This is a genomic window from Pedobacter heparinus DSM 2366, assembly GCF_000023825.1.
GTDB lineage: Bacteria > Bacteroidota > Bacteroidia > Sphingobacteriales > Sphingobacteriaceae > Pedobacter > Pedobacter heparinus.
Genome location: NC_013061.1, coordinates 1,441,789 through 2,364,534 on the forward strand (window position 1 = coordinate 1,441,789; position 922,746 = coordinate 2,364,534).

Here is a 922,746-nt window from a genome sequence, read left to right on the forward strand (position 1 = left end):
TTGAGGATAATCAGCTGGACAAATACCTGAAAATGATCAGTACAGATCAGCCGGATACAATTAAGGCCCTGGAAAATGATGAAAAAGTATTGATGAAGTTTTTAAGGGCCGCCCAAAAGAATAAATTGTAGTTTATTCTTTTGGCGCTTTTTTTATAGGATGTACGGGTTGCTCGCTTTCCTCGCGTTTTTTAGCCAGGTTTTTAAAGTGTGCGTTTTCCCGGTTATAATCTTTGTCTTCCGGTTTTTTTACGGCTTTATTCCCGGCAGGAACTTTACCTTTTGGGATTTCTTCCCGGTAGTTGCTGCCCGGGCTTTCGTTTTTCTTTTTCGCTGTGTTGTTCATCGTGGTATGCTTTAGTTGTTAGCAGATACTACGGATACAACAAATATTTTTTACGCATTGTTTTATACTTGCTTAAGCCGGGTTCCCAGCTGGCCCTGATCTCTTTTTCTGATTTACCTGCAATGATCTGTTGCCTGAATTCTGCCACCCCGATCAATTTTTCAATAGTGCCCATCTGATTGCTCAGTTTGGAGTTAAAAAAATCTGCCTTATTTGGCGAATTCTTATAAAGTTCTATCATCCAGCCCAGATTGATCTGTTTGGTCTTCCTGAAGTTACCGGTGTCATAATTTCTAAGGTCCAGCCCGTAACAAACCTGGTTCATGAACAATGGGCTTTCCGACATACCCTTGATGCTTACAGGTGTAAAAGAAAAACTGTATTTACCTTTTAAGGCGGGGGCACCTACAATGGTAAACGGAAACTGGGTGCCGCGGCCATAATTTAAGTACGTGCCTTCAAACAGGCAGGTAGTTGGGTAAAGTAAAATAGATTGCGGGGTATTTAAGTTTGGTGAAGGGCTTACCGGCAGCTCATAGGGGGTATCATGGGTATAATTGGCTACTTTAATGATCCTGATCTTGCATTTTAGCTTGTTGTCCAGCCAGTTTTCACCATTTAACATCTGGGCATATTCACCAACTGTTAAGCCATGTACTGCCGGAATTGGTTTTAAACCAATGCCCGATTTAAACTTGGGGTCCAGTATAGGGCCATCAATATAAAAGCCGTTGGGGTTGGGCCTGTCCAATATCAGTACCTCTTTGTTATTGGCAGCACAGGCTTCCATTACGTGTTGCAAGGTATTGATATAGGTGTAAAAACGTACACCAACATCCTGTATGTCGAACACCATAATGTCTATGTTTGCCAGCTCTTCTTTAGTCGGGATAGCATGCTTTCCATATAAGGAGATCACCTTGATCCCTGTCTTTTGGTCAACTTCATCGTCTACATGTGTACCGTTACTGGCGTTCCCCCTAAAACCGTGTTCGGGGCCAAATATATTCACAATGTTCACACCAAGCTTCAGCAGGCTGTCCACCGTAGTTTCTTTGCCAATAATTGAAGTAGGGTTTACCACCATCCCTACCCGTTTACCTTTTAAATAAGGTACGTAAAGGTTTGTTTGCTCTGCACCGGTAAGTAGTTTTCTTTTCCCTGGATTGGCTGCAACCGATGTTGAAGGACCACAAGCCTGAAGCAGGATCGATACCAGAACAATGTGCAGGGTGTTTGTGAAGAATTGTGCCATTTAAGAAGCTTTTTTATTTTAAATACTTTAAATCAAAATCAAATAACCATTTTTGCTAAGTTACAATTTATTGCAAAAGATTGAATACAGAATATTTTATTGCAGGACGCATAGCCATTAAATCGGAGCGTACCTTTTCTAAACTGATTGTTCGCATTGCCATAGCGGGGGTAATGCTCAGTCTGGCTGTGATGATGCTTTCTGTAGCCATTATAAAAGGTTTTAAAACCGAGATACAGGAAAAAGTAAGAGGATATATAGGCGATGTAAGGGTTTTTAAATATGATCTGAACAATTCTTTTGAACTCTCCCCTTTTGTACCTGCCAAAGAGACTTTGGCCCAGCTTAAAAATAACCCTGATGTTGAGTTCTTTCAGCCCTACGCTACTAAACCAGCTATAATTTCAGCCAACAATGAAGTTGAAGGGATCAATTTCAAAGGGATCGACAAGACCTTTAACTGGGATTATATCCGCAGACACCTGGTTAATGGTAAGGTCATCGATTTTACCGATAGTGTGAAGGCCAGTAAAGAGATCCTCATCTCGCAGTTTACCGCCAACCGCTTAAAGCTAAAGGTAGGCGATGATTTTATCATGTATTTTGTACAGAACCCACCGCGTAAGCGACCTTTTAAGATCGTGGGGATTTATGATATCGGCGTAGAAGAAATCGATAAGAATTTTGTAATCGGTGATTTAAATATCATCCGCAGGTTAAACAACTGGAAAGCCAATGAAATAGGCGGACTGGAAATCAGGATTAAAGATTTCTCCCGATTAAAGGAAGTCTCAACACACATTTACGAAAATATGGAGCTGAAGCTGAAATCGGAGTCGGTTTCTGATTATTTTCCTGCAATTTTTACCTGGCTGTCCTTACTGGATGTGAACACCAAAGTGTTACTGGTTTTAATGATGGTGGTTGGTGTCATCAATATGGTTACCGCCTTGTTGATCATGATCCTGGAACGCACCAATATGATCGGTATCATGAAGGCATTTGGCATGACGGATTACAGTGTGATGAAAATATTTTTGTACAATGCCGCTTATCTGGTAGGGCTGGGCTTATTGCTGGGCAATATACTGGGGCTGGGGCTGGGCTTCCTGCAAAAATATACACATATTTACAAACTGGACCAGTCTTCTTATTACCTGTCGTATGTGCCCATCGAGCTTCATTTGGCAGATGTACTGCTCCTGAACCTGGCTACTATGGTGATCTGTGTGCTTGTACTGATCCTGCCCTCTATGCTGGTCAGCCGGATCAGCCCTTTAAAAGCCATCAGGTTTAAGTAAGCAGCTTGTTATAAAGTTACATCATCCACGATCTTTACTTCCCCAACTTTCATTACACGGTCTTCAAACAGGTGGGTTTGCGGACCGCAATAATCTCCGGACAGTCTTTACCCAATACCAAACTCTTTAAGCTCATTTAGATATTTGTATTTAGTTGGTGTAAATAACCGATTTTTTTTCGAAGAAACCGGTAAATGGAATTATAGACTAAAAATATGGTGCAGTACTTTCCTGTACAGCTCATCAGGCAAAAAGGGTTTGATCACCATATCGTTAATGCCCGCTTCCTTTACCCGTAATGCTATTTCATCAGGCAAGTTGGCTGTAAGGGCAACAATAGGGATGGTCACTCCATTTTCACGCATGGTTGCAGCAGCTTTATAGCCATCCATTATGGGCATGTGCAGGTCCATCAAAACCAGCTGATGCCTGTTCACATCCAGTTTTTCCAGGGCTTCCTGTCCGTTTAGGGCAACATCTATCGTTGCTCCCCAGCGTTCCAGATATTTTTGCGCTACCAGTACGTTCATCAGGTTGTCCTCTACCAGTAAAATAGGTATGCCTGTAAGCGGTTTATCATTCTCGTTGGGCAGGTGTTCCGGATCCAGACGCTTTAAAATTTTGGTGCTTTTCTCAAAAGTTTGTATAAAATAGAAAGTAGAGCCCCTGCCCTCATCGCTAATCAGGTTTAGGGATGAATTTTGGAGTTCCAGGATCCTTTTACAAATGGAAAGGCCCAGTCCTGTACCGCCAAATCCCCTTGATGTAGAAGAGTCAACCTGCGTAAACCTGTCGAAAATAACTTTTTGCTTATCTTTTGAAATGCCGATACCGGTATCTTTAACCTGGATATTTAAGGTAATATCAGTTTCCGTCTGCGCAGCTACAATCAATCTCACTTCTACAGAACCCTTATTTGTAAATTTTATGGCATTGTGTACCAGGTTGGTAATGACCTGAGAACTGCGGGTCGGGTCGCCCATTAGTTTGTTCTTTAAAGCCGGGTCTACATGCAATGTCAATTCAATCCCTTTATCATGCGCAGAACTTTGAAGTCCCGAAACAATATTTCCGGCAATGGCCGGAATGTCCATTTCTATGTGCTCAAAAGAAACTTTTCCCGCCTCAATTTTATTATAATCCAGAATGTCATTTACAATAGAAAGCAAATTATTGGCAGAAAAGAGCATCACATCAAGCTGTTCTTTCTGGTCTTCCCTTGGCCCGTTTTTCAGTAGCAAATGACTCATTCCGATCACCGCATTTAGTGGTGTCCTGATCTCATGGCTCATGGTACTCAGGAATTCGCTTTTGGCTTTTAAGCCCTGCTCTGCCTCGGCCCTGGCCTTTTTCTGTTCAAAAGAAACCCTGTGCGAGAGTATCAGTGACTGAAGGAAGAAAAAACTGATGTAAAAAATGAAAGAGACCAGCTGAAAGGCGGGGATGACATTCCAGTAATGCAATAATGAAATGGCAAATACAGGCATAAGGGCAACTGCGCTCATTAAGGTATAAATAGCTCCCGGTCTCTTTTTTCTATAGGCCATTGTATATACATAGGGAACGTACACCAGACAAAAGATCATGATAACCAGAAAAGGATTTATCAATTGGGTAAAATACAGGGGTTTCAGACAAAGTACTGCCAGGGAAAAGCCAAAGCAAAGGCTGAAAATGGTGCCTATAACAATTATACTCGTATCCTGAGGGTATAAATACCGGGTATACAAGGCAAACATGCCTATGCCTAAAAACAAGCTCAGGTATTCCATCCTTACCGTAAGGTACCAGTCCATCTGGGGTAGTACGGTATGCAGTACATAATTGTCTATCCCAATAATCCTGTAACTGTAAACAATAGAGTATAAGGCAAACAATAGGATGGCCTTGTCCCTGCTCCCCATCAGGTAAAGTCCCAGAAAGAAAAGTCCCCCCATCATCAGACAGCCGGTCAACAATAGGTCAACTGCTTCAGCTTGTTTTCTTTTTAAAATGACAAAACCTTTTTCCCCAATTAACAAGGGCTTTTTAATTCCGCCTTTGCTATGGCTAAAATTTGCAATTTGCAGCAGGATGTTTAAGGTATCGGTATGCTGCGGGATTTCTATGATCTTATTTTCCCAGTAGGGAATAAAATCGGTTGCGGTCCTGGCCACACGTCCGTTGGAAGCGACCTCCTGCGCATTGATAAACAGGCGATAGGCCGAATAAGCTTCGGGCATGGACAGGCGTAATGATGGCGTGTTTTTTGGCAGCAATACAGTAAGCCGGTAAGTGGCGTAACCATACGAAGGATAGGTTTTTCCGGAAGGTGAGCGGTCGGTCCACCTGTAAGGAAAGTCTACCAGTTCCCCTTTATGTTTAAGGTGGTCATTTGGACCTATAAGCTGGCCCCAATAAAAAAGCCACTGACCATTGAGCGCAATTTTTCCATCCATTGACTGCGCACGAAGATCTATTATGCCACCTTTTGCAAGTTGAACTGTTGTCTCAGCTGCAAAACCATAATTTGTCAAGCAGCAAAGCAAAAGCAATGCGCTATAAAAATATTTCCTTACCCTCATTAAGAATGATTATCTCACTTAATTAAAAATGTAGTGTTTTTAATTTGCGCGCAAAGATATGGTAATTAAAAAGTTAATAACCAATGAAATTTACAATATTCACCTGACATTCGTCAGGAAATATCTTTTTAAGAGAGTAAGGCGTATGGAAATTATCCCTGAAATACTAAAAAATATTGCAGGGGTAAGTAGATTATTGTGCCTGACCTGAATTGTAGCTGATCATCCACTGGGTGCCAAATTTATCGGCAACGATGCCAAAATAATCGCCCCAGAACATGTTTTCCATAGGCATTTCTACCTTACCACCATCCGCAAAGGCCGCAAATATACGGTCTGCATCTGCAGTGCTTTGTACGCCGAGCGACAGGTAAAAATTATTGCCCGGGGTTAACTTCTGGCCCAGAGATTCCAGCGTATCGGTAGCCATCAGCATGGTGCCGTTAGGAAGCTGGAGCGACATATGGCAGATTTTGTGCTTTTCATTTTCTGGTGTCTGATCATCCGGCATATCGCTGAAACGCATGGTCATCACAATTTCGCCGCCAATTACCGATTTATAGAAATTAAAGGCTTCTTCGGTTGTTCCCGGAAAGTTTAAATAAGGGTTAAGCGTGATCATAGTATCTGGTTTTATTTTGTTTATCCAAATGTAGTGTCAATAACCCAATATTCAGGGGTGCTAATACGCCAATATGAGGGGTTGACTGCGACAGATTTTTACCTTAAATTTGATAGAATGAAACACATATCAGTTCTGGTACCAACAGGGGCTGCAGCATTAAGCTGTATTGAAGGCCCGTTTACTTTGTTCAATAAAGTGAATGATTTTTTAGCTGCTATCGGTAAACCCCCAATGTTCATTGTCCAGCTTGTTGGCCTCAGTAAAGAGCCCCGGGTTTACGACAGGTTGTTCAGGGTGTACCCTGATCTGGTGCTTGCTGAGGTTTACAAAACAGACCTGATCATTATACCCGCGGTAAATGGGGATATGGAAACTGTCATTGCCGAAAACAATGATTTTTTTCCCTGGATAACGGCCCAATATAAAGCAGGGGCAGAAGTGGCCAGTTTATGCGTGGGTGCTTTTTTACTGGCGGCAACGGGACTGGTAAAAGGAAAACGCTGTGCCACGCACTGGCTGTCGGCCCATCAGTTCAGTAAGATGTTCCCCGATGTGGAAATGGTATCTGATAAAGTGGTAACCGATGAAAACGGAATTTATTCGAGCGGCGGGGCAAACTCTTTCTGGAACCTGTTGTTGTACCTGATCGAAAAATATACCGGCCGCGAAATGGCCATCCTTTCTGCAAAATACTTTGCCATTGAAATAGACCGCAGTAACCAGTCCTCCTTTATCATGTTTAAAGGGCAGCGCGACCATCAGGACGATTCTGTAAAAAAAGCCCAGGATTTTATAGAACTTAATTTCCAGGAAAAAATAAGTGTAGACCAGTTGTCGGATATGCTGGCCATTGGCCGTAGAAGTTTTGAACGCCGTTTTAAAAAGGCCACCACCAATACGGTGGCCGAATACATACAGCGTGTAAAAATAGAAGCGGCAAAGAAGGATTTTGAGACCAGCCGTAAAAACATTACAGAAGTGATGTGCGATGTGGGCTATTCAGATACCAAGGCCTTTAGAACGATTTTTAAGAAAAACACAGGGCTATCACCTATAGAATACCGCAATAAGTACAATAAAGAGGCCCTGGCGCTGTAAAGGCACCCTGCTTATTGAAGTAATTTCCGTAAATTTGCAGCTTCATCAATTAATTAAAGATACTGTGTCCTTAGATAAATTAAAATTAAGCAAGCCGCTGGTAACAGCAATGAATGATGCCGGGTACATCTCTGCAAAAGAAATTCAGGCAAAAACCATGTCCCGTATTATTGGGGGGCAGGATATCATTGCGGTTGGTCCCGAAGGCTGTGGTAAAACCACAACTTATGTGCTTGGCGTTTTAATGAAGCTAAAATACAGTACAGATGAGGCACCAAAAGTGCTGATCCTGGTGCCTGATGGCGAACGTGTGGAAGCGGTAATTGCAGAATTTATGCTGCTCAGCAAAAACAGGGACCTGCGCATTATAGGTTTGTATGGTACCGGCGGGATGGAAGAAGAGATCAATACGCTTTTAGATGGTATCGACATTGTGGTGGCCACGCCCACGAGGGCAAGGGCAGTTTACCTTAAACTGGGCCTGAACCTGAACAGGCTGCAGACCTTTATTGTTGATGATGCTGAGGTAATTGTAAAACAAGGAATGCAACTGCCTGTGGCCGAGCTGGCCAGAAGTGCGGGTAAAGTGCAGCACCTGATATTTACTACAGTAGTGCACGATAAGCTGAACCTGATGATCGATCAGTTTATGAATTTCCCTGTTACCATTGAAGTAGAAGACCTGGGTGAAAGCAAGGCTGAAACGCATGCGCTTCTGTTGTACCAGGTACCTAATTTTAAGACAAAGATTAACCTGCTGAACCTTTTGTTAAGGGATGATGAGGTATTTGATAAAGTGATCGTATTTGTAAACAGCCGTTTAACGGCACAAAAACTGTCCAATAACCTGCATGCTGCAAAGCCGGGCGCTGTTGCTGTATTGAACCCCCTGTTTTTTGATGAGGAAGGTTTTGACCATATTGACGATTTTAAAGTTACACCTGAAGCAAGGGTGCTGATTGTGGCCAATGAAGGCTTTTCCGGGCTAGACCTTTCGGGCATCCATTTTATGTTCCATTTTGAGCTGCCTGAAGAAAAGGAAACCTTTTTAAGCAGGGCCGTAAAAGAGGGGGAAGAGGAAGTAGTGGCCATTACCTTTGCTACTGATCTGGAGCTTGCAGAAGTAAGAAAGATAGAGCAGTCGCTAGGCAAAAAGATCGAGGTGGCAGCATTGCCGGACGACCTGGTGATTGATAAATCGGTAAAGGTGCAGGCCGTTAAAACCAGGAAAGAAACTGAGGACGCGCCTAAAGGCGGCGGTGCTTATCATGAAAAAAAAGAAAGCAACTCCAAAAGCTACAATTACGGAATAGGGCAGAAGGCCAAAATGACGATGAAGAAAAAGCACGGTTAACTCCTGGTTACTCATACAGCTCCCCAACATATAAGCTATCCCCCTGCAATTTCCATTGGCCGAGGCAAAGCTCTTGTGATAGTATTAAATCAAGAGAAGGCCTAATACAGGGTTACATATAAAGATATAGTAACAATTAAATGATTATAATATGAATACATAATTATGATACTGTTAAAATACCCTTGAGATACCGTTGGAATACCCTATATGGTATTCCAACGGTATCTCAAGGGTAAGGGAAAGGTAAGTTAAAGGTATTTTAATTCTGTATTCATTATGTTTTGATATTGTACTTACTATATCTTTATATGTAACCCTGTAGTAAGAGAGATCCGATCGTTTCCGTTAGCTCAAAAATTGTTTATATCTTCTTCGCCTCGTTCCAGTATACATCCATTTCTGCAAGTGTCATGTCCTGTAAAGCTTTGCCATTTTCTTTGGCCTTGCTTTCCAGGTACTGAAAGCGCCTGATGAATTTTTTATTGGTTTTCTCTAAGGCATTCTCCGGATTGATGTTGATAAAGCGGGCGTAGTTGATCAATGAAAACAGCAGGTCGCCAAATTCTCCTTCTGCCTTTTCAATATCAATGGCGCTATTGTCCACCACATTAAATTCTGCTTTAAACTCCTGCATCTCTTCTTCCACTTTTTCCCAAACCTGGGCTTTGTCTTCCCAGTCGAAGCCAACACCACGTGCCTTTTCCTGGATGCGGCTGGCTTTCACCAGCGAAGGTAGTCCTGCAGGTACACCCGCCAGAACAGATTTATTGCCCTCTTTTAGTTTTATCTTTTCCCAGTTTCGTTTCACATCCTGCTCATCGGCTACTTCAACATCGCCATAAATATGCGGATGGCGATTGATCAGCTTATCGCATACACTGTTCAGCACGTCTACAATGGTAAAATCATCGGTTTCTGAAGCAATACGGGCATAAAATACCAGGTGCATCATCACATCTCCCAGTTCCTTTTTCACTTCTTCCAGATCGCCTTCTAAAATGGCGTCCGACAGTTCATAGGTTTCTTCAATGGTCAGGTGCCTTAAAGTTTCCATCGTCTGTTTTTTGTCCCAGGGGCATTCGGTACGCAGGGTATCCAGAACATTTAACAATCTGAGGAAGGCTGAAGCAGGGTCTGCGGCAGTTAAAGGTGCAATGTGGTTGGGCATGGGGAACAAATTATTTGATGACGTTAAAGGTAACCATCATTGTGGTTAAAAAAAGAACAATGAGGCCGGATAAGAACATAAAATCTGCTATCTTTTCTAAATGGTCTTCCATACCTGCATCTTTTCTCATCGAAAGAAAGGAAAAAATGGAACTTGCCATAAACAAAATGATGGCCAGGGCAGTGGTTTCATCAATCAGGGTGCTGTCCTGCATTTTCGACACTTTAATTGAGGTAAGCACAATAAAACACAGGCCCAGTAAAGTTGCAGAAGTGTTCAGGATATGCGGTGATCTGTTCTCGGCCATAAATTATTCTTTTTCTTCCAGTTTGATCTTTTTGGTAATGCGGTATACCCTTCGTTTCTTTTGCGGCTTCTCTTCCCCACCCAGTAAAATTCCCCAGGGCCTAAGCTGCTCTACCTTATCAAAAATAATTTTAAGCATGGCCAGGTAGGGGATACATAAAAACATACCAGATATACCCCAGATCATTTCGCCCACTACAATGCCGATGAAAGCAAACAGTGCATTGATCTTTACTTTAGAGCCCACTACCAATGGCATCAGCACATTTCCATCAAGTGCATGGATGCTTACAAAAGCAATTAAAACCAGCAATACCTTGGCCGCTCCGGCAGTCGCAAAAGTGATCAGCACACTGATCAGTAATGCGGTAAATATGCCCAGGTAAGGTACAATGTTAAAAATCCCCGAAATCAGGCCCAGCAAAACGGCATATTTTACGTTCAATACCCACAGGGTAAATATCATCAATACGGTAACGATAAACATTTGTAAAAAAAGCCCTGTGATGTATTTTTTTATGATGTACTGGATCTGTCTTACAATTTCGCTTACTTTTTGTTTATGTTTTTCCTCGAACACAGAACTCAGGAAGTTAAACAGAATGCCCCTGTAGTTGAGTATAAAAAAAGTGAACAACAGAAGGAAAGATAAGAACAAAAGGGTAGAGGATACGGTAAGCAACGTAGCGCCCAGCACCGTTGCACTGGTGGCTACAGCGCTGCTGGCACTATTCTTAAGGTAATCTATCTGTTTCTGTGCATTTACGCCAAATGTTCTGGAAATCCAGTGTTGCACATCATGGAACGAGGTTTCGGCCTGGTGCTTAAGCAAGGGCCAGTCTTTCCACAAATCGGTCAGCTGGTTGGCCAGGAAGTACAGGATGGAAGAGATTACCCCAATCATCAGTACCACTGATATGATGGCTGCAATGCTCCTTTTAAAGCGCCATTTTTGTTCCATAAAATTGGCCATCGGTAACAAGAGCAGGGCCAGTAAAAATGAAGTAAGCAGTGGCGCCAGGATGGTTTGTCCTAAAATGGCCAGGTAACCTGCACTTATGATGGAGAACAACACCATAGCCAGTTTGGTGTAAAAGGGTAGGGAAACTTGTGTCATGAGCAGCAGGATTAATAATGATGTAAATTAACCAAAAACAAATGCCCTGCCAAAATATTTTGACAGGGCATTCTATTCATTTTTCGGGATGTGTTTACTGCCAGTCGCTGGCCTCGTCAAGTATCGCTATGTCTTCCACATTTAATTTCAATGTGGCGGCTTTAACCAGGTCTTCCAGCTGCGCCAGGCTGGTTACACTGGCAATAGGTGCAGTAACGGATGGCCTTGCCAGCAGCCAGGCCAGGGCTATACTGGCCGGATTGGCATTGTACTGTTCGGCAACCTGGTCCAATGCCTTTAATATTTTAAAGCCCCGGTCGTTAAGATATTTTTTAATGCCGGCGCCACGCTTGCTTTTGTCCAGATCAGCTTCAGACCGGTATTTTCCGGTTAAAAAGCCACTGGCGAGTGCATAATAATTGATTACGCCCAGCTGATGGTCTACCACTACCTGTTCCAGCTCTTTTTCATAAGCCTCGCGCTGGTAAAGGTTATATTCGGGCTGAAAACTCTGGTACCTGGGCAGGCCCAGCCTGTCGGCAGTTTCCAGTGCAGTGCGCAGGCGTACCGCCGAAAAATTGGAGGCACCTATCCAGCGTACCTTTCCGGCCCTGATCAGGCGGTCATATACTTCAAGTGTATCTTCAATTGGTGTTTCCGGGTCGTCATAATGCGACTGGTACAAATCGATATAATCGGTTTTCAATCTTTTTAAAGACGCATCAACAGATTTAAGGATATAATCTTTGGCCAGGCTTTTTTTATCTGAACCTGGTATAGAACCTACTTTGGTGGCCAGGATTACCTGCTCCCGGTTTTTTCTCTGTGCCATCCAGTTGCCGATGATGGTTTCAGATTCACCACCTTTATTTCCGGGTACCCAATGCGAATAGGAGTCGGCCGTATCAATAAAATTGAACCCGGCTGCGGTAAACCCGTCCAGGATTTCGAAGGATTGCTGCTCATCTATGGTCCAGCCGAATACGTTTCCACCAAAGGTGATGGGATAAACCTGCAGGTCTGACTGGCCTAATTGTCTTTTCTTCATGAATTTAGATTTATGGTCTTTAGCTTAACAACCGAACCCGCCTTTTGTTGCCCTTAACATCTCTCTTTTTCCGGGAGCGCCGGGCAGTTTTTCTATGCTGAACCCAATGGCCTTCAGGGCACGTTTAAGCTTACCGGTAATGGCATAAGTAACAAAAATACCGCCTGGCCTTAAAAAACTGCAGGCATGGGCAATCACCTCATCTGTCCACATTTCAGGCTGGTGCTGTACTGAAAAAGCATCGTAATAGAGCAGGTCAAACCGACGGTCCGTTTCATAGCGGTGAAGGTAGGTATGCACAATCCTGAGCTGCTGATCTGCACCAAGGTTTACAGCTTGCTGAAAGGCTTTTCCGTAGTTGCCGGTCAGGCCATTCCATATATTTTCGGGTACGTACTGATCGTAACCTGTTGATTCCAGTTCTTCTATCGTGAGCGGAAAAGCCTCCAGTGAAATGTATTTAAGCGCGGTTTGATGTTTTTCACACCAGGCGGCACTCAGCAAAAAGTTTAACCCTGTGCCAAAACCAATTTCCAGCACCTTGATTTCCTGGCCGGGAAAACAGCTGAGGGCATGTTGTAGGCCGGCATCAATAAATACGTGTTTGCTTTCCTGCAGGGCACCGTGTTTGGAATGGTAATGTTCGCCAATGGTTTCATTGTACAGCGTATTTGAGCCATCGGCAGTTAAGGTAATTCTGTTCATTGCCTACAAATTTAACCAAAACTGGTTAAATTATTTGAACTTATACAGATCGATCCCTTTCCAGGCAATGTAGCCCAGCTTTGCACACTTGTCTGCCACCACTTCAGCAATATATGCCGGAACATCACTTACAATTGTCCAGCGAATGGCATAGTTGCTATTGTAACTCATATAGATGACCAGATCGTCGCCATCGGGGCTTTCCAGCAGTTGTTTATCCAGATAGGCCTGTAAATCTGCTGCAAAACCCTCCAGCCGCTCATTCATCATTCTTGTCAGGGGCGCTTTAGGCCTGGCCTCAAAATCAATAATAGGTACTACGGTAATGGTGGTCATCAATTGTGGTTATGGTTTCAAATATGCAAGAACTTTGCCAATATAGGAAGGGAGGCCAGCTATAAATTGAAATATTTATCCGGATTGCCCTTATGCACCTTTAATTAAAAGGAATGCTTATATCCAAATAATCCAAAACCTGTATCGCGGGAAGATTTTAAACGGTTATATTTAAAGGCGCTTTAGTCATGGTAGAATTTTTAAAAGCAGCTAATGAAGAAAAAAATAGGCATAAGTTACACGGAAACCAATTTTCAGAACTACTGGAACTGGTTTACACCAGAGGATCTGGGAGGAGAGCTGGAACTGTTAGAACTTTCATTTGAAAAGAACAACAGGGACGACATTGAAAAATGTGATGGCTTTGTGCTTACCGGTGGTATTGATGTACTACCAGCTATATACGGCGGGGCAGAAGCATATCCCTACCGCCCCGACGAGTTTTTACCGGAAAGGGATGAATTTGAACGGTTGATCTACAACTATTCGCAGGAGGCAAAAATTCCGGTATTGGCCATTTGCAGGGGCATGCAGTACATCAATATCATGGAAGGCGGAAAAGTTTTTGAAGACAATGGCGAAAAGCTGAACCGCTTACATAAAAAGGGAACGGAGGATAAGGTGCATGAGGTAATTGTGAATACCCATAGTTTGCTTTATGCGGTAACTGGCGAAAAAAGGGGGCTGGTAAACAGTGCGCACCACCAGGCGGTAAGGCCCGATAAACTGGGCAATAACCTGATGGTTAGTGCTTATGCGGATACCGAGGACCCGATTATTGAAGGCTTGGAATTTAAGGATAAAACGGGCAAGGCCTTCATGATAGGCCTGCAGTGGCATCCGGAAAGGATGAAAGAAAAGGAATCGAATCCCTTCTCCCAGAAAATTAAGGAAGAGTTTGTTAAGGAAGTGAAAAAACATACACGATGAACATTGTAAACCCTGCTACAGAAGAAATTATTGCAAGCGTAAAAGAAGATGACAGTAAATCGCTTGCCCATAAGCGCAACCTGCTTAAAGTAGGGCAAAAAAACTGGGCAGCCAGAAGTTTAGCAGAACGTCTGAGGATAATTACGCAGTTTTATAATTTGCTGGATGCAGAAAAAGAGAGGCTTGCAGCGATGCTTACTTCGGAAGTGGGTAAACCTTTGCAGCAGTCGCGCAATGAAATTAACGGGGCCGGAACAAGGATCAAATGGATGCTGGACCATGGGGCAAAGTACCTGTCGGACGAGCTGGTAACCGATACGCCGGAGCTGAAAGAATACATTTCGTACAATCCGCTGGGCATTGTCTGTAACATTTCGGCCTGGAATTACCCTTACCTGGTGGGGGTAAATGTTTTTATCCCGGCCTTAATGGCGGGCAATGCTGTGCTGTATAAACCATCCGAATATGCCACTTTAACAGGATTGGAAATAGAAAAACTGCTGAGGCAGGCAGGTGTACCCGATGATGTGTTTAAAGTTGCGATTGGGGCCAAAGAAACCGGCGAACATTTGCTGGACATGAACTTTGACGGGTATTTTTTTACCGGATCTTACCGTACCGGAAAGCATATTTATGAGCGTGTGGCACCCAAAATGGTTCCCTGCCAGCTGGAACTTGGAGGTAAAGACCCACTGTATGTGGCAGGGGATGTAAAGGATGTTGCAGCGGTAGCTGTGGCGACGGCCGATGGGGCTTTTTACAATAACGGACAAAGTTGCTGCTCGGTAGAGCGTATTTATGTGCATGAAAAAGTGTATGACGATTACCTGGCTGCTTTTGTAAAAGAAGTAGAATCGTGGAAAACAGGACTGCCTGACGAAGAAGGGGTGTACATTGGGGCGCTGACCAGGAAGGAGCAGCTTAAGGTACTGGAACTGCAGGTTAAAGATGCGCTGCAATATGGTGCGGTATTGCTGAGCGGAGGTAAAAGAAAGGGAGAAAAAGGCAATTATTTTGAGCCTACGGTATTGACCAATGTGACCAACCAGATGAAGGTGATGCAGGAAGAAAGTTTTGGCCCCATCATTGGTATCATGAAAGTAAATGATGATGCAGAAGCACTTTATCTGATGCAGGATACAGCTTACGGACTAACGGCATCAGTTTATTCTGACAGCTGGGAAAGGGCGGAAAATATTCTTTCACAGATAGACTCGGGCACGGGGTACTGGAATTGCTGCGACCGGGTAAGTGCTGCACTGCCATGGAGTGGCAGGCGGCACTCAGGAATTGGCGCAACCCTTTCCCATCAGGGCATAAGGGCTTTTACCAGGCCGAGGGCCTGGCATTTAAAGCGCTGAGGGCTGGTTACCACAACCTGATCCGCTCTTCCGGTTTTTTATAGAGTTTATCCCCTGGCTGCACATCAAATGCGCTGTACCAGGCATCCATATTTACAGGGGCACCAATGGTTCTGTACGGGCCCGGGGAATGCGGATCTGTTTTGATCATCTGTGCAGCTATTTCGGGTAAGATATTGCCTCTCCATACCTGTGCCCAGGAAAGGAAGAAACGCTGGTCTGGTGTAAAACCATCAATTTTTTCGTCAGACTGGCCTTGCCTGGTCATTTTAAACGCTTCATAAGCTGCGTTTAAGCCACCCAGGTCGCCTATGTTTTCGCCCATTGTAAACTTGCCGTTCACAGGGATGGTGTCCAGCACTTTGTAGCCATCAAACTGTTCGCCCAGTTGTTTGGTCTTAGCATTGAATTTTTCACGGTCTTCGGCAGTCCACCAGTTGCGCAGGTTGCCATCTTTATCGTACTGGCTACCACTATCGTCAAAACCATGCGACATTTCGTGACCGATAACGGCACCAATGCCGCCATAATTTACGGCATCATCGGCATTTGGATCAAAGAAAGGGAACTGCAAGATCCCGGCCGGAAATACGATCTCGTTCATGGTAGGGCTGTAATAGGCATTCACTGTGGGTGGGGTCATCCCAAATCGGGTACGGTCTACCGGTTTACCCAATTGGCTAACCATTTCCTTATAAGCCCAGGTGCCGGCATTCCGCAGGTTCTGCAGATAGGCATTAGGGCTGATGACCAGTCCCTGATAAGTTCTCCATTTTGAAGGGTAGCCTATTTTAGGTACAAAAGCATGCAGTTTTTCCAGGGCCTTTTGTTTGGTCACTTCGCTCATCCAGTCCAGGTTTTTGATCCTGATCTCGAAAGCTTTTCTCAGGTTGGCGATCAGCTCGTCCATCCTCACTTTGGCATCGGGCTTAAAGTACCTGGCTACATACAGCTGTCCTACCAGATCTCCGATGGTACCATCTGTGAGCTGCGACATCCTTTGCCAGCGTGGGGTTTGTACTTTTTGTCCGGTTTGCGCCTGGTTAAAGGCAAACGTTGCATTTACAAAGGGGCTGCTCAGGTTGGCTGCGGCACTTTTCAGTACGTTCCATTCCAGATAGGTTTTCCATTCGTTCAGCGGGACACTTTCCAGCATGTCATTCAGGCTGACAAAAAACTTTGGAGAGGAAACAAGTACTGTATCCTGTCCGTTTACCAGAAGTTTGCTGAACAGCTGGGGCCAGCTGATCCTGGGTGTAGTTTTGTTAAAATCAGTCAGCGTAAACTTATTATAGGTTTTATAAGGGTCACGCATTTCCAGTCTGCTCATCTGCGCTTCAGCAAACTGCTTTTCTATCGCCATTACCACTGCTGCTTTTTTGGTAGCCTCGGCCGCAGTGCTTCCCGTTAATTTAAACAGGGTAGTCAGATAGGTGTTATAAGCTTCGCGGATCTTTACACTTCTGCTGTCATCTTTCAGGTAATAATCGCGGTCGGGCAGGGTGGTCCCACCCTGGCCCAGCTGTGGAAGGTATTTGTTTACATTTTTGCGGTCCTGGCCAACACCAAAGCTGAACATAGGAGCGGCAATGCCATTTACACGCAGGTAAGCGGTCTGGTCAAGTACCCCGCTTATATTTTTGAGCTGCCTGATCTTTGCCAGTTCTGCTTTGATGGGGGCATAGCCCAGCTTTTCGATGGTCAGGCTATCCATTGCTGCAGTATAGAAATCGCCCACCCTTTTGACTACCGAGCCTGGCTGGGCCGATTTGCTGGCGGCGGCATCTTCTACCAGGCCTTTTACGGCATTGATGTTGAAATCCCTTAAGGCATTAAAGCTGCCCCATCGGGTTTCTTTAGCAGGGACTGGATTGTTTTTGATCCAGGTGCCATTCGCATACCGGTAAAAATCATCTCCGGGTTTTACGGAGCGATCCATATTTGCAGGGTCGATAAATTTTGTGGCAGATTGTGCATGGGCAGAATAGCTGATAGCAGCAATTCCCAAAACGGTAAAACAAGTTTTGAGTGATAAAAATTTCATAAATGATAATTGAAAGGATAAAAGTAGTAATTGTGCCTAAATAAGCACCTTGTATCCCAAAATTATTACTTGTTAAACCAATAGTAAAGCTTGGTGAGGCCAAGTTTTCTGAGGATGGTATGGGTTATAGAAAATACATTTATAGATTTCATCTCTTCGCATTTTATATCTATTTAACATATTTTAACAAAAAATATTGTGCAGACCTTTAAATTTTTGTTATAGCCGCTACTGGGTTTAGCAGGTAATTTTAAGCTTTCAGCTTTTTGCGCTGACCAATATATAAGCCAACGATAACCAGGCAGGTTCCGAAAACTGTATACAGTGTAATGGGTTCATTGAGCAGCCACCAGGCATAAAAGAAACCGAAAAGCGGACACAGGAACAGCCACAGGGAAGCTTTTACGGTATCTATTTTTAAGAGGTAGAACCAGCAGATGAGGCCGGCTACAGATACGGAAAGGCTAAGCCACAATACAGAAGAGATGAACCTGTGGTCGAAATTTAAAGCAGAGAAATCGCTAAATGCCAGGGTAAAGGGTAAAAGGAATAATCCACCCAGGGTTACCTGCCAGCCATTGATCAGCAGGTTGGGTAAGGTCCATTGTATCCTTGCATAATAAACACTGGCAAAGGAAACGGCAACCATGCTTAACATGAGTATGGCTACACCTGAAATGGTAGTATTGCTGTTTTTAAGCAGGGGATAGGTAGCCAGTGCAATGCCCAGCATGCCAATGATGATGCTGATGATTTCTGCCTTTGCCGGCCTGCGGCCCATCAACCAGGAAGAAAGCAGCACAATGAGCAAGGGATTGGTAGAGGTAGACAAACTGCCGATGCCTGCTGCAGTATATTTCATGGCGTATACATACAAACCAAGGTATACTGTTGTGTTCAGAAAGCCAAATATGGCCAGCTGACGCCATTCGGTATACGTAGGCAGGCGGTATTGCTTGTCCCTGCTGATCAGGTAACAAAAGCCCAGCAGCACAAAACCTGCGATAAAAAAACGCAGGTTGCCCAGGATTAAAGGGGGCGATGACAATATGCCGAATTTAGTTGCTACAGATGCTGATGCCCACAGCATGGCAAAAAGTAAACCGATAAAGATGTTCTTCACACATCAAAGGTAAGGCAAGAAAGGATGATAATTGCTACATTTTATCTAAGTTTGGCGCAACTAATTTTTTTTTATAATGAAAAGACTGATTTTACTGATCTATCTGTTGGCTGTAGCATCTGGTAGTTTTGCACAGCAGCAGCAGCAATTGAGCATGCAGGATGCGATGAGCAATGCCCGGACAACGCTGGCACCCGAAAACTTATCCCAACTTCAATTTATTTATGGAACAGAGGATTATGTATATGCCAAACGTATCGGCAATAGTCCGGTTTGGTTAAGTGGCAATGCCAAATCAAAGGAAGACCAGCCTTTTCTGACCTTAACACAATTAAACCAGAAATTAAGGAACGCGAAGAAGGATACTTTGAAGATGATGCCCGTGATCCAGTTTAACCAGGGGCCGGAATGGATTTTAAACCTTAACGGTAGTAAAGTAGCGATCAACCCGGTTAAAAATACGGTAGATGTATTGGTAGACCAGTCGTTAATGGCAAAAACAAACGCAGAGGAAAGCAAGGCCGGTTATGTGGCTTATCTGGATAATTTCAACTTGTTTGTTGCTAAAGACGGGGATCGGAAACAGGTTACTACTGATGGTAACAGTGATATTGTTTACGCTTCTTCGGTACACAGGGAAGAGTTCGGGATCAGTAAAGGAACTTTCTGGAGTAATAATGGTAAGGTGCTTGCTTTCTACAGAATGGACCAGCGAATGGTTACAGATTATCCGATCATCGACTGGACCAGCCGGCCTGCTCACAATGTAAACATCAAATATCCTATGGCGGGTGACAAGAGCCATCATGTTACTGTGGGGGTGTATCATGCAGAAACTAAAGCTGTAGTGTATTTGAAAACCGGCGAGCCGGCAGAGCAGTATTTAACAAATATTGCCTGGAGTCCGGATGATAAATATGTTTATATAGCGGTATTGAACCGTGGACAAAATCACATGAAGCTAAACCAGTACGACGCGGCTACAGGCGATTTTGTGAAAACCTTATTTGAAGAGAAAGATGATAAATATGTAGAGCCACTGGTGCCGATGTTATTCCTGAAAAATGATCCTTCAAAATTTATATGGCAAAGCAACAGGGATGGCTGGAACCATTTATACCTGTACGATTTAAAAGGCAGGGTGGTAAAACAACTAACCAGGGGGGCATGGGAAGTGCTGGAGGTAAAAGGTTTTGATGCTAAAGGTGAGCGGCTGTTTTACGTTTCAACGGAAGAGTCGCCGGTAACCAGGAATTTATATGTATTAAATGTGAAATCTGGTCAGTCGCGCAGGCTTACATCTGCTTTTGCGGTACACAATACGCAGGTAAGCATTTCCGGAAATACTGTAATTGATGTTTACAGTACACCTGATGTGCCCAGGGTGATCCAGCTTGTAGAAACACCTGGTTCAAAAGCTAAGTTATTGTTGAAGTCTGCAAACCCCTTGTCGGCTTATGCTACAGAAAACTCATCGATATTTACCATTAAAAGTAAATCGGGTGAGGACTTGTATATGAACCTGTACAAGCCGGTAAATTATGATGCCGGTAAAAAATATCCTGTAGTGGTTTACTGGTATGGCGGTCCGCATGCACAGCTGATCACCAACAGCTGGAATGCCGGTGCAGGCGATTACTGGTCGCGGTATATGGCGCAACGGGGTTATGTAGTGCTTACGGTTGATGTAAGGGGTAGCGACAACAGGGGCAGGGCCTTTGAACAATCTATGTTCCGCAGGGCAGGTGAGGTACAGATGGAAGATATGATGAGTGCCGTGGATTATCTGAAAGCTCAGCCTTATGTAGATGCAGCCAACATGGGCTTATTTGGCTGGAGCTTTGGTGGCTTTGCCACTACAGATTTTATGCTGACCCACCCGGGTGTGTTTAAAGCTGCCGTAGCTGGCGGGCCGGTAATAAACTGGGCCTTTTATGAGATCATGTATACCGAACGTTATATGGATACCCCACAGGAAAACCCTGAAGGTTATGCCGCGACTTACCTGAGTAACCGTGTTGATCAGCTGAAAGGAAAGTTATTGCTTATCCATGGATTACAGGATCCGGTTGTAGTACAGCAGCATTCGGTCGATTTTGTGAAACATGCGGTTGATAAAGGTGTACAGGTAGATTACATGATCTATCCTGGTCATGAGCACAATGTATTGGGTAAAGACCGGGTGCAGCTGTATCAGAAAGTAACGGATTATTTTGAACTGTACCTGAAAGGGGGAAAATAACCAGCCATATTTTTTATTTTCTAAAGAATGCAGCTTTTTTTAGGTACGGACTAAGGGATTGTGTATTTTCAGGAGACCTATGGTTAAAGGAACAGAAATATGAACCATTCAGATGAAAATGACCATTATCCTGAACTTGCAGCCAGATGGCTTGATGGAAGTATAAGTGAGCAGCAAAGGCATACGTTTAATGCCTGGTATAACAGGGATCAGGATCAGCCGCTTATTATTCCGGCTTCTTTTGCCGCCGATGCGGAAATCCACAGGGCACGCATCTACCAAAAAGTCCTGATGGGCATGGAAGATAAAAATACACCTGCGCCGGTAAAGTTTTGGATTAAGCTGGGCATTGCGGCATCAATTTGCATTTTGTTTTCGGTTGTCCTGTATTTTTATATGCACCAGTCTCGGGTATTTGACCTGGACCAATTGGCCAGACAATATGGTTATGGCAGCAATGTAGCTGTTTTAACAGATCAGAATGGGAAACAGCACCTGCTGGAAGGTTCTGTTTTCAATATGTCCGAAGGGAAGAGCAGCCTGACCTCCGGAAATGGCTTTGCCAGAATTGCAACACCCCGGGGATCACGTTATCAGATACAGCTGGAGGACGGGACGCAAGTTTGGCTGGGGGCCGCCAGTTCCATTACTTATCCTGTTACATTTAGGGGCCAGACCAGGACCGTCCGGCTTTCGGGAGAAGCTTATTTTGAAGTTGCACATCAGGCAAAAAAGCCTTTTCAGGTTAAAATGATGTCCGATAAACATCAACTTGATCTCACCGTAATCGGAACCAAATTTAATGTAAATGCTTATCCGGAAGATCAGGAAGTACAAACACGTGTTTTTGAAGGTTCGGTAAAACTGAGTTCGGGTAGGTATACCGCTGTTTTAACAAAAGGGGAAAAAGTAGTTTTTAAGAATGGGATGCTGCAGCCTAAGGTACAGCACCTTGAGGAAGACTGGATGCGGTCTGGAACGTTGCATTTTGATAACGATAATATGAAACAGGTGATGCGTATGCTGGCGAGGGAATATAATGTAGAACTGGTGTATAATGGCAGGGGAGGGAAGAGGATGTATCTGACAGGTGAGATTAGCCGGAAAAATCCACTGAAAAAGGTTTTGCATCTTATTGAACTGGCAACTGATTATCAGTTTTTGCTTGAAGACGGGCGTGTAACAGTTTTTGAACCCCATAAAACCCCTTACTGATATGGACCGATACAAGATTTTTACAGATGTTGAATTGGTAGCGTTATTAAAGAAGGGCGATAAAGTAGCGTTTGCAGAAATTTACGACCGTTACTGGGATAAACTTTTTAGTATAGCCGGGCATAAGCTGGAACAGTTGGAAGATGCAGAGGAAGTGGTACAGAACATCTTTATTGCTTTGTGGAACCGGCGTGAAACTTTGAACATCACCTCTACCTTGAACAGCTACCTTGCGGTATCAGTGAAGTATCGCGTAATTAAGATGCTGGAAAAGCAGTATCGTCAAAAAAAATATGCAGACAGTTTGGGAAAGGAATGTGGGCTGGATGATTCTACCCAGGAATGGCTTGAGTTTACGGCACTTAAAGCATCGTTGGAACAATTGGTAAAAAAACTTCCCGATAAATGTCAGCTGGTTTACCGGATGAGCAGGGAAGAGGGCTTTAGCCAGAAAGAAATTGCCGGAAAACTGGATATTTCTGAAAAAACAGTGGAAGCTCATTTAGGTAAAGCTTTAAAAACAATCAGATCAGGTTTGAACATTTTGATATCAATGCTTTTGTAAGCTCAAAGCTTTGTATTTTTTTCACTAATTTTACGCCTTCAAAAATCTGATACTTTTCAAAATAATGAGCATTTCAACAAAATACGATCCGGCGGCAACAGAAGATAAATGGTACAGTTACTGGCTTTCAAAGAAATTTTTTCACTCTGAGCCAGATGAACGCGAACCTTATACCATTGTTATCCCTCCGCCAAATGTGACCGGTGTTTTGCACATGGGGCACATGCTGAACAATACCATTCAGGACGTATTGATCCGCAAGGCACGTATGCAGGGTAAAAATGCATGCTGGGTTCCGGGTACCGACCATGCTTCTATTGCAACGGAGGCAAAGGTGGTTGCCATGCTTAAAGAAAGGGGTATCAACAAGGCTGATATCAGCCGCGAAGAATTTTTAAAATATGCCTGGGAGTGGAAAGAGAAATACGGAGGTATTATTCTTGATCAGCTGAAAAAACTGGGAGCCAGCTGCGACTGGGACCGCACGCGTTTTACCATGGAAGACGATCTTTCGGATGCCGTGATCGATAGTTTTATCCACCTGTATAAAAAGGGCTGGATTTATAGGGGGATCCGTATGGTAAACTGGGATCCGGCAGGCAAAACCGCTGTTTCTGATGAGGAAGTGATCCGTAAGGAAGTAAACCAGAAACTGTATTACATTAAGTATACGGTTTCCGGGTCAGATGATTTCATTACGATAGCCACTACACGCCCTGAAACCATTATGGCAGATGCGGCAGTCTGTATTAACCCAAATGATGAGCGTTATACCCATCTTAAAGGCAAAAAGGTGTTTGTACCTTTAATTAACCGCGAAATTCCGGTAATTGAAGATGAGTATGTGACGATGGATTTTGGTACGGGCTGCTTAAAAGTTACGCCTGCGCATGACCTGAACGACTATGAACTGGGTGTAAAACATAAGCTTCCGGTAATTGATATTTTAAATGATGATGGTACATTAAACGAACTGGCTGTTGTTTTGGTTGGTGAAGACCGTTTTGTGGCCAGAAAAAAGATTGCTAAACTATTGGATGAAGCCGGTCATTTAGACAAGGTGGAAGACTATAAATCGCAGGTAGGTTTTTCGGAACGTACAGATGCGGCTATAGAACCTAAACTGTCTATGCAATGGTTCTGTAAAATGGACCAGATGGCAAAACCAGCTTTGGAAGATGTATTGAATGGTGATGTAAAGCTGATCCCTGAAAAGTTTGTGAACACTTACCGTCACTGGATGGAGAATGTGCGCGACTGGAACATTAGCCGCCAGCTGTGGTGGGGCCAGCAGATTCCTGCCTGGTACGATAACCAGGGCAACTGGGTAGTGGCCAAAACCAAAGAAGAAGCTTTAGATGAGTTTTTAAAACTCAAAGACCCTGAGGGACAATTTACAGCAGAAGAGAAAGCAGGTTGCAAAAATCAGCTTGCAGCCTTTATCAAACAGGATCCGGATGTAATGGATACCTGGTTCTCGTCCTGGTTATGGCCAATCTCGGTATTTGATGGTTTTAAAAATCCTGACAATAAGGATATCAACTATTATTATCCGACCAATGACCTGGTTACTGCACCCGAGATTTTATTTTTCTGGGTAGCCAGGATGATCATGGCGGGGCATGAATTCAGGGGGCAGAAGCCTTTTACCAATGTTTATTTAACAGGAATTGTTAGGGATAAACTGGGGCGTAAGATGTCTAAATCTTTGGGGAACTCTCCTGACCCGATCGGGCTGATAGAAAAATATGGTGCAGATGGTGTCAGGGTAGGGATGTTATTGTGTTCACCTGCCGGTAACGACCTGATGTTTGACGAAAGCTATTGTGAACAGGGCCGTAATTTTGCCAATAAAATCTGGAATGCCTTCCGTCTGGTGAAAGGCTGGGAAGTAGAGCCTGCATTGGAAAACCCTAATCAGCAGGCCATATTGTGGTTTGAAAACCGCTTTAATGAGGCCCTGGCTGAAATAGAAGATAATTTTAAACAATATCGTTTATCGGAAGCCTTAATGGCTACCTATAAACTGGTATGGGATGATTTCTGTGCCTGGTACCTGGAAATGGTTAAACCGGCTTACCAGCATCCTGTAGACGCAGAAACTTTAAAGGCAACCATTGCTTTCTTTGAAAAGATATTGACATTGCTGCATCCATTTATGCCCTTTATTACAGAAGAGCTATGGCATGATGAGCTGTTTGGTGAAAAAGGAGAAATGGACTGCTGCATTGTAGCCAGCTATCCTGCTGTAGGTGCTGTTGATACAGCTTTGCTGAAAGATGTTGAAGTTGTTAAAACACTGGTTGCAGAAATCAGAAATGTGAGAAATACAAAGCAGATCTCGCCTAAAGAAGCTTTGCCATTGGCTATTAAAGTGAACTCTGCACTGGATTATGAGAAATGGCTGAACATTGTTTTCAAACTGGCCAATATCAGTGAGGTAGAACTGGTGAATGATAAGATTCCTGGTGCCGTAAGCTTTATGGTAGGAAACGACGAGTTTTTTATCCACCTGAATGAAGCCATTGATATAGATGTGGAAAGAGAACGTTTAAATGCCGAACTGGTGTATTTACAGGGTTTTTTAAAATCTGTAAATGCCAAGCTTGGAAATGAGCGTTTTGTACAGAATGCCAAGCCGGAAATTATCCAGAATGAGCGAAACAAGCAGGCAGATGCAGAAGGGAAGATTAAGATCATTGAAGAAAGTCTGGCGGCTTTAAAATAGAAGGTATGTACAACTACACAAGATTTTTTATCCTGTTGCTGCTGGGCATAATCTTGAGTGGTTTTGGATTAAAAGATAATGTGCTGAAGGGAAAAGTGATTTGTATAGATGCAGGACATGGAGGTACCGCGCAAACAGATCTTTACAGGCAGGGACCAACTGGTGAACGTGAAGAATGGGTAAATTTAAGGGTAGCCATTTTACTGAAAGCGCTGCTGGAAGCTGAAGGTGCAAAAGTGGTCATGACGCGTACCAGCGATGATTTTGTACCCCTGGCAACCCGTTCCAAAATAGCAAGGGAAAATAAGGCGCAGCTGTTTCTGTCCATTCATCACAATGCTACTGCCGATTCGACGGTAAATTTCCCTATTGTTTATTTTCACGGCAAATCCTCAGAAAACAAAGCCGGGGTTGCTTTTGGAAAGGAAATTGCCAGGGCCATGCAATCGGAATTTTATGAGGTTAAAACTCCGGTAAGTGTGGTCTCAGACCATACCGTTTTTGCTCTTGAGGGTGCAAGTGTGCTGCGCAATACCTACGGTATCCCGGGTGTACTTTCTGAAGCTTCATTTTTTACCAATCCAAAGGAAGAGAGACAGCTGAAAGATCCTGAGCATAACAGGAGGGAGGCTGTAGCTTATTTAAAAGCCATAAGGTTTTTTTTCAGCAATAAGGTCGAAATCATAAAAGACAAGGACCCGAACTTTGTTATTCCGCCCTTTCAGGGCTTACAGGAAGCTGAACGGATGAGTGAAGTGGCTAAAAAATGGCTGGATGATTACCGGAAGGGATCATTGCTGATGAAAAGTAAAGATACTGCTGCCCTACAGGAGGCTTATGAGCTATTTACGCGTTCCGCACGATCTTTTCCTGATTCCTATGTAGCCAGGCAATGCCATGAGCAGCGGGTTTATTTATTGAAAAAGTTGGGGAAAAAGGAAGAAGCCAGACAGGAAAAACTGCGTTCAGCTGAGTTTTATGTAAAATAAGGCTTTAAAGAGAAATCCTGTAGGCGCATCTTCTGTCGCCGGCAATGATGTGGCTTACCCTGCTGATGTTTACATCTTCTCCAAGTACAAATTTAAAAGTGTTGAGTTCTGAAACACAGAAGCCCTGACAGATCTGGGCTGCGGCACAGATAGGGCAGTGGTTTTCTATCAGCAGAAAACCTTTGTCATCTTTGGTGTATTCGGCCATATATCCTTCGCGGCTTCGGATTTCGGCCAGTGTACGGATTCTTTCTTCCAGTGAATTGTTTTGGTTCATTTGCTGCTGATAGCGTTGTTTCGCTTTTTGTTCTCCGGCTGATATGACCGTTTGCAAGGCTTCCTCTCCAAGTGTATCTTTCATCAGCTGGATGAGCTTTACGGTAAGTTCTGCGTGCGTGTCCGGAAATCCCTTATTGCCCAAATCGGTTAGACTGAAATATTGGGTAGGCCTGCCTACGCCTTTCGACTCCTGACTGGATTGGATCAGTCCTTCTTCAGTTAGTTTAAGCAGTTGAAGCCTGGCACCCTCAGTGGTGATATTCAGTTCTTTAGAAATCTCGGTCGCCGTTAAAGCACCTCGTGTCTTCAACAACATCAAAAAACGATTTGTCTTCATAATCTAATAAAACAAGTCTTTACTTGTTTTATTGGCAAAAGTACTAACTTTGCTGAACAATTAAGCACATAAAGGAATTATAGTTTCGCCATGCAAGTCAGTATACTTCTTTATCATACCGGACCACCGCTAATTTAACCCTGGCCGTAGCAGGTATCCAGTACTAATTTTAATGATAGCTGATTCCGGAAACCCTGGTTTTTTGGGTTGAAGGGAAGTATTGGCTTTTTTTTTTAAGACAATGCATAAAACAAACACAATAAATATGAAAGCAACAATACAATTACCACTATTTATAACCCTGCTTTTTTTAATACAGTCATGCGGACCAGAGCAGCAGACTGCGCAGCAGGAAAGCATACAGGAATATCCTGTGACAACGATCGTGAAGGGGGAGACGATCATCAATACAGAATATCCGGCCACAATTGAGGGGCAGCAGAACATAGAGATCCGTTCTAAGGTAGACGGTTTTGTGGCGCAGATTTTTGTAGATGAGGGTGCGGCCGTAAAAAAAGGGCAATTGCTGTTCAGGATCAATGCCCCTCAATATGAGCAGGAGGTAAGGACTGCCAGTGCGGCCATTAAAAATGCGGAGGCTGAAGTAAATACGGCTAAAATGCAGGTAGAAAAAACCTTGCCACTTGTAAGGGAGGGTATTGTAAGTGAGTATGAACTGAAGTTGGCAAACTTTAATTTACATGCCAAAGAAGCCGCACTGCTACAGGCGAGGGCTGGTCTGGCCAACGCCCGTACCAATTTAGGCTATACAGCGATCAGCAGTCCGGCCGATGGTGTTGTAGGCAGTATTCCTTACAAAACCGGCAGCCTGGTAAGCAGTACCTCGGTGCAGCCACTTACTACAGTATCCAATATCGCGCATGTTTTTGCCTATTTCTCTTTCAATGAAAAGCAATTTCTGGACTTTACCGACAGTTTTACAGGAAAAAATATGAGAGAAAAACTGAAGCACTTTCCCGCCGTTACGCTGTTACTGGCCAATGGAGCTGAATATAAAGAAAAAGGCCGTATGGAAAGTATTGGCGGACTGATCAATACAGAGACCGGTGCAGTAAATTTAAGGGCAGGTTTTCCTAACCCCGAAGGCATCATCAGAAGTGGCGCCAGTGCTACCATCCGTATCCCTTTGCAGGTAAAAGATGCCTTGTTGATTCCGGCCAAAGCGACCTATGAAATGCAGGAAAAGCTGATGGCTGTAACCGTAAATAAGGATGGAACAGTAAAGGTTACGGAGATAGAGGTTATGGATAGCCCTGCAGGTGAATTTTATGTGGTAAAAAAGGGCCTGAATGCGGGCGACCATGTGGTAATTGAAGGTAAGGGTGGTTTGAAAGATGGTACAAAGATCAAACCCGTATTTGCCAGTAAGCTCAGCACTGCTAAAAAATAGATCACATTTTAGACAAAATATTTAAACAACCATGTTAAAGAAATTTATAGACAACCCGGTATTATCTACAGTAATATCGGTGATCATTGTCATACTAGGCTTATTGGGCCTGTTTTCCCTGCCCATATCCCAATATCCGGATATTGCACCGCCCGCTGTTGAGGTCAGTACAGCTTATCAGGGCGCAAGTGCGGATGTGGTGATGAAAAGTGTGATTATCCCTCTGGAAGAGCAGATTAACGGGGTGGAAAACATGACTTACATGACCTCTAAGGCCAGCAATGATGGCAGTGCAAGCATTACGATTAATTTTAAGCAGGGTACCGATCCAGATATGGCCGCTATTAACGTACAGAACAGGATTACCAAGGCAACCAGTTTATTACCTGCAGAGGTGGTAAAAATGGGTATTACGACCAGCAAAAGGCTGAACAGCGAGGTGTTTAGTTTTCTGCTGTATAGTGAAGATGGAAAATATGACCAGAAGTTTCTGGACAATTACCTGAAGATTAACATTATCCCTCAGATCAAAAGGATCCAGGGTATTGGAGATGCACAGGTTTATGGGGGTAAAGATTACAGCATGCGAATATGGCTGAAACCGGATGCCATGGCAGCTTATGGTCTTATTCCGGCTGATATTGTGAATGCCCTGGCAGAGCAGAATATTGAAGCCGCACCAGGTAAGGTGGGTGAAAACAGCAACCAGAGCTTTCAGTATACCCTAAAGTACACCGGCCGCTTTGAAAAAGCGGAAGAATTTGAACACATCATCCTGAAATCGGTAGGTAACGGGCAGGTGTTAAAACTGAAAGATGTAGCAGACATCAACCTGGGTTCATTTACCTATTCCAGCACACTGACGGCACAGGGGCAAGAGTCACCTTATGTTGCTGTGAGCCAGACTTCAGGTTCGAATGCGCATGATATTATCAGGCAATGTGAAAAGATATTAAAGGATGCAGAGAAAAGTTTTCCAAAAGGGGTGAAGATAGGGGTATTTGCAAATGCCAATGAATTTCTGGATGCTTCCATTTCCAAACTGATCTTTACCATTATAGAAGCCTTTATCCTGGTATTTATTGTGGTATTTATTTTTCTTCAGGATTTCCGTTCTACGCTGATACCGGCCATTGCAGTTCCGGTAGCTATTATTGGTACTTTCTTTTTCCTGAAGTTATTTGGGTTTACCATAAACCTGCTTACTCTATTTGCGCTGGTACTGGCCATTGGTATTGTGGTAGATGATGCCATTGTAGTGGTAGAAGCGGTGCATGCCAAGCTGGACCATGGGGCTAAGTCGGCCAAAAAAGCGACCCTGCATGCGATGAGCGAGATCAGTTCGGCCATCATTTCCATTACCCTGATCATGGCTGCGGTATTTGTTCCCGTAACCTTTGTGACAGGATCGGTAGGTGTATTTTACAAGCAATTTGGTTTAACACTGGCGGTAGCCATTATCATATCGGCAGTAAATGCGCTTACCCTGAGCCCTGCTCTTTGTGCTTTGTTGCTTAAGCCACATCAGGGACATGACCAGGTTAAAAAAGGCTTTATGCAGCGGTTTTATGACGGCTTTAACGCCTCATTTTCAGCCATGACCAACCGCTATAAAAAATCTGTGGTGTTCCTGGTGAACAGGAAGTGGATTGCTTTTATGGGTATAGCCTTGTTTTCGGTATTGTTCTGGTTTTTGGTGAAGACTACCCCAACTGGTTTTGTACCCAATGAGGACAGTGGTTCTATTTATGGTAACGTGATCCTTCCACCGGCAACATCACTGGAGCGAACAGAGGTAATTGCCAACCAGATTGACAGCATAGCACGTTCCATCCCTGAAGTAGAATTGTCGTCGCGGCTGGCGGGTATGGATTTAATGAGTGGTACGGGAAGTTCTTACGCCGCTATATTTATCCGTCTTAAACCCTGGAAGGAAAGAACAAAGGAGGGGCAGGACATTAAAAGCATAGTGGGACAGCTGTTTGCCAAAACTGCCAATATTAAAGGAGCCAGTATTATATTTTTTGCAGCGCCAACCTTACAGGGCTTTGGAAATAACGATGGGTTTGAATTTCAGCTGCAGGATAAGACCGGCGGTAGTTATAAGGCTTTTGATGCTGTAATTGGCAAGTTTATGGGTACGCTGAACCAGCGGCCAGAAATCATGTATGCTGCTACATCCTACAATACCAGCTTCCCGCAATATGAAGTAAGTGTAAACGTAGCGAAATGTAAGGAAGCCGGTGTTGCGGTGAGTACTGTATTGGGGACCTTACAGGGGTATCTGGGTGGTATTTATGCTTCTGATTTTAACCGTTTTGGTAAGCAATACCGTGTCATGATCCAGGCAGAGGCCGGACAGAGGAGCAATAAAGAAGCGATCAGCAAAATATTTGTCAGAAATGAGCGCGGTGTAATGGCGCCGATATCAGCGTTTATAACTTTAAAGAAAACCTATGGTCCGGAATTCATCAACCGCTTTAACCTGTTTACGGCTGCTGCGGTAAATGGTGCACCTAAGCCAGGATACAGTTCTGGTGATGCAATTAAAGCCATACAGGAAGTGGCGGCGCAGACTTTACCACAGGGCTATACTTTTGAATTCTCGGGACTGACGCTGGAAGAACTATCGAGCGGAAACCAGACCCTGCTGATCTTTATACTGAGTTTGCTGTTCATTTACTTTTTGCTAAGTGCCCAGTATAAGAGTTATATTCTGCCCTTTTCGGTTCTGCTTTCGCTGCCTATTGGTTTGGCCGGTGCGTTTTTGTTCGCCCGTTTATTTGGGCTTGACAATAACATCTTCCTGCAGATCAGCCTGATCATGCTGATCGGATTGCTGGCTAAAAATGCAATCCTGATTGTAGAGTTTGCCCTGATGCACAGGTTAAGTGGAAGAAACCTGGTCCAGTCGGCCATAGCTGGTGCCACGGCCAGGTTAAGGCCTATTCTGATGACCTCATTTGCCTTCGTTTTTGGTTTGCTCCCTTTAATGGTTGCAACAGGTGCGGGGGCCATCAGTAACCGCTCGATAGGTACTGCAGCTGTTGGCGGGATGCTGATCGGAACAGTGTTTGGGGTGTTTGTGATCCCTGTGTTATTTGTGGTTTTCCAGGCCCTGCAGGAAAAGATCAGTGGTAACCCAAAAACTGTTGACATTGAATAATAAGAGAAATAAGAACTAAAATATACACTGATGAAACCATATATAGGACTACTGCTGCTATTGATAACGCTTGCTTCCTGCCGGATATCAAAACCCTATCAGCAACCGGAGTTTGATACGGGTAAACTGTACCGGGATGCTGAAGGTAGAGATACCACAAACATAGTATCGGTACACTGGAACAAGTTTTTTGGTGATACCATTCTGACAGGGCTGATTGCAGAAGGTTTAAGCCGGAATATTGATATGAAAATTGCTTTGCAGCGTATTGATGCGGCAAGGGCTAATTTTCAACAAAGCAAAGCGGCCTTTTTACCGGATTTAAATGGCAATGCCAGTATTAAACAATCTAAACTCGCTTTTCCGCAGGGCTTCGGACTCATCAACTCGTCTACGCAGTACGATATTGGCCTGAGTGCAAGCTGGGAAGCCGATATCTGGGGTAAACTAAAAAGCACCAAACGAAGTGCCCTGGCAGGACTGCTGCAAACAGAGGAGGCACGAAAAGCTGTGCAAACCCAGTTAATTGCGGATATTGCCAATCGTTATTTTACTTTGCTAGCCCTTGATCAGCAATTGCAGGTTTTGGAACAAACTGTAAATAACCGGAAAACTGATGTGCGTACAATGAAGGCCTTAAAAGCCGCCAATATAGTAAACGGTGCAGCAGAAGTGCAAAGTGAAGCCAGTCAGTATGCGGCTGAAGTGGCTGTCCCACGCTTAAAAAAGCAGATCAGGGAAACGGAAAACGCATTAAACATATTGTTGGCGAGACCTCCATCGGCAATTTATAGGTCATCTTTGGATGAACAACAACTTTTGATAGATTTAAAAGCCGGTATTCCGGCACAACTGCTGCAAAACCGCCCGGATATTAAACAGGCTGAGTATGCTTTTATGGCTGCTTTTGAAAATACCAATGCTGCCCGTAAATTGTTCTATCCCTCGTTTAACCTAACAGCAGCGGGTGGTTTTACCAGCTTCAGTTTAAAAGACTGGCTAACGCCAGATGGTTTATTTGGCAATATTGCGGCGGGCTTAGCGCAGCCAATTTTTAACAAAGGCCTAAATAAGGCAAGGTTAATCACTGCCCGGACTGTGCAACAGGAAGCGGCCTTAAATTTCCAGCAATTTTTACTGAAGGCCGGAGAGGAGGTGTCTAATGCATTGTTTGCTTATCAGACGGCTAAAACGCAACAGGAAATCAGGGTTAAACAGTTAGCCGCACTTCAGAAATCAGTTGATTTTACAAAGAAGCTACTGCGTTACAGTTCGGCTACCAATTATACGGATGTGCTGACCTCTGAGCAGAATCTGCTGTCGGCACAAATGGAGGATATTGACGATAAACTGCAGCAGTGGCAGGCGGTAATTGCATTGTACCGTTCTCTTGGCGGAGGTAGTGAAAATTAGGTATTCTCTTCGAAGTCTGCATAATTGCGCTGAAGAAGCGCAAAGACGCCAGGACTTCTCTGAGAAATCAAATTTTCTGTTGAGCAGGGGTACTAGCTTGGTGTCCGGTTATGCGGTGTTGACGTTACATTCAGTTATATGGGTTAGCATTGCGGTCAGTTATAATTGTAATACAGGCCATTAAAACTGGATGGTGTTTTTAAGCTGTCCGTGTTTTGCCTGAATGACCGAACAATAGATGGTGCTATAGTGTTAAGCATCCCGCTAAAAGAAAAATATGCCTTCTGCTCAGGGGCATAGCGTCTTCGCGCTTCTTCAGCGCGATTATGCCCCTGAGCAGAATGGCTTTATTTTTCTCAGAAAAAGCTGGGAAAATCTTCACAGCATTCCGTAATCTGGTAATTCGGAAACAAACGCGAACTGCCCCTCCTGGTGGTTTATGGTAGCGTAGCAATGCTTTAAACCATTGGTTACCACAAGCCACCTGGTTTTATGAACTGAATTGTACCTGGCGGCCTGGTCAAATACCGACTGGGTAATTTTTACAGCGGGAGCCTTACATTCGATGACCATGATCCTTTGGCCCTGGTTGTTAAAAATTACAATATCTGTTCTTTTTTGCAACTGGTTGAGATTAAGCCCGCCTTCTATCTGGATGAGGGATTTGGGGAATCTTTTTTCAAGGATAAGGTACTGGATAAAATGCTGTCTTACCCATTCCTCTGGTGTCAGTACCAGGTGCTTTTTCCGTATTTCATCAAATATAAAATGCCTGGTGTCCTTTAAAGTGATTTTAAAAGGATATTGGGGCAGGTTTAGCGGGGTTGGTATAAATGACATTTGTGCAAAAGTAGATATTTTTTTTATCTAAGTTTTATCTAAGTTTACGCCATCATATGAGTGCGGCCGACATAATAAAAGACATCAAAGCAAGGAAGTTTAAGCCCATTTACCTATTACATGGTGAAGAGCCTTATTATATAGATCAGATTATCCATTATATGGAAGAACATATCTTGAATGATATGGAAAAGGGGTTTAACCAGACGGTATTATATGGGAAGGATACCGATATGGCTACCATTATGAATGCAGCCAAGCGTTATCCGATGATGTCTGATTACCAGTTGATTGTAGTGAAGGAGGCCCAGGACTTAAAATGGGCCAAGGAAACTGAGGGTAGCAGTAAGCAGGCAGAATTTGTACTGAATTATTTTGAAAAACCTTTACCGAGTACCATTCTGGTACTGGGATATAAGTATGCCAATTTCGATAAGCGTAAAAAGATCTATAAGGCAATAGACAAGCATGGGGTGGTTTTTCAGTCAGACCTGGTGCGAGATTATAAACTTGCCCAGTGGATAGAGGAGCTGGTTAAGGAAAAGGGCTATAAAATAGCACCTCAGGCATCGGCATTGATGGCTGAATACCTGGGCGCCGATCTTTCTAAAATAGCCAATGAGGTTGAAAAGCTGCTGTTAAATATTGGTAAGGAAACTATTATTGATACCGATATTGTTCAGAAAAACATTGGGATCAGTAAGGAGTACAATGTTTTTGAACTGCAAAAGGCATTGGCTGTAAAAAATGTATTGAAATGTAACCAGATCATCAATTACTTTGGTGATAATCCTAAAGCCAATCCAATGGTGATGGTAATGGCTAACCTGAGTGCTTATTTTACTAAAATACTGAAATACCACTACTTACCGAATAAAGGCGATGCAGCTAAGGAGCTGGGTGTGAACCCCTATTTCGTAAAAGATTTTGAAACAGCAGCCCGAAGTTACAGTTTGCCCAAAACTTTTGATATCATTAGTCTGTTGAGGGAATATGATTTGAAAAGCAAGGGTGTAGACAGCACAGGAAATACCACTGATGGTGAACTGTTAAAAGAATTGTTGTTTAAAATGTTGCATTAATTTTTCCGACGTTTTCAAAAGTCAGGGTCATTTTGCTGAAACCCAAACCGGTTAAAATAGGTCTGAGTACATTTAAAGCATTTACACGGGTTTGTTGCAGGATATCAGATTTGCGAACTTCATCTGCAATTTTTTGTTCCGCATTTTTATAGGCTTCATCCACCAGATCAGCCTCTCTAAAAAATGCCATTTTTGTATCGTATACACGCGAAGCTTTATGGTCTATTTTAATGTAACAAATTTCAGGTTGTGGCAACTTGATCACTGCTGAATCTCCATAGACCTGGATGTCTTCCGATTTGAGCTTGGTTAGGTCTATACAGCCCACTGCATCGGCCTTAATGATCAGTAACACACTGGCCTCCGGTAAAAAGGGGGTTTTGTTTTTATGTTCCAGGATATCACTGATGCGGTATTTTATCAGTTCCAGCTTACCCATGGATTCTACACGGTCTAATAAAAGCTGATGTTTGCTTTCTACTGTTGTTTTTAAACTGAATTTAGCTGCAATAAACCAGGCGATGGCACTGATAACCGCTACAACAATTGATATTTTTAATAACTTAATCATATTTTAAAGCTACCAATTTACAGACCAGTTTTTGTGTTTTCATATAAAATGTCTTTGTTTCTGTTAATGCCGGTAATATTGCAAGATATAATAGGATAGGGTATTATTTTACCGGAGCAGCAAAAGAGTAGATAGATATTTGCAAATAGTCTAAAATATTCATTATCTTCGGTTACGTAACCGAACTAAACCCAGTCCGTTAATTTGAATAAACTTCAAATTAACTGGATCAACCATAACTATGACCAAACCTGAAATCCAATCGGATGAATGCTTATTCAAATTGCTGAAGCTGGGTGGCAGTATTGCGTTGTGCTTTGTCATTTTTGCTACAGACCTCCCGGCACAGCAGGCCCATAGGCAACAAACTGCATTAAGGATCTCGAGTAGAAAAGTAACCAATGACATGCCGCATATCCATGGAAGTATATATACCGATAGCAAGGCATCCAGTTTGTGTTCGGGAGATTTTATTTCAACGGATAATGGAGAAAGCTGGGAAAATCGTCCAATGACACCTGATTTTGCCCTGAGACTTCCTGTTGGTTTTCGCAGAGACCTTGTTGCCTCTATATTTGATGCACGTCATGGAAGGATCTTGGCAGTGCTTAACGCCTTAGATCTTGAAAATCTGGATCCTGGTATCCGCGAACCCCCTATAGCGCAAAAGTCCTATTATCTGAGATACAGGGTATCGGATGATGGGGGTAAAACCTGGAGGTTTGATGAACCTATTATTCAAAAAGGTGATTTTACGGCAAAAAATCCTTTGCCCGGTGTTTTTATCGGAAAGAATTCTATCTATATTGGGGATAAGGGATCAATGCCCCTCATTACCAACAAGGGAAAAATTCTTGTGCCTGCGCAAACGACTATAATAGGGGAGAAAGGAGAACTGTTTAATCCCGGCAATGGCCATACTTATACCGATGCGGTTGTATTGATCGGAAGCTGGACAAAAGACAATAGGATTGCCTGGAAAATGTCTGAACGTATAGTAGGTGATCCAAAACGGTCAACCAGGGGAATGATTGAGCCCACGCTTATAGAACTTAAAAACGGGCATTTGGTTATGGTAATGCGGGGTAGTAACGAGCAAAAAGGGAGCAAGAGTCATACCTTACCCGGCTACAAATGGTTGTCGGTCTCGAAAGATGGCGGAGAAAGTTGGACCAGGCCTGAGCCACTTACTTTTGAAGGTGGAAAAGAACTATATTCTCCTTCTTCCATGTCTACTTTATTTAAGCACTCCAGTGGTAGATGCTTCTGGATAGGAAATATGACTAAGGATAATAACCAGGGAAACCTGCCCAGATGGCCGCTGGTCTGTGTCGAACTGGACACAAAAAGCTTTAAGTTAAAGGATAAGACTTTATTGATCTTAGACACCCAGCAGGAAGACGATAAGTCCAAAGGAAGGTTAGATATTTCGCATTTCTCGGTGATGGAAGACCGGAATACAAAAGAGATCATCATCACGTATCCACGGTCCTATAATGCTTATAAGTCACAAGAATGGGTCACTATCCGTATGACAAATGAATTTAAGAAATAAACTGTTTTTGACCATAGCATCCGTAGTACTTAACATTGGATTTGCCAAAGCCATGGATAAGGCTGTCCAACCGATTCAAAAGCCTTCAAAAGCAAATATTTCCAAGCCACATTATCAGCCAGTTTCTTTAGGTGATATTAAGCCTAAAGGCTGGCTTTTAGAACAGCTAAGGGTAATGAAGAACGGCTCTACCGGCCAGATGGATAAAATTTATGATAAAATAAAAAATGATAATGGCTGGTTGGGCGGCAAAGGGGACAATTGGGAAGAAACACCCTATTGGCTGGATGGTGCAGTTCCATTGGCCTACCAGTTGAATGATACAGAACTAAAAGCTATCGTACTCAAATATATCAATTGGTCCATACATAATCAGCGTCCATCTGGCTATTTTGGCCCGATCACCAAATGGGAAAGAAAAACAGGAAAGCAGATTGACCTTGCCAATTGCGAACAGGCAGAAGACTGGTGGCCTAAAATGATTATGTTAAAAGTGATACAGCAATATTATTCTGCTACACAGGATGAAAGCGTAATCCCTTTCATGACCAAATATTTCAACTATCAAAAAGAGGCATTAAAAAAATGCCCTATTGGAAAATGGAGTGAATGGTCACAATCTCGCGGAACAGATAACGTAATGATGGTACAATGGCTTTATGGCCATACAAAAGATGAGTCCTTATTGGAGCTGGCCGGCCTTATCAATTCTCAGTCTTTTGCCTGGAGCCAATGGTTTGGTGGCAGAGATTGGGTAATCAACGCTGCCGCCCGCCCTAATGGAAAGAAATGGATGAGCAGGCATGGTGTAAACGTTGCTATGGGTTTAAAAGATCCGGCTATTAATTTTCAGCGAACGGGTGACAGCACTTACCTAAAAAGTTTAAAAACTGTTTTTAATGATTTGATGACTCTGCATGGCCTGCCCAACGGCATTTTTTCGGCCGATGAAGATTTACATGGCAACCAGCCAACACAAGGCACTGAGCTTTGTGCTACGGTAGAGGCGATGTATTCATTAGAAGAAATTATAAACATTACCGGAGATACACATTACATAGATGCATTGGAAAGAATGACTTTTAATGCCATGCCTTCGCAAACAACCGATGATTATCATGAAAAACAATATTTTCAGATGGCCAACCAAATAGAAATCAGTCGTGGTGTTTTTGCATTTACTTTGCCTTTTGACAGGAAAATGAATTGCGTTTTAGGCGCAAAAAGCGGATACACCTGTTGTTATGTAAACATGCATCAGGGCTGGACAAAGTTTAGCCAAAATTTATGGCATAAAACCGAAAATGGTTTAGCTGCTTTAATTTACGGCCCCAATACCTTAAGTACAAAAGTTGGTGCTCAACAAACCGATGTAACAATTGAAGAAGTAACAAACTATCCTTTTGAAGATCAGATCAATTTCAATTTATCATTAAAAAAAGCAGTAGCTTTTCCTTTCCAGCTACGCATTCCGACCTGGTGTAAAGAAGCGGTGATTTTGATCAACGGTAAAATATACAGTAAAGAAAAGGGCGGAAAGATTATTACCGTAAACAGAACCTGGCAAAATAAAGACCGGCTGACTTTGCAATTGCCAATGGAAATCGCTGTTTCTGAATGGGCAGATAATTCAAGAGCGGTAGAACGTGGTCCATTGGTTTACGGTTTAAAAGTTCAGGAAAAGTGGACTGAAGGAACGGATGAAAAAGAGGGAAAATATTTCGAAGTTCATCCGGCATCGGCCTGGAATTACGGCCTTTTAGAGGCAGTAAGTAAAAATCCTGTTAAAGAAACAACAATAACGGTTAAAGCGCTTAAAAAAGATTTTAGGTGGAATTTAGAAAATTCTCCCATAGAAATTATAGTAAAAGCGAAAAAAATACCGGGATGGAAATCACAGAATGGTTTGGCCTATCTTCCGGTTACTGGTCGGGAGGGGTTTTACAAAGGAGCAGTAGACAGCGATATAGAAAATGTTGCTTTAGTTCCTGTCGGCTTTACTAAATTAAGAATTATAGCATTTCCGATAGTAAAATAGGTGATAGGAATAAACGCTGTACTATTATGGGAAAGAGGCTTATAGCTGCCTTTGCTTCATTTTTTCTGCTGCTGCCCGGAGCCTTGCAAGCCTTTCTTTTGCATTTTTTTGTTTAGCCGCAATCTCAATTGCCTTGTGCTGGTTAATCAAGGCCTCATCATAGAGCTGCATGCGGTAAAATATATGGGCCATGGTATCGTAGTACTCTGCTGCCGGTACCAATTCAATAGCGCGTTTACTCCAAAGTAATGCCTTGCTTAAATAATCTGTTTTACCGGTACCTAAAATATAAAAATCCCATGCCGCATTATTCAGGATCATTGCTAAGCTTTTTGCCGGATCAGGACTGCTACCTACTGACGTATAGGTGTAAGTAGTGCTTTCTGTTTGAGGGGCCTGCTTATCGGCAATTATTTTACGTTCTTTAAATGAGGCCATCAGACTATCTCTTTTGCCTTTTAATCTTTTTGTCAGGTTGTTGATGGAATCGGCAGTAATCCTCATATAATACTGATCGTAGTAATACTGGGCCTGGCGATAATAATTGTTGGTGTCTTTTACAGCTTTGTAATAATTGAGCAGAATGTAGGCGGACTGCTTATTTGCTGCTGCATAATTTTTTGAATAGGCGCCACGTACAAAATTGGACAATGAGTTGGCCAGCGTTAAATTTTTGGTAGCAATTGCTTCGTTTTGGGTATTGTTGATGATCCTGGTGTTCAGGTCAACCCGTTCCCTTAAAGGAAGCGTCTTATAAATGCTATCTACGATCTTGCGGTTGGTATACGCCAGCCGGTATGCTTTGCCATAGGCAAATGGTCCTGCTTTTAAAACAAACAGTACCTCATTATAATCGTTAAAAGAACCTACAGTTAAATATTCAACATATTCATCAATTAATTTAGCATTATCGAACAGGCCAAGTTGCTGTTTTGCACTGATGTATTCTTTTAAAAAATCTTTATTCCGGTTTCCATTTTTGTATTTCTCTTCATAATCGGCCAGGGAAGAACCACTTGAAAGTCTGGTTAATGCCTGATTTGCGAGTTCTAAATAATGTTTTGATGCGTTGCTGCTTTTGGCACCTTTGGCAATTAACTGTCCCTTCTGATCAAGGAAAATATAAGCAGGGAACATTTTAAGCTGGTATTTTTTCATGAAAGCTACTGCTTCTGTATTGGGCAGGCTAACCATATAACTCACAAAATTGTTATTGTAAAACTCAATTACATCGGGATTATCAATTGCACTTTTACCCGGTACCTTGGTGGTGGCTCCTATATTTAAGAATAAAGGTTTGTTGGTTTCGGCAGCTTTCTTTTGCGCGCTGTTAAAATCTTTCTGGTATTTGATCTGGGCGAATGAGAAACTGGTTTTAACCAATAGGAGAGATAGCAGCAGGATTTTATGCATAGCGCAGTTCTGTTAAATTTTTGGTTAAGATAAGTATTATGGCGAATATTTCTTGGATAGTAAGTTAAAATTCTGTCGTAAATAGCCCTTAAATTGTCGTATTATCCCCCGCCTGATATCTGTTTTTACCAGCATCTTTGTTAAGTAATGGTGGAGCAGCAACCACTTGTAAAAACGGGCGGGCCGAAAAGCCAAAAGAGTAGGAACACAAAAAAATAATTTTATGTCAGAAAATAAAGTTTCATTGCACAGAGTTATTAAAGCATCTCCTGAAAAGGTATATCGTGCTTTTACGGAAGCCTTAGCTATCGCTTCATGGTTGCCACCTTATGGCTTTCTTTGTACTGTACACAGTATGGATGTTAAGGTAGGTGGTACATTTAGGATGTCGTTCCAAAATTTCACAACCGGCAATGGCCATTCATTTGGCGGGGAATATTTAGAGGTTAAACCAGCTGAGTTTTTGAAATATACAGACAAATTTGATGATCCAAACCTGCCAGGGGTAATGACTACATCGATATGGCTTCAAAAAACATTGGTAGGTACGGAGTTAAAAGTATTGCAGGAAGGGATTCCTGCTGTAATACCAGCCGAAATGTGTTATCTGGGTTGGCAGGAATCACTGGAAAAACTGATTAGATTGGTAGAACCTGAGATACCGGATGCTTGATAAGAGATTTGGTATTGGATGAAAAACAGGCTTTAGGTGTACCCTAAGGCCTGTTTTATATAATCTGGTTTTTGAAAAAGCCATTTATGCGCCGGCCCGCAAACAAATCTGTATATGCGGATAGCCTGAATATCCCTGCCACCAATGCTGTGTATTCAGGCAGATTTTTGTAAGTTTATCCGAAAACAGGAGAACGACAATTATGAAGCCGATATACATCCCTCTATTTTTTTTGGCAATTTGTCTGCAAAGCTGCGGATTAAACGAACGTGAAAAGAAAGCTGCTCAGAAAGAACAGGAACTGCTGGCCTGGGAACAACGTTTAAAGATAAAAGAGCAGGATTTAGACAATATTAAACATGCTTTGGACAGTGCAAAAAAACAAATTGATTCGGTTTCTACGGACAATCCGGCAATTATTGGAAAATGGAGTGTTAAAATGAGCTGCACTGAAACTTCTTGTGAGGGTTCTGCGTTAGGAGATACGAAGACAGAGCAATGGGAAATGAGTTACAAGGAAAATCACATCGTCGTTAAAGCATATTCGGGATTGGTGCTGACCAGGGTATATACGGGCAGTTACAAGGATAACGTATTAAAAATAGTAGAAGAGAAACCAAATTCAGATGCTTTAATTAGCGCTACGCTTAATTTCCTCGCAGAAGGAAGAATGGATGGAAGCAGGGAAATTGTACAAAAGGATTGCAAAATTGTTTATGCATTGAACGCCAAAAAGTTAAAATAACGTTCACAACAGCTGCTTATGATCTTATTATCTTCATTAGACTTTTCCTTACCACTGCAAAATCCAGTGATTATTTTTTCGCTGGTTTTGTTTATCATCCTCTTTGCACCTATATTACTGAACAAAATAAAAGTACCACATATTATCGGACTGATTGTTGCCGGGGTAATTGTTGGGCCTTATGGTTTAAACCTGCTGAAAAGGGACAGCAGTATTGTTTTGTTTGGTACAGTAGGTTTATTGTATATTATGTTTCTGGCCGGACTGGAAATTGACCTGGCCGAGTTTAAAAAGAACAGAAAACGAATCCTGGTATTCGGACTGCTCACCTTTGTATTTCCGTTGGTTTTTGGCTCACTGGCCAGCTATTACTTGCTTGGATATGGATTTTTGTCATCATTGCTGCTGGCCAGCATGTTCTCTACGCATACACTGGTCTCTTATCCCATTGCCAGTAAATATGGTGTGATCAGGAACAGAGCGGTAAGCATGACGGTAGGGGGTACCATGATTACCGATATACTTGCCCTGCTTATTCTGGCCGGGATTGCCGGGATGACCAAAGAAAGCGTAACCACGTCGTTCTGGGTACAACTGGCGGGCTCTACCATTGTTTTTGTAGTTATTGTTTTTGCGGTATTTCCAATCATCATCAGGTGGTTTTTTAAACATTTTGAGGACAGCATTTCTCAATATATTTTTGTGCTGGCAATGGTGTTTCTGGCTTCATTTTTGGCGGAAGCAGCTGGTATTGAAGCTATTATCGGGGCCTTTTTTTCGGGTTTGGTGCTCAATAAGTTTGTTCCACATACTTCGCCCTTAATGAACCGGATAGACTTTGTAGGCAATGCCCTGTTTATTCCATTTTTCCTGATCAGTGTGGGTATGTTAGTTGATGTTACCGTGCTGGTAAAGGGCTGGGGGGCACTTAAAGTTGCCGGTATCATTATTACTGTTGCCCTGGTAACCAAATACCTGGCAGCCTGGCTTACACAGAAAATATTTAAATTAAGTACAGCTGAAGGAACAATGATATTTGGTTTGAGCTCTTCCCATGCTGCGGCTACACTGGCAATTATCCTGGTGGGTTACAACATTATTACCGGTGAAACAGCTGCAGGTGAGCCCATCAGGCTGCTGAATGAGGATGTGCTGAACGGAACAATTCTGCTGATTCTGGTTAGCTGTGGAGTGAGTTCTTTTGTTGTAGAGGGTGCATCAAAAAAACTGGCATTTGAACAGGATGAACTGGACACAAATGTGGTGGATGGACAAGACGATGAAAAGATCCTGGTTTCGCTGGCCTATCCGGACATGGTGACCCGGTTGGTAGATTTTGGGATCGTCCTTAAATCAAAAAAAAGGCACACCTCAGTGTATGGTCTCAATGTAATTGACGATGAGACACCTGGAAATAACCATGCGGGGGCTTCAAAGAAGATATTGGAAAAAGCGATTTCGCATGCTGCTGCTTCGGAGAACAACATTATTCCCGTAACCAGGTACGATTCCAGCATCAGCAATGGGATTGTATATACCATTAAAGAGCACAATATAAGTGACATTGTCATTGGTATGCACAAACAGGCAGACCAGCATACTTTTCTAGGCACCAAGGCAGAGAATATCATCAAAAGGGTATATGAAACCATTTATATCTATAAGCCCACCCAGCCGCTGAATACGTTTAAGCGGATTGTAGTAGCCCTGCCGCCCAGAGCAGAAACCGAACCCGGATTTTTACATTGGCTGAAGAAACTGGTAATGATTGCCAGGGAGGCAGCAATACCGGTGATCTTTTATGGCCATGAGGAAACAAATGATGCGATAGCCAGGATTGCGGAAAGAACACCTGATATGGTGAAAATACAGTTTAATGAATTTAACAACTGGGATGATTTTCTGATATTTACGAGGGAATTGAAGATGAATGACCTTTTTATCATCATATCGTCCCGTAAGGGGCACAATTCTTATGTCCCGCAAATGAGCAAGCTTCCTTATTACCTGTCAAATTATTTTGTGGAACAAAGCCTGATCGTCCTTTATCCTAAACAACTGGAATCTGGTATCAATATGGGAAATATAGAGCAGACCGATAGTTACCTGATAGAAACCATTTCTGAACAGTTTGGTGTCATCGGAAAGGCCGGAAAGTTTGTGAAAGGCCTTTTTAAAAAGTAGAATTTGAACGGCTTCGGCTACCGTTTTGCTTCGTGTTAAAGCGGGTAATCGAAAAAAAAAGAAAAAAAAAGAAGATTTTCGAAGGTTTTAAATTTGGATTATAGAAATATTCTGTATATTCAACTATTGTTTACCGGAGGTATGGATAAAAATGGGGGTGATTGATTGTTAATGTAAAGTAATCGAAGATAATCAAAGGAAATAGAAAATACTTGCTGAGGGTAAACAATAGTTAAAAATATTAAAAGGATACTGCTTTATTCAGGACCCTAAGACCAAGTATAAACATCGCTGCGGCACTATTATGAATGTAGTGTTCATAATACGAAAATGAAATGTTTTTCTTCTGGTTGGTAAGGTATTGGATTTTGCGTTTTATAAACCAAATATTTAACCAATTATTGATGAAAACTATGAAAAAAAAACTACTCAGTAAATGCCATTGGAGAACACAAACAGGTGCCAGGTTACTGGTAGCGATGGCAATTTTACCACTTGCCTCTTTTGCAGCAGAGAAATCTACATCGGCTAAACCTAACGGTGCCGTTTTTTTTGTGCAACAACAGATAACTGTCAAAGGGACGGTTGTTGATAGTAAAGGTCTTCCTCTTGTTGGGGTAAGCATCAAAGCTAAAAATGCAACTGGAGCTGCCTTAACCAATAGTAATGGTGAATTTACCATCAACCTGCAAAATCAAAACAGCATACTCGTATTCAGTATGATTGGTTTTAAACCTGTGGAGGTTGTTGCATCGAACAACATGAAGGTAGTATTGGCAGATGAGGTATCAGAGCTGGACGATGTGGTGGTGATCGGTTATGGTACTGTCAAAAAACGTGACCTTACGGGAGCCGTTGTTTCGGTAAAGCCTGATCAAATTACTGCCCGGCCGGGACCGAATCCTATGGAATCCTTACAGGGAAGGGTGGCCGGTCTGGACATTACACGTACATCCGGGCAAGCCGGTGAAGGTGTGACCTTACAGTTGCGTGGGAACAGATCTATTGGCGCCAACTCTTTACCATTATTTATCATCAATGGTTTGCCAGGTGACTACGCTACTTTAAATCCTTATGATATCGAATCGATCGATGTGTTAAAAGATGCGGCATCAACGGCTACTTACGGTGCCGCAGGAGCGAATGGAGTAATTATCATCACCACAAAAAGTGGTAAAGCAGGAAAGCTAAACATCGATTTCAACTCTTATTATGGTTATAATGGCTGGTCGGTTGTTCCTGATGCTTTGAGTAAGGACCAATATCTGGCTGCGAAAAGAGAGATCTATAAATATAACTTCGATGGTGCAACCAGGAAATGGGTGACTACTGCAGTTGCTGCGGCAAATGGATTTCCTGCAGCTGCCCAACCGCTATGGCAATCGCCGGCAGATGATGAAAAAGTTTTTGGACCGGAAAGATATAAGCTGTTCAATGAAGGCAATTTTGTGAATTGGGCAGATATTTTCATGAGGGACAAGCCGGTTTTGCAAAACTATAGTTTAGCTGCTTCTGGTGGTACCGATGCTACAAAAGCTTATGTTTCATTGAACATGAATAATGAGAAAGGGCAGTATATTGGTGACGATTACAAGTTGTATTCTACCAGCATGCGTCTGGACCACAAGATCAGGAACTGGCTTTCTATAGGAGCTAACCTTCAGGCCTCTTATGTAAATAGAGACAAAGCCCAGGACAAACTGGAAAATGCAATTGTTACCGATCCGTTGGTACAGCCTTACAAAGCGGATGGATCGATAAACCCTGACCTGGGTAGTAACGTATACAATCTTTTGCTTGACTACCAGCCGGGCGTTTATGGAAACGTAGACAACAACACAAAAGTGTTTTTTAATCCTTACATAGAAGTAAGACCAATTAAGGGCTTATCTATATTAAGCCGTGCCGGTGTGCGTATGGATTATTCTAATACTTATCGTTTTGATGGGGTGGGTTCTGTAAATTATACCTATGTAAATGCGAATACGGCCAGGGCAAGGGTCAATCAGAACCGTTATCAGGAATACCAGTGGGAAAACGTGCTGACGTATAACTACCTGCTTGGAACCGATCATGATTTTACCTTTACCGGTGTTACTTCTTACCTCCACAAACAGTGGACAGAGACGGAAATGAACCAGAGCAACATTGCCAATAACAATTTTAAATGGTACAGGTTTAGCGGCGATGTGAATACTACAGCCACATCCGCTTACAGGATGCAAAAGACACTGGGTTTGTTAGGCCGTCTCACTTACGCTTATAAAGGCAAGTACCTTTTGTCGGCTTCAGTACGCAGAGACGGGGCTTCGGTATTGTATAAAACCAACCAATGGGATACTTTCCCGGCAGTGTCTGCAGGCTGGAGGGTTTCTGATGAAAAGTTTATGGAGGGTACGAAGAAATACATCAATAACCTGAAAGTTCGTGCTACCTGGGGTGTTGCAGGAACCGCCTTTATTCCACCTAATTCTTCTGCTAATTTTGTTGAACAAACCAATATGGCACTGGGTGGTGAGCTGGTTCCCATTTACAGGAGTTCGCAATTTATTACCAATCCAGACCTGAGCTGGGAGAAATCGAAAACCTTAAACCTTGGTCTGGATCTGGGTATGTTTAACAACCGTATTGATATGGCCCTGGATTATTACAATACCAATACGGATGGGGTAATTTATAACGTCAGTTCCCCAATCCTTAACGGGGCGTACAGATCTGGCAGTACACCTTACCAAACCTATCTCAATGTAGCGAAAACGAATAACAAGGGTTTCGAAGTGAGCATGAATACACGTAATATCGTGAGCAAGAATTTTGAATGGAGCTCTTCTGTTGCTTTTGCCCGCAATAACGAGAAAATTTTAAAATTAATAGGTGGGACAGCCAATAATATCACCAATAACGTAGCGGCAGGAGAGAATCGTACACCTGGAAATTACGTATTGAGCATCGGAGAACCAATTGCCTCATTTAGAAATTTCAAGATCGATGGCATCTGGCAAATAGGTGAGGAAATAGATGCTGCTGCATTTGGAAGGCGCCCGGGGGACATCAAAGTAAACACTCCAGGTATTGTGAAACTGGCTGATGGTGTATTTAAGAGAGAGGGCACAGACCTTTACTATTATACCAATCTGGCTGATGCGCAAAAATTTAATCCTGCCTTAACTGCTGCAAGTTCTACTTACCTCTATAACAATACCAATGACTATCAGACTATTGGACACAATACGCCAGATTTTACATTGGGTTTTCAAAACAGTTTCAAATACAAGAATTTTGATCTGGGTATTTATTCTTTTGTGCGATGGGGACAGACCATCAATTATGTGATGATGGGCTGGTACAATCCAGGTTCACTGGCAACGGTTGCCAGTCCGCCAAGAACGATGCTTGCTAATTTTAACTATTGGACACCAGAAAACCCGTCTAATGATTTTCCGGTTATGAATATCCAGACTGGTACCAGCATGTTGGGATTTTCGGGATTGAATTATGTAGACGGTTCCTTCTTTAAGATCAAGAACATCACACTGGGTTATACTTTACCACAAAATATAGCAAAAAAGGTGGCCATGCGTAGTGTACGTTTTTACAGCACCATTACCAATCCATTGGTGATTACCAAAAGTCACCTGTTAAAAGATTACGATCCGGAAATGAATGGGGAGATGGATTACCCATTGACCAAGCAACTGGTGTTCGGTTTAAATGTGTCATTTTAATCGTTAAGTGATAGAAAAAAAATATTAGAGAGATGAAAAATCAATTTATAAAGAAAGCATTTAGTGCATGTGGTTTAGGTTTAGCTTTACTATTGACCACACCATCATGTAAGTTAGATGAATACAATCCTAATGCGCTTGCGGAAGAGGATGTGCTCAGGGATTTTAACGGGTTCAGATCGTTTCAATCTAACATTTATACCGGGCTTTGGGGCTCATTGATTGGCATGCCGTATGGATTTTTATCCGAAACCGGAACCGATTTATGGACATCGCCAACCAATGGTGTGAGCAACAGACAAGTGATGCGGTATGAGGAGTTTACCAACAATTTTAACCTGGTTACCAATACCTGGGATTTTGCATGGGGCTCGATCAAAGATTGCAATAAAACCATAGAAATTGCTCCGCTGATCAAAGATGGAAATGCCAATGATATCAAAACTTTAGTTGCAGAAGCAAAGGCGATGCGGGCTTACTATTATTCTGTACTGGTAGTACAGTTTGGTAATATCCCGCTGATCACAACAACTGATGATCCCGTAAAAAATTTAAATCCTACCAGAAGTACTGTTGCCGAAATTTATGCCCAGATTGTGGCAGATTTAACTGCGGCAGCACAAGATCTTCCTGTAGTACCTTATCAGGGCAATCTTCAGCGTGTGACCAAAAAAGGAGCGCTGGGTTTGCTGGCCCGTGTATATGCACAAGGAGGGGGAGAAGGATTAATGGAGGGAACCAAAAGTTACTGGCTTAGGGCAAAAGAAGTTGCTGAGGATCTGATTTTAAATAAAGGGGCCTACGGTGCTACTTTGTATACAGATTTTGCCCAGGTATTTGCTTATGCCAACAATAGAAATAATGCGGAAGCCTTATTTACTGCGTATGGCCTGAATCCTTATAGTCCATCGTATGATGTGGCAACATCAAATTCAAAACCCAACTGGTACCTGCACTTTTATCCATCACTTGATAATGCATTTGGCGCAGGTACAGACCTTTTAAAAAGAGGTGTAGGTTCTAATACGTCAAACGCATATTATGGACGCCTGAACCAATCGTTTATTGCGCCTACAAAATACCTGATCAATTGTTTTAATGCGACCTATGATAAGCGTTGGGAAAATTCATTTCAGACAGCGTTTGCAAACTATTCGGGGGTACAGGCAAAAACAACTAATCCGACCCCACCAAGTCCTGCAAATGTAACCTACGCTGATGCTACAGTTACGCTGACAGCTGCCATATGTACCAAATATGGTATTAATCCTGCATTTGTTGGTCAAAAGATTTATCCTTTTGTAGATGTAGATGCTAAAAATGCTTCTGCGAATGCAACCTGGCAATATCCGCCAAAAGTTTGGCCAAAAGGAGTAACTACCGGTGCTATTACTTCTTTGCAAACCGTTGCAAATGCCAATGTGCACCCCTATCCGCTGGATGTTGATGAAGACAGGTTTTTCGCCTATTTAAGTAAAGATCCGCTAACGCCAGCAGAAAAAGCACTGCGCAAATATGCAGTGGTGAATATCAATGATCTTTTTGATCCGGCAGATCCGACAGGGGCTAAATACAAAGACCCTACAGGTAATGGTTTAACGCCGATAAATATGGCAAATCTTTTCCCGGCTTTAAGTAAGTTTAATCATAATTTTGATGGTGGATGGCTAGGGGGTAACTTTCAGCAAAAACTAGGTAATATTATGGTGATGCGTATGGCAGAAGTTTACTTGCTTGCAGCTGAGGCTACGCTTAAATCTGGTGGAAGCGGGGCAGTTGCTGCCGGATATTTAAATGAGTTGCGCAAACGTGCATGCCGCAATGCTGCCGACTTTAATACAGGTACCGGAATGCAGTTAACCAATGCGACAATGAACGATGTTTTTGATGAATATGCACGTGAATTATGTGGTGAGTTTACCCGTTGGGCACTTTTAAAACGTCATAGAGCATTCGAGGCGCGCCTGGCACAATATAACGGTAGGGCTGCAGCCAGCTTTATTCCAGCAAAGCATTATAACAGGCCTATTCCTTTCTCTTTCCTGAATACCATCAATAATGGAAGCGAATTTGGGACCAATGGTTACTAGTTAAAATAAAACCATTTAAAATGAGCAGAGGTTGTATCACATGATACAACCTCTTTTTATTTGTAACTTAAGGTCTTCAGACTTGCGCCTTTAGCCGACCCTGATTATGGACTGCTCCTGCCTTTCTTCCAAGAAATGGTACTGTTTGAGAGCAATGGCCCTATGATCTCCGAACAAAAGGAGAAGCTGGATGATTTATAGGACAAAATATACAAATGGTTAGTGATAGTTTATTAATTTTGGACATTCAGAAATCTTTTTAAACTATGAGTAAAACACAACATTGGCTGGTAAAAAGTGAACCTTTTAAATATAGCTGGGAAAAATTTAACAAAGATGGCAGGACCTTTTGGGATGGCGTGCGCAATTACCAGGCAAGAAACAACCTGAAAGAAATGAAAGAAGGCGATCTTGTGCTGTTTTACCATAGCAACGAAGGTAAAAATGTTGTTGGTATCGCTAAAGTGGTTAAAGAGTTTTATCAGGACCCTACAACTGACGATGCCAATTGGGTAGTGGTAGACCTGGCACCAGTTGAAGCACTTAAAAATCCGGTAAGCCTGGAACAGATCAAGGCAGAGGAAAGTCTTAAAGATATTTCTCTGGTCAGACAAGGTCGTTTATCTGTAATGCCGCTCAAAGCCGAAGAATTTGATAAGATACTGGAAATGTCGACTGGGGAATAACACAAAAGAATGGTTTATTTTTGCTTTATTCTTCAGGAAAAAACAACGCCTTTAGCTCTTTTGCATCATTAGGTTTCATTTTACCGCCTAATATCAAGCGCAATTGCCTTCTTCTTAAAGCTCCGGCAAACAATTCCTTTTCCGCTTCGGTTTCCGGTTTTAGTTCAGGAACAGGTATGGTCCTGCCGCTCTGGTCTACCGCCACAAAAGTATAATAAGCTTCGTTGGATTTGGCCCTGCTTCCAGAAGGGATATTTTCAGCCCATACATCCAGTCTTACTTCTACTGAAGTATTAAAGGCACGAGTTACTTTAGCCTCAATGGTAATCACATCGCCAAGTTTAATGGGCTGCTGAAAGGATACATTATCTACTGATGCAGTAACTACAATCCGGTTGCAATGTTTCTGAGCAGAAATGGCCGCTGCAATGTCCATCCAATGCAGTAAACGGCCTCCCATTAAATTGTTCAGCGTATTGGTGTCATTGGGTAATACCAATTCATTCATGATGGTGAAAGAGTCTTTCGGGCTTTTTATTTTTATACTCATAACTGCTGCAAAAGTAAGTAAAATTGAACAGACAGCCCAAATTGTAAAAATACCGCATAAAGATTTAATAATTTGCAACTGCCGACAAACAATTCATGTCTGCTGATGTATATTCATTATATGGATAATCAAACGCTGTTGCAGTATTTTCACTGGTATTATAATGAAAATGAAAAATTATGGGTAAAGGCTATGAAAGATGCTGTTACATTAGCTGGTGCTGGTATAACCGGTGTTTGGTTGCCACCGGCTTATAAAGCAAATTCGGGCGGACAATCAGTTGGGTATGATCCTTATGATCTTTTTGATCTGGGGGAGTTTGACCAGAAAAATACGTTGGAAACCCGTTACGGAAGCAAAATGGAATATCAGCAGGCAATAAAGGCATTTCAGGAGCATGGCATTGCGGTAATTGCCGATGTGGTGTTTAATCATAAAGCCGGTGGTGATGAACTTGAAAAAATAATGGTAAGGACAGTAGACCCTGATAACAGACTGGAATTTACTTCTGATATATTTGAAATTGAGGCCTGGACTAAATTTACATTTCCGGGCAGAAATGGGCAGTATTCGGAATTTATATGGGATAAAAACTGTTTTAGTGGAATAGATTGGGCAGAAAACCTGAAAGAAACAGGGATTTACTCTATTCAAAATGAATATGGGGAAGGTTGGGAAGAGGTGCCCTCAACCGAACTGGGTAATTATGATTATCTGATGTATAACGATATTGAATTTAGAAATCCGGCTGTAAGAGCAGAATTGAAGTATTGGGGGGAATGGTATATTAAAAATTGTGGCATGAACGGTTTCCGGCTGGATGCCGTAAAACACATTTCGACGGATTTTTTAACAGAATGGCTGGATCATATAAGAGATACCTTTAGCCGGGATTTCTTTATCGTAGCCGAAAACTGGAACATTGAAGATCCTGCAGCCTTAACGCACTATCTGGAAATTACTGAGGGGAGGATGCAGCTGTTTGATCCTATGTTGCACCACAATTTTTATCTGGCTTCTACAACAGAAAATTACGATCTGACCAGGATATTTGACCATACATTGGTTCAATCCCATCCCGAATTTGCTGTTACATTTGTGGACAATCATGATTCTCAGCCCTTACAGGCCCTTGAATCTTATGTCGATTTCTGGTTCAGGCCCCTGGCTTATGCCTTAATATTGCTAAGGGAACAAGGCATACCCTGTGTATTTTACCCAGATTTGTATGGTGCAAAATATACCGATAAAACAGAAGAAGGTTATGATGCAGGTGTTGAACTGGTTGCGTTGGCTGCATTGCCAGATATGTTACGCATCCGTAAGGACCTGGCTTATGGAGAACAGCATGATTACATGGATTTTCCTAGCTGTATTGGCTGGACTAGGGAAGGAGTACCTGAAAAAGAAAATTCGGGAATAGCTGTATTGATGAGCAACGGAGATACAGGACTGAAACTGATGGAAATTGGCAAAGTACACACAGGAAGAGTAATGGTTGACGCACTGGGTATTAGGGCAGAAGAAGTATTGATTGATGAAAATGGTTGCGGGGAATTTTATTGTGATGCAGGCAGTGTTTCTATATGGGTTTTATCTTCTTAAAGTATTGACACTGCTATAGCCGATTAACTCTTCCCATCTGGCGCCCGGCTTTCTGTAATAGGCAAATACCTGGTAGGTATTGGCAGTTTCAAAATAGGAGCCTTCAAAAACAGTTTGGTCGGTTTGGCCTGTTTCTTTATTTACCCAGACATATTTATAATCGTACAAACCCTGTTTAAGTAAGACCGTTCCATAGAAACGTTTTTTCGAAGTGTCGAAAGTCATTTTACTATTTTCATCAAGGGTGTAGTTGTTAAAACGGCCAACTACATAGGCATCTCCGTTTGCAGTTGGCGGGCTGGCATTCAGCGTAAAAAAAATACGCGCATAATCACCATCGGTATTGTTGTCCCGGCCTTCCTGGTTACGTATGAAAAAGCTGCCATTCTCATCTACCAGGTTGGTGTATTTTGGTTTATTGCCATTTATGTCCTGAAAAAGGACTACTTCATTGATCGCAGCTTTAACGATTTCCTGTACATTTTCGGCTTTATAGCGCAGGCTGCGGATGTCGAATTTTCTGAACTCATTGCCTGCCGGAAAATCGTTGGCCATCAGGTCGTTGTATACCAGCGATTCTGGTCTTATAAAAGTAGGCTTGGTATTTAATATCGCTGTTTGCGGGATGCCATTCTGCATAACTACGGCCTTCAGGTCTACATATGGATTCTGAATAGGGATTTTATGGAAAATACTGAAGTTTACCTTCTGGTTACTAAAACGTAAAGGTACCTGTGAACTTGCAACTACTTCCGTACCTATATCAACCAGGTTTTCTACTACATAAAACCTTTGCGATATGACCGGCTTTTGCTGATTGCCATCTTCATAGATTTTGAGCAGGTAATTACCGGATATTTTTGGCCTAACCTGTGAGTTGGGCAGGCTAAGCTCATAATGTGTAAATTTTTGGAGGGTGCCAAATGAATATTTATAGTCATTGATCCTGTCGTCGGGCAGACCATCAAGGTAATCCAGTACGGACAAACGCGAGGACTTCCAGTCGGATGTACAATGCTCTATCGTATACCAGTAAATTTTGCTGCCTCCGTCTAAATCATCAAATGAAAATAACAAACGTTCATTTGATCTTAATGTGATGACCGGAATAGATTGTTCTTTTTTAGTGTTGTAACATTGTACAGTTTTGATGTTGGGTAGGTATACCTTATTATCGTACACAAAAGCCTGGTTTTGTGCGAACGTACCCTGAATGCTGAACACCAGCAAAAAGAACAATCCTATCCGTTTTGTCATTTACTTTCCAGTTCCATAATCTGCGAAGCCAATTCTTCCCATGTATTTTGTGCGGTGTCCAGCAAAAACTTGGCCGTGGTATATGCTGCATTGGCCTCTGCTAACTTATTCGCATTTGAATAGGTTTCCTCGTCGGCTATTTTAGCTTCTATGGTTTTTACACTTTGCTCAAAAGCAGTAATTTCCTTTTCTGTTTTTTGCAGTTGGTCGTTTAGTTTTTTAAGCTGCTGCTGTGCATTTAAAGAAACTGGTTTCTCCTCCGCTTTAGGTTTTACTTCCTTTTCCTGTTTTACAGGTATTGGGGTAGCAACAGGTTGCGGCCTTTTGGCATTCCACTCTTCATATTCGGCATAGGTTCCAGGATATTCTTTAATGTTCTTCTCTTCTATGAACCAGATCTTATTGGCCACATTATCCAGGAAGTACCTGTCGTGGGAAACGGCAATAAAAGTACCTTCATACTGCTGCAGCGCCTGGATCAGGATATTTACAGACTGGATGTCCAGGTGGTTGGTAGGCTCATCCAGAATCAGGAAGTTAGAATCCGTCGTCAGTGATTTTGCCAATGCTACCCTCGATTTCTCTCCTCCGGAAAGTACCCTGATCTTTTTGAAAACATCATCACCGGTAAATAGAAAACAGCCTAATATGCCACGTAGTTCTGTGTCGGTATGTTTAGGTGCAAAAGCCTGCAGTTCTTCTAAAATGGTATTGTCCAGGTGCAGCGATTCCAGCTGGTGCTGTGCAAAAAAGGTAGTGGTAACGTTATGACCGGTTTCGCATTTCCCATCAAATTTCTCTGTGCCGGCAATGATCCTTAATAAAGTAGATTTTCCCTTACCATTGGCGCCGATCAGGGCAATTTTATCACCTTTTTCGATTACCCCTTCAGCATTTTCCAGAATTTCTACGTTAGGATAGCTTTTGGTGGCATTTTCAATGCGGACAACATGACGACCTGAAGGTTTAGAAAATTTAAACTGGAAGTTAACTGTAGGATTATCATCGTCTACATCCTCTACACGTTCCAGCTTGTCCAGTGCTTTCATACGCGACTGTGCCATTTTAGCTTTGGAAGCTTTAGCCCTGAAGCGCTCGATCAGCCGTTCTTCCTGTTTGATTTTGGCCTGCTGGTTTTTAAATTCACCTTTCTGGATCTCGCCCCTTAAAGCTTTCTCTTCAAGGTAAAATGTATAATTACCTGCATAAGGTGTCAGTTTACCCTTGCGTGACTCTACAATTTTATTGACCACTTTATCCAGGAAATATCTATCGTGCGAAACGATAACTATGGCACCTTCAAAGCTTAATAAATAAGTTTCCAGCCACTTAATGGAAGGTAAATCCATGTGGTTGGTAGGTTCATCCAGTAACAGGATATCTGGTGTTTGCAGCAGGATCTTGGCCAGCATTACGCGCATCCGCCAACCCCCCGAAAAGGTATTCAAGGGTCTGTGCTGATCCTGGGTACTAAAACCAAGACCTGCGAGGATTTCGTTGGCACGGTATTCAATGTTATAGCCATCAAGTGCTTCAAACTCCTGTTGCTTGTCGCTCAGTTTATTTAAAACTTCTTCAGAATAATCAGTCTCAATTTTTTTTAAAAGTGCTTCAATCTCATCATGTAGCTGGTTTTGGCGTTCAAAAGCCTCCATTGCTACATGTAAAATGCTATGATGCGAATCATAAGAAAGCAGATCCTGGTTGAGGTAGCCGATCTTGAGGTCTTTCGACATAGAAATCGTTCCCGAAGAAGGTGCATATTCGCCAACAATTATTTTTAATAGTGTAGATTTTCCTGTTCCATTGGCACCAATCAGTCCAATTCTCTCTCCCGGTTTAATGTGCCAGTCTGCTTCGTCGTATAATGCCCTGGAGCCCAGCAGGAATGTTAAGTCGTTTATTGAAATCATTTGGCTGCAAAAATACAACTTTGCAGGTAAAAATGAGGGAATTAGATTGCCTGAATCGCAAATTTGTGCCATTTTTTTTATCTTTGCAGCATGTATCAGCTCATTAAACCTATATTTTTCCGGTTCGATCCTGAAAAAGTGCATTATTTTGTTGTGAAAAGATTAAAATGGTTTCATGATCATTTTCCGCTGGGGAAGACAATTTTGCGTAGCAGCTTTGATGTTAACATTAAAGGACTGGAACGGGAGGTTTTTGGCATTAAATTCAAAAATCCAGTAGGTCTGGCTGCGGGCTTCGACAAAAACGGGGAATATATTGAAGCTTTGAGTGACCTGGGCTTTGGTTTTATAGAGGTAGGTACGGTAACGCCTTTACCTCAACCGGGGAACGATAAACCAAGAATGTTTCGTCTGGAAGAAGATAGTGCGCTGATCAACAGGATGGGATTTAACAACAAAGGGGTGGATACACTTGCTGAAAGGTTAAGGTTGCTGAGAGGTAAACATAAAGATATTGTTGTTGGTGGTAACATTGGAAAAAATAAGAATACCCCCAACGAGGATGCTGTTAGTGATTATGTCAAATGTTTTGACCGTTTGTTTGATGTAGTTGATTATTTTGTAGTGAATGTAAGTTCGCCCAATACGCCTGGTTTAAGAGCATTGCAGGAGAAGGAACCACTAATGAACCTGTTAAATACCCTGCAGCAGCGAAATCAGAAGGATGGCATTTCCAGGCCGATCTTATTGAAAATTGCACCTGATCTGACCAATGAGCAGCTGGATGATATTGTAGAGATTGTAATGCATACAGGGATTGCAGGAGTTATTGCTACCAACACTACCATAGACAGGAACGGTTTATATACTGCTGAAAAAGTAACAAATGAAGCCGGCGGCTTAAGTGGTAAACCTTTGACAATACGTTCTACCGAGGTGATTAAATATCTGTCGGACAAATCAAATAAAGCTTTTCCGATTATAGGTGTAGGTGGGATTCATTCCCCACAGGATGCCAAAGATAAATTGGAGGCAGGCGCATCTTTGGTACAATTGTATACTGGTTTTATTTACGAAGGTCCTGCAATCGTTAAACGAATCTGTAAAGAGTTGCTGGTAAAGTAATACCGGCAAATAAGTTATATGTAAAAGCCTTTCTGTTTTGCAGAAAGGCTTTTAATTTTGTTTGAAAAAAACTTATGCTTTTGCAGTTAATTGAGCAATAACAGCGTTGTTTTTAGCCAACTGATCTTTTGTAGATTGTTTAGATCTGCTGCCTAATTCGATGTTGGTAGCTAATTTTAAGAATTTCACATCTAATTTTGCGAAAGTTTTATTTCTTCTGTCTTTTCTTTTTAATCTGGTAACTGCCATGTCAATCTTTTTTATTTATTAATAAATCTGGAGGTCGAGAGCGGATTCGAACCGCTGTAGGAGGTTTTGCAGACCTCTGCCTAGCCACTCGGCCACTCGACCTGTTGAAATTCAGGCTGCAAAAATAGTAAATATAAGTTAGGATGCAACTTATTTGTTTAAATTTCTGCTAATATCTGCACATAATATAGCGGCAGATATGGCAACGTTCAAGGACTCAGCACCTCCAATGCGTGGAATGGTTACCGGGTGTGTAATTAATTTCATCACCGGGGGGGTAATTCCTTGCCCTTCGTTGCCCAAAATAACCAGTCCTTCGTTGCCCCAGTCCGTCTTATAAATACTTTTGCCATCTAAAACTGCACCAAACACAGGCAGTTTGACGTTTGTTAAAATTCCGGGCAGGTCTTCATAAAAAATATTAACCCTGCTTAAAGAGCCCATTGTTGCCTGTACTGTTTTTGGATTGTATACTTCCACACAATTGTTGGAGCAGATGATGTTTTTAAAGCCGAACCAATCGGCTGTACGGATAATGGTACCCATATTGCCCGGATCCTGTACTCCATCCAGTACTAAAGAGAAAAGATTTTTAGGTGTAGCAGGTTTAAAAAGAGGTGGTTCGGGAATGTTTACCAATGCTAGAATGCCCTGTGGGGTTTGCAGTGTACTAATCTTATCAAGTTCAGCGTTGTTTACTTCAAATAACTTTATATTTGCTGGCAAAGCTGGAAGTAATGATTGGTATTGTGCAAGGTAATAGATGCTGTGTACCTGGTAATTGGAGTGAATAAATTCTTCAATAGATTTTATACCTTCAATAATAAATATCCCGTTTTCTTTGCGGTACTTTTTTTGATGTAACGATTTTATAAAACTTATCTGAGATTTTGAAAGCATACCACGATTATAAAAATAATGTTCTGTTTCCTGCAATATTACTATTTATTATTGTTTTTGTGACAGCTTGTTCATCAACAAAGTACATTGCCGATTACCAGTCGATCGTTAAAAACGTAGAAATAGACAGTATTCCGAAACAGTTTGAAGAAGAAGCTTTTAATTATATCCAGAAAGATATCAGGCCTGCATCAAGGCTGGGTATCAATGTGTTGATATATAATATGTTCAATACCAAAGACGGTAAGTATAAAACAACCAATATTAAACCTTTGGGCACCCCGCCACCAATTTTAGACAGTGCACTGGTAGAGATTTCACGTAACCAAATAGAAAAATACCTGATGAGTAAAGGTTATTTTAATGCTCGTGTCAAATCTGATATTGAAGTGAAAAATCAACGGGCAGCAGTGTTTTTTAAGGCTAATACAGGTTCGTCATTTGCAGTAAATAAAGTTTCATATGAAATTCCCGATGAAAATATCAAAGCGTTGTACCTGTCAAAGAAAAATTCTTTCAGCCATCTGAAAGAAGGGCTGCGTTATGACGATGATTCGCTGGCTTATGAAAGGGATCAGATCTATCAGGTGATGAAACAGAATGGTTATTTTGATTTTGCGCGCCCTTATGTGAAGTTTTCTGTAGATTCTAACCTGAACAACAGTAAGGCTAATGTAACACTGATCATCGACAATCCTATTGATAAACCTAAACATCTTCCCTATGCAATTGGTGAAACCAATATTATCGTCGCGCCAAATGCCGATGGTTTTCCGGATTCTATTCCGATGAACAAAAGGTTATTTAATGGGGTAAGGTATACCGATCTTTCTAAGAAATTCAGGCGAAATCCAATTAACCGATACAATTTTCTGCATCAAGGTGATATCTACGACATCAGAAATGAAAATTTAACCTATGACCGTTTATATGAACTGAATGTTTTTAAGAATGTTAAAATAGATTACAACAAAGCCAAAGACAGTTCAAATCATGTAGAGCCTGTGATTCAGCTGATCCCTCAAAAGATCATGAGCAACCGTATAGAGGGTGAGATCCCCTTTAATGCGGGTACTGTAGGATTCACCCTGAGTAATACCTATACCAATAACAATTTGTTCAGGGGAGCGGAAAAGTTTGAGTTTCAGATTAAAGGCGGCTTACAGTCCAGGCTAGGGGCAGGTACTTCTATTTTTAAAGACATTTATCAGCGGGACTTTTCTGTAAGTGCCACGTTAACTGTTCCACGCTTAATGATTCCCTTTGCCAGAACTAAGCCAGGAAGGGGTGGTATGCCACATACGATATTTTCTGCCAGTTATCTTTACGGACTGCAAAAAAGTGCTTTTCAACGTAAAGTAATCCTTACATCTTTTGCTTACGAGTTTAGGGAAACAAGGTCTAAATTCCACGTTGTGACACCATTAAATTTTGAATATCGTTTTGGAAACTTGTTGCTGGATTCGACCACGACAAATGTGGGGGATTTGATTAACAATTTATATACACTTGAATTATTCAGTAGGAAAAGTGTGACGTTTGGAATTAAGTATGCTTATTCCCTTAATGCAGAAAAACTATCGACGAATAGCAATTTCCTTTACTTTAGGGGAGATATTGATCTTGCCGGTAACCTATTGGAGGGCATTTCAAAGGTATTAAAAACAAAGGTTGATACTGCGGGCAATGCAACTATTTTTGGTGTTCCGTTTAATCAATATGTACGACCTGACATTGATTTTCGCTTGTATAGAAGGCTGGGTGGAGACAGACAGCTTGTTGTCAGGTTAAATACAGGGATCGGTTATGCCTATGGAAACTCTAAGTACATCCCTTTTGAGAAATTATTTTATGGTGGTGGATCAAGCGGGGTAAGGGCCTGGCAGGCAAGAACTTTGGGGCCGGGAAATTACAATAGGGGAGAATCGTTAAAGACCGAAGAGGAACGTAGGTTGTATTATGGTCTTGATCAGACAGGCGAACTGCATATTGAAACAAACATTGAATACAGATATAAACTACTGAATAAGTTTTTTGGTGCTAAATTAAAGGGTGCTGTATTTTTAGATGCTGGAAACATCTGGAATGTTTCCAATGGAACATCAGAAACGAGATTTGATTTTAAAAGGTTAGGCAGCCAGATTGCGCTGGGTGCCGGTACTGGTTTCAGGTACGATGTGCAATATTTTGTTTTTAGATTTGATGTAGGCTTAAAGCTTAAGGACCCCCAGTTTTCCGGTTCCGAGCAATGGGTTATCAGCAAGTTTTTAAGTGGCGGTAAGGCCTTTAGAAGTGCTTATGATGCAATGAACAGCCCGGATAATTACCGTTTTGTACAGTATAATTTTGGTATAGGAATGCCTTTTTAAAACATTCCTTTTAATCCGTCAAAAATGGTTTCAAAAAAAGTAGAAAGATTTAAACCGTTACTGTGGTTGAAATAAATAAAGATTATAAGTATGATGACTGCAGCTATGATGAATTTTCTGAAGGCAAAAGCCAGAAATATAATAAGTGCGGGGAAAATAATGAGCCACATACTATTGATGGTATATGGGTTAAGTGAGCCATCTTTTTTATAAACGTATAGTAACTTACTGTGCGTGCCGCTTTCGTTCTGATGTTTGATGTAAACAAATGCAGAACGTTCTAGCTGAAGTGGTAAAATAGCCACACCATCATTAAATGTAACAGGCTGTGTAAAACCACTTACAGTAAAGGTATAGAGTCCGTTGATCTTTTCTATAGGATTGTCCAGAGAATCAGCTGCTATAATAGCAAGTTTACTGTTTTTAAGCAGGCTTTCTTTAACTATGAAATTATTGATGGCTGCTTTTTGTGCAAAGGCAAAACTGCTGAACGCCAAAAACAGAAGCAATAAATAGGTTCGTTTCATTCTGTAGATCGTTTATTGTAAATTAAGTACCCCAAATGTAACAAAACACCGTTTCTTTTTATGGGGTCATCGTATAAATTATAACTCAGGCCAATGGGGCCCAGGGGAGTATGGTAAACCAGTCCGGCTGTTCCGGCATAATGCCATTTGGTAAAGGCGGTTTTATGCGTAATACCCTGAAAACCTACTTTTTCAAATTCCCGGTAAGGTAAGAATACATAGCCTTCTATCCGAATATCCAGACTTCTTTTTAAGCTGTATACATTTTTAATGCCTCCTGCGAGATAGGTAGTTGCCCTAAAATTTTCCAGAAATACGGACCTGCTGTCCTGTAAGGGATAAAATGCCGGGGCAGCCAACAGGGTTGAATAATAGTTGGAGAATAACGGTTGATTGGAGTACACTGCTTCTGCCAGGTAACCCATGGTATATTTGTTCAGGTGCAAAAAATAGTTTTCCTCGCTCATTTTAATTTTTATCCATTGCCGGAACTGTTTATTTACACTGACTTTAGTATTAGCCAGCAGGGGTAAACTGGTGCCGTTAATGTTGCCTGGTGTATAACTTTCTCTTCCGGCAAAATAATTAAAGCTGAGCAGGAAATTGCGTCCTTTATTTGCATATTGTTTACGGTTAAAGGTATATTGTTCGAAGGCAAGGGTAGACATAGCGCCGTTTAACACTGTTTTCTCCAGTATATCGCCAATGGAAAAAGTATTGTTAGGGCTATAGCGGTCGTTATTGTTAATGAAGGCCGTGCTAAGTGTGATTTTGGCATTTCTGTTTAGGGGCATGCCCATTTTTAACTCTATTTTTCTATCCGACTGCTCAATATAGGTTGGGCGTGGGTTTTCTATAAAAATGGAGCTTGTTTTGTAATAATCAAAGTGGTTATAAGTTACATCTGCTGCCAGGAATAGGGGAAGGCCGGAAGGGTAATCTATTCGGCCATTCATCTGTAAAGATTCATAGAATCGACCTGAATAGAGGTTTAGGCCAAAAGTATAGGCTTTTCGTGCCAGATAATTGTACTGTAAACCTAAAAATACATTGCTGATAGGTCGGCTGGAAATATTTCCGCCGAAATCAATTTTCAGGCTTTTCCTGGGCTGGGCAATGATTTCGAGGTTGTAGTTATCTGATACCGGATTATAGGATATCCGGGGATAAATGGTTTCAAATGTCTCATCGGCTACCAGCTTATAATACCCTTGTTTGATGTCATTAATATTAAATGTGGGTTTGTTGTCTCTTTTAAAGAGCCGTTCAACGTATTTCTTTTGCTGGTCGTTGACGCCTGATACTGTTACATTGCTGAAAACCAGATCAGGTTTTCTATTGTTGAAATCGTTGCGCCTGGTCATCAGATCATTGATGTTTACCCGTCTTTTTATCTTTTTTTTAATTTCATCCATATTGGCCATCGTTGCATCATAACCTTGTTTGATCAGGGCCTGGACAGGGTTAAAATTAGTCACATTGTAATCTTTAAGGTCGGGTTGTATATAAACGCCGTTATCGCCAATCAGGGTAGAGTCAGATTTGGAAAGGAACATAAATACCATTAGCCTGTTTACCAGTCGCTCATCCCGGTTTTTAGGATATTCGTTATAAGTTTTGGAAGAAACATTGGCACCGATCATGACTTCGGGGTTAAATTCCTTTTTCATTACATCAGCCGGAAAGTTGTTGTATAAACCTCCGTCGAAAACATATTTCCCCTCGAGTTTTATGGGGCGGTAGATTAGTGGAACAGTCATGGTTGCCCTGACTGCCTCGGCCAGGTTCCCTTTTTTTACTGTAATGCTGGTTTGCGATAAAACATCAGAAACCATACAACGATATGGAACAAACAGGTTGTCGAAATTGTCTTTAGATATCGCCGAAGCCTGCGAAAAAAGCTCAAGCAGCGCAAAATTCAGTGGAATATCGTTCACCAGGTTAGACCTGAATGTCATCCTTAAGCTGGTATCCAGGGATAGCTTGGCCGTAACAATAGAGGGGTTTAGTGGTTTCTTTTGAAAGAAAAAAGTATAGTCGCTTTTAAAGCGGCCACTTACCCAGTCTTGAAAGTCCGGACTTAAAGCAATTTTTTCAATCTGGCCAGGGGTATAGCCGGCAGCGTACATAGCCCCCACTATGCCACCCATAGAAGTTCCGGTGATGTAATCTATCGGAATGTTATTTTCTTCCAGTGCTTTTAGGGTGCCAATATGCGCTATTCCTTTTGCGCCGCCGCCACTTAATACCAAACCTACTTTTTGAGCATATACGGGAAATGTCAAAACAGCAAGGGTAAATACAAGTAGTTTCTTTAAAAACATCACACCCTAAAAATAGGGAAATTAGTTCAGAATGAAGATATTATAAGTAAGTACAGTTGCAAAAGCAACCCATAAAATATAAGGGATAAAAAGCAGGCCCGCCAGTTTATCAATTTTATAAAATACAAGGGCATTGATGATTATTACAATAAGCAATGCTATAATTTCGAACAATGCTACGCCAAGCTGATGGGCATAAAAGAAGATGAACGACCACATCAGGTTTAAAACCAGTTGTATGAGGTAAATGGCAATGGTACGTGGGAAGCGGGTTATGGTATGTCTTTTTTGCCATACCAGGTAGGCCGAAATACCTATCAATACATACAGGCTGCTCCACACCGGAGCAAAAATCTCATTTGGAGGGTTAAACGAAGGCTTTGTAAGGGTTACATACCAGGTTTTTACAGAACTTGCCGTAAAAAATGCTCCTATTGCCCCAATAATAAGTGGCACGGCTAGGTTAACAATAAAAGCAATTGGATTAAATTTCATAAGTTAGTTTCGTAAATAACAACAGCGGATATTAAACTGTTTGCTATTTTGTTTTTTGACTGGCCGTAATGGACATGCTGAAGTTATAATAAAGTACATCTCCCTTTTTCATCCGATGCTCACCACTGTAGTTATCAGCCAGAATGGCTTTGCCTTTTTGTTCGATATGGATGCCTCCTTTATCTCCATTTGACCAGGAGATGGGGGCAGTTTTATGTTGATTGTCTTCCAGAGTATACAACAGGCCACCAGTTATATTGCCAACCCATACTTTAGCCTGATCTTTGCCGGCAGCATCCCATTTCCAGTCAATTACCGGATCACGTTCATCACCCTTTTGGTTAAGTCCTCTTATATATTTTGCTGCTTCGGGTGTAAAGGGAATGTGTAGCCTGATGTTTTCCAGGTCTATATTATTTAATGCAGTGATTTTGACTACATAAATCATTTTTCCATGTAAGTTAAGGCTGCCACTTACTTCCATGTCAAGGCTGTCGGATGTGTTTTTTACGATCCAGCTTGCTTTGTCTGGCCTGCCTTTAGAGATCTCGAGCGGTGTGCTTTTAAATTTAATGTCTTTGTGGTTAGTTAAGCGGGGTATATGAAAATGAATAGGCTCTGTGACGAGTTTAAATGAAGTCTGGATCATTGCAGGAAAGCCATCTGTATTCAAATCCAGTTGCTTACCAGGAAGGTAAATACTAGTGCCTTTAACTGTAAGAGGGGGGTAAGCAGCTTGCAAATCCTGTGCGCCAGAGTTTTTAAACAGAAAAAGAATGATAGATAGGGTAATTATTTGTTTCATCATAGTTATGTCGGGTTTATCCGAAAATATTGAAATGGTAAAGATTTCTAAAAGTAAAACATTTTAAGCTTAGTTTATACATCCTATGATTCAATTTTCCTGGTCAGATGAACAATTTCCTTAATAGATTCATCCATTTGTATGGCTGTATGCTTAACCCTGGCCAGGAGCTCCAGGTTATCCGGATCGTCGGGCTCAATATTAAAAAGATCTACCAGCCCCAGTAAATTAGATACCGGGCCACGGATCTGATGTGCCTGTACCCATGCTATTTCTTTAAACTTCTTGTTCTGGACCTCTATTTTATGCTGATAATTCTGCTGGGCTGTATTGTCGGTAAAATAAACTGCTAAGCCTGAATCTGTAGGGTAAGCATTAACCGAGAGCCATATATTTAATGGTGGATAAAATTCTTCAAAGTGAACTGAAACATTTTCTGATAAAGCTTTTTGATACAATTGAAAATAGGCCAGGTCTCTGGCCTCTGGAAAATATTCCCAAAGATTTTTTCCAATTATTCCTATCCTGCTTGTTTGAATGATCTTTTCGAATGCTTTATTAATATAGGTTAATTCCCAGTTTCTGTTTACGGTAAAAAAACCATCTGTTATGCTTTCCAAGATATTTTCTATTTCTTTTGCTTTTTTCTTAAGTGCATTTTCAGCCTTTACTGTGACATCAATATCTATGGCCGTCACCAGTTTACAGATTTTACCGGCAAACCGGATCTGGTGGGTGAATATATGTACATAAAAAATTTCTCCGTTTTTTCGTATATGCTGCCAGATACCCGCATTTGAATAAGCTGCAGGCAGTTCTTCATTGATCTTATAAAAAGCTTCCAGTTCGTCGACTGGCCTGATGTCTTTTGCAGTTAGTTCGAGAAACTCCTCTCTGGTGTATCCATATTGACGCAAGGCTGCAGTATTTGCTTCCAGAAATTGAAAGGTGCCCTTTTCATAAATGTACATCGGACTTGGATTTTCTCTGAAAATACTCAGGTAGTTGCAGGTGTTTTGCTTTCTTTCAATAGCCAGTTGTATGGTTTTTTTTAAGAGTAAAGGTTGCAGCCAGGATTCGAGCAACCAATCGTCTGTACCAACAGGGAATGGCTGTTCTGCAGTAGTTGTACCAATAATTAAAATCAGGGGGACATCAGGGAAATCTGTATTTATTTGTGGGATGAATACGGCCGTTTGCTCCATGGCTTCCGTAAGTAAGAATATCACTTCGCAGTCAACGAAAGGAATTTTTTGTGCCGGAACTGAAACAATCTGGCTTTGCTCATATCCTATATTTAGGAGCAGGTTGATGAGGTTTTTATCATTGTCAGAGACACTTTCTCTAACAATTAATATATTCTGATGGAACATAAACGGTAGGTATTAACATCAGCTGATGGTATAGCTATTGAATTTAAAGAATTATATAATGAGATCAAAATATGTTTCTATAAATTATTGCAGATTTGATTTATAAAGTATTTTTTAGCATTTTAGGAATAAAAAAGAATATATATGAAGAAAATAATCGCATTAACATGGGTAGCCCTGTTGTTTACTACCTTCACTGTTTCGGCGCAACAGGACAAAAGTAAAAGGCCAAGTCCACCAGCTAGTGTAAAGGGCACACTAGGTTCCGGAATAGTTGTGAGCATTGATTACAGCCAACCTTCGGTAAAAGGGCGTACAATAGGTAAAGAAATTGCCCCTTATGGTAAAGTCTGGCGTACCGGTGCCAACGAGGCAACCATATTTGAAGTGAGCAAAGACGTAAAGATTGATGGTAAAGTGCTGGCTGCAGGCAAATATGCGCTGCATTCTATTCCCGGTGAAAAGGAGTGGACATTGATCTTTAACAAAAAATGGCAAAAATCGGGAACAGAATATGCTGAAACTGACGATGCTTTACGTGTAGTTGTTAAACCTCTAAAGGCTACTTCCTTCACAGAAAAGATGACTTTTACCATTGATAAGAATGGTAAAATATCCTTAATCTGGGGTGATGTTGTTGTTCCTTTTACAGTAAAATAATTTGATGTGGATTTTAATTAAATGAATCCCTATATTTGCGCTCCGGTTTCCGTAGTTCAATGGATAGAATTTTAGATTCCGGTTCTAAAGATGGGGGTTCGAATCCCTTCGGGAACACAAAAAAAGCGGCCTAAAGCCGCTTTTTTGCTATAATAGAGATTTTAGTTCCATACGAGGTAAAAAAGAATTACTCAGGTACCATCATTCCAAATTCTTCCCATTCTTCTTTTGAAGGACCATAAAGTCCAGGTACCAATAATCCCAAGACGCGCATGATCACAGTCATTTGCCCCCTGTGGTGTGTTTGATGTGCAATCAGTACACGCAATATTTTTCCTTTTTCCCATTGTTCATTGTACATCTCTACCTGATCCGTTAAGCCAGAGTCGGTCCATTTCAACCGAACAGCATTTGCTAATATTCTACAATATTGATGATACAGGCTTAACAGTTCTGTATAATCAGATGGTGGCAAAATATATTCCAGTTCATCCTCTGTAAATAGTCCTGCTTTATGTCCCATTTCGGTAATGGTTTGTGTTAAATGCCAGCCAAGCCGCGCAAGCGAGCGAACGTCAGGGTGGATCTTTTCTTTACGGGTACGCTCTGTAATCGCGGAAAGTACTTTTAGGGTTCCCTGGGTTTCCAATTCCCAATCTTTTGTGAAATCTTCAATGCTCCTGTACATGTTTTAAAAAATTAAAATCTATCTCACAAATTTATAAGTTAAAATCATAAATGCTAAATTTTTTGGCATAAAATAATTGTTAAAACTAAAATTGTTAGCTTGTAGCTGTGTCTTTTAATGACTGAAAAATGCCAGCATTTGTTCCAATGCGGTTTTTGAGTGCATTATTTCGCTGTTTTCTAATGTATCCTGTGTGGCTTCCGCACCTCTTTTAATCATTTGTTTTTCAAAATGTGAGATTGCAGTTTTCATATTTCTGAATTTGGTGCCGGCTAAACATTCTGCCAATTCAAATGCGTCTTGCATAGCTACGTTTGCACCCTCGCCGGCAAATGGCGGCATACAATGAGCCGCATCGCCAATCATGGTAAGGTTATCCTGCGTTTCCCAGGTTTGGTTGAGTGGAAAATAGTATTGCGGACGCGGAATAAAATGTACATCATCGTTAGTGAAAAATTCATGCCATTCCTCACTCCAACTTGCATATGTTTCCTTAAACCATGCAAAGACTTGCGCTTTATTTTTAAAGTCAATGCCACTTTGTGTAACCGAATTTTCAGGTGCTTTGAAGCTTGCTACAAACATAATCGAGCCGTCGCCTTTTGTGCCATATCCTATAAATTGCTCATTACCAAAAGCCATAACTTTTCCACCTTTTGTAAATTCAAAAAGTTTTGGTGCATTTTTTTCTGCATCATAAATATTTCCTTCAATCAATGTAATACCTGAATAGACCGGCTTTTCAGCGCTTAAAAACGGACGAACTTTTGATTTTGCTCCGTCGGCTGCAATTACCAGATCGGCATATATACCTGTTCCGTTTTTGAAATGCAGCAGCCAGCCCTTGCTTTGTTTTTCCATAGATTGGAAATGACTGTCCCACACGACTGTATCTGGTTTTAATGCATTCAATAAAATATCACGCAAAGGCGCGCGATCAATTTCAGGACGATCCTCTGAAATTGTTTTTCCACTGTTATGATCATCAAATTTTATTTGGAGGGCTTGATCCACAATACGCATCTTGCTTGCAATTGGGCGATGATATGCGTAAAATTCATCAATTAAACCTGCTCGTTTCATCGCTTCCAAGCCCGAACCTTCGTGTAAATCTAAGGTAGAACCCTGAACCCGGACATCACGATTCATATCTCTTTCGTAAACTTTTACGTCAGTGTTTTTCATTTGTAATAGCCGAGCTAAAGTTAATCCAGCCATTCCTCCGCCAACAATTGCAACCTTTTTATTTTCCAGTAACATTATCTTAGAATTTGTTTTATACTGCAAAACTATTTCCTGGGTAGCGTTGATAATAGTATAAATCGGTCGTTTTTATTTTTAAATAATTCTTTCGGTACTACGCCCGAAAATTTCTTTATTTCTTTGATGAAGTGATTTTGGTCAGTAAAATTCTCTTCAGGAAAAAGTTTTCCTTGTGCAATGTGTTCCAGCGACGCCCTAAACCTTAAAATGTTGCAATATGTTTTCAGGGAAATACCGAATTGCTGATTGAAATAACGGTTGATTTGGCGGCTGCTCCAAAATACTTTTTCGGAAAGTTCTTTTACTGTAACAGCACCTTTTCCTACGTAAATGAGTTCAAACAATTTGAGTTTGCGTTTATCAATATCTTTCGGCAAAAGCGATTGGATTTTTTTCGTAGCTTTTTCTACAAAAAGGTCAAAATCCTGTAAGTCATCTTTTGTAAAGCCCCAAAAACCTTCGGGTAATAATTTCCCATTATTTACGATGTCTGAAATGGTGTCATGAAAAATATATTCTATCGCAAGTAATTTAAAACTAATGGAAAACATCAATCCATTGGCAGGTATAACAGCTGATTCGTGTTGTGCTGTCCCCAAGCCAAGAAGTGCGATACGGAAAGGTTCTGTGGGCGATTGAAAAAGGAATAAATCAACGCGTCCATCGGGCAATCCTGTAGTTTCTTTATTGCTGTCAGATTGATTGTGCAAAAACCAAAAACTATCTACAAAATCCGAAAGCGGTTTGTGGGGTTTTATGATTTCATAATGCAAATCATTGTCCATGTTGTCTGTCCATTAGCAAGGTTTCGCCTTTTAATGACGCCCAAGAGTTTAGCTTGGTAGTCCGGTTTATATTTGAAAAAAGTCAGTTCAAATTTAGCACTAAAGTTTAATAATAACACAAAGCTACATCTTTGCACATCAGAGTTATACCATTCCAGGCCATAGGATGGGGCTAATGCAATTTCTGTTCATTATGTTGGCAGGTTACACTAAAACAGGAAGGTTACTTTATCCCCTGGATTATTTAATTTATATTTTCTTTTGTTTCAAAATATTTCATACCTTGGTTGTAATTCGTGTACGTACACTTAAATACTGTTTCATTTATGGTCGATAGCGCAGAAATTATAAAAAATAAGCAGAAAAACCCATAATAAAACTTAATGAATATGCCGGAAAAAACAGAACTGAAAGGTGGACTTGCCAAGACCAAGGCACAGGAAATGCTTTTTAGTGAACTGTTCCGGACTTACGAACACCCACTTTATACGCTGGCATTGCGTTTGTCAAAAGATGATTTCGTGGCAAAGGATATCATTCAGGAAGTTTTCCTGACTTTATGGACAATGCGGGAAAAACTACACGAGATCAACAATATTGAAGCTTATCTTTTCCGGATTACAAGATTTAAGGTAATTAAGTATTTACGTAAAGTTTCGGCCGATGACCGCTTAAAAGAAAAGATCTGGATCGCTTTAAAAGACCTGGAGGAAGATGGTGATGCAAGAATAGAGGCTCGTGAATTTGATTCCATCCTGATTTTGGCCATAGCGCAGCTTCCTGCTAAAAGAAAACAAGTGTACCTGTTAAAAAATACTGAGGGCAAAACGTATAAAGATATTGCCCATGAGATGAAAATATCACAGCACACCGTAAAAAACCATTTGTCTTCCGCCAGTGAAGCCATCCGCAAATTTTTTGACCTTACCTTTAAAGCCATAGTGGTTGTGCTCACGACCTTCTGGAATATGTAAATATTTCCGACTGATTTTCAGTTGTTTACCTTTCTTTTTAAGCAATCAGCTGGCCTACAATAGGAAATTGCCCTGAGCTGAAGCTACTATATATAAAAGCTTGAGATGAAAGACCGCATAACATACCTTTTCATGCAGTATTACACAAATAAATCGACTAGAAAAGAACTGGAAGATTTTTTTATGGTCATCAATGCAGCAAAGAATGATAAAGAGCTTAATGACCTGATTAAGCGTGTATACAATGAAATCAAAAAAAACAACCCATCGCTTACCTATATAAATGAAGCCGGTAAACTTGTACTCAGAGAGCCAGACTGGTTATACGAACCGGAGGTTGAAACGCTGCAAACAAGGGCAAAAAAAAGAAGCTTTCATGTATGGCCTGCTGCAGCCTGCTTATTTGTAATTGTTTTTGGTGCAGTAATGTTACAGAAGTTTAATACTGATGTTGTTGAAATTGCCGTAGTGCAAAAGTTTACGGAAAGGGCCGAACATAAGTTTTTATTGCTGAGTGATAGTACCCAGGTGTGGCTCAATGCCTCCAGTACAATTAATTATCCTGAGCAATTTAACGGAAAAAAACGTGAGGTATACCTCAATGGTGAAGCTTATTTTGATGTGAAACATGCCGATAAGATTCCTTTCGTTATCCATACCGGAGAGGTAACTACAGTAGTGCTTGGTACTGCTTTTAATATTAAGGCATACGACGGTCAGCAGCATATTACTGTATCTGTTAAAAGGGGTAAAGTCCAGGTATTGAAACAGGATAAAGTGGTTTCTACTTTAATTAAAGGGCAGGAAATAAAGATCAATAAAAAAGACCTGCAGCAATCTGCAGACAAGGTAATTGAAAATAACAATGCAGGATCATGGCAGTATGGATATTTAACTTACGAGGATGAAAACTTTGGTGACATCATCAGCGATATGGAACGGGTATACAACACAGAGATCATCCTGATGAAGGGACAACTGGAAAAGCTATCTGTAACTACCTCCTTTAACCGTGACATTGGTGCAAAAAAAGCGCTTGAAATCCTTTGTGAGCTAACAGATTCAAAACTGGAAATTAAAAACAACCAATACCTTATAAAGTAACCAGACAACTAACAGAATGTTAACTAAAAGATGAATTGATGAAAGGAACCAGCTAAAATAAATAAACCGTTCCCGGGTACCAGCCGGAGAACGGTATTACGATTAATTAATAACCCATTCGAGAATTATTAAAAACCATTCAAAACTATGCAATTAATCTTTACATACAAGTTTGCTATTATGAAACTTTTTTATCTGATATGCTTTTTAACGCTTAGCGGAGTACTTCAGGCAAACACTTTAGTAGGGCAGGATCTGAACAAGATTGTCGTCTCTTTAGAACTAAAGAGTGCAAGCCTGAAAGAAACGTTGAAACAAATAGAACAACGCAGCAAAATCCGTTTCACTTATAAAAGTGAAGACCTTTCAGGATCTGATCTTGTTACCTATCAGAAGAACAACCAGAAACTGTCAGATGTACTTCAGGAACTGCTGGCCAACACCGGGCTTACCTATGAAAAAATCGCTACAAACGTGCTGATCATCAAAAAAGAATCTGTCTCTAAAGATGCAGAAACAGCACAGGTATCAGCAGTTGTCATACGTGGTAAAGTCACTGATGATAAAGGAATGCCTATCCCTGGCGTTAACGTGTTGATTAAAGGGACCACTAACGGAACTGTAACTGCCCAGGATGGGACTTATACCCTAAATGCTCAGCAAAATACAGGTACGCTGGTTGTTTCCTTTATTGGATACATTAAACAGGAAATCAATTTTTCAGGAGCAGGAACTTATAATGTGAGCCTCGTAAATGAGGATAAAGGCCTGAATGAAGTAGTAGTGATCGGTTACGGTACAACCACCAAAAAAGACCTTACAGGATCGGTAGGCCAGGTAAAAATGGACGACCTGGTAAAAGCTCCGGTTTTCACTTTTACCGAAGCGCTTGCAGGCCGGGTGGCGGGTGTGCAGGTGTCTACAAGTGATGGACAACCAGGCAGTGCACAAGACATCGTAATACGAGGCTCTGGTTCGCTAACCCAAAGTACTGCCCCATTATATGTAATAGATGGTTTTGCGATGGAGAGTTTTCAAAGTAATTCTTTGAACCCCGACGATATTGAATCGATCACCGTACTAAAGGATGCCTCAGGCACAGCAATTTATGGCGCGCGCGGGGCCAATGGGGTAGTCGTAATACAAACCAAAAAAGGAAAAGCAGGAAAACCTGTAATTACACTAAACAGTTCCCTGGGCGTGCAGGAGTTGAGAAAACAAATGGAAATGATGAGCCCTTATGAATTTGTTAAAACGCAATCAGAGATGATCAACACCAATCTGGTAAACCAGGTTTATTTTCCCAACGGTAAAACTTTAGAATCGTACCGGGATGTGGCGGGTGTGAACTGGCAGGACCTGATATTTCGCCGTGGAACCATGCAGACCCATAATTTTGCCGTCAGAGGAGGCGGTGAACAAAGCAGGTATTCTGTATCAGGTGTGTTAAACGACCAGGAAGGTTTAATGATCAATTCAGGATATACCCGTGCGCTTGCCCGGGTTTCGTTAGACCAGGATGTAAGTAAGAAGTTGAAGGTTGGTTTTAATGCCAACTACAGTAATGCCACCTCTTTCGGTTTGGCTGCAGCTTCCAATACCGGGAGCTCGAATCTCTCCAATTATATATTTGCCAATGTATATGGCTACAGGCCGGTTTCGGCAGATGAAAATGCCAATCTGGAAGAAGAACTGATCGACCCTGATGTGGCGGTTAGCAGCAATAATGTACGTATAAACCCGGTTATCACTGCCCAAAATACACACCGTAAAACCATTAACAGCGAAATTGTTGGCAATGCTTATCTTACTTATAATTTTATCAAAGAATTGGCTTTCAATTCAAGAATAGGTTATAGAAAACGCGTGGTCAGAGGTGAAGCTTTCTATAATTCACTAACTCCGCAAGGCTCCCCCCTAAACCCGGTCAATACCCGTGGGATAAATGGAAATTTCAGTTTTGCTGAGAACAATACCTGGACAGCAGAAAATACGCTGACCTATCAAAAAACTTTTAAGGAAGACCATAAACTTACCGCATTAGGAGGCTTTTCGCTTGAAGGGGTTGGTACAAATACTTATGGGGCTACCTCACAGTTTGTTCCAAACGAACAGCTTGGAATGCTGGGATTGGATGAAGGGACACCTTTAGCAATTGCAGCTAGCGGTGGAGATAATAAACTGATGTCTTTTTTTAGCAGAGTGGACTATAACTACAAGTCAAAATATATGCTCAGTCTTGTTGTCCGTGCTGATGGTTCTTCAAAATTCAGGCCAGGCAAACAATGGGGATATTTTCCATCTGCTGCTTTTGCCTGGAACATGACAAGTGAAAGTTTCATGAAGTCTGTTCCTTTAATATCCAATTCTAAACTTAGGTTAAGCCATGGTTTATCTGGTAACAACAGGATTGGTAACTATGAAACTTACAACCGCATCAGTTTTGACAAGATCGTAAATGGTGTTTCCTTTAATGATACTCCACAGCAAACCTCTGCCTGGCTGTCAGAATTGGGTAATACTGATCTTGAATGGGAAACCAGTATTACCACCAACATAGGATATGACCTGGGCCTTTTCAGAAACAGGATTGAACTGACTGCAGAAATATACCGGAAGACAACCGACAACTTGTTGCTTAATGCCCAGATCCCATTCATTTCGGGATATTCGAACACCACCAAAAATATTGGTAAAATTAAAAATGAGGGTTTGGAACTTTCCCTCAATACGGTAAACATTTCTACACCTTCATTCAGATGGGAAAGTAATTTTAACATCAGCTTCAACAGAAGCAAAATTCTTGAACTGACAGAGTCAAGTACTTTATTCTCTGACGTTTCAGGTGGTTTTTCACCGGCTCCCAGTTTGTGGGTAGCAAAAGTGGGGCAGCCGATATCTGTTTTTCACGGTTATGTTTTTGATGGTGTTTATCAGTATGAAGATTTTAATAATCCTGTACCTGGCCTTTATTCGCTGAAGCTTAATGTACCTACAAATGGAAACGCCCGCGCCTCTATACAGCCTGGTGATATCAAATACAGAGACCTGAATGGTGACGGGATTGTTAACGGTTTTGACCAGACCGTAATTGGCAGGGCCGAACCTGTACATACCGGTGGTTTTTCCAATAATTTTTCTTATAATGGTTTAACGCTGAACCTGTTTTTTCAATGGTCGTCCGGAAATGATATTTTTAATGGCAATAGGCTGGTATTTGAAGGTAACTCAAATTATTATTACCACATGAACCAGTTTGCGTCATGGGTAGACAGGTGGTCGCCTACGAACCCCACCAATAAGAATTTCAGAGTAGGTGGCCAGGGCCCCGCGGCAATGGGCTCTTCAAGGGTAATTGAAGACGGTTCTTATCTACGGTTAAAAACGGTATCACTTGCCTATCAGATCCCTTCAAGGTTCATTAATAAACTTTACCTGAAAAACCTTTCAGTTCATGCATCGGCACAAAACCTGCTTACCTGGACCAGTTATTCCGGCCTGGACCCTGAAGTATCTGTTAAGAGTTCGGCCTTAACACGTGGTTTCGACTATTCAGCGTATCCGCAGGCACAGACTATAGTTTTTGGATTGAACGCAACCTTTTAAACCGTATTTAAAAATATTCTCATGAAACAGATCACTTATTTATTAATGATCATAGCTTGTTTAAGTGCAAGCTCATGCAAAAAATTCCTGGAAACAGACCCTAAGGACTTTATTTCTCCTGAAAACTATTATCAAACAGAAGAACATCTCAATCTGGCTTTAAATGGTGTATACGTTCCACTATATTCAAGGCCCGTATATGGCAGCGTATATATGGGCAGGATGAATATGTGCGCAGATGAAGCGTTTTACGCGCGGCAGGAAATAGGCTTGCGTACCAACTCACATGCCGCCGGTGACACAGAACTGGAAGGCATCTGGAAGAGTATGTATACCGGTATAGATCGTGCCAATGCGCTACTTGCCAACCTGCATAAACCCACAATGGATGAGGGTAAAAGACAGATCATCCGCGGACAGGCCTTATTTTTAAGGGGTTATTATTATTTTATGCTGGTGCAGAATTTTGGTGGTGTACCGCTTGTGATATCGCCTACAACCTCTCCGGAAAGTGCCGGGAAACCGCGTGCATCTGTTGCAGAAGTGTATGCCCAGATTGTTAAAGATATGGAAGAATCTGAAAACCTGGTACAGCCTATACGCACATTGGGCTTTGGCGGCAAGATCAGTAAATCTGCTGTACGTGGTATGCTGGCACGTGTAAACCTTTATATGGCTGGCTATCCGTTAAATGACCAGTCGAGATATGCTGAAGCCAGTAAATGGGCAAAAAAGGTAATAGATGATCCAGAAGCTGCACATGTGCTGAACCCGGATTATAAAAATATTTTTATCCGCTATGCCAATGACACTTATGATGTAAGTGAAAGTATATTGGAAGCCGAATTTTACGGGAACAACTCAAACAGTAACAACACTTTTGGTGCTGTTGGCAGTCTGATCGGAATCGCGACCACAAATACTACAATAGGAGGTGCATATGGTATGCATCAGGTTACGGCAAAAATGTATCGTAAATACGAACCCGGTGATGACCGCAGGGACTGGAACATTTCTGCTTTTAACTATAATGCTACTACCGGTGCCAAGGTGTTTTTTAGCCAGGCGCTTTTAGATAACCCACCAAATACGAATATTTATACCAGATATGCAGCAAAATTCAGAAGGGAATATGAAAAGGTACTGCCAAAAATAAATTACAATACGCCCCAGAATTTCCCTATCCTCCGTTTTTCTGACGTATTATTAATGTATGCAGAGGCAGAAAGCCAATCTAAAGGAGTGGTTACCACTGATGCAATTGAAGCTGTTAATAAAGTAAGGAGAAGGGCTTGGTCGCAGGGGATCAAGAATATTGCGGTCACCAGTGGCGGAACTGGTTATACTACCGCACCTTCGGTTACGATTTCGGGTACGGGTGGTGCTACGGCCACGGCAATAATATCAGGTGGTGTGGTAACTGCTATAGTATTAAACCCCGATGCCACATACGGCATGGGCGCAGGCCGGGGTAAATATGCCTCTGTACCTACTATAACATTTAGCGGAGGGGGCGGAAATGGGGCTGCAGCGGTTGCAACAATATACAAAACAGAGGATGCCAATCTTACGAATACCCAAACCGCGTCTAAAGAAAGTTTTATGGAAGTAATCCGTGATGAACGGATGAGGGAACTTGCCTATGAAGCGCTTAGGAAACCCGATCTGATCCGCTGGGGAATGTACATGGCAGAAATGAAACAGACATTAGCCATGATGCAATCAGACAATGCCGTGCAGCCGCTTACCGCATCATGGTATACCCTAACCTATTCAAATGTAGAAGAGAGGAATCTGTTATATCCTATCCCTACCCGCGAAATTACATTAAATCAAGCCTTAGTCCAAAACCCTGGCTGGTAATCATTGACATAAGATGAAGCATATGAAATTTATATATCAAAAACTATTCTTAGTATTATTTATACTATCAGGTTGTTCAAAATTTGATGAGGTGGGCCTGCCTGATTTTGAGGTCAGCACAACCTCATCTACATTTAAAAAAGGTACTCCTGTTGAGTTTACTTTTAATGGAAATCCTCAGTTGATTTCTGTATATACCGGTGAAACTGGCAGAGATTATGCTTATAAAGATGGGAGGGTAATGGACATAAGCAGTCTTAACCTTTCTTTTAACAGTGCAGTAACAAATAGTGCAACAAGCAATCTTCAAACAGGAATGTTTTCCCTTTTGGTTTCTACCGATTTTAATGGTGATTATTCAAATATTACCAGTGTTGAAAATGCTACCTGGACTGATGTAACCAGCAGGTTGAGCAAGCTGGAAGCGAATACGAATGCTACATCCAGTGCGGCCACACCAGCCGCAGGAATAGCACTTACCGATCTTAGGGTAGCAGGAAAACCATTTTTTATTGCTTTTAAGTACAACATCCGTCAGCAAAGCATTTATGGTGTCTGGAAAATATGGACTTTCCAGGCCTTTAGTCTTACCGCTACGGGATCTGCTGGTACACAAGTACTGGGCAATATGACCACTACTGCTTTTCGTGTTGTACAGAAAAATCCCGAGATCATTTCCAGGACTACTGCTACAACTACTGCGCTAACCTTGCAGCATGCAGATCTGACGCTTAATCCCGCAGCTGCAGAGATACCAACACAAAACTGGCTGATCACACAAGGGTTTACAAATACCAATAAGATAGACTATGGTCCCGATCTTGCTATCCCTATACAGGGGGGTACCAGTGCTGTAGAAAAAAAGAACTATACCTACACTTTTGCCAACGCTGGCAAATACAAGGTTTATTTTGTAGCTGCGAATGAGAATACAAAAGACAGAAAAGAAGTGGTAAGGTCAATCGAGCTGACCATTACTGAATAATAAAATACAATACAGGCCGCCATTATAGGTATGAAGTACCCAATCATTGGTGCTGAGGGATACAAATGCCGCTTCAGCAGTAATGGTGTGCCCTTTTCAGAGTGCGTCTGTTTATGGTTTGACAGACGCCTCTATTTTACAATCCTTTTAGATACAGTGCCGGAGAAATTAGGGAAAATATCATCATCATTAACATAATCTATTTAGAAATGAAAAAAGTATTCCTGTTTTTAACAATTGCATTGTGCTTTTCACAATGTAAAAAGGCTGGCAACACCCAGTCAGCTGAATCCGCCAACAGCCGTAAACAGTCTGTCACACAAACGCCGACATCACTCCAGGCAGCTGCAGCAACTGATTTTACGGTTATTTTTATACCAGATACCCAGTATTATATGGATGAAGATAGTCATGGAGGCACTTACTCCATGTTTGTCAAACAAATCGATTGGATCATTGCCAATAAAACCAGTCAGAACATCGTTTATGTGGGCGGGCTTGGAGATATTGTAGACAATGGGAATAATGTTTCGGAATGGAATGAAGCAAAAAACCAATACGCGAGGTTATCGGCTGCCGGAATCCCATATGGTTTAAGTGTGGGTAATCATGATCAATATCCAAACGGGACTCCCGGAGGCAATTCCACTGCAGAATACAATGCAAGGTTTGGAAGAACAGAGTTCCATAACCGTGCCCATTATGGCGGCAATTATTTAGGCCCAAGCAGCAACAACAACGATAGCCATTATGATTTATTTACAGCTGGAGGTATTGACTTCATCGTAATCCATGTAGAATACGATGCTACAGAAGCACATGGATTATCGCTGAACAACTGGGTCGACGAAATATTGGCTGCCCACTCGTCACGGAAAGCAATTGTTGTAACGCATTATGTCATCAACGGATCAGGTGCATTTAGTTCCCAGGCTTCATTGTTGTATAGTAAAATCAAATACCGCCCAAACCTGTTCATGATGTATGGTGGCCATATCAGCGCAAGGGTATCCAATACGGCAACAACCAATGGCAATGTTACACGCTTATACCTGGCAGATTACCAGGGAGAGCCGAATGGGGGAGAAGGATTTCTCCGTATACTCAAATTCAGGCCAGATCTCAATGTAGTAGAAACCAAGTCCTATTCCCCATATCTAAACCAGTATCTTACAGCGGCAAATGAACAGTTTACCCATACCATGTTTACCTTTCCCTATGCTTATCCCGTTGCACTCAATGCTGTTGCAGATGCACATGTAAGAGACGGCGTTAATGGGAATGTAAACTATGGCACCGCCTCATTGATCGTACAGCGCGCCAGCCCCGCAGTAAACAGCTCTTATAAAACCTATCTTAAATTTGACTTAAACAGCATTACCCAACCCATTAAAAGTGCAAAACTCCGGGTATTTGGCAATTCCAATGTAACAGGTACAGGAACCTGCACCATTAATTGTTACGGCAATGGCGATGCATGGACCGAAACCGGGCTTACCTGGAACAATGCCCCTGCTGTAGTCAACGTCAAGCTCGCATCAACCTGGGTCAACAGCCTGAACAAATACCATGAATTTGATGTAACAGGCTATGTACAGGAGCAGGCAGCCGGAGACAAAATCGTTTCCCTGCAATTGAATATGACCGCAAACCAGGACAAGCAATGTAATTTCTATAGTAAAGAAAATGCTGCAGCTGCCAACAGACCCCAGTTATTTATATATCATTAACAGCAATATAAATTGGGGGACAACAAATGAGGAAGCCGAAAATCAATAACAGAGTAGGCAAAACACTAATCATTATACCATGAATATTTTTAATAAATTTAAATCATCCGGCTACAAAAGAGTATTTTTAGCCATTCCTTTGTTGATGGCATTCGTAATTTTTAACGCCTATAAAGGAAAGGATACATCAGCAGTTGTAAAACCAGCTGCACAATTCACAAAAACTACATTAAAAACAGATACCTGTGACCTTTCCAATGCCCTTACCACATTCCAATATCTGGATGGCATTACTCATATAACAACAGGTATTATAAATGTATCGACGAATGCCGTACCTGATGCGCTATACTATGTATGGTACCAGGATGATGCCTATCTAACAACAACTTATGTGCCTTATTTAGACACAGAGCCCTTATGCGGATGGCATGATCTTGACGTCAGAGCGGTGACACCATGCGGTGAAACCAATCGGATCGGAAGTCCTTACACCGGAGCAGGTCCGCACTGTCCTTAATAAATACCAATAAGGCGCACTGCATTTCCCCCAAGCAGTGTTGCCTTAAGCTGAATACATATTTACGCAAACGTTTGTGTAAATATATGGGTTTCTCCAAAAAAATTAAATGACTAATTTGGATTTGTTAAATACTAAATATCAACCATAACCAATACACAAATGAACAATAGAAGAGATTTTTTAAAACTGACCAGCATTGCAGGGGCAGGGCTTCTTGCAGGATGCGCTACCAGAAATGCAAGTGCTGGTACTGGTATAAAAATGCATAACCGGAATTATACCCAAAAATTCAACATGTCTGGCTATGCTGCCCCAAAATTACAAACCGTTCGCGTTGGTTTTATAGGAGTAGGTAACCGGGGAACTTCAGCAGTAACAAGGATGAGTAAAATAGAAGGTGTAGAAATCAAAGCCATATGCGATTTACGACCTGAAAAAGCTCAGGCTGCCAAAAGAAATATCGCAAATACCCCACATAGGCCAGATCTTTATACCGGAGGGGAAAACGAATGGAAAAAAATGTGCGAACGCAATGATATCGACCTGGTTTACATCGCTACACCATGGAATTTACATACCCCCATGGCAGTATTCTCCATGGAACATGATAAGCATGCTGCTGTGGAAGTGCCTGCAGCCGAAACGCTTGAAGAGTGCTGGCAATTGGTCGAAACTTCTGAAAAGACAAAAAAGCATTGCATGATGCTGGAAAACTGTTGTTATGATTTCTTTGAACTGCTTACTTTAAATATGGCACGTCAGGGTTTCTTTGGCGAGATTGTTCATGCAGAAGGCGCTTATTTACATGATCTGCTGGATGAAAACTTCTCCAAAACACAGTATCAGGGCATGTGGCGTTTAAAAGACAATTACAAAAGCGGTAACTTATATCCTACACATGGGTTAGGGCCTGTTGCACAGGCAATGGACATTAACCGGGGCGATAAGATGGATTATCTGGTATCAGTATCCAGTAATGATTTTATGATGGCCGCAAAGGCTAATGAACTTGCTGCAAAGGATGATTTTTATAAAGAATTTGCTGGCAAAAGTTTCCGGGGAAATATGAATGTAACCACCATCCGGACCAGTAAGGGTAAAACCATTATGATCCAGCACGATGTAACCTCACCACGCCCTTATTCAAGGTTACACACCATCAGCGGTACCAAAGCCATCGCCCAGAAATACCCGCTTCCTGCACGCATTGCCACCAATCATTTAAACTGGGTAACACCGGAAGAAATGAAAGTGCTTGAAGAAAGATATCAGCCGGCCATTGTAAAGAAAATTGGTGAAATGGCAAAAAAAGTTGGTGGACATGGGGGGATGGACTTCATGATGGACTGGCGCCTGATCGATTGTTTGCGCAACGGTTTGCCTTTGGACATGGACGTATATGATGCGGCTACCTGGAGCTCGATAAAGCCATTAAGTGAAATATCAGTAGCCAACCGTTCCAATTCTATTGATGTGCCCGATTTTACAGGTGGTTCATGGAAAACGAACAAACAGGTTGACCTTACCTTAAGTCATCTTAAGTAAAAATTAGCCTTCTGTGAAACAGCACCTATGCCGTTTCGCAGAAGGCTAATTTTCAAATCATTTTCGTTAATCAATTGAATTTACTTCCAAGCTGCAAAACCTTGCAAGGATTATCCTTGTCCTGTTTATGATCTTAGCAGGTATCAACACCTCAGCATTCAGCTGCAGGAATTCCAGACACATGTTCCAGACTGGATTTCCCTGGACAAAGAGATCCTCAATAAGTCAGCTACCAAAATTGTTCCTTATATTTGAATAGCCACTTGGTTACATATAATCATCATTGAAATGGAAAATCCTTATGTTGAAGTGCAGATGCTGATCAGAAAGCCGGCATCTGAAGTCTTTGAAGCATTTATTGATCCTGAGATCACTAAAAATTTCTGGTTTACCAGGGGAAGCGGAAAACTGGAAGAGGGCAGAACAATTACCTGGGAATGGGAAATGTACAATGTTTCGAGCCAGGTATTTGTTAAAGAAATTTTGCCAAACCAAAAAATATCGGTTCAATGGGATCAATACCAGACAACTGTTGATTTCGAGTTTAAGCCTTTAGGGGAGGATTCTACTTATGTTACGATTAAACAATATGGATTTAAAACTACAGGCGCTGAGTTGCTGGCAGAGATCAATGGGGCAAGTGGTGGCTTTACCACTGTAATAGATGGATTAAAAGCTTATATGGAACATGGTATCAATTTGAATTTGATTGCAGATAAATTTGCTAAACTAGCTTAAAGTACGTCAGGGTTTTATCAACCCGGCACTGTCCGCCGATTGGCTTAATACTTACATGGAGTTTAATTGGTTAATTTCATTAGCTCCGTTCCCGCCAGTAAAAATCCACCAATGGCATACACCTCGGTATCATCGGCTTTGATTTCGGCCTTTGCCTTATTGCCAATGGGCTGTACATTGCCCAGCATACCTGTAGCTGTTATGCTGGTGGTAAGTGCATGCCATGCTTTCCTTACTACGGGCAGATAGGTTTTGGCATCCAGTATTTTATGGTTGATGCCCCATGCCAAAGCATAACAGTAAAACGCAGTGCCGCTGGTCTCTTTTGAAGGGTACGATTCCGGATCGAGCAAACTGGTGCGCCAGCTTCCATCGGCTTGCTGCAATGTTTTTATTTTACCGGCCATTTCTTTAAAGAGCTGTATATATTTCGGCCGGTCGGGATAATTTGCCGGCATATTGTCCAGCAGCCTTGCCATACCGCCCATTACCCAGCCATTGCCGCGTGCCCAGAATACCTTTTTACCATTGGCTTCTTTTCTGTCAAAAAACCTGCTGTCGCGATAAAATAAATGTTCTTCCTTATCATAAAGATAAGCTGTCGTTTTCCACCAGAGTTTATTGCTCAGGTCAAGGTATTGGGTATTGCCGGTAGCTTTGGCCAGAAGGGCAAGGGCAGGCGGGCCCATAAACAGGGCATCACACCAGGCCCATTCCCTTCTGTTGATTTTATTGATCCATTCCAGCGATTCTGTATGCGGCCGTGCCAGCAGGGTGTCGGCCAGTTGCCGAAAATCTTTGATCGTCCGGGGCTGTTTTTCCAGAAGGTAAAGCTCAGTGTACAGCTGGCCTACACAATAGAAATCGGCGAAATAACGCAAAGAGTCTTTGGTGATCTGCCAGTTTAGTTTTTCGCCAACCTCCTTACGCAAAAAATCAATATAGGAACGGTTGCCAGATGCCTGGGCGTACGCCATCAGGCCGGTGTAAAGGGTACCATTGGTCCAGTCGTCTTCTGCATGTCGCCAGCCATGCTGTTTAATGCTGTCTACCTGCCATCTGGCTACTTTTTTCATGGTCTCCATTATGGCGGGCCGACTGCTTTGTCCATAGCATTTGTAAAAACCAAAACTCAGCACCAAATTTAAAATCAACAGAAAAATACCCTTTGTTTTCATCATTATACCCCGCTAAATGCAGAAAAACCACCGTCAACTTTAATGATGGTGCCCGACACAAATTTAGATTCTTCACTCAGTAACCATACCAGTGCGCCTTTAAGTTCATCGGGGTTGCCAAACCTGCTAAACGGTGTTTTTTTGATCACCAAATTACCACGTTCTGTATACGATCCATCTGGCTGGGTAAGCAATGTCCGGTTTTGTTCGGTAATGAAAAAGCCGGGGGCTATGGCGTTCATCCGGATGGCATCGCCATAACGGATGGCCAGCTCTGTTGCAAACCATTTGGTATAATTGTCTATCGCTGCTTTGGCCATGCTATAGCCCAGTACCCTGGTAATGGCATGATCGGCCGCCATAGACGAAATATTTACAATACTGCCACTTCCTGTTTGGGCAATGGCTTCGCCAAATACCTGGGTAGGATTAAGGGTGCCCCAGAGGTTCAGATCGGCCACTTCGCGCATGCCGGGAATACTCAGTTTAAAAATGTCTGCCCCCGGCTGTAAAACCCCACCGGGCATATTGCCGCCTGCAGCATTCACCAGGCCATCTATCCGGCCATAAGCCTCCCATATTTTATCCTTGGCAGTTACCAGCTCCTCTTCTTTCAATACATCTGCCTTTAAGGCAAGGGCCTTGCCACCCATACTGTTTACCTGTGCTGCACGTTGTTGGGCTACCTCCATATTGCGGCCCAGTATACCTACAATGCCACCCGCTGCGGCAATGGCTTCAATAAAGGCTTGCCCCAATATTCCGGTACCTCCGGTAACTACAATTACTTTGTCTTTTAAACTGAAAGGGTTCATATCTTAAATTTTCTTTTTTAGATGAGTTTTAGTGTTACAAGTTAAGTTTTTGTATGATCAATTACCAGTTGTCGGTACGAAAAGAAGAAGCCGGTAAACCGTCGTTGTTAAACAACTCTGCTTTTACCCATTCTTTATAGGCATATCGTACGGCTACTGGTCTGGCTACGTCCTGACTGCTTACGTTAACCTGATTGGCTTTGATCATAGCTTTGGCGGGGTAGAATTTTTTGTCCTCTCCTGCAATTTCAAATAAAGTGAGCGGTTTCCGATACGAGGTAAGGTAAGGGGCATAGTTAAAGGTAAGGACTGCCGTGTCACCTTTAATTTCCATGCTTTTCAGTTCGGGCGATTGATAGCCGATGCCTTTAATGCCGTAAGTTTTACCCAGTGCCCAATAGGCCGATCGCTGGGCAAGTGTGGTTTTGTCCATAAAATGGATATCGGTTTCCATACCCACATCCAGGGCAGAGACCATTCCGCTGTTGGGGATTATTTTAGCGGCATTAAGCTGGGCCTCACGCAAACGCGGGCCGCTGCGGGTTTTATCTGTACCCCCGTAAGGGGCAATCTGGATATAATAAAAAGGAATATCACCGAGGCCCCAGTTTTTGCGCCAGTCGGCCACCATTGCTGGAAAAAGTTTTTCATACAGCTCGGGCTCATGCCGGTTAGATTCGCCTTGCAGCCATAAAAAACCTTTTATTCCATAACCAAGCAGAGGTGCAATCATACCATTGTACAATACAGTGGGTTCTTTATGCACAGCCTGGGCCGGATCTAAACTTTCCGGCACTTTAACTTCAGGAAAGGCATTTAAGCTGTTTTTGCTCATCCAGGCCTCAATCATGGTACCCCCTGTTGAAGATAAGATGATGCCCACGGGCACTTTTAATTTCTTTTGCAGGATCTGACCATACTGAAAGGCCAGGGCACTGAAATCGCGGGCTGTTGCTGATGTTGATTCCATCCATTGTCCTTTCAACTCAGCTGTGGGGGCAAGGGTTGCTGCCCTGCTTACCCGGTATAAGCGTAGACTGGGATTATCAGCATTTAGAATAATTTCGCTGGCATTTAATATAGGGGAGGAATTGCCCCTTAAAGCCATTTCCATGTTTGACTGGCCAGAGCATAACCATACTTCGCCAATCAGGATATTGTGCAGGCTAAGCAGGCTGCCATCATTAAAACCAAGCGTATAAGGGCCGCCGGCCTTAGGTGTCAGTATCTTTAAATTCCATTTGCCGCTGGCCGGAACCTGTAGGATATAGGCCTTTTTATCCCAGCTACCCACAATACTGAGCCTGGCATTGGGTTTGGCAAATCCCCATAGCCTTACTGCCGATTGCTGCTGCAATACCATGTTATCGGTAAAGATTGAAGGTAACTGGACTTTGGCAGCAACTTGCAGACTAAAGCATAAAGCCAGCAAGATAAAAGTGGGTATACGCATTGTTATAATTTGATTTTAGGCTAAGATAGGCCGCAAAGGCTTTGAATGTGCAGGTCATTTAAGTCAGATATACAGGAGGCATGCTTCATCAGGAACTGTAAACCTAAAAAAGCGGGCGATTGGGCCTTCATGCTATATAAAAATGCAGATTGATCATTTAGTACGGTACTTATGCTTCATTTAGCCTGTAAAATTGGCCCTGCAACGTTATACCTTGCAACAACCAAATAACCCAATTCTAAATCTATTTTAAGAAGCGCATGATCCGAAGGCTTTTGATGTATCTGTTTTTATTGAGCAATGTATATACTTCTGCATCCGGGCAGCAACAGCCCAGGTTACAATGGTCCATAAATGACAGCTGGAAATATTTATCCCAGGGGGCAGATTTTGCACAGCGACCAAAAGCTGATGATTCCAAATGGCAATCGGTAAACATTCCCCACACCTGGAATGCAAAAGATCCTTTTGACGATGACGAGACTTCCAGGAGGGACATTAGCTGGTACCGGAAAAAGGTAATGCTTGACAAGCGGTTTCAGGGCAAAAAGATCTATCTGAATTTTGAAGGTGCCTACCAGGTGGCCGATGTATATGTAAATGGGGTATTTGCAGGGCAGCATAAAGGTGGTTATACCGCTTTTACTTTCGATATTACCCACTTGGTTAAGCTGGGCGATACCCCAACAGAAAACCTGATTGCTGTTCAGCTGAACAATGCCCAGGACAACTTTATACCGCCGCTATCTATTGGTTATGCTTCTTATGGAGGTATTTACCGTGATGCCTGGCTCATCAGTACCAATAAACTTCATTTTAAAATGTTGGACCATGGTTCTCCAGGCGTATTTATCAGCACCCCGAAGGTAGACAGCAGCCGTGCCTCGGTTAACATCAAAGGTATCGTAAGCAATGACGACAGTATAGAACGAAAGTTTGAAATGCTGCATGTTGTTTATGATGCCCGGCAAAAAGAAGTAGCCAGAGTAAGTAAAAATTACACTGTTGCTCCTGGCAAAGAACTGGTTTTTGCACTAGATGCCAGTGCACTTAAAAATCCTGAGTTATGGTCGCCCGATAAGCCTTATTTATATACTGTAAAAAGCCGGCTGATAGAAAGTGGCCAGGTGATTGATGAACTAAGCAACCCGCTGGGTTTCCGCTGGTTTAGCTTTGATGCCAATAAGGGTTTTAGTTTAAACGGTAAAAAACTGGTCTTAAAAGGCACCAACCGCCATCAGGACATGAAAGATCATGGTGATGCCCTATCGGCCGAAGACCATTACCGTGATTTAAAGCTGATCAAAGATATGGGCTGTAATTTTTTAAGACTGGCCCATTATCCACAGGCACCTGAAGTATTGAAACTGGCCGATAAACTGGGCATACTGATATGGGAAGAGATTCCGCTGGTAAATTACATGAACCCGGTGCCCGAGTTCCTGAAAAACTCAAAAACAATGATCAAAGAAATGATCAGACAGAATTATAACCATCCATCTGTAATTATATGGGGTTCCATGAATGAAGTGTTGTTGTGGAGCGAGAAAGCGGAACGCATACAGGTACAGGAAAATGCAGCTTATGTAAATAAGGTGAAAATGTATGCGGTAAAGCTGGACAGCACAGTACGGGCAGAAGACCCATACCGGTACAGTACTATGGCGATGCATATGGGAGACGATTATGATAAGTATGGGCTGTCGGACATTCCGCAGCTGGCCAGTTATAATATCTATAACGGTTGGTACAGCGGTAAATCGGAAGAATTTAAACCTACGATAGATAACAAGCACCGGCAAAACCCCAGGCAGGTTTTGTTTATCAGTGAATATGGTGCGGAGGCAGATAACCGGGTCAATACCGAAAAACCGCAACGCTTTGATTTCACAGGACAGTACCAGCGCTTGTACCATGAATCTTATTTAAGCCAGATGAAGCAGATGCCTTACCTTGCCGGAACAGCGATATGGAACCAGTTCGATTTTTCACAGCCTAACGTGGGTGGGGTAAGCAACAACATGAACCAGAAAGGAATGGTAACCTGGGACAGAAAACCTAAAGATTCCTATTATCTTTATAAGGCCAACTGGAATGCTGAACCGATGGTCTATATCGCCTCGCGCGACTGGACGCACAGGGCAGGCCTGTCCGGAAGCACAGCTACCATTGAAGTTTATTCCAATCTGGACGAAGTTAGCCTGATGGTGAACGGTGTATCGTACGGAGCAAAGCAACCAGATCACGTAAAAAAAATGATATGGAAAGTGAAGTTAAATGAAGGTGTAAATGATATTGATGCCAGGGGTAAATCGGCTAAAGGCCTGGTGAACGATCACCTTAACTTGAATTATGATGTTTACACGGAAAACCTTAAAAATACTGCACTGCCTTTCTCACAACTGGCAGTAAATGTGGGTTCTAATGCCCAATATCTGGACAATTCAGATCATATCTGGCTGGAAGACCGGCCTTATAAAACGGGTAGTTTTGGTTATATTGGTGGAAGCCCTGCGATGCTTAACATTAAAACGGTAAAGAAGAATACCAACGACAGTCCGCTTTTCTATACTTACCAGGATGACATCAAGGGCTATCGTTTTGATGTGCCTGACGGAAGGTATGAACTGGAGATGTGTTTTATTGAAAGCGACAAGATCCCGGCAAATGAACGGATTTTTGAAGTATCTGTAAATGGGGATAAGCTGATCGAAAACCTGGACCTAACGGCCCAATATGGTTTTGGTGTTGCCGTAAGGAAAAAATACAGGATCAGTGTAAGCAATGGCACAGGCTTACAGGTGATCTTTAAGGCCATAAAAGGCAAAGCTGTTTTAAGCGGGATTAAATTAAAGGCCGCATTGTAATGCGTTAAAAGAAAAAGATGAATATTAAAATATACCTGTTGCTGTTTATTTGTTTTGCTTGCCCCACTGTTAGGGCGCAGCAGCAAAATATTGCCTTACATAAAGAAGTTACCGTATCTTCTGAAGCTGAGGGGCATCCTGCCGGGAATATCGTAGATGGTAAGATATCCCGGTCATCGGTTTGGCGGGCAGCTGTTGCCAAAGCACCGCATATTGTTGAAATCAATTTCAATACCTACTATAATGTGAATGAGCTGCGGATACATAGTGGTATTATGGACCAGGAAAAGAAGCCGGATGAAATGAGCCAGGCCGCTGGTTTCTGGTCGGTAAAGAACTTTAAGCTGCAATACTGGGATGATGCCAACTGGACAGATTTCCCGAAGGCTGAGGTACATGAAAACAGATTGACCACTGTTGTGATGAAGTTTCAGCCAGCAGTAACTACTTTTAAGATCCGTTTGGTATGTGACGATGGAGAGCCCATCAGTATTATGGAAATAGAGGCCTTTGGCTCGGTTGCAGCCAACATGCCGGCACCACCAACCGGCAATGCCAATGTGCTGCAGCAAAAGAAATTAACAGGCCCCCAAAGCGCCAACATTAAAGTTACACCGAAAGTTGTGGGCAAAACCATGAAGTTTGTAGGCTATAACCAGGGCTATTATTTGCCAGGTACAAATGTCTCGGGCTGGATGGAATATGCCAATGTAAACAGTGTTCGCCTTTGGGCAGCTTTGAATGCTTTTGTACCAGAAAGAACCGTGCAGGTTGATCCGGGTATAACCTCGGTTGAAGTGTTTGACAAAAGAAAAAATGAACTGCGTACCAGCCCTGAGCACAATAAATACCTGAAATGGGATGAGCTGACACCACTATATGACCTTCCGGACTCATCCTCTACCAATGCCATGGTATACAATTATGCTTTAAAAGAATTGAAACGTTTGGGCATTGCCGTGGTTTTGCAGGTGGGGAGTACCGATTTTAAAGATACCTGGGAAAATAAATGGAAGCAATGGCAGCGGTATTATGCCCTGGCTTACCATTCGGCAAAAACCGGGGATGTAAGCATGTTTGCGATGCAGAATGAACCAAATCACAGAAACGCCGGTCCTATGAAGCTGGACGACTGGATCATGGGGATGCAGATCACTTCCGATGCCATACACAGCGCCGTAGCCGACGTGAATAAAAAGTATGGCAAAAAGCTGGAGGCAAAATTTGTAGGGCCGGTAACTGCCGGTCAGAATACAGACTGGTGGGCGGCCGTAGCTAAAGCCATCCGTACAGATTACCATGGCAAACAGGTGGATAAGGACCTGATGGAGATTTTTTCTACCCATTCTTATAACTCGCCGGCCATAGGCTATGCGTCCAGGATCAGCAATATCCGTAAAATTATACAGGAACACCATCCAAAGGGAGCTTCACTGCCCATTGTATATACCGAAATCGGCCGCTGGATGAACGCTTACCTGATTGATAAGGAAGAGACCATGGACGATCCCTCATTATTTACAGAATGGGCGGGCATTTATTCCAACAACATGAAAAATGCAGGTTATGGGATGTGGGCATTTAAGTTTGCCAATACAGCAAGCGGCCCTTATGCAAGGGGTATCAAATCGGGACACCATTACATCTGGCAGGGCAGGCGTATTGTGGAAGATGCCTATCAAAACCTGGCGCTGCGGAAGTCGGTTAAAACCAGCAACTCAGCAAGCAACTCAGCAGTAGTTACCGATGGTGACAAATCCGATGCCTCGGCCTGGGTATCAGCTACCGAGGGTGAAAAATGGATAGAGATAGATCTTGGAACTGTACATACCCTAGGCAGTTCGGTAGTCTACACCGGTTCTGCAGGAGGGATATATACTGCGCCAGACCGCATAAAAAACTTTAAACTACAATATTTTAGTCAGGGACAATGGCTGGACATTCCCGGTACAGCAGAAAAAGAAAGCAGGTATGCTCAGATTTTCAGTATTTTTAAACAGCCGGTAAATACCAGCAAAATCCGTTTTATAAGCAAGGATAAAGGCAACCTGAAAGTAAGGGAAATCAAAGTATTTGCCAAAGGTGATGGTCCTTCCGATAAAGCTGATTTTAATGTTTCAGGTATTCAGCGTACCGGAGAGGTGGTACGCCTGTTTGCAAAAGGCTTTAAAGATGAGCGTAACCTGCTGCAAACCAAAGTTTCTGTAAACGATACTGACCTGGATACCTATACGTCTTATGATGCGCAAACCGGCAATTATTATATATGGCTGGTTCAGCGCGGTACCTTTAGTTATAAGCTGTCTGTAGACCTTTCTGCATTAAACCTTGCCGCAGGTACTCCGGTTACTGCAGAGACCGTAAACGCTTTAAATTATGGTGAAGTAACCCATAACATCAGTCTGCCAGCCAGCCAGACATTTAATTTTGAACTGGCACCGCAAAGTGTGGTACTACTGACTATCCCATCGGCTAAATTGGTTAAGACTACCGTATATCCGGTTGCGGATGCCAGTGTAGCGGGTGGTAAAAATGCATTGCTCAGTAATGGTACAGCAAAGCAGCTTGCGGTGCAGCTTGACGCTGCTGTGCCGGAAAATAACCAGGTCGCTTACCTGTACTTTAACCTCTCCAAAAATAACCTGGCCACTGCAAAAAAAATCATTGTGGGACTAAGTGGGGCAACTGATCAGAATAAAAGACCATATCGTTTGCATGTTTACGGAATTCCGGGGCCAAAATGGGAGCAGCAACAATTAAACTGGTCAAATGCGCCATTGCTGGACCAGAAAGAAGCCCTTATTAAGGGTGTGGGGGAAAAAGCCTTTGTTGCTGGCGAGCTGGCTTTTAACGGAAAGGAGCAATACCATCAGCTGGACATTACCGGCATGGTCAAAAAACATGTTAAAGAGGGCCTTACACTCGTACTGATACGGGAAACCAGGCAACTAGGTGATGATGAGGATAAGGGCAGGAAAGTAAGAATCAATTCGATGGAGTCGGTAAACAAGCCCAAACTGGAAATCTGGCATGAAACCTCAAAATAACTTAAAGCATATACCAACAACCGAATATAACCATGATGAAAAGAGCCCTTTTACTTAGTTTTTTATTTCTTATCCAGATCAGTTTTTCAACTGCGCAGTCTGCCTATCAGCTTACACCTTTTACCGGGGTAGATTATGTAAGGGTAGTGGTAAGCAGTGCATTTAAAACTGCTCCGGACAATACTTTTAAACTGCTCATCAGCTCGCCTAAAGATGGTAAGGTACTTTGGCAGGGGCCTGTTAAGGCTACAACAGCTGTAAATGAAGGCAATAACCACCTGGCCTTTACTGTAAGCAATTTAAAGCCGGTTTTATGGACACCCCATAACCCTTTTTTATATAATGTTACTTTGCAGCAATACAGTGGCAAAACCTTAAAAGCTGAGTTGAAAGAACGTGCAGGTTTCAGAAGTTTTGAGCGTCGCAAAGGCAACCTGTATCTGAACGGCAAGCCCATCTTTTTGAGGGGTATAGCCATTAATCCACCGGGCAGGGGAATTCCTGATGAACTGGAAACCAGCAGGGCTTTTGCGCTCGATTACGTGAAGTATATGAAAAGCATCAATGTCAACATCATCCGTATCCCGGATGAAGAAGCCTGGTTTGATGTCTGCGATGAATTGGGTATGATGGTGTTTGGCGGAAACTACAGCGGTAAGGTCGCAGCCGGCGAAAAGGTGAAAGACCAGGAAAAAGTGGGCGATGAAACCGACGGTGGTTTTCCTAAAGACCATGACAAAGGTGTAGCCTGGTACGAAAATGAAAAATTGGGTGCCATTGCGCACCATCCGAGTTTAATGGTGTATGCCATGACCAATGAAACACCTTTTAAGGGCAGCAGGGCTGATGCCTGGGAGAAATTTTTGGATTATGCTTTTGGCAAACTTAAAAAATGGGATGAAACCCGTGTATACATTGCCAATGCCGGCTATGGCTATGGTAAAACAGGTGATATCCTGGACATTCACCGGTACTGGGGCTGGTATTACAGTTCACCCTTTACCTTTTTGCACATCCGCGACCATGCCAAAATTGTCCCTTATCCTAAAAAGGAAGATATGCCCATTACGTTTACAGAATGCGTGGGCAATTATACAGGGCCCGATGGACGGTACAACCTGACCCCTCAGCATAAAAACCCAAGTTCGCAGCTGGCCTGGACAGGGCATGAGCGACAGGATCTGCAGGCGCAGCTAGCCGATGAACACCAGAGCTTTACTTTAAGGCAGGCAACAGAGTCTTTCCGACAGCTCCGGTCTGTAAATCCAGACCTGAGCGGGGTATTCCCTTTCACTATCCTTTTTTACAACTGGAATACCATTGAAAAGTTTGCCGATATGAAACCCAAGCCGGTTACCGATCAGGTAAAGATCAGCTATCAGCCGGTATTGCTGAGCTGGGAATGCTGGACACCTAATGTGTATGCCGGTGCAGAAATTAACCCTGTTGCACACATCAGCAATGACGACAATGATTTTAAAGACCTTAAAAATGCAAAGCTGGTTTACCAGATCAGGGACAAAGCCTATTCCATTGTATTTTCTGATAGTGTGAACATCGGGGATATCCCTTATTACAGTACGGCTAAAAAGAAACTCAGCATCCGGCTTCCTAAAGACCTTAATTCTGGAAAATATGAATTGACCGGTAAAATTATCTCTGCAGGCAAACAGGTATCCTACAATTATTATAAGCTTTTTATAGCCGACGATAATTTTACAAAAGCTGTGGTACCAATTGAGAGCGTTGAGAGCAGTGTATTGCTGTATGATAAAGAAGGAAAGACCAGGAAATCTTTAGCCGCTTTGGGACTGAAATTTAACAGCATCGGTTCCTTTGGCAAACTGCCTGAAAAGGGGGTGCTGATCATCGGCGAAAATGCCGCCGATCAGGAACTGGCAGGTAATGCAACAGCCATCCGGAATTTTATAAATGGCGGGGGCAGGGTAGTTGCTTTGCGGCAGGACAGCCTGCGGATGATCAACTTAAACCAGCTGGCCATCCATAAACTGGTAAACAGGAATGTAGATATTGATGATCCGGTATATCCTGTTTCCTCAAAATCGCCCCGCAATGGGTATTACGTTAATGCAGAAAGACCGAACCATCCTTTATTTGCAGGCATTACCCGTGAAAACATGCGCATCTGGTCTGATTACACCAATTGGGACGAAACAAAGGCCGGGCTGCCTGCCATCAAGCCCGTTACGGATGGTTTTGTTTTGGAGAACAAAGAGGATGTGGCGAATACGGCTATCCTGGCCAATTACAGTTCTGGTTTACAGGGTATTGCCATTGCCGAACAGTTTATGGGCAATGGAAGCCTGCTGCTTTGTGGCCTGGACATTTCAAACCGGACCTCAGTAGATCCGGTAGCGGCAAGGATAATGCTCAATATGGTCAGTTATGCTGCTTCGGCTACTGGTCATGAACAACATCAGCTGATCAGTAGTCCGATTGTATGGGGAGAGTATGAAACGGAAAAAGGGATCGTGGTGGATGCTTACAGTGGGTTTCTGGTAAATGCAACCCCGCGTGTACCACCAAATTACCTGGGTAAAGGTATTGTGGTGACCAAAGAAGGGTACCAGCTGGCAGGCGGCAACCGTTCGGGCTTCAATACCCGTCCGGGTATACAATATGTGGCCAACGGCCGCCGTCCTTTCGGGCCGTATGTACAAAGCTTTGGCGGACAGCCCCTGCCAGATAAAGACAGTACCGAAGGGGTTGGGAGTTTCTGGTGCCGCATTCCGCAAGGGCAGAACCTGGCTACATCTGTAGCATGGAACCCGGCCAAAGAACCAGTACAGCTTAAAATAAAAGTGAACGACCTGGCAGAAGTGAATAAAACCATTCCAGCAGGTGCTAAAATAGCCATTGAAACACCTGTAAATGCTGAGGTGGTAAAGATGACCTATTCGGGTGACCGCCGTGTGGTTATCCTTGAAACTGCATTTAGTAAAAAGAATTAATCCAATATCACAATGTATAAAAAATTATTAATCGTATTAATTTGTGCCAGCCCGCAATGGTTATGGGCACAGAAAAATGCTGCTGTACCTGACGGACTGGCGCAGCGTGCCTACGAGGTTACGATACTTACGCGTATTGCCGATCCTGTACTGATTGCCTTAAGCAAAAACCAGCTTAAAAGTACCATGCCTGTAGAAGCCAAAGTGGCTAAAGACCGGGTGTACAGTACTTACCTGGAAGCTTTTGGCCGCCTGCTTGCAGGCATGTCACCCTGGCTTGAGCTTGGGCCCGATAATACAGAAGAAGGTAAACTGCGCAAAAAATACATTGACCTGGCAGTTGCCTGCATTAAAAATGCAACAGACCCGAAAGCAGCCGATTTTCTGAATTTCAAAGAGGGCCGTCAGCCCCTGGTAGATGCTGCATTTTTTGCGCAAGCCCTTATCCGCGCACCTAAACAGTTATGGGCTAATCTGGACTCGCAAACACGTAAAAACGTATTGGATGCTTTAAGGTCGAGCCGGGTAATCCAACCTTCTTATACCAACTGGCTAATGTTTAGCGCTACTGTAGAAGCTGCCTTGCAGAAATACGACAATTCGGGTGATAAAATGCGCCTGGATTATGCCATTAAAGAACACCTGCTCTGGTATAAAGGAGATGGGGTATATGGCGATGGCCCTAATTTTCACTGGGATTACTACAACAGTTTTGTGATCCAGCCCATGCTGGTGGATGTACTTAAAGTCCTTAAGGAAGCCAAGCAGGATCCCAAAAACTATTATGAGCTGATCCTGGGCCGCGCACAGCGCTGGGCAGCCATACAGGAACGCCTGATCTCGCCTGAAGGTACTTATCCGCCGATAGGCAGGTCATTAACCTACCGTTTTGGCGCCTTTCAGGCACTTGCCCAGATGTCGCTCATGAAAACCTTACCAAAACCGCTAACACCCGGGCAGGTACGCTATGCACTTTATACGGTGATTAAAAAACAGATTGAGGCGCCGGGAACATTCGATAAGGATGGCTGGTTAAGAATAGGACTTTACGGGCACCAGCCTAACCTGGGCGAGAACTACATCTCTACAGGCAGCCTTTATTTATGTTCACAGGGATTGCTTGCCCTGGGTTTGCCACCAGCTGATCCTTACTGGCAGGATGCCAATGCCGACTGGACCGCCCGCAAAGCGTGGAATGGCGAAATGATAGAAATAGACCATGCCTATACTGATCCAAAAGAAAATTAAACCGAATATAACCATGAAGACCACTAACAGCATTTTAATAACCGCACTTATTTTGGGTACAACTGCCGGTACCGGCATTGCCCAGAAATTAAACTATAAACCTAAGGCAGACCTGGTAAAACTAATCGACAGGAACCTGAAAGATGGTGCAGCCCAGTATAAAGTATTGATGAAAAATGTACCTGCCGATAGTTTACCTGAAACCTTTGAAAATAACAGATCAAAAAGTACTACGCCCAAAAGCTGGGTAAGTGGTTTTTACCCGGGTACTTTATTTTACCTGTATGAAGGTACAAAGGACAAGGCATTGTATGAGGCCGGTCTGGCCAAACTACCGATTATGGAACCTATAAAATACATCGATTCGCATGACATAGGATTTATGATGTATTGCAGTTTTGGCAATGCCAATCACATTAAACCCAGCGCTGCATACAAGGACATCCTGCTAACCAGTGCCCAAAGCTTAAGTAAACGCTTTAACCCTATAGTAGGCTGCACCATGTCATGGGGATCAAAGCCGGGAGAATTCAGGGTGATCATCGACAATATGATGAACCTGGAACTGCTCATGTGGGCCACAAAAGTGAGCGGCGATTCTTCTTATGCAAAAATTGCCATCAGTCACGCCAATACCACCATGAAAAATCATTTCAGGCCAGATTATAGTTCTTATCACCTTGTAAACTACAATCCGGCAACAGGAGGTATCAATAAAAAGCAAACTGTTCAGGGCTATGCTGATGAGTCGGCCTGGGCAAGAGGGCAGGGCTGGGGTTTATATGGGTATACCATGATGTATCGTGAAACCAAAGACCCTAAGTATTTGGAACAGGCCAAACACATTGCTGAATTTATTTTGAACAATCCAAACTTACCAAAAGATAAAGTGCCTTATTGGGATTTTAGTGCACCTGATATCCCTAATGCTTATCGCGATGCTTCTGCAGGTGCCATTTATGCTTCAGCCTTAATTGAACTTGCCGGTTATGTGGATGCGGTAGCGGCAAAAAAATACCTTGATGTAGCGGAAACCATTATCCGTACCCTATCCAGCGATAGGTTTAAAGCTGCTTACCGAGAAAACGGGGGCTTTATTTTAAAGCACAGTGTGGGGCACCTGCCTAAGCCCGCCATGATAGATGTGCCGCTCACCTATGCCGATTATTATTTTGTAGAGGCCATGCTGCGCTATAAAGACCTGGGTAAAAAATGAGAGCCCTGGTTTTAAATCTATGCACCGTGTTGCTGGGGTTTTTCCTGTGTCTTTCTGTTCAGCCGGTAAAGGCACAGGTTAAACGTCAGATCCATGCCGACCTGAAATCGGTTGCCGGAAATAAAAGCACAGTATTTAATGAATGTATTGGTGCGGGAAGGGCAAACGAGGGCCTGCGGGCCGACTGGCAGCAGCAGCTAGCCATGATCCAGAAAGACGTACATTTTAAATACATCCGTTTTCACGGCCTTTTGCACGATGACATGCGGATTTATAGCCTGGATAAAACCGGTAAGCCGGTTTATAATTTTCAGTATGTAGACCGGTTATACGATTTTTTACTGAGCATCAACATCCGGCCTTTTGTCGAATTTGGCTTTATGCCGCCCGACATGGCATCGGGTACCAAAACCATTTTCTGGTGGAAAGCGAATGTGAGCAAACCCAAATCCTATACACAATGGGATACGCTGATTACCAAATTGGTGAAACATTGGCAGCAGCGTTATGGAGAAGAGGAAGTGAAAAAATGGTATTTTGAAGTATGGAACGAGCCTGACCTCAAGGGATTTTTTGATGGAACCCAGGCTGATTATTTCGAATTATATGCTCATACCGTTAAAGCAGTTAAAAGTGTTTCCAGGGCTTACCGTGTGGGTGGCCCTGCTACCTCGGCTACCAAGTGGATCGCTGAGTTTTTATCCTATTGTGAAAACAATAGATTACCTGTCGATTTTGTGAGTACACATGATTATGGTACAACTTCGGTACTGGACGAGATGGGAACCAAAAAACAACAACTGAAAAGCATCCGTGACACCATTGCCATTGATGTAAAGCGGGTAAGAGCCACCATTAATACATCGGCCTATAAAAAAGCAGAGCTGCACTTTACAGAATGGAACACTTCTCCATCGTCCAGAGACCCGATCCACGATACTTATCAAAACGCGGCGTATATTTTACACGTATTAAAAAAGGCTGCTGCCAATAGCAATTCCATGTCGTACTGGACCTTTACTGATATTTTTGAGGAAGCAGGCCCGGGCCCTACACCTTTTCATGGGGGGTTTGGACTGATCAATCTCCAGGATATCAAAAAACCGGGATATCATGCTTATCATTTCATGAAGGAGCTGGGTAATACAGAGCTAAAAAATGAGGATGAAAGCTCGTATGTCTGTAAATCTGAGCAAGGGGTACAGGCATTGATCTGGAATTACACCCATCCCTTAAATGGATACAGCTTTAACCAGGATTACTTTAATAAAGTACAGCCACCTGCAACCAACCATGATGTCCGGTTCAGTGTGGCCAATCTGAGGAATAGTACTTACCTGCTGGAAGAGTACAGGGTAGGTTACGGGCAAAATGATCCCTACACTGCTTACCTGAAAATGGGAAAGCCAGAACAATTAAGTAGGGCAGAAGTTAGCCGGTTAAAGCAGGTGTCGTCCGGAGCTGCATTCCGTAAAAGCACCATAACAGTAAGCGGTGGGAAATTTGAACAGCTTATCCGGCTTTCTGACAATGAAATCGTATTCCTGAAGCTGATCAGACACCTTTAACATGTATTTATGAACGATTAGACACGCACAAATCATTGGCTTAAAGACTAATATTGAACAAACAAACCAAATAAACAAACCAAATTAAACCAAAAGTGTATGAGCAAAACTATACTTCAGCAGCATAGCCATTTTTCCGGCATGCACTTATGCAGCTATCTTTTTTAAGAACACTGTCAATTTAAACCTCATTTATTAAAACATATTTATGTGTAATTACTACTTGAAAAGAAAAATAGTACGGTTACTTTTTTTATTGATCCCGGCTTTAACGCCGGCACTGGTTTTCTCTCAGACAGCTGCCGTAGACACAAGCCGCGTTTACCTGCTCAATAAAAGCCAGCAAAAAAGTAACCTGCTCCAATCAACTGCTACCGTATATAACGAACAGTTGATCACCACTCCCGCGCCCTCATTTCTACAGGCTTTGCCAGGCAGGTTGTCTGGGCTGTATACCAGGCAGAGAAGTGGGGTTCAGGCAACGGATGATCCCATATCGGTAGTTGATTTTAAGATCAGGGGCCAGATACCTACGATCTTAATTGATGGTGTACCCAGGGATTTCAGTTCCATAGAACCCGAATCGATAGAGTCGGTCACCATCCTGAAGGATGCTTTGTCTACCGTTATGTTTGGTCAGCGTTCCTCAGGTAACATTATCCAGGTGATCACTAAAAGACCTGTAGCTACACCATTTAAATTGTCCTTTACTGCCCAGCATGGTCTGCAAAGCATGATCAATAAGTCTAAACCTGTTTCTGCTGCAGATTTTGCCATTCTTTACAATGAAGCCCGTAATAACGACGGACTGGCACCGGTTTACTCCGCTGCCGATATTCTGGCTTACCAGACTGGCTCTGATCCTTTATTTCATCCCAATAACGATTATAGTAAACTTTTCCTGAACAAAAATGCAGCATTAGACCGTTTTAACATCAACATCAACAGCGGAAATGAAACTGCCCGTTTTTATGTGGCCATGGATTACCAGCGGGAGGGCGGCTTTTTTAATACTGCAGATATCAATACGTACAATACCAATTCTGGTGTAGACCGCTATATTGTAAGGTCTAACGTGAGTATAGACCTCAATAAAAACCTGAACATTGGCCTGAATATTTTTGGCCGCATCCAGGATGCCAATCAGCCTGGTGGTACTACTTCCAGCATTTTTTCGGCCATAACTTATACCCCAAACAATGCCTACAGTATTTTTAATCCTGATGGTTCTTTGGGGGGCAACAGTACCTTTTCAAATAACATTTACGGCATGCTCAACAATTCGGGATATCGTAAATCAAGCGCAAGGGACCTGGCTGCTGATATGGAGGTTACACAAAAGCTAAGTGATCTGGTACCGGGTCTATGGGTTAAAGGAAATATTTCCTATAACAATACCGTGGTTACCTCGGTAGACAGGAGCAAAGATTTTCTGGTGTACAATTTGGATATTGGCAGTGGAACACCTGTTTACACACAAATAGGGACCAGCAGGGCCCAGTCGACCACCTTATCTATAGGTACGCGCCGTACTTATACATATGGTAAGTTAAGCCTGGGTTACGATAAAAGTTTTAACGGGCACAACCTGAGCCTGCTGGCTTTGGCTGATAACCAGTCGACCACCGTCAACCTGGACCTGCCTGCCAGCTATACCAATATTGCCGGTAATGCCACCTATAACTTTAAAGAAAAATATTTTGCTGAAGCGGCATTGAGCTATGGCGGGCATAACCGCTTTAAACCGGGCAACAGGTTTGGCTTATTTTATGCCGCAGGCTTAGGTTGGAACCTGGCTAAAGAAGATTTTTTAAAGGATGTATCCTGGATCAGTATCCTTAAGCCACGTATCAATTATGGCCGCACGGGCAATGCAAATGTAGGCTACTATGTGTACGATCAATATTATGATTATGGTGCATCAGCTGCGGCCTATTATTTTGGCTCAACACCAGCCGTTGCCAGGTATTACAGGGAACTGCCCCTGGCCAATCCAAATGCAACCTGGGAAAAAGCAAATAAATTAAATATAGGTTTAGACCTGGAACTATTTGCCAGTCGATTTAAAATTACCTCAGAGTATTTTAACGACAGCTATTCCGACCTGATGCAGAACAGGGGCAAAACGATCCAGCTGATCGGGCAAACGTACACTGCAGAAAATGTAGGCAAAAACAGGTATAGCGGCTTTGAGAACAGTGTTTCCTGGAATGATAAATCGGCCTCCTTCGGTTATTTTGTTTCCGGAAACATTTCCATCCTGCAATCTAAGGTGATTTATCAGGACGAGATTTTTCGCCAGTACGACTATCAAAAGCGTACCGGTTTACCTGTAGACCAGGTTTTTGGTTACCTGGCCGATGGCTTTTTCCAGTCGCAGGCCGATATCAATGCCAGCCCTGCGGTAGATGGTTATACCCCTGTACCGGGCGATATTAAATATAAGGACCTGAATGGGGACGGCATCATCAACCAGTTTGATGAAACGGCATTGGGTACCCAAAAGCCAATGATCTATTATGGCCTGACTACCGGTTTTAATGTAAAAGGCTTTGATCTGAGTATTTCCATCCAGGGGGTGGCTAACCGGGACATTGTGTTTGCCAGTGGTTACAATTCGGTAGCTGATGCCAGGGAGTTTGATTTCCAGAACAGCGGCAATGCACAGGCATTTGAGCAGCATTTAAACCGCTGGACCCCTGCCAATGCAGCCAATGCCACTTACCCAAGACTTTCTATCGGTACCAATACCAATAACCAGCGCGCCTCAAGTTTCTGGGTACAGTCTATGGCCTACCTGCGCCTGCAAAATGTAGATCTGGGCTATACCATACCGGCCAGTTTAACCAGCAGGATTAAACTGAGCAGTGTGCGTGTTTTTGCAAATGCATTTAACGTATACTCTTTTGATAAACTAAACTATAGCGACCCGGAAGGTTATAACTCTATTTTTCCGCTCCGCAGAACGTTCAATATAGGCCTCAATGTTAAATTATAAATGCTAAGAACATGATAAATTATAAATATTCATTGTTTAGTCTGGCTTTTACAGCCCTGGTCTTTACCGCGTGTCAGAAACTGGAAGACCGTCCCCTGGAATTAATTACAGAAGAATACCTATGGGATTCCAAAGATTCGCTGGGTACCAATGCCAGTTATTTTTTAAACGATATTTATGCCGGCCTGCCCAATGGATACAACAGGATTGATGGTAATTTACTGGATGCAGCCAGTGATGATGCCGTTCCATCAGCCGACAATACGGCCATTTCCAGGTTCACCAATGGGGGCTATTCAGCACTGGTAAATGGTGATGATGCCTGGGGTAGTAATTACACTAGCATCAGGAAATGTAATCTTTTTGTACAGAACTTTCCCAAAGTGAACCTGAAAAAGTCTGATCCTGCCATATTTATACAGGGCCAGTACTGGAAGGCAGAAAACCGCTTTTTAAGGGCCATGTTTTATTATGAACTGATTAAACGTTATGGTGGGGTACCTTTGCTGGGCGACCGCGTACTGACCATTAACGATGACCTGAGACTGCCACGCAATTCTTTTGACGATTGTGTAAACTATATAGTAAGTGAATGTGATGCCATTAGCGGCGATTTAAGACCTGACCCGATCCCTGCTGGAGATTACGGCAGGATCACAAGATCCATTGCTTTAACCTTAAAGGCTAAGGCATTGGTACTGGCAGCCAGCCCGCTGAATAACCCAGGAAATGACATCGGTAAATGGAGAAAAGCAAAAAATGCACTGGCTGATGTGATCAGGACGGGTGTATATAGCCTGGAAACTTCTTTTGCCAATGTTTTTCTTGTCCGTAAAAATAACGAGGTGATCCTGGCCTACCAAAGGGCGCTGACATTTGATGTGGAAACCAATAATGCACCTGTTGGCTTTATTAATGGTACTACAGCCAGCCGCGGGCGGACCAGTCCTACCCAGGAGCTTGTAGATGCATTTCCGACCAGAAAAGGTTTGCCGATTACAACTGACCTGAAATCGGGCTCCAATCCGACAGGTTATGATGCAAATGATCCTTATGCCAACCGCGACCTGCGCCTGGATTTAACGGTATTTCGGAATGGCTCACGCTGGTTAGGCCGTGAGGTCGAAACATTTAACGGCGGCAGGGACCGTCCGGGAAATTCAACTGTACAGACCAAAACGGGTTATTATATGCGTAAGTTCATGGCCGATTTTTCTAATGGAACAGCCTATTCCAACCAGACCCATAATTTCCCGATATTCCGCTATGCCGATATCCTGCTATTGTTTGCAGAAGCTAAAAACGAAGTGGATGGCCCGGGTACAGGCGCGGATTCGGTATATACCTACCTGCGGGCCATCAGGGCAAGGGCCGGTATCCTGCTGGGTACAGCACCAAATACTTATGGCCTTACTGATGGCCTCAGGGCCGATCAGATGCGCGAACAGATCCGTAATGACCGGAGAGTGGAACTGGCATTTGAAGAACAGCGTTTCTGGGATTTAAGGCGCTGGAAAATTGCCGAACAGGTGTACAACAAACCTTTACATGGCATCCGTATTACCAAAACCGGAACCGCATTGAGCTACCAGGTAGAAACCTTGAGCATACCTTTCCAGTTTTTTGCACCAAGGATGTACAGGTATGCCATTCCGTACAGCGAAATTTCCAAAAATGTAAACCTAACACAAAATGAAGGATATCAATAATAATCCCGGAAGGGCTTATTAAAACTTAAATGATATAAGATTATGAAGAAAATAATACAAATGATCATCCTGCTCAACTGTTGTTTGCTGTCATTTATTGCAACTGCACAAACAACAATTCGTGGTACGGTTAAAGATAATGCAGGTGGTTTACCGGGGGTGAGCATACAGGAAAAAAATGGAAAGGGCAACGGGACCAGCACCAATGAAACAGGCGAGTTCCGGATTACCCTGAAAGGGAATTCCAATATTTTAGAGGTTACAGCCATAGGCTACCTGAAACAGGAAGTGAATGTGGCAGGCAAAACCACCGTAAACATTACACTGAAAGAAGACACCAAGGGCCTGGAAGAGGTGGTGGTAATTGGTTTTGGAACAGCCAAGAAAATAACAAATACAGGTGCCATCAGTACCATTTCGGCTGCTGATGTGCGCACTACACCCACGCCAAATATCCAGAATACGCTGGCAGGCCGTGCGCCGGGTTTTATTTCGCAGCAGCGCTCTGGCCAGCCCGGAAAAACCGGCGCCGATTTTTACATCCGGGGGGTCAACTCACTTTCGGGCGAATCGCAGAAACCTTTGATCATCGTCGATGATGTAGAATATACTTACGATCAGGTGGCACAGTTAGATGTGAACGAAATTGAAACCTTTACCATCCTGAAGGATGCCTCTACTACTTCTGTATATGGAATCAAGGGCGCCAACGGTGTATTGGTGATCACTACAAGACGTGGCAAGATAGGTAAGCCAAAAGTATTTTTCAATACGGAATCTGGTTTGCAGTCTGCCGTACACAAACCAAATTTCCTGGACGCCTATACCGTCGCCAGCTTAAAAAACGAGGCCATCAGGAATGACGACAACGGCACACCGCCGGAGTTTACTGATGCAGACCTGGAGCACTGGCGTTTAAAAGACGACCCTTATGGACATCCGGATGTAGACTGGTACAATGCCGTGTTTAGAAACAATGCTTACCAGGTCCGCAATACCGTAGACATTTCCGGAGGCAGTGAAAAGATCAAATACTTTGTATCCGCCGGACAGGTATTTCAGAACGGGGCCCTCAGAAACTTCAGCAAAGGTACGTATGAAGCCCCCGATAACAATTATGCTTATCAGCGCTATACCTTCCGGTCCAACCTGGATATGCAGGCCACCAAAGACCTGGCCTTACGTTTAGACGTAACCGGACGCACTGGTACCATTACAGAACCACATATTGCCACCTCGCCTTTAAGCACCGTATATAGCTTTCAGCGCCTTCCGCCTTATGCAGAGCCCTTACTTAACCCCGACGGGAGTTACCCCTGGGCATTTCGCTCAAGGAGTTCCTTCTATGAAACCAGTCTGATTGGCCGCTTGGCTTTACAGGGCTACGATAAAACCTACAGAAATGAGTTTAATGTACTCGTGAGTGCCGATCATAAGCTCGATTTTATTACCCAGGGTTTATCTGTACAGGCCAGAATTGCCTATTCAGGTGATGTGAGTTATGACAGAAAACTTTACCGCAACAACATCCCGGCCTTTTATTATAACCCGGTAAACAATACCTACACCATTCACAGCAATAACCTGTATCGTTTGGAGCCCTTAACCCTGGAGAGTTCTGCGGAAAATGCCATTACCAGGAAAACGCTGAATACCCTGGCCAAGATTAATTATAACCGGTCTTTCGGAAACCACAATATTGGGGGGCTGGTGCTTTATAATATAAATGATGTTACAAAAGGCAGTTACAATACAGATACCAATGTTAAACTGCTACAGGAGTATGCACCGGTAAGTTCCAACGGATTTTCATACAGGGCCAGTTATGATTATAAGCAGCGTTACCTGGTCGATTTTAGCGGGGCATATAACGGGACCAGCCAGTTTGTTGGAAAAAAAACCAAAGGTTTTTTCCCGGCAGTATCTGCAGGCTGGAACATTGCTGAAGAACCTTTTATGAAAAATAACTTTAAATTCATCGATCTCTTAAAATTAAGAGGTTCCTGGGGAATGACCGGGTCCGACATTACAAAGGGCAACAACTATAAAACAGAACAGATTTATGGAACGGGTCCAAACTATAATTTTGGTGAAAGTTCTAATACTTTTACCAGTATACAGGAAGGTAGTTTAGGAAATCTGGACATTACCTGGGAGAAATCCAAAAAAACAGATATCGGTTTGGATGCACAATTTTTTGGCGGAAAGCTAAGCTTAACGGCAGATTATTTCTATGATTACCGTTACGACCAGTTGTATATCAAAGAAGACGTGTTGAAGATTATCGGTGTCGACCTGCCCTATACCAATTCGGCCATTACCGAAAACAAAGGTTTTGACGGGCAGCTTGGGTTTCGTCATAAAACCGGTAACCTGAATTATTCGGCCAGCTTTACCTTCTCCAGGGCAAGAAACAAAGTGGTGTACCAGGGAGAGGCTGCACCAAGATATGCATACCTGGCAAAAACTGGCCTTCCAATAGGCCAGGGTTTTGGCTATAATGCCCTGGGCTTTTTCCAGACACAGGAAGAAGTTGATAATTATGCGCATGTTGCAAATGCCAAACCTGGAGATATCAAATATGAAGATGCCAATAATGACGGGTTAATTGATCAGGAAGATTACCGGGCCATTGGTAAACCTAATTTGCCACAAACCGTATTGGGTACAGCCTTAGGTGTAGAATACAAGGGCTTCAGCTTAAATGTATTTTTTCAGGGCAGTTTCGATTACAGTTATCGGATCGCAACGGCAGGGGTTATCCCTTTCCAGGGCAACCTGCAAAAATCTGCCCTGGGCAGGTGGACACCAGAAACCGCGGCAACAGCAACGTTTCCACGCTTAAGCAATGATCTTGCCGGGCCAAGCAGTCCTTCAAATGCCTCTTCTTTCTGGATGGTCGATGCCCATTACATCCGGTTAAAATCGGTCGATATCGGATATATGCTGCCCAAACAATGGACCAGTAAAGTCAAGATCAGTTCGGCCAGGATTTATGTAAGCGGTTATGACCTGTACACCTGGGCCAATTTTGATCTGTATTCACAGGATCCGGAAATCGCCAGCGGTGGCAGTGCCGGAACCTATCCTGTGCAAAAAGTAATTAACCTGGGCCTGCAAGTTGGATTTTAATATTTAAGACGATGAAAAAGAAAATATTTTTAGCTGCAATCTTTATGGTTCTAATGGCTGCAGCCTGTAAAAAAGGAGGGGTGCTGGAGCAGGTTAAAACCACAGATTTAACAGAAGAAAGTACCTTTGCAGACAGTGCCCGCACTATGCAGTTCCTAACCAGGATTTATACTGATATTGGCTTTAGTTCCGATCCTAAAAGGTTTGGCAGCAGTGTAGGGGTATACAGCATTTGTGATGAGGTGGAAGGCTCGTTGCTCAGTGCTACTGCATTTAACGTCATTTTCCAGACTGGAGCAATCAGTGCATTAAATGTGCCTACTGATGCCTGGGTAACTACATACGCCAACATTAGAAGGGTAAACTTATTGCTGAGCCATTTGCAGACCACACCGCTATCTCAGCGTTTAAGGGACAGGATTGCCGGTGAGGCCCGCTTTTTAAGGGCCTGGTATTATTTTATCCTGATTAAACATTACGGGGGCGTGCCGCTGGTAGGCGATGTGGTTTATGGCGCCACTGACCCGGTTTCAGGCAAGCGTGCCACTTATGAAGAATGTGTGAATTATATTGAATCGGAATGCGATGCTGCTGCCCTGGCCCTTCCACTCGTACAAACCGGGCTCGATTTTGGACGCATTACCAAAGGTGCAGCATTGGCACTAAAATCCAGGTTGCTGTTGTATGCTGCAAGCCCGCTGTTTAACGGCCGGGTAGATATGGATGGGGTATTGGGTTATCCGAATGCCGATCCTGCCCGATGGAGCAAGGCTGCAAAAGCAGCGCTGGATGTGATCAGCCTGAACCAGTACAGTCTTTATGAGCTGGCTGGCGGTCTGGGCTTTCAGAAAGTATTTACCCTGCGCAAAAACAGTGAATACATACTGGCTTCCATGGCTGGTAATAACCGTACGCTGGAAGCCATCTGGGATCCGGCGACCAGGACAGGGTCGGGCAGTGCCATGCCCTACCAGGAACTGGTAGATGCTTTTGGTACCATCAATGGCAAAGCGATTACGGAGGACCTTAAATCGCCTGGAAACCCTACAGGTTATGATCCCACAAATCCTTATGTAAACCGCGATCCCCGTTTCAACTGGAGCATCCTGTACAATGAAGCCCCACGGTTGAACACCAGTAAAACCGTTACACCGGTATTTACTTACGCAGGTGCTGCGCAGGACGGTTTTAACTTTACCAAAACCGGCTATTATTTAAGAAAAATGCTGGACGACAATACCATTGCCAGTAGCACCTCATCGGCAACAGAACGCTGCTTTCCTTTAATCCGCTATGCCGAGATCCTGTTAAATTATGCCGAAGCCAGTAATGAGGCAGGTGATACACAAACCGCATACACACAGCTCAAGGCCATTCGCAAGCGCGCAGGCATACTGGCTGGTCCGGAAGACGATTATGGACTGGCGGAGGGGCTTACTAAAGAAGGGATGCGGACGGTGATCCAGAATGAAAGAAGGGTAGAGCTGGCTATTGAAGAGCATCGCTACTGGGATGTACGCAGATGGAAGATTGCAGAAAATGTATCCAATAAAACCCTGCACGGGATGAAAATCACCAGGCTAGGTACCGGTACACCTGCAACCTATACTTACGAACTGATCAATATCCGTACACCGGCCTTTGTTGCACCGAAATATTACCTGTGGCCAATCCCGCAGGGCGAGGTCAATAAATCAGCAGAGCTGATACAAAACCCGGGCTGGTAATCAAAATTCACAAAAAAAGAAGATTATGAATCTAATAGCTGCGCATTCATCAGGCATCAAAACCCGACTCATCATGAGCATTATGATTATGGGTATGCTGCTTAATTCCTGTAAAAAGGATAAATTTAACGTGCCACAAAATGTGGGTACCATCAGGTTTGCGGCCAATGCCTATACCATTGAGAACAATACCGTAGATCCTTTAACCATTGTCTTACCCCTATCCTTACCACTTGAAGCAGATGCTACGGCACTGATTACAGTAGATAACCAGAGTACTATAGCTGCAGACCAGTATACTACCACACCAGCCATACCGGTTGAAGGCTTAACCCTTAACCTGCCTAAAGGTGCTACCCAGATTTCCTTTCAGCTGAGTTCTTTAAACAATTTTGAAGGAGAAAAAACGCTGGTATTAAAGCTGAGCTCTGCTACCGGAGGACTCAGTGTAGCCAATATCAACTCAACGGCCAGTATTACCATTAAAGGAAACCCAATTGTAATTCCGGAGATCAGAACTTCAGAACCCGGACTCGCTTTTGGCAGCGTGGTTACCGGTACAATTTCTGATTCAAAATCGTACGTGCTCAACGCTACGAAATTAACTTCAGACGTGCTGATCAGTGCAAGTGCAAACTTCCAGGTATCATTGGATGACAATACTTTCAGCAGCACTTTAACCATTCCTTTTGCTACAGCCAACGCTACACCTGTAACTATTTATGCCAGATTTTTGGCCACTACAGGTATAAACCAGACAGTAACCGGAACCATTTCACATCGTTCGGGTACTGTTCCTGATGCGGTTGTAAATGTTAGCGGAGTAGAATTTGGAGTGGCCATACCTGGAGTGCTGGTGCATAAAGAAGATTTTAACTATGGTACGGTCGCAAATTCCATTACAGCGGTATCGGGTGGTAAATGGACTGCCTACTCTGCAAGTGCAACAAGGCCGGTTCAATATTTGTCACCTGGCTTAACCTATACCGGATATGCAGGGTCGGGTATCGGAGGAGCGTTGGTAATGCAAAACAATGGCTCGTCTTCTGAAGACGTTTCAATGAATTTTCCTGCGCAATCAAGCGGAGTAGTTTACAGCGCACAATTGATGAATTTCGCCTCAGGGCCAACTACTGCCGATTTCTTCTATTCTTTTGGAGATGGGGCAGCAGGAGCAACGCCAGCTTATTTTAACAGGATCTATGCTAAAGCAAACGGCAGTAAAATGTCATTGGGCTTAGGCCGGAATTCTACAACTGTAACCTATGCTGCGGCAGATCTGGATTATGGGGTTACTTATCTGGTGGTAAGCAAGTACGAATTCGCTACCAATAATTCAACCTTGTACATCCTAAGTGGAGTAATACCAACCATAGAGCCAGCTACACCAAGTGCAGTATCTAATGTATCTGGTGCCGATCCTACTGCTTTAACCAGGATAGTTGTTAGACAAAATACAGGTGTTCCGTTAAAGGTGACCATTGATGGCATCAGGATAGCAACATCATGGAAAGAAGCAGTTGGACTTTAAAAAATTAAATATATGATCACATTAAAAAGAAATATTCCCGGATTGCTGCTGGTTCTTGTACTGGCCATGGGCTGTGTAAAGAACGCCCCTCAGCCTGTTGTACCTGTAATGCCTGAATTGCCCCCTGTTACCGGGGGCAACGGATCTGCAATGGTTACGGTAGACTGTGCGGTAGCACAGGGAGACGTGATGCGTTTTGAACAATCAAACGTCCACTCCACCACTTCGGATTTGCCGGGCGAAAAGGCACGCCTCTGGTTGCAGGGCCTAAACCATAAAACCATACGTACCTGGTTGGCTTTGAGTACCATTAATAGTAAGGGCTATAACTACAAATACAGTAGTGATGTGCCGGCAGAAACTTCTCTGGCCTATTATTCTACCTGTGCCGATTCGCTGCTGATTGCCTTAACGGCTTATAAATCCTCGCCGACAACACCATTGCCAGGCGATGGTAAGGGCGTACTGTTTCAAAACTTTATCAAACAGACCATTATCTATTACAAAACTAAATTCCCGAAAATCAAATATATACAGGCAGGCAATGAACCTGATTATGCTGGCGAATCTGCGGCCAGCTATTACGAAGTGTATAAAGATTATTATAAGGCCATTAATGCGGCGAATGCCGAGCTGGGTTTGGCAGGTAACAACAGGCTGATGCTGAGTAACGGCGCATTTACCAGTACCACTAATTTTTCGGCCCTGGTAGATTATACCAACCAGTTTCTGACTTTATATGCAGCAGATACAGATCCGGGCAGGCGGCTGGATTTTTTCAGTATGAACTGTTATACGGAACAGACTAACCCTAAACTGTTTGAAACGGCTAAACCCCAGATTACAGCGGCACTGGCAGCCAAAGGGATTACACCCAGACCTGTTTTTGTAACGGAGTATGGATTGTCGGGAGGCGATTTTCTTCCTGCAGCATGGGTACGGGCGCAGATCATGACAGCCTGGGCACCAGCTCAACTGGCAAAGGCATTTTATTTGTATGAGGGTGGGGTAGACCGGGTGTTTAACTGGGCCATCAGCCATGGCGAAATTCTGCATAAAAGCGAACTGGCCGATTTAAATAATGCTTATCCCAATCCTTATGGCTATGCCCTGATGTTTGGCAAACAGATTTCAGACCGGGGTACGCGTGTAAAAGCGACTTCCGCAAAATTATCTGCCCAGGGCCTGGGCATCAACGCACTAGCCGCTATGGGTAATGGCAAAGGGATTGCGGTTTTGGTCTGGAATTTTAACTATACCAATTTCACGCCCGATCAGGAGATCAGTGTAAAGATCAATAACATTCCGCAGGCTACATTTACAGGGAAGATCAATGCCAAGGTGTATATGATAGACAGTAAAAACAACAACATCTATAGTAATCCCTCGCAAAACAGCTTAACTGCCAGTGTTGAGCAGGCTTACGATTATGCAGCCTCTTTATCCATACCATTAAAACTGGAGGGCAATTCGGTGGCATTGATTGTATTGAATCCTTAAAAATTACCTTCTCTTCATCGGCTGCATAATTCGCTGAAAAAGCGAAAGACGCTATGCCGTTTCAGAGAAGGTAATTTTTATGTCAAGCAGGATGGCTGTTGTCCTGGCTACGGCATGCTTAAAATTCCCATTAATATGAGGTACAGTTTCTATGGTTTTTGAGAGCGTATTGTGCCGGTGTTGGATAGGGGTGGAACCATAAAAAAACCCTTTCAACACCAAACCAACACGCTTGCAATACCAATATAAATGTAATAAAAGGGGATAATATCTTTATATTGGATCCATTTTTATTAACTTAGGCTGGCTTAAATACCTAAAAAATTGCGGTGAAAATGAAAACGTATACACCTGCTGTAATATTACGGCCATTCATCAAAGCTTACAAAATTATAGAGAGCAGGGATGAACGGATTAACAGGGTTATACCAAATACTTCATTTGCGATTGCGTTTCGTTTTAGGGGCCAAATTTCGTACATCACTGAAACGGGCAAAACAGCATTACCTGCCGCAACATTTTCGGGTTTGCGAAAATCTGTACGGCTGATCAATTATGCGGCCCAAACAGCGGCTTTAATTGTACAGTTTGAAGAAACGGGCGTATCTGCTTTTTTCAGGCAACCGCTTCAGGCGTTATTTGAGGAAAGTATCTCATTAGATAATTTCTTTCCGTCATCTGAAATTTCAATTGTAGAAGAGCGCTTAGCTAAAGCAACAAATGATCTGGCAACAATTGCCATTGTGGAGCAATTTTTATACTCAAAGCTGGACCACAACAAGCCCGACAAGCTTGTATCGGAAGCTATAGCCAGAATTCATTCAAATCATGGAATAATTAAGATTAATGACTTAGCTCAAAGTTTATACATCAGCAATGATGCTTTTGAGAAAAGATTCAGAAAAGTGGTTGGCGCTACTCCCAAACAATTTTCTTCCATAGTAAAAATCAAAACCATTATTGACCAAAATCCTGCACCATCCACCTTTACCGAGATTGCACTTGAACATGGTTACTATGATCAGCCCCACTTTAATAAAGATTTTAAGCTTTTTACAGGACAGACACCAACAGAATTTTTCAAGTCGGGCCAATATTGGTAAATCAATGATTTTTTACAATGTCGGGACAGCCAACAGATTGATATTTGTATCAAAATAAAGACAAATGAAATCAGGTTTATTCGCGGCTTTTATTTGCCTCGCATTCATAGGTGGCAAAACTTATGCACAGAAAAATAGTAATCATCACCAGCAAAAAGATCAAATGAAACAGTACAGTTTATTGGTAAGGGTGCCCGACACTTATAGTACAGAACAGGCAAAATTAGTGGGGCCCTTATGGGAGAAATTGCTGGAACAATGGAAAGCAGAAGGCGTTTATATATTGAGCTTCGCTTTTCCTGGAGAAAGTTACACGGTATCAGGAAAGGAGCATCTGATCAAAAAAGAAACGGTCTTATCCGGTAATCTCAAAGTTGTCAGTAACCTGGTTCTTCGGGCAGAAAGTATAGAACAGGCTTTAGTGCTTGCGAAATCCTGCCCTGTTCTTCTATACGGTGGGAAAGTAGAGGTACGGGAAATTCCGAAGCCAGTTAAGCCTATTGAATGATCCAGCTAGAAATTAAAAGTATTATCCGGGCGATCACATTGTGGTGTAAACTTATGGGGCCTTAATGGGGGTCAATTTTAATATGTTTCAATTGATGTATGTGTCTTTGGGTATGAAATATATTAAACCATATCCATTCTAACCTGGTGAAGTATCCATATTCGGGAATGGCAAAATCCAGACAGGTTGCTGTAAGATCCCTGGTTTTAATAATCTCTTTTAACTCTTCAATCCGGTTTTTTAAATCCTCCAGTAAACCGTCTTTGGAAATGAAATTGTCGGAAGGTAATATTTCTACAGGCGACTGCATTTTGATGCCAAAATCCAGGAACAGGTCTTTTATAGAAGCTACCTTTTCATCAGCAGGGCGTTGGCTAGGTTCGGTTCTCCCCCTTAGAGTTTCAACAGATGCATAGGACTTTAAGATATGTTCACCAATTTGAGCTGCTGACCATCCGCCATTCAAAGGTTTTTTGTTTAATTTTTCACTTTCCTGGCTACTTAGTAAATCTATAAGTTGTTCAGCTGTTTGTTTAAAGGGTGTAAGTGGTTCATCTTGCATATGATCTGGGTTTGGTGACTTCCTTATAATAAAGGTATATATAGTAACCGTTATTTTTATGGGTTGGATGCGACAAAAAGGATGGCTATACACGCCATTTATTGCAGCTTTTTAGGCAGGCTTTCAAAAACCAGTTCATAAGAATGGTCAATCAATTCGCGAATGAGTGCTGGTTTTAAACCACCATCCATATAAATGGTATTCCAGTGTTTTTTATTCATATGAAAACCAGGAATAATTTCAGGATGTCTTTCACGTAATTCTATAGCCCGTTCGGGATCACATTTGGCATTAAACCGGTTGGCTTGTTCTAACCCGATAAGCAGAAATATTTTACCACCTACTTTAAATACTAATGTTTGTTCTCCGAAGGGTAGGCCTTCTGTTGTTCCGGGCTTGCTTAGGCAGTAGTCACGTAAATCTTCAATGTTCATTGGGTATATCACTAAGTGATCTAAATATACACACCTTTTTCTGATAGAACCTTAGGCTCATCGGAAAAAGGTGTGTTTTGAAGCAGGTTATTATTCTGCAGCTGCCTGTTCGTTAATGGAACTTACTGCAATTTCGGTTAAAGCCACATCGGTTGCCTTTTCATTGTCGAGGGTAAATTGCAACAGTTCAGCTACATCGGTATGGCCCATATTCTGTGCAAATACAACTAATGTACCATAAGTAGCAATTTCATAGTGTTCCACTTTTTGTGCAGCCAGTATCAGTCCTGCATCACGAATCATAGTGCCGGAATCGGTATCCTCAATAATACTGTCGGCTTCTTTTAATAAACCTTCCATCGCATCACATTTCTTGCCTTGTACCTTTTCTTCCAATAAAGAGAATACTTGTTCTAAAGTGGCAATGTGGGTGTTGGTTTCTTCCGTGTGTTTTTCAAAAGCTGCTGCCAGTTCTGGACTTGTTGCTGCTTTTTTCATTTTAGGTAAAGCCTTTACCAGATGTTTTTCTGCCCAGTAAATGTCTTTCAGCTCATCTACAAAGAATTCGTGAAATTCAGAATCTTCCATTTTTCCTGTTTTAGACTTGATCGAAATGCTGGAGGTTTTAGCAGCTGTCTTTGCGCCGCCGGTTTTTGTTGTTGCCATAGTATTTGTTTTTAATAGGTGTATAAAAGTATTAGCAGTGGTATAAACTTCTTTCCTGAGTTTTTGTTTAGAAAATTTAAATAAATAATAAACAAAACATTTTGTAATAATGCTTGTTATTGCATTTCAGTTACTTATGGATTATTATTAAACGCTAAAAAGGAAATGGACAGCGCATTTAACATCAGAATTGGTTATGGCAAAAAAGAAGTCACTGTGACCATTTTGCCGGTAAAGGAAAATTATTATAAGGTAATTTATTATGGTGGTGTAATGGGAGCAGTATATTACAACGGGGATGAATGGGAGCTGATAGAAAAGGAAGATGTAGAGCCGGGAGATTTACCACTTTACGAACCTGAACTAATAGGCGAAAGACTCGAAATTATACTTAATGAAACTACTGTCGATGCTATTGGCGATGAGATCGAGCTTTATTTTCGGGAAGAAACAGGTTGAATCCGGATTTGAAAAAAACGATTGTATCAGTAAGTAGCTTTTATCCTTGCCGATTCCTCTATAAAATCACTCCATAACCTGGCACCATCAATGTTATGCCCAAATGTCATTCTGGGTTTTATAGGCGTTTCAGTTCCATTATTGGCCATAAACTCCCGTAGTTGTGTATAAGACCGGTGTATGTTAAATGGGGCTACCGGTGTCCTGATCCAGGTTGGGATATACCATTTGTCGAAAGGTGGCCGCTCTGCCCTGAGAATTTCCACCTCCAGTTTTTCAAGTGGTATCATTGCTGCTGCAATGAGGTTCCAGGCCCTGGCATCATTGGGTTCTGCCAACGCCTGTAGCAAGAGCAGTGCAGCCTGCGTTGGCCGATGGTCTATCCTTAAACCCAGTTCCAGGTGTTCAAAAAAGAATTGCCGTTGTTCCCTGTTCAATTGGGGCAATACCAGGTTAATCTGTTTAAAAGCATCCTCATATTTTTCATTCCTGCCTTTGAGTTCAGCTATTTTAGCCGGTTCTAATTTTGCCGGCTGATTTCTATTGAACCTGCGGTGCAGCTGGTCAAGGATCAGTTCAAACTGTGTGGCGCCAAAATAGGTTTTTTCGGAACTGTCAATCAATTCATAATAATTTTGATAAGCCTTTGTTATGACAGCTGGATTTGCCATGCCAAAATATTCCCGGGCCCACCATTGCAGGTAGTTTTCGGCGGCATTCTTCTGGTCTAATACTGCAGTTGCATTCCAGCAAATGTCTGCAATCATCCTGGCTTCCATAATGTGTTCCCGCATTTCGGATACATTAACGAGCATAAACTCAGTTGCACCGGCAGCTACAATGGCCTTAAACTGTTCAGCAATACGATAAGGTGTAATCACATGCGTGCCTTGTTTGGTTGGCGCCCCGCCAAAATAAGCCAGGTGATAATACACCCCATGCTTCCATTTATCGGGACCATTGGGCAGGTCGCGCATCAGTCCGTCGTTGTTGTCCGGCCATACCAGGATCACATCTTCGGGTACATTAAAGTCTTCCGGGTGTTTCCTGTATTTTTCCAGCATTTCAGTATACAATGTAAAATGAAATGCAGCAGGCTCACTGGCAGGTACCAGTTCTTTTACTGTTTTTACCTGTGCATCAATGGCGTCCCTGAATACTTTTGCCTGTTCTTTTTCGGGTGTATCTTTCGGGAATTCATAAGCATGGTCATCAGTTCCACGCAGGCCTACAGGCCATATTGCATTGATGTCCTTGTTTTCTTCAACCCCGCCACGCCAGTAGCTGATCATGTTTTCCTTGTTTTTAAACCAGTCCCATTCCTTACTTACCCCTCTTTTTTCGGCCAGGTGAAAACGTTCAATGCCAAAAGGATTGGACAGTAAAATGTCATAATGATGGGAGGTGTAATACAGGCCCCAGTCGCTCGCACATTTCTGCACTTCGTAGCGCCTGTGTACACGTACATACGGTGCCGTCATGTTCATTTTCAGGCGCAGCGCGGTCTCAAAATATCGTTGGTACCATTCCAAAGGTACATCTCCTATGCGCAAGGGGAAACCATACTTATCAAAAGGCCTTGGCAACACATCCTCATCATCATGAAAAAAGCCCCGGTATTTTACAGTAGGTGAATCGGCAAAGAAATTTGTCTGCTTCAATATTAAATTGGTATTCCGCAGGGGCTGATAACCTGTCCACAGATAAAGAGGGTCTATGCCCAGCCCTTCGCTCAGGGTATAAGCTGCAAAAGCTGTTCCGCGGAAATCAGCACCCAGCAGCCAAACGGTATTGTTGCTGCTCAGTACAGCAAAAGCTTCCCGTTTGTTTTTCAGGCGGTTCAGCGGGGCCGTTGGTGCATTGCCATTTCCTGCAGTTTGCAAAACAATATTTACAATGCCCTTTACTACAGTTTCCTGTATGGCTGGGCGGTATCCGCTGATCTTTTCTATATCAGCGGCCAGGAACAAAGCTGCCTGATGAACGGCCGAATGTTCATTTTTAGCTACTATAATTGCACTTTGCTGCAGGGTAATGTCTCCCTTTTGGGCTAGGTCTGTCTGCACCCAGGAACCTCTTAAGATGCCCCCTGCTGGTTTTTGTGCCTGACCCTGGTAAAAACTGGTGTCGCCATCTGGTGCTGCCGCTTGTAAACTGCCTAATCCGGTAGCTATTAAGCCAAGTGTGGCCGAACAACCTTTTATAAAATTTTTGCGTGAAATAGTTTGCTTCATATTGTACTGGGTTTAACTGCGGGCAATAATTAACAAGGCTATGCCAGCCACATAGAGGGCCAGCATAATGTACAGCTGGTTATTGGTACGCCTGTCCGCATTTTTAAATTCTTTCCAGATAAAAATACCCCATATTGCTGCAATTACGGTTGCCCCCTGGCCCAGCCCATAAGAAATGGCAGGGCTGGCCTTGGCCGCGGCCAGGATATTCAGCGACATGCCCAGGTTCCAGATTAGGCCACCAATAATGCCCATGGCATGGTCTTTAAAAGAACCCTTAAACCAGGCCGACCATGGAATGGCCCCGCCCACGAAAGGTTTGTACATGATAAAGCTGTTGAAAATGAAATTGCTGACAAAAATACCTGCTGCAAACGAAACCAGGGCAGTATACGGTGTAAGTTTACCCGGTTCAGGATTGAGCTGGTCTGAAACCATAGACACTGCAACGTATTTGTAAAAGAAGCCCAGCATAATGCCCGCTGCAATGGCAATAACCAGTCCTTTCATTGAAAAATTACTTGTTTTCCTGTTTAACCGTCGGTAAGCATTTGCATTTAGCAATATGGCAATTGCAATGAGCAGTACGCCCGAAAAAAGTACACGGGGATCACCTTCCGGCTTAGCCAGATAATTTACCACCACGCCGAGGATCAATGCTATGCCTATGCCTGTAGGAAAGGCGACAGACATGCCGGCAATGGCAATGGCAGCTACCAGCAGGATATTGGCCAGGTTAAAAAGCACACCGCCGGTAAAGGCGGACAATAAATTTGCAGGATCGGCCTGTGCCAGATCGGGAAGAAAAGCACGGCCTCGCATGCCCATGCTGCCTGCTGTAAAGGCAAACAGGATGGAAAACAGCAAAATGCCGATCACATAGTCCCAGTAAAACAATTCGAAACGCCAGGTGCCCGAGTTCAGTTTCTGCATGTTTGCCCAGGATCCCCAGCAGATCATGGTAATGAAACAAAATAAAATGGCTGTGGTATAACTTTCTACAATAAACATATTTGGCTTAGTTAAGTTCCTGAAATGTTGGGGCTGAGGATTGTGCGCCGATCCGTGTAACAGAGATGGCAGCCGCTTTGCAGGCATAACCTACTGCGGTTAGCCATTCCTGGTTTAGGGAAAGCGCATGTGCCAGCGCGCCGTTAAAAACATCTCCGGCGGCAGTAGTATCTACGGCTTTTACAATAGGGGCAGGAACCAGGCAGCGGTGCCGGCCAGCCGATACCCAGGCGCCTTTACTGCCTAAGGTAATGATCACATGCTGCACACCTGTTGCTTTTAAAGCTGCTGCGGCCTGTTCCGCTGAATGCTCATCCTTCACTTTTATTCCGGTCAGGATTTCAGCCTCTGTTTCATTCGGGGTAATCAGGTACAGCATTTGTAAAAGTTCATCTGGTAAAACACCAGCTGGCGCAGGGTTCAGGATTACTTTTTTGCCCTGCCTGTTTGCCGTTTCAGCTGCATAACTTACCGTTTCAATTGGGATTTCAAGTTGCATCAGCAGATATTCATGAGTTCCAAACAAAAACTCCATGCCCTTCAGCTTTTCGGGCAGCAATTGTGCATTAGCTCCTGGCGCCACAACAATGGTATTTTCACCGGCCTCATTTACAGTAATTAAAGCCGTACCGGAAGCCTGCAGTGGGTCGGTAATGATAAATGACGTATCTATACCTTCCTGTATAAAACCCTGGCGGCTTGTAGCGCCAAAGGCATCGTTGCCCATACAGGTGATAAAGGTAAGCGCTGCGCCCAAACGGGCAGCAGCGACTGCCTGGTTTGCACCTTTCCCTCCCGGATTTATTAAGAACTTTCCACCAACAATGGTTTCACCAGGTTCCGGAAAACGTTCGGTAAGGATCACCATATCTGTATTGGTGCTGCCTATAACTAATATTTTATGCATTAAAATAAGAATTTAAAATTCGTAAGCGCCTAAGGCAGGTTTTGTATTTTTCACAGGATAACCGTCCAGATCGTAGGTATAATTGGTTTTTGTCCCTTTACCCAGGGCGGGGCTTTTGGCACTTAGCCTGAAATTTCTGTTTTGCAGATCAATGAACAACGGATCGGCCAGCAAATCCCCTTTTCGGGCAGTGATACCTATTGGATTTTCGTTGCCCGGCGAATAATATAAGTTTTGTTCCCTTGGCTGCTCGCCAATGGCCACCCGCACATGGCCGGTCACTTTTTTTACTGGCCCAAATACCCCCAGATCGGATGCAATGTAAAAAATGTTGTTTTTCACATTAAAAAAAGTAAGCTCCGGGTTAAAGGTCCAGAATACATAACGGTCTACATTGGGTTCACGCGTACGCACTACCGTGTTGTTAAATACATTTACCTTATAGCCCCCTCCGCCAATAAACTGGTTGCGGTCATCACTTAAATTATAGGCCACAGTAACACTGTCTACATTTCGGGCAGCAATTTCCAGAAAGCCATGGTTGTTTATCGAGGTATTGTGGTGGATGTGGATGTTGTTTGCCTTAAAATTATCGTCTACCCCGTCCAGTTCTATTACCCCGCCATCAGAACCATAAGGTCCGCCATAAGCGCCATAGTTTTCAACCCTGTTGTGCGAAATTTCATTGTTGCCGGAAACTACCATAATGGCAATAGGCCCCCAGGAATAGGCCATCATATTTGCTGCATCGTGGAAATGGTTCCGGGTAATGAGGCTGTAAATGCTTTTAACTTTGATGCCTACAGGAGTATGAAAAAACTCGCAGTTCTTTACCACCTGGTGATGTGTACCCAGGGCAAGGTAAACCGCCCCAAGTTTTTGCACATTTTTAGTGGTCTTATCACTGCCAGGAGGATTGGTGTTGTCGTGGAAATAAAGACCGTCTATCACCACGTAGCTACCTTCTATCCTGAATATGTTTCCATTCAGCACATTCCAGTCGGGATTGCTGAAGGCAGGGGCAGGACCTGCCCCGTATTTTTCAAATATAGGTGTGAGTTCTGTTCTGGGTGTGTTTTTAATTACATCGGCACCTACACTATAATGAGAGATTACAATAGGATGTGCGGCATTACCCGAGCTGCTAAAGATTACTCCGCCGGTATAAGCCGAGCCCCTGGCAAACAAAATGCTGTCGCCGGGCATAAATTTGTTTTTACCCAGGTTAACCATCGTTTTCCAGGGCCGATCTTTACTATTGCCCGCATTATTGTCGCTGCCGGTTTTGCTGTTGATGTAATAATTGGTAGCAGCAGCGGGTATCGCCGCAAGCATAAGGAAATAAAAAAGTAAATTTTTAAAATTCATACCTGGTTTATTTGGTTGGTTCAGGAAAGCTAAGTTAAAGTTAGCTACTTTGGATTAAACAGGGACATCGTACAAATTTGCAGGCCTATTGTAACATGGCTATATGAAACATTTATCATGGCTGCAATCCCCCGGAACTGTTTATCTTGCTGTACTGAAATGATAACCAAATAGAACCAATTGATGACTAAACTGATACAAACCTTTAGGTGGTTTGGCCCAAACGATGAAGTTACTTTAGCCGATATCCGGCAAACCGGTGCTACCGGAATTGTTACTGCCCTGCATCATATCCCATGCGGCGAAGAATGGAGCATACAGGAGATCAATGATAGAAAAAAGCTGATTGCCAGCGCAGGACTAAGCTGGGAGGTGGTAGAAAGCGTGAACATCCACGAAAGCATTAAAACCGGGGAACCGGAACGTGACCATTACATAGCGCTTTATAAACGTTCACTGCAAAACCTGGCTGCCTGTGGCTTAAAAACAGTATGCTATAATTTTATGCCTGTGCTGGACTGGACACGTACGCATCTGGATTTCAGGTTGCCAAACCAAGCCAGTGCCCTGCGTTATGATGCACCGGCCCTGGCAGCTTTTGAGCTGTTTATTTTGCAGCGTGAAGCAGCTTTTAGTGAATACAGTACTGTACAACAGGAAGCCGCAAAAAGGTATTTTGACAGTATTACCGAAGCAGAAAAGAGCCTGCTTAGCAATACCATTATGGCCGGACTGCCCGGAACAGATGAGGTATTTACGGTTGAAGAATTCAAACAGCACTTGCGGCGTTACACACAGGTAGGCGCTGCGCAACTTAAAGAAAACCTGGCTTATTTTTTAAGGGCCATTATCCCCCTGGCAGAAGCCCTGGGCATTAAAATGTGTATCCATCCCGACGATCCACCCTTTCCAATCCTGGGGCTGCCACGTGTGGTATCCACAGAAGAAGACCTTTTGGATGTGGTCAATTTTATTCCGTCCCCGAGTAACGGCATTACTTTTTGTACCGGTTCATTAGGGGCCAATCCTAAAAATGACCTGCCGGCAATGGCAGAGCGACTTGGCCCTGACATCCATTTCATTCACCTTAGAAATGTACAAAGAGAAGCCGATGGCAGCTTTTACGAAGCTGAGCACCTGGATGGAAGTACGGATATGTATGCTGTAATGCGGAACATCATTAAAGAACAAAAGCGGCGTGAAAGTGCCGGACGCACAGATGTAGCCATTCCGATGCGGCCAGATCATGGGCATAAAATTCTGGATGACGTACACAGGAATACCTATCCTGGTTATTCTGTAATTGGCCGGATGAAAGGCCTGGCAGAACTGAGAGGCCTGGAACTGGGTATTCGCAGGTCTTTATCCGATCAGATTTAACCGCTAAATTTATACCGAATGAACTTAAAAATCAGTTTGCCTTTCCTGTTTTTGTTATGGCCTTATGCGCTTTTTGCAAAGGTAAAATTACCAGCCTTACTGAGCGATCACGTGGTATTGCAGCAACAGTCGGCGGTATTGTTATGGGGCAATACTATTGCTGGCAGACAGCTGAGTGTAACCACCAGCTGGGACAATAAAAGCTATACAACAACCGCCGGCAGCAAGGGTGCTTTCGAATTAAGGGTACAAACACCTGCTGCGGGTGGGCCGTTCTACATTTCTTTTAATGACGGGGAACTGGTAAAAATAAATGATGTGATGATCGGAGAGGTATGGATCTGCTCCGGGCAGTCAAACATGAGTATGACAATGCGCGGCTTTCCTAAACAGCCTATATTAAATGCAGACGGGATTATTGCTGCAGCCGGAAATGCACAGCTTAGGTTGTTTAAACTACAGCGTGCAGCAAGTCTTGAGCCGCTTAATGACGTGAAGGGCAACTGGAACACCGCATCACCTGAAAGTGCAGCGGCCTTCAGTGCTATGGCCTATCAGTTTGGCGAAATGCTGCAGCGCAGGTTAAAGGTGCCGGTAGGATTGATTTTAACCGCTGTGGGGGGTACCCAGATCCAGGCCTGGATGAGCAGTGCCCAGCTGCAGCAATTTAAAGAAGTGAACATCCCATTAAGCCTGGATACCGCTGCCGCGCCGCATAAAATGCCAACAGCCTTGTACAATGGCATGGTAGCACCATTGTTAAAGTTTAAAATTAAGGGTGCTATATGGTGCCAGGGAGAGGCTAACCGGGATGATCCTGCATTGTACGGGCAACTTTTCCCTGCTATGGTTGCTGGCTGGCGGAAGGATTGGAACATTCCTGATTTCCCTTTTTATTATGTGCAGATAGCCCCTTTAAACAGTCGCGATAAACGCCCAACCATTGTATTGGTCAGGGAAGCCCAACAAAAGGCTTTGGATAAAATCCCAAATTCCGACATGGTGTGTACACTTGATGTGGGTATGGAAAAATTTATCCATTATATGGATAAAACGACGCCGGCTATGCGCCTGGCCAATTGTGCGCTGGCTAAAACTTATGCATTTAAAGATATTCCCTGTGAAGGGCCGGTTTATCAGTCCATGAAAATTAAAGGCGATCAGCTCATGATTTCTTTTGCGCATACAGGCACTGGCCTGAAACTGTTAAATGATACCTTAAAATCATTTGAGGTTGCAGGTGAAGACCAGGTGTTTTATCCGGCCTGTTCCCGCATCACTTCAGCCAATACCATTACAGTAGGCACAACTGAGGTTAAAAAGCCAGTGGTGTTGCGTTATGCTTTTCACAACTGGGCCATTGCCACAGTTTTTAATTCAGATGGCCTGCCGCTGCCTTCATTCCGTACCGATAACTGGTTAAAATAATCTCTTATGATAAAAAGAATTGCCACCTTAATCATCTTTTGCAGTTTGAACATCATTGTTTTAAAAGCGGCAGTTTCCCGATTGGGCGGGCCGGCGGTAATATTAACTGCGGGAACTGTTATTTTAGTAGATGAAAATGAGGACATAGCCATAAAACGTGCAGTTTCAGATCTGCAGCGCGATATGAAAAAAGTATTGGGCAGCGTCCCTAAAATCATTTCATCCCTTTCAGCAGCAGCTAAAAACGAAAACCTGATTGTGGTTAGCTGCAAAGGAACAAGTACAAGAGTCTTCCGTGAAGGGGGCATTACAAATTTTGAAGCACACTTGCTGACTACTGCTGAACATGCGGGCCATAAAGCAGTAGTATTGCAGGGTGCCGATACGCGGGGTACCATTTACGCGATATATACTTTCTCGGAAAAATTTCTTGGCATCCCCGCCTTATGGATCTGGACATCCTTTGAACCTGCTAAAAAGAAACTGGTTCAATTACCTGCAAACACCCGTTTGTACTTTCCACCGGCTATGGTAAAATACAGGGCCTGGTTTCCGAACGATAAAGATCTGTTAAGCCCCTGGCAGGCCAGAAATGCAGAAAACTATGATGCCATTTTTGAAACCATGCTGCGGCTGAAACTAAATACACGCGAAGGTTACCTGATTGATGCCGAGGGCTGGAACAATCCTTATCAGGCCAGTAAAGAGGCAAAATATGCCAGGGACAGGGGGCTTAAACTGAGTTTTACACATACTGCACCCTTTGGTGCTACTTTTACGAACTGGGAAAGGTACTGGAAAAACATCAGGCACCAGAAAATACCCTTGCTGCTCAAAGACACTTCGGCATTAAAAGCATTCTGGACTTACCATATTGAAACGATAAAAAGGGAAAAGCTGGATGTGATCTGGCAGATCGGATTCAGGGGCCTGGGCGATAAACCCTTTTGGCGCAAAACTTTTGCCGATGCAATGGATGAGCCCAAGGATGATAAAGCGCGTGCGGCCATCATCAACTCAATGCTGGCCCTGCAGGTGACCCTGTTAAAAAAAGCAACCAGCGAAAGTCACCCTTTAATGAAAATTACTATTTACAATGAAGCCTCTGATTTTTTAGCCAAAGGTTTGCTGGTATTGCCCGACGAACCCAATCTGATCCTCAATTATTCGAATGTAAGGGGAGACCATTATCCACCACCTGAAATACAACAGTTTGACCGAACATTGGCCTTAAAGCCTATTGGTTATTATTTAAACTTCCAGTTTACGGGTACAGGTGCACATCTGGTTGCTGCAGAGGGTCCCTGGAAAATGGAACAAAGTTTTCGTTACCTGGCACAGAAAATTGGAAAGCTGCCCACATTTTCTGTAGTCAATACCGGAAATGTGAGGGAGCATATTTTAGAGCTGAGTGCAAATGCTGCCATGATGCAGGATTTCAAAACTTACGATACAGACAACTTTCTGAAAACCTATTGTGCGACCTATTACGGTAAAAATTCTTCAGCCCAGTTGCCAAAGCTATATACTGCTTATTATAATGCCTATTGGTTGCCACGGAAGAGTGACATTCCGGGTTTCGACCGTCAGTACATTTTTCAGGACCTGCGTTATGCCAGGGGCTTAACACAAATTTTTACGCTATGGCACAAACCTTATCTGGAAAACCCTTTTAATGATAAAAATAAGGGTATAGGAGGGGCAATGGCTACAGAAGGAAGACAGTTTAGCATAGTCCCTGCTGATAACCATGCCGCCAACCAGGTAGACGCTGCCATAAGCGGCCTGCAAAATGCTGCAAATAATTTTAAAAGTTTAGCGCTTTCCGCGGATTCTGTCTACAGGATTTTACCTGTGGATAAAAAGTCCTTTTTTAAGGATGACCTTTATGTACCCATACGCTTTATGGAAAATGTAAACAAGGCCCTGGGCAACCTGGTTGAAGGCTACAAAGCCAGCCACCTGGGGCATACAGCCATAGCAAAAGGCCATGTTCAAAATACCTTAAAATGCCTGACTTTATTGAAAGAGACTAAAGCTGAAGTTAACCACGGCCCGTTTGAAGGCTGGTCTTTGCCGGAAAAGAATTTTGGCATAGACAGCATCCGGAATGATATTCAGGAACTGTTGAAAAAGATGAACTAGCTATTTGTCTTTTTCACCAGCCTGGCTGGCATATTCTTTAGGGGTATAGCCAAACTGTTCCTTAAAGCAGCGCCTGAAATAATCGATATCCTGAAAGCCTACCATATAAGCCACCTCATTTACATTTAGCTTGTTCTGTTCCAGCAATTGTGCTGCGCGTTTCAGGCGTACACTTCTGATAAACTCAATGGCTGTCTGGTCTGTGAGGCCCTTGATTTTCCGGTATAATGTAACGCGGCTCATACCTACTTCTTTACCCAGCTCTTCTACACTCAGAGAAGCTTCGCTGATGTTCTGTTCAATATAAGCCATTGCTTTTTCCAGAAACTTTTCATCTGGTGAGGTAATGGCAACATTTTTAGGCTGCAAACTGATCTCTTTCCGGTAGCGTTCGCGCAGTTTTAGCCGCGAATCCAACAGGTTCCATACCCTGGCTTCCAGCATGTTCAGGTTAAAGGGTTTGGTAATGTAATCGTCGGCACCTGTTTCATAACCTTCAATCTTATACACCAAAGGGGTACGGGCGGTTAGTAAAATAACCGGAACATGGCTGGTACGTGTATCCGATTTGATTTTGCTACATAAAGTAATGCCATCCATTTCCGGCATCATCACATCGCTGATGATGATATCCGGAATGATTTCAGTAGCCAGTTCCATGCCCTTAAGTCCATTTTCGGCCTGATGAATCTCAAATTCAGCTTCAAAATGTGCAGCAATAAACTGGCGTACATCCTGATTATCTTCTACGATCAGTAAAATCAGCCTTTCTTTATCCGTAGCTGTTAATACATGCTGTTTTCTTTTTTCAATGGTCTGTTTGGCAATGGCCGAAATCTCTGTATCCTTATAACCATCAATATTTTCACTGTCTTTGTAGTTGGCAATCATTTCTTCTTCACTCAGGTGTGCATTGCCCAGCGGCAGCGAAATGGTAAACAAGGTTAAGCCGGTTTGCTGCGGACTGGCCACGGTACTTTGTACGGTTATACTGCCATGATGGAGTTCTATCAGCCCTTTAGAAAAGGCCAGCCCAATACCGGTACCATTAATATTGGAATTGCTGTCGTCAAAATGGTTAAACTGTTCAAATATTTTATCGATGTGCTGCGGCGAAATGCCAATGCCATTGTCTTCCACTTCAATCAGCAGCTTTTCTTCAGCGGTTTTAATACGTACCAGTACCTGTCCGCCTTCGGACGTAAATTTTAAAGAATTGGAAAGCAGGTTATACATTACTTTTTCCAGCTTGTCGCGGTCAAACCAGGCCCTGATACTTTGCTGCTCCGTTACCAGTTTTAAGCGGATGCGACGATGGCTGGCATAAGATTCAAAGGCAATCAGGATCTCTTTCATGAAGCGTACCACATTGCCTTCGGCCGATTGCAGCTGCATGCTGCCCGATTCAAATTTTCTGAAATCCAGCAGCTGGTTAATCAGTCGTAATAAACGCTCGCCATTGCGCTGCATCAGCATCAGCTGGTTCTGGATTTTATTGTTGCCCTCATTCAGACCCAGCAGTTTGTCTATCGGGGCTAGGATCAGTGTAAGCGGGGTTTTGATCTCGTGCGAGATATTGGTAAAAAAGCTCAGTTTGCGCTGTGCCAGTTCCTGATCTTTTTCGTGGCTCTGGTGTTCAAAAGCAAGGTCGTTTTTCAGCTTGCCCGTTTTAACAGAATAATAATAAAAAGCGTACAACAGCAATCCGATGATCGAAGCGTAGATGAGGTATGCCCACCAGGTTTCCCACCATGGCGGCAGCACTGTGATCTGCAAGCTCCGGATCTCATTGTTCCACACTCCATCATTATTGGCTGCTTTGATCATGAAAGTATACTTTCCGGCATCCAGATTGGTATAAGTAGCTGTACGCTGGTTGCCTACAAAGTGCCAGTCATCATCGTAAAAGCCATCCAGTTTATAGGCATATAGGTTCTTTTCCGGATTTACAAAGTTGAGTGCCGCAAACTTAAAGGTGATAAAGGCCTGGTCGTGCGTCAGGGTGATTTTATCTGTTTCCCCTATGGCTTTTTTTAGTGGCGAATGTTCAGCATTTATTGGGACAGCATTGTTTTTGATCAGAAAATCGGTGATCACTACTTTGGGCTTAAAACTGTTCCTCACAATTTTATCCGGAAAAAATGTAGTTACCCCGTTAATCCCACCAAACAAAAGTTCCCCATTGTCGCCTGTTTCGGCTGCGCCTGAAGCAAATTGGTTGCTCTGCAGGCCATCTGCTACTGTGTAATTCATCACCTGTACCATTTCCGGTTTTATGGGCAGGCCCTGTTGTTTAAGCACAATTTTTGATAAACCCTTGTTGGTACTTACCCACAAATTACCCGCCCTGTCTTCCCTTATGCCATGAATTACAGCATTTGCCAATCCGAATTTATTGGTGATGGCATAAAATTTCCCTTTATCGTAAAGGTTCAGTCCACCACCCTCTGTACCAACCCATAGCCGTTGTTTATGGTCTAAAAATAAAGCCAGCACGGTGTTGTGGCTCAAACTGTAGGCATCATCGGCATGGTTCACAAACTGCCGGAAGGTGTTTTTACTTTTGTCAAAAAAGCTTAGGCCTGTCTCCGTTCCGATCCACAAGTTTCCGTTGGGAGCTTTTAGCAAAGCAATAATAATGTTTCCACTTACACTTTGTTTGTTTTTAGGGTTATTGGTATAGGTTGTAAGTTTGCCGCTGTTGTCCCTGAATTTTAAGCCGCGGCCATCAGTACCCAGCCACAGGCCATTGTCGTCAACGGCAAGCGCATACACCTGTTTGTTTTCAGGTTTGGCATCATTTTCAGTAATTTCATAATTGGTAAACTGTCCGGTAGTGGTATTCAGGTAGCTAAGGCCATCATAATTGCCTATCCAAAGGTTACCATTTTTGTCTTTAGCAAGCGATTTAACAATATTCTGTTGTTTGCTGTTGATCACGTAACTCTTGTAGATCCCTTTTTTACGGTCTACATAATTGAGGCCACCGCCTTCTGTACCAATCCATAAAGCACCATTATCAGCTTTAAGGATGGAGCTGACCACACGATGGGTAAGTCCGGGTTTTTTACCCGCCTGTTCACCAATATAGGAGAAATTGTTACTGCCTGAACTTAAAATATTCAGTCCACCTGCGTAAGTACCGATCCATACATTGCCTGCACGGTCCCTCAAAATGTCCCTGATGGAATTGTGGCTGAGTGTTTTGGGATCATAAGGGTTATACCGGTAATTTACAAAGCGGTTGGTTTGCAGGTTCAGTACACTCAAACCATCCCGGGTGCCTATCCAGAGTTCATCTTTTGCATAAGGGAACAGGGAGCGTACCACATTAACCGGCAAACTATTGTCGTCGCTCACATCGTGCCTGTAATTGGTAACGCTGCGGTTCAGGGGGTTAAATTTATACAGACCCGAAGATTCAGTTCCAAACCAGTAATTGCCATAAGCATCCTGTTTAATAACCCTGACATTGCTTTTGCGGAGTGCAATGTTGTTTTTTATGCCATCTGGTAAGGATAAAAACTGTTTGGTTGCCGGGTCAAAGCACTTCAGGTCGTTCCCAATGCTGATCCATAGTAGGTTATGCTGGTCTTCAAAAATAGTCTGCACCTTATTTCCACCGTTAAGGTTGTTGCCGGTAAGTTGATATACAATGATTTTTTTGCTTTGGTAATCATAGCGTTTCAGCCCATCGAAGGTGCCGATCCATAAATTACCGCGAGTATCGTAGAGTAATGAAGTTACAAAATCGTTAGACAGGGTTTTAAAGCTTTCCGTATCCCGGTTTAATAAATTGAGTCCTTTCGAGGTGCCGACCCAAAGGTTTTCTTTGGGATCTTCACACAGGGCATTTACCTGGCTGTTGCTCAGGCTGTTTTTATCGTTGTTCTCGTGTTTATAAATGGTGAAATCATAGCCATCATATTTGTTTAAACCATCTTCAGTACCTATCCATATATAGCCTGTTTTATCCTGTAAAATACAGAAAGCCGTGTTTTGCGATAAACCTTCATTTATGGTAAGCCGTTTAAAACTAAGGTTTTGTGCAAAGGTGGCGTTGGCGAAGAAAGCTATAAAGGTCAGGAAGACCCCGGTAAGGGTAATGCGCATTTTTTCTCTGGTTAAGCGAATAAGGTTTCTATTTGGATACCTTAAAGTTACGGATTTAACTGTTCTTTTCCATGCGCGTAATTTTTTGGTCAGCCAGAACTAAAGATTTATGGCCGCGATGCAAGTTTTTAAAAAATAAAAGGCACTTTTGCAAAACTGAAAATCGATGGTGTCATGATGTAAAAGAAGTATATTTATGGAAGAGGAAGTTGTTGACGAAATCGTTAAACTGATAGAACAGGATGACGATGCACAATTAAAAGTTTACCTGGATGATTTAAACATTTCGGATGTTGAACACCTGATAGATGAGCTTCCCCAGTATGCTGTAAAGATCATCGATACCTTGTCTGTAAAAAGGGCAGTAAATGTGTTCAGGATACTCGACTTTCCAACCCAGGAAAGAATCATTAAAAAACTTCCCGGCAATAAGCTGGCAGAGCTGATTAACCTGTTGCCCCCGGATGACCGTACTGCGTTGTTTAGCGAGCTGAAAGGAGATGCGGTTAAAAAACTTATCATCCTGTTACCAGCAAAAGACAGGTTAGAAGCACTTTCGCTGCTGGGTTATAAAGAGGATAGTGTGGGGCGTTTGATGACGCCCGATTATGTGGCGGTCAAAAAGGACTGGACGGTGAGCCGGGTATTGTCACACATCAGACGTTATGGCAAGAATTCGGAGACAATTGACGTGATCTATGTCATTGATAAAGAGGGTGTATTATTGGATGACATCAGGATCAGGGAGGTTTTGCTGGCAGATCCTGAAGCTAAGATCGGGGAGCTGACCGATCACCGGCTGATCGCTTTAAAAGTAACTGATCCGCAGGAAGAAGCCATCAATGTGTTCAGAATGAACAACAGGGTAGCCTTACCCGTTGTGGATGATCACAATGTATTGCTGGGTATTGTGACGGTGGATGATATTCTTTGGATTGCGAATGAAGAATATACCGAGGATATGCATAAAATTGGGGGTACTGAAGCTTTAGATGAGCCTTACCTGGATATGCCTATTTTAAGGCTGGTAAAAAAACGCGCAAGCTGGCTGATTGTACTCTTTTTAGGAGAAATGCTGACTGCCACAGCCATGCAGCATTTTGAAATTGAACTGCAAAAAGCAATAGTACTGTCGCTGTTTATTCCTTTGATCATGAGTAGCGGAGGCAATAGTGGTTCGCAGGCTTCAACACTGATTATCCAGGCGATGGCACTGGGGGAAATTACCATTGCTGAATGGTGGAAAGTAATGCGCCGCGAAATTATTTCGGGTTTGCTGCTCGGGGCCACATTAGGCAGCATAGGGCTTTTAAGGATAGTGCTTTGGCAAAACCTGGATATTTACAATTATGGTGAGCATTGGTTTTTAATTGCACTGACTATATTTTTTACCCTTATTGGTATTGTGCTTTGGGGTAGTTTGATTGGTGCAATGATGCCGATTATTATGAAAAGATTAAAGCTGGACCCGGCTACATCTTCGGCTCCTTTTGTGGCCACTATGGTGGATGTAACCGGTATTGTAATCTATTTTAGTGTGGCGGTGCTGATTTTAAAAGGAGTATTGCTTTAAGGACGATAATTAATGCGTCCCAAATAAGTACTGTTACTAATCCTTTTTTGGTTTTCTGCTACAAAAGAAATATATACTTCCATATGTGCTGTTAGCAGTTCAGGCTGCAACAGTAATACGTCAGCTCCTTTTATCCTGCTTGCTCCTGCTTATTATCCCAAGATATTTATTTCTTTTTCCTGAATTTGAAACTGCATCCCTTGTTGCGTACTTTTTTCATTATGTCGCCATAGCTCATCTTTTCAGTTCAGTTAAACGAGGCGATTTAAAGGAAAGTAGGTGTTTTTGGTCGTAAACGTCAATTATAGAGAGTTTATATCAGATAATTAAATCTAATAATTCATGTTGCAATTCATTCCGCAGTTAGCAGAAATATTTGTAAGTTGCGGCCGACTAACGAAAAATTATATGAAGAAAACGATAGGCTTAATGGTTGGCCTGCTGCTGCCATTTTTAGGTTTTGCACAGCAGCAAGCGCAAAACTGGCATTTAAGGTCTATAACTGAAGACAAAATTTATGGTACCGGAGTAATAAAGGCTTATGCTGAGTTGCTGAAGGGGAAAACGCCAAAAACTGTAATCGTAGCCGTTCTGGATGGGGGGATAGATACCCTGCACGAAGACCTGAGGGCTAATTTATGGAGAAATGTAAGGGAAAAACCCGGTAACCTGGATGTAGATGGTAATGGATATAAGGGGGATGTGCTGGGCTGGAATTTTTTGGGTGGCCCTGACGGACAGGTGACTACGGAAGTAACGGAACAGCAACGCATTTATTTTAAATACAGACCCCTGTTCGAAAAGCGGCAAAATGAGCAGGGCCTTAAGAAGAAAGACCGGCAGCTTTACCAGCTCTGGTTAAAAAGCAAAAGTTTATTGACCAGTAAAGACAGCGTTGCCCCGGTTGATTATCGTGGTAAGCAGGTGAAAGATGATTATATGAACATCAAAGACCGCTTTTACGGTAATTCCAATTTAATTGGTGATCCTTATTTTCATGGTACGCATGTGGCAGGCATTATTGGTGCTGTTCGCGGAAATGATAAAGGGATGGATGGCATCGCTGATGCTGTACAGCTAATGGGGATCCGGGTAGTGCCCAATGGAGATGAATACGATAAGGATGTGGCTTTAGGAATAAGATACGCTGTAGATAATGGAGCCCAGATCATCAACATGAGCTTTGGTAAAAAACTTTCACCTGAACGGAAAATGGTAGAAGATGCCATTAAATATGCTGAAAAGAAGGGCGTATTGCTAATTAATGCGGCCGGAAATGATGGCGTAAATGTAGACAGCCTGCCACATTATCCCACACCCTTTTATATAAAGGGAAATAAAAAGTTCGCTAATATGATTACGGTTGGTGCCAGTGGTGCTACTGCTGCCGCACTGGTTGCTCCTTTTAGCAATTATGGCGATCAAACAGTTGATGTATTTGCCCCTGGAGTAGGGATTTATTCGACCATACCTGGCAATAAATATAAGCCTTTGTCGGGCACCAGTATGGCTACACCAGTGGTAGCCGGAATAGCAGCACTGATTAAAAGTTATTATCCGCAACTTTCAGCAAAACGTATAAAATTCATCATCGAACAGTCTGTCACGAAAATCGATTTCCCGGTAATCAAACCAAAATCAAAGAGTCAGAAAGTAGCTATGACCGAACTTTGTACTACAGGTGGAATCGTAAATGCCTATAATGCCCTGCAGATGGCAGCAGAAATGACCAAGCCCTAAACGTTAAACCTGAAGTGCATGATGTCCCCGTCCTCCACTACATAAGTCTTCCCTTCAACACCCAGCTTGCCTGCATCCTTACATGCATTTTCAGAACCTAAGGTTACAAAGTCGTTGTATTTAATTACTTCAGCGCGGATAAACCCTTTTTCAAAATCTGTATGGATCACACCGGCAGCCTGAGGGGCAGTAAAGCCTTTGGTGATGGTCCAGGCCCTCACTTCCTGTACACCTGCTGTGAAATAAGTATATAAGTCAAGCAAACGGTAAGCGGCCACGATCAGCTTGTTTACTCCAGACTCAGTCAGGCCAAGATCGGCAAGGAATTCCTGACGTTCTTCATAACTGTCCAGCTCAGCAATTTCTGATTCTATTTTGGCGGATATCACCAATACTTCAGCATTCTCGTCTTTTACGGCTTCTTTAACACGGTCTACATAAGCATTGCCGTTAATTACAGAACCTTCATCTACATTACAAACGTACATTACAGGTTTTTGTGTAAGCAAACCCAGGTCTTGTATATAATCAAAATCTTCAGCAGATACAGCTGCTGAGCGCACAGATTTACCACTTTCAAGATGGGTTTTGATCAGGCTGAGTATATCGAATGTTCTTTTGGCATCCTTGTCGGTCTTTGCCATTTTCTCTACCTTTTGGATGCGTTTGACCACTGTATCCAGATCTTTAAGCTGTAATTCAGTATCAATGATTTCTTTGTCGCGGATGGGATCAACAGAACCATCTACGTGGATTACATTTCCGTCATCAAAACAACGCAGTACGTGAATGATGGCATTGGTAGCCCTGATGTTGCCAAGAAACTGGTTGCCAAGGCCTTCTCCTTTGGATGCACCTTTAACCAGACCGGCGATATCTACGATTTCGATGGTATTTGGAACAACGCGGTTTGGCTTAACCAATTCTGCTAATTTCGTTAACCTTTCGTCCGGTACGGTAATTACCCCTATATTGGGCTCGATAGTGCAAAAAGGGAAATTAGCTGCCTGAGCTTTTGCGTTAGATAAACAGTTAAATAATGTAGATTTTCCAACATTTGGTAAACCAACTATACCACATTGTAATGCCATGAATGATTTTATTTCTTGATTTGGCGCAAAGGTATCAATTTTTTAAAAATATTTTTTATGTTTAGGGTAATAAACCCTATTGAACAATTAAAGCGCAATTATGGATAATTTTGAAGATGCAGAGCCAGTTGAAGAAGCAGGTCAGGAACAGGAAACTTTACTGGTAACCGAAGAGATCAGGAGCTATATTTATGAAACGGCGAAATGGACCAGGTTTCTTTCTATTGTAGGGTTGGTGTTTGCTGCTTTTCTGGCCCTTATGGCCCTGAGTGCAAACGGACTGATGGAAACAATGACCGCAGTGGCCCCTTCAAGTCCGTTGGTAAAGCTGGGTGCAGCGTTTTTAACTGTTTATTTTCTATGCATCTCACTGATGTTGTTTTATCCGAGCTATTTGCTTTTTAAATATTCAAATGCAGCGAATACGGCTGTACTATATGCTGATCAGGAAAATTTTACGGTAGCCATGAAAAAGATGAAATCAGTTTTTAAGTTTTGGGGTATTGTTACAATTGTTATACTGGCGATAAATGTGATCAGCATTTTACTTACACTAATTGCCAAAGTAGGTACGGCTTAATAATTTGCATGCCCGTTTACTGCATAAGGTTCACGTTCAATAACATGTTTGAAACTTTTGATCTCTTTTTTGAGCAGGCTTTCAAAATAAGGGTTCAATAGTTTGGCCAGGCCTAAACCAATGCCGCCTGCAGGTGGATGGTAGGAGAGTACAACTTTTAAGGTCGTGCCCAGCTGGTCTGCTGTTTCCCCGAATTCTACCCTGCCTACATGGTGGATCATCGTACCTGGTGCAGACCGCCATCCGATCAGACGGCCGGGTTCGTCTTTAACGATCTCTGCTTCCCAGTCGATCGCAAATACATTTCCCATCACATTCGATTTCCAGCGGGAAAGGTTTTCATCAACCATTTCAACATTTAGCAGGTGTTTGATACTCTCTGGCAGGTTTTTAAGGTTGCGCCAATAGGTATAAACCTCGTGTGGGGGGCGGTCGATCACAAATTCACCCCTTATGTTTACCGCGTGAGGCTTGCTCGCATCAATGCCCAGCCGCTCATAGATCAGACAGCGCCCCGTAAATGCACGATAGGCCAGGTAAGCGCCATAAAGGAAAGGAGCCCTGAAGGGGCGTGTAATGTTTCGGCTGACAAGTATACCGCCTAAAAACATGGAAACCATGCGCTCGTTTAAACCAATGTTTTCGTAATGATGTTTTTCAATAGAAAATTTTCCCGAACGCAGCTTTAGGTTAGTCTGATGTATGCTCATTATGCTTTTGGTATTTAGATTTAGTTAAAATGCTTAGCCGATCTTGGCCGTTATGGCAGCGCCGATCACATTCACTGTATGTGGGTCAAGTTTTCCCCATATTTGTTCCCAGTCGCCATCTTTTTCTTTTCTGATTTGGGTTATGTTTATATCATTTATGTTACAATTAAAAAACTCAACCCCATCTGTTGTCTCATTTGGGCTTATTTTGATGGTTTTTGACGCGCCGTTTAATTCAATCCGAATTTCAAATTCCTGTTGTTGTAATTTTTGTTTTTTCATTGTGGTAAAAATTCTACATATTGCGGTGAATATATGAGGCGTTAAATATTAACAATTGACTTAGATACTAACAGATTGTAGGATAATTATGTTTTATTTTTTTACTTTACAATCCAGACAACCAAAAATTGATCATTTCTATGGCATATGATAAAAACTATCCGGATGTGTATATGGGTTATTTCAATTACAGAGATCCTTTCACCGAGAAACTGGAAAATATTTACCAGAATCCTGTAGTAATTCCCATCTATCACCTTGATCAGCTGTTTAATGATGAAGCCATTCAGACCATTAACAGACTGAATGAGTTAAGCGGCAAACCAGAGTTTAAAAATGAGTATGATACTTTAAATGCGGCGCTGGTTGAGCGTGACCAGCATATTTTTAAATACTTCCATTTTATTGCTGCCCAGCGTCATGTTTTGGATGAACTGAAGATGAAGTACCGCGATTTTTATGAACTGGAACATACTTTAAAGCAATTTGAAGCCATAGGTTATGACGTAAGTAAAGCCCGCGAAACGGATTTGGTTAAGCGTAAAAAGCAGTTGCTAGAGTTTCAGGCACGTTTATGCGTGCACCAGTACGCTTAATACTTTAGATTTTACTAGCTTTGCAGTGTAATTTACCTGTAATGAAACTTAGCTTTATATCTATTTTGCTGTATGTAGTGCCCGTAGCCTTGAAATTTGTATCGGTTATACTTTTTTTATTTCCTATAGCTTTGAAAGCGCAGCAAGACCAGGACACATTGACAAAAATTGGTGATCGGGTTCCGGAATTCTCTTTTGAGCTGGAGAAAGGTAAAATGGCAAACATCAGTGATTATAAAGGAAGGTTGATCTTGATTAATCTTTTTGCTACCTGGTGTCCACCATGTAATACAGAACTGCCATTGGTGCAAAAACAGATATGGGAGAAATATAAAGACAATCCTAAATTTGTTTTTTTTGTTTTTGGCAGGGAAGAAGGCTGGGACATCCTGGTACCCTATAAACAAAAGAAAGGCTTTACCTTCCCCATACTTCCGGATAAAGACCGCGGGATATTTAAAAAGTTTGCAATACAGTCCATTCCAAGGAACATCATTGTTGATCAGGACGGCAAAATTATTTACCAGTCTGTGGGTTATACTGAAAAGGAATTTGCAGAAATGGTGACACTGATTGAGCGGAACCTGAAACAACAGGACCAGGGAAAATAGGCGCTGGTATGACCTTTTCGGAAGTTATCAGCCAATTAAGGCCAACCCTAAAAACTTATGCCTATCATATTTGTGGCTCTTTAGCCGATGCAGAGGATGTAGTGCAGGATGTATTGCTGAAGTTTTTGGCTCTGGATCAGGAAAATATTGAGCATGTCAGGGCTTACCTCATCAGAATGGTGATCAACCATGCAATCAATCAAAAGAAAAAACTAAAGAAGCAGGCACTGGATTATCCCGGAGAGTGGCTTCCCGAACCGGTGGCTACAGAAAAAGCAGATGCCGGAATTAACCGGAAAGAAATCCTTTCCTATTCGCTGATGGTACTTTTAGAAAAGTTAAACCCCAGACAGCGGGCGGTATTTATTTTAAAGGAGGCTTTTGATTATGAGCATGCTGAAATTGCAAACGTACTGGATATTAAGCCCGATCTTTCCAGACAGCTACTTGCAAGAGCGAAAAAAAGCATTGGGAACCCAAAGCTGCTGCCTGACCGGGTGCCGCAATCTTTTTTAGGCAGGTACCTGAGTGTTCTGCAGTCTGGTGATATGCAGTGCCTGGAGAATTTACTGAACGAGGATATTGTATCGGTATCGGATGGTGGCGGTAAAGCCAGGGCGGCCATTAAGCCGGTGCATGGCAGAAAGTCTGTAGCCGCCCTGTTGATGGGCCTTTATACCAAATTTTATGAGGATTCTATTATCGTTGAAGGCTTTGTTAACCAGGAACCAGCTTTGTTTTATTACCAGGGCGACAAATTGGTTACCTGTATTACTTTTGTCCTTACAGCAGGGCAGATCATCCGTACGTTTATCATCAGGAATCCGGATAAACTGAAAAATTTAAATTAATTCCATCAAACTGTCACATCTGAAGTTGTTTTTTTGTCTGTAAGGGATAAAAAAATATCATTATGGAAAGAATTAAAAACAATGAAGTTCCGCAAGGTTTAATGGCGGCATTAAGAGGCGTTCAGGATTATATTGATCAATGTGGCCTTAACCACAACCTGCTTGAATTGATGAACATCCGTATTTCGCAGATCAATGGCTGTGCGTATTGCCTGGATATGCATTCCAAAAAAGCCATGCATTCAGGGGAAACCGTTCAGCGCCTCATTTCTGTATCGGCATGGAGAGAAGCGCCATATTATACACCTGAAGAACGTGCAGTACTTGAATATGCAGAATTGCTAACACGCATGGAGGAAGGATCGGATATTGACCATGCTCATCATGAATTGCTTAAATACTATACAAAATCAGAAATTGCGAACTTTACAGTGGCCATTGCCCAAATGAATTCCTGGAACAGAATTGTTAAATCGACCGGGATTGTTGCAGGAAGTTATACATTGACAAGATGACCGGTTTTTGCATGCCAGGTTATAATTTAAATTGTAAGGTCATATAATAAGTACGCGGATCGGAAGGTAGTATTCCAGGCCCGGGATACCCATCTGCCCTGCGTGTAAAGTATTTTTCGTTCATCAGGTTATTGATGCTGCCCGACAGGGTAAACCACTTCCAGTTGTAACTGGCCGAAAAATCGACAATTTGGTAGGCAGGCACAATACCGTCTACCGCTGTTGGTGTACTTTCTGCATTGGTAGCATCAGAAAAATGTTGTGCTACGTAAGCATATTGTAAACTGGTATTAAATGTTTTATTCCCGAACGATAGCCCTGTACGAAACAATAGTGGTGGTACAAATTCTACTTCTTTATCTTTTATTGCTGTATTATCTGTATGGATATACCGCGCATTTATTAACGAAAAATTGGTATAAGCCATCAGTTTATACTTACTTGCACCTTGAGTAAAAGCCTTTAATAAATCAGCTTCTATCAAACTTTCGAAACCAATATTTCGGCTATCTGCTACGTTTGTTCTTAACCGGTATATCATATTGTTGGCATCGGTGGTAAAAACTGAGCCAATCCTGTCGTTGTATTTAAGATAAAATACACTTAAATCATAATACAGCCAATCTTTTAAATTCCCTCTTACACCACCATCAGCAGTGTAGCCTCTTTCATCTTTCAATAAAGAATCAACCCTTGCATTTTGATTCTGTACCCTTAAATCGGTAAAATTGATTGACCTGTAGTTTTGGGAAATATTGGCATAAAGTTCAATGGTAGGGTGTGGTTTATAAGAAGTGCCTATGCCAAAGAGAACAAATGAGCGTGGGTTGCTTTTGTTGTCGGTTCTTGTCAAATCGGGAACACCAAATTGAAATTGTGTGTAATTTCCTTTAGCGCCGGTATAAATATACTCGAATCGGGCACCGGGGGTAATACTCAATTTACTGGTTATCTGAAAAATGTTCTCCGCAAACAAGGCTAAATTTGTACCCGGAAACCGGAAATCGGACTTATTGGGTTGACTGTTTAAAAAGTTAAAATCAGGTCCTAATCCCGTATCTGCATCGCCCTGTTTTTTAAATGTTAACCCCTTATATGCTCTTGCACCTATGAGTAAACTGCTGGTCTGGTTGTTAAATAAACTGTATTGGTGCAATACCCTGAGTTCTGAACCGTAATTGTCATATTTATCAGCCATCAAATCCCTTGGTGTGCCTTCACCCGGATCAGGGCGATTGATATAGCTTAAAACCCCTAAAGCTTCCCTGCCAGCAGCTAAATGATAGTTTATCCAATTGAGTTTGGTATGCTCGCCGAGCTGGTAATCAAGGCTTAAGTTAAATAAATTCCATTTTACCTTAAACCAGTTTCTAGCCCTTACAGATACTGAAGGATCTGCTTCAAACTGTTCATCGGTTAAGCCTCCTGGTTGTTGTGCCAGGTAGTCCATATGGGTATATTCGGCAGTTAACTTTAGTTTGTTGGTAAAGGCATAATCTAGGTGGGCATAAGCGGTATTTTGGTCAAAGTGACCGTTTGGTCGCCAGCTATCACCCTTTTTATATTGATAAAAAGCATAATAATTTAGTTTTTTTACTTGTCCGCCAACGCTGTTAAAAGAGTTGAAAAAACCAAACGAGCCGAGGGTTTGCCTGCTTGTAAACTCAAGTTGCTTATCTGTAGGACCCTTTTTCATCTTAAAATTAATCATACCGCCAAATTGTGTGCCGTATTGTAAGCTTGCGGCACCCCGTACAATTTCTATTCTATCTAAAGTTTCGGTTGGTGGGGTATAATAGCTTTCTGGATAGCCCAAAGCATCGGCACTAATATCATATCCGTTTTGCCTCATATTAAAGTTTGATACCCTGCTGGGGTTCAGGCCACGACCACCAATACCCAATTGTAGCCCAGCACCATCATACTCCCAGATATTCAGACCGGCAATCCGGGCGTATACCTGCCTTGCATTATTGGTAGCCAGGTTGGCATTGATGTTTTTTAAATTGATGACCTCAGTCTTTTTTCCGGCATAAATTGCAGTTCCTTCTACCTGCATCAGCTTATCGGCAACCCGATCGTTAACCCTGGTGACATCAACTTCATCCAACTGCACAGCTTGTGCTTCCTCAAGCGTTACAACAATATCAATGCTTTTATCTTTTATTTCAACAGTTTGATCAAAGCGCCTGGCTCCCGTAAAGGATACACGGACATGATATTTTCCGGATGGCAGTCCTTTAAAACTAAAGCCACCATTCGCATCACTTATTCTACGCTGATTTACTGTAGTTAAAGTTATGGTTGCACCTTCTGCTGCTGTTTCACGGAATTTAATTTTTCCGGATATTTCCAGTTGCTGTGCACGGATAAAAAAAGGCAGAAGACAAAAAAACAAGATGCCGGTTATTCTCATAAGTCGTGATTTATATTAAATGGCAAGATCCATTTGTAATGTTTAAAACTAAGTTGTTGATCGGCAAGGTTCACCTTGCTGTCAATAAACGGGGCAGACCTCCTGCCGTTCAGCGTTACATAAACTTCGCCATAAACCTGAGGTTTTTTGATTCCTCGCCGCACATAAACATCCGCAAGATAATGTGCGTACTTCAGGATCAGATCGGGCTGGGTACTCATCATTTTTTCCTGTTGCGTGGTCAGGAATTCTGAGTTATTAACTTCGTAACGATTTCCTGTCTGACTATCACGAATGGAGAATATCGCTGTCCCCACCTTTTCCATCAACATCACCCGCCAGGAAAACCGGTACCCCTCTTCAGTCCAGAACAAGGGGCCTGGATAAGCGAGGTATCGCATAGGCAAAACGATCTGAATAAGAAAAAACAAGCCGAAGATCCATAAGCGTTCATTTTGGTAAACCGGCTTAAAAAAAACAGATCTATTCTCAACACCAGAAAAGAGAGGGTTAAAAAAACGGATCAGCTTTAAATGAAAATCCCCACTAAAAAATACCAGGGTACAAACCATCATGATATAAGGGAACATGCCGATAGCCGGAAAAAATATGGCAGTAGCGATGTGAAATATCAGTACCATCAGGTACCCGATAAAACGGGTACGGCGGATCAATAAGAAGAAAACAATAAAAAGATCGTAAGCCGCTCCAAACCAGCTAAAAAAATAAGCCACCCATTCTTCATACATCAATGAACCAATTAAGGGAAGGTGGCTCTTTGTAGGTAGCCATATTTTCATAGGCTGGGCAGCCAGTAACCAGTCTGAATTTAATTTTGCCAATCCTGCAAAAAAATAGACCAGCCCAAGTTGAAGGCGGATAGACCCGACAGTCCACCTTGGAACCTCAGTAACCTTTAAGGCCGGATTAAATTTTACATCAAGAGAAAAAAAACGGCCTGCCGGAAGCCAGATCATTAAAAAACTGACTACGCTTATAAAGTAATAATGGTTAAGATAATAGGTAACATCAATTAACTCTACATAGGTAAACAGCAGAAAGAATGTAACCATTGCGAACCTGTAACAAAAGCCCAATGCAATGAACAATGATGAAACAGCGATGAAAAAGAATACCAGGTGCATGCCAACATTTCCCAAAGGATGGATCCAGTCAAAGCCTATGAATGTAAAATGAAATGTCGGATCAACATATTGTGTGGTGATCCATCCCCTTATCCAGAAACGAATGGTACTTAACAACATCAAGATACCAAACAGCACCCTGAAAGTAACCAGAGGAGCAATAGATGTGGGTGATTTTATCCATTTTATGGCTTTGTTAATCGCCGTCATTATCTACATAAGAAATCTGTACGCCTAATTTAGATACCGCATCTGTTTTAATAAGCCTCAATAAAAGTTGTATTTCTTTGTTTGCATCTTCAATAGCTGGCTTATTGTTTGCTAATGCTGATGATAAGGGGGCCGGAATGGCTTTTAATTTTGAATCAACCACATTAAACTGGTTTAATATTTCGTCTTTTAGCGATGTGTTGCCAAGCGCTGCCAGCAAATCAGCAATTCCTTTACCACTGTTACCACCAGTAAACATATTTTTAAGGCTGTTCATGTTCTCAATGGCCAAATCAAGAGATAGACCGGAATAATAAGCTTCGCAAAGTTCGGGAAATTGAATACCACCAGATTGGGTGCCAAAGGGCCATCCGATGCGTGGACCTTTAAGCATATCCATTTCGTAAGCAAACTGGTTTAGCAGGTAACTAATCGGACTGCCCGAGTTGCTTTGTGTGTTTGCTATAAACTGGCCACGGTAAGTATTTTTCCAGGTTGACAAAGTTTGATCTAAAAGAGATTTTATTCTGTTTAATACATCTTGTACATATTTTTTACGGTTGGTACTATTGGCATCTGTAAATTTTGCAAGGGCATCATTAGCGAAAAATAAATAGTCTAAAGCCGGGAAACCTTGTTGGTGTACGGCCGAGTTTTGCACCAAATTCCAATTGCCGCTGGCAATATTCTCTTCCATTATAGCCAGATCAGTTTTTTCACCAATTTTTTTCATTGTGTTGGCAGGTAGGGTATTGATAAAACCTACCAAAGAATTATCCCGGGAAGGACCAAATTCCAGTACAGAAATACGCTCGATCTGTAAATAAGTATCCTTAAAAACAATTTTTAACGCAGCCTGATTGGTTAAGTTCGGTGTAGCCAGAAAAGCATTTACGGAAGTTTGTAACCCTGTTAATTTTTGCTGTGCCTGCTCGTATGCCGGTATAATTAATTTATCGGCATAATTGGTTAACATTGCTGTTTTATCAAAACCATTTGTTGTTTTATCATCAGCAGGGTTACTTTTTTTAGAGCACGAAATGTAAAAGAGTATCAATAACATTGATAGAACAGCGATTCCCGGTTTATTTATTTTACCCATCATATTTTTTTTAAACTCAAAAACTCTCCGTACTTTATCGTACAGAGAGTTTTAATATTAATATATTTTAGTTGAATATTAAAGGCCGTATGTTGCTTTTAATATTCCCTGAGCTTCAACCAGTTTTGGATAGCCAGGCTCGTTTAACAATGTATAAAAGCTGGTGTTGATGATATCATTCAGCTTTGTGAAATTCGCTGCCGTAAGTTTACTGCTTGCGGGTCTGTATTTAAAAGCAGCGATGAAGCCCCAACCTTCAGATAAGGCATGTAACTTAACACCTGGCAATGCACCTAAACCAAGATCTCCGGTAGTAGGAGAGGTAACATATTCTAATGCAGCAGCAGCAGCTAATTGCTCCCATTTCTCTAAAATAATCTGGATCTGCTCGTCACGTACTTTAACATCTTTGGCACCAATTGCAGCTCTTCCTTTTAAAAAGGCATTAAAAATTACTTCGCCAGCTTTAATACCTTTACCACGTTCGGCCAAATATCCGCCCCAGGCCAAAGGTCTTTCGGCTACCGGAAGTGTATTGGCATAAGTAATAGTAGGATCGTAATTTGCAGGAACTCCCAAATAACCGAATGCTTCATCAAAATGTTGTTTTTGTAGCGCTATGGTAGCATCTGTTTTTACAGCAGTTAACAAATCAACAGCTTGCTTAAACAATAAACTTCCCATTAACCCTTTTGCAATAGCCTGAGTATATTCTACACCTTTCGCATCAACAGCTATTTTACCAGTTGCTGTACGATTAACGAAACCTGCAGTTCCATTGCTGGCAGCAGTAGCTCCTAAAGATTGACTAACGGTAACCAATCCATCAAAATAGGCTTTATAGGTAGGACCATCGGTAATTTTTCCGGCTATATTTACGCCGGAAGTGTTTAACGTAGCATCTGTAAAAGGATTGTTAGTGTTGTTCCAAAAATCGTTTGCCTTTGCAGCGCTTAGAGCTGCAGCACCAGTATTACCGGTTCCTGCATAAGTATTTTGCTCCAGCCACATTCTAACCCTGCTTGTAGAGCTTGCATAATTGGCATCACTAAAATTATAAGTTGTCGGAACATCATAAGGGGGGATATCATCGTTTTTGTCTTTCTTACAAGACGCAAGACCTACTACCACCAGTGCAATGAACATTGAACTTTTAAAGTATTTATTTTTCATTTCTTATTGGATTATGTTATTTTTATAATATTGTTTGTATTAAGTCTAAATAAGTACTAATCTTGCAGCAAAGATGTAAGGAGATTCTAAAGAAGTTCTAAAGAATGAAAAAAAGTATCAAAGCATAAAAAAGAGGTCGGCAGTATGAAGTTATTATTGGTAGAAGATGAACCTGTGCTGGTTGAAGAAATGGAGCAGTACTTCAGGTCACATGGCTTTTCCTGCGACCAGGCAGTGAGTTTTTCGCAGGCCGAGGACAAAATATTGAACAGCCGTTATGATGTAGTGGTGCTTGACATTACCTTACCAGATGGTACAGGTATGGACCTGATTGCCGACATCAGGCAACGGGACGCCGAAACGGGCATCGTGATCCTGTCGGCCCGGAATTCCCTGTCGGATAAGCTGGAGGGACTTGATCTGGGGGCCGATGATTACCTGACCAAACCTTTTTTCCTGGAAGAACTGAGTGCCAGGATCAATGCCCTTTACCGCCGCAAAACCCTCAGGGGTACAGTCGAGATCCTTTTTGATGATTTTACCATTGAACCCCTGGCTAAACTGTTCTTTTATCTTGGTGAGCCAGTTTCGTTAACTAAAAAAGAATTTGAAATGCTGGTTTACTTTGTGGTAAACAAAAACCGTGTATTGAGCAAAGCGTCCATTTCCGAGCATCTGTGGGGCGATCATTTCGATCAGCACGTAAATTTCGATACGCTTTATATGCACCTCACCAATCTGCGAAAAAAATTAACCCGGCTATCGGGTAAACACTATATCAAAACGGTTTATGGGATTGGCTATAAATTTACCTGCTGATGCGGCTGGTATCTAAAATAAGCCTGTACCATTTTCTGCTCAGCGCTGTCGTGTTGGGGCTTGCCGGGATTCTGCTGTTCATTTTCCTTAGAAATGAAATCTCCCGTGAGATAGAAGAACAACTGGAACTTCAGTTAGATATGGTTGCAGAAGAGCTGGGCCGGGGGAAGCAGATTGATTTTCCTTTGGTTACAATCAGAAAAGATAATGAAAAGCTGATGCAGATGCCCAAAATGTTCAAAGATACACTGATCTATGATCATGTGCAGAAAGTAAATGAGGGGTACTATTATTTTGAGGAAAGCAAAAGGATATGGGGAATACCTTATCGGATCAGGGTGATGACTACTTACATAGGCTGGGAAAATTATTCTAAAACCATTGCTATTATTTTCATTTCCATTGCGGTAACCCTGGTTTTAATCGGAACACTTTTCAACTATTTTATCAGCCGGCAGATCTGGAGACCATTTCTGATCAATTTAAAACGTATGAAAGGTTATTCTGTAAGTTCAAAGGAAGAATTGCAGCTTACCCGTACCAATGTAACCGAATTTAAGGAAATGAATATGGTGCTTACCGACCTTGCGGCAAGGGGGAAAAGAGAGTATACAGCACTAAAAGAATTTACCGAAAATGCTTCGCATGAAATACAAACCCCATTGAGCATTTTAAAGGCCAGTCTGGAAAGTATGAGCCAGATTGCGCTTGATGCGAACTTGATTAAGCCGTTGAATGATGCAAAACTGGCAGTTACTCGTTTGAGTAAAGTGAATAAAGGTTTGCTGCTGCTGGCCAAACTGGAAAATAATAGTTTTGCGGATAAGCAAAGCTTGCAACTGGATGAATTGCTGAAGAACAGTTATGAAATGATGGAAGACCTTTTTCAGCATAAAAATCTTTCTGTTAAATTTCAACTGATGGATAAACAGGTATTTGCCAATCTGTTTTTAATGGAGATACTGATTACTAACCTGCTTTCCAATCTTTTGTCGCACACGGCATCAGGTGCAAAAATAGGCATAGTATTAAATGATAAAGAATTTACTTTTTTGAATGAAGGCGCAGTTCTGGCATTTCCCGAATCGAAATTGTTTTCAAGATTCGGCAAGGGGGCACCTGGTTATAAGGGGAATGGCCTGGGTCTTTCCATCGTAAAGCAAATATGTATATTAAATGACTGGCAGGTTGGGTATACTTATCAGGATGGGATGCATGTTTTCAGGGTGCAGTTTTAGCTGTAACCAATAATTCTGGAATGGATTTGCGCAGCAATTTAATTACATTTTTTAGTGCCGGGTTCCGGTTTGATGCTTTCCAGGCCACGTATAGTTCTGTTCTTTGGGGGATGTTTTTAAGTTCAATGAACCTGACGTTCAGGTTGTACCCGTATTGCAGGGAAGTGGGTACAATGGCAAGTCCCATTCCTTCTTCTATCAGTTTGAATATGGTTAAGGCATTTACAGACCGGTGAAAAACTTTGGGGCGAAAGCCATGGTCTTCACAGATACTCGTAATCAGGTCATGGTAAAAAGGACTGTCCTCACTGGAAAAAAATATAAAAGGCTCATTACTGAACTCAGCTATCCCCTTAAAATTAAACTCATTTATGGGATGTTGCTTTGGAAGTACCAAAGAGAAGGTCTCTTGCTGAACCAGGTGCCGGGAAATCCCCTCAGGAAGACGGTGCAGCCGAACGAAACCCAGGTCTAATTTATCCTTTTCCAACAGCTCGATTTGCATTTTATTCGGCATTTCGTCTAAAATGGTCTGTATGCCGGGATATTCCTTATTTAAACCGAGTACCAGTTCCGGGACAATCTTTTGTACTGCCGAACCCAAAAAGCCTATCCGGAGTTCAGTTTCCCTGCCCTGTCCAATGTTATCCAGCTGACGTTTGACGGTTTCGAGGTGGTTGAAAAGAAAATCTACTTCATCTTTTAAATATAAGCCGGCTGCAGTAAGTTCTACTTTTTTCTTGCTGCGGTCAAACAGGGCAACATTGAATATTTCTTCCATCTGCATGATCTGACGGCTAAGGCCAGGCTGGGATATAAACAGTCGCTCTGCGGCCTTTCTGAACTTCAGTTCTTCGGCCAGTACCTGGAAATATTTCAAGTGTCTGAGTTCTATCTGATAACCCATGGTTATTGTTTAATGATGTAAATGGTATTTATACGAATCAAAGATAGGGTTTATCTTTGTGTAAAAGATGGTAAAAATGAGTGCTAAACAGGTTTTTAATTACGGATCAGACTTCCTGACGGCCAGTAAGGCCCTGGAGATCAGCAGGGGTACGATAAGAGGTGTATTAAATCCGGATACCCGCATGAAGGTACAGGAAAGCAGCAGGATAGTGGGCGCAATTGCTTTGGCCGACAAAGCTGTTTACGGCATCAATACAGGCTTTGGTCCGCTGTGTACCACCATGATCTCTGCCGAAGATACCCGTAAATTGCAGGAAAATATTTTAAAGAGCCATGCTGTAGGCATTGGTGAACCCATAGATGAAGAACTCTCGAGATTGATGCTGGTGCTTAAATTGCATGCCCTGGCTATGGGTTATTCGGGTATACAGGAAAATACGCTGGACCGGATCATCTGGCATCTGGAATCCGGGGCGATACCTGTGGTACCTACACAGGGTTCTGTAGGTGCTTCCGGCGATCTGGCACCTTTATCCCATCTTTTTCTTCCTTTAATTGGCCTCGGAAAAGTACATTATAAAGGGAAGATCATTTCAACAGAAAAGCTGTTGAAAGAACAGGGGCTGAAACCCATTGTACTGGCCGCAAAAGAAGGGCTGGCCTTAATCAATGGTACACAATTTATTGCTGCCCATGCAGTAAAAGTGGTTTCCCGTTTTCATAATGTGCTGGCTACAGCAGATATTGTTGCAGCAATGATGCTGGAAGGGTTAATGGGCTCTGCAAGACCTTTTGATGAACAGCTGCACCTGCTGCGGTCATATAAAGGCAACCAGCATGTTGCAGCCAATATCCGCAATTTGCTTACTGGTTCCGAAATTGTAAATGCGCATAGAGATTGTGCAAAAGTACAGGATCCGTATTCGTTGCGCTGTATCCCTCAGGTGCATGGTGCTTCAAGGAACGCATGGTTACATTTAAAAGAAATACTGGAGACAGAGATCAATTCGGTAACAGATAATCCGGTTATTTTTAGCGAAGAGCTGACCATAAGCGGTGGGAATTTTCATGGGCAGCCTATAGCTATGCCCCTGGATTATGCTTGTTTGGCAGCTTCCGAGATGGGCAACATCTCAGATCGCCGGATTTATCTTTCGCTGGAAGGGAATACAGTGGCTGTGCCCAGGCTTTTGATGCGGGAAACGGGACTGAATTCAGGATTTATGATCTTACAATATACTTCGGCTGCTTTGGCAAGTGAAAATAAAGGCCTTTGTTTTCCGGCAAGTGCCGATAGTATTCCTACCTCATTGGGGCAGGAAGACCATGTAAGTATGGGTTCTATTAGTGGGCGTAAGGCACTGCAGGTAATAGAAAATGTAGAAAAAATATTGGGTATAGAGCTTTTTTGTGCTGCGCAGGCCATGGATTATCATGCGCCACTAAAATCGGGAAAGCTCATCAGCGCCATACATGATTTTGTACGTTCAAAAGTTGTTCACCTGGAGCAGGACCAGATCATGTATGAAATGATGCAGACAACCATTGATCTGGTACAATCAGGAACGATCGTAAAGCTGGCCGAAGCTTCTGCGGTTAAAGAACAGCTGATTTACAGTACTGCATTTCAAACACAATTTGAAACATTTTAGCTATGGACTTTAAAGCACAGATCTTACAGGGGATACCAAGGGCACTGCCTAAAAAAAAGGTTTATGATACGCAGGTAAACCACGCGCCTAAAAAAAAGGCCATTTTAACGAAGGAAGAAAAAAAACTTGCTTTACGCAATGCGCTGCGTTATTTCCCGGAAGGCTGGCATGCTGAACTGGCCACTGAGTTTTTAGCAGAACTGGAAACCTACGGACGCATTTATATGTACCGTTTCAGGCCGGATTATGAGATGTATGCCCGGCCAGTACAGGAGTATCCTTTTCAAAGTTTGCATGCTGCCTGTATACAGCTGATGATCCAGAATAATCTTGACCCGTCAATTGCCCAGCATCCGCATGAACTGATCACTTATGGTGGAAATGGCAGTGTTTTTCAAAACTGGGCGCAATACCTGATCACGATGCAATACCTGGCCGGAATGACAGATGGCCAAACCTTAAATATCTATAGCGGTCATCCACAGGGCTTGTTTCCTTCTTCGCCGGCAGCACCACGTGTAGTGGTCACAAATGGCATGATGATCCCGAATTATTCTTCGGCAGACGACCTGGAAAAATACAATGCTTTAGGGGTAACCCAATATGGGCAGATGACGGCTGGTTCGTATATGTATATTGGTCCTCAGGGGATTGTGCATGGTACTACAATTACACTGATGAATGCTTTCAGGAGAAAACTGGGGATGTCAGAAAGCCCGGCAGGCCGGGTTTTTCTTACCGCAGGTTTAGGGGGCATGAGCGGCGCACAACCTAAGGCAGGAAATATCACAGGTTGTATTACAGTATGTGCTGAAATTAATCCTGAAGCGGCAAGAAAAAGGCATCAGCAAGGCTGGGTAGATGAGCTCATTTTCAATTTAGATGCTTTATTGCAAAGGGTAAAAGCAGCAAAGGAAATAAAAGAAACAGTATCGCTGGCTTATATTGGAAATGTGGTAGATGTTTGGGAAGGTTTTGATGCCGCAGGTGTTCTGGTAGAGATCGGATCGGACCAGACTTCGCTCCATAACCCATGGTCTGGCGGCTACTATCCTGCAGGGCTTACTTATGCGGAAGCGAACCAGATGATGGCCGAAGCGCCTGCTCTTTTTAAAGAAAAGGTAGAGGCTTCATTGATCAGGCATGCTGCAGCCGTGAACCGGCATGTAAATAAGGGTACATATTTCTTTGACTATGGGAATGCCTTCCTGCTGGAATGCAGCAGGGCAGGAGCGGATGTAATGGCTGATGATGGCGTAGATTTTAAATATACTTCATATGTAGAAGATATTTTGGGGCCGATGTGTTTTGATTATGGTTTTGGCCCCTTCAGATGGGTGTGTACTTCGGGTGACCCTGAGGATCTGGTAACAACGGACGTGATTGCCATGGAGGTTTTGCAGGAGATCAGGACAGAAGCCCCTGTTGAAATACAGCAGCAGCTGCAGGACAATATAACCTGGATCAGGGAAGCCGGGGCCAACAAGCTGGTGGTGGGTTCCCAGGCCAGGATTTTGTACGCAGATGCTGAAGGCAGGGCCAAAATAGCAGCGGCGTTTAATACCGCTGTTCAGGAAGGCAGGTTAAAAGCACCCATTGTTCTGGGCCGTGATCATCACGACGTGAGCGGCACAGATTCTCCTTTCAGGGAAACGAGTAACATTTACGATGGCAGTCGTTTTACAGCCGATATGGCTATTCAGAACGTTATTGGTGATAGTTTCAGGGGCGCAACCTGGGTGTCGGTCCATAATGGTGGTGGTGTAGGCTGGGGTGAAGTGATTAACGGAGGCTTTGGAATGGTACTGGATGGTACCGCTACAGCTGCTGAAAAACTGAAAAGTATGCTCTTTTTTGATGTAAACAATGGCATAGCAAGACGAAGCTGGGCACGGAACAAAGAAGCCAGATTTGCGATTGAAAGGGAAATGGGCAGGACGCCGGATTTAAATATTACCCTGCCAAACCTGGTTGACGATAACCTGCTGGATGCACTGGTTTAACTCAAAACAATTTCCCTGCACCTCTGTTGATAGCATTATAATAAGATGGCCAACAACCAAAAATCAATTTATAGTGCACTTGCTGCTAATTTGCTGATTGCAATAACAAAGTTTATTGCGGGGGCATTTACCAACAGTTCATCTATGATTTCTGAAGGTATACATTCGACAGTGGATACCACCAATCAGCTGCTGCTTTTGTATGGGTTAAAAAGGAGCAGAAAACCAGCAGATCAATATCATCCCTTCGGTTATGGAAAGGAACTTTATTTCTGGTCCTTTGTGGTCTCCATCCTGATATTCGGTTTGGGGGGCGCTTTGTCAATTTTTCAGGGAGTTGTACACATCAGGGAACCGGAGCTGATGAAAGATCCAATCTGGAACTATGTGGTATTGGTCCTCTCGCTTATTTTTGAAGGTACATCTTTGTTCATCGCAGTTAAAGCGTTTAACAAGACCCGCAACGGGGCAGGGTGGTGGGACGCCATTATTAAAAGCAAGGACCCTTCCAGTTTTCTGGTTGTTTTTGAAGATGGGGCAGCAGTAGCAGGTTTAATCATTGTGATGATACTGATGGGCCTAAGCCATGCCTTGCATATTCCGGAACTGGATGGACTGGCATCGGTAATTGTGGGCTTATTGCTGGTTTTTGTTTCTTTTATCCTGGCCAGGGAAAGCAGAAGTTTGCTCATGGGAGAAGGGATAGCTCCGGAAACCAGACAGAAGATTGCAGAACTTGCAGAAAAAGATGCAGCAGTGCTGAAAGTTAAAAATATACTTTCCACTTACCAGTCACCCGAGGAAGTTGTATTAATGCTCATCATAGATTTTGAAGATCATCTGGATACAGAGGAGATCACAGGGGCCATAGAACGCATTCGCGAAAACATAAAAAAAGAGTTTCAACTGGTCCGGTTTGTGCTTATTCAGCCGGAATAAGCTGGTACGGATAATCACTGCAAACCCTGGTTACGCCCAATGCCAGTACTTTTTCGATATCTTTTTTATTGTTCGTATTTCCGCACAACAGTTTTATTCCTTGTTGCTTACAGAAATCTACCACTTCTTTATTGATCAGGTTAGGTGACGGTGCATAATAATCCGGAAGGAAGCTCAGTTTTTTCATATTATCTGACAAGTTGCCTTTAACGGTAATGAGCATTACAGCAACTTTCGGGTAATCCCTTCTTACAATTTCAAGTGTTCTTGGATCGAAAGACTGGATAATTACCCTATCCTGCACTTTAGCTTTATAAATGACTTTCATTAACCGTTTTACAAATTCTTCGGGCGCTGGCTGGTAAATGCCATCCCTGGCTTTGGATGTTTTGGTTTCTATATTGTAAACAGGTTTTTGATAACCTTTCAATGTCGCATAGTGTTCAACCGAATCCAATAGTTCTTTCAATAAAGGCATGTGTGCTTTAAAATTCTTTTGCCCGGGAAAATCCTTGTGCTGTTTAGAACCAATGTCGTAAGTTTTAAGTACTTTATATTCCATCTGATAGATGGCCAGATTAGCTGCTTTAGGAATTTCTTTTCCGTCTTTGTCGAGGGTAATGAGATAGTCGAGTTTAGGATCATGAGACACTACTGCCTGTTTATCTTTGGTAAAGGTGATGTCGAATTCCAGTACATCAGCTTTAAGATCCAGGGCATTCTTCATGGCAGGGATTGTGCTTTCTGCCATCAATCCCCTAAAACCCCTGTGGGCATGCCATTCTGGTTTGGATTGTCCGTATGCACAGTATAGGAAAAGACAAAAAGTAAAGGAAATTAAAAGTTTCTTTTTTAACATGGTGATAACATTGTGTGTGTGAAATCTGCTGCAATACTAGCTTTTTTTGTTGTTAAAAAATATTGTATTTTGTTATTTTTTGTTTAAAATTATGTTAAATTCTACTTGCATTATGCTTCGTTTGTGAGGTGACGAGATTTTGGTGCCATGTATTTGTCGCGAATCCCCCTCTTATTTGTCATGTTGAGACCGCATACGAGATGGGCTTTGCCCTTAAATTTGTAATACATATAAAGCGTAACAGATGACACTTCATAATAAAAATGCAGTAATCTATGGTGCAGGCGGATCAATAGGGGGAGCTGTTTCCCTTGCACTGGCTGCCGCAGGAGCGAGGGTGTTTCTTACCGGGCACCGGCTGGCTTCTCTTCAAAAGGTAGCAAAGGAGATTGAGGCTCTTGGCGGGCAGGCTGAAATAGCCGAAGTAAATGCCCTGGACCCAACAGCGATCAATGAGCATATCCATAGCGTAGTCCGTGAAGCGGGGAGTGTTGATCTCTCTTTTAACCTGATCAATACCCAGGATACCCAGGATATTCCCCTGGTAGAAATGTCACTGGATGATTTTACACGTCCCATCAATATCGCTATGGAAACTCACTTTTTAACCACAACAGCTGCGGCCAGGGTGATGATGAAACAGGGATCGGGGGTAATCCTCTCTCTTACAGCAACACCTGGAGGAACAGCTTATCCACTGGTTGGGGGCTTTGGTCCTGCCTGCTGTGCGCTTGAAGGTTTTTCCAGAGACCTGGCTACGGAACTTGGGCCACACGGGGTGCGGGTAGTGAACATCAGGTCGGCCGGATCACCGGATTCAAGACCATTTACGGAAGCACTCGCCAATGGGGGAGCTGAGGTTGCTGCCTTTATCAAAAAGCTGGAAGATGACACCATGCTTAAAAAGCTGCCCATGATGAATGACATCGCTAATGTAGCTGTATTTCTGACTTCAGATTTGTCGGGAAAAATAACAGGGGTTACCATAGATGTAACTGCTGGTACCACAAATGCATTAAATTATAAAGCAGCAAGGGTACCTTTTGTTTTTAAATAGTTACTGACACTACAAATTTTCTTCAAAATTGTATATTAGCTTTGAAGCTGATTTTTTTGAAGATGATTAGATTGAAATGTCTCCTGTTACTGGGCCTGTGTTTTCCTTTATTAACCCTTGCCCGGCAAGCTGCCCCTATTGATACAACAGCTAAAAAAACGAGCTTTAAAATTGCCCCTTTTATCATTCCGGCCATTTTTTTAGGCTATGGGGCAATGGGCGGCGGCCATAATTTTGTTCATGACCTGGATGTAACAACAAGGAACGAACTTCAGGAAGATCATCCGCTGTTCTCTGTTCATGCAGATGATTTTATGCAATATGCACCGGCTGCGGCTGTTTATGCCTTAAATTTATCAGGAGTAAAGGGCAAACATAACCTGGTAGATGCAACAGGCATTTATGCCATTTCTTTTGGATTGATGAAAGCTTCAACGCTTATGGTGAAATCTGCTACAGGACGCCTGCGTCCCGATGGAAGCACTAACGATTCTTTTCCTTCGGGCCATACGGCAACTTCATTTGCTGCAGCCGAATTTCTGAAACAGGAGTATAAAGATGTTTCTCCCTGGATCGGTTATGCCGGCTATGCTGTAGCTGGTACAACCGGCATTTTCCGGTTGTACAACAACAGGCATTGGGTAAGCGATGTAGTGGCGGGTGCGGGCTTTGGTATCGTGTCAACCAAACTGAGCTACCTGGTATACCCTGCACTGAAAAAATTAATCAGTGGCAACAGATCAGCCAATTTTTCACTTGTACCAACTTATCAGGACAAAGCGCCAGGTTTTTCATTTGCCAGCCGGTTTTAGGCTGCTGTGACATCAGTGTTTTAAATGGGCCATTCTTTTGTGATAAGCCCAGTATACAACTATTGGGTATACAAAAAGATTGAAGAATGTATTGGTGATCAGTCCACCAATTACCACAATGGCCAGTGGTTTGGAAGCTTCCGAACCTATGCCTGTTGATAAAGCAGCAGGCATCAGTCCTATTGCAGCCATCATCGCCGTCATGATTACCGGTCTTAACCTTGTGGCCACACCATCCCGTATGGCATCTGCAAAGGTCCAGGTCGGATGGTGCTTCAGCTCGGCCATATTGCTTTTGAACCTTGTAATCAGGATTACCCCATTTTGAACACAGATACCAAACAATGCAATAAACCCTATTCCTGCCGAGATGTTGAAGTTTACTTTGGTAATGAGCAGGGCAAGTATGCCGCCAACCATGGCAAAAGGTACGTTATTTAAAACAAGAAGGGCATCTTTTATATTTCCGAACAGCACAAACAGGATAAAAAAGATCAGCAGTAAACTGATCGGAACTGCGGTCGACAGTCTGGCCGTTGCCCTTTGCTGGTTCTCGAAATCGCCTGCCCATTCCAGCTTATATTCTTTTGGCAGTTTGATCTCTGCTGCTACTTTTCTTTGCGCTTCGGCTATGGTACTGCCCATATCCCGGCCACGTATAGAAAATTTTATAGCACCATACCTTTGGTGTTTATCCCTGTAAATGATGCTTGGACCGGTGATTTTCCGGATAGTGGATATTTCACTGAGTGGTACTTTTGCCCCTGAAAGGGTAGGGATACGCAGGGCAGCTATTGAAGCCTCATCATTCCTGAAATCTTCAGGATAACGGATCCTGAGGTCAAATTTTCTTTCGCCCTCATAGATCTGGGTAGCCGCTTTACCGCCAATGGCCATTTCGATAATGGAGTTGGCATCTTCCGTGGTTACCCCATACAGGGCCATTTTGCTCTGGTCCAGGTTAATCCTGAGTTCCGGCTGGCCCAGGTTTCTTAAAATGCCAAGGTCTTCAATGCCGGGAACAGTTTTTAAAATGTGCGCTATTTTTTCTTCCTGTTGTTCTATAAAACTGAAGTCATTGCCAAACATCTTTACCACAATAGAGCCTTTTACACCCGATACGGCTTCTTCAACGTTATCAGATATCGGCTGGGAAAAATTCAGGCTGATACCAGGGTAACCTTTCAGCTTTTCCTGCATACGTTGTACCAGTTGTTCTTTGCTCTCTTTTCGTTTCCACTCCGATTTGGGATAAATATCTACCAGGAACTCCATATTATAAAAACCTGTTGCATCCGTACCGTCATTGGGCCTGCCTGTTTGCGACATCACCTGCTTTACTTCTTCAAAGCTCAAAAAGATCTTTCGCATCTCATTGCTCAGTTTTTTTGTTTCATTCAGGGAAACGCTAAGCGAGGCACTGGCCCTTACATAAATAGAGCCTTCATCCAATGAAGGCAGGAACTCAGTACCCAGGAACCTGAAACTGAAAAAACCGATGACCAAAACGACCAAAGCACTGATAAAAACAATTTTTCTGGCTTTAAATGCCCTGTTGTAAGTTTTCATTACCCCCCTGGTAAGATATTCCAGAAAGATATTGTGCTTTTCCTTTACATTTTTGTTTAGCAATACGCTGGCCATGGCAGGTACAAGGGTAAATGTCAATAACAAAGCACCCAGTAGGGCAAAACTTAAAGTCCAGGCCAGCGGAGAAAACATCTTGCCCTCTACTTTTTCGAAGGTAAAAATGGGCATCAGGCCGGTAATGATGATCAGTTTGGCAAAAAAGATGCCCTTACCGTTTTCCAGGCAAGCTTTTTTGATGATGCCAAGTTTGCTCATGCGGTTGAATTTCTCTGTCCCATTTTTATGGGCACTATAGTCGAGCGCCACAAAAATCCCTTCTACCATGACTACTGCACCATCAATGATGATCCCGAAATCAATGGCACCCATAGAAAGGAGGTTGGCCGACATCCCCTTTAGCTTTAAGCAAATAAAAGCAAAGAGCAATGCAAGCGGGATAATCACTGAAACAATAAGTGTAGTACGCCAGTCGGCCATAAAAAGGAACACGATCAGTGTTACGAAGATGATACCCTCCAGCATATTGTGCATTACGGTATGGGTTGCAAAATTGACCAGATCTTCGCGGTCATAAAACGGGCTTATTTTTACATCGCCCGGTAAAATGTTGTCATTAACATCTTTTATTTTCTCCTTCAGGGCGCGGATCACTTCGCTGGGGTTTTCGCCCTTACGCATCACCACAATACCCTCTACCACATCCGGATCACGGTCGCGGCCTACCTGTCCCAGGCGGGGAAGGGCAGCTTCTGTTACCTCGGCGATGGTTTTAACATACACAGGTGTCCCATGAAAATTATCTACAATAATGTTTTTAATTTCATCAATGTTATTGAGCACCCCTATACCCCTCACTACATAGGCCTGGCCACTTTGTTCTATTACATCACCTCCAACATTGATATTGCTTTTGGAAACAGCATTGAATAGCTCAGTAGCGGTTACGCCATATTGTAACGACTTTTGAGGGTCTACCGTAATCTGATAGGTTTTAACTTCGCCACCAAAACTAACCACATCGGCAATTCCCGGAACAGAGAGCAGCTCGCGTTGTACCACCCAGTCCTGCAGCGTTTTTAATTCCCTTACCGATTGCTTATCACTTTTTAGTGTATAGCGAAATATTTCGCCTGTAGGACCGTAAGGGGGCTGTACTTCGGGCCTGGCTCCGGATGGAAGGTCTGCCTCATCAAGATGGTTGTTTACCTGTACGCGGGCAAACTGGTAATCAACATTGTCTTCAAATGTGATCTTTACCACCGATAAACCAAAGAGGGAAGAAGAGCGGATACTGGTTCTTTTTTCGGTAGGGTTCATGGCAATTTCCAGCGGACGTGAAACAAATTTTTCAACCTCTTCAGCACTTCTGCCAGGCCATTGGGTAATAATGGTGATATTGGTATTGGTCACATCAGGAAAAGCCTCAATAGTGGTATGCTTGAAGCTTAAATAACCGGCAAGGACCAGGATAAACGTTGCAAAAAAAATGAAATATTTATTTTTAAGGGCAAAATTTATGATAGACTTAATGAATTTATTCATTATAGCTTGTATTTAAAGGTGATGAATTTATGGTTTGAGGCTATCGTAAAGGAAGAGCTGTTTAGAAGCTACCACACGGTCGCCGGCATTCAGCCCTTTGCTCACATAGGTTTTGTCTTCAAATTTCCTGCCCAGCTCTATTTCCTGGATCCTGATTTTCTTTACTTTGTCCAGCACCAGTACAAAATATTTATTGTTGTCGAAAATGAGACAATTGGCATTTACCGAGGGTAAACTGGTCCCGTTTTTTGTATTGATCTGTACACTGGCCATCATGCCTGGTTTTAGTAAATAACCGGGATTGTTGATCAGCACCCGTGCATTCATTACTTTACTGTCGTTGTCGAGCATGTTATAGATCTTACTGATCCTGCCTTTAAAAGGTTTGTCCGGATAGGAAAGAATGGAAATGTTCACTTCGTCACCTTCTTTTACCTTAGAGATATCGCTTTCATAAATGTTGATCAGGGCCCATACATCGGAAAGGTCGGCCACCGTAAACAGATTTTGGTTGTTGTCTGGCCTTACCTGCATGTTACTGGTTACATTTTTTTCGATGATAAAACCAGATAAAGGTGATCTTAAGGTATATATCCCATTTTTATTGCCCCCGTTGAGGTTCAGAATAGAACGGCTCCTTTTATCTTCAGCTTGTTTTACCAGCAGTTCATTTTTGGCCTGTTCCAGTTCCCGGGCTGATGCAAGGCCGCTATTGTACAGGTCTTCAGTAAGTTTCAGGTTGTGCTGTGCATTTCTTAATTCAGCCGAAGAGCTGATGGCCTCTTTGTCAAAGCCGGCCATTTCGGCACTTGTCATGGTAGCCAGTAACTGTCCCTTGTCTACACGGTCGCCCAGCTTTGCCGGTACATTTTGTAGCTGTCCGCTTACCATGGGGTATATTTTAGCCATTTTTTCTTCGTTGGCCGTAATTTTTGCCGAGAAGTTGATGTCGGTCTGGTTATCGGCACCTTTTACCGTATCTATCTGCAGTCTTTCCAGCACTGCGTCAGTCAGTTCAAACTTTTCATCTTTAGGCGTTTCTTTTACCTGTTCTGTGCAGCTGGATAGGAACAGCGCAACAGACAAAGTGATGGACATACCGATGTTTTTTAATGTATTTTGCATGATGTGCGTTTATTTAAAAATGTTAGATCCGGTTACAAAATTGATTTCTTCTTTGGCGTTCATACGTTCGTATCTTAAGTTATTCATCTGCAGGGTGCTGGCCTTGTAGGAGTCGTAGAAGTCCAAAAACTCAATAAGGCTGATGTTTCGGTTTTTGAAATTTTTGATCACTTCGGCAATCAGCTTATCAAAATCAGCATTGAAATTCTTGTCAAAACCCTGATATAAGTTTTCGGTACGCAGGGCCGAGGTATAGCTGTTGTATACTTCATTTTCCAGTTGTGCATCCTGTTGCCGTAATTGGGTTTTCCCGGCTTCCAGGGCAATCCTGGCTTTTTTAAGTTCTCCCTGGTTGCGGTTGAACAGTGGCAAGGGCATTTTAATGCCTATACCCGTATAGTTTTCGGGATAACTTCCTTTCATATCATAACTCAGTGAAAGCTCTACATCGGGTACGGCATTGGCCTTTTGTAATCTGAGGTTGTTTTCTGCATAGGTAATTCCGCTTTTAGCCAGCTGCAGGTCTGCACGGTTGTTTCGTGCCGAATCCAGTAAATTGGTATATGCCTGTTTGTCAGGTTGATAATTTTGCTCTTCCTCCGGAGATACAAGCAGCAACAGATCGGAATTTGCCGGCAGGCTGGTCAGCATTTTAAGTTCCGTTTGTGAATCTTCAATTTCATTCATCAGGGTGCTGTACTCACCTTGCAGGGTATAAAGCAGGGATCTGATCCTGATGATGTCTTTAAGGGCTACATTGCCCAGTTTTAACTGTTGCTCATTGGCGCTTAGCAGCAGCTTTAACGAGTTGATCTGTTGTTCGTAAACTTTGGCCGACTGCTGGTTGTAATAGGTTTTGTAGAAAGTAGAACTGAGGTTAAAGCGCAGGCTACGCATCAGGTCAAAGTACTGATATTCGGCCATTTTAACCCCGGATGCGGCCAGCTGGATGTTTTTATTCCGCTTCCCTGCCAGCCTGATCAGTTGTGATACCGAGGCCTGGTACTGGCCGGTGGCCCAGCTTGTACCCAGAAATCTCCTGGTTTCAGGATTGTACAACAGGTTTTCATAACTGATTTCAGGATTGTCAAACAAGCGGGCAGTAATTACTTCGGCCCGGGCCTGATCGGTTTGGTATTGCTGAACAAGGAGCTGATAGTTATTTTGTACAAAAAGTTTTTCAGCCTCTTTTAAACTGAGCTGAATGGTATTTTGCGACTGGGCTGTTACAGTTACCGCTGTAAGTAACAGCAACAGTATGCTCAACAGGGTTTTGCGTTTTAACGATATGCGGACCATTTGTATAGTGTTTGGTCAAACCTATCGCTATAGCATTAAACAAAAATTAAAGTGAAATTAAAACGGGATTAAAGTTTAGGGAAAACCACCTTAATGGTAGTGCCATGGCCTTTTTCCGACATTACACTGATTTGGCCTTTATAAAGAGTAATGATTTTATGGGCCATATAAAGCCCCATGCCATTTCCCCTGTGCCTGCTTTCTGTGGTAGCACTGTAAAAGGGCTTAAATATTTCTGTAAATGCGTCTTCTGCTATGCCGGGCCCTTGGTCTGTAAAAGAAAGTTCAATTGCTGTGTCCTGCATATCAAGCAGGCAATAGACGGGTTTGTTGTCCGAAAATTTAAAAGCATTGGATATGATGTTATTGAGTGCAATATGAAGCAGAACAGGGTTGGCTTTAATCAGCAGTTCACGCTCATTTTCAGGAAGGTTCTGCATGTCGATCCGGAGGTTAAGTGCGGCCGACTCCTTCCATTCATTTTGCAGTGTCCATAAGGTTTCATCAATGCGGACCGGACTAAGCTGTGATGAGGCAAATTCCAGATCGGTCTGTGCAAGGTTCACCAATCCTGTGATAATACCTTCCATTTTTTCGGCATCTTCCAGTACAGAACTTAAGGCTTTACGGTAATCCTGTTTTTCCCTTTCCTGGGAAAGGGAAAGCTCGGCAGAAATGATCATCCTGGTAATGGGTGTCCTCAGCTCATGCGAAGCATTGGCCACAAAGGTTCTTTGCAATACAAAAGCCTGTTCCAGGTGCTCCATCAGGTTATTGAAATTTTGGGCCAGTAAGTTAATTTCATCTTTGTTTTTCCCTTCATGCACCCTGAAATGAAGATTACTGGATTTAATCTGTTTTACCTCCTCAATAAAATGTGCCAAAGGGCTTAAGATCTTGTTGGCAATCCAGCGGCCCGACAGCAGCAGTCCGATAACTACGATCACAAAGATGATCAGCATGATCCTGCGCAATTTATCAAGGCGGTAATGGGTGCTTTGGTCTACTGCCGAAGCAATGATCACAAAATCGCCCTGGTTATCTTTATAGTAAATGCCCACAACCTGTCTTTCTCCGTCTTTAAACCTCAATTTACCCGCATCTCTTACTTTATTGATGGTGCTGTTGCTCCAGTATTGCTGGTCATCGCCAATAAATGCCGCAGTGTTTTTGGAATTATAGATCCTGATCACCTCTCCGTTTAATTTTTCCAGGTACATGCTTCTTACCTTATTGAGCGAGTCCTGCGAAATTTCATCCGCTTCCAGGTACAGCTTTGCCGTAACCATGGTACGGTCGGTTAGGCGGGCAAAAAAATCAGCCTCCAGAAATTTAAGGAAGGTAAAATAAATGGCCGATAAGATGACCATCATGATCAGCGTACTGCTTAGGGTAAAATATAAGGCAAGACGGTCTTTTATCTTCATGCCTGCTATTTAAGGATATAACCCATATTTATTTTGGTGTGGATCACTTTTCTGTCAAATCCCTTTTCAATTTTATTGCGCAGAAAATTTACATATACGTCAATCACATTGGTGCCGGTATCAAAGTTAATGTCCCATGCGTTTTCAGCAATATACTGTCTGGACAAGAGCCTGTTGGGGTTTCGTAAAAATAATTCAAGAAGTGTAAACTCTTTTGCCGTAAGCTCAATATTGATGCCGGCCCTTTTTACCTCTTTGCTGTAGGTATTTAAAGTAATGTTTTCAAAAGTAAGTTCATGTTGGTGTTGCTTTTGGATAGTACCGGTGCTGTACCTGCGTAAAAGCGCTTCAATTCTGGCAAGCAGCTCTTTAAAATGGAAAGGCTTGGCCAGGTAATCATCGGCACCCGCCTTTAAACCCATTACCTTATCGTCTACCGTACTCAGTGCGGTAAGCATCAGGATGGGCAGGTTTTTATGGCTGCTGCGGAGTTGCCTGCAAAGTTCTATTCCATTAAGTCCCGGCATCATAATATCCAGAATAACAAGGTCAAAATGGTTTATGCCAAAACTTTCCAATGCCTGCTGTCCATCGGCAATACTGGTTATTTCATAGCCTTGTTCTTCCAGCCCGCTTTTAATCAGATCGGCTATTTTAGGGTCATCTTCTGCTAATGCAATCTTAAACATATTTCCAAATATAAAAGGACGGAATGTAAGTGCCTTAAATAGTGATCCCGAGTTTATTGATTAAATAATCGCGGGTAATCTGGCCACTTTCCAGGGGCGTGCGGCCTTTTACCGGAACTGCATCCAGTTCAACAATAGCATATTTACTGTAATTAATTGCTTTTAAGGCCGCAAATACCGCAGGCAGATCAACACGCCCCTGCCCAAGCTCTACAAATATAAAACCTTTGGCGTCGCTGGTATCTTTTACGTCTTTAATGTGCAGGCATTCCAAACGGTCCTTGTATTTTTTTATGGCCGTTACAGGGTCTCCGCCACCTTGCTGATAATGACCGATATCCAGCAAAAGCTTCACTAATTTCGGATCTGTATGCTTTAAGATCACGTCCACTTCTTCAGGGGTTTGTCCCAGTTGCCCCATGTGGTTATGATAAGTTGTTTTTATGCCAATAGCAGCAGTGCGTTTGCCGATCTCATTTAATAGTTTAGCGTATTTTACAAGGTCTTCATTGCTTACCTCACCAGTTTTAGGTCTTGATGAATTGGTCAGCTGAATGCTGCTGCCCCCTAAAATTTTTACAAAACGGGCACTTTCAACATGCTTGGCAATTTCGGCCTCATCGTTTCCGGTATTGATGTTGGCATTGCCACTCGAATACATGGCCAGCTTCAGTTTTGCCGCTTTCAGCAGCTGGATCAATTCTTCAGGTTTCTGTCCAAATTCTGTAAAGGCATTTGCCCTCAGCTGAATTCCCTTAAATCCAAGTGAAGAAATGTCAAGAATGGATTGTTTGATATCATTGCCCCAGGTAATTGCGGCATACCCATATTGAATTGCCGGAGCAGGCAATGTTGAGGCCAGTAAATCAGAGGATGCGAGTAATGGACTGGCTGATAAAAGACCGATTTGGGTCAGAAAACTGCGGCGTGATTGTTTCATGAGGTTCTTTTTTGTAATTAAGTATGCGCTGAAATGAATTTAGCTGCAGGCAAATTATGTTTTTTTAGGGTATAAAAAAAGAGGTGCCGAAAAACACCTCTTTCACATCAAACCATTAAACCACTATTTATTTTTTTTTGCTGCAGCTTTATTTTCTTTGTAGCGCATGTCGGGCGTGCCGTCTTTTTTAACAGGAGCAGCTGGTTTTGTTACTGCTTTGGCTTTATTTGCTTTCAGGCGCATATCAGGGGTGCCATCTTTTTTTAAGGTGCTGGCTGCAGTTGTTGTAGTTGTTTTTACAGTTGTTGTGGCTGCTTTAGCGTCTTTTTTAACTGGGGCCGCAACTGTTTTAACTTCTTTTTTTACCACTTTTTTTGCCGGAGCAATAGCAGTAGCCGGGGTTTGGGCAAATGTTGTTGTTACACCCAGTGCCATAATTGCGATTAATCCTAATAACTTTTTCATGATCTTTTTATTTAAAATTCTATTCGTTAATTGTTGATGTAAAGTTGAGGTAATAGAATGAAGAATTGATGAAGAAATAAAATTCCTTACCTTTGTGTAATTTTATGAAGAAGATCACTGATTACAGAAAACTATTGGGTGTACAAAAGGATGCCGAATTGAAAGAATTAAAGACCATTTACAGGAATTTAATGAAAGACTGGCACCCTGACAAGTTTCAGGATAGTGAAGCCGCTAAGCTGGAAGCCGAAACCAAAAGCAAGGAGATCATTGAAGCTTATCATTTCCTGGTGAGTATTGCTCCTGAAACACTGGCCCTGTCTTTAGATGAATATACACAAACCATTACCAATTGTGGCATAGCCGATTATAACTGGGCTGGCCTGGTACTTACCGTACATTTTCTGGATGGCAGTGCTTATGAGTATTTTGGTGTTCCCAAAGCCATATATGTGAAACTGGTTAATGCCGATTCGCCGGGCAGGTTTGCAAGGCGTCATATTTTCCCTGCATTCCCTTACAGAAATATAGCAAAATTGCAAACTGCTTAAAGGCTGTAAAAAATGTTTTACTTATAGGTTAAGACCAATTATAGTTTGTAGCTTTGTGGTACATACAATAAGCCAATAAACTATTGAAAACTTCTTTTAACCTCCTTAAAAAAGGTCTGCTTGCACTGTGCTGCAGCAGCCTGTTTTTTTATTCCTGCAGTACCAGTAAGAAAGTTAGTACTGTTGCTGAGCCTAAGGTTCAGTCAGATCTGCCCAAGGCAGCCAAAGAGTTCAGGGCGGCATGGGTCGCTTCGGTCGCCAATATCAACTGGCCTTCAAAACCTGGTTTAAGTACTGCTGAACAGCAAAAAGAGGCCATCTTTTTACTCGATTTTCTGAAAAATAACAACTTCAATGCGGTCATATTTCAGGTAAGACCGCAGGCAGATGCACTTTATAAAAGTAACCTGGAACCCTGGTCTGTTTTTCTGACCGGTAAGCAGGGACAGGCTCCCGATCCTTATTATGATCCTTTGCAATTTTGGATCGAGGCGGCACATGATCGCGGACTTGAGCTGCATGTCTGGCTTAATCCATATCGTGCCCATCACAGTTCAGGAAAAACAATCACTGAAGCATCCATTGTTAAAAAGCGTCCCGACCTGGTGGTGAAGCTGAAAGATGGACAGTACTGGATGGATCCAACCAATAAAGGTACACAGGACCATGCTGCTGCAGTGGTTAAAGATATTGTAAAACGCTATGATATCGATGGTGTACATTTTGACGATTATTTTTATCCCTATGACTCTTATAACGGAGGAGCAGATTTTCCTGATGAGGCTGGCTGGGCCGCTTATCAGAAAAGTGGAGGTAAACTTTCCCGTGGCGATTGGCGCAGGCAGGGGGTAAATCAGTTTATAGAAAGGGTTTATAAAGAGATTAAAGCTGAAAAGAAATATGTAAAGTTTGGTTTAAGTCCTTTTGGTATATGGAAACCAGGTTATCCTGCGTCTATTGAGGGTATGGATCAGTACAATAAATTGTACGCTGATGCAAAACTCTGGTTAAACAAAGGCTGGATTGATTATTTTACCCCACAATTGTATTGGGGCGTAAATACGATAAAGCAAAGCTTTCCGGTATTACTAGGCTGGTGGGCAAGTGAAAATACGATGGGCAGGCATTTGTGGCCGGGTATGAACGTAGGTTTAGGTGGTGATGACAAAAATGTAGATGAGGTGATCAACCAGATCATGATTACACGTGGTATGGTCCCTAATAGTATGGGTGCGGTACACTGGAGTATTGCCGGTTTAACCAAACACGAAAAACTGATTAAAGGAATTGTAGAAGGCCCTTATAAAAAACAGGCCCTTGTTCCGGCCAGCCCATGGCTGGATGATAAGGCCCCGGCGGCCCCTGTTGTAAAAACAGATGTGCAGCAGGGACAGTTAAAGATCAGCTGGAACCATGCTGATGCGAAAGATGTATTCAGATGGGTGGTTTATTATCAGTATGGCAATACCTGGAATTATGTGGTGCTGAACCGTCAGGACAGATTTTTGGTAAAGTCCATACTGGAGGCTGGTGTTAAACTGAATAAAATTGCTGTAAGTGCAGTGGACAGAACGGGGAATGAAAGTGAAAAAATGGCCGTTTTGCTCTAAGGGAGAGAATGCTCAATTTTCTTTTTAATACCCAAAGATAATATTCTTTCAAACACAATTATTAACTATAAGCCTGCTGGGCTGCTGTTGTACTGCTGTCATTGGTCTTCAGGTTTATGGCATGCCCGGTTCACGCTCGTTTCATGGCCGGCGCTGGTTCGGTTGTAAATTGAGTGTATACCGGGCATGGACTGGTTGTACTAACTGCTTACGGACAATAGCAAACGGACATCAGCAGGGTAGGGGTAAATTGATGATATATAATACAGAAGGTACTTGCACACCATATTCTTGGATAGTATGTCCACCCAATTGATATTAACTATTTGACCGTTACAATAGAGGCAAGCTCTCTTATCTCGACACTTGTATTTTCTCCCTGAAGTATCGGACACTTCTTTGCGATTATAATTGCGTCATCAAAAGAATCTGCATAGATAAGTATATAACCTGCCACGGATAGGTTTTCTGATGTGTACGGACCTTCAATAGTTGTATCTTTAGGTTTAAGTACAACACCATCCTGTGAAAAATGATTTCCACCATCTGCCAGCTGTTGCGTGGCAGCGATCCCCTTTAGCCAGGCCATCCATTGCTCCATGTAAATTTTCATCTGTTCTTTGGAAGGCTGTGCCTCTGGATTGGTGATATCCATTCTGAATAGTAGTGCAAATTGCTTCATAGTGTTCTATTTTAATGAACACAAACATAAGCCACATTTACATTTTGTGAATTGATATAGGTCAAAATCGGTCTACTTTGATTTTAACCTGCTCAAAGTTTCTTCTCTGATATCCAGATAAGAGGCCAATGATCTGTTTGACAGCTTTTGAATCAAGATGGGTTTTTCTTTTAGCACCAGATCATAACGTTGTTTGGCCGAAAGTGTAACCAGCTGTTCAATTCTTTGGTTTTGGTACGAATAGGCCATTTCCAGTATCTTTTGATAAAAAGATTTCCAGGCATCCATCTCTTTGTTCAGCCGAAAAAAGTTAGAATGGCTGATAGCAAGCAGCGTTGTATCTTCAGTGGCTTCAATGATTTCAGCAGAAGGGGTTTGATTAATAAAACTTGTTAATGCAGTTCCAATATTACAGTCAGTCATTACAAAGCGTGTTTTCTCCATTCCGTTTTTGTCAAGAAAATAAGTGCGCAAACAGCCGTTGTTAACATAATAGAAGGCATTACATACCTCGCCCTGTCGTAACAAGACTGTGTTTCGTTTTACAACCTTTAATTTGAAAAGCTCAGTAATGCGCTCAAGCTCTGTTTGATCAAAACCAGCGAGGTGCAGCAGTAAGTGTTTAAGTCTGTCTTTCATAATAAATGGTAATTCGAATTTAAGTAATTAATCAGGACTGTATCTTTAAACCTCGTCTTCTAAAATGACTGAAGAATTGGCCCTGTTAAATGATTTAAATTGCCTTTCAGGAATCTCCCAATTTTACCGTTCTATGATCCTGCGACCCAAAAAGAAGTTTGGATGGCTGCCCGCCATTTTCTTTCAATGTTATTGCAACACCGCACCAACCGCCACCATGATTTACACGTATCCTGAGCGTTGATCCATTCTCAATCCATACGCCCCAGGATCCTTTATTACAAGTCTCTTCGTCACAATATAAATCATACCCTGCAGGGATGGGGTGAGTTTCGTGGATCCAGTTAAAGCCAGCAGCATTAGCTACATAAAATATACTTTTCGGAAGAACGACAACACTGCGTGTCCTGTCATTGAAGTCATCACCAACGTAGTCCCATTTGCCTGGGTGATAATCAAACAATTTATCTTTTGGGTCGCATGCCCAATGGCCGAAAAGTGTCACGTTCAATCCCAGAGGAACTTCAAGTGCGCTTGTTTTATATTCAAAACTGCCAAGGTTTTCAGCCCGGTAAGAACCAACCCCTAAATCTAAATGTGCCCCTTTGCAATCTTTATGCTCCCAGAGCCGTGCAACTAAATTTAACATAACAATAAGGTTTTAATTAAAATTAATTTTTTTAAGTGTGAAAAAGAAAATAATGACGAAAATGATTTCTTCCGCAGTTTTTCCAACATCGTATTCGTGTCTTTTCCTTGCCAAAACAGCGGTATCAGCTAAGTAGAAGTTTAGCAAATACCGGGTTATATCTATAATATAATGATTTTGGTGTAAATATTTATGTTATTGATTTTGATGGAAGTAGCTTCAAAGGCAAAATCTGATTTTTAATGCTGGAAGATAAAATTAAAGCAAGGCTAGATGAAATAGCGGCTACATTGATTCCTTTTGTTGATGCCAAGGACATAGGATTGAGCTTGTTTAGCGGTAAACTGGGCTTGTCTTTATTCCTTGCTTATTATGCGCGGTTTAAAAAATCGGAAGCTGATATGGATAGCGCAGTGCAAATTGTGGAGCATGTGTTCGATCCAAATGAACTGGATTCTATGTTTGAGGATGCTGCAAGAATAATTGGTATCCACCAACAAGGTTCAACATCGTTAATACAAAGAAAGCTTAAGCTGGGGTACAATAGAGCTGGAAGAATTATTGATCAGCTTAAGGCAATTGGAATAGTTGGGCCTTTTGATGGGAGCAAGGCAAGGGAAGTGCTTATTCCTGATGACTATGCTCTTGAGTTGTTTCTTAATGCTTTAAGATTGGAAGATGGTGGAGAAGTGGCTGGGACTGGAGTTAAAGTGGCTGTTTCGGAAAACGTAGTTGAAAGAGAAGGAAATAATGGTTGGAGCAAAATACGTTCTTGGTTTGGTTATTAAAGAAAGGCAAATCATCTTTGATCTTTAAATTATTAGTTTAATAGAATGTTGGAGAAAAGCAATGCTAAAAATTAGTTATTAATAGCTTTTTTAATGAAATTTTCAATATGATTTAAACCCGGGTCTGATTGGTCTGAATTATAAATAATTGTCCCTTTTTTATTCACTACAAGGCATGTAGGTATAGAATATACACCAAAAGATCTCGGAATTTTGCTTTTTGCGGGCTTCAATCTTTCCGATACATTTATCCAGCTAAGTTTATTATTTGATACATGCTCTTTCCAGCGGATTACATTGTCATCATCGTTGAAATAGATAACTTTTAATCCTTTTTGCTTATAGATTTCATATAATTGTTTCAACATTGGCAACTGTTCCTGACATGGGCCGCACCAGGTAGCAGAAAAGACGATGATATAGGGCTGGCCAGTCAGGGAGCTGTTGCTAAATTCATCATTATTTAAGTCGTTAATTTTAAATATTGGAACTTTATTGCCCGCGCCAGCGGCCTTTTTGTTATTGATAAGATTGGTCTCCTTCTCATAAAGCTGCTTTCCTAAAGTAGAATTCTTCAGCTCTTCACTAAAGGTTTCCAGTATTACCAGAATGTCCATTGCTGTTTTAGGGTTAGCATCGATACGGCTCATACGATAAAGATAGAGTAGGCTGCCAAAGTCATTCGGATAAGACAGAAGTCGTTTTAACTGAGCTTGCCTGATCTGCTCATTAAGTTTGGGCGGTATGTGCAAATTACCGTTAATCCGGGTGGGTTCTTTATATAAAGCGACCTTTTCTAAGAATAAATTGTCTAATTCATCAACAACAAAATGGCCACGTGCGTTGGAAAGTAATGTTAACATTTTAGTTACTAATACAGGTGTGTCCAGGCTTACTTTATTTTCACCGGAATCCAACACAAACCGCGTTCCTATTCCTTTTCCCTGATATGAAACACTGAAATCTGCGAAATTGCTAGGCTGTTTCAGCTCTCCTTTAATAATGTGTTGACCATTTACAACAATAAAGGAATCTCTGCTGATTGGGGTAAAGCTCTGGTTATTGTAAACGTTTAAATAAACTTTTGCATTATTGAATGTTTTGGTTTTGAAATCAAGGGTAAACTTATACTGGCTGGAAGCTGAGACATAACATATGATTACAAGCAATGGCGTTAATAGTTTCTTCATATTGATAATTTGTTAAACAACCCCGCTAGTGTAAGTGGGGTTACTAGGTTTTTCTTCGTAAAAACTAGGCCGGGCAGTAGGAATATAAAACCGTTTTCATTTGGAATATCCACTTTTACCAAGTATTGTATTCATTTGCAAGTCCGCAAAAGCACTCCAATCCTTAACATCGACTTTAGCTAACTGTTTCCAGTTCTTACCTTCCTTTTTGTAAATCAATATCGGTGCAGGAAACTCCATCTCCTTTTCTCCGGGGAAATATGGCTTCTCAGTAGGGTCTACCAAGTATTTGCTTTCCATCAGAAATGCATAAATAGTAAAGTTCTTTTGCACACTCTCATTGATCGCAATCTCTCTAACTTTCTGATACTCTATATCGATATTTTTATACTTCCTAATATAGGTCTTCCATTTGTCAAAACCATAATTAGGTTTACAGATAATCCTTGCAGTTCCTTTCTTTGAATCAAAATAATGCATCAATGGCACGGCGGAAATCTCCTTGTTACTTTTAAATGAAGATGACATAGGGCCACTCCAGCATAATAATTTTTTTTGGTCTTTAAAAAAGTCAACTTTGGGAACAGAATGCTGTTGAGCAAACAAGTTTGCTGATATAATCAGGAAACTTGTTACAACAAAAATATGCCTTATCATATTTATTATATCTTTCGTCAAAGATATTAATTAATTAATCATTAATTTTTGATCTAAAAAATCAGTCCAGTCCACATGATTTTTAAAAGTCTCACTATTAATAGTCGATCAAACTATTAAGGCAATTGAATAATTAACCATTCCCAAAGATTAGGAATTTTTAAAAGGCGCTACAGGAAGTTATATTAATGAAGAAATGCCTGCAAGCAGATTTGTTGCAGTGCAATTAATTGGGCCGATTAAGCCTCTACAAGGTTACCGAGGATTTTTGCGATATTTTTGGCATCATCAACGCCACGGTGGTGTGGGCCTTCTTTTCCAGAGTGTACAGGCTTCACTTAATGATATTCCATGTTCTTCAACCATCTGAGGAGTGATAGAAGTAAGTCTGGTACAAAATTCACTAATTTCGGATCTTACGGGCTTTATCAGAATACCTTCGCTCGAGGTTATTTTGCCTGTTTCTGTATTCAATTTATAAATGCCGATTTCGATGATCTCGCTTTGCTGTTTTTGATAATCGTCATCGAGCTCCCAGCAAGTATCCATATTCTATCCTGCGTATTCGGCCATCGAAAGAAAATGTTTTTTAAACATGGGGTTTATAATTGAGTAGCGTGTTGGTTTGTCCGGTTATCCAAAGTTTACTAGAATACTGGAGAAAAGCAAATGTTAATTCAGCATGGATAATAATTGAGTATATCTTTTCACGGGCTGCATAATTTCCGCTGAAGAAGCGAAAAAGATGCTATACCCGCTCTAAGAATGCAGAATTATTGATCAAATGCGGGGTGGGCTTGTCTTTCCCTGTTTTATTTCAATACTTCTTCAATAGTTTTTCCGATTGATCCGCTTGGTGGCTGTATGTTTAAAAGTGCGGCGATCGTTGGGGCTATATCCGTCATATAGGTTTGCTTATTTGATTTGCCGTGTTTTATTCCCCAGCCCATCCACACTAATGGTATATGTGCATCGTAGGGATTCCATGCACCGTGTGTAGTACCTGTTTTGGAGGTTCCTGTATACCATCCAGTCTGTAAAATAAGCTGGACAATTCCGCTGCGCTGCCTGTTGTATCCATTAATTATCCGCTCTTTAATTGCTGCGGGAATACTGGTGGTTTGGATTTTTTCCATGTCTACAGCCCATGCAATGCCATCCTGTTTTTGAAAAAATTGAATGCATTCGTTTTTAATGGCTTCTGCATCAAGTCTGTTCTGCTCAATAATTGTATTGTTGAGGTGTACCTGATTATTGATGAGGGTTAATATGAGGTTTTCCCGTCCATATTTTTCTTTCAGAATGCTATTGATCTGTTTTAAACAACTTCCAGAATTCCATAGGTCACCGGGCAGTTTATGGTCCTGAAGAAAAAGCGGATTGTGTGCACCTCCGTGATCGGCACTTAAGAAAACAGTGTAGTTGCCTTTTCCGAGTTTAACGTCCAGATAATTAAAAAAATCAGCCAGATCCCGATCAAGACGCAGGTAAGTATCTTCAACCTCGATGGAATTGATGCCAAACTGATGGCCAATGTAATCTGTTGAGGATAAACTTACCGCCAGAAAATCGGTAACCGTATTTTGTCCCATCTGTTCATTATCGACAGCTGCCTTAGCCATATTTAAGGTTAGGGTATTGCCAAAAGGGGTAGACCTGATGAGTGCAGGACCCATAGTTTTTTCTATTTCGGCAAGTTTAACCGGAAATACAGGCTTGTCTGTTCCTTTAAATTTTCCTTCGTACTTACTGTTATCCTGGTCACTTTGCACATAAGTATTGACAGGGTATAAGGTATTCCAGTCCTGGCTCAGGTATTTTTGGATTTGTTTACCCGCATTAAATGCCTTAACCCATGCAGGAAGTTCCTGCATGTAAAATGTACTTGTTATCCAGTTTCCTGTAGCATCATCCAGCCAGTAGGCAGCATCTGCAACATGTCCGGCCGGTAAAATACCACCACGGTCTTTTAATGCAATGCCGATTACTTTGGAGCGAAAGTTTGTAGCTAGTTTTAGCTCGTCGGTAATAGTGGAGGATAGCATATTACACGGAGACATTTTACCGGCAGGACTGATACTGCCGACAGTTTGTACGGTACTGTCGCCTGCGCAATACATTGTTTTTCCTGTTTGCTGGTTGATGAAGTCGTTGCCTGCAATGCCATGAATGGCTGGAACAGAGCCGGTGTATATGGAGGTATGTCCTATTGCCGTGTAGGTTGGCAAATGACTGATCATGGTATTTTCGCAGGTAAAGCCTTCGTTCAGCATCCTTCGGAAGCCAGCCTGTCCGTATCGGTTATAAAACCTGTACAGATAGTCCCAGCGCATTTGGTCTACCACAATGCCAACTATCAGTTTGGGCCTTTTTAATGTGGATTGAGCTGGCGAAGTTTGGCGGGCAAACAGTGTTGTTGCAAGTAATAAGAAGGCTGGCAACACGAAGTGTTTATATTTTGTATGCGGCATATTGTGTTTTGTTGGTGCAATATTTAATTGATTAATTTGACCAGACGGATGCTGTTGTTGGAATGGTCTGCTATATAGATGTTCGACCCCTGGATAACCAGATCGGTAGGCTGATTGAATTTGGCTATTGTGCTTGTTCCATTTTGATAACCAGGTATAGTTCCGGCTAAGGTGCTAACCTGGCCGGATGATATTTTTCTGATCCTTGAACTGATCAGGTCTGCTACATACACATTTCCGGATACATCGACAGTAACACCATAAGGGTCTGAAAATTTGGCTGAACCAGCCGCGCCATCTGTAGTGCCCGAAGTTCCGGTGCCAGCTAAGGAACTGACTACTCCCGATGTGGTGATCTTTCTGATCCGATGGTTTAAACGATCGGCAACATAAATATTTCCGGATGCGTCGACATCTACACCTGATGGGTTTTTAAATTGTGCAGCTGTGCCTGTTCCATTGGTATAACCTGCTGTTCCGTTTCCGGCAATTGTAGTTACCACACCTGCTGCTGTTATTTTGCGGATGCGGTGGCTGGTATTGTCGGCCACAATTACGTTGCCAGAGGGGTCAATGGCCACATCAAGCGGTTGCATAAACTTAGCGGCACTCCCTGTTCCATCTGCATAACCGGCTGTACTTCCGGCAAGTGTGCTTACGATACCTGCCGGAGTGATCTTCCTGATCTTAAAGTTGTCCCTGTCTGCGACGTATACATTGCCTGTTGCATCGACAGCAACTTTCCATGGTCCGTTAAATTTAGCTATACTGCCGGCCCCATCTGCAAAGCCCGCCACTCCGGTACCTGCAAAGGTACTCACTGTTCCGGTAGAAGTGATTTTCCGGATCACATTGTTGTTTTTATCTGCAATGTACATATTACCTGATGCATCAATAGCAAGACCTTCGGGGCTATCGAAACGGGCACTGGCTTTAGCTCCGTTCACTAAGCCGGCAGTTCCTGTACCAGCGTAATTGCTGACCAGCACCTTACTGATATAGACCAGCCAGGCATTGGCAACGGCACGTGCGGTACCGTCTGAAGGCTGATTCCTTACCTGTAATAAATTGGTTACCGGGTTTCTGGTCATAAAAGTAGAGGAGCCGCCGCCGTCCAGGTTTACAGCATTTTTTACATTAAAAGCCATAAAAGCACTGGTAAGCTGTGCATAGTTCATTCCATTGGAATAGGGGGCGTCTCGTCCATCTATTACTACAAAATATACGATGCCGTTGTCATCATATCCAACTGATGTTCTGGGATCGATTGCCGTGTAAGGTTGTGAAACAGGAAGATGATTGTTTACCAGCATTACTCCGCTGCCAGTACTGTTGTAAAGCTGGCTGCTGAGGGCGGCATAACCACTTTTAAAATCGATAATCGGAACATTATTTTCTGTTACGCCAAAGAAACTGACTGCCTGCTGGGGTTTCAGGGTATTGTCATTAAAAGTGCTTTTGACGATGCTACCATTTTTATGTACAATACCCATAGGAATACCGGTGCTGGTATCAAAAAAATCGCCGTTTATGCCTGCTATCACCATATGGGTAGCGGTATCAATTTCGGCCGCCTGTGCAGGTACGGTTTGCCTGGCATATGCCGGAAGATTAAAAGGTGTAGCTACTTCCATGAATACCTGGGGTTCGTTGAGGTTAACTTTCAGAATAAACAGGTGCATGGCTTTGCCGGCGGTATCGGTATAATGTATATCTGTTTCTGTTACACCTGGCGCAACAGTGATTTCATCATCTGAAATCACTGTGCCGATAAGACTCGTTTCATCTATCAGTTTTTGTGTCAGGCTGGAGTAGGACAGTGTAGTTACAGCTGCCGATCCACTGCGAATCGGTTTCTCTTTTAACAGGACCTGATCAATCTGTTTTGTACAACTGAAATGTATGACAGAAACAATAAGAAAAACCAGTGCTGTTCTGCTTATGGTAAGATTAAAATATTTCATGGCTTTTCGCTTTATTTGATTAACCTGATCATGCGGATCCTATGGTTGGTTACTTCGGCTACGTAGATGTTTCCTTTAGCATCTATATCAAGATCGGTTGGCTGATTGAATTTCGCGTTTACACTTAATCCATCTGCAAAACCTGCCGAGCTGCCTGCCAATGTGCTGACCTGCCCTACAGGAGTAATTTTTCGGATTCTGGCATTGGTCAGTTCCGCTACAAGAATGTTTCCGCCTGCATCAACCGCAACGCCATAAGGATCGGCAAATTTTGCAGTAAGTGCATCTCCGTCTAACAACCCGGTTGTACCTGCACCGGCAATAGTACTAACTGTACCTGCAGGAGTTATTTTCCGGATGCGGTGGTTAAGCCGGTCGGCCACAATGATGTTTCCTTGCTGATCGACGGTAAGCCCTGATGGATTTCTGAATTTGGCCTGTACACCTGTAGCATCCAGGTATCCGGCAGTGCCATCACCTGCAAGGGTTGTTACCGTACCGGATGGGCTTACTTTCCGGATGCGGTGTGCGGTATTGTCTGCCACATAAATGTTTCCCTGCGCATCGGCTACTACATCCAATGGCTGCATAAATTTAGCTGCACTGCCGGTCCCGTCTGCAAAGCCTGCCGTGCTTCCTGCCAGTGTAGTTACAGCGCCATCAGGAGCAATCTTTCTGATCTTAAAGTTATCACGGTCGGCGACAATGATATTTCCCAGCGGATCTATAGCTAATTTCCAGGGAGAGCTGAATTTTGCTGCAGTTCCTGTTCCATCGGCATAGCCTGCGGTTCCATCACCAGCAATGGTGGTAACTTGTCCTGCCGGGCTTATTTTTCTGATGGTATGGTTCTGACGGTCGGCTACAATAACGTTACCCTGTGCATCAACGGCTAGGCCTTCCGGATTTCTGAATTGAGCATCGGCAGCAGCGCCGTTGAACAGGCCTGCAGTTCCGTCTCCGGCAAAGGTACTTACGATATATTCTGATGCCGGGGCAGCTTTATAGGTAAATACAGGGCCTTCTGCAGATTGCCCGTTTAGGGTAATGGTTACCTTTCCGTTACCTGCATTTGAAGGGCTTACTACCTGTAACTGTGTGGCAGAGGCTTCAATAACCACCGCATCTACACCATTAAATTTTACAATGTTGGCTGCAGGGTTGCTGCTGAAGTTTTTTCCGTTAATGGTTACGATCATAGCAGCCTGGCCGTTATCGGGCCATAGGGAAGTGATTTTAAGTTTTGCTGAAGTAACCGGGGCTTTACTTTCTTTTTTACAGGATGTAAAAAGGAGTGTGGCCAATATGATAAAGATGGATATTCTGTTCATGAGCTTATGTTTTAATAACCTAAGGTTTTGATTTTGATAGGATTAACCAGGAATTTGCAATTGCGCGCGGAGAACCGTCGGAAGGTTTGTTACGGATTTGCCACACATCTACCCGGGGATGTTTGATCATAAATGTAGAAGAGCCGCCACCATCAAGGTTTACTGCATTCTTTACACCAAATGCATACATGATTTTCCCCATTTCCTGGTAGTTGATGCCATTGGAATTGTAAAAATTGCGACCGTCTACGACGATGAAATAGACCAGGTCATCGTCTGTTATTCCAACTCCGGTGCGGGGATCGACGGTTGGGATGCTCTGTGTTATTTTTTTATAATCCTTAACCAGAAATACCCCTGCGCCGAGGGCTTCTTTGAGCTGACTCTTTATTGTGGGGTAATCGGTTTCTTTATCGCCGATATAAGGTTTGCCATTTGCCAGTATACCGAGGAAACTGAGACCTTGCTGGGGCTTATCTGTATTGTCTGTAAAGGCAGGTTTAATTGCTACCCCTTTTTTATAAATGATACCCAGAGGCACATAACTGCTGGTGTTGAAGAAATCTCCGTTTATGCCTGCGATAACCCTGTTGTTGGCCGCATCTACATATTTGGCCATTTCAGGTACTGTTTGTGAGCCATAGCCTGGTGCATCGTAAGGCGTAGCGGCCTGGAGTTTGACATCCGGGTTTTTAAGGTCAATTTTTAAAATAAAAATCTTTGTGCTAAGACCTCCGCTCTGGCTTTGGTAATGGATATCAGTTTCTTCGACTCCGGGCTGGATCTGGAAAGTTGTATCTGAAAAAACATTGGCCATTACATCAGAATTTTGTTTGATCTTTTCTGTAAGCGCACTGAATATTCGGAGATCGGTTTGCTGGGTTTGCTCTTTTTTGCAAGCTACAGATACCAGAAAAAAGAACATCAGCATTAATGTGGATATATTTTTTGTGAACATTGGTCTCATATTTATGATTTATACCTATTTTGATTAATTACCATAACCTGGATTTGGCACAAGCAGATTGTTTAGCACCAGTTCTTTTTCGGGTATGGGCAGTTTAAACTGTGCATCGGTAATGCCCAGTTCTGTTTTAGCTTTTTGAAGGCGTACAAGATCGTACCACCTGAAGCCTTCGGCCAGAAGTTCCTTTCTGCGCTCCAGCAAAACAGCATTGATATAGGCCGCCTCGCCTACGGGATTTACATCTGGCAGTCCACGGGTGTTTCTCAGTTGATTTAGCCGGCCCAAACCGCTTAAACCCTGCGCTTCTGCGCTGATCAGATACATTTCTGCCAGCCTGGTAACAATAATGGGGTCTGTTCCTGACTGCCCACTTGGATATTTATTGATCACATTATCACTTCCATATACATCGATAGACATGGCTTTTCTTTTATCACCATCTTCAAACAGTTGCATCACGTCACTTGCAGGTGCGTAAGCATAACTTCCTTTAACAGGATGTGCGTAGGTGTAAAAAAGGGTACTGATGGCAATGCTGGATTCGGCAGTGAGGTTTTTAAAGGCAAAGATCTCTTCGGTATTCTGCTGGTTGCGGAAGATCTTTTCAAAGGTATCCAGTTTAAAATTGCCGGCGGTAATGAGCTGTTCTGCAAGAGTTGCTGCCTCTGTCATTTTTCCCTGTGCAAGTTTTACCCGGGCCATTAGTGCCTTTGCCGCATCTTTAGATACATAGTAGTAATTGTTGTAGTTTGGGGCCTGGGCAATTGCCTGGTTAAGCTCTGACTCGATAAAGGCCCAGACTTCTGCTTCAGTATTTCTTGCAACATTTGCAGTTGTATTTTTTTGCAGCACTGGTACGCCACCCCAGCGGGATACCAGATTGTAATAAATGTACCCCCTGAAAAAGTGAGCAGTGCCTAATATTTCCTCTTTTCTGGTGGAAGCATCCATATCACTGGCAGATTCGAGTAATACATTTACCTGGTAAAGTGCATTATAGTAACCGTTCCAGGAGGAACTCATCATGGCTTGTTCCGGGCGAAGTATACTGTTGATTAACTGGATTGGGCCTCCGGTTCCTCTTGCTGTGATCAGATTGCCCCCAATCAGATCTGACATGATATAAGATTCGCGACCCGGTGCATTTTGCACCTTACTGTACACTCCGTTCAGGAAAAGCTCAACATCTTTGGCTGATAGATTGGCTGATGAGGCCGCTGAATGGGGGTAAAGGTTAAGCTGTTTCTGACAGGAGAGGCCTGTGATTGACAGGATGATAAGTAAAATGAATATTTTGATGTTCATGACTTGAAATTTAAATGCTAAAAAGTAAGGTTGAAGCCAAGGTTAAATGACCGGAGCTGTGGCATAACCAGGTTATCATCACCCAAAAATTTTGGGTCGGTATTGTCATTTACTTCAGGGTCAATGCCCGAATACCTGGTAAGCAGGAACAGGTTGTCTGCCTGGGCATAAACCCGTAACCGCTCCAGCTTAAATTTAGAAAGCAGGGTTTTGGGCAGATTATAGCCAATGCTCAGGTTTCTTAACCTTAAATAAGATCCGTTTTCGAGGAAGCGGGTAGAGTTGTAGGTGTTGTAGGTATTGCCGTTAATTGCCCTGGGCACGGTATTGCTGGTTCCTGGTCCTGTCCACCTGCCATTGGCTTCGCTTTCAAGAAAAGGAAAATAGGTTCCTGCAAGCCTGGAAACATTGATGCGCCATGGGGCATATACTTCAGCTCCGTAGGAGTAGGTGACAGAGAAATTAAGGTCGAAATTGCCATAGGTAAAAGAATTGTCCCAGCCGCCAAAAAAATCCGGGTTAGAAGAGCCTACAATTAACCTATCCTTAACGTCTATAGCCCCGTTGTTGTCTACATCTTCATATTTCACATCTCCAGCCCTTATACCCGTATCGTACAAAGATTTTGGCACTTCGGCATCGCTTTGGTAAATACCGGTCTGCTTATAAATATAGAAGCTCCCTACTTCGCTGCCTACCCTTAGTACGCGGTTTGCACCGATAAGCAGGTCTTCATTACCGAGTAATGAGGTTAGTTTGTTTTTGATAAAGGAAATATTGAAGTTCGAATTCCACAATACCTTACCTAAGGCATAATTGGTATTGATCCCTAATTCAAGGCCTTTATTTTTCATGGAACCGATATTGGTGGTGAGGCTGGTAAAACCAGTGGTTCCTGCGGTTGGTTTTTCGTACAGGAGGTTGGTGGTATTTTTGACAAAATAATCGGCAGTGATGTTGATTTTTCCTTTAAACAAGCCGAGCTCTAAACCCGTGTTGAACTGGTTTGCAGACTCCCAGGTAAGTTGATCGTTACCAAAACCGGTAATGGCCAGTCCACTGGCATTGTTGTAGTTGTAACCCCCGCCGGCGAGCGCCTGATAGGCATAATTGCCAATACCTTCCTGGTTACCGGTTTTGCCATAGCTGGCTCTGAGTTTAAGATCTGTACCGGAGAGCATCCAAAAACTTTCTTTAGACAGTTCCCATCCTGCAGAGACAGAGGGAAAATATCCATATCTTTTTTGCCTGGAAAAACGGGATGAACCATCTGCGCGCATAGAAACTGATAGCAGATATTTATCTGCATAGGCTAGGTTGGCACGGCTAAAATAGGACTCCAGTGCATTTTCTGACAGGCCTGTGGAGGCCGCAGTGATGGTTGCCGCTACAGAGTTGACATCAAATGACGCAGAAGGGAAACCACTTCCGTCGACAGAATTGTCTGAAGCCCCGATTTTCTGGAAGGAATGGCCGGTCAGTACTGCAAGGTCCAGTTCGCCGAATTTATGGTTATAGTTTAATGTATTTTCGAATACGATATTGGTATTTAACCGGGTATTGTCTATCAACCTTCCAGAACCGGTTCCGTAAGGGTGATTTTCATTGTAATAGACATAATCATGGGTATAGATAAGATCTGTTCCGACAGAGGATTTGAATTTTAAGTCTTTTGTAAAGCTGAGCTCTCCGAAAAAATTACCTAAAAAGCGATAGTTGTCGAGGTAGGCTTTTTGTTCGTTAAGGATTTGTACGGCGTTGTTTCTTAACAGTTCTGAGGTACCACCTACATAGTAGTTGCCATCTGGTTTATAGGGACGGTCAAATGGTCTTTGTTCTAATCCACGCGCCAGCACTGTTGAGCCTAAGTTTGAACCTGGCACCCTGTTGTTATGAGAATAGCTCATATTGGTATTGGCGCCAACTTTAAGCCATGAAAATACATTCTGGGTGAGATTGATCTTGGCGGTGTATTTTTTGAGACTGTTTGTTTTTATGGCACCCTGCTGGTCCAGGTAACTTCCGGAAATGAAATAAGTGCCCTTGTCTGAACCACCTGAAAAAGACAGGTTAAGGCTGTTGGTATTAGCAGTTTGCAGTACCAGATCGAGCCAGTCTGTATCTGGAAGTCCGGGGTAGGGGTTTTGGATGTATGGAACAAAATTACCGACACCAGGTGCATAACCATATTGAAGGTTGTAATTGTCTATACCTTCATTGATTACGTTTACATAGGTCTTTGAATCGGCCATTTTTAACTTGCTGAGGTGGGGTACCTGCTGTATACCTGAAAAAGCATCTATATTCATTTTTGATTTTCCGCTTTTTCCGGATTTGGTGGTAATGAGTATTACACCATTGGTAGCTCTTGATCCATAAATAGCTGACGAAGCAGCATCTTTTAAAACATCTACCGACTCGATGTCATTTGGGTTCAGTTCGGCAAGTGGGTTCATATCTTCTCCGAAATTGAACAGCGCTGCATTGTGAGACCTGACCGGTACTCCGTCTATCACATATAATGGCTCATTGCTGGCGCTTAGGGAGCCGATTCCCCTGATACTTACCCGGTTCGCACCACCCAGGTTGCCTGAGCCCGATGATACCATTACCCCGGCCATTTTTCCCTGTATCAGCTGATCGGGCCCCAATACTGGTCTTGAGTTTTTTTCTGTTGGCTTGAAGGAACTTATGGCGCTGGTAATGTGTCCGCGTTTTTGGGTTCCATAACCAACCACCACAATTTCATTTAAACCTTTTGTGCTTTCTCTAAGTACGAGGTTTATGGTTGTTTTTCCGGCTACAGGAATTTCCTGGGTAATAAAGCTGAGATAAGATACAACCAGTATGCTATGCTCATTTATGTTTTTGAACGAAAAATTGCCATTGATGTCTGTTGATATTGCCTGATTGGTGTTTTTTACAATAATAGATGCACCCGAAAGAGGAGCCCCGGTTTCATCAACAACCTTACCGTTAACATCAATATTACGGAAAGCTGCAGGTTCAGTGTTTTTAAGTTGCCCCGCCTGCTCCATCTGTTGTATGATTATGGTTTTGTTTTTGAGCGTATAAGAAAGCCGTTTTTGGGGAAAGAAGGTACCCAAAACTTCTTCAATTGTGGCTTGCTTATAATTGATGTCATTTACGCCTGCTGTTTTGATAATGTCCATCTGGCAAAGTATCATGTACCCGGTTTGTTTCGTTATTTCTTCAAATACAGCTTCGATGGTTGCAGCCTTTTTGGACAAGGTAATTTTTTGCCCAAACCCGGCTGCACTTACCTGGAGCAAAACTGTTGTCATTAGCAAAATAGTTAGTTTCATAACTAGTGGAATGGGAATGCGGCGTTTAGGCCAACACAAAATTTTAGTATAAATTTTATACATTTGGATAGTTTGAATTGTGAATGAATAGATTGTCGAAAATTTATTGGGCATAAATTTGAACGTATTAGCCAGAGGTGTTTGCCGCACTTCTGGTTTTTTTTCAAATTATTTCAAACATGAGGGTTATGGTTCTGTATTTTTCTGTGCCATGGCATTTTGGTTTTGGTTAAGTTTTATTTTTATTTATGGTAATACAATGATTTTTTTGCCTTCTATTTTAAAATTTGCAGCTCCGGTAAGGGTGATCATTTCCAGGACTTCTGATACACTGCCATATTTGGTTATGGTGCCCCATACTGCCTTGCCAGAAACATCGGCCTGGTAAATCACTTCTACATTATACCATCTGGAGATGGCTCTCATGATATTTTCCAGTGGTTCGTTTCTGAACATAAATTCACCGTTTTTCCACGCTATTGCAGTTTGCGGATTGATACCTGCAACTTTTATATTGTCTTTTACAAGTGCCTGTTCACCTGGCTTTAAAATAACTTTATGAACTTTTCCAGTGGTAATGACCCTTACACTTCCTTCCAGCAAAGTTGTTTTTACTGTTGGCTCGTCTGCATAACTGTTAATGTTAAAATGGGTTCCTAAAACTTCGATTTCCTGCCTGATACTTTTTACACGAAATGGTATGGATTTGTTATGTGCAACTTCAAAATAAGCTTCTCCGGTAAGCGACACGGTACGGGTATTGCCTTCAAAATTAGTTGGGAAGCTAATGGAAGAGGCTGCATTTAACCAAACACGGGTGCCGTCTGGTAGAACTACCTGGTAGGTGCCACCACGGGGTGTCGCCACGGTGACCATTTCAGCCTCAATAAGTGAAGTTGTTCCTGTTGAGGTAGTATTGTTCGAAGTGACAGCGGTATTATCATTATATCTCAAGTCATCACCAATTATCACTCCTGTTTTTGCGTCACTGAGGACAATACTGTTTCCATTGGCAAGTGTTAAGGTGGCCGAATTCTTGCCTGCAATGATGTTGTTTGCGTAAAGTTTGTCTGATAAACGCTCAGTTTTAACGGGCTTTTTTGAAATTTGTATCCCAACACCTACAACTATAATTATTGCAGCAGCAGCTGCTACTTTAGACCAGGTTATTTTAAAAGGACGTTGTTGTTTTAAAGGTAGGACTTTGCCAATCTGCTGTAAGTTTTTAACTAAATCTTCGTCGGCTATTTCATGCTTGCTATCCTTTACCTGTTGAATGTACCAGCTTTCCAGCAATGATTTTTCATACGGGCTAAGTTCAGCTGTTTTATACTTTTCTAAAAGTGCTATAATTTCTTCGTCTTTCATATGCAGGATTATTATCCTCTTTATATGACTAAGACGGGATGATGGACAAAAGGTATTAGATGAATTGTAAAATACTAGATAATAGGCAGGATGGTAATAATATAATTGATCTTTAACTTTAGAATCTTTACGGCATTGTATACTTGTTGTTTCACAGTTTTGTCTGATATATCCAGCCGTTCTCCAATTTGCTTATAGCTCAGATCTGTAAGTCTGCTCATCTCAAATACCTTTCGCATCCGTTCTGGAAGTGCTGATATTTCTTTTTCAATAATGATATTCAGTTCTTTCATTCTGATCTGATCTTCTGTAATGAGCTGGCCATTTAGGGCAAAGTCACGGATTGAATCCAGATAATTGTTTTCTACTTTCTGATGTGCAATGAAATCAAATATCCTGTTGCGTACAGACTGGTAAAGATAGGATGAAAGCGAGGTAGTAAGTATAATTGTCCCTTTTTTTTGCCATAACGTAAGAAATAACTCCTGTATAATGTCATTTACTTCTTCCTGGTCGTTGATCAGACGAATGGCATGTTTGTATAATATAATCTTATAGCGCTCAAATATTTCTGTATAAGCCAATTGATCGCCTTTGTTTAGCATGGCTACCAGTTCAAGATCAGTAAATTTGCTATACTTTGCCATTTAACTATGTTACTCTAACTGCAATGTCGCAATTATTTTCAAATTAGCGTATAAATTATGACAGGTATATTATGCGGTTGTTAAGTTTAAAAATTCGCAGTAAAAATAGTAAACTTAGGATGTCCACTTACCAAGTTGTCATCTACTAACATAGGTTTGCAGTTTTTGGGATAAATTCCAAGTATTTTAGTAACCGGAGTTTCTTCTTCAAATTAGCAAATATTGCCATCAGCTTCTGTTATGGTACTGGTGAATTTAAAAATATTTTATGGCTATATTGCTGTAAGGCAATTAAATGATACTGGAATTTTAAATGTTCTTCGTCAATCACATAGAGTATGGTTGACTTTGGTCTGGCTAGAAATATTACATATTGTTGGACCGGAAGCTTGTATTTTCGCCGCAGCACTGGGCATTGTATACCTTGTTATTATTGGCCAGGGCAATATGCATGGCCGCAATTTTTAAATTATGAAGACAACAAAAAAGAGATTTTCAGCGGGAGGAGCATCCCTCACAATGAGGCCGCAAGGCTCATCGGTAGCCGGACGAGCGGAGTGGCAAACCTGCCCCCAATTTGCTGAATGCTTATATGGAGGTGTATATCTCTTTTATTGCACTGGACAGGAAACAGATTGCCAATAGCTGTTATCTGGGGAATTTCAATTTGTAATACGAGTATTAAAAGCCTAAAGTATCAAAGATCTCTCCCCTGTTAAGTCGCCCGTTTATTTGGGCGATCACTTCTACTTTTGCATTCAGGCAGAGGGCATGGTCCGGCATGCGGTATATGTCCTGATAAAATAGGAGTTTTAACCCTTTTTTTTCTGTCCGGAGTTTTACCGTGAAAGTATCTCCACTGGTAAGCGATTTTTTAAAATCCATTTCTATTCTGGATACCATTACCAGGATACCTTGTGCTGTTAGGGTCTTAAAGGAAATGGATTTTGAGAGTAGGTACTCATGGCGTGCATGTTCTAAATAAGACTGGTAGACGGCATTGTTTACAATGCCCTGGATATCACATTCGTAATCTCTTACTTTTAATTGAATTTCAAACAGGTAATCTTGCATATTTTGTAAAGATCATAATATATTATTGGATAGTAAATCAAATTACCTAATTTTCTGTTCTCTCAGGTCTTTTGCAATCCCTTTGATAAACAGGTAATTTACCGTTCCGCCAATTACCCCGCCAACAACAGGTACCAAACGCCGACTTGCCTTAGAGCCTATGCTCATCAGGATTTTCTCGGCAACTTCTTCCATTACATTTTTACTGATGGCCAGCTTGGTATCGGCTTTAACAGATGATGCTACGATTTTGAAAAAATCCTCAAAGCGGATTTTATACCTACCCGTGTTATGATAGGAAATGGCCAGTGTTACGCGAAACTGTTGCATAATCAGGTTGATCACATCCAGGGGCGTGCCAATCAGCATGGTACTGATCCCACCTACACCAGTCAGCGCGCCCGAACCTGCCGCCAGTAATGCACATTGATTGATAAACTTATCAATGCCCATCGTATCTACTCCCTTTTTGATGCCCAGCTGGTCTATCTGGTTAAAGATTTGCTTAAAACCACCTTCGGCAAGGCTTGTAAAGCTATTCCTGACATCTTTTTTGATTTTTTTAAAGTTAATCCGCTTCCAGGATGGTAAGTTCATTTCTTTTTATTTGATATCAGGGTATGTACTACTTTCATGCCAGAATAAATACCAGGTCAATCTTTTTCCAATGCTTAGGAAACCCACAGCCTTAAACCCACATTTCAACGATTGAATCTGCCTTTATAACTACCCTTTATTTCCTGTTTCATTTTACCGGCATATATTTAATCATCGGTTCAATAAAATTGATCTGGCATTTGAAAGGAGGAAAACATGAAAAAGTATAATCAATTTGACTGGGAGGTGAGTGTACTCTTTGACAGGTATCCCAACGGTTGTGGAAAAGAATGTTACTGCAGCAGCCCTGCCGATGATTGCGGCTGTGAGGATTGTCAGAAAAGACATGCTTATAAGGTCTATTATAGCCCGGCTTTGAAGTCGTTTAAAGATTACAGGCTGAATTAAACCTGTTGGAACAAAACAGGCAGAGTAAGACGGCATAAATAGATAATTCGGTACAGACCTGCCCTGGTTATTTTTTGTGAAATATTATTTTGAATTGATCTGGTATTTTGATTAAACCTTCGGTATTCCATGTAGTCCAATGTTATTTGAGTATAGCTTCAGATATTTGTGATTCGCTCCAGTTTTTTGTATAGAAACAAATAATTTTCATTGCTTTATGGACACAAGTTTTTTGTTGAATATTAAACGCCTGGATGATTATTATCGGAACTTAAGGTTTCAGACCGGAATCTGGAGCCGCCTATTGTGGCTGGACAATGGGAAGGAAATGATCTTTGTTTCTTCAGGTACTGTTTTCGACCCGGAGCACTTTTCGCAGGACGGATGGATCCTGCTCTTTAATGAACTTTTTTTGCAAGATTTTCTGCAGCGTTATCCCGAAAGTTATAACAATGGCTTATTGCTGGAAAAGGGGCTGGGCCATTCGGTTATCCCCTTAAGCGAATCCCTCAGGAAAGAGCTGAACGACCTGGCAGGTTTGTTAAGCAGAGCTATTGCACAGGGACAGTCTGAACTTTATCTGCAATCCTATGCAGACCTCATCCTGCTGAATGCCAATAATACTTATGCAAAGGTAGTGCGGTAGGAATACATTTATATCAACTAAAAGTAATAGTAATTTTGTTGTTTTGCTAAATATTTTAGTATAGCTTTGCTGTACCTAAGTTTTTATTTTTATGTCTTCAGATAAGCACATCATCCACATGGATCTGGATTCTTTTTTTGTATCAGTAGAGATTAAAAAGAACAGTAAACTGGCAGGTAAACCCGTTATTGTTGGTGGCTTGTCAGATCGCGGAGTGGTTACTTCCTGTAGCTATGAGGCAAGGAAATACGGGGTTCATTCGGCCATGCCCTCAAGGCTGGCCCGGCAACTGTGCCCCCATGCTGAATTTGTGAGAGGAAATATGGACGATTACAGCGAGCATTCGCGGATGGTGACCGAGATTCTGCAGCAAAAGGTACCTGTTTTAGAAAAGGCATCGATTGATGAACACTATATAGACATGACAGGTATGGAACGGTTTTATGGCTGCATGAAATTTGCCCGTGAGCTAAAGGAGCAGGTATTTAAGGAAAGTGGCCTTCCGGTTTCTTTTGGCTTGTCAGTTAACAAAACAGTTTCAAAAATTGCTACCAATGAATGTAAGCCGAACGGGGCATTACAGGTGGAACAACTGGAGATACCCTCATTTTTAAACCCGCTGTCTATCAAAAAAATACCGGGACTGGGTGCAGCCACTTTTTTGAAGTTAAGCGAAATGGGGGTTAGAAAGATCCATACTTTTGCGCAGATTCCCCAGCAGCAGGTATATAAGGTTTTGGGAAATAATGGCTTGTCATTGTGGCAGAAGGCACATGGTATAGATCATACTCCGGTAATTCCTTACAGGGAACAGAAATCGATCAGCAAGCAGCAGACTTTTGAAAGCGACAGTATAGATTTTACACAGATCAGGCAATTGATCACCGGAATGGTTATAGAGCTGGCCTATGAACTACGGAAGCAGCAAAAACTAACAGCTTGTGTTACCATTGTGATCAGGTATTCCAATTTTGAAACCATTACCCAGCAATGCCGCATTCCTTATACTGCGCTGGACGACACGCTGATTGTCAAAGCCAAAGAACTTTTTGAACGTGCCTATACCCGAAGGATGCTGATCAGGCTGGTAGGAATCAAATTGTCTGCATTGGTAAACGGTTATGAACAGATTGATTTGTACAGTGCTTCAGAGGAAAAATATAACCTGTACCAGGCCATGGACAAGATCAGGAACAGGTATGGCGAGAAGGCGATAGCCCTGGCCTCTACACTCAGCATCAAATTGTAGGCTATGTTTTTAAATGTCCACTCTTCCTATAGCCTGCGTTATGGCACCATGTCTGTAGAACAGCTTGTAAAAGAGGCAGTTTCTTTGGGAATTGAGCAAATGGCCATTACAGATATCAATAACTCTACCGGGGTAATGGAATTTATGCGGGAATGCAGGGCGCATGGTGTCAGGCCGATCGGTGGAATAGAATTCAGGAAGCAGAATAAATTGTTATATATCGGTATAGCCAGGAACAAGGAAGGAATGAAGGAACTGAACGACTTTTTGACCTTTCATAACTTCAGCAAAAAGGAATTGCCCGCCAGGGCAGATGCGTTTAAAAATGCCTGTGTGATCTATCCTTATCAAAGTGGCATAGCAGTCGGGACAGATGATTTTATAGGCATCCGGCCAGGGCAGTTGAACCTGCTTTACGGAAGGGACCTGAGCCAGCTGAAGGATAAGCTGGTGGTTTGGCAGCCGGTAACGGTTTACAACCGTTTACACTACCGCCTGCATGAATACCTGCGGGCAATAGACCTGAATACACTGCTTACTAAGGTTGATGAAGGTAATAAATGCAGGCCGGACGAGCATTTTTTGCCCCCCGGTGAGCTGAAGCATTTGTATGCCGCTTATCCTTTTATTCTTGAAAATACAGAAAAATTAATGGCGGGTTGTACCCTTAATTATGTAAACAAAGAAAGAAGGAACAAAAAGACTTACAAAGGGAGCAAGGCAGAAGACAAACTGCTGCTGGAACAGCTGGCTTGGGCCGGACTTGAGCAGCGTTATAAAGGTGAAAATCATGAGGCCGCAGAACGGCTGAAAAAAGAACTGGAAGTTATCGAAGAGCTTGATTTCTTTGCTTATTTTCTGATCACCTGGGACATCATCCGCTATGGCAAAAGTAAGGGCTATTATCATGTAGGCCGGGGATCAGGGGCAAACAGTATTGTGGCTTACTGCCTGTTCATCACCGATGTAGACCCGATAGAGCTGGATCTTTATTTTGAGCGGTTTCTGAATAAGAACCGCAGTTCGCCCCCGGATTTTGATATAGATTATTCATGGGATGAAAGGGAAGATATACAACAGTATATTTTTAATACTTATGGTGAAAAGCATACGGCCATGCTGGGTACGATGAGTTCATTTAAAGACCGCTCGGTCTTCCGGGAGATCGGGAAGGTAATGGGATTGCCCAAAGCAGAGATCGATGATTTCCTAGATCCTGTAAAACAGGAAGAACACAAAAAAAATCCTGTTTATAAAAAGATCATGGCTGCGCATGGCATGATGGAGAAAATGCCTAACCAACGTTCTATACATGCCGGGGGGATATTGATTTCGGAAGATCCAATCACTTATTATACCGCGCTGGACCTGCCCCCAAAAGATTTTGCCACGGTACAATGGGACATGTACGAAGCAGAAGCTATAGGGCTGGATAAATTTGATATTCTGAGTCAGCGGGGCATTGGCCATATTAAAGAGGCCGTGCAGCTCATCAGGCAAAATACGGGTGATGTGGTCGATATCCATGATACCAGGAGCTTGCTGAAAGATCCCAGACTTAATGGTTTGCTGAAAGAGGGTAGCAGCATTGGCTGTTTTTATATCGAATCGCCCGCCATGCGGCAATTGCTGGTCAAACTGGCTTGTGAAGACTACCTTACACTGGTGGCAGCCAGTTCCATTATCAGGCCCGGTGTAGCGCAATCTGGTATGATGGCGACCTATATTTACAACTATCACCATCCTGAAGAAGTGAAATACCTGCACCCGATTATGGAAGAGCACCTGAAAGATACCTATGGGGTAATGGTTTACCAGGAAGATGTGATCAAAATCTGTTACCATTATGGAGGACTTGATCTGGCAGATGCTGATATCCTGAGAAGAGGAATGAGTGGAAAGTACCGTTCAAAAAAGGAATTTGACCGCCTGATAGAGAGTTTTTTTATCCATGCAAAGAAAGAGGGCAGGGATGAGGAGGTAACCAAAGAAATCTGGAGGCAGGTGGCTTCGTTTGCCGGATACAGTTTTTCTAAGGCCCATTCCGCAAGTTATGCGGTAGAGAGCTATCAGAGCTTATTTTTGAAGACTTATTACCCTAAAGAGTTTATGGTTGCTGTACTCAATAACTATGGAGGCTTTTACCAGCGTTGGGTATATGTGCACGAGTTACGTAAAGTAGGGGCCGTAGTACACCTGCCCTGTGTAAACCACAGTGAAGATGTTGTAAGCATCAATGGGTCAGATGCCTACCTGGGTCTGATTGGTATTCAGGGGCTGGAGAGCCGGCATATGACCCTGATCCCCAAAGAACGGAGGGCCAATGGTCTGTATAAAGGATTGGAAGATTTTGTACGGCGTACAGGAATCACACTGGAACAGGCCATCCTGCTCATCAGGATCGGTGCATTGCGCTTTACAGGTTCCAGTAAAAAAGCCTTGCTCTGGGAGGTGTACAGTTACCTGGGCAATAAGCAACCGGAAGTACCCTCACAGGAACTTTTCCGGATGGAAAGCAAAGCCTGTGTGCTTCCGCCCCTGGATTCAGACAAACTGGAGGATGCATATAATGAACTCGAACTGCTGGGCTATCCGGTAAGTATGGGAATGTTTGACATGCTGAAAACAGACTACAGAGGTGATGTGAAAGCTTCAGGTTTAAGAGCATATATTGGTCAAACTATAAAAATGGTAGGTTTGTACGTCTGCGAAAAAACAGTGCACACCAAAAACAACAAAAAAATGTGGTTCGGTACCTTTTTAGACGCCGAGGGGAATTTCTTTGATACCACACATTTCTCTACCCATACACCTGTATACCCTTTCAGGGGAAAGGGCTGTTACCTGATATTGGGCAAAGTGGCGACAGATTTTGGCTTTCCAAGTATTGAAGTGTTCCGCTTTGCCAAATTGCCCCTGGTAGATAACCCGGTAATGGCTTAAAAGGGATAGGCTGTTTCAGTCTTGATCTCGGACATTACAAAAAAACTCTGGACCGTGCCGATATTACTAAGCTGTGCCAGTTTGCTCCTCAGAAAATTGTGATAGGCATCCATATCAGAGATCACGATCCTGAGAATAAAGTCGAAAGCCCCTGTCATGTGGTAGCATTCCATCACTTCCGGAAATTTTACCACCTCTTTTTCAAAGCCGCTCAAAGCACTGTCGGTATGTTCTTTTAGCTGTACCTGCGAATAGGCAATCAGGCTTTTGCCAATCTTTTTGCCATCCAGAATGGCTACCGAGCGTTTGATATAACCTTCCGTTTTTAACCGCCTTACCCTTTCATGAATGGTAGCAGTAGATTTGTTCAGTTCCAGTGCCAATTGCTTATTGCTCAGCAATGCGTCCTGTTGCAAAAGCCTTAAAATACCAATATCTGTTTTGTCGAGGTCTCCCGTATTCATTACCTTTAATTTGATGAAAGTGTACCAGTTACACTGAGATTTCGAAATTAATAAAAAAATAAACGCTGAAACTCAAATTTCCGTAAAAAGTGCAAATTTTATGACGTATTTCCGTAAAATAGTCGGAAATAAACAAAGTCCATTGATCTGAAATTCAATTCTTCTGACCTTGCCTGCGATGAGACAATTAAAGATAGAGCAGTCCATTACCAACCGGGATTCGGACTCGATAGAAAAATACTTGTATGACATTGCAAGAATTGACTTACTAAGCGTTGAAGAAGAGATTGTGCTTGCCCAGAAGATCAGGAAGGGAGACCAGTCGGCATTAGACCGCCTGGTAAAAGCCAACCTGCGCTTTGTAGTATCTGTGGCCAAGAAATATCAGAACCAGGGCATCCGTTTGTCCGACTTGATTGCAGAAGGAAACCTGGGGCTGATTAAAGCTGCCCAAAGGTTTGATGAAACTAAAGGCTTTAAATTCATCTCCTTTGCCGTCTGGTGGATCCGTCAGAGTATTATGATCGCAATTGCCGAACAGAAACGTATCGTCCGTCTGCCTGCAAACCAGATCGGTGGAATCATGAAGATCAACAAGGCTATGGCTGACCTGGAACAACAGCTGGAACGGGTACCCAGTTTGGAAGAAGTTTGTGAATTTATTGAACTGCCGGAAGAAAAGGTGGTCGATTATCTGCACCACGCCCCCATGACAACTTCCCTGGATACAGTAATAGCAGAAGAATCTGGTTTTACCCTTGCCGAAACCATAGAGGATACCAATGTAGAAAAAACAGATACTACGGTATTGCAGCACTCTGTTACTGTAGATGTGAAGCGACTAATGAGAGGACTGCCGGAACGCGAAAAAGAAATCCTGTCCATGTTTTATGGTTTGGGTGGCTATCCGGCCATTGGCCTGGATGAAATTGGCGGTAAGATGAACCTCGGTAAAGAACGGGTAAGGCAGATTAAAGACAAAGCCCTGAAAACATTAAGATCGGAACAACCAAAAGCATACATGATGGAATATATCTGATATATTTACCTCATGGATAAATCACTGTATCTGGATCATTTAAACCTGCTGCCTATTCCTGGAGAAGCATTTTTTTACCCCGGCTTTTTTACTGAAGCAGAGAGTGACCAGTATTTTCAGGAGCTGACGCATCAGGTAACCTGGAAACAGGAACCCATAAAGGTTTTTGGTAAGGACATATTGCAGCCAAGGTTTACCGCATTTTATGGTGATGAAGCAACAAGCTATAGTTATTCCGGTATTACCCTAAATGCCATGCCATGGATAGATACCTTAACGCGTATTAAAGAAAATATAGAGACTAAATTTGATGTGGAATTCAATACCTGCCTGCTTAACCATTACAGAAGTGGTGCCGATAGCATAGGCTGGCATCGCGACAATGAAAAGAACCTTGGCCAATATCCCTTCATTGCATCTGTAAGCTTTGGCGCACCCAGGATATTCCAGTTCAGGCATTATACCGATAAAATTCCCATCATTTCTGTTGAACTGACGCATGGCAGTTTATTGATCATGAAAGCTGATACACAACATTTATGGGAGCACAGACTACCTAAAATCCTGCGCCCTGTAGGGCCCCGTATCAATTTAACCTTTCGCCTGATCCTTAAATAATATTGTTTAATTTAAGTCAGAAAAACCAATATTGTTTTGTAAAAACAATTTATCTGTTACTTTTGTTAACACTGTTAACTAAAATATATACCGTATGGGAATTGCAGAACGAAAACTCCGTCAGAAAGAAGAATTCAGGGCAAGCATCCTCGAGGCTGCATGGCTGCAGGTTTTAACAGATGGCTGGCAATCCCTCTCTATCCGTAAAATAGCCGATGCCATAGAATACAGCATTCCCGTTATTTACAATCATTTCGAGAACAAGGAAGCCATATTACTGGAATTTACCAAAGCAGGCTTTCAAAAACTGGCAGATGCCCTGCAAAAGGTTAAAATACAGCATAAAGATCCGGCATTACAGCTGGAAGCCATAGCTAACGCTTACTGGGATTTTGCTTTCGACCATAAAGAATATTATCAGCTGATGTTTGGTTTGGGTATTCCAGCCTGCGACCGGATAAACCAGGTTGCTGAGCTGAAGAATATGACCACCATCATGATCTCGAGCATTCAGGAAGCCATTGCTGCCAGTACAAACAAAGAAGCAGACTTTTTTCTTAAATACCATACCTACTTTTCAATCCTCCATGGCCTGGTATCTATACAGATGATCGAAAAGGACGGTAAACCTGCTGAAGAAAACCGGAGGATATTACAGGACGCAATTTCTGGATTTATAAAATCTTTATTTTAATCTAAACTAATTTTATGAAACGATTATTTAACACCAATTTTAACAATGAAAGTGTACACTTTATGTTGCTTGTACTGCGGGTGGCAGCTGGCGCTTTTATGCTTGTTCACGGTTACCAAAAACTGGGCTGGATTACTGCCGGCGGAGAAATACAGTTTGGGGATCCTATAGGTGTAGGCCCGGTATTGTCCCTTTATTTAGCCGTATTTGCCGAATTTTTCTGCTCCATTTTACTGATTCTGGGATTGGCCACCAGGTTTGCCCTGATACCACTTATCGTTACTATGGTTGTTGCGGTGGGTATTGTGCATGCAGCGGATGGCTTTGATAAAAAAGAACTTGGATTGCATTATCTGGTTGTATATCTGTTTCTGCTGGTTGCCGGGGCCGGAAAATATAGTATAGATAACCTGATCAGTAGAAACCTGAGTGGTCGCAGAAGGTAAACAGGCATCAATTTTGATGACTGTAATCTAAACACACATACTAATGAAAAGAATCTTCTTATTATGCCTTGCAGCCCTGGCCCTATCCGGTTGTGGTATCAACCAACAGGCAGCGCAAATCAAGGCACTCGAAAAATGTACTTACCGGATTACCTCGGCCGATCAGATTACACTTGGTGGGGCTGATGTGAAAAAAATGGTAGCTAATGGTGACGTTAACCTGGGTAGTTTGCCGGCCCTGGCCCTGGGTTTGCTCAGAAAAGACGTTCCTTTAAGGGCACGCTTAAATCTGGAAGTTAAAAATCCGACAGGCAATGCTGCTGCCATTAATGAATTTGAATATAAGATCCTCATCAACAGACAGGAACTGGCTACCGGTTTTGTAAACCAGGCACTCAATGTTGCAGCAGGTCAATCTTCTACTGTGCCGGTTGATATGGAGGTCAACGTTTATCCTTTTATTTCAAACAGCAAGGTAATGGGAGAGATCAGCGATTTCCTTAAAAGCAGTAAAGGAGGCCCGGAAAAGAAAGGCATACTTACCCTTAAGATCAGGCCCAGTATTAAAGTAGGCAATACATTGGTCAAATATCCGGGTTTTATTACAATTGATAAGGAAGTAAGCAGTAAAATTCTCCTATAAAAAGGGTCGTATTTTTGCAGGATTGTTACGGTTTTAGTTTTTATTTAGAACCGCAGATTGGCGATTTTTAATTAATTTCGGAATCCGATATAATTAAAACCTGTATATGAAATTTCGTTTATACCTGCTTGTTATTGCCGCAGTTGTTCCTTTTTTAAGCAAAGCACAAAACATGCAGCAGCTAAATGCTGCTGAAATTAAACAGGGGCTGGAAGCATTAAACGTTACAGGAAGTGTACTGTACATCGCTGCACATCCGGATGATGAAAATACCCGTCTGCTGGCCTATCTGGCAAAAGACAAAAAAGTAAGGACAGGCTATTTGTCATTAACCCGGGGCGATGGGGGACAAAACCTGATCGGTAATGAACAGGCTGAATTGCTTGGCCTGATCCGTACCCAGGAATTGCTTGCTGCCCGTCGTACTGATGGTGCCGAACAGTTTTTTACCCGGGCAAATGATTTTGGTTTTTCTAAAAATCCTGAAGAAAGCTTTAAAATCTGGGATAAAGCTAAAATATTGGCAGATGTGGTATGGGTGATCAGAAAGTTTCAGCCTGATGTGATCATCACCCGTTTTCCTGAAGACGGACGTGCTGGTCATGGCCACCATTCTGGTTCTGCCATCCTTGCACATGAAGCTTTCTCGGCTGCTGCGGATCCGAAACAATTTCCAGAACAACTGGCTTTTGTTAAGCCATGGCAGGCCAAACGCATTTTATGGAATACTTTTAATTTTGGCGGCAACAATACCACCGCCGACGATCAGTTAAAACTCGATGTAGGCCTGTATAACCCATTACTTGGTAAAAGTTACGGGGAAATAGCAGCAGAAAGCAGGTCTAACCATCGTAGCCAGGGCTTTGGTTCGGCCAGGCAACGTGGTTCTTCTACAGAATTTTTTACGCTGGTAGCCGGCGAAAAAGCTACCAAAGATATATTTGAAGGGATTGATTTTTCTTTAAAAAGGCTGCCGGGCAGTGCTGCCATACAGCAACTGCTAACCGAGATCAACGCAACTTATGATGCTGCTGATCCAGCTGCATCCATCAACAAACTGTTAAAATTAAGAACGCTGGTAAAGGACAAACCATTTAAACATGAGCTACTGGACGACCTGATCCTGGCCAGTGCAGGTATCTGGTTTGAAAGTGCTGCGGCAAATTCAGCGTATGCCTTAAATCAACCTGTAAATGTAAAAGTACAGGGTATTGCCAGGGTAAAGCCAGGCTTTCCTTTGGCTATCAGTCTTGAAGAAAGCAACAGCGGGGCTGCTTTCAGTTTAGTACCCAACAAATTGATGTCGGAAGACAAGACCATTACTACCAATGACATTGGCCTTTCCCAGCCTTACTGGCTGGAAAAACAACATCCGCTGGGCTCCTTTGTGGTAGATGACCAGACTAAAATCGGACTGCCCGAAAACCCGGTCGGATTAAGTGCCCTGTTCAAAATAAAAATTGGTGATGCAGTCATTGAAAAGCAGCGTCCAGTAGTCTACAAGTATACCGATCAGGTACGTGGTGAGGTTTATCAACCCCTGGTTATTGCACCACCGGTTACTGCTACACTTACAGAAAAAGCGTATGTTTTTAATGGCAATGAGGCTAAACAAATTGCGGTTCAGCTCAAGAGCTTTAAAGATAATGCCACAGGCCAGCTGCAGCCACTGGTTCCGGCAGGCTGGAAGGTGAGTCCCGAGAAAGCCAGCTTTACTTTAGCCAAAGGCGAGGAGCAGGTTCTGGAATTTACGGTTAGCCCCGCAGGCCATATTTCAGGAGGCAATTTAACCTTTCAGGTGATTTTAGACGGTGAAACTTATGATAAAGGTTTACGCGTGATCAATTATGAACATATTCCTTTGCAAACACTTTTTCCACCGGCTGTGGCCAGGGTAGATAAAATAGATTTGAAACTGGCTGGAAGGCGAATTGGTTATATTGCCGGGGCGGGCGATCTGATACCCGAATCGCTGAAACAAATCGGATATGAAGTGGTAAATCTTAATGAGAACCAGGTGATCAATACCGATCTTTCGGGTTTTGATGCCATTGTAACTGGTGTCCGTTTGTACAATGTAAATGATCAGATCAGGAGCATGCAGCCTAAGCTGATGAAATATGTAGAAAATGGCGGTACCTTACTTGTACAGTACAATGTAAATAATCCGCTTAAACTGGAAAATATTGGCCCTTATCCCTTCAGGCTATCGCGTGACCGTGTTACAGAAGAAGGCGCAAAGGTGGGTATCCTTAAGCCCGAAATTCCGGTATTAAATTATCCGAATAAAATTACAGCTAAAGATTTTGAAGGCTGGATCCAGGAGCGGGGATTGTATTTTGTAACGGATGCAGACCCTAAATATACCGCTGTACTGAGTATGAACGACCAGGGCGAAAGTGCCAAAACAGGTGCCCTGATTGTAGCTGATTATGGAAAAGGCAGATTTGTATATACCGGTCTTTCTTTCTTCAGACAGTTGCCGGCAGGCGTACCCGGTGCTTATCGTTTATTTGTAAATCTCTTATCGGGGAAAAAATAATTATTTAAGCCATGAAAAGAGCGGAAACACAAACAGAGGAACAGGAACTCCCCCCTTTTGTTAAAACCTGGAAACAGTTTTACCGCCTGCTGATTGCCTGGCTGGTATTTCTGATCTTGATTTTTTACGCCTTTACCAAGTATTTCGAATGAGTGCTGCAGACTGGTCCGTATTGATCTTAACGCTAGTTGTCATAGTAGTTTATGGCATTTACAAGAGCCGAGGAGCGCAAAATATTCAGGGTTACCTGCTGGGCAATCAATCGCTGCCCTGGTACCATGTATGCCTTTCTGTAATGGCTACCCAGGCCAGTGCCATCACTTTTTTATCAGCTCCCGGCCTGGCCTATTCTTCAGGAATGAGCTTTGTACAGTTTTATTTCGGACTGCCATTGGCGATGATCGTCCTGTGCATCACCTTTGTGCCCATATTTCACCGCCTAAAGGTATACACCGCTTATGAATATCTGGAACAAAGGTTTGACCTGAAAACCAGGGCATTAACGGCCTTTCTTTTTTTAATTCAACGGGGTCTTTCAACTGGGATTACCATTTATGCCCCTTCGATTATTTTATCAACTATACTGAATATCAATACCACTTATACTACTTTGTTTATTGGTAGCCTGGTCATATTTTATACCGTCTATGGTGGTACTAAAGCCGTTTCTTATACACAGATGCTACAAATGAGCATCATCTTTTGCGGACTGTTTGCCGCAGGCATTATGGTGGTACACCTGCTTCCCGGCGACATCGGTTTCAGCCGGGCCATTAGCATAGCCGGAAAGATGGGGCGCACAAATGCCATAGATTTTAAATTGGACCTGAACAACCAATATACGGTATGGACCGGCTTGATAGGTGGTTTCTTTTTGCAGCTTTCTTATTTTGGTACCGACCAGAGCCAGGTAGGCAGGTATTTATCGGGCGCCTCTGTTAGCCAGAGCAGGCTGGGCTTGTTGATGAACGGCCTGGTAAAAATACCGATGCAGTTCCTGATCCTGCTGATCGGGGTATTGGTATTCACCTTTTATCAGTATAACCGTCCACCCATCTTCTTCAACAGTTTTGAACTGAATAAGCTGGAAAAGAGCAGCTATGCGCCTGAACTTGATCAAATAAAGGTAAACTATAACCGTGCTTTTGAAGAAAAACAGCAGGAAGTAAATCAAATGAATGCAGCACTTGATGCAAATGATAAAGCACGCATTGATACACAGAGAAAGGCTCTACAGGCAGCCGATGAGAAAGAAAAGGCCATCAGAAAACAGGTTACTGATTTGATGGTAAAGAATGATGAGCATGCCAATATAAAAGACAATAATTATATCTTTTTGAGTTTTGTAACGCAATATTTGCCAAAAGGGTTAATAGGTTTGCTGATTGCCATTATTTTCCTGGCCTCTATGGGCTCCACAGCAAGTGCTTTAAATTCACTGGCTTCTACAACAGTAATAGACATTTATAAGCGGCTGATCAAAAAAGATGGTTCAGATCACCAATATCTGCAGGCATCGCGGCTGGCGACAGTTTTTTGGGGGGTAGTTTGTATCATAATGGCTTTATATGCCAGTAAAATTGGCAATTTACTGGAAGCTGTAAATATATTAGGCTCTTATATTTATGGTACTATACTGGGTGTTTTCCTGGTCGCTTTTTATGTAAAGCAAGTAAACGGGAGGGCTGTGTTCATTGCAGCTTTGCTAACCGAAGCTATTATCGTGCTGCTGGGTAGTCGGGATGTTGTTGCATACCTGTGGTTAAACGTGATTGGCTGTGTGCTGGTGGTGTTGATATCCCTGCTGGTTCAACAAGTCATGCGTAAAGAAAAATAGGCTTCCTGCGGCATGTCCATATCAAAATCTATTTCTTAACAATACGTTGCTATAAAATTAATATCATTAGCTGACTTTTGTATGCTGAGTGGGAGACATTCAAATATTTAATTTTTTTTTATATTGACTTCTTAATGTTTAAATTGCTTTCATTATCCCGAAGCTTTAGCACTATTTAACTTGAAACTACATAAACCTGATTTAACTTTGGTGGATGAAAAAGAACTCGTTGCCCTTTTACAAAAGGGCGATAAAGGTGCCTTTGGGGAATTATACCATCGCTATAAACGGAAATTATATTACAATTTTCGGAAACTGCTGAAATCCGAAAGCCAGGCAGAAGAATTGCTGCAGCAGCTGTTTGTAAAAATATGGGAAAATCGCCTTTCACTAGATCCAGATAAAGTATTTAAGGCTTATTTATTCCGAATTGCCGAGAACCTGGTCTATGATTTTTTCAGAAAGGCAAGCCGTGATAAAAATATGGGGGCAATTTTGATGACCGTTGCGACGGAAAACTACTCGCATATTGAAGAGGCTATTTATAGCAAAGAAAGAGAAGCTCTTATCAACCGGGCCGTAGCATCCCTGCCACCTCAACGCCGTCACGTTTTTACCCTTTGTAAACTGGAAGGCAAAACTTACGAGGAAGTTAGCGTAGAATTGGGGATATCTACCTCAACGATTAATGATCATATTGTTAAGGCAACACGTTCTGTTAGAGAATATCTTTTCGTGTCTAAAGAGTTTGCACTGCTGTTTTTGCTGGCATTTTTCATTAAATAAAATTATTTTTTATATCAGAGCAGATGAAAAGCCTGGCAGCTGCGTATTGGCATAAAAATAATATAATTTGGAAAACCAGGATCGTCTTACACCAATATTTCATAAGTATTTAAATAACCAATGTTCTCCTGCAGAAGTAGCTGAACTGTTTGTTTTCTTCCGTGCCGGAGAAGACCCGGAGTTACTCAGATCTCTGATCCTGGAGCAATTGAATAAACCTACCGGACATATATCGGTTGAAGAGCCAGCCGACGAAATGGTTTTTGAGCGGGTGTTTAATTCCATTTCAACACATATAGAATTACAGGCACCCGATATTCAGGTAATTGGTAAACGGTTGTACTATTGGATTGGTATTGCGGCTAGCTTCTTGATCGTTTCTTCTATAAGCTTATATCTGTATTATAGTGCTCATCAACCCTTAAATAACCTGGGGAGAAACAAAGTTCATCAGGCAGACATTGTACCGGGCAGTAACAGGGCGATGTTAACCCTATCCAATGGGTTGGTAATTGCGTTGAACGAAGCCAGAAATGGTGAGCTTGCAAAGCAAAGGAACGGTATCATCAATAAGACTAAGGATGGCGAAGTGGTGTACCGGTCTAACAGCAATCAGGCTAAAGCCGTTAACGCCGAATTCAACACCATTACTACCCCGCGGGGGGGACAATACACCATCGTATTACCTGATGGAAGTAAGGTATGGCTGAATGCAACCTCTTCATTAAAATTCCCTGTAGCTTTTACAGGTGCCGTACGGAACGTGGAGCTTAGGGGAGAGGCCTATTTCGAGGTGACAAAAGATAAAAATAAGCCATTTAAACTGACTGTAAATGGTGCCACAGTTGAAGTACTGGGCACACATTTTAATGTAATGGCTTACAGCGAGGAGACAAAAACCAGAACTACGCTGCTGGAAGGATCGGTAAAAATTTCAAAAGGTGATAAAAGTGGTCTTTTGAAACCGGGACAACAGGCTGATATTGACGGGCAAAACAACATCAGCATAAATGAAGCTGATACGGAGCAGGCTATGGCCTGGAAAAACGGCTATTTTAAGTTTAACAGGGACAATATACAAACCATTATGCGGCAATTGTCACGATGGTATGATATAGATGTTGCTTATGAGGGTAAAATTCCAGACGATGAATTTGTTGGTAAGATAAGGCGGAGCGTGAACCTGTCGGAAGTTTTGAAGGTGTTAGAAATGAGCAATGTTCATTTTAAAATTGTAGATAAAAAAATAATTGTAACCGATTAATTAAACCTTTCAAAAGATAATTATGGATAGATAAAGACCAGACCTTCACCAATGGCCCCAAAAAAAGGAGAGTGTTTGCGGCACTCTCCAAATAATGGCCAAGTAAAAAAATTTCTAACAGAATTCATTATTCAACCAATACAAAACTATGCAATTAAACTTTAATATTAAGGAACTGCTATGTAGTAAAATATTACCCAATAAACAACCAAATAACTATTTAGGGTTATTTCGAATACCACCGGACACTAAGAACCTAATCATGAGGCTTAATATCATCGTATTATTTTTAACATTATCCTTTTTACAGATAAGTGCTAAAAGCTACTCCCAAAATATTAATCTGACTGGGCAGAACATTCCTCTGGAAAAAGTCTTTGCCAGCATCGAACAGCAAAGTGGCTACTTCTTTTTTTATAACTATAAAGAGCTAAAAGATGCCAGACCTGTAACCGTCGGCCTGAAAAATGTGCCGCTAAATGAGGCTTTAAAAAAAATACTACAGGGGCAGCCATATACTTATGCAATTGCTGTGAGTAACAAATCAATTGTGGTAAAAAAGGTATCCCAGCCTGTAAATGCAACATTGCCGGTTGAATCGGTGATCATACAGGGTAAGGTAATTGACGAAAAGGGCCTGACATTACCTGGCGTTAGTGTTAAGCTTAAGGGTACGGCAATAGTAGCAATAACAGACAAAGACGGGAAATACAGCATCCGCGTACCGGAGGCTAAAGGAATTTTGATCTTTAGCTCAGTCGGATATGCCACATTTGAAGTCGAAATTAAAGATCAGAAGCCCATAATTGTAACCATGACTGAGCAGGCATCAGACTTACGGCAGGTAGTAGTAATTGGCTATGGGGCGGTTAAAAAAAGTGATCTTACCGGAGCAGTATCTGTGGTAAAAATGAAAGATATTGAAAATGTACCTGTAATCCGTGTCGACCAGATGTTACAGGGCAGAATTGCGGGTGCAGAAATTGTGAGCACTACCGGCGAACCTGGTGCTGGTACTTCTATACGTATACGGGGAACCCGCTCTATTTCGGCAACCAACGAGCCCTTATATGTCGTAGATGGTGTGCTCGATGCGATAAATAGCCTGAATGACTTGAACCCAAGTGATATTGCATCTATACAGGTACTTAAAGACGCATCATCTACAGCGATCTATGGCTCCAGAGGAAGTAACGGTGTTATTGTTATCACTACAAAGATGGGGGTGAATGGTAAAACCAGCTTTATTTATCATGCAGATTATGGTAGAGCACAATTGCCCCGTTTCCTGGACCTGATGAATGCTGAGGAATTTGCAAATCTGCAAAACGATCGTTTTTTCTTTTCTCTTGGGGTCAACCAAAGTAAGCCACTTGAAGAATACCCTTATAAGAATCCTATTGGCCTGGGCGAAGGTACCAATTGGACAAAAGTAATTTCACGTTCAGCACCGTACCTCAACCATACTTTTTCTGCATCAGGAGGCGATAAATCAACCAGTTATTATTTCTCTGCCAATTATAACAATACGCAGGGAATTATCATAAATAGCGGATTGAAACGCTATCAGGCCCGGCTGAACCTTGATAAAACGATCAATAAATATGTAAAATCCGGTCTCAGGCTCAACTACGCTTATCTGGACCAGAATGTAAACAAGGCCGATATCGGTACAAGTACCCTGTGGTACAAATCCACTGTATTTTTATCACCTACCATAGCTGCATATAAAGCCGATGGCAGTCTGAACGACTTTAATACACAATGGTATACAGGCACGCTGTTTGACTCGCCTTTGGCCAATTCGCTGCTTCAGGAAAAATTTCAGCTAAGAAAAACCCTTTCTTCGTCGTTGTTTGTAGAAGTGAGTCCTGTTAAATCTTTGAAAATCAGGAGTTCGTTGTCGTTTTATGATTTCAATAGATTTGACAATACCTTTTATCCCTCAACGCTCCCTACCAGGATGAGTAAGAATTCAGGGGCTTATGCCTATAAGTTTTCGACAGAGGACAATAACATTTTGAATGAGAACACCATCAGCTATAACAAGGTATGGAACAAGCATCATCTTGATGCCTTGTATGGCATCACCTTTCAATCGTACTGGACATCGAGTTTCTCAGCCAGCGGTGATGGTTATTTTATAGATGATATCGGTACAAATGATCTGGGGGCTGTTCCATCAAAAGAAACACTAGCGGTAGGGTCGGGCCTGTCCAGACAAAAGAAGGTTTCCAACCTGGCCCGGATCAATTATAACTACGATGGCCGGTATTTTCTAACTGTAACTGCAAGGGCCGACGCATCTTCAAATTTTGCGTCTAATCATAAATGGGGATATTTTCCTTCAGCAGCCTTTAAATGGAACATCCTAAAGGAAGGTTTTATGAAAGGTGTAAAACATATTGATGAGCTGGGACTGCGTATAAGTGCGGGCATCTCCGGTAACGATGCCATTTCGAGGTATCAATCTTTGTCGCAGCTAAACTCCAGTTCTGGCGGATATATATTTGATGGGGTTACTCCGGTTTCCTACTTTCCGATCAGAATTTCTAATGAAGGACTGACCTGGGAGAAAACAGCCTCTTATGATATAGGATTAGACCTTTCTGTTTTAAAGAATCGTCTTTCCTTAACATTTGATGCTTATACCAGTAAAACTACCGACCTGCTGCTTACCGTACAATTGCCTACACAGGTGGGTTACGTGAGTCGGTTGACAAATATTGGACAAACATCAAACAAAGGAGCGGAGCTGACCATTGAGTCAAAAAATATTGTCAAAAAAAACTTTACCTGGTCAACCACGCTCACTTTTGCGCATAATAGTCAAATGGTTGATGATATAGGGGGGCTGGACAGGATCATTGCTTATGCCAATCCTTTTGGAGCACAGTATATGATGTATGGTTATGAAAAGGGAAGACCACTGAATGCGCTGTGGGGCATGCAATATGGTGGAGTCTGGAAGTCTCAGGCAGAGATCGATCAGAATAAAATTGATAAAAAATATGCTTCATCAGCTGTTAATTTCTATTCTCCCGGTCGCCAACGCTATATTGACCAGAATAATGATGGTTTGTTAGACAACAGCGACCTGATTTATTTAGGTGATTCAGACCCGAAACTGTATGGTGGGATCCAGAACACTTTTAACATTCATGGATTTAATTTGGGTATTTATCTTAATTATTCTATTGGCGGAAAAATTTACAATCCGACAGAATTATTTATGGGCACCGGGACTTATCTGACCAATCAGTTTAAGTATATGGTGAATGCATGGCATCCAATACGTAATCCAACTTCCGATTATCCGCGTGCCGATTCAAAGGATGATATTCCGAATGACAGGTTTTTACATGATGCTTCTTTCCTGAGGTTGAAGAATGTTTCTCTCGGTTATACATTTAACCTGCTGAAACTTACCAACAACAATATAAAATCGCTTTCGCTTACAGCCAGCGGAAACAACCTTTACCTGCTGAAATATTATAACGGTTATGACCCGGAAGTATCCACCCAAAGTGGCGGATCAACCATTAGAAGGATGGATAACGGAGCCTATCCAAACAGCAGGACAGTGACTTTCAGTGCTGAAATCAAATTCTAAATATTACATTTTAAGCTATAAAATGATGAAAATAAAACTTACTAACCTGTTGCTGATGTTTTTTGCACTTGCTACAATAGCGCTAAGTTCATGTAAAAAATCGTTGATGGAAAATGCTGAGGATTTTGTTACACCCGATCAGTTTTTCAAGAACGAGAATCAATGTATAGCTGCCTTAAATGGCTGCTATATTCCTTTTAACGCTATTTTTACATCTGGATTGATGTTGGCCAACGAGGGGGGCACCGACCTTGGATTTTTAAATTCCTCTGCTATAGATCAGAGATTTGAAATTTCACCAGCCAATCCTGGTATGGGCAGAAATCTATGGACCAATTGTTATCAGGGGGTGATGTATTGCAATTCTGCGATACAGGGTATCGAAAAATCACCTGTCAGCGATACGCGTAAACAGGCTTTGATTGCAGAAGGAGTAACACTCAGGGCCATGTACTATTATATCCTTACCTCAACCTTTGGCGATGTACCTTATTATACAGATGCAGTATCATCGCTTGAAGTATTGGATAAGGTAGCTAAACTTGGAAGGATGAGTGCTTTTGAAACCCGTAAAACGATAATTTCAGATCTTCAGAAATATGCACCCAGTCTCCCTGCCAAAAGAACTTCTGATGTACCCGGAAACCGGATTTCCGGCCCCATGGCCAATATGCTGATCGCTAAAATGGCCGTTTGGAATAAAGATTACGAAACGGGCCTGGCAGCAGCTAAAGAAATCCAGAAAATTTACGGACAGCTCTTACAATACCCGCTAACAGATACTTATTTCCGGAACAAGAATACGCCGGAATCTATTTTTGAGGTACAGTTTACATGGTCGGTATCGGGGCTTAAAAAGACTACCAATATTGCTTGCTTTTTTACACCAAGTAAAACAGCTTCCCAGGCAGTTTATGATGGTGTTACCATCCCGGAGTTGGGTGCTACAGCAAATCCCTATACACCAGTAACCCCTACAGAATATTTCATGTCCCTTTATGACGTGTATGATCCGCGTCGTGAAATTATCCTGGCTTATACTTATAACGGCGTTTTTTTTAAAAGACCGATGAGTGCTAATGGGACCGGAAAGCCATGGATGGGGCCTAAATTCTGGTGCCCGGGTATGGACAATGCTTCTGATGGAAATAACCAGAAGGTGTTCAGGTATGCGGATGCTTTATTACTGATGGCAGAATGTGCCAACGAAACAGGAGACGCCAACTTGGCTATGTCAAGTATAAACGAGGTGAAAGAACGGGCATCGGCCCTTTATAAGTTAACTGCCTATCCGGGCAAAGAAGCGTTTTTTGAGGAGTTAAAAAAAGAAAGGGCCAGAGAACTCATGGGCGAATATACCCGCAAGTGGGATCTGGTGCGTTGGGGTACTTTTTACGAGGCCGTAAAGGCCACCTCGGCAACAGAATTTTCTGTCATTAACGATAATTTAAGGCCTTATCATGAATATTATCCAATCTCAGATAGTGAGGTGTCAAGATCTGAAGGCAGATTGAGCAACCCGAAGTATACAGGCAATTAGGCTAAAAATTATAATTATGAAGAAATTAAAAACCATCTTTTTGCTGTTGGCACTCATCATGACCTGCAGCGGTCTTCAAGTATTTGCCCAGCATAAATTAAGGGTTATCAGTTATAATATCCTGGAAGGTATGAAAAATGATACCACCAAAGGTAAGCAGGTATTTGTAAACTGGGTAAAATCTTATGCACCTGATATTCTGGCACTGCAGGAATGTAATAAATTTACCCAGCTGTCCCTCGAGGAAATGGCTGCCAGATATGGACATCCGTATGCGATATTGGTCAAGACAACAGGATATCCTGTTGGTATTACTTCAAAATATCCTATTGTGGATGTGCAGAAGATTACAGACAATATGACCCATGGTTTTATTGTCTGTAAAATTAAAGATCTGAACGTGATCGTATTGCATCTTAATCCACATAAATACAGAAAAAGACGGGAAGAGATCGGGGAAATACTTGGTACTATGGCCGTAGCCCCGGTACGGAAAAGATGGATGATTATGGGGGATTTCAATTCTTTTAGTCCTTTGGATAAAGACAATTATCAAGATGGCGATGCATTGAAAAGTTTACAGGAAGCTGCCAAAAAATACAGTTATCATGATAATCTGGTAGATGGGAAATCCCTGGATTTTCAGGTGCAGCAGCAAATTCTGGATTTTGGGCTGAAAGATGCTGGTAAAATCGTAGAACCGGGCGGTATTCCAAAAAGAAGGATTGATTATATATATGTAAGTAAAGATTTGATCAAGAAAGTAACAACTGCCCATTTCATCAGGGATGATTTTACCGCAGGTTATTCCGACCATAAGCCAGTTATTATGGAATTTAAACATACAAATTAAAAGAGATCATGAAAGTAATTTCGTTATATAAAGCAATAAAGGCCACTATATCCTTTGTGCTATTGGCCATATTGTTTAGTGCAGTTTTTTATGGCTGTAAGAAAGATGATACAGAGTTTAAAACCAGTCTTTCCATTGACAGAAGGATCGTCCGAGTTGCAGATACAGCTGCGAGTACGCGGATACTGGTGTATGCCGATGGTAACTGGAATTTACAAATTAAAGGTGATGCATCCTGGGTAAAATTAGACCGTGAATCAGGAAGCGGAAAAGGGGAGTTCCAGGCCACTGTACAAAGCAATACAGGGAACCTGCCACGTTCAGTTACTATTGTTGTTACTGCCGATCATAAAACCGATACCATCAGCTTACAACAAAGAGGCTTGGTGCCTGCAATCAATATCACAGATGCAAACGCTAATGGAATTGCCAACGGGGGTGTCATGAAAACTGCAATAGTAACCAATGTGCCCTTTAACCTGATGCAGCATGCTGAGATTTATGATGTTGCAGGCGGAACAGGTTGGATCTCCAACATGGATATCAAGGGCACCAATCTTGTCTTTACACTGGGTCAAAATACTTCGGATCAGCCTCGCCAGGCGGTATTGCGATTGTCCTATCTGGATGCGTTGGGTACACTTACCAAAGATTCTATCGTTGTTAAACAAAATCCTAAAGGTGGTTATGATAACGCGCTGTTAAAAGACTTTGCCTACGTGAAAACTGCCTTGGCTGCAGGCCCGATTACCGAGGATATTTATATTGAAGGGGTAATTGTTAGTGATAAGGGCAATCCGAATATGGGTCAGAACGCCAATAGTGCCACGAACAAACATGTGGTAGATAAGAATGAAAACAGCATTACTTCCTATATTCAAAGCCTGGATGGAAAATCGGGTTTCCGGATCAGGGCCAAAACAGGTGGTGATAATATTTTTGGCCGTAACGAGATAGTCCGGCTCTGGCTGAAAGGTGTTACGCTCAAAAAGGAAACAAACCCTGCCCGTGTAACGCTGGACCAGGTACAATCTATCAATGTCATGTCTAAAGTTGCTTCGTCAGGACCTGTTTTACCAAGGGAAATGTATATGAAGGATTTAACCGATGAAGATGTGTATACCTACGTAAAATTAAAGCAGGTAGAGGTCAGTATACCCAATGGAAGCTTCTTCAATATCAATGAAGGATATATTTTAAGAACAGACGAATATCCTTTGAATATTAGGGATATTGATGGAAATAGCATGTATATGCTGACCAATATAGATGTCCCGTATCGCAGGGATGGCAACCACGTGCCGGAAGGATCCGGCAATATTGGTGGCATTGTAGTGCATGAGGAACTTCCACGTTATGGCGGCAATATTGGAAAATATTCCATCAGGCATGTTACGCGTGAGGATATCGATTTGAGGCAAGACCGTAATGATGGTTTTTCCAATGTACTGGTAGAGTGGAGCAGGTTTAAAACAGAAAATGCAGTGGGGCCCACAGCTGCAAAGAACCCCTTAACACCAGATATCGGTACGGGTACATTAACCCAAAGTCTAAAATCTCCACTCGATTTTACTGCTCCCAACGGTATCATTACTACTTCTGATTTTAACGGGCTGCTGATCGAGTCAACCACGGTTAAAGGAATTATTGGAAATGGGGCATGGTATTGTAATAAATGGTGGGACGATGCAAAAAATACTGGTGCATGGTGGCTAATTACAACCTCAACTACCGGAATTACCAAACCTATATCTATGCAAATAGAGGGCACCAGCAACATTGGCGGACCAACCAACTTCATTGCCGAGTGGTCCGCCACCGGTACAGATTCAGGCACATGGAACTTATTGTCAGAGTACACGCTGCAGGACCAGGTAGATTACACCAATACCCTGTTAACACAAGTGCCCGGCTGCAAAGGTTTGAATTTTCAGTTCCCGCTGGCCGCTTCAGGTTTAACCAATCTGTACATCAGGCTTAGGGTTAAAAACAAAACGGTCGGTAATTCTACATCACCCTCGGGCGGAACGCTTGCCGCTACTGGTATAACCAGGTTAGGTCACGTTTCTATTAAATACAATAAATAATATCCATTTCAACCGTTGCATTCCTAATGGATGCAACGGTTATAAACTTGTACCACCTTGAAAAAAAAAATGTTAATAGGCCTGATCGTAGCAATCGCCTTCTGCCGCTCTACCCGTTTACTGGCACAGACGGACAGCATTGTTTACACAAATGCCAGCAGCCTGTATATGTCGGGCAAGTTGTTTAATACTGCCAATCCTTATCAGCGAATTGATACAGCAAAATATCCAACTTTACCGGCACCTGTTAAAAGATTGCTTACCCATTCGGCCGGACTGGCCATTTGCTTCAGCAGCAACAGCACATCCATATCGGCAAAATGGTGTATAAATAAGCCGCTTAGCTATAGCAACATGACTACAATAAATAGCCAGGGCTTAAACCTTTATGTGCAAAACAAAGGCAAATGGCAGTTTGCAGGGGTAGCCAAACCCGATAACAAGAAATGTGCACAAGCAGTTATTGTGGAAAATATGGCCAAAGGAGAGAAAAAATTTATGCTATACTTACCTACCTATAATGAACTAAGTAGTCTTGAGATAGGCGTGGCGCCTGGAAGCAGCATCAAGTCTACAGCCAATGTGTTTAAAAAACGTATCGCAGTTTATGGATCGAGTGTTACCCAGGGAGCATCTGCCAGTCGTTCAGGTTTGGCCTACCCGGCCATGCTTTCCCGTCATTTTGGTTACGACTTTATCAATATCGGCATGAGCGGAAGTGCTAAAATGGAACCTGCTGTAGTTGCTATGGTAAATGATGTGGAAGCTGATGCATATTTATTGGATTGTATTCCGAACGCATCTGTACAGCAAATAAAAGACCGTACTTTAAATATGGTGGTGGCGATTCAGAAAGCACACCCGGGCAAACCGATCATATTACTGAATAGTATTAGCCGCGAACAAGGATTTGTTGATGTGAAAATGGGAGCCAAAGTTTTAGCCCAAAACAAGGCTGTCGACAGCATTGCCAACATCCTGCTTACCAGACATACCAGAGATTTTTATTTTATTGATGTCAAAGATTTTTTTGGTGATGATCATGAGGCCTCAACAGATTATGCGCACCCTAATGATCTCGGCAATTACAGGTTTGTACAAAAACTGCAGCCCATAATTGCAGCTATCTTTAAAAAGTACTTCTGATAATTCTACTATTAAATCATTATGACCTTCCCTTCACGTAGTGAAATAAAAAATATAAACAGATGAAAACAAGAGTATACTTAGTTTTATTGCTTTTAGCCTGTCTTTACAGTAAAGCGCAGGACAAGACATCAACTATTATTCCAGCCCCGGTTAAAATTACAGTCAGTAAGGGTATTTATCACTTAACCCAAAGTACGCCGGTAACATTTAGTGGCTTTAAACAAGTGCCGGCGGGATTAAAGGAATTTGCCACTAAAACCCTGTGGTTTAAGGCTGCAGCTACAAACGTTAAACATAGTTCAAATAAAGGACTTATGGTTGTCCTGGATAAAACTATTCAGCTGCCGGATGAAGGCTACCGGTTGTCTGTAAATGCCAGTGGTATCAAAATAGTATCTGATACCGAAAAGGGTTTGTTTTATGGCTTGCAAACCTTATTGCAGCTCATCCCCGATGAGGGAAGCGCCCTATCTTTCACCGAAATAGAAGATTACCCGCGTTACAGTTACCGGGGCCTGCACCTGGATGTAGGCAGGCATTTATTTCCGGTCAGTTTTATCAAACAATATATTGATTTACTGGCCCAGTATAAACTAAACACTTTTCACTGGCATTTAACAGAGGATCAGGGCTGGCGGATAGAAATTAAAAAATATCCAAAACTAACCACTGTTGGGGGATTTCGTGAGCAAACCCTGATTGGTAAATTAAGGACGAAACCCGAAGTATATGACAGCATCCGTTACGGTGGTTTTTATACTCAAAAAGAGGTACGTGAGATAGTTGCTTATGCGGCGTCAAAGTATGTTGTCGTGATTCCTGAAATTGAAATGCCCGGGCATTCCCTGGCAGCATTGTCTGCCTATCCTCAATTTGCTTGTGGTGATGACCCGGGACCTTTCAAGGCTGCTCAGACATGGGGAATATTTCCTGATGTTTACTGCGCAGGCAAGGAAGAAACATTTAAGTTCCTGGAAGATATATTGGACGAGGTGATGTCACTTTTCCCGGCAAAATACATACATATTGGCGGTGATGAATGCCCTAAAGACCGATGGAAAACCTGCAGGTATTGTCAAAAAAGGATTAGGGACTTGGGTTTAAAAGACGAGCATGAGTTGCAATCATACTTTATTCAACGGATGGAAAAATATGTGAACAGCAAAGGTAAGAAGATTATAGGCTGGGATGAGATATTGGAAGGTGGATTGGCAAAAAATGCTGTAGTAATGAGCTGGCGCGGTACCAAAGGTGGTATTGCTGCTGCACAGCAGGACCATGATGTGATCATGACCCCCGGTGCTTTTTTATATTTCAATTATACGGAGAACAAAGCCGATGAGGGTCCGTTAACTCATGGTTCTTTTTTACCCTTAAGTAAAGTTTATTCCTACAATCCAACGCCTGAAAATCTAAGTCCATTGCAGCAAAAACGCATTATAGGTGTGCAGGCTAACCTGTGGTCGGAATATATAGCAACGCCAGACAAGGCACTATACATGCTGCTGCCAAGACTTTTTGCCTTGTCTGAAGTCGCATGGACCATGCCACAGAACAAAAGCTGGATTAATTTCTCCGAGAAGAAATTAACTGTCCATCTGGCAAAGCTGGATAAAACTGGCACTATGTTTCATGTACCCAGCCCCATAGGAGCGAAGGATACAACAATAACGGCTGCTACTTATCTGCTGGATTATAAAGTCCCGGTAAAGGGCGCAAAAATTTACTATACGATTAATGGTTATTTTCCATACCAAACAGATTATTTATATAAGGGGCCTGTAATTATAAATGTACCACCAAGTCAGGAAAGAATTATCAAGTCGGTCGTAATTACACCTTCGGGTAAACGCAGCAGCACGGTTACAGTGCATGTTGTGAATCAGCAAAACGTTAAGCAAAGTTCATCTGCACCAAAACGTTTACGTATAGGATATTCTATCCCCATTGATAAAATTACCCCGGAAAGTATGGCTTATGCCAAGGCTAACGGAATAGCTTGTATTGAAACCTTTTTGGGGCCATATGTCGATACCGCCAGAAATTTTAAGTTTACAGATGAGCAGATAACCGCAAAAATTAAGGCAGCAAAAAAGGCAGCAGATGATGCGGGGATAGAAATATGGTCGGTGCATATGTTATTTGGTAAACGAATAGACATTTCGCTGCCGGATGAGGCTGAACGTCAAAAAGTGATGGAATTGCACAAAAAAATACTTGGTTTTTGCAGTATCCTTAAACCCAAACTCATCCTGTTTCATCCAAGCTGGTATCTTGGCCTTAACGAACGCGAGTTGCGTAAAAGTCAGATGATTAAATCGGCAGTCGAAATGAATAAGGTAGTGAAAGCCATAAATGCCACTTTGGTAATAGAGAATATGCTGGGTCCTGAATTACTGGTAGATGCAAGGCGGGAACGACCGTTATGCCGCACTGTAGAGGAAACTGTAGAGATCATGAACAGATTGCCTGCGGATATCTATTCGGCTATAGACCTTAACCATATTAAAAATCCTGAGCGGTTGATAGATGCCATGGGTGAACGTGTAAAGACGCTACATGTTGCAGATGGAACAGGCAGGGCGGAAAACCATTTTTTCCCATGTAGTGGGCAAGGGCAAAACGATTGGGTAGCCATATTTACAGCACTTGCTAAAGTAAACTATAATGGCCCCTTTATGTATGAGTCTGCTTATAAAGATGCGAAAGATTTTAAGTCCTGCTATGAAACGCTGTATCAATCCTTTGAGCGGTCACTTCAGGTTAAGAAAGAGTGATGGGACGGACTTGACATTTCTTTAAAGTTTAAACTTTATTAGCCCTGTATGGGGATATGAAAAAGCCTGATATTTTAAAAACGAACAATATCAGGCTTTTTTATATGAAGCACTATTTCTTTGCTTCGTTCAACAATTCAGTATGCAGGCGCACATATTCCTGGTTTTTCATTTCTGTAGCCAGCTGCAATCCAGCAGTTGCAGATTTTGTTGCACCAACTTTATCACCCATTTTCAGCTGGATGCGTCCTTTCCATAATTTAATCCATGGTGCTTTGCCATCGGCGGCTTCGGCAGCATTGATCCATTCTAAAGCTTTGTTTAAATCCTTGCCATTCGAATAGTAATATTGGGCAGCCTGGAAATAAGGTTTTTTCTCGCCTTTCATCGCTTCGTCTATACTTGCCATTACCGTGGCATCAATTTCAGTACTTAATTCCACATTTACAGCCGTATTTTCCCACATTAGCTGCAATTGCGCAGTGGCAGGCAATACGTTTGCAAACTGCATGGTAAAGGTTTCTACTTTATCTTTTAATTTAATGGCTTTAACTTTTACCCTCAGTACATCTTCTGCTTCCTTATATTCATAAGCACCCCATTGTTTGGCGCCTTTATTAAAGATCACTGTCCACTCATCTTTACCAGGGATGGTAAACAAGCCATAATCTCCGGCAGGCAATTCTTTACCTTCAATTTTAACAGGTTCTGTAAAACTGATCACAGTAGCAGAATTTGCGCCGGTACGCCATACCGTTCCATAAGGTTCCATAGCGCCAAATATCTTGCGGCCTTTAACATTGGGGCGTGAATAGTTCAGGGTGATCTTACCTAAACCAAAGTTTTGGGTAATGGTCTGAGCCGTACTGGGTTGGGGCATTTTTAAGCCCTGCGCCTGAAGATCATTAGTCAGTGCTGCTGCAATTGCCAGCACCAGCATGGTTTTAAACATTGTTTTCATTAGTTTATAAGTTTGTTTTTAAATTATAAGTTTTGTTTGGCACTAAATTACATTTATGATTGTGCATTCTACATAAAGATCTGGTTTAAAAGTAAACTTGACACATAAATTAGAAATTACTTATATATTGGTGCTATGATCAGTCCTCGTCATATATTATTAGGGATTATTTTTGTTTTCTTCCTGTGTTCTGCCTCAAAAATTGCCACAGGGCAGGAAATAGAAACGGGGGTTTCTAAGGAGCTGGCCCTATATAGGAAAACAGTGCTTGACAAGATCAGTTATATCCTCGAATTCGACATTCCAAAGGAAAGAACCGGGAATATTGCTGCAACTGAGCTGCTGAGCTTTCATCTGAGTGCCAACGACCAGACTTTACAGCTGGATTTCAAAGAAGCATCATCAAAAGTCAGGAAGCTGATTGTAAACGGTCAGAACATTCCAATACAGCATGAAAAAGAACATTTACTGATTGCTGCAAAGTATCTGAAAAAAGGAAGCAATCAGGTTAAAATAGAATTCCAGTCAGGAGAGGCCGCATTAAACCGTAATGCCGATTACTTATATACTTTGTTCGTACCTGATCGGGCCAGAACAGTTTTTCCCTGCTTTGATCAGCCTGATCTTAAAGCAACCTATAACCTGACTTTGAAAGTGCCGGCCGACTGGAAAGCCATTTCCAGCGCACCTTTAAAAGAAGCTATAATTTTAAATGGGCGTAAGACCTGTCAATTTGTAACATCTGATACTTTAAGTACCTATCTCTTTTCTTTTGTAGCCGGTAAGTTTGAACAGCAATCCGGAAACATTGGTAAGGGAAAAACAGAGTTTTTATACCGTGAAACAGATACTGCAAAGATAACGCACAGTATGAAGGAGCTTTTTAAGCTCCATAAGGATGCCATGAGTTATTTGGAAGACTGGACAGCGATTCCTTATCCCTTTCAAAAGCTTGATTTTGCAGCCATACCCGACTTTCAGTTTGGGGGGATGGAGCATGTAGGGGCCATACAATATAAAGCCGCAGCTTTATTCTTAGACAGTACGGCTACAAAAGATCAGCTGAATTCAAGAAACAACCTGATTGCCCATGAAACGGCACATATGTGGTTTGGTGATCTGGTAACCATGACCTGGTTTACAGATGTCTGGATGAAAGAAGTGTTTGCCAATTTTATGGCAGATAAAAGTGCAGAAGGAAATGTAGGTAAGGCCGTTTTTGACCTGAAATTTTTAATAGACCATTTTCCGGCGGCTTATGGTGTAGACCGTACTGCCGGCTCAAATCCAATTCGTCAGCAGTTGGATAACCTGAAGGATGCCGGTACAATGTATGGTAATATCATTTACCATAAGGCGCCGATTATGATGCAACAGCTGGAACTGTTAATGGGAAAAGATAAATTTCGGCAGGGAGTAAGGGCGTATCTTAAAAAGTTTGCCAACAGCAATGCTTCGTGGCCCGACCTGATTGGTATGCTGAATAAATATTCGGATCAGGATTTAGAAGGATGGAATAAGGTATGGGTAAATGAGCCGGGCAGACCTGTTGTAGATTATACCATTGAGAAAAAAGGAGATAAAATCGGCAGGTTTACGATTAAACAGGTAGCTGAATATGGCAGGCAAAGAATCTGGCCCCAGCTTTTTGAACTCACATTTTATTATCAAGGTTATACCAGGAAAATACCGGTTAATTTAAATGCAGCGCAAATTGAATTAAAAGAAGCGGAAGGATTGGATGTGCCGTTATTTGTATTGTTCAACTCATCAGGTCAGGGTTATGGATTATGGCCCCTGGATATGGATATGTTCAATCATCTGTATGACATGGAAAAACCTGTAAACCGCGCCACTGCTTACATTACCCTTTATGAGAATATGCTGGATGACAGGTATATTAAGCCGGCAGCGTTGTTGACCCTTTTTGTGGAAGGCCTGACTAAAGAAAAAGAAGAATTAAACCTGAATCTGATTACTGGTTATATGGGTACGGTTTACTGGGAATTTCTTTCAGAACAGGAAAGGAATAAGCTTACAGAGTTATTGGAAAAGAAAATATGGGAGGCCATGCTTGAACAGCAAGGCCCTAACCTTAAAAAGCTTTTGTTCAAAACTTACCAGAATATATTTTTAAGCAAAGCTGCTGCCAGCCGGCTGTATGAAATATGGAAAGTTCAAAAGGCCCCCGCCGGAGTAAAGCTATCGGAAGATGATTATACTTCATTGGCTTTTTCGCTGGCTTTAAGAGCTGGTGCAGACGCTGCTGTATTAAAAACGCAATTGCTGCGTATAAGTAATGCCGACAGAAAGAAAAGATTTGAGTTTATCATGCCTGCACTTTCTGCTGATGTAACTGAACGTGACCGGTTTTTTAAGAGCTTGGAATTAAAAGCAAACAGAGAAAAAGAAGCTAACGTTACTGCGGCATTATATTACCTGCATCATCCTTTAAGGCAATCCGGGTCTGTAAAATATCTGGATAAAAGTCTGCAAATGCTGGAGGAGATCCAGACAACCGGTGACATCTTTTTTCCTCAAAATTGGCTGACAGCTACTTTTAGCTATTATCAAAGTCCAGAAGCCGCCAGGATAGTCAGCCATTTTTTTAATACACACCCGGATTACCACCCTCAACTGAAAGCCAAACTTCTCCAAGCTACGGATAACCTGTTCAGGGCTCAAAAACTATTAAAATAATTACTGTTGTAATGTTTTATACGTTATTTTAAATACCTGTGTGCTTTTGTTTCCTGTAATGGTCATTTTTGAAGGATAGCCGTCAGTATTGTATTCATAGCTGAAGCCGGTATTTTCGGCCGGTGTTTTCTGGTTTGAATAGCTTAAAATGTTGTTGACGGAAGAAAGCAGAAACCAATATTCCGCTTCAAAAGCAAATAACCAGCTTTCAGCTATATGACTGGCAATGCCTTTTTTGTTGTCGAAGCTGTAATTCAATTGGTTGGTCTGGTTGGGGTAAATGGCTACAGTATTTGCTGATAGGTTTTGTGAAGAGCTGTATGCCAAACTATATGACCGTAGCAGCTGGTCTGTGCTGCTGTTACCGTAATATTTAACCCCGGTTATTTGCTGCTGACCATTATAATCCAGCGTATAGAAACCTATAGGTGTAAAGCTGTTAAATATAGGGTCATGTTCAAACTGGTTGGTCCGCAGAACCAGCTTTTGTGCATTGGTTTCATAATAGGCCGCATAATACAATTGGTTATTCCTGTATTTTTCCAGTACAGAAAGCTGGAGCTTATTGTTGTAAGATATGGCTATTTTATGTCCATCATTGCTTTCTATTGCAATAAGCTGCGCTGTATTTTCCTTATATTTTAATGTGATTACCAGGCTGCTGGCTTCCAGTTTTACAGGTATAAGTACCTGATCAGGCTGTTTTTCTTCCGGAGTGGGGCTTTTTGCCAGAGGCTTATGTTTTTTACAGGAAAGCGTGAACAATAAGGTAAAAAGCATAAAAAGATACAGGTGGTTTTTGAGACTACACATGTTAGGTTGGTTTATAAATAAACAATCAGTTAGTTATCCGTAAATCTATATATAATTATCATAATAATAAAATAAATTATCATATTTAGCAGTTATGCATTTCTTTGTGTGAAATAAAATATTTTTATGATTTTATGCAACATTTTAATATATACTTAAAAATTTAGGCTTAAACATGATATATTTGATTACACACAAACATTTACACAAATGAAAACAACAGTTTTATTAGCAGCGCTGGCTTTTGGCACAGTGCTCTCGGCCTTTGGGCAGAAAGAGAAAAAAGACGATGTTTATCCTGCGCCGGTGCCAGAAAATAAGGAACGTTTTGTACCTGCATCAGGAAAGGCCCTGGATGAGTCAGGCGGATTCAAGATTGTAAACTACGAACTGATCTGGCAAAAGGTATTTGATACTGGGGCCAGCAAGGAAAGTATTGAGCACTATTTTAGGCGTGCCGGCATCTTTAAGCAGGTTGAAACAGCACCGGCTGAATTGCGGGGCTTTCTTTCGGCTTTTGATGCCAAGGGCGCAGAATTTTCAAATATCCTGACGCCTTATACCAGAAGTACGCTTTTCTCTGCCTTTGCACTGGTGGATTTTAAAGAGGGGCATTACAGGGTTACCGTTAAAAAGATCATGATCATGAACTATTACGAAAAAAACAATGCAAAGATCAGCTATGCTGAATTTGCCTTTAAAAACAACCAGTATGAATTGAAACCATCTTTTTTAAGAAACGAAGCTAAAGTAATGGATGAGGTGCTTACCCGGATGTTCAGTTTCAATACTACTGAAAATGACAATTGGTGAGTAGCTGAAAATTATGAATAATAATTTGGGAAAAAGGCCCTTTGATAACAGATAAGCCGTACTTTTGTAAACGATTTCTTTTTAGCACATAAGGTTTACTAAAAGTACATTATGGACGATTTTTTAGCTGCCCGCCTGCAAATGGCCTTCTCCCTTGGTTTTCACATAGTTTTTGCCTGCATTGGCATGGTTATGCCTTTCTTTATGTCGGTAGCGCACTTTTACTGGCTCAAAACCAAAAAGGTGGTTTACCGCGATGTAACAAAAGCCTGGAGTAAGGGGGTTGCAATTTTCTTTGCTACAGGAGCGGTATCGGGCACCGTACTTTCGTTCGAACTCGGTTTGCTCTGGCCCAAATTTATGGAGCATGCCGGACCCATATTTGGAATGCCGTTTTCTTTAGAGGGGACGGCATTTTTTATAGAAGCGATAGCCCTGGGATTTTACTTGTATGGCTGGAACAAGCTCAATCCTTGGTTCCATTGGGCTACGGGTGTAGTGGTAGGGGTAAGCGGCTTGCTCTCGGGGATTCTGGTGGTTGCTGCCAATGCCTGGATGAATAGCCCGGCCGGTTTTGATTACATTAACGGACAGTATTTAAATATTGACCCTATAAAAGCCATGTTCAATGAAGCCTGGTTTTCACAATCGCTGCATATGTGTGTGGCTGCCTTTGTTTCAACTGGTTTTGCCGTTGCCGGTGTGCATGCCCTCATGATCCTTAAAGGAAAAAATGTGGCTTTTCACAGTAAGGCCTTTAAAATTGCTGCTGTGTTTGGAACTGTAGCGGCCTGTTTACAACCTTTAAGCGGCGATATTTCTGCAAAAGATGTTGCCAAAAGACAGCCAGAAAAACTGGCCGCTATGGAAGCCCATTTTCATACCGAAAAGTTTGCCCCGCTCATTATAGGCGGGATTCCCGATACAGCGAATAAAAAAGTAGATTATGCCCTGAAGATCCCTGGCCTGCTTAGCTTTATGGCCACGGGCGATTTTAACGGGGAAGTGAAAGGGCTGGACGCGGTGCCGAAAGAAGATCAGCCACCTGTAGCAGTTACCCATTATGCTTTCCAGGTCATGGTAGGTCTGGGCATGGCCATGGTAGGGATTGCCATTTTGTATTTCATCGCTTTGTGGAAGAAAAAACAATGGCTGGATAGTAAATGGCTGTTAAAACTCTTTGTTGCAGCAACACCTTTGGGTTTTATTGCTTTAGAAGCCGGATGGACGGTAACAGAAGTGGGACGCCAGCCCTGGATCATCAGGGGGGTAATGCGTACTGCTGATGCGGTAACGCCTATGCCGGGCATTGTGTATTCTTTCTACTTATTTACGGCAGTTTATATCTCTCTGGCTATCATTGTAAGTTTATTGCTGTACCGTCAGATTACTATGGTAGACAGCTTATACGATTCCGAATCAGTTCAATCTAAAAATTAGCTTTATGATATATGTAGTTATTGTTTTCCTGTGGACGGCCATTTTGTTATATATCCTGCTTGGTGGGGCTGATTTTGGTGCTGGCATTATAGAGCTGATGACGGCAAAAACCAATAAAGCCAAGACCCGGAAAACCATGTACAAGGCCATAGGCCCAATATGGGAGGCCAACCACATGTGGCTCATCATAGCCATAGTGATCCTGTTTGTCGGTTTTCCTAAAATATACACCACCATTTCTGTTTACCTGCACATTCCGCTGGTTTGCATGCTGTTGGGCATTATTGCCAGGGGCACTGCCTTTGTATTCAGAAACTACGATGCCGTAAAAGATGACATGCAAAAAATATATACGCCTATATTTGTGTATTCCAGCTTAATTACTCCATTTTTTCTGGGTATTATTGCTGCCAGTTCAGTATCCGGACAAATAGACCCTTCGGCAAATAATTTCCTGTCGGCATATATATTCAGCTGGCTCAACTGGTTCTCTGTAGCCGTAGGTATTTTTACAGTAAGCATTTGCGGTTTCCTGGCTACCATTTTTATCATCGGACAAACAGATAATGATGGCGATAGGGAGCATTTTGTGGGGAAAGCCCGCAGAACCATTTTTATCGTTATGTTTTGCGGTGCTTTGGTGTTTATAGCCGCTTATTCGGAAGGAATTCCACTTGCTTCATGGATCTTTGGGGATACACCTGGCTTAATTGCAATCATTGCAGCCAGTATTTCATTGCTGGTCATGTTTTATGCACTTAAAAAAGACAAGCCAATTTTATTGCGGCTGCTGGCCGGTTTTCAGGTTACCATGATTTTATTTGCGGCAACTTATACCCACTTCCCAGATATTGTTTTACTGAAAAACGGTGAAAACCTTTCCTTGCTGACCCACCAGGGTCAGGCCAGAACCATAGCTTCCTTAGGTTATGCCCTGCTCATTGGCAGTATATTTATCCTGCCGGCACTGGTTTACCTCATTTATATCTTCCAGAAAAGGCAGGAAGTGCCTGCCAGTCATTAATCAATTAATTTTTACCTTATATGGAGCAATCCAGATTTTTAAAACTCAACCAGCTTTCAGCAGGTGATTACCAGGCTTTTTTATACGATTGTGATGGTACCCTTGCCGATAACATGCCCGCACATACGGCCACTTACTTAGCCACAGCCCATGAATATGGACTAAGTATTGATCCGGCCATGATCAATGAACTGGCCGGATGGCCGGTAGCTGATGTGGTAGTAGAAATGAATAACCGTTATAAAAGCAATATAGATCCGACTGCTTTTAGGACAAGAAAAGCCGAGCTGTATGCAGCCAAATATATACAAAAGATTGTACCCATAGATTTTGTAGTGCAACACCTTAAGGCCAATGCAGGTAAGGTGCGTATTGGTGTAGTTTCGGGTGGCGACAGGGAGGCTATTGCACAAACCCTGGAGGTGCTGGGTATTGCTGATCTTGTAGAAGTTTTGATCTGTGCAGGGGACACCGTCAAAGGCAAGCCCTTTCCTGATCCCTTTTTAAAAGCAGCTGAATTGTTGGATGTGGAACCATCAAAATGTATGGTCTTTGAAGATGGCGTTCCCGGAGTGGAAGCCGCTAAGGCTGCAGGAATGGACTGGATAAGGATTGATCTGATCTGACCACAAATAAATAACCCGGGTATTTGGGTTCTTATGTAACAAATTAAGTTAAAAAGAGTTAAATGAATTGTTTTTGTGCTTAATTCGCAGTCTTTTTATGTTAAGGAAACAATGATGTGATTTAATATAGGATAAGGATTAAACCAAAAACATTTTATAACGTCTAAATTAAAGTTACAACCTAGTAGAACACCAAATATGAAACAAGGATATATAAAAACACTATTTAATATTTTCCTGCTTACAGGTCTTAGTATAGCAGTAAATGCACAAAAAGTCACTGAACTTCAGGAGGTTAGTGTGAAGGCTCCGCATGCTGTTAAAATTGATGGTAAAAATTTTGAATGGCAGGATGCCAATTTTTCTGTAAACAAGCGTACCAATATTGCTTACATCATGAGCAATGATGACAAGAACCTTTATCTGGTAATTAAATCTGCCGATGTACCTAATAATATGAAAATACTGGCAGGAGGGATTACGCTCTCTATAAACCCTGACGGAAAGAAAAAAGAAAAAGAAAGCATCATGCTTACCTATCCTATTATTCAAAGGGCCAGCAGAGGCGGACAAGGTGGCAACAGGGGACAGTTCAGAGCGATGGGCATGGCCATGGGTGGCGGTGGCGGTCAACCCAATACCAAACAAAGGGATTCTATAATGGCTGCTATGCAGAAAACACAACTGGCACAGGCAAAAGAAATCAAGATCAAAGGTTTTAAAAATACAACTGATACCCTCATTTCCATTTACAATGAATTTGGCATCAAAGCCTTTGCCAGCATAGAAAAAGACAATTCTTTTTTTTATGAAATAGGGATCCCTCTGGAAGCTTTAGGCATTTCTGTCGATTCGCCAAAAGAATTTGCTTACAACATTAAAGTTAACGGCCTGCAGTTACCCGGCCTGGATGGTGGATTTGGTGGTGGTAACCGTGGAAACTTTGGTGGCGGCGGCGGTGGAGGTATGCGGATCAGTAGCGGTGGCGGCGGTGGCATGCGTGGCGGTATCGATTTTCAGGACATGATGAGCCCAACAGATTTCTGGGGTAAATACACTCTGGTCAAAAATTAATATTTCTTTCAATTCCAGTTATTCCTACCCTGCAATAAGGACAGGCATTTTCCGAACACATTTAAACTATATTATACACACCAACACACGAATGAAATATTCTAACCAGGTTAATGCTGCACAGCTGTACACCAGCCCTCCTCACATCCGCTGTTTCAATTTAATGATCCGGATAAGCATCCTATTCTTTTTCCTGCTGTTCAGCACTGTTAAGCTTTTTGCACAAAACCAGCCTACACAAAATACCCCACCACCTTTGCCGGTAAGAGAAATCAGCGGGATTGTAAAAGACAGCACAGATCTGGGGGTAATTGGCGCAACAGTGAGTTTAACCTCAATTAAGGATACTTTAAAAACCAGTACCAATTCGGACGGTATATTTGTATTCAAAAATGTAAAATCGGCCACCTATACCATTTTAGTACAAAGTATTGGTTACAGGCCTTCTGCCCCAATGCGGTACAAGCAAAATGATGCCATACCCCGTATCGTAATGGATCCCATTTTACTTAAAGAGCAAAAAAATACTCTAAATGAAGTGGTAATCAGTGGTACACCATCCATTACCTATAAAACGGATACAGTAGAGTACAAGGCCAGCGATTATATTGTAAGGGCCAACTCGACGGTAGATGAGCTGCTCAAAAAAATGGAGGGCATGGAAGTCGGCAATGATGGCTCATTGGTGCATCAGGGCCAGAATGTAACAAAAGCAAAATTAAACGGTAAAGAATATCAGGGGGGCGACATTGCAACCGCAATTAAAAACCTTCCGGCGGAAATTGTGGACAAGATCCAGATTGTGGACGACTATGGTGATCAGGCCGCCCGTACCGGAATTAAAGATGGTGATCCTGAAAAAGTACTGAACATTACTACCCGAACCGATAAATCTGTGGGTAATATGGCCAATATTTTCGTCGGGGCTGGTAATAACGATCGATATGAAGCCGGAATATTTGGTACACGGATAAACGGAAACCAGACCATAGGGGTAAACGGACGCTTCAGCAATACCGTAAACGGTGTAGCCAGCAGCGGAGACAACAGCAATAATAGCGGTGGTGGCGGTGGAGGTGGCGGCGGCCGTGGTGGTCAGGGTGGCCAGAATACTCAGAATAGTGGTGGCAGTGGTAGTGGTGGTACCACCACCTCAGGCCGGGGCTCATTCAGTATCCGTGATAAAATAGGGAAAAAAATAGAACTCAACCTGAATTATGACTACACGAGTTCAAATGTCAAATCTTTAAACGACAGTTATTCGGTTAGTCCAACGCGGCAGCGGATCCAGGTGATCGAAAATGGTGTTCCCATCATGAAAGATACTACCTATTATACTTTTGCAAATAGCCTAAGCAATGGAGAAAACCTGAACAAGAGCCATAATTTCAGGGCCGAAATAGAAATAAACCTCGATAGTAACAATTTTCTACGTGCGGTCCCTACATTGCGGTATAGTTCGGCAAACAACACGAGATTTTCCGATATCAAACAAACCGGGTTTTATCACCAGAACAGGCAAGGAACCAATATCAGCAAAAATACAAGACCCCAGCTGGGTGCTTCTGTTTTTTATCAGCATATTTTTAAAAAACCCAGAAGGAACCTTTCTTTACAGGTAGATGCAAACAGCAATAATCTGGACCAGGAGCAGGAACAGGATACCAAAATCATTTACTTTTTAAATGAGGCTGAAACAGAAACAAGGGACTCGGCTGTAAACAGGATTGTAGCCAGGAAAAACCTGCAGAGCAATTACCGGGGAAGCTTTACTTTTGCAGAACCCTTAACTGCCAATACCCAGCTGGAATTAAATGCCCAGGTCAATTACAATGGGTACGACAATACCGCAACTACGCAGAACATCATCAATGGAAATCCATCTGGAGTCATAGATTCTCTGAGTAATATTTATGATTATTCCTTTACGCAGGGCCGTATTGCTTTGAACTACCGTTATGGCTTAAGCAATATGTCTAAAGTACGTTTCTCTTTGGGTATAACGGCAATACCATCCCTGCTTTCCGGTACAAAGGTAAGTCTGGGTACCACCACCAACAGAAGCAGTTTTAATATGGTGCCCATTGCCCGTTTTGAATATCTATGGTCCAGACAACATAAAATGTCGATCAATTATTATGGAAATGCAATAGAGCCTACCTTTGACCAGATCCAGCCGGTTAGGGATGTAACCAATCCACAAAATCCTATTGTGGGTAACCCAAATTTAGTGGCCTCTTTCCAGCATACGGTTAGGGCGGGTTATGACAATTACATCGCCAATTCTAAATTGAACTATTCTTTGAATGTCAACGGATCCTTAACAGATAATTCGGTCATCAGAAATAATGTACAGATCATTGATCAGATACTGACAAATCAGGCTACGAGTAAAAAAGATACCATTTACATTACGGAAACCCGTTTTTTAAATACCAGTGGAGCGTATAAGGTAAATGGAAATTATTCCATCAGCAAACAACTGAACGACCGCAGGTACAATCTGTCGCTCAGTGGATCAGCCAGCTACGATCATCGTATTTCTATGAGTGCCTCGCAAAAAAACATAAATACAGTAATGACTTTTATTGAACGTTTCGGACCAAGGATCAATCCGAACGACTGGTTCGAGATCAATCCCAACGTATCATATAACTACACGAAATCGACCAATACCCTACCTGGTTTCAGGGATACCAAAACAAATACACTGGCGCTTAACCTGGACGGAAGGATGTACTTCCTGAACAGCTGGCTTTTTGGCTATAGTGCCAGTAAAAACTATGTCAGCGGAATTGATGCCAATGTGACCAGCAATCCTTTTGTGGTAAACGCCTATATAGAAAAAGAATTTTTTAACCGCAGGGGCCGGGTCACCTTTCAGGCCTTCGATATCCTGAACCAGAACAATTTTGTAAGTCGTGACAACAGCGAGGATGGAGGATATACCGATACCAAATCCAATGCACTGAGCCGGTACTTTATGCTGCGTTTAAGTATGCGTTTACAAAAATGGACGGGTGCACAGGGCCGCGGAGGCAGACAGATTATGCGCAGGGGCGATGGAAGCTTTATGTAGTCGCAGACCGTAAGTAGCAGACATAAAAAAAGCCTCTTGATCAGAGGCTTTTTTTATGCTTATATTTTTTAGAAGGAAAAGTCATCGTCTTTTACTCTTGCTACTCCTTCGTGGTTCTCAGAATATTCGTAGCGTTTTTCTACCACATCCTGATGGTTCTTAATGTAGTCAACCGTTTCGTTTAGCCCTTCTGTAAACTTCTCAAAATCTTCTTTGTATAAAAAGATCTTGTGTTTTACAAAAACACCATCTTCCAGCCTTTTCTTGCTTTCAGTTAAGGTTAGGTAGTAATCTCCTGATCTGGTTGCTTTTACGTCGAAAAAATAAGTTCTTTTACCTGCCCTTACTTTTTTTGAAAAAACCTCTTCTCTCTCTTTGTTGTCAAATTCTCCCATGGTTGGTATTGATCTTGGTTTTGGTTCGGGTAAATATAAAGTAATAATTACTAAAGTTCAAAATAGAAATTACAAGGATTGATTTTCTTCTTCAAGCAATTGGTTCTGATACATTTCGGCATAAGCCCCGTTTTGCTGTAATAATTGCTCATGGTTGCCCTGTTCAATGATTTTTCCCTGATCAAGCACAATGATTTTATCCGCATTTTTTATCGTAGAAATTCGGTGTGCAATCAAAATGCTTGTTTTATCTTTCATTATTTTGCTCAGATTTCTTAGAATTTCTTCTTCTGTGCGGGTATCGACAGCCGAAAGGCAATCGTCAAATACGAGCAGGGCAGGTTCTTTGATCAATGCCCTTGCAATAGAAACGCGTTGCTTTTGTCCGCCCGAAAGCGTTATGCCCCTTTCACCCAGCATGGTTTCAAATTTATGCTCAAAGTCGACAATGTTATGGTACACCGCTGCATTTTTTGCTGCAGTGCTTACCTCCTCATCGGTTACCTGGTCCAAACCAAAAGCGATGTTATTTTTAATGGTATCGGAGAAAAGGAAAACTTCCTGAGGTACAAAACCAATCTGGTTGCGGTAATTGTTTAAATTAAGGCCTTTTAGCGGATTTCCGTCTACTGTAATGTTCCCGCTGTCGATATCGTACATGCGCATGATTAGATTGGCAAGGGTAGACTTCCCGGAACCGGTGCGTCCGATTATGGCAATAAACTGACCCTGTCCGATCTCGAAACTAACATCCCTTAAGGCCTGGATCCCCGTATCCGGATAAGTGAAATTAACATGTTCAAATTTGATATTCCCTTTTAGCCGGGCGCTTTCTGTGTTTTTAGAAGTAATATCCGGTTTTAACTGTAAAAATTCATTGATGCGTTTCTGAGAGGCCGAGGCGCGCTGAATTAATGTAGTAACCCAGCCCAGCATAGTAACAGGGAAGGTAAGCTGGTTTACATAAACTATGAATTCGGCAATGTTGCCCGGTGTAATGGCGCCATCTATAACCTGTATACCCCCAATATAAACGGTAAGGATGGTACTTAAGCCAACCAGCAAAAGCATGGTAGGGTAAAAAAGTGCCTGTACTTTAACCAGGCCCATGGCATTATCTTTATAGCCCTGGCTCTCGGCAGCAAATATTTCTTTTGTATAATCTTCTCTTACATAAGATTTGATGACCCTAATGCCCGAGAACCTTTCCTGTACAAAACTGGACAGTTTAGATAGCTGTTCCTGGATCTGTTCACTCTTTTGATTGATGAGGGTATTTACGAAATAAATGATCAGGACCAGTACCGGTAAGGGCAGCAAGCACCATAAGGCCAGGGTAACGTTTACCGAAAACATGGCGTAAATAACCAGGATGAACAGTACGGCTGTATTAATGGTATACATGATGGCCGGACCTACGTACATGCGTACGCGGTTTACATCTTCTGTGGCGCGGTTCATCAGGTCGCCTGTATTGTTGCGCCGGTAAAAGCCCAGGCTTAATTTCTGGTAATGTGCATAAATCTCATTCTTCATATCAAATTCGATATGCCGCGACATCAGGATGATGGTTTGCCGCATAAAGAACAGGAAAAGTCCCCTGAGCAGGTACAATATCAACACCAGCATGCCAAAATAAAACAGGCTGTAACTAAAGATATCGTAAATAACTGTCGCACGTTCAAAGCCGTTGAATAACCTGTAGATCTGTATGTTCTCGGTGATCAGGTTAAAGGCATGGCCAATTACCTGGGCAGGGATCACACCAAAAAAATTGGAGATGACCACAAAGAAAATCCCGGGGATAATCCACCATTTATATTTGTAGAAGTATTTGTTTAAAAAACGCAGGTGTTTCATCAGGGGGTAAAGTTATCGAAAATGAAGGTGTTTTTTTTAAACTCTTTAGTTAAAACAATGTAAATAATGTTTTTTTATGCTAGTTTTGCGGGATATCTGATAAACAAAATTATATGTCTGGTAATAGTTCTATTGTGAATTCAGTTTTAGATCAATTAAGTGCGTCGGGGCACAAGAAAGTAGTTTATTGTAATGATCCCGACACCGGATTAAAGGCAATTATTGCCATTCACGATACAACTTTAGGCCCTGCATTAGGCGGAACCCGCATGTGGAGCTATACTACCGAATCAGAAGCACTGGAAGATGTACTCAGACTATCGAGTGCCATGACTTATAAAGCAGCCATTACCGGCCTTAATTTAGGTGGTGGCAAGGCCGTTATTATCGGCGATTCCAGGAAAGGAAAATCTGAAGCAATGATGCGTAGTTATGGCAGGTTCATCAAAAACCTGAACGGCGAATTTATTACTGCAGAAGATGTAGGTACCACTACCAAGGATATGGAATACATCCGCATGGAAACCAGTCATGTTACGGGGGTGCCGGAATCGTTGGGTGGTGCAGGCAATCCCGCACCAACAACAGCAAAAGGGGTGTTCCTGGGTATCAAGGCCTGTGTAAAAGAAGTTTTTGGAACCGATATGCTGGCCGGACGTTCTGTAGTGGTACAGGGAATAGGAAATGTGGGCGAGCATCTGGTTGCTTTGTTGAGGGCAGAAAATGTGGAAGTGTATATCAGCGACATCAATGAAGAGCGTTTGCAGCATGTGGCACGTACCTATAAGGCAAAGCCGATTGGTGCAGACAAAATTTTTGGCCTGGACGCAGATATTTATGCACCATGTGCACTGGGAGCTACAGTGAACGATAAGACCATCAATAAAATGAAATTTGCGATTATTGCGGGTTCTGCAAATAACCAGCTGGCAGATGAAAATAAACACGGACAGCTGTTGCTGGAGAAAGGTATTTTGTTTGCTCCGGATTACCTGATCAATGCAGGCGGACTGATCAGTTGTTATTCTGAACTTACCGGCTTTGGTAAAAAGCGGACCATGCAACTTACAGAGAATATTTATAACGCCACAAGAGATGTCATAAAAATGTCCAAAACAGATAATATCCCAACAATATGGGCCGCTAACCGCATTGCTGAAAAAAGAATAATAGATATCAAAAAAATAAAATCATCATTTTAATAAACAGGTAATTTACCACTCGTTCTTACATTCATGTTAAACAGAAGGCACTTAAGAATTAAAGCTCTGCAAAATATTTTTGCTTGGCACATGACAGACAAAAAGGATCTGGCTTCCTCAAAGAAAGCGTTAATGCAAAGTATTGATAATGTATACGAAATGTATATATGGATGCTTTCGCTATTGGTTGAGGTTACAGAATATACAGGGATTGACGCTACAGAGCGCGCCAATAAACATTTGCCTACAGCAGAAGACCTGAACCCTAATTTAAAGCTGCTGAACAATAAGTTTGCAGTTACATTGAAAAAGAATCCGGATTTTAGTGCTGCGGTACATAAATATAAGATCAACTGGATGGCCGATCCGGAATTCGTAAAGGCTATTTTTAATACTTTAAAGGTCACTCCAGAGTATGCCACCTATCTGGCCGATGAGAACAACGATCTGGAAGAATCAAAAACGATCATCAAATTCATCTTCAGAAAGGTCATCCTAAAAAGCCATAATATTATACAGGCTTTCGAGGACAGGTTCATCAACTGGTCGGTAGACAAGGAAGTAATGCAGGGAATGGTGGCCAAAACCATCAAAAATTTTACTTCTGAAGATCCTTTTAAAAATAAACTGACGCCGATAAGCCAGGACTGGGCAGAAGACAGCAAATTTGTAGAAGACCTGTTTGTGCACACCTTAAAAAGTGATAAGGAATACCAGGGCCTGATTGCCGAAAGAACCAAGAACTGGGAGTCGGAGCGTATTGCTTTAATGGATACCATCCTGATGAAAATGGCCATATGTGAATTGATGAATTTCCCTTCCATACCTGTTAAAGTAACTATTAACGAGTACCTTGATCTCTCAAAAGATTACAGTACTCCGAAAAGTAATTCATTTATTAACGGTATCTTGGACAAAATTTTAGGCGATCTGAAAAGAACAAACAGCATACATAAAATTGGTCGCGGACTAATAGAAGAATAAATTATGAAACAGATTTTTGTACTGGCACTGGCTGCTTTATCATTTGCTTCCTGCCAAAACACAGCAAAAAAAACTACCGAAGCTGGTCATGCTACTGAAACTGTAGCAGGCGCTCCTGATGCCGCTGTACCTGCAGCTGCCGACGCAGCAGTAATGAGCTTTGAGAATGGAAATTATGATTTCGGGAAGATCAGTCAGGGTGAAAAGGTGTATTACAGCTACAAATTTAAAAATGTAGGTAAAAGTCCCCTGATCATTTTAAATGCCACGGCTACCTGCGGTTGCACTGTACCCGAGGTGCCAAAGGAACCGATTAAACCTGGTGCAGAAGGCGAGATCAAAGTTGTGTTTGACAGCAATGGAAAATCGGGTATGCAAGATAAAGTAATTACAGTTACTTCAAATGCCCATCCAAATATTGCCAGCTTACACCTGACAGGAGAAATTAAAGAACAATCGAATTAATAAACATTTATACATTAACAATATGATATCAACAATAATTTTGCAGGCTCAGGGAAACGGAATGTTAAGCACCTTAGTGCCTATGGTTTTAATCATGGTTGTATTTTATTTCTTCATGATCAGGCCACAGGTTAAAAAAGCAAAAGACCTGAAAAAAATGGTTGAAGCCTTAAAAAAGGGAGATAAAATTGTGACCACTGCAGGTATTCACGGCCGTATAGCCGATATGAACGAAACTACTTTTCTAATTGAAGTAGAAGGTGGCACCAAAATCCGTTTTGATAAAACAGCAGTATCCTTAGATGCAACTAAAGCCGTTGCACCTAAAACTGAAGAAACAACCAAAGCATAGTTTTTAAGCTATAAATACAAAAGCCGCACCCTTGTTTGGTGTGGCTTTTGTATTTGAGTATATTTACGATATGCCATTTATCAAACTCACAAAAATAGAGCGGAAACGCTTCCTTGTTTTGATCACCTGTTTGCTGATCGCAATTGCAGCATGGTTGTTTATGGCATTGAACAATAAATATGTTTATACTGCCAAAACGGTTTTAAAGTATGCCAGTATTCCCCAGAAAAAAGCTTTTCATCCTTTACAGTCAGATACAGTAGATTTACAGGTAGAGGGTACCGGCTGGCAATTGCTTTTTGCACGCTTAAGGGTTAACCCGCAATCCATATCCATCAGTCTGGAAAAGCTGAACAACAGCAATTTTATCCTGTTTTCAGAGCAATTGTACAATGTGAACAGGCAGCTGGAAACTTCACAGAAGATCATCTCTGTAAAGCCGGATACCCTGTATTTTGATTTCTCTGAAAAAACAGTAAAAAGGGTACCGGTTAAGCTGAATGCTAAATTTAGTTTTGTAAAACAATATGGCATTTCTAGCCCCATTGAGCTTACACCAGATTATGTAACCATATCCGGACCGGAACAAGAGCTGGCCAGGATTAAAGAATGGAAAACGGATTCTCTTAACCTCGATGACGTACAGTATACCACTAAAAAAGTTGTGGGAATGACACAAAGCAAGTTGAAAAATGTAAGTATTTTTCCGGCAAGTGTCGAGGTAAAAGTACCGGTTGATGAGTTTACAGAAAAAATTCTGGAAGTTCCGCTGAAGATCATCAACAACAATGCCTATTACAGCATAAAACTATATCCAAAAAAAGTGAAGGTAACCTTTATGGTCGCTTTATCTAAATATAGCCAGGTAAATGAAGATTTTATAGAGGCTATAGTTGATATGGATGAATGGAAAAATTTAAACCACAGCAGGCTAAGAGTAAAGATTATACGCTTTCCGGATTATTGCCGGCTGATACAGGTGGCACCGGGTAAAGTTGATTTTATTATTGAAAAGTAATGTTAAAGATTGGGATCACAGGGGGAATAGGCAGTGGCAAAACAACCATCTGTAAGGTATTTGAGACTATGGGTATCCCTGTTTTTTATGCTGATACCGTAGCCAAACAGCTGATGGTAACGGATGAGCTGTTGATGAGCGGTGTAAGGCATACTTTTGGTACAGAAAGTTATGCTGCAGACGGCACATTAAACAACAAACACATTGCTGCAATAGTCTTTAACAACGCTGACGAACTGGCCAGATTAAATGCCTTGGTGCACCCCGCTGTGTTCCGGGCTTTTGAGGTATGGGTAAAACAGGTGCCTGCCCATGTTCCTTATGTACTCAAAGAAGCTGCTTTATTGTTTGAAAGCGGATCGTACAAAATGTGTGACCAGAATATTCTGGTGCTGGCACCGGAAGCGGCCAGGCTACAGTGGGTCATGGAACGTGATGGAGTAAGTGCAGCTCAGGTTAAGGCCAGGATGGATAAACAATTGCCCGATGAAGAAAAGATGAAACTTGCTGACCATCTTATTTATAACAACGAAACAGCCTCATTGATTATCCAGGTGCTTCGATTACACCAGCTGTTTCTAAATAAACCTGAATGATATTAGATGATTTTATAGTGGTTACCAAAACAGGTTTGTTTTGTAAGTATGGCGACTTTTACCTGGATCCAAAGGAAATAGTGAAACATGCAGTAATCTCTCATGCACATGGTGATCATGCGATTGGCGGTAACCTCAATGTATATTGTACCGAAGCAACGGCCCTGTTTATGAAGCACCGGTACAAAAAGTTCGCAGGGGCTGAATTTTATATTAAACCCTATGCTACAGCCTTTGACCTGAACGGAGTGCGTATCAGTTTTATTCCGGCAGGGCATATATTGGGCTCAGCACAGGTTTTAATGGAGTATAAGGGGGTAAAATACCTTTATACCGGAGATTATAAGCTACAACCGGATAAAACCTGTGAACCCATTGAATTTGTAACTGCCGACGTGCTGATTACAGAAACTACTTTTGCGGACCCTGGTACACAACATCCGGTGGCAGAAGAGGAGATCCTGAAATTAAATGCTACGCAGAACAACATTATGCTGGGTGCTTATTCATTAGGTAAGTGCCAGCGACTGATTAGTTTAATGAATGACCATTGTATAGAAAAAAGGATATTGGTACACCACAGTATGTTGCCTTTTATTAAAATATACGAACAGATGGGGATAAACCTTGGGCGGTACGAGGCTTACGACCGCAAGGTGATGAAAAACAATGTAGCCAATATGGTTTATATGGTGCCCCCAATGGTGTTTAGAAGCTATTTTAAGGCCATTAATGTGATCAGGGTATTTGCTACCGGCTGGAAACACCTGCAAAACAATCATGAAATCCAGTTGTATATATCTGATCATGCCGATTGGAACGACATTCTTTTTACGGTAGAAAAGGTAAAACCTACGCAGATATGGACCAATCATGGAAGTGGAATTCAACTCAAAAGTCATTTTGAAAGAAGTTTGGTCGTTAAATTGCTTAACTGATGAAAGAAGGGGTAGACTACTATTTTAACGAAAAAGGTTTAATGGTGTTTACCGCCGGATACCACCTTAGACGTGGGTATTGCTGTAAAAATAAATGTAAACACTGCCCCTGGGGTTTTGGCAAAACCAAACTAAAAGAAAAGCCCGGGGAAGATAAATAAAGGAATAAAGATGCAGTTGCAGAAAGAAACGCTGACTACGCGATTTGAAAGTATACATCACCAGGCGATCGTGAATGTTTTTCATACAGGAAACTGGTGCAATGAAAAATTAAAGCAGACCATACTGCCCTTTGAAGTAACTACACAACAGTTTAATATACTCAGGATTTTACGGGGGCAATACCCCAACGCCTGTACAGTGAATTTTCTGAAAACAAGAATGCTGGATAAGATGTGTGATGCATCTCGGATCATAGACCGGCTGGTGCAGAAAGGGTTGGTGCTGAAGGCCTCCAATGCAGAAGATAAAAGGGCAGTAGATATTCTGATCAGTGATAAGGGCCTGGCATTGCTCAAAGAAATGGACAAAGATGTAAGCCTGTCTGTACTGATCTCCTCTAACTTAACAGAAGAGGAAGCCCGGCTGCTGAATGATCTGCTGGATAAAATGAGGGGTTAATGTGCATGACTATGCCCACCTGAGGTATAAAAACCTATAAGGGCAATGGCCACACCACACAACACGGCAATCATTTTACGCCTGCTTACCTTATGGTCAACACTCGACTCAAACAGGATGGTGGTAGAGATGTGTAAGAATATCCCGATCACAATGCCCATGATCTTGTTAAAATAGGCCTCTACGCCACCAATGCTTCCATTGCTGATGCCGTAGCTTACATAAAAGCCGAGGGGTGCCATAATGGCAAATAAGCTGATGTAAAACACGATACTCTTTCTGGTAAACCTGCTCTGCAAAAGAATGCTCGCCAGTGCAAAAGCGGCAGGTATATGGTGCAGGGCAATGCCATAGATCAGGGCATTGTGCTGGTCTTTTGCCAAAGGCATGCCTTCTAAAAATGCATGCAGGCACAAACTGATCATGATGCCATAAGGGAACGCCTGGTTTTCATTGTGCTTATGAATATGTCCGTGTTCCACACCTTCCGAAAACTGTTCCAGGAAAATCTGTAACAGGAACCCGATTAAAATATATATCCCGATCTCGCTATGGTCAGGGCCGCTGTAGGCGTCGGGTATCAGATGTAATACGGTAATGGCAAATAAATAAGCACCACTAAACGATAGAATTAATTTCAGTAACTGGGATTTGTCGCTTTTAACCAAAAAAATGGCTATACCGCCTAAAAACGCGCTGAGAAATAAAATGAGTAATTTCCAGATTTCCATTATAGTTGTGGTTGTAATGTTCTATAAATTTTAGCTGTGCACAAGCCTATTGTAGTGCCCAATAAAGCCCCCACCATGGTATCTATTGGGTAGTGTACCCCAACATAGATCTGTGAGAAAGAAATGATAAAAGCCCAGGCCAGACCTATTGGCAATACCGGTTTCCACTTGTCATAAAATACAAATATCAGGAACACCGCAATGGCAAAGTGATTGGTGGCATGCGCCGAGGGGAAGCTGTAGCCGCTTCCACAGGGTACCCTGTGGATGATCTGGTCTATCAGGCTGGGTTCGTTACAAGGCCTTAGTCTTGCCACAAAGGGCTTAATAAGCCGTGATGCAATCAGATCGCCTATAGCAAAAGTGGCCAGCAGCATACCAATAATGTACCAACCTTTTTTTTTGTATTCTACAAAGGAAAAAACAACAATAAACAAATAAAGGGGAGCCCAGGTATACCTGTTTCGCATGAGGGGCAGCAACCAGTCAAAAAAAGGATTGGCCATACCCCTGTGAATTTTTAAAAACAGGTCTACATCAAATTGTTGCAGGCTTTCTATCATGCTTTTTTGCAGATTAATATCAAACGGTCCGATTTATTTTCATCAAATTCCTCTAAACCATAGCTTCCAAATTTGGCACTGATGCTTAATCCTGCTTTTTGAAACATCCGTTCAAAGTCTGCCAGCTTAAAAGCCTGTACCCTTTCTTCAAAGGCAAAGGGCTTACCGCGGTGTTCAAAATTGATGTGCTTGATGATCTTACCATTGGCCACAAATTTACTCAAATGGAATTCTATCCCCTCAACAGTTTTGATTTCTTTATGGGTAAGGTTCTTGATGATCTTTTCAGTATTAAAATAATCTATTACCAGGGTTCCATCAGCTTTTAAACCCTTTCTGAACGACTTTAAAGCATTTACATGGTCTTTTTCAGTTTCAAAATATCCAAAACTGGTGAACAGGTTTAAAGCGATGTCAAAGTAATTGATGAAACACAGTTTGCGCATGTCGTGCACAAAAAAGTGCAGGTGTTTTTGCTCAAACTGCTGTGCATATCTGATGCTTTGTTCTGAAAGGTCTATTCCGGTTACATCGTAGCCTTTTTTATTGAGGTAAATGGCATGCCGGCCACGTCCGCAGGCTATGTCCAGTATGCGTGATTCGGCTGCTGGTTTTAAATAGGCAGAAAGGTTGTCAATTAAGAATTCTGCCTCAGCATCATTACGTTGACTGTAAAGAATATGATAATAAGGAGAGTTAAACCAGTATTGAAACCATTTGCGCTGCATAGTTAACATTTTAAAAAACACAAATATAGTGTTTTGGTTGCAACAGATAAGTTTATTTGCAGAGGAGATGCAATTTAAAGCATTAATTTATTTATGACCCAACTTAAATAATTGGTTAGCTGATTTTTTCTTATTTTTGGTGAAAATCAGAATAACTTGACACTTATAAAATCAATCTCCGGAATCAGGGGAACGATTGGTGGCATCGCCGGCAATGGTTTAACCCCTATCGACATCGTAAAATTTACAGCAGCTTATGGCTCCTGGGTAATCAACAGAACCAACATTAAAAAAATTGTTCTTGGCCGCGACGCCAGGATCTCTGGTGAAATGGTAAACAACCTGGTCATCGGAACATTGCAGGGACTGGGCATTGAAGTGGTAGACTTGGGTCTGTCCACTACTCCTACAGTTGAAATTGCAGTTCCCATGGAAAAGGCAGGGGGTGGTATTATCCTCACAGCAAGCCACAATCCAAAACAATGGAATGCTTTAAAACTATTAAACGATAAAGGCGAATTTATCAGTGATGCAGATGGGAAAGAAGTGCTTGATATTGCTGAAAAAGCAGAATTTGAGTTTGCTGATGTGGATAGCCTGGGCAAAGTACTGAGTAATGATACCTACCTGCAAAAACACATCGATATTATCCTGGCATTGCCTCTGGTAGATGTTGAAGCAATTAAAAAGGCCAATTTCAAAATAGCCATCGACTGTGTAAACTCTACCGGTGGAATTTTTGTTCCGGCCCTCTTAAAAGCGCTGGGCGTAGAAACTATATACGAACTTTACTGTGAACCTGATGGCCGTTTTCCGCATAATCCGGAACCTTTGCCTGAAAATTTAACTGAAATTGCTAAAGTAGTACAAAGTAAAAAGGCAGATCTTGGTATCGTTGTAGATCCGGATGTAGACCGTTTGTGCTTTGTTTGTGAGGATGGGGAGATGTTTGGTGAAGAATATACATTGGTGGCCGTAGCAGATTATATCCTTAAAAATACCCCTGGTAATACCGTGTCCAATCTGTCTTCAACCAGGGCTTTGCGGGATGTAACCGAAAGTGCAGGCGGAAAATATAATGCCTCTGCTGTGGGCGAAGTGAATGTCGTAAACCAGATGAAAGCTACAAATGCCATCATCGGTGGCGAAGGGAATGGTGGTATCATTTATCCTGAACTGCATTATGGACGCGATGCTTTGGTCGGTATTGCCTTGTTCCTTACCCATCTGGCAAAATCGGGCAAGTCCATTTCTGTATTGCGCAGCAGCTATCCTGAATACCACATCTCCAAAAATAAGATCACACTTACACCAGAGATGGACATTGATGCATTGCTGATTAAGGTGCAGGAAAAATATAAAGACCAGCCAAACAGCACAATAGATGGCTTAAAGATTGAATTTGATAAAGAATGGGTGCACCTGAGGAGGTCAAATACCGAACCGATTATCCGTATTTATAGCGAGGCAGGAACGGAAACTGTAGCAGAGGGGCTTGCAGCAAAGATCATATCGGATATCAAAGAAATATTAAAACTGAGCTAACAAAAAAACTAACTAACTTATTTAACATGGAACGGGTTTATTTAGATAATGCCGCCACCACGCCTTTGGATAAGGAAGTGATGGCGGAGATGGTAAATGTAATGCGCAATTATTACGGAAACCCGTCATCTATTCATGCACAGGGGCGTGAAGTCCGTACCTTAATTGAAAAGGCCCGCAAAACGGTTGCTGGGCTGTTAAACGCAACGCCTGCCGAGATATTTTTTACCTCTGGAGGTACGGAGGCTGACAATACGGCCATCCGTTGCGGTATTGCAGCCTATAACATCAAACATGCCATTACTTCTAAAATAGAACATCATGCGGTAGAGCATACGCTTAACATGATGCTGGAACAGGGAGTGATAGACAAGCTTAGCTTTGTAGATATAGATGAAAAAGGTAATGTTGATTATGTGCACCTTGAAGAACTCCTGAAAAACAATGAGCGCTCTTTTGTATCACTGATGCATGCCAATAATGAACTGGGTACCTTAACAGATATAGAACGGGTTGGCGACCTCTGTGAACAATATGCTGCAATTTACCATTGTGATACTGTGCAAACGATGGGACATTACAAACATGATGTAAGAAAATTAAAAGCCCATTTTATGGTGTGTGCGGCACATAAGCTGCATGGCCCTAAGGGAGTCGGTTTCTTATTTGTAAACCACAATGTCAAAATAAGTCCGATGATATTTGGCGGTGCTCAGGAGCGCAATATGCGTGGGGGCACAGAGAATGTGTACGGAATTGTAGGTTTGGCTAAAGCCCTGGAAATTGCTTATGCCGAAATGGAAAACCATCAGCAGCACATTCAGGAATTAAAGGATTACCTTAAGCTTAAACTGAATGAAATTCCCGACGTATATTTTAACGGGGAAACGGATTCAGAAAAGAGTTTATATACCGTACTGAGTGTTTCTTTCCCAGCAATGGATATGGCCGATATGCTGTTGTTTAACCTGGACATTAATGGCATTTCGGCCTCTGGCGGCAGTGCGTGTTCCTCCGGTTCCAATATTGGCTCGCATGTGCTTACGGGTATTCATGCCGATCCTAACCGCCCTTCGGTTCGCTTTTCTTTCAGCAAATACAATACTAAAGAAGAGCTGGATTATGTAGTTGAAAAAGTTAAAGAGATTGTAGATAAAAATGTAGCGGTTTAATTAAACCGCTACATTTTTTAATTCTTCATCATTTTAAGGAAAGCCGCCAGTTTCGCTTTCATTGCCCTGCGGTCTACTATGAAATCTAAAAAGCCGTGTTCCAAAACAAATTCGGCAGTCTGGAAGCCTTTAGGTAAATCTTTTTTGATAGTTTCTTTAATCACCCTGGGACCCGCAAAACCTATTAATGAACCTGGTTCAGCGATATTGATGTCGCCCAGCATAGCATAGGAAGCAGTTACACCACCAGTGGTAGGGTCGGTCAATAAAGAAATATACGGGATTTTAGCCTGACTTAACAAAGCCAGTTTGGCCGATGTTTTAGCCATTTGCATTAATGAAAATGCAGCTTCCATCATTCTTGCACCACCTGATTTTGAAATCATCAGGAAAGGGATTTTGTGTTTAATGCTATAATCAATAGAACGGGCAATCTTTTCACCAACTACCGAGCCCATCGATCCGCCAATGAAGTTAAAGTCCATACAGGCCACTACCAGGTCTTCACCCTCTATTTTACCATGAGCAGCTCTTATAGCATCCTTTAAGCCGGTTTTAGCCATGCTTTCTATTAGCCTTTCTGTATAGGGTTTGCTGTCTGTAAAGTTCAGGGGGTCGCCCGAGGTCAGGTTCGGAAATAGTTCTGTGAACTGATTGTTGTCGAACAATACCTGGAAATATTCTTTGGAACCCACACGCAAATGATAATTGCAGTATTGGCAAACATATTTATTCTCTAGCAGGTCAGCACTATGTAAAGCCTTTTTACAATTCGGGCACTTATTCCATAAACCGTCTGGTGCCTCTTTCTTTTCTTCTGTTGATGTACTGATACCTTTTTTTTCTCTCTTAAACCAAGCCATGTTATTTGTTGAAAAATGCGAGTACAAAGAAACAAAAAAAAATTAGAACACCCTGCGCTAGTTTAGCCTAAATTAATTTGCCTAAACCTATATTTTTCATAACTTCGGCGTATCTAAAATTAAAAATAATGAGTTTAAAAGGCTATAAAGGCGTAATTTACGGAGATGCCGTTCAGGAATTGTTTGAACAGGCTAAGAAACATCAATTTGCATTACCTGCAGTTAATGTTACCGGAACCAATACCATCAATGCTGTGATGGAAACTGCCAAAGCAGTTAATTCACCGGTTATGATCCAACTTTCTAACGGTGGTGCACAGTTTTATGCAGGGAAAACATTAAATAATGATAACTTAAAAGCCTGTGTACTAGGTGCAGTATCTGCAGCTAAACATGTTCATTTACTGGCAGAGCATTATGGTGTTGCAGTGGTATTGCATACAGACCATGCCGCAAAAAAATTGTTGCCATGGATAGACGGATTGCTTGATCATGGTGAAAAATTCTTTGCTGAACATGGTAAACCATTGTTTTCTTCCCATATGCTCGATCTTTCGGAAGAGTCAATTGAAGAAAATATGGAAATCTCTGCTAAATACTTAGCGCGTATGGCTAAAATGGGCATGACCATCGAAATTGAACTTGGCGTTACCGGCGGAGAGGAAGATGGCGTAGATAACAGCGATGTAGATAGCTCTAAATTATATACGCAACCTTCTGAAGTAGCTTATGCTTATGAAGAACTGAGCAAGGTAAGCGATAAATTTACAGTAGCTGCAGCATTTGGTAACGTTCATGGTGTATACAAACCGGGTAATGTTAAATTACAACCGGTTATCCTTAAAAACTCTCAGGATTACATCAGGGAGAAATTTGGCCTCACTGCCGAAAAACCTATCAATTTTGTTTTCCATGGTGGTTCTGGTTCTTCTCAAGAAGAGATCAGGGAAGCAATTTCCTATGGTGCCATTAAAATGAATATCGATACCGATATGCAATGGGCGTTCTGGGAAGGTATTCTGGATTATTATAAAGCCAATGAAGCTTATCTTCAAGGGCAAATTGGCAACCCGGATGGCGAAGATAAACCAAATAAAAAATACTATGACCCACGTGTTTGGTTACGCAAAGGTGAAGAAGCTTTTGTGGCCCGTTTAACTCAGGCTTTTGAAGACCTGAACTGTAAAGATGCCAGCGACAAGTTGTAACTATTTTATAAAATGACTTAAAGCGTCATGAGGTCAAACCTTATGGCGCTTTTTTTGTAGTTTTAATATTCAGCATCGGTTTTCTGATGCTGAATACTTAAGTAAAAAATTTCCTGATGATTCAAATCCATAAAACAGAATATACTGATGAATAAAAAAGAAGGAAAAAATAACAGTTTATTTGAACGTTTTGCTAATGCTGCAACTACCTTTACGGGCAGTTCAGCCGCTTTTATTACCGCTACCGCTATTGTGGTGATATGGGCTTTAAGCGGGCCCGTATTCAATTATTCAGAAACCTGGCAGCTTGTGATCAATACCGGAACAACCATTATTACCTTTCTGATGGTGTTTTTAATTCAAAAAGCACAGAATAAAGATGGAAAAGCCATCCAGTTAAAACTGAATGAACTGATTGCTGCTCATGAACGTGCAAGCAACAGGATGGTCGATATTGAGGACCTGACTGAAAGGGAGCTTGACCAGTTGCATAAATTTTATGTAACGCTGGCAGACCTTGCTAAAAAGGAAAATGACATTCATTGTTCTCATTCCATAGATGCTGCCGGGGAAATCCACGAAATTAAAAGAAAAGTAAAAACTATATCAAAAAAAATTCATGGAAGCACTGCTCGTAAACAAGATCAAAAATAAGGAAGAGCTGGAAAAAGCATTTGCGATAAGGAAGAAGGTATTTGTAGAAGAACAGAACTGTCCGCCAGAACTGGAATGGGAACACGAAGAGGAATCGATCCATTTTCTTGCCGAAATTAACGGAGAAGCCTGTGGGGCATGCCGCTGGCGTAAAACTGACGAAGGTTATAAACTGGAACGTTTTGCTGTTTTAAAAGAGTTCAGGGGCAAAAGAATAGGGCAGGCCCTGGTAGCTGCGGCACTGGCAGATTTGCCAGAAAATGCCCACTACATTTACGTGCATTCACAATTGGATGCGATGCGGATGTATTCAAGGTTTGGCTTTATGGCCGAAGGTGAACAATTTGAAGAAGCAGGAATCCAGCATTTTAAAATGGTAAAAAAAAGCTAGTGAAATATTTTGGCAGAGAAGCGGAGGGCTTCCTGCCATTTTTCCATATCCAAACCTAAATGCTCGTCTTTAGTCTGTAAATAATAGATAAGCTCTTCTGTAGCCATATTGCCAGTTAAATCATCACTGGCCATCGGACAACCACCAAAGCCTTTTAATGCACTGTCAAAACGCCTGCAACCACTTTCATAAGCTGCCTGCATCTTTTCATAACGTGTATTTGGGGTACTGTGTAAATGCAGGCCGACTTCCACATCAGGATAATGTCTGATCAGACCCGGTACAATTGCCCTGATCTTTTCAGGCGAGGATATACCGGTAGTGTCTGATAAAGCCAGGATTTTAGCTCCCTGACCAACCAGTTCGGCGGCCCATTTTTCAACAATTTCAGGGTTCCATTCATCGCCATAAGGATTGCCAAATCCCATAGATATATAAATTACTGCTGTTTTTTGCCACTTTTCACAACTTTCCAGCAGTCGTTTAACAGTGTCTGTGGATTGTGCAATGCCCGAATTGGTATTGCGTTGCTGGAAGGTTTCTGAGATAGAGAAGGGGAAGCCCAGGTAACTGATCTCCGGATATGAACAGGCAGCTTCAACACCCTTTAAATTAGCTACAATAGCCAATAGCTTTGAACGTGTTGTGCCCAGGTCCAGTTTTGCTAAAACCGCTGCCGTATCACGCAGTTGGGGAATGGCTTTTGGGGATACAAAGCTACCAAAGTCTATGGTGTCAAAGCCTACCTGCAGCAACAGGTTAATATAGGCGGCTTTAAGGTCAGTATCAATAAAGTCATGTATGCCCTGCATGGCATCTCTTGGGCATTCTATTAATTTAACTGGTTTTTGTCTCATTTTGTACGGCTAATTCCTCGTCTGTACTTTTTTCTTTTAAAAATGGGCGGATGATCAACCTGGTACCCCTGTCGTAACTAAAATAGCTCCATACCCAGTTTACAAATACCACCAGTTTATTTCTAAAGCCCACTAAGGTCATCAAATGTACAAACATCCAGGTGAACCAGGCAAATACACCCTGAAATCTGATCTTGTGCAAATCTACCACCGCCCTGTTCCGGCCAACGGTGGCCATTGCGCCCTTATCGAAATATTTAAAGGGTTCTGTTGGCTTTTTTTCAATGATGTTCATCAGGTTTTTTGCCAGCAGCTTTCCCTGCTGTATGGCTGCAGGGGCAACACCGGGATGTCCGTTAGGAAACTCATCAGTGATCATGGCGGCTACATCGCCAAGGGCATAAATATTGGTATAGCCATCTACCAGGTTAATCTCATTTACTTTCAGCCGGTTGCCCCTTACTACCTTTTCGGCATTCAGGCCATCTAAAACCACCCCTTTAACACCGGCCGACCAGATGACCGTTGAGGAAGGGATGTGCTGTCCGTCAACCAGGCTCAGCATAGCACCATCATAAGCAGAAACGCGGGCATTGTTCATGATGGTCACCCCAAGTTCATGAAGAAAATCGGCTGATTTTTGTTGGGCCTGTACAGACATGGCGCCCAGCAATTCCGGCGACCCTTCAATCAGGTAAATATTTACATCATCAATATTAAGTTCAGGATAGTCATTCTTAAGTACATGTTTTTTTAGCTCGGCCAGTGCCCCCGCAGTTTCCACACCTGTGGGGCCGCCACCAACCACCACAAAATTCAGCAGTTGCGCCCGCAACAGCGGGTCTGCGGCTATTTGTGCAGCTTCCAGGTTCTGTAAAATTAAACTCCTGAGGTTTAGCGCTTCAGGAATTGATTTCATGGGCATGGCATTGTACTCAATTTCTGCCTGTCCGAAAAAATTACTGGTTGAGCCTGTAGCAAGTACAAGATGGTCATAGTCAATCATGCCGATCGAAGTTTCAATGGTATTTTCGGCAGCATCTACTTTGTGTACTTCTGTAACCCTGAAAGTCAGGTTCTTTTGCCCCTTGAATATTTTACGCAAGGGGAAAGCGATAGAATCAGCTTCTAAACCTCCTGTAGCCACCTGATAGAGCAGGGGCTGGAAGGTATGGTAATTGTGCTTATCCAGCAGCATCACATCTACGTTTTTATTGCGTAGTTTTTTGGCCAGTTCAATTCCTCCAAATCCACCACCTACAATTACAATTCTTGGTTTGTTGCCTTTTGGGAAATGTTGCTCCATAATCTTGTTTTCAGTAAATGTATAACAACAATTGGTAAATATATATAACAACAAAAGGCATCCCAAAAAGGATGCCTTTTATTATCATTTATAAGTAATTACTTATTTTTTGTCTTTTACTTTGGCTTCACCCAAATCCAATACAATTGGTGTAGAGATACACAGTGAAGAATAAGTACCGATAATACGACCAATTAACAGGGCAAATATAAAGCCGCGGATACTGGCGCCACCAAAGATAAAGATAACCAGCAACACAAAGAACACGGTTAATGAAGTCAGAATAGTACGGCTTAATGTACTGTTCAGCGCAAAGTTAATCAGTGTTTCTCTTTCTTTTCCATGCAGGTCTTCTTTACCAGATTCAGCAAGTTTCTCACGGATCCTGTCAAATACAACTACGGTTTCTGTCATGGTATAACCCATAACTGTCAGAATAGCAGCTATAAAGTCCTGGCCAATCTCTAATGAGAAGGGCAGTACCCCATCTAAAATGGTATAGAAAGAAAGTACCAGCAATACATCATGGAACAAAGCGATAACCGCACCTAAACCATAATTTAGTTTTTTAAACCTTACTACGATATAAATAAACATTACCAGGCAGGAGAACAATATGGCACCATAAGCACTGTATACAATATCGCTTGCAATGATAGGGCCTACCTTTTCGTTACTTTCAATAGTATAATTCACACCTGTTTTGGCCAAACCTGCTTTTAAGGCATTTTCTACAATTTTATCAGCCTGGATATCAGAATCTGTGATGTGGAAAGTAGTAGTAATTTTCAGTTCATTATCAGCACCCGCAGTTTTAACAATGGTCTCCGATTCAGGGAATACAGCAGCCAGCTGTGCTTTCACATCTTCGGTATGCATGCCTTTATCGAAGTGAACGATATAAGTTCTACCCCCTTTAAAATCGATACCCAGGTTTAAGCCGCCATGTTTGAAATAGAAGATGAAACCTAAAACAATAATTATTGAGGATATGGTATAATAAAGCTTTCTGTGTCCAACAAAGTTGAAAGCGATATTTTTAAATGCGTGAATGGTGTATTTGTTGCCAAAAGTAATGTTGGCTTTTTTGTCTAACAAGGTATCGAAGATCAAACGGGAGATCAGTACGGCACAGAATAAAGAAGAGAGGATACCAATACAAAGGGTGGTGGCAAAACCCTGAACCGGGCCGCTACCGAATACATAAAGGATCACACCCAGTACCAATACCGTTACGTTTGAATCGATAATGGACGACATGGCATGTTTGAAACCTTCTTTAATGGCTGCAGGTGTAGATTTACCTAAAGTAAGTTCTTCCCTTACACGCTCAAAGATCAGGATGTTTGCATCTACCGATAAACCGATTACCAGTACGATACCGGCAATACCCGGTAAGGTAAGCACGGCACCCAGCGACACCAGTATACCCATGATGAAGAACAGGTTGATCACAAGGGCAAGGTTGGCTACCCATCCGGCTTTGTTATAATACAAAGCCATAAAGATCAGGATCACTACGAAGGCCAGCACAAATGACAGCAAGCCATTGTGTATGGCCACTTCTCCAAGGGATGGACCTACAACGAATTCTCCAACAATTCTTGCCGGTGCAGGTAATTTACCTGCTTTTAAGATGTTGGCCAAATCCTGTGTGTCGTTTACTGTAAAGTTACCGGTAATAGAAGAAATACCGTTAGGAATCTCATTTTGTACCGTCGGTGCAGAATAAACAGTATTGTCCAGTACAATAGCGATTGCTTTTTTATTGTTGGCATCCGCCGAAGCTTCTGCAGTGATTTTTTTCCATTTGGCAGCACCATCGCCGGTCATGTACATGGTTACTTCAGGTTTGCCTTTCTGGTCATAATCATGACGGGCATCGCTAATGGCTTCGCCACCTAAATCTGGTTTACCATCCAATGAAGTCACTTTAATGGCATACAGTTCAAATATTTTACTTGTATTGGCCACACCCAGGTCGGCAGGTTTGGCACTCCACATAAACTTATAGCTCTGAGGAATGATGGCTGCAATTTCTGGTCTTTTAAAGAAGGCGTTTACTTTAGCTGTATCTTTTTGCGCAGTCCAGCCAACAACTGGTCCCGGGCGTAATGCCGGCTGACCGTTTTCCGATTGGTAGGTTGGAGGTGTCAATACGGCAAACAATGGGTTAGATTTGGCTGCCTCATTGTTTTTTAAGCTTAATGAATCTTTAGCATCAGCTTTTTTAGCCAGTCCTGCCAGTTTACTTCCGCTTTTTGCTGTAGTATCTTTAGCTGCACCTGTAGCAGTTGTTGTATCTTTTAAAGTAAGGGCAAGTGTTTTGTTGATATTTTCCAAAACCGGATATACTTCCTCGTTCTGGTAAACCTGCCAGAACTGTAGTTCGGCAGAACCTTGTAACAATTTATGGACACGCTCTTTGTCCTGCACACCCGGCATTTCGATAAGGATACGGTTGGTACCTTCCTGTTTCTGCATGTTCGGGCTTACTACACCGAAACCATCAATACGGCTTCTGATGATAATGAACGAACGGTCGATAGCACTGGTAGCTTCTTTAGATAAAAAGCTTTTTACTTCGTTATTGCTTGCATTTGGTTTTAATAGTTTTGCATTGTCCTGATTAGAGAAAAAATCTACCAGGTTCTTACCCGGCGCAAGTTTTTCATATTCATTCACAAACAAACTGATGAAATCTTTTCCACCAGCATTTAATTGTTGCTGAGCATTGGAAAGGGCTTTGTTAAAATTAACATCATCTGTATTGCTGGCCAAAGATTTAACCAGTTCACCTAACGATATTTCCATCGTTACGTTCATACCGCCCTTAAGGTCAAGCCCCAGTTTAATTTCTTTTGATTTGCAGAACTGATAATTAAATCCAAAAAGCGGATAAACAGGCACGGTGGCCATCGAATCTAAATAAGCTTTTTCTTTTTCTACGTCCCCTTTAGCGTAAGCTTTTGCGTCTTTTTCAACTTTAGAGGTAACAAAGTTGAACGAGAGATAATACACACAGACAATACCTAAAAGTATTGCCAAAAATTTAATTAAACCTTTACCCTGCATTTGTTTGTAATTATTAGTCTATATATGCTATATATTTTTTTAACAAGTCGGCAAATCTAATTATTTTTTTAATTAATAGGCCACCTTATTGATTTTTTATTATAGGGCTTCAGCTATTTACGCAGCAGTGTCGAAAATGTGTAAGCAAGGTTGTTTTTTTCGTCGGGCTGATGTGGCTCATTATCAACTTCCTCCCATTTTTTTCGATCAATTTCGGGGAAATAAGCATCGCCCTCAAACCCTGCATGTACCGTGGTCAGGTAAATCTTATCCGTTTTGTCCATCGCCTGTCTGTAAATTTCTGCACCGCCCACTATAAAAACCTCTTTTTCGGCTGTGCAGAGCGCCAAGGCCTGATCTATGTTGTTCACTACTTCAGCCCCCGGTATTTCCAGGCTGTTTGAGCGGGTAATTACAATATTGCGTCTGTTGGGTAGTGGTTTGCCAATGGAGTCAAAGGTTTTGCGGCCCATAATAATGGTATGCCCGCTGGTGAGCTGTTTAAAATGTTTCAGGTCTGTAGGCAGGTGCCACAACAGTTCATTGTTTTTGCCGATGGCATTGTTTTCGGCAATCGCCACAACTATGGATACGGTCATACGGCTACTGCTCCTTTAATGTGTGGATGCGGGTCGTAATCTTTCAGGGTAAAATCTTCATAGCTGAAACTGAATATATCTTTTATTTCAGGATTGATTTCCATGACCGGTAATTTTCTGGGTTCACGGCTCAACTGTAACCTGGTTTGTTCAATGTGGTTATTGTACAAATGGGCATCTCCCAGGGTATGGATAAAATCTCCATAAGCAAGGCCACATACCTGGGCCACCATCATGGTCAGTAAGGCATAAGATGCAATGTTAAAAGGAACGCCTAAAAAGATATCCGCACTGCGCTGGTACAATTGACAGCTCAGTTTTCCATCGGCCACATAAAATTGAAAAAAGGCATGACAAGGTGGTAGGGCCATGTTTTCAACTTCAGCAACATTCCATGCCGAAACAATGATCCTTCTCGAATCCGGATTGTTTTTAATGGTGTTTACAATCTGCGCAATCTGATCGATATGACCACCACCGGGTTTTGGCCACGACCGCCATTGCGAACCGTATACCGGTCCAAGGTCGCCATTTTCATCCGCCCATTCGTCCCATATCTTTACCCCGTTATCTTTCAGGTATTTGATATTGGTATCGCCACTTAAAAACCAGATCAGTTCATGAATGATCGATTTCAGGTGTAGTTTTTTAGTGGTCACCATAGGGAAACCTTCCTGCAGGTTAAAACGCATCTGGTAGCCAAATACGCTGATGGTTCCGGTTCCGGTACGGTCGTGTTTTTGTGTGCCATGATCCAGCACATGCTGCATCAGATCTAGATATTGTTTCATTATATTTACTGGATACTTGCCAGGCAAAAGTACGTATTAATGTGTACATATAAAATAAGGGGAACTTTGTTGACTGAGTGTCTGGTTATTGTTTGGTTACGGCTTACTAATACTAGGTCTTTTATAGGTGTTTTCTAGGTGTTTCATACGTGTCTCGTAGCTGTATACACCTAGAAAACCGATTTTAAACGCAATTTTTCCATGATTTTAGCACCCTCTTTTTATTAACCTAACCAAAGGCTTTACACCTCTTCCGGCTCCCTTATGTCTGGCCCAAAGCTTCTTCTGTTATGGTGTAATTGAACTGGTCTTCCCTTATCCCTGATGTATCTACAATTGAAGCAGCCATAAGGAAAGGATAAGGAAACTATATCCGAAGGTTAAAGCAAAAGGTCGGGCATAGCAGATGACCTGAGGGTACCTGAAAATGTGGATAAGTTGATAACCTTTGTTTCTTAGGTTTAAAGTTCTTCGTATTTTTATCAGATGAAGATCGGATTATACGCAATTCTTACGGCATTACTCATTGCCGGATCATACTTTGCCGGTGCTAAAATGGACAATCCGCTGCTGGCCTACGCAGCAGGTGCTACACTTACGCTCATCCTGTTTTTATGGAACATGTCCAGGTATGCTAAAAAAGCTGCACAGCGTAAATACAGAGAACGCATGTTTCAGCAGCACATGCGCATGACTTTGCGCAACCAGTGGCATTAAAAGTAAATATAAGCTGTTTGGTTTTTTGTAAGTTTACGGCCTGAACAAAATAGAGATCGCCGATGCTTGCATTTGCCAATGCCAAAATAAACCTTGGCCTAAACGTTACCCGAAAAAGACCTGATGGTTATCATGATATCGAAACGGTCTTTTATCCTGTAAAGCTGAATGATGTTGTTGAGATTACTGATTCCGAAAACACCATATGTCTTGTAAAAGGGATAGATGTGCCCGGAGATACGCGGGATAACCTATGTTTGAAGGCCTTTAATTTGTTAAAAAAGGATTTTGATTTGCCGGCACAGCAAATTACTTTGCTGAAGAATATTCCGGTGGGCGCTGGTCTTGGTGGGGGTTCTTCAGATGCAGCACAGCTGATCAGACTGGTAAATGACAAATTTAAACTGGGCCTATCTGTAGTAAAAATGCAAAACTATGCCCGGGAACTGGGTGCAGACTGCGCTTTCTTTATAGAGAACCGACCTGTTTATGCTTTTGGAAAGGGGGATGAATTTCAGCCAATCGCAATAGATTTGTCAAATTATTATGTGGTACTGGTAAAACCGCCTGTTCATGTCTCTACGGCAGCGGCTTATGCGGGAATTAAGCCTGTAATTCCTAGCAGATCGGTAAAAGATTTAATACATTTGCCCTTGAAAACATGGAAACAGCATCTTGAAAATGATTTTGAATCCACTGTGTTTTCGAAATACCCGGAAATTGAACTGGTCAAAAAAAAACTTTACCAATCGGGTGCCCTCTTTGCTTTAATGAGTGGAAGCGGGGCCAGTGTTTTTGCAATTTTTGAGCATGAAGTCAGTTTGCCGGAACTGGAAAATGGGAATAAAGTGTTTTACAACATTTAATTCCTTTTGAAAATAAAAATATTTACGTGGATCATCAATAAACAAAATGCAAGAAGACAATTTCGAAACGTTGGCCATACGTTTACAAGCCGAGAGGACCCAGTTTAAAGAACATTCGGTACCACTGTACCTGACATCCAGTTACAAATTTGACGATGCTGAGGATATGCGTGCGCTTTTTGCGAACGAGAAGGAAGGAAATGTTTACAGCCGCTACGCAAACCCGAACACTGATGAACTGATCAATAAAATGTCGGTACTGGAAGGTGCAGAAGCAGGCTGGGCAACAGCTAGTGGAATGGCCGCCATATTTACTACTTTTTTAACTTTTTTAGCATCGGGCGATCATGTGTTGTCCAGTCGTTCTGTCTTTGGTTCTACGCATCAGCTGCTGAATAATATTTTTCCTAAATGGGGCATCAGTTATACCTATGCCGATCTGGATAAACCGGAAGAATGGGAAAAAGGAATACAGTCAAATACAAAGATGATATTTGTTGAAACGCCGTCCAACCCTGGTATTGATATCATAGATCTGGAATGGCTGGCTAAACTAGCGAAGAAAAACAACATAATGCTGGTGGTAGACAATTGTTTTGCTACCCCATATTTACAGCAGCCGATAAAACTCGGGGCTGATATTTCCATTCATTCTGCTACAAAATTTATTGACGGGCAGGGACGTACCCTTGGAGGTATTATCCTCGGTTCGGCAAAACACATCAAAGATATTGAAGGATTTGCAAGACATAGCGGACCTGCCATGTCGCCATTTAATGCCTGGTTGCTTTCTAAAAGTTTGGAAACACTGGCGGTGCGTATGGACAGGCATTGTGAGAACGCTTTGAAGGTGGCTGAATTTTTAGAGGCACATGCCAGCATCAAAAAAGTAATGTATCCGTTTTTACCGTCGCACCCTCAGTATGAAATCGCTAAAAAGCAGATGAAACAGGGTGGTGGTATTGTTACTTTGGTTATTGAAGGGGGTGCTGAAGCGGCCAGCAGGTTTATGAATAAATTAAAAATGTTCTCTATCTCGGCCAATCTTGGCGATACCCGTTCTATCGCTACGCACCCGGCTACCAGTACGCATTCCAAATTAACGGAAGCGGAACGTTTACAGGTAGGTATTGAGCAGGGGACCATTCGTCTGTCTATCGGCTTAGAACACATCAATGATATCATCGGGGATATTGAACAGGCCTTGGTATAATTGCAAGTTTAATGAACTGAGAAAGCCCTGTATCGTTTAGATGCAGGGCTTTCTCAGTTAACCAGACCAGTATCAGCTGATGTAATCCCGGTCTTCGTCGCTCAGGTTATTTTTTTTTGTGCTGTGTTCATCAATTTCCCTGTCGTACGTACTTACCGTTGTTTTAGGCCGTCCGGCCCAATAGCCGAGTACAAAACCTATAAAAGTACATACGCCCACCACCAGCAGTTTGGAAATGTCTTTTTTCAGAAAAATAAAATTAAATTCCACTGCATCGGTATTGATCATTAAAAAAATAGTGATCAGGGCAGTAAAAATGATAATGAAAACGGTCTTTACACGCATAATTTAAAAACTGTAGTTTAAAATTAACTCTAATATAGGGTTTTGGTGATAAGTTTTGTTTACAAATACACATCTGGCCCCTAAATCTACGATGGGTTGGTAACGGAGTACGTTCATGCTGGTATGCAGTTCAAACCCGTATGTCTTGGGTTCGGACAAGGTAGTGCCCGCACCTATGTTCTCATAATGACAAAATAAGCCGCCCCTGAAATTTCTAAAATAAGCAACAGGGCCAAGTTCTGCATCGGGGAAGGCAATAGGGAACCTGTAATTGAACAATAAGGTGTTTTTGAGCATACTTGTTGCCCTGATGTTGTTATAGCCGTATACGGCGTTAATTTCCCTGTCGTACTTTCTTACTCCGGTGGCGGTTTGATAATTAAAATTGGCCAGAAAGGAATGGTTCCTGAAAAATCCGGGAAAGTAAAGAAAACCCTCTGCAGCAAACAGGCGACCGTCCAGCTGTTTGTCAAAAGGCTGGTGCTGATAGGTAAACCTTAAGATCTGTGCCCATTTTGGGGCAATATCGCGTTCGGCCTGCCGCATAGCGTGGGTAAAGGTAAATCCATATTCCATAGGAAACCGGAGTACGGAGATGTAGTTTCCGGGCATGTTCTGGGCAGCGTACCGCTGGGTAAAGCTGGTAGCTGTTTTTAACGACAAACTGTAAGTATCGCCCAGGGCGTTCAGGTTAATGGGCAGCAAGGCCTGCAGCTGAATATTGTGCTCACGCCAGTCGCCCTGATATATACCCTTGTTTGTACTGTAAAATGTTCTTCTTGGCCTGTTGCGATAAGTAGTGCTGATAATGGGATAAAAGCTTTTCAAACTAAATCCGACATTGTATTCAAAACGGTCCAGGTCACGGTGGTATTCCGCTCCGGCAAAGGCGCTCAGGGTATTGAGCAGGTTGTCTGAGTTGAGCTGTAATCCGAACTGGTATTCATCTTCAATGATCGGGATCACGCTGTGTACATTAAATAAATTTCCCAGGGCTGCGTAAGGCCTGGACGTGTAAGTGCTGTCGGGAATTTTTGAAAATACATTGCCGGTATTTTCCTGTTTCTGGGCAGGTTCACCGAAATAGACAAAATTATTTTTTTCTGGCCGAAGGGCCTTCAAAGACATTTCGGCAACTTCATACCCTCCGGGCATATAATTGTTAAAAATTACGGTGGATGAACTTTTGCTGAATGACGGATTGAACGCACCGTATTTTGCGTCGCTCAGTGCGCTTATTTTCTTTGATTGGATGTCTACGCTGTAAATATTGTCAACTCCGCTGTAATGCGCGTTAAATGCGATTTGCTGGTCAATGAATATGGGCCTTGTGATCTGCTGTTGCGATGGGGCGATCAGTTGTCTGGTTTGTCCCGACCTGTTGCTGGTCCATAAGGCCTTGCCCTGCTCGCTGACACTGATGTAGGTAACTGTATGGCCATCTTCACTGAAAGAAGGGGTTTGCAGGATCAGGTTTTCCGGATTTGGATAGGTGTACAACAGTTTTCCATTGCCTGCATCCAGCTCAACCAGATTGCACTGGTTGCTCAGGTCAAACCTGACTGCTATTATTTTTTTACCATCAGCAGAAAGGGAAGGCGAGAAGAGCCTGCTTTTACTGCTTAACTTTTTGACAAGCTTGTATTTCATATCGTAGCTGCAGATTACACTGTAACTGCGCTGACGGTACCTTGGATCATACCGGATCTCATCCCAAACAATAAGTCCGTTGGCATAACTGTACCATGGTTGTTCCTGCGGACCAATGTTCAGCAATCTGGTTTCTTTCCGGTCTTTGCCTATAACCGTAAACTGAGGAACATCGGCTTTACTTTGCTTTAAAGTTAATATGGTGTTTGCTGTTAATCTTACCGGAAGAAAGTAGTTACTGGCGTAGCTGGACGGTTTGTTTAGTGCGCTGTAATTTTCTGTATGGGATTTTTCGGCCTGTGCTGTCCATTTTTCTTTCAGCAGGCTGTTGGTTTGCTTAAACCATTGGTGGCTTCCTTTGCCTGTAAATTTTTTAAGGGTATTGGAAAAAGGGTAGAGGCGGAAAGGGCGGCGGCGGATATCGGTAAGCACACTATCGAAAATATATTTACCCTCCTGCTTTCTGATGTTGGAGGCCATGAGGTAGCCCAATTGATAATAGCCGGGCGTGATGTCTTTGTCGGAGCCGAAACTGGCTTTGCTGTAAGAAAAGTTTTTGCCTTCCAGCAGGGCTGCCCGGTAAGGCATGATCCATGAAGGCTGTCTTCCCCGGCCGGCATTGGTCAGTGAAGTTTCAGTGCTCACGGCATCGCCTTCAAAAAACCAGATCGGGATACTTGCCCCGAACCAGGCGAGGTGAACTTCTTCCGGAAAAGGGTGGGCCTTCCCGCCGGTTAGTTTGTCGAACTGGGCCACGTGCCGGAGCTCGTGTACAGCAAGGTTGTTCAGCCAGTCCTGACTGTCGAACTGCTGCGGAGGGGTGGTATAAAATTCCGACTTTTTTGGGCCCAGCTGAACGAAGCCGTTTGACACTACCCCACGGTTTTGGAGGAGTACCGGAATGCTTGTTTTTTGCCGGCCCAAACTGCCCCCTACATAAGGGTAAATGTGAGGTAGGGTATTGGCCATTCTCTGGGCCTCTTTTTCCAGCTCCCGGGGATAGATGACTTTAAATCCGGAAGCTTGAATCTGACGCCATTTTACACTAAGTGGGTTTTGTTCTGCATTGAAAATCTGTGAAAAAACAGGATATGAAATAAAACTTAATATTAATGTTATTTTTAAACTGATTGTCAATGATTTATTGTTGTTTTTTTGGTTCATTTAGGTGTTTTACTAAAATAGTTAGTATTTTGAAATTTTTAAATCAGATTTTATATTATCTTTTATTTTAAGTGTATTAATTATTTATTTGATTTTTAATGTTTTATGTATTTTATTTTTATTTTGTGTTTGAATGGTTTTCTTGATTTTTTCTTGCTTTTATGGCTGTTTTTTATCTATTGCCCATTCTTTCCGGTTTGGTGTTTAAATGTGCTGTTAAGGTACACTATTTAGCTGATAAATAAAATTAAATTTAGGTGTTGGATATAGTTTCTGTATACAAAAAAGAGCTGCTGGCTAGCACAATTTTTGCTCCCCTACCCTGCACGAGGCAAGGATTTTTAGCCGTGTTTTTTATATTTTTTGTAACGTGGATACAGGAATACGGCAGCTAAAATAATGACCGCACCAAGGTAAAATCCGATAGACATAGCCTCTTTTGTCCCAAAGAAAATGAAGGCCAAAAGTATACCATATACCGGTTCAAGATTGGTAACGAGGGCAACCCTGAAAGCGGATAAAGTGCGCATGACAGCTACCCCTGCAACATAGGCCAGAGCGGTGCAGATGGTGCCCAGCAACATCAGGTACAGCCAGTCGGAAGTGCTTAAACTGAAACGTTCCAGAAGCAGGCTGCCGTCGAATAAACGGTACAATGTAATCCAGAAAAAGGCTGCTGTAATTTCATAGAAACCGATGATAACAGGATTGCTTTTTTGTACCAGGACAGAATTTATGGTGGCAAAAAGACTGGAGGCAAGAGCTGCAGACAGCCCTAAAATGATGCCGGACGTATATCGTGATTCGAATTTAAAGATGAGATAAATACCAAAAATGATCATTAAACCGACGATAATATCTGCTGTCTGTAGCTTTTGTTTTTTGATGAGTGGTTCCAGGATCGCTGTAAAAAGCGTAAAGGAGGAGAGACAAACCAGTGTGACCGATACCGTAGAAACCTTGATGGCCTGAAAAAAAAGGATCCAGTGCAGGGCTACAATGCTGCCTGTAAAAAAGAAGGCTAAAAACTGCCTTTTTTCAACTTTCAGGCTGGTTTTACTAAATTTAAAGTAGACGAAAAGGGTGATGCTGGCTATTAAAACCCTATACCATACCAGTTGTACGGCATTGATGGAGATCAAGGCGCCAAGTATGCCGGTAAAGCCCCAGATGAATACCGTAAGATGTAATATCAGCAGGTTTTTGCCGGGATTTACAGCTTTGGCAGACATTATTTGGGGGCCTTTCTGAGCAGATAAAAGCCCAGTAAACCAAAAAATAAAGTGGGTGCAATTACAGCCAGTAACGGAGGCATGCCGCCTTTAAGAGAAAACATTTTTGCGAATTGGTTAAATACAATGTAAGCAAAACTTAATAAAATTCCGATACCTAAGGGCAGTCCAACCCCTCCACGCACCTTTCTGGAGGATAATGCGACACCTATAAGGGTTAAAACAAAAGCCGACAAAGGGTGTAAATAGCGTTTGTATTGCTCAAATAAGAGGTCGTTCCAGATACCGGAGCCCCTGATTCTTTCTTTTCTGATCTTTTCAGAGAGTTCTTTATTGCTTAAATTTTCAAAGACATTGTCGTAAGCAGAGAAGTCGTCCGGCCGCATGTCAAGTACCGTGTCTTTTGTAAGGGAAGTACCGCTTACAAAAGTTTCCTTTAAGCCGTTCACATATCTTATAGAATAGTTTGTTAGCTTCCATGATCGTTTTAAGGAGTCCCATTTGATTTCGTCTGCAATAAGCTTCTTGGTCAGCACATCCCCTTTAAAGTTGTCTAATGAGAATTTTGTACCTGTTTTGCTCTTATTGTCGAAATTATCCATAAAGATATAGGTGTTGTCGTCCAGCTTCATATGGATATTGCTTTTGCTGGATGGATCATTTTTCTTTACGTAGGTATTCTCGAAAGTGTTTTTGAGCTGATTGGTATAGGGCAGGATGTATAAGTTGGAAGCCAGGTTAACCGCAAAAATGACAAATGCAGATACAAAATAGGGAAGAAGAAAACGGTTAAAGCTTACTCCCCCACTTAAAATAGGCACAATTTCAGTTTGGTCGGCCATTTTTGCAGTAAAAAATATAACCGCTATAAAATTGATCAGCGGCGACAGCATATTTACATAATAAGGGATAGAGCCGGCGTAATAAAGTGATATGACCTGCCAGAAGGTAAGGTTGGCACTTAAAAAATCATCCAGTTTCTCCGACAGGTCAAAAATAATGATGATCACTACAAATAAGGTAAGCGTATATAAAAACGTGCCCAGATATTTGCTGATGATATACCAGTCGAGAATTTTGACCCTGTCCTTGATAAAGTTCATTTACAATTTATTACCTAATATAGTAACCATTTTGTTTTTCCAGGCGTAAAATTCTCCACTCATAATTTTTTCACGGGCAGTTTTAACCAGCCATAAATAAAAGTGGAGGTTATGTAAAGTTGCAATTTGTGCACCCAGCATCTCTTTGGAGTGCATTAAATGTCTTAAATAGGCTTTAGAGTACACCTGGTCTGCAACCAGATCACTTTCTGCCTCAATAGGAGAAAAATCATCGGCCCATTTTTTATTGCTGATATTGATGACCCCATTTTTAGTGAAAAGCATGCCATTTCTGGCATTTCTGGTTGGCATCACACAATCAAACATATCTACACCGAGGGCAATGTTCTCTAAAATGTTGATCGGGGTGCCCACACCCATTAAATAACGTGGTTTTTCGTAAGGAAGTATATCACAAACCACTTCGGTCATGGCATACATTTCTTCTGCAGGTTCACCTACAGAAAGACCACCAATGGCGTTACCTTCCCGGCCCATAGCCGCAATAAATTCTGCTGATTTTACGCGCAGGTCTTTGTATACAGATCCCTGTACGATAGGAAACAGGGTTTGGTCAAAACCGTATTTGGGTGTTGTGGTATCAAAGCGTGTACAACAGCGTTTTAGCCACCTGTGGGTCATGTTGATGGAGTTTGCTGCGTATTTATAATCACATGGATAGGGGGTGCATTCATCGAAGGCCATAATAATATCGGCCCCGATGGTACGCTGAATGTCCATTGCGTATTCTGGTGTAAAAAGGTGTTTGGAGCCATCTATATGAGAGCGGAAGGTCACGCCCTCTTCCTTTATCTTCCTTACCTTACTTAAGGAATACACCTGATAGCCGCCGCTATCCGTCAGGATCGGACGGTCCCAGCCAATAAACTGATGTAGACCGCCTGCGCGTTCCAGAATATCGAGACCAGGTCTTAAATATAAATGATACGTATTTCCTAAGATGATTTTAGCATCAATATCATTTTTAAGTTGCTGCTGGTTAATCGATTTAACCGTTCCTGCAGTGCCAACAGGCATGAAAATGGGCGTCTGTATTTCGCCATGGTCTGTTGTGATTGTGCCTGCCCTCGCTTTCGAATGTATATCTTTTGCCGCTAAATTGAATTTCATTTATGTGTATTTATTGTTTTTAACTGGCTGGCCGGCAAATATTGTCCGGCTTATTAAATTTTCAGTCACCAATTAAAATCCCGGCAAAAATAGCAAAAAACAAGCTATAAAAAGGTTAAATTTTTTATCAACATAAACGAACATTACAGATTAAAAACCAGAAATTTGACACCTTCAAAAGTAGATCGTGGAATTAACCTTATTAGTGAGCCTGGAGAATTGCCTGCTCGGCATATTGATTTTTTGTTTTCTGATACAGCTATATTTTAGCTTGTTTGTTCACCTTAAACTGGCGCTCGTAAAGGTGGATGAAATACCGGATAGGGCTGCAAAACCTTTAAGTGTAGTGATCTGTGCGCGCAATGAGACCGAAAACCTGAAACAATATCTTCCTGTGGTGCTGCAACAGAATTATGCCAATTACGAGGTGGTTGTGGTAAATGATCGTTCCTGGGATGGTACAAAAGACCTGCTTGAAGAATTTTCAAAACAATACAAACATCTTAAAATCGTTACGGTAAATGAAGGAAGTAAGTTTATTGCCGGTAAAAAATTTGCGGTAACCATGGGTATAAAGGCTACTTCAAACGAATGGCTGGTATTTACTGATGCCGATTGTATGCCGGCTTCTCCCAACTGGTTACTGGGGATGCAGCAGCCTGATGACGACCAGACCGAGATTGTTTTGGGCTATTCACCTTACCTGAAGAAAAAAGGGCTTTTAAATGCCCTGATTAGGTTTGAAACCTTTTTTACAGCGGTCAATTACCTGTCTTTTGCCCTGAAAGGAATGCCTTATATGGGGGTAGGCCGGAACATGGCCTATAAAAAATCACTTTTCTTTAACAATAAAGGTTTTGCAGCACATATGCACATTCCTTCCGGAGATGACGACCTTTTTGTAAATGCACATGCACACCACAACAATACTGCAATAAGGATCAATAAAGATGCACAGGTATGGAGCGTGCCCAATACCAGTTTCGGGGCTTATTTACGGCAAAAAAAACGTCATTTTGGTGCTGGTAAATTGTATAAAGCCAAACACAAGTTTATTTTATCGGCCCAGATTATGGTACAATTTCTTTTTTATGTGGTATTTGCGCTGTTGCTGTTTTTCAAAACAACATTTTATCCTGCGCTGGTGATATTGGCCCTTAGCATCATTGTCAGGTGTTTTATCTATCCCAGGCTTTTAAAGCGGCTCAGTTATGCTGATTTGAGCTGGTGGTTTCCTGTGCTGGATTTACTATTATTCATTTTTTTAGTCTTTAATGGCTTTGTATCTATATTTGTTAAAAAAATACAGTGGAAATAAAATCAACGTTAATACAGGAATACTTTAAAGATCTGACTGAAAAGCAAATTGCCCAGTTTGATCAGTTGTATAGTTTATATAGTTTTTGGAATGCACAGATCAATGTCATTTCGAGAAAAGATATAGATGAACTTTATGAACGTCATATCCTGCATTCATTGGGGATTGCCAAATTCTGCACCTTTAAACCGGGCGAAAAGGTACTTGATGTGGGTACAGGTGGTGGTTTTCCAGGTATTCCACTGGCCATTTTATTTCCGGAAACTTATTTTCATCTGGTAGATTCCATTGGCAAAAAGATCAAAGTGGTAACAGAAGTTGCCTCGGCCCTTGGTCTGGAAAATGTAAAGGCAAGCCATTTGCGGGCAGAACAGGTAACGGACAAATTTGATTTTATCGTATCAAGGGCAGTAACACGCCTGATTGATTTTTACCCCTGGATTAAAGGGAAGTTTAATAAGGACTCTAAAAATGCCATTCAAAATGGGATTCTGTATTTGAAGGGGGGAGATTTGACCGAAGAAATTGCCGAATCAGGCCTGAAAGCGGAATTATATCCGCTTTCAGCTTACTTTAAAGAAGAGTTTTTTGAAACCAAATACGTGGTTTACATTCCGCAGTAGTACGGTTACCAACTTATATTTTTAATTTAATCTGTCTGATTTTCAATTGGATACTGTTGTTGCTGTGGTTTAATGCTGCTAAACTGTCTAACTTAGCCTATGAGTTTAATCCACAAAATAGGTCTTACACTGATCAAAAGTGTAGGGGATGTCATCGCAAGGAACCTGCTCGACCAATTTGGGAGTGCAGAAGCGATTTTTAAAGCTGATAAATATCAGTTAATGGAAATTTCTGGTATAGGAGAGGTGGTTGCCACACAGATCTTAAATCATGATGTCTTTGAAATTGCTGAAAAACAGCTGGCATTTATTAAGAAACACCGCATACAGGTACTTTTTTATACCGATGAAAACTATCCATGGCGCCTGAGGAACTGCCATGATGCGCCGGTTTTATTGTATTATAAGGGCAATGCAGATTTAAATCATTTCCGGATCATCAGTATCGTAGGCACCAGAAGGGCAACAGAATATGGCCGTAAACTGTGCAGGGAGCTGGCAGAGACCCTTGCCCCATATCGGGTAATCATCGTGAGCGGACTGGCCTATGGCATAGATGTAGCTGCCCACAAGGAAAGTTTACAGCAGAATATACCTACAGTGGGCGTATTGGCACATGGTTTAGACCGCATCTATCCAGCCCTGCATAAACCTGTAGCCCAAAAAATGTTGCTCAACGGTGGTCTGTTAACTGAATTTCTACCAGATACCATCCCCGATAAGGAGAATTTTCCAAAACGGAATCGAATTATTGCTGGTATTGCTGATGCAACAATTGTTGTGGAGGCCACGACAAAAGGTGGGGCTTTGATTACTGCTGATATCGCAAATTCTTACAACAGAGATGTGTACGCTTATCCGGGACGAACGAATGACCAGTATTCTGCAGGATGTAACTTTTTAATCAAGACCAACAGGGCCTCCCTGATCAGTCATGCCAAAGATCTGATCTATTATTTGGGTTGGGATGAGATAGTTTCCGAAAAAAGCAGTTCGCAACTGCAATTACCCGTAGGTCTTTCTGACGAGGAACAAAAGATCGTAAATATTTTAACAGCTACACCAATTGGTATTGATGAAATAGGACAGCAGTTAAATTTCAGCCAGAGCAAGCTGGCCATGCACCTGCTTAGCCTGGAAATGCAGGGCATTCTGGTGGCCTTACCCGGCAAATTTTATAAGCTGAATTAGAATATTTTTCATTTGCCATTATTATCGTCTGTTTGTAAGTCTATTGGAATACTAGAATAAAATGTTGTTTTGTAATAATCAGTAAAGCAATATTATATTATGAATATTTATTTGTTTGTAGAATTCCAATCTTCAATCCGTATTTTTGCAGTATGTGGTACAATAATATTTTAGAAACCATTGGCAATACGCCACTGGTAAAATTGAATAACATTACTAAAGATATTCCTGCAACTGTATTGGCTAAGATTGAAACTACAAATCCTGGAAACTCGATTAAGGATCGAATGGCGGTAAAGATGATTGAAGATGCGGAAAAAAGCGGCAAGCTGAAACCGGGAGGTACAATTATAGAAGGTACCTCCGGTAATACCGGAATGGGGCTGGCTATGGCGGCTATCATTAAAGGTTATAAATGTATTTTTACCACTACCGACAAGCAGTCTAAAGAAAAAGTAGATGCTTTACGGGCCTTTGGGGCCGAGGTAATCGTTTGTCCCACTAACGTAGAACCAGAAGACCCGCGCTCTTATTATTCGGTATCTTCCCGATTGGAGCGTGAGGTGCCAAATTCCTGGAAACCAAATCAATACGATAATTTATCCAATTCCCAGGCCCATTACGAACAGACTGGTCCTGAAATATGGGCGCAAACTGAAGGTAAGATCACCCATCTTGTAGTGGGGGTAGGTACGGGTGGCACAATTTCGGGCACAGGAAGATATCTCAAAGAGCAAAATCCGGATATTAAAGTATGGGGTATAGATACCTATGGATCAGTTTTTAAGAAATATAAAGAAACAGGGATATTAGATAAAAATGAGATCTATCCTTATATCACAGAAGGTATAGGCGAAGATTTTCTGCCAAAAAATGTAGATTTTGACATCATCGATCTTTTTGAGAAAGTAACGGATAAGGATGCTGCATTAATGACCCGTGATATTGCCCGGAAGGAAGGGATATTTGTTGGTAATTCTGCTGGTTCTGCTATTGCTGGATTGCTGCAGTTAAAGGATAAACTAAAACCTGAAGATGTGGTGGTGGTGATTTTTCACGATCATGGTAGTCGATATATGGGTAAAATGTACAATGAAGACTGGTTAAGGGAGCGTGGTTTCCTTAAGGATGAAAAACTTACGGCCCGGTCGATCATTAAAAAGAAAGAAAGTGCTGAGATCGTCACCATAGATTGTGAAAAAACAATCCTGGAGGCCATCAACAGCATGAATATGCTCAATATTTCACAAATACCGGTTACCCAAAAAGGTATGGTAATAGGTAAATTGGCCGAAGGAGATATCCTGAAAGCCCTGCTGGAAAACCCATCGTTAAAATCTGCGCCTGTTCAGCAGATCATGTCGGCGGGTTTCCCTTTTGTTGATTTGAACACTTCTATAGACAGGATTTCTTCTTTGATCAATAAAGAAAACAGTGCCGTACTGGTTGAAGACGAACAAGGTAAAATTGAGATCATTACACAATACGACATCATCAATGCAATTTCGGGTTAGCCCATTAAAAATATACCGAGACAAAAACAACACCCAAATAAAAAAGCCCCAGTTAGGGGCTTTTTTTATGGTTTATACCTGTCAAGTAAACTTAATGTGTCGGGGCCGAGGCTTCTATACGTTTGATCTGTGCACCCAGGGCACGCAGACGGGTATCGATGTCCTGATAACCACGCTCAATCTGCTCTATATTGAATATGGTTGATTTTCCTTCTGCCGATAGTGCGGCGATCAGCAGGGATACGCCTGCACGGATATCCGGGGAAGTCATGCTGATCCCCCTTAATTTATACTTCTTGTCTATGCCATTTACGGAGGCCCTGTGCGGATCGCAAAGAATGATCTGTGCACCCATGTCTATCAGTTTATCCACAAAGAACAGCCTGCTTTCAAACATTTTCTGATGGATCAGTACATTTCCGCGTGCCTGTGTAGCTACAACTAAAATAATGCTCAGCAGATCGGGCGTAAAACCAGGCCATGGGGCATCTGAAATGGTTAGCATAGAACCATCAATAAAGGACTCAATTACATAATGTTTCTGTGAAGGAATATAAATGTCATCTCCTTTCAGCTCAAATTTGATTCCCAGTTTTTTAAATACATCAGGTATTACGCCCAGCTCAGGGTAGCAAACATTTTTTATGGTAATTTCCGATTCTGTCATGGCAGCTAAACCTATGAAAGAGCCTATTTCTATCATATCAGGCAGCATCCTGTGTTCGGTTCCACCCAGTTTCTGAACACCTTCAATGGTCAGCAAATTGGACCCTACGCCCGATATTTTAGCACCCATGCGGTTCAGCATTTTGCACAGTTGTTGCAGATAGGGCTCGCAAGCCGCATTGTAAATGGTTGTTGTACCTTTAGCGAGTACAGCTGCCATAACAATGTTGGCCGTACCTGTTACGGATGCTTCATCCAGCAGGATGTAAGCACCTTGTAAATTCGTTGCATCAACATTGAAGAACTCTTTTTTACTGTCGTATATAAACTTTGCCCCCAGTTTCTCAAAACCAATAAAGTGCGTATCGAGTCTTCTACGACCAATTTTATCGCCACCTGGTTTAGGAATGGCGGCTTTGCCAAAGCGGCCCAGTAATGGGCCAACAATCATAATTGAACCTCTTAAACCTCCGCCTTTCGTTTTAAAAACGTCCGACTGGAAAAAATCAAGGTTGATGTTTTTAGCTTCAAAAGTATAGGTATCTTTATTCAGGCGTTCGATGGTCACACCCATATCTCCCAGCAATTCAATCAGTTTATTTACATCTTTTATATCGGGTATATTGCTTATGGTGATCTTCTGATCAGTCAATAAAACAGCAGAGATGATCTGTAAGGCCTCATTTTTAGCCCCCTGGGGTTGAATTTCGCCCTTTAGTTTCTTTCCGCCAATAATTTCAAATGCGTTCATGTTATTCGTAAGATGTATGGTAAACCGGTAAAATTAGTGTCGCTGTTTGCCGTTGTTGTTGCGTGCAGGGCGGTTGTTGTTGTTTTGTCTGCCTTTACCATTATTTCTTCCGCGGTTGTTATTGTTGTTGGATGGTCTGGCTACAACAGGCTTAAATTCAACTTTATTTAAATTCACATTCTCATCCAGCTGGAGTTGTCCGCCCGACAGTTCGCGGAGGTTCTTTAAAATTGTTTCATCTGCCACGCTGTCTTTGTTCCAGGTTACATAAGCCATTTTCATAAAATTGGCAATGCCCTGTACCATAGCAGCCCTGCGTTCCGGTTCTTCAACCGCTTTGGCTTTTTCTATCATCATTTCAACAGTTTTACCATAATGTTTGTAGGTAATTCTTTGCTGAGGATAGCCGATATGCTCTGGTTTTACCAATGCTGCTTCCGGGGTTGGCTTTGGATAGGGACTGTCCACATCAATTTTATAACCCGAAATGATGTGTAAATGATCCCAAAGCTTGTGCTTAAAATCGGCAACATCACGTAAATGAGGATTTAAAAAGCCCATTAAATCTATAACTGCCTGTGCGTATTTATTGCGTTCTTCAAGATCTGGGAGTTCAATAATGTACTTTACCATGTTTTGTACATTACGGCCGTATTCGGCTAATATCAACTCGTTTCTTGTGGTGTTGTATTCGAAATTCATTTATATATGTTTCGTTTTTATAATTAGAATGGGCCGCTTGTCATAAATCTGGCTCATTTATACCGGCATAGTCTTTAAAGAAATAACGACAAAAGGCCGGTTTTTTATATATTACAATCAGTTTTTTGTTTATTTGGGAGGCACGGGGCTTCCTGTATGTGCTGTAAATATAAGGGTTATTTCACAATTCGCAACTTAGCAAATTTTAGTAACAATTGTTTGTTGCCAAGGCCCTGGAAAAACACGGTTGCTTTTACATCAGGTAAGGTCCCTTCCAGACTGATAATTTTTCCGAAACCAAATTTTTCATGCTCTACATCCATGCCATTCTGAAAAGCACTTGCAGCATCGGGGGTAAAACCCGGTGTGGGCACGTGTGCTTTAGGTAACATGGCGGTAGTTTTTGGCCTTGGTGCCTGCGTACTTACTGTTCCTGTACCTCCTGAGGCTGGTTTTGGTTTGCTAAAAGTATCCCGTTGCTGTGTCCAGCTCCGTCTTTCATCGCTGAAACTGTTTTCGGTCAGGCTGCTTTTTGCAGGTTTTACCACTTCAATTTCCAGATAACGGGCATTAATTTCATCTATAAACCTGCTGGGTTCACAATTGGTCAGCGTTCCCCAGCGATACCTTGAGGTAGAGTAGGTGAGGGTCAGCTTTTTTTCTGCACGGGTTACGGCTACATAGAACAGTCTGCGCTCCTCTTCAAGGTCGCTGCGGGAATTTAGCGACATCTGCGAAGGAAACAGGTTTTCTTCCAGCCCAACTACAAATACGTTCTTGAACTCCAAACCTTTGGACGAGTGGATGGTCATCAATGAAACCGTGTCCTTGTTCTTGTCGTCAGCTTTATCATCGTTGGTCAGTAATGCAATATCCTGCATAAAAATAGCCAGACTACGGTCTTCAATGTCTTCACGCTCACCAAATTCCTTAATACCATTTAACAGCTCCTGTATGTTCTCATGCCGGCCACGCCCCTCTTCCGACTGGTCGGCATGCAGTTCCTTTAAAATTCCGGAATGCTGGGCAATGTATAAAGCTGTTTCGTAAGCATCCAGTTTCTTTGCCTCAACAGCAAAACTCTGGACCATTACGGCAAAATCATTCAGTTGATTGGCAATTCTGCCTGGTATGTATTGCTGCGGGTTGCAGATCACCTGCCACATCGTAATGTTGTGCTGATCGGCAGCCACCATGATTTTCTCTACCGTTGTGTCGCCCAAACCCCTGCGCGGGTAATTGATTACCCTTTTAATGGCCTCTTCATCAGCAGGATTAAAAGTTAACCTGAAATAGGCAATTAAATCCTTTACCTCTTTCCGCTGATAGAAGGAGAGACCGCCGTATATCTTATAAGGTACATTTAATTTTCTTAAAGCCTCCTCCATGGCGCGCGACTGGGCATTTGTCCTGTACAGGATAGCGAAATCGTGGTAATCGTAACCCTTGGATGAACGTTCCTGTACAATGGCCTCTGCTACCATTTTACCTTCCTCATTATCCGTAAAAGCACGTTGTACCTTGATCCTGTCGCCCGCTTCATTATCAGAAAATACGTTCTTTTCCAGCTGATTTTTATTGTTTGCGATGATACTGTTGGCCACCTCAACAATATTTTGGGTGGAACGGTAATTCTGCTCCAGTTTATAGACCTTTAAATCGGGATAATCGCGTTCAAAGTTCAGGATGTTCTGGATGTTCGCCCCCCTGAAGGCATAAATACTTTGGGCATCATCACCCACCACACATATATTCTGATAAGCGGCGGCCAGCTTTTTAACAATTGTATACTGCGAAAAGTTGGTATCCTGGTACTCATCTACCATCAGGTATTTAAATTTCTGCTGGTATTTGTTCAGTACATCGGGATGGGTTTTCAGCAAAACATTCGTTTTGAACAACAGATCATCAAAATCCATTGCACCAGCTTTAAAGCAGCGCTTGGTATAAGTTTCATAAATCACCCCGATCAAAGGCCGTTTATTGCTTACATCCTCGGCCTGGATTTCAGGATTTTGCATGTACTCTGTATACGAAACCAGGTTGTTTTTAGCAGAAGAGATTCTGTTGTATACAAAATTTGCATTGTACAGTTTATCGTCCAGCTGCATTTCCCGCAATATGGTCCTGATCAGGCTTTTGCTGTCGTCAGTGTCATAAATTGTAAAATTAGATGGATAGCCTATTTTCTCGGCCTCAACCCTTAATATTTTAGCAAATACAGAGTGAAAGGTACCCATCCAGATATTTTTGGCCTCAGGGCCAATCACTTTCATGATCCGCTCACGCATGTCCTTGGAGGCCTTATTGGTAAAGGTCAGTACCAGGATATTAAAGGCATCTACCCCTTTTTCAATCAAATGGGCAACCCTGTAGGTAATCACCCTTGTTTTTCCAGAACCTGCACCTGCAACAATCATTGCCGGGCCTTGTGTATTTTCTACTGCTGCGCGTTGTTGGGGGTTTAAACCTGCTAAATAATCCAAAATCCGTTCCTGCTGTTTCTTATGTTAAAGTGCAAATTTAAGAAATTCTACACTGTTAATGCTATAAGTTACCCCGGATTATTTTTTACCTTGTATCTTTGTCCAAACTAATTTGTTATGCAAGAGATCAAAAAATATGTTGAAGAAAACAAGCAGCGTTTTTTAGACGAGCTGTTTGAATTGCTGCGTTTTCCATCCGTTAGCGCCGACCCAAAATATAAAGGCGATGTACTTAAAACTGCTGATTTTGTAGCGCAAAAGCTGAAAGATGCCGGTGCAGATAAAGTAGAGCTTTGTGAAACCGCAGGTTACCCCATTGTTTACGGCGAAAAGATCATTGATGAACAACTGCCCACAGTTTTAATTTACGGTCATTATGATGTGCAACCGGCCGATCCGCTGGAATTATGGAAAACCCCTCCCTTTGAGCCTACTGTACGCGACGGCAAGATCTATGCACGTGGCGCATGCGATGATAAGGGACAGTTTTACATGCATGTAAAGGCCTTTGAGCTGATGATGAAAACCAATACCCTAAGCTGCAATGTGAAGTTCATGATTGAAGGCGAGGAAGAGGTAGGTTCAGCAAACCTGGGCACTTTTGTCAATGCAAATGTAGAACGCCTTAAGGCCGACGTGGTTTTAATTTCTGATACCTCCATGATCAGCATGGAAAACCCTTCAATTGAAACCGGACTGCGTGGCCTGGCTTATATGGAAGTTGAAGTTATAGGCCCTAACCGCGATTTACACTCCGGTGTATATGGTGGTGCAGTGGCCAATCCGGCAACGGTGCTTTGCAAAATGATCGCTTCCTTACATGATGAAAACAACCATATCGCCATTCCCGGATTTTATGATAAAGTACTGGAACTGACAGCTGAAGAGAAAAAGGCATTAAATTCGGCCCCATTTGATTTAAATGAATATAAGGAAGACCTGGATATCAGGTCTGAATGGGGAGAAAAAGGTTATTCTACCTTAGAGCGTACCGGAACCCGGCCAACCTTAGAGGTGAATGGCATCTGGAGCGGTTATACTGGTGAAGGGGCCAAAACGGTACTCCCTTCCAAAGCCAATGCTAAAATTTCTATGCGCCTGGTACCCAACCAAAGTTCTGAAGAGATCTCTGCCATCTTTACCAGGCATTTTGAAAGCATAGCCCCCGATTATGTAAAGGTAAAAGTTACCACCCACCATGGAGGGGAGCCGGTAGTTACGCCTACAGACAGTGTAGCCTACCGTGCAGCAGAAAAAGCCATTGTAGATTCATTTGGTAAAGCACCAATTCCTACCCGTGGGGGTGGAAGTATCCCTATTGTGGCCTTGTTTGAAAGCGCTTTGGGTATTAAATCTGTGCTTTTTGGTTTTGGTCTGGATAGTGATGCACTTCACTCGCCAAATGAGAAATACGATATTTTTAACTACTATAAAGGAATAGAGACTTTGCCTTTGTTCCATAAGTATTTTGCTGAATTGAGTAAGTAGTTGTTCTTGCACGTACGGTGCTTAATTTATAAAAAAGTCAATATTCCTTCTCTCTGCGAATGCTGAAGAAGCATCCGGATGTCGACCAGGAACATTGGCTTTTTTATTTTGGGAGCAGACCTGTATGGCGTATTCAGAGTTTATTGTATTTTTGCAGGATCATGCCTCCAGCACCTAGAAAAACACCTGCTTCCAGAAAATCTACTTTCCGTCAAACTTATGAATCAGATGCATCAGGCCGTCCTCGAAGAAAAACAACTCCAAGAAAGAAAGTTGTAAAAAAAAGAAAGCCATGGCCGGTAGGTCTTAAGTTTTTGATAGCTGCACTATTGCTGATTTTGCTTTCCCCATTCTATTACGGATATATTATTAAAGGTTTTTCTTCCACCTGGCGATGGATAAAAGACCTGGGCGAAGATCCCAGTTACCGTACTTACAGCAGCTTTGACATCAGGATACCCAAAGGTTTTGGTATTCATGGCATTGATGTTTCTTACTATCAGGGCAAAATAGATTGGAAACAGGTTAAGGCCATGAAGGAAGATGATGTTAAGATTGATTTTGCATTTATAAAGGCCACTGAAGGTTTGTTTAAAGTAGATCCTTATTTTCAGCGGAATTGGCGTGAAGCACCAAAGGCCGGGGTTGTTTGCGGCGCTTACCATTATTTCAGGCCGCAAAAACCAGGTGAATGGCAAGCTAAGTTCTTTTTGCAGACCGTTAATTTTGAAGCTGGAGATTTGCCGCCTGTTGTTGATATAGAAGAACTGGATGGTGTACCGGCCTCAAAAATGAGGGTTCAGTTAGCCGGATTCTTAAAACATATTGAAAAGAAAACTGGTGTTAAACCCATCATTTATACAGGCTTGTCTTTTTATAAGGACTATCTTCGGGGATATTTTGATGCATATCCACTATGGATCGCACACTATCATCAGCCAAAATTAAAAGTTAGTGAGGCCACAAACTGGCACTTCTGGCAGCATTCTGATAAAGCTAAAATCTCAGGGATCAACCATGTAGTTGATTTTAATGCATTTAATGGGGACAGCCTGGCATTTGACCGCCTGCTGATCAAATAATAATTAAAAATAATTCTGTAGCTATTCGTAAAAATTAACAATAATGCTATATTTGCGCCAAGTAAGGATTTTTCTTTAGTGATGTCAATGCCCGGATGGCGAAATTGGTAAACGTTGCGGTCTCAGAAGCCGTTGGAGTACAATCCTTGAGAGTTCGAGTCTCTCTTCGGGCACGTCGAAACTTTAAAGCCTGCAAAACATTGTTTTGCAGGCTTTTGTTATTGTAAATACCGCCCAATAAATTAATATAATGATCAGATTGAACAATGAAACGCCTTCGGAAGTATTGCAGGAAGTAAAGAAGGGTGACCTGGTTACCGATACCTTTAGCAAAACCGGCCTGGTAGAAAGTATAGAAACGGACGACGACGGCTTGTACAAAATCTATAGCTTTAACCTGGTTACCGGCCGTACCATTACCATAAAAAAATAAGATATATCCGCACGCCCAACCGGATGGCGTGAAATCTTTATAGCAGGGGCGATAAAAGTCGTGCTGCCTTTTCTATCAATTGTTTGTAGAACGGACGGTCGGCCCATTGTTCCGGATCAATTTTTCTCGCATCTTTCAGATCTTCATAAAAAGCGGCAGTCAATTCAGAGGCAATTTCAATGTCATATACAATGGCATTTACCTCAAAATTGAGATCAAAACTCCTGAAATCCATATTGGCCGTGCCTACTATTGCAATTTTCTTGTCGGTTACCATCGTTTTGGCATGTACAAAACCTTTCTGGTACTGGTAGATCTCAACCCCTGCATTTAGTAAATCATTGTAGTAAGATCTGGCTGCAGCATTTACCAGTACAGAATCAGATTTACCTGGAACGAGGAGCTTTACTGTTATTCCGCTCAGTGAAGCAATCGTCAGTGCATCAAGCAAACTCTCTCCGGGTATAAAGTAGGGACTGGTGATGAGGATTTCTTCGGTAGCCAGATTTATAGCCTGAAGGATAGAAAATAATATGGTAGGCGACTCCGAATCTGGTCCGCTTGCAGCAATCTGAACAATTTTGTTGTCTGTCCCGTTTTGCAAAGGCGCTGTCGGAAAAAAGTTGCTGTCCGGCTGCAATACCTCGCTGGCACAAAAATTCCAGTCGCACAAAAACAGGTACTGCAGGTATTGCGTTCCGGGACCATCAATGCGCAGGTGCGTATCGCGCCAGTAAACCTGTTTTGGATTCCTGCCATCATTGATATACCTGTCGCTCACATTAATACCTCCCACAAAAGCAGTTATACCATCAATTACAATAATTTTTCTGTGGTTACGGTAATTCAGCCTGTTGGCGAAAAGCATGAAATGCACTTTTAGAAAAGGGAAGGCATTTATACCAGCCGCTTTAAGGCGGGGAACTAGTTTTTTACGGATGTCCCGACTGCCAAAATCGTCATAGATGAAACGTATAGTTACACCTTCTTTTGCTTTTTCAATCAGCAAAGCTTCAATCGCCCTGCCAATTTCATCATCTTCATAAATGTAATACTCGATGTGGATATGGTGTCTTGCATTTTTGATGACATGCAGCAGCTCTGGAAATTTCTGTTCCCCATTGATCAGCAGCTTAACTGAATTCTTGGCGGTTAAAGGGCTCATAGAGTCCTTTAAAACCATAAAGGCCAGTTCTTTATTGCTGATTATAGCAGCGTGGTTTTGCTGAAAGGTCTGTTCCGAATAATTGAGTATTCTTTGTTGAAATCTGGCAGCCAGGTCGTCATTTTCATAAAGCTTCTTGCTGTACATTTTCCTGTGGCGGTAGTTGATGCCGAAGGAAAAATAAAAGATCATTCCAAAAATAGGTACAAAGACAGCAAATAACAGGTAGGCCAGCGTTTTTGTAGTACTTCTGGTATCATAAATGATGCGCAAGCATACTAAAACCAGGATAATTACATACGCAATTTCGCCAATCAGCAGCCAGTTCATATTAGCCATTGCTCACATCCCACCAAAAAATGCGGATCGGCATCTGCACCTATACCAGGTGTATCGGGTACATCCAGGAAGTAGCCATCATAAGTCAGCCCCCCCAGAACCGGATCTACCAGGTGCCCCAGTAAACAGGTATCCAGGTCAAAAAACACCACATTGGGACTCGCTAAAGCAAAATGCAGATTGGCGCTCAAGGCAATCCTGCTTTCCAGCATACTGCCAATCATACATTTAACGCCTGCCTGCAGGGCCGTTTCATGGATTTTTTGCGCTTCTAAAATGCCACCTGATTTAGAAAATTTGATGTTCAGGTATTCACAGGACTGGCTGTTGATGAGTTTTCGGGCATCGTGGTGGTTATAGCAGCTTTCATCGGCCATAATTTTAATGGGCGAGTTCAGGCTCAGTTCGGGCAGTTTATCATCGTACCAGGTACGCATGGGTTGTTCACAAAATTCGATGTTTAAGGGAGCAAGTTCTCCCAGTGCAAAAAGTGCATCATCAAAACTCCATCCCTGGTTGGCATCAAGGCGCAGCACCATATCATCGCCAACTGCCTTTCTGATCTGTTTTACACGTTCAATGTCGTCATGGATTTTTTTGCCCAGCTTTATTTTGATGATCCGGCAGCCCTGGTGCTGATATTTGAGCGCCGAAAGTGCCATATTTTCAGGCGTATCAATGCCAATGGTCATATCGGTTTCGATACTTCGTTTTTGTCCCCCTAAAAACTGGTACAGCGGCAGGTTGGCATTTTTTGCCGCAATATCAAACAAAGCCATGTCAAAGGCACTTTTAATGGTGCTGTTGTGTGCCGCATAGCCCAGCAGGTCGTTCATCCGTTCAGGAATATCCAGGGGATCTTTACCAATAAGGATCTTTGCAAAATCCTGCGCCATGGCCAGACAGGTTTCCTGTGTTTCGCCAACAATCATAGGGAAGGCAGAGCATTCGCCAACACCATATATTCCTGCATCGGTGTAGATCCTGATCAGCACGTTCTGCGCAAAGTGCATGGTGCCCGTAGCAATCACAAATGGTTCCATAGGAATGCTGAAACGGTAAATTTCGGTATGGGTAATCTTCATTAGCGTACAATCTTTAACGTAAAAGTACAATTTACTTTTTACCTTTATCCTATGAATACAGAACCCAATAGCTTAATTAAAGCTTCATCGCCCTATTTGTTACAGCATGCCTATAATCCGGTTAACTGGTATGAATGGGGTGCCGAGGCCCTGCAAAAGGCCAGCGCAGAAAATAAGCTGATCCTGGTGAGCATTGGTTATTCGGCTTGTCACTGGTGCCATGTAATGGAAAGGGAAAGTTTTGAAAACCATGAGGTTGCTGAAGTGATGAACAGGCATTTTGTTTGTATAAAGGTAGACAGGGAGGAACGCCCTGATATTGACCAGATCTATATGCTGGCCATACAGCTGATGACAGGAAGCGGGGGCTGGCCATTAAACTGCATTTGCCTGCCCGATCAGCGGCCAATTTATGGAGGCACTTATTTCAGGAAAGCCGACTGGGTAAATGTATTGGAAAGTGTTGCCGCAATGTGGGCCAATGAGCCGGATAAGGCTATAGCTTATGCCGACCGCTTAACTGATGGTATTCAAAATGCTGAGAAAATAATACCTCAGATTAAGGTAGATGAATATACTAAAGCACATTTAACAGCAATTACAGAGCCCTGGAAACGTTATTTTGATATGGCTGAAGGTGGATACAACCGGGCGCCTAAATTTCCCTTGCCCAATAACTGGCAGTTTATGCTGCGCTATAGTCACCTGATGCAGGATGACGCCACCCATGTATCGGCTTTGCTAACGCTTGAAAAGATGGCAATGGGTGGTATTTACGATCATGTTGCCGGCGGCTTTTCCCGTTATTCAGTAGATGGCGACTGGCATGTGCCACATTTTGAAAAAATGCTTTACGATAACGGGCAGCTGATCAGCTTATATGCCGAAGCCTATCAGTACTCCAGGTCGTTGTTGTTTAAAGAAGTGGCAGAAGAAAGTATTGAATGGCTGGAAAGGGAAATGATGTCGCCCGAAGGCTTGTTCTATGCTGCGCTTGATGCAGATAGTGAGGGCGTGGAAGGGAAGTTTTATGTTTGGGATAAACCTGACTTTGAGGCAGTACTTGGAGATGATGCAGATTTGCTGTCCGATTATTTTAATGTTACTGATGAAGGGAACTGGGAAGAAGAGCAGACCAATATCCTGCTCAGAAAGTTTACAGAAGAGGAATATGCCGAAGTTAAGGGGATATCTGTAGTAGAACTGCTGCAAAAGATAAAGACCGCAAAAATTAAACTGTTACAGGAAAGGAGCAAAAGGATCAGGCCCGGACTGGATGATAAATGTTTAACGGCCTGGAATGCAATGGCTATAAAAGGACTTGCGGAAAGTGCTGAAATATTTGACCATCCCCATTATTATGAAATGGCCAAAAAAGCCGCCTCCTTTATATTGGCCCATGTAAACACTGCCGATGGTGGCCTGTACCGTAATTTTAAAAATGACAAGGCAAGTATTCCGGGATTTTTAGATGATTACGCTTTTTTTATTGAAGCATTGATTGCACTTTATGAGGCAGATTTTGATGAAAACTGGCTAAAGGAGGCCAAAAGACTGTGCGATTATGTGCTCCTTAATTTTGAAGATGAGCATAGTCCGATGTTGTTCTATACCTCGGCTGCCGGAGAGACTTTAATTGCGCGTAAGCACGAGATTATGGACAATGTAGTACCGGCATCCAACTCCGTTATGGCCCAGAACCTTCATAAACTGGGGCTGCTGTTTGATGAGGATGTTTATAGCATTAAAGCCGAAGAGATGCTGGCCGCCGTCCTTCCGCAGATTAAAACTTATGGGTCGGCTTATTCCAACTGGGCCATACAGCTTTTAAACCAGGTATTTGGTATAAATGAAATTGCGCTGACAGGTGCGGCTGTTAAAAAGCAGAAATCGGCCTTCAATGCACACTATATCCCTAATAAAATTACATTAGGAGGAACAAAATCCCAGCTTCCGTTGTTAAAAGATAAGCAAAGCATTGAAACAAAAATCTATATTTGCCGAAATAAAGTATGCCAGTTGCCAGTAGCTACTGTTGATGAAGCATTAAAATTGATAAATTAAAAAAACATCACAATGAGTATTAAACCCAATACAGTAGTATCATTAACGTACGAGTTGCATACGACTAATGAAGAAGGACAGCAAGTTTTTGTAGAAAAAGCGGATAAGGAAAATGCACTCGTTTTTTTATATGGTACAGGAATGATGCTGCCAAAATTTGAAGAACATTTAAGCGGTTTAAACGTTGGCGATGAGTACAGTTTTGAGCTTTCTGCAGCTGATGGCTACGGAGAAATTGATCCGGGTGCTTTTGCTGACCTGCCAAAAGATATGTTTAAAGATGTTGAATTGCCAGCCGTTGGTGATGTGATTCCTTTGCAGGACAACCAGGGAAACCATTTCCGGGCTGGCGTTACTGCCGTTCATGAAGATGTGGTTGCTGTCGACCTGAACCACCCTATGGCTGGTAAAAACCTGATTTTTGCAGGTGAGATTTTAAGTGTACGTGAAGCTACCCAGGAAGAGCTGAGCCATGGTCATGCCCATGGTGCTGATGGTCACTCCGGTCACTAAATAGCATTACATTTTTTTTCAAATTCTGTAAGCAGTACTGCTTACAGAATTTGAAAAAATAATAGAATTCCCGCTTAGGAACTTATGAAGTCATTATATAGCTTTTGCAGCAACGAGTGCAATAGGTGGGTTGTCCATCGCATTGCCGGGAATTAATTTAAGCGTACCTTTAACTGTTACCGTTTTATAAGTAAATTTAATGGGCTCGGCCATTTCTACCAGTACCATAATAGGAACACCATTTTTTCCACAGTAAAAGCATTGGTTGATGGGAAGGGTGGATAACATGAACCTGGTTTGTTTCATGCCATCTTTGATGGGTACAATATAACCCTCAAGTTCAAATGGCTTGTTGGCATATTTTTTTATTTCAGGACTAAATATAGCCTGCATTTCAGTGTCTTTAACAATTTTGAAATCTACCCCGCCAACGATCTCCCAGTTGTCAGAGTTGATCTGGTCATCGGGGTTGTGCTGTGCTTTAACGGCAAAGCCTGTAAAAAGCAGGGCAATAAATATCAATTTCTTTATCATCATTTTCCTGGTCTGATCGTTTGTTAGGGTTAATTTTTCGCTAATATCTTTGAAATGTTTGATCTGTAAGCCTGTGCTGCCGGTATGATCGCTGCAAATATACCAATAGAAAGCCCTGCAAAAAACAAATATATCTCATTGGAAAGTAAAACAAAGCCAGTTAGCTGGGCCTGGCTGCTTTCCTGGTTGCTGCCAATAAACTCTAGTGCCAAATGTCCTAAGGCCATCCCAATTAATGTGCCTGCCAGTGTAAGCATCATACCTTCTGCAATAACAATCAGAGAAATTTTTGTCCTGGAGGCTCCTAAAGTGCGCATAATGGCCAGGTCGTAACTGCGCTCTTTTAAAGAGTTGTAGAGATTTACAAATACACTGATGGCAGCAATAAGCATAATCAGCACAGCAAACCACTGCAGCGTATCTATACCTACGCCTATTAAAGAGAACAAGCGGGTGCTTTCCTGTGCAGGAGAGGCGGCCTGCATATTTGTGGTTTCATTAACCAGTCGCGGAAACATGGCTACCGACATAGGAGAGCGGTATTGGATCAGTAATGATGTCAGTTCGCGCTGCCCCTCATCATCAGCATGGTCATGGTCACCTTCTTCATGCTCATCATGCATTCTCCAAACACTGGCCACATTGGTCAGGATCAGGTTATCGGTCACATTTCCCTGGGCTTCCAGGATTCCGGTTACGGTGTAAGGGCGATTTTTATGTACATCGGTATTGCCTGTTAATCCATGGGCACCATAAAAGGTATCCCCGATTTTCAGGTGCAGGGTTTTGGCTACAGCCGTGCCAATGGTAGTTTCAAAGTCATGCCGCCAGAATTTTCCCTCTTTTATTTTTAGTTTGTACAGGCTCACAAAATTACTGTCGGTGCCCACTATACGCGTACCATTGTAATTGTCGCCCAATGCCAGGGGTACCGCTCTTTTTACAAAAGGACTGTGTGCAAGTTCCAGGGCCTCTTTTAAGGGGATATTTCCGGTAGGGAAATCAATATAATAAATACTACTGAGTATCAGTTGCAATGGGCTGCCTTTGGCACCAACCACCAGGTCTATATCCTTTGAGTTGTTTTCCAGTTTTTCGCCAATTTGTGCAGATGCCAAAAGCAAAATGGTGAGAATACCGGTGCCAAAGGCAATAAGTATGATATTAAGCGCTGCAGAGAGGGGTTTGGACCATAAACTTTTCCAGCTGATTTTTAATGGGCTCATGCTAATTGGTAAGTGTTTGTAAAGGCATCTTTTACTCTTTTATCGTGGGTAGCTACCACTAATGTAGCCTGGTTAATGTCCGATTGGTGCAGGAGTAAGGCCAGTACTGCAGCAGCATTTTTATCATCCAGACTTGAAGTAGGCTCGTCTGCGATGATCAGGGTAGGTTTGTTGATCACTGCACGGGCTATAGAAACCCTTTGCAACTGGCCCTGACTCAGCTCGTTGGGATAGGCCTCTTTTTTTTCGGCTATACCCAAAGAACTCAGAACTTCATGCACACGGTTTAAATCTGCAGGCAGGCCGGCAAAACTTTGGGCCAGTACCAGGTTATCTGAAATATTTAAGCTTTTGATCAGGTGGGGTCGCTGGAATATAATGCCGATGTTCCGACCCCTGAACTGGTCCAGCTTTTTGGAAGATAAATTATAAATAGAAGTTTCATTGATCCTTACCTCACCGGCTTCAGGTTTCAATATACCGGTAAGTATGTGCAGGAGCGTAGTTTTTCCACTGCCAGATTCGCCAAGTAGCAGCCATTGTTCAGCTTTATTGATTTGCCAGTCTTTAAACGCAATAGCTTTTCCCCCTGGATAATGATGCGAAAGTGATGTTAATGAGATCATGTCTATTCTATGCTCCTGTTGTGTGTGCTATACAAAAATAGCATACACAATTTAATTGCCTATGCTATTCATGTAAAGTATTTGCTATTTACAAAAGCTTGTCATAAAACAAAGTTTTGTAATAGCCTTATTTTGAATACATTTTTGCCCTCAGTTCCGCTACATCCGGACTGCTGATGTACTCGTCGTAGCTCATCATCTTATCAATCACCCCCTTAGGAGTCAGCTCAATAATGCGTGTTGCAACAGATTCTGTTAGTGCATGATCCCTTGAAGTAAACAATGCTGTGCCTTTAAAATCCTTTAATCCGTTGTTTAAAGCAGTAATAGACTCCAGGTCGAGGTGATTGGTAGGCTCATCAAACAACAAAAGGTTAGCGTGTTTCAGCATCATCTGCGAAAACATGCAGCGCATCTTTTCACCACCGGATAGTACCTTTACATTTTTCAATACCTCTTCGCCCGAGAAAAGCATGCGTCCAAGAAAGCTCCTTACAAATTGTTCATCCTGATCTGTACCCGAATACTCCCGTAGCCAGTCTACCAGGTTTTCATCCTTACCTTCAAAATAAACCGAGTTGTCATTAGGAATATCGGCCATATTGATGGTTACACCAAACTTAAATTCGCCGGTATAGTTCTTTTCACGCGCAGTAAGCACATTGTAAAAAGCAGTAGTGGCCAGGCTGTTTTGCGACAGCACCGCAATCTTATCTCCTTTATTCACCATAAAGCTGACGTTCTTAAACATCACGTCGCCATTTAAAGTACAAGATAAATTTTCTACCTGTAAAATCTGGTCGCCCGCCTCTCTGCCCAGATTATTGAACAAGATGGCCGGGTATTTCCTGCTGGAAGCTTTAATCTCAGAGATGTCGATTTTATCCAGGGCTTTTTTACGCGATGTAGCCTGTTTCGACTTGGAAGCATTGGCGCTAAAACGCTGAATAAATTCCTGCAGCTCCTTAACTTTCTCTTCCAGTTTTTTATTCTGGTCGCTGCGCTGTTTCAGGGCCAGTTGGCTCGATTCGTACCAGAAGGTATAGTTACCAGAGTAAATACTCATTTTGCTGAAATCTATATCCACAATATGAGTACAAACCGCATCTAAAAAGTGCCTGTCGTGAGATACTACCAGTACAATGTTCTGATAATCTGCCAGAAAATTCTCTAGCCAGGCAATGGTATCAATATCCAGATCGTTGGTAGGCTCATCCAGCAGCAGGATGTCAGGATTGCCAAATAAGGCCTGTGCAAGCAATACACGTACCTTTTGGGTTCCGTCCAGTTCTTTTAACTGTTTATAGTGGTGTTCTTCTTTAATGCCTAAGTTGCTCAGCATGGTGGCTGCATTGCTTTCCATGTTCCAGCCATCCATTTCTGCAAATTTGTTCTCCAGTTCACCAGCACGCTCGCCATCTTTGTCTGTAAAATCTTCTTTCAGGTAAATGGCATCTTTTTCCTTCATGATGTCGTACAATTCCTTGTGGCCCATCATTACGGTTTCAATCACAGTAAATTCATCAAACTCATAATGGTTTTGTTTTAAAACGGCCATACGTTCCCCTGGTGTAAAAGCTACACTCCCCGTGGTCTGGTTCACTTCACCAGATAAAATTTTGAGGAAAGTGGACTTGCCTGCACCATTGGCCCCAATTACGCCATAGCAGTTGCCATGGGTGAATTTTAAGTTGACATCTTCAAATAAAGTTCTTTTTCCGTAACGGAGTGATAAATTAGAAACTGAAATCATATTGCTGAAAAATAAGCCGCAAAGGTAGGTATAATTTATTTTATTAAGTTTGATGTTTAGATTTTTATACAGTGAACAAAGAGGAATTAACCGCAAGATTGGATACACCTGTGCAGTTTCAAATGGTAGCCAGTTTAACCGCTATTGCTGAAATCAAGGGGTTGGCTATCAACGAACTGATGGAAATCAGTTTTCATAAAAAGAAGGAAGTGGCTTTCAGGGCAGCCTGGATGCTGGAGTATCTCATGACGCATAAACCTGAGCAGTTCAGTAAATACCTGGATGAGTTACTGACCTTATTTCCCAGGCAGAAAAATCCTTCGGCCATGCGCCATTATGCTAAAATTATGGCTTTACTAACCGATAAAAGGGCCCATCAGATTTATAAGGAGCGCGTGCTGCAAATAGATTTTGAACCCCTGATTGAAGTGCTCTTTAACTGGCTGATAGATACAGAAACCCTGGTAGCTACCAAGGTACATTGCATGCAGGCCCTGGCAAACCTGTTGCCCAGGTACGAATGGTTTAAGGACGAACTGCTGGAAACCATTGATTACCTGATGGGTGTAGAAAGCATTGCTTTTTTTGCCCGTGCCAAAATGGTAAAAAAACAATTAAAAAAGTATTACACCGTGTAAACATTTCCATTGGCCTTTAATTCTATTTTTGCAGACATACGATCGCTCGGTTAAGAATTATGGAAAACGAAATCGCAATTTTAAGTCATATCATCAAACGCCGGAGAAGTATTTTTCCGGTTAGCTATACCCGGCAGGAGATTCCGGTAACTGTGATCAGACAGATCCTGGAAAGTGCAAATTATGCACCCACACATAAACTGACTGAACCCTGGAGGTTTATGGTATTCAGGAATGAAGGAAAAACGAAACTGGGCATCGAACTTGCACGTTTATATAAAGAAAGCACCCCTGCCCCTCAGTTTCTGCAGAAAAAATATGACAGCATCACAGAAAAAATAGCCCAGTCCAGCTGTGTGATCGCTTTAAATGCGCAACTGCATCCGGATAAGGTACCGGAATGGGAGGAACTTGCAGCCCTTGCCTGTGCTGTACAGAATATGGCCCTTACCGCCGAAGCCTTAAATGTAGGCGCGTACTGGAGTTCACCAGGCATGATTGCAAATCTTAAAGAATATCTTAACTTAGGTGGACAGGAAAAATGTTTCGGACTTTTTTATATGGGGTATCACAATGAAGAACCCAGGGAAGCAAAACGTACACCAATGGCAGAAAAAATTAAATGGATAGAGTCGTAATATGGATAAAGGGATAGTATATCAGCTTTGTTTAGATTTCATCAAACAAAGGATTCAGACTGCAGAAACGGCGCTTGCCCAGGCCAGGGAAGCCAGTAACGACGATACAAAAAGCAGTGCCGGTGACAAATACGAGACCAGCCGCGAAATGATGCAGCAGGATATAGACCGGAATAAACGTTTATTGATGGATGCACAGGAAAATATGAAGACTCTGGAGGCTATAGGACAGGCAACTGCATCGGATACCGTGAGCGGGGGCAGTCTGGTATACACCAATGAAGGCATTTTTTACATCAGTATCAGTGCAGGTCAGCTTCATGCAGGTGGTAAAACGGTATTTGCTATCTCAGCAGCATCACCCATCGGTAAACTGATGCTGGGCAAAAAAAAAGGAGATGACTTTTCCTTTAACGGGAAGAAGTATCTCCTTAATGAGGTGCTGTAAACCGGGTTAAAAGCTTCTTACAATACTGTTGTGTAAGGTTTTAGGGCTCCAGTAGCCACTGGCAATAATCCTTCTAACGGTAAACAAAGGGTCGTTCTGGTCACGCTTATCTGCCAGTGAAAAGGCCATTCTAAACCCACGTTTTTTGAGTTCAGGAATACCTTCTGCATTCCATAAGCCAAAAGGATAGGCAAATTCTGTCATTTTTTTGCCGGTAATCTCTTCCAGTTTTTTAGTGGGTTTATCCAGCTGCTCTTCCCAGTCTTTTCCCTGGTATTTCTTAAAGTTCTTATGGTCGTAAGTATGGCTGCCGATCACATTTCCTTCATCAGAAAGCTGTTTGATCTGCTCTTTGCTCATGTAATCTACAAATTTACCTTTCTTGCCAATGGACACTGTCATGATAAAATATACGGCTTTATAGCCATATTTTTTAAGGGTGGGGGCCGCAATGGTAAACTGGTCCATATCTGTATCGTCAAAAGTGAACATGATAGGTTTGGAAGGCAGGGCTGCACCTGTATTTAAATAAGCATACAGCTGATCTGGTAAAATGGAATGGTAACCGCTATCGGCCAGCATCTTAACCTGATCTTTAAAATTTTGTATTTCAACAATATAATCTTTACCTACTTTTCCATCCGTGGGCTTCCAGTTGCGGATCTGGTGATAACACAATATCGGAACCTGTTTCCGGGCGAGAATGGTCTTTGCATCAGCAACCTTTATTTTAGAAACATCCACCTGGGTGTGCTGATCCTTTTCAGGAGTTCCGGTGGTTTCAGCTACTGCAACGGCAGTGCTGTCTTTTGCATCCGAACCTGTTGCACCTGTTTGTGATTTTGACTGGCATCCGGCAGCAAAAAATACTGCTGCAGCCATAAATGGTAAAAAGTGATGTTTCATATTAAGTAATGCTATTTCATATAGGGTATCTGACGCAAAACTATAAAATCAAATCCAATAAAAGATGGAAAGCATCAGGAGTTTTCAATAAACAGCCATAAAAAAAAGCCCCCGCCTAAGCAAGGGCCTTTTATCTAACCAAACTAACTTTTTATGAAAAACCTGGGCTTAGAAGTGGAACATCACACCCAGTTTTGGGGTAATGGTGCTTGCATCTAAACCAAAAGTATCTGTTTTTGCTTTATTGCCTGTAGCAGCATCTTTAACAGTGTAATTGTTATATCCCAAGCCATCTACAGAAACCTCTATGCCAACTCTTTTAGTAGGATAGAAAGCAAATCCAGGGGCAAGTTGTACACCTATTGAAGTTGTTGTACCTTTTTTGTCGCCCACATCGCCGGTAACGCCGTCTACATCTTTAACGTTTCCGAAAGCCATCGGTACCGATAACTGACCAAAGAATTTGAACTGATCAGACAATCCAACATAATAACGGCCAAAAGGTGCAACCTCAAAAGATTGGTTTAAATATTCCTGACTTACCTTTTTGTCATAATTGTAACCAACTCCGGTACCTATAGCAAAATTATCGCTTACAAAATATCCAACAGAAGGTACTACATTAAACCTGAAATCTGATTTCGAAGCCCCTTCTTCTTTTGTAGAGTTTAAACCTAAGCTACCACCAACAATTATTTTTCCTTTTTCTGTTTGAGCCTGAGTGGTAAAAGCTAAACCTGCAACTGCAACTAATGATAATAATAATTTTTTCATCTTCTTAATTTTTAATTTATAATCTGGTCTTTTCTCTTTTTATGTTCTGACCATTTACGGTATATAGTCAACCCTTGTGCCAATTAAATGTTGCCTTTGCTGAGTAAAAATGACACTTTTTGTAAGTGCTTAATTGATAAGTGAATATATTTTTTTCCGCTGCTGTTTATTATTTTACCATGACAATCCAGCTTAAATTATGACAAATCTCGTACTGCTCCTTTTATTCAAACTGACTTTTATTGTAATATTGTCAGTTGTTATGTTGTCTGTTTTGGCATACATGTTAACAAAAACATGTCAGCCTGCTAACGTTTTTTCTAAAAAAACTATAAATTCATAAATCTTTGTGCCCATCTAAAGCGTTATACATACCATGAGATTATTAATAGAACGAAAACCAGTTAAAGTATACCCAGATCCTAAACGGGTAATTGCAAGATTTTTTTTTAACGGAGATGAAAGAGCTGTAGAAGTGGTGAGGCATGTACTGGCCCTTTCGGATAAAGATGTATTCGGACTGATCTCGCCTTTGTTACAGGAATATTCCAAGAGGCACCGGAACATCACCAAAATACTTGCCCGTCACTGTAAAAAGATCAAACACTGTATAGAAACGGCGGGTTACGATTTTGAATCGCTTGATAAATATCAGAAGTTGCTGCTTGGATCCTATTTCACACATGAATATTCTATAGAATCTGCAGCTTTTTTTAACCCTTCGGTAGTAGAAGACCCTGATCAGTCCGACCTGGTTGAAGGTGAAAAAAGGCTGATCATCAGTTTCAGGGCAGTAGGTGAGGGGCACATTTCGTCTGTCGTGTTCCGTCGTGCACTGATAGACCGTAACCATAACATTACGGTAATCCCGGTAGGCAATTATATTGATGAAGCGGAGATCATTAAGAACGCGGTCTATAATAAAAAACTATTTCTTAAAAAAGCGGCTGATTCCCGCATAGATATAGAGGTTTTGGATGAGGTAGGTGTTAAACTGGAGGATAAATTTGATTATGCCACACTCAGAAAGATCATTCTTGACAGCAAAGGTCTGCAGGAAGATGACCTTAAAAAACTGGAATATGACAAGATCCTCTGGTTGTCGGATACCTACCATGAGATCAGCTTTTCGAGGGACACCGATATTTCTGACCGGGTGATTTTCCCCATCTCTGAATTTGAGCGCAAGGGTATAGAAGATGCCAGGTTTGTCCGTTTTGTAAAAGATGATGGCAGCATTATTTTTTATGCCACCTATACTGCTTTTGATGGGGCCATGATTATGCCCAAGCTATTGCAGACCACGGATTTTTACGATTTTAAGATCAGTCCGCTACATGGTATTGGTGCGCAGAATAAAAATCTGGCACTTTTTCCACGTAAGATCAACGGCAAATATGCCATGATGTCGCGCATAGATGGCTGGAACAACTACCTAATGTATTCCGATAAGCTTACGGTATGGGATAACCCTGTAAAGCTGCAGGCACCACAGTTTCCATGGGAATTCATACAGATCGGTAATTGTGGTTCGCCTATAGAAACTGAGGCCGGCTGGCTGGTGATTACCCATGGTGTAGGGCCAATGCGCCGTTATTGCCTGGGAGCCAGTTTGTTTGATCTGAATGATCCTTCAATAGAAATAGGAAGGTTAAATGAGCCACTGGTTATTCCCAATACAGATGAAAGGGAAGGGTATGTACCTAATGTGTTGTATTCCTGTGGTTCGATCATTCACGATGGTGAACTGATCATTCCCTACGGCCTGTCGGATTATTGTTCTTCCTTTGCCACGGTAAAAATAGCACTGTTACTGGAAAAACTGGAAAGCACTGACTTATATCGTCCTGCATAGCTTTCCAGTTTAGGTATAAATTCTTTTAATGAATTTAGCTGAGTATCTGTTTTTGTACCGTTGTCAGGTCGCTGCTCTGAATGTATTCATATTCAAGCGCTTTCAATACTACCAGATGCGAAATCCAATAAGCCAGTGTACTTTCTGCACCCTGATTGCGGTTTACACCATGTGGTTGAAGGCCATCGCCACAACCCTTTGTTTCATGGTCAAATAAAGGAAGGTGTAAACTGTTTTCGCCCAGAAACCACTGGTAACAGAGGTACATCTGTTTAATATAGGTCAGGTCGTGCGTAATTTCATAAGCTTTAAAATACATCAGTACCATGGCCATGGTTTCAATTGCCTGCTGATCATATAAGGCCATTGAATTGCCTTCCCTATACAGCCAGCCATCATTGCCCACCGGGTTTAAATAACCATATATCAGGGTCTTCTGGCTCAGGTATTCCATACTTTCCAGAGCGATGTCCAGGGCTTCTTTATCTTTAGTGGTCTGGTAATAAGACAACAGTGCCAGGGGTAAAATTGCATTGTCGTAGGTCATCTTGTCCTCAAACCAATGCCAGTGCCCCTTTTTATTCTCCCTGTAAGCAGCTTTCAGAGGTTCAGCCAGTAAATCAAACTGCTCCCTGATGTGTTCATCGCCGGGATGTGCTTTCAAGTAATTTGACAGGCCGATCATGGTATTTCCTATGCCCCTTAAATGGCCCAGGTTTTTAAAATGGGGGACAGATTTATTGAAAAGCTCTCTTGCAAATTCCCTGTAAGAATTGTTCGGGGCATTATGGATCAGGTACCCCAGCGCCCAAATGGTGCGGCCAAAGGAATCTTCAGAGCCAATTTCGTCCAGGTAATCACGTGTAAAGCTCAAAAAATTCCTGAAATTGCCATCATCACGTTGCATGTACTGGATATAGCTTAAATAAACCGGTAACAGTTCTAAGGCTACTTTGCTCTTATTTTGCTGATAAGCTAAAATGGCCATTATTAAAGCCCTGGCATTGTCGTCCAGGCAATAGCCCTCTTTGAGGTTAGGAATCCCATATTTAGCATGCTGTACAATACCAGTATCGTCTGTGAGTCGCTGAATGTGGGCCAGACTGAAGGAGGGCATCGCATCAGGATCTATAATCTGTTTACCGGTATTGTCTTTTTCGGCCAGCGATTTAGAGATGGCCTCTTCCAGTACGTCCACAAATACCTGTCCTGTACTTGGCCAGCGCAAATGAAGTCCGTATTCATAGGCATTTGCTTTCAGCTGGTTTAATTTTTCCTCGTCTTCAAACAGCTCATTTACAATAGCTGCCAGCGCATCCGCATCTTTAAAATCGAATAAACGTCCCCTGTTATCTGCCAGTAATTCCTGGGCATGCCAGTAAGGGGTAGAAATTACTGCAGCTCCTGCACCAACCGCATAAGAAAGTGTGCCGCTGGTAATCTGGGCCTCATTTAAATAGGGGGTAATGTACATATCACAGGCAGTTAAATACTCAAACAACTGCTCTTCCGATACAAACTTGTTGATAAAAGTAAGGTTGTCTTCCACATTGAGCTTTCTGGCCAGTTTTTTAAGGCTGTCGCGATATTCCTCTCCTGAATTCCTGATTACGCCAGGATGTGTAGTGCCCAGTACCACATACATGACGTCGGGATTTTTGGCCACTATTTGTGGTAAGGCCTCAATTACGGTTTCCAGGCCCTTATTCCTGCTGATCAGACCAAAAGTGAACAATACTTTTTTATTTTTAAAGGGCAGGGACAGTTTTACAGGATTATCCGTTTTTGCCTCCAGGTCAGGTACACCATGTTCTATCAGCTGTATCTTACTAAAAGGGATGCCATATATACTGGTTAAAAAACCAACTGCCCTATGGCTCATCACAACTATCCGGGAAGAATGTTTGGCGATTTCCCTGATAATGGTGAGCTGCATATAGCTCGGGTCTTTTAATATGGTATGCAAAATGGTAACCAGTGGTTTTTGCAGTCTTGCAATGAGTGGAAGGATATAAACCCCGTTTTCACCACCGTAAATGCCAAATTCATGCTCCATAATACAGGCATCCACTAAACTTGTATTGATATAATCAGCTGCCCTGATATAATCTTTTTGATTTTCCTGCCTGATCTGGTACTTTACTTCCCTGGGGTATTCATACTGGTCCAAATTCTCGGAATCATTCATGGCCACCACGTAACTGTCCTCAGAAACGGCAGTCTTATCATAACCAATGGCCCTGAGCAGGTTGTGGTTAAACGTAGCAATGCCACATTCGCGTGGCGGATAAGTAGATATATAAGCGATTTTCATATTGTTAAAAGAATCTTTACTGCTCTATCAACAATCATCGCGTTAAATTGTTCTTGATTAAATCATTTTTATTTATTAAATCTTGTTAAAACTTAAACAAAATCATTTTTTAAGAAAAACTGTTTAAGAATGGAGGTGTTTTCCGGGTTTTTTTGCTTTTATTAAAGATTGTATCGGCTCTCAAATGTAATTTCAGAAAAAAAAGCCTTAATGATTGATCATTAAGGCTTTTAAAATTAATTAAAGCATTAAAAAGAAGGGTAAATATTATTTATTATTAAGAAATACAAATTTGTGATCAAACATATCCAGTTTGATCTTACTTTCTTTATCCACTTTTCCGGCAAGTATTTCTTTGGAAAGCTCATTTAAAATGCGTTTCTGGATCACACGTTTTAACGGACGGGCACCAAACTGCGGGTCGTAACCCAATTCTGCCAGCCAGTCCAATGCCTCCGTTGAAGCCTCTATTTCTATTCCCATTTCTGAAAGGGTATCCTGTACCTGTTTAAACTGCAGGTTTACAATGTCCCTCAGCTCATTGCGGTTAAGTGGGGTAAACATGATCAGTTCATCAATCCTGTTTAAAAATTCGGGCCTGATGGTTTGCTTTAACAGTTCAAACAGTTCATTTTTAGTTTTGGCAATTACCTCGTCCCTGTTTTCATCATTCAGCGATTTAAAATTATCCTGGATCAGGTGTGAACCAATATTAGAGGTCATGATGATAATTGTATTTTTAAAGTTCACCACGCGGCCTTTATTATCCGTTAACCTGCCATCGTCCAAAACCTGCAATAAAATGTTGAATACATCAGGATGTGCCTTTTCAATCTCGTCCAGCAATACCACCGAATAAGGTTTGCGGCGTACGGCTTCAGTCAGCTGCCCCCCTTCATCATAACCCACATAGCCTGGAGGCGCACCAATTAAGCGTGAAACTGCATGGCGTTCCTGATATTCGCTCATGTCAATACGGGTCATAGCATTTTCGTCGTTGAACAGGAATTCTGCCAATGCCTTTGCCAGCTCGGTTTTACCCACACCTGTAGTGCCCAGGAATATGAAGGAACCAATGGGTTTTCTTTTATCCTGCAGGCCGGCACGGGAGCGGCGGATGGCATCAGATATCGCTTCAATAGCTTCATGCTGTCCTGCTACACGTTTGTGCAGTTCCGTTTCCAGATTCAGCAACTTTTCACGCTCACTGGAAACCAGTTTGGTTACCGGAATACCGGTCCACCTGCCTACCACACCTGCAATGTCGTCAGCAGTAACTTCTTCTTTCAGCATGCGGCCTTCGGTTTGCTGACTTTCCAGCTGTACTTTTAGTTTTTCAACTTTGTCCTGTGCCTCTTTTATTTTGCCGTAGCGGATTTCGGCAACCTTTCCGTAATCGCCTGCGCGTTCAGCCTGATCGGCTTCCAGCTTATAGTTTTCGATCTGTTCAATCTCATTGTTGATGTTATCTACCAGGTCTTTCTCGCCCTGCCATTTGGCTTTAATTTCATCCCTTTCAGCCGAAAGGTTGGCAATTTCTTCAGCCAGTGATTTCACCTTCCTGGTATCATTTTCCCGCTTGATTGCTTCGCGTTCAATTTCCAGCTGCATGATTTTACGGTTCAGTTCATCCACTTTCTCCGGCACGCTATCCATTTCCAGACGCAGTTTAGACGCTGCCTCATCCATCAGATCGATGGCTTTATCCGGTAAGAACCGGTCGGCAATATACCGTTGCGACATTTCTACAGCGGCAATAATGGCCTCATCTTTAATCCGCACCTTATGGTGGGTCTCATAGCGTTCTTTTAACCCACGCAAAATAGAGATGGCATCCTGAGTATCCGGCTCATCTACCATTACCTTTTGGAAACGGCGCTCCAGGGCTTTATCCTTTTCCAGGTATTTCTGGTATTCATCCAAAGTTGTTGCACCAATGGCACGCAGCTCACCGCGGGCAAGGGCAGGTTTTAAAATGTTTGCCGCATCCATTGCACCTTCGCCACCACCGGCACCAACCAGAGTATGGATCTCATCAATAAACAAAATGATATCGCCATCACTCTGTGTAACCTCTTTTACTACTGCTTTCAGTCTTTCCTCAAATTCTCCTTTATACTTTGCACCGGCTATCAGGGCGCCCATATCCAGCGAATAAACTGTTTTAGTTTTCAGGTTGGTAGGCACATCACCTTTGATGATCCTGAAAGCGATACCCTCGGCAATGGCTGTTTTACCTACACCAGGCTCACCGATCAGGATCGGATTGTTTTTTGTACGTCTGGATAAGATCTGGATTACGCGTCTGATCTCTTCATCCCGGCCAATAACAGGGTCCAGTTTTCCGGATTCTGCATATTCATTTAAATTTCTTGCATATTTATTAAGGGCATTGTAAGTTGCCTCGGCATTTTGTCCCGTTACATGGTTGTCGCCCCGCAAAGCGATAATCGCTTTTTTAAGGTCTTTTTCAGTAACCCCCTGATCTTTCAGGTGTTTTGCGGTATCGTCATTTACCGAAAGCAGGCCAAGTAATACATGCTCTACAGAAACAAATTCATCTTTAAACTCTTTCAGGTAAGAATTTGCTTTTTGCAAAGCGGAATTACTGCCCGAGGTTAGGTAAGGGCTGCTGCCTGTAACTTTCGGAAATTTTTCAATCTGTGCGTCCAGTTGCTGGTTCAGCACATTTAGGTTTACATTTAGTTTCTTTAGTACATAAGAAACTACATTTTCGTCAACAGTAAGCAAACCCTTCAGGATGTGCGCTGTTTCAATAGCCTGCTGCTGATTGCCAGTGGCTATTTCAGAAGCCTGTTGAATTGCTTCCTGAGCTTTTATGGTAAAGTTGTTGAAATTCATATCAACAAATAAACAAAGCAGATGCCATCTTGTTTTTTTGTTTAAGAACTGAAATTTTGTCGGTAATTTTTGTTTTTAAATGACGAAATTACTGATGTAGATTGTTTTAATCGGAAAAAATGTCTTGTTAAGATTAATATTTTTTAATGTCCTAAAAAACCTGTCTTTCGGTTTCATTGTATTTAGCATCACGGGCTGCATTTGGAGTATGCATTTTTTATGGATATATTTGTCTTTCTATTTCTATATCCTATGTTAACCCCTCTCGAAAGTTTCTATTTAAATCAGGAAGAACCCTTAAGGGGCTGCTTTATGGCTTTAAGAGATTGCATTTTAAAGCAGGACGAACACATTACAGCAGAGTGGAAATATAAACTCCCCTTCTTTTACTTTAAGGGAAAGATGTTGTGTTACCTCTGGATCCATAAGAAATATCGTCAGCCTTATATCGGAATTGTAGAAGGGAACAGGATTGCACATCCGGACCTGTTACAGGAAAAACGGGCAAGGATGAAAATATTATTGATAGCGCCTGAAAGGGACTTGCCCGTGGAAAAGATCGGGCAGATACTGCGCGCTGCGCTTGCCTTATATTAAAAGAAGATGAAAGAGTTTTTTAGATTGTACTTAGAGGCCTACAGAGGGCTCTCTACCCCGGCATGGATGCTGGCATTGGTGATGCTGATCAACAGGAGCGGAGCGATGGTCATTCCCTTCTTAGGGGTTTATATGGTCAACCACTTAAATTTTAGTATAGAAGATACGGGCACTGTACTAAGCTGTTTTGGTATTGGCGCTGTATCAGGCTCTTTTTTAGGTGGCTGGTTAACAGATAAAGTGGGTCATTTTAAAGTCCAGCTGTTTAGCCTGATCCTGACTGTGCCCATGTTTTTTCTGCTGCCGGAACTGAATACTGTTTTAAAGCTGGCCATTGGTGTGTTTATACTCAGCATTATTTCAGAGACCTTCAGGCCTGCAAACTCGGTTTCTATTGCTTATTATTCGAGGCCGGATAACATTATCCGTTCTTTTTCTTTAAACCGGATGGCGGTAAACCTTGGTTTTTCTATAGGTCCCGCCCTTGGGGGCTTTCTGGCTGCAGTATCGTATACCTTTTTATTTTACGGAAATGCTGTTGCGGCGTTTTTATCGGCTTTATTGTTCTTTATTTACTTCCGCAACCGTAAGGGAAATGAAAAGAAAGCGGTTGTCCAGGAGAGTTTTACTGTTGATCCTGGCACAAGCCGTTCTCCGTATAACGACGGGCTTTTTATCGCTTTCAGTATGCTGAGCTGTATATATGCAATTTGTTTCTTTCAGCTGCTGAGCACCCTGCCTTTGTATTACCGCACAATTTATAAACTTACTGAAGCCGACATTGGGATTATTCTGGCTTTTAGTGGCATGGTGGTGTTTTTGTTTGAAATGCTCCTGGTACACATTGCCGAGAAAAGAATGACCGCCAGGGCAGTTATTGTATCGGGTGTATTGCTTTGCAGCCTGTCGTTTTTTATCCTCAATTTAACAAATGGCATCTGGGTACTGTACTTAGCTATGTTTGTGCTTTGTATTTCCGAAATTCTGGCCATGCCCTTTATGTCTACCATAACCCTGCAGCGTTCCTCGTTAAAAACCAGGGGCGCCTATATGGGCATTAATGCTTTGTCTTTTTCTGCTGCACATGTGTTCTCGCCATTTGTGGGCACCAGGATAGCTGCTGCTTATGGATTTGAAACCCTGTGGTACGGTACTACGTTGGTACTGTTGCTTACAGCTGCAGGGTTTTTGCTGGTCATGAAAAAAATGAAGTTATCGGCATAAATGCTGCTTATCGAAATGGTTTTTTTTCCCATTGTGCTATGGGTTTCGTTTTTTGTATGCTATTTTTTTTCTGAGCCTGAGGGATTAACAATACCGTAAGTACGGCTGGTGATTTTTCAGGCAAAGTGGTTTCAAAGCCAAGCATTACCGTGCCCGGATTGGGTGCATCATAAGCTGTTGTTGGGGCGGTAGACCATGTTTTAAGCTGGATATGAACAGGTTCCTGTACTTTTAAATATAGCTTTTTGCCATTTTTACTCAGCTCCGCCTCGTTGGGGCCAATGATTTTTACATCAGCAGCAGTAAGCATAGCCCAGCGTACCTTTGTTGCCTTGGCACCGCCTTCCAGTTCATCCCGAACCACCACATACTGCTTGTTAACAAGGGCAATTCCGCGGATGGCTTTAGAAAGCTGTGTTTTATAAACAGAACTGATGTCTACCACCGTGTTCATATAAGCCGGATTGTCCGAATAACTGACAATAGGGGCGTAACCATCCACATCTTGGAATTCGTTGTTAAAGCTGAGTGTGTTGTGGTACAGGTTATTGTACCTCAGTACCTGCCAGCGTTGGGAGTTTTGTTTCATATTCCATAGGTCGATCCCTTTAGCTTCCAAAGATTCATAACCCTGCATACCAAAATCGCTGGCCCATCTTACCCCATCTGCTTCCATTACAAAAGAGCCTACATCCATGTGGCCGTGGTTAACAGAAGGGGAGCCACCTTTCATGCCAATATACAGGGCATTGGGATCTGTCCATGAACTGCGCATCATCGCTACTGGGTTACTGCCTTTTCCTGTCCACATCGTTTTCTTCGGAGCCGGGATTTTATTCAGCTGGATACCACTGCTCCAGATCAGCAGGGCAGGCAGGAGGCGGTCGTCAGTAAGATGTTTAACTTGTTTAGCCAGGTAAGTCCTTTCAGTAAACAAGAGCGAAGGATCCTTTAGTTTTGCTGCAAACCAGAACATTGCCGGGTTAATTTCTCCGCCAGTGCCGGAATCAAAGTAATTGAAAGGCTGGCCGGTTGGTCCGGTCATGTTTAAAAGAAAGCCTGCGGTCTTTAAAAAGCCTGGTTGTTCTGAAAGCCCGAAATCGGTTGCAAGGGCTTTTTGAAAGGCACTGATCAGCAGTACGTTAAAAGTTGTCCCATAATTCCAGTAACCATAACCTTCGGGATAGGCCCCGTCGGGTTCATAGATCTTCATAGGGAGTTCAATGGTATTGATGGCGCGGTTAATGATCGTTTGGGCAAGTTCAGGTTGTTCTTCATAAACTGCCATTGCACCAAATGAAAGTCCGGCATTGCAAACCTGGTTCCAGTTGTGTGCAGCTTTAAGCCAGAACATATTGCTGCCATTTAGCATCGAAGGCTGAAGCCCTTTGGTGATGATGGCTGTTTTTATAGCTATTCTGGAGCTTTCGGGCAGTTCCTGGTAAAGCCAGTCGTACCCAATGGCCAATGCCAGGGTCATCTCTGCCACATCCAGGAAATGGTCGGGGTTCCAGTCTTCAAAAGCAGCTGCGGCCAGCATTTCCTTCTCGGCCCTCTGCAGGTATTTTTGCTGATGGGTCGTTCTCCATGCATAAGAAAGATAGAAAACTCTTTGCAGGCAGGTTCTTGATTTATCAAGTAAGCGTCTTCCGATCTTGATCCTTTCTACCGGTGCATCCTTTAAAAACTGATCGCATTTGGCCAGTATGCCATGGTGTACGTTTTGCAGCAGAACGTCATTTTTAATGGTTTTTTTAATGTTTTCTTCTTCTCCGGCAAGCAGGAGCAACCTGGGATGGGCCGGGAAGTTTGTTTTTCCGGACAGTTTATTTTGTGCAGCAGCACAGCAGGCGAGCAGAAAAAACAGGGCTGTAAAAAAAGTTTTCATTGGCCCTTAATATACAAATATTTATTTTCATCAGCATATTGTCATCTATTTTAAATTAATAGGAATATCGGGAAAAGTCGATATATCTTTGTGCCATGGATCAGCTCGAAGTTTTTAAGGCATTATCTAATAAGACCAGGCTGCAAATTTTGCAATGGCTTAAGGAACCTGAAAAATATTTTCCGGAACAGGAACATGCCGATTTTGAAAGTGTAGGAGTTTGTGTGGGTCAGATACAGCAAAAGGCAGGTTTAACACAGTCTACCGTTTCAGAATATTTGTCTATGCTCCAGAAATCAGGTTTACTGGAGTCGACCAGGCTGGGGCAGTGGACTTACTACAAAAGAAATGAAGCGGCTTTTGCCCGGTTGAGCGTTATCATCCAATCTGAAATTTAATAATTAATTACAATATCATATGAGTACTGCAAATCTATTCAGGCCTTTTAGTCTGAAATCATTGAACATAAAAAACAGGATTGTAATGGCACCAATGACACGTTCTTTTTCACCTGCTGGTGTGCCAACAGCAGATGTTGCTGCCTATTATTCCAGAAGGGCGGCAGGCGAAGTGGGCTTAATCCTGTCGGAAGGAACGGTTATAGACCGTGTTTCTTCGTCAAATGACCCTAATGTCCCTCATTTTTATGGTACTAAAGCATTGGCGGGATGGAAGGAAGTGATCCATAGCGTGCACCATGCCGGCGGAAGTATGGGACCCCAGATCTGGCACATGGGGATTATGGATAACCATCATTCGGGATGGTTACCTCCCGCACCTTTTGAAGGGCCATCTGATTTGAACAGACCTGGTTTTTCGAATGGTGTGGCGATGACACAGGACGATATTGATGCGGCTGTTAAAGCTTATGGAAAAGCTGCAGCTGAAGCAAAGAGACTGGGTTTTGATTGCGTGGAGGTACATGGTGCACATGGCTATCTGATAGACCAGTTTTTTTGGGAAGGCACCAATAACCGGAGCGATAACTACGGGGGCCAAACCCTGGCCGAGCGTACCAGGTTTGGTGTAGAAGTAATTAAAGAAGTGAGAAGACAGGTAGGCGAGGATTTTACCATTATTTTGCGATTATCCCAATGGAAGCCAGCTGATTATACTTTTAAGCTGGCTAAAACGCCTAAGGAAATGGAGTCCTGGTTGGAACCCCTTGTTGAGGCTGGTGTAGACATCTTTCATTGTTCGCAGCGACGCTTCTGGGAACCTGAGTTTGAAGGGTCGGATCTGAACTTTGCAGGCTGGGCCAAGAAAATAACTGGAAAAGCAACCATCACTGTTGGTTCTGTGGGTTTGTCGGGCGAGTTTCTGGCAGCCTTTAAAGGAGAAAGTTCTGAGCCAAGTTCATTGGAAGAGCTGATGAGAAGAATGGATAGGGGCGATTTTGACCTGGTTGCTGTTGGCCGGCCATTGCTGGCAGATCCAAACTGGGTACAGAAAATAAGGGACGAACGCCTTAGCGAATTAAAAGGCTTTTCAAGGGAAGCGCTGATGCAACTGTTATAACATCAGCTGCATACCTGATGCATAAAAAAAGCGCCGGTAAAATGCCAGCGCTTTTTTTGTTTTAAATGCAGTTATTTTAATACTTCTGCTAGCCTTTCTGTCTGATGATCAGCCAGCTTTTTTAAAGGGCCTGCAGCCAGCATTTTCATCATCATGTTCAGGTCGGCCGATATAATATGCTTGGCTATGGTACCACCCTTTCCGTTGTCGGCCACTGTCCACTTTAACTCTACATCAAAGGGTGCTTTTTCAACAGGAATGGCAACCAGTTCCTTATTCTCTATGCGGTTGGAAATTTTTATGGACAGTTTGGCCATGTTTTGTATGGTAAAACTGGCTTCATCTGCTGTGGAAGACCAGTTATAGATATTTTCAGGCATCAATTGCTGATGATTGTTCAGGTCTGCCAAAAATGCATATACCTTTTCTACAGGTAAATTTAGCTCTGTTGTACTTTCAATAACTGTCATTAGCTGTTATTTAATTCTTCTAATTCTTTTCCCCATTCAGCAGGGTTCCTGCGCCATTTTGTTAAAAGATCTACATCTTTCTGAGCAATAAAGCTATGTTCTGCTGCGTATTCGATTAAAGTGTTGTAGTTGGAAAGTGTAGCATAACGGCATTTTGCTGCTGCAAAGTTTTCGTCAGCCTGGTCAAAACCATAAGTAAATATGGCAACCAGTCCGGCTACTGATAAGCCTGCTTTTCTTAAAGCTTCAACAGCCTGTAAGCTGCTTTTTCCTGTCGAGATCAGGTCTTCTATCACTACTACCCGTTGTCCTTCTACAATCTCGCCTTCTATCAGGCTTCCTGTACCGTGTTCTTTTGCTTTAGCCCTTACATAAGCAAATGGTAAACCGAGTTCCTGGGCTACCAATGCACCCTGTGGGATACCTGCCGTGGCTACACCTGCAATCAGGTCTACAGAACCAAACTCTTCCTGTATCAACTGGGAAAGCTTTTGTCTGATGTAGGTTCTAACGGAGGGATGGGAAAGCGTGACCCTGTTGTCACAGTAAATTGGGGATTTCCAACCAGATGCCCATGTAAATGGGTTAGCCGGCTGTAACTTTATTGCTTTTATTTGTAATAAAAATTCAGCTACCTTTAATTCAATATCACTTTTATTATACATGGTTCAAAAATACGGAATTCTTTACATTTGTGCGAACCCTACCGCGAACTATGTATTTAGTCCGGGATAGAGAATTACAGAAAATGCTCGTTTAATTTAATTATTACCTATGCCGGCAAATATCGTTAATTAATTTGGCAGGATCAGGTGTTTTTTTGTATTTCATTGATTATAAGTTTGATAAAGAATTTATTTGTTGCTATACTCCTGCGGCCGACCAACCGGCCCATGCCCTAAGTCTGCCTGCTGGAATTAACTGTATTATTAAATTTGGTATGGCTGGTTCTCAGCCCATCGCTTTAAAATTTTATTTTGTTTTTTGCCGTTTTTTTAGTGAAATGAGCTGTAATTATCAGATTACTAGACTTTTTCAATTCGTCTGATGAACTTTGCCGGAAGCTTCACATAAAGGTACGAGTTCATTATGAAGGAAATCAGGATTGAAAGATCAATTACCAACAGGAGCCAGGATTCTCTGGCCCGCTACCTGCAGGAAATTTCAAAATACCCCTTGCTGGATGCAGAGGAAGAAATTGTCCTGGGAAAGAGGATTAAAGAAGGAGACTGGGATGCACTGCAAAGGCTGGTTAGCAGTAACCTGCGTTTTGTGGTTACAGTAGCTAAAAAATATGAAAGTCCGGACCTGTCGCTGGCCGACCTGATTTCGGATGGAAACATTGGCCTGATCAAGGCTGCAGAACGTTTTGATGAAAAAAGAGGTTTCAAATTTATTTCTTATGCTGTATGGTGGATCCGACAATCTATCCTGCAGGGAATGAACACCAGTAAACGAATGGTACACCTGCCCATGAGCCAGATCAGCGGGATACGGCAGGTAAAAAGATCAGAAATAAAACTGGAGCAGGAGCTTCAACGGATACCCTGCAGGGAAGAACTTGCCGGATTTATGAAGACTGCTGAGGAGGTAGTTTATGATTATCTGTATATTTCAGGTAGCCAGGTCTCATTGGATGCACCAACTGAAGGTCAGGATGGCGTGCTGATTCCTTGTATTGTTCAGTACGACAAAGGTCCGGCACCGGATGCCAGTCTAGAACGGGAATCACTTGAGAAGGATGTGCAACGCATGATGGACATCCTTAGTCCGCGCGAACGGAGCATTCTTTTTCTTGCTTATGGTATGGGTAACAACAGGCCATTGCAAAATGACGACATCAGTACTTTACTTGGATTAAGTACTGAAACAATCCGCCGTTCTAAAAATAAGGCACTGGACAGGCTTCGGGGCTTAAAAGAAATAAAAATGATGCGCAGATATCTTTAATTACACAATAATTATTTTTTATGCTTTAATTCTGTACTTTTAAAATTTGTTTTTCATCGCTGTTTTTGCATTTTGTTCAGGATGATTTCGGCTGTAAAAACAAAAAATACTGAAACTAAGGGCTTAGGAAAATGAAGGTAACATCATGAAAAAATATAGGATTTACATTAACGACAACACTTTATATATTACTGCAACTGCACCCGAACTGATTACTGAGATTGAACCGCTGGAGGTTGAGGGTTTTTATTTTCCCTCCTTTTATAAAAGGTTAAGTACGGTATCGGGCAAATCCTATTTATTGATAGATAAGGACCCGCAGGCATTGTTTAAGAGCATAAAAAAAAGCTGCACGATCATTAAAGCAGCTGGTGGACTGGTAGCCAGTGCCAAAGGCAGGCATCTCTTTATTTTCAGGAATAAAAGATGGGACCTGCCCAAGGGAAAAGTAGAGAAGGGCGAGAAAATGAAGGAAGCGGCCTTAAGAGAAGTGGAGGAGGAATGCGGGGTGAAAATTTATACCAATGGGGATAAGCTCTGTAAAACTTATCATGTATATACCCTGGGCACTAAAATAGTACTTAAAAAGACGAACTGGTATAGTATGACCGTTAAGGGCGAACCTAAACTGATCCCCCAAAAAGAAGAGGGCATTACAAAGGCCAGCTGGCTGGGCAAAGATGAGCTTAAGCCTATAATAGCAAATACTTATCCGTCTATTATGGACGTACTGGAAGCCGGTGAGCTTTTAGAACAGCGTGTTTTATAAATGCGAAATGGCTTCCTGAGGTAAAAACTTGCTCACATCGCCATGGTTGCGTAAAATATCTCGTACAATGGTAGAGCTGATGGCAGAATATTCAGGTTTGCTTAAAATAAAGATGGTTTCCATTTCGGGCATCATGGTCTGGTTGATCTGGGCTATGGCCCTTTCATACTCAAAATCACCGACAGAACGTATACCCCTCACCATGTACCTGGCATTTATTTTTTTGCAGAAATCAACAGTTAAGCCTTCGTACAGCTGTACATCTACTGCAGGGATGCCTTCAAATACTGTTTTTACAATTTCTTCACGTTTTTGGGCAGACAAGAAACTCTGTTTGGAGCTGTTTAAGCCTATGCCAACCACAATTTTATCAAATAAAGGTAGGGCACGCTTTAAGATATCGACATGGGCGATGGTAATGGGGTCAAAAGAACCGGGAAAAAGTGCGATCTTCATAATCAAATGGATTAATGCGTTTTTTCAAAAAAACTAAATGAGGAATTGCCGTAACGCCGGGTTTCTGTATAGCCTGGCTGGTCATTGAGTTTTAGCAAAGAGGGGTGTTCTACAATTAACAACCCATTGTCGGTAAGCAGGTTGTTTTTCATTACCAGCCCGGGAATTAACGGAATGCCCGGGATGTTGTAAGGAGGATCTGCAAAGATGATCTGGTAAGCCTGCTGTGGCTGTTCAAGAAATTTAAAAACATCTGCTTTTTGTACCTCTATTTCCTGTAGCTTATGTTTTTCTATAATAGATTTTACCCAATACACACATCCCGAATGCTTATCTACCGCAGTAACCTGTTTTATCCCCCTCGAGGCAAACTCTATACTGATATTGCCTGTTCCGCAAAACAGGTCGAGCACATTGCAGTTCTCAAAATCGTAAGTGTTGTATAGAATATTGAACAGGGCTTCTTTGGCCATATCTGTAGTGGGCCTTACGGGCAAACTTTCGGGGGCATTGAAACGGATGCCTTTTAATCTTCCTCCTATTATTCGCATAAATCAAGGGCTAGCAGGCTGCTGTAATAATGAGCGGGCATATCATCCAGGATCTTTTGATCTGCTTCTTTTGTAGGAGGTAAATTGAACCGGATAATTTTGAAATATTTTTCTATAGAAAGGTAGTATTCGTTCCCTTCATGTATGATCCCACTCAGCTGTACTTCGGTATGGGCTGTATTGAGCCGGAGCTGACTGATGATGAGCAGGAGGTAGTAATTAAATTCTGCAGCATTTTCTGTCTGATAGTAATGCTGAAAGATTAATTTTTCATCGGTAATGTAGGCTGCATGAAAGGCTGCAGCAGTAAAATCAAGCAGCAAAGTACTTTGCTTGTTCGGCCTGGCCAGCGCTAAAATCGGTGCATTTTGTGCATATAGCTTATAATTGCTTAACGAGGCAGCCAGGATCTCTTCTGTAAATTGCTGTAAAGTAAAAATGGAAGTAAAGCCAAAGGTGTTGAATGGCCTGGTATGCAGGTTGGCCGACTGTTCTTCTGTAAAGAATTTGGTATACTGCCCCAGTTGCTGCGGGTCAAACAGATCGTTGGGGATATCTATTGTATTCCCGGTATGTACAGCAATTTTTGTTTCTTTGAAGGTCAGGTTTAGATAAACGTCTGTTTTTAGCCTGACAGCCAGGGTTTGGGATATATTGTTACATTCCTGCTCATCGTAAATGGCTTTGAGCTGATCGCTGCTTTTATCTATGATGGCATAAGAAAAATTATCCGGCGTTATTTTTACCAGCAGATCACAATTTGCTGCAGTATTTGGGTCAAATTCCGGATCAACCAGTAGTATGCTGTTTTTATTATCCATATTAGCAAAATTAATCCTTTTTTCTATAACATCACCATCGCATATTTGTTAAATGGATAAAGCAGCAATTATAGCAGGGGCATACGCTTTTACACCAACCGCTGAACAGCTTGATTTTTGCAGGGAAATGGCTGAGTTTTTATCGCATGGACTGGATAACCAGTGTTTTATATTAAGGGGCTATGCAGGTACGGGTAAAACCACCTCCGTAGCTGCACTGGTCAAGGCTTTGCCGCAGTTTAAGTATCGTTCTGTATTGCTGGCGCCCACAGGCAGGGCTGCAAAAGTAATGAGCAATTACACAGGTAAAAAAGCGCTTACCATCCATAAAAAAATATACAGGAAACGTGCTGCAGTAGCTACAGACCTTTCCTTTCAGCTTGCGCCCAATCTGGCCGAACATACCCTGTTTATTGTGGATGAAGCCTCCATGGTTGCGGATGAGTGGATTACCCATACAGGCTCTTCTTTTTTAAAGGATTTAATGGCGTTTGTGTACAATGGTAAAAACTGTGCCCTGGTCTTTGTAGGGGATACAGCCCAGCTGCCACCAGTTGGGAGTATAGACAGCCCTGCTTTAAACAAAGCATACCTGGCATCAAATTTTGGTAAGCTGGTAAGTGCTGTTGAACTTAAGGAGGTGGTGCGGCAGGAAAAAAGATCGGGCATTCTGGCCAATGCGACCATGTTGCGGCAGCTCATCAATAACCTGGAGGCTGAAAATGAAGGGAAGGTGGTTTTACCTAAATTCATGACTAAAAACTACAAAGATATATTCAGGATGACGGGCCTGAAACTGGTAGAAGGACTGGAGTATGCTTATGGCAAATTTGGCATTGAAAATTCGCTGGTGGTATGCAGGTCAAATAAATCGGCTAATGTATACAACCAGCAGATCAGGGCCCGATTGCTGTATCGCGAAGAAGAACTTACCGGTGGAGACCAGATTATGGTGGTCAGGAACAATTATTTCTGGCTGCCCGAAAATGAATCAACCGCTTTCATTGCCAATGGCGATATGGCCAGGGTTGTGCGGGTAAGAAGGACAGAGGAGCGCTACGGCTTTCGTTTTGCGGAGGTTCAGCTTGAATTTCTGGATTTTCCGGATGTGGGAACGGTTACCTGTAAGGTAATGCTGGATACACTTACTGTAGAAGCCCCGAATTTATCTTATGAACAAAGTAATAAGCTGTTTGAGGAATTAAATATAGATTATGAGCATATTAAAAATAAACGGGAACGTTTTAATGCCATTAAAGAAGATCCATATTACAATGCACTGCAAATTAAATTTGCTTATGCAGTAACCTGTCATAAGGCACAGGGCGGTCAGTGGGACGCTGTATTTGTTGATCAGGGCTATTTAACGGATGAAATGGTAGACATGGATTTTTTAAGGTGGCTATATACAGGTGTTACAAGGGCAAAAAGAGAATTATTTTTAGTAAATTTTGCCCCTAACCTGTTTTTGGCCCCTGCCGAAGACCAATTTTAAAATTAAACGATAAGGATATGAGATTTGCGTACTCGGTTAAACAGAAAATGAAGATTGCGGTATTGCTGTTTTGCATTATGGCCTGTACCATTCTGATCAGGCTTTTAGAGGACAAAAGTGTGAAAAGCATGAACAAATCATTTGTATCGCTATATAATGACAGGTTAATTCCGGCTACAGACCTGTTTTATATAGCAGAATATGTAGACCAGAAGCGTTCGCTTGTGGAAGAGGTGTTGTATGCTGCAGCCACACATCCATTTAACCAGGCAGTACTGGAGCAGAAACTGGGCAGAATAAATGCAGCCATCGATTCTTTGATCAAGGATTATGAAAAAACCTTTCTGGTAAAACAGGAAAAAGAAAAGATTGCCGAACTAAAGGCCTGGCTTTTGGGACATAGCGCTGTAGAGAATAAATTGTTGAATACAATTGCTGTACAAGGGGTAGAAAAAGCGCGGTTAATGTATGAAACTTTTGGCAGGAATGCCCCTGGTGAGATCATTCAGAAACTATCAGAGCTGATGCGGATACAAAGGCAGGTTGGGGAAGAACTGACAAAAGATACCGCTTTTATGGTATCGGGTAATAAGGTGTATTCCAGTTTTCAACTGGCACTGGCCATTTTGATCGGTATTTTAATTGTAGGGATTGTTTTTACCTCTAATGTTGTTAAAATAAGTAACGATAAGTTTAACCTGAATTAAGCTGCTATAAAAGGCAGGGTGATCTGGAAGGTTGTTCCTTCATTTTCCCTGCTGTTTACAGTTAAAGAGCCGCCATGCTGTTCTATGATCTGTTTAGAAATATGAAGGCCCAGACCTATTGATTTTTCGCCCTTAAGCCCCGGTCTGCCAGCCTTGGAAAAGGGATCAAAAAGCATTTGCTGTAAACTCAGAGGGATTCCGATCCCAAAATCGGTGATGCTGATGAGGCATGACTGATCAGATTTTGAGACATCAATATTGATGGGCGTTTCTGACTTTGAAAATTTAAGGCTGTTTCCAATCAGGTTATCTATTACCCGTGTTAGTTTAGAAGGGTTTACAGCCGCTACAAGCTCTTGCGGCGGGGCATGAAAGATGATCTTACGTTCATTGTTCAGGTTCCTCTGCCAGTTGTTGCATATATTGTTCATAAAGGCGATCATATTGGTGGTCTGCAACTGGAAAGGCGTTTTATTGTGCTGTGCAATTTCCAGCAGGTCGTCGATGATGCTTTTTGCCTGGCGTGTGGAACTCAGGATGAGTTGCATTTCTGTACTACCGAAATCGGGATTGTCTTCCAGCACAATCCTGGTAAGTGCCTCTATGTTATTGAGGGGATTTCTAAGGTCGTGGGCCACAAAACCAAGGATTTCACTTTTTTGATGGTTCAGCAAAAGCACCTCAGCATTTTTTTCTTCCAGTTGTTTGACTTTTACAAACTGTTCGGCTTTAAAGTAATAGCTATACCTGGAACAGGCATACATAAAAAATGCCAGCACCCCGGACATGATCACATTGAGGAGCTTTTGCTGATTGCTGATATCGGGGATAACCATTGCTGCAATGAACAGCAGCACAATATAAATAGAGATGATAATGATCTGTTTAAATTCGAGCGCGAAAAATACACTGACGGCTACAACACCGGTAAGGAATATGGTTAATGTGTTTTTGGGATTAAACAGGGAAAAAAGATAGCTTACTGTAAAGGATGTGGTGAGTAAGAACAGGCAAAACACAAGTACGAGCAAATTTCTGCCTGTTGTTGTCCAATGTGCAGACTTTAAGGCATAACCGCTGATAAGGATAAATGTAACCGATCCTGAAAGCTGTATCCAGTTCAACTGGTTATAGTGGATCAGATTGGGCATGGAAACGAACTCATGCTGATAAAAAATAGAGGTTAACCTTACGCCAAAGGCAATAAACAGTACAAGGGTTGCTAAAATGGTAACCTGCTTAACGTTTATATAGCCATAGGTATCCTGAAATTCCTTGGTATACTTACTCGGGATTCTGTATCTAAATAATTGGAACACTTTATGATTTTGGAAGTAAAAATAAAGAAAGGAAACGAAGTTATCTTATAATTATGTTAATTTTGCCAAAAGAAACAGCTATGCCCCTTCTTGTTGCCATCGAATTTAATTATGCTTTCTTTTTTAAGTTGATAAAATTTGGTTTAGTGGGTTTTGTTGGGCTTACCGTTGATTTTAGTATTACATACCTTTGCAAGGAAAAATTAAGGATCCATAAATACATCGCCAGTTCACTGGGTTTTACCATTGCCACAGCTGCAAATTACAGATTGAACCGTTACTGGACCTTTGCCAGTCACGAAGCAGCAAGTATGACCCAGTTTGGTAAATACTTTATGATCTGTCTGGTGGGCCTTACCCTGAGTAATATACTGATTTACCTGCTTAACGATAAGTTAAAATGGGACTTCTATGTGGCAAAGGCTTCCGCAATAGTGATAGTGTCCTTATGGAATTTTTTTGCCAACTATCTGTATACCTTTAACAATTAAGGTTATTTTTTTAATTCACCGGGCAGGTAGCCAAAGTGTTTTTTAAAGGCTTTTGAAAAATTATAGGGTTCGTTATACCCCATGGTATAGGCGGCTTCGTATACTGTGCACTGCGATTCCAGCAGCATTTGCCGCGCATAGTTCATTTTCAGTTCATTTAAATAACCAAAAACGGTCAGGCCAAAGAGTTCTTTAAAGCCTTTTTTCAGCATAAATTCATTAATACCTGCCTCACGTGCTATTCCGCTTAAGGTAAGCGGGTCGAACATGCATTGCTGGATATATTGTCTTGCAGCATGCAGCTTGTCAATATGGCGGCGTTCTATTTGAACGGGCTTGGCGCCGTTCAGGGCATCGGCCTGTTCGGCCTGTAGTAAAAAGAGCTCTGTGATCTTGGATTCATAAAACAGCTGTTTCATGTTTCCGGTATACACACAGTGGTGCATATCGTTTATGACCGATTGCTGTTTTGGGGTAATCGGCAGGGCATGATCGGAAATGTCTGCTATTTTTCCTTCGCTTACCTTATCCCAGAAACGTTTCAGGCATTCCAGATCTGTAGCATAGAGCCTGCTGAAAAAAGGTTCGTAAAGGGCTATGCCAAAGTTGCGGACTTCTGGACTGCTTAAAGCATAGTATCCGTCAAAACCAGGGGCAAAGGTAGCGGCATGCTGATTGTCTTTCAATACATATTTATCCTTGCTGTTTGCTTCCCATGCCGAGCTGATGCCCTGAATAGAAAAATACATGTTTAAGGCAGGTGTATCGGTTTGTTCGCGCAGGGTTATTTCCTGTACCAGCTTACTGTTGCCAGAGAATATATCTGCACCATTAATTTTTACTTCGCTGAAGCTCATGTAACCTGTATTACCCAAATAGTCAGCAAATTCTGCCTTGGGGACTTCTGACATTTCGGTACATAAAATCAAATTCAATTCACTGTCGATCATAGGGTTATGTTGTGATGTGTGGATGCGTTTGAACTAACGAATCTAATGATTTTTTTAAATTTAAAAGAAATAGTCAGGAAATAAATCCTTTTAACATGGTTATTGCTCCTTATTGAAGGGGTACGGATATTTCATTTTTATTCAAATTTGATACCGGCAAAATATTTATTCTGATCACCGAAATTTGGAAAAGATGAAGCAAGAATACATTGAAATAAAAGGGGCCCGTGAAAACAACCTTAAGAATGTTTCACTTCGTATCCCTAAACGCAGGATTACTGTATTTACCGGTGTTTCCGGTTCTGGTAAATCTTCTATTGTATTTGAGACCATTGGGGCAGAGGCACAGCGTCAGTTGAATGAGACATTTTCGACATTTGTGCGTAACCGTTTACCAAGGTATAGCCAGCCTGATGCAGATGCCATAGAAAACCTTTCTACAGCAATTGTGATTGACCAAAAGCGTTTAGGGGGCAATTCCCGCTCAACTGTTGGTACCATTACTGATATTTACGCCATTCTGCGCCTGCTTTTTTCCAGGATTGGCCAGCCTTTTATTGGTTATTCCAATGCTTTCTCCTTCAATGATCCCTCGGGCATGTGTCCGGAGTGCAGAGGGATTGGCGATACGGTAAGGCTGGACCTGGACAACTTTATCGACAAGTCCAGATCCCTGAACGAGGGTGCAATTCTGTTCCCGGTTTTTGCTGTGGGTAGCTGGTACCTTAACACGTATCTGTATTCGGGGCTTTTTGATAACGACAAAAAGCTGAAGGATTACACAGAAAAAGAATGGGATACCCTGCTGCACGGTAAAAAAATGAAAGTGCCGATGAAGCATGAAAACGATATGCCCATAAACGGTCAGTATGAGGGGCTTGTAGACAAGTTTAACAGGCTCTATATACAGCGTGATACCAGTGTAATGTCTGAATCGCTACGTTCAACACTGGAACGCTTTATCAGGTTTGAACATTGTGCGTTCTGCCAGGGTACCCGGCTTAACCAGGCTGCACTAAGCTGTCGCATTAATGGGTATAACATCGCTGAAATGTCGGCCATGCAAATTGACGAGCTCATTAAAGTTATTTCATTAATTGACCATAAAATAGCTGTCCCTATGACGGATGCACTGAGGGATAGGCTCCGTAATCTGGTAGATATCGGACTGGACTACCTGAGTCTGGACAGGGAAACCGGAAGCTTATCAGGTGGCGAGTCACAACGCATCAAAATGGTCAGGCACCTTGGTTCCAGTCTTACCGATATGATCTATATTTTTGATGAACCCAGTATAGGCTTGCATCCTCGTGATGTGCATCGCCTTAATGAGCTGCTGCTGCGCTTAAGGGATAAAGGCAATACCATACTTGTGGTAGAACACGATCCCGAGGTGATGGCGATTGCGGACCACATTGTTGATGTTGGCCCTAAAGCTGGTATCCATGGTGGCGAAATTGTTTACCAGGGGACGCCAGCAGGCCTGTTACATGCTGACACTCTTACCGGCCGTTTTATTGAACACCAGGCAGTTATAAAAAAGACTTTCCGGCAGCCAACAGGTTATTATAAGCTTGAGGGGGCCAGTCTGCATAACCTTAAGCATGTTAACGTTTCTATTCCTGCCGGTGTTTTTACGGTGGTTACCGGTGTTGCCGGATCGGGTAAAAGTTCACTCATAAATGGTGTTTTTGTAAAACGTTATCCTGAGGCGGTGGTGATAGACCAGTCGGCCGTAAGCACTTCCATCAGGTCAAATCCGGCTACTTACACGGGCATTATGGACGATATCCGTAAATTATTTGCCCAGGCCAATAAGGTCAGTGCTTCTTTGTTCAGCTTCAATTCAAAAGGGGCATGCCCAAACTGCCAGGGAACAGGATTTATCCTTACCGATCTGGCCTTTCTGGAGCCGGTAAAAACGGTTTGTGAGATTTGTGGCGGCAAGCGTTTCAGGGAAGAGGTTTTAGCATATAAGCTGAATGGTAAATCTATAAGTGAGGTACTGGAGATGACCGCTGAAGAAGCAGTGGTTTTTTTTGAAAAAGGAGACCTGAAAAAGAAACTACAGGCCATACATGATGTAGGGCTGGATTACCTTACACTTGGCCAGCCACTCAGTACTTTATCTGGTGGAGAATGTCAGCGCATTAAGCTTGCCAGTAATTTACACAAAAAAGGTAACATTTATGTACTGGACGAACCTACAACAGGTCTGCACATGTCGGACGTTGGGCACCTGCTGGAAATTATAGATCAGCTGGTGGACAGTGGCAACTCGGTCATTGTGATTGAACACAACCAGGATGTGATTAAAAATGCAGATTGGGTGATTGATATGGGACCTGAAGGTGGTAAAAAAGGAGGCGAGATCGTGTTTATGGGAACGCCTGGAGACCTGCTTAATGAAACAAAATCTTTGACAGGACAATATTTAAAAAAAAGTAATGAATACATATATGAAACCTAAAATCTATCTCATAATTGTGCTGCTTGTAATGTCTTATGTTAGGCTGAGGGGGCAGGGTACTGACTCTTTAAACTATCAGCTTAGCCTTAAAGCAGCAATTGATTACGCATTGACACACCAAACTGCTGTGCTGAATGCGACGGTTGATGAAGAAATAGCCCGGAATAAGGTGAAAGAAACCATTGGCATTGGTTTACCGCAGGTTTCTGCAAGCTACAATTTCCAGGATTTTTTAAAGCTGCCAACCACATTATTACCTGGAGAGTTTTCCAATCCACCTTCAGATACCCCAATTCCGGTTAAGTTTGGTACAAAATATAATTCAACAGCAGGCATAGAGCTGAGCCAGCTTATTTTTGATGGCAGTTACTTTGTTGGTCTGCAGGCTTCCAAAACCTATAAGGAACTGTCGGTCCGTAACAGCAGGCGCAGCAAAATTGAAACTGCAACGGCAGTTACCAAAGCCTATTACTCGGCATTGGTAAGTACTGAGCAGCTGGCGCTGGTAGATGCCAATCTTGCACAACTTACGAAATCACTAAACGACACGGAGGCCTTGTTTAAAAATGGCTTTGCAGAGCGGATTGATGTAGACAGGCTCCAGGTTTTGAAAAACAACCTGGAGACAGAGCGTGAGAATGTGACCCGATTGCTGCAACTGAATATTGATATGCTGAAATTCCAGATGGGAATGCCCATTCAGGCCCGGCTTTTGCTTACCGATAAGATCAGTGACATCAGGTCAGAACCGGTTGCAGCTATGGCCACAGATTCAACTGCTTACAAAGGAAGGATTGAGTATTCTTTACTGGAAACGCAGAAAAAACTGAATGAGCTGGACTTCAAAAGACAGAAAAGTACGTTCCTGCCTACATTGAGAGGTTTTGCCAGTGCATCAAAGAACTACCAGTCGGATGAATTTTCGAAACATTATGAGCAGAGTTTTCCGACCTCAGTAATCGGTTTTACGCTTTCCTGGAATATAATTAATGGGGGACAACGTATTTACCAGATGCGGACTGCAAAACTGACCATTCAAAAGACGGAAAATGAAATGCTGAACCTAAAAAATGGAATAGCAAACGAAATTTCGGCCGGTCAGAAGATTTACCTGAACAGCAAGCGCTCTGTAGAAAACCAGGAGCGCAATCTGACCCTTGCCAAAGAGATCCTTCGGGTAACCCGGGTCAAATATGAGCAGGGGGTAGGCTCCAGCCTGGAAGTGACAACAGCGGAAACTTCATTAAAAGAAGCGCAAAACAATTATATAAAAGCTTTATATGACTTGCTGATCAGTAAGGTAGACTTGGATAAAGCGGCAGGAAAAATCAATTATTAACCTCAAAAACCAACACAACAATGAAAACATTATTATATACAATTACACTGGCACTTCTTTTTGCTTCCTGCTCATCAGATAAGCCAAAAGATAAAAAGGGGGAGCTTGAACAGCTTAAAAAACAGCGCACTGAACTGAACGGGAAAATAGAGAAGCTGGAAGCAGAACTGGGGCAGAATAAAACCAAAACCGACCTTAAGGATGTAGTGGTTTCGGAACTTGCAGAAACACAATTCAGGAATTATGTAGAGGTGCAGGGAAAAGTGGATGCGGAAGACAATGTAGAGGTGATGCCGGAATCGCCGGGAACCGTGACTGCCATTTATGTAAAAGTAGGGCAAAACGTAAGCAAGGGCCAGGTACTGGCCCAGCTGGACGATAAGGTACTGCGCCAAAGTGTTGCTCAACTGCAAACCCAGCTGGATCTGGCCAGTACAGTGTTCAATCGCCAGAAGAACCTATGGGACCAGAAAATCGGCACAGAGGTTCAGTACCTGACCGCTAAAAGCCAGAAGGAAGGGCTGGAAAAACAACTGGCCGGACTGAAATCACAGGCTGCTATGAATAAGGTTAAAAGCCCTGTTTCCGGTACAATAGATGCAATGGAGCTGAAGCTTGGCCAATCTGTTGCGCCTGGCAGCCCAACAGGCATCAGGGTAGTCAATGCCAGCAGGCTTAAGGTTAAGGCACTGGTTTCGGAAAACTATGGCGGAAAGGTAAACCAGGGCGATGAGGTTACAGTTTCTTTACCTGATGTGCCAGCTAACCTGAATGCCCATATTTCTTTTGCTGCAAAGGTCATTGACCCGGTTTCCAGAGGTTTCAATGTAGAAGTGAAGCTGCCTTCAGATAAGAGGTACCGACCAAATATGGTGGCTGTATTAAAAATTATAGACTACAGAAACGATAGAGCCCTGGTGGTTCCTGTAAATGCCGTACAGAAATCTGAAACCAGTGAATATGTTTTCACAGCTGTAAATGGCAAAGCTAAAAAAGTAGAGGTGAAAACAGGGAAGATCTCGGATGGTAAAGCCGAAGTGCTGTCGGGCCTGAAAGCGGGCGACAAAGTGATCACTACCGGATTTCAGGAACTGAATGACGGGGACAATGTAAAGTTATAAATGTACGCTGATGAAAGACATAAATAAAGAATTTAAGCCCTCCAGCTGGGCAATAGATAACAGGACAGCAATTTATGTGTTTACCTGTTTGCTGGTCATTGCTGGTTATTTTTCTTACCAGAGCCTTCCGAAAGAGAATTTTCCGGAAGTAATTATCCCAAAGATATTTGTACAGACCATTTATCCGGGAACATCGCCTGCAAATATGGAAAACCTGGTTACCAAACAGCTGGAAAAGGAGATCAGGGGCACCCTGGGCCTGAAAAAGGTGACTTCCAGTTCTTTTCAGGATTTTTCGTTCATTACTGCTGAGTTTAATACCGGTGTGGACATTAAAGATGCCAAGCAGCGGATAAAAGATGCGGTAGACAAGGCAAAGACAGATCTTCCTTCTGACTTGCCGGACGATCCTGTAATTATGGACATCAACCTTTCGGACCTGCCGATCATGTACATCAATATCTCGGGTGATTATGACCTTAAAAAGCTAAAGGAATATGCAGATGACATAGAAGACAGGGTTGAAGGACTGAAGGAAATTGCAGGAGTAGATATTGTAGGTGCCCTGGAACCGGAAATCCAGATCAATGTTGACCTGAAAAAGATGGAAGCTGCACACATTTCTTTCAATGATATTGCACAGGCCGTAAGTAAAGAAAATAAGACCATATCCGGGGGCTCGGTAAAAATGGATGGTATGCTGCGGACATTAAATATCAAAAAAGAGTTTAAAGACGCCGAAGAAATAGGAAATATGATCGTAAAAACGCCTACAGGCGGATCTGTATATCTGAAAGATATTGCCGAGGTGAAGGATGCGTTTAAAGAGCAGAAGAGTTATGCCCGTTTATATGGTAAAAATGTAATCACACTGAATGTCAGAAAGCGCAGCGGCGAAAACCTGATCGAAGCTTCGGACAAGATCAATGCGATGCTGAAAGATATGAAGGGGAAGGTGATCCCTGAAAAGCTGAACATTACGATAACGGGTGACCAAAGCGACCAGACCCGGATTACGCTCCATGACCTGATCAATACCATTGTTATTGGCTTTATCCTGGTTACCCTGATCCTGATGTTTTTCATGGGGGTAACCAATGCACTGTTTGTGGCATTGTCTGTTCCGTTATCTATGTTCATAGCCTTCCTGTCCATGCCGGTATTAGGCGGTATATTCGATTTTAACTTTACCATGAATATGATGGTACTGTTTTCTTTTTTACTGGGACTGGGTATTGTAGTAGATGACGCCATTGTAGTGGTTGAAAATACCCACCGTATTTTTGATAACGGGAAAGTACCCATCGTACAGGCAGCCAAAACGGCAACAGGAGAAGTATTTTTGCCTGTGCTTTCGGGAACACTGACCACACTGGCCCCTTTCTTTCCGTTGCTGTTCTGGCCGGGAATTATTGGCGAGTTCATGTATTTCCTGCCGGTTACGCTCATTGTCACCTTATCAGCCTCATTGGTTGTGGCTTATATCATCAACCCTGTTTTTGCGGTTGACTTTATGAAGCCACACCACGATCATGAAGACCAGAAGCCCACATTTAACAAAGCGGTAAAACGGACTTTGCTGATTTTTACGGTATTGGCCCTGCTGGGTTACCTGATTAATTTTGGTGTGGGTAATTTTGTGGTATTGCTGGCCCTGCTTTATTTGCTGAACCATTTTTTCCTGATGGGGCTGATCAAGAAGTTCCAGACAGTTACCTGGCCAAAGGTAATTAACGGCTATCATAGCCTAATTACCTGGGCACTTAAACGCCCACGTACCATGATATGGAGTACTGTTGCCTTATTTTTCTTTACGCTGATATTGGTTAGTGTGGTGCCGCCAAGGGTTGTGTTTTTTCCAACGGCAGACCCTAACTTTGTATATGTGTATGTGGAACTGCCTGTAGGTACCGATCAGGCCTATACCAGTAAGGTTATTGATCAGATAGAACAGAAAGTGACCCAGGTGGTTGGCCGCAACAATCCCGATGTTTCTTCTATCATTTCAAATGTAACGGTGGGTGTAACCGACCCACAGGGTGAGGACCAGGGCGAGTATAGCAATAAGGGCAAGGTTACCGTAGCTTTTGTTCCCTTTGGCAAGCGTACCGGGGAACGTACGGTAAACTACCTGGACAAAATCCGTAATGCAGTAAAAGGTATCCCCGGTGCCGAGATCAGTGTGGCCCAGGAGCAGGGTGGGCCGCCAACCGCAAAGCCCATCAGTATTGAAATTACCGGTGACGACCTGGATTCTATAGCGGTAACTTCGGACAGGTTAAAGAAGTTTCTGGACAGCAGGCAGATTGCTGGTGTAGAGGAACTGAAGTCTGATTTCCAGAACAATAAGCCCGAGATCATTTTTGACATCGATAGGGAAAGGGCAAACCGGGAAGGTATTGCCACACAGGATATAGGCTATGCATTAAGGGCGGCACTTTTTGGTTTTGAGGTGTCAAAATACCGCGATGTGAACGATGATTATGAAATCAACGTAAGGGCAATGGAGACCCAGCGAAATAACCTGGAAGCTTTGAGGAACATGAAGATCACTTACCGGGATATGGGAATGAACGGAATCATCAGGCAGGTGCCGATCTCTTCTTTTGCCAATATCGATTATGTGAACACTTATGGAGGCATTAAGCGTAAGCAACAAAAAAGGATCATTATTTTATCCTCTAATGTATTGTCCGAATACAATGCCAATGAGGTGGTGGCCAATATCCAGACAGAGATCAATGAATTTAAAGCACCTGACGGCGTAGAAATAAAAATGGCCGGAGAACAGGAAGAACAGATGGAAACAGCGGCTTTCCTGGGTACAGCGCTGATCAGTGCCCTGTTCATTATCCTGATCATACTCGTGTTGCAGTTTAACTCTATCAGCAAACCTGTCGTGATCTTAAGCGAGATCCTGTTCAGTATTATTGGTGTGTTGCTTGGGGTAACTATTTTTGGAATGGAACTGTCTATTGTGATGACCGGACTGGGTATTGTGGCCCTTGCGGGTATTGTGGTACGGAACGGGATTTTGCTGGTCGAGTTTGCAGATCTGATGGTGAGCCAGGGCATGGAAGTTAGGGAAGCGGTAATTGAAGCCGGTCGTACCCGGATGACCCCGGTATTGCTGACCGCTACAGCAACCATGCTCGGATTGATCCCGCTTGCAGTAGGTTTAAATATTGATTTTGTAACCATGTTTACAGAGCTCCATCCGCACCTTTATTTTGGCGGCGACAATGTGGCCTTCTGGGGACCATTGTCGTGGACCATTATCTTTGGGTTAAGTTTTGCCACTTTCCTGACCCTGGTGCTGGTGCCCTGTATGTACCTGGTGGCCGATAGGAATTCGAAGAAACTAAAGTCATGGTTTAAAAAATAACCGTTCTCTTCGAAGGCTGCATAATTTGGCTCTGAAGGGAGCCAAAAGACGCTATGCCTTCTCTGAGAAGGTAATTTTTTTGCTCAAAGCATTGCGGAAGGGCCAGGTGCGTACCCTTTTTTACACAAAATATGCCTTCTCTGAAGCAGCATAGTATCTTCGAGCATCTTCAGCGCGATTATGTAGCCGCAGAAGAGAACGGCTTATTTTGAATTTTAACATATTTTAACATTTTAACCGCTATTTTTCTATTGCGAAAGGACAACGCTTTGTCTAATTTTCGCAGCGAATAAAAAATGGGTATAAATGGAAGAAGTAACTAATATTACTGCGCATTCATCGTATGGAACTGACCTCCGTGCACTGAATGAAATGATACAAAAAGAAAGTGCATTTATCGATCTCCTGTTTATGGAAATGGATAAAGTGATTGTTGGACAAAGATATATGGTAGAGCGGCTGATGATCGGGTTGCTGGCCGACGGGCATATTTTGCTGGAAGGGGTACCCGGCCTTGCAAAGACCCTTGCCATAAATACACTTTCTAAGGCTATAGATGCGGGCTTCAGCAGGGTACAATTTACACCAGATTTGCTTCCGGCAGATTTACTGGGAACCATGATCTATAACCAGAAGAAGGAAGAGTTCATTGTCAGAAAGGGGCCTTTGTTTTCTAATTTTATTCTTGCTGATGAGATCAACAGGGCACCGGCTAAGGTACAGAGTGCTTTACTGGAAGCTATGCAGGAGCGGCAGGTAACGATTGGCGACAATACTTTTGAATTGCCTAAACCTTTCCTGGTACTGGCCACCCAAAATCCGATTGAACAGGAAGGGACCTATCCGCTGCCGGAAGCACAGGTAGACAGGTTTATGCTCAAAGTGGTGATCGGTTATCCCAATAAAGAAGATGAAAAAAAGATTATGAGGGCCAATATCGCCCCTCAGGGTATGCCTAAGCCAAATGTAGTGCTTCATCCAGACGAAATTTTAAAAGCCCGTAAAGTGGTAAAAGAGGTTTATATGGATGAAAAGATTGAACAATACATCATCGATATCGTTTTTGCAACCCGTTTCCCCGATCAGTATAAACTGGCCGATTATAAAAACCTGATCAGTTTTGGTGCCTCGCCAAGGGCCAGCATTAACCTGGCACTGGCAGCTAAAGCTTATGCATTTATTAAAAGAAGAGGATATGTAATTCCGGAAGACGTAAGGGCCGTTTGTCATGATGTGCTGCGGCACCGTATTGGCCTGACCTATGAAGCGGAGGCAGAAGACATCAATACAGAAACCATTATTACCGGAATATTGAATGCCATAGAAGTGCCGTAGTTTATGGATACCAAAGATCTGTTAAAAAAAGTAAGGAAAATTGAGATCAAAACCCGGGGTTTAAGCAACCAGATTTTTTCTGGCGAATACCAGTCGGCCTTTAAAGGTCGCGGTATGGCCTTTAGCGAAGTCAGGGAATATCAGGTGGGTGACGAGATCCGTACCATCGACTGGAACGTAACTGCCCGTTTTAACCATCCCTATGTAAAGGTGTTTGACGAGGAACGTGAAATGACAGTGATGCTGCTGGTTGATGTAAGCGGATCTAAAAACTTTGGAACACAGCTCCAGCTGAAGCAGGAGCTTGCCACTGAGGTATGTGCGGTACTTGCTTTTTCGGCCATACAGAACAACGATAAAGTAGGGGTACTCTTTTTTAGCGATAAGGTAGAGAAGTTTATTCCACCAAAAAAGGGCAGAAGCCATATTCTGATGATCATCAGGGAGCTGATCGACTTTAAGCCCGAAAACAAAGGCACGCATGTAGCCGAAGGGTTACGTTATTTTACCAGTGCAATCAAAAAGAGGTGTACCGCTTTTCTGATCTCTGATTTTATGAGCAGTCCTTTTGAAAATGAACTTAAAATAGCCAACCGGAAGCATGACCTGATTGCCCTGAGGTTATATGATGTTCATGAAGAAGAATTTCCTGACTTAGGCCTGATCCCGGTAAAGGATGAAGAAACAGGACAGATTGAGTGGATCAATACAGGGGATAAAAAGGTAAGGCATGCTTTTAAAGCTGCAGCATTGGAAAGGAACGGCAGACTGGAAGATCTTTTCAGAAGGTCGGGGGTCGACTTTACCAAAATAGGCACCCATGAATCCTATATTAAACCATTAATGACATTATTTAAGAAAAGAGAGGCCAGAAGATAAGGATATGAAGCAGTATTTTAATTTCAGCTGGTGTTTACTGTTGTTGCTGGTAGGTATTTCCTTCAGTGGGTTGGCCCAGAACATCAAAGTACAAGCTAAACTGGACCAGACTACGATCGAACTTGGCGATCAGACCAGGCTGCATTTGATTGTTCAGCTACCTGCAAAAACGCATATAGATTTTCCTGTTCTGGCCGACACCATTTCTTCAAAGGTACAGGTGGTGGAAATGGGCAGAACAGATACCATAGCCGATAAAAATAATCCGGGTATGGATATCATCAGCAGAACATATACCATAACCTCTTTTGATGCCGGTCTGCATATGATTCCGGCTTATGTATTTCATAGTAAAAACGGTGATTTTAATACTGGAGCACTTCCTTTAGAGGTGAAAGCCGTTAAGGTAGATACCACAAAGGCAATTTATGATATCAAAGAACCTTTAGCCGTTTCCTATTCTTTTATGGATTGGCTGCGCGACAACTGGAAATGGGTAGTTTTCTCGTTAATTGTTGTTTTAGCAGTTGCAGGCCTGTTGTACTATTGGATCAAAAAACGGAAAAACAAGCCTGCTCAGGTGCAGGAAGCCAGACCATTGGTTCCTCTACACACCATTGCGCTGGATAAGCTGGGTGCTTTAAGGGCTAAAAAGCTATGGGAACAAGGTCAGGTGAAAGCATATTATAGTGAGCTGAGTGATATTGTAAGGGAATATCTCGAAAAGCGGTATCCGATAAATGCGCTGGAACAAACTTCGGAAGAGATTTTCTCAGGATTGAGGCATTTGAACATTGCTGAGCAGGATATGGACAGGTTAAAGCAGCTGCTGGTATTGGCAGACCTGGTGAAGTTTGCAAAGGAAAAGCCATTACCGGCAGCCAATGAACAGAGTATGGAAAACGCCATCAGTTTTGTAATGAATACGAAAGAAATTCCTTCTTTAACTGAAAATAAATTCAATGGGCATGTTTAGTGGAATAGAATTCGCCAACCCAGGCTTTTTCTGGCTCATGCTCATCATCCCCCTGATGCTGGCCTGGTACATCTGGAGGAACAGCAAACTGCAGGGCAGTCTGAGCATGTCGGCCGTAAAGGGGTTTTCGCTGGCAAAAAGAAATGGTTATGCCATTTTAAGGCATTATGGTATCGCATTAAGGATATTAGCACTGATGGCACTGATCATTGCGCTGGCCAGGCCACAATCGGCCTTTAGCTGGCAAAATTCAACTACCGAAGGCATTGATATTGTAATTGCAACAGATATTTCGGGCAGTATGCTTGCTGAAGACCTTAAACCTAACCGGCTGGAAGCGGGAAAGAACATCGCCATTGATTTTATCAAAGGCCGTCCGGAAGACAGGATAGGGCTGGTTATTTTTAGTGGTGAAAGTTTTACACAATGTCCCTTAACCATAGACCACGATGTGCTGATCAATTTATTCAGCGACATCAGCAATGGAATGGTAGAAGATGGAACGGCAATCGGGATGGGACTGGCAACTGCGGTTAACCGCTTAAAAGATAGTGAAGCCAAAAGCAAAGTGGTGATTTTGCTTACCGACGGATCAAATACTACAGGTTCTATACCACCTTTAACTGCTGCAGAAATAGCCAAACAAATGAAGGTTAGGGTGTATACCATTGGGGTAGGTACAAAAGGCTATGCTCCATATCCGGTAAAAACACCTTTTGGTACACAATACCAGCAGGTACCTGTAACCATTGATGAAGGCGTGCTCTCGAAGATTGCGGGCATAACAGGAGGAAAGTACTTCCGTGCTACCAATAACGAGAAGCTGAAAGAGATTTACCAGCAGATAGATAAGCTGGAAAGGGCCAAGATTGCAGTGACCCAATACCACAAAAAAACAGAACGCTTTTTACCTTTTGCCCTTATTGCATTGGTTTTACTGCTATTGGAGTTTTTATTAAGAAATACAGTTTTTAAAGGAGCCTTAACTTAAACAGATGCTACGTTTTGAACATATAGAATTTTTATGGGGCCTGGCACTTATCCCTTTGATGGTCGTTGTTTTTTTTATGCTGCGCAGGTGGAAAAAAAAGGCCTTGGCCAATCTGGGGAATGCTTATACCGTAAAAAAAATGATGCCAGAGGTTTCTTTTGGCCGGCAGGGATTAAAATTTGTATTTTTTGTACTGGCTTATGCGGCCCTGGTACTTGGCGCTGCCAATCCGCAGATCGGTACTAAAATAGAAGAAGCAAAGCGAAGCGGGTCCGACCTGATGATCCTGCTGGATGTATCGAACAGTATGCTGGCGGGCGACCTGGCGCCAAACCGATTGGAAAATGCGAAACGTGCAATCTCCCAGTTGATTGACAATTTGCACAACGACAGGATCGGGATTATCATTTTTGCCGGCGAGGCCTATGTACAACTGCCCATTACAACCGACTATTCTGCCGCTAAACTCTTTCTGAATAACATTACTACTGATATTGTGCCTACACAGGGCACAGCTATTGGTGCTGCTATTGATATGGGTATGAAATCTTTTAATTTTGTGAACGGGACCAGTAAGGCCATGATTTTAATGACCGATGGGGAAAATCATGAAGACGATGCAGTTTCGGCAGCTAAACGCGCAAGCGCGAAAGATGTGGCCATTCATGTGATTGGTGTTGGTTCAGAAGAAGGGGCACCAGTCCCCATTTATAAAAATGGTAAACCCGTAAGCTTTCATACAGACGAGGCCGGAAAAACAGTAGTGAGCAAGTTGAATGAGCAGATGTGTAAAGAAATTTCGGAGGCAGGGGATGGTGTTTATGTAAGGGCAAGTAATGCCAACAGCGGTTTAAACATTGTGATGGACCAGGTAAATAAAATGCAAAAGAAAACTTATGACAGCAAAGCCTTTAAAAATTACGAAGACCGGTTCCAGTTTTTCCTCGGTTTATCACTACTGCTGCTGTTGCTGGAATTCTTTATTTCCAACCGGAAAAATTTAAAGTTAAGTGAGTTGAACTTGTTTGAAGTGAGGTAATTATGAAGCAGCTGATCATGATGGTGTATATGGTATTGTTGGGCACTGCGGCATTTGCACAGCAGGAGAAAAAATACATCCATAAGGGAAACGAATTGTATAAACAAGGGAAATATACGGAGGCAGAGGCCAGTTACCGCAGTTCGGTAGAAAAAGCCAAATCCTCTGTTGCCGGGAATTTTAACCTGGGGGATGCACTGTACAAACAAAAGAAGTTTGACAATGCGGCCCAGAAGTTTACCGAGATTGCAGGATCATCAGAAAATAAGCAGGTAAAAGCCCAGGCCTACCACAATTTGGGAAATTCCCTGCTGGAAGCGAAAAAACTGGAAGAGAGCATAGCAGCCTATAAAAAATCGTTGCTCAATAATCCTAAGGACGATCAGACCAGGTACAATCTGGCCTATGCCCAGGAAAAGCTGAAACAACAGCAGCAGCAAAATAAAAACGATAAGAACAAGGATAAGAATAAAGATAAAAAAGACCAGCAAAACAAGGACCAGCAGGATAAAGACAAAAAGAACCAGGACAATAAAGACCAAAAAGATAAGGATAAACAGGATCAGGACAAGAAAGACCAGGATAAAAAGGACCAGCAGAACGGGCAGCAGCCCCAACCCAATCAGTTGTCTAAAGAAGATGCAGAGCGAATGCTGGAGGCCTTAAAAAATGAAGAGAAGAATACCCAGGACAAGCTGAAAAATAAAAAGGCCAAAGGGGTAAAGGGACGTATTGTTAAAGATTGGTAATGGTATTTAAGAAATGAAGATGAAACGTTATATATTGTCGATGCTTTTATTGTGGACAAGCACCGTGTTTGCCACAGCAATAAAGTATGCTGATGACATAAAGGTAACTGCATCGGTCAGCAAAAGCCAGGTAGGAACCGGAGAGCATTTTGAAGTTGTCTATTCCATCAGTGGTAATGGAAATATTGAGGCTTTAACCCCTCCATCATTTAACGGTTTCCAGGTGCTGGGTGGCCCTAACCAATCCTCCAGTTTTACTTCTGTAAATGGAAGAACCTCATCCAGCATGACTTTAAGCTATGATCTGATGGCGGTTAAAGAAGGAGATTATACCATTGGCGGGGCTACACTGGTTATAAGCGGGAAGCAGTATAAAACCAATGCCGTAAAAATAAAGGTAGTTAAGGGCACTGCAGTTCCCCAAAATGCGCAGGGCAATTCGGGCGGGCGGCAGCCAGACCAGCGGGTAGAAGGCAATGCTTCAAATATAGCCAAACGCTTATTTATCCGGGCCGTAGCTAATAAAACCAATGTTTACCAGGGAGAGGGACTTGCCGTAACTTATAAACTATATACCAATATTGAACTGGTAGACAATGCACTGGATAAACTGCCGGATTTTAATGGTTTCTGGAGTCAGGAGATCAAAAACAATGATCCAAATGTGCGCTGGGAAACAGAAACTTATCAGGGAAGCCGGTATAATGTTGCTGTTTTAAAGGAAATTATTCTGTTTCCGGAGCGTTCGGGTAAGTTAACGCTTGATCCACTGGCCATGACTTTTCTGGTCAGACAACAGGTTTCCTCGGGCGATTCAAATGATCCTTTTGACATGTTCTTCGGATCGTATAAGGATGTGAAATACAAAATAAAAAGTTCGCCGGTTACCATTAATGTAAAGCCACTGCCTGAAACCGGTAAGCCCGAAGGCTTTGAAGGTGCCGTGGGTAATTTTTCTATTGCGGCCATAGTGGATAAGCAGGAACTGAAAGCCAATGAAGCGCTTAACTATACCTTAAAAATAACCGGGTCAGGCAATTTAAAATTGTTGAAGGCACCTACAGTAAATTTCCCGGCTGATCTTGAAAAATACGATCCTAAGCTAACCGACCGCCTGACTGAAAGTCTGAACGGTGTTTCCGGAACCAGGGAATATGCATATTTACTGATCCCAAGGCACGAGGGCAATTATACCATCGAACCCTTAAAGTTCTCTTATTTTAATCCCTCTACGCAAAAATATGTGACCTTATCAACAGGCTCATTTGATTTAAAAGTAGCAAAAGGTGCACCTGGGTCGAACGTTACGGCCTATTCTTCTGCAAATCAGCAGGACATCAAGATGCTGGCCAAAGACATTACCTATATTAAAACAGATATGGGCGGCCTGCATCAGAAAGGAAGTTCTTTTTACGGATCAACTGCTTATTACCTTTTACTTTGCTGTGGCCCCTTACTGTTTGCCGGTGCATTGGTCTACCGGAAACGATACAGGGAGAACAATCGTGACCAGGTGGCTGTACGCGGAAGGAATGCCAATAAAATTGCTGCTAAACACTTGGCCAGTGCAAAAAAACAATTGCTGGCCGGCCAAACAACGCTCTTTTATCAGGATGTTTACAAAGGTTTGTACCAATACCTGGGCGATAAGTTTAATATTGCAGCTGCAGAATTGAACAAAGACAATATCCGTACGCAACTGTTTGCCAGGGGTATTGACGAACGTTTGATCAAACAGCTGGAGGAAACACTGGATTTGTGTGAAATGGCCAGGTATGCCCCGGTATCAGGAATATCCGAACAGGAAGTATTTGACAAAGCAAAGAATACCATTAATGAGATCGAGACCAATGCATAAATATTTAAAATATACCCTGTATGCCTGGCTTTTGCTTTTGGCCATGCCCTTACTTTCATCGGCAAATGAACAGCCGGAAGCATTATTAAAAAAAGGAAATTCGGCTTATGCAAAGGAACAGTATAAAGAGGCCCTTGCCGCCTATCAGCAGGCATTGGATGCAGGTTATGAGTCGGTAGCACTCTATTTTAACACAGCCAATGCTTATTATAAACTGGCTGAAATGCCCGCTGCAATTTTAAACTACGAAAAAGCGGCTAAACTGGCTCCGGGGGATGAGGATATACAACTGAACCTTAAACTTGCCAATTTAAAAATAACTGACAGGATAGAAGATGTTCCTGAGTTTTTTCTCACCACCTGGTGGAAATCCTTTATATTTTCCTTTTCTGCAAAAACATTGGCAGTATTTAATGTAACCAGCTTTATTGTTGGTTTTGTGTTGCTCATTGCCTATCTGTTTTTAACTGCGGTAGGGCATAAAAAACTGGCTTTTTATGCAGGTATAATTGTTTTATCCCTTGGTCTGATCAGTTTTATTGTAGTCAATGTCCAATCCGGTTATCTGAACGGAAAATCTCAGGCCATTGTTTTTAGGGGTGCTGCTGATGTGAAAAGCGGCCCTGATGCGAAACAAAAAACTTTATTTGTGATCCATGCGGGCACCAAAGTCAGCATTAAAGCAAATAACAATGGCTGGATCAATGTGGTGCTTTCGAACGGTAATTCAGGCTGGATTGCGGCTTCCGATGTAAAAGAAATATAATATCTTTGCGGAAATCTCCCCAAATATATTTTTATAAAATTGAAGAAAGTTTTTAAAATTACAGGAATAAGTCTTTGTACTTTACTGTTACTGCTGCTGGTAACGCCTTATTTATTTCAGGATACCATTTCCAGGGAAGTTCAGCGATCCATAAACAAGAGCATTAAGGGCGAAGTGAAGTTTAAGGGGGTTGGCTTGTCCTTTTTCCGGCATTTTCCTTCATTAACGCTTAATCTGGACCAGTTTATGCTCAAAGGTGCTGCCCCATTCGAAAAGGATACCTTACTATATAGCAAAGCCCTCTCCTTTAGGGTAAACCTGGCTACTGTCTTTTCTGAGCAGATAAAAATTGACCAGTTTTTTTTAGATGAAGCGGTGATCAATGTAGAGGTAGATGAAAAGGGCCGTGCCAATTACGATGTGTACGAAAGTAAAGCTAAAGAAGGCGGGGCAACAGATACAACTGCTACGGCCATAAAAATTGAAGGCATTTTTATCAATAAAAGCAAACTAACTTATAACGACCGTTCTGTGCCCATGCTGATCAGTGCTGCAGACCTGAATTACGCTGGTAAGGGTGATCTGAGCAAAGCGATATTTGACCTGAGCAGTAAGGCAGAAATAGGTTCGCTGGATGTTTATTATAACAATGAACCTTATTTATTGAATAAAAAGATCAATGCCAGACTGGTTACAAAAATCAATACCAATTCACTGGATCTGATGTTTGATGAGAACGACCTGAAGATCAATTCCCTGCCCATACATTTTGTAGGCCGCTTTTCTTTTATAGAGGGTGGGTACGACATCAAATTCAGGACAAAAGCCAAAGAAACCGATCTGCATAATATTTTTACGGCCCTGCCACCTGCAATTGCTGAACGTATGGAGAAAACCAATATCAAAGGTTATGCAGAAATCAAGGCCTCCTTAATCGGAAAATATCTTGCCGGTAAAAATATTATGCCCACGCTATCTTTTAATTTAAAGATCAGGGAAGGAGAGATTTCGAACCCCAAAGCACCGGAACCTATCAGTAAATTATACATTAACCTGCAAACCAAATTACCATCTTTAAATCCGGACAGTCTGTACATCAATATGGATAGTTTATATTTCAATATTGGAAAGGATTATGTAGGGGCGATGCTGAATTTCAGGGGCTTAAAGGAACCGGAAATCTATTTAAACAGCCGGGCAGACCTGGATCTCGAAAAATGGGCGAAAATTTTTAGCCTGGATCAGCTACGGGGCCGTTTCTTAATGGATGCACATGCCGAAGGAAAGTATACTAAAAAAGTAGTCAGAACCGGCATCAGAAAGGTAGATACTGTAATAGCAACCATACCTGTGTTTAAACTAACTTCCAGTTTAAGCAATGGCTATTTTAAATATGCTTCGCTGCCGGCAGCAATTGATAAGATCAGTTTTAACATCAACGGGCACAATAACGACGGGGATTATAAACATACTGAATTCGAGATCAGCAGCCTGAACATACAGGCATTGTCCAATTATATCCGCGGCTTTGTAAAGCTGCGTACTGCGGGCAAAACACCTGTTGATGTGCAGTTAAATGGCTTGTTAAACCTGGCCGAGATCAAAAATTTTTATCCTTTGAAAGACCTGGAGCTCAACGGTAAGCTGAACCTGAACCTGAAAAGCAGGGGTGCCTATAACAAGGTCAAAAAGCAGTTTCCGGTTACTGAAGCCGCCATTTTGTTAAATGATGGGCGGATTAAAACAACACATTTTGACCAGGCACTGGAAAAAATTTCCATTGACGGGGTACTGACCAACAGAGATGGCACTTTAAAAAACACCCTGATGAACATCAAACCTGTATCTTTTGAAATGGGCGGGCAGGCCTTCCAGCTAAAAGCTGCGGTACAAAACCTTGAAGATATAAAGTATAACATTACCTCAAAAGGGAGCATAGACATTGGGAAAATGTATAAGTTGTTTGCCATGAAAGGCTATGATGTAAAGGGATCTATATTTACCGATGTTGCTTTTATGGGCAGGCAAAGTGATGCAATGGCCGGAAGATACCATAAGCTGAATAACAGTGGGAAAGTAGTGATCAAAGAGATGACCTTGAATTCGGATCTTTTCCCTAAATCTTTCCTGGTAAACAAGGGTGTGTTTTCTTTTAAACAGGACAAGATGAAGTTTGAGCAGTTTAAGGGCAGGTATGGGCAGTCCGATTTCAGTATGGATGGTTTTTTGGGCAATGTAGTTAACTATGTGCTTACTGATCAAGCGAAACTGACCGGAACCTTTAACCTGAAAAGCAGGAAATTATTTGCTGATGAGTTTATGGCCTACGATGGTCCGGCAGCAACAGCTGTTTCTAAAGAGGTTGGGGCTGCCAGCGGAGTAATTATGATTCCCGACAACCTGAACGTAAACGTAACAGCCGATGCGGGTTCAGTATATTACAATGGGCTGATCATTAAAAATGCCAGGGGAGGGTTAAGGCTGAATAATGGTGTGCTTACACTCGATAAAACCAGGTTCAATTTAATTGATGCTACAGTAAGCATGGATGCGAAATACCAAAGTATAAATCCATTGTCTGCTACTTTCGATTATCACATCCAGGCTACGGAATTTGATGTGGCAAAAGCATATAAGGAGATTAAATTGTTCAGGGACATGGCCACATCTGCTTCAAAAGTTAAAGGTGTAATTGGCCTGGATTACCAGCTTTCGGGTAAATTGAATAAAGATATGATGCCTGTTTATCCCTCATTGAAAGGAGAGGGGACACTGTCTGTAAAGAAGGTGAGCCTGATGGGCTTTAAAATGATGAATGCGGTGAGCAGGGCTACAAAACGCGACAGTCTTTCCAATCCGGATGTATCTGAAGTAAAGATCAAAAGTAAAATAGCCAACAACATCATTAACATAGAGCGGTTCAAGATGCGTATTGCCGGTTTCAGGCCAAGGTTTGAAGGTCAGGTTAGCTTTGACGGACGTTTAAATATGAGTGGCCGTCTTGGTTTACCGCCATTCGGTATATTGGGAATCCCATTGAGCATTACCGGAACACAGGAAAATCCGAAAGTTGCGTTAAAGAGAAATAAAGAAGGTAAACTGGAAGAAACAGCAGAGGAGTAACCTTTTCTGATGTAGCCTTCAATATTGTCTATTTTACCGCTTATAGTGCCAAAGATGCCATTGTTTAGTCTTGCCATAACTTTTTTTTAATTCTGGTACTAAGCTAATATGGTTAATGTGCATCGCCAATGCATTTTACTGTGAGTAAAGTTATTTTACATTTTTGCTGGCGCAAAAATAGACCATTGAAAGGCCCAGGCCGGCTGGTATCCGAACAATACCCGAACAACAGCCGGGTAGGAGAGAAGGAAAGTAACTTAACAGCGGGGAAAGGTTATAGCTTCTTTACAACATTAGCTCAATATTTTTATTAAACTGTTATCAACATGACATTAGAGCATTTTTCTTCCTATAAAGGCACCTTTACCTAACAAAAAGTTAATCGCTTTATCAATATTCCGGTTCCTGCTTTCTTCTGTTTTTAAGCCAGAAATGTATCTTATTATCTCTTTTTGCATAGAAGGGCTAAGAAGATCAAATTTGGATTTGGCCTCTGGACTCTTTTTTAATGCCTTTAATAGCTCGGGATGGGGCTTAATTGTCCGATCGGACGGGTCAAATTTAATGGTCACTTTAATGGTTTCCCCGATTAGTTTGGGAGAGTCTTTAAGCATTTTCGTATTGATATAGAGTCGCCAAAAACCACTGTACTTAAGTAAAGTTTGCTGGTACGGTAAGCCGTTTACAGTTCCCGCAACCGGAATATGGCTCTTGTTTTTACCTGCCTGAGTAAAAATTTCGGCCAGAATAACTTCCGGAACCTGAACGTAGGGATTAATACCTATTATTTCCAGGGATGCCTGGAAGGAATGACTTTTCATTTTAGTTTTTTAAGGTATCTGGCTTTAAAGATAAAAATTGTATATGGTTGAAGAAACAATTAAGCTTTATATGTTCCAAATATTCGATCCCAAATGGAAGTATAAAAACCAAAGTTTCTTTGTTCGTTTAAATGATGTTGGTTATGAAATTTTGTAGTTCCTAAAAATAATTGTTCCATCCATTTTGGAAAGAATTCCCGGTTTAGATGACCAATAGTTCCCCAAATTAAATTGATAAACAGATAAATTGTAATGGAAAAAATAGAAAAATCATACAACATAAAAACAGAGATCATCATCAATCCGAAACCTAAGGTTTCAAAGGGATGCAACACAAAAAGACTCAGGAAATTAGTACTCTTATGTTCGTGATGTTTGCGGTGTAAAATTTTATAGATAAACGGATGATGTACCAGGCAATGAAAAATATACATGAACAGGTCCATTACCAGTGTAATCGCTATAATTTCAATAAGAAGCGTCAGGATAGTTTTAGACTCGTTTAATGTAATCCATCCCGATTTCCACAAATAAACACCAATCAACATCACAACGATATTAAGGAATAAGGTTAGAAAACTTACATACAAATCAGATTTTAGAAAAGGATGATCAGTTATTTGAATCTTATTTTTCGAGCAGGTTTTATCAATAAAAAGGTAAAATCCAATCGAAAGCAAATACAAAAATACATTGGATATCAAACTGAAAATAATCCATTCCAGCAAGGATAGGCTTTCAAAAAGTAATTTCATCTAGTCAAATTTACGCAGAATAACTTTAATAAACCCACACGGGAAATCGCTTAAGAATCCCCGGCAAACCTCTTACGATAGCCAATGGGTGATAAATCAGTAAACCTCTTAAACACTTTTCTGAATGCGTCGATGTCTGTATAACCTGCCTCATAGATAATTTCATTTATGGTCTTCTTGCCGGCTTCTAATTGCTTTTTCACAAACTCGACTTTTACACGCTGGATATATTCCAGGATAGAATTGCCGGTGCATTGCTTAAAATGCCGTTCAAATGTTCGTCGACTGACAGCGACCATTTCGCAGATCTCATCTACACTATAAGCAGTTGTCGGATTAGCTTCAATAAAAGCCTGTGCTTTCAATACCGTTTCCTGACCGTGTTTCTTTTGTCCGATGAAGATGGCAAATGGGTTTTGGCTTTTTCGCTCAATGTCGATCTCGAACATCTTAGAGGCCAAAATGGATATCTCACGACCCAAATGTTTTTCAATAATATAAAGGATTAGGTTTAGGTAAGAAAAGCCTCCTCCACAAGTATAAATACCCTGTTCATCGGTAATAATGGTATTATCAATAACTGTAATATTGGGAAACTTTGTTTTAAATTCGTTTTTAGCGGCCCAATGTACTGCACACTTTTTATTGTCCAACAAGCCCGTGGATGCCAAAAAAAACGAACCAACGCAAAGACAAATTATCTCCGCTCTGTTACGGTGTTGCTTACAAACCCATTCAACGTATTCCTGGTTTTTCGATATAGCTTCCCCAAAATCTCCGCACAGTAATGGGATAACAATAACATCGGTCTTTTGAATCTGATCAATTGTTTTATCTGCAAATACAGCATACAACCCGCTATTGAGTCTCGTATCCTTTGCACAGCCAACAATCTCGATTTTATAAAAATCTGGTTTACCCTGATAATTCATAAAATCGTTAACCCGGCTGAAGATCTGGTGAGCGCTATCGATGCTGGTCAGAGTCGCATCATAAAGAGGCAAAATAGATATATGTTTCATAGATTAAATTTAGCGAAACACATTGGCGCAATCAACAGGTAATATTGTCGTATTCGCCACTAGGTATAACAAGCTTTTCCCAATAATTTTGAGGTATGAAAGCAATAGATATTATTATGTTGCCTGTCAAGGACAGGCAACAGGCGAAAAAATTTTACTTGAAACTCGGTTTCCAAATTGTATTAGAGGCCAAAGACCCGCATGGCGAAGATTGGATACAAATGGGTTTTCCAGGCCATAGCACAACTATTTCCCTGGCAGGTTTTCAGGGTTTAATCTGCGAAACCGAAGATATCGAAAAAGAGATTAAACAATTGAAAATAGACGGCATAGAGGTTGGCAAAATTGATGATACGCCCTGGGGCAGGTTTGCCTGGTTAAAAGATCTTGATGGGAATAGTGTGTGCCTCCGTCAAATAGTCGAAAAAGATTTTAACACCGTCTTTTAACTGGGTATTTCAGTAAAAGTGATCACTAGTTCCGTATTAGCTCCTCAATTATTTTGGTAAAGTAATTGCCTTTATCATTAAGGTCTAAAGGTATTGAATTCGCATTTACAGGATAGTTTACCTGTATATACCTTAGAACTCCATCTTTATCGAGAAACAGGTTTCTTGGAAGTGCTTGTAATTTTAGTTCATTTTTATAGGACTGACCGTTTTCCAAAACCGGGAAATTAAAGTTTTTATCTTTCATGAAGTTTACCAAATGATCCTCAATAACCCTGTTCTCTGTAATTGATATAAAGTTCATTTTGTCTTTATACTTCTCTTTAAGCTGACTTAATTGAGGCATTTCAGCAATACAGGGACCACAATAGGTTGCCCAGAAATTAATCAATGTAGGCTTTCCTGATAATTGAGACAAAGAAACTTCGTTCCCATCTAATTCCTTCAATTTAAATCCGGGAAGTTTCTTATTTAAGAACAAAAAGGTGGAATCTTGTTTGTAGGTAAATTTGAATATCGGTTGTTCCCCCGCAACTCTTTTCCTGATTGCAAATTCAATATAGTTAACTATAGTATCTTTTTTAGTTGTTGTGTGAAAAATGTTCGGTACAAGAATTTCGGAAGATGGCAATGATTGACTAACAGATTCAAATGCTGTTTTTATTTCTGTTTCAGTGAAAACAGCATTAGAATTGAAAGTATAAACTGTATGCTGTGCAAAACTTTTCTGTAATAAGAATATTAAGAACAGAGCTATTGTTAATCTCATATATAGTTTTATTTTAAACTAAGTTAGGATAATCCTTGGTAAATCTGTGAAATGAATCTTTCCATTGTGCGTCCAAATTAGAAAGATATTATAAAATCCAGTAACTTTGATAGTATCATTTTGATAGTATCATATGATACTATCGCTGTTAACTATATAAAACCTCCATACTACATTACAAGTGAAATACTTAACTTATTAGCTAAGATTTCTGAAAAAATCGGTGAATTAAATGCGATACAATTAAATAGACCTCCAGCTGAACTTAGAAAATCTAATCGTATAAAAACCTCCGCAGGGAAATATGGTAACCCGCTACTATCTTTGTGAATAGAAGCGAAAACAAAATCGGTACCATTAATTAAGCCTGGTTTAGCTTTGTCCAAAAAGTCTTGAACTTCCCCCTCATTACCATTAGGTGTATAAGGCATATATGTGGTAACCGGAGGCGTAGAACCATAGTTTTCAAATGGAATTCTCTCCTTCTAATTATTTTATTGAAAAAAACTATTTAACAAAAACATAGAATATGATTATAAAAAACAATTTTCACATCATAACCGGTGGCCCAGGAGTTGGAAAAACAACTTTAATAAATGAGTTGCAACAGAAGCAAATGAACTGCATTCCTGAAGTAGCCCGAGAAATTATCAAAGATCAATTAAAAAATAATGGCCAGGCCCTACCTTGGAAAAATGCAAAAGAATATTCTAAATTAATGCTTTCGCATTCTGTTCGGGATTATGTCAAACTACTGGATGCCAATGATCTTTATTTTTTTGACCGTGGTATTCCAGACACCTATGCTTATGAATGCCTGATGAACTTTGATTATGATGAGAATTTAAATTTCATTGTAAATAAATACAGATACAATAAAATAGTTTTTATACTCCCTCCCTGGGAAGAAATATACAAAATGGATAACGAGCGAAAACAAGATTTTCAGGTAGCTAAAGAAACCTATAATGTAATAAAAGATACTTATGAATGTTTAAATTATGATCTAATTGAAGTACCATGCTTGGCTCCTGCAGAAAGGGTTGATTTTATTAAAAAAACACTAAATAAATAACATACCCTGTTCAGCCTATCGCTATTCCTATCTTATAATTTCAAAATTTGTTTTGCCTTTGGGAATATGTAGGTAAAGACTGATGAAATTTGCGATCACATTACCATCCTCATCTTTGTATTTTGCCCATAGTGCCGATTCACTTCTTAACCTTTTATCAACAGAAGTTTGCTCCAAACGGACCAATCGCCCCCCACCATATAAAACCATCTTATAATTCTCTAGTTTCTGCATCTTGTAGTTTTTTGCTGATAGGGGTATTTTGTAGTTTTCTAAAGATTCCTCTAAATCATTTTTAGTACTGTACTCACATTGTGCATTTTCTTTTTCTCTATTAAATAGGAGGGCAAAAAAATCATCAACTTTTTCATCATTTTGCATTTGCCAAACCTGCTTGTAGGCATTTTCTGTTTTGGTCAGTAGTTCTTTCTGATCCATTTTACTTAAATCAGTACTGTTTTCCCAGCCTGTATTTTCATAGGGCACAGTAGCATCAAAAGTAAAACTATATTCATAATAATCTTTTCCCTTCCCTATAAAGGTTTTACCATCAGCTTCGGTTAAGCTGGTATGGGTTAGTACTGGTTTCTCGCTTACAAAGGCATTTTTTCCGGTATCAGCCTTGTTGCGCTTAAACACTTCTATTTTTATATTGGTAAAATCTACTAATGTTTTAACGCCTTCTCCCTGCTGGCTTTCCGTTTGCGGGTATAATTTATAGGTAATGGTTTGCTTACCACTTTTGTTTATTGCAGAATAAATATCAATGGGCGTAACAGTTTGTCCCAGGTTATAATTATGATATACTGGTAAGCCATTAACCAATAACTCGAAATAACAGGCTTCGTGGCTTACAAATAAGTAAAAAAAGGGCTCATTAGAAGAATGTTTTACCGAACTAAGAAGGGTTTTTACAAAGTTCGAGCTGGTAAGCTTAGGATTTACTTCCTCTATTTCTGCGCTGATTTTTTTATTGGATTCACTGCAACTGGATACTAGAAAAATAAGTGAGAAAGCTAAAATAGCGTTTTTAAAAATAGGCATAGTGAAAGTTTTTTAGTCGATATGCAATAATTATGCCTCATTGATTTTCAAATGTTTGCTAAAGTTAAGTTTGGTGTTTAGTTTTTTTATAAATTTAGGCTACTAAATATCACCACATCTGTAACCAATAATACCTATGTCCATAATCAAAACAAATAAAAAATTAATTTTAAGATTAGCTTTTCTTATTGTTCCTTTTGGCATCTTGACTTTGGTACTGCATGATGGTCAATCTGGCGGACAGACTGGTGGCGGAGCCTATGATCTGTCTGGCCTTATTTATGGTTTGGTGCTTTTTGCCTGTATTACCGTGTGGATGATCTGGATGTTGATCGCTTGTTTTCTGAGCAAAACACCAATTGACCGAAAGATGTATCTTAAACTGCTTTTAATAGGAATAATAGCGCTTGTTGCTGCTTATTTTGTTACGCCCCGAATGTTCTAGAAATCAATAACTACCACCAAAAGTGGGGAAGAACCTAAAAGTGATTACCAGTTCTGTATTAGGCCTCAATTATTTTAAAAAGCTATCTTTAACCGTGTGTAGTTTAATGCCTAATGTGTTATGATCAGCAGAAGTGAACAGAAAATGATGAAATTAATTTTGGATGTTGCAACAGACCATCCGGAGGTTCGGGCCGTGTTACTGAACGGTTCCCGGGCAAATCCTAATGTCGCAACGGACATCTTTCAGGATTATGACATAATTTATGTGGTTAAAAGTCTTGATCCCTTTCTCCGGGATCATACCTGGATCGATGTTTTTGGTGAACGGATGATCCTTCAAATGCCTGAAGATATGGAACTGTATCCGCCGGCACCTGAGTTAGAGGGCGCATTTTCCTATTTAATGCAATTTACTGATGGAAACCGGATAGACTTGATATTAGTTCCGGTTGAAAACCTGCAGCATTTTCTTACAGACAGCCTTTGCAAGGTATTATTGGATAAGGATGATATGGCCAGCTTAAACGCACTTGATGCAGCCAGTGATAAAAGTTATCTGATCAGCAGACCATCGGTAAGGGCATTTAACGATTGCTGCAACGAGTTTTTGTATACCTGTGCAGGACTTGCAAAGGGCATCTGGCGGGAACAGCTTCCATATGTTAATTATTTATACTACCATGTAATTCAAACTGCATTAATGCAGATGATGGATTGGGATATTGCATTTCGCCATCAGTTTTTGGTAAATCCCGGTAAATCCGGGAAGTTTTACAAGGAATATCTTGAACCGGAATTTTATGCCGAACTGATCCAAACTTATCAAACTACAGATGTTAAAGAGACCTGGAACTCATTATTCATGACCATGGAACTGTTTCAAAAAATTGCCAATAACGTTACTGAACAACTAGGCGTTGCGTACCCATTGGATGAGCATCAACGCATCGCCGATTATTTACAGCACGTTAAACTGCTGCCTAAAAATTCCAATAAGATATATTCTTTGTAGGAATCAATTGGTGGAGTTAAACTATTTTTTTGGTTTAATGCTCACTTTTTTGCTGGTTGTTGCATTTACATCTGTATCCACATCAACTATTGACAATTTACCACTGTTAAAAGTTTGACGTATTCTGCCCCCTGTAACTGTATAGTTTCCTTTCTTCATCACAAAACGAACCCGGCAGCCTGGGAGGTTCTCTGGCAGTTTATTGGCTATTAAAGCTTCGTTGTACGTGCTTTTACCAGTATTGTCACCCTTATAATTGAGGGTTAGGTTCAGCTTGATCTTATCGTAAGCTTCGATAGGGTTGGAACAGAACCGCAAGGGTTCAGTAAAAGTAAAGGAATCACCATCGATTCGGATAATCCGGAAAAGACCTAGTATGAGTTCCCAGCGATGTGCCTCCCCGCTGCGGCAAACTACACCAGGACGCATTCTGATAGTTGGGGTTTTACCTAATGTGTCTACGTGTGGCGTATGGATATGGCCGTTAACGATAAGTTTTACTTTTTGCTGGTTTAGAAAAGCTGTATCAGCACGGTTTTGCTTGTGTTGTGCGATGATCCGGAGTTCACCTTTTCCATGAGTTTCCAGAAATTTCAAAAGCTGCTTACCCTGGAGGCCCGACAGGGGCTTTTTGTCTGGTATGTCCACAACTGGGTCACCCAGGTAATCGTCCATAAAAAGAAAGCGTGTGCCGGCAAAGGCCATTCCAAATACGCGCATGCCACATAGGGTATTCCATTGTGCGGCTTTTGCCGGATAATCGGTTTCTTTCATGCCATAAAAATCATGGTTGCCGGGAACAGAGAATACCGGTGCATTGATGTGCTGCACCCCTCTGTATCCTTTGGCACCTTCAAAATAGTTTCTGAACTTTTCTTCAACGGTAGGCAGTTTAACATAGCTCTTCACGGTATCGCCACCCCAGCCTCTGAGATCTTTGTTGAACCGGGTGTAATCGTGGATAAGATCACCGGTAACAATCACAAAATCGGGTGCGATGATGTTGGCAACAGTGATAAATTTGTCCAGCAGCTGAAGTTCCTCGGCATAACCATTTTGGGCAGATCCGACCCAGTTCCGCGAGACGTGTGTATCGGATATATGGATAAAGCTGTGCTTTGAGGGGAAGGTTTTAACCAGTTTAACAGAACGTCTGGAAATATTGATTTCTCCTGCCGAGTAAACCAAAAGATCATACATGTCTTCCGGGCTGTTGGCCGGGATACTGACCCAGATCTTATTATTGGTATACATATGGGTATACGAGTCGTATTCAAAGCGGCCTTTTAATACGGAGTCAATTTTAACTTTGACCCGGCTGTAAGGACCTTTGAGTACAATGGAATCAATATTTCGTTCGCCACTATTGTTGTACAGGATGTGAAACTGGTTGCCGGTTTGTGCAATGAGGGGCGAGGCACGGAAAGGATAAACAATACTTCCGGCCGGTAAAAAAGATTGTGCGCCGGCACTGAGGCCAAGCAGGCAAAATAATGTGAATAACAACTGTCTGATCGGATTTTTTGTGCTCATGGTGTTATGGTGATGTTTGCTTCTTTAGTAATAGATTTCTCTCCGTATAATCTTGAATTAGCCGCAGAAAACACAACTTTATAAGTTCCCGGAGTTGTATAGGTAAAATTATAAACAGACGGAACCGGTTCAGATATTCCTTTAATCGCCGTACCTCTGTCGGGGCCCAGATCGATAGCGTTCAAATTAACCGGTTTACTGATAGCCCATATTTCTGTCTGCACGAGTTTTCCTGCTGCAGTGATGTTACCCCGAAGGGTGATCAGCCCGCTGCTGGCATTTACTGAATTTCTACCCGATTCCAGAATCGGACCCTCTTCTAATAAGGACCATCCGGCTGATAACTGGTCCATGGCTACACTGGTGCCTGCATCCGTTTTTGTATTGAACAAAAAGTTGCGTACGACAGTGTTTCTATAAACTCCGTTGGCCGTGGTTTGGGGTAAGGTAATATAGCGAAATGCTACATAAAGGGGTTTAGTTTTATCGGTAACGATAGACGATAGGTTTAATTCTCCGGAACTGAAGTAATCCAGAGTGGTTAGAGAGAATGAAAATGAACTGGTCAGGTCAGTCCAGCTAGCCGAGTTGACGGCTGAAATGTTTTTTTCTCCGTTATAGTTTGAAGAGATGAGGACGGAAAGTTGTTTATTTTGTCCGCCAGCCTGTAGCCGTGTCTGGAATGACATACTGAAGGTTTTGATATCCATAATTCTACCATTGCTAAAGGCATAGTCATTGCCAAATTGCCCGGAGTAAAAAGAGATAAAATCCGGATTCCCATCAAATGTAAATGGTACAGGTTCGCCAACTCTATATGTGCTTTTTGGAACCTTTACATCAAAGCTTGGTTGCGGTACCTCATTCTTTTTGCAGCTTATTGTAAATAAGACCAAAAGAAGTACTAATTTTCCTTTTAACTGATTGTGTTTCATTGGATAAGGTTTTTATTAAAATCCTGGGTTTTGTCTCATACTGTTGTTTAAACTCAGCTCTATTGATGGTATCGGAAGGAGGAGATTCCGAACCTTTACGTTAGTATAACCATAGGCACTGTATTGCATGTTACTTGGCGCATTGCTGAGTATGTCGGCCTCAACGTCTTTCATCACGTCCATGAAGATACCCCATCTGACGAGGTCGAATTTACGCAGACCTTCATAGCACAGTTCTCTGCTGCGTTCATCTTGAATGATGCGCCTAAGGGCTTCTTTGGAGGGGGCATCTGCAGAAATGAAGTTTCTGGCTTTAGCTCTTGCTCTTACCAGGTTGATGGCGTCAAGTGCAACCTGTGTAGGGCCATTTACTTCATTTTCTGCTTCTGCGAACATTAAGAGCACATCTGAATAGCGTAACAAGGGGAAGTTTGTCGGACCAAAGTCAGGGCTACGCTGTGTACTGGTCTCGTCCTGGATACGCCATTTACCGGTTTCCCTGGCATATATTGCTGTTGGGGCATATTGTAGTGTATCGGACAGCATAGTGCTTCCATTGGTCCTGAAATAATAAGTGGCAATGTTGCGGTTTTTACGAACGTCATGGATGTCGTCATATTTCAGGTATAGTGTAGCAGTTGCACCAATTTCCCCATAACCATAGAGTTCTGAACTGGTGTTCCTAACCGAGAATTTTTTAGCGAACCAGCCGCCTGTTTTTGTGGGGTCTGTTAATCCGTTGCCGGTAAACTCAACTTCCCAGATGTTTTCGTCAATGTCATAGAGGTCTTGTGTATGGTTAATGAAGATTTGTGCATAACCCGAAGCTAATTTATGTGTGCCTGATTTGATGACCTTATCAGCCCATTCTTTCGCTTCCGTAAATTTGGATACCTCTTTTAATGGTTCACCGGCCATTTTCAGGCACACCCTAGCCAGAATCCCTTGAACTGCTGTTTTGCTTACCCTCCCTGGGAAACCAAAGTCTTTTATGTTCCCTACCAGTCCTTCTGCGGTGGTCATATCTGATAAAATCTGGTCATATATTACTTTTTGTGGCGTGCGGGGATTATTGACATTTTCGCCTGAAAGGGTAGGCGTTAAGATCAAAGGTACATCACCCCAGAGGTGCACAAGTTGAAAATAAAGGAAAGCGCGTAAAAACAGGGCTTCCCCACGAATGCGGCCACGGACTTTTTCGTCCATTTGGGGGTGATCGATATTGGCAAGAAGGAGGTTGGCATTGTTGATACCGGCATACAAGGCAGACCAGGTTTCGGCAACAAGTGCATTTGAGGCATCATGGTTATACACCCTCGGGTTTACTGCTTCAGCGGAACGTTTATAAAAACCTTCGTCTGAACCATGGGCAAATTCATAGACCAGGTTACGGCTAAAGGTACCTCTATTATTCAAAGCACTGTAAACGCCGGTGAGCGCCTGATCCAGTTCTTTTTCCGTATTGTAATAGGTTTCAGGTGTAGTAAAATCTGTAGGTTTTACATCCAGGTAACGCTTGCAGGAAGCCATGACTACAAGGATAGCGATGAGCGATAGTAAATATTTTGTTTTCATCACGTGAGTTTATAAAGTAAGGTTAAGACCGAATGTTAATGTTCTTGCGCGGGGGTATACCGACCAGTCGAAGCCCGGTGTAAGTGCCGAATCGTAAGCGGAAACTTCTGGATCATAGCCCTGATATTTGGTCCAGGTATAGATATTCTGAGCGGAGCAATACAGCCTTAATCCTTTGATGCTATACTTGTTTAGTAGTTTTGAAGGGAATTTATAGCCGAGCGATACCGTTTTCAGGCGCAGATATGATCCATCTTCAACAACCCTGCTGGAATAAGCTGCAGGTCCGTATCCAAGGGTCCTGTAATAGGTGTTGTTTTGGTTTTCGGGTGTCCAGCGGTTGATATAGGTTGCGAACATGTTCTGTGAAGCCCGGCCAAATCCTTCAAACACCAGCCTGTTGGTATTCATGATATCGACGCCATAGGCTCCCTGCAGAAAAACACCAAGATCGAAGCCTTTATAGGCAAAGTTATTGGAAAAGCCGAAATTGAAATTGGGGTTAGGGTTTCCGATAATGGTATAGTCGGACAAATCGGCAACGCCGTCGCCATTCAGGTCTTTGTATTTGATGTCGCCTGGCTGAATGTCTTCGCGGGGATTTCCGTTGGTGGGAATCTCTGATTTAAGGATATATTTACCGGAGGGGAGTTGATCGAAATCTGCGTATTGATAGTTGCCCTCCCAGATCAGTCCGTAAAACATGCCAATGGGCTGGCCGATTTTGGCTATGTAAGGGGGAAGGGATTTATAGCTGGTTTCCCAGTTGATCATACTAACCAGGGCTTCCTGGTTTTCAGTGAGTTCGAGGACTTTATTGCGGTTGAAGGAGATGTTGAACTGACTGGACCAGGTAAATTTGCTGTTTGAAATGTTGGTGGTTTCAAGGCTGACTTCCAATCCATCGTTACGCACCCTTCCTACATTTTTATAAGACCTGGCAAATCCGAGTGAGGGTGGTAAATTGGCATTGAGCAATAGGTCTTTGGTCGTTTTCCGATACAGGTCGACCGTGAGTATCGCCCTGTTTTTGAACAGGCTCAGGTCGAGCCCAAGGTCGCTCTGTACGGTGGTTTCCCAGATCAGGTTGATGTTTCCCAATGCAGTTGGAATTAAACCTTTAACCGATGCATTGTTAAATGCATAAATGGCCGAATTGGGCAGATTTAAGGTAGACATGTAGGCGAAATCAGATACTCTGTTGTTTCCGGTTGCGCCTATACTTGCCCTCAATTTGGCATCGGAAATGAATTTAAGAGACTTCATGAATTCCTCTTCACTGATGCGCCAGGAGAGGGCCCCTGAAGGAAAATATCCCCATTTATTGCCTGGAGCAAATTTAGAGGAGCCATCAGCCCGGAAAGAAAGGGTTGCCAGGTATCTGGATCTGTAGCTATAGTTTATCCTTCCAAGGAAAGAGGCCAGTGTATTGGAGGTAGAATTGGAGGAGATACTTTTTGGAGATCCTTCATCCAGTCCGGATACACCAAGCAGTTCATTGGGTACCAGTGTTGCATAGGCACCGAAGCCATTTGAGCTTCTGCCCTGAATGGTAAATCCGGCAACTGCCGACACTTTATGGCGCTTTGCAAACGTTTTGCTATAGCTTAGGGTATTTTCATTCAGATAGTTGTTGGTTTCCAGATAAGATACCCCGCCATTTACACCATTGGCAATTCCCTGAGGTGTTAAAGGACTTCCTGAGCCGGTAAGTGAATTGTCAAATGAATCGGAACGCCTTGCTGAGCGTGTTACACCACCAGAGACCTTTAATTTAAAAGCATTCCATTTGTATTCGGCATAGGCATTTGCATTTAAGATATTGGTGTACTGCTCCCGAAGCTGATTCTGATAATTCTGAAGGGGGTTGAAACGTTTATCATTAACCAGGTCAATGTCCTGATCGATACTTTCCTCCTCAATATCGATGTTGGGATTACCCACTACAGGACGATAGCCCCAAACGCTGTACATGAGTGCGCTGGACTGGAAACTACCACTTTCGGGAACTGGTGAACCCCCGAATTTTTTCAGGGCACTGTAGTTAACATTGCCACTTACGGTTAACTTATCGTTTACTTTTTGATCTAGGCGGAAACGCCCCTGGTAGCGATTGTAGCCGGAACTGACCATCACACCATCCTGATTAAGGATGTTACCAGAGATGGAGTACTTTGTTTTACCGGTACCCCCCAATACTGCTAAACTGTGGTTCTGCATAGGGGCTACCCTGAACAATTTACTTTGCCAGTCTGCTGCCGGTACCAATCTGTAAGACTCGAGATTTGGTCTTGAACTGTTAAAATATAAGTCTGAAACCGTACCTGGATAGCGTTCCGACTGGTATTTTACAAATTCGTAGGAGTCGAAAAGCTCCATTCGCTCCAATACCTCCTGCTGCCCATAGTAACCGTTATAGGTGATGGAGGATGTCCCTTCTTTACCAGTTTTAGTAGTAATAATGATGACACCATTGGCACCCCGTGCACCATAGATGGCAGTAGCGGAAGCATCTTTTAATACTTCAATAGATTCGATATCGTCGGGATTGATGGCGTTGTTATCGGAATCTTCAAGAGGAAAGCCATCAATAACATATAGAGGGGCATTGGTACCGGTAATGGAGTTTGCGCCCCTGATGACGATGTTGATGTTTGAACCGGGCTGACCGTCAACAGAGGTTACCTGTACACCTGCTACCCGACCAGCAAGGGCCTCATCAAATGAACGTACCGGTGCTTTTTGTATGTCCGCCATGTTGACCGAACCTACTGAGCCTGTCAGGTCTTTGCGGCTGACTTCACCATAACCTACCACTAAAACCTCGTCCAGTCTGGTCTGTTCCTCCTTTAATATGACGTTCAGTTCTGTTTTTCCGTTAATGTTAAGCTCGAGGGGAACAAATCCCACATAGGAGAACAGGAGGGTACCATTGGCATCGGGAACTTTGATAAGGTAATGTCCCGTACTTCCTGTTGTTATCCCTATGTTGCTTCCTTTTAGCTTTACGCTTACCCCGGGGAGCGGCTGACCATTGGGATCTGTTACCCGCCCTTTAATTTCAACGGCCAAAATCCGGCCGTCTGCTGTTTTTGGTTTTATGATCACGGTGTTTTCTTCAATCACAAAGGTGAGGGGCTGATTGGCAAAGCATTTTTCAAGTACTGCAGTTAACTGTTGGTTCTGCACTTCTATATCTATGTGCGGCAGCTTGCTGAGCATATCCAAATTGTATAGAAAGTTATAGCCCGTTTGTTGTTTTATATTGGATAGGACATTGGCTAATGTGACATTTTTTAGTGATAAGCTTACTTTCTGTGCAAAGCTTGCTGCACTTACCTGAATCAATCCCAGTAACAGTAAAAAACATGTTAATTTAATTCTCATAACCCATTTGGTTTTGTTTGCTTGATTGAGCTTAACGGGAGAAGAGCCACTACCCGACAGACCTGCAAGTGAAGCATACGCTGCAGTATGCTTCAATAGCTTGTAAAATTTCATATATTTGGATGGTTTGGTTGGTTAAATTTGTTGTAACACATCAATGGAAACTATTCCCAAACTTTTGCCGGTGGGTGGTTGCAAGCACTCCCGGCTTTTTTATGGGAAAGGTGATATAAAGTAAAGCTTATGGCATCACGACAATCCTCCTTCCTTCGGTCTTAAAATGAACGGAACCCGTAAGTTCGAGCATCCGGAGTACTTTGGAGACTTCCTCAAACCTGGATATAGTACCTGAAAATCTTTGATTGACAAAATCTTTATGATAAACGATCTCTACATTATACCAGCGTGCTATTTTACGCATGATCATGCCGATGTCTTCACCGCTGAACTGAAAATAACCATTTTTCCAGGCTATGGCCTCTTCCTGCTGAACGGAAGTGGTGCTGAATGTGCCTTTGAGTAAGATAGATTGTTCGCCAGGCTTGAGAATGATTCCGGAGCTGCCGCCCGCCTGGCTTACTTTTACAGAACCCTCCAGCAGGGTAGTTTTTGTACTTTCTTCATCTGCATAAGCGTTGACATTGAAATGTGTGCCCAGTACTTCTATAAGCTGACTGGCAGTTTGTACTTTAAAAGGAAGCTGTCTGTTTTTAGATACTTCAAAATAAGCTTCTCCGGTAACTTCAACAAGGCGCTCATTACGATTGAATATGGTAGGGAACTTTATGGATGAGGATGCGTTTAACCAGACCCTGGTGCCATCTGGCAGGTTTACCTGAAATTGCCCGCCTTTAGGGGTAACCAATGTATTGTAGGACCCGGGTGAAACTTCGGATGCAGTAGGGAGGAGCTCATAAACGAGCTGACCATCGGCTGCTTTTTTGATGCGTACACCGGCCTGTTTGCTGAGTAGCCCGGATTTGGCATCGCTAAGATCGATTTCGGAACCATCGGCGAGCACTAGTAAGGCTTTATTAGCACCCGGAGCGATCTTGTTTTGGCTGAAGATAGTTTCGGACGACTTGAGGCTGCCGAAATCAACAAAATGCAGGACGGAAAAGATCAGGGCGATCACAGCAGCAGCAGCAGCGTAAGGGTACCATACAGGTCTGGATTGTTTTTTAGTTCTTTTTTGCAGTTCAGTCCATATTTCATCTTCCAGGCTTGCCAAGTCTGTATCATTACCGGGGAGAGCTATTCTGTTCTGAGTTTCTTTTTCATACCAGCTCTCTATGATCGCTTTCTCATCGGGTGTACAGGTTCCCTCGAGGTATTTTTTAAGGAGCTGATCTGCATTTTTATTTTCCATCTATAGATTTACTGTATTTGTACTGTTGCTATATCTATAAATAGGTTAGCTACGTCATAGGTGGTAGAAGAAAAAAATATTTTTTTAATTGGCGCTAAAAAAACGAAGGATGATGAGGAACAAGCCGAACTTTGGGCGAAGAATTTTGATGGCGTTATAGATCTGTTTTTTAACAGTCTGATCGGAGATGCCCATTTTTTTAGCGATTTCTTTATGAGAGAGATTGCTTTTGCGGCTCAGTTCAAAGACTTCTCTCATTTTTTCGGGTAGGCCTGCAATTTCCTTTTCAATCAAGACCGCGAGTTGTTTTTCCCGGATAGCATCTTCAGACGAATATTGCCCTTCCTGGATAAAACTTTCCAGTGAAGCCAGGTATCGACTGCGTACTTTATGTTTATCGATGAGATCGAATATTTTATATCTTATTGCCGAATAGAGATAGGAGGAAAGTGAGCTGTTGAGGTTTATTTCCCGTCTTTTGGTCCAAAGTGCCGTAAACAGATCCTGTACAACATCTTTAGCTTCATCTTCATTATGGAGTATTTTGCAGGCATGGCGAAACAATAGCGCCCAGTATCGTTTGTATATTTCTTCATAAGCAGCGTCATCAGCTGATTTTAACAGTTCAACCAGTTCATGATCTGAAAGATTTCTATATAAATTCATTAAATGGTTCTATTGTGCCCGTACCCGAATTTACTTAATTCCCTGAAACACACAAAGTAATTTATTACATTTAATATTGCCATTATCCTGAAGTAATTCTATTTGTGGTAAAGTATGGTTGCTGTATGGCTCAAAGTTAACCGGAGTATGTTAATTTATAATTATTAAATTTTTACGAAATCTCTACCACCAAGACGCGAGTATCCCTACATAGGTTGTAAAAAATAAATATGAAGATAAGCCGAATTGCAGGATTGGTACTATTGATGCTTTTTTGGGGATTAATGGGGTTTTCACAATCTGTGCCGAAGAATTATTTTGGTAATATTCCGGGAATGCTGGAAGAACAGACCGATTCATTGAGCGCAGTGATCCAACAAGTATTGAAAAAATATCCCCCCAGTATAAATAAAGCTTCATCGGAAAGGAGGCTGGCGTTGTATGAAATTGATGGAATACTGCATGATACGAGGCTGGATTCGACCAATGCGCTCAGGAGTTTTATAAAAGACCGGTATGAACTGGCATTGACGGCACTTCGGAAGCCAGCTCCTAAAAAAGGAATTCAGATCATTAAGTTGTACAACCATGGTTTTGTGATCAGAACGGCTACTGTGACCATCGGGTTTGACCTGGTACTGCGGAATATCAGGGCGTTGGCCAAAATTCCGGAAGGAGTCTTAGTAAACGCTATGCAAATGAAGGAAATTGCAGATCATTGCGATGTATTATTTGTGAGTCACCAACATCCCGACCATGCCGATCTTAGGGTGGCCAGGCTGTTTGCAGCACAGCAGAAAGTTGTTTATACCCCGCCTGGCTTATGGGAAGGGGAATCGTCGTATATCAAAGTGCTTAGAGACACTACTTTGCTGCGTACGAAACTAAAATTAAAAAATGGCCGGATGTTGGCTGCGAACGTTTATCCGGGACATCAGGGAGAGATATTAAATAACCTTTACGCGGTAACCATGCCGGAGGGATATACGATTATGCATACCGGGGACCAGCACGCTAAGCGGGACTTGCCCTGGTTACGAAAAGTGCATGAGCTGCAAAAGATAGACGTTTTGCTAGTGAATTCCTTTATAGATAACTTTCAGCAGACAGTGGACGAAAGTATCCGTCCAAGGCTCGTGATCAGCAGTCACCAGAATGAACTGGGCCATACCATTGATCACCGCGGGCCGTACTGGTTACATTTCAGACTTATTAAAAAATTTAAAACACCCACGCTGATGATGACCTGGGGTGAACACTATTTATACCCATAGCTTTATGAAAATCCAGATATACCCGATACTCGTCCTGTTCAGCTTAGCTGCGGTCAGCTCGGTTTCCGCACAGAAAAAGGCAGCAAAAGCAGCCTATATATATACCGATGCACAAACACTCACAAAAAACGGGCAATGGCCTTTAAATACCAGTGATTATCAGCGGGTGGATAGTACTGGCCGGGTGCCCCTGCCTGCAACAGTGCAAGCCCTGGCGCACTGGTCGTCGGGCATAAATATTATGTTTCAGACCGATTCGAAAAGCATTGCTGTAAAGTGGAAAATTGCCAAATACAGGACGATACCTACCATGACCGCTGTGTCATCGTGTGGGCTGGACCTATATGGCTGGAATGGTACCTATTGGCAACACGTAGGAATCGGAATCCCCAGGTCGGAAGTTAATACCGATGTGATTGTAAAAGCAATGGCCGGAAAGATGACCCATTACAGGCTATACTTGCCCATAGGATCGGAGCCCACCCAGGTGGAAATTGGTATTGATCCTTTGGCTACCATCAAGCCTGCCGATGCGCGTTTCGTACCCAAAAAGCGGGTAGTTATTTATGGATCGAGCATCACACAGGGCACAGCTGCTTCTCGTCCGGGTATGACCTATACTTCAATTTTATCGAGAAGATTAGGGGTGGAGACTATTAATTTAGGCTTTAATGGTAGTGGTAAAATAGAAATTGAACTGGCCGAGGCAGTGGCCAGGATTCCGGCGGATGTGTATGTGCTGGATTGTGTGCCGAATCCTAGCCCTCAGGAAATAAAAGAAAGAACTTATCCATTTGTAAAAAAACTACGCACATTGAGACCCAATACGCCCATTGTGATGATTGAAAGCATTACCCGTGAAAGGACTTTCTGGGATTTGGAGTCGCAGGCGAAGGTAAAACAACAGAATGTGGAATTTAAGACTGCTTATAAAAAGCTGCTTAAAGATGGAGAGAAACAGTTATATTATTTATCCACTGAAACTTTGAACGGGGACGACCATGAATCGTCTGTTGATGGGACCCATCTTACTGACCTTGGTTTTATGCGGCTGGCTGAAACAGTGGCGAAGACATTAAAAACAATTTTATAATTTATAGTCAATGAAAAATACAATTATAATATCCCTTTGCTATTTCCAGCTATCTTTTTGTCTGGCGCAAACAAAAAAAGATTATCTTCAGGATGAAAGTAAAGTTGAAAACTATACACTTCCGGCATTGCTGAGACTCAACAATGGTAAGCAGGTTAAAACAACAAAGGAATGGGAGAATAGCAGGCGCCCTGAGCTTTTAAAAACTTTTGCCGAAGAAGTATATGGCAAAACAATGGCTAGTTCGGCAGCACTCCCTTATCGGATAGTCAGCGTAAACAAAAATGCACTAAATGGCATTGCAACACGAAAAGAAGTACAGATCTTGCTTTCAAAAAGTAAAGGTGCGAGGCAGTTGAACCTCATTATATATACCCCTAATCAGATCAAGGAGCCAGTTCCAGTGTTTTTAGGGCTCAATTTTTCCGGCAACCAGGAAATGAATACAGACACCGGGATAACCATTACGAAATACTGGACAAGATTTGCCGGTGAACCTGGTTTTAGTTCAGCGGGTATAGCCAATGAAAAAAGTAGGGCAAGATCAGAGGGACGCTGGAATGTTGAACTCATTTTATCTAGCGGATATGGCGTAGCAACAGCTTATTATGGAGATTTGCAGTTGGATAGAAAAGACATTTATTCGTTACCTGATGATTTTAATAAATGGTACGATCCTCAAAAAGAACTCAAACCGGATAGTTCGCAATGGGGGGCAATCGGAATTTGGGCCTGGGGTTTGAGCAGAGCACTGGATTATTTGGAAAAAGATCCCTCAGTTAATGCCAAAAAAGTGGCGGTAATTGGTCATTCCAGATTGGGTAAAGCGGCACTTTGGGCCGGGGCACAGGACAAGCGGTTTGCGATGGTAATTTCTAACAATTCAGGCGAAGGTGGAGCCGCAATTACCAGGCGGAAATTTGGTGAGACAATTAAAAGAATCAATACTTCCTTCCCTCATTGGTTTGCTGATAATTTTAAAAAATATAATGATAAGGAAGCGTCGTTACCGATAGATTTCCATGAATTAATGGCCTTGATTGCACCTAGACCACTCTATGTAGCAAGCGCATCGGAAGATTTATGGGCAGATCCGGTAGGAGAATATACAGCACTCTTTTATGCAGGTGACATTTATAAATTGTATGGTTTTGAAACTTTTAAAGATCGTAACCCTCCTGCTACCGATACCCCGGTTAGGGCGGGAGTATTGGGTTACCATAAAAGAACAGGTAAGCATGATATTACTAAATACGATTGGGAGCAATACATCAATTTCGCAGATCTATATTTGAAGTAGAAATGAATGGCTTGTTGATCGCCAATGAAAACGGGGAAACTTACCGTTTCCCCGTCATGTGGAGCCGAAGGGGTTCGAACCCTTGTCCAGTTGTGCGATAAATTATGCCTTCTACATGCTTATTTTCCAATTAATTGTAGGGATCTGGCGGGCTGGAAACCGACCTAACCGTTCACCTTAGGTACTTTATCTCGCAACTGTATCGTACCTTACAATTGCCAGCGTTGTTATTACGATGCCCCATATTCTAACCTAACATCGCAGCAGTTAGAGGGACAAAAGCTAGGCTAATTCTAAATTAGGCAGCTAAGGCGTAGTTATTTTCGCCAATTATAGTGTGAACGTTCTCTTTTAAGTGCTCTCCGTACAACGCACTGCATGCTAACATACTTAGCTTCACCCTGTCAAATCCAAAACGGCCCCATCCCATTAAGTATGCTGATGCTCAGGGATTAAACTTTTCCTTGTCCATCAGCATACAAAGATACGAAAATTATGCCATTTTACGACCAGGATATTGCTTTAAAGCAATGTCAAGGCAGTCCATAGCCCTATTAAGGTCTTCAGTATTAAGTACATAAGCCATTCTGACTTCGTTTTTTCCTGAACCCGCTGTCGAATAAAAACCTGTAGCAGGTGCCATCATGACAGTTTCGCCCTGGTGATTAAAGCTTTCCAGTATCCATTGGCAGAACTGATCGGCATCGTCAATCGGCAATTTGGCAACTACATAAAATGCACCACCCGGATTCGGGCAAAATACGCCATCCATCGCATTCAATCTTTTTACAAGTGTATCCCTGCGTAAAGTATATTCTTTATTTACTGCTTCGAAGTAACTGTCGGGGGTGTCTACAGCAGCGGTTCCGGCAATTTGTTCTACCATACCCGGACTTAACCTGGCCTGTGCAAACTTTAGCCCCGCCTGGATAACGGCTTTGTTTTTAGTAATTAAACAGCCCAATCTGGCTCCACAGGCGCTATAACGTTTGGAAACGGTATCCAATATCACCACATGCTGTTCCAACCCATTTAAGTGTGCCGGAGAGATAAATTCCCTGCCGTCGTAGCAAAACTCCCGGTAGGCTTCATCGGAGAGCAGGAAGAGGTCATATTTTAAGCACAATGCTTTTAAAGCTTCTAATTCTTCTTTTGAATATAAATAACCGGTAGGATTATTTGGGTTGCAAATGATAATGGCCTTGGTTTTTGCAGTAATGAGTTTTTCAAAATCGGCAATAGGAGGAAGGGCAAAACCATTTTCGATATGTGACAATATAGGTTTTACCACAACATTGCTCATACAGGCAAAACCATTGTAATTTGCATAAAAAGGTTCGGGAATAATGATTTCATCACCTTCGTTAACACAGGTCTGCATGGCAATGGTAATGGCCTCAGAGCCACCAACTGTAACCAGGATATCCTCTGGTGTAATGTTATACCCTAGCTTATTGTAATAATCTGCGAGTTTGGTACGGTAAGTTAATGTTCCTTCCGAGGGCGTATAGGCCCAAACATTGAAATCTATATTTTTAATGGCATTCAGCATCCCTTCAGGCGTTGCAATGTCTGGCTGGCCAATATTCAGGTGGTATACTTTTTTACCTGTTTTTTTTGCCTGATCCGCATAAGGGGTTAGTTTTCTTATTGGTGAAGCGGGCATGAGCAGCCCTTTTTCCGAAATGTCTGGCATTGTGCAAAATTAAAATTCAGTCTACAATTGCCACCCCCAGGGGTGGATTAATAAGTTAGTTTTTTTTGAGAAGGTACAAAATTAAAAAACCTCGTTGATTAACGAGGTTTTAATCAAAATATCTTTTTGAAATGCTATTTGCTGGCCGCTGCCACAGTTTCTCCTTTAATGTATAAAACTTTAGTAGTAGTTTTTGCATTTGAAGTAATGGTAATACTTTTGCTGAAAGGAAGTGCAGCACCAGTTGGGTTATAAGTAACTTTAATTACACCTGAATCACCTTTTTTAACCGGCGTTTGTGTATACTCAGGAACTGTACATCCACAGGTAGTCTCTACCTTGGTAATAATAAGGGGCTGATCACCGATATTAGTGAATTTAAATTCTATTGTTGCAGGCTTGTTAAGCGGAATTTTTCCAAAGTCATGACTCTCCTTGTCAAACTTGAATTCGGCAGGTTTTGATTGAGCGTTAGCAGCAACACTTATACCTAAGATTAACGTAAATAACAGAATTAGCTTTTTCATTTTAATGTTGTTTTAAAACAAATTTAATGTTTTCATTCATAAAACAAAAAGTATTCCATTATATTAATTACGATACACTGTTAAGTCATACTTTAGATTTTATGTATCTTTGCCGCATAATTGAATTGCTTATGATGCCAAATAGTAAACTTACCACAAACCCTATCGACGCTTCGGAGTTAAGTTTTGATGACTTCAAAACTATTGTTATAAATGATTATAAAATAGCTGTAGAGAGTAGACAGGCTAGTTTATTGGGCCGAAAGGAAGTGTTGACAGGTAAGGCAAAGTTTGGAATTTTTGGCGATGGTAAAGAGCTTCCGCAAATTGCAATGGCGAAGGCTTTTAAGAATGGCGACTGGCGCTCAGGTTATTACAGGGACCAGACTTTTGCTTTTGCAGCGGGCATCTGTACCATTAAAGAATTCTTTGCCCAGTTATATGCCAATCCCAGTGTGGAGGCAGATCCTGCATCGGCAGGCCGGCAAATGAACTGCCATTTTGCAACCCGTTCTTTAAATGAAGACGGTAGCTGGAAAGATTTAACGGATATAAAAAATTCCTCCTCGGATATTGCACCAACAGGTGGACAAATGGCCAGGTTAGTTGGTCTGGCATATGCCTCGAAATTATACAGGCAAAATCCTGAACTGGAATATTTAAAGAATTTTTCGGTCAATGGCAATGAGGTGGCTTTTGGTACCATTGGCAATGCTTCTACATCCGAAGGTGTATTTTTTGAAGCCATTAATGCAGCCGGTGTTTTACAGATACCCATGGCGATGTCTGTTTGGGATGATGCTTATGGCATTTCAGTACCTGCAAAATACCAGACTACAAAAGAAGATATCTCTGAAATTTTAAAGGGCTTTCAGCGTGATGAAAAAGTTGAAGGCTATGAAATATATAAAGTAAGGGGCTGGGATTATCCGGCATTGTGCGAAACCTATCAGCGTGCCATTGATGTTTGCAGGAGCGAACACGTGCCGGTGCTGATCCATGTTACCGAAGTTACCCAGCCGCAGGGCCACTCTACTTCAGGTTCTCATGAACGTTACAAAGATAAAGACCGTTTAGAATGGGAAAAAGAGTACGATTGTATCCTTCAGATGCGCAAATGGATGCTGGAATCGGCAATTATCTCTGAAGAGGAAATCCTTGAACTGGAAAATACCGCCAAGAAATTTGTTCGTGAAACCCAAAAAGAAGCCTGGAATGAATTTTTAGCTTCTATAAAAGCAGAAAAAGACCTGGTTGTTACTGCCATAAACAATGTTGCCAATGGTGATCCTGCATTGATCAAAATTGCCAGTGTTCTGGTCAGTACACCTGATGCGCAAAGAAGGGAGGTTATTTCTTCGGCAAGAAAGGCTTTACGGTTATCCATAAGCCAGCCTTCTGCTGCCAGAAATGAATTGCTGGACTGGTATAATGATCAGGCCGGACTGAATGAAGACCGTTACCATTCAAAATTATTTACAGATGGTGCTGAAAGCCCTATGCTGGTCAATGAATTGAAACCAGCATACAACGAACTCAGCAAAATGGTTGATGGCCGTGAGCTGCTGAATGCTTGTTTTGACGCCAATTTTGCACGTGACCAGCGTTTGGTTGCTTTTGGAGAAGATTTAGGCGCAATTGGGGATGTGAACCAGGGCTTTGCCGGCTTACAGGCAAAATATGGAGAACTGAGGATTACCGATACCGGAATCAGGGAAATGACCATAATAGGACAGGGCATAGGCCTGGCATTGCGTGGCTTACGCCCGATTGCCGAAATCCAGTACCTGGATTACCTGCTATATGCTTTAAATATTCTGAGTGATGACCTCGCAAGTTTGTCGTACCGTACCAAAGCCGGACAAAAAGCACCGGTGATCATTAGAACGCGTGGGCACCGGCTGGAGGGTGTATGGCATTCAGGTTCTCCAATAGGGATGATCCTGGGTTCTTTAAGGGGGCTGCATATCTGTGTGCCCCGCAACATGACCCAGGCAGCGGGAATGTATAATACCCTTTTCAGATCTGATGAACCTGCACTGCTCATAGAATGCCTGAACGGTTACCGCCTGAAAGAAAAGTTACCTGAAAATGTTGGTGAATATACCGTGCCTTTGGGTAAGGCCGAAGTGATCAGGGAAGGCAGTGATTTAACTGTTGTTTCTTATGGTTCTACTTTAAGAATTGTGGAGGAAGCGGCAGAAGAACTTGCCCAATTGGGTATCTCTATTGAAATTGTTGATCCCCAGACCTTATTGCCTTTTGATACCGATCAGCTCTGTGCACAGTCTTTGGCAAGAACAAATAAGTTACTGGTTGTGGATGAGGATGTACCTGGAGGCGGAACTGCATTTTTACTGCAACAGATACTGGAAGTGCAGAATGGTTATTATCACCTGGATGGACAACCGCGAACATTGAGTGCCAAAGCGCATCGCCCTCCTTATGGTTCTGACGGGGATTATTTCAGTAAACCTTCTGTTGATGATGTAATAGAGGTTGTTTATGCTATGATGAACGAGAGCAACCCGGGTAAATATCCGGCTATATACTAGAGCGTAATATAAGGAAACAAAACAAGCAGGTTATAGCCTGCTTGTTTTGTTTCTGAGCAGATGATCTGCCAGTACCAGTGCAGCCATTGCCTCTACAATAACTACTGCCCTTGGTACCACACATGGGTCATGTCTGCCTTTTCCTTTAATTTCAGCTGCCTCACCTGCAGCATTAATGGTTTGCTGATTGTGCATAATGGTGGCAACCGGTTTAAAGGCTACTGTAAAATTGATTTCCATACCATTGGAAATACCACCCTGAATGCCACCGGAAAAATTGGTGAGTGTTTTGGGCTGACCCTCATTGGCCAGAAAAATATCATTGTGTTCCGAACCCCTCATTTCACTTCCACTAAAACCAGAGCCATATTCAAAGCCATGAACAGCATTGATGCTGAGCATTGCTTTACCCAGGTCGGCATGCAGCTTATCAAATACAGGTTCTCCCAGTCCTACAGGGCAGTTTTTTATGATGCAGCTCACTTTGCCGCCAACGGTATCGCCATCTTTTCTTACACTGTCAATAAATTCAATCATCTGATGGGCTGTAGCCGGATCTGCGCAGCGGGCAATATTATCCTCCCTGATGGACAGTAACGCTGCTATATCATCCTGGGCAAGATTAGGCGCCTGGATTTGGCCCACTGCAGATACATGTGCAAAGACCTCAACCCCATACTGTTTTAACAATAGTTTGGCAATTGCTCCAGCTGCTACACGGGCAGCGGTTTCCCTTGCAGATGAGCGTCCTCCGCCTCTATGATCGCGAATGCCATATTTGGCATCATAAGTATAATCTGCATGTGAGGGACGGTAAACATCGGTATTGTGACTATAATCTTTGCTCCGCTGGTCCTCATTAGGGATCAGCATAGCTATGGGGGTTCCTGTGCTTTTACCTTCAAACGTTCCGGAAAGCACCTGTACGGTATCACTTTCTTTACGTTGTGTTGTAATTTTTGACTGTCCGGGTCTGCGTTTATCCAATTCTGACTGGATAAAATCCAGGTCGATAGGTAATTGAGCCGGACAACCATCTAAAATAACACCAATGGCTACACCATGAGATTCACCAAAAGTGGTAATGCGAAATAATTGACCAAATGTATTGCCTGCCATGTTGATTTACAGTTTATGATTTTAGGTTTAAGATTAAATTTCCTGGATTTCAAATCCCGCTTTCTCCAGGTCTTTCCAGTAATCAGGATATGACTTTTCCACAACCTGATAATCTTCCATCTCTATTTCTTTGATAAAGAAACTTAAGGGTGCAAAAGCCATAGCCATACGGTGATCGTCATAAGTAGCAAAAGTTACTTTTTCAGGAAAACTTAGCTGATCGCAATTTAAAGTATATACTTCATTCTCTTCCTTTAAAACTACTCCTATTTTGATCAGTTCCTGTTGCAGCGCCAATATCCTGTTGGTTTCTTTTATCTTAAGTGTTTCCAGTCCTGTAAACGAAAGGTTCAATCCTTTTGCGGCAGCGCATACAATAATGGTCTGGGCTAGGTCGGGGCAGTCCTTCAGGTTCAATACTTCGGTTATTGCTACAGAAGTACCGGATTTTAGGGCAATGCCATTAGGAATACTGGAAGTACGCACGCCAAATGCAACCATAATGTCCCTGATCTTACTGTCACCCTGTAAACTTTTTTGCTTTAAGTTGGGTAAGGTTATTTCCGCATGATCGGCCAGGGCTGCAATGCTGTACCAGTAAGAGGCCGCACTCCAGTCAGGTTCTACAATCAATTCGGCAGCTTTAAAAGGCTGTTGATCAATATGAATGGTATTGTTGTCCCATCGGTGTTCAATTCCTGCATCCTGTAGCATACTTAAGGTCATTTCCAGGTAGGGGCGCGAAGTTAATTCACCTTCAATTTCTAAAGATAAACCCAATGGAAGAGAAGGGGCGATCATTAAAAGCGCGGATAAGTACTGGCTGCTGATGTTTCCCTGAATTTTGACTATCCGGCTGGCCTGCCTAAAATCTTTATTGATTTCCAGCGGAGGAAAACCATCTTGTCCTGAATATTTGATGCCTGCACCTAGTTTTTGTAAAGCTTCAACCAATAATTTTATCGGACGCTCTTTCATTCTGCCTGAGCCGGTCAGGTAAAACATGCCCCTGGTAATGGATAAATAGGCAGTTAGAAAACGCATTGCTGTGCCCGCATGTCCTACATCTACAGAAAAAAAAGTATCCGGGTCATTTTCTTTTCCGATGGCCTTAAGGATGTTATTCAGGGTTACGGTGTCAACCGCATCCGATAAATTGTCAACTTTAACCAGTCCTTCAGACAGGGCACTGATGATTAGTGCCCTGTTGCTTTCGCTTTTTGAGCCGGTTAAGGCTATTTCAGCATTTATATCTTTAATCCCTTTAAAAGAAACAATTGCGTTTTTACTCATTGTTAAGATTTAACTTCTGTATGTGCTTCTGCTGCAATGCCTTTTTCTGCTTTACCAGCATTCATGATCTCAGTTTGTTTGCGGATAGATTCTCCATGAACGAGTTCCAGGAATTTTTCTGTAAAGTTTAAATCCAGTTTTAAGGCTTTTGCAAATGAGGCACCTTTTTTAATAATGGCATCCCAACGGTTAACCTGTAAAATGGTTACCTGGTTATCGCGTTTGTATTCACCGATTTTGCCTACTATGGCCATACGCTCACCCAGTTTCTGTAACAACAGGTCGTCAATTTTGTCAATTTGTTTACGGAATTCGGCCAGTTGATCTGTAATCGCTTCATTTTTAGATTCTGGTTCACGAACAGTTAAACGGTCAGCCAGTTCAGCTAAAGCAGCGGGGGTAACCTGTTGTTTTGCATCTGTCCATGCCACTGAAGGATCTACGTGCGACTCGATCATTAAGCCTTGCATATCCAGGTCCAATGCTTTTTGAGAGATGTAAGGGATCAGTTCACGGTTACCGCAGATATGGCTTGGATCGTTGATGATCGGCAGTTCTGGACATAAAGTTTTCAATTGAATGGCAAGCTCCCACATAGGTTCGTTACGGAAAGAACTCTTTTCGAAGGAAGAGAAGCCGCGGTGAATGGCACCTAATTTAGTAATACCAGCACCGTTGATGCGCTCTAAAGCACCAATCCACAATTGCAGGTCAGGGTTTACCGGGTTTTTTACCAACACAGGGATATCCACTCCTTTTAAAGCATCAGCAATTTCCTGAACAGTAAAGGGGTTAACAGTAGAACGTGCGCCGATCCATAAAATATCTACTCCTGCAGCCAGGGCCTCTTCCACGTGTTTAGCATTTGCAACTTCTACGGCAGTAGGCAGGCCGGTTTCTGCTTTTGCTCTTTTCAGCCATTCCAGACCAATGCTGCCTATACCTTCAAATTCTCCCGGACGGGTGCGTGGTTTCCAGATACCGGCCCTTAATACAGATACCTTTCCTGTTGCTGCAAGTAAGTGTGCGGTGGTTAACAGTTGTTCTTCAGTTTCTGCACTGCAGGGCCCTGAAATGATGAGCGGTTCATTGTTGATGTTAAGCCATGTATTTAATGGCTGGATGTTCAATTGTAGTTTCATTTTGTTGGGGTTTAAAATTTTTATATAGTTATTTTACGAAGGCTGCTCTCCAGATTTATACTTTATCGTTTTTCTGGTATTCGCCCATAATATTAAAGTTTACAGTGTATTTTAAGGCTTGCCGGACGGCTTTGTCGTAATTTTCCATGCTGGTCCATTCCATGTCAACATAGAAGTAATAATCGTTACGTTTCCCTAAGACAGGCATGCTCTGGATTTTTGTGAGGTTAACCTGTTGTTCAGCAAAAATATTCAGAACTTTGGATAAAGCCCCTACATGATTGCCTACCTGGAAACATATAGAAGCTTTGTTAACTTCTTTCAACTCTTCGGTCTTGTCCAGCTTAAGGATCAGGAAACGGGTAAAATTCTTTTTATTGGACTCAATCCTTCTTTCAATAATATTCAGACCATACAATTCGGCTGCAAGGGTATTGGCAATAGCAACAGTATCTTTTAGCTGCTCGTCTTTAATACGTTTTGCACAGGCAGCAGTATCATTGCCCTCAATTACCTGGATGTGGGGATAATCATAAAAGAAATCTACACACTGACGGATGGCAATAGGGTGTGAAGTGGCAAATTTCACATCTTCAAATTTAACACCTGGTAAAGCCATTAAATGTAATTGGATAGCCAGGTATACCTCACCTACAACAGCAAAATTATATTCGCGTATTAAGGTGTAATTTGGTAAAAGACTACCTGCTATAGAGTTTTCTATGGCCATGATCACATAATCACATTCTTTTTTTTCCAAACTTTCACATGTTTGCTTAAAAGAATTGCATTCTATGGTCTGGATGTCTGTTCCAAAAAACTTGAAGGCCGCCTCTTCGTGGAAAGATGCTTTAATACCCTGAATTGCTACTCTTGTTACTTTCTTCATGAATTTGTTTTTTCCCTTTTTATGGTTCTGGTTTCGTTAAAAACAAAAAAAAGTCCCGGCGTTGGGCCGGGACTTTTCTTATACATTTATCTTGCTGATATCAGTGCATATTAGTCCCGGCTCTTACTAAAGTAGTAAAAGTAACCAAACCAATATGTAGTGATATTATTCTTCATTTTCTTTTTTGTTGTAACCGGGCTTGTTTCCGTACCCTGTCTTTATTTTGTTTTGCCAAATGTACTAACAAAATTTAATTTGTCAATAGCTAAATAAAAAAAATATTTTTTTGTTGTTAAAAAGCTATAGGCTGAGGTTTAAAATTTCAGTTGAGCTGTTAACTATAAATGCGGTTAAAGTAAGCAAAGCTTTCCAGAATGTCTTTTTCCGATACCCTGCAATTGTAATCGCATTTGCCAATCGTACTGAGCAAAGAGAACATGATCTGTCCGTTCTCGTTTTTCTTGTCACTTTGCATAAACTCCAGCAATTGCTTAAAACTGTCTTCTTTAATCCTGTAAGCCGGATAAAGCGTACTGATATAATCAGTAATGTCTTTTAAATCATCAGCTGATAAGGTATTGTTGTTTGAAGAAAGGAAAGCCTCACAGATCATACCCACAGCAATGGCCTCGCCATGTGTAAGTGGCTGGGTATCGTTGATCAGGGAATAGGTTTCAACTGCATGTCCGATGGTATGTCCGTAATTCAGGATCTTTCTTAGTCCTTTTTCATGTGGATCTTCCGTAACTACTTCATTCTTGATCTCTACAGAACGGTAAATGGCCTGAGCCGAAATCTGGAGGTAATTGCTACTCTTCAAATCATTATAATAGGTACGGTCTACAATTAAACCATGTTTGATCATTTCGGCAAAGCCGGAAAGCAGCTCCCGTTGTGGCAGGGTTTTTAAAAATTTAGTTTCAATAAAAACCGACTGCGGTAGGGTAAAAGTACCCACCATGTTCTTCACATTATCTACATCAATCCCGGTTTTACCGCCAACAGAAGCATCTACCTGCGACAATAGGGTAGTAGGGATATTGATAAAGTCTATCCCTCTTTTATAGGTTGAGGCCACAAAGCCTCCCATATCGGTAATTACGCCACCACCCAGGTTAACCATCAGGCATTTACGGTCGGCACCAAAATCAAGTAAGGTCTTCCAGATGCCGATGCAAAAATCAATATTCTTGTTTTCTTCCCCAGGATCAGTTTCTATCAGGTCAAAACCATTAAAATCGTCCATCATTTCCCTGAACAATGGTAAACACAGTTCTGACGTATGTGTATCCGCAAAAACAAAGATTTTACTGTATTTTTCTGCTTCAATTACCTTCATTAAAGGTGCCAGTTCTGTTTCAAAATAAATGCTATGACCTGCGCTCTCCAATTTTTTCATTAAATCACTGTTATTTTTTGTCCCATAAAATCAATTACATCGCCAACCCGCACCTTTAGCCTTTTGCGGTAATCAACCGTTCCATTGTATTTTACCAAACCATCCTCTACAACGGTCTGTGCTTCTCCGCCGCTTTGTACCAAGGCGGTTGCTTTCAATAACTGAATAAGGGGTATAAACTCACCTTCTAATTTAAATTTTATCATCGCAAGGCAAACTTACAATTAATTATAAAGTGTTTTACCACCAATAGCAAGGGAATTTATACTTTTGCATGCAAAACGACTAACTGACATTCGTAAATGGAAACACTCCCCAAGAGATCATTAAATTTTGATGATACGGAAATTGCTTTTCGCAATAAATCGGATACTGAGCTGAATGCGGCTTATTGGTTGTTCAAAATCATTAGCAGTAACTTTTTAACCAAAGTAGGGCCGCCCATAACTAATTTTTTCCTGAACATTGGCCTGCCCATCAAAGGCATCATCAAGGCTACCCTGTTTAAACATTTTTGTGGTGGAGAAACCATTGCTGAATGTGAGCATACCATACAACAGCTGGCATCGGGTAAAGTAGGTACTATTTTGGACTATTCAGTAGAGGGGGAGGAAGAAGAGATTGTTTTTGATTTTACCTGTGAGGAGATCATCCGGACAATCGAAAGGGCAACAGGGGATAAAAGGATTCCCATTACTGTTTTTAAAGTGACCGGTATTGGCAGGTTTGGTCTGTTGGAAAAACTGGATGCAAAGAAAGAACTTAATGCAGCAGAGCAGACAGAATTTGAAAAGCTGAAACAGCGTTGTGAAAAGATATGCAGAAGGGCATTCGATAAAAATGTACCGGTAATGATAGATGCTGAAGAAACCTGGATACAGGATACGATTGATGAGCTGGCTTTCGATATGATGCGTTTGTTTAATCAGAAAAACTGCATTGTTTACAATACCTATCAGCTGTACCGCCACGATAAACTAGCCGATTTAAAATCAGACCACCTGATAGCCAGGGAACAGGGTTTTGTACTGGGCGTAAAAATGGTACGGGGTGCCTATATGGAAAAAGAACGAAAAAGGGCAGAAGAACTGGGCTTTCCTTCACCTATTCAGGTAGATAAAGCTGCGTGTGACAGGGATTATGATGCTTCTTTACATTATTGTATGGAACACATCAACGACATTGCCTTCGTGTGCGGAACGCATAATGAAAATAGCTGCAGGGTATTGGCCCAATTTCTGGATGAATATAAAATTGCACACAACCATCCTCATGTTTATTTTGCACAGTTATTGGGTATGAGCGACAATTTAAGCTTCAACTTATCAGATGCCGGTTATAATGTAGCTAAATATGTGCCTTATGGGCCAATAAAAGCCGTTATGCCTTATCTTTTCAGGAGAGCTCAGGAAAATACCTCTATAGCAGGTGCAACCAGCAGAGAGCTTGGATTAATTATAAAAGAGAAGCAACGCAGGAGGCTTAAGTAGTAAACAGAGGAGGGATAAATAAAAAAACAGCTTTTGCATCTGCAAAAGCTGTTTTTGTTCATTCGTTGGGTTAATTAAATCAGCCCAGGTCAAACCGGTCCAGATTCATAACTTTGTTCCATGCGAATACAAAATCGGTTATAAACTTCTGCCGGGAATCGGAGCTTCCGTACACTTCAGCAACCGCCCTCAATTCAGAATTGGAGCCAAACACAAGGTCTGCACGGGTGCCGGTCCATTTTATTTCACCGGTGTTGCGGTCACGGCCTTCATAAACTTCCCTATCTGCAGAGGCTGCTTTCCATACGGTGTTCATGTCCAGCAGGTTTACAAAAAAATCATTGCTGAGCTGCCCCGGTTTTGATGTGAAAATACCATGCTTGGAGGCATCAAAATTGGTATCCAATACACGCATACCGCCTAACAATACTGTTAACTCAGGTATTGTAAGTGTGAGCAAGTGGGCCTTATCGATCAGTAGTTCTTCTGTAGATACCGGGATTTTCGATTTGCGATAGTTACGGAATCCGTCGGCAGCAGGTTCCAGGTATCCGAATGATTCTACATCAGTTTGTTCCTGTGAGGCATCCATGCGACCAGGTATAAAAGGGACAGTTATGGCATATCCTGCTGTGGTTGCAGCCTTCTCAACACCGGCACAACCGGCCAGTACAATTAAATCTGCCAGCGAAACCTTTTTACCAGCTGTTTGTGCAGTATTAAATTCTTTTTGAATGCCTTCCAGTATATTCAATACTTTTTGTAATTGTGGAGGATTGTTAACCTGCCAGTATTTTTGCGGAGCAAGGCGGATGCGTGCACCGTTGGCCCCACCACGTTTATCGGTTCCACGGAAGGTAGAAGCGGAGGCCCATGCGGTAGAAACCAGTTCAGCTATACTTAAACCTGATTCCAATACCTGTGCTTTCAGGGCCGCAATATCATTTTCATTGATCAGTACATGGTTTACTGCCGGGATAGGATCCTGCCAAATCAATTCTTCCTGTGGTACTTCCGGACCAAGGTAGCGCTCACGCGGGCCCATATCACGATGCGTCAATTTAAACCATGCACGCGCAAAGGCATCGGCAAATGCATCGGGGTTTTCAAAAAAGCGTCGTGATATTTTTTCGTATGCCGGATCAAATCTTAAAGAAAGGTCGGTAGTCAGCATCGTAGGACGATGTTTTTTTGAACCGTCAAAGGCATCAGGGATAAATGCTTCGGCGTTTTTGGCTACCCATTGCTGCGCACCAGCAGGGCTTTTAGAAAGCTCCCATTCAAATCCAAACAGGTTTTCAAAAAAATTATTGCTCCATTGAGTCGGTGTTTTTGTCCATATTACTTCCAGTCCGCTGGTAATCGCATCGGCTCCTTTGCCAGTGCCATAACTGTTGCGCCAGCCCAAACCCTGCATTTCAATGTCTACAGCTTCTGGCTCTTTGCCTACATGGTCTGCAGAGGCAGCACCATGGGTTTTGCCAAAACTATGACCTCCGGCTATTAATGCAACAGTTTCCTCATCGTCCATAGCCATCCGGCCAAATGTATCACGAATGTCTTTGGCAGCGGCGATAGGGTCAGGGTTGCCATCCGGTCCTTCCGGATTTACATATATTAAGCCCATTTGCACAGCTGCAAGTGGTTTCTCCAGATTTCTGGAGTGTATATTGCCATCGGCATTGTCATCTGTAACCAATACACCATCGCCTTCCACACCGGGTGAACCGTGTGCATAACGCAGATCGCCACCCAGCCAGGTAGTTTCGGCACCCCAATAAACGGATTCATCCGCCTCCCACACATCTTCACGTCCACCGGCAAAGCCAAAGGTTTTAAAACCCATTGATTCCAATGCTACGTTACCGGTAAGGATCATCAGGTCGGCCCATGAAATATTGCGGCCGTATTTTTGCTTAACTGGCCAAAGCAATCTGCGGGCCTTATCCAAACTTACGTTATCAGGCCAGCTATTCAGTGGTGCAAAACGCTGTAAGCCTGCACCGGCACCACCACGTCCGTCGCCCACACGATAAGTTCCTGCACTGTGCCACGCCATACGTATAAACAATCCACCATAGTGACCAAAGTCTGCCGGCCACCAGTCCTGCGAGTCGGTCATGAGTGCATGAAGGTCTTTCTTCAGTGCTGCAAAGTCGAGGCTTTTAAAGGCTTCAGCATAATTAAAATCCTTATCCATTGGATTGGATAAGGAGGAATGTTGACGCAGTATGTTCAGTTTTAACTGATTAGGCCACCAGTCCTTGTTTCGGGTGCCACCCCCACCTACATTGTGCTTCATACTTCCATTATGAAAAGGGCATTTACTGATGTCGTTTGGATTGTTTTCCATAGATCTGAATTTTATACTTATAATTAAAGATACGACAGATCATGGTGAGAATCAAACTGCTTTTTTCTATAGCATTATAGTTAAAAACTATTGTTTGTTTAAATGAAAATAATGAATGGTTATAGGATGTGATGTGCTATTAAAACCTGTTCCAGTTCTTTAGGGTGTCTGGTCATCAGTAAAGTATGCAGACCGGCTAATTTGGCCCCCTCAATGTGCTGTGGGCTATCATCAATAAACAAGGTTTCGGCAGGGTCAAGTCCATTCTCTTGAATGACCTGTTCAAATATCTCTATATTGGGTTTGCGCAAGAACATTTGCTGTGAGTAATAGGCTTTTTCAAACAGTGCGCTGTTGTCGTCCATCCCAAATTCCTTTTTTAAATATTCTACAATGTAATTGTAATGTGTTTCATTGTTATTGCTCAGTAAAAAGGTACGGTATTTTTGTTTTACTTTAAGCAGTACCTCATGAATTCCGGGGGGTACACCGATCAGCAAACTGTTCCAGGCATTGTCAATTTCCTGATCTGTCAGGTTTTTATTACCTGCTGCTTCACGTATCCCTTCTCTGAACTGTGCAGGAGAGATGGCTGCGGTTTCAAAATTATTGAAAAGCTGGTGGTGGCTTTTATGTGAAAAGAATTCCGTATTATTGGCAATACCAAGTTGTAATAGAGCTTCTTGTGCCTTTTTAAAGTCTATTTCGAAGATCACATTGCCGTAATCGAAAATAATATTTTTTATTTTTTGTGCTAAAACTGTTTCCATAATTGAATACAAATATGTAACATTGCACTCGCAAAATCTAAAAGATTTTTCGGGGCCTATAGCTCAGTTGGTTAGAGTAGAAGACTCATAATCTTTTGGTCGCTGGTTCGAGCCCAGCTGGGCCCACTGCTTAAAAAGCCGTTTTTCCGAAGAGAAGAACGGCTTTTTTCGTTTATAGGGAAAATAATCATTCTTAATTTTTACCTTTGTGATCTGTTATACTAAATCTGACATATTATCAATCCTTCGTAAGGACATCCTCCTTAAATTGAAGATTTAATGCATTGGAACCGCTTGATTCTAAATGTAATGGATAATATGTGCATCATTTTTTACCCAACAATTTTTAATAACAAAGAGATTGATTGATCAAATCAATTGTTTTATCACGTTGCAGAATGATAAATATCTTCTGCAATTTGATAAAGTTTAAAAATATTTAAGATGTATAGTAAACAGTTAATAAGTAGAGATATAGAACTCTTTTATAATAAAGCGTCTGAAGAAACCAGACTGAACAAAGGTATGGGAGTGTTTGAATTTGAAAGAATCAAATCACTCATAGAAAAATATGTTCCACCAACATTCACTAAAATAATTGATGTTGGTGGAGGCACAGGTAAATATTCAGAATGGCTTGCAAAAAAGGGGCATGAGGTATACTTAATTGAGCCAGTCTTTAAACATATTCAAATAGCTAAGGATAGAGCTAGTAAATTAAAAAACAAATATTCTGTTTATTTAGGGGAAGCCAGAAATTTAGACTTCCCAGATAATTTTGCAGATATGATAATTCTACACGGGCCACTTTATCATCTTCAAAAAAAAGAAGACAGGGAAAAAGCGATTCGTGAAGCCAAACGCGTTGTAAAAAAAGACGGTATCATTTTAGGGTTTTCTATAAATTATACTGCATCAACTTTAGTTGGGCTTCTACAAGGACTAATTCATAAAGGTGCTTTTTTTAATATGTGCAAAGAAGAACTCACAACAGGCATTCATAATCCTCCAAATGATTTTCCCTGGCTTCTAGCAGAAGCGTATTATCATAAACCAAATGAATTAAAAGATGAATTTGTGAAGGAGGATTTGACGTATATAAATACCTACGCGGTAGAGGGGATGGCCTGGCTGGATAAAGATTACTTTCTGAACCTTTTGGATATGAAAAAGAGAAAGACCTTAATGGAACTTATCCAGATCACTGAAAATGACAGCTATCTTTTACCATTTAGTCCGCATATGATGATAGCAGCAAAAAAAAAATAAATTTATGAGAAATAAAGATAAATATTTTAATGCTTTAGTGGAAAGTAATGGACGTTGTAATGAAATAGAGCTTGGAGAAAAACTTGGTCTAGATGAAGATGCTACCAGACAAATACTTACTCAACTTTTATCAGAATATAAAATTGAATATATTCAAAGTGGATTATGCGAGTATAGCATTATGAAAAGTAAAAGAAGAATCAGCTAATCTAGCGCACACCTGAGCCCACTGCTTAAAAAGCCGTTTTTCCGAAGAGAAGAACGGCTTTTTTCGTGTATTTGATTTGTATTCAATCAGGTTGATCACGATCATAAGCATTATTCTATTCATAATTTCGAAACACACGTGTTTTATTCAGACCAGACTGCCAGTTCATTACCATCAGGATCGGTAAAATGAAAGCGTCTGCCACCTGGAAAACTGAAAATATCCTGCACTATACCACCAGCCTTAATGACTTTTTCTCTGGTTGTTTCAATGTCCTTTGAATAAAGGATAACTAATATGCTTCCTTTTACAGGGATACCTGAAGTAAAGCCGCCATCAATATAATCACCTTCAAAAGCTGTGTAATCAGGTCCATAGTCTGTAAAAGTCCAATCGAAACATATGGTATAAAATCTTTTGATCAGTTGAATGTCTTTAGAGAGAAATTCCAGGTATTGGATCTGTTCGTGCTTAAGTTTGTTCTGTGCGGGGGTGTTAGTCATAATTTCTTGAGATTATAGATGCAAATGTAGTTGATAATGCTCATTCATACTTTGGAAAAATGCTATAAATTTATAATTCCTTAGGTAAAATTGAAGGAGATTTACTTCATCTTTCTATTATAGAATGCTATATTGTAGATACCTATGTTAATCCATACAATCCGTGTATATGTCTTTAAAAAATAATGCAAAATTCAGGATAAGAAAGATTAAAAAATTCCTTAGCCTTTTAGGCCCTGGTTTAACTACTGGTGCTGCTGACGACGATCCTTCAGGCATTGCAACCTATTCCCAGACCGGGGCACAGTTTGGCTATGGACAATTATGGACTGCATTATATATGCTGCCTTTTATGACAGCTGTACAGGAGGCTTGTGCAAGAATAGGTCTGGTAACCGGAAAAGGTATTGCTGCAGTGGTAAAAGAGCATTACAATACTAAAGTACTTTATTCTGTTGTAGGACTGGTGGTGACAGCCAATACCATTAATATTGGTGCAGATATTGGCGCTATGGCTGCTGCAGCCCAATTGTTAATTCCGGTTAATTTTGTTGTGCTTACCCTGCTTTTCACTGCAGTAATCTTAATACTTGAAATTTTTACCAATTACAGCGTATATTCGAGGATATTAAAATGGCTTGCACTTGCTTTACTGGCCTATCCCATTACTGTGTTTATTATAGATCAGCCCTGGCCAACTGTATTAAGGGCAACAGTTATACCTCATTTCGAATTTACATTCGACTTTTTGTTTATCATTACTGGGGTATTCGGTACAACCATTACTCCCTATATGTTTTTCTGGCAGGCGTCGCAGGAGGTTGAGGAAGAAAAAGCCAAAGGTCTGGTTAGAGACGGAAAACCTAGAATTGGCTGGCCCCATATACATGCAATGCGTAAGGATAATAACATTGGGATGGTTATTTCTGAATTTACTACCTGGTGCATACTGTTGGTTGGGGCAACAGTTTTGCATAACAGTGGTATAACTGATGTAAAAAATGCAGCTGATGCCGCAAAAGCACTTGAACCTCTGGTACATTCTTTCCCTAATGCGGGTTATCTTGCTAAATTGATTTTCTCTGTAGGCATTATCGGTCTCGGATTACTTGCCGTCCCGGTGCTTTCTGGTTCTGCTGCATACGCAGTTGCAGAGGCCTTTGACTGGAATGCCAGCTTAAACCTTAAACTTAAAAAAGCATATGGTTTTTATGGTGTGATTACCATCTCAACACTGATAGGACTAATCATCAACTTTATTGGCATAGATCCGGTAAAAGCATGGTTTATACTGCGGTAATAAACGGTATAGCTGCGGTTCCCCTGCTATCTCTGATCGTTAAGATTGCGGCAAGTGATAAAATTATGGGTGAATATAAAAGCGGCTGGTTGTCAAAGACTTTGCTATGGACAACTTTTTTTATTATGGGGGCTGCAGCTGTTGCATTGTTCTTCACCATATAATAGTTATAAATCTTTATTTCAACAGGCATACCGTTAATGAGCAATATGCAAAATTTTCGGGTGTTTGTTAAATAAATAGGTATCTTAGGACTCCGTGACTGCCTGCTGGTGTCTGGCATACATCCTCCAGTGCTCACATAACCTGTTTATTTTTTGACAGAAAGCTGCCAATTTATATGATTCAATTGCGGGACTATCTTATCGGCAAAAAAACTTCTTTTACTTTAGAAGGCCGGATATTTCATTCTGTTTGTCTGGTTGCATTGATGGGACTGGCGGTATGTATACCTTTTAATGCGTCGATACAACTGTTCCGCCTTGCGTTACTTATGGTTGTCATATTTTTGGCCGTACTAACCATTTATTATTTTTCCCGCTTCAGGAATAAAACAAGTGCAGGTATTGTTGTACTTTCGATAATCAATAACCTGCTGCTTATGGTAAATTATTATTATAACTCAGGTGTTAACGGGCCAAGTACAGTGGTCTTTGCCTTATCATTTCTGATTACTGTTTCCATTGTACCAAAAAAACATTTCTGGATATGGCTACCATTAAATATAGTAATTGTGCTTTCTCTGTTGTTTTTTGAGTTCAGAAATCCGGAACTGGTTAGAAATACCTACCCGGATGAAGCAGCTAAATTTACCGATATAGGCTTTACTTATTTATTGTGCGTAGCCACAATTTTGCTGATCACATCTTTCATCCGCAATTCGTATTATGGCGAAAGGGAAATAACAGCGCAAAAGACCATAGCGCTTGAGGCCAGTAATCATACCAAGAATAAATTGTTATCCATCCTGGCACATGATCTTAAAGAGCCCCTGGCTTCTATACAAGGCTATCTTGAGCTGCTTACAGAATATAAGCTGGAAGAAGCCGAACGTTTAAATATGGAAAAGCAATTGTTAAGCAGAACCAAAGATACAGCTTACATATTAGCTAATGTGCTTTCCTGGACAAAAGGGCAAATGGAAGCTGTTCAGATCAGTTTAAAGCCTTTAGTCTTAAAACAAAGCCTGTACAGTACGCTGAAGGTAATGGAAGGTATTGCAAAAGAGAAGGGAATAGAACTCAGAAACCAGATTACAGACGAGGTCTGTGTACTTGGAGACCGCGACATGCTGCAGCTGGTGATCAGGAACCTGATCAGCAATGCGATTAAATTTACCTTTCCGGGAGGAGATATTATTGTTTCTGCACATATGCATCAAAATGAATGTGTCATAAGTGTGAAAGATAATGGGGCAGGCATCCCTGCAGAACAACAATCCGCCATTTTTTCTCCGGCACTCAAACCAACATTCGGAACCGGAAATGAGAGAGGGGTAGGACTTGGTTTGATGCTATGTAAAGAATTTACGGAATTGCAGGGAGGTAAAATAAGCTTCGAAAGCCAGACAGACGCGGGAAGTACATTTATGGTTCACCTGCCGCTGAGCCTGGAAGTTAAAGTAACCCGTCAGCCTGCTTAAATATTGCTTTAAATCAGGCAAAATATTTTTTTAAAAGTTCTTCCAGTTCGGCAGGATGTAATGGCTTTTTCAATAGTTTCACTACATGCTGGCTGGCTTCAGCCTTTTTGATATCCCCAAAATCAAGCGTAGAAGAAAGCATGGCAATGAGACATTTTTCCGTAAGCTTTTTAGGTAATTTCTTATAATACTCCAAAAAATCAAAGCCGTCCAGATCTGGCATCTGAATGTCCAGCAAAATAAAATCGGGTAATTTTTGATCCTCATTCAGGTGTCTGTTCAGGTAAGTTAAGCCTTCTTCGGCCGACTGACATAACACAATTTCGTCAAATAAGTTCGAAATCTTAATGAGCTTTGCATTGATCTTCAGGTCAACATCATTGTCATCAATTAATAGTACAGTTCTATGGTTATTTAACATTGGGGATGGTTATTTTAAAGGTAGTACCCTCAGCTGGATCAGAGCTTACGGCTATTTTCCCATTAATCTTGTTTAATGCTTCTTTAACAATAAACAAGCCTAATCCGCTACCATGGTTAACTTTACTTTTGAAGAACTGGGTGAATATCTTTTCCAGGTGCTCATTCAGAATGCCCATTCCGTTGTCATTAATAGACATTTCAACCTGATCTTTTCTTACTGCTATATGTATGTTTACCTTTTTATTTAACTCTGTTTCTTTCTGATATTTTATGGCATTCGAAATCAGGTTACCCAATATCACTTCTATCCTGAATGCATCCCCGTAAAAAGGTACTTTCTGATCTATTACGGTATTAAAAGTAGTTTCTTTATCAGCGTAAGAATACAGATCGATAAGGCCGGGGATCAGTTTATGAAAGTCAATCAGGCTATGTTCGGAAACCGTTTTATTATTTTTATAGTACTGAAGGGTTTTCTGGATATAATAATCAAGTTTGTTCGAACAGGTTTCTATCAAACTCCAGTATTCACCACTCGACTCATAAAGGCCTTCCATCTTTACCAGGTTTACTATACCCATTGCCGATACCAATGGTGCTCTTAATTCATGGGAAATACTGTAGATGAACCTGTTTAATTCGTCATTTGTCTTTTCCAGCTCGGCCACTTTGTTCCGCAGGTCAATTTTAGACTTATAGGCATCATACGCATTTTTTATGGAATTGTGCAGTTCCAGGTCGTTCCAGGGTTTGGTAATATATCTATATATATCACCATGGTTAATTGCATCTGCAAGCGCTTCAATATCCGTATAACCTGTCAACAATATTCTTATCGGATCTGGATAGGAATCTGTAATGCTCTTAAAAAATTCCACACCTGTAGTGCCCGGCATTTTCTGATCGGCCAGGATCACCTGCACCGAAATATTTTCCAGTATCTTTAAACCTTCAGCAGCAGATATGGCTGTATATATTTCATACTGCCGCCTAAAACTTGCTTTAAAAGCCTGCAAGTTGTTTTCCTCATCATCAATATATAGAACTCTTACATTGGGTGCACTCATAGTACGGGCTTGGTTATTGTGTATTTACAGGTAATGTAATGATGAATTCTGTACCTTGATCTACTTCGGAGAGAACATCGATATGACCTTTATGTTTCTCAATAATACTAAAAACAATTGACAAACCTAAACCTGTTCCTTCTCCAACTTCTTTTGTGGTAAAAAAAGGTTCAAATATTTTATGTTTAACCTCGTCAGTCATCCCTGTACCTGTATCCTTAATGCTTATTTTAACGTTGTTATCATCGTACCAGGTATGAATGGTAAGCAGTTCTTCTTCCCTGTTTTTACCGTTCGACTTAATGGCCTGTATAGCATTTGATATCAGGTTCATAAACACCTGGTTGATTTTGCCCGGAAGACATTCAATTTTAGGCAGGTTTCCAAAATCTTTGATCACCTTAACATTATCCGGGAGTGAGTTTCTGACCAGTACAAGTGTCGAATGCAGTCCTTCATTAATGTCAATAGGCTTCAGGTCATCCTCGTCCAAACGACTAAAATTTCTCAAACTTCTGATAATTTCAGCCGTTCTTTTGGCCCCGTCTGTAATGCCGGTCAGCAGAGATTCAATCTCGTTATTAATGAAATCAAGGTCTATCTGTTTTTTAAAAGCTTCAATTTCCTGTACTTGTTCCATCACATCCGCACCGGAATAATCGATTTGCTCATACTTTGTGATGATTTCTTTCAGGTCATCAATGTCGAGTTGCAAGGGTTTAATATTAGAGGTTACAAAATTGATAGGATTATTGATCTCATGCGCAATACCTGCGGTGAGCTGACCCAAAGCAGCCATCTTTTCTGCGTCTACCAACTGTGATTGTGCATCCTTCAGATTGGTAAGTGCCACATTTAAGCTCGAATTGGTATTTTGCAACTCAATGGTACGCTCGTTTACTTTATTTTCCAACTCAATATTTTGCTCTCTTACCAAACGCTCATTCTCTTTAAGTACCAACAGTGCTTGTTTCTGCGCAAGCTCATTTTGATTTTTAAAGAAATTGATCCGGTCTGCAAGAGCAAATGATAGTAACAGTACTTCCAGTACTGATGCAAACTGAACAGAATAGGTAGAAAAAATTGAATACTTTATGATCTCGTAGTCCTTTAAAATAAAGATCATCATACCAATAAAAAGAAATGACCAGGAGGCCAGGTAATAACCGGCAGGCTTAAAGTTTCTTTTATAATAAGCATTTAGTGCACTGATAAAAGTAACAATAGAACCCCCGAAAATAGAGACCTGCATGCCAATAAATGATACTTTTTTATAACCTATAAAAAGCAATATAGTGCTGATTACAGTCAATACCAGCAAAATATTCAACACCTTATGAAGCCTTGCTGTATTTTTCTTGGTGTTTAAAAATGATTTGGTAAACAATATGGAAGCAATCAGCCCCAGATTAGAAAAGAGTATAACGGATATACTGTTAAACCAAAGGCTGTCTACATAAAAATACTTATCAAAATAACCCTGTATGGTAGTTTGGGTTAGCCAGGTAAACAATATACAAAATATATAATTCAGGTAGCTTACATCTTTTACGCTAAAATACAGGAAGAGGTTATAGGCAAACATGATCAGCATAATGCCTGTATAAATCCCAAAAAACACATCCCTTACCGAAAATAATTCGAGTACGTTGCTGCTCTTACTGATAAAAACCGGTGAGATCACTACATCATCTGAATACAGTTTGATGTAAATAACCGGATTTAAAGCAGCAATATCTTTTGGTATTTTAAAAGTTTTAAGGTTTCCCGATGTCTTAACTGAAGCAACCAGGGTATAATTGTTATATTGAAACTTTTTTAAAACCTCATTGTCCTTTACAAAATAAACCTCTGCCTGTTTTAACCTGGGCTGGTCTATCAATATATCTGTATAATCCTTAATATCAATAGATGGCGGAACAACCGCTTTTATCCAGACCGCATTTGGGTAATTGCCTATATTAATGATATTGGTTACAGGTTTTTTAAACTCAGCTTCTTTTGCGATCACCGAGCGGATCCCGATGGTATCGGACTTACTGATATACAGTTTTGAAAAGTGCAGAATATTAATTAATGAATCCTGTGTCTGAATATCGGGATTCATAATGTTTTCTTTACCAGCTCGTGTTGAAGCATTGACATAAACGGTAAAGAGCAATATTATGCCTGTTAAAAAAAGATTTCTGATATGTTGTCTGCTCATAATGCGATATCGATGTGAACATCTATAAAACCATCATTTGCTTTATTGGGAATCTGGAATATTTGTTTTGGATTGGCCTTAAAAGAAAAAATGTTGTTACGGACCTCATCAATGGCCAAAGGCAAATTTTCCAGTTCATCGGTAATTACAGCTGTGGCGGTCAAATCTTCTTTAGGATAGTAAAACCTGCCATTTATTCCTATTTCTGTAATTACGCGGAAGCCACCTCTTACCGCATTTCGATGAGTAGCGGGTGCGGTCAAACCAAAAAGTGTAGTTAAACCGATCAGACTGGAAAGTGCTACACTTACCTGGCTCAAAAATAAACTTCCCACCCCAAGTCCGGCAATTTCCCAGGAATTCCATACACCACAAAGTTCACCCGTCCCATTTGGTGTCCGCTCACTAACCATTGCATGGATTCTATTGTCCATATAACCCACTGCCTCTTCAATAGGAAGCGGATTAATTCCATTTGCCCGGTGGATGCGCGAACCGGCCAATGCTTTGCCATTTTCTTCTGCAGTTACCAATACCGCATAAACATCAGGGTTAAGCACCCAGTCAATTTTTGCAGAGGTAATTTTGGTAATTCCAAATATCTCTAATACGTGTGTATGCCCTTCAATAAATTTCATACAGGCCGCCCGATCGTCTACGGCCCTGAAAGCTTTAAAATAAAGCTTATTGATCTGCGGTTTATGCTGTTCCAATGGATAAAGTTTTATTTAAAGGTTTTCTAATTGTACGTTGTGGCGATGATTCTGCTTTAAATATTCTAAACAAGAATATTTCTGCAATATTATCAGTTATTTTAAACAAATGCTTGAATTTTTGATGTAAAATGAAAATTTGCTTTCTGCTTTCTTCAGGCAGGTCATTTAATTCCTGAAAATTATTCTTGTAAAAGAAGATTAACGGAACGTTTACGGGGTGAATTTGATAGCCTAACGCTGTAGCTGCAAGCCACATTTTTTCAACTGCCATGCCACCTTTTAAATAGTTCAGTGGATTGCTTTCAGATAAAGTAATTAAGCCAATTGCGGGGGATGATTGGAATTGTTTAAGGGCAAGTTTTTTAAAGGCAAGCCCACCTTTTATTTTTTTTAAGAACTGAACGGCTTTTTCATCTTTCATTAGCCTTAAACCGATCTGATCATTGTTACTCAGGTCCAGCGTATTAATACCAATGCCATCTTCAGTCTCAATGATTTCTTCTTTGTTCCAGCGCATCTCCTTTTTTATAAAGTCTTCATGCGCAGCGGGAATGAACATTCTCAGCAAATCGGCTTCTCCTGAAATATCACCCAGTACGGTTCTGTCTTCCGCTCCTGTAAGCCATTGTAAGCGAATGTTTTCGGTCTCTGTAATGAATTTAAGCTGCTCAAGATCGGCAGTACTTATCTCTTGTGTTAAACCTGTTTTTCTGTTTGTATGTCTGTCGCCAATCCCGGCCGCAAGACTTTTTTCCACTTCATTTGCTTCATGTTTTCCTTTAAAATTAAACAGGGCAATGTGCTCAGGAAAGTGTTCAGGTGTAAATTTCCAGGTAACACCCAGTCCATTTACGGCAGCTTCCAATAGTAAGTTTTCAATTGATGCACCTAACGAAGTGTAAGAAGATATATAATCCGGATCCAGATAGGCCCCTGAAACATTTTTATTCATAAACAGGTGCAGGTTGCCTTGTTCGTAATGCCAGTGCCATGGCTGGTTGTTACCACCCGAAGGAGCCTTGCCTGCTGCAGTAATCAGCTTCCTGATCAGTTCCTGCGAAAGCAGTTCCCTTTCGCCGTCCTTATTAAACTGCCGTACAGAAAGGTAATTTTCAATTTCTTCAATGCTCAGCTGTTTCGTCCGTTCTTCCCCTTTAGTATGTTGTAAAGGTTTTTCATCCGTGATCAGTTCGTCGATATCAATAAAAAAACGGCCAGATACCTTTAAGCTGCCCAATAATATTTTCCGGGAAAGATCAGCTGTAATTCCACCTCCATAAGTAACTGCACTTGCCAGTTGCGGCCAGGTAGAGATGGTGGTCATGATCTCTATCGCTGAGGCTTTCATTCGGGGTGATAACGTTTCTACACCGGTAACAGGTGCAATGTAAGGTAGTTTTTCATCTAAACTTTTCAAAGTCTTAAAAACGCTCATGTCCATGTTGGACACATATCCGTGTAAGACAGGTCTGTCCGGTTCCAGGTCAAAGCGCTCAATATCAATGGTACACCTGTCACTTCCCTCCATTAAAACCGGAATCTGCAGGGTCTTGGCCTTTTCTCTGGCACTGATTTTTACATCAAAGCTATCGCATTCATCAATTAAAAGGTCGAGCTTGCCGTTTTCTGTTAAAAAGGCATCTATATTTTGTTCGGTAATCCCTTCATGAAAACAGATGACCTTTAAATAAGGGTCCATCTCTGCAATCTCCCGGGCCACAATAACTGTTTTCTGAAGGTGTATATTATGTACTCCGGTTCTGATCCTGTTTAAGTTGGAAAGATCCAGTTCGTCAAAATCGGCGATACGCAATTCACCGAACCCCCTTTCGATGGCCAGTGTTAAGGACACTGATTGACCTACCGACAATCCCATTACGCCGATTTTCTTTTTTGAAAGTATCAGTTGCTCTTCGGCAGTTATTTTATGTTTATTTCTGTTTGTTCTGACAATTACAAATTCCTCTTCATCTAACAGATGGACCAGTTTTTCCGACCAGGGGTAATATACCCAAAGGCCATAATCGGCTAAAGGAGTATTACCAAGATGTTTTTTTGCCAGTGACTTTAGTTCTATCGGCTGTATACCTGGGTTTAAACATTTGATCAGTTCTTCTATCTGTGCCTCAATGCTGTCAAATATCTGAATGTGAATGTTTTTATTTAAAAGATCTGCCAGTTTCTGCTTTTCGGTACTGTTTTTGGTATTAAATATTACAGGGTTGTAAAGTGTATTTAATTGTTTCGTTTTGTTTATTCGTGCTTCAAAATCTAAATTTGAATAAGCTTGAGACTGCATTTCTTTAATGTATGTATGCTATAAAAATAAAAAAAATAGGTAAAATATTGAAAGAACTAAAAATAGGCTTTTAAGAGTAATAATAAAAAAGTATTTTTAACTTTTATTTCCAAACAAATGAATGTGAATATCCTATATGTTGATGATGAACCTCATAATTTAAGTGCTTTTAAAGCCACTTACAGGAGGTTATATAATGTTTTTACTGCCGAGTCTGCCGATGAGGGCCGGATAATTTTAGATAAGGAAGAAATTCATATCATCATTACTGACCAGAGAATGCCCAAAACAACAGGTGTAGAGTTTCTGGCTTCCATATTAGAGAAACATCCTGACCCGATCCGAATGATCCTTACAGGTTATACCGATATTGATGCAGTAATAGATGCCATCAATAAAGGACAGGTATATCGTTACATTCAAAAACCATGGATGGAAGCAGATTTGAAGATCAATATTGAAAAAGCTTATGAAATCTATATGCTTAGAAAAGAAAATAGAGATTTAACTGCAAAATTATTATTGGCAAATCAACAACTTGAGTTTTTATTAAGGCAAAATCTTTTATCTTAGATATCCTAAAGGGATATCTAAAGGTATGTACAAATGGGTTTTTATGCTATGGGCGCTCTCGTGTTTCCCATTTATTAATGCGGAGGCCCAGAATATTTCAAATGAAGGCAAAGATTTCTGGGCTGTGTTTCCTACGCATGATCCTTCCAGAGGTCAGGGTGGCAATTCTAACCTCGCAAATGTTCGCATTTATATTACAGCTAAGGTTGCATCTGAAGTAACGGTTACCTGCGGAACTTTTAGTACAGGTACTATACCCATTCCTATAAATACAGCAGTTCCGGTTGATATCCCCAGAGTAAGTGCCTATGTTGCTCAAAATGAAGCTAATGGGGTTCTGGTTAATAAGGGGATTCATGTTGTGGTTACACCAGGCCATGAAAAAGTTGCTGTATTCGAACACATCTATGCCGGCGCGCGATCTGCTGCTTCACTTATCCTTCCGAATGAAGCGCTTGGCAGGGAATATTATTCCATGAACTATACACAGGATTTAAATAACAACGAGGTCAGTAAAAATTTCCTGGTGCTGGTGGCTGCAGATCCCAATACCACGCTTATTGTGCATAAAAAAGATGGCACAACATTTAAAGTAAACTTTGTAAATGCAGGCGACGTATACGAATACTTGCCCAATACTCAGGAAGACCTGACCGGTGTTTATGTAGAAATAGATCCCGCTTCACCGGATAACTGCAACAAGCGTTTTGCAGCTTATTCAGGCAGTACATCTTTAACCATAGGATGTAACGGCTCCCGGGATCCGTTGTTCCAGCAATTGTATCCCATTGGCAGCTGGGGCAAAAATTACGGTGTCGTCCCATTTATTGACCGGCGGTACATTGTCCGGATACTTGCACAGCAGGATAATACTCATTTTCAGTTTGAAGGACAATCCATTACCCTAAACAAAGGACAATTTTATACCAGCCCTGAGCTGGTCAATGCCTCATTTATATCGGCCGATAAAAATATAAGTGTGGCTCAGTATTCGCTTACACAGGCTTGTTCTTCCGTTAATGGTGATGAACTGATCGGTGATCCCGAAATGGTACTCCTTAATCCTGTCGAATTTAATGTAAAGTCTACCACCTTGTTTTCTTCCGATAAAGAAAATATAGTGAACAGGTACATCAATGTATGCATTAAAGCATCAGCTGCCTCAACCTTTCGTATCAACGGCCAGCCTGTAAATACGGTTTGGACAGCTATACCATCAAATCCGGCATATGCTTATACACAGATTGAAATTACTGATATCAGTTCCTATCTTACTGCCAATGAAGGTTTTAATGCCGTTGCATATGGGTTTGGCGCCCATGAATCCTACGCCTATTCTGCAGGTACAAATCTGGCAGCCAATACCTATTTCCTGGTAACCAACAAAATTACCCATAAGGATGCACAGAACGCATGTATAGGACAGGAATCTGACTTTAAGATCATCCTGCCTTACCTCGTTTCCAGGATCACCTGGAAACTGGATGATGGAGCAGAGGAACAAGGCCCCTTGGATCCGCGAATAATTCCGGCATCAGACGGTACATTGTCCTATGAATATATTTATGCCAGGGGCATAGCTTTTACTGAGTTAAAACCACATCAGGTTACTATAAAAATTGAATTGCTTAATGATGGGACCGGGTGTCTAAGTGAAGGTGCAGAATTTATTTATCCTTTTGATGTTTATCCGCTGCCTACGCCTGATTTTGAAGTAGCTGCCGACAACTGTGCCGATACAGAAATTCAATTTACTGATCACAGTACATCAAATTTAACAGGCAGGCCTTTAAATAAATGGCTATGGGATTTTGGTGATGGAGCAACTTCTGCTGAACAGAACCCCCAACACATCTATGCCTTATCAGGTTCCTTTGATGTAAAATTGTCTGCGGGTTTGGACGAAGGTTGTATGTCTGATGTTAAAACGTTCAGTGTACATATCCGCCCTAAAATTAATGCCGCCTTTAATGCCCCGGCTAAGGGCTGTATCAATAATGAAATCAATTTTCAGGATGCTTCCAGCTCCGATGCGGGGCCAATGGTTTCTTGGTTATGGGATTTTGGTGACGGCTCCGTTTCAACAGATCAGCATCCCAAACATACTTATGCAAGCGCGGGTATATTTGTGGTAAGCCTTATTACTAAAACCGAAAACGGCTGCCAGAGTCTTCCTCATAAAGAAAAAATCACCATCAACAGTCTGCCTATAGTGGACTTTACCCTGCCTAAAGTATGTGTAGGGGATGAAATGGCCGTGTTCCTTAACAGAACTGAAAATGAAGACAAAAGCACGAATGGTTTTACCTATGCCTGGAATTTTGGTGATGCCTTTGGAGCAGTACCCGACAACGGTTCAACGCAAATGGATGGAAATCATAAATACACCCGTGCAGGCAATTATGTGGTAACCCTAACGGCAACAAATGTCAACGGATGTTCCTATACCCGATCTAAACCTTTTACGGTGAACGGCTCGCAAATTACGCCTGTATTTGAAGTACTCAACAAAGATCAGCTTTGCAGTAACAATAAAATTATGGTTAAAAACTCTTCAACCATTGATGAAGGTAAAATTATCAAACTGGTATGGTATATTGATGGTATAGAGAAGCTGGTGGTCGATGATCCGGACCCTGTAGCAATTTATGCTCTGGATCCGCCTGCTGCTATTGATGCCAATCCTAAAAACATCGTGGTTAGTTTGATCGCTTATTCGGGTATTAAATGCCAGGAACCTATTAACCAAAACGTGATCCTGAATGCTGCTCCGGCCCTCGTTTTTGATCCGATAACTCCTGTATGTTTGAATTCCGATGTGTTTCAGCTCACAAATGCCAGGGAAACCCTTGGGTTGCAGGGGCAACAGCGTTATTCGGGCCCAGGTATCATCAGTGCTGATGGTTATTTCGATCCCAAACTGGCAGGAATAGGTACACATACTATAGTTTATCACTTTTTATCTGCTGCCGGATGCGAAGAAAACGTGACACAAAGCATTACGGTTCATCCCTTACCACAGTTAAACCTGCCTGCCGACCTTTACATCCTTGCGGGTGGACAGCTAAAAATAGATGCTGTGGCCAGCGGTTACCAATTGATTTATAAATGGAGCCCGGCTACGGGACTCGATAGGGATAATATTTTAAATCCCATTGTAAAAGTAGAGGAAGATAAAACCTATACTTTAACGGTTGGCTCTGGTTACGGCTGCAGCGTCAGCGCTACTGTAAAGGTGCACCTGGTCAATGCCATAGAGCCGGCAAACGCTTTTAGTCCAAACGGTGATGGAATAAATGATGTATGGAATTTGAAATACATAGAAACTTATCCTGATGTTATTGTTGATATTTTTAACAGGTATGGTGAAAAAGTTTTTTTTAGTCAGGGATATTCAATACCTTTTGATGGCAATTATAAAGGGAGACAATTGCCTGTTGGAACATACTACTATATGATCAATCCAAAAAATGGGAGAAAGATAATTACAGGTTCATTAACACTCATCAGATAAGAATGAAGCGTTCAATTTATCTTGTATTGGTATTGCTGATATATGGGGTTTTATGTAAGGCGCAGCAAAAGCCTCAATACACCCAATACATATTTAACAACTATCTGTTGAATCCAGCAATTGGTGGTATAGAGAACTATGCGGATGTAAAAGTTGGTTACAGGAAGCAATGGGCCGGTATAGAAAATGCACCCCAAACCTCATTTGTTACCGCTCACTGGAATCTGGGCAGTGATTACCTGTGGAGAAACGCACTTTCACTCCCCGATAAAGGCGACGACCCCATGAGCAGGAACTATATGCAAAATTATACAGCATCCCCTGCACATCATGGAATGGGGGTTACCGCTGTTTATGACGAGGTTGGACCATTATCACGACTGGATGCTAACCTAACCTATGCATATCATCTGCGGTTAAACCAAGCCTTAAACCTTTCGGTAGGTGTAGCAGCAGGGATAAGCCGGATAGCGCTGGATATCAATTCTTTGAAATTTGAAGACCAGAGCCGTATAGATCCGGCCGTTTCCAATGGCATTACAAGTCAACTTAAACCCGATCTGGGGCTTGGCCTGTGGTTGTATGGGGGGCGCTTTTTTGCCGGGGCATCTGTTCAGCAGTTATTGCCTCAAAAACTTTCCTTCACCAGCGATCCCAATTATACCAGAGGAAAAGAAGTACCTCATTTTTTTGTCACTGCCGGTTATCGTCTTTATGTGGATGACGAAATTTCGGCAACACCATCAGTCATGCTTAAACAGGTAAGTCCTGCGCCAGCATCTATAGACGTGAACCTGAAAATGGCGTTTAAGGACCGTTTTTGGGTAGGGGGGAGCTATCGCAAAAACGATTCCTTCTCTGCACTGGCTGGCATTAACATCAGTAAGCTTATCAACCTTACCTATGCCTACGATTTTACAACTTCAGGCTTAAACCAGGTGAGTAACGGGAGTCACGAAATTGTGCTGGGCTTACAGTTAAACAATGTTTACGAAGTTTTTAGTACGACCAGGCTGTGGTAGTTAAATTTTACAGTTCTTTTCTTAACCTGGCTACAGGGATGTTCATTTGTTCCCTGTATTTGGCTACTGTTCGTCTGGCAATATTGTAACCTCTTTCTTTCAGAATCTCAGTTAGTTTTTCATCTGCCAGGGGTTTGCGTTTATCTTCATTTCCAATGCAATCTTCCAGTATCTTCTTTACTTCTTTATTGGAAACCTCTTCGCCGCTTTCGGTCTGGATGGCTTCCGAGAAAAAAGATTTTAACAGGAATGTACCAAATTCGGTTTGTACATATTTAGAATTGGCTACGCGCGAAACTGTGGAGATGTCCATATCGATCTTATCGGCAATATCCTTCAATATCATGGGTCGCATTTTGCGTTCATCACCGGTAAGCAGGTACTCATACTGATACTGCATAATGGCGTTCATGGTTTTAAGCAGGGTCTGCTGTCTTTGTTTAATGGCATCAATAAACCATTTTGCTGAATCCAGTTTTTGCTTCACAAACTGTACCGCTTCCTTTAATTTTTTATCTTTCTGGGCGGCCTTATCGTAATGATCAAACATATCGATATAAGAACGGCTCACCCGTAGTTCAGGTGCATTTTTCGAGTTCAGCGTAAGGATCAATACCCCATCATTGTTAGAAACATGAAAATCAGGGATGATCTGTAATTGTTTGGTAGTAACCTGATTGGAATCTCCTGGTTTAGGATTTAGTCTCAGTATCTCGGCAATAATCTCTTTTAAGTCCTCACTGTTCAGGTTCAAAGATTTTTCGAGTTTATCGTAGTGTTTCCTGGTAAACTCGTCGAGGTAATTTTCAACAATTAAAATTGCCTTCTGAATTATTGGGTTATTGGTATCTTTTCGTTTTAATTGGAGTGTCAGGCATTCCTGTAAATCCCTTGCAGCAATGCCCGGCGGGTCAAAATGCTGGATCACTTTTAACATCTCCAGTACATCTTCTTCTTCTACCATTACGTTTTGAGAAAAAGCAAGGTCATCGATCATCGAGGTCACGGGTCTTCTTAAATATCCGTCGTCATCCAGGCTTCCTATGATCTGCTTACCAATGATGAAGTCCTGGTCAGAAAGGGGGACCAGGTCTAACTGCTCCTGTAAACTTTCGAAAAAAGTACTTTCAATCGCTATAGGTGTTTCCTTTTTTTCCTCATCATCGTCATTGTTATTATATGACGTGCTGTAATCATTTACATCATCATCCTGTAAATAATCATCAACATTAAACTCATCTGTGCTTTCTTCTTTGTTACCGCCATCAAAATCATCAGGTGCATCGTTCAGGTCGTCGTATTCACTTTTAGGCTCCTCGGCAATCATTAAACTCGGATCTTCCAGTGCCGGGTTTTCTTCCAGTTCTTCTTTTATGCGGGTATCTAATGCAACGGTTGGTACTTGCAGCAGTTTAATAAACTGAATTTGCTGTGGTGATAATTTTTGAAGTAATTTTTGTTGAAGGTGTTGTTTTAGCATAAAATGATGAGCAGGAATTTAATATACCCGTTCCAAAAATACACATTTCAGACAGATAAAAGTAATTACAAAAAGATAAATCAACGATTGTACTGATAAACAGCCATAGTTAATGCAAACTAATAGGCCATGATGATTACCTGATCTTTAATTTATTCAGGATTTTACGGTGGAATTAATTTGGAAGTAAATTTATTTTGTATGTATTTTAGAGGCCAAATAGCCTCCCATATCTAGATGAGAAAAACGCTTTTTACCTGCCTGGCCCTATTGTTGCCTGTTTTGCCCCTGCTGGCGCAGAGTTCCTTTGTAAAGCCTGTAATTTTTGGCTTAAAAGGAGGTCTAAATGCCTCATTTTTTACAAAAGACGTTGATCTTTTTGATCCTGCGAGTTCAGGGAATGATCCTTCTTTTCGGCGGTTTTTGCGTGCGGCGGCTTTTGCAGGGATTACAGTGGATTATATGGTAGGTGAACGTTTTTCAGTTGGTGCAGAAGTTTTATACAACGCGAGGGGGATGGCTTACCGTCAAAAGAACAACAGTGTGATCATGATTGGTCAAAACGGGGCAGAACAGGCTTATAATTATTTCAAATATAAAGTGGATTATTTAGAACTGCCTTTAACAGCGGGGTACAATGTATTACCGGTTGCATCTGATAACTGGCTGACCGGCTATGTGGGCCTGGCACCTGCTATTGCCATAAATAAAGCTGTTAAATTGGATTACCCTAAGCCAAATGCAGGGCCATGGGAAGGACAGGCCGATAAATCTGGAAACCTGGACGGTGTACGTACTTTTAATACCAGCATGCTTGCAGGTATTCAATTCGGTGGAGTACCCTCGTTTGTTGGAGCCTATGCCGATCTTCGTGCCAGCTATACCCTGTTTCCAGTTTTTACGGAAAATAACAGTTTAAGCGGTAACAATTTAAATACAAGAATGCTCAGTTTTTCATTCGGCATAGGACTTAAATTTTAATACTTCACATCGTTAAACAAACAATCTAAATATATCAATATGAATAACTATAAAAAACACTTTATATTTCTCTTTTTGTATATCAGTACAATAGGTTTGGGCAGTGATTTATATGCACAGACTGATTATATCATTAACAATGACAATGCTAAAATTATGGGTGAGATAAAGAGCCATAATGTAGATAAAGTGAAGTTTATCCCTGCAGGAGAAAAGAAAGTACAAAAATTTAATGCAGAGCAACTGAAGGAAGTTTACCAGGCCGGACATGGTGTGTACAGATCAATTGTCAGGGAAGAAGGGGGCAGCCCTTCATTTTTGCAGGTGCTGGAAGATGGCAAGATAAAATTATATGAGTATTACCAGGCAGGTAGTACAATGTACAGTGCACCGATGGCAGGTGGTGGTATGGGCTTTGTAGGCGGAAGTAGCCCCAAGAAAAGATGGTATGCACAGAAAGATGGTGGTGCTGTGGCAGATATAAAATCAAACGGGATATGGGGTAGCAGAAAGAATAGAAAGGATAACTTTTTAAATATGATAAAAGACAATCCACATGTGGCCGAACGCTACGAGAAAGCAGATAAATTTAGTTTCGATTTTGTGCGCTCCCTGATTGTAGAATACAATGATCTGAAGGCAAAGGAAGGACAGAAATAATTTAATAAGTTTTATAAACAAAGGATAACGGGATCAGCAGCAGCTATCCCGTTTTTTATTTCTTTGAGTCAGCTCCTGGCTCATATTTCTGCAAATAAACAATAGTACACGATTATGAAACATAAAGGCTTTGCTGATGTTTAAATGATGTGAGTAATGTTTTGACTATGAATTTGTTGTCTTAACATTGTTTGTGCTCAACTTATTAAAAAACAAAACATGAGAAAAGTGAAGATGTGTGTTGCAAATCATTTTACTGTTTTACAAGATAATGAGCCAGGTTAAAAATAAAACGGTAGTCATTATTGTAGCTCATCCTGATGATGAGACATTATGGGCCGGGGGCTTGTTGTTAAGCCATCCCGAATGGAGGTGTTTTGTAATATGTTTGTGCAGAAGGGATGATGAAAACAGAGCGCCGAAATTTAAAAAAGCATTAGATGTATTTCATGCAAAAGGAATAATGGGAGATCTGGATGACGGGCCTGAACAAACTCCATTGCTGGAGGCAGATATAGAATTTAAGTTGTTGTCTCTTTTACCCTCACTGGCCTTTGATCTGCTGATTACACATTCGCCTTATGGTGAATATACCAGGCATCTGCGGCACGAAGAAATTGGAAAAGCTGTAATTAAATTATGGAACAGAAGGTTGATCCGTTGTGAGGAACTATGGAATTTTGCTTATGAGGACGGGGACGGGATGTATTTTCCAAGACCTGTTAAAACAGCTGACGTTTATATCGAACTGTCTGATGAAATATGGCAGCTCAAGTATAATATCATTAAAGATTTATATGGGTTTGGTCCGCAAAGCTGGGAGGCGGAAACGACCCCCAAAGCAGAAGCATTTTGGCAGTTTTTTACCAGAGCTACTGCAATGGAAGCGTTAAACAGAAAGAATATTTTATGAAGGTGCTGGTATTGTATGATTATCCACCTTCTCCGGGGGGACTTGCTACTCAGGGCGACCTCCTCTACAGAGGGCTAAAAGAGATCGGAGTAGATGTTCATGGGGTTAACCCCATGTCTATGCAGGAAAAGGAATGGTATTACCGTTGGTTTAAGCCCGATGTGGTGGTAGGAATTGGTTACTGGGGGCATACACCAATGTTGATACAGCATCCCATGCAACATGGAATGAAAGCTGTACCCTGGCTGGTGGCTGACGGGTATATCGCCAATTATCAGTATGAACTGAATGCGCTTCCTTTAATTCTGGTAACCTCTAACTGGGTAAAGGAAATGTATGTAAGAGATGGCATTAAAGCAGACAATATTCATGTATTGCCAGTTGGCTGCGACACAGATACTTTTGTTCCGTTCGAAAAAGACAATCCAAAAGTTATCGCAGTAAGGGAAGCACTGGGTGTCAGTTCCGATGAATTGATGATACTTACAGTTGGTGGTGACGCCGCTTCTAAAGGCGGACGGGAAGTGATGGAGGCGCTTGCAGAAATAAAACAGGATAACCCTAAATGGAAATACATCTGTAAAGTATGGCCTCAGCCCCGTACCGACTGGCAAAATAAGGAAGACCGTTTGCTGGCAGAGCAGCTGGGTATTGCTGATCGTGTCCTATTTGCTACCAGTATCATTTCAAGAACATTTGTCCCTTATCTTTTAGGGGCATCTGATATTTATGCCGCACCTTCCAGGCTGGAAGGGTTTGGAATGCTGCAGGTTGAAGCCGGTGCCTGTGGTAAGCCTGTAATTGGTATCAATGCAATGGGAATGCTCGATACGCTGGTTCATGGTGAAACTGCTTTTTTAGCGGGTATAGCAGAAAAGATAGTCCTGAATGAGGTCAATCTGGGGCCTGAATCCGGATTTGCAGCACATACGAGAGTCATTTTCGATGTACCCAGAACAGTAGATTACAGAGCAGATATAGAAGATGTCAGACAAGGGTTGCTAACGTTAATGAACCATCCGGCCTTAAGAAAAGAAATGGGTGCTGCGGGGAGAAAAAGGGTAGTGGATAATTTTGATTATAGATTGGTTGCACAAAAATTTGTAAGCTTAATTAATGAAAAATTAGATATCTATTAAAAAAACTGACATGGAAGAGCGAAACTGGCAGGAGATAGAAAAAGCAAAAACGGCTGCCCTGGAAGTGTTGATACATAATGCTCATGGTTCTTTTTACGGACTCCCGCGAACGGCTGGCTGGGGGTATCCCGAGCCTTATACCAGAGATCTGATGCTTGCCGCAATTGGTATTGCAGTTAGTGGAAATGAAGAGTTGATAAAAGTGATCCGTAAAACGATGATGGTACTTGCTAAAAATCAATCGATAAGAGGTCATATCCCTTCTCTTGTACATGATGCTGAAAACAGGGGTGCCAGTGATACCACTCCTTTATTTTTACTTGCGGTAGGCATTTACAGGAGGCTGCTTAACGAGGATCATTTCCTGGAAGAAGCGGTACAGAAAGCCCTGACCTGGATGGAGTACCAAAGTCCATCCGATGATGTGCTGGTGGCCCAGGAGCCTACAAGTGACTGGCGCGATGAACAATGGGTTTTGGGTTATGGTTTATTTGTAAATGCAACAGTATATGCTTATTTACGGATGCTTGGACAACACCGGCGGGCAGATATGCTCAGGAATGAAATGCGACATTTTACCATTACAGCTAAGGTAATACACCGTCATGTTCATGAGGGTTTAATGGTAAAAAATAAACCGTACTTTGCATTATGGTCTTATAAAGTATACAGCAGTGAACGGTTTGATCTGCTGGGAAACAGTATTGCCATCTTATCCGGACTGGCCCCCCTAACCAGGGCGCAGAAAATGGTTTCATGGATAGAAGAGGAGTGTAAGGAGATGAAGCGGAATGGAGAACTGGCCGTCGACCTTGCTCCTAATTTTTTCCCTTTTATTTATCCCGGACATCCGGACTGGATAGACCGCTATGCCGATTTTAATATGCCTGGAAATTATCACAACGGCGGGATCTGGCCCTTCATATCCGCACTTCATATTGCAGCTCTTGTTGCAGCAGGCAGGCATAAACTGGCGATGGAGAAACTTTATGTACTTACTGATCTAATTAAAATTTCAGTAAATAAAGAGCTGCAATATGGCTTTAACGAATGGTATAGGACTCAGGATGGGCAGCCAATGGGCCAGGATTGGCAAACCTGGTCGGCCGCGCTTTATTTATATGCGGCTGCAGCTGTGGAAGGAAAACATACGCCCTTTTTTGAGGAGTGCAGGACTTATTAGTTGCACCAGATTACTTAACTGGAAAATAATTTATAAATGCTTAAAAATTGGTATGATTTTTATAAATTAGAGTAAACTAAAAATAACTATGATATGGGATTTGTAAAAGAATTTAAAGAGTTTGCCATTAAAGGCAGTGTAATGGATCTCGCTGTCGGTGTAATCATTGGTGGTGCATTTGGTAAGATAATCGACAGTGTTGTCAACGATTTGGTCATGCCATTGATCTCAGCAGTGATCGGATCTGTTGACTTTAGCAATATGTATGTGGTGTTAAAAGGAACTGTAACAGAGGGTATGGCACTTGTTGATGCCAGAAAGGTACCTGGTACAGTCGTATTTGCTTATGGTAACTTCATAACGGTAGCCATCAATTTCCTATTACTGGCATTGGCTGTGTTTATGCTGGTTAAAGGAATAAATTCATTGAAACGTAAACAGGAGGCTGCTCCTGCTGCACCAGCGGCACCAACCCAGGATCAGGTATTGCTCACAGAGATCAGGGACCTGCTTAAAACAAAATAACGTAAAGCATTTTTATGCACCCGGATGGTTATTGTAAGGATAACCCCGGGTGTTTTTGTTTTTAAAGCTATCGCTTAGCCGGTATCTTCACCGGTAAAATCGGTCGCTTTACCGGCTATAAGCAAGCATACGTATAATTGCCATATGTAAATAGCGTAAGGCTATTTACTTTTGATGAAGCATTTAGTTGTTACTTGCTGTTTCAACTTTGGCTTAAAAGAATTTAAAAAAAATGGAAAAGATTAGGGATAATAATTCGAGCAGGATATGTGGTGGTTTGATCATCATAGGTGTAGGACTGGTGTTTCTGTTAAGAAATTTTGGGGTTTATATTCCGGAATGGGTCATCAGCTGGCCTATATTATTGATCATTGTTGGCTTTTTGATTGGTTATAAGCGAAATTTTAATGGTCCGGGATGGATAATTTTGATACTTGTGGGCGTTTTTTTTACTGCCAGGGCAATTACGGGCTTCGACATTTCGAAGTACTATTTTGCGCTGATATTCATTGTTGTAGGTCTGATGCTGATTTTTAAACCGAAAAGATCGGCGATTGGCCGAGATAGGCGCTGTAAGGCCAGGTGGAAAGGCAGGATGAAAAGGAAATATGCTGAAATGGGCGACCTGAACATACCCGGAGATGAGGAAGAGTGGAATAAATATGCCAGTGCAGATAAAAATGACATTATAGATTCCGTTAATTTTTTTGGTGGCAGCCACCAAAAAATCTATTCGCAAAATTTTAAGGGTGGAGATGTGATTGCTGTTTTTGGCGGCGCCGATATCAACTTAACACAGGCCGACTTTGAAGGGGTGATCAAGTTGGATGTGGTAGCCATTTTTGGGGGAGTGAAGATCATTATTCCTTCCGGCTGGGAAGTAAAATCGGAAGTAACAGCCATTTTTGGTGGTATAGATGATAAAAGGACACTTGGTGTGGCAGCTGTTGAGCCCCGCAAAGTATTAATTATTGAAGGGGTAGCCATGTTTGGAGGGGTTGATATCAGAAACTTTTAAAACACATAATAATGAAGTGGTTTGTAGTAAGGTATATTTATCAGATCATTACCGGTGAGGGTGATCACGCACCGCAGTTTGATGAGCAGCTAAGGTTAATTGTTTCGGAAGATAGTACTGAAGCTCTTCTGAAAGCCGAAGCTCAGGCAGAAGGTTTTCATTTACCCTTTAGAAATTGCAGAGGGGAAATGGTAACCTGGAACTTCATCTGCGTGGCTGATCTTTATGAGATCCAGTCGCCAACTGATGGATCTGAACTGGCTTCCGTACTGCACGAACCGGTTGATGTAGATGCATTTCTAGCCAATGTAAACCAGCATAAGTCGTACTTACAGGAACTTTTACCATTTTCAACCCCTTCAATTAAATTATTTTGACCAACAGACCTTTATCCGTCCGTAAGATTCAGAAAATTGCCTCAGCGATATTTCTGGGCTGGGTGTTGATATTTATATGTCTTTTTTACAGTACGCTCAATTTCAGCTGGACCATTTCTATTACTGATAGTTTGGTTACCAATGGTATGCTTGCCCTGGCTTGTATCATTCTAAGTAATTTATTGGGCTATTATCAGCCTAAAAACGAAACGATTATTTTTATCCTGGCACTTACTTTTATCATGGCGCTGTTTATTACGTTTATGAGCAAGTTTTTGCTGGTACTGTTTTTTGCAGAAGAAAAAACATACATGAATTTTCTAAGTTTCTCCCTTACAGTCCGCTTTCTTATTTTATTTGTGTTTATAGCCTGGTGCGCCCTGGCTAACATTTTATGGTACAGACTGGAAGAACAGTCGGCCACCCAGGAAAGGCTTTTGGCCGCGCAAAACCTGTCTAAAGAAGCCGAATTAAATAAACTTCGGCACCAGTTACAGCCACACTTTTTATTTAACAGCTTAAACTCGGTATATGCTCTAACGATGGTGAACCCTAAAGAAGCGGGGACAATGATTACCAAACTGGCCTCTTTTTTACGCGGAACTTTAAAAAGAGATGACGAGGTTTGGGTAAGTGTGGCCGAGGAAATGGAATATATTGGCCTGTATCTTGACATAGAAAAAGTACGTTTTAGCCACAGGTTAAATATTGATGTGAAAATAGCTGATAATACTTTAAATTTACGTTTACCTGGTACCCTTTTGCAGCCTATAGTGGAAAATGCGATAAAATTCGGATTGTATAATACAGCAGCGGCCATCACGATTTCGCTGGATGTAAGGTTACAGCATAACCATTTGGTCATTAGGGTGCAAAATCCATTTGACCCTGAGTTAAAAGCAACGGGAGGCACCGGTTTTGGCTTAACAGCTATACGGCGAAGGCTATATCTGTTGTTTGCTGATGAAAGATTGCTCAGAACAGATGTGATGGACGAAAATATATTTGTAACTACGCTTAAAATACCCCAGCAGCATGATAAGAACGATATTAATTGATGATGAACCTTTAGCAAGAGATGTGGTGAAACACTATTTGAAGCTTTTTCCGGAAGTAGAGGTAGTGGCCGAATGCAGTGATGGTTTTGAAGGGATAAAAGCCATTGCACATCATCAGCCTGATTTTATTTTTCTGGATATCCAGATGCCTAAAATCAGTGGTTTTGAAATGCTGGAACTGGTAGAGAAGCATCCGGCAGTAATATTTACTACTGCTTTTGATGAATATGCAATTAAAGCCTTTGAGGTAAATGCTGTAGATTATTTACTGAAACCGATAGAGCAGAACCGATTTGAGCAGGCGATGCAGAAACTGCCGGGACGATTACACAATACAGATGCAGTTACAAAGGAGTTGCTGGATGTGGCTGCTTTGAGTCCTGCCCAGCACAACAGGGTGGTGGTTAAAAAAAACGGAGTGATCAAAATTATTGCCGTATCGGATATTCATTATTTAGAGGCTGATGATGATTATGTGAAACTGAGTACCGCTGAAGGGATTTATCATAAAAATAAAACGATGAACTTTTTTGAAAGGACATTGGAGCCCGGACAGTTTATTCGTATTCACAGGTCGTACATCATCAATCTTGCCCAGGTTACCAGAATCGAATTGAAGGAAAAAGACAGTTATGTAGTATTGCTGAAATCAGATATCTGGCTGCCGGTAAGCAAAACCGGCTATGTGAAATTGAAAGCAGCCCTGGGTATGTAGCATTTTATTTTCTGTTGCATTTGCAATTAAATAAAAATCGCCCTATATTTGCACCTCTTATTTAAAAATATTAGTCAAGATATAATACAGTTATGAAAAGAACATTCCAACCTTCGCAAAGAAAGAGAAGAAACAAGCATGGCTTCCGCGAAAGAATGGCTACAGCAAACGGTAGAAGGGTATTAGCTTCCCGTCGTGCAAAAGGAAGAAAAAGATTAACGGTTTCAAGCGAAGGCCGTCACAAAGCATAATTTTTGATTGCAGCACTCAAAGTGCTGGCAGATCAGAATATCTGCAAATTTGCGATCAAAAAGATGAACACATTTAAAAAAGAAGAACGGTTATGTAGTAGGAAATCATTGGATCTGCTATTTAAAAACGGTTCTTCTTTTTTATTATACCCCTACCGCATCTCGTATTTATTTGTTTCCGAAGCACAGCGCTTTCCGGTTCAGGTAGTAATCAATGTAGCTAAAAAAAGGTACAAAAGGGCGGTAGACAGGAACCTGATCAAACGTCGCATCCGCGAGGCCTATCGTTTACAAAAAGAACAGGAACTTTATACTTTATTACCTGGTAACAACCCTCTATTGTTGCTTTCAGTACAGTTTGTGGGTAAAAAGATTTATGATTTTTCTTTTCTGGAAAAGAAACTGAGTGCAGCATTTAAGCGGTTGACAGCAGATTTGGAAGTTAAAAAGCCTAACACGGGGAAAAGTGATGAAGGTAATTAAACAGTTGCTTGGCTGGTTCTTTCTGGCCATGATCAAATTGTATCAATGGCTTTTATCCCCTTTGCTGGGGGCAAGTTGCAGGTTCACGCCCAGCTGTTCGCAATATGGAATAGAAGCCATTAAAAAACATGGCCCTTTTAAAGGGGGCTGGCTTACTTTAAAACGCATTGGGCGTTGCCATCCCTGGGGGGGGCATGGTCCTGATCCTGTTCCCTGACACTTGTTTTATACTCATTAATTTTAATGTCAATGGCTACTATACTTCAAATTGAAACCGCTACACAAGCCTGTTCTGTTGCTATTTCCAGAAATGGGGAAACGATTGCTTTAAAAGAAGAATTGGCAAATAACATTCATGCAGGTAGTTTAACCTTGTTTATTGAAACGGCAATGGAAACTGCGGGATTACACTTTAACGATCTGGATGCTGTAGCGGTAAGCAAGGGTCCTGGCTCGTATACAGGCCTTAGAATAGGAGTTTCAACAGCCAAAGGTTTGTGTTTTGCACTGGATAAGCCACTAATTGCTATTGATACCCTGCAGACGATGGCAGCAGGATTTTTACTGGAACAGGCCGGTTATGAAGGCTTGATCTGTACCATGATAGATGCCCGCAGAATGGAGGTTTTTACGGCTGTATTTGATGCTGATTTAAATTATCTGGTGCCCACAGTTGCAAAAATTATAGATGAACAGAGTTTTGCCAGGGAACTGACGCTGGAAAAAGTTACTTTCATCGGTGATGGTGCTATGAAATGTGCTGCGGTATTGCAACAGGACAATGCTACTTTCAGTGGTCGAAATTTTAATTCAGCTACGAATATGAGCCGGCTGGCTAATGAGGCTTATTTAAAAGGGCAATTTGAGGATGTGGCTTATTTTGAACCTTTTTATCTGAAAGATTTTGTGCTGACAACCCCAAAGAAAAAGGTTTAATCATTTCTTCTTTGAAAACACACTGAACAGCCGCTTAAAGAAACCAGGTTTTTCGTCTCCTATCCCGGGCATTGTGCTGCTGTTTTGGGGGTGTTCTACCGTATTACCAAACTTAAAGCCCAGCCCCATATAAAAGGATGCTCCGTTATAGCCGTTGCCAATGGTGGCATCTCTGTTAACTGCTCCATTAATTTGTGTAACCGTTTTAAACAGGTTGTCTGAACCCAGGAATATTTCAAAATTTGGCGTCTGATAAAGGCCCTGTAAACCCATAAAAAACAAGTTGTTAAAGTTATAGGAAGGAATTGCACTGATGGCCAGGTCCCTGTATTTGAATTTGTTTACAAATGCTGCATCGCCACCTTTAAAGAACAGATTTTTCGAGACAATAAGACTGGGAGTATAGGTGAAATCAGGCGTGGAAAGTGTAAAAGCTTTGGAAAGCATGAAATCAATTTTAGCATTGGTTGGACTAAAGAAGCTGGTACTGTCCGATTCATCGGTGGCAATGTCGGCAATTTCATTTCGGATTTGATTGGATGATTTTTGGGATAGGTTTTGAATATTTACTGCTGCATTGATCTTATTGATATATGCACTCTTTCTCCATTTTATAAAACCCAGGTCTTTAATATTGGCCATCAGAAATACGCCACTTTTAGCATTATAACTGGTTCCAAAGCTAAAGGCCATACCCGGATTTCTAAATGTGGGTACCAGTGTATGGGTAGAGAGTTCATTGGTCTTTACAAAACTGGCCCTGTAGCTACCTTTAACCCTTACGTTTATCAGGTCATTTGCCGGATCTAAAAGGAAATAAGAGTCTGAAATGTTTAGTTTATTATAAGTGATGCCACTTAAAAGACTCAGCTTAACCCCAAAAGCAAGTCGTTTGTTGTAATTTTCCCTGTAGGTCATGCTAAACTGATGGTACGACTGAGCATAACCATCATTGTTAAACACATCATCATAAGGGTTGGTGTCGAACCGCTGGTAAGAATCCAGAATGGCCAGTGTTTCATTGGTATAGTCTACATGCCCATCGCTGCGCAATTGCCAGGAGAAGCCCATTTCTTTTTGCCATTTGTAAGACTGGAATATCCTGAATGTAAGCAGATAAATATTCGTGTTTTCATGAACAGTATTGATGGCCCCTGTTCTTAATGGAAGATTGGCTGCATTGTATTTACCTTCATTTATGGCCCTTCTGATTAAATCTGAATTGCCTTTGTTGGCACCACTCAAACCAAAATAAGGCAGGAAAAAGTTGGAAGCAAACTTCCTGGAAGAATCCAATACAAACGTTTTCTGGGCAGGGTTTTCAAAGCCGTCAAAAAGCGTTTTTGTATTGAACAGTCCATATTGCTGGGCCTTTAAGAAAAAAGGAAGGCAAAAAAATAAGCAAAGTAGAATATACTTTTTTAACATACAGGATGATTGGATATTGTTATAAAGCTAAAGAATCTTTTTGTAAAACTTCAGGCTGTTTGTTGATTAATATATTGGTTTGGAATTTACCGTTATCTCCACTCAGCTGATAGGTAAAAGAGTCGTAATTTTTCAGACCTTCAATTGCACTGATGTGTTTATAATAAGGTAAATAGATGTTTTTTTTGAAAATGTCATCGGCATTGCGGTGATCTGTATAAAAAGCAATGCTGGAGTTTCCGGGAAGCTGGTTGCCGGCATTGATGTAATTAGGAACATTAATTAAAAGCTGATTGTTGGTATAGCTGTTTAAAAATGACTGCAAAGTGCCGGCATTGTTGGCAAAAACCATGTAATTGTCTGTAATAATATAATAAGGCTTTTTAAAGTTGCTGAATGGCTTTCCGAAATAGGCATAGAGCAGGTCGGGTTCTTTAAATACTTTGATGTCTTCATCGTATTCGCTGCTCAGGTCAAGCAGCAGCTGTATCATTTTATCTCCGTTACTGAGGTTTATGGCACCAATTTTTTCACCTGTGCGGAGTTGGAAAGTAATGAACTGGTCCTTAAAGTATTTGGGAAACAACTCGTCCGGGTTGAGGTGATATCTGTTGTTGATGTCCTTCAGGAGTGCTGAGATCTTTTTGTCCTGGTGCTGATTTGAAAACCAGGTGTCCAGCTTTTTTTTCCAGTTGGGATAACTATCTACTGCAAAAATCGTGTAAGAGGCGGTGTTCGCAGGAAGAATATTATTAATGGTTATCTTTTGGGCCTGCATGTCCGAGAACAAATGGTAATAATTATTGGGATTATTTGTCACGGTGGTTCCGGTGAGTAATACCTTTTCATTGCTGAAATTATAGGTTAGGGCAGCAAAGGCATCCTGCTGATTTAAAACAGCTAATTCCCCATTCAGATTACCGGAAATGATGTTTTTTAGCAGGAGAGGAAGATCATTAAAGTTAATATACAATTGGGCAAGGCTGTTTTTGCTGAACCTTTTAATGGCCTGGATATATTCAATAAACTTGTCGTCTTTTTGATTCCGTTCTTTGGCAAGTGCAGCGGCAGTCTGCTTTTCAGAACTGGAAATAACGGCCAGGTTTTCCTTTATACCCAGATAAAATACGGAGCTGTCGGGTAAAATAAGCTTTGTGAGCCTATCTGTTGTCTCTGGCCGGATGCCACTGGTTTTTAGCGATTGGAACAACTGCGGCAAGTACTCTGGGATACTGATCTGTGTATAACATAAGAAATCTATGTTATGATCGCTGCCCGGAACAAAGGCAATGTAAACATTTTGTTTGTCGGTCAGCTGGTTTACTTTAGGTATAGTCAGCAGGTACTTTTTTAAGGAAGCAAGTTGTTTATATTGCTTTGCGTCCAGGATTTCTTCAAACAAGCGTTGTTCTTTTAAAATGTCGGTAATGCTTTTTTCATTTTCAAAGGAGAAAATGAAAGCCGAATTTGCAACGGCGGCCTGCAGGCCGGTATCTGTAATATGCTGATCGGTATTGAGTTTGGAAAAATAAAGATAGGCCATTGTAACAATGGCAAGAAATAGCAGGACAATACTAATAATGAGCTTCTTCATAATACATATACAAATCTAGCTGAATTTTTGGTTATTTAATTTAATCCTCGTTATTACTCAGTAAATACAGGCATTTTCTTAATTTTGTAGGATAAAAGCCGATCTATCATGAGCAGACGTATCCTTTTAACAGCATCATTGTTTGGTGCCATAGCTGTAATATTTGGTGCCTTTGGGGCGCATAGTTTAAAGAATGTCTTAAGTTCCGGATCGCTTGAAATATGGACAAAAGGAGTGGAATATCAGTTTTATCATACTTTTGCTTTGCTTTTTCTTGCAAATTATGCTGCCGAAGGCCAGCCTGCAAAATGGGCATACAGATTTTTTACCTTAGGTATTGTACTGTTTTCGGGTTCATTATATTTGCTGGCCACCAGAACTATTTTAAATATTGGTTTTGCGAATTTAATTGGGCCTGTAACTCCCATTGGTGGTCTTTGTTTTATATTGGGCTGGGCCATGTTATTTTTTACGGTTTTAAAGCGTAAATAAAGATGGCTGCTGAACTGCTGGAATTCAGTGAAAGGGAAACCTTGTTTGTAGAGGTGATTCTGCCTCTGTCGCTGGCTAAAAACTATCTGTATCGTGTGCCATTCGACTTGAACAGTGAAGTGGCCATTGGCAAAAGGGTGGTGGTGCAGTTTGGAAAGAACAAGATTTATACCGCCTTAATTAAAACCATTAGCCAAACCGCCCCCAGGCTTTATCAGGCCAAATACATTATTGATGTGGTAGATGAGCAACCTGTGATTACCACTTTACAATTGCAGCTGTGGGACTGGATGACAGGTTATTACCTTTGCAATGAAGGGGATGTAATGTCGGCCGCTCTTCCAACCGGATTAAAACTGGCAAGTGAAACCATTATTGTGCTGAAAGAAGAGGCGTTGCAGGAAAAGGTTTTAACAGAAAAGGAACGTATTCTGATGGATGCTTTGAATCATCAGAAAAGGCTTACTATAGCTGATGTTTCTGCTTTACTTGGGCAAAAAACAGTATATCCCATCATCAATACCCTGCTGGAAAAAGCATTGGTATATGTTGCTGAAGAAGTGGTAGAGAAATACAGACCATTGCTAAAATCTTTTGTGGCATTAAATGCTTTTTATAGGGAAGAAGAAAATTTAAAGCAGTTGTTTACCATTCTGGAACGTGCACCCAAACAACTGAATGCGCTGCTTACCTTTATCAAGTTGTCCCGACAGCAAAACTTGGTTTCAAAATCACAATTACTGGAAGAGAGCGATTGCGGACAGGCGGCTTTTAAAACACTGCTGGATAAGGAAATATTTACGGTCGAAAAAAGACCGGTGAGCCGCTTAAAAGATAATGATGAGGACTTTGTACTGAACTTTGAACTGAGTGCAGCTCAGCAACAGGCTTTGACCGGGATTGAAATGGAATTTGAGCGGAAAGATGTGGTATTGCTGCATGGCATTACTGCTTCCGGAAAAACCCAGATCTATATTAAACTGATTGAAAAGGCCATTGAGCAGGGCGGGCAGGTTTTGTTTTTATTACCCGAAATTGCTTTGACCACTCAGATTGTTCAGCGCATACAGCGTTATTTTGGGGATGCTATTGGGGTTTATCATTCTAAATTTAACAACAATGAGCGGGTCGAGATCTGGAATAAAGTATTGAACGGGAAGTACCGGGTAGTACTTGGGGCCAGATCAGCAGTGTTTTTGCCTTTTAAAGAGCTGAAATTGATCGTGGTTGATGAGGAACATGAATCCTCTTATAAGCAGCAGGAACCCTCGCCAAGGTACCAGGCCAGAGATGTGGCTGTTTACATGGCCCATTTGCACCAGGCTAAAACCGTACTGGGCTCGGCCACGCCATCCATAGAAAGCTATTACAATGCCATTAGCCAAAAATATGGTCTTGTTACTTTAAATGAACGCTTTGGTGGAGTAGAATTGCCTTTGCATGAAGTGGTGAGCATTTCGGAAGAAACGAAGAAAAAAAAGATGGTTTCTTATTTTTCCGGTAAACTGATTGAAGGGATTAGCCTTGCCCTGGAACAAAAAGAACAGGTAATCCTGTTTCAGAACCGCAGAGGCTATGCAACTATACTGATCTGTGCCACTTGTGGTTATGCACCCAAATGTGTAAACTGTGATGTTTCTTTAACCTACCATAAAACCAGCGGTAAATTGCACTGCCATTATTGCGGATATCATCAGAGCAGCATCAATATATGTCCGGCCTGTGGTTCTGTACACATAGAACAGAAAGGCTTTGGCACTGAAAGGGTAGAGGAAGAACTGAGCCTGGTTTTCCCGGATGCTAAAATTGCCCGGCTGGATGTGGACAGCACACGTACCAGGAATGGCCTGCAGCAGCTTATTTCAGATTTTCAGGAAAAGAAAACGGATATCCTTATTGGTACACAAATGGTGGCCAAAGGACTTGATTTTGATAATGTTACCCTGATCGGGGTAATCAATGCAGATACTTTACTGAATTATCCTGATTTCAGGGCCTTTGAACGGAGTTACCAGCTGCTCGCACAGGTAGCAGGCAGGGCAGGAAGAAGAGACAAGCAGGGAAAAGTAATTATCCAGGCTTATGACGATTCGCATCGCATCATCAGACAGGTGATGGAGAACCAGTATCTCGAAATGTACAAGGACGAACTGGCAGAGCGTCTGCAGTTTCATTATCCACCATTTACTAGGCTTATCTTTGTCAATATCAAACATAAAGATCAGGACCTGTTAAATATGGCTGCACAGCGTTTTGCAACGATACTAAGGGCGCAGTTAGGGCCAAGGGTTTTAGGGCCCGAGCAGCCTATGGTGGCCCGGATCAGGAATTACTACATTAAGCAGGTAATCATTAAAACTGATAAAGATACCTCTGTCCAGAAAGTTAAATCTGTATTAAAAAATACCATCCTCGACTTTCAGTCCGAAAAAGAATACCGTTCCGTAAACATCCAGGTAGACGTGGATCCCTACTAGATTTTATTGGGATTGATTCTGTGCCTATTAGGCTTTTTTAACCCGATTCAAGTTAAAAACATTGAATTATTAGCTTACAAAAAGCTATTTTTGAAATGAAATGGCATATAAGTTTGTTGACAATTACAGAGAGCAGGGGGCGAGAAAAAGATTGGTGGCGCATTTGGAAGCGAGGGGCATTGCAGATAAAAAAGTGCTTAAAGCAATAGGCAAGGTGCCCCGGCATTTCTTTTTCGACGAAACCTTTTGGAACCAGGCGTACAAGGATATTGCTTTCCCGATTGGTGATGGACAGACCATCTCACAGCCATATACCGTCGCTTACCAAAGCGAACTGCTGCACATAAAAAAAGGTGATAAAGTTCTGGAAATTGGAACAGGCTCGGGCTACCAGACCTGTATATTAATGGAACTTGGTGCCAACGTATATACCATAGAACGACAGGAAAGCATATACCGGCACACCATCAGGGTACTGCCTGGCATGGGATACAATGCGCATTTCTTTTTTGGCGATGGTTCTAAAGGTATTGCAGCGCATGCACCTTATGATAAGATCATAGTAACAGCTGGGGCACCTTTTGTACCTGAAATTTTGCTAAAACAGCTTAGGATAGGCGGTATACTGGTAATTCCGGTAGGGGATGAACATTCGCAAAAAATGGTAACGGTAATCAGGGTAAACGAAACAGATTTCGAAAGGATAGAACTCGATACCTTCAGGTTTGTACCATTGGTAGGCGATCAGGCCTGGTAAACTTATATTTCGTTGTTTTAAACTTTCATGGCACGGTCCATTTCCCGTTTGGACTCCCTGTCCTTAATGCTATCCCTTTTGTCAAATTCCTTTTTACCCTGTGCCAGCGCAATCTCTATTTTCGCAAAACCCCTTTCGTTGGTAAATATCCGTAAAGGAACAATGGTATAACCTTTTTCCTCACTTTTTACCTTTAGCTTTTTCAGTTCTTTTTTATGGAGCAGAAGGGCGCGGTCGCGCTTAATTTCATGATGATGAAATGAGCTGTGGCTATATTCTGAAATGTGGAGGTTACGTACATAGAGTATGTTGCCAATGAACATGCAGAAGGCATCGGTCATATTGGCCTTACCTTGTCTGATGGCTTTTATTTCAGTACCCAAAAGGGCTAACCCGGCATTATATTTATCAATAATGTGGTAATCAAAATACGCTCTTTTGTTCTTTATCTGGATATCGTTCTTCATAACGGCCTGCTAATATCCGAATTTTATCTTACAATGAGCACAGGTATGGATACTTTATGGCGAACAGAATTGACAGTTGTTCCCAATATGAGGTCCTTTAATCCCTTATGTCCGTGTGCCCCCATTACCAGCAGTTCAAGCTTGTTTTCATTACTGATCCTGACGATGGCTTTTACGGTGCCGCCATAGCCTATATGCGGACTGGCCTGATAGCCCAGTTCGGCCAGGTTACTGCAGTATTTTTGCAGGTTTTCGGTATCACTCTGGGTCTCATAATCGAGTGCCGTATCACCGTAATACCTTGCTGCAGCAGTTTCAACTACATGGATCAGGTAATATTGGGCCTGTTTACCACCCTGAATTAGCGCATGGCGAATGGTGTTGCGGTCATTCTTAGAAAAATCAACCGTAATCCCTATCCGCCTGTAATCAATCTTTTCTACCGGTTCAATGTTAAGGGCGTGGCCATGAGGAACATTGTTGTTTTCCCGCCGGATGCGGCTCAGGATAGGATATATAAAAACATAGAGCAACAGCAGGCCAATTAACAGGCTGGCAGGAACTACCAGTACATATATGTACCATTCGCCACTTGCACCCCATGTTTTTATTTCTTCTATAACGAGTTTAACATTTAAGCTTACAATGATAAGCGAGCTGGTCCAGGCCAGTATTTTTACCCATAACTTTATGGCAAAGCCTTTCATTGTTTTTTTATCAGAAGTAAGGTGAATTAAAGGGATTACAGCGAAGCCGAGCTGCAGGCTCAATACTACCTGGCTCAGGATCAGTAAGCCGCCCAATGCATCATCTCCATACCAGAGTATAGTAAAAAAAGCAGGGATAATAGCCAGCAAACGTGTAATTAAGCGACGTAACCAGGGCTGTATACGGAGTTTAAGATGCCCCTCCATCACAATCTGTCCGGCTAGTGTTCCGGTTACTGTTGAGCTCTGTCCGGCAGCAATCAGCGCAATAGCAAAAAGGGCAGGGGCCACATTGCCAAATATATTTTGAAGCAGTTTGTAGGCATCCTGTATTTCGGCCACTTCATGCAGCCCGTTTTTGTAAAAAGCTGCAGCTGCAAGAATAAGGATAGCGGCGTTGACGAAAAATGCCAGGTTTAAAGCTACGGCAGTATCTATGAAATTAAATTTTATGGCTTCTTGGATGCCCTTTTCATCTCTTTGGAATTTGCGGGTCTGTACCAGCGAAGAGTGCAGGTACAGGTTATGAGGCATTACAGTGGCACCAATAATACCTATGGCAATATATAAAGCTTCCCCACCTAGTATAGAGGGTTCAAAACCTTTCGCTATTTCTATTATTGAAGGCTCTACAATGAACATTTCAATTAAAAAGGAAACACCAACAATGAATACCATAGAAACAATGAAGGCTTCCATTTTTCGCATGCCCTTGTTAAGGAGAAAGAGGAGCAGCACGGTATCGAAGATGGTGATGCTGATGCCCCAGATGAGGGGCAGGCCAAATAATAGGTTTAAGCCAATGGCCATCCCTATAATTTCGGCCAGGTCGCAGGCTACTATAGCTGTTTGGGCTAAACCAAACAAAGGAATGTTAACCCATTTTGGATATGCATTTCTGGAAGCCTGGGCAAGATCAAGACCTCTTACAATACCCAGACGGGCACTGAGCGATTGCAGCAATAAAGCAATAAGGTTAGACATGAGCAGCACCCAGATAAGCTGGTAACCAAATTTACTGCCGCCTGCAAGGTCTGTTGCCCAGTTGCCCGGATCCATATAACCCACACTAACCAGGTAGGCTGGGCCAATAAAAGACAATATACGCTTCCATCCAGTGCGTTTGCTGGTATCTACACTTTGATGTACTTCACTTAAGGATTGGGGATCTCTGTGTTCGGTGTGCTTAAGGTTCTTCATGTTACAGTTTGATGAGAATATGTTTGGCCACCTCCCGGCTTACACTGAGGTTTTTTCGCTCCAGTGTCAGTTCTATAGAGCCGTCAAAATCATTGATCTCGGTTATTTTAACTGCTTTTCCCAGGGTTAAACCAGATTTTTCAAGGTGTTTTAAAAATGCCGAGGAATGTTCGCTGACGCCCATAATCAGTCCTTCATCCCCCCGTTTAAGTTTATTTAGTTTAACAAATGCAACTGCATCAAACTTCCCGCTTTTATCCGGGATGGGATCACCATGCGGATCGCTTTTTGGGAAGGCTAGAAATTCATCCAGGCGCTCAATAAGCTCTGCTGAATTGATGTGTTCCAGCTCTTCTGCAATATCATGTACTTCATCCCACCTGAAATTTAGCTTCTCTACCAGGAAAACTTCCCATAACCGGTGCTTGCGGACAATGTTTATGGCAGCTGATTTGCCAGTAGGTGTAAGCTTAACACCCTGGTACTTTTTATAGTCTACCAATTCTTTATCAGCCAGTTTTTTGATCATGTCCGTAACAGACGCGGCTTTGGTCTGCATTTTTTCTGCAATGGCATTGGTCTGTACTGTTCCATCGTGGTTTTGAGACAGATGATATATGATTTTCAGGTAGTTCTCTTCGGTAAAGGATTGCATTTTTGTTTGCCTAACTAAATATTTAGACAAATCTAAAAAAATTAGAAGAAATAAACTATAAATTATTTGTTTTTTTTTAGAATAAAATTTGGTGGGTAATGTATTCTTATTCTATATTTGGGCATAATTTAAAAATAATGGCGACAGAACTAGATAAAACGGATTTTAAAATTCTTAAATTATTACAGGAAAATGGAAGGATGACAAATTTACTATTGTCTCAGGAGATCGGACTTTCTCCTGCACCTACATTAGAACGTGTAAGAAAGCTTGAAGTATCTGGTTTTATTAAAAGCTACCATGCCCTGGTTGATGAAGAAAAGCTGGGTTTGGGTATAAAAACCTTTATACAGGTACAGCTCGATTTTCATAAGAACAATACCATCCAGATTTTCCTGGATGAAGTGAACCAGATCAAAGAGATTACAGAATGCCACCACGTTACGGGACAGGCTGATTTTCTTTTAAAGGTATATGTCAATGATATTAAAGCTTATGAGCGCCTGATCATGGATAAGATCAGCAAAATCTCAGTAGTAAAAACTTTTCAAACGATGATGATCATGTCTACCACCAAGAAAGAACCCATTGTTCCTTTGGAATATTAAGACTAGGATTTTAAACGGAAAAAGGGTAAAAGGCATCGGGTCTTTTACCCTTTTTCTTCTTAAGTGATTTGCCAGTTAATGGGGCTTTGCCCCTGTTCAATAAGTTTAGCATTGGCCCTGGAAAAAGGTTTGCTATCTAAAAAACCGTTATAGGCCGAGAAGGGCGAGGGGTGTGCTGCGGCAATGATGGTATGTTTTTTCTGATCAATCAATACAGCTTTATTTTGTGCATATCTGCCCCATAAAAGGAAAACCAGGCCTGTCCTTTTTTCAGACAACTCACTGATGATCTTATCAGTAAAAATTTCCCAGCCCTTTCCCTGGTGTGAACCTGCTTCATGGGCCCTTACAGTTAAAGTTGCGTTTAAGAGTAAAACACCTTCATCAGCCCATTGGGTTAGGTTACCGTGATTGGGAATGCTGAAACCAGGAATATCGGCAGACAGTTCCTTATAAATATTTTTCAGGGAGGGGGGGACGGTAATCCCTTTCTGCACAGAAAAAGACAAACCATGGGCCTGGCCGGTCCCATGATAGGGATCTTGACCCAGAATAACTACTTTTACCTTATCAAAAGGGGTGTGGTTAAGGGCATTAAATATATCAGCACCCTTAGGGTATACCTTATATCCCTTTTGTTTTTCTTCCAGTAAAAAAGCTTTAAGCGATTTCATATAGGGTTTTTCGAACTCATCTTTAAGTACTTTTAACCAGCTTTCTTCTATTGCTACAGACATCTGTTTTTTGAGGTTTATACAAAACCAGCCTTTACTTTTTTTGTGCTGGCCATGAATTGAACTGTCGATTCTTTTTTTGTTGAAATTATAAATTAAATCTAATTTTTGGTATTTAAACACGATATTTGCAAAAAAAATATAATAGAATATGCCAAATGTAGTTCGTCTTATTTTAAGTTTTGCAGTGCTGGGAGGTTCGATAACCCTTATGGTCTTTGGTTTCTGGGGATGGGGGATTTTGGCCCTTTTTATAAGTATACTGATTATCGTTACCTATTTCTTTAACGAGAATATGTTATTGGCCCAATGGTTCTTAAGAAAGGACAACATGGCCAAAGCAGAGGTTTACCTGAAAAAGATCACCAATTATGAAAAACAGCTGATCAGGGTGCAACATGGTTATTATAACCTGTTGGTAGGTTTAATTGAATCAAGAAAGGCGCCTATGCAGTCAGAAAAATATTTTAAAAAATCACTTTCTTTAGGAATGCACATGGATCATAATATTGCCCTGGCCAAATTGAGCCTTGCAGGAATAGCCATGGCCAAACGGAACAAACGCGAAGCGCAAATGTATCTGACTGAAGCAAAGAAAGCAGATAAGAACAAATTGCTGGCCGATCAGATCAAACAAATGAAAGACCAACTGGGAATGCTGGATAAACAACAGCAGGTAAGATACAGATAAGCCAAAGCCACATGAAAATGTGGCTTTTTTATTTTTCGCTTAACCTGTCGAAATTTTCGTGTGCTTCTGCGTATGAAGTCCTGCTGATGATGTCATCTTCCAAGTAATCTTTGCTTTTGCTGAAGAACAATTGTTCCGACTGTATTCTGGTGATGAGCTGACGGATGAGTGTCAGGTCAAAGGCTTCTTTGCTCAGTTTTATACAGTATTCTTTTTCGGTAATTTCCAGACTTGAACTGTTCATAATCATTGTCATTTAAATATGTATAAAAATAAAAAAGGCCTGCCACAATTTTTGTAGCAGGCCTTTAAGCTTTTGTTACCTTTATGTTAAGCAAACCAGGCTGTAACCTCTTCTTTTGAAGGCATGGCCAGCTCCAATTTAAGTTTTTTACGCATACCCCCCAGATCGTTAAAAACCTTATTTGGATTTGCTGCTTTTAATTCCTCTATGGTGTTGATGCCCATTTTGCGGACTGCCTGTACCCATTCAGCAGGTACACCGGCATTTACAAAATCCTCATCAGTTGTTATTTTGACTTTCTTTTCCGGCCTCATCTGCGGAAAAAACAATACTTCCTGTATGGTCGATTGATCGGTCATCAGCATTACCAGACGATCTATACCAATACCCAGACCCGATGTAGGTGGCATGCCATATTCCAGGGCACGGATAAAATCATCGTCCATCGCCATCGCCTCATCATCACCTCTTGCAGCAAGTTTTAACTGGTCTTCAAAGCGTTCCCGCTGATCAATAGGGTCATTCAGCTCAGAGTAAGCATTGGCAATTTCTTTACCCATCACAAATAATTCAAAACGTTCTACCAGTCCTTCCTTGCTTCTGTGTTTTTTAGCCAGAGGTGTCATTTCCAACGGATAATCGGTAATGTAAGTCGGCTGGATCAGGTTCGCCTCTACTTTTTCGCTGAACAGTTCATCAATCAGCTTGCCCCTGCCCATAGAATTATCAATTTCTATGCCCAGGCTTTTGCAAACCGTTTTGATCTCTTCTTCTGTCATAACTGAAACATCTATACCTGTATATTTCTGGATAGACTCGTACATGGTCAGTTTTTCGTATGGGCCTTCAAAGTTGATCTCATAATCCCCAACTTTTACTACAGGTTTTCCATGGATCGCCAGAGCTACTTTCTCCAGGCATTCTTCTACCATGGCCATCATCCAGATGTAGTCTTTATAAGCTACATAAATCTCCATAGAGGTAAATTCAGGATTATGGGTACGGTCCATCCCTTCGTTTCTGAACATTTTACCAAACTCATAAACGCCGTCAAAACCTGCTACAATCAGTCTTTTCAGGTAAAGTTCATTGGCAATACGCAGGTACAATGGCATATCCAGCGTATTGTGGTGTGTAGCAAATGGACGGGCTGCAGCACCACCATGAATGGGTTGCAGAATAGGTGTTTCCACTTCCATCCAGCCCTGATTATCAAAATATCCACGCATGGTATTGATCACCTTGGAACGGTTGATAAAAATCTGTTTAAAGCCCGGATTTACCGTAAGGTCTACATAACGCTGCCTGTAACGCATTTCAGGATCAGTAAAACCATCATAAATATTTCCTTCCTCGTCACGTTTAACAATAGGCAATGGTTTTAAAGACTTGGAAAGCAAAGTAAGTGCTGTTACATGAACAGAGATCTCACCCGTTTGTGTGGTAAAAACATAACCTTTTATACCAATAAAATCACCAAGGTCCAGCAATTTCTTAAATACGGTATTGTATAAAGTTTTGTCTTCATCCGGACACAGGTCATCTCTTTTCAGATAAACCTGTATTCTTCCGGTTGAGTCCTGTAATTCCACAAAAGAAGCACTTCCCATAATTCTGCGGCTCATGATGCGGCCCGCCATGCTGATGTTCTTATAAGCAGTTTTATCCCGTTCGTAATTCGCTAAAATATCTGCTGCATGGGCATTGATCTCAAATGCTTCGGCAGGATAGGGATTGATACCCAGTTCACGTAATTGTGTTAGCGAATTACGGCGCAATACTTCTAATTCTGATAGTCCTGTACTCATATATTTTTGGTATCCGGCAGCTAAACCGGATAGCTTATTGATGTATTAATTTAATAATTAGGCAAAAATAGGGATTTACCTTAGTTCTTTTATGACTATAGGTATTAAAAATGCAATTAGTTTGTATGGTTTAATCTGTATCAACAGCCTCCGCATACATCTCATTGATGGTTTCTGCATATTTTGCTTCAATAACCCTCCGCTTAGCCTTTAAAGTTGGCGTAATTTCGCCTTCTTCAATGCTGAAAGGATTACGTTTTACCTTAAAATTTTTGATGCGCTCAAATTTGGCCAGTTCATTAGACAGCTTCTTCAGGTCCTGACCAATCCAGTCTGTAATTTCCTTTTCAGCGATAAATATTTCTGGTTTTTCAAAGAAAGATTCCGGCAGATTAAAGTTTTCCTGCAGGTTCTCCTTGTTTGGGATCACTATGGCAGTAAGGTATTCACGTTTATCGCCAATCAGAAAAATCTGGTCTATTTTAAGGCTTTTCAGATAAATGTTTTCTACTGGTGTAGGATAAACATTTTTACCGTAGGCATTTACGATCATATTTTTAAGACGATCGGTGATTTGCAGGTTACCCCGGTAAAAGCGGCCAATATCACCCGTATGGAACCAGTTGTCCTTATCTATCACCTCCGCAGTTTCGGCAGGTTTGTTAAAATAACCTTGCATCACACAATGGCCCCTTACAATGATTTCTCCCTCAGCACATTCAAAGTCTTCCATAAAGGTGTCATGGGTCTGTATACTGATCATTTGTCTGGTTTCTATATCCTGTATGCCCACCTCAATGCCAGGTATAATCCGGCCTACAGTCCCATAAACCTGTCTGTGGTATTCAGTAACAGCCATTACGGGCGAAGTTTCGGTCAGGCCAAAGCCTTCCAGTATTTTAATACCCAGGTTTCCAAAAAATTCACCCACATTCTTTGGTAAAGCAGCGCCACCCGAGATCATGAATTTTAACCTTCCCCCTGTTTTTTCTTTGATCTTGCTGAATACCAGTTTTTCGGCAAGGGTCTTTTTTGCACGCATCACCATTCCGGGTGTTTTACCTGCTTCTTTGATCTTTCGGTAATCCTGACCAACTTCCAGTGCCCAAAGAAATATTTTAGACTTTAATCCCCCGCCCGCAGTGCCACTCTTAAGGGCTTTGTCGTGGATTTTTTCCAACAGCCTGGGTACACAGCTCATTACAGTGGGCTTAATTTCAGCCATGTTTTTGGCCAGTAGTTCCAGGCTCTGTGCATAAGCGATCCTGCAACCCTGTGCACAGCAAACATGATAGGTTGCGGTCCGTTCAAAAACATGCGAAAGGGGCAGGAAAGAAAGGAATGTTTCCGTTTCGTCTATCACCGGGATTTGCTGTAAACATACTTTTACATTCTCTACAAAATTACTATGTGAAAGCATAACACCCTTAGGCGTACCGGTAGTACCCGAGGTATAAATGAGCGATGAAATATCAGCTGGTAGTATGGTGTTACGAATCCTGCCGATTTCCGTCAGCCGGGCAGGTTTTAGCTTTCCTGTTTCAGCCAGAACCTCATCAAAGGGAATGATCTGCACCTTCAGCTCTTCAGGGATGCTAACTTTCTGATATTCGGTAAAAGCAGGGACAATGTATTCCAGGTTGCGGCAGTTGGCCGCTATCTTTAATATTTTTTTATATAGAAAGGTGTTGCCGATCAGAATGGCCCGCATGCCCGAATCGTTCACAATATATGCTACTTCCTGCTCAGATAGGGTAGGATAAATAGATACATTGATGGCGCCAATTTGCTGTATGCCCTGGTCATAGTATACGTATTCGGGTGAGTTTTCTATCATCAGTCCCATCCTGTCACCTTTAACAATGCCTTTCTCCATAAAAAAAGCAGCTACGGCATCTGCACAATTAAGTGTATGCCCATAAGATACCTCTTCCCAAACCCCATTCCTTTTGTGGATCAGAAAGGTCTCTTCCGGGTTATGGATATTGGCGACAACATTACGCAATAAATTGGGTATGGTAGAATGCTCGTTAAATAGTTCCATGACATGTTGGTTATCTATAAAAATAGGCCGGTACAGATGTAACTGTACCGGCCTATGCAAATATAACAATTGTATTTAAACAGAAAAACTCTCGCCACAACCGCATGAGCGGCTTGCATTCGGGTTATTGAAATTAAAACCCTTCCCATTTAAACCATCAGAAAAATCGAGTTCAGTCCCTGCCAGGTAAAGGAAGGACTTCATGTCTAGTGCTATCCTGATTCCCTTATCTTCAAAAAACTGATCTCCTGCTTTCTCTTCATCGTCAAAGTCCAGGTTGTATGATAATCCTGAACATCCTCCCCCTTTAACAGATACCCGCAAAAAATAGGTCGTATCCATCTGCGACTCTTCCATTAACTGGTCGATTTTGCTTTTTGCTTTTTCAGTGATTGTGATCATTTTATATTAATATTTTGATTTCACAATGGTATAGCTCAAAAGATGTACCAGATTAAAATCGGTCAAATATTGATTAATGATGAGATTTGGCCAGTTCAAATGGCTCCATACCATTTTTAACACGGTAATCATTGATTGCCGATTTGATAGCATCTTCTGCCAAAACCGAGCAATGTATTTTTACCGGTGGTAAAGCCAGCTCTTCAACAATGTCCATATTGTCTATTGTTAAAGCCTCATCAATGCTTTTACCTTTTAACCATTCAGTCGCCAGAGAAGAAGAAGCGATCGCAGAACCACAGCCAAATGTTTTGAATTTAGCATCTGTAATTACATTGTTTTCATCCACTTCAATCTGTAAACGCATCACATCGCCACACTCAGGTGCACCAACAAGGCCCGTACCAACTGATTTACTATCTTTATTTAAAGTACCAACGTTTCTGGGGTTGGTATAATGTTCTATAACTTTTTCTGAATATGCCATCTTTACTTGTTTTTGATTTTAAAAATTAATGTTCTGCCCACTCAATTTTACTTAAATCCACACCATCTTTAAACATTTCCCAAAGCGGAGAAAGGTCCCTTAAGTGGTTTACTGCTTTTTTAGTATTTTCTATTGCATAATCCACTTCTTCTTCAGTCGTAAAACGGCCCAATCCATAACGGATAGAAGAGTGTGCCAGATCGTCAGACAAGCCCAGGCTCTTTAATACGTAAGAAGGCTCCAGGGAAGCAGATGTACAGGCTGAGCCTGATGATACAGCTAAATCTTTCATGGCCATCATTAAACCTTCACCTTCTACATATTTAAAAGAGATGTTGGCTACATGAGGTAAGCGGTGTTCCGTATTTCCGTTTACATAACTTTCTTCCAGCTCAGTAAGTGCATTTTCCAGTTTGTCCCTTAAGGCCGATAAACGTTTGGCTTCCTCATCCATTTCCAAACGGCACAGTTCACAGGCTTTACCCAAACCAACAATGCCAGGTACATTTAAGGTGCCGGAACGCATGCCGCGCTCATGGCCGCCACCGTCCATTTGTGCAGTTACTTTAACCCTTGGATTTTTACGGCGTACATACAATACCCCAACACCCTTAGGTCCGTACATTTTATGAGCAGAAAAAGCCATCAGGTCAATCCCGTCAGCATTTACATCTACAGGGATTTTGCCTACAGCCTGTGTAGCATCGGTCATAAACAACGCGCCAAATTTATGGGCAATGGCAGAAATTTCTTTAATTGGCTGGATTACACCGATCTCATTGTTTCCATACATAATGGTAACCAGGATTGTTTGCTCCGTCATTGCAGCTTCAAGCTCCTGAAGGTCAATTAATCCGTCCTCTTTCACTTTTAGATAGGTAACCTTCGCACCCAGTTTTTCCAGGTGTTTACAAGTATCCAACACAGCTTTATGTTCTGTAGTAGCTGTAATGATATGGTTACCCTTTTCCTGGTACATTTCAAATACGCCTTTAATGCCCAGATTGTCAGCCTCCGTAGCTCCTGAAGTGAAAATAATCTCTTTTTCAGTGCAACCAATCAGTTTGGCAACTTGTTCACGTGCGTAATCAACACCTTCTTCGGCAACCCATCCAAATGCATGGTTACGGCTTGCAGCATTGCCAAATTTATTGGTGAAATAGGGCAGCATTGCTTCCAATACCCTCGGATCAAGAGGAGTAGTTGCGTTATTATCTAAGTAAATAGGAAGTTCCATTATATATATTTGTTCTTATTAATATACAAAGATACAAAAAAAGATTGCCAACAATTATAAATAATACCTATGACGGTATAGTTAAAACATGCATTTTTACATTCTTTTAACGTTTGGGTAGATATGAATAAAATCGAACATATAGGCATTGCAGTTAAAAATATGGACATTTCCTGTAGCCTTTACGAACAATTGTTGGGTGCGGCCTGCTATAAAAAGGAACTGGTAGCCTCAGAAGGGGTAAATACTGCCTTTTTTAAAACCGGCCAGAATAAGATAGAACTGCTCAGTGCAACTGTTGCAGATAGTCCCATTGCTAAATTCCTTGAAAGAAAGGGAGAGGGGATCCACCACATCGCATTTGATGTGGAAGATATTGTGGTCGAGATGGACAGGTTAAAGGCAGCCGGATTTGTACTGTTAAATGAACAGCCAAAAAGAGGGGCCGACAATAAGCTGGTTTGTTTTGTGCATCCAAAAGGCACAAATGGGGTGCTTGTAGAACTGTGTCAGGAAATTAAAGCTTAACCCATGGAAAATTTTAATTCACTCAGCCTCATCATCGCTAAAGACTTTGAAGTAGAAGAGCTGGGTACTGAAACTATGCTCCGCGCCCGCCTCATCGAAGCTTTTGCCTATCTGCTGGACCACAACATTTCCAAAATGATGAATATCCTTTATCGTGCTGATGTGAACGAAGAGAAGCTAAAAACACTGCTGATCAGTAACTCGGACCTGCCCTCTGCCGAGGTCATTGCCGATGCCTACATCAGCAGGCAAAAGGAGAAGATCGAGACCCGGAAAAAGTATAGCAGATAATTTTTCCACACATACTTGCGATTAAAAAATAAAATGCTGATATTTGCATCCTTAAAAATAAGCGACAAATAAGTATATAATCATATGAAAAAAGATCTGCATCCTTCAAGCTATAGATTTGTAGTATTTAAAGACATGTCAAACGACTATGCTTTTTTAACAAAATCTTGTGTAGATACTAAAGAAACTATCAAATGGGAAGATGGCAACGAGTATCCTCTATATAAATTAGAGATTTCACACACTTCTCACCCTTTTTATACTGGTAAAATGAAATTGGTAGATACTGCTGGTCGTATCGATAAATTCAAAACACGTTACGCTAAGAAGTAATTATACACAAATAGAAAATTATTTAAAGTCCCGGTGCTGTTGCTTCGGGACTTTTTTTATTTTTGTAGCTTATGATGATCAATTTATTTGATGATAATGCCTGGTTATCCCTGCGTCCATTATCTTTTACCAGACCAGTTGCAGATCTTCGTGTAGGAATCCTCACGATTGCTGAAAAGTGGAAGAAACATCTGAATGTAGCATCTGGCTTCATTACCGCCGAACACCTGGCCGTTAAATATCCTCCGCTTAATGGAGTCCAGCTCTATATCAATGGCTCAATTTGTCCTGATGAGGCACTGCTGGAAGCGATCTCAGCACTGCAAACCGGTGAGGCCTTAAAAAAAGAGGGTATTTTAATTGCCTGTAAAATTGATGCCGGTACAGCTTTTATACCTGATATCGACGCGCAGTTGGAAATCAAAATATATCAGGGAAAATTTATCAGGATCTCTTTACCCGAAGATATATTCAGGAATAATGATGCTGAACTGAAAAAAGACTTTGCTTTACTGACCCAGGGGCGGGCTTCAGCTAAACTGAGCAGTACAAATGTTTTTTTAGGTGATGAATTTTTTGCAGAAGAGGGGGCACAAGCCGAATGTTCTACTTTTAACAGCCTGAACGGGCCCATTTATATAGGAGAGAATTCGCAAGTGTGGGAAGGCTGTCACATTCGCGGATCTTTTGCACTTTGCAACAATTCGCAGGTAAAAATGGGAGCTAAAATCTACGGACAAACTACCATAGGCCCCTATAGTCGGGTAGGTGGCGAAATTAACAATGCCATCATCTGGGGCTATTCTTCCAAAGGACATGAAGGCTACCTGGGTAATGCTGTACTGGGGCAATGGTGTAACATTGGTGCCGACAGTAACAATTCTAACTTAAAGAACAACTATGCTGAGGTTAGGTTATGGGAGTATGCAACAGAAAGTTTCCGTAATACCGGTTTACAATTTTGCGGACTGATCATGGCCGATCATGCCAAATGCGGCATCAATACGATGTTTAATACCGGAACAGTTGCCGGTGTGAGTGCCAATATCTTTGGCTCCGGCTTTCCCAGAAACTTTATTCCCGATTTCGCCTGGGGTGGGGCACATGGATTTGATGTGTATAGCCTGAATAAAATGTTTGAAACATCAGAGAAAGTATACGAACGTAGAGATATCTCGTTTGACCAGACAGAGCAGGATATTTTATCTGCTGTTTTTGAAATGACCAAAAGCTACAGGCACTTTTAATTGTCCCTGCTTTCAAATAAATACTAAAAACCTAAAAAATAACAATATATAATGATGAGAAAAAAAATAGTTGCAGGAAATTGGAAAATGAACCTTGATTATGCTGCCGGCATATCTTTATTTTCAGAAATAGTGAATATGGTAAAGGACGAAAAAAAAGGTAATCAGATCGCCATCATTTGTGCTCCCTATATTCATTTGAACAGCCTGGCTAAATTGGGTGCTGATGTTGTTAAAATTGGGGCGCAAAACTGTCACCAAAACGATAGTGGTGCCTATACTGGCGAAATTTCCGCCGGAATGATCAAATCTGTAGGTGTTGAATATGTAATCATCGGGCACTCAGAAAGACGCGAGTACTTTGCCGAAAGTGATGAACTGCTGGCACAGAAAACAATAAAAGTATTGGAAAACGGATTGACACCTATTTTTTGTATCGGAGAAACCTTGGAGCAAAGAAACAATGGCAGTTATTTCGAGGTACTTAAAGCCCAACTCGATAAAGGTATTTTTGGATTAAGTGCCGAAGATTTTTCTAAAATAGTGATTGCTTATGAACCGGTTTGGGCAATAGGAACGGGATTAACCGCATCCTCAGATCAGGCCCAGGAAGTACATGCCTTCATCAGAAAAGAAATTGCAGCCAAATACAATGCCCAGGTTGCAGAACTGACCACTATATTATATGGTGGCAGCTGTAATCCTAAAAACGCGGCCGAGCTATTTGCCCAGAAAGACATTGATGGTGGTTTGATAGGCGGAGCTTCACTAAAATCAAGAGATTTTGTGGATATCGTTAAAGTTTTCAATTCTTAGATGCAATACATACAGGTAACTTTCAGCTTTACAGCTATTGAAGAATATCAGCAGGACCTTTTGATTGCTGATCTGGCTGATATCGGTTTCAATACTTTTGAAGATACAGCCAATGGGTTTATAGCATTTGCAGCGGCCGGTACTTACGATGAAGATCAGTTGAAAAGTCTGCTGGAACAGTACGAAGGGCAATTTCAGTACACTTATACGGTTGCTGAAATTGCCGGTAAAAACTGGAATGAAGAGTGGGAAAAGAATTTTGAACCACTTATCATAGCCGATCAGTGTTATGTACGTGCAACTTTTCATCAGTCACAGCCACAATATAAATATGAAATTGTCATTGATCCGAAAATGGCCTTTGGTACAGGACACCATCAAACCACAACGATGATGATCCAGTACCTGCTGGATGCAGATGTAGAGGATAAAACAGTGCTCGATATGGGCTGTGGTACAGCAATACTTGCTATTTTAGCAGCTAAAAAAGGGGCTGCCAGGTTGGTAGCTATAGACAATGATGAAGTTTGTTACCAGAGTACCATCGAAAATGCTGCATTAAACAACATCCGAAATATTGAGGCCCTTTGTGGAAGTAAAGAGGCTATCCCCGAAATAGCTTTTGATGTTATCCTGGCCAATATCAACCGCAATATTCTGCTCGATCAGATCCCTTCTTATGCTGCCATCTTAAAAAAACAGGGTAATATTTTCTTTAGTGGATTTTACGAATCACCAGATCTGGATATGATAAAAGCTGCCTGTGAACCTTTTGGGATCAAATATGTTGATCATAAAAAGATTGGCGACTGGGTGGCAGCTTATTTTACTAAATAGATTACAGCAATGCACATACATTTTATAGCTATTGGTGGTAGTGCCATGCACAACCTGGCCATAGCCCTGCACAAAAAAGGATATCAGGTGACAGGGTCTGATGATGTTATTTTTGAACCATCGGCAGGCAGACTGGCCAAATACGGCATTTTACCGGCACAGCTGGGCTGGAATGAAGACAACATTACGCCCAATCTGGATGCTGTAATTTTAGGGATGCACGCACTAACGGATAATCCTGAACTGCTGAAAGCACAGAAAATGGGCCTGAAAATATATTCTTACCCCGAATATATTTACGAGCAGACCAAAAATAAACTCAGAGTAGTAATCGGTGGAAGCCATGGTAAAACAACCATTACTTCCATGATATTGCATGTACTGAACTACTATAAAGGGGATTTCGATTACCTGGTGGGCGCACAGCTTGCAGGTTTTGAGACCATGGTCAAAATAACCGCTGAAGCTCCCTTAATAGTAATTGAGGGCGACGAGTATCTGGCTTCGCCGATAGACAGACGTCCCAAATTTCACCTCTATAAAGCAAACATAGCTGTAATCAGTGGTATTGCCTGGGACCACATTAATGTGTTCAAAACATACGCTGATTATGTAAAGCAATTTGAACTGTTTATTGATACCATACAACCTGGGGGCAAATTAATTTACTGCAAAGCAGATCACGACCTGGTTAAAGTAGTTGATGAAGCTACAGCTGACGTAGAAAAAATTGGTTATGGAATTCCTGAACACCTGATAAAAGACGGCATTACTTATCTGATGCCTGAAGAAATACCATTAAAGATATTTGGCGACCACAATTTAATGAACCTTAACGCAGCAAAATTAATTTGCGCGCAACTGAACGTAAACAATGAACAGTTTGATGCCGCAATTCAATCTTTTACAGGTGCTGCTAAAAGGCTGGAGCTGCTTGTCAGCAGGAATAAGACCAATGTATATAAAGATTTTGCACATTCTCCATCAAAATTAAAGGCTACTATCGAGGCAGTGAAGGCGCAGTTTCCCGACAGAAAATTAACAGCGTGTATAGAGTTACATACATTCAGCAGCCTGAATAAAGACTTTTTAGTGCAATACGCCCACACAATGGAAGCTGCCGACACGGCAATTGTATACATTGATGAAAAAACTTTTCAGCACAAAAAAATGGAGCCTTTTAACAAGAATGATGTTCAAACGGCATTTAAAAGTAATAAATTACATTTTTTTGATAAGCCTGAAGCTTTACAGGATTGTTTATTAAACGTAAATTTTTATCGTACGAACTTACTTTTGATGAGTTCGGGAAATTTTGGGGGATTGGATCTCGTTAAATTGGCACGTGAGTTGAATATAGAAGCATAAGGAATATAATACAAGATTACACACCTAAATTTAAAATATGAATATCATTGGAAAAAACATTAGACAATTGCGCCAGAAAAATGGTTGGAGCCAGGGGGAAGTGGCTAAGCGTCTAAATATTTCAATCCCGGCGTTCTCAAAAATCGAAACTGGTATTACTGATATTAACATTTCAAGACTGGCACAAATTGCTAATCTTTTTGAGGTTTCAACAATGGACATTATATCCAAAGAAGGTGAAAACCCACAGTCGCTTAATTTTGAGGAAATTAATGGCTTAAAAGAAAAACTTGCACAAAGAGAAGAAGAGATCATTAAGCTTCAAAAGAAAGTGATCGATCTTTATGAAGAAATAAGAGAAAAATAGCCTTAAAATAGCTTTCGCATAGTCAGGTGCCGCTTTCCAAAAGTGGCACCTGTTGCTTGGTGGATAGCCAGCATTTTATCATTAAAGTCGCCCACCCATGACAATTCCAGTTCATCATACTGGTTCTTAGGCAATACATACTCTTTTAGCTTAATAAACAATGCCGATTCCAGTCCGTGCTTTTGATAAGCCGTTTTGGTGCCCATAACTATGGCACGCATGCGGTTTACACCTACCCAGCGCCTGTACACAAATTTAAGCTTTTCTATTAGGCCCAGTTTCCCGTTAAAGCCTTTGATCATCTGGTTCGCATCAGGTATAATCACCACAAATGAGGCCGGCTCTCCATTTACATAGGCAAACCAAATTAGCTTTTCGTCCATTATGGTCTGCATTTTTTCAAAGCTTTCTTCCAGTGTTTCCCTTTTTATGGGTACAAAGTTCTCAAAATCCTTCCAGGCATCATTGTATATTTCCATCAGTTCACCCACATACCTTGCTGCGTTTTTTTTTGAAAAATGTTCAAAAGTATAACCAGGTTTAGCAGCTACCCAATTGGCTATTTTGGTAAAACGTTCCGGAAAAGGCTTTCTTACAGCCAGGTGATTGGTGATTTGCTCGTATTCTTTTTTAAAGCCGTAGTCTGTGAAAAAAGAGTGATAATATGGATGATGATAGTTCATTCCATAAGATGGTGGTGTAAAACCTTCGACAAGCAGGCCCCAAAAGGAATCGTTCTCTCCAAAATTAATTGGGCCGTCCATTGCTTGCATCCCATTTTCCTGAAGCCAGGTTTTTGCCGTATCAAAAAGTAAGAAAGCCGCATTTTTGTCATTGATACATTCAAAAAAACCCATGCCGCCAGTAGGTTGTTTATATTGATGGGCCTTTTTATCATTTATAAAGGCAGCAACACGACCAATACAATTTCCCTGATTGTCTTTTAGTATCCATCTGGCACATTTTCCGTGCTGGAAAAAAGGGTTCTTATGTGTGTCAAATATTTGTTCTATATCTTGATCGAGCGGGCAGATCCAGTTTTTATCGTCTTTATATATTAAACGCGCGGCGTCTAAAAAATCTTTTCTGGTACGCTTTCCGGATACTATCGTTATTTGCATTTCGCCTGAAGGGATTTAAAATAAAAAGCATCCTTCCCAGGATGCTTATTCATCATTATTTTTTAATTGTTAATAGTCGTCATCATCATCATCCGAAAAACTATCAAAGGAGTCCAGATCATCTAATGGCATATCGAGGTCGTCATCATCATCATCGTATGATTTCTTTTTGCTTGTTCCTTCATACGAATCATCCAGATCGTTTTCTGGATCTTCTGCTTGGCTTTTGTTGATTGGTTTTTTTGGAGTTTTCATTACAAAAAATATAATTCCTAAGATTTTTATTTGATAGGTTAAAATTACTAAAAATCTTTTTAAATGGAAAGAACAATGTTTTTTTCCGCAATGTCCGGTAAAAAATATAGAGTTGGACGCTGATGTTTATCTACTGGTTATCGTTTTCTTTATAGAAGGACAGGACAGTACATGACAGTTGAATAAGAGTATAAAGATATTTTTAGATTTACAATTAATTTAAATATCTGTTGTAAGTGTGTTCTCGGTAATAAATGACATATTTAAATAAATAGAATTAATAATTAAATAATAGCCAAATATGGGAAGTAGTTAAACTTATCGCAGGATGTTTCATGCTATCAAGGATGCTGCATGATGGTTCCTATAATGATAGTGACCGCATTAAAACAAAAAGAATCAATTTTAAACGTAAATAATACCAGATTTTATGAAAAAAAAAATACCTAGTTTATTTTCTTTTTTAGCGATTATATTATCGTTAATATGGACAACACAGACATTCGGTCAAACAGCTAAGCGTGTAAAAGGTAAAGTTGTAGATGCCGTTACAGGATTGCCAATTTTAGGAGTATCTATTTCAGAATCGGCTAATAAAAACAAAACTTCAACTGATAAGCTTGGGCAGTTTGAGATTATGAGTACGAATAATTCCACTTTAACATTTAGTTATATTGGATTTATTGAGCAGCGGGTAAAAGTAGATGCTAACTTTGATCCGACTATTCGGCTACAGGAACAAACTACCGGCTTAAATGAGGTTGTTGTTGTGGCGTATGGTACTGCTAAAAAAAGAGATCTGACGGGTTCTATCTCAACAATTGATTCCAAAGTGCTTGCTGTGCAATCGAATTCCAGCGTGAGTAGAGCATTAGAGGGCGCTGCTCCAGGAGTACAGGTTTCGGCAGTAGATGGTCAGCCTGGTCTTGATATGGGGATCAGAGTTAGAGGTTTGGGTTCTGCTTCACAAAGTACATCAGATGCATTGGTTGTTATTGACGGTGTGCCTGCACAGAATGCAAATCCACTAGCCACTATTAGTCCTAAAGATATTGAAAGTATAACAATTCTTAAAGACGCAGCTTCAACAGCGTTGTATGGATCCAGAGGTGCAAATGGTGTCGTTTTGGTAACAACTAAAAAAGGAAAAAACGGAGCACCCAGGATTTCTTTTGAGGGTAAGTTCGGCGTTAATCAGGCTGGACCTTATCAATTTGATAAGATGGACAATCCAAAAGATATTTATGAATATGCCTGGTTGTCAATCTATAACTCTGTAAGATATGGAGTTGCTGGTTCCGGAACTTCAAAAAACTACACAACGAATGTTCAGAATCCGAACATGAGCCATGATGCTGCCGCACAATTTGCCAGTGCTCACTTATTTGATTATACAGGTTCAGCCACTAATTTTCAAATGAACAATCTAGGTAACTGGATGCTGTATGATGTTCCCGGGGCAACCTATACCACAACGGGATCAGGTGTTAACTCCAGTAAAACGATGTCGGGAGCTTATCTGGTTAATCCTGATGGCAAGTTAAATCCAAACGCAAAATTATTGTACAATGAAAACTATGATCAATTTGTATTAGAAGACAGACTTCGTCAGGAATATAATCTATCCGTTTCTGGAGGAACTGATAAAATTGACTATTTCTTCTCTGGAGGATATTTGGAAGATCCTTCTTATATAAGGGGCTCAACTTTTTCCCGCTATAATGGAAGAGCAAATGTAAATGCGCAGGTTTTTGACTGGTTAAAAATGGGTACCAATGTAATGTATGGTGTCCGCAATACGCAATCGCCAGCTACACGATTCGGACGTAATCCAGGAAGTGCAGTGTCAAATGTTTTCAGGTATATCAATGGCCAAAATCAACTTATTCAGCTGTATGCCAGAGATAAAGACGGCAATTATATCTATGAGAACGGCCAGAAAAAAGTCCATGTTCTGGCAGGTGATACCTATTCTCCATTGGGCTTAACTACTTCGGCATTGTCCAATACTAATCTTTTAACTGTATTGGATACGGATACGGACAATAGAGAGTCGGGCGATTTAAATACCAGGACTTATATTCAGGCTAAATTGTATAGTGATCTGACCTTTACTTCTAATTTCTCCTATGATAAATTTAATGAGGTCCGTACGCGTTTCTGGAATAACGAGACCGGTCAGGCACAAGGTGTTGGTGCCTTTGGAAAAGTTTTCAGTAATGTAGCTATCTTGAATGCCCAACAATTGTTGAATTACAATAAAACCATTGGCTTACATACTATTGAAGGCTTACTTGGACATGAGTATGATTCATTCAAGTCTGAAGGATTGAATTACAGATCCTCTTATGAGCTGATTCCAGGCTTTATAAGCTATGCAAATTTTGTTGGAAGATATGATGGAGGAACTTTCTCTAATCCGGGTGGAGCACAGGATGTCCGTAACATGGAAAGTTATTTTGCAAGGGGTAACTACAACTATGACAATAAGTATTTTTTACAAGGTTCAATTCGCCGCGATGGATCGTCTAAATTTAAATTACCGGAAAATAGATGGGGAACTTTTTGGTCAGTAGGTGCAGGATGGAGAATATCCAGCGAAAAGTTCATGAAGAGCAGTTCAGATTGGTTGAATGACCTTAAGGTTCGTGCAAGTTATGGTATCATCGGAAATCAAAATGGTGTAGCTAACTATTCCGGTTACCAAACCTGGGGCTATTCTGCAGTTTATGCATCAACCACAGCGGGTACTGGTATACCAGCAAGCTATAACCTTTCAAAAAACGGATATGTTAATGATCAATTGACATGGGAAAATATCAACACATTTGATACCGGCCTTGAGTTCAGTTTGTTTGGTAGGTTGAGAGGTTCATTTGACTATTACAACCGGTTAACAACTAATGCAATCTGGAGTCAGCCTATTCCGATTTCAAAAGGTCAGACTTCGATTTTGACCAATTCTGCCAAACTAAGTAATAAGGGCTTTGAAATTGATCTTTCGGTTGATATCATCAAGAATGATGACTGGAACTGGACTGTATCAACAAATGGCACACATTACAGAACTATATTAAAAGATGTTCCAAAAGGAGTAGGATCAGCTGAACTTAATGGAAACTGGACTTCAGGTGTGGATGGCTGGGCGGCCGCTGGTACTGGTGCGGTTACCCAAACGGTTTTTTTAAGAGGAATAAATAAGGATTATTACAATTTATACCTGTTCAAATATGCTGGTGTTGACCAGGCTACTGGTTTGCCTTTGTTTGGGCATCAAGTGACTCAAAAAGAGGCTGATGCAGGCCTTTATCCAACTTATAAAGTAGGTGAAAGCTTCAATTCAACAGATTACTCTATAGCGAGCAGGTATGAAATGGGCAGTGCTGTTCCTGATTGGATTGGCGGTTTTAGTACTTCGTTAAGGTATAAGAACTTTGATTTCTATACTTCATTGGCCTACCAATTGGGAGGTAAGTTTTTCAGTACAGAATATGGAAACAATATGTATGTTAGTGAGGGAGCTATACGATCTGCAGAGTTAATAGGTAATACCTGGACACCGGAAAATACAGGCGCTAAATTTCCGATGGTGATGTATGGTAATACATATGGGAACGGAGCCACATTTGGAAGTTGGTTATATTCAGATATGGCTTTGTTCAACGCATCTTATTTAAACCTGAAAAATATTACAATTGGATATACGCTTCCTGAGAAACTTTTAAAAAGAACTAAAATTAGTAAATTGAGAATTTTCGCTTCCGGAGATAATTTATGGTTGTTGTCTTCCCATTCAGGAATAGATCCTAGAATGTCTCTGGTAGGAGGTTTTGAGGTGGCAGCCTATTCATATCCTTCAATGAGAACGTTCACTTGTGGTTTTAATCTTGATTTTTAATGTTTTATAAAGTAGATATGAAAAAGATATTCGTAGTATTAACAGTTTGCGCAATGATGTGCTCATGTAGCAAAAAATTGGATGTTGCGCCTCCAAATAACATAACAGATGAACAAATCCAGGCACTATTGGCTAAAGGTGATCCAGCTACAATTCAGTTGATTCTGGGAAGTCTGGCTAATAATATGCCTTTACTAATAAATTCTGGAACTACAGGTGGTTTTGGTTCAGATGATCGATATAATAATGTCCAGGGATTGATGGCGATGAGAAATCTGGAAAGCAATGACATTGTATTTGGCAATAGACCTTTAACAATTTTTGGAGGTGATGAATATAGGTTCTTAGATTTTATTTCATCGGGAGTTGATAAAAACTCACCTTATTGGGGTTATTCATGGAACCTCATCACAGCCGCTAATACATTGCTTAACTATTTAGATGACAATACGGTTGGTAGCAATGTGAAGTTACAGGAGTACAAAGCCAGAGCTTTAACCTTAAGAGCCTATGCTTATAATTTTTTAATGGAAAATTATCAGGATGCTTATTTGCAGGGCGGAAAAAGTAAATTGGGTGTTCCGCTATATGATTTTTATTCGCCAATACAGGAAAGTAAAGCCAGGGCTACTGCTGAGGAAACTTATGCCTTTATCAAAAATGACCTGAACAGAGCCTTTCAATTGTTTACCAGTGCAGGAATAACCTATACTACCGGGGTACTTACAGATTTCGATTTAGCGGTAGTTGGCTTTTTGCAAACTAAAGTAGCATTGCATACAGGTGATTGGCCAACAGCGATTGCCAAAGCCAATGAAGTGCTCAGCAAATATCCAACGTTGATGACAGAATCTGTATATGGAGGGAAAAATATTGGCACACAGGTGGCTCCCGAAATCAGACCTGACCAAAATGGTTTTCTAAATATTAACGTCAATCCTGAAGTTATATTTGGATTCCCTGTTGGGCAAGCTGTAAATGTTCATGTGGGCTGGATGAATCCATTTGGAGAAGGAAATGGTGGTCTGGGTGAAGGCTACCAGCGAATTGACAATAGGTTGTATGATAAGATAAGTGCTAACGACTTCAGGAAAAGTGTCTTTGTAGAAGGTGCCTGGGGAAATTATGCTTATCCAACCAGTGGAGCCGTTAGAAATATCCCTTCTTATATCAATCTTAAATTTGCGGCAACGCATGGTATAGGTGGAGGTACTGATAAAAAACTGGTGAATACAGCAATGACCTGTTATTACATGCGGGTTTCTGAAGTGTTGTTAATGAAAGCAGAAGCGCAGGCACAGGCATCAACAGATCCAAGTGCTGCAAAAGCAACATTGAATACATTGCTGGCCGCCAGGACAAAACAAGGACAGACAGCTTTAACTTGTGATACTTATCCATCTATGGCTGGGCTGACTGCTTTACAAATGGTACAATTGCAAACCCGGATTGAACTTTGGGGAGAGGGTGGACGCGAATTTTATAATAATAAACGTTGGAATATCCCTGTTGACAGGACAAGTTCAACTAATCATGTGGACAAAAGCACTTATCCTGTAGCTAAGATGACTTTACAAATACCGCTTGATGAAATGTTATACAATGGCAAGTCGGTTCAAAATTAGTATTTAAGCCAGTTAAGCAGTGAACTTAATGGTTCGCTGCTTAATTTTTCAATTGAAATATTTTCTGCTGCAGACATTGACCTCCTGTCATGCATTGATGCTGGCAACACAGAAAAGTTTTACTCATTTTTAAGAATTTTACTATGAATTATAAATTATCAAGCGCGCAAGTTAGCTTCTACAAAGAAAATGGTTATTTAATTGTCGAAAATTTTCTTGATGAAGAAGAATTGGAACATTGGCGCAAGACAGTTTTTAGTGCAGTTGAAAACAGAGCAGGTCAAAAAATGCCTGGCAAAGAAGCAAAAGTTGGTGAAGATGATGGGATCAATAAGGATGCTGATTATTTTGGAAAAGTATTTGATCAATTGCTGAATCTTTGGCAAACCGATAAAGGGGTAAAGGAATTAATGCTCGACAGGCGTATCGGTGAAATGGTCAGTGCGTTGTCAAATGCAGATGGTGTTCGTATATGGCATGATCAGGCTTTGTTTAAACGCCCTTTTGCCAATCCGACTGCCTGGCATTTAGATACACCGTTCTGGTCTTTTTCAGATAGACAGGCGCTGTCGATATGGGTAGCACTTGATGATTCTACTTTAGAAAATGGCTGCTTATACTTTATCCCCGGATCATTTAAGCATACTAAATTTGAAAATGTGGGAATTGGGAAAAACATGAATGGTATATTCGAATTTTATCCTGAATTGGCACAAATAAATTCTGTAGCAGCTCCTTTAAAAGCAGGTAGTTGTTCGTTCCATAATGGGTTGACCATACACGGTGCCGGACCAAATATGACCAATGGCTTTAGGAGGGCAATGACCTGTGCTTATATGCCTGATGGAAACGTTTTTAATGGGCAGGCGAATATTTTGCCTAAAGCCTATCTGGATACTTTAGCAATAGGGGACTTACTTAATAATGAAGAACAAAATCCCCTAATTTATCATAAAGCATGGTAAATGTTAACTTTTTGTATCCACGTTGGGGTGCTGAACATGTTGACTGGAATGAATTTTTAGCCGAAGTTAAAGAACAGGGATATTATGGAATTGAATGGTACCCTTATGGGGAAGGGGATGCCAATTATGAAACAGTCATAGCACAGCTAAAGGATGCTGGTTTAAAGTATGCAATTGTCATGACTGTAAAGGATGAGCCCGAGTCTGAAGCTGATTATTTTCAACGCTTAGAAAAGCAATTGAGTGAATTGGCTTTATTGGGACAGCAAAGCTTACCACCTTTATTTATCAGTGCACAAACAGGTCGGGAGTATTTTTCATTAGATGAGGTATACAGATGCCTGAGCATATGTGATAAAGTGCAATCAGAGACAGGAATAAAAATTTATCAGGAAACACATCGAAATAAATGGGCTTATGGTTTACATAAAATTCCTGAGGTATTAAAAAAATATCCCGACCTCAGGTTTACATTGGACATTTCACATTGGTTTTGTGTTTCCGAGAGTTATCTCGAAGATCAACGTGACAAATTATTAAATATTCTACCACATGTTGAACATATCCACTCCCGTGTGGGCTATACACAAGGTGCACAAATACCTGATGTAACCAATCCTTTGTATAAAGATATTGTCGATATACATCTGGAGATCTGGCAACAGTGGGTGGATTTAAAAAAGATAAACGGAGTAGAAAATATTACCATCAGTACAGAATTTGGTCCTCCACCGTATTTAATTACGACGGGCCATACCGATACTGATTATTTAAAACAGTGGGAGCAAAATTTGTGGATAAAAAAATACCTTATTCAGCTGCTAAACCTTACCTAAAAAACCTATATTATTTATGAACAGAAGGACTTTTATCCAAAATACATCAATCGCCACCTCATCCTTAGTTTTTTTTAATCAATTTGAGTCTTTAGCGTTCTCAAAATCCGATCAGGATTTATATACCCTCTTTAAAAATCCCCCTGCCAATTACAGGCCCTTTGTACGGTGGTGGTGGAATGGGAACAAAATACAAAAGAAGGAGTTGTTCAGACAATTAACTTTATTAAAAGATGCTGGAATAGGGGGGGTGGAGATTAATCCAATATCTTTTCCTAACAAAGCGGATGATATGGGCATCAAATCACTACGTTGGTTGAGTGACGAATGGATTGATCTGGTTAAGGACACTTGTAATGAAGCCAGATCCAAAGACATGACCTGTGATTTGATCGTTGGTTCGGGTTGGCCGTTTGGCTCTGAAGATTTAAAAGAGGAAGAACGGGCAGAAGTAGTATTGGTTTTTGCTGAAAAGGTTGAGGGACCGATGGTTTACGAAACAACAAAGTATAGCATATATAATGCCATTGACCCTCAGGTTACTGATAAAAATCCATTGCGATCACCAATATTAATGGACTTAAAGCTATCTCAAGATCCAATAGCAGCAATTGCAACAACAATTGATTTTTCGAATCAAATTAATAATGATATCATAAAAATTGATGTACCCGAAGGAAAGCATTGCATCTATGCATTAGTAAAATTTAAGTCATTCGCCAAGGTGATCAATGGTGCACCAGGAGCTTCTGGCTCCATTTTAAATCACTTAAATAAACAAGCTGTTGAAAGTTATTTAAATAGAATGTCTTCCACCATGCAAGATCGGATAGGTCCGCTGTCTAATTATTTAAGGGCACTATTTACGGATAGTATGGAGTTGGAAGGTTGCAATTGGTGTGAAGATTTTCCTGCAGAATTCAAAAAACGATGCGGGTATGATCTCATGCCTTATTTGCCTTTTATCCTATTTAAAGTGGGTCGTTTAGGAGCAGTAGTCGATGAGGATTATGGCGCAGAAAAATCTCAGGACCTAAATGTGATATTGAAAAAAGTAAGGTTCGACTTTGAATATACGAAAGCATTATTACTAAGGGAAAGATTTACAGAAGTATACCTGAAATGGTGTAAAGAGCTGAAGGTCAAATCAAGGGCTCAGGCCTATGGGCGTGGATTTTTTCCACTCGAAACAAGTTTAGGCTATGATATCCCTGAAGGGGAGTCCTGGACTACGAATTACCTCAGACATAAACTTGGTGAAGAGATGTCGGACGAGGATTACCGGAGGGGCAGGGGTTATACGATGATCAATAAATACGTTTCTTCTGCAGCCCATTTAACCGGGAAACGCATTGTTAGCTGTGAAGAAATGACCAATACCTATTTGGTTTTTAATGCAACACTGGAATTATTAAAACTGGGATCAGACCAAAGCATCATGTCTGGTATTACACATTCTGTCTGGCATGGGTTTAATTATTCGCCTAAAGAGGTTGCATTTCCAGGATGGGTACAATATGGCTCTTATTATAGTGAAAAGAATAACTGGTGGCCATATTTTAAGTACTTAAATGATTATAAGGCCAGATTGTCATCACAGTTGCAACATGGCGACTACTATACTGATATCGCTATTTTACCAGCTAATTATGATTTATGGGCCAATAACGGTGTACAGACAGATCCATTCCCTGAAAAGTTAAATGTTCCTTATACCTCTTTATTATGGGAGGCAATTAATAAAAATGGTGGTGCTGCAGACTATATCACAGATATGATATTGACGCAAAGTGAGATCATAAAAGGGAAAATTGTTTATGGTAAAAAATCTTTCGGGGTGCTATTTCTTCCAGGTGTAGAAAGTTTGAGTGAATTGGCAATGCAAAAAATTGAACAATTTGTAAAGACAGGTGGCAAAGTGATCTGTATAGAGAAATACCCGGCAAAAGGACTTGGGTTTCTGAATTGGGAACAAAAAGATGCAACCATCAAGGACGCTGTAGCCCGGTTGAAACAACAGTTTTCAGATCGATTTATTTTTCTGGACAAGCCCGCAGACAATAAATTTTTAGAGTGGTATACGCCGTTAATTGCAACTCATCAGCTTCCTTCCTATTTAAATATTTCTACACCCAATAGATATTTTATGCAGATCCGTTCTGTGCGGGATGATGGAACTGAAATGTTTTTCTTTCAAAATGCACATCGATATGATGCTTATCAGGCCAGGGTTGTCTTTGATCGCAAAAAGATCAAAGGAAAATACGCCTGGGTATGGGATCTTGATTCCGGTGAGCGATTTAGATTGACATTAACCAATGATACCACTTTTGAATATAACTTTGGACCCACTGAATCTCTGTTAATTATTTTTGATCAAATCAAAAATGGGGAGAAGTGGAAGCCCTTGCTCAGTTCGGGTAAGTCTACTCTAAATCTGGACAAAGTTTGGGATTTGGAATTGAGGAATAGCTTAGATGGTAGTGTAAAGCATGTTAATTTACCACAAGTTATTGATATGAAGGATGATAAAGAGCTGGTGAATTTCACTGGTACCGCAATTTATCGTAAAAAGATCACACTGACGGATACCAAAAACTTAGTTATTAATTTAGGTAAAGTTTATGGAATTACACAATTGTATATCAACAAGGTACAAGTCGGTATAAAATGGTACGGGAAGAGATTTTTTGATATCTCTAAATATGTCCAAACGGGTACAAACGATATTGAAATTCATTTGGTTACAACAATGGGCAATTATATGAAAACTTTAACAGACAATGAAATCGCTCAATATTGGGTAAACAGGAAAGGGAGAGAGCAGGAAATACAATCGATGGGAATTGTAGGACCTATCGAAATTTATCAACAAAATTAAAATTATTTGAAATGAAAAATATATTGTTAATCATAGGTGTCTTACTTAGCCTTAATCTAATGGCTAAGGATTATCCCGCACATGATTTTGGTATCCAGTCTGACGGAAAGACGCTAAATAGCAGATCAATTCAAGCTGCTATTGATTATATTTCTACACATGGCGGAGGCAGATTGGTTTTTTCGGCAGGGAGCTATGTCTCAGGAACGATTTATCTCAAATCTAATGTGACCTTACACTTAGAAAGTGGAGCAAGCATATTGGGCTCCAATAATCCATTTGATTATATCAAAGATCCGGCGGTAAACTGGCAGTCGCTGATTTTTTCCATTAAACAGGAAAATATTGGTATTACAGGCCCGGGAATGATTAATGGACGGGGATTTACGACAGCAATAAATGCACTTAGTAATGTGCATCGTGGTATTTTTAAAGATGCGCTAAAGTATGATCGCATTCAGGAAGGGAACCGTCCGCAGAATATTTATTTTAGGGAATGCAAAAATATTGTCATTAAAGACATTACGTTAAAAGATCCGGCAAGCTGGAACCAAACCTATGATCAATGTCAAAACCTGTTGGTAGACAACATTACTGTAGACAGTAAATCTTATTGGAATAATGACGGTGTCGATATTGTCGACTGTAAAGATGTCATCGTTCGTAATTCCTATTTTGATGTTGCAGATGATGCGATTTGTTTGAAATCACATGATGTAAATGCGCTGTGTGAAAATATATTGGTTGAAAATTGTACGGCCAGATCGAGTGCAAACGGATTAAAATTTGGAACAGCTTCAAGAGGAGGTTTCAGGAATGTAACGGTTAAGAACCTGACCATATTTGATACGTATAGATCTGCCATAACTTTTGCTGCGGTAGATGGTGGATTTGTTGAAAATATAGTAGTTGATGGTGTAAAATCAATCAATACCGGAAATGTAATTTTTTTACGGATTGGCGATCGCTGGACTAAAGGGAAAAAACCTTATATGAAAAATGTAGTGATCAAAAATGTATATGCCGAAGTTCCCTTAAATAAAGCTGATGCCGGATATAACTACGAAGGTCCTATAGAAGATCTTCCCCGAAATATTTCGCCAGCCAGTATAGTCGGTTTACCTAACTATAAGATTGAGAACGTGACCATTGAAAATGTGGAGATTGTTTATCCAGGAGCTGGAGATCCATTTTATGCAAAACGAGGGTTAACCTCGAAGGAGTTGGACAGCATTCCGGAAATGCCGATTGCCTATCCTGAATTTTCGCAATTTAAAGAGCTCCCGGCCTGGGGTTTTTATTTAAGACATGCAAAGAATATCACCTTTAACAATGTCGTATTTAAAGCTAAAAAGACCGATTATCGCCCTGCAATTGTGACAGACGATGTGGAGGATTCAAAATTCATTAATGTTAAAGTTGTTGAGCCAAAAGCGGAGCATAAAAAACAGATTTTCCTTTATAATTCTAAAAATACCAAGATTCAATAACCATGAAAAATCTTATCATCATTTTATTCATACACCTCTGCTTCCTGAGCCCATTAAAGGCACTGGAATATAATGCATCTTTATTTGGATGTGTATCAGATGGTGTCACCAACAATACATCGTCCATTCAATATGCGATCAACTTTATAGCAGAAAAGGGAGGAGGCAAGTTAAATTTTTATGTGGGACGTTATTTAACCGGAGGAATACAGTTAAAATCGAATGTTACTATTGAACTTCATGAGGGAGCAGTATTGCTGGCCAGTCCAAATTTCTATGATTATTTAAAAAATAGTTCAGGATATGCTTTAATTAATGCTGAAAAAGCAGAAAATGTCAGCATCATCGGTAAGGGAGTGATCCAGGGACAGGTAGGGCCTTATCTCACCCAGTTAAATGACTTAATTTTAAAAGGATATTTACCGGATAACAAGGAGGTGTATATGCCGTCATTGCTGTCATTTACAAATTGTACTCAGGTAAAGGTGGACGGAATTTTCTTTAGCAACTCGCCCGCGGTTGTGCAAAAGTATGTAGGTACTAATGATTTAGAGCTTTCAGGTCAGATTATTAACAGTAAAGTGGCAAAAGACAGTAAAGGAATTGTACTCATAAATTCAAAATCCATCAAGTTAAAAAACTTGTTCATCGAGACCTCCGGAAGGGGGATTGAATCGGATAACAGCAATCAATTCTCGTCAGTAGAGAAATGTATTTTACCCAATGGAAAACCTGCTTTATAAAAAAAAATGAAAAATATACGTCATATATTAACCGTTATAATCCTGTTATTTTCAATTCCTGCTTTTTCTGAAAATATCTATAACGCATCGTTGTTTGGAATAAAATCCAATGGCTCTACGATGAATACAAACTCTATTCAAAAAGCAGTAAACTATATTAGTGAAAAAGGGGGCGGAACACTGCGGTTCTATGTTGGCAGATACCTGACCGGTACCATTCAGCTCAAATCGAATGTAACTATCCTTTTAGAAGAAGGAGCGATTATCGTGGGTTCCACAAATATTTACGACTACAATATTGATGTACCCAACCCGGCTTTAATATATGCTAAAGGGGTAAATAACATTGGTATTAAAGGTAAGGGTGTTATTGAAGGACAGGGGCGGGTGGTAGCTTATGACCTGCTTGACCAAATTCATAAAGGACTTATTGTAGATGACATTAAAAATGACCGTCCGACCAATCGTCGTCCTAAAGCCATTTATTTTAGAGAATGTAATCAGGTAAATATTGATGGGATTAACATTTGGAATGCAGCCGACTGGGTGCAGGTATATGATCAATGTCAACAAGTATTAATTAATAACATTACCGTTAAAAGCAACGAATTCTGGAACAATGACGGTATTGATATTGTGGATTGTAAGGACTTTAAATTGTTAAATTCTTTTATCGATGCAGCGGACGATGCCATCTGTTTAAAATCACATGATAGAACAAAGCGATGTGAAAATATAGAGATCCGTAATTGTGTTGCCCGCTCAAGTGCCAATGGGATCAAATTCGGAACGGTATCAGCGGGTGGTTACAAAAATGTGAAAATTATCAATAATAAGGTTTACAATACGTTTAGATCAGCAATTACAATTGCTTGTCCTGATGGAGGAGTTGCCGAAGATATTTTAATAGATAGCTTGTATGCTTATAATACTGGAAATCCTATTTACTTGCGTATGGGCTCCAGGTGGAATAACCAGCGGATAGGAGGAATGAAAAATGTAACCATTCAAAATTTGTATGCTCAAATTACGGCAGATAAACCTGATAGTGGTTATATTTATGAGGGCCCCATTGAAGATAACCCCAGAAATATCTCTCCTTCGAGTATAGTGGGTTTAAAAAATATGATTATTGAAAATATTAAATTGAAGAATGTTGAAATCGTATATCCAGGTGGAGGAAATCCAAATTATGCTTTCAGAGGAACTACAAAAGAGGATTTGGCTGGTATCCCTGAAATGAAGGATGCTTATCCTGAATTTTCGCAGTTTAAAGAACTTCCGGCATGGGGTTTCTTCATTAAATATGCTAAGAATATTTCTTTCGAGAATGTAAAGTTAATTGCCTTGAATGCTGATTATCGCCCTTCGGTGGTTTTGGATCACGTTAATGGATACACCTTTGATAAATTGGATATTAAAGAAAAGGGTAAACGGAGCAAGAAACAAATCATAGTGAATGATTCTAGTAAATAGATTTCTTTAATGATGTTGTCAATTCGAATCATATTTTGTTTGCTCTTCTTTTGGATCGGGCTTTCAGCCCAATCCAAAGAAGATTCTTTATTCATTAAAAATAATTATAGAAAAGAAGAAACGTATATTAAGATGCGTGATGGGAAGAAATTGTTTACGACCATCTATGCGCCGAAAGATCAGGAAAATTCCTATCCGATAATGCTTATGCGTACACCATATAGTTTGGCGCCATACGGTGTGCAAAATATGAAGGTGCCAATTGGTCCTAATATGGACTTTGCACGAGATGGTTTTATATTTGTTTACCAGGATGTAAGGGGGAAGTATAAATCTGAAGGCGATTTTATTGCCAACAGACCTGTAAATACTTCTAAAAAGAAAAAAGTGGCAGATGAGTCTACGGATACTTATGATACAATTGACTGGCTGATAAAAAATATTAAATCAAATAAGAAGGTTGGAATTTGGGGGATATCATCACCAGGGATGTATGCCTCTCTAGCCTTAATAAACAGTCATCCAAATTTAAAGGCTGTATCTCCACAAGCACCCGTAACAGATTGGTTTTTAGGTGATGACAGGCATCATAATGGTGCTTTGATGCTGATGGGTAGTTTTTCATTCCTGTCTTCCTTTGGTAAATTAAGAGACTCCATATCCACCAGGCATCCGGGTGGCTTTAGTGATTATGGTCATATGGATTCTTATAATTTTTACTTAAAAACCGGTGCTTTAAAGAATTTTAATGCGAAATATCTTCACAATAAAAGTGTGTTATGGAATGAGATGATGGACAATCCTGATTATAACGATTATTGGGAAGCAAGGAATTACCTGAAGCATATAAAAAAAATTGCACCAGCAGTATTGGTTGTTGGCGGATGGTTTGATCAGGAAGACCTTTATGGTCCTTTGAAAACTTACGCACATTTAGCCAGGTTGAAATCTTCTGGTTCAACACATCTTGTCATGGGCCCCTGGTTTCATGGTTCCTGGACCCGTGGCTTAGGAGACTCCTTGAACGACGTTAATTTTAGTCAAGCCACCGCGAAACAGTTTCGGGAAGATATGGAATTGCCGTTTTTCAAAAAGTATTTAAAAGGTACTCAAACGGATAATCTACCAGCAGCTAAGATATTTTTTACGGGAAGTAATCAGTGGGCCTCTTTTCAGCAATGGCCCTCTGCAGCTGTAAAGCCGCAATCCCTATACCTCAACCAGGGAAACAAGCTGTCATTTGATCGCCCGGATAGTAGCCAAATTACATTTGATGCTTATATAAGTGATCCTAATAAACCGGTTCCCTATACCAATGAAAAAACTGTTTTTAGAGGATATAAATATATGTTTGAGGACCAATATTTTGCAGCAAAAAGACCGGATGTATTAGTCTATGAGTCTGACGTTTTAACACAAGATGTTAAAATTGGCGGCAATTTACAAGCTGAACTTTATATATCGACAACAGGTACAGATGCAGATTTTATCGTTAAGTTAATCGACTTACACCCTTATAACAGTAAGTCTGCGATGGCAGACTATCAGCTTTTAGTTCGAGGGGAAGTAATGCGGGCAAAATTTAGGGATAGCTTTTCTAAACCTAAAGCCCTAAAACCAAATACAGTTACAAAGTTGCGTTTTGATATGCAGGATGCAGCTCATGTGTTTAAAAAAGGCCATAAGATAATGGTACAGATTCAAAGTACCTGGTTTCCACTCGTTGATCGCAATCCACAGCAATTTTTAAATATTAATGAGGCTAATGATAATGATTTCTTGAAACAGGAGCATCGAATTTATTTTAGCAAAGAATATCCTTCACAAATTATATTACCAATTATTAAATCAGATGAAAATTAGAATTCTAGTTTATTGCGTTATATTTTTTTGCTTTTTACAAGCACAAGCACAAGAGGAGTACGCCCGTTATGTTGTCAGGGAATTAACGTCTAAGCCATATCATGGAAGGGGATATGTTTTTGATGGTGATCGTAAAGCTGCCAATTTTATAAGAAAAGAATTTAAGAAATATCAAATTCAACCGCTCGGGGATGATTATTTTCAATATTACAATTTATCGGCGAATACATTTCCTACCGAACCAAAAGTAAGCATCAATGGTAAGGAATATCATCCGGCAATAAATTATTTAGTAGATGCAGCATCCCCGGCGATAGAGGGAACATTCGATATAGAAGTCTTGGAATTGAAGTCATCGGATAAACAAGCTGTTGAAGCCATACTTAACAATTCGAATTATGAAAATAAATTTTTATATATCGATGAAGATTTGGCTTTGAAGCATATGAAAGCCCCGCAGCTAAAAGAGGTTACAGATCAATTGAAAAAAGCAGGATTTCATAAAGGACTTATTTTAAATTCGCAGCAAAAATTGAAATGGAGATCATTAACTTATCAAAATGAAAAGGCAAGTATCAATACGCGGTCTTTATGGTTGGATCCAAAAGTTAAAAATGTTGCTCATGTTAAAATTGCCCCTAAATTAATTCCGCAATACCGGACCCAAAATGTATGCGGCTTTATCAAAGGGACAAGTTCTTCTGATTCTACGATTGTTGTTACTGCTCATTATGATCATATTGGTGCGATGGGTAAAAAAGTATATTTTCCAGGAGCAAATGACAATGCTAGTGGGACAGCTATGTTGATGTATTTAGCAAAGTATTATGCTACAAATGCGCCTAAATATAATGTTGTATTCTTAGCTTTTTCAGGAGAAGAAATTGGTTTATTGGGTTCTAAGCATTATGTGAGTAACCCTCTACTGGATTTAAGTAAGATCAAATTTCTGTTGAATTTAGATATGGCTGGAACTGGTGATGAAGGAGTTCAGGTGGTCAATGGAACAGAATTTAAACGGGAGTTTGATACATTGGTTAAGATGAATAAAGATAATGAGCTATTGCCTCAGGTATTGGTGAGGGGACCTATGAATCGTTCTGATCATTATCCGTTTTTTGAAAAATCAGTCCCTTGTTTCTTTTTTTATACACTTGGGGGCATTGATGCTTATCATGATGTTTACGACCGGTATGAAACACTGCCTTTTACAAGGTTTAATAGCTATGCCAGGTTGCTGATCCGATATATGGATCATTTTTAAAAAACCTTGTCAATCAGCTGTAATAGGGGTAAAAAAAAATGGTAAAGCTATGAACTTTACCATTTTTTAACACACAAATGAAACCTGAATTGAGATATAGTTTTAGGTTAGGTAAAAAATATCTTTGATCAATCCTATAAGAACGTTATTACAAACTTCTGTTTGTAACAAAAACATATAACAAGTTAATGTTAGTTTTTATAATGATTAATTTAAATTTAGTAAGTGGTATGGATAATTGAGTAAACGGTAAATTATCTTTTTAATGGGATGAGAATAGATACAAAAGTGCCCGAAATACCGTTTTGCTTAACATCAATCCGTATTGGATTTGGCTCAACTTGATTTAAAAGGTTAATGCGTTCCCGCGTAAGGCTCATGCCTTTGCTGATGTGATGACCTTTTTTACTTTTCATAGAATTGTCGATACCAATGCCATCGTCGATGATTTCAATCACCAGGTGATCTTCTCCTTTAAAAGCTATTCGTATGTCCAGTTTGCCACCATCTTCTTTGGGCATTAAGCCATGCCATATCGCATTTTCTATATAGGGTTGAAGGATCATAGAAGGAATTAATGTCTCTTCTTTATCAATTGTGTTTTGCAGGTATATGTGGTACTTAAACTTTTCACCGAGTCTTTTTTTCTCCAGACTAAGATAGAGCTCAAGGTATTCGAGCTCCTCGTACAGACTGATGAAGCTTTTTGTACAGATCTCCAGGTTCATCCTGATTAGCTTTGCAAAGCCGGTGAGTATCTTATTTGCTGAATTGCTATCCTTTGTGTTGATGTAATGCTGAATGGAATTCATTACATTAAAAACAAAATGAGGGTTCATCATCATCTGTAATGAGCGTAGTTCGAGCATTAATATCTTGTTTTTTAAAAGTAGTTGTTCCTGCTCCTTGTTTTTCTGAATTTTAGTAACCACCACTGCTATCTTGTAAATAACGCCAGCCAGCAAAAAAATGCCCGCCAAAACCAAAGTTGTTTCCCAAAAGTTTTTTTTTAATGAAAAATTAACTATTGCAGAAATATTCCTGTGGCCACTGTTTATTTTTTCCTGCAGTAAATTTGTAATCTGAGCATAGGTTCGGGAGCTGTTTGTCAACAACAGAATTACAAGGGTTAAAAACTTTCCTGTCAAGTTTAGCCGTTTATTTATCATGATCAAAACTGGTATACAATTTAACCTTTTCCACAAATTCACTGGCACGCCTCCTCGATACCGCTATTTTTTCCCCGTTTTTAAGGATCACTTCAAGACCATTCTTTGAATTGTATTCTTTCAGGTAATTGAGATTAACAATGCTCGATTTATGGATCCTTACAAACTGGTGGTCGGGCAGGATCTCTTCGTACTCCTTTAAAACTTTGGAAACGGTAATTTTATCCTTGTTGGCAAAATAAAAAACAGAATAATTGCTGTCTGCCGCGATGTGGATAATGTCATCAATGTTCACCAGCGAATAGCCCTGACCATTCGGGAGACTGATTTTTCGGATTTCGTTTCGCTCAGCCAGATTAACCGCCAGGCTCTGAAGGCTTTCATTGCGGTTATTCTCTTTTTTATTTAGTGCAATAAACCTTACTGCTTTAGCAACCGCAATTTTCAGTTCATCAATATCAATGGGCTTCAGTAAATAGTCAAGCGCATTGGCTTTAATGGCTTTAAGTGCATACTGGTCGTAAGCCGTAGTAAAAATGATGTGCGCATTATTCGATTGGGCATAAGGAATGAGTTCAAAGCCATTTTCACCAGGCATGGCTATATCCAGGAAGATGAGGTCTACAGCATGCTGGGTCAGCAAATTCCGGGCTTCAGCTACAGATTTTGCTATACCCGAAATATGTACCTCCCCACAATTTTCCTGTAATAGAAAATACAGAGAAGAACGGGCAAATTCTTCATCGTCTACAATAATTGTATTCAGCACGGTTCCAAATGTTAATATGGGTGAATTTATTAAAAAAATGCCATATCCCTATTTTTTTAATAAATAAAGCAGGTCAAGAAAACCAAGCGCTTTTTTCTTTCGTAAGTGGGATAAAGCCATTTACATTAAAATGACCTAAAACCTTAAAATTAAAACTACTATGAAAAATTTAGAACAAGAAAAGCTGGATATGGTTCTCGAGGAGAGCAGTATACTCACAGCCAGCCTGCAACGCCGTTCCTTTTTGAAATATGCTGGCGCGGGTGCTGCCGGAATTGCTTTAATCGCTGCAGGCTGTAAAAAAGACCGTGGCGGAAACCCAATGACAGGTACTATACTGGATTTTAAAGATGATTTTGGCGTATTGAATTATGCTTATGCTTTAGAACAACTGGAAGCTGCATTTTACGTGCAGGTGGCCTCCAATCCACCGTCTACATTTAGCGCTACAGAAAAAGCTTATTTCCAGGACATCCAGTTTCATGAAATTGCCCATAGGGAATTCTTTAAAAAAGCATTGGGCCCGGCTGCTATAGGTAGCCTGGAGGTCGATTTTTCAAGTATAAACTTTACTGACCGTGCAAGTGTGCTGGGTGCAGCAAAGGCTTTTGAAGATCTGGGAGTTGCAGCCTATAACGGTGCTGGGGTAAGGATTAAAACTGATACTTACCTGGTTTTAGCCGGACAGATCGTTTCCGTAGAGGCCCGTCATGCCGCTTATGTCAGGGATTTAATTTCCAACGGGAGCTTTGCAGACTTAAATGACCTTACTGCCCTGAATTCTAACCCGGCAGGTGGCCTGGATGGTGCATTAACACCAGATAAAGTGTTGGGTATTGCCGGCAAGTATATCAAAACTAAAATTAATGTAATCAATCTTTAACCTTAAAACCAGAAATCATGAATATCGTAAATATATTAGAAGAAATTGAAAAGGTTGACGGAGAGATCTATGAGCGTATAAACCCTAGAAGGGCCGCCATGAAAGATTTTTTCAATATGGGTAAAAAAATCTCATTGGCTGCCTTGCCTTTGGCAATGGGCTCCATGTTCCAGAAAGCCTATGGCCAAACTACGCCTGCTGCGGTAACAGATGTGCTAAACTTTGCTTTGGCACTGGAATACCTGGAATATCACTTTTATAACCATGCATTGGTGGCAGCACCAAACCTGGCCATTCCGGCAGGAGCGCCTAAAACGGCCATCACTACCATCCGCGATCATGAGTTGGCGCATGTTAATTTATTAAAAGGGGCGCTGGGTAGTGCTGCACGGGCAGAAATTACTTATGCCATGACCGATTTTACTGCGGGCGGAACCTTTCCCCTGGTTTATGACGATTATGTAACTTTCTTAAAAGTAGCATTGGGATTTGAAGATACAGGGGTAAGGGCCTATAAAGGACAGGCTCCGGCATTGAAGGGGAATGCGGTGCTGACTACTGCATTGCAGATCCATTCTGTAGAGGCCCGTCATGCTTCACATATCCGTCAGATGCTTGCTGCCAATGGTGCAACGGGTTTAAAACCATGGATCAGCTTAGGCCCGGGTGGTATCGCCAATGATACCGGTGTTTCGGCAGTTGATGCGGTTTATGTACGTGAAAATACAGATGTACAGGCAGGCATCACCATTACCGGTATTGCAAATGGGGTAACTAAAGCAGCTGCGGTTGAAAGTTTTGATGAATTCTTAACCAAAACTGAAGTGGTAGCCATTGCCAACCTGTTCCTGAGAACAGGATTTAAATTATAAGATTGGTTTGTTTATTTTAAGATGGGGAAGAGGGCGAAAGTCCTCTTCCTTTTTTTGTAAACTTAGTAATTGATCACCTGCTCTTCCAGGTGATCGGGCAGGTCGCGGTAGTTGTACTGCTGCCCCCTTAACTGTGGCTCAAATCCGGCTTCCCTGATCGCATCCTGTATGCCTTTTGCTGTAAAACGATGCGGGGCACCGGCAGCAGATACCACATTTTCTTCAATCATAATGGAACCAAAATCATTTGCCCCGGCATGCAGACAAAGTTCTGCCACATTTTTGCCCACTGTAAGCCAGGATGCCTGTATATTTTTGATGTTGGGCAGCATGATGCGGCTTAAAGCCAGCATCCTGATGTATTCATCGCCCGAAACATTGTTGCTGATACCCCTTAAACGTTTCAGCAAGGTACCATCATCCTGGAAAGGCCATGGAATAAAAGCCAGAAAACCCTTGGCATCAGCCGGTTTTTCACTTTGTACCTCCCTGATCCATACCAGGTGCTCAAAACGCTCTTCTATGGTTTCTACATGACCAAACATCATGGTTGCCGAAGTGGTAATGTGCAGCTGGTGCGCTGCCCGCATGACATCCAGCCATTCCTGACCCCCGCATTTTCCTTTAGAGATCAGCCTTCTCACCCTGTCGTTCAAAATTTCTGCACCGGCCCCGGGCAAAGAATCCATGCCAGCTGCTTTTAGGGCAGTTAAAACTTCAGTATGTGAAAGCCCTTCCAGCTTGGCTACATGCGCAATTTCGGGCGGACCAAGCGCATGCAGCTTCAGGTCGGGATACAATTCTTTCAGCTGTTTAAACAGGTCTGCATAGAATTTCAGGCCCAGCTCAGGGTGGTGGCCACCCTGTAAGAGCAGCTGGTCGCCGCCCAGCCTGAATGTCTCTTCTATTTTTTGCTTATAGGTTTCAATATCGGTAATATAACTTTCCTCGTGGCCCGGGCGCCTGAAGAAATTACAGAATTTACAGTTGGCAATACATACATTGGTGGTATTGACGTTCCTGTCTATCTGCCAGGTCACTTTTCCACTTGGTACCTGCTTTTTTCTCAATTCATTGGCCACATAAGCCAGTTCAGCTGTTGCTGCATGATGATATAAAAACACACCCTCTTCTTTGGTTAGAAAGTCGAAGTGCAAAGCCCTTTGTAATAATTCGGCAGTATTCATGTTACAAAATTAACTAAAATTGCCATAAGATCTTTTCTTTTTATTTCACATTATTATCACAATTCGCCACCTCATAATTCCTATCTTTGCCGCAATTATTTTTCAATTTATGGTAGATTTTAACCGTTTTACACTGGCCAACGGCCTTCGTGTACTGGTACATGAAGATGATACAACGCCCATGGCGGTGTTAAACATTTTATATGATGTAGGCGCCAGGGACGAAGAAGCCGGCAGAACAGGCTTTGCGCATTTGTTTGAACACCTCATGTTCGGGGGCTCGGTGAATATACCAAGTTACGATGAACCCCTACAGCGTGTAGGGGGCGAAAACAATGCCTTCACCAGCAACGACATCACCAATTATTACATTACGCTGCCGGCTGTAAACCTGGAAACGGCCTTCTGGCTGGAAAGCGACCGCATGCTAAGCCTGGCTTTTTCTGAAAAAAGTCTGGAAACCCAGCGCAATGTAGTTTGTGAGGAGTTTAAACAACGTTACCTGAACCAGCCCTATGGCGATGTATGGTTAAAATTGAGGCCGCTGGCCTACACTACACACCCTTATCGCTGGGCAACCATCGGGCAGGACCTGGCGCAAATTGAAAACGCTAAAATGGAAGATGTGAAAGCATTTTTCAAAAAACATTATAATCCCCAGAATGCCATTATGGTTGTAGGTGGAAATGTAAAAACTGAAGCGGTAAAAGCCCTGGCCGAAAAGTGGTTTGCTGCTATCCCGGCAGGAGAAAAATACCTGAGAAACCTGCCTGCAGAACCCGCCCAGACTGAAGAAAGAAAAGAAAGGCTTACTGCCGATGTACCTTTAAATGCCATTTATATGGCCTTTAAAATGCCTGCCAGAAAAGACCGTGACTACCAGGTATATGACCTCATGTCAGACGTGCTCTCACAAGGGCAGTCGTCCAGGTTATACAACAGCCTGCTCAAAGAGCAGCAGCTGTTCAGCGATATCCACGCTTACATTACCAGCAGCATAGACGAGGGTTTGTTTGTCATTGAAGGTAAGCTGGTTGAAGGGGTCAGCATGGATACTGCAGAAAACGCCATCTGGAAGGAACTGGACAAACTTACCGAAGAACCGGTTACCGACGAAGAGATCACTAAAGTGAAAAACAAGTCAGAATCTATTATGGTATTTGCCGAGATGAACCTGCTGGATAAGGCCATGAACCTCGCTTATTATGAGCTGCTCGGTGATGCAGCCGGCCTGAATACAGAGATCGACAAATATCTGGCAGTTAGTCCCCAGCGTATCCTGCAGGCTGCCAAAAAAACCTTTGTGAAAACACAATGTTCAACTTTATACTATTTAACTGTCAAAGATGCTTAACCGTACACTAGCCCCGGAATCAAAACAGGTTGATGAAATTAATTTTATTGAACCCTTAAAACAGCAGCTGGACAACGGTATACCGGTTTTTACCATCAATGCAGGTAAGCAGCAACTGGTGCGTATTGAATTTATATTTGAAAATGTAAACTGGGATGCCTCAAAGCCTTTGCAGGCTATAGGGGTAAGCCACCTCGTCAACAATGGTACGGCCAACCTTACAGCTAAAGAAATAGCCGATAAGGTCGATTATTATGGTGCCTTTTTGCAGACAGAATACGGGGCCGATCAAACCTGTGTGAAACTGTATACCCTCAATAAACACCTGGCTTCCGTATTGCCGATTGTCAGGTCTATCCTCAATGAAAGCATTTTTCCGGAACAGGAGCTGGGTATCTTTATCCAGAATCAGAAGCAATCCCTGCAGGTAAACCTTCAAAAGAACGATTTCCTGGCCAGGAAACATTTTGCCCATGCACTTTTTGGCGATAGCCCTTATGGTTCCAATATTGGACCGGCAGATTATGATGCCCTAAAAAGAGAAGAGCTGTTAAACTATTTTAAAGCAGCTTACAAACCACAGAACTGTACCATCTTTGTAGCCGGTAAGTTTGAACAAAGGGAATTTGATACCCTGAACAGCATTATGGGTAAGGATTGGGACAATAAAGCCGCCTCAGCAACCAACAAATTCAGTTTTACCCATAGCGCCAAAGGCGATATCCTGATCGAAAAACCTGAAGCCATACAGTCGGCCATCCGAATGGGGAGCCTGGCCATTACGCGCAGCCACCCCGATTTTGCCGGTTTCCAGGTATTAAATTGCCTGCTTGGTGGCTATTTTGGTTCCAGGTTAATGGCCAATATCCGCGAAGATAAAGGCTATACTTATGGGATTGGTTCTGCCGTGGCCTCTTTAAAAGATGCAGGTTATTTCTTTATCGCCACCGAAGTAGGGGTAGCCGTATGCAACAGTGCAATAGCCGAAATTGAAAAAGAGATCAATATTCTTAAAACAGAACTGGTTAGCGAAGATGAACTGGAACTGGTAAGAAATTACATGCTGGGTGCTATGCTGGGCAGCCTTGAAAATGCTTTTTCCCATGCCGATAAGTTTAAAAATGTGTATTTCTCAGGTCTGGATTACCGTTACTATGAAAAATATATAGCAACCGTAAAATCCATCACGCCGGCAGATCTCAATGAACTGGCAGGTAAATACCTCAATACCGATAGCTTCACTAAAGTAGTGGTAGGTAAAAAATAAAATATCCTGGCTATTCTATTTTAGCCAGGATACCTTTTTGTTTATCGGCCTGATAGATCTTTTTATGAAAGGCCACAAAGTCGTTATACTTTTCTGGTGGATAAGCCTTGCTGGTCATTGTTTTTGTACGGGTATAGACCAGGGTATTGTCTTTCGCCACTACCTTTGCCGTATACCTTCCGAATTCCGATTCGATCAGCACATCTTTAGGCATAAACTCTACCTTATACCCTTTAGGTATGGTATAAACGATCTCATCTTCATCATTAAAGCTGTAATCGATACTGAAAAAAGTTTTGCGGTCTTCCAGGGCTGTTACCGCTGTTTCCTGCCTGTTTAACAAATTTAAGGTCATAAATAACTTATCCCCGCCCTTAGTCAGCAGCTGTGTGCATTTTAAGCCTATCTGCTCATTCAATACCGCTGCATTTTTATCCGGTTGTGTATAACTGAGGGTCCCGATCTGCATGTTTGGAATGCTCAGTGAGTTCATGATCCTTTTTCGCTGCGCTGTGGGATCTATAAGCAGCATGGCCACATTGTCTTCGTACTGGGCATTCGCATACTGGGTTTCAATGCTCACCAATGCCGAACCTTCTTCATCCAGGTTTACTTTTGTACTGCGCTTCTGGTAGTTGCTGGCCGGATCGTACACTGGTGTCTGTACCAGTTTGCCCCCATTTTCAGTGATCAGCAATACGGTCCTGTTCGAATTGGAATTGCCTATAAAACCGGCTGGCATCAGCTGACTGGTACACTCCAGCCATACCGTATCTTTTTCAAGCGGCACACAAAGGATCATGTGGTTGGTCTGGTTCATGCTGGCATATTGTTTATTTATAGAAGGCATATCATTGCCAAGGATCACCAGGTCCGATTTGATCCCAGCCTCCTGCAGCATGGCCTTCATGTAGTTAGATAAGCCCTTGCAGTCGCCGTAATTTACAGCAGCTACTTTTTCGGCAGCAATGGGTTTGTAACCCCCTATACCCAGCTGCACCCCCACATATCTGGTATTTGATTGCAAATAATTATACAATATCCTGATTTTTTCTTTTGGGTCTTTGGCTGTTTTCAGCAGGCCCTGTATTTTCGTTTTTGCGCCTTCAGGAAGCACCTGCATACCGCTGCTCAGGTTAAAGAGCCAGGAACCCAGGCTGGCCCAGGTTTCTATGTTCGCTTTTGAATTGTCAAATTCAAATTGGTTTGGAGCAACAGAAACCCAAGGCATTACATTCTTTAAACCCATACTCATCGGTTCGTATTCCAGGGCAGGCACATTTTTACAGCTCCATTGGTACTGGATCTTATCCTTTATTTTTATTGAGTCGGTCTTTACATTTTTGCTTTTAAGGTATTTAAACGTCATTGTTTCAGGAATCCTGAAAATATAATTCGATTGCTCTACCGCGTAGCCCCAGTTACTTGCCGGGTACCAGGTCGGGTACGAACGGATACCACTATAATCTACCGTGTAACTGTATGCTATGGTATAGGGATAGTCGGTATACATAAAATCGAGATATTTTACCCTGTCGTCCTGGTACAGCGTTCCATCAGAAACCGCACTTCTGTCCTTAAAATCCGAACTTTTGTAATCCTTTATTTTGATTCCCTTGTCGTTATACAACGTAGCTTTCAGACTGGAAATACCTGAAAATTTATCATAAAATTCGTGCATGTTAGAGGCCGACTCCCCGTTCTTATTCAATATGGTTATGGCAGTTTTGTAAGTTAAAACCGCAGTTCCCGGATTTTTCACTTCATAAACCTGCTCTTCATTTCTGATCACAACAGAAGCATTTTTCAGCAGTTCAGCAGGAATTTTACTGACATCATAAATCTCCTGGGCATTTACCCTCGAAAGGGCAAGCAAGGAAACTATCAAAAGGAAAGGTTGTTTCATCATTAACTTTTCTTAAATACAATTTGTTCTGCCTGTTTTCTTACAATATTCTTAAAAAGCTCTTTTAAGTAGTGGTATTCTTCCGGCGTGAAGAATGCTTTTTTCAAGGATATTTTGCTGGTGATCATCAGCTTATTTTCTTCAGCAGCAAACATGAAAACAAAGGAAGCAGCATCATCCGGTAAAACTACTTTTTCATTTTTGGGCGATTTATCCAAATGGTATTCTTTTGGAAAATCGATTGTGATGCGGTAATTTTCTTCCTTAGGATAAGCAAAGTCGACCGGATAAATCCTTTCTTCCAGTTTAAAGGGATTTTCCTTTGTCCTTTCAAACAATAGCGGGGCAAAATAGGCCAGGTTTCCGGCTTCTTCCACATTGTCCTCAATGGTTACATCCATGCTTTCCACCAAAGGTTCGGCCAGGTTGGCCAGGTTCTGGATCTGATAGTTTTTTATACCAAGACCCGGTCTGTCGGTTTTATAATCTTTCAGAAAATCAGTCTCATTTGTCGCCGAACGGTATTTTCCCCTGCGGTTTAAAGCCTCATAATGGGTAGACGACAGATACAGTTTACCACTGAATTTGTTTTCTTTGTCCAGAGTCAGCATTAAATTGATGTTTGTCTTGCTCAGATTGGCCTCGTCCAGTGATATCCATGCAGCAGTGGCATCAGGCAGGTTTACTTTTAAGCCCTGATGGTTTAGGTTTTCATAGGCAATCATGTTCAGGGCGTGGTCTTTATCTGTGGCGTCCAAAAGGATCATTTTATCGCCAATTTCGGCCTGAACGATCACATTGTTAAAATCCGTAATCATTGGAAAACCAGGATGTGCCCCATTTTCCCTTGTACTCAGTAAAACCGGTGATGCTGTAATGTTTGCTTCATTTAAAAGTGTGAGCAGACAAAGGTTAATATCGGCCGAGTTACCGGTTTTCTTCTCAAATATGTTTTTTGGGCTGGTTTCCGAAGTATACAAGCGGTAATTACCGTCCCATTTAATGTTATTTTTTACATAGTTAAAAATGAGCTGTAATACCGTATCAGGCTGTGTTGCAGTTTTTACAATGTCCTTTAAAATGCTTTTGCTGTAACTTTTTTTATTTATAAAAGCCCCGAAGTTTTCTTCTGTTTTAAGTCCGGTAACAATTTTTGGCCAGGAAGAAGTAAATTCCCTGTAAACCTGTCCGGGTACTGTTACAGAGCTCAGTTCAAAACCTACTTTGCTCACATAATCTTCCATCGTAGTAATGAAATTCTCTTTCTTTAAACCCGGCACATTTTCAACCTGATAATGCAGTTTTAAGCATGAGGCATTCAGTGTTCCTGCGCTCGAACTAAAAGTTTCGTTCACATATTCCTGTTTGGGGTTTAAAAACAGGTACCCGCCAGATCTTATCTTGTATTTGTAATATTCCGGAATATTGACTTCGTACTCAGAATATAGGGTAGGGATGCTTCTCTGAAAATACCAGGGCTGCAGGTTAAAGATAAAATCGGATTTTGTTTTGTATTTATATTCAACAATAGATCCTTCTTTTACATTGGGCAGGGCAAACTTTTTAAGCGTAAAATTTTTATCCTGTTTTTCTGAGAATTTGGCATCTTTATTTATCTTGCTGATCACAATTTTATCACCTTCAAGGTTATATGTGGCCGCATCCATGTAGTCCAGCTTTTCTTCCGAAGAATTTTGTTTGTAAAACCTCAGTTCCAGGTTTCCGTAATCGTACCCGCTCTTATTGATGATCTTGTAACGGATATGTCTTTCAAAAACGAATGCAAAGTCACCGGTCTTAGGGCTGAGCTCAAAATATCCTCTCCCTACATCAAACAAGATCAGGGCTGCTGCAGCCGAATCCGCACCACTTCCTTTACTGTCAAATTCGGCGGGTTCTATTTTTCCATATTTGAAGGTTTTTGATTTGCTGACTACATTTTCCTGGGCATACGAGAACGATACCAGTAGCAATAGGCATAATACGAGTAGATTTTTCTTGCGCATAAGAGCGATAATTTGTTTTCACAATTATAATACATATCACAAGAAGAAAAAAATTTATTTACTTAATATTCAGTAAACTAACCACACCGTCCATAGTAGCCACCAAAACCGCATTTTTACGCAATACATTTACGGTGTTGATCATAGAGTTGTCTATTTTATGTGCCCATATAGTTTTGCGCTCCAGCGGATCAAAAGCATATACCACGCCATTTCGTGTACCGAAAAACACTTCTCCATCTTTTGCGATCAGCATAGAAGGTACATGCTCATAACCGAAGCCCATGTTTAATCTCCACAATATGCCCGGGTCCGTAGCCTGTGTTTTATAGGCCACCACCTCATCGTTCATGGTTTTGCCAAAAATCAGGGATCCATCTTCCGACAGGCCGATAGACTCTCTCACAGTAGCTTCTTTATTTCTCCAAAGTGTTGCTCCGCTGTTTGCATCAAGTGCAGTAAGTACCCTGTCGGGTGCCGCAAAATAAACAATGCCCTTATGGGCTACCGGTGTGCACATGGCCGGAGAGAACATGCGGTTGGCATTTCCATTGTTCCATTTCCACAACAGGTTGCCTGTATGTTGGTCCAGTGCATATAAGTGACGGCCCCAGGAACCAAAGATCACTTTACCTTCATACAACAAAGGTTTGCCTACAATAGTGCCCTCTACCTGGTTAAAGGCCCAGCGCTCTTTCCCCGTTTTCAGTTCAATTGCCCTGAAGTGGTTGTCGCTCCCGCCAATATAAACCAGGCCTTTATCAATCACCGGAGAACCCAGAACGGCAGCTTTGGTATCGAATTTCCAAAGCAGTTTGCCTGTATTGAGCTGCAGCGCATAAATGCTGCCATCGCCCGAACCCAGGACAACCAAATTGTCTGCTATGGCAGGCGAAGAATAAATGGCACCTTTTGTTTTATAAACCCATTTTTTGCTGCCATCTTTAATTGATAAAGCCTCTATCTCGCCTATGCTGTTGCCAAATATAACCAGCTCATTGCTGGCTGCAGGTGTCAATACCACATTGGCTGCTGCATGGTAGCTCCATACTTTTTTGACCTGCGGATAGGTCTTATTGATTTCATACGAGGGCCTTTCTATCTTTCCGGTACTGCTTGCGCTGAATTTGCCCAGTGCAATTTTTCTCCAGGGATGTTCAAGCATAAGACCGGGTTTTTTAACGGCGAACAGGACAGAATCTTTGCGCATGGTTACAATGTTATAACCACCAAGACTATCTTTTGCCCTTAAATTGGAGCGCCCCATGGTACCGGGTACACCTTCAAAATTAAGCGCCTGATTGGAATGGCCATGCCCGCAGATGGCATACTGTATATTGTATTTTTTTATCCTGTCGGTTGCTTCGTACCAGTTATCCAGACTATTGTCGACAGGGTAGTGGTTGATGAAAATAACCGGCATGGTAGCAGAAGTATTTTTTAACACTTTATCCAGCCAGATTACGGCATCCCTGGGGATATGGCCGTCAGACATCCTTACATAGGGCCCCGAAGCGCAGGCAATAAAACGATAACCGTTGTGGTCAAATGTAAACTTATCGTCGCCAAATTCCCTGATGAAATCCACACCACCCGATTCTGACCAACCCGTATCATGATTACCGGGTATAACGTAATAAGGCTTTTTTAATTCGCTTAAAATAGATTTTGCCAGTTTAAGTTCTAATTTGGTGCCCATTTCTGTAACATCGCCCGTAACCACTATAAAGTCAAGATCTGTTTGTTTATTGATGTCATTTACGGTTCTTCTCAGGTCTTCTTCGCCGGTAGCTGTACCCACATGGGTATCAGTTACAAAGGCATATTTAAAGGTCTGGGCATTGCTGTTGATAAAACAGCTGAATAGAATGGCAAAAGAAAGGAGCAGTTTCATGTTTCCGGTCAAATTTGTGTCGGCTCAATTTACAGCTTTTTGTTGAAACCAGAAATGCATGTTTATGGTTTTTAACTGTATTTTACCTGGAACCCATAGTTTTTAAACCATACTTAAATTTTTATAGAACGTTTTTAAATCTATATTAGGTCAAATCGACCTAGCAAGGTCCTAGCAAGGACCTAATAAGGACCTAAAAAGGTTCTTATAAAATATAGAGCAGTTATAGCACACAATTGCTTAAAATATCTGGCAACAGCTACCAAGGGTTGTTTCAATAATTAATCTGATTGTAATCTTTTACCCCATGCTGTCTTTATTTGCAAAACTATTGCGTATTCGCAATAATAATCGTATTTTTGCCCGGCAAATAGTAACTCTTAAATTATTTGCTATGCAACTCGATCCCAATAAATTTATAGCTGAAGGACTAACTTACGATGACGTATTATTAGTACCTGCCTACTCTGAAGTTCTGCCACGTGATGTGGATACCGGAAGTTTCCTGACCAAAAAAATACGTATTAATGTTCCTATAGTTTCTGCCGCAATGGATACAGTTACTGAAGCGGGCCTGGCCATTGCCATTGCCCAGGCCGGTGGTATTGGCATGTTGCATAAAAATATGAGCATTGAGCGCCAGGCAGAAGAAGTAAGAAAGGTAAAACGTTCGGAAAGCGGTATGATCCAGGATCCTGTTACCCTGAGTGCAAATGCCAGAGTTGCCGATGCTTTCCAGATCATGAAAGATTTTAAGATCGGTGGTATCCCCGTTATTGATGCAGATAATAAACTGGTGGGCATCATTACCAACAGGGACCTGCGGTTCCAGAAAGATATGCAGCGTAAGGTCTCGGAAGTAATGACCAGGGAAAACCTGATCACCGCACCGGAAGGGACTACACTTTTACAGGCCGAAGAGATCTTACAGGATTATAAAATTGAAAAACTCCCGGTTATTGATGCGCAGGGGCACCTGGCCGGACTGATTACTTTTAAAGATATTCAGAAATATAAAAATTACCCTAAAGCCTGTAAGGATGAACGTGGCCGTTTGCGTGTTGGCGCTGCGGTAGGTGTGGCGGCTGATAACATTGACCGCGTTGCGGCACTGGTACAGGCAGGAGTGGATGTGGTAACGGTTGATACTGCCCATGGCCACTCGAAAGGTGTCATTGATATGGTAAAGGCCATTAAAGAAAGATGGCCCGATCTGCAGGTCATTGCAGGTAATATTGCTACTGCAGATGCTGCGCTGGCATTGGCGGCTGCAGGTGCCGATGCGGTTAAAGTGGGCATTGGTCCGGGTTCTATCTGTACTACCCGTATCATCGCAGGTGTGGGTGTGCCTCAACTGTATGCTGTTTTTGAATGTGCCCAGGCTTTGATCGGGACAGGGATTCCGGTTATTGCTGATGGTGGTATTAAGCAGACCGGCGACATTGTGAAAGCCATTGCCGCTGGTGCCAGTGCAATCATGGCTGGTTCATTGTTTGCAGGTGTTGAAGAATCACCAGGTGAAACCATCATCTATGAAGGACGTAAATTTAAATCATACCGTGGTATGGGTTCGGTTGAGGCCATGTCACAAGGATCAAAAGACCGTTATTTTCAGGACGAGACCGATGTGGTGACCAAATTGGTACCGGAAGGGATTGTTGGCAGGGTACCTTATAAAGGAACATTGGCAGAAGTAATTTATCAATATGTAGGTGGCCTGAGGGCTGGAATGCACTATTGCGGTGCAGCTGCCATTGAAGATCTGCAAAAAGCCAAGTTTGTACGCATTACCGCTGCAGGAATGAGGGAAAGCCATCCGCATGATATTTCTATCACTAAAGAAGCGCCTAACTATTCGAGATAACAATACAAGGATGTTTTTTTATAGAAAATCATCTGGAGCGATCTCCCAGGTCCAGGGTTTTTTAAAGCTGTTAAATGTGCGCAGGGTTTTTATAGTCAGTGGCTGTTCAAAAATGTTGTCTTTCACAAGGCTGTCACCCATCGATCCGGTGATCACTTTTCGCGTTTTATTTATAAAGTCATATTGCTTGTCATTCATTTCTCCGGAACCGGAATGATAGGCAAGGTTATTGGCCCTTACCAATTGCCAGTCTTTATCTAAGTATTTAAAGCTATAATTTAATTTCCAACGCCAGTTTGCACCACCTTCGAAAGATAGTAAAAGTTGGTTTTTCTCAATGAGCATGGGGCGTAAGGGATCGCCCATGGCTCCTCCTTCTTCGGATCTTAGCATGAAGTTGTTGTTTTGGGTGACCAGCCGGAATGCACCACCAGCAGATCTTTTAAAGTAGATGGCCAGTATCCTTGGTTTTTGTACTTCTGTAATCAGCTCTGTTTCATTGTCGCCATAAGCACGGTTTTCTTTAACTGGCCTGTAAAATTCCAGTACCAGGGCCAGGTCTTGAATGTTGTCGTTATTCAGGTCGCCGGAGATGCTGTCGATCACTTTCCAGTTTTTAGGAACCAGTGCGGCAACTGATTTTCCCTGGTCGGGAAGCTGAGGAAATACAAAGGGCTGGGCCCGTATGCTTGTATAGCAGATTAAAAAAAAGAAGGTGAGTTTAAGTTTCATATATCTGATATGAACGCTGATTGTGTTTAAATAGTGTTTAATATTTTGGCCTTGGGCAATTGAAAGCTAAAGGAAACCTGTTGGCCTGTAATGTCCACCTTTAGTTCAGACCCATTGCTTTTGATGTATTCCCGGCATAGGTGCAGGCCCAGGCCAACCCCCTTTTCCTGTCCAGTACCATAGGTGGCTTCAAAAGCATTGGGATCTGTGATGTGTTCTATATTCAGTTCATGACCATCGGGAATGTTATTGCTGATGCAGATTTCTGTATGCTCCGTTGCCTTTGTGAGTTTAATATAGATGCTTTGCGTTGCTGGTGTAAACTTTATCGCATTGTCGATCAGGTTACGCAATACCAGCTGTATCTGGTTTTCATCGGCATATACCATCAGTTTTTCAGGAAGCTGCAGTTCAACAGTGATCCCTTTGAGTTGTGTTAAGGGGGCATAAACCAATACCAGCTCTTCTACCAGTATGCTCAGGTCAAATGCCGAAGGTTGGGTAGTTACCCCGTCCATCTGGCTTTTTGCCCAATATAAAAGATTGTTGAGTGTATTGTGTATGGTATCGATGCTTTTTTTGTTTTCGTTGAGCAGCATTTTAAGTTCATCCAGGCTCAGCAGGTCCATATCCTTTAAGGAGAAAATGCTGACCAGACTGTTAAAAGGACTTCTCAGGTCGTGCGCAATAATAGAGAACAGTTTGTTTTTTACAGCATTGGAGGCTTTGAGCTGTACAATGCTTTCGCTTAATTTTAAAGTGCGGTCGGCCACCTGCTCTTCCAAACGCTGGTTTTGTGTTTGCACCAATATGAAATTCTCTTCACGTGCCTTCCTTTCATTATTGATGATGACACGGTAGCGGTCGCCCAGTGCAAAGGCCAGGAGCAGCAGTTCAATGGTCGAACCTACAGGTACAAATTCAAAGCTGTAATCATGGTAATCAAATACCCCATCCATGCTCAATACGGTTGCAATAATGGTTACAGCAATAAAGGTCCAGGCCAGTATGTAGTATTTGGCCGGGGTATGGCCTTTTTTATAGGCCATCAGGCCTAAGGTCCATAAAATAACAGAAAAACTGATGGTAATGTATTGGGCAAGCGTTGCCGATATACTTTTAAACCCGGCAATGCTGGTGATGAACATGATGAGGGCGAGGCCGGTTAAAACGTTACATATTTGTATTGCACGTGGTGATATGGCTTTCAGGTTAAGGAACTTTTTAGAAAACAGGATGCAGGAGATGGTAGAGATACTGAGAAAAGTATGCGGATAATGGTTTATAAACAGCTTAAAATTATCACCAAATAAATAGCTGTAGCCTCTTAAATAACCCACTACATATAAGCCAAGTGAAAAAACGTAGAGGCTGTAATACAGGTAGGTACTGTCTTTCATGCTAAAATAAAGAAAAATATTAAAGAGGAACAGCGTGAGGAGCACACCAATATATATGGTTTGCAGGTTATTTTTCAGGGATGTTCCAGGCATGAAGTTTTCTGATGTGGCCATTTTAATGGGCAGCAGCAGGATATTGTTTGTTTTTACCCTGAGCCAAAGGGTTGATGCTGCTGTATTTTCCGGTAGCAGCGGTAAACTGAATATATAATTGTTTGTGGCTATAACACCGGGTGCAGAAGGCCTTAGGGCTCCTGTTTTTCTATGTATAAAGTCGGCACCTTTAGGGATATAAAGATCTATGTGTTCGATGTTTGGCACATCAACAATAAGGTAATCGTGTCTGGATCCGATGCTTAAATAATCGATCTTTACCCAAAATGCCGATTTTTTATTGCCCAGGTTGAGTATCTGTTGCTGGCCCTGTGTAAATTTTCCGGCCTTTTCAAGTGCCATCACCTGGTTCAGCGTCAGGTTTGCGTTCTGATCTTCAAAATAGGTTACCTGTTTACCTATGTTGTTATTCATAAGATTGGTATCGAGGCGGATAGGTTGTGCTTCGGTATTCAGGTAGGCTAAAAAAAGGAGAAGGAGGGTAATTAAACGCATAATATAGAGTAAGGACTATTCTAATGTAAACAATTTACGGAAGAAATTGAATGGAAGCAGTAATTTTAAGCTGTCAGTTTTCTTTTCTTAGCACTTCCAGGGGCGATTGGTTCAGTACTTTTCTGCTGCTCCATACACCAGTAATGACTACCATCAGGGTGATGCCGGTAAAGAAAGCGGCAACTGGCCAGAGGGATGGCGTAAAGCTGGTGGCGAAACTGAATTTGGCGAGGGCCCAGCTGCCGGCCAATGCCAGTATCATGCCTGCTCCAGTGGCCACAATACCCAGAAAGAGATATTCAATGGCGGTGATGCTGAGGATCTGTTTTCTGCTGGCGCCGAGTGTCCTCAGCAAAACACTTTCGCGCAGGCGCTGCCCTTTGCTGGTCAGTACGGCCGAGAGCAGTACGATCCAGCCGGTGGCCATACTGAACAGGGCCATAAAGCGGATAACAAAACCTATTTTACCCAACAGTTCATCCAGTACCTGCAGTACGAGCCCGAGGTCTATGACCGAGACATTCGGAAATTGCCGGAGCACCTCGTTTTGAAAAGCTGCGGATGTTTTTCCCGAAGGCACGCGGGTCATCAATACATGGAACTGTGGGGCATCTTCCAGTACACCTTTTGGAAAGACCACGCGGAAGTTGGTTTGCATCCTGCTCCAGTTTACTTCCCTTAAACTGCCTACAACGGTTGGAATGAGCATTCCCTGTACGTTAAAGAGGATTTTATCGCCTATGCCGACATGTATGCGCCTGGCATAATTTTCTTCAAGAGATACATATACAATATTGTCTTTTTGTACAGTTCCGCTCCATTTACCGGCTGCAATTTTTTCGGCAGCAGTAAGCGTATGCTGAAAGGTTACCCGCAGTTCTCCTTTGAAGGCCCGTTGTGAAGGTTCCTGCTTTTTTGAATCCGGGTTATCCGTACTGTCGGCCGCTGCCAGTACTGAGGCAGTTTTGCCGTTAATTTCTGCTATACGTACCGTAACAATAGGTACCTGGTTCATGACGGGCAGCTGATGTGATTTTACCAGCTGCACAAGGGCTTTCTGCTGGTCGTTCTGGATGTCGAACAGTACCATATTGGCCTGGTTTTCACCTGAAGAAAGGCGAACGCGGTTCATGAGGATGCCCTGTACAAAAAACAGGGTGCAGATGAAGGCGGCAGACAGGCCTATGGATATGGTGAGCATCAGGGTCTGGTTATTGGGGCGGTACAGGTTGGCAAAACCCTGGCGCCAAAGGTAGCCCGTTTGTGGTGGCAATAGTTTACGTACCAGCCACATCAATAATTTAGACAAGGCAAAAAGGAGTACAAAAGCAATGAGTATACCGGCGGTAAAAGCAATGGTCTGTATCCAGCTGCTCATTTGCAGCCGTGTAAAAGCCATAACAAACAACAAAATGAACAGGTAAACTGCCCAATTCAGCAGATCGCGCCGGTTGCCGTTTTTTTCAAAAGATAAGCGCAGTGCATTTAAAGGTGAAATGTGTCTTACAGCCAACAGCGATGGCAGTGCAAAAAGTACAGAAATGATGACGCCCAATAAAATGCCCTGACCAATGGCAGGGAAGGAGAGCTGGGCGGTCATTTCTACCGGTATGAAATCTTTTAATACGGCGGGCAGCAGGAACTGGATCAGGGTACCGAGCAGTGCACCTGCCAGGGCAGCGATAAGTCCGATGACCTTGATCTGGATGAGGTAGATGAGGAAAGCCTCAGCGGGTTTTAAACCCAGGCACCTTAATGTGGCTACAGCAGCCATTTTTTCTTTGATGTATACATGAACGGCGCTACCTACACCTATGCAGCCCAGCAGCAGGGCAACAAAACCGGAAAGGGCCAGGAACCTGTTCAGGTCTTTGAAAGATCTGCCGGTATCTTCTTTTTTCGAAGCTACGGTTTCCGTATCCAGTCCCTCTTTTTCCAATATGGGCTGAAGCTGTTTTACTATTTTTTCTACTGCATCGGGGTTGTTGTACCGGTAATAATATTTAAACTGTATGCGGCTGCCGGTTTCTGTAAGGCCGGTTTGCTGCAGGTATTTTAAAGGGATGTATACAATTGGTGCTACTGTAGAGGAGATGCCGGTTTGGCCCGGGGCTTTGTTCAATATCCCCTCGATGCGGAAGCTGAGTTCGCCAACCTTAATGGAATCGCCGGTACGGGCATTAAACTGGAGCAGCAGGGTCTTGTCTACCAGTGCCTTTCTTCCACCTTGCCTGAACGTTTTTGCAGCACTGACCGGACTGCTCTCTATTTCACCGTAAAATGGATAATTGCCTTCCAGGGCCTTGATCTGTACCAGCCGGCTGCCTTGGTTTTTTACAAAATACACCATAGACGGGAAGCTTCTTTCAGCGGCCCTTTCATTGCCCAGACCCTGCAGGAGGGCTGCAGTTTTTTTATCCGGGGCCCTCCGGCCCTCAATGACCAGGTCGGCCCCGGTCAATGTCTTCGCCTGCTCATCAATATCATGCTGCAGGTTATCCCTGAAGGAATATACGGCTACCAGTGCGGCTATACCGAGTACAATAGAAGAGGTAAAAAGAAATAAGCGCGATTTGTTGTGGCGGCTGTCACGCCAGGCCATTTTAAACAACCAGCGGATATCCACCGTTCTGCCGGGCCCTGGTTGGTGTTCAGACATACAGATCAGATTGAATGGTCCCGGCTTTTAGCTTAATGATCCGGCTGGTATGGGCAGCCAGTTCAAGGTCGTGCGTTACGATGATCAGGGTAGTACCCGCTTCCCGGTTCAGTTCAAACAGCAGCTGTTGTATTTTTTCACTGGTTTCTCCATCTAAATTTCCGGTAGGTTCATCGGCAAACAAAATGTCGGGTTTATTGGAGAAAGCCCTGGCCAGGGAAACACGTTGCTGTTCACCACCGGAAAGCTGTATGGGATAATGTTGGGCACGGTCTGACAGGCCTACCTTGGCCAGTAGCTCCATGGCCCGCTGCGTCACATTTTTCTCTCTTCTCAGTTCCATGGGCACCATTACGTTTTCGAGTGCCGTAAGGGTGGGCATCAGCTGGAAATTCTGAAAAATGAAGCCTACATGGTTATTGCGTATGGCGGCAAGTTCGTTTTCGTTCAATTGGTCCAGCTTCACTTTGTTTAAGATTACGCTGCCGGCGCTTGCCCTGTCGAGCCCCGCACAAAGGCCAAGTAAGGTTGTTTTTCCACTGCCTGAAGGGCCGGTAATGGCTACCGTGCTGCCCCGGGGTATAGAAAAATCAATATTGCTGAGTACCCTAAGGGCAGTACCTGCACTTTTATAGGTTTTACTTACGTTTTGAACTTCAAGGATGTTTTCGGCAGACATGAATAGCGGATAATATTTTAAATTTAACGAAGGATTACCTGTTAAATATACAAGTATTCGTTAATTTAGATTTTATATATCACGATATGTTACGGACTAATTTTATGAGCGCTATCATTTTGCTGAGCATGATAACTGCCTGTGGGAACAATCAGCATACAGCCGGAGGACAGGAAAATGTCAAAACTGATGGCACAGTGCAGGCTGGTACAGGCCGGCCTGAGACACAGCATATCCTTTTTTTTGGTACAAGTTTAACGGCAGGCTACGGGCTTGATCCGGAAGAGGCGTATCCGGCCATCATCCAAAAAAAGATAGACTCGTTAAATTTACCTTATAAAGTGATCAATGCAGGCCTGAGCGGCGAAACATCAGCCGCAGGCAAAAGCAGGATAGACTGGCTGTTAAAGCAGCCGGTTGATATTTTTGTATTGGAACTGGGTGCAAATGATGGCCTGCGGGGCTTATCTGTTGCAGAAACATCGGCCAATCTGCAGGCTGTAATTGATAAGGTAAAGGCCAGGTACCCTAAGGTAAAAATGGTGATGGCCGGTATGCAGATGCCGCCCAATATGGGGGCCAGCTATACTGCTGATTTTAAAGCATTGTTTAGCAAGCTGGCACAAAAGAACAATATGGCGTATATTCCTTTTTTGCTGGAAGGAGTGGGTGGCCAGGCCCGGCTTAACCAGGAAGATGGGATCCATCCGACGGCCGAAGGGCAGAAAATACTGGCAGAAAATGTATGGGCCAGATTAAAACCTTTACTTTAATTATTTATACAATCAGAAAATGCAAAATAAAATCTTACCGGCGTTTCTCCTGATGTTCTTTTGTTCGGTTTCCCTTGCCCAGGAAAAAAGAGAACGGATCCTTTATATTGTAGACAGCATACCGATCATCAAAGAGCCAAAGGATGAAGAACAGATCACTGAAGCGGATATTTACAATGCTGAAGTGATTACGGATGAGAAAAAAATCAATTCAATGGGCCATTTTTTTACGGATAAGATCATTATGCTGACCACTAAAGCTTATGCTGCCCGACCGGAAGCTTTAAAAGCACTTCCCAGGAGAGCGCTGATGGAGAAGAAAGATGGGGCCATGTACGTAAAGGGGGCGATTAAACCTTATTCGGGGAAGTTTATAGACTATTATATGAACGGCAATATAAAGGCCGAGGGCACCATGTTGTATGGACTTTTAAATGGCACCACTACAGCTTATTATGTGAATGGCAATAAAAGATATTTTATGAACCATCAGGCAGATATTGGTTATGGGCCAACCGAGGATTATTTTATCAATGGGAAGCTTAAGGCCAGGGGGAAATACCGGAATGGCGAAGAAGATGGAATATGGCAGGAATTTTATTCGACAGGGAAATTAAAAAGTGAGATCAATTGTAGCCTGGGTAAAAAAGAACTGCCAAAAGAGGTGCTAAGATTTTATGAATTACTGGGCAAGGCTGAAACGCTGATTAAAGAAAACGATTATAAGACCCTGATTAAAAAGATGGATGAAGCGGTATTGTTAAATGCCGAATATGCCGATGTATATTTTTACAGGGGCAATGCGAAGTTTAACCTTTTTGATTTTGACAGTGCCATTGCTGATTTTGATAAGGCAATTGAACTGGAGCCCTTATATATGCAGGCCTTAAGTTCGAGGGCTTTTGCCAGGTTAAGGAAATATGAGTTTAAGGACAGCAAAACCTTAAGCAAAACAAAAGAGGTAACGGTAATGGCGGCCAAGGATAACGTTCCTGTGCCAAAGGAAGACCAGGATAAGATCTGTGCAGATCTAAAACTGGGCTATGAACTGGGCGACAGGAAGCCAATGATTGTTGACGTTATGAAACGGTATTGCAGTACCCCATAAAAGGGTACTGCCTTTTGGTTTTCTACTTTGTATTTTCTACCGATACATTATACAGTTCGTACCAGTCCTGATGATCCAGCTCTATGGAAAAAGCATTGGCCGCATTTTTGATCCTTTGTACATTGGTAGTGCCAATTAAGGGCAATGCCCCTAGTTTTACCAGCCAGGCTACGGCAAGGGATTCGATATCGGCCTTATATTTTATACTCAGCTCTTCCAGTTTTGCCCGTACTTTAAGGGCCTGTACATCTGTACCGGCTGCTATACGGCCTTCTGCAAGCGGGGCATATGCCAGTGGCCTCATGTAACGTTGTTTGATATAGTCGAGCTGCCCGTTGTCCAATGCCTGGGTGCTGAGCAGGTTCAGTTCTATGTGGTTGGTTACAATGGGTTTGGTTAGGTAAGCTGCCAGCAGCTGGTGCTGGAATACCGAAAAATTGGCAACACCGATGCTCTTGATCTTTCCGGAATCTTTCAGTTTTTCCAGCGTCAGGGCTGTTTCTTCCAGGTTGGAGATGGCATCCAGTTTGTCGAGCAAAAATATATCGATGTAATCTGTTCTCAGGTTCCTTAAGGAAGACTCCACACTTTTAGTGATGTGGGCAGCAGAAGTGTCATAATGCTTAACCCTGATTTCCGGATTGTGCGGATGGGGAAGTCTTAACCCACATTTTGTGAACAGGACTACTTCATCCCTTTTAAACAGCCCTTCCTTCATCAGATCGCCGAAAAGTGCCTCGCATTTGTAATTTCCATAGCGATCCCCATGTTCAAAGGTATTGATGCCCAGTTCCAGGCAAAGGCTGACCACTTTTTTTAAAACGCTATCGGCCTCTTTAACCTCGTCCCATCTGTAAAAACCGTATACCGCAGGTGAAACTTTCGGGCCTGCGTCGCCCATATATACTTTTTGCATATCCTGTCTGTTCTAAATCGCTCAAGTTCGCTTTTTTTTACAGGATATCAAAAGCAGGGCATAAAAAAAATGATTTTTGGAAATGAATATATAATCTTTACCTTTGCAATTCATCTGATGATATGATGAATTATGGGAATTGAATATATCAAAAAGAAATCGCTGGCGGATGAAGTTGCGGCCAGACTTCAGGAACAAATTACACTGGGCAGGTATAAGGTAGATGAAAAACTACCCATAGAACCAGCGCTGATGAAGCATTTTGGAGTAGGCAGGTCTACGATCAGGGAAGCGATAAAGATCCTGGCAAATTCGGGCTTACTGCGCGTACAGCAGGGTATAGGTACTTTTGTAGAGCAGGTTACCTGCAGTAAGGAGCCGATGGAACAAAGGCTGAAGCGTGCAAATGTGCAGGATCTGGACGAAGTGCGGCAGCTGTTGGAAATGAAAATTGCCGAAAAAGCTGCCCTAAACCGGACAGATGCTGATATCATAGCCATCAGGGGCCATCTGGAAAACCGGAGAAAAGCAGCGGCCGAAGGTTTAAAAGAAGCTTGCATAGATGCTGATGTAGCCTTTCATATGGCCATAGCAGAGGCTTCAAAAAATGAGATCCTGGCCGATCTCTACAAGTCCACTTCCGTACACCTTAAAAAATGGTTTCTTCAGATCTATCCAGATACCCGGGCATTTGAGGAAACGTATGTGATCCACGAACAGCTGTTAAAAAGTATCATTGCCGGCGACGCCAAAAAGGCATGGACAATTGCCGCAAAAATTATCGGTCACGTATCCCAGTAAACAATTTACATCACCCATTACCAATTATAATGAAAACAACAAATCCGGCCTCTGCCATTGAGCCTAAACAAATTGCCCAGCAAACCGTATTTCCGATACTTTTTGCCATTAGTTTTTCCCATTTACTAAATGATACGATACAGTCGCTCATACCTGCCATTTATCCTATTGTAAAGAATACCTATCAGCTGAGCTTTTCGCAGATTGGCTTAATTACCCTGATGTTCCAAATGGCCGCTTCTTTATTCCAGCCATTTGTAGGCTTATATACCGATAAAAAACCACAGCCTTATTCACTGGCTATAGGAATGGGTTTTACGCTGGTCGGCCTGATCACTTTATCTTTGTCCAACGGATTTTACTTCATGCTGCTTTCTGTTGCACTTATTGGTACGGGCTCTTCCATATTCCATCCGGAAGCATCTCGTATGGCCCATGCTGCTTCAGGCGGAAGGAGAGGCCTGGCCCAGTCCATCTTTCAGCTGGGTGGCAATGCCGGAAGTTCTATCGGACCTTTGCTGGCAGCCTGGATCATTGTGCCCTACGGACAGTTCAGTGTGATCTGGTTTTCTATCATTGCTTTACTGGCCATTATGATTTTGAGCTGGGTAGGCAAATGGTATAAGGGCTATATGGTCAATTTAAAGGCCAGAATGGGGGCAAAAGTAAATGTGGTAACCAATAATTTCTCCAGAAAAAGGGTGGTATTTGCCGTGATCATTTTACTGGTCCTTATCTTTTCAAAATACTTTTACATGGCCAGTCTGACCAGCTACTTTACCTTCTATCTAATAGATAAGTTTCATGTACCGGTGCAAACCTCGCAGCTTTACCTGTTTGTATTTTTATTTTCCGTTGCGGCCGGTACACTGATCGGTGGTCCGGTGGGCGACAGGTTCGGCCGTAAATATGTGATCTGGTTTTCTATTTTAGGTACAGCACCTTTTGCCTTGTTGCTGCCCCATGCCAATTTATTCTGGACCGGGGTATTGATCGTACCGATAGGTGTGATCCTGGCCTCAGCATTCTCTGCTATTCTGGTGTATGCGCAGGAACTGATACCGGGTAAGGTGGGACTGGTTGCGGGATTGTTCTTTGGTTTTGCTTTTGGTATGGGCGGTATAGGGTCTGCTTTACTGGGTAAGCTTGCCGATAGCACCAGCATCAATTACGTATTTCATATCTGTGCATTCTTGCCCCTGATTGGTATCATTACCGGGTTTTTGCCCAATATTGAGGGCAGGAAAAAAGCCTGATAAAAAAAAGGCCGGTAATTTTGTTACCGGCCTTATGCTTTAAATATACCTGTTGATCAGGTTTTCCAGGAATTCCTGTTTGCCGCTGATGGTTTGCGGTTCGCCCTGTGCCACTGCATAATCGCGCAGGTCTTCCAGGCTTAAGCTCCCTTCTTCAAAGGCTTTGCCTTTTCCACTGTCGTAAGACGCATATCTTTCTGCCCTTATTTTTTTGTATTCAGAATGCTGAAGGATGCGGTCGGCGGTAATCAGGGCCCGGGCGAAAATATCCATTCCACCAATATGTGCATGGAAAAGGTCGGCCGGATCCGTTGAATTCCTGCGGATCTTGGCATCGAAATTTATACCCCCACCTTGCAGGCCCCCTGCTTCCAGGATGATCAGCATGGATTCTGTAACCTCATTGATGTTGTTTGGAAACTGGTCTGTATCCCAGCCATTTTGTTCGTCGCCGCGGTTGGCATCAATAGAGCCCAGCATTCCGGCATCAGCAGCCACCTGCAGCTCATGCTGGAAGGTATGTCCGGCCAGCGTAGCATGGTTAACTTCCAGGTTCAGTTTAAAATCACCCAGCAGGTCGTACTGACGGAGAAAGCCAAGTACGGTTGCTGCATCGTAATCGTACTGGTGCTTGGTGGGTTCACAAGGTTTGGGCTCAATAAAGAAGGTGCCTTTGAAACCATTTTTACGGGCATAATCTTTGGCTGTATGCAGAAATTTTGCCAGATGTTCCTGTTCGCGTTTCATATTGGTGTTCAGGAGGCTCATGTAACCTTCGCGGCCACCCCAGAATACATAATTTTCCCCATTAAGGGCTATGGTGGCATCAAGGGCTGCTTTTACCTGTGCTGCGCCATGGCTCAGCACATGAAAGTCGGGATTGGTAGCCGCTCCGTTCATATACCTGCGGTGAGAGAAAAGATTAGCCGTACCCCAAAGCAATTTTACACCTGTTTCTGCCTGTTTGGCTTTTGCATAATCGGTCATGATCTGCATCCGTCTTTCATTTTCTTTGATGTCGTTGCCATAATCTACCACATCCACATCATGAAAGCAGTAATAGGGCAGGTTCATTTTGGTCAGAAATTCAAAGGCTGCATCCATTTTGTCCTTTGCACGATCCAGTACATCCGCTTTCGCGTCCCAGGGAAAAATATGTGTCGGACCGCCAAAGGGATCTGTACCATTTCCGCAGAAAGAATGCCAGTAAGCACCGGCAAAACGCAGGTGCTCTTTCATCTTTTTGCCGGCAACCACCTGTTCAGGATTGTACCATCTGAAAGCCAGCGGGTTGTCTGTTTCCTGTCCTTCAAAGCTGATCTGTCCGATCCCTTTGAAATATTCGTTGTCTGCAGTAAGTTTTGTCATCTGATAAGGTATTATATTGATTTTTTAATTACAGTTGTTTTTCGAGCAGGTTTTTCCAGTCGAGGTATTCATTTTCCAGCTGATCTTTGCCGGGTTCTACCAGTTTCAATGGTTTTTTATGGGTAAAAGCCTCGGCGGCCGACTTAAAGTAGCCTGCACCAATTCCGGCTCCTATGGCGGCGCCATAGCTACCATCGTTATCGTAAAGCTCTACGGGCACCCCGGTAATGTTTACAAATGTTTGCGTAAAAACATCACTTAAAAAGAGGTTTGATTTTCCGGCCCTGATCACTGTAGGGTTCATGCCATTTTCTTTTAAGATATCCAGTCCGTAACGGAAAGCAAAGGCAATGCCCTCCTGAACAGCACGGAAAATGTGCGCATTGCGGTGGATGTTGAGGTCGATACCCTGCAAATGGGCGCCTACTATTTTATTGTTCAGCATGCGTTCTGCCCCATTGCCGAAGGGAAGTACGCGGAGGCCTTCACTTCCCGGTGATATGGTTTGTGCAGTTTCGTTAATGGCAGTATAGTTCATGCCGGTACCAAAGCTATCCCTGGCCCAGCGGTTCATGCTACCCGTTCCGTTAATGCATAACAGCACACCAAGGCGGGGTTGTTCTGCGCTATGGTTTACATGGGCAAAAGTATTTACCCTTGATGCCTTATCGTATAAAAGCTGTTCCGTTACGCCGTAAATTACTCCGGAGGTTCCTGCTGTGGCGGCAACCTCTCCGGGTTGGGTTACATTTAAAGATAAGGCATTATTGGGCTGGTCGCCAGCCTTGTAAGCTACAGGTATCCCAGGTTTTAGCCCAAGCTGTGCTGCTACGGCTTTCATAAGCTGGCCATGTACTGAAAATACTGGTTTTATTTCCGGAATCAGGGCCTTATCGAAGTCGAAAAACTTCATTAAGGCTTCAGAAAGCTGATTTTCCCTGAAGTCCCAGAATACACCTTCCGACAAGGCGGAGATGCTGGTGCTGACTTCCCCTGTGAGCTGTAGGGCAATGAAATCGCCGGGCAGCATTACTTTGGCTATCCGGGAATAGATTTCGGGTTCATTAGCTTTTACCCAGGCCAGTTTGGCAGCTGTGAAATTGCCTGGTGAATTGAGGAGGTGCCGGAGGGCATACTGTTCACCCAGCTGTTTAAAGGCATGGTTACCCGTCTCGACAGCGCGGCTATCGCACCAGATGATGCTGTTCCTGAGGCATTCGCCATCCTTGTCTACCACCACCAGGCCATGCATCTGATAGGCAATTCCAATAGCGGAAATGTCATCCGGGTTGTAAGCGCGCCGGGCATGACATAAGGAAATGGCTTTTTGAACATTGGTCCACCACAGCCGGGGCGATTGCTCGGCCCAGCCGTGTTTCAGGCTAATGATCTCCGATTCCGATTCAGGGTAGCTGGCGCTCGCAAGCGTATGCCCCGAATTGGCTTCGACAACAGAAACTTTTATAGATGATGTGCCTACATCAATACCTAATAGCAGCATTGTATTTATAATTTGATAAAACGAAAATAAGCAAATATTTCAGTTTAGCAATCGATTGCCTATTTAAATTTTATGCGGTCTTTTCCATGAAGGATTTGTGAGTTGTTGTATTTTTTTATTATGTTTAAAAACTCCCTTTTGATATTGATCAGCTAACCGGTTGATTTGTTGATGTGTGCGCTGCTCTTCTTCAAAGGTCTTTTGACGAAACAAATGAAACCTAAATATGATGAATGGAACTAAAGATTTAAATGCTACGGACCGCAGGTCCTTTTTAAAGAAGTCGGGTATCGTAATGCTGGGAAGTACACTGGCTTATCAAACAGGTTTTTCATCGGGCTTGTTTAATAGCGCTAAAACATTGAAAGTTGGGCTGATTGGTTGTGGCGGCCGGGGCACAGGTGCGGCCATGCAGGCGCTGAATGCCGATCCGGATGTGATCATTACCGCTATGGGGGATGTTTTTGAGGACAGACTGGAGGGTGCTTATCAGGCGCTCATCAGCCTTGATGCCAAGCGGGTCAGGGTAGATAAAAAAAGAAAATTCATTGGTTTTGATGCCTATCAGAAAGTCATAGATTCGGGAGTGGATGTGGTGCTGCTTACTACGCCACCTGCATTCCGCCCTGACCAGCTTACAGCGGCCATTGCTGCCGGCAAGCATGTATTTTGTGAAAAGCCGGTAGCCGTTGATGCCCCGGGCATACGCAAAGTGCTGGCCGCAGCAAAAGCGGCGGCAGAAAAGAACCTTTCCCTGGTTTCGGGATTCTGTTTCCGCTATGATCTGCCTAGCAGAGGGGTGTTCAGCAGGGTTTTAAATGGGGATGTGGGCAGTATTAAAACCGTTTCAACATTTAGGAACGGGGCCGGCAACTGGTCCAATCCGCGCCAGCCTGGCTGGACAGACCTGACCTATAAGTTAAGGAACTGGCATTACCAGAACTGGCTTTCGGGTGATTTTATTGTTGAGCAGGCGGTGCATAGCCTGGATATGATGTCCTGGGTGATGGGCGATCAGATGCCGCTAAAGGCTACGGGTACCGGTGGACGGCAAGTGCGTGTTGACGAGATTTACGGAAATATTTACGATCATTTTGCGGTAGAGTTTGAATATGCGAACGGTGCAAAGGGCTTTCATTTTTGTCGCCAGCAGGAGGGCACGTCCAACCGGAATACAGTGGATGTACTGGGTACAGAGGGGAGTGCCTTTGTAAATGTAGGGATGCGGTACGAGATCAGCGGAAAAAACAACTGGAAGTACGATGGTCCGAAAAAGAACATGTACCAGATCCAGCACGATGAGCTTTTTGCAGGCATCAGAAATGGAAAACCGATCAATGACGGGGAATGGATGGCAAAAAGCACCTTATTGTCCATTTGGGGGCGCATGGCTGCGTATAGCGGACAAACCATCAGTTATGATGAGGCCCTGAATTCCAGTGTGGTGCTGGGACCAAAAATAGAAGATTATAACTGGGACCTGAAATGGGATAACCAGCCGGTAGCCATGCCGGGAATTAGCAAAGTCATTTAATCTCTAAATTGAACAAGCTGATGAAGAAAATATTCAAGGGGATGGTTATGGCTTTTTTATGGGCCTTTATAGGTATATCTACAGCAAATGGCCAGGATAAACCCCTACAGTTTGGCCAGGAAACCTTGCTCTCTGATGCAAAAGGACAGGCTAAGGCCATTAACTGGATAAACGTAAATACAGATAAGGAAACCTGGAAAAGGGAAAAAGAGCTGCTGGTCTGTTCGGGCAAGCCTATAGGGGTCATGCGCTCGGAAAAATTATACGAAAATTTTATACTGGAGGTGGAATGGAAACACCTGGAAGCAGGCGGAAACTCGGGGGTATTTGTATGGAGTGATGCCAAGCCCGGTGAAAATAACCGTTTGCCCGGTGGTGTTGAAGTTCAGATGCTGGAACTGGATTGGGTAAACATCAATGCCAAAGAGGGGGTACAACAACCCATTGCTTATGTACATGGAGAGCTTTTTGGAGTAGGCGGGGTAGAAACGATACCGGATACGCCGAGAGGGACAAGGAGCAAATCGGTAGAGAACCGCTGCAAGGGAAAGGGAGAATGGAACAGGTACCAGGTGGTCTGTGTGGATGGCACCATCAAGTTATCGGTAAATGGAAAATTTGTGAACGGGATCAGTAAATCGACTGTAAGAAAGGGCTATCTCTGTCTGGAATCGGAAGGTGCCCCCATTCATTTCAGGAACCTGAAAGTAACAGTGCTGGACTGATACCCCTGATTGTTCATGGCTAGTTTTTCTGTCAGAAAATACCCATAAATAGGTATTTTTTGCTTAACAGGACGTCGGTAGCTTTGTAAGCTAAATCGCTTAACAATCTAAATGAACATGAAAAAGAATTTACTTATTGCATTTACACTGGTCATCTCCCTAATGGCATGCAAGAAGGAGAAAACACCTGAACCCGAAACGGAAGAACGTAAACCGGAAGTTCTCATTAAAAACATCACAGAAAAACTGGCCGCGGCCGATAGTATCAGTACCTTTAACAATGCCCTTAAAAGCATGAAGCTTAGGGCAGAGGAAACTGCCCAGGGGATTACCGTTTTTGCGCCGCTAAACGAAAGCTCTGCTGCGCCGGGACGGGTAAGTAAACTGTCGTCGACAGGCAATGCCAGCGGTACAAGGGCTGGGAATGCCATTGCGGATGTAGCTACTGTACCGCAACTGGTGCTGACCGATTCCGTATTGCGGGACCATATTGTAAAGGGTGTATTCAAGCTGTCGGACCTGACAGATGGTAAACTGCTTACAGGTTTAAGCGGTAAACAGCTTAAGGTAAGCCGCTCTGCGGATACCATCTGGATCAACGGGGTACAGATTGGTGGCAAAGAGATTTTAAATACCAATAACGAAGTGGTGTATACGGTAAAATCGGTGTTGACGGCAACTTCGGTTACCGACCAGCTGCAATCCACTTCTATTGAGGTTACGGTTTGGGACGGGACTTTATGGACCACTGCAAAACCTACAGGTGCAGTACTGGCCGGTGCAACCGTTACGCTTTACCGTACACAGCAAAATTATGCAGATAGCGTAGCGGCATACACCGCCATAAGCGATGCTGCAGGCAAGGCATTGTTTAAGTCAATTACAGCCGGAACTTATTATATCAAGGCATCCTCTGGTGCAAAAAGCAATATTTTCAACCGTTCTGCAAAGCAGGCTGGTTTATATTCGGGTTATGCTGTTGCAGGCATATTCCAGTCGCAGGCAGAAATTACTGCGGCAGCAACCCAGACCGGTGCACAGCCGGGTAACTTTAAATGGCTGGATGCCAATGGGGACGGTATAATCAATAACAGTGACAGGGTAACTTTGCCTTATGAGCAGGCTGTAGCTGCAAATGGCACGGTAAAGAAAATAGCTGTATCGATTGGTTTACTGAACAATAAGCAAGAACCTTTATTAACGGAACAGGAGTTTCTGACAGGCATGAGCAATGCGGAAAACAACATTGCCAGCTGGCAGAAAAACCTGGTGGTTGCCGACGGACTGCTAAGCCATCAGGCTTCGATAGATTCCATACCACTGGTTTTTAAAGCAAACTATCAGGCTTTTGGTAATTTTACATTTACGCCGACCAATCCCGGTGTTACCCAGATCTGGCAACAGGGATATGCGTATATTGCTGCATTGAACACTTTGCAGCAAAAAGCACCGCTTGCGATGAGCAGACGTGCAGAAAAGATGAGCCAGTTAAAGGCCACAAGGGTGTATGTTTATTTACAGCTGCTGACTTATTTTGGCAACATTCCTTTGGCACAGACTGCGGGTAGTTTAACGAATGCCAACCGGGCTGCGGTAGTTAATTTTATTTCTGCCGAACTGGCATCGGCAGCAGATTCCCTGTCGCTTGGTGCCAGCGGAGCGGCCAGCCTGAACGGGCTTTCTGTTAAAGTGTTGCAGGCAAAGGCAGCCTTGCTGGAAAAAGAATATGGAAAGGTGGCCGACCTGACCAATTATGTGCTGAACAGTGGCCAATATATGCTGGCAGCTGCCGGAGCACAATTTAATGCAGGAAATGCAGAACTGATCTGGGACAATTCGGCCAATATCGATGTGAACGTGAAGAGCTACTTTTTTAACCGGTCAGTTTTACCTTACCTGAGGCTCACAGAAGTTTACCTGATGTCGGCCGAGGCCAGTATGGCACTGGGCAATACCATTAATGCGCAGACGAGGTATCAAACACTGGCACAGCGTTCGTCCTTCTCTCCAACCTTTAGTCAGGCCAATTTAAGGGCATTGTGGACTGCCGAAATGAGAAGAGAAGGTGTGGCCTTCGCCAACCTGACCAGGTGGGGAACTGCTGCCGATGAGCTGGCGAGATATGGATTCTCATCTGCAAAAAATAACCGCTTACCTATACCTCAGGCAATCCTGGACCAGAACCCTGGTATGCTTCAGAACCCCGGGTATTGATCATATTTTTTTAACGCTATTGGAGGGCCTTTCAGTTGAGTACTGAGGGCCCTCCTTATTTTAGCCGCACCGTAATCCAGGTCTGCCGGATGAAAAAAAAAACAGTCAGCCCGATTAAAACCGGTTGTGAACTGAAATAAAATTTAATTTATGTCAATTTTTCTGAAAAATTTTCGGAAATATTGGTAAGTGTTGTTATGATAACTTGTATTATGGAGTTTTACCGAAAATTATTTCATTGATAGAATGTTGACTGAAACCAAAGCGCAGGCTTGTTTAACTGCAGACCTTACGGATAAATTTGAACACTTGTGGCATCTGGTGGGCAATACGCCCATGCTTGAACTCCAGTATACATACAAAGGAAAAGCGGGAAAAGTGTATGTAAAATGCGAACATTATAACCTTACCGGAAGTGTGAAAGACAGAATGGCGCTGAACATTATGTATGAAGCTTACAGATCATGTGCAATTAAACCTGGTGATACCATTATTGAAGCTACAAGTGGCAATACAGGAATAGCATTTGCGGCTATTGGCCGGGCCCTGGGCCATCCGGTGAAGATCATTATGCCAAACTGGTTGAGCAAGGAGCGTATTGATATCATCAGGAGCATGGGTGCCGAAGTAATTTTGATCAGTAAGGAAGAAGGTGGTTTTTTGGGCAGCATTAAAATGTGTGAGGACCTTGCTGCTGCCGGAAGGGTTTTCCTGCCCAGACAATTTGAAAACCAGTATAATGGAGAAGCCCATGAGAAAACCACGGGTATGGAGATCTGGGAGCAATTGAAATTAAAGGGATTAAGACCTGATGCTTTTGTAGCAGGGGTTGGAACAGGGGGGACGGTAATGGGCGTTGGAAAAGGGCTGCGATCACATCATGCCGCTATCAAAATCCATCCACTGGAACCCGCTGAAAGTCCGACCTTAACCACAGGATATAAAGTTGGTACCCACCGTATACAAGGAATTTCTGACGAATTTATCCCCGCTATAGTGAAGCTGGATGAACTGGATGAGGTTGTCCAGGCCCATGATGGCGATGCGATCATTATGGCACAAAAGCTGGCTAAGGAACTTGGCCTGGCAGTAGGGATCTCTTCGGGTGCAAATGTGATCGGTGCCATTAAATTAAAAGAACAAATGGGTGCCGATGCAGTGGTGGTTACCTTGTTGTCGGACAGCAACAAAAAGTATTTAAGTACCGATCTTGTGAAAGAAGAGCCGGTTAAGGCTTTATATGTATCTACAGATACTGTGTTTACTGGCTACCAGCCAATTTGCAGACTAAAATAAAATCGTAAATGAAACTAAACCATCACCATATATTTATGACCTTACGGATCTTCATTCTCGGGCTTTTTATTTTGCTGGGTACCAGCAGTTATGTCCATGCCCAGGAAGCCGATACGAGCCTTTCCGGTCTGGAGTTTACCGAAATTGCCCCTGATACTGTCAGCCCGGCTGATACGGTTGCAGCCAAAGCTGCAGTTGTGCCGGCAGCTGGCGTAGCCGGCATTGCGGCTGCACCGGGCAATAAAGCCCCTGCAGCTGAAGCGGACAAAACCCTTTGGGGAACCTTTATAGCCGGACTGGTAGGTGGTTTTCTGGCCTTTCTGATGCCCTGCATCTTTCCCATGGTGCCCCTTACCATCAGTTATTTTACCAAAAGGGCAGGCAGTAAAGGCAAAGGCATTGGCCAGGCCCTGATCTATGGGCTTTCCATCATTGTCATTTATGTAGGTTTTGGCCTGCTGATCACTGTTTTGTTCGGATCGGCCGGCCTGAATGCATTGAGTGCAAGCGGTTTGTTCAACTTTCTGTTCTTTATTTTGCTGGTGGTATTCGCCATCTCCTTTTTCGGGGCTTTCGAGATCACCCTGCCCAGTGCTTTCGTCAATAAGATAGACAACAAGGCCGATAACAGCAAAGGCCTGGCAGGCATCTTTTTTATGGCTGCTTCACTGGCCCTGGTCTCTTTCTCCTGTACCGGTCCGATCATCGGTACCTTACTGGTAGATGCCAGTTCCAAAGGAGAGTTACTGGGCCCGGCCGTCGGTATGTTTGGTTTTGCCCTGGCCCTGGCCCTTCCCTTTACCTTATCGGCCATATTTCCCGGCTTTTTGAGCAGTATGCCCAAATCCGGAGGCTGGCTGAACAGCGTAAAGGTATGCCTGGGTTTCCTGGAACTGGCCCTGGCCTTAAAGTTTTTGTCATCGGCCGACCTGGCCTGGCACTGGGAATGGTTTGACCGGGAGATCTTCCTGGTGCTGTGGATCGTGATCTTTGTGCTGATGGGGATCTATTTACTGGGGAAGATCAGGTTCTCTCACGACAGTGAGGTACCTTATATATCTGTTCCCAGGTTGTTCCTGGCCATTCTTTCTTTTTCCTTTGCGCTGTACATGGTGCCCGGGCTGTGGGGCGCGCCGGTAAGCGTACTGAGCGGACTGGCCCCACCAATGAATACCCAGGACTTTATCCTGAACGGCAACCAGTCCTCAGCTTCAGGAAGTGTAGCTGCAGATTTTCCGGCCCATGTCAAATACAGCGGATCTTTAAAAGCCCCGGTAGGTTTCCATCCTTTCTTTGAACTGGAAGAAGGACTGGCCTATGCAAAAAAAGTAAACAAACCTGTACTGCTTGATTTTACAGGGCATACCTGTGTAAACTGCCGCAGAATGGAAGACCTGGTATGGGTGGACCAGGAGGTGGGCAGACTGATCAAAGAGGAATATGTACTGATCCAGCTGTATGCCGACGACCGCAACATCAAAATGGAGAAAGACAAGGTCCATTATTCCAGTGTGCTGAAACGCAATACGGATGACCTGGGTTATTGGAACCTGGATTTCCAGGCTACAAAATACGGCTCCAATGCACAACCCTTATATGTACTGGCGGGTCATGACCTGAACCCACTGGTAAAACCCCAGGGAGCTATATTCGATGCAAAGGAATATGCAGCTTACCTGCAAAGCGGCTTAAACGCATTTAAGGGGAAATAAACAATACTATCCATAAAAAAACGAAAATAGGTAGTTAATGAATAAACAGGGGCTGGTGGATACCGGCCCTGTTTATTTTATGGATATGGGCCGGCGTATCCGATAAAGCTAATGCCTTAATTTTCAGTGATGTTTAAAATGTTTACTACTTAAATTGAGCTTTAATGGTTAAACAATGTTATTTTTGGCTTTTAATAGCATAAATTAGGAAATGGTGTGGCAACCTTAACAGGAAGCCTGCTATATAATTAACAGATAAATATGAAAAGAGTAGTAGTAACGGGTTTAGGCGCTATAACCCCCTTGGGGAATACAGTAAGCGAATTTTGGAAGAACATTGTAGCCGGTAAAAGCGGTGCAGCTGCCATTACAAAATTTGATACCTCTAAATTCAAAACTAATTTTGCTGCTGAAGTAAAAGATTTCAATATTGAGGCTTACATTGATAAAAAAGAAGTTAAGAAGTACGATCTGTATACCCAGTATGCAATAGCGGCCAGCGATCAGGCCATTCAGGATTCAGGACTTAACTTTGAAACTATGCCGGAAACCGAACGTTATGAAGTTGGTGTGATCTGGGCATCGGGTAATGGCGGGATCGGAACTTTTGAGCAACAGCTGAAGGAGTACCATCTTGGTGACGGAACGCCAAGGTTCAGCCCTTATTTCATTCCGAAAATGATTGTTGACATTGCGGCGGGTGTGATCTCCATCCGTCATAAACTACATGGGCCCAATTACGCTACAGTTTCGGCCTGTGCCTCATCCAATACGGCCATCATCAGTGCCTTTGATACCATCCGTTTGGGTAAGGCCAATATAATGGTTGCCGGAGGGTCTGAAGCAGCAATCACCGAGTCTTCGGTTGGGGGCTTTAATTCGGCACATGCCTTATCTAAAAGAAATGATGATCCTGCAGGTGCCTCAAGACCTTTTGATAAAGACCGTGATGGTTTTGTGATCGGGGAAGGTGCCGGTGCTTTGATCCTGGAAGAACTGGAACATGCCAAGGCAAGGGGCGCACATATCTACGCAGAAATTGTTGGTGGTGGTATGGCCGCTGATGCCTATCATTTAACAGGTACACCACCAGATGGTTTAGGTGCATCCTTAGGCATTGCAAAGGCCCTGGCCGAGGCAGGTATAGGTGCAGAAAAAATTGACTATATCAATGCCCATGCTACTTCTACCGGTCTGGGCGACATAGGTGAACTGCATGGGATTAAAAAGGTGTTTAAGGATCTCCCTGTTGCCATCAGTGCTACCAAATCAATGACCGGACATTTGCTGGGCGGTGCCGGTGCAATTGAAAGCATCATTAGTGTAATGGCCATAAAAGACGGGATCATTCCGGGAACGATCAATACAGAGAACATTGATCCTGAAATACCTGAGGGCTTAAACCTGATCATTGGAAAATCTGTTTACCAGCCTGTCAATTATGTGCTGAACAATACTTTTGGTTTTGGCGGGCATACGGCAACTTCCATATTTAAAAAGTACGGGGCTGATTAGCCTTTGATCTATACAGAAACAGGAAAGGGCTGGTTGTTTTTGAACAACCAGCCCTTTCCTGTTTTAAAGCCCGGCTATACCAAAACCCGAAATGGACTTTTGCTCTCCTAAAAATAAAGATTTAACTTGGCACAATGAATATAGAATTCAACAAGAACGAAGATGTGAACAAACAGTCGGTTTACGAATTGAAAACCAGGCTTAAAAAAATATATAAAGGTGGGGGAGATAAGAATGCGGCCAAACAAAAGGAAAAAGGTAAGCTGCTGGCACGTGAGCGCATCGCTTACCTGACCGATGAAGGTTCGGAGTTCTTAGAGATCGGGGCCTTTGCCGCTGAAGATATGTATGCAGAACAAGGCGGTTGTCCCGCTGCCGGCGTAGTTTGCGGGATAGGCTATGTTTCCGGCCGGCAATGTATGATCGTTGCAAATGATGCAACCGTAAAGGCAGGGGCATGGTTTCCTATGACCGCTAAAAAGAACCTGCGTGCGCAGGAAATTGCCATGGAAAACCGTTTGCCTGTCATTTATCTGGTGGATAGCGCTGGTGTTTATCTGCCGATGCAGGACGAGATCTTTCCGGATAAAGAACATTTTGGAAGAATGTTCAGGAACAATGCGATCATGTCCTCTGATGGCATTGTACAGATTGCGGCCATTATGGGCTCATGTGTTGCCGGGGGAGCCTACCTCCCGATCATGAGTGATGAAGCCATGATTGTTGATGGTACCGGTTCTGTGTTTCTGGCGGGCTCGTACCTCGTCAAATCGGCCATAGGAGAGGATGTGGACAATGAAACCCTTGGCGGGGCAACCACACACTGTGAAATATCCGGGGTTACAGATTATAAGCATCCAAATGAACAGGCCTGCCTGGATAGCATACGGAACATCATGAGCAAGCTGGGGGCACCTGAGGTGGCCGGTTTTGACCGGGTTAAACCCTTGCCGCCTAAAAAAGATGAAGAAGAACTTTACGGCATATTACCTGAAAACAGGGAAAAACCTTATGAAATGCTGGATGTTATTGAACGCCTGGTAGATGGTTCTGAATTTGAAGAATATAAAAAATTATACGGGCAGAGCGTTATCTGCGGACTGGGCCGGATTGATGGCTGGGCTGTAGGTATTGTGGCCAACCAGCGTAAAGTGGTGAAATCCAAAAAAGGAGAAATGCAGTTTGGCGGGGTGATCTATTCAGATAGTGCCGACAAAGCGGCAAGGTTTATCATGAACTGTAACCAGAAAAAGATCCCCCTTGTATTTTTGCAGGATGTTACCGGCTTTATGGTCGGCAGCAGGTCTGAACAGGGCGGGATTATCAAAGATGGGGCAAAGATGGTGAACGCAGTTTCAAATTCGGTAGTGCCCAAATTTACCATTGTGATCGGAAATTCTTATGGGGCGGGTAATTATGCGATGTGTGGTAAAGCTTATGACCCCAGGCTGATCTATGCCTGGCCCAGTGCAAAAATAGCGGTAATGGGAGGGGCTCAGGCCGCAAAGGTATTGCTGCAGATCCAGGAAGCTTCATTAAAGGCAAAAGCTGAGACCATTACCCCGGAAAGGGAGGCCGAGCTGTTAAAAGAAATTACCGATAGGTATAACAGCCAGACTACTCCGTATTATGCGGCTTCCAGGTTATGGGTGGATGGCATCATAGATCCTAAAGAAACACGTAAAGTGATTTCTATGGGGATAGAGGCTGCAAATCAATCGCCCATAAAAAAACAGTTTAACGTGGGTATTATCCAGACCTGAGCTGGATTTATAATCTATATATCACAATGTTGCATTTGTTGCAGCATTGGTATTTGCGTATAGCAGGATAAAGCGTAATTTTGTATCACAATAGAAAAATATATGTCACAGGAACAAGAAATAGAACACGTTCAATGTTTAATTATAGGTTCGGGACCTGCAGGGTATACGGCAGCAATTTATGCGGCCAGGGCAGATCTTAAACCGGTTATGTATACAGGTATGGAACCTGGAGGACAATTGACCCAGACCACTGATGTGGATAATTTTCCGGGCTATCCAAATGGGATCATGGGCCCTGAAATGATGGAAGATTTCCGCAAACAGGCAGAACGTTTTGGTACTGATATCCGTTTTGGTTATGTAAGCGGGGTTGACTTTTCTACGCTGCCGCATAAAGTAATAGTTGATGATATCAAAACGGTTACTGCAGATACAGTCATCATTTCTACCGGTGCCACCGCCAAATGGCTTGGTCTTCCGAGTGAACAAAAATACAATGGTTTTGGTGTTTCTGCCTGTGCCGTATGCGATGGTTTCTTCTTTAGGGGACAGGATGTGGCTATTGTTGGTGCGGGTGATACTGCAGCCGAAGAGGCAACTTACCTGGCAAAACTTTGTAAAAAGGTTTATATGCTGGTGCGCAGGGATGAGTTCAGGGCCTCGAAAGCTATGGTACACAGGGTGTTGAATACACCTAATATTGAAGTGATCTACAATACCGAGACCAGGGAAATCCTGGGCAATGGAAAAAATGTTACAGCGGTTAGGGTGGTAAATAACCAGACTGGTGCTGAAACTGATTTGCCGGTTGAAGGATTTTTTGTAGCCATTGGCCATAAACCCAATACGGATATTTTTAAAGGCTGGCTGGAGATGGACGATACCGGCTACCTGAAAACAATTCCAGGCTCTACAAAAACGAATGTTGAGGGGGTTTTTGCCAGTGGGGATGTACAGGATAGTTATTACCGCCAGGCCATAACGGCTGCGGGTTCTGGTTGTATGGCTGCGCTTGATGCAGAACGTTATTTAGCTGCTAAAGAACACGAAATAAAAGTCATTTCCTGATTATTAATAAAAAATAAAAACGGGCAGGACCATTTATAGGTTCTGCCTTTTTTTTGTGGTTTATTTATTAGGATTTTTTTTATCTTAGGCATAAAATCAATCCGATTATTGAGCACAATGATGAAAAAACTATTAGCTATTGGTTTACTGGCCCTTTTGTATGTTCCTGTTTTTGCCCAAAATGATGTAAATATGGGAATTATCCCTGCTCCGGTGTCTGTAAAAAAAGGTGCAGGAACTTTTAAATTGGATAAGACTGTAGTTTTGATATCGAATGAGGTTAAAAATTCGAAATCGGCTGATCTTTTAAATGCTTTTATTGTAAGCAAGGCCGGCTTTTCTTTAAGAGAAGCCAAATCTGCGATGGCCAATGAGCGGGCCATTGTACTGAGTTCTGCTGCTGCGGAACAATTGCCTGCCGAAGGTTATAAAATAAGCATAAACCCTAAAACCATTACCATTACCGGAAAGGCTGCGGGCTTATTTTATGGTGTACAATCTGTTATGCAGCTGATGCCGGACAAACAGCACAATGAGATCCTGATTCCTGCAGCTGAAATTAACGATTACCCAAGGTTTAAATACAGGGGCCTGCACCTGGATGTTGGAAGGCACGTGTTCCCTGTTGCTTTCATCAAGAAGTACATCGACCTGATGGCCCAGTATAAACTGAACAATTTTCACTGGCACTTAACTGAAGACCAGGGCTGGAGGATTGAGATTAAAAAATACCCTAAATTAACCGCTACCGCTGCCAGCAGAAACGGAACGATTATCGGGCACTACCCAGGTGTAAATAACGACGGAGAAGTTTATAAAGGTTTTTATACGCAAAATGAAGTAAAGGAAGTTGTAGCCTATGCTATGGCGAGGTTCATCAACGTAATCCCGGAAATTGAAATGCCGGGACATGCGAGTGCGGCAATTGCGGCTTACCCTGAGCTGAGCTGTTTCCCGGATAAAGACACCTTTGTGGCCGACGTTACACCCTGGGCAGGTTCGCGTAAAGGTAAGCAGGTACAGCAAACCTGGGGCGTATTCGACGACGTATTTGTACCCTCGGAAAATACCTTTAAGTTTTTGGAAGATGTTTTAGATGAGGTCATTGCGCTTTTCCCTTCTAAATACATCCACATCGGTGGGGATGAATCTCCTAAGAAATACTGGGAGCAAAGTGAGTTTTGCCAGAAATTAATCAAACAGCTGGGCTTAAAAGATGAGCACGAACTGCAGAGTTATTTCATCCAGCGCATTGAAAAATATGTAAATTCTAAAAGCAGGAGCATCATAGGCTGGGATGAAATTTTAGAAGGAGGGTTGGCACCCAATGCAACTGTAATGTCCTGGAGAGGTGTAAAAGGGGGGATTGCAGCAGCGCAGCAAAAGCATGAAGTGATCATGACCCCAAATGCAGGTGGTCTGTATTTTGACCACAAGCAATCTGAATCTGCCGATGAACCCACCAATATCGGTGGTCTGGCACCTTATTCCAAATCATACAACTATGATCCGGTACCTGCCGAACTTGCACCTGATGAACAGAAATATGTGATAGGGGTGCAGGCAAATGTCTGGACAGAGTACATTCAAAGCGCTGCCAAAGTGGAGTACTTTTTGCTGCCCAGACTGTTCTCTTTATCGGAGATTGCGTGGAGCCAGGCTTCAGGTAAAGACTTTAAGAATTTTTCGGAAGAGCGCTTGCCTTTGCACCTCTCGAGGCTGGATAAAACAGGTACCAATTACTGGGTACCCACACCCTTAGGCCTGAATCAGAAAGTGCTGAACGGTGAAGATTTCAGCATTACCTTGAAAGAACCCATCCCGGGAGCTAAGATTTATTATACCTTAGACCTGACCCGCCCTTCAGAAATAGGGGAACTGTATACCAAACCCATTAAAGTAAAAGTACCGAAAGGCCAGAAACAGATTTTGAAAACCATTGTTGTTACAGCAGCTGGTAAACGGAGTGTGGTAACTGAAACTATTTTAAACAACGGAAGTGCTGAAGTGGCCGCTAAATAGCCTATACAAATGAAAACGATAAAATTTTTAATGAAGCCTGCCCTGTTTTTTGCAGGTATTGTTTTGATGGTTTCCTGCAGCGGAAATAAAGAAGAAAAGTCGCCTGTAAAAGTGCAGCCAGTAGCTGCAGAAAAAAAGACCGGCCCTTTTGCCTTTTATAAGGATATCAGTGTAAAACCCGGATTAAACTTTGAAGTCCTGAGCTGGGGCAAAGGAGTAGATAGCATTGGAGGCTATCTGATACTGATGTCCGATTCGGTGAGGAACAACTACAATTCTTTTTCAAACGAGCGGAAAGGGATCATTACCGATGCCTGGAATATGGATATGGACAATGACGGCAATCCTGAAATCTATATTGAGTTGCTGAGTAAGAAGAATGTACTGGATTTAAATGTTTATGAATATGCAGGTGGTGAATTCAGGAAGATCACTTTTCCGCCACTGAGCAGTAACATGAAGAAAAACTATGCCGGCAATGATAAATTTATCATCAAAAATGGCGATCTGTTCCGTTCTTTTCCGGTAGTAAATCCAAAAGATACGACAATAAAACAAGGGGAAATGAAAATGATCCAGTACCAGTTAAACGGCAATAGTTTTTCTGTAAACGAGGTTAAACAGGAATAAGCGGCCGCTTGTTGAAATGTCAGACCAGCCGGTTATTTTTAGCAACTTTAATGGCATCTGCTTTTGAGTTCACATCGAGTTTAAGGTAGATGTTCTTGATGTGTGTTTTTACGGTCTCAATCTCTATAAACAATTCATTTGCAATCTGAGACCTGTCTTTGCCCCTGCTCATCAGACTCAATATCTGGGTTTCTCTTTTGGTGAGTGGAGAATCGGGGTTTTTTTGCAGGGAAGTGATGACTTTTTTGGCAACATTGGGGCTCATAGGGCCGCCGCCCTGTAAAACATCCTTAATGGCTTCAATAATCTTTGAAGAAGGGGTGTTTTTTGTAAAGTAACCTGATGCACCATTGGCCAGGGCCTCCAGAATGATTTTTTCTGTTTCATGTACAGTTAACATAATGATATACACATCCGGCAAGGTTTTTTTTAGCAGCGGAAGCGCATCTATGCCATTGGTGCCTGGCATTTGTATATCCAGGATAATCACATCAGGGTTATCCCTGCCGATCTTTTGCCTTGCGGCATCAAAGGAGGGGTAGGTATTGACTACCTGATAAGGGGAGGTATTGTTGATCAGATAGGTATAGCCTTCTCTGATGGTTTGATCATCTTCTATGATAACTACTCTTGCTTCTGCCTGATTCTGCATTTTTTGATGTTTTAAATTTAACAGAGAGCGCTATTGTTGTTCCTTTAGTATTGGAGATAATGTTTAAAATTCCATTGATCCGGGCGGCCCGGACATTCATATTGTTGATCCCATGACCGTTTCCGGCAGATGCTACATCGAAACCAGTCCCGTTATCATCAAGCCTGATGTCTAAAACATCATGGGCCATCTTTGCTGTAAATTTAACATGATCTGCTTTTGAGTGTTTTAAGGCATTGTGTATGGCCTCCTTAAAGATCATCAGGATATTCCTGCTCATTTCGAGTGAAAGCCTGCTGTCCGTGTCATTCAGGGAAGTTTCTTCTTCAAAAAGTATGGGCGTTCCGTTAAACATCTCCTGTCCAAATTCCCTGATATGGGTCAGCAATTCACATAAGGTATCGTGTTTTGGGTTTAAAGACCAGAGGATATCTTTTGTTCCGGTATACAATTCGTTCACATTGGTTTTTATTTTTTGTATGATTGCCCTTTTTTCGGTGTCATCCTGATCAGTCATACTGGTTAATACTTCTGATAAGACGGAGATTCGGGTAAGTTTGTTACCAAGATCGTCGTGAAAATCTTCTGCAGTTTGTTTTCTGATCTTAAACTGCTCTTCCAGTTTTATTTTGAGCCGCAATCTGCGTTGTCTTTCGTTCAGGTTGATGATGACGTATACCGAAAGTATGATCAGCAAAAGGATAACCAAGAGGATAAAGATCTTAAAAATGGCGGTCTGATAATAAGGCGGGGTAATTTGGAACTGGATGGCTGCGGTATTGCCAGATTCGATTCCGGAAACAGTAAGGGCTTTAACCTGAAAGGTATATTTACCGGGTGGCAGGGCCGTATAATTGATAGAAGAATTGGCAGCGGGTTTACTGTACGTGGTATCCAGTCCGATTAACCTGTAGGTATACATCAATGCTTTAGGATTGGTCAGGTAAATACCTGTAAAGTTGATGTTCAGGTGATTGTGGTCATAAGGCAGTGTTATTTCCTGGTTCAGTTCACGCTCTTTGTAGGTAATTTGCAGGTTATTCTGATCTCCTTTTTTGTTTTGGGACAAAACACCTGCTGAGTTGATGAAAACGTAGGGTGTGCCCGCTACTGAGGGACTTATTTTGTTGTAATGAACAATTGCTCCTTTGGTTGTTCCTATCCAGATTTTGTCATCTTTCTCCAGAATTGCATTTTGGTTGCATTCAACAAGTAAGGCATTCCCGTCATTGCCTTTGATCAGGCTATGGTCTTTTGAGTTCAGCCGGTTTATGCCCCTGCCGGTCCCTATCCAGATTGTTCCCCTTTTATCGAGGAGCAAGCTATAGATGTGGTCAGAAAAAAGTCCGTTTTTAGTACTCAGCTGTTTAACTTTTCCGGTTACTGTATCCCATATGATCAGGCCATTGTCGGCCGTTCCAAAAAAAACATCAGGACCATTTTTGAGCATCGCTAAAATGCTTGAGCCTTCAATGAGCCTGAACTTTAACCGTTTGATCTCTTTTTTATGGTTAACCAGGTAAGCACCGTTCTGCGTACCGGTTATTATCGAATCTTTACCTATTTCAAGTAAACTGCTGCCAAACCGGGGGCTGATTCGGCTTATTTTTTTGCTGAGGTTGTCTACCATAAAACAGCCGGTATTTGTAGATAACCAGATGTTGTGGTCCCTGTCTTCCATAATGGCATTACAGGCTATACCGCGACTTTCATGGTCTATGCGTTTAAACCTGTTTTTATGATAAAGCCATAAACCACCACCCACTGTACCTACCCATATATCATTTTTGCTGTCTTTTAACAATACATTGATCCTTTTTGTATCCTCATTGTCGGAAGGGATGCTGATCCTTCTGATCTGGTTGTTTTGCTGGCTAAACAGGCCATCGTAAGTGCCCAGCCAGATTTCGTCTGGTTTGGGGCCATTCACAATACTCATTACAATATTGTTCTGTAAGCCCTGCGATTCGTCGAATGTGACATAACCATTGCTGTTAAACCTGTAAATCCCTGAGCCGTCTGTACCAAACCAGATGTTGTTTTCTGCATCCCTGAATATTTGTTTAACCACATTATCGGTAAATCCATTTTTAGCATTAAAATAGATTTCATGATCTGTGCTGATGTACCAGGCGCCCTTGTTTGTACCCAGCCAGATATTTCCTTTTTCGTCCTGCAGGATTGCTGTAGCTTTTTTAATCTTACCGGCATACCTGCTGAGCAGTTTTCCGTGTTCTGACAGGAATATGCCAGTGGTTGTCAGCAACCAGATTTTATCTTTAACAAATTTATCTATTAAAAGCCCGGTGACCACTAAATTTTTTACAGCAGCCCCAGTTATTTTAGCCTGCCATTTGTTTCCTTCCAGGCTGTATATGCCATGTGTATATACTGCTGCCCATATTTTTCCGCCCTGGTCGGTAGTCAGGGTGGTTACCATTTCGGCTGTGTCGCGGCTAATGTTTACGCGTTCAGTTGCGGACCTGTTTGTTTTAAAAAGATGCCGGTCTGACAGGCCATATACCATGTTGCCGGTGCCGGCAACCAACATGTCAGTCCAGTTGTTTGTCTCCTTGTAATGATAAAAGGAAAAGCCGTTATAAGCAGATAACCCTCGTCCGGAACCAATAAAGAGGCTATTTTGGTCATTTACTGCCAGCGATAAAATAAAATTGCTGTTTAAGCCGTCAGTTTTCCCAAAATTAATGAACTGGTTACCATTGAAACAGCTTAGTCCCCCCAAAGTGGCTATCCATAACCGTCTTTGTTTGTCCTGGGTAATGGCCGTTACCTGCGACTGGACCAGACCGTCCTCGATATTGTAATGCTCAAAGTTGTACCGCTGACTGAAGGCCTGAAGACCACTGGCAAGCAGGAAAAGCATCACAAAAATTCTTTTGATATCAGACACAGTTTAAAAAATATGCAGTTTTTACCATTTGTAAATATAATTATCAATGCAGGGTTAAAAATCACCCTTTAAGGGGTGGTTTTTGTTGTTGCACCTTGTTCCGGATTTTTAATCAGCTTGATTGAGTTCAACTCAAATCAATAACCACTAACGAAATAACAAATATATATTAAAATAAAAAAATACCCCTTCAAGGGTTAGTGTTATTTGTTGGTATTTTTTTAAATTTGTTTAATCTTCAGTTAGTTATAGGGGCTATAGGGGTATAATAAGTATGGACTTTAATCAGGGTTACAAGGTTATTTTTGTTAATTGTGAAGAAACTGCTTTGCATTTCTTTTCGAATGTCCCTGGCTTTAAGCTATATGAGAAAATTGAGATCCAGGGCCGGCAATGCCCTATAATGCAATTAAAGAACGGAGATTTTATGATGCTGGTAGAAAAGGAAGCTGTTGAACCAGAGACGATTGTTTTAAAAACGGATGATTGTTTAAGGGATTACCATCTGCTTAAAAAGAGAAGCATAGCCACATTAACCAAGCCACGCTATGTTGATAATGGGCTTGAACTGTGTTTTTCAGATCCTACGGGCAATCATTTTATTGTGCTTGAAGAACGTGATTATACCGATGCCTGAGGGCCAAAATAACCGATGATGAAGTATAACAGGATCCTGATCAATAAGAATGAGATCATAAGTGAAGTTACTTGTGATGCCTATTATCCGATGCTTACGGGAAAGTATGCTTTTAATGTAGTATTTAATGGCGAAGCAAACTATACCATCGAGAAGCGGCAGATCACCCTTGTGCCCGGAAGTTTTATTTTCCTGAACCACGATACCTGTTATTCCCATAAAATAGATTCATCAGTAGAGGTAAACACACTTTCTGTGCTGTTTGATCCTGGTTTTGTGCAGGATTTTGAATATTCCTATCGGGCTGAAGCAAAAAAACTGCTGGACAATCCTGCCGACCTGAAAAGTGGGCAGCCGCGTTTTATGGAATCAATTTATACGCTCCAGGGCGATGTTAAATTTAATTTACAGCACCTTACCCGACATTTGGAAAGCGGTACCAATGACCAGCTGCTTTTAAACGAGTATTTACACCATTGCCTGATCAATTATTATAACCTGTACCATTCAGAAATAGAGCGCAGGGAAGCTGCCCTGAAATTTTTGAGCCGTACCACCAAAACGGAGATCATAAGAAGGTTGTCAATTGCTAAAGATTATATGATCAGCAATTACAACAAGAGCATACGCCTTGACGACATTGCACAGATGGCCTGTTTATCGGTTAATCACTTGCTGCGTACTTTTAAGCAGGCCTATCAGCAATCGCCCCACCAGTTTCTTACCAAGATCAGGCTCCAGCAGGCAAAGCACCTGTTAAAGCATACCGACTATCCGGTAAACGAAATTGTAGATATAGTAGGCTTTGAATGTCCAAGCTCATTTATCAGGCTGTTCAGAAACGCTTTCAATGTTACGCCAGGTCAGTACAGGTAAAATCGCGTTAAATTAAATAGATTTAACATTTAGTAAACATAATGGTGATTTTCGCTTATTGACGGATGGCTTGTTAAAGTAAATTTGAAGCAGGAAACCCAGTATATAAGTTTGGATGAATTTAATTTGGGTTAGTTAATAATAAGGTCATCCGAAGAGTCCGGATGACTTTTTTTATGCCCCTTCTTTAAACTGGCTGCCCAGACGTTCAAACTTTTCGATCAGCAAAGCTATCCTTTCTTTTTCCCTTTTCATTACTGCCCTGCGCACCAGGGTAGAACAGAAAACCATCCAGCCAAAGGTTAGCAAAACAATCAGACATTGCAGCCAGGTGTCAAAATAAGTCAGTATTTCCAGGAAATAGAAGATGATGCCCAGGCTTAAGGCAATGGCATATATCCAGTACAGTTTATTATACAGGTTAAAGCGGTTGATCTGGTAAAGTTTTAAATTGACCAGGAATTCGTTAGGGTGCGTGGTAAAATCGTTTTTCGAGATTAACCGGTGCCCCCTGTACAACATGAAGGTGGTAGCCGCAATGGCCGTTAAAAAAATAAATATCCCTGCGTAGGTGGTCCATGACTGAAAATCAAAGAACAGCCATAAACAGCTTATGGCTATAAATGACAAGAGCATTCCTGTGATGTTCATTACGGATTTGTTGCGAATGGAATTTACTTCCTTTTTGGCTTGCGTCAGCATTTCCTCAGATGAGATCTTTACCTCAACAGAATGTGATTGCCAAAGCGATTGTATGTGATCAAATTCTTGCATGCTGGTTGTATAATTCTGTAAGTTTTAATTTAATGCGATGAATTTTTACCCTTAAGTTCCCTTCACTGATACCGGAAATCTCGGCTATTTCATGATATGGCAATTCATCCAGTACCATAGTGATGATGAGGCGGTCATTTTCTTCCAGTTGGGAGATAGATTTGTAGAGCAGGGCTATCTGTTCATTTTTCTCTGAAAATTCTTCCGGCCGGTTTTCTATAATGTTATCCGTCAGTTCATCTTTTGCCTGGCGTTTTTCAGATCTCAGGTAAGTTAAACAGGTATTTACGGCAATTCTGTAAATCCATGTAGAGATGAGCGATTTGTTCCTGAATTTATCAAGATTCTGCCAAACCTTCAAAAAAGTTTCCTGAAGCAGGTCGTTGGCTGCATCCTCATCCCCGGTATAACCGTAGCATAAGTGGAATATCTTTTTAGAATTTGTATCGAAAATCTGTTTAAATAATTGATCCTTTTTTTCCATCAATTAAGGGCTAATGGTGGTTTGATTGCCTTAAGGCTGAAATGTTACAGCCCGACCGGGCCAAAAATAATAAATGTTTGCGGGCTTGGTACAAATAATTACTTTTGTTGCAAATCAAACAAACCTTAGTATATGAAACAAAACAGGGTCGGGTTAATCACTTTGTTGTTTATCACTGTTGCGGCATGTTTAGGCGTTTTAAAGGATTTCAACATTGTTGATGTACCGGACAACGTCATGATGGCCACACGCTGGCTGCTGGCCCTCGAACTATTGGCCTACGCTTTGATCCGAAAAAACCTTACTACCTGGATATTGGTCTGTATGGTACTGGGGATATTCATAGGGATAGACTATCCGCATGTTGCTGTAGCACTTCAGCCCCTGAGTAAGGGCTTTATTAAACTGGTTAAGACCATTGTAGGACCTATCTTATTTGGTACCCTGGTTTATGGAATAGCCGGACATTCTGATTTAAAGCAGGTAGGGCGGATGGCCTGGAAGTCTATGTTGTATTTTTATTTTGCAACTACCATAGCCTTGTTTATTGGTCTGGCAGCAATTAACCTTACCCATGCGGGGGTTGGTGTAAATATAGAAAATATGCCCCATAACGATTTGCCAAAACCTGTGAAGGATGTAACAGACGAAAGCATACTGAGTACTTTGCCGGATGGGGTACACTGGCTGTATAAGACGCTGGCCTTTTTCAGGAATATTTTTCCGGAGAATATTGTGAAATCGGTGTATGATGCCCAGATTTTACAGATCGTTATTTTCTCGGTTATTTTTGGTATTGGTTTGGCAATGGTGGATGAAAAGAAAAGAAAACCTATGGTTGATTTTTGCGAGAGCTTATCTGAGACCATGTTTAAATTTACCAATGTGATCATGTACTTTGCCCCTATAGGGGTAGGTGCTGCAATGGCCTATACGGTAGGGCACATGGGCGTAGATATCCTGAAACACCTGTTCATGCTGGTAGCTACCTTGTATATGGCGCTCATTGCCTTTATTCTTATTGTACTGCTGCCCATCGCGCTTTATATCAAACTGCCTATACTTAAGTTTATCAATGCCATAAAGGAACCGGTTTCTATTGCGTTTGCCACCACAAGTTCCGATGCCGCACTTCCCAAAGCGATGAGTGCCATGGAAAAATTTGGTGTACCACGTAAGATCGTATCTTTTGTAATCCCCACCGGTTACAGCTTTAACCTTGACGGCACTACATTATACCTTTCGCTGGCCTCTATTTTTGTGGCACAGGCCGCAGGGATGCACCTGAGTTTTGGCGAACAGCTCCTGATTGTATTTACACTGATGATCACCAGTAAGGGGGTGGCCGCCATTCCAAGGGCATCACTGATTATTCTGATCGCTACTGCAGACCAGTTTGGCCTGCCAACCTTTATTATTGCTGCTATTTTAGGGATTGATGAGTTAATGGATATGGGAAGGACATCTTTAAATGTAATCGGAAATTGTCTGGCTACAGTTGTGATAGCCAAGTGGGAGGGAGAATACAACCCCGATAGTATTGAAATTAAGGAAGCATAATTATGAGTAACAACGCAAAAAAAATATTTCTGGCATTAACCATTGTAGTCCCTTTTCTAATCTATTGCATTGTTTATTATGTGCCTATGTTTAGAAATGCCCCTTTTAAGCTAAAGGAATTTGAGTCGATAGAATTTAAATGGGGGCCGGGCAACAAGCTTGAAAACAGTTATAACTCGGCTACGGGCGCTTATCAGTACGTGAACGCCCAGGATTCTTTGATCAGGACCAATGTTAAGCTAAGAAAAGACGATATTCTTTATCTGCATTCGAAGGCAAGTGAACTGGGTTTCTGGAATTTTCCGGATGTGATTGCCAATTCCGGTACCAACCTGGATTCGTCTAAGGTACTGCGCTATGTGATGCAGTTCAATTATAAGAAAAAGTCGAAAAAGGTAATTTATGTTACCGATTATACCGAAATACAGAAGCTTAAGGGGCTGGCCGAGCAGATGAAAACATTACTGATGCAGAGCATTAATGATGCAGAAGAACGTTACGGAAAGAAAGCTGCTTTAAAAAACTAAATCATTTATGGATTTAGAAAATAATTTCTATATTTGCACCTCGATAAAAATAAACAATTTAAAATAATAATTAATTAACAATGTACGCAATAGTAAATATAGCAGGACAGCAATTCAAAGTTGCAAAAGACCAGCACCTTTTTGTACACCGTTTACAAGGGGATGAAGGCGCTAGTATTGAATTTGACAATGTATTGTTGGTTGAAGATGGTGGTAAAATCTCTGTAGGAGCTCCTGCATTGAAAGGCGCAACTGTTTCAGCTAAAATCGTGTCTCATTTAAAAGGTGATAAAGTAATCGTTTTCAAAAAGAAACGCAGAAAAGGTTACAAAAAGAAAAACGGTCACCGTCAGTATTTCACCAAGATCCAGATCTCTGGTATCAGTTTATAATTATTGTTAAACAATAGATTACCGTTTATTCAGGTAGTTCATAAAATATAAAACAAGATGGCACATAAAAAAGGAGCCGGTAGTTCGAGAAACGGACGTGAATCGCATAGCAAACGTTTAGGTATCAAAATTTTTGGTGGTCAGGAAGCTATCGCCGGAAACATTTTGGTACGTCAGCGTGGTACAAAACATCATCCTGATAAAGGAGTAGGTATTGGTAAAGACCATACTTTATTCGCTTTGGTTGATGGTACTGTAATCTTCAAAAAGAAACAGGACAATAAATCTTATGTTTCTGTATTGCCTGCTGCTGTTGTTACGGCAGTTCCGGAAAAGAAAGCTCCAGCTGTGAAAGCAGCAAAAGCTGCTGCTCCGGCAAAAGAAGCAAAAGCTGAAAAAGAAAAAGCACCTGCAAAGAAAGCCCCTGCTAAAAAAGCAGTTAAAGCCGAAACAGCAGCTACTGAGACTGAAGCTGCACCTGCAGAATAAGTTACAGGCATAACCCATAAACAGAAAAGGTCACAATATCAATTGTGACCTTTTCTGTTTATGGTGCTTATGGGTATTTCTGCCGGCTTTATACCCTAACCTTGGCTCTTCTTGATTTGATGTGGTTTAATTCCTGTTCCAGTTTTTTTAGTGAGCTGGTGAAACTCCTGAATGAAGTTTCGAGGTCATTTAAAATAAGGTCTATTTTGGCAGGATTTTCCGTTGCGGCCTTAGTATCTGTGCCATGTAGCAGCCAATCATAGGTCTTGCTATAATACCTGGCGATTTCGTGTAGGGTGTTGAACGAAGGATACTGGTTGCCAAGTTCTATTTGAGAATAATTACTTCTTGATAAATTTAAAATATTGGCAATAAATGCTTGCGAAAGGTTGTGCTGCGTTCTTAAGTCCTTTATGCGTTCACCAATCTCTTTCTTTGATAGAATTTCTTGCATAAGTAATATATATTTCGTTGATTTGTGATGGACGGGATAACTAATTGCTCCAGGAATCAAAGCAATTATAGCTCCATAAAATTTATTAGGAGAACATTTATAGTAAAAGGGATTAGCTATGTTAATGCCAAAAGCATGATGTGTATTGTATATAATATGGTATTATCATGATGAATGCGCGCTGCAACAGCTTAAAACACGTTGAATATGCCAAATAAAAACAGTTGCGGGCGAACCTCAAGTTCATTTTTTTTAATTGATAAAAATTATCAGCTTACTTTTTTTAAGATCGACTCTCCAAATGACCTGGGTAGTCTTCTTGCAAAAAATCCCGTAATTGGGGAGTCGGTTGTGGAAATCATTGCACAAAATTACAGGAAGCATTTTACAATCCTGTTGTCGAGATGCTTTGAAGGTCATTGTTTTAGTATAGAACAGCGGCTGTCTGTTTTTAAGTCAAACGACCTGATTTTCCATATCATTTTTACGCCACTGACCATCAATGAGATCACAGATACTATTGTTTGTACGGTAGCAGATATCAGCAGTTCAAGAGGGGTGATCAATATGATCAGAGAGTATTCGCACCTCACCTCGCATCAGTTAAGGGCACCAATAACCAATATCTTAAGTCTTTCAACAATTACCAATTATGCCCAGCTGGCTTCTTATGATGCATTAAAGATGAGCCGCCTGCTCAATGATATCAATCTTCAGGCAGTTAAACTGGATGAGATCATTAAAATGCTGAACAAGATGCTCAACAAGCACGACTGTATCGACTTATTTGATAAGCCTGGCCCTAAATCTGACCACAACCATATTGTACTGGTAGATGATGATGTGGTGACCAATAAACTCCATAAAATGCTGATCAGAAAGCACCACAGCGATAAAAGGATTGTATTGTTTGACAACCCCCAAAAGGCCCTCTCATACATTCAACAGCATACACCTGATCTTATTTTATTGGATCTGCACATGCCTGGAATCGATGGCTGGAGATTTCTGGAAATGATGGAAGAGCTTAACGTTTTTATCGATGTGGTTATTGTTTCCTCCTCCATAGATCCGCGGGAGCGGTCCAAAGCAAAATCCTTTCTCTGCGTTAAAGATTTTTACACCAAACCCCTAACGATAGAAAAGGTAAGCCAATTGCTGGACCATTAAAATTTAAGCCTAATGTTCCCTGCTCATCAGCAGGTCTGCCAGCTCCAGCAGTTCAGATTTCCTTGATTCAGGTACCTTTACGGCGTTAAGGGCATCAAAGGCTTTATCGGCGTAGTTTCTCATTTCTATACCAGCCAGTTCGGGGATGTTGTAAGCATTGTACAGCCCGGTAATGTGCTTTACTTTTTCAGTATGGTCTTTATTTGTGCTTTGTGCTTCCAGTTTCCGCAGGTCTTCGGCGCTGGCCAGTTCCTTTAGTTTCAGCAACAGCAGTGTTTTTTTATTGGCAATGATATCGCCGCCTACCTGTTTGCCAAATTTCTCGGGGTCGCCATACACATCCAGGATGTCGTCCTGCAGCTGAAAGGCTATACCCAGGTTCAGGCCAAACTGGTAAAGCTGTTCTGCTTCATTATGGTCTGCCCCGGCTACCTGTGCCCCTAATTTCATGGCCCCGCCTAAAAGTACCGCTGTCTTTAAACGGATCATATTGATGTATTCCGGAATGCTTACTATGGCCTGTTGTTCAAATTCCATGTCCAGCTGCTGTCCTTCGCAAACGCCTCTTGCAGTAGCATTAAATGTTTCCAGTGCGTCCTTTAATATAGCGCTGTGCAGCATAGACAGTTGTTTGTTCGCTTCAACCATCATCACGTCGCCGCTTAAAATGGCATTGTTGATGCCCCATTTTTCGTGTACGGTCTGCTTACCCCTGCGGAGCGGGGCATTGTCCATAATGTCATCGTGGACTAAGGTGAAATTGTGAAAAGTTTCAATAGCCAGTGCTGCAGGTATTGCTTTCAGGATATCTGCTTCAAATAAATCTGCGGCCATGAGTGTAAGTACCGGTCTTATTCTTTTGCCCCCCATAGACATGATATAGCGTATGGGCGCATAGAGTTTTTCCGGCTGGGCAGGATAATTGATGTTTTGAATCGCGTTTTCTATAACTTCTTGTAATTGGGCAGGAGTATACATCTTATGTAAAAGGATTTTCCGGAATCTGATTTTTTATTGAATTAAGGTGAAGTCGATCTGACGTTTGGCCAGGTCTACTTTTTTTACTTTCACCTGTACTTCATCGCCAAGCTGATATTTTTTCTGTTTGCGCTGGCCAACTATGCAATAGTTTTTCTCGTCAAGCACATAGAAATCATCTGTAATGTCTCTCAGGCGTATCATCCCTTCGCATTTATTTTCAGTTAGCTCTACATACATTCCCCATTCCGTTACACCGGAAATGATACCTGCAAAAATGTTACCTACGTTTTCTTCCAGGTATTCGGCCTGTTTGTATTTGATAGAGGCCCGTTCTGCATCTGCAGCCCGCTTCTCCATCGCTGAAGAATGGGAGGCCGCAATTTCATATTCTTCTTCATTGGCCGACTTTTCATTGTTTAGGTATGCTGCAAGCAGGCGGTGTACCATCACATCAGGGTAGCGGCGGATGGGTGAAGTGAAGTGGGTATAATGGTCAAATGCCAGTCCGTAATGGCTTGTTTTTTTGGTGGTGTAAATGGCCTTGGCCATAGAGCGGATGGCCAGCTGGGTAAGTACATTCTGTTCTTTCTTGCCTTCTACATCTTCCATCAGGTAATTTAAAGACTTTGCGATTTCCTTGTCCGATTTCATGTTGATCTTATAACCAAAACGTGCGGCAAACAAGGCAAAGTTGCCCAGGTTTTCCAGGTTAGGTGAATCATGTGAGCGGTAAACAAAAGTATATTTCTGCTTTCCTTTGCCTTTTTTAGCAATAAATTCAGCTACCTTTTTATTGGCCAGCAGCATGAAATCTTCTATCAGTTTATGGGCATCCTTGCGTTCCTTTACATAAACACCAATAGGTTTACCGGTTTCGTCCAGTTTAAATTTCACTTCGGTGCTTTCAAAACTGATGGCGCCGTTCTTAAACTTTTTATCCCTTAAAATATAGGCAAGCTCATTCAGCTTCAGAATTTCAGCGGCATAATCGCCGGCTTTGTTTTCAATCACTTCCTGTGCTTCCTCATAACTAAAGCGGCGGTCGGAATGGATCACTGTACGTCCAAACCATTCGTTAACCAGGTTTGCCTTTTCATCCAGTTCAAATACCGCTGCAAAGCACAGTTTATCTTCATTGGGCCTTAAGGAGCAAACGCCATTGCTCAGGCGTTCCGGCAGCATGGGAATTACGCGGTCTACCAGGTATACCGAAGTGGCCCTGGCATAAGCTTCTTTATCCAGGCTGCTGTTGGGCTTCACATAATGGGAAACATCGGCAATGTGCACACCTATTTCATAATTGCCGTTTTCCAATGTTTTAAAAGAAATGGCATCGTCAAAGTCTTTTGCATCAGCAGGATCAATCGTAAAGGTAGTGGTATTTCTAAAATCCTTCCGCCCTTTTATTTCTGCTGCGCTTACCTGTTCGGGTATGGCATTGGCCTCCAGCTCTACTTCGGCCGGGAAGCTCAATGGAAAACCGTACTGTGCAAGAATGGCGTTCATTTCCGTGTTGTTCTCGCCCTGTTCGCCCAGTATATTGATGATCTTTCCGATCGGGTTTTTTACACCTTCAGGCCATTCGGTAATGCTTACCTGAACCTTTTGTCCGTTTTTTGCACCGTTAAGATCGTTCAGGGGCACAAAAATATCGTGCAGCATTTTGCGGTCGTCTACATTTACAAAGGCATAACGTTCTGAGATCCTGATGACACCAATAAAATCTGTTTTCGACCGTTCTATGATCTCTACAACTTCACCTTCGTTTTTACGTCCGCTTTTTTTAGCATAGATGTAAACCTTCACCTTATCACCATGCAGTGCATTGTGGAGCTTTCTGGCCGATACGAACACATCTTTTTCAAATTCATCATCGGGGATAATGAATGCTGCGCCGTCTGCCGTCATGTCTACCTTTCCGGTAATAAAGGTCTTCAGGTCCTTCAATCTGAATTTTCCTTTTTCAGGCTCTGAAAATACACCTTTCCTGGCCTGTTCTTTTAATATTTCCGATATGGTTTCCCTTGAATCGGCATCGGTAAGGTTCAATTTAGCCGAAACCTGTTTGTAATTCAGGGCTTCTTTATTGCTTTTCTCCAGAACATCGCTAATCAATTGTATTAAAACGAGTTCCAGGTGGGCTGATTTCTTTTTTGCCATAATCTGTTTATGAATCACCCGAAGGTAACAATTTGAAGCGAGTATTGTTGTATTTTGTACCTTTGATGACCTGCTGATGGTTAAACTTAAAACGATTAAAAATGATTGAAGACAGAGAAAGAAAGACGGGTAAGGAGATTTTGATGATCCTGATCAAAGCCATCTTTTACCTGTTTTTGGTTTATTTTTATATTAACAAGCCTTTGTTGTATGCAGAATACCCTGGTCTGGCTAAAGCATCCGGGGCAATCATGGTTTTTCTTGGGCCCAGTCTGGTCATTTCCGTAGTGCGCCTGGTTATCATTTACTGGTACATCCGCAAACATAAATTCAAAAACAATGTAAAGGATAATTTTATCCTGGGCATCAACCGTATCCAATCCATATTAAATACTGTATTTTTTGTCATTGCGGGTATCACCTTGTTTAATATAAAAATTGAAGAGTTTATATTCAGCGTTTCCATCGTTGCGGCTGCCATTGCGGTCACTTTTAAGGACTACATCAACAACATGATCAACGGACTGATCATTATGTTTTCCGACAGGTTGTCTTTGGGAGACCACATTAAGATCGGCGAGCATGAAGGTAAGATCCTGGACATTACCCTGATCAATATGATCCTGCAAAATGAGGACAGTGATATGGTCATCATCCCAAACTCGCTGGCTTTCAGTTCAGTCATCGTTAACCAGTCTAAGCAAAACATCAAAAAGCTGAGCATAGAATTTGACATGTCGCTGGCCAATGGCTTTACCCCCGAGTACCTGGAAAATCATTTATATAAAATTATTCAGGACTATTCGGAGAATGTTGTGGAGGGTGGGTTAACCGTTAAGACCCTTGCCATCAACAAAGATGTGGCCATATTTAAGGTGATGATCTTGTTGAAAAGGTATGATAAAATTAAGGAAAGGGAGATCAGAAGGGCCATAAATACCGCCCTGATCAGGCTTTCTGCTACCCTGCACAAGGGTAAACAAATCGATACCGAAAAAAAGGTATCCGATTAAGCATGCCCGGGTATAGCTGCAATTAGTTTTTTGGTGTATTCAGCTTTAGGGTTATGGTAAATTTCTTCCGGAAAGCCCTGTTCTTCAATTTTGCCTTTGTTCATCACAATCATCCTGTCGGAGATGTGCTTTACCACGGCCAGGTCGTGTGAGATAAAGATATAGGTAAGCCCAAACTCCTGCTGCAATTCTCTGAGCAGATTGAGCACCTGGGCCTGTACAGAAACATCCAGTGCCGATACCGATTCATCGCATATAATAAACCGGGGCTGTAGGGCCAGGGCCCTTGCAATGACTATGCGTTGGCGCTGTCCGCCCGAAAATTCGTGCGGATACCTGTTGAAATATTCAGGTTTCAGATCTACCCGGTCCAATAGATTCAGCACATGGGCTTTCCGCTGCTCATTGTTGTCGAACATGCCATGCACCTGTAAGGGTTCCATCAGCGCATTACCGATGGTTAAACGCGGATTGAGGGAAGAGTAGGGGTCCTGAAAGATGATCTGTACCGCTCTTCTCATTTTTCTTAATCCGGCAGTATCCAGCGAGGATAAGTCGGTCCCGTCAAACAGCAGCTCGCCTGAAGTGGGCTCCACCAATCGTAAAATACTACGGCCCAGCGTGGTCTTTCCGCATCCGGATTCGCCAACCAGTCCTAAGGTCTCGCCTGGAAACACATCAAAAGTAATGTCGTCCACAGCTTTTACATATTCCGTTGTTTTGCCAAAAAGCCCCTTGTTTATCGGATACCAGGTACACAATTGTTTCACCTGCAGCAAGGGTTTTTGCTGATAAAGGTTATGCCTGCGCTGTTCAATTTCGGCCTGTGTATAACTGTTCATTTCCAGTAAATGCTTCAGGCCCATTTCTTTGTCGCCGTTCATAAAATCGGCCACTACCGGAAGTTTTTTCAGCAGGCGCTGAGGGGCGGGGCGGCAGGCCAGTAAGCCCCTGGTATAAGGGTGTTGCGGATGGTTAAACAGCTGCGCTGCCGCTCCCTGTTCCACAATTTGTCCTTTGTACATTACGGCTACCTCGTCCGCAATCTCACTGATCACTGCCAGGTCGTGCGAGATAAAGATCATGGCCATTCCGCGCTCTTCTTTCAGCTTCAGCAGCAATTGCAAAATGGTTTTCTGTACGGTAACATCCAATGCCGTAGTTGGCTCATCGGCAATCAGCAGTTCGGGGTTGCAGCTCAGAGCCATGGCAATCATTACCCTTTGTTTTTGTCCCCCTGAAAGCTGGTGCGGGTAACTGTCAAATATATTTTCCGGTCTGGGCAGCTGTACTTCTTTAAACAAGGCAATGGTTTTCTCTTTTGCAGTTTGTTTATCTACCCGCTGGTGCAGCATGATGGCTTCTTTAACCTGATAGCCACAGGTAAAAACCGGGTTCAGGGAAGTCATGGGTTCCTGAAAGATCATGGCAATTTTATTACCCCTGTATTTCCTGATCTCATCGGGCGACAGGCCGAGCAGGTTGATGTTTTGAAAATCAATGTTGCCCTCAATTTTTGTACTTTGAGGATCATGAAGTCGCATAATAGAAAAAGAAGTTACGGATTTACCGGAGCCTGATTCGCCGACTATGCCCAGTACTTTTCCTTTTTCAACCTGGAAGCTTACCTTGTTTACGGCCTTAAACCAGGATTTGTCCTCTCTGTTAAGAAATTGTATGTCTAGATTTTTAACGTTTAGCATCTGAGAACCAAGGTAGTGATTTACCGGCATACTCAGAGAATTTAAGAAAGCAATTTTCCTAACCTATAATTCGGCCTGTTTGCTTAATTTTGCAGCATGGAAAGAGAAATCCTTGACACCAGGCGTAAGGCTTTAAAGATTAACCTAAACCCCAGAATTTACGGAACATTTGCCGAGATCGGTGCCGGACAAGAGGTTGCACGTAATTTTTTTACTGCCGGTGCCGCATCAGGAACGGTAGCCAAGACCATGTCGGCCTACGACATGACCTTCAGTGATGCCATTTATGGGGTTGAACCTTCAGGAAGGTACGTAAGCCAGTCGCGCTTATTAAAAATGCTTGACCATGAGTTCAGTCTGTTAACAGAACGCTTAAATGGTGAAAAATACGAAGGACGTGCTTTCTTTGCTTTTGCAGATACGGTTACTACTTTAAACTACAATAAATCCAATGACCCGCATGGTTGGATCGGCATCCGTTTTCAGGCAGAGCCCGGGGGCGAGCCCAACGAAATCTTTTTCCATGTACGCTTACTGGATACCGATGCGGCATTGCAGCAAAATGTATTGGGTATTATTGGCGTAAACCTGGTTTATGCCGCTTATTATTATAACCAGGACCGCAAAGCGATGATCGAATCGCTGGCCGATAACTTAACAGTAGGGTCGGTAGAAATTGACCTGATCTCGGTTAACGGGCCCATATTTAAAGATGCAGACAATATTTTGCTGAACCTGTACCTGATTGTTAAAGACTTTTCAGATGCAGCCATCTTTGATGCCAGCGGCCGTCCGTGTTTGCCTAAGGACCTGCTGTACAAAAAAGACATCATGATCCTGCGTACCAAATATGCCCAGAAATCCAATCCTAACTTTAGCATGCTCAACAAGGCTGTAGACCAGTTTGTAAGGACAGAAAATGTGCAGGAAGACAACCTGAGCGTATTGATCGAAGTATTGATGTCAAATGTGCTTTCGGCCAATGACGGAGCTGATGATATCGACCTCAGGGCTGTTGCTAAAAGGGCAGAAGAGATGTGTAAAACGGGAAATAAGGTAATCGTATCCAACTTTGCCCGACACAATAAACTGGCCAAATACCTCGACCGCTGCAGGCCAAAAAGTGTAGGGATATCTACCAATATCAACAACTTAAAATTCGTATTCAATTCCGGTAATTTTGGCGAAAACTATTCCAGCCAGCTGCTGAGTTATGTAAGCGATATGTTCAGTAAAAACGTAAAACTTTTTGCCTATCCTTTTCTTGACAAGAAGACAAACGAAGTGATCACAACAGCCAATATGCCGGTAACACCGGATGCCAGGCCCCTGTTTGATTTCCTGATCCTCAATGGCTACATCACCGATATTGAAGATTACAGCGAAAGTGATGTAAAAACTGTTTAATCCTGTTTCTGATAAGGATTTGAAATTGCAATACCCATTATCCTTTCGGGATGCTCAACGGCCTTAAAGCCAAATTGCGCATATAAACCATGGGCATCCAGGGTAGCCAGCATATACCTTCTCAGTCCCTGCAGGTCTTTATGGAAAAGCATGAGCGACATCAGTTTTTTAGACAGGCCCTGTCCGCGGTAGGCCTCATCCACATACACATCAGCAAGGTAGCCAAAGGTGGCCTTATCTGTGATCCAGCGGGCAAAGCCTACCTGTTTGCTGTCTTTGTAAATGCCAAAACACAGGGAATTTTCTATAGAGGTTTTAACAATTTCTATGGGGATGTCCTTTGCCCAGTACGATTGTGTACTTAAATAATGATGAATTGCAATCGGATCGATCTTATTTTTGTCATCAGAGAAAACAAAACCATTTTCTTCAATTTCCATGAATGTAATTATTTTTTTACTTTAAGAAAGGAACACTGCCGGTTGCCGGCTTAAACAGTATTTAGTTCCGCATGTTGATGAACTGCAGCGGCTGACCAAAATCTTCTTTTTTGCAAAGGGCAATTACACCTTGCAGGTCGTCTATACTTTTGCTTTGCACCCGCACCTGGTCATCCATCATAGAAGCCTGTACTTTTAGTCCGCTGGCTTTTATTTTTGCCACAATTTTCTTTGCAGTTTCTTTGTCTATACCTTCTTTTACCGAAATTTCTTTCCTGATCATGTTTCCGGACGCATATTGTTCCTTACCAAAATCCAAACTTTTTGCATCCAGGTTTTGCTTGATCATCCTTGAGATGATGGCATCCTGAATTGCTTTTAAACGCATGTCATCTTCGGTAACAATGGTAATTACATTGGTCTTTTTATCGTGGTCGATGGTACTTTTTGAAGTACTGAAATCATAACGGTTTAAGATCTCTTTTTTTGCATTGTTCATCGCGTTGTCTAATGTTTGCGCGTCTACTTTGCTTACAATATCGAAAGTGGGCATGATTATTATAGCTTTAGAATAAAAAATTAGCGTAGATTTAAGTATCAGATTATTTAATCTGCCTACGCAAATATAAAATAATTAACTATAGCAAGCTCTAATGAGCTTCAAATTAATCAAAAAACATAAAACCAGTACTATGAAATCCAGTAAACCAAAAGCTCAGAAAAAAGTAGCCAAAAAAGCGGCTAAGAAACAACTTGAAAAAAGTTTGACAGAAAAGATCCTGGAAACCGTTAAGCATTTAGGCCAGGATGCAGAGAAGATTGGGGGAGATATAGCCATTGTAAGTAAATTTGTAGCTAAAAAGCTTTCTAAAAAATTCAGTAATGTTAAAGCTGCCGTTAACGAAAAAATAGACGAAGCTAAAGCAGCCAATAAAAAAGCAGTAAAAAAAGCGGCCAAAAAGGCATCATCCGTTAAAAAAGAACTGAGCAAAGACGCTAAAAAAGCAAAAAAAGCGGTTAAGGTTGCCAGTGCAAAGGTTAAACCGGTAGTACAAAGTGTTAAAGTAGCGGCCATTGCCACAGAAAAAAAAGCGGCTGATGCCATAGCAAAGCCAGTGGCCAAAGTAGCAGACAAAGCTAAAACAGCAGCGTCTACTGTAGCGGCAAAAGTTGCTGAAGTTAAAAAAGAAGTTACTGCTACGGTTAAGGCACCTGCAAAACCGGCTGCCAGAAAACCGGCAGCAAGAAAGGCGCCTGTTAAAAAAGCTGCCCCGGCAGCGGCAAAACCGGCGGTTACCGCAGCAGCCAGCCCTGCAGCAGCCAGCCCGGCAGCGGCAAAAGCCACTCCATCAACAGCCACTCCAGCTAAATCAGCTACTGCAAAACCAGCTGCAAAAGCCCCGGTAAAAAAGGCAAGCCCTGCAGCTAAGCCAGCCGCCAAACCTGCAGCTGCCAAGGCTCCGGAAACTGCAACAACGGCCCCTGCAAATGGTACAGCTGCCGCAGCTGCCAAAACAGAGAGCGAAAGCAAATAGCAGAACATTAAAATTAAATAAGAATTGTATAATTAATCATAATTAACAATTACTTAACAATAGAATTTGCAGTTTTGGGCATCCCTGTTTTAGAACAGGGATTTTTTTGATATTTTAAATGACGAAGAAAAAGGCTCCATTTCTAAACAGAGAGATCAGTTGGTTGTATTTTAATGAGCGCGTTTTGCAGGAGGTGGCTGATGAGACAGTCCCTCTTATAGAACGAATAAAATTTCTGTCTATTTTTTCTTCAAACCTGGAAGAGTTTTACCGGGTAAGGGTAGCTACGCTGAGCAGACTGGCCAACCTGAACGATAAAGCCAAGGCCTTACTGGGCTTTAACCCTAAAAAGATCTTAAATGAGATCAAAAACATCGTTGTAAAGCAGGAGCGCAAGTTTGAACAATTGTTTAAGGCTACCCTGATCAATGAACTGGCCCAAAACCGGATTTTTATTTTAAACGATACCCAGCTCAACGTTTCCAGGGGCGAATTTGTGAGAAATCATTTCAGGGACAGGATCCTTTCCAATCTTGTTCCGATCATGATCGACCTGGAAAAACCATTTCCGGAGCTAAAAGACCGTTACCTCTATTTTTTTGTCAGGCTTTCCAAAGCGCCCAATAAAAACCAGAAATATGCGCTGATTGAGCTCCCGCCCGATCTTCCACGTTTTCTGGTGCTGCCCGAAACCAATGGCCTTAAGTTCATTATCCTTGCCGAAGACATCATCAAGTACTGCCTTGACGATATCTTTTACGTTTTTAATTATGATGTTCTTGAAGCATATTCTATACAGCTCACGCGGGATGCGGAGCTCGATATTGATAAAAATATCAGCGATAAGTTTATCGAAGAACTGAAGGCCAGTCTGGATAAACGTAAAAAGGGAAAACCCATGCGTTTACTGTACGATACGGAAATGCCTTTTGAAATGCTGACGGTATTGATCAATAAAATGAAAATAGAGGCCGATAGCCTGATCCCGGGCAACAGGTACCACCGCTTTGGTGATTTTATTGCCTTCCCCAATGTGGGCAGCAAAGACCTGGAATATAAGCCCAATGTGCCCCTTAAAGTACATGGCCTGCACCGTACCGAAAGTATATTCAATAAATTGCAGGGCAAAGATTATCTGATTAACCTGCCTTATCAGTCTTACGATTACATCATCCTTTTTCTGCGTGAGGCGGCCATAGACCCTAAGGTAACTGAAATCAACATTACCCTGTACCGCCTGGCCGAGAATTCGAGGGTAGTTAACGCCCTCATCAATGCCGCTAAAAATGGTAAAACAGTGAACTGTATGGTCGAGTTAAAGGCCCGTTTTGATGAACAGGCCAATATTTTCTGGACCAGCAGACTGGCAGAGGAGGGTGTAAACGTGAACTACGGACTTACCGATTACAAAGTGCATTCCAAGATCTGCCTGGTCAAAAGAATGGAAAAGGGGCGGGCGGTTTATTATGCCAACCTTGCTACCGGTAATTTTAACGAGAAAACAGCAAAACTATACTGCGACCACAGTATTTTTACTTCCAGAAAAGAAATTACGGCCGACCTGATCAAACTCTTTAAGGCCTTAAATAAAAAGACCGTTACCAAAGGCTTTAAACACCTGATCGTTTCGCCGCTGGAATCGAGAAACAAGTTTTATCAGCTGGTAGACCGGGAAATTAAAGTAGCAAAGCAAGGCAAGCCGGCTTATATGATCTTAAAGGTAAACAGTCTGGCCGACGAGGGTATTGTAGAAAAACTGTATGAAGCCAGTAATGCCGGGGTTAAAGTAAAGCTGATTGTGCGCGGCATCTGCACCCTTGTTCCGGGTATTCCCGATTTTAGTGCCAATATTACGGTTATCAGTATCATTGATAAGTTTCTGGAGCATGCCCGGGTATTTATTTTTGGTAACAACGGCAAGGAAGAAATGTTCCTGTCGTCGGCCGACCTGATGAGCCGCAACTTTGAGCACAGGGTGGAGGTTGGCTTTCCCGTACTGGATGAAGAAGTAAGACAGGAGATCAGGGACATCATCGAGTTCCAGTTACAGGACAATGTGAAGGCCAGGGACATTACCCGGCTCAACAACAATAAATACCATAAAAATAATTTAAAAACTAAAATTAGGGCGCAGGTGCAGACCTATAATTACTTAAAAAACAAACATCAGTAAGCCAATGTTAAGATATGCTGCCATAGATATAGGTTCAAATGCGGTTAGGTTGTTGATTGCGGATATCTCCAAAACCGAGAATGGTTATGGGTTTAAAAAAAACACCCTGGTGCGGGTTCCGTTACGCCTGGGCGATGATGCTTTTTTAGACCATCACATCTCGGCACGTAAAGTGGAGGAGCTGCTGAAAACCATGTCGGCCTTTAAAAACCTGATGGAGGTATACCATGTCTCGGCCTATCTGGCCTGTGCTACTTCTGCCATGCGTGAAGCCGGAAACGGAGCAGATATCATCAAAATGATAAAGAAACAATGCGATGTAGACCTGGAGATCATCGCCGGACAAAGGGAAGCCAATATCATTTATGCCAATCACATTGAAGAAAACCTGGACATCAAAAAAAGCTATCTGTACATTGATGTAGGTGGGGGCAGCACCGAGCTTTCTGTATTTGTAAACCGCGTACCTGTGGCTTCCAAATCTTTTGATATCGGCACCATCCGCATCCTAGACAATCAGGATAAGGACGAAACCTGGGAAGAAATGAAAAGCTGGGTAAAGGAACATACAAAATCCTTAAAAAACCTGGCCGGTATAGGAACCGGGGGCAATATCAATAAACTTTTCCGTATGTCTGACGAGAAAGAGGGCATGCCCTTAACGTTCCTCAAATTGAAAAGCATGTATAACCAGCTCAATTCGCACTCGCTTAAAGAAAGGATCAGTGTTTTTGGTTTAAACCCTGACAGGGCCGATGTCATTATCCCTGCCTGCGAAATTTACATCACTTTGTTAAAATGGACGGGGATCAAACAGATCTATGTGCCAAAAGTAGGGCTGGTAGATGGCATCATCAGTCTGCTCATTGAAGAGAACCTGAGCGAGGCCGTTTATAAATAGGCAAGTGCCAGGTAAATGCCATGATGGCTTACCGAACCCGGGTTGGTAGCCCGGTAGGAACTGTCGCAGGCATCATAACTACTTATTTTATACCTTATTTTTTGGAGCAGGCTGGCATCCGCTGCGGCCAGTGTATGGACGTATCTTTCCGTAATGGAAGTTTTGGTAAAGTAGGACTGTTCCTGGTACCATACATTTCCGGTGGCTGTTTTTTTATGGATGATCAGGTTGTTGCAAACAATTGCTGCCGGGGCAAATACCCTTATTTTGTTTTCCCTGCTAAAGATTTTATAGGCCGATTCTTTCATTGTCCAAAGCAGCCATACCATCATTTCAGCATCTTTAGCAGCGCTGATCAGGAACCTTTCTCCGGGCGTAAATATCTTTTCCAGATAGCCTTTTCTTTTCCAGTTGCTTTCTTTTTTTGCCTGTTCCAGGTCAACAATGTCATTCCCTATCAAGTGTTTTCAGTTTAGCCTCAATAATTGCCAGGGTATCCGATACGTTTAACATGCGTGCCATCTCCTGGTTGTCAATTTCAATGTCGAATTCCTCTTCCACATCCAGCACCACATCTACCAGGTTGGCCGAATTGATTTTCAGGTCTTTAATGAAATCCGTTGTGGGGCCAATGTTATCCAAAGCGGCTTTATCGGGGGTATAAGGGGCAACAATTGTTTTCAATTTTGCTATAAGTTCTTCTTTATCCATTTTCATACTTTTTAAAAATGATGCAGGCATTTACATCACCAAACCCAAAACTTGCCTTAGCTAATATATTGATGTTTTTATAAAGTATTTGCTGCGGGATCCTATTTTTATCTACCAGCAGCGCAATTTCCGGATCCAGGTCCTCACAGTTGATGGCCGGGAAAATAAAGCCCTGTTGCAGCTGCAGTACCGAAGCTACACATTCTATGCTTCCCGACGCGCTTAAACAGTGTCCGGTCATTGCTTTCAGGCTATTGATATAAGGAAAATCAGCCCCTTTTCTGTTTAAGGCGATGGTCCAGTTCTGTACTTCCAATGCATCTTTTGCCGTGGCTGTCAGGTGTCCGTTAATGGTGTCGACCTGACTGGCTTTGACACCGGAATTTTCAAGGGCAGCAGCAATACAACGCTGTACAGCCATACTGTTGGGGGCGGTCATGCTGCCCGTACCGCGCTGTCCGCCCGAATTGATGTTGCCCCCCAGTATTTCGGCATAGATGAAAGCGCCCCTTGCCAAAGCACTGTCCAGTGTTTCCAGCACCATGGCCCCGGCACCACTGCCGGGCACAAAGCCGCTGGCACTGGCGCTCATTGGTCTCGATCCTTTTTCAGGCATCCCATTGTGTTTAAAGGTACATACCTTCATGGCATCAAAGCCAGCCCAAATATAAGGGCCGCTATCGCTCGTGCTGCCCGCAAGCATTCTGGTCGCCTGCCCGGTTTTAATGCGTTCATAAGCCATTAAAATGCTTTCTGTGCCCGTTGTGCAGGCCGATGAGTTGCTGCTTACCTGGTTGCCCAAGCCCAGTTTACCCCCCAGGTAGGCACTGATGCCGCTGGCCATGGTCTGTACCACTACACTGCTGCCCAGTTTGCGTACCTGTAAATCGTCTACTTTATAAATGGCCTCCCTGAATTTTTCGATGCCCGATGTGCCGGCACCAAACAGGGCACCACTTTGCCAGTCGGGCTCATTTTCGGGGGCGGGTAACAGCCCTGCATCCTGCCAGGCATCCATTCCTGCGATCAGGCCATACAGAATTCCGCTGCTGTTAAAATTCCTGCGTTCCAGGTCGGTCATGTACCTGGCCATCAGCTCGTCTGTTACTTCCGGTTTTCCGGCAATCTGACAGGAGAATTGCAGTCTTTCCAGTTCAGGGTCATGTTTAATCCCTGAAACACCATTTTTAATGGCTTCAGTAAAGGCTTTTAGTCCCACTCCATTTGGTGCAACTACCCCTAAACCGGTTATTACTACACGTTTATGCATTCATTTTATTGGTCACCATGCCGGCAATGGTGCCTTTACAAACTACTTCGCCGGCGGCATTGGTCATTTGTACTGTACAATTTAGCTTTTTAAACCTGAAATATACCTTTTGTGCATTTACGGTTACTTTTTCTCCCGGAAAAACAGGCTTCATAAAGTCGATAGCCGTAGAAGTGAGCATCACATGGCCCGGCATTCCGCCTTCGGCACTGCCCGATAAATAGATACCCAGGCAAACCAGGCCAATCTGCGCCATGGTTTCCGTTAATATCACACCGGGTGTTACGGGATGGTCTTTAAAATGTCCTTTATAAAAATCCAGATCTGCATCAAAAGTATAAGAGCCGGTTACGCCGTTTTCGTCAATTGCTTCCAGCTCATCTACAAATAAAAAAGGTTTGGTGTAAGGTAAGTGTGCTAAGATCTCTGCTTTGTTCATGTTATAAATTTTAATGCTTTTACCATTTCAGCAAAATACGTTGTGCCGAAAACCCTGGCCCAAAGCTCAGCATCAGGCCCAGTTCTGCACTTCCCGGTTCGCGTTCCATAAAACGTTCCAGTACATACAGTACTGTGGCGCTCGACATATTTCCGTATTCCCGTAAAATGTTTTTAGTTTCGTTTATATTTTTGCCTAATTTACCAAATAACCCTTCAACTGTCTGAATAATTTTTTTTCCTCCGGGATGAAAGATCAGATGGTCAATGTCTGCTATCTTCAGTCCGTTTCTGGCCAGGAAGGGGTGGATGATATCGGGGAAATGCATTTCAATGTTTTTCGGAACCTCTACATCCAGCACCATTTGTAAGCCAGTGTTGCAAAGGTTAAAGCCCATCATGGGTATGCTGTCGTAAAAGTGGTACATTTCTTCGGCAATGATTTCCGGTCCTTTATCTTCGTCCAGCGAGGACAATAAAACACAGGCTGCACCGTCGCCAAAAATAGCGGCACTCACGATGTTGGCCATAGAAAAATCGTTGAGCTGGAAAGTTGCGGTAGGCGATTCTACAGCAATTACTGCCGCACGTTTACCCGGATTGGCCTTTAAAAAATTCTTGGCATAGATCATCCCAGATATACCCGCGGCGCAACCCATTTCTGTTACCGGCAGGCGCACAATATCCTGGCGCAGGTTTAAGGCATTGATGAGATAGGCATCAATAGAGGGGATCATGATACCCGTACAGCTTACCGTGATGATATAGTCCAGTTCCTGTGCTTTCCATCCCGATTTTTCCAGGGCCATGGCCAGACAGCCGGAGGCCAGTTTAATCCCTTCGCGGATGTAAATGTTGTTTTTTTCTGCAAAGGAGCTTTGGTTAAACACTTCTTCGGGCGACATGATCGAATACCTTTTATCCACATCGGCCTGCTCAAATATCTTTTTTACCTTTCTGATAAAACGGGGTTCCTGTCCATGTAGCCAGGTGTCCAGAAAGGGGAGTATCTCTGCTGTTGTTCTGGAATATTGCGGTGTCAGGCTGGTAACGGTCGTTATTTTTACGCTCATATTGTTGGAATTATCCACTGGTAACGGAATGCCCATTTCCATTTCAGGATATAGGTGCTAAAGTTTAATTGCCTGGAATAGGATTGGAGGTCGTGCTTTTTAAAGCCCCTTAAAATAGATACAAGCCCATCGTCTTTCGACATCTGGTTGAGGCCAAATACAAAACACAGCCCTGTAAAAAGGTAATAGGCCATTTTGCTCCTGTGCAAATCGTTTACCACAATGCCCAATGCCGACTGTGCTTTAAAGCCATTCATAAGCGTTATAATTTCTTCGTCTTTAAAATGATGTAGGGTCAGTGTACATAAGATAACATCATAAACCCTGTCTTGTTTAATTTCCTCAAAAATATCTGCGCAGCAGTAGCTGATGTTTGGGTAGTTCAGCGACAGCTGCTGTGCATGTGCAATGGTAAACTGATTTGCATCTATACCTATCAGTTTAAAATTTAACTGTTTTTTTTTTTGCAAAATCGGCCAAAGCCCTCAGCATGTCGCCATTGCCGCAACCTACATCCAGGATGGTAATTTCATCCTTGTTCAGCGCTTTTAATTTGAGCAGCTGTTTTACACCCTGCAGGGTAAGTTTATTGCCACCCAACAGCCTGTTTATACCGGCAATTTTATCCAGGGCATCCCTAAGTACCTCACCTTCTAAATTAAAATCGTCCATTATTTCGGCTGCATCACTTCGCCTGCTGGTATCTATGCTCATAAAATGGGTTTTCCGTGGGTTGTTTTTATAATTAAGGGCAGGGCCGATGGGAAATAGCCCAGTAACTGCTGTAATGGTTTAAATAATTTATCCTTTCTGATGATTCCAGACAAGAAACGGCCCATCAGCAATCGGTTTTTAAAATTGGCATTCCATGTGGCGGTATATAGTTTTTCGAGCGTTGTTCTTGACACCAGCTTACCGTTCAGGTATTGTATGCTCAGTTCTGCACAAATTTTGGCACTGTGGATGGCCATGGCCATGCCGTTTCCACAAAGAGGGTGGATGAGGCCTGCAGTATCGCCGATCATCAATATATGGTCACATACCAGTTCCTTTTTAGCGAAAGACACCTGGCTAATGGTTAAAGGCTGATCAAAAACCGGGCTGCTTTCCTCAAAAATCTTTCTGAGCTGCGGGTTTTTGTACAATACCTTTTCCTGAAAATCCTTGAGGTTGGCGCAGGCCTTAAAGCTTTCATAATCTGCCAGGTAACAGATGTTGATCTGTTTGTTTTCTATGGCCGAAACCCCGCAATAGCCCCCTGCAAAATTGTGCAGCTGTACCAGATCAATGGGAATAATGCCATTGTAATGTGCCTTTACTGCCAGCCAGGGCGATTTTTTTTGTATAAAGCTACGGGAAAGCTGCTGGTCAAGGGCAGATCTTTTTCCAAAAGCACCGATCACCAGATCAGCTTTTAAGGTTCCTGAATGGCTGGTGCTCAGCTCAAATTCATTGCCATTAAAAACGATATCCGTTACCCGGTCTCTGATCACTTTGCAGCCTCTTGACAGGGCTTTTTGATAAAGGAAATGATCGAGTGCAAACCTGCTTAAGCCAAAACCGCCGAGCGGAAGTGCGCAGCCAATAATTTGCCCGCTAAGTGAAGACACAGAAAGGCGGTTAATGGCTACCGGAAGCAGTTCATACGGATCGGCATCCAGCCATTGCAGATAAGGTAATACTTCGTTGGAAATGTACTCGCCGCAGACTTTATGATGGGGATATGCATTTTTTTCGATCAAAGTGACTTCAAAACCTTCTTTTAGTAAGTGCAGGGCACAGGTTAGACCTGACAGGCCACCGCCTACAATTAAAATGGTTGCGCTTTGGTTGGTTTTATTTGTCATCGGGCATGAGTGGCAGTACCAATATAACACTAAAAAGGCAGCATTGTTATGTTAAAACCTATTACACCTCAACTGCCTTCTTTCAGCAGTAGTTCGGCGATTGATGTAAAAGCCTGCGGATAGCTCATGACTGCCGTAGTTGTAATTGCGCAATTTATTGAGGGAGTAATCGTACGAATAGCCAATCCTGATATTTTCCGTCGCAAAAACCTCAAGTATGCCACCCATTGCGTGTTCTTTGGCCAGTCCTTTTTGCTGATAGTCTTTTTTGTAAAGATCGAATGAAGTACGGGCAAAAGCGCCGATCCAGAGCCTGTCCTTAAGCAGCAAAAAGGTAGTGATGTCCATTGCCGAGGGGCCTTTGGTATCATCTTTAAAAAGGATGACCGGTTTAAATTTAACATCTTCACTGAATGGGAACAGCGCTCCTGCGCTGAAGTACAAATGCGGCTGGGGAACGGGTATCCTGCTGTCTTCGGTATTTCTTTTTGCCAGGTACCGGGCCAGCATATTGGTCATGGAAAGGCCCAGGAAGAAGCTTTCGTTGGCATAATAGATCCCAAAGCGGGCGTCGGGTACGGTACTGGTCTGCGAGCCAACAGGAATCAGCTCATCACCCGGCTTGTACCCTTCCAGTTTGGTGCCATCCAGGCCCATCTGTACCATACCGGCTGCAATGCCAAAAGAAAGTTGTCCGGTTCCACTATATCCGGTTTTAATGTGGTAGGCATAGTTTGCATAAGCTGTAAGGTAAGTTTGTGCCCCCAGCTGATCGTTGGAAACGATTAGTCCAAGTCCAACCTTGTCGTCATAAAAAGCCCCATCAGCTGCAACAGAAAAAGTTTTCGGGGCCCCTTTAATGCCTGCCCATTGTGAGCGGTAAAAAGACTGTACATAGATATCGCCTTTATAACCGGCATAGGCCGGATTGATGTGGATACCATTAAAAATATACTGTGTATACTGGCTGTCCTGCTGCGCGCTGGCAGTAGATATCATACCTGCGATGCTCAATAGGCCTATCATTCTTTTCATCATATCTCGTTCCGGTTATTTGTTTCGTAGTATGGTTATATAGCCTTTATAAATTTCCCATTTGTTGCCTGCGGTTTTCAGTTTTAGCAGGTAGAAATAGGTACCCTCATTAAGGCCGATAGCTGTCCAGTCGTTCCTGTATCCTTTTGTGTTATAAACAGTACCTCCCCATCGATTTAAGATGGTTAGCTCATTGGCTTCATAAAGTTCCAGGCCGGGTATTTCGAAGGTGTCATTTAAACCATCGCCGTTAGGTGTAAAAACATTAGGGATGATGATTCCTGCTACCGATTTACTATCTGTAAAGCTGTTGTTTTTCAGATCAGGATCAGTTTCATTAGCGCTTACCGTGGCTGTATTTCTGATGATCCCGGCTTTAACCGCTTTTACTTTGATTTTCAGATCGGCACTTTCGCCATTGTCCAGCTTGCTGATCTCCCATAAAACGGTTTTGCTGCCCTGGTTGTAATTGGCCAGCCCAAGAGTGGGTGTCATCAGCTGTTGAAAAATGAGTTCTTCAGGTAAAATATCCTGTACTTTTACGATTGTAGCCGTTGCGGTACCATTGTTTTTCACCTTGATCAGGTATTCAAAAGTATCGTTAATGGTTACGGCCCTTAATTCCGAGTTTTTGCTGATCATCAGATCGGCAGTAAGTGCATTGGGGGTGCCAATGTTTACAATAACAGGAGCTGAGATGTCCGAAGCGCAGCCTTCAGCGTTAAAAGAAACCACTGTATACGTACCAGCAAGCAGTACATTATAATCAGCAGATGTGGCACCGGTAATTGCAGTACCATCTTTAATCCATTGGTAAGCGGTTGCGTTAACAGAACTGGCCCGCAATTTTACCGAATTCCCTTGAGGAATAGTAACGGTTTGCGAACTACCAGATTGCGCAAAGCCTGCCGTTGCACTTAGCAACAGCAAGCTTGACACAAAATTGGTTTTTCTGTTAAACATGAAAATCGATTAAGCGTAGTTTACCATTTTAGAAAGTACTAGTGCCAGGGTTTCCAATAGTAATTGCAGGAGTTGTTGGTCTAGGTAAAACACTAACTGTTTTACTGGCTGTTTGCGGGCAATACAATAATGTTCCTACTTTATAGGCTACTTTCAATCTATAAATTGCATTGATAGGCGTACTACCTGAATTCGTAACTGTTGGATGAAATGAAGCTGGATCTGTTTGACCCGCAATGATGGTTTCGGTTGTTCCATCATAGGTATACCATTGATATACAAGTTCCGCACCTGATGGGGCTGCAGGTGTTGCAGAACCGGTAAAGGTGGTAGTACCGGCTTGTTCAGTACAGTAAGAATTTGCTGCTGTTATTGTTGGTGTTAACGTAGGTAGCACATAAACAGGTATAATTTGCGCTTCAGATTCGCAGGTTCCTGCATCTGTACTTTTATTGGTAATAATATAATAGCCTGTTTTTACATCCGTACCTGTAATTTGATTACTTGCATTTGGAGTTACAGTTGTGGGTGAACCAGGAGTTGGGGAGTTGGCGTCATATTTTACAATCCACTGGTTCGCTGAACCGGGAGAGCCTAAGGTTAGTATTCCACCTTCACACACAAACTGAACGTTAGAGGTTGTTGGTGTTACTGCTTGTGCAAATGATGTTGATAGATTTCCGAATAGAACCACTATGGTCACTATTGCAATTTTTGTAAATGATTTTTTCATGTTCTTTTTTTTAGTTTTTAATTATTGAGGATTCGTTGTTAAGATTAGATTTGGAGTTGCTGGTCGTGGTAATACTGTAAATGTGATGGGTTGTGAGGAACTTGTACAGTTTGCATTACTTACTGTCAATGTTCCACTATATGACCCCGGAGTTACAGTAGTACCTACTGGTTTATTAATTATGATTGGGCTTGCAGTTAATGTTGCGCCATTTACATTGGTAAAACCCTTGCCCATTGCATAGGCATTCCAAACTATGCTATAGGTCGTCGGGCTTCCCGTTGTAGCACTATAAGGCAAAGTAGTAGTGGCAGTTTCCTGGCATACATTTGCAATTGTGCCTACAGTGATTGATGGAATAGGGGCAACTGTGACAGTAATTGATGCACTATTTGCTGAACAAGTCACAGTGTTTAAAGTTGAAGTTGCCACTCTTCGGTAATAAGTGGTTTGTGCTGGCGCTGCGGTTTCTGTGTATGTTGCCGCTATAGCACTGGCGATATTGGTAAATGTATTATTGTCAGTTGATTTTTGCCATTGGTAAGTAGTTGTTCCAGTTCCTGTAGCACCTGTTAAACTGGTGAAAGCTGCAGGAGCTGATCCTAAACATATAGTTTGATTTGTTCCAATTGTTCCTGCTGTAATTGAATTGACCGTTACTGTGATTACATTGCTGTTTGCTGAACAGGCTACACTGTTTAAAGTTGACGTGGCTACCCTGCGGTAATAGGTAGTCTGGGTAAGTGTTGCAGTTTCGGTATAACTCACATTTGTAGCATTGCTTGTTATGTTGGTAAACGTATTGTTGTCGGTCGATTTTTGCCATTGATAGGTTGCAGCGGTTCCACCAGACGTAATGGTAGCAGCAGCAGTACTTGTAAATGGAGCCGGAATTGAATTGTTACAGATGGTTTGATCGGTAGCTATTACGCCCCCACTTATGGAATTCACAGTTACGTTTACCGGAATCCTTATTGATTCGCCAGTACAAGTCGATTTTGATGTAGCAACATAATATGTGGTACTCACCAAGGGGCTTACCATATAGCTGCTACCAGTTGATAAAAGTGCGCCATCTGATGCTGAGTCATACCATTTAAATGTGTTTCCGGCAGCAGGTGCATCAGGTGTCAATGTTATTGGAATACCAGCACAGGCAGTTACGTTTTGTAAGGATATTGGAGTAAAAGATGGTTTCTTAGGTGTTCTTTCTATTTCATGGATATATAAATTTGAGAAAAGACTAAGAACAGATCCAAAATTAACAGTAACTCTGTCGAACGCAACTCCTGGGGCTATGGAGAAAGTTACAGGTGTTGCATTGCTTAAGAGACCTAATAAATCAGCACTTAAAATATTTCCAAGTCCCATGCTCCACACCGCAGTTGACGAACTTCCATTATATGCAGAGACGGTTATATTATTTAATAACGTTACTGACAATGCAGCGGCTGGAGCAGATAAGGTCAGTTTTACCTCGTCGCTTGAATTTGAAGGACTTGAAAAATAAAAGTTTTGATTGGCTGAACTTAGTAATGCTCCAGGTGTTAGTGTTGAAAAGGTTGTTTTGATACCATCTATCGCCCTTTGAGGATTTGAAACATTATAACCATCAGTTCCTAAAACTATTCCACAATCAGAAGAATTTGTTGTATTGTAGAATGCAGAAAGAACATTTATACTAACGGTGCCGGCTCCCGGTATTAGCCCTCCATTCCCTGTAACATTCAGTCTCACAGTATTAAATGTTGCATTAGCCGTTACTGTGTAATATAGTGTCCCATCAGCTGCTGTAATTAGTGTAGATGTGCTGGTAACTAATGATGTATTATTATATGCCTGAGCATTAATTGTTCCTCCGGCATTGGCATATATCGGGCTTGAGACTTTGATGAAAACGATAGTATTAGATGGAATGGAAGAAAAGCCTAGTCCAATCCATCCTGATGCAGATGATCCGGTTAATCCTCCAGTGCCTGTAACTGTTATGTTGGCTAGAGGTGGGGTTTCTGTCGGGGCATTGTTTTCATTATTTGTAATCGCGTTACTTTCATTAGTTATATTAACTCCTGTAGTAGCAGAAATTTTGGAAATAGCTGTCGCATACTTTCTCTGCCCCTTAACTTCCCCCATACCCGCCACCATCACTATCAAAACCAATAGTAGGCGCCAGTGCTTCAATATGTTTTTATGTCTGAGCGAGAGCATGAACACTTTTTCCTTTTTATCCCTTTTTTGAAACAATGAAGACAGTTTTTTTCTGTCCTTTCAAAATTAGGCTACAAAGAGGGCTTAATGCGTGTTCATATTGTTCAGTTTGGTGGAGCTAATCCTTGCTTTTAGGGGCTAAAAAGCCAACTGTTTTCCGTAGTTTAAGCTTAAATTGTTATTGATCAATGGTTTTTGAAGTTTACGCTGTTCTGTTCATTTTGTTCAGTAATAAATAGATAAACAAAATGCTAAACCCACAGTGAACCCACAGTCAGCCCACAGTGAGTCCACGTTTTCCTTAGAAAAATGTGGACTTACTGTGGCTTAACCAAGAGTTAACAGTAGGAGGTTCTAAAGGTTGCCCGACATCACCATGCCCAGCATTTTGGCACCACCTTCGGCTTCATTGATGTCAAAAGCACCAAAGCCCAGCACCATAAAGTTTGTTTTAATGGATGTTTTCTGGTTGTTGGGATGGTAGGGTACAGGTATGCCGTTGTCGTCCAGTTTTTTCAGCATTACATTTAAATCAAACCCTTCATCAAACTTTAACCAGTAGGTAAGGCCGTGTTCAGGAATTACATAGCTTATAAACTTATTCAGGTAATGGTTAAGTATAAGGTTCAGCTCGTCGCGGTAGGTTTTTGATTGTATCCTTACCTGTCGGGCATAATCGGCCATGTCGCCTTTTAATATCATTTCAGCAAATGCTTTTTCTTTGATCACATCTCTTTCGTTGATAGCTTGTGCCGGTAATGCTTGCAGTTCGGTAATAAATTGTGCCGATGCCACAATTATGCGTAACGACTGTGTATCTGAGGTAGCTTTGCTCAGGGCAGCCATGTAAATCACATAACCATCGTGATCATAACAGGCAAGCGGTTTATAGGCAGTAATGCCGTACCAGAATTCATGGTCATCTTCTTCTTCAATAATGCACATCCGGTGGTCTTTGGCCAATTGTACAAGACGCCTGCAGCTGTCCTCGTCCAGTGTAAAACTTTCGGGAATGCTGCATTGGGGCCTGATGTGGATGGCACGCACTTTAGTATGGCTTAACAGCTGCGCTATACGGTCCATAAAGTCAGGATCTTTGCGGTTGATGGTAAACACATTGGCATTACATTTTAACAATGCGTCTGATAATTTTGTGTCGTGGGGCGAGGTATTGATCACCACATCACCGGGGCTGATCAGTATTTTGAATACCCTGTCGAGCGCGCTTTTTCTGGCTTTAATAATGTCGAGCATATTATTTTTTAAGCCAAAACCACGTCTGCGGTTTAAGTAATTTACCAGGTTGTCTTTTAAATACCTGGCATCGTATTCATTTAGTAGCCTGGCCTGGCTCAATTTTCGGCTTTCCTCGCGGAAATGGTTGCAATATTCCGAAAACTTGTTTTCGGGAAAGGCAGCCGGGCTTGGAAAATCAGTACCTACAGCAATATAAGGTTCTTCGACATAGGCTGGCTGATAAATTTCTTGTTTTTTGTTCAAAAGCACCAGGCCTGCCGGAAAATGTTCTGTAAATCCAGAAGTCCTGCGCTGCATATCTTCGGTTGGGTTATTGGCCGATACTACGGTGCCCGAACCTGGGTTACTGGTTAACCAGTTGTTATCTGTTAATTTGACATAAGCCCTTCTAACCGAGCTTGCACTAACCTGGTTAATTTTTGCAAGCTGTCTGGAAGAGGGGACGGGATCGCCGGCATGAAGATTTCTGGATCTGATTTCACGTATAATGAATTCTTCTATTTGCCTGCTACATTTAGACCTGTCTAATTGAGGAATTAACCAATTGATACTGTAATTGTTTCTCATAATTGAGCTATTGAGCGTTAATAAAGATTTAAGAATCTTAATCAAATGTAAACTAAAAGATTATAAATAAAAAACACACAAAAATTGTATTCAGCAAAAATCGTATAAGTGTGTTCAGCTATTCTCGTTCAAACTATAGAACTTTATGTTGTTTCAATAGCTGAATTTTTACAAATAATACGTTAAAGATGATTAATAGTCAAAATATTTATGAAAAGGTGTTGAAAAAGGGCATAGAGACTAATCCCAATGAAGCCCCTGTTTGCCTGCAAGCAGTGCAATTGGCTTGTGAGGCTGTTACAATCATGAGCAACGGTGGGCACGATTCTTTACCGGTTTATGGGGAAGGAAAATATATGGGAACTATATGTCTTAAAGACCTGAACCAATTTATTTATGCCAGTTCGGGACCTCAACTGTTGTATCATAAATTAAATTTTGAGCTAGAAAGCATTTTATACATTATGAATAAGACCTAACACAAAATGCAATTCCTATGCGTTCTCAAACAGACTCATTTTTACACCCTCCGACAGCAGCAAGATTACCAAACGGTAAATTGCCCAGGCCAAGTAAGTTTCCGCTTAAACTGGCTCAAACCACAAGGATAGCCTTACCCGAAGGTTCGGTACTTATCCAATCCATCAGCCACTATGTGATCAATATACAATTGTATGAGTACAATGTAACCAGGCCCTGTACTGCCGACCTGCAAATTACTGAGCCTGCTTTTTTTATGATGACCATGCTTAAAGGCGCTTCGGTATTGTATGATGAGGGAGGCCAGCTGGCCCTGGAAAGTCCGGAGAATATTTGCAAACTTACTTATTTGCCTGCTGGCAGGTATCAGCGACACCTGCCGAAGGGCGAGCATATGCTATTGGTACTTACTTTGCGACCAGACTGGCTGATCAAAAAATATGGCGACCAGGAAGAGCTGCAGGAATTGATTACCCGCTACAATAACAATGATGAACAATGCTTTGGTTTGCCTGGCTTTGGCATAGGGCAACAAATATTTGGTGCATTGGCTAAACTGAATACCGGAACGGATGTAGATATAGACATACATATTTTTATAAATGATTGTTTTGGCAGGTACCGGAATAGATTACAAACAAGAATCAGCAATGTAGAATACCAGGAGGATAAGGCCAGAGAAATAGGACAATTTATTCTTCAAAATTTTGCCAGTAAACTTGTTGACGATGAACCGGCACTGGCCAGGCATTTCATGATCTCGACCGTTACGCTGATGCGCCTGGCAAAACGTCATTTTGGCCGGCCTTTGCATCAGCAGGTGATAGAGTTGCGTTTGTTAAATGGTTTAAAGTTGTTATTGTCTACAAATAAAACAGTACAGGAAATTGCGGCAATGGTAGGTTATGAGGATGCAAATTACTTTAGCAGGGCTTTTAAAAAACGATTTGAATTACCGCCAAACGACATCAGGTTATCTGTTTTTTAATTCCGGGGGGAACTGGATTTTATTGACAAATAACCAGACAAAAATTGAAAATTTTTTGATAAGAAAATCCAGATAAACTTAAAGTTATTGTTCCCAAATTTGGATTAACGAAACTTATTTTAATAAAAACTACCAACAAGTTATGAAGAAGAAACGCTCTTTATAAACTGTAATCTACTAGTTATAATCCAATTCATAAACTATGAAAATAACTGAAACCGATTCAAGAAAAACCAGACTGGAGTCTATTCTCAGAAATGAGATTATACCCAAACTGGAAGCAATAATGGGACCTATAAAGGAAAGCTGTATTGAAACCTTAATGGAAAACTGCAAGTTAAAAGCCGTTATCAAAGACCAATACATTGAAGAGGGTGGTTCATTTGAAGATGGCAATATGCATTACCTGCATTCGGGCATTGCCCGCAGTTGCTATTACGATCCGGATATTGACAAGCCCATTATATCGAGGATCTGGAAAAAGCAGGAAGTGATGTTTGATGTAAACAGCTTTGTGAACAGCGGGATCAGGACAGAAGCCATACAAATGCTGGAAGATGGCGAGCTGATCTCTATCAGCTATTACAGTTTAAAACACATTCTTGAAACCTATCCTAAAATGCTTTTGCTGTTGCTTTACCTGCAGGCCGAAAGAGAAAAACACAACAAGTTTTACCAGCACCTGCTAAAGCTAACAGTTGAAGAACGGGTAAGGCTTTACCTTAATGATAACCCTACGCTCTGCAACCGCATCAATAAAGATTGTATTGCCCTGCACCTGGGAATTTCGAGAAGCAAGTTTAGCAGTGCTTATACGCTGTATAAACAGCAAAAAGATGCCCAAACGGCTTAGAAGGCCATAAAATTTGTCCCTTTTGGGACATGCATTTGTCCCAATTGGAACAAGCAGCCAGCCAAACACCTGGTACATTTGAATAAGCAATAAGGAACAGGAAAAAGAAATGAGCTAAGAAAAAATAATAGTAAAAAAAGCAAATATTAACCTCTTATGAAACCGAATACAGTTATACACCTGGTGAAACCAAAAAATTACGACGCTTTTGACGAGATCTACGCTGTTTTTGATTCTAAAGAAAAGGCAAAGGAATTTGTTAACATGTTTAAAAGCAGGTCGGGCCTGGAGATTATAGATGGAATTTTAAATCCAGACTATAAGGTTGACCAAAAGACTGCGCCATACTATATCTCCCTTGGACAAACAGGCAGCATACCCCGCGATATTTTTATGTGCGATTACAACCGGGATTTGGAAAACAAACAAGAGGAATACAACATCTGCTTTTACGGGGAAGCTAATTTTCACCAGGGCCTGTTCATCTTAAAAATATTTGCCGCAGATGAGAAAGATGCATTGAGCAGGGCCATTAAAATACGAAATACCGCCATCAAGAATGGTGAATGGGACATGGCTTGGGAGCGGCACCAATTGCAGCAATCGAGTTTAAAATTTAAAAGAAGGTAATTGAATATATAATGACATCAAACAAAACTAACATGAAACCAGCTGCGGATACAGCCTTTTACATAAAAATGTCTTTCGATGGTTAGTACTTTGTTTAAAATGACCCCGGGCTAATATGTCAAGCTAGCCCGGGTCTTTTTCCCAATCAGATTTACAAATATGCCACGCTATCTCATATAATATATTGTTTTTAAATCTTTACTGGAAATAGGCTAGGCCAATTGCGTGAGGGTTGGCACTAGTCTATTTTACCGAGACAGAGTGATTATTATAAGCATTAATCATAGATGACAAAAATTATTAAAATGGAAACAACAATGAATAAACAATCAAGGACAGGAATGTCTGATAGGACCAGGAGGGTACTGGTAGATATAATTTGTTACTTGTTTGTATTGTTGTTTTTGTATGCGGCGACTAGTAAATTGATGGATTACCAGAAGTTTCAGTTGCAGATCAGCAAATCGCCAATTATAACAGATTTTGCAAGCATATTGGCATGGGGGGTTCCTGGATTGGAAATAGTTATTTCCATTATGTTGCTGATCAACAGAACCGTTATGTTGGGATTGTATGCTGCATTTACATTGATGTTGTTGTTCACTCTTTACATCTATGCTATTTTAAATTATAGTGATAATATACCTTGTTCTTGTGGTGGGGTACTGCAAAGAATGACATGGGACCAACACCTGATATTTAATATCGTATTTGTGATTCTAGGACTCATTGGAATTCTTTTACAAACTAAAATAAATGAAAAAAGGGCTCATTAAGAGCTTTCAAGATATTCTATTGGCCAAATTGAATCAGGGAATGCCGAAACCCTGGAACCAAATAGTAGGCACTTAAAATTAAATATAAAAACATGAAAAAATTATTTTTTGCCGCAGCAGTTGCAGTAGTAGCTGTAGGTGCCGCTTTAAGCTCAAATGCTATTACTATTTACGCACAAGGTAGTGATACACCAATTGTTTGCGAAAATCTAGCTGTATCTTGTTCAACTCTTCCACAAGTTAACTATTATGAAACTCCTTTCAATGAGGATTTGCCAAATAATGGCCAAACAACCGTGGTACAACGTTCTCAGTTTGAAGATCTGAAAAAAGCTAACTAATTAAATTGGGGAGATTAGCAATAATCTCCCCTTTGTTCTTTTAACTAGATATTTTACAATTCGAAGCTGCAGATATGATCAAGAATTTTTTTTTAAAGCCTATTTTAATAGTAGGGGTAGGAATAACTCTATTATTAATATTAAAGCATTTTTATCTCAACAATCAAAAAAATGGCTTTTCAAGAAATATAGTCGAACCAAAATTAAAGTTGAAAAACGCTATCCAAATGTCGGACAATATTATTTTTGTTGGATATAATAATCAGTATGTAGTAATACAGTTATTAAAAGACAAATTTCATTTAATTAAAACTGATGATGACTTAAAAAAAATTGATACAATTGATCTTAAAATGCCTAAAGGATTGCATACCGAATCTAATATCTATTCTGGTAGTTTAGCTACTAATATTTATCTATCTAATCCATATAGTGATGTAGTTAAATTCAAAGAAAATAACGTAGAATTATACAAAATTAAGAAGTTAAGATTTGATTTCTTTAAGCCAATTAGTGAAAATTCAATTATAACTAGAGCACAAACTTCAGAAAACCACGATAGACGTAGAGAGTTAGTAAAAATTGATCTAAAGGATGATGAAACTAACAGAAAAAACTTTATAATTCCAAAGCAGGTTGATGGCTTCTTCTGCAATGATGGTTGGCTTCATTATGATAAAGGGATTGAAAGTATTTTTTATATGTATTTCTATAGAGGATTAGTTCTTTGTTTAGATACTAACTTAAATCTTAAATACAAACTCAAAACCATAGATACAGTTACAAAAGCTGCTATTAAAATTGGATTGTATAAAGAGAAACTTAAAGATGGTTCTAGCATTAGTAGAATAACCCAAACAACTCCGACAGAATTGACAAATAGATATTTAACTACCTATGAAGACAAAATTTATATTCTTTCAGGATTAAAAGCAGATAATGATTTAACAACAGAATTTAATAAAAATCAGCCCATTGATGTATATTCAATAAATAACGGAAAGTATTTATATAGTTTCTATATTCCAAAATATAAAGAACAAAAAGTTAATTTCTTTCAAATCAAAAAAAATAAGATTATCGCGATTTTTGGGACAAATCTTGTAACCTTCGACTTGAAAGGTCATTTAATTTAAGTTTTATTTGCTAATTATCCTTCTAATCATTGCGTCTTTCACTAATCTGGACATGTATTTTAAATCTACGGCCTGAATAGGATCCAGTCGTGAATATATATATCCATTTACATCTATTAACATTAAATATGGCCCCCCTTTAATATTGTAATAATTTATAAAGGGATGGTTTAGTCCATTTCCTGTTGTTACATTTATATAATCATCAGAGGTATATAAATTAGATTTTATACCCATTTTCCAATTTTCTAACTTTTTGTCAATATTGACACTCAGAATTACAAAACTTTTATTCTTCTTTAGGAATGGATATACTTCGTTTTCAAACATTTTGTGAAATTGAGCGCAACCGCTACATCCAAGAAACCAAACATCTATTAGAACCACCTTTCCTTCTAACGAATTTGTATAAATCTCATCGTTATTCAGGTCTATAAATGAAGAGGAAAGCAATTTGGTCCCACTTTTTGTTCTTAATACTTTTGATATTGCTTGTTTGATATTTGAAGTCTTTACACTATTTTCAGCATCAGCTATTAAAGAGTCCATGACTTTAGGAGAAAATGGTTCTAGATTAACCAAGATAAATTTGTTAAATGTAAATGAACCTAACAATCTATCTGTTATAACACCATCAAAACTTTTTTTAAGTAAATTGTAATAAGATACTACATTAACAGCATTTGCTTGTTTTCCAATTAGCATATTCAGTTTAATTCTATCAGCTAAGCTATACAAATACAATCTACACATCCTATGTATTATTCCTGGACTATAAAAAAATTCATTTGTATGTTCCAAATAATGTTGGCTGATTTGCCTTCTAAAATTTGAGTTTTTTATATACAAAAGCTCAATTATAAAAGCCCAGTCATCATAATATCGTGCAAATTCAACCTGAATTAGATTCTTAATAATTGGACTGACATATTTCACCATTTCTAACTTATGAACTTTATTGGCTTCAAAATCTTTTGTCAATTTTGAATAGCAGTCAAGTTTATATGCAAGATCCAATGAATCTTTGAAAGTTAGAATATTAATTTCACCCAGTGTCTTTTTATCTCTCCAAAATTGGTTTTGCAGAGTTGTTATTAAGTTATATTTACCAGATCCTTGGCCAGAAAACTCAACTGTATCTTTATTTAATTCCCCTATCTTCCATAAGACTTCTATGTTGTCACCCGATTCCGCATAGTAATCAATTAGAGTTCCAAGAAATTCATCTGGGCTCTGTATGCTCATGTTAAAGTTGAGAGGTCTACCGATGTCTGGTAGTTCAAACTTGAAATAACCGTTATTCTTTACTTCAACTGTAAATGGAATATTCCCATTGCCACCAGTGAATCCGTCCTCAAGATTATAAGAAATTGCAACTTCAGTGATCCTTCTCTTTTTGCTATCTTTAATAACTCCTTGAAAATTTATTTTTTTTTCAATTTTTGTAATAGCGCATGCAGTATCCTTGATGGAAAATAAATATACCATTAATACCAATAAAATTTTAATACCTTCCATAATTAAATAGGTAAATAAATGTGTCAGTAACCTTCATTTTGTTTTATAGCAGAATTTGTTGTTAATTCTAATGTTGGTATAGGAAATAGGATATCAGTATTCTGCCATTTTGGTTTCAATAAGCTCAAGATTTCATTAGCCTTGTTGGTACGTTTTAAGTCTAACCACCTATGTCCCCATTCTGAAAAAAGTTCGACTCTTCTTTCCCGTTCTAAAGCGGATAAGGCTTCTGTCTTACTTAGAGTAAGAGATAAAAGTGATAGAGGACTTGTAGTACTATAAGCAGTAGACAATCTTGCTCTAGTTCTTAAAGCATTCAAGTCTTGAATTCCTATTTCAATTTTTTCTTGATTGATTCTTGCTTCTGCTCTAATTAGATATTGTTCCGCTAATCTTAAAACCATTGAATATTCTGTTACGGTTGTGGAAGATCTTATTTTATATTTAAATGGATAATAATAAGTACCTGTTGAGTTCGTGAAGTTTCTTACCCAAGCTAATTTTCTTTTGTCATTAGGGTCAAAAGCATTATTTACAAAGGCATCTTTAAGTGAAACGTAAAAAGGAACGGTTGTTAAGATAAAAAGATTTCCATCTTTGCTATTTGTATTTGCAGCAGGCATGAGTTGCCAAATTGCTTCATTGCTATTTTTTAAAAATATAGCATCTAAATCGACAAGGCTATATGTACCTGTTTTTTCTATCACTAATGATGCGTATTTCTCAGCATTTTCCCAGTCTTTAAGATACAAATAGACTCTGGCCAGCAAAGCTTGCACAGCTGATTTATTTGGTCTTATTCGTTCCGTTGTAACATAACTATCTGTTAAAAGACCTTCTGCAGTTTTAAGATCAGTTAATATTTGTTGGTAAACTGCTTCAACAGGCTTTCGTTGAGCATTTTGGGTAATTCTATAATCTGTTGTAAGTTGTATGGGTACATTTCCATAGAGATTTACTAAATAGAAATATACAAATGCTCTTACGAAATATGCTTCACCCATTAATTGCGTTTTTACTGGAGGTGTAACACCATTTATTGAAGTTAAACCTTCTAAAATTGCATTAGTAGTATAAATAGTTTTAAAAGGAGTTGCATATAGTCCGGAGCCTATATAAGCATTACTTGGTGAGATTTGGTTTTCATAAAACTCTGATATGATAGGCTCATAGCCAATCAATTCATCCGCCGCTGCACCACAAACTGAGTTTATGCTTGAAAAATCCCCAGAAGCATAACCATTAACTGCCATACTTCTGTAAACCCCTGTCATTGCAGATATTGCAATCTCGTCGGTTTTGAATACAGTTTCAGAAATTAATTTATCCTTTGGTGGAGATATTTCTAAAAAATTTGAACAAGAAAACTCAAAAACTGCAATGGCGAATATAGCTATCTTAAATATTTTCGATTTCATATTATTAATTTTAAAATGTTGCACTAATCCCCATTGCTAATGTTCGTAGCGGGGGTAAATTTGTGAAAGCTTGAGTCTCAGGATCCAATCCTATGTAGTCGGTTATTGTGAAAATATTCTGCCCTTGCAGGCTAAGCAATACATTATTTAATTTAATTTTTGAAAGTAAGTTCTTGGGAAGAGAATATGATAGTGAAATATTTCTTAGCTTAATAAATGAAGCATCAACCACCGAAGTATTTCCAAAATCTCTGGAGGCTGAATTTGCTGTGTTCGTAACAGACGTAGTACCAAATCGTTGAACATTTGCTTCATCATTAGGGTTTTGCCACCTATTCAAAACGATAGACGGCTGATTTGTTAATTGGTTTCCAGTTAGCCATCTGCCCGCATTTATAGGAACCGTAAATCTATAATTTCGGCCATTTTGCTTTGAAAATGCAAAAAGAAAATCTAAATTAAATTGTTTATATTTTATCGAATTTTGTAATCCTCCATAAGAATACTGACCAAGGAATTTAGTAATATACCTATCCCCAGTATCATCTAAGACTATTCCATTTCCATTTTTATCTTCAACCTCATATAAGCCAGTTTGACTGTTAACTTTTACGTTTGACGTTTTTAAGATATTAAGCGGCTCACCGATTTGATAATTTATAGCATCAGAACTAGTTCCTAAACCGGGATATGAAACTAACTTATTTTTAGGAATAGTTAAATTAAAACCTAAAGACCAATTCCAATTAGATGTATTGATAATCTTAAATGTACTGTTAAATTCCCATCCATTATTTTGCACTATTCCAGGTAGGTTTCCAGAAAGAGAAGTTAATCCTGTACTTGGTGGTAGCGTCTTTGATAATAGCTGACTTGATGAACGGTTCCGATAGTATGAAATTTCTAAATTAATCATGTCTTCTAAGAAGCCTAATTGTATTGCAGCTTCAGCTTTCTTATTTGTTTCCCAAGAAAAGTCAGGATTTGGTGCTGCCCCACTTGCAGTAACCGTAGTTTTACCTTGATAGGTTCCAGTAGACGTCCATAGTTGCAGATAACCATAATTCCCAATTTGGTCATTACCCGTTATCCCATAGCTTGCTCTTAACTTAGCAAAAGTAATAAAGGGAATTTTTTTTAGAAAATTTTCCTCACTTATGATCCATGCAGCACCAACTGCACCAAAATTTGCAAATTGTTTATCTTTCCCAAACCTACTAGAACCATCTCTTCTTGCAGTAAGATTAATAAAATATTTATCTAATAATTTATAATTAAATCTTCCGAATCCAGCAATATATTTATATTCTGAATTAGTGGCCCCTAGGTTGGTTAAAAGTGCTGCACCTGAAATATTATCCATTATCTCATCACTAGAATAATTTGAGGCTTGAATTGTACGAAATTGAGCGTCATTTTTTTGAAGACTCATTCCTCCAAGTATTTCTATTTTGCCTCCCAAGAAGTCACCGTTGTATGCTATTTGGGGCTCTAACATGAAGGTATCATTATGGTTGTCAGAGAATAAGGACATTCTAGATTCAGACGTTGGATTTTGAGCTGGATTGATTGCTGCTAATGGGAATTTTACAAACTCTGTCCTCAAAATTGAAGAGTAACCTAATGCAGTTTTGAACACCAGATTTTTTAGAAATTTATAACTTAAACTAACATTCCCTATCAAAGTATTCATATTTGCATTATTAGGTTGCGATAAGAAAACCAATGGGTTAAGAGAAATGGTATTATTGCTATAATTAAGCTGTCCATACTGATCACGCAAATCTGGGAAATTAGGTGTCAAGAACATATAAATTGTTAAGTCTGTATTTAGCAGATTTTGCTTAATATGATTGAAGCTTGCACTAAAATTAGCATTAAAGCGCTCTGATGGAGTACCTAAATTTATAGATGAACTAATGCCCGCCTTGTCAATTCCAAAGTTTCCTGGAAAAACAGTGCCTTCTTTGCTGTAGCTTCCTGCTATTAAATAATTACTTTTTTCATTTCCTCCTGTTACACCCAGAGACGCATTTGTATTATGTGCTTTATTCCCTATAAATGTTTTTTGCCAATCCGTATATTTATTCTGATCCCATGTTCCATTTATATCGTAATCTGTTGTTGAAGGAGATAAACCATCATTTTTAAATGCCTCTCGTCGCATTTCAAGATATTCCTGTGTATTTAATAGATCAATTCTATGACCAACCTCGCTATATCCTTGGGATACATTAGCACGCACTTTTGTTAGTCCAGAAATACCCTTTTTTGTAGTAATTAGTATGACGCCATTTGCTCCACGAGAACCGTAGATTGCAGTAGCATCAGCATCTTTTAATATTTCAATGCTCTCAATATCGCCGGGATTTAGACTGCTTAGAGGACTTGCTCCATAACCTGTTTTCCCGCCAAATATCCCTATTGTTGAATTGGCGGAAACTGTTGTAGACGGATAAATTACTCCATCAATTATATATAATGGCAAATTTCCAACAAATGAATTTATACTACTTCTACCTCTAATTTGTACTGTAAAACCACCTCCTGGAACACCAGTTTGTTGAACAATTTGTAAACCCGGGACGCGATTTTGTAAGGCGGCGACAACATTATTAACCGGCTGTTTTTCGATTTCCTTCGCAGTAACTCTAGAAATGTTCCCGGTTCGCTCTCTATCATTTACTGTATAGTACCCAGCATTTATCTGCACCTCTTCAAGTCTATCTGTATTGAGGGTTAGTCTAATGCTTCCTACATTTTTCGAGGCTGCTATCTCCTTAGCCTCATATCCCAAAAAGGAAACCACTAACGTTGCTTTTTCATCAACACCATTCATTACAAAATCGCCATTGTTATTTGTTGATGTAGCTTGTTTTGTTCCTTTGACCTTTACAACCGCGCCCACCAATGGTGCATCATTCTCATCAAGCACACGGCCACGAACATCAATTGCAGCGAGAAAGCTAGTGATCTTATCACGAAAAGAAAGCTCTTTCTGTTTGATAAGAACCATTTTATCGTTAATTGTATAAGAAAAGGGGAGTTGCCCCAAACAGGCATCCATTACTTCTTCTATGCTCGATTTTTTAAAATTGGCATCTATTAAAGTTGTAACATTTATTTCCTTTTCGTTCCAGAGTATGTTATAGCCGGTTTGTTTCTTGAGTTCCTTAAAAACTTGCAACAGGGGCACATCTTTTTTCACATAGCTGAACTTTTGCGCTAAAGAAGATGCACTTACCTGCAACATACTGGCAATAAGAATGACGGTGGTTAGGCGCATAACAAGCAGTATCTTATAGACATACCTCTTCGGTATATCAGGTTTGATGATATAATTTTTGTACATTTGTTTAGACTGTTAGTTGATAGTTACTCGATTATCATGAAGGCAGGCATTGGCCAGTTTGTGTTGCAATCACTGCTGGCCTTTTTAGTTTAGCTTTTTACTGACGGCTTTAAGTAGGCCCTGATTTTGATAGGGATGTTTCCATTGTCATTTCGGTTTAGGTTCTGTGATATATTAATTTAGTTGTTTCTTCATTTTGCATTTCTGTCCCTGTCCGGGAAAGTATCTTTTCCCCGAAAAAGGTTAATTGTAATAGAGAGTGCTAATTATTTGACCTTAATCCCTACAGCCTGGTAACGAAAACTTTTCTTCCGGTTACCTTAAATCTTATATTACTTGTTCCTTCGAGGGCATTTAATACCCTGGATATTTTATCATACCGTGAAATTGTTCCCCCAAACATTTCATTACCGGCATCTTTGTTTTCATAGATCACCTCTACATTATACCAACGTGCTACCTTTCTCATAATGCTCTGCAGGTCTTCATTCCTGAACATAAATTCGCCCTTTATCCATGCTACAGCCAAATCTGTATCTACCTTTTTAACTTTGATTTCAGCACCGTTGTTTACGGCCTGATCTTCGGGTTTAAGGATAGTTGTCTCTTTTTGTAAAAGAGGGGCCGTAATTCCTACAGCCCCTTCAAGCAGCGTTGTTTTAGTGTCCGGTTCGTCCGGATAACTGTTAATATTAAAATGGGTGCCCAATACGGTCACCTCCTGGGTAGCAGTTTTAACGATGAAAGGCATTTTTCTTGCCCGTTTTTGCATGCCAAACAGGGACTTTACATGAGATACCTCAAAGTAGGCCTCACCAATGAGTAATACTCTGCGTTCGGCAAGCCCTTCAAAAGTAGATGGGAATTTAAGTGTAGAACCGGCATTGAGCCAAACATTGGTGCCATCGGGTAGGGCGATATGATATTGTCCTCCCTTTGGGGTGGTTAAAGAATTTAAGCCACTTAAGGGATTTGAGGAAGAACCTCCAGGCAATACCAATGCAGGGACAGAGTCTCTTTGCCCTGGAGTGATGGTTTTAACCGCATCGGGGTTAAACTGGTAAAGCAATTGTCCGTCTGACTGTTTAATGATCTTTACACCCTGATCTATCGCCAGCTCTCCGTTTTTAACATCGCTCAGGTCAATTTTTTTTCCGTTGGGCAAGGTTAGGGTTGCTGTGTTCGTTCCGGGTTTAATGTCCTCATCACAATTGCAATCTGTCTGTGAAGGTGTTTTAACAAACAGTAAAGTCCATACACCAAGCATCACTACAATGGCTGCAGCTATTGTAGCTACACGAAGAGGCCAGTTGATTTTTTTTACAGGAATCTGGTTAGTGGGCATGGCTTCCCATATTTCTTCCAGGCTGTGTTCAATCTCATCTTCTGAATATTCGGTTGGTTCTTCCCCAAGGGTAAGAAACCAATTTTCTACAATAGCTTTTTCCTCTGCATTGCAAAGGCCGCTTTTGTATTTCCTTAATAATTCATATAAATGATCTTTTTCCATCACTGTTATGTGTAGTTAAATATATGTCGGGGGTAAAGGGGGGGAGGGGGTAATTTTTTTTAAAAAGTTTTGAATAATTTATTTACAATAAACCGGGGCTCTCTGATTTCCGATCCAAGTTCATCTACACGACCTATCTGGATAAAAAATTTGGCAATTAAAGGGTTTTTAGGAAAAGGCACAAAGTTATTCGGAAGCAATAACCCATTGCTATGTGGATACTAATTGATTACATTAAGCCCAGCTTTAACCGTAAAATCTTTATTGCGTTTTTTGCATGAGCCCTGATGGTTTGTTTGGAGAGGTCTAATTCCTGGGCAATTTCGTTATAGGTAAGGTTTGCATTACGGCTTAGCAGAAATACCTCGCGCATCTTTTTGGGGAGCTGATCTATCTGTTTTTCAATTAAGGCGGCCAGTTGCTTTTCGCGTACCAGGTGATCAGTCATTACAGTTTCCTGATCCTTGAAATTTTCTATCGCATCAATATACCGCTTTTGGGTAGCATTACGTTCTATAAAATCGATCATTTTGTATCGGACAGCTGCATAAAGATAGGGGGTTATTTCTCCTTTGATGTTAACCAGCTCCCGCTTAACCCACAGATCTGTAAAAAGCTCCTGGAGAATGTCTTGTGCGTCATCTTTATCACCTATCCGTTTACGGACAAAAACATACAAAATACCAGCAAACCTGTTGTAGATTTCTGTAAAGGCAATATAGTCTGAAGCCTGCAAAAGGCCAACCAATTCTTTATCAGAAAGTGCGCTATACTTGGTTATTTTCCCTGTTTTTAACTGTCCCATTATGATACAGGGGTTGAATTTAATAAAAAATTAAACTTTGAGCAGAGAATTGCAGTTTTTAACAGGTATTCATTTCGTTCATTATCTGCATTGTAGATATTTGAAATAAAAATAGCCGTAAAACTATTTAAAAGGTTCACAAAATCAGTTGTTTCCCGAAAAATTCCGGTTCGTTTATTAAGTAAAACTTTAATGCGCAATAACATAAGCCCCCTGTTTTTTTTAAAAGCAGTGTATACAATATTTACGAAAGCGCGGTGATTACGGATTGGAGCCAAAATGCTAAGTAATCTCTTCTTTAAAAGAAAGGAAAACAGCAGGTTGCAGCATGTGTTCTGATTAGATTTCGACCCCATTCCAAATCTAATTTTTTGTATATTTTGTATGAAATTACTAAAATATTTTTTCTTTAATCCCAAAATATTGATAAATGTCATATTTTTTTTAAAATGTTGCATCAAATACAATGAGCGCAACTTTTAAATCAACTTCAGGTAAGTTCTTTACCTGAAAGCGCCTTTGCTGCCGCTTTGTTTTTATATAAAAGTGACAGATAATCAACCAAATCGGTTGGCTGATATTACAAAGCGATTTTTGTTATCTAATGTTAGGTTAATATAGTCCTTTAATAAATTAAATCAGTATAATATACTAATTATTTTAGTATGTTCGCTGGTTTTATATCTGTAGATAGTTTTTGCTTGGCATTACTTCTCAAAGAACGGAGAGCTATCGTCAAATTAATACTATTGTGTCAATTATTTACATAACCTGTATAATTAAACCACATATTTGTCTATTTATTGACATACTAATATACAATTTATCATAATATATACAACTATGTAAATAAAATTTACACAATTGACTATTTTTGTGAATGCATTAAGCCTGTTTATTTGGTGAAGTGAAAAAGCAAGCCAAAATAGATAGAGGTGCTATTCTAAAAAAAGCAGTTAAAAGTTCTGGAATTTCTGTAACCGAAGCTTCCAGAAGAGCCGGATATGGGAGAGTTACTTATTACATGCATATTGGTAATCCTGACCTGAAACTTGATATCCTGGATAAATATGCTACTGGAATTGGCTACGATTTTAGAGATGAGATTACCGAAATGGTGGAATACTATGAACGGAAAAGAGAAAACAGCTTATCTACATTCGAAAAAATAGAAGCAGAGCGTGATTTTTGGCGGGATGAATATGCCAGGACACTGAAAGAAAAATATGAGCTGCTAAAAAAGATTGAATTGCTGGAAGCCAAACTGGCCAGGAAGTAAACAAAAAACAACTGCTTTCTCTGGAACTTTTGGTAGTTTCAGTTTAGTTTATTTAACTTAGCAACAGAGGAATACCATCCCTATTCTTTGTAAACAATTCGGCCAAACCATACTATTGTGAATATAAACGAGTATCTGAAAAGTGGAGTGCTAGAAGATTATATATCAGGTTCACTTAATGAAGCTGAAATAGAAAGACTGCTGCACTTAAAAACAATTTATCCAGAAATTGATGCCGCTTTATACAGAATAGATGTTGACTTAGCGGAGCTTAGAGAAAGTAAACCCATTCCGCCGCCACCTGGCTTATGGACGAGAATTGACGATAACCTGCATGAACTGGCTAAAACGGAAGAGGAAGGTTTGCCAGGTGCTAAGCCAGTGGAAATTGAAGATACTTCTAAGCACATGCGGGTTAAGAAGCTATGGAAATGGCGGATTATCGGAATTTTAATACTGATGGGTTTATTGGTAGGGCTTGTGATTTATCTTTATAAGGAAAACCAGCAAATGAAAGAACAGCTGGAAAATCAAGCTGTATATTAAAGTTGCTCTATTTCTTCAATGGAGAGTCCAGTGCCTTTGGCAATATCAGTAATGGATACACCAAGGTCTTTGAAATTTTTAGCAATATCTTTATCACCCTTGTTGGATCCTTATTACCAAAGTTTGCTGAAACGGAGAGAATTTGTTCTTCCGGTTCGGGTTATTAAGAAAAGTTGCCACCATAAGATTTTTTACCTAAGAAGCCGATAATATATGGTTATTTAGTAGAGTGCCCTTTTAGTAATTCTTTAGCTGGAACATGCTTAACATTTCCTTCTTCATCAGCAATCACTAATTTCTCATCATTAGCAGCACTATCGATTATGAGTTTGCGAACTGCTTCGTGGATACCAGCCATAATTTTATCACTAAGCTCAATATTTTCTGGTTTCAATTTCATGTTGCCTGTTTTTTAATGATATTCCAAATATCGTGATTAAAAATCAATTCTGAGATAGTATACTCTCCTCTGGCAATTAATTCTGGTTGTTCTGTTGCATTATTAACCACCATCCATAAATCACAAATTGGCTTATATAACTCGAATAGGTTAGTTATTCCCCTGTAGTATCTCCTTCTAATAACATCCTTCGGAATATCATGCCCACCTTTACTTACACGGGTAGCAACTCTTGCTATCGCTTCTTCAGGTGAAGTAAGCCAAAAATAAATCAGTGTAATTTTATATTGCTTAGCTTTTGCCTTTTTAATTAAAGAGACATAACTTTTTGTTGAAAGTGTTGTTTCAAAAGCGAAATCATCACCTTCACCCATTAATTCCTCAATACGGCCTAACATAATTCGGCCAGCATCAATTGCCACCCTTGCCGGGTTAAAAGGAGAAATTCCAGCGGCAATGTTATCTGCATTAACGAATTCTTTGCAGTTCAGTATTTCGGGCAGTATAGTATAACTTGCTGTCGTTTTACCAGCCCCATTACATCCTGCTATAATATACAGATTAGACATATGAGTTATCCTTAGCTTGATCTAATGAATTTATTCTGTCTTCGCAGATCGTTTTAACAATTCCCTGCATTTTGGTAACATTAGTAATCAGTTCTTTTAATTCTTCCTTGATGATTCCAAGAATACGCGCGATTTCTCTTTGCTTAGCCTCAGGTAAGTGGGAGCGTGATGTGTTCATATACTGCTAAGATAAACATAATGCCGGAAATATGATTCACCAATGTCCCCAGTTATATAAAACGTCACGCTCTTTTTTCCAGAATGTTTTTACTTCCAGTATAGCTTTATTGATTTGTTTGTCTAGTATGTTCTGGCCGGATTTTTTTCATTGGCCAGGCGCACCACCAATTTTCGGTTGTCTATTAATTTGCCATTTAAAGCATCAATGGCCCTTTGGGCAAATGCCTGGTTCTGTACCTGCACAAATCCATAACATAAACTTCTGGTACCTTCTTTAACGATATTGAGCTCATGTACCAATACATGATTGCTGAACAGTTCAAGCAATTCAATTTCTGTCATGTTGTGGGGTAAGCCTGCTACAAATAATTTAATACTCATTATGCTACCTGGTTTTAATAATTGGACGCAAATATATTATATATCATGCAACCGATGGTAAGGGAATTTGACCAGAAGAAAAAATGTGAACAATAAGAACAACTTTGGTCCGTTTCGGTTGTTTGGTTAATCGCTTAAAATAATCACCTTTAAATATACCCCCACCCCCCTATGAAAAACGTGGTATTTCTATGTCTTATTACCTCATCTCTAAAAACGGTAACTTATGCAAGCATATATCCAATTTCATCTGGCGGCTATTCAATCGGAAGTTTTAACACCTGGTACGCTGAGCAATCAGAGTAAGATGCCACTGCGTATAGCGATGGCACAAAAGCTTATTACCCAGGAAGGGGCTTATATCATCCAGTCTGTAAGCCATTACCTGGCCCATTTAAAGTTATTTGAAGCAGTATTAAATGCTGATGCAAGCCTGAAATATACCATAGCAGAACCGGCATTTTTGTTGTTTGCCGACCTGAGCCGAAACTCCTGCCAGTTGTGTTACCGCCCCGCAGGTGAATATGAACTACAGCTACTGGTGGGGATGAACCAGTTTTTGATTGCTTCTTTACGGACAGACTGGTTGATTTACAAATGCCAGCATCTAGCCGTACTTAGTTCCTTTACCAGTTCTTTAGAGCGGGCTGCTGATCAACCCAAAGATTTGCCTGCTTTTGGTATGGCTGCCAGCTTATTCAGGTCTTTAAAAATGATGGATAACCGCATAAAAGATATGGGGATGGATAGCGAGGGCTATGTGTTTATCAACGAATGCATCAATAAGTACTACCATAGGCTGATTGGCTCGGATACCATAAACGCCTATTACCAGGAAAAGGGTAGGGCACTGGTTGCCTTTGTAAAAGAAAACTTTGCCACACCACTGGTGGATGATATGCCTGCACTGGCCAGCAGGTTTATGGTATCGGAAAGAACGCTTGCCCGTTTGGCAAAGCTGACTTTCGGAATTCCCCTGCATGAGCAGGTGATCAATACCAGAATGACTTTTGCTTACAGCCAGTTAGTTACTACTGCTAAACCCATTTATGAAATTGCCGCGCTTAGTGGTTACCAGGACCCACATTACTTTAGTAAAGCCTTTAAAAAATACCATGGTATTTCGCCAAAAGCTGTGGAAAGACCTGTTAAATTGTTGCTTGCTATCTGACCACTGCACCATACCGGCCGGGACAGGAGCTTTTTCAACATTTGTGGGATTATATTTAATTAAAAACTTTGTTTTTAATTAAAACCTTTCTACATTTAATATACATTCTATCCGTCTCCATGCGCTAACGCTCAAGCGCTTACCTGCTTTTTTATGCTGTACCTATAGTTCAATTTATTAATCTATCCTATATTAATATGCCTGAATCATCTCCCCTCGAAAACTACCTTCGTCTGATCCACGACCTTAAGGACCAACCGGAAAACAAAAACACAAGCCTTGAAAATTTAGTGGGTTTACTCCAAAAGGCAGACCTTAATGCCGGCAATCTCAGCGTACTGAAAAATGAAACAGCCTCAGTAATCAAAGAAAACATTGAAAACAGCAGTTTGCTGCGCAAATTTGCCAATGTTAAACTGCCGGATAAGGCCAATGAATATCAGGTGGTACGTAGGGAAATGCCGCTTTCGGCTATTGCCATGCCCGGAACGGAAACATGGCTGGGAAGTTTGGCCAGTCCGGAAAAAACAATGGGCCCCTTTAAAGCCGATGATGGCAGGTTGTATTGGTTTGATTTTTACAAGTATGAAAAGCTGGTAAAGATTTATGTGGCTGGTGATTCCAGACCTTTGATGCTGGTTCCGGTTAGAACAGGCATACTGAACGCCAGACCTGCTATGCAGTTCAATCTGGCAAAGGGGAGCATCTGGATCAGGGCCGACCTGTTTAACATTAAGGCGGGTACAGGTACTTATACGGGTTTAAAAATATCGGGCGGAAAGCTGTTGCTGAACCAGAACCAGACACTGAGTGCCGATAAAATGACTTTGCCCTTAACCACCAGCTTTTCTTTGGAGCTGGAACTGGACAATAGTTTTACTGCCAGTGGAACGGGCGCAGTGGGCATTGATGCACGTATGGCCGACCTGAAATTACCCGCACAGGTAGCTTTTAACTATGCGAACAATAAATGGACGGTATTTAGACTGGGGACTTGCAGCTGGCAGTTATATGGCGATCAGAAGCGATTTGACTGGATTCCAGATAGCCAGAATACTTTTAGTGCCGACCTTAACCGCGTGCTGATCAGGCTGAAAAGTGATGTGCCCGACTTTACCGTAAACGATTGCAAATCGGATTTTTTTAAACTGCAGGGTACTGCACCTTCAGCTTCTGCAGCCTGGTGCCTGGCAGTAGCCGAACTGGATATCGACAAGCCTTTTGCAATCAAAAACAATGGCGGTATTGCCCTGGCCTGTAATGTGGGTTTACAGGCGATATGGAAAGGCGCAGGGAATGGTTCGGATTGGGTAAGCCTGAACAGGCCGGTACTGCTGGCCGAACCAGGTTTGATCTCTATCCGTGAACAGCTGGCTGATTTTAAGTTACTGGAAGAACAGTATACTTTATGGAACAGGGAAGGCGATATTCCTGTACAAACAAAAGCCAAACTTTCTTTTTTACATAAGAAAAAACTGGAGTACAACAGTGCTGAAGAGGGTGCAGAAAATATTTCTGTACTTGCAGATGTGCAGTTTGAAATTGATAAACCCATAAGGGCCGACGGAATTGCGGTTGCCCCGGCTACCCTGGACAGTATTTATGTGAAATATATCACAGAAACAGCCAGCCAGATGATGGTATGGGACCAGGATATGGCAACTGAAAATAAGGCTGAAAAACCATACCAGTTTGCCATCCGCAATGCTTATTTTATAACCACGCCACCGGCTATGGTGATACTGTCGGGTAGTTTTGATGAACAAAACCTATTGAAAACAGGCAACCTGACTATATTGTATGGTTTGCTGGACCTGATTCCGACCTTACCACATCCTTATACTTCCCGCACATTAAGAAAAGAAAGAAATATAGGGGTTTACAGAGATGTTGCTGCCTATAACAGAAGTGCAAAGTGTATTCTGGCCTCTGTTTGTAAATGGGACCATGACAATGGCCTGGGGGGATTGGTTAATGTAGATTTTAAGTTGATGTACAGTCAGCTGGCAGGGCTGCCATTGTTTGGTGGCAGTTTGGATGACAACTCGGGAAGCCCGGGTGTACTGGGTGCTTACGGGCACCTGACGAGTCCGGAAAGCATCACTTATTCTGAAAAATACAGGAATGGCGATGAACGGCGCCAGGATATTTTCTCTTTGCTGGACCTGAGTACCAATTATGATTTGCTGGGCATTTCTATGTCGTTTGACCAGCGAACAGCATTTACAGAGCGTTATGCAAGTGTGCAGGCCAGCAACCAAAGCGAGGTGGTAACAGTTGAGCGCATGCAGCTCCGTGCCCCAATGGCCCTGTTAAACGGCTTTACACTGCCACATATTTCCTGGGAACCCCTGATTAACCTGAGTAAGCCCCTGGTTAGTGCCGATCCGCCTGAAGGCCTGATTGGCTTTAAGGACAATGGGCCCGCGACGATATTTACACAAAATGACATCAGGTCTTTAAGCATTGACCCCAAGGCTTATATGAACCGGTTTAAGCAGAACCTTAAACCAGCGGATGGCATAGTGGTTAGCGCCGGGGAAACCCAGCTGACGGATGCAGAAAGGGCCAAATTGCAAAGCAGTGTGCTTTTTGGTTTGCCCAATGGTAAGCTTTCTCTGGCTTATTTAACGCCCTACAATCCAGATCAGGCGCGCATGAACAGCAGGCACCTTGATTTTATACAACCAGAATTTTCTTTAACTAAAAATACGTTTAAGCTTAAAGGAGGCATGCAGTTCAGGATTGCTGCCGAGAAACCTGATAATCCGGAGCTCCCTCCATTGTTAACGGGACTTACCAAGCAGGAAAGAAACCTGACGGACCCTTATGGAAATGAGATTGACAAGAGCATTTTAGGGCAAACTGTACATGATATTTTTAACAATGTGTTTGCAGCGGGGGTTAAGGATGATGGGGTGCCGCTTACTCATATTGATTTTTCTGGCTATGGTGCAAGTACCTTTAGCAACTGGTTAAAACCCCTGGCCAAATATGGGGATGTGACCCAGGTTAAGTTTGATGTGATGAGGGGCAGGGTAGCCCACGAGGTGGTACAGGTAATCAGTGTACTGTACCCATGGGGAATTACCGTGATCAGGACCATTACTCTTTATCGCAGGAACAATGCAATCATTTTTAGGGAAGACAGTGGCTGGATTGCCAAGAGTGACGGCTTGTTCGATTTTTCTTTCAGGGCCCGTAACAAGGCAAACGATAAAAACAGTGTCGGCTTTTTCCAGAATCCTTATGTGTTTCATCCAGGTGTAATAGAGGGCTTGTTTAATGTGCACAACATCAGGGAAATAGATGGTGACGTGATGGCACTGCCTTATACACCTGAAGATGGCGACTATAGGGTAGCAGGGAATGGTTATGTGACTGATACCGGACCGGCCAGCACAGTGCCTGCCCGGTTTATAGGGGTAACTTTTGATGCGGATGTGGCCATAGAAAATGTAACCAGCGGACTGAATGGAAAATATGTAACCGGCAAGCAGTTTAAAGGTTATTTGCAGGTACTGCCCTCTGGTGTTCCTGTGCCTGCCGATACGTTCAGACAACTGATGCTGAACAGCCAGAATTCAATAGGCGGGAGGGTAGATTGTGCGGTTAGCCTGGCCAAAAGTTTGCAGCTGATGCAGCTGGAGCGGGTAGAGGTAAATGCCTCATTTGAAAAAGATGATGAGACGAAGCATGTGTTTATTGTTGCCGGAAAAGGATCGGTACAGTTGCCGGCAGATGGCAGCTGGAGTGTGGTGGAACTGGATAAGCAGAGCGGTGAGGTAAGCCCTGTGGCCAACAAACAGAGTGTACCACTGATCCGGATAGGTGAAAGGGCCCGTGACAAAGCGGGTTTTGTACTGTATGGCAAAAGTCCGGTTTCGCAGGTGGCTTTTCCGGATGCTTTGCTGAACAAGGTAACTTTTTTGCGGCGGTATGGTTATGTGCAGAATACAGGAACACAGAAATTGCTGCTCGGTGATCCAAGATATGACCTGAACAATCCGCTGGCCATGATTACAGAGGCGCCTTTACTGGCCGATAGTTTCAGGTTGCTGAACAGCAAAGGGCCTTTTCCGAACATGGTGAATGCTTTGCAGATAGAAAATGTAGTTGAATCGGCCACAGATATCCTTTCTACAGGATTGTCTAAAGCGATTAACAATTTTCCTGTTCCGGATCATTTTGAATTTGATGTCATTGGTAAAGCAGGCGATGCTTTCAGGATGTATATCCAGTATAAAAGTGAGACAAAAGGTGGCACAAAATCGGGCACATTGGTTAATTATGTAACCGACTCGGCCGCAGGGGGCGACAAATGGAAAAATGAGCTGAGCAATATGAGCATTGTGGTAGACCTGGCCTCTTTTAAATCGCTGATGACGATTAGTGGTGATTTTAAGGCCAAAGCTTCGGCCAGCCCCGGATTTGATTCGGGCAATGCCCCACAGCTGAAACTGGCCGAGCCACTTGAAAAAATATACCAGATACTCGAATTCCTGGATAACCTGGACCCGACACAGCCGGTTGAGGCGGTAAAAAAAGGCTTGCAGATTGCCATGAGCAATGCGGCAGATTCATGGGAATATAAGTTTAAGGCTTCTAAAGAAATCCCTTTTGTGAAATTTCCCTTCGATCCGATCAATTACAACTCGCCAACCACACCACTTAAACTGGACGCCTACTTTAAAATTGGCTGCTATTTTAATCAGCCAATGAAAATACCCAATACGATAGACCAGATCATTCCCTCGGCTGGTGCATTTTTGGAGCTTGGTGCCGATTTAAGGGTGATGTGCGTATCGCTTGCTGCAGCTACGGTGTATGCAACCGGAAGGGCAGAAGTGGGCCTGGCTGCCGATTTGAAGAACCCGCCAACGCTCTATTTTAAATTTGGCTTTGGTATAGAACTTTGTGTTGGCCTGCCGGTAATAGGCAGTGTATCTGTACTGTATATGGTGGGGGTAGATATGTCGCTGAATACCGAAGTACTTATTGTAGGTGCATTTATTTATTTCAGGGGCCGTGCAGAGATCTTCGGGGGCATTGTAACCGTAACCATCCAGATAGAAGCGGCCGGAAAAATAGAGAAACAACTGGGTGGCGGACCAACCAGCTGCATTGCCATGTGCACCTTCGCTTTAGACATCAGCATTTTCTGGGTAATTGACATCAATTTCTCCGAAACCTGGCAGGAAACCCGTCAGATTGCTTAACCAACAGAACAACTACCATGGAACCAATAACCCTATGTATCCTTAGCTTTCCTCAGCGTTATGAAAACGGCAGGATTGTTTTCAATATTGTGATTATACCCCGTAACCTGAACCCGCTGGCACCTTTAAAAGACGGTCAGCCTGCATTTGCCGATGCACAGCTTAATTTTAAGGCGATGGTGATCAACAGTCTGGACGGACTGCCTTTAACAAGCGGTGTTAATTTTGAACTGGAAACTGAACTGGAAAATCCGGTAGAAAATACCCGCCCGGTATGGGAAGCCTTAAAGGCCCAGCTGGAAGAGTTTGACGGCAGGAAAATTGATGAGGACGAAACCAGACTGCAAGAGCAGAAAGCTGGTGCTACTATAGAAAAATATAAAGACTGCGCCATCCGTAAGTACCTGCCGGAAAGTTACAGGGCTGCTTTTAATTTTGTAAAGCCCAAAACAAGGTATGCATTAACAGGAGATGAATACCAGTGTGCGGTAAAGAATAAGGACAAACAGGTTAGCGATGAGCCGACCGACAGGGATACGCTTTCCTGGGGGAAAGTAATTGCCTATTGCTTGCGTAATCCTTTACTTGCCCAAAAGGTAGGCCTGATTTATAAGGCCTCTGTTCGTTTCCCGGAAAATGAAAAACTTTTTGAGGAAGGTGGCTGGCTGTATACGGAGCTGGCTGCGGGCAGCGATTTTGCGGGGATTGGAAAATTGCAGTTTGCAGCAAGGATACCTGCACTTAAAGGAAAAAATGAACGGATATTGTTTGCGCCGGTACAGTTTCCGGTAAGGGAGCTGGCCGAGAACAATACCGGCTATGACGAAATTATGCGGGAAGCCATTTTTTATGATGATGGCTTTGCCAAAATTGTACATGCCAACCAGCCTGTTAACCAGGACCTGTTGCAGGAGAAAGATAAGTCTAACCCACCTTTAAAAGATATTGGCCTGCGCCTGGGCTGGGATGATGAGCAGATTGCCATCTGGTTTAACCGGCAAATGCTGCAAAAAGAGGAACAGACGGGTAATCCGGTAGAAGCCCCTTTAGGCGTGTTTGGGTATCGTGTAGATGTTAAAACAGCTGATGATGACCGATGGCATAGCCAGAACAGCGTGATTGCTGAAAGGAGTACGGCACTGGCACAGGGCCGTATTCAGATTGCCGAAGCAGGAGCAGTGCTGGAACCAGGGATAGAGGTGCACCCCGCATCGCATGGCAATTCTAAAGCAGATGGTTTCTGGCTGCCCATGTATTTTAGCAGCTGGGCAGGCAAGCCGCTGACCATCGCAGATAAGGATGCGGAGGAGATCAACAGGCTGACGCATGACCAGATGGTACAGCCACGCCCCGACCTGCCCGACAATACCATCAATAGCATTGCCAAGAAAACCTATCATCCTTACGTTCCCGACCCCGAGCATGTATTTCCGCTGGTTTATGGTCGTAAATACCAGTTTCGCATCAGGATGATGGATATTTCCGGTGGTGGCCCCCTTGTGGGTGATGAACCTGTAAACGGGGGCGAAAGGCCGGTTGCCAAAACACATTTTAAAAGATATGTTGCAGCAGGTAACTTAAACCTGCTGAATGCAAAAGAGGCCTACGATTTGCTTGTGGAAGGGACGGCTGCGGTACCACTTGCAGATACCAGTATCCTTGAAAACATAGTGGATGCCAATAATCCTGTTTTAAGAATTAAAAGGCCCTTGCTGGCTTATCCGGCAGTGGTATATACCGGTAAGTATACAGATGCGGTAGCACAGTTAAAGGCCATACTGGACAATGTACCTGCCGGACCAGATAAGAGCAGCGTAGATATTGGCCTTGCCGATCCGGATGTGGATTATTTTAAAGTGAGCGTAGAGGTAAAGAGCCTGGAAATGGACAATGTGCTTTCGGAAAGTGGCAGGGAGCCTTATATTTTGTGGTATGAAAAGGAATATGAACTGGACAAAGCTTTAAATAAATACGACCAGGAGTTTGCCCTGAGTGTGGTGTACAGGGATTTTAAAGTGCTGGATTTTGAAAATGGCCTTGCGGATAAGGGTAGTGCTGCAGAGCTGGTATTGCCTACATCCAGGCACCTGCGCCTTACTTTTACACCGATCATTAAAATGGCCGATAATAACTATGCGGATGAGGGTATTCTGGAAGGGAAAAAGATCAGGCTGACTTCCTTTAAACCGGCCAAAGATGAAAGGGACTTGTTACAGGCCACAGAAATGGGGCTTAAGGCCATTTATCTGCAGCCCGAGCATGCTGCCGACCAGAATAAAGTAATTGGGCAAAAGAATTTTATGGTGCTTAATATCCTGAAAAGCAGTACCCCGCCAGAGCTTTCCAGACTGGCAGATGCACTGAACCTTAGTGCGCATAACCTGACCATAGAGGGCGAAAAGGGCAGGCGTACCCAATTTGGCTGTTCTAAACTGATGCGGCATTCGCTGGCCCCGGATTCTTCTTCGGTGTCTTTTTCTTCGCTAGGGGAATTGTATAACCAATGGATAATTGCGGTAGATTATACCTTAAAACGCGACTGGGCCTGGGATGGGCTGATGCCTGAAAGTGTTTCTGTGTACAGAAAATGGAAGCATGAGCTGGATGTGGATTATCCGGCGGTGGATGAGCTGGCAGGAACCATCAGGCTTTCGGATACGGCAAACATCAATGCCTTATATGATGCCGACCGGGAAAGTACACGCCTGATATTTCTGGATGCCTTTGATCCGAAAAAAGCGAACGATGCCTTTCCTACGGAAACCATGCTGGAGTACAGGATAGTGCTGAATTTCAGACCGGAATTTTCGGGTAGCCTGAAAGATGTTGATCCTGAGACGGGAAAAGAGGAAATAACTGCCGAAGTACATTTGCCGGTAACGATTATTCCGCACCAGGTACCTCAACTGGTTTCGGCAGGTATTGCTTTATCGCCTTATGTGGCAGATGTGGAAAGGTATGCTTCAACAGAGATGCGGCAGCGGTTTTTATGGCTGGAAATGGCAGAGCCCCCAGCCGATCCGAACGATACTTATTTTGTAAGGGTGCTGGCCAATGCGCCCGACCCATTGCTGTGCAACATGAACGGGGAGCTGATCAGCTACGATCCGGCCGATCCGCCTTTGGGTATCAATGAGGAAAAGATAAGGGTGATCAGTCCGGGTATGGACAATGATTTTGCGGGAATGGGTGCGATGCAACAGATGATTGCTGAAGACAATACAGGGGGCAATACCAGGTATTATATGGTGCCTTTGCCACCAGGGTTGCATGCAGACAGTGATGAGTTGTTCGGTTTTTTTACTTATGAGATTAGACTGGGGCATAAAAAAGAACTTTGGAGCACTGCACAGGCCAGATATGGCAGGCCGCTAAAAGTAAACGGTGTGCAGCACCCGGCACCTGCATTAAGCTGCAACGCCTTCCGGAGAAAATATGAGGTTTGGCTGGGATTGAGGGGCAGGGTGCTGGAAAATAAAAAGATACCCGTTGGACTTTTTGAAAATAATGAAAGGCCTGGCAGGGGGAAGCGACTGGTTAAAAAAATAACCAATAATGAACTGGTGATTACAGCGCCTTTTGCCATGGCGGTCCTGAACGGAAAAAATGTATCGGCCCGGCCACCACAAACCAGTTTATGGTATATGTTGTATACGCAGGTGAGGCAGGCCGATGGTATGAGTTATAGGAATTTGCTGATTGATTCGGACCTGATGCCTTATGTGCCTTTAAAATCTGATAAAAGGGAGGATGGTACCTTATATGGTACAGCAGTACTTAAATTGGAAGATGTGGAAGCAAAGCTGGTGGCATTAGGGCTGCCCGCCAACAGCAGTTTGAGCGTATTGTGCGTAGAGATGTTTCCGCTTGACAATACCTGGCATATGGAATCTGGCCGTAATGTTCAGCTGGCAGCAGCTTCGGGACGAAGGAAAATCATCAATCCGCTGACTGAAGGCCTGGGTGGCTACCGGATTTACCGTACGTCGGCATTGGTTCCGGTTGCTGATGTTTGCTGTGACGATTGTTAAAGCTTAACTTTACCGGCTCAGTTAAAAAGATGAACCATGTTAAAAGAAGCATTAAAATCACTCTTTACAAGAGACCTGAACAGACTAAAAGCTGAAATTGAGCAATATCAGCACGAACAGCATATCTGGCATGTTGACCGGAACATAGCCAATTCTGCGGGTAACCTTTGTTTACATCTGGTGGGCAACCTGAACACTTATGTAGGGGCTGAATTGGGTAAAACTGGATATGTAAGGGACAGGCCTTTAGAGTTTTCTTTGAAAAATGTACCAAGAGCTGAATTGGTACGTATGGTTGAAGCGACCATTAAGGTTGTAAACGAAGCGCTTGAGCCACTGACTGATCAGGACCTTGAAAAGGATTACCCACAGGTGAAAATTGTGGAGGGGGGAAGTTCTGTTGCTTTTATGCTGATCCATTTGAGCGGACACCTGGCTTATCACCTTGGGCAGATCAATTACCACAGGCGGTTACTGGATCTGTAAGGTATATAAACAAAAATGCCGGATATTTTTATCCGGCATTTTTGTTTAAGGTCTGTAAGGTTTAATTGTCGAGCAGACTTGCAGCCGCATCGTCCAGAAACCAGGTAACCCCGCCATCAATCGGATTGATCAATTGTGCGGGATAGAGTCTGGTATTTCTTTTTTTGCTTTCAATTACTTCTTTTACCGCTTTAGCTTTGTTTTCGCCAAAAACCAGGAAGGCAACATTTTTTGCCTTATTGATTAAAGGGGCGGTAAAGCTGATGCGATAGGTAGAGAGTTTTTCTACAAATACCGAATCGATCTCTACATTTTTATTGTTTAAAATATCCGTACCTGGAAACAAGGATGCAGTGTGTGCATCATCGCCCATGCCCAGCAAGATGAGGTCAAATACGAGGTCGGCCCCGTCAAAGTGTTTTACAATTGCTTTGTTGTACTCTATAGCGGCTTTTTCGGGCGCCAGGGTAGTATTTACATAAAAGATCTGGCTTTCAGGAATGTTAAGTGGGTCCAGTATGGCCTTTTTTGCCATCAGGCCATTATAACTTTCATGTGTAGGCATTACGTTACGCTCATCACCAAAAAAGAAATAAACTTTGCTCCAGTCTATTTGGTCCTTATAGGTAGTGGCCAGCATTTCGTACAGGGCCTTTGGCGAGTTGCCACCTGTAAGTACAAAATTGAAGCAGTCTTGTTCGGCGATGGCCTTGTTGGCTATTTTGATGATATAAGCGGCAAGGTCTTCGAGCAGTTCAGGCTGTGTTTTATAGATCAGTAAGTTCATTAGTCTTTATTTAAGGGAAGCGTAAACCAGTGGAAGCCATCCCTGGCAATCAGGGCCTCAGCATCTTCCGGACCCCATGAATCTGCGGTGTAATTCGGGAAGCTCAATGATTTTTTACTTTCCCAGGCATTTACAACCGGCATTAACAGTTCCCAGGCACTTTCTACCTGATCGGCACGCATAAACTGGGTCTGATCGCCCGTCATCACATCCAGTAATAAAGTTTCGTAGGCTTCAGGACTTTCGGTGGTATAAGTACCTTTGTAATCAAACACCATGTCGACAGGGTTAAGTACCATGTCTAATCCTGGTCTTTTACCTTGTACCTGCAAACGGATACTCATTTCTGGCTGAATGCTAATGATCAGTCGGTTTTGTTGCCAGTGTTCGGTTACCGTTGAAGGGAAAATATGGTGGGGAACATCTTTAAACTGAATGGTAATTAAGGATGAAGTTTGGAACAAGCGTTTACCGGTGCGCACGTAGAAGGGAACACCCTGCCAGCGCCAGTTGTCGACAAAGAACTTAATGGCGGCAAAGGTTTCGGTATTGGAATCGGGAGCAACGCCGGTTTCGTGTCTGTATCCCGGTACTTCTTTTCCTTCAACCCATCCCTTGGTATACTGGCCCCTTACGGTGCTGAAACGGATGTCTTCAGGACCAAAAGGACGCATGGCTTTCAGTACATCTACCTTTTTATTCCTGATTTCATCGGCGTCAAAGTTAACCGGTGTTTCCATACCGATTAAACATACCAGTTGCAGCAGGTGGTTCTGGATCATATCCCTTAACGCACCGGCGCCCTCGTAATATCCTCCTCTGTCGCCCACACCAAGTTGTTCTGTTACTGAGATCTGGACATGATCGATATAAGTACGGTTCCACAGCGGTTCCAGAAAAGAATTGGCAAAACGGAAAGCCATAATGTTTTGTACGGTTTCCTTACCCAGATAATGATCTATACGATAGATCTGTTTTTCTGAAAATATGCTGGTCAGTATGCAGTTCAGTTCTTTTGCAGTTTCCAGGTCGCGGCCAAAGGGTTTTTCAATTACAATTCTGCAATTGTCTTCATTGCCTGCAAGTTTGTATTTGGACAGGCATTTTGCAATAAGCGGGAAGAGGTTAGGGGCCACGGCCAGGTAATAGAGAATCTGGGTGTCGGGGCCGAATTCCTTCTGATGCCTTTCAATATTTGCTTTCAGGTCGCCAAAAGTTTCAGGTGCTTCTACATCTACCGGACTGTAAAAAACATGTTCGGCAAATTTATTCCATTTTTCCTGTTTGACTTTACCTGATCTTGAAAAGCTGTTTACACCATCCATAATGGTTTCCCTGAATTTTTCATCAGTCAGCTTTCGTCTGGCAGTGCCAATGATGGCATATTTCTCCGGCATATAACCATCCGAATAAAGGTTGTAAAGAGCGGGCGCAAGCTTGCGCAGATTTAAATCACCGGTACCACCAAAAATTACGATTATGGTTGGATTGAGGCTGATACTTGTCTTCATTATATCGGGTTTTTACAAATTGTTTGAATTCCAGTCGGCATGGAAAATGCCTTCTTCATCCGTACGTTCAAAAGTATGGGCACCAAAGAAGTCTCTTTGGGCCTGGGTTAAATTAAGTGGTGAATTTGCGGTTCTTAATGAATCGAAATAGGTTAATGCCGAGGCCAGGGCAGGAATGGCGAATCCGTTTTGAATGGCATGGCCAACAACTTTTCTGGTACCGGGAATAATTTCTTTCAGTTTATGCTGGATACCGGCATCGGCATACAGGTGTTCCAGGTTGGGTTGTTTTTTATAAGCCTGATAAATATCTTCCAGTAATGCGGCCCTGATGATACAGCCCCCGCGCCAGATCTGCGAGATTTCCTGCAGGTGCAGATCGTATTGATATGCTGCGGAAGCCTGGCTAAGCAGGTGGAAACCCTGGGCATAGCAGGTGATCATGGCAAAATAAAGTGCTTCTTCCAGCTGTGCTTCAAATTCCTGTGGATTGCTGATCTGTTCGGCAGGATGTGGCAATGCCGCATTAAGCGCTATACGCAGTTGTTTGAATTTGGAAAGGTCACGGGCGCTTACGGCCTCATCGATGGTAGGAATTGGCAATTCCAGGTCCATTGATACCTGTGAAGTCCATTTTCCGGTGCCTTTTGACATGGCTTCGTCTTTGATGATGTCGATTAAATAGCCGCCAGACTTCGGGTCTTTTACTTTAAACACATCTTTGGTGATCTCTATGAGGAAACATTGCAGCCTGCCTTCGTCCCATTTTGCGAAGGTATTGCCGATTTGCTCATTGTTATAACCCAAGCCATGTTTAAGCATATCGTAAGTTTCGGCAAGGATTTGCATAATGGCATATTCTATACCATTGTGTACCATTTTTACAAAGTGACCAGATGCGCCGGGTCCAATATAGGCTACGCAGGGATCGCCGTTTACTTTGGCAGCTACGGCTTCCAATATTGGCTTAACCGCATTGTAAGCAGTTTTGTCGCCCCCAGGCATCATGCTCGGGCCAAAACGTGCGCCTTCTTCACCACCGGATATGCCCATGCCGAAGAAGTGGATGCCCTGTTTGTCAAGTTCGGCAGCCCTGCGGCTGGTATCGGTAAAGTGGGAGTTCCCACTGTCGATGATCATATCGCCCTTGGCTAACAAAGGGACAAGTTCCTGGATAACACTGTCGACAATCTGCCCGGCCGGCACCAGCAGCATCACTTTTCTTGGCAGTTCTAAACTTTGTATAAAATCTGCAAGAACGGGGAAGCCTTTTAAGTGATGCGCTTTGCCATCTTCTTCCAGTTTTTGGAGCATTCTGGCATCTTTGTCATAACCGGTTACTGCGAATCCATGATCGGCCATGTTGAGCAATAAATTCCGGCCCATGGTGCCCAGGCCTATCATTCCTAATGTATATTTATTGTTCATCGTCTATTTTTTATTGGGATGGTTGGTATATACATGATATTTTTCTTCCAGGTCCCATAATTTTGCACCGCCTTTAATGCCATCTTTATTAGACACCAGTTTGATGTTATGGTCAAGTTCAAGGGTAATGTGTTTGGCGTTGCCACCTCCAATATAAAGGGTATCGTAGTTAAATACGGTTTTGTAGATTTCGATGATGCGTTGCAGCCGCTCATTCCATTCTTTTTTACCGATCTTTTCGAAGGCCCTGTCGCCAATATAATCGTCGTAATCTTTTGTCTTTGTGATGGGCAGGTGTGCCAGTTCCAGATGGGGGAGCAGATCGCCGTCAAAAACCAGGGCGGTGCCAAAGCCTGTACCTACGGTAAATACAATTTCGAAGCCCTTACCGGCTACAATGCCCAAAGCCTGCTGATCTGCATCATTGATGAGTCGTACAGGTTTCCCAAACAGGTCGCTTACCTGCTGGGCAAGGTTTACATTGGTCCATTTGTTTTTGGCCAGGTTGACTGCAGTTTGTACTTTTCCACATTTTACATAACCAGGAAAGCCGATGGAAATTTTTTCGAAATCGTTGTTTAGGGTAGCTACCAGTTCTTTAATGCATTTGAGCACAGCCTGGGGAGTAGCATTATCGGGGGTCGGGAGTTTTTTAAACTCGGAAAGCAGGTCGCCATTGGGGTTTAAAATGCAGGCCTTAATGCTTGTGCCGCCAATATCGATGGATAAAATATTACGGGTTTGCTCGTTTTTTGTTGTAACTGGCATGTTTTGTTTTTTGAATAAAAAATGGCCTGTTCTTTAATATCCTTCAAAATAACAAAATTATGATCAATATTCATCTATACAATCTGCTTATTCATCAGTTGATATGTTCTTTTTTTGTAATATCAATGACCTTTAAGCATGGATAACCTTACACGAGCAATACAGACGGATCTGCTGGTGCGGAACCTTTAATGAGGTGATCGATACTGTTTAAGGTAATCGTGGCGATTTGTGAAAGGGCTTCTTCTGTAAAAAAAGCCTGATGACCGGTAACCAGTACATTGGGAAAGCTCATTAAGCGTTGGATCTCGTCATTTGCTATGATAGATCCTGAAAGATCTTTGAAAAAAAGCTGTTCTTCCTGTTCGTAAACATCTATTCCCAGATAAGCAATATGTCCGGATTTTAAAGCCTGGATCACATCGTGTGTGTTGAGTAATCCGCCGCGACTGGTGTTGATGATGGTGACACCTTTTTTCGTTTTAACGATGCTGCTTTCATTGATCAGGTAGTGGTTTTCGGCATTAAGTGGACAATGGAGAGACAGGATGTCTGACTGGTTTAATACCTCGTCGAAAGAGAGGTACTGAACACCTTCAGCTTTTAATGTTTCATCTTCATAGAGATCGCAGGCCAAAACTTTGCAACCAAAGCCCAGCATAATTTTGATGAACGCTTTCCCTATTTTACCTGTTCCGATAACACCTGTTGTACGACCATACAGGTTGAAACCCAGCAGACCGTTGAGCGAGAAGTTTTGCTCACGTACACGGTTATAGGCTTTGTGTGTTTTTCTGTTTAAGGTGAGCAGCATAGCAACGGCATGTTCTGCAACAGCTTCGGGAGAATATGCAGGGACCCTGCAGATTCTGATGCCCTGTTTTTTAGCCCTTTCCAGGTCTACATTATTGAAGCCGGCACAGCGTAAAGCTATTATTTTAACGCCTTTTGCCGCCATGATATCGATCACTTCGCCGGTAAGTTTATCGTTTACAAATACGCAAACAGCTTCAGTGCCCGGTGTGATGGCATTTACGATATGCGGCCCCAGATGTGTTTCCCAGAACTCCAACTCAAAACCATATGCTTCATTGTACCTGTTGAAAAATGTTTTGTCATAAGGTTTGGCAGAAAAAAATGCTATTTTCATATTGAGCTACTATTTAAATACCGAAGGCATGCGGCTAAAATAGGAAATCTTATGTTAAGATGTGTTTTAAACTGAGAACTTAAGCATGCTGAAACCTTTTGAGGAGATGGCTTGTTAAATAGGTTATAAAAAAGTGTTATGGCAAGTTTTAAAGAAATCATCAATTCAGATAAACCGGTGCTGGTCGATTTTTCGGCAGAATGGTGCGGGCCGTGTAAAATGATGGCGCCAATATTACAGCAGCTGAAAGGCATGATTGGAGACAGCGCTACCATATTAAAAGTGGATGTAGATAAAAACCCTGAAGTTTCTAAACAGTTCAACATTCAGGGTGTACCTACACTTATTCTTTTTAAAAACGGACAGACCAAATGGCGGCAGAGCGGGGTAATACAAGCTGGCCAGCTTAAAAGTATTATTGACGGATTTATTTAATATTCAGCATCCATTACTCACCCTGCGTAGGAAGTTTTGGTGCTTCGGATTTTTTCTCTTCTTTTTGAGCTGGCTGAGGGGCATCACTTGGAAGCTTTGCTGAGCCTGTTGCGTTAGCGCCGGCTTGTTTTGAGCGTTTATTTAAGCCTTGCGGTGCTGTGCTTTTGTAATTTGTAAATATATAAGTACCAAAGTCTCCGCTTTTGTAGGCTTTTTCTTTCTCGCTATCTGTTGTTGTTATCTTTTGCTGTGCTTTGGGCCCATATTTTAAACCTGGAGCTGTTCCGTCTATGATTTGCTGTGCGGTTATCGCTTTTTTGTCCTGTGCATTTGCAGCGCTGAATAGGAATAGGGTGTTGATCAGGACAAAGCTTAAGCTTATTTTATAAGTAGTTTTCATCTTTATGTAATTTAGGTGATTATTTAACATTTACCAATACTTTTATTTTGCCATTGCCGGAAGAGAGTTCCTGCAATGCTTTACCAATGACCTGACCGGGTTTAACTTTTTCTAAATCTCCTTTCATGGCATAACCTGGTTTGCTGGAGGTAACCAGCAGATCGCCGCGTTTGATGGCCCCGCCCTCGTCGCAAACTTTTGTCGGGATTACGCCTACAACACCCAAAGGCATTTTATCCGTAATGTCTAGTGTAGCATCTCCTTCTGTGAGCATGAGGCCTGGTTTGGTTGCATAAACGCCTGCTACCAGTGTGGAGTAGGGTTCTGCAGATTTCTCCATAGCCCTGTCCTGTGAAACGGAAATGATCATGACATCTCCGGGTTCATAAGCAGCAAGATTGCCACCTGTTACATCAAACATTTCTGCAAGATCGGCACCGCCTAACTGGGTACCACCGTTAAAAAAGCCTTTGCCGGTTTTATCGAAACGGATAACGTTGGTTCCGGCAGCGGTATTGCCGGTTTGGAAAACAGCAATGTTACCTGAGGGGCCTTTGTGGTGGACACGTAAAGCAGTGCCTGTTCCATCGTTACTAACGTACACTGTTTCATTGGCATTTCCATCATTGTAATTGCTGAATTGTGCGGCCTTGCCTGTGCCAAAACTTGGAACCCAGCCAAATACAGCTCTGCCACTACCATTAGCGACGGCTTCTAAACCGTCTCCGAGCTTGTCTGCGCTGGCAGTGACCCCGTTTCCGTTACCTTTTGCAATAGCAATAGCTGCAGGTGAGTTTCCAATAGGATTGGAAGCATAGAACAAAGCGCCGAAGCCACCGGTACCTGAGGAAACACCCATCAACCCTGCAGTACCAAAGTTGGAAAACTGAGAGTTGACTTCTCCTTTGACGGCAGCGGAAGTGCCTGACGTATTGTCAACTATAAAATCTCCTGCAATGCCGTTACCTACTGTTTTTGCAGACAATAAACTGTTGTTATTGGCTTCATTGAAATTTTCAAATCTTGCTGCTTTACCAGTTGAAAAAGTAGGAACCCAGCCATAAATGGCATTACCAGTACCATTTACATTCGCTTCTACGGCATTCCCGTTTTTTTTAACGTTGGCTGTGATCGCATTGCCATTCCCATCGTTTATTGAAATCAATGAATTTCCGTTACCTGATGTATTTGTACTTCGAAATATTCCGGCGAAACCGCCTGTGCCAGTAGATTCAGCGAGTATGGCGCTTGCCCCGTAATTGCCAAATATGGTATTCACACTTGCTTTTACTCCAGGTGATACGCTGTTTGTATTGTCAACTATAAATGATCCTGCTGCTCCTGCACCCGGATCGCCCGGATCGCCATTGCTTATGGTATAAGCTTCAAGTGTATTCTGCGTATTGGTTTTACTGAAATTCTCAAATTTTGCGGCACGTCCGGTACCTCCGCCGAGACCCACCCGGCCATATACGCCTATGCCTGTACCGGTGGTATTGCCGGATACAAAGCCGTGAACACCATATCCGCCACCGTCGTTCCGACCCACTACGGCGCCGGCAATATCGCTCTTGGCAAGCCCTACTACTGCTTCGCCATTGACATAATTACGACCAATTACGGCTGCGGCTGTCTGTACATTAGTTGTTGCATCTACAGCATTTCCTCCGGTGCTGTTGGCTTTTACAGCAACGCCATTGCCAGAGGCTGTTGCGTTAATGGTGGTTCCGTTGCCCAATGTACTCACTGTTAATGCAGTACTGTTGTTGGCATTGTTTAAAATCGTTATGTCTGCTGCAACCCCGTTATTGCTGGTTGCGATTAGACCTGTGCCGGTATTGCTATTGGCATAAACACCTGTTCCACCGGCCGAGCTATTGCCATATACACCGAGGCCATTTGGTGTAACACCGTAAATACCCCAGCCCGAGCCGGCCTGAGAACCCCACACGCCTATGCCCAAACCGCCCGTTCCGTTGTTGATGCCGCGTACGGCGCTGGAAAAGCCACCTGGATTTGTTGCGCTTACAATACCTCGTATGGCGGCGATGCTGCTAGTTGTGGTGTTGTTTATTCCTTCTATTGACGTGCCATCGCCTGCATTAGTAATGGAGAACAGGCTGGCCGCATTGTTTTCTGTTGCATTAAAAGGCAAAATAAAACCCCCGACACCGATAGATGCCGGCGCCCAGGCCACACCATTAAATTTTAATACATCGTTTAAAACCGGGACAGTGTTGGCAACGGGTTTGGTTTGGATATTTGCCACTACCGGATTGGGATAAGTGCCCGACAGGTCGCCACCGGCAGGTCCTGTTAGTACACCATTTGCACCCACCGGGCCTTGTGCACCTTGCGGTCCTGCTGGTCCGGCCGGACCTACTGCTCCCTGTGCGCCCACCGGACCTACAGGACCCACCATGCCTTGCGGCCCTATTGGCCCTGCAGGTCCTACGGCACCCTGAGGGCCTGGTGTTCCTGCAGCTGCAAATAAAGCAAAGGGAACACTCATCAGTTGGTTGGTACCTAATGCAACGTAATTTCCACCGGTTATTGCCATTTCTACTTTTGCATATTGGTTGGCATTTTGCCATGGTATAGCAGCAAAGGTTCCTGTAAGTGCGGTACCTTTACCAATTTGTAGGGTGAAAAGCCCAAGCGCATTGGTGTTTAAGGCATGTTCTTCCATGTACTGAACGGGACCGTTCGGATTGCCGCCGAGTACGGATATTTTTACCTTAACTGCCTGATTGGACAATACGGTGCCATTTGTGTTTCTGGCCACTCCCTGATAATTGATACCGGTTAAGCCGCTTTGTGCTGATGCATTCTGGAAGGCAGAAAGCACAATTAAGAAAATGAATATTGTAAAATTTTTCATGTTATTAGCGTTTAGATAGGTTGTAACTTAAAGTGAATTTCATGGTGTTTCGCATCACGTAGCGCTCTGCGCTGGGGAATATGTAACTCAGGTCTACCCGGATGGGCCTGGCAACAAAGCCAAGTCCGGCGGCAAAATGCTGACGGTTACCTTTTTCGGGATCTTCATAAAAATAGCCGGTACGGATAAAGAACTGGCTGTAGTAAGAGAATTCGAGCCCGCCTGCTATGGTGAATTCAGACATTTCTTCTTTAAAGCCTCCGGGAGCATCGTAAAATGAGGTAAAGAGTGAGCTGGCTACACTTCTGTTGGGGTCTTTTCCTTTTTCGATCTGGCTGGTTGGATTTCCATCCAGGTCTGTTTTATATTTTGGAGGAGTAGGTGCCAGGAGTTTGTTTACATCGAGGAGGACTGTTAAGCTATTTTCTGGGGTTGCGTATAGGGTATAACCGGCGCCTATCCTTAGGTTCATAGGCATAAAGGTGGTTTGTACTTCGTTGTATTTGAGCTTGGTACCTATATTACTTAGTGCCAGCCCCCAGGCAAAGCGTCTGCCGTACTTACCGCTGGGTGTATCTTTATCCGAATAAAAGGCAATATCGGCGGCAAAGGCATCGGTTTTTTTTAACAACAAGTTGTTGTAGGTTCCGGATCCGATGTCGCTTTGGAAGTAGCGCCCGGTTAATGCGATTGCAAAATTTTCTCCGAACTTCCGGCTGTAACTGGCATCGATCGCAAATTCATTTGCTTTATATTGCTGCAACATTTCACCTGCTTCGTTCCTGAAATTGATCATGCCCAGGTCAAGGTATTTGATAGAAAGACCAATGGCTTCTCTTTCGTTTAAATGCCGGTAAGCGGTAATGTAACCCAGGTGTGAATCTTTGCTGAGTTCTTTCATCCACGGTGTATAGGATACGCTGATGCCCATTTTGTCTGCAAACATCAGTTTGGCGGCATTGATGAAAGCTGAGTTTGCATCAGCTGTAAGTCCTGTTCCGGCTTCAGCCACACCTGCATTCCGTGCATCTGGGCTTAGCAAAAGGAATCCGGCACCGGTACTAACCACTCTGTTGTCTTGCTGGCCAAAACTTTTTTGACAGCAACAGACCATACAGACCGCATAAAATACGGTAAGGTAAATTGTAGGTTTCATAGGCTTATTGTATAACTAATTTCTCTGCATACTGCCTGTTTGCAGCTTTTAGCACTACGTAATAAAGGCCGGAAGAAAGACCGGATATCAGCAGTGGGTATTTTACTTTACCTGCCAGAAGGTTTACGGAAAAATTTCTGACTGTTTGTCCGGCATTGTTAACCAGTTGCATGTTAACCTTGCCGTCTTTCAACAGGTCAAATTCTACATTGGTTGACCCGCTTGCCGGATTTGGATAAACGATAAAGCTGTTCACAAAGTTGATTTCGGGTTCTATTTCATTACCGGCAATTTCGGGCTGCTGGAAACCCTGGCTAAGTAGTATAGGTGGACTTTCCAGGCTGCTGACCAGCGGCTCGCCAATGGTGTATTGGACAATGCTGCTGTTGATTTGTGCAAAACCTCCTGCGCTGGCGATAACCGAGCGCTGCAGTTGGGGCTGCTGTGCGGAAGCAGTTGTTCCAGTGGCTAATGCAAAACAAATAGGGATGATTGTTTTCATAAAGATTGTTAAATAGAATGTCCGTAAAAGTAATTCCTGTTACAATCAATAAATAGTAAAAAACAACGGATTTTATTGGATGTCCAAATTTTCAAGGAGTTGTCCTGTAAAACTCAATTCACCTATTTTATGAAGTTGTGAGGGGGTACAGCCAAAAAAGTATTTAAACTCTTTAATAAAATGGTTTTGGTCAAAGAATTGGAATTTATCAACCAGTTGTGTCCATTTGGTGTCTGAATGGCTGCAAAGAAATCTGTTCATCTGGTTGAAGCGTACAATTCTGCTAAAAGTTTTAGGGCTAAAACCGATTTTCTCTTTAAAATGATCACGTAAGGTTGTTGGCGACATTGCCGCTTTGGTACAGAGCTCTGGTATGGACATGTTGCCGGCCGAAGCCTGTATGAGGTTGCAGGCATAGATCATACGGTCTACATAGATTTTTTTTGTTTGTTCCAGTCTTTGAAGTAGCCATTTGTCAAGAATATCTACCACTTTTTCTGGTGAGCCGGCGTTGTCCTGCATTTGGTTAACCATAGCATTAAGATGTGGAAAGATCGCTTCTACATTAGTGGCGCAATTGGTAAAATGGTGTTGGGGTATGCCCAGTAGTTTATATCCTCCATAAGGTTTGAGGTAGATTTGAACCAGTCGTTTGGTAAAAGTTTCGAAGGAACGTAATTTGTTCAAAAAGCCTACGTAGCAAAACGGGTGGGTAGTGGCTTCATTGGTATGAAGCTCCTTAATTAACTTCTGCTCATCCAGTGCAAAACAAATAACTGTATATTCGACTGGAAAAATATGAACGGGGTTTTGCTTGGTAATGAGCTCTTCCAATTCTACAAATGCATAACCCAATACATAGGGTTGCAAGGCCGGATGAGGGACAAAGGGTTTGATATTCACGGCAGTTAGTATAGATGTACTACAAATAAAAAACATTTTTTTGCCAAAATGACAAAAAAATGTTTTTTATTTATTTTTAAGTAGCTTAACTAATGAGTTGGTTAATAAACTGCTGGGTTAACGTAGCTGGTTCGAGTCAAATACTATTTCTTTGGCCAAAAGAATTTCTTGTTTACTAATGGTGTGCAGTTTGCCTGGATAAATTTTTAGGCTAACCATGGCATTCATTTTTTCAAGAATACCTTTGCTTGTCTCCACTCTTGAAACCGGTACATGTGGATCGGGATCGCCGGTAGTAATGAGCACCGGCGTTTGTTTAAAGTTGCCCTTGTAATTTTGCATGTTAATCTCTTTGCCGATCAGTCCGCCGGTAAACGCTACTGCACCACCATATTTACCCGCATTTCTGGTGATGTATTCCAACGTTAGGCAGGCACCCTGTGAGAAACCTACGAAGTAAATCTGATCCTGCAGAATTCCTGCATTTTCAATCTCAGCTACCAGTTCCTTGATCAGACCCAGTGCGGAATCCAGTGCTGGCTGATTTTCCTTAACAGGTGCCATAAAACTATATGGATACCAGCTGTTGTTGGTAGCCTGGGGTGCAAAAAAGGCAGCATCTTTAATACCCAGGTGATTGTTCAGGGAGAGGATGTCTTCGGCTGACGACCCTCTTCCATGAATGAATATAACTGCTTTTTTTGCTTCGGCTACCGGAACCCCGGCTGTAATGCTGTTTTTTTGATGGGTGTACATATTAACTGAGTTGAGGTAAAATGCCTTCTATTTCTGTTCTGATGCTTTCATATTGTGCAGGTAACTTTAAATTGCTGCCCAATTCTGCCAGTGGCTCATCAATGGTAAAACCCGGATTATCGGTAGCGATTTCAAAAAGTACGCCACCTGGTTCACGAAAATACAGGGAATAGAAATAATTGCGGTCTATTTTTTCGGTAATGTTTAAACCCATTTCCACTATTTTATCCCTGAAATACATGAGGGTTGCTTCATCTTTTACCCTGAAGGCTACATGGTGGACAGAGCCACCTGCTACATGGCCTATGGCTTCTCCAGGGGCCTCTACCAGGTCTACAATTGCAGCCTGCTCCACTGTATCTGTGATAAACCTATGGCGGTTCACTTCTGATTCTGCTAATCTGTATCCGAAAATAGTAGTTAAAACGGCAGCAGTACCTTCCATTTTATTGGTGGTACTGGTGATGTGGTGAAAGCCATGCACTGCATTGGTCTTGTCCACTCCGGCCGTTTCCCATTGTGGCCTGTTGTCTTTTACTTTAGCTTCGGTAAGTTCAAATTTCAAACCATCAGGATCCAGAAAAGTGAGGTAACGCTCGCCAAATTTTACTGCGGGTTTGTTATATATGATGTTGTGCTGTTCAAAACGGTTTTGCCAGAACTCCAGGCTGCCGGCCGGAACACTATATCCAATTTCGGTTACCTGTTTGGTACCCCGTCGGCCAGCCTGTATGCCTTCCCATGGGAAGAAAGTTAAAATGCTTCCTGGTGTGCCTTTTTCATCACCGTAATAAAAATGGTAGGTATGCGGATCGTCAAAGTTTACTGTTTTTTTGATCAGCCTTAAACCCAGTATACCGGTATAAAAATCATAATTCCTTTTTGCATTTCCTGCTATGGCAGTAATGTGATGTATACCTAAAATTTCATTGTTCATAACGTTTCCTTTTTAATGACCACACAAAATTACAGCTTGTTGATGCCAAAAATCTTACCATAGATTAAGAAATGTGTAGCTTTATATGCAGATATTTAAATCATGACCAGATTTGTGCTCTTCTCCGTTTTATTGATGGTAAACTGGCTTGCAAAAGCCCAGGATTCTGTTGAAGTGAAGATTTATCCCAGGTACGATAGTGTGGGGAAGTTTCACCGGTTTTTATTTGGCGAAAACTATCGTAAAGAATATGCATTGCCCGTAAAAGTTCCGGTGATCAGGATTTCAGTGATCAAAGGAGGGCTGAGCCCGACACAAAGGGGCGGCGGCAACCAGTCGCATTCTCTCAGACTGGTTGACCGGCAGGGAAAAGAGTGGGTACTGAGAAGTGTAGAAAAATTCCCGGAGATCCTTTTGCCTGCCATATTCAGGAAAACATTTGCAGGTGAGGTGGTGAAAGATAATATGTCGGCCCAAAACCCTTTCTCGGCTTTGGTAGTGCCGGCCATTGCTGATGCGGTGAATGTGCCACACAGTGACCCGATGATAGGCTGGGTACTGCCGGATGAAAAACTGGGGGAATTTGCCGGCGTGTTTGCCAATACGCTTTGCCTGCTGGAGGAAAGGGAGCCTGCCGGGGATACCGATAATTCGGGAAAGATGATGCGCAAACTGGACGATAACAATGATTATACGTATGACGGCCCTTTATTGCTAAGAGCAAAGGCATTGGATGCGTTGCTGGGCGACTGGGACAGGCATGAAGACCAATGGCGCTGGAAGCCGGTAAAAAATGGGGAAGGGACGACAAGGTATATGGCGATTCCGCGCGACAGGGACCAGGTATTTTATTTGTCTGAAGGTATCGTTCCACGTTACGCTCAGGCCTCCTGGCTTTTGCCCATGATACAGGGTTATGAAAGGAATATTCGGGATATCAACTGGTTTTTTTGGGAAGGCAGGGCCATATATGGCCGGTGGTTTGCCCAGCTGGATGAACAGCAGTGGAACCAGATCGTTAAAGATTTTTGTACGGCTTTAACGGATGAGATTTTTGAAAAAGCATTGAAGAAATTACCAGAACCAGGCTATAGTTTGAGGCATGAAAGGCTGTTGGCCCAATTGAAAGAAAGAAGGGGGAAATTGCCTTCCATGATGAGCAGATATTATCATTTCATTAACAGGATTGTAGACGTACAGGCCAGTAATAAAAATGAGTTTGTACAGCTTACTGATGCAGCAGGAGGGGGGCTGACCGTTACCATGCATAAGCTGGGTAAAGATGGACTTGTTAAGGATGTTGTTTTTGACCGGACTTTTGATCCGGCCGTAACCAGGGAAATAAGGCTGTATATGAAAAACGGAAATGATAGCCTGATTTTAAACAACCTTAATTCAGCCATTAAGCTCAGGATTATTGGCGTAGAAGGGAAAAAAAGCTACCATATAGAAAATGTAAACCGCCGGGTGCCGGTTTATGGTATGGACAACAATGTTGCTTTAAGCGGTAATACCGGTAAAATTACAAAGCATTTTGACAGCGATACTTCAAATACCCACTTTGTACCCACAGATCTGTATACCCGGCGAATGTTACTTTTAAATGCCGGTTACAATATAGACGATAGGGTTTTACTGGGTTTTTCTTACAAATTAATACAACCGGGTTTTCGGAAATGGCCTTACGGCAGTACGCATTCTTTTTCTTTTTTGCATTCTTTTGCTACGGAAGGGTTCAGGTTCAATTACAGGGCAGAACTTTTTAAAGTTATAGGAAAAGCTGATATTGTATTGCAGGCAGATGCGTATGCGCCGGAAAATTCTCAGAATTTTTATGGCCTGGGGAATGAAACAACTTTTAATAAAACAGGCGATTTTGTACGGTATTACAGGGCAAGGTTTAGTCTTTACCAGTTTGATCCGGCAATAAGGTGGCAACTGGCGAAATGGACTTTTAGTTTTGGTCCCTCCTTTCAATACTACAGGTATAGCAGGGACGATAATGAAGGGAGGTTTATCAATAACCCTTTATTGCTGCATTCGTCTGATAGCCTTACGATTACAAAAGATAAAGGTTATGCGGGCCTTTCTGCTAATTTTATCCATAACAACCGCAACAGTGATATTTTGCCTGCTTCGGGTACTTATTTTGATGCCAGACTATTGGCTTATAAAGGATTAAATTCTTTTTCCAATTCTATTGCACAGCTGAATGCCAGTTTTGTTTTTTATCAAAGTCTGGATAAGAAAAAGAAAATAATCATTAGCGATCGTGTGGGTGGGGGACTTACCATTGGTAAGCAGGCCTTTTATCAATCTCAGTTTTTGGGCGGACAAGGTAATTTACTGGGATACAGGGAGTTTAGGTTTGGTGGTCAGCATAGTGTGTACAATAACCTGGAACTGAGGGTCAAAGTTGCCGATTTTATCAATTATATCCTTCCAGGGCAGTTTGGGCTGCTTGGTTTTCAGGATGTGGGCAGGGTATGGCAAAAGACTGAAAAATCTGCTGTCTGGCATCTGGGTTATGGCGGTGGAGTCTATTTTGCACCAGCGGCGTTGACCGTATTCCGTTTTGTAATGGGTCATTCCAATGAAGGATGGTATCCTTATGTGGCCATGAAATTCAGGTATTAAAAATGACTAAATTTCAATAATTGCTACTTTAAGAAAAACAAGAAAAGCCGTAATTTAGCGTTTCCTTTTATCAGGTAGCAGAATTAGTTAAAGATGAAAAAGAATTTTGTATCCAATTCCCGGGAGTCGATCAGGATGTTTAAAAATCCTTTGTTCGAAGCATTGTCCAAAGTGCCTTATTATGTGCCACTTATCGTTTATGTGCCTGTTATAGGCTATTTTTTCTGGACCTCTGTGAGTGCAAATGGTTTGCTGATGTTCTTACTGCACCTGGTGATGGGCCTGTTCGTTTGGACATTGACAGAATATGTACTGCACCGCTTTGTTTTTCATTTTTATCCTTCATCGAACTGGGGTAAGCGTATCCACTTTATATTTCATGGAGTACATCATGATTACCCGAATGATGCACAGCGACTGGTGATGCCGCCTTCGGCAAGTATTCCCCTGGCTACTGCTTTTTATTTTCTTTTCAGGTGGTTGCTGCCTTTACATATGCTGGATGGTTTTTTTGCCGGTTTTATTTTAGGTTATCTTTTTTATGACATTACCCACTATATGTTACATCATGCCCAGTTCAAAAATGGGGTATGGAAGAAAATCAAGCATCACCATATGCTGCACCATTATGACGATTCCACCAGGGGATATGGAGTAACATCTGCTTTGTGGGACAGGATTTTTGGCTCCGATTTTTTAAAGAAATAGTTTGCATTATGCATGGCTCTTCTTTCTCCTGTCTTTAAATAAAAATGATGTCTTTTTTTAATATAAGTTGTATTTAGATTTTTTATTTAATAATTTCGGGTACGTTAACGAATAACTGTCATTAAAGCTTAACAGGTAGTTGTTAGCATGATCAAACTAACCCTGAAATATGATATCAAATATGAAAAAGTGGCTTTTGTCACTAGGTCCTGGAATTATTACCGCGGCGCTGGTTTTTGGGCCAAGTAAAATGACCATTACTTCCAAACTGGGTGCAGATTATGGCTACAGTTTGTTATGGATCGTTGTTGTGGCCATCTTCTTTATGACGATTTTTACGATTATGGGTGCCAGAATAGGTGTAGCTGCAGACCAGTCGCTGCTTAGCGTTATCCGCAACAAATGGGGTAATGCTGCTGCCATAGCGATAGGGCTTGGTATTTTCTTTGTCACCACCTCATTTCAGGCCGGCAATTCTATTGGTGTGGGCATTGCGGTTGGCGAGGCCACCGGAACTTCACATGTTTTGTGGGTTGTAGTATTCAATTTGGTTGGGATTTGCCTGCTTTTCTTTCGGGCTTTTTATAAAGTGCTGGAAAAACTGATGATCTTTTTAGTTGCCCTGATGCTTTTTGCATTTGTTACTACATTGTTTTTTGCCAAACCAAGTATTGCTGGAATGGCAGGTGGTCTGGTGCCAAAATTACCGGATGGTTCAATCGGACTTGTGATTGCTTTTTTTGCTTCCTGTTTTTCGATTGTTGGTGCTTTTTACCAGAGTTATCTGGTACAGGAGAGAATAAAGATAAACCCTGAGATTAAGGAGAAGAAGAGCCATAGCATTACAGGAATTGTCATATTGGGATTAATGAGTGCGATAGTCATGATCTGTGCGGCAGCAGTATTGAATACCAAAGGTATCAAAGTAAATAATGCATCGGACATGGCCAGGGCATTGGAACCCTTATTTGGAAGTGCAGCTTCTACATTTTTTCTTGTTGGGCTTTTCGGGGCTTCTTTTTCTTCTTTGGTGGGAAATGCTACTGTTGGGGGTGCCTTGCTTGGCGATGCTTTTGGTAAAGGCAGTCAGCTCAATTCAAAAGCTGTAAAAATATTTATTGCGATGGTGATGGTATTCGGAGCCATCATTGCCATAAAATTCGGTAAACTTCCCCTGGAACTGATCGTTTTTGCGCAAAGTGTAACTATATTTCTGGTTCCTTTTATAGGCATTGCCATGTATGCCATTTCTAATGATCCAAAAATTATGGGCAAACATGTGAATACGTTATCTACTAAAATTTTCGGAGCTCTAGGTTTGTTGATATTGATATTTCTGGCGCTGAGCAATGTAAAAGAACTGTTTTTTAAATAAACATTAACACATTAAAATGACTGAATTACAACAACTGGAACAAGAATTGTTAAAACCATCAGACAGGCTGATCGCAGATCTTCGTAAGATTGAAGGAGATATCATGCTGCTGGGGGTGGGTGGAAAGATGGGGCCAAGTATGGCTAAGCTAGCTAAACTGGCTATTGATGAATCGGGGCTTAAGAAACGCATCATCGGTGTTTCCCGTTTTTCGGATACTGCTGCACGTGAAGATCTTGAAGCTGCAGGTATAGAAACCATTTCTGCCGATCTGCTGAATGAAGATGACCTGGCCGCTTTACCTGATGCAGCGAATATCATTTATCTTGCGGGCACAAAATTTGGAACTACCGGTAAAGAGGCCTTTACCTGGGCCATGAATGCTTATCTTCCAGGCAGGGTAGCCGAACGGTTTAAAGGATCGAATATCGTAGTCTTTTCAACAGGAAATGTTTATCCTTTTACACCTGTAACCTCGGGTGGTTTATCAGAAGATCATCCGGTAGCCCCGGTTGGGGAATATGGGCAGTCTTGTTTAGGCAGGGAGCGCATTTTTCAGCATTTTTCGGAAAAAAACAATACGCCGGTATTGATTTATCGTTTAAACTATGCCATTGACCTTCGTTATGGAGTACTGCTGGAAATTGCTAAAGCAGTAAACGAAGGCAGAGCGATTGACCTGACGACTGGAAATGTAAATGTAATATGGCAGGGCGATGCCAACGAAATTGCGATCCGTTCTTTATTGCATTGCAGTACACCGGCAAAAGTATTGAATGTGACAGGTCCTGAGACCCTTTCTGTAAAATGGCTGGCCGAACAGTTTGGTCTGTTAATGAACAAACAAGCCCTGTTCGAAAATGAAGTGCAGCCGACCGCCTTGTTAAACAATGCTTCAGAGGCGCATAAACTGTTTGGATATCCAAGGGTAACGATCAGGGAAATGCTGGAAATGACCGTGAGCTGGTTACAGGGCGGTGGCAAGATCTCCAATAAACCAACACACTTTCAGGAAAGGAAAGGACAATTCTAATGGCACAGCAATTGAAACCCGAATTGAAACAGTTTCTGGATAAAGGCACTGTAATTCCTGCCCACCCTTTGGCTTTAACGGAAGAAAGAAAGTTAGATGAACAGGGACAACGTTTGCTGAGCCGTTATTATATGGCTGCAGGAGCAGGGGGAATAGCCGTAGGGGTACACAGTACCCAGTTCGAGATTAGGGACCCAAAGATTAACTTGTATGAAACGGTACTTAAACTGGCTGCCGAAGAAATAGAAAAAGCGGCATTGAAGCGCCCTTTTATTAAGATAGCAGGAATTTGCGGGCCAACTGCACAGGCGGTTGCTGAAGCAAAAGTTGCGGTTAAACATAGTTATGACATGGGGCTGTTAAGCATGGGAGGCCTGCAGGGCTGGACTGAAACTGAGATTCTTGCCCGCGTAGAGGCTGTGGCTGCGGTAATGCCTGTATTTGGTTTTTATCTGCAGCCTAGTGTAGGTGGACGTATTTTTAGTTACGATTTCTGGCTTCGGTTTGCAGAAATTGAAAATGTGGAAGCCATAAAAGTTGCTTCTTTTAACCGCTATCAGACCCTTGATGTGGTACGGGCTGTATGTCATTCTTCCCGAAGAGAAAAAATTGCGCTGTATACGGGTAATGATGACAACATTGTGGCCGATCTGCTGACCAGTTATAAATTTGAGGTAAATGGTGAAACCTTTGAAAAGGGATTTATTGGAGGGCTATTGGGACATTGGGCTGTGTGGACCAATGCAGCCGTGCAGCTGTTTGAAGAAATTAAGGCTTGTAAAGCTAATGGCAGTAAGGGGCTTGAGGCATTGCTGACCAAAGGTGTACAGGTTACGGATATGAATGCCGCCATATTTGATCCTTCACATGCTTTTCATGGTTGTATACCTGGTATTCACGAAGTACTAAGGCAGCAGGGACTGATGAAAGGCACCTGGTGTTTGAACCCGAAAGAGCAATTGTCGGACGGACAGGCAGAAGAAATCAGCAGGGTTTGTGCTGCTTATCCTAAGCTTACAGATGACGGTTTCGTGAAAAAGTTTCTAGGTAATGATCAATAGAAGGGCCTTCATTAAAAATACAAGTTTAATAGCAGCATTTTCCGGGAACAGTTTTGATACATTAGCTCTCCCCGCTACAAAAACCATGAAAAATATTAAAATAATTGAAACTGATGCCGATTTTGAGAGGGAGAAACTGGTGAGACCATTTGGTTTTAAAGGTGGTTATCTGACTGAACTTTGGCAGGTGGCCTCACAACTTAAGTCAGACACTGGTATAAGCAGGACAGGCCTGGCTACCCAGAGTGTGCTATATGGTGATGCGGATCTTTTTGCACAGCATACAGAGGCGGGAGGCAATGCGCTGATGTTTCTTGTAGTGAACAAGGCCCTTGAATTGATTAAACAAACACCCTTTTCCAATCCGATCACATTGTTGGACACCATATTTCCGGAACTTGTTGCTGAAGCAAAACAACTCACCGGACGGTCGGACCTGAACATCAATTTTGTTTATAATGCATTGATCAGTACCGATAATGCGGCCTGGCTCATCTACGCTGCCGAGCATAATTGTAAAACATTTGATGAAATGATCCCTGAATCTTATCAAAAAGGCTTGTCTTTTCGTAACGATAAAATTGCCATTATGTATCAGGTACCTTATGGCATGCCAGTCGAGGATTTGAAAGTTGCTGCATCAGAAGGGTATTTTGTATTTAAGATTAAGACGGGACATCCTGGTAGTCAGAGCGAAATGCTGCAAAAGGATATGGAAAAATTGAGCCAGGTACATGCGGTACTTAAAGATTTGAGAACCAGTTATACCCCAAATGGAAAGCTAATCTATACCATGGATGCCAATGGCAGGTATGAACGGAAAGATTTGTTGATGCGCTACCTTGACCACGCCAAAAAGATAGGTGCATTTGATCATATCCTTTTCTATGAAGAACCTTTAACTGAGCAAAATGAAGAAAACGTATCGGACTTAGGTATAAGGATAGGTGCAGACGAAAGTGTGCACAATGAAGCAGGTGCGATAAGAAGAATAGAACAGGGTTATGAGGCACTGGTGCTGAAGGGAATTGCCAAAACATTGAGTATGTCGGTAAAAATTGCAAAACTGGCTGCCGAAAGGGAAATTCCATGTTTATGCGCAGACCTTACAGTAAATCCGATTTTAATAGATTGGAATAAGAACCTGGCTGCACGTCTGGCGCCATTTCCAGGCTTAGGGATGGGTTTAATGGAAACCAATGGGGATATGAATTATAGGAACTGGAAAAATATGCTTAGTTATCACCCCGCAGCAAGCGCATCCTGGACGAAACCTAAAAATGGGATATTTGAATTAGATGAGGCATATTATGCACAAAGCGGTGGTATCTTTGAGCCTTCAGTACATTATAATGCATTGTTTAACAAAGGATAAGCGGAAAATAATCTTTCTACATAAATGGAAATAAAAATATTTAGATATTTACTACCCAATTCATAGCAACATTTAATTTTAACCAGAACACATAACCTAATTATAACACACATATACAATGAACAGAACCTTAATTTTTTCAAGCTGTTTAGCTATCGGTTTATTTGGTGCCGTAACTGCTAAAAGCCAGACACTGGATCCGAAAGAGGTGGCCGCAGGTAAACTACTGATTTCTAAATCCGATTGTTTCGCCTGTCATAAACCAGATACCAAATTGGTAGGGCCAGCTTATATAGACATTGCTAAAAAATATAAACCTACGGATGCCAACGTTAATTTACTGGCTTCAAAGGTAATAAAAGGTGGTAGTGGAACCTGGGGCCAGGTTCCGATGCTTGCTCATCCCCAGGTTAGTGCTGCAGATGCAAAGAAAATGGTTAAGTTCGTTCTTTCTCAGGGCGCAGCAAAAAAATAATAACTGATAATTTAATGAATGGCCATGCCCGATGTAATCCTACCACATTGCGCATGGCTTTTTTATAGGGTATAAAATAAATTTGCATATTTCATATTTAGTGTGTAGATTCGGGTACGTACACGAGTTAACCTCATGTTGATTAAAAAACAGGAGGTTTTGAGGAGCTCATGTGCGTATGGGTTTTATAAGATGGCCTTCGAGTTGCTGCACCCGAAGGCGGTTTGAGAAAAACTTGGTTAGAAAGGTTGGATTGGTCCGGAGCTAATTCTCCGGACCTTTCTTTAAAGGAGATTTTATGTTCCCCTATTGAAGCAAAAAATGTAAGTTTAATTTATAGATAAATAGTTATGAGTAGTTACAACCGAAGAAATTTTATTAGAATGGCTGCATTGGCCGGTGCTGGTTTAAGTGTTACCGGTAATATAAGTTCCCTTTATGCAAAACCTTTTCTTGCGACCGGAAAAAGGGTGGGAATTATTGGTTTGGATACTTCTCATGCTGTAGCTTTTACTAAAACATTAAATGCTGCTGATGCTCCTGCATCTTATGGGGGATATAAAGTGGTTGCTGCTTATCCTAAAGGAAGCAATGATATTGCCAGCAGTGTTGAAAGGATTCCAGGGATCACTGCTGAGGTGAAAAATATGGGAGTAGAGATCGTAAATTCGATTGCTGACCTTTTAAAGAAGGTTGATGTTGTGTTGTTAGAAACCAATGATGGGAGGTTGCATCTTGAACAGGCAACAGAAGTATTGAAGGCACGTAAGCCAATGTTTATTGATAAACCCATGGCCGCCTCGCTTGCTGATGCTACTGCCATATTTGCTCTGGCAAAAAAATACAATACACCCGTATTCTCTTCGTCTTCATTAAGATATATTGATGGCATTGCTGAGATCAATGAAGGCAAAATAGGTAAAGTGCTTGGTGCTGAGACCTATAGTCCGTCTAAATTAGAAAAAACACATCCGGATTTTTTCTGGTATGGCATACATGGTATTGAAATGTTATTTACCATTATGGGAACAGGTTGTAAAACTGTAACCAGGATTCATACCCCAGATACAGATGTGGTTGTTGGTGTTTGGGAAGATGGCAGGATAGGTAGTTTCAGGGGAACCCGTAAAGGTGCAAGCAGTTATGGGGGCAGGGTATTTGGTGAAAAAGCAACTGTGGCCCTTGGTAATTTTAAAGGGTACAACCCTTTGTTGGAAGAAATTGTTAAATTTTTCGAATCCGGACAATCACCGGTGAGACCAGAGGAAACTTTAGAGATTGCGGCCTTTATGGAAGCCGCAGATGAAAGCAAAGCCAAAGGCGGTGTTCCTGTTAGTATGGAACGGCTGCTGAGTAAAGCAAAATAACTAAAATTATGAATGGACCAGAAGGAAATACCCGCAGGCATTTTATAAAAAATGCAGTAACTGGTGTAGCTACCATATCTCTTGGAGGTATACTCCCTGGGTTTAGTGCAAAAAGCTACGCAAGTATAATTGGTGCAAATGACAGAATTAGGGTAGCCATGATGGGCGTTAATGCCCGTGGTTTGGCACTTGCTGATAATTTTTCCCAGCAGCCAAATTGTGAAATCAGCTATGTATGCGATGTAGATAGCCGTGCTGCCGATAAATGCATGGCTGTTGTTGAAAAGAACCAGCACAAGAGGCCGAAGGCAGAACCCGATTTCAGAAGAGCTCTGGAAAAAAAAGAAGTGGATGCCTTAGTGGTAGCTGCTCCCGACCACTGGCATGCGCCGGCGGCCATACTGGCTTCAAAAGCTGGTAAGCACGTGTACCTGGAAAAGCCCTGCAGTCATAATCCTAACGAGGGTGAAATCCTGTTAGCAGCGGTGGCTAAATACAAAAATGTAATTCAGATGGGTAACCAGCGCCGTTCTTATCCAAATATTGTTGCAGCCATTAAAGAACTACATGCCGGCATTATAGGTAGGCCATATTTTGCCAAAACCTGGTATAACAATAACAGGCCTTCCATTGGTATAGGAAAAGAAACAGCTGTTCCTGACTGGTTAAATTTTGATCTTTGGCAGGGGCCTGCACCAAGAGTGGCCTATAAAGATAATTTCCTGCACTACAACTGGCATTGGTTCTGGCATTGGGGAACCGGAGAGGCGCTGAACAATGGTACTCATATGGTTGATTTGGCCAGATGGGGACTGGGAGTTGATTATCCAACCAAGGTAACTTCTGCAGGCGGGCGTTACAGGTATAAAGACGACTGGCAAACACCGGATACACAGGTAATGACCATTGAATTTGGCGACAAAGCTACAATCACCTGGGAGGGAAGAAGCTGTAACGGACGTAACATAGAGGGATCAAATGTTGGGGTAATTTTTTATGGGGAGAGTGGATCCTTACAAATTGGGGCTGGAAATGGCTATACTGTTTATGACCTGAACAACAAACTGATTAAAGAAGTGAAAAATGATGTGAATATTGTTGCGGGAAGTTTGACCAATCCATCCCAGAGTCTGGATGCATTACACATCAACAATTTCTTTGACGCCATCAAAAAAGGAACTACTTTAAGGTCAGATATCTTAAGTGGCCATAAAAGTACCTTATTGGTACAATTGGGTAATATTGCCCAGCGATCTGGGAGCACGCTTGAGATCGATCCTGAAAACGGACATATTTTAAACAATAGGGAAGCGATGAAATACTGGAAAAGAACTTATCAAAAAGGTTGGGAACCAACTGTATAGCTGTAATATATGAGAAAAACAAATGTAGCAGCTGTCGACGTCAGTTCTCTGAGCAAGTGGGATACGGTTATCTCCATTTTTATCATTGGTTTATTGTTTTTTATTTTTGGTTTTGTAAGCTGGGTAAATGCCATATTGATTCCTTATTTCAAAATTGCCTGTGAACTCAATAACTTTCAATCCTATCTTGTTGCCTTTGCATTTTACATCTCTTATTTTGTGATGTCGGTTCCCTCTTCCTATCTTTTAAAATCAGTAGGTTTTAAGAAAGGAATGATGATCGGTTTCTGGACGATGGCGGTTGGTGCATTTATTTTTGTACCTGCTGCTTTTTCCCGTACCTACGAAGTCTTCCTGCTGGGGCTGTTTACATTGGGCTCAGGCCTGGCCATTTTACAAACGGCGGCCAATCCCTACATTACTGTGCTCGGACCAAAGGAAAGTGCTGCCCAGCGCATCAGTATTATGGGTATATGCAACAAAGGTGCAGGTATACTTGCGCCTCTGCTGTTTGCTGCAGTCATATTAAGGGCAACAGATGGTGACCTGTTTAAGCAATTGCCTTTAATGGATGCCGCTGCCAAAAGTGCGGCGCTTGACGAGCTCATCAGAAGGGTAATTGTACCTTATTCCTGTGTAGGTACAGTATTGCTGTGCCTGGGGCTGTTTGTCCGCTTTTCTCCACTTCCCGAGATCAATACCGAGCATGAGAGTGAAGATGTAGCCCTGGCGAATTCCGGTAAAACCAGTATTTTTCAGTTTCCTCATTTGATTCTTGGTGCTTTTGGTATATTTCTGCATGTAGGTACACAGGTTATCGCTATAGATACCATTATCGGTTATGCCGGATCGATGAATATCCAGCTACTTGAAGCAAAAGTATTTCCTTCTTATACGCTGTTTGTAACCATTTGTGGTTATCTGTTAGGCATTACAACCATTCCAAGGTTTATTAGCCAGGTCAATGCTTTAAGGGTATGCACCATTCTGGGTGGTATTTTTACTTTGTTAATTATTTATGCAAAGGGACAGGTTATCTTTTTGGGTCATGCTACTGATATCTCTATCTGGTTTGTAGTATTGCTTGGTTTTGCCAATTCACTGGTTTGGGCGGGTATGTGGCCGCTTGCCCTTGATGGTTTGGGCCGTTTTACCAAAGTGGGAGCTTCTTTAATGATCATGGGCTTATGTGGAAATGCAATTATGCCACTTTTTTATGGATATTTTGCAGATTTATTTAACCTGAGAGCTGCATACTGGGTTTTATTCCCTTGTTACGTTTACCTTATATTTTATGCAATTTACGGCCATAAACTTCGGAGCTGGTCCTTTAAAACTTCTTAAAAATCAAATATGTCTATGTTTTCAGGTAATCATTTTAAAATCAAGTATAAACAGGCAGGTATATGTTTGCTTTTAGTAACGGCTATGAGTTGTCAGCAAAAAACTTCAGGATCTGATGAACTAAAGATCAGTTTACTTACACTGGATCCGGGGCATTTTCATGCTGCCCTCATACAAAAATCGATGTATAAGGAGATTAGCCCTGTGGTACATGTGTATGCACCTGAAGGACCGGAGCTGGAAGCCCATTTGAAGCTGATTGAAAAATACAACAGCAGGGCAGAAGATCCTACTAAATGGCAGGAAGTGGTTTATAAAGGAGAGGATTACCTTCATAAGATGCTGGAAGAAAAGAAAGGGAATGTGGTAATTTTAGCAGGCAATAACCAAAGGAAAACAGAGTACATTCAAAAATCCATAGATGCGGGTATAAATGTACTGGCTGATAAACCGATGGTTATTGATGGCAAAGGATTTGAACAACTGGAAAAGTCGTTTGAATCTGCACAAAAAAATAAGGTAATATTATACGACATTATGACTGAGCGCTATGAAATTACCAATATGCTGCAAAAGGAATTTTCATTACAACAGGATGTATTTGGAACACTTGAAAAAGGGACTGCCGAAAAACCAGCTATTACTAAAGAAAGTGTACATCATTTCTTTAAAAATGTTTCGGGAGCCCCATTGATAAGGCCACAATGGTATTTTGATGTAGACCAGGAAGGAAACGGATTGGTTGACGTAACTACACATCTTGTAGATATGATCCAATGGGAATGCTTTTCCGATCAGCAGATCGACTATAAAAAGGATGTGAATATGCTGTCTGCAAAACGCTGGACCACTCAGATTACCCCTTCACAATTTAAAAAAAGTACGGGTGCAGGCAGTTATCCTGCTTTTCTAAAAAAAGATGTAAAAGATAGCTTGCTGAACGTTTATTCAAATGGAGAAATGAACTATACCCTTAAAGGAGTACATGCAAGGGTTTCCGTGATCTGGAATTTTGAAGCACCTGAAGGTACAGGAGATACACATTATTCGGTAATGCATGGGACCAGGGCCAGTCTGATTATAAAACAGGGACCTGAACAGCAATATAAGCCTACTTTATATATAGAGTCCCAAAAGGTTGATGACAAAGACTATGCTGCAGCTTTAAAGCAAAGTGTGGAAAAGATAGCCAAAACCTATCCGGGATTAGAGCTGAAAGCTTATAAAGGAGGCTGGGAGGTAGTAATTCCGGAAAAATACAAAGTGGGGCATGAGGCGCATTTTGCTGAAGTAGCTAAAAAATATTTAGGCTTTTTAAAAGAAGGAAGACTTCCTGAATGGGAAAAGGCTGCTTTATTGAGTAAATACTATACCACTACAAAAGCCCTGGAATTTGCCGTAAAAAAATAAATTGGTTAAATCTTACATTACTCGGATAATATATTTAGTCGGGTACGTACACAAGAATCTTAATAATCCCTATCTTTGCAAAAAAAAATCTGCGTTGAGCGTATATCAGATCATGAGTGATAAGAAACTAAAAATATATAACGGCAGTATTATAACCCCTTACCGCATCATTAAAAATGGAACGGTGGTAATTACCAATGGCATGATAAGTGCAATTGCGGCTGGAGACCTGGACGTTCCCGGTGCAATTGCTATAAATGCAGAGGGAAAATATATAGCACCTGGCTTTATTGATATGCACATACATGGAGGCGGGGGATATGACTTTATGGATGGGGATGTTAATTCTTTTCTTAAAATAGCTGAAACCCACGTAAAATATGGTACTACCGCTATGTGTCCAACCACACTAACCAGTGAACTGAGTGATTTACTGGAAACTTTGGAGCATTATGAAATAGCCAAAAAACAAAATAAGTCGGGTGCCCAGTTTTTAGGCATGCATCTGGAAGGCCCCTACTTTTCTAAAAACCAAAGCGGTGCACAAGATCCGCGTTATATGCGTAATCCTGATCCTGATGAGTATAAGAAGGTATTGTTTCACGCCCATTCTATCAGGAGGTGGAGCGCTGCGCCGGAACTTAAGGGTGCTTATGAGTTTGGCAGATACTTAAGATCATTGGGGATTCTTCCAGCTATTGCTCATACCGATGCCATATATGAAGAAGTGTTGGAAGCCTTTGAAAATGGTTATACCCTGGCCACTCATTTTTACTCGGCCATGTCGGGCGTTAGCAGAAGAAATGCTTTCAGGTACGCGGGTGCCGTAGAGGCTGGTTACCTGATTGATGAAATGGATGTAGAGATCATAGCCGATGGCATACATTTACCAGCCCCTTTGCTAAAACTGGTATATAAAATTAAAGGTGCTTCCAGAACAGCACTGATTACTGATGCCATGAGGGCAACGGGCATGCAACCCGGAAAAAGTATTTTGGGGAACATTAAGGATGGTTTAGAAGTTATTGTGGAAGATGGCGTAGCCAAACTGATGGACCGCAGTGCATTTGCGGGAAGTGTAGCCACGGCAGACCGCCTGGTAAGGACGATGGTTAAATCTGCTGATGTTCCCTTGTTGGAAGCGGTACAGATGATTACAGCCACTCCGGCCAGAATTTTAGGTGTTGCCGATAAAAAAGGGTCGATACAGGAAGGTAAGGATGCAGATCTGGTACTGTTTGATGACAACATCAATATTGCCATGACCATTATCAATGGAGAAATTATTTACAATTCAGCCAGTGAATTAAAGAAAAGACCACTGGAAATAACAGCATAGATACAGCTATGATTAAAGAAATTCAAAAAGATAAATTGAAAATTCAGCTTCTGAATGATAGAAAACTACTAGGTGCAAGAGCAGCAGAGGCTGTGTATAAACAAATTACGGAATTGTTGGATAAAGAACCTTACATCAATATTATCTTTGCAGCTGCCCCTTCCCAAAATGAATTTTTAGCAGCCTTAATTGAAAAAAATATAGATTGGGCCGGGATCAATGCATTCCATATGGATGAATATATAGGATTGGATGCAGATGCGCCACAAGGCTTTGGTAATTTTTTAAAAGCAGGTTTGTTTGACAAAGTTAATTTCCGTTCTGTAAATTACATTAACGGGAATGCAGCTGATGTAGAGCAGGAATGCCTGCGTTATGAAGGTCTGTTAATGAAATTTCCACCTCACATTGTTTGTATGGGGATAGGCGAAAATACCCATATTGCTTTTAATGATCCGCACGTAGCCTATTTTAACGATAAAAAAAGAGTTAAAATTGTTGATCTTGATGAAGAATGCAGGCAACAACAGGTAAACGATGGCTGTTTCAGTTCTATAACCAAAGTTCCGAAATTTGCCATTACCTTAACCATACCTACGCTGTTTTCGGGTAAATATTTATTCTGTATGGTGCCGGGCGAGAAAAAAGCAAGAGCGGTACACCATACCATTGTACAGGAAGTTACTGAGAAATACCCTTCAACCATTCTCAGAAAGCATGAAAATGCAATAATGTTTACGGATGCGCAAAGTAGTGTTTTTCTATAAAGGCTAAACAATTAGTTACGATCTTCTTGAAATAAAAAATAATTTTGTTTTTTTATTGCCGTATTTATTTTATTTGATAAAATAAGTGCAAATTTATAGCCATTAGTTACCGGAAAAAAGAATGAAAAGAACGGAAGAGAAAGCATTGGTTGGCGTACGAGAGATTGCAAGAAAGGCAAACGTTTCTATAGCCACAGTAGACAGGGTTTTGCACAATAGAACAGGCGTATCTGCTAAAACCAAAGAGAAGATTGATGCAATTATAGAAGAGTTAAACTATAAACCAAATATCCTGGCCAGGCGACTGGCTTCAAAACAGATATTAAGGTTTGCTGTGGTTATTCCTTCCGTATCTAAAGAAACAGACTACTGGAATGCACCATTAAGCGGTGTTTTACAGGCCGAGTCAGAGATTTCCTCTTATGGCATTCAGATCGAAACTTTTCTTTTTGATCAGAATGACAAAAAATCTTTTGAAAAACAGGCCGATCTGCTACTTAGAGGTAATTTTAATGGCGTATTGCTTGCACCAATGTTTATTGAAGAATCCAGTAAATTTGTGGATGAATGCACCAAACTGAATATGCCCTGTGTATTCATCAATTCCGACATTCCTGATAAGAACAGTTTATGTTATATTGGCCCCAATCTATACCATAGTGGATACCTGGCTGCGCACATCTCGGGCTACCTGTTGAAAGATAATGATCAGGTACTTGTGGTGAACATTTCCAAAGAGATAGACAATCATCACCATTTGTTGAGAAAAGAAGAAGGTTTCAGAAAATACTTTGCAGATAACCATAAAAATAACGAAATCTTAAAGGTGGATATCAGGGATACGGCTTATGATTCTGTAAAGGCCAGTCTGTCTACAGTATTGAAGTCAAACAAAGTAAATCTCATCTTTGTAACCAATTCACGCGTATCTTCAGTGGCACATTACCTGGAGCAGCAAAAAATCGAAAATGTGAAGCTGATCGGATTCGACTTTTTAACGGACAATATTGAATATCTTAAAAAGCAGACTATCGACTTTTTGATCTGCCAAAAGCCAATTGAGCAGGGATACAGAGGGATAATGGCACTTTATACCCATTTTGTTCATGCTGTCCCTGTAGAAAAGATCTACCACATGCCAATCGATATCATTACTAAAGAAAACTATCAGTTTTACAGGAACTAAGCAAGAACTTATACTTTACTTTTTTAAGTTTTAAGTCTGCCCAATACCATGGTAAAGCTTGTTCTTTGTGGGTAGGATCGGTTATTATAAATATTTTTGGATAATTTTTAAAAGAGGTACTGGTAAATTATTTTTTTCCTGAATTAGAATTTTGACTTTTACGTGAAATGCACCACTCAAAAGACCCCCTTTTCCAGATCTTGTTCAATCAGCTTGCCGAAGCAAGGCTTATCCTTAAAGCTGAATTCCCAAATTTTATTGTTATTAGCAGTAATTCTGCATGGCAGAACCAAAGCGGAACAGATAAACTTTATCCCGGGTTAAATATGGATGACCTGTTTTTGCAGGTTATTGAAAAGGGTGAAGCATTGGTCTTACAACCTGTTTTGGATAATCATTCAGACAAAGATACCTGGTTTGAACTGGAGATCCTCCCGATCAAGGATATTTCAGGTGATTCCACAACATACCTGATGTGTACCTTATATGACGTGACTGAACGGGTAAATGGAGAACATGCGTTGACCGCCTCGAAAGTCGCGAGTGCGGGCTTGCTGCTCAATAACCAGGAACTTAATGAAGAACTTGCTACTTCTAATGAAGAACTTGCTGCGGCAAATGAAGAGTTAACTGCAGTTAACGAGGAACTATTAAGTGCTCAGGAAAGATTACGGTTGTTAAATAATGATCTGGAGCTCCTTGTTCAGCAGCGTACGCTAGATTTGCAGCATAGCGAACAAAAAGCCAGGTTTATTGTGGAAGATGCACCAGTAGCCATTGGCGTGCTGGAAGGCCGGAACCTGATAATTGATTCGGCCAATAAAAAAATGCTGGAAATATGGGGGAAAGACGAATCGGTTATTGGCAAAACTTTACGTGAAGGCCTGCCAGAACTTGAGGGGCAGGCATTTTTGGGTATTCTTGATGATATATTCGTTACCGGGTCAGTTTTTTACGGAAATGAGGTAATGGCTGTGCTGGAGTATTCGGGAATACTTAAAGAAGGTTATTTCAATTTTGTTTATCAACCTGTAAAGGATGAGCTTGGCCGTACATTAAGCATTATGGTTGTAGCTACTGAAGTGACTGAACAGGTAAAGGCAAGAAAGGTTATTGAAGAAAGTGCCCATCAGCTCAGAAGAATGGTTATGACTACTCCAATAGGTTTAACTATCCTTAAAGGAACCGAATTGTCCATCGAAATAGCCAATCAGCCGATGCTCGACATCTGGGGGCGAAGGGATGAAGAGGTTATCGGGAGAAATTTAACCAACGTTTTTCCGGAACTTGCAGATCAGCCCTTTCCAGCTTTGCTCAGAAATATTTTTGACACGGGAAAGCGGGTAGCTGAACCTTCGGCTAAGGCTACTATTGTTTTATCTGACGGTACATTTAAAGAAATTTATGTCGATTTTTCTTACGACCCGCTCTTTGATCTTGACGGAAACGTAGAGGCAATACTGGCCAGTGTAAAGGATGTAACCGAACTTACCGAAGGAAGAAAAATGTTGCAGCAAAGGCAGGAGGAACTGGAAACGTTGAATGAAGAATTTTTAGCCGCAAATGAGGAATTGGTTGCTACAAATGATGAGCTTTTTGAAACTCAGGAAGATTTAAAGCTGCTATTTGAGCGATTAAAGGATAATGAAACCAGATTTCGTAGTCTGTTTGAGCAATCGCCGGTAGGCATGTGTTTCCTCAAAGGAGAGGAATTGATTATTGAGCTGGCGAACGAGAATATTTTAAAAATCTGGGGACGAACAAGAGAAGAGGTAGTTGGTAAACCTCATGCACTTGCCCGGCCGGAACTTCGTGGGCAGCCCATGAATGAATGGCTTCGCGAAGTTTACGTTACTGGTATTCCACGTATAAATAATGAGTTAAAAGTTAAATTGTATGATAAAGGTGGACTTAGAGAGGCATTTGTTCATTCCTTATATCATCCTTTAAAGGATGAGCAGGGAGTTGTAACTGGTTTACTGATCATTCTTAGTGATGTTACACCTTGGGTACAAACCAGAAAACAAGTGGAGTGGGCACAGGAACAATTGAGCCAGGCTATACAGTCGGCTGAATTGGGTACCTGGTATATCAAAACAGAAACCAGGGAATTCATACCTTCACAACGACTCAAGGAATTATTTGGTTTTCAGAAGGATGAGGTAATGACCTTTGCTGATGCGATCAAACTGATTACTGACGATTATCGAGAAAGTGTTGTTAAAGCAATTGAGGATACCATTGAAAATGGCAGCAGATTTGAATTAGAATACCCAATCCATAGCTATAGGGACGGGCAGCTCCGTTGGTTAAGATCTACTGGAAAGTTGTATCCTGCAGAATCTGGAACAGCTTCACATTTTTCTGGAACAGTATTAGATATTACTGCTCATAAACTAGAAGAAATTCGAAAAAATGATTTTATTGCCATTGTTAGTCATGAGTTAAAAACTCCATTAACAAGTTTAAAAGGATATTTACAGTTGATGAGAGGTAGATTTGATAGCTCGGCAGCTCATTCATTTTTCAGCACAGTTTCTGAAAAATCTTTAGCTCAAGTAGAAAAAATGCATTCATTGGTAAAAGGATTTCTTGACGTGGCAAGGTTAGAATCTGCAAAGTTGGTGCTGAATCTTCAGCCTATGCGTATAGATCAGCTTGTACTTGAATCAGCTGAAGAAGCCAGTCTGATGTACGATCAGCACGAAATTATAGTGGAGTATTGCGAACCCGTTGAAGTTATGGCTGACCGTGACAAAATTACACAGGTATTGGGTAACTTGTTGAGCAATGCAATTAAATATTCTCCCCGGGGTAAAATAGTTTCGATGAGTTGCAAGGTTATTGGTACTGAAGTGCTTGTTGAAGTTAAAGATCAGGGGATGGGTATCAAACAGCATGAAATATCTAAGGTATTTGATCGCTTTTACCGTGTCGAGACCAAACATACAACTACAATTTCCGGATTTGGGATCGGACTGTATTTATGTGCTGAGATCATTAAATTGCATAATGGAAGGATTTGGGTTGAAAGCAAGATTGGTGTCGGATCTTCTTTCTTTTTTAGCCTGCCAATTGGTAAAGTTAGCCCCTGATTCTGTCTTTTCTTGGGAAAAAGGTGCTTTTTGGAAGAAGGGGCTCAGCAATCTTCGAACAAAGGCAGAAGCAAGGCAGTTTAAAGGGGTAATTTCAGGGCCTGTTTTGGATTTCAAACTAAAAATAGAAACCAAGCTGTTCCCAGATTGTTAATCATGAGAAAAACATGATACCATGGGACTTGACAAGTATAACCATAAACGCGATTTTAACAAAACTGCTGAGCCAAAAGCTGGCAAATCTAAAGATGCTGATCAATTACATTTTGTAATCCAGAAACATGACGCTTCCCACCTTCATTACGATTTCAGACTGGAAATGGAAGGCGTGTTAAAAAGCTGGGCAGTACCAAAAGGACCGTCAACAGACCCTAAGGTGAAACGTCTGGCCATGATGGTGGAGGATCATCCGTACGACTATAAAGATTTTGAGGGCATAATTCCTAAAGGAGAATATGGTGGTGGAACAGTGATTGTTTGGGATGAGGGTACTTATGAACCTATTGAAGAAATTAAAGGAAAAAAAGCTCAGGATAAGTACTTGCGGAAACAGCTGAAGGAAGGATCGCTGAAAATAAAACTGCAGGGCAAAAAACTAAAAGGGGAATTTGCCCTGGTTAAAACCCGCGGCATGGGCGAGAATGGATGGTTGCTGATCAAGCATAAGGATGATTATGCAGCTACGGCAGATATTACTAAACAGGATAAATCAGTGCTATCCGGCAAAACCATTGCTGCCATGGAACAGACCAGTGATAAAGTATGGCAGCATGGTCATGAGGAAAAACTGGAAAAAGCACCCAAAAAAAAGATACCCATAGGCATGAAACCCATGCTGGCAACGCTGGTTGACGAGCCATTTGATGATCCGGACTGGGTTTATGAGGTGAAATGGGACGGCTACAGGGCGCTCGGCTTCAGCAGGAAAAACGGTGATGTACAATTGCTTTCACGCAATAACAAACCATTCAATGAAAAATTTTACCCCATTTACGAGGTTATGCAAAACTGGAAAATTGATGCCGTTGTAGATGGGGAAATACTCGTGCTGAATGACAAAGGAGTCTCCAACTTTGCTGAACTGCAAAACTGGCGCAGCGAAGCTGATGGCGAACTGGTGTATTACGTTTTTGACCTGATCTGGTATGATGGAAAAGACCTTACCGGCTTAAGCTTATTGCAGCGGCAGGCAATTTTAAAAAGCATATTGCCCCAGGACGATGACCGCATTCGCCTGAGTAAGGTATTTACCGCGGAAGGAACCGAGTTTTTTGAGGCTGCCAAAAAAATGGGATTGGAAGGCATTATTGCCAAAAAAGGAAGCAGTACCTATACACCGGGCAACCGAAGTACCGACTGGCTGAAAATTAAAATTAACAAAAGGCAAGAGGTGGTGATAGCGGGTTTTACCAAAAATAAGGATAGTTCAAAACAATTCAGTTCTTTACTGCTGGGTGTTTATGAAAGGGGGCATCTGCAGTATGTAGGTAAGGTAGGTACGGGCTTTTCTGATCAGTTGCAAAAGGAAATGATGAAGCAGTTTGAACCATTAATGATTACTAAAAGTCCTTTTGATGAAATTCCGGATGTGAACAAGCCTTCCCGTTTTCGTCCGAACCCACCTCAGGCAAAGGCAACCTGGTTAAAACCTGAACTGGTTTGTGAAGTGGCTTATGCAGAAGTCACTTCAGATGGGGTATTCAGACATCCTTCTTTTCAGGGCATGCGTATAGATAAGAAAGCAAAAGACGTAATAAGGGAGGCTGCAGTAGAAACGAAAGCTGTTGTAAATTTAGATATGGAGACAGATGACATGGCTAAAACAAATAAACATGCAAAGGCGATTAAGCCGCCCAAGGCTGCTGCCCGCAAAACTTTGCTGAACCCTAAAGATGAAACCCAGGTTCGTAAAGTTTGCGGACATGAACTGAAATTTACTCATTTGAGCAAAGTATACTGGCCGGAAGATCAGGTAACCAAAAGAGACCTGTTTAATTATTATTACCAGGTTGCGGAGTACATATTGCCCTACCTGAAAGACCGGCCCATGTCATTGAATCGCTTTCCTGGTGGTATTAATGGTCAGAGTTTTTATCAGAAAGATGTAAAAGGAAAGGCACCGGACTGGGCCAGAACTTTTCCTTATACTACGGGTGAGGGCGAAGCTAAAGAATACCTGGTGGGGGATGATGAGGCCACCTTACTTTGGATGGTCTCTCTTGGCTGCATTGAAATGAATCCCTGGTTTAGCAGGGTAAAATCGCCTGACAACCCGGACTATTGTGTGATCGACCTTGATCCGGATAAGCAGAATTTTGATCAGGTTGTAGAAGCGGCCCTTACGGTAAAGGAGGTTTGCGACCAGATGGATGTGCCAAGTTTTTGTAAAACATCCGGTTCTACCGGTATCCACATTTATATCCCCCTTGCTGCAAAATACAGTTATGACCAATCGCAGATGTTTGCAAGGATCATTGTCAGTCTAGTCCATCAGCGGATTCCGGAATATACCAGCCTGGAACGGATGATTCCTGCGCGCAAGGGAAAAATGTACCTCGACTTTTTGCAAAACCGTCCGGGGGCGACCATTGCCGGCCCTTATTCATTAAGACCAAAACCAGGTGCAACGGTTTCTATGCCCCTGCATTGGGAGGAAGTAAAGCCTGGTTTAAAAATGACTGATTTTACTATTTTTAATGCGCTGGAACGTTTAAAAAGTGAAGGTGATTTTTTTAGAGGCGTACTGGGAAAAGGCATTGATCTGGAAAAAACGATTCATAAAGCCAAAGGTGTTTTTGGCAATAGTTAAATAAATACAGGTTGTAATTACATAATTTTATGTACTACATATATATATATATTAATTACATTTGTGTATGCAGATCTCTACTGGAGCTGCGCTAACCAAATATTTTTAAGTATGTATACCTCAATCAAAAAACCAAAAATGATTGGCGGAGTGTTTTGTTTTCTGATGCTGATCTTTTTTTGCAGGGACATTGCTTCGGCAGCTTCTTTAACATCTGGAATTTCTCGTCTGGATAGTTTGAATTTCATTTATAAAGCCGGAGAAAATGGCTATTCCTGTTTTAGAATCCCAGCCCTTATTTATACAAAAGATGGGACTCTGCTGGCTTTCGCAGAAGCCAGAAAAAATAATTGCGGTGATTCGGGTGATATAGACCTCGTGATCAAAAGATCGTCGGACAGGGGCAAAACCTGGAGTAGTTTACAGGTGGTATGGAGTGATTCGACCAATACCTGTGGCAATCCGGTCCCTGTACAGGATAGGGGTACCAGCCGGATTTGGCTGATATCCACATGGAACCTGGGGACATTTCATGAAAAACAGATCATCAGTGATGCCGCAAAAAAAGGAAGACATGTGTATAAGCTTTATTCTGATGATGATGGCAGGAGCTGGTCGGGGCCAACGGAAATTACGGACCAGGTAAAGAAGCCAGACTGGTCGTGGTATGCTACCGGACCTTGCCATGGGCTGCAAATAACCAATGGAAAATATGCCGGGCGATTGGTGATTCCCATAAACCACATTGAAAGAGGTACCAATCAAAATTTTGCGCATATCATCTACTCAGATGATCATGGTAAAAGCTGGAACCTGGGCAACAATACCCCCCAGGATAAAATGAATGAAACTACTGTCGCCGAAATTTCTAAGGGCCGTTTAATGCTGAATATGAGAAATGCAGACCGGAGCATTAAAACCAGGCATACTGCTATTAGCAGCAATGGTGGATTGAGCTGGAATAATGTTGAAAAGGATACGGTTTTAATAGAACCCATTTGTCAGGGTAGCTTGTTGAGTCACTTTTACAATAAAAAGAAACCCGTTTTGCTGTTTACCAATCCTGCAAATGCTAAGCTGCGAGCTAATATGACGTTAAGGATGAGCCTGAATGATGGGAAGACCTGGAAACACAATTTAGTTTTACATGCTGGCCCATCGGCTTATTCTGACATCGCGCTTATAGATAAAACCACAATTGCGAGTTTTTTTGAGGCGGGGTATGAAAAGCCTTATGAAGGTATCGTATTTAAAATCGTCAATTATTCAGATCTAATACAAAACTAAATGGAAACAGCACGTTTATTTAATTTCAGAAAATTAACTGAAGAAGAATTAATATCCTATCGTAAAAACGGCTACCTGATCATCAGAAGTATTTTAAAGCCGGAAGGATTAAAACAAATGCAGACAGAGTGCATGGAAGCCTGGAGCAGGGAAAAGGAATCTTTTGATCCAAATAAGAGCTGGCTGCAAAATTCTTTACTGGTAAATATCCATCACCAGGCGGCAACCGTCAGGGATTATTATTTTGAGGGACCACTGGTAGAAATGGCTTCAGAAATTATTGGTCCGAACATAAAAGGGGCTACCTCACAGTTGACTTTTAAAATGAAGGGAAATACCAAGCCCTTTGGCTGGCATCAGGACAATGGCTATGGGGAGCTGGAACCTTATAATGCGCTCACTACGCTGACCGCGCTTGACGATACGGATAGGGGAAATGGTTGCTTATGGCTCATTCCCGGAAGTCATAAAGAAGGGCAGATCAGGGTGTATCAGAACGAAAATCAAAAGAAAAGTCAATCTGAGATCATTGTGAAGGCAGATGACAGCCTGGCCATTCCAATGGAGATGAAAGCGGGTGATGCGTTGCTCTTTAATTGCTGGATGCTGCATAAATCTGATGGTAACATGTCGGAGAGCAGGGACAGGCGAATCTTGTTTTTGAGGTATGCCGATGCAGACGCAGTTGAGGTGTACAACGAACGTAAACCACGTTTGGGCAGACTGGTTAAAGGAAAGACAAAATTTAAAGAAGTTGAAGCCTTTGAAGCGGATCTGTAACAATCAGTTTGCCCAAAAGTTTTTATTCGCCCACATGATGTGGGTATAGATGGAGATGGAAATTCAAACCGTTCAAACAAGATTTTGTTCATGCCATGCTAAGATAGTTTACTAACTGGCCAATAGTATGGCTGGATTTGCTGTAAAAAATCTTCAAATTGCAGTAGCCAATTTGAACCCAAACCGCATGAATAAATTTTTTACAAGAACGAAACTCATTATGATTGGTTTTTGCATGTCTACATTTTCTGTATATGCACAAAAAACCGTTTTGCCAAAGCAAACAGATCGCTGGGCCATACAACCCAATGGCAGCATAACCTGGGCCATTAACAACACTGTACCACATACTGATCACATAGAGATGGCTGGTGAGAAGGTAGCCATCTGGGTGGAATATGGATTGGATAGTATTAAAAGATCAAAAATCAGCCGTACAGTTGTTTTTCCAACTTTCAGGATGTTGCCTGACGGAACCAGAACGCATATCTCCTATTCCTTTCAGGATAATGAACTGCCTAGGTTTTATGTAAATAAACGCCTGCTTGATTTTGGTACAGCCAAAAGTAGTAAGTCTGGCAGCTTAGGCTATAGCATTAAAAAGATCAATCATAAAGGTATTATGCGTGTAAGCGCAGAAACCGGCAGCCCGGTATTGGCCACCATAGAAAGGAGCTTTTTCCCCTCTGTTGACCAACCTATGGCAATAGAAAGGTTTGTGTTTACCAATGTTACAGCCACTGATCTTCCCATAGCTATGGAATACCTGAAACGTGAAGTGAAAACAGATCCCTCCAGAAGCAAAGTGCAGGAACATAGTGTAATTATGGGTACGGTAGGTGATGGAAACACTGTAGTTAAACCTGGTCAATCAGTCAGTTTTACGGTTTATTATCTGGCAACAGACCATCCTGACCAATTGCCTGTAATTAATGCAGATGCGGAAGAGCAAAAAAGAGTGGCAAGGATTAATGAAATACAGGCTCCGTTAAAATTAGAAACGCCTGATCAGGTATTGAACACCGCATTTGAATTTGCTAAACTTAGGGCAACTGAAAGTATTTATAAAACCAAGGGCGGTTATATGCATGGTCCTGGTGGCCTGGCCTATTATGCAGCCATATGGGCAAATGACCAGGCTGAATACATTAATCCCTACTTTGCTTTTTCTGGCGACAGGATTGGCCACCTTTCGGCCATGAATGCTTATGCCTGGTTTGCAAAATACATGAACCCTGACTATAAAGCCATTCCAAGTTCTATCGTTGCCGAAGGTGACGCAGTTTGGAAAGGTGCTGGCGACAGGGGCGACCAGGCCATGATTGCCTATGGGGCTTCGCGCTATGCGCTGGCCACCGGAAATATTGATTCAGCCCGGAAATTATGGCCTTTAATTGAGTGGTGCCTGGAATACAGCAAACGTAAAATGAACGTTGAGGGAGTGGTTACTTCAGACAGAGATGAACTGGAAGGACGTTTTCCGGCAGGAAAGGCCAACCTTTCTACCAATACCCTATACTATGATGCCCTGCGCTCGGCAGTATTGCTTGGACAGGCATTAAATAAACCAAAAAGCCAGACTGAAGCTTACCGCAAGGAGGCTGATGCGCTAAGGATAAATATGGAAAAATACTTTGGCGGCAATGTGGAAGGTTTTGAAACCTATAAATACTATGAAGGGAATGATGTGCTTAGGGCCTGGATTTGTCTGCCTTTAACAATGGGGATATTTGATAGGAAACAAGGAACTGTTGATGCCTTGTTTTCACCAAGATTATGGACTGCCGACGGACTTGCCACACAGGCAGGTAAAGAAACTTTCTGGGACAGATCAACTCTTTATGCTTTAAGAGGTGTATTGCAGGCCGGGGAGACGGAAAAAGCAATGGATTTTATCAAATATTATTCACGGCGCAGGTTGCTCGGGGATCATGTCCCTTATCCTGTGGAAGCTTATCCGGAAGGTAATCAAAGGCATCTTTCTGCCGAAAGTGGTTTATATTGCCGCATATTTACAGAAGGGTTGTTTGGCATGCGCCCCATAGGGTTCCGCAGTTTTGAATGTACGCCAAGAATGCCTGCAGAATGGAACAATATGGCCTTGCGCAATATCCATTCTTTTGGAAATGTATTTGACCTGGAAGTAGCCCGGACGGCTAAAGGCAAATTGATGATCACCATTAAAAAAGATGGCAAAGACTATAAATACCAAGTAAAAGAAGGTGCTATGCAAGTAATTAAACTATAATATAAGCTATAATGGATATCCGTTTACATATAAATAAATATATCTCTTGTTTTTTGTTGCTTTTTACAATGGGTTTGAATGCCATTGCACAGCAGGACAAACAAATCATTGTTGAAACAAAACATACATCGCTCATTTTTACCATCTCATCCGGACAAAAGCTTTATCAAAGTTATCTTGGACAAAAACTGATCAATCACAGCGATGAGGGCCTCTTAAAATCAACCCGTCGTGAAGCTTATATCGGTGCTGGTATGGGTGACTTATTTGAGCCTGCAATCCGTATGGTACACAACGATGGCAATCCCTCGCTGGATTTAAAGTATGTTGCACATAAAACTGACAAACAGAATGATAATGTAGCTACTACATCCATAATACTTAAAGATCCACAATATCCGGTACAGGTAGTACTCCATTTTACCGCATATTTTAATGAAGATATTATCAAGGAATGGACAGAAATAAAACACAACGAGAAAAAGCCGGTCACTTTAACCAATTATGCTTCTTCTATGTTGCATTTTGATGCGTCTAAATATTGGTTAAGCCAGTTTGACGGGGATTATATGACAGAAATGAGGATGAAGGAAAGCCAGTTGACTACAGGTATAAAAATACTGGATAGTAAACTGGGGACACGTGCGCAAATGTATCGTTCGCCTTGCTTCTACCTTTCTTTAAATAAACCTGCTGATGAGAACAATGGTGAACTGATTGCGGGCACGTTGGCCTGGTCTGGTAATTTTCAATGTGCATTTGAAATTGATCAGCAAAATAGTCTGCGGATGATTACCGGAATGAACCCTTATGCTTCCGAATATAAATTGCAGCCGGGTAAAACTTTTGAAACCCCTGCTTTTATATTTACCTATACCAAAAAGGGGAAAGGCGAAGCCAGCAGAAACCTGCACCGCTGGGCCAGGAATTATGGCGTACTGGATGGCAATAAACCGCGGCTAACACTTTTAAACAATTGGGAAGCTACACACATGGATTTTAACCAGGATGTACTGGTTGAGCTCTTTGACGGTGCAAATAAACTGGGGGTGGATCTCTTTTTACTGGATGACGGCTGGTTTGGTAACAAATATCCCCGTGATGCGGATAAAACGGCATTGGGCGACTGGCAGGTAGACAAGAAAAAACTGCCAAGCGGAATTGGCTACCTGGTTACTGAAGCTGGTAAAAAAAACCTGCAGTTTGGGATATGGCTGGAGCCTGAAATGGTGAGCCCGAAAAGCGAATTGTATGAAAAGCATCCGGATTGGATATTGAAATTGCCAAACAGAGAAGAGGCTTACTCACGCAACCAGCTGGTACTGGATTTGATCAATCCAAAAGTACAGGACTTTATATACGATATGGTGAGTGATCTGCTGACTAAAAACCCGGGTATTGCCTTTATTAAATGGGATTGTAACCGTATGCTGACCAATACGTATTCGCCTGCTTTAAAAGAGAATCAGGGTAACCTTTTCATAGATTACAATCGGGCCTTATATACTATTTTGGAGCGTTTAAGAAAAAAACATCCGCATTTGCCTATCATGCTATGTGCCGGTGGAGGTGGTCGGGTCGACTATGGCGGACTGAAATATTTTACAGAGTTTTGGCCAAGCGACAATACCGATGGCCTGGAGCGGGTATTTATACAATGGGGTTACCTCAACTTTTTCCCGGCCTTAACTGTCTCCAGCCACGTAACTTCTATGGGTAAACAGTCGTTAAAGTTCCGTACAGACGTGGCCATGATGGGTAAAATGGGTTATGATATCAGGGTTAAAAATCTGACAGAACAGGAAATTAAATTCAGTAACCAGGCGGTTAAAACTTATAAAAAGATCAGTGATGTCATCTGGTTTGGTGATCTGTACCGTTTAATCTCTCCGTATGAGGAGAACAGGGCAGTTTTAATGTATGTGGATGAGCCTAAAAACAAAGCCGTACTTTTCAATTACCTGCTTAATTTCAGGCGTAAAGAATATATGGGGAAGGTGCTTTTAAACGGCCTTGATCCATTAAAGCGTTATCAGATTAAGGAAGTTAATTTATTGCCGGATACGAAATCGACCTTTCCAGATGATGGAAAAGTATTTAGCGGCGACTACCTGATGAATATTGGATTAAACCTCTCATCTGGTAAAATCAGTCCCCTAAGTAGTTCTGTTTTTGAAATTGTTGCCCAAAACTAAGCTTTGATGATGAACAAGTCTGTCGTATTTTCTTTATTGTTGCTGGTGGGTTTTTTAAGTCCGGCAACCGCACAAATTCAGGAAAAGATAAATTGGGAGAGATTTTTGTCCAGAAATGACCTGGTCTTTGACTCCTTATCCACCAAATGGGAGGAAGGTGCTTTTTTAGGCAATGGTCTGCTGGGCATAATGGTGTACCGTGAAAATCCCAATACCCTGCGTTTTGACCTTGGCCGTACGGATGTAGTTGACCATGTAGAGGGCATAAATCCCTCTATTGGCCGCGCCAGATTACCTATAGGGCGGTTTTTGATGGAAGTTAAGGGAACGATAAAAAACATCAGGTTACGCCTGGATCTGCTTAAGGCTGAACTGGCGGGAACAATTACAACGGATAAGGGAATAATTAATTTGAACGCAGTGGTTGCCGCTACAAAAGATGTCGTTATTCTGAATACGCAGACAATACATAACGAAAAACTGGTAAACTGGCGATGGAAACCAGAGCCTGCTTTAAGCCCTTACCTCTCTTTAGGAAGGGATAGTGCTTCAAAGTATCCATCAAATCCTCCTGGGGTTATAGTTAAAGAAAAAGACATCAGCTTCAACCATCAGCCATTAAGGGCCGGAGGTGGATATACTACTGCCTGGAAAGAAATTAAAACCGGAAATATAGGTTCATTGCTCATTACTGTTTCCAGCACTTATCCAAATGATAACTCTATGGAACTAGCAAAAAAAGAGCTGATTACCATAAATGCTTCATCTATTTCTGAAATTACTGCGGCGCATCGTGCACATTGGCTTAAGTTTTATCAGAAAAGTTTTATTTCCGTTCCCGATGCCAGGCTGGAAAGTTTTTGGTGGATACAACAATATAAAATGGCTTCGGCAACCAGGATAGGGGCATATCCAATTGACCTGATGGGGCCATGGTATAAAGCTACACCCTGGCCAAAATACTGGTGGAACTTAAACATTCAGCTTACTTATTACCCTTTCTTTAGTTCCAATCATCAGGAATTGGTTAAACCATTGCTGAAAATGATTGACGATAATATTGGTAATCTTGCTAAAAATGCACCTCAACCTTACCAGTACAATTCAGCAGCTTTGGGTAGATCAGGGCCTTATACCATGACCTCTGGTATCAAAGTGTTAAAGGGAAATGACAGCACCAGTGCCAGTGCTGCATCAATGGAACTGGGTAATCTGACCTGGCTGTTGCATGTATATTACCAGGCTTATGAACATACTATGGATAAGCGGCTCATTAAAAGCTTGTATCCGGTATTGACCAAAGCTATTAATTACTATTTAAATATTATGGAAAAGCAGAGCGATGGCAAGTATCATCTGCCCTATACTTATTCACCCGAATATCCCAAGGGAGTTACCCGTGATGCAAATTACGACCTTTCTCTGTTCAGATGGGGCCTGAATACCCTCTTGCATATCCATAAAGTATTGGGCTTAAAAGACCCGCTCGCCGTCAGATGGCAGGATGCAGTAAATAATTTAACACCTTACCCACAAGATAAGTTGGGATACCGTATAGGCAGAGATGCCGATTTTTCCATTTCTCACCGTCATTATTCGCACCTGTTACAGGTGTATCCGATATACGAGGTGAACTGGGACCAACAGGAGAACCGTGAATTGATCCAAAGGTCATTAAAACAATGGGAAAATAATAATGCAGCCTGGAGGGGTTATTCCTATACTGGTTCAGGTTCTATTTATGCAATGATGGGTAACGGAAACAAAACCCATCAGTTACTGAATGAAATGATGAAGGGGAAATTCAGCATTAAACCAAATACTATGTACCTGGAAGCGGGACCGGTAATTGAAACGCCACTTTCTGCGGTTACTACCATGAATGAGATGCTGTTACAAAGCTGGAATGGAACTATCAGCGTGTTTCCGGCAGTACCGGATGCCTGGCGCGATGTATCCTTTAATGACCTGAGTGCTAAAGGTGCATTTTTAATTAGCGCAAGCCGTAAAAATGGAATTACCCGGTTCATTAAAGTTAAAAGTATGGCTGGTTCTCTATGTTTAATTAAAACCGGCTGGAAAAGCAATATTAAAGCTATCGGAAAACGGGAGTTTAAGATTAGTCCACAGCAAGATGGGGTGCTTAAACTGGATCTGAAAGCAGGTGAGGAAATCATATTGTATAGTGGCCAAAAACCTTTGGATTTTATACTTGAACCAGTAAAATCAGATGGACAGAATTACTGGGGTTTGAAATGACAATCCCAATGATTACAATGCTAATGTAAGAGACAAATGGGGATGGCTGTTTGATTAAATTAGGCTAATCAAATATTAACTAAACAGCCATAAATTATGATTAATCAAACTTCTACTCTTCGTTGGTGTATTGTAGTTTTTTTATTGTGTTGTTGTGTGGTGGATTCATATTCGAGGGGTAACACAATCAGTAATGAAAATTATTCTACTAAAAAAGTAACCGTATCAGGAAAAGTTTCTGATGCTGAAGGCCCATTGCCAAGTGTGATCGTAAAGTTAAAAGGAACAAACACCTCTACTTCAACCAACGCAAATGGAAATTACAGTTTAACAATACCCGATGGTACAGGTACCTTGGTTTTCTCTTCAATTGGGTATGTTACCCAGGAAGTTGCGGTTCAAAACAGAACTACAATAAATGTAACGCTTGTCGCAGAAAATAAAACTTTATCAGAGGTGATCGTTGTTGGTTATGGAACACAAAAGAAATCTGATATTACAGGTTCTATAGTCTCCATCAGCGAACAGGCACTTAAAGATGTGCCTGTTGCAAATCTGTCTCAGGCCCTTCAGGGAAGAGGTGCCGGTATAGACATTCAAAAAAGCGGTGGTAACAGTAAGCCTGGTGCTTCGCCTGTCATCAGGATTAGGGGTGCCAGATCACTGGGAGCAACTAATGATCCGCTATTTGTTGTTGATGGTATTCCTTATAATGGGAATATCAATGACCTGAACCCTGATGATGTGGTATCTGTCGAAGTGCTTAAAGATGCTTCCTCTACAGCTATTTATGGGTCCAGAGGTGCAAATGGTGTTATCCTGGTGACTACCAAGCGTGGGAAAATTGGCGAAGCTGTAGTTACTTATAGCGGTTATGCCGGAGTGACCAAAAACCTGGGTAAAATTGATGTGATGGATGGTAAACAATTTGAGATGTTAAAGAAATGGGCTGTAGTAAATGGAAATTTTGTAAGCGGGGCCCCAAAATACACAGGTGTAGATGACCCCCGGATTATGACTGATGGTATTTTTGCCCCTCAGGAGCTTGAGTCTATCAAAATGGGCAGAAGTACCGACTGGCAGGACCTGATCTATAAAAATGGCATCACTACAAACCATCAGATCGGTGTGTCAGGTGGATCAGAAAAAACGCAGTATGCCCTGTCCGGAGGCTATCATAACGAAACCGGAATTTATCCGGGCCAGTCTTTTGAGCGTTTTACAGCTAAAATAAGCATAGAGCAACAATTGGGTAAATATGTTCGGGTAGGGTTGAACAGCATAAACAATTTCAGCTACACCAAAGGTGAGGGTGCCAACCCCATGGGGCAAGTGCTTCGAGCCAGTCCGCTTGCTACTCCTTATGATGAAACTGGTAAATTATGGGGCTTTGTGCCCGGCAGTGCAAACCAGGTTTGGAATCCATTAGGTGATTTTGTAGAAGGCGCTAAAATAGAAAACAGAAAACGTTTTGGAACATTTACCACCTTATACCTGGAAGCTACTTTGGCCCCTGGTTTAAAATATCGCTTTAACGGAGGTGCAGAAATCAAATCAGATGTTTACGGAAATTTTTATGCAAGCGCAACTTCAAATAATCTGGGTGGTTTATCCACTTCCAGCAACCGTACTGGTTTCAGAACGGATTATACACTGGAAAATCTACTTACCTACGATAAGGTAATTGCTGATCATCATAAAATAAACTTCACAGGATTGTTTTCTTTACAGGAAGCTCAGAGTCAGTCAAATTCCTTTAACAACAACAACCTGATTGCAGATAACGTATGGTACTACAACCCTCAGCTGGGCTCCAATCTGGTAGGATCAGGAGATTATAGTAAATGGTCACTGATATCCTATATGGGCAGGCTTAATTACGGTTTCAAGGATAAGTATCTGTTAACGCTTACCATGCGTTCTGATGGTTCTTCCCGTCTGGCACCAGGAGGTAAATATAAAGTATTCCCTTCTGCGGCCGTAGCCTGGAACCTGATCCAGGAAGATTTTATTAAAAGTGTAGGCTCAATTTCAAATTTAAAACTCAGGGGCTCATACGGAATGGTAGGTAATACCTCAATAGATGCCTATGCAACATTAGGTGCGCTTACAGGGGTCAATTATAATTTTGGTGACAAAACAACTACCGGTTTATATCTTTCCAATGTACCAAATCCGGCATTGACCTGGGAAAACAGTACTACGGCAAACGTTGCTGTTGACTTTGGTTTTTTAAAGAACAGAATTACCGGTTCAATAGAAGCTTACCACGTTTATACTGATAAATTATTGCTGCCACAAAACCTTCCTTTCACCTCCGGAATTCCAAATGCAGTTTTAACCAATGTTGGTAAATCTGAAAACAGGGGTCTGGAATTTCAGGTGAGTACCGTAAACATTGATGGTGATGGTAAGAAGAAATTCAGCTGGAGTACCGACATCAATGTTTCCATCAACAGAGGTAAAATTACACAGTTACAGGAAGGCGTAATTAACGACATTACGAATAACAGGTTTGTAGGTCAGCCTATCGGAACCATTTATGATTATAACAGGGTGGGCATATGGCAAAATACGCCTGCCGATACAGCCGAAGCTAAAAGATTAGGGCTTACAGTAACTACGGGTACGGGTTCTGTAATCGGGAACATCAGGCTGGCGGATACAAACGGGGATGGTAAGATCACAGCAGATGACCGGATATTTATAGGATCGAGCCAGCCCAAATGGTCTGGAGGCATGACCCACCGTTTTGCCTATAAAAATCTTGATTTTACTGTTGTAACCTTTGGAAGGTTTGGAAGTACCATTATCAGTAGCGTGCACAATAGCGGATTTGCCAATACCTTTCAGGGAAACTATAACAATCTTGATGTAAATTACTGGACACCAACAAACCATGAGAACTATTGGCCTAAGCCAAATGCCGCATCAACCAATACTCCTAACAATTCTACCTTGGGTTATTTTGATGGTACATTTGTGAAAATCAGGAGCCTGGCATTGGGCTATAATTTACCTGCACCGCTCGCCGCTAAGATAGGGGGAAGGTCATTGAGGGTATACGCTTCTGTAAACGACGCATTTATTCTTTTCTCCAAGTACAGAAATATATATAAGGGTATAGATCCCGAAGCGATCAGCGGAAGTAACAACAGAAGTTCTGTAGGTGTAGATACACCAGCAAGCTATTCTATGACTTTTGGTTTAAATATGAGTTTATAATTCAATGATTAAGATTATGAAAAAGATAGTTATATGCTTTACAGCCTGCTTATATTTAGCACTGGCCGCAGGTTGTAAAAAAACACTGGTGGAAGAACCACATTCTGATTTAACTCCTGAATTTTTTTCCACCGCTCAGGGTTTTCAAAAAGGACTTGAAGCTGCTTATGCAGGAACCCGCTCCTTCTGGGGAAATCAAAACCTTTTTACGATGACAGTAATAGGCACAGATGAATTCTATACCGGAAAGGATGGAAACAACAACATCAACAAATACAATAGCAATTACGATACGGCTAATGGAACCGTAGAGGCCATCTGGAAAGACTGTTATATGAACATTAATACTTGTAATGGTGTAATTGATAATTCTGCTGCAGTTACCGGATTGGATGATAACCTTAAAAGCAGGATTGTGGCCGAAACTAAATTCCTTCGGGCCAATTACTATTTTATCCTGGTACAATTTTGGGGTGATGTTACCTTAAACAAGACTTTCCAGAGCACGCCCATCACGTCGGCAACGCGCACGCCAATGGCAGAAGTATATGATTTTATTGTGAAAGACCTACAGGATGCCATTGCTACCCCAAGTTTTTATGCCAATCCAAAATCATCAGGGGCACTACCCGGGGTAGCTACAAAAGCAGCTGCACAACATTTGCTGGCCAAAGTATATTTAACCCGGGCAGGATCTTCGGCAAAAAAAGCAAATGATTATATAGATGCTTACAATATGGCCAAAACCGTAATTACAACCAGCGGACTGTCATTGCTGCAGGATTTTGGTGATGTGTTTGCAGAAGGAAATGAAAACAGCAATGAAGTGATCTGGAATGTTCAGCATACCTCTAACCTGGCTTATAATGGTCCAAATAACAGTGGAGGGGCTGATAATGTATTGAACCACATGTGGGTGCCGCAGTACGAACTGCGCCCTGGTATGCAGCGTTCCGTAACTTATGGTCGTCCATATATCCGTTGCGTGCCTACTGCATGGCTAACCAATGTGGCTTTCCAGGAAAGGGTAAATGACACCCGTTACAACAAAACCTTTTTAACTACCTGGATCAGTAACAATGCCTCTTCTCTTCCTAAATGGGAAGCACCAATACCACCGGGAGCTCCAGCTAATGCTGCCGTTGGGCAAGTCAAATTCACTGTTGGCGATACAGCTATATTTATGCCGGGTTTTGATGTAAGTGATGCTAAAATTGCTGCTACCAGGTATCTGCTGATCCCTCCACGTAAATATGACATCACCTTGTCGCCCTATATGAAAAAGTATAACGATACCAAACGTGCTGATTTAAATTATCCTTCTATCAGACCGGTGATCGTATACCGCCTGGCAGAAACTTATTTAATTGCTGCAGAGGCTGCATTTATGGGTGGAGCTACCATGACAGATGCCCTTGATAACATCAATTTTGTAAGGAGAAGGGCCGCCTATCCTAACGCCAATCCGGCAGTAATGAACGTGACTACCATTCCTTCACTTGATTTTATCCTGGATGAACGCACAAGGGAGCTGTGTGGTGAAAATGTAAGGTGGTGGGACCTGGTGCGGACCAATAAATTGATTGATCGGGTAAAAACTAAAAATTACAATCCTGAGGCAGCAGCCAATATTAAGCCTTTCCATGTTTTAAGGCCAATACCTCAAAAACAGATTGACGGGGTTACCACAGGACCTAAATATCCTCAAAATGAGGGTTGGTTTTAGCGCAATTTTGTAACTTATAATAACTAAAAAATATAATGATCCGAACGGTTAAATTGAAATTACTGGTTAGTTTATTCATGATTGCAGCTTTTACAAATTTTGTAAAGGCTGCTGATTTTAACATTTTGAAATATGGGGCTATTGGCGATGGCACTACACTCAATACGGAAGCGATACAAAAAGCTATTGATGCCTGTTATCAATCCGGTGGGGGTAAAGTGATCTTTCCTGAAGGAAGGTTCCTTTCAGGCACCATCGTACTTAAAGATAACATTACCATTCATTTTGAAAGAAATGCAGTGTTGCTGGGCAGTACTGATCTGAAGGATTACAGAAACCTTGACCCCTTTACTGAAGGACTGGGCATTGATGTGGGCTGGGCTTTACTGGTTGCTGTTGATGCCAGGAATATAGGACTGGAAGGCGAGGGAACTATAGACGGGCAGGGATCTGCTATAAAGGAAAAGCACATTTTAACAGATACCCGACCGGAAGGACAACGCTGGGGGCTAAGGCCATTTTTGGTACGCATTGTACGATGTGACGGGGTGACTGTGAATGGCGTTACACTTAAATATGCAGGTGCCTGGACATCGCACTATTTCCAGAGTAAAAACCTACACATAGAAAATGTAAAGATCATGAGCGTTGGGGTAGCACATAATGATGGGATAGGCATTGACGGCTGTCAGGATGTAGTGATCAAAAACTGTGATGTGGTGAGCGGAGATGACGCACTGGTATTTAAAACTACCTCCAGTAAAATGGCCTGCAGAAATATAGAGGTAAGCGGATTGCGCCTGAAAAGCAGTCAGGCCGGGATAAAAATGGGAACAGAATCTATGGCTGCTTTCGAGAACATTAAAATTTCTAAATGCCATATTTATGAAACCAGGAACGGGGGAATTAAGTTGCTTACCGTAGATGGTGCAAATCTACGCAATGTAGAGATCTCAGACATTACGATGGAAGATGTGAGGACACCTATGCTGTTTCGTCTGGGATCCAGGTTAAGTGTTTTTCGCAAAACAAGTGACACTAAACAACCTACAGGTACATTTGAAAATGTAGTGATCAGAAATGTTAAGGCCAATGCTGCTGCAAATGCCCAGTTAATGCCGCCATCCGGTATTTTAATCACAGGGGTTCCCGGTCACTACATCACTGGTTTAACATTGGAGAATATTGAGATCAGTCTGGCCGGTGGAGGTTTGGCAGAACATGCCCGTCAGGCTGTACCAGAAGCTATTGACCAGTATCCCGAAGTGAAGACCTTTGGCCCTCGTGTGCCTGCATATGGTGTTTGGGCAAGGCATGTAAAAGGATTGAAGCTTAAAAATGTGAAATTTAATCTTGATCACAATGATCTTAGACCAGCATTGGTGTGTGAGGATGGTATAGACATTGAAGTGTCCGAATGGAAGCTTCCTGAAACTTCTGGTGCTGAATCGATCATCAGACTGGAAAATGTTCAAAATGCAATCGTAAAAAACATTTCTGGTAAGGTTACTGCCAAAAAATTTGTGCTGGTTGAAGGAAATAGCAAAAACGTCAGCCTTAAGGACAACAAAATTTCGGGTACCACCAATTAACCACTTTATCAGTAGCCTGATATGGATCGCTCTATTGTCAGGCTACTGATAAAGATTTTTGTTCAGCAATGCGCTTTATATAGGCCAGGGATGCTTCTATTTCGGCTATAGGAAAATCTCCTCTTTGTCCGTAGGTCTGTAACCTTAAATATTCTCCCCATACCAGCCCGCGGCCATACGCCGTCCTCCACCACATTTGCCTGCTGATCGGGTATTTTAAATAATCGGTAGGAAGCGGTAGCGGAATACAATGCAGCATTACTGAGGGGAAAAATCTTTTTAAGGATAAGGCAGCTCTCGTAGTGGCATAAGAATGCGCTAAAAAAGTCATACTCCGGATATTTTTGAAAGAATATACTTTTTGTGCCTCAACGATGTTCTCTATGATGTTTTTTGATTTATTTTCTGTATAGATTTGTTTATCTGGATATTTTTCAATCGGAATGTAGGATTTGATCTGGGCTGATTCAGCTTCTTTTTTATAAAAGGAACCATTATAATTGGCCACACCGCCTGTAATTACCACCTGGTTTACCAGTTCCGCATTTAGCATATAGCTAATGATATCAGCAATTTCCCGGTGCTGAACGTTGGAGCCAAAAACAAAAAGTACATCAGATGGAACCAGGCTTTCTTCCTGAAAGCATAGACTGGTTAATGCCTCAATCAATTCTTTATCCATATCCGGACTTTTTGCTACTTTTACAATTTCTCTGACTAGTTCTTTTGACTCCATACACAATCAATTTTTATTTAGACGTTACAGGTGGCGGATATGCTACAGTTTTGGAAAAATATTTTTTGAACCTTTTGACCTGCCGCTTGTTTTATAGCAAATAACAGTTAGCGACATAAATAAATACAGATGAGATCGATATGGAAAGGATCAATTGGCTTCGGTCTGGTCAATATCCCGGTAAAATTATTTTCAGGGGTGCAAAATAGTCAGCTTGATCTGGATATGCTTGATGAAAGGGACCACAGTAACATTAAATTTAAACGGATAAACGAGAAGACTCAGAAAGAAGTCCCTTATGACAAAATTGTTAAAGGTTATTTTTTGAAAGACCGTTATATCGTGCTGGATGAGCACGACTTTGAAGAGGTAAAACCAGAAAAGACCAAAGTGATCGAGATTGAAAATTTTGTAGATATAACAGAGATCAATCCGGTTTATTACGAAACGTCTTATTATACCCAGCCAGAAAGTCAGGGTAAAAAAGCCTATGCTTTATTACTTAAGGCTTTAGAAAAATCTAAAAAAGCAGGCGTAGCACGTTTTGTGTTGAGGAACACAGAAAATTTATGTGTTATTCATCCGCTTAACGGAATCATCGTAATCACTAAAATTCGTTTTCAGGAAGAAATACGCGATCCCAAAGAACTGCAGTTGAAGGATACCGTTACCATCAACCCAAAAGAACTACAGGTTGGGCTTGCCCTGATCAAACAATATACTACTGAATTTGACATTAGTGCTTTTAAAAACGATTATTCTAAAGAACTGTTAAAGATCATAAAATCAAAAGCCCAGGGCAAAAGGGCAACTGTTAAAAAGATCAAAACTAAAAAAGCGGCAAGTGATGATTTGTATGACCAACTTATGGAGAGCTTAAGCAAAAGAGCTTAAGCCCTATGCTTTTATTTCAGCTTGTCATTTAAGCTGGTGGCCATTTTATAATGAGATTCAAGGGTACGCAAGGTACTGATCGCAAAATTCTGCAATGGCGTATCACCTGAAGTTGTAGCAGATTTAAACAGGTCCAGTGTTTTGACATGGTCTTTTACCATCATGCCCATATAATGCTTATCAAACTCATTTGCCTGCATGTTTTTCATCTCAGCAATGTGATCCAGATCGGTCTTAGGGAGCGCTGCAGGTAAAGTCATTTTTTTACCCTCAGCCAATACTTTAAGTCTTTCAGCAATTTTAGTATGGTCCTTTACCATTTGTCTGGCAAAATCCTTAATACCGGGATTCGCTGATTTCTCGATGGCTATTTTTCCGAGTTCTATTTCTTCCATACCCCCAAGGGCAGCTTCGTTTAGAAAATCAGCAATACCTGCGCCCCGGTTTAAAGCCGTGGTATCTGTAATGGTATGGGCTTCCATTGACGAATCAATTACTTCTGATTGTATTTCCCTGGTGCTTTTATTGGCGTTTTGACATGCCTGCAGCACACAAAAACTAATTGCTATTATAGCCGGTAAATTTATTGCTTTCATGATGTAAAGTATTAAAGGTTAGTTGCATATATTACAATTGAAATGAAAAATTGTTTAAATTGGTTAAAGTAAATCGTCTGCATATGCTTTATTTCCACTGCTTAATATTAACTTTGGGCATTAACCAAATTTATGCGCTACGCTCTGATTTTGCTAGTTTATCTGGCCTCGTTTAGTGGGGGCTATGCTCAGCCATTGATCAATCTCAATGACAGTTCACCCTATTCTAATATTGGCAGGTCTGTCAGCTATCTGGAGGATAAAACAGGCGGGTTAAATCTTGCTGCTGTAAAAGCATTGGATAAAGGGGGTAGATTTTTAAAATCGGATGCTGAGATTTTGGCCTTTGGCAATCGCCGGTCAGCTTTTTGGATGAAACTCAATTACTTCAATAAAAGTGATGGAAAGGCATTTTTAGTAATAGATGTCCCAAATGTGGAATCTATTGATCTGTATGCTGATTTGCCAGGTGGCCATCAGTTACACCTGCATACGGGAAGCCTCTCTGTTAAAATGAAAAGGGTAGTGGCCTCAAACAATTACATTTTTGATTTGGGAGGTGCCGATGACATCCACCCCGGCATTCAAACCGTTTATATCCGGGTAAAAACAAATAATATCCTGCTGTTGCCGGTTAAACTTGTTACAGCAGAAACCCTGATTGCTGAATCGGCGCTTAAAACGCGCTTTGAGGCCATGTATATCGGTGCACTCATCATCTTGTTCTTTTTTAACCTTTTTCTTTATCTGAGTTTTAAAGACCATATTTATTTTATTTACAGCATCTATGTCGGATCCCTGTTTATTTATCTGATCTTCTATATCAGGGGGTATGGATATGTTTTCGGAACTAACTTTCGTGCTTTTATCAATCTTTATCCACATATCTTTCTCAGCGTATCCTGTCTGGCCTCTGCCTTGTTCTCTATCAATTATCTGGAGTTGAAAAAAAGGATCCCCGGTGTGATCCGTATATATAATGTTTTGATCTTTTGCTGGTTGGTTATTCTTGTACTTAGTATATTAGGCTATAAAAGTGCCATATCAGGCATTGTAAATTATCTGTTGATGTTATCCAGCGTTTTTTTATGGATAAATGGCTTCTTGTCCTACCGTACCGGCCATAAAGCAGCCTTATATTATATACTGGCCTGGGCTTTTGTCTGCATTCCAATTTTATTTGTTACACTTACTTTATCAGGTGTATTTGCTTACCATGATTATACCTTTTACATTGTCCCCGCCGGTACTACCATTGAACTGCTGCTGCTGTCTTTTGCGCTGGGCGACCGGTTCAATACCATCAGAAAACAGAATATAAGGTTGATTACTACGCAAAAAGAAAGACTGGAGAAACTGGTACAGGGCAGGACGCTAAAACTGAACGAGAGTGTTAAAATGTTAAAAGAGCGGACACTAAAACTCAATGAAACCATAGAGACCCTGGAAGAAACCAATGCCGTAAAAAATAAACTTTTCTCTATCATAGCGCATGATCTGCGCAGTCCTTTTAACAGTCTTTTGAGTATTTTCTCGCTCAAAGATATGAACCTGCTTACGTTTGAAGACCTTAAAATGTTACTGAACGAAAGCAGAAAAAGCATTGATACCATTCACAATACGCTAAATAACCTCCTTTACTGGGCAAAAAGCCAAATGGAGGGGGTAACTGCATTTCCTTCAAATCTTGATCTGAAGGAAATGATAAGCAATTTGCTATTGGTATATCAGCCACTTATAACGAGAAAATCAATCGGAATTGCATTTCTTGCAGATCAGCACATAGAAGTTTATGCCGATGAAAACCAGATTCAGCTGGTTATGCGTAACCTGATCGACAATGCAATCAAGTTTACACCCTTTCAGCAAAACATAACCATCTCGCTGAAAAAGGACGCCACACATGCCCATATCATTGTCACTAACCCTGTTTCCGGGGCGGTTGCCATCAATCAGGATACCTTTAGTTCAGGTAAGATACATAATCCAGCGTATGGTACGGCCAATGAAAAAGGTGTTGGGCTAGGCCTGCATTTATGTAGGGAATACATTCAGCAAAACGGTGGAGAACTTATTGTAGAGCTCCGTTCTGATCAGGTATCATTTTCTTTTAGCCTTCCCATAGCCATGTAGTCTGTACAAGGCTTGTGGTATGAATTTTACCAGATGATCATTAAAGGTAAGCAGGAAGGTGTGATTGTGGGTAAAAACCTCAAATCAGACCCTACTTTCGTACCTGGACGTACTTTGTTCGAAGCTTGCGCACACCTGGCCCATAAAAAGGGTACTTTTTACGAACAAGCTACGACCAAGGTATTGAGCAGCGAACAGCAAGGTGGCAAATAGAATAAAATCAGACTATAATTTGTTTATTTTCAATTGATTGTGCTTTTTTTTCTGTCTTTAAATTTAATCTTCTTTGATTAATTTATGGTTTTCTGTGCGTGTTCTGTTATGTTCCGTACTACATCATCCAGGCTTTTCGCCGCTTTTTTTAATTTTTCTATTACATCGGCATTGCATGAGTTTTCATTGACCAGCTCTAAAAGGCCCAGTATGTTGGAAAGCGGGGACCTCAACTCGTGCGATTGTATCCATGATATCTTTTTTAGTTGTTCGTTTTGTTTTTCAATCATGTTCATGTACCTGGATTGCTCAATCTGATTTTTCTTTTGCTCAGTAATGTCAACAAAATAAATGGCCAGGCCGTCTTTTTTGGGATATACATGCATCGATCCCCAAACGCCAAGAGGTGCATAGCATTCTTCAAAATGTACACTTATTTTTTCCTCTAGCGCACGTTTGTATTCCTGATAAAACCGTCCTTCTTTTGATCCGGGAAAAAATTCCCAGAGGTTTTTTCCTAACAGATCGGTTCTTTTACAGTTCAGGATCCGTTCTGCCTCTTTATTGATGTAGGTAACTTCCCAGTTTTCGTTCATCGCATAAAAGCCATCGGTGATGCTTTCCAGAATATCGGCAATCTCTTCGTTTTTTTCTTTTAGCGCATTTTCTGCCTTAACTTTTTGATCGATGTCAATTGCCATGACTACCCTGGCCACTCTGTTCTGGAAAATATTGCAGTGTGCATAAATATGAACGAAGAACTCTTCGCCATTTTTACGGATGTGTTTCCACACTCCATAGTCGGAATAAGCAGCCCTTACTTCCAGGATAGCTTTTTTGAACCGCTCAACCTCTTGTGCTGACCTGATTTGCAAGGCACTCATGGATAGGAATTCTTCTTTTTGGTATCCGTATTGATCTAGAGCTGCTGCGTTTACTGCAAGAAATTCATGAGTATGTAAATCAAAGATGTACATTGGCGCGGGGTTCTCCTCAAAAATTCGTTTAAAACTGGCCGATTCTGCATCGTTCGGATTTGCATTAACAGGGAGATTGATCATGATTGTATGCTAAAAAGATAAATCAATGTAGTAAAAATTATAATTAAAAACGGAAGTTTAATCATTTGGAACATTTCTGAATTTTTTAATACGTTTGAATTATGTAACTTCAAAATTACTTATTACATTTGTGTAACTTCAAAATTACGCATTATGGAAAATCACATCAAACACAAATGGTTCTTTAATCACCCGCCTGCGGTTGTTTGGCAATACCTGACCGATTCTGAACTGCTCGCACAATGGTTGTTGCCTACAGATTTTAAACTGGAGATTGGGCATAAATTTGTTTTCGGGGCTAAGCCGATCCGCCGTTTCAGTTTCGATGGCAGGATTTACTGCCAGCTCATTGATTTTGAGCCGGAGAAGATGTTAAAGTATTCCTGGCGGGGAGGTGCTGGAGAAGATGTCAAACTGGATTCGATGGTGACCTGGACGCTGGAGCCCAGGGATGGCGGTACTGAACTAACTTTGCTACATGCTGGTTTCAAAGGTCTGAGGAATTATTTGCCGTACCTGGTGATGGGCAAAGGCTGGCTGAAAATTGCTAAACGCCTGGCAAAAAGAATGGAGGAAGAATATGCAACATCCTAATTTAGACGCTTTTCAGGTAATTGCAGATGGGAGCAGGCGGGAGATCCTGCATATGTTGACAGAAGGTAGTATGAGCATCAATGCCATAGCAGGAAAGTTCGAGATCAGCAGACCTGCGATTTCCAAGCATATCAAAATTTTGGAGCATGCCGGGTTTTTGACAATTGAAGATAGTGGGAGGGAGCGTTTTTGTATGCTCAGCCAGCAGGGATTTACTGAACTCCGGGACTGGCTGGAATATTATGATAACTTTTGGAAACAGAAACTGACTAAACTCGAAAGCCTAATGGATGCAGGTCACAAAGAGGGAGATTTATAAAACCTAAGCGCCTGCTCGTTTGCCATCTGTTGGGCTGATACCATTGGGACACAAGTGTAAAGCTACCGCGCAATTATAGATAAAAGCGTTTATTGTTCTTTATCCTTTTTTGGCTGGAATAGTTCGGCGCACTTTCTTAGCGTTGCATTGAGTGCTTCATTTAGTTCCCGTGATTTCTTTTTCAGGGCAGCGCCTTTACGGGAAAGGGCAAGTATCTTACGGGTGTAATCGTGTGCTTTTAATGAGTCAGGGGTAATCTTCATGGGCTTTCGATTTTCATCAAGTTAATCAAATTAAATCTTAAATCCATGCTTTGTTGAAAACTTCAGCGTTCAAATCTGCTGTTGTTTCAGCAGTGCTTCGATTTTTATAGAACAATCTTGCATGGCAATTGTAATACAAATAAATAGAAAGGAGCTGGCATCATGAAAGAGAAAACCCTTAGCCCGGTTAAGCAGAAGAAGCCACATGGGCAAAAACTAAAAAAATTATATCAGCGCATATTGAAGGCTCAAAAAAGTATCATCCTACCGATATGGAGCGTACAATTTGGCGAACTAAAGTTTAAACAATAGTATTCAACCTTAAACAGAAAAACGATGGCAAAAAAAGGTGCAAAAGTGGAACGGAGTCAGGTGAACTCTTCCCAACCCTACGAAGTGAAGTATCTGGCAGATAAGCTGGGCGTAAGCAGTCAGGCGATAACCGGGGCTAAACGAGCTACTGGTTCCAGTGACCGCAAGGACATAGAAGCCTATCTGAAAAATAAGCAAAGTAAAAGTAAAAAATAGTTAGACCGGATATGAGTGAGGAAAAGAAAAACACAGGTTCTTTGCTGTCAGGGCAGGAACCTCATCAGAAGGAAGATTTTGATCAGGCTGAAAGAGCGAGTGCTGCTTCTTTTGAACTTGATCCTGATAAAGGGATTACTCCTGACCCGGAAGAATATAATCAGGGAGATGAGCAGGGTAATATAAAGCAAATGCCTAAAGCAGATCATGTTGGTTCAGGCGGATTTGATCCGGTAAATGCTAACCCGGATTTAGATGCCGGAGCATCTGATGTAACCACAGAAGATCTTAAAAGCCTGGACGCACTAGATAGAGACCACTGAGTTTCCTGTGATCAATCCATAACATGATCCGAGATACATCGGTTGCTTTCTTGTCTCGTATTAGTACGTTTTGTTTTTTTTAACTACTTGAAAATAGGTGTATTATGTTATATTTTTTTTATAAACACTAAACCAATTAAGTCTGTTTGTTGTTTTTATACTGGTAACAAACTTAAAATCTAATGTTATGAAAAAGATTATGATCACATTATTGCTGGCTATGTTTTGCTGGTCAGCATTCGGTTGGCAAGTTCCTCCGCAGGATACCACAAAAAAACGTCAGGATAGTTCAAAAAAACATCCCGTAAAGTCAAAAATGCCTAAAATGAAACATCCTTGGAAAGACAGTACTAAAAAGGACTCAGTCAAACGCAAAATGATGGACACTACTCGGAAGATTCCACCAGTGTTTTAATTGATAAGCTTTCATTTAAAGGCCAGGTATAATCCGATACCCAATGATTCGCATTTGATGAAGATGTAGCCGACACTGGGTGAGTATTTGATGGCGTTGCTTAGCAGATTGCTCAGTACCTGCGTTTACTGAAGCATTCAACTCGTGGTGGATGCGTGTCTTTTCCTGTAGATCTACGATTTTAAAAAACTGGCGTAATCGGCATGGAACTCTCTTTCAGGGATGGAATCAGTCTTTCAAATGTAGAAAGGAAAGTTAGTTTGAAACATTTTCCTCATGGCGGTGGTTAATGTCTAACCCGGATATACTGTTATCTGTTTTTGATTATGAAAGATCTTGCCCAACGTTTTCCTGAAAATCCCCTGCTGCTACCCAAAGATCTCAGTCCGAGTGCCTCAGGGTTGCAGATCATTTGCCTGCTGAATCCTGGGGTATTCAGGTTTGAAGGAAAAACATGGTTGCTGGTTCGCGTAGCAGAAAGTGTAAAACAGGTAGAAGGTTGGGCCTTTATCCCCTTGCTGAATGATGAAGGCATACTGGAAATCATCGAGGTGCCCTTAAATGATCCTGATCTGATCGCATCTGATCCACGGGTGTTCAATTACCAGGGCCTGGATTACCTGACCACCGTTTCTCACCTCAGGTTGCTGAGCAGTGAAGATGGTGTTCACTTTCAGGAAGAAGCAGGTTACCCGGGTATTTTCGGACAGGGTAAGCTGGAAAGATTTAGTATTGAAGATTGTCGTGTCGTCCTTCTGGATGGAAAATATTACCTCACCTATACCGCTGTATCTGATAACGGAGTAGGAGTAGGCATGCAGATCACTACAGATTGGAAACATTTTGAGCGTAAAGGAATGATTTTACCTCCGCACAATAAGGATGTGGCTCTTTTCGAGGAAAAGATCAACGGAAAGTTTTACGCTTTACACAGGCCCAGCAGTAAGGACATCGGGGGCAATTACATCTGGCTGGCGGAATCTCCGGATGGCCTGCACTGGGGCAATCATCAATGTATCATCAAATCCAGGCCGGGTATGTGGGACAGTGCAAGGGTCGGAGCCGGTGCTGCACCCATCAAAACTGAACATGGCTGGCTGGAAATTTACCATGGAGCCGATGCTGAACACCGGTATTGCCTTGGCGCACTGTTGCTGGATCTGCACGATCCTTCCATTGTACTGGCCAGAAGTATTGAACCAATCATGGTACCTACAGAGAAATATGAACTCAGCGGGTTTTTCGGATTTGTGGTGTTCACTAATGGTCATGTAGTGGAAGGTGACCGGCTAACCATTTATTATGGTGCTGCTGATGAGTTTGTTTGCGGCGCCCATTTTTCGATCAATGAAATCCTGGGGTCTCTGGGCTTTGGTGTGTTCCCGGGCGTTTGATCCGGATGCGGTAAAATAAAAGATGTTGTCCAAATAACCGTTGAATATAAAATTGAGGCTTAATTACTTATTTTTTGCCTTTAGGTATTGATGCAGCTGCCTGGCCAGAAAGGTGATCGTTTGTGATATAATCTCGTCTGGATTTCCCTGGAAGACGATTCTTTCGTCAAGAATTTGCTGTTGCCCTTGGATTCCATGAAGGAACATAGTTCCTACGGGTTTCCATGGGGTTTCGCTTCCGCCCGGCGCAGTGAGTCCTGTGCAGCCAATGTGAATGTCGGCTGGAATTAATTTTTGAATTCCTTGGGTGATCGAGCGGGTGACAGTTTCGGATTCAGGGGTAAATTCTTTGAGCTGTTTTTTAGGGACTTTAAGCAAACTGCATTTTAAATCCGCATCGTAACAGACGATGCCGCCTTTTAGAAATTTACCGGCATCAGGTACCATGGCGAATTCAGCGCTGATGCGGCCCGCGGTCGCGCTTTCAGCGAAGGCGATGGTCAGTTGATGCTGGATCAGTAATTTACCGCATCGTTTTAAATCTGCGTCATCTATGTATTTTTTCATGGATTTCATGTTAATTAATAGATGTGGCTACTTCCCGGTTTCCAGATCCGGGGCATCCACGGGTTTGGATTCGGGAGATCCTTTTTGTCTCAGATAGATGGTCAGGAAAACAATAGAAGCGACTGAAAGAAACTCGCTTTGCCAGTTTTGGAAGGTTTCAAACCAGAACTCTGCCTGTCCCAGGTAGGCGGTTACGCTTTCTTTTGGAAGGTGCTTTGCCAGTTGTTCGACGTTGTGATTCTGCCAGCTTCCATAAAGGTGCGTGGCCCAGCTCGCCAGGAAAAGGATCGCGAAACAAATGGAAAGCGAATTGCTGTATAGCTTTAAGATCCATCCGCCTTTTCGTACTGCCCAGGGTGCATCTTTTGATGGCTTTGGTTCACGGTCTACCTCTTCGGGCTTGTCCAGGCTTTTCGATTCTGCTGAACCAATCTGGCGCAATGATACGGTCAGTAAAACGTATAAGGCCATTTGCAGGAATTCGCTTTCAAAGTTTTCGAAGGTGGCGGAAATGAAATGCCCGCTTTGTAAATAAGTTGTCAAACCGATTTCTGCCGCATGGTCTTCCTTCAGATCCTGATTGTGTTTTTTCCAGCCGGTAAGTGCCTGTGCGGCCAGGGTTGCGATAAACAGAGTCAGGAATACGATGGTAAGTCCGTTTCTGTAAAAATAGCTGTGTTTTTTTGATCCTGGTTTCATGGTTAGATAATTTGCAGGTGAGGTCTGATCTGTAAGGTAATGACGTCACATCTTTGCGGCTGAGAAAGGCAATACAATACACTCATCGCAATGTCTTCAGCCTTGAGCATTTCCATAGCTGCTATTTTTTTACGTTGTTCATCTGAATCTTCTTCAATCATGTCCGATCCGACCAGTCCGGGTTCGATGAGGCTCACCTTGATGCCTAGTTCATTCACTTCTTTTCTGAGCGCTTCGTTGAAACCCTGGATCCCGGCTTTGGTAGCTACGTATACAGAACTGTCTTTGCCACGTTCATCGGCACTGATGGATCCAATGTTGACAATGTGGCTGGAAGTGTTTTCTTTCATGCGTTTTACAGCTTCATTACAGCAGGCCATATAACCCAGCAAGTTGGTGTTGACGATGTATTGCCAGTCCATGTATGTTCCTTCCATGATGCTTTCATAGGATAATGCAGCGTTATTGATCAATATATCCAGGCCTTTGAACTGGCTGTCTACCATTTCAAATATCCTGCTAATGTCTTTTTGATCAGCGATATCGGCAATCATACCTAAGCATTCTGTTTCTTGATCGAGCCTTCTGATGGCTTCCATTGTTTCATCAAGGGGCTGTTGGTTACGGCCAAAAGTCATTATCCTGGCGCCTTGTGAAGCGAGCAGGATTGCTGTTGCGCGCCCGATGCCGGTTGTTCCACCGGTGATGAGTACTCTTTTTCCTTTAACTGATCTAGGAAGGTATGTGGTTAATGAATCCATAGCTTTTGTGTTGATTAGGAACGTGTTAAATCCTGAAGTCGGGTAGTCTGCGTATTGTTGTTGCATTTTCCCAGTAAGATATAGATCAGTATAAGCTGATGATGGTGGAAAGAACTGTTTACCCGAAGTCATGCAGGTAAACAGTTTTGATTTTATTATGCCGGATCGTCGTCCGGGTTTTCAAAATCTGCGTCTTCTTCTTCGCTTGAGGAGCTTGAATCCGGGTCGTTCTCAGGATCGATATCCAGGTCATCCAAATCGTTAGTTTCCTGGTCGATTTCCAGTTCTTCACTTTCCTGTTCAAGACGAGTTCCTTCTCCGTCTGCAAATTCTGTTTCTCCGGGGGTGTAACCAGCTTGTTCATTATCGGCGCTGCCGTCCTGGTTAGTTTCTTCTTGTTCCACGGGGTTTCGGCCGACCTGGAACTGTTCAGGGTTTATAACTTCTTCTTCTGGTAAGTGATCTTGATTTTCCATAATTGTAGATTTTAGAAACGTATAACAATGGCTGTATTGACAGTAAGGAAAATATATTGTTAGGGATGATGGGAATATCCCCCTTAGCGTGGCTAAGGGGGTAGGAGGTTTATTCTTCTTTATTCTGCTGCCGCCTGCTCGTTGATTGAGCTGACTGCAATTTCGGTAAGGGCAACGTCCGTCGCTTTTTCGTTGTCCAGGGTAAATTGCAGGAGCTCGGCCACATCGGTATGTCCCATGTTTTGGGCAAAAACTACCAGTGTGCCATAGGTTGCGATTTCGTAATGCTCTACTTTTTGGGCGGCAAGAATAAGCCCGGCGTCACGGATCATGGTATCCGCATCGGTATCTTCAATGATGCTTTCGGCTTCTTTTAACAGGCCTTCCATGGCATCGCATTTTTTTGCCTGGGCTTTCTCATCCAGCAACTGGAATACTTGTTCGAGGGTCGCGATGTGGTTATTGGTTTCTTCAGTATGTTTTTCAAATGCGGCTGCCAGTTCCGGACTGGTTGCTGCTTTTTTCATTTTAGGGAGGGCTTTAGAAAGGTGTTTTTCCGCCCAGTAGATGTCTTTCAGTTCGTCCACGAAGAATTCATGGAATTCTGAATTTTCCATTTTCCCTGTTTTTGATTTTGTGGCGGTCTTTGCGCCTGTTTTTGTTGTAGTTGCCATAATTTTTAGTTTTTCGTTAGATTAATGTTCTTGAATTCAATGTTGTATTACAATCAACTGCGGGGAAATAACCAACAGTCTAAAAATTTGTTTGAACTTTTTTAAAAAGGATAATTTTCGCTGAGAACTATAGCTGAAATGTAATGTAACTGTATCTGTTTAACATTGGAGGTTAGCGTTTGTTTTGATTTTTTTGTGGCTCTTTTGAAAGAGATTTAAAACTTTTTTGATCCCACAGGGGTTAATGCCTTTATCTATTATTTATCTAATCTTCAACACTATGAAAACTAAAAGTTTCTTAAAATTTTCTGCAATCCTGGTGGTTTTTGCCGGATTAGCAGCTTGTCAGAATACAGACAGAAGTGGTAATGCCCAATTGGACAGCGCCCCGGTTGGCAGCGATTCTTTGCGCAGGGCCGACAGTTCAGATGCGACAAATGATGTGACCCATATGAGCAAGGTGGATGGCGACGGAGCGGCTTTTATGGATACGGCTGCTGTGGGCGGTATGATGGAGGTAGATCTGGGTAAACTGGCACTTGAAAAGTCTTCCAATGCAGAGGTTAAGAAATTTGCTGCGCAAATGGTTGCTGATCATACCAAGGCCAATACGGATCTGAAAGCGGTTGCGGCGAAGCTGGAGCATTTGTTGCCTTCGGCTTATCCGGCGGATGTGAAAGCGCATATGGATGCGATGAAGAAGTTAAGTGGGAAAGAATTTGACAAGCATTACATGGATATGATGGTAAATGATCATGTCAAAACCCTCGATCTGTTCAGATCTGCAAGCAGCTTAAGAGGTGAGATTAAAGATTTTGCTGCAGCTACACTTCCGGTTTTGGAAAAACACCATCAAATGGCTAAGGAAATAAATGCATCGCTGAAATAAAATTGACGATGCAAATTAATGAATTGATGAATAAGAAGGTTGAGCACTTTTACGATAAGTTTTATGACTGGGTACTGTTAAAAGGCCCAGTCGTTTTGCTGGGGATTGCTGTCTTGATCATTGGTCTGTGGCTGATCAGGATATTTGCACGCTGGATGCGAAACAGGATGCAGCATAAAAAAATCAACAGTTCATTGAAACCTTTTTTTCTGAGCGTGGCCGTTGTGGTGCTTAGGATACTGCTGATTTTTTTAGTGATGCAGATTATGGGCATTCAGCTGACCATTTTTGCTGCCCTGGTCGGTGCGATTGGTGTTGCTGCCGGCCTGGCACTGTCTGGTACAATGCAGAATTTCGCCAGCGGTGTATTGATCTTGTTATTAAAGCCATTCCGCGTTTCGGATAATATAATAGCCCAGGGGCAGGAGGGTACGGTATCTTCTATACAACTCTTCTTTACTGTGGTGACTACTTTTGACAATAGAACGGTGATTATCCCCAATAGTAAACTCTCTAACGAAGTCATCATTAACATCAGTGCGATTGGCAGCAGGAGACTGGATCTGGAACTAAAATTGAATTACGGGATTGACCTGTCCAAGGTTAGACAGGTGATCGATGAAACCATCACAGAATCAAAATCAGTTTTGAAAACCCCGGAGAAAAGGGTGGGTGTATCTTTATTGGAAACGGATGGTTACAAGGTGATGATCAATGTCTGGCTGAATTCCCATGGCTTTCACGATGCCAGGCTCATCTTTCAGGAAAATTTATTGGAAAATCTGAAATCTTCGGGTATTAAGCTACCGGGAATGGATTCAAAGTAATATTAAATGATGAAGCGAGAGAAAATTACATTTAAGGGGATATGGAAAGTGGTAAAGGAAACCTTTACAGGATTTAGCGAGCATAAGGTAACCTTTAAAGTGTTGCCAGGCTCAGAGATTCTCCCTTCGCATTATGCGGTGACAACTAAGGAAATTGAAGTGGAAACCAGTCATAAGTCTGTTCAGCAAAATGCTTCATAAACGATTAATCATCAATAATAATGGGATATGGATACAGTAACTGTAATCATTGAAACACCCAAGGGCAGCGGCCAGAAGTATGACTACGATCCGCAGACGGGAAAGATGAAGCTGAAAAAGGTGATGCCGCTGGGTCTGGTATTTCCTTTTGATTTCGGCTTTATTCCTGGAACGGTTGGTGGTGATGGTGATCCGCTGGATGTGCTGGTAGTTTCTGAGGTTTCGGCTTTTTCGGGTTGCGTGATGGATTGCAGGATCATAGGTGCGTTTAAGGTTGTACAGCAAGAACGTAATGGTGAACGCATGCGAAACGACAGGTTGATCGCTATCCCTGAAGTTTCGCAGCGTTATGCCGAGGTAACTGCACTGAAAGATCTTTCCAAAACAATCGTAGATCAGGCTATCGCTTTCTTTACCAGTTACAATGAGCAGGCCGGTAAGAAATTTAGTGTGCTGGAAAAGTTAAGTGCTGCGAAAGCTTTTCAGCTCATTGAAAAAAGCCGGAAGGATTTACCCATGGACCGGCTGGTGGAAATTTTCCTGCCTTTACGGGATGGCAATGGCGAGGTATTTCCTAAACAAGTGTATGATGGGATTCGTGAGGAGCTGACAACTAAGTTTGGAGGCGTAACTGAATATTCCAGGAACCCGGTGAAGGGTTTCTGGAAACCTGATGAGGGCAGAGCTGAGCAAGATGAGCTTTTGGTGTTCGAAGTGATGTGCACTGAAATAGATGCCGGATTCTGGGATAAGTTGAAGTTACGGTTATTGAAAATCTTTAAACAGGATTCACTCATCATCAGGTGTTCTAAAATAGAACTCCGGTAAAGTTGCGTTGCATTTGGCACCAGGTTTTTTTCATCAACCTCAAGGCTAGGCCTGTGACCACTGCACCCAGCACTATTGTTGAGAGCAAAAAAAACATCACTGTAGAAGCTGTTATTAACTGAAACCAGGATCAGATCTTTTTTACTTTAGTGGCGTTGAGGCCCTTCTTGCCGTTTTCCACCTCATAACTGACCCGGTCGTTTTCCCTTACCGGGGCACTGAGCGCGCTGGCGTGCACAAATAATTCCGGATCTCCGTTGCTGGGTATAATGAAGCCAAATCCTTTTGACTCATTAAAAAATTTTACTGTTCCTTCTGGCATGTTGTTGTTATTAAAAATTAGGTGTTCGGCAAACTTTGGTTTGCGGAGATGATAACAGTCGGGTTTGAGTTTTTGTTTAATAAAATATTAAAATAATTTTTATTAAACAATTTGTATTTCAGTGTGTTGAAATTACGCTAACTAACAATGTTCCCGGCTGAACTGGGTTCTATTCCACAGGTCAGATCTATGGTGCAGCGGGTGGCAGCGGACAGCCTTAAATTTTTGTTTTAAACTAAAAGTACATTATGAAAAGCATAGGTGAAGAATCAGCTGATGACATGGCTAAGAAACAAATTACACCATCAACCCCGGTAAGTCCCAGGGATGGTTTAGACAACACAGGAACGCAAGGGTATGACTCCCTGACTGATGATGCGTTTACAGGTTCTTCAAAGAAACCGGAGGAAAATCCAGGAGATGACCAGAGTCATACGGGCAGTTCTTCGGAAGATTTTGACGATAGGGGGGATTAGGGTATGCGAAATATAGCAGAAGATTGGGAGCCTTTCGAAATGTATTCTATGTTATTTATCTACTGATAATTTAAGTGAATAAAAATGAAGGAAAATAATTCAATTGACGTTCAGGGTCAAATAGAAGTGGACTATAGCCAGTATGATGAGGCTGTACAAAAGTTAAAACCGAAGGTATACCAACAAGATGATGGTTTTTGTTGTCTTTCCGGTCCTGATCAGGAGACGGGGATTTTTGGAAGTGGTGATACGCCGGATGCTGCGATCCAGTCCTGGAAATCAGCACTTGAAGAAAGGTTCAGGCGCTTGCATGGGGAAGATGAATGATGATTTTGATAACCCGGGCTTAGAAAATTATGGTAAATCACGTTGCATCATTTGCAGATCAGGGATTTGAATGGACAGATCTGGTAGATCCATCTTTAGAAGAACTAAACGATCTTGCCAGGAAATATAAACTGCATCCTGCTTTGGTTAAAGATTGTCTCCAGCCTGATCATCTACCTAAGTATGAAAGAATGGATAACTATTCTTTTATTATTTTCAGGATACATACCGATAACAATGTGGCTGAAGCGGATACGGTTCAGCTGCTGACCCATAAAATTGCTATTTTTTATGGGGAAAAATTTCTGCTGACCATTCACCGGCGTGAACATGAATTTATTAAACCATTGATGGATCTGGCATGCGCTGGCAAGTGCGAGAGTAGCAGAGAATTGCTGAACGCTCTGATCAGCGCCTGTTTGAATACTTATGAAGCACCATTGGCCAAATTGGCGAAATCGGTAGACTATTTTGAGGAGATTGTGTTTCTCAGACCTAAAAAAGTGCCGCTTTTAAAGGGGTTGTATTACCTCAAGCGGAAAATTGATTTGCTCAAGCGGATGCTGATTCTTTCTTTTGAAATCATTGATGCGATTGATTCTACGGAGGGTGATGTCAACACCAGGGATATCCGTGATCAGTATGTTAAGTTCCAGAATATGTTTGATTCGCTGGCTGAGAACATTCATCAATTGCTGGCCATATATTTTTCGGCTTCTTCTCAAAAAACCAATGAGATCATGCGGGTGCTGACAATCTTGTCTGTGTTTTTTATGCCGCTGACTTTCATAGTTGGCATTTATGGGATGAATTTTGATGTTATGCCAGAACTGCACTGGAAAATTGGTTATCCAGGGGTAATGGGACTGATGGTGGTAGTAACGGTATCCATCTACTTCTGGTTTAAACGCAAAGGTTGGTTGTAAGATTGATTGGAAAGCACTTCCAAGCGATGGAACCTTCTACTGACCTATAGGTGAGATCAGGTTAACGCAGTACACTTTTACCCGTTTTTTCGCTATTTGTTTTTGAAAACATCCTGTTTTTTCCCCAGTCTTAGGGTACTATATTCAGACTCAATTTGCTCCAAAAGTGTTTTTAATCAAAACTTCCCGTAATCAGCCCTGTCTTTTCCTTCCTGCTCTTCCAGGAAAATTCGCTGGCCGATGTGCCAGTATAAAACGAACAGTTTTATAATACCTGCTTAATCCTGACTTAATAAGCTGTGTTTATATTCGTTTAGCCCAATGCTTGTTATTAAATACATTTGGAAGATCCCAAAAAACCCAGGATGGATGTTCTGGGTTTTATTTTTGAAGGGACTGGATTTCTTCTTTTGAAAGTTTGGTAAGCTTAATGATTTCTTCTATTGGGTATTTGTTAACTAGCATTTCAAGAGCGATCTCAATTGCTTTTTTATGTATACCCTGTTCACGACCCTGTTCACGACCTTGTTCCAGACCTTGTTCCAAACCTTGTTCCAGACTTTTTTTAACCGCGTAATCCAGTACATTTTTGTTATCCCACTTGCGCTTTAAACTTGAATTGTACATATCACGTTCCTCTGGTGTTAAACTGGCATAATTAGCCAGGGTAAATAACTGATCAAATTCCGGGCCGGATAAGTATTCCGGACGTTGTTTAAATTCGGTTAAGTGCTTCAATGCATATAACCATTTATCCAGCTCCGTATACAATTCATCAGACCCTTTAACAAAATTAAGCATTTCAATAAATATAAAGCCTACTTTATCATAGAATATTATGCCAGTGTGCCTGTTAGCGAGACAGATATCCTGTACATATTCAGATTTTGGGCTATCCGGCAGGTTAAAGTCTTCTAAAAATGCAAGCAGGTACACTTCTGTAAGCTTGTAAGCCCAGCCCTTTCTATCGCCTTTTGGAGCTTGTTCACTGATTGCTCTGGAGACATAAAATAGCGCCCGCTCTTTAAAATACTCCTGGTTGCCACGTTGGACTTCGATAATGAACTTGCTGCCGTTAACATCGGTACAATAAACATCAAATACGGCTCCGCCTTCCTGGGCTATCTCACCGGGGAATTCATTTTTCCCGTATTCAATTTCAGTAATGTATTTTCTGCCTTTAAAGAGGTGGTTTAACAGACCTATCAGAATTGGTTTACTTTCTTCTGTGGCGAACAATCTTTTAAAGCTAAAGTCGACAAAGGCATCAATGAAAGTTGTAGGCTTAGGTTCTCTTTTTTGTTTTGGGTGTGTTGCAGTGCTGGTTTGTTCTTGCATTATTACTGGTTTAGTTACACAGCAAAGCTACTCTGGAGAAAGTTGTGAAACCTAACTTGGCCGAAATTCAGCTAAATTCGCTGAATTTTTAAGGGTTTTTGAAATTTAGTTTGGAATTGTAGGTCTCGAAAATGCAATTTCAATATGAAATTCTGTAACTAATTTTCAAATACCTAAGCAACCCATTATGCCTATAACTATAATAAAATCAATTGTGTCCGCACTGCGGACGCAATTGGAAAGGGCCGGTAAAACTGACGATATCGTTCCAGTTGTCTTTTTGAATAGCCTCTTCCAAACTCGGGTTGTAATTGCTCTGAAAGTGTTTTAATCAAAAACTTCCCGTAATCAGCCCTGTCTTTTCCTTCCTGCTCTTCCAGGAAAATTCGCTGGCCGATGTGCCAGTACATGAGTACGCGTTCAGTGTTTACTGCGCAGATGACTTTGCCCCGGGCCAATCACTGGATAAAATGATATTCCATGGTAACAAATCAGAAGTTTTTGGCTTAAACAAATGCTGAAACTTTATCTTTTCAATATTGTTCTGATTAAGTCCTTAATTTAATATTTCTACATATGCCGGAATTACCTGATCTTGAAGTCTTCGCTGCTAACCTGGAAAAACGGTTTAAACATAAAACCTTGGAGCGCCTGGAAGTGCAGGTAGCTAAAAAGCTGAATGTGCCGGAAAAGGAGCTAAAAGAAACCCTGGAGGGGCATCAGCTGACTGCTGTAAAACGCGAAGGAAAAACCATCCAATTGCATTTTGGTCCTGAAAGGATATTGGGCTTACACCTGATGCTGCATGGAGCGTTAAATCTGATTGAAGCTGATGAGAAAATAAAATATCCCATTGTCTCATTTCATTTTAAGACTGGTCATGGTTTCGCTTTAACTGATTTTCAAAAGGCTGCGACCCTGACATTAAATCCTGTGGTGTCTGATGTACCGGACGCGCTTTCCAAAGAAATGAGCGTGAACTATCTGGAAGCGGTTTTGGCGAAAAAGAAGGCGCCTATAAAAACGGTATTGATGGATCAGCACCTTATCCGGGGTATCGGTAATACTTATGCGGATGAAATTTTATGGGAGGCAGGAATTTCACCATTCTCAGTTTCTAAAGCCATTCCTAAAGCAAAAGTAAGGGAACTGCACCAGGTGATCGGAAAGTTATTGCGTAAGGAAATTCAGCAGATCAGTAAAATGCTGCCAGATGAGCTGGGTGGAGAGATTAAGGATTTTCTGAAAATCCACGGCGCAGGTATCAAAGAAAGCCCGACCGGTAAAAAGATACTGGTAGAAGAGATTGGTGGGCGTAAATCTTATTATACAGAGGAGCAGGAATTGTACTAGTAATGCATATAAACCTAATGCCTATCCCGGTACATCCTTAAAAACACAGATGATGAAAGACAGCTTCGTTAAAATTTTTATTTTATTTTCATACGGGTTCAGCCTGTCCTTGAGTGCGAATGCACAAAAGCATGCTGTCAGGTATTCATTGTTTCATCCGGTGCCCGCCAGTCAACTTCGCGACATGGAGACTGACCGGCCAGATGTGACGGAATCACCTTTTACGGTAAATGCCGGGCATTTTCAGTATGAGACGGATCTTTTCAGGATAGTTAGGGAAAAATCAGACATGAGCAAAACCAGTACTTTGCTGATCAACCAGGCTAACCTGAAAATCGGGCTTACCGAATCTACTGCGCTTCAGGTTGGTTTTCAGAGTTATGGCGAAATGCGGCAGAAGGATCTGGCTTCAGGAAAAAAAACGCATACCCATGGTATTGGTGATCTGACTGTGCGTGTGAAGCAGAATCTGTTTGGAAATAATGGCGGGAATTTCGCACTGGCGCTGTTGCCTTATGTGAAGTTTCCGACTTCTGAGTATGACAGTGAAGGTAGGTTTGAGTATGGGCTGATCCTGCCGATGCAATTTAAGCTGCCGGGGGAATGGAAACTGGGTTTGCAGCTCGAGACTGACCGGTTGAAGGACCAGGACCAGCAGGCAATGCATACCGAGTTATTACAGTCGGTAACGGTTGCGCATGCGCTGGTAAAGAAACTCGACGGCATCGCAGAGACTTATTATACCTATGATTTTAAAGCGCAGCAGTGGTCGAACTTTTTAAACGCGGCTTTACAGCTGGAGTTGGCTAAAAATGTGAAACTGGATGCAGGTTTTAATTATGGGATTCAACATCAGGCAGCCAGGCATTATTTTCTTGGGGCCGCCTGTAGGTTTTAAATGAATTTGCTAAAATGAACCACATGAAAGATTATTCAGGCTGCCGGTAAAGCTATAATATTTTTACTACCAATGCCATATCTTTAATTGCTTTTTTATTTAAATTACGTAATTGCAAAAGTATCCTTAGCTGTCTAAAATAACGCCCTTGTTCTAATGTAGAATTATGGGTTTCTATTTCCTGAACAACACATCATCAGCAAGTTCTTCAACAGTATTGACGTTTAAATGAAGGACGTGTTTAATTATACCAGGTAGGGTATTGTGCATGTTTTCCCTAAAAATCTTGTCGTATTTGCTTCCTTGTACAGGGTGGTTGATTTCTTCCGGCATTTTAAGTTTTTGATAATACAAAGCTACGCTGGAGAAAGTTGTGAAACCTAAGTTGGCCGAAAATCAGCTAAATTCGCTGAATTGTTAAGGGTTTTTGAAATTTAGTTTGGAATTGCAGGTCTCGAAAATACAATTTCAATATGAAATTCTGTAACTAATTTTCCAAATGCTGATGCCGAAGGCAGCAATAATCAGCCTGATGTCGTATAGTATATCGTACTATTGGACCCAATCAGTTTCCCTCAGAACAATGCTTCCTTTACAGGTACTATGACCGAAAATTCAATTAATGGAACTTTAACCTTCAACAGAACAAGCAATGGATTGGCCTGTGTAATTAATATGAAGATGACATTAAAACTCATTTATTAAAATAAATTAATTGTGATGCCAATCACTGTATGAAATGATATTGGATGGTGAGAAATCGATTATTTTTCTTTTCCGGAAGGGAGGCTGGGCTAACAGAAAGATGTTATTGGGCTGCAGATACAAAGAGCCCGAAAACTTAATTTCCAGGCTCCCATTTTATAAAATATGTTAAAATTTACTACAAACTGCCAAGCAGGCTTAAAACATTGTTTACCTGCTTACCAACATATTGCAAAGTATCACTAACTACGGTGTTCACTGTTGGCAATATTCCACCAAGCAGACTACCTAACAGGCCTCCACCTTCAATTTTTGACATTTCCAATTCATTCATTTCCTGAACTCCGAGATTGTTTAATTCCAGATTTTTCATAATGGGCTGTTTAAATTTGTTCCCTACTTTCTTAAAGGCTTTTCGGGCTATGCCGGGTATTACTTCTGTAAAACCAATACCAAGATAACTTATTTAAGCCAGGTTAAATAGTTTTTTGTGTGTTCATATTGTTCATTTTCAATTGATTATACTTTTTTTCGAAAACCTCCCATAATCAGTGCGGTCTTTTTCTTCCTTCTCTTCCAGGAAGATTCGCTGGCCGATGTGCCAGTACAAGACGAACAGTTTTCAAGATCGATGTTCTGGGTTTTAGATGTGCAGGGTTTTTATTTTTGAAGGGCCTGGATTTCTTCTTTTGAAAGTTTGGTAAGCTTAATGATTTCTTCTATTGGGTATTTGTTAACTAGCATTTCAAGAGCAATTTCCAATGCTTCTTCATAACGACCTTTTTCAATACCTTTAATCTCGCCTTTAATTTCGCCTCTACGATATAAAATGTCTTTTTCTTCTTTAAATATTTTTCCTACCAGTGCCATATCTTTAATTGCTTTTTTATTTAAATTACGTAATTGCAAAAGTATCCTTAGCTGCCTAAAGTAACGCCCTTGTTCCAGTGTAGAAGTATGGGTTTCTATTTCCTGAACAACCTGTGCCAATACACTTTCTGTGCTTTCTGATGCTAAATTACTTAAAATTGCCAGCATTTTCTCCTCAACCAAATCTGATTTTAAGAACAGTTTATAGTTTACAGCAGAGAGCTCTGTTAAGTTGTAGCGGAATCGGAAATCCTTAGTTGTGATAGAAGTGGCCATATTTGCTTTGGCAGAGCCAATGTAAATTACGAACTGTTTAACAGGCAACTTATGTTTTCTTTGCAACATGATGCTATACTCTGCCATACGGAATGCCATTTCCGGATAATTATCCGTTTGGTATTCTACATGCAGCACATATCTGTTGCCCTTGTTATCCCTAACCTTCTTTAGTAAATCTGTTTTTCTTTCTTTGGTAAATTGTACATCATCGGCAAGTTCTTCAACAGTATTGACGTTTAAATGAAGGACGTGTTTAATTATACCAGGTAGGATATTGTGCATGTTTTCCCTAAAAATCTTGTCGTATTTGCTTCCTTGTACAGGGTGGTTGATTTCTTCCGGCATTTTAAGTTTTTGATAATACAAAGCTACGCTGGAGAAAGTTGTGAAACCTAAGTTGGCCGAAATTCAGCTAAATTCGCTGAATTTTTAAGGGTTTTTGAAATTTAGTTTGGAATTGTAGGTTTCAGAATTGCAATTTCAACATGAAATTCTGTAAGTAATTTTCCAATGCTGATGCCGCAGGCAGCAGTAATCAGTCTGATGTCGCATAGCCTATCCGTACTGTTGGCCTGATAATTATCCCTAATGCCGTACACGTGGATTTGTACGACAAAATTGATGTTATTCCTCTTGGTAAGTTCCAAACATTCTTTAAAGACAATTTATGGTAAAATCAAATAAACTGACCTGCTCAACAAAATTAATTGACACGCTCAACAAAACTATACGCTCTGTACCTACCTAAATTTGTTCTATAACATTTAAATAAAAAACGAAATGGAAAAGAACAATTATAAAGGCGCATTACAGCACCCACTGGGCTCAGGTTTTAATGCTACCTCAACAGCGACAGAAGTTATCAAAGGCATTGATCTGACAGGAAAGATCGCAATCGTAACTGGTGGAAACGCTGGCATAGGTTTGGAAACCACAAAGATACTTGCAGCAGCAGGCGCAATCGTGATTGTACCTGCCAGAGACATTGAAAAAGCAAAGAAAAATCTGGAAGGTATTTCTAACGTTGAAATTGAGGCAATGGATCTCTCTAAGCCTGAAACCATTGATACATTTGCCGAAAAATTCCTTGCTTCTGGCAGGCCACTTCATCTATTGATCAATAATGCTGGAATCATGTGGGTACCGTTACAACGTGATAGCCGTGGTATTGAATCGCAACTGGCAACCAATTATCTGGGACAGTTTCAGCTAGTGGCAAGATTATGGCCTGCGCTTAAAAATGCCAATGGCGCACGCGTTGTTAACGTTTCCTCACTCGGACACCATATGGCACCCTTCAATTTCGATGACCCCAACTTCGAGCATAGAGAATACCAAACATTGCTTGGCTATGGACAGTCAAAAACAGCCAGTAACCTGTTTGCCCTAGAGTTAGATAATCGTGCCCAGGCATATCAAGTAAGAGCATACTCACTGCACCCTGGTTCAATTGCCGGAACAGAGTTAGCCAGAGATGCAGATATGGAATTGTTCAAACAGATGGGCTTCTTTGATGAGCATGGAAATATGCGCCCGGAAATACTTGCCAGCCTGAAAACCATATCACAAGGTGCTGCAACTTCCGTTTGGGTTGCAACCAGCGCATTACTTAACAACATTGGTGGCGTTTATTGCGAAGATGGGGATATTGCCGAGCTTCTTTCTGAGGACCCATCAGTACAAACAAACGCTAAACTGCATCAAAGCGGTGTGCAACCGTATTCACTGGACGAAAGCAATGCCAAGCAACTTTGGGAGCTAACTGAGGAAATAACAGGTATTAAATTCAAAATGAACTAGATCATGAAAAATTTAAACGGAAAAATCGCTCTGATTACGGGAGGCAATAGCGGGATCGGATATGCCGCTGCCAAGGAATTTAAAAAAAACGGTGCGCAAGTGATCATCACCGGTAGAAGAAAAGAAGCCTCAAGTATAATGGTGAATTTCACTAAAGAAATTCGCCTAAAACAAATAACTTTATTCCGATGGAGCATTTATCCAAATACTTGACCAAAGACATTAAGCTTTCCAGCTACGAAGACAAACTGTTCAAATCAGACCTGATGTTCGATGATCACATGCTGGTTTGGTTTATTTCTGGAGAAACAAAGATTATACAGGCAGACAGAACATTTTATTTCAAAACCGGAGATATTTTTCTGATCCCAAGAAATGAACTGGCAACGATCATCAATTATCCAAAGAATGGTCTGCCACATAAAACGGTGGTGATGCATCTGTCAACCGATCGACTGAAGCAATTTTATGAAAAAATAGAGATCAGAAAAGATTTACAGAATGAGCAGAAAATATACAGTTTTAGTAACCACCCCTTATTAGAAAGCTGCCTGGCTTCGCTAATACCCTATTTCAATATGGAGGGAGAATTTCCCGAAAGCCTTGCTTCCTTAAAAATTATAGAAGCCATTAGCATTCTAAGAATAATAAACCCAGAGGTAGATAGTGTTTTGGCAAATTTTGATGCTCCCGGAAAGATTGACCTGGTGAATTTCATGCAACGGAATTTTATGTTCAATATGTCATTAGAAAAATTGGGATACTTAACAGGCCGAAGTTTATCTACTTTCAATAGGGATTTCAAGAAGCTATTCCATACAAGCCCTCAAAAATGGTTGACTGAGAAAAGGCTTGAATTAGCTCACTATCACTTATCCGAAAAAAAGAAAAAACCAACTGAGGTTTACCTTGAAGTTGGCTTTGAAGATCTGTCTCATTTTTCCTTTATTTTTAAGAAGAAATACGGAGTATCTCCTAATCAAATATCATTAGTTAGATAAAGTAATAGTAAGTCCCTTTGCTTTATCCACTTTTGACTGAAAAGCAGGATGGTTTCTATATTTATCCAACGTGCTGTCTACTGCAACATTAGGTGTGTTTTTTTTATTTAATTCCTTGATTTTCATAATACAAAAAAGCTTCATATTCTACGCCTTTATTAAATGTTTCCCATTCCTCATTTCGCATTCCGTACACTTCAAAATCTTTTTTAATTTCAGTTAGGTACTTAGTAATCCCCATTCTATAAAGTTGTATCGCAGAAAATTCATCAGCACTCATTTAGCCAAATGGGTTTATATGGGCATATGAGAAAATTAGCATGATAAATAACTGATCAAATTCCGGGCTATAGTGCCTGGATTTCTTCAATTGAAAGCTTAGTGATTTTAGCAATAAATTCTGTAGCTAATCCTTCTTTTTTAAGTTCAAGAGCAATTTCCATTGCTTCTTCATAACGACCTTTTTCAATACCTTTAATCTCGCCTTTAATTTCGCCTTTAATTTCGCCTTTAATTTCGCCTCTACGATATAAAATGTCTTTTTCTTCTTTAAATATTTTTCCTACCAGTGCCATATCTTTAATTGCTTTTTTATTTAAATTACGTAATTGCAAAAGTATCCGTAGCTGTCTAAAATAACGCCCTTGTTCTAATGTAGAAGTATGGGTTTCTATTTCCTGAACAACCTGTGCCAATACACTTTCTGTGCTTTCTGATGCTAAATTACTTAAAATTGCCAGCATTTTCTCCTCAACCAAATCTGATTTTAAGAACAGTTTATAGTTTACAGCAGAGAGCTCTGTTAAGTTGTAGCGGAATCGGAAATCCTTAGTTGTGATAGAAGTGGCCATATTTGCTTTGGCAGGGCCAATGTAAATTACGAACTGTTTAACAGGCAACTTATGTTTTCTTTGCAACATGATGCTATACTCTGCCATACGAAAAGCCATTTCCGGATAATTATCCGTTTGGTATTCAACATGCAGCACATATCTGTTGCCCTTGTTGTCCCTAACCTTCTTTAGTAAATCTGTTTTTCTTTCTTTGGTAAATTGTACATCATCGGCAAGTTCTTCAACAGTATTGACGTTTAAATGAAGGACGTGTTTAATTATACCAGGTAGGGTATTGTGCATGTTTTCCCTAAAAATCTTGTCGTATTTGCTTCCTTGTACAGGGTGGTTGATTTCTTCCGGCATTTTAAGTTTTTGATAATACAAAGCTACGCAGGAGAAAGTTGTGAAACCTAAGTTGGCCGAAATTCAGCTAAATTCGCTGAATTTTTAAGGGTTTTTGAAATTTAGTTTGGAATTATAGGTCTCTAAAGTGCAATTTCAACATGAAATTCTGCAACTAGTTTTCCAAATGCTGATGCCGAAGGCAGCAGTAATCAGCATGATTTTGTATAGCATATAATAGGTTCGAATATTTATATTCTGGTAGTGTTAGCCCTGGCACACTATTTCTAAAAAGCAGGGGTAACAATTTTCCGCTTTTCCTGATATACCTATAACAAATAATATTTAATCTTTAAAAAAGAATATCATGAAAACTTACACATTAATCTTTGCCTTATCATTTATCAGTTCAATTGCATTTAGCCAGGTCAAAGGAAAGGGAGGCAGCGGGGGCGGGGCAGCAGCTGCGTCTTATGCCGCGACAGGAAAAGCTATTGTGCCATCAGACACGGCTAAGACCATTATTCCTAAGCAAACCCAGGGTGCAACATTTGGCGAAAAAGTGAACCAGGGTTTACATGCAGCGGGCTCTGCAGTAGCTTCAGGTGCAGCAAAAACAGAAAACCCCTTGTACCAGGGAAATGCCGGTAGCCAAAATAACCCGCTTCATAAATCTGAAGCAAAGGTAGCCAGCCCCGGCAATCCAATTGGTGGGATAATTGTAAAAGGTGGTAAAAACAAATAGGGGAGCATATAGGGGCCGGGCCGGATATGTAGCATTTGGAGGATACCTGGTCACTGGATTATGTGTGTCTTATGAAAAGCTAATTATTGATAAATCTTTATAACTTGTGATTTTTAAAATCTGAATGTTGGAAAACTTACCTATATATATTCCTATTATTTTTGGACTAACGACTGTCCTAGCGTTATTGTTTTTCTTTTGGGCTATTCAAAAATCAAACCTCCAGTCAGTTAGGCAAAACTCGACTAAAATTTTAATCGGTTTAATATTATGGCTGGCTATTCAGGTTGTTTTGACACTCCAAAATGTTTATAGTGCCAATATTGATTTCTTTCCGCCAACTATTTTATTAACGGAGATATTACCTGCATTATTTACAATAATAGGTTTGTTTTCAACACAAAGAGGACTACGGTTTATAGACAGTTTGCCTTTAATAAATCTTACTTATCTAAATATAGTAAGAGTACCTGTTGAACTGGTACTTTTCTGGCTTTTCCTAAATAAAGCTGTTCCCGAACTGATGACCTTTGAGGGAAGGAACTTTGATATTCTCGCAGGGATATCAGCACCTATAATTGCATACTTTGGTTTGACTAAAGGGAAAATCAGCCGAGAAGTAATTTTGCTTTGGAATTTTATATGCCTTTTACTTTTGATAAATATTGTCATAAATGCTTTTTTATCCGCACCATCCCCTATACAAAAATTTGCCTTCGAGCAACCAAATATAGCCATATTGCATTTTCCTTTTAGTTGGTTGCCCACTTTTATTGTTCCTATTGTTTTATTTGGACATCTTACTTCAATTAGACAATTATGGAAGCACAAGAATTAAATGAGCCTTGCAGAAAAGCACAACTTCTAGGTTTTGATGTGTCCTGCCGATAAAGTTGTTAGTCCACTTCGAGGTCTGAATCTTTTATAGGGGCTTATTTAAGGTGTTTTTTAAAAGCGTAGAGAGATGGACTATTCAGTGTGCCTGGTTTAGTGCAAAAAGGCGGGTGAAGGGAATAACAGCCATCTTTGAGCTGCTTTTGCTCGGTGCCAGATGGTGGCTTGGTGGGAATTAATTATCTTTGGTAAGACTTAGTGGGGCATTCGCTACCACGCTCGGCAGCCAGTCAGGGGGTCAGTTTGAACCGAAACAGAGGGGTCACTTTCATTGAAATACGCACTCTATTTTCCCAATTCCTCAATATTAACTTTCTCATGCTATCGGCAGGATAGGGGTGGTTCCTTATCCTGCTTGCATTAAGCATCAATTAACCTTGCTCTTATGAAATTTACTTCTTTAATTTAGGCAATCCAACTGTGCGTAGCATATCATTTGCTTTATCCACTTTTGACTGAAAAGCAGGATGGTTTCTATATTTATCCAACGTGCTGTCTACTGCAACATTAGGTATGTTTTTTTTATTTAATTCCTTGATTTTCATAATACAAAAAAGCTTCATATTCCTCATTTCGCATTCCGTACACTTTAAAATCTTTTTTAATTTCAGTTAGGTACTTAGTAATCCCCATTCTATAAAGTCGGGTTCTGGCTTTGTTACTTCAATAGAATCCTGTTCATAAACTGAAAAAATTTGATGACCAACTATAATCGCTCTATTTCCTGGATGGTAAGACCGGTAGCTTCCGCAATAGTATTTATATCAATACCTTTATTTTTAAATTTACGAGCTATTGTTTTTTTCTCTTTTAAGGATTTGGTACGTTCTGCATGACGGCCTTTAGCTTCACCTTCATTTTTGGCTCTATCTAATAATAATTCTTCAATGCCCATTGTATTGCTCCTTCCTGTTAGTTTTTGTAGTTCTTGTTCAAATATGCTGTTATTCCCGGGATCTGAAAAGCGTACATAGTATCGCAGAAAATTCATCAGCACTCATTTAGCCAAATGGGTTTATATGGGCATATGAGAAAATTAGCATGATAAATAACTGATCAAATTCCGGGCTATAGTGCCTGGATTTCTTCAATTGTAAGTCCGGTGTACTTTGCAATTTTTTCAATAGGGAATTTATCTTTTTTCATTTCAAGCGCAATTTCCATTGCTTCTTCATAACGACCTTTAATCTCGCCTTTAATTTCGCCTCTACGATATAAAATGTCTTTTTCTTCTTTAAATATTTTTCCTACCAATGCCATATCTTTAATTGCTTTTTTATTTAAATTACGTAATTGCAAAAGTATCCTTAGCTGTCTAAAATAACGCCCTTGTTCTAATGTAGAAGTATGGGTTTCTATTTCCTGAACAACACATCATCGGTAAGTTCTTCTACAGTATTGACGTTTAAATGAAGGACGTGTTTAATTATACCAGGTAGGGTGTTGTGCATGTTTTCCCTAAAAATCTTGTCGTATTTGCTTCCTTGTACAGGGTGGTTGATTTCTTCCGACATCTTAAGTTTTTGATAATGCAAAGCTACGCAGGAGAAAGTTGTGAAACCTAAGTTGGCCGAAATTCAGCTAAATTCACTGAATTTTTAAGGGTTTTTGAAATTTAGTTTGGAATTATAGGTCTCGGAATTGCAATTTCAATATGAAATTCTGTAACTAATTTTCCAAATGCTGATGCCGAAGGCAGCAGTAACCAGCTTGATGTTGTATAGCATATAATAGGTTAGAATATTTATATTCTGGTAGTGTTAGCCCTGGCACACTATTTCAAAAAAGCAGGGGTAACAATTTTCCGCTTTTCCTGATATACCTATAACAAACAGTATTTAATCTTTAAAAAAGAATATCATGAAAACTTACACATTAATCTTTGCCTTATCAATTATCAGTTCAATCGCATTTAGCCAGGTCAAAGGAAAGGGACGCAGCGGGGGCGGGGCAGCAGCTGCGTCTTATGCCGCGACAGGTAAAGCTATTGTGCCATCAGATACCGCTAAGACTATTATTTCTAAGCAAACCCAAGGTACAACATTTGGCGAAAAAGTGAACCAGGGTTTACATGCGGCGGGCTCTGCAGTAGCTTCAGGTGCAGCGAAAACAGAAAACCCCTTGTACCAGGGAAATGCCGGTAGCCAAAATAACCCGCTTCATAAATCTGAAGCAAAGGTAGCCAGCCCCGGCAATCCAATTGGTGGGATAATTGTAAAAGGTGGTAAAAACAAATAAATAGTTGCCGGAAAGATGCATGCATTGCTTTTTCGCAAGTGGGGCACGAATTTAAAAGAGCGGAACTGGTATGATATGGAATGGTACATCAAAAAAGGATGCCCCCTCAATCCCGACCATTTCTTGCTAAGAGCGATAGATAGCGGTGACTGGAGAAAAGAGACCATCAACGAAGAGGAGTTCAGAAGATTATTGAGGGAAAAGATAGAAAGTGTTAAAATGAACTTTGTCAAGTACTTTATCCCGTTTTAAACGCATTACGCTTGCGATAAAGGGGTTAACCTTACTCTTATGAAATTTACTTCTTTAATTTAGGCAATCCAACTGTGCGTAGCATATCATTTGCTTTGTCCACTTTTGACTGAAAAGCAGGATGGTTTCTATATTTATCCAACGTGCTGTCTACTGCAACAATGGGTATGTTTTTTTTATTTAATTCCTTGATTTTCATAATACAAATATGACTATTTTTAATTAGTTCCATAAATTCAGAGCAGATTATAGAACGGTCCTTTTAACCAAAAAAGCTTCATATTCTACGCCTTTATTAAATGTTTCCCATTGTAGTTGCAAGTACAGACATCTGGTAAGCAGGATTGATTAATGGAGTAGTTGTGAATGGAGAGGGAAATATTTTTATGATTTATGAAATCACATCTCCATACTTGTCCATTTCAGTTTTGCAATTCGAGCAGGTGCCGCCTCCATACATCTTTTGCCGATCATTTAAAGGTTTCCTGAACCTAGGTTGTTTTGTTTTACAAACCGGACAATAAACAGTCCGTAAGTTGATGCCGTACTTAGTTTTGCGTCTGGTCTGATCGATAAACCAAATGGTCATACCCAAAACAACAATTGTAATTATAATAATATCTATTCCCATTATGTCTAAAATTAAGTATACTGATTCATTTAGCCAAATGGGTTTATATGGGCATATGAGAAAATTAGCATAGCATCCTTCGTGACTATTGAATAATTAGAAGATTTTAGTGGTAATCATTATTCTATTGAAATTAATTAACTTAGGGGTTACCAATAAGACCGTTATGGAATGACGAGAAGGGTGTAACACGTGATCTTTCACTTAAAGCATCTCGATTTCTTCAATAGTAAGGCCGGTTAATTCCGCAATTTCATCAGTGGGAGTTTCTTTGGCTAGAAGTTTGAGTGCCATTCTGGCCCGTTCTTCTTCACGGGCTTTCTGTTCAGCAGTTTTAACCGCGTAATCCAGTACATTTTTGTTATCCCACTTGCGCTTTAAACTTGAATTGTACATATCACGTTCCTCTGGTGTTAAACTGGCATAATTAGCCAGGGTAAATAACTGATCAAATTCCGGGCCGGATAAGTATTCCGGACGTTGTTTAAATTCGGTTAAGTGCTTCAATGCATATAACCATTTATCCAGCTCCGTATACAATTCATCAGACCCTTTAACAAAATTAAGCATTTCAATAAATATAAAGCCTACTTTATCATAGAATATTATGCCAGTGTGCCTGTTAGCGAGACAGATATCCTGTACATATTCAGATTTTGGGCTATCCGGCAGGTTAAAGTCTTCTAAAAATGCAAGCAGGTACACTTCTGTAAGCTTGTAAGCCCAGCCCTTTCTATCGCCTTTTGGAGCTTGTTCACTGATTGCTCTGGAGACATAAAATAGCGCCCGCTCTTTAAAATACTCCTGGTTGCCACGTTGGACTTCGATAATGAACTTGCTGCCGTTAACATCGGTACAATAAACATCAAATACGGCTCCGCCTTCCTGGGCTATCTCACCGGGGAATTCATTTTTCCCGTATTCAATTTCAGTAATGTATTTTCTGCCTTTAAAGAGGTGGTTTAACAGACCTATCAGAATTGGTTTACTTTCTTCTGTGGCGAACAATCTTTTAAAGCTAAAGTCGACAAAGGCATCAATGAAAGTTGTAGGCTTAGGTTCTCTTTTTTGTTTTGGGTGTGTTGCAGTGCTGGTTTGTTCTTGCATTATTACTGGTTTAGTTACACAGCAAAGCTACTCTGGAGAAAGTTGTGAAACCTAACTTGGCCGAAATTCAGCTAAATTCGCTGAATTTTTAAAGGTTTTTGAAATTTAGTTTGGAAGTGTGGCTCTCGAAAGTGCAATTTCAATATGAAATTCTGTAACTCATTTCCAACGCTAATAACCTCATTGAGCGGGGCAAGCCCAAGAATGACTAGGTGAGCTATCACTTAAGATAGGAGATTTTTTAATAAATTAAACCATTCTTCATTTTTTGAGTACATAAAATTATAGTCAATAACAAGGTAGATCATTTCAGATTCTGAATAGGAAGAGGTAAAGGTTAGCTTCAATGGTTGCCAAAAAGCCCCGAAGTTTTTTGCATAGCTTCTTTTGTAGAATTCATCAAATCCCAAATATATTTGAGTTATATCTTTTAATGGTATTTCTAATTCATCTGCATCGGATTCCAGAACTAGAGTCCTATTTGTCACATTTATAATCCCTGAATGGGTATGCAAGGGTTTTATCCCACTAAACAATACACCAATTTTATCGAAAACGGAAAAATCTTTAAAATCGTCTTTAAATAGCCACAGTGCATTTCCGGTTTTTGAAATCATAATACTAAATAAAAGTTACATAACAAATTTGCATTTATTTTTGTAGCGTTTCGTTGTTCATCTTCGTTTTTATTTAAAACCATTTTGTATGAAAAGAAATGCTTATCTGATCATCCTGCTTGTTGCAGCAACATTTACAAGCTGTAAAAAGGATAAAATTGAATATGCTAATGAGTTTGAAAAAAGCTACAAAGTCTGGACAAATTTTAAAGCCGCGTCAGGCAATTCTTATGCCTATACCGTAAGCACCTCGACATGGATCGGCAACATAAAATTCAATTTTATTCTTGGTGTCGAACAGTTTTATAATACCTGCTTAATCCTGACTTAATAAGCTGTGTTTATATTCGTTTAGCCCAATGCTTGCTATTAAATACATTTGGAAGATCCCAAAAAAACCAGGATGGATGTTCTGGGTTTTATTTTTGAAGGGACTGGATTTCTTCTTTTGAAAGTTTGGTAAGCTTAATGATTTCTTCTATAGGGTATTTGTTAACTAGCATTTCAAGAGCAATTTCCAACGCCTCTTCATAACGACCTTTAATTTCTCCTCTACGATATAAAATGTCTTTTTCTTCTTTAAATATTTTTCCTACCAGTGCCATATCTTTAATTGCTTTTTTATTTAAATTACGTAATTGCAAAAGTATCCTTAGCTGTCTAAAATAACGCCCTTGTTCTAATGTAGAAGTATGGGTTTCTATTTCCTGAACAACCTGTGCCAATACACTTTCTGTGCTTTCTGATGCTAAATTACTTAAAATTGCCAGCATTTTCTCCTCAACCAAATCTGATTTTAAGAACAGTTTATAGTTTACAGCAGAGAGCTCTGTTAAGTTGTAGCGGAATCGAAAATCCTTAGTTGTGATAGAAGTGGACATATTTGCTTTGGCAGGGCCAATGTAAATTACGAACTGTTTAACAGGCAACTTATGTTTTCTTTGCAACATGATGCTATACTCTGCCATACGAAAAGCCATTTCCGGATAATTATCCGTTTGGTATTCAACATGCAGCACATATCGGTTACCTTTGTTATCCCTAACCTTCTTTAGTAAATCTGTTTTTCTTTCTTTGGTAAATTGTACATCATCGGCAAGTTCTTCTACAGTATTGACGTTTAAATGAAGGACGTGTTTAATTATACCAGGTAGGGTATTGTGCATGTTTTCCCTAAAAATCTTGTCGTATTTGCTTCCTTGTACAGGGTGGTTGATTTCTTCCGGCATTTTAAGTTTTTGATAATGCAAAGCTACTCTGGAGAAAGTTGGGAAACCTAACTTTGCCGAAATTCAGCTAAATTCGCTGAATTGTTAAGGGTTTTTGAAATTTAGTTTGGAATTATAGGTCTCGGAATTGCAATTTCAATATGAAATTCTGTAACTAATTTTCCAAATGCTGATGCCGAAGGCAGCAATAATCAGTCTGATGTTGTACTTCACATCCGCCCTGTTTCTTTGGACGTTATAACGACAATTCAGGCAAATCGGTTTTTCACCGCTGGAAAAGCGTAGTTAATTAACTTTGTTGGAATAGATTTAGGGTGGCCGTACTTAGTTTTGCGTCTGGTCTGATCGATAAACCAAATGGTCATACCCAAAACAACAATTGTAATTATAATAATATCTATTCCCATTATGTCTAAAATTAAGTATACTGATTCATTTAGCCAAACGGGTTACTTCAATTACCAGGCGCAGTTTCAAAAGGTAAAGGATATTAAAGCAGAAATCGAATTTTTAGAAATTCAGGAGACTAATGAGCAAATTAAGGATTCTGATATTAATGAAATAATGTCTTAAAGGTATCTGGTTTCTCGATAAAAATCGTAACAATGCGTAACAAAGCAAAGTTTGGAGGCTTCAAAATTTGTTTGTAAAATTTCTTCGATAAGTCAGAGATGAGTATTTGCACCGATAATGAGCACTAAGACTATAAGACTCATAATCATTGAGCTAAAGAATGGAAAACAAGCTTTCTAAGCTTAACATTTTTGGAAACCTTTGGGGGTTTTCCGAAGAAAGAAAAAGATGTTAAAAGCATAGAAAATTTGTCTCACGCAGACAGCAAAAAAATTGAGTAATGGCCTATAGCTCAGTTGGTTAGAGTAGGAGACTCATAATCTCTTGGTCGCTGGTTCGAGCCCAGCTGGGCCCACTATAAAACCGTCTTACAAAGCAATTTGGAAGGCGGTTTTTTGTTTTTCTGATGCTGATTAACGTCAGCAATCATGCTTTGAGGAAACCCCTTCAAAGCAGGTTTTACATAATTTTTTGTTAAACTCTACGCAAAACCGTAACAAATACGTAACGAAAATTTTTGCGTGCTAAAAAGAAAATTATGGCAACCATAAGCGCAAAGGTTTATGAACACCACAAGAAAGCAGATGGCACCTACAATGTAAAAATCTGTGTCCATCACAAAGACCAAAGAAAGTTTATTGACACCAATCACTATGTAGTCAAGAAACAATTAACGGCAAAACTAAAGATCAAAGACAATTTTGTAAATGATCTGATTGATGACCAGCTGAAAGGCTATCGCAAGATTATCAGCGAACTTGGTGAAAAGCTCAACTTCTTTAATGCGGAATCCCTTAGAGATTACCTTCGCGACAAGGATGCTGACGTGGATTTTATCAAGTTCTGTCAGCTGCACATTGAGCAACTGAAAAAGGAAAATCGTACCGGAACAGCTGGGACCCATCGTACGGTACGTAACAGTCTGATTGATTATTTCAAACGGGACTCCGTATCTATTACAGAGATCAATTCAAATATGCTCGTCTCCTATGAAAGATTTCTAAGAAGCAGGCGTACCATGACCCGTATTGTAACCGAGGATGGCCAGACAAAAGAGAAAACAATTGACGGGCTTTCCGATAGTGGGCTACATAATCACATGCGTGATCTGCGTACGCTTTTCAATGCTGCCTGTAATATGTATAATAACGAAGACCTGGGTATTTACCGGATCAAGCATTATCCGTTTAAAAAGTACAAAGTTGGCTCCTCCCCACTTACCAGGAAAAGGAACAACACATTGGATGAAGTCAGGGCGGTGCGGGACTGCGTTACTAAAGCAGGAAGTCGGGCAGAATTGGCTAAAGAAATCTATATGCTGTCGTTCTATCTATGCGGGATGAACGCGGTAGACTTCTATCATTTAACAAAAAATGATATTAGGGCGGGACGAATTGATTATAACCGGGCTAAAACACAAGGCCGGAGAAAGGACAATGCGTTTATCAGTATTAAGATTATTGAAGAAGCCAAACCACTATTAGAAAAGTATATTGAAAAGCTATCTGTACGTTATTCAACATACGGTGGTTTGGATACCGCGCTAAGCCAGGGCATGAAGCAGCTGCGAAAACTCACGGGCATTCCCGGAGCAACAATTTATTGGGCAAGGCACACATTTGCAACTATAGCTAGGAATGCCTGCCGTATAAGCAAGGATGATGTTGCATTAGCCTTGAACCATGTAGACGATGAACACCGCACGACAGACATCTATATCGAAAAAGATTGGAGTATTGTTGATGAAGTACAGATTAAAGTCATCGGTCTATTGAGAAGGTTGGATATGAAGATTGGCGCAAAACAAAAGAAAGAAGCATCGCTAGAGAAAGCTGCATAAAATTGACATCCTGCATGGTGGTTTATTGACCATACAGGTTTATTAATTAATTGAAAATCTTAAATTTGAATATCATGAAAAATCTGATTTTATTTTTCTTGACCTGCCTTATTGCCACCGGAGCATTTCTGGCAGGCACAACAATGAAAAATCCTTTGCCTGCCTTTATTGTCGCTTTTGGTGTCTGGGCTTTATTTCTTTACCGAATAAGCAAGCGATAAATCTGGGTAGCCGTAAACGATGATGTGACATTGAATACCCCTTGTTTCTAAAATGGATTATCGAAAAAATTATAATTTATATCTTAGTAATTTTTGAAAAGAGAAATAACAAATTTAACTTTGAACATGTTAACTCGCTAAAAAAGGAGGTGACTATGAAAGATTCTCAATATATGATACTTCAATAGTGAATTATTAAGCATTAATGATTCGCTGATTGAGGCTGATCCAAAAGGATCAGCCTTTTCCACTTATTATATTTAAATTTTTTTCTAATGACAGAGAATCATTCGCTGTCCATGTATAAATATAATACATGGGCAAATAACACATTATTAAAACACTTAAAGCAATTGCCAGAAGGAATTTGCGATACAAATATCAAAAGTGTATTTCCTTCGATTATCGATACGCTGATCCATATTTACATTATCGACAGGGGATGGTATTCAATTTTGACTAAAGAATATCGTTCCGATGATTATGAGACCATTAAAGCGTCTGTGGATCGACTGGTAGCTGAAACAAAAGACATCAGTCTTAAAGATTTGGAGAAAAAACAGCAGTTGCTTGCTGCTGATGTTCAAAGTTTTATTGAAAGTCACGATATGAACTATCGCGATACATTTTCAGGTGTATCTATGACCTATGGAGAAGTTTTTATCCATATCGTCAATCATGGAACCTACCATCGGGGTAACATTACTGCAATGCTATACCAATTGGATCAGAAAGGAGTTCCGACAGATTACGGCGTATATCTTTATTACGCTACACAAGCATAAATAAGTAGAGGGAGGTTAGTCTCCCTCTATAAATGAAAATTTTATTTTCTTGCGAGGTTTTTTAGTCCTAACCTGAATGGGTGATTTAAGTAGGAATGAAATTCAGATCGATTTTCAGATTTTAAAGCCAGCGCTTCACAGCTTCGTCAGTATTCGTGGGTGAAGTGTTGAAAATGATCTTGGATTCAAGGGCGTTGCTGTGTACAGTATTGATGATTTTTTCGAACAAAATAAAATTAGAAGTCAAACTTCTGATACCATTTCCCACTACTACACCGCTGTAGTGTCGGTTTTTCAGCTGCTTTGCTAAATCGCTTAAGTCAGTCGTACCATTGTCTATTAAAAATTCTTCCGCTTCGTAACCCATAGCTTTCAGCTTTTCTAATGTCCTTTTTGCTCCCTGCTCTACCATCTCTACTGTCAGGCCTGGTGGCACCTCAGGGTTTGTATAATCGATGGTATGTGGGTTCATGCCAATGATGAGTATTGTCTTCATTTTATTGATATATTATGTATTAATTTGAAATGTTCATAATTTCTGTACCCGTGAATCAACTCACGTTGAAACTATTATCGTCAATCAGTGATCGGCGTACATAGTTCAATTAAAAAGCCATTAATGTCTCTTAAATACCCAACGGTTTGACCCCATGGCTTAACGGACGGCGCAGCGACTTTTGTAGCTCCGGCATCTAATGCGGCTTGATACGCTTGTTCAACATTTTCAGTTGAAAAAGCGACTTCCATTCCTAACGGCTTCTTGCTTATATCGCTTTTGATAAAGCCGTCTGTAATTTCACCTGTAATTAGATCAATAGATGAAAAAGAAAGTGCCGTACTACCTGTATCCAATTGACCAAATTCGGCGGTGTCGGCAATAAATGTTCTTCGAAATCCAAATGCTCTTTCATAGAATTCAATGGTTTTAACAACATCTTGTACATAGAAGATTGTATAAGCAAACTTTACCATAATAATATTTATTTAATGAATTTTAATTAAAATTACCCGTGGATAATGTCAGCGAAATTGTAACGAAAAAATTAAATATCTTCTTCAATTTCTGACGTATTTCCTTTTATATTCTATTGGCGTCAAGCCAGTTATTTTAAGAAACAAATCTTTAAAAGCTTTCTTATCCGCATAATCGAGTTCATACATTATTTCATTGATTGTTTTTCTGTCCTTCTCGATCTCTTTCTTTGCTACCTCTATTTTTGTCCGTTGTATATATTCCGCAATGGTGTTTTTTGTTGCCTTGCTGAACCGCCTTTCTAGCGTTCTTCTGACCACAGAAAAATCAGTCGCCAAACGTTCAATATTAATTTTCTCCTGATAATTATTCTCAATATACAATTGCACCTTTTCTACCAATTTATCGCCATGTTCTTTCTGTCCCTTAAACATCACAAATTCAGATTGGCTGTTTCTGGCGAGATCCAGTAAGAAATATTTAGTCGCGGCAATGACTACTTTTCTTGACGTAAACTTTTCCAGGAGATATAATAACAAGTTCCAATAAGATGTCCCTCCGCCACTTGAATAAATGCCGTTTTGCTCCGTTATTATTTTCTCCGGAACGAGCTTGATTTCGGGATAATAGGCTAGCAACTCGTTTGTATATGCCCAGTGCGTGGCACAACGTTTTCCATTTAACAATCCGGTTGCGGCAACTATAAAAGCTCCGACACAGTAACTTGCAATTTCAGCTCCGTTTTTATACTGATTAATAAGCCAGGAAAAATAATGCCTGTTCAATTGTGTTCCCCTCATCACATCACCCCAAATTGCCGGCACGATGATTAGATCGGTATACTCGACTTCTGCAATCGTTTTGTCAACCTCTATTATACACGAACCACCATCAAGTCGGATTTGCTTCCTGAAGCCAACTAACTGAACCTTAAAAAAGTCATCGGCATTTTTTCCTTGCTGCATCTCATTGGCGAAAGCAAATAATCGCTTGGTGTCCCAAATACTTGAAAGCACAGCTTGTTCAGGAACTATGATCGAAATCGTTTTCACAATACAAATTTAATTTTTACCGGTGTCGCAAACAACACCCCAGATTGTCGCAATTCCCAGCTTTTTAGTAAATTTAAGACACTAATTTCACCTTTAAATTAAAAATACATGAAAAAATTAGATCCATACTTGAACTTCCATGGAAATACAGAAGAAGTATTTCTTTTTTATAAATCTGTTTTCGGCGGGGAATTCACTTCCTTAATTCGTTTTGGTGAACTACCCGGCAGTGAGAAAATGTCCGAAACCGATAAATCCAAGATCTTTAATGTCACATTACCCATCGGAGAATTTAACGTGCTCATGGGAACTGACATATTAGAGTCAATGAACCAGAATTTGAACGTTGGTGATAACTTCCATATTAATGTCACGCTCGACACCGAAAATGAAACAAGGCAAATTTTTGAACGACTTTCAGAAAGAGGACAGATCATTATGCCACTAGCCAAAGAAGATTGGAGTCAATTATTCGGCATGTGCAAGGATCAGTTTGGAATACAGTGGATGATAAAACTAGCTACAAATTAATTCAAATACACCTAATCATATCTTCATGGAAACAATTGTTATGACTATGGACGTCAATGGACTCAACCATAGGGAATTTAGAGCGATAATTGACGAAATGGGCGTGGAAAAGAGACCGGAAGCCCAGATTTACCAGCACATCACCCACCCCACAGAAAGCGGTTTTCGTATTATAGAAGTCTGGGAATCGCAAGAAGGCTTTGAAGAATTTTTGGAACGGCGACTTAAACCAGCAATCATCAAACTGGATATAAATCGGGAAACTACGATCACATTCCAGCCCCTGCATAATTTTTTTGGTCCTCGCATAAATGAGCTACCGTCTTTAATACCAGTACTGCCGGGCGGTCCCAATACCTAAACGCAGAATAAATGAAAAAGCTCATACTCAGAACTGATGAAAATTGGTCGGGTTTTGTGACCCGCGTAACTATCGGCTTGGTGATATTTCCACACGGAGCGCAAAAAGTATTTGGATGGTTCGGTGGTCCTGGTTATCAAAAAGAAATGATTTTTTTTATCGACACGCTTTCTTTACCATGGATAATTGCATTTCTGGTTATCCTGATTGAGTTTTTGGGTGCGCTATCGTTAATAATTGGATTTGCTTCGAGAATTTGGGCGACAGCCATGATTATTCTTTTTACAGGTATGATTCTGATGGAACATAAACAATATGGTTTTTTTATGAATTGGTTTGGTAATCAGCGGGGAGAAGGATTCGAGTATCATTTATTAATTATTGGATTGTCACTGGCCACATTAATTAGTGGGGGTGGTAAGTATTCATTGGACTTTTTAATAACAAAAGAAAAAAAATCGTTTGCGTAAAGAAATAAACATGTTTGAGACCGATGGCTTTATTCTACTGGAAAACTTTCTGGAAGAATGGGAAATACCTATTCTGAAACAAGCTGTGGCGAATGTCGTTGCTGAAAAGCGCGTTTCGTCTTGCATTCGGCCAAATAACACTTTAACTACTCTGAGGTGGAATGATCCTATCGTCTCTCATTTGCTTTCCTCCGCAAGCCGTATTACAGCTATAAGCCAGGCGACCAAAACGAAAGATCTAAAATGGATTTCAGGTTATATTAGCAGTAAGGAACCGCGAAGCGAAGCGCTTTGGTGGCATCAAGATTGGTGGTGCTGGCAACATCCTATCAGTTTTAAGAAAGAGGCGCCGCAAATTGCTGTTTTATGTTATTTAAGTCCCGTAAACAAGGAAAATGGTGCTTTGAGGGTGTTGCCAGGGTCACATCACACCTACACAGAATTACATGCTTCATTACCTGAGGCACATGCAGGTATAGGGCACTTTGATCCCGACAATCTATCGCTAAAAGACTATTGCGGACAATTCACATTGGAACTTAAAGCGGGCGATGCCGTGGTTATTGACTACCGACTTTTACATGGCACACACCCCAATCTCAGTTCGGAAAGAAGAGATTGTGTTATGATTACTTTCACACCAGATTGGAAATCTCTACCGGAAGAAATTCAAGGTCACCTTTCAAGAAATTATTCTTTGCCTTTCTACGACGAAATGCGAGTAGCTTTAAATTACCCAGTAGATCTGTTACCTGAATATAAACTCACCGCGAGAGACCTTGAGGTTATTAGGGTGCCGCCTCAGGATTTCAAGTTGATAGATGAAAGCATAACCTAAGATTGTCGGAATACCCGATGACGATAGGCGCATTATCCCCTATTCTTTTGATACTAAGTAAAATAACTTTGGTAAAAAAATAAGCTATGGAAAGATATAAAATTGAATTAAAGTGGGCTTTCACTTTTGCAGTAATGACTTTGTTATGGACACTAGTAGAAGAATTGGGCGGATTGCACGATAAGCATATAGACCGGCAGCCGGTTTTTGGTGCATTCATTCTAGTGCCTGCTGTTGTAATTTATGTAATGGCCTTGAAAGCTAAACGTAAAGAATATGGTGGAACTTTTACCTATAAACAGGTTTTTTTTAGTGGTCTTTTACTAAGTTTATTTATCGGATTATTTAGCATTGCAACCAGCGTTATCAACCTCAAAATTATTTCTCCGCATTATTTAAGTAATGCGGCAAAACACGCAGTCGCTACCGGAAATGTCAAAATAGAAGAGGCAAACCAGCAGTATGCAATGTGGGGATTCATAATATCCAGCGCAATTGCCGCTGTGATTAACGGTATAATTATTACAGCGATCGTGATGCTTTTTCTAAAGGATAGAAAGCAACGAAGTTTAGCCATTTAACTAATCAGATAATATGAAACATATATCCATACTTATCCCAACAGGGGGCGTATTGGGCGGTATTGAAATCGCCCGCAATATGATTGCAGAGGCCAATAATTATGTCATCAGTAAGGGGAACGAGGCCGTGTTTCAAATGCAGCTTGTAGGAGCAAAGAAAAATATTGAACTGAACGAGCGTCAAGTCTTAATTCGACCGGATGTTACAATAAATTATTTAAAACAAACCGATCTTATAATTATTCCAGCGATCAATGTCGATTTGGAACTCAACAATAATCCAAATGTGCCGCTTATCAACTGGGTAAGGCAGATGCGTAAACAAGGTGCTGAGGTGGCATGTCTCTGTGTTGGTGCCTTTTTGCTAGCTAAGACCGGGATTTTAGACGGTAAAACCTGTACAACGCACTGGAAAGCTTCAGAGCTTTTCATCAATCAATACCCCGAGATAAAGCTTTTAAAGGAAAAAATCATTACGGATGAAGATGGAATATACTCTAGCGCCGGTGGATTTTCTATGCTAAACCTCATAGTATATCTGATTGAAAAATACGCCGGCAGGGAAGTTGCCTTGTATTGTGCTAAGTTTTTCCAGGTAGATATCGACAGGAATGCACAGTTGCCATTTATAATTTTTCAGGGACAAAAAGAACACAACGATATTCAGGTTAAACAGGCCCAAACATACATCGAGGAACACTACCAACAGCGCATTACAATAGATCAGTTAGCAGAGATGCTGGCAATGGGTCGCCGTAGTCTAGAAAGAAGGTTTAAAAAGGCAACTTCCAATACGCTGAACGAATACATACAACGAGTAAAAATTGAGGCAGCAAAAAAACAATTGGAAAGTGGTGAAAAGAAGATTAATGACATCATGCTGGAAGTGGGGTATTCCGATCAGAATAGTTTCAGGCACTCCTTCAAATTATTTACCGGGTTACTGCCGAATGAATACCGAAGCAAATACCATAGCAGAATTACTAATTAAATAAAATGGCGATCGATCAGTTTTTCAAAAAAATAAGGACGTACACGGCGCTTTCAAAAGAAGCTGAATCTGCCTGGGGGAACCTGCTCAAAGAAAAGACCTATAAAAAAGGTGAAAACTTCATAAGAATTGGGCAGGTACCAAAAAAGGTAGCGTTTGTAATGAACGGACTTTTATCACAATACTACGTTGATGATAATGGCGATACGGTCATAAAATATTTTTTTCCTGAAGGAAGGATCGCTGGCTCAATTCCGGCTACGTTGCAACAGTCGGAAAGTTTGTTTGACATTACAGCACTGGAAGAAACAACCGTTCTTGAATATGATTTTATGGCATTCAAAAAGTTGGTTTCAGCTTATCCCGATGTTGCTGCATTTTATATTCGTTACCTGGAACAGCATTGGATTATAGACAAAGAACCCTATGAGGTTTCGCTGCGGAGCGATTCGGCAAAAATTCGCTATGCTGATTTTTTACGGAAATATCCTGAGCTTGTCAAAAGACTGAAAAAGCATCAAATCGCCGCCTATCTGGGCATTACTCCTACACAGTTAAGCCGGATTTTTGGTTATAGCAGATAAATTTTAAACCCTCAACATTTGTAAAGGTTTTTCCATTTTAACGTGCTCATCTTTGCATTCATAATCAACATCAATCAAAAACAATGAAACAAGTATTTATCAATTTAGCCGTAAAAGACGTTGAAAAATCACTGGATTTTTATACCCAGCTTGGATTTAGCGTCAACCCACAGTTTTCTGACGAACAAACAAAATGTATGGTTTGGAGCGAAACTATTTTTGTCATGATTTCGAGCCATGAAAAATTTAAGACGTTTATAATTAGGCCAATTTCCGATACCAAAAACAGCGTGGCTAGTTGGTTCGCCTTATCAGTGGGAAGTTTAGAAACGCTAAATGAGTTTGTAGAAAACGGACTAAAGGCAGGCGGCACAGAACCTACACCCATTAAAGATTATGGCTTCATGCAACTGCGTAACCTGGAAGATCTGGACGGGTATACTTGGGAAATATTCTTTATGGACACCACAAAAATCCCTAATCAAGACTAACTACTTAAACAACGATAACATGGAAAAGTATAAAATTGAAATCAAATGGGTATTCATTTTTGCAGCAATGTATCTGCTATGGATGACAATGGAAAAATTGGCGGGCTTACACGATAAACATCTGGAACAACAGCAGTTGGTCAGCATGTTTGTACTGATACCTGCTATTCTTATTTACGTGCTTGCCATCAGGGACAAAAAGAAAAACTACTACGCAGGAAACATCACTTACAAGCAAAGTTTCATGAGCGGATTGGTACTTACCTTATTCGTGGTGTTGCTCAGCCCTATCAATCAGCTTATTACCTCTTACATCATTACACCTGACTACTTTGCCAATGTCATCGCGCATACCGTGAAATCAGGAATGTTTACCCGAGAGCAGGCTGAAGCACAATTCAATATTAAAAGCTATATCATTACAAGTATCGTTGCAGGGTTCCTAACAGGCTTAGCTTTCACTGCCATCATTTCCATATTCACCAAATCAAAAACCAGATTAGCATGAGCAAAACAAACAAAATAGACGAGTTTATCAATAAACTCAACCACCCGTTGAAAGCCGAAATTGACGAGGCCATAACAATAATCCGTGGTGCAAGTAACGACCTGGAAGAAGACGTAAAATGGGGCGGTCCAAGTTTTGATTACAAGCAGCCAATGGCGACGCTAAGTTTAAGGGTACCCGGAACAATTGTTTTCATCTTTCACAAGGGAGAACTGATTAAAGATAAAACTGGCTTACTGGAAGCCGCACCCAAAGGCAAAGCCTATTTGAAACTTCATTCCATGAAAGAAATAAAAGAAAACAAGGTGAACATCCAGCACATCGTAAAAGAATGGATTAAACTTATGGATGCCTGATAACTTGGGCTGAAGGAAATAATCGTTTCTCTGTCAACAGTAAGATGAACTGCACTCCATGACATTATTATTGATTATTATTAAAAAATAAGAATATGGGAACACAAAATTTAATTGCAAAAGCTGAAGTATTGATCGCCGCTTCAACAGCAGAGGTTTGGCAAGCGCTGATTGATCCTGCATTAATCAAAAAGTACATGTTTGGTACAACTGTTCAATCCGATTGGAAAAAAGGCAGTAAGATCACCTGGCAGGGCGAATGGAAAGGAAAAAAATACGAAGACAAAGGCGAGATCACCGCTATTGAACCCAATAAAGTATTGCAGTATACACACTTTAGCCCTTTGTCTGGTCTGGAAGATAAACCAGAAAACTACCACACGGTAACTATTGGTCTTTCGGCGGAAAACGATCAAACAAAAGTGGTATTGACCCAGGACAAAAACCTATCGGAAAAGGGCCAGCAGGAATCGCAGAAGAACTGGGAGAACATGCTTCAATCGCTTAAAGAGGTGGTGGAAAGCAACTGATTTCCTTAGCCACTCATTGACTATCTATAAATCTGATCACATGAAAACATGTCCACTTATTTTCCTTTTGGTGCCCCTATGTCTGGCCGGTTGCAGTATTGAAAGAAAGACTTATAATCCCACAGGGGCTGCATTTTCACAAGCCTACGGTATTAAAAATTATAAACAATTGGTCTTTGTCAGCGGGCAGGTACCGGAGGATGAAAAGGAAAACATTCCCGATAACTTTCGTGACCAGGCGGCACTGGCCTGGAAAAACGTGGAAACGCAACTAAAAGCTGCCAAAATGGGCCTGAAGAACATTGTGAAGTACACGATATACCTTTCCGACCGAAAATACCGCAGGGAAAACTATGAGGTGCGCTATAAAGTGCTGGGTGATCATCAACCGGCCATGTCCATTGTTATCACCGGCATCTATGATGAAAAATGGTTGCTGGAAATTGAAGCCATAGCCGCAAAATAAGATGAAAGGAATAACTGTTTTCTTCCTAAGTATGATCATGCTGGCCTCCTGCCGGGAGGATCAAAAGCGTACCACTGAGCAGGAAAGTTACTTTATTGCACCTGTCTATACTGACAGCGTATACTTTGCCGTCAATGAATATTTTACCGATAAGATCTCGGTTGAAGGCGAAATGCCGCCTTTTCATCAGTTAGAAAAAGCAGTACACGAAACATACTTTCAACGCTTTGTGGCCAAGGAAGGCCGTTTCAGAAAGATACATGCCATAGGTACCACTATTGAACGCTACAAAAGAGCTTTACAGGATAGCATCCATACCAGTCATTTTGATCAGTATGTCAAATTTGACGAGCTTGGCATATTTGACGGTGAACCTGCCGATCCCGTTGGGCTGATCCCCCTTTACGCGGGCCGTAGAGTGAGATTATACGAAGCATGGACACCCAGGGTACCTGTAAAAATTGATTTTGGTTCGGGAATGGCCAACTTCCGGTTGGCCATTGACTCTGCCTATACAGCCGGGAACAATGATCTGCTGGTCAGGGTCAGTGTACAGTTTGACGGCACCTTACAGCTGGTTCAGGCGTTGCACGGCGCACAGCTAACCATTCAGGGCAAAGGCTGGTTTACCTGGAACTGTACAATCAACCAACGACGTGATACGCACCTGTCGGCTACCTATATTGCCCGGAAAGGAAACAACAAATTGACCCAACAGATTACCAGGTCAGACACGCTCATTGTATACCGCAATAAGCTTAATTTTTAAATTTAATCCCAATGGCTACATATGATGAACTTGATGAACAATCGCAACAACTCATAGCGGCGATGCACGCGCGGAAAATTACCTTTCAAAGCGAGGCTGAAAAGTTGCAGGGTGAACGGGACGGCTACAGGCGTATCATCCCGATGGCAGGTGTCGTCGAGGCGCTTTATGCCATCCATGACAAGTACCTGGATACTGATTTTGGTACTATCCCTGTCAGGATCTATCGCCCCAATGATAAAAAGCCGCTACCGGTACTGATCTACTTCCACGGTGGTGGTTATGTATCCGGTGGGCTGGATACGCATGATCAACAGCTACGCTATTTTAGTAAGCATGCCGGAATCATCGTCATAGCTGTTGCTTATAGCCTGGCTCCGGAACGAAAGTATCCGGCAGCCATTAGCGATGCTTATTATACGGTGAAGTGGGTACATGAAAATTGTGCTGCGCTCCATATTGACCATAAACACATCGCTATAGGTGGAGATAGCGCCGGTGGTTTGTTGAGCGCGCTTTTAGCGATGAAATTAAGGGATGAAAAAATCATTCCTATTGCCTTTCAGCTGTTGCTTTGTCCCAACTTGGATCTGACCATGAGTTCTGATTCATGGAAAGCACTTGGCGAAAAAGCTTATATACTGTCTGCACGAAAGCAAATAGATTTCTATAACTGGTTCCTGCCATCGGATATAGACCGGGGCAACGAAACAGTTTCTCCCATATTTGCGTCAGATTTTTCCGTTCTTCCGCCAACGATGATCGTTACCGCTGCTGCTGATCCATTGAAAGACGAAGGTCGGCTATATATGGAGAAATTACAGCAGGCACGCGTCCCTGTGATGCACAAAGAATATGAAGGTGTTGTACACGGCTTCTATCAGCTTTCAGGGGTTATAGATAAGGGTAAGGTTGCGCTGGATGATGTGTGTGCGGCATTGAAAGCGGCCCTTGCCGGTGAATAAGTATAGGCGTAATACCCGTCTATGATTGTCGTGAAACCATAGTTATCCTGTAAGTTGGAGCCGTTAATTTTGGGATCATGAAAGCAATTGAAAATATCATCTTACCTGTTTCGAATCAAAATATTTCAAAGGAGTTCTATTTAAAGTTAGGATTTCAAATAGTGATCGAAGTAGATATGGGGGAAGGTCATCAATGGATCCAGTTAGGATTAAATGATCAGTATACCACAATCGCACTATTAAAAAATTGGCCCTACAGCAAGTTGGTAGCTGGTAGTTTCCAAGGGCTAATTTTGGAAACTGATGACATATATCGGGAAAAGGAAGAATTGGAAAGGAAAGGAATTTATATGTCTGAAATCCGGGAAACACGCTCTGGGAAAATCGCTTTTATCAAAGATCCCGATGATAATGGTCTTACAATTCACCAATTTATTTTTCGTAGTCAATTAAATAATCTAAAAAAATAGAACTAAAATCGTGAAGCAATGAAGATAATAAATTTAATACTCATAACCACAATGATTGCTTTGTGCACGCCTTCGGTTTGGGCACAGATAAAAAATAGTGAGCATCCTATTACGGGTTATGCGCCGGTAAATGGACTAAAAATGTATTATGAAATACATGGAGCTGGAAAGCCATTGATATTGCTGCATGGATCACATGCAACCGCTGCTACCACTTTTGGCGGAATTCTTCCAGAACTTAAAAAACATTACAAAGTAATTGCAGTCGAGATGCAGGGTCATGGCCATACTGCTGACATAAATCGACCCATTTCTTGCAGCGCAATGGCCGAGGACGTGTCTGCATTTATTAAATTTCTTAAGCTGGAAAAAGTAGACATTTTAGGATATAGCATGGGTAGTGGTGTGGCTTTAAACTTGGCTGTGAGGCATCCAGACCAGGTTGGAAAAATGGTATTGCTATCTCCAGTATACAAGGCAACTGGTATTCAACCGGCCTACTGGCCAATGCTGCCTCAGATTACACCTGAAGTTTTTAAAGGATCGCCAGTAAAACTGGCATACGATAGTGTAGCTCCTAATCCTAAAAACTGGCCGGTTCTAGTTGACAAATTAAAAACGTTGTACAGCCAAAATTTTGACTGGGATCAAAAGAAAATAGGCGCTATAAAATCACCAGTTATGGTTATTGTTGGCGATGCTGATATGGTAAAACCAGAGCATGCAGTTGAATTATTTCGCTTATTTGGCGGTGGCCAGTTTGGAGATTTGCAGGGCCTGCCGAACTCTGAGCTGGCAGTACTTCCTTCAACGGGGCATGTGGGACTATTATTCAGAACCGATTGGCTACTTGCTATGATACAGCCTTTTCTGAATAAACAAACAAATTAGACATTAAATTATCCTGTATTATGAAAAATGAAAAGAAAAACATTCAAAACGTTGACGACTATTTGGCGACTTTAACTCCAGATCAACAGCGACATTTAGAAAAAATACGAGAACTGGTTCTATCTGCTTCCCCCGAACTTGAAGAGGGACTGAATTATTCTACTCCCGCCTACCGAACAAATGGCAAATTGGTAGTAGGAATTGCCGCCGCCAAAAGACATACAGGATTTTATGTAATGAGTGAGGCGGTTATGAATCAGTTCAAAGATAGGCTAATGGAATATGAACTTGCTAAAACCAGCTTCTCAATACCTCTTGACAAAGTACCCTCAGCGGAGTTGGTTAAGCAAATAGTTTTAGCGAGAACAACTGAGAACAGCAATGGAAAATCAAAATCCACTAGCAAATAATAAGGCATACATTCATTGATTACTGTAAAATGAAACCTTTACTTCTTCTCTTAGGAACGTTTTTATTTTCAATCCTTTATTTTTTGATTTTCGACAAAGACATTGACTATAAATACGCTGGAAGGATTAGTATGTGCGCGATGCTACTATTTACTTCCATCGGGCATTTTGTACTAAAAAAGGGAATGGAAAACATGGTTCCGGAACGTATACCATTCAAACCTCACATTGTCATTGCAACAGGTATTTTTGAAATTCTTGCAGGATTTGCTTTATTAGCACCTACTTATTATAAAGCTGCCGGATGGTTCCTAATTGCCTTCTTTGTGCTCATTTTACCAGCTAATGTAAACGCATCTATACATCATATTAATTATCAAAATCCGGAAATACCAGGGCCCGGATTGAAATATTTATGGTTCAGAATTCCGTTGCAAATATTGTTTGTAGCCTGGATCTATTTTACAGCCATCAAAACCTAATTGGCCCTCAAGCTTGATTATGATGCTAAAACATTAAAAAAATTTATTTTATGAAACGTGCTGAACCTCAACATAAAGCTAGAATATTGAATATCCTTACCGAATCCTTCGATACCAACCTAAGCGTCAACTATGTCGTAAAGCAAGATACAAACTGGAAGCAACGTATAGCTGCGCTAATGGAATATTCCTTTGAGGTGTGTATGATGTTCGGTGATGTATGGATTTCCGATGATGAAAAGGCTTGCGCTTTAGCTATCTATCCTGAGCGACGAAAAACAACTCTCAAAACGATGTGGCTAGATGCAAAACTGATTCTTACTTCAATAGGAATACGCGGAATTTTCAAGGCGCTGAAAAGAGAATCGAAAATTAAAAGAAAGCAACTGAACCTATCAAATTACTATTTGTGGTTTATTGGAGTCGACCGAAATTATCAGCGAAAACGTATAGGTACTAAACTTTTGGCTGAGGTAAAGGATTATGCTACGGCCATAGGAAGGCCGATATTATTGGAAACATCTACACTAAGTAATTTACCGTGGTATGAGAAAAATGGTTTCCAAGTTTACGAGCAACTTGATCTAAGCTACAGACTGTTTTTCTTAAAAACCGTTAATGCAAATTAACCGAAGCTATGCTAGTATTCGGTACGGAAATGCACGTCGTAACGTTGCTATTTGTTCTTTTGGAACTAATTATGTTCGGAATACAGCTTGGCTATTATTTTAATCAGCCTGACAATAAGGCGCGTTTTTATTACCTAATACTATTATTTTTGCTGCTTTTATATAATATCACAGGAGGCCTATTTCCCGATAAAGAAATAACATCCATTTCCTTGCACTTGCAGACAATTATCGCTTACGGCAGCGGATTAGTTTGGGATTTTACAAAATATGTTACTGAAAAAAAGCCCTTAGCCACTGTTGCAAGAATATATATAAATGCCTTAAATCGCATAGCAAATGAGAGATATTACAAAGTTGAGGTATATGTTTTTACTAAGCTAAAAAGAGCTCTATCAATAGCTATCCTTTTAAAGGACAAAGTTCTTATAAGCGAATGCAAGAACACTATCATTGCATTTGAGGATACTGTTTCGGTTGATAATTTACCTGGTATTTGGGGACATGCGTTCGATATGCTTGTGTTTAATAAACAAGTTGGCCTTACGGTTTCAGAAGAAAAATCTATCATTGATGAACTGGAGGCGAAACTTCATCGGTTGTTGTCTTTCGATCAACCAGATTTAATTCATTATATCTGGGCTGCGCAAAATTCAGCTACAAGGTTGGGTGACTACTACAGAAAAAAATCGGACAAAACTGCCGTTAAAAGAGTAATATCCAAGTTTGCTTTATCATCGATATTGGCAAACAAAGATAGCTCGGTAGCCCAAGTCGCCGGCAACGCAGAAGAAATCTACAAGTTGTACATGAAATACAACATGAAGGAGGAAGCAGCAGATATGCTTTTGAAGGTACGAGACCACAGTACAAAAGTACCAGCAGAGATGAAGCGTGTGGGCGCTGAGATAACAATACCGAATGAAAAACTAAAAGAATATCTCGATGGTATGACTTCAGGTAGTCTGGAGGAATCACTATACAGATTGTTAATTACCTACATCCCAGTTACTGAAACTGCGACTAAACAATTGCAAGACAAATCCCGTAAAGCACCGATTTCATATCTTTTTACGCAACAGTTAGTTGACAATAAGGGCCGGGTTATCACAACAATCCCACCGTTAGCCGAAGATTTTGAAAGCCATCTTTTGCGGGAAATATCTAACGATATGGTAATTCAAGCAATTACTTTAAATATTCTTATAGATAATCTTATCGACAAATACGGCCTCAATAGTAGCGACATTCTTTTAATGTTAAAAGAATGTCCTGTTATCTACGGTAATAGAATCAAAATTATTGAGAAGGGATTGGATGCCTACTTTGCAGGTGACTTTTTAGTCGCAGTGCATTTGATTGTTCCACAAATTGAAGAAGCAATCAGAAATGTTGTAGAATTGGCCGGAGGTAATGTTTTAAAAGAATCAAGGAGCGGGGGATTCCATGTACGAACATTCGATGATATTTTGCGTGATCCCATTATCTCAGAAGCACTCGATCCCGAACTTGTTAACTATTATAAAATTTTATTTACCGACCAACGTGGTTGGAATTTGAGAAATAATGTTTGTCATGGCATGACTAATTTTGAGGAATTTAACTATCAAACAGCCGACCGGCTGATTCATGCATTGCTTTGTCTATCTTTTATTAAAGAAATTGAAGAATGACGGTAAATAAAGTTTTGTAAAATAAGAATTGATCGCAGCATGGAAAACTTAGAAAGTATTGCAAAAGAACTAAAGGCGGAGATTGGCCAATATGATCCAGATTTATTTGCCAGCCGAATTGTATCGATCATTCATGGATTGACACATCCCTGGAATCAGTCAGTTATTAAAGAGTTAGTTTCTCCTTTACGGCAGTTACTTTATCTGCTCAATTTAAATTTGACATCTCCAGTTATAAAAGAATACAAAGAAGTTTTTTTTGAAGGTTCAGACTGGGTTCATTTGGTAGAATTACTAAAGAAAATGGAAATTATTCATCAGAATGAATACGGCGAGTTGAAGCCATTTGCAGATGACTTGTTTAATGATCTAAGTGAGGATGAAGTTTTGCGGCGAAGACTGATAGGTGTATCAACGTATAACGCTTTCTTTCATCAAGGGCCCCTTCATTTTGAAGAGCAATTAATTGAGAAAATATCAGAGATATTTAAAAACTTCAACTCTGAACTGAAGGTAAATTTTGGATGGGATGCCGTAGATTTCCTGTCTTTATATGACTGTCTGGATAATTTGCGTCAAGAAAAGGAAGACAATGCTTTTATGAAAAAACCTCAAAGAAAGGAACCGAGTGTAGAGGAGTTCAAACAAAATGTCTCCGATGCCTTGAAAAATGGCAAATCCTTTCAAGAGGCTATGATGGAAGCCGCGCCTTTTGACACTTCAATTTTTGAATATCAAAGTAATCCATCCAGTGTTAATATATTTTATAAAGGGGATTTGAAAGATTTTTCAGAAGTTCTGTCAGAAGCTTTACTTGCGAATTTTACAGTCAGGAGAACAGAAATGGAATCATTCCAATTTTTTAGCCAGCCAAACCAAATTCTCAAAAAACCCATTTACGAATTAAATAATGGCGGCTATTTAATAGTAGATTATAGGCTTTTACTTAGTGCCATATTTTCGTTCTTACAGCAGAAATGTTCGGAAATAATTAAAAAACCCAATAGATTAACAAGCGCAAAAGATAAATACTTGGAGAAGAAGGTGACCGAAGTGTTTACTGATTTTTATAAAAAAGATCAAAAAGCTATGATATTTTCGTCATACTATCTGGACGGCAACGAACGTGATCTCCTAGTTTTATCAAAAGATACTGCCTTGATTATTGAGGCCAAAGCTGGAAACGTTCGGGAACCAATGTTTGATCCAGATAAAGCCTACGATAAAATATGGTCTGATTTTAAGGAAACAATCGACTACGGCTATGAACAGGCGTTTTCCGTGAAGGAAAAATTCCTGGAAAAACAAGTCTTTGATATTACCGATGAAAAAAAGAAGGTTTTACATTCGATTGATCCGGGTATATATATAAATATTTTTTCAATAATAATAACATATAATAAGTTTGGGCATGCTCAAAACGACTTATGGCTTATGTTAGATTTATTTGATGAAGATGAGGAATATCCTTGGTCCGTGTGTGTTGATGACTTAGATATTTTTCTTTTGGCAATGAAAAAAATGAATTTCTCTTTAATTGATTTTAATCGATTTTTGAAACTCAGGTCACAGCTACATGGCAATCTTGTTGTAAATGATGAAGGCCGTGTAATGGGACATTTTTTAACAAATAAAAGGTTTCAACTGAATAAGGGTACTTATAGATTTCCTGCAAGCGACGACATAATTTTTGATAAACTTTACAGCACGGGCCTCGGTTTCAAAAACGAAAGACGATTAACAATGAAGCAGGACCCTCGTATTAGAAAATTATATTAATTAATTACATGACTTAATTGCTGGCCAATATCCGAGGTTAATCAAACCTAAAATAAACCGATCTATGATTTTCTAACGGAATTATTTCCGGGAAATAGATTTGTCCTGTTGCTGCATTGAGCATCTGGATTATATACTTAGATAAAGTATTGTAGATAAGTTTTTCGATATTTTTGTCTTTGTCCCTTTCGCCTACCGGGCGCAAGCGCATCGATTCTTGGGTTGCATCTCTTTCCTTAAGGACCATTCCGCCCTCATTTATCATGTTATTAATCTCTAAGATTTCTTTAATTGTTGAAAATTGTAAATACTCCACTCTACTTCCGTGTGCGTCAGTGCCCTTTATAATTTTTAAATAGGGTTCCTTATTATCAATATCAATTGATGTTGTTATCGACATGCCGTTTTTTAAGCAATAGGCTTCTAACAGAGTAATATTAATATCCATAATGTAAAAATACGAAAGCAGTCGCAGGTCTTCTCAAAGAATTATTAACATCCGCATACCATTAGATCACAATAGGCTTAGATTCATTTAGTCAGCGGTTAAATGTCTGCTTAGTGTCTTTGAACGAAGCAACCAAATGGTACTGCCTTTTCTGGTGTAATGTTCTTTTCGGTTGATTCCGAACAAAAGCATCTTTTTAAAGATGCAATTATTGAAAATTAGGCTTTTTAAGGGAGTAATATGAGGAGTACCTGTCAAATAAATCTATTATCTTTATTAAACTATGACAACTTTATATAATCAACAAGGAAGGGCGATTGCATATATCAGCGATGATAATGGTTCAATTTACCTTTATAACGGAAAGCCTGTTGCATGGTTAAGCGACGATAATGTTTATGCTTATAATGGTAGATATTTGGGATGGATTTATAACGACTGGTTTTATGACAGAAATGGGAGGCCCAAGTTCTTTACTGAAAATTCTACAGGTGGTCCAGCGCGACCTGCCAGGGCAGCAAGACCAGCAAGAAGTGCAAGAACCGCCAGACCTGCCAGGTCAGCAAGGGAAGCGCGTCCGGCAAAACCTGCAAGATCATTAACTTGGTCAATTTTGCCAGACGAAGAATATTTTTCTCAATAATTTAGGGTAAGACATTCTCATTATCATCATCTGGAAACAATGACGAAAAATATTCCAGATTTAAACAATTATTGAAAAACTCTTGGGCAGAGCAATTTTGAACAGTTATGTTCTCAGAATTTATTTTTAGCAAGGCACTTAAATTCTTTATATAAGAGTCCTGATCAAAACTGTCACATTCGTAAACGTTAACTAAAATCCTCTTGTTAGGATCAAGTTCGATTGCGCTTGATAAATTATCATTGATATGCTGATCATAAAATCCATAACCACTTATAACAATAAGTTCAGACCTTATGCACGCCTCACGAAATGCATAGAAATAGAATAAATATGGATCATACGATTGTAGTTTGTTTTGCACACCAAAAATGATTTCCATATTTAAAGGATTTATTGAAGAAATAGAATCCGAATAGGTCAGCCTGTTTTGAGTGTTTCTTTTCCAATCCAAAGAGCCATGTAATTTATAAAGGAAATAGCTTATCTCTTGCTCTTGAGAAGGCTCATATCTTCGATAGTCCCAAATTTTATCCTCTCCAAAACCCCGTTCAATATTTTCCATTCCGAGATTTTCTTCAACACACATATCATAATTTAATGAGAAGATACGCAATGGCATAGTATATCCTGTTTCTTTTAACTTCTTATAATAAGCGCTTTTTCTTTTAAAGTCATCGGGGCTAAGCCATGTATTCTTTAACTTACTTAAAATTTCCTCTTTAAATTTCACTGCCAATTCAAGTTTGTGACCCGCTACAACAAGTAATTCCTTTTCCCAACTGCCAATAAAAGGGTAAACATCAACTTTTTTTTCCGAGATATTGATGATAACATTTAGCAATCCTACTAAATTCTCTATATTGAACATTATCGATTTTGAATCGACACCTTTGATTCTCTCCAAATGATAGTGGGAACTTTGTATATAGTTGTATAAATCTTTAAAACTTGACCATTCTCCTTTCAATAGGGATTCAATGTCTGTTATCATTTGGGTAGAATTACGCATACCTGCGTCACAGCTCGCCCCGGCACCCAATAGGATTATAATTTTGTCCTCTCCGAATTGCTTATTCATATTACAAGAACCAAGGTTTTAAATTGTTTATATCGATGTGGCTTAATTCATATTGTCTGAACTTACCGATAAATTCAGAAATTCGTTGGCAATAAAAGACAGACACGGGCAACTGTTTTGCCTTAAATCCACGCCAATTCGCACCGGATAAATTGATACAGTCTTGAAGCAAGGACTCTTTATAGTCAATATCTTGAAAGAATTGGGGGTTATTTGTGTACCAGAATTTTATTGAAAGAGGGTTGCCAAACCTCTTGGTGATTTTAGGATTGGATGGCTGAATACCCTCAAACCACACAAGGTATTCTTGGCTAGACAACTTAAGAAATGTGCTCTCAAAGGGCACCAATCCATTGTTTGATGCATCAAATCCAAAAAAATCTGTTTTATCGTTAATCACCAAAACTGATAACTCTATATTGTGGTCGATCAGTTTAACAACCTTATCTAATACCTTATCTTTACTTAATCTGAAAGGCGTATGAACTGCTATCTTTTTATACTTACCATTATTTATAATACCAGCAATATTGTTTACAAGTTGCGTATAATAAGAATCATCCGTAGCTACCCCTTCACTCAGAACCTGTAGATCCTTAAATATGCCACTAGAATCAGTTAGCACGGAGTACGTAATGTTTTTCTCAACCTTATTTCCGTCCTCTGTAATCTCAATATTATATGATTGACCAATTCCAATAATAAGATATTCAGTAGTAGCTGGTTTCATTTTCCAGGGAATGCCGCCAGCTTTAGCAAACATTTGCAATGCGATATTTCCCAATGAAAACTTTAGCGCATTATCATTGATAATCAAATCCTTGGTTACAACCTGACAAGGTATGCCCTCATTTGTGAAACGATGTTTTAGAGAAAAATATAATTTATCATCACTTTCTTCCTTTTTAGAATTTGTTATTATTACAGGTAAAACGTTATTTACTTCAGCCTTTATATCCTCAACTACTTTTGAAATATTAGGCTCGTTATAATCGTCTAAGGCGAATCCTTTTATATGGTCATTGGTAAAAGGTATTTTGAAGAATTTTTGAATTCCGCTAAAAGTATTTGGATGTGATTCACCTCTTAGGCCCTTTAGTAAATTCACAGCTATGCCACGATCTGATTTTCGATATATAAAATAAAATGTGGTTTCTTTTGATACAGGTTGTAAAGGAGCGTATTTAGATAAGCCAAAATATGAACTATTATCAATCCTGTTGTCCTTAAACATGTATTGTTTAGCATCTAACAGGTATGATTCAACTGGAAATAGGGAACTATTGATCGCATTATTTAAATTTAAATTTATGCCTGGTAAAATGTTTTTTATGAAAGTCGTTATATGATTATACTTAAAGAGATAAAAATCCAGATTGCTTAACCCACGAGCATTTAAGGAGCCGCTTGCAATTTGAATATCTCTATCAACTTTATATCCGCCACTTAATACATTTTGGCTTACAATAAATTGGAATCCAATTAATAGACCCCATACCTGTTTGCTCTTTAGAAAATAAGGCTCCACCCAAACGCACTTTCTGCCTTTTGGGTGTGGTTCTATTTCAAAATGGATGCGGCGATTATATTCTTTTTCCGGATGTAATATAAACCTACCGTTAACCTGATTCGAGGCATCTATTATTTTTTCGTAGAGTTTTTTAGAAACCAATCCAACGTTCAGATACGACGGTAGTGTAAAAGAGGTATAACCTTCCAATGCTGTATCAGAAATTTCATATTTAACATTTCTTCCATCAACCTCGAAATCATAATAACTAAATCCGTCCTTAAAAACTCCAGCTTCTGCCTCTTTTCTAAATACAGTAGTGCCGAAATCCTGATTTTCGAATTTCAAAAAATTAAGTAGAATATTCCTCATCAATTTATAGTTGGCTTTAAGAGATCATTCATTAGGGCCTAATATAATCTTAATTTTCAAATAAGTTTTTACGGGAATCCGGATGAAAATAAGTGGGCATTTAGTTTTGGCGAGAAGAGATCAATGCGGTATAGTTTACTTTACGCAATGAAACCGTAACAAATACGTAACGGAGCAAAATTTTGTGGTTTCAAAAATAGTTCGTAAATTGCTTCTGTAAGTCAGAAAAGCACATTTTGCCTCATAATAGGGCGGTTAGGCTAGAAGACTCATAATCTTCTACTCGTTAAGTTGGTCATATTTTTACTTTAACGTTTGGCAATATTGGTTCATATTTTCAAGATCAGCGATAATATTCTATGTTTCTTTTATGAAGAAGAAAGCGTTTATATTAAAAATTACATAAGCCTGCATTAGTCATTGCCGGATGAAATTTATTTTCTTTTAAAAACAGGCTTTGAACATTACTCAAAGCCTGTTTTTGCTGGTAAGTTACTGAGTGTCAAAAGTACACCATTTGGTTTATTCCGTTGAAAATGTATAGAATTGCAGAATAATCATTAAATTTAATAGGGGAATTAAACCATACGGAAAATGAGTGCTTACAGCACATATACCGATCAGGAACTAACTGCTTTGTTAAAGAGTGGGGATGAGTATGCTTTTACTGAAGTTTATAATCGTTACTGGAGGGTGTTGTATGCGCTGGCCTATAATCGCTTACGGGATACCCAATCTGCTGAAGATATTGTACATGATGTGCTGGTAAGTATCTGGAAGAACAGGGCAACTGCTGAGGTGGAACACTTGAACGCTTACCTGGCCCGGGCCACAAAATATATGGTATTTCATGTAATTAAACGTGCGCAAAAGTTTTCACATGATGAGCATGCAATGGATAATGCGGAATTGGTGATAGACCAGGAAGATATAGAGGACAGATTGCATTACAAGCGCTTATTGGAAATGGTAAATACTGAAGTTGAAATGTTACCCGAAAAGTGCAGGCTGGTATTTAAGTATAGCAGAGAAGAGCAACTTTCTGTTAAAGAGATAGCGGAAAAGATGAATGTTTCGACCAGTACTGTAGAAAACCAAATGAACAAAGCTCTGAACATCCTGCGTAAGAATGTAAAAAACATTCATTTAATACTATTTTAACTTTTTTTTAATATCAGATAGGTGCTGGCCCTGTTTGAATACACTTACTATAAAAGGGACAGAAAAAAATGCAGTTTTCAGATCAATTTTTAAGGGCTATAAATCGCTACTTCAATGGTACTGCCAGCGAAGCAGAAAAGGATATGATTAACAAATGGTACCATTCGCATGATGATGCCACAGTAAACGTTGATGTAAACCAAGCCGATTATGAGCAAATATTAGAAAGCCGGCTGAAACAAAGAATTAAAGAAAGTATAGGTATCCAACCAGTAAAGCAGAGACGCTTGTGGCCTCGTATAGCATTGGCCGCCGCTGCGGTAGCAGCCATTGTGTTTGGGGTGTTCTTTTTTAAAGCGCCAGGTAAACCTGAACCTGGTTCAGGAGCTACAAACTATACAAACGACATTGCCCCGGGTAAAAACACCGCCACCCTTACCCTTGCCAATGGTAAAACCATAGTCCTAAGCGATGTTAAAACCGGGGTAATTGTTGGTGTGAATAAACTAACCTACAATGATAACACCGTCATCTCGACCGAAGGGAGAGATCTCTCGTCGCTTCGCTCTGTCGAGATGACGAGTTTAAGCACCCCACGTGGCGGCACCTACCAAATCACTTTACCCGATGGCAGCCGAGCTTGGCTTAACGCCGACACAAAAATTTCTTTCCCGTCACAATTTATTGGTAAGGAACGCAAAATTTTGATAATAAATGGAGAGGTGTATTTTGAGGTGGCTAAAAATAAGGAGAAACCTTTTATAGTAGTAGCAGATCAACAAGAAGTAGAGGTACTGGGTACACATTTTAACATTAATGCCTATAAAGATGAAGGCAGCACTAAAACCACTTTGTTAGAAGGGAGTGTGAAAGTATCCTTACTTAGTGGGAAGCGTAGCGATGAGGGAACAGTAATATTAAAACCTAACCAACAATCCCTTGTCACGGGTAGCCAGGGGATAGCTGTAAAGGAAGTAGACGCTGCCGAAGCCATAAGCTGGAAGAACGGCAAGTTTAGCTTTGAACGTGAAGAGATGAGTAGCATTATGCGCAAGGTAGCACGATGGTACAATGTAGATGTAGTTTTTCAGGAGCCACTACAGGAAGTAAAGTTAACGGGAAGTATATCCAGGTTTGAGAAAGTGTCTAAACTATTGGAAATGCTGGAAAACACAAAAGAAGTACGTTTTAAAATAGAGGGGCATAAAGTGTACGTAACTAAATAATGGATCATCAGGGCTTAACCAACCCTATTACATATCAACTAATTAAAAACCTAACCAACAAGAACCAATGAACAGATACTTACAAAAGAAAGAATAAGCTTATAACAAGAGGGTGGCCAATAAAAACAAAGCCGAATAATGCTTCTAACACTATCCGGCAGTAGTTTGAGTCAACCAGTCCCCAAGGGGACAAAACAATTTTTGCGAACCGTTTTACTATCAACTCAAACCTTATCAAAGATATGAAAAATTATCCTTTGAAACCTGGTGTGCTACGCTATTTTGGCCTGCCGCCTAAAATACTTTTAATTATGAAACTGATCATAATTATGCTTTTTACCTGCCTGATGCAGGTTAGCGCAAGTTCATTTGCGCAAAGAATCTCTCTGTCTGAAAAAAACGCCTCGCTAGAACAAGTATTAAAAAAAATAAAGCTTCAGACTGGTTTTGATGTACTTTACGGTAGCGAAGTACTGAACCAGGCTAAGAAAGTAAATATAAATTTATCCAATATCCCTATAAATGATGCACTGGGGCAACTTTTTGAAGGACAACCTTTAAATTACCAGGTAAAGGACAACACTATTTTTATTACCCGAAAAGCTCCTACCTTTCTGGAGCGCCTGGCTGATCGCTGGGCTGCTATTGACATTACCGGTACTGTGCTGGATGAGAAGGGTATACCGCTGCCGGGGGCGACGGTGAAAGCTAAAGGCGCGAAAACCGCGATTACCGATATTAAAGGCCGGTTTATGTTGGAGCATGTGGAAGAGGGGGCTATGGTGATGATTTCGTATACCGGTTATGTAACCCAGGAATTGCCAGCTAAACAGGCGATGGGCACTATTGCGATGAAGCTTTCGGATAATCCATTAGATCAGGTGCAGGTGATTGCTTATGGTACACAGACACAACGTAACAGTGTAGGTAGTGTGGTTTCTATTAAAGCTGACGTCTTAGAAAGACAACTGGTGAAAAACCCTTTACTTGCCCTTCAAGGGTTGGTTCCGAATTTAGAGATTACACCCACAAATGGTTTAAATGGTGCAGGTGTTACTATACGCCTCGGAGGCTCAAATAGTATTTTAAACGGAAACGATCCATTCATTGTGATTGACGGTGTACCTTATGCTTCTCAGACACTAAGCACAGCTAGTGTAGGAAGTTTAATGTTAGGGAATTCGGGTGATAGCAGGGGAGGATCTGGTAATCCGTTAAATTACATTAACCCGGGAGATATAGAAAGTATAGATATTTTAAGAGATGCGGATGCTACTGCCATTTACGGATCAAGGGCGGCGAATGGGGCAATATTGATCACAACTAAAAAAGGTAAGGCAGGGACAACACAATTCGATCTGAACATTCAAAATGGTTGGGGACAAGTAGGTAAATTTTTAAAAGTACTGAATACAGAACAATACCTGGAAATGAGAAGGGAGGCCTTTAAAAATGACGGTCTTCCCATCCCATCAATAATTACCAATCCAAATAATACGGATTATGACGTGAATGGACATTGGGATACCAACAGGTATACCGATTGGCAAAAGGAACTGATCGGCGGTACCGCCCAATATAATAATATTGCATTAACCATATCCGGGGGCAATGTGAATACCCAATTTAGAATATCAGGAACCTATAATCGTATGACGACTGTTTTCCCCGGAGAAAATGCCAACAAATCAAGTAACCTTAGCTTTTCTTTAAGCAATACTTCGAGCGATCAAAAGTTTAGCCTTCAGTTTTCAGGAAGTTATATGGGGGATGTGAACAGGTTACCCGGGGTTGATTTTACCTATTATGGAGTAAAGTTATCACCAAATGCTCCTGAACTTCTTAATTCTGATGGTAGTCTGAACTGGGCTCCTACTTTAGCAGGCATATCGAGTTTAATTGCAAACCCATTGGCTCAGCTAGGGGCAGAGTATAAAGCCAAAACGACCAACTTGGTCTCAGGACTTGCTTTAAAGTATAAGATCTTAAATGGTTTAGAGATAAAAACTAATTTTGGATATACCAAAAATCAAAATGATGAATTTAGCGGCGGCCCTTTGTCTATATATCCACCAGAATATAGAGTAACGTCAAATCCGAATGAATTACGTACCGCTAAGTACTCAAATAATAATATTGATTCCTGGATCATTGAGCCCCAATTGAATTATGATGCTGATTTTAAAGATCATCGATTTAATTTATTAATAGGCGGTACAGCTCAGCAAAGGTCTAGTAATGGTATTAATTTAGCTGGTTCAGGTTATACGAATGATGCTTCGTTAGAGGATATAAAATCAGCGGCTACAATAGTGGCCGGGGCCTCTGTGGTTTCTGTTTACAAATATGTTGGCGTTTTCGGCAGGTTGAATTACAATTTTAAGAATAAATATGTCATTAACCTGACCGTTAGAAGAGACGGCAGCAGTCGTTTTGGCCCCTATACTAAGTTTCATAATTTTGGCTCTGCTGGTGTAGCCTGGATTTTAAGCGAGGAGAAATTTATCAAAGACAATCTGTCATTTCTAAGTTTCGGTAAGGTCAGGGGAAACTACGGTACAACCGGGAGTGATCAAATCGGAGATTATAGCTTTGTTCCAAGATTGAATGCTATTAGTGTTAATGTTCCTTATCAGGGTATCGCCGGTTATATCATGGGAGGTTTATTGAATGAACATCTTGAATGGGAGGAGACGCGGAAATTGCAATTGGGGGTTGATCTTGGTTTTTTAAAAGATAGAATTTTATTAACTGCCAATTATTCGCGCAACAGATGTTCCAATCAATTGTTAGATTATGATTTACCATTAATAGCTGGTTATACCTATATAAATTATAATTTCCCTGCTACTTTGCAAAATAGGGCTATTGATTTTAACCTTAAAACCGTTAATTTAAAAAATGCTGCCCTATCCTGGACCAGCGGTATTAATTTAACATTTCCTGACAATAAATTACTCTCATTTCCAGGAATCGAAACTTCAACTTATGTTAGTAACCTGATAGTTGGGGAACCTTTTAACATACTAAAACGTAATCCCTATGTTGGAATAGATCCAATGACAGGGGTTTTTCAGATTGCGGGTAGAAATGGTCCAACATCTAATGCATCTGAACCTTTTGAACGAATACCTATCGACATCCAAACCGAATATCATGGTGGTGTTTATAATTCATTGATATATAGAGGTGTGCAGTTTGATTTTTTATTTCAATTTGTTAAAAAATTAGGTGCAAATTTTCCTTCCAATCTTCCCGGAAGATTTAATTCAGGTGTAGGGAATCAGCCCATCTCTGTATTAAATCGTTGGCAAAATCCAGGCGATATTGCAGAAAACCAGAGGTTTACGCAGAAAACAACGCTAAGTAGTATTTATAGTCTCATTTTGAGTAGCAATCGGTCATACGTTGATGCTTCATTTATTAGGCTTAAGAATGTGTCCTTATCGTACCAATTACCGAAAGAATGGATAAAAAGGATGTCACTTCAATCCCTCAGAATTTATACACACGTACAAAATCTATTTACACTCACCAGGTATAAAGGCTTGGATCCGGAAACGCAAAGTTCAACTACTTTACCACAACTTCGAATCATTACTTTAGGAATCCAGGCTTCACTATAAAATTTAAGATTATGTTAACTATCACCAAAATATGCAGTAAATATTTTATGATTTTATCCATCATATTTTATATATCTAGTTTAGGATGTAAGAAGTTTGTGGACATCGATCCTCCTGTCACAGACCTGACCACACTTAGTGCTTTTAAGGAGGATAATACCGCTATAGCTGTAATGACAGGGCATTTTGCTAGTTTAAGCAACAACGACCTTGCTTTTACAAATTTTACGGGAATCAGTAGATTTACCGGCCTTTCATCAGATGAATTGAAGTTGTGGGAGGGAGTTTCCGATGCTAAACAGATCGGCTACTTTACCAATGATTTATTTTCTCATCAGGGCGCTTCAGCAGGGGATGAATATTGGCCGTATACAGAGATATATGCCTGCAATACCATTATAGAAGGGGTGAGTAATTCTGATGGTTTGAGTGCTGCTGTAAAAAATCAATTGCTGGGAGAAGCGAAGTTTATGAGGGCGTCCTATTTTTTAAATTTAGCAAATCTATATGGCGATATCCCAATGCCTACTTCAACTGTTGTTAAGGTAAATATCCAATTGAGCAGGACTCCCAAAAAACAGGTTTATGAACAGATTATTAAGGATCTGAAAGAAGCGGAGGCCTTACTAAGCCCTGAATATTTAAATGGGGGACTAAAGAAATATTCATCTGCTCCGGAAAGGGTACGGCCCACCAGCTGGGCTGCTTCAGCTTTACTGGCTAGGGTTTACCTATACAATGAGGAATGGAGTAACGCAGAACTAACCTCTTCAAAATTAATAAGTAACAACGGTTTATTTGGTTTGGAGCCCTTAAACGATGTATTTAAGAAAGATAGCCGGGAAGCCATTTGGCAGCTCCAGACTGTGTATACTGGTATGAATACCGGTGACGGAGGCTTTTTTATCCTGAGTAGTTTTGGACTATCCGAATATAACCCCGTATACTTAAGTAGCTTTATGTTAAATGCGTTTGAACCGGGGGATTCCAGGGCTGTTCCTGGAAACTGGGTTGACAAAACCGTGATTTCAGGGACTACTTATTATTACCCCTTTAAATACAAATTGAGTTACGGTTCTACGCAAGGCGCTGAATATATCATGATGCTTCGGTTAGGAGAGCAATATCTGATCAGGGCAGAAGCAAGAGCAAAATTGGAAAATGTTAACGGCGCAAGAGAAGATCTGTTTGTCATCAGAAGAAGGGCAGGTCTGGCTGATGCCACCTTAACGGCCAATGACCAGAATTCCTTACTGACCGCTGTCATGCATGAAAGGCAAGTGGAACTTTTTACTGAATGGGGACACCGATGGTTTGACTTGAAACGTACCGGTAAGGTAGATGCCGTAATGAGTGTGGTTACCCCAACAAAAGGAGGAACATGGCAAAGTACAGATCAGCTCTACCCGCTGCCGTTCAGAGATCTTCAAAGGGACAGGAATTTAACGCAAAACCCTGGGTATTGAGGGTGCCATGCTATAACGCGCTAGTCATCTCGAAGGAAGCGCAGCGATGAGAGATTTCTTGAACTATGCTTGAACAAGAGATTTCTCCCTGCGGTCGAAAGGACGGACTGGTGTTCTATTGAATAATTTTTAAACACAAACTAAAAACATACAAATGAAAACGCAATTCACAAAATTGATCATGCTATTGCTATGCCTGCTTTGTTTTGGGGGAAGCAGCTTTGCGCAAGATTTAACAGGAACCTGGCGCTTAAAAAACTTAAAGACGATTAAGGGCTCTGAATACGTCAACGCCCTACCAAAGCAGATGGTGATCAACCAAACTCCGGATGGGGTTGAATTTAAACTGACCAGTAACCTTGGTGACAGAGATAGCGTCATCAGTCAGCTGTTAAGCTTTAACAGTATCAATGAAAGTAAGACCCACAGTGGAAAGAAAAAACTTGTAACTATTCAAAAGAAAGCGGATGGTTCCTGGTTGAAACATACAAAAGTATTTTCCAATAACTATCCTAAAGAGCTGCTCGGTACAGATGACGAAACCTACACCCTGGATAAGGAAGGGGGCTTGACGCTTTTGAGGGTATATGATTCGACCGATGAGGTTAAAGCCGGAATTCAGGATTATACTGCAGAAGCGAGCTATGAAAAACTAGATCCAGAATCGGCTGCCAGGGAGGCTGCTAAAGGAAAAGGTGTGAATTTTGTGCAAGGATTGAACTGGGAACAAATCAAAGCAAAGGCAAAAGCTGAAAACAAATACATTTTTGTGGATTGTTATGCCACCTGGTGTGGGCCATGTAAGGTAATGGATATGGAGGTTTACCCATTAAACATGGTAGGAGAAGCCATGAATGAGCAATTTATTTCCATTAAAATACAAATGGATTCGACTAAAAACGATTCTCCGAGTGTAAGACCGTTATATGCTGCAGCAAGAGAATTGGAAAAAAAATACAATATAACCGGATTGCCCAGTTATCTTTTTTTTAGCCCAAGTGGTGAAATTATTCATAAAGATATGGGCGCGCGAAATCCAGATGAATTTTTAAACCTCCTTAAAGATGCCATCAATCCTAATAAACAGCTTTATTCTTTAATAAAACAGATACATGCCGGGGAGATGGACGTTAATCTCATCCCAGGATTTATCAAACATTTAGAAGACAAGGGCGAAAAAAGTTTATCAACGGAACTTACTCGGTATTATATGAAAAATTACCTGGAGAAGTTACCTGAAAAGGATTTTCTAACCAGGAAGAACCTCGATTTAATATTTAAATATCCCCGGACGCTGATGACGCAAGATAGAATTTACCAAGCTTTCTGTAATCAGGCTAATATTGTAGATAGTTTAATGGAGTATCCGGGGTTCTCGGACGCTGCTATAAATTGGGTGTTTAGCAATGAATTCGTACAACCCACTTTTGATCAGGCAAAATTGAAAGGAATAGCTCCTGATTGGAAACAGATTCTTGCAACCTTATGGAGTAAGACCACAAAAGAACGTGCAAATGTTATTATACTTAACTATAAAGTTGCATGGTATAAAGGAAAAAAAGATTGGGATAATTATGTAAAATACCTTTTCCAACGTACAAAAAATGAAAATATTGAAAGTCCTAATCAATCGGTACTAGGGTTAAACTCTACCGCATGGGATTTATTTGAATATTCTTTTGATAAAAAAGCTCTTGAATTAGGTTTGAAATATATTGATAAATCAATAGCACTTTGGGCCAAATCAGAAGGAAGCGCCGGACTTTTAGATACAAAGGCAAATTTATTATATAAACTGGGAAGAAATGAGGAAGCGATCCTTTTACAAAAGCAAGCGGTTTTAATAAATCCTGCGTCGAAAGGATTGAAAAAAACGCTGGAGAAAATGCTGAGTAAAGAAAAAACCTGGGAGTTTGGCGCAAATGAAAATAGGAAAGTTAAATAATGATGAAACTGATCAATTTTATAGCATTACTCTGTTTGCTTTTTGCAGGTAATGCAGGTTTAGCGCAACTTCCGATTCAGGCGGAGCGTGCCGTTTCCTTTACGACAAAAGAAGGAAGTAACATGAGCGTGGACCTTTCTCCTGATGGTAAGACCGTTGTTTTTTGTTTGCTGGGAGATTTGTATACGGTATCGTCAAAAGGTGGAATTGCTACACAAATTACACGAGGAATTGCGATTAATGACTTGCCTGTTTGGAGCCCTGACGGAAAGAGGATCGCCTACATCAGCGATAGATCAGGTGATGACCGTCTTACCGTCAGGAATGTGTCAGGCAACGCGATTCAAACCTTTGAGGGGAAATTGCCAGGAGTTCCGGTTTGGTTTGGGCCAAATGATTGGGTTACTACCTCCAATGATTTTGACAGACACTATCCTTTGTACCATTTGACAGGAGGTGAGGTTGACGATTCTAAAAACATTTCCAATGTTGTGGGGTTCTCATCAGACTACAAATTTATTTATTACATGCATAGAGAAGCATCAAATAGCTTAGTTATTTATCAGCATGCAAAATCCAGGGGCGAAGAAAAAATATTGATTGAACTACAGGGGATTGCCGCAAAGGCTGCAAAGCGGATCAAAGTATCGCAGGATTGTAATTGGTTAAGCTATTTAATGACAGAAGGTGTATGGTGCAGTTTAAGGCTGGTTGATCTGTCGTCAAAAAAAGAACGGGTACTTGCCAGATGGGAGCAACATGTTCCTGGAATCGGTAACAGTTTACCTAACTATAATTTTTCGGGTGATTCAAAAAAGATCCTGATCGGTTATGGGGGAAAGATCCATATGATTGAGATAAGAACAGGCAAAGATGAAATTATCCCCTTTACTGCCAACGTAAAGGTAGATATGGGAAAGCCTAATACTGCTACGTTTAAAGTTTCTCAGGATTCGCTGCAGGTCAAGTATATGCGTTCGGCCTGCGCAAGCCCTGAAGGCAGGCAATTGGTGTTTTCTGCGTTGAACCGGATCTATATCATGGATTTACCCGGAGGTAAGCCCCGGATATTGGTGAAACAGCCTTTTAGCCAGTTTCAGCCGGCATGGTCGGCGGATGGGCAATGGATTACTTTTGTAAGCTGGAGCGATGCTGAGTTTGGACAGGTCTGGAAAGTGGATAAAAATGGTGACAGTCTAACACAAATATCACATAAGGCCGGGGTTTACCATTATCCAAACTGGTCTCCTGATGGAAAATCTATTGCGGTTACAAAAGGGCGTAAAGTGTGGCAGGGTAAGCCGATGCTTGGGGACAGAGATGGGCCTGGAATCGGTCAATTAATTACCCTTGAATTGCAAAATGGGAACCAAAAAGTGATTGCAGATAGTGTTCCACTTTCTAACAGAACTACGTTTTCAGCAAATGGTGAAGGGCTCATTTATGCACCCTCAAGGGTAGGAAAGAGTGGGGTATTTCCATTTTTGGTATCCAAAGATCAGGAAGGGAAAGTGAATGTTTTAGCAACCGCAAGATATGAGGGAATAGGTAGTGAATTATTTTTGCGTCAGATTATTCAATCACCGGATGGCAGATATTTCGTATACCTGAATGAAGAAAATTTGCATTTGGTTCCTGTTGATCCTTCAGGAGCACCGACAATATTGTATGATACCGAAAAAAAAAATCCTGTAATACGTTTTGCCAAGGGTGGTTTTGATCCGCACTGGGAAAAGGGGGGGGAGGTGTTGAGCTGGTCTTTCGCCAACCAATATTTCCGGATTGACCCGGATATGATTGTTGCAGCAGCAATTGCAGCTGCCGGGCAACGAAAAAAAATGGGTTTGGCTGAATCGGGAATACTGGATGTAGAAATTGTTCCGGACGAGAGTATTGACATTAACCTTAAGGTTGCTCAACAAGTGGCTAATGGGATGCTGGCTTTAAAAAATGCCAGGATCATTACGGCCAGGGAAAATGAAGTTATTGAAAATGGCACCATTTTAATTCGTGACGGACGTTTTGTAGCCGCAGGTAAAAACGCGGAAGTAAATATTCCGCCGGGTACAAAAGTTATGGATATGCTGGGAAAAACGATTATGCCCGGCCTGATAGACTTACATGATCACCTGCGCCCGCCAGCAGAAGTTTTTCCTCAGCAACCATGGAGTTTTTTTGCAGGACTGGCTTATGGTGTAACCACCGCGAGGGAACCTTCTGGAAGCCATGATTCTTTTGGGTATGAGGAATTGTTGAAAACCGGACAGATGACTGGCCCGAGGTTTTTTAATGTAGGTTATGCAGTTAGGGAAGATAGGTACCCGAATATGAATGACCTGAACGAAGCCTATATTATTGCCCAAAACCGTAAACGTATGGGGGCTATAGCGGTTAAGCAGTATGCGCAACCGACTCGCTTAAAACGACAGTTGTTATTACTGGCCTGCGAGCAGGCAGGGCTAAATATGACCAATGAAGTTGAAAAAGATATGCGAGGGTTTATCGGCCACATCAAAGACAGTACTTTCGGTATAGAGCACAACCCGCTATGGGGTGAAGTGTATAATGATGTCATCCAGCTGATCGCAAAATCTGGTGTTTACTTAACACCAACTTTGCAGGTGGCTTATGGAACTGAGCTGGGAAGGAACCATTTTTTAGAAAAATATGCTCAGCCTGATGCAAAAATGAAGCGTTTTTATCCGGAAGAAGAAATAAAACGCCGCCAGGAAGAGCTGAAAAAGCTGAAAATTTACGCAGAAGCACATCAGGAGCTGCCTTCATTTGTGAACCAAAGTAAAGTTGATGCTGCCATCCGTCATGCAGGCGGGAGGGTTACTATGGGTAGCCATGGCAATGACCCGGCATTGGGTGCTCATTTTGAAATTTGGGCGCTGCAAATGGGGGGACTGACGAACCTGGAAGCGATACAGGCCGCGACGATTATGGCTGCGGGCGGCCTGGGGATGCAGGAAGATCTGGGTTCTATAGAGCCAGGAAAGATTGCTGACCTGATTATTTTGAATAAAAATCCTTTAGACAATATCAGGAACACCATGGAAATACAAAGCGTAATGAAAGACGGCGTTTTGTATGATGGCAATACACTGGATGAAATATGGCCAAAGGCTAAGAAATTCCAAACGATTAAAAACTAAAATAAACTGAGATGAAATATTTGAACGTATTAATTGTTGCAGTTTTGCTGCTGGCAGCCTGCAAAAAAACAGAATTTAAGACTACTGCTATGGGGTCTTTAAAAATTGTAAATACCGTTAGTAGTGGTGCTGCAGTTAGGCTAGGTGCTACTCCTACTCTGGTCAATAACAACGCCGCTATTGATTTTTCTGTATACGCCGGTAACCCGGATATTTATGTATGGGCTGTGGGCGATTCTTTGCATCCAATTTACAACTCCAACAAAATGTTGGCTGTAGCAGACAGGGACATTTACACTTTGTTTTTAGGTGGTAGCAATGTAGCAAGAGAAGCTATTCTGGTTAAAGAGAACATACCGGTTCGCAGCGATAGTACTGCCGGAGTTAGGATAATTAACCTATCGCCAGGTAGCCCGGATATAAAGGTTACGCTATCCACTTCTGTGGGTGTAAGTGAATTTGGGAATATAGCTTATAAGCAATTAACTGAGTTTAAAAGTTATCCGGCATTAAGCACCAATACTGCTTATACTTTCCAGTTTAGAAATGCTGCAACTAATGCACTGATAAGCAGCATTACCATGAGTGGGGCCACATTGGCTGCTTTTGTACCCCGCTTTAGAAATGTGACCCTGGTATTAAGAGGGGTAGTTGGTGGCAGCCCTGCTGCAGGTGTAACCAGAGTTAACCACTATCCACTTTAAGCAATAAAATTAGATTATAAGTCATGAAAAATATTATCCGCAAATTAATACTCTCCGTTCCATTAACGTTCTGTTTTTGGTTGCTGTGCAACGTGGTTTTGGCACAGCAGGTAATCCCTTTGCCTGGGGAGGCTGGGCAAGCCATCACCGCCTACCTCCCTGCAAAGGAAAAAGCTACTGGTACTGCAGTACTGGTAATCCCTGGCGGGGGGTATAGTTTTTTGGCTACAGACACCGAGGGCACGCCTATTGCCAAGGCCTTTGCAGAACGTGGTATTGCTGCTTTTGTACTAAAGTATAGGTTGCCGGATAAGGACAGCACTGCGAACAAAAGCACTATTGCTTTACAAGATGCACAGCAGGCAATGAAGATGATTAAAGAAAAGGCAAAGGAATGGGGATATGATATGAACAGTGTAGGGGTGATAGGTTTTAGTGCTGGCGGGCATTTGGCAGCTACATTAGGCACACAGTTTAGCAAAAGCTTGATTGATAACCCCTCAAATATCAGCCTTCGGCCTGCTTTTATGATTTTAGTTTATCCGGTTATCAGTATGCAGGAGTCGTTGACACATATGGGATCGAGGATTAATTTGCTTGGTGATAAACCTACAGCTGAGCAGGTGAGCTGGTTTTCGGCAGAGCAAAATGTAAGCTGGCAAACTCCACCTACCTATCTGACGCATACCGCTGATGATGGGGTGGTGAGTGTACAAAACAGCATTGTGATGTACCAGGCATTGATTAAAGAAAAGATCAAAGCGGAACTGCATTTGTATCCTGAAGGCAATCATGGGTTTATACAAAGGTTGCCGGTATCGGAATGGATTGATCCGATGTTGTTGTTTATTAAAAAGTGTGGGTTTTGAGGCATGAAAAAGCGTGGCTTAGTAGTTGATGTAGCCTGTTTCTTATTTGTGTTGCTGTTTGTGTATGCTGCAGCGAGCAAAATGCTGGAGCTTGATAAATTTGAAACACAATTGGGACGATCACCAGTAATTACCCGTTTTTCTTCGATTTTGTTGTGGTTAGTGCCAGGGTTAGAAATTTTGCTGGCCTTGCTGATGTTTTGGTCGAAAACTAAACTGTTTGCTTTGTATGGCTCATTTAGCCTGATGGTTGCTTTTACAGCCTACATCATTGTGATACTGAATTTTAGTGAAAATATACCATGCTCGTGTGGGGGCATTTTGCAGGACATGACCTGGAGACAGCATCTGGTATTTAATGTAATTTTTGTTTTGATGGCGGTAGTGGCTGTATTGATTTATCCATCGAACAATAAAAATATTGTTGCGCAGCAATAGGGGGATGCCGAAAACCCTTTATCCGAGTAGGCCTTAATCTTTAAAACTTAAAAAATGAGATTTAAAAAGTTTTTCCTTTTAGGTGCGGTGGCCATGGCCCTGACTGCCACTTTCGCTTTTAAAGCAAAGCCTGAGTTTGTTGTTTGTTCTGCCAAGAATCCCCTGAACACTTTTCAGTGTATGACCTTACTGATTACTGATGACGACTGTACAACCTATAATACAGGCGATCAATGTACAACTTACTATAGTGCCAGCTACCCATCACTGCCAGCTTATACTAGTCCTGGAGGTGGTGTTAACCCGGGCCCTTGTGTAGTTCCGTTGTATCACCAAGAATGGTAAAATAAAACATGCGGCAGTCTTGTGCTGCCGCTCATTTAATCTGATGAAAAAGCGAATTTATACTTTATTGTTTTGTGCTTTGGGCAGTGTGTTGCTGGTGATGGGAATGGCCTACATTTCCAATCCGGACCATCATATTGGCAGCGGCTTTATCCGGGAAATCCCTTCGCACAAAATAGAGGGTATTGGCTTTGTACCGGTAATGGGTAAGCTGCATTATCTGGCAGGCGGAGATAGTACGCAAGTGTTTTTAGGCAATTGGGCAAAGCCTACTGAATTGTTGAAGATCAGTTTGCCTGGAAAAGAAGCAGATACGGTGCAGATGTTGCTAAAAGATTGGAGTGGTTTACTGGAAGGCATTTACCTAAGCCTGCATCAGGGAACAGCCTATTTGATGGATGGCCTGAGCGGAACTTATTTTAAAGCTGATACCGGTATTGCTGTGTTTGGAAGGAGGAACAGGCTACCTTATTTTTCTGCAGTTGTGCCTTTAGGAAGGGATATATTTATTTTACGGGTAGTGCAGGATAGTTTGATAAACAGCCTGGTTAAGCAGGCACCAGGTGCCACAGATAAACCCTTGGTTCTGGATGGCCGGGCCAACAGCATGTTTGCTACCGATGGTACGCTTTGTGCCACACCAGATGGTTCAAAGATATTTTACAGTTATCATTATAAAAATCAGTTTTTATGCCTGGATAGTAATCTTAAGGTATTGTATACCGGTAAAACCATAGACACCTGCTCGGTTGCGCAAGTAAAGGTAGCCCGGGTAGAGTCGGATAAATCGTTAAGAATGGCTGCCCCACCAAGGCGTGTTAATTTAAAAGCTGCTGTTAATGAAGAATGGTTGTTTGTACAATCGGCCATTAAAGCAGAAAATGAAACGGAAGAATCATTAAAAGGCCTTGCTACAGTAGATGTTTACAAGGTAGGTAATGGCAAGTACCAGTTTAGCCTGTACATCCCCGATTTTAAGGACCAGAAGCTGCGGGACTTTAGGGTGTATGGGAAGTATTTTGTTGGGCTGTATAAGGAGTGTGTGTATATCTATAGGTTGAATTTTTAATTTTTACGATCGTGTTTTCAAATCAATCCATAGACGAGAATTATGTACCGGTGCTGAAACAAATCTATGTTTCGCCGGAAATGATATTGGCCAGATTGGAGCAATTGATTGATGAACATTATAAAGAGGAAAAAGACCCGGTTTTTTATGCAGATAGGTTGGCGCTTGGTATTCAAAAACTAAATCATATTACCAGGGAACATACGCAGCAAACTGTATTTATGCTGGTACAGCAGCGGGTTTTGCTGGAAAGCAAGCGTTTGCTGCTTGTTGGTGGTATGCCTATTAAGTTTATTGCATATGAACTGGGTTTTGAGTATCCGTCGTACTTTTGCCGGTTTTTTAAAAAAATGACAGGGCTGAGGGCGAAGGATTGGAGGAGGGGAATGAAAATCTGTCAGCGGCTTGAATTGAACGATGCCCTTCCGCTATCCTCCAATAGGAATAGTAAACCAAAATGTTGAACCAACACCTTCAATGCTGTCGACCCCGATCTCTCCACCATGCCGCTTGATGATATCAGCGCAGATATAGAGCCCCAAACCCAAACCGGAGACCTGGGCACCCGTTTGGTCGGCCCGGAAATACCGATCAAATAAATGTGGCAGTTTATTAGCTGGAATGCCGGGGCCGGTGTCTCTTACCGATATTTTAACCTGCTGATCAAGATCTTCAATTTTAAGAAAAATCTCCCTGCTGGCCGTGGCATACTTTACTGCATTGGTTACGAAGTTTGAAATCACCTGCTCGATGCGGTTCTCATCCGCCACAATCTGCAGTTCCTTTACGCCTTGCACAACAAGCTCATGTGTTCCCAGTTGCCTAACCTGTGAGCAGCATTCGTCTATCATCTTATTAAAACTAAATTTCTTTTTTACCAGCGCCATCTGACCTTCGTTTATCCTGGTTACATTCAATAAATCATCGACCAGTACAGAAACTTTCTCCATGCTTCTGTTGGACTGTTCTATCAGCCGGGATAGCATTGGCGTAGGATTTGCCTTCATTCTTTCTAATAGTTGTAAGGATGCTTTAAGACTGGTAATCGGGGTTTTTAGTTCGTGGCTGGCAATAGAAATAAAATCATCCTTTTGCTGCTGCAATCTTTTGAACTCAGTAATGTCGATCACGGTGCCTAACAGCTTCTTTAGCACTCCCTCGCTGCTGTAATGAACGTTACCCTGCACACGTATCCACTTGAGTGCACCACCGGTTAGCAACAGACGTGTCTCGTAAAACAGGCGTCCGGTCTGCTTGGCAATGGCGTGCGCCTGTTCACTCACACCCTCATCTAAGGGATGATAGGTTGCCAGTACCCGTTCTCTGCTTACCGGTTCCTGAAGCCCGAAGATCTCATTAAACCGCTCTGAGCTGGTAAGGGATCCATCGATATAGCTGAATTCGTAGGTGCCAATTTCAGCCGCTTCTATCGCAAGGCGACTGCGCTCCTCCGCATCTTCTATGCGCCTCCTGGCCAATACTTTATCGGTTACCTCATTACCGACCACCATAATTGAAGTGACTTGTCCCTGCAGATCAGTCACCGGTTCATAGACAAAATCAACGAATACTGTTTCATCAATGCCATTACGTACCAGTATTAGCTCATGCTCTCTGGCGTGAAAAGGGATTCCGGTAGAGATCACCTGCTGCATAAGCGGCGCATAGACTTCGGCAGCCTCTGCCACTGCGTCCCAAATTGTATGGTTTTCCAACTGCGCCAACTGCTTGCCGACCAGTTCCAAATACCCGGTGTTGACTTCGGTGATCATCAGATCATTAGCCCTAATGACGCAGATCGCTACAGGAGCTTGTTTGATCAGATTCCTGAAACGCGCTTCACTGAGCACCAGCTCATCATAAGAAGCAGCAAGCTCTTCGTTCGTCGTAGCCAGCTCTTCGTTCAACGCAGCAAATTCTTCATTAGACGCTGCCAGTTTTTCATTGAGGGACTGCAATTTCTGCTCGTCCAGTTTTCTTTGGGTAATATCAATGCAGGAACTGATATATCCGGCAAAGGTTCCATCAGATAGAAATCTGGGTGTTCCTTTTTTTACCAGCCAATGGTAGGATCCATCTTGTCCGAGCACTCTTATCTCATCTGAGTAGGATGCCCGTTTTGCAAACGCGGCTCCATGCACATCCTGGAACCGCTGCCTGTCCAGCTCATGGATCAGATCATGCCATCCCGAAACCATAAGCTTATCGGCTGTTCTTCCGGTAAGCTTCGACCAGGCTTTATTGAAGTAAAACCGCCTTCCGCTTTCATCTGCTACGGCAACCAATACATCGGTGTTGTCGGCCATAGACCGGAAACGCTCTTCACTTTCTGCAAATGCTTTTACCCGCTCTTGCACCATCGATTCCAGTTCCGCATTCATTCTGGCAAGTTCTTCCCGGCTTGTCAGCAGCTCTTCATTAATGGCACTTAGCTCCTCATTTGATGCAGCCAATTCCTCATTCAATGTTTGCTCACGTTCCAGCAGTTCCTTATTTTGTATCGCCATCGCGAGGTCACGTCTGTTGAGGTATCGTTCTGTCACATCTGTAGCCGTGTGCAATATGCCTATTACGCTTCCTACCTCATTCTTAATGGCCCGGTATTCAAAATCAAAATAAAAAGTATTCAGTTCTCCATTGGTCAGGATTTCGGCCGGAGTGTCCGATCCTGAAAGGGTGATGCCCTCATGCCAGACTCTTGCAAACATCTCTACAAATGGCTGGCCTTCCAGTTCAGGCATCGCCTGGACCAAAGTTTTTCCCAACACTTCTTTACCTCTGCCCCAAATGGCAAGCATAGCATCATTGGCAAATTGAATTTGTGCTTGTTCACCTACGTGAATAGCAGTAGCCGTGGGGGAGAATGAGAGGATATAGTTTAATTGTTCAGCACTCAGTACATTTATCGGATCACTCATACAAATAGCTTTTAAGACGCCTAAAATAATAAATCGACAGAAACAAAATACAGGGTAACTTACATATAACTGCAAAGATCACAAACAGCACCAATTCCGTAAAAACCTTTGATTTCGACTGTTATTATCCTACGACTAGTTATGGACAAATCAACGTCGAAGATTCAAAGAAAATAAACATTGACTTCAGTGAGAAAGTTTTACTAAAAAGTGCGAAAAAATTATGGCAAACCAGATTATGGCTTTATGTTATAGAGCCCCATGGTAAACCTATATCCGTATAAAACCTGTTGATAATGCAGAGCAGTTTTACTAGCTTTCGTGCAAATGAAAAGATATGAATAGCATTAATATACAAGAGTTGAACAAATACCGGGCTGATACATCGGGCTGCTCCTGCCTGGTACATTTCAACAATGCTGGTGCTTCTTTGCCGCCCGACGTAGTGATCGATACTGTAGTTGACTATTTAAAAGAAGAAGCAACTTATGGTGGCTACGAGACCGAATATAAGAACATTGCCCGTATCGAGGGTGTTTACCAGTTGATCGCAGACCTGATCGGCGCGAACAAAGACGAAGTAGCCATTTTCGAGAACGCGAGTGCAGCATGGGGAACTGCTTTTAAAGGTTTGGCCTTGGCTGATGGTGACGAGATCATTACCTGTGAACAGGAATACGTTACTAATATTGTAGGTATGGCTGATGCCCGGAAGAGAGGTGTTAAAGTGACTGTAATTACCAACGACGAACATGGCAACTTTCCATTGGCCGAACTTGAAAACGCGATAACCCCGAACACGAAGCTGATCGCAGTAACACACATTCCATCATCGGGTGGTGGTATCCTACCTATCAACGATATCGGCAAAGTGGCCAACAAACACCAGGTGCTGTATATGATAGATGCCTGCCAAACAGCCGGACAATATCCCATCGATGTTACAGCGATTGGTTGCGATATCCTTTCAGCTACTGGCCGTAAGTATTTGCGTGCCCCTCGTGGTACAGGCTTTCTGTTCGTTAAGCGAAGTGTCCAGGATAGGCTTTCACCGGTACTTAAGGACTTTCTTGCAGCAGGTAATGTAAGCCTGGACGGCTACAACTTGCGCAATGATGCCCGCCGCTTTGAATTATACGAGAAAAGCAGGGCCTTAACGCTGGGGTTGGGTAAAGCGATCGAGTATGCCCTCGCCATCGGCTTAGAACGTATCTGGCACCGCGTTCAATACCTGGCAGATATTACCCGTTCAGCGTTGAACAGTATACCTGGCATAACGGTTCATGATATGGGCAATGAAAAGTGCGGCATTGTTACCTTTTCGGTCAATGGTATCGACAGCATGTTGGTAAGGGATAAGCTGGTCGAGAACGGCGTCAACGTGTCTTTTGGCGGGCAACAAGCAACACCGATCTATATGGATAAGCACCAACTTAAGGGTATCGTAAGAGCATCACTGCACTATTACAATACTGAAGCCGAGATAGCAGCCATGTGCGATCTGTTGAGGCGGATTAATAATTAAACCTTTGATTTTTTGTAGTAGAACTTAATGATTTCGTACCCCATAGACATAATCAAAAAGAGGAAAATGAACACCCAGCTATAATTTAGTAAAAATCTAAAAAATAAAATTTCAATTATACTAAATATTGCTAGCCTAAGAATTAGCTGGTCGACAGAACTTACGGGTTTGAAGAGTTTCATAATATAAATATAAGAAATTAATTAGTACATCAATTTGGTATCATAGATGGACAGATGTGGCAGAGTCAGAATATTGAAAGAGCCGGATATGGTGCCGAGTTGATTAAAAAGCTTTCTGAAAAAATAGGTGCAGATTATGGAAAAGGATATACTGAGACCAATCTTAAGTATATGCGATTGTTTTACAGTCATTTTCAAATTCGTCACGCACTGCGTGACGAATTAAGTTGGAATAATCAGGTTTTTGCTTCAAAATATAAAACATTCCTTCCTACAGAAGAAGAGTTGCAGCAGGAATTAAACCGGGAACTGAAAATAGTAGAAACAGAAAACCAGATGGAGAATAAGTAGGGTTCCGCCTTCACAACAACAACAACAACAATTTTTAGAACGATGTAATCAGGTGCTTTTAGCACCTGACGGAAGAATATTGGCATTGCTTCAGGTATTTTACTATATGTTGGTTGTTTGCTGGTTTATGTGTAAATTAGCAGTACAAATAGAAAAACGATGACTACAGCAACTATTAGACAAAAATTGCACAACTACCTTGAAGTAGCAGACGACAAAAAGGTTAGGGCAATCTATACCATGATGGAAACTGAGGTAGAAAGTGAAATGACTACGTATACCGATGAGCTAAAGTCTGTTTTGGATCAGCGTTTTGCTGATGTTAGAAATGGTGATGTTGAATTGGTATCTGAAGAAGAAAGTAAGCAAAGAATTTACGATATACTCGCTTCCAGGAATAAATAATGTCATTTGTCTATAAGCTTCATCCTGAAGCTCAAAAAGAATACGAAGATTCTGTAATCTGGTATGCTGACAGAAATTTATCTGCTGCAGTTGGTTTTGTTGATGCAGTAGAGCGTGCCTTAAAGCTTATATGTGATTATCCTTTATTGTGGCGTAATGAATACAAGCATTTTTATGAATATAATCTGAAAAAGTATCCCTTCACTGTTATTTATTTCATTGAAGATAGTAACGGAACTATAGTTGTTTCTGCGATATATCACCAGAAACGGATTCCGACCAATAAATACCGGAAATAAACGTATTGTTACGAGCTAGAAATGAGATACGTTTTTTATCTTGGCTCATTATAAATTCGCAATATGAAATTAACCGCTTTTATCCTGTTCAATTTTATCACATTAATTGGTTTTGCCCAATCACCAAAAAGGGTTTTAAAAAAGCTTGGAAGCAACCCTGTTTTTTTTATGGATAGCGTTAATGTATTGCAAAGTGATTTGCAGCAATATCGCCCGGAACAAATAGCCTCTGTTACCGTATTTAAAGATAAAGAGGCACAGCTACTATCACCTGGGCCAGGTTTCTTTAATAAAAAAGATGATTTCTAACGCTGAATAATAGCATATCTAAGCACAACAGGCAGATGTGACTGCAAGGATATAAGCGTATGTGGCCATTTTGGCCAAATGCATATAGACATGCAGCCCAGGATGAGACTACCGAACTTGGTAAGTTTATTTGTATAGCTTTTTAATTGGATAGTATAATTTCAAGTTCTTAATCTGCAATACGTTTGTATATCATTTGGAGAAAATGGAACATGTTTTAATTCCATTAGACCCTACAATTAACTTAATATAAATATCATGAAAACTACTGTGTGCAGCATTTTTGCTGTTGTGCTGTTTACTTTTTTTAACCTTTCGGTGAAAGGACAATATAAAATGCAACCTGTAAGCATCCAAACTCGTTGGGCCGTTCAGGTTAGCCCTGTTAACGCGCTAAAAGAATATCCACGCCCGCAAATGGTACGTTCGGGATGGACAAATTTAAACGGCCTATGGGATTATGCCATTACGGCTAAGGATGCCGCGCAGCCTGCTGTTTTTGATGGCAAGATCCTGGTGCCTTATCCTTTGGAATCGGCCCTTTCGGGTGTGAAGAAAGCGCTGTTGCCCTCGCAAAACTTATGGTACAAACGCTCATTTGCTCGTCCCGATATTAAATCCGGAGAAAAAGTAATGCTGAATTTCGGCGCGGTTGATTACCAGTGCTGGGTGTATGTAAACGGGACTTTGCTGGGCGAACATGAAGGCGGTTATACCGAGTTTAGTTTTGATATTACAGCTGCCCTGAAAGCGGGCAATAATGAGATTGTAGTAAAGGTTTTTGACCCGACGGGTGAGGGTATTGGCCCGCATGGCAAGCAGGTGCTGAAGCCGGAAAATATCTATTATACCCCAAGTAGCGGGATATGGCAAACGGTATGGATGGAGGTGGTACCAGAGGTTTCGATAGCAGCACTGGTGATGACACCGGATGTGGATAAGGGCGTGTTGAATTTGGAGGTGAAGGGAAAGGGTAAGCCCGAAATTGTTGTTTATGATCCAGTGTCTAAACAAGAGATCTCTCGTCGCTTTGCTTCCCTCGAGATGACGAACGATGGGGCTAAGGGTACAATAAAAATACCTAATGCAAAGTTATGGAGCCCAGGTAACCCGCATTTGTATGACATTACGGTTAAGCTAGGTGATGACGAAGTTAAAAGCTATTTTGGGATGCGGAAGATTAGTGTGGACAAGGACGCTGCAGGTGTGGACAGGATATTTTTGAACAACAGGCCCTATTTTAACCTCGGTACTTTAGACCAGGGCTTTTGGCCGGATGGCCTGTACACTGCCCCTACGGATGAGGCCCTGGCCTTTGACATCAGGGCCATAAAAGCTATGGGTTTCAATACCATCCGCAAGCACATTAAGGTAGAACCTGCCCGCTGGTATTACCATGCCGATAAAATAGGCATGCTGGTATGGCAAGATATGGTAAACCCCAACCAGGGATTGCCGGAAGGTGCCAAAGCTGCTTTTGAAAAAGGGGCCAAAGAGACCATGGCGCAACTGCACAATTACCCCTCTATTACCACATGGGTATTGTTTAACGAGGCCTGGGGGCAATATGACCAGGAACGCCTGACCAAATGGATGAAAGGGAACGACCCATCGAGGATAGTGAACGGCCACTCAGGTGAGCTGTTGTATGTAAACGAAAAGCTGCGTGCAGCCAGGGAAAACCCTTATGTAGCGGCAGATATGACCGATGTGCATGCTTATCCCGACCCGATGAATGCTTTGAAACAGCCCGGCAAGGCACAGGTGCTAGGTGAGTTTGGCGGCATCGGGGTGTTTATCCCTGATCATCAGTGGTTAAGTGGCTCGGCATGGGGTTACATTCAGGAAAAGCCTGCTGCACTGGCGGCCAAGTATAAGATCATGAACCAGCATCTGCAATTGCTGGAAAAAGAAGGTCTGTCTGCCTCCATCTACACCCAGCCATTTGATGTGGAGGGAGAGCAGAACGGGCTGATGACCTATGACCGGGAAGTGGTAAAGGTCCCTTTTGCGGAACTGAGGGAGATCCATAAGGGCCTGAATCCGGAGGTTGCCGCGCCATCCTGGCTGGCCATGACAAAGTTGGTTTCGGCTAAAGATGCAGATCTGACGGAGCCGGCTTTGGTTTATGCCAAAGCAATTGAGGAGTATTTAAAAGGCAAAAAGGATCCTGCCTTTCTGAAAAAGCTGGTGATGATGGCTGGGCAAACGGGCGATAAGGCCGGTACGGCCAGGTTTGGGGCAGCATATATGAATACTTTGAAAGAGCCTTATTCGGCTGAGGACATCGCCTTTATGGAAAGCATCACCAAAAAGGTGACAGATAAGGGCTTTGCCATTTTGCTGAAACAGGCCGGTACAGACCGTACTGCATATGTAAAAGCGATGAATGTGATTTATGCGGATGTGATTGCTGGCTTTGTGCCCAAAGCGGACAGCAAACCGGATTGGAATGCGGTAGAAGCTGCGATAAAGCCTTATGGTTTGCCTGGAGAGGAAATGTTTTTGAGGGCCAGGACCATCCATTTGTACAACCAGAAAGATTGGGCTGCTTATGTTCCGGTAGCTTCGGCTTACCTGGAAAAGTTTGGCAGCGGCATCAGTGAAAGTGACAGACAGGCCTTTCAGGCGGCGATTGATCAAAACCGGGGTAAAGAATAATCGCTATGAGCATCAGGAACATGGACTTTAGCTATGCCACACCCGATATGCAAATAGTTTTGAAGCTGCAGGCCTTAATTGACATGCATTTTAAGCGTCAAAAACAGGGCGATTATTATGCGGATGTACTTGGAGAAAATGTATTTAGGCTGAACCGCCTGGCTTTTGATTACCTGGGCAAAACGGTTTATGAACTGATCTATGACCGGGTGCTTGAGGAAGTGGAAAGGATGATGCTGGGTAATGTGGTATCATCGATGCAGGAAATGGCGGAGGATTTGGGTTTTTCTGGCCCGGATTACCTGTTTAGCTATATCAATAAAGTTTCGGTTAGGTTATGTTCGACATCAACGTTAGCCAAAAGCTGAGGGCTTTGCGGAAAAAGCGGGGCTGGACACAGAGCGATATGGCAGCGCAGCTGGATATTTCTGTTCCGGCCTATAGTAAGGTTGAATGCGGAATGACGGAATTGACACTAGGCAGGTTAAGGCAACTGGCTGTTATACTGGGCGTAAAGGTTTGCTGGTTGCTGGACGAAGATGAAATGGTGTTGCACCAGGAGAACGAGGAGCTGAAAGAGAAACTGAGGTTGACCAATATAGAAGTGATGGGTTTGCAGAAAAGATTGCTGGCTTGTTTTGAGCGGCGGTGAAATTAACGGCTCTCTTTTCATAAACATAGTTTAGTAATGGAACCGGGGGTATAGGCAGCTCCCGGTTTTTTTAAGTTGAGATTCATCAAAATATTGGTAAGGAGAGAGGATCGTTCTTTGATTTAATGTTGTTTGTGAAATTGGATTTGCAGATATCTGGAATTATTTGCAAAATGTTGCCAATTGGTACAATAAATTAATTATTGGTTAATATTGATAATTAATTTATATTTGTCCTATTAGCATTGATTGATTATGGCAGTAAAACAATTGATTTCGAAAACAAGTGCCAGACAGGATGTTGGAGCATTATCTTATTGGCAGAATATTTGTTATTTTTGTACTATGGAAACGCTAATTGTACAACCAAAAACCAAAGAGCAGCTGGCTGCTATTAAGGCTTTTATGAAAGCGTTGCATATTGACTTCAAGTCTGAAAAACCTCAAACACTTGCGCAGTACAATAAAGATCTTGAAAAAGGAGATGCTGAAATTGAACAGGGCAAATTTACCACAATTGAGGATTTAAAGACAGAAGCAAGTAAATGGTAGTAGTTTTGGAAAAATATAATTACAGGGTTTCATACAAGATTATACCAGAACAGATAAGAATCGTTCGGTTAAGACATACCAGCAAATCTCCACTTAACTATTAACCTCCTCTTTTTTTCATAACAACATTTTAACGATAGCTGATGCTGTTGGGTAAGCTTTACCTAAACATCAGCATTTTTTGTGCGCTGTTTTTTGTCAGAATTTTTATGACAAAAAGGGCAGATTTTATGATTTAGTTATTAAATAATTATGATAAATAAACACGTTCTACTGGCCCGTTTCTGGGCAAACGCCAACCAGTTTACAACTGCTGACGGTATTGAGGTTGACCTGCATGGTGATAACATTGTAGTGGTATCTACCACATTAAAAAATACGGCCGGAGACTTTCGCGAAATACAGATGATGGCAGAGTTTGGCCTGGATGCTTTTATAGCCGAAATGGAAGTTCAGTTGCTGGATGATGTGATGGAAATTGACCTGAACATGTTGTTTGCCTGGCTGATTGGCGGTACAGCAGGATACCATATCATGAAGGGAAACACTGAATAAATGAACATACTGCCATACATTGCTGCTTTGGAAAAGGTACTTGCAGAATTGCCGGAAAAAGGGCATTTGTTTACCCTGCGTGAATATGCCCTGGACGACCGGATCTTGCTGCACAAAATGATATTCCGTTTTTTAGACTTTAGTTACGCGGAAACAGTTTACCTGCTGAAAGGGCTGATCATTTATCAGCAGCGCTGGGGTGAGTTAAATGAAATAGCAAAAGAAGGGATAAGAGAGGTAAGCACAGTGCTGATGCGGCGGGCCAGGGAATACCAGCAAAGCGGAGACCTGGTAAAAGCTATGGAACTGGCCTTTGCGATACTGGTTACCGTTGAACCGGAAAAGGACCCTGAAGACCTGGTTTACTACGCCGTAGTAATGGATGTAGTTGGCTTTATCACCGAACTGGAAAAATTATTTTAAAAAAACCAAATATGAAATAACGCTACACTCATCGCTGCATCTGAATCCGGATGCAATTTTATTTCCCCTAAACCCGCTTACAAGCGGAACAAAAAACAGCCTGAAGCTGAGGGGATTGTTATGCCTTTATTTTTGGTGTAACCATCTGATTATCAGTAAAAATGAACAGAAATAATGCCCCTTAACGCAAAGGTTATGCTGAAAATACCTTTTACCTTCGCTTCCCAAATTATTTAACATTTATTTAACATGGAACAAAAGCAATAAGGTATGGTAACAAAAAAGAAAAAGAACAAAATTAGGGATCCGGAACGAACGGAAAGGGAGGCCCTGGAGGCGACCGGACAGATTGTGCGTGAAGATGGCTTTGTGGCCATTACCGCTACACGGGTAGCCAGAATGATAGGTATGGACCCGGGGATGATAAACAAACGCTTTGGCAGTTTGAATGGCCTGAAGGCCAGGTATATTGAACTAAGGGATTACCGGAAACGGAACTTTGAAAAATTTATGCTGCCCGAAATGGCCAGTTCCGGTGACGTAAAGCTGATGTTTATTGAAATGATGCAAAGCAATTTTGACCAGTTTGCTGCCGACCTGGAGGTGCAGGGGATTGTTTTTGAGCAGGTAAGGGTATGGGATCCGCTGATGCACAGCCTGTCGGTACAGCTGGAAAAGGATATGGAACCCTTGCTGGTCCTGAGCGATCCTTATTTTGAGGGTACAGGTGTGGATTTCAGGTCGGGGATCTGTTCTATGCTGGGTGGGATCTATTATCCGGTATGGCATGCCCGGCGCAACAGGAGCAGCATTGCCGGCAGGGACCTTAACAACCCGCGCGACTACCAGGTATTCAGGGATACGATTGCCCGGCAAATAGAGTTTTTTTGGGAGGAAGCAGCGCTGAAAAGGAAGAACCAGATTTGGGCAAGATTAACCAACATGCTCCTTTTTGCAGGTGCCTTTTTGACAGAAAAGGTACGGGATGGCTTGAATTGGGTTATGGACTTGTGTTATGATAAAAAGAGAGAAATATAGGGTGCCTTGCGCACTGTGCCAGGTATAGCTGTTAAAAAGGAAAGCTATAGCGGCAAACAAACGGTTAACGTAATCTTAAATGTTAAACAACAAAATCGCTTTTGCAAGGCTGATGGCCTTGCTGAAAAGCATAGACCCGGATATACCGCTGCCTGCGGGGCTGGAAGACTATCTATGGGAAAACATGATAGTAGAGGCAATTTGTAACAAAGCCTGCCGGATTGAAGAAGAAAACAAAATACCCAAAAAAGCTTATTATGTAGTGCGTGGCTTTGTGCTGGTATATGGCTACAACCATGAACAGGACAGGTACCTGTTTCGCATTTACCGCGAAAACAGCATTGTGGCAATGGACTGCTTTATGCGGCAGCAAGTATCGCCTTATTGCATCTGGCTTTGTAAGGATACCCTGCTCTGGAGCATCAGCAGTGCCTGCATGGATGCTGTTTATAAGCATTGGGATGGTATGAAAGCATTTGCCTTTAAAACTTCATCTAAACACAATGCGGCCAAGGAGCAGTCGCGTGCTTCATTATTAGGGATAGAAGATATAGAAACGCGGATCCTTGAATTTTATAAAAGGTATAAAGGCTTGCTGCCACCAAAGAAAAGCCCGATAAGGGATACCTGTATTGCCTGTTTTTTGAGCATGACTATAAATGTGCTCAGAAAAAACAGACGCAAACTAAAAAATAAAAGTTTGTTAAAATACTAGGCCTTTGTGGGCCAGCGGCCACTTCTGGGTTGCTGGCCTGCCTTACTTTTACATCATTAACCAGATATAATTTATGAGTAATCCTTTGGAGGTAAAGATTTATTTAGACAGCATGGTGACGGGAAGTATGATACTGAAAACAAAAATGAAACACTACAAAATTAGCGGATTGCTGGATGCTATTCCTTTGGCAGCAGAGGTAGTACAGTTCATCAGGTCGGTGGATGCGGGAGCCAAGCCACACAGCCTTTTTACGCTGGCTGATGTGCAGGGCAGGAAGTATAGGTTTGAATTGAGGTTTGCTGATAACAGGGTGTATTTGGGGTTGAAGTTGAAAACAGAGCAGACTACCGGGACGATGCTGTTTGATTGGGAGGGCGGATTTGAAGCGTTTAAAACTGGTTTTAAAATAATTTGAATATGATAAAATTGAATAAAAGATTTTGGTGTATGCTGCTGCTGGATGCGATCAGGTATCTGTTTATCCTGCTGTTTTTATATGCGGCATTTAGCAAGCTGCATGACTTTCAAAAGTTTAAGGTGCAGCTGGCACAATCGCCTATACTTTCAGATTTTACACTGCTTGTTGCCTGGTATGTACCTACTATTGAAATATTGATTGCAATAGGTTTGGCTTTTAGAAAGACTTTGGTGCCCGCCTTATGGGCCAGTTATGGATTGATGTTCATGTTTACAGCATATATCATTGCGATTTTGAAGTTCAGTGACAGGCCGGTTTGCCATTGTGGTGGTGTTTTGGAGCAGATGCAATGGTCGGAGCATTTGTGGTTTAATGTGGGGTTTGTGGGGTTGGGGATAATAGGGTTGTGGTTGGGGTTTTACCGCCGGTTTCGTGATGCTAGCACACGTCATCTCGAACCGCAGGGAGAGATCTCTTGAACCATCTCTAAAACAAGAGATCTCTCGTCGCTGCGCTTCCCTCGAGATGACGAGGTGTGTTAAAAATATTCAATGCGCGTTGAACAGGTGGAAGCTGAAAAACCTGATTAAAACAGAGTAGGCATTAATCTTATAATTTAAACAAAATGAAAAAACCATTTTTAATGCTCGTTGCAGTGGCCTGTGTTGCTGTGAGCACTGTGTTTGCCACGGCAAAACCAACAACAAGTGTTTTACTGGGATCGCCTTACAATGACCAGGGTGAATGTACTACCCCAGGCAATGTAATTGGCACCTGTGATGTAAACTACACAGGCAATGCCTGCCAGCTGCTGGCCGGAGGCGATGCTTACCTGCAGGATACAGAGACTGGCCTTTGTACCATTCCACTGTACAGACAAAACTAGTTTTTGATAGCTGTACATGCCCGCTGAACCAAATGGTTTGGCGGGTTGGTTACCCTCAAAATGAAATCTATGAAAAAATTCTACTACTTACTGATCATTGTTGCTGTACTTTCATCTTTACCTATTCTGTATTTAACCATCCGCTATGCGCTTAAACAGCGTGCGGCTACTTATAACTTTAAAAGGAAGCTGCTTGGGCTGGTTAAAGGCCATAAGGCCATCGATATAAAATACAATTCGTATTACCTGGCCGGTGAGGCCGGAAGTTCCGTTTACCTGGCCAGCGGAACGGCCATAGGCCATTTGCTGAAGGTTGGACCTTTGTTAAGGGATACGGTAAGCATTCGCCTTGAGCTGAACAGACAGGAGGTAAAGTTAAAGGGCAGTTATAAGGCTTATGTAGATTCCGGTTCTTTTTACCTGTACAATGGATTGGAACGCAGCATCCTGAAAGGCAGTACTGGTGTTTGGAAGGCAGCAGTTTATAATATAAAAGCACCATACTTTGCACAGCTGCAGCCCCTGGGCACACAAACGATGGTTTTCCGTTTTATAGACACCGATACCCGGGCGAATAGTTTGCGCAAAGTGCGTGTGCCAGGAGAAAGCATGAGCAATACCGGGATATTTGAGAAGCAGGTAGATGGCCTGTTTTGTACGGATGGCATGCTGAGGTATAACCGGCAGTTGCACATGCTGACCTATGTGTACCATTACCGCAACGAGATCTTGCTGATAGATACCAACTTGAACCTGGTAAAGAAAATAAAGACCTTAGACCCGATTGATTCGGCCCGCTTTAAGGTAGACCAGCTGCGTGCTGAAAAGTCCTTCACTTTTGCTTCGCCCAGCCTGATGGTAAATGCAAACTGTTCAAACCAGGGCAAATATTTGTTTGTGCAATCGAAACTGATGGGTAAGGACGAGGATTTGACGCTGTTCAGGAAAAGTGCGGCAATAGATGTGTACGATCTGGAGAAACAGGTATACTGTTATTCGTTTTACCTGCCCAAATATAAAGAGGTACCCATAAGTAGTTTTAAGGTATTGGGGAACAGTTTGTATGCAGTGGCAGGGCAATACCTGACCAGGTATGCGCTGGAATTGCCGGAGTGAGAAAGCCAGTAGTATATACTCCGATGATCTAAATTATAACGCAATCTTATTATTATGCCTAAACGCAAACTTATCACTTATTTAAATAAAAAATATCCAATTAGCGAAGGGTTAAAAATCCTTTTAGAAAATGAGGGAACACTGGATTTGACAAGCTCAAAAAAGGGAACTTCGCTTTTGATACCCAGAATGAATGTACATGAAGTACATTACCTTATTTCAGGAATGTGCAAGGCCTTTTGGCTAAATGAAGATAATGAAGAAGAGATTTTCCAGATATGGACAGCAGATAGCCTGATCTTGTTATTGGAAGTATTTTTTGCCGGGCACAAAAATACGACTGTACATATTGTAATGCTGGAGGATAGTGAACTGATAACCATTACCAAAGTGCAACTGGATGAGATGGAGATGGTATATCCCGAAATGAAGAAAGTGATGGAAAGGATTAGGGCTGAAATTTTGGAGCTGCGAAACCTGCAGCTGCGGATTTTGATGAAGAAAGAAGGGGAGCGGTATGCACTTTTTTACGACATGTTTCCGGAATTGCGTGCCCGATTGACGAATAAGGACATTGGGGCCTTTTTGGGTATTTGCCAAAGCACATTGGGCAATTGCAAAAAGAGCAGGCTGTTAAAGGACAGGAGTAAGAAGAAGAGCAGATGATTGGTTATAATTCATCGATTTCATTAAGCGTAAGGCCAGTAGCAGCGGCTATAATTTCAAAAGAAACTTCATTCTTTTTTAATTCAGCTGCAATTTCAAAAGCCTTTTCGCGCTTTATAGTTTCATCATGGCTATAGTTATCCCTCGCAATTTTTAGGCTGGCCTGATAAGCTTTCATTTCATCCGGATCTAGGTTGCTCACTTCTGCTATGTTGAATAATTTAATAAATTCTTCTTTGTCTCTCAAAGATAACGGAATTTCTTTTAATGTATTCATGTACCGTAAGGAAAACAACCAGCCATCTTCATTGGTCACCAATTCCGTTTCTACTTTTTTAAACTTCGGCATCTCAATAAAAATGTAGCCTAATTTTTTATAGAACTCGGCATGAGTGTGTACATCCATTAGCCGTACATCATGTTCATATTGATCTGGATGTGTATCGTCAAAGCTAAAATCCATAATAGCAACCAAATACACTTCTGGTAACTCATAATTCCAATCTGAATTGACTGATATGCCCTGTTGATAAATCAGGTTTGAGGTATAATAGATCATTCTATCTTTAAAGAAACTACGTTTGGCCTGTTGCATTTCTACAATAAAGCGTTCGCCTTTATTGCCGGTGCAGTTCAGATCAAATATGTTCTTGCGATCTTCTTTGGAAATACCCTGATGAGTTACTTGGTTGTATTCTAAATCAACAATTATCTTCCTGCCTTTAAATATGCCGTTTAAAAAACCTATCAGTAGATCTTTATGGGATTCTTTGCCGAAAAAGTGTTTAAAGGCGAAGTCGGTTTTAGGATTGATATATCTAGAGGTGACCTGATCTGTAGGATTTAAAGCGGCTACCTGATTTGGTTTTTCTGGCATTTTTGCTGGTTTAGGTTTAGCAAAGCTACATTAGTGATAATTGTAAAGCTTGCTTTGGCAGAAATTCAGCTAATTTTTCGGTTTTAATTGATATTGTGAAATATAATATGGTTAAGTATGTGAGGGATGGTAGTTTTTAGAATGTAATTTGGATGGAATGTTGAGTTTGCAGCCAAAAATGCGTTTAATTATACCCAAATTTGGTTCTTTTTGGGGTGCCTAAGTCCGTAAATTAGCTTTATAATAATAAAAAGAAAGGAGGAAAGATAATGAGTAAACATTTACTATTGTTAAACCTGTATTTAATGAAGGACAACCTGGGGAGCCTGGTTTTAAAGTATGGGGATGTTTCGGCCCGGATAGATAGAATGTGTGCTGCGCTTCAGTTTGCGGGCAGGATGAAACAGCTGATTATGGCCATTGATACCGGAGCCAGCCAGGATTGTGCTTATCGGCTGACCAACCTGAAAGGCCTGGAATGGATATTGAATTGCCGCGTTGTAAAAGGGATGGTTGCCCTTGAGCTTTGGCTGGAAAAGCTGGGCTGCAATGAGCGGCTTGTAGTGCCGTTTGACTGGCGTGGAAGTGTGGAAGAGTTTAGGAATGCCATAAACAGGATGATAGACCGGATGCCAGCTTACCAGTTTTACAGGTAATAAAGAAATGCTGATGCTATCGTTGCTAACCACAGCTTAAAAAGGTTGCAAACGTCAATGAACCCATAAAATTAAAAGACATGGGAAAATACAAAAAGGGCATCCTCGGCCCGTTTCGAGGAAAGGTGGGAACGGTAATTGGCGCAATTTGGCGCGGGATTCACTATTTACGGAGTTTGCCTGATGTTGGTGAAGATAACCCGACAGCGGCACAGTTAAATGTACGGGCCAAAATGGCACTGGTATCGTTGTTCTTAAAGCGGATTAAAGCTTTGATCAATGTAGGCTACCAGAAATTCAACAACGGGATCACGCCGTTGAACGCCGCTACTTCTTATCACCTGAAGTATGCCATTACTGGTACGAGCAGCTTGAATTACGCGCTTGATTTTGAGAAGGTAGTGTTTAGTGCAGGTGATTTGCTTGCGCCAAAAGGAGCTGAAGTAAACATTACCCTTGCCGCTAAGCTTGACTTTGCCTGGGTTAATGATGCTGAGCCTGACAGTACCAATGGTACGGATAAGGCAACTTTGCTGGTTTATAACCCAACCAAAGACAAACTGGTTACACTGGTTGCTGCCGCGCCAAGATCGGCAGAGGCTTATGTATTGTCGGTACCGGGCGACTTTTCTGGTGATGGGGTACATGCATGGATATCTTTTGTAAGTGCGGATGGTAAGCAGGTGAGTGATAGTGTGTATGTAGGGGAGTTTATTGTGCTTTAATTTAAAGGGGCGGTGCGCGGCACCGCCCTTGTTTTAACTTTCTTAATGTACTTCACGCGCGTCATATCGACGATAGGAGATATCTCTTGGTTAGGTATAGTTCAAGAGATCTCTCGTCGCTGCGCTCTGTCGAGATGACGGGAAAGCGCAATGACGTGTTGTGTATTGCACGGGCAGAGATAGGAGTAAGAGAGCTGAGGGGTAATAATGATGGTAAGCGGGTTGCTGAATATCTGGCCTATACAGGGATTAAAGTGCCAGCTCCATGGTGTGCCAGTTATGTTTCTTTTGTTTTTGGGAAAGCTGGTTATGCCCAGCCCAGGACGGCCTGGTCGCCTGCAATGTTTCCGATATCAAGGATTGTAAAGGAGCCCAAGCCTGCGGATGTATTTGGGATATGGTTTCCGAGCCTGAAAAGGATTGCGCATGTAGGCTTGGTGGAAAAGGTTAAGGATAACTGGATTTACAGCATTGAGGGAAATTCATCGCCGGATGGGAGCAGGGAAGGTACGGGGGTGTATCAAAGATTAAGGCATAAGCGAACGATTAACGCGTATGCAGATTGGATAATTAACAATTAAACATTATGGCAAGATATAAAAATGGAATAAACGGAGCGATATCCGGAAAAATTGGCAATGTGGTTGGTGCCACATGCCGGGGCATAGCTTATTTAAGAAGCTTGCCTGAAACCACTAAAGGGCCTACTCAAAAACAGATCAACCAGCGCTTAAAGTTTGCACTGGTAATGGGTTGGTTAAAGCCCCTGCTAAACATCATCAATATAGGGTACCAGATATTAACGGGAGATAAGACGCCTATGAACCGCGCAGTATCTTATCACCTGAGGGAAGCTGTAACAGGAGATGCACCCGATTATGGTTTAGATTTTAAGAAAGCGATATTTAGCAGGGGCGAATTGCTGGCATCCTGGATACTGGAAGTTTTGTGTCTGGTAAATGCAGTATTGCGCATTAAATGGGGCAATGGCCCGGCATCTGTATTTAGCAATGACAGTGATAAGGCCAGCTTTATCATTTACAACCCGGCAAAAGAAGCCTTTGTTACTTTTACAAATGCAGCAGCGCGGGCGGATAGACATGCGGTTTTACAGCTGCCGGAAGATTTTGCAGGTGATGTTGTACATGCCTGGCAGCACTTTGTAAATGTTGAAGGCAATGCCGTAAGTACAAGTGTTTATTTGGGTGCATTGATGGTATGAGCCTTCCATTTGGCATAATTTTGCCATAAAACCTGGTTCAATGTCCAAATATTTTTTTATCGGGGGTAATTGGGCTACATTTGCTTTTAATGAACCCATTTAAACAATTAAACAGAAGGCTGGATGAAAAATTCGCAAATCAGTTGCGAGTGGCCACTGCTATGTTTAACTGTTTTCTTTCCATCCAATTTGAACTGGGAGATGCTTTTTTAAAAAGCAGTAAGGACTTTATCAAATAAGCCCCAGCCTTATACAGGTTTGGGGAGTTCCTTTTAATTATTCTTTTTATTGTTTTTTCTGGCTAGGGGGGCATAATAAGCTATGGTTGAACCTTCTTGTACTCTTCTTTTTGGCCACAAAGCTTACAAACCATAACAGCTGGAGAGGAAAAATCAAAGCACTTATTGTTTAAACATTATCAATTACATTATGACTACATCAATTATATTATCAACGGGAATTTTTGACTTGTTAAAAGATCACATCAGAAGAAGAAAACTAAGTAAATATAACCAGGAAAAACTGGAACAGGAACTTCGTAATGCCAGGCAGATCCTGAGTAAGGATATTCCTGCCGACGTGGTAACAGTGAATACCCGTGTACGTGTTAAAGAACTGGAAACAGGTGCAGAGTTTAATTATACACTTGTTCCGCCTGCAAAGGCCAGAAATAAACACAATACCCTTTCTATTTTATCGCCCATTGGCGTAGCTATGGTGGGTTATAGTCAGGGTTCTGAATTAAAATGGGAAATGCCAGAAGGCATTAAAGCTTACAGGATAGAAGAGGTTACCAGGTTAGCATAAATATACAAATACCGGCTTTTGGCCGGTATTTGTATTATAAGATGTTCTTTTCTGCTAAAAAGGTGTTGCTAAACAGTTGCTTTGTTTAATTTGTGGTAATAAATGTAAGAGATGGCCAGGATAGCTAAAACTACCAGTGGGAAGAGCGCTTGTCCACCAAAACCATCTACAGCCCAGTGGCTGATGCAGGCAAATATAAAATCAAATCCGAAGCCGGCATAGATCCACTCTTTAAACCGACCTTTTATTTGGGGAACAACCAGGCCAATTGAACCTAAAACTTTAAATACAACCAGTGCGTTTCCAAAATACTCCGGATAGCCCAGATGTCTGATACCTTCTTTAGCTAATTCAGTTTGAGAGGTAAATGCCGGCATTACACCTTCAAATAAAAAAATAAGAATGGTGGCAACCCAAAAAATAATTTTGTCCTTTTTCATGATGTTTTTTGTTTATATTCTAATTTACTGTTTTTAGTTATTAATTTAACTTATACAAAAGTAACATTCAATGATCAGACCTCTGGCGGGTAGAAACGTCAATGTTAGGGGGCGTTTGCGACAAGTGCAAGAAGACTAAAAACAATAAAAGATAAAAAGGTATTTATATATTATTAATGATCCCATGAAAACAGAACTCGCTAATTTTGAAGATATTGTACTGTTTGTAAACAGTTTTTATGATAAGGTTCAGTCGGACGAACTGATCGGGCCAATATTTAGTGCAGTAATTACCGACTGGCAGCCACATCTGGAGAAGATGTATAATTTCTGGAATGCAGCTCTTTTTGGTGTGCCCGGTTTTAAAGGCAATCCCTTTGCCAAACATGCCCCGCTATCACTGGAGAAGCAACATTTTGAACGCTGGCTGCTGCTGTTCAGGCAAACTATAGATACTTATTTTGAAGGCACTATGGCGGAAGAAACAAAAAAGAAAGCTGATATGATGGCGATTATGTTTTTAAGTAAGATTGAAAATATGAAGGGTGGCGCAGATAAAGTTATACTGGTCTGATAAGCAGCTTATTTTCCGGAAGTTGCCTGTGTTCTGCTGTTTCCAGGATATACTTTTATAAAACGGACACCATGCGGGTTCACTTCTGATGAAAATTCCTGATCGGATTTGGCAACGTCCTGCTGTCTCCATAGATCACGAACCGTTTGTTCGCCCCTTAATCCCAGGGTTTTCCAGTTGACAGTGATCTTTTCTGATTTTTGTCCACGGTTAAACAGACCAACAGCCATTGAACCATCCTCCAGCGGTTTGGCATATACCACTGTTTCCCCATTTTCAGCGACCAGCATACCAAACTTGCCCATTGGATCCTGGTTTACATCAATCACCTCGTTGTTGGTTAGCAAACTGATGGTGAAGTCATCCAGCTGGGCCATATCACAGCCAATTAACAGGGGAGAAGCGAGTAAACACCATAAACTGATGTGCGTGTATTGTTCATCAGCAGTTAGCTTTGTATAATGTAGTTTAGGTCCCCAGCCTACCATCCCTACTACCAGCATATCCGGGTCTATCCAATGTCCGGGACCGGCAAAAGGGGCCCATTTGGTTTGATTAAAGCCAAGCTGGCACATCCGCTCCCAGGTGTCTCTGATATCACCGGTAGTCCTCCAGCTATTGGCCATTTTTTCCCATTGTGTGGCATCTCCGTAAGGGGCACTGTTAGACAAACTGTATACTACATCCCGTTTATAAGAACGTAATGCGTCCTTCATTTCTTTTACATGGTATACATCGTTGGGGTTCCAATCGTATTTCAGGTAATCCATTCCCCAGTCCATCCATTGCTGTACGTCATTTTTCACAAATGAATATTTGCCGTGGTGGTAGTTTATGCCATGCTTTTCCTTTTTCTCAGGATCAGCAAAACGGTAAAATTCATTGTGTTTCCCTTGTTTCACCCAGTCGTACGTACCATCGGCATTGTCAGAATAAGCCCCGAGATGCCCGGCATAGGTTCCTACCCAGGGACCAGAGTAAATTCCTATTTTAAGTCCCATCCTGTGTACTTCATCGGCAAGACCCTTCATATCAGGAAATTTGCTGTTACATTGAATGGCATTGTATTTTCCACCACGAAGTCCCTGCCAGCCATCGTCTATATTGATGTATTGCCAGCCATAATTCAGCAGGCCTTTTTCTACCATTGCTTTGGCCGAACTCAATACCTTTTCCTGGCTTACGGCATCGCCCCAGCAATTCCAGCTATTCCAGCCCATTGGAGGTGTTAGGGCTATCTGATCACCCACTACTATCTTAAATGTCCGTTTAGATTCTCCTAATGAATTTTTTGCGGTCAGGGTTACTTCATATTCCCCGCGTTCTGTTATTTTTCCCGTTATCCGGCCAGAACCGGGGTCTACGGTTAAACCTTTTGGCAAATTCAAAGCTCCGAAGTGCATCGGGCGAATGCCTGTTGCAGGGATGGTATAAAGGAAGGCAGAGCCTGGACGGAGCCCAAATATTCTGGCCCCGTTGATGCGCGGAGTTTGGGGTGGGGCAGGCGTAAGGATATATTTTTTTAAGGTATCCGGAGCGCCCTGCGCCTTTACCAGGTGATTGGTCAGACATAAAATGCCAAAGGAAAGTAAGCAGCCTGTTATAAATTGTTTCATCTTTATTCTTTTTAATACCCTATTGCTTTCAGGGCCTGTTTACCCAAACGTTCTTCCAGTTGGGCCAGATATAAACTTGAAGGATTGACCCGGGTGTTTTGAGCATCAAAAATACCCTCCGGCAAAGCCGGGCCAGCATTGTTAAATGGTCTTGGCAAAGGCATACTTTTTCCTTTACTGCCAATTACCCAATTGTAGGTGCCCGGAGGTATCTGATTTACATAGCTGCCTGCTTCACAATTCCAGGCAACAGACCAGGCAGTTCCCCAGCCATGACCAGAGCCCATACTGCCCCTGTTTTTGAAGTCCATACCACCATTTGGTGCCTTGCAATTGTCTAAAAGCATGCCTGTGCTCCAACGCTGATGTCCTTCAATGCGGCCATTGCCAACAAAATTACAATTCAAAAAAACGATGGGGCCTGTTTGTCCGGCGCCCAGTGCTACATACCAGATGTTATCACCTTCAACCGAACAGCGATCTACCAGAATTTGCCCTGCATTGGGTGCAAATTCTGCCGGTTTAGATGCACCATCATGTAAGGCCTTACGGATGACAGCGATGCGCTGCAGTGTAATCCTGCGTCCGCCGGTTCCTACGCTTTCCATGGTTTCCATCAGGTCCAGATCTTTCATCCAACAATCCTCGCCGTTTAGCCTAACCGCATAGTAGAGTGCCTTTGTATGGTTAACTGCTTGCGGGGGAGATACAATGCGTAAATTTTCTAAGCCAGCCTGTTTAAGCCGTTTTACATCATTGGCCAATACCATTGTGGTTTCATCATTGGTATAATTTACATCATACGAATCTACCAAAGGAACGTCTAAAGTAATTTTATTGCCGTTTATAGCTGATATGTGACGTTCGGTGATCAATAAAGAGCCTGTTTTAATCCATGTTTGCGCCTTGCCATCCCGTACCAGATCGTCCATGTGCATGAAGCTTACCCACTTGTCGGTAACCGGTTTTCTGATCTCAACATTATCACCAACCTTAAATCCAGCTGCATTTGCTACATTAAAAGACAGGCTTCCGGCAGGGATATATTTATCTGTTATTTTAACCGTTTTTTCATTGCCTGCAGCATTACCCAGTCGATTGCCGGCACGTTGATTAAGGCCGTTGGATAGGATTACAGCAGTATGTTTTTCACCATTCATGGCAATAATACTTCCGTTTTCCGATTTGCCGCTTCCGCGGAGTACCACACCATCTGCTGTTATTTTTATGGTTTTGGCACAAGGGTAGGTACCAGGTGCCAGTAAAACAGCCCCGCGGAAACCATTTTTATCCAATGGCAGTGCCGATACCTTGTCGATAGCAGCCTGAATTAAGGCTGTACAATCTGCATTCACATCGCCCGGTGGCTTAACCGTAACTTTTACAATAACATCTGGTAATGCCACACCACCGCCCATATAGCCAGCATGAGAGAAATCCATTATGCGGTCGCCCTTGGCACTTTTTTTATAAACCAGCTTGCCGTCAGCCCCAAAATAAATCCATTCACTTTTTCCTGGATCTTTATCCTTTTTGGATGCTTTGGCTTGTACAAATGTGCTGGTTAATAGTAAAAATAGCATTAAAGCCATTTTTACCTGTGGAATTCGCGAATCGATATGCTTCATCTGTTTACTGTTTTTCTATATGATAACATCCTGAGCTTTTTTAATAAGATAGCCCTAACGAAACTACATATAAAGGCAGCAGAATTTTATATGGCAAAATAGCTTAGTAATAAGCTATTTTAACAATTAACTTGCAGTTGTTTCCGGAAATTAAAGAAGGTCTGTCCCGGGGTTAAATTTATGTGAACAGGCTAATTTGTAATTACGTCCGATAGGGATTTTGTTTCCTGCTATGATCATGTAATTGGGATGGTAAGCGTCTGTTTTATTTACAGGAATAATAAAAGAGCGGTGAATGCGCATAAACTCGCCAATAGGGAGTAGTTTTTCTGCTATGCTGATTTTTTGTTTGGTTTGGAATGTTTTATCCGTTGTAACTACTTTAATATAATCCTTCACACTTTCAATCCACAATATATCCCTGGTATCAACCTTTACCAGCTGGCGTTCTATCCGCAGGTACAAAAAATGGGTGGGCGCTGCTGTGGCCAATCCTTCAGGCTCTTTTAAATGCCGTCGGTTTTTATCACCATTTATAAATTGCATTACCTTATCTATCGCCCTCAGGAAACGTTCCAGGGGAACAGGTTTGAGAAGGTAATCTATTGCATTGAGCTCAAATCCGTCAATGGCGTATTCCTGATAGGCCGTTGTAAAAATGATCATAGGAGGTGTTTTCAGGCCACGGATCAGGTCTGTTCCTGTAAGACCAGGCATTTTTATGTCGAGAAATACCAGGTCTATTTTGGTGTGCTGAACAAATTGAAGGGCTTTAAGGGCATTGTTACACGTATCCACGATTTCTATTTCGGGAACATTTACCGCATATTTTTTTATAATTTCCAATGCATGGGGTTCATCGTCTACTATAAGTGTACGGATAGCCATCTTTTAGTTTTTATCGTTTACAGTTAATTGAATATTCAATTCGGTAATGAAACAATCATCCTCATCAAACCATTCAAATGAATGCTTATCCGGATATAAAAGTTCCAGTCTTTTTTGAACATTGGATAATCCGATATTGCCTATGGCTACTTTATCCTGTATCATGCTATGTTCCGGTTTGCTGTTGCTGATTTTCAATATCAGTTCGGCAGGAGAAACATATAATTCTATGTTGATCCATGGTGCATCAACAGTTTCGGCAGCTCCATGCTTAAAGGCATTTTCTACAAGGGGGAGCATCAGTAGCGGAGCAATTTTACAATAGCCGGCATGGTTACTGATATTTACATTGAGCTCAAGGCGGTCTTCGTATCGGATTTGTTCCAGCTTTATGTAATCGTTGAGTACCTCAATGTCCCTTTTGAGCAGCACCTGGTCGGCAGAACATTCATAAAGTACATACCTAAGGATATTGGAAAGGCCAAGAATAATTCCAGGGGCCTTGGGCGAATCGTTTAAGGATAATGCATAGAGATTGTTCAGTGCATTAAAAAGAAAATGAGGGTGTAACTGTCCTTTTAAAAAGTTAAGTTCGGCTTGCAGAACGGCTTGTTTACGTTCATGCCACAAGACAAATAGTTTCAGGGTTACACAAATCCAGGCGACTGAATTGCTCCTTTCTATTGCATTTACAAAATCAACGGGTTTTTTGAGCTGCTCCCACCAGGAGTGACTGATCTTGTCCCAGGTAAAACTACTGTCTCTTGATTTGTAAAACTGATAAACGTAAGGATCAGCAATAAAAACTTCTGTAAGTCTGTACGATACGGCTATAAGAAACATGACCATCAATACAGCGAAAAAAGCCCTGATATATTTACCGCTGAAAAAAAAACGTGGTACGATCCAGTTCACAATAATGTAAAAGTAACCCATGTGAATGGGCAGCAGGATCAGGATCACTTTTGTACCCAGGTTATAACTTCCATAAGCTGTACCATAAATAAAAGTGAGCAGGCTGAATGCAATCAACCAGTACAGAAAATGTTTTACTATCGGGTAATTTATTGTCAAGATTAAGCCAGGTTTACTTTCCGCAAAGTTAAGGTTAAAGGCATTATGTTGTAGATGTTGGTAGATGAAAAGAGGATTTCGTCGATAAATGGCAGATGGTTTTTTGCGGTATTCATTTCCGGGACAGTATTTTCTGGATTGATTTTTTTGAAATGATGATTTGATGATAAACCTTCGCTGCTTTTGAGTTGTTGTTTAGCTATTGTTCATTAAAACTGGATTTATGCACATCATTTTAGGAGGTACTGGAAATATTGGTTCTGCGCTGGCCGGAACTTTACTGGATTTGGGGGAAGCGGTTACGGTAGTTTCCCATGACGAGAAAAAGCGGGCGGAATGGGAGGAGAAGGGGGCAAAGTTTGCCCGGGTGGATGTGCTGGATGTGGAAGGACTGCGAGAGGTTTTCAATACAGGGGAGCGGCTATTTATGCTAAATCCGCCTGCCGCACCTTCCAGCAATACCGTTGAGGAAGAACAAAAAACGCTGAACGCTATCCTTGCTGCTTTGGAAGGCTCGGGCATTCAAAAGGTGGTAGCTGAATCTACTTATGGCGCCCAGCCGGGAGATGGCCTGGGTGATTTGGAAAAACAACATTGAAGGAATTTATCAGGACCTTATTTTAGCGCAGTGCAGTAGTACAGTTTATGGCGAATAAATGCATAGAGGAAGGAGAAGAATTTTGCACAATCCGGCTTTGCATGGTAATTAGTTGGTATTAAAGCAAATAGGGCTGTCCGATATCGGGCAGCCCTATTTTTACGAGAAATCATTCTCCTTATGCGGAGAGTGAGGGATTCGAACCCCCGGAGCTATTACACTCAACAGTTTTCAAGACTGCCGCAATCGACCACTCTGCCAACTCTCCGCGACAAAAGTACAAACTCCGTTCGATTCTGCAAACTCTGTTTTGCTTATTTTAGTAAAAAATGGATAAAGGCTTAAAACTGAGAGAGAAAAATTTATCTTTTCTCCGGTTTTTCATCAATTGAGGCCGTTTTTTTGAATAAATTGAAGTTAGGACGGATGATTTTTACACTTCTTTTTGACAGGTCTACACTTGCATTCAGCTCAAAACCGATCAGTAAGATCAAAGAATTCAAGTAAAGCCAGATCATAATTACAATCAATGTACCAATAGAACCATAGATCTTATTGTAGGAACTGAAGTTGTTGATATAAAAAGAAAACCCCCAGATGGTTAGAAAGGCCAGGATGGTAGCCAGCCAGGAGCCTGCACTAAAAAAACGCCATTTTTTGGCATGTGCAGGACCATAACGGTATAAAATAGATATGGTTACAAAATAAAGAATACCCAGCAGCGACCACCTGGTCAGCTTAATCAGGTAAACAATAAAATCGCCTTTGATGTCCAGCCCCGTATCTATATAATTTAAGGCATACTCGCCAATGGCCATTGCAATAATGCATACAATAACCGATAAAGCAATAGTGAGTGTCAATACAATGGCAATTAGCCGCTGTTTTAACCAGGTACGTGTTTCTATAATCAATGAGGATTTATTGAAAGCCATCATCAGGTTGTGTACACCATTGGTTGCAAAAAACAGGGAAAGCAAGAAACCGAAGGATAACAATCCCCGGTTTTGTTTGTGTACAATCTCATCAAGTGTAGCACTAAAGGCATTATAGGCATCGGCCGGCAAAATCAGCATGATCAGCTGCATCAGCTGGTCCTGAAAATGGAACCTTTTGGGAATAAAAGGGATCAGTGTAAATAAAAAGATAATGGCCGGAAAAATAGCCAGCATAAAATTATAAGCCAGGGAAGAGGCTTTGTTTACCAAAGAATCCTTTCCTATCTCTTTAAAAAAAAAACTGGCAACGGTATAAAGGGGCAGGGGACTAAAACCCGGCAGTACGCATACTTTGGTCCAGTCTATAAATAAAGCATAAATCCTGATCTTTAACAGCTGCCGGTGTACCCACTCCATTTACCAAATCTACTTAAATCTACTTGTAAATGTTACGTTTATTTAAGGCTTCTCTGTATTTCCTTGCATTCAGTTCATGCTCCTGCACGGTTACCGCAAAATTATGGTAACCTGAAAAATCTTCTTTTGCACACATGTAGATATAATTGTTCTTTTCCCTGTTCAGCACCGCATCGATGGCATTGATACTCGGCATCATGATGGGGCCTGGGGGCAAGCCTGCATATTTATAGGTATTGTATCTCGATTGTACCTGTAACAGCGAATTGGTTACACGTTTCACCGTAAAATCATCATTGGCAAAAATCACTGTAGGATCGGCCTGCAGCAGTATGCCTTTATTCAGCCTGTTTAAATACAGGCCTGCAATAGTAGGCATTTCTTTGTCATATAAAGCTTCGGCATCTACAATTGAAGCCAGGATAGAAACCTGTATTGGTGTAAGGTTTAAGGCTGCTGCCTTTTGTTTCCGTTCATCATTCCAGAATTTCTCGTATTCTTTATGCATTCTTTCAAAAAAATCCAATGCGGTTATATTCCAGTACATTTCATAGGTATTGGGAATAAACATTACATAGCTGTTGTCTTTATTGAAGCCATATTTCTCTATCAGCGCAGCCGAATCCAGCAGGTTAATGAAGGTTAAAGAGTCTGGCTCCAGGTTACGTGATAAATAGCCAGCAAAGTTTTCCTTCTTCCTTAAGTTCTGGAATTTCAGCTTTACAGGATCCTGGTTGCCCGACTTGAGCATATTGATGATGCTGCGGTTGTTCATACCTTTTGTTAGCTGATAGCGGCCTGGTTTTAAAGCACGTGCCAGTTCCATTTTGGCGGCAGCCTGACTAAAAGTACCTATTTCCGTTAAAATATCCTTACGCCTCAGCTCCTCAAACAGGTCGTCCAGTGTAGCGCCTGTTCTGACATACAGGTATTTCTCTTTTCCTGTAGTATTGGGGGCAAAGTATACTTTATAAAAATTAAATCCAAAATAACCACCCACTACTAAAACAGCCAGCACCAAAGCCAGTATAATTTTGCTTTTAGAAGTTTTCTTTTCGTTTGTCATATACAGAAAGTAATAATCAATTATTTGTTTGAAAGCGTAATGTTTATCAATGTGCCTGCTTTAACTTTTGTTACTGAGTCGGTAGCAAGAGGTGTTTGTTTAACAACAACCGCTGTTGCAGAATCTGTGATCGTCCCTTCGTAAGTAACCATACCCAGGTTTAGCTTGGCACCATTTCTGATCGCAAATATTGCTTCATCTTTTGTTAAACCGATTAATACAGGAATTTCTCTCTCTTCATCCCCCTGGCCATTGCCCAGTACCAGATCAATACGCGAACCTTTAGGTAATTTTTCTCCGGCTTTAATAACCTGACCGCCAAATGAGGCTTGAAGTACATCTGTACTTACATCAGCTTTAAAAGTTGTATCTCCCAATTTAAAACCAAAACTCTCTATCAATGCCTGGGCCTCTCTTAAAGATTTAAATTCGACATCAGGGAATTTTGAATCAGGGGCAAGAGCTGTATTAATGGTCAGGTAAATGGTACGGTTGTCTTTCACAAAGGTATTGGCATTCGGATCCTGATCTACCACAATGCCCGGAGGGGAATCCATGATGTAAACAGAATCGACCTCATAGCGCAGGCCCAGTTCTTCCAGCTTACTTACCGCCTGGGTAAAAGCAAGTCCCTTTAAAGCGGGAACATTCAGTCCCTGTCCATGTTTGGTATAATACCTTAAACTAAAGAACGCAGCCAGTAAAATTACCACAACTGTAAGTATAGCAGCAATAAGGTTATTTCTAAAAGAGGTGGTCTTTAGATAAGTAATGAATTTGCCCATAGCACGATTTGTTTCTTTAAGGTATTGAGGCCAAATTTAGGCTAAAAAAATATTTTATTGGAATTAAAATGACATGCAATTAGTATTTTATATTTTTGGGTTCTATAACAATTGTTATGGCAGACAATTGCCGCCTATACATTAAAAACTACACATGATATTAAGATGAAGAAAAAAATAGCATTACTAACTGGTGGTACTACCGGCGAATGGGTAGTTTCGGTTAAAAGCGCTGCCACTATCGCTCAGAACCTGGATGCCGACAAATTTGATGTATATAAGATTATGCTTACCCAGCAGGGCTGGTTCTATGAGCCTGCCGATTCTGTAAAAATTGAGGTAGACCGTAACGATTTCTCTATTAACCTGAAAGGAAAAAAAGTAAAGTTTGAGGGGGTGTTTATTGCCATACACGGATCGCCGGGCGAAGACGGTAAACTGCAGGGCTATTTTGACATGTTGGGTATACCTTATACTACCTGCGATGCACTGACGTCGGCGGTTACCATGAATAAGGGCTATACAAAGGCCATTGTTGATGGTATAGCGGAGTTGAATATTGCGAAATCGGCACAAATCTTTAAAGGTACCCCTTATAGCCTGGAACAGATAAAAAAAACGCTTAAAGTACCGTATTTTGTTAAACCCAACAACGGCGGAAGCAGCATAGGTATGAGCAAGGTAAACCATCCTGATGATTTGCAGGCCGCAATAGACCGTGCCTTTAAAGAAGATAGTCAGATTTTGATTGAAGAGTTTATTTCGGGAAGGGAGTTTACCATTGGCGTAGTAAAGCTGGACGGTGAAATTACCGTTTTACCGGCTACAGAAGTAGAAACAGCCAAAGAGTTTTTTGATTTTGAAGCCAAATATACACCAGGAGTAGCTACCGAAACTACACCGGCACCTATCAGAAAAGAAACATTGGAGAGGGTAACACAGATTGTTAAAAACGTATATCTGAAACTGAACTGCAGGGGGGTAGTGCGGATAGATTTTATCCTTAACGGAGATGAAGGCGATTTTTACTTCATTGAGATCAATACCATACCTGGCCAAACGGCTACCAGCTTTATTCCGCAACAGGTTGCTGCTGCCGGCATGAAACTGAACGATTTTTATACCAAACTGATCAGAGAAACGATAGGCTGATAAATATATAACCGACAAAAAAAGCGCATATCGTACAATATGCGTTTTTTTTGTCGGTTAATTTAAGCTTAGAACCTGAAGCCGATGCTTAGTCCGCCCCTTAAGCCAGCCCATGGTCCGTCAAAGTCAACTTTTGCACCTTCGTTATCTACGGTATATTTTGTTTTAACCAATGGCAGGTCGTCCAGATCAGTCAGGGCATCGCGTAATGCAGCCTGCTCGTCAGAATTCAGACTTTTCTTACCGGAAATACTTCCTGATGAGGTACCATAGTTAGGGCCTAAAATCCACCAGTCAAGATAAACCAGCTTGCTCAGCTTCCACTGTGCACCAAAAAGCACCCCACCCGTTAAGGCAGTAATATCGCCGCTCAAAGGCATGGTCTCTGTCCTTGTTGTACCGGCCACATTTACATCAAAAGTAAATGGCCCTTCAGCCGAATAAGTTGCGTACCTTACAAAAGGTGCAATGTAAAAACCCCTGAACCCACCTTTACCCAGGTAAAACCTTACCTCTGGTGTAAGTGCAAAGTTGCCGGTCTTAAAATCTTTAATATTGTTCCAGGTATCGTCGTTGTCGATTGATTTTTCTATAGACGATTTAAAAGGAAGGCTCGATTTAGGTGAAAACCTTAACCCCAAGGCTACTGAGATTTTTGGTGCAATTGCGCGTTCATACTGAAAAGAGTAGTTGTTCAGGAAAATAGCTCCAACATTCCATTTAACCAGGTTTTTGCCAGCTGTTTCTGTACCGTTTTCCTGTGCATTTACCTTTCCGGCAATACAGAAAAATAACAGGATTGATAAAATAATTGAATTTTTAGTAAAGATTTTCTTCATAATAACGCTTTGTTTGTTTGGTTTTTTATCGCCAAAGTTACATTAAATTTACTATACTGTAAATACCCATTAGTAGGTATTTTAAAAATGCTATGTTTAACTTAGCAGGTAACCATTTTGGCTAGCTATGATCATAAAATATCTGTTAAACAATCATTACCCTGTACATACCTATAAAAAGGATGCCGTGATTTACGTACCTGGCGCGCTGCCCAAAGCTGTGTATTTTATTAAAAGCGGCGAGGTAAGGATGGTTACTGTAAATGACGATGGTAAAGAATTTATCCAGGGTATTTTTAAGGCAAACCAGTATTTTGGCGAACCTGCCTTATTGGTAAATAAACCTTATCTGGCCTATACCATTGTTACCAGGGATGCTGAAATCATTGTTGTAAACAAAACAGATTTCTTTAAAATGATTGAGGAAGACCGGGGGTTTAGCATGGAACTGATCAGAACTTTAAGCAACAGGTTATTTTACAAATCTATGATGCTGGAAGAACTGGCCAATGAGCAGGCAGAACACCGCATCAGAACACTGATCAGTTACCTGCTCAGGAACCTTGCAGAAGCTGAGGTGCTGGATATAACAAGGCAGCAGCTGGCCGATATGAGCGGTTTAAGGGTAGAAACAGTAATCCGTCTGGTTAAAAAACTGGCTGCACAGAAAGAGCTGAAGCTGATTAAAGGAAAGATCGTAAAAACCGGAATATGATCTGGATCATAAATTAACTATGATATCTGCCGTATTTTTGTATGAAAATATGAAGTTTATGAAACCGATATCAAAATTACAGGCAGTTATTGAATGCAAATGTCCGAGATGTAGGGAAGGAGCTATATTTTCCGGTAAAATATATTCTTTTAAAGGGCAGGTTACAAACGAGTATTGTTCGGTATGTAACCTGCGCTTCGAGCGGGAGCCCGGGTTTTTCTATGTAGCCATGTTCATCAGCTATGCGATGAACGTAGCAGAGATGATCAGCATTAGTGTGGCTACTTACGTGCTGGGTATCGATCTGGTATACGAAAACTTGTGGATATATGTAGGTATTATCCTGCTGGGCGTATTTTTATTTGCCCCTTTTAACTACCGTTATTCACGCGTTTTTCTTTTACACTGGCTAACCCCTGGTTTAGGGTATGCGCCTAAACCTTAACTGTTTTCCATTTCCCTCTCCTGAACAGGATGAAACCGGCAAGGGCAATTCCCGTTTCCGCCACCGGAATAGCAATAAATACGCCGGTTGGGCCCATGTCAAAGTGTTTGGCCAAAACATAGGCCAGGGGAATCTGGAACAACCAGAAGCCAAAAAAGTTGACCCAGGTAGGTGTCCAGGTATCGCCGGCACCATTAAAAGTACTGATCAGCACCATACCCATGCCGTAGCAAATGTAACCAAGGCTCATGATCTGCAAGGCGTTTATGGCTACATCTTGTATCAGCACATCATTGCTGAAAAAAGAGATGAAAAACCTGCCGCCAATAAAAGTAAAAGCCATTACCATTAACATATATATAATAATGTATTTGGCAGTTTTCATGACCGACTGTTCAGCGCGTTCCAGCTGTTTGGCACCGAGGTTCTGACCTACCAGTGTAGCAGCCGCATTGCTCATGCCCCAGGCTGGCAGCATAAAGAACATCATTAACCTTAAGGCCGTCTGATAGCCTGCCGAACCGTGATCTCCTCCGGTTGTAGCCACCAGCTGTGCTAAAAATATCCAGCTGCAGGAGGCGATCACAAACTGGAATATACCAGGTGTGGCAATTTTTAACAAGGCTTTTATCTGCTCCCAGTGTGGTTTTAAATAAGCCAGTTTGATCTTTAATACCCCGCTGCCTTTAAATAAATGGTACAGCTGGTAACAAACACCTATGCCCCGGCCCATGGAGGTAGCCATGGCAGCGCCTGTTAATCCAAATGCAGGTACGGGGCCAAATCCATTGATCAGTACAGGACATAAAATGATGTTGGCAATATTGGCGATCCATAAGCTTTTCATGGCTATGGCAGCATTACCCGCACCGCGGAATATGCCGTTGATCAGGAACAGCAATACAATGATCACACTTCCACCCATCATGATGCGCATAAAAGTAGTACCATGATCGGCTGTTTCTACCGAAGCCCCCATCAGCAACAGGATTTCCCGGGCATAAATAAAACCGGCAATACTGATCAGTATGTTAAAAAATACGGCGATAAAGATGGCCTGCATACCCGCTTTTCCGGCGGCTTCCGGGTCTTTTTCGCCAACCCTGCGGGCCACTACCGCGGTAGCAGCCATGCTCATACCTATGGCCAGCGAGTAAATAACGGTGAGTACCGATTCTGTTAAACCTACCGTTTGGATGGCATGGCTGCTGTTGTGCAGGTGACCTACAAAATAGAGGTCTACCAATGCAAAAACAGACTCCATCGCCATTTCCAACATCATAGGGATGGCAAGTAAAAGCACGGCGCGGCGCATACTGCCCTGTGTAAAGTCGAGCTCTTCACCTTTAAGGGCCTGTTTTAAAAGAATAAAAATTTGAGATAGCTTGCCCATGGAAGCTGTTTTCTGTTTTGACATAAAAAATGGGAAAAATAAAATATAAACCGTTTATCAGCATTGATATGCTGATTTTGATGTTTGCGGGAAGGGAGGAGCCCTCGGTACTTAGAACCTTAAACGGACTGCAAAGATCTTCATCGTTTTTGCGGTTATGTTATCCGGCAAATATAAATCTTTTTCTGAGAAAATAAATAATATTAGCATTTAAATGCTGTAGGCAATGATCATTTCGTCATTCACTTTGCAGCCCTTACCAGTTGCGGTATCAATCATCACATAATCGAACCAGCCATCGGCTGCAATTTTGCGGGTCCGTTTGTTTTCAATTTCAAACTGTACCCGGCAGCCTTTTTCGTTGATGGTAAGAATACCTGTACGGATCAGGATAATGTCACCAAGGATAAGCGGGCGTTTAAAATCAACCAGGGCAGTACGTACAACCCAGCCAAATCCGCTTTCCAGGAAAGATTCCATTGGCATTTTATAAAATTCTGCCATCTGTTCATACCTTGCAGCAAGCACATAGTCGAAATACCTGCTGTTGTGTACATGGTTAAACATGTCTATGTCGTCAGGCCGTACTTTTAACTCGGTTTCAAATATACTGTACTGGTTTTTTTCCATAGATCAGGATTGATTTTACAAACATAAGATTTAGAATTTACTTATACTTGCTAATCACTAAAACATACCGTATCTTTGCGCTCAATTAATTAATTTATAAACACTTTAGTATCATTCAAGAATGTATTTAAGTAAAGAAGTAAAAGCCGATATTTTTAAAAAACACGGCGAAGTAGAAACAAACACGGGTTCTGCAGAAGGTCAGGTAGCGTTATTTACATATCGTATTGCGCACTTAACAGAGCATTTAAAGAAAAATCGTAAAGATTTCTCTACTCAGTTAGCACTACAAAAATTAGTAGGTAAACGCCGTGGTATTTTGGCTTACCTGTTTAAAAAAGATATTGAGCGTTATCGTGCTATCATCAAGAACTTAGGTTTAAGGGATATCATTAAATAAAGAGCTTTTATCAGGAAAAGCCATTCTTTAAGGATGGCTTTTTATTTTTATAATAAAATTGTTTGTTTTTATCTTAAGTTTGAAAAACAAAAAAAACATATATAAACAAGGTGTGTAGAAAGAGGAAAACATACCACAACTATTATTAAATGAATGTAATAAAAAAATCGTTCGATCTGGGCGATGGAAGAACAATCGAAATTGAAACAGGAAAACTGGCCAAACAGGCTGATGGTGCTGTTGTTGTTAAAATGGGTGACACCATGCTTTTAGCTACTGTAGTTTCTACTGTAGGTGCTAAAGCTGGGGTTGATTTTTTACCTTTATCGGTAGATTACCAGGAGAAATATGCAGCCGCAGGGCGTATACCTGGTGGTTTCCTTCGCCGCGAGGCCAGGTTGTCTGACTATGAAGTTTTAATTTCACGTTTGGTAGACCGTGCTTTACGTCCGATGTTCCCTGAAGATTATCACTCCGATACCCAGGTGATGATCTCCCTGATCTCTTCTGATAAAAATATAATGCCTGATTGTTTGGCTGGTTTAGCTGCTTCGGCTGCTATTGCGGTTTCAGATATCCCTTTCAATGGACCAATTTCTGAGGTACGTGTGGCCAGAATTGATGGTAAATTTGTGATCAATCCTTATGTGACTGATTTAGAGCGTGCTGACATAGAATTCCTGGTTGCCGGTACAGAGAAAGACATCGTAATGGTAGAAGGTGAGTGTAATGAGATTTCTGAAACTGAAATGGTTGAAGCAATCGAGTTTGCACACAAAGCGATCGTGATCCAGGTTCAGGCACAAAAAGAACTGGCTGAACTGGTGGGTAAAACTGTTAAACGTGAGTATTCTCATGAAGACAGCAACCCTGAGTTAAAAGAACAGGTTTATGCCGCTACTTATGATAAAGTATATGCCATTGCAAAAAGCAACACCAGTAAAGGTGAAAGAGGTGATGCTTTTGGTCAGGTGCTGATGGATTTCATTGCTACATTAGGCGAAGAAATTGATGACGTAACCGGCTTTTTGGCTAAAAAATATTTCCACGATGTTCAATATGACGCCATCCGTAACCTGGTACTGGATGAAGGTATCCGTTTAGATGGCCGTGATGTACGTACAGTGCGCCCAATCTGGAGTGAAGTTGGTTATTTGCCTGCTGCACACGGGTCTGCAGTGTTTACACGTGGTGAAACCCAATCTTTAACTACGGTTACACTGGGTTCTAAAGATGATGAACAAATGATTGATGGTGCTTTTATTAATGGATACAATAAATTCTTATTGCACTACAATTTTCCTGGTTTCTCAACTGGTGAAGTTCGCCCGAACAGGGGTGCAGGCCGTCGCGAGATTGGCCACGGTAACCTGGCTATGCGTTCTTTGAAAAAGGTATTGCCCGGACTGGAAGAAAATCCTTATACCATACGTATTGTTTCTGATATCCTGGAATCTAATGGTTCTTCGTCAATGGCAACTGTTTGCGCAGGTACTTTAGCACTGATGGATGCCGGTGTGAAAATCAAGGCGCCTGTTTCGGGTATTGCTATGGGATTGATCACCGACGAGAAAAGTGGTAAATATGCTATCCTTTCGGATATTTTAGGTGATGAAGATCATTTAGGAGATATGGACTTCAAAGTTACCGGTACTGAAAAAGGCATTGTTGCCTGCCAGATGGACCTAAAGATCAATGGCTTGAAGTGGGAAGTGTTAACCAATGCTTTAAACCAGGCTAAAGAAGCACGTTTACACATCTTAAACGAGATGAAAAAAACGATTGCTGCACCACGTGAGGATTACAAAGCACATGCACCACGTATTGTTTCACTGAGCATCGACAAAGAATTTATTGGTGCGGTAATTGGGCCAGGCGGTAAAATTATACAGGAAATGCAACGCGAAACTGGCGCTACCATCTCTATTGAAGAAGTGGGCAACAAAGGTATCGTTGAAATTTTTGCTGACAATAAGGCTGCTATTGACGCTGCTGTTGGCCGCATTAACGCAATTGCTGCAAAACCGGAAATTGGTGCCACTTACCAGGGTAAAGTAAAATCTATTATGCCGTTTGGTGCTTTTGTAGAGATCATGCCGGGTAAAGATGGCTTACTGCACATTTCTGAAATAGACTGGACACGTTTGGAAACGATGGACGGTGTGTTTAAAGAAGGTGATAAAGTTGAAGTTAAGCTCCTGGATGTGGATAAACAAGGTAAAATGAAGCTTTCCAGAAAAGCCTTATTGCCGCGTCCGCCAAAACCTGAAGCTGCAGCTGCTACTGAAAATAAAGCATAGTTTTTAAAGACAGATATAAAGGCCCCGCAATTTGTGGGGCCTTTTTTATTTACACGGGTTATTTACTTATCTTTACAGAAACGCAAACCGCAGATCAGAAATGGCTGGCAGGCGGTATTGTAACCTCAGATCTTAAATTGTAAATCGTCAATAAAAATGTCCCATCTAATTGCCCCTTCCGTGCTTTCAGCAGATTTTGCCAACCTGCAGCGCGATATTGAAATGATCAATGCCAGTGCGGCCGACTGGTTTCATGTGGATATAATGGATGGTGTGTTTGTGCCTAACATTTCATTTGGCTTTCCGGTTATGGAAGCCATAAAACGATACGCTGAAAAACCATTAGATGTGCATTTGATGATCGTAAACCCTGATCAGTACATCGAACGGTTTGCTGCTGCCGGTGCAGCGATGATTACGGTGCATTATGAGGCCTGTACCCATTTACACAGAACTGTGCAGGCCATTCATGCTACAGGCTGCAGGGCCGGGGTAGCGCTTAACCCGCATACACCTGTCAGCATGTTGAAAGACCTGCTTACCGATCTGGATATGGTGCTGATCATGTCCGTAAATCCGGGTTTTGGCGGGCAACAGTTCATCCCAAATTCCTTAAATAAAATTGCTGAACTGCGAAAAATGGCATCAGCAGTAAATCCAGATCTGCTGATAGAAGTTGATGGTGGTGTGGGGCTGCACAATACAGCTGCTTTATTGCAGGCCGGGGCCGATGTACTGGTTGCAGGAAACGCTATTTTTGCAGCTGCATCACCTGCCGGTATGATTGCCGAACTTAAACAGATTGAGGGTGGGCTAGTGCAGAGGGCTTAATGTAATTAAAACGATGGTTTAATGCTCAGAACTTGCCTGCTTGTCTTTGTCGTTTTGCTCGGTTTTGGCAAAGCTGTCGCACAGCCCCTGATAAAAATATCGGGGCTGGTTACAGATGAGTTGGGTAAATCCTTACAGCAGGTAACTGTTACTGTAATAGGACAAAGCCAGTCTACCATAACTGACGAACAGGGAGCCTATAACATCTATTCTAAAAGTAAAATATTTACCCTGAAATATACGCTGTTGGGATATAACACCATATTGGTCAGTATCAAACAGGACAAGGCCGGAAGGGTTACACAACATGTTGTAATGCGTATAAATCCAAATGAACTGGAACAGGTGACCATTACCAATAAACAAAACCAGCTGAGCAACAGTACGCTCATTAATCTAACGGATGCGGCTGCTATGCCTTCGGTATCGGGAAATTTCGAAGCTGTTTTAAAAACTTTACCAGGCGTATCACCCAATAATGAGCTGAGCGCGCAATATAGCGTGCGCGGTGGTAGTTTTGACGAGAACCTGGTGTATGTTAACGATGTAGAGATCAGCAGGCCTGTGCTGGTTCGCAATGCACAACAGGAGGGCCTGAGCTTTATCAATACTGATCTCCTGAGTTCAGCAAAGTTCTCGGCCGGGGGATTTGAAGCCAGATATGGCGATAAGCTGTCCTCTGTACTGGATGTAAAATATGACAGGCCCGACAGCAGTTCGGCTGCAGTAAGCGCTGGCTTGCTTGGCCTGGCATTTAGTTCAAAAATTGTAAGCCCGAACAGCTACCTGCTTACCGGAATACGGTACAAGAACAATACTGGAATATTGAACAGCCAGGACAACAAGGGGGTTTATACACCAAGTTTTACGGATGTGCAATTGCTATATAATTATAATTTATCGTCAAGGTTCAGTTTAAGTTTGCTGGGCAATTACAATAGTGGCAGGTTTAAACTGATCCCGGAAAGCAGGGAAACTGAATTTGGTACTGCCGATACAAAATTACGTCTGAATGTAGATTATGAGGGGGAAGAAAAGGACAATTACCAGTCGGCCGGTGCTGCAATAACCTTAAAATTTACCCCCAGGCCAGATTATGTGATCAAATGGATCAGCAGTTATTTCAAAACAGACGAAAAAGAGCACATTGACATAGCGGGCTGGTATTTGTTTGACAAAGATGATGGTCCGTCCACTTCAAAGGAAAGCAGTATAGGTGGTTACATCAATTATGCCATGAACAAGCTTACCTCACAAAATTTTAGTACAGAACTGAAGGCCGACCAGACCTTTAAGAACCATACTTTTTCCTGGGGCCTGAGGTTCGAAAACAAGGATTACAACGATGACCTGAATGAGTACAGCCTGATTGATTCAGCTGGTTACATCGCCAATCAGCAGGTACATAATTTTTACCAGAACAATAGTGTAGTTGTTAAAAACAAGCTGACTATTCAGTACTACACGGCTTATATGCAGGACAGTTACCGCTTGTCGGCCAATACGGACCTGCAACTGGGGCTAAGAGCGGGGTATAATAGTCTGAGTACACAGTTTTTACTGAGTCCAAGGCTTTTGCTGGCCTACCGTCCCGTGAACAACAGAAAAATCTTTCGTTTTAGTGCAGGGGTTTATCAGCAGGCGCCCGACTACAGGAGTATACGCGACTTTAATGGTATGCTGAACTTACATCAGAAGGCACAGCGCTCGTACAATACTTCGGCAGGTCTGGACTATGCATTTGATGCCCTGGGTACACGCTTAAAGTTCAGTTCTGAGCTCTATTTTAAATATCTGGACAGGCTGGTACCTTATATGATGGACAACGTACGGGTGAAATACCTGGCCGGAGAAGTGGCAACCGGCTATACTTATGGAGCTGATTTTAACATTGGTGGTGAGTTTGTAAAGGACCTGCTGTCGTATTTCAGGATTTCTTTTATGAAGTCGGCCCAGGACCTGAAAAACGATGGGCTGGGTTACCTGAAACGACCCGCGGATCAGCGTGTAAACTTTTCTGCATACTTTCAGGACAGGCTGTTGAACAGTCCGGCCTACAAAGTACACCTCACTTTGCTTTATGGCGCTAAACTGCCCGTGGGTTCGCCACTGCTGCAGAGGTATTCTGACGATTTTCACATCCCGGCCTATAAGCGGGTGGATATTGGTTTCTCTAAAGATTTTTTAGATGATTTTAATGTAAAAAAATCAGGTTTTTTAGAGAAATATTTTAGTTCGTTTACAGCCAGCGTTGAAGTATTTAATTTGTTGAATATCAATAATACAGTTTCTTATTTATGGTTGAAAGATCTGGATAACGTACAATATGCTGTGCCTAACTACTTAACCGGCAGGCGGCTTAATGTGAAATTGGTGATCAAGTTTAAAAAATCGAAATGATAAACGACATAAAACTGTTACATTTACACGCAATAAATATAGTATAAAAGATGAGACACAATTTCGGCGCAGGCCCATGTATTTTACCTCAGGAAGTATTTAAACAAGCATCACAGGCGGTATTGGATTTTAAAGATGGTTTATCCATTCTGGAAATCTCTCACCGTACTCCTGAATTTGAAGCGGTTGTAGATGAAACCGTAAAACTGGTTAAGGAATTAATGAACGTGCCATCGGGATACTCGGTAGTATTGTTACAAGGTGGTGCCAGTTTACAGTTTGCGATGGTTCCTATGAATCTACTGCCTCAGGGCGGTACTGCAGCTTACCTGGAAACCGGTGTTTGGGCCAACAAGGCAATTAAAGAAGTGAAAACTTTTGGAACAGCTAATATTGTAGCCTCTTCTAAAGCGGATAACTTTACTTTTGTTCCTAAAGATTATACCATTCCTGAAGACAGTGCTTATTTTCACTGCACTTCAAACAATACGATCTACGGAACTGAACTGTTCAGTTTCCCGGAAACCAGTGTGCCTTTAGTTTGTGACATGTCGTCCGACATTATGAGCAGGGTAATTGATGTTTCTAAGTTTGACCTGATCTATGCGGGTGCACAGAAAAACATTGGCCCGGCTGGTTTGACCATTGCCATTGTTAAAGATGAGATTTTAGGTAAATCGGGTAGAAGTATTCCTTCTATGCTGGATTATAAAGTTCATATTGATGGTGGTTCTATGTACAATACCCCCCCGGTATTTTCTATCTATGTGGCCATGCTGAACCTGAGATGGTTAAAATCTAAGGGTGGAGTTGCCGAGATTGAGAAAGAAAACATCGCTAAAGCAAAGGCTTTGTATGCTGAAATTGACAGAAATCCTTTATTTAAAGGTACCTGTGCAGTGGAGGATCGTTCAAGAATGAATATTTGCTTTGTAATGGAAAACCCTGAGCTTGAAAAGCCATTCCTGAAATTTGCTGAAGAAAATGGTGTTGAAGGGATTAAAGGCCATAGAAGTGTAGGTGGTTTCAGGGCTTCAATGTACAATGCATTGCCAATTACTAGCGTACATGCTTTAATAGAATTAATGCAGATTTTTGCAGAGAAACACCAATAACATATATATTAATGATTAAGATACTTGCAAACGACGGGATAGATCCTGTTGGTAAAAAATTATTAGAAGAAGCGGGTTTTGTGGTGGATACAGATACTGTACCGCAAGACCAATTGGTTGAAGCTTTAAAAAATTACGATGGTATTACGGTTAGAAGTGCAACCAAGTTACGTAAGGACCTGATAGATCAGGTGCCAAACCTAAAGCTGATTGGCCGTGGTGGTGTTGGAATGGATAATATTGACGTGGATTATGCCCGCAGTAAAGGCATAGCAGTAGTAAATACACCTGCCGCTTCATCCTTGTCGGTAGCTGAGCTTGTTTTTGCACACCTGTTTACCGGTATCCGTTTTCTACAGGATTCCAATAGAAAAATGCCGGTTGAAGGCAATACCAAATTTAATGCCTTGAAAAAAGCCTATGCTGGTGGTGTAGAGTTACAAGGCAAAACTATGGGTATCATTGGGTTTGGGCGTATTGGTCGTGAAACTGCTAAAGTGGCACTCCGACTGGGCATGAACGTTTTGGCTTATGATCTTTACCCTGCAGAGGGTACACTGCCTTTAACTTTCCAGGGCGGCGTTTCGGTAGAAATTCCTTTCAAGACCGTTTCACTGGATGAAGTGATTGCGAAGAGTGATTTCATCAGTTTACATACACCTTTTGCGGATAAACCTATTTTAGGTACAGCAGAGTTTGCTAAAATGAAAAACGGTGTGGGCGTGGTAAACTGTTCACGTGGTGGTACCATTGATGAGACGGCTTTAATTGCGGCCCTTGACAGCGGTAAGCTTGCTTTTGCAGGCCTGGATGTATTCGATAATGAGCCTACGCCGGACACTGCTATTTTACAGCATCCAAAAATATCTTTAACGCCTCATATTGGTGCTGCTACCAATGAAGCCCAGGAACGTATTGGTACGGAACTGGCTTCCCTGATTATTGAGCACTTTAAGAAGTAGTAAAATTTTGAAAAAGGGTACCTGATTTTAAAATTAGGTACCCTTTTTTGTTTTTAAACCAAATATATGCCTGAAATTAAGCCATTTTGTGCGCTTAAACCCGCTGCTCATTTGCAACAGCAAGTGGTCACGCGGCCGCTTGAAAATTACAGTACGGGTGAGGCAAAGCTGATTGCTTCGGAAAATCCATGCAGTTTTCTGCATTTAATTGATCCGGAACTGGACAATCCTTATCTGAGGGGTACCAGACAGGAACTGGTGTTTAAAAAGATCAGTGAAAACCTGGAAAGTTTTATAGAACACCGCTATTTGGTTAAACAACCACAACCCGCCATTTACATTTACCAGGTACGCCACGATGAGCTGGTGCAAACAGGGATCTGGACCCTTACACACATCAGCGATTATCTGGAAGGCAGGATCAAGAAACATGAGTCTACCGTAGAACGCAGGGAGAAGCTTTTGGCCGATTATCTGCAGCAAACAGGGCTGGATGCTAACCCGGTACTGATTACTTACCAGCCAGATGCATTGGTAGACCGGCTGACGGAAAAATACCTGTTACAAAATCCTGACCTGGATTTTGTTTTTGAAGATGGTACGGTACACCGGGTGTGGGCCATTACTGATATAGCCGATTTAACAACCATTGTACACTCATTTGCACAAATGCCTGCAGTTTACATTGCAGATGGCCATCATAGGGCTGCTTCTATGGCAAAGATGGGTATGCAAAAAAAAATCCTGAACGGTACAAAACACGAGGGAACTGAACTTTACAATTATTTCAGTACGGTATACATGAACACCCAGGAGGTAAAAGTACTTGAATTTAACCGGCTGATCAGGGATATGGGAGGGCTGAAAGCCGAACACTTTCTAAAGACTGTTGCCCAGTCATTTTTAATGGAAAAATCTGCAGTTGCGGTGAAACCGGGGGCATTGCACCAAATAGGTATGTATTTTAACGGACAATGGTATACACTACATCCAAAAACGGGTTTGTACGATAAATATGATCCTGTTGCCGTATTGGATGTGAGCATTTTGCAGAATTTTATTCTTGGACCTATACTAAACATACAGGATCCCAGAACTGATGCCCGGATTACTTTTGAAGGAGGTAGAACGCCGGTCTTTACGCTGCAGACCCGTGTAGATAACGGCTTGTTTGCTATAGCTTTTACCTTGTATCCCCCTTCTGTTGAACAAGTGATTGCTGTAGCAGATGCAGCAGGGGTGATGCCCCCTAAGTCGACCTGGGTAGAACCCAAATTTCTGGTGGGGTTACTGACGAGCTATTTCAATTAAAGCGAATTGGTTAGAGTCCAGTACTTATAGCCTAAAATGGCTTTCTGAACAGTGGACAGCTTCATCGGGTCTTTTTTGTAAAGGCTGGGCAGCAATACTTTATTGAGCTTTACCAATATTTTAAACAATTGTTTTTTCATATCCGTTTTATTTTTTTAAGAACGTACCATGCCATTCCTCCGGTAACCAGCAGTAACAATAAGCTCAAGGTGTAGGCAAAATGTTTATCTTTTATTGCTGTTCCGGCTTCGGCTTTAAGTAACTGGTTTTGATCCTGAAGTTGTTTGATGGACAGCTTGTAATTCTGTATCCTCTCGTCGCTTTCACCGGCACTGGTTTTTACCTGTTGTACCTCCAGGTCTTTATAATCCATTAAAATTTTGAGTTCCTTAAAAATATTATTATCATTCAACACCAGCTGTCTGAGTATCTCATTGGAATTCCTGATGTCTTTTTTTGTCTGAAACCCGAATATTCCAGTGCGGGCATTTAAACTTTCATCATACTGTCCGAACCTGGCACTTCTTTCGGCCAGCAATGCATTGATCTTCAGGCGCTGGGTCTGATAGGCACTGGTGTCACTTTGAGCTGCCGATACTTTAAGAGATATAAAAAAGAGCAGAAAAAAAAACAGGATATTGCGCATTGTTTTATGGTTTTGCAGCTTATCCAGCAAACTCCATGCCTTAAGGATGAAATTCGACCCTGACAATATCGTTCAGGTGCAGGCCCAGCAGGCCACTGGCCTTTCCTTTGTTGATGGCGATCTCAAGATGGTTACTGATACCGAACAAACATAATTTTTCGCCTTCGGGCACTTCATTGTAATGCCAGCTCAGCTGACTGATGGTTTCGCTTTTGCGAAAATACAAAGTGAAATCCCTGTTGCGCTGAATCTTGGTAAACAGTTCTTTGGTGATATTGGTGATCACATTGCTAAAGGTATCAATATAAATTACACTTCCCCTGATGATGTCCCGTTCGATAACAGGGTTAAGCAGCATCCGTTCCTCAATGTTCTCGGTAGGTACACCTATGTCTTTTAATTTGGCACCCCTGGCCAGCTGTGTAGCTGCCTTTACAAAAATATCTACCAGTGGAAAATGGAGGTACTTCAGGTCCTGCATAATATTGAGCTCTACAATTTCATCTGGTTTTTCATCAAATAATAAAGAGAAGATCCCATTGTCGGCACCTACAAAAAAATGATCTTTGTGTTTTAATGCAATGTATTTGGTGTGCTCACTGAATACAGAATCGATGCCAATGAGGTGGACTGTTCCTTTAGGAAAGTATAGGTAACAGTTTTTTAATACAAAAGCAGCGTGCGAGATATTAAAGGATGGCACCTCATGGGTTACATCAACAATTGTAGCTGTAGGCAAGATAGTCAGGATACTACCCTTAAGGGCAGCCTGGTAGAAATCTTTTGATCCTAAATCTGTTGTTAATGTAATAATGGCCATTAAAAATTGAATATTTATTCTTAATCTTGCGTAAGCGGCAAATCGCGTACAAATATTCAATTTTTATATCAAAATATACACTCCTATCTAAAAAACAATATTTTGAACGAACTAAAATTAACACTAGAATCGGTAGATCCGGTACAGTTTTGGGGCACAAATAATGAGCACTACGAGCTGATTAAAAATGCTTTTCCTAAACTTAAAGTTGTAGCAAGAGGGAATGAGGTTAAGGTACTTGGTGATGATCAGGAACTTAAGGGCTTTGAACAGAAATATAACCAGTTGCTTGGTCACCTGGAGCAATACAGTTCTTTGACACCAAATGATGTGGAATCGATTTTAGTTTCAAAGAAGGCGCAGGTTGCAGCTGATAATGGGACCGAGAAACCGGCAAACACAGGTGGGGGAGGCGAAGTGATCGTATTTGGTACAAACGGATTGATGGTTAAGGCCAGAACTGCGAACCAGAGGAAAATGGTAGACAGTATCGGAAAAAACGATGTGCTGTTCGCTATCGGCCCTGCCGGAACCGGAAAGACCTATACAGCGGTGGCTTTGGCAGTAAGGGCTTTGAAAAATAAGGAAATCAAACGCATTATATTAACCAGGCCGGCTGTAGAGGCGGGAGAGAACCTGGGTTTTTTGCCCGGAGATTTAAAAGAAAAAGTAGATCCTTACCTGCGCCCTTTGTATGATGCTTTGGACGATATGATACCGGCGGAGAAGCTGAAAACCTATATAGAGAACCGGACGATTGAAATTGCACCTTTGGCCTTTATGCGTGGAAGGACGCTTGACAATTGTTTTGTGATACTGGATGAGGCACAAAACTCGACCGACCTGCAGTTAAAAATGTTTTTGACCCGTATGGGGCCATCGGCAAAATTTATTGTAACGGGAGATGTCACACAGATTGATCTGCCCAAAAAACAGATGTCCGGTTTACACAATGCCCTGCGCATACTCGACGATATACCTGGTATAGAGATTATTTACCTCAATGGCGATGATGTGGTAAGGCATAAACTGGTAAAAAGAATATTAAAAGCATACGGCGATATACAGTAATAAGAATGACAGCAATTAAAGAAACAAATTTTAGCTTTCCGAAGCAGACCAGTTTTTATAAAGGTAAAGTACGCGATGTATATACCATAGATAACCGCTTTATGGCAATGGTGGTTACTGACAGGATATCTGCATTTGATGTGGTTTTACCGGAAGCAATTCCTTTTAAAGGACAGGTATTGAACCAGATTGCAGCTAAGTTTTTAAATGCAACAAAGGATATTGTGCCCAACTGGGTAATTGCGGTACCGGATGAAATGGTAACTATTGGACGCATCTGTGAGCCATTTAAAGTAGAGATGGTAGTAAGGGGATACCTTGCCGGACATGCCTGGAGAGAGTATAGTGCCGGTAAACGCAGCGTTTGTGGTGTGGCTTTACCGGAAGGGTTAAAAGAAAACGATAAACTACCCGGGCCGATCATTACACCAACAACCAAGGCATCGGTGGGCCATGATGAAGATATATCAAGGGAAGATATACTGGCTAAAGGTATTGTTTCGCTAGCAGATTATTCGCAACTTGAAAATTACACGTATGCCTTATACGAGCGTGGTACACAGATGGCCGCTGAACGCGGACTGATCCTGGTGGATACAAAATACGAATTTGGCAAAGTGGGTGAGGAGATTTATTTAATTGATGAGATCCACACGCCGGATTCTTCACGTTATTTTTATGCCGAAGGTTATTCGGAAAGGCAGGAACAGAATGAGCCGCAGAAGCAATTGTCGAAAGAATTTGTGCGTAAGTGGCTGATCGAAAATGGTTTTCAGGGTAAAGAGGGACAAAGTATTCCGGTAATGACCCCTGAGATCGTGAATTCGATAGCCGATCGCTATATTGAACTTTATGAACAGATTACGGGAGACCGTTTTGTGAAAAATGAACAGGCAGATGTGGTAGCGCGTATTGAAAAAAATGTAAACGGCTTTTTAAGTACAATTAAATTTTAAACCCTGTACATACAAATAAAATTAATTACTTTCGTATCAGACTAAATATTCATATCGGACTAAATAGACAATCAATATCATGAAATTTTCAGTAGATAAGCATGAAAAGTATGTGGTTTTAAAGCTTAATGAATCAAAGCTTACAAACGACAATACACCAAAGTTGAAATCTGAGTTCATTTTATTGAACACAGAAGGTTATTGTAATATTGTATTAGACCTTTCATCGGTAAAGCAGTGTGATGATTCTCAGGACCTGAGCAGTTTACTTTTTGGTGATAGATTGTGTAAAAAAGCCAACGGATTGTTTATTGTAACCGGTATCAATGAGGTTGTAGCTAAGATATTGGAAATGTCGAGCCTTGACCAGTCACTTACCATTGTTTCTAAAATTGATGAGGCTACAGACCTGATCTTTATGGAAGAAATAGAAAAAGAACTGTTGGGGAGCGTAGATAAAGATTAATGAAGTTTGAGGTCACTATTTTAGGCAGTAGTTCTGCAACACCTGTATACAATAGAAATCCGACAGCCCAGCTTTTAAATTGCAACGAAAAGTTCTATCTGATCGATTGCGGGGAAGGAACTCAGCAACAACTGATCAGATTTGGATTTAAAGCCAATAAGATAGATTTTGTTTTCATCAGCCATTTGCATGGCGATCATTATTTTGGATTGATTGGATTGCTTTCCAGCTTGCATTTAAACGGACGGATTAAGCCCATCAAAATATTTGCTCCGGCAGCTCTGGCTGAAATACTCGAGCTGCAGTTTAAACATTCGGAAACGGTGATCAGGTATCCGGTTGAGTTCGTGGCCACACAGACAGATGCGCCGGCAGAGATTTTTGAAAATGCGGACCTAAAGGTAGAAACCATTATTCTAAACCACAGGATTCCCTGTACAGGCTTTAAATTTGTACAAAAGAAAAGGCTGAGAAAATTGATTGTTGAAAAGCTGGAAGCTGAAGAAATTCCTGTTGATTGTTATCCCTTGCTGAAAAGAGGGGCTGACCTTGATCTGCCTGATGGCAGGGTTTTATTGAATGCAGATTATACAACAGATTCTGACCGCCCTAAGCAATATTGCTATTGTTCTGATACGCTGTTCGACGAAACTTATTTTGAAAGTATACAGGGTTGTGATACCCTGTACCATGAAGCCACTTTTTTACACGAAATGGTAGACAGGGCAAACCAGACACACCATACCACCGCATTACAGGCCGCTGAGATTGCGAAAATGACCGGAGCAGCTAAATTGCTTATCGGACATTTTTCTTCCAGGTACAAGACTTTACAGCCACTGCTGGAGGAAGCCAGATCCGTATTTGAAAATACTGAACTGGCGATTGAAGGAAATACCTATACGATTTAGTTATCCTTTTTACCACCTCCGAATACGGAGAAGTGAACGTAACGTTTAGGATTTTGTTTCAGGTCTATCATCAGGTTATCCAGGTTTTTAGAGGCATTGTTCAGGTTTTCATACATTTTTGTATCATTCACCAGCATACCCAGGGTTCCTTGTCCGTTGTTCACCTTATTAACAATGGTCTGCAGATCGGCCATGGCCTTATTGGCATTCTCTATGGTCTGTTTAAAATTAGCTGCAGCCACCTGATCTGTGATATTGCCAATGTTATTCAATATGCCGTTTATCTTTTCATTGTTCTTTTTCAGGTTACTTGAAATGGCCTCTACATTGGCCAGGATTGCAGATACCCTGGACCCTTCAGAGCCCACCAGATTATCTACCTTTTTAGATGTAGCTTCCAATGAAGAAAGCGTAGAAGCTATGCTGTTAAAACTTTTATCAACATTCTTTTGAAAGTTAGGGTTTAGGATAGAGTTTACGCTTGTCAGGATCGAATCCATTTTAGTGATGATCAGTTCAGCTTTTTTCTGAACCGGCTGTACGGTTTCAAGCAGACCCTTAGCCACATTTGCATTAAGGGTATCCCCATCCTGCGCAAAATCCTGACCCGTGCCCAGTTCCATTACAATAGCTTTACTGCCCAGCAGGTCGGTACCTTCCAGTTTAGCTATACTGTTTTTTGGGATTTCATATTTTCCCTTGATCTTTAAAGTGGCCAGGATACTCCCATCTGATTGTAATTGTAGCTTATCTACGCGGCCAATCTGAAAACCATTGATCAGAACTGGTTTGGACACGCCCAGTCCATCAACCCTAGGGTATCTGGCGTACAGCACGGTCTCATTCGAAAAAATGGCATTACCCTTTAAAAAGTTATAACCAATAATTAATAAGGTAATTGAAAAGGCCGCCAGGATGCCTACTTTAGTTTCGTTTGCTATCTTCATCAGGTATGTTTTGTTTTTTCAGTAATATTTATTTTATCATTGCCTTCAGCTACCTTCGGCGGTCTTAATTGATTTCAGTTTCTCTTTTATATGTCTTTACCGCTTTAAAGATGGAGTTTACAATTTCATCCTGCCCACTGGCCGAATTCATATAATCTTCTTCTCTTGGATTAGAAATGAACCCTATTTCCGTTAAAACTGCAGGCATTCCGCATCTTTGTAAAATTAAAATGCCCTGTTCTTTTACACCTCTGTTAACCCTTTTGTCATCGTTTGTGTAATTGTTCTGGATTAACCTTGCCAACTTCAGGCTTTTGTCCCTGAATGTATTTTTGAACAAAGATAGTATAATAAATGTTTCAGGGTCATTCGGATCATAACCATCGTAATTCTGTTTATAGTTTTTTTCCAGTTTGATATCCGCATTTTCTCTTATGGCCACATCCTGCTCGTCCAGCCGGTGCGATCCGGCTACAAACGTTTCCGTCCCACTGGTTGAGGTATTTTTTACATAACCATATCTGGCTATTTTTTTGCCGCCTTTTGTAGTGGTATAACCTGTTACAACCCTTCTGTCGGGCATAGAATTACAGTGTATGGAAATGAATATATCGGCTTTATTGTCGTTGGCCAGGGCGGCTCTTTTGTGAAATTCAACGTCCACATCGGTTTTTCTTGTGTACAGGATTTTAACTTCCGGCATTTCTTCTTCAAACTTTTTGCCCAGTTTTAAGGCCACTTTGAGGGCAACATTCTTTTCCAGTGAATAACTCCCTGCTGCACCCGATTTTGGCCCGCCATGACCCGCGTCTATCACAATGGTCTTAACTTTATATCCCTGAGCAAAAGTAGCTTGCGAACTTATAATTAGTGAAATGGCAGCCAGGAATACATATATCTTCAATCTCATCTATTTTTTATTCTTTTTATTTTAGTGTATTATCCCTCAATTCCTTTTCTGTAATTTTCAATAGCCTTCAATAAGCATTCCGTAATTTCATTTTGCCCTGCTTCAGAGTTCATATAGTTCTCTTCATCGGGATTGCTGATGAAACCAATTTCCGTTAAAATTGCAGGCATGCCTGCACGGGCAAGTACAGCAAGGCTTTTTTCCTGCACGCCGCGATCAATACGGCCAACCCTGATGTACTGGTCCTGCACCAGTTTGGCCAGTTTAAGGCTTTGGGTCCTGAAGGTGTTTTTCATTAAGGACAGGATGATGTAGTTTTCAGGATTGTTCGGGTCAAAACCTTCATAGTTTTCTTTGTAATTGTCTTCCAGAAAGATCGCCGCATTTTCCCTTTTGATCACCTCGTCCTGTTCGTTCATTCTCCCCATCCCGGATACAAAGGTTTCCACTCCTCTGGTAGAAGTACTTTTACGGTATACGGTTTCAGTAATGGCCACTCTTTTACCACGACTGTTCTTTTTATATCCCGTTACAATGGTAGACCGGTGTACGGGCATATCGTTACAATGGATAGAAATAAATAAATCAGCTTTTGCATTATTGGCAATTGCTATACGCTCGTATAATGGGATAAATACATCTGTACTTCTGGTATAAATTACCTTTACGTCCTTCATATTGGCTTCTATTGCTGCACCGAGGTGTAAGGCAGTTTTTAAAGCTACATCCTTCTCTGTTGAATACAGGCCTCTGGTAGAGCCGTCCCGCCCACCATGACCGGCGTCAATTACGATGGTTTTTATTTTATACTCTTGCGTAAATGCCTGGTAATTAGATGCGATAGTAAAAATAAAAGAAATAAATACGATCAAAATTGCATTTGGTCTGAGCAATGGTATATTTTTCATTAATTTTGAACGTTTTGGATTAAACATTAATGCAAAAATAACATTCACACACGAATTTGAAACTTTTACGCTATATCATTTTTTTTAAAATGCTTGTTTTACTAACATCTGTTGGTAACCATGCATTTGCATTTACTTCTTTTTCTTCGTTTCAGGTTGTACAGCAAATTGATACCGCAAAGAAGGATACCCTGAAAAAGGGTATAGTTAAAAGTGATCCTAAAGATACCACTGCATCAGAAAAAATTCAATATGCTGCTAAAGATTCTATCGCTTTCAGCAAAGATAGCAGTATAGTTTATCTGTACGGTAAGGCCAGGGTAATTTACCAGGGACTGGAACTGGATGCCGACTACATTACTTATGACAACAAAACCCACCTGATTTATGCCCGGGGAACCAAAGATACAAAAGGAAAATATATAGGCCGGCCCATCTTTAAAATGGAAGGACAGGGAACTTCACTGGCCGATTCGCTCAGGTTCAATACAATTACGAAAGAGGGGAATATATATGGAGTTTTTACAGAACAGGAGGGTGGTTTTTTCTCTGGTGGTAAAGCTAAAAAACAACCCGATGATGAAATTCACAGTAAAGGACAGACCTATAGTACCTGTAATTTGCCCCATCCGCATTATGGTCTGCACATTACCAAGGGGATTGTAACAGAAAACCAGATCATTACAGGGCCGGTGTATTTACAGATAGAAGATATACCCTTGCCTATAGCCCTGCCTTTTGCATTTTTCCCCAAGCCGAACAAAAGAAGCTCGGGGATTATCCTGCCCACACCCGGAGAAGATTATACCAGGGGCTTCTTTTTACAGGATGGGGGCTATTACCTGGGCCTCAGCGATTACTGGGACGCCAGGATAACCGGAAGTATATATAGCTATGGTTCTTATAATGCCCGGCTTGCCTCTACTTATACCCAAAGATATAAGTTTAATGGTAATGTAGACCTGAGCTATGCTTTTACCAAGAACGGGACCAGGGGAACGCAGGACTTTAGTACCAGTAAAGATTTTAGCATACGATGGAACCATTCACAAAATGCCAATGCCAAGCCGGGAACAACATTTTCTGCAAGTGTTGATGCGGGTACAAGTACCTTTGACCGGGAGACAGCTGCCGGAGGAACGTACGATCCAAACCGGATCGCAAGAAATACACTGGGATCAAGTATCTCTTATGGCCGTACCTTTGGTCAGGGCATAAACTTTACAGGCGCCCTGCGCCATTCGCAGGAAACTGCCACAAAGAGTGTAAGTCTGGTGCTTCCCGATGTCACGCTGTCTGTGCCCACATTTAACCCTTTTGATTCTAAGGACAGGGTAGGCGAGCAGAAATGGTACCAGAAAATAACAGTAGGTTATAATATGCAGGCCACCAACCAGATCACTTCACCTGATTCTTTATTGTTTAAAAAAGAATCGCTCAAGAAGTTCAGAAGTGGCTTCCAGCATACCATTCCTGTTAACATGGCCTTTAATTTACTGAGGTATTTTAATTTTAATGTGGGTACTACCTATACGGAAAAATGGCATTTTCAATCGATCAGAAAAACTTATTTTAAAGTACCCAACAAAGCAGATGCTATTTTTATAGATACCATTCCTGGCTTTAACCGTTCTGGCCAGTATTCCCTCAGCGGGGGAATGTCGACCAAAATCTATTCTACTGCCCAGTTTAAAAATTTCGGAAAATTTAAGGCCATCAGACATGTGATGACCCCAAGTGTGAATTTTAGTTATACCCCTGATTTTTCCGCCCTTAAGCTGGGGAATTATAAGGAGGCCCTTTATGATGATAGGACCAAAGTGATGACGCGTGACGCAAAGGGCAACCTGGTACCGCTGCTGTATTCCATTCATGAATCTTCTTATTATGGCGGGCCCGGAATGGGAAAAAATGCTTCTATTGGTTTCTCGGTTGACAATACAGTAGAAGCAAAATTTTTATCACCAAAAGACACGACAGGCACCGGAGAAAAGAAAATCCCCATCATTCAGGGATTAGGGATCAGCGGATCCTATAACCTGCTTGCCGAAAGCTTTAAATTATCAACTTTAAGCTTTAGCGGCCGTTCACAGTTTACAGATAAACTGGGGATAAATTACTATGGTACTTTAAATCCGTATTTGTATGCGGATTCCACAGATAAACTGACAAATAATACTGTGCGTTATCTAAAAGATAAATATACCTGGACGGAGGGCAAACTGCCCCGCCTTACCAATTTTGGTTTCTCTTTTAACTACAGCCTGAACCCGGAAGCTTTAAAAAAGAAAAATGATGCGAACGATAAAATAAAGGAGCAGGCCAATAGTGGTGCCATCACTCCAGAACAGGCAGAGGCCCTGGCTAAGGTGAGCCGCGATCCGAATGCCTTTGTTGATTTTAACATCCCATGGAATTTTGCCTTCTCTTATACTTTCAATTACAGTACCAATGAGGTAAGCCAGAATGGTACAGTTACCAATACTTTAAACTTTAATGGTGATGCCAATATTACCCCCAAATGGAAGGTTACATTCAGTTCCGGATGGGACTTTCAGCGCAATACCATTTCCCAGACCAATTTTTCGATATACCGGGATTTACATTGCTGGGACATGAGCTTTAGCTGGGTGCCATTTGGTTTTTACCAGAGCTATTCAGTTGACATTAAAGTGAAGGCCTCTATTCTTCAGGACCTGAAGCTGAGCAAAAGAAAAGGATATTATACCAAATTTTAAAAAAACATTACGCTATGTTAGCTGAAATTATAACCATTGGTGATGAAATACTGATCGGGCAGATTGTAGATACCAATTCTGCATGGATGGCACAGAAATTAAACCTGATCGGTATTAAGGTTAAACAGATTACCTCGGTGTCTGATGATGCAGCACATATTACAGAAGCGCTGAAACTTGCCGAAGGTCGGGCGGATGTAATCCTGATTACCGGAGGTCTTGGGCCTACTAAAGATGATGTGACCAAAGTAACTATGGCAAAGTACTTCCATATGGGTTTTAGAAGGGACCAGGAAACTTTAGACCATGTAACGCATATTTTTACGAGCCTGAACAGACCGATGATAGAGCTGAACCGCCGGCAGGCTGATGTGCCCGATGGCTGTGAGGTGATCCAGAATAAGAATGGTACGGCACCTTGTATGTGGTTTGAGCAACATGGAAAAATCTATGTGTCTATGCCAGGGGTGCCATTCGAAATGATGTACCTGATGACGGAAGAGATCCTGCCACGTTTGAAAAACGCATTTAAACTGCCCGCTATTTTTCATAAAACCATTTTAACGGCCGGTATTGGCGAATCTTTCCTGGCCCAGGAAATTGAAGACATTGAAAATGCCTTACCTGATCACATTAAACTGGCTTATCTGCCCAAACTTGGACAGGTACGGCTGAGATTAAGTGGAACAGGTGCCGATGAAGCAACGCTGCAGCAGGAAGTGATGTTTTATGCACAGCAACTGATCGGCAGGGTGAAAAAAAATGTGGTGGCCGACCAGGATATTCCGCTGGAAAAGGCACTGCTGAACATCATGCAGGAACGGCAGCTTACCTTGAGCACTGCCGAAAGTTGTACTGGTGGTTATATTTCTCAATTGATCACGCAGCATCCTGGATGTTCTGCCGTATTTGCAGGCGCTGCGGTTACTTATTCCAATGCATTAAAAATGTCCGTCCTTGGTGTGCTGCCTGAAACCCTGGAAAATTACGGAGCGGTGAGTGAGCAAACAGTAAAAGAAATGGCCATGGGTGCGGTTGCTAATTTCAAAACAGATTATGCGGTCGCCGTGAGTGGAATTGCCGGCCCGGATGGAGGTACTGAAGAGAAACCCGTTGGTACTGTGTGGATTGCAGTAGCAACCCAATATAAGGTAGTGGCCAGGTTGTTCAGGTTTGGCAACCGTCGTGCACAAAATATTGAACGTGCGGCAATAGCTGCATTAACGATGGTTTTGAATGAGCTGAAACAAGATGTGGGTTAAGTCTGGGAAATACTTTACTTTTGCACCTGATACAAATCATAAAATAAAAAATGGCTCAATACGAATTATTGTTACCTAAAATGGGGGAGAGCGTTGCGGAAGCAACCATAATTAAATGGGTTAAACAACCGGGTGAACTGATTGAGATGGATGACACTGTTTTGGAGATTGCCACGGATAAAGTAGATTCTGAAGTCCCATCGCCAATAGCGGGTAGATTAGTAAAGCAATTATTTAAAGAAGACGATATTGTACAGGTAGGTGCCGTAATTGCGATTATAGAAACGGATGCCGATGCCCCGGTAGTTGCTGAGCAGGCAGTTGAAACTCCTGCAGCAGTAAGCGTACCTGAGGCGGAGCCAGTTACAGCAAACATACCGGGGATGGAACAGCTTCCTGCTGATTTTGTCTCAGACCGTTTTTATTCGCCCCTGGTAAAAAATATTGCATTACAGGAGGGAATAACTGTTGAAGAATTGGATACAATTAGCGGAACCGGTGCTGAAGGGCGTTTAACTAAAGATGATTTATTGAACTATATTCAAAACGGGAAAAAAACTGGCGATGTAAGCAGAGAGGAAGAAGTGAAGCCCGTAGCCCAGCAGTCTGCAGTCGCACAACCCCTAAAAGTTCAGCCAACTCAGGCAGCGGCAAGTATAAGTGGTGGTGATGAGATCATTGAGATGGACAGGATGCGTAAGTTAATTGCCGAACACATGGTAATGAGCAAACAGACCTCTCCGCATGTAACCTCTTTTGTAGAAGCAGATGTAACCAATATGGTACTATGGCGTGAAAAGGTAAAAAGGGATTTTGAGAAGCGTGAAAACGAGAAGATCACCTTTACGCCCATATTTGTGGAAGCGGTAAGCAGGGCGATCAAAGATTTTCCGATGATCAATGTATCGGTAAACGGAAATCAGATCATTAAGAAAAAAGATATCAATATCGGTATGGCAGCTGCATTACCAAGTGGTAACCTGATTGTGCCGGTAATAAAAAATGCGGATGAGCTGAACCTGCTGGGTTTAACAAAAGCGGTTAACGACCTGGCCAGCCGTGCCCGGGCCTCGAAATTAAAGCCTGATGAAACGCAAAACGGCACTTTCACCTTAACCAATGTGGGTTCTTTTGGTAATGTAATGGGCACACCGATCATTAATCAGCCGCAGGTAGCTATATTGGCTGTGGGTGCCATTAAAAAGAAACCAGCGGTGTTGGAAACGGAAGCTGGTGATGTGATTGCGATCAGGCATATCATGTTCCTTTCTTTATCTTATGACCACAGGGTTGTTGACGGGGCCCTTGGGGGTTCATTCGTACGCCGGGTGGCCGATTACCTGGAAAAATGGGACCTTAACAGAGAAATATAGTAGCGTAGAAGAACAACTCATAGAAAAAGGCCCCATTGGGGCCTTTTTCATGATCAAAACAAAAAAATAATTAATTAAATAATACCTCTTCGTCTGCTACAGTTTTAATCTGCTGCTCCGTATAAGTATATTTTCCGGTGTGGGCAATAAATACGTCTTTCTGCTCCAGTAGGTCGCGATTAGCTATCAGGCTTTTCAGGCTTACATTGCCAATCACGTATTTATAATCATCACGTGAAAAACGTTCCACAATATTTTCAATCTGCAGTTTTTCTACAGTGTATTCGTGTACATAACGCAGGTAAACTTCAATGTTTACATCGTCAGTATGTAACAGTCCATTGTGCTGGTGGTATTTTTTGTATTCATAGCGGTAACCATACCTTAAGGCAGCAATGTCAGACAATACAGCTGCACCAGTCGGATGTCCGCCAGCTCCTTTTCCAAAAAAGAACTGCTTGTCGGCAAATGCAGCCTGCACAGTTACCCCATTATATTCATTCTCTACATTGTAAAGAAAATCATCAGATTTTACAAATTTGGGCAATACATAAGTAACCACCTGTTTAGTGCTTATTTTGCGGGCTGTAGGTACCAGTTTAATTTTAAAGTTCTTTTCCCTTGCATATCTGATGTCATTTTCAGAAAGGTTCTGAATGCCAATATTAAGGATTTTATCGGGATTGATGAATAAACCATAAGCGTGCGCCGTAGCAATGGCCAGCTTAAATTTAGGATCATAACCCCCTACGTCAAGAATTGGATCTGTTTCTGCGAAGCCAAGGTCCTGTGCCTGTTTCAAAGCCACCCCATATTCCAGGTTTTCGTTAAATATTTTTGAGAGGATATAATTTGACGAACCGTTAAATATCCCGCTGATGCCATGCAACAGTTCATTATCGTAATATTCTTCCAGGTTACGGATAATTGGGATACTGCCACATACTGCACCCTCATAGAGTAGCGATGCATCATATTTTTCCTGTAGCTCTACCAGTTCGGCAAGGTGCGAAGCGATCATTTTTTTATTGGCTGAAACTACGTTCTTGCCACTGATCAATGCCCTTTTAACAATATCAAAAGCAGCATCAGCATCATCAATCAGTTCTACAATCGTGTTGATCTCGCTATTGTTCAGCAATTCATTGTGATCTGTGGTAAAAAGGTGTGCATCCAGGCTGCGCTTTTTGTCGGGGTTTTTGATGGCGATCTTAATGATTTCAAGATTCAGATCCTGACCGCGGATGATGTCATGTAATCCCTGGCCCACTACTCCAAAACCAAATAACCCAATTTTAAGTTTCTTGCTCATCTGTTTATTTATGCTGTTTTATGTAATTTAATTATTTTCTTGTGTACGCTCTCTTTAAGGAAATTACCAATAACGTTTGTAAGCGCATCTGTTTCAATCAGGAAACCGTCATGGCCGTAGGCCGACTTCAGACTTTGGAATTCTGCACCAGGGATGTTTTCTGCCATGAACTCCTGTTCTGCCAATGGGAAAAGAATGTCGTTTTCAATACCTATTACCAGGGTATTTGCTTTTACCAATGCCAGGGCGTCAATTACACTATTTCTGTTCCTGCTTACATTATGACTGTCCATCGCTTTGCTCAGGTACCAGTAGCTGTAAGCATTGAAACGCTTACAGAGTTTTTCTCCCTGGTAATTCTGATAGGAAGAAGCCCTGAAGCTACCGATTTTATCGTTCACACTTTCCAGCTGGGTAGCCGAATAGGCATCATAGGTCCTGTAGGACAATAAAGCAATGCTTCTGGCAACTTTTAATCCTTTTAACCCGCCATCAGGTTTTTGTGCATAAAAACTACGGTCCGTTGTAATGGACAGCCGCTGGCTCTCATTAAAGGCTATGCCCCATGGCGAGTGTACGGCATTGGTGGCCACTAAAATAAGGTTCTCTATGGCATTGTTATCAGTGATGGCCCATTCCAATGCCTGTTGTCCCCCTAATGAACCGCCAATCAATACCTTAACCGTACTGATCCCCAGATGTGCTGCAAGCAGCCGGTGTGCTGCAACCAGGTCCCTGATGGTAAACTCCGGAAAGGCCAGGTAATAAGGCTGACCAGTTACCGGATTGGTACTCAATGGGTTGGTGCTGCCATAATGCGAGCCCAATACATTGGCACATATGATAAAGTGTTCATCAGGATTAAACAGCGCATTGTTGCCAAAAAGCCCTTTCCACCAATCCAGCACATCAGAATTCGCTGTAAGTGCATGACAGGCCCAAATTACATTGTCCTTTTTGGCATTTAATTTACCATAAGTCTGATAGGCAATTTCAAGCTTACGCAACTTTTTGCCATTTTCAAGTTTAAAGGTTTTGTTGTAATTATATATGGAGATTGTACTCATTACTAAATCTTGGTAAAATTGAGGAGCAGGTGTTTATTTTTTGATACTGGCAAAGGCCTGTTCAAAATCTGCTTTGATATCGTCTATATGCTCTATACCAACCGATACCCTTAACTGATTGGGCTTAACCCCGGCAGCAATTTGTTCGTCCTCGCTCAGTTGCTGATGGGTGGTAGCCGAAGGCTGGATGATCAGGGTTTTTGCATCGCCAACATTGGCCAGGTGGCTTACCAGTTTAAGGCTGTCTACCAGAGCTGTAGCCTGTTCTTTATCTCCTTTTAGTTCAAATGACAATACTGCACCAAAACCATTTTGCAAATACTTTTTAGCATTGGCATGATAAGGGCTGCTTTCCAGACCCGGGTAGCTTACACTTTTTACTGCTTCATGGTTTTCCAGCCAGGTGGCCAGGGCCAGCGTATTGTCTACATGGCGCTGCACACGAAGGGATAAGGTTTCTAAACCCTGTAACAAGAGGAAAGAGTTGATTGGCGCAATGGCCGGACCAAAATCCCTTAATCCTTCTACACGCGCACGAATGATAAACTGTATGTTACCAAATGGGCCGCCTATTCCGAATACATCGTTAAAAACAAGGCCATGGTAACCTTCAGAAGGCTCTGTAAACTGTTTAAATTTACCATTTCCCCAATTGTAGTTTCCGCCGTCTACAATTACCCCACCTATACTGGTCCCGTGTCCGCCAATCCATTTGGTGGCCGATTGTACCACAATATGCGCACCATGTTCCAGGGGCTTAAACAGATAACCGGCTGCACCAAAAGTATTGTCTACAATCAGGGGCAGGTCGTGTTTATTGGCAATAGCAGCTAATTTTTCGAAATCGATGATGCTATAGGCCGGGTTACCGATACTTTCTACATACAAAGCTTTGGTATTGGCGTCTATTTTGGCTTCAAAATCTGAAGGATCATCGCCATTGGCAAATTTAACTTCAATGCCCAAACGCTTAAAGGCAACTTTAAACTGGTTATACGAACCTCCGTACAGATGGGATGAGGATACAAAATTATCTCCTGCCTCTAAAATGTTGTTTAAAGCGATGAACTGTGCGGCCTGTCCCGATGCTACGGCAAGGGCTGCTACACCACCTTCCAGTGCGGCCACCCTTTTTTCAAACACATCTGTAGTAGGGTTCATGATACGGGTGTAAATGTTCCCGAATTCTTTTAAAGCGAAAAGGTTTGCACCATGTTCGGAGTTTTTGAAGCCGTAAGAAGTCGTTTGATATATTGGAACGGCCCTTGAGCCTGTTGTAGGATCAATTTCCTGGCCTGCATGTACTTGTAGTGTTTCGAATTTATGAGAAGCTGACATAATTTTTGAATTTTATATGGTGTAATTGATTTTCTATGGGATGCGACCGGGCATAATTCTAGCCTGAAAGCATGTTTTGTTTAGCGTACCCAAAAGGGCCTTCCGGATGGATCAAGAAATGCAAAAGGAAGATTTTAAGGATTATTGCATGCAACAGCACATACAGTTGGTATGCTTTGGGCAACAATAATTACGAAGTGTTGAAATAATCGTTTTCATCTGTTTTAATTTATCTTTCCAAACAGCACCATGCTGCCCGGTCAGGAATTGGCACCTTCTCCATTTTGGGAGGGTTGCCAGTGGGTCAAAGAGCCTGTCTCTCGCCACTTCTTTATAAATCAAACCTTTGTTAGGAGGTGTTGACTTGATCGGCTTTCGCCAATTGATGCCACAAATGTAGGGCTCAGGAACAAAATAACCAAAATTTAATTCTGATTATTTTGTAATTAATTGATATTTAAGCTTATAATTTGATTTTTAACCCTGCTTAGCCTTAGCCTTTTTAAGATAAAGCCTGTTCAAAATCAGCAATTAAGTCATCAATATGTTCCAGTCCAGCTGATATCCGAATTAAATTTTGTGGTGTTTTGGTGTCAGGACCTTCTATCGAGGCCCGGTGTTCAATTAAACTTTCTACCCCGCCCAAACTTGTCGCCTGAGCAAACAGCTTCATTTTGTTTACAACCCGTCTCGCTTCATCTGCTCCACCTTTGATCAGGATGGACAGCATACCTCCAAAACCAGTCATCTGTTGTCTGGCGGTTTCATGACCTGGATGTGTGGGCAGTCCAGGATAAAATACGGCTTCAACAACAGGATGTTTTTCCAGGTAAAGGGCCAGGGCCATTCCGTTTTCGCAATGCCCCCGCATGCGGTAGGCTAGTGTTTTGATGCTCCTGCTCAATAAAAAGCAATCAAAGGGCGAAGGTACTGCGCCACCTACCTGCTGTATGTTCCTGATTTTCTCCCAGAGTTCATCTTTTTCTGCGGTAACGAGTACGCCGCCCAGCACATCGCTATGTCCGCCTATGTATTTGGTTGAAGAATGCATCACAATATTAGCGCCCAGTGCGATCGGGTTTTGCAGGCATGGCGAAGCAAAGGTACTGTCGCAGGCCAGTATCAACCCCTTTGATCTGGCGATTTGTGCAATCGCAGCAATGTCGGTAATCTTCAGCAGGGGGTTCGATGGGGTTTCTACCCAGATCATCACTGTGTTTTTCCTGATGTGCCCGCCAATCAGGTCCGGGTTTGTCAAATCGATAAAGTCGATCTCAATGGTATCGGCAAATATGCTTTGTAACTGTCTTTTAAAACCCCAGTACATGTCGTCCGGTGCCAGAATGTGACTGCCCGGTTTTAAAGCCTGAAAAACACTCATTCCGGCAGTATTGCCTGATGAAAAAGCACAGGCATCCGCACCCTTTTCCAGCTCTGCCATTGTTTTTTCCAATGCAGCACGGTTGGGGTTACTCATTCTGCTATACATATGTCCACCAGAGTATCCACCGTCAGCGTCCCTTAAAAAAGTTGTAGATAAATTTATCGGTGCTGTAACATCTTTTGTATGGGGTTCATATAAATTTCCAGCATGTATGGCCAATGTTTCTGCTCTCATTATTATGGGGTTAAATGCTAAAATATAGCGTAAAGGTATAATGAGGTTAAAGGTAAAAATTATTATGCTGAAGTTTTGGCAGGATTTATGTATTTAAAAAGTAAAAAATTAAGATATGAAAAGAATATTCCTGATAGCAGCCATTTTTTGCAGTGCATTAATGGTATTGCAAGGCTGTTCACCAAAAGGTGCAGCCACTACACAACCTTTAAAAAGAGGTAACATTACAGGTAACTGGGTGTTAAATGACATTACTTTTGAAGGAATCCCTCAATCTTCCGTAAAATCCTTGTTCGGAGAAGGTTCCTACACTTGTTTTGTAGGCAGTACATGGCGGTTAACCAATAGTGGCAATGGTAGTTATAGCTTGCCGGGTGGAACAGGCTGTGCCGCTAAAACACAAACCATTTACTGGTCGGCCAGCACAAAAGAGGACACTTTCCAGTTTAAAAAAATATACGAAGGTGATAAGCCTAAAAATGTAACAGAAGGCTACAGGATGTTACTGGCCTCAACCAATGGCGAAAATATGGTGATCAAAACACCGGTTGAATATGGCAGTGCAACAGCTTACATTGTGCTGAATTTTAATAAAGCTGCAAAATAAGGGGAAAAATAACCGTTCTCTTCTAAGCCTGCATAATTGCGCTGAAAAAGCGCAAAGATGCCAGGACTTTTCTGAGAAGGTGATTTTTCTTTCAAGTAATAACAAATCAGGGTGCCCAAAAGGCACCCTGATTTGTTATTATAGCATATATAATTTTTTATATATCCGAATAATCAACAGGATATAAGAACCGGGTGTCGTTTTTGGATACATTGTTCTGATATTCCGGCATGTTTTTTAGTTTTTGCCATTGCTCATCTTTTCCGAAGGTCTTCCAGTGTTCGTCCCTGTCTGCTTTATTTTCAAAGGTGGTCAGATACATAAGGTTGGGCATTCGGCTGCCTGCAATCACCTCAGCATAAAAAACGGCATTGAAATTCAGACGTTTAAATAAGCCTATTTCATCTCCTTTATTAAACATTTCTATTTTGTTCTTAGCGCGCTTTTCGGTCGGGCTTTCATAGCTGCGCAGTTCGTAAATGCGTTCTGCTTTTGCTGAAGACAAATTTGGCATTTTAAGATTCCGATGTCCTTCAAAAGCAGTTAACAATATATTTTCCATCCTTTCATAAGGCGCGGCCGTATGTAAGGCATCGAGATAGGCTTTCCCGTCTTCCTTCAATTTATTGTCCTTTTCCAATACATTTTCCAGGCTGGAAAACTGCTGGTAGGAACGAAAGGGAATAAATACATAGATCAGTTTTTCGGCCTGGGGATCATCTGTCCGGACGGGTTTAAAAACACCAACTTTAGCAATGCCTGCACGATGTAGCGCAGGAAGGTAAGCCAGTTTTAGAAAATCATCTACGGTTTTTTCCTGCTCCGCGTTTTTCAGATGATAAATCCTGATCTGATAAAAATCTTTGTCAGGTGCATTGGCAAGAAGCTGGGTTACCGGCAGGAGTATACCAATGAAAATAGTGATAAGTTTAGGCATGGTTGGTTTCTATAATTTCTTTGATTTTGATCAGACGGTCATAAAAGCATTCAAAGGGCCTTACATTACCGTGTATCTTTAAAACTACCAGGTGGGTTTGTACACAATGGGCAACATCATTTATTCTGGTACCTGGACAAAGGTTTATCGATTGGGGTAAATCTATTCCTGAAAAATGGGCTTCTAGTTCTTCAATTGTCATAGTCGCAAATATAAGGTTAGTGAAGCTCTTTTACACAATGCTGACAGGTTAAATCGGTTTAAAAAACAGGTATCTAATGATTTTATGCTATTTTTGTCCATTATACCTAACAGATGGATACTACTTCAAAACTTGCATTGATCTTAGCAGATGCTGATCTTCCGGCAGCACTCAAAGCAATTGCCCTAAAAGTTCAGAACCAGGAAAGGATTACCTTTGATGAGGGCGTTTACCTGTATGAAAATGCGGAACTGGGCTATCTGGGTGTTTTAGCCAATTACATCAGGGAACAAAAGCACGGCGACAATACCTATTTCAACCGGAATTTTCATATAGAACCTACGAATGTTTGCGTGTACGATTGTAAATTCTGCTCTTACTCCCGTCTGATCAAACAGAAAGAAGAAGGTTGGGAAATGAGTGTGGACGGTATGATGGAGGTATTGAAGAAATATGACCATGAACCCGTAACAGAGGTGCACATTACCGGCGGGGTAGTGCCTAAACAGAACCTTGAATTTTACAGCGATTTTTTCAGAAGGGCAAAAGCACACCGCCCGGAGCTGCACATCAAGGCATTAACTCCTGTTGAGTATTATTATATCTTTAAAAAGGCGAAACTGAGCCATTATGACGGGATGAAATACATGCAGGAAGCCGGTTTGGATTCCATGCCCGGCGGTGGGGCAGAGATCTTTCATCCGGAAGTACGGGAAAAAATTGCACACGATAAATGCAATGCCGAGCAATGGCTCGATATTCACGAACAGGCGCATAAACTGGGCATGAAAACAAATGCTACCATGCTTTATGGTCATATAGAGCAATTCTGGCACAGGGTAGACCATATGGAGCGTTTGCGCCGGCAACAGGACAAGACCGGAGGCTTTCAGGCTTTTATTCCGCTTAAATTCAGGAACCAGCACAACCAGATGGACCATGTTCCGGAGGTTTCGGTGATAGAAGATTTGCGAAATTATGCCATTGCCCGTATTTACATGGATAATTTTGACCACATTAAAGCCTATTGGGCAATGATCAGCAGGCAAACCGCGCAGTTGTCGCTAAACTTTGGTGTTGATGATATAGATGGTACTTTAGACGATACGACCAAGATCTATTCTATGGCAGGTGCAGAGGAACAACACCCGGCAATGAGTACCCGCGACCTGGTCGACCTCATCAAACAGGTAAAACGGAAACCAATAGAAAGGGATACACTGTATAACGTAGTAACGGATTACAGCCAGGTTACCTTTGAGGATGAAGTAAAACCACAATATTATAAATTGCCAGTAATCAATTAAATGGATAAGGAAATATATATCATCAGACATGGTGAAACAGATTTAAACAAACAGGGAATAGTACAGGGCAGGGGCATCAACAGCGACCTGAATGATACCGGAAAGGCACAGGCGGCAGCTTTTTACGAAGCGTATAAAAACATACCTTTTGATAAAGTATATACCTCTGAATTAAAGCGTACACATCAGACAGTTAAAGGTTTTATTGATGCCGGTACCCCCTGGGAGCAACTGGCCGGACTGGATGAACTGGCCTGGGGGATATGGGAAGGTAAACCTAATGATGAACATGCCATTACTGCATTTAAAGGCCTGATGGAGGCTTGGGAAGCCGGCGATTATGATGCCCATTTTGAGGGGGGTGAAAGTCCAAATGATGTGGTTAGAAGAGAGCAGGAAGCGCTGGATGTTATTAAAGGGGCTGCAAATGAGAAAACCGTATTGGTTTGTATGCATGGCCGGGCTATGCGCTTGTTTTTATGCCTGCTTACCAATAAACCCATCTCCGAAATGACGGAGTTCCCCCATCAGAATACCACACTTTATAAAGTTGAACTTAGTGGAGGTCAGTTTGTGATCACTGAGTTTAACAATACCGATCATTTAAAATAACCTGTACTGTTGAATAAGATTAAGATTTCTGCCGTTTCCTATACCAATACCAAGCCTTTTATTTATGGAATCGAACATTCAGCTTTGCTGGACCAGATTGACCTGAGTCTGGATATTCCTACAGATTGTGCAGCTAAATTAATTGACGGACAGGTAGATATAGGTCTGATTCCCGTAGCTGCAATACCTGATGTTCCTAACGCCCATATTGTAGCCGATTATTGTATTGGCTCGGTTGGGGCAGTAAATTCTGTGTTCATTTTTAGTAAGGTACCTGTTGCCGAGATCGGCACAGTAAAACTGGATCTCCATTCCAGGACCTCTAATCACCTGGCTAAAGTTTTACTGAAATTCCATTTTAAACAACAGGTAAGTTATACCACCGATCAGGCAGCAGAAACAGATGCCATCGTGTTGATTGGCGACCGTACCTTTGGGCGAAAAGAAGAATTTGCTTATGCCTACGATATGGGGCAGGAATGGATGAATTTTACAGGTTTGCCATTTATGTATGCCGCATGGGTAGCCAATAAGCCTATTCCGCAGGCTTTTATCAATGATTTTAATGAGGCCCTGGCCTTCGGCCTGTCCAAAAGGAAAGCACTTTTACAGGAATTGCCCGAGCAGGCGAATTTTGATCTGGAGGATTATCTGCTCCATAAACTGGATTTTGAGCTTACAGCCAAAAAACGTGAGGCACTGGAGCTCTTCCTGATGTACATTACAAAATTATAAACCTATTCACATTTTTTTAATTTTCAACAAATCGCAAAGCCTACGCCTCAAGGTAGTATCTTTACGATTTTGTAAACAGAATCATTTTGGCTAAAGATCATACTAAGGAAACCCCGTTAATGCAACAGTACAATGTGATTAAGGCAAAGTACCCGGGTGCATTATTATTGTTCAGAGTTGGAGATTTTTATGAAACATTTGGTGAAGATGCCATTAAAACTTCCCAGATATTAGGCATTGTACTGACCAGGAGGGGAACTGGTCCCAACGGCGCATTGGAACTGGCAGGCTTTCCGCACCATTCTTTAGACAATTATCTTTCCAAGCTGGTACGGGCCGGCCAAAGAGTAGCCATATGCGATCAGCTGGAAGATCCCAAAACCACTAAAACAATTGTAAAAAGAGGCGTAACCGAGCTGGTCACTCCTGGAGTAGCCTATAATGACAATATTCTGAACCAGAAATCAAATAATTATCTGGCTGCGGTATTTTTTGACAAAAATACAATAGGGGTGTCTTTTGCAGATATTTCTACAGGAGAATTCCATGTCGCACAAGGCAATGCAGAGTATATTGATAAACTTTTACAAGGTTTCAGGCCCAATGAGGTTGTTTTTCAAAAGACCAAAAGAAAGGAATTCCTGGAGGCATTTGGGGATAAATTTTATACCTATCATCTGGACGACTGGGCCTTTACCGGCGATTATGCCAATGAAACGCTGACCAAACATTTTGAAGTAAATTCTTTAAAGGGTTTTGGGGTAGATAGACTGCAGACCGGTATTGTAGCTGCCGGAGTGGTATTACATTATTTAAATGAAACTGAACACCGCAACTTAAAGCACATCACCTCCATCTCCCGTTTGGAAGAGGATAAGTACATGTGGCTCGACCGCTTTACCATCCGTAACCTGGAACTCGTAAGTTCGGCCAATGACAATGCGGTAACGCTTTTTGAAGTGCTTGACCAAACCAGCACACCAATGGGTGCCCGTTTGCTGCACAAGTGGATCATTATGCCACTGAAGGAGTTGAAACCTATAGAAGAACGCCTGGGCATGGTTGATTTTCTGGTGAAACACGACGCGCTTTTACAGGAGTTCCTCTCGCACATCAAACAGATCGGCGATCTGGAAAGACTGATTTCCAAAGTGGGACTCCAAAAGGTAGGGCCAAGAGAGCTTTGCCAGCTTAAAAAAGCATTGTACCATATTGAAGCCGTTAAAAATGTCGCTGAAGCCTCAAAGAACCCCTTTTTATCGGTTCTTGCTGATCAGCTGAACCCTTGCTTAAGCATCCGCGAAAAGCTGGAAAGAGAATTACAGCAGGATCCGCCGGCATTATTGATCAAAGGCAACGTGATTGCCGATGGCATAGACGAGGAACTGGACAGGCTGCGAAAAATTTCTTTTGGAGGTAAGGATTATTTAGTGGAAATCCAGAAAAGGGAGGCTGCCGCAACGGGTATCCCATCTTTAAAAGTAGCCTTTAACAATGTTTTTGGCTATTACCTGGAAGTTACCCATACCCATAAGGATAAGGTGCCTGCCGACTGGATCAGGAAGCAGACACTGGTTAGTGCCGAGCGCTACATTACCCCCGAGCTGAAGGAGTATGAAGAGCAGATCCTGGGGGCAGAGGAAAAAATCCAGCAGATAGAAGTAAAGCTGTACAACGAACTGATGTACCAGGTAAGTACTTATATAAAACCCATCCAGCTGAATGCTTTTTTAATTGCCCAGCTGGATGTATTGCTTTGCTTTGCCCAACTGGCCGTTAAAAACCATTATGTAAAACCAGAGATCAATAAAGGCAAGGTACTCGACATCAAAGGGGGTAGACATCCGGTTATTGAACAGCGCCTGCCGGTGGGCGAGGCCTACATTACCAATGATGTGTTCCTGGATAACGATACCCAGCAGATCATCATCATTACCGGTCCCAATATGTCGGGTAAGTCGGCCATTTTACGCCAGACAGGCTTAATCGTGCTCATGGGGCAAATGGGTTGTTTTGTTCCTGCCAAGGCCGCTGCTATCGGACTGGTCGACAAGATCTTTACCCGCGTTGGGGCATCGGATAATTTGTCATCCGGAGAAAGTACGTTCATGGTAGAGATGAATGAAACCGCCAGTATCCTGAACAATATATCTGATAATAGTCTGATCCTGCTTGATGAAATCGGCCGGGGAACCAGTACTTATGACGGGATATCCATTGCCTGGGCCATTGCCGAGTTTTTACATACGCATCCAACGGCCAGGCCTAAAACGCTGTTTGCCACACATTATCACGAACTGAATGAGCTGGCAACTACCATGAACCGCATCAGGAACTTTAATGTATCTATTAAAGAACTGGGCAATAAAGTGATATTTTTAAGGAAACTCATCCCCGGGGGTAGCGAGCATAGCTTTGGTATCCACGTGGCTAAGATGGCAGGTATGCCACCTAAGCTGATCAACAGGGCCAACGAGATCTTAAAGAAACTCGAAATTGACCGAACAGAAGGCCAGAGCATTAAGGACAGCATTAAAAAAGTACAGAACCAGGCCTATCAGTTGCATATGTTTGCTGTAGACGACCCGATTTTAGTTAAAATAAGGGATATGCTGAACAACCTGGATGTAAACGTGCTGACACCCGTTGAGGCTTTGCTGAAGCTGGACGAGATACAGCGTTTAATTAAACAGTAATATGAATATCAGTAGTTTATTATCCGGAAAAAACAGATACAGCATGCTGCTGCTGCTATTGGTTGCATTATTTTTTTCTGCCTGTAGTTCAAGACGGAATACGGTGAAGCCTGGCAGTACGGCTGCGGCCAAAGCTGCAGACGCCATGTCGCATTTAAAGAACAGGAGCCTGTATAAGTTTATAACCGATTGGACAGGTGTTCAGTATAGGTTGGGGGGACTGGATAAAAGGGGGGTCGACTGTTCCGGCTTTGCTTTATTGCTGCAAAAAGATATTTATGGCAATACCTTGCCCAGAAGGTCCAGGGACCAGGCTGATGCCGTGAAAGAAAAGAGTATGGGCCAGCTGAATGAGGGCGATCTGATCTTTTTTTCTTTCGGAGGCGGCGCAGTAGACCATGTTGGGGTTTACCTGAACAACAATTATTTTGTGCATGCCTCTACTACCAGGGGCGTTGTGGTCGACGATTTAAGTCTGCCTGCCTACCAAAGGGCTATTGTTAAGGCTGGATCTTTAAAAAACTAAAGGATGTCAAAACCTAAGCACGATATTTCATTCTGGACCAAATACAGCAAATTTGCCACCACTGAGATCCTGATGTACCTGATCATGGTGATTGGCATTGCACTGGGGATTTTATTATTGAGCTGAGTTGAGCTTAAAAATAGCCTTAGCCTGGTCGGCCGAACTTACTGCAGTGATGAAGTTCGAAAAATCAGTATATTTTTCCGCCGGATAACTGCCATTGTTCAATATAAACCTTCGGGTATAGATCAGTTTTCTGTCTTCTTTTTTAATACTTACCTGATAGCTCCCAAATTCATTTTTAAGTATTTTATTGTCGGGTGTAAGCTCAATACTCACATTTTCAGGAAGGTGGTAAATGATCTCGTCCACATCGGTATAACCCCTGTTGATAAATACAGGCAGGGTCCTGTTCCTGACTTCAGGTACACTGCGTTCTTTATTGAAAGCATTTAATACCAGGTAAATGTGGCTATTGGTCTGGGCTGCATATTTTTGGATACTTAGGTCCAGCACCTCTGTGGTTACAGGATTACTGCCCTTATCCTGCTTGTAATGAAGTGAACTGAAGTTAATGTTGTCAATGTCATATGCAGTTTTCAGTAATTTTAACTGTTCAGTTAAAGGCTGATTGATCATTTTGTCGCAATTGTCATACTGTGCACCGCTAAACGTAGTTTTCAGGCTGCCCTTAATGTTCCCTTCCCCGTCTAAAGTTAGTTCGGCCCGGCGGTCCTGTAAGTTCATTGCTGTGGTCAGTGCCGGGGTTTTTAATATTTTTCCTGCCTCTTCTGTGCAGGCCAGTACCGTACGGTCGTCCGTAAAGCTACCCAGAAAGCCAAAAGGCGCATCCTGACTGGTACATTCCAGCCATGTGGTGTCATTTTTAAGCGGTAAACATAAAATGATATGATTTCCCTGGTTCATACTGGCAAAATCAGTCTCCATGTTCTTTTTGAAATCCCCTGCATTTACCACGCAATACCAGGAGGGGATGTTAACTGCTTTCAGCAGGCTTTGGGTATAATTTACCAGGGCTTTACAATCGCCATAAGAAACCTGGTGAACTTCCGCTGCAGGAATGGGCCTGTTGCCACCAATACCAATCTGAACACTAATGTACCTGGTTTTCTTCTGCACATATTCATAGATCTTTCGGGCCTTGTCCTTATCGTTATCTATTCCTGCCGTAAGTGCTTTAACTTCGGCTATGGCAGCAGGGGGCAATGTCTGCCTGTTTTTAACCAGTTCAGTATAAATCCACTTGCCCAGCTCATCCCAGTTCTGGTATTTTCCTTTATAACCATAAAAATTAAAATCTTCGGGAGCAACTTTTATATGGGTGCGGTAATCATTTGGGTTTGGCGCATAGGGCTCCGGTTTAAAAGCTGGTATATTTTTTACGGTCCAGGTCTGGCTTTTAAACTTGTCGGTCTGGATAAGTTCGGGCTCTCCTTTATAATTGTAAGCCTTAACCCGTATTTTATCTTCAGGTTTACAAATGAAAGTATAGCTGCTCAGGGCAACGGCAACACCTGCACTGCCACTGGCATACCAGTCAGGTATCGCCAGGTTCTGTTTTGACCTGACCTCATACTCGCATACCATCGTATAAGGATAGGCTAAAGCAGTAGGGGCAAAATGTTTTACCCGGTCATCCTCAAATAAAGAAAAATTGTTTACCGCACTGTGGTCTGTAAAATTACTGAGCGTAAATTTACTGATCTGTTTTCCCCAGGCATCCAGGATCATCCCTTTAACATATTTTATGCTTACATTTTTATCATAGAATAAGGTCAGTTCGGCCTCATCGTCCCCATTTTTATTGAGTATGGTAACCGTTTTTTTGATGTTTAAACTTACATTGTCGTTTGCACGCATATCTACGGTGGTCTCCATTTTCCTGATCACCGCATTTGCACGGTTCTTCAGTTCTGCAGGAATCTCATCTGCTGTATAACTTTCCTGTGAAAAAGAGCGGAATGTACAAAGCAGCAGCGCCAGTAGCACCAGTTCTTTCAACTTCATCTATTTTGATTTTTTAAGGATAATATCCGTTTTCTGCAATTGGATGATCCTGCTGTAGAACTCCTTAAGTGAAAGGTATTCTGCAGAGCTATAAATTGGTTTGTTAAGCTGCATCAGCTGGTTAAACAGCAGGATATTGTCTTCAACAGCAGTTGTACAGATAAACCTGCCACCCGCATCGGCCAGTACCATGTTCAGTTCTTTAGGCTTGTCGGCCAAATTATAGTTATCAGGCAGTTTAATTGTCATGTTGATGCGGATTTCCTTTTCTGCACCCAGATCTACAGGATAGGTACGCTCATTTAAATTGAAAGGATTTTTGCTGATCCGGTCGATAAAAAACGGGTTAAAAAATAAAGGGTCACTATTGAGGTTGGAAAAGGCCGACATTTCAACTTCATAATTTTCGGTAAGCAGGTTTTCCAGGCTGTCCAGGTTATGGATTGCATGTTTAAGGATCCTGATCTGGGGCATACTCTCATCCAGCTTCTCTACATATTCATCCACCGAACTTGCTGCCAGGATCTTTTTACGTTTATTATAGGCCGCATAACCAATGGCGTGGATGGTCAGGTTACCCCGTATTTTTCCATCTTTTCCCAGCTCAGCAATTAAACTGTACCGGAGTGTTTCTTTCTGACTCGCTTTAAGGTCATACCAGTAGGAGGGTTTTTTCAGGTTGATTACCCTTCCCTGTCCGTTAATGCAATGGAGTGGCAGCAAACCAAATGGCATTAAAGGCTCTGTTGCATCCAGCAAATAGCTTTTTCCCTCAATGTTTACCTTAGCTATTACATAATTAAAATCAGTGATCACGGGGTATAAGTTATTCACAGTGCCATTGGAACGGGTCGAAAGGATAACCGCTTCTGCATCCAGATTCGCTGCACTTAATGCAGCTACCAGCGCCAGGTTAATGTCCGCCGTATTGCCGGAATGGGTTTCCAAAGCTTTTTTTATTGTATTTTCACTTTGAATTCCAATAAATCCGTTTCGCTTGATGTTGCGCTTAATGTAATCATAGATTTCCTTTGCCTTGTCCAGCGGTGCAGTCTTGTTTTTCAGGATCTCTGGCAACAGCTCTTTAAAAAGGTCTTTTCTTTTCATCTGGCTGCCAAATGATTTGTCATTTATCAGCTCAAAGTCCACATCCTTCCATTCCTTGGTTACACTTTTCTTCCCGCCCGACAGCAGGTAGTATTCGGAGAGTTCAAAATTAATGGCCGACCTGAAATTACTTGGGGCAGTCATGTAATCTTCTTCAACCAATGCCGGGATATCTTTCATGATATAGGTCATTTTTGAACAGTCATAGGGCCTTCCTGAAATTCTGAGGCATTCTTTATAGAGTTCAGCATTTTGTGAACTGAGCTTCTGTGCCCCACGTAAGGATACATTATAAGTGTAAAGGGCAGGGATAATGGCAATGTATTCGCTGTACAGTTTCGGGATGTCCGACTGGAATTCCCAGCTCCTGAAGTTAAAAAGGCCATGCGAATAGAGGCGGTAGCTGTATTCAATAATACTGCCCTCAACCAGATTGGGCATGGTAAATTTAGTCAGTACCACATATTTGTTCTTTTTCTCGGTAAACACCTTTTTTTTATCCAGCGGTGTTTGTGTAAATTGCCCGTCTATATAATTTATGGTCACTGCTTTCAGGTTCTGGACCATGTCTTCCTTATCGCCATAAATTCTTTGGGGAATGACAACATTTGCACTCCCGAAGCCATTTTTGTTCAGTATTTTTATCCTGACATGGTATTCAAAATCTATATAAAGATTGCCATAACTTTCGTCTAAACGAACTGATGCCGTACCAAATTCCTTTAACACTACTGCATTGGCATTGCTGTCTGTTTTTACCTTTTTTAAGTCAAGATCATCCCCGCTGATTTCCCCAAATCCAAAATCCTGTGCCCTTACAGCAATGGAACAAAAAAATACAAACAGAAAAAGAAGATATTTCATATCTGAGCGTTTAATAAATATGTTAATTTAAATATGATGCAAGATATAGCCTGAAATCTAATAAAAAAAAATAGATTGTAAATTATACCTGCAGAAAAATTGTTATCAAATAAGTCGAGGATTACTGGATGATTTTTACGACTTTTGAAAAGCTACCAAAAAGTTAAAAATGAAATTGAATTTAAAACGCCCACTCGCTTTTTTTGATCTGGAAACCACTGGTGTTAATGTAGGTGCTGATCGTATTGTCGAAATTGCAATATTGAAAGCCATGCCAGATGGATCTGAACTGATCAAGACCATGCGCATCAATCCTGAAATGCCGATCCCATTGTATGCTTCACTGATCCATGGAATTTACGACGAACACATTGCCAATGAGCCTATATTTAAAGAGGTAGCTACTGAACTTGCTGATTTTATTGGTGATGCAGACCTGGCAGGCTACAACTCCAACAGGTTTGATATCCCGGTATTGCTGGAAGAGTTTTTAAGGGCAGGGGTTGACTTTGATATGTCCGACAGGAAATTTGTTGATGTGCAGAACATATTTCATCAGATGGAGCAGCGTACCCTCAGGGCTGCTTATAAATTCTATTGCAACAAAGACATCATCAATGCACATTCCGCAGAAGCAGATATTACGGCAACCTATCAGGTATTGCTGGCACAGATAGAACGTTATAAAGACATTGATTTTGAGGATAAGCAGGGAAATATATCCAGGCCTGTACAAAACGATGTAGAGGCACTTCATGCTTTTACCAATATGAACAAACCGGTTGACTTTGCCGGAAGGATGGTCTATAATGAAAATGATGAAGAGACCTTCAATTTTGGTAAACATAAGGGCAAAACTGTTGAGCAGGTTTTTGACATTGAGCCCAGTTATTATGCCTGGATGAAGCAGGGTGATTTTCCCTTATATACCAAGAAAAAACTCGAGGAGATCTGGACCCGCTGGAACAAAAAGAAGGAACAGCTTAAACTGGAAAGGCAGCAGCAGGCTGAAGCAAACAGGCCAAAAAACCCTCAACCGGTTAAAGTGCAGCAAAACCCTGCTAAGCCACAACACCAGCAGCCTAAAAAAGAAAAACCAGCTGCTGAGCTGACCAACGATATGCTGGAGCAGCTGAAGATGAAATTTGGAAAATAACCCGCAATTTTATGAAGAAAAGGACAATGGTAACGGCATTATGCGTCATGCTGTTTGCCCGGGTACATGCCCAGCAAAATTTACCGGTCCCTTCAAATATACGTGCTGCTTATGAAAGGGGGACAAGGGACATTAGCGGTAAACCAGGACCTGCATACTGGCAAAATACGGCCGATTATAAGTTAAAAATCAATTTTAACCCTTCAACAAGGGAACTGAAGGGCCTTGCAGAGATTGTCTATGTGAACAACAGTAAGGATACCCTTAAACAGCTTTGGTTTAAACTTTACCCCAATCTGTATCAGAAAGGAGCAAATCCCAAAACAAAAGTAGATACCAGAGACCTGGGGGATGGGCTCGACATCCTGTCTGTCCAGGCAGATGGGAAAACCCTGGCCAGCAGCGATCTGGTCATTGAAGGGACCAATATGCATACCGGGATTGCAGCACTTGCACCCGGAAAGTCCATGAAGCTCAGCATTGATTATCAGTACATCTTAAATAAGGGCTCACATATCCGTACAGGGCAGGTAAACGATAGTGCGCATTTTGTAGCTTATTTTTTTCCGCGTATAGCGGTTTACGATGATATAGATGGCTGGAACAAATATCCATACACAGGAGAAGAAGAGTTTTATAACGACTTCTGTAATTTTAAGGCAGAAATTACTGTTCCCGAGCGGTACGTGATCTGGGCTACAGGCAATCTGCTGAATGCTGATGCCGTATTTAAAAAAGAGATAGCCAGTCGTTTAAGCAAGGCAGAAGCAACGGATGAAATCGTAGATGTGATTACGGAACAGGACCTGAAACAAAAAAAGGTAACCAGTAACAAAGCATTTAATACTTATGTGTTTGAAGCAAAAAACGTTACCGATTTTGTTTTCGCTACCAGTAACCATTACCTGTGGAAATCGTCGAGCGTACTGGTGGACTCCCTGACCAAAAGAAGGACCAGGGTAGATGCCGTTTTTAACCCTATCCATAAAGATTATTATGAAGTGGCAGATTTTGCCAGGCAAACGGTATACCTGATGAGCCATGTTTTTCCTAAATGGGCTTTTCCATATCCGCATGAAACTGTTTTTGACGGACTGGATCAGATGGAATATCCTATGATGGTAAACGACAATCCTGTAGCAAAAAGAAAAGATGCCATTACGCTTACCGTACATGAAGTATTCCATACCATGTTTCCCTTTTATATGGGCACCAACGAAACCCAATATGGCTGGATGGACGAAGGCTGGGCAACCATAGCAGAATGGCTGCTGGCCCCGATGATAGACACTACATTGGTGGACGAATATGGGGTAGAGTCGACCGCTATATCTTCAGGTACTAAAAATGATGTGCCTATAGTTACATTAACACCAGATTTAAAAGGGGTAGGTTCTTTTACCAACTCCTATCCTAAGCCTGCAATGGGGTATCTGTTTGTTAAAGATTACCTGGGCGATGAGCTGTTTACCAAAGCCCTGCACCATTACATTAAACAATGGAATGGCAAACACCCTATGCCTTTTGATTTTTTTTACTGCATGAATGAGGGCTCGGGCAAAAACCTGAACTGGTTTTGGAAAGCCTGGTTTTTTGAAGAAGGGGTAACAGACATGGCCATTAAAGCCGCAGACAAAACAGATCAAGGTTATCGCATCAGGATAGAGAATAAAAGTACGAAACCTTTGCCGGTTGACCTGTTGCTGGAATATGCAGATGGTACTTCAGCAGAAATACATAAAACCATAGGGGTATGGAAAAAAGGCAACTCCTGGACCGATATTGAGGTAAGTACAGTTAAAACACTTAAAAAAGTCACACTGGGTAGTGTTCATGTCCCGGATAAAGACCCCAACGACAATGTTTTTCTGCTCAGGTAGTGCTTCTTTTAAGAACTCTTTTTTATAAAATCAATGTTCCTGGTCAGCCCTTTATATTTGGTGCGCTTTACTGCCGAATTTTTAAAGATCGTTTTAAACACATCTTCTGTAATGTCCTGCCAGTCTTCCCGTTTCATTTGCAGCAAGCGCTCATTTGGTTTAAACATAGGTTCTGAATGCGGGGCGGAAAACCTGTTCCAGGGGCAAACATCCTGGCATATATCGCAGCCAAACATCCAGTTGTCCATTTTACCTTTAAAGTCCTGGTCAATTTCTTCTTTCAGTTCAATGGTGAGGTAGGAGATACACTTTTTGGCGTCGATGATAAAGGGTGATAAAATGGCATCAGTAGGACAGGCATCTATGCACTTGGTACAGGTGCCACAATGGTCTGCCGTAAAGGGCTGGTCATACTCCAGCTCCAGGTCTACAATCAGTTCAGCTAAAAAAAAGAAGGAACCACTCTTCTTATTGATGAGGTTGCTGTTTTTGCCAATCCAGCCAATGCCTGCACGTTTTGCCCAGGCCCTGTCCAGCACCGGCGCCGAATCTACAAATGCCCTGCCGGCAACCTCGCCAATTTCTTCCCTTATAAAGTTCAGCAGCTGGTACAACTTATCCTTGATCACCTGGTGATAGTCCATGCCATAAGCATATTTAGAGATCTTTGGGGCATCGGGATCTTGCTGCTGTTCAGCAGGAAAATAATTGAGGGTCAAAGAAATGACAGATCTGGAATCTTCCACAAGCAATCTGGGATCCAGCCTTTTGTCGAAATGATTTTCCATGTAAGCCATCTGTCCGTGATGGTTGTTGTGCAGCCATTTCTCCAGTTTTGGCGCTTCCTCTTCCAGGAAATCTGCTTTGGCAATACCGCATTGCATAAAGCCAAGCCTAAGGGCCTCGGCTTTAATCAGCTTGCTGTATCTGGAAGCATTGTTCAACATCTTTTGCAAAGATAAGGCTTTGTAATGTAAACTTTTTTAGGCCCGTATTGTTATTAAATTAACCAACACTTAAAGTCATGGAAAATTCAGATGCTAAACATACAGAAGAGACGAACAAACCACATAAACCCATAGAGCACGATTATGCCCATCACCAGGCCGATCCGGGACCATCGCCGCAGGCCGTTAAAGAGAAGGACATCAACGGTGCCGCAGTCATATTGAGGTGGCTTATCCCTTTACTGGTTATCGCTTTACTGGTCTACTGGCTGTTTTTTAAAGGTGCGCACAGTTAAAAAAATAAGGCTGTTATTTCAACAGCCTTACTTCATATAAATCCCTGCGCCGGTCTTTCAGTATCCTTACTGTACCAAAATGATGGATCTCATCCAGCAAATGCAGGTCAACATCCACCACCAGCATCATTTCGGTATTTGGCGTAGTTTCGGCCTTTACCGCATTGGTTGGAAAAGCAAAATCAGAAGGGGTAAATACGGCCGACTGGGCAAACTGTATATCCATATTGTTTACTTTAGGCAAATTGCCCACGCAACCTGCTATGGCTACATAACATTCATTTTCTATGGCCCTGGCCTGCGCACAATGCCTTACCCGGGTATAACCATTCTGGGTATCGGTTAAGAAAGGTACAAACAGGATCTGCATCCCCTGATCGGCATAAAGCCTGCTCAGTTCAGGAAATTCCACATCATAACAGATCAATATCCCTACTTTACCGCAATCGGTATCAAACACCTGGATCTTATCGCCACCCACCATTCCATAGTATTTCTGTTCATTCGGGGTAATGTGGATTTTCCGGTATTCATCTGTTTTACCACTTCTGTGGCATAAATAGGTGGCATTATAAAGCTTATTGTTCTCTACAATAGGCATACTGCCGGATATGATATTTACATTATATGAAAGGGCATATTGCTGGATCCTTTTTACAATCTCGGCTGTTTGTTCGGCCAGTTTACGCATGGCCTCCATTTCTGGTAAATGATTGTATGGATGCAACAATGGGGTGTTGAAAAATTCGGGGAATACAATAAAATCGGATTTATAGCCGCTCACAGCATCTACAAAAAACTCTACCTGTTCATAAAAAGCTTCAATATCCGGAAAAAGTCGCATCTGCCATTGTACCAGACCGATCCTGATGGTCTTGGCCGAACGGGCAGAGGCATCGATGCCCTGGTAATAGATGTTGTTCCATTCTATTAAAGTGGCAAATTCCTTGGATTCATGATCGCCGGGCAGGTAGTTTTTCAGTACTTTCCTGACGTGGAAATCGTTGGACAGCTGGAAGGTAAGGGTAGGGTCATATATTTCTTTGGCCTTAACCTTATCTATGTATTGCCTGGGGCTCAGCTGATCGGCATATTCGTGGTAGCCAGGGATCCTGCCACCTGCAATGATACTTTTCAGGTTCAGGTTTTCGCACAGCTCCTTGCGTGCTTCATACAATCTGCGGCCCAGCCTTAGGCCCCTGTATTCGGGATGTACAAAAATCTCTATGCCATACAGCACATCCCCTTCGGGGTCGTGGGTAGAAAAAGAATAATCACCGGTAATGTTCTTATAAGTATGTTTATCCCCATATTCATCATAATCTACAATGAGGGATAAAGAACAAGCTACCACCTTATCATCCACTGCAATGCACAGCTGGCCTTCAGGAAATAATTTCAGCAACCTTTCGATGCTGTTTTTGCTCCATATCTGTCCCAGTGTTTCATAGGCCTCCTGCATGGATTCCTTTAAGTCATTGTAATCGGCTAAGGTCAGTTTTCTTGTTTCTATGTTCATATCAGCTAAATTTAGCTATTCTGAAACAGAAATGGTGCCTAAAAAAAATTTTATCAGAATAATCTTCCGGTTTGCCCGGGGAAATTTCTTTGCAGGTGTTTATAAGCTGCCTCAGTGGCTTCCCGGCCTCTTGAAGTGCGCATTAAAAAACCTTCCTGGATCAGGAAAGGCTCATAAACCTCTTCAATGGTACCCTCATCTTCACCAACAGCGGTAGCTATGGTTTTTAAACCTACCGGACCACCTTTAAACTTGTCGATAATGGTGGTCAGTATTTTATTGTCCATTTCATCCAGTCCGTGTTCATCCACATTTAGTGCTTTTAAAGCATAACGGGCAATCTCTGTATCTATTTCTCCGGTACCTTTGATCTGCGCAAAATCTCTGGTACGCCTTAATAAAGCATTGGCAATACGTGGTGTTCCACGGCTCCTTCTGGCAATTTCGTAGGCCCCTTCATCTGTAATCGGGGTTTTCAGAATTTCTGATGACCTCAGTACAATGGTGGTCAGTAGCTTGGCATCGTAGTAGGCCAGTCTGGAATTGATGCCAAACCTTGCCCTTAAGGGGGCAGTTAACAGGCCGGAGCGGGTAGTGGCACCAACCAGGGTAAAAGGGTTCAATGAGATTTGTACAGAGCGTGCATTCGGACCGCTCTCGAGCATAATGTCTATCTTAAAATCTTCCATGGCCGAGTACAGGTACTCTTCAACCAGGGGGCTTAACCTGTGTATCTCATCAATAAAAAGGATATCGCCCTCATCCAGACCAGTCAGCAGCCCTGCCAGATCCCCGGGTTTATCCAGAACCGGTCCGGAGGTCACCTTTATGCCCACGCCCATTTCATTGGCAATGATAAGGGAAAGTGTGGTTTTACCCAGTCCGGGGGGGCCATGTAACAAGACATGATCCAGCGGTTCGCCACGTAGCTTGGCCGCTTTCACAAAGATCTTCAGGTTTTCCATCACCTTTTCCTGTCCCGTAAAATCATCAAAAGCCTGTGGGCGCAGTACTTTTTCAATATCGCGTTCTACAGGTGAAAGGCTTTCGGATGATGGATCAAGATTTTCGTTCATTATTCAAAAATACGCTTAAAAATTAGAATTATAGCATTGGTTGGCTAAATTTGGCAGCTACAACTGCCTCTTTGGGCCCATTGGCATAATTGTAAAAACCTTCTCCAGACTTAATGCCTTTTTTGCCTGCCATCACCATATTTACCAGTAATGGGCATGGTGCATATTTCGGATTGCCAAAACCAGTGTGTAATACCTCTAAAATAGCCAGGCAAACATCAAGGCCAATGAAATCGGCCAGCTGCAAAGGGCCCATGGGGTGGGCCATGCCCAATTTCATTACCGTATCAATTTCTGCTACACCGGCCACATTTTCGTAAAGCGTATAAATGGCCTCATTGATCATTGGCATCAGGATCCTGTTGGCTACAAAGCCCGGATAATCATTTACCTCAACCGGAACTTTAGCCAGTTTTCTGGAAAGCTCCATCACCGTTCCAGTGGTTTCATCACTGCTGGCATAACCCCTGATCACTTCTACAAGTTTCATTACCGGTACGGGGTTCATGAAATGCATGCCGATCACTTTATCGCTACGGCCGGTAACCGAAGCAATATGCGTAATGGAAATGGAAGAAGTATTGCTGGCCAGAATGGCCTCTGGCTTGGCAAAAAAATCGAGGTCCTTAAATATTTTTAGCTTAAGCTCCAGGTTTTCGGTGGCCGCCTCTACAATCAGGTCGGCATTGGCCACACCCGTCTGCATTTCTGTAAAGGTAGTAATGTTGGCCAGTGTACCTGCCTTTTCCGCTGCTGTAAGCGTTCCCTTGCCCACCTGGCGGTCAAGGTTTTTACCAATAGTATCCATAGCCTTATTTAAGGCTTCCTGATGGATGTCAATAAGGTTTACCTGGTAACCGAACTGCGCAAAAGTATGCGCAATACCATTACCCATTGTGCCAGAGCCGATTACTGCAATGTTTTTCATTTAGTTTATTTTTATGAGGTTAGTTTAACGTTTTTAAGGCGCTAATCTATTTATAATCCACGAACCATCCACTAAATCGTAAGCAATTCTGTCGTGCAGCCTGCTGGGACGGCCCTGCCAGAACTCGAGATGCGAAGGTTCTATGAGGTAGCCACCCCAGTGTAGCGGACGGGGAATTTCACGGCCCTCAAATTCTTTAGTCAGTGCGGCCACCTTTTGTTCAAGTGACTCCCTGTTGTCCAGTACCTTGCTTTGCGGCGAGGCCAGGGCACCGATCTGGCTGCCTGCAGGACGGGAATGGAAATAAGCGGCAGATGTTTCGGCATCAACTTTACTCACTACCCCCTCAATACGTACCTGACGTTCCAGTTCGGCCCAGAAAAACACCAGTGCGGCCTGTGGGTTCTCTATCAGGTCCCTTCCTTTTTTACTCTCGTAATTGGTGTAAAAGACGAAACCATTTTCATCAAAGCCCTTTAGTAGTACAATCCTTGCCGAAGGCTTGCCAAACCGGTCGGATGTGGCCAGGGTCATTACATTGGGTTCGTACAATTGTGCATCTACAGCAGCATTAAACCATTTTCCAAACTGCAGGATAGGGTCGCTCTCTACATCTTGTTCTGTAAGTTGTGCGGCGCGGTATTCCTGTCTTAAATCATGCAAATTATTTTTATTGTGGTCCATCATACAAAAATAGGTTTTAGTTTATTCAATTTTATCCCTAAATTTCCAAAATGATAAGCAGGTTACAACCTTCATTGGGACGATTGTTAATTTCAGAACCATTTTTAATGGATCCTAATTTTAAGCGTGCCGTAATTTTAATTACGGACCATCAGGAGGAAGGTACAGTTGGCTTTATCCTGAACCAATGCAGTACCCTGCTGCTTAAAGATGTGATCCCTGAACTCGCGGAAGCCAATTTTCCGGTATATTTTGGCGGACCGGTAGAAACCGATACCATCCATTTTGTACACCGTTGTTACGATAAGATAGGGGATGGGCAGGAAATTGCGAAGGGGATTTACTGGGGCGGTAATTTTGAAACGCTCAAAGCACTCATCAACAGCAAGCATATTCATGAAGATGAGATCAAGTTTTTTATCGGCTATTCGGGCTGGGGAAAGGAACAATTAAAAAAGGAGATGAAAGAGAATACCTGGATCGTATCAGATGCTTTTCATCCGGATGTGGTTTTCTCCGGCAATGAAGAAAACCTATGGCGCGAGGTAATCATTAACCTGGGGCCAAAATATGCCCATGTCAGCAATTTCCCCCAGGATCCCAGTCTGAATTGATTTTAATGTCTAGCCTTCCAGTTCAGCTGCGCTTTCTTCAACCTTTTTTCGCAGTTCATCTTTATAGGCCTGCATTTTAAGCCCAAGTGAGTCATCTGCCGTAGCCAGGATCTGTACAGCCAGTAAGCCTGCATTTTTTGCTGCATTTAAAGCTACAGTGGCTACAGGAATGCCATTTGGCATTTGTAAAATAGAAAGGATGGAATCCCATCCATCGATAGAATTTGAAGATTTTACGGGTACCCCAATAACCGGTAAAGTGGTGATGGAAGCTACCATGCCAGGTAAATGGGCTGCGCCGCCGGCCCCGGCTATAATTACTTTTAAGCCTCTTGAAGCTGCATTTTTGGCATATTCAAACATCCTTTCCGGAGTGCGGTGTGCCGATACCACAGTCATTTCAAATTCAACCCCAAATTCCTTGAAAATATCGGCTGCATCCTGCATGATGTGAAGATCCGATTTGCTGCCCATGATAATGCCAGCTTTTACGCGCTCTGTGCTCATTTATGAAATAACTTTTAATGTATTTTTAATATAATTTGCTTTCTGTACTGCACTTTCCCGGTTTTGGTCTACCACCGTAACATGGCCCATTTTGCGGAAAGGTTTGGTGTATTTTTTACCGTAAAGATGGATATATACCCCATCAATGGCCATGGTTTTTTCCAATCCCTGATATTTGGCTACCCCATTATGGTTTTTCTCGCCCAGCAGATTAATCATCACTGCATTGCTGATGCTGCGTGTATCGCCCAATGGCAGGTTAAAAATTGCCCTTAAATGCTGGTCAAACTGAGAAACATAATTGCCCTCAATGGTTTGATGTCCGCTATTGTGTGGTCTTGGTGCCAGCTCATTGACCAGCAGCTCCCCATTCCTGGTCACAAACATTTCTACGGCCAGTAAGCCGGTGATGTTAAGGGAGGAAGCGATGTTTTTGGCAATTACCTCGGCCTTGTTCTGAAGCGCTTCAGGATAAGTAGAAGGAGAGATCAGGAACTCGACCAGATTGGCCTCGGCATTGAATTCCATTTCTACCATCGGAAAAGTTTTCATGTCCCCATTAGCGTTTCTGGCCACAATAACGGCAATCTCTTTTTCAAAGTCTATCATTTCCTCAATCAGGCAGGGCGCATCAAAGGCCTGCTCAATATCAGCTGCATGGTTTATTTTCATCACGCCTTTACCGTCGTAGCCATCCCGGCGCTGTTTAAGTATATAAGGAAACGCAAACCTGCTGTGGCGCATCTCTTCTCTGGTATTTACCAGCTGAAAAGGTGCTGTTGGGATGTTGTTTTCTTTAAAAAACTGTTTTTGAACACCCTTGTCCTGGATCAGGCGGATTACCCGGGATTGCGGGAAAACCTGTTTTCCTTCCTTTTCCAGTTGTTCCAATGCTTCAATATTTACCTTTTCTATTTCTATGGTAATGATATCTGCTTTTTTGCCGAAGTTGTAAACGGTGTCAAAATCGGTAATAGAGCCACATTCAAAGTAATTTGCAAGATGTTTACAGGGAGCATCGGTATCCGGATCTAAAACCAGGGTCGTAAGGTTATAATTGATGGCTTCCTGGATCAGCATTCTGCCGAGTTGTCCGCCGCCCAATATTCCCAATTTCAGATCACTTATTTGTTTTGCCATATCTATATGAAAAAGTTATGCTTATTTTGCACAAAAATAACAATATAAACGGATTGATGGATGCAGATGCTATAATTATTGGTGCCGGAGCCTGTGGTTTGATGTGTGCGGTACAGGCAGGGTACCTTGGCAAGCGGGTCATCCTGCTGGAAAAGAATGCGAAGCCTGGTGCCAAGATCTTGATCTCAGGTGGCGGAAGGTGTAATTATACCAATCTGTTTGCTACAGACGAGCAGTTTATTTCTGGAAACAGACATTTTATTAAATCGGCTTTTACACAGTGGACAGTTGAGGATACCATCAGTTTTTTTGAGACTTATGGCATCAATGGAAAAGAGAAGACCCTTGGGCAGCTGTTTCCGGAAAGTAACAATGCTGCAGCCATTGTAGCCGTTTTTACTGCGCTTTGCGAGGATTTTGGACAGGAGCTGATTTGTGATACAGTGGTTACTGATATAAAAATATTGGAGGCTGGTTTTGCTGTAAACTATGCCAAAGGGACAAAAAGCCATGTGGTTAAAGCCCCAAAACTGGTGATGGCTACAGGTGGATTGCCCATCCCAAAAATGGGGGCTACCGATTTTGCCCTGCGCTTTGCCCGGAAACAGGGATTGAAAATTGTGGAAACGGCGCCTGCGCTGGTACCGCTTACCATAACCGGGAAAGATGAGGACTGGTACGCACAGCTGTCCGGAAACAGTGTTTATTGTAAGGTGAGCAACGAGCGCATCGCGTTTGAAGAAAATATCCTGTTTACACACTGGGGGTTAAGCGGCCCTGCAATTTTGCAGATTTCATCCTACTGGAAAAGAGGAGAGGTGTTCAACATTGATTTATTGCCCGGACAAAATATTACTGCTTTGATAGAAACAGAGCGAAAGCAGAATGGTAAAGCGCTCCTGTCTTCCTTGTTTAACCGCTATTATGCCAGGAAATTTACCGAGGCCATGGCCAAATATTTGCCAATTGATAAGCAGGTTGCTTCCTTAACCAAAGCAGAAATGGAACAGATTGAACAGACCATCCACTGGTTTAAAGTGAAACCTGCCGGTGACAAGGGCTATGATAAGGCTGAAGTAATGCGCGGTGGTATAGACACGGATGAGCTCTCGTCCAAAACCCTGGAATGTAAAAAAATACCTGGCCTGTATTTTGGTGGAGAGTGTGTAGATGTAACCGGCTGGCTGGGCGGTTATAATTTTCAATGGGCCTGGGCCAGTGGTTTCGTCATTGCCCAGCAGCTTTAATTTTTTTTGAAAATTTCAATTTCTTGTAGAGAAATTAAAATGTCTTTTAGAGTAATTAATCTAGCTCTTGATTGGGTATTGTTTATTTATGATTAATAATAAACAGGAAAACAAAAGGGAAATAATAAGAAATTAACAGGAATTTGTCCCTGTTAAGTCCCTGTTCTCTCCCTGTTATTTCCCTGTTGAATCCCTGTTGATAATCAAGTTGTTCCAATTCTCTTATTAAGAAAACTGCGGGGAGCCCAGTTTTTCTGCTTCAGGTACAGCTAAATCCATCAAAAATACAGCCATTTACAGTATGAATTTTTATTAAAAGTACTGTAGCGAAATTGCAGGTTTATACGTATAAAGGTTAAACCAAACTATAAACAGATGAAAAAAAACTACAAATTACGCTTAGTTGTTGCAGTTTTAATGTGCGTGGCTACATCCTGCAAAAAGGGCAACAAAACGCCAGACACCGGAAAAGATTTAATATTGACCGAAAGAGAGCAGCAAAAGGCAGAAGCCGATAATGCCTTTACCTTAAAGCTGTTTAAGGAAATTATAGCCAAACCTTTGGCGGGTAAAAACCTTATGTTGTCGCCTTTAAGTGTAAGTATAGCATTGGGGATGACCAGTAACGGAAGCAGCGGCACAACTTTGGAAGCCATAAGAAATACCATGGAATTTAAGGATTTTACTGAAGCTGAAATAAACAGCTATTACCATAAAATAGCAACAGAATTACCCCAGTTAGATCCTAAGGCTTCATTAAAAATTGCCAATTCCATCTGGTACAGAAATACATTTACCACATTGCCTGCTTTTCTTAATGTGAACAGGGACAATTACAATGCTGCAGTTGAGGGCCTGGACTTTGCCAATCCTGCTGCAAAAGACAAAATTAACAATTGGGTAAATAACAGCACAAATGGAAAAATCCCAACTATAATTGATGCAATTGGCAGCGATATGGTCATGTACCTGATCAATGCCGTTTATTTTAAAAGCGACTGGAAGTATAAATTCGATAAGGATAAAACTGCAAAATCGGATTTTAACCTGGACGCCAATAATAAGGTACAAACAGATTTTATGGTTGCAAAGGCAACTGTTAATCACTTACGCTCAGAGGAGGCCTACATTTATGAACTTCCGTATGGGAACGAAAAATACAGCATGGTCATTGCATTACCTGCTACCAATACCAATATTGCTGAATTTGTCGCCTCAGTTAGTCCGGCAAAATGGAAAGGGTGGATGGCAGGCCTGCAGAAAACCGGTGTTGAAATTAAAATGCCCAGGTTTAAATTTAGCTACAGCAGCATATTAAACGATCAGCTAACCAATCTGGGTATGGGAATTGCCTTTGGTAAAACCGGGGCAGCAGATTTCAGCAGAATGAGTGCTGCAGGTTTACAAATAAATGAGGTGAAGCATAAAACCTTTGTTGAAGTAAATGAAAGCGGTACAGAAGCTGCCGCTGTAACCTCTGTTGGGATGGAGCTTACTTCTGTACAAGAGCCGGCCCCGGTTCTTATTAACCGCCCTTTTGTATTTGTGATCCGCGAGATGAAAACCGGGCTGATTTTATTTACCGGTATCGTAAATAACCCCTTATTGGATAATTAAGGCTTACCCGATTTTATTCGCAATTGGGAATGGTATAAGTCCAGGTTTCGGCATTGCCGGTCGGGAAGGTGTAAACCATTCCCTTTCCAGTCTCAAACCACAATTTACCCCGTACCTTTTCGCGGTTGCCTATTTCATTCATAGACAGGCTGTCAAAAATACGGCCGTTGATCATTACGTATTTAATTTTTTCCGAATTCCTGATGTCGTCCAGCGGATTGGCATCCATCACGATCAGATCGGCCAGTTTTCCGATTTCCAGTGAGCCGATCTCTTTGTCCATACCCAGATAGGCCGCGCCGTTTATGGTGGCACACCTGATGGCCTGTAAGGGGGTCATACCACCCTGTGCCAGCATCCAGAGTTCCCAGTGTGCACCCAGTCCCTGGATCTGCCCATGCGCGCCTAAATTTACTTTGGTGCCACCCTCGGCAATCTGCCTGGCCGTTTTGGCCACTTCAATATGACCGTAATCGCCATATTCTGACGTTGTTCTTCTCCTGGCCCGCGGGTCTATGATGGACCTGGGGGTAAAGGCCATCAGGCGCTCATTTTCCCATACATTGGTACGGTCGTACCAGTAATTTTCTCCCCACTGGCTGCCATAGCTAACAATGAGTGTAGGGGTATAAGCTACCTCAGTTTTGTTCCAGAAGGTGGTTACATCTTTAAAAACAGGTGCAACCGGAATGCTGTGTTCAATGCCCGTATGCCCGTCGGCAATCATGTTCATATTGGTAAAAAAGGTAGAGCCGCCTTCTGGCACAACCATCATTTTTAATTGCCTTGCAGCCTCGATGATCTGCTGACGCTGATCGCGACGGGGCTGGTTGTAGGATTTTACAGAAAAGGCACCCACTGCTTTTAGTCTTCTCAGGTTAGACAGGGCATCGTCCAGGCTGTTGATGACTACCTTAAAATCGCCATCGGCACCATAGAGGATGGAGCCTGTAGAATATAACCTGGGGCCGGTAAGCCGGCCTGCTTTGATCATTTCCGACTGACTGAACACCATTTCTGTATTGCTGGAGGGGTCGTGCGAGGTGGTTACCCCAAAGGCCAGGTTGGCCAGGTACGACCAGTCCTGCTGCGGTGTAATGCCATCCGGACTGCTGCGCAGATGTGCATGCACATCTACCATACCCGGCATAATGGTTTTTCCCGTTACATCAATTACCCTTGTGTTTGCTGGCAGGGGCAGGTTTTTGCCAATGGATACAATTTTATTGTTTTCAATGAGTATAGCACCGTTCTCTATCACCTCATCGCCTTTCATGGTGATGATCCTGGCACCTGTAAGTGCGGTGAGGCCGGTTGGAACATCGGTCTTTAGTTTTAAGCCTATGGCCAGGCCAGTACTGTCGGGTGCTTTGATCTGCGCTGTTGAGCCATCGGTAAAGTTGAATGCTGTTTTTACATCACGGCTAAAATACTGTTCGCCCAGTGTCCAGAACAATTTATTGCTGTCGTGGCTCCAGTGGATATAGGTGCCGGCATCTTTGGTGATGCGGGTAAGTGGTATGGTTTTGTTGCCGGCCGACAGGTCGAGCGGCCTGCCCGTAGTTACCATCGGTGTAACGTAAATGTTGAAAAGCTCTGTAAAGGCCATCCATTTGCCATCCGGACTGGGTGCAAATTGTGTGGCGTATGTTGAAGTATAGTGCGTCCGTTCGTTGGCGCCATTCAGGTCTATGCTTTTGAATGCCTTTTTTCCGTCTTCGCTGGATTGAAAATAGATCCTGCTGTCGTCGGCATTGAATTTGGGCCTGATGCCATTCTCGGTGATCAGTGTTTTCGGGCCACCACTGGCGGGCATGGTAAAAATTCCTGTTCCCCGGCCAAAAGCATAACCAAGCACGTCGTTGCCCACTCCTTTTCGGAACACGATCTTATCGCCTTTATTGGAAAAAGAAGGAGAATAATAAAAGCCTTTTTCGGTGGTCAGCGTAACTGTTTTACCCGATTTCAGGTCGGTTTTTTTAATAGCCCCTTTAAATTCATCACTCCAGGTGGTATAAATGACAGATTTGCCGTCGGCACTGATCTCGGGCTCGAACTCAAAGTCGATACCCTTGCTTACCCTTTCAGGCAGCCCGTTTGGCAGGTCTTTTTTATAGAGGAAGCCCGCGGCATTAAATACAACAAATTTGCCGTCGGCAGAAGTGTTAAGCTGCCGGATCATTTTTACCGTAAAATCATTGCTGAACACCTGCTGCTGATAATGCAGGGCCTGCTGTATGGTTTGTGAACCGGTGACATGAAATGGGAGGTTATTGGTGAACAATGAATTGAGGTCGATCTTTTTGATCTTGCCACGGGCATAGAAAATGATGCTCTTGCCATCGGGTGTCCAGGCATAATTGGGGTAAACGCCAAAAATGGCCCAGGTTTCCTGCTGGTCGTGCGACAGGTCTTCATAGATGGGCCATTCTTCTCCCGTTTGCAGGTTTTGCAATACCAGTACAGATTTTAAGCGCATGCGTTTTACATAGGCCATCATTTTTCCATCCGGGGAAACCTGTGGCCGGGCTGCCCCGCCTGGCTGAGCAATCAGGCTGGTAATTTTGCCGCTGGTCAGGTCTAACTGACGGATGGCATAGATCATGCCGTTAGGGTCTTTGCTGTATTCGAAGTTAGGGCCGGGCGACATGTCCTCACTAAAATAAAGGTATTTGCCATCCGGCGAAACATTTGGTTCTCCGGCATCCTGCTGGTCATTTTTTCTCTTGGTCAGCTGTACACCTTCACCACCATAAATGCTGTACATCCACATTTCCCCCGCGCCCAGCGAACGGGTACCGGTAAAGTGTTTGCGTGCAATGAGGTACTCACTGTTGGGCATCCAGGTTGCATTGTTCAATAAACGGAAAGTTTCTTTGGATATCTGCCTTTTGCCGGAGCCATCACGGTTCATGATCCAGATGTTGTCGGCACCGCTTTTATCACTGGTATAGGATATGTACCGGCCATTGGGGCTAAAGCGGGGCTGGATATCCCAGGCCGGCCCGCTGCTTAACAAAACGGCTGAACCCCCGCTAATGGGCATGATGTAGAGGTCGCCCAACAGGTCAAACACGATATCCTTGCCATCAGGGCTTACATCCAGGTTCATCCATGTACCTTCATCTGTGTTAAAGGTAAAGGTTTTGGTATTGCCCTTATATTTTTCTATGTCCCATTGTTTGTCGGGACCAGGTGTGGGAGATTGGGAGAATGACGATTGAAAAAAAGAGAATACAAGAATTAACAGGAGTAGTGATGTTCTCATATAGCCGGTTGAGTGATTTTTTTGCTAATTTAATAATATCAGTTCATTTTTATAGTTTTGGAGGGTAACCTTTTTATGAACGAGACGGAGATATTAAAGCGGTACTGGGGATATGATGGTTTCAGGCCATTGCAGGATGAAATTATCAGATCTGTTTTAAACGGGCAGGATACTTTGGCCTTATTGCCTACTGGTGGTGGGAAATCGATCTGTTTCCAGGTGCCTGCTATGCTGAAAGAAGGGATTTGTATCGTGATATCGCCTTTGGTGGCCCTGATGAAAGACCAGGTAGAGGCCCTTAAAGCAAAAGGCATTGATGCAGTGGCCATTTATGCAGGGATGGGAAAAAGGGAGATCGATATTTTGCTTGACAACTGCATTTACGGAAAGATCAAATTTTTGTACCTCTCGCCGGAACGTTTATTATCGGAACTGGTGCGCGTGCGGATCTCTTACATGAACGTAAACCTGATTGCCGTAGATGAGGCCCATTGTATTTCGCAATGGGGCTATGATTTCAGGCCACCCTATCTGAAAGTCAGTGAGATCAGGGAAATCCATCCCGATGTACCTGTTTTAGCCCTGACGGCTACTGCTACGAAGTTTGTGAGAACAGACATTATGGAAAAACTGCAGTTTAAAAAACCGCATGTTTTTGTACAGAGCTTTGCCCGTAAAAACCTGAGCTATGTAGTGCAGGATGATGAAGATAAGTACAAAAAGCTGATCAGTATTGTAAATAAAGTAAGAGGTAGCGGACTGGTATATGTGCGCAACCGGAGGGAGACTGCCGAAGTAGCCTCTTTTTTGAGCAGGAACGGGGTGGCTGCAGATTTTTACCATGCTGGGGTAGAGAAGGAAGAACGTTTCAGGAAACAGGAGGACTGGAAGCGGAACCGCATCCGGGTGATGGTGGCGACGAATGCTTTTGGAATGGGAATAGATAAGCCTGATGTACGTTTTGTGGTACATTTAGACCTGCCGGAAAGTTTGGAAGCCTATTACCAGGAAGCGGGCCGGGCAGGGAGGGATGGTAAAAAAGCTTATACCATATTGCTGGCCAACAAATCGGACGAATTGTCCTTAAAAGCGAAATATACAGCTAGTTTTCCTTCGGTTGAGGAGATCAGAAAAGTGTACCATTACCTGGGTAATTATTTTCAGCTGGCTTATGGGGCAGGGGAAGGGCTGAGTTTTGGTTTTGACCTGGCCGATTTTTGTAAGCGCTTTAATGTAGGGGTAATTAAAACGATGGGCGCCTTAAAATTTTTGGAGCACGATGGATACATTACCTTGTCGGAAAACATATTTTTACCTTCCAGGGTATTGTTTGTGGTGGGCAATGAAGATGTTTACCGTTTCCAGATAGAAAATGCAGGTTATGACCCGCTGATAAAAGCCATACTGAGGTTGTACGGTGGTTCATTTGAACAATATGTAAAGATCAGCGAGGCGGATATTGCAGCAAAACTGCGCATTTCCTATAACGATGTGCTGCGGCAGCTGAACAATTTACAGGAACAGGGCTTATTGTCTTATATCCCGCAAACAGATCAACCACAATTACAGTATATCCGGCCAAGGCTGGATTTTAGCCATATGGATATCGACCTGAAATACATTGCACAGCGCAAACAGATCCAGGCCGAGCAGATTACTGCGGTGCTGGCTTATGCCGGTAAAAAGATTTGCAGAAGTATACAGTTGCTCACTTACTTTGATGAACCGGAGGCAGATAAATGTGGTGTTTGTGATGTGTGCCTGGCCGAAAAAAAAGCCGATGATGCAGCGATGCTGAAGGATAAGCTGGATTTTGAGATTGTTACCCTGTTGCAAAGTGAGAGTTACCTGCTGGATGTGCTGGTAAATGCGGTAAGTACAGGAACAGAAAACGAACGCCTTGGACGTATCCGTGAATTGCTGGATGCCGGAAAGATTAAAACAGATGGTAAAAATTATTACCTTTAAATATGATGAAGAAAATATCCCTTATAGCCTTATTGATACCTGTTTTATTTACAGGCTGCGAAAACAAATGTATTGAAGATGCCGGCCGGCATGTGAGCAGGGCGGTATCTGTAAAGAATTTTGATCGGATAAAAGTAGAAGGGGCCATTAAACTGGTGATGGTGCAGGACAGCAGTTACAAAATCCAGGTGGATGCCGATTCCAATATCATTACTTACGTGAAGGCCGATGTTTCCGGTTTTGAATTAAGGCTGAAACTGGATTACGACCACTATTGTGGTACAGATTCGATTGTGGTAAGGGCAGGAATAGGGGAGTTGAGGTCGCTGAAGCTGGACGGTGCGGTGAAAGCTGTTGGGGAAGGGCGTATTTATGCCGATGACCTGGACCTTTCTTTTTCGGGCGCAGCTGATGTGAACATGAATTTAAGTGCAAGGAAAGTAGTAACAAGGGTTGATGGTGTAGGTAAAATTGCGCTGAGCGGACAGGCCGGGGTGCACGACCTGAAAATTAACGGTACGGCCAGGGTGGATGCCTTTGATTTTATAGTTGGGATATACAATATTGATACAGATGGCAGTGGTAAGGCCAATATCAATGTGCTGAATGAGCTGAAAGTGAAAACTTCAGGATCGAGTGAGATCTATTATAAAGGCAATCCCAAAAAGGTGGACGAGAAAAAATCGGGGGCCACAAAACTGGAGAAAGTAAATTAGTCTGCTTTTGGTTTTTTAGCTATTTTAGCGCCCTTATTGAATACATGGAACAAAAAAACGACAAGAAGGTAATCCGCTCATGGGCATTCTTCGACTGGGCAAATTCTGCTTATAACCTGGTCATCACCTCAACTATATTTCCGGCCTATTATACCATTATTACCACCACGAAGGAACATGGCGACCAGGTCATTTTTTTTGGTCACCAGTTTACCAATACGGCCCTGTCCAATTATGCGCTTTCTTTTGCCTACCTGATCATGGTGATCCTGATGCCCATCCTGACTTCGATGGCCGATTACAGGGGGAACAAGAAGGTTTTTATGAAATTGTTTACCTATATAGGGGGGATTGCCTGTATGGGTCTGTATTTTTTTAAGCTGGACACACTGGAGCTGGGCATCATTTGTTTCGTAATTGCAGCGATTGGCTATGTAGGTGGTGTGGTATTCAACAATTCTTATCTGCCTGAGATTGCTACACCAGACCAGCAGGATAAGGTGAGTGCGAAGGGCTATTCCTATGGTTATGTGGGCAGTGTGCTGTTGCAGCTGATCTGTTTTGTTTTTGTACTGAAGCCTGAATTGTTTGGGATTACGGATCTTTCTTTTCCACCCCGGCTATCGTTTTTGCTGGTTGGTTTGTGGTGGATCGGTTTTGCACAGATCTCTTTCAGGAAACTGCCGCCTGGCAGCCCCAATTATGTGGCCATCAATAAGCATGTGATCCATAGTGGTTTTCAGGAACTGGCTAAAGTTTGGAAACAGTTAAGACACCTGGAATTTCTGAAGAAGTTTTTACCTGCTTTCTTCTTTTACTCGATGGGTGTGCAGACCATTATGCTTGCTGCTGCAGGTTTCGGCGAAAAAACACTGAACCTGGGAACAGCCAAACTGATTGCTGTAATTTTAATTATACAGCTGGTGGCCATTGCCGGTGCCATGCTGATGTCGCGTTTTGCCGAAAAGTTTGGAAATGTACGGGTGCTGATCTTTGTGGTGTTCATCTGGATAGGGGCCTGCGGCTGCGCTTATTTTGTCAGCAATGAATACCAGTTTTATGCATTGGCTGCAGTTGTAGGGATGATTATGGGCGGGATCCAGTCTTTATCCAGGTCTACCTACTCTAAATTTTTACCGGCTAATACGCCTGACACCGCCTCTTTTTTTAGTTTTTATGACGTTACAGAGAAACTGGCCATTGTGATCGGACTGTTCAGCTTTGCTTTTATAGAGGAAGCAACAGGTAGCATGCGGAATTCAATTATTGCTTTGGCATCATTTTTCGTTATAGGTTTGGTATTTTTGCTGCTGCTTAGAAAAGTTGAAATGAAATGAAGATAGAATTATTTATACCCTGTTTTGTTGACCAATTGTATCCTGAAACTGCATTTAATACCGTTAAATTGCTGGAGAAGGCAGGATGCCAGGTGTTTTATAATTCTGAACAGACCTGTTGCGGACAGCCTGCCTATAATGCCGGTTACTGGGAACAGGCCAAGGAAACGGGGATCAAGTTTTTAAACGATTTTTCGGAAACAGATTATATTGTAGCCCCATCGGCCTCTTGTGTGGGGATGGTGAAAAATGGCTTTAACGACTTGTTTACCAATACCATTGTACATAACAAGTGCAGGAGTATACAGAGTAATATATTTGAGCTTTCCGATTTTCTGGTGAACGTACTGAAGAAGGATTATTTTGGTGCAGAACTGGATGGAAAAGCGGTGTACCATGATTCCTGCAGCGGACTGCGGGAATGTAAAATTAAAGAGGAGCCCAGGCTGCTGCTGTCTAAAGTGCATGGCCTGGAGATGGTGGAAATGAAAGACACGGATATGTGCTGCGGATTTGGTGGGACCTTTGCGGTTAAATTTGATTCCATATCCTCGGCCATGGCCCAGCAAAAGGTAAACAATGCCCTGGAACAGGGTGCGGAATTCATCATTTCGACAGATCTGTCCTGTCTGATGCACCTGCAGGGATACATTGATAAAAACAATATTCCGCTTAAAACCATGCATTTAGCCGATGTACTGACAAATGGCTGGCTGGAAAGTACAGAATATTGATTAACTTTGCTTTTGACAAAAAGATCACCTTGTAAGTGATTGTTTAAATTTTTTTAATAAACTTAAATCATAGTTGTAGATGATTAACATTACACTCCCTGACGGCTCCAGCCGCCAGTATGAAAAGGGCACAACTGCCCATCAAATTGCTTTATCAATTTCTGAGGGCCTTGCCCGCAATGTTTTAGCCGCCGAAGTGAACGGCGAAGTATGGGATTCGTCGAGGCCTATTGAAGGGGATGCCACTGTAAAATTGCTGACCTGGAACGATCAGGCCGGTAAAGCTACTTTCTGGCATTCATCGGCCCACATTATGGCCGAAGCCTTGGAAGCCCTGTATCCTGGAACCAAGTTTGGGATAGGACCTGCAATTGAGACCGGTTTTTATTATGATGTAGATTTTGGTGACCGGGAGTTCTCGTCGGACGATTTTAAAGAGATTGAGGCGAAGATCCTGGAGCTGGCCAGGCAGAAAGAGGTTTTTGAACGTAAGGCCGTCAGTAAAGCTGATGCCATTAAATATTTTGAAGAAAAGGGTGATGAGTACAAACTGGACCTTTTAGAAGGTTTGCAAGATGGGAAGATCACTTTTTATACCCAGGGTGAATTTACAGATCTTTGCCGCGGCCCGCATATCCCGAATACGGGTTTTGTGAAGGCTGTAAAGTTAATGAATGTGGCCGGGGCCTATTGGCGCGGAGATGAGACAAGGAAGCAGCTGACACGTATTTATGGGGTTACTTTCCCGAAAGCGAGCGAGCTTACCGAGTATCTGCACATGATAGAAGAGGCAAAGAAAAGAGACCATCGTAAACTGGGTAAAGAACTGGAACTTTTTGCTTTTTCTGAAAAAGTAGGGATGGGACTGCCTTTATGGCTGCCTAAAGGCGCTGCTTTGCGTGAGCGTTTGGTGCAGTTTTTAACCAGGGCCCAGGCCAAGGCCGGCTATGAACAGGTCGTAACCCCGCACATCGGACATAAAAATTTATACATCACATCGGGCCATTACGAAAAATATGGTAAGGATGCTTTCCAGCCGATAAAGACACCGCAGGAGGGAGAAGAGTTTTTCCTGAAGCCGATGAACTGTCCGCACCATTGCGAGATCTATAAAACAAAACCCCGTTCTTATAAAGACCTGCCATTGCGTTTTGCTGAATTTGGTACGGTATACCGTTATGAACAGAGCGGGGAACTACATGGTTTAACCCGTGTAAGGGGCTTTACGCAGGATGATGCACATTTGTTCTGCAGGCCGGACCAGGTAAAGGAGGAGTTTAAAAAAGTAATTGACCTGGTATTGTATGTGTTTAAATCTTTGGGCTTTGACGATTACACTGCGCAGGTTTCTCTAAGGGATCCGGAAAACAAGGCGAAATATATTGGCAGCGATGAAAACTGGCGCCTGGCAGAGACCGCAATTATAGAGGCTGCTGATGAAAAAGGCTTGCCGACTGTAGTGGAATATGGTGAAGCTGCTTTTTACGGGCCGAAACTGGATTTTATGGTAAAGGATGCATTGGGCAGAAAATGGCAGCTGGGTACCATTCAGGTGGATTATAATTTACCAGAGCGTTTTGAACTGGAATATACCGGAAGCGACAACCAGAAACACAGACCGGTGATGATCCATAGGGCTCCTTTTGGCTCACTGGAAAGGTTTATTGCGGTTTTGATTGAACATTGCGCCGGAAACTTCCCTTTATGGCTTTCACCTGAACAGTTCATTATCCTGCCGATCTCAGAAAAGTATGAAGATTATGCAAAAAAAGTTTCAGATGAATTAAATAATTCCGATATTCGCGGGCTGATTGACTTTCGTGATGAAAAGATTGGAAGGAAAATCAGGGACGCAGAGGTCAAAAAAATCCCTTATATGCTGATTATCGGCGAAAAGGAGATGGCTGAAGGGAAGGCTTCGGTGAGGAAGCATGGAGAAGGAGATTTAGGCGAAATGACCCTTCAGGAGTTTAGTGAATTATTAATTAAAGAAATAACAGTTTAAATAAGATACAAATTTGGCATTAGGCAGACCAGGATTTAACAGGGGACCACGTCCTCCTTTTAAGAAAAAAGAAGCAGAACATAATATTAATCAGTTTATCAGGGCACAAGAGGTAAGATTAGCTGGAGATAATGTTGAACCAGGGATCTATCCTTTGGCAAAAGCTTTGGCCCTTGCCGACGAACTGGAACTGGATTTGGTAGAGATCTCTCCGAATGCGGTACCCCCGGTTTGCAGAATTATTGATTACAGTAAGTTTGTTTACGAGCAGAAGAAAAAGCAGAAAGAGATTAAAGCAAATGCGAAGCAGACTGTAATTAAAGAGATCAGGTTTGGACCCAATACCAATGACCACGATTTTCAGTTTAAACTAAAACATGCCATTAGTTTTCTGGAAAATGGGGAAAAAGTTAGGGCTTATGTTCATTTTAAAGGTAGGGCAATTGTTTATAAAGAGCAGGGAGAAATCTTACTGTTGAAATTTGCCCAGGCTTTAGAAGATATAGGGAAGGTTGAACTGTTGCCTAAGTTAGAAGGTAAGCGTATGTTTTTAACGCTTGCACCCAAAGTTGCTAAGAAATAAATAAATTACATAAATAAACACAGGTTATGCCAAAAATGAAAACCAATTCCAGTGCTAAAAAGCGTTTTTCGCTTACTGGAACAGGTAAAATCGCAAGGAAGAACGCCTACAAAAGCCACATCTTAACCAAGATGTCGACTAAACGTAAGCGTAACTTAGGTCAAACATCAATGGTGTCTGACGCTGACATGGGCAACGTTAAACGTATGCTTTGCATCGGTAAATAATTAAATTTTTAACCAGGTACCCGGTAGTAAGTTTGCTGTAATACGCAACACCGTTTATCAAAAACAACAAAAACATGCCACGTTCGGTAAACGCAGTAGCTTCGAGAAGAAGAAGGAAAAAGGTCTTAAATTTAGCCAAAGGCTATTGGGGATCAAGAAGCAAGGTTTTCACCATTGCTAAAAATACGGTAGAAAAAGGTTTGCAATATGCATACCGTGACCGTAAAGTTAAGAAAAGAGAATTCCGCGGATTGTGGATCCAGCGTATCAATGCCGGAGCACGTCAGCACGGTATATCTTACTCTCAGTTAATCGGTAAATTAGCTGCTAAAAATATTGGTTTGAACCGTAAAGTTTTAGCTGATTTAGCAATGAACCATCCGGAAGCTTTTAAAGCGGTAATTGATACAGTAAAATAGATTATCAATAATATTTTATTGAAAAGGGGGCTGATATTGCCCCCTTTTTTTATGCTTTATGGTTTAGAGGTTGATGTATTTGCCGGCCCTTAGGATACTTTCCCGGTCGACAATACTCATTTTTGGGATTTTGCCCAATACTTTTACTTTGCTGTACTGGCTGATGTAGGCCTCAGTTTCGGGATTGGGTGTTCCGTTAAATATGAGACCTTCTACGTTAATGCTGTGCGCTTTGAAGACTTCAAGTGTAAGCAGGGTATGGTTGATGCTGCCCAGGTAGTTTTGGGATACAACGATTACTTTTGCATTTAGGGCTTTGATGAGGTCGAGTATCAGCTCATTGTCGTTAAGCGGGACCATTAAGCCTCCGGCGCCTTCGATGACCAGATTGTTGTCTGTTGCTGGTGGTCTGATGGCCTCAATACTGATCTGCACACCGTCTATCCTGGCCGAAAGGTGTGGGGAGAGTGGTTGCCCCAGCCTGTATTTTTCGGGGTGGACAATGGTTTTGGGGTTACTGACCAGGTGCTTGATGAACAGGCTGTCGCTGATCTCCAGGTCTCCGGATTGTATGGGTTTCCAGTAATCGGCCTGCAGTTTTTCTGTGAGGATGGCGCTGACCACAGTTTTGCCTATGCCTGTGCCGATACCTGTAATGAAATAAGTATTGTTATTCATGGGGCTTGATTGCTTTTAGTTCGTTAACCAGGGTTTCTATCTCTTCGTTTGTATTGAACAGGTGCAGACAGATCCTTAACCTTTCCCGGCCTTCTGCTACGGTAGGGCTCAAGATGGCCTTTACATCTAGGCCTTTATACTGAAGTGCAGCGGCGGCAGTTTTGGCCTCGCTGCTGTTTTGGTATAAAATGGTATGTACAGCACTTCTGCTTTGGGTGACAGGTAAAGAGGTTTGCCCGATGAGGTAGAGGTAATGTGCTATTTTATCACTGATCAGCTGGGGATAGTCTGTTTCCTGCAGCAGCTGATAAGCAGCCTTTATAGTGGCAATGGTATGAAGAGGTGCTGCCGTAGTGTAAATGAAGGGTCTGGCGAAATTGATGAGGTATTCCCTGAGGTTGTGGCTGCCCAATACAATAGCGCCATGGCAGCCCATTGCTTTTCCGAAGGTGACAATGCGTGCAAACACCTTATTTTGCAGGCCCATTGCCTGGACCAGTCCGGCGCCCTGCCGGCCGAATATGCCGGTTGCGTGGGCTTCATCAACAATTAAACTGGCCTGGTATTGCTGGCACAGGGTACTGATTTCCTGCAGGGGGGGCATGTCGCCATCCATAGAGTAAACACTTTCAATAACTACATATATACTACCTTTGGCAGCTTTTAGCTTGGTTTCAAGATCATGCAGGTCATTGTGTTTAAAGCTATAACGGTTTGCATAGCTTAGGCGGGCACCATCGATGAGGCTGGCATGGACCAGTTCGTCACAGATAACGGTATCGCCCCGCTGGGCCAGGGCGGAGAGGAGCCCAACATTGGCATCATAGCCGGAATTAAAGATCAGTCCGGCTGCAGCCTCATGGAAACCGGCAATGTATTGTTCCGTTTCCTCTGTAAAAATATGGTTGCCGCTTAATAAACGTGAGCCGGTGGCCCCGTTCTTATAAGCAGGGATTTGGGCAAGCAGGTTTTGTGCTTTTGTTTTCAGTTCGGCAGAACCAGCAAAGCCCAGGTAATCATTGGAGGAGAAGTCGCAGGCAAAGGTATTTGCAGGCAGTTTTCGTAGAATACCCTTATCTGTTCTTTGCTGTAATTTATTGAGGATAAACTGCTCCGCCTGGTGCATTAGTTTTTGTTTAGCTGGGAGATGGATTTTTGCATTTGGGCCATCATGGCACTCAAGGTTTCTATAGTAGGTTCCGGGGTTGGTTCAGGCAAAGAAGTTGAAATGTATGCCTTTGCCTTCCAGATTTCCATGATGTCATCTGCAGCAACGGTATAGGGATCGTAGATCTTATTGTCTGAGATTAGCTTAAGCTCTTTATTTTCTTTAAAACGGTTTCCTGCCCTTTTGTAAACGACACCTTCCGTTCTGCTTACAATGATATAGGTTTCACCTGTTTTAACGTCGTTCCAGTTGTCCATATATTCTGCAACGATCACACTTCCAGGCTGTATGGGCAGCATAGAATCGCCTACAATTTCGAAGGCCCTGAAGGTACCATGTTTTAAAAAGGGGAGTGGAAGCTGAAATCTGGGTAGTTCTTTGATGTATTGAGGGTCTGCAAATCCGTTGAGATAGCCGGCACTTGCCTTTACGGGAACCATTTCTATATTCTCGTTGTCATCTTTGTCTACCGATATACTTAATATCCGCAAGTTAGATCCCTGGCTTTTTGGCTTGGGTTTCCAGTCGTCATTGATATTTTCGTTGATAAACTCATCTATTGTCAGGTCGAAATATTCTGCTATTTTTTTTAGCAAATCATATTTGGGTTCAGCCCGGTCTTCCTCGTATGCCCCAATAAGAGATCGCTTAATTTGCATAGCATCAGCGAATTGCTGTTGTGTATGGCCTTTTTTCTTTCTTAAGTACTTCAGGTTGCTTGAAATATTTGACATAAAATAAAATTTTAAAATAAATTTGTTTTTGCTAATATTATTAGTATTATTGTGCCAATAAAGTTAGTTATATTTATTATTGTACAAATATATACTAATTTATTTAGTTGTAAGCAATTTTATAGATAGTTATGAAAAAATTTGTGTACGTGGTAACAGACAGGAACAGGACCAGTTTACATGTTGGGATGAGTTCCGATCTAATTAAGACATTAGATTTCTACAAACAAATGCCTTGTTTATTGTTTGACAGCGGGCAGCAGCTCACGCGATTGGTTTACTTTGAAGAGTTAAAGACAGAGGCCCAGGCGTTGAGCCGCTTTAAGCTGATCAGCAGGTTTACACGAACACAAAAAGAAAGGCTGGTACGTTCCTGTAACCCAGACTGGATAGATCTTACTATAGGATTGGATTTTGAGCACATTACGACCAACAAGAAGATGGTCAATCAGGTAAACCTGTCGTTCAGTATACTTTCTTAGTGCTCTCTTAATTTGGTGCTCTCACGCTCTCAGGCGCTCTCAACGCTCTCACGCTCTCACGCTCTCACGCTCTCAGATTGTTAACAGTACATTTTTAACTAAATGTACTGTTAACTGAGGGCTTACCATCCCGGGGCAAAAGTAAGGCCGAATACACCTGCTGAGATATCTTTACGCTGGAATGGAATGGCATAATAAGGTTCGAGTACAAAGTAACCGAATACATTAACACGTAAAGATATACCCACACTTAATGCCGGAACACGTTCGTTGGTACCGGTATATACCGGATTATTGTTGAGGTCTTTAACCGGCAGGCCGTCAGACCCCAGCTTGGGTCTGATGTTATTGGTGGGCTGGTTTTTAAATACCACTTTAGAGTCTTCGTTCCAGGCCAGACCGGCATCAAAGAAGAGATTCAGGTCTGTAAAGAGAAATTTAGAAGGAATGGCAGACAGCTTTTTTGGACCTGTAAAAGGAAGCCGGAGTTCAAAATTAAATACAGCCATTTTACTTCCTGAAAGCTGGTTGATATCAAAACCATTACTGGTTCCGGTACTCCCACTATTGTATAAGGAATTCGCTTCATAACCTCTGATGAAATATGGGTATCCTACATATAGCGGGTATAAGTTTTCGCCGTCTTTACCAATCCTCAGGTAGTTATAGCTTCTGGCAGCGATGGTAATGGGTTTTAAGCGCCAGTATTTTCTTACATCAATGGTTGCTGCCGAGAATTTGTAATCACCAAAATACTGTTCCATGCCCAGGCGGTACCTGAAACCCTCCAGAGGTGAGGTGATGCCATTGATGGAATTGTCGCCCACAAAAGAAGCATTGAGCTGGAAGATGCTAAAGCTTTTGAGCGGAACTCCCAGATCATTGGTCGCTTCGCTCAGTGGTACTTTTCTTTTGTCCGAAGTGATGTAATAACCGGGATAACCATTCAGGTTCTCATAGTAATTGCTGATGCGGTCTACCCTGTAGCTGTAACGTGAGAATGCACCACCTGTTTCAAAACGGTGTACCTTATTGAAAGGGTAGGCACCAAATACCTGTGCCTGGTCTTCAAATGTACGGATCAGGTTGGTCCTGTCGTCAATTACGCTAACCGGAGTTCCATTGTTGTCCAGTGTAGTTTGAACAATTTCTCGGAAACCGGTGATATAAGGGATATGCGATAAAGCTACGCCCCAGTTGATCCGGTTTTGCTGGTTGATGTAACCCACCAGTCCCCCGAAATCATAGATCTCCCCGTTTACAGAAAGGTTGGCAACGATCTGGTTACGACCAAGTATATCGCTGAACATTCCGACAATACCACCCTGTACACCAGTACCGAAGCGGCTGGTGGAAACACCTACGCCGCTGTTGGCGAGGTAGTCCAGCTTAAATTTAGGCTTGTAAGGCACAAGGCGCATAGAATCTGCTATGGTTTTTTCAAAGCGTTCAAAATTGCCGAGGTTGGAGTTTACAATGTCAACACCAATGGTTTCCATGGGTGGCAGCACGGCAGCATCAAAATTTACTGCATTGGCATCTACCGGTTTTGAACGGAAACTGCTGATCGGGGAGTTGTATAAAGTATAACGCTGCGAACGGTAGTAGCTGTACACGATGTCGTCATTTCTGGATACGGAGATGGCCGGAGAAAATTCCGTAATGCCACTGATCCCCGTAAAATAATCGGTTAGCTGTTTAACCGTATTGTCGGCCAGGTTGTACGCATAAAGATTCCTGAACCCGTCCCTGTTGGATAAGAAAAAGAGCCTTTTGCTGTCGCCAGAAAACTGGGCATTGAGGTTATTGGCGCCAGGGAATACGGGGATATCAGTTAAAGTTTTGCTTTCAATATCGTAAATACTCAGGTTGATGGAGTGGACTGCCGTATTGTTGTTTTTAGTTATAGAGGCCCTGTCTGATGAAAAGGCTATTTTCTTTCCATCCTGTGAATAGGCGGGGGCATAGTCTGAATAGGCGTCATTGGTAATCTGGGTAACCTTTTTCGTTTTAAGGTTATAAGAGAAGATATCACTTTGGCCCTGTATCATTCCGGAGAAAGCGATGTCATCGCCATTTGGCGACCAGGACAAGTTGCCAAACTGCGCCACATCGCCCATGTCTGCACGCAAGGCAACGCTGCCATTGTCTATATTGATGATCATCAGCTGGTTTTTGCCCTTGCTGAAAATGCTAAAGGCAAATTGTTTACCGTCTGGCGACCAGGTACCTGCAGATTCGAGGAAGTTAAAATCGTCGATATGTGAATTGGCGACCTGGCTGCTGAGCTTTCTGATAATTTTACCGGTTTTTGCATCGGCGAGAAAGAGGTCTATTCCAAAAAGATCTTTTTCAGATAAGAAGGCAAGGTATTTGCCATCCGGACTAATAGAGGGCGCTACGTTCATGTTCCCTGCATTTTTATTGTCGATGATCTTTGTTCCGGTAATCCTGATCTGGGAGCTGTCTGCCCTTAACATAGGGCGGTAATGCGCTTCAATGGCATTTTTCCAGAGACCTGAAAGCGTCCTGTCATCATACCCGAAGGTATACCTCAATCCGTTCTCATAACCATATTTTGCGGTGGCCTTAAATAAGGGAACGATGGTGGTATCGCCATATACAGAGCCAACAAAAGTCCAGAATGCCTGTCCATATCTGTAGGGAAAATATTTATTGGAATTGGTAAGGTCTTTTAAGGAAGGGATATCCCTGTTCAGCAAAGCGTCCCTCATCCACATGGAAGTGAAGGCATCCGTTTTTCCTACAGAAAGGTACTCGGCCATACCCTCTATCATCCATAAGGGGATCTGGCTTACATTTTCCAGGTTGACAGAATCTTTTTCCAGTAAAAGGTGGTATTGAAAAGCATGTACCAGCTCATGACCTAAAACATGCCGTGTTTGGTTATTCAGCTCCATCACCGGCATGATTACCCTGTTTTTAAAAGCTTCTGTAACCCCGCCGGTTCCTATGCCAACCTCGCCCTGCAGGGCAGTGGTTTGCTGAAAATCAGGATGGTTATTGTAAAGTATGATCGGGTTCTTTTTCAGAAAGGTATCCCTGAAAATCTCCTGGTGCATTTTATACCAGGTCTCTGCATCCTGGGCAAATTTCTGTATCAGCTGTTCATTTTTAAGGTAATAGTAGATCTCGAAATGTGGGGTCTGCAGTACTTTAAACTTCTCATTGTTGTAGCGAACCCTGTTTTGTCCGAAATACTGGGCATGAAGGGAGGTAGAAAACATCGTGAAGATGAACAGAACAGGAATTAATCTTTTGAGGAAAGTATAGCTTTTATTCATATCGCTTGTATTTCAAGAGTTGGTTTTAAATTTACGCAAAATAGTAATACCTAGATTGCAGCTTATTTAAGCAATGTGTAAACAACCAGGTTTACTGATTGCCGTTTTTCTTTTTTTCTCTTTCTTCCTGGCGTTGTTTTTTTCTGAGTTCCCTTTCTTCCTTCCTGGTAAGCGGCACTTCGAGGGCAGGTTGTTTAACAGGCTCAGGTGTTTTCTTTTCTTCAGTTTTTTGGACTACAGGCTCGTTTTGAACAGGTTTCGGCTCTTCTGTTGCGGGCACTTCAAAATTGGTCGAGTCTACCTCCAGACTGTCGTTGGATGTGGTATCCACCTCATATCTTGGCGTAGGGCAATTGATTTCCCTGGTAATTTTAACAGTAGCTTTAGGGAAAGGACCCATGGTATAGCCCGTACTTGGATCTTTATATACCTTTTCCATAAATTTGGCAAAGATGGGAAGGGCAGTTCTGGAGCCTTCACCCGTTTCGCCGTTTTTAAAGTGTGCGGTACGTTCATCGCAACCTACCCAAACGCCGGTTACCAGATCTTTGGTGATGCCCATGTACCAGGCGTCCACATAATCGCTTGATGTACCAGTTTTGCCACCTATCTGATTGTTTTTCTTCCAAAGGTCCCATTCCCAGAGGGCTTGCGAAGTACCACCGGGCTCATCCATACCACCCCTGAACATGTAGAGCATGAGCCAGGATATTTCTTCGGTAAGGACCCTTTTTGTTTTGGCTTTAAACTCTTCTATCAGGTTGTCGTCCAGGTCGGTTATCTTTTCCACAAGGATCGGGTCTGTTTTTAGTCCTCCGTTTAAAAAAGTACCGTAAGCTTTTACCATTTCAAAAACAGATACGTCGTTGGGGCCCAGACTTACGGAAGGAACAGATTCGAGGTGACTGTCGATGCCGCATTCATGTGCCCATTTGACCACATTGTCCCAGCCCACTTTTTCGGTAACCTGGGCGGTGATGGTATTGACAGATTTGGCCATGGCCCAGCGGAGCGACATTTCTCGGTAGCTATTGCTCCAGTCGGCATTTTTAGGTTCCCAGTATTCAGTTTTTCCGTTTTCCTGGTAGGCAATCCTTACCGGTTTGTCGGTAAACTTATCGCAGGGGCTCATCCCGCTTTCCAGTGCAGCCAGATAGGCAAAAGGTTTAAAGGTAGAGCCTGCCTGCCTTTTGGCCTGGTTAACGTGGTCGTACTTAAAATACTTGTGGTCGAGACCACCAACCCATACCCTGATCTTGCCATTAAAAGGATCCAGGGTCATCATGCCGGTATTCATGATTTTGCCATAATAACGGATAGAATCCATGGTAGAGAATAAGGTGTCGCGATCGCCTTTCCAGGTAAAGATCTTCATCTTCTTCTTCCTGTTGAAATAAGCTGTTATGGAATCGGGGCTGTTTGGATATTTTTTTTCCAGTAATTTAAAGATATGGAGGTTGCGCATGGCGCGATCCGGGTAGTCGACTTTTTTCCCTTCAGAATCTTCCCATGGATCCTGATTTCCCCAGACGCTGTAAAACCTGCGTTGTATGATTTTCATTTGATCGGCAACAGCTTCTTCTGCATATTTCTGAAGTTTTGAATCTATGGTGGTGTAAATTTTCAATCCGTCTTCATACAGATCATAACCATTGTCCTTGCACCATTTTTCCAGGTACTTGTCTACCGCCGCCCTTAAATAAGAGTCGCCGTCACTTCCTTCATCAATCCGGCCTTCTTTGAGTTTTATGGGGGTATTTTTATAGGTAGCCAGGTCAGCAGCAGAAATATAGTTGTATTTGTTCATCTGCGCCAGTGCTACGTTGCGGCGTTCCAGTGCTTTTTGAGGGTTTCTTATGGGGTTATAGGTGGTTGTTCCTTTGAGCATACCCACCAATAGGGCCGATTCCGGCACTTCAAGTGCACTGGCCTCCTTATCAAAATAGATGCGGGATGCAGTTTTAATGCCATAGGCATTATTTCCAAAAGATACCGTATTGAGGTACATGGTAATGATGTCGTTTTTGGAGTAGTTGGACTCCAGTTTTACGGCTGTAAGCCATTCCTTGAGTTTTGCCACAAGCGTGCGGAGCAGGGGAACATGGCTTAACAGGCCTTGTGACTTATTGTAACGTGTTCTGTAGAGGTTTTTTGCCAGCTGCTGGGTAATGGTGCTGGCCCCGCGTTTATCGCCTGTTGCGGTAGAGATGCCGCTGGAAAGGAGAGAACGGAAATCAATACCCATGTGTTTATAGAAACGGACGTCTTCGGTGGCTACCAATGCATTGATAACGCTGGGCGATATTTCATTAAAGCTAACCGGGGTGCGGTTTTCTTTATAATAACGGCCAATCAATTTTCCATCGGAAGTGTAGAGTTCTGAGCCCACTCTGAGGGTTGGGGTCTTAATGTCCTCATAAGAAGGGGAATAACCGAATAACCATAAGAAATTGAGCTGCAGGGCACAAAAGAAGGTGATGATACAAAAAAGGAATATGCTTGAATAACGAATGTACTTATTGCGAATTTCTTTAAACATGGGGTAAATATCAAAAAATCGTAAAACAGTTTGTGTTAAATAGTGTTAAAATTTACAATACAAATTAACAGATTTAATTTACTTAAATTTTAGTGTAAATTCATAAAGGTTTATCATTAGCGATAAAAACAACAATATATTTATGAAAAAAGAATTAGAACAGTTTTTGGCCAGGCCAGGCAAGAAAGTTTCACTCGCTCATTTTCCAACTTCCTATGGAGGCGAAAAAGATAAAGAAGAGGGAGTAAAAGAACTGGAAGAGATCAAAACTGCTTTAAGCAGTTTTCAGGAAACCCTTTACGCAGCAGATTCACGGTCTGTACTTATTCTGTTCCAGGCTATGGATGCCGCCGGAAAAGACAGTGCTATACAGCATGTTATGTCGGGTTTAAACCCACAGGGCTGCCAGGTATACAGTTTTAAGACCCCTACATCGGAAGAATACGACCACGACTTTTTATGGAGGCATTATAAAGCATTGCCGGAACGGGGCCGGATAGGGATCCATAACCGTTCACATTATGAAAATGTACTGGTTTGTAAAGTGCATCCGGAATACATACTCAATGAAAAAATACCGGGTTATACTCAGGTTAAGAAGATTGATAAGGATTTTTGGCAGCGGCGGTATGAGAGTATACGGAACTTTGAAAAACACCTGACGGACAACGGGACGGTTATCGTAAAAATATTTCTGCATGTTTCTAAGGAAGAGCAGAAACAGCGTTTTCTGGACAGGATCAACGATCCTGCAAAAAACTGGAAGTTTTCTTCAGGTGACATTAAAGAACGGGCTTTATGGAAGGATTACATGAAAGCCTATGAAGAAGCCATTGAGGCCACTTCTACGGACGCCGCGCCCTGGTACATTCTTCCGGCAGATAAGAAATGGTATAGCAGGCTGGCCATCAGCCATATCCTGGCCGAAACCTTTAAAAAGATGGACCTTAAATTTCCGGTACTGGCCAAAGCAGAAGCCGATCAGCTGGACCTGATCAAACAGCAGCTGCTTGAGCAAAAGTAGGTTGCTGAAGTTTATTTTTTGTTTTTCCTTTCCAATTCGTAGCTGTAAATGGTTTGGCCCAGCGCTTTCATAAAAGGAAAGCATACGGTGTCGTATTCGTATTTTCCATCATTATAGATGCCATCTTCGTTGGATTGGACCACTGCCGTTAAAAAGAATTCGATGTTGTTTTTATCGTCTTTAAAATAAGCATTGTCGATGATAAAGCCATAAGAATCGCCGTACTTGTTAAATATTTTCAGGTCGGGGTTAATGACGGCATTCTTTTCGCGCCCGTAATACAGCATTTTGGCATAAGTTGGCCAGAATTCTGTTGGGTCATAAGCAGGATAATCGCTTTCTGTAGGGAGCTTGCTCATATAAGTATAGATCAGCTGATAATCTGCAGGGCGAAGGTTAAACCTTTTTGAGGCTGGAAATGCTTCGGGATGGATGAGCTTTTTCATCAGTGCCTGCTGATCGGAGATGCTAAATGCATTTTTGTTGGCCAGGTTAAAGGGTTTGTTTACCAGTTTCTCTGCGCTGTCGATATAACCGATACCCATTACCGTATGGGTTAAAGTAAGGGGGTATTCTTTCGGGTCGTATTGTGCAGACTGGGTGTATACCAGTTCCTTGCCGTTATAAAATTTTATCGGGTTGGTATGTTTGGCCGACTCGCCGGCATCGCCTATGGCCAGTCGGTTCAGGATACGGCTGGTCTGATAACCATATTTCTGTAGTTTGCTGTTGATTTCGGCACGTCCAATAAACTCAAACAGGCGGTTAAAAGCATCGTTGTCGCTGGTCAGCAATATTTTTTTGATGTAGTGCTCAACAGAGGGCAATCCGTTTTTAGCGGTTTTATCGGTCGTTACTTTGGTTTGGCCGGCCCAGGCACTATCCGTAATCATGCTGCTTTGCGCAGTAAGGCCTTTTATTTTAAGTTCATTTATTTTTTCAAGTGCAAAAATAACAGCGGCCAGCTTTACGGTGCTGGCAGGGTAGAAGTAGCGGTGGTCGTTTAAATTGTAACTAAAGGATTTGAAGCTGATCTTGTTTGCCGCATTGTGGTTTACCTGGGTATACAATACCTGTACCTGATTTTTTTGAGGATGGTTTAAAACACCTGAAAAGCGTTCAGGGTTTTGTCGCATCAGTTTTTCAATAAGTAAGGTGTCGGTTTTTTGGGCCATGGTATGGAAGCTGATGAGCAGCAATAAGGGGAGAATGATCCTGTTCATTATTTGATAGGTTAATGCTGATAAATATAAGTATTAAAAAAATATATAAAAGCCTGATGTTGGTGATGGCCGGATAATTAATTACATTTGCATCGCTTTTGGTTCCCGGTTATGTTGACCGGGATTAAAAGGGAATACGGTGTGATTCCGTAACTGTCCCGCAGCTGTAAGCTCTGTAACGGTGTTCAAATCGAAGCCACTTTTTATCCAGTAAGGAAGGATGATTGGGAAGGCAGAACATCCGGGAGTAAGTCAGAAGACCTGCCATAAGTGGTAATATTTCATAGCTTTCGGGGATTGAAGCTTGGAGTGAGTGCTTGTTTATTGTATTTCATTTCCTTGATCTAACTGTTTGCTGTGGGTAAAAACTCACATCAAAATGATAAGAAAATCAAGTGCCATACGTGGCATGAATTGTCGTTTCTCTGTTTTTTTTAAAGCTATACTTTGGCTGGGGATTTTTATGCCCCTTACTTTGTTTGCCCAGGAGGATGTGGTTAAGGCTAAAAAAGCCGATTCTATTGATAAGGTAAACCAACTTAAAGAAGTACAGATCAGAACCATAAAGATTGGCAGGAGGCAAACTTCATCTACACCTTTACAAATCCTTTCGGGCGAAGAGTTGCAACGCCTGAACAGTTTATCGGTAGCCGATGCCGTCAGGTATTTTTCGGGGGTACAGTTAAAAGATTATGGTGGCATTGGTGGCTTAAAAACCATCAATGTGCGCAGCATGGGTACCAACCATACTGCTGTTTTTTACGATGGGGTACAATTGGGCAATGCACAGAACGGGCAGGTCGACCTGGGAAAATTTTCATTAGACAACATAGCCGAAATTGAGCTGTATAACGGGCAAAAGAGTACCATATTTCAATCGGCAAAAGGCTTTGCTGCCGGAAGTTCATTGTATATAAACTCAACGCAGCCTGATTTTGAAGATGGGCGCAGTGATAAATGGAAAGCCACATTAAAAGGTGGTTCATTTGGCCTGATAGATCCTTCTGTGCTTTGGCAGCATAAAATCAGCGAAAGCATATACAGTTCCTTAAGTGCCGAATGGAAAAAAGCAAGTGGCCGTTACAAGTTCAGGGTAAGGAATTACGGTTATGATACCACAGCAGTAAGGGAAGATGGTGGGATTGAGACCATGCGGCTTGAGCTTGGACTGAACGGGGTATTGCCGGATAGCAGTCTGTGGACGGTTAAGTTGTATGGATACAATGACAAACAGGGCTTGCCAGGGGCCATAGTAAATAATGTATGGCGTTTTCCGCAGAGAATGTGGAACAGAAACTTTTTTGCGCAGTCGACCTTCAAAAAAGACCTGCACAAATATCATCTTTTGGCTGCTGTTAAATATGCTAACGATTATACCAAATATCTTGATCCGAACTATGTAAAAGATACTGGCTTTCTGACAAATATCTATAAACAGCAGGAGCTGTATTTTTCGCTGGCCAACCGTTACCAGCTCAGTTCATTCTGGGATATCGTTTTGTCGGGCGATTACCAATGGAACACTTTGGACGCCAATATGGATCGTTTTCCATATCCTACCAGGTATACGGGCCTGCTGGCCCTGGCTACCGAAATTCATTTGGACAGGTTAAATATTCAGGCCAATTTGCTGGGCACACTGGTTAATGATGAGGTAGAACGCTATTTTTCTGCGGGTAATAAAAGGGAACTTAAGCCCTCTGTAATGGTTTCCTGGCAGCCTTTCAGCTTAAAGGAATTTCGTTTACGCGGATTTTATAAGGATATATTCAGGATGCCTACTTTTAATGACCTGTATTATACCCTATTGGGGAACACTTTCCTGAAACCGGAATATGCAAAACAATACGATCTTGGATTTACCTATATCAGGTTGATTGACAATCATTTGCTGAACCAGATCAGTATACAGTCGGATGTATATTACAACAAGATCAGAAATAAGATTGTTGCAGTTCCAGGGGCCAATTTGTTTACCTGGAGCATGCAGAACCTGGGGTTGGTAGAGATCAGGGGCCTGGATGTGAATATACAGACCGGCTGGCGTATTGCCGATCAGCTGATGGTCAACACCGGTATTACCTATACCTATCAGAAGGCTTTGAACATGACAGATGTGAACCTGAACTATAAGAACCAGATCCCATATATTCCTGTACATAGTGGTTCCTTTACTGCTGGTGCCGACTGGAGAAACCTGGGTCTGAACTACAGTTATATCTATACGGGCGAGCGTTATGATCAAAGTGCCAATATTATTGAAAATTATGTTCAGCCCTGGTACACCCATGATATTGCCTTTCATTACCATAAAGATCTAAAACATGCCCGTGTTAAAGTATCGGTCGAGGTAAACAACCTTTTGAATCAAGATTATGAAGTGGTTACCAATTTTCCAATGCCGGGCCGGTCGTATCGTTTCACCTTATCTTATGCTTACTGACATGAAAAATATACAGCTAATTATGTGCCTGTGCAGCCTGGTGTTTGTGGCCTGCAGAAAGGACCTGCAGCCCTCTAAAGAAGAGACACAAATGCTGACACCCGATCCGGGCAGTGTAATGAAAGGGTTTTATGTGGTGAACGAGGGGAACATGAACATGAACAAGGCATCCCTCGATTATCTTAACCTGAGAGAAGGGATTTACCGCAAAAATATCTATGGTACGGCCAATCCTGAGGTGATTAAGGGGCTTGGTGATGTGGCCAATGATATCGGGGTATATGGGTCGAAGTTATACGTAGTGGTCAATGTTTCCAATAAAGTAGAAGTACTGGATGTGAAAACAGGTAAAAAGATCAGTCAGATCAATATGATCAATTGCCGTTACATCACTTTTCATAATGGTAAAGCTTATGTGAGCGCCTATTTGGGAAGGGTTGGTGACCCAAGTGCACCCAGGGGTATTGTTGCCAGGATAGACACACTGAGTTTGCAGGAAGAGAAAAGGGTGGAAGTGGGCCGGCAACCGGAAGAAATGGCCATTGTTGGAGAAAAATTGTATGTGGCCAATTCTGGGGGGTATAGTCCGCCCAACTATGAACGCACAGTGTCTGTATTGGACCTGAATACTTTTCAGGTGCTAAAAAATATAGATGTGGCGATCAATCTGCACCGTATTAAAGCTGATCAGTACGGCGACCTCTATGTGACCTCGAGGGGGGATTATTACGACATCCCCTCTAAGCTTTTTGTGATAGATACGCAGACAGATGCCATAAAAAAATCGTTTGACATTGGCATCAGCAACCTGGCGATTGATGGCGACCTGGCTTATTTTTATGGTACTGTATTCAGTTACCTGACTGGCAATAACACCATTACCTACGGAGTACTGAATGTAAAGGATGAGGTGCTGACGGATAAAAAATTTATTACAGACGGCACGGATAAAAAGATCATCATCCCTTATGGGATTGCAGTGAACCCTTTTACAAAAGATGTATATGTTACCGACGCCAAAGATTATGTTTCGCCGGGTATGCTGTATGGTTTCAATGCGGCCGGGAAAATGAAATGGTCTGTTAAAACAGGGGATATCCCCGCACACTTTGCATTTATTTATTAAATCATATATCGTTTAAAAATGACTTTCAACAAAAACAACACGCTGAGGAATTTAAAACCGGCATTCATCGCTCTTGCTGCTTTTCAACTGTGTTTAACCGCATGTAAAAAAAATGAACCTGAGGCCACAGTTTACGAGCCCAGACCGGTAACTTCTTCGAGTTCAAAATTTATCAGTAAAATATATGAATACCTGCCTGCCCCGGGACAGTTCATTAACGAAGGGCTGGGTACTCCTGAGGCTGCCGAAACACTGGTTGGAAAAGCAAACGAGGGCCTGGTTTCTTTAGGTGGTTATGGGGGTTACCTGATATTTGGTTTCGACCATTCTATAGCAAATGCTGAAGGCGCTGATATTGGTATTTATGGTAACCCTTTAACGGGGGTGAATATGGAATGGTCTGAGCCTGCCATTGTAATGGTGATGCAGGACCTGAACGGCAATGGTTTACCAGATGATGGCCCCTGGTTTGAGCTGGCCGGAAGTGAATACCATAAAACAGAGACCATAAAAAATTATAAGATCACTTATTATAACCCTAAAAATACAACTGATGACATCAGGTGGACAGATAACCAGGGTAAGGAAGGCTATGTTTTAAGAAATAATTTCCATCGAAAACAGTATTATCCTTTATGGATAAAGAACCAGGAGGAACTGAGCTTTACGGGCACGCTTTTAAAGAATACGCTGAATGATGGAAGTATCATTACCAATAAACCCTTTGAATGGGGCTATGCCGACAATGGATCGGAAGATTTTAAAACATTGATGGCAAGTAAAGGCTCGGCGTACAATTCCTTAGATATTTCCTGGGCTGTGGATGATAAGGGTAAAAAGGTACAGCTGTCGCATATTGATTTTGTGAAGGTATATACCGGACAGAATTCGAACGGGAATCCTTATGACCCCGACAGGACCAATCCTAGAGCGAGGTTCCTTGGAGAAATTTCTTCCGAAATAGGCGGTGCAATTGACTTGAGTTTACATTTAAAAAAATGAGAATGAAATTAATATATAAAACAAACATGATGAACAACTTTAACTTTAAAAAACAGGCGCTGGTTATACTATCGGCCTTCGTTTTGGTATTGGGCGCCTGTAAAAAGGATAAATTGCCGCCAATTGACCCTCAGCCAAGTGCTACAACCGGAGTGTATGTGTTGTGTGAAACCGGTTATGGAAAAATAGGAACAATTACCTATTATGAAGTAAATACCGGCGCTGCTATACAGGATTACTATAAAAAACAGAATGGCATTGATCTGGGTGTGAACACAAGCGACCTGAAACAATACGGCAGTAAAATGTATGCCGTAGTTACCGGTACGGATAAAGCCAGTAAGGATTCATATATAGATGTAATGAGTATAGCGACAGGTAAGTCGTTAAAAAGAATTCCTTTTTCGGATGCGACTTCAGGCTTTTTACCACGTTATATTGCGTTTTACAAGAACAAAGCTTATGTATCTGGTTACGACGGTTATGTTACCAGGATAGATACAGCGGGTTTAACTGTTGAATCGAGACTTCAGGTAGGCGGGGCGCTGGAGCAGCTGACAATTGTAAATGGTAAACTGTATGTTACAAACTCAGCCCATTTTATGTATGCAACCAGCAATAACTCATCAGTATCTGTTGTAGACCTGAATAACTTTAACAAGTTAAAAGACATTCCGGTAGGCTTTAATCCTACTAAAATTTCTGCAACAGGTTCGGGTGAACTGTTTGTGGTTACAAGAGGTAATTATGGTAATATCTCACCATCATTAGATAAATTAAGTAGTGTTAGCGATACTAAAACAGGAACTGAAGCATTAGATGTTGAGTATTTGAATATAACAGGTAATAAAGGTTTTGTAATTGGTCCGTATGGTAATGAATTTCTAAAAAATATAAATGTAAGTTCCGGCGTACTGGGTACTGATTTTGTAACAGATGCTACACCAGTTATTTTACCTTATGCTGTTACGGTAAACCCGTTAAGTAATGATATATTTGTATCTGATGCGAATGGTTATGCTTTAGTGGGTAAAACATTTTGCTTTGGTGCCGATGGTAAGAAGAAATTTGAATTTGCCACCGGGGGATCGCCACAAAGTGCAGTATTTAAATACAGCTATAAATAATTTTAAGGAAAGGCCCTTGCTATGAAAACTAAACTTTATTTGCTTTTGATCTTGCTGGGTGTTGCGGTGTGGACTGCCTGTACCAAGGATGAAGAAACGGAGCAGATCCCTGTGGTTAAAATGAATATCGAAAATAGTCCTATTAACGGTAAAGTGAATGAGACGATCTCGTTTTCGGCGTTTAATGTAAACAATAAGGTGTATGCACAGGAGTGGAAACTTGAAGGAGAAGTTAAAAGCAATACCGCTGATTACGATTTTACGCCTGCAGCTGCCGGAATTTACAATATAGAATATACGGCCACCAATAGTGCCGGTATTTTTAGCTATAAATATGTGATCAATGTGGGGGTGCCTACTGTGCCATCAGGCCCTGGCAGCAACAGTTACGTAACCAAAGTGTTTGAGTTTTTACCCGGACCAGGACAATACACCAATAAAACTCTTGGCAGCATGGAAGGTGCTAAAAGTTTGGAAGGCCAGGAAGGTGCCGTTTCTTTGGGTGCATGGGGTGGCTTTATTGTTTTGGGTTTTGACCATACGGTAATTAACGAAAACGACAAAAATGACCTTGTTATTTATGGCAATGCGCAGTTTAATTGGGCCGAGCCGGGTGTGGTATGGGTGATGCAAGATGCGAACGGCAATGGTAAGCCCGATGATACCTGGTATGAGTTAAAAGGCAGTGAATTTGGCAAAGAAGGCTATATCCGTAATTATGAAGTGACCTATACCAAACCTGCAAAGGGGGGTAATGTATCCTGGAGGGACAATAAAGGGAATACCGGTGTAGTCGAAATCAGTGGTACAAATGTTCAGGCTTTCCCTGCCTGGATTACGGGCAATGAATATACTTTAAAGGGCTCTTTGCTGCCTTTGACAGGGATTAAGCCAGGTACTTTGATTACCAGTTTTCCTTTTGCCTGGGGTTATGCCGACAATGCGGTGGGTGGAGACCAGCTTGATATTGCGAATGCAGTTGATGCCGGGGGAAAGCCGGTTTCACTGTCGGGCATAGATTTTATTAAAATACAAACAGGCATTCAGGCCAATTTAGGCATCTTGGGAGAGTTGTCTACCGAGATTATGGGGGTGGCTGACCTTAGTCTGGTTAAATAAAATTAAAGTTAAACGATGCCTGTTTTGTTATCCATAGAAATAATATAACTTTGTTTTATAATTAAATGAACATGTCTGAATCTAAATTTAATCCCAGTACTGTAATTCTGATATTGGTTGTAGTACTTGTCAGCATTATCCGCGTGGCGGCACCCCATTCTGATAATTTTAAGGATATTGCAAATTTTTCGGCGGTAGGGGCCATTGCCATGTTTGGTGCAGCTTATTTCAACAATCCGCTTAAAGCCTTTGGTTTTCCGTTAACCGTGCTGTTACTGAGTGATATTTTTATTGCCAGAACCTCTGGTTATGGTTTCTTTTATGATGGCTGGTACTGGACTTATATAGCCTTTATCCTTATGGTGGCTGTAAGTAGGGTATTGTTGAAAAAAGTTAATGTTCAAAACCTGGTTACGGCAGCCATTTCAGTTATTCTGATCCACTGGGTAGTGGCTGATATCAGTGCGATGTACATTCCCGGATTGTATCCACCTACGCTGGCTGGCTTCTGGGCCTGTCTGGTAGCTGCTGTTCCTTTCGAATTGAAGTTCTTATATGGAACTGTAATTTATGGTGCAGTGATGTTTGGCTTAAAGGCATGGTATCCGTCGTTGAGTTTTAAAAAAGGCCTGAGCGCTTAATATTTTAATAGATAATTTAGGAAAGGCTGCCAAAGGCAGCCTTTTTTGTTTTAGCCAAACTTTTTGCGTCTTATATTGTTACCTAAATATTAACGCTGCTTTGGCATCTTTTTATAATGCTGTATGATTAAATATCTACCTGCTCATCTGCTCAAAAAGGAACGGTATAAGTTATTTGTATACCTGTTGGCTTACTTTTTTATGGTTTTTGAGGTGGAGGCTTATGGCCAGACTACAAGCCTGAATGCCTGTTTTGATTTAGCCAGAAAAAATAACCTTAGTGTAAAGCAGGCCAGGTCTGCCTTATTATCCGGCCAGTACAACCTGCAGGCCGAAAAAAAGAGTTATTTACCTAAGGTAGATTTATTGTCAAGCTATACTTATCTGAGCAGCCCTCTGACCATAAACCTGCAAACCGCTAAGGATGGAATTGTAAATGGCTCATCCCAGCAAAGTGTGAATGCTGCAAATGAGGTGTTTAAAGAAATTACCGGTAATAATCTATCGCAGGCCGTACAGGACAGGATTTACAATACTTCGAAAAATATCATTGGTAGCATTTACCCTGATTATAATCCGGAACTTAGTAAACAGTCGTATTTTGTTGCTGGTCTTGGATTAAGGCAACCCATATTTCTGGGAAATAAGCTGGATGCCGCGCAAAATCTGGCACAATCGCTGGTCAACACAGCGAGTATCAATGTGAATGTGGTGAATAAGGAGGTTGATTTTCTCATTGCCCTGCAATACCTGCGGATTTTGTACCTAAACACCATTTTAAATAAGCAGGAGTTTATTGTGATAGCATTAAGCAAAAATAAGAACTATGCAGACGAGCTGGTAAAGAACCAAATTCTGGCCCCTTATCAAAAAAGCTGGACCAATGTAGTATTGATGCAGGCCCGAAGCCAGCTTACGAGTCTTAAGCTGGATAAGCAGAATGCCCATCTGGAACTGAATAAACTTATGGGCCTGCCACTGGATACCAATGTGGTTATTTCGGATACCTTAACATACACGGGGATTGCAGCAGTGCCGGCCCAGAGTGATTACTGGACAGAAAATCCTGTATATCAATTGGCGGCCAGTAAAATTGCTTATGCCAAAACTTCTGAAAAGATCAGCAAATCATTTGCCCTGCCCAATATTTTTGCGATAGGCAATTACAATTTGTACCAGCGCGACCTACCTGTAACTATACCCGACTGGTTTGTTGGGGTTGAACTGCAATGGTCGTTGTTTAACGGGCAAACCCGGAAGCGTACCCTTGCTGCCAGGCAACTGGTTGAGGAGGCTAAGCTTGCCGAAGAAAATGCAGGGCTGCTGCTGCAGGTGCAATCAAAAATTGCAAAAAATCAAATGACCTCGCTGGAAAATGAAGTTGGGGTACTCGACAATGCCCGGAAAGAGGCGCAGACCACATCCCGGTTAATTACCAAACGTATGGAAAACCAGCTTTCTTCGCCCAAAGATGTAAATGATGCGGTGCTGATAGAAGCAGAAATGGAAAAAGCATATTATACGGCTGTGCTGGGTTATTACCTGGCGCTTGCCGGCTATTTTAACAGTTTAGGGAACCCCCAGCAAATCAGTCAGTTTATCAGGTAATTTTATCAGTAGGATTAACAGGAAAAGATACAGCTATGAAGAAATTTATAAAAAACTATTGGGCACTGCTTATCCCCATACTTGTTGTTATAGTGGCCTTGTTTTTCTTTCTTGCCGGAAATAAAGATGAAACGCACCTGATCGGCATGGTGGATGCTTCCAGTGTAGATGTGGCTGCGGAGTTTCCAGGGAGACTGGACTCCCTGCTGGTAGAACAGGGAGATACAGTTAAGGCTGGACAGCTGCTGGCTATTTTGCGTTCCAATGAAATTGATGCCATTAAGTCGCAGGCCTTATCGGCTATAGATGCTGCCAAAGGACAACAGGAACTATTGGTGCAGGGCGCCAGGCCTGAGCTGATTGAGGCTACATCAAAACTTTATCAGATTAGTGAGGAGCAGTATAAGCTGTTCAATACCACCTACCAGCGCATGGAACGCTTGTATAATGCAGACGTGATTTCCGGGCAGGAAAAAGATGTTTTTTACTTCCGGTATCAGGCTGCAAAAAAAGAAATGGAAACAGCACAGCTCAATTTGCAGATGCTGAAAAATGGTACACGCCCCGAAATCATCAAAACGGCCAATGCCATCGTAAAACAGGCAGAGCAGGCTTATGAGCTGACCAAAGCGCTTGGCGACAATACCAAAGTTTATGCCCCGGCAGCTGGGGTGATCTCGAGCCTGGTTACCCATCAGGGGGAAATTGTTTCTATAGGCTATCCGATGATGACCATTGAAAAGAAAAATTCATCACTTATAAGGTTCAATATCCGGCAGGACAGGGCGAAAGACCTAAAAGTAGGTGCTATGGCAAAAGTGACCATTCCTGGTTGTGAGCCTGAAACTTTTGAAGTAAAAGTATCTGCCATTTCGCCTACGCTCGAATTTGCCAACTGGGTGCCTTCAAAAGATAAAGGGCAATTTGAGCTGCGTACGTTTACTGTAGAGTTTAAGCCTGAGAACCTGGCCGCAGTTAAAGGTTTACGTTCGGGGATGACGGCTTCATTAATCCTGCCCTGATGCAAGCAATGGGGCATATTATTTTACGGGAATGGAAACGGATACTTCGTTTGCCGGTATTTTACATAGTAATGCTGGTGATACCCGGATTGCTGTTCTCATTTTATGCCCTGATCTACCAACAACGGGATGCCAGAAACCTGGCTTTCGCCATCTGGGATGAAGACCAGTCGCCCCTAAGCCGACAGCTTATTTTCCTGCTGCAACAGCGGGAAACCTTACAGATTACCCGCCGAGTAGGTACTGAAGCAGAAGTTAAGCAGCTGATCCAAAATGGAGTAATACTGGGGGCTGTTCATTTTCCGGCCAACATGCAGAAAGACATTTACAGCAGGCATCAGGCCCATGTAACCCTTTATACCAATGCAGCATCACTGGTGCCTGCCAAACTGATCTATAAAGCCGTAGCTGAAGTGGTTATTATGGGCAGTTCGGGTGTGGTATTGCAAAAACTGGTAAAGACCGGTATGAAAGCAGACCGGGCTATGGCATTGGCCAATCCGGTTAAACTGAATAGTTATCAATTGTATAATGCGAGTTACAATTACCAGGAATACCTGGTTCCGGGGCTGATTACAGTAGGCATCCAGATGATCCTTATCATCAGCAGTATGCTGGCATTGAATTACGAATGGAAAACGAATACCATGCAGGAGCTTTATGGTTTGGCCAAGGGTTCTGCTTTACTGGTTATTACCGCTAAAACCATTGCACACCTGGTTTTTAGCTGGGTTAATTTTATACTGATTGCCTTTGTCCTGTTTCCCTGGTTTGGTATTGGTGTGCCGGTTGCGACAGGCAAATTCTTTTTAATGTACACCTTGTTGTCGGTTGCCTGTATAGGTATCGGTATGTTCATTTCGGCTTTATTTAAGGATGTGATGTTATCGGGTGATGTGGCCTTGTTTTACACTTCACCAGCCTTTGTTTTTAGTGGTTTTACTTTTCCAAGATGGGCAATGCCATGGTACGATCAATATTATGCGACCATTATGCCTTATACGCCGTTTCTGGACGCCTTTTTTAAAGTATATTACATGAACCTGCCCATGCATTATGCGCAGGCTGACATCAATAAGCTTGTTTTGTTTTGTGCGGTAATGTTTCCGACCGCAATTTTATTATTTCAGCACCAATTTAACAGCAGCGTAAATGAGCAGGCCGCATAAACCATCTTTAATCCAGCTCTTTTTAAGAGAGGTTACCTTGGTGGCAAAGGACCATAGTTTATTGCTTACACTATTGATTGCACCTTTGCTGTACGCTTTTTTTTATGGCAGTATTTATATCAATAAAGAAGAAGAGCAGGTAAAACTGGCTGTGGTAGACGACGACCAGTCGAGATTGTCCCGCCTGCTGCAACAGCAGATAAACAATTCGCAGCTGGTGGAACTGATCCATTTTTCTGACCTGGAAACTGCAAAAGAACAGATGTACAGCGGTAACTGTCAGGGTTATTTTTATATTCCCAGGGGTACACAAAGTAATTTGCTGACACTTAAACAAAGTAATGTAGTACTTGCGGTAAATGCGGCAAGATTTCTGCCTTCCAGTGATTTATTAATGAGTGTGCAGCAGATTTGCCTTACTGTAGGAGCGGGGATAAGGCTGCAGTATTTTGAAAAGAGTGAAGGCTTAAGCAGGACTATGGCCATGCAAAATGTAATGCCCATTACCCTGGATTACCGCCCGATGTTTAATGAAAGGTCCAGTTATGGAGCTTTTCTGTTGCCTGCATTGCTGGCCCTGATCTTGCAGCAGACACTACTGATCGGCCTATCGGAAAGCGTTGCCGGAGAAAGGCAGCAGGGCAGTATAAAAGAATGGTTTAAGGCTGGCATTTCAACCGCAATCTGGGGCAAAGGATTATTTTATCTTGTTGTTTTTGGCGCTTATGGCTTCTTTTTCCTGAATGTAAACTTTAGGTTACTCAATTTGCCCATGCGGGGCAGTGGTTTTCAACTGGGCGTGTTGCTGCTCTTTTTGTTGTTTACGTTGATACCCATGGCCCAATTTATAGGTTCTTTGTTCAGATCGCAATTGCTTTGCCTCCAGGTGATGGCCTTTTCAACCTATCCCATTTTCCTGATTACCGGATATACCTGGCCTTTTGAATCACTGCCAGTGCCGATACAGTGGGTATCCATGCTGCTGCCCACTACGCCATTTATTAAAATATACACGGCCATAGTTCAATCTGGTGCCGACTTGCTGGCCTATGCCGCTGCTTTGCTGCACCTGTTATTGCTTTGGTTGTTGTACAGCACTGCCTGTTACATAAGGTTTAGAAAGCTGGCCCGGCAAAGCAAAGTTCATTTGGACTGAGGCTTAAAAGCAGCAGCTGAGACAAATAATTTGATGTTTTGGAACACCGGGGTTCAAACAATTCATATTGTAGACTGGTTATAATAGAAATTAAGCTGATCATATGGAATATGTTAAAGGTACATATTATTCTGGTACCAGTGGTTTGTTATTGCCCGTACCCAACAAAGAATTTTATCCGGAAGAATTTAAGGCCGGGAGCAGATTGGGTTATTATGCTTCCCTTTTTAACAGTATAGAGATCAATAGCACGTTTTATAAAATGCCCATGGCTTCGACTGTTGCCAGATGGGCGGCAGATACGCCAGCAGACTTTAAGTTTACCTTTAAATTGTGGCAGGAAATTACACATAAGAGGAACCTTGATTTTGAACCTGAGGCAGTTGCAGAATTTATGAATCGGATTGCCAGTGCGGGCAGTAAAAAAGGTTGTTTGCTGGTACAGTTCCCCGCCAGCATTAAGCCTGTACATATCCGGGAGTTAACTGAACTTTTGAACTGCATACGCAAGGCAGATCCTGATCTGTTGTGGCACATAGCTGTTGAATTCAGGCACCAAAGCTGGTATCGGCAGGATACCTATGACTTGCTGGAGGAATTCAGTATGGCCCCCGTTCTTCATGATAAACTTAGCGAAGGGGGACAGTTACTCAACAATTCGCTTGATTTTGTATATCTGCGTTTTCATGGGCCTGAGGGAGATTATAAGGGAAGTTATCCGGATGATTTTTTATATGAATATGCGACTTATATCAGGGACTGGCTGGTGGAAGGAAAAGAGGTTTATAGCTATTTTAACAATACGATGGGCAATGCGATCGGAAATATGGAATTGTTAAGGAAGTATGTGCACAATAATGCAGATAATTTATGACAAACCTTTTTGCATAAATCTTGTTTTATGTTTAAACTATAATTTTTTTAACATGAAGAGCAAGGTCAGGGAGTATAAGCCAATTAAAAATGTAAGCACAAGTAAGTATGGGAACCGGGATTATTATTTTCATGCAGATGAGGATTTTAGGGAAGACCGGGATTGGGGGAAGACAAAAACGACAACCGTCAAAGCATTGACAAAGTAAACAGATCCATACTGAGATTTTGGTTTGTTGTACTTACATGAAGGTGATGCCGGCATTGAAACCCAGCCATCCCTTTGTGTTGCTGCCAAAGCTGGTATGGTGCTTTGGAACAATGTTTTGCTTATAGCCTGCTGAACTGGAATTGGCGGGGTTATCGCTGCTGTAAACAGCGTAGGCAGGGCCCGCAAAGAGGCTTATACCTTTAACCAGCTGTACCTGCAGGTTGGCCTGAACTTTACTCAAAAGGTTGGTACTGTCCCACTTACCGAGATAGAGCAGCTGACCAGTTGTTTCAAGACCAACAGACAAGCAGCTGTTAAAAATAAAATCATGGCCAAGGCCTATACCCACAGTTCGTACTTTTTCGTTTTGTGACAGGTTTAAGCCTGCAAATAAAATGGTATAAAGATGGGAATTGCCTGTTTTAATAGAAAGATTGGTGTTTACAGTTTCGTTGGTAAACAGGCTTATTTTATGATAACCATGTTTTACAAGGTTTATCAACCCTAAACTGTAACCGGATGAAGTGTCTGATACATTGATAAGGCCAAGCTGGAAACCATCCATTTTTTTGGCATAGTTAAGAATACCAGCAATTTGTACCCCCTTTAAGTGCCTGGTCATATTAGCTATGCCAGCTATCTGGATGCCTTCCATGTCTTTGCGTACCAGGTTGGCAATGCCAGCAATTTGTACCCCATCAACATTTTCTTTAATAACGTTTACAATTCCTGCTGCCTGTACACCCTTCATACTCCTGGCCGACAAGTTGCAAAGCCCGGCAACCTGAAAGCCTTCAGTTTCACCTTTAACACGGTTAAGCAGTCCGGCTGCCTGGAAGCCTTTCTTTTCGCCACTTACATTGTTCAGTAAACCTGCCACCTGAAAACCGTTTACAGCGCCGCCAGCCTCATTAAAAAGACCAGCAAACTGTAATTTCTTCACATCACCTTTGGTAATGTTAAAAAGCCCTGCAATTTCAAGTCCATCTGTGCCTGCGGTATAACCACCCAGAACATTCAGTGAAAATTTGTTGACCACCTGGGAGCTCATGATGCCGTGGGAGCTTAAACCCGGTGTAAGTGAAGTTTGAAAAGGACTGTTGGCAAAAAAACTGGGGATGTTTAAACTCTGGATCCTTTGTTTGGAAGAAATGAAGAACCTGCCGATTCCCGAATTTTCGACATCACTGAACAGACCATTTGCTTCATCTGCGTTTGGGTCTTTATAACCCTCTGGTTTCACTTTAATGTCAGATAGGAAGACGAGCGTGGTGTCTCTGTAGTTTTCTTTGGCAGCTGTTAATATCACTTCATTATGGTCACCTTTAAACCTCAGTTTAAAGAAGCCCTCATGATCTGTAAGTGTAGACTGCAAGAGACGTTTTTCATAAACACTGGCCTGTTTAACCTTACGACCCGTTTCTGTATCTATTACATAACCACTGATCAGGTAAAGCTTGTCGGCAGTGGTGATGTTTTCAGGTTCTATGGTAAGGTGGTTTGCTGCATAACGGAGAATGATATATTCCCCGTTTTCCTTGTAATCTACCTTATTGTTAAAAAGCCTGTCCAATATTTCCCTTACCGGCGTATTTCTGACATTCAGACTAACCAGGCTATCTGTTGTGAACAAGGCCCCGCTGTAAGAGAAATAGAATGCCCCGGCGCGGCTAACCCTGGTGAGTACTTCTGATATCTGGGTATTTTTTACTTCTATACTTACTCTTTTTTCTAAATTGTGTTTAGAAGGGGCAAGTGGCATCTGGGCTTGCAGGTATCCGGTAAGGATGGACAGGATGAGCGTAAGTTTTAATTTCATTTGGTATTTTTAGACAACAAGAGCTGGTTTTCGTTACGGACAGACTTTAAATCAAGCGTAAGACAGATTGTTTTTAAATTATCGGCTAAACTTGCTGTGGTTTTTAAAGTTGTAAATAAGGTCAGGTCTCTTATGGCCGGATCTTTAATCACGATTTCTGAATTATAAGCCTCATTTAAAACTTCAACTACACGCCATAAAGGGGTATTGTTCAATACAAATTCGTTGCTGCGGTAATAATTGTACAGCTGATCTGTACTTTGCATTTTAACCAGTTTGTCGGTTGTGTTTTTTATGATTATTTTTTCTCCCTTGTGAAGGGCTATTTCATCCTTGCCAAGGCTTACTTTTACGATTCCGGTCTCGACAATAACTTCAGTTTGGTGGTTTAAGTGTTTTACATTGAAGGAGGTACCCACTACAAGTACAGCAATTTTGTCTACATCAATTACAAATGGCCGGGTTTTATCGTGCAGTACGTTAAAAAATACTTCACCCTGCTGCAGATGGACGCTTCTGTTTTTTTTAAAATTAGTTGCATAGCTGAGTTGGGTGTTTTTGTTGAGTGTAACTTCAGACCCATCGGGGAGCAATTGTTTGTTTATGGTGTTGCCAGCGGTTATGGGGGTATAGGAAACCGGTGAAAAGATACTGTATACAGACCATGCAGCAGCAATGAGGAAAAGAACGGCTGCAATTTTAAGCCATTGGTAGGTTGGTTTTATGCGGCGTACAAGGGGCTGATGCGCGGCTGATGCTCTTTGTTTAAACCTTAGCCAGGCTTCATCTCCGTTAACATTGCTTTGGGTGGAAAGCTTTTTACTGCTGTTCCATATTTGTTTAAACTGTTCAAAATGTTTTGCATTGGAAGGAGCGGCGTCTAACCAGTTTTGTACGGCTATGCCTTCCTCTTCACTTGTTTCTTTTAGCAGAAACTTTATCAATAATTCATCCGTCATGCTGTTGCTAGTTAAAAAAATCCCTGTAATACATCAGGCCTAATAAAATGAGCGAAAGGAAGTCGGCCAGCTTCAGTCGCATTATTCTGAGCGCTTTGCCCATTTGGTTTTCTATAGTTTTTACAGACAGGCCCAGCTGTTCCGCTATTTCCCTGTATTTTAATTCTTCAAACCTGCTCATCTGGAATATGGTACGGCATTGTTCGGGCAATTCATTTAAGGCCTTTCCAATCTGGTATTCCAGTTCGGTCATTTCTGCTTTTGAAGAGGCGGGTTCATGATGGCTGTTCATGGTATAGCTTGCAAAATCCTGGTATTTTGTTTTAATCTTTTCATGTTTTAAAAAGTTCAGGCTGTCGTGGTAAACGCATTTATAAAGATAGGCCTTAACCGAGGTCTGGATATTCAACAGCTCCCTTTTCTCCCAAAATTTTAAAAACATGGTCTGTACTATTTCTTCGGCGGTATCTTCATCTTTTAACAAGGCCAGGGCATAAGCGTGCAAGGCCTTAAAATGTGCTTTGAACAATTGTTCAAAAGCTTGGTCATCATATGGTTGTGATGTATTTGCCGAAATGCTGCTTTTTAACTCCAAGGGTTTAAATCTTATTCAAATATATCAGTTCAGGTTCTTATTCTCTTTAAAATCTCTATTCCGGTTGCACAGTTTGTGGTGATCAAATCTATATACTGTATTTTTGGAAACCAAAAGCTACCTCCATTTACCCTTACAAATACCCTTTTTAGCAAGAGGTTTTTACCTTCATCTTTAATGTAAATGTGGTATTTCTGGTCTGTTTCTGATTTTCTGAGATACATGGGCATCTTTTTATAGGCCACCAGCCTGATCTCATACTCATCTTCGCCAATGGGCCTGCTTTTTATACCGTAGGCAAATTTCTTTTCAATACTGGTCAGCTCTTTGAACTTTTGTGCCTCTTCATACCTGATCCAGGAACCTTTAATGGGATTATTGCGGTATAAAGTGCCGTCGCTGTTGTAGTTAAGTTCATAAACTACAGTGTTTGCATCCGGATCGCGCTGCAAAAAGAACAATAGGTTACTGCCTTTTGGAGTAGGCAAATTTTCTGGTTCTACCTGTTTTTGTGCAAATGTTGACTGGCTTAGCAACAACAGCATGGCTAAAATGATCAATATACTCCTGAGCAACCTTTTACCCAGTGGAACGGCTGCTTTAGATTGCCGGAGGTTTTTATTGGCTTTATGTTTGTAGACTTTGGATGGACTCGCAAAAATAAAGAACAGCAGTTCTTTTAAACCGTCACTTTGTTTAATGTCCTGCAGCATATCCCTGTATACCATTTTTGTAAATTTAAAATTTGATAACTTTACCAGAGCCACTTACATCAGCGTCTACATCAGGGTTTCCGGTGTAATAAATTTTCCCGCTTCCACTGATCCTGGCCTTTAACTTTTCTTCCACTTTCAGCTTTGCATCGCCACTTCCGGAAATGTCTATCTGTGCCTTTCTTGCGTTTATTTGCTGAAGGTCAGCTTTACCGGAGCCGGAGATCTGTACCAATACTTCATCTGAATCAAAGGCGTCCTGAACTGTAGCATCACCAGAACCGCTTATTGACAATTTGAAATCAATAGCTCTTGGAAAGGAACCCTGTACAAGGGTTTTTCCGCTACCGCTTATCGAAACTTTCCTGATGGAGGGCAGTGTTACAAATACTTCAACATCATCGTGCTGTACGCTGGCTTTTTCGTAACCCAGATATAAGGTGTTGCCGGTTACACTGGTTTTAAAATAGGGGATCAGATTGTTGGAGCCTTTCAGTACCACTTTAAATTCAGTTCCATAAGTGATGTATACAGAGTTTGAGCCGCTGGTACTTATGCCGTTAAAGTCTCCCGGACTGCGTTCTTCTGTTATTTTGTCGCCGCTTGCGCTGAGCTTTTCTTTAGAGCAGCCTGTAAATAGGATGCCCAATAATGTGATCAAGGTTAAAATTCTCATGATTGTTTTTTTTGTAGTTTGTGATGATTTATTTTTTTGTTAAAAAAGGTATTGTATACCGCCTCCATAACCGATGTACAGGGCCTGGAAATTATTGCCCCATTTGTTTTCCCATGTATTGATATAGCTTTTGTTTAAGCTGCGTCCTTCAAACGTATTGGTGTTTAGATAGTTGACTGAAGGTCCGCCGAAGATTTCAAGTTTAGGACTGATCTTGAAGGCGGGCATTAACCTAAACGAGGTTTTGAAGTATTCGCCTGCCTTGAAACTTTCTAGTCCGGTACCTGCAATTTCTGCATTTAAGCGAAAAGTGGGCGACTGGAAAAAGTGTGCACCCAGGCCAGCTTCAAAAGCATATACTTCATCGGTGTTTTTAAAATTGTAACCTATACCGATAATGCCGTAAAGTACTTTTCCACCAGACCTGAAAGACAACATTGTAGTGAGTGTTTCATCGGTGCTAATGCCAATGCCTTTTTCGCCATTTTTTACAATATTGATAATCCCGATGGGATAATCGCTGCTGTCGGCCACATTGATAAAGCCGGCTATCTGGGCCCCTTTAACTTTTTTTGCGATATTGATAAAGCCAGCCAGCTGACTGCCCTTAACATCTGTAGCTTTATTCATAAAGCCTGCGAACTGGAGGGCAGCATCTTTTTTAGATAAATTGATAAAACCTGCAAACTGAGGCCCTTTTACAGTTTTAGCAATATTGGCAAAACCGGCAAACTGTGCGCCTTTTACGCTTTTGGATACATTGGCAAAGCCGGCGAACTGCGCGCCTTTAACGTCAGCTGTAGCTACATTGCTGAAACCTGCGACAGCAAATGCATCGCCCCCTGCGTAGGTATTTAAAAAGCCAGCGAACAGGCCACCTTCGACCTGCTTACCAATATGATTTGAAAAGGCAGCAAACTGAAATCCTTTGGTCCCATTGCGTACGATATTAGAAATACCTGCAAAAGAAGCTCCCTGTTCTGATGCCGAAATACCTGCCAGCAGATGGATAGACAGGTTATTGGTGTCGAGTGCCGCGTGGCTGCCATTGGTGCTTAAAGGATAAATTATACCGACATGGATTTTACCCGCTGCCTTGTTTTGTCCGGAAGCGCTTAAACCAGCTATGGATAAAAGTAAACAGGTTATGGCCTTTAGGGCCATTAATTGTGTGTTGATTTTGTAAAATGTAAAGTTCATTTTTTGTCTTGTTTTAATTAGGACAACCAGATGAACATTTACCCCTACGCAGGATTATAAATTAATTTAATTTAAGGGTATCTTTGTAATTGAGCTCATACTTTGGTTAAGCATATTAATTCTGTTGCTTTATGTTGTTATATGTTAAAAATATGGTTTGCGACCGCTGTATCATGATTGTGAGGCAGCAGCTGGAAAATTTTGGGTTTAAAGTGAAAGAGATTTCTTTAGGAAAAATAGCTATTGAACCTGAGGCCAATGAGGGACAACTGCAGGACATTGCTGCTGCTTTAGGAACGTTGGGATTTGAGTTGATGGATAAGGAAAAAGACCAGCTGGTTGAACAGATTAAAACACAGGTGATTGATCTGATCCATTATTCGGAGCTGAATGAGCTGCAACAGAGCCTGAGCCAGGAAATAGCAGATAAATTAAATAAGGACTATGCTTACCTGAGCAGGCAGTTTTCTGATGCTGAAGGCCTGACCATTGAAAAGTACATTATCCAGCAAAAAATTGAAAAGGTAAAGGAATTACTTGAATATGGCGAGCTGAATTTAAACGAGATTGCTTATAAGATGGGATACAGCAGCAGTGCACATTTATCGACCCAGTTTAAGGCGATTACAGGTCTTACGCCGAGTAAGTATAAAACGGCTACCTTAAACGACAGAAAATCATTGGATAAGGTTGGATAGGCGCTGTGTTTTTCTAAATTAAATTTCGGACTGTACGTCTAAATTTGTAACATTAGGGATTAAAATGCGTCTGAACTTAAAAAAAATGCGCTCATAATGCCTTTTTATAAACATTATTCTTTCGACCTGTGGCTTACCCTGATCAAGTCCAACCCTGCTTTTAAAACCGAGCGGGCACGTTATTTTTACACTAATTTTAACAGTGTAAAAAAAAGCTTCGAAGAGGTTTGTGTGGTGTTCAGACAAGTTGACCTGATGGTGAACAGCATCAATGAAAAAACGGGGAAAAATATTGATGCCGAAGAAATGTACCTTATGGTGATCAGTATCATCAATAATTATTCGACCGAATTTCAGGATATAGCTATAGATGAGCTGTATAATGAAATGGAATTGCTGGTACTAAAATATATGCCTCAGGTTTATTGTGCCGATAGCACCAATGTTTTGTACCGCTTAAAAGAATCTGGCTTAAGCACCACCAGTTTGTTGAGCAATACCGGTTTTATTAAAGGTAAAACCCTTAGAAGGGTATTGCAGGAGCTGAGACTGGATGAACTCCTTGATTTTCAGCTTTACTCGGATGAGGTAAGGCTTTCTAAGCCTAATCAGCAGTTTTTCCAGCTCATGCTGGATACCATTGATAAAAAAAAGCATCCGGAATTGAATTTAACAGAGGTTATACATATAGGGGATAACCCGCTTGCAGATGTAAGAGGTGCTGAAAAAGCCGGTATCAGGAGTCTGCAAATTAACTCTAATCATTTATCTATAGGCCATTTACTCTTATGATCCCATACACTTATTCCCTGCATAAAATACACCATTCGAATAACTTTGGTTTTAGTGCCGATGATTACAGCCGTTTTAAGTTTGGAGATGACCGGGTAGCCAAAAAATTTGGCAAAGACCTGGCTGATGGCTTTATAAAGGGTTTTTTGGAAGATAACCAGATATCGGAGCAGATTGTGGTTATCTCCAGTCCGTATTGTTTTATTCCTACGGCTACTTTTGCTATGAAAAACTATTTTGTTTACCAGCTTAACCACTGGCTGGTAGAGAACGGACGTATGGTAGTTCAGGAAGCTAAGGTACACAGGACCATTACTTATAAAGATGATTATGGGGCTTTGAGTGCGGAGGACAGGATTAAGTTGATTGGTAACGATTCTTTTCATATTGATAAGGACTTTCTGAGGGATAAGGTATTGTTCTTTCTGGATGATATCAAAATAACAGGAAGCCATGAAAAGATGATCCTTAAAATGGTGAAGGAGTATGAACTTAAAAATGATATTTACATGCTCTATTTTGCTGAACTGGCTAACCATGATATTCATCCGAATATAGAAAATCATTTAAATTACCATAAAGTAAGGTCTGTTTTTGATTTGGATGAAATTATTAAAAGTGGTAATTTTTGTTTTAATACGAGGATTGTTAAATATATCTTAAATTGCGATTTTAATAGCTTTTCCATATTTCTGGAGCGGCAGACCGAAGATTTTATATATAACCTGTATAATTTATCGTTAGGTAACAGTTACCATACTATAGATTGCTATTCCGGAAATTTGAATTTTTTAAAAAACTACATAAATAACAAAAACTATAAATTGATTTAATTATGGCCATTAACTTACAAAAAGGGCAGAGAGAAAATATAGATGCGCCCAAATTTACCATTGGTTTGGGTTGGGATACAAACAGTTCATCTACAGGTACCGCCTTTGACTTAGATGCTTCTGTTTTTATGCTGAATGACAATAAGAAGCTGGTTTCTGATGAACATTTGGTCTTTTATAATAACCTGAAATCGCCGGATACAGCTGTAGAACATACTGGTGATAATTTAACCGGCGATGGGGATGGAGATGACGAGCAGATTAAGGTTGATCTAACAAAAGTTGGCGGAAGCGTTTCAGAAATTTGTGTGGTAGTAACTATTCATGAAGCGGAAAGCAGAAGGCAAAATTTTGGACAGGTTAGAAATTCGTATGTACGTATTTTTGATGCGGTTACCAATGAAGTTTTGCTGAAGTATGAATTGGAAGAAGATTTTTCTATTGAGACTGCAGTTGAATTTGGCAGAATATATAAACGCGACGGTAAATGGAAATTTGAGGCTGTAGGAATGGGAATGAAAGGCGGCTTACAGGATTATTTAAATAAATATCAATAAGAAATTATGGCAATTAATCTTCAAAAAGGACAACGCATTAGCCTGGAGAAAAGCAATGGAAGCAAACTTCAAAGTGTTTGTGTAGGCATTAACTGGGGTGCAATAGAAAAAAAAGGGCTGTTCGGGTTTGGCAAAACTAAAGAAGCTGTTGATTTGGACGCGAGTTGTGCCCTTTACAATGAGCAGAAGCAGCTGACTGAAGTAGTTTATTTTGGCAATCTGGCTTCTAAAGACGGCGCTGTAAAACATAGTGGCGACGATTTAACGGGTGATATGGGGGGAGACGATGGACTGGATAATGAGGTGATTACCCTCGATTTTTCGGGCTTAAACCCTGCTGTAAATTATGTAGCCTTTGTGTTGAACAGTTTTAGGGGACATGATTTTGGAACGATCCCTTTTGCTTCTATAAGGATTTATGAAGGAACACCTAAAAGAGTAAACGAAGTATTTGCCACTTATGACATTGCAAATGGATCCAATTTTGGAGGTCATGTTTCGATGGTAATGGGTGTGTTTTACAAGAAAAACGGCGAATGGAAGTTTAATGCGATTGGTGAGCCTACTAAAGACCGTAAGCTTGAAGAAACCGTTAAAACCGTAACGCAAAGTTATTTATAAGCGTTTAGCTTTTATCTGAAAAATTATGGAAACTAATCCAAATGAAACACAAAGCCTTAGTCCGGCTAAGATTGATAAGGAAGGCAATGTAGACCTGACTGTACTGAGCGCTGAGGATGAACAGAAATATAAAGAGATTGGTAAATCTCTGGTGCCATCTGATGTAAATTCTATCTTGAATTATGGTGCCGATGCCCAAAATTCGATGGAGAAATACAGCAATGATTTTTTATCGTCTGTACGCACGTATAATAGTGGTGAGGTTGGTGGGCTGATCAACGAATTGCTGACCGAACTGAATTATATTGATGTTGGAGAGCTGGAACAGAGCGGGTTTAAATCTTTCATCTCTAAAATACCATTCCTTAAAAATCTGGTTGTAGATGTTAAAAAGCTATTTCAGAAGTATGATGTGGTAGTGAACAATGTTGACAAGATTACAAATAAGATCAAAGCAGGACGTTTAAATTCCATTAAGGACAACAGTTCTTTGCAAACGATGTTCGACAGCAATGTGGGTTACATTCATCAGATGGAAGAACTGATCATTTCCGGTCAGCTTAAATTTAATGAGCTGAGTCTTCAGCTCGCGGAGATGGAGGGCCGGCCTGCCGATTACCAGGATTATGAGATTGCCGATCTGCGCGATTTTATCAGCAGGCTGGACAAACGTTTGGCGGATATGAAAATTGTAAGATTTATCATGTTACAATCGCTGGCCCAGATCAGGGTAGTGCAGAATAACAATACCTCTATTGCTGAAAAGGCACAATCTATCGTATCTACAACCATTCCGGTATGGAAAAATCAGCTTACGATAGCGGTTGCACTGCAAAGGCAAAAAGCCAATGTGGAGATGCAGAAAAAGGTTTCTGATACAACGAATACCATTTTACAGAAAAATGCTGAAATGCTGAAACAGAACAGTATTGATGTGGCGAAAGAAAATGAGAAAACGATTGTTTCTTTGGATACGCTGAAACGGACTACATCCTCATTAATAGAAACCTTAAATGAGGTTAAGAAAATTCATGAAGATGGTGCGCAAAGCAGAAAAGTACTTGACGGTGAATTGAAAACTTTAGAATCTGAACTGAAGAAAAACGTGACCCGGGTTAATTAATTTTAACAATGGATGAACGGCGCATCAATATTTTAAAGGAATCGGAGACAGAGATCAACCGTTTGCAGTTGCTCTCTTCTTTTTTTCAGGAGGAAACTGTTTATAAAATTTATTTACGGAGCAGGGTGATCCATCAGCTTTTTGCGAATAATGAAGAGCTGGATATTGATAAACTGGAATTGTTCCATATTCAGTTTACTGCAAGTTTAATAGAGCTGCTGAGGAAAATTAAAAAAAGCAACGAAAAGAATGTGACCTTGATTTATGATGAGATTGAGCTGAATAAAGAATTAATGGATAAGATTGGCAGTTCGGTTTATACCGAAAAAAGCTTTAACCTCGATAAACAGAAACAATCTTTAAAGATCAATTTATCTTTAAGAAAACTATTTGAGGTGCTTTCTGATCATACAGAAGAATTTCCATTTGCCAAAAACATCAATACCTTCAGTTCCAGATATGCGAAGGATTTTTATTATGATATTTCTACAGCGCAGTTGGGTACACTGATAGATTTTAATGCAGATAAGATGTACATTGATGTGCATGCCAGCATTGAAAGGAAGTTAATGGGCCTGTTGTGTAAAGAGGATTTCAGGACTGAATTTTTTTACGGATTAAAATCGGGTCAGCTGATTGTAGAAGTGTATAAGTTTATAGATCTGGACAGGTACTTTTTATTTTTCCCGAGCAGGAACCTGTTTTTGTTTTGCGACATGAACAAACTTAATGGGGTTGAGCTGGACAATCATCTTTCCGAAAAGGATAGGTTGATACAGGAGCTGGCTTATAAAAATGATAAGCTTGAGAGTAGTGCAGCTACAGCAAAAACCTATATTCCAACAGAGATTGTAAAGTTGCTGGAAGAGAATTACATCAAGATCTCGGATATCAACTTTTTAGATCACCTGAACAATTTTGATGTACAGGCCAATATTTTGAAAACGATGCTTAAAACCGATCTTTTTTAGCATTTTTATCACCATTAGATCAATGAAAAAAAAATAGAATAAAAATGGATAATATGATTAATCATCCCGGTGTTATTATTGGGTTTGCAGTTGTGGTAGTAGTAATGCTGCTATTGGATCTGGGTGTTTTTAATAAGAAGGTGCATGCAGTGAGCAGCAAGGAAGCAGCAATATGGTCTGTGGTCTGGATCAGCTTGTCCATGGCATTTAGTGGGGTAATTTACCTAACCTCGGGTTTTGAGAAGTTTACGCAGTTCCAGTCGGCCTACTGGATAGAGAAGGCCCTGTCGGTTGACAACCTTTTTGTATTTATACTGGTGTTTGGATTTTTTAATGTGCCTAAGGAATTACACCATAAGGTATTGTTTTGGGGAATTATTGGCGCTTTACTGTTCCGTGCAATTTTCATTTTTGCAGGCGTAGGGTTGATTAACCTTACTTATTTGCCTGAGATGACTGTATTTGGACAGTTGGTAAAGATCAATATTGTGCTGTTGATTTTCGGGCTGTTCCTGATCTATGCAGGCATTAAATCCTGGTTTGCTGGTGAAGACGAGGACGAAGAAAAAGACTTTAGTAAAAGTCCGGGAGCAAGAGTAATTTATAAGTTTTTTAAAGTAAGCAAAGAGTTTGATGGTGCCAAATTTTTTACGGTAGAGAATGGAATTAAACTGGCTACACCTTTACTGGTAGTAGTAGCCGTAATTGAATTTACAGATTTACTGTTTGCTGTAGACTCTATTCCTGCCATTTTTGCAATTGCCCCAGATGATCCTTTGATTCTTTATACTTCAAATATATTTGCAATATTGGGGCTAAGGGCACTTTATTTCCTGCTGGCCAACTTTATTCATATGTTTAGCCTGTTAAAATATGGCCTGGCAATTATATTGGCATTTATTGGTGTTAAAATGGTTATTGCACCATTTTACCATATATCTTCACCCTTATCATTATCTATTGTGGGTGGGGTATTAATTTTATCGGTTATTGCTTCGCTGATATTTGTACCTAAAGAAAGCCAGGAAATTAAACAGGATTAAGGAAATGCTATAGATAAAAAAAAGCCCTGGCAACTGCCAGGGCTTTTTTTTATCGTTCTGTTTTACTAGTACAATGTAAATTCTACCCTACGGTTTTTCTGACGACCTTCGGCAGTTTTATTAGATGCGATAGGTTGGTTCGGACCATAACCTGTTGCTTCGATACGTGAAGCATTTGCACCCTGTGATACCAAATATGCTTTGATAGCTTCAGCTCTTTCTTTAGACAAACGTAAGTTTAACGCCATAGATCCGGTGTTATCTGTATGTCCGGCTAATTTCAGGCTAAAGTTTTTCTCGATTAGCAAAGCAGCTACTTTATTTAAAGTGGCATAAGATTTAGCCCTTATTGTAGCTTTACCCAAGTCAAATTCTAAGTTTTTGATGGCTTCATCAACCACTTTACGGTCGGCCTCTGTTACTACAACTTTAGTTTCTTTGATGACTTCCCGCTGTACCTTGATAGGGCAGCCAGATCCGTCTACAACTGTACCAGATGCTGTTCCAGGACATTTATCGAATTTATTGGCTACACCGTCATTGTCATCATCTCCCATGTCTTTAGCATATTGTTCTCTATCTCTGGCTGCATTCTGTTCAGCAGTAGACAATGCTCTTCTCAATTCATCAGATTCTTCTTTTGACTGTTTACGCAGGTTGGCCAATGAGCTGTAGTTTTGCAATTGTGGCTTTTCTTTGCTTCCCAGTGCAAATTCTAAACCTATATGTCCATAAGAGAATTTGTCATTTTTACCACCTGAATTGAAACCATCAAATTTGTCAGATTTAACAAAGTTTACATCGTATCCTAAGTCAACATTGATGCCTTTGGCAACACCCAGTTTAAAACCAGCACCAACTGGAACAAACCATCTTTCTTTATAACCTTCATTGGCAGACAACGGAACGTTAGTGGTTGTTGCACCGGCGTTCATGTAACCAGCACCAGCTTTAACATAAGGAATCAATACTGCATTTTCATTGTTGATATTGATGTTGGCAATGTTATAAACAGCGGTTAAGGCAGCAGACCAGTCTATTTTAGTTTGATAGCTGGAGCCATTCAGATAGGTATTGTCGCCATTTGCATCTACACCGGCATAAGACCTTAATCCTTCAACTTTTCCTCCCAGGAAATCAGCCTGGATACCTAATGAAGGCAATATTTGTTTTTTAATAAAGGCGCCATAACCGATATTTTCTTTGGCAGTTTGAAAGTCGCGTTCTTTACCATTGAATATTGTATTTTGGCTCAATACACCGCCATGAATACCAACCGACCATGTGCGAAAAGTTTTCTCTGAAAATCTACCTCCTTGGGTACCTGAATCTTGTGCAAATAATTGCGTTGATAACCCTATTAGGGACAGCGCTAAAGCTGTTTTTGTAATTCTTGAGTTCATATTACTATAATTAGATGTTTTAATATCCAGTTTTTAACTGCTGGATGCTTACCTGATTGTAATAACCTTGCCAAAGCTTGTTTTCTAAATTAATAATTCTGAATGCGTTAATAATCAACAGCTTAATTAGTGCTATTCTTTTAAGGAAAAGAACAGATCTATGATTTGGATACTCAAAAATGTGTATACTATTTGCTACAATTTTAGCCAGATGCAGGGCTTACAATTCAAAGCTCTGCCCTTTTTGAGGGATGGAAACGGCATATCCTTCTGATTGCAGGGCATTGGCCAGTGCCCCGATACTTTTCGTTTCCCCATGTACCAGAAATACCTGTTTTAATGTTAAGGAAGACTGATGTCTGACTGTATTTAAAAGATCATTGTGATCTCCATGGCCACTTAACAGATCGGTTTGTTTTATAGTTGCATATACCATGAGATCACGGTTTCGTAACCGGACAATGGGGTCGCCCCTTAAAAGCCTGTTCCCTAATGTACCCTTAGCGCAATATCCTATAAACAATATGGTACAATAATAATTTTGTATGTTATAGTAAAGGTGATCCTGAATCCGGCCACCTTCGAGCATACCGGCCGAAGAGATGATGATACAGGGTTCATGGTAATTAGAAACAGACAAGCTTTCGCGTTTATCGTTTACATATGAAAGTTCTTTAAACTCAAAGCTGTGGTTGTTTTTTTCGTAAAATGCCCTTGCCTCATCATTAAGCAGGTGATGGTACTTGCTATAAATTTCTGTTGCTGAACCGGCAAGAGGGCTATCAATAAATATTTTTACAGAAGGGAGCAATCCATTACTGAATATTTTGTTGAGGGCATATGCCAGTGCCTGGGTTCTGCCAATACTGAATGCCGGGATGATCAACCGTCCGGGATATTTGATACAGGACTCCGTAATTGTTTCTATGAGCTTTTGTTCCAGCGTGCTGTCGGTACTATGCAGACGTCCACCATAAGTAGATTCACAGACCAGATAATCTACAGGGGGCAAAGGTTGTGGGTTGGTTAGCAACGGATAGTTTTTTCGTCCGATATCGCCGGTAAAGGCAATTTTTTTTATGGTTCCATTTTCATGGACCGTTAATATTACTGCAGCGGCGCCAAGTAAGTGTCCTATGGGGATAAAGGTAAGTGACACCTGATTGTTAATCTGGAATTCTTTATTAAAGTTGATGGTTACAAAGCGTTCAACAGTATCCTTTACATGTTTTTGCAGGTAAAGCGGTTCGGGACCGGATTTGGTTCTCTTACTGCGGGACCGTTTATTTTGTTTGCTTAGAAAAATATTTACCGAATCGAGTAAAAGCAGTTCTGTAAGATCGGCGGTAGGAGGGGTACAAAGGATTTGTCCGTTGAAACCCATGCGCACCAAGGTGGGCAGGTTCCCTGAATGGTCTATATGTGCATGTGTGAGTATAACGAGGTCAATAGCTGCAGGATCGAAGGGGAAATAAAGGTTTTCGTTTTGATAGGTCTCTTTCTCATAATCAAGTCCGCAGTCAACAATGATATTATAGTTATCCAGTTGTAACAGGTGCATACTTCCGGTTACCTGCTGTGCTGCGCCTAATATTGTCAATTTCATAATTAGCGTTTCTTTATTGGCTTGATTTATTGTTTTTGTACAGATGTTATTATAGGTTGTTGTTTTGCTGAAACCAGCTTGCCCAGTTTGATACCTGATAAGTATAATTTAATAAAGGTGCCTGAATACCTGTGATTAATTTCCATTTCAGCAGTTCATTTTTAAATACCGGAGGAGGAAGTTTGGCATTTAGAGCTGCTGCCACATAGAAATCCTGCTTTGCAGGATGGTCTGGTGAACATGCATTGATAATGATGTTAGTTATTTCATGTTGAACAAGGTGTATACTAATGCCTATACAGTCGGTTAAATGGATGAGATTTACAGGGGCAAGGCCATTGGGTATATCTGTTTTTCCGGCAAAGAAACGTCCCGGATGTCGGCCAGGGCCAACAAGGCCCCCAAAACGAAGGATAGTACAATTGAAACCGGGGTGTGTGCTTAAAAGGTTTTCGGCGTCCAGAATGGCTTTACCTGAAGCGGTTTCAGGATTGGGGACAGTTAATTCTGTTACCTCTTCATTGTGATCGCCATACACAGCTGTTGAACTTATAAATATCAGATTTGATATTTTATGAAGTTGGGCCGCGGTACAGATCCGCTGAATTTTATGTAGATAATCAGATTGCTGACCTTCACTTCGTTTTGGGGGAATGCATACAAACAATAGCTCTGTCTTAAAGAACAGGGGATCGTAGCTTTCTTTATCTTTTTCAAAATTGACCAGGAAAGGTTGTATCTGTTGTTCAGCAAGTAGCTGAAGTTTTTGTACAGTGGTGCTGGATCCTTTTACGGTATAACCTTTTGCAACAAGTTCCCTTGCCAACTCGATTCCGTACCAGCCGCAACCTAATATGCTTATCGTTTGTAAATTGAGCGGAGCTGTTGGTTGGCCCATCTGATGTATTTCTGTTTGGTAGAAATTTAAAATGAAAAAGGGGTTATATTTAAACAACCCCCTTTTTTAATAGAATAAATTGCGAGTTAAAGTACTGTTACATTTTGGGCTTCAGGACCTTTTTTGCCATCATTCAATTCAAATTCTACACTGTCCCCTTCGTTCAGTTCTCTGAATGAATCTCCTGCAATTGCAGAAAAATGCACGAAAATATCTTTTCCTCCATCTTCCGGAGTTATAAATCCAAATCCTTTTGCAGAATTAAACCATTTAACTTTTCCTGTTGTACGCATAATTATGATATATATTTCGTTGTGAAAATAATCAATTGAACTTTAATATCAAAATGTTAAACATGGCCCTGCAGGCAGGTAGTTTTAGAGAAAAGGGAACTCAGGTGTAAACTTTTGCTGGTATTGTATTGTTATAAATACAATTTAATATTTAAGGAGGTATTTATTGTGAAGCAGAAAATAAAGGAGAAGAAATCCGGGAAATCAATTTTAAACGAAGAATATAAGGAAAACCTTGGCCTTGATGCCGACGGATCATCAGATGAACGTTCCATATATAGTAATCTGGACAGTGACAATGATCGGATTTCTGGAAATCCGGATGGAGAAGATGATCAGAATGATACTAGAGAGCCCCCGGGCCACTCTTCTTTAACAGATAAGTAATCTTGGCATCATTTTTTCAGGTCTATATAATATTAATTAAATGTAAAGTTATGAAAAAGTTATTTTCTATAATGATATTGGGTTTAATGCTTTCGGCGTGTACAAACAATGCCAAAGAAGAAGCATTAGCAAAGCAAAAGGCTGTAGCAGCCATTAAAGATAGTTTGAAACTTGATAGTTTTAAAAGGGCAGAAACAGCAAGGGTAAAAGAAAAAGAAGAAGCCAAATTAGCTCAGGCAAAAGAAGAAAAAAGGATGCTGCTGTTATCTGAACGGAACCAAGCCGCCAGTAACAGTCAGTATAGTAGCGAAACAGCTGCCCCGGCTAAGAAAAAAGGCTGGAGCCAGGCGGCTAAAGGCGCTGTGATAGGTGCTGGCGCAGGAGCGTTAGGTGGTGTGCTTATTGACAAAAAAGATGGCAGGGGTGCTATTATTGGAGGTGTTGTAGGTGCTGGTACAGGTTATCTGATCGGAAGAGGACAGGACAGAAAATCGGGCCGGGTACAACCTAAGAATTAATTGACCTGACATATAAATAAAAAAACCGGAAATTCTTCCGGTTTTTTTATTTGATCACATTATCTGACAATTAAGCTTATTGCTGTTTTGATTTCCTGTTGGGCCTCTGCCAACAACTGGTTAATTTCGGTTTCATCGTAAGTAGTAACGGAAGCTACTTTTTTTGCAATAACGGCAAGTGCAGTTAAACCGGAAACTATTGCGGTATCGTAAACTTTTTGACCCAGTTCCTTTACCTTATTGAGGTTTCTAACTGACGTATGCTCCTTAAATTCTTTGGAGAAATTCATCAGTTCGGTTCTGAGGAGTGCCAGTACTTTTGTTAAAACAGTTTCATCATCACCTACATATTCTTTTAGCAACTCTATATTGAAGTGGTAATCTGAATCGTCGGATGGCGATAGGGATAGATCACTATGTGGGTCTTCTGTAGGGTTCTTAAGCCATTTTTTCAGGGAAAGCGCAATGGTATGAGCTACTACGGGTTTGGATATAAAATCATCCATACCTGCCGCAAAGCATTTCTCTTTTTCTCCCTTAACATTTCCGGCAGTTAATGCAATTATAGGGGTATGGGGTTTATGTCTTACTGCCCTGATTTTTTTTGTAGCTTCATAGCCATTCATTTCAGGCATCTGAATATCCATCAGAACGATATCAATTTTGGTTGTCTTATAAAGTTCAAGAGCTTCCAGACCATTTTTTGCCTCGAATATAGTGGCATTTGGTGCAATTCGTCTTACAATAGTCTTGGCCAGTAACATGTTAACCGCATTATCTTCTGCTATTAAAACCTGGATCGGATCGTCCATTCGCTCTGCTTCCTGTACGGCTGCACCCGGTTTTTCAGTTTTCTTAGAAATTACCCTGAAAAGTGAGCTGTACATATCCTTAAGCTTGATCGGTTTTAACAAACGATGATGTACATTCAGTTCTTCACAGGCCTTTATAATTGTTTCGTCTGATGAACTGTGCAACAAAACAATAGGTTGGTCTTTATCTGAATCTTTCAGGATCTCCCTTATCTTTTTTATAGTTTCCAGTCCATCCAGATCAGGCATGTGGTAATCCATCAGGATCACATCAAATTTTTCACCCTTAGAGATCATGCCTATCGCTTCATGGCCACTTCCGGCTTCCACTGATCTGATCTGTTTCAGGGATAACATTTTATTGATGATCAGTCTGTTGTTTTTGTTATCATCAACAATCAGGACATTCTTTATCTTATCCAGGTTCTGTATCTCAATGGATTCACCTGGCTCAGACTGGAGGATAATTTCGAAATAGAATACACTTCCCTTACCAATTACACTTTCAACCTGGAGCTGACTGTTCATTAGCCCCAATAATTTGTTTGAAATTGTTAAGCCCAATCCTGTACCCCCATACCTTTTTGTTGTAGATGCGTCTTCCTGTGAAAATGCATCGAATATTTTAAGCTTTTTATCGGGGTTAATGCCTATACCTGTGTCCCTCACAGAAAAGCGGTATTTAATTTCAGGTAGTTCAGGGTTTGTCAGTGCTTCTACCTTGAGTTCAATTTCACCGCTTTCAGTGAATTTTACAGCATTTCCTAATAAATTGATCAGGATCTGTTTAAGTCTGAGTTCGTCAGCCCAGATATATTTGGGCAGATCGGCCGAAATATTCAACAACATTTCAAGGCCCTTACTTTGTACCTGGTATTTTATAACATCGGCAGATTCTTCTGCCATTTCATAGAGATTGAATTTAGACCAGTTCATCTCTAGTTTGCCAGCCTCAATTTTCGAGAAGTCTAAAATGTCATTAATGGTATTTAATAAGGCATTACCTGACTGTGTAACTATAGAAAGATATTGTTGCTGGGTTTCATTGAGCTGCGTTTTGATCAGCAGATCGGTAAATCCGATGATACCATTTAATGGGGTCCTGATTTCATGGCTCATATTGGCCAGAAACTCTGATTTTGCTTTATTGGCTGATTCTGCATCTTCTTTTGCCGAAATTAAGTTCGCTTCCATGCGCTTAATTTTGGTGATGTCCTGAATGGTGCCAGATATTTTATAACAGCGTCCTTCCAGGAATTCTGGAACTCCGATTGATCTGATCCAGATTGCGTTTCCCTTAGCGGTGAGCAGTTCTAATTCCAGGTCCCAGCTTTTTCCATGAAGTACAGCTGCATTAAGTGCATTGAACCTATTTTCCCTGGTAGTTCCTGGTTTATAGTACAACAGCTCGCTTTCCAAACTTGGTTCAAAGTCATGTCCTACTTCAAATATCTGACGGGTAACTTCAGACCAGGTCAGTTTTTGTTCAACCAGGTTTAGTTCCCAGTTTCCAAGTCGGGCAATGTCATTGGCCAGTTCAAGTTTTTTATTCCTGGTCCTTAATTCTTTTACCAGGTTATGCCGCTCCGTGATGTCAATTGAATTACAGATAACATAAGGCTTGTTTGTCGCATTATTTTCCAGCACACAGTTGAATATCCATATGATATGGTTACCTTTTTTGTGTACAGTAGTCATTAGCCCCTGGGCTTTACCCTTATTTTTAATTTCTCTTAGGTAATCGTTAAGTGCAGCATGGTGGTCTTTAGGGATAAGGTCGAACAGGCCCATGCTCTGCATTTCCTGTTTTGTGTAGCCTAAATAATGGGCCCCGGCGTTATTGATAAATAAAAGATTACCTGATAAATCATGGGTAAACATTAAACCCTGTGCATTTTCGATAAATGATTTTAATCTGCTCTCGCTGGTTAGAATTTTTTGCTGAAGATTTTTATCTTTAGTAACATCTCTTGCAATTGCCAGTATTTTCTGAGAATCCGTTTCCGTGGTGACACTCCATTGTAAGGTTCTGTATTCTCCTTTTTTTGTTTTAAAGCGATTGCTGAAGTTTACAGCATTTTTTCCATCGCTTAATTTTTTTAATTCATCGCTTGTGGGTTGTAAATCATAAGGATGAATAAAACTATAAAAAGAATTATTGAGCAAGTCTTGTTCCTGCCATCCGAGAGTATTTGTAAAAGCAGGGTTTACCCGTTTTAAAAAACCATCAATATCAGCCTCGCAGATTAGGTCGTGGGAAGATTTGTAGAGTTTTAAAAAATGGTTAAGTTCTTTTTTACTCTTAATTTCATTTACTAAAGAAATGACTTCAATAGAAAGCAGTTCAATTATTCTTTTTTGCTTGGAAGTAAGTTCATTTTTGGGTTTGGTATCAAATAAAGATAAAGTGCCTATAATATTCCCACTCGAATCAATCAGGGGAATGCCTGCATAATAACTGATTTTAATGTACTGATGGTTTGCATTGGATATAAACCGGATATCCTCCCCAGGATCCAGTACTTCGAGAATTCCGGCAGAATTTATTGTTTGACGATAAAATTCATTTTCTATGGCAATTTCATCACTAGTGAAGATTTTATTTGATCTGTACCATTGTTTATTTTGGTCAATCAAGGTAATAAATGCGATTGGTATATCGCATGTGGAGGCTGCTAATTCTGTGATGCGTTCAAAATGCGCCTCGTACGCCGGGTCAAATACCTGAGAGTTGTGTAATACCCTTAATCGTTCTTTCTCATTTTCGGGAAGAGGTGTGTATTTCATATGAAAATGGTTGCCGATAAGCTGTTCTCAACAACTGAGTAAAAATAGTGATTTATATCACATGTAGATGAGCAAAACCTATAAAAAAGCATTTTACTGAGTTTGTTTAACGGTGTTTTAATAATTATTTGGCTAATATACTCATTATAAGTGTTTTGTTTATTAATTTATAAGAGTATTTTTTATATAAAATTTCAGTTACCCCTATAAGGGCCTTGATGGAATATATACGGAATGATTTGTAATTGGTTTTTGCGTTAAGAAGGTGACTGTTTTTAAAATGTTGGTGTTTTTGATACACGTTTTGGGGAATTTTGGGGATTGTTGTTGTTTTTAAATTTAGGGATATCCCAATAACATGTCCCCTGTATGTTTGCTTTTTATGTGAATATGGCCTGTAAATAAGCTGTTATTGAGTTAAAATGATCTAAAAAATTACCTGTTCATGTTAGTGGCCTGATTTTTTCATTTAGTTTTTCTGAAAAAAAGTAATAAAAATGAAAATCTCAACCACCCTATTGATTCTTCTCATTTTATCCTTTTGCAGTTGTAAAAAGGAATCCCTCACAGATGATTTGTCTAATGTTGTACTCAGTAACAAAGGAATATTAAGAGTTGAATGTAAAGATTGTCAGGTAAGTTATTCTGTTCAAAACAAAGATTATAACGTAAATATAAAAGATGGAAGTGAAGATATTCCTTTCTTTTATGTAACGGATTTCAATCTGAAGACCCAGGTTAAGTCGTTAGAGGCCCAGGGTATCCGGTTAATGGTCATAGATTCTTATGGACGTGTTGTTTCTAATGAGCTTAATTCCTGTAAAGAGGGGGAAGTTCGAGAGGGATCGTTCACTGTTAAAGCTAAGTAACCTTAAGGAATAATGTGGTGTTTGAACCTTATTTAGGGCTCAATTGGGAAAGTTATGCCCCAACTTCACTAAAATTCATGAATTATTGATTCTTTTTGTAAGAAAATGTTACTTTTACACTTAGTTTAAATAAAACGAATATTTAATTATAAAAACCTTTGATAAAACAAGTTAGTTGGAAATTATTTGTTTACGTTTGAATTAATTTTAATAAACCAAAAAAATGCTTTATAAGCTATGGAGAGTAACGAAGGCGTTAAAAAAATAATATTAGTTGTTGACGATGAACCAAGCATACTCAAATTGTTAAATTTTATATTATCATCTACTTATACATTGGTTATCAAAACAAGCGGTATTGAAGCGATAGCCTGGCTGGAAGAGGGAAATGACCCTGATCTGATTATATCTGATCTGATGATGCCCTATTTTGACGGAAGTACACTGATCAAAAATCTTAAAATAAGCGGTTTTTATAGAAATACACCAGTTATATTACTTTCCGGGGCTGATGACCTGGAGGATAAGGTAAAAGAAATGCCCTTTAAAATAGATCGTTTTGTGGAGAAGCCTTTTAATCCTACAATTTTAAAATCCCATATCACACAACTCCTCTCATGATGATAACAGCTACTATAAATCGACCTGAGATCAATGCAAAGATTGTGTACTTTGGTAAATTGCTCAAAAGCGTGGTTTTTGAAGATTTTGACTCGAATTTTAATATAGAGCATTTAGAAAACCCTGATGATTTTAGGCGCCATTTGGATAACCAGTCTTTATTAAGTTTACCGGATATTATATTAATAGAGGTAGATGACAACAAGGATTGTTTTGATCAGGTAAAGTATATCAAGAAGAATCCATTGCTTCATGGATTGGTTATTGTACTGTTAGGTATTAAGGAAGATAAAGTATGGAGAAAAAAAGCACTGGACTTAAAAGTAAATGATTATTATACTTATCCTTTCCCGATTGAAGATTTTTACGAAAGACTGAATTTTCTGATAAAGTTTAAATTGATCAAGCCAAAGCTGCTGGAACTCTCCAAACAGATGGATGTGGAGTATCAGATTCCTTTGACCAAACGGGTTTTTGACCTTTTGGCGTCGGGTTTCGCCTTGTTGTTTTTAACGCCGATTTTTATTGTTGTTGCCATTTTGATTAAACTCGAATCAAAAGGTGAGGTGATATACAGAAGTAAAAGAGTAGGGGCAGGATACAGGATATTTGATTTTTATAAATTCAGGTCAATGCGCAGTGATGCCGATCAAATGATCGCTTCCATTGCAGAACTGAACCAATATTCAAATGAATCAAATAAAAAGAACGGTAAGGCTGCTTTTGTTAAATTTAAGGATGATCCGCGAATTACAAAGTTAGGTTCTTTTTTAAGAAGAACCAGTATAGATGAACTGCCTCAGTTGATCAATGTATTTCTTGGAGATATGTCGCTGGTCGGTAACAGGCCACTGCCATTATATGAGGCTGAACAGCTGACGACAAATGAATGGTCGACAAGGTTTTTAGGCCCTGCAGGTTTAACAGGTTTGTGGCAGATCAGTAAAAGGGGAAAAAAAGATATGTCGGAAACTGAGCGGAAAGAGCTGGATAATTTTTATGCGGATAATTATTCTATTTTGCTTGATTTAAAGATAATCTTGAAAACCATTCCTGCGTTGATACAGAAAGAAAAGGTTTAATGACATATTCTATGCTGAATTCTATTTATTTTTTTTTGAAAAAGATAAATTTTTTTTTGGTTAATCATAAAAATTATAAAATAGATGAGGCATAATTTTTTGATTTTTTCTGTTTATGTACTAATGCTAACTTCCTGCTCAAAAGGACAGAAAGCTGCTCATGTAGAAAATGTAATACCTGATCTATTACCCGAGAAAAAGCCGCTTGTTTATGGTACTTTAGAAAATCATCTAGGTATTAATGCTTTTGAATGGAGCTTTTCTGAAAGTAACAATTCTATTATATCGCCTGGAAAAATGGATGTTATTAGGTCTTTTGGTGGATTTAGACATTATTTGGATTGGGAAAAGATAGAGCCCGAGGAGGGTAGATATACTTTTAGCCCAACTCAGTTTGGTGGATGGGATTATGATATGATTTATGCCTGGTGTAAAAAAGAAGGTATTGAAATTTTAAGTTGTTTGAAAACTTGTCCACCATGGCTACTAAATTCCTATCCAGAAGGAAAGCGTGATGCGGAAAATGTTCCTGCGCCATATGGATTAGATAGAAATCTGCCGGCATCTTATATTCAGCAAGCAAGGGCCGGCTTCCAGTTCGCAGCTCGTTATGGAAAGAATTCAACAGTTGATTTATCACTGATAAAAGTTGACACCCGACCGCGTTGGCCCGGAGATCCTGGAAATAAAGTTAAAGTAGGACTTGGATATGTTAACTATATTGAATGTGATAATGAACGCGATAAAGACTGGAAGGGGCCTTTAGCTCATCAGAATGCCGAGGAATATGCTGCTAATATGTCCGCGTTTTATGACGGAGATATGGGAAAACTAGGGCCGGGGGTTGGTGTAAAGAGTGCCGACCCAAATATGAAAGTAGTTATGGGTGGACTGTCAGTATCTAAAAAGGAATATGTACTTCAGATGATAGCATGGTGCAAAAAAAATAGGGGATATAAACCGGACGGATCTGTTAATTTATGCTTTGATGTAATTAATTACCACCATTATAACAACAATGATGCAGGTACTGTAGGTAAAGCTCCCGAATTAAGTTCTGCCGCAAAAGTAGCAGATGGATACTTTGCTTTGGCGAATGAATCTGCAGGTGGAATGGAAGTCTGGCTTACGGAATGTGGTTACGACATTAATCCTGGTAGTCCTCAAAGAGCAATAGCAATAGGAAATAAATCGGCACTAATTACACAAGCAGATTGGTCTCTGAGGTCGGTTTTTTCTAATGTCAGACATGGATTGAAAAGAACTTTTTTTTATATGCTTGACGATGTGGATCCAAACAACGGGGGGCGGTTTGCTTCTTCCGGTTTCGCTGTAGGCGTTCAAAGAAGACCCGTTGCAGATTACTTTTATCAGGTAAGAAAATTAATGGGTTCGTTTAAATATTTGGAAAATAAAGGTATTGACCCGATTGTTGATATTTATAGTGAAAACAAAAGGAAAATTTATGTACTTTATATACCTGACGAAATTGGTAGAACTGCCCGCTACGAATTAGATTTAGGTAATGCAACAACTGCAACAATTTATACACTTGTACCTGGAGCTGATGACATGAAGTTGGAAAAGGCTAATACAACAAATGGTAAACTAACGTTAAATGTTTCAGAAACTCCGATTTTTGTTGAATCAAACATAAACTAGAACATTTATATTATAAATTCTAATAAAAAATACATGCCTACTATCCTAACGAATAAGCTTTTTAGTTTATATGTAAGATTGCGTTATCCTTCTGTGCCAGCAAATCTTAGATATTTTTATCGGGATACCTATAATTGTGAAATGACACAAATTAAGTATATATTTCGAGATTTTCTTTTTAAAAAAAAGTATAAAGATATTTATTTTAGTGGTGAATTTGCTCCTGAACTTCAATTTGCTTTACCCTTTGCTTACTGGCACCATTTGAATGGAACATTAAGAAGTACACATTCTTCAAAATTCACAAAGGAGTTATATTTTTTTTCAGAAAATCATTTCGAAGATTTTGAGATTCGGACTAATGAAGGAAACTATAATTTTGAATTACCACGCATTTTATACAGTCATGATTATGATATGCGTAAATGGGTTGCGGTGCCATTGAAAAAACATTATCAAAATGATGTATATGTTTTTAGTAAACCAATTTTGATTATAGCCAATCGTTATAACATGGAATGGGATGGCCCTCCTATAAGTTTTTATGACATTGAAACACTAGATTTTATCATTTCCAAGCTTAAAAATAGTTACACTATTATTTATAACCGGCCTAGGCCTGAGCACATCACTACGGATAATAGTGATACTTATGATTTAAATGAATATGATTGGTTGGGAAAAGAACATCCGGAAGTTATACTCATGGAGAACTTATTCAAAGAAAATAAAGCCAAGGCTAATAATTTTAATCACCTTCAGTTAATGGTATACGCAAATGCCAGTAAGTTTATTTCTGTTCACGGTGGAACTGCAGCTTTAGCGAGCTATTTTGGCGGAGTTAATCTTGTAATTTCCAAACAAGGTCCGGAACATCATTTTAACTGTTATAACCACTTGTATCCTAAACTTTCCGGAGCATCTATCTATCATGCAAAATCAAACGATGAAGTAAGGAGTTTAATAGAAGAGCATTACATTTAACGGAGTTGAGCGTAGTGCTTTATTTTATAAAGCTGTCTATTATTTCTTTAATCTGTTCCGCACGTTTATCCCAAGTATTTTCTAAAGCTAATTTTTTTCGTAATTCTAATTTTACTTGATTATTAGTTGCCAGCTCGTTGTTAATAGCCATTGAAAAAGATTTGGCGTTATTACAGTAACTCACTAATTCTTGCGACGTAAATTCTTTGAGGTCGGGGTTAAAATCAGTAAGTACAACCGGCTTGCCAATACTTAAATACTCAAAAAGTTTAATGGGAAAGATGGTCTTACTCACTTCATCAAGCTTAAATGGAATAATTGCTATGTCGAAACTGCTGATTATTTGGGCTGCTTCTTCGTAAGGTATCGGACCAAGGATATGTACATTTTTAAACTTATAATATTCATCTGGAACAAAGTTCCTGTAAACAGGTCCAACAAGTACAAAACTTTTATCTTGGTTTGCCTCAATAACTTCCTTCAGCAGTTCGTAGTCAATTCGTCTTTCAATCGTACCTAAATATCCCACTACGGGTTTTGGATATGATTTTAACTTTGGATGTTCAGTTTCGCAAACAACAGGGTTATTGCTCAAATCAGTTCCATTTGGTACAAAGAAGGTATTTTTATTTTGTGCTTTTTTTTCTTCATAAAGCGCCCTGCTTGTACAGATTACCAAATCACTTCCTTCAACCAATTGCTTTTCAGATATTATCCCATGTTTCATGTCGTATGGTACAATCATGGGATCAACACAATGATAAACACTCAAAGCTGGCTTAATATAACTTGATATATTAGGGTAATGGAAGTTAAATGAGTTAATGTAAATGAATTGGTCAATTTTCCTTGTCCTAAGAATTTTTTTTATTCTCCTGGATATAATTGATTCATTAACCTTAAGTAGAGATCTAAATAAAAAACTTTCCGGCAAAAAGTTAATCGGTAAAACCGGGGGAGTAATTACAATTTTTAAATTGGGTAAATCAGTATCTAATATTCCATCCGAAAACAGAGAGAATTTCTTTTTTCGGTTTTTTAAGCTTTCTGATTTTTTATGTTGAAAATAATCTTTAAGTGTAAAAGGGTAATCGATGAAAAAAACTTTATTATCTTTTGATAAACTCCTTGCAATAAAAAGAGAGGTAGCCTTAATATCACTATCAAAACGTGTGTTTCCCAAAAAGATAATAACCTTGTTTTTTAAAGCCATAAGTTAATTCTGTTATGTATTTAGATCACATTGAAGTTGTCAAGCGTTTACTAAGTTAGGTATTCATATCCCATTTCATGTAATTCGGCTCAAGTTAAGCTTTTTTGCAACGTTTTTAATATTCCAAGTATTTAACCGGTCATTTTTTTTAAATAATTTTACAATCAAAATTATAGTTTTAATGCAATGGTGATTGGAATTCCAATTCAATGATCGTTTTATACTCTAACTATAATTGTTATTTTTGCCTAAATTAAAATATAAAATATTTTGTTTGCATTTTCAGGACTCAATAAGGTGTAGATTCATATTAATGGCAATTATATTATTATATTCATTAATAAGTTGTATTTTTAATGCGGCATCCATATTTACCAACTATGAAACATAAATTTAATGCCACATTAGCGTATCCAAATAATAGAATGTATTATTAATATGTGTTACTTTTAAATGTCTTATCATTTTAAAACGGTCGGATTATGTTTGGTTATTGATTACAAAAACAGCTTTGTAGCATATATTAATAATTGTATTTGCTCAATAAAATTAACGGTTGTGAATTACATATCGCTAAAAATCAGGAAGATGTGGACTTCTGATGGATAATCTAATTTTTTTACATAGTGTTGGAATCAATAAGCATCTTATTATTTAAATAGAATAATCAAAAAACAAATAAACAAAATGAAAAAAAAATATTTCGTTACCTCAGTGGTATTATCGATGTTAACTATTAGCACATTTGCTCAGGAATCAATTATTGGGGAAATCAATTATGGGTTGTTAGAAAAATATATCGAAGCTGCTCGTGTAAATTACCCTAAACGGAAGTTAGTAAAAGCGCAAGAAGATATTTCGAAGGCAGGAGTTACCATTTCTCAATTATCGTATCTTGATATATTTTCTGCGTCCTATTTTTACCGTCCAAATGATAAGGCCGCAATCATAGCACCGGGAACAGTTAATCCATATATTGTTAATGGAATCCAGTACGGTATAAATATAAACCTGGGCAATTTTCTTCAAAAACCCTTTTTAGTTAAACGTGCTAAAGCTGAGTATAAAGTAGCACAATTACAAACCGCGGATTATGATGTGTCTCTTGTTACTGAAGTTAAAAGAAGATATTATAACTATGTACAAATGCTACAAGAGCTGAAAATAAGAACCATCAAAACACAAGATAATAAAAGTGTTGCAGATAATTCTAAGCGTAGATTTGAAAAAGGCGAGATTACCTTAGATCAATACAATTTCAGTCGTATACAATTGGCAGATGCAAGTACAGAGCGCCTTCAAACGGAAGTAAATTATTTAAATGCTAAAGATGCACTGGAAGAAATTATTGGTCAAAAATTAACAGATATAAAATAATAGTAAAAGGAACTTAATAAATGGATATTAAAAGGTTTTCGAAAATACTAAAGAAGTTTTCATGGATATTGATTTTATTGCCAGTAATTGCTGGGACCCTAACTTACTTTCTCTCCAAAAATCTTCCGAAAAAATATAAATCAGAAGCACAGATAGCCACGGGACTTGTAGACCAGTCTAAACAAATATCAACCCAAGTTCAATCTGATTTTTTTAAGATCAGCCAGCAATTTAGTAATATCATTGAAAAAATGAAAATGAGAAAAATGATGGGAATACTTTCCTATCATCTCATTATTCATGATTTAGAAAATCCAAGCACTGCTTTCAGAAAAAACAGTTCTAAAATAGATTCACTGTCCCAGTCTGATAAATCAGAATTAATTAATATCTACAAAAAAAAGCTAAGTGAAAAAGCTACAATTACCGTTTTGGACAATAGAAATAAATTCAAATTATTCGATTTGCTCCAATCAATGGGATATGATGAAGCTAGTATCAATGAAGATTTGACCATTTACAGAGCAGAGAACAGCGACTTCATAAATGTGCAGTTTACTTCTGAAGATCCTTTGTTATCTGCTTTTGTAGTAAATACGCTTTCAACAGAGTTCATTAATAATTATAGCGTAGAAGTTTATAATAATCAGAACAACTCTATTTTGCTTCTAGATTCATTGTTAAAGAAGAAAGAACAAGATATGAATGCGAAAAATAGCGCACTGAAGGACTTCAAAATGAAAAACGGAGTCTTAAATGTTAATGAACAAGGTGCAACTTTATACGCTCAGATATCTCAATATGAAGAAAAAAAGGCGCAGGCGATAAGAGATATACAAGCTAATTTAGGTGCATTATCGGCTATTAATAAAAAGCTGAGTGGGAAAGATGAACCGTTTTTAGGAGGGAGTGCCATTGAAGACAATAATAATATTCTCAATTTAAAATCACAGATAAAAACAGCCAATGACAGGTATATAGACGGAGGTTTTAAAGTAGCAGATAAAAAGAAAGTAGATTCTTTACAAAATCTGCTTAGTATCCAGTCTTCCAAAGTCTCAGATAAAAATGTAACTGATCCTCTTGTTCCAAGACAGGGACTTGTTCAGCAAAAAATAAATCTTGAAGTATCTACCGACCAGATTAAAAATACCATTAAATCAATTGATAGAGAGTTGGCTACTTTAAAAGCAAAGTACAGTACAATGGTGCCATTTGATGCTGGCATTCAAAACTACGAACGCGATGCCGATATTGCTACGAAAGATTATATGGCAGCACTTGATCGGACCAATCAAAGTAGAACGGAGCAAAACACTGGTTTAAAGCTTCAGATCGCACAAATTGGTTTACCAGGTACGCCAGAAAAATCAAAGGCGATACTGTTTATTGCAATGTCTGCCGCTGCCAGTTTTATGTTGTGTTTTGTTATTCTATTGATTCTTTTTCTGCTTGACAGATCTGTTTATACCACAGCTCAATTGGCCAAACAAACCGGTGGGCCAGTTTTAGGCTTACTCAATTTAATTACAGAATCAGACAAAGAACCCAAAACGATTTGGAAAGATAAAGGAGACAATTTAAATTATAATGTCTATAAAGACCTTTTAAGATCCGTTCGGTTTGAAATTGATAAAGCATTCGGTGATAGTGAGTCAAAAATATTAGGCATCACAAGTTTAAATATTGGTGAAGGAAAATCATTTTTAGCATCCAGTTTGACTTATGCATTTGCTATGACTGGAAAAAAGGTATTGCTTATAAGTAGCGAAGAAGATAGTGTAGATAAGGATGGATCTCAGAAACTGATCCCCAGTGAATTTGTAGGTACATTTATTGTGAAGAAAGAAGTACAAACAGAAGACCTCATTACTGTGTTTAATATGAAATCCAGCAATTCTTCTTTATTGGAAACTCAGAGCAGTGCTAACATAAAAAATGGGTTTGATCTTTTACGGAAGGAGTTCGACTATATTATAATTGACATCAATAACTTAAAGGATGTTAACAATACCAAAGAATGGTTGTATTTTACGGACAGGAGCATTGCGGTATTTGAGTATGGTAAATCAATAGGAGATGGAGATGCTGAATATATCAACTATATCAGGAACCATCCAGGTTTTATGGGATGGATACTCAATAAATTTAAGTATAAAAAGAAATAGGTCATGATAATATCTGAAAATAAAGTCAGTCCTAAATTCATGAGTTATCTCTCATGATGCAATTTTTTAATCAATTGCCTTTTAGTTTAAAAAGGATCTTGTTTGTCATTATTGGTTTGATTTTGACAACGGCGATTAGTTTTTTTTCATTCCAATTGGGAATTATTGTCCCCTTAATTGCGATAGGTTTATCCGCTGCTGTTATTTTTCTGATCATTAGCTTTAATCATCCTAAGATCACATTATGGGCTTTAATTTCCTATTGCTTCTCCATTGCATTGATAAGTAGAGAAATTGGCGGGGATATTCCATATGGTACATTCATAGAAGTATTGTTATTTCTCACCTGGTTATTTGCAGTACTCAGGGTGCCGGTTGAAGAATGGAAGAAAGTTAAGAATGATCTTTTTTATATAATAGTAATTTGGTTTTTACTAAGCGTTTTAGAGGTAGCAAATCCGGCGGGGGCAAGTATAATGGGTTGGTTACAGGAGATCAGATCGGCAGCACTATATCCTTTGTTAATTATACCTGTCACCTATGTTTTATTTAATACTAAGAAAGACCTAGATTCTTTTTTAGTATTAGTAATTGTCTTTTCCGTATTTGGAGCAATAAATGGTATCAAACAATTATATATTGGTCTTTCACCCGGCGAACAACGGTTTATTGACGACGGAGGTTACGTTACCCATATGTTATTCGGTCAGCTACGCGTGTTTTCATTTTATAGTGAAGCGGCCCAATTTGGAGCTTCTCAAGCGCATATCGGTTTAATATGTCTTATTTTAGCCTTTGGGCCTTACAAATGGTGGAAAAGAGCTTTATTATTTTGTATTTCTCTTCTTTTGCTTTACGGGATGCTTATTTCTGGTACAAGAGGAGCACTTTTTGTGCTGGTATCTGGTGTATTTTTAGCAATAATATTGAGTAAGCAAATAAAGGTCATTCTTATAGGTGGGCTTATTGCCTGTTCTTGTTTGTTTATACTTAAATTTACTTATATAGGAAATGGAAATTATCAGATTTACCGTTTAAGAAGTGCTTTAGACCCTACGGATGCATCATTTAATGTAAGGCTTAACACTCAAAAATTGCTTAGAGAGTATATGAGTACCAGGCCTTTTGGGGGCGGACTTGGTGTTATTGGAGCCTGGGGAGCAAAGTATAACCAGGATAAGTTTTTAGCGCATATTCCTCCAGATAGTTATTGGGTAAAGGTATGGGCAATGTATGGAATAATAGGTTTTATAATATGGCTGTGTATCATGATGTATATCCTGGGTAAATGTTGTGGTATTGTTTGGAACATCAGGGATCCGGACCTAAGAATAAAAGGGATAGCAATGACATCTGGTTATGCCGGTATTTTAATTTGTAGTTATGGAAACGAAGTTATTAATACAATGCCATCCTCAATAATTGTATATGTTTCATGGGTGTTTATATTTATAAGTCCAGTTTTAGATAAAGAAATATCAAATAAAAATAATTTGTAATATGCCTTACGAAATTTTTGCTATCCCTGCTTTGTTATGCCTGATTTACGGAATTATAAAAGGGTTAAAAATGAATAATAAAGAACCGTTAAGTAAATTATAATCCTTTTATCATTAATGCTATCTTTGGAAATGTCATTGACTTCTAAAATAAAATCGAATCCATTGCTAAAGAAAATGGCACACTGGCTGCTCATACCAAGTGGCGAACACAGGCCAAGGCTTTGGGTAAGGTTATTTATCAATCCATTTAAACACAAAAGGGGAAGAAAATCTATAATTCGATCTAGGACTCGTCTTGACGTATTCCCTTTTAGTCAGTTTGTTTTAGGAGATGGTTCTGTAATTGAAGATTTTGGTACGATTAATAATGGTGTTGGAGAGGTTATAATAGGACACCGGACAATTATTGGTTTAGGAAATACAATTATTGGTCCTGTTGTTATTGGAGACGATGTCATGTTAGCTCAAAATATTGTTTTGTCAGGAATGAACCACGGTTATCAGGACGTTACCATACCACCAAGTAGACAAAAAGAAATTAGAAAATTGATTACCATAGGTGATGCTGTATGGATTGGCGCTAATAGTGTCATTACTGCTGGGGTAACTGTTGGAAAACACAGTGTTATTGGAGCCGGAAGTGTGGTTACTAAAGATATTCCACCTTTTTCTGTTGCTATTGGTAATCCGGCTAAAGTGATAAAACAGTACGATGAATTAAGTGGGACCTGGAAAAAGATAGATAAGTCGTATAAATAATATATATATATGAATCTAATTAAAAGTCCATTCGACGAAGTTACCTTATTAATAACGCACTACAATCGAAGCAGGTCTTTGGAAAGGTTATTGCAAAGTTTTTCCGATTACGGCACAAGATTCTATGACATAATCGTATCTGATGATGGAAGTAAATCCGAGCATATTTCCTATATAACCGAGCTTAAGAAGAGATTTGATTTCCAGCTTTTACTTGCCGAAAAGAACAGAGGCCTGGGAAATAATATTAATAAGGGACAGGAGGCTGTAAAAAGTGAGTTTACCTTATATGTTCAGGAAGATTTTGTTCCGCTTCCCGGGTTTGAAAAACCCCTGGCCGATGGATTAAGTATTTTAAAAGACGATCCCTCCGCTGATACTGTTCGGTTTTACTCGTATCTTGATTATCCACAAAAAAAATATTATAGAGATGGATTTTCAGAAATGATCTTTGATCCTTTTTCTTTGAATCTACACAAATTTCCACTATACAGTGATCATCCTCATTTGAGAAGAAGTAACTTTCTGAAAAAATTTGGCAAGTACAATGAAAATAAGCACTCTGATAAAACAGAATTTGAAATGATGCTTTCGTTTATCAGAAATAAAGGTAAAGGATATCTTTATAATGACTATAAATCTGTTTTTGATCAGGTTAATGATTCTTTTGAACCAAGCACAGTACACCGCGTATCTTGGAGAGCAAGTAACAATTTATTGATCAAGTGGATACGGTATATCTATAGACAGATATCATATAATTATTCGCTCTATATAAAATAAGTTAATTTTCTAACAACAACGGAAACAAAAATTAATATGTCAAAAGCAATAAATGGTGTTTCTTCCGGTTTTATTAACGACGTCATCATTGTAGGGCAACAACCATGGGATACCGAAATCGGAAGCAACTGCAAGGATATAGCTTTTGAACTTAGTAAAACAAATAGAGTTTTATATGTGAATTCTGCAATTAACAGAATTACCCTGATCAAGGAAAGAGACAATCCGAAAACAAAACTACGTTTGGATGTTGTACGGGGAGAGGAAAATGGCCTGGTAAAAATAACAGACAATTTATGGACTTACTATCCGGATTGCGTTGTTGAATCTATCAATTGGATTAACCCTACTTTTATTTTTAACATATTAAATAAACGCAATAACAGGAAATTCGCACATGCCATAAGCAAAGCGCTAAATACTTTAGGATTTAAAAATCCCATACTGTTTAATGACAATGAAATGTTTCTCGGCTTTTATCTCAAGGAGTTTTTGCAGCCAAGGCTTAGTATTTATTACGCGCGAGATTATATGATTGCGGTTAATTATTGGAAAAAACATGGAGCTAAATTGGAGCCAATCCTGATTGGCAAAAGCGATATTTGTTTTACAAACTCAGCCTATCTCGAAAGGTACTGCATGTTATATAACAACAGTTCTTTTAATGTTGGACAAGGATGCAATATCGAAGCATTTAAGAATGTTCCTGATAAAAAGATCGAAGAGTTAAGTCATATAGGCAAACCTCTTATAGGTTATGTTGGTTCTTTGAGCAGTATTCGTTTAAATATACAACTTCTAGAATTGATTGCAGTTTCCTATCCTCAATACGTACTGGTTCTGGTAGGACCAGAAGATAATGAATTTATACAGAGTAATCTGCATAACTTACCAAACGTATTATTTCTTGGACAAAAACCTACCGAGGAACTGCCATTATATATTCAAATGTTCGATATATGTATTAATCCGCAGGAGATTAATGAAGTGACTATAGGAAATTATCCTAGAAAGATAGATGAGTACCTGGCCATGGGAAAACCGGTAGTTGCAACAAGAACAATAACAATGGATGTTTTTGAAGATTATGTCTATTTAGCAAACAACCAAAGTGAATTTATAGAACTTATCAATAAGGCATTTGCCGAAGATGATGAAATTAAAATAGAAACACGCAAAGCTTTCGCCTTTACCCATACATGGGAGAGGAGCGTACAGGAGATGAGGGATAAAATAGCTTTGGAATTACAAAAATAAGTTAGCACCTACTTTATATGTTTATTATACTGATATTATTTATTGTATTGGGATCGATTATAATTATTCATTTGCTATTTCCAGCTTTTCTGTTGTTGATATCATCATTGTTCAGAATTAAAAGTAAAAAAAATGCTAACCCTGATACAAACGGTGCTGGAGATTATGCAGTTATTGTAACAGCATACGAAGACCTCTCTTTGATACATGCTGTTGTCGATTCCATCCTTAAAGTTGATTATGGTAATTTTATAATTTATATAGTTGCAGACAATTGCGATGTTTCTACACTTAATTTCGCTGACGAAAGAATAGTTGTTTTAAGACCCACCGAAGTACTATCCAGCAATGTCAAATCCCACTTCTATGCCATTAATAATTTTAAGAGACAACATGATAGAATAACGATTATAGATAGCGATAATTTAGTGCAATCTTCTTATTTTGTGGAGCTAAACCATATTTTTGATTTGGGCTATCATGCGGTTCAGGGAGTTCGGGAGGCCAAAAATTTAAATACAAGCCTGGCCTGTTTAGATGCTGCAAATGACATATATTACAGATATGCAGATAAGGAGTTATTAACCTTGGCAGGTTCTTCAGCATCTTTATCAGGTTCCGGAATGGCATTTTCTACTGAACTTTATAAAGAATGTATGTTAAAACTTGATGCCAGCGGTGCAGGTTTTGACAAAATTTTACAATACGAAATTGTGATTCGAAAACTTAAGATCGCATTTGCTAAAAAAGCAATCGTATATGATGAAAAGACATCTAAATCTGATCAATTGGTTAAGCAAAGGGCCAGATGGATAAATACCTGGTTTAAGTTTTTTAAACTTGGTTTAAAGATGATGTTATCGGGAGTAGTAAATAGAGATTGGAACCAATTCTTATTCTCAATTATGCTTGTAAGGCCACCATTATTTATTCTTTTGTTTCTTTCTTTGTTATGGTTTGCAATTGGGTTATTGATTGTTCCCGAACTAAGTTTAATTATTGTGATTTCCTCTTTTATATTTGTTTTCACTTTTATGAAATCATTGAGTCATTTTAAGGCTGACAGAAGAATTTATCAATCTTTAAAGCGTATCCCAATATTTATATTTTTTCAGGTACAAGCGCTTTTAAAGGCCAAGAAAGCAAACAAACTCTCTGTGGCAACGAAACACGACCATAATACAACTATAAATGATCTGGATTAAACCAATAATAATGGTTGGTTAAAGAAATTAATTAAGAAGTTTTCTTATAAGAATCTTCTGGAAGCTTAGAATTGAAATTGCTAAAAAATCTTTTTAGCTCTTTGTTGATTCTTGACATTAGGGCTTTCGTAAAATCATTGCCATCTCGTTCTAGCGTTCTTGTTCCGGTCCATGCCCGAGCTCTGTTAGATCTTACCTGCCGGATCTTACCATATTTCATTAACCCCAAACACAGCTGCCCGTCATCGCCCCAAAAATTATCATTTATAAATCCCACTTTCAGACCTAGTTCTTTTATATAGCCCATGCTAATTCCATACGCATTAAAATAAGGTCTGTTAAGCTGTCTGAATTCTGAAATGATATCTTTCATTTTCTCAAGCATATAAAGTTTCCATCTAGGAAAACCAGGACTACTTATAAAAGAATATCTGCCGTACACACATACCACATCTTTCTTTTTCAACACTGCTAACATATCATTAACCCAACATGAAGGGTAAAAACAATCAGCATCGGCAAGTAGTACAAATTTGCCTTTTGCATTTAATTGTCCAAGTTGCCTGGCGGGTCCACATCCTTGTACTTTTTCAAACATACTTTTAATATGCAGTTTAGAAATTGTATCCTGTGTTCTGTCTTTTGAATTATTATTTACCACAATAATTTCAATGGGGAAGTCAAATTTTGTTTCAGAAAGACTAGCAATACACCTTAAAATGTTAATTTCTTCATTCCAGGCAGCTATTAAAATAGTAACCAATGGTTCGTCACCGATGATCTTATCGAGCTTTTTATTAATTTCGTCAAAGGTACTCTGAGGTATCTCTTCAAATTTGTTGAATGGAAAATCAAAATCTCTTAACCACTTAGGATTTTTAAAAAGCTTCATACAAAAGGAAATCTTATCTAATTCAATTGATTAGTATCTTAATAAAGATATACTAAGGTAAGACTATAAATTTATTTAATAAATTATTTATAGTCTAAACTGTATATTATTTGAACATATTTGTTTTCATATATATATATTTAAACTTTTAATCAATTGATATTTCAATGAATAGAAGATCCTATTTAAAAGGTATTGTTTTTTTGGGAGCTGCTAGTGTTGTAACCTATTTTGCCGGTATAAAAAAATACTTTAATAGGGCTCAGGATATTGGGCATATAAAAGATAAGGAACCAATTTTGGCCGAATTGGTAGATCTTATTATTCCGGCAACTGAAAGCCCAGGTGCAAAAGATGCATTAGTACATCTCTATATCATCAAAATCTTAACAAATTGTCATACTAAAGCTTTACAAAATGAATTTCTGGCAGGAATCGCAGATTTGGAAAAAAAAGCCATAAGTAATTATAATAAAGATTTTTTAAAATGTACACTACCTGAGAAAATGGCGGTTTTAGATCTGTTTGCAAGAAAATCAGGTTACAACTCAGCAATTCTGAATAAGATCATTAAAAAAATATTCGGTGAATCATTTTTTCCTATGTTAAAAAGATTAACTGTTGAAGGATATTGTCTTTCAAAACCGGGGGCAACACAAGGGTTAGAATACGATTATATTCCTGGTGCATTTTATGCATGTGTGCCCTTAAAAAAAGGACAAAAATCCTGGGCAACAAAATAGCTGTAGATTTTTATAATATGAAGAATTTAAATTTTTATGATGCGATTGTAATTGGGTCTGGTATCAGCGGGGGGTGGGCAGCAATGGAATTATGTAAAAAGGGATTGAAAACGTTACTTCTTGAACGTGGAAGAGATGTCAAACATATACAAGATTATCCCACAGCTAATTTGAACCCGTGGGATTTTGAGTTGGGCTTTAATAATACACTAAAAGATCAGGAGAATGATCCCATACAAAGTATGGCATATACTCCTGCAGACAAGCATTTTTATGTGAGTGATAAAGACCAGCCTTATGTTCAGGAAAAGCCATTTAATTGGTTTCGCGGCTATCAAGTAGGCGGCAGGTCGTTACTATGGGGGCGCCAATGTTATCGTCTTAGCGATTTAGATTTTGAGGCAAATTTGAAAGAAGGCGTAGCCATAGATTGGCCAATAAGATACAAAGACATTGCCAGCTGGTATAGTTACGTGGAATCATTTATCGGCGTTAGCGGAAAACATGAAAATCTATCACAGTTGCCCGATGGAGAGTTTTTGCCGCCATTCGAATTGAATTGCATAGAGGAACATTTAGCTGATTCTATCCTCAAAACTGAAGAAAACAGGTTACTTACCCCAGCGCGCGTAGCCAACCTAACGAAAGGCTGGGATAATAGAGGACCATGCCAAAATAGAAATCTTTGTACCAGGGGCTGTCCATTTGGTGGTTATTTTAGCAGTAACAGTTCTACAATCCCTTCTGCAATGGCTACAGGTAATTTAACATTGAGGCCTTTTTCAATCGTTGTTGAGTTAATATATGATGAACAAGAACAGAAAGCAAAAGGAGTTAAAGTAATTGATAGCGTAAGTAATGAAGTTCACCTATTTTATGCAAACATCATCTTTATCAATGCATCTACTATACCAACTACAGCATTATTACTTAACTCCGTTTCCTCAAGGTTTCCAAATGGGTTTGGAAATGATAGTGGCCAGGTAGGACATAACCTAATGGATCATCATTCTTCTGCGGGAGCATTTGGAATGCATGATAGTTTTAAAAATCAGTATTATAAAGGTAGACGGCCTTGTGGATTTTTAATTCCAAGATATAGAAACCTGAATAATAATGAAAATCTTGGTTTTAGCAGAGGGTACAACATCCAGGGTCGGGGCCAGCGTCAGGAGTGGGTAGATCTTTCTTCTTCAAATGGATATGGAAGTCAGTTTAAAAAAGAAATCACAACACCTGGTAAGTGGATGGTATGGATGGCCGGATGGGGAGAGTGTTTGCCATATTTTGAAAATCGAGTCAGTCTAGTTCCCGATAAAGTAGATAAATGGGGGCAAAAGTTAATAGCTATTGATTTTGAATTTAAGGATAATGAAAGAAAAATGATGGATGATATCAAAGACACGGCTACTGAAATGCTTATAAAAGCTGGTTTTAATAATATTGATAGTTTTAATTACAATAAACCAGGAGGTTCCACTGTACATGAAATGGGCACGGCAAGAATGGGGAACGATCCAAAAACGTCGGTATTGAATAGATTTAACCAAATGCATTCTGTAAAAAATGTTTTTATAACTGATGGAAGCTGTATGACCTCTTCGGGATGTCAAAATCCTTCATTAACTTATATGGCTTTAACTGCCAGAGCTTGCGATTACGCTGTTAAGCAATTAAAGCTGGGTAATCTTTGAGTCCTGAATTATAAAGATTTTTTTAATGCCAGCATCTCGCTTAATGATAGCTTATATTTTAACGTCAGGCCAATGTAAACAGCTCCACCAATAATTACCTGAGCAATAAGATGAATCAAACCCGTGTTGCCAATAAAACGTTGATAAAGAAAGATCAGCCCAACCATTATTAAACAGAAAGAAATGGGCATAAGAATATTACTTACTAACTTTTTAAGGAAGCTGCCTACCAAATGGTTAACTATATAAAATACAATTATTGTTTCTAATAAAGACGTGATTACATATCCGTACGCTATTCCGATTAAACCAAATGCTTGAGAAAAGAAATATAAAGTAGGTATTTTTACAATAAGAGAGATTAGGTTTACATAAAACATCAGGTTGGGTTTATTTCTGGATAGTGCTACAGATGATGCAGGAGCAATTACACAAGCCAGAAAACTGACAAATACTATAATTTTAACCAATTGCACTGAACCTTCATAATCCGCCCCATATATCAAAACAACTACGCTGGATGAAGTAATGAATAATCCGGATAACAAAGGATAATTGCAAAAAGAAATGAAATCAACAATTTTTAAATATGCCCTTTTTAAGCCATCAATATCTTTCATCTTTGCCATAATTGGATAGGAGACCTGCATAATTATGGGGTTTAATCTGGTGATTGGGAAAACCGCTAACTGGTAAGCAATTGTATATAAACCCAATTCTTTAATACCTACCGCCTTACCTATCACGATGTTTTCTAAATTTCCATTCACAAAACCAAGAACTCCTTCGGCCATATGGTATATTCCAAACCTGAGGTGATCCTTTATTTCGCCCAGTTTAAAATACCAGACGGGGGTAAATAGATTCTTTCCCAATAGGATATAAAGAAATGTTTTAACCCCAGTAAAAATAACCTGACTATATATAATTGATCGTTCTTCAAAACCACTATAAGCGAGGGTAACAGTTAGTACGATATTTAATACTGCTCCAATAACCTCAATAACCGCAAGGATTTTAAACTTGAGTTCCTTTTGAAGTAGATTCCAGTAAATCTGGCTTGTATAGATCATTGGAAAGGTAATTGCAGAAACCTTTATTACATGAGATAGTTTAGGCTCATCGTAATAATCAACAACAAATCCTGATGACAAATAAATTAGTGCACCCATTGTAAAGCCAAGGGCAATGCTTGCAAAGAATATGGTAGATAAGATTTTTTTATCATTCTCCTGTTTGGAGATGATAGAATTCGTGAATCCTAAATTAGCGAATATGTGGAAAAAGTTTAAAACAAGTGTACAGATGCTAACCAATCCAAATATAGTAGGTTCTAAAACCCTTGCCACTATCGCTAGTTGGCAAAAAGAAAGCAAAGTATTAATTACAGTTGCTGTAGTAGTCCACTTAGCACCATTAATGGCAACGGCCTGATTACTCATAGTAATGATTTTTTATGACGTGACAAAGTGAACATCAACCAGGATGTTTTCGGGTAGTAAAAAGTTTGACGTTAAGTTTGACAAATTTTATTTTTGCATATGCCCATTTGCCCAATTTCATATAAGTAGCATCTTTATTTTTCCATGATTTTCTATAAGAAGCAGTACTGCTTTCATGTTGTTCATTATCCTGTGTAAGCAGTCCATAATGATCATCAAAAAACAATGCTTTACCCTTATTTTTAATAAAAGACAGACTCATTAGCATTTCTGTTTTATCCACGTTTAATCCTTCAGCATACCTCCCGAATTTTTGTAAAAAAGAAGACTTTCTCAGGTGAGGATGATCGCTATACAAGTAAAATTTCAAATTATTGGTAAACCATGGAGCCATTTTAAATTGTTTTTCAGAAAAACCCAGCTTATACGGCCTTGAATAGGGGTAAAATTCGTATGCATAAAAAGAAATCATATCCCACTGCTTATCTTCCTCCATAATGTTTAAACCATCACGAAAATGTTCAGGGAAATTAGGCTTCGGTATGAAATCTTCCTGTATATATAAAGTATATGGGGTTGTTACATTATCTTGTCCTTTGTTGATGTTATTTCCCAGACCTTTGTTCTTTGGAGTCGTAATCAACCGGAAATTATACTTATTTTTTAGTTCTGTAATGTAAACTAAGTGCTCTTGTTTGCTTCCATCATCAGAGATGACGACATCTTCAAAAACACAATTTAGTTCCTGAAAGGATTTTAAAAGACGTTCTAAAGACTTACTTCTGTTGTAATGTGTAATAAGAAGCGTGACATTTTTAAAATAATTTTGTTGGGTCATCCTATCGGTTACTATAATTTAGTACCATAAAGATAGAACCAAATACCAAACTTTAAAAGTTTAATTATAATTTATAAAAAAAAGTAACCTGACATGGCAATCAGGTTACTTAAATTTCAGTTAAACAACAACTATTCTACAGCTCCGATAGAAGGTGAGATTCCTCTTATATTTCCATAGTAATCTATTTCAATTGGGGTTTGCTTTCCAGAGTTTTTTGCAGGAGAGCCATTTGCTAGTTTAAAAGTGCTCTGATCCACCAGTCCGGCTTCAGCACTTGTAGAAAAATATAAATTACTGTATGTGTTCGGTTTTAAATCTGCCTGCTGGTTTGAAATTCCGCTACCAGGCTGAAAATTATAACCTAAATTATTGTAAACGTCACAGGTTCCGCCAAATAAGCTATATACATCTACCACACTTCCATACCAATCTTTACTTGTATTCAGATTTCCACAAGTGTTGTTAAAAATCTTTGCATTTGTAAAAGTCGTTTTGCCACCAACTATATTGTAAGAAAAAGCCTGAACTTCAAAGCCGGAGTATTTTCTGGAATTTACCACAATGTTATTGTAAATTAGAATATCTTTAGGGGTAGATCCAATAGTATGTCCCCAAGCCCTAAGTGCATTTCCCTGATGATTACTGATGTAATTGTTATAAAATTTTCCATTGCCATTTAATTGGAAAATCCCATTGTGATTGTTGTTTTGGGTATTGATATTGTTAATCTTATTGTGGTGGATATTGTAATCTTCTACATTACCTATATATACAACAGTACCAACATTTGGTGAATTTTGAAAGTCCAGATATCCGATTTCAATATTTTTAATTAATCCCGTGATATTACCATTTTGCACCGAACCATGAGCATTTAAAAAAACATTGCAATTGTCACAATTGATGTTCAAAAACTTTAAGTTTTTCATGTATGAATCTTCAGTTCCATTATAGGCCTTGTTTTCTGGATAATTGATCACATAATTCCCAATATTTTTAAATGAAATATTTTGTAGGGTAAAATTATCCACACTTCCACTCATTTCAATGGCTCTATAGGTATTATCACTAAAGGAGAAACCTTTAGCAATGCCAGGCGTACCATCTCCTGAAATAACAACGTTTTTCAGGTTGCTAAGATCCATTTTATTGAAATTTCCGGTGATTTCAACCAATCCATCATTTTGTATGGTAATTGGACATCCGTTATCTGAAATAATATTTCGTATAACAATACCTTTATAAGTCCCTCCTTTAATTCTGATTAAATCTTTACACTTAAATGGTGTGGTTAAACCGTCAATTATAAGGTTTCCTGATCCTGTACCAACATCCAAAATGCGTTCAAATACCGGTGGTTTGCTTGTTTCCGGTTTGTTTTCAGGTACTGGAGTTTCTTTAATAATCTCCGGTTGAACAGGTTCTGCAAGAATTTCTGTCTTTTTGCAAGAAGAAAATACAATCAATGGAAGAACGATAAGTAGCGAAAAATATCCCAATACCTTCATGTAATTTATTTATCTTTTAGTTAAGTGTTTAATTATCCTATGCATAGATATGGAAATTATTTTAAAAAACAATTTTTTTTTAAAATAAAATGGGGAAAAATGGGAAAAAATATCTCTATATGTGGAAAGTGAGATTTTTTTTTATGGTAAAGAAGGATTGTGTACCTTCGTCTTTGAAGGAATTTTCGTCGTTAAATAATAGGATCTAAACCACTTATGGTAGGAGTACAATTCAATGGAAGATTGGGAAATCAAATTTTTCAATATGCATTTTATCAATATTTGAAAACAAATAATAAGCGGATATTTTTCTTTTTCTCAAATCCCACTGACAGTTATCTTACCAAATATTTTGATATTGATCGTACTGAAGATTACTGTTTAACCTATAAGGCTTTATTTATTGTTCCGAAGATTTTGAATAAAATTCTAGCATCGAGACAAATTTATATTCAGAATATCCAGATCCCCAAACCAGTAAGCGTAAGAAACTGGACCATTTACAAAGGTTTTTTTCAAACAGACTGGTATGTTAAAAATATCGTTGGAGAGTTTGGCCTTAAAATTAAGCAAGAATATCAGCAGAAGTTTGACGAAAAATTTGGCGAGGTATTTAAATTGAATAAGACCATTGCGGTTCATATCCGAAGAACAGATTATTTAAAATATGGTAAAAGAGATATTTCTTTGCCGATAGCGTACTTTAAAAGCAGATTGGATGCATTGCAAAACATTGATGATTATAAGATTTTCTTTGTCAGCGATGACATTGCTTATGTTTCCTCTTATTTTGGAAAGAATGCCAACTATATTTTTTCAGAAAATGATGAGATAACTGATTTTCAGATTATTAAGGCTGCAGATATTTCCATAATTTCTAACAGTAGCTTTGCGTGGTGGGCTTGTTATCTTTCTGCAAATAAAAGAAAGATTACTTATGCTCCAAAAAACTGGTTGGGCTTTAGAATAGGTAAGGAACATCCTAAAAAAGTCATGACTGATCGTTTTATTTGGTGTGATGTCCAATAATCATTGCAATGAAGAATTTTGTAATTCTTTCATACGGTTCAGAAACAGAGTATAGAAGAGCTATATTTACGATTTTAAGTTTATTTTCCTGGACAGAAGACTATTCGGACAAATATAGGGTGCTGTTGTATACTGATCGCCCGGACTTCTTCTTTTCCTATTTAGCACCTGTATCTGTAAACTATGTTACTTTATCTTCTGAAAAACTGAAAGAAATGATGGGTGAAACAGGTTTTATCCATCGTCGAAAGGTTGCAGTTATTGATTCGACATTTGAAAATTATCCAGGAGAAGATTTGATTTTTGTGGACTCAGATACTTTCTTTATTTCTTGTCCTTCAATTTTAATGCACGCTTTTAAACGGGAAGAAAGCTATATGCATGTCAGGGAATTTACACTTAAGGAAAGTATTGGCGTATTTGCCAATTATCAAATGGTTGAGTTTCCCAAATCTTTTATCCAGTATATTTCCGAGACAGAATTTTTAATAGCTGGCACAATTGAAAAATTTAATCAGGATGATTACAGCTGGAATTCGGGATTAATAGGCCTTTCATCTGACTTTGCTAAATATATGCAGTATGTATTTAAACTTACAGATCTTTTTTATTCCAACTCCAAATGGTTTATTTCTGAACAGCTGGCCTTTTCACTCTTACTTCAGAGACAAACCACTATAAAACCAACCAATGAATTATTAATGCATTATTGGGGTAAACGACAAAAAGACCTGATTGATCAACTCATCCTTAACTTGATAAATGGTACCTCTTTGCAAAAACTGAACGATAGGCAGTTTATCAGAAACTTAACAAAAGATTGGAAGAGTAAAGTAATAGAGGATTCACTATTGGAACAGATATCTGCTTCTTTTTCGGATCGGTCCTGGTATTTTGGGTTTAAGAAGATTATTCAGCTATTTTTAAATAATCCTAAAGATTTTTTACGCTTATCTAAAATTTTGAAATCGATATACCATCCCATACCTTAATGTGAAGCACTGTCATTGTCTAACAAGTCCATGACTTTTACGTCAATTTCATTGTCAAACTTTCTTGCAAACAGCATTTTCGAAGCTTGTATTGCTTGTAAATCTTCAACAAGTAACAATTTGGGGCTTGACTTACCCTCAGACCAATCAATGTAACGGTAATTTTCATTAACAACCTGAGTAGAGAACTGAGAATTCATTAATAAGGTGGATATCACAAATTCCTCACTTCCCCAACAATACCTTAAAAATTTATATAATTTTGATTTCGGGTCAAGTTGATTTAATAGGTATGCAGCACTATCTCCGGTTATTGTCCACCAACACGATTTATTTCCACCGTACATTGGAACATTTAAAGGAAAACTTCTTTTGCGAAAAAATATGTTAATTATTTTCTGGACAAAGTACTTCCCTGTAAAAGAATAATCCGTCAGATGATATCTTTCATATCTTTTTCTTGCGTGTTGCCACCATTCTGAATTTGGAGAGGTGTCATAAGAAATGAAAATCTTTCCCATTCTTTTCTCCAAAAAATTATACATATCCTCAGCATTCATTAGAGGGTAATCCTGGGCACTGATCAGATTTATAAAATCATAACGTACGTTTCCGTTAATTACCTGCTGCAAACTTTTAATTATCGTATCCAACAGACTAAATCCACCCCAGTTACAGTTCACTCTGTTTTTTATAAAAAATATTTGAGATCCCCTGATTATACTCTCAAACGGAGCAATAGGAACTTTAGCGTCAATATGCAAATAGATATCGCTCATTTTGTGTTCTAATTTTTTTGTTAACCGTAGCAATTGCGCAGGATTTTTATGGGCAAGAATGATGTGGGCGATTCGCATTATATATATATGTTAAAGTGAGATAATTGAGAATTAATGAATCAGTTCAAATAAGCAAACAGTCAAGTCTGAATATACAATTTTGGTTATCAATTTTCCCTGGGATGAAATTTGCCGTTCGAAATTAATGACAGGTGAAACATCACCTTTATAATACCATACAGGTTGATCTACGAGGTCATTAATGGTAGTCGTAAATTGGGTATTGAAAACTACCCATAGTCTTTTTGCGCCTTTGAACTGTGTAAATTCCGATTTCAACTTTTGATTATAAGCATTTAAATCATGCACCTCAAATCTGTAATCTTTACCCTGAATAGCAGTATAACGGTAGGTGTTTATCTGCCTGTACACATTATATCCAGGATAATTGTTCCAATAATTATACACCATGTCCCCATCCTTATAATTTCGGTTGATAAACGATAACGCTTCCTGCTCAAATGACTTCTTATGTTTGTAAAATTTTGCAGGATAAACCAGGAAATAAGCCGATTGAATAATTGGACCAGCTATAGTGAGCAACAAAACAATCATCCCAATCTTTTTAACAGATCTGAATTTGCATTTAAGATATTCAAATCCAAAACCAATCAGTAGAATAAAGATCGGTGCAAGGAACATCCAGAATCTTTCTCTAAGTGGATATAATTTTAATCCTGATGCAATTAATACTAACAGGCATGGAATTAAAATCAGACCCAGAACTTCTTTATTTTTGCGGGCAAGTGAATATATTCCTGTACACAGCAGCATCAATGGAACAATAGGGGTAAATAACAACTTAGCCATGTTGTTTAGGGGCTCATTCACATTCCAGTTCAATCCTAACGGGTAATCCAGCATGCTAAGCAAATTTCTTCCAAACCATTTGAATCCTTGAAGGTCAACCGGAGGAAAAGGCATAAAATAGTCGTAGGCTTTAAACCAATATACCACCCATTCAGACTCTTTCTGTTTATAAGTAAAAAAAACGTAATTAATTAAAAAGCTGATCATCCATGTCACAAAAGGCAATGTGTTAATTAACAATGACTTGTGATTTTTTTTCAGTAAATGATTGATAATTATTGCCATTGCCATTCCCGTCAGTATAAATATAACAGAATAGGAAAACCATAATAAAACTGCTCCAAATGCTGCCCAGAGTAACATGCTTTTATAATCAGTCTTATTGGCATAAATAGTGAATAAATATAATGCAAGGAGAGTTGCTAAACATTCTGTAGCATATTGTTTAATTTCTGTTGAATGATAGATCATTGCAGGAGCAAACGAAAAAATAACTACTGCTAATAGTTGTGCCTCTGGTTTAAGAAAATATCGGCAAACTTTAATAAATAATAAAACGGAAACAATTCCTGAAATAAAAGGAATGATTCGAAATGAAATTTCGCTGTAACCAAAAATGTTGGTTATGAATTTAACTGCCCATAGGAAACCTATTGGCGCTTTTTGTCCGTAATCTAATGTACCGGCGGCAAGATCTAAGTAGTCCAGATGAAAAAAACTTGAACACAAGTAAATTTCATCCATCCATAGAGATCTGTTGTAAATAAGGTGAAATATCCTTAATCCAATGCCCAAGAGGCTTATAATCAAAATTGCTGTTTTTAAAATGTTTTCCTTTTGATTATAAATTCTATCCACTAAAATCCTCATTCTTTAATTGAATAAAGTGCGCAATATAGAAATTTTTAATATTTTTATGTTTCATTAAACCCGATGATAAGAAACATGTTTCCCAAAGATTTAAAGTTGGTAGTTTTTGACGTAGATGGTACATTATATCAACAATCTAAGCTAAGAAAGATCATGTTTTTTAAAATTGTATCTTATTATTTACCAAGACCCTGGCTGTATAAAGAGCTTTTAACGATCTTTTATTTTAGAAAAGAAAGAGAAAGAAAAGCAGGTTATAGCACAGTTAACCTTCAGGAAGATCAATATTTATGGGCTGCTGAAAAACTGGGGATGAAGATTGATGAAGTGAAGAGGGTGATAGATAAGTGGATTTTTAGCATTCCAAATGCATTTCTTAAATCATGTATGTATCCCGGAGTTTCCGAATTTATTGAAAAACTGAGAAGCTCAGGTATTAAAACAGCCACCTATTCTGATTATGACTCCAGAGAAAAATTAAAATCTATGCAAATTGGCGTCGATCTCGAAATCAGTTCAACTGATCAGATAGTAAATAGTTTTAAGCCCCTGCCAGCTGGTTTATTAGTAATTTTGTCAAAAATGAAAATAGATAAAAAGAATAGTCTTTATATTGGAGACCGTTTTGAACTTGATGGTTTATGTGCAAAAAATGCAGGTGTACCTTTTCTTCTGGTAGATAAGAATACAGCACCTAAGAATTTTTTTCTGAAGCTATCCGCTAAACTGAGCTCCCAAAACAAAAATTGATGAGTGATAAAACAATATTTGAAGCTTCCGTTAGCAACAACAATATCCTTAAACCTGCTAAATTATATGAGTACATTGCAATAGCAAGGCCAGATAACTGGGTGAAAAATGTTTTCATGGTACCTGGGATGTTGTTTGCACTTTCCATTTTTAAAACACCCTTCACTTCATTTTTAGTATCCAAAATTGTTTTAGGAATTATCAGCATCTGCCTGGTCGCTTCTGCCAATTACGTCATCAACGAATATCTGGATAAGGGATTTGATAAATACCATCCCTTAAAGAAGAAAAGATCATCTGTTGTTACAGTGATTAATCCTGTTATTTTGTACACAGAATATGTAGGGTTAGCAACAATCGGACTAACACTGGCCTATCTTGTTTCCCTTAAGTTCCTGCTTATGGCTGGCTTCCTCTTGTTTATGGGAGGTATTTATAACGTTAAACCATTTCGGAGCAAAGACCGGGTGTTTTTAGATGTTTTAAGTGAATCTGTTAATAACCCCATCCGTTTTGCAGCAGGCTGGTTTATCTTTACACCATCCCTTGGTGTACCTAATACCAAATGGGATCTGGATTGGATCAATACCTTCCCTCCGGTAAGTATTATCATTGCCTACTGGATGGGAGGAGCATTTTTAATGGCCACCAAAAGATTTGCAGAATACAGGCTCATCGGAGATCCGGAAATTGCCGGACAATACCGCCGGTCGTTTAAATTTTATACAGAAAACAGCTTGCTGGTCTCCATGTTTTTTTATGCCATTACCTCAGCATTTTTTTTAGGGATATTTTTGATTAAAGACAGGATAGAGTTACTGGTTAGCTTTCCATTCTTTGCTTTGTTGTTTTCCTGGTATCTCAGGATCGGATTGCTCAATGATTCACCGGTCCAGGGCTCAGAAAAATTATATACCAGAAAATGGTTCATGCTGTACCTGGTATTATTTACCATCTTGCTTTGTATTCTGATGTTTGTGGATATCCCATGGCTACATTGGTTCTTGCAAAATGCAAATAATTATAATTATTAGCCATTAACCTTAAATGTTGAATGAAATATAGTCAATATGATTTAATTGTAGTAGGTACAGGATTTGCTTCGAGTTTTTTTTTAAAAAAGTACCTTTCTAAACCCGGTTCCAAAAACAAAAAGGTACTTGTTTTAGAAAAAGGTCATTTTTATCCTCATTCAGAACGCCTCAAAGTAGAAAAAGGACTGCCATCAGCTTATCAAAAATATGCCTCGCCATGGCAGGAGAATATCGTCAACCTCAATGATAAAAAAGTATGGCAGTTTACCACGGCACATGGGGGGTCGTCCAATTGCTGGTGGGGCTGCACGCCCCGGTTTATGCCCAATGATTTTAAGCTAAAAAGTTTATACGGAGTTGGGCAAGACTGGCCGGTAAGTTACAATGAGCTGGATCCCTACTATTATGAGGCAGAAGAGCTGATGATTGTATCCGGACCAGAAAATACCCCATTTCCCCGAAAAGGGAAGTATCCGCTGCCTCCACATACCTTTAGCCTGGTTGATAAAATATTACATCATAAATATGGGAACCAGTACATCAGCCAACCCACCGCCAGGGCAAGCCGGCAATTGGCTCATAGAAACGGTTGCCTGGCCTATAGCACCTGCCATACCTGCCCGGTAAATGCCAAGTTTACCATAGAAAATGGAAATATGGGGGTGTATGAAGATAAACGCATAGAGATTATATACGGTTGTGATGTTTACAGCCTGGAAACTGTTAATGATATGGTGAAAAATGTACTTTTTCAGCATGACGGAAAAGAGCTGTCTGCCTCTGGAGAGGTGATAGTGCTTGGTGCCAACCCATTTTTTAATTCTAATATTTTGTTAAATGCAGGCGACAAAAACCCTTTAACTGGCCGGGGTATTGGGGAGCAGCTGGGCATGCAGGTGCAAATTTATCTGGATGACCTGAAAAATGTTGGGGGAAGCAGCTGGGTAAACGCAAACGGATATATGTTATACGACGGGGACCATAGAAAGGACTTCGCAGCATGTTTAATAGAGGTAAACAACGCACCCTATTACATTAGAGTAGAAAGAGGGAAATATTTAAATGTAGCCAGTTTCAGGATGGTATTTGAAGATCTGCCCATAAACAGCAATCATGTAGCCATTACCTCAAATAAACTGAAACCAGAAGTTCATTTTAAAGAAAGGTCCGAATACGCTTTAAAAGGTATAGAAAATATGAAATTGAAATTGCCCGGCGTATTGTCGTGCCTACCGGTTGAGAAGATTATTTACCAGGATACAGAACCCAATGAAGGACATATCATTGGAGGGACACGGATGAGCAATGATAAAAACAATGGGGTAGTAGACAAACACCTGATCCATCATCAATACCGGAACCTATTTGTTTTAGGTGCAGGAGCTTTTACCACCTATGGCCCCTCAAACCCCACGCTCACCTTATGTGCCCTATCCTTATTTGCTGCCGACAAAGTATTTTAACATGGAAAGACGAAAATTTATAATATTAGCAGGGGTTGGGGTAGGTTTATGTCTCATACCCTCGTCACTTTACATCCTTGGGTCTGATCTTAAAAAATACGCGGCTCTCATTCTGAAAAGGGAATTGTTTTATTTAAAACTCGAACCTAAAGGCTTTGATGCATTTATAGAAGATTATTTCAAATCCATTAGCAACGATACGGTGACTACGCTAAAGTGGAAAATCTTGTATTATTCAAAATCTAACTGGGAAAAATCTGATAGTATACGAGATCTGATCAAGTATTATTTGCTATCGAGTGATTTTTTTATCAACAAAACGGACGAAAGTAAGATTGTTAACTACCTGGGCCTGTTTAACTCATACAAAAGTCCGGTACCTAACCCTTATTCATTTGTGCTTTATCCTCCGGAGGAAATTGATGAGTTATACAAGAAATAGATTCCAGAATCGTACCTTAGTTTATCATATTTAATTGTTTTATGAACAAAAAAAATATTATCATAGCGCCGTGTGGAAATAAATCATACTTATATAAAGATTCCTGGCTTAAGAATAGTGAGAACCGTAATTTTGATATTTGCTTACTTTTTTATCATGATCAAATCAATAATCCAAACATAGCAGAAGATGTAGATTATTTTTTTCATTTAAAGGGTTTTAAATATGCAATGATACATGAGCTCTTGACAGTTTTAAAACCAGATTGGATAAATCAATATGATTATTTTTATTTTTTGGACGATGATATACTTATTGATACAAATTCAATAAATCAGCTTTTCGATTTAAGTAGAGCATTTAATTCCAATATTAGTTGTGCTGCATTATCTGCAGATTCTTTTTGTAGCTGGCCAATTTTTAAACAAGATAGCAGGTCATTTTTAAGATTTGTGGGGCAAATTGAAGTAATGGCACCAGTTTTTAATGCAGAGACATTAAAATTGGTATTGCCAACTTTTGTAGAGAACCGTTCTAGTTGGGGTTTAGATGCAGTGTGGTCAAAACTTCTAAACTATAAAAAAAATAAAATGATAATTTTCGACTCCGTAATCATGAAACATACCCTTCCGGTAGGTGGTGGAGAGTTGTATGTTAAAATCGGTGTAAACCCGCATGAAGAGTGGATGAGTGTTATAGAAAAATATAACGCAAAAAAGGAAAATTTTGTTGAATACGGGCGGCTGAAATATTTATCAATTGATAATAGTCTATCCTATAAAATTTCAAATCTTATATCCAGAGAACTTGGTACTGTAAAACGGAAGATAATAGATTATGATTTATTATCAAGAGTAAAAAATCGTCTTGGATTGGTTAACGAGAAATAAAATAAACCCCTGCTGCTAAATACCCGGGCAAATCCCCTAGGCAGAAAGCAGACAGAAAACTCTATGGCCTTTTTAAAAAATAAGCCAGCTTTTTTCTTACCGGAATATCATAAACTTTAAGGATTATCCATGACCCTACTATCAGGCTAAGTATTAAAATGCAGGCAACAAGTGCCGCCATTGTGCTACCTGGTTTTTTATCTGTAACCCAATGAATATAAAGGTGGACAAACGGGTAATGAAGTAGGTAGAGCGGATAAGATATCTGGCCCATAAAAAGACATGTGGCAGCGAGCTTCCCTTTAACATGGCTACCTGCGCCAATTGAAATAATTAAAGGAAATACCAGGATTACACAGGCCGCATCAAACAGCCCATTAGTTCTAAAACGAGGAATATGAGGTACGACAAATACAACAAGCAAAAGTAAAGATGTTAATAGGAAAGGAAATTTAATATTGACCAATAAATTCAGGCGATAAATTAACAAACCTGCAAAAAAAGGAAAGGTCACCCTCACTGGTCCCACCCAGATATTTTGCCATGACCAACCGCCCTGAAGATCTCCGTAATGAACAGCAGTAATAGTTAAAGCAATGGCCGATCCGGCAACAAATACTACCAATGTTTTGATTTTCATTTTTCTACCCCAAAAAGCATAGCATATATTAATCAGATATTCCTGAAACAAAGACCAGGCTGGCCCATTTAGAGAGTGGGTTTCATGCCACCGATTTGGTAACGTAGGAGCCGGCACCAGCAGAATTCCAAGTATAAATGCTACAGCAATTGCAACAGTACCAACCTGCTGATTGTTCCCTACAAAAGGATCATATATATAGGTCAAAGCGCCGATAACTGTTCCCAGTACAACCAACGGATGTAACCTTTGTAGTCTGATCATAAGGAACTGCGAAATTGTCATCGTATCCCATCTGCTATCATATGCATGCCCTATTACAAAACCAGAGAGCAAAAAAAAGAAATCGACAGCCAGGTAGGCATGATGAAAGGGATTAACATCATAAGTGCCAGCTATGCCTTCTAAAAGATGATAGATAGTAACGATGATAGCAGCTAATCCTCTGAGGCCATCTAAAATCTCAAAATGTTTCTTCATGTGAAATTAAATATTTCCTATTGAAATTTTCATGGTTATGTTAATTGATAAATTCCCTTTTATAAATATACACTTTAATATAAAGTTTCCATTATAGATAAAAAGATTGTCCAAAAACCAGTTTCACAAATCCCACTACCTTGGGCAGAAAGCATACAGAAAGCAGATTACCTGCAGATGGCTTCGGAAAAAAGTACCCCATCTCCGAAGCCATCTGCAGGCTTTGTGCAATACATGTGCCTAGGTTATAAATCTATTTCCTGATGAAATTTATTTTCTTTTAAAAACAGGATTTGATGCAACTCAAAACCTGTTTTTAGGATTAAATACCTGAGTGTTAACCATACACTATTAAAATAAATCTTCTAAATTTTAACCAGGTAATATGAATTTATCTATACAATTGCAGAAAATATTCAGTAATTTTAATAGGGAAAAATACTAAGGGAATGGGTGATTACAGTACTTACACTGACCAGGAACTGCTTGTTTTGATAAAAGCGGAAGATTACTCTGCCTTTAACGAAATATATCACCGGCATGCCGATGCTTTATATGGATCGGCGTATAACATACTCCGTGACCGGGACAGCTGCCGAGACGTTATACAGGATATATTTATTTGGCTTTGGCAAAACAGGTTACATTTGAATATCTCTAACTGCAGGGCCTATCTGTTAACTGCGGTAAAATTTAAAACCGCCAACTACATTCGCGACAATAAGATCGGTAAAGGATTTTTTATGGAACTATCAACGGTAGAGCTTAGCAGCGATGATGAAGAAAATGCCATAGAGGTTCGCCAATTATCAGATTTCATAAAAAGTTTAGCAGATCAGCTTCCTGGCAGGTATGGCGAAATATTCAGGTTAAGCCGCTATCAACAACTGAGTAATAAGGAAATTGCATTACAAATGGGCATTAGCGAAAAGACCGTGGAAAACCAGATGACTATAGCCCTAAAAAAAATAAAAGAGAAACTTGGCCCCGGCAGTGCACTAATGTTTTTCTTTCTATAACAACAGCTTCATATTATTTTAAAATTATTTTAACACAACCTGGGGGGTACGTTTATTTTTTGTGCCTTACAGGTATAAAGCCAAAATTCAATTGATGATGGAGGAAGATAAGTATATTGAGATTGCAGGAAAAGTAGCAGATGGCACAGCTTCAGAAAAGGAAATCGCATTGTACAATGCTTACTATAATGCCTATCAGCTAAAATATCCATCATGGGCAGAACTGAATGCGCAACAAAGGAAAGAGATGCTTACTGAAACCCAGGAGGAGATTTATAATCAGTTGCACGGTCATGCAAGAAAAAGCCAGATAAAACTTTGGTCTCGTATCATCGGCGTAGCCGCTGCGGTAGCAGCCATTGTTTTTGGGGTATTCTTTTTTAAAGCGCCAGGTAATCCTGAACCTGGTTCTGGCTCTGCAAACTATGCAAACGACATTGCCCCGGGTAAAAACACCGCAACCCTTACCCTTGCAAATGGTAAAACCATAGTCCTAAGCGATGTTAAAACCGGGGTAATTGTTGATGCTTCAAAATTAACCTACAATGATAACACACCCGTCATTTCGAACGAAGAGAGGAATCTCTTGAATAGCACAGACAAGAGATCTCTCCCATACGGTCGAGATGACGGGGCTGGACGAAGCCTTACCCTTACCACCCCCAGGGGTGGAACTTATCAGGTGCGTTTGCCTGATGGCAGTAAAGTGTGGCTAAACGCCGCATCGAGTTTAACTTATACTGCGCCGCTAAATGAGCGTGGCGGCATACGAAAAGTTGAACTTAGTGGCGAAGCCTACTTTGAAGTATTTAGGAATAAAAATCAACCCTTTGTAGTAAAGTCCAAAAATTTGACAACAACGGTATTGGGCACACATTTTAACATTAGTGCTTATGACGATGAAAATAGCACAAGAGCTACTTTGTTAGAAGGAAGTGTAAAGGTGGCTGCTCCCGGGCCTTCGGGGAAAGAAGGTGAAACAGGTAGTGTAATTATAAAACCAAATCAACAAGCCTTTGTCACGGGTAGCACCGGTATTAGTGTAAAGGAAGTAGATCCGGAACAAGCCGTAGCCTGGAAAAATGGCAAGTTTATCTTTAACCGCGAGTCGTTAAGTTCGATTATGCGTAAGGTATCTCGCTGGTACGATGTTGATATCAGTGTAGCTGATAATATAGCAGCGCATACATTTTCCGGAAGTATAAGCAGGTTTGATAACATTTCGACCCTTTTGGAACAAATGCAGAAAACAAATGAAGTGAAATTTAAAATCACAGGAAGGAGGATATCTGTGACCGAATAACTCTACTCAAAAAAGGGAATTCAAAAAATAGCCAGGAGTGCTTCGACCTACCCCTGGCAAATCGTTTGGATTATGCCCTTACTTAAATGTATTACGACAAGCAATTTCTAAACCCAAACTAAAAACCAAAGGTAATGAATTTTTATAACCAAATTGGATGCGGCCCAAGTGACCGCTATCTGATTCAAATCCTGCGGATCATGAAATTTACCACGTTCATCATCGCAATAACCCTAGTCCACGTAAGTGCCGCCGGTAAGGCCCAGATCAGCCTGGACAAAAAAAATGTTCCGATCAAGGAGGTTTTCAAAAGTATAACCGCCCAAACCGGTTATGATATATTATATAGCGATCGTACATTAAACGATACTGAAAAAATTAGTATAACAGCGAACAATGAGCCCCTGAAAACAGTGCTTGACAGGTGCTTAAAAGGACAGCTTCTGGAATATGAACTGGGGAATAAGACCGTTATTATAAAAAAACGCAAGGCCTTACTTCTCGACAAGGTTATTGATTTTTTTACCAGAATTGACGTACGTGGTCGGGTGGTAGATGAAAACAATCAGCCCCTAGTGGGGGCGGTTATAAAAATAAAAGACGGCTTGTCCACTACCTCCACCAATTCTAATGGAGAGTTTCTGCTAAAAAAAGTTGCCGAGGATGCTACCCTGACTATCTCTTTTTTAGGATATGAGACGCGGGAAATAAAGGCTGCTGAAAATATCTCCATTATCAAATTAACACCGAGTACCGATAAATTAGAAGAGGTGGAAATCAATGCTGGGTACTATACTGTTACAGATAAAGAAAGGACTGGATCTATTTCCAGAATTTCATCAAAGGAAATTGAAAAGCAACCTATAAACAATGTGTTACAGGTTATGCAGGCTACTGTACCAGGCTTACAGGTTATACAAAACACAGGTGTTCCAGGGGGCGGTTTTTCTGTTAGAATCAGGGGCCAAAATAGCTTAACTCAAGGAAATGAGCCCTTTTACATCATAGATGGCGTTCCATTCACTGCAACAAGTTTAGCACCACCTGTTGGGGTAATAACACCAAATGCAAGTCCTTTGGCCAATATCAACCCTGCAGATATCGAAAACATTGAAGTGCTGAAAGATGCTGATGCCACAGCTATTTATGGTTCCAGAGGTGCTAATGGTGTAATTCTGATCACCACGAAAAGAGGAAAAGCAGGAAAATCAAGTGTATCTTTTTCTGCTAATCAAGGTATATCCAAAGTTGGAAGAAAATTGAAACTTATGAATACGCAGCAGTATATAGAAATGCGTAAAGAAGCAAAAGGGAATGATAACCTGGCAATTTCTACTACAGATTATGATATCAATGGTACCTGGGATCAAAATAGGTACACAGACTGGCAAGATGAGTTGATTGGCGGTTCAGCTCCTACAACAAACATATTGGCCTCACTTTCAGGAGGAGCAGGTAATATTACTTATTTAATTGGTGGTAATTTTTACAGTGAAGGAACTGTGTATCCCGGTGACCAAACCTATAAGAGAAGTTCAGGTAATTTTAGCTTACAATATACTTCGGACAATCAAAAGTTCGATTCATCTTTCGATGTAAATTATAGCCAGATAAATAGTAATCTTTTTCTTAATGATCTTACTCCTTTTATCAGATTGCCACCACATTACCCTTCCTTATTAACTGATGAAGGAATTATAAATTGGGGAGATAACACAATGGGGTCGAATCCATTGGCACAGCTTCAAAAGCCATATGAAGCAAAAACCAACAATCTTATTGCCAGCGCAGCGCTGAATTACAAAATAATTCCTGATTTAAAATTAAAAGCTCGTTTTGGGTATACAATTATGGATAGGAAAGAGTTTAACAGTCAGCCATTATCTACTTATAATCCCGCTAATAGTCCCGGGCCTGAACAGCGAATTTCAAAATTTAGCAACAACTCGACAAATAATTGGACATTTGAATCTCAGGTTGATTATACAAGAAAAATTGGTAATGGTAAATTCAATGCACTTTTGGGTGTTACATTTCAACAGGGTGTACTAGACGGGCAAATTGTAGAAGGATCTGGTTACAACAGCGATGTTTTAATGCGGAATATAGCGGCTGCATCTGTTTATAGTGCAAGTGCTTCCTATTCCAAATACCGGTATATGGCATTGTTTGGCCGTATTAACTACAACTTGAAGGATAAGTATATCATTAATTTGACTGGACGTAGAGATGGCAGCAGCCGTTTTGGGTCTAACAATCGTTTTGCAAATTTCGGTGCAGCAGGGATAGCCTGGATCGTTAGTGAGGAGGATTTTATTAAGGAGCATCTTCCCTTTGTAAGTTTTGCTAAACTTCGGGGGAGTTTTGGTATTACAGGAAATGATCAAATATCAGCTTATGGTTATTTGGAATTATGGAAACCTCTTTCGGGTAGTTATCAGGGAGTTACAACTATGTTCCCAGGAAATATTGCAAATCCTGATTATGCATGGGAAGTTAATAAAAAAGCTGAAGCTGCATTTGACGTTGGTCTTTTAAATAATAGGATTAATTTATCCCTATCATACTATTCAAACCGATCTTCAAATCAACTGGTTTCAGTTCAACTTCCATACATAACAGGGTTTTCTGGTATAACCGACAATCTGGACGCTACAATCGGGAATACGGGTTGGGAATTTGAATTCATGACAAAAAATATATCGACCAAATCATTTCAGTGGTCTACATCTTTTAATTTTACGATACCAAAAAACAAATTAATCGAGTTTCCTAACCTAGAAAAAAGCACGTATGCTAATCAATATGTGATCGGTGAGCCCCTTGCCATTCAAAAGTTGTATAAAACCAGTGTGAATGCCCAAACCGGATTATATGCTGCTGAAGATTTTGACAAAAATGGTCTTATAGACATTAAAGATCGTTATGTTGTCACTTTTACTGGCAGGAAATATTATGGAGGGCTGCAAAATTCATTTACATATAAAGGTTTTGCCTTGGATGTCCTGTGTCAATTTGTAAAACAAGCCGGAGCTGGGTATTTAAATGGCTTTTCAACTGCTGGTAGCTTTGCAACAGGCATTCCTACACGAAACCAACCTGATTTTGTACTTAACAGATGGAGAACCCAGGATGATCCTGCTCCTTATCAAAAATACAGCACACTTACAGCCGCCAGTAACAGTCAGCTGGATGCAACTTCAAGAGGAAGTTATGCTATTGATAACGCGTCATTTATCAGATTAAAAAACATTTCCCTGTCTTATAACTTGTCAGAAAAACTAATTCAAAAAATAAAATTGAACAGTGCTAAAGTTTTTTTTCAGGGGCAAAATCTATTTACAATCACACCGTACAAGGGTTTAGATCCTGAAACATCAAGTATAAATAACTTACCAACGCTTCAGGTTTTTACGGTTGGTATGCAGCTAACATTCTAACTAAAATGATCATGAAAACAATATATAATAAACTTCTGCTTTTTATTGTCATAGTGACATCAGTCCATTCATCTTGTAAGAGCTTCCTGGATATAGATCCTCCTAAAGATTCGGCTACGCCAAACGAGATGTTTGCAAATGACGCAACTGCTACCTCTGCAATTACTGGCATTTATAACAGGATGGGGCTTTCTGGAGCTTTTTCGGGGAATCAGAATTCAATTTCAGTATTATGTGGGCTTTCTGCAGATGAATTGAGAAGTTACAGTTCGTCTCTAGATGTGTTTTATAAGAATGACTTGCCTACAACAAATACTACAATTGAAACACGTTTATGGCAGGAACCTTATGCATACATCTATACTGCTAATGCGGTTCTAGACGGGCTCAAATCTGCACAGGGAGTGTCAGCAAAAACTAAAAGCCAATTAGAGGGGGAAGCAAAGTTTGTACGGGCTTTTTGTTATTTCTATCTGGTAAATCTGTTTGGTGATGTCCCTTTGATCTTGATCACTGATTACAGTATTAATCAACAAGCGGGTAGGTCATCAAAAGAAGACATCTACACACAGATTATTAGTGACCTTATTGACGCTGAAAATCTACTTCCTTCCAGTTATATTACCACAGAAAGAGTGCGGCCTAACAAATGGACGGCAACTGCTTTACTTTCCAGAACATATCTTTATACCCAAAAATGGGGGCTCGCGGCCCAAAAGGCAGGTGAAGTAATTGATCAAAGAACAATTTATAATATCGTTGATAATTTAGATCAAGTATTTTTAAAAAACAGCAATGAAACCATATGGCAATTAATGCCTACCGCAGGAAGCAATACAAAAGAGGGAGCTTTATTTATTTTAACAACAGCACCAACAAATGTTGCGCTTTCACCGGATTTTGTTACCGCTTTTGAAACTGGGGACAACAGAAAAACCAAATGGATAAGTCAATTTTCCAACTCTACAGGAACATACAGCTACCCATTTAAATATAAAATACGGACCACTGTGAATGGGATAATAAGTGAGTATTCAATGGTGTTAAGGTTAGCCGAGATGTATCTAATTCGTGCAGAGGCTCTTGCTAATCTTCAACAGGCTGATCTTGCCTTAGCTGATATCAATTTAATTAGAAAAAGAGCAGGCCTTATTATTCCTCTTGCAAATTTAACTTCTGCACAGTGTCTTACTGAAATTGAAAAACAACGACGTTTTGAATTATTTTCAGAGTGGGGACATCGATGGTTAGACCTTAAAAGAACAAATAGAGCTTCTGCAATACTTGAACCAATAAAAAGTAGCAGCTGGAATGACACGGATGTTTTATATCCTATTCCTGAGAATGAAAGGGCCAGAAATCAAAACATAGGACAAAACCTAGGCTACTAGTATATCAAATAGAGCCACTGTAATTAAAATATAAATCACAAAATGAGAAAGATAATTAAATATGCATTACTGTTGTTATGTATTGTCATGATGAAAGTAAATGCTCAGGAAAAAAAAACTCTCCCCCCGGATTTTAACTTTTTACCGTCAACCGAAGTTGATGTACCCGATAGTGTTTGGGTATTTTTTAGAAAAGGACCATTGGTAAATAATCAGTCTGGTGAAAGAATGAAGATTAAACCAAATGTTGATGGAAGCTTCAGTTTTTCGCCATCATTTATACAACCGGTTTACTGGTTTGAAATTTATTTTATGTATTATAAATCCAGGCAAAGGGCGAAACCAGCCACCTATTACGCTGAACCGAATGATCAGCTCAAAGTCATTTATGCTAAAGCCGCTGATACAGGAAAAGGAACGATACCAAAAATGAAGCTTACATTTTCAGGAAAAGGAGCTGAAAAGTATAAAGTGGTTGAACTTTTAGGGAAAATTAAAACAGACCTCTCCAGATCTTTAAACGAAGATGCCAAGAAAGAATTTGGAGCCGACTCGAAAACTAAAGACGATAAAATAGGCAGGGAAGGTTATTATAAGTCGGCAGAACTAAAGGTCTATCTTAATTCTATACTTGAAAAGGTGAAAGGGGCAAATAGGCAATCACAGGACACCTTATTGAAATACAAAAGCTTGATTGGCAATAATATAACTAACTATTTATCATATGAACTCTCCAGTTCAGGTTATTTTTCGTCCTGGATTGACTATTTATATCGGATAGGTAACTCTCCTAACTTCAGACAAACGATAACTGATTTTTACTTTTTGAATAGAAACTCTGTAATAAAAGAAGTTTCTGATCCTCTTGTTAAGTATTCCAAAGATTATAAGTTCAACAAGTTGTTAGAAATAAAGTATGAAACTGGCTTCAGAAATAAAGGGAAAAGCCTTCCTTATTATAAATTATATGATGCTGTGAAAGCGGTAAAAAACAGCGGATTAAGAGATATTTTACTTAGCTATCTAATGTATGAGCCAGTATTTACCAATAGAATTACAAATACAGATAGCCAGGATTCCTGTATAAGAGATGCATTAGCTGTCATTAAATCACCTGAACTTCTAGAACCAGTTCAGGAACAATTGCTATTTTTCAGGGGCAGTCAAATTCCTGACTTTACATTTGTTGATCAGGAGGGAAAACCGACCAGTCTTGCTGATTTAAAAGGGAAAGTTTTTATGATTGACTTTTATTTTTATGGTTGTAAAGGCTGTATTGCATATGCAAAGCGATTTAAGGAGGAAATCTACCCAGAATTTGTCCATAACCCAAAATTTAAGGTATTGAGTGTAAGTGTAGACAAAAAAAGGGAGCATTGGATTTCTGCTATGAATAGCAATCTTTATAATGAAAGAGACTATATAAATCTAAGTGCTGGTAACCTTTCTTGGAAACATCCTTTCTTGAAGCATTTTAACAGAGCTTCCTTCCCCTTTATATTACTTGTAGATAAAAACGGTAGGTTAATCAGTAAAATAGAAAACGAAAGCAGCCCCGTTATAGCAGATTTTATCAGGAAATCTTTAAATGAGAAAAACAGCAAGTAATTTAATTCGGCTGTCTTTAAGATTCAGGAATTTTAAAGACAGCTAAATTATTATAAAACCGTTTATTTACAATGCCTGGAGGTGTTGAATGCGTAATACGTGTTTTCCTTTTTCTTAAATGAACCTGGGCACGCGTAACCGTATCAATAGTTTTGCTCTGGTATAAGCCATTTAGATTGGCATAAAAGGATCTCGGTAGTAAAACATGTAAACCAAAAGATTTGATTCCTTATCATATCTTATTTTGCCATCAGTACAGAAGTATCCATCTATTTGTTTTTCAGGTAAATAACTGGCAAGTTCCTTGCCATCCTAGTTTACTTTTTTAAGTTTTCTTCTTACTATACCATCTATTTTGGCTTTGGTCATCATGACAAATGAATTTGGACCGACAACTTCAGATCGATAAATAGGAATAGTATCTAGTTTGCTATTGCCAACTTCCTTATCATTTTCAAATTTATAGACTGTAGATGAACCACCGCTAAAAATAAAATTTATGTTAATTATATTGCTTTTTTAGTGTTTAAACCACCATTTTATACCAAATTACTTGATTGTCAATAATCATGTGTGTTTATTTGTTGGAATTCGTATAAGTTTACAGTATTATTAGTAAATTTAATTGAGAGGGTTTTCAATAATGGCTGATTACAGCAAATATTCTGATGAGGAATTGTTTGGCCTATTAAAACAGGACGATCAGAAAGCCTATTTAGAGATTTATGACCGGTATAAAGTATTACTGCAAAACCATGCGATAAGGAAACTTACGGATATGGATGATGTAGAGGATATTTTGCAGGAGCTATTTATAGATCTGTGGGATAAGCGTGCTGCCATTTATTTAACTACTGGCCTGGTTAACTACCTGTATACTGCAATGCGCAACCGCATATTTAACCACTTTTATAAAAAGCAGCGGGAAGGAAATTATTTAAACTCACTTGTAGCCGTGATAGAAAGGGGGGAGTATGTAACAGACCTTGCACTGCGTGAAAAGGAATACACCGAAATCATTAAAGCTGAAATTGACGCCCTGCCCGAGCGGATGCGAGAGGTTTTCCTGTTGCACCGTAACGAAGGTTTAACCTATAAGGAAATTGCCGAGCAGCTGGGCACATCAGAACTTACCGTGGCAACCCAGGTTAAAAAGAGCCTAAAAACGCTAAGATTAAGGTTGGGGGCTACCGGATTTTCAATGTTTATTTGAACTCCAGTTCAAAATATTTTAAGCCGATCCAATTAATTGTTGATCATCTGGAATTCATGCGTAAGTTTTTTCTTACTTACGAGAAATACGAGACACTGTCTCGTATTTCTGATAATCCAATTTCCGAATCACTGTCTCGGAAATTGGAAAGTCCTGTTAAGATTATTTACCTGTAAATCAGATAGATGTGAAATATTTTAATTTTTATCCATCTACCGATACCTTGATACCCCCATCTTATTTGTCATGTATTAAAAGGAGATTAAATTCTTGTTAAAAAATGAATACATCCAACATTAACAACTTATTAGAAAAATACCTTGATGGTATTTCAACGCCTGAAGAAAATGCGATGTTGGAAACATGGTATATGCGTTATGAAAATAAGAACCTGGTGCAGGTTGCAGATGAACTGCGAATTGACCAGCTAGAAAGGATAAGGATGCAGATGGCTCAACATAGTACACGAGCAAAAACTATTAAACTTTGGTCTCGTATCATCGGCGTAGCCGCTGCGGTAGCAGCCATTGTGTTTGGGGTATTCTTTTTTAAAGCGCCAGGTAATCCTGAACCTGGGTTAGGAGCTACAAACTATACTAACGACATTGCCCCGGGTAAAAACACCGCAACCCTTACCCTTGCCAATGGTAAAACCATTCCTAAGCGATGTTAAAACCGGGGTAATTGTTGATGCTTCAAAATTAACCTACAATGATAACACACCGGTCATTTCGAACGAAGAGAGGAATCTCTTGAATAGCACAGACAAGAGATCTCTCCCATACGGTCGAGATGACGGGGCTGGACGAAGCCTTACCCTTACCACCCCCAGGGGTGGAACTTATCAGGTGCGTTTGCCTGATGGCAGTAAAGTGTGGCTAAACGCCGCATCGAGTTTAACTTATACTGCGCCGCTAAATGAGCGTGGCGGCATACGAAAAGTTGAACTGAGTGGCGAAGCCTACTTTGAAGTATTTAGGAATAAAAATCAACCCTTTGTAGTAACTGCCAAAAATTTGACAACAACGGTATTGGGCACACATTTTAACATTAGTGCTTATGACGATGAAAATAGCACAAGAGCTACTTTACTTGAAGGAAGTGTAAAGGTGGCTGCTCCCGGGCTTTCGGGGAAAGAAGCTGAAGCAGGTAGTGTAATCATAAAACCAAATCAACAAGCCTTTGTCACGGGTAGCACCGGTATTAGTGTAAAGGAAGTAGATGCGGAACAAGCCGTAGCCTGGAAAAATGGCAAATTCCGGTTCAGGGAAACCCCGCTACAAGAGGTGATGAAACAACTGGCTCGCTGGTATGATGTAGAAGTGGTTTACCCTGATGGTATACCGGATAAGAAATTTACAGGGGGCATTAACCGTAATGTAAATGTTTCTGAAGCACTCGGTTTGTTTAAATTTTCGGGGCTTAAGTTTACAATAGAAAACAAAAAAATAATAGTGAAAAAATAAAAGACATCATCAGAGGATTTAACCAACCCTCATTAAATCATATGATCAGCTAACTAAACAATAGGAGGAACAGCAGCAACGCCTTAATGAACCAGAGAAACTAAACCAAAAAGGAGCTTCAAAAAGAAGCCGGAAAGTGTTTCGACCACTTGCCGGCAAATGATTGAGCCAACCTTTGCCGATTCAAGACCGGCATAAAAAATTTATCGACTAACAAATTTATTATCAACTCAACCAAAGTAAAGTTATGCAAATTATTGCTGATAACATAGGTATGCCTTTGCGTATACCGCCTAAACTATTATTAATAATGAAACTAACCATTTTCATATTAATTATTGCCCTGGTACAGGTTAGTGCCAGGGGATTTGGACAGAAGATAACGCTCAACACCAATCATACGCCTATTGAAAAAGTTTTACAATCTATAACCAACCAAAGTGGTTACGAGATTTTATACGATTTAAAAGATCTTAAGGATCAAAAGGTAAGCTTAAAACTAAATAATGTTTCTGTTGAAGAAGCCATTAAAACAGTACTTAAAGACTTGCCTTTTACCTACCAGATTATTAAAAACAATATTGTATTAAAAAAAGAGGAGCCTTCCTTTCTGGAGCGCCTGGCTGAGCGCTGGGCTGATACTGATATTCGTGGTATGGTGCGTAATGAAAGGGGTGAAGCACTGGAAGGGATTACGATAATGGTAAAGGGAGCCAAAACCGGAACAAGGACCAATGCCAACGGTGAGTTTGTTTTAAAAGGCGTGAAAAAAGGTGATGTACTGGTATTTACAGGTGTAGCCATTGAGCCTTTTGAATATACGGTAAAGGATGATAAAAATATTGAACTGAATTTAAAAGCGAGGTTGGTGCAGTTGGAAGAGGTAGGGATTAATACTGGTTACCAGAAGATTAGCAAAGAAAGGTTTGTAGGTTCTTATAGCCAATTGGATAGTGCAGCATTTCATAGACGTGCAGGAATGGGGATTTTGGAGAGGTTGGATGGAACATTGCCTGGCATATTGTTTAATAAGAAGTTTACTTATGTAGCAGGTTACAACAACACAATTCAAATTAGAGGAATCAATACAATCAACAGCAACCCTAATCCTCTTATTGTTGTTGACAATTTTCCTATGGATGCACGCTTTGACCTAAATAGTATTAACCCTAATGATGTGGAAAACATCACGATACTAAAAGATGCCGCAGCAAGTTCAATTTGGGGTGCCCGTGCAGGTAATGGTGTAATCGTGATTACTACAAAGAAGGGAAAATTAAACACGTCGGTTTCAGTAACAGCCTCTTCAAATGTTACAATTGAAAATCGACCAAATTTATACTACACACCAAAGATAAATACAAATGACTTTATTGAATTAGAAAAGGAATTGTTTAGCAAAGGGTTATATACAGACAATTTAAATAATACAAATACGTGGCCTGTTGTATCACCGGTAGTAGAATTGTTAAATGAATATAGCAAAGGTGAGATAAATCAAAATGAATTAGATCAGAAATTGGAAGTTTTGAAGGGAATTGATATTAGAGAGGAATTAAACAAACACATTTATCGAACTGGTTTACGACAACAACATCATCTTACCTTAAATGGAGGCACCAACGCCATAGGATATAACTTTTCGTATGGATATAATACAACAAAGTCAAATATTCAAAACAGCAAAGGAAATCAACAGTATACATTAAATACCGCTGTTATTTTTAAACCATTGAAAAACTGGGAAATTCAAACTCAAGTTGCCTATGGTAAAAGCAAAACTCAGCATGTCCCACCAGATTTGTCTTGGGCTAGATATCCCTATTTGCAACTTTCGGACATTCATGGAAATGCTTTAAGTGTACCTTATCAAATAAGAACTAAATACCTGGACACGATAAACCACAGTGGATTATTGGATTGGCAATTTCGTCCATTGGATGAAATAAAATTAACTAATAATATTGCTACAAATCAGTTTACCAACATAAATCTTGGAACTTCATACAAAATCACAGATTGGCTAACGGCATCGATCAATTATCAATACTTGCATCAAATTAATTTGAGAAAAGCCCAAAATTCGATAGAAAGTTATTTTACTCGTGACCTCGTTAATAAATTCTTCAATCCGAATCCAAATGTTGACCCTAATTTAAAATATCCCGTTCCAATTGGATCAATTTTAAGGGCTGCATCTGACCAATCCAGTACAAGTAATGGAAGAGCTTCTCTAAGTTTCAATAAATTTTTCGGAAGGCATAATATCGCTGCTATGGTTGCAACAGAAGCTTCAGAAACCACGGGTAATGGCGATAGCAATCTTATCTATGGTTACGATCCACGAAATGGCAGTTATAAACCTAATGTTGATTTCTATTCGCAATATCCCTTAACTTTTGCAACTTCTCTGGGAAATGTATTGCAGATACCAAACGGACAAGGAGTAAATACTCAATCCACCAACAGAGTGATATCCTTGCTGGCCAATATCTCTTACAATTTTGCAGATAAGTATTACTTGTACGGTAGTGCACGGAGAGATGGATCAAATATGTTTGGTGTGAAAACTAACAATCGATGGAAACCTCTTTGGTCGATTGGTAGTAAATGGCAGTTATCTAAAGAAGAGTTTTTTAGTAGTTTATGGTTACAGAATTTAGCAATCCGAACGACCTATGGTTACGCTGGTAACCCAGGTAGCCAGGCAGGTAGAATGACAATGATTTTTGCTTCCTTACCACAATCTTTAACTGGATTAACCTATGCTCAAGTCAATTCTATTAACAATCCAGATTTAAGGTGGGAAAAGGTAAGTACCTTTAATTTAGGGGCTGATTTTACAATGTGGAAGGGCAGATTATATGGAAGTATGGATATGTTCTGGAAAAAATCTACAGATCTGCTTGCTAACTATCCAATGGATCCATCTGTCGGGGTAAATGCCGCTATGATCAACTCCGCAGATATGAAAGGGAATGGTTTTGAAGTGCAATTGAATTCTAAGAACGTCCAAGGCCCTTTTAGTTGGATTAGTAGCTTCGGTGTTAGTTATTCAAAAACGATTGTTACTAAAGTGTACCAAGGGGGGTATAGGGCAAATGATTTTATCTCTTATAGTTTAAATCCTTCAGAGGGAAAACTAGCCTTTTCTTTCTCGAGTTATAAATGGGCCGGGTTAGATCCGTTAACTGGAGATCCTCAAGGTTATCTAAATGGTGCAATTAGTAAAGACTATGATGCAATATTTAGTGATTCTATCCAAAATCAGGTATATCATGGGTCAAGTATTCCCTTATATTCTACCACTATTGGAAACACGATTAGTTATAAGAATTTTAGTTTATCCTTCGTCATTACTGGCAGATTTAACTATTATTTCCGTAAACCTGCCTTGGAAATTAATAATACTGATGTTGAATTAGGCGCAACAAGGCTTATGGCTGATTATTATCAAAGATGGCAAAAGCCTGGTGATGAAAAAAACACCAGTATTCCTTCTGTGATATATCCAGTACCTCCAAATCTTTTCTCAAGAAGCTCCTTTTATAGTGCAGCTCAGATAAACGTTTTACGTGCAGACAATATCAAACTTCAAGACATTAGGTTTGGATATACTTGGATTAGGAAAGGAAATTCTCAATTTCCTTTCAAAAGCGGACAATTCTTCTTTTACCCAAATAATCTAAACTTGATTATTTGGAGGAAAAACAATTCTTCATTAGATCCCGACTTCAGCGGAGGATCGTCAGATCCGACGTTAGCACCTTCACCAAAGACTTGGACTGTTGGTGCTTCAATTAATTTATAATATAAAGAGATAAGCTATGAAACATAAATTTGAAAAATTATTCTTCTTTTCATTGATTTTCAGTACTACACTGTGTTCCTGTAATAAATTCTTGGAAGAAAAACCAGATATATCGATGCATATTCCCTCCACAATATCGGACTTTCAGGCTCTATTAGATCAAGGTGGTATATGGGTTAATGATCCAGGTTTGTTGGAAATATTAGCAGGAGATTATTATGTCAATTCTAGTTCTTGGCAAAACTTAAATTCCGCTGATGCAACTAATCACATTTGGGCTTCGGATGCTGTACCAAACATACTCAGTTGGAATCTACCTTATCAATTTCCGATCTACTATTCAAATATAGTGTTGGATCAACTAGCTTCCTCACAATTAAATGAAGATATAAACTATAAACAAATACATGGTACAGCATTATTTTATCGTGCAAATGCATTTTTCACCCTTGCGCAAGTCTTTGCGAAACCTTATGATGCCTCAACGTTATCCGATCTGGGAATAGTTCTTCGTACCACTTCAGATGCCAATGCTAAATCTACCAGAGCTACAATTGGTACAACGTATGATAAAATTCTAACTGATTTAAAAAAAGCTGCGGAATTACTCCCTGAGAGTAGCATAATTCAAACCAGACCTACAAAATCAGCTGCTTACGCATCATTGGCAAGGGTGTATTTGATGATGCGAGATTATAATAACGCATTACAATATTCTAACTTAGTGTTACAAAAATCACAAACATTATTAGATTTTAATGGACTTACAGGGGGTGTCCCAATTGTAAATTTCAATAATGAAGTTATATATTTCAGTCGGACACGAAGTGAGATAATTTTGAGTCAAACTAATGCAAAAATTAGCGAGACACTTTTAAACTTATATACTGATATTGACCTGCGAAAAAGGATTTTCTTCAGACCGAATACTGGCATTAATGCTGGAACATTTGCTTTTAGAGGAAGTTATGGGGGATCGCAGTTTCCAGGTTCAGTGTTTACAGGAACAACAACAGGGGAAATGCTTCTAATCAGAGCTGAGTGTTTCGCAAGAATAGACAATAAAGTTCTAGCTATTAAAGATATTAATACCCTTTTGGCAAAACGAATGGATAAAACCAAATGGAGTCCAATTGATCCTAGTACAGTCACTGACCCATTATCCCTAGTTTTAGCAGAAAGAAGGAAAGAATTGGTGTTCCGCGGATTAAGATGGATGGATGTTAGGAGGCTTAATATGGAAGGGGCTAATATCACATTAAAAAGACAGATAAATGGAATTGAATATACCCTGCCCCCTAATGATCCGAGAGGAGTGGCACTGATTCCTTTTGATGTGATCAATAGAGCAGGAATACCACAAAATCCTCGATGAACTAAATAACACACATTTTAAATCAAAACAAATGAAAAGAGTAATCTTAATGTACTTGCTATGTGCGGGACTGGTTAGCCACGCTCAAGAATGGACCAAAAAAATCAATGACTCTGATTTTCACAACAGGAGAAGTAAGGGACTGAAAATTGGAGATAAAATGCCTGATATTTCACTAGGTAGTGTATGGAATAATAAAACAGGAAAAACACGGTTTTCAGATTTTAAAGGAAAATTGATTATACTGGACTTCTGGAGTCAAGGTTGTTCTGATTGCATTGCTGCATTTCCTAAAATGGAGAAACTGCAAAAGGAGTTTAAAGATGAGATTCAGATTTTTTTATTCAATCCATGGGAAATGGTTGATGATGTCATTATGCACTTTAAGAAAAATAGTGAGGATTTAAAAATGCCAGACCTTCCTTGTATACAAAAAGATACTAAGGGAATTTCCGAGCAGCTACTCAAGCTTTTACCAGTAATGGGTGTAACTACTCAGGTTTGGATCGATAAGGATGGTAAAATAACATTAATTGGTTCATCCAGAAATAATACTTCAAAAAAAATCAGGGATTTTTTAGATGGCAAAGAAGTTTATAAGTTGAACAATAACTCACTTAATCCAAACTTTGATCCCTCATATCCCTATGTGAAGCTTTTAGGTGACTTCAAAACAACACCTGTAAAGTATAGCTCCACTTTTACTGGCTTTAACAATGAATATCAGGCGCAAAACCCTAATAGGGCCCTAAACATCTTAGATTCTGCTGCGGGTACAATTAGAAATACTTTTGTAAACACTTTTGTTTTGGATTTATATTCACATCCATTCAAGGATATATTTTTAGCTCAACAAAAAAAAATTCTTTATGAGGCGATTTCCCATCGTGGGTATGTAATTCCATTTAATTTTGAACTTCCTAAAGATACACTTCGTTACACATATTTTCATAAATATCTGAATGGAGGTTCTGATGATTCGATATACCGTAAGCCAAAGTTTTGTTATGAGCAGATCCTCCCAATTAACGTCCCCGTAGAACTACAGAAAAAATATATGCTCGAAGATTTGAACCGTTATTTCAGTAGTCTTTATGGTACTTATGGAAGATTGGAGAAGCGAGTTGTTCCTTGTTATGAACTGGTTCAATTAGCAGGTAGCATGCCGGTTAATTCTAAAAGCCGAAACCCTGACAATCTATATTCTACTATGAAAAAAGTAAATACTGTTAAAGATTGGAAAAAGTATGTAAGATATGAAAATTACAGCCTTAGTTTAATTTGTCAGGAAATTTTTGAGAATCAATATTTGAGGAATGAATTTCTTGAAAATAAAAAATCCAGTAAGCCAGCAATCTTGTTTAATGAAACAGGATTAGAGGGCACTGCAATATTGGATTTGTTGGAGCTTCCTGAGGCAGCTGCTATCAAATCCATGGAAGATTATCGCAGGGCGTTAAATAAAATTGGCTTTGATATTAAAGTTTCGAGTCGATCCTTGAACTTCTTAGTAATTACTGATAATAGCGGAAAGTAATATGAAAAATCTTGTAACAATACTTGCTTTGCTATTCTATGTACATACGGCAAAATCACAAATGTATAGTCCGGTAAAATGGAGCTATGTAGCAAAGAAAATAGGCAATAATGAAGCCATGCTTTACATTAAAGGGGTAATTGAACAGGGGTGGCATGTTTTTTCCGTGAACCAACCCAATGGTGGACCATTAAGGACCAGTTTTGCTTTTAAGCCTTCTAAAGATTATTCGCTTGCAGGTAAAGTGATGGAGCCACAACCCATAAGACAGCATGATAAAACCTTTAAAATTGACATATTTTATTTTGAAGAGGCTGTGATATTTCAGCAAAAGATCAAATTAATAAACACTAACACAACCGTATCTGGAAAGATTGAGTATATGGCATGTACCGATGGCATGTGTACGCCACCTTTAGATATCCAGTTTTCGATTCCTATTAAATAACAATAATATATATATAATCAATGAGATATTCAAAACTCATCGCGGCGTTTGCCACGTGTACGGTATTCCTAATATCGTGTAGTGTGTTCAAAAAGAAGCAAAAGACTGTTACTACTTCAATAGCAACCGCGACAAAGAGTACTTCAGACACTACTAAAAAAACGCCTGTTTCTAAACTCAATCCATATGATCAGGTTATTACAAAAAATACAAAGAGTGCATATGGTTTAATTAATTTTCACCGTGTACAAGACAAATATTTCTTCGAGATTCCAAATTCGCTATTGGAGACAGATTTATTGGTGGTAAACAGAATATCAAAAGGGGCTAGTGGAACCAGCCAAGCAAATAGCGGTTATAGTGGCGACCAAATCAATGAGAATGTGGTTCGTTTTTCTAAAGGGCCGAATGATAAACTATATATAAAAAGCGTTTCATACACCGAGCGTTCAACTGATAGTACAGATAACGGCATGTACCGTTCGGTGCGAAATTCAGGCTTGCAACCTATCGTTGCGGCATTTGACATCAAAGCATTAAGTAAAGACTCCACTGCTGTGGTAATTGATGTAACCGATTATTTAAATGGAGATAATGAAGTATTGTTCTTTAATTCTGGTGCCAAGAGCGGCTTAAAGTTAGGTGGTCTGCAAGCAGACAAGTCATACATCTCCTCAGGAAAGGCTTTCCCTCAAAGCCTAGAGATCAAAACTGTAAAAACTTATAGTAAAGCTGCCGGACCAGCTTCACCTGGCATTCCTCCAACAGGGATTGGCAATGCGACCTATGAACTCAACAGTTCGATCATTCGACTGCCCCAAAACCCTATGCTGCCACGGTTTTATGATGATCGAATTGGTTATTTCTCCACGGGCTACATCGATTTTGATAGAAACTCCCAAGGTGTGGCACAAACTACAATGATCACCCGCTGGAGGCTGGAACCAAAAAAGGAAGATGAAGCGAAATATCTAAAAGGTGAGTTAGTAGAACCTACTCGACAGATCATTTTTTATATCGATCCGACAACCCCCAAAAAATGGGTACCCTATCTGATTCAAGGTGTAAATGACTGGAATATTGCTTTCGAGGCCGCAGGCTTTAAAAATGCAATTGTTGCTAAAGAAGCTCCTACCAATGCACAAGACAGTACCTGGAGTATAGAAAGCGCCAGATACAATGTAATTGTTTATAAACCTTCGGCAATATCGAATGCCAGTGGTCCACATGTACATGACCCTAGAACGGGCGAAATATTAGAAACCCATATTAACTGGTACCATAATGTGATGCAGCTTTTGCGTAACTGGTATTTTATACAGGCTGCCGCGGTAGATCCCAAAGCCAGGAAAATGAAATTTGATGATGAACTGATGGGGCAATTAATTCGCTTTGTTAGCAGCCATGAGGTTGGGCACACTTTAGGTTTGACACACAACTTCGGGTCGTCATCAACCGTTCCGGTTGAAAAGTTACGTGATAAAGCATGGGTAGAAGCAAATGGGCATACACCCTCAATTATGGATTACGCCAGATTTAATTATGTAGCACAGCCTGAAGACGGAATTTCTGAAAAAGGGATTTTTCCTCGCATTGGAATTTATGACAAATGGGCTATTGAATGGGGTTATAGATGGTTTCCAACCTTTAATAGCAGAGAAGAGGAAAAAAGTCATATGAACAATTGGATTGTGAAGCAGTTAAAAATGGACAAAAGATACTGGTATGGTGAACAATCAATCAATGTTTCAGATCCGAGAAGGCAAAGTGAAGATTTGGGTGACAATGCCATGAAGGCCGGTTATTATGGAATCAAAAATCTCAAAAGAATAGTGCCTAATTTGATTCAATGGACGAATGAGGCCAATGAGGGCTATAAAAACTTAGATATAATGTATAAGGAAGTTGTAGCTCAATACAAACGTTACATCTCTCATGTGGTAAACAATATTGGCTTATTATCCTGGAACAAACAGCCCGTAGAGGAAAATGGTGATTTACTTGAATTTACTCCAAAGAACAAACAAAGAGAAGCTGTCCGCTTTTTACAGGACCAATTGTTTGAAACCCCAAAATGGCTGATGGATGCCAAAATATTCAAAAAAGTTGGCGGACAAGGCCCCAATTTGCCTTTGGCTCTTCAAGTTCCCGCTTTAAATCAGTTATTATCTCCTGATAATTATTTAAGGCTAGTTATTTATAAAGATGCACAACCTGAAAATGCATATGAGTTTCATCAACTTTTAAATGACTTAATGCAAGGAATATGGAAGGAGTTGCCAAATCAATTACCTATCGATTATTATCGCAGGAACTTACAAAAGGTTTATGCAGAAAGATTAATTGAATTGTTGGATTTGTCAAAAAGTGCCGATCCCATGGAAAAAATACAAGGTCCTTATTTTAATTATAGGTCTGATATGAGTCCGATAGTGAGGAGCCACATGAAAACTCTCCTGCATAAAATTAATAGTGCTTTGCCGTTATACAAGGATAAGCTTAGCCGGGAGCATTTACTACAGGTGAAATCAAGATTACAGAATACACTAAATCCAAATGCTGTGATTATTTCGGGAAATGTCAATGAAAGATCTCCCTCCGCAGGGTTTGCCCTTTCTAATATTGACTCGATTACTCGAGAGTGTTGCGGTCACCATGGTTTAGGAAACTCTAAATTCCAAAGTTGTTGGTAAGACAATTAACGACCTATGGATTATCGCTCTTCAAACATCCATAAAATCAGCGTAGGAGCATTGCCAAGCCAATTGGGGCTGTTTATTGAAAACGTGCTGGCAGAAAGCTAAGGTGACAAGGAAGCCAATAGAAAATGTGAAAGTGAGCTTTTTTGAGGGATGGCTGAAAGCCGGGATGGTAAAGAAGAATTTAATGTTTTTACGATAAAATAATTATTGGTTAAACGGTGAAGATGTCCGGAGCAGTAAATGAGCGTGCTGTTTCGGCTTCTTAAAAAAATGAATGATGATCATGTACGATATCAACATCAGCCAAAAGCTGAGGGCTTTACGGAAAAACCGGGGCTGGACACAAAGCGATATGGCAGCGCAGCTGGACATTTCTGTGCCGGCTTATTCGAAAATAGAATGTGCGCAGACGGAATTGACACTAGGCAGGTTAAAACTGCTTGCTACTATACTGAAGGTAAAGGTTTGCTGGTTGCTGGACGAAGAAGAAGCGATGTTGCACCAGGAGAACGAGGAGCTGAAAGAGAAACTGAGGTTGACCAATATAGAAGTGATGGGCTTGCAGAAAAGATTGCTGGCTTGTTTTGAACAAAGATAAAATTAACGTCTCTCCTTTCATAAACGGGTGGGTTTATATTGGAGCCGGGGGCGTAAGCAACTCCCGGTTTTTTAAGGTTGAGGTTCATCAAAATATTGATAATGTAGACAAAAAATTATGATTGATAAAAACATTTTACTGGCCCTGATCCCTTCGCGATAAATGAACATACTGCCATACATTGCTGCTTTGGAAAAGGTACTTGCAGAATTGCCGGAAAAAGGTCATTTGCTTACCCTGCGTGAATATGCCCTGGACGACCGAATCTTGCTGCACAAAATGATATTCCGTTTTTTAGATTTTAGTTACGCGGAAACAGTTTACCTGCTGAAAGGGCTGATCATTTACCAGCAGCGCTGGGGTGATTTAAATGAAATTGCAAAAGAAGGGATAAGAGAAGTAAGCACAGTGCTGATGCGGCGGGCCAGGGAATACCAGCAAAGCGGGGACCTGGTAAAGGCTATGGAAATGGCCTTTGCGATACTGGTTACCGTTGAACCGGAAAAGGACCCTGAAGACCTGGTTTACTACGCCATAGTAATGGATGTAGTTGGCTTTATCACCGAACTGGAAAAAGATTACTGATAAATATCTATTCATTTAAAAAAACAAGGATTATGGAAAACACTTAACTCAAATGATTGACGGGAGATTTTAAGGGAACGTTTGTACAAGGGGAAATAAACAACAAACGATTAAATTTTCTAATTAAATTATGAATAAAAGACCATTTAAATTAACCGAAGCTCAAATGACAGCCTGGAAACAGGAGGTAGTAGATTACTTACGCTCTTTATTGGACAACCCGCTTTTGCTGGGTAAGCTGTCTGTAGTACTGATGAATAGTTTAAGGCCTCATTTTAAACGGAAAGGCTATATGCTATTGCAGCCTGATATGCTGATGACCGAGGCCCATTACCTTAGAAAAGACCTGATTAAACTGTATAGCATTGATGCACAAACAGGCGAAGAAAAGATACGCTTTATATGGAATGCCGGCAGTATTGTTGTTTTACTGGAAGCTTTTAGGGAACGCCTGGTAAACGAGGTATTGTATATAGAGCTGATAGAAGATTGTGAACTGGTAAGCATCAGCAATTTTTGTATGGACGATATTTATGAAGGACATACTGTTGCCTATAAACTGACCGAGAAAATAAGGGCAGCCGAAATGGCACGTAAGGATTTGCAAACAGAAATATTGCAGATGGTGGATAAGAAACAGCGCTACTGTGTGTTTAAGGAGAAGTTTCCGGAGTTTTTTGTTGACGGGGAATGGAGATTGAGCAATGAAGAGATTTGTAGTTTCATTGGGATATCGCCTACTTGTTTAAAAACAGCCCGTAAGATTTGTTCGGATGTGGAGGACTAAATAGTCTTCTTTTGAGGGCTAACAAACCTCTTGCAAGGTCGAAATCGACTTTTAGCCTTCCTTCGGGGAGGCTATTTTTGTTTTAAAGCTAGATGTTATTGATTCAAGAAGATATTGAATAAAGGATTTTGGTTTATGCTGCTCCTCGATGCCATAAGGTGCACAATGTAGTATGGTTAATGAACCATGTGATCTGGATACTGTAAATGAAGATGATTATAAAAAGGCTACTTCTAAATGGTGTTTTGTTTGATATCAAAACCTCCACAATACTAACAAATATAAAATCTAATTTGGCCAAAATCGACCTTTGCTGGCTATAATCGAGGTTCAAGCAAAAATATAATTGTAAAATGGAATTGGGACGGTCGTTACTTTACGTTTTAAGTGACTAGAACAAATTAACTATTGCAGATTCTAACATCGATGCAACGGAGCAGCAACTAATCGCTCAATGTGAAGCTAATGGTATTGATACTTCTAAAGGAAATGGCGAGGCATTCAATAACGTGGAAAAGCGTGCTAAGTTACGCGAGCATACTCATTCACAAAATATTCCGTTTAATTTCCTCCTGGAAGAATTACCAAGTTCTGGCTCAAGCAAAGTGAAAACAATTGCCGATGCACTAAAGAAACTTTTGCCTAGTTTCCAGTATTTCAAGGCAGATAGTTCACTTTCCGATGCAGAATGTAAAAATACATTGAAAATCAAATAATTACAAAATTATAGTAACAAAAAAGTAACATAAACTTACAAAGTTTCACCTCCCATTAACTTTAACTTCAGTTACAGTATCAATTATGGAGGCAATTGAAATTTACAATTAAGACTTTTATTAAAGCAAAAAAAAATAGCACGATAAAAATCACTTATTTAGATTCAGATTATTGAAATTAATGCTATTTGCTCTCAGACTTTATTTAATGGGAAAATGAAATTATCATAGGTCGTTGCTTTTCGAGTTTTATTCTCTTTGGTTTTCTTGCCTTTACAAATCACAAAATAGGATGTCCAGCCGGGTCTCATTTTTTATTGCATACTGTCTTAAGCGAGAAATTTACGGACCGTAACCCATTGAAAGCTCAGGGTCAGTATTGATTATTTATATTATCTCACTATCTTGGAAGCTAAGGCATTTGACTTAGGAAAACCTTGTCCGGATTATACTAATCGTTGAATAAAACAACTACAAAATTTAAATTAAGGCTATGAAAAAAGAATTGCTCAATAATGAAATCCATCAAAAGATAATTAGTGCTGCTGAATTATTTTTAAAGCGGGATCAAGGTAAACCGGTTAACCTCATTGATGCAGTGGATTGGATGACCCAGATCGCTGGTAGCGGAGATTTAAATCGGGTTACTGATATTTACCTATATGAAGAAGGATTTAGTGAAACTGAAAAAGCGCTAAAAGATACGATCCTTCATGCGATCACGTCCATTGTCGCATTTGAATACCAGGCGCAAAACTTCGCATATTTGGAAAATATGATCTTCGCTAATAATAGCAGACAGAGTGACCGCGCCTTAGATTATTTTTTAAAAATAGGCCGCTACCACGAGAAATTTAAGGATAGCGTATTGGCTTTTGTCGAAAAAAACTTTGATGCCTTTTCAGAGAACCAACTTAACATTTCAGCTTTCTATCTATTAAAACTCTACAAAAAAGAAAAAAGGGTAACAGACCTCTTTAATAAAATACGCATACTTTACGATAAAAAACACCTAAAAAAAGAAAATATTCCCAATGCATCGAAAGAGGTTGATGAGGCTTCAAAAGAAATTAAAATAGGTAAGGTCTTTTCTGAAATATTGAAAGGACACCCTGCGGATAATGTTGTTTTTTCCAAATATGTCTTTCAGGAAGAATTTTTTGAGGGGGTAAAACTGTATAAAAAACATGAACCGTCTGCAACTGAAGAACAATTGGACGCATTTGTCAATATTTTGACCATCATTGCAGACGAAATGGCAAATTTAATCCACGCTTTAGCTAAAAATGCGATGGATGCAGGGTTTCATTTATCGGACTTCGATCATTATAAGGTTAATCCCGCAATAAGGACGCAATTACAGCAGCTCATTGATATGCTCGAAGCGAAAAGAGCGAAAGCCAAAGATATTGCTAATCTTTGCTCAGCCAAGGCAAAAATCAGTAATTCAATCTCGAATTTATTAAAAAAGGAGGAAATTGGGGAGGATATGCTTCAGCTGGCCAAATCATTTGAAAATGTAGGGTCTCATGCCGTAGCTATCAAACTTTATAAATCCATCATGAATGATTTCCAGTCAGAATCTTCCAGGTTATCGAGCGGCCTATTTCCCGAAATTTCTTACATTGATTCTAGGCCCGAACGGGAAATCGAAATATTTGAAACGGCAAATGCGGCTCACCAAAAGCTAACCGCCCAAGATAGTAGCGAGGATACACCTCGAACAGCTAAAGAAGAAGATTTAGTACATGATGTTGAACCATCAGAGGAAGAATTTGAAAATACGCCAGCAAAAGCTGATAATAGCCTTTTCGCACGTATAAAGCGGCTGTTTAGGGAATTAGATAACCCTTTTTAGCACGACATGACCTTTTATTGTTTTTCAATTACTGTGACATAATTCCCGTTTAAATTCTTAATTACTTTAAAGGCAATTTCACCACCATCAAAGTAAAATTCAGTTAAGGTATCAATTATGGAGGCAACTAAAATTTACAATTAAGGCTTTTATTAAAGCAAAAAAGCATAGTACAAGACAAAAAGCCTATATGGATATTTAGACAAGTTAAGTGATGCCGCTTGATAAAGGTTAATTGAACCCATTTCAATTAACCCTTATAGATTTATCGAAATTTTTTGAGATACATGCAATCTGTCTGACTATCTATGTAATCTAAAAATGTCTCATGAATTATAGTCTTTTCTAGTCCTACTTTGAAAGTGTTGTTATTCGAATAAAAAATATCTATATGATTTTCTGGGTGTGTATGCTCCTTCCCATCGGCTTTAGCATTTAAATACCCATCTGTATCTTTATCAAAACGTAGATATCCATCTTCCATCATCAATAGATCTTTTAGGAGAATCCAAAGATTATCATTATAGTCAGGTTCTAGTTCGAATACTGGTTCTGCAAAATCTAGACAAACTAAGCTATTGAATCTATCATCTTTCAAAATCGACATTAAATCGGAGATAGTTTTTGAATCTAAATCAATAATACTTCTGTAGTTAATGAACGTTATGTCGTCATGTATAATAAAAGTAAATGGGAAATTTATTGAATAATATTTGTTTTTTGTGATAAAAAAAAGCCTGCTCATTTTTTTTACATGCAGTATCAATTTTGAATCACTTACCAAGCTATCAGGTTCATTATAAAGTAAGAAACGGGTGGCTTCTAGTAAAATAGTTAGAATCTGTACTTTAGTTTTTATTCGTTCGTGGGGAAAAAAGAGGTCTAAGGTACTTTCGTTAAGAGCGTATGCAAATTTTTTCATTCTAGTAATACTCCTTTAAAGAAACTATAAATGCAGAGGTACGTTCTTCATCAAATTTATCAATATTAGCATTAACTAAAACGTCTTCGATATTTTTACGTTTTGTTTCCTCAATGGCTAACTTGTCAAATATTTCAGTTAGAAATTCCTTATAAGATTTCTGTGAACTGCTTAAGAAGCCAACTAAGTTGTTTTTGATTTCTTTTTGTTCTTTAGGGGTAGGTTCTGTTGTCTTTATTGCTTTAGTTTGATTTATTATTTTTAATCCTTTCTCTAGATGTTTGATATCATTTTTTTCGTTTACAAGCAAAAAGGACTTAATAAAAGATCTGGTTAGCATTGTGTAAAGTATATTTCTATATCTGTACGTTTGCTTAATTGTTCCAGTGATACATATTACAAATGGAAATTCTAAACCTTTAACATTGTTTGAGTTTGAGATACATAAAGTGTTATCAATTAATGACTTACTTTCGTGTGCTCTGTTTATTCTCCAGCCGAATCTTTTGTTTATAATTAAAGAGAGATGATCAATGTATTCATAGATTTGTTTATCATCATCCAAAATAATTATTGCAATATCATTAGGGCTTACTGTTTCATCTTCTCGGATTATGCTTTCAATAGCTTTGATAACCTTTGAGCTTTTAGTAGATTTTATAATTTCAACACTTTCAAATTTGTCTGTGTCAATATCTTCAAATCTTCTTAGTGGTTCTCTAGTAAACTGTATTTCCTTGTCAGCAAGTCTTTTTACATTATATCCGAATGCATTCCATTCGTCGTCGTCAAACCAATTTAATTTCTTTTCTTCAAACAAGCCTAGTCCTACTGAGTGAGCAAACATTAGCGTTCTAGGATCGGTTCGATAGCATTTATTAAGTACGACATCTACTTGTAAGACTTTTTTATCAATGTTCTCGAAAATGTCTTGGAATATGTCTCCCGCTATATAAACATTTTCTTTGGTTACTTTTTCACATACCTGAAAAAAGACATCTGGAAAATCTTGACGTTCATCAATCAATAGGTAATCAAAAGCATATTCGAAATCTTTAGGGTCAATACTCTCAATGTAATCTAATGCTAAAGTGAATATTCTATTATAATCATTTGTTGGACTAAATCTTAAGAAGGGTATGTCGTAAAAGTAGCATAAATAACTATATATGCCTGAATTGGGGTCTCCTTTAGATCCCCATGCTCTATTAACCCATAATCGTTTATTCCATTCTATTTGTTTCTCTACTCTCATAAAGTTGAAAAAAATAGGGACTCTTTCTTGTAATGTATTCGCTAAGGCTATATTATGACAGGTGAAAAATATCTTTGAGGTACTTGTTTTAACATACAAGTCTTTTAGTTTATGTAACAAAAGTTCGGTCTTTCCTGTACCTGACAACCCTTGAATAGTGATTGTTTTATTGTCGAAATCCTGATACATAAATCTGGTTTGCTCACCATCAAATAAAACAATGTTTTTCTTAACTTTTTCGAGCAGCGTTTCTGGGACTTCAGATCCAATGTTTTCAATGTCGTTAATACTTCCGATTAATAATGAAATAAGTAAGTCGCTTATTCTTTGTGATTTAAGATCTTCTAGAAAGTTTTCGGCGACAACGCTTTCTATATTATTGAGGTCAAAATTTTCAATTCGAACAGTATTGTTCTTTTTCCAATCCCTTGGTCGGCCTATATGTTCTTTGTAGTTGTATTTGTCAGAAATCGAATTTAAATCTTCAATAAAGTCATCACAATAGTCTTGAAATTTTTCATCGTTATTTCCAAGATTCAAAAAGATTATTCTGTGTTTTGGGATTAATATGACCAAACAGTTATCTTCATAATCATAACTATACTTTTCTCCTAAGGGGGATGTAATTAAGTAGATCTGTTTATTTGAATGGTTTGTTAAATACTCTTCAAACTTATTGGCGATATTTTCACCTAGTTCATTTTTACTGAGATTTTTAAACAATTGAGCGGCCATCTAATTTGTAAATTATGTATTGATTGATATTCTTATCCTGAAACAAATATATTCTAAGATATGAAAGAGCCCTGAATATTACATTAGGAAACGAAATAAATGTTGTAGTTTTCAAATTTAACAGTCTATTGAGCTAAAAATATCATAACTAAAAATAGCACAGCTCAATTAAAAATACCCCTTGAAATAGTGTTCAAGCGAATACATTTGTTATACTTTTAATCTGTCAATTAATTTGCAACATGAAATAAAATATAACTGGGTTCTACATTGAAACAAACAAATCTTAGGTTCACTGCTGATAAAGTCGCATATAGTAAAATTCTGCTAATAAAATTTCAGATTCTATTCCATTTAAAGAAATACCCCAGTTTTGATGTCCCACAAATTCAACCTGAAATGGAGTGGTAAATTCTGGCATATGACTTTTTAAGTAATTCTGAAAAATTTGCAAATCAAGTTGAACAATTACCAGATAATTGTGTGCAGGTGATGATGGATAGGGGTTTGGCGGTTGTGGAGACACACGTAAATTACTACCTTGCAGATTAAATCTATGATATAATGCTCAGCAGACTTTACCTCTGGTCCATTTTTATGCTTTTATCATTATCTCTTAAAAGCCAGTATCTTGATACCAGATATAATAATTCATCCAAAGACATGCGTTTGCAAGGGAAAGTAAAACAACTGAAACTGACCTGGTATAAAAGCGTAAAAAATGGAGACTCATTAAAAAACGAATTGGAATTGACTATACTTTATAAATTTAATGAGGCGGGAAACATCACCGAAAAGATACAGTATAGAGCCAAAGGTGACGAAGCTGCCCGGGATATTTATGGATATGAGAATGGAAGGGTTGTTAGTTATAAAGCATATAGCAATGGGAGTAAATTGCCGCAATATGTAGTGAGCTGCATCACTGATTTGGCTAAAAATACTTTTACTACCCGGTTGACAATTCCTGGATTGCAAGGGGTACATTCGACAACGGTGCGAACCTATAATGCAAAGGGACAGATACTATCGCAAATAACAAAAGAATCAGGTAAAATTACGGGAACTACAAAAAAGTACGATCCGGTTAAAAATACTGTAAGAAGCACCTCTCTTGATAATAGCAGTTATTATGATGAGGTTTATGATAAAAATCAGTTCCTGATTGAGGCCCATTATTATAAAAAATCTGAAGATGATGCCGGAACTCATTTCTATACCAAGTATGATGCATTTGGAAATGAGGTTGAGAGCTACTATGTTAATAAAAAGGAAGGTTTTACTTCTCCAACAGACAGTACTTCATACACGTATGACAGCCACAACAACTGGATATCTAAGGTTTCGAAGAGCGATTTTTATACAAAGAAGCAGGAGAGAGTTATTGAATATTATAGTGGGAAATAGCTTGGCGCCAAATAGGCTATAGTGTGGAGACGAAAGTATTGAATCGGGCGGTTAAGGGAATTTGGGAAAAAAAATATTTTATCTTATTTTAAATTATATTTCTAATTGTCCTCTGTCATATGAAAAGAAACATAGTTATTGCAAACCGCCTTCGTGAGGTGTCCTTAATGGATATTGGATTGCCAACACAAATTTTAAAGCACAAATCTTAAGTGTAAATTGGGAGCAAGCAATTCAAAAAGTTGGAAATCTAAATACAATTGCAGCTTTAACCTTTCATGTTAATTATTATTTGAAGGGGTTGTTACATGTTTTTAATGGTGGGAGGCTTGAAATTAGTGATAAATATAGTTTTGATGTCCCGCAAATTCAATCTGAAATGGATTGGAAAATTCTGGTGGATGACTTTTTAAGTAATTCTGAAAAATTTGCAAATCAGGTTGAACAATTGCCAGATAATTTGCTGGACGAGCCATTTGTTGACGAAAAATATGGAAGCTACTTACGAAATATTGAAGGTGTTATTGAACACAGCTACTATCACCTCGGCCAGGTTTCTTTAATAAAAAAGATGATTTCTAAATAAAGCTGTTTCAAGAAATACAATACGAGTTAAATTTGAATAAATTGGCTACCCTAGAATTCTGTCTTGTTAGTACGCTTTTTCTTTGTTGTTATTCTTCTTATTAACAGGACAACTCCTGCAATTACGCCAAGTATAATTGCCCAGGCAGCAAGTTTCCCAATTATGGATCCAATGGCATATGCCGCTGGATGATCAACCCCTTGTGTTAAGCTGGTTTTGTCGGCAGTTATAGTCAATGAGTTTAAAAATTGCGTTCTGGCTGTTTGTGTAGCCAGCTTGTTTTCTGACAAAGTCATAAAATTTACCGTAATCAGGGTGTTATCTAAAAGTATAAAACGTGCAAATCTTAAATCGGGCAGGTTGGGGTTCGAGCTTGCAATGAATTCTATTTCTATTCCTTTTAATCCGTCGATTTCAAATGGGTTTTTACTAATTAGCTTACCCTGGGCAGCATCTAAAAAGCCATTGATGGTATTGTCATAAAATTCTGGCAATGTGCTACCATTGACCTGTAGCAGCTTATCAGCATCCAATTTTCTGGTTACCGTAGAGTAAATGGCTACAGAATCGATAAACTGGGTCATACTATGCCCCAATGTATCTAACGTTATAGGTTTTTGAGGGAAGGTAATAGTAGCGAGACCCGCCAGGTTTTGTTTTTGAGGGTTTTGGGCGAATAATTGGAGAACACTAAAGAGCAGTAAAATAGTACAGAAGTTTTTTTTCATAAAAGCGTTGATTTATAAGTAACGAAATGATAGCAGTGCATGTTCATTGTAATGCTGAAATAAATATACAAATCATATATTTAAACCAAAATTACTGCAAGAAAAGATACGCTTTATATGGAATTGCGGCAGTATTGTTGGTAAACGAGGTATTGTATATAGAGCTGATAGAAGATCGTGAACTTGAGCAGTAAGGAGATCTGTAGTTTCATTGGGATGTCGCCTACTTGTTTAAAAACAGCCCGGAAGATTTGTTCGGATGAGGAGGACTAAATAGTCTTCTTTTGAGGGCTAACAAACTTTTTTGCAAGGTCTAAATCGACTTTTAGCCTTCCTTCGGGGAGGCTATTTTTGTTTTATGCTTAATGTTATTGATTCATGAAGAAGTTAAATAAAAGATTTTGGTATCTGTTGAGGATTGATATCATCAGGTACTTGTTTATCCTGCTGTTTTTATATGCAGCATTTAGTAAAGTTTGGGACTTTCAGAAGTTTAAGGTGCAGCTGGGGCAATCGCCTATATTATCAGATTTTACTTTGCTGGCTGCCTTGTGTATCCCTGCGGTTGAGATTTTGATTGCTATAGGTTTGGCGTTTAAACGGACCTTATTGCCGGCCCTTTGGGCCAGCTATGGCTTGATGATCATGTTTAGCTTGTACATCATAGTGATTTTGAAGTTCAGTGACCGGCCGGTTTGCCATTGTGGTGGTGTTTTGGAACAGATGCAATGGTCGGAACATTTGTGGTTTAATGTAGGGTTTGTGGGGTTGGGGATATTAGGGTTGTGGCTGGGGTTTTACCGCCGGTTTCGTGATGCTGGTACGTCGCGTCATCTCGAACCGCGGGGAGAGATCTCTTGTTTAGGCATAGTTCAAGAGATCCCTCGTCGCTGCGCTTCCCTCGGGATGACGGGGTGTGTTAAGGACGACCGCTTTAGGCATGACGACGAGGTGTGTTAAAAATATTCAATGCGCGTTGAACAGGTGGAAGCCGAAAAGCCTGATTGAAACAGAGTAGGCATTAATCTTATCATTCAAAAAAAAATGAAAAAACAATTTTTCACATTCGTTATTGCGGCTGTATGTGTCGTAAGCACTGTATTTGCCACGGCAAAACCAACAACAACTGTTTTACTGGGATCGCCTTACAACGACCAGGGTGAATGTACTACCCCAGGCAATGTAATTGGCACCTGTGATGTAAACTACACGGGCAATGCCTGCAAGTTGCTGGCCGGTGGCGATGCTTACCTGCAGGATACAGAGACTGGCCTTTGTACCATTCCACTGTACAGACAAAACTAGATCTCCCAATTTAGTTTGACATGTTGTAAGTACCCGCTGAACCAATGGTTTGGCGGGTTAGTTACCCTCAAAATTAAGCTTTTACATGTAAAATCCATTAGCCTATGAAAAAATTCTACTACTTACTGATCATTGTTGCTGTACTTTCATCTTTACCCGTCCTGTATCTGACCATCCGCTATGCGCTTAAACAGCGTGCGGCTACCTATAACTTTAAAAGGAACCTGCTTGGCGTGGTTAAAGGCCATAAGGCCATCGATATAAAATACAATTCCTATTACATTGCCGGTGAGGCTGGAAGTTCCGTTTATCTGGCCAGCGGAACGGCCATAGGCCATTTGCTAAAGGTTGGCCCTTTGTTAAAGGATACGGTAAGCATTAACCTTGAGCTGAACAGGCAGGAGGTAAAAGTAAAGGGCAGCTATAAGGCTTATGTAGATTCCAGTTCTTTTTACCTGTACAATGGCTTGGAACGCAGCATCCTGAAAGGCAGTACTGGTATTTGGAAGGCATCGGTGTATGCGGTAAAGGCGCCATACTTTGCACAGCTGCAGCCTTTGGGCACACAGACGATGGTTTTCCGCTTTATAGACACCGATACCCGGGCGAATAGTTTGCGCAAGGTAAATGTGCGGGGAGAAAGCAAGAGCAATACCGGCATATTTGAAAAGCAGGTAGATGGTTTGTTTTGTACGGATGGCATGCTGAGGTATAACCGGCAGCTGCACATGCTGACCTATGTGTACCATTACCGCAACGAGATCTTGCTGATAGACACGAACCTGAACCTGGTGAAGAAAATAAAGACCATAGACCCGATAGATTCGGCCCGGTTTAAGGTAGACCAGCTGCGCTCCGAAAAATCTTTCACTTTTGCTTCGCCCAGCCTGATGGTAAATGCAAACTGTTCAAACCAGGGTAGATATTTGTTTGTGCAATCGAAACTAATGGGTAAAGGTGAGGATTTGACGCTGTTCAGGAAAAGTGCGGCAATAGATGTGTACGATCTGGAGAAACAGGTATACTGTTATTCGTTTTACCTGCCCAAATATAAGGAGGTACCCATAAGCAGTTTTAAGGTATTGGGGAACAGCTTGTATGCAGTGGCAGGGCAATACCTGACCAGGTATGCGCTGGAATTACCGGAGTGAGAGGAAGCTGAAGAAAATGCTTTTGGGAAGGGCCATACCCCAAAAGCGAAGGTCTGGATCCCATAACCGGGCCTTCAATTGAAATTAACGTTTAAACATAATGGGCAATAATGAATTGTTGCTTAACATTTACAAAATGAAAGACCGGCAGGCTTGCCTGGTTTTTAAAAGTACAGGCAAACCCTGTAAGCTCTTTAACTTAATAGAAGTATTGCACTTTGCAGGCGAAATGAAACTGTTGAGCGCAGCCATGGATACCGGAGCTGCACAAAACTATGCTTATACTTTACGGAGTGCCGATGGCCTGGAACGCAGGTTAATCTGTTGTTTTGTACAGGAGGTGGTAAAACTGGAGCTTTGGTTTAAAGCGCAGCTGAAGTTTAGCTGGCAGGGCACGGCAAAGGAGTTCCGCGCTGCGGTAGATAGGATGCTAGCGAAACTGCCGCACTTCTTTTAAAAAAACTGGCACGATGCCGGGCTGATGCTATCGTTGCTAACCACAGCTAAAAAAGGTTGCAAACGTCAATGAACCCATAAAATTTAAAGACATGGGCAAGTACAAAAAGGGCATCCTCGGCCCCTTCAGAGGAAAGGTTGGCACAACCGTAGGATCTAGCTGGAACGGAATTTTTTACCTGAAAAGTTTACCAGATTTTGGGGACTATGTGCCCAGCACAGCACAGTTAAATGTGCAGGCCAAAATGGCCTTTGTAACCGGCTTTTTGAAGCCACTTAAACCACTGCTGAACATAGGTTATAAGCTGTTTAACAAGGGCATTACGCCGATGAACGCCGCCACTTCTTATCACCTGAAGAATGCGGTTACGGGTACCAGTGCCCTGAACTATGCCATTGATTATACCAAGGTAATGATCAGTGAAGGCAATTTGCCTGTAGCCGATGATCCTGAGGTGAACGTTACAGTTGCCAACCAGCTGAACTTTAGCTGGGTTGACGATTCGGACCCGGAGAGTACCAACGATACGGATATGCTTACTGTACTGGCCATTAATCCCACAAAAGGGAATTATACCAAAAAGGTTAATGCTGTACCAAGATCGGCCCAAGCTTATGTGCTTCCGGTACCAGGTTATAGTGGTGACGAGGTGCAGGTGTATCTGTTTTTTGTGAGTGCTGATGGTAAACAGGTGAGTGATAGTGTGTATGTAGGGGAGTTTATAGTGCTTTAATTTAAAGGGGCGGTGCGCGGCACCGCCCTTGATTTACTTTAAAAAGAGAAAATTATATTATGAACGAAGAAGAGATAATTAAAGGATCAATTTTTCATTTGATGAATTTTATGATCATGGAGCTATTGCGACATGGCTTTTTACTCGCTATGCGAGATGAGTTAAAGGATTTAAAAGGGCTGGTAAGGGTAGAAGATGAATACTGGCTTGCTGAACCCAGTGAATATGTGTGTATAACAGATGAAATTGAGCTGTTAAGGCAGGTAAAAGATCCGCTGGTTAAGCTGATCATGAGCTCTGTTGATAAAATATCCCGATATAAGGATACCTATTTAATGGTAAACAACCTTGACAGTATGGAAATAATATGTAACGATGAATTTAATGAAGCAGCTGGAAGCATTTATTACGCCAATACTTATGAAATGGATTGTGATGGCAGCTATAATAGTATTTACGTTAATGTGTTAAGTTATTACTGGTGCATGGAGCTGATTTTGTTTTATGGGGTAACGCAATTTATGCTGAATAAGGAAGAAGTATATGAAGAGGTAGATAAAAACTATGAGCATTACCATACTACAAAAGGGTTTGAAACATTAACGGACAACAAAAATGCCTTGCTGTTGCTTGACCTGATGGCTGAATTAAACAAAGACGGGTACTACATTGGCGAATGTGATTTGAAAACAACTAAAAAAAACGAAGATGGGAAGATATAAGAATGGAATAACCGGGCCTGTTAGGGGCAAAATTGGAAACGTGGTGGGGAGCACCTGGCGGGGCATAGCTGTGTTAAAAAGCCTGGCAGAACCCAGTACGAAAGCGCCATCAGAAAAACAGCTAAACCAGCGCTTTGTATTTGCAATGGTAAACGCCTGGTTAAAACCCCTGAGAGACTTGATATGGATTGGTTTCCAGATTTTCACCGGCACAAAAACGCCTATGAACGGAGCTGTGTCATTATTGCTGAAAGAAGCAGTAACAGGTAACAGCAGGGAAAACTATGCCATAGATTTTGCAAAAGTAATACTGAGCAGGGGAGAGTTGCTGATATCGCTGATTAAACAGGTACTGGTATTAATAGACAGCGTGCTGCAGATTAAGTGGGAAAACCCATCGGCCTCCGTTTTTTGCCAAGCCAATGATAAAGCGACTGTGGTGGTGTACAATAATGCAAAGCAAAAGTTTGTGATATTTAAGGATGTGGCAAAACGGGCTGATGAACAGGTAGATTTACAGTTGCCTGCTGATTTTGCCGGAGATGCTATACATGCATGGATGCACTATGTAAGTATGGAAGGAGATGCGGTGAGTACGAGTGTTTATATCGGTGAATATGTGATATAATATTGGTTATAAAATAAAATTATTTAAAGTTTCAACAACATAATGGATATCTTCAACAGTATGGGCAAAAGAACAAGGTAAACTCAATGTAGTATTGTGAATTTCTGTAGAAACCGGATAATTTAAATGGTTCATAAACTTTAGCGCTTTCTGTTTATGCGGAGCAATAGGATAATGAATTTCTGTTCCGATCCGATTTTCCAGCAAATAAGCCTTTAACCTGTCACGCTCGGGATGTCTGATGTTAAATATATGATAAACATTACTAAAATCATTATTTACTACTGGCTTTATGAAATTATCACTTAATTCTGAAAGATAAATGGCGGCCAGTTTCTTCTTATGAAGATTGATCTCATTTAAGTAAGGAAGTTTTATCCTTAAAAACGCGGCCTGTATTTCATCTAATCTTGAATTATAGCCAACAATTTCATTGTGGTATTTCTTTTCGGAACCGTAATTCCTCAGCTGTCTCAGTTTTTGGTAATGTTTCTCTGACTTGCAGATTAATGCTCCTGCATCGCCTAAGGCGCCTAAATTCTTTGTAGGATAGAAGCTAAATGCACCAAAATCTCCGAAAGTTCCCGCAAGTTTTCCCTTATAAGTAGCACCATGTGCCTGGGCACAGTCTTCTATTAGCTTCAGGTTTTTGTTTTTACAGATCGAAAGTATCGGATCCATTTCACAGCACTGGCCATAGAGATGGACAACCATTATGGCTACTGTTCGTTCAGTGACGGCATCTTCAATTTTTTGTGGATCGATGTTATAAGTGTTGATATCGGGCTCAACCAGGACCGGTACCAAACCGCAATGCACAATAGATAAGATTGTAGCAATGTAAGTATTAGAGGGAACTATAATTTCATCCCCATCTTTAAAGTCGCAGGCCTTTAAGGAAAGGATTAGTGCATCCAGTCCATTGGCTACACCAACAACGTATTGTTCGTTATGATAGTCGCCAAATTCTTCTTCAAATTTGGTTACCTCTTTTCCTAGTATATACCAGCCGGCGTCCAGAAAATCGGTAAATTTTTGTTTAAACGCAGCTTCAAATGGTCTATTGAGCGTTTTTAAATTTTCGTATGGTATTGTAAGGCTCATAGATATAAGGATAAGACATTTTTTGGAGAGCTTTTACGTCAACAACTTTTTTAGTTTTTTATTTTTGTTTTGTAGGCCCGCGATAAAAACCTTAGGAATTTCTTTTAGGGTGAAGGGGATGTTCACAGCAAATGACCTGATCAGCAAAATGAACGAATATTTGAGGTTAAGTTCACGGATTAAATTGTGTTTGGCAAACTCAACCAACCCTATCATATACCTTTGTTCCAGGGTTTTTCTTTCTTTCGGGCTGAGCAGCTTATCAAATTTAATAAGCTTTGCCTTTGCATCAGCAATGTATAAGAATTCAACCACCTCACTCCATTTTCTGCCATCATAAACATTGATCTCGTCGATCCTTTTATGCCATAATTTAGTTAACGTAAAAGCGGCCCGGCATTCTTTGGTCAATATCATTTCAAGATACAAACACCAGTCGTCCCCGATGTTCATTTCCTCATCCCATCCGGATACAATGGAAGATTTTCTCATCACTAATGAAGATGAAGGGGAAGGGCAGGACTTAATATACAGCTCCCTTACTTCGTCATAGTTCAAATCGATCCATTCGTCTTTTTCTTTATATAAATATGGAGTTAAGAATGGATCCTTATTCAGGAAATCCCAGCTGTCGCCAGCTTTTGTATCCTGATCCCAGTTGGCAAAAACAAAGTCAAGTTTATCTGTTTCCAGTTTTTCAACACAATTTTTAAGGAAATCCGTATACCAGATGTCATCAGAGTCTAGAGATGCGATAATATCTCCTTTAGCATGTTTTAATCCCAGGTTTCTTGCTGAAGCCTGACCGCCATTTTCTTTATAATAGTATTCTACCCCAGGATATTCTTCTTTAACAAGTTTTCCTGTTTGATCAATTGAGCCGTCATCTACTACTATTATTTGGATATTTTGATAGGACTGATTTAATGCACTTTCAATAGCCTCAGGAAGTTTTTTTTCTCTGTTATAAGTAGGGATAATTACTGTAACCAGTTTTTGAAGATTCATTAATTTTTTCTTAGGGAAAAAGGTATATAAGCGCTTTTACTATTACTGGATATAAATATAGGTGGTAGACGGAAATAAAACCAAAATAAACAATAAAAATGTGAATTAATATTTACACAGATTTTCGTCTTTGAAAAGACACTAAGATTTTTTAGATAGTTTTAACGAAGACATGATCACCAGATCAGAGCCTTTATTGTATTCTGGTTTTGTATAAATGTATTTTTTAAGGTCCGGTAGCCTTGTAAGCAAGGTTTGTATTGCACCCCGGGCTTCTGCACGGGCCATACCCATTCCTATACATTGATGGATACCTGCACCAAAGGCAAGGTGTCTTTTTGCTGGTCGAGTTAGGGAAAATCTTTCCGGTTCAGTGTAGTGATCAGGATCTGTCATAGCAGATCTTAAATTAAGCATCAACGTACTTCCTGCAGGAATTGTTTGTTCTTGTAAAATCACTTCTTGAGTAGCGATTCTGTGAACAGCTGTTATTGGTGTTTGCAGCCTGAGACATTCTTCAATAAATCTGCCGATCTGCTTTTCATCATCCATTAACTGATCAGCTAGAGCTGGCTCGGTTAAGGTTATATATATAGCGCTACTGATTAGAGCGCTGGTTGTTGCCATTCCGGCTGTCCAAATGATTCTCAACAGACTTGTTGCATCTGACAGGATAAATTCATTATTGATAACCAATTGACGTAATTTTCCCCATAAACAGTCTTGTTTATGGAGTTCACAGATCAAAAATTCAGTTTCGAAAAATTCCTGCAAACGCTGCCAGTAAAGCATGTTTTGGTAATCTTTTCCGGTAAAATTTAGCATTCTCTCAGCATTTTCAGAGGACAGTCCAAAAAAGTTGCACAACACCAAAAGTGACAAAGGGTCTGAATAATCTTTAACCATATCAAAATTGTCCTGCTGAAAGATCAAATCCAGTAATTGCTGGGCGGTAACGGCTGTAAATTGAGCCAGTTCTGAGATTACTTCCGGCGAAAATAATGGTTGCAGCAAATTTCGGATGATTTTATGAGTTTCAGGATCTGCACCCAGAAGAATAGGATCGTAATCTTTTAATATTGAACTGGAAAATATTTGTGGCTGTTTTAAAATATACTCAACCTCATTGTAACCCAGAACCAGCCAGGCAGTGTGGGCTGGTAGGAAGTGGACAGCACCATACTTTCTTAAATATTCAAATGAAAGTGGTGATGGATCATTATATATATTAAAGGTTTGTTTAAAGTTTGTAAGTGTAATTATTTCATCGTCAATTAAATAAGATCTTTCAAATTTTATCTTGGTCAGTTGTTTTTGTAAAAGATTGTGGTTTGCTATTTCAACTGATTCGGATTGCATGGAGTTGAATACTTTAATTTCAACAGGTTTGCATACTGCATTAAACTGTCTTTCTGAGATCGCTGGTGGACCAATTTGTAAGAAAGTTTTATAACCATCATTTAAAACTGCTTGTAATGTTTTCGCAAATAGTACAGGCAAACAGACAAGGTTATACCAGTACTCGCGATCAAGAACAATATTTCCTGGAATCATTTTGCCCAGGGTTGGTGAATAATAGTCGCATTTTAAAGGTTTTGGCTCTATATCTTCATAGTACTTATACAATAATTTATGCTGCAACCTGATTCGGGAAGTATGATAAGGAATAAATGTTTTTTCAGCAGCAAAATTAAAGGCCATTCCCTCAACCAAAAAAAATTGTTTTAATTGGTCAATGTCATCTTTATCACAAGCAATCAGCTGAGCTTGTGGGCTATCTTCATAAATTATTTCTGCCCATACTGGTGATCTTTTGCAAAAATCTAAAGCTTCATTAAAATTGAGGTTCAGAAATACAAAGGCGTATTGCATCCGCTCAACTTTATAAAGTGTCATGTAGCTTAAGGAGATTTTTAAAGCTTCTTTAAGTGTAAGCGCCCCTGCTGCATAAGCGGCTGCAGGTTCTCCCATGCTAACCCCCATAACTGCATTTGGATAAATACCATTGCTGTTGTATAAATCCACAGTAGCCAATTGTATGGCTGTGATACAAGTAAATTTAGATTCGTCTTCAAAAATATGTGGATTTACCTCACCTTCAAAATAGGATCGTATCTCAGTTCCCCCATGTTCAGTTAAAATATCATCGCAATTCTGGATTACTCTTCTAAAGATCTTATGCTCTTTATAAAGACTACGGCCAACTGTAGGCCAATTGTCATTACGCCCCCCAAAAGTAAACACCAAACGATCTATTTCTTTTTTTTTTATCAGAAAGCTTTTAACTGTATGTGCCCTCCACCAGAAAGCAAAATAAACGCGTTTTGCAAAATTTATCATTGTATGTTTATTCATCATGCGAAATGCTCATTGTTATTTGCGGGTCAGTTGAAGTATTTTAATACCTATTATGCGTGCATAATCATAAATGGCAAGCCATATCAAATAGGGAAATAACAGCATATGTACGATCAATGCAATGAAGTTGAGGTTATCCGTAATGGATGCAAATACCAAAAGAGATATGGGAAAAAACATTTGGTAATAATCAGCCATCAGTATCTGGAAAGGACCACTGTTGGGTTTAATTATTAACACTATCTGATTCTTATACGCTGTATACCGTAAATATAGAAGTACGAGGTATAGCAATAAAGCTATATATGGGGCTAAAAGTGCCAGTTGAGTTAATAATATACTTAAAGCGATCAATTCTAAAGTGATGAGTAACATGGATTGCTTTTTGAAATCCTGGGGTTCAATTTTGCTCGCATAAGTATTCAGATTTACCTTAATGTCGTTCACTCTGTCTGCGAACTGATGCCAGAGAATTCCTCTAAGGCCGTAACAGAATGCCCAGACGCCAACACTTGCAAACCAGACCCAGTTCATTTCCTGATGTGTAATATAACTCACACTGGATACCATTAATAAACTGGGGAATAAGTGAGATCCGCATCCGTCTGCAAAAACGCCCAATATGCCCCTATTCTTTAGTCTGACGGGTCTGATAGAGTAGAGGCTAAATACGATCCAGGATAGGAGGTAGAGCAGGCAGGATAAAAGATCAGGATAAAGAAAATAACCGAATATAGTTCCAAAGAATATGCAGGCTACTGGAATTGTCCATCTCAATTTTTCAGGAATTTGCTGGATCCTGTTGGGTTTTCCACTGGCCAGATCTTCTTCAAGATCTGTAATGTCATTGATAACGCTGACATAGATGGCGCCTACTACCAGGGAGGCTAACAAAAAAACCAGCCATAATGATACGCGGTATAGGGGGACAGCTGACATCAATACTGTGGCATAGCCAATTGCCAGGAGTGGTGGGAGTTTATGAGCCCACCATTCCGCAGATCTTATAACTTTAAATATTTTCATTGGATAATAAGGCGTATGAGGCAAGTGCCTCCAGACAAAAACCTGTAGTCAGTTCTTCTGAACCAAAACAACTTAGCTTTTTTGGTCCGCCATAATAAACAGCCCAACGTGCCCAACTGCCATAAGATTGCTGGTTATCCAGCAGGTAATTTACTGCTTTCTTTAAAACGTTAGCACTGTAATTTAAATTGATCAGTGTAATAATGCCCAATGCCGTATTAAGGACATTATTTCCCATAGAGCCGTTTTCCTGCACGGTTGCTAAAATCCGATCGATCATTGGTTGTTTGGCTGGTTCCAATGCTGATATTCCATTTTTGTAATTTCTGGAAAAAAAGTAGTAAATGGTAAACGGGTTACGGTACCAAAGATCGCAGTTTGCTTCTTTATTTTGTTCGATTATATCCAACATATAATTAATTACGGGTTGTGTACTTTCATTTAAACCGAGATAAAAAAGCACATTTGCATTCACCGCAGCATCTATATCGTTACGGTTACACTCAAATTTACTCCAAAAAAAGAAGGACTGTATCGGATTTTTAAATTCTCTTAAAATCAGCAGCCAATAATCTTTGTTCCAGATGGTATTTGGCCGCAGGGTATACCAGGTATAAAAAAGGCCAGATTTATTACGGTTGCAGCGCAGAATTTCTTTATTATGTGGATAATCTCTCTTTAAAGCCTGCAAAACTTTTGAAGCACATGCGGTATTGTCCACATCAGCCGGACAGACTTTGAACAATGGTGCCCAGGTAGTGAAATTATTCCAGGTGCCTGCTCTCATGGACTGGAATTGCAGAAAGGTTGCAGAAAGCTCCAGAATATCCTTTACTTTTGGTAAATGCGATAAATTTAATAAAGAAAAACAAATGAGAGAGGTAGAAAACACATTGCTATAAGGTATTGTATCCTTTAAATGATCCTCATGACCAAGATAAAGGCAGAACTCGCCATTAGGGAATTGATGCTGATGAAGATAATCAACACCGTTGAGTATTGCCTGTGTTATAGTTTCTGGCTGAAGCGTGTCCATTTGATTTTATTTATTTGCAAGAAGCTCAACAATTAGCTTTGCGAACTCTGTTTCAGGTGATTTTGGGACGTTTTCTGCAACATGTTTAGCCCCGTTTTTTCCGATCTCTTCCCATTCTTCTCTTTTATGCCAGGCACGTTCCATTGCCTCCCCGAATGATTCTTCATTGGCGTGACCGATAAAAGCGGTAACACCTTCTTCTACCAGTTCTGCATTCCCGCCTGCATTGGATATGATTACGGGCCTGCCAGCAGACATGGCCTCGACCATAGATAGAGGTAAACCTTCACTTCTGGAAGGAAGAACAAGGGCATGATAATCTTCCCACATCGCTTCAATATCCTCAATCTGTCCCAGAAAATCGACGTTGGTGACATTTAACAGTTTAGCCATATCTTTTAAAGCTGCCTCGTCTGTACCTTTTCCAATAAAGGATACTTTTACAGGACGATCTCTCCATTTTTGCTCGGAAAGTATACGGATCAATAGATCCTGTCCTTTATCCAGCAAAAAAAGCCTGCCTAAACAAGCTAATTTGTATGGTTCTTTAGATTTAGGAAATGGTACAATGTTTCCTGATAGCTTTACCGGATTAAAAATGACCTGCCCGTTGGGTAGTCTTTTACCAAATTGTTCTTCTGTTAACCGCAGGTTATGGTGTGATACAAAGAAACATTTTTCCGCTTTTTCCAGTGCTTTGAGCATAAAGGCACGATCATCCTTGTGGGGCCAGTAAAAATCTACGGCCTTTTGGGAAATGACCACATAGGGTATTTTAAGGAGGGAACATTGGTAAGCAAGTTTCAGGCCGTCAAAATTTATTCCCTGTGAGATGATCACCAGTGCTGGTTTGGTGTCCTGCATGATCTTGATGAAAGCGCTAAAATCCTCACCCTGATCTGAGGTCAATTTCAGTTTCAGCGCCACCTGATTGACTAATTTTAAGCTCTTTTTATAAACTCTTTTTGCTATTGTACCTTTTGGGAAAATGTCGAGCAGATTAACGCCCCTTTCAGCAAGTCTGATAAATTCCGGATGAGCCCTGTTGATATAATATTTTATTACTGTAATATGAAAACCAGACTCTTGTAACAGCGGAACACTTCTTCCCCATAATTCTTCGCTGCCACCCCAGTCCTCTGCGCAGGTACTGGCTATAACTATCCTCTTCATTGTTGTTTCTGTGCTAAATCTTTATTGAACAAATTATAATAGGCTCCTTTCAAGTTGATTAATTCCTGGTGGGTTCCTGATTCTGATATAGTTCCATTGGATAGGAAATAGATATAGTCTGCATGTTTTACTGCAGATTGCCTGTGACTGATGATGAGCGCAGAACGAGTCCCGATACGTTCTCTGAAAGAATCAAAAAGTTCCTTTTCTGCTGTCGCATCTAAGGCACTGGTGGCTTCATCTAAGATAATAAAGCGTGACTTGCTATAAAATGACCTGGCAATGGCCAGTTTCTGCCATTGACCTATGCTTACTTCGTGACCATCTTCAAATATTCGACCCATAATCGTATCATACCTGGCAGGAAATGTATCGATAAACGAATCTGCACCTGAATTTTTTGCTGCTTCGATAATTTCTATTCTGTCTCTTTTGCCATCAATATCTCCAAACCTGATGTTATCTGCAGCGCTTACGTTGTATTTTCCAAAATCCTGAAAGACCGCACAAATTTGTTTTTGATATTCTTTAATTGAATATTTCCTGATGTCTGTGCCACTTAAACTAATTGTTCCTGACGTTGGATCATATAATCTACATAACAGCTTAATCAGGGTAGATTTACCTGCTCCATTCATTCCTACAACAGCTATAATTTTTCCGGAAGGCATTTTGATATTGATGTCTGTGAGTGTCGGCTTTTCTGCGTGAGGGTAGATGAAGTTTAAATCTTTTATTTCGAGATCGATGGATGCATCATTTGGTATTGGCAATGGATGCTGTGCTTGCACTAAATTGCTTTTTAAATCAAATAGCTCAAATACGCTCTTGACAAAGATATTATTCTGATAGAGGGTAGATATACCAGAGGACAAGGTCTGTATAACATTGAAAGATTGTGGAAAAGCAACTAAAAATAAAGTAATATCCCCCACGCTGGTATTTCCCCGGACACTTCCAATAGCGATATAAGCAATACACGAGAAAAAACCAAGTGTAGCAATTGCAGAGGTTACCAATTCCCGGTATGTACGTTCTTTACTTAGTTTGAGCTTTCCTGACAATAATAACAATCTGATTTCACTATACATTTTTCTTAAATACTCGCCCAAACCGAAGCTTCTGACTTCTTTTGCGTGAACATCGCTGGTTAATAATGTACTCAAATAGTTTGTTTTTCTTTCTAGCGCCGTCTGGGTTATCCGAAGCACATTTTGGCTGTCTGCAAAGATAATCCTAACCCATAAAGTTGGGAGTACAAATAAGGTCAGGATTGGAAAGAGGCGCCAGTCTATAGAAACCAGTATAGAGCCTATGATGATCAGGTTGATAAAGTTTTTAGTGATGTCAACAATAGTAAAGACGATCAAATTAGGCCTGTCGCCTCCCATATCCCGCGCGCGCTTTAAAATGTCAAAGTATTCAGGACTTTCATAGAAGGACAAATCAAGATTAATGGCGCTTTCATGGATTTTATTGTCAACGTATTCAGCTACTTTTCCCGATTGCTTTTCAGTTATATAACCTAGTATGGCTTTTGCAGCGGCACAAAGAACGGCAGCAAGGGTAGCGAAAATGATGAGATTAATGACGCGGTCTTCATATTGAACCAGGTTGGCCTCTTTTTTAGCAAGGGTGTCAATCAATAGCTTCAGTAAATAAAGAGAGGCAAAGAAAAGTGCGCTTTCCACCATTATGAAAATTATGGAAATCGTAGTCCATAATTTAGTTGCAGACCATATTAACCTTATTATTCTTAATAGATTTAGATTCGTACTTAGTTTATGAGCTTTTGTTGCAAATGATTTAATCATCGATACAGATTAATGAAATGGAGCATAATAATTGGGTTTAGATAAGACAAAAATAACAATTTAGAAGGCATATAGAAACCGGTACTGAAATTAAAATGATGCTTCGGTAGGTTGGCTTTTTTTCTTTTTATTAAAAAAATCTATGAATGTGTATAAAACCAACGAAAATGCTTTATTAAAAGGCTTTTCTATAAATTTGTTCAGGAACCAGGAAACAAGAATGGCCGATAAAAGAATGCCGAATAGGAGCAGGTCAGCCTGTATTTTATCGCTAAAATACCAGTAAAAACATAAAAAATAAATGTGAAACAAATAAAATGGATAAGCAATTTCTCCCAGAAATGTAAAAAATGCATTTGATTTTATATTGAGCTTCTTAACGGAAATCAGCAAAAAAATAAGATAAATCAATATAACCATAAGCGTAATCACCCAGACATTTATTGTATTAGGTTCTTTACTTAGTGCCTGTAATTGAATAGCCAAATGGTTTGCTCCAAACAATGCACAAATAAAGTTTGCGAACAACAGACTATACAATTTCCTGGCTGAGCTGTATTGGACCGAAATTAAGTAAAACAGTATACCAGCAACAAATGGGGTGACTATGATATGGACAGGAAAAGCGGGTAGGAAAAGATTGGCCAGACTAAAAAGGGTCAGCCCAGCAATAACAATCAATAGCTTATTCCAAAGCTTAAAGTAAATGATCAACGCTATAAAAATATAGAAAAACAGTTCGATAACCAGTGTGTGAAAAACTGGGTTCATTAATGGGTACCCAAAAATCATTGGCACCATTGTTAAATTTAATAATAATGCCTTCACAGAGGTAAATGATAAATAGCTGTGTGCTTCAATTATTCGTGGCAAGATAAAAGCTGCCAAACAGCTTACCCAAAACAAAGGGTACAATCTGGAGAGCCTGCTTACGACGAAATCTTTTAAATTTCTTTTTACTGAAGTCATGGTTACAACATACCCACTAACCATAAAAAAGACCAGCAAGGCAACACTGCCATAACGTGAAATAAAGTTGTATTTATGATTTTCCGGTACAATCTGGTATATCAAATTAAATGTATCGGTGTAATGCGCGAAATAAACAGCTAAAACTGCCAAAAACCTTAGTAGATCCAAGGCCCCGGATCTGCCTGGCTTGGAACGGGACTTTACCATCATTTGATAAATATAAGCTTATAACGGCATAATTACCTCTGCTTTTTTAATTCTATTTTTCTTTGTTGTATTGTTTAGAACCGCAGCGGGCAATGCTGCGATTTTATTTCCTTTGATGTTTAGCTTTATAACGGATCAACACTTTAACAGAGATCTTTAAAAAATAATATAAGGTATGTTTGCTCGGATGTAACCGAACGGCCTTAGCCGTTTGTAATAATGCCGGTTTTGAATCTGTATTATTGTGGTAAAGGCCATCGGCTATCATGGTGATGTAGTAGGCATATTTTTCCCTTGCTTTTCTTTTCAGTTTTTTTCTTTCCTTTATTGGAAGATAGTTTTGAATGGTGTCGATCACCGCAGAAATGTCTTTTATATTTTGCCCTGTTCGGAAAGAATTACTGGTGATATTATTATTGTGAACTCTGTAAAATGCAAGTGGCTTAGGAGAATAAGCAACCGGATAGTGAGCCGCAATTCGTGTCCACATCTCCCAATCTTCTCCGTAATGGACACCAAAAAAACTACCCAGATGTTCGTATACGGTACGTTTAACTACAATACAAGGGGTTTGCAGCAGCTGCCCTTGCGCTATTTTTAGTAGCCAGTTGTCAATTATTCCAGGTTCAGGAAGGATGATTTTACTGTCCCAAATTTCTTTATCGTTTTCATCGAAATCTGTACAACCGGTAAATGCCGCCCCAATTTCAGGATAGCTCTTAAATAAAGCATCTATTTCTTCATAAAATCCAGGCTTAACCAGATCATCCCCATGCAAAATATGAACCAATGTACCGATGGATCTATTGATACAGGTTTCAAAATTACGCAGGCTACCTACATTCCGCGTTTGTTTATAAAAACCTACTCGCCCTTTACCAATTTCATTTACCAGAGCCTCAACATCCCCGTCAGTACTGAAATCATCAATAACTTCTATCTGCATTTCTTCTGCAGAAGGGGCTTGTAATAAAACGCTTTCTATAGTTTTACGTAAATAATGGATGCAATTATAAGAAGGAATCATTACTGACCATTTTGGCCTGGAGACATTTAAAGATAGAGGCTCAATCTTAGGTGGTGATTTCGGGGTGCGCTCGAGCATAATTAATTTATATCGGTATCAATATTTATCACGTCAATAGTTTTTTATCCCGAAACAGTAATATTTCTGTAGCAGTACTTCTTGCGTATAAAAGTAAAAGTTTATTTTAATTTTGTTCCATACGTAATATAAAAACTTTTAAATTAATTGTAACAATTAGAAATGGGGTAAACTATGATCAATTTAAAAGAGGAGGCATTGGTTAGTGTCATAATCCCTTGTTATAACCACGGTAGATATTTGTCTAAAGCGATAGAAAGTGTGCTCGCACAAACCTATACCCATTTTGAAATTATAGTTGTAGACGATGGTTCTGGCGATAATACCAAAGAGACAGCCCAAAATTATAAAGAGGTTAAGTATATATACCAAATGAATCAGGGCCTTTCTGCGGCACGGAATACCGGTATTGATGAAAGTACCGGTGAATACCTGGTTTTTTTGGATGCTGATGATTGGTTATTAAAAGATGCATTAATGATAAATCTGAACTTTATACAAGCATCACCACAGCTGGCCTTTGTATCTGGTGGGTTCAGTTTTTTTTTTAACAAAGATCAGAAGATGTGGGATGAGACCAGCAAAGTTGAGTCTAATCATTACTGCCACCTTTTACAAAAAAACTTCATAGCAATGATCGCTACGGTGATGTTTCGCCGCTGGGTGTTTGATTCTTTCAGGTACGATACTACATTGAAGGTCTGTGAAGATTATGATTTATATCTGAAAGTTGCCCGCAGGCATCCCGTAGCCCACCATACTGAATTGATTGCGGTTTATTTTATTCATGATTCAAATGTCTCCAAAGGCTCGGTAAAGATGCTGAACACCGCCTTACAAATATTAGATGCACAAAAAAGCGGTTTGAGAAATGCCGAGGAAAGACATTGGTTCAATCTGGGTCAGACTTTTTGGAGAAAGTGGTATTGTACCCTCATGCGGGATGAAATGATTATGGCTTTAAATGATACTATGGAAGCAAATATGGTAACACTTAAAACTTTAAGAAAACACAATAAGCGATTATATTTTGATTTGATATTTAAAACAGTTTTAGCTTTTTTTAAGGTTGGGAAATAGAGTGATGTGTGTTTGTCTTATTTTAAAAGTTGTCTTGTTGCAGTTGTACTTTAAACTTTGGCCTAACCGAGCCAACCCAGTCGCCATACCATGCCGTATTCTCCCTAAAGTCCTCCACTTCAAAAGATAAGCATTCTTCAAAATCAAACAATGGACTGCTGGTGTTTTTAACAAATGACAGGTCTATGGAATAGGACCCATTATTCAGAAAGTCGCCAGGTATAGTACATTTCCCTTTAATTACCCCCTTGGTATATTGCTTTGAAGTTGAGGCGACATTAAAAACACATTCTCCCATTACGGTGTTTAATATAATGTTTACACCCAGATCCATTTCTTCCGCTGGTAAATACCAAAATTCGAATTCGATGAGCAGAGGTGTTCTGATGTCTATGATATTGCTGGAATCGGGATATTGTGGCAACATTTCGACACGTTTGATACGGACACTTTCATTTCCTGGCGCAGTGTCAGGGTCATCGTATATCCTGCTTAGATATAATGTTTGCTCACGCTTTAAATAATTGCCTATTACATCTTGCATATTTCCCATATCAATTAGCCGCCCTTTTTCAAGGTAGATTGCTTTGGTACATAAGCTTTTTAGCGCTTGCGAATTATGGCTTACAAAAAGTACAGTTTTGCCTTCTTCTGTCGACACCTGTTTCATTTTACCCAGGCATTTTTTCTGAAATTCAGCATCACCCACAGCTAATACCTCATCAACGATGAGGATTTCGGGATCCAAATGCGCAGCTATGGCAAATGCAAGCCGAACGTACATCCCGCTGGAGTAGCGTTTTACAGGAGTATCCAGAAATCGCTCAATACCGGAAAAAGCTACAATTTCGTCATATTTAGCTATGATCTCTTTTTTGTGCATACCCAAAATTTGCCCATTTAAAAAGATGTTCTCGCGGCCTGTCAACTCTAAATGGAAGCCTGTGCCAACTTCCAATAAACTTGCAATGCGGCCCTTGCCTTTAATGGTGCCGGTTGTTGGTAGCGTAATGCGCGACAGTACTTTCAACAGGGTTGATTTTCCAGCTCCGTTTTTGCCAACAAAGCCGACCACGTCGCCCTTCATTATCTCAAAATTAATGTCTTTAAGCGCCCATAGTTCTTTTCCTTTGTCGATATGGAGGTCGTTCGTTGCTGTATTATTGCCAATTGAAAATGTTTTCTTCCAGAGGTTTTGGAGATCTTCTTTAAATGATCCGGATCCTATTACGCCCAGTCGGTAATATTTTGATATGTTTTCTGCTTTTAGCATCAGGTTACTCATTCTTCATCGCTTAAATAATGTCCATTACCTCTGTTTCGCGTCTTTTAAATAAGACCAGACCCAGTATTAATAAAATAGTAGTATTAACAGTAGCCAACAACAAATACTGATATTGTATTGTTCCTACATTGAAAAACATGGCCCTGAATGTTTCTATAATAGGAGTTAAGGGGTTTAACCAAAATAGAAACTGATATTTTAATGGCACAATGGAACTGGGAAAAACCACTGGGGTAACAAACATACCTAAGCGGAGTATATATTGAAAAAAAGTATCTACATCTCTGTATCGTGCTGTAAAAACTGAAATCAATAGACCAGTACCTAATGCAAACGCAGCGGTTAATACAATTAGAAATGGAATAAGAAGCAATGATGTTGTGAGCTGAAACTGATGATACACGATGTGGTAATACAAAAATATAATGATAAACAATAAAAATTGTATGGATAGTCTTACTGATTGAGTGATAATGTTGCTTACTGGCATAATTAACCTGGGGAAGTATACTTTACTAAAAATTTCTGCATTGGTGATGAACGTATACATAGTGCCAGAGATGTTATCGAAAAAGAAAGTCCAGATGATGGTACCAGACAAATAGAATAGTATTTTAGGAACACCATCAGTTGATACCTTAGCAAAACTGCCGAACACAATCAAATAAATTAAAGTAGTTAAGAGAGGCTGCAAAAACATCCATATGGGGCCAATTATGGTTTGCTGGTAACTGGCAATTAAATCACGGCGCACAAAACGCATAATTAATCCTCTATAGGCATAAAGGTCGCGCAGGCCTAACTTAAACCAGGCTGGAGTACCATTTATTTCCCATTGCCAATCTGCAGTTGTATCTTCGTTTTTGTTATTATTCATTTTAAAGATAAATATTTATTTATATGCTAAATGTTAACTTTTTATCCAATTGTTAAGGTGAAAGGCAAATGTAGCCGCATCCCAGTTTTTAATCTGAAAGCGAGGGATAGCATATTTATTGGTATCTGTTGTGAAATGCTGAGCATGCGTGGTGAATGCCAGCTCTATACCGGAATCTGGTAAAATCGCTAAAGTGTCCTGATTGTGACCGCCATGTGGATAAGCTAGATAATTAATGGAGTTGCCTGTCAATTCTTTTAAAAAATTAATGCCACCTTGTATTTCATTTTTTTGATATTCATAAGAAAAATAGGGCAAGTATGGATGTGTCATCGTATGTGCGCCAATAGTAAAAAGCGGGCTTGATTGCAGGTCTAACAATTCTTTTTGATCCATTGTAAAATATTCCGGCCTTTTATTGGCATTGTTTGCCCAGACTTCAAGACTTTCAATAAAGGCCTGGTGTTGTGTTGAAGGCATTTTTCTAACCATATCACAAAGTTTGAGATACAGATCAAGCGGGTTTAGCGTATTGCCATTGTCAGCCTTGCCAATATTCCAAATCTCATCTTGCTGCCCGAGTATTAATTTATCGGGTAGGTGAGGTGATTGCAAACAAATACGTTCTAGGGCATCCCACCAGAATTCCGTTTGTTTTCCAATAGCGTCTGTAGGTATAAAAAAACTTGCCGGAATATCATATTTTTCAAGCAAAGATTTAGCTGCTAAATAATTGTCGTGATAACCATCATCAAAAGTAACAGCTACAGTTTTGGCTGGCATTTTGCTTTTTCGAGTTAGAATATCTGCCAATTCATCTACAGAAATTACATTGTAGGCTTTTAACACTTTTAAATGTTCTTCGAAATGTTTAGGATTAACCGCGAGGTCCCAAGGGTCTGATAGGGGTTTTGCTATCCGGTGATACATCAATACTACACCACGGCGAGCAAATTTATTTTTCACTCTGTATAGCAATGAACCTAACATTAAGCCTGTTTTTTTAATTGAACGCCAACAATGACACTATATGCTGTATCCCTTACATCAAGCTTTGATTGATCCACTTCAGACAGTCCAGCTCCATATAAAAAAGTTGTAGCTGCATATACGTTACCATAAGTTTGTATCTGAAAACTGTTTGCAGGGAATAGCTCCGTCAAAATACGCTTCATAGAGTGCTCATTAAATGACCATAGCCAGTATTGACCCCATTCTCCCCGATCGATTTGACTTATTCCCGGAGTTGTTATTAACAATATGCCATCTTTTTTGAGAATCCGGTAACAATGTTTTAGTGCGGAAGTATAATCATAAATGAGATGTAGTGTTTGTGTAAGTATAATACAATCAAAATGTTCCGAAGGTAAATGCTCCCCTTTACTCAAATCCCCAATATAGGTAGCACCAGGTGTGCCGGCATTTAAATGTAATACATCACTTTTGGTAACGTTGCTACCACCATATTTTAATGTATAGGCATTGTCTGCAATCTCCAGAACATTACCCTTGATGTGAACGGATTGTTCATCCAAAAATTTTTCAATATAATAACGATCTACAGCACCGCCACGATCAAAACCAAAATCATTACTAAATGGCATTACAGAATTAAAATCTCCCCAACTGATTTTGCCCTGTGGAGGTACAAATCCCTGATATAAGCCAATACGATTTATAAAACGTTTTACAAAAACAGGCAGGTTCTTCTTAATTGTAGATTTCAAACTATTAATCATCGTAATAAGTCAGGTCAAAATTATCCAATATATAAAATAAGATCTTGTTTAAGGTGTTTACAAAACTATGGCTCTAAGCTAAATAATTATAACATGAGTTGTTAAAATTTAAGAAAATTAATTTGACGTATTGCAACTTGATTTGTATGCTGTTATAAAAGTATTTGTCTTGAAGGATTTTAACGAAATTTAAAAAACATATATTTACATTTACAGAAAATGAAAACAACTTCTATTGTCACTGTAAATTTTAACCAGCCCCAGGTAACTATTGATTTTCTTAAATCTGTAAAAGTTAACACATCTGCTGAAAAAGTAGAGGTCATTTTGGTTGATAATGGGAGCAGGGAGGACCATGAAGAGGCTTATAAAGCAGTTTACCCCGAGCTGGTTTACATCAGATCGGCTGTAAACCTTGGTTTCGCCGGTGGCAACAACCTGGGAATTAAAGTGGCTACAGGCGATTTTCTGCTGCTGTTGAATAACGATACAGAGATTACAGGAAACCTGATTGAAACAATGATTGCTGAGTTTGACAGCCATCCCGAAATAGGGATCCTGTCACCTTTGCTTTTATATTTCGACCAGCCGGAAACTATACAATATGCTGGTTTTACAGCAATGAATTATTTAACCTGTAGAAACAAGGGTATAGGCAATATGGAGATCGACAGCGGGCAATATGATGATGATAGCAGGGAAACAGGGTTTTGCCATGGTGCTGCTATGATGTGCCGTAAATCAGATCTGGAAACCGTTGGCCTGATGGCGGAGCATTTCTTTTTGTACTATGAAGAATTGGATTGGTGTGAACACTTTAAAAAGGCGGGGAGAAAGATCTGGTTTACCGGAAAAGCTAAAGTTTATCACAAAGAATCGATCAGTGTTGGAAAAGAGAGTAGCATCAAAACCTATTTTATGACGCGTAACCGGATGCTTTTTATCAGAAGAAATACGGGCTTGCTTAATACAGTATTGTTTAGCATCTATTACCTGCTGTTTGCCTCTACCAAGCAGATTGTTGTTTACCTTTTAAATGGCCGGACAGATTTAATACCCTGGGTTTTTAAAGGAATACTTTGGAATTTTACCAATTCAAAAAATAGCCATAAACTTGGCTTTAAAATATAAAATATGATTATAGCTTTCTGGATTTGCCTCTTCATTATCATTTACACTTTTATTGGATATGGTCTTGTTTTGTTCTTTCTGGTTAAAATTAAAAGAATATTCACAAAACCACAGGTTTTTATACCTGTACCAGATGATCTTCCTAATGTTACCTTGTTAATAGCCGCCTATAATGAGGAGGACATTATTGCCGACAAGGTAAATAATACATTGGAACTGAATTATCCAAAAGACAGATTACAGATTGTCTTTATTACGGACGGTTCCAGTGACCGCACGGTTGAACGGTTAAGAAATAGGGAGGGCATTACTTTGTTGCATGAAGATACACGCGCTGGAAAAATGGCAGCCATTAAACGGGCCATACCTTTTATCAATGGAGACATCACTGTATTTACAGATGCAAATACCTTTTTAAATAAAGATGCCATCCTTGAGTTGGTAAAACACTATCAGAACAATAAAGTTGGTGCAGTGGCTGGCGAAAAAAGAATTTTGGTGGAAGATAAAGCCGATGCCAGTTCGGCAGGAGAAGGCTTTTACTGGAAATACGAATCAGCACTTAAAAAGTGGGACTATGAGCTATATTCTAATGTAGGAGCTGCCGGAGAATTATTTAGCATCAGAACAGCATTGTATCAGCCTGTTGAATCGGATACCATTATTGACGACCATATGATTGCCATGCGAATTGCTGAAAAAGGTTATGTTATTGCCTACGAACCCAATGCTTATGCCATGGAAACAGCCTCGGCAAATACCAAAGAAGAATTAAAAAGAAAAATAAGAATAGCAGCGGGAGGCATTCAGTCCATCTTAAGACTAAAGAAAGCAGCAAATCCGCTTTATTATCCTGTGCTCACATTTCAATATATCAGTCACAGGGTTTTAAGATGGACGGTTACCCCAATTTTGCTTGTAGTCACTTTTCTGTTGAATGGTTTAATTGTGTTAAATGGTGACAGAGGGATTTATCTGGTTATCTTTGGTGCCCAGGTTGTGTTTTACGTCCTGGGCCTGACGGGGATGATCTTTGAAAGAAGGAACATTAGAATCAAAAGTTTCTTCATCCCATATTATTTTTGTGTAATGAATTATGCAGTAATTGCTGGAGCCATCAGATATTTTAAAAGACAACAAAGCGCGGCATGGGAAAAATCTGAAAGAAAAACAGCTCAAACCTGATATTCCCAATAATTAAACCGATCTGTTTCTGCGGAAAAGGCCAGACTGACCACTATCCGGTTGTCGTCATTGAAGCTTACAATGTTAAAATCAGTATTGTTCCTGTGGACTTTATTTATTAAAGAGGGAATGTGTTCAAATGTATTATTTATGCCTTCTCCTGTAGCTTTAATCAATGCTTCTTTCCTGGTCCAGAGCAAATAAAAATGTTGTAAGGGATTATCACTTTCAGTTACGAATTCAATTTCCTCTTTATTAAAACAATTGTTCAAAACGTCAGTATACTTAAAAACGGTATTTACATATTCAACATCTATTCCAATATCGGCACTGCTAACAGCGATAAAAACGTATTTGGAAGTATGTGCAATGTTAAAATTTATACCATGTACCATTGGTTTACCGTTAGCTGCTTTATGAAATTTCAATTCTTCAGGTTTAATACGTAGAAAATCTGCTACTATTAGCTTTGAGAGGTGTTTGCCAACCACATAGTTTTTTTTATCAGCTGCAAGTCTGAACCTTAAAGCCTTTTGCTGTTCATCTAAAGTCAGCAAGAAATCCCGATTAATTTTGTCAAAGTACAATTCAGCATCTATTTTAAAAATATGGCTCTCCCTCTCCAAAAATAGGGCATGACCATGGTAACTATGCCAATCCAGATGTTTTATAGATGGATTCACCTTATTGTTAAATCTTATTTAATGTTTCCTGTAATATCCTGGCAAATTCTATATCGTTTGGATGGGCAAGCATGGTAATGTGATCACCCGGGATGTTCATGACGTCAACCCCTTTTTTGGCAAATTTTTTCCAGCCAAGATGTATTGGGTCATCTATATAATAGAGCCTTTTATTTACACTAAACAGGCTAACCTTGATATCAGCAGGAACAAGTCTGTAATTCCTGTGGGCTATATTATAACTTTTATAAATGTCTTTTTCTTTCTGTGATATCTGTTCATTTACGCCTTCGAAATTATTGGGTTTAAGAAAGTTTAATTTGTATTTCACATAATTTAACTGATAGGAGAAAGTTTCGTAAGGATATTTAATGAACGATTTGATCACGAAAGGAAACTTTTTAAATTGACGTATTATTTTCCTCGCCAAAATACTTCTGGTACTGGCAAAATTTTCATTGTTTCCTGCATAACAGTCAACTATCCCAACAAATTTTACCTGCCGACCCATAGCTATCAGCTGGCGTGCCATTTCGAAGGCAATTGTTCCGCCTGAAGAATAACCCGTTAAACAATATGGCCCTTCCGGATTAGATTCAATCATCTCCGATATGTATAAAGCAGCTATTTCCTCAATGGTATACAATAGTGGGCTTGGCTTGCTCAATCCTGCAGCCTGTAATCCATAAACTGGTTGCTCAGCATCAAGGTAGCCACTTATAAATTTAAACAAGAGAATGTTAAGACCTGCACCATGTATCAAATATATAGGGTCTTTAGTACCAGTCGGCTTGATCGGTACCAGGGCACCTAACTTTTCTTCTTCATTTGATTCAATTTTTTTTGCCAGTTTATTAATAGTTGAATTTTCAAAAAGAACGGCAAGGGGAAGACGTTTACCCGTTTCTTTTTCTATGGCTGACATCACTTTTACTGCCAGTAATGAATGCCCGCCCAGTTCAAAAAAATCATCTTCCAGACCAATATAATCCATTTCTAAAACGCTCTGCCAGATGCTCAGAATGACTTGTTCATACCTGTTTAATTCCTTTAGGTCTGTTTGCAGAACAGCGTTAGATTTGATCTGGGGTTGTGGTAGGGCATTTTTGTCAATTTTATTGTTCGGGGTTAAAGGAAAGCTTTTTAACACGACATAATCAACTGGTACCATATAATCTGGTAGATGTTGTCTCAAATTAATGGTCCAGTTCTCGGTGATAGTTTTAGGGATCTGTATTTGACTGGCATTTTGAGGATTCCTTGCGAAATCAGCAAGTTTTCGATTTGATAAAAATTCGCCAGAGGTATATTCAGGTAAGATCTGATCCAGTTGTGACGGGATAAAGATCACATCGAAATTTCCATCGGTACCATCTGTGCTCCATCTTACATGTGTTTGATAAGCCAGCTCAGCGCCCAAATTCCAAAAAAGTTCAGGGTCAAGGCCATCGTCAATTATGGCTAGCCTGTTTTTTATGGTCTTCATGTCAACAGCTTCCCCTTTGTTCATCCACTGATACAAAGTGAAGTCTTTAGCGGTCCGTTTATTTAAAATGTTTTTTACCTCAAAAATTTTGTTTTCATTCGATCTTAGAAGTTCTTCAAGTGTTGTTAAACTTTTAATCTCATCCCATGATAAGCTTAATGCCGGCTTTTCAGATTTATGTGTTGAATTTACATAGATCCAGATGTCATAGTGATATTTAACGGTTTCATTTAACCTAGTTCCTCTTCGCAACTGTACATCAACTCCGGTAATTGAAGGTATCAATGCTTTAAGAAGGTAAAAAAATCCAGGATCAGCAGTAAATTCATCTTCAATCTTTACCCGGTGCTGAACGATCTCCTTAAAATCGGCGAGAGTGGTGGTATCTTTCGACCGGGGTAAGTGATCTATGGCATGACACATTTCCAATGAATTTTTTCCTTGCATGTCACCTATAAATAGACAACCTCCATCATTGATCCTCTTTACAGACTCTTCAATAACTTTTAGAAAATATTTGCTGTCAGGAAAATACTGGGCCACACTATGGATGATGATAAGATCAAACTTCGCATCGCCAATACTGCTAAAATCATCTGCTGTGGCAACCCGAGCGGTAACATTTTTCCATTTTTCAGATTCAGCATTTATTGTTTGTTGCAAGCTCTCTATTGCCGTTTCAGCATAGTCTGTAGCGACATAAGAGGAGGCGCCAGGCGCAATTTCAAACATCAGTTGCCCGCCTCCGCTGCCAATTTCCAAAATATGTTGAGCTTTAAGCTTGTTGATCCGGTTTACCGAGGCCCTTAGCCATTCTTCAGATTGTTTCAAAAAATCTTCACTGTTTTCCAGTTGTTTGAAAAACTTACTGTCCATGTCTTCTTCAACAGAAGATTGTGTGCCATTAGATTGCACTTCCATATTATAAATGGTGTCCCATCTATCTTTCCAGGACAAACTATCGACAGTTCCAACTCCATCTTCTAAAACTACATATCCAACCAAACGTTTGTCGGATCTGCTATCTTCCCTTGCAATCACTACGGCCTGTTTGACATCATCCTGAGCAGATAAAACGGACTCAATTTCTCCTAATTCTATTCTGTGCCCCCGGATTTTAACCTGCTGGTCAATCCTTCCCAAACATTGTATCTCTCCATTTGCCAGACGGATTCCGAGATCACCAGTCCGGTATACTTTGGAGCCCGGATGCCCGGAAAAAGTGTCATTGATGAATTTCTCATCACTTAGTTCAGGCCTGTTTAAATAGCCGGCAGCAACGCCATCCCCTCCAATTAAAATTTCGCCCGAGGCACCTATAGCTACCTCTTGATTATGTTCATCAACTATATAAATCTGCGTATTGTTGATGGGTAAACCAATGGTCAATAGCCCATCGGTAGGTTTAATTTTTTTTATGGTAGACCAAATGGTTGTTTCTGTTGGTCCATACATATTCCATAATTCATCACAGCGGGCCATTATTTTTTCGGAGAGATCCTTAGGCAAGGCTTCTCCTCCACACAATACCTTCGGCAGATCTCCTCTTTTCCATCCGGCGTCAATCATCATTTGCCAGGTTGATGGCGTGGCCTGCATTAGGTTTATTTTTTTTGACTTTAATATATTTAGCAATAGCCGTCCGTCACGTGTGCTCTCCTGATCAGCAATGACCACTTCAGCACCTGTAATCAATGGCAGGTATAATTCCAGGCCGGCAATGTCGAATGAAATGGTGGTAATGGCCAATAAACTGTCATTAGCTGATATTCCTGGTTCATTTTGCATGCTCACTAAAAAATTAGCCAGGTTATGATGCGTTACCTTTACACCCTTAGGTTTTCCTGTTGATCCCGAAGTATATAATATGTAGGCAAGGTCATTGCCACCTAATTCTATAGTGCGAGATACTTCTTCAAACTTGTCCAGTTGCGACCAGATTTCTTCGATTATAAATTCACTGGCTTCCGTCTTGTATTTTTGCTGATAGGATTTATTGGTGATCAATACTTTAGTAGCAGCATCCTGCAACATAAATTCGATTCTTTCATGCGGATAAGACGGGTCCAGGGGAATATAGGCAGCGCCCGCCTTGAGTATACCCAACAAAAACACCAGCATTTCCATCGATCTATCCACGCAGAGTCCAACAGTATCCCCGGGTTTAACACCTTTATCAAGCAGATAGGAGGCTAACTGGTTGGTTTTTTTCCAAAGTTGCTGATAACTCATGCTTTTACTGCTGAAGCTGACAGCTGTATTTTCCGGATACCTTTTTGCGGCTTCCATAACCAGCTCGTTTATGTTTTGGTTTACATGCCTTTGTACATTTACCGGAGGTTTTATAATTTGGTTTTGTTGCTCCGGTATACCTGTTAAAAGAGCAATGGTACTTTCCGGACTTTTTACGATTTTTTCGAGAATTGAGCGGTATTCTTTATGAAAACTTTCAATGGTCTTCTCGTCAAATAAATCTGTGTTATAAGACCATTCGAGTAGGATGCCATTTTTAGAACCAGTTGCATTGAGATAAATCTCAAAATTTTCATACGACCTGGGGTTACTGAATAAAGCATGCTGCAGTTCATCAAATGATACAGCCTGATCCATTCCCATGTCAATATTAAATATTACCGGTACCAAAGTAACCCTTGAACTGTCTCTGGGTATATATAATTTCTTTATCAATTCACCAAAGGTCAGTCTCTGATGATCATAAGCATCAAGTATTTCGCCTTTACGCTTTTTTAAATAATCAGAAAAAGACTGTGCCGGCTCTATATGTGTTTTGAGTGGCAATAAATTGACGCAATGCCCAACCACATTGTATAAACCACTTGCTGACTGTCCTGAAGCGGGCAGACCTACCACAATGTCCTGCTCTCTGGTTCTGCTGTACAATAATATTTCAAAAGCAGCCAGTAAGGTGGTAACCAGGCTGGCACCCGCCTTGGCGCCAGTATTTTTTATCTGCGTTAAAAGTGTTCCGGTTAAAGGATGGTCAATTCGTTTTGCTTTATATGATCTGGGCGCTAATCTTGGGCGATCTGTTGGCAGATCTACCATCGGAATTTTGCCTTTATATTGGTTTAGCCAGTACGTTTCAGTTTTTTGATAAGACTGACTTAATTTAAAACGGGCTTGTTCAGTCGCGTAGTCACTGATTTGATAAGGCTTAGCAAGAAAAATTTCTTCCCCTTTTAAATAGCTGTTATACATTTTGCTGAGGTCTTCCAGCATAATGCCGGTAGACCAGCCGTCACCAATGATATGATGCTTTATAATGGTAAAGTAATGCGTATTTTCATTCAATTTATGAAGCAGTACTTTAAAAAGAGGGCCTTCCTTTAAATCGAGTGGTGTATTTACTGCCTTTTGTATTACCGCATTTAATTGTTTCCGTTGGTTTGCTTCATCCGGATTGGTAATATCCTCCAACGCAAACTCCATATTCCAGTTTTTATAAATGATTAGTTTTTCTCCATCCGGACTTACAGTAGACCTGAGTGCTTCGTGGCGTAAAATCAGGTTTTTTATTGCTTTGCTAAAACAATCGAAATCAAATCTGCCATTAAATTCCAGAGAAACAGATTCGTTGTAAGATAAATTAGCTTCTTCTCCGCCCAAGATACAGGAAACCCATATTTCTCGCTGAGAATCATTTGTAAAAGTAATTTTCTCTATCACTTTTCCCTCTTCAAAGGGGTTAAAGTCAATAGGCTTAAGAACAGGTATATTGCTCATTTGATTGCTGTTAATTTATATCACCTGAAGAAATTCTCCTGGATTTTTCTCATCCTTGATAAACCAGGCAGGATTGCCATCTTTATCTTTACCCAATTTTGCACCTGGGAAGGGGGGGATATTTAAGTTATTATAATTGGCTATTTCATTGTCGGTTTCAGCTATCTGGTGCTGATATTCGGGAATTAAACCTACGGCTTTAAGTTCCATTAAACTTTCTTCGAAGCACCTGATGATCGTTTGGATATCTTCTGCAGTATGTGCGGTGGTAAGGAAGCAGGCAAATCCCTCGAGTATATGAATCCCTTTGTAACGCATTAATGTAAAGAACAGTTCATTATAAGGATATTCCTCAATAAACTTAATCCTCCATAATGAACCATACTGTGCGATGTACATCGGAACATTTAATTTCCTGCATATTTTATTAATTGCATCGGCAATATATAAGCCGTTTGCATTGAGGTTTTCCTGCAACGCCGGACCTGCTTCTTTCAGGTAAGTTAGCGAGGCTTTGGCAGTAGCCAATGCCAATGGATGCCTTACAAATGTTCCTGCAAAATACGTAACGCCAACCTCTGGAATTGAGTCATCACCATATTGCCAGAACCCCCCATCCAATGCATCCATATATTTTTTCTTACCTGCAATGATTCCTATGGAAATGCCGCCACCCGCTACCTTACCGTAGGTGCCAATATCAGCTTTAATGCCAAAGAGTGCCTGAACTCCTCCGGGATGAAAGCGAAAGCCAGAAATAACCTCATCAAAAATTAAGACGGTTTCAGCATCCTCAGTAATTTTTCTCAATTTATTAAGAAATTCAATTGGTTGAAAATCAGCTCGTCTGCTTTGTATCGGTTCAACCAATACTGCAGCAATTTCATGTGCACGTTCTTCAATGATCTGCAAAGATTCTTCTGTACCATAATCCAGGATAAGCATATTTTGAACCGCTTCAGGCATGATGCCCGGAGCAGCAGGAAAAGTTTTTAACTTTTTACTTCCCCTAACGATCACCTCATCTGCAATGCCATGATAAGAGCCCGTAAAAGCAACGATTATTGATCGCCCTGTAACGGTCCGAGCTATTCGCATTGCACCTAATACAGCTTCTGAACCAGTGTTGCACAGTGCTGCCCGATCAAAGCTGGTGAATTCACAGATGAGTTTGGATACCTCTCCGGATAATTCATGCTGAGGTCCGATTTCATAACCCTTTTCAATCTGATCAATTAAAGCATGTTTAATGATGTCTGGCTGATAACCAAGCATATTTGAGCCAAAACCGTTCAAGGCATCGATATATTCGTTATCATCAATATCCCATAAACGACTTCCTTTGGATTTGTTGATTACAATTGAATAGACCAGGTCTTTTGTTGCTGGCCTGAATCCTGAAACCACTCTCGGATCGGCCATGTACGACCGGTGCTGTTGTGTATAGGCTTTGCTGCCTTTTGTTTTATTGTTGTAACGTACAATTAAATCGTTCAGGTAATTTTGCTGCACTTCATTCAGCGCTGCTGATTGTCTTTCAATTTTTGCAGCCGCTCCAAATGGTTTTTTAATTTCCAGGCTTTCTTCAGCGGTTAGCTGAGTATTTGCGTTAAACTTTACTATTGGCTGCTGTACCTGATGGTTGTTATACTGTTCATTTACCGATGGCATCTGGCTGCCTTGCAAAATTGAAACCTGCTTTGCCAATAGCTGCAATTGCTGACTGATCAGGTCTAATGCCGTATGGTTGACCGGACCCGCTTGACTGCCATTTAAGTAAACCGGCTGTGCCGTAGTTGGCGGGCCAGGATTCGCCGGCATTGCCTCAGCAGGTAATTTGGTTGCCAAATAGTCTGCTAAAAGTCCCGTAGTGCTGTATTCCTCATTCAGTTGTCTGAACGTGATCGGCAATGCAAATTGCTTTTTTAAATTCAGGGCAACCTGTGTGAGCAACAAGGAATCTAACCCCATCTCAATAAAGGTCATTTCAGGGGTGATGTTGCTCATGTCTATGCCTGATGCATTTTCCAATAGCTCTTTAATTTTGTCAATTAAAACTTGCTTTCTCATTATTGGGGATGATTTAATATCCTGCTGGACAGTAATCGGTTCAGCAGGTAACAATAGGTTTGTAAATTGAACAGGTAAAACCGGGTTTACCCAGTATTGTTTTTTATTGAAAAAATAGGTTGGCAGTCCATTTATCACTGTTCTGTCTTCGTTTTTATAAAACGAGGTCCAATTTGGCTCTACACCGTTCAGCCAGAGCTGACCTAATGCCTTTAATACTGAATTATAGGAAGACTGCTCATTTTCTCCTTGTTCCAGCGAGGCAATAACTGCAATCGGCTTACCGGCAGCCTGCTGACGGGTTAAGGTAGCAGCTGAATTGCCAGGGCCAATTTCCACAAATAAATTATAGCCCTCAGTTAAAAGTTTTTGCGCAGCTGCTCCGAAATTAACGGTTGATCTTAAATGCTTAGCCCAGTAAGTCGGGTTGGTGGCCTCTTCATTAGTTAGCCATTCACCTGTTACGGTTGAAACAATTGGAATAAGCGGTTCATTTAGCGTTATGGTTTCCACAAGCGCATTGAACGGTTCAATAACGGGATCCATCATGTGTGAATGAAACGCATGGCTGGTTGGCAATAAGCGATTAAGTATCCCCATTTCATCCAGTTGAGTAACCAGGTCCGCAATTGCTGTGGTAGTGCCTGCAACAACACTTAAATTTGGACTGTTTACTGCAGCCAGGGCTATCTCATCAGAAAGTAGTGTTTTTACTGTTTCCACATCAGAACGTATAGACAACATACTGCCTTCCGGTAAACCACTCATCATCTTGCCACGGGAGGCAATTAGTTTCAAGGCATCTGGTAAAGACAGTATCCCAGAAAAATAGGCAGCTACGAATTCGCCTATACTATGCCCGATAAACGCAGTGGGGAATATACCCCAGCTCATCCAGAGTTTGCCTAAGGCATATCCAATAGTAAATAGGGCGGGCTGACTATATCGGGTATTTTTAAGTCTGTTTTCTGCGGCTTCATTTACATTTTCAGGATAGATTACATCCAAAATGTTCTCCTGCATCACTTCAGCAAGCAGCGCAGCACATTCATCCATAGCTTGTCTGAATACGGGTTCAGCAACATACAGGTCCTTACCCATATTCAGAAACTGGGCTCCCTGTCCCGGAAACATGAATACAAGCTCTTGTGGATATTCTTTAAGAATCCTGGTGTTTGCAGCGAGTAGCGGCTCATTGGCTATTTTTTCTGCAAAGTCTGCTGCAGATGAAGCTACGACAAATCTTCTGTGATTAAAATCTGATCTTGAACTATGTAGGGTATATGCGACATCTGCCAGGTTTAAGCCCTGTTTATTGAGGTAGTCGGCTAATTTTAAACCATAACCATGGATGCTATTTTCAGCCTTTGCCGACCAGCACAGCAATTGGACAGGACGGATGCTTTTATTGTCTGGTTTAACCGGATTTTCCGCCTCTTCCAATACTATATGTACATTCGTGCCGCCAACGCCAAAAGAACTAACGCCAGCAATCCGTTTACGACCTGGATTCCAATCGCGTAGTATATCATTGACAAAAAAAGGACTGTTTGCGAAATCGATATGAGGATTGGGCGTTTTGTAATTGATTGAAGGAGGGAGTTGTTTGTAGTACAATGAAAACACCGTCTTGATCATACCTGCAACACCCGACGCACCGGTTAAATGGCCGAAATTGCTTTTAACAGAGCCAATGGCGCAAAATTGTTTTTTTTCCTGCTCAGCAAAAGCCATATTCAGGCCCTCAATCTCAATTGGATCACCCAAAGGTGTGGCTGTGCCATGCGCTTCAATGTAAGAGATATCTGCTGCAGAAACCCCGGCATCTGCTATAGCCATACTGATCGCAGCAGCCTGGCCTTCTGCACTGGGTGCTGTGAAACTACCTTTTCCGCCGCCGTCGTTACTTAAGCCAATGCCTTTAATTACTGCATAAATGGTATCACCATCCAGTTCGGCTTTAGCCTTGTTCTTTAACACAATTACACCTGCACCATCGCTAAATACGGTACCCTTTGCATCTGCATCGAAAGCCCGGCAATGTCCATCGCTACTCAACATTGCACCATCTTCATAAAGGTGTCCGCTATTTACAGGTACGAGCATAGAAGAGCCACCCGCCAGAGCTACATCGCAGTGCCCGTTTCTGATACTTTCTACTGCCTGTGCTATCGCCAGCAGCGAAGTGGAACAGGCTGACTGAACATTTACAGCTGGTCCTTTTAAATCCAGTGCATAAGCGGTACGGCTTGCAATGTAATCCTTATCACTTACAGTGCTTACTTGAAAAGCTCCTGCATTTTCAATAAGTGCTGTGTTGGAAATTACATTGTTCGAATAATAGGTGTTAAACCTGCATCCTGCAAAAACACCAATAGTGCCATCATATTTCTGAGGTACATGGCCACTGTGTTCCAATGCCTCCCAGGAAATTTCTAGAAAGAGACGATGTTGAGGATCCATCAATTCTGCAAGTTTAGGATTAATACCAAAAAAAACAGCATCAAAACCAGCGGGATCATTTATTATTCCTCTTGCCTTAACATAATTGGGGCTTTTTTTCAGCACATCCGGTATAGATGGGTCCAGTTCTTCATCTGTAAAGAAATGTGTAGTTTCCTTTCCTTCCTTTAAATTCTGCCAGAATTCATCAACGGTATCTGCTCCTGGAAACCTCCCGGCCATCCCGACTACCGCAATATCATTTCCACTTATAGCTTTCAATTCTTTTTTAGGGGCCGTTTTGAAACTGCGTCCGTCTATAAAAGCTGCAATACCTTCAACCGTAGGGTGTTGGTACAGCCTGGTTACAGGCAACAACAGTTCCAGCTCTTTCAAAAGTGCCACTAATTTTTGAGCCAGCAGGGAATTTCCTCCCAATTCAAAAAAATTATCTTTAATGCCTACCCGTTTTACATTTAACAGAGATTGCCATACTGCTGCAATCTTTTGTTCAGTAGGGTGTTTCGGCGCAACATATATACTACTCAAAAAGGCTCCTGCATCTACATCTGGCAGCGCTTTTTTATCCACCTTTCCGTTCGGGGTAAGTGGAATGGTATCCAACGAAACAATCAACTGAGGGATCATATATTCCGGCAGTTTCTTTTTCATGTAATCCGCAATCGCTGTTCTGTTGAAATCGCCATGAGGTATGACATAGGCAATTAAACTTTTGCCATTTTGTTGATCCGTTCTGGTAATTACAACACATTGTTTTACGTCACCACATTCGCTAAGTGCATTTTCCACTTCAGCAAGTTCAATTCTGTAACCTCTTATTTTTACCTGATCATCAGCTCTCCCCTGAAACTCAATATTTCCGTCAGGCAACCATCTGCCAAGATCACCTGTCTTGTACAATCGTTCTCCGGCTTTAAACGGACTGTCAATAAACTGTTTTTTAGTTAGTTCCGGGCGGTTAAAATACCCCCTGGATACCTGTATGCCACCAATATGTATTTCTCCGGTCGATTCAGGAACAGGATTCATGAACTCATCAAGGATGTAGATATCCACATTTTCGAGGGGACGTCCTATGGGAAGGACCTTAACTCGTTCTGCATCATCTGATGTACAGTGGTATTCAGCTGCGGTTATTGTACATTCTGTCGGGCCGTACTTGTTATAAAAGTCAACCTTTCCTATCCATTTTTTAAATAATGACTTTTTACACAGGTCACCACCGGCTACCACTCTTTTTAAATTTGGATAACCATCCGGGTTCAGATTTTCCAGAAAACCCGGTGTGCTGTGTAAGTGCGTTACTTTTTTGTTTTTAAGGAATAAAGAAAACGCATCCATATCATTGAGCAATGCCCCTTCAACCAATATCAGTGTAGCCCCATTTAATAAGGCCAGGAATATTTGCTCAACTGAGGCATCAAAGCAATAGCTCGAAAACTGTAGTATCCTATCTGCGGGGTTGATTTGAAAATAAGTTGTCTGGGTGCGGATGTAAGTAGATAATGACCGGTGTTCAACCATAACACCTTTGGGCTTACCCGTTGATCCGGACGTATAGATTACATATATCAAATCCGTGTCTTTGGTAGCTACGGTAGTGGCAACAAACGGCTCTTTGCTGATTAAATCCCATTCTTCGTCTAGCAAAATTGTCTTTCCCGGCAAATTTTTGCAACTTTCACGATTACTGACAGTGAATTCAGTTTTAATTTCGTCCAGGATGTACCCAATTCTTGCAGCTGGATATTGAGGGTCAATGGGAACATAAGCACCGCCAGCTTTAATAATGCCAAGTATGCCTACAATCATCTCTATAGAGCGGTTAATGCAGATGGGAACAAGTGTTTCTTGTTTTACGCCCTGCGCCCTTAAATAATGGGCCAGCTGATTCGACCTTTCGTCTAGTTCTTTGTAGGTAAGCTGATTGTTATTAAAATCCAGCGCAATATTTTCAGGGAAAATTTTGGCTTGCCCTGAAAATGAATCCGTTATTGTTCCTTTATTAAGCATATAAAACAGTTGAACGTTGATTGGATAGTATGATACATTATCCGTTCAAACAAATTTTACACTAAGGTAAAAAAATTATATGATACTTAGGGTTTGTACAGAACTTGTTACTAATGATAAACTTACTGTTGGTATCCTCTAAAATTATCCAATGGTTGAAGATATGCTTGATTAATTGTGCGATTTTTTAAAAAAAAACTATCAAAAAAAAGTCAGTCGTAGGGACTGACTTTTTCACAATTAAGAAATTGTTTTATTTCTTCTCCGGAGGTGTATTCACAATTTCTCCAAATTCATTTACCCAGGCCATCATGCTTTCCAGATCTCCACCTGTAGAGTTTTGCTGACGTTCCAGTTTACGTTGTTCTTTATCTTCTTTTTTCTTTTGTCTGTTTTTTTCCAGTTGCTTCTTCATGAAGGTAGCCTGAGATTTAGCCATAAATTCAATCAATTAATTAAAAAATAACTTTCCTCTGCGCTTACCTGTGTAACCTTATAATGATTCGCTAGGATCATGCTGGTCTGAGTGTAATTTAATTCCTGGTTGACAACGGATCTACAACCGAATGAATTTGAAGCCAATTCAATAGAAGAGTTGGCAGATAATGGGAAGAGAAAAGTATTAGAATATCCCGTTTTATGCAAATATAAGCAATTTTATCGTAAAAACCTTATCTGTTTACTTTACCAGGGTAACCGTATAGCTTATTGCAGCGCCAACGGTCATTACAGCAGTGGTCACTTCTTTTGCTTTAATGGTGATGCTGTATTTCATAGCAGGTTTTGAGATATATGGTTTCAAGGTTTCGGGCAATATAACCGGGTTTAGGGTCAGCCCACGGCTTAATGTTTTGGAAGGAATGGATACACTGGCCAGGCTATCGGTTTTACTGCCATCGGTAAGGCTGAACTTGATGGATTGAAGATTGGCAAAATTGTTTTTTGTATCAATGGAATCTTCAACAATTTCAGCTAAACCAAGGTTGATACTTTTAAGCTTAACCGAATGCAGGTTCGAAGCGTTCAGGTCCTGGACCTGGGCATTGATCTGGTTTTCCAGGTTTATGGTTGTTGCTACGTTAGGTAGGGTAAGGGCATTATCCAATGTTGCGATTACAGGAATTTCAAAATAAACCGTGTCTGTAACAATGGCATCCCGCTGTAAATTTTCTGCTATTTTACTGCATGAGGTATAAATGACAACCGGCAAAATTACAGCAATATATAAGACTTTATTTTTCATGGCGGGCTAAGGGTAGAGGTGTGATTTATACGCAGCAAATATTCGAAATAAAATCGAGACCATCAATCCTTAACCTCATTCGGTTAGCTTTTGTCTGGTCGTTTATCTTGTTTTTTAATGCACCATTTTTCCTCCCTAAATCGAAGCAACTTATATTATATTTGGCGTTTCTGTACTCCAGAATATTATTTTGTTTGTTTCTATAACTATTTATTAATCAATATAATTAATATTATTTATATTGATTTTTTATTTAATTTAAAATTACCTGATAAGGGTAGTTATACTTAAAACACAAAATAATATTCTGAAATACATATTTTTATTCTGTTTTACAGTGTATTATGATCTTTATTTAAACTAATACTGCTGCCTGTTGTAAGCAGCCGAAAAATCACCTCTCATTCCCTTAAAACGTTCCACTACTGTGGCAATAAATGCCTCATCCAGGATCTGGAAAATTTCATTCGCCCCACCACCTGTCAGGTCCAGTTCGGAGAGTTTATAACTCTGTTCCAATGTTCCCTGTTCAAATTTGATGATGTACTTCTGGTTCATGTTAAATAACGTGATCTTACAATCCGGATGGGGCAGTTCTGCAATTACTCTCATATTTTAATTATTTATATTTTAACGCCGATCTCTTTTAAAAGAAAGTTGGCATGGTCAATTTTAGCGGCTACCCATAACACATAACGGATGTCGACCCCTATAGACCTGCTATAACTTTCGTTCCAGGCATAATCATTAATCGTAGCACCGTAAGCACGGTCAAAATTTACACCGATCAATTCACCGCGGTCATTCATAATAGGGGAGCCAGAGTTGCCCCCGGTAGTGTCCATATTATAAAGAAAAGCTACAGGTACATCTTTAAGGTCTTTTTTGGCAAAAGGCCCAAAGTCTTTGGCCTCCCACAATGCCCTGATCTGTGCCGGGTAATCAAATTCCGGATTTCCGGTTGTCCCTTTCTCCAGTATGCCCTTTATAGTCGTGTATGGGCGCATATATGATGCGTCTGCCGGCCAGTATCCCCTAACATAGCCATAAGTCAGCCTTAAAGTACTGTTCGCGTCGGGGATAAAGTCTTTCTTCAGGAATTTTTCTTTAACATTCACATAATCGCCCATCAGCTTATTCAATATGCCTTCCCGGCGGTCTTTCTCTGGTTTCAGTTCGGCTATCTGCCGGGCTATTGCTTTTTCAAAAACCAGTAGAGGATCGCTGTATGCAGTAAGCGAACCAGGGCTTGCCAATAAAGTATGGAACACATAAGCACTATCTTTCAATTTGCTGATGTTAAATGTTTTATCGATAAAACGGTTAATCTCTTTTTCACTATCGGAAGTAAGGTTTAACATGCTTAATGCACTTACCTGCTGGTCTGAAGGGAGTGCTGCAGCATCAGTCAGCATCTTTTTAAAGATGTTTTTGTCGGCCTCAATATCATATGAAGCATAATTTCCAGACAGAAACTCTTTTAAGCGTGGCAGGTTCTGTTTAAAGAAAGCTTCCTGCTGGTTTGCCGGCTGAGCTTCAAGATCTGCTTTGAATATATTGATGTTTTTGGATACACCCAGTAAACTGGTTGAGTTGTAAAGCTGGGTAAGCCATAAATCCCGCTTGGCATCTCCGTTAATTAGTTTGTACAGGTTGTCAATGTCGGTCATTAAAGTGCCATACCTGGCTTTTACTTCCACATTATTGTTAATGAACCGGGCAAGCTCCGCATCCTCCGCTTTCTTTTTGCCAACCAGGTCGATGCCCTTTAGGCCCTGTAATTTACCTCTGTAGTTTTTCATTACATTGGCGTTTCTCTTAATCCTGGTTGCCAGTTTAATTTCGGTCGCTTTATCTTTTTTGCCGGCATTTTCCATAGTGGTATTCTGGAAATCATATAGGTCCGAAACGTAGGGCAATACAAATTGCTGCTGATAGGCAATGAACTGGGCAGGGCGGTGGCGGAAAGTTTTGCCCGGATAGCCCAGAATGAATACAAAGTCTTCCTCGTTGGTTCCGTTGGGGTTTACTTTCAGGAATTTTTTTGGCTTGTAGGGAACGTTGTTTTTTGCGTATTTGGCCGGAGAACCATCTGGTGCCACATAAGCACGCATGAAAGAGAAGTCGCCCGTATGACGTGGCCATGCCCAGTTGTCGGTTTCTCCACCATATTCACCGATCTGCCGGTTGGGCACATAAACCAGCCGCACATCCTTTATGGTTTTATACCTGAACAATACATAAGTTTTTCCGATAAACATTTCCGATACTTCGGCTTTTATGCCCGGGTCTTTTTTCTCGGCCTCAACTTCAATGTTTTTCATGGCATCGTTAATCAGTTTTAACCTTGAAGCAGGGTCGGTAACCTGTGATACTGCCCCTAAAATACGATCAGACACATCCTCATAACTGTCAGTAATTCGACAGGTTAGTCCCTTTGCCTCAATTTCCTGTTCAGCTGTTTGTGCTACAAAACCATTGCTCAGGTAATCGTGTTTAGGTGTGCTGGCCTGCTGCACGGCACTAAAAGCACAATGGTGATTGGTGATGATCAGTCCTGCATCAGATATAAATGAGCCGGTACAGCCACCAACATTGACCAATGCATCAACCAGACTGGTGCCATTTGGATTGTAGATTTCATTCTGACTGATCTTTAAGCCAGCTTTTTTTAGATCCAGTTTATGGATTTCGCTTAGGGGGAACATGCCTTCTTCCCAGGGCTTATAGCCCGATTGCACAATGCCGACTGTAAGCAATGCGCCGGTCAGCAATAATGTAATTCGCATTTTTTTATTCATCTTTGTTATATATAGCAGTTAGTTTCCGGTAAGCTGGTATTGCTTTCATTGCAATGGCCATTAAAAAGGTCAAATCTAAAATTTTAATCCGAGTGTTTGTTTATCTTTTGTGCATCTCTGCCTGCGGTCAGTGTATATGCACTGATATTTTCTTTAGTATAATACTTCTGGTAAATGTCTGTTTTTGACATACAAAATAAAGTACAAACAAAGCGTATAAGAAAAGGAAAAAGGCTGAGGTGGATAGTTTATTGCTGCGGAATGTTTAATTTTGCAGTGTAAAAATATAAGTTCATGGCAGAAGACCTGATCATTGCAACAAATGTAAACAAAGAAGCTCAATACCAATCTTTAATTCCACAAATTAAAGCCCTGATTGATGGTGAAGATGATCAGATTGCCAACCTGGCTAATATCGCTGCAGCTTTAAAAGAGCAGTTTAAATGGTTTTGGGTGGGTTTCTATCTGGTTAAAGGAGGTGAATTGGTGCTTGGTCCATTTCAGGGACCTGTAGCCTGTACCCGCATCAACAAAGGAAAGGGTGTTTGTGGGGCATCATGGCAACAGGATGAAACGCTGATTGTGCCTGATGTGGATGCTTTTCCCGGGCATATTGCCTGCGCATCTGCTTCAAGATCGGAAATAGTATTGCCCTTGCATAAAGGAAATGAAGTAATTGGAGTTCTGGATGTAGACAGTGAACATCTTGCTCATTTTGATGATGTTGATGCCAGATACCTGCAGCAAATAATTAACTTGTTAAATGGCTAAACTTCCATTTTCTTTTTATCAGCATGAGGATGTGAATGCCCTGGCAGTGGGGTTATTGGGCAAGCAATTGTTTACCCTGGTGGATGGCGAATTAACTGCGGGTACCATTGTAGAAACGGAAGCCTATAAAGGCGTGATTGATAAAGCCTCGCATGCCTATGGTGGCAGGTTTACGCCCCGTACAAAAGTGATGTACAGTTCCGGTGGCCTTTCTTATGTATACCTTTGTTACGGCATCCATCATTTGTTTAATGTGGTTACTGCCCCCCAAGGAACACCACATGCAGTACTGATCAGGGGGCTGGAGCCGCTTATCGGCATAGATGTGATGCTAAGGAGAAGAAATATGGAGGTTGTAAGACCGAACCTTACCGCGGGTCCGGGAGCACTGGCCAAGGCAATGGGCATAGATAAGCTGCTGAACGAAAAAGACCTGCTGGGCGATGAGATCTGGATTGAAGATACTGGTCTGAAGTTTAATGAAGAGACCATTGCAGCAGTTCCGAGGGTAGGTGTGGATTATGCAGAAGAGCATGCACTTTTGCCATGGCGGTATTACATCAAAGGAAATCCTTATGTAAGTAAACCTAACCGTTAAGTTTTAAACCATGAATTTTGAGAACAATTTAGCAATATGATAAACTATAATCCGAAAGACTGGGTAACCTTTATATTTCATGTGCACAAGGCAGATACCATCCGTACGTTATGGCCATTGATGATCAGTGTGGCGGTATTTTCAGGTATAATTGCTTACCTCGAACTGAACTATCTGAAACTTGCAGAAACGACTTATGTTAAAAATATAGGCATGATGCACAATCTCCTGGGTTTTGTAATCTCGATGTTGCTGGTATTCCGCACCAATACTTCATATGACCGTTGGTGGGAAGGGCGCAGGTTTTTAGGGGCGCTGACCAATGTGAGCCGGAATTTTGCCATTAAGATCAAATCTTTAAAACTATCTGAAGCGCACAATGAGTTTTTTGATTATGCCATTGCCAAATATGCTTTTGCTTTAAAAGAGCATTTAAGGGAAAAACAGTATTTCGGAAAAAACAGTCTGCTGATCGAAGTAGATGGCGGAAAACATATTCCCAATCAGGTGGCTGCAAGTATTTCATCCAGGGTATTTGAGCTGCAGGCAGATGGGGAGATCAGTCAGGAACAGCTGATTATACTTAATGCAGATGTTCAGCAATTTACAGATATATGTGGTGGTTGTGAGCGGATTAAGCGTACACCTATTCCGTATTCCTATAGTGCATTTATCAAGAAGTTTATTTTCATTTATGTGATCACCCTGCCTTTTGGCTGGGTGTTTAGTCTGGGTTATTTTGTAGTGCCTATTGTTCCTTTTATCTTATATGTACTGGCCAGTCTGGAACTGATCGCAGAGGAAATAGAAAACCCTTTTGGCGAAGATGCCAATGACCTTCCTGTGGATGAGATATGCAACAATATTGAAAAGCATGTTGGGGAGATCTTAAAATAACATGGTTAAAATAGCCTGGCATCCTTTATATGCCCACCCGCTTCCCGAAGGACATCGTTTTCCGATGATCAAATACGAACTGATCCCAGGACAGTTGTTACATGAGGGGCTGATCAGCGCAGCTAATTTATTTGAGCCGGGCTTGCTTGAGGAAGAGGTTGTCTTGTATGCGCATCAAAAGGCTTATTGGGAGCAGCTAAAATCACTCAGTTTGCCTGCCAGGGAACAACGCAGGATAGGTTTTCCTTTAACAGCACAACTACTGGAGCGGGAAATCAGGATTGCAAAGGGTACAGTTGATGGTTCCGGGTACGCGCTGCAATATGGAATTGCCTTTAATGTTGCTGGTGGTACACACCATGCCGGCAGCAACTGGGGAGAAGGATTTTGTTTGCTGAACGATCAGGCGATTGCAGCAAACTATTTGTTAAATAACGGGTTGGCAAAGCATATCTTAATAATTGATTTAGATGTGCACCAGGGCAATGGCACTGCCGAGATTTTTGAAAATGAGCCCAGGGTGTTTACCTTTTCCATGCATGGCGATAAGAATTTCCCTTTCAGGAAAGAAAAGTCTGACCTGGATATTGCTTTGGGAGATGGAACAGGGGATGCTGAATTTTTAAGTAAGCTGAAAGAAAGCTTACCTTTGCTTTTGGCCCATCGGCCTGACTTTGTATTTTACCTTTCGGGGGTGGATGTACTGGCCAGCGATAAGCTGGGTAAGCTGGCCCTGAGCAAAGAAGGCTGCAGGGAGAGGGACAGAATGGTACTGCAGTTTTGTAAAGACCATCATTTGCCGGTGCAGGTAAGTATGGGTGGTGGCTATTCGCCGGCTATTAAGGACATTGTGGATGCACATTGCAGTACGTTTAAAATTGGTTTAGATATTTTTGAATAATTATGAAGATTGTTATTGCAGAGAAACCTTCCGTGGGACGTGAATTGGCAAAGGTTTTTGGTGCTACAACTAAAAAGGATGGATATATTGAAGGGAAAGGTTATTCTTTTACCTGGGCATTTGGCCATTTATTACAACTGGCCCCGCCGCAGGAATATGGTTTTATAGGTTGGCGAAGACAGCATTTGCCTATGCTGCCCAAGAAATTTAAACTGGCTATCCGTAAAATCAAAACCAAGGACGGCATGGTTGAAGATCCGGGTGTGCGGAAGCAGCTGGATATCATTAAAAAGTTATTTGATGAAGCTACAGAGATCATTGTGGCAACGGATGCCGGGCGTGAAGGTGAACTCATTTTCCGCTATATTTATTATTTCCTGAAATGCAAGAAGCCTTTTAGAAGGCTCTGGATTTCATCGCAGACCGATGAAGCCATAAAAGAGGGGTTCAGGAACTTAAAGCCGGGTACAGATTACGATACCCTGTTCAATTCTGCACACTGCAGGTCTGAATCTGACTGGCTGGTAGGGATGAACGCCACACAGGCTTTAAGTATCTCGGCAGGAAACCGTTCGGTATTGTCGCTGGGCAGGGTACAGACACCTACACTGGCCATGATCTGCTCCCGTTTTCTGGAGATCAAAAATTTTGTCCCCCAAACTTATTATCAGCTGGCCATACAGCTGGATAAGGACGGACAGCTGTTCAGGGCCATGTCGGTCAGCAATTTTGATAAAAAGGAAGAAGCAGAGGAACTGCTGGCTAAAATTGAAGACGTGGCCTCGGGTTTTAGTAATGGAGGGAAGATTTTAAGTGTGGAAGCCAAGCCGCGTAAGGAACCACCACCATTGCTGCATGACCTGAGCAGTTTGCAGCAGGAGGCCAATAAGCGCAAGGGCTTTACGGCAGACCAGACCTTAAGTTTGCTCCAGGGTCTTTACGAAAGCAAGCTGGTTACTTACCCGCGTACGGGCAGCCGGTATATCGGCGATGATATATTTGCGGGTGTGCCTGCTTTGATCGATAAGGTAAGGGGCCATAAAGATTTTGGAAAGCAGGCAGAGTTTCTGCTTACGGTTCCTTTAAACAAGCGCAGTGTAAATGCGAAAAAGGTAACCGACCACCATGCCATTTTACCTACAGGCGAGTCCCCTTATCAGTTAAATGGTGATAAACAAGCTGTTTATGATATGGTAGTTGGACGGATGATTGAGGCTTTTCATCAGGAATGTGTAAAAGAGATCACTAAGATATCTGTCGAATCCGGTTCTTTATTTATTGCCAATGGCACGGTGATCCGTGCTGCGGGCTGGCGGTCGGTATTTAATGAATCGGATGAGGAGAAGAAGGATGAGGATAACCCGGCATTGCCTAAGTTGAAAAAAGGAGAGGAGCTTCCGGTTACCAATAAGGCGTTGCTGGAAAAGCAAACCAAACCTAAAGCAATGTACAATGAGGCTTCTTTGTTAAAAGCACTGGAAACTTCGGGTAAGGACATTGAAGATGAGGAATTGAGGTACGCCATGAAGGATAGCGGATTGGGTACACCAGCTACGCGTGCGGCCATCATCGAAACGCTCATTAGCCGTGAATACGTTTCCAGGGAAAAGCGGAACCTGGTGCCCACAACTAAAGGACTGGCAGTTTATGATGTGGTAAAAGACCAGAAAATTGCCCAGGCTGAACTGACCGGACAATGGGAAAAAAGGCTGGAAGAGATCAGGTCTGGTGCTTCTGTAAGTGATTTTAAAGCCGAAATAGCCGATTACACCAAAACCATTACCAATGAATTGCTTGCAGCGGGCTTAACACTGGCAGAAAAAATATAAAAACTAAATACCGGTAGCTGTACTGGCTTTCTGCCTCAGGAGCTCCTGCAGTTTTGAGGTAACAGGGCCAATGGTTCCGTTGCCAATGTTTTTCCCATCTATGCTTGTAACCGGCATGATGTTTTTGGTGGTGCTGGTAATAAAAGCTTCTTTTGCTGTGGCCAGGTCGTCCAGTGTAATTGCCCTTTCTGCAACCAGTATGTCAGTTTGTACCAGGTTAAGGATGTTTTTACGGGTAATGCCCTTTAAAATACTTTCGCCGGCGGTAAGTACTTCATTCGCTGCTGTAACCAGGAAAAAATTAGCGCGCGGGCATTCGCGCAGAGCACCGTTGTTATGGTAAAGCACATCTTCGGCAGCATGTTCTTTTATATAAGGCTGCAGCCAGATGGCGGTTAAGTAATCGAGGGTTTTGATGTGCGAAAGCTGACGCTGATAATTGTAGGTAACCAGTTTAATCTCTTTATTGATGGCCTGCTGGTTACTGGTAAAGCTGTTTTGGGTGATGATGAGGTTGGGCTTTTCGGCCAGGTTATAACCATCCTCTGAATAGCCACCTGTAAGGGTAATCCTGATGCCTGAATCGGGAAGGTTGTTTCGTTTCATCAGTTCGGCCAGGATTTCTTTTAGCTGGCTGCGTGACAGGCCAACCTGCAGGTGCATCTGTGCTGCAGAATAATAAAAGCGGTCTAAATGATCATCAAGGAATACCGGCTTGCTGTTAACCGTTTTGAAAAAATCAAAAATGCCATAGCCCCGCTGTACGGAAAGATCTTTTATAAGGATGGCAGAATGCTCGGCCTGAAAAAAGGCATCATTGATAAAAACGAAATTGTTGTTCATTATTTTACGGTGTTGTAATGTTTTAAGATCGGGATAACTTTATCGGCCGGAAGGGCGGCGACTTCCTTGCCGTTGCCTTTCATGTTTTCTGCTGCAAAAAGGGAATTGATGATGGCTTCTTCTGTCGCTTCTATAGCCCCCATAAACAAAGCCGAGGTGTAATCGTTTGTCAACAGTTCGGTGCCCTGTGTTGGGCTGGCAGGGCTGTGGGCAATTCTCAGCTGTTCGGCCGTAGAGAATGCAATAACATAATCGCCACTGCCGTTTGAGGCAATGCCCCCTGTTTTGGCCAGTCCCATAAATGCCCGTTTCGCCAGACGCTCCAGGTTCCGGCTGTCTACGGGCGCATCCGTAGCTACTACAATCATGCAGGATCCGTCTACGTTGTTCAGCAGCTGGTTGCTGAAAGTAAAAGTACCCAGCTCTTTACCAACAGGGGCACCTGCAATCTGCAATACACCGCCAAAATTGGTTTGTACAATTACACCAATGGTATAGCCACCCATGCTTTTGGGTAATTTTCTGGATGAAGTGCCGATACCGCCTTTAAAACCGAAACAGACAGTGCCAGTGCCGGCGCCAACATTCCCTTCGGTCACATTTCCGCCTGTAGCAGTCTGGATAGCCTGGAGCACATCCTGCCGGCTAACATGCCTTCCCCTGATGTCGTTTAAATAGCCATCGTTGGTTTCACCCACAAGCGCATTTACAGATTGCACTTTCTCATTTCCTTTTTGCTGCAGGGTATAGCCAACTACAGCATCCATAGCGGTTGCCACATTTAAGGTATTGGTGAGCACAACGGGGCTTTCCAGGTTCCCCAGCTCCATGACCTGTGTGCTTCCGGCAAGCTTGCCAAATCCGTTTCCGGCAAATATGGCAGCCGGTACTTTTTGCTGAAAAAGGTTGCCCGAGTGCGGCAATATGGC

General features: G+C 41.2%; 808 protein-coding genes, 6 tRNA genes, 1 other RNA gene, 2 pseudogenes and 2 riboswitches (2 of these 819 cut by a window edge). Of the genes and pseudogenes, 484 read left to right on the top strand and 333 right to left on the bottom strand.

What is annotated here, in order from left to right; translation table 11 throughout:
• Positions 1-131, top strand: partial view of a DNA topoisomerase IB gene (locus tag PHEP_RS06110; RefSeq protein WP_012781383.1) — the final stretch only. Its footprint begins 919 nt before the window's first position; only the last 131 of its 1,050 coding nucleotides appear in the window; the start codon falls outside the window, past its left edge; it ends in the stop codon at positions 129-131.
• A 1-nt stretch (position 132) separates the two neighbouring features.
• Here the strand turns inward: PHEP_RS06110 and PHEP_RS06115 are convergent, their stop codons facing one another.
• Together PHEP_RS06115 and PHEP_RS06120 are read right to left on the bottom strand one after the other, a co-directional pair.
• Positions 133-345 (bottom strand): hypothetical protein, encoded by a 213-nt coding sequence (locus PHEP_RS06115; RefSeq protein ID WP_012781384.1) that lies wholly within the window; start codon positions 343-345, stop codon positions 133-135.
• Positions 346-373: 28 nt separating this feature from the next.
• Entirely contained in the window at positions 374-1,600 is a 1,227-nt protein-coding gene (locus PHEP_RS06120) for an exo-beta-N-acetylmuramidase NamZ family protein (protein ID WP_012781385.1), read from the bottom strand.
• Positions 1,601-1,680: 80 nt separating this feature from the next.
• Here PHEP_RS06120 and PHEP_RS06125 point away from each other — a divergent pair, with 80 nt between their 5' ends.
• The gene (locus PHEP_RS06125; protein ID WP_012781386.1) at positions 1,681-2,901 is read left to right on the top strand and encodes an ABC transporter permease; all 1,221 of its coding nucleotides are present in this window, start codon (positions 1,681-1,683) and stop codon (positions 2,899-2,901) included.
• A 200-nt stretch (positions 2,902-3,101) separates the two neighbouring features.
• On the opposite strand, the gene PHEP_RS06130 is transcribed toward PHEP_RS06125, so the two are convergent.
• Together PHEP_RS06130 and PHEP_RS06135 are read right to left on the bottom strand one after the other, a co-directional pair.
• Complete coding sequence (locus tag PHEP_RS06130) at positions 3,102-5,465, bottom strand: ATP-binding protein (RefSeq protein ID WP_012781387.1); 2,364 nt, start codon at positions 5,463-5,465, stop codon at positions 3,102-3,104.
• Positions 5,466-5,658: 193 nt separating this feature from the next.
• Positions 5,659-6,087: a VOC family protein gene (locus PHEP_RS06135; RefSeq protein WP_012781388.1), complete on the bottom strand. Its 429-nt coding sequence runs from the start codon at positions 6,085-6,087 to the stop codon at positions 5,659-5,661.
• A 117-nt stretch (positions 6,088-6,204) separates the two neighbouring features.
• Between PHEP_RS06135 and PHEP_RS06140 the strand changes: the two genes are divergently transcribed.
• Entirely contained in the window at positions 6,205-7,188 is a 984-nt protein-coding gene (locus tag PHEP_RS06140; RefSeq protein WP_012781389.1) for a GlxA family transcriptional regulator, read from the top strand.
• Positions 7,189-7,252: 64 nt separating this feature from the next.
• Positions 7,253-8,542 carry a DEAD/DEAH box helicase gene (locus tag PHEP_RS06145; protein ID WP_012781390.1) on the top strand — a complete coding sequence of 430 codons (1,290 nt, stop codon included), beginning with the start codon at positions 7,253-7,255 and terminating at the stop codon, positions 8,540-8,542.
• A 364-nt stretch (positions 8,543-8,906) separates the two neighbouring features.
• On the opposite strand, the gene mazG is transcribed toward PHEP_RS06145, so the two are convergent.
• From mazG to PHEP_RS06175, 6 genes are all read right to left on the bottom strand, one after another.
• Positions 8,907-9,713, bottom strand: coding sequence for a nucleoside triphosphate pyrophosphohydrolase (gene mazG / locus PHEP_RS06150; RefSeq protein ID WP_012781391.1), 807 nt, complete (start codon positions 9,711-9,713; stop codon positions 8,907-8,909).
• Positions 9,714-9,723: 10 nt separating this feature from the next.
• A complete protein-coding gene (locus PHEP_RS06155) occupies positions 9,724-10,020 on the bottom strand; it encodes a hypothetical protein (RefSeq protein WP_012781392.1) in 297 nt (98 codons plus the stop codon).
• A gap of 3 nt (positions 10,021-10,023) precedes the next feature.
• Positions 10,024-11,136 carry an AI-2E family transporter gene (locus tag PHEP_RS06160; RefSeq protein ID WP_012781393.1) on the bottom strand — a complete coding sequence of 371 codons (1,113 nt, stop codon included), beginning with the start codon at positions 11,134-11,136 and terminating at the stop codon, positions 10,024-10,026.
• Between the two features lie 94 nt (positions 11,137-11,230).
• Entirely contained in the window at positions 11,231-12,184 is a 954-nt protein-coding gene (locus PHEP_RS06165; protein WP_012781394.1) for an aldo/keto reductase, read from the bottom strand.
• Positions 12,185-12,208: 24 nt separating this feature from the next.
• The gene (gene mnmC2 / locus PHEP_RS06170; RefSeq protein WP_012781395.1) at positions 12,209-12,889 is read right to left on the bottom strand and encodes a tRNA (5-methylaminomethyl-2-thiouridine)(34)-methyltransferase MnmC2; all 681 of its coding nucleotides are present in this window, start codon (positions 12,887-12,889) and stop codon (positions 12,209-12,211) included.
• A gap of 30 nt (positions 12,890-12,919) precedes the next feature.
• Positions 12,920-13,225, bottom strand: a complete 306-nt coding sequence (locus PHEP_RS06175) for a hypothetical protein (RefSeq protein ID WP_012781396.1) — start codon at positions 13,223-13,225, stop codon at positions 12,920-12,922.
• A gap of 213 nt (positions 13,226-13,438) precedes the next feature.
• Here PHEP_RS06175 and PHEP_RS06180 point away from each other — a divergent pair, with 213 nt between their 5' ends.
• On the top strand, positions 13,439-14,155 hold the full coding sequence (locus tag PHEP_RS06180) for a gamma-glutamyl-gamma-aminobutyrate hydrolase family protein (protein WP_012781397.1): 717 nt from the start codon (positions 13,439-13,441) through the stop codon (positions 14,153-14,155).
• Positions 14,152-15,516 carry an aldehyde dehydrogenase family protein gene (locus PHEP_RS06185; protein WP_012781398.1) on the top strand — a complete coding sequence of 455 codons (1,365 nt, stop codon included), beginning with the start codon at positions 14,152-14,154 and terminating at the stop codon, positions 15,514-15,516. The genes PHEP_RS06180 and PHEP_RS06185 overlap by 4 nt, the downstream gene beginning before the upstream one ends.
• A 7-nt stretch (positions 15,517-15,523) precedes the next feature.
• On the opposite strand, the gene PHEP_RS06190 is transcribed toward PHEP_RS06185, so the two are convergent.
• Together PHEP_RS06190 and PHEP_RS06195 are read right to left on the bottom strand one after the other, a co-directional pair.
• On the bottom strand, positions 15,524-17,560 hold the full coding sequence (locus tag PHEP_RS06190) for a M13 family metallopeptidase (RefSeq protein ID WP_012781399.1): 2,037 nt from the start codon (positions 17,558-17,560) through the stop codon (positions 15,524-15,526).
• Positions 17,561-17,810: 250 nt separating this feature from the next.
• A complete protein-coding gene (locus tag PHEP_RS06195; protein ID WP_012781400.1) occupies positions 17,811-18,683 on the bottom strand; it encodes a DMT family transporter in 873 nt (290 codons plus the stop codon).
• A 76-nt stretch (positions 18,684-18,759) separates the two neighbouring features.
• Here PHEP_RS06195 and PHEP_RS06200 point away from each other — a divergent pair, with 76 nt between their 5' ends.
• The 5 genes from PHEP_RS06200 (at position 18,760) to PHEP_RS06220 (ending at position 26,422) form a co-directional block, all read left to right on the top strand.
• Positions 18,760-20,925, top strand: coding sequence for a S9 family peptidase (locus PHEP_RS06200; protein ID WP_012781401.1), 2,166 nt, complete (start codon positions 18,760-18,762; stop codon positions 20,923-20,925).
• A gap of 99 nt (positions 20,926-21,024) precedes the next feature.
• Positions 21,025-22,140: a FecR family protein gene (locus PHEP_RS06205; protein ID WP_012781402.1), complete on the top strand. Its 1,116-nt coding sequence runs from the start codon at positions 21,025-21,027 to the stop codon at positions 22,138-22,140.
• A 1-nt stretch (position 22,141) separates the two neighbouring features.
• Complete coding sequence (locus tag PHEP_RS06210; protein ID WP_012781403.1) at positions 22,142-22,705, top strand: RNA polymerase sigma factor; 564 nt, start codon at positions 22,142-22,144, stop codon at positions 22,703-22,705.
• Positions 22,706-22,769: 64 nt separating this feature from the next.
• A complete protein-coding gene (locus PHEP_RS06215) occupies positions 22,770-25,433 on the top strand; it encodes a valine--tRNA ligase (protein WP_012781404.1) in 2,664 nt (887 codons plus the stop codon).
• A 5-nt stretch (positions 25,434-25,438) separates the two neighbouring features.
• Entirely contained in the window at positions 25,439-26,422 is a 984-nt protein-coding gene (locus PHEP_RS06220; protein ID WP_012781405.1) for an N-acetylmuramoyl-L-alanine amidase family protein, read from the top strand.
• A gap of 4 nt (positions 26,423-26,426) precedes the next feature.
• Here the strand turns inward: PHEP_RS06220 and PHEP_RS06225 are convergent, their stop codons facing one another.
• Positions 26,427-27,017 carry a helix-turn-helix transcriptional regulator gene (locus PHEP_RS06225; protein WP_244862639.1) on the bottom strand — a complete coding sequence of 197 codons (591 nt, stop codon included), beginning with the start codon at positions 27,015-27,017 and terminating at the stop codon, positions 26,427-26,429.
• A 286-nt stretch (positions 27,018-27,303) separates the two neighbouring features.
• Between PHEP_RS06225 and PHEP_RS06230 the strand changes: the two genes are divergently transcribed.
• From PHEP_RS06230 to PHEP_RS06240, 3 genes are read left to right on the top strand one after another with little or no spacing between them, the layout of a single operon-like run.
• The gene (locus PHEP_RS06230; RefSeq protein WP_049772220.1) at positions 27,304-28,449 is read left to right on the top strand and encodes an efflux RND transporter periplasmic adaptor subunit; all 1,146 of its coding nucleotides are present in this window, start codon (positions 27,304-27,306) and stop codon (positions 28,447-28,449) included.
• 31 nt (positions 28,450-28,480) lie between these two features.
• Positions 28,481-31,615 (top strand): efflux RND transporter permease subunit, encoded by a 3,135-nt coding sequence (locus PHEP_RS06235; protein ID WP_012781408.1) that lies wholly within the window; start codon positions 28,481-28,483, stop codon positions 31,613-31,615.
• Positions 31,616-31,645: 30 nt separating this feature from the next.
• On the top strand, positions 31,646-33,028 hold the full coding sequence (locus PHEP_RS06240) for an efflux transporter outer membrane subunit (RefSeq protein ID WP_012781409.1): 1,383 nt from the start codon (positions 31,646-31,648) through the stop codon (positions 33,026-33,028).
• A gap of 378 nt (positions 33,029-33,406) precedes the next feature.
• Here PHEP_RS06240 and PHEP_RS06245 read toward each other — a convergent pair whose 3' ends face one another.
• Entirely contained in the window at positions 33,407-33,868 is a 462-nt protein-coding gene (locus PHEP_RS06245; RefSeq protein ID WP_012781410.1) for a type I restriction enzyme HsdR N-terminal domain-containing protein, read from the bottom strand.
• 56 nt (positions 33,869-33,924) lie between these two features.
• Here PHEP_RS06245 and holA point away from each other — a divergent pair, with 56 nt between their 5' ends.
• On the top strand, positions 33,925-34,950 hold the full coding sequence (gene holA / locus PHEP_RS06250; protein ID WP_012781411.1) for a DNA polymerase III subunit delta: 1,026 nt from the start codon (positions 33,925-33,927) through the stop codon (positions 34,948-34,950).
• On the opposite strand, the gene PHEP_RS06255 is transcribed toward holA, so the two are convergent.
• The gene (locus PHEP_RS06255) at positions 34,934-35,521 is read right to left on the bottom strand and encodes a DUF4230 domain-containing protein (protein WP_012781412.1); all 588 of its coding nucleotides are present in this window, start codon (positions 35,519-35,521) and stop codon (positions 34,934-34,936) included. The two genes, holA and PHEP_RS06255, sit on opposite strands and share 17 nt — an antisense overlap.
• A 241-nt stretch (positions 35,522-35,762) precedes the next feature.
• On the opposite strand from PHEP_RS06255, the gene PHEP_RS06260 reads away from it, so the two are divergent.
• The gene (locus tag PHEP_RS06260; protein WP_012781413.1) at positions 35,763-37,076 is read left to right on the top strand and encodes a sialidase family protein; all 1,314 of its coding nucleotides are present in this window, start codon (positions 35,763-35,765) and stop codon (positions 37,074-37,076) included.
• Positions 37,060-39,114: a beta-L-arabinofuranosidase domain-containing protein gene (locus PHEP_RS06265; RefSeq protein WP_012781414.1), complete on the top strand. Its 2,055-nt coding sequence runs from the start codon at positions 37,060-37,062 to the stop codon at positions 39,112-39,114. Before PHEP_RS06260 ends, PHEP_RS06265 begins: the two co-directional genes overlap by 17 nt.
• Positions 39,115-39,153: 39 nt before the next feature.
• On the opposite strand, the gene PHEP_RS06270 is transcribed toward PHEP_RS06265, so the two are convergent.
• Complete coding sequence (locus PHEP_RS06270; protein ID WP_012781415.1) at positions 39,154-40,527, bottom strand: thioredoxin domain-containing protein; 1,374 nt, start codon at positions 40,525-40,527, stop codon at positions 39,154-39,156.
• A 223-nt stretch (positions 40,528-40,750) separates the two neighbouring features.
• On the opposite strand from PHEP_RS06270, the gene PHEP_RS06275 reads away from it, so the two are divergent.
• The 6 genes from PHEP_RS06275 to PHEP_RS06300 all read left to right on the top strand — a co-directional run bounded on the left by PHEP_RS06275 (position 40,751) and on the right by PHEP_RS06300 (position 50,630).
• The gene (locus PHEP_RS06275) at positions 40,751-41,200 is read left to right on the top strand and encodes an SRPBCC family protein (protein WP_012781416.1); all 450 of its coding nucleotides are present in this window, start codon (positions 40,751-40,753) and stop codon (positions 41,198-41,200) included.
• A gap of 202 nt (positions 41,201-41,402) precedes the next feature.
• Positions 41,403-41,945 (top strand): hypothetical protein, encoded by a 543-nt coding sequence (locus PHEP_RS06280; RefSeq protein WP_012781417.1) that lies wholly within the window; start codon positions 41,403-41,405, stop codon positions 41,943-41,945.
• Positions 41,946-41,963: 18 nt separating this feature from the next.
• Entirely contained in the window at positions 41,964-44,129 is a 2,166-nt protein-coding gene (locus PHEP_RS06285) for a cation:proton antiporter (protein WP_012781418.1), read from the top strand.
• Positions 44,130-44,533: 404 nt separating this feature from the next.
• Positions 44,534-47,854, top strand: a complete 3,321-nt coding sequence (locus PHEP_RS06290; RefSeq protein WP_012781419.1) for a SusC/RagA family TonB-linked outer membrane protein — start codon at positions 44,534-44,536, stop codon at positions 47,852-47,854.
• Between the two features lie 32 nt (positions 47,855-47,886).
• The gene (locus tag PHEP_RS06295; protein WP_012781420.1) at positions 47,887-49,944 is read left to right on the top strand and encodes a RagB/SusD family nutrient uptake outer membrane protein; all 2,058 of its coding nucleotides are present in this window, start codon (positions 47,887-47,889) and stop codon (positions 49,942-49,944) included.
• A 266-nt stretch (positions 49,945-50,210) separates the two neighbouring features.
• Positions 50,211-50,630, top strand: a complete 420-nt coding sequence (locus PHEP_RS06300; RefSeq protein WP_012781421.1) for an EVE domain-containing protein — start codon at positions 50,211-50,213, stop codon at positions 50,628-50,630.
• Positions 50,631-50,655: 25 nt separating this feature from the next.
• Here PHEP_RS06300 and PHEP_RS06305 read toward each other — a convergent pair whose 3' ends face one another.
• The gene (locus PHEP_RS06305; RefSeq protein WP_012781422.1) at positions 50,656-51,180 is read right to left on the bottom strand and encodes an acyl-CoA thioesterase; all 525 of its coding nucleotides are present in this window, start codon (positions 51,178-51,180) and stop codon (positions 50,656-50,658) included.
• A 120-nt stretch (positions 51,181-51,300) separates the two neighbouring features.
• Between PHEP_RS06305 and PHEP_RS06310 the strand changes: the two genes are divergently transcribed.
• Positions 51,301-52,785 carry an alpha-amylase gene (locus PHEP_RS06310; protein WP_036674249.1) on the top strand — a complete coding sequence of 495 codons (1,485 nt, stop codon included), beginning with the start codon at positions 51,301-51,303 and terminating at the stop codon, positions 52,783-52,785.
• Here the strand turns inward: PHEP_RS06310 and PHEP_RS06315 are convergent.
• Positions 52,774-54,042 (bottom strand): type IX secretion system plug protein, encoded by a 1,269-nt coding sequence (locus tag PHEP_RS06315; protein ID WP_012781424.1) that lies wholly within the window; start codon positions 54,040-54,042, stop codon positions 52,774-52,776. The two genes, PHEP_RS06310 and PHEP_RS06315, sit on opposite strands and share 12 nt — an antisense overlap.
• Positions 54,039-55,955, bottom strand: a complete 1,917-nt coding sequence (locus tag PHEP_RS06320) for an ABC-F family ATP-binding cassette domain-containing protein (RefSeq protein WP_012781425.1) — start codon at positions 55,953-55,955, stop codon at positions 54,039-54,041. The genes PHEP_RS06315 and PHEP_RS06320 overlap by 4 nt, the downstream gene beginning before the upstream one ends.
• Positions 55,956-56,045: 90 nt before the next feature.
• On the opposite strand from PHEP_RS06320, the gene PHEP_RS06325 reads away from it, so the two are divergent.
• Positions 56,046-57,080, top strand: coding sequence for a quinone-dependent dihydroorotate dehydrogenase (locus PHEP_RS06325; RefSeq protein WP_012781426.1), 1,035 nt, complete (start codon positions 56,046-56,048; stop codon positions 57,078-57,080).
• A 72-nt stretch (positions 57,081-57,152) separates the two neighbouring features.
• Here the strand turns inward: PHEP_RS06325 and PHEP_RS06330 are convergent, their stop codons facing one another.
• From PHEP_RS06330 to PHEP_RS06340, 3 genes are all read right to left on the bottom strand, one after another.
• Positions 57,153-57,329 carry a hypothetical protein gene (locus tag PHEP_RS06330; RefSeq protein ID WP_012781427.1) on the bottom strand — a complete coding sequence of 59 codons (177 nt, stop codon included), beginning with the start codon at positions 57,327-57,329 and terminating at the stop codon, positions 57,153-57,155.
• Between the two features lie 28 nt (positions 57,330-57,357).
• A tRNA-Cys gene (locus PHEP_RS06335) sits at positions 57,358-57,431 on the bottom strand.
• A gap of 48 nt (positions 57,432-57,479) precedes the next feature.
• On the bottom strand, positions 57,480-58,229 hold the full coding sequence (locus PHEP_RS06340) for a TrmH family RNA methyltransferase (protein ID WP_012781428.1): 750 nt from the start codon (positions 58,227-58,229) through the stop codon (positions 57,480-57,482).
• On the opposite strand from PHEP_RS06340, the gene tamL reads away from it, so the two are divergent.
• Positions 58,220-60,598 carry a translocation and assembly module lipoprotein TamL gene (gene tamL, locus PHEP_RS06345; protein WP_049772221.1) on the top strand — a complete coding sequence of 793 codons (2,379 nt, stop codon included), beginning with the start codon at positions 58,220-58,222 and terminating at the stop codon, positions 60,596-60,598. The two genes, PHEP_RS06340 and tamL, sit on opposite strands and share 10 nt — an antisense overlap.
• Here tamL and PHEP_RS06350 read toward each other — a convergent pair.
• From PHEP_RS06350 to PHEP_RS06370, 5 genes are all read right to left on the bottom strand, one after another.
• The gene (locus PHEP_RS06350) at positions 60,595-61,125 is read right to left on the bottom strand and encodes a hypothetical protein (RefSeq protein WP_012781430.1); all 531 of its coding nucleotides are present in this window, start codon (positions 61,123-61,125) and stop codon (positions 60,595-60,597) included. The genes tamL and PHEP_RS06350 overlap by 4 nt on opposite strands.
• Entirely contained in the window at positions 61,122-63,449 is a 2,328-nt protein-coding gene (locus tag PHEP_RS06355; protein WP_012781431.1) for a patatin-like phospholipase family protein, read from the bottom strand. The genes PHEP_RS06350 and PHEP_RS06355 overlap by 4 nt, the downstream gene beginning before the upstream one ends.
• A 21-nt stretch (positions 63,450-63,470) precedes the next feature.
• Complete coding sequence (locus tag PHEP_RS06360; protein ID WP_012781432.1) at positions 63,471-63,944, bottom strand: TspO/MBR family protein; 474 nt, start codon at positions 63,942-63,944, stop codon at positions 63,471-63,473.
• A 43-nt stretch (positions 63,945-63,987) separates the two neighbouring features.
• Complete coding sequence (locus PHEP_RS06365) at positions 63,988-64,752, bottom strand: glycoside hydrolase domain-containing protein (protein WP_012781433.1); 765 nt, start codon at positions 64,750-64,752, stop codon at positions 63,988-63,990.
• Between the two features lie 80 nt (positions 64,753-64,832).
• Positions 64,833-66,122: a PAS domain-containing protein gene (locus tag PHEP_RS06370; protein WP_012781434.1), complete on the bottom strand. Its 1,290-nt coding sequence runs from the start codon at positions 66,120-66,122 to the stop codon at positions 64,833-64,835.
• 144 nt (positions 66,123-66,266) lie between these two features.
• Here PHEP_RS06370 and PHEP_RS06375 point away from each other — a divergent pair, with 144 nt between their 5' ends.
• Positions 66,267-66,782 (top strand): DUF2911 domain-containing protein, encoded by a 516-nt coding sequence (locus PHEP_RS06375; protein WP_012781435.1) that lies wholly within the window; start codon positions 66,267-66,269, stop codon positions 66,780-66,782.
• A 45-nt stretch (positions 66,783-66,827) separates the two neighbouring features.
• Positions 66,828-66,899, top strand: a tRNA-Arg gene (locus tag PHEP_RS06380).
• Positions 66,900-66,969: 70 nt separating this feature from the next.
• Here PHEP_RS06380 and PHEP_RS06385 read toward each other — a convergent pair.
• The 3 genes from PHEP_RS06385 to PHEP_RS06395 all read right to left on the bottom strand — a co-directional run bounded on the left by PHEP_RS06385 (position 66,970) and on the right by PHEP_RS06395 (position 69,518).
• Positions 66,970-67,470 (bottom strand): DinB family protein, encoded by a 501-nt coding sequence (locus tag PHEP_RS06385; protein ID WP_012781436.1) that lies wholly within the window; start codon positions 67,468-67,470, stop codon positions 66,970-66,972.
• A gap of 114 nt (positions 67,471-67,584) precedes the next feature.
• Complete coding sequence (locus PHEP_RS06390; protein ID WP_012781437.1) at positions 67,585-68,730, bottom strand: FAD-dependent oxidoreductase; 1,146 nt, start codon at positions 68,728-68,730, stop codon at positions 67,585-67,587.
• Between the two features lie 29 nt (positions 68,731-68,759).
• Complete coding sequence (locus PHEP_RS06395; RefSeq protein ID WP_012781438.1) at positions 68,760-69,518, bottom strand: helix-turn-helix domain-containing protein; 759 nt, start codon at positions 69,516-69,518, stop codon at positions 68,760-68,762.
• Between the two features lie 389 nt (positions 69,519-69,907).
• Here PHEP_RS06395 and PHEP_RS06400 point away from each other — a divergent pair, with 389 nt between their 5' ends.
• From PHEP_RS06400 to PHEP_RS06440, 9 genes are all read left to right on the top strand, one after another.
• On the top strand, positions 69,908-70,492 hold the full coding sequence (locus PHEP_RS06400; RefSeq protein WP_162141637.1) for an RNA polymerase sigma factor: 585 nt from the start codon (positions 69,908-69,910) through the stop codon (positions 70,490-70,492).
• A gap of 132 nt (positions 70,493-70,624) precedes the next feature.
• Entirely contained in the window at positions 70,625-71,596 is a 972-nt protein-coding gene (locus PHEP_RS06405) for a FecR family protein (RefSeq protein ID WP_162141638.1), read from the top strand.
• Positions 71,597-71,776: 180 nt separating this feature from the next.
• Positions 71,777-75,202, top strand: coding sequence for a TonB-dependent receptor (locus PHEP_RS06410; protein WP_143715707.1), 3,426 nt, complete (start codon positions 71,777-71,779; stop codon positions 75,200-75,202).
• 21 nt (positions 75,203-75,223) lie between these two features.
• On the top strand, positions 75,224-77,065 hold the full coding sequence (locus PHEP_RS06415; protein ID WP_012781442.1) for a RagB/SusD family nutrient uptake outer membrane protein: 1,842 nt from the start codon (positions 75,224-75,226) through the stop codon (positions 77,063-77,065).
• A 22-nt stretch (positions 77,066-77,087) separates the two neighbouring features.
• Positions 77,088-78,050 (top strand): DUF5017 domain-containing protein, encoded by a 963-nt coding sequence (locus PHEP_RS06420; RefSeq protein WP_162141639.1) that lies wholly within the window; start codon positions 77,088-77,090, stop codon positions 78,048-78,050.
• Between the two features lie 209 nt (positions 78,051-78,259).
• Positions 78,260-79,780: a CBM96 family carbohydrate-binding protein gene (locus tag PHEP_RS06425; protein WP_012781444.1), complete on the top strand. Its 1,521-nt coding sequence runs from the start codon at positions 78,260-78,262 to the stop codon at positions 79,778-79,780.
• A gap of 79 nt (positions 79,781-79,859) precedes the next feature.
• The gene (locus PHEP_RS06430; protein ID WP_012781445.1) at positions 79,860-80,300 is read left to right on the top strand and encodes a hypothetical protein; all 441 of its coding nucleotides are present in this window, start codon (positions 79,860-79,862) and stop codon (positions 80,298-80,300) included.
• Positions 80,301-80,462: 162 nt separating this feature from the next.
• Positions 80,463-81,848, top strand: a complete 1,386-nt coding sequence (locus PHEP_RS06435) for a Gfo/Idh/MocA family oxidoreductase (protein WP_012781446.1) — start codon at positions 80,463-80,465, stop codon at positions 81,846-81,848.
• Between the two features lie 288 nt (positions 81,849-82,136).
• On the top strand, positions 82,137-82,586 hold the full coding sequence (locus PHEP_RS06440; RefSeq protein WP_012781447.1) for an SRPBCC family protein: 450 nt from the start codon (positions 82,137-82,139) through the stop codon (positions 82,584-82,586).
• A 62-nt stretch (positions 82,587-82,648) separates the two neighbouring features.
• On the opposite strand, the gene PHEP_RS06445 is transcribed toward PHEP_RS06440, so the two are convergent.
• The 3 genes from PHEP_RS06445 to PHEP_RS06455 form a co-directional block, all read right to left on the bottom strand.
• On the bottom strand, positions 82,649-83,767 hold the full coding sequence (locus PHEP_RS06445; protein WP_012781448.1) for a glycoside hydrolase family 88/105 protein: 1,119 nt from the start codon (positions 83,765-83,767) through the stop codon (positions 82,649-82,651).
• Positions 83,767-84,579, bottom strand: coding sequence for an SDR family oxidoreductase (locus PHEP_RS06450; RefSeq protein WP_012781449.1), 813 nt, complete (start codon positions 84,577-84,579; stop codon positions 83,767-83,769). The genes PHEP_RS06445 and PHEP_RS06450 overlap by 1 nt, the downstream gene beginning before the upstream one ends.
• Before the next feature lie 61 nt (positions 84,580-84,640).
• Entirely contained in the window at positions 84,641-86,032 is a 1,392-nt protein-coding gene (locus PHEP_RS06455; protein WP_012781450.1) for a sialate O-acetylesterase, read from the bottom strand.
• 260 nt (positions 86,033-86,292) lie between these two features.
• Between PHEP_RS06455 and PHEP_RS06460 the strand changes: the two genes are divergently transcribed.
• The 14 genes from PHEP_RS06460 (at position 86,293) to PHEP_RS06525 (ending at position 113,158) form a co-directional block, all read left to right on the top strand.
• Positions 86,293-88,899 carry a glycoside hydrolase family 2 TIM barrel-domain containing protein gene (locus PHEP_RS06460; protein ID WP_081436840.1) on the top strand — a complete coding sequence of 869 codons (2,607 nt, stop codon included), beginning with the start codon at positions 86,293-86,295 and terminating at the stop codon, positions 88,897-88,899.
• Between the two features lie 17 nt (positions 88,900-88,916).
• Positions 88,917-91,946: a discoidin domain-containing protein gene (locus PHEP_RS06465; protein WP_012781452.1), complete on the top strand. Its 3,030-nt coding sequence runs from the start codon at positions 88,917-88,919 to the stop codon at positions 91,944-91,946.
• A gap of 32 nt (positions 91,947-91,978) precedes the next feature.
• Positions 91,979-94,918 (top strand): glycoside hydrolase family 2 TIM barrel-domain containing protein, encoded by a 2,940-nt coding sequence (locus PHEP_RS06470; protein WP_012781453.1) that lies wholly within the window; start codon positions 91,979-91,981, stop codon positions 94,916-94,918.
• Between the two features lie 12 nt (positions 94,919-94,930).
• Complete coding sequence (locus PHEP_RS06475) at positions 94,931-96,166, top strand: DUF2264 domain-containing protein (RefSeq protein ID WP_012781454.1); 1,236 nt, start codon at positions 94,931-94,933, stop codon at positions 96,164-96,166.
• Between the two features lie 13 nt (positions 96,167-96,179).
• The gene (locus PHEP_RS06480) at positions 96,180-97,382 is read left to right on the top strand and encodes a glycoside hydrolase family 88 protein (RefSeq protein WP_143715708.1); all 1,203 of its coding nucleotides are present in this window, start codon (positions 96,180-96,182) and stop codon (positions 97,380-97,382) included.
• Positions 97,379-98,950 carry a GH39 family glycosyl hydrolase gene (locus PHEP_RS06485; protein WP_012781456.1) on the top strand — a complete coding sequence of 524 codons (1,572 nt, stop codon included), beginning with the start codon at positions 97,379-97,381 and terminating at the stop codon, positions 98,948-98,950. Before PHEP_RS06480 ends, PHEP_RS06485 begins: the two co-directional genes overlap by 4 nt.
• A 208-nt stretch (positions 98,951-99,158) precedes the next feature.
• Positions 99,159-101,948: a SusC/RagA family TonB-linked outer membrane protein gene (locus tag PHEP_RS06490; RefSeq protein WP_012781457.1), complete on the top strand. Its 2,790-nt coding sequence runs from the start codon at positions 99,159-99,161 to the stop codon at positions 101,946-101,948.
• A gap of 11 nt (positions 101,949-101,959) precedes the next feature.
• Positions 101,960-103,657: a RagB/SusD family nutrient uptake outer membrane protein gene (locus PHEP_RS06495; protein ID WP_012781458.1), complete on the top strand. Its 1,698-nt coding sequence runs from the start codon at positions 101,960-101,962 to the stop codon at positions 103,655-103,657.
• 42 nt (positions 103,658-103,699) lie between these two features.
• Positions 103,700-106,789, top strand: a complete 3,090-nt coding sequence (locus tag PHEP_RS06500) for a SusC/RagA family TonB-linked outer membrane protein (RefSeq protein ID WP_012781459.1) — start codon at positions 103,700-103,702, stop codon at positions 106,787-106,789.
• Positions 106,790-106,800: 11 nt separating this feature from the next.
• Complete coding sequence (locus PHEP_RS06505) at positions 106,801-108,516, top strand: RagB/SusD family nutrient uptake outer membrane protein (RefSeq protein ID WP_012781460.1); 1,716 nt, start codon at positions 106,801-106,803, stop codon at positions 108,514-108,516.
• Positions 108,517-108,541: 25 nt separating this feature from the next.
• A complete protein-coding gene (locus tag PHEP_RS06510; RefSeq protein WP_012781461.1) occupies positions 108,542-110,047 on the top strand; it encodes a hypothetical protein in 1,506 nt (501 codons plus the stop codon).
• A 12-nt stretch (positions 110,048-110,059) separates the two neighbouring features.
• Entirely contained in the window at positions 110,060-111,547 is a 1,488-nt protein-coding gene (locus PHEP_RS06515; protein ID WP_012781462.1) for a hypothetical protein, read from the top strand.
• Positions 111,548-111,882: 335 nt separating this feature from the next.
• Positions 111,883-112,650: a helix-turn-helix transcriptional regulator gene (locus PHEP_RS06520; RefSeq protein ID WP_012781463.1), complete on the top strand. Its 768-nt coding sequence runs from the start codon at positions 111,883-111,885 to the stop codon at positions 112,648-112,650.
• A gap of 64 nt (positions 112,651-112,714) precedes the next feature.
• Positions 112,715-113,158 carry a YciI family protein gene (locus PHEP_RS06525; RefSeq protein WP_012781464.1) on the top strand — a complete coding sequence of 148 codons (444 nt, stop codon included), beginning with the start codon at positions 112,715-112,717 and terminating at the stop codon, positions 113,156-113,158.
• A 61-nt stretch (positions 113,159-113,219) separates the two neighbouring features.
• On the opposite strand, the gene PHEP_RS06530 is transcribed toward PHEP_RS06525, so the two are convergent.
• The 3 genes from PHEP_RS06530 to PHEP_RS06540 all read right to left on the bottom strand — a co-directional run bounded on the left by PHEP_RS06530 (position 113,220) and on the right by PHEP_RS06540 (position 114,820).
• Positions 113,220-113,720, bottom strand: a complete 501-nt coding sequence (locus tag PHEP_RS06530; protein WP_012781465.1) for a DinB family protein — start codon at positions 113,718-113,720, stop codon at positions 113,220-113,222.
• 98 nt (positions 113,721-113,818) lie between these two features.
• Complete coding sequence (locus PHEP_RS06535; RefSeq protein WP_012781466.1) at positions 113,819-114,154, bottom strand: MmcQ/YjbR family DNA-binding protein; 336 nt, start codon at positions 114,152-114,154, stop codon at positions 113,819-113,821.
• Positions 114,155-114,244: 90 nt separating this feature from the next.
• Positions 114,245-114,820, bottom strand: coding sequence for a YciE/YciF ferroxidase family protein (locus PHEP_RS06540; RefSeq protein ID WP_012781467.1), 576 nt, complete (start codon positions 114,818-114,820; stop codon positions 114,245-114,247).
• A 165-nt stretch (positions 114,821-114,985) separates the two neighbouring features.
• Between PHEP_RS06540 and PHEP_RS06545 the strand changes: the two genes are divergently transcribed.
• Entirely contained in the window at positions 114,986-115,279 is a 294-nt protein-coding gene (locus PHEP_RS06545) for a hypothetical protein (RefSeq protein ID WP_012781468.1), read from the top strand.
• 26 nt (positions 115,280-115,305) lie between these two features.
• Here the strand turns inward: PHEP_RS06545 and PHEP_RS06550 are convergent, their stop codons facing one another.
• Genes PHEP_RS06550 through PHEP_RS06565 form a run of 4 tightly spaced genes read right to left on the bottom strand, consistent with a single transcriptional unit; the run spans position 115,306 to position 120,799 of the window.
• Positions 115,306-117,513, bottom strand: a complete 2,208-nt coding sequence (locus tag PHEP_RS06550; RefSeq protein ID WP_012781469.1) for a glycosyl hydrolase 115 family protein — start codon at positions 117,511-117,513, stop codon at positions 115,306-115,308.
• 12 nt (positions 117,514-117,525) lie between these two features.
• Entirely contained in the window at positions 117,526-118,524 is a 999-nt protein-coding gene (locus tag PHEP_RS06555; RefSeq protein ID WP_012781470.1) for a GRP family sugar transporter, read from the bottom strand.
• Between the two features lie 7 nt (positions 118,525-118,531).
• Positions 118,532-119,431 (bottom strand): ribokinase, encoded by a 900-nt coding sequence (gene rbsK, locus PHEP_RS06560; protein ID WP_012781471.1) that lies wholly within the window; start codon positions 119,429-119,431, stop codon positions 118,532-118,534.
• Positions 119,432-119,443: 12 nt separating this feature from the next.
• On the bottom strand, positions 119,444-120,799 hold the full coding sequence (locus tag PHEP_RS06565) for a polysaccharide lyase domain-containing protein (RefSeq protein ID WP_012781472.1): 1,356 nt from the start codon (positions 120,797-120,799) through the stop codon (positions 119,444-119,446).
• Positions 120,800-120,982: 183 nt separating this feature from the next.
• Here PHEP_RS06565 and uxuA point away from each other — a divergent pair, with 183 nt between their 5' ends.
• The 3 genes from uxuA to PHEP_RS06580 are packed head-to-tail and all read left to right on the top strand — an operon-like array spanning position 120,983 to position 125,752.
• Positions 120,983-122,179 carry a mannonate dehydratase gene (gene uxuA, locus PHEP_RS06570; RefSeq protein ID WP_012781473.1) on the top strand — a complete coding sequence of 399 codons (1,197 nt, stop codon included), beginning with the start codon at positions 120,983-120,985 and terminating at the stop codon, positions 122,177-122,179.
• Between the two features lie 18 nt (positions 122,180-122,197).
• The gene (locus tag PHEP_RS06575; RefSeq protein ID WP_012781474.1) at positions 122,198-123,607 is read left to right on the top strand and encodes a sialate O-acetylesterase; all 1,410 of its coding nucleotides are present in this window, start codon (positions 122,198-122,200) and stop codon (positions 123,605-123,607) included.
• Between the two features lie 6 nt (positions 123,608-123,613).
• Complete coding sequence (locus PHEP_RS06580) at positions 123,614-125,752, top strand: glycosyl hydrolase 115 family protein (protein WP_012781475.1); 2,139 nt, start codon at positions 123,614-123,616, stop codon at positions 125,750-125,752.
• On the opposite strand, the gene PHEP_RS06585 is transcribed toward PHEP_RS06580, so the two are convergent.
• A complete protein-coding gene (locus PHEP_RS06585; RefSeq protein ID WP_012781476.1) occupies positions 125,753-129,865 on the bottom strand; it encodes a hybrid sensor histidine kinase/response regulator transcription factor in 4,113 nt (1,370 codons plus the stop codon).
• Positions 129,866-130,061: 196 nt separating this feature from the next.
• Between PHEP_RS06585 and mgtE the strand changes: the two genes are divergently transcribed.
• A complete protein-coding gene (gene mgtE, locus PHEP_RS06590) occupies positions 130,062-131,438 on the top strand; it encodes a magnesium transporter (RefSeq protein WP_012781477.1) in 1,377 nt (458 codons plus the stop codon).
• A 408-nt stretch (positions 131,439-131,846) separates the two neighbouring features.
• Positions 131,847-133,178: a S8 family peptidase gene (locus tag PHEP_RS06595; RefSeq protein WP_081436841.1), complete on the top strand. Its 1,332-nt coding sequence runs from the start codon at positions 131,847-131,849 to the stop codon at positions 133,176-133,178.
• On the opposite strand, the gene ychF is transcribed toward PHEP_RS06595, so the two are convergent.
• Entirely contained in the window at positions 133,175-134,269 is a 1,095-nt protein-coding gene (gene ychF / locus PHEP_RS06600; protein WP_012781479.1) for a redox-regulated ATPase YchF, read from the bottom strand. The genes PHEP_RS06595 and ychF overlap by 4 nt on opposite strands.
• A 100-nt stretch (positions 134,270-134,369) precedes the next feature.
• On the opposite strand from ychF, the gene PHEP_RS06605 reads away from it, so the two are divergent.
• Entirely contained in the window at positions 134,370-134,849 is a 480-nt protein-coding gene (locus PHEP_RS06605) for a hypothetical protein (protein ID WP_012781480.1), read from the top strand.
• On the opposite strand, the gene PHEP_RS06610 is transcribed toward PHEP_RS06605, so the two are convergent.
• Together PHEP_RS06610 and PHEP_RS06615 are read right to left on the bottom strand one after the other, a co-directional pair.
• Positions 134,846-135,559 carry an SRPBCC family protein gene (locus PHEP_RS06610; protein ID WP_012781481.1) on the bottom strand — a complete coding sequence of 238 codons (714 nt, stop codon included), beginning with the start codon at positions 135,557-135,559 and terminating at the stop codon, positions 134,846-134,848. The two genes, PHEP_RS06605 and PHEP_RS06610, sit on opposite strands and share 4 nt — an antisense overlap.
• A gap of 33 nt (positions 135,560-135,592) precedes the next feature.
• On the bottom strand, positions 135,593-135,841 hold the full coding sequence (locus tag PHEP_RS06615) for a hypothetical protein (protein WP_012781482.1): 249 nt from the start codon (positions 135,839-135,841) through the stop codon (positions 135,593-135,595).
• A 140-nt stretch (positions 135,842-135,981) separates the two neighbouring features.
• Between PHEP_RS06615 and PHEP_RS06620 the strand changes: the two genes are divergently transcribed.
• The 4 genes from PHEP_RS06620 (at position 135,982) to PHEP_RS06635 (ending at position 138,414) form a co-directional block, all read left to right on the top strand.
• Positions 135,982-136,437: a hypothetical protein gene (locus tag PHEP_RS06620; protein ID WP_012781483.1), complete on the top strand. Its 456-nt coding sequence runs from the start codon at positions 135,982-135,984 to the stop codon at positions 136,435-136,437.
• Positions 136,438-136,478: 41 nt separating this feature from the next.
• Positions 136,479-137,048: a TlpA family protein disulfide reductase gene (locus PHEP_RS06625; RefSeq protein WP_012781484.1), complete on the top strand. Its 570-nt coding sequence runs from the start codon at positions 136,479-136,481 to the stop codon at positions 137,046-137,048.
• 8 nt (positions 137,049-137,056) lie between these two features.
• On the top strand, positions 137,057-137,899 hold the full coding sequence (locus PHEP_RS06630) for a sigma-70 family RNA polymerase sigma factor (protein WP_012781485.1): 843 nt from the start codon (positions 137,057-137,059) through the stop codon (positions 137,897-137,899).
• 62 nt (positions 137,900-137,961) lie between these two features.
• On the top strand, positions 137,962-138,414 hold the full coding sequence (locus PHEP_RS06635; RefSeq protein WP_012781486.1) for a carboxymuconolactone decarboxylase family protein: 453 nt from the start codon (positions 137,962-137,964) through the stop codon (positions 138,412-138,414).
• A gap of 19 nt (positions 138,415-138,433) precedes the next feature.
• Here the strand turns inward: PHEP_RS06635 and PHEP_RS06640 are convergent, their stop codons facing one another.
• The 4 genes from PHEP_RS06640 to PHEP_RS06655 form a co-directional block, all read right to left on the bottom strand.
• Positions 138,434-140,830 carry a TonB-dependent receptor gene (locus PHEP_RS06640; RefSeq protein WP_012781487.1) on the bottom strand — a complete coding sequence of 799 codons (2,397 nt, stop codon included), beginning with the start codon at positions 140,828-140,830 and terminating at the stop codon, positions 138,434-138,436.
• Positions 140,827-142,185, bottom strand: a complete 1,359-nt coding sequence (locus tag PHEP_RS06645; protein WP_012781488.1) for an HTTM domain-containing protein — start codon at positions 142,183-142,185, stop codon at positions 140,827-140,829. The genes PHEP_RS06640 and PHEP_RS06645 overlap by 4 nt, the downstream gene beginning before the upstream one ends.
• Positions 142,172-143,248: an imelysin family protein gene (locus PHEP_RS06650; protein ID WP_162141640.1), complete on the bottom strand. Its 1,077-nt coding sequence runs from the start codon at positions 143,246-143,248 to the stop codon at positions 142,172-142,174. Before PHEP_RS06650 ends, PHEP_RS06645 begins: the two co-directional genes overlap by 14 nt.
• 117 nt (positions 143,249-143,365) lie before the next feature.
• On the bottom strand, positions 143,366-144,460 hold the full coding sequence (locus PHEP_RS06655) for a DUF4856 domain-containing protein (RefSeq protein WP_012781490.1): 1,095 nt from the start codon (positions 144,458-144,460) through the stop codon (positions 143,366-143,368).
• 144 nt (positions 144,461-144,604) lie between these two features.
• On the opposite strand from PHEP_RS06655, the gene PHEP_RS06660 reads away from it, so the two are divergent.
• Positions 144,605-145,279, top strand: coding sequence for a response regulator transcription factor (locus PHEP_RS06660; protein WP_012781491.1), 675 nt, complete (start codon positions 144,605-144,607; stop codon positions 145,277-145,279).
• A complete protein-coding gene (locus PHEP_RS06665) occupies positions 145,279-146,517 on the top strand; it encodes a sensor histidine kinase (RefSeq protein WP_012781492.1) in 1,239 nt (412 codons plus the stop codon). Before PHEP_RS06660 ends, PHEP_RS06665 begins: the two co-directional genes overlap by 1 nt.
• Here PHEP_RS06665 and PHEP_RS06670 read toward each other — a convergent pair.
• The gene (locus PHEP_RS06670) at positions 146,501-147,424 is read right to left on the bottom strand and encodes a LysR family transcriptional regulator (protein WP_012781493.1); all 924 of its coding nucleotides are present in this window, start codon (positions 147,422-147,424) and stop codon (positions 146,501-146,503) included. The genes PHEP_RS06665 and PHEP_RS06670 overlap by 17 nt on opposite strands.
• A gap of 76 nt (positions 147,425-147,500) precedes the next feature.
• Here PHEP_RS06670 and hutH point away from each other — a divergent pair, with 76 nt between their 5' ends.
• From hutH to PHEP_RS06685, 3 genes are read left to right on the top strand one after another with little or no spacing between them, the layout of a single operon-like run.
• Positions 147,501-149,078 carry a histidine ammonia-lyase gene (hutH, locus tag PHEP_RS06675; protein ID WP_036674270.1) on the top strand — a complete coding sequence of 526 codons (1,578 nt, stop codon included), beginning with the start codon at positions 147,501-147,503 and terminating at the stop codon, positions 149,076-149,078.
• A 2-nt stretch (positions 149,079-149,080) separates the two neighbouring features.
• On the top strand, positions 149,081-151,081 hold the full coding sequence (locus PHEP_RS06680; RefSeq protein WP_012781495.1) for a urocanate hydratase: 2,001 nt from the start codon (positions 149,081-149,083) through the stop codon (positions 151,079-151,081).
• 45 nt (positions 151,082-151,126) lie between these two features.
• Positions 151,127-152,020, top strand: coding sequence for a cation diffusion facilitator family transporter (locus tag PHEP_RS06685; protein ID WP_012781496.1), 894 nt, complete (start codon positions 151,127-151,129; stop codon positions 152,018-152,020).
• Here the strand turns inward: PHEP_RS06685 and PHEP_RS06690 are convergent.
• Positions 152,004-152,879, bottom strand: coding sequence for a glycerophosphodiester phosphodiesterase (locus PHEP_RS06690; protein WP_012781497.1), 876 nt, complete (start codon positions 152,877-152,879; stop codon positions 152,004-152,006). The genes PHEP_RS06685 and PHEP_RS06690 overlap by 17 nt on opposite strands.
• Positions 152,880-153,123: 244 nt before the next feature.
• On the opposite strand from PHEP_RS06690, the gene PHEP_RS06695 reads away from it, so the two are divergent.
• The gene (locus PHEP_RS06695) at positions 153,124-153,936 is read left to right on the top strand and encodes an SDR family NAD(P)-dependent oxidoreductase (protein WP_012781498.1); all 813 of its coding nucleotides are present in this window, start codon (positions 153,124-153,126) and stop codon (positions 153,934-153,936) included.
• Positions 153,937-153,998: 62 nt separating this feature from the next.
• On the top strand, positions 153,999-154,748 hold the full coding sequence (locus PHEP_RS06700; RefSeq protein ID WP_012781499.1) for a phosphatase PAP2 family protein: 750 nt from the start codon (positions 153,999-154,001) through the stop codon (positions 154,746-154,748).
• Between the two features lie 12 nt (positions 154,749-154,760).
• Here the strand turns inward: PHEP_RS06700 and PHEP_RS06705 are convergent, their stop codons facing one another.
• From PHEP_RS06705 to PHEP_RS06735, 7 genes are all read right to left on the bottom strand, one after another.
• Complete coding sequence (locus PHEP_RS06705) at positions 154,761-157,880, bottom strand: efflux RND transporter permease subunit (RefSeq protein WP_012781500.1); 3,120 nt, start codon at positions 157,878-157,880, stop codon at positions 154,761-154,763.
• 27 nt (positions 157,881-157,907) lie between these two features.
• Positions 157,908-159,005, bottom strand: a complete 1,098-nt coding sequence (locus PHEP_RS06710; RefSeq protein ID WP_012781501.1) for an efflux RND transporter periplasmic adaptor subunit — start codon at positions 159,003-159,005, stop codon at positions 157,908-157,910.
• Between the two features lie 9 nt (positions 159,006-159,014).
• A complete protein-coding gene (locus PHEP_RS06715; RefSeq protein ID WP_012781502.1) occupies positions 159,015-160,304 on the bottom strand; it encodes a TolC family protein in 1,290 nt (429 codons plus the stop codon).
• Between the two features lie 68 nt (positions 160,305-160,372).
• Positions 160,373-161,731 carry a HAMP domain-containing sensor histidine kinase gene (locus tag PHEP_RS06720; RefSeq protein WP_012781503.1) on the bottom strand — a complete coding sequence of 453 codons (1,359 nt, stop codon included), beginning with the start codon at positions 161,729-161,731 and terminating at the stop codon, positions 160,373-160,375.
• 5 nt (positions 161,732-161,736) lie between these two features.
• Positions 161,737-162,420, bottom strand: a complete 684-nt coding sequence (locus PHEP_RS06725; protein ID WP_012781504.1) for a response regulator transcription factor — start codon at positions 162,418-162,420, stop codon at positions 161,737-161,739.
• Positions 162,421-162,454: 34 nt separating this feature from the next.
• Entirely contained in the window at positions 162,455-163,360 is a 906-nt protein-coding gene (locus PHEP_RS06730) for a sugar phosphate isomerase/epimerase family protein (RefSeq protein WP_012781505.1), read from the bottom strand.
• A gap of 123 nt (positions 163,361-163,483) precedes the next feature.
• On the bottom strand, positions 163,484-163,825 hold the full coding sequence (locus PHEP_RS06735; RefSeq protein ID WP_012781506.1) for a hypothetical protein: 342 nt from the start codon (positions 163,823-163,825) through the stop codon (positions 163,484-163,486).
• 104 nt (positions 163,826-163,929) lie between these two features.
• Here PHEP_RS06735 and PHEP_RS06740 point away from each other — a divergent pair, with 104 nt between their 5' ends.
• Together PHEP_RS06740 and PHEP_RS06745 are read left to right on the top strand one after the other, a co-directional pair.
• The gene (locus PHEP_RS06740; protein WP_012781507.1) at positions 163,930-164,376 is read left to right on the top strand and encodes a KTSC domain-containing protein; all 447 of its coding nucleotides are present in this window, start codon (positions 163,930-163,932) and stop codon (positions 164,374-164,376) included.
• 83 nt (positions 164,377-164,459) lie between these two features.
• The gene (locus PHEP_RS06745; protein WP_012781508.1) at positions 164,460-165,986 is read left to right on the top strand and encodes a glycoside hydrolase family 10-like protein; all 1,527 of its coding nucleotides are present in this window, start codon (positions 164,460-164,462) and stop codon (positions 165,984-165,986) included.
• A 322-nt stretch (positions 165,987-166,308) separates the two neighbouring features.
• Here PHEP_RS06745 and PHEP_RS06750 read toward each other — a convergent pair whose 3' ends face one another.
• The 3 genes from PHEP_RS06750 to PHEP_RS06760 form a co-directional block, all read right to left on the bottom strand.
• A complete protein-coding gene (locus PHEP_RS06750) occupies positions 166,309-166,668 on the bottom strand; it encodes a YciI family protein (RefSeq protein WP_036673856.1) in 360 nt (119 codons plus the stop codon).
• Positions 166,669-166,740: 72 nt separating this feature from the next.
• Positions 166,741-167,307, bottom strand: coding sequence for a Crp/Fnr family transcriptional regulator (locus PHEP_RS06755; protein WP_012781510.1), 567 nt, complete (start codon positions 167,305-167,307; stop codon positions 166,741-166,743).
• 106 nt (positions 167,308-167,413) lie between these two features.
• Positions 167,414-167,956, bottom strand: a complete 543-nt coding sequence (locus PHEP_RS06760) for a hypothetical protein (RefSeq protein WP_012781511.1) — start codon at positions 167,954-167,956, stop codon at positions 167,414-167,416.
• Positions 167,957-168,390: 434 nt separating this feature from the next.
• Between PHEP_RS06760 and PHEP_RS21875 the strand changes: the two are divergent.
• Positions 168,391-168,624 (top strand): annotated as a pseudogene (locus tag PHEP_RS21875) (DNA translocase FtsK); the annotation flags it as partial.
• A 191-nt stretch (positions 168,625-168,815) separates the two neighbouring features.
• Here PHEP_RS21875 and PHEP_RS06770 read toward each other — a convergent pair.
• From PHEP_RS06770 to PHEP_RS06825, 11 genes are all read right to left on the bottom strand, one after another.
• Entirely contained in the window at positions 168,816-169,934 is a 1,119-nt protein-coding gene (locus PHEP_RS06770) for a TlpA disulfide reductase family protein (protein ID WP_012781513.1), read from the bottom strand.
• A 96-nt stretch (positions 169,935-170,030) separates the two neighbouring features.
• Complete coding sequence (locus PHEP_RS06775; protein ID WP_143715709.1) at positions 170,031-170,612, bottom strand: hypothetical protein; 582 nt, start codon at positions 170,610-170,612, stop codon at positions 170,031-170,033.
• 267 nt (positions 170,613-170,879) lie between these two features.
• A complete protein-coding gene (locus PHEP_RS06780) occupies positions 170,880-171,140 on the bottom strand; it encodes an exonuclease domain-containing protein (RefSeq protein WP_012781515.1) in 261 nt (86 codons plus the stop codon).
• 263 nt (positions 171,141-171,403) lie between these two features.
• Positions 171,404-173,062, bottom strand: a complete 1,659-nt coding sequence (pafA, locus tag PHEP_RS06785) for an alkaline phosphatase PafA (RefSeq protein ID WP_012781516.1) — start codon at positions 173,060-173,062, stop codon at positions 171,404-171,406.
• 23 nt (positions 173,063-173,085) lie between these two features.
• Positions 173,086-175,026 carry a phosphodiester glycosidase family protein gene (locus PHEP_RS22280; RefSeq protein WP_012781517.1) on the bottom strand — a complete coding sequence of 647 codons (1,941 nt, stop codon included), beginning with the start codon at positions 175,024-175,026 and terminating at the stop codon, positions 173,086-173,088.
• 11 nt (positions 175,027-175,037) lie between these two features.
• Positions 175,038-176,357 carry an SMP-30/gluconolactonase/LRE family protein gene (locus PHEP_RS06800; RefSeq protein WP_012781518.1) on the bottom strand — a complete coding sequence of 440 codons (1,320 nt, stop codon included), beginning with the start codon at positions 176,355-176,357 and terminating at the stop codon, positions 175,038-175,040.
• A 19-nt stretch (positions 176,358-176,376) separates the two neighbouring features.
• Positions 176,377-177,315, bottom strand: coding sequence for a phosphodiester glycosidase family protein (locus PHEP_RS06805; protein WP_036673858.1), 939 nt, complete (start codon positions 177,313-177,315; stop codon positions 176,377-176,379).
• Positions 177,316-177,348: 33 nt separating this feature from the next.
• Positions 177,349-178,629, bottom strand: coding sequence for a RagB/SusD family nutrient uptake outer membrane protein (locus tag PHEP_RS06810; protein ID WP_012781520.1), 1,281 nt, complete (start codon positions 178,627-178,629; stop codon positions 177,349-177,351).
• A 17-nt stretch (positions 178,630-178,646) separates the two neighbouring features.
• Complete coding sequence (locus PHEP_RS06815) at positions 178,647-181,934, bottom strand: SusC/RagA family TonB-linked outer membrane protein (protein WP_238326447.1); 3,288 nt, start codon at positions 181,932-181,934, stop codon at positions 178,647-178,649.
• A 267-nt stretch (positions 181,935-182,201) separates the two neighbouring features.
• Positions 182,202-183,323: a FecR family protein gene (locus tag PHEP_RS06820; protein WP_012781522.1), complete on the bottom strand. Its 1,122-nt coding sequence runs from the start codon at positions 183,321-183,323 to the stop codon at positions 182,202-182,204.
• A gap of 74 nt (positions 183,324-183,397) precedes the next feature.
• A complete protein-coding gene (locus tag PHEP_RS06825; RefSeq protein ID WP_012781523.1) occupies positions 183,398-183,970 on the bottom strand; it encodes an RNA polymerase sigma factor in 573 nt (190 codons plus the stop codon).
• A 222-nt stretch (positions 183,971-184,192) separates the two neighbouring features.
• On the opposite strand from PHEP_RS06825, the gene PHEP_RS06830 reads away from it, so the two are divergent.
• Entirely contained in the window at positions 184,193-184,438 is a 246-nt protein-coding gene (locus PHEP_RS06830; RefSeq protein WP_143715711.1) for a hypothetical protein, read from the top strand.
• A gap of 213 nt (positions 184,439-184,651) precedes the next feature.
• Here the strand turns inward: PHEP_RS06830 and PHEP_RS06835 are convergent, their stop codons facing one another.
• Together PHEP_RS06835 and PHEP_RS06840 are read right to left on the bottom strand one after the other, a co-directional pair.
• Positions 184,652-185,044 (bottom strand): acyl-CoA thioesterase, encoded by a 393-nt coding sequence (locus PHEP_RS06835; RefSeq protein ID WP_012781524.1) that lies wholly within the window; start codon positions 185,042-185,044, stop codon positions 184,652-184,654.
• A gap of 42 nt (positions 185,045-185,086) precedes the next feature.
• A complete protein-coding gene (locus tag PHEP_RS06840) occupies positions 185,087-185,641 on the bottom strand; it encodes a hypothetical protein (RefSeq protein WP_012781525.1) in 555 nt (184 codons plus the stop codon).
• Between the two features lie 216 nt (positions 185,642-185,857).
• On the opposite strand from PHEP_RS06840, the gene PHEP_RS06845 reads away from it, so the two are divergent.
• The 4 genes from PHEP_RS06845 to PHEP_RS06860 all read left to right on the top strand — a co-directional run bounded on the left by PHEP_RS06845 (position 185,858) and on the right by PHEP_RS06860 (position 190,887).
• Entirely contained in the window at positions 185,858-186,049 is a 192-nt protein-coding gene (locus PHEP_RS06845; RefSeq protein WP_012781526.1) for a hypothetical protein, read from the top strand.
• A gap of 217 nt (positions 186,050-186,266) precedes the next feature.
• A complete protein-coding gene (locus tag PHEP_RS06850; RefSeq protein WP_012781527.1) occupies positions 186,267-186,695 on the top strand; it encodes a hypothetical protein in 429 nt (142 codons plus the stop codon).
• Between the two features lie 91 nt (positions 186,696-186,786).
• Positions 186,787-187,944 (top strand): DNA polymerase IV, encoded by a 1,158-nt coding sequence (dinB, locus tag PHEP_RS06855; protein ID WP_012781528.1) that lies wholly within the window; start codon positions 186,787-186,789, stop codon positions 187,942-187,944.
• A gap of 3 nt (positions 187,945-187,947) precedes the next feature.
• Positions 187,948-190,887, top strand: coding sequence for a DNA polymerase III subunit alpha (locus tag PHEP_RS06860; protein WP_012781529.1), 2,940 nt, complete (start codon positions 187,948-187,950; stop codon positions 190,885-190,887).
• Here PHEP_RS06860 and PHEP_RS06865 read toward each other — a convergent pair.
• Positions 190,884-191,351: an Lrp/AsnC family transcriptional regulator gene (locus tag PHEP_RS06865; RefSeq protein WP_012781530.1), complete on the bottom strand. Its 468-nt coding sequence runs from the start codon at positions 191,349-191,351 to the stop codon at positions 190,884-190,886. The genes PHEP_RS06860 and PHEP_RS06865 overlap by 4 nt on opposite strands.
• A gap of 178 nt (positions 191,352-191,529) precedes the next feature.
• On the opposite strand from PHEP_RS06865, the gene PHEP_RS06870 reads away from it, so the two are divergent.
• The 16 genes from PHEP_RS06870 to PHEP_RS06940 all read left to right on the top strand — a co-directional run bounded on the left by PHEP_RS06870 (position 191,530) and on the right by PHEP_RS06940 (position 213,239).
• Complete coding sequence (locus PHEP_RS06870; RefSeq protein WP_012781531.1) at positions 191,530-192,390, top strand: sigma-70 family RNA polymerase sigma factor; 861 nt, start codon at positions 191,530-191,532, stop codon at positions 192,388-192,390.
• A gap of 12 nt (positions 192,391-192,402) precedes the next feature.
• Positions 192,403-193,008, top strand: a complete 606-nt coding sequence (locus PHEP_RS06875) for an alpha-ketoglutarate-dependent dioxygenase AlkB family protein (RefSeq protein ID WP_012781532.1) — start codon at positions 192,403-192,405, stop codon at positions 193,006-193,008.
• Positions 193,009-193,102: 94 nt separating this feature from the next.
• A complete protein-coding gene (locus PHEP_RS06880; protein WP_012781533.1) occupies positions 193,103-193,702 on the top strand; it encodes a TetR/AcrR family transcriptional regulator in 600 nt (199 codons plus the stop codon).
• Positions 193,703-193,716: 14 nt separating this feature from the next.
• On the top strand, positions 193,717-194,148 hold the full coding sequence (locus PHEP_RS06885; RefSeq protein ID WP_012781534.1) for a DoxX family protein: 432 nt from the start codon (positions 193,717-193,719) through the stop codon (positions 194,146-194,148).
• 43 nt (positions 194,149-194,191) lie between these two features.
• Entirely contained in the window at positions 194,192-194,791 is a 600-nt protein-coding gene (locus PHEP_RS06890) for an LEA type 2 family protein (RefSeq protein WP_012781535.1), read from the top strand.
• Positions 194,792-194,897: 106 nt separating this feature from the next.
• Positions 194,898-197,333, top strand: a complete 2,436-nt coding sequence (locus PHEP_RS06895) for a PIG-L family deacetylase (protein ID WP_012781536.1) — start codon at positions 194,898-194,900, stop codon at positions 197,331-197,333.
• Between the two features lie 11 nt (positions 197,334-197,344).
• The gene (locus tag PHEP_RS22165; RefSeq protein WP_012781537.1) at positions 197,345-197,485 is read left to right on the top strand and encodes a hypothetical protein; all 141 of its coding nucleotides are present in this window, start codon (positions 197,345-197,347) and stop codon (positions 197,483-197,485) included.
• Positions 197,482-199,170 carry a sodium:solute symporter family protein gene (locus PHEP_RS06900; RefSeq protein ID WP_012781538.1) on the top strand — a complete coding sequence of 563 codons (1,689 nt, stop codon included), beginning with the start codon at positions 197,482-197,484 and terminating at the stop codon, positions 199,168-199,170. Before PHEP_RS22165 ends, PHEP_RS06900 begins: the two co-directional genes overlap by 4 nt.
• 180 nt (positions 199,171-199,350) lie before the next feature.
• On the top strand, positions 199,351-199,956 hold the full coding sequence (locus PHEP_RS06905) for an RNA polymerase sigma factor (RefSeq protein ID WP_012781539.1): 606 nt from the start codon (positions 199,351-199,353) through the stop codon (positions 199,954-199,956).
• 67 nt (positions 199,957-200,023) lie between these two features.
• Entirely contained in the window at positions 200,024-201,220 is a 1,197-nt protein-coding gene (locus PHEP_RS06910) for a FecR family protein (RefSeq protein WP_012781540.1), read from the top strand.
• Positions 201,221-201,482: 262 nt separating this feature from the next.
• Positions 201,483-204,833 carry a TonB-dependent receptor gene (locus PHEP_RS06915; protein ID WP_143715712.1) on the top strand — a complete coding sequence of 1,117 codons (3,351 nt, stop codon included), beginning with the start codon at positions 201,483-201,485 and terminating at the stop codon, positions 204,831-204,833.
• Between the two features lie 22 nt (positions 204,834-204,855).
• Entirely contained in the window at positions 204,856-206,373 is a 1,518-nt protein-coding gene (locus PHEP_RS06920; RefSeq protein WP_012781542.1) for a RagB/SusD family nutrient uptake outer membrane protein, read from the top strand.
• 16 nt (positions 206,374-206,389) lie between these two features.
• Positions 206,390-207,226 carry an endonuclease/exonuclease/phosphatase family protein gene (locus PHEP_RS06925; protein ID WP_012781543.1) on the top strand — a complete coding sequence of 279 codons (837 nt, stop codon included), beginning with the start codon at positions 206,390-206,392 and terminating at the stop codon, positions 207,224-207,226.
• A gap of 8 nt (positions 207,227-207,234) precedes the next feature.
• Positions 207,235-209,313, top strand: coding sequence for a BACON domain-containing protein (locus PHEP_RS06930; protein ID WP_012781544.1), 2,079 nt, complete (start codon positions 207,235-207,237; stop codon positions 209,311-209,313).
• 57 nt (positions 209,314-209,370) lie between these two features.
• Positions 209,371-210,459 (top strand): SGNH/GDSL hydrolase family protein, encoded by a 1,089-nt coding sequence (locus tag PHEP_RS06935; RefSeq protein WP_143715713.1) that lies wholly within the window; start codon positions 209,371-209,373, stop codon positions 210,457-210,459.
• A gap of 62 nt (positions 210,460-210,521) precedes the next feature.
• The gene (locus PHEP_RS06940) at positions 210,522-213,239 is read left to right on the top strand and encodes a family 20 glycosylhydrolase (protein WP_012781546.1); all 2,718 of its coding nucleotides are present in this window, start codon (positions 210,522-210,524) and stop codon (positions 213,237-213,239) included.
• A gap of 112 nt (positions 213,240-213,351) precedes the next feature.
• On the opposite strand, the gene PHEP_RS06945 is transcribed toward PHEP_RS06940, so the two are convergent.
• Entirely contained in the window at positions 213,352-214,200 is an 849-nt protein-coding gene (locus tag PHEP_RS06945; RefSeq protein ID WP_012781547.1) for a DUF2911 domain-containing protein, read from the bottom strand.
• A 135-nt stretch (positions 214,201-214,335) separates the two neighbouring features.
• Between PHEP_RS06945 and PHEP_RS06950 the strand changes: the two genes are divergently transcribed.
• Positions 214,336-216,900, top strand: coding sequence for a M1 family metallopeptidase (locus tag PHEP_RS06950; RefSeq protein ID WP_012781548.1), 2,565 nt, complete (start codon positions 214,336-214,338; stop codon positions 216,898-216,900).
• Here PHEP_RS06950 and PHEP_RS06955 read toward each other — a convergent pair whose 3' ends face one another.
• Positions 216,901-217,680, bottom strand: a complete 780-nt coding sequence (locus PHEP_RS06955; protein ID WP_012781549.1) for a hypothetical protein — start codon at positions 217,678-217,680, stop codon at positions 216,901-216,903.
• A gap of 243 nt (positions 217,681-217,923) precedes the next feature.
• Here PHEP_RS06955 and PHEP_RS06960 point away from each other — a divergent pair, with 243 nt between their 5' ends.
• From PHEP_RS06960 to PHEP_RS06985, 6 genes are all read left to right on the top strand, one after another.
• Complete coding sequence (locus PHEP_RS06960; RefSeq protein ID WP_012781550.1) at positions 217,924-218,526, top strand: hypothetical protein; 603 nt, start codon at positions 217,924-217,926, stop codon at positions 218,524-218,526.
• A 111-nt stretch (positions 218,527-218,637) separates the two neighbouring features.
• Positions 218,638-219,966, top strand: a complete 1,329-nt coding sequence (locus tag PHEP_RS06965; protein WP_012781551.1) for a cytochrome ubiquinol oxidase subunit I — start codon at positions 218,638-218,640, stop codon at positions 219,964-219,966.
• Between the two features lie 4 nt (positions 219,967-219,970).
• The gene (locus tag PHEP_RS06970; protein WP_012781552.1) at positions 219,971-220,990 is read left to right on the top strand and encodes a cytochrome d ubiquinol oxidase subunit II; all 1,020 of its coding nucleotides are present in this window, start codon (positions 219,971-219,973) and stop codon (positions 220,988-220,990) included.
• A gap of 20 nt (positions 220,991-221,010) precedes the next feature.
• Positions 221,011-221,616: an HAD family hydrolase gene (locus PHEP_RS06975; protein WP_012781553.1), complete on the top strand. Its 606-nt coding sequence runs from the start codon at positions 221,011-221,013 to the stop codon at positions 221,614-221,616.
• A 198-nt stretch (positions 221,617-221,814) separates the two neighbouring features.
• The gene (locus tag PHEP_RS06980; RefSeq protein WP_012781554.1) at positions 221,815-222,690 is read left to right on the top strand and encodes a hypothetical protein; all 876 of its coding nucleotides are present in this window, start codon (positions 221,815-221,817) and stop codon (positions 222,688-222,690) included.
• A gap of 91 nt (positions 222,691-222,781) precedes the next feature.
• Positions 222,782-225,769 carry an outer membrane beta-barrel protein gene (locus PHEP_RS06985; protein WP_012781555.1) on the top strand — a complete coding sequence of 996 codons (2,988 nt, stop codon included), beginning with the start codon at positions 222,782-222,784 and terminating at the stop codon, positions 225,767-225,769.
• 68 nt (positions 225,770-225,837) lie between these two features.
• Here the strand turns inward: PHEP_RS06985 and PHEP_RS06990 are convergent, their stop codons facing one another.
• Complete coding sequence (locus PHEP_RS06990; RefSeq protein ID WP_012781556.1) at positions 225,838-226,164, bottom strand: DUF3276 family protein; 327 nt, start codon at positions 226,162-226,164, stop codon at positions 225,838-225,840.
• 69 nt (positions 226,165-226,233) lie between these two features.
• On the bottom strand, positions 226,234-228,024 hold the full coding sequence (locus tag PHEP_RS06995; RefSeq protein ID WP_012781557.1) for an ABC transporter ATP-binding protein: 1,791 nt from the start codon (positions 228,022-228,024) through the stop codon (positions 226,234-226,236).
• A gap of 113 nt (positions 228,025-228,137) precedes the next feature.
• Between PHEP_RS06995 and PHEP_RS07000 the strand changes: the two genes are divergently transcribed.
• The 9 genes from PHEP_RS07000 (at position 228,138) to PHEP_RS07035 (ending at position 234,200) form a co-directional block, all read left to right on the top strand.
• Positions 228,138-229,226 carry a Glu/Leu/Phe/Val family dehydrogenase gene (locus tag PHEP_RS07000; protein WP_012781558.1) on the top strand — a complete coding sequence of 363 codons (1,089 nt, stop codon included), beginning with the start codon at positions 228,138-228,140 and terminating at the stop codon, positions 229,224-229,226.
• A 33-nt stretch (positions 229,227-229,259) separates the two neighbouring features.
• Positions 229,260-230,210, top strand: a complete 951-nt coding sequence (nusB, locus tag PHEP_RS07005) for a transcription antitermination factor NusB (protein WP_012781559.1) — start codon at positions 229,260-229,262, stop codon at positions 230,208-230,210.
• Between the two features lie 3 nt (positions 230,211-230,213).
• Positions 230,214-230,675, top strand: a complete 462-nt coding sequence (locus PHEP_RS07010; RefSeq protein WP_012781560.1) for a DUF1573 domain-containing protein — start codon at positions 230,214-230,216, stop codon at positions 230,673-230,675.
• A 22-nt stretch (positions 230,676-230,697) separates the two neighbouring features.
• A complete protein-coding gene (gene yajC / locus PHEP_RS07015; protein ID WP_012781561.1) occupies positions 230,698-231,027 on the top strand; it encodes a preprotein translocase subunit YajC in 330 nt (109 codons plus the stop codon).
• Positions 231,028-231,097: 70 nt separating this feature from the next.
• Positions 231,098-232,045, top strand: coding sequence for a CdaR family protein (locus tag PHEP_RS07020; RefSeq protein WP_036674283.1), 948 nt, complete (start codon positions 231,098-231,100; stop codon positions 232,043-232,045).
• Positions 232,045-232,641, top strand: coding sequence for a dephospho-CoA kinase (gene coaE, locus PHEP_RS07025; protein WP_012781563.1), 597 nt, complete (start codon positions 232,045-232,047; stop codon positions 232,639-232,641). Before PHEP_RS07020 ends, coaE begins: the two co-directional genes overlap by 1 nt.
• On the top strand, positions 232,638-233,579 hold the full coding sequence (locus tag PHEP_RS07030; RefSeq protein WP_012781564.1) for an RNA procession exonuclease-like protein: 942 nt from the start codon (positions 232,638-232,640) through the stop codon (positions 233,577-233,579). Before coaE ends, PHEP_RS07030 begins: the two co-directional genes overlap by 4 nt.
• Complete coding sequence (locus PHEP_RS22170) at positions 233,579-233,740, top strand: C1orf53 family protein (protein ID WP_012781565.1); 162 nt, start codon at positions 233,579-233,581, stop codon at positions 233,738-233,740. Before PHEP_RS07030 ends, PHEP_RS22170 begins: the two co-directional genes overlap by 1 nt.
• A 10-nt stretch (positions 233,741-233,750) precedes the next feature.
• Positions 233,751-234,200, top strand: a complete 450-nt coding sequence (locus tag PHEP_RS07035) for a MarR family winged helix-turn-helix transcriptional regulator (RefSeq protein ID WP_012781566.1) — start codon at positions 233,751-233,753, stop codon at positions 234,198-234,200.
• Here the strand turns inward: PHEP_RS07035 and PHEP_RS07040 are convergent.
• From PHEP_RS07040 to PHEP_RS07050, 3 genes are read right to left on the bottom strand one after another with little or no spacing between them, the layout of a single operon-like run.
• The gene (locus PHEP_RS07040; protein WP_012781567.1) at positions 234,197-234,931 is read right to left on the bottom strand and encodes a ZIP family metal transporter; all 735 of its coding nucleotides are present in this window, start codon (positions 234,929-234,931) and stop codon (positions 234,197-234,199) included. The genes PHEP_RS07035 and PHEP_RS07040 overlap by 4 nt on opposite strands.
• Positions 234,931-235,494, bottom strand: coding sequence for a phosphatase PAP2 family protein (locus PHEP_RS07045; RefSeq protein WP_012781568.1), 564 nt, complete (start codon positions 235,492-235,494; stop codon positions 234,931-234,933). The genes PHEP_RS07040 and PHEP_RS07045 overlap by 1 nt, the downstream gene beginning before the upstream one ends.
• On the bottom strand, positions 235,491-236,222 hold the full coding sequence (locus PHEP_RS07050) for a class I SAM-dependent methyltransferase (protein ID WP_036673869.1): 732 nt from the start codon (positions 236,220-236,222) through the stop codon (positions 235,491-235,493). The genes PHEP_RS07045 and PHEP_RS07050 overlap by 4 nt, the downstream gene beginning before the upstream one ends.
• A 156-nt stretch (positions 236,223-236,378) precedes the next feature.
• Here PHEP_RS07050 and glmM point away from each other — a divergent pair, with 156 nt between their 5' ends.
• Together glmM and PHEP_RS07060 are read left to right on the top strand one after the other, a co-directional pair.
• Complete coding sequence (gene glmM, locus PHEP_RS07055; protein ID WP_012781570.1) at positions 236,379-237,767, top strand: phosphoglucosamine mutase; 1,389 nt, start codon at positions 236,379-236,381, stop codon at positions 237,765-237,767.
• A gap of 26 nt (positions 237,768-237,793) precedes the next feature.
• Entirely contained in the window at positions 237,794-238,939 is a 1,146-nt protein-coding gene (locus PHEP_RS07060; RefSeq protein WP_012781571.1) for a cysteine desulfurase family protein, read from the top strand.
• Positions 238,940-238,956: 17 nt separating this feature from the next.
• Here the strand turns inward: PHEP_RS07060 and accD are convergent, their stop codons facing one another.
• A complete protein-coding gene (gene accD, locus PHEP_RS07065; RefSeq protein ID WP_012781572.1) occupies positions 238,957-239,802 on the bottom strand; it encodes an acetyl-CoA carboxylase, carboxyltransferase subunit beta in 846 nt (281 codons plus the stop codon).
• A gap of 128 nt (positions 239,803-239,930) precedes the next feature.
• On the opposite strand from accD, the gene fbaA reads away from it, so the two are divergent.
• The 3 genes from fbaA to PHEP_RS07080 all read left to right on the top strand — a co-directional run bounded on the left by fbaA (position 239,931) and on the right by PHEP_RS07080 (position 242,055).
• Positions 239,931-241,010 carry a class II fructose-bisphosphate aldolase gene (gene fbaA, locus PHEP_RS07070; protein ID WP_012781573.1) on the top strand — a complete coding sequence of 360 codons (1,080 nt, stop codon included), beginning with the start codon at positions 239,931-239,933 and terminating at the stop codon, positions 241,008-241,010.
• A 147-nt stretch (positions 241,011-241,157) separates the two neighbouring features.
• Complete coding sequence (locus PHEP_RS07075; RefSeq protein ID WP_012781574.1) at positions 241,158-241,664, top strand: low affinity iron permease family protein; 507 nt, start codon at positions 241,158-241,160, stop codon at positions 241,662-241,664.
• Entirely contained in the window at positions 241,630-242,055 is a 426-nt protein-coding gene (locus tag PHEP_RS07080) for a GNAT family N-acetyltransferase (RefSeq protein ID WP_012781575.1), read from the top strand. The genes PHEP_RS07075 and PHEP_RS07080 overlap by 35 nt, the downstream gene beginning before the upstream one ends.
• Here PHEP_RS07080 and PHEP_RS07085 read toward each other — a convergent pair.
• The 5 genes from PHEP_RS07085 to PHEP_RS07105 form a co-directional block, all read right to left on the bottom strand.
• Positions 242,052-242,912, bottom strand: coding sequence for a hydroxymethylglutaryl-CoA lyase (locus PHEP_RS07085; RefSeq protein ID WP_012781576.1), 861 nt, complete (start codon positions 242,910-242,912; stop codon positions 242,052-242,054). The two genes, PHEP_RS07080 and PHEP_RS07085, sit on opposite strands and share 4 nt — an antisense overlap.
• Entirely contained in the window at positions 242,893-244,218 is a 1,326-nt protein-coding gene (locus tag PHEP_RS07090; protein WP_012781577.1) for an NAD(P)/FAD-dependent oxidoreductase, read from the bottom strand. Before PHEP_RS07090 ends, PHEP_RS07085 begins: the two co-directional genes overlap by 20 nt.
• A 102-nt stretch (positions 244,219-244,320) precedes the next feature.
• A complete protein-coding gene (gene secDF / locus PHEP_RS07095; protein WP_012781578.1) occupies positions 244,321-247,293 on the bottom strand; it encodes a protein translocase subunit SecDF in 2,973 nt (990 codons plus the stop codon).
• A 113-nt stretch (positions 247,294-247,406) separates the two neighbouring features.
• Positions 247,407-247,892: a dihydrofolate reductase gene (locus tag PHEP_RS07100; protein WP_012781579.1), complete on the bottom strand. Its 486-nt coding sequence runs from the start codon at positions 247,890-247,892 to the stop codon at positions 247,407-247,409.
• On the bottom strand, positions 247,889-248,683 hold the full coding sequence (locus PHEP_RS07105) for a thymidylate synthase (RefSeq protein ID WP_012781580.1): 795 nt from the start codon (positions 248,681-248,683) through the stop codon (positions 247,889-247,891). The genes PHEP_RS07100 and PHEP_RS07105 overlap by 4 nt, the downstream gene beginning before the upstream one ends.
• 486 nt (positions 248,684-249,169) lie before the next feature.
• Here PHEP_RS07105 and PHEP_RS07110 point away from each other — a divergent pair, with 486 nt between their 5' ends.
• The 3 genes from PHEP_RS07110 to PHEP_RS07120 all read left to right on the top strand — a co-directional run bounded on the left by PHEP_RS07110 (position 249,170) and on the right by PHEP_RS07120 (position 251,479).
• Positions 249,170-249,400, top strand: coding sequence for a hypothetical protein (locus tag PHEP_RS07110; RefSeq protein WP_012781581.1), 231 nt, complete (start codon positions 249,170-249,172; stop codon positions 249,398-249,400).
• Positions 249,401-249,462: 62 nt separating this feature from the next.
• On the top strand, positions 249,463-250,266 hold the full coding sequence (gene ispE, locus PHEP_RS07115; RefSeq protein WP_012781582.1) for a 4-(cytidine 5'-diphospho)-2-C-methyl-D-erythritol kinase: 804 nt from the start codon (positions 249,463-249,465) through the stop codon (positions 250,264-250,266).
• Positions 250,267-250,312: 46 nt separating this feature from the next.
• Positions 250,313-251,479 carry a trans-sulfuration enzyme family protein gene (locus PHEP_RS07120; protein WP_012781583.1) on the top strand — a complete coding sequence of 389 codons (1,167 nt, stop codon included), beginning with the start codon at positions 250,313-250,315 and terminating at the stop codon, positions 251,477-251,479.
• Positions 251,480-251,551: 72 nt separating this feature from the next.
• Here the strand turns inward: PHEP_RS07120 and PHEP_RS07125 are convergent, their stop codons facing one another.
• From PHEP_RS07125 to tgt, 5 genes are all read right to left on the bottom strand, one after another.
• Entirely contained in the window at positions 251,552-251,824 is a 273-nt protein-coding gene (locus PHEP_RS07125; RefSeq protein WP_012781584.1) for a LapA family protein, read from the bottom strand.
• 3 nt (positions 251,825-251,827) lie between these two features.
• Positions 251,828-254,638, bottom strand: a complete 2,811-nt coding sequence (locus PHEP_RS07130) for a TolB-like translocation protein (protein WP_012781585.1) — start codon at positions 254,636-254,638, stop codon at positions 251,828-251,830.
• 341 nt (positions 254,639-254,979) lie between these two features.
• Complete coding sequence (locus tag PHEP_RS07135; protein ID WP_012781586.1) at positions 254,980-255,870, bottom strand: DMT family transporter; 891 nt, start codon at positions 255,868-255,870, stop codon at positions 254,980-254,982.
• Entirely contained in the window at positions 255,870-256,973 is a 1,104-nt protein-coding gene (locus PHEP_RS07140; RefSeq protein ID WP_012781587.1) for an LptF/LptG family permease, read from the bottom strand. Before PHEP_RS07140 ends, PHEP_RS07135 begins: the two co-directional genes overlap by 1 nt.
• Positions 256,974-258,104, bottom strand: a complete 1,131-nt coding sequence (tgt, locus tag PHEP_RS07145; RefSeq protein ID WP_012781588.1) for a tRNA guanosine(34) transglycosylase Tgt — start codon at positions 258,102-258,104, stop codon at positions 256,974-256,976.
• A gap of 187 nt (positions 258,105-258,291) precedes the next feature.
• Here tgt and PHEP_RS07150 point away from each other — a divergent pair, with 187 nt between their 5' ends.
• The 4 genes from PHEP_RS07150 (at position 258,292) to PHEP_RS07165 (ending at position 262,750) form a co-directional block, all read left to right on the top strand.
• Positions 258,292-259,422 carry a glycosyltransferase gene (locus PHEP_RS07150; RefSeq protein WP_012781589.1) on the top strand — a complete coding sequence of 377 codons (1,131 nt, stop codon included), beginning with the start codon at positions 258,292-258,294 and terminating at the stop codon, positions 259,420-259,422.
• Positions 259,413-260,045, top strand: coding sequence for a 16S rRNA (guanine(527)-N(7))-methyltransferase RsmG (gene rsmG / locus PHEP_RS07155; protein ID WP_012781590.1), 633 nt, complete (start codon positions 259,413-259,415; stop codon positions 260,043-260,045). The genes PHEP_RS07150 and rsmG overlap by 10 nt, the downstream gene beginning before the upstream one ends.
• Before the next feature lie 99 nt (positions 260,046-260,144).
• Positions 260,145-261,236 (top strand): DNA-processing protein DprA, encoded by a 1,092-nt coding sequence (gene dprA / locus PHEP_RS07160; RefSeq protein ID WP_012781591.1) that lies wholly within the window; start codon positions 260,145-260,147, stop codon positions 261,234-261,236.
• Positions 261,237-261,388: 152 nt separating this feature from the next.
• Entirely contained in the window at positions 261,389-262,750 is a 1,362-nt protein-coding gene (locus PHEP_RS07165) for a pyridoxal-phosphate dependent enzyme (RefSeq protein ID WP_012781592.1), read from the top strand.
• Positions 262,751-262,841: 91 nt separating this feature from the next.
• Here PHEP_RS07165 and murA read toward each other — a convergent pair whose 3' ends face one another.
• From murA to PHEP_RS07180, 3 genes are all read right to left on the bottom strand, one after another.
• The gene (gene murA, locus PHEP_RS07170) at positions 262,842-264,167 is read right to left on the bottom strand and encodes a UDP-N-acetylglucosamine 1-carboxyvinyltransferase (protein ID WP_012781593.1); all 1,326 of its coding nucleotides are present in this window, start codon (positions 264,165-264,167) and stop codon (positions 262,842-262,844) included.
• Positions 264,168-264,200: 33 nt separating this feature from the next.
• A complete protein-coding gene (locus tag PHEP_RS07175) occupies positions 264,201-264,869 on the bottom strand; it encodes a DUF4290 domain-containing protein (protein ID WP_012781594.1) in 669 nt (222 codons plus the stop codon).
• A gap of 176 nt (positions 264,870-265,045) precedes the next feature.
• On the bottom strand, positions 265,046-267,355 hold the full coding sequence (locus PHEP_RS07180) for an ATP-dependent helicase (protein WP_012781595.1): 2,310 nt from the start codon (positions 267,353-267,355) through the stop codon (positions 265,046-265,048).
• 117 nt (positions 267,356-267,472) lie between these two features.
• On the opposite strand from PHEP_RS07180, the gene PHEP_RS07185 reads away from it, so the two are divergent.
• From PHEP_RS07185 to PHEP_RS07200, 4 genes are all read left to right on the top strand, one after another.
• Positions 267,473-268,843, top strand: coding sequence for a dipeptidase (locus PHEP_RS07185; RefSeq protein WP_012781596.1), 1,371 nt, complete (start codon positions 267,473-267,475; stop codon positions 268,841-268,843).
• 59 nt (positions 268,844-268,902) lie between these two features.
• Positions 268,903-269,925 carry a glycoside hydrolase family 25 protein gene (locus tag PHEP_RS07190; RefSeq protein WP_012781597.1) on the top strand — a complete coding sequence of 341 codons (1,023 nt, stop codon included), beginning with the start codon at positions 268,903-268,905 and terminating at the stop codon, positions 269,923-269,925.
• 89 nt (positions 269,926-270,014) lie between these two features.
• Positions 270,015-270,098 (top strand) — tRNA-Leu (locus PHEP_RS07195).
• A 77-nt stretch (positions 270,099-270,175) separates the two neighbouring features.
• Positions 270,176-270,358: a hypothetical protein gene (locus PHEP_RS07200; protein WP_012781598.1), complete on the top strand. Its 183-nt coding sequence runs from the start codon at positions 270,176-270,178 to the stop codon at positions 270,356-270,358.
• Positions 270,359-270,395: 37 nt separating this feature from the next.
• Here the strand turns inward: PHEP_RS07200 and cls are convergent, their stop codons facing one another.
• Both cls and PHEP_RS07210 read right to left on the bottom strand, forming a co-directional pair.
• Entirely contained in the window at positions 270,396-271,853 is a 1,458-nt protein-coding gene (cls, locus tag PHEP_RS07205; protein ID WP_012781599.1) for a cardiolipin synthase, read from the bottom strand.
• Positions 271,850-272,947 (bottom strand): mandelate racemase/muconate lactonizing enzyme family protein, encoded by a 1,098-nt coding sequence (locus tag PHEP_RS07210; RefSeq protein WP_012781600.1) that lies wholly within the window; start codon positions 272,945-272,947, stop codon positions 271,850-271,852. The genes cls and PHEP_RS07210 overlap by 4 nt, the downstream gene beginning before the upstream one ends.
• A 51-nt stretch (positions 272,948-272,998) precedes the next feature.
• Here PHEP_RS07210 and PHEP_RS07215 point away from each other — a divergent pair, with 51 nt between their 5' ends.
• Complete coding sequence (locus tag PHEP_RS07215) at positions 272,999-275,011, top strand: thioredoxin domain-containing protein (RefSeq protein WP_012781601.1); 2,013 nt, start codon at positions 272,999-273,001, stop codon at positions 275,009-275,011.
• A gap of 12 nt (positions 275,012-275,023) precedes the next feature.
• The gene (locus PHEP_RS07220; protein ID WP_012781602.1) at positions 275,024-275,524 is read left to right on the top strand and encodes an FKBP-type peptidyl-prolyl cis-trans isomerase; all 501 of its coding nucleotides are present in this window, start codon (positions 275,024-275,026) and stop codon (positions 275,522-275,524) included.
• A gap of 93 nt (positions 275,525-275,617) precedes the next feature.
• Here PHEP_RS07220 and PHEP_RS07225 read toward each other — a convergent pair whose 3' ends face one another.
• The 4 genes from PHEP_RS07225 to PHEP_RS07240 all read right to left on the bottom strand — a co-directional run bounded on the left by PHEP_RS07225 (position 275,618) and on the right by PHEP_RS07240 (position 279,663).
• Entirely contained in the window at positions 275,618-276,061 is a 444-nt protein-coding gene (locus tag PHEP_RS07225; RefSeq protein WP_012781603.1) for a hypothetical protein, read from the bottom strand.
• A gap of 26 nt (positions 276,062-276,087) precedes the next feature.
• Positions 276,088-277,284: an ABC transporter permease gene (locus tag PHEP_RS07230; protein WP_012781604.1), complete on the bottom strand. Its 1,197-nt coding sequence runs from the start codon at positions 277,282-277,284 to the stop codon at positions 276,088-276,090.
• Positions 277,281-277,910, bottom strand: a complete 630-nt coding sequence (locus PHEP_RS07235; protein WP_012781605.1) for an ABC transporter ATP-binding protein — start codon at positions 277,908-277,910, stop codon at positions 277,281-277,283. Before PHEP_RS07235 ends, PHEP_RS07230 begins: the two co-directional genes overlap by 4 nt.
• A 127-nt stretch (positions 277,911-278,037) precedes the next feature.
• Positions 278,038-279,663: an ABC-F family ATP-binding cassette domain-containing protein gene (locus PHEP_RS07240; protein ID WP_012781606.1), complete on the bottom strand. Its 1,626-nt coding sequence runs from the start codon at positions 279,661-279,663 to the stop codon at positions 278,038-278,040.
• Positions 279,664-279,734: 71 nt separating this feature from the next.
• Between PHEP_RS07240 and PHEP_RS07245 the strand changes: the two genes are divergently transcribed.
• Genes PHEP_RS07245 through PHEP_RS07255 form a run of 3 tightly spaced genes read left to right on the top strand, consistent with a single transcriptional unit; the run spans position 279,735 to position 281,387 of the window.
• The gene (locus PHEP_RS07245; RefSeq protein ID WP_036673875.1) at positions 279,735-280,301 is read left to right on the top strand and encodes a hypothetical protein; all 567 of its coding nucleotides are present in this window, start codon (positions 279,735-279,737) and stop codon (positions 280,299-280,301) included.
• Between the two features lie 59 nt (positions 280,302-280,360).
• Entirely contained in the window at positions 280,361-280,939 is a 579-nt protein-coding gene (locus PHEP_RS07250; RefSeq protein ID WP_012781608.1) for a nitroreductase family protein, read from the top strand.
• 1 nt (position 280,940) lies between these two features.
• Positions 280,941-281,387: a hypothetical protein gene (locus PHEP_RS07255; protein WP_012781609.1), complete on the top strand. Its 447-nt coding sequence runs from the start codon at positions 280,941-280,943 to the stop codon at positions 281,385-281,387.
• A 6-nt stretch (positions 281,388-281,393) separates the two neighbouring features.
• Here the strand turns inward: PHEP_RS07255 and PHEP_RS07260 are convergent, their stop codons facing one another.
• Both PHEP_RS07260 and PHEP_RS07265 read right to left on the bottom strand, forming a co-directional pair.
• Positions 281,394-282,293 (bottom strand): polysaccharide deacetylase family protein, encoded by a 900-nt coding sequence (locus tag PHEP_RS07260; RefSeq protein WP_036673878.1) that lies wholly within the window; start codon positions 282,291-282,293, stop codon positions 281,394-281,396.
• A gap of 168 nt (positions 282,294-282,461) precedes the next feature.
• Entirely contained in the window at positions 282,462-283,067 is a 606-nt protein-coding gene (locus tag PHEP_RS07265) for an outer membrane beta-barrel protein (protein ID WP_012781611.1), read from the bottom strand.
• A gap of 376 nt (positions 283,068-283,443) precedes the next feature.
• Here PHEP_RS07265 and PHEP_RS07270 point away from each other — a divergent pair, with 376 nt between their 5' ends.
• On the top strand, positions 283,444-284,922 hold the full coding sequence (locus PHEP_RS07270) for a glycoside hydrolase family 130 protein (RefSeq protein ID WP_012781612.1): 1,479 nt from the start codon (positions 283,444-283,446) through the stop codon (positions 284,920-284,922).
• Positions 284,923-284,956: 34 nt separating this feature from the next.
• Here PHEP_RS07270 and PHEP_RS07275 read toward each other — a convergent pair whose 3' ends face one another.
• Positions 284,957-287,236, bottom strand: coding sequence for a glycosyltransferase family 4 protein (locus PHEP_RS07275; RefSeq protein ID WP_012781613.1), 2,280 nt, complete (start codon positions 287,234-287,236; stop codon positions 284,957-284,959).
• Between the two features lie 267 nt (positions 287,237-287,503).
• Entirely contained in the window at positions 287,504-290,098 is a 2,595-nt protein-coding gene (clpB, locus tag PHEP_RS07280) for an ATP-dependent chaperone ClpB (RefSeq protein WP_012781614.1), read from the bottom strand.
• Positions 290,099-290,350: 252 nt separating this feature from the next.
• Between clpB and PHEP_RS07285 the strand changes: the two genes are divergently transcribed.
• Together PHEP_RS07285 and PHEP_RS07290 are read left to right on the top strand one after the other, a co-directional pair.
• Positions 290,351-290,695 carry a DUF1801 domain-containing protein gene (locus tag PHEP_RS07285; RefSeq protein WP_012781615.1) on the top strand — a complete coding sequence of 115 codons (345 nt, stop codon included), beginning with the start codon at positions 290,351-290,353 and terminating at the stop codon, positions 290,693-290,695.
• A 6-nt stretch (positions 290,696-290,701) separates the two neighbouring features.
• Positions 290,702-291,919, top strand: a complete 1,218-nt coding sequence (locus PHEP_RS07290) for an MFS transporter (RefSeq protein ID WP_012781616.1) — start codon at positions 290,702-290,704, stop codon at positions 291,917-291,919.
• A 7-nt stretch (positions 291,920-291,926) separates the two neighbouring features.
• On the opposite strand, the gene PHEP_RS07295 is transcribed toward PHEP_RS07290, so the two are convergent.
• On the bottom strand, positions 291,927-293,807 hold the full coding sequence (locus PHEP_RS07295) for a heparinase II/III domain-containing protein (RefSeq protein WP_012781617.1): 1,881 nt from the start codon (positions 293,805-293,807) through the stop codon (positions 291,927-291,929).
• A gap of 95 nt (positions 293,808-293,902) precedes the next feature.
• Here PHEP_RS07295 and PHEP_RS07300 point away from each other — a divergent pair, with 95 nt between their 5' ends.
• Positions 293,903-294,205 carry an ArsR/SmtB family transcription factor gene (locus tag PHEP_RS07300; RefSeq protein ID WP_012781618.1) on the top strand — a complete coding sequence of 101 codons (303 nt, stop codon included), beginning with the start codon at positions 293,903-293,905 and terminating at the stop codon, positions 294,203-294,205.
• 19 nt (positions 294,206-294,224) lie between these two features.
• Positions 294,225-295,325, top strand: a complete 1,101-nt coding sequence (locus PHEP_RS07305) for an NADH:flavin oxidoreductase (RefSeq protein ID WP_012781619.1) — start codon at positions 294,225-294,227, stop codon at positions 295,323-295,325.
• 71 nt (positions 295,326-295,396) lie between these two features.
• On the opposite strand, the gene PHEP_RS07310 is transcribed toward PHEP_RS07305, so the two are convergent.
• Positions 295,397-295,795, bottom strand: a complete 399-nt coding sequence (locus tag PHEP_RS07310; RefSeq protein WP_012781620.1) for an SRPBCC family protein — start codon at positions 295,793-295,795, stop codon at positions 295,397-295,399.
• On the bottom strand, positions 295,795-296,460 hold the full coding sequence (pyrE, locus tag PHEP_RS07315) for an orotate phosphoribosyltransferase (protein WP_012781621.1): 666 nt from the start codon (positions 296,458-296,460) through the stop codon (positions 295,795-295,797). Before pyrE ends, PHEP_RS07310 begins: the two co-directional genes overlap by 1 nt.
• A gap of 424 nt (positions 296,461-296,884) precedes the next feature.
• Between pyrE and PHEP_RS07325 the strand changes: the two genes are divergently transcribed.
• Positions 296,885-297,745, top strand: coding sequence for a sigma-70 family RNA polymerase sigma factor (locus PHEP_RS07325; protein ID WP_012781622.1), 861 nt, complete (start codon positions 296,885-296,887; stop codon positions 297,743-297,745).
• A gap of 145 nt (positions 297,746-297,890) precedes the next feature.
• Positions 297,891-298,514 (top strand): NUDIX hydrolase, encoded by a 624-nt coding sequence (locus PHEP_RS07330; protein ID WP_012781623.1) that lies wholly within the window; start codon positions 297,891-297,893, stop codon positions 298,512-298,514.
• Here the strand turns inward: PHEP_RS07330 and coaD are convergent.
• From coaD to PHEP_RS07345, 3 genes are read right to left on the bottom strand one after another with little or no spacing between them, the layout of a single operon-like run.
• Positions 298,509-298,970: a pantetheine-phosphate adenylyltransferase gene (gene coaD / locus PHEP_RS07335; protein ID WP_012781624.1), complete on the bottom strand. Its 462-nt coding sequence runs from the start codon at positions 298,968-298,970 to the stop codon at positions 298,509-298,511. The genes PHEP_RS07330 and coaD overlap by 6 nt on opposite strands.
• A gap of 11 nt (positions 298,971-298,981) precedes the next feature.
• Complete coding sequence (locus PHEP_RS07340) at positions 298,982-299,521, bottom strand: RsmD family RNA methyltransferase (RefSeq protein WP_012781625.1); 540 nt, start codon at positions 299,519-299,521, stop codon at positions 298,982-298,984.
• Positions 299,512-300,342, bottom strand: coding sequence for a DUF3822 family protein (locus PHEP_RS07345; protein ID WP_015807297.1), 831 nt, complete (start codon positions 300,340-300,342; stop codon positions 299,512-299,514). Before PHEP_RS07345 ends, PHEP_RS07340 begins: the two co-directional genes overlap by 10 nt.
• Before the next feature lie 52 nt (positions 300,343-300,394).
• Here PHEP_RS07345 and PHEP_RS07350 point away from each other — a divergent pair, with 52 nt between their 5' ends.
• The gene (locus PHEP_RS07350; protein ID WP_015807298.1) at positions 300,395-301,837 is read left to right on the top strand and encodes an ATP-dependent DNA helicase; all 1,443 of its coding nucleotides are present in this window, start codon (positions 300,395-300,397) and stop codon (positions 301,835-301,837) included.
• A gap of 17 nt (positions 301,838-301,854) precedes the next feature.
• Complete coding sequence (locus PHEP_RS07355) at positions 301,855-302,544, top strand: MCP four helix bundle domain-containing protein (RefSeq protein WP_015807299.1); 690 nt, start codon at positions 301,855-301,857, stop codon at positions 302,542-302,544.
• Here the strand turns inward: PHEP_RS07355 and PHEP_RS21530 are convergent.
• Positions 302,541-303,863 carry a sensor histidine kinase gene (locus PHEP_RS21530; RefSeq protein ID WP_015807300.1) on the bottom strand — a complete coding sequence of 441 codons (1,323 nt, stop codon included), beginning with the start codon at positions 303,861-303,863 and terminating at the stop codon, positions 302,541-302,543. The two genes, PHEP_RS07355 and PHEP_RS21530, sit on opposite strands and share 4 nt — an antisense overlap.
• A 53-nt stretch (positions 303,864-303,916) precedes the next feature.
• Here PHEP_RS21530 and PHEP_RS07365 point away from each other — a divergent pair, with 53 nt between their 5' ends.
• Entirely contained in the window at positions 303,917-304,354 is a 438-nt protein-coding gene (locus PHEP_RS07365) for a GtrA family protein (protein WP_015807301.1), read from the top strand.
• A gap of 2 nt (positions 304,355-304,356) precedes the next feature.
• Here PHEP_RS07365 and PHEP_RS07370 read toward each other — a convergent pair whose 3' ends face one another.
• Complete coding sequence (locus tag PHEP_RS07370; RefSeq protein WP_036674296.1) at positions 304,357-305,265, bottom strand: helix-turn-helix transcriptional regulator; 909 nt, start codon at positions 305,263-305,265, stop codon at positions 304,357-304,359.
• A gap of 232 nt (positions 305,266-305,497) precedes the next feature.
• Between PHEP_RS07370 and PHEP_RS07375 the strand changes: the two genes are divergently transcribed.
• The 13 genes from PHEP_RS07375 to PHEP_RS21535 all read left to right on the top strand — a co-directional run bounded on the left by PHEP_RS07375 (position 305,498) and on the right by PHEP_RS21535 (position 325,335).
• Positions 305,498-307,774: an ATP-binding cassette domain-containing protein gene (locus PHEP_RS07375; RefSeq protein ID WP_015807303.1), complete on the top strand. Its 2,277-nt coding sequence runs from the start codon at positions 305,498-305,500 to the stop codon at positions 307,772-307,774.
• Positions 307,764-309,113, top strand: coding sequence for a TolC family protein (locus PHEP_RS07380; protein ID WP_015807304.1), 1,350 nt, complete (start codon positions 307,764-307,766; stop codon positions 309,111-309,113). Before PHEP_RS07375 ends, PHEP_RS07380 begins: the two co-directional genes overlap by 11 nt.
• Before the next feature lie 20 nt (positions 309,114-309,133).
• Positions 309,134-310,234, top strand: a complete 1,101-nt coding sequence (locus tag PHEP_RS07385; RefSeq protein WP_015807305.1) for an efflux RND transporter periplasmic adaptor subunit — start codon at positions 309,134-309,136, stop codon at positions 310,232-310,234.
• Positions 310,235-310,244: 10 nt separating this feature from the next.
• Positions 310,245-313,619 (top strand): efflux RND transporter permease subunit, encoded by a 3,375-nt coding sequence (locus PHEP_RS07390; RefSeq protein ID WP_015807306.1) that lies wholly within the window; start codon positions 310,245-310,247, stop codon positions 313,617-313,619.
• A 306-nt stretch (positions 313,620-313,925) separates the two neighbouring features.
• Positions 313,926-314,954 carry an AAA family ATPase gene (locus tag PHEP_RS07395; protein WP_015807307.1) on the top strand — a complete coding sequence of 343 codons (1,029 nt, stop codon included), beginning with the start codon at positions 313,926-313,928 and terminating at the stop codon, positions 314,952-314,954.
• Positions 314,955-314,957: 3 nt separating this feature from the next.
• Positions 314,958-315,833, top strand: coding sequence for a DUF58 domain-containing protein (locus PHEP_RS07400; RefSeq protein WP_015807308.1), 876 nt, complete (start codon positions 314,958-314,960; stop codon positions 315,831-315,833).
• A gap of 4 nt (positions 315,834-315,837) precedes the next feature.
• The gene (locus PHEP_RS07405; protein ID WP_015807309.1) at positions 315,838-316,809 is read left to right on the top strand and encodes a hypothetical protein; all 972 of its coding nucleotides are present in this window, start codon (positions 315,838-315,840) and stop codon (positions 316,807-316,809) included.
• Positions 316,802-317,800 (top strand): vWA domain-containing protein, encoded by a 999-nt coding sequence (locus PHEP_RS07410; protein WP_015807310.1) that lies wholly within the window; start codon positions 316,802-316,804, stop codon positions 317,798-317,800. Before PHEP_RS07405 ends, PHEP_RS07410 begins: the two co-directional genes overlap by 8 nt.
• A 4-nt stretch (positions 317,801-317,804) precedes the next feature.
• Positions 317,805-318,839 (top strand): vWA domain-containing protein, encoded by a 1,035-nt coding sequence (locus PHEP_RS07415; protein WP_015807311.1) that lies wholly within the window; start codon positions 317,805-317,807, stop codon positions 318,837-318,839.
• A gap of 2 nt (positions 318,840-318,841) precedes the next feature.
• Positions 318,842-319,588, top strand: a complete 747-nt coding sequence (locus tag PHEP_RS07420; protein WP_015807312.1) for a tetratricopeptide repeat protein — start codon at positions 318,842-318,844, stop codon at positions 319,586-319,588.
• A gap of 19 nt (positions 319,589-319,607) precedes the next feature.
• Entirely contained in the window at positions 319,608-321,446 is a 1,839-nt protein-coding gene (locus PHEP_RS07425; RefSeq protein ID WP_238326448.1) for a BatD family protein, read from the top strand.
• Entirely contained in the window at positions 321,424-322,212 is a 789-nt protein-coding gene (locus tag PHEP_RS07430; RefSeq protein WP_238326449.1) for an SH3 domain-containing protein, read from the top strand. Before PHEP_RS07425 ends, PHEP_RS07430 begins: the two co-directional genes overlap by 23 nt.
• Positions 322,213-322,251: 39 nt before the next feature.
• Positions 322,252-325,335: an AsmA family protein gene (locus tag PHEP_RS21535; protein ID WP_015807315.1), complete on the top strand. Its 3,084-nt coding sequence runs from the start codon at positions 322,252-322,254 to the stop codon at positions 325,333-325,335.
• Between the two features lie 332 nt (positions 325,336-325,667).
• On the opposite strand, the gene PHEP_RS07445 is transcribed toward PHEP_RS21535, so the two are convergent.
• From PHEP_RS07445 to PHEP_RS07455, 3 genes are read right to left on the bottom strand one after another with little or no spacing between them, the layout of a single operon-like run.
• Positions 325,668-326,156, bottom strand: a complete 489-nt coding sequence (locus PHEP_RS07445) for a YdeI/OmpD-associated family protein (RefSeq protein WP_015807316.1) — start codon at positions 326,154-326,156, stop codon at positions 325,668-325,670.
• A gap of 59 nt (positions 326,157-326,215) precedes the next feature.
• Complete coding sequence (locus tag PHEP_RS07450; protein ID WP_015807317.1) at positions 326,216-326,911, bottom strand: sterol desaturase family protein; 696 nt, start codon at positions 326,909-326,911, stop codon at positions 326,216-326,218.
• A 50-nt stretch (positions 326,912-326,961) separates the two neighbouring features.
• Complete coding sequence (locus PHEP_RS07455; protein ID WP_015807318.1) at positions 326,962-327,933, bottom strand: GlxA family transcriptional regulator; 972 nt, start codon at positions 327,931-327,933, stop codon at positions 326,962-326,964.
• Positions 327,934-328,028: 95 nt separating this feature from the next.
• Here PHEP_RS07455 and PHEP_RS07460 point away from each other — a divergent pair, with 95 nt between their 5' ends.
• Positions 328,029-328,382 (top strand): VOC family protein, encoded by a 354-nt coding sequence (locus PHEP_RS07460; RefSeq protein ID WP_015807319.1) that lies wholly within the window; start codon positions 328,029-328,031, stop codon positions 328,380-328,382.
• 25 nt (positions 328,383-328,407) lie between these two features.
• Here the strand turns inward: PHEP_RS07460 and PHEP_RS21540 are convergent, their stop codons facing one another.
• Positions 328,408-329,151 (bottom strand): TlpA family protein disulfide reductase, encoded by a 744-nt coding sequence (locus PHEP_RS21540; RefSeq protein WP_015807320.1) that lies wholly within the window; start codon positions 329,149-329,151, stop codon positions 328,408-328,410.
• Positions 329,152-329,680: 529 nt separating this feature from the next.
• Here PHEP_RS21540 and PHEP_RS07475 point away from each other — a divergent pair.
• Positions 329,681-330,226: an AAA family ATPase gene (locus tag PHEP_RS07475; RefSeq protein ID WP_015807322.1), complete on the top strand. Its 546-nt coding sequence runs from the start codon at positions 329,681-329,683 to the stop codon at positions 330,224-330,226.
• A 27-nt stretch (positions 330,227-330,253) separates the two neighbouring features.
• On the opposite strand, the gene PHEP_RS07480 is transcribed toward PHEP_RS07475, so the two are convergent.
• Complete coding sequence (locus tag PHEP_RS07480) at positions 330,254-331,270, bottom strand: hypothetical protein (RefSeq protein ID WP_015807323.1); 1,017 nt, start codon at positions 331,268-331,270, stop codon at positions 330,254-330,256.
• Between the two features lie 136 nt (positions 331,271-331,406).
• Between PHEP_RS07480 and PHEP_RS07485 the strand changes: the two genes are divergently transcribed.
• Together PHEP_RS07485 and PHEP_RS07490 are read left to right on the top strand one after the other, a co-directional pair.
• The gene (locus PHEP_RS07485; RefSeq protein WP_015807324.1) at positions 331,407-331,715 is read left to right on the top strand and encodes a hypothetical protein; all 309 of its coding nucleotides are present in this window, start codon (positions 331,407-331,409) and stop codon (positions 331,713-331,715) included.
• Positions 331,716-331,835: 120 nt separating this feature from the next.
• Positions 331,836-332,729 carry an aminoglycoside 6-adenylyltransferase gene (locus PHEP_RS07490; protein WP_015807325.1) on the top strand — a complete coding sequence of 298 codons (894 nt, stop codon included), beginning with the start codon at positions 331,836-331,838 and terminating at the stop codon, positions 332,727-332,729.
• A gap of 21 nt (positions 332,730-332,750) precedes the next feature.
• Here the strand turns inward: PHEP_RS07490 and PHEP_RS07495 are convergent, their stop codons facing one another.
• The 6 genes from PHEP_RS07495 to PHEP_RS07520 all read right to left on the bottom strand — a co-directional run bounded on the left by PHEP_RS07495 (position 332,751) and on the right by PHEP_RS07520 (position 342,194).
• Complete coding sequence (locus tag PHEP_RS07495; RefSeq protein ID WP_015807326.1) at positions 332,751-334,262, bottom strand: metallophosphoesterase family protein; 1,512 nt, start codon at positions 334,260-334,262, stop codon at positions 332,751-332,753.
• Positions 334,259-335,197: a DUF5017 domain-containing protein gene (locus PHEP_RS07500; RefSeq protein ID WP_015807327.1), complete on the bottom strand. Its 939-nt coding sequence runs from the start codon at positions 335,195-335,197 to the stop codon at positions 334,259-334,261. Before PHEP_RS07500 ends, PHEP_RS07495 begins: the two co-directional genes overlap by 4 nt.
• Positions 335,198-335,212: 15 nt before the next feature.
• Complete coding sequence (locus PHEP_RS07505; RefSeq protein ID WP_015807328.1) at positions 335,213-336,772, bottom strand: RagB/SusD family nutrient uptake outer membrane protein; 1,560 nt, start codon at positions 336,770-336,772, stop codon at positions 335,213-335,215.
• A 9-nt stretch (positions 336,773-336,781) separates the two neighbouring features.
• Positions 336,782-340,273 carry a TonB-dependent receptor gene (locus PHEP_RS07510; protein ID WP_015807329.1) on the bottom strand — a complete coding sequence of 1,164 codons (3,492 nt, stop codon included), beginning with the start codon at positions 340,271-340,273 and terminating at the stop codon, positions 336,782-336,784.
• A gap of 127 nt (positions 340,274-340,400) precedes the next feature.
• Positions 340,401-341,528, bottom strand: a complete 1,128-nt coding sequence (locus tag PHEP_RS07515) for a FecR family protein (RefSeq protein WP_015807330.1) — start codon at positions 341,526-341,528, stop codon at positions 340,401-340,403.
• Positions 341,529-341,612: 84 nt separating this feature from the next.
• A complete protein-coding gene (locus PHEP_RS07520) occupies positions 341,613-342,194 on the bottom strand; it encodes an RNA polymerase sigma factor (RefSeq protein WP_015807331.1) in 582 nt (193 codons plus the stop codon).
• A 230-nt stretch (positions 342,195-342,424) separates the two neighbouring features.
• Here PHEP_RS07520 and PHEP_RS07525 point away from each other — a divergent pair, with 230 nt between their 5' ends.
• The 3 genes from PHEP_RS07525 to PHEP_RS07535 are packed head-to-tail and all read left to right on the top strand — an operon-like array spanning position 342,425 to position 345,861.
• On the top strand, positions 342,425-343,468 hold the full coding sequence (locus tag PHEP_RS07525) for an MBL fold metallo-hydrolase (RefSeq protein ID WP_081436842.1): 1,044 nt from the start codon (positions 342,425-342,427) through the stop codon (positions 343,466-343,468).
• A gap of 4 nt (positions 343,469-343,472) precedes the next feature.
• On the top strand, positions 343,473-344,561 hold the full coding sequence (locus PHEP_RS07530; protein ID WP_015807333.1) for an SGNH/GDSL hydrolase family protein: 1,089 nt from the start codon (positions 343,473-343,475) through the stop codon (positions 344,559-344,561).
• Between the two features lie 10 nt (positions 344,562-344,571).
• Positions 344,572-345,861 (top strand): glucuronyl esterase domain-containing protein, encoded by a 1,290-nt coding sequence (locus tag PHEP_RS07535; RefSeq protein ID WP_015807334.1) that lies wholly within the window; start codon positions 344,572-344,574, stop codon positions 345,859-345,861.
• Between the two features lie 56 nt (positions 345,862-345,917).
• On the opposite strand, the gene ssrA is transcribed toward PHEP_RS07535, so the two are convergent.
• From ssrA to PHEP_RS07545, 3 genes are all read right to left on the bottom strand, one after another.
• Positions 345,918-346,284, bottom strand: a transfer-messenger RNA (tmRNA) gene (ssrA, locus tag PHEP_RS21880).
• Positions 346,285-346,354: 70 nt separating this feature from the next.
• Complete coding sequence (locus tag PHEP_RS07540; RefSeq protein ID WP_015807336.1) at positions 346,355-347,557, bottom strand: pyridoxal phosphate-dependent aminotransferase; 1,203 nt, start codon at positions 347,555-347,557, stop codon at positions 346,355-346,357.
• Positions 347,558-347,691: 134 nt separating this feature from the next.
• Positions 347,692-348,084 carry a DUF1573 domain-containing protein gene (locus PHEP_RS07545; protein ID WP_015807337.1) on the bottom strand — a complete coding sequence of 131 codons (393 nt, stop codon included), beginning with the start codon at positions 348,082-348,084 and terminating at the stop codon, positions 347,692-347,694.
• 131 nt (positions 348,085-348,215) lie between these two features.
• On the opposite strand from PHEP_RS07545, the gene PHEP_RS07550 reads away from it, so the two are divergent.
• Positions 348,216-350,639: an alpha-ketoacid dehydrogenase subunit alpha/beta gene (locus tag PHEP_RS07550; RefSeq protein WP_015807338.1), complete on the top strand. Its 2,424-nt coding sequence runs from the start codon at positions 348,216-348,218 to the stop codon at positions 350,637-350,639.
• Positions 350,640-350,669: 30 nt separating this feature from the next.
• On the opposite strand, the gene aroC is transcribed toward PHEP_RS07550, so the two are convergent.
• The 6 genes from aroC to PHEP_RS07580 form a co-directional block, all read right to left on the bottom strand.
• Entirely contained in the window at positions 350,670-351,758 is a 1,089-nt protein-coding gene (aroC, locus tag PHEP_RS07555; protein WP_015807339.1) for a chorismate synthase, read from the bottom strand.
• Between the two features lie 33 nt (positions 351,759-351,791).
• Entirely contained in the window at positions 351,792-353,051 is a 1,260-nt protein-coding gene (gene aroA, locus PHEP_RS07560; RefSeq protein ID WP_015807340.1) for a 3-phosphoshikimate 1-carboxyvinyltransferase, read from the bottom strand.
• Between the two features lie 2 nt (positions 353,052-353,053).
• Complete coding sequence (locus PHEP_RS07565; RefSeq protein ID WP_015807341.1) at positions 353,054-354,193, bottom strand: chorismate mutase; 1,140 nt, start codon at positions 354,191-354,193, stop codon at positions 353,054-353,056.
• 55 nt (positions 354,194-354,248) lie between these two features.
• Positions 354,249-355,082, bottom strand: a complete 834-nt coding sequence (locus PHEP_RS07570; RefSeq protein WP_015807342.1) for a prephenate dehydratase — start codon at positions 355,080-355,082, stop codon at positions 354,249-354,251.
• Positions 355,083-355,416: 334 nt separating this feature from the next.
• Positions 355,417-356,481, bottom strand: coding sequence for a 3-dehydroquinate synthase (aroB, locus tag PHEP_RS07575; RefSeq protein ID WP_015807343.1), 1,065 nt, complete (start codon positions 356,479-356,481; stop codon positions 355,417-355,419).
• Positions 356,481-356,687 carry an RNA-binding S4 domain-containing protein gene (locus tag PHEP_RS07580; RefSeq protein WP_015807344.1) on the bottom strand — a complete coding sequence of 69 codons (207 nt, stop codon included), beginning with the start codon at positions 356,685-356,687 and terminating at the stop codon, positions 356,481-356,483. Before PHEP_RS07580 ends, aroB begins: the two co-directional genes overlap by 1 nt.
• Positions 356,688-356,783: 96 nt before the next feature.
• On the opposite strand from PHEP_RS07580, the gene PHEP_RS07585 reads away from it, so the two are divergent.
• On the top strand, positions 356,784-357,971 hold the full coding sequence (locus PHEP_RS07585) for a proline dehydrogenase family protein (RefSeq protein WP_015807345.1): 1,188 nt from the start codon (positions 356,784-356,786) through the stop codon (positions 357,969-357,971).
• A 79-nt stretch (positions 357,972-358,050) separates the two neighbouring features.
• Here PHEP_RS07585 and katG read toward each other — a convergent pair whose 3' ends face one another.
• Together katG and PHEP_RS07595 are read right to left on the bottom strand one after the other, a co-directional pair.
• A complete protein-coding gene (gene katG, locus PHEP_RS07590) occupies positions 358,051-360,324 on the bottom strand; it encodes a catalase/peroxidase HPI (protein ID WP_015807346.1) in 2,274 nt (757 codons plus the stop codon).
• A 119-nt stretch (positions 360,325-360,443) separates the two neighbouring features.
• Positions 360,444-361,094: an HAD family hydrolase gene (locus PHEP_RS07595; protein ID WP_015807347.1), complete on the bottom strand. Its 651-nt coding sequence runs from the start codon at positions 361,092-361,094 to the stop codon at positions 360,444-360,446.
• Between the two features lie 52 nt (positions 361,095-361,146).
• Between PHEP_RS07595 and PHEP_RS07600 the strand changes: the two genes are divergently transcribed.
• The 3 genes from PHEP_RS07600 to PHEP_RS07610 all read left to right on the top strand — a co-directional run bounded on the left by PHEP_RS07600 (position 361,147) and on the right by PHEP_RS07610 (position 362,571).
• Positions 361,147-361,220: transfer RNA gene (locus PHEP_RS07600), tRNA-Ile, on the top strand.
• 318 nt (positions 361,221-361,538) lie between these two features.
• Positions 361,539-362,363 (top strand): class I SAM-dependent methyltransferase, encoded by an 825-nt coding sequence (locus PHEP_RS07605; protein WP_015807348.1) that lies wholly within the window; start codon positions 361,539-361,541, stop codon positions 362,361-362,363.
• 4 nt (positions 362,364-362,367) lie between these two features.
• Positions 362,368-362,571, top strand: a complete 204-nt coding sequence (locus PHEP_RS07610) for a hypothetical protein (RefSeq protein ID WP_015807349.1) — start codon at positions 362,368-362,370, stop codon at positions 362,569-362,571.
• 143 nt (positions 362,572-362,714) lie between these two features.
• On the opposite strand, the gene PHEP_RS07615 is transcribed toward PHEP_RS07610, so the two are convergent.
• Positions 362,715-363,074, bottom strand: a complete 360-nt coding sequence (locus PHEP_RS07615; RefSeq protein WP_015807350.1) for a VOC family protein — start codon at positions 363,072-363,074, stop codon at positions 362,715-362,717.
• Positions 363,075-363,243: 169 nt separating this feature from the next.
• Here PHEP_RS07615 and PHEP_RS07620 point away from each other — a divergent pair, with 169 nt between their 5' ends.
• Together PHEP_RS07620 and PHEP_RS07625 are read left to right on the top strand one after the other, a co-directional pair.
• Entirely contained in the window at positions 363,244-364,374 is a 1,131-nt protein-coding gene (locus tag PHEP_RS07620) for an NRAMP family divalent metal transporter (protein ID WP_202901235.1), read from the top strand.
• A 340-nt stretch (positions 364,375-364,714) separates the two neighbouring features.
• Positions 364,715-366,016 carry a sensor histidine kinase gene (locus PHEP_RS07625; RefSeq protein ID WP_015807351.1) on the top strand — a complete coding sequence of 434 codons (1,302 nt, stop codon included), beginning with the start codon at positions 364,715-364,717 and terminating at the stop codon, positions 366,014-366,016.
• Positions 366,017-366,029: 13 nt separating this feature from the next.
• On the opposite strand, the gene PHEP_RS07630 is transcribed toward PHEP_RS07625, so the two are convergent.
• The 5 genes from PHEP_RS07630 to PHEP_RS21885 are packed head-to-tail and all read right to left on the bottom strand — an operon-like array spanning position 366,030 to position 372,727.
• Entirely contained in the window at positions 366,030-366,437 is a 408-nt protein-coding gene (locus PHEP_RS07630) for a response regulator (RefSeq protein WP_015807352.1), read from the bottom strand.
• The gene (locus PHEP_RS07635; RefSeq protein WP_015807353.1) at positions 366,427-367,506 is read right to left on the bottom strand and encodes a hybrid sensor histidine kinase/response regulator; all 1,080 of its coding nucleotides are present in this window, start codon (positions 367,504-367,506) and stop codon (positions 366,427-366,429) included. The genes PHEP_RS07630 and PHEP_RS07635 overlap by 11 nt, the downstream gene beginning before the upstream one ends.
• A gap of 13 nt (positions 367,507-367,519) precedes the next feature.
• Positions 367,520-369,712 carry a 7TM diverse intracellular signaling domain-containing protein gene (locus PHEP_RS07640; protein WP_015807354.1) on the bottom strand — a complete coding sequence of 731 codons (2,193 nt, stop codon included), beginning with the start codon at positions 369,710-369,712 and terminating at the stop codon, positions 367,520-367,522.
• Positions 369,709-370,425, bottom strand: coding sequence for a hypothetical protein (locus tag PHEP_RS07645; RefSeq protein WP_049772228.1), 717 nt, complete (start codon positions 370,423-370,425; stop codon positions 369,709-369,711). Before PHEP_RS07645 ends, PHEP_RS07640 begins: the two co-directional genes overlap by 4 nt.
• Positions 370,412-372,727 carry an Rv1355c family protein gene (locus PHEP_RS21885; protein ID WP_015807356.1) on the bottom strand — a complete coding sequence of 772 codons (2,316 nt, stop codon included), beginning with the start codon at positions 372,725-372,727 and terminating at the stop codon, positions 370,412-370,414. The genes PHEP_RS07645 and PHEP_RS21885 overlap by 14 nt, the downstream gene beginning before the upstream one ends.
• 117 nt (positions 372,728-372,844) lie before the next feature.
• Here PHEP_RS21885 and PHEP_RS07655 point away from each other — a divergent pair, with 117 nt between their 5' ends.
• From PHEP_RS07655 to PHEP_RS07665, 3 genes are read left to right on the top strand one after another with little or no spacing between them, the layout of a single operon-like run.
• Positions 372,845-373,300 carry a response regulator gene (locus tag PHEP_RS07655; protein ID WP_015807357.1) on the top strand — a complete coding sequence of 152 codons (456 nt, stop codon included), beginning with the start codon at positions 372,845-372,847 and terminating at the stop codon, positions 373,298-373,300.
• Between the two features lie 25 nt (positions 373,301-373,325).
• On the top strand, positions 373,326-376,814 hold the full coding sequence (locus PHEP_RS07660; RefSeq protein WP_015807358.1) for a PKD domain-containing protein: 3,489 nt from the start codon (positions 373,326-373,328) through the stop codon (positions 376,812-376,814).
• 2 nt (positions 376,815-376,816) lie between these two features.
• Positions 376,817-377,836: a PorP/SprF family type IX secretion system membrane protein gene (locus PHEP_RS07665; protein ID WP_015807359.1), complete on the top strand. Its 1,020-nt coding sequence runs from the start codon at positions 376,817-376,819 to the stop codon at positions 377,834-377,836.
• Positions 377,837-377,843: 7 nt separating this feature from the next.
• Here PHEP_RS07665 and rpoN read toward each other — a convergent pair whose 3' ends face one another.
• Positions 377,844-379,316 (bottom strand): RNA polymerase factor sigma-54, encoded by a 1,473-nt coding sequence (gene rpoN, locus PHEP_RS07670; protein ID WP_015807360.1) that lies wholly within the window; start codon positions 379,314-379,316, stop codon positions 377,844-377,846.
• A 237-nt stretch (positions 379,317-379,553) separates the two neighbouring features.
• On the opposite strand from rpoN, the gene PHEP_RS07675 reads away from it, so the two are divergent.
• The 14 genes from PHEP_RS07675 (at position 379,554) to tsaB (ending at position 389,555) form a co-directional block, all read left to right on the top strand.
• Entirely contained in the window at positions 379,554-380,297 is a 744-nt protein-coding gene (locus PHEP_RS07675) for a porin family protein (protein ID WP_015807361.1), read from the top strand.
• 39 nt (positions 380,298-380,336) lie between these two features.
• The gene (locus tag PHEP_RS07680; protein WP_015807362.1) at positions 380,337-380,957 is read left to right on the top strand and encodes a hypothetical protein; all 621 of its coding nucleotides are present in this window, start codon (positions 380,337-380,339) and stop codon (positions 380,955-380,957) included.
• Between the two features lie 271 nt (positions 380,958-381,228).
• Entirely contained in the window at positions 381,229-381,870 is a 642-nt protein-coding gene (locus PHEP_RS07685) for a PIG-L deacetylase family protein (RefSeq protein WP_015807363.1), read from the top strand.
• On the top strand, positions 381,867-383,009 hold the full coding sequence (locus tag PHEP_RS07690) for a glycosyltransferase family 4 protein (RefSeq protein WP_015807364.1): 1,143 nt from the start codon (positions 381,867-381,869) through the stop codon (positions 383,007-383,009). The genes PHEP_RS07685 and PHEP_RS07690 overlap by 4 nt, the downstream gene beginning before the upstream one ends.
• A 10-nt stretch (positions 383,010-383,019) precedes the next feature.
• Entirely contained in the window at positions 383,020-384,192 is a 1,173-nt protein-coding gene (locus tag PHEP_RS07695; protein WP_015807365.1) for a glycoside hydrolase 100 family protein, read from the top strand.
• A gap of 93 nt (positions 384,193-384,285) precedes the next feature.
• Positions 384,286-384,717: a large conductance mechanosensitive channel protein MscL gene (gene mscL / locus PHEP_RS07700; RefSeq protein ID WP_015807366.1), complete on the top strand. Its 432-nt coding sequence runs from the start codon at positions 384,286-384,288 to the stop codon at positions 384,715-384,717.
• A 232-nt stretch (positions 384,718-384,949) separates the two neighbouring features.
• Positions 384,950-385,735, top strand: a complete 786-nt coding sequence (locus tag PHEP_RS07705; RefSeq protein WP_015807367.1) for a LiaF transmembrane domain-containing protein — start codon at positions 384,950-384,952, stop codon at positions 385,733-385,735.
• 11 nt (positions 385,736-385,746) lie between these two features.
• Positions 385,747-386,112 carry a DUF4288 domain-containing protein gene (locus tag PHEP_RS07710; protein ID WP_015807368.1) on the top strand — a complete coding sequence of 122 codons (366 nt, stop codon included), beginning with the start codon at positions 385,747-385,749 and terminating at the stop codon, positions 386,110-386,112.
• Positions 386,109-387,170, top strand: coding sequence for a sensor histidine kinase (locus PHEP_RS07715; RefSeq protein WP_238326450.1), 1,062 nt, complete (start codon positions 386,109-386,111; stop codon positions 387,168-387,170). The genes PHEP_RS07710 and PHEP_RS07715 overlap by 4 nt, the downstream gene beginning before the upstream one ends.
• A complete protein-coding gene (locus tag PHEP_RS07720; protein WP_015807370.1) occupies positions 387,148-387,885 on the top strand; it encodes a LytR/AlgR family response regulator transcription factor in 738 nt (245 codons plus the stop codon). Before PHEP_RS07715 ends, PHEP_RS07720 begins: the two co-directional genes overlap by 23 nt.
• Before the next feature lie 92 nt (positions 387,886-387,977).
• Positions 387,978-388,136, top strand: coding sequence for a 50S ribosomal protein L34 (rpmH, locus tag PHEP_RS21890; protein WP_015807371.1), 159 nt, complete (start codon positions 387,978-387,980; stop codon positions 388,134-388,136).
• Between the two features lie 63 nt (positions 388,137-388,199).
• Positions 388,200-388,619 carry a ribonuclease P protein component gene (gene rnpA, locus PHEP_RS07725; RefSeq protein WP_015807372.1) on the top strand — a complete coding sequence of 140 codons (420 nt, stop codon included), beginning with the start codon at positions 388,200-388,202 and terminating at the stop codon, positions 388,617-388,619.
• Positions 388,606-388,836, top strand: a complete 231-nt coding sequence (yidD, locus tag PHEP_RS07730) for a membrane protein insertion efficiency factor YidD (RefSeq protein ID WP_015807373.1) — start codon at positions 388,606-388,608, stop codon at positions 388,834-388,836. The genes rnpA and yidD overlap by 14 nt, the downstream gene beginning before the upstream one ends.
• Before the next feature lie 32 nt (positions 388,837-388,868).
• Complete coding sequence (gene tsaB / locus PHEP_RS07735; protein ID WP_036673897.1) at positions 388,869-389,555, top strand: tRNA (adenosine(37)-N6)-threonylcarbamoyltransferase complex dimerization subunit type 1 TsaB; 687 nt, start codon at positions 388,869-388,871, stop codon at positions 389,553-389,555.
• On the opposite strand, the gene PHEP_RS07740 is transcribed toward tsaB, so the two are convergent.
• A complete protein-coding gene (locus PHEP_RS07740; protein WP_015807375.1) occupies positions 389,556-390,983 on the bottom strand; it encodes a DUF5723 family protein in 1,428 nt (475 codons plus the stop codon).
• A gap of 19 nt (positions 390,984-391,002) precedes the next feature.
• On the bottom strand, positions 391,003-392,577 hold the full coding sequence (locus PHEP_RS07745) for a hypothetical protein (RefSeq protein ID WP_015807376.1): 1,575 nt from the start codon (positions 392,575-392,577) through the stop codon (positions 391,003-391,005).
• Positions 392,578-392,685: 108 nt separating this feature from the next.
• On the opposite strand from PHEP_RS07745, the gene PHEP_RS07750 reads away from it, so the two are divergent.
• From PHEP_RS07750 to PHEP_RS07760, 3 genes are all read left to right on the top strand, one after another.
• Positions 392,686-393,069 carry a DUF423 domain-containing protein gene (locus PHEP_RS07750; protein WP_015807377.1) on the top strand — a complete coding sequence of 128 codons (384 nt, stop codon included), beginning with the start codon at positions 392,686-392,688 and terminating at the stop codon, positions 393,067-393,069.
• 2 nt (positions 393,070-393,071) lie between these two features.
• Positions 393,072-395,546 (top strand): replication restart helicase PriA, encoded by a 2,475-nt coding sequence (gene priA, locus PHEP_RS07755; RefSeq protein WP_015807378.1) that lies wholly within the window; start codon positions 393,072-393,074, stop codon positions 395,544-395,546.
• Between the two features lie 100 nt (positions 395,547-395,646).
• Positions 395,647-396,303: a protein-L-isoaspartate(D-aspartate) O-methyltransferase gene (locus PHEP_RS07760; RefSeq protein ID WP_015807379.1), complete on the top strand. Its 657-nt coding sequence runs from the start codon at positions 395,647-395,649 to the stop codon at positions 396,301-396,303.
• A gap of 17 nt (positions 396,304-396,320) precedes the next feature.
• Here PHEP_RS07760 and smpB read toward each other — a convergent pair whose 3' ends face one another.
• From smpB to PHEP_RS07775, 3 genes are read right to left on the bottom strand one after another with little or no spacing between them, the layout of a single operon-like run.
• Positions 396,321-396,770 (bottom strand): SsrA-binding protein SmpB, encoded by a 450-nt coding sequence (smpB, locus tag PHEP_RS07765; protein WP_015807380.1) that lies wholly within the window; start codon positions 396,768-396,770, stop codon positions 396,321-396,323.
• 23 nt (positions 396,771-396,793) lie between these two features.
• Positions 396,794-398,677, bottom strand: a complete 1,884-nt coding sequence (locus PHEP_RS07770; RefSeq protein ID WP_015807381.1) for an Nramp family divalent metal transporter — start codon at positions 398,675-398,677, stop codon at positions 396,794-396,796.
• A 1-nt stretch (position 398,678) separates the two neighbouring features.
• Complete coding sequence (locus tag PHEP_RS07775) at positions 398,679-399,332, bottom strand: metal-dependent transcriptional regulator (protein ID WP_015807382.1); 654 nt, start codon at positions 399,330-399,332, stop codon at positions 398,679-398,681.
• Between the two features lie 137 nt (positions 399,333-399,469).
• Here PHEP_RS07775 and PHEP_RS07780 point away from each other — a divergent pair, with 137 nt between their 5' ends.
• Positions 399,470-399,940, top strand: a complete 471-nt coding sequence (locus PHEP_RS07780; protein WP_015807383.1) for an Lrp/AsnC family transcriptional regulator — start codon at positions 399,470-399,472, stop codon at positions 399,938-399,940.
• Positions 399,941-399,999: 59 nt separating this feature from the next.
• On the opposite strand, the gene ung is transcribed toward PHEP_RS07780, so the two are convergent.
• Positions 400,000-400,677: a uracil-DNA glycosylase gene (ung, locus tag PHEP_RS07785; protein ID WP_015807384.1), complete on the bottom strand. Its 678-nt coding sequence runs from the start codon at positions 400,675-400,677 to the stop codon at positions 400,000-400,002.
• A 148-nt stretch (positions 400,678-400,825) separates the two neighbouring features.
• On the opposite strand from ung, the gene PHEP_RS07790 reads away from it, so the two are divergent.
• Positions 400,826-401,365, top strand: coding sequence for a hypothetical protein (locus PHEP_RS07790; RefSeq protein WP_015807385.1), 540 nt, complete (start codon positions 400,826-400,828; stop codon positions 401,363-401,365).
• A gap of 28 nt (positions 401,366-401,393) precedes the next feature.
• Here the strand turns inward: PHEP_RS07790 and PHEP_RS07795 are convergent, their stop codons facing one another.
• The 6 genes from PHEP_RS07795 to PHEP_RS07820 all read right to left on the bottom strand — a co-directional run bounded on the left by PHEP_RS07795 (position 401,394) and on the right by PHEP_RS07820 (position 407,587).
• On the bottom strand, positions 401,394-401,609 hold the full coding sequence (locus PHEP_RS07795; RefSeq protein ID WP_036674318.1) for a hypothetical protein: 216 nt from the start codon (positions 401,607-401,609) through the stop codon (positions 401,394-401,396).
• Positions 401,610-401,695: 86 nt separating this feature from the next.
• The gene (gene lysS, locus PHEP_RS07800; protein ID WP_015807387.1) at positions 401,696-403,417 is read right to left on the bottom strand and encodes a lysine--tRNA ligase; all 1,722 of its coding nucleotides are present in this window, start codon (positions 403,415-403,417) and stop codon (positions 401,696-401,698) included.
• Between the two features lie 130 nt (positions 403,418-403,547).
• On the bottom strand, positions 403,548-405,461 hold the full coding sequence (locus PHEP_RS07805) for an AMP-dependent synthetase/ligase (RefSeq protein ID WP_015807388.1): 1,914 nt from the start codon (positions 405,459-405,461) through the stop codon (positions 403,548-403,550).
• 75 nt (positions 405,462-405,536) lie between these two features.
• On the bottom strand, positions 405,537-405,863 hold the full coding sequence (locus PHEP_RS07810; protein WP_015807389.1) for a HesB/IscA family protein: 327 nt from the start codon (positions 405,861-405,863) through the stop codon (positions 405,537-405,539).
• Between the two features lie 73 nt (positions 405,864-405,936).
• On the bottom strand, positions 405,937-406,350 hold the full coding sequence (iscU, locus tag PHEP_RS07815; RefSeq protein WP_015807390.1) for a Fe-S cluster assembly scaffold IscU: 414 nt from the start codon (positions 406,348-406,350) through the stop codon (positions 405,937-405,939).
• Positions 406,351-406,375: 25 nt separating this feature from the next.
• A complete protein-coding gene (locus PHEP_RS07820; RefSeq protein WP_015807391.1) occupies positions 406,376-407,587 on the bottom strand; it encodes an IscS subfamily cysteine desulfurase in 1,212 nt (403 codons plus the stop codon).
• A gap of 123 nt (positions 407,588-407,710) precedes the next feature.
• On the opposite strand from PHEP_RS07820, the gene mce reads away from it, so the two are divergent.
• The 8 genes from mce (at position 407,711) to PHEP_RS07860 (ending at position 413,374) form a co-directional block, all read left to right on the top strand.
• On the top strand, positions 407,711-408,115 hold the full coding sequence (gene mce / locus PHEP_RS07825) for a methylmalonyl-CoA epimerase (RefSeq protein WP_015807392.1): 405 nt from the start codon (positions 407,711-407,713) through the stop codon (positions 408,113-408,115).
• 3 nt (positions 408,116-408,118) lie between these two features.
• Entirely contained in the window at positions 408,119-408,406 is a 288-nt protein-coding gene (locus PHEP_RS07830) for a hypothetical protein (RefSeq protein ID WP_015807393.1), read from the top strand.
• 84 nt (positions 408,407-408,490) lie between these two features.
• A complete protein-coding gene (locus PHEP_RS07835) occupies positions 408,491-408,739 on the top strand; it encodes a type B 50S ribosomal protein L31 (RefSeq protein WP_015807394.1) in 249 nt (82 codons plus the stop codon).
• 71 nt (positions 408,740-408,810) lie between these two features.
• Positions 408,811-409,986, top strand: a complete 1,176-nt coding sequence (locus tag PHEP_RS07840; protein WP_015807395.1) for a putative sugar nucleotidyl transferase — start codon at positions 408,811-408,813, stop codon at positions 409,984-409,986.
• Positions 409,987-410,040: 54 nt separating this feature from the next.
• Entirely contained in the window at positions 410,041-410,802 is a 762-nt protein-coding gene (gene tpiA / locus PHEP_RS07845) for a triose-phosphate isomerase (RefSeq protein ID WP_036673900.1), read from the top strand.
• Positions 410,803-411,639, top strand: a complete 837-nt coding sequence (gene prmA, locus PHEP_RS07850; protein WP_015807397.1) for a 50S ribosomal protein L11 methyltransferase — start codon at positions 410,803-410,805, stop codon at positions 411,637-411,639. It begins immediately after the preceding gene.
• A 9-nt stretch (positions 411,640-411,648) separates the two neighbouring features.
• Positions 411,649-413,007, top strand: a complete 1,359-nt coding sequence (locus PHEP_RS07855; protein ID WP_015807398.1) for a UDP-N-acetylmuramate--L-alanine ligase — start codon at positions 411,649-411,651, stop codon at positions 413,005-413,007.
• Between the two features lie 37 nt (positions 413,008-413,044).
• Positions 413,045-413,374, top strand: a complete 330-nt coding sequence (locus tag PHEP_RS07860) for a helix-turn-helix domain-containing protein (protein WP_015807399.1) — start codon at positions 413,045-413,047, stop codon at positions 413,372-413,374.
• Between the two features lie 2 nt (positions 413,375-413,376).
• Here the strand turns inward: PHEP_RS07860 and PHEP_RS07865 are convergent, their stop codons facing one another.
• A complete protein-coding gene (locus PHEP_RS07865) occupies positions 413,377-414,495 on the bottom strand; it encodes a hypothetical protein (RefSeq protein ID WP_015807400.1) in 1,119 nt (372 codons plus the stop codon).
• A 69-nt stretch (positions 414,496-414,564) separates the two neighbouring features.
• On the bottom strand, positions 414,565-414,750 hold the full coding sequence (locus PHEP_RS07870; protein WP_015807401.1) for a hypothetical protein: 186 nt from the start codon (positions 414,748-414,750) through the stop codon (positions 414,565-414,567).
• A 430-nt stretch (positions 414,751-415,180) separates the two neighbouring features.
• Here PHEP_RS07870 and PHEP_RS07875 point away from each other — a divergent pair, with 430 nt between their 5' ends.
• The 10 genes from PHEP_RS07875 to PHEP_RS07920 all read left to right on the top strand — a co-directional run bounded on the left by PHEP_RS07875 (position 415,181) and on the right by PHEP_RS07920 (position 431,791).
• A complete protein-coding gene (locus PHEP_RS07875) occupies positions 415,181-418,648 on the top strand; it encodes a SusC/RagA family TonB-linked outer membrane protein (protein ID WP_015807402.1) in 3,468 nt (1,155 codons plus the stop codon).
• A 185-nt stretch (positions 418,649-418,833) separates the two neighbouring features.
• Positions 418,834-420,273, top strand: a complete 1,440-nt coding sequence (locus tag PHEP_RS07880; protein WP_202901236.1) for a RagB/SusD family nutrient uptake outer membrane protein — start codon at positions 418,834-418,836, stop codon at positions 420,271-420,273.
• A 143-nt stretch (positions 420,274-420,416) separates the two neighbouring features.
• On the top strand, positions 420,417-421,238 hold the full coding sequence (locus PHEP_RS07885; RefSeq protein WP_015807404.1) for a phytanoyl-CoA dioxygenase family protein: 822 nt from the start codon (positions 420,417-420,419) through the stop codon (positions 421,236-421,238).
• Positions 421,232-422,074 carry a sugar phosphate isomerase/epimerase family protein gene (locus PHEP_RS07890; RefSeq protein ID WP_015807405.1) on the top strand — a complete coding sequence of 281 codons (843 nt, stop codon included), beginning with the start codon at positions 421,232-421,234 and terminating at the stop codon, positions 422,072-422,074. The genes PHEP_RS07885 and PHEP_RS07890 overlap by 7 nt, the downstream gene beginning before the upstream one ends.
• Positions 422,075-422,090: 16 nt before the next feature.
• Positions 422,091-424,955, top strand: coding sequence for a glycosyl hydrolase (locus PHEP_RS07895; RefSeq protein WP_015807406.1), 2,865 nt, complete (start codon positions 422,091-422,093; stop codon positions 424,953-424,955).
• Positions 424,956-425,014: 59 nt separating this feature from the next.
• Complete coding sequence (locus PHEP_RS07900) at positions 425,015-426,445, top strand: glycoside hydrolase family 28 protein (protein ID WP_222831146.1); 1,431 nt, start codon at positions 425,015-425,017, stop codon at positions 426,443-426,445.
• A 2-nt stretch (positions 426,446-426,447) separates the two neighbouring features.
• Positions 426,448-427,188 carry a glycosyl hydrolase family 28 protein gene (locus tag PHEP_RS07905; protein WP_015807408.1) on the top strand — a complete coding sequence of 247 codons (741 nt, stop codon included), beginning with the start codon at positions 426,448-426,450 and terminating at the stop codon, positions 427,186-427,188.
• A gap of 6 nt (positions 427,189-427,194) precedes the next feature.
• Entirely contained in the window at positions 427,195-428,664 is a 1,470-nt protein-coding gene (locus tag PHEP_RS07910; RefSeq protein WP_015807409.1) for a glycoside hydrolase family 28 protein, read from the top strand.
• A gap of 9 nt (positions 428,665-428,673) precedes the next feature.
• Positions 428,674-430,527: a CocE/NonD family hydrolase gene (locus PHEP_RS07915; RefSeq protein ID WP_015807410.1), complete on the top strand. Its 1,854-nt coding sequence runs from the start codon at positions 428,674-428,676 to the stop codon at positions 430,525-430,527.
• Positions 430,517-431,791 carry a M28 family metallopeptidase gene (locus tag PHEP_RS07920; protein ID WP_015807411.1) on the top strand — a complete coding sequence of 425 codons (1,275 nt, stop codon included), beginning with the start codon at positions 430,517-430,519 and terminating at the stop codon, positions 431,789-431,791. Before PHEP_RS07915 ends, PHEP_RS07920 begins: the two co-directional genes overlap by 11 nt.
• 254 nt (positions 431,792-432,045) lie before the next feature.
• Here the strand turns inward: PHEP_RS07920 and PHEP_RS07925 are convergent, their stop codons facing one another.
• Together PHEP_RS07925 and PHEP_RS07930 are read right to left on the bottom strand one after the other, a co-directional pair.
• Positions 432,046-432,660, bottom strand: coding sequence for a histidine kinase (locus tag PHEP_RS07925; protein ID WP_238326451.1), 615 nt, complete (start codon positions 432,658-432,660; stop codon positions 432,046-432,048).
• A gap of 289 nt (positions 432,661-432,949) precedes the next feature.
• Positions 432,950-433,729 (bottom strand): LytR/AlgR family response regulator transcription factor, encoded by a 780-nt coding sequence (locus PHEP_RS07930; protein ID WP_015807413.1) that lies wholly within the window; start codon positions 433,727-433,729, stop codon positions 432,950-432,952.
• A 160-nt stretch (positions 433,730-433,889) separates the two neighbouring features.
• Here PHEP_RS07930 and PHEP_RS07935 point away from each other — a divergent pair, with 160 nt between their 5' ends.
• Both PHEP_RS07935 and PHEP_RS07940 read left to right on the top strand, forming a co-directional pair.
• Positions 433,890-434,612: a ferritin-like domain-containing protein gene (locus tag PHEP_RS07935; RefSeq protein WP_015807414.1), complete on the top strand. Its 723-nt coding sequence runs from the start codon at positions 433,890-433,892 to the stop codon at positions 434,610-434,612.
• 17 nt (positions 434,613-434,629) lie between these two features.
• Positions 434,630-435,484 carry a ferritin-like domain-containing protein gene (locus PHEP_RS07940; RefSeq protein WP_015807415.1) on the top strand — a complete coding sequence of 285 codons (855 nt, stop codon included), beginning with the start codon at positions 434,630-434,632 and terminating at the stop codon, positions 435,482-435,484.
• A 62-nt stretch (positions 435,485-435,546) separates the two neighbouring features.
• Here PHEP_RS07940 and mqnC read toward each other — a convergent pair whose 3' ends face one another.
• Positions 435,547-436,671: a cyclic dehypoxanthinyl futalosine synthase gene (gene mqnC, locus PHEP_RS07945; protein ID WP_015807416.1), complete on the bottom strand. Its 1,125-nt coding sequence runs from the start codon at positions 436,669-436,671 to the stop codon at positions 435,547-435,549.
• A 109-nt stretch (positions 436,672-436,780) separates the two neighbouring features.
• Here mqnC and PHEP_RS07950 point away from each other — a divergent pair, with 109 nt between their 5' ends.
• On the top strand, positions 436,781-438,025 hold the full coding sequence (locus PHEP_RS07950) for a M16 family metallopeptidase (protein WP_015807417.1): 1,245 nt from the start codon (positions 436,781-436,783) through the stop codon (positions 438,023-438,025).
• Positions 438,018-439,292, top strand: coding sequence for a M16 family metallopeptidase (locus PHEP_RS07955; protein ID WP_015807418.1), 1,275 nt, complete (start codon positions 438,018-438,020; stop codon positions 439,290-439,292). The genes PHEP_RS07950 and PHEP_RS07955 overlap by 8 nt, the downstream gene beginning before the upstream one ends.
• Before the next feature lie 10 nt (positions 439,293-439,302).
• On the opposite strand, the gene PHEP_RS07960 is transcribed toward PHEP_RS07955, so the two are convergent.
• The 3 genes from PHEP_RS07960 to PHEP_RS07970 are packed head-to-tail and all read right to left on the bottom strand — an operon-like array spanning position 439,303 to position 445,098.
• The gene (locus PHEP_RS07960) at positions 439,303-441,201 is read right to left on the bottom strand and encodes a DUF3857 domain-containing protein (protein WP_015807419.1); all 1,899 of its coding nucleotides are present in this window, start codon (positions 441,199-441,201) and stop codon (positions 439,303-439,305) included.
• Entirely contained in the window at positions 441,201-443,204 is a 2,004-nt protein-coding gene (locus PHEP_RS07965; RefSeq protein ID WP_015807420.1) for a DUF3857 domain-containing protein, read from the bottom strand. The genes PHEP_RS07960 and PHEP_RS07965 overlap by 1 nt, the downstream gene beginning before the upstream one ends.
• Before the next feature lie 58 nt (positions 443,205-443,262).
• Positions 443,263-445,098, bottom strand: coding sequence for an outer membrane protein assembly factor BamB family protein (locus PHEP_RS07970; protein WP_015807421.1), 1,836 nt, complete (start codon positions 445,096-445,098; stop codon positions 443,263-443,265).
• Between the two features lie 394 nt (positions 445,099-445,492).
• Here PHEP_RS07970 and guaB point away from each other — a divergent pair, with 394 nt between their 5' ends.
• A complete protein-coding gene (gene guaB, locus PHEP_RS07975; RefSeq protein WP_015807422.1) occupies positions 445,493-446,962 on the top strand; it encodes an IMP dehydrogenase in 1,470 nt (489 codons plus the stop codon).
• 18 nt (positions 446,963-446,980) lie between these two features.
• Here guaB and PHEP_RS07980 read toward each other — a convergent pair whose 3' ends face one another.
• From PHEP_RS07980 to PHEP_RS07995, 4 genes are all read right to left on the bottom strand, one after another.
• Positions 446,981-447,694: a hypothetical protein gene (locus PHEP_RS07980; protein WP_015807423.1), complete on the bottom strand. Its 714-nt coding sequence runs from the start codon at positions 447,692-447,694 to the stop codon at positions 446,981-446,983.
• Between the two features lie 26 nt (positions 447,695-447,720).
• Complete coding sequence (locus PHEP_RS07985) at positions 447,721-449,703, bottom strand: sensor histidine kinase (protein WP_015807424.1); 1,983 nt, start codon at positions 449,701-449,703, stop codon at positions 447,721-447,723.
• A 73-nt stretch (positions 449,704-449,776) separates the two neighbouring features.
• Positions 449,777-452,362 (bottom strand): ABC transporter permease, encoded by a 2,586-nt coding sequence (locus PHEP_RS07990; protein ID WP_015807425.1) that lies wholly within the window; start codon positions 452,360-452,362, stop codon positions 449,777-449,779.
• Positions 452,355-453,041, bottom strand: coding sequence for an ABC transporter ATP-binding protein (locus PHEP_RS07995; protein ID WP_015807426.1), 687 nt, complete (start codon positions 453,039-453,041; stop codon positions 452,355-452,357). Before PHEP_RS07995 ends, PHEP_RS07990 begins: the two co-directional genes overlap by 8 nt.
• A 104-nt stretch (positions 453,042-453,145) precedes the next feature.
• Here PHEP_RS07995 and PHEP_RS08000 point away from each other — a divergent pair, with 104 nt between their 5' ends.
• Both PHEP_RS08000 and PHEP_RS21550 read left to right on the top strand, forming a co-directional pair.
• Positions 453,146-453,814 carry an arylesterase gene (locus tag PHEP_RS08000; RefSeq protein WP_015807427.1) on the top strand — a complete coding sequence of 223 codons (669 nt, stop codon included), beginning with the start codon at positions 453,146-453,148 and terminating at the stop codon, positions 453,812-453,814.
• 19 nt (positions 453,815-453,833) lie between these two features.
• Entirely contained in the window at positions 453,834-454,922 is a 1,089-nt protein-coding gene (locus PHEP_RS21550; RefSeq protein WP_049772229.1) for a tetratricopeptide repeat protein, read from the top strand.
• A gap of 22 nt (positions 454,923-454,944) precedes the next feature.
• Here the strand turns inward: PHEP_RS21550 and PHEP_RS08010 are convergent, their stop codons facing one another.
• Complete coding sequence (locus PHEP_RS08010; RefSeq protein WP_015807429.1) at positions 454,945-455,838, bottom strand: aldo/keto reductase; 894 nt, start codon at positions 455,836-455,838, stop codon at positions 454,945-454,947.
• Between the two features lie 132 nt (positions 455,839-455,970).
• Here PHEP_RS08010 and PHEP_RS08015 point away from each other — a divergent pair, with 132 nt between their 5' ends.
• Entirely contained in the window at positions 455,971-456,639 is a 669-nt protein-coding gene (locus tag PHEP_RS08015; protein ID WP_015807430.1) for a FadR/GntR family transcriptional regulator, read from the top strand.
• Positions 456,640-456,668: 29 nt separating this feature from the next.
• Positions 456,669-457,895 carry an MFS transporter gene (locus PHEP_RS08020; protein WP_015807431.1) on the top strand — a complete coding sequence of 409 codons (1,227 nt, stop codon included), beginning with the start codon at positions 456,669-456,671 and terminating at the stop codon, positions 457,893-457,895.
• Positions 457,896-457,934: 39 nt separating this feature from the next.
• On the opposite strand, the gene xylA is transcribed toward PHEP_RS08020, so the two are convergent.
• Positions 457,935-459,263, bottom strand: coding sequence for a xylose isomerase (gene xylA, locus PHEP_RS08025; protein WP_015807432.1), 1,329 nt, complete (start codon positions 459,261-459,263; stop codon positions 457,935-457,937).
• 28 nt (positions 459,264-459,291) lie between these two features.
• Complete coding sequence (locus PHEP_RS08030) at positions 459,292-460,764, bottom strand: xylulokinase (protein ID WP_015807433.1); 1,473 nt, start codon at positions 460,762-460,764, stop codon at positions 459,292-459,294.
• A gap of 226 nt (positions 460,765-460,990) precedes the next feature.
• Between PHEP_RS08030 and PHEP_RS08035 the strand changes: the two genes are divergently transcribed.
• The 10 genes from PHEP_RS08035 (at position 460,991) to PHEP_RS08080 (ending at position 475,246) form a co-directional block, all read left to right on the top strand.
• On the top strand, positions 460,991-462,298 hold the full coding sequence (locus PHEP_RS08035) for a Gfo/Idh/MocA family protein (protein WP_015807434.1): 1,308 nt from the start codon (positions 460,991-460,993) through the stop codon (positions 462,296-462,298).
• Positions 462,299-462,318: 20 nt separating this feature from the next.
• Positions 462,319-463,023: a 3-keto-disaccharide hydrolase gene (locus tag PHEP_RS08040; protein WP_015807435.1), complete on the top strand. Its 705-nt coding sequence runs from the start codon at positions 462,319-462,321 to the stop codon at positions 463,021-463,023.
• A 117-nt stretch (positions 463,024-463,140) separates the two neighbouring features.
• Positions 463,141-465,237, top strand: coding sequence for a fasciclin domain-containing protein (locus tag PHEP_RS08045; RefSeq protein ID WP_162141641.1), 2,097 nt, complete (start codon positions 463,141-463,143; stop codon positions 465,235-465,237).
• 246 nt (positions 465,238-465,483) lie between these two features.
• Positions 465,484-466,533: a PLP-dependent cysteine synthase family protein gene (locus PHEP_RS08050; protein WP_015807437.1), complete on the top strand. Its 1,050-nt coding sequence runs from the start codon at positions 465,484-465,486 to the stop codon at positions 466,531-466,533.
• Positions 466,534-466,541: 8 nt separating this feature from the next.
• Positions 466,542-468,245: a protein-disulfide reductase DsbD family protein gene (locus PHEP_RS08055; protein ID WP_015807438.1), complete on the top strand. Its 1,704-nt coding sequence runs from the start codon at positions 466,542-466,544 to the stop codon at positions 468,243-468,245.
• 261 nt (positions 468,246-468,506) lie between these two features.
• On the top strand, positions 468,507-469,760 hold the full coding sequence (gene fabF / locus PHEP_RS08060; RefSeq protein ID WP_015807439.1) for a beta-ketoacyl-ACP synthase II: 1,254 nt from the start codon (positions 468,507-468,509) through the stop codon (positions 469,758-469,760).
• 134 nt (positions 469,761-469,894) lie between these two features.
• The gene (locus PHEP_RS08065) at positions 469,895-471,523 is read left to right on the top strand and encodes an acyl-CoA carboxylase subunit beta (RefSeq protein ID WP_015807440.1); all 1,629 of its coding nucleotides are present in this window, start codon (positions 469,895-469,897) and stop codon (positions 471,521-471,523) included.
• A 102-nt stretch (positions 471,524-471,625) separates the two neighbouring features.
• A complete protein-coding gene (trxB, locus tag PHEP_RS08070) occupies positions 471,626-472,594 on the top strand; it encodes a thioredoxin-disulfide reductase (RefSeq protein ID WP_015807441.1) in 969 nt (322 codons plus the stop codon).
• 117 nt (positions 472,595-472,711) lie between these two features.
• The gene (locus PHEP_RS08075) at positions 472,712-474,616 is read left to right on the top strand and encodes a beta-N-acetylhexosaminidase (RefSeq protein ID WP_015807442.1); all 1,905 of its coding nucleotides are present in this window, start codon (positions 472,712-472,714) and stop codon (positions 474,614-474,616) included.
• A 9-nt stretch (positions 474,617-474,625) separates the two neighbouring features.
• Entirely contained in the window at positions 474,626-475,246 is a 621-nt protein-coding gene (locus PHEP_RS08080; protein ID WP_015807443.1) for a hypothetical protein, read from the top strand.
• A 19-nt stretch (positions 475,247-475,265) separates the two neighbouring features.
• Here the strand turns inward: PHEP_RS08080 and PHEP_RS08085 are convergent, their stop codons facing one another.
• Positions 475,266-475,898, bottom strand: a complete 633-nt coding sequence (locus tag PHEP_RS08085) for a response regulator transcription factor (RefSeq protein WP_015807444.1) — start codon at positions 475,896-475,898, stop codon at positions 475,266-475,268.
• Complete coding sequence (locus tag PHEP_RS08090; RefSeq protein WP_187290736.1) at positions 475,855-478,809, bottom strand: ligand-binding sensor domain-containing protein; 2,955 nt, start codon at positions 478,807-478,809, stop codon at positions 475,855-475,857. Before PHEP_RS08090 ends, PHEP_RS08085 begins: the two co-directional genes overlap by 44 nt.
• A 274-nt stretch (positions 478,810-479,083) precedes the next feature.
• Between PHEP_RS08090 and PHEP_RS08095 the strand changes: the two genes are divergently transcribed.
• Together PHEP_RS08095 and PHEP_RS08100 are read left to right on the top strand one after the other, a co-directional pair.
• Positions 479,084-479,446 (top strand): VOC family protein, encoded by a 363-nt coding sequence (locus PHEP_RS08095; RefSeq protein WP_015807446.1) that lies wholly within the window; start codon positions 479,084-479,086, stop codon positions 479,444-479,446.
• Positions 479,447-479,461: 15 nt separating this feature from the next.
• Entirely contained in the window at positions 479,462-480,322 is an 861-nt protein-coding gene (locus PHEP_RS08100) for a helix-turn-helix transcriptional regulator (protein WP_015807447.1), read from the top strand.
• Between the two features lie 174 nt (positions 480,323-480,496).
• On the opposite strand, the gene PHEP_RS08105 is transcribed toward PHEP_RS08100, so the two are convergent.
• Both PHEP_RS08105 and PHEP_RS08110 read right to left on the bottom strand, forming a co-directional pair.
• Positions 480,497-481,096: a hypothetical protein gene (locus tag PHEP_RS08105; RefSeq protein ID WP_015807448.1), complete on the bottom strand. Its 600-nt coding sequence runs from the start codon at positions 481,094-481,096 to the stop codon at positions 480,497-480,499.
• Entirely contained in the window at positions 481,083-481,580 is a 498-nt protein-coding gene (locus PHEP_RS08110; protein WP_015807449.1) for an RNA polymerase sigma factor, read from the bottom strand. Before PHEP_RS08110 ends, PHEP_RS08105 begins: the two co-directional genes overlap by 14 nt.
• A 132-nt stretch (positions 481,581-481,712) precedes the next feature.
• Between PHEP_RS08110 and PHEP_RS08115 the strand changes: the two genes are divergently transcribed.
• The 4 genes from PHEP_RS08115 (at position 481,713) to rpmA (ending at position 484,548) form a co-directional block, all read left to right on the top strand.
• On the top strand, positions 481,713-483,140 hold the full coding sequence (locus PHEP_RS08115) for a dicarboxylate/amino acid:cation symporter (RefSeq protein ID WP_015807450.1): 1,428 nt from the start codon (positions 481,713-481,715) through the stop codon (positions 483,138-483,140).
• Positions 483,141-483,142: 2 nt separating this feature from the next.
• On the top strand, positions 483,143-483,667 hold the full coding sequence (locus tag PHEP_RS08120; protein WP_015807451.1) for a hypothetical protein: 525 nt from the start codon (positions 483,143-483,145) through the stop codon (positions 483,665-483,667).
• 80 nt (positions 483,668-483,747) lie between these two features.
• Positions 483,748-484,059, top strand: coding sequence for a 50S ribosomal protein L21 (rplU, locus tag PHEP_RS08125; RefSeq protein ID WP_008241463.1), 312 nt, complete (start codon positions 483,748-483,750; stop codon positions 484,057-484,059).
• 57 nt (positions 484,060-484,116) lie between these two features.
• Entirely contained in the window at positions 484,117-484,548 is a 432-nt protein-coding gene (gene rpmA / locus PHEP_RS21895) for a 50S ribosomal protein L27 (RefSeq protein ID WP_015807452.1), read from the top strand.
• Between the two features lie 88 nt (positions 484,549-484,636).
• On the opposite strand, the gene PHEP_RS08140 is transcribed toward rpmA, so the two are convergent.
• On the bottom strand, positions 484,637-485,002 hold the full coding sequence (locus PHEP_RS08140) for a helix-turn-helix domain-containing protein (RefSeq protein WP_015807453.1): 366 nt from the start codon (positions 485,000-485,002) through the stop codon (positions 484,637-484,639).
• Positions 485,003-485,209: 207 nt separating this feature from the next.
• Here PHEP_RS08140 and PHEP_RS21555 point away from each other — a divergent pair, with 207 nt between their 5' ends.
• Positions 485,210-486,172: a response regulator gene (locus PHEP_RS21555; RefSeq protein WP_015807454.1), complete on the top strand. Its 963-nt coding sequence runs from the start codon at positions 485,210-485,212 to the stop codon at positions 486,170-486,172.
• 9 nt (positions 486,173-486,181) lie between these two features.
• Here the strand turns inward: PHEP_RS21555 and PHEP_RS08150 are convergent, their stop codons facing one another.
• Entirely contained in the window at positions 486,182-487,150 is a 969-nt protein-coding gene (locus PHEP_RS08150) for a polyprenyl synthetase family protein (RefSeq protein WP_015807455.1), read from the bottom strand.
• Between the two features lie 33 nt (positions 487,151-487,183).
• On the bottom strand, positions 487,184-489,313 hold the full coding sequence (rnr, locus tag PHEP_RS08155) for a ribonuclease R (protein ID WP_015807456.1): 2,130 nt from the start codon (positions 489,311-489,313) through the stop codon (positions 487,184-487,186).
• Between the two features lie 101 nt (positions 489,314-489,414).
• On the opposite strand from rnr, the gene PHEP_RS08160 reads away from it, so the two are divergent.
• Complete coding sequence (locus PHEP_RS08160; protein WP_015807457.1) at positions 489,415-490,326, top strand: mechanosensitive ion channel family protein; 912 nt, start codon at positions 489,415-489,417, stop codon at positions 490,324-490,326.
• Here PHEP_RS08160 and PHEP_RS08165 read toward each other — a convergent pair.
• Positions 490,323-492,059 (bottom strand): ABC transporter ATP-binding protein, encoded by a 1,737-nt coding sequence (locus tag PHEP_RS08165; protein WP_015807458.1) that lies wholly within the window; start codon positions 492,057-492,059, stop codon positions 490,323-490,325. The two genes, PHEP_RS08160 and PHEP_RS08165, sit on opposite strands and share 4 nt — an antisense overlap.
• A gap of 66 nt (positions 492,060-492,125) precedes the next feature.
• Here PHEP_RS08165 and PHEP_RS08170 point away from each other — a divergent pair, with 66 nt between their 5' ends.
• The gene (locus PHEP_RS08170; protein ID WP_015807459.1) at positions 492,126-493,436 is read left to right on the top strand and encodes a hypothetical protein; all 1,311 of its coding nucleotides are present in this window, start codon (positions 492,126-492,128) and stop codon (positions 493,434-493,436) included.
• On the opposite strand, the gene PHEP_RS08175 is transcribed toward PHEP_RS08170, so the two are convergent.
• Both PHEP_RS08175 and PHEP_RS08180 read right to left on the bottom strand, forming a co-directional pair.
• Positions 493,433-493,876: a GNAT family N-acetyltransferase gene (locus PHEP_RS08175; protein WP_015807460.1), complete on the bottom strand. Its 444-nt coding sequence runs from the start codon at positions 493,874-493,876 to the stop codon at positions 493,433-493,435. The genes PHEP_RS08170 and PHEP_RS08175 overlap by 4 nt on opposite strands.
• 61 nt (positions 493,877-493,937) lie before the next feature.
• Positions 493,938-494,429 (bottom strand): YajQ family cyclic di-GMP-binding protein, encoded by a 492-nt coding sequence (locus PHEP_RS08180; RefSeq protein ID WP_015807461.1) that lies wholly within the window; start codon positions 494,427-494,429, stop codon positions 493,938-493,940.
• Between the two features lie 139 nt (positions 494,430-494,568).
• Between PHEP_RS08180 and PHEP_RS22175 the strand changes: the two genes are divergently transcribed.
• The 3 genes from PHEP_RS22175 to PHEP_RS08195 all read left to right on the top strand — a co-directional run bounded on the left by PHEP_RS22175 (position 494,569) and on the right by PHEP_RS08195 (position 498,485).
• Positions 494,569-495,411 (top strand): hypothetical protein, encoded by an 843-nt coding sequence (locus tag PHEP_RS22175; RefSeq protein ID WP_155975971.1) that lies wholly within the window; start codon positions 494,569-494,571, stop codon positions 495,409-495,411.
• A 118-nt stretch (positions 495,412-495,529) separates the two neighbouring features.
• Positions 495,530-497,584: a polyphosphate kinase 1 gene (gene ppk1 / locus PHEP_RS08190; RefSeq protein ID WP_015807463.1), complete on the top strand. Its 2,055-nt coding sequence runs from the start codon at positions 495,530-495,532 to the stop codon at positions 497,582-497,584.
• Between the two features lie 4 nt (positions 497,585-497,588).
• Positions 497,589-498,485 carry a Ppx/GppA phosphatase family protein gene (locus tag PHEP_RS08195; protein ID WP_015807464.1) on the top strand — a complete coding sequence of 299 codons (897 nt, stop codon included), beginning with the start codon at positions 497,589-497,591 and terminating at the stop codon, positions 498,483-498,485.
• Here PHEP_RS08195 and PHEP_RS08200 read toward each other — a convergent pair.
• The 13 genes from PHEP_RS08200 to PHEP_RS08255 all read right to left on the bottom strand — a co-directional run bounded on the left by PHEP_RS08200 (position 498,476) and on the right by PHEP_RS08255 (position 510,587).
• Positions 498,476-498,946 carry a 4'-phosphopantetheinyl transferase family protein gene (locus tag PHEP_RS08200; RefSeq protein WP_015807465.1) on the bottom strand — a complete coding sequence of 157 codons (471 nt, stop codon included), beginning with the start codon at positions 498,944-498,946 and terminating at the stop codon, positions 498,476-498,478. The genes PHEP_RS08195 and PHEP_RS08200 overlap by 10 nt on opposite strands.
• A complete protein-coding gene (locus PHEP_RS08205; RefSeq protein ID WP_015807466.1) occupies positions 498,933-499,196 on the bottom strand; it encodes an acyl carrier protein in 264 nt (87 codons plus the stop codon). The genes PHEP_RS08200 and PHEP_RS08205 overlap by 14 nt, the downstream gene beginning before the upstream one ends.
• Complete coding sequence (locus PHEP_RS08210) at positions 499,189-500,466, bottom strand: beta-ketoacyl-[acyl-carrier-protein] synthase family protein (protein ID WP_015807467.1); 1,278 nt, start codon at positions 500,464-500,466, stop codon at positions 499,189-499,191. Before PHEP_RS08210 ends, PHEP_RS08205 begins: the two co-directional genes overlap by 8 nt.
• The gene (locus PHEP_RS08215) at positions 500,459-500,905 is read right to left on the bottom strand and encodes a 3-hydroxyacyl-ACP dehydratase FabZ family protein (RefSeq protein ID WP_015807468.1); all 447 of its coding nucleotides are present in this window, start codon (positions 500,903-500,905) and stop codon (positions 500,459-500,461) included. The genes PHEP_RS08210 and PHEP_RS08215 overlap by 8 nt, the downstream gene beginning before the upstream one ends.
• Positions 500,906-500,924: 19 nt before the next feature.
• Positions 500,925-501,977: a type III polyketide synthase gene (locus tag PHEP_RS08220; RefSeq protein WP_015807469.1), complete on the bottom strand. Its 1,053-nt coding sequence runs from the start codon at positions 501,975-501,977 to the stop codon at positions 500,925-500,927.
• Positions 501,974-502,447 carry a methyltransferase domain-containing protein gene (locus tag PHEP_RS08225; RefSeq protein WP_238326452.1) on the bottom strand — a complete coding sequence of 158 codons (474 nt, stop codon included), beginning with the start codon at positions 502,445-502,447 and terminating at the stop codon, positions 501,974-501,976. The genes PHEP_RS08220 and PHEP_RS08225 overlap by 4 nt, the downstream gene beginning before the upstream one ends.
• Positions 502,419-502,691, bottom strand: a complete 273-nt coding sequence (locus tag PHEP_RS22320; RefSeq protein ID WP_238326453.1) for a class I SAM-dependent methyltransferase — start codon at positions 502,689-502,691, stop codon at positions 502,419-502,421. Before PHEP_RS22320 ends, PHEP_RS08225 begins: the two co-directional genes overlap by 29 nt.
• Complete coding sequence (locus tag PHEP_RS08230) at positions 502,688-503,824, bottom strand: NAD(P)/FAD-dependent oxidoreductase (protein WP_015807470.1); 1,137 nt, start codon at positions 503,822-503,824, stop codon at positions 502,688-502,690. The genes PHEP_RS22320 and PHEP_RS08230 overlap by 4 nt, the downstream gene beginning before the upstream one ends.
• A 51-nt stretch (positions 503,825-503,875) precedes the next feature.
• The gene (locus tag PHEP_RS08235) at positions 503,876-504,862 is read right to left on the bottom strand and encodes a PorP/SprF family type IX secretion system membrane protein (RefSeq protein ID WP_015807471.1); all 987 of its coding nucleotides are present in this window, start codon (positions 504,860-504,862) and stop codon (positions 503,876-503,878) included.
• Positions 504,863-504,874: 12 nt separating this feature from the next.
• Positions 504,875-505,822 carry a T9SS C-terminal target domain-containing protein gene (locus PHEP_RS08240; RefSeq protein WP_015807472.1) on the bottom strand — a complete coding sequence of 316 codons (948 nt, stop codon included), beginning with the start codon at positions 505,820-505,822 and terminating at the stop codon, positions 504,875-504,877.
• Positions 505,823-505,850: 28 nt separating this feature from the next.
• Positions 505,851-506,555 carry a hypothetical protein gene (locus tag PHEP_RS08245; RefSeq protein WP_015807473.1) on the bottom strand — a complete coding sequence of 235 codons (705 nt, stop codon included), beginning with the start codon at positions 506,553-506,555 and terminating at the stop codon, positions 505,851-505,853.
• 21 nt (positions 506,556-506,576) lie between these two features.
• Positions 506,577-508,799 (bottom strand): immunoglobulin domain-containing protein, encoded by a 2,223-nt coding sequence (locus tag PHEP_RS08250; protein ID WP_143715717.1) that lies wholly within the window; start codon positions 508,797-508,799, stop codon positions 506,577-506,579.
• A 318-nt stretch (positions 508,800-509,117) separates the two neighbouring features.
• On the bottom strand, positions 509,118-510,587 hold the full coding sequence (locus PHEP_RS08255) for an aminotransferase-like domain-containing protein (protein WP_015807475.1): 1,470 nt from the start codon (positions 510,585-510,587) through the stop codon (positions 509,118-509,120).
• A gap of 188 nt (positions 510,588-510,775) precedes the next feature.
• On the opposite strand from PHEP_RS08255, the gene PHEP_RS08260 reads away from it, so the two are divergent.
• From PHEP_RS08260 to PHEP_RS08290, 7 genes are all read left to right on the top strand, one after another.
• Complete coding sequence (locus PHEP_RS08260) at positions 510,776-511,066, top strand: CBS domain-containing protein (RefSeq protein WP_015807476.1); 291 nt, start codon at positions 510,776-510,778, stop codon at positions 511,064-511,066.
• A gap of 17 nt (positions 511,067-511,083) precedes the next feature.
• A complete protein-coding gene (locus PHEP_RS08265) occupies positions 511,084-512,055 on the top strand; it encodes a helix-turn-helix transcriptional regulator (protein ID WP_015807477.1) in 972 nt (323 codons plus the stop codon).
• A 202-nt stretch (positions 512,056-512,257) separates the two neighbouring features.
• A complete protein-coding gene (locus PHEP_RS08270) occupies positions 512,258-512,908 on the top strand; it encodes a Crp/Fnr family transcriptional regulator (protein WP_015807478.1) in 651 nt (216 codons plus the stop codon).
• 156 nt (positions 512,909-513,064) lie between these two features.
• A complete protein-coding gene (locus PHEP_RS08275; protein ID WP_015807479.1) occupies positions 513,065-513,538 on the top strand; it encodes a hypothetical protein in 474 nt (157 codons plus the stop codon).
• 305 nt (positions 513,539-513,843) lie between these two features.
• The gene (locus PHEP_RS08280; RefSeq protein WP_244862643.1) at positions 513,844-514,314 is read left to right on the top strand and encodes a MauE/DoxX family redox-associated membrane protein; all 471 of its coding nucleotides are present in this window, start codon (positions 513,844-513,846) and stop codon (positions 514,312-514,314) included.
• Positions 514,315-514,406: 92 nt separating this feature from the next.
• Positions 514,407-514,655: a hypothetical protein gene (locus PHEP_RS08285; RefSeq protein WP_015807481.1), complete on the top strand. Its 249-nt coding sequence runs from the start codon at positions 514,407-514,409 to the stop codon at positions 514,653-514,655.
• A gap of 74 nt (positions 514,656-514,729) precedes the next feature.
• The gene (locus tag PHEP_RS08290; RefSeq protein WP_015807482.1) at positions 514,730-515,791 is read left to right on the top strand and encodes a hypothetical protein; all 1,062 of its coding nucleotides are present in this window, start codon (positions 514,730-514,732) and stop codon (positions 515,789-515,791) included.
• A gap of 3 nt (positions 515,792-515,794) precedes the next feature.
• On the opposite strand, the gene PHEP_RS08295 is transcribed toward PHEP_RS08290, so the two are convergent.
• The 5 genes from PHEP_RS08295 to PHEP_RS08315 form a co-directional block, all read right to left on the bottom strand.
• Positions 515,795-517,309, bottom strand: coding sequence for a thioredoxin family protein (locus PHEP_RS08295; protein ID WP_015807483.1), 1,515 nt, complete (start codon positions 517,307-517,309; stop codon positions 515,795-515,797).
• A gap of 23 nt (positions 517,310-517,332) precedes the next feature.
• Positions 517,333-518,727 (bottom strand): RagB/SusD family nutrient uptake outer membrane protein, encoded by a 1,395-nt coding sequence (locus PHEP_RS08300; protein ID WP_015807484.1) that lies wholly within the window; start codon positions 518,725-518,727, stop codon positions 517,333-517,335.
• A 10-nt stretch (positions 518,728-518,737) separates the two neighbouring features.
• A complete protein-coding gene (locus PHEP_RS08305) occupies positions 518,738-522,079 on the bottom strand; it encodes a SusC/RagA family TonB-linked outer membrane protein (RefSeq protein ID WP_015807485.1) in 3,342 nt (1,113 codons plus the stop codon).
• A gap of 283 nt (positions 522,080-522,362) precedes the next feature.
• Positions 522,363-523,589 (bottom strand): FecR family protein, encoded by a 1,227-nt coding sequence (locus tag PHEP_RS08310; RefSeq protein WP_015807486.1) that lies wholly within the window; start codon positions 523,587-523,589, stop codon positions 522,363-522,365.
• Between the two features lie 229 nt (positions 523,590-523,818).
• Entirely contained in the window at positions 523,819-524,394 is a 576-nt protein-coding gene (locus PHEP_RS08315) for an RNA polymerase sigma factor (protein WP_015807487.1), read from the bottom strand.
• Between the two features lie 907 nt (positions 524,395-525,301).
• On the opposite strand from PHEP_RS08315, the gene PHEP_RS08325 reads away from it, so the two are divergent.
• The gene (locus tag PHEP_RS08325) at positions 525,302-525,673 is read left to right on the top strand and encodes a hypothetical protein (protein WP_015807489.1); all 372 of its coding nucleotides are present in this window, start codon (positions 525,302-525,304) and stop codon (positions 525,671-525,673) included.
• 117 nt (positions 525,674-525,790) lie between these two features.
• Positions 525,791-526,219 carry a hypothetical protein gene (locus PHEP_RS08330; RefSeq protein WP_015807490.1) on the top strand — a complete coding sequence of 143 codons (429 nt, stop codon included), beginning with the start codon at positions 525,791-525,793 and terminating at the stop codon, positions 526,217-526,219.
• A 217-nt stretch (positions 526,220-526,436) separates the two neighbouring features.
• Here the strand turns inward: PHEP_RS08330 and PHEP_RS08335 are convergent, their stop codons facing one another.
• From PHEP_RS08335 to PHEP_RS08350, 4 genes are all read right to left on the bottom strand, one after another.
• The gene (locus PHEP_RS08335; RefSeq protein ID WP_015807491.1) at positions 526,437-526,619 is read right to left on the bottom strand and encodes a hypothetical protein; all 183 of its coding nucleotides are present in this window, start codon (positions 526,617-526,619) and stop codon (positions 526,437-526,439) included.
• A complete protein-coding gene (locus PHEP_RS08340) occupies positions 526,616-527,188 on the bottom strand; it encodes an ATPase (protein WP_015807492.1) in 573 nt (190 codons plus the stop codon). The genes PHEP_RS08335 and PHEP_RS08340 overlap by 4 nt, the downstream gene beginning before the upstream one ends.
• Positions 527,181-527,366 (bottom strand): hypothetical protein, encoded by a 186-nt coding sequence (locus PHEP_RS08345; RefSeq protein ID WP_015807493.1) that lies wholly within the window; start codon positions 527,364-527,366, stop codon positions 527,181-527,183. Before PHEP_RS08345 ends, PHEP_RS08340 begins: the two co-directional genes overlap by 8 nt.
• A 122-nt stretch (positions 527,367-527,488) precedes the next feature.
• Positions 527,489-527,749, bottom strand: a complete 261-nt coding sequence (locus PHEP_RS08350; RefSeq protein ID WP_015807494.1) for an RNA recognition motif domain-containing protein — start codon at positions 527,747-527,749, stop codon at positions 527,489-527,491.
• A 226-nt stretch (positions 527,750-527,975) separates the two neighbouring features.
• On the opposite strand from PHEP_RS08350, the gene PHEP_RS21560 reads away from it, so the two are divergent.
• The 4 genes from PHEP_RS21560 to PHEP_RS08370 all read left to right on the top strand — a co-directional run bounded on the left by PHEP_RS21560 (position 527,976) and on the right by PHEP_RS08370 (position 538,656).
• Positions 527,976-528,920 (top strand): helix-turn-helix transcriptional regulator, encoded by a 945-nt coding sequence (locus tag PHEP_RS21560; protein ID WP_015807495.1) that lies wholly within the window; start codon positions 527,976-527,978, stop codon positions 528,918-528,920.
• Between the two features lie 197 nt (positions 528,921-529,117).
• Positions 529,118-534,139, top strand: coding sequence for a hypothetical protein (locus tag PHEP_RS08360; protein ID WP_015807496.1), 5,022 nt, complete (start codon positions 529,118-529,120; stop codon positions 534,137-534,139).
• Between the two features lie 17 nt (positions 534,140-534,156).
• On the top strand, positions 534,157-538,170 hold the full coding sequence (locus tag PHEP_RS08365) for a hypothetical protein (protein ID WP_015807497.1): 4,014 nt from the start codon (positions 534,157-534,159) through the stop codon (positions 538,168-538,170).
• Between the two features lie 36 nt (positions 538,171-538,206).
• On the top strand, positions 538,207-538,656 hold the full coding sequence (locus tag PHEP_RS08370) for a DUF1572 family protein (RefSeq protein ID WP_015807498.1): 450 nt from the start codon (positions 538,207-538,209) through the stop codon (positions 538,654-538,656).
• Between the two features lie 61 nt (positions 538,657-538,717).
• Here PHEP_RS08370 and pgl read toward each other — a convergent pair whose 3' ends face one another.
• From pgl to PHEP_RS08395, 5 genes are all read right to left on the bottom strand, one after another.
• On the bottom strand, positions 538,718-539,443 hold the full coding sequence (pgl, locus tag PHEP_RS08375; protein ID WP_015807499.1) for a 6-phosphogluconolactonase: 726 nt from the start codon (positions 539,441-539,443) through the stop codon (positions 538,718-538,720).
• Positions 539,443-540,954 (bottom strand): glucose-6-phosphate dehydrogenase, encoded by a 1,512-nt coding sequence (zwf, locus tag PHEP_RS08380; protein WP_015807500.1) that lies wholly within the window; start codon positions 540,952-540,954, stop codon positions 539,443-539,445. The genes pgl and zwf overlap by 1 nt, the downstream gene beginning before the upstream one ends.
• A 12-nt stretch (positions 540,955-540,966) precedes the next feature.
• Entirely contained in the window at positions 540,967-542,382 is a 1,416-nt protein-coding gene (gndA, locus tag PHEP_RS08385; protein WP_015807501.1) for an NADP-dependent phosphogluconate dehydrogenase, read from the bottom strand.
• A gap of 3 nt (positions 542,383-542,385) precedes the next feature.
• Positions 542,386-543,150 (bottom strand): ROK family protein, encoded by a 765-nt coding sequence (locus PHEP_RS08390; protein WP_015807502.1) that lies wholly within the window; start codon positions 543,148-543,150, stop codon positions 542,386-542,388.
• Positions 543,151-543,298: 148 nt separating this feature from the next.
• Positions 543,299-544,300, bottom strand: coding sequence for a 2-hydroxyacid dehydrogenase (locus PHEP_RS08395; protein ID WP_015807503.1), 1,002 nt, complete (start codon positions 544,298-544,300; stop codon positions 543,299-543,301).
• A gap of 138 nt (positions 544,301-544,438) precedes the next feature.
• On the opposite strand from PHEP_RS08395, the gene trxA reads away from it, so the two are divergent.
• Positions 544,439-544,735, top strand: coding sequence for a thioredoxin (trxA, locus tag PHEP_RS08400; RefSeq protein WP_015807504.1), 297 nt, complete (start codon positions 544,439-544,441; stop codon positions 544,733-544,735).
• Between the two features lie 13 nt (positions 544,736-544,748).
• Here trxA and PHEP_RS08405 read toward each other — a convergent pair whose 3' ends face one another.
• The 7 genes from PHEP_RS08405 to PHEP_RS08440 all read right to left on the bottom strand — a co-directional run bounded on the left by PHEP_RS08405 (position 544,749) and on the right by PHEP_RS08440 (position 552,270).
• Entirely contained in the window at positions 544,749-545,135 is a 387-nt protein-coding gene (locus PHEP_RS08405) for a hypothetical protein (RefSeq protein ID WP_143715718.1), read from the bottom strand.
• A gap of 19 nt (positions 545,136-545,154) precedes the next feature.
• Positions 545,155-548,016, bottom strand: coding sequence for a beta strand repeat-containing protein (locus PHEP_RS08410; protein ID WP_015807506.1), 2,862 nt, complete (start codon positions 548,014-548,016; stop codon positions 545,155-545,157).
• A gap of 4 nt (positions 548,017-548,020) precedes the next feature.
• Entirely contained in the window at positions 548,021-549,172 is a 1,152-nt protein-coding gene (porV, locus tag PHEP_RS08420) for a type IX secretion system outer membrane channel protein PorV (protein WP_015807507.1), read from the bottom strand.
• A gap of 4 nt (positions 549,173-549,176) precedes the next feature.
• Entirely contained in the window at positions 549,177-549,674 is a 498-nt protein-coding gene (locus PHEP_RS08425; RefSeq protein WP_015807508.1) for a T9SS type A sorting domain-containing protein, read from the bottom strand.
• A 72-nt stretch (positions 549,675-549,746) separates the two neighbouring features.
• Positions 549,747-550,577 (bottom strand): AraC family transcriptional regulator, encoded by an 831-nt coding sequence (locus tag PHEP_RS08430; protein ID WP_036673922.1) that lies wholly within the window; start codon positions 550,575-550,577, stop codon positions 549,747-549,749.
• A 117-nt stretch (positions 550,578-550,694) separates the two neighbouring features.
• Positions 550,695-551,333 (bottom strand): alpha/beta hydrolase, encoded by a 639-nt coding sequence (locus tag PHEP_RS08435; RefSeq protein WP_015807510.1) that lies wholly within the window; start codon positions 551,331-551,333, stop codon positions 550,695-550,697.
• A gap of 1 nt (position 551,334) precedes the next feature.
• Complete coding sequence (locus PHEP_RS08440) at positions 551,335-552,270, bottom strand: ring-cleaving dioxygenase (protein WP_015807511.1); 936 nt, start codon at positions 552,268-552,270, stop codon at positions 551,335-551,337.
• Positions 552,271-552,372: 102 nt separating this feature from the next.
• On the opposite strand from PHEP_RS08440, the gene PHEP_RS08445 reads away from it, so the two are divergent.
• From PHEP_RS08445 to PHEP_RS08560, 24 genes are all read left to right on the top strand, one after another.
• A complete protein-coding gene (locus PHEP_RS08445) occupies positions 552,373-554,907 on the top strand; it encodes a BamA/TamA family outer membrane protein (protein WP_015807512.1) in 2,535 nt (844 codons plus the stop codon).
• A 93-nt stretch (positions 554,908-555,000) separates the two neighbouring features.
• The gene (locus tag PHEP_RS08450) at positions 555,001-555,615 is read left to right on the top strand and encodes a sterol desaturase family protein (protein WP_015807513.1); all 615 of its coding nucleotides are present in this window, start codon (positions 555,001-555,003) and stop codon (positions 555,613-555,615) included.
• A 181-nt stretch (positions 555,616-555,796) separates the two neighbouring features.
• Positions 555,797-556,990: an Nramp family divalent metal transporter gene (locus PHEP_RS08455; protein ID WP_049772231.1), complete on the top strand. Its 1,194-nt coding sequence runs from the start codon at positions 555,797-555,799 to the stop codon at positions 556,988-556,990.
• Between the two features lie 16 nt (positions 556,991-557,006).
• A complete protein-coding gene (locus tag PHEP_RS08460; RefSeq protein WP_015807515.1) occupies positions 557,007-558,023 on the top strand; it encodes an NAD-dependent epimerase/dehydratase family protein in 1,017 nt (338 codons plus the stop codon).
• Positions 558,023-559,084, top strand: coding sequence for a dihydrodipicolinate synthase family protein (locus tag PHEP_RS08465; RefSeq protein WP_015807516.1), 1,062 nt, complete (start codon positions 558,023-558,025; stop codon positions 559,082-559,084). Before PHEP_RS08460 ends, PHEP_RS08465 begins: the two co-directional genes overlap by 1 nt.
• An 85-nt stretch (positions 559,085-559,169) precedes the next feature.
• Entirely contained in the window at positions 559,170-560,459 is a 1,290-nt protein-coding gene (locus PHEP_RS08470) for a mandelate racemase/muconate lactonizing enzyme family protein (RefSeq protein ID WP_202901237.1), read from the top strand.
• A 118-nt stretch (positions 560,460-560,577) separates the two neighbouring features.
• Positions 560,578-560,934 carry a c-type cytochrome gene (locus tag PHEP_RS08475; RefSeq protein ID WP_015807518.1) on the top strand — a complete coding sequence of 119 codons (357 nt, stop codon included), beginning with the start codon at positions 560,578-560,580 and terminating at the stop codon, positions 560,932-560,934.
• Between the two features lie 350 nt (positions 560,935-561,284).
• Complete coding sequence (locus tag PHEP_RS08480; RefSeq protein ID WP_015807519.1) at positions 561,285-562,301, top strand: Gfo/Idh/MocA family protein; 1,017 nt, start codon at positions 561,285-561,287, stop codon at positions 562,299-562,301.
• A gap of 8 nt (positions 562,302-562,309) precedes the next feature.
• Positions 562,310-563,665, top strand: coding sequence for a Gfo/Idh/MocA family protein (locus tag PHEP_RS08485; RefSeq protein WP_015807520.1), 1,356 nt, complete (start codon positions 562,310-562,312; stop codon positions 563,663-563,665).
• Positions 563,666-563,674: 9 nt separating this feature from the next.
• Positions 563,675-565,009: a sugar MFS transporter gene (locus PHEP_RS08490; RefSeq protein ID WP_015807521.1), complete on the top strand. Its 1,335-nt coding sequence runs from the start codon at positions 563,675-563,677 to the stop codon at positions 565,007-565,009.
• Between the two features lie 84 nt (positions 565,010-565,093).
• Entirely contained in the window at positions 565,094-566,419 is a 1,326-nt protein-coding gene (locus PHEP_RS08495) for a putative oxidoreductase C-terminal domain-containing protein (RefSeq protein WP_143715719.1), read from the top strand.
• Positions 566,420-566,531: 112 nt separating this feature from the next.
• Positions 566,532-567,758, top strand: a complete 1,227-nt coding sequence (nagA, locus tag PHEP_RS08500; RefSeq protein WP_015807523.1) for an N-acetylglucosamine-6-phosphate deacetylase — start codon at positions 566,532-566,534, stop codon at positions 567,756-567,758.
• 8 nt (positions 567,759-567,766) lie between these two features.
• A complete protein-coding gene (locus PHEP_RS08505; protein ID WP_015807524.1) occupies positions 567,767-568,525 on the top strand; it encodes a glucosamine-6-phosphate deaminase in 759 nt (252 codons plus the stop codon).
• A 121-nt stretch (positions 568,526-568,646) separates the two neighbouring features.
• Complete coding sequence (locus tag PHEP_RS08510) at positions 568,647-569,711, top strand: LacI family DNA-binding transcriptional regulator (RefSeq protein WP_015807525.1); 1,065 nt, start codon at positions 568,647-568,649, stop codon at positions 569,709-569,711.
• A 167-nt stretch (positions 569,712-569,878) separates the two neighbouring features.
• A complete protein-coding gene (locus PHEP_RS21565) occupies positions 569,879-572,806 on the top strand; it encodes a PAS domain S-box protein (RefSeq protein ID WP_015807526.1) in 2,928 nt (975 codons plus the stop codon).
• Positions 572,807-572,981: 175 nt separating this feature from the next.
• Positions 572,982-575,615, top strand: coding sequence for a DNA ligase D (gene ligD / locus PHEP_RS08520; RefSeq protein WP_015807527.1), 2,634 nt, complete (start codon positions 572,982-572,984; stop codon positions 575,613-575,615).
• 111 nt (positions 575,616-575,726) lie between these two features.
• The gene (locus tag PHEP_RS08525) at positions 575,727-576,902 is read left to right on the top strand and encodes a sialidase family protein (RefSeq protein WP_015807528.1); all 1,176 of its coding nucleotides are present in this window, start codon (positions 575,727-575,729) and stop codon (positions 576,900-576,902) included.
• Complete coding sequence (locus PHEP_RS21570; protein WP_015807529.1) at positions 576,903-577,682, top strand: phytanoyl-CoA dioxygenase family protein; 780 nt, start codon at positions 576,903-576,905, stop codon at positions 577,680-577,682. It abuts the gene before it with no gap.
• Between the two features lie 187 nt (positions 577,683-577,869).
• Positions 577,870-579,930, top strand: coding sequence for a glucosidase family protein (locus PHEP_RS08535; RefSeq protein WP_036674360.1), 2,061 nt, complete (start codon positions 577,870-577,872; stop codon positions 579,928-579,930).
• A gap of 11 nt (positions 579,931-579,941) precedes the next feature.
• Positions 579,942-582,125 (top strand): alpha-galactosidase, encoded by a 2,184-nt coding sequence (locus tag PHEP_RS08540; protein WP_015807531.1) that lies wholly within the window; start codon positions 579,942-579,944, stop codon positions 582,123-582,125.
• 6 nt (positions 582,126-582,131) lie between these two features.
• Positions 582,132-584,384, top strand: coding sequence for a glycosyl hydrolase family 95 catalytic domain-containing protein (locus PHEP_RS08545; protein WP_015807532.1), 2,253 nt, complete (start codon positions 582,132-582,134; stop codon positions 584,382-584,384).
• Between the two features lie 96 nt (positions 584,385-584,480).
• On the top strand, positions 584,481-587,609 hold the full coding sequence (locus tag PHEP_RS08550) for a SusC/RagA family TonB-linked outer membrane protein (protein WP_015807533.1): 3,129 nt from the start codon (positions 584,481-584,483) through the stop codon (positions 587,607-587,609).
• Between the two features lie 16 nt (positions 587,610-587,625).
• Entirely contained in the window at positions 587,626-589,335 is a 1,710-nt protein-coding gene (locus PHEP_RS08555) for a RagB/SusD family nutrient uptake outer membrane protein (protein WP_049772309.1), read from the top strand.
• A gap of 35 nt (positions 589,336-589,370) precedes the next feature.
• A complete protein-coding gene (locus PHEP_RS08560) occupies positions 589,371-590,927 on the top strand; it encodes a glycoside hydrolase family 28 protein (protein WP_015807535.1) in 1,557 nt (518 codons plus the stop codon).
• A gap of 37 nt (positions 590,928-590,964) precedes the next feature.
• Here the strand turns inward: PHEP_RS08560 and PHEP_RS08565 are convergent, their stop codons facing one another.
• Positions 590,965-591,663, bottom strand: coding sequence for an ElyC/SanA/YdcF family protein (locus tag PHEP_RS08565; protein WP_015807536.1), 699 nt, complete (start codon positions 591,661-591,663; stop codon positions 590,965-590,967).
• Between the two features lie 129 nt (positions 591,664-591,792).
• On the opposite strand from PHEP_RS08565, the gene ku reads away from it, so the two are divergent.
• On the top strand, positions 591,793-592,557 hold the full coding sequence (gene ku / locus PHEP_RS08570; RefSeq protein ID WP_015807537.1) for a non-homologous end joining protein Ku: 765 nt from the start codon (positions 591,793-591,795) through the stop codon (positions 592,555-592,557).
• Positions 592,558-592,568: 11 nt separating this feature from the next.
• Here ku and PHEP_RS08575 read toward each other — a convergent pair whose 3' ends face one another.
• Entirely contained in the window at positions 592,569-593,153 is a 585-nt protein-coding gene (locus PHEP_RS08575) for a DUF4142 domain-containing protein (RefSeq protein ID WP_015807538.1), read from the bottom strand.
• Positions 593,154-593,285: 132 nt separating this feature from the next.
• On the opposite strand from PHEP_RS08575, the gene PHEP_RS08580 reads away from it, so the two are divergent.
• Together PHEP_RS08580 and PHEP_RS08585 are read left to right on the top strand one after the other, a co-directional pair.
• A complete protein-coding gene (locus PHEP_RS08580; protein ID WP_015807539.1) occupies positions 593,286-595,286 on the top strand; it encodes a sensor histidine kinase in 2,001 nt (666 codons plus the stop codon).
• 33 nt (positions 595,287-595,319) lie between these two features.
• Positions 595,320-595,499, top strand: a complete 180-nt coding sequence (locus tag PHEP_RS08585; protein WP_015807540.1) for a hypothetical protein — start codon at positions 595,320-595,322, stop codon at positions 595,497-595,499.
• Positions 595,500-595,576: 77 nt separating this feature from the next.
• Here PHEP_RS08585 and PHEP_RS08590 read toward each other — a convergent pair whose 3' ends face one another.
• Positions 595,577-596,560 (bottom strand): PAS domain-containing protein, encoded by a 984-nt coding sequence (locus PHEP_RS08590; protein ID WP_015807541.1) that lies wholly within the window; start codon positions 596,558-596,560, stop codon positions 595,577-595,579.
• Positions 596,561-596,713: 153 nt separating this feature from the next.
• Between PHEP_RS08590 and PHEP_RS08595 the strand changes: the two genes are divergently transcribed.
• A complete protein-coding gene (locus PHEP_RS08595; protein WP_015807542.1) occupies positions 596,714-597,154 on the top strand; it encodes an SRPBCC family protein in 441 nt (146 codons plus the stop codon).
• A complete protein-coding gene (locus PHEP_RS08600) occupies positions 597,141-597,473 on the top strand; it encodes an ArsR/SmtB family transcription factor (RefSeq protein WP_015807543.1) in 333 nt (110 codons plus the stop codon). The genes PHEP_RS08595 and PHEP_RS08600 overlap by 14 nt, the downstream gene beginning before the upstream one ends.
• A gap of 89 nt (positions 597,474-597,562) precedes the next feature.
• Here the strand turns inward: PHEP_RS08600 and PHEP_RS22180 are convergent, their stop codons facing one another.
• The gene (locus PHEP_RS22180) at positions 597,563-597,736 is read right to left on the bottom strand and encodes a hypothetical protein (RefSeq protein WP_015807544.1); all 174 of its coding nucleotides are present in this window, start codon (positions 597,734-597,736) and stop codon (positions 597,563-597,565) included.
• Positions 597,737-598,072: 336 nt separating this feature from the next.
• Here PHEP_RS22180 and PHEP_RS08605 point away from each other — a divergent pair, with 336 nt between their 5' ends.
• From PHEP_RS08605 to PHEP_RS08620, 4 genes are all read left to right on the top strand, one after another.
• Positions 598,073-598,264, top strand: a complete 192-nt coding sequence (locus PHEP_RS08605) for a DUF3606 domain-containing protein (RefSeq protein ID WP_015807545.1) — start codon at positions 598,073-598,075, stop codon at positions 598,262-598,264.
• Positions 598,265-598,275: 11 nt separating this feature from the next.
• A complete protein-coding gene (locus tag PHEP_RS08610; RefSeq protein ID WP_015807546.1) occupies positions 598,276-598,587 on the top strand; it encodes a hypothetical protein in 312 nt (103 codons plus the stop codon).
• A 187-nt stretch (positions 598,588-598,774) separates the two neighbouring features.
• Entirely contained in the window at positions 598,775-599,002 is a 228-nt protein-coding gene (locus PHEP_RS08615) for a hypothetical protein (protein ID WP_036673928.1), read from the top strand.
• Between the two features lie 326 nt (positions 599,003-599,328).
• The gene (locus PHEP_RS08620; RefSeq protein WP_015807547.1) at positions 599,329-600,396 is read left to right on the top strand and encodes a glycoside hydrolase family 130 protein; all 1,068 of its coding nucleotides are present in this window, start codon (positions 599,329-599,331) and stop codon (positions 600,394-600,396) included.
• Positions 600,397-600,459: 63 nt separating this feature from the next.
• Here PHEP_RS08620 and PHEP_RS08625 read toward each other — a convergent pair whose 3' ends face one another.
• From PHEP_RS08625 to PHEP_RS08645, 5 genes are all read right to left on the bottom strand, one after another.
• Positions 600,460-600,963, bottom strand: a complete 504-nt coding sequence (locus PHEP_RS08625; RefSeq protein WP_036674367.1) for a CinA family protein — start codon at positions 600,961-600,963, stop codon at positions 600,460-600,462.
• Positions 600,964-600,990: 27 nt separating this feature from the next.
• Positions 600,991-601,662, bottom strand: coding sequence for a DUF6766 family protein (locus PHEP_RS08630; RefSeq protein WP_015807549.1), 672 nt, complete (start codon positions 601,660-601,662; stop codon positions 600,991-600,993).
• Between the two features lie 2 nt (positions 601,663-601,664).
• The gene (locus tag PHEP_RS08635) at positions 601,665-602,423 is read right to left on the bottom strand and encodes an SDR family oxidoreductase (RefSeq protein ID WP_036673930.1); all 759 of its coding nucleotides are present in this window, start codon (positions 602,421-602,423) and stop codon (positions 601,665-601,667) included.
• Between the two features lie 155 nt (positions 602,424-602,578).
• Positions 602,579-602,899 carry a hypothetical protein gene (locus PHEP_RS08640; protein ID WP_015807551.1) on the bottom strand — a complete coding sequence of 107 codons (321 nt, stop codon included), beginning with the start codon at positions 602,897-602,899 and terminating at the stop codon, positions 602,579-602,581.
• 119 nt (positions 602,900-603,018) lie between these two features.
• Positions 603,019-603,573, bottom strand: a complete 555-nt coding sequence (locus PHEP_RS08645) for a YciE/YciF ferroxidase family protein (protein ID WP_015807552.1) — start codon at positions 603,571-603,573, stop codon at positions 603,019-603,021.
• A 280-nt stretch (positions 603,574-603,853) separates the two neighbouring features.
• Here PHEP_RS08645 and PHEP_RS08650 point away from each other — a divergent pair, with 280 nt between their 5' ends.
• From PHEP_RS08650 to PHEP_RS21575, 4 genes are read left to right on the top strand one after another with little or no spacing between them, the layout of a single operon-like run.
• Complete coding sequence (locus PHEP_RS08650; RefSeq protein ID WP_036673935.1) at positions 603,854-604,462, top strand: DUF4142 domain-containing protein; 609 nt, start codon at positions 603,854-603,856, stop codon at positions 604,460-604,462.
• 26 nt (positions 604,463-604,488) lie between these two features.
• Complete coding sequence (locus tag PHEP_RS08655) at positions 604,489-605,289, top strand: mechanosensitive ion channel family protein (RefSeq protein WP_143715720.1); 801 nt, start codon at positions 604,489-604,491, stop codon at positions 605,287-605,289.
• A 6-nt stretch (positions 605,290-605,295) separates the two neighbouring features.
• Positions 605,296-605,490: a hypothetical protein gene (locus tag PHEP_RS08660; protein ID WP_015807555.1), complete on the top strand. Its 195-nt coding sequence runs from the start codon at positions 605,296-605,298 to the stop codon at positions 605,488-605,490.
• A 27-nt stretch (positions 605,491-605,517) separates the two neighbouring features.
• Complete coding sequence (locus tag PHEP_RS21575) at positions 605,518-606,318, top strand: inorganic diphosphatase (RefSeq protein ID WP_015807556.1); 801 nt, start codon at positions 605,518-605,520, stop codon at positions 606,316-606,318.
• Positions 606,319-606,448: 130 nt separating this feature from the next.
• Here PHEP_RS21575 and PHEP_RS08670 read toward each other — a convergent pair whose 3' ends face one another.
• Entirely contained in the window at positions 606,449-606,640 is a 192-nt protein-coding gene (locus tag PHEP_RS08670) for a cold-shock protein (protein ID WP_015807557.1), read from the bottom strand.
• 248 nt (positions 606,641-606,888) lie between these two features.
• Between PHEP_RS08670 and PHEP_RS08675 the strand changes: the two genes are divergently transcribed.
• The 3 genes from PHEP_RS08675 to PHEP_RS08685 all read left to right on the top strand — a co-directional run bounded on the left by PHEP_RS08675 (position 606,889) and on the right by PHEP_RS08685 (position 608,369).
• Positions 606,889-607,116, top strand: coding sequence for a hypothetical protein (locus PHEP_RS08675; RefSeq protein WP_015807558.1), 228 nt, complete (start codon positions 606,889-606,891; stop codon positions 607,114-607,116).
• Between the two features lie 84 nt (positions 607,117-607,200).
• Positions 607,201-607,443, top strand: a complete 243-nt coding sequence (locus PHEP_RS08680) for a hypothetical protein (RefSeq protein ID WP_015807559.1) — start codon at positions 607,201-607,203, stop codon at positions 607,441-607,443.
• 29 nt (positions 607,444-607,472) lie between these two features.
• Positions 607,473-608,369 (top strand): magnesium transporter CorA family protein, encoded by an 897-nt coding sequence (locus PHEP_RS08685; RefSeq protein WP_015807560.1) that lies wholly within the window; start codon positions 607,473-607,475, stop codon positions 608,367-608,369.
• 381 nt (positions 608,370-608,750) lie between these two features.
• On the opposite strand, the gene PHEP_RS08690 is transcribed toward PHEP_RS08685, so the two are convergent.
• Together PHEP_RS08690 and PHEP_RS08695 are read right to left on the bottom strand one after the other, a co-directional pair.
• Positions 608,751-609,707, bottom strand: coding sequence for an Rpn family recombination-promoting nuclease/putative transposase (locus PHEP_RS08690; RefSeq protein ID WP_015807561.1), 957 nt, complete (start codon positions 609,705-609,707; stop codon positions 608,751-608,753).
• A gap of 197 nt (positions 609,708-609,904) precedes the next feature.
• Complete coding sequence (locus PHEP_RS08695; protein ID WP_262495139.1) at positions 609,905-610,165, bottom strand: DUF1016 N-terminal domain-containing protein; 261 nt, start codon at positions 610,163-610,165, stop codon at positions 609,905-609,907.
• Between the two features lie 118 nt (positions 610,166-610,283).
• Between PHEP_RS08695 and PHEP_RS08700 the strand changes: the two genes are divergently transcribed.
• Both PHEP_RS08700 and PHEP_RS08705 read left to right on the top strand, forming a co-directional pair.
• On the top strand, positions 610,284-611,060 hold the full coding sequence (locus tag PHEP_RS08700) for an Fpg/Nei family DNA glycosylase (protein ID WP_015807563.1): 777 nt from the start codon (positions 610,284-610,286) through the stop codon (positions 611,058-611,060).
• Positions 611,061-611,109: 49 nt separating this feature from the next.
• Positions 611,110-611,958 (top strand): transporter, encoded by an 849-nt coding sequence (locus PHEP_RS08705; protein WP_015807564.1) that lies wholly within the window; start codon positions 611,110-611,112, stop codon positions 611,956-611,958.
• Positions 611,959-612,132: 174 nt separating this feature from the next.
• Here PHEP_RS08705 and PHEP_RS22325 read toward each other — a convergent pair whose 3' ends face one another.
• The 4 genes from PHEP_RS22325 to PHEP_RS08720 form a co-directional block, all read right to left on the bottom strand.
• Positions 612,133-612,291 (bottom strand): hypothetical protein, encoded by a 159-nt coding sequence (locus tag PHEP_RS22325; RefSeq protein ID WP_015807565.1) that lies wholly within the window; start codon positions 612,289-612,291, stop codon positions 612,133-612,135.
• A 550-nt stretch (positions 612,292-612,841) separates the two neighbouring features.
• Complete coding sequence (locus PHEP_RS08710; protein WP_015807567.1) at positions 612,842-613,036, bottom strand: hypothetical protein; 195 nt, start codon at positions 613,034-613,036, stop codon at positions 612,842-612,844.
• 287 nt (positions 613,037-613,323) lie between these two features.
• Entirely contained in the window at positions 613,324-614,157 is an 834-nt protein-coding gene (locus tag PHEP_RS21905; RefSeq protein ID WP_015807568.1) for an Rpn family recombination-promoting nuclease/putative transposase, read from the bottom strand.
• 101 nt (positions 614,158-614,258) lie between these two features.
• On the bottom strand, positions 614,259-614,459 hold the full coding sequence (locus PHEP_RS08720) for a hypothetical protein (RefSeq protein ID WP_036673942.1): 201 nt from the start codon (positions 614,457-614,459) through the stop codon (positions 614,259-614,261).
• A gap of 133 nt (positions 614,460-614,592) precedes the next feature.
• Here PHEP_RS08720 and PHEP_RS08725 point away from each other — a divergent pair, with 133 nt between their 5' ends.
• Genes PHEP_RS08725 through PHEP_RS08735 form a run of 3 tightly spaced genes read left to right on the top strand, consistent with a single transcriptional unit; the run spans position 614,593 to position 616,613 of the window.
• Positions 614,593-615,612, top strand: coding sequence for an SDR family NAD(P)-dependent oxidoreductase (locus PHEP_RS08725; RefSeq protein ID WP_015807569.1), 1,020 nt, complete (start codon positions 614,593-614,595; stop codon positions 615,610-615,612).
• 3 nt (positions 615,613-615,615) lie between these two features.
• Positions 615,616-615,825: an SDR family NAD(P)-dependent oxidoreductase gene (locus PHEP_RS08730; protein WP_015807570.1), complete on the top strand. Its 210-nt coding sequence runs from the start codon at positions 615,616-615,618 to the stop codon at positions 615,823-615,825.
• On the top strand, positions 615,801-616,613 hold the full coding sequence (locus tag PHEP_RS08735; RefSeq protein ID WP_015807571.1) for a helix-turn-helix domain-containing protein: 813 nt from the start codon (positions 615,801-615,803) through the stop codon (positions 616,611-616,613). Before PHEP_RS08730 ends, PHEP_RS08735 begins: the two co-directional genes overlap by 25 nt.
• Positions 616,614-616,716: 103 nt before the next feature.
• Here the strand turns inward: PHEP_RS08735 and PHEP_RS22185 are convergent, their stop codons facing one another.
• Together PHEP_RS22185 and PHEP_RS08740 are read right to left on the bottom strand one after the other, a co-directional pair.
• The gene (locus PHEP_RS22185; protein WP_015807573.1) at positions 616,717-616,893 is read right to left on the bottom strand and encodes a DUF6934 family protein; all 177 of its coding nucleotides are present in this window, start codon (positions 616,891-616,893) and stop codon (positions 616,717-616,719) included.
• 67 nt (positions 616,894-616,960) lie between these two features.
• Positions 616,961-617,812 carry an Rpn family recombination-promoting nuclease/putative transposase gene (locus PHEP_RS08740; RefSeq protein WP_015807574.1) on the bottom strand — a complete coding sequence of 284 codons (852 nt, stop codon included), beginning with the start codon at positions 617,810-617,812 and terminating at the stop codon, positions 616,961-616,963.
• Positions 617,813-618,158: 346 nt separating this feature from the next.
• On the opposite strand from PHEP_RS08740, the gene PHEP_RS08745 reads away from it, so the two are divergent.
• Positions 618,159-618,536 (top strand): hypothetical protein, encoded by a 378-nt coding sequence (locus tag PHEP_RS08745; RefSeq protein ID WP_015807575.1) that lies wholly within the window; start codon positions 618,159-618,161, stop codon positions 618,534-618,536.
• A 124-nt stretch (positions 618,537-618,660) separates the two neighbouring features.
• Complete coding sequence (locus PHEP_RS08750) at positions 618,661-619,374, top strand: hypothetical protein (RefSeq protein WP_015807576.1); 714 nt, start codon at positions 618,661-618,663, stop codon at positions 619,372-619,374.
• A gap of 448 nt (positions 619,375-619,822) precedes the next feature.
• Here PHEP_RS08750 and PHEP_RS22190 read toward each other — a convergent pair whose 3' ends face one another.
• From PHEP_RS22190 to PHEP_RS22335, 5 genes are all read right to left on the bottom strand, one after another.
• Positions 619,823-619,975, bottom strand: coding sequence for a hypothetical protein (locus PHEP_RS22190; protein ID WP_015807577.1), 153 nt, complete (start codon positions 619,973-619,975; stop codon positions 619,823-619,825).
• Complete coding sequence (locus PHEP_RS22480) at positions 619,953-620,063, bottom strand: hypothetical protein (protein ID WP_015807578.1); 111 nt, start codon at positions 620,061-620,063, stop codon at positions 619,953-619,955. Before PHEP_RS22480 ends, PHEP_RS22190 begins: the two co-directional genes overlap by 23 nt.
• Positions 620,064-620,136: 73 nt before the next feature.
• Entirely contained in the window at positions 620,137-620,421 is a 285-nt protein-coding gene (locus tag PHEP_RS08755) for a hypothetical protein (RefSeq protein WP_015807579.1), read from the bottom strand.
• A gap of 77 nt (positions 620,422-620,498) precedes the next feature.
• Complete coding sequence (locus tag PHEP_RS22330) at positions 620,499-620,729, bottom strand: hypothetical protein (RefSeq protein ID WP_244862645.1); 231 nt, start codon at positions 620,727-620,729, stop codon at positions 620,499-620,501.
• A 56-nt stretch (positions 620,730-620,785) separates the two neighbouring features.
• Positions 620,786-620,944, bottom strand: a complete 159-nt coding sequence (locus PHEP_RS22335; RefSeq protein ID WP_015807581.1) for a hypothetical protein — start codon at positions 620,942-620,944, stop codon at positions 620,786-620,788.
• A gap of 346 nt (positions 620,945-621,290) precedes the next feature.
• On the opposite strand from PHEP_RS22335, the gene PHEP_RS08765 reads away from it, so the two are divergent.
• Both PHEP_RS08765 and PHEP_RS08770 read left to right on the top strand, forming a co-directional pair.
• Positions 621,291-621,668 carry a hypothetical protein gene (locus PHEP_RS08765; RefSeq protein WP_015807582.1) on the top strand — a complete coding sequence of 126 codons (378 nt, stop codon included), beginning with the start codon at positions 621,291-621,293 and terminating at the stop codon, positions 621,666-621,668.
• Complete coding sequence (locus PHEP_RS08770) at positions 621,669-621,920, top strand: nucleotidyl transferase AbiEii/AbiGii toxin family protein (RefSeq protein WP_338045737.1); 252 nt, start codon at positions 621,669-621,671, stop codon at positions 621,918-621,920.
• A gap of 46 nt (positions 621,921-621,966) precedes the next feature.
• On the opposite strand, the gene PHEP_RS22195 is transcribed toward PHEP_RS08770, so the two are convergent.
• The 3 genes from PHEP_RS22195 to PHEP_RS08780 form a co-directional block, all read right to left on the bottom strand.
• Positions 621,967-622,119: a hypothetical protein gene (locus tag PHEP_RS22195; protein WP_187290737.1), complete on the bottom strand. Its 153-nt coding sequence runs from the start codon at positions 622,117-622,119 to the stop codon at positions 621,967-621,969.
• A gap of 636 nt (positions 622,120-622,755) precedes the next feature.
• Positions 622,756-623,658, bottom strand: coding sequence for an Rpn family recombination-promoting nuclease/putative transposase (locus PHEP_RS08775; protein ID WP_015807586.1), 903 nt, complete (start codon positions 623,656-623,658; stop codon positions 622,756-622,758).
• Between the two features lie 224 nt (positions 623,659-623,882).
• The gene (locus PHEP_RS08780) at positions 623,883-624,275 is read right to left on the bottom strand and encodes a hypothetical protein (protein WP_015807587.1); all 393 of its coding nucleotides are present in this window, start codon (positions 624,273-624,275) and stop codon (positions 623,883-623,885) included.
• 88 nt (positions 624,276-624,363) lie between these two features.
• On the opposite strand from PHEP_RS08780, the gene PHEP_RS08785 reads away from it, so the two are divergent.
• Positions 624,364-624,606, top strand: a complete 243-nt coding sequence (locus PHEP_RS08785; protein ID WP_015807588.1) for a hypothetical protein — start codon at positions 624,364-624,366, stop codon at positions 624,604-624,606.
• An 88-nt stretch (positions 624,607-624,694) separates the two neighbouring features.
• Here the strand turns inward: PHEP_RS08785 and PHEP_RS08790 are convergent, their stop codons facing one another.
• On the bottom strand, positions 624,695-625,504 hold the full coding sequence (locus tag PHEP_RS08790; protein WP_015807589.1) for an RpnC/YadD family protein: 810 nt from the start codon (positions 625,502-625,504) through the stop codon (positions 624,695-624,697).
• A gap of 408 nt (positions 625,505-625,912) precedes the next feature.
• Here PHEP_RS08790 and PHEP_RS22200 point away from each other — a divergent pair, with 408 nt between their 5' ends.
• The 5 genes from PHEP_RS22200 to PHEP_RS08810 all read left to right on the top strand — a co-directional run bounded on the left by PHEP_RS22200 (position 625,913) and on the right by PHEP_RS08810 (position 628,923).
• Complete coding sequence (locus PHEP_RS22200) at positions 625,913-626,077, top strand: hypothetical protein (RefSeq protein WP_155975973.1); 165 nt, start codon at positions 625,913-625,915, stop codon at positions 626,075-626,077.
• A 281-nt stretch (positions 626,078-626,358) separates the two neighbouring features.
• Positions 626,359-626,432: transfer RNA gene (locus tag PHEP_RS08800), tRNA-Ile, on the top strand.
• Between the two features lie 183 nt (positions 626,433-626,615).
• Entirely contained in the window at positions 626,616-627,917 is a 1,302-nt protein-coding gene (locus PHEP_RS08805) for a tyrosine-type recombinase/integrase (RefSeq protein ID WP_015807591.1), read from the top strand.
• A 74-nt stretch (positions 627,918-627,991) separates the two neighbouring features.
• Complete coding sequence (locus PHEP_RS22205; RefSeq protein WP_155975975.1) at positions 627,992-628,138, top strand: hypothetical protein; 147 nt, start codon at positions 627,992-627,994, stop codon at positions 628,136-628,138.
• Between the two features lie 275 nt (positions 628,139-628,413).
• Positions 628,414-628,923 carry a DinB family protein gene (locus PHEP_RS08810; protein WP_015807592.1) on the top strand — a complete coding sequence of 170 codons (510 nt, stop codon included), beginning with the start codon at positions 628,414-628,416 and terminating at the stop codon, positions 628,921-628,923.
• A 121-nt stretch (positions 628,924-629,044) separates the two neighbouring features.
• On the opposite strand, the gene PHEP_RS21585 is transcribed toward PHEP_RS08810, so the two are convergent.
• The 3 genes from PHEP_RS21585 to PHEP_RS08825 all read right to left on the bottom strand — a co-directional run bounded on the left by PHEP_RS21585 (position 629,045) and on the right by PHEP_RS08825 (position 630,948).
• Positions 629,045-629,419 carry a hypothetical protein gene (locus PHEP_RS21585; RefSeq protein WP_015807593.1) on the bottom strand — a complete coding sequence of 125 codons (375 nt, stop codon included), beginning with the start codon at positions 629,417-629,419 and terminating at the stop codon, positions 629,045-629,047.
• Between the two features lie 80 nt (positions 629,420-629,499).
• Positions 629,500-629,895, bottom strand: a complete 396-nt coding sequence (locus PHEP_RS08820; protein WP_015807594.1) for a VOC family protein — start codon at positions 629,893-629,895, stop codon at positions 629,500-629,502.
• 84 nt (positions 629,896-629,979) lie between these two features.
• Positions 629,980-630,948, bottom strand: a complete 969-nt coding sequence (locus PHEP_RS08825; protein ID WP_036673947.1) for a GlxA family transcriptional regulator — start codon at positions 630,946-630,948, stop codon at positions 629,980-629,982.
• Between the two features lie 108 nt (positions 630,949-631,056).
• On the opposite strand from PHEP_RS08825, the gene PHEP_RS08830 reads away from it, so the two are divergent.
• The 21 genes from PHEP_RS08830 to PHEP_RS08930 all read left to right on the top strand — a co-directional run bounded on the left by PHEP_RS08830 (position 631,057) and on the right by PHEP_RS08930 (position 645,723).
• Positions 631,057-631,479: a VOC family protein gene (locus PHEP_RS08830; RefSeq protein WP_015807596.1), complete on the top strand. Its 423-nt coding sequence runs from the start codon at positions 631,057-631,059 to the stop codon at positions 631,477-631,479.
• A gap of 25 nt (positions 631,480-631,504) precedes the next feature.
• Positions 631,505-631,840, top strand: coding sequence for a hypothetical protein (locus PHEP_RS08835; protein ID WP_015807597.1), 336 nt, complete (start codon positions 631,505-631,507; stop codon positions 631,838-631,840).
• Between the two features lie 11 nt (positions 631,841-631,851).
• On the top strand, positions 631,852-632,310 hold the full coding sequence (locus PHEP_RS08840) for a DoxX family protein (protein WP_015807598.1): 459 nt from the start codon (positions 631,852-631,854) through the stop codon (positions 632,308-632,310).
• Between the two features lie 10 nt (positions 632,311-632,320).
• A complete protein-coding gene (locus tag PHEP_RS08845; RefSeq protein ID WP_015807599.1) occupies positions 632,321-633,148 on the top strand; it encodes a phytanoyl-CoA dioxygenase family protein in 828 nt (275 codons plus the stop codon).
• An 86-nt stretch (positions 633,149-633,234) separates the two neighbouring features.
• Entirely contained in the window at positions 633,235-633,729 is a 495-nt protein-coding gene (locus PHEP_RS08850; RefSeq protein WP_015807600.1) for a DUF4199 domain-containing protein, read from the top strand.
• Between the two features lie 13 nt (positions 633,730-633,742).
• On the top strand, positions 633,743-634,720 hold the full coding sequence (locus PHEP_RS08855) for a GlxA family transcriptional regulator (protein WP_015807601.1): 978 nt from the start codon (positions 633,743-633,745) through the stop codon (positions 634,718-634,720).
• Between the two features lie 5 nt (positions 634,721-634,725).
• Entirely contained in the window at positions 634,726-635,304 is a 579-nt protein-coding gene (locus PHEP_RS08860; RefSeq protein ID WP_015807602.1) for a Crp/Fnr family transcriptional regulator, read from the top strand.
• A gap of 83 nt (positions 635,305-635,387) precedes the next feature.
• On the top strand, positions 635,388-635,795 hold the full coding sequence (locus PHEP_RS08865) for a VOC family protein (protein ID WP_015807603.1): 408 nt from the start codon (positions 635,388-635,390) through the stop codon (positions 635,793-635,795).
• A gap of 19 nt (positions 635,796-635,814) precedes the next feature.
• Positions 635,815-636,303 carry a DUF4199 domain-containing protein gene (locus PHEP_RS08870; protein ID WP_015807604.1) on the top strand — a complete coding sequence of 163 codons (489 nt, stop codon included), beginning with the start codon at positions 635,815-635,817 and terminating at the stop codon, positions 636,301-636,303.
• Positions 636,300-636,659, top strand: coding sequence for a DUF1801 domain-containing protein (locus PHEP_RS08875; RefSeq protein ID WP_015807605.1), 360 nt, complete (start codon positions 636,300-636,302; stop codon positions 636,657-636,659). Before PHEP_RS08870 ends, PHEP_RS08875 begins: the two co-directional genes overlap by 4 nt.
• 95 nt (positions 636,660-636,754) lie before the next feature.
• Entirely contained in the window at positions 636,755-637,189 is a 435-nt protein-coding gene (locus tag PHEP_RS08880; protein ID WP_015807606.1) for an SRPBCC family protein, read from the top strand.
• A gap of 40 nt (positions 637,190-637,229) precedes the next feature.
• Positions 637,230-637,655, top strand: a complete 426-nt coding sequence (locus tag PHEP_RS08885; protein WP_015807607.1) for a RidA family protein — start codon at positions 637,230-637,232, stop codon at positions 637,653-637,655.
• 1 nt (position 637,656) lies between these two features.
• On the top strand, positions 637,657-638,424 hold the full coding sequence (locus PHEP_RS08890; protein WP_015807608.1) for a hypothetical protein: 768 nt from the start codon (positions 637,657-637,659) through the stop codon (positions 638,422-638,424).
• A gap of 62 nt (positions 638,425-638,486) precedes the next feature.
• Positions 638,487-639,389 (top strand): alpha/beta hydrolase, encoded by a 903-nt coding sequence (locus tag PHEP_RS08895; protein ID WP_162141642.1) that lies wholly within the window; start codon positions 638,487-638,489, stop codon positions 639,387-639,389.
• A 77-nt stretch (positions 639,390-639,466) separates the two neighbouring features.
• Complete coding sequence (locus PHEP_RS08900) at positions 639,467-639,859, top strand: VOC family protein (protein ID WP_015807610.1); 393 nt, start codon at positions 639,467-639,469, stop codon at positions 639,857-639,859.
• Positions 639,860-639,877: 18 nt separating this feature from the next.
• Positions 639,878-640,750 carry an alpha/beta fold hydrolase gene (locus PHEP_RS08905; protein ID WP_081436844.1) on the top strand — a complete coding sequence of 291 codons (873 nt, stop codon included), beginning with the start codon at positions 639,878-639,880 and terminating at the stop codon, positions 640,748-640,750.
• A 20-nt stretch (positions 640,751-640,770) separates the two neighbouring features.
• The gene (locus PHEP_RS08910) at positions 640,771-641,160 is read left to right on the top strand and encodes an iron chaperone (RefSeq protein ID WP_015807612.1); all 390 of its coding nucleotides are present in this window, start codon (positions 640,771-640,773) and stop codon (positions 641,158-641,160) included.
• Positions 641,161-641,300: 140 nt separating this feature from the next.
• Positions 641,301-641,642, top strand: a complete 342-nt coding sequence (locus tag PHEP_RS08915) for a DoxX family protein (RefSeq protein WP_202901238.1) — start codon at positions 641,301-641,303, stop codon at positions 641,640-641,642.
• Between the two features lie 50 nt (positions 641,643-641,692).
• Positions 641,693-642,271, top strand: coding sequence for a GNAT family N-acetyltransferase (locus PHEP_RS08920; protein WP_015807614.1), 579 nt, complete (start codon positions 641,693-641,695; stop codon positions 642,269-642,271).
• Between the two features lie 8 nt (positions 642,272-642,279).
• Positions 642,280-643,944 (top strand): DUF4209 domain-containing protein, encoded by a 1,665-nt coding sequence (locus PHEP_RS08925; RefSeq protein ID WP_015807615.1) that lies wholly within the window; start codon positions 642,280-642,282, stop codon positions 643,942-643,944.
• Between the two features lie 39 nt (positions 643,945-643,983).
• Entirely contained in the window at positions 643,984-645,723 is a 1,740-nt protein-coding gene (locus PHEP_RS08930) for a hypothetical protein (protein WP_015807616.1), read from the top strand.
• Positions 645,724-645,760: 37 nt separating this feature from the next.
• On the opposite strand, the gene PHEP_RS08935 is transcribed toward PHEP_RS08930, so the two are convergent.
• Positions 645,761-646,171, bottom strand: coding sequence for a hypothetical protein (locus PHEP_RS08935; protein ID WP_015807617.1), 411 nt, complete (start codon positions 646,169-646,171; stop codon positions 645,761-645,763).
• Positions 646,172-646,454: 283 nt separating this feature from the next.
• Between PHEP_RS08935 and PHEP_RS08940 the strand changes: the two genes are divergently transcribed.
• Complete coding sequence (locus PHEP_RS08940) at positions 646,455-646,814, top strand: 4-fold beta flower protein (protein ID WP_015807618.1); 360 nt, start codon at positions 646,455-646,457, stop codon at positions 646,812-646,814.
• A 1-nt stretch (position 646,815) separates the two neighbouring features.
• Here the strand turns inward: PHEP_RS08940 and PHEP_RS08945 are convergent, their stop codons facing one another.
• Positions 646,816-647,895, bottom strand: a complete 1,080-nt coding sequence (locus tag PHEP_RS08945; RefSeq protein WP_015807619.1) for an SIR2 family protein — start codon at positions 647,893-647,895, stop codon at positions 646,816-646,818.
• Position 647,896: 1 nt separating this feature from the next.
• On the bottom strand, positions 647,897-649,753 hold the full coding sequence (locus tag PHEP_RS08950) for a Piwi domain-containing protein (RefSeq protein ID WP_162141643.1): 1,857 nt from the start codon (positions 649,751-649,753) through the stop codon (positions 647,897-647,899).
• A gap of 618 nt (positions 649,754-650,371) precedes the next feature.
• Here PHEP_RS08950 and PHEP_RS08955 point away from each other — a divergent pair.
• From PHEP_RS08955 to PHEP_RS21595, 12 genes are all read left to right on the top strand, one after another.
• The gene (locus tag PHEP_RS08955; protein ID WP_015807621.1) at positions 650,372-650,938 is read left to right on the top strand and encodes an RNA polymerase sigma-70 factor; all 567 of its coding nucleotides are present in this window, start codon (positions 650,372-650,374) and stop codon (positions 650,936-650,938) included.
• Positions 650,939-651,006: 68 nt separating this feature from the next.
• Positions 651,007-652,164 carry a FecR family protein gene (locus PHEP_RS08960; RefSeq protein ID WP_015807622.1) on the top strand — a complete coding sequence of 386 codons (1,158 nt, stop codon included), beginning with the start codon at positions 651,007-651,009 and terminating at the stop codon, positions 652,162-652,164.
• 242 nt (positions 652,165-652,406) lie between these two features.
• Positions 652,407-655,790 (top strand): SusC/RagA family TonB-linked outer membrane protein, encoded by a 3,384-nt coding sequence (locus PHEP_RS08965; protein ID WP_015807623.1) that lies wholly within the window; start codon positions 652,407-652,409, stop codon positions 655,788-655,790.
• 11 nt (positions 655,791-655,801) lie between these two features.
• On the top strand, positions 655,802-657,256 hold the full coding sequence (locus tag PHEP_RS08970) for a RagB/SusD family nutrient uptake outer membrane protein (RefSeq protein ID WP_015807624.1): 1,455 nt from the start codon (positions 655,802-655,804) through the stop codon (positions 657,254-657,256).
• A gap of 154 nt (positions 657,257-657,410) precedes the next feature.
• Positions 657,411-659,201 (top strand): thioredoxin family protein, encoded by a 1,791-nt coding sequence (locus tag PHEP_RS21590; RefSeq protein WP_015807625.1) that lies wholly within the window; start codon positions 657,411-657,413, stop codon positions 659,199-659,201.
• Positions 659,201-662,359 carry an amidohydrolase family protein gene (locus PHEP_RS08980; RefSeq protein ID WP_015807626.1) on the top strand — a complete coding sequence of 1,053 codons (3,159 nt, stop codon included), beginning with the start codon at positions 659,201-659,203 and terminating at the stop codon, positions 662,357-662,359. The genes PHEP_RS21590 and PHEP_RS08980 overlap by 1 nt, the downstream gene beginning before the upstream one ends.
• 11 nt (positions 662,360-662,370) lie before the next feature.
• A complete protein-coding gene (locus PHEP_RS08985) occupies positions 662,371-663,063 on the top strand; it encodes a DUF4397 domain-containing protein (RefSeq protein WP_015807627.1) in 693 nt (230 codons plus the stop codon).
• 23 nt (positions 663,064-663,086) lie between these two features.
• Positions 663,087-663,932, top strand: a complete 846-nt coding sequence (locus tag PHEP_RS08990; protein WP_015807628.1) for an alpha/beta hydrolase — start codon at positions 663,087-663,089, stop codon at positions 663,930-663,932.
• Between the two features lie 3 nt (positions 663,933-663,935).
• Positions 663,936-664,370, top strand: a complete 435-nt coding sequence (locus PHEP_RS08995; RefSeq protein ID WP_015807629.1) for a MauE/DoxX family redox-associated membrane protein — start codon at positions 663,936-663,938, stop codon at positions 664,368-664,370.
• Between the two features lie 54 nt (positions 664,371-664,424).
• Complete coding sequence (locus PHEP_RS09000) at positions 664,425-664,715, top strand: hypothetical protein (RefSeq protein ID WP_015807630.1); 291 nt, start codon at positions 664,425-664,427, stop codon at positions 664,713-664,715.
• Between the two features lie 43 nt (positions 664,716-664,758).
• Entirely contained in the window at positions 664,759-665,784 is a 1,026-nt protein-coding gene (locus tag PHEP_RS09005) for a hypothetical protein (RefSeq protein ID WP_015807631.1), read from the top strand.
• An 11-nt stretch (positions 665,785-665,795) separates the two neighbouring features.
• Positions 665,796-666,248 carry a helix-turn-helix domain-containing protein gene (locus tag PHEP_RS21595; protein ID WP_015807632.1) on the top strand — a complete coding sequence of 151 codons (453 nt, stop codon included), beginning with the start codon at positions 665,796-665,798 and terminating at the stop codon, positions 666,246-666,248.
• On the opposite strand, the gene PHEP_RS21600 is transcribed toward PHEP_RS21595, so the two are convergent.
• Positions 666,213-668,702, bottom strand: a complete 2,490-nt coding sequence (locus PHEP_RS21600) for a PAS domain S-box protein (protein WP_015807633.1) — start codon at positions 668,700-668,702, stop codon at positions 666,213-666,215. The genes PHEP_RS21595 and PHEP_RS21600 overlap by 36 nt on opposite strands.
• Before the next feature lie 337 nt (positions 668,703-669,039).
• Here PHEP_RS21600 and PHEP_RS09020 point away from each other — a divergent pair, with 337 nt between their 5' ends.
• The 18 genes from PHEP_RS09020 (at position 669,040) to PHEP_RS09110 (ending at position 681,458) form a co-directional block, all read left to right on the top strand.
• Positions 669,040-670,227 (top strand): aminotransferase class V-fold PLP-dependent enzyme, encoded by a 1,188-nt coding sequence (locus PHEP_RS09020; RefSeq protein WP_015807634.1) that lies wholly within the window; start codon positions 669,040-669,042, stop codon positions 670,225-670,227.
• 236 nt (positions 670,228-670,463) lie between these two features.
• Positions 670,464-670,760, top strand: a complete 297-nt coding sequence (locus tag PHEP_RS21605) for a DUF1016 N-terminal domain-containing protein (RefSeq protein ID WP_015807635.1) — start codon at positions 670,464-670,466, stop codon at positions 670,758-670,760.
• Positions 670,761-670,919: 159 nt separating this feature from the next.
• On the top strand, positions 670,920-671,165 hold the full coding sequence (locus tag PHEP_RS09035; RefSeq protein ID WP_015807636.1) for a hypothetical protein: 246 nt from the start codon (positions 670,920-670,922) through the stop codon (positions 671,163-671,165).
• Positions 671,165-671,464, top strand: coding sequence for a type II toxin-antitoxin system RelE/ParE family toxin (locus tag PHEP_RS09040; RefSeq protein ID WP_015807637.1), 300 nt, complete (start codon positions 671,165-671,167; stop codon positions 671,462-671,464). The genes PHEP_RS09035 and PHEP_RS09040 overlap by 1 nt, the downstream gene beginning before the upstream one ends.
• Before the next feature lie 63 nt (positions 671,465-671,527).
• Complete coding sequence (locus tag PHEP_RS09045; protein ID WP_015807638.1) at positions 671,528-671,773, top strand: hypothetical protein; 246 nt, start codon at positions 671,528-671,530, stop codon at positions 671,771-671,773.
• A gap of 258 nt (positions 671,774-672,031) precedes the next feature.
• Positions 672,032-674,434 carry a glycoside hydrolase family 2 protein gene (locus PHEP_RS09050; protein ID WP_015807639.1) on the top strand — a complete coding sequence of 801 codons (2,403 nt, stop codon included), beginning with the start codon at positions 672,032-672,034 and terminating at the stop codon, positions 674,432-674,434.
• A gap of 5 nt (positions 674,435-674,439) precedes the next feature.
• A complete protein-coding gene (locus PHEP_RS22050; protein WP_015807640.1) occupies positions 674,440-674,802 on the top strand; it encodes a helix-turn-helix domain-containing protein in 363 nt (120 codons plus the stop codon).
• Entirely contained in the window at positions 674,772-675,086 is a 315-nt protein-coding gene (locus tag PHEP_RS09055; RefSeq protein ID WP_015807641.1) for a helix-turn-helix domain-containing protein, read from the top strand. Before PHEP_RS22050 ends, PHEP_RS09055 begins: the two co-directional genes overlap by 31 nt.
• Before the next feature lie 255 nt (positions 675,087-675,341).
• On the top strand, positions 675,342-675,638 hold the full coding sequence (locus PHEP_RS09060; protein ID WP_015807642.1) for a DUF2683 family protein: 297 nt from the start codon (positions 675,342-675,344) through the stop codon (positions 675,636-675,638).
• A gap of 252 nt (positions 675,639-675,890) precedes the next feature.
• Positions 675,891-676,193, top strand: a complete 303-nt coding sequence (locus tag PHEP_RS09065) for a hypothetical protein (protein ID WP_015807643.1) — start codon at positions 675,891-675,893, stop codon at positions 676,191-676,193.
• Positions 676,194-676,616, top strand: coding sequence for a hypothetical protein (locus PHEP_RS09070; RefSeq protein ID WP_015807644.1), 423 nt, complete (start codon positions 676,194-676,196; stop codon positions 676,614-676,616).
• 270 nt (positions 676,617-676,886) lie between these two features.
• A complete protein-coding gene (locus PHEP_RS09080; protein ID WP_015807645.1) occupies positions 676,887-677,654 on the top strand; it encodes a TetR/AcrR family transcriptional regulator in 768 nt (255 codons plus the stop codon).
• Positions 677,655-677,733: 79 nt separating this feature from the next.
• The gene (locus PHEP_RS09085; RefSeq protein ID WP_015807646.1) at positions 677,734-678,369 is read left to right on the top strand and encodes a Crp/Fnr family transcriptional regulator; all 636 of its coding nucleotides are present in this window, start codon (positions 677,734-677,736) and stop codon (positions 678,367-678,369) included.
• A 73-nt stretch (positions 678,370-678,442) separates the two neighbouring features.
• The gene (locus tag PHEP_RS09090) at positions 678,443-678,787 is read left to right on the top strand and encodes a hypothetical protein (RefSeq protein WP_015807647.1); all 345 of its coding nucleotides are present in this window, start codon (positions 678,443-678,445) and stop codon (positions 678,785-678,787) included.
• Positions 678,788-678,789: 2 nt separating this feature from the next.
• Positions 678,790-679,269 (top strand): MauE/DoxX family redox-associated membrane protein, encoded by a 480-nt coding sequence (locus PHEP_RS09095; protein WP_238326455.1) that lies wholly within the window; start codon positions 678,790-678,792, stop codon positions 679,267-679,269.
• A 146-nt stretch (positions 679,270-679,415) separates the two neighbouring features.
• Positions 679,416-679,676 (top strand): hypothetical protein, encoded by a 261-nt coding sequence (locus tag PHEP_RS09100; protein ID WP_015807649.1) that lies wholly within the window; start codon positions 679,416-679,418, stop codon positions 679,674-679,676.
• Positions 679,677-679,745: 69 nt separating this feature from the next.
• Positions 679,746-680,792 (top strand): hypothetical protein, encoded by a 1,047-nt coding sequence (locus PHEP_RS09105; protein WP_081436871.1) that lies wholly within the window; start codon positions 679,746-679,748, stop codon positions 680,790-680,792.
• Positions 680,793-680,846: 54 nt separating this feature from the next.
• Positions 680,847-681,458 carry a Crp/Fnr family transcriptional regulator gene (locus PHEP_RS09110; RefSeq protein ID WP_015807651.1) on the top strand — a complete coding sequence of 204 codons (612 nt, stop codon included), beginning with the start codon at positions 680,847-680,849 and terminating at the stop codon, positions 681,456-681,458.
• Between the two features lie 4 nt (positions 681,459-681,462).
• On the opposite strand, the gene PHEP_RS09115 is transcribed toward PHEP_RS09110, so the two are convergent.
• Positions 681,463-682,335: an Rpn family recombination-promoting nuclease/putative transposase gene (locus PHEP_RS09115; protein WP_015807652.1), complete on the bottom strand. Its 873-nt coding sequence runs from the start codon at positions 682,333-682,335 to the stop codon at positions 681,463-681,465.
• 305 nt (positions 682,336-682,640) lie between these two features.
• On the opposite strand from PHEP_RS09115, the gene PHEP_RS09120 reads away from it, so the two are divergent.
• The 5 genes from PHEP_RS09120 (at position 682,641) to PHEP_RS09140 (ending at position 685,745) form a co-directional block, all read left to right on the top strand.
• A complete protein-coding gene (locus tag PHEP_RS09120; protein ID WP_143715721.1) occupies positions 682,641-682,991 on the top strand; it encodes a hypothetical protein in 351 nt (116 codons plus the stop codon).
• Positions 682,992-683,071: 80 nt separating this feature from the next.
• Entirely contained in the window at positions 683,072-683,716 is a 645-nt protein-coding gene (locus PHEP_RS09125; RefSeq protein WP_015807654.1) for a DUF6266 family protein, read from the top strand.
• Positions 683,717-683,802: 86 nt separating this feature from the next.
• Positions 683,803-684,297: a C40 family peptidase gene (locus PHEP_RS09130; protein WP_238326456.1), complete on the top strand. Its 495-nt coding sequence runs from the start codon at positions 683,803-683,805 to the stop codon at positions 684,295-684,297.
• Between the two features lie 5 nt (positions 684,298-684,302).
• Positions 684,303-684,938, top strand: a complete 636-nt coding sequence (locus tag PHEP_RS09135; protein WP_015807656.1) for a DUF6266 family protein — start codon at positions 684,303-684,305, stop codon at positions 684,936-684,938.
• Between the two features lie 429 nt (positions 684,939-685,367).
• Entirely contained in the window at positions 685,368-685,745 is a 378-nt protein-coding gene (locus PHEP_RS09140; protein WP_015807658.1) for a GreA/GreB family elongation factor, read from the top strand.
• A 68-nt stretch (positions 685,746-685,813) separates the two neighbouring features.
• On the opposite strand, the gene PHEP_RS09145 is transcribed toward PHEP_RS09140, so the two are convergent.
• Positions 685,814-686,185: a DoxX family protein gene (locus tag PHEP_RS09145; RefSeq protein WP_015807659.1), complete on the bottom strand. Its 372-nt coding sequence runs from the start codon at positions 686,183-686,185 to the stop codon at positions 685,814-685,816.
• 184 nt (positions 686,186-686,369) lie between these two features.
• Here PHEP_RS09145 and PHEP_RS09150 point away from each other — a divergent pair, with 184 nt between their 5' ends.
• Positions 686,370-686,759 (top strand): group III truncated hemoglobin, encoded by a 390-nt coding sequence (locus PHEP_RS09150; protein ID WP_015807660.1) that lies wholly within the window; start codon positions 686,370-686,372, stop codon positions 686,757-686,759.
• 8 nt (positions 686,760-686,767) lie between these two features.
• Here the strand turns inward: PHEP_RS09150 and PHEP_RS09155 are convergent, their stop codons facing one another.
• From PHEP_RS09155 to PHEP_RS09170, 4 genes are all read right to left on the bottom strand, one after another.
• Positions 686,768-688,375, bottom strand: a complete 1,608-nt coding sequence (locus PHEP_RS09155) for a putative Ig domain-containing protein (RefSeq protein ID WP_015807661.1) — start codon at positions 688,373-688,375, stop codon at positions 686,768-686,770.
• Between the two features lie 11 nt (positions 688,376-688,386).
• Positions 688,387-690,003: a hypothetical protein gene (locus PHEP_RS09160; protein ID WP_015807662.1), complete on the bottom strand. Its 1,617-nt coding sequence runs from the start codon at positions 690,001-690,003 to the stop codon at positions 688,387-688,389.
• A 150-nt stretch (positions 690,004-690,153) separates the two neighbouring features.
• Complete coding sequence (locus PHEP_RS09165) at positions 690,154-690,891, bottom strand: LytR/AlgR family response regulator transcription factor (RefSeq protein WP_015807663.1); 738 nt, start codon at positions 690,889-690,891, stop codon at positions 690,154-690,156.
• Positions 690,892-690,894: 3 nt separating this feature from the next.
• Complete coding sequence (locus PHEP_RS09170) at positions 690,895-691,923, bottom strand: sensor histidine kinase (RefSeq protein ID WP_202901239.1); 1,029 nt, start codon at positions 691,921-691,923, stop codon at positions 690,895-690,897.
• Between the two features lie 265 nt (positions 691,924-692,188).
• Here PHEP_RS09170 and PHEP_RS09175 point away from each other — a divergent pair, with 265 nt between their 5' ends.
• Entirely contained in the window at positions 692,189-692,563 is a 375-nt protein-coding gene (locus PHEP_RS09175) for an NAD(P)H-binding protein (protein ID WP_015807665.1), read from the top strand.
• Positions 692,564-692,746: 183 nt separating this feature from the next.
• Here the strand turns inward: PHEP_RS09175 and PHEP_RS09180 are convergent.
• From PHEP_RS09180 to PHEP_RS09195, 4 genes are all read right to left on the bottom strand, one after another.
• Positions 692,747-692,831 (bottom strand) — tRNA-Ser (locus tag PHEP_RS09180).
• Between the two features lie 94 nt (positions 692,832-692,925).
• Positions 692,926-693,918, bottom strand: a complete 993-nt coding sequence (locus PHEP_RS09185; RefSeq protein ID WP_015807666.1) for a YihY/virulence factor BrkB family protein — start codon at positions 693,916-693,918, stop codon at positions 692,926-692,928.
• A gap of 19 nt (positions 693,919-693,937) precedes the next feature.
• Positions 693,938-694,984 carry an endolytic transglycosylase MltG gene (mltG, locus tag PHEP_RS09190; protein ID WP_015807667.1) on the bottom strand — a complete coding sequence of 349 codons (1,047 nt, stop codon included), beginning with the start codon at positions 694,982-694,984 and terminating at the stop codon, positions 693,938-693,940.
• 20 nt (positions 694,985-695,004) lie between these two features.
• Positions 695,005-695,769, bottom strand: a complete 765-nt coding sequence (locus tag PHEP_RS09195; protein WP_015807668.1) for a PASTA domain-containing protein — start codon at positions 695,767-695,769, stop codon at positions 695,005-695,007.
• Between the two features lie 165 nt (positions 695,770-695,934).
• Here PHEP_RS09195 and PHEP_RS09200 point away from each other — a divergent pair, with 165 nt between their 5' ends.
• Entirely contained in the window at positions 695,935-696,921 is a 987-nt protein-coding gene (locus PHEP_RS09200; RefSeq protein ID WP_015807669.1) for a D-alanine--D-alanine ligase, read from the top strand.
• Positions 696,922-696,989: 68 nt separating this feature from the next.
• Here PHEP_RS09200 and PHEP_RS09205 read toward each other — a convergent pair whose 3' ends face one another.
• On the bottom strand, positions 696,990-697,760 hold the full coding sequence (locus PHEP_RS09205; protein WP_015807670.1) for a DUF3575 domain-containing protein: 771 nt from the start codon (positions 697,758-697,760) through the stop codon (positions 696,990-696,992).
• Positions 697,761-697,887: 127 nt separating this feature from the next.
• Between PHEP_RS09205 and PHEP_RS09210 the strand changes: the two genes are divergently transcribed.
• Complete coding sequence (locus PHEP_RS09210; protein ID WP_015807671.1) at positions 697,888-698,475, top strand: Crp/Fnr family transcriptional regulator; 588 nt, start codon at positions 697,888-697,890, stop codon at positions 698,473-698,475.
• Between the two features lie 58 nt (positions 698,476-698,533).
• Positions 698,534-698,920 (top strand): hypothetical protein, encoded by a 387-nt coding sequence (locus PHEP_RS09215; protein ID WP_015807672.1) that lies wholly within the window; start codon positions 698,534-698,536, stop codon positions 698,918-698,920.
• On the opposite strand, the gene PHEP_RS09220 is transcribed toward PHEP_RS09215, so the two are convergent.
• Together PHEP_RS09220 and PHEP_RS09225 are read right to left on the bottom strand one after the other, a co-directional pair.
• Positions 698,910-700,337: an MATE family efflux transporter gene (locus PHEP_RS09220; RefSeq protein ID WP_015807673.1), complete on the bottom strand. Its 1,428-nt coding sequence runs from the start codon at positions 700,335-700,337 to the stop codon at positions 698,910-698,912. The genes PHEP_RS09215 and PHEP_RS09220 overlap by 11 nt on opposite strands.
• Before the next feature lie 186 nt (positions 700,338-700,523).
• Positions 700,524-700,943, bottom strand: coding sequence for an acyl-CoA thioesterase (locus PHEP_RS09225; RefSeq protein WP_015807674.1), 420 nt, complete (start codon positions 700,941-700,943; stop codon positions 700,524-700,526).
• Between the two features lie 121 nt (positions 700,944-701,064).
• Here PHEP_RS09225 and rpsO point away from each other — a divergent pair, with 121 nt between their 5' ends.
• The 7 genes from rpsO (at position 701,065) to PHEP_RS09260 (ending at position 710,262) form a co-directional block, all read left to right on the top strand.
• Positions 701,065-701,343 carry a 30S ribosomal protein S15 gene (rpsO, locus tag PHEP_RS09230; protein ID WP_015807675.1) on the top strand — a complete coding sequence of 93 codons (279 nt, stop codon included), beginning with the start codon at positions 701,065-701,067 and terminating at the stop codon, positions 701,341-701,343.
• Between the two features lie 149 nt (positions 701,344-701,492).
• On the top strand, positions 701,493-703,643 hold the full coding sequence (gene pnp / locus PHEP_RS09235; protein WP_015807676.1) for a polyribonucleotide nucleotidyltransferase: 2,151 nt from the start codon (positions 701,493-701,495) through the stop codon (positions 703,641-703,643).
• A gap of 156 nt (positions 703,644-703,799) precedes the next feature.
• Positions 703,800-704,474: a ribulose-phosphate 3-epimerase gene (rpe, locus tag PHEP_RS09240; protein WP_015807677.1), complete on the top strand. Its 675-nt coding sequence runs from the start codon at positions 703,800-703,802 to the stop codon at positions 704,472-704,474.
• Between the two features lie 21 nt (positions 704,475-704,495).
• Positions 704,496-706,874, top strand: coding sequence for a TonB-dependent receptor (locus PHEP_RS09245; RefSeq protein WP_015807678.1), 2,379 nt, complete (start codon positions 704,496-704,498; stop codon positions 706,872-706,874).
• A gap of 50 nt (positions 706,875-706,924) precedes the next feature.
• Positions 706,925-707,989: a 3-phosphoserine/phosphohydroxythreonine transaminase gene (gene serC / locus PHEP_RS09250; protein WP_015807679.1), complete on the top strand. Its 1,065-nt coding sequence runs from the start codon at positions 706,925-706,927 to the stop codon at positions 707,987-707,989.
• An 11-nt stretch (positions 707,990-708,000) separates the two neighbouring features.
• On the top strand, positions 708,001-708,951 hold the full coding sequence (locus tag PHEP_RS09255; RefSeq protein WP_015807680.1) for a D-2-hydroxyacid dehydrogenase: 951 nt from the start codon (positions 708,001-708,003) through the stop codon (positions 708,949-708,951).
• 66 nt (positions 708,952-709,017) lie between these two features.
• Positions 709,018-710,262, top strand: coding sequence for a DUF1015 domain-containing protein (locus tag PHEP_RS09260; RefSeq protein WP_015807681.1), 1,245 nt, complete (start codon positions 709,018-709,020; stop codon positions 710,260-710,262).
• Here PHEP_RS09260 and PHEP_RS22210 read toward each other — a convergent pair.
• Genes PHEP_RS22210 through PHEP_RS09270 form a run of 3 tightly spaced genes read right to left on the bottom strand, consistent with a single transcriptional unit; the run spans position 710,259 to position 711,728 of the window.
• Positions 710,259-710,402, bottom strand: coding sequence for a hypothetical protein (locus PHEP_RS22210; RefSeq protein WP_015807682.1), 144 nt, complete (start codon positions 710,400-710,402; stop codon positions 710,259-710,261). The two genes, PHEP_RS09260 and PHEP_RS22210, sit on opposite strands and share 4 nt — an antisense overlap.
• Complete coding sequence (locus PHEP_RS09265; RefSeq protein WP_015807683.1) at positions 710,399-710,908, bottom strand: hypothetical protein; 510 nt, start codon at positions 710,906-710,908, stop codon at positions 710,399-710,401. The genes PHEP_RS22210 and PHEP_RS09265 overlap by 4 nt, the downstream gene beginning before the upstream one ends.
• 40 nt (positions 710,909-710,948) lie before the next feature.
• Positions 710,949-711,728, bottom strand: a complete 780-nt coding sequence (locus PHEP_RS09270) for an SAM hydrolase/SAM-dependent halogenase family protein (RefSeq protein ID WP_015807684.1) — start codon at positions 711,726-711,728, stop codon at positions 710,949-710,951.
• A gap of 102 nt (positions 711,729-711,830) precedes the next feature.
• Between PHEP_RS09270 and PHEP_RS09275 the strand changes: the two genes are divergently transcribed.
• The 4 genes from PHEP_RS09275 (at position 711,831) to PHEP_RS09290 (ending at position 715,132) form a co-directional block, all read left to right on the top strand.
• The gene (locus tag PHEP_RS09275) at positions 711,831-712,799 is read left to right on the top strand and encodes a PhoH family protein (protein WP_015807685.1); all 969 of its coding nucleotides are present in this window, start codon (positions 711,831-711,833) and stop codon (positions 712,797-712,799) included.
• 5 nt (positions 712,800-712,804) lie between these two features.
• On the top strand, positions 712,805-713,755 hold the full coding sequence (locus tag PHEP_RS09280) for a phosphoribosylaminoimidazolesuccinocarboxamide synthase (RefSeq protein WP_015807686.1): 951 nt from the start codon (positions 712,805-712,807) through the stop codon (positions 713,753-713,755).
• A gap of 79 nt (positions 713,756-713,834) precedes the next feature.
• Positions 713,835-714,221: an STAS domain-containing protein gene (locus PHEP_RS09285; RefSeq protein ID WP_015807687.1), complete on the top strand. Its 387-nt coding sequence runs from the start codon at positions 713,835-713,837 to the stop codon at positions 714,219-714,221.
• Complete coding sequence (locus PHEP_RS09290) at positions 714,221-715,132, top strand: ribonuclease Z (protein WP_015807688.1); 912 nt, start codon at positions 714,221-714,223, stop codon at positions 715,130-715,132. The genes PHEP_RS09285 and PHEP_RS09290 overlap by 1 nt, the downstream gene beginning before the upstream one ends.
• On the opposite strand, the gene PHEP_RS09295 is transcribed toward PHEP_RS09290, so the two are convergent.
• The 3 genes from PHEP_RS09295 to PHEP_RS09305 all read right to left on the bottom strand — a co-directional run bounded on the left by PHEP_RS09295 (position 715,129) and on the right by PHEP_RS09305 (position 717,897).
• Positions 715,129-716,079 carry an MlaD family protein gene (locus tag PHEP_RS09295; protein WP_015807689.1) on the bottom strand — a complete coding sequence of 317 codons (951 nt, stop codon included), beginning with the start codon at positions 716,077-716,079 and terminating at the stop codon, positions 715,129-715,131. The genes PHEP_RS09290 and PHEP_RS09295 overlap by 4 nt on opposite strands.
• Positions 716,080-716,143: 64 nt before the next feature.
• Positions 716,144-716,989, bottom strand: coding sequence for an N-acetylmuramoyl-L-alanine amidase family protein (locus PHEP_RS09300; RefSeq protein ID WP_015807690.1), 846 nt, complete (start codon positions 716,987-716,989; stop codon positions 716,144-716,146).
• A 29-nt stretch (positions 716,990-717,018) separates the two neighbouring features.
• Complete coding sequence (locus PHEP_RS09305) at positions 717,019-717,897, bottom strand: N-acetylmuramoyl-L-alanine amidase family protein (protein ID WP_238326457.1); 879 nt, start codon at positions 717,895-717,897, stop codon at positions 717,019-717,021.
• 89 nt (positions 717,898-717,986) lie between these two features.
• Between PHEP_RS09305 and PHEP_RS09310 the strand changes: the two genes are divergently transcribed.
• Genes PHEP_RS09310 through PHEP_RS09320 form a run of 3 tightly spaced genes read left to right on the top strand, consistent with a single transcriptional unit; the run spans position 717,987 to position 723,270 of the window.
• The gene (locus PHEP_RS09310; protein WP_015807692.1) at positions 717,987-720,635 is read left to right on the top strand and encodes a putative LPS assembly protein LptD; all 2,649 of its coding nucleotides are present in this window, start codon (positions 717,987-717,989) and stop codon (positions 720,633-720,635) included.
• Positions 720,636-720,649: 14 nt separating this feature from the next.
• Positions 720,650-721,897, top strand: coding sequence for a competence/damage-inducible protein A (locus PHEP_RS09315; protein WP_015807693.1), 1,248 nt, complete (start codon positions 720,650-720,652; stop codon positions 721,895-721,897).
• Between the two features lie 50 nt (positions 721,898-721,947).
• On the top strand, positions 721,948-723,270 hold the full coding sequence (locus tag PHEP_RS09320) for a dihydrolipoamide acetyltransferase family protein (RefSeq protein WP_015807694.1): 1,323 nt from the start codon (positions 721,948-721,950) through the stop codon (positions 723,268-723,270).
• A gap of 70 nt (positions 723,271-723,340) precedes the next feature.
• On the opposite strand, the gene PHEP_RS09325 is transcribed toward PHEP_RS09320, so the two are convergent.
• From PHEP_RS09325 to PHEP_RS09340, 4 genes are all read right to left on the bottom strand, one after another.
• Positions 723,341-724,582, bottom strand: coding sequence for a homoserine dehydrogenase (locus PHEP_RS09325; RefSeq protein ID WP_015807695.1), 1,242 nt, complete (start codon positions 724,580-724,582; stop codon positions 723,341-723,343).
• Between the two features lie 8 nt (positions 724,583-724,590).
• Complete coding sequence (locus tag PHEP_RS09330) at positions 724,591-725,649, bottom strand: homoserine O-acetyltransferase family protein (RefSeq protein ID WP_015807696.1); 1,059 nt, start codon at positions 725,647-725,649, stop codon at positions 724,591-724,593.
• 33 nt (positions 725,650-725,682) lie between these two features.
• Entirely contained in the window at positions 725,683-726,987 is a 1,305-nt protein-coding gene (locus PHEP_RS09335) for an O-acetylhomoserine aminocarboxypropyltransferase/cysteine synthase family protein (RefSeq protein WP_015807697.1), read from the bottom strand.
• Positions 726,988-727,213: 226 nt separating this feature from the next.
• Positions 727,214-727,327, bottom strand: a riboswitch (SAM riboswitch).
• Between the two features lie 162 nt (positions 727,328-727,489).
• Entirely contained in the window at positions 727,490-728,605 is a 1,116-nt protein-coding gene (locus PHEP_RS09340; RefSeq protein WP_015807698.1) for a trans-sulfuration enzyme family protein, read from the bottom strand.
• Positions 728,606-728,720: 115 nt separating this feature from the next.
• Here PHEP_RS09340 and PHEP_RS09345 point away from each other — a divergent pair, with 115 nt between their 5' ends.
• Positions 728,721-729,212, top strand: a complete 492-nt coding sequence (locus tag PHEP_RS09345) for a lipocalin family protein (RefSeq protein WP_015807699.1) — start codon at positions 728,721-728,723, stop codon at positions 729,210-729,212.
• Positions 729,213-729,369: 157 nt separating this feature from the next.
• Here PHEP_RS09345 and PHEP_RS09350 read toward each other — a convergent pair whose 3' ends face one another.
• Positions 729,370-730,149, bottom strand: coding sequence for an NIPSNAP family protein (locus PHEP_RS09350; protein ID WP_015807700.1), 780 nt, complete (start codon positions 730,147-730,149; stop codon positions 729,370-729,372).
• Positions 730,142-730,351, bottom strand: coding sequence for a DUF6965 family protein (locus tag PHEP_RS09355; protein ID WP_015807701.1), 210 nt, complete (start codon positions 730,349-730,351; stop codon positions 730,142-730,144). Before PHEP_RS09355 ends, PHEP_RS09350 begins: the two co-directional genes overlap by 8 nt.
• Before the next feature lie 113 nt (positions 730,352-730,464).
• Here PHEP_RS09355 and mqnE point away from each other — a divergent pair, with 113 nt between their 5' ends.
• From mqnE to PHEP_RS22405, 6 genes are all read left to right on the top strand, one after another.
• The gene (mqnE, locus tag PHEP_RS09360; protein WP_015807702.1) at positions 730,465-731,658 is read left to right on the top strand and encodes an aminofutalosine synthase MqnE; all 1,194 of its coding nucleotides are present in this window, start codon (positions 730,465-730,467) and stop codon (positions 731,656-731,658) included.
• Complete coding sequence (locus tag PHEP_RS09365; protein ID WP_015807703.1) at positions 731,659-732,270, top strand: histidine phosphatase family protein; 612 nt, start codon at positions 731,659-731,661, stop codon at positions 732,268-732,270.
• Positions 732,271-732,279: 9 nt separating this feature from the next.
• A complete protein-coding gene (locus PHEP_RS09370) occupies positions 732,280-733,005 on the top strand; it encodes a menaquinone biosynthetic enzyme MqnA/MqnD family protein (RefSeq protein WP_015807704.1) in 726 nt (241 codons plus the stop codon).
• Between the two features lie 86 nt (positions 733,006-733,091).
• Complete coding sequence (gene mutS, locus PHEP_RS09375; protein WP_036673966.1) at positions 733,092-735,701, top strand: DNA mismatch repair protein MutS; 2,610 nt, start codon at positions 733,092-733,094, stop codon at positions 735,699-735,701.
• 1 nt (position 735,702) lies between these two features.
• A complete protein-coding gene (locus PHEP_RS09380) occupies positions 735,703-736,227 on the top strand; it encodes a C40 family peptidase (RefSeq protein WP_015807706.1) in 525 nt (174 codons plus the stop codon).
• A 3-nt stretch (positions 736,228-736,230) separates the two neighbouring features.
• The gene (locus PHEP_RS22405) at positions 736,231-736,353 is read left to right on the top strand and encodes a hypothetical protein (RefSeq protein ID WP_015807707.1); all 123 of its coding nucleotides are present in this window, start codon (positions 736,231-736,233) and stop codon (positions 736,351-736,353) included.
• On the opposite strand, the gene PHEP_RS09385 is transcribed toward PHEP_RS22405, so the two are convergent.
• Both PHEP_RS09385 and PHEP_RS09390 read right to left on the bottom strand, forming a co-directional pair.
• A complete protein-coding gene (locus tag PHEP_RS09385; RefSeq protein WP_015807708.1) occupies positions 736,342-738,255 on the bottom strand; it encodes a DUF3857 domain-containing protein in 1,914 nt (637 codons plus the stop codon). The genes PHEP_RS22405 and PHEP_RS09385 overlap by 12 nt on opposite strands.
• Complete coding sequence (locus PHEP_RS09390; RefSeq protein ID WP_015807709.1) at positions 738,256-740,226, bottom strand: transglutaminase domain-containing protein; 1,971 nt, start codon at positions 740,224-740,226, stop codon at positions 738,256-738,258.
• 169 nt (positions 740,227-740,395) lie between these two features.
• On the opposite strand from PHEP_RS09390, the gene PHEP_RS09395 reads away from it, so the two are divergent.
• Positions 740,396-741,382, top strand: coding sequence for a 3'-5' exonuclease (locus PHEP_RS09395; RefSeq protein WP_015807710.1), 987 nt, complete (start codon positions 740,396-740,398; stop codon positions 741,380-741,382).
• 11 nt (positions 741,383-741,393) lie between these two features.
• Positions 741,394-743,262: a M1 family metallopeptidase gene (locus PHEP_RS09400; protein WP_049772234.1), complete on the top strand. Its 1,869-nt coding sequence runs from the start codon at positions 741,394-741,396 to the stop codon at positions 743,260-743,262.
• Positions 743,263-743,270: 8 nt separating this feature from the next.
• Here PHEP_RS09400 and queG read toward each other — a convergent pair whose 3' ends face one another.
• Positions 743,271-744,209 carry a tRNA epoxyqueuosine(34) reductase QueG gene (queG, locus tag PHEP_RS09405; protein WP_015807712.1) on the bottom strand — a complete coding sequence of 313 codons (939 nt, stop codon included), beginning with the start codon at positions 744,207-744,209 and terminating at the stop codon, positions 743,271-743,273.
• A gap of 77 nt (positions 744,210-744,286) precedes the next feature.
• Between queG and PHEP_RS09410 the strand changes: the two genes are divergently transcribed.
• Positions 744,287-744,505 carry a hypothetical protein gene (locus tag PHEP_RS09410; RefSeq protein WP_015807713.1) on the top strand — a complete coding sequence of 73 codons (219 nt, stop codon included), beginning with the start codon at positions 744,287-744,289 and terminating at the stop codon, positions 744,503-744,505.
• Positions 744,506-744,518: 13 nt separating this feature from the next.
• Here the strand turns inward: PHEP_RS09410 and PHEP_RS09415 are convergent, their stop codons facing one another.
• Genes PHEP_RS09415 through pdxH form a run of 4 tightly spaced genes read right to left on the bottom strand, consistent with a single transcriptional unit; the run spans position 744,519 to position 748,712 of the window.
• On the bottom strand, positions 744,519-746,024 hold the full coding sequence (locus PHEP_RS09415) for a bifunctional GNAT family N-acetyltransferase/carbon-nitrogen hydrolase family protein (protein WP_015807714.1): 1,506 nt from the start codon (positions 746,022-746,024) through the stop codon (positions 744,519-744,521).
• Between the two features lie 53 nt (positions 746,025-746,077).
• Positions 746,078-747,100 (bottom strand): Holliday junction branch migration DNA helicase RuvB, encoded by a 1,023-nt coding sequence (ruvB, locus tag PHEP_RS09420; RefSeq protein WP_015807715.1) that lies wholly within the window; start codon positions 747,098-747,100, stop codon positions 746,078-746,080.
• A 28-nt stretch (positions 747,101-747,128) separates the two neighbouring features.
• Positions 747,129-748,028 carry a 3-hydroxybutyryl-CoA dehydrogenase gene (locus tag PHEP_RS09425; RefSeq protein ID WP_015807716.1) on the bottom strand — a complete coding sequence of 300 codons (900 nt, stop codon included), beginning with the start codon at positions 748,026-748,028 and terminating at the stop codon, positions 747,129-747,131.
• 33 nt (positions 748,029-748,061) lie between these two features.
• Positions 748,062-748,712: a pyridoxamine 5'-phosphate oxidase gene (gene pdxH / locus PHEP_RS09430; protein ID WP_143715849.1), complete on the bottom strand. Its 651-nt coding sequence runs from the start codon at positions 748,710-748,712 to the stop codon at positions 748,062-748,064.
• A 50-nt stretch (positions 748,713-748,762) separates the two neighbouring features.
• On the opposite strand from pdxH, the gene PHEP_RS09435 reads away from it, so the two are divergent.
• The gene (locus PHEP_RS09435; protein WP_015807718.1) at positions 748,763-749,326 is read left to right on the top strand and encodes a YqgE/AlgH family protein; all 564 of its coding nucleotides are present in this window, start codon (positions 748,763-748,765) and stop codon (positions 749,324-749,326) included.
• 9 nt (positions 749,327-749,335) lie between these two features.
• On the opposite strand, the gene purE is transcribed toward PHEP_RS09435, so the two are convergent.
• Both purE and PHEP_RS09445 read right to left on the bottom strand, forming a co-directional pair.
• On the bottom strand, positions 749,336-749,833 hold the full coding sequence (gene purE / locus PHEP_RS09440) for a 5-(carboxyamino)imidazole ribonucleotide mutase (RefSeq protein WP_015807719.1): 498 nt from the start codon (positions 749,831-749,833) through the stop codon (positions 749,336-749,338).
• Entirely contained in the window at positions 749,834-750,973 is a 1,140-nt protein-coding gene (locus PHEP_RS09445) for a 5-(carboxyamino)imidazole ribonucleotide synthase (protein WP_015807720.1), read from the bottom strand. It lies immediately after the preceding gene.
• A 17-nt stretch (positions 750,974-750,990) separates the two neighbouring features.
• Between PHEP_RS09445 and PHEP_RS09450 the strand changes: the two genes are divergently transcribed.
• On the top strand, positions 750,991-752,220 hold the full coding sequence (locus PHEP_RS09450) for a BaiN/RdsA family NAD(P)/FAD-dependent oxidoreductase (RefSeq protein WP_015807721.1): 1,230 nt from the start codon (positions 750,991-750,993) through the stop codon (positions 752,218-752,220).
• A 375-nt stretch (positions 752,221-752,595) separates the two neighbouring features.
• On the top strand, positions 752,596-753,837 hold the full coding sequence (locus PHEP_RS09455; protein ID WP_015807722.1) for a serpin family protein: 1,242 nt from the start codon (positions 752,596-752,598) through the stop codon (positions 753,835-753,837).
• A 13-nt stretch (positions 753,838-753,850) separates the two neighbouring features.
• Here PHEP_RS09455 and PHEP_RS09460 read toward each other — a convergent pair whose 3' ends face one another.
• Positions 753,851-757,105, bottom strand: coding sequence for an amidohydrolase family protein (locus PHEP_RS09460; protein WP_015807723.1), 3,255 nt, complete (start codon positions 757,103-757,105; stop codon positions 753,851-753,853).
• A gap of 75 nt (positions 757,106-757,180) precedes the next feature.
• On the opposite strand from PHEP_RS09460, the gene PHEP_RS09465 reads away from it, so the two are divergent.
• The 8 genes from PHEP_RS09465 (at position 757,181) to rplT (ending at position 765,094) form a co-directional block, all read left to right on the top strand.
• Positions 757,181-759,073, top strand: a complete 1,893-nt coding sequence (locus PHEP_RS09465) for a RecQ family ATP-dependent DNA helicase (protein WP_015807724.1) — start codon at positions 757,181-757,183, stop codon at positions 759,071-759,073.
• Positions 759,074-759,075: 2 nt separating this feature from the next.
• Positions 759,076-759,789, top strand: a complete 714-nt coding sequence (locus tag PHEP_RS09470) for a head GIN domain-containing protein (RefSeq protein WP_015807725.1) — start codon at positions 759,076-759,078, stop codon at positions 759,787-759,789.
• 44 nt (positions 759,790-759,833) lie between these two features.
• Positions 759,834-761,126, top strand: a complete 1,293-nt coding sequence (locus PHEP_RS09475; RefSeq protein ID WP_015807726.1) for an MFS transporter — start codon at positions 759,834-759,836, stop codon at positions 761,124-761,126.
• Positions 761,123-761,860 (top strand): (Fe-S)-binding protein, encoded by a 738-nt coding sequence (locus tag PHEP_RS09480; RefSeq protein ID WP_015807727.1) that lies wholly within the window; start codon positions 761,123-761,125, stop codon positions 761,858-761,860. Before PHEP_RS09475 ends, PHEP_RS09480 begins: the two co-directional genes overlap by 4 nt.
• 79 nt (positions 761,861-761,939) lie before the next feature.
• Complete coding sequence (thrS, locus tag PHEP_RS09485; protein ID WP_015807728.1) at positions 761,940-763,865, top strand: threonine--tRNA ligase; 1,926 nt, start codon at positions 761,940-761,942, stop codon at positions 763,863-763,865.
• A 13-nt stretch (positions 763,866-763,878) separates the two neighbouring features.
• The gene (infC, locus tag PHEP_RS09490; RefSeq protein WP_015807729.1) at positions 763,879-764,448 is read left to right on the top strand and encodes a translation initiation factor IF-3; all 570 of its coding nucleotides are present in this window, start codon (positions 763,879-763,881) and stop codon (positions 764,446-764,448) included.
• A 26-nt stretch (positions 764,449-764,474) separates the two neighbouring features.
• Entirely contained in the window at positions 764,475-764,675 is a 201-nt protein-coding gene (gene rpmI / locus PHEP_RS09495) for a 50S ribosomal protein L35 (protein ID WP_015807730.1), read from the top strand.
• Between the two features lie 74 nt (positions 764,676-764,749).
• Complete coding sequence (gene rplT, locus PHEP_RS09500) at positions 764,750-765,094, top strand: 50S ribosomal protein L20 (RefSeq protein WP_015807731.1); 345 nt, start codon at positions 764,750-764,752, stop codon at positions 765,092-765,094.
• Between the two features lie 63 nt (positions 765,095-765,157).
• On the opposite strand, the gene bioD is transcribed toward rplT, so the two are convergent.
• The 3 genes from bioD to PHEP_RS09515 are packed head-to-tail and all read right to left on the bottom strand — an operon-like array spanning position 765,158 to position 767,674.
• Positions 765,158-765,772 carry a dethiobiotin synthase gene (bioD, locus tag PHEP_RS09505; protein WP_015807732.1) on the bottom strand — a complete coding sequence of 205 codons (615 nt, stop codon included), beginning with the start codon at positions 765,770-765,772 and terminating at the stop codon, positions 765,158-765,160.
• Positions 765,765-766,898 (bottom strand): aminotransferase class I/II-fold pyridoxal phosphate-dependent enzyme, encoded by a 1,134-nt coding sequence (locus tag PHEP_RS09510; protein ID WP_015807733.1) that lies wholly within the window; start codon positions 766,896-766,898, stop codon positions 765,765-765,767. Before PHEP_RS09510 ends, bioD begins: the two co-directional genes overlap by 8 nt.
• Positions 766,898-767,674 (bottom strand): XRE family transcriptional regulator, encoded by a 777-nt coding sequence (locus tag PHEP_RS09515; protein ID WP_015807734.1) that lies wholly within the window; start codon positions 767,672-767,674, stop codon positions 766,898-766,900. Before PHEP_RS09515 ends, PHEP_RS09510 begins: the two co-directional genes overlap by 1 nt.
• A gap of 131 nt (positions 767,675-767,805) precedes the next feature.
• Between PHEP_RS09515 and PHEP_RS09520 the strand changes: the two genes are divergently transcribed.
• A complete protein-coding gene (locus tag PHEP_RS09520; protein ID WP_015807735.1) occupies positions 767,806-768,156 on the top strand; it encodes a GIY-YIG nuclease family protein in 351 nt (116 codons plus the stop codon).
• A gap of 122 nt (positions 768,157-768,278) precedes the next feature.
• On the opposite strand, the gene PHEP_RS09525 is transcribed toward PHEP_RS09520, so the two are convergent.
• Positions 768,279-771,461 (bottom strand): basic secretory protein-like protein, encoded by a 3,183-nt coding sequence (locus PHEP_RS09525; RefSeq protein ID WP_015807736.1) that lies wholly within the window; start codon positions 771,459-771,461, stop codon positions 768,279-768,281.
• A 91-nt stretch (positions 771,462-771,552) separates the two neighbouring features.
• A complete protein-coding gene (locus PHEP_RS09530) occupies positions 771,553-774,000 on the bottom strand; it encodes a transglycosylase domain-containing protein (RefSeq protein ID WP_015807737.1) in 2,448 nt (815 codons plus the stop codon).
• A 142-nt stretch (positions 774,001-774,142) separates the two neighbouring features.
• Between PHEP_RS09530 and PHEP_RS09535 the strand changes: the two genes are divergently transcribed.
• On the top strand, positions 774,143-775,024 hold the full coding sequence (locus PHEP_RS09535) for a polyphosphate kinase 2 family protein (RefSeq protein WP_015807738.1): 882 nt from the start codon (positions 774,143-774,145) through the stop codon (positions 775,022-775,024).
• An 11-nt stretch (positions 775,025-775,035) separates the two neighbouring features.
• Here PHEP_RS09535 and PHEP_RS09540 read toward each other — a convergent pair whose 3' ends face one another.
• Positions 775,036-776,247: a serine hydrolase gene (locus tag PHEP_RS09540; RefSeq protein ID WP_015807739.1), complete on the bottom strand. Its 1,212-nt coding sequence runs from the start codon at positions 776,245-776,247 to the stop codon at positions 775,036-775,038.
• A gap of 82 nt (positions 776,248-776,329) precedes the next feature.
• Positions 776,330-776,530, top strand: a riboswitch (cobalamin riboswitch).
• 96 nt (positions 776,531-776,626) lie between these two features.
• Here PHEP_RS09540 and PHEP_RS09545 point away from each other — a divergent pair.
• The 12 genes from PHEP_RS09545 to PHEP_RS22215 all read left to right on the top strand — a co-directional run bounded on the left by PHEP_RS09545 (position 776,627) and on the right by PHEP_RS22215 (position 789,742).
• Positions 776,627-778,690: a TonB-dependent receptor gene (locus PHEP_RS09545; RefSeq protein WP_015807740.1), complete on the top strand. Its 2,064-nt coding sequence runs from the start codon at positions 776,627-776,629 to the stop codon at positions 778,688-778,690.
• Position 778,691: 1 nt separating this feature from the next.
• Positions 778,692-779,816 carry a YncE family protein gene (locus PHEP_RS09550; protein ID WP_015807741.1) on the top strand — a complete coding sequence of 375 codons (1,125 nt, stop codon included), beginning with the start codon at positions 778,692-778,694 and terminating at the stop codon, positions 779,814-779,816.
• Positions 779,817-779,834: 18 nt separating this feature from the next.
• Positions 779,835-780,818 (top strand): hypothetical protein, encoded by a 984-nt coding sequence (locus tag PHEP_RS09555; protein ID WP_015807742.1) that lies wholly within the window; start codon positions 779,835-779,837, stop codon positions 780,816-780,818.
• 2 nt (positions 780,819-780,820) lie between these two features.
• Positions 780,821-781,945, top strand: a complete 1,125-nt coding sequence (locus PHEP_RS09560; RefSeq protein ID WP_238326459.1) for a YncE family protein — start codon at positions 780,821-780,823, stop codon at positions 781,943-781,945.
• Positions 781,946-781,966: 21 nt separating this feature from the next.
• Entirely contained in the window at positions 781,967-783,064 is a 1,098-nt protein-coding gene (locus PHEP_RS09565; RefSeq protein ID WP_015807744.1) for a hypothetical protein, read from the top strand.
• Positions 783,065-783,135: 71 nt separating this feature from the next.
• Positions 783,136-783,705, top strand: coding sequence for a DUF6580 family putative transport protein (locus tag PHEP_RS09570; RefSeq protein ID WP_036673972.1), 570 nt, complete (start codon positions 783,136-783,138; stop codon positions 783,703-783,705).
• 123 nt (positions 783,706-783,828) lie between these two features.
• Positions 783,829-785,313, top strand: coding sequence for a TolC family protein (locus PHEP_RS09575; protein WP_015807746.1), 1,485 nt, complete (start codon positions 783,829-783,831; stop codon positions 785,311-785,313).
• A gap of 35 nt (positions 785,314-785,348) precedes the next feature.
• Positions 785,349-786,335, top strand: a complete 987-nt coding sequence (locus PHEP_RS09580) for an HlyD family secretion protein (RefSeq protein WP_015807747.1) — start codon at positions 785,349-785,351, stop codon at positions 786,333-786,335.
• Positions 786,335-787,504 (top strand): ABC transporter permease, encoded by a 1,170-nt coding sequence (locus tag PHEP_RS09585; RefSeq protein ID WP_015807748.1) that lies wholly within the window; start codon positions 786,335-786,337, stop codon positions 787,502-787,504. Before PHEP_RS09580 ends, PHEP_RS09585 begins: the two co-directional genes overlap by 1 nt.
• Positions 787,488-788,660, top strand: coding sequence for an ABC transporter permease (locus PHEP_RS09590; protein WP_015807749.1), 1,173 nt, complete (start codon positions 787,488-787,490; stop codon positions 788,658-788,660). Before PHEP_RS09585 ends, PHEP_RS09590 begins: the two co-directional genes overlap by 17 nt.
• Positions 788,661-788,763: 103 nt before the next feature.
• Positions 788,764-789,534 carry a DUF72 domain-containing protein gene (locus tag PHEP_RS09595; protein WP_015807750.1) on the top strand — a complete coding sequence of 257 codons (771 nt, stop codon included), beginning with the start codon at positions 788,764-788,766 and terminating at the stop codon, positions 789,532-789,534.
• A gap of 52 nt (positions 789,535-789,586) precedes the next feature.
• Positions 789,587-789,742: a hypothetical protein gene (locus PHEP_RS22215; protein ID WP_155975979.1), complete on the top strand. Its 156-nt coding sequence runs from the start codon at positions 789,587-789,589 to the stop codon at positions 789,740-789,742.
• 33 nt (positions 789,743-789,775) lie between these two features.
• On the opposite strand, the gene PHEP_RS09605 is transcribed toward PHEP_RS22215, so the two are convergent.
• Genes PHEP_RS09605 through PHEP_RS09630 form a run of 6 tightly spaced genes read right to left on the bottom strand, consistent with a single transcriptional unit; the run spans position 789,776 to position 795,706 of the window.
• The gene (locus PHEP_RS09605; RefSeq protein WP_015807752.1) at positions 789,776-791,563 is read right to left on the bottom strand and encodes an STN and carboxypeptidase regulatory-like domain-containing protein; all 1,788 of its coding nucleotides are present in this window, start codon (positions 791,561-791,563) and stop codon (positions 789,776-789,778) included.
• Positions 791,560-792,522 carry a FecR family protein gene (locus PHEP_RS09610; protein ID WP_015807753.1) on the bottom strand — a complete coding sequence of 321 codons (963 nt, stop codon included), beginning with the start codon at positions 792,520-792,522 and terminating at the stop codon, positions 791,560-791,562. The genes PHEP_RS09605 and PHEP_RS09610 overlap by 4 nt, the downstream gene beginning before the upstream one ends.
• Positions 792,523-792,529: 7 nt before the next feature.
• Complete coding sequence (locus tag PHEP_RS09615; protein WP_015807754.1) at positions 792,530-793,117, bottom strand: RNA polymerase sigma-70 factor; 588 nt, start codon at positions 793,115-793,117, stop codon at positions 792,530-792,532.
• 29 nt (positions 793,118-793,146) lie between these two features.
• On the bottom strand, positions 793,147-793,845 hold the full coding sequence (locus PHEP_RS09620; protein ID WP_015807755.1) for a DUF4833 domain-containing protein: 699 nt from the start codon (positions 793,843-793,845) through the stop codon (positions 793,147-793,149).
• 10 nt (positions 793,846-793,855) lie between these two features.
• Positions 793,856-794,506: a head GIN domain-containing protein gene (locus tag PHEP_RS09625; protein ID WP_015807756.1), complete on the bottom strand. Its 651-nt coding sequence runs from the start codon at positions 794,504-794,506 to the stop codon at positions 793,856-793,858.
• A 39-nt stretch (positions 794,507-794,545) separates the two neighbouring features.
• On the bottom strand, positions 794,546-795,706 hold the full coding sequence (locus PHEP_RS09630) for a hypothetical protein (RefSeq protein WP_015807757.1): 1,161 nt from the start codon (positions 795,704-795,706) through the stop codon (positions 794,546-794,548).
• A gap of 131 nt (positions 795,707-795,837) precedes the next feature.
• On the opposite strand from PHEP_RS09630, the gene PHEP_RS09635 reads away from it, so the two are divergent.
• The 8 genes from PHEP_RS09635 to PHEP_RS09670 all read left to right on the top strand — a co-directional run bounded on the left by PHEP_RS09635 (position 795,838) and on the right by PHEP_RS09670 (position 802,344).
• A complete protein-coding gene (locus PHEP_RS09635; protein WP_015807758.1) occupies positions 795,838-796,404 on the top strand; it encodes a helix-turn-helix domain-containing protein in 567 nt (188 codons plus the stop codon).
• A 96-nt stretch (positions 796,405-796,500) separates the two neighbouring features.
• Positions 796,501-797,196 carry an HAD family hydrolase gene (locus PHEP_RS09640; protein ID WP_015807759.1) on the top strand — a complete coding sequence of 232 codons (696 nt, stop codon included), beginning with the start codon at positions 796,501-796,503 and terminating at the stop codon, positions 797,194-797,196.
• Positions 797,193-798,029: a phosphoribosyltransferase family protein gene (locus tag PHEP_RS09645; protein ID WP_015807760.1), complete on the top strand. Its 837-nt coding sequence runs from the start codon at positions 797,193-797,195 to the stop codon at positions 798,027-798,029. The genes PHEP_RS09640 and PHEP_RS09645 overlap by 4 nt, the downstream gene beginning before the upstream one ends.
• Positions 798,030-798,031: 2 nt before the next feature.
• On the top strand, positions 798,032-798,586 hold the full coding sequence (locus PHEP_RS09650; protein ID WP_015807761.1) for a TerD family protein: 555 nt from the start codon (positions 798,032-798,034) through the stop codon (positions 798,584-798,586).
• A gap of 6 nt (positions 798,587-798,592) precedes the next feature.
• Positions 798,593-799,207: a TerD family protein gene (locus tag PHEP_RS09655; RefSeq protein ID WP_015807762.1), complete on the top strand. Its 615-nt coding sequence runs from the start codon at positions 798,593-798,595 to the stop codon at positions 799,205-799,207.
• Positions 799,208-799,232: 25 nt separating this feature from the next.
• Positions 799,233-800,330 (top strand): toxic anion resistance protein, encoded by a 1,098-nt coding sequence (locus PHEP_RS09660; RefSeq protein ID WP_015807763.1) that lies wholly within the window; start codon positions 799,233-799,235, stop codon positions 800,328-800,330.
• A gap of 8 nt (positions 800,331-800,338) precedes the next feature.
• Entirely contained in the window at positions 800,339-801,301 is a 963-nt protein-coding gene (locus tag PHEP_RS09665; RefSeq protein WP_015807764.1) for a hypothetical protein, read from the top strand.
• Between the two features lie 53 nt (positions 801,302-801,354).
• Positions 801,355-802,344, top strand: coding sequence for a TerC/Alx family metal homeostasis membrane protein (locus PHEP_RS09670; protein WP_238326460.1), 990 nt, complete (start codon positions 801,355-801,357; stop codon positions 802,342-802,344).
• A 65-nt stretch (positions 802,345-802,409) separates the two neighbouring features.
• On the opposite strand, the gene PHEP_RS09675 is transcribed toward PHEP_RS09670, so the two are convergent.
• From PHEP_RS09675 to PHEP_RS09690, 4 genes are all read right to left on the bottom strand, one after another.
• The gene (locus PHEP_RS09675) at positions 802,410-803,747 is read right to left on the bottom strand and encodes an OmpA family protein (protein ID WP_015807766.1); all 1,338 of its coding nucleotides are present in this window, start codon (positions 803,745-803,747) and stop codon (positions 802,410-802,412) included.
• 220 nt (positions 803,748-803,967) lie between these two features.
• Positions 803,968-805,353 carry an MBL fold metallo-hydrolase gene (locus PHEP_RS09680; RefSeq protein ID WP_015807767.1) on the bottom strand — a complete coding sequence of 462 codons (1,386 nt, stop codon included), beginning with the start codon at positions 805,351-805,353 and terminating at the stop codon, positions 803,968-803,970.
• A 49-nt stretch (positions 805,354-805,402) separates the two neighbouring features.
• Positions 805,403-806,251, bottom strand: a complete 849-nt coding sequence (locus tag PHEP_RS09685; protein ID WP_015807768.1) for an SDR family oxidoreductase — start codon at positions 806,249-806,251, stop codon at positions 805,403-805,405.
• A gap of 86 nt (positions 806,252-806,337) precedes the next feature.
• Positions 806,338-806,544 (bottom strand): cold-shock protein, encoded by a 207-nt coding sequence (locus PHEP_RS09690; RefSeq protein ID WP_015807769.1) that lies wholly within the window; start codon positions 806,542-806,544, stop codon positions 806,338-806,340.
• Between the two features lie 168 nt (positions 806,545-806,712).
• Here PHEP_RS09690 and PHEP_RS09695 point away from each other — a divergent pair, with 168 nt between their 5' ends.
• Positions 806,713-806,931 (top strand): hypothetical protein, encoded by a 219-nt coding sequence (locus PHEP_RS09695; protein ID WP_143715723.1) that lies wholly within the window; start codon positions 806,713-806,715, stop codon positions 806,929-806,931.
• 50 nt (positions 806,932-806,981) lie between these two features.
• Positions 806,982-807,449 (top strand): YMGG-like glycine zipper-containing protein, encoded by a 468-nt coding sequence (locus PHEP_RS09700; RefSeq protein WP_015807771.1) that lies wholly within the window; start codon positions 806,982-806,984, stop codon positions 807,447-807,449.
• A 59-nt stretch (positions 807,450-807,508) separates the two neighbouring features.
• On the opposite strand, the gene PHEP_RS09705 is transcribed toward PHEP_RS09700, so the two are convergent.
• A complete protein-coding gene (locus PHEP_RS09705; protein WP_015807772.1) occupies positions 807,509-811,048 on the bottom strand; it encodes a PAS domain-containing hybrid sensor histidine kinase/response regulator in 3,540 nt (1,179 codons plus the stop codon).
• Positions 811,049-811,545: 497 nt separating this feature from the next.
• On the opposite strand from PHEP_RS09705, the gene PHEP_RS09710 reads away from it, so the two are divergent.
• From PHEP_RS09710 to PHEP_RS09730, 5 genes are all read left to right on the top strand, one after another.
• A complete protein-coding gene (locus tag PHEP_RS09710; protein ID WP_015807773.1) occupies positions 811,546-811,917 on the top strand; it encodes a hypothetical protein in 372 nt (123 codons plus the stop codon).
• 237 nt (positions 811,918-812,154) lie between these two features.
• Positions 812,155-812,538, top strand: coding sequence for a response regulator (locus PHEP_RS09715; protein WP_015807774.1), 384 nt, complete (start codon positions 812,155-812,157; stop codon positions 812,536-812,538).
• Positions 812,535-813,620 (top strand): sugar transferase, encoded by a 1,086-nt coding sequence (locus PHEP_RS09720; protein ID WP_015807775.1) that lies wholly within the window; start codon positions 812,535-812,537, stop codon positions 813,618-813,620. The genes PHEP_RS09715 and PHEP_RS09720 overlap by 4 nt, the downstream gene beginning before the upstream one ends.
• Before the next feature lie 84 nt (positions 813,621-813,704).
• Entirely contained in the window at positions 813,705-815,282 is a 1,578-nt protein-coding gene (locus PHEP_RS09725) for a beta-galactosidase (RefSeq protein WP_015807776.1), read from the top strand.
• Between the two features lie 33 nt (positions 815,283-815,315).
• The gene (locus PHEP_RS09730) at positions 815,316-816,266 is read left to right on the top strand and encodes a hypothetical protein (RefSeq protein WP_015807777.1); all 951 of its coding nucleotides are present in this window, start codon (positions 815,316-815,318) and stop codon (positions 816,264-816,266) included.
• A 19-nt stretch (positions 816,267-816,285) separates the two neighbouring features.
• Here PHEP_RS09730 and PHEP_RS09735 read toward each other — a convergent pair whose 3' ends face one another.
• The gene (locus PHEP_RS09735; protein ID WP_015807778.1) at positions 816,286-817,479 is read right to left on the bottom strand and encodes a glycosyltransferase; all 1,194 of its coding nucleotides are present in this window, start codon (positions 817,477-817,479) and stop codon (positions 816,286-816,288) included.
• A gap of 687 nt (positions 817,480-818,166) precedes the next feature.
• Here PHEP_RS09735 and PHEP_RS09740 point away from each other — a divergent pair.
• The 7 genes from PHEP_RS09740 (at position 818,167) to PHEP_RS09770 (ending at position 826,530) form a co-directional block, all read left to right on the top strand.
• The gene (locus PHEP_RS09740) at positions 818,167-818,856 is read left to right on the top strand and encodes a TolC family protein (RefSeq protein WP_015807779.1); all 690 of its coding nucleotides are present in this window, start codon (positions 818,167-818,169) and stop codon (positions 818,854-818,856) included.
• Positions 818,857-818,876: 20 nt separating this feature from the next.
• Positions 818,877-821,024: an exopolysaccharide transport family protein gene (locus PHEP_RS09745; protein WP_015807780.1), complete on the top strand. Its 2,148-nt coding sequence runs from the start codon at positions 818,877-818,879 to the stop codon at positions 821,022-821,024.
• 53 nt (positions 821,025-821,077) lie between these two features.
• Entirely contained in the window at positions 821,078-822,523 is a 1,446-nt protein-coding gene (locus PHEP_RS09750) for an O-antigen ligase family protein (protein WP_015807781.1), read from the top strand.
• 117 nt (positions 822,524-822,640) lie between these two features.
• Entirely contained in the window at positions 822,641-823,285 is a 645-nt protein-coding gene (locus tag PHEP_RS09755) for an acyltransferase (RefSeq protein WP_015807783.1), read from the top strand.
• 9 nt (positions 823,286-823,294) lie between these two features.
• Positions 823,295-824,068 carry a glycosyltransferase family 2 protein gene (locus PHEP_RS09760; RefSeq protein ID WP_015807784.1) on the top strand — a complete coding sequence of 258 codons (774 nt, stop codon included), beginning with the start codon at positions 823,295-823,297 and terminating at the stop codon, positions 824,066-824,068.
• A 36-nt stretch (positions 824,069-824,104) separates the two neighbouring features.
• Positions 824,105-825,325, top strand: a complete 1,221-nt coding sequence (locus PHEP_RS09765; RefSeq protein ID WP_015807785.1) for a glycosyltransferase — start codon at positions 824,105-824,107, stop codon at positions 825,323-825,325.
• 107 nt (positions 825,326-825,432) lie between these two features.
• Complete coding sequence (locus PHEP_RS09770; protein WP_244862648.1) at positions 825,433-826,530, top strand: glycosyltransferase family 2 protein; 1,098 nt, start codon at positions 825,433-825,435, stop codon at positions 826,528-826,530.
• A gap of 31 nt (positions 826,531-826,561) precedes the next feature.
• On the opposite strand, the gene PHEP_RS09775 is transcribed toward PHEP_RS09770, so the two are convergent.
• Entirely contained in the window at positions 826,562-827,422 is an 861-nt protein-coding gene (locus PHEP_RS09775; protein ID WP_015807787.1) for a glycosyltransferase family 2 protein, read from the bottom strand.
• A 167-nt stretch (positions 827,423-827,589) separates the two neighbouring features.
• Here PHEP_RS09775 and PHEP_RS21615 point away from each other — a divergent pair, with 167 nt between their 5' ends.
• Positions 827,590-828,165, top strand: coding sequence for a gluconate 2-dehydrogenase subunit 3 family protein (locus PHEP_RS21615; protein ID WP_015807788.1), 576 nt, complete (start codon positions 827,590-827,592; stop codon positions 828,163-828,165).
• A gap of 17 nt (positions 828,166-828,182) precedes the next feature.
• Entirely contained in the window at positions 828,183-829,859 is a 1,677-nt protein-coding gene (locus PHEP_RS09785) for a GMC oxidoreductase (protein WP_015807789.1), read from the top strand.
• An 8-nt stretch (positions 829,860-829,867) separates the two neighbouring features.
• Here the strand turns inward: PHEP_RS09785 and PHEP_RS09790 are convergent, their stop codons facing one another.
• From PHEP_RS09790 to PHEP_RS09800, 3 genes are all read right to left on the bottom strand, one after another.
• Positions 829,868-831,301 carry an MOP flippase family protein gene (locus PHEP_RS09790; RefSeq protein WP_015807790.1) on the bottom strand — a complete coding sequence of 478 codons (1,434 nt, stop codon included), beginning with the start codon at positions 831,299-831,301 and terminating at the stop codon, positions 829,868-829,870.
• Between the two features lie 34 nt (positions 831,302-831,335).
• A complete protein-coding gene (locus PHEP_RS09795; RefSeq protein WP_015807791.1) occupies positions 831,336-832,139 on the bottom strand; it encodes a glycosyltransferase family 2 protein in 804 nt (267 codons plus the stop codon).
• A 131-nt stretch (positions 832,140-832,270) separates the two neighbouring features.
• Positions 832,271-833,650, bottom strand: a complete 1,380-nt coding sequence (locus PHEP_RS09800) for a hypothetical protein (RefSeq protein ID WP_015807792.1) — start codon at positions 833,648-833,650, stop codon at positions 832,271-832,273.
• Between the two features lie 216 nt (positions 833,651-833,866).
• On the opposite strand from PHEP_RS09800, the gene PHEP_RS09805 reads away from it, so the two are divergent.
• Both PHEP_RS09805 and PHEP_RS09810 read left to right on the top strand, forming a co-directional pair.
• Positions 833,867-834,679, top strand: a complete 813-nt coding sequence (locus tag PHEP_RS09805) for an alpha-1,2-fucosyltransferase (RefSeq protein WP_015807793.1) — start codon at positions 833,867-833,869, stop codon at positions 834,677-834,679.
• 8 nt (positions 834,680-834,687) lie between these two features.
• Positions 834,688-835,671, top strand: a complete 984-nt coding sequence (locus PHEP_RS09810) for a hypothetical protein (RefSeq protein ID WP_015807794.1) — start codon at positions 834,688-834,690, stop codon at positions 835,669-835,671.
• Here the strand turns inward: PHEP_RS09810 and PHEP_RS09815 are convergent.
• Positions 835,668-836,528, bottom strand: coding sequence for a beta-1,6-N-acetylglucosaminyltransferase (locus PHEP_RS09815; protein ID WP_015807795.1), 861 nt, complete (start codon positions 836,526-836,528; stop codon positions 835,668-835,670). The two genes, PHEP_RS09810 and PHEP_RS09815, sit on opposite strands and share 4 nt — an antisense overlap.
• Before the next feature lie 33 nt (positions 836,529-836,561).
• Positions 836,562-838,190 (bottom strand): glycosyltransferase family 39 protein, encoded by a 1,629-nt coding sequence (locus PHEP_RS09820; protein WP_015807796.1) that lies wholly within the window; start codon positions 838,188-838,190, stop codon positions 836,562-836,564.
• Between the two features lie 75 nt (positions 838,191-838,265).
• On the opposite strand from PHEP_RS09820, the gene PHEP_RS09825 reads away from it, so the two are divergent.
• Genes PHEP_RS09825 through PHEP_RS09845 form a run of 5 tightly spaced genes read left to right on the top strand, consistent with a single transcriptional unit; the run spans position 838,266 to position 842,769 of the window.
• A complete protein-coding gene (locus PHEP_RS09825) occupies positions 838,266-838,940 on the top strand; it encodes an HAD family hydrolase (RefSeq protein ID WP_015807797.1) in 675 nt (224 codons plus the stop codon).
• Positions 838,940-839,974 (top strand): UbiA prenyltransferase family protein, encoded by a 1,035-nt coding sequence (locus PHEP_RS09830; protein WP_015807798.1) that lies wholly within the window; start codon positions 838,940-838,942, stop codon positions 839,972-839,974. Before PHEP_RS09825 ends, PHEP_RS09830 begins: the two co-directional genes overlap by 1 nt.
• A gap of 20 nt (positions 839,975-839,994) precedes the next feature.
• Complete coding sequence (locus PHEP_RS09835) at positions 839,995-841,437, top strand: GMC oxidoreductase (protein ID WP_015807799.1); 1,443 nt, start codon at positions 839,995-839,997, stop codon at positions 841,435-841,437.
• 1 nt (position 841,438) lies between these two features.
• Positions 841,439-841,879 carry a hypothetical protein gene (locus tag PHEP_RS09840; RefSeq protein WP_015807800.1) on the top strand — a complete coding sequence of 147 codons (441 nt, stop codon included), beginning with the start codon at positions 841,439-841,441 and terminating at the stop codon, positions 841,877-841,879.
• Positions 841,880-841,920: 41 nt separating this feature from the next.
• Complete coding sequence (locus PHEP_RS09845; protein ID WP_015807801.1) at positions 841,921-842,769, top strand: DUF707 domain-containing protein; 849 nt, start codon at positions 841,921-841,923, stop codon at positions 842,767-842,769.
• Between the two features lie 61 nt (positions 842,770-842,830).
• Here the strand turns inward: PHEP_RS09845 and PHEP_RS09850 are convergent, their stop codons facing one another.
• Positions 842,831-843,889, bottom strand: a complete 1,059-nt coding sequence (locus PHEP_RS09850; protein WP_015807802.1) for an acyltransferase family protein — start codon at positions 843,887-843,889, stop codon at positions 842,831-842,833.
• Between the two features lie 449 nt (positions 843,890-844,338).
• Between PHEP_RS09850 and PHEP_RS09855 the strand changes: the two genes are divergently transcribed.
• The 18 genes from PHEP_RS09855 (at position 844,339) to PHEP_RS09935 (ending at position 869,746) form a co-directional block, all read left to right on the top strand.
• Positions 844,339-844,908 (top strand): RNA polymerase sigma-70 factor, encoded by a 570-nt coding sequence (locus PHEP_RS09855; protein WP_015807803.1) that lies wholly within the window; start codon positions 844,339-844,341, stop codon positions 844,906-844,908.
• A gap of 94 nt (positions 844,909-845,002) precedes the next feature.
• The gene (locus PHEP_RS09860) at positions 845,003-846,211 is read left to right on the top strand and encodes a FecR family protein (RefSeq protein ID WP_015807804.1); all 1,209 of its coding nucleotides are present in this window, start codon (positions 845,003-845,005) and stop codon (positions 846,209-846,211) included.
• A 134-nt stretch (positions 846,212-846,345) separates the two neighbouring features.
• Positions 846,346-849,651, top strand: a complete 3,306-nt coding sequence (locus PHEP_RS09865) for a SusC/RagA family TonB-linked outer membrane protein (protein ID WP_015807805.1) — start codon at positions 846,346-846,348, stop codon at positions 849,649-849,651.
• 11 nt (positions 849,652-849,662) lie between these two features.
• Complete coding sequence (locus tag PHEP_RS09870) at positions 849,663-851,042, top strand: RagB/SusD family nutrient uptake outer membrane protein (RefSeq protein WP_036674435.1); 1,380 nt, start codon at positions 849,663-849,665, stop codon at positions 851,040-851,042.
• Between the two features lie 42 nt (positions 851,043-851,084).
• Positions 851,085-852,650, top strand: coding sequence for a TlpA family protein disulfide reductase (locus PHEP_RS09875; RefSeq protein ID WP_015807807.1), 1,566 nt, complete (start codon positions 851,085-851,087; stop codon positions 852,648-852,650).
• 643 nt (positions 852,651-853,293) lie between these two features.
• Positions 853,294-853,863 (top strand): RNA polymerase sigma factor, encoded by a 570-nt coding sequence (locus tag PHEP_RS09880; RefSeq protein ID WP_015807808.1) that lies wholly within the window; start codon positions 853,294-853,296, stop codon positions 853,861-853,863.
• A gap of 280 nt (positions 853,864-854,143) precedes the next feature.
• On the top strand, positions 854,144-854,536 hold the full coding sequence (locus PHEP_RS22340) for a hypothetical protein (protein ID WP_015807810.1): 393 nt from the start codon (positions 854,144-854,146) through the stop codon (positions 854,534-854,536).
• Positions 854,508-855,329, top strand: a complete 822-nt coding sequence (locus PHEP_RS09890; RefSeq protein ID WP_015807811.1) for a FecR family protein — start codon at positions 854,508-854,510, stop codon at positions 855,327-855,329. Before PHEP_RS22340 ends, PHEP_RS09890 begins: the two co-directional genes overlap by 29 nt.
• A 310-nt stretch (positions 855,330-855,639) precedes the next feature.
• Entirely contained in the window at positions 855,640-859,140 is a 3,501-nt protein-coding gene (locus PHEP_RS09895) for a SusC/RagA family TonB-linked outer membrane protein (protein WP_036673985.1), read from the top strand.
• 16 nt (positions 859,141-859,156) lie between these two features.
• Complete coding sequence (locus PHEP_RS09900; RefSeq protein ID WP_015807813.1) at positions 859,157-860,515, top strand: RagB/SusD family nutrient uptake outer membrane protein; 1,359 nt, start codon at positions 859,157-859,159, stop codon at positions 860,513-860,515.
• A gap of 31 nt (positions 860,516-860,546) precedes the next feature.
• Entirely contained in the window at positions 860,547-862,052 is a 1,506-nt protein-coding gene (locus tag PHEP_RS09905; protein ID WP_015807814.1) for a TlpA family protein disulfide reductase, read from the top strand.
• Between the two features lies 1 nt (position 862,053).
• On the top strand, positions 862,054-862,500 hold the full coding sequence (locus tag PHEP_RS09910) for a protein-disulfide reductase DsbD domain-containing protein (RefSeq protein WP_015807815.1): 447 nt from the start codon (positions 862,054-862,056) through the stop codon (positions 862,498-862,500).
• An 83-nt stretch (positions 862,501-862,583) separates the two neighbouring features.
• Positions 862,584-865,193 carry a zinc-dependent metalloprotease gene (locus PHEP_RS09915; protein ID WP_162141645.1) on the top strand — a complete coding sequence of 870 codons (2,610 nt, stop codon included), beginning with the start codon at positions 862,584-862,586 and terminating at the stop codon, positions 865,191-865,193.
• 283 nt (positions 865,194-865,476) lie between these two features.
• Positions 865,477-865,800, top strand: a complete 324-nt coding sequence (locus PHEP_RS09920; protein ID WP_015807818.1) for a helix-turn-helix domain-containing protein — start codon at positions 865,477-865,479, stop codon at positions 865,798-865,800.
• 162 nt (positions 865,801-865,962) lie between these two features.
• A complete protein-coding gene (locus tag PHEP_RS09925) occupies positions 865,963-866,385 on the top strand; it encodes a hypothetical protein (protein WP_015807819.1) in 423 nt (140 codons plus the stop codon).
• A 130-nt stretch (positions 866,386-866,515) separates the two neighbouring features.
• On the top strand, positions 866,516-867,172 hold the full coding sequence (locus tag PHEP_RS09930; protein ID WP_015807820.1) for a cyclic nucleotide-binding domain-containing protein: 657 nt from the start codon (positions 866,516-866,518) through the stop codon (positions 867,170-867,172).
• Between the two features lie 509 nt (positions 867,173-867,681).
• A complete protein-coding gene (locus PHEP_RS22055; RefSeq protein WP_143715724.1) occupies positions 867,682-867,888 on the top strand; it encodes a hypothetical protein in 207 nt (68 codons plus the stop codon).
• A gap of 493 nt (positions 867,889-868,381) precedes the next feature.
• The gene (locus PHEP_RS09935) at positions 868,382-869,746 is read left to right on the top strand and encodes a hypothetical protein (protein ID WP_015807821.1); all 1,365 of its coding nucleotides are present in this window, start codon (positions 868,382-868,384) and stop codon (positions 869,744-869,746) included.
• Positions 869,747-870,011: 265 nt separating this feature from the next.
• Here the strand turns inward: PHEP_RS09935 and PHEP_RS21620 are convergent, their stop codons facing one another.
• Positions 870,012-870,668, bottom strand: a complete 657-nt coding sequence (locus PHEP_RS21620; RefSeq protein WP_015807822.1) for an STM2766 family helicase-associated protein — start codon at positions 870,666-870,668, stop codon at positions 870,012-870,014.
• A 1-nt stretch (position 870,669) separates the two neighbouring features.
• Entirely contained in the window at positions 870,670-872,658 is a 1,989-nt protein-coding gene (locus PHEP_RS09945) for an STM2767 family DEAD/DEAH box helicase (protein WP_015807823.1), read from the bottom strand.
• Positions 872,659-873,255: 597 nt separating this feature from the next.
• On the opposite strand from PHEP_RS09945, the gene PHEP_RS09950 reads away from it, so the two are divergent.
• Positions 873,256-874,065 (top strand): hypothetical protein, encoded by an 810-nt coding sequence (locus PHEP_RS09950; RefSeq protein WP_015807825.1) that lies wholly within the window; start codon positions 873,256-873,258, stop codon positions 874,063-874,065.
• 292 nt (positions 874,066-874,357) lie between these two features.
• Complete coding sequence (locus PHEP_RS22345; protein ID WP_238326461.1) at positions 874,358-874,651, top strand: hypothetical protein; 294 nt, start codon at positions 874,358-874,360, stop codon at positions 874,649-874,651.
• A gap of 50 nt (positions 874,652-874,701) precedes the next feature.
• Here PHEP_RS22345 and PHEP_RS09960 read toward each other — a convergent pair whose 3' ends face one another.
• Entirely contained in the window at positions 874,702-875,379 is a 678-nt protein-coding gene (locus PHEP_RS09960; RefSeq protein WP_015807826.1) for a hypothetical protein, read from the bottom strand.
• A gap of 378 nt (positions 875,380-875,757) precedes the next feature.
• Here PHEP_RS09960 and PHEP_RS09965 point away from each other — a divergent pair, with 378 nt between their 5' ends.
• The 7 genes from PHEP_RS09965 (at position 875,758) to PHEP_RS09995 (ending at position 880,375) form a co-directional block, all read left to right on the top strand.
• Complete coding sequence (locus PHEP_RS09965) at positions 875,758-876,339, top strand: MauE/DoxX family redox-associated membrane protein (protein WP_015807828.1); 582 nt, start codon at positions 875,758-875,760, stop codon at positions 876,337-876,339.
• 84 nt (positions 876,340-876,423) lie between these two features.
• Positions 876,424-876,684, top strand: a complete 261-nt coding sequence (locus PHEP_RS09970; RefSeq protein ID WP_015807829.1) for a hypothetical protein — start codon at positions 876,424-876,426, stop codon at positions 876,682-876,684.
• Positions 876,685-876,788: 104 nt separating this feature from the next.
• Positions 876,789-877,835: a hypothetical protein gene (locus PHEP_RS09975; protein ID WP_015807830.1), complete on the top strand. Its 1,047-nt coding sequence runs from the start codon at positions 876,789-876,791 to the stop codon at positions 877,833-877,835.
• Between the two features lie 136 nt (positions 877,836-877,971).
• Positions 877,972-878,292: a hypothetical protein gene (locus PHEP_RS09980; protein WP_162141646.1), complete on the top strand. Its 321-nt coding sequence runs from the start codon at positions 877,972-877,974 to the stop codon at positions 878,290-878,292.
• A gap of 91 nt (positions 878,293-878,383) precedes the next feature.
• Positions 878,384-879,025, top strand: a complete 642-nt coding sequence (locus PHEP_RS21625; protein ID WP_015807831.1) for a DUF6266 family protein — start codon at positions 878,384-878,386, stop codon at positions 879,023-879,025.
• Between the two features lie 59 nt (positions 879,026-879,084).
• Entirely contained in the window at positions 879,085-879,747 is a 663-nt protein-coding gene (locus tag PHEP_RS09990) for a hypothetical protein (protein WP_015807832.1), read from the top strand.
• Positions 879,734-880,375, top strand: coding sequence for a DUF6266 family protein (locus PHEP_RS09995; RefSeq protein WP_015807833.1), 642 nt, complete (start codon positions 879,734-879,736; stop codon positions 880,373-880,375). The genes PHEP_RS09990 and PHEP_RS09995 overlap by 14 nt, the downstream gene beginning before the upstream one ends.
• A gap of 6 nt (positions 880,376-880,381) precedes the next feature.
• Here PHEP_RS09995 and PHEP_RS10000 read toward each other — a convergent pair whose 3' ends face one another.
• The 9 genes from PHEP_RS10000 to PHEP_RS10040 all read right to left on the bottom strand — a co-directional run bounded on the left by PHEP_RS10000 (position 880,382) and on the right by PHEP_RS10040 (position 892,178).
• Positions 880,382-881,479 carry a DegT/DnrJ/EryC1/StrS family aminotransferase gene (locus PHEP_RS10000; RefSeq protein WP_015807834.1) on the bottom strand — a complete coding sequence of 366 codons (1,098 nt, stop codon included), beginning with the start codon at positions 881,477-881,479 and terminating at the stop codon, positions 880,382-880,384.
• Positions 881,480-881,512: 33 nt separating this feature from the next.
• Positions 881,513-882,487 (bottom strand): glycosyltransferase family 2 protein, encoded by a 975-nt coding sequence (locus tag PHEP_RS10005; protein WP_015807835.1) that lies wholly within the window; start codon positions 882,485-882,487, stop codon positions 881,513-881,515.
• 141 nt (positions 882,488-882,628) lie between these two features.
• Complete coding sequence (locus PHEP_RS10010; RefSeq protein ID WP_015807836.1) at positions 882,629-884,845, bottom strand: cytochrome P450; 2,217 nt, start codon at positions 884,843-884,845, stop codon at positions 882,629-882,631.
• Between the two features lie 15 nt (positions 884,846-884,860).
• Positions 884,861-885,871 carry a UbiA family prenyltransferase gene (locus PHEP_RS10015; RefSeq protein WP_015807837.1) on the bottom strand — a complete coding sequence of 337 codons (1,011 nt, stop codon included), beginning with the start codon at positions 885,869-885,871 and terminating at the stop codon, positions 884,861-884,863.
• A complete protein-coding gene (locus PHEP_RS10020) occupies positions 885,858-886,907 on the bottom strand; it encodes a prenyltransferase/squalene oxidase repeat-containing protein (RefSeq protein WP_015807838.1) in 1,050 nt (349 codons plus the stop codon). The genes PHEP_RS10015 and PHEP_RS10020 overlap by 14 nt, the downstream gene beginning before the upstream one ends.
• Positions 886,908-886,913: 6 nt before the next feature.
• Positions 886,914-888,080, bottom strand: coding sequence for a glycosyltransferase family 4 protein (locus tag PHEP_RS10025; RefSeq protein ID WP_015807839.1), 1,167 nt, complete (start codon positions 888,078-888,080; stop codon positions 886,914-886,916).
• Positions 888,077-889,894: an ABC transporter ATP-binding protein gene (locus tag PHEP_RS10030; RefSeq protein WP_015807840.1), complete on the bottom strand. Its 1,818-nt coding sequence runs from the start codon at positions 889,892-889,894 to the stop codon at positions 888,077-888,079. The genes PHEP_RS10025 and PHEP_RS10030 overlap by 4 nt, the downstream gene beginning before the upstream one ends.
• Before the next feature lie 90 nt (positions 889,895-889,984).
• Positions 889,985-891,076: an acyltransferase family protein gene (locus PHEP_RS22485; RefSeq protein WP_015807841.1), complete on the bottom strand. Its 1,092-nt coding sequence runs from the start codon at positions 891,074-891,076 to the stop codon at positions 889,985-889,987.
• Positions 891,077-891,176: 100 nt separating this feature from the next.
• Positions 891,177-892,178: a glycosyltransferase family 2 protein gene (locus PHEP_RS10040; protein ID WP_015807842.1), complete on the bottom strand. Its 1,002-nt coding sequence runs from the start codon at positions 892,176-892,178 to the stop codon at positions 891,177-891,179.
• Between the two features lie 174 nt (positions 892,179-892,352).
• On the opposite strand from PHEP_RS10040, the gene PHEP_RS10045 reads away from it, so the two are divergent.
• On the top strand, positions 892,353-893,258 hold the full coding sequence (locus PHEP_RS10045) for a glycosyltransferase family 2 protein (protein WP_015807843.1): 906 nt from the start codon (positions 892,353-892,355) through the stop codon (positions 893,256-893,258).
• A gap of 22 nt (positions 893,259-893,280) precedes the next feature.
• Here the strand turns inward: PHEP_RS10045 and PHEP_RS10050 are convergent, their stop codons facing one another.
• The 4 genes from PHEP_RS10050 to PHEP_RS10065 are packed head-to-tail and all read right to left on the bottom strand — an operon-like array spanning position 893,281 to position 897,147.
• Positions 893,281-894,543, bottom strand: a complete 1,263-nt coding sequence (locus PHEP_RS10050; protein ID WP_015807844.1) for an ABC transporter ATP-binding protein — start codon at positions 894,541-894,543, stop codon at positions 893,281-893,283.
• Positions 894,544-894,553: 10 nt separating this feature from the next.
• Positions 894,554-895,420, bottom strand: coding sequence for an ABC transporter permease (locus PHEP_RS10055; RefSeq protein ID WP_015807845.1), 867 nt, complete (start codon positions 895,418-895,420; stop codon positions 894,554-894,556).
• Between the two features lie 33 nt (positions 895,421-895,453).
• Complete coding sequence (locus PHEP_RS10060; protein WP_015807846.1) at positions 895,454-896,410, bottom strand: polysaccharide deacetylase family protein; 957 nt, start codon at positions 896,408-896,410, stop codon at positions 895,454-895,456.
• Complete coding sequence (locus PHEP_RS10065) at positions 896,410-897,147, bottom strand: methyltransferase domain-containing protein (RefSeq protein ID WP_162141648.1); 738 nt, start codon at positions 897,145-897,147, stop codon at positions 896,410-896,412. Before PHEP_RS10065 ends, PHEP_RS10060 begins: the two co-directional genes overlap by 1 nt.
• A gap of 231 nt (positions 897,148-897,378) precedes the next feature.
• On the opposite strand from PHEP_RS10065, the gene PHEP_RS10070 reads away from it, so the two are divergent.
• Together PHEP_RS10070 and PHEP_RS10075 are read left to right on the top strand one after the other, a co-directional pair.
• Positions 897,379-898,290, top strand: a complete 912-nt coding sequence (locus tag PHEP_RS10070) for a glycosyltransferase family 2 protein (RefSeq protein ID WP_015807848.1) — start codon at positions 897,379-897,381, stop codon at positions 898,288-898,290.
• A gap of 3 nt (positions 898,291-898,293) precedes the next feature.
• Positions 898,294-899,475 (top strand): glycosyltransferase family 2 protein, encoded by a 1,182-nt coding sequence (locus PHEP_RS10075; protein WP_015807849.1) that lies wholly within the window; start codon positions 898,294-898,296, stop codon positions 899,473-899,475.
• Here PHEP_RS10075 and PHEP_RS21990 read toward each other — a convergent pair.
• The 8 genes and pseudogenes from PHEP_RS21990 to PHEP_RS10110 form a co-directional block, all read right to left on the bottom strand.
• Entirely contained in the window at positions 899,466-900,032 is a 567-nt protein-coding gene (locus PHEP_RS21990; protein ID WP_143715726.1) for a 4'-phosphopantetheinyl transferase family protein, read from the bottom strand. The two genes, PHEP_RS10075 and PHEP_RS21990, sit on opposite strands and share 10 nt — an antisense overlap.
• 133 nt (positions 900,033-900,165) lie before the next feature.
• On the bottom strand, positions 900,166-905,388 hold the full coding sequence (locus PHEP_RS10085; protein WP_015807851.1) for a non-ribosomal peptide synthetase: 5,223 nt from the start codon (positions 905,386-905,388) through the stop codon (positions 900,166-900,168).
• Between the two features lie 15 nt (positions 905,389-905,403).
• A complete protein-coding gene (locus PHEP_RS10090) occupies positions 905,404-910,710 on the bottom strand; it encodes an aminotransferase class III-fold pyridoxal phosphate-dependent enzyme (RefSeq protein WP_476703998.1) in 5,307 nt (1,768 codons plus the stop codon).
• A 12-nt stretch (positions 910,711-910,722) separates the two neighbouring features.
• Positions 910,723-911,934 (bottom strand): annotated as a pseudogene (locus PHEP_RS22500) (non-ribosomal peptide synthetase); the annotation flags it as partial.
• Between the two features lie 253 nt (positions 911,935-912,187).
• A complete protein-coding gene (locus tag PHEP_RS10095) occupies positions 912,188-912,373 on the bottom strand; it encodes a hypothetical protein (RefSeq protein ID WP_015807853.1) in 186 nt (61 codons plus the stop codon).
• A 240-nt stretch (positions 912,374-912,613) separates the two neighbouring features.
• Complete coding sequence (locus tag PHEP_RS10100; protein ID WP_015807854.1) at positions 912,614-913,177, bottom strand: hypothetical protein; 564 nt, start codon at positions 913,175-913,177, stop codon at positions 912,614-912,616.
• 360 nt (positions 913,178-913,537) lie between these two features.
• Positions 913,538-913,789, bottom strand: coding sequence for a hypothetical protein (locus PHEP_RS10105; RefSeq protein ID WP_015807855.1), 252 nt, complete (start codon positions 913,787-913,789; stop codon positions 913,538-913,540).
• An 11-nt stretch (positions 913,790-913,800) separates the two neighbouring features.
• A complete protein-coding gene (locus PHEP_RS10110) occupies positions 913,801-915,978 on the bottom strand; it encodes a S46 family peptidase (RefSeq protein ID WP_015807856.1) in 2,178 nt (725 codons plus the stop codon).
• A 294-nt stretch (positions 915,979-916,272) separates the two neighbouring features.
• Between PHEP_RS10110 and PHEP_RS10115 the strand changes: the two genes are divergently transcribed.
• The 5 genes from PHEP_RS10115 to PHEP_RS10135 are packed head-to-tail and all read left to right on the top strand — an operon-like array spanning position 916,273 to position 920,974.
• A complete protein-coding gene (locus PHEP_RS10115; protein ID WP_015807858.1) occupies positions 916,273-916,749 on the top strand; it encodes a GAF domain-containing protein in 477 nt (158 codons plus the stop codon).
• The gene (locus PHEP_RS10120; protein WP_015807859.1) at positions 916,742-917,347 is read left to right on the top strand and encodes a DNA-3-methyladenine glycosylase; all 606 of its coding nucleotides are present in this window, start codon (positions 916,742-916,744) and stop codon (positions 917,345-917,347) included. Before PHEP_RS10115 ends, PHEP_RS10120 begins: the two co-directional genes overlap by 8 nt.
• Before the next feature lie 36 nt (positions 917,348-917,383).
• On the top strand, positions 917,384-918,244 hold the full coding sequence (locus PHEP_RS10125) for a bestrophin family protein (protein WP_015807860.1): 861 nt from the start codon (positions 917,384-917,386) through the stop codon (positions 918,242-918,244).
• A gap of 1 nt (position 918,245) precedes the next feature.
• Positions 918,246-919,145 (top strand): histone deacetylase family protein, encoded by a 900-nt coding sequence (locus tag PHEP_RS10130; protein ID WP_015807861.1) that lies wholly within the window; start codon positions 918,246-918,248, stop codon positions 919,143-919,145.
• Between the two features lie 2 nt (positions 919,146-919,147).
• The gene (locus PHEP_RS10135) at positions 919,148-920,974 is read left to right on the top strand and encodes a DNA topoisomerase 3 (protein WP_015807862.1); all 1,827 of its coding nucleotides are present in this window, start codon (positions 919,148-919,150) and stop codon (positions 920,972-920,974) included.
• A gap of 3 nt (positions 920,975-920,977) precedes the next feature.
• On the opposite strand, the gene PHEP_RS10140 is transcribed toward PHEP_RS10135, so the two are convergent.
• Complete coding sequence (locus PHEP_RS10140; RefSeq protein WP_015807863.1) at positions 920,978-921,817, bottom strand: aminotransferase class IV; 840 nt, start codon at positions 921,815-921,817, stop codon at positions 920,978-920,980.
• A protein-coding gene (locus PHEP_RS10145) for a DmpA family aminopeptidase (protein WP_015807864.1) crosses the window boundary here: on the bottom strand, positions 921,817-922,746 show its 3' portion. Its footprint extends 201 nt past the window's final position; 930 of the gene's 1,131 nt are visible here — the last part of the coding sequence; its start codon lies beyond the right edge, outside the window; it ends in the stop codon at positions 921,817-921,819. The genes PHEP_RS10140 and PHEP_RS10145 overlap by 1 nt, the downstream gene beginning before the upstream one ends.

Bases quoted from the DNA above. Each gene is read 5' to 3' on its own strand.
- PHEP_RS09835 (WP_015807799.1), top strand. From the start codon at position 839,995: ATGAAATATAGTCAATATGATTTAATTGTAGTAGGTACAGGATTTGCT.
- PHEP_RS09160 (WP_015807662.1), bottom strand. From the start codon at position 690,003: ATGAAGCATATCGATTCGCGAATTCCACAGGTAAAAATGGCTTTAATG.
- PHEP_RS07060 (WP_012781571.1), top strand. From the start codon at position 237,794: ATGGAACGGGTTTATTTAGATAATGCCGCCACCACGCCTTTGGATAAG.
- PHEP_RS09120 (WP_143715721.1), top strand. From the start codon at position 682,641: ATGAAGGACAACCTGGGGAGCCTGGTTTTAAAGTATGGGGATGTTTCG.
- PHEP_RS08925 (WP_015807615.1), top strand. From the start codon at position 642,280: ATGCTAGTATTCGGTACGGAAATGCACGTCGTAACGTTGCTATTTGTT.
- PHEP_RS07865 (WP_015807400.1), bottom strand. From the start codon at position 414,495: ATGCAAATAACGATAGTATCCGGAAAGCGTACCAGAAAAGATTTTTTA.
- PHEP_RS09315 (WP_015807693.1), top strand. From the start codon at position 720,650: ATGTTAGCTGAAATTATAACCATTGGTGATGAAATACTGATCGGGCAG.
- PHEP_RS09690 (WP_015807769.1), bottom strand. From the start codon at position 806,544: ATGCGTACAACAGGAAAAGTTAAATGGTTTAATTCTGCAAAAGGATTT.
- PHEP_RS08585 (WP_015807540.1), top strand. From the start codon at position 595,320: ATGATCATTAAAGGTAAGCAGGAAGGTGTGATTGTGGGTAAAAACCTC.
- PHEP_RS22215 (WP_155975979.1), top strand. From the start codon at position 789,587: ATGAAGAGCAAGGTCAGGGAGTATAAGCCAATTAAAAATGTAAGCACA.
- rpmI (WP_015807730.1), top strand. From the start codon at position 764,475: ATGCCAAAAATGAAAACCAATTCCAGTGCTAAAAAGCGTTTTTCGCTT.
- PHEP_RS10115 (WP_015807858.1), top strand. From the start codon at position 916,273: ATGGCAGAAGACCTGATCATTGCAACAAATGTAAACAAAGAAGCTCAA.
- PHEP_RS07000 (WP_012781558.1), top strand. From the start codon at position 228,138: ATGTCTGGTAATAGTTCTATTGTGAATTCAGTTTTAGATCAATTAAGT.
- PHEP_RS06960 (WP_012781550.1), top strand. From the start codon at position 217,924: ATGAAAACAACAGTTTTATTAGCAGCGCTGGCTTTTGGCACAGTGCTC.
- PHEP_RS09410 (WP_015807713.1), top strand. From the start codon at position 744,287: ATGGAAAATTCAGATGCTAAACATACAGAAGAGACGAACAAACCACAT.
- PHEP_RS06965 (WP_012781551.1), top strand. From the start codon at position 218,638: ATGGACGATTTTTTAGCTGCCCGCCTGCAAATGGCCTTCTCCCTTGGT.
- PHEP_RS08490 (WP_015807521.1), top strand. From the start codon at position 563,675: ATGAGAAAAACAAATGTAGCAGCTGTCGACGTCAGTTCTCTGAGCAAG.
- PHEP_RS09000 (WP_015807630.1), top strand. From the start codon at position 664,425: ATGAGATTTAAAAAGTTTTTCCTTTTAGGTGCGGTGGCCATGGCCCTG.
- PHEP_RS07565 (WP_015807341.1), bottom strand. From the start codon at position 354,193: ATGAAACTACAATTGAACATCCAGCCATTAAATACATGGCTTAACATC.
- PHEP_RS07175 (WP_012781594.1), bottom strand. From the start codon at position 264,869: ATGAATTTCGAATACAACACCACAAGAAACGAGTTGATATTAGCCGAA.
- PHEP_RS07685 (WP_015807363.1), top strand. From the start codon at position 381,229: ATGAGCCAGGTTAAAAATAAAACGGTAGTCATTATTGTAGCTCATCCT.
- PHEP_RS06970 (WP_012781552.1), top strand. From the start codon at position 219,971: ATGATATATGTAGTTATTGTTTTCCTGTGGACGGCCATTTTGTTATAT.
- PHEP_RS06945 (WP_012781547.1), bottom strand. From the start codon at position 214,200: ATGAAAACAATGTTTAAAACCATGCTGGTGCTGGCAATTGCAGCAGCA.
- PHEP_RS06385 (WP_012781436.1), bottom strand. From the start codon at position 67,470: ATGTACAGGAGCATTGAAGATTTCACAAAAGATTGGGAATTGGAAACC.
- PHEP_RS08785 (WP_015807588.1), top strand. From the start codon at position 624,364: ATGAAAAGAAATGCTTATCTGATCATCCTGCTTGTTGCAGCAACATTT.
- PHEP_RS08790 (WP_015807589.1), bottom strand. From the start codon at position 625,504: ATGCCGGAAGAAATCAACCACCCTGTACAAGGAAGCAAATACGACAAG.
- PHEP_RS07570 (WP_015807342.1), bottom strand. From the start codon at position 355,082: ATGAAGAAAGTAACAAGAGTAGCAATTCAGGGTATTAAAGCATCTTTC.
- PHEP_RS07075 (WP_012781574.1), top strand. From the start codon at position 241,158: ATGAATAAAAAAGAAGGAAAAAATAACAGTTTATTTGAACGTTTTGCT.
- PHEP_RS07510 (WP_015807329.1), bottom strand. From the start codon at position 340,273: ATGAAATTTTACAAGCTATTGAAGCATACTGCAGCGTATGCTTCACTT.
- PHEP_RS09945 (WP_015807823.1), bottom strand. From the start codon at position 872,658: ATGGCCGCTCAATTGTTTAAAAATCTCAGTAAAAATGAACTAGGTGAA.
- PHEP_RS06545 (WP_012781468.1), top strand. From the start codon at position 114,986: ATGGACAGCGCATTTAACATCAGAATTGGTTATGGCAAAAAAGAAGTC.
- PHEP_RS08675 (WP_015807558.1), top strand. From the start codon at position 606,889: ATGAAAAGCATAGGTGAAGAATCAGCTGATGACATGGCTAAGAAACAA.
- PHEP_RS22050 (WP_015807640.1), top strand. From the start codon at position 674,440: ATGAGCATCAGGAACATGGACTTTAGCTATGCCACACCCGATATGCAA.
- PHEP_RS06140 (WP_012781389.1), top strand. From the start codon at position 6,205: ATGAAACACATATCAGTTCTGGTACCAACAGGGGCTGCAGCATTAAGC.
- PHEP_RS07345 (WP_015807297.1), bottom strand. From the start codon at position 300,342: ATGGATAATAAAAACAGCATACTACTGGTTGATCCGGAATTTGACCCA.
- rpoN (WP_015807360.1), bottom strand. From the start codon at position 379,316: ATGCTAAAACAACACCTTCAACAAAAATTACTTCAAAAATTATCACCA.
- pdxH (WP_143715849.1), bottom strand. From the start codon at position 748,712: ATGGACCACAATAAAAATAATTTGCATGATTTAAGACAGGAATACCGC.
- PHEP_RS07875 (WP_015807402.1), top strand. From the start codon at position 415,181: ATGAAAAAAAAAATACCTAGTTTATTTTCTTTTTTAGCGATTATATTA.
- PHEP_RS07695 (WP_015807365.1), top strand. From the start codon at position 383,020: ATGGAAGAGCGAAACTGGCAGGAGATAGAAAAAGCAAAAACGGCTGCC.
- fabF (WP_015807439.1), top strand. From the start codon at position 468,507: ATGAAAAGAGTAGTAGTAACGGGTTTAGGCGCTATAACCCCCTTGGGG.
- PHEP_RS06715 (WP_012781502.1), bottom strand. From the start codon at position 160,304: ATGGTCCGCATATCGTTAAAACGCAAAACCCTGTTGAGCATACTGTTG.
- PHEP_RS09070 (WP_015807644.1), top strand. From the start codon at position 676,194: ATGAACATACTGCCATACATTGCTGCTTTGGAAAAGGTACTTGCAGAA.
- PHEP_RS07445 (WP_015807316.1), bottom strand. From the start codon at position 326,156: ATGAAAAGTCATTCCTTCCAGGCATCCCTGGAAATAATAGGTATTAAT.
- PHEP_RS06350 (WP_012781430.1), bottom strand. From the start codon at position 61,125: ATGAAACGAACCTATTTATTGCTTCTGTTTTTGGCGTTCAGCAGTTTT.
- PHEP_RS06445 (WP_012781448.1), bottom strand. From the start codon at position 83,767: ATGATGAAAACAAAGGGTATTTTTCTGTTGATTTTAAATTTGGTGCTG.
- coaD (WP_012781624.1), bottom strand. From the start codon at position 298,970: ATGAAGATCGCACTTTTTCCCGGTTCTTTTGACCCCATTACCATCGCC.
- cls (WP_012781599.1), bottom strand. From the start codon at position 271,853: ATGAACTGGCTGCTGATTGGCGAAATTGCGTATGTAATTATCCTGGTT.
- PHEP_RS06260 (WP_012781413.1), top strand. From the start codon at position 35,763: ATGACCAAACCTGAAATCCAATCGGATGAATGCTTATTCAAATTGCTG.
- PHEP_RS07655 (WP_015807357.1), top strand. From the start codon at position 372,845: ATGAATGTGAATATCCTATATGTTGATGATGAACCTCATAATTTAAGT.
- PHEP_RS09850 (WP_015807802.1), bottom strand. From the start codon at position 843,889: ATGAAGAAACATTTTGAGATTTTAGATGGCCTCAGAGGATTAGCTGCT.
- PHEP_RS07105 (WP_012781580.1), bottom strand. From the start codon at position 248,683: ATGAAACAATATCTAGATCTGATGCAGCATGTGCTGGATCATGGCACA.
- PHEP_RS08425 (WP_015807508.1), bottom strand. From the start codon at position 549,674: ATGAAAACAATCATCCCTATTTGTTTTGCATTAGCCACTGGAACAACT.
- PHEP_RS08705 (WP_015807564.1), top strand. From the start codon at position 611,110: ATGATGAAAGACAGCTTCGTTAAAATTTTTATTTTATTTTCATACGGG.
- PHEP_RS08470 (WP_202901237.1), top strand. From the start codon at position 559,170: ATGAAAAATATTAAAATAATTGAAACTGATGCCGATTTTGAGAGGGAG.
- PHEP_RS08120 (WP_015807451.1), top strand. From the start codon at position 483,143: ATGAGTAACAACGCAAAAAAAATATTTCTGGCATTAACCATTGTAGTC.
- PHEP_RS06230 (WP_049772220.1), top strand. From the start codon at position 27,304: ATGAAAGCAACAATACAATTACCACTATTTATAACCCTGCTTTTTTTA.
- PHEP_RS08775 (WP_015807586.1), bottom strand. From the start codon at position 623,658: ATGCAAGAACAAACCAGCACTGCAACACACCCAAAACAAAAAAGAGAA.
- PHEP_RS09065 (WP_015807643.1), top strand. From the start codon at position 675,891: ATGATAAATAAACACGTTCTACTGGCCCGTTTCTGGGCAAACGCCAAC.
- PHEP_RS09910 (WP_015807815.1), top strand. From the start codon at position 862,054: ATGAAAAATCTTGTAACAATACTTGCTTTGCTATTCTATGTACATACG.
- PHEP_RS09665 (WP_015807764.1), top strand. From the start codon at position 800,339: ATGGATGAACGGCGCATCAATATTTTAAAGGAATCGGAGACAGAGATC.
- PHEP_RS10010 (WP_015807836.1), bottom strand. From the start codon at position 884,845: ATGATGAATAAACATACAATGATAAATTTTGCAAAACGCGTTTATTTT.
- PHEP_RS08300 (WP_015807484.1), bottom strand. From the start codon at position 518,727: ATGAAATCGAAAATATTTAAGATAGCTATATTCGCCATTGCAGTTTTT.
- PHEP_RS08075 (WP_015807442.1), top strand. From the start codon at position 472,712: ATGATGAAAAAACTATTAGCTATTGGTTTACTGGCCCTTTTGTATGTT.
- PHEP_RS06635 (WP_012781486.1), top strand. From the start codon at position 137,962: ATGGAAAGAATTAAAAACAATGAAGTTCCGCAAGGTTTAATGGCGGCA.
- queG (WP_015807712.1), bottom strand. From the start codon at position 744,209: ATGTTGAACAATGCTTCCAGATACAGCAAGCTGATTAAAGCCGAGGCC.
- katG (WP_015807346.1), bottom strand. From the start codon at position 360,324: ATGGAAAACAATCCAAACGACATCAGTAAATGCCCTTTTCATAATGGA.
- PHEP_RS10005 (WP_015807835.1), bottom strand. From the start codon at position 882,487: ATGAATCTTCAAAAACTGGTTACAGTAATTATCCCTACTTATAACAGA.
- PHEP_RS08140 (WP_015807453.1), bottom strand. From the start codon at position 485,002: ATGCAAGAAATTCTATCAAAGAAAGAGATTGGTGAACGCATAAAGGAC.
- PHEP_RS07295 (WP_012781617.1), bottom strand. From the start codon at position 293,807: ATGAAAACTTTTTTTACAGCCCTGTTTTTTCTGCTCGCCTGCTGTGCT.
- PHEP_RS09705 (WP_015807772.1), bottom strand. From the start codon at position 811,048: ATGAAATACACACCTCTTCCCGAAAATGAGAAAGAACGATTAAGGGTA.
- PHEP_RS08620 (WP_015807547.1), top strand. From the start codon at position 599,329: ATGAAAGATCTTGCCCAACGTTTTCCTGAAAATCCCCTGCTGCTACCC.
- PHEP_RS09680 (WP_015807767.1), bottom strand. From the start codon at position 805,353: ATGAAATTGACAATATTAGGCGCAGCACAGCAGGTAACCGGAAGTATG.
- PHEP_RS08505 (WP_015807524.1), top strand. From the start codon at position 567,767: ATGATTAAAGAAATTCAAAAAGATAAATTGAAAATTCAGCTTCTGAAT.
- PHEP_RS09055 (WP_015807641.1), top strand. From the start codon at position 674,772: ATGTTCGACATCAACGTTAGCCAAAAGCTGAGGGCTTTGCGGAAAAAG.
- PHEP_RS06565 (WP_012781472.1), bottom strand. From the start codon at position 120,799: ATGAATTTTAAAAATTTACTTTTTTATTTCCTTATGCTTGCGGCGATA.
- PHEP_RS08745 (WP_015807575.1), top strand. From the start codon at position 618,159: ATGAAAACTTACACATTAATCTTTGCCTTATCATTTATCAGTTCAATT.
- PHEP_RS07750 (WP_015807377.1), top strand. From the start codon at position 392,686: ATGAGCAGACGTATCCTTTTAACAGCATCATTGTTTGGTGCCATAGCT.
- PHEP_RS08365 (WP_015807497.1), top strand. From the start codon at position 534,157: ATGGAACCAATAACCCTATGTATCCTTAGCTTTCCTCAGCGTTATGAA.
- PHEP_RS06720 (WP_012781503.1), bottom strand. From the start codon at position 161,731: ATGAAGATAAAAGACCGTCTTGCCTTATATTTTACCCTAAGCAGTACG.
- PHEP_RS06725 (WP_012781504.1), bottom strand. From the start codon at position 162,420: ATGTTTAAGATTGCATTAGCAGAAGATGACCCTAAAATAGCCGATCTG.
- PHEP_RS09475 (WP_015807726.1), top strand. From the start codon at position 759,834: ATGGAACAAAAAAACGACAAGAAGGTAATCCGCTCATGGGCATTCTTC.
- PHEP_RS06305 (WP_012781422.1), bottom strand. From the start codon at position 51,180: ATGAGTATAAAAATAAAAAGCCCGAAAGACTCTTTCACCATCATGAAT.
- PHEP_RS08160 (WP_015807457.1), top strand. From the start codon at position 489,415: ATGATTGAAGACAGAGAAAGAAAGACGGGTAAGGAGATTTTGATGATC.
- PHEP_RS07305 (WP_012781619.1), top strand. From the start codon at position 294,225: ATGAGTACTGCAAATCTATTCAGGCCTTTTAGTCTGAAATCATTGAAC.
- PHEP_RS07605 (WP_015807348.1), top strand. From the start codon at position 361,539: ATGTATAGTAAACAGTTAATAAGTAGAGATATAGAACTCTTTTATAAT.
- PHEP_RS06245 (WP_012781410.1), bottom strand. From the start codon at position 33,868: ATGTCATTTATACCAACCCCGCTAAACCTGCCCCAATATCCTTTTAAA.
- PHEP_RS06770 (WP_012781513.1), bottom strand. From the start codon at position 169,934: ATGAAGAAACTATTAACGCCATTGCTTGTAATCATATGTTATGTCTCA.
- rnpA (WP_015807372.1), top strand. From the start codon at position 388,200: ATGAACACATTTAAAAAAGAAGAACGGTTATGTAGTAGGAAATCATTG.
- PHEP_RS09105 (WP_081436871.1), top strand. From the start codon at position 679,746: ATGAAAAAATTCTACTACTTACTGATCATTGTTGCTGTACTTTCATCT.
- PHEP_RS08045 (WP_162141641.1), top strand. From the start codon at position 463,141: ATGAAAAAGAATTTACTTATTGCATTTACACTGGTCATCTCCCTAATG.
- PHEP_RS09285 (WP_015807687.1), top strand. From the start codon at position 713,835: ATGAAATTTTCAGTAGATAAGCATGAAAAGTATGTGGTTTTAAAGCTT.
- PHEP_RS09210 (WP_015807671.1), top strand. From the start codon at position 697,888: ATGATCATAAAATATCTGTTAAACAATCATTACCCTGTACATACCTAT.
- PHEP_RS22210 (WP_015807682.1), bottom strand. From the start codon at position 710,402: ATGAAAAAACAATTGTTTAAAATATTGGTAAAGCTCAATAAAGTATTG.
- PHEP_RS09435 (WP_015807718.1), top strand. From the start codon at position 748,763: ATGATAAGCAGGTTACAACCTTCATTGGGACGATTGTTAATTTCAGAA.
- PHEP_RS06875 (WP_012781532.1), top strand. From the start codon at position 192,403: ATGGATAAATCACTGTATCTGGATCATTTAAACCTGCTGCCTATTCCT.
- ruvB (WP_015807715.1), bottom strand. From the start codon at position 747,100: ATGAACGAAAATCTTGATCCATCATCCGAAAGCCTTTCACCTGTAGAA.
- PHEP_RS08085 (WP_015807444.1), bottom strand. From the start codon at position 475,898: ATGCAGAATCAGGCAGAAGCAAGAGTAGTTATCATAGAAGATGATCAA.
- PHEP_RS08105 (WP_015807448.1), bottom strand. From the start codon at position 481,096: ATGCAAGAATTTGATCACATACAATCGCTTTGGCAATCACATTCTGTT.
- PHEP_RS06555 (WP_012781470.1), bottom strand. From the start codon at position 118,524: ATGTTTATTGTAGAAAGTTATACCACAGCCATTTTATTTTGTTTCATT.
- PHEP_RS07300 (WP_012781618.1), top strand. From the start codon at position 293,903: ATGGATCAGCTCGAAGTTTTTAAGGCATTATCTAATAAGACCAGGCTG.
- PHEP_RS09975 (WP_015807830.1), top strand. From the start codon at position 876,789: ATGAAAAAATTCTACTACTTACTGATCATTGTTGCTGTACTTTCATCT.
- ligD (WP_015807527.1), top strand. From the start codon at position 572,982: ATGGGACTTGACAAGTATAACCATAAACGCGATTTTAACAAAACTGCT.
- PHEP_RS07910 (WP_015807409.1), top strand. From the start codon at position 427,195: ATGAAAAATATACGTCATATATTAACCGTTATAATCCTGTTATTTTCA.
- PHEP_RS09480 (WP_015807727.1), top strand. From the start codon at position 761,123: ATGAAGATAGAATTATTTATACCCTGTTTTGTTGACCAATTGTATCCT.
- PHEP_RS09810 (WP_015807794.1), top strand. From the start codon at position 834,688: ATGAAGAATTTTGTAATTCTTTCATACGGTTCAGAAACAGAGTATAGA.
- PHEP_RS09765 (WP_015807785.1), top strand. From the start codon at position 824,105: ATGTCAAAAGCAATAAATGGTGTTTCTTCCGGTTTTATTAACGACGTC.
- PHEP_RS09265 (WP_015807683.1), bottom strand. From the start codon at position 710,908: ATGCGCAATATCCTGTTTTTTTTTCTGCTCTTTTTTATATCTCTTAAA.
- PHEP_RS06115 (WP_012781384.1), bottom strand. From the start codon at position 345: ATGAACAACACAGCGAAAAAGAAAAACGAAAGCCCGGGCAGCAACTAC.
- PHEP_RS07505 (WP_015807328.1), bottom strand. From the start codon at position 336,772: ATGAAAACAAAATATTTACTATCGCTCATCGCTATCCTTGTAGTCATG.
- mnmC2 (WP_012781395.1), bottom strand. From the start codon at position 12,889: ATGAACAGAATTACCTTAACTGCCGATGGCTCAAATACGCTGTACAAT.
- PHEP_RS08895 (WP_162141642.1), top strand. From the start codon at position 638,487: ATGCACGCGCGGAAAATTACCTTTCAAAGCGAGGCTGAAAAGTTGCAG.
- PHEP_RS06265 (WP_012781414.1), top strand. From the start codon at position 37,060: ATGAATTTAAGAAATAAACTGTTTTTGACCATAGCATCCGTAGTACTT.
- PHEP_RS09865 (WP_015807805.1), top strand. From the start codon at position 846,346: ATGAATTTTTATAACCAAATTGGATGCGGCCCAAGTGACCGCTATCTG.
- PHEP_RS08345 (WP_015807493.1), bottom strand. From the start codon at position 527,366: ATGAACACATCACGCTCCCACTTACCTGAGGCTAAGCAAAGAGAAATC.
- PHEP_RS08525 (WP_015807528.1), top strand. From the start codon at position 575,727: ATGTATACCTCAATCAAAAAACCAAAAATGATTGGCGGAGTGTTTTGT.
- PHEP_RS09195 (WP_015807668.1), bottom strand. From the start codon at position 695,769: ATGGGCAAATTCATTACTTATCTAAAGACCACCTCTTTTAGAAATAAC.
- PHEP_RS07085 (WP_012781576.1), bottom strand. From the start codon at position 242,912: ATGAGACAAAAACCAGTTAAATTAATAGAATGCCCAAGAGATGCCATG.
- PHEP_RS07100 (WP_012781579.1), bottom strand. From the start codon at position 247,892: ATGACCGTATCCATAGTTGTGGCGATTGCCGAAAACAATGCCATCGGC.
- PHEP_RS06895 (WP_012781536.1), top strand. From the start codon at position 194,898: ATGAAATTTCGTTTATACCTGCTTGTTATTGCCGCAGTTGTTCCTTTT.
- PHEP_RS07895 (WP_015807406.1), top strand. From the start codon at position 422,091: ATGAACAGAAGGACTTTTATCCAAAATACATCAATCGCCACCTCATCC.
- PHEP_RS09980 (WP_162141646.1), top strand. From the start codon at position 877,972: ATGAAAGACCGGCAGGCTTGCCTGGTTTTTAAAAGTACAGGCAAACCC.
- PHEP_RS08435 (WP_015807510.1), bottom strand. From the start codon at position 551,333: ATGTACACCCATCAAAAAAACAGCATTACAGCCGGGGTTCCGGTAGCC.
- PHEP_RS09685 (WP_015807768.1), bottom strand. From the start codon at position 806,251: ATGGGCCAACCAACAGCTCCGCTCAATTTACAAACGATAAGCATATTA.
- rpsO (WP_015807675.1), top strand. From the start codon at position 701,065: ATGTATTTAAGTAAAGAAGTAAAAGCCGATATTTTTAAAAAACACGGC.
- PHEP_RS07385 (WP_015807305.1), top strand. From the start codon at position 309,134: ATGAAAACATTATTATATACAATTACACTGGCACTTCTTTTTGCTTCC.
- mqnC (WP_015807416.1), bottom strand. From the start codon at position 436,671: ATGAATACTGCCGAATTATTACAAAGGGCTTTGCACTTCGACTTTCTA.
- PHEP_RS07330 (WP_012781623.1), top strand. From the start codon at position 297,891: ATGAAAAAATATAGGATTTACATTAACGACAACACTTTATATATTACT.
- PHEP_RS06330 (WP_012781427.1), bottom strand. From the start codon at position 57,329: ATGGCAGTTACCAGATTAAAAAGAAAAGACAGAAGAAATAAAACTTTC.
- PHEP_RS06605 (WP_012781480.1), top strand. From the start codon at position 134,370: ATGGATAATTTTGAAGATGCAGAGCCAGTTGAAGAAGCAGGTCAGGAA.
- PHEP_RS07450 (WP_015807317.1), bottom strand. From the start codon at position 326,911: ATGAAATTACTTTTTGAAAGCCTATCCTTGCTGGAATGGATTATTTTC.
- PHEP_RS07080 (WP_012781575.1), top strand. From the start codon at position 241,630: ATGGAAGCACTGCTCGTAAACAAGATCAAAAATAAGGAAGAGCTGGAA.
- PHEP_RS08390 (WP_015807502.1), bottom strand. From the start codon at position 543,150: ATGCCAGTTACAACAAAAAACGAGCAAACCCGTAATATTTTATCCATC.
- PHEP_RS08445 (WP_015807512.1), top strand. From the start codon at position 552,373: ATGACCAGATTTGTGCTCTTCTCCGTTTTATTGATGGTAAACTGGCTT.
- secDF (WP_012781578.1), bottom strand. From the start codon at position 247,293: ATGCAGGGTAAAGGTTTAATTAAATTTTTGGCAATACTTTTAGGTATT.
- PHEP_RS06530 (WP_012781465.1), bottom strand. From the start codon at position 113,720: ATGCAAGATGAACCACTTACACCCTTTAAACAAACAGCTGAACAACTT.
- PHEP_RS09425 (WP_015807716.1), bottom strand. From the start codon at position 748,028: ATGAAAAACATTGCAGTAATCGGCTCTGGCACAATGGGTAATGGTATT.
- PHEP_RS08350 (WP_015807494.1), bottom strand. From the start codon at position 527,749: ATGAGTATTAAATTATTTGTAGCAGGCTTACCCCACAACATGACAGAA.
- PHEP_RS09970 (WP_015807829.1), top strand. From the start codon at position 876,424: ATGAAAAAACAATTTTTCACATTCGTTATTGCGGCTGTATGTGTCGTA.
- bioD (WP_015807732.1), bottom strand. From the start codon at position 765,772: ATGAATAACAATACTTATTTCATTACAGGTATCGGCACAGGCATAGGC.
- PHEP_RS07215 (WP_012781601.1), top strand. From the start codon at position 272,999: ATGAATACAGAACCCAATAGCTTAATTAAAGCTTCATCGCCCTATTTG.
- PHEP_RS08650 (WP_036673935.1), top strand. From the start codon at position 603,854: ATGAAAACTAAAAGTTTCTTAAAATTTTCTGCAATCCTGGTGGTTTTT.
- PHEP_RS21590 (WP_015807625.1), top strand. From the start codon at position 657,411: ATGAAAACGCAATTCACAAAATTGATCATGCTATTGCTATGCCTGCTT.
- PHEP_RS09965 (WP_015807828.1), top strand. From the start codon at position 875,758: ATGAAGAAGTTAAATAAAAGATTTTGGTATCTGTTGAGGATTGATATC.
- trxB (WP_015807441.1), top strand. From the start codon at position 471,626: ATGTCACAGGAACAAGAAATAGAACACGTTCAATGTTTAATTATAGGT.
- PHEP_RS07960 (WP_015807419.1), bottom strand. From the start codon at position 441,201: ATGATGAAACAACCTTTCCTTTTGATAGTTTCCTTGCTTGCCCTTTCG.
- PHEP_RS07915 (WP_015807410.1), top strand. From the start codon at position 428,674: ATGATGTTGTCAATTCGAATCATATTTTGTTTGCTCTTCTTTTGGATC.
- PHEP_RS07120 (WP_012781583.1), top strand. From the start codon at position 250,313: ATGCAAGAAGACAATTTCGAAACGTTGGCCATACGTTTACAAGCCGAG.
- PHEP_RS06925 (WP_012781543.1), top strand. From the start codon at position 206,390: ATGAAGAAATTAAAAACCATCTTTTTGCTGTTGGCACTCATCATGACC.
- PHEP_RS07310 (WP_012781620.1), bottom strand. From the start codon at position 295,795: ATGACAGTTATTGAAAGTACAACAGAGCTAAATTTACCTGTAGAAAAG.
- PHEP_RS07040 (WP_012781567.1), bottom strand. From the start codon at position 234,931: ATGGAAATCTGGAAATTACTCATTTTATTTCTCAGCGCGTTTTTAGGC.
- PHEP_RS07775 (WP_015807382.1), bottom strand. From the start codon at position 399,332: ATGCAATCCTTTACCGAAGAGAACTACCTGAAAATCATATATCATCTG.
- PHEP_RS09725 (WP_015807776.1), top strand. From the start codon at position 813,705: ATGAGGCATAATTTTTTGATTTTTTCTGTTTATGTACTAATGCTAACT.
- PHEP_RS09755 (WP_015807783.1), top strand. From the start codon at position 822,641: ATGCTATCTTTGGAAATGTCATTGACTTCTAAAATAAAATCGAATCCA.
- PHEP_RS09530 (WP_015807737.1), bottom strand. From the start codon at position 774,000: ATGTTTAAAGAAATTCGCAATAAGTACATTCGTTATTCAAGCATATTC.
- PHEP_RS08960 (WP_015807622.1), top strand. From the start codon at position 651,007: ATGCAGTTTTCAGATCAATTTTTAAGGGCTATAAATCGCTACTTCAAT.
- PHEP_RS06930 (WP_012781544.1), top strand. From the start codon at position 207,235: ATGAAAGTAATTTCGTTATATAAAGCAATAAAGGCCACTATATCCTTT.
- PHEP_RS09345 (WP_015807699.1), top strand. From the start codon at position 728,721: ATGAAAAGAATATTCCTGATAGCAGCCATTTTTTGCAGTGCATTAATG.
- PHEP_RS08920 (WP_015807614.1), top strand. From the start codon at position 641,693: ATGAAACGTGCTGAACCTCAACATAAAGCTAGAATATTGAATATCCTT.
- PHEP_RS07545 (WP_015807337.1), bottom strand. From the start codon at position 348,084: ATGAAAAAGCTAATTCTGTTATTTACGTTAATCTTAGGTATAAGTGTT.
- PHEP_RS06985 (WP_012781555.1), top strand. From the start codon at position 222,782: ATGAAATATTCTAACCAGGTTAATGCTGCACAGCTGTACACCAGCCCT.
- PHEP_RS09445 (WP_015807720.1), bottom strand. From the start codon at position 750,973: ATGGCAAAACAAATAAGTGATCTGAAATTGGGAATATTGGGCGGCGGA.
- PHEP_RS07520 (WP_015807331.1), bottom strand. From the start codon at position 342,194: ATGAATTTATATAGAAATCTTTCAGATCATGAACTGGTTGAACTGTTA.
- coaE (WP_012781563.1), top strand. From the start codon at position 232,045: ATGTTAAAGATTGGGATCACAGGGGGAATAGGCAGTGGCAAAACAACC.
- pyrE (WP_012781621.1), bottom strand. From the start codon at position 296,460: ATGTATAATAAAAGTGATATTGAATTAAAGGTAGCTGAATTTTTATTA.
- PHEP_RS09005 (WP_015807631.1), top strand. From the start codon at position 664,759: ATGAAAAAGCGAATTTATACTTTATTGTTTTGTGCTTTGGGCAGTGTG.
- mltG (WP_015807667.1), bottom strand. From the start codon at position 694,984: ATGACAAACGAAAAGAAAACTTCTAAAAGCAAAATTATACTGGCTTTG.
- PHEP_RS09185 (WP_015807666.1), bottom strand. From the start codon at position 693,918: ATGGAGTGGGTACACCGGCAGCTGTTAAAGATCAGGATTTATGCTTTA.
- PHEP_RS07760 (WP_015807379.1), top strand. From the start codon at position 395,647: ATGGCATATAAGTTTGTTGACAATTACAGAGAGCAGGGGGCGAGAAAA.
- PHEP_RS09040 (WP_015807637.1), top strand. From the start codon at position 671,165: ATGTCATTTGTCTATAAGCTTCATCCTGAAGCTCAAAAAGAATACGAA.
- PHEP_RS09995 (WP_015807833.1), top strand. From the start codon at position 879,734: ATGGGAAGATATAAGAATGGAATAACCGGGCCTGTTAGGGGCAAAATT.
- PHEP_RS21550 (WP_049772229.1), top strand. From the start codon at position 453,834: ATGCAAAATAAAATCTTACCGGCGTTTCTCCTGATGTTCTTTTGTTCG.
- PHEP_RS07090 (WP_012781577.1), bottom strand. From the start codon at position 244,218: ATGGAGCAACATTTCCCAAAAGGCAACAAACCAAGAATTGTAATTGTA.
- PHEP_RS06205 (WP_012781402.1), top strand. From the start codon at position 21,025: ATGAACCATTCAGATGAAAATGACCATTATCCTGAACTTGCAGCCAGA.
- PHEP_RS09325 (WP_015807695.1), bottom strand. From the start codon at position 724,582: ATGAGCAAGAAACTTAAAATTGGGTTATTTGGTTTTGGAGTAGTGGGC.
- PHEP_RS08750 (WP_015807576.1), top strand. From the start codon at position 618,661: ATGTTGGAAAACTTACCTATATATATTCCTATTATTTTTGGACTAACG.
- PHEP_RS09625 (WP_015807756.1), bottom strand. From the start codon at position 794,506: ATGAGAATTTTAACCTTGATCACATTATTGGGCATCCTATTTACAGGC.
- PHEP_RS07250 (WP_012781608.1), top strand. From the start codon at position 280,361: ATGGAAAACGAAATCGCAATTTTAAGTCATATCATCAAACGCCGGAGA.
- PHEP_RS08170 (WP_015807459.1), top strand. From the start codon at position 492,126: ATGGAAAGAGAAATCCTTGACACCAGGCGTAAGGCTTTAAAGATTAAC.
- PHEP_RS09870 (WP_036674435.1), top strand. From the start codon at position 849,663: ATGAAAACAATATATAATAAACTTCTGCTTTTTATTGTCATAGTGACA.
- PHEP_RS08610 (WP_015807546.1), top strand. From the start codon at position 598,276: ATGAGTGAGGAAAAGAAAAACACAGGTTCTTTGCTGTCAGGGCAGGAA.
- PHEP_RS07165 (WP_012781592.1), top strand. From the start codon at position 261,389: ATGTGGTACAATAATATTTTAGAAACCATTGGCAATACGCCACTGGTA.
- PHEP_RS09570 (WP_036673972.1), top strand. From the start codon at position 783,136: ATGTCTGAATCTAAATTTAATCCCAGTACTGTAATTCTGATATTGGTT.
- PHEP_RS07390 (WP_015807306.1), top strand. From the start codon at position 310,245: ATGAAAGACATAAATAAAGAATTTAAGCCCTCCAGCTGGGCAATAGAT.
- PHEP_RS06995 (WP_012781557.1), bottom strand. From the start codon at position 228,024: ATGAAACACCTGCGTTTTTTAAACAAATACTTCTACAAATATAAATGG.
- PHEP_RS09330 (WP_015807696.1), bottom strand. From the start codon at position 725,649: ATGAGTACAATCTCCATATATAATTACAACAAAACCTTTAAACTTGAA.
- PHEP_RS06475 (WP_012781454.1), top strand. From the start codon at position 94,931: ATGTATAAAAAATTATTAATCGTATTAATTTGTGCCAGCCCGCAATGG.
- PHEP_RS07020 (WP_036674283.1), top strand. From the start codon at position 231,098: ATGCCATTTATCAAACTCACAAAAATAGAGCGGAAACGCTTCCTTGTT.
- PHEP_RS10095 (WP_015807853.1), bottom strand. From the start codon at position 912,373: ATGGCTAAATCTCAGGCTACCTTCATGAAGAAGCAACTGGAAAAAAAC.
- PHEP_RS08295 (WP_015807483.1), bottom strand. From the start codon at position 517,309: ATGGAAGGTATTAAAATTTTATTGGTATTAATGGTATATTTATTTTCC.
- PHEP_RS08340 (WP_015807492.1), bottom strand. From the start codon at position 527,188: ATGTCTAATCTGTATATTATAGCAGGATGTAATGGGGCTGGTAAAACG.
- PHEP_RS07185 (WP_012781596.1), top strand. From the start codon at position 267,473: ATGCAAGAGATCAAAAAATATGTTGAAGAAAACAAGCAGCGTTTTTTA.
- PHEP_RS21540 (WP_015807320.1), bottom strand. From the start codon at position 329,151: ATGAGATTAACAATAGCTCTGTTCTTAATATTCTTATTACAGAAAAGT.
- PHEP_RS09815 (WP_015807795.1), bottom strand. From the start codon at position 836,528: ATGCGAATCGCCCACATCATTCTTGCCCATAAAAATCCTGCGCAATTG.
- PHEP_RS08260 (WP_015807476.1), top strand. From the start codon at position 510,776: ATGATTAATAGTCAAAATATTTATGAAAAGGTGTTGAAAAAGGGCATA.
- rplU (WP_008241463.1), top strand. From the start codon at position 483,748: ATGTACGCAATAGTAAATATAGCAGGACAGCAATTCAAAGTTGCAAAA.
- PHEP_RS07290 (WP_012781616.1), top strand. From the start codon at position 290,702: ATGAAAGAGTTTTTTAGATTGTACTTAGAGGCCTACAGAGGGCTCTCT.
- PHEP_RS09830 (WP_015807798.1), top strand. From the start codon at position 838,940: ATGAGTGATAAAACAATATTTGAAGCTTCCGTTAGCAACAACAATATC.
- PHEP_RS10085 (WP_015807851.1), bottom strand. From the start codon at position 905,388: ATGAGCAATATACCTGTTCTTAAGCCTATTGACTTTAACCCCTTTGAA.
- PHEP_RS08685 (WP_015807560.1), top strand. From the start codon at position 607,473: ATGGTAAATCACGTTGCATCATTTGCAGATCAGGGATTTGAATGGACA.
- PHEP_RS07400 (WP_015807308.1), top strand. From the start codon at position 314,958: ATGGATACCAAAGATCTGTTAAAAAAAGTAAGGAAAATTGAGATCAAA.
- PHEP_RS08765 (WP_015807582.1), top strand. From the start codon at position 621,291: ATGAAAACTTACACATTAATCTTTGCCTTATCAATTATCAGTTCAATC.
- PHEP_RS09320 (WP_015807694.1), top strand. From the start codon at position 721,948: ATGGCTCAATACGAATTATTGTTACCTAAAATGGGGGAGAGCGTTGCG.
- PHEP_RS09520 (WP_015807735.1), top strand. From the start codon at position 767,806: ATGAAAAAATTTGTGTACGTGGTAACAGACAGGAACAGGACCAGTTTA.
- PHEP_RS09900 (WP_015807813.1), top strand. From the start codon at position 859,157: ATGAAACATAAATTTGAAAAATTATTCTTCTTTTCATTGATTTTCAGT.
- PHEP_RS06425 (WP_012781444.1), top strand. From the start codon at position 78,260: ATGAAAAAAGTATTCCTGTTTTTAACAATTGCATTGTGCTTTTCACAA.
- PHEP_RS06955 (WP_012781549.1), bottom strand. From the start codon at position 217,680: ATGCTTTTTACCTTATTGTTCACGCTTTCCTGTAAAAAACATAAGCCT.
- PHEP_RS07920 (WP_015807411.1), top strand. From the start codon at position 430,517: ATGAAAATTAGAATTCTAGTTTATTGCGTTATATTTTTTTGCTTTTTA.
- PHEP_RS08865 (WP_015807603.1), top strand. From the start codon at position 635,388: ATGAAACAAGTATTTATCAATTTAGCCGTAAAAGACGTTGAAAAATCA.
- lysS (WP_015807387.1), bottom strand. From the start codon at position 403,417: ATGAGTACAGGACTATCAGAATTAGAAGTATTGCGCCGTAATTCGCTA.
- PHEP_RS09550 (WP_015807741.1), top strand. From the start codon at position 778,692: ATGAAAAATATACAGCTAATTATGTGCCTGTGCAGCCTGGTGTTTGTG.
- PHEP_RS06435 (WP_012781446.1), top strand. From the start codon at position 80,463: ATGAACAATAGAAGAGATTTTTTAAAACTGACCAGCATTGCAGGGGCA.
- PHEP_RS07240 (WP_012781606.1), bottom strand. From the start codon at position 279,663: ATGATTTCAGTTTCTAATTTATCACTCCGTTACGGAAAAAGAACTTTA.
- PHEP_RS07980 (WP_015807423.1), bottom strand. From the start codon at position 447,694: ATGAAACTTAAACTCACCTTCTTTTTTTTAATCTGCTATACAAGCATA.
- PHEP_RS09715 (WP_015807774.1), top strand. From the start codon at position 812,155: ATGGAGAGTAACGAAGGCGTTAAAAAAATAATATTAGTTGTTGACGAT.
- aroB (WP_015807343.1), bottom strand. From the start codon at position 356,481: ATGAAAAAATTGGAGAGCGCAGGTCATAGCATTTATTTTGAAACAGAA.
- PHEP_RS08900 (WP_015807610.1), top strand. From the start codon at position 639,467: ATGAAAGCAATTGAAAATATCATCTTACCTGTTTCGAATCAAAATATT.
- PHEP_RS07950 (WP_015807417.1), top strand. From the start codon at position 436,781: ATGGTAGATTTTAACCGTTTTACACTGGCCAACGGCCTTCGTGTACTG.
- PHEP_RS08030 (WP_015807433.1), bottom strand. From the start codon at position 460,764: ATGCTGCTATTAGGTATTGATGTAGGCACATCATCTATAAAAGTTTCT.
- PHEP_RS09905 (WP_015807814.1), top strand. From the start codon at position 860,547: ATGAAAAGAGTAATCTTAATGTACTTGCTATGTGCGGGACTGGTTAGC.
- PHEP_RS10110 (WP_015807856.1), bottom strand. From the start codon at position 915,978: ATGAATAAAAAAATGCGAATTACATTATTGCTGACCGGCGCATTGCTT.
- PHEP_RS06575 (WP_012781474.1), top strand. From the start codon at position 122,198: ATGAACTTAAAAATCAGTTTGCCTTTCCTGTTTTTGTTATGGCCTTAT.
- PHEP_RS07410 (WP_015807310.1), top strand. From the start codon at position 316,802: ATGTTTAGTGGAATAGAATTCGCCAACCCAGGCTTTTTCTGGCTCATG.
- PHEP_RS09760 (WP_015807784.1), top strand. From the start codon at position 823,295: ATGAATCTAATTAAAAGTCCATTCGACGAAGTTACCTTATTAATAACG.
- PHEP_RS08050 (WP_015807437.1), top strand. From the start codon at position 465,484: ATGTTGACTGAAACCAAAGCGCAGGCTTGTTTAACTGCAGACCTTACG.
- PHEP_RS07840 (WP_015807395.1), top strand. From the start codon at position 408,811: ATGATGATCAATTTATTTGATGATAATGCCTGGTTATCCCTGCGTCCA.
- PHEP_RS06440 (WP_012781447.1), top strand. From the start codon at position 82,137: ATGGAAAATCCTTATGTTGAAGTGCAGATGCTGATCAGAAAGCCGGCA.
- PHEP_RS07035 (WP_012781566.1), top strand. From the start codon at position 233,751: ATGCAGTTGCAGAAAGAAACGCTGACTACGCGATTTGAAAGTATACAT.
- PHEP_RS09590 (WP_015807749.1), top strand. From the start codon at position 787,488: ATGAGCAGGCCGCATAAACCATCTTTAATCCAGCTCTTTTTAAGAGAG.
- PHEP_RS07200 (WP_012781598.1), top strand. From the start codon at position 270,176: ATGATCAGATTGAACAATGAAACGCCTTCGGAAGTATTGCAGGAAGTA.
- PHEP_RS22165 (WP_012781537.1), top strand. From the start codon at position 197,345: ATGAAAAGAGCGGAAACACAAACAGAGGAACAGGAACTCCCCCCTTTT.
- PHEP_RS08935 (WP_015807617.1), bottom strand. From the start codon at position 646,171: ATGGATATTAATATTACTCTGTTAGAAGCCTATTGCTTAAAAAACGGC.
- PHEP_RS08940 (WP_015807618.1), top strand. From the start codon at position 646,455: ATGACAACTTTATATAATCAACAAGGAAGGGCGATTGCATATATCAGC.
- ku (WP_015807537.1), top strand. From the start codon at position 591,793: ATGAGATCGATATGGAAAGGATCAATTGGCTTCGGTCTGGTCAATATC.
- PHEP_RS08010 (WP_015807429.1), bottom strand. From the start codon at position 455,838: ATGCAAAAAGTATATATGGGCGACGCAGGCCCGAAAGTTTCACCTGCG.
- PHEP_RS07630 (WP_015807352.1), bottom strand. From the start codon at position 366,437: ATGTTAAATAACCATAGAACTGTACTATTAATTGATGACAATGATGTT.
- aroC (WP_015807339.1), bottom strand. From the start codon at position 351,758: ATGGCAGGCAATACATTTGGTCAATTATTTCGCATTACCACTTTTGGT.
- PHEP_RS07370 (WP_036674296.1), bottom strand. From the start codon at position 305,265: ATGTCAGAAGTCCCCAAGGCAGAATTTGCTGACTATTTGGGTAATACA.
- PHEP_RS06890 (WP_012781535.1), top strand. From the start codon at position 194,192: ATGAAAAGAATCTTCTTATTATGCCTTGCAGCCCTGGCCCTATCCGGT.
- PHEP_RS09805 (WP_015807793.1), top strand. From the start codon at position 833,867: ATGGTAGGAGTACAATTCAATGGAAGATTGGGAAATCAAATTTTTCAA.
- PHEP_RS07585 (WP_015807345.1), top strand. From the start codon at position 356,784: ATGGAAACACTCCCCAAGAGATCATTAAATTTTGATGATACGGAAATT.
- PHEP_RS06695 (WP_012781498.1), top strand. From the start codon at position 153,124: ATGACACTTCATAATAAAAATGCAGTAATCTATGGTGCAGGCGGATCA.
- PHEP_RS08065 (WP_015807440.1), top strand. From the start codon at position 469,895: ATGAATATAGAATTCAACAAGAACGAAGATGTGAACAAACAGTCGGTT.
- PHEP_RS09630 (WP_015807757.1), bottom strand. From the start codon at position 795,706: ATGAACTTTACATTTTACAAAATCAACACACAATTAATGGCCCTAAAG.
- PHEP_RS09710 (WP_015807773.1), top strand. From the start codon at position 811,546: ATGAAAATCTCAACCACCCTATTGATTCTTCTCATTTTATCCTTTTGC.
- PHEP_RS07050 (WP_036673869.1), bottom strand. From the start codon at position 236,222: ATGCAGCGCAAATGGTTTCAATACTGGTTTAACTCTCCTTATTATCAT.
- PHEP_RS09305 (WP_238326457.1), bottom strand. From the start codon at position 717,897: ATGAAAAATATACCATTGCTCAGACCAAATGCAATTTTGATCGTATTT.
- PHEP_RS06515 (WP_012781462.1), top strand. From the start codon at position 110,060: ATGATCACATTAAAAAGAAATATTCCCGGATTGCTGCTGGTTCTTGTA.
- PHEP_RS07235 (WP_012781605.1), bottom strand. From the start codon at position 277,910: ATGATCTCATTAACATCACTTTCGCATCATTATCCAGGGGGAAAAGCT.
- PHEP_RS06845 (WP_012781526.1), top strand. From the start codon at position 185,858: ATGAAAAAGTATAATCAATTTGACTGGGAGGTGAGTGTACTCTTTGAC.
- PHEP_RS08035 (WP_015807434.1), top strand. From the start codon at position 460,991: ATGATGAATGGAACTAAAGATTTAAATGCTACGGACCGCAGGTCCTTT.
- PHEP_RS10060 (WP_015807846.1), bottom strand. From the start codon at position 896,410: ATGTTAGGTTCATTGCTATACAGAGTGAAAAATAAATTTGCTCGCCGT.
- PHEP_RS09385 (WP_015807708.1), bottom strand. From the start codon at position 738,255: ATGAAGTTGAAAGAACTGGTGCTACTGGCGCTGCTGCTTTGTACATTC.
- PHEP_RS08020 (WP_015807431.1), top strand. From the start codon at position 456,669: ATGAAAACAACAAATCCGGCCTCTGCCATTGAGCCTAAACAAATTGCC.
- PHEP_RS06180 (WP_012781397.1), top strand. From the start codon at position 13,439: ATGAAGAAAAAAATAGGCATAAGTTACACGGAAACCAATTTTCAGAAC.
- PHEP_RS09580 (WP_015807747.1), top strand. From the start codon at position 785,349: ATGAAGAAATTTATAAAAAACTATTGGGCACTGCTTATCCCCATACTT.
- PHEP_RS09890 (WP_015807811.1), top strand. From the start codon at position 854,508: ATGGTAAAACCATTCCTAAGCGATGTTAAAACCGGGGTAATTGTTGAT.
- PHEP_RS08055 (WP_015807438.1), top strand. From the start codon at position 466,542: ATGAAACTAAACCATCACCATATATTTATGACCTTACGGATCTTCATT.
- PHEP_RS06685 (WP_012781496.1), top strand. From the start codon at position 151,127: ATGGCCAACAACCAAAAATCAATTTATAGTGCACTTGCTGCTAATTTG.
- PHEP_RS21625 (WP_015807831.1), top strand. From the start codon at position 878,384: ATGGGCAAGTACAAAAAGGGCATCCTCGGCCCCTTCAGAGGAAAGGTT.
- PHEP_RS09465 (WP_015807724.1), top strand. From the start codon at position 757,181: ATGAACGAGACGGAGATATTAAAGCGGTACTGGGGATATGATGGTTTC.
- PHEP_RS08890 (WP_015807608.1), top strand. From the start codon at position 637,657: ATGAAAGGAATAACTGTTTTCTTCCTAAGTATGATCATGCTGGCCTCC.
- PHEP_RS09270 (WP_015807684.1), bottom strand. From the start codon at position 711,728: ATGGCCATTATTACATTAACAACAGATTTAGGATCAAAAGATTTCTAC.
- rbsK (WP_012781471.1), bottom strand. From the start codon at position 119,431: ATGCATAAAATATTAGTTATAGGCAGCACCAATACAGATATGGTGATC.
- PHEP_RS06410 (WP_143715707.1), top strand. From the start codon at position 71,777: ATGAAACTTTTTTATCTGATATGCTTTTTAACGCTTAGCGGAGTACTT.
- PHEP_RS09380 (WP_015807706.1), top strand. From the start codon at position 735,703: ATGAATATCAGTAGTTTATTATCCGGAAAAAACAGATACAGCATGCTG.
- PHEP_RS07535 (WP_015807334.1), top strand. From the start codon at position 344,572: ATGAAAAATACAATTATAATATCCCTTTGCTATTTCCAGCTATCTTTT.
- mgtE (WP_012781477.1), top strand. From the start codon at position 130,062: ATGGAAGAGGAAGTTGTTGACGAAATCGTTAAACTGATAGAACAGGAT.
- PHEP_RS09875 (WP_015807807.1), top strand. From the start codon at position 851,085: ATGAGAAAGATAATTAAATATGCATTACTGTTGTTATGTATTGTCATG.
- PHEP_RS07705 (WP_015807367.1), top strand. From the start codon at position 384,950: ATGGAAAAGATTAGGGATAATAATTCGAGCAGGATATGTGGTGGTTTG.
- PHEP_RS08180 (WP_015807461.1), bottom strand. From the start codon at position 494,429: ATGCCCACTTTCGATATTGTAAGCAAAGTAGACGCGCAAACATTAGAC.
- PHEP_RS07720 (WP_015807370.1), top strand. From the start codon at position 387,148: ATGATAAGAACGATATTAATTGATGATGAACCTTTAGCAAGAGATGTG.
- pafA (WP_012781516.1), bottom strand. From the start codon at position 173,062: ATGCCGCATACAAAATATAAACACTTCGTGTTGCCAGCCTTCTTATTA.
- PHEP_RS07660 (WP_015807358.1), top strand. From the start codon at position 373,326: ATGTACAAATGGGTTTTTATGCTATGGGCGCTCTCGTGTTTCCCATTT.
- mce (WP_015807392.1), top strand. From the start codon at position 407,711: ATGAATAAAATCGAACATATAGGCATTGCAGTTAAAAATATGGACATT.
- PHEP_RS07255 (WP_012781609.1), top strand. From the start codon at position 280,941: ATGGATAAAGGGATAGTATATCAGCTTTGTTTAGATTTCATCAAACAA.
- PHEP_RS08560 (WP_015807535.1), top strand. From the start codon at position 589,371: ATGATCCGAACGGTTAAATTGAAATTACTGGTTAGTTTATTCATGATT.
- PHEP_RS06940 (WP_012781546.1), top strand. From the start codon at position 210,522: ATGAAAACAAGAGTATACTTAGTTTTATTGCTTTTAGCCTGTCTTTAC.
- PHEP_RS08855 (WP_015807601.1), top strand. From the start codon at position 633,743: ATGAAACATATATCCATACTTATCCCAACAGGGGGCGTATTGGGCGGT.
- dinB (WP_012781528.1), top strand. From the start codon at position 186,787: ATGTCTTCAGATAAGCACATCATCCACATGGATCTGGATTCTTTTTTT.
- aroA (WP_015807340.1), bottom strand. From the start codon at position 353,051: ATGAGTAAAAACGCAATTGTTTCTTTTAAAGGGATTAAAGATATAAAT.
- PHEP_RS22205 (WP_155975975.1), top strand. From the start codon at position 627,992: ATGAAAAATCTGATTTTATTTTTCTTGACCTGCCTTATTGCCACCGGA.
- PHEP_RS06755 (WP_012781510.1), bottom strand. From the start codon at position 167,307: ATGAAAGACAGACTTAAACACTTACTGCTGCACCTCGCTGGTTTTGAT.
- PHEP_RS08915 (WP_202901238.1), top strand. From the start codon at position 641,301: ATGCTACTATTTACTTCCATCGGGCATTTTGTACTAAAAAAGGGAATG.
- PHEP_RS10075 (WP_015807849.1), top strand. From the start codon at position 898,294: ATGATTATAGCTTTCTGGATTTGCCTCTTCATTATCATTTACACTTTT.
- PHEP_RS07405 (WP_015807309.1), top strand. From the start codon at position 315,838: ATGAAGCAGTATTTTAATTTCAGCTGGTGTTTACTGTTGTTGCTGGTA.
- PHEP_RS06320 (WP_012781425.1), bottom strand. From the start codon at position 55,955: ATGATTTCAATAAACGACTTAACATTCCTGCTGGGCTCCAGGGCATTA.
- PHEP_RS06455 (WP_012781450.1), bottom strand. From the start codon at position 86,032: ATGCGTATACCCACTTTTATCTTGCTGGCTTTATGCTTTAGTCTGCAA.
- PHEP_RS06420 (WP_162141639.1), top strand. From the start codon at position 77,088: ATGAAATTTATATATCAAAAACTATTCTTAGTATTATTTATACTATCA.
- PHEP_RS09895 (WP_036673985.1), top strand. From the start codon at position 855,640: ATGAAACTAACCATTTTCATATTAATTATTGCCCTGGTACAGGTTAGT.
- PHEP_RS09605 (WP_015807752.1), bottom strand. From the start codon at position 791,563: ATGAAATTAAAACTTACGCTCATCCTGTCCATCCTTACCGGATACCTG.
- PHEP_RS10020 (WP_015807838.1), bottom strand. From the start codon at position 886,907: ATGGACACGCTTCAGCCAGAAACTATAACACAGGCAATACTCAACGGT.
- PHEP_RS09200 (WP_015807669.1), top strand. From the start codon at position 695,935: ATGAAGAAAAAAATAGCATTACTAACTGGTGGTACTACCGGCGAATGG.
- PHEP_RS09340 (WP_015807698.1), bottom strand. From the start codon at position 728,605: ATGAGAGCAGAAACATTGGCCATACATGCTGGAAATTTATATGAACCC.
- PHEP_RS06650 (WP_162141640.1), bottom strand. From the start codon at position 143,248: ATGTTATTGATACTCTTTTACATTTCGTGCTCTAAAAAAAGTAACCCT.
- PHEP_RS22335 (WP_015807581.1), bottom strand. From the start codon at position 620,944: ATGTCGGAAGAAATCAACCACCCTGTACAAGGAAGCAAATACGACAAG.
- PHEP_RS06665 (WP_012781492.1), top strand. From the start codon at position 145,279: ATGCGGCTGGTATCTAAAATAAGCCTGTACCATTTTCTGCTCAGCGCT.
- PHEP_RS06275 (WP_012781416.1), top strand. From the start codon at position 40,751: ATGTCAGAAAATAAAGTTTCATTGCACAGAGTTATTAAAGCATCTCCT.
- murA (WP_012781593.1), bottom strand. From the start codon at position 264,167: ATGAACGCATTTGAAATTATTGGCGGAAAGAAACTAAAGGGCGAAATT.
- PHEP_RS08730 (WP_015807570.1), top strand. From the start codon at position 615,616: ATGAAAAATTTAAACGGAAAAATCGCTCTGATTACGGGAGGCAATAGC.
- PHEP_RS06550 (WP_012781469.1), bottom strand. From the start codon at position 117,513: ATGAAGCAAACTATTTCACGCAAAAATTTTATAAAAGGTTGTTCGGCC.
- PHEP_RS06505 (WP_012781460.1), top strand. From the start codon at position 106,801: ATGAAAAAGAAAATATTTTTAGCTGCAATCTTTATGGTTCTAATGGCT.
- PHEP_RS08640 (WP_015807551.1), bottom strand. From the start codon at position 602,899: ATGGAAAATCAAGATCACTTACCAGAAGAAGAAGTTATAAACCCTGAA.
- PHEP_RS06805 (WP_036673858.1), bottom strand. From the start codon at position 177,315: ATGTTCACAAAAAATATATCCACATTAATGCTGATGTTCTTTTTTCTG.
- PHEP_RS07340 (WP_012781625.1), bottom strand. From the start codon at position 299,521: ATGCGAATAATAGGAGGAAGATTAAAAGGCATCCGTTTCAATGCCCCC.
- PHEP_RS09990 (WP_015807832.1), top strand. From the start codon at position 879,085: ATGAACGAAGAAGAGATAATTAAAGGATCAATTTTTCATTTGATGAAT.
- PHEP_RS08820 (WP_015807594.1), bottom strand. From the start codon at position 629,895: ATGGTAAAGTTTGCTTATACAATCTTCTATGTACAAGATGTTGTTAAA.
- PHEP_RS09300 (WP_015807690.1), bottom strand. From the start codon at position 716,989: ATGAGATTGAAGATATATGTATTCCTGGCTGCCATTTCACTAATTATA.
- PHEP_RS06470 (WP_012781453.1), top strand. From the start codon at position 91,979: ATGATGAAAAGAGCCCTTTTACTTAGTTTTTTATTTCTTATCCAGATC.
- PHEP_RS08595 (WP_015807542.1), top strand. From the start codon at position 596,714: ATGGAAAATCACATCAAACACAAATGGTTCTTTAATCACCCGCCTGCG.
- PHEP_RS07220 (WP_012781602.1), top strand. From the start codon at position 275,024: ATGAGTATTAAACCCAATACAGTAGTATCATTAACGTACGAGTTGCAT.
- PHEP_RS06525 (WP_012781464.1), top strand. From the start codon at position 112,715: ATGAAATCAGGTTTATTCGCGGCTTTTATTTGCCTCGCATTCATAGGT.
- PHEP_RS06660 (WP_012781491.1), top strand. From the start codon at position 144,605: ATGAAGTTATTATTGGTAGAAGATGAACCTGTGCTGGTTGAAGAAATG.
- PHEP_RS09670 (WP_238326460.1), top strand. From the start codon at position 801,355: ATGATTAATCATCCCGGTGTTATTATTGGGTTTGCAGTTGTGGTAGTA.
- PHEP_RS09205 (WP_015807670.1), bottom strand. From the start codon at position 697,760: ATGAAGAAAATCTTTACTAAAAATTCAATTATTTTATCAATCCTGTTA.
- PHEP_RS06355 (WP_012781431.1), bottom strand. From the start codon at position 63,449: ATGTTTTTAAAGAAACTACTTGTATTTACCCTTGCTGTTTTGACATTT.
- PHEP_RS06480 (WP_143715708.1), top strand. From the start codon at position 96,180: ATGAAGACCACTAACAGCATTTTAATAACCGCACTTATTTTGGGTACA.
- PHEP_RS09415 (WP_015807714.1), bottom strand. From the start codon at position 746,024: ATGAACATAGAAACAAGAAAACTGACCTTAGCCGATTACAATGACTTA.
- PHEP_RS06950 (WP_012781548.1), top strand. From the start codon at position 214,336: ATGATCAGTCCTCGTCATATATTATTAGGGATTATTTTTGTTTTCTTC.
- PHEP_RS08395 (WP_015807503.1), bottom strand. From the start codon at position 544,300: ATGAAAATAGCATTTTTTTCTGCCAAACCTTATGACAAAACATTTTTC.
- PHEP_RS09155 (WP_015807661.1), bottom strand. From the start codon at position 688,375: ATGAAACAATTTATAACAGGCTGCTTACTTTCCTTTGGCATTTTATGT.
- PHEP_RS06730 (WP_012781505.1), bottom strand. From the start codon at position 163,360: ATGAAACAATCACGCCGCAGTTTTCTGACCCAAATCGGTCTTTTATCA.
- mqnE (WP_015807702.1), top strand. From the start codon at position 730,465: ATGGATACTACTTCAAAACTTGCATTGATCTTAGCAGATGCTGATCTT.
- thrS (WP_015807728.1), top strand. From the start codon at position 761,940: ATGATTAACATTACACTCCCTGACGGCTCCAGCCGCCAGTATGAAAAG.
- ispE (WP_012781582.1), top strand. From the start codon at position 249,463: ATGCTTGCATTTGCCAATGCCAAAATAAACCTTGGCCTAAACGTTACC.
- tpiA (WP_036673900.1), top strand. From the start codon at position 410,041: ATGAGAAAAAAAATAGTTGCAGGAAATTGGAAAATGAACCTTGATTAT.
- PHEP_RS08670 (WP_015807557.1), bottom strand. From the start codon at position 606,640: ATGCCAGAAGGAACAGTAAAATTTTTTAATGAGTCAAAAGGATTTGGC.
- dprA (WP_012781591.1), top strand. From the start codon at position 260,145: ATGAGTTTAATCCACAAAATAGGTCTTACACTGATCAAAAGTGTAGGG.
- PHEP_RS10000 (WP_015807834.1), bottom strand. From the start codon at position 881,479: ATGAGCCTTACAATACCATACGAAAATTTAAAAACGCTCAATAGACCA.
- PHEP_RS06255 (WP_012781412.1), bottom strand. From the start codon at position 35,521: ATGATTAAGTTATTAAAAATATCAATTGTTGTAGCGGTTATCAGTGCC.
- PHEP_RS08310 (WP_015807486.1), bottom strand. From the start codon at position 523,589: ATGGAAAAAGATCATTTATATGAATTATTAAGGAAATACAAAAGCGGC.
- priA (WP_015807378.1), top strand. From the start codon at position 393,072: ATGGCTGCTGAACTGCTGGAATTCAGTGAAAGGGAAACCTTGTTTGTA.
- PHEP_RS06215 (WP_012781404.1), top strand. From the start codon at position 22,770: ATGAGCATTTCAACAAAATACGATCCGGCGGCAACAGAAGATAAATGG.
- PHEP_RS08360 (WP_015807496.1), top strand. From the start codon at position 529,118: ATGCCTGAATCATCTCCCCTCGAAAACTACCTTCGTCTGATCCACGAC.
- PHEP_RS10045 (WP_015807843.1), top strand. From the start codon at position 892,353: ATGATCAATTTAAAAGAGGAGGCATTGGTTAGTGTCATAATCCCTTGT.
- PHEP_RS09400 (WP_049772234.1), top strand. From the start codon at position 741,394: ATGAAGAAAAGGACAATGGTAACGGCATTATGCGTCATGCTGTTTGCC.
- PHEP_RS09880 (WP_015807808.1), top strand. From the start codon at position 853,294: ATGGCTGATTACAGCAAATATTCTGATGAGGAATTGTTTGGCCTATTA.
- PHEP_RS07130 (WP_012781585.1), bottom strand. From the start codon at position 254,638: ATGAACCAAAAAAACAACAATAAATCATTGACAATCAGTTTAAAAATA.
- PHEP_RS08305 (WP_015807485.1), bottom strand. From the start codon at position 522,079: ATGTACAAAAATTATATCATCAAACCTGATATACCGAAGAGGTATGTC.
- rpmH (WP_015807371.1), top strand. From the start codon at position 387,978: ATGAAAAGAACATTCCAACCTTCGCAAAGAAAGAGAAGAAACAAGCAT.
- PHEP_RS08885 (WP_015807607.1), top strand. From the start codon at position 637,230: ATGAAAACATGTCCACTTATTTTCCTTTTGGTGCCCCTATGTCTGGCC.
- PHEP_RS09035 (WP_015807636.1), top strand. From the start codon at position 670,920: ATGACTACAGCAACTATTAGACAAAAATTGCACAACTACCTTGAAGTA.
- rnr (WP_015807456.1), bottom strand. From the start codon at position 489,313: ATGGCAAAAAAGAAATCAGCCCACCTGGAACTCGTTTTAATACAATTG.
- PHEP_RS22320 (WP_238326453.1), bottom strand. From the start codon at position 502,691: ATGAGCATAGATACCAGCAGGCGAAGTGATGCAGCCGAAATAATGGAC.
- PHEP_RS07835 (WP_015807394.1), top strand. From the start codon at position 408,491: ATGAAAAAAGATCTGCATCCTTCAAGCTATAGATTTGTAGTATTTAAA.
- PHEP_RS09650 (WP_015807761.1), top strand. From the start codon at position 798,032: ATGGCCATTAACTTACAAAAAGGGCAGAGAGAAAATATAGATGCGCCC.
- PHEP_RS08230 (WP_015807470.1), bottom strand. From the start codon at position 503,824: ATGACAAATAAAACCAACCAAAGCGCAACCATTTTAATTGTAGGCGGT.
- PHEP_RS08150 (WP_015807455.1), bottom strand. From the start codon at position 487,150: ATGTATACTCCTGCCCAATTACAAGAAGTTATAGAAAACGCGATTCAA.
- PHEP_RS09125 (WP_015807654.1), top strand. From the start codon at position 683,072: ATGGGAAAATACAAAAAGGGCATCCTCGGCCCGTTTCGAGGAAAGGTG.
- PHEP_RS06395 (WP_012781438.1), bottom strand. From the start codon at position 69,518: ATGGACAATGATTTGCATTATGAAATCATAAAACCCCACAAACCGCTT.
- PHEP_RS06705 (WP_012781500.1), bottom strand. From the start codon at position 157,880: ATGAATAAATTCATTAAGTCTATCATAAATTTTGCCCTTAAAAATAAA.
- PHEP_RS22200 (WP_155975973.1), top strand. From the start codon at position 625,913: ATGTCTAAAATTAAGTATACTGATTCATTTAGCCAAACGGGTTACTTC.
- PHEP_RS08970 (WP_015807624.1), top strand. From the start codon at position 655,802: ATGTTAACTATCACCAAAATATGCAGTAAATATTTTATGATTTTATCC.
- PHEP_RS09675 (WP_015807766.1), bottom strand. From the start codon at position 803,747: ATGAACTCAAGAATTACAAAAACAGCTTTAGCGCTGTCCCTAATAGGG.
- PHEP_RS09110 (WP_015807651.1), top strand. From the start codon at position 680,847: ATGCCTAAACGCAAACTTATCACTTATTTAAATAAAAAATATCCAATT.
- PHEP_RS07475 (WP_015807322.1), top strand. From the start codon at position 329,681: ATGATTATAAAAAACAATTTTCACATCATAACCGGTGGCCCAGGAGTT.
- PHEP_RS07350 (WP_015807298.1), top strand. From the start codon at position 300,395: ATGGATAAAGCAGCAATTATAGCAGGGGCATACGCTTTTACACCAACC.
- PHEP_RS09395 (WP_015807710.1), top strand. From the start codon at position 740,396: ATGAAATTGAATTTAAAACGCCCACTCGCTTTTTTTGATCTGGAAACC.
- PHEP_RS10025 (WP_015807839.1), bottom strand. From the start codon at position 888,080: ATGAAGAGGATAGTTATAGCCAGTACCTGCGCAGAGGACTGGGGTGGC.
- PHEP_RS06610 (WP_012781481.1), bottom strand. From the start codon at position 135,559: ATGAGCATACATCAGACTAACCTAAAGCTGCGTTCGGGAAAATTTTCT.
- PHEP_RS22175 (WP_155975971.1), top strand. From the start codon at position 494,569: ATGAAATCCAGTAAACCAAAAGCTCAGAAAAAAGTAGCCAAAAAAGCG.
- PHEP_RS07525 (WP_081436842.1), top strand. From the start codon at position 342,425: ATGAAGATAAGCCGAATTGCAGGATTGGTACTATTGATGCTTTTTTGG.
- PHEP_RS07690 (WP_015807364.1), top strand. From the start codon at position 381,867: ATGAAGGTGCTGGTATTGTATGATTATCCACCTTCTCCGGGGGGACTT.
- PHEP_RS07885 (WP_015807404.1), top strand. From the start codon at position 420,417: ATGAATTATAAATTATCAAGCGCGCAAGTTAGCTTCTACAAAGAAAAT.
- PHEP_RS08455 (WP_049772231.1), top strand. From the start codon at position 555,797: ATGAAAAAGTGGCTTTTGTCACTAGGTCCTGGAATTATTACCGCGGCG.
- PHEP_RS09100 (WP_015807649.1), top strand. From the start codon at position 679,416: ATGAAAAAACCATTTTTAATGCTCGTTGCAGTGGCCTGTGTTGCTGTG.
- PHEP_RS07380 (WP_015807304.1), top strand. From the start codon at position 307,764: ATGAAACCTAAAATCTATCTCATAATTGTGCTGCTTGTAATGTCTTAT.
- PHEP_RS07740 (WP_015807375.1), bottom strand. From the start codon at position 390,983: ATGTTAAAAAAGTATATTCTACTTTGCTTATTTTTTTGCCTTCCTTTT.
- PHEP_RS07860 (WP_015807399.1), top strand. From the start codon at position 413,045: ATGAATATCATTGGAAAAAACATTAGACAATTGCGCCAGAAAAATGGT.
- PHEP_RS09750 (WP_015807781.1), top strand. From the start codon at position 821,078: ATGATGCAATTTTTTAATCAATTGCCTTTTAGTTTAAAAAGGATCTTG.
- PHEP_RS06870 (WP_012781531.1), top strand. From the start codon at position 191,530: ATGAGACAATTAAAGATAGAGCAGTCCATTACCAACCGGGATTCGGAC.
- PHEP_RS22340 (WP_015807810.1), top strand. From the start codon at position 854,144: ATGAATACATCCAACATTAACAACTTATTAGAAAAATACCTTGATGGT.
- PHEP_RS08545 (WP_015807532.1), top strand. From the start codon at position 582,132: ATGATGAACAAGTCTGTCGTATTTTCTTTATTGTTGCTGGTGGGTTTT.
- PHEP_RS07415 (WP_015807311.1), top strand. From the start codon at position 317,805: ATGCTACGTTTTGAACATATAGAATTTTTATGGGGCCTGGCACTTATC.
- PHEP_RS08625 (WP_036674367.1), bottom strand. From the start codon at position 600,963: ATGAAAAAATACATAGATGACGCAGATTTAAAACGATGCGGTAAATTA.
- PHEP_RS08990 (WP_015807628.1), top strand. From the start codon at position 663,087: ATGAAAAATATTATCCGCAAATTAATACTCTCCGTTCCATTAACGTTC.
- PHEP_RS06520 (WP_012781463.1), top strand. From the start codon at position 111,883: ATGAAAACGTATACACCTGCTGTAATATTACGGCCATTCATCAAAGCT.
- PHEP_RS09845 (WP_015807801.1), top strand. From the start codon at position 841,921: ATGAACAAAAAAAATATTATCATAGCGCCGTGTGGAAATAAATCATAC.
- PHEP_RS21620 (WP_015807822.1), bottom strand. From the start codon at position 870,668: ATGAAAAAATTTGCATACGCTCTTAACGAAAGTACCTTAGACCTCTTT.
- ppk1 (WP_015807463.1), top strand. From the start codon at position 495,530: ATGACGAAGAAAAAGGCTCCATTTCTAAACAGAGAGATCAGTTGGTTG.
- PHEP_RS09825 (WP_015807797.1), top strand. From the start codon at position 838,266: ATGTTTCCCAAAGATTTAAAGTTGGTAGTTTTTGACGTAGATGGTACA.
- PHEP_RS09140 (WP_015807658.1), top strand. From the start codon at position 685,368: ATGACTACATCAATTATATTATCAACGGGAATTTTTGACTTGTTAAAA.
- PHEP_RS07970 (WP_015807421.1), bottom strand. From the start codon at position 445,098: ATGAAACTGCTCCTTTCTTTTGCCATTCTATTCAGCTGTTTTATCAAC.
- PHEP_RS06310 (WP_036674249.1), top strand. From the start codon at position 51,301: ATGGATAATCAAACGCTGTTGCAGTATTTTCACTGGTATTATAATGAA.
- PHEP_RS08285 (WP_015807481.1), top strand. From the start codon at position 514,407: ATGAAAAAATTATTTTTTGCCGCAGCAGTTGCAGTAGTAGCTGTAGGT.
- PHEP_RS07625 (WP_015807351.1), top strand. From the start codon at position 364,715: ATGATTCAATTGCGGGACTATCTTATCGGCAAAAAAACTTCTTTTACT.
- PHEP_RS10100 (WP_015807854.1), bottom strand. From the start codon at position 913,177: ATGAAAAATAAAGTCTTATATATTGCTGTAATTTTGCCGGTTGTCATT.
- PHEP_RS06815 (WP_238326447.1), bottom strand. From the start codon at position 181,934: ATGACAACAGTTTTGCTCCAGGTAAGTGCAGCCGGGTTTGGGCAAAAA.
- PHEP_RS08215 (WP_015807468.1), bottom strand. From the start codon at position 500,905: ATGAACAAAGCAGAGATCTTAGCACACTTACCTTACACCAAACCTTTT.
- PHEP_RS06190 (WP_012781399.1), bottom strand. From the start codon at position 17,560: ATGAAATTTTTATCACTCAAAACTTGTTTTACCGTTTTGGGAATTGCT.
- xylA (WP_015807432.1), bottom strand. From the start codon at position 459,263: ATGACAAAACTTACTGCAGACAACGAATATTTCAAAGGGATCGGACAG.
- PHEP_RS09730 (WP_015807777.1), top strand. From the start codon at position 815,316: ATGCCTACTATCCTAACGAATAAGCTTTTTAGTTTATATGTAAGATTG.
- PHEP_RS08575 (WP_015807538.1), bottom strand. From the start codon at position 593,153: ATGAAAGCAATAAATTTACCGGCTATAATAGCAATTAGTTTTTGTGTG.
- PHEP_RS06810 (WP_012781520.1), bottom strand. From the start codon at position 178,629: ATGAACATCAAAATATTCATTTTACTTATCATCCTGTCAATCACAGGC.
- PHEP_RS09255 (WP_015807680.1), top strand. From the start codon at position 708,001: ATGATTAAGATACTTGCAAACGACGGGATAGATCCTGTTGGTAAAAAA.
- PHEP_RS07795 (WP_036674318.1), bottom strand. From the start codon at position 401,609: ATGAACAGTTCAAGTCTGGAAATTACCGAAAAAGAATACTGTATAAAA.
- PHEP_RS09175 (WP_015807665.1), top strand. From the start codon at position 692,189: ATGCACATCATTTTAGGAGGTACTGGAAATATTGGTTCTGCGCTGGCC.
- PHEP_RS07925 (WP_238326451.1), bottom strand. From the start codon at position 432,660: ATGCTCGAACTACGCTCATTACAGATGATGATGAACCCTCATTTTGTT.
- PHEP_RS08265 (WP_015807477.1), top strand. From the start codon at position 511,084: ATGCGTTCTCAAACAGACTCATTTTTACACCCTCCGACAGCAGCAAGA.
- PHEP_RS09935 (WP_015807821.1), top strand. From the start codon at position 868,382: ATGAAAAAAGAATTGCTCAATAATGAAATCCATCAAAAGATAATTAGT.
- PHEP_RS07830 (WP_015807393.1), top strand. From the start codon at position 408,119: ATGGAAAATTTTAATTCACTCAGCCTCATCATCGCTAAAGACTTTGAA.
- PHEP_RS08780 (WP_015807587.1), bottom strand. From the start codon at position 624,275: ATGATTTCAAAAACCGGAAATGCACTGTGGCTATTTAAAGACGATTTT.
- PHEP_RS06820 (WP_012781522.1), bottom strand. From the start codon at position 183,323: ATGAAAGACGAAGAAATTATAGCACTTTTAGAAAAGTATAAAACAGCT.
- PHEP_RS08440 (WP_015807511.1), bottom strand. From the start codon at position 552,270: ATGAACAATGAAATTTTAGGTATACATCACATTACTGCCATAGCAGGA.
- PHEP_RS08555 (WP_049772309.1), top strand. From the start codon at position 587,626: ATGAAAAAGATAGTTATATGCTTTACAGCCTGCTTATATTTAGCACTG.
- PHEP_RS06670 (WP_012781493.1), bottom strand. From the start codon at position 147,424: ATGGGTTATCAGATAGAACTCAGACACTTGAAATATTTCCAGGTACTG.
- PHEP_RS21575 (WP_015807556.1), top strand. From the start codon at position 605,518: ATGGATACAGTAACTGTAATCATTGAAACACCCAAGGGCAGCGGCCAG.
- PHEP_RS08405 (WP_143715718.1), bottom strand. From the start codon at position 545,135: ATGAAAACTACTTATAAAATAAGCTTAAGCTTTGTCCTGATCAACACC.
- PHEP_RS08615 (WP_036673928.1), top strand. From the start codon at position 598,775: ATGAAAAAGATTATGATCACATTATTGCTGGCTATGTTTTGCTGGTCA.
- PHEP_RS06920 (WP_012781542.1), top strand. From the start codon at position 204,856: ATGATGAAAATAAAACTTACTAACCTGTTGCTGATGTTTTTTGCACTT.
- PHEP_RS06700 (WP_012781499.1), top strand. From the start codon at position 153,999: ATGATTAGATTGAAATGTCTCCTGTTACTGGGCCTGTGTTTTCCTTTA.
- PHEP_RS06210 (WP_012781403.1), top strand. From the start codon at position 22,142: ATGGACCGATACAAGATTTTTACAGATGTTGAATTGGTAGCGTTATTA.
- PHEP_RS07135 (WP_012781586.1), bottom strand. From the start codon at position 255,870: ATGTCTGCCAAAGCTGTAAATCCCGGCAAAAACCTGCTGATATTACAT.
- PHEP_RS09960 (WP_015807826.1), bottom strand. From the start codon at position 875,379: ATGAAAAAAAACTTCTGTACTATTTTACTGCTCTTTAGTGTTCTCCAA.
- PHEP_RS08175 (WP_015807460.1), bottom strand. From the start codon at position 493,876: ATGGAAATTGAAGAAAATGGTTTTGTTTTCTCTGATGACAAAAATAAG.
- PHEP_RS07375 (WP_015807303.1), top strand. From the start codon at position 305,498: ATGAAGCAAGAATACATTGAAATAAAAGGGGCCCGTGAAAACAACCTT.
- PHEP_RS07880 (WP_202901236.1), top strand. From the start codon at position 418,834: ATGCCTTTACTAATAAATTCTGGAACTACAGGTGGTTTTGGTTCAGAT.
- PHEP_RS08510 (WP_015807525.1), top strand. From the start codon at position 568,647: ATGAAAAGAACGGAAGAGAAAGCATTGGTTGGCGTACGAGAGATTGCA.
- PHEP_RS10125 (WP_015807860.1), top strand. From the start codon at position 917,384: ATGATAAACTATAATCCGAAAGACTGGGTAACCTTTATATTTCATGTG.
- PHEP_RS06595 (WP_081436841.1), top strand. From the start codon at position 131,847: ATGAAGAAAACGATAGGCTTAATGGTTGGCCTGCTGCTGCCATTTTTA.
- PHEP_RS08015 (WP_015807430.1), top strand. From the start codon at position 455,971: ATGGGAATTGAATATATCAAAAAGAAATCGCTGGCGGATGAAGTTGCG.
- PHEP_RS06630 (WP_012781485.1), top strand. From the start codon at position 137,057: ATGACCTTTTCGGAAGTTATCAGCCAATTAAGGCCAACCCTAAAAACT.
- PHEP_RS08905 (WP_081436844.1), top strand. From the start codon at position 639,878: ATGAAGATAATAAATTTAATACTCATAACCACAATGATTGCTTTGTGC.
- PHEP_RS09060 (WP_015807642.1), top strand. From the start codon at position 675,342: ATGGCAGTAAAACAATTGATTTCGAAAACAAGTGCCAGACAGGATGTT.
- PHEP_RS09655 (WP_015807762.1), top strand. From the start codon at position 798,593: ATGGCAATTAATCTTCAAAAAGGACAACGCATTAGCCTGGAGAAAAGC.
- PHEP_RS06185 (WP_012781398.1), top strand. From the start codon at position 14,152: ATGAACATTGTAAACCCTGCTACAGAAGAAATTATTGCAAGCGTAAAA.
- PHEP_RS09145 (WP_015807659.1), bottom strand. From the start codon at position 686,185: ATGAAAAAGGACAAAATTATTTTTTGGGTTGCCACCATTCTTATTTTT.
- PHEP_RS06175 (WP_012781396.1), bottom strand. From the start codon at position 13,225: ATGACCACCATTACCGTAGTACCTATTATTGATTTTGAGGCCAGGCCT.
- PHEP_RS06285 (WP_012781418.1), top strand. From the start codon at position 41,964: ATGATCTTATTATCTTCATTAGACTTTTCCTTACCACTGCAAAATCCA.
- PHEP_RS08755 (WP_015807579.1), bottom strand. From the start codon at position 620,421: ATGAATTTTCTGCGATACTATGTACGCTTTTCAGATCCCGGGAATAAC.
- PHEP_RS08270 (WP_015807478.1), top strand. From the start codon at position 512,258: ATGAAAATAACTGAAACCGATTCAAGAAAAACCAGACTGGAGTCTATT.
- PHEP_RS06740 (WP_012781507.1), top strand. From the start codon at position 163,930: ATGAAGAAGATCACTGATTACAGAAAACTATTGGGTGTACAAAAGGAT.
- PHEP_RS08945 (WP_015807619.1), bottom strand. From the start codon at position 647,895: ATGAATAAGCAATTCGGAGAGGACAAAATTATAATCCTATTGGGTGCC.
- PHEP_RS06620 (WP_012781483.1), top strand. From the start codon at position 135,982: ATGGCATATGATAAAAACTATCCGGATGTGTATATGGGTTATTTCAAT.
- PHEP_RS07610 (WP_015807349.1), top strand. From the start codon at position 362,368: ATGAGAAATAAAGATAAATATTTTAATGCTTTAGTGGAAAGTAATGGA.
- PHEP_RS06690 (WP_012781497.1), bottom strand. From the start codon at position 152,879: ATGTTAAAAAAGAAACTTTTAATTTCCTTTACTTTTTGTCTTTTCCTA.
- PHEP_RS08275 (WP_015807479.1), top strand. From the start codon at position 513,065: ATGAAACCGAATACAGTTATACACCTGGTGAAACCAAAAAATTACGAC.
- PHEP_RS09645 (WP_015807760.1), top strand. From the start codon at position 797,193: ATGATCCCATACACTTATTCCCTGCATAAAATACACCATTCGAATAAC.
- PHEP_RS07540 (WP_015807336.1), bottom strand. From the start codon at position 347,557: ATGCCAGACATTTCGGAAAAAGGGCTGCTCATGCCCGCTTCACCAATA.
- PHEP_RS07665 (WP_015807359.1), top strand. From the start codon at position 376,817: ATGAAGCGTTCAATTTATCTTGTATTGGTATTGCTGATATATGGGGTT.
- PHEP_RS21600 (WP_015807633.1), bottom strand. From the start codon at position 668,702: ATGAGTGATCCGATAAATGTACTGAGTGCTGAACAATTAAACTATATC.
- PHEP_RS08635 (WP_036673930.1), bottom strand. From the start codon at position 602,423: ATGGATTCATTAACCACATACCTTCCTAGATCAGTTAAAGGAAAAAGA.
- PHEP_RS06885 (WP_012781534.1), top strand. From the start codon at position 193,717: ATGAAACGATTATTTAACACCAATTTTAACAATGAAAGTGTACACTTT.
- PHEP_RS09585 (WP_015807748.1), top strand. From the start codon at position 786,335: ATGCAAGCAATGGGGCATATTATTTTACGGGAATGGAAACGGATACTT.
- PHEP_RS08655 (WP_143715720.1), top strand. From the start codon at position 604,489: ATGAATAAGAAGGTTGAGCACTTTTACGATAAGTTTTATGACTGGGTA.
- PHEP_RS07680 (WP_015807362.1), top strand. From the start codon at position 380,337: ATGAATAACTATAAAAAACACTTTATATTTCTCTTTTTGTATATCAGT.
- PHEP_RS08980 (WP_015807626.1), top strand. From the start codon at position 659,201: ATGATGAAACTGATCAATTTTATAGCATTACTCTGTTTGCTTTTTGCA.
- PHEP_RS09790 (WP_015807790.1), bottom strand. From the start codon at position 831,301: ATGAGTAATCAGGCCGTTGCCATTAATGGTGCTAAGTGGACTACTACA.
- PHEP_RS10120 (WP_015807859.1), top strand. From the start codon at position 916,742: ATGGCTAAACTTCCATTTTCTTTTTATCAGCATGAGGATGTGAATGCC.
- PHEP_RS06390 (WP_012781437.1), bottom strand. From the start codon at position 68,730: ATGTTACTGGAAAATAAAAAGGTTGCAATTGTTGGCGGAGGAATGGCT.
- PHEP_RS06710 (WP_012781501.1), bottom strand. From the start codon at position 159,005: ATGCAAAATACATTAAAAAACATCGGTATGTCCATCACTTTGTCTGTT.
- PHEP_RS09555 (WP_015807742.1), top strand. From the start codon at position 779,835: ATGACTTTCAACAAAAACAACACGCTGAGGAATTTAAAACCGGCATTC.
- PHEP_RS08605 (WP_015807545.1), top strand. From the start codon at position 598,073: ATGGCAAAAAAAGGTGCAAAAGTGGAACGGAGTCAGGTGAACTCTTCC.
- PHEP_RS09095 (WP_238326455.1), top strand. From the start codon at position 678,790: ATGATAAAATTGAATAAAAGATTTTGGTGTATGCTGCTGCTGGATGCG.
- PHEP_RS06220 (WP_012781405.1), top strand. From the start codon at position 25,439: ATGTACAACTACACAAGATTTTTTATCCTGTTGCTGCTGGGCATAATC.
- PHEP_RS07230 (WP_012781604.1), bottom strand. From the start codon at position 277,284: ATGAGCCCATTAAAAATCAGCTGGAAAAGTTTATGGTCCAAACCCCTC.
- PHEP_RS21585 (WP_015807593.1), bottom strand. From the start codon at position 629,419: ATGAAGACAATACTCATCATTGGCATGAACCCACATACCATCGATTAT.
- PHEP_RS10030 (WP_015807840.1), bottom strand. From the start codon at position 889,894: ATGATTAAATCATTTGCAACAAAAGCTCATAAACTAAGTACGAATCTA.
- PHEP_RS08630 (WP_015807549.1), bottom strand. From the start codon at position 601,662: ATGAAACCAGGATCAAAAAAACACAGCTATTTTTACAGAAACGGACTT.
- PHEP_RS09720 (WP_015807775.1), top strand. From the start codon at position 812,535: ATGATGATAACAGCTACTATAAATCGACCTGAGATCAATGCAAAGATT.
- PHEP_RS09860 (WP_015807804.1), top strand. From the start codon at position 845,003: ATGATGGAGGAAGATAAGTATATTGAGATTGCAGGAAAAGTAGCAGAT.
- PHEP_RS06800 (WP_012781518.1), bottom strand. From the start codon at position 176,357: ATGAACAGAATATCCATCTTTATCATATTGGCCACACTCCTTTTTACA.
- PHEP_RS07140 (WP_012781587.1), bottom strand. From the start codon at position 256,973: ATGAACTTTATCAAGGACAGGGTCAAAATTCTCGACTGGTATATCATC.
- PHEP_RS06975 (WP_012781553.1), top strand. From the start codon at position 221,011: ATGGAGCAATCCAGATTTTTAAAACTCAACCAGCTTTCAGCAGGTGAT.
- PHEP_RS06155 (WP_012781392.1), bottom strand. From the start codon at position 10,020: ATGGCCGAGAACAGATCACCGCATATCCTGAACACTTCTGCAACTTTA.
- PHEP_RS09020 (WP_015807634.1), top strand. From the start codon at position 669,040: ATGAATAGCATTAATATACAAGAGTTGAACAAATACCGGGCTGATACA.
- PHEP_RS08700 (WP_015807563.1), top strand. From the start codon at position 610,284: ATGCCGGAATTACCTGATCTTGAAGTCTTCGCTGCTAACCTGGAAAAA.
- PHEP_RS09470 (WP_015807725.1), top strand. From the start codon at position 759,076: ATGATGAAGAAAATATCCCTTATAGCCTTATTGATACCTGTTTTATTT.
- mscL (WP_015807366.1), top strand. From the start codon at position 384,286: ATGGGATTTGTAAAAGAATTTAAAGAGTTTGCCATTAAAGGCAGTGTA.
- PHEP_RS22485 (WP_015807841.1), bottom strand. From the start codon at position 891,076: ATGATGGTAAAGTCCCGTTCCAAGCCAGGCAGATCCGGGGCCTTGGAT.
- PHEP_RS09310 (WP_015807692.1), top strand. From the start codon at position 717,987: ATGCTTGTTTTACTAACATCTGTTGGTAACCATGCATTTGCATTTACT.
- PHEP_RS07550 (WP_015807338.1), top strand. From the start codon at position 348,216: ATGATGCCAAATAGTAAACTTACCACAAACCCTATCGACGCTTCGGAG.
- PHEP_RS21570 (WP_015807529.1), top strand. From the start codon at position 576,903: ATGGAAACAGCACGTTTATTTAATTTCAGAAAATTAACTGAAGAAGAA.
- yidD (WP_015807373.1), top strand. From the start codon at position 388,606: ATGAAGGTAATTAAACAGTTGCTTGGCTGGTTCTTTCTGGCCATGATC.
- PHEP_RS08955 (WP_015807621.1), top strand. From the start codon at position 650,372: ATGAGTGCTTACAGCACATATACCGATCAGGAACTAACTGCTTTGTTA.
- PHEP_RS07265 (WP_012781611.1), bottom strand. From the start codon at position 283,067: ATGAAAAAATTATTATTATCATTAGTTGCAGTTGCAGGTTTAGCTTTT.
- PHEP_RS08485 (WP_015807520.1), top strand. From the start codon at position 562,310: ATGAATGGACCAGAAGGAAATACCCGCAGGCATTTTATAAAAAATGCA.
- PHEP_RS09795 (WP_015807791.1), bottom strand. From the start codon at position 832,139: ATGACCCAACAAAATTATTTTAAAAATGTCACGCTTCTTATTACACAT.
- PHEP_RS08535 (WP_036674360.1), top strand. From the start codon at position 577,870: ATGAATAAATTTTTTACAAGAACGAAACTCATTATGATTGGTTTTTGC.
- PHEP_RS06510 (WP_012781461.1), top strand. From the start codon at position 108,542: ATGAATCTAATAGCTGCGCATTCATCAGGCATCAAAACCCGACTCATC.
- zwf (WP_015807500.1), bottom strand. From the start codon at position 540,954: ATGAAGACAAGTATCAGCCTCAATCCAACCATAATCGTAATTTTTGGT.
- PHEP_RS09700 (WP_015807771.1), top strand. From the start codon at position 806,982: ATGAAAAAGTTATTTTCTATAATGATATTGGGTTTAATGCTTTCGGCG.
- PHEP_RS07580 (WP_015807344.1), bottom strand. From the start codon at position 356,687: ATGATAAAATTTAAATTAGAAGGTGAGTTTATACCCCTTATTCAGTTA.
- PHEP_RS06900 (WP_012781538.1), top strand. From the start codon at position 197,482: ATGAGTGCTGCAGACTGGTCCGTATTGATCTTAACGCTAGTTGTCATA.
- PHEP_RS07275 (WP_012781613.1), bottom strand. From the start codon at position 287,236: ATGAAAATCGCTTATATATCTACTTATCCGCCACGCGAATGTGGCATT.
- PHEP_RS08115 (WP_015807450.1), top strand. From the start codon at position 481,713: ATGAAACAAAACAGGGTCGGGTTAATCACTTTGTTGTTTATCACTGTT.
- PHEP_RS06200 (WP_012781401.1), top strand. From the start codon at position 18,760: ATGAAAAGACTGATTTTACTGATCTATCTGTTGGCTGTAGCATCTGGT.
- PHEP_RS07780 (WP_015807383.1), top strand. From the start codon at position 399,470: ATGGCGACAGAACTAGATAAAACGGATTTTAAAATTCTTAAATTATTA.
- PHEP_RS06405 (WP_162141638.1), top strand. From the start codon at position 70,625: ATGCAGTATTACACAAATAAATCGACTAGAAAAGAACTGGAAGATTTT.
- PHEP_RS07325 (WP_012781622.1), top strand. From the start codon at position 296,885: ATGAAGGAAATCAGGATTGAAAGATCAATTACCAACAGGAGCCAGGAT.
- PHEP_RS22405 (WP_015807707.1), top strand. From the start codon at position 736,231: ATGTCAAAACCTAAGCACGATATTTCATTCTGGACCAAATACAGCAAA.
- PHEP_RS06860 (WP_012781529.1), top strand. From the start codon at position 187,948: ATGTTTTTAAATGTCCACTCTTCCTATAGCCTGCGTTATGGCACCATG.
- PHEP_RS06465 (WP_012781452.1), top strand. From the start codon at position 88,917: ATGAATATTAAAATATACCTGTTGCTGTTTATTTGTTTTGCTTGCCCC.
- PHEP_RS06540 (WP_012781467.1), bottom strand. From the start codon at position 114,820: ATGGCAACAACAAAAACCGGCGGCGCAAAGACAGCTGCTAAAACCTCC.
- PHEP_RS08805 (WP_015807591.1), top strand. From the start codon at position 626,616: ATGGCAACCATAAGCGCAAAGGTTTATGAACACCACAAGAAAGCAGAT.
- PHEP_RS08550 (WP_015807533.1), top strand. From the start codon at position 584,481: ATGATTAATCAAACTTCTACTCTTCGTTGGTGTATTGTAGTTTTTTTA.
- PHEP_RS06160 (WP_012781393.1), bottom strand. From the start codon at position 11,136: ATGACACAAGTTTCCCTACCCTTTTACACCAAACTGGCTATGGTGTTG.
- porV (WP_015807507.1), bottom strand. From the start codon at position 549,172: ATGAAACCTACAATTTACCTTACCGTATTTTATGCGGTCTGTATGGTC.
- PHEP_RS09640 (WP_015807759.1), top strand. From the start codon at position 796,501: ATGCCTTTTTATAAACATTATTCTTTCGACCTGTGGCTTACCCTGATC.
- PHEP_RS07890 (WP_015807405.1), top strand. From the start codon at position 421,232: ATGGTAAATGTTAACTTTTTGTATCCACGTTGGGGTGCTGAACATGTT.
- PHEP_RS08255 (WP_015807475.1), bottom strand. From the start codon at position 510,587: ATGAGAAACAATTACAGTATCAATTGGTTAATTCCTCAATTAGACAGG.
- PHEP_RS09735 (WP_015807778.1), bottom strand. From the start codon at position 817,479: ATGGCTTTAAAAAACAAGGTTATTATCTTTTTGGGAAACACACGTTTT.
- PHEP_RS06235 (WP_012781408.1), top strand. From the start codon at position 28,481: ATGTTAAAGAAATTTATAGACAACCCGGTATTATCTACAGTAATATCG.
- PHEP_RS08315 (WP_015807487.1), bottom strand. From the start codon at position 524,394: ATGGGACAGTTAAAAACAGGGAAAATAACCAAGTATAGCGCACTTTCT.
- PHEP_RS06365 (WP_012781433.1), bottom strand. From the start codon at position 64,752: ATGATGAAACAAATAATTACCCTATCTATCATTCTTTTTCTGTTTAAA.
- PHEP_RS09920 (WP_015807818.1), top strand. From the start codon at position 865,477: ATGATGATCATGTACGATATCAACATCAGCCAAAAGCTGAGGGCTTTA.
- PHEP_RS07110 (WP_012781581.1), top strand. From the start codon at position 249,170: ATGAAGATCGGATTATACGCAATTCTTACGGCATTACTCATTGCCGGA.
- PHEP_RS07810 (WP_015807389.1), bottom strand. From the start codon at position 405,863: ATGATCACAATCACTGAAAAAGCAAAAAGCAAAATCGACCAGTTAATG.
- PHEP_RS08995 (WP_015807629.1), top strand. From the start codon at position 663,936: ATGAAAAAGCGTGGCTTAGTAGTTGATGTAGCCTGTTTCTTATTTGTG.
- PHEP_RS07820 (WP_015807391.1), bottom strand. From the start codon at position 407,587: ATGGAACTTCCTATTTACTTAGATAATAACGCAACTACTCCTCTTGAT.
- PHEP_RS06735 (WP_012781506.1), bottom strand. From the start codon at position 163,825: ATGAAAAAGTTATTAGGATTAATCGCAATTATGGCACTGGGTGTAACA.
- PHEP_RS21560 (WP_015807495.1), top strand. From the start codon at position 527,976: ATGCAAGCATATATCCAATTTCATCTGGCGGCTATTCAATCGGAAGTT.
- PHEP_RS08290 (WP_015807482.1), top strand. From the start codon at position 514,730: ATGATCAAGAATTTTTTTTTAAAGCCTATTTTAATAGTAGGGGTAGGA.
- PHEP_RS08590 (WP_015807541.1), bottom strand. From the start codon at position 596,560: ATGATCAATCTCCCTGTTAATGCAAATCCGAACGATGCAGAATCGGCC.
- PHEP_RS07855 (WP_015807398.1), top strand. From the start codon at position 411,649: ATGCACATACATTTTATAGCTATTGGTGGTAGTGCCATGCACAACCTG.
- ung (WP_015807384.1), bottom strand. From the start codon at position 400,677: ATGTCTGTAGCAATAGAAGAAAGCTGGTTAAAAGTACTTAAAGATGAG.
- PHEP_RS07935 (WP_015807414.1), top strand. From the start codon at position 433,890: ATGAAAAATTTAGAACAAGAAAAGCTGGATATGGTTCTCGAGGAGAGC.
- PHEP_RS09365 (WP_015807703.1), top strand. From the start codon at position 731,659: ATGGATAAGGAAATATATATCATCAGACATGGTGAAACAGATTTAAAC.
- trxA (WP_015807504.1), top strand. From the start codon at position 544,439: ATGGCAAGTTTTAAAGAAATCATCAATTCAGATAAACCGGTGCTGGTC.
- PHEP_RS06135 (WP_012781388.1), bottom strand. From the start codon at position 6,087: ATGATCACGCTTAACCCTTATTTAAACTTTCCGGGAACAACCGAAGAA.
- PHEP_RS09215 (WP_015807672.1), top strand. From the start codon at position 698,534: ATGAAACCGATATCAAAATTACAGGCAGTTATTGAATGCAAATGTCCG.
- PHEP_RS06615 (WP_012781482.1), bottom strand. From the start codon at position 135,841: ATGAAAAAACAAAAATTACAACAACAGGAATTTGAAATTCGGATTGAA.
- PHEP_RS21565 (WP_015807526.1), top strand. From the start codon at position 569,879: ATGCACCACTCAAAAGACCCCCTTTTCCAGATCTTGTTCAATCAGCTT.
- PHEP_RS07985 (WP_015807424.1), bottom strand. From the start codon at position 449,703: ATGCGTTTAATTACCCTCCTTCTCCTTTTTTTAGCCTACCTGAATACC.
- tsaB (WP_036673897.1), top strand. From the start codon at position 388,869: ATGGCTACTATACTTCAAATTGAAACCGCTACACAAGCCTGTTCTGTT.
- PHEP_RS09745 (WP_015807780.1), top strand. From the start codon at position 818,877: ATGGATATTAAAAGGTTTTCGAAAATACTAAAGAAGTTTTCATGGATA.
- yajC (WP_012781561.1), top strand. From the start codon at position 230,698: ATGATATCAACAATAATTTTGCAGGCTCAGGGAAACGGAATGTTAAGC.
- PHEP_RS07905 (WP_015807408.1), top strand. From the start codon at position 426,448: ATGAAAAATCTTATCATCATTTTATTCATACACCTCTGCTTCCTGAGC.
- PHEP_RS09840 (WP_015807800.1), top strand. From the start codon at position 841,439: ATGGAAAGACGAAAATTTATAATATTAGCAGGGGTTGGGGTAGGTTTA.
- accD (WP_012781572.1), bottom strand. From the start codon at position 239,802: ATGGCTTGGTTTAAGAGAGAAAAAAAAGGTATCAGTACATCAACAGAA.
- PHEP_RS06240 (WP_012781409.1), top strand. From the start codon at position 31,646: ATGAAACCATATATAGGACTACTGCTGCTATTGATAACGCTTGCTTCC.
- rpe (WP_015807677.1), top strand. From the start codon at position 703,800: ATGTCCCATCTAATTGCCCCTTCCGTGCTTTCAGCAGATTTTGCCAAC.
- PHEP_RS08100 (WP_015807447.1), top strand. From the start codon at position 479,462: ATGATGAAGTATAACAGGATCCTGATCAATAAGAATGAGATCATAAGT.
- PHEP_RS09455 (WP_015807722.1), top strand. From the start codon at position 752,596: ATGAAAAAAAACTACAAATTACGCTTAGTTGTTGCAGTTTTAATGTGC.
- PHEP_RS08465 (WP_015807516.1), top strand. From the start codon at position 558,023: ATGGCACAGCAATTGAAACCCGAATTGAAACAGTTTCTGGATAAAGGC.
- PHEP_RS06580 (WP_012781475.1), top strand. From the start codon at position 123,614: ATGATAAAAAGAATTGCCACCTTAATCATCTTTTGCAGTTTGAACATC.
- PHEP_RS08830 (WP_015807596.1), top strand. From the start codon at position 631,057: ATGAAAAAATTAGATCCATACTTGAACTTCCATGGAAATACAGAAGAA.
- PHEP_RS09115 (WP_015807652.1), bottom strand. From the start codon at position 682,335: ATGCCAGAAAAACCAAATCAGGTAGCCGCTTTAAATCCTACAGATCAG.
- PHEP_RS06430 (WP_012781445.1), top strand. From the start codon at position 79,860: ATGAATATTTTTAATAAATTTAAATCATCCGGCTACAAAAGAGTATTT.
- PHEP_RS07955 (WP_015807418.1), top strand. From the start codon at position 438,018: ATGCTTAACCGTACACTAGCCCCGGAATCAAAACAGGTTGATGAAATT.
- PHEP_RS06585 (WP_012781476.1), bottom strand. From the start codon at position 129,865: ATGCGCATTACCCTTACCGGGGTCTTCCTGACCTTTATAGCTTTCTTC.
- PHEP_RS06980 (WP_012781554.1), top strand. From the start codon at position 221,815: ATGAAACAAGGATATATAAAAACACTATTTAATATTTTCCTGCTTACA.
- PHEP_RS07710 (WP_015807368.1), top strand. From the start codon at position 385,747: ATGAAGTGGTTTGTAGTAAGGTATATTTATCAGATCATTACCGGTGAG.
- PHEP_RS10105 (WP_015807855.1), bottom strand. From the start codon at position 913,789: ATGAGAGTAATTGCAGAACTGCCCCATCCGGATTGTAAGATCACGTTA.
- PHEP_RS09545 (WP_015807740.1), top strand. From the start codon at position 776,627: ATGATAAGAAAATCAAGTGCCATACGTGGCATGAATTGTCGTTTCTCT.
- PHEP_RS08985 (WP_015807627.1), top strand. From the start codon at position 662,371: ATGAAATATTTGAACGTATTAATTGTTGCAGTTTTGCTGCTGGCAGCC.
- PHEP_RS07870 (WP_015807401.1), bottom strand. From the start codon at position 414,750: ATGAAAACTCCAAAAAAACCAATCAACAAAAGCCAAGCAGAAGATCCA.
- holA (WP_012781411.1), top strand. From the start codon at position 33,925: ATGAGTGCGGCCGACATAATAAAAGACATCAAAGCAAGGAAGTTTAAG.
- PHEP_RS07615 (WP_015807350.1), bottom strand. From the start codon at position 363,074: ATGACTAACACCCCCGCACAGAACAAACTTAAGCACGAACAGATCCAA.
- PHEP_RS08565 (WP_015807536.1), bottom strand. From the start codon at position 591,663: ATGGAGTCAAAAGAACTAGTCAGAGAAATTGTAAAAGTAGCAAAAAGT.
- PHEP_RS07125 (WP_012781584.1), bottom strand. From the start codon at position 251,824: ATGCGTGTAAAGACCGTTTTCATTATCATTTTTACTGCCCTGATCACT.
- PHEP_RS06655 (WP_012781490.1), bottom strand. From the start codon at position 144,460: ATGAAAAATAAATACTTTAAAAGTTCAATGTTCATTGCACTGGTGGTA.
- PHEP_RS06280 (WP_012781417.1), top strand. From the start codon at position 41,403: ATGAAGCCGATATACATCCCTCTATTTTTTTTGGCAATTTGTCTGCAA.
- PHEP_RS21885 (WP_015807356.1), bottom strand. From the start codon at position 372,727: ATGCAGTCTCAAGCTTATTCAAATTTAGATTTTGAAGCACGAATAAAC.
- purE (WP_015807719.1), bottom strand. From the start codon at position 749,833: ATGAGCACAGAGCGCGTAAAAGCTGGCATTATCATGGGCAGCAAATCG.
- PHEP_RS07480 (WP_015807323.1), bottom strand. From the start codon at position 331,270: ATGCCTATTTTTAAAAACGCTATTTTAGCTTTCTCACTTATTTTTCTA.
- PHEP_RS09560 (WP_238326459.1), top strand. From the start codon at position 780,821: ATGAAATTAATATATAAAACAAACATGATGAACAACTTTAACTTTAAA.
- guaB (WP_015807422.1), top strand. From the start codon at position 445,493: ATGCAACTCGATCCCAATAAATTTATAGCTGAAGGACTAACTTACGAT.
- PHEP_RS22190 (WP_015807577.1), bottom strand. From the start codon at position 619,975: ATGAAAATCAAGGAATTAAATAAAAAAAACATACCTAATGTTGCAGTA.
- PHEP_RS09050 (WP_015807639.1), top strand. From the start codon at position 672,032: ATGAAAACTACTGTGTGCAGCATTTTTGCTGTTGTGCTGTTTACTTTT.
- PHEP_RS06835 (WP_012781524.1), bottom strand. From the start codon at position 185,044: ATGCAAGATTACCTGTTTGAAATTCAATTAAAAGTAAGAGATTACGAA.
- PHEP_RS08930 (WP_015807616.1), top strand. From the start codon at position 643,984: ATGGAAAACTTAGAAAGTATTGCAAAAGAACTAAAGGCGGAGATTGGC.
- PHEP_RS07940 (WP_015807415.1), top strand. From the start codon at position 434,630: ATGAATATCGTAAATATATTAGAAGAAATTGAAAAGGTTGACGGAGAG.
- PHEP_RS06315 (WP_012781424.1), bottom strand. From the start codon at position 54,042: ATGACAAAACGGATAGGATTGTTCTTTTTGCTGGTGTTCAGCATTCAG.
- PHEP_RS06645 (WP_012781488.1), bottom strand. From the start codon at position 142,185: ATGACGGCGATTAACAAAGCCATAAAATGGATAAAATCACCCACATCT.
- PHEP_RS08095 (WP_015807446.1), top strand. From the start codon at position 479,084: ATGGACTTTAATCAGGGTTACAAGGTTATTTTTGTTAATTGTGAAGAA.
- tgt (WP_012781588.1), bottom strand. From the start codon at position 258,104: ATGAAATTCAATTTAGCGGCAAAAGATATACATTCGAAAGCGAGGGCA.
- PHEP_RS07635 (WP_015807353.1), bottom strand. From the start codon at position 367,506: ATGAGTGCACCCAATGTAAGAGTTCTATATATTGATGATGAGGAAAAC.
- PHEP_RS08645 (WP_015807552.1), bottom strand. From the start codon at position 603,573: ATGGCAACTACAACAAAAACAGGCGCAAAGACCGCCACAAAATCAAAA.
- PHEP_RS08370 (WP_015807498.1), top strand. From the start codon at position 538,207: ATGTTAAAAGAAGCATTAAAATCACTCTTTACAAGAGACCTGAACAGA.
- PHEP_RS08690 (WP_015807561.1), bottom strand. From the start codon at position 609,707: ATGCAAGAACAAACCAGCACTGCAACACACCCAAAACAAAAAAGAGAA.
- PHEP_RS09660 (WP_015807763.1), top strand. From the start codon at position 799,233: ATGGAAACTAATCCAAATGAAACACAAAGCCTTAGTCCGGCTAAGATT.
- PHEP_RS09335 (WP_015807697.1), bottom strand. From the start codon at position 726,987: ATGTCAGCTTCTCATAAATTCGAAACACTACAAGTACATGCAGGCCAG.
- PHEP_RS10040 (WP_015807842.1), bottom strand. From the start codon at position 892,178: ATGCTCGAGCGCACCCCGAAATCACCACCTAAGATTGAGCCTCTATCT.
- PHEP_RS06535 (WP_012781466.1), bottom strand. From the start codon at position 114,154: ATGAACATTGAAGATTTACGTGACTACTGCCTAAGCAAGCCCGGAACA.
- PHEP_RS09165 (WP_015807663.1), bottom strand. From the start codon at position 690,891: ATGGCTATCCGTACACTTATAGTAGACGATGAACCCCATGCATTGGAA.
- PHEP_RS06500 (WP_012781459.1), top strand. From the start codon at position 103,700: ATGAAGAAAATAATACAAATGATCATCCTGCTCAACTGTTGTTTGCTG.
- PHEP_RS07355 (WP_015807299.1), top strand. From the start codon at position 301,855: ATGAGATTTGCGTACTCGGTTAAACAGAAAATGAAGATTGCGGTATTG.
- rpmA (WP_015807452.1), top strand. From the start codon at position 484,117: ATGGCACATAAAAAAGGAGCCGGTAGTTCGAGAAACGGACGTGAATCG.
- hutH (WP_036674270.1), top strand. From the start codon at position 147,501: ATGAGTGCTAAACAGGTTTTTAATTACGGATCAGACTTCCTGACGGCC.
- PHEP_RS09540 (WP_015807739.1), bottom strand. From the start codon at position 776,247: ATGAACAGGATCATTCTCCCCTTATTGCTGCTCATCAGCTTCCATACC.
- PHEP_RS09595 (WP_015807750.1), top strand. From the start codon at position 788,764: ATGGAATATGTTAAAGGTACATATTATTCTGGTACCAGTGGTTTGTTA.
- PHEP_RS09510 (WP_015807733.1), bottom strand. From the start codon at position 766,898: ATGCACCAGGCGGAGCAGTTTATCCTCAATAAATTACAGCAAAGAACA.
- PHEP_RS09525 (WP_015807736.1), bottom strand. From the start codon at position 771,461: ATGAATAAAAGCTATACTTTCCTCAAAAGATTAATTCCTGTTCTGTTC.
- PHEP_RS10140 (WP_015807863.1), bottom strand. From the start codon at position 921,817: ATGAACAACAATTTCGTTTTTATCAATGATGCCTTTTTTCAGGCCGAG.
- PHEP_RS07745 (WP_015807376.1), bottom strand. From the start codon at position 392,577: ATGAAGAAGCTCATTATTAGTATTGTCCTGCTATTTCTTGCCATTGTT.
- PHEP_RS21615 (WP_015807788.1), top strand. From the start codon at position 827,590: ATGAATAGAAGATCCTATTTAAAAGGTATTGTTTTTTTGGGAGCTGCT.
- PHEP_RS21905 (WP_015807568.1), bottom strand. From the start codon at position 614,157: ATGCCGGAAGAAATCAACCACCCTGTACAAGGAAGCAAATACGACAAG.
- PHEP_RS09350 (WP_015807700.1), bottom strand. From the start codon at position 730,149: ATGCCTAAACTTATCACTATTTTCATTGGTATACTCCTGCCGGTAACC.
- PHEP_RS08165 (WP_015807458.1), bottom strand. From the start codon at position 492,059: ATGCCGGTAAATCACTACCTTGGTTCTCAGATGCTAAACGTTAAAAAT.
- PHEP_RS09620 (WP_015807755.1), bottom strand. From the start codon at position 793,845: ATGGTATACAGGGATATGCTGCAGGACATTAAACAAAGTGACGGTTTA.
- PHEP_RS06485 (WP_012781456.1), top strand. From the start codon at position 97,379: ATGAGAGCCCTGGTTTTAAATCTATGCACCGTGTTGCTGGGGTTTTTC.
- PHEP_RS08335 (WP_015807491.1), bottom strand. From the start codon at position 526,619: ATGAAATTGAAACCAGAAAATATTGAGCTTAGTGATAAAATTATGGCT.
- PHEP_RS06270 (WP_012781415.1), bottom strand. From the start codon at position 40,527: ATGCATAAAATCCTGCTGCTATCTCTCCTATTGGTTAAAACCAGTTTC.
- PHEP_RS10015 (WP_015807837.1), bottom strand. From the start codon at position 885,871: ATGAAAATATTTAAAGTTATAAGATCTGCGGAATGGTGGGCTCATAAA.
- PHEP_RS07365 (WP_015807301.1), top strand. From the start codon at position 303,917: ATGTTAATTTTGCCAAAAGAAACAGCTATGCCCCTTCTTGTTGCCATC.
- PHEP_RS09355 (WP_015807701.1), bottom strand. From the start codon at position 730,351: ATGACAATTGAAGAACTAGAAGCCCATTTTTCAGGAATAGATTTACCC.
- prmA (WP_015807397.1), top strand. From the start codon at position 410,803: ATGCAATACATACAGGTAACTTTCAGCTTTACAGCTATTGAAGAATAT.
- PHEP_RS08495 (WP_143715719.1), top strand. From the start codon at position 565,094: ATGAGTTGTCAGCAAAAAACTTCAGGATCTGATGAACTAAAGATCAGT.
- PHEP_RS08965 (WP_015807623.1), top strand. From the start codon at position 652,407: ATGAAAAATTATCCTTTGAAACCTGGTGTGCTACGCTATTTTGGCCTG.
- PHEP_RS07515 (WP_015807330.1), bottom strand. From the start codon at position 341,528: ATGGAAAATAAAAATGCAGATCAGCTCCTTAAAAAATACCTCGAGGGA.
- PHEP_RS06295 (WP_012781420.1), top strand. From the start codon at position 47,887: ATGAAAAATCAATTTATAAAGAAAGCATTTAGTGCATGTGGTTTAGGT.
- PHEP_RS21605 (WP_015807635.1), top strand. From the start codon at position 670,464: ATGTGGCAGAGTCAGAATATTGAAAGAGCCGGATATGGTGCCGAGTTG.
- PHEP_RS09775 (WP_015807787.1), bottom strand. From the start codon at position 827,422: ATGAAGCTTTTTAAAAATCCTAAGTGGTTAAGAGATTTTGATTTTCCA.
- PHEP_RS06120 (WP_012781385.1), bottom strand. From the start codon at position 1,600: ATGGCACAATTCTTCACAAACACCCTGCACATTGTTCTGGTATCGATC.
- PHEP_RS06225 (WP_244862639.1), bottom strand. From the start codon at position 27,017: ATGTTGTTGAAGACACGAGGTGCTTTAACGGCGACCGAGATTTCTAAA.
- pgl (WP_015807499.1), bottom strand. From the start codon at position 539,443: ATGAACTTACTGATCTATAAAACACAGCCTGAACTGCTCGAAGACCTT.
- PHEP_RS09565 (WP_015807744.1), top strand. From the start codon at position 781,967: ATGAAAACTAAACTTTATTTGCTTTTGATCTTGCTGGGTGTTGCGGTG.
- PHEP_RS07420 (WP_015807312.1), top strand. From the start codon at position 318,842: ATGAAGCAGCTGATCATGATGGTGTATATGGTATTGTTGGGCACTGCG.
- PHEP_RS08245 (WP_015807473.1), bottom strand. From the start codon at position 506,555: ATGAAAAAATCATTTACAAAAATTGCAATAGTGACCATAGTGGTTCTA.
- PHEP_RS09535 (WP_015807738.1), top strand. From the start codon at position 774,143: ATGAAAAAAGAATTAGAACAGTTTTTGGCCAGGCCAGGCAAGAAAGTT.
- PHEP_RS09740 (WP_015807779.1), top strand. From the start codon at position 818,167: ATGAAAAAAAAATATTTCGTTACCTCAGTGGTATTATCGATGTTAACT.
- PHEP_RS06850 (WP_012781527.1), top strand. From the start codon at position 186,267: ATGGACACAAGTTTTTTGTTGAATATTAAACGCCTGGATGATTATTAT.
- PHEP_RS09785 (WP_015807789.1), top strand. From the start codon at position 828,183: ATGAAGAATTTAAATTTTTATGATGCGATTGTAATTGGGTCTGGTATC.
- PHEP_RS06290 (WP_012781419.1), top strand. From the start codon at position 44,534: ATGAAAACTATGAAAAAAAAACTACTCAGTAAATGCCATTGGAGAACA.
- PHEP_RS22195 (WP_187290737.1), bottom strand. From the start codon at position 622,119: ATGAAAATCAAGGAATTAAATAAAAAAAACATACCCATTGTTGCAGTA.
- PHEP_RS09150 (WP_015807660.1), top strand. From the start codon at position 686,370: ATGAAAACAGAACTCGCTAATTTTGAAGATATTGTACTGTTTGTAAAC.
- PHEP_RS08580 (WP_015807539.1), top strand. From the start codon at position 593,286: ATGCGCTACGCTCTGATTTTGCTAGTTTATCTGGCCTCGTTTAGTGGG.
- PHEP_RS07270 (WP_012781612.1), top strand. From the start codon at position 283,444: ATGAGATTATTAATAGAACGAAAACCAGTTAAAGTATACCCAGATCCT.
- PHEP_RS09460 (WP_015807723.1), bottom strand. From the start codon at position 757,105: ATGAGAACATCACTACTCCTGTTAATTCTTGTATTCTCTTTTTTTCAA.
- PHEP_RS08000 (WP_015807427.1), top strand. From the start codon at position 453,146: ATGAGCGCTATCATTTTGCTGAGCATGATAACTGCCTGTGGGAACAAT.
- PHEP_RS09820 (WP_015807796.1), bottom strand. From the start codon at position 838,190: ATGAGGATTTTAGTGGATAGAATTTATAATCAAAAGGAAAACATTTTA.
- PHEP_RS06990 (WP_012781556.1), bottom strand. From the start codon at position 226,164: ATGGGAGAATTTGACAACAAAGAGAGAGAAGAGGTTTTTTCAAAAAAA.
- smpB (WP_015807380.1), bottom strand. From the start codon at position 396,770: ATGAAGAACGATATCCAGATAAAGAACAAAAGAGCGTATTTTGATTAC.
- rplT (WP_015807731.1), top strand. From the start codon at position 764,750: ATGCCACGTTCGGTAAACGCAGTAGCTTCGAGAAGAAGAAGGAAAAAG.
- PHEP_RS09930 (WP_015807820.1), top strand. From the start codon at position 866,516: ATGAATAAAAGACCATTTAAATTAACCGAAGCTCAAATGACAGCCTGG.
- PHEP_RS07595 (WP_015807347.1), bottom strand. From the start codon at position 361,094: ATGGAAACAGTTTTAGCACAAAAAATAAAAAATATTATTTTCGATTAC.
- PHEP_RS06460 (WP_081436840.1), top strand. From the start codon at position 86,293: ATGATCCGAAGGCTTTTGATGTATCTGTTTTTATTGAGCAATGTATAT.
- PHEP_RS08880 (WP_015807606.1), top strand. From the start codon at position 636,755: ATGGGAACACAAAATTTAATTGCAAAAGCTGAAGTATTGATCGCCGCT.
- PHEP_RS08810 (WP_015807592.1), top strand. From the start codon at position 628,414: ATGACAGAGAATCATTCGCTGTCCATGTATAAATATAATACATGGGCA.
- nagA (WP_015807523.1), top strand. From the start codon at position 566,532: ATGAGTGATAAGAAACTAAAAATATATAACGGCAGTATTATAACCCCT.
- pnp (WP_015807676.1), top strand. From the start codon at position 701,493: ATGAATGTAATAAAAAAATCGTTCGATCTGGGCGATGGAAGAACAATC.
- PHEP_RS09290 (WP_015807688.1), top strand. From the start codon at position 714,221: ATGAAGTTTGAGGTCACTATTTTAGGCAGTAGTTCTGCAACACCTGTA.
- PHEP_RS09220 (WP_015807673.1), bottom strand. From the start codon at position 700,337: ATGTCAAAACAGAAAACAGCTTCCATGGGCAAGCTATCTCAAATTTTT.
- PHEP_RS09610 (WP_015807753.1), bottom strand. From the start codon at position 792,522: ATGACGGATGAATTATTGATAAAGTTTCTGCTAAAAGAAACAAGTGAA.
- PHEP_RS08860 (WP_015807602.1), top strand. From the start codon at position 634,726: ATGGCGATCGATCAGTTTTTCAAAAAAATAAGGACGTACACGGCGCTT.
- PHEP_RS09575 (WP_015807746.1), top strand. From the start codon at position 783,829: ATGATTAAATATCTACCTGCTCATCTGCTCAAAAAGGAACGGTATAAG.
- PHEP_RS09135 (WP_015807656.1), top strand. From the start codon at position 684,303: ATGGCAAGATATAAAAATGGAATAAACGGAGCGATATCCGGAAAAATT.
- clpB (WP_012781614.1), bottom strand. From the start codon at position 290,098: ATGAATTTCAACAACTTTACCATAAAAGCTCAGGAAGCAATTCAACAG.
- PHEP_RS09225 (WP_015807674.1), bottom strand. From the start codon at position 700,943: ATGGAAAAAAACCAGTACAGTATATTTGAAACCGAGTTAAAAGTACGG.
- serC (WP_015807679.1), top strand. From the start codon at position 706,925: ATGAGACACAATTTCGGCGCAGGCCCATGTATTTTACCTCAGGAAGTA.
- PHEP_RS09090 (WP_015807647.1), top strand. From the start codon at position 678,443: ATGAGTAATCCTTTGGAGGTAAAGATTTATTTAGACAGCATGGTGACG.
- PHEP_RS06880 (WP_012781533.1), top strand. From the start codon at position 193,103: ATGGGAATTGCAGAACGAAAACTCCGTCAGAAAGAAGAATTCAGGGCA.
- PHEP_RS09515 (WP_015807734.1), bottom strand. From the start codon at position 767,674: ATGTCAAATATTTCAAGCAACCTGAAGTACTTAAGAAAGAAAAAAGGC.
- PHEP_RS08110 (WP_015807449.1), bottom strand. From the start codon at position 481,580: ATGGAAAAAAAGGATCAATTATTTAAACAGATTTTCGATACAAATTCT.
- PHEP_RS08840 (WP_015807598.1), top strand. From the start codon at position 631,852: ATGAAAAAGCTCATACTCAGAACTGATGAAAATTGGTCGGGTTTTGTG.
- PHEP_RS06625 (WP_012781484.1), top strand. From the start codon at position 136,479: ATGAAACTTAGCTTTATATCTATTTTGCTGTATGTAGTGCCCGTAGCC.
- PHEP_RS06495 (WP_012781458.1), top strand. From the start codon at position 101,960: ATGATAAATTATAAATATTCATTGTTTAGTCTGGCTTTTACAGCCCTG.
- PHEP_RS07225 (WP_012781603.1), bottom strand. From the start codon at position 276,061: ATGATGATAAAGAAATTGATATTTATTGCCCTGCTTTTTACAGGCTTT.
- ychF (WP_012781479.1), bottom strand. From the start codon at position 134,269: ATGGCATTACAATGTGGTATAGTTGGTTTACCAAATGTTGGAAAATCT.
- PHEP_RS09260 (WP_015807681.1), top strand. From the start codon at position 709,018: ATGCCTGAAATTAAGCCATTTTGTGCGCTTAAACCCGCTGCTCATTTG.
- PHEP_RS09390 (WP_015807709.1), bottom strand. From the start codon at position 740,226: ATGAAATATCTTCTTTTTCTGTTTGTATTTTTTTGTTCCATTGCTGTA.
- PHEP_RS08210 (WP_015807467.1), bottom strand. From the start codon at position 500,466: ATGCATAAACGTGTAGTAATAACCGGTTTAGGGGTAGTTGCACCAAAT.
- PHEP_RS07965 (WP_015807420.1), bottom strand. From the start codon at position 443,204: ATGCGCAAGAAAAATCTACTCGTATTATGCCTATTGCTACTGGTATCG.
- PHEP_RS22180 (WP_015807544.1), bottom strand. From the start codon at position 597,736: ATGAAGATTACCCCTGACTCATTAAAAGCACACGATTACACCCGTAAG.
- PHEP_RS06825 (WP_012781523.1), bottom strand. From the start codon at position 183,970: ATGGCAAAGTATAGCAAATTTACTGATCTTGAACTGGTAGCCATGCTA.
- PHEP_RS07790 (WP_015807385.1), top strand. From the start codon at position 400,826: ATGCCAAATGTAGTTCGTCTTATTTTAAGTTTTGCAGTGCTGGGAGGT.
- PHEP_RS09245 (WP_015807678.1), top strand. From the start codon at position 704,496: ATGCTCAGAACTTGCCTGCTTGTCTTTGTCGTTTTGCTCGGTTTTGGC.
- PHEP_RS07045 (WP_012781568.1), bottom strand. From the start codon at position 235,494: ATGATAGAAAGCCTGCAACAATTTGATGTAGACCTGTTTTTAAAAATT.
- PHEP_RS09950 (WP_015807825.1), top strand. From the start codon at position 873,256: ATGCTTTTATCATTATCTCTTAAAAGCCAGTATCTTGATACCAGATAT.
- PHEP_RS06760 (WP_012781511.1), bottom strand. From the start codon at position 167,956: ATGTTAAATTTAGTTGCACGGCTCTGGGAGCATAAAGATTGCAAAGGG.
- PHEP_RS07900 (WP_222831146.1), top strand. From the start codon at position 425,015: ATGGCTAAGGATTATCCCGCACATGATTTTGGTATCCAGTCTGACGGA.
- PHEP_RS06370 (WP_012781434.1), bottom strand. From the start codon at position 66,122: ATGTTCCATCAGAATATATTAATTGTTAGAGAAAGTGTCTCTGACAAT.
- PHEP_RS08875 (WP_015807605.1), top strand. From the start codon at position 636,300: ATGAGCAAAACAAACAAAATAGACGAGTTTATCAATAAACTCAACCAC.
- PHEP_RS09295 (WP_015807689.1), bottom strand. From the start codon at position 716,079: ATGAAGATAGCAAACGAAACTAAAGTAGGCATCCTGGCGGCCTTTTCA.
- fbaA (WP_012781573.1), top strand. From the start codon at position 239,931: ATGAGTTTAAAAGGCTATAAAGGCGTAATTTACGGAGATGCCGTTCAG.
- PHEP_RS06130 (WP_012781387.1), bottom strand. From the start codon at position 5,465: ATGAGGGTAAGGAAATATTTTTATAGCGCATTGCTTTTGCTTTGCTGC.
- PHEP_RS08480 (WP_015807519.1), top strand. From the start codon at position 561,285: ATGAGTAGTTACAACCGAAGAAATTTTATTAGAATGGCTGCATTGGCC.
- PHEP_RS08660 (WP_015807555.1), top strand. From the start codon at position 605,296: ATGATGAAGCGAGAGAAAATTACATTTAAGGGGATATGGAAAGTGGTA.
- PHEP_RS10130 (WP_015807861.1), top strand. From the start codon at position 918,246: ATGGTTAAAATAGCCTGGCATCCTTTATATGCCCACCCGCTTCCCGAA.
- PHEP_RS07995 (WP_015807426.1), bottom strand. From the start codon at position 453,041: ATGTCTGCCGAAAACATCCTTGAAGTTCAAAACGTAAGTAAAACCTAT.
- PHEP_RS08195 (WP_015807464.1), top strand. From the start codon at position 497,589: ATGTTAAGATATGCTGCCATAGATATAGGTTCAAATGCGGTTAGGTTG.
- PHEP_RS22185 (WP_015807573.1), bottom strand. From the start codon at position 616,893: ATGAGTGCTGATGAATTTTCTGCGATACAACTTTATAGAATGGGGATT.
- PHEP_RS08680 (WP_015807559.1), top strand. From the start codon at position 607,201: ATGAAGGAAAATAATTCAATTGACGTTCAGGGTCAAATAGAAGTGGAC.
- PHEP_RS07210 (WP_012781600.1), bottom strand. From the start codon at position 272,947: ATGAAGATTACCCATACCGAAATTTACCGTTTCAGCATTCCTATGGAA.
- PHEP_RS07990 (WP_015807425.1), bottom strand. From the start codon at position 452,362: ATGTCTGAACACCAACCAGGGCCCGGCAGAACGGTGGATATCCGCTGG.
- PHEP_RS06450 (WP_012781449.1), bottom strand. From the start codon at position 84,579: ATGAACCCTTTCAGTTTAAAAGACAAAGTAATTGTAGTTACCGGAGGT.
- PHEP_RS22280 (WP_012781517.1), bottom strand. From the start codon at position 175,026: ATGAAATATTTTAATCTTACCATAAGCAGAACAGCACTGGTTTTTCTT.
- PHEP_RS09855 (WP_015807803.1), top strand. From the start codon at position 844,339: ATGGGTGATTACAGTACTTACACTGACCAGGAACTGCTTGTTTTGATA.
- PHEP_RS09045 (WP_015807638.1), top strand. From the start codon at position 671,528: ATGAAATTAACCGCTTTTATCCTGTTCAATTTTATCACATTAATTGGT.
- PHEP_RS06915 (WP_143715712.1), top strand. From the start codon at position 201,483: ATGAGGCTTAATATCATCGTATTATTTTTAACATTATCCTTTTTACAG.
- PHEP_RS07530 (WP_015807333.1), top strand. From the start codon at position 343,473: ATGAAAATCCAGATATACCCGATACTCGTCCTGTTCAGCTTAGCTGCG.
- uxuA (WP_012781473.1), top strand. From the start codon at position 120,983: ATGACTAAACTGATACAAACCTTTAGGTGGTTTGGCCCAAACGATGAA.
- PHEP_RS07770 (WP_015807381.1), bottom strand. From the start codon at position 398,677: ATGAAGAACCTTAAGCACACCGAACACAGAGATCCCCAATCCTTAAGT.
- PHEP_RS07640 (WP_015807354.1), bottom strand. From the start codon at position 369,712: ATGAGCAGACAACATATCAGAAATCTTTTTTTAACAGGCATAATATTG.
- PHEP_RS06780 (WP_012781515.1), bottom strand. From the start codon at position 171,140: ATGGATACTTGCTGGGAGCTCGATGACGATTATCAAAAACAGCAAAGC.
- PHEP_RS06325 (WP_012781426.1), top strand. From the start codon at position 56,046: ATGTATCAGCTCATTAAACCTATATTTTTCCGGTTCGATCCTGAAAAA.
- PHEP_RS08725 (WP_015807569.1), top strand. From the start codon at position 614,593: ATGGAAAAGAACAATTATAAAGGCGCATTACAGCACCCACTGGGCTCA.
- PHEP_RS09800 (WP_015807792.1), bottom strand. From the start codon at position 833,650: ATGAAGGTATTGGGATATTTTTCGCTACTTATCGTTCTTCCATTGATT.
- PHEP_RS07190 (WP_012781597.1), top strand. From the start codon at position 268,903: ATGCTGAAGAAGCATCCGGATGTCGACCAGGAACATTGGCTTTTTTAT.
- PHEP_RS08600 (WP_015807543.1), top strand. From the start codon at position 597,141: ATGCAACATCCTAATTTAGACGCTTTTCAGGTAATTGCAGATGGGAGC.
- PHEP_RS10070 (WP_015807848.1), top strand. From the start codon at position 897,379: ATGAAAACAACTTCTATTGTCACTGTAAATTTTAACCAGCCCCAGGTA.
- PHEP_RS08710 (WP_015807567.1), bottom strand. From the start codon at position 613,036: ATGAAAAATCTGGAATTAAACAATCTCGGAGTTCAGGAAATGAATGAA.
- PHEP_RS07500 (WP_015807327.1), bottom strand. From the start codon at position 335,197: ATGAAACACAATCAGTTAAAAGGAAAATTAGTACTTCTTTTGGTCTTA.
- gndA (WP_015807501.1), bottom strand. From the start codon at position 542,382: ATGAACAATAAATATACATTAGGAATGATAGGCCTGGGCACCATGGGC.
- PHEP_RS10135 (WP_015807862.1), top strand. From the start codon at position 919,148: ATGAAGATTGTTATTGCAGAGAAACCTTCCGTGGGACGTGAATTGGCA.
- PHEP_RS06360 (WP_012781432.1), bottom strand. From the start codon at position 63,944: ATGAAATTTAATCCAATTGCTTTTATTGTTAACCTAGCCGTGCCACTT.
- PHEP_RS08910 (WP_015807612.1), top strand. From the start codon at position 640,771: ATGAAAAATGAAAAGAAAAACATTCAAAACGTTGACGACTATTTGGCG.
- PHEP_RS06375 (WP_012781435.1), top strand. From the start codon at position 66,267: ATGAAGAAAATAATCGCATTAACATGGGTAGCCCTGTTGTTTACTACC.
- PHEP_RS06415 (WP_012781442.1), top strand. From the start codon at position 75,224: ATGAAACAGATCACTTATTTATTAATGATCATAGCTTGTTTAAGTGCA.
- PHEP_RS08235 (WP_015807471.1), bottom strand. From the start codon at position 504,862: ATGATGAAAAGAATGATAGGCCTATTGAGCATCGCAGGTATGATATCT.
- PHEP_RS22325 (WP_015807565.1), bottom strand. From the start codon at position 612,291: ATGCCGGAAGAAATCAACCACCCTGTACAAGGAAGCAAATACGACAAG.
- PHEP_RS07455 (WP_015807318.1), bottom strand. From the start codon at position 327,933: ATGAAACATATATCTATTTTGCCTCTTTATGATGCGACTCTGACCAGC.
- PHEP_RS07490 (WP_015807325.1), top strand. From the start codon at position 331,836: ATGATCAGCAGAAGTGAACAGAAAATGATGAAATTAATTTTGGATGTT.
- PHEP_RS06680 (WP_012781495.1), top strand. From the start codon at position 149,081: ATGGACTTTAAAGCACAGATCTTACAGGGGATACCAAGGGCACTGCCT.
- PHEP_RS10055 (WP_015807845.1), bottom strand. From the start codon at position 895,420: ATGAATAATAACAAAAACGAAGATACAACTGCAGATTGGCAATGGGAA.
- PHEP_RS06300 (WP_012781421.1), top strand. From the start codon at position 50,211: ATGAGTAAAACACAACATTGGCTGGTAAAAAGTGAACCTTTTAAATAT.
- PHEP_RS09280 (WP_015807686.1), top strand. From the start codon at position 712,805: ATGACAGCAATTAAAGAAACAAATTTTAGCTTTCCGAAGCAGACCAGT.
- PHEP_RS06400 (WP_162141637.1), top strand. From the start codon at position 69,908: ATGCCGGAAAAAACAGAACTGAAAGGTGGACTTGCCAAGACCAAGGCA.
- PHEP_RS08540 (WP_015807531.1), top strand. From the start codon at position 579,942: ATGGATATCCGTTTACATATAAATAAATATATCTCTTGTTTTTTGTTG.
- PHEP_RS07495 (WP_015807326.1), bottom strand. From the start codon at position 334,262: ATGAGCACAAAAAATCCGATCAGACAGTTGTTATTCACATTATTTTGC.
- PHEP_RS09925 (WP_015807819.1), top strand. From the start codon at position 865,963: ATGAACATACTGCCATACATTGCTGCTTTGGAAAAGGTACTTGCAGAA.
- nusB (WP_012781559.1), top strand. From the start codon at position 229,260: ATGTTAAACAGAAGGCACTTAAGAATTAAAGCTCTGCAAAATATTTTT.
- PHEP_RS08080 (WP_015807443.1), top strand. From the start codon at position 474,626: ATGAAAACGATAAAATTTTTAATGAAGCCTGCCCTGTTTTTTGCAGGT.
- PHEP_RS08040 (WP_015807435.1), top strand. From the start codon at position 462,319: ATGAAGAAAATATTCAAGGGGATGGTTATGGCTTTTTTATGGGCCTTT.
- PHEP_RS08740 (WP_015807574.1), bottom strand. From the start codon at position 617,812: ATGCCGGAAGAAATCAACCACCCTGTACAAGGAAGCAAATACGACAAG.
- PHEP_RS06340 (WP_012781428.1), bottom strand. From the start codon at position 58,229: ATGCTTTCAAAATCTCAGATAAGTTTTATAAAATCGTTACATCAAAAA.
- PHEP_RS07285 (WP_012781615.1), top strand. From the start codon at position 290,351: ATGTTAACCCCTCTCGAAAGTTTCTATTTAAATCAGGAAGAACCCTTA.
- PHEP_RS08280 (WP_244862643.1), top strand. From the start codon at position 513,844: ATGGAAACAACAATGAATAAACAATCAAGGACAGGAATGTCTGATAGG.
- PHEP_RS08475 (WP_015807518.1), top strand. From the start codon at position 560,578: ATGAACAGAACCTTAATTTTTTCAAGCTGTTTAGCTATCGGTTTATTT.
- PHEP_RS07430 (WP_238326449.1), top strand. From the start codon at position 321,424: ATGAGATCGAGACCAATGCATAAATATTTAAAATATACCCTGTATGCC.
- PHEP_RS07485 (WP_015807324.1), top strand. From the start codon at position 331,407: ATGTCCATAATCAAAACAAATAAAAAATTAATTTTAAGATTAGCTTTT.
- PHEP_RS10050 (WP_015807844.1), bottom strand. From the start codon at position 894,543: ATGAGTAACCTGATGCTAAAAGCAGAAAACATATCAAAATATTACCGA.
- PHEP_RS06750 (WP_036673856.1), bottom strand. From the start codon at position 166,668: ATGAAGCAATTTGCACTACTATTCAGAATGGATATCACCAATCCAGAG.
- PHEP_RS08460 (WP_015807515.1), top strand. From the start codon at position 557,007: ATGACTGAATTACAACAACTGGAACAAGAATTGTTAAAACCATCAGAC.
- PHEP_RS08240 (WP_015807472.1), bottom strand. From the start codon at position 505,822: ATGTTTAACAGAAAAACCAATTTTGTGTCAAGCTTGCTGTTGCTAAGT.
- PHEP_RS09450 (WP_015807721.1), top strand. From the start codon at position 750,991: ATGCTTATTTTGCACAAAAATAACAATATAAACGGATTGATGGATGCA.
- PHEP_RS08870 (WP_015807604.1), top strand. From the start codon at position 635,815: ATGGAAAAGTATAAAATTGAAATCAAATGGGTATTCATTTTTGCAGCA.
- PHEP_RS22480 (WP_015807578.1), bottom strand. From the start codon at position 620,063: ATGGGGATTACTAAGTACCTAACTGAAATTAAAAAAGATTTTAAAGTG.
- PHEP_RS08835 (WP_015807597.1), top strand. From the start codon at position 631,505: ATGGAAACAATTGTTATGACTATGGACGTCAATGGACTCAACCATAGG.
- PHEP_RS21555 (WP_015807454.1), top strand. From the start codon at position 485,210: ATGCCAAATAAAAACAGTTGCGGGCGAACCTCAAGTTCATTTTTTTTA.
- PHEP_RS07395 (WP_015807307.1), top strand. From the start codon at position 313,926: ATGGAAGAAGTAACTAATATTACTGCGCATTCATCGTATGGAACTGAC.
- PHEP_RS08850 (WP_015807600.1), top strand. From the start codon at position 633,235: ATGGAAAGATATAAAATTGAATTAAAGTGGGCTTTCACTTTTGCAGTA.
- PHEP_RS06165 (WP_012781394.1), bottom strand. From the start codon at position 12,184: ATGAAGAAAAGACAATTAGGCCAGTCAGACCTGCAGGTTTATCCCATC.
- PHEP_RS07260 (WP_036673878.1), bottom strand. From the start codon at position 282,293: ATGAAACATCACTTTTTACCATTTATGGCTGCAGCAGTATTTTTTGCT.
- PHEP_RS09085 (WP_015807646.1), top strand. From the start codon at position 677,734: ATGTTAAACAACAAAATCGCTTTTGCAAGGCTGATGGCCTTGCTGAAA.
- PHEP_RS07805 (WP_015807388.1), bottom strand. From the start codon at position 405,461: ATGGAACTATTTAACGAGCATTCTACCATACCCAATTTATTGCGTAAT.
- PHEP_RS08735 (WP_015807571.1), top strand. From the start codon at position 615,801: ATGGAGCATTTATCCAAATACTTGACCAAAGACATTAAGCTTTCCAGC.
- PHEP_RS09635 (WP_015807758.1), top strand. From the start codon at position 795,838: ATGTTGTTATATGTTAAAAATATGGTTTGCGACCGCTGTATCATGATT.
- PHEP_RS07010 (WP_012781560.1), top strand. From the start codon at position 230,214: ATGAAACAGATTTTTGTACTGGCACTGGCTGCTTTATCATTTGCTTCC.
- PHEP_RS06865 (WP_012781530.1), bottom strand. From the start codon at position 191,351: ATGAATACGGGAGACCTCGACAAAACAGATATTGGTATTTTAAGGCTT.
- PHEP_RS08845 (WP_015807599.1), top strand. From the start codon at position 632,321: ATGTTTGAGACCGATGGCTTTATTCTACTGGAAAACTTTCTGGAAGAA.
- PHEP_RS22170 (WP_012781565.1), top strand. From the start codon at position 233,579: ATGAAAGAAGGGGTAGACTACTATTTTAACGAAAAAGGTTTAATGGTG.
- PHEP_RS08220 (WP_015807469.1), bottom strand. From the start codon at position 501,977: ATGAGCGTAAAAATAACGACCGTTACCAGCCTGACACCGCAATATTCC.
- PHEP_RS09080 (WP_015807645.1), top strand. From the start codon at position 676,887: ATGGTAACAAAAAAGAAAAAGAACAAAATTAGGGATCCGGAACGAACG.
- PHEP_RS08205 (WP_015807466.1), bottom strand. From the start codon at position 499,196: ATGGATAAAGAAGAACTTATAGCAAAATTGAAAACAATTGTTGCCCCT.
- PHEP_RS07425 (WP_238326448.1), top strand. From the start codon at position 319,608: ATGAAACGTTATATATTGTCGATGCTTTTATTGTGGACAAGCACCGTG.
- PHEP_RS07675 (WP_015807361.1), top strand. From the start codon at position 379,554: ATGAGAAAAACGCTTTTTACCTGCCTGGCCCTATTGTTGCCTGTTTTG.
- PHEP_RS07460 (WP_015807319.1), top strand. From the start codon at position 328,029: ATGAAAGCAATAGATATTATTATGTTGCCTGTCAAGGACAGGCAACAG.
- iscU (WP_015807390.1), bottom strand. From the start codon at position 406,350: ATGGCATATTCAGAAAAAGTTATAGAACATTATACCAACCCCAGAAAC.
- PHEP_RS06640 (WP_012781487.1), bottom strand. From the start codon at position 140,830: ATGAGAATAACCGGCATCTTGTTTTTTTGTCTTCTGCCTTTTTTTATC.
- PHEP_RS08450 (WP_015807513.1), top strand. From the start codon at position 555,001: ATGAAAAAGAATTTTGTATCCAATTCCCGGGAGTCGATCAGGATGTTT.
- PHEP_RS06490 (WP_012781457.1), top strand. From the start codon at position 99,159: ATGTGTAATTACTACTTGAAAAGAAAAATAGTACGGTTACTTTTTTTA.
- PHEP_RS07620 (WP_202901235.1), top strand. From the start codon at position 363,244: ATGTCTTTAAAAAATAATGCAAAATTCAGGATAAGAAAGATTAAAAAA.
- PHEP_RS06840 (WP_012781525.1), bottom strand. From the start codon at position 185,641: ATGAACTTACCATCCTGGAAGCGGATTAACTTTAAAAAAATCAAAAAA.
- mazG (WP_012781391.1), bottom strand. From the start codon at position 9,713: ATGCCCAACCACATTGCACCTTTAACTGCCGCAGACCCTGCTTCAGCC.
- PHEP_RS08410 (WP_015807506.1), bottom strand. From the start codon at position 548,016: ATGAAAAATTTTACAATATTCATTTTCTTAATTGTGCTTTCTGCCTTC.
- PHEP_RS07030 (WP_012781564.1), top strand. From the start codon at position 232,638: ATGATATTAGATGATTTTATAGTGGTTACCAAAACAGGTTTGTTTTGT.